This window comes from Kineothrix sp. MB12-C1 (genome assembly GCF_030863805.1).
GTDB lineage: Bacteria > Bacillota > Clostridia > Lachnospirales > Lachnospiraceae > Kineothrix.
The window spans coordinates 1,614,799-2,537,544 of sequence record NZ_CP132957.1; the positions used below are offsets into that span (position 1 = coordinate 1,614,799).

General features: G+C 40.5%; 834 protein-coding genes, 20 tRNA genes, 6 rRNA genes, 1 other RNA gene, 10 pseudogenes, 1 riboswitch and 2 other annotated features (2 of these 874 cut by a window edge). Of the genes and pseudogenes, 440 read left to right on the forward strand and 431 right to left on the reverse strand.

The window, feature by feature from the left end; translation table 11 throughout:
• The 5 genes from mfd to RBB56_RS07510 form a co-directional block, all read right to left on the reverse strand.
• Positions 1–2,238, reverse strand: partial view of a transcription-repair coupling factor gene (gene mfd / locus RBB56_RS07490; protein ID WP_306721758.1) — the 5' portion only. 1,293 nt of this gene lie to the left of the window's left edge; only the first 2,238 of its 3,531 coding nucleotides appear in the window; it begins with the start codon at positions 2,236–2,238; its stop codon lies off the left edge, out of view.
• A 373-nt stretch (positions 2,239–2,611) separates the two neighbouring features.
• On the reverse strand, positions 2,612–3,181 hold the full coding sequence (gene pth, locus RBB56_RS07495) for an aminoacyl-tRNA hydrolase (protein WP_306721759.1): 570 nt from the start codon (positions 3,179–3,181) through the stop codon (positions 2,612–2,614).
• Positions 3,182–3,427: 246 nt separating this feature from the next.
• Positions 3,428–3,703: a septation regulator SpoVG gene (gene spoVG, locus RBB56_RS07500; RefSeq protein WP_306721760.1), complete on the reverse strand. Its 276-nt coding sequence runs from the start codon at positions 3,701–3,703 to the stop codon at positions 3,428–3,430.
• Positions 3,704–3,737: 34 nt separating this feature from the next.
• Positions 3,738–4,856: a glucose-1-phosphate adenylyltransferase subunit GlgD gene (gene glgD, locus RBB56_RS07505; protein ID WP_306721761.1), complete on the reverse strand. Its 1,119-nt coding sequence runs from the start codon at positions 4,854–4,856 to the stop codon at positions 3,738–3,740.
• Positions 4,853–6,127 carry a glucose-1-phosphate adenylyltransferase gene (locus RBB56_RS07510; protein ID WP_306721762.1) on the reverse strand — a complete coding sequence of 425 codons (1,275 nt, stop codon included), beginning with the start codon at positions 6,125–6,127 and terminating at the stop codon, positions 4,853–4,855. Before RBB56_RS07510 ends, glgD begins: the two co-directional genes overlap by 4 nt.
• A gap of 663 nt (positions 6,128–6,790) precedes the next feature.
• Here RBB56_RS07510 and murC point away from each other — a divergent pair.
• From murC to RBB56_RS07550, 8 genes are all read left to right on the forward strand, one after another.
• Positions 6,791–8,170, forward strand: coding sequence for a UDP-N-acetylmuramate--L-alanine ligase (murC, locus tag RBB56_RS07515; RefSeq protein ID WP_306721763.1), 1,380 nt, complete (start codon positions 6,791–6,793; stop codon positions 8,168–8,170).
• Positions 8,171–8,476: 306 nt separating this feature from the next.
• Positions 8,477–9,538: a DnaD domain protein gene (locus RBB56_RS07520; RefSeq protein ID WP_306721764.1), complete on the forward strand. Its 1,062-nt coding sequence runs from the start codon at positions 8,477–8,479 to the stop codon at positions 9,536–9,538.
• Positions 9,539–9,557: 19 nt separating this feature from the next.
• A complete protein-coding gene (locus tag RBB56_RS07525) occupies positions 9,558–10,520 on the forward strand; it encodes an ATP-binding protein (protein ID WP_306721765.1) in 963 nt (320 codons plus the stop codon).
• 29 nt (positions 10,521–10,549) lie between these two features.
• On the forward strand, positions 10,550–11,734 hold the full coding sequence (locus RBB56_RS07530) for a ribose-phosphate pyrophosphokinase (RefSeq protein WP_306721766.1): 1,185 nt from the start codon (positions 10,550–10,552) through the stop codon (positions 11,732–11,734).
• 129 nt (positions 11,735–11,863) lie between these two features.
• Complete coding sequence (locus RBB56_RS07535) at positions 11,864–13,279, forward strand: MATE family efflux transporter (RefSeq protein WP_306721767.1); 1,416 nt, start codon at positions 11,864–11,866, stop codon at positions 13,277–13,279.
• A 187-nt stretch (positions 13,280–13,466) separates the two neighbouring features.
• Positions 13,467–13,847, forward strand: coding sequence for a hypothetical protein (locus tag RBB56_RS07540; protein WP_306721768.1), 381 nt, complete (start codon positions 13,467–13,469; stop codon positions 13,845–13,847).
• A gap of 110 nt (positions 13,848–13,957) precedes the next feature.
• Positions 13,958–14,545 carry a TetR/AcrR family transcriptional regulator gene (locus RBB56_RS07545; protein WP_306721769.1) on the forward strand — a complete coding sequence of 196 codons (588 nt, stop codon included), beginning with the start codon at positions 13,958–13,960 and terminating at the stop codon, positions 14,543–14,545.
• A gap of 111 nt (positions 14,546–14,656) precedes the next feature.
• The gene (locus RBB56_RS07550) at positions 14,657–15,139 is read left to right on the forward strand and encodes a QueT transporter family protein (protein ID WP_306721770.1); all 483 of its coding nucleotides are present in this window, start codon (positions 14,657–14,659) and stop codon (positions 15,137–15,139) included.
• Positions 15,140–15,287: 148 nt separating this feature from the next.
• On the opposite strand, the gene RBB56_RS07555 is transcribed toward RBB56_RS07550, so the two are convergent.
• From RBB56_RS07555 to RBB56_RS07625, 15 genes are all read right to left on the reverse strand, one after another.
• Positions 15,288–16,256, reverse strand: a complete 969-nt coding sequence (locus RBB56_RS07555; RefSeq protein ID WP_306721771.1) for a DUF4097 family beta strand repeat-containing protein — start codon at positions 16,254–16,256, stop codon at positions 15,288–15,290.
• 2 nt (positions 16,257–16,258) lie between these two features.
• Positions 16,259–17,077, reverse strand: a complete 819-nt coding sequence (locus RBB56_RS07560) for a helix-turn-helix domain-containing protein (protein WP_306721772.1) — start codon at positions 17,075–17,077, stop codon at positions 16,259–16,261.
• A gap of 196 nt (positions 17,078–17,273) precedes the next feature.
• Positions 17,274–19,808: a hypothetical protein gene (locus RBB56_RS07565; protein ID WP_306721773.1), complete on the reverse strand. Its 2,535-nt coding sequence runs from the start codon at positions 19,806–19,808 to the stop codon at positions 17,274–17,276.
• A gap of 64 nt (positions 19,809–19,872) precedes the next feature.
• Positions 19,873–21,009, reverse strand: coding sequence for a class I SAM-dependent methyltransferase (locus RBB56_RS07570; RefSeq protein ID WP_306721774.1), 1,137 nt, complete (start codon positions 21,007–21,009; stop codon positions 19,873–19,875).
• 155 nt (positions 21,010–21,164) lie between these two features.
• A complete protein-coding gene (locus tag RBB56_RS07575) occupies positions 21,165–21,557 on the reverse strand; it encodes a hypothetical protein (protein ID WP_306721775.1) in 393 nt (130 codons plus the stop codon).
• A gap of 68 nt (positions 21,558–21,625) precedes the next feature.
• Positions 21,626–22,030, reverse strand: a complete 405-nt coding sequence (gene atpC / locus RBB56_RS07580) for an ATP synthase F1 subunit epsilon (RefSeq protein WP_306721776.1) — start codon at positions 22,028–22,030, stop codon at positions 21,626–21,628.
• 10 nt (positions 22,031–22,040) lie between these two features.
• Positions 22,041–23,447 carry a F0F1 ATP synthase subunit beta gene (atpD, locus tag RBB56_RS07585; protein WP_306721777.1) on the reverse strand — a complete coding sequence of 469 codons (1,407 nt, stop codon included), beginning with the start codon at positions 23,445–23,447 and terminating at the stop codon, positions 22,041–22,043.
• Between the two features lie 17 nt (positions 23,448–23,464).
• Positions 23,465–24,331: an ATP synthase F1 subunit gamma gene (gene atpG / locus RBB56_RS07590; protein ID WP_306721778.1), complete on the reverse strand. Its 867-nt coding sequence runs from the start codon at positions 24,329–24,331 to the stop codon at positions 23,465–23,467.
• Positions 24,332–24,351: 20 nt separating this feature from the next.
• Positions 24,352–25,866, reverse strand: coding sequence for a F0F1 ATP synthase subunit alpha (gene atpA, locus RBB56_RS07595; protein ID WP_306721779.1), 1,515 nt, complete (start codon positions 25,864–25,866; stop codon positions 24,352–24,354).
• Between the two features lie 66 nt (positions 25,867–25,932).
• Complete coding sequence (gene atpH / locus RBB56_RS07600) at positions 25,933–26,481, reverse strand: ATP synthase F1 subunit delta (RefSeq protein ID WP_306721780.1); 549 nt, start codon at positions 26,479–26,481, stop codon at positions 25,933–25,935.
• Positions 26,469–26,987 (reverse strand): F0F1 ATP synthase subunit B, encoded by a 519-nt coding sequence (gene atpF / locus RBB56_RS07605; RefSeq protein WP_306722111.1) that lies wholly within the window; start codon positions 26,985–26,987, stop codon positions 26,469–26,471. The genes atpH and atpF overlap by 13 nt, the downstream gene beginning before the upstream one ends.
• A 61-nt stretch (positions 26,988–27,048) precedes the next feature.
• Positions 27,049–27,303 carry an ATP synthase F0 subunit C gene (atpE, locus tag RBB56_RS07610; RefSeq protein WP_306721781.1) on the reverse strand — a complete coding sequence of 85 codons (255 nt, stop codon included), beginning with the start codon at positions 27,301–27,303 and terminating at the stop codon, positions 27,049–27,051.
• A 101-nt stretch (positions 27,304–27,404) separates the two neighbouring features.
• Positions 27,405–28,124, reverse strand: a complete 720-nt coding sequence (gene atpB / locus RBB56_RS07615) for a F0F1 ATP synthase subunit A (RefSeq protein WP_306721782.1) — start codon at positions 28,122–28,124, stop codon at positions 27,405–27,407.
• Positions 28,125–28,167: 43 nt separating this feature from the next.
• Positions 28,168–28,605 (reverse strand): hypothetical protein, encoded by a 438-nt coding sequence (locus RBB56_RS07620; RefSeq protein ID WP_306721783.1) that lies wholly within the window; start codon positions 28,603–28,605, stop codon positions 28,168–28,170.
• The gene (locus tag RBB56_RS07625) at positions 28,559–28,837 is read right to left on the reverse strand and encodes an AtpZ/AtpI family protein (RefSeq protein ID WP_306721784.1); all 279 of its coding nucleotides are present in this window, start codon (positions 28,835–28,837) and stop codon (positions 28,559–28,561) included. Before RBB56_RS07625 ends, RBB56_RS07620 begins: the two co-directional genes overlap by 47 nt.
• Before the next feature lie 296 nt (positions 28,838–29,133).
• On the opposite strand from RBB56_RS07625, the gene RBB56_RS07630 reads away from it, so the two are divergent.
• Positions 29,134–29,610 carry a DUF402 domain-containing protein gene (locus RBB56_RS07630; RefSeq protein WP_306721785.1) on the forward strand — a complete coding sequence of 159 codons (477 nt, stop codon included), beginning with the start codon at positions 29,134–29,136 and terminating at the stop codon, positions 29,608–29,610.
• A gap of 121 nt (positions 29,611–29,731) precedes the next feature.
• Here the strand turns inward: RBB56_RS07630 and RBB56_RS07635 are convergent, their stop codons facing one another.
• The 8 genes from RBB56_RS07635 to RBB56_RS07670 form a co-directional block, all read right to left on the reverse strand.
• Positions 29,732–30,904, reverse strand: coding sequence for a cell wall hydrolase (locus RBB56_RS07635; protein ID WP_306721786.1), 1,173 nt, complete (start codon positions 30,902–30,904; stop codon positions 29,732–29,734).
• Between the two features lie 91 nt (positions 30,905–30,995).
• Positions 30,996–31,475: a deoxycytidylate deaminase gene (locus tag RBB56_RS07640; protein ID WP_306721787.1), complete on the reverse strand. Its 480-nt coding sequence runs from the start codon at positions 31,473–31,475 to the stop codon at positions 30,996–30,998.
• Positions 31,476–31,525: 50 nt separating this feature from the next.
• Positions 31,526–32,155, reverse strand: coding sequence for a uracil phosphoribosyltransferase (gene upp, locus RBB56_RS07645; RefSeq protein WP_306721788.1), 630 nt, complete (start codon positions 32,153–32,155; stop codon positions 31,526–31,528).
• 64 nt (positions 32,156–32,219) lie between these two features.
• Positions 32,220–32,672, reverse strand: coding sequence for a ribose 5-phosphate isomerase B (gene rpiB, locus RBB56_RS07650; protein WP_306721789.1), 453 nt, complete (start codon positions 32,670–32,672; stop codon positions 32,220–32,222).
• Positions 32,673–32,689: 17 nt separating this feature from the next.
• Positions 32,690–32,857, reverse strand: coding sequence for a hypothetical protein (locus RBB56_RS07655; RefSeq protein WP_306721790.1), 168 nt, complete (start codon positions 32,855–32,857; stop codon positions 32,690–32,692).
• The gene (locus tag RBB56_RS07660) at positions 32,851–33,915 is read right to left on the reverse strand and encodes an L-threonylcarbamoyladenylate synthase (RefSeq protein ID WP_306721791.1); all 1,065 of its coding nucleotides are present in this window, start codon (positions 33,913–33,915) and stop codon (positions 32,851–32,853) included. The genes RBB56_RS07655 and RBB56_RS07660 overlap by 7 nt, the downstream gene beginning before the upstream one ends.
• A 118-nt stretch (positions 33,916–34,033) precedes the next feature.
• Positions 34,034–34,750, reverse strand: a complete 717-nt coding sequence (locus RBB56_RS07665; protein WP_306721792.1) for an N-acetylmuramoyl-L-alanine amidase — start codon at positions 34,748–34,750, stop codon at positions 34,034–34,036.
• A gap of 76 nt (positions 34,751–34,826) precedes the next feature.
• Positions 34,827–36,521, reverse strand: coding sequence for a glycosyl hydrolase family 18 protein (locus RBB56_RS07670; protein ID WP_306721793.1), 1,695 nt, complete (start codon positions 36,519–36,521; stop codon positions 34,827–34,829).
• Between the two features lie 822 nt (positions 36,522–37,343).
• Here RBB56_RS07670 and RBB56_RS07675 point away from each other — a divergent pair.
• Positions 37,344–38,126, forward strand: a complete 783-nt coding sequence (locus RBB56_RS07675; RefSeq protein WP_306721794.1) for an adaptor protein MecA — start codon at positions 37,344–37,346, stop codon at positions 38,124–38,126.
• 236 nt (positions 38,127–38,362) lie between these two features.
• Here the strand turns inward: RBB56_RS07675 and RBB56_RS07680 are convergent, their stop codons facing one another.
• The gene (locus RBB56_RS07680) at positions 38,363–38,557 is read right to left on the reverse strand and encodes a DUF1858 domain-containing protein (RefSeq protein ID WP_306721795.1); all 195 of its coding nucleotides are present in this window, start codon (positions 38,555–38,557) and stop codon (positions 38,363–38,365) included.
• 264 nt (positions 38,558–38,821) lie between these two features.
• On the opposite strand from RBB56_RS07680, the gene pflB reads away from it, so the two are divergent.
• From pflB to RBB56_RS07705, 5 genes are all read left to right on the forward strand, one after another.
• Entirely contained in the window at positions 38,822–40,861 is a 2,040-nt protein-coding gene (pflB, locus tag RBB56_RS07685; RefSeq protein WP_306721796.1) for a formate C-acetyltransferase, read from the forward strand.
• 39 nt (positions 40,862–40,900) lie between these two features.
• Positions 40,901–41,122 carry a hypothetical protein gene (locus RBB56_RS07690; RefSeq protein ID WP_306721797.1) on the forward strand — a complete coding sequence of 74 codons (222 nt, stop codon included), beginning with the start codon at positions 40,901–40,903 and terminating at the stop codon, positions 41,120–41,122.
• A 1-nt stretch (position 41,123) separates the two neighbouring features.
• Positions 41,124–41,369 (forward strand): autonomous glycyl radical cofactor GrcA3, encoded by a 246-nt coding sequence (gene grcA3, locus RBB56_RS07695; RefSeq protein WP_306721798.1) that lies wholly within the window; start codon positions 41,124–41,126, stop codon positions 41,367–41,369.
• Between the two features lie 75 nt (positions 41,370–41,444).
• Positions 41,445–42,206 carry a pyruvate formate-lyase-activating protein gene (pflA, locus tag RBB56_RS07700; protein ID WP_306721799.1) on the forward strand — a complete coding sequence of 254 codons (762 nt, stop codon included), beginning with the start codon at positions 41,445–41,447 and terminating at the stop codon, positions 42,204–42,206.
• Between the two features lie 98 nt (positions 42,207–42,304).
• A complete protein-coding gene (locus RBB56_RS07705) occupies positions 42,305–42,475 on the forward strand; it encodes a DUF362 domain-containing protein (RefSeq protein WP_306721800.1) in 171 nt (56 codons plus the stop codon).
• A gap of 111 nt (positions 42,476–42,586) precedes the next feature.
• On the opposite strand, the gene RBB56_RS07710 is transcribed toward RBB56_RS07705, so the two are convergent.
• The 17 genes from RBB56_RS07710 to RBB56_RS07790 form a co-directional block, all read right to left on the reverse strand.
• Positions 42,587–43,750, reverse strand: coding sequence for a glycoside hydrolase family 88 protein (locus RBB56_RS07710; protein WP_306721801.1), 1,164 nt, complete (start codon positions 43,748–43,750; stop codon positions 42,587–42,589).
• Between the two features lie 91 nt (positions 43,751–43,841).
• A complete protein-coding gene (locus RBB56_RS07715; protein WP_306721802.1) occupies positions 43,842–44,837 on the reverse strand; it encodes a PHP domain-containing protein in 996 nt (331 codons plus the stop codon).
• A gap of 15 nt (positions 44,838–44,852) precedes the next feature.
• Positions 44,853–46,100, reverse strand: coding sequence for an MFS transporter (locus tag RBB56_RS07720; protein WP_306721803.1), 1,248 nt, complete (start codon positions 46,098–46,100; stop codon positions 44,853–44,855).
• Positions 46,101–46,104: 4 nt separating this feature from the next.
• Positions 46,105–46,953 carry a carbohydrate ABC transporter permease gene (locus tag RBB56_RS07725; RefSeq protein WP_306721804.1) on the reverse strand — a complete coding sequence of 283 codons (849 nt, stop codon included), beginning with the start codon at positions 46,951–46,953 and terminating at the stop codon, positions 46,105–46,107.
• Positions 46,954–46,964: 11 nt separating this feature from the next.
• The gene (locus tag RBB56_RS07730; RefSeq protein WP_306721805.1) at positions 46,965–47,870 is read right to left on the reverse strand and encodes a carbohydrate ABC transporter permease; all 906 of its coding nucleotides are present in this window, start codon (positions 47,868–47,870) and stop codon (positions 46,965–46,967) included.
• 62 nt (positions 47,871–47,932) lie between these two features.
• Positions 47,933–49,357, reverse strand: coding sequence for an ABC transporter substrate-binding protein (locus RBB56_RS07735; RefSeq protein WP_306721806.1), 1,425 nt, complete (start codon positions 49,355–49,357; stop codon positions 47,933–47,935).
• 89 nt (positions 49,358–49,446) lie between these two features.
• The gene (locus RBB56_RS07740) at positions 49,447–51,297 is read right to left on the reverse strand and encodes a cache domain-containing sensor histidine kinase (protein WP_306721807.1); all 1,851 of its coding nucleotides are present in this window, start codon (positions 51,295–51,297) and stop codon (positions 49,447–49,449) included.
• On the reverse strand, positions 51,294–52,913 hold the full coding sequence (locus tag RBB56_RS07745; RefSeq protein WP_306721808.1) for a response regulator transcription factor: 1,620 nt from the start codon (positions 52,911–52,913) through the stop codon (positions 51,294–51,296). Before RBB56_RS07745 ends, RBB56_RS07740 begins: the two co-directional genes overlap by 4 nt.
• 225 nt (positions 52,914–53,138) lie before the next feature.
• Positions 53,139–53,768 carry a helix-turn-helix domain-containing protein gene (locus tag RBB56_RS07750; RefSeq protein ID WP_306721809.1) on the reverse strand — a complete coding sequence of 210 codons (630 nt, stop codon included), beginning with the start codon at positions 53,766–53,768 and terminating at the stop codon, positions 53,139–53,141.
• Positions 53,769–53,927: 159 nt separating this feature from the next.
• Positions 53,928–55,256 carry a replicative DNA helicase gene (dnaB, locus tag RBB56_RS07755; RefSeq protein WP_306722112.1) on the reverse strand — a complete coding sequence of 443 codons (1,329 nt, stop codon included), beginning with the start codon at positions 55,254–55,256 and terminating at the stop codon, positions 53,928–53,930.
• Positions 55,257–55,291: 35 nt separating this feature from the next.
• Complete coding sequence (gene rplI / locus RBB56_RS07760) at positions 55,292–55,741, reverse strand: 50S ribosomal protein L9 (RefSeq protein ID WP_306721810.1); 450 nt, start codon at positions 55,739–55,741, stop codon at positions 55,292–55,294.
• An 18-nt stretch (positions 55,742–55,759) separates the two neighbouring features.
• On the reverse strand, positions 55,760–57,805 hold the full coding sequence (locus tag RBB56_RS07765) for a DHH family phosphoesterase (protein ID WP_306721811.1): 2,046 nt from the start codon (positions 57,803–57,805) through the stop codon (positions 55,760–55,762).
• 318 nt (positions 57,806–58,123) lie between these two features.
• A complete protein-coding gene (gene rpsR / locus RBB56_RS07770; protein ID WP_306721812.1) occupies positions 58,124–58,387 on the reverse strand; it encodes a 30S ribosomal protein S18 in 264 nt (87 codons plus the stop codon).
• Positions 58,388–58,457: 70 nt separating this feature from the next.
• A complete protein-coding gene (locus tag RBB56_RS07775; protein WP_306721813.1) occupies positions 58,458–58,913 on the reverse strand; it encodes a single-stranded DNA-binding protein in 456 nt (151 codons plus the stop codon).
• Positions 58,914–58,931: 18 nt separating this feature from the next.
• Positions 58,932–59,222, reverse strand: coding sequence for a 30S ribosomal protein S6 (gene rpsF, locus RBB56_RS07780; RefSeq protein WP_306721814.1), 291 nt, complete (start codon positions 59,220–59,222; stop codon positions 58,932–58,934).
• A 101-nt stretch (positions 59,223–59,323) separates the two neighbouring features.
• Positions 59,324–59,506, reverse strand: a complete 183-nt coding sequence (locus tag RBB56_RS07785; protein WP_306721815.1) for a DUF951 domain-containing protein — start codon at positions 59,504–59,506, stop codon at positions 59,324–59,326.
• 110 nt (positions 59,507–59,616) lie between these two features.
• Positions 59,617–60,333, reverse strand: a complete 717-nt coding sequence (locus RBB56_RS07790) for an NAD-dependent protein deacylase (protein ID WP_306721816.1) — start codon at positions 60,331–60,333, stop codon at positions 59,617–59,619.
• Positions 60,334–60,567: 234 nt separating this feature from the next.
• Here RBB56_RS07790 and RBB56_RS07795 point away from each other — a divergent pair, with 234 nt between their 5' ends.
• Complete coding sequence (locus tag RBB56_RS07795; RefSeq protein WP_306721817.1) at positions 60,568–62,631, forward strand: methyl-accepting chemotaxis protein; 2,064 nt, start codon at positions 60,568–60,570, stop codon at positions 62,629–62,631.
• A 73-nt stretch (positions 62,632–62,704) separates the two neighbouring features.
• Positions 62,705–63,151, forward strand: coding sequence for a MarR family winged helix-turn-helix transcriptional regulator (locus tag RBB56_RS07800; RefSeq protein WP_306721818.1), 447 nt, complete (start codon positions 62,705–62,707; stop codon positions 63,149–63,151).
• Positions 63,152–63,202: 51 nt separating this feature from the next.
• On the opposite strand, the gene RBB56_RS07805 is transcribed toward RBB56_RS07800, so the two are convergent.
• The 14 genes from RBB56_RS07805 to RBB56_RS07870 form a co-directional block, all read right to left on the reverse strand.
• Entirely contained in the window at positions 63,203–64,627 is a 1,425-nt protein-coding gene (locus RBB56_RS07805; protein WP_306721819.1) for a PTS transporter subunit EIIC, read from the reverse strand.
• Between the two features lie 26 nt (positions 64,628–64,653).
• A complete protein-coding gene (murQ, locus tag RBB56_RS07810; RefSeq protein ID WP_306721820.1) occupies positions 64,654–65,556 on the reverse strand; it encodes an N-acetylmuramic acid 6-phosphate etherase in 903 nt (300 codons plus the stop codon).
• A gap of 3 nt (positions 65,557–65,559) precedes the next feature.
• The gene (locus RBB56_RS07815; RefSeq protein WP_306721821.1) at positions 65,560–66,453 is read right to left on the reverse strand and encodes a MurR/RpiR family transcriptional regulator; all 894 of its coding nucleotides are present in this window, start codon (positions 66,451–66,453) and stop codon (positions 65,560–65,562) included.
• Between the two features lie 262 nt (positions 66,454–66,715).
• Entirely contained in the window at positions 66,716–68,767 is a 2,052-nt protein-coding gene (locus tag RBB56_RS07820; RefSeq protein WP_306721822.1) for a methyl-accepting chemotaxis protein, read from the reverse strand.
• A gap of 170 nt (positions 68,768–68,937) precedes the next feature.
• Complete coding sequence (locus RBB56_RS07825) at positions 68,938–70,590, reverse strand: response regulator (protein ID WP_306721823.1); 1,653 nt, start codon at positions 70,588–70,590, stop codon at positions 68,938–68,940.
• 3 nt (positions 70,591–70,593) lie between these two features.
• Positions 70,594–72,177, reverse strand: coding sequence for a sensor histidine kinase (locus RBB56_RS07830; protein ID WP_306721824.1), 1,584 nt, complete (start codon positions 72,175–72,177; stop codon positions 70,594–70,596).
• Positions 72,178–72,262: 85 nt separating this feature from the next.
• Positions 72,263–74,002, reverse strand: a complete 1,740-nt coding sequence (locus tag RBB56_RS07835) for a cache domain-containing sensor histidine kinase (RefSeq protein WP_306721825.1) — start codon at positions 74,000–74,002, stop codon at positions 72,263–72,265.
• 23 nt (positions 74,003–74,025) lie between these two features.
• Positions 74,026–75,162, reverse strand: coding sequence for a sugar ABC transporter substrate-binding protein (locus tag RBB56_RS07840; protein WP_306721826.1), 1,137 nt, complete (start codon positions 75,160–75,162; stop codon positions 74,026–74,028).
• A 139-nt stretch (positions 75,163–75,301) separates the two neighbouring features.
• Positions 75,302–76,981, reverse strand: a complete 1,680-nt coding sequence (locus tag RBB56_RS07845; RefSeq protein ID WP_306721827.1) for a ribulokinase — start codon at positions 76,979–76,981, stop codon at positions 75,302–75,304.
• 45 nt (positions 76,982–77,026) lie between these two features.
• On the reverse strand, positions 77,027–77,803 hold the full coding sequence (locus tag RBB56_RS07850; protein WP_306721828.1) for an SDR family oxidoreductase: 777 nt from the start codon (positions 77,801–77,803) through the stop codon (positions 77,027–77,029).
• A 72-nt stretch (positions 77,804–77,875) separates the two neighbouring features.
• Positions 77,876–78,823: an ABC transporter permease gene (locus RBB56_RS07855; RefSeq protein WP_306721829.1), complete on the reverse strand. Its 948-nt coding sequence runs from the start codon at positions 78,821–78,823 to the stop codon at positions 77,876–77,878.
• Positions 78,824–78,832: 9 nt separating this feature from the next.
• Positions 78,833–80,323, reverse strand: a complete 1,491-nt coding sequence (locus RBB56_RS07860) for a sugar ABC transporter ATP-binding protein (protein WP_306721830.1) — start codon at positions 80,321–80,323, stop codon at positions 78,833–78,835.
• An 87-nt stretch (positions 80,324–80,410) separates the two neighbouring features.
• Complete coding sequence (locus RBB56_RS07865) at positions 80,411–81,475, reverse strand: sugar ABC transporter substrate-binding protein (RefSeq protein WP_306721831.1); 1,065 nt, start codon at positions 81,473–81,475, stop codon at positions 80,411–80,413.
• 91 nt (positions 81,476–81,566) lie between these two features.
• Complete coding sequence (locus RBB56_RS07870; protein ID WP_306721832.1) at positions 81,567–82,595, reverse strand: zinc-dependent alcohol dehydrogenase family protein; 1,029 nt, start codon at positions 82,593–82,595, stop codon at positions 81,567–81,569.
• Between the two features lie 219 nt (positions 82,596–82,814).
• Here RBB56_RS07870 and RBB56_RS07875 point away from each other — a divergent pair, with 219 nt between their 5' ends.
• Positions 82,815–83,027: a hypothetical protein gene (locus RBB56_RS07875; RefSeq protein ID WP_306721833.1), complete on the forward strand. Its 213-nt coding sequence runs from the start codon at positions 82,815–82,817 to the stop codon at positions 83,025–83,027.
• Between the two features lie 184 nt (positions 83,028–83,211).
• Here the strand turns inward: RBB56_RS07875 and RBB56_RS07880 are convergent, their stop codons facing one another.
• Both RBB56_RS07880 and RBB56_RS07885 read right to left on the reverse strand, forming a co-directional pair.
• Positions 83,212–83,430: a helix-turn-helix domain-containing protein gene (locus RBB56_RS07880; RefSeq protein ID WP_306721834.1), complete on the reverse strand. Its 219-nt coding sequence runs from the start codon at positions 83,428–83,430 to the stop codon at positions 83,212–83,214.
• Between the two features lie 10 nt (positions 83,431–83,440).
• Positions 83,441–83,923: a DUF2975 domain-containing protein gene (locus tag RBB56_RS07885; protein ID WP_306721835.1), complete on the reverse strand. Its 483-nt coding sequence runs from the start codon at positions 83,921–83,923 to the stop codon at positions 83,441–83,443.
• 212 nt (positions 83,924–84,135) lie between these two features.
• Between RBB56_RS07885 and RBB56_RS18615 the strand changes: the two genes are divergently transcribed.
• Entirely contained in the window at positions 84,136–84,387 is a 252-nt protein-coding gene (locus RBB56_RS18615) for a maltose acetyltransferase domain-containing protein (RefSeq protein WP_306721836.1), read from the forward strand.
• 32 nt (positions 84,388–84,419) lie between these two features.
• Here the strand turns inward: RBB56_RS18615 and RBB56_RS07895 are convergent, their stop codons facing one another.
• On the reverse strand, positions 84,420–85,439 hold the full coding sequence (locus tag RBB56_RS07895) for a hypothetical protein (RefSeq protein WP_306721837.1): 1,020 nt from the start codon (positions 85,437–85,439) through the stop codon (positions 84,420–84,422).
• 136 nt (positions 85,440–85,575) lie between these two features.
• Between RBB56_RS07895 and RBB56_RS07900 the strand changes: the two genes are divergently transcribed.
• Positions 85,576–86,487, forward strand: a complete 912-nt coding sequence (locus tag RBB56_RS07900; protein WP_306721838.1) for a TIGR03943 family putative permease subunit — start codon at positions 85,576–85,578, stop codon at positions 86,485–86,487.
• Positions 86,488–86,588: 101 nt separating this feature from the next.
• Here the strand turns inward: RBB56_RS07900 and RBB56_RS07905 are convergent, their stop codons facing one another.
• Positions 86,589–87,245: a metal-dependent transcriptional regulator gene (locus RBB56_RS07905; protein ID WP_306721839.1), complete on the reverse strand. Its 657-nt coding sequence runs from the start codon at positions 87,243–87,245 to the stop codon at positions 86,589–86,591.
• Between the two features lie 422 nt (positions 87,246–87,667).
• On the opposite strand from RBB56_RS07905, the gene RBB56_RS07910 reads away from it, so the two are divergent.
• Positions 87,668–88,000, forward strand: a complete 333-nt coding sequence (locus tag RBB56_RS07910) for a hypothetical protein (RefSeq protein WP_306721840.1) — start codon at positions 87,668–87,670, stop codon at positions 87,998–88,000.
• A gap of 44 nt (positions 88,001–88,044) precedes the next feature.
• Here RBB56_RS07910 and RBB56_RS07915 read toward each other — a convergent pair whose 3' ends face one another.
• From RBB56_RS07915 to RBB56_RS07935, 5 genes are all read right to left on the reverse strand, one after another.
• Positions 88,045–88,827, reverse strand: coding sequence for an aminoglycoside N(3)-acetyltransferase (locus tag RBB56_RS07915; protein WP_306722113.1), 783 nt, complete (start codon positions 88,825–88,827; stop codon positions 88,045–88,047).
• Positions 88,828–88,869: 42 nt separating this feature from the next.
• Positions 88,870–90,636: a glycoside hydrolase family 13 protein gene (locus tag RBB56_RS07920; RefSeq protein WP_306721841.1), complete on the reverse strand. Its 1,767-nt coding sequence runs from the start codon at positions 90,634–90,636 to the stop codon at positions 88,870–88,872.
• Between the two features lie 42 nt (positions 90,637–90,678).
• A complete protein-coding gene (locus RBB56_RS07925) occupies positions 90,679–91,557 on the reverse strand; it encodes a sugar ABC transporter permease (protein WP_306721842.1) in 879 nt (292 codons plus the stop codon).
• 57 nt (positions 91,558–91,614) lie between these two features.
• Entirely contained in the window at positions 91,615–92,505 is an 891-nt protein-coding gene (locus RBB56_RS07930) for a carbohydrate ABC transporter permease (protein WP_306721843.1), read from the reverse strand.
• A gap of 96 nt (positions 92,506–92,601) precedes the next feature.
• Entirely contained in the window at positions 92,602–93,882 is a 1,281-nt protein-coding gene (locus RBB56_RS07935) for an extracellular solute-binding protein (protein ID WP_306721844.1), read from the reverse strand.
• A gap of 186 nt (positions 93,883–94,068) precedes the next feature.
• On the opposite strand from RBB56_RS07935, the gene RBB56_RS07940 reads away from it, so the two are divergent.
• On the forward strand, positions 94,069–95,085 hold the full coding sequence (locus tag RBB56_RS07940; protein WP_306721845.1) for a LacI family DNA-binding transcriptional regulator: 1,017 nt from the start codon (positions 94,069–94,071) through the stop codon (positions 95,083–95,085).
• A 43-nt stretch (positions 95,086–95,128) separates the two neighbouring features.
• On the opposite strand, the gene vanT is transcribed toward RBB56_RS07940, so the two are convergent.
• The 12 genes from vanT to RBB56_RS08000 all read right to left on the reverse strand — a co-directional run bounded on the left by vanT (position 95,129) and on the right by RBB56_RS08000 (position 110,990).
• Positions 95,129–96,265, reverse strand: a complete 1,137-nt coding sequence (gene vanT, locus RBB56_RS07945) for a serine racemase VanT catalytic subunit (RefSeq protein ID WP_306721846.1) — start codon at positions 96,263–96,265, stop codon at positions 95,129–95,131.
• Positions 96,262–97,311: a D-alanine--D-serine ligase VanG gene (gene vanG / locus RBB56_RS07950; protein ID WP_331526864.1), complete on the reverse strand. Its 1,050-nt coding sequence runs from the start codon at positions 97,309–97,311 to the stop codon at positions 96,262–96,264. The genes vanT and vanG overlap by 4 nt, the downstream gene beginning before the upstream one ends.
• A 219-nt stretch (positions 97,312–97,530) precedes the next feature.
• The gene (locus RBB56_RS07955; protein WP_442905446.1) at positions 97,531–98,667 is read right to left on the reverse strand and encodes a sensor histidine kinase; all 1,137 of its coding nucleotides are present in this window, start codon (positions 98,665–98,667) and stop codon (positions 97,531–97,533) included.
• Positions 98,651–99,352, reverse strand: a complete 702-nt coding sequence (gene vanR, locus RBB56_RS07960; RefSeq protein ID WP_306721849.1) for a VanR-ABDEGLN family response regulator transcription factor — start codon at positions 99,350–99,352, stop codon at positions 98,651–98,653. Before vanR ends, RBB56_RS07955 begins: the two co-directional genes overlap by 17 nt.
• Positions 99,353–99,625: 273 nt before the next feature.
• Entirely contained in the window at positions 99,626–99,757 is a 132-nt protein-coding gene (locus RBB56_RS07965) for a hypothetical protein (protein ID WP_306721850.1), read from the reverse strand.
• A 67-nt stretch (positions 99,758–99,824) separates the two neighbouring features.
• Positions 99,825–101,735, reverse strand: coding sequence for a glycoside hydrolase family 127 protein (locus tag RBB56_RS07970; RefSeq protein ID WP_306721851.1), 1,911 nt, complete (start codon positions 101,733–101,735; stop codon positions 99,825–99,827).
• Positions 101,736–101,752: 17 nt separating this feature from the next.
• The gene (locus tag RBB56_RS07975; protein WP_306721852.1) at positions 101,753–102,595 is read right to left on the reverse strand and encodes a carbohydrate ABC transporter permease; all 843 of its coding nucleotides are present in this window, start codon (positions 102,593–102,595) and stop codon (positions 101,753–101,755) included.
• Between the two features lie 14 nt (positions 102,596–102,609).
• Positions 102,610–103,497, reverse strand: coding sequence for a carbohydrate ABC transporter permease (locus RBB56_RS07980; protein WP_306721853.1), 888 nt, complete (start codon positions 103,495–103,497; stop codon positions 102,610–102,612).
• Between the two features lie 138 nt (positions 103,498–103,635).
• Positions 103,636–105,003 (reverse strand): ABC transporter substrate-binding protein, encoded by a 1,368-nt coding sequence (locus RBB56_RS07985; protein WP_306721854.1) that lies wholly within the window; start codon positions 105,001–105,003, stop codon positions 103,636–103,638.
• 254 nt (positions 105,004–105,257) lie between these two features.
• Positions 105,258–106,850, reverse strand: coding sequence for a response regulator (locus tag RBB56_RS07990; protein ID WP_306721855.1), 1,593 nt, complete (start codon positions 106,848–106,850; stop codon positions 105,258–105,260).
• Positions 106,828–108,630, reverse strand: coding sequence for a sensor histidine kinase (locus RBB56_RS07995; RefSeq protein ID WP_306721856.1), 1,803 nt, complete (start codon positions 108,628–108,630; stop codon positions 106,828–106,830). Before RBB56_RS07995 ends, RBB56_RS07990 begins: the two co-directional genes overlap by 23 nt.
• 242 nt (positions 108,631–108,872) lie before the next feature.
• On the reverse strand, positions 108,873–110,990 hold the full coding sequence (locus tag RBB56_RS08000) for a methyl-accepting chemotaxis protein (RefSeq protein ID WP_306721857.1): 2,118 nt from the start codon (positions 110,988–110,990) through the stop codon (positions 108,873–108,875).
• A 377-nt stretch (positions 110,991–111,367) separates the two neighbouring features.
• Here RBB56_RS08000 and RBB56_RS08005 point away from each other — a divergent pair, with 377 nt between their 5' ends.
• Positions 111,368–112,216 carry an AraC family transcriptional regulator gene (locus RBB56_RS08005; protein WP_306722114.1) on the forward strand — a complete coding sequence of 283 codons (849 nt, stop codon included), beginning with the start codon at positions 111,368–111,370 and terminating at the stop codon, positions 112,214–112,216.
• 86 nt (positions 112,217–112,302) lie between these two features.
• On the opposite strand, the gene RBB56_RS08010 is transcribed toward RBB56_RS08005, so the two are convergent.
• The 16 genes from RBB56_RS08010 to RBB56_RS08085 form a co-directional block, all read right to left on the reverse strand.
• On the reverse strand, positions 112,303–114,402 hold the full coding sequence (locus tag RBB56_RS08010) for a glycoside hydrolase family 36 protein (RefSeq protein ID WP_306721858.1): 2,100 nt from the start codon (positions 114,400–114,402) through the stop codon (positions 112,303–112,305).
• A gap of 241 nt (positions 114,403–114,643) precedes the next feature.
• Positions 114,644–114,714 (reverse strand) — tRNA-Cys (locus RBB56_RS08015).
• Between the two features lie 76 nt (positions 114,715–114,790).
• Positions 114,791–114,862 (reverse strand) — tRNA-Glu (locus RBB56_RS08020).
• Positions 114,863–114,894: 32 nt separating this feature from the next.
• Positions 114,895–114,966 (reverse strand) — tRNA-Asn (locus tag RBB56_RS08025).
• 167 nt (positions 114,967–115,133) lie between these two features.
• Positions 115,134–118,054: ribosomal RNA gene (locus tag RBB56_RS08030) — 23S ribosomal RNA — on the reverse strand.
• A 358-nt stretch (positions 118,055–118,412) separates the two neighbouring features.
• Positions 118,413–118,485, reverse strand: a tRNA-Ala gene (locus tag RBB56_RS08035).
• Positions 118,486–118,493: 8 nt separating this feature from the next.
• Positions 118,494–118,611 (reverse strand): 5S ribosomal RNA (gene rrf / locus RBB56_RS08040).
• Between the two features lie 103 nt (positions 118,612–118,714).
• Positions 118,715–120,245: ribosomal RNA gene (locus tag RBB56_RS08045) — 16S ribosomal RNA — on the reverse strand.
• Together the 16S, 23S and 5S rRNA genes with 4 tRNA genes alongside form the textbook arrangement of a ribosomal RNA operon.
• A 614-nt stretch (positions 120,246–120,859) precedes the next feature.
• On the reverse strand, positions 120,860–121,333 hold the full coding sequence (locus RBB56_RS08050; protein ID WP_306721859.1) for a CvpA family protein: 474 nt from the start codon (positions 121,331–121,333) through the stop codon (positions 120,860–120,862).
• Between the two features lie 11 nt (positions 121,334–121,344).
• Positions 121,345–122,550: a DUF5711 family protein gene (locus RBB56_RS08055; protein ID WP_306721860.1), complete on the reverse strand. Its 1,206-nt coding sequence runs from the start codon at positions 122,548–122,550 to the stop codon at positions 121,345–121,347.
• A gap of 80 nt (positions 122,551–122,630) precedes the next feature.
• Complete coding sequence (locus RBB56_RS08060; RefSeq protein ID WP_306721861.1) at positions 122,631–123,275, reverse strand: hypothetical protein; 645 nt, start codon at positions 123,273–123,275, stop codon at positions 122,631–122,633.
• Between the two features lie 168 nt (positions 123,276–123,443).
• A complete protein-coding gene (locus RBB56_RS08065; protein ID WP_306721862.1) occupies positions 123,444–124,481 on the reverse strand; it encodes an aldose epimerase family protein in 1,038 nt (345 codons plus the stop codon).
• A gap of 42 nt (positions 124,482–124,523) precedes the next feature.
• On the reverse strand, positions 124,524–125,120 hold the full coding sequence (gene recR / locus RBB56_RS08070; RefSeq protein ID WP_306721863.1) for a recombination mediator RecR: 597 nt from the start codon (positions 125,118–125,120) through the stop codon (positions 124,524–124,526).
• Positions 125,120–125,470: a YbaB/EbfC family nucleoid-associated protein gene (locus tag RBB56_RS08075; RefSeq protein ID WP_306721864.1), complete on the reverse strand. Its 351-nt coding sequence runs from the start codon at positions 125,468–125,470 to the stop codon at positions 125,120–125,122. The genes recR and RBB56_RS08075 overlap by 1 nt, the downstream gene beginning before the upstream one ends.
• A gap of 60 nt (positions 125,471–125,530) precedes the next feature.
• On the reverse strand, positions 125,531–127,108 hold the full coding sequence (dnaX, locus tag RBB56_RS08080) for a DNA polymerase III subunit gamma/tau (protein WP_306721865.1): 1,578 nt from the start codon (positions 127,106–127,108) through the stop codon (positions 125,531–125,533).
• A 3-nt stretch (positions 127,109–127,111) separates the two neighbouring features.
• On the reverse strand, positions 127,112–128,185 hold the full coding sequence (locus RBB56_RS08085; protein WP_306721866.1) for a 6-phosphofructokinase: 1,074 nt from the start codon (positions 128,183–128,185) through the stop codon (positions 127,112–127,114).
• A gap of 193 nt (positions 128,186–128,378) precedes the next feature.
• Here RBB56_RS08085 and RBB56_RS08090 point away from each other — a divergent pair.
• From RBB56_RS08090 to RBB56_RS08110, 5 genes are all read left to right on the forward strand, one after another.
• Positions 128,379–128,467, forward strand: a tRNA-Ser gene (locus tag RBB56_RS08090).
• A 287-nt stretch (positions 128,468–128,754) separates the two neighbouring features.
• Entirely contained in the window at positions 128,755–129,570 is an 816-nt protein-coding gene (locus tag RBB56_RS08095; protein ID WP_306722115.1) for a MerR family transcriptional regulator, read from the forward strand.
• 100 nt (positions 129,571–129,670) lie between these two features.
• Positions 129,671–130,147 carry an SAM-dependent methyltransferase gene (locus RBB56_RS08100; protein WP_306721867.1) on the forward strand — a complete coding sequence of 159 codons (477 nt, stop codon included), beginning with the start codon at positions 129,671–129,673 and terminating at the stop codon, positions 130,145–130,147.
• A 66-nt stretch (positions 130,148–130,213) separates the two neighbouring features.
• A complete protein-coding gene (locus RBB56_RS08105; RefSeq protein WP_331526771.1) occupies positions 130,214–131,128 on the forward strand; it encodes an effector binding domain-containing protein in 915 nt (304 codons plus the stop codon).
• Between the two features lie 165 nt (positions 131,129–131,293).
• Positions 131,294–131,830 carry a phosphohydrolase gene (locus RBB56_RS08110; RefSeq protein ID WP_306721868.1) on the forward strand — a complete coding sequence of 179 codons (537 nt, stop codon included), beginning with the start codon at positions 131,294–131,296 and terminating at the stop codon, positions 131,828–131,830.
• Positions 131,831–131,909: 79 nt separating this feature from the next.
• Here RBB56_RS08110 and RBB56_RS08115 read toward each other — a convergent pair whose 3' ends face one another.
• Positions 131,910–132,350 carry a metal-dependent transcriptional regulator gene (locus RBB56_RS08115; RefSeq protein ID WP_306721869.1) on the reverse strand — a complete coding sequence of 147 codons (441 nt, stop codon included), beginning with the start codon at positions 132,348–132,350 and terminating at the stop codon, positions 131,910–131,912.
• Between the two features lie 132 nt (positions 132,351–132,482).
• Between RBB56_RS08115 and RBB56_RS08120 the strand changes: the two genes are divergently transcribed.
• From RBB56_RS08120 to RBB56_RS08155, 8 genes are all read left to right on the forward strand, one after another.
• Positions 132,483–132,737: a FeoA family protein gene (locus RBB56_RS08120; protein WP_306721870.1), complete on the forward strand. Its 255-nt coding sequence runs from the start codon at positions 132,483–132,485 to the stop codon at positions 132,735–132,737.
• Positions 132,734–134,935, forward strand: coding sequence for a ferrous iron transport protein B (gene feoB / locus RBB56_RS08125; protein WP_306721871.1), 2,202 nt, complete (start codon positions 132,734–132,736; stop codon positions 134,933–134,935). The genes RBB56_RS08120 and feoB overlap by 4 nt, the downstream gene beginning before the upstream one ends.
• 143 nt (positions 134,936–135,078) lie before the next feature.
• Positions 135,079–135,378: a hypothetical protein gene (locus tag RBB56_RS08130; RefSeq protein ID WP_306721872.1), complete on the forward strand. Its 300-nt coding sequence runs from the start codon at positions 135,079–135,081 to the stop codon at positions 135,376–135,378.
• 154 nt (positions 135,379–135,532) lie between these two features.
• Complete coding sequence (locus RBB56_RS08135) at positions 135,533–136,252, forward strand: Crp/Fnr family transcriptional regulator (protein WP_306721873.1); 720 nt, start codon at positions 135,533–135,535, stop codon at positions 136,250–136,252.
• Between the two features lie 95 nt (positions 136,253–136,347).
• On the forward strand, positions 136,348–136,587 hold the full coding sequence (locus RBB56_RS08140; RefSeq protein WP_306721874.1) for a DUF1858 domain-containing protein: 240 nt from the start codon (positions 136,348–136,350) through the stop codon (positions 136,585–136,587).
• Positions 136,584–137,804, forward strand: coding sequence for a DUF438 domain-containing protein (locus RBB56_RS08145; protein WP_306721875.1), 1,221 nt, complete (start codon positions 136,584–136,586; stop codon positions 137,802–137,804). The genes RBB56_RS08140 and RBB56_RS08145 overlap by 4 nt, the downstream gene beginning before the upstream one ends.
• 40 nt (positions 137,805–137,844) lie before the next feature.
• Positions 137,845–138,195, forward strand: a complete 351-nt coding sequence (locus RBB56_RS08150) for a cupin domain-containing protein (RefSeq protein ID WP_306721876.1) — start codon at positions 137,845–137,847, stop codon at positions 138,193–138,195.
• 76 nt (positions 138,196–138,271) lie between these two features.
• On the forward strand, positions 138,272–138,460 hold the full coding sequence (locus RBB56_RS08155; RefSeq protein WP_306721877.1) for a ferredoxin: 189 nt from the start codon (positions 138,272–138,274) through the stop codon (positions 138,458–138,460).
• Positions 138,461–138,632: 172 nt separating this feature from the next.
• Here the strand turns inward: RBB56_RS08155 and hcp are convergent, their stop codons facing one another.
• The 4 genes from hcp to RBB56_RS08175 form a co-directional block, all read right to left on the reverse strand.
• Positions 138,633–140,267, reverse strand: a complete 1,635-nt coding sequence (gene hcp / locus RBB56_RS08160; RefSeq protein WP_306721878.1) for a hydroxylamine reductase — start codon at positions 140,265–140,267, stop codon at positions 138,633–138,635.
• Between the two features lie 171 nt (positions 140,268–140,438).
• Positions 140,439–141,125, reverse strand: coding sequence for a Crp/Fnr family transcriptional regulator (locus RBB56_RS08165; RefSeq protein WP_306721879.1), 687 nt, complete (start codon positions 141,123–141,125; stop codon positions 140,439–140,441).
• A gap of 276 nt (positions 141,126–141,401) precedes the next feature.
• Complete coding sequence (locus RBB56_RS08170; RefSeq protein WP_306721880.1) at positions 141,402–142,307, reverse strand: formate/nitrite transporter family protein; 906 nt, start codon at positions 142,305–142,307, stop codon at positions 141,402–141,404.
• A 151-nt stretch (positions 142,308–142,458) separates the two neighbouring features.
• Entirely contained in the window at positions 142,459–143,394 is a 936-nt protein-coding gene (locus RBB56_RS08175; protein ID WP_306721881.1) for a LysR family transcriptional regulator, read from the reverse strand.
• 176 nt (positions 143,395–143,570) lie between these two features.
• On the opposite strand from RBB56_RS08175, the gene RBB56_RS08180 reads away from it, so the two are divergent.
• Positions 143,571–145,202, forward strand: a complete 1,632-nt coding sequence (locus RBB56_RS08180) for a SulP family inorganic anion transporter (protein WP_306721882.1) — start codon at positions 143,571–143,573, stop codon at positions 145,200–145,202.
• Positions 145,203–145,404: 202 nt separating this feature from the next.
• Here the strand turns inward: RBB56_RS08180 and RBB56_RS08185 are convergent, their stop codons facing one another.
• The 3 genes from RBB56_RS08185 to pgmB are packed head-to-tail and all read right to left on the reverse strand — an operon-like array spanning position 145,405 to position 148,302.
• Entirely contained in the window at positions 145,405–146,028 is a 624-nt protein-coding gene (locus RBB56_RS08185; RefSeq protein WP_306721883.1) for a discoidin domain-containing protein, read from the reverse strand.
• Positions 146,029–146,063: 35 nt separating this feature from the next.
• A complete protein-coding gene (locus RBB56_RS08190; protein WP_306721884.1) occupies positions 146,064–147,632 on the reverse strand; it encodes a glycosyl hydrolase family 28 protein in 1,569 nt (522 codons plus the stop codon).
• 22 nt (positions 147,633–147,654) lie between these two features.
• On the reverse strand, positions 147,655–148,302 hold the full coding sequence (gene pgmB / locus RBB56_RS08195; RefSeq protein WP_306721885.1) for a beta-phosphoglucomutase: 648 nt from the start codon (positions 148,300–148,302) through the stop codon (positions 147,655–147,657).
• Positions 148,303–148,419: 117 nt separating this feature from the next.
• Between pgmB and RBB56_RS08200 the strand changes: the two genes are divergently transcribed.
• Positions 148,420–149,436 (forward strand): LacI family DNA-binding transcriptional regulator, encoded by a 1,017-nt coding sequence (locus tag RBB56_RS08200; RefSeq protein ID WP_306721886.1) that lies wholly within the window; start codon positions 148,420–148,422, stop codon positions 149,434–149,436.
• Between the two features lie 34 nt (positions 149,437–149,470).
• Here the strand turns inward: RBB56_RS08200 and RBB56_RS08205 are convergent, their stop codons facing one another.
• The 12 genes from RBB56_RS08205 to tadA form a co-directional block, all read right to left on the reverse strand.
• Complete coding sequence (locus tag RBB56_RS08205) at positions 149,471–151,651, reverse strand: glycosyl hydrolase family 65 protein (RefSeq protein ID WP_306721887.1); 2,181 nt, start codon at positions 151,649–151,651, stop codon at positions 149,471–149,473.
• A 17-nt stretch (positions 151,652–151,668) separates the two neighbouring features.
• Positions 151,669–153,981 (reverse strand): glycoside hydrolase family 65 protein, encoded by a 2,313-nt coding sequence (locus tag RBB56_RS08210; protein WP_306721888.1) that lies wholly within the window; start codon positions 153,979–153,981, stop codon positions 151,669–151,671.
• A gap of 3 nt (positions 153,982–153,984) precedes the next feature.
• On the reverse strand, positions 153,985–154,863 hold the full coding sequence (locus tag RBB56_RS08215; protein ID WP_306721889.1) for a carbohydrate ABC transporter permease: 879 nt from the start codon (positions 154,861–154,863) through the stop codon (positions 153,985–153,987).
• Positions 154,864–154,875: 12 nt separating this feature from the next.
• The gene (locus tag RBB56_RS08220; protein WP_306721890.1) at positions 154,876–155,757 is read right to left on the reverse strand and encodes a carbohydrate ABC transporter permease; all 882 of its coding nucleotides are present in this window, start codon (positions 155,755–155,757) and stop codon (positions 154,876–154,878) included.
• A gap of 129 nt (positions 155,758–155,886) precedes the next feature.
• The gene (locus RBB56_RS08225) at positions 155,887–157,383 is read right to left on the reverse strand and encodes an ABC transporter substrate-binding protein (RefSeq protein WP_306721891.1); all 1,497 of its coding nucleotides are present in this window, start codon (positions 157,381–157,383) and stop codon (positions 155,887–155,889) included.
• Between the two features lie 299 nt (positions 157,384–157,682).
• Positions 157,683–158,435: a response regulator transcription factor gene (locus tag RBB56_RS08230; RefSeq protein ID WP_306721892.1), complete on the reverse strand. Its 753-nt coding sequence runs from the start codon at positions 158,433–158,435 to the stop codon at positions 157,683–157,685.
• Positions 158,436–158,479: 44 nt separating this feature from the next.
• Positions 158,480–160,336, reverse strand: a complete 1,857-nt coding sequence (locus RBB56_RS08235; RefSeq protein WP_306721893.1) for a sensor histidine kinase — start codon at positions 160,334–160,336, stop codon at positions 158,480–158,482.
• Positions 160,337–160,369: 33 nt separating this feature from the next.
• Positions 160,370–161,194, reverse strand: coding sequence for a carbohydrate ABC transporter permease (locus RBB56_RS08240; protein ID WP_306721894.1), 825 nt, complete (start codon positions 161,192–161,194; stop codon positions 160,370–160,372).
• Positions 161,195–161,205: 11 nt separating this feature from the next.
• Complete coding sequence (locus RBB56_RS08245; RefSeq protein WP_306722116.1) at positions 161,206–162,081, reverse strand: carbohydrate ABC transporter permease; 876 nt, start codon at positions 162,079–162,081, stop codon at positions 161,206–161,208.
• Positions 162,082–162,186: 105 nt separating this feature from the next.
• Positions 162,187–163,554, reverse strand: a complete 1,368-nt coding sequence (locus RBB56_RS08250) for an ABC transporter substrate-binding protein (RefSeq protein WP_306721895.1) — start codon at positions 163,552–163,554, stop codon at positions 162,187–162,189.
• Between the two features lie 135 nt (positions 163,555–163,689).
• On the reverse strand, positions 163,690–164,622 hold the full coding sequence (locus RBB56_RS08255) for a DUF1848 domain-containing protein (protein WP_306721896.1): 933 nt from the start codon (positions 164,620–164,622) through the stop codon (positions 163,690–163,692).
• Between the two features lie 386 nt (positions 164,623–165,008).
• Positions 165,009–165,500, reverse strand: coding sequence for a tRNA adenosine(34) deaminase TadA (gene tadA / locus RBB56_RS08260; protein WP_306721897.1), 492 nt, complete (start codon positions 165,498–165,500; stop codon positions 165,009–165,011).
• Positions 165,501–165,738: 238 nt separating this feature from the next.
• On the opposite strand from tadA, the gene RBB56_RS08265 reads away from it, so the two are divergent.
• Entirely contained in the window at positions 165,739–166,437 is a 699-nt protein-coding gene (locus tag RBB56_RS08265) for an anaerobic ribonucleoside-triphosphate reductase activating protein (RefSeq protein ID WP_306721898.1), read from the forward strand.
• Positions 166,438–166,529: 92 nt separating this feature from the next.
• Positions 166,530–166,790: signal recognition particle sRNA large type (ffs, locus tag RBB56_RS08270), an RNA gene on the forward strand.
• Positions 166,791–166,884: 94 nt separating this feature from the next.
• On the opposite strand, the gene RBB56_RS08275 is transcribed toward ffs, so the two are convergent.
• The 26 genes from RBB56_RS08275 to RBB56_RS08400 form a co-directional block, all read right to left on the reverse strand.
• Positions 166,885–168,144, reverse strand: coding sequence for a hypothetical protein (locus RBB56_RS08275; RefSeq protein ID WP_306721899.1), 1,260 nt, complete (start codon positions 168,142–168,144; stop codon positions 166,885–166,887).
• A gap of 172 nt (positions 168,145–168,316) precedes the next feature.
• A complete protein-coding gene (locus RBB56_RS08280; RefSeq protein WP_306721900.1) occupies positions 168,317–169,405 on the reverse strand; it encodes a PucR family transcriptional regulator in 1,089 nt (362 codons plus the stop codon).
• Positions 169,406–169,623: 218 nt separating this feature from the next.
• Complete coding sequence (locus RBB56_RS08285; RefSeq protein WP_306721901.1) at positions 169,624–170,733, reverse strand: ABC transporter ATP-binding protein; 1,110 nt, start codon at positions 170,731–170,733, stop codon at positions 169,624–169,626.
• 266 nt (positions 170,734–170,999) lie between these two features.
• Positions 171,000–172,583: a GGDEF domain-containing protein gene (locus tag RBB56_RS08290; protein ID WP_306721902.1), complete on the reverse strand. Its 1,584-nt coding sequence runs from the start codon at positions 172,581–172,583 to the stop codon at positions 171,000–171,002.
• Positions 172,584–172,596: 13 nt separating this feature from the next.
• A complete protein-coding gene (locus RBB56_RS08295; protein WP_306721903.1) occupies positions 172,597–173,265 on the reverse strand; it encodes a YesL family protein in 669 nt (222 codons plus the stop codon).
• A gap of 29 nt (positions 173,266–173,294) precedes the next feature.
• Positions 173,295–173,783 (reverse strand): GNAT family N-acetyltransferase, encoded by a 489-nt coding sequence (locus RBB56_RS08300; protein ID WP_306721904.1) that lies wholly within the window; start codon positions 173,781–173,783, stop codon positions 173,295–173,297.
• Positions 173,784–173,889: 106 nt separating this feature from the next.
• Positions 173,890–174,813 carry a DUF1002 domain-containing protein gene (locus tag RBB56_RS08305; RefSeq protein WP_306721905.1) on the reverse strand — a complete coding sequence of 308 codons (924 nt, stop codon included), beginning with the start codon at positions 174,811–174,813 and terminating at the stop codon, positions 173,890–173,892.
• A gap of 29 nt (positions 174,814–174,842) precedes the next feature.
• Complete coding sequence (locus RBB56_RS08310) at positions 174,843–175,775, reverse strand: alpha/beta fold hydrolase (protein ID WP_306721906.1); 933 nt, start codon at positions 175,773–175,775, stop codon at positions 174,843–174,845.
• Between the two features lie 198 nt (positions 175,776–175,973).
• Positions 175,974–177,959, reverse strand: a complete 1,986-nt coding sequence (metG, locus tag RBB56_RS08315) for a methionine--tRNA ligase (RefSeq protein WP_306721907.1) — start codon at positions 177,957–177,959, stop codon at positions 175,974–175,976.
• Positions 177,960–178,655: 696 nt separating this feature from the next.
• A complete protein-coding gene (locus tag RBB56_RS08320; protein ID WP_306721908.1) occupies positions 178,656–179,531 on the reverse strand; it encodes a methionyl aminopeptidase in 876 nt (291 codons plus the stop codon).
• 9 nt (positions 179,532–179,540) lie between these two features.
• Positions 179,541–180,200 (reverse strand): ribulose-phosphate 3-epimerase, encoded by a 660-nt coding sequence (gene rpe / locus RBB56_RS08325; RefSeq protein WP_306721909.1) that lies wholly within the window; start codon positions 180,198–180,200, stop codon positions 179,541–179,543.
• A gap of 8 nt (positions 180,201–180,208) precedes the next feature.
• Positions 180,209–181,153, reverse strand: a complete 945-nt coding sequence (locus RBB56_RS08330) for a transketolase family protein (protein ID WP_306721910.1) — start codon at positions 181,151–181,153, stop codon at positions 180,209–180,211.
• The gene (locus tag RBB56_RS08335; protein WP_306721911.1) at positions 181,141–181,977 is read right to left on the reverse strand and encodes a transketolase; all 837 of its coding nucleotides are present in this window, start codon (positions 181,975–181,977) and stop codon (positions 181,141–181,143) included. Before RBB56_RS08335 ends, RBB56_RS08330 begins: the two co-directional genes overlap by 13 nt.
• Before the next feature lie 236 nt (positions 181,978–182,213).
• Positions 182,214–183,227, reverse strand: a complete 1,014-nt coding sequence (locus RBB56_RS08340) for an ABC transporter permease subunit (protein ID WP_306721912.1) — start codon at positions 183,225–183,227, stop codon at positions 182,214–182,216.
• Entirely contained in the window at positions 183,227–184,291 is a 1,065-nt protein-coding gene (locus tag RBB56_RS08345) for an ABC transporter permease (RefSeq protein ID WP_306721913.1), read from the reverse strand. The genes RBB56_RS08340 and RBB56_RS08345 overlap by 1 nt, the downstream gene beginning before the upstream one ends.
• The gene (locus tag RBB56_RS08350) at positions 184,284–185,822 is read right to left on the reverse strand and encodes a sugar ABC transporter ATP-binding protein (RefSeq protein WP_306721914.1); all 1,539 of its coding nucleotides are present in this window, start codon (positions 185,820–185,822) and stop codon (positions 184,284–184,286) included. Before RBB56_RS08350 ends, RBB56_RS08345 begins: the two co-directional genes overlap by 8 nt.
• A gap of 274 nt (positions 185,823–186,096) precedes the next feature.
• Entirely contained in the window at positions 186,097–187,167 is a 1,071-nt protein-coding gene (locus RBB56_RS08355) for an ABC transporter substrate-binding protein (protein WP_306721915.1), read from the reverse strand.
• Between the two features lie 159 nt (positions 187,168–187,326).
• The gene (locus RBB56_RS08360; protein WP_306721916.1) at positions 187,327–188,802 is read right to left on the reverse strand and encodes a sensor histidine kinase; all 1,476 of its coding nucleotides are present in this window, start codon (positions 188,800–188,802) and stop codon (positions 187,327–187,329) included.
• Positions 188,799–190,445: a response regulator gene (locus RBB56_RS08365; RefSeq protein WP_306721917.1), complete on the reverse strand. Its 1,647-nt coding sequence runs from the start codon at positions 190,443–190,445 to the stop codon at positions 188,799–188,801. The genes RBB56_RS08360 and RBB56_RS08365 overlap by 4 nt, the downstream gene beginning before the upstream one ends.
• 24 nt (positions 190,446–190,469) lie before the next feature.
• The gene (locus RBB56_RS08370) at positions 190,470–192,197 is read right to left on the reverse strand and encodes a methyl-accepting chemotaxis protein (RefSeq protein WP_306721918.1); all 1,728 of its coding nucleotides are present in this window, start codon (positions 192,195–192,197) and stop codon (positions 190,470–190,472) included.
• A 177-nt stretch (positions 192,198–192,374) separates the two neighbouring features.
• Positions 192,375–193,457, reverse strand: coding sequence for a GntR family transcriptional regulator (locus tag RBB56_RS08375; protein WP_306721919.1), 1,083 nt, complete (start codon positions 193,455–193,457; stop codon positions 192,375–192,377).
• A gap of 54 nt (positions 193,458–193,511) precedes the next feature.
• A complete protein-coding gene (mmsB, locus tag RBB56_RS08380) occupies positions 193,512–194,681 on the reverse strand; it encodes a multiple monosaccharide ABC transporter permease (protein ID WP_306721920.1) in 1,170 nt (389 codons plus the stop codon).
• Positions 194,681–196,234, reverse strand: coding sequence for a multiple monosaccharide ABC transporter ATP-binding protein (mmsA, locus tag RBB56_RS08385; RefSeq protein WP_306721921.1), 1,554 nt, complete (start codon positions 196,232–196,234; stop codon positions 194,681–194,683). Before mmsA (RBB56_RS08385) ends, mmsB (RBB56_RS08380) begins: the two co-directional genes overlap by 1 nt.
• A 150-nt stretch (positions 196,235–196,384) precedes the next feature.
• Positions 196,385–197,551 carry a multiple monosaccharide ABC transporter substrate-binding protein gene (chvE, locus tag RBB56_RS08390; RefSeq protein WP_306721922.1) on the reverse strand — a complete coding sequence of 389 codons (1,167 nt, stop codon included), beginning with the start codon at positions 197,549–197,551 and terminating at the stop codon, positions 196,385–196,387.
• A gap of 439 nt (positions 197,552–197,990) precedes the next feature.
• A complete protein-coding gene (locus RBB56_RS08395; RefSeq protein ID WP_306721923.1) occupies positions 197,991–198,332 on the reverse strand; it encodes a hypothetical protein in 342 nt (113 codons plus the stop codon).
• A 2-nt stretch (positions 198,333–198,334) separates the two neighbouring features.
• Positions 198,335–200,194 (reverse strand): methyl-accepting chemotaxis protein, encoded by a 1,860-nt coding sequence (locus RBB56_RS08400; RefSeq protein WP_306721924.1) that lies wholly within the window; start codon positions 200,192–200,194, stop codon positions 198,335–198,337.
• A gap of 476 nt (positions 200,195–200,670) precedes the next feature.
• On the opposite strand from RBB56_RS08400, the gene RBB56_RS08405 reads away from it, so the two are divergent.
• On the forward strand, positions 200,671–202,341 hold the full coding sequence (locus tag RBB56_RS08405) for a DUF885 domain-containing protein (protein WP_306721925.1): 1,671 nt from the start codon (positions 200,671–200,673) through the stop codon (positions 202,339–202,341).
• Here RBB56_RS08405 and RBB56_RS08410 read toward each other — a convergent pair.
• The 19 genes from RBB56_RS08410 to RBB56_RS08500 all read right to left on the reverse strand — a co-directional run bounded on the left by RBB56_RS08410 (position 202,326) and on the right by RBB56_RS08500 (position 228,910).
• Positions 202,326–202,604 carry a hypothetical protein gene (locus RBB56_RS08410; protein WP_306721926.1) on the reverse strand — a complete coding sequence of 93 codons (279 nt, stop codon included), beginning with the start codon at positions 202,602–202,604 and terminating at the stop codon, positions 202,326–202,328. The genes RBB56_RS08405 and RBB56_RS08410 overlap by 16 nt on opposite strands.
• A gap of 30 nt (positions 202,605–202,634) precedes the next feature.
• Positions 202,635–203,624 carry an ABC transporter ATP-binding protein gene (locus RBB56_RS08415; RefSeq protein WP_306721927.1) on the reverse strand — a complete coding sequence of 330 codons (990 nt, stop codon included), beginning with the start codon at positions 203,622–203,624 and terminating at the stop codon, positions 202,635–202,637.
• A 2-nt stretch (positions 203,625–203,626) separates the two neighbouring features.
• Positions 203,627–204,832, reverse strand: a complete 1,206-nt coding sequence (locus RBB56_RS08420) for an ABC transporter ATP-binding protein (protein WP_306721928.1) — start codon at positions 204,830–204,832, stop codon at positions 203,627–203,629.
• Positions 204,833–204,841: 9 nt separating this feature from the next.
• Entirely contained in the window at positions 204,842–206,632 is a 1,791-nt protein-coding gene (locus tag RBB56_RS08425; protein ID WP_306721929.1) for an ABC transporter permease, read from the reverse strand.
• A 13-nt stretch (positions 206,633–206,645) separates the two neighbouring features.
• Positions 206,646–207,632, reverse strand: coding sequence for an ABC transporter permease (locus tag RBB56_RS08430; protein ID WP_306721930.1), 987 nt, complete (start codon positions 207,630–207,632; stop codon positions 206,646–206,648).
• Positions 207,633–207,973: 341 nt separating this feature from the next.
• Entirely contained in the window at positions 207,974–210,286 is a 2,313-nt protein-coding gene (locus RBB56_RS08435) for an ABC transporter substrate-binding protein (protein WP_306721931.1), read from the reverse strand.
• A gap of 113 nt (positions 210,287–210,399) precedes the next feature.
• On the reverse strand, positions 210,400–210,954 hold the full coding sequence (locus tag RBB56_RS08440; RefSeq protein ID WP_306721932.1) for a hypothetical protein: 555 nt from the start codon (positions 210,952–210,954) through the stop codon (positions 210,400–210,402).
• Positions 210,955–210,964: 10 nt separating this feature from the next.
• Positions 210,965–212,638 (reverse strand): M3 family oligoendopeptidase, encoded by a 1,674-nt coding sequence (locus RBB56_RS08445; protein WP_306721933.1) that lies wholly within the window; start codon positions 212,636–212,638, stop codon positions 210,965–210,967.
• Between the two features lie 142 nt (positions 212,639–212,780).
• Positions 212,781–213,221, reverse strand: coding sequence for a MarR family winged helix-turn-helix transcriptional regulator (locus RBB56_RS08450; protein ID WP_306721934.1), 441 nt, complete (start codon positions 213,219–213,221; stop codon positions 212,781–212,783).
• Positions 213,222–213,386: 165 nt separating this feature from the next.
• Positions 213,387–218,078, reverse strand: a complete 4,692-nt coding sequence (locus RBB56_RS08455; RefSeq protein WP_306721935.1) for a carbohydrate binding domain-containing protein — start codon at positions 218,076–218,078, stop codon at positions 213,387–213,389.
• 446 nt (positions 218,079–218,524) lie between these two features.
• Positions 218,525–218,884 (reverse strand): zinc ribbon domain-containing protein, encoded by a 360-nt coding sequence (locus RBB56_RS08460; RefSeq protein WP_306721936.1) that lies wholly within the window; start codon positions 218,882–218,884, stop codon positions 218,525–218,527.
• A 14-nt stretch (positions 218,885–218,898) separates the two neighbouring features.
• On the reverse strand, positions 218,899–220,227 hold the full coding sequence (locus RBB56_RS08465) for a zinc ribbon domain-containing protein (protein ID WP_306721937.1): 1,329 nt from the start codon (positions 220,225–220,227) through the stop codon (positions 218,899–218,901).
• A 40-nt stretch (positions 220,228–220,267) separates the two neighbouring features.
• Positions 220,268–222,571 (reverse strand): zinc-ribbon domain-containing protein, encoded by a 2,304-nt coding sequence (locus RBB56_RS08470; RefSeq protein WP_306721938.1) that lies wholly within the window; start codon positions 222,569–222,571, stop codon positions 220,268–220,270.
• A 12-nt stretch (positions 222,572–222,583) separates the two neighbouring features.
• Positions 222,584–223,264 carry a hypothetical protein gene (locus RBB56_RS08475; RefSeq protein ID WP_306721939.1) on the reverse strand — a complete coding sequence of 227 codons (681 nt, stop codon included), beginning with the start codon at positions 223,262–223,264 and terminating at the stop codon, positions 222,584–222,586.
• A 45-nt stretch (positions 223,265–223,309) separates the two neighbouring features.
• Positions 223,310–225,373 carry a hypothetical protein gene (locus RBB56_RS08480; protein WP_306721940.1) on the reverse strand — a complete coding sequence of 688 codons (2,064 nt, stop codon included), beginning with the start codon at positions 225,371–225,373 and terminating at the stop codon, positions 223,310–223,312.
• Positions 225,374–225,392: 19 nt separating this feature from the next.
• Complete coding sequence (locus RBB56_RS08485; protein WP_306721941.1) at positions 225,393–225,902, reverse strand: hypothetical protein; 510 nt, start codon at positions 225,900–225,902, stop codon at positions 225,393–225,395.
• Positions 225,903–226,043: 141 nt separating this feature from the next.
• Positions 226,044–227,456, reverse strand: a complete 1,413-nt coding sequence (locus RBB56_RS08490; protein WP_306721942.1) for a LuxR family transcriptional regulator — start codon at positions 227,454–227,456, stop codon at positions 226,044–226,046.
• Positions 227,453–227,662, reverse strand: a complete 210-nt coding sequence (locus RBB56_RS08495) for a helix-turn-helix domain-containing protein (RefSeq protein WP_306721943.1) — start codon at positions 227,660–227,662, stop codon at positions 227,453–227,455. Before RBB56_RS08495 ends, RBB56_RS08490 begins: the two co-directional genes overlap by 4 nt.
• 159 nt (positions 227,663–227,821) lie before the next feature.
• Positions 227,822–228,910, reverse strand: coding sequence for a DUF6076 domain-containing protein (locus RBB56_RS08500; RefSeq protein ID WP_306721944.1), 1,089 nt, complete (start codon positions 228,908–228,910; stop codon positions 227,822–227,824).
• A 168-nt stretch (positions 228,911–229,078) separates the two neighbouring features.
• Between RBB56_RS08500 and RBB56_RS08505 the strand changes: the two genes are divergently transcribed.
• The 5 genes from RBB56_RS08505 to RBB56_RS08525 all read left to right on the forward strand — a co-directional run bounded on the left by RBB56_RS08505 (position 229,079) and on the right by RBB56_RS08525 (position 234,169).
• Positions 229,079–230,101: an AAA family ATPase gene (locus RBB56_RS08505; protein ID WP_306721945.1), complete on the forward strand. Its 1,023-nt coding sequence runs from the start codon at positions 229,079–229,081 to the stop codon at positions 230,099–230,101.
• A gap of 290 nt (positions 230,102–230,391) precedes the next feature.
• Positions 230,392–230,697, forward strand: a complete 306-nt coding sequence (locus RBB56_RS08510; RefSeq protein ID WP_306721946.1) for a plasmid mobilization protein — start codon at positions 230,392–230,394, stop codon at positions 230,695–230,697.
• A complete protein-coding gene (locus RBB56_RS08515) occupies positions 230,697–232,079 on the forward strand; it encodes a relaxase/mobilization nuclease domain-containing protein (RefSeq protein WP_306721947.1) in 1,383 nt (460 codons plus the stop codon). The genes RBB56_RS08510 and RBB56_RS08515 overlap by 1 nt, the downstream gene beginning before the upstream one ends.
• Positions 232,080–232,091: 12 nt before the next feature.
• The gene (locus RBB56_RS08520) at positions 232,092–232,376 is read left to right on the forward strand and encodes a hypothetical protein (protein WP_306721948.1); all 285 of its coding nucleotides are present in this window, start codon (positions 232,092–232,094) and stop codon (positions 232,374–232,376) included.
• A gap of 92 nt (positions 232,377–232,468) precedes the next feature.
• Positions 232,469–234,169 (forward strand): recombinase family protein, encoded by a 1,701-nt coding sequence (locus RBB56_RS08525; protein ID WP_306721949.1) that lies wholly within the window; start codon positions 232,469–232,471, stop codon positions 234,167–234,169.
• A gap of 103 nt (positions 234,170–234,272) precedes the next feature.
• On the opposite strand, the gene srtB (RBB56_RS08530) is transcribed toward RBB56_RS08525, so the two are convergent.
• The 75 genes from srtB (RBB56_RS08530) to RBB56_RS08900 all read right to left on the reverse strand — a co-directional run bounded on the left by srtB (RBB56_RS08530) (position 234,273) and on the right by RBB56_RS08900 (position 306,830).
• Complete coding sequence (gene srtB / locus RBB56_RS08530; RefSeq protein ID WP_306721950.1) at positions 234,273–235,079, reverse strand: class B sortase; 807 nt, start codon at positions 235,077–235,079, stop codon at positions 234,273–234,275.
• Positions 235,080–235,146: 67 nt separating this feature from the next.
• Complete coding sequence (locus RBB56_RS08535) at positions 235,147–235,815, reverse strand: hypothetical protein (protein ID WP_306721951.1); 669 nt, start codon at positions 235,813–235,815, stop codon at positions 235,147–235,149.
• A gap of 196 nt (positions 235,816–236,011) precedes the next feature.
• Entirely contained in the window at positions 236,012–236,701 is a 690-nt protein-coding gene (araD, locus tag RBB56_RS08540; protein ID WP_306721952.1) for an L-ribulose-5-phosphate 4-epimerase, read from the reverse strand.
• Between the two features lie 36 nt (positions 236,702–236,737).
• Positions 236,738–238,333, reverse strand: coding sequence for an FGGY-family carbohydrate kinase (locus RBB56_RS08545; RefSeq protein ID WP_331526797.1), 1,596 nt, complete (start codon positions 238,331–238,333; stop codon positions 236,738–236,740).
• A 50-nt stretch (positions 238,334–238,383) separates the two neighbouring features.
• The gene (gene araA / locus RBB56_RS08550) at positions 238,384–239,880 is read right to left on the reverse strand and encodes an L-arabinose isomerase (RefSeq protein ID WP_306721954.1); all 1,497 of its coding nucleotides are present in this window, start codon (positions 239,878–239,880) and stop codon (positions 238,384–238,386) included.
• Positions 239,881–240,195: 315 nt separating this feature from the next.
• Positions 240,196–241,953 carry a methyl-accepting chemotaxis protein gene (locus RBB56_RS08555; RefSeq protein ID WP_306721955.1) on the reverse strand — a complete coding sequence of 586 codons (1,758 nt, stop codon included), beginning with the start codon at positions 241,951–241,953 and terminating at the stop codon, positions 240,196–240,198.
• A gap of 28 nt (positions 241,954–241,981) precedes the next feature.
• A complete protein-coding gene (locus RBB56_RS08560; RefSeq protein WP_306721956.1) occupies positions 241,982–242,446 on the reverse strand; it encodes a restriction endonuclease in 465 nt (154 codons plus the stop codon).
• Positions 242,447–242,484: 38 nt separating this feature from the next.
• Positions 242,485–244,266, reverse strand: a complete 1,782-nt coding sequence (locus RBB56_RS08565; RefSeq protein WP_306721957.1) for an ABC-ATPase domain-containing protein — start codon at positions 244,264–244,266, stop codon at positions 242,485–242,487.
• A gap of 306 nt (positions 244,267–244,572) precedes the next feature.
• Positions 244,573–245,400 (reverse strand): HAD family hydrolase, encoded by an 828-nt coding sequence (locus RBB56_RS08570; protein ID WP_306721958.1) that lies wholly within the window; start codon positions 245,398–245,400, stop codon positions 244,573–244,575.
• 98 nt (positions 245,401–245,498) lie between these two features.
• Positions 245,499–246,164, reverse strand: coding sequence for a histidine phosphatase family protein (locus RBB56_RS08575; protein WP_306721959.1), 666 nt, complete (start codon positions 246,162–246,164; stop codon positions 245,499–245,501).
• Positions 246,148–246,393: a hypothetical protein gene (locus tag RBB56_RS08580; protein ID WP_306721960.1), complete on the reverse strand. Its 246-nt coding sequence runs from the start codon at positions 246,391–246,393 to the stop codon at positions 246,148–246,150. The genes RBB56_RS08575 and RBB56_RS08580 overlap by 17 nt, the downstream gene beginning before the upstream one ends.
• 209 nt (positions 246,394–246,602) lie before the next feature.
• Positions 246,603–248,066 (reverse strand): ISLre2 family transposase, encoded by a 1,464-nt coding sequence (locus RBB56_RS08585; protein ID WP_306720215.1) that lies wholly within the window; start codon positions 248,064–248,066, stop codon positions 246,603–246,605.
• 274 nt (positions 248,067–248,340) lie between these two features.
• The gene (locus RBB56_RS08590) at positions 248,341–249,129 is read right to left on the reverse strand and encodes an alpha/beta hydrolase (protein ID WP_306721961.1); all 789 of its coding nucleotides are present in this window, start codon (positions 249,127–249,129) and stop codon (positions 248,341–248,343) included.
• A 13-nt stretch (positions 249,130–249,142) separates the two neighbouring features.
• Positions 249,143–249,961, reverse strand: a complete 819-nt coding sequence (locus RBB56_RS08595; protein ID WP_306721962.1) for an alpha/beta hydrolase — start codon at positions 249,959–249,961, stop codon at positions 249,143–249,145.
• Between the two features lie 22 nt (positions 249,962–249,983).
• Positions 249,984–251,210 (reverse strand): response regulator, encoded by a 1,227-nt coding sequence (locus RBB56_RS08600; protein ID WP_306721963.1) that lies wholly within the window; start codon positions 251,208–251,210, stop codon positions 249,984–249,986.
• Positions 251,185–252,732, reverse strand: coding sequence for a sensor histidine kinase (locus RBB56_RS08605; protein WP_306721964.1), 1,548 nt, complete (start codon positions 252,730–252,732; stop codon positions 251,185–251,187). The genes RBB56_RS08600 and RBB56_RS08605 overlap by 26 nt, the downstream gene beginning before the upstream one ends.
• Positions 252,722–253,699: a sugar ABC transporter substrate-binding protein gene (locus RBB56_RS08610; RefSeq protein WP_306721965.1), complete on the reverse strand. Its 978-nt coding sequence runs from the start codon at positions 253,697–253,699 to the stop codon at positions 252,722–252,724. The genes RBB56_RS08605 and RBB56_RS08610 overlap by 11 nt, the downstream gene beginning before the upstream one ends.
• A 117-nt stretch (positions 253,700–253,816) precedes the next feature.
• Complete coding sequence (locus tag RBB56_RS08615; RefSeq protein ID WP_306721966.1) at positions 253,817–254,818, reverse strand: galactose/methyl galactoside ABC transporter permease MglC; 1,002 nt, start codon at positions 254,816–254,818, stop codon at positions 253,817–253,819.
• The gene (locus RBB56_RS08620; RefSeq protein WP_306721967.1) at positions 254,799–256,361 is read right to left on the reverse strand and encodes a sugar ABC transporter ATP-binding protein; all 1,563 of its coding nucleotides are present in this window, start codon (positions 256,359–256,361) and stop codon (positions 254,799–254,801) included. The genes RBB56_RS08615 and RBB56_RS08620 overlap by 20 nt, the downstream gene beginning before the upstream one ends.
• A 36-nt stretch (positions 256,362–256,397) precedes the next feature.
• On the reverse strand, positions 256,398–257,558 hold the full coding sequence (locus RBB56_RS08625; RefSeq protein WP_306721968.1) for a galactose ABC transporter substrate-binding protein: 1,161 nt from the start codon (positions 257,556–257,558) through the stop codon (positions 256,398–256,400).
• Positions 257,559–257,835: 277 nt separating this feature from the next.
• A complete protein-coding gene (locus RBB56_RS08630; protein WP_306721969.1) occupies positions 257,836–258,582 on the reverse strand; it encodes an AAC(3) family N-acetyltransferase in 747 nt (248 codons plus the stop codon).
• 15 nt (positions 258,583–258,597) lie between these two features.
• The gene (locus RBB56_RS08635; protein WP_442905448.1) at positions 258,598–259,104 is read right to left on the reverse strand and encodes a spore maturation protein; all 507 of its coding nucleotides are present in this window, start codon (positions 259,102–259,104) and stop codon (positions 258,598–258,600) included.
• 116 nt (positions 259,105–259,220) lie between these two features.
• Positions 259,221–259,484, reverse strand: coding sequence for a hypothetical protein (locus RBB56_RS08640; RefSeq protein WP_306721971.1), 264 nt, complete (start codon positions 259,482–259,484; stop codon positions 259,221–259,223).
• A 20-nt stretch (positions 259,485–259,504) separates the two neighbouring features.
• Positions 259,505–261,292: a methyl-accepting chemotaxis protein gene (locus tag RBB56_RS08645; protein ID WP_306721972.1), complete on the reverse strand. Its 1,788-nt coding sequence runs from the start codon at positions 261,290–261,292 to the stop codon at positions 259,505–259,507.
• A gap of 39 nt (positions 261,293–261,331) precedes the next feature.
• Complete coding sequence (locus tag RBB56_RS08650; protein WP_306721973.1) at positions 261,332–262,708, reverse strand: aldehyde dehydrogenase; 1,377 nt, start codon at positions 262,706–262,708, stop codon at positions 261,332–261,334.
• Between the two features lie 227 nt (positions 262,709–262,935).
• The gene (locus tag RBB56_RS08655) at positions 262,936–263,949 is read right to left on the reverse strand and encodes a Gfo/Idh/MocA family protein (RefSeq protein ID WP_306721974.1); all 1,014 of its coding nucleotides are present in this window, start codon (positions 263,947–263,949) and stop codon (positions 262,936–262,938) included.
• 344 nt (positions 263,950–264,293) lie between these two features.
• Entirely contained in the window at positions 264,294–264,905 is a 612-nt protein-coding gene (locus RBB56_RS08660; protein WP_306721975.1) for a nucleoside recognition protein, read from the reverse strand.
• A 102-nt stretch (positions 264,906–265,007) separates the two neighbouring features.
• Positions 265,008–266,006 carry a beta-ketoacyl-ACP synthase III gene (locus tag RBB56_RS08665; RefSeq protein ID WP_306721976.1) on the reverse strand — a complete coding sequence of 333 codons (999 nt, stop codon included), beginning with the start codon at positions 266,004–266,006 and terminating at the stop codon, positions 265,008–265,010.
• 1 nt (position 266,007) lies between these two features.
• On the reverse strand, positions 266,008–267,108 hold the full coding sequence (locus RBB56_RS08670; RefSeq protein WP_306721977.1) for an NAD(P)H-dependent flavin oxidoreductase: 1,101 nt from the start codon (positions 267,106–267,108) through the stop codon (positions 266,008–266,010).
• Entirely contained in the window at positions 267,105–267,548 is a 444-nt protein-coding gene (gene fabZ, locus RBB56_RS08675) for a 3-hydroxyacyl-ACP dehydratase FabZ (RefSeq protein WP_306721978.1), read from the reverse strand. The genes RBB56_RS08670 and fabZ overlap by 4 nt, the downstream gene beginning before the upstream one ends.
• 9 nt (positions 267,549–267,557) lie before the next feature.
• On the reverse strand, positions 267,558–268,793 hold the full coding sequence (fabF, locus tag RBB56_RS08680; RefSeq protein WP_306721979.1) for a beta-ketoacyl-ACP synthase II: 1,236 nt from the start codon (positions 268,791–268,793) through the stop codon (positions 267,558–267,560).
• 33 nt (positions 268,794–268,826) lie between these two features.
• Positions 268,827–269,567 (reverse strand): 3-oxoacyl-[acyl-carrier-protein] reductase, encoded by a 741-nt coding sequence (fabG, locus tag RBB56_RS08685; RefSeq protein WP_306721980.1) that lies wholly within the window; start codon positions 269,565–269,567, stop codon positions 268,827–268,829.
• Between the two features lie 80 nt (positions 269,568–269,647).
• Entirely contained in the window at positions 269,648–270,595 is a 948-nt protein-coding gene (gene fabD / locus RBB56_RS08690; RefSeq protein WP_306721981.1) for an ACP S-malonyltransferase, read from the reverse strand.
• 89 nt (positions 270,596–270,684) lie between these two features.
• Complete coding sequence (gene fabK / locus RBB56_RS08695; RefSeq protein WP_306721982.1) at positions 270,685–271,608, reverse strand: enoyl-[acyl-carrier-protein] reductase FabK; 924 nt, start codon at positions 271,606–271,608, stop codon at positions 270,685–270,687.
• Between the two features lies 1 nt (position 271,609).
• Entirely contained in the window at positions 271,610–271,843 is a 234-nt protein-coding gene (gene acpP, locus RBB56_RS08700) for an acyl carrier protein (RefSeq protein WP_306721983.1), read from the reverse strand.
• Between the two features lie 353 nt (positions 271,844–272,196).
• A complete protein-coding gene (locus RBB56_RS08705) occupies positions 272,197–273,978 on the reverse strand; it encodes a collagen-binding domain-containing protein (RefSeq protein ID WP_306721984.1) in 1,782 nt (593 codons plus the stop codon).
• A gap of 135 nt (positions 273,979–274,113) precedes the next feature.
• Positions 274,114–274,974, reverse strand: a complete 861-nt coding sequence (rsmI, locus tag RBB56_RS08710) for a 16S rRNA (cytidine(1402)-2'-O)-methyltransferase (protein ID WP_306722117.1) — start codon at positions 274,972–274,974, stop codon at positions 274,114–274,116.
• A 43-nt stretch (positions 274,975–275,017) separates the two neighbouring features.
• Positions 275,018–275,755 carry a tRNA1(Val) (adenine(37)-N6)-methyltransferase gene (locus RBB56_RS08715; protein WP_306721985.1) on the reverse strand — a complete coding sequence of 246 codons (738 nt, stop codon included), beginning with the start codon at positions 275,753–275,755 and terminating at the stop codon, positions 275,018–275,020.
• Positions 275,745–276,653, reverse strand: coding sequence for a PSP1 domain-containing protein (locus RBB56_RS08720; protein ID WP_306721986.1), 909 nt, complete (start codon positions 276,651–276,653; stop codon positions 275,745–275,747). The genes RBB56_RS08715 and RBB56_RS08720 overlap by 11 nt, the downstream gene beginning before the upstream one ends.
• 38 nt (positions 276,654–276,691) lie before the next feature.
• Positions 276,692–277,714, reverse strand: coding sequence for a DNA polymerase III subunit (locus RBB56_RS08725; protein ID WP_306721987.1), 1,023 nt, complete (start codon positions 277,712–277,714; stop codon positions 276,692–276,694).
• A 65-nt stretch (positions 277,715–277,779) separates the two neighbouring features.
• On the reverse strand, positions 277,780–278,220 hold the full coding sequence (locus RBB56_RS08730; protein WP_306721988.1) for a YaaR family protein: 441 nt from the start codon (positions 278,218–278,220) through the stop codon (positions 277,780–277,782).
• A 46-nt stretch (positions 278,221–278,266) separates the two neighbouring features.
• Positions 278,267–278,854 (reverse strand): hypothetical protein, encoded by a 588-nt coding sequence (locus RBB56_RS08735; RefSeq protein WP_331526810.1) that lies wholly within the window; start codon positions 278,852–278,854, stop codon positions 278,267–278,269.
• A 6-nt stretch (positions 278,855–278,860) separates the two neighbouring features.
• Positions 278,861–280,273 (reverse strand): pyruvate kinase, encoded by a 1,413-nt coding sequence (gene pyk / locus RBB56_RS08740; protein ID WP_306721990.1) that lies wholly within the window; start codon positions 280,271–280,273, stop codon positions 278,861–278,863.
• A 60-nt stretch (positions 280,274–280,333) separates the two neighbouring features.
• Positions 280,334–281,794 carry an aminotransferase class I/II-fold pyridoxal phosphate-dependent enzyme gene (locus RBB56_RS08745; protein WP_306721991.1) on the reverse strand — a complete coding sequence of 487 codons (1,461 nt, stop codon included), beginning with the start codon at positions 281,792–281,794 and terminating at the stop codon, positions 280,334–280,336.
• Between the two features lie 4 nt (positions 281,795–281,798).
• Positions 281,799–282,392: an HD domain-containing protein gene (locus RBB56_RS08750; RefSeq protein WP_306721992.1), complete on the reverse strand. Its 594-nt coding sequence runs from the start codon at positions 282,390–282,392 to the stop codon at positions 281,799–281,801.
• Positions 282,393–282,446: 54 nt separating this feature from the next.
• Positions 282,447–283,841, reverse strand: coding sequence for a L,D-transpeptidase family protein (locus RBB56_RS08755; RefSeq protein ID WP_306721993.1), 1,395 nt, complete (start codon positions 283,839–283,841; stop codon positions 282,447–282,449).
• A 339-nt stretch (positions 283,842–284,180) separates the two neighbouring features.
• A tRNA-Lys gene (locus tag RBB56_RS08760) sits at positions 284,181–284,253 on the reverse strand.
• Positions 284,254–284,271: 18 nt separating this feature from the next.
• Positions 284,272–284,344 (reverse strand) — tRNA-Phe (locus tag RBB56_RS08765).
• 6 nt (positions 284,345–284,350) lie between these two features.
• Positions 284,351–284,424 (reverse strand) — tRNA-Met (locus RBB56_RS08770).
• 57 nt (positions 284,425–284,481) lie between these two features.
• Positions 284,482–284,563, reverse strand: a tRNA-Tyr gene (locus RBB56_RS08775).
• A 42-nt stretch (positions 284,564–284,605) separates the two neighbouring features.
• Positions 284,606–284,678 (reverse strand) — tRNA-Thr (locus tag RBB56_RS08780).
• Positions 284,679–284,682: 4 nt separating this feature from the next.
• A tRNA-Val gene (locus RBB56_RS08785) sits at positions 284,683–284,755 on the reverse strand.
• Between the two features lie 22 nt (positions 284,756–284,777).
• Positions 284,778–284,851 (reverse strand) — tRNA-Asp (locus RBB56_RS08790).
• Positions 284,852–285,005: 154 nt separating this feature from the next.
• Positions 285,006–287,925 (reverse strand): 23S ribosomal RNA (locus tag RBB56_RS08795).
• Positions 287,926–288,360: 435 nt separating this feature from the next.
• A 5S ribosomal RNA gene (rrf, locus tag RBB56_RS08800) occupies positions 288,361–288,478 on the reverse strand.
• 103 nt (positions 288,479–288,581) lie between these two features.
• Positions 288,582–290,210, reverse strand: a 16S ribosomal RNA gene (locus tag RBB56_RS08805).
• Positions 290,211–291,006: 796 nt separating this feature from the next.
• Positions 291,007–291,094: transfer RNA gene (locus tag RBB56_RS08810), tRNA-Ser, on the reverse strand.
• A gap of 173 nt (positions 291,095–291,267) precedes the next feature.
• The gene (locus RBB56_RS08815) at positions 291,268–291,975 is read right to left on the reverse strand and encodes a lysophospholipid acyltransferase family protein (RefSeq protein ID WP_306721994.1); all 708 of its coding nucleotides are present in this window, start codon (positions 291,973–291,975) and stop codon (positions 291,268–291,270) included.
• Positions 291,976–292,092: 117 nt separating this feature from the next.
• The gene (locus RBB56_RS08820) at positions 292,093–292,644 is read right to left on the reverse strand and encodes a Fe-S-containing hydro-lyase (protein ID WP_306721995.1); all 552 of its coding nucleotides are present in this window, start codon (positions 292,642–292,644) and stop codon (positions 292,093–292,095) included.
• A 164-nt stretch (positions 292,645–292,808) separates the two neighbouring features.
• Entirely contained in the window at positions 292,809–293,651 is an 843-nt protein-coding gene (locus RBB56_RS08825) for a fumarate hydratase (RefSeq protein WP_306721996.1), read from the reverse strand.
• 15 nt (positions 293,652–293,666) lie between these two features.
• Positions 293,667–294,077, reverse strand: coding sequence for an HIT family protein (locus tag RBB56_RS08830; RefSeq protein ID WP_306721997.1), 411 nt, complete (start codon positions 294,075–294,077; stop codon positions 293,667–293,669).
• Between the two features lie 69 nt (positions 294,078–294,146).
• Positions 294,147–295,133: an SCP2 sterol-binding domain-containing protein gene (locus RBB56_RS08835; protein WP_306721998.1), complete on the reverse strand. Its 987-nt coding sequence runs from the start codon at positions 295,131–295,133 to the stop codon at positions 294,147–294,149.
• Between the two features lie 39 nt (positions 295,134–295,172).
• Entirely contained in the window at positions 295,173–296,204 is a 1,032-nt protein-coding gene (locus RBB56_RS08840; protein ID WP_306721999.1) for a rhomboid family intramembrane serine protease, read from the reverse strand.
• An 89-nt stretch (positions 296,205–296,293) separates the two neighbouring features.
• On the reverse strand, positions 296,294–297,733 hold the full coding sequence (locus tag RBB56_RS08845) for a DUF6382 domain-containing protein (RefSeq protein WP_306722000.1): 1,440 nt from the start codon (positions 297,731–297,733) through the stop codon (positions 296,294–296,296).
• Between the two features lie 13 nt (positions 297,734–297,746).
• Positions 297,747–298,190, reverse strand: a complete 444-nt coding sequence (locus tag RBB56_RS08850) for a TadE family protein (protein ID WP_306722001.1) — start codon at positions 298,188–298,190, stop codon at positions 297,747–297,749.
• Positions 298,183–298,602, reverse strand: coding sequence for a prepilin peptidase (locus RBB56_RS08855; RefSeq protein WP_306722002.1), 420 nt, complete (start codon positions 298,600–298,602; stop codon positions 298,183–298,185). Before RBB56_RS08855 ends, RBB56_RS08850 begins: the two co-directional genes overlap by 8 nt.
• A 12-nt stretch (positions 298,603–298,614) precedes the next feature.
• A complete protein-coding gene (locus tag RBB56_RS08860; protein WP_306722003.1) occupies positions 298,615–299,265 on the reverse strand; it encodes a hypothetical protein in 651 nt (216 codons plus the stop codon).
• A 358-nt stretch (positions 299,266–299,623) separates the two neighbouring features.
• Complete coding sequence (locus RBB56_RS08865) at positions 299,624–301,063, reverse strand: DUF5702 domain-containing protein (RefSeq protein WP_306722004.1); 1,440 nt, start codon at positions 301,061–301,063, stop codon at positions 299,624–299,626.
• Entirely contained in the window at positions 301,060–301,245 is a 186-nt protein-coding gene (locus RBB56_RS08870; protein ID WP_306722005.1) for a Flp1 family type IVb pilin, read from the reverse strand. The genes RBB56_RS08865 and RBB56_RS08870 overlap by 4 nt, the downstream gene beginning before the upstream one ends.
• Positions 301,246–301,320: 75 nt before the next feature.
• Complete coding sequence (locus RBB56_RS08875) at positions 301,321–302,802, reverse strand: immunoglobulin-like domain-containing protein (RefSeq protein WP_306722006.1); 1,482 nt, start codon at positions 302,800–302,802, stop codon at positions 301,321–301,323.
• A 91-nt stretch (positions 302,803–302,893) separates the two neighbouring features.
• The gene (locus tag RBB56_RS08880) at positions 302,894–303,655 is read right to left on the reverse strand and encodes a type II secretion system F family protein (RefSeq protein ID WP_306722007.1); all 762 of its coding nucleotides are present in this window, start codon (positions 303,653–303,655) and stop codon (positions 302,894–302,896) included.
• Complete coding sequence (locus RBB56_RS08885; RefSeq protein ID WP_306722008.1) at positions 303,618–304,841, reverse strand: CpaF family protein; 1,224 nt, start codon at positions 304,839–304,841, stop codon at positions 303,618–303,620. Before RBB56_RS08885 ends, RBB56_RS08880 begins: the two co-directional genes overlap by 38 nt.
• Positions 304,825–305,835 carry a hypothetical protein gene (locus tag RBB56_RS08890; RefSeq protein WP_306722009.1) on the reverse strand — a complete coding sequence of 337 codons (1,011 nt, stop codon included), beginning with the start codon at positions 305,833–305,835 and terminating at the stop codon, positions 304,825–304,827. Before RBB56_RS08890 ends, RBB56_RS08885 begins: the two co-directional genes overlap by 17 nt.
• Positions 305,835–306,359, reverse strand: coding sequence for an A24 family peptidase (locus RBB56_RS08895; protein WP_306722010.1), 525 nt, complete (start codon positions 306,357–306,359; stop codon positions 305,835–305,837). The genes RBB56_RS08890 and RBB56_RS08895 overlap by 1 nt, the downstream gene beginning before the upstream one ends.
• 198 nt (positions 306,360–306,557) lie before the next feature.
• Positions 306,558–306,830, reverse strand: coding sequence for a pro-sigmaK processing inhibitor BofA family protein (locus RBB56_RS08900; RefSeq protein ID WP_306722011.1), 273 nt, complete (start codon positions 306,828–306,830; stop codon positions 306,558–306,560).
• 153 nt (positions 306,831–306,983) lie between these two features.
• Between RBB56_RS08900 and RBB56_RS08905 the strand changes: the two genes are divergently transcribed.
• Complete coding sequence (locus RBB56_RS08905) at positions 306,984–307,271, forward strand: DUF2508 family protein (RefSeq protein WP_306722012.1); 288 nt, start codon at positions 306,984–306,986, stop codon at positions 307,269–307,271.
• On the opposite strand, the gene RBB56_RS08910 is transcribed toward RBB56_RS08905, so the two are convergent.
• The 7 genes from RBB56_RS08910 to RBB56_RS08940 all read right to left on the reverse strand — a co-directional run bounded on the left by RBB56_RS08910 (position 307,233) and on the right by RBB56_RS08940 (position 318,699).
• Positions 307,233–307,709 (reverse strand): flagellar export chaperone FliS, encoded by a 477-nt coding sequence (locus tag RBB56_RS08910; RefSeq protein WP_306722013.1) that lies wholly within the window; start codon positions 307,707–307,709, stop codon positions 307,233–307,235. The two genes, RBB56_RS08905 and RBB56_RS08910, sit on opposite strands and share 39 nt — an antisense overlap.
• A 14-nt stretch (positions 307,710–307,723) precedes the next feature.
• Entirely contained in the window at positions 307,724–308,896 is a 1,173-nt protein-coding gene (locus RBB56_RS08915; protein ID WP_306722014.1) for a flagellin N-terminal helical domain-containing protein, read from the reverse strand.
• A gap of 2 nt (positions 308,897–308,898) precedes the next feature.
• On the reverse strand, positions 308,899–312,051 hold the full coding sequence (locus tag RBB56_RS08920; RefSeq protein ID WP_306722015.1) for a DUF6240 domain-containing protein: 3,153 nt from the start codon (positions 312,049–312,051) through the stop codon (positions 308,899–308,901).
• 137 nt (positions 312,052–312,188) lie between these two features.
• Complete coding sequence (gene glgB / locus RBB56_RS08925; protein WP_306722016.1) at positions 312,189–314,114, reverse strand: 1,4-alpha-glucan branching protein GlgB; 1,926 nt, start codon at positions 314,112–314,114, stop codon at positions 312,189–312,191.
• 19 nt (positions 314,115–314,133) lie between these two features.
• Positions 314,134–316,911 (reverse strand): hypothetical protein, encoded by a 2,778-nt coding sequence (locus RBB56_RS08930; RefSeq protein WP_306722017.1) that lies wholly within the window; start codon positions 316,909–316,911, stop codon positions 314,134–314,136.
• Between the two features lie 111 nt (positions 316,912–317,022).
• Positions 317,023–317,895 (reverse strand): 16S rRNA (adenine(1518)-N(6)/adenine(1519)-N(6))-dimethyltransferase RsmA, encoded by an 873-nt coding sequence (rsmA, locus tag RBB56_RS08935; protein ID WP_306722018.1) that lies wholly within the window; start codon positions 317,893–317,895, stop codon positions 317,023–317,025.
• 39 nt (positions 317,896–317,934) lie between these two features.
• Positions 317,935–318,699 (reverse strand): TatD family hydrolase, encoded by a 765-nt coding sequence (locus RBB56_RS08940; protein WP_306722019.1) that lies wholly within the window; start codon positions 318,697–318,699, stop codon positions 317,935–317,937.
• Positions 318,700–318,854: 155 nt separating this feature from the next.
• Here RBB56_RS08940 and RBB56_RS08945 point away from each other — a divergent pair.
• A tRNA-Lys gene (locus tag RBB56_RS08945) sits at positions 318,855–318,927 on the forward strand.
• Between the two features lie 213 nt (positions 318,928–319,140).
• The gene (locus tag RBB56_RS08950) at positions 319,141–319,992 is read left to right on the forward strand and encodes an AraC family transcriptional regulator (RefSeq protein ID WP_306722118.1); all 852 of its coding nucleotides are present in this window, start codon (positions 319,141–319,143) and stop codon (positions 319,990–319,992) included.
• Positions 319,993–319,999: 7 nt separating this feature from the next.
• Here the strand turns inward: RBB56_RS08950 and RBB56_RS08955 are convergent, their stop codons facing one another.
• From RBB56_RS08955 to RBB56_RS08975, 5 genes are all read right to left on the reverse strand, one after another.
• Complete coding sequence (locus tag RBB56_RS08955; RefSeq protein WP_306722020.1) at positions 320,000–320,797, reverse strand: NYN domain-containing protein; 798 nt, start codon at positions 320,795–320,797, stop codon at positions 320,000–320,002.
• Positions 320,798–320,866: 69 nt separating this feature from the next.
• Positions 320,867–321,697, reverse strand: coding sequence for a DNA-3-methyladenine glycosylase family protein (locus RBB56_RS08960; protein ID WP_306722021.1), 831 nt, complete (start codon positions 321,695–321,697; stop codon positions 320,867–320,869).
• 16 nt (positions 321,698–321,713) lie between these two features.
• Entirely contained in the window at positions 321,714–322,637 is a 924-nt protein-coding gene (locus RBB56_RS08965) for a tocopherol cyclase family protein (RefSeq protein WP_306722022.1), read from the reverse strand.
• Positions 322,630–323,973 carry an FAD-dependent oxidoreductase gene (locus RBB56_RS08970; protein WP_306722023.1) on the reverse strand — a complete coding sequence of 448 codons (1,344 nt, stop codon included), beginning with the start codon at positions 323,971–323,973 and terminating at the stop codon, positions 322,630–322,632. Before RBB56_RS08970 ends, RBB56_RS08965 begins: the two co-directional genes overlap by 8 nt.
• Positions 323,974–324,121: 148 nt before the next feature.
• Entirely contained in the window at positions 324,122–324,412 is a 291-nt protein-coding gene (locus tag RBB56_RS08975) for a helix-turn-helix domain-containing protein (RefSeq protein WP_306722024.1), read from the reverse strand.
• 176 nt (positions 324,413–324,588) lie between these two features.
• Here RBB56_RS08975 and RBB56_RS08980 point away from each other — a divergent pair, with 176 nt between their 5' ends.
• Entirely contained in the window at positions 324,589–325,551 is a 963-nt protein-coding gene (locus RBB56_RS08980) for a diguanylate cyclase domain-containing protein (protein ID WP_306722025.1), read from the forward strand.
• A gap of 97 nt (positions 325,552–325,648) precedes the next feature.
• On the opposite strand, the gene RBB56_RS08985 is transcribed toward RBB56_RS08980, so the two are convergent.
• From RBB56_RS08985 to RBB56_RS09020, 8 genes are all read right to left on the reverse strand, one after another.
• On the reverse strand, positions 325,649–326,065 hold the full coding sequence (locus tag RBB56_RS08985) for a Fur family transcriptional regulator (protein ID WP_306722026.1): 417 nt from the start codon (positions 326,063–326,065) through the stop codon (positions 325,649–325,651).
• Between the two features lie 31 nt (positions 326,066–326,096).
• Positions 326,097–326,957, reverse strand: a complete 861-nt coding sequence (locus tag RBB56_RS08990) for a putative manganese transporter (RefSeq protein WP_306722027.1) — start codon at positions 326,955–326,957, stop codon at positions 326,097–326,099.
• Positions 326,958–327,138: 181 nt separating this feature from the next.
• A complete protein-coding gene (locus tag RBB56_RS08995; protein ID WP_306722028.1) occupies positions 327,139–327,681 on the reverse strand; it encodes a zf-HC2 domain-containing protein in 543 nt (180 codons plus the stop codon).
• Complete coding sequence (locus RBB56_RS09000; protein WP_306722029.1) at positions 327,678–328,190, reverse strand: RNA polymerase sigma factor; 513 nt, start codon at positions 328,188–328,190, stop codon at positions 327,678–327,680. Before RBB56_RS09000 ends, RBB56_RS08995 begins: the two co-directional genes overlap by 4 nt.
• A 208-nt stretch (positions 328,191–328,398) precedes the next feature.
• A complete protein-coding gene (locus tag RBB56_RS09005) occupies positions 328,399–329,106 on the reverse strand; it encodes an ABC transporter permease (RefSeq protein ID WP_306722030.1) in 708 nt (235 codons plus the stop codon).
• Complete coding sequence (locus RBB56_RS09010) at positions 329,103–329,951, reverse strand: ABC transporter ATP-binding protein (protein ID WP_306722031.1); 849 nt, start codon at positions 329,949–329,951, stop codon at positions 329,103–329,105. The genes RBB56_RS09005 and RBB56_RS09010 overlap by 4 nt, the downstream gene beginning before the upstream one ends.
• 6 nt (positions 329,952–329,957) lie before the next feature.
• The gene (locus RBB56_RS09015) at positions 329,958–330,464 is read right to left on the reverse strand and encodes a hypothetical protein (protein WP_306722032.1); all 507 of its coding nucleotides are present in this window, start codon (positions 330,462–330,464) and stop codon (positions 329,958–329,960) included.
• A 43-nt stretch (positions 330,465–330,507) separates the two neighbouring features.
• Positions 330,508–330,948, reverse strand: coding sequence for a LytTR family DNA-binding domain-containing protein (locus RBB56_RS09020; RefSeq protein ID WP_306722033.1), 441 nt, complete (start codon positions 330,946–330,948; stop codon positions 330,508–330,510).
• A 383-nt stretch (positions 330,949–331,331) separates the two neighbouring features.
• On the opposite strand from RBB56_RS09020, the gene RBB56_RS09025 reads away from it, so the two are divergent.
• Together RBB56_RS09025 and RBB56_RS09030 are read left to right on the forward strand one after the other, a co-directional pair.
• The gene (locus RBB56_RS09025) at positions 331,332–331,541 is read left to right on the forward strand and encodes a helix-turn-helix transcriptional regulator (RefSeq protein ID WP_306722034.1); all 210 of its coding nucleotides are present in this window, start codon (positions 331,332–331,334) and stop codon (positions 331,539–331,541) included.
• Entirely contained in the window at positions 331,538–332,023 is a 486-nt protein-coding gene (locus RBB56_RS09030) for a hypothetical protein (protein WP_306722035.1), read from the forward strand. The genes RBB56_RS09025 and RBB56_RS09030 overlap by 4 nt, the downstream gene beginning before the upstream one ends.
• An 89-nt stretch (positions 332,024–332,112) precedes the next feature.
• Here the strand turns inward: RBB56_RS09030 and RBB56_RS09035 are convergent, their stop codons facing one another.
• The gene (locus RBB56_RS09035) at positions 332,113–332,334 is read right to left on the reverse strand and encodes a hypothetical protein (RefSeq protein WP_306722036.1); all 222 of its coding nucleotides are present in this window, start codon (positions 332,332–332,334) and stop codon (positions 332,113–332,115) included.
• Between the two features lie 164 nt (positions 332,335–332,498).
• The gene (locus RBB56_RS09040; protein ID WP_306722037.1) at positions 332,499–332,813 is read right to left on the reverse strand and encodes a DUF3783 domain-containing protein; all 315 of its coding nucleotides are present in this window, start codon (positions 332,811–332,813) and stop codon (positions 332,499–332,501) included.
• 293 nt (positions 332,814–333,106) lie between these two features.
• Between RBB56_RS09040 and RBB56_RS09045 the strand changes: the two genes are divergently transcribed.
• Entirely contained in the window at positions 333,107–333,769 is a 663-nt protein-coding gene (locus tag RBB56_RS09045) for a VanZ family protein (RefSeq protein WP_306722038.1), read from the forward strand.
• Positions 333,770–333,778: 9 nt separating this feature from the next.
• Here the strand turns inward: RBB56_RS09045 and RBB56_RS09050 are convergent, their stop codons facing one another.
• The 3 genes from RBB56_RS09050 to RBB56_RS09060 all read right to left on the reverse strand — a co-directional run bounded on the left by RBB56_RS09050 (position 333,779) and on the right by RBB56_RS09060 (position 337,400).
• Positions 333,779–335,143, reverse strand: coding sequence for a hypothetical protein (locus RBB56_RS09050; RefSeq protein ID WP_306722039.1), 1,365 nt, complete (start codon positions 335,141–335,143; stop codon positions 333,779–333,781).
• Between the two features lie 208 nt (positions 335,144–335,351).
• A complete protein-coding gene (gene xylB, locus RBB56_RS09055) occupies positions 335,352–336,833 on the reverse strand; it encodes a xylulokinase (RefSeq protein WP_306722040.1) in 1,482 nt (493 codons plus the stop codon).
• A gap of 405 nt (positions 336,834–337,238) precedes the next feature.
• On the reverse strand, positions 337,239–337,400 hold the full coding sequence (locus tag RBB56_RS09060) for a hypothetical protein (protein ID WP_306722041.1): 162 nt from the start codon (positions 337,398–337,400) through the stop codon (positions 337,239–337,241).
• A 677-nt stretch (positions 337,401–338,077) separates the two neighbouring features.
• On the opposite strand from RBB56_RS09060, the gene RBB56_RS09065 reads away from it, so the two are divergent.
• Together RBB56_RS09065 and RBB56_RS09070 are read left to right on the forward strand one after the other, a co-directional pair.
• On the forward strand, positions 338,078–338,977 hold the full coding sequence (locus RBB56_RS09065) for a sensor histidine kinase (RefSeq protein ID WP_306722042.1): 900 nt from the start codon (positions 338,078–338,080) through the stop codon (positions 338,975–338,977).
• Positions 338,938–339,732, forward strand: coding sequence for a LytR/AlgR family response regulator transcription factor (locus RBB56_RS09070; RefSeq protein ID WP_306722043.1), 795 nt, complete (start codon positions 338,938–338,940; stop codon positions 339,730–339,732). The genes RBB56_RS09065 and RBB56_RS09070 overlap by 40 nt, the downstream gene beginning before the upstream one ends.
• 574 nt (positions 339,733–340,306) lie before the next feature.
• Here the strand turns inward: RBB56_RS09070 and RBB56_RS09075 are convergent.
• The 15 genes from RBB56_RS09075 to RBB56_RS09145 form a co-directional block, all read right to left on the reverse strand.
• A complete protein-coding gene (locus tag RBB56_RS09075; protein ID WP_306722044.1) occupies positions 340,307–341,089 on the reverse strand; it encodes a TraX family protein in 783 nt (260 codons plus the stop codon).
• A 232-nt stretch (positions 341,090–341,321) separates the two neighbouring features.
• A complete protein-coding gene (locus RBB56_RS09080) occupies positions 341,322–342,785 on the reverse strand; it encodes an ISLre2 family transposase (RefSeq protein ID WP_306718640.1) in 1,464 nt (487 codons plus the stop codon).
• Positions 342,786–342,930: 145 nt separating this feature from the next.
• Positions 342,931–343,611 carry a D-lyxose/D-mannose family sugar isomerase gene (locus RBB56_RS09085; RefSeq protein WP_306722045.1) on the reverse strand — a complete coding sequence of 227 codons (681 nt, stop codon included), beginning with the start codon at positions 343,609–343,611 and terminating at the stop codon, positions 342,931–342,933.
• Positions 343,612–343,627: 16 nt separating this feature from the next.
• Complete coding sequence (locus RBB56_RS09090) at positions 343,628–345,325, reverse strand: methyl-accepting chemotaxis protein (protein WP_306722046.1); 1,698 nt, start codon at positions 345,323–345,325, stop codon at positions 343,628–343,630.
• Positions 345,326–345,422: 97 nt separating this feature from the next.
• On the reverse strand, positions 345,423–346,427 hold the full coding sequence (locus tag RBB56_RS09095) for a substrate-binding domain-containing protein (protein ID WP_306722047.1): 1,005 nt from the start codon (positions 346,425–346,427) through the stop codon (positions 345,423–345,425).
• A 51-nt stretch (positions 346,428–346,478) separates the two neighbouring features.
• Positions 346,479–347,456 carry an ABC transporter permease gene (locus tag RBB56_RS09100; protein ID WP_331526828.1) on the reverse strand — a complete coding sequence of 326 codons (978 nt, stop codon included), beginning with the start codon at positions 347,454–347,456 and terminating at the stop codon, positions 346,479–346,481.
• A gap of 45 nt (positions 347,457–347,501) precedes the next feature.
• Entirely contained in the window at positions 347,502–349,013 is a 1,512-nt protein-coding gene (locus RBB56_RS09105) for a sugar ABC transporter ATP-binding protein (protein WP_306722049.1), read from the reverse strand.
• Positions 349,014–349,373: 360 nt separating this feature from the next.
• Positions 349,374–350,822 (reverse strand): ATP-binding cassette domain-containing protein, encoded by a 1,449-nt coding sequence (locus tag RBB56_RS09110; RefSeq protein WP_306722050.1) that lies wholly within the window; start codon positions 350,820–350,822, stop codon positions 349,374–349,376.
• A gap of 43 nt (positions 350,823–350,865) precedes the next feature.
• The gene (locus RBB56_RS09115; RefSeq protein WP_306722051.1) at positions 350,866–351,900 is read right to left on the reverse strand and encodes a sensor histidine kinase; all 1,035 of its coding nucleotides are present in this window, start codon (positions 351,898–351,900) and stop codon (positions 350,866–350,868) included.
• Between the two features lie 26 nt (positions 351,901–351,926).
• A complete protein-coding gene (locus RBB56_RS09120) occupies positions 351,927–353,537 on the reverse strand; it encodes a response regulator transcription factor (RefSeq protein WP_306722052.1) in 1,611 nt (536 codons plus the stop codon).
• A gap of 266 nt (positions 353,538–353,803) precedes the next feature.
• A complete protein-coding gene (locus RBB56_RS09125) occupies positions 353,804–354,184 on the reverse strand; it encodes a DUF1284 domain-containing protein (protein ID WP_306718550.1) in 381 nt (126 codons plus the stop codon).
• An 83-nt stretch (positions 354,185–354,267) separates the two neighbouring features.
• Positions 354,268–354,825, reverse strand: coding sequence for a biotin transporter BioY (locus RBB56_RS09130; protein ID WP_306718551.1), 558 nt, complete (start codon positions 354,823–354,825; stop codon positions 354,268–354,270).
• Between the two features lie 311 nt (positions 354,826–355,136).
• Positions 355,137–355,790: a flavin reductase gene (locus RBB56_RS09135; RefSeq protein ID WP_306718552.1), complete on the reverse strand. Its 654-nt coding sequence runs from the start codon at positions 355,788–355,790 to the stop codon at positions 355,137–355,139.
• A 43-nt stretch (positions 355,791–355,833) separates the two neighbouring features.
• A complete protein-coding gene (locus tag RBB56_RS09140) occupies positions 355,834–356,055 on the reverse strand; it encodes a hypothetical protein (RefSeq protein WP_306718553.1) in 222 nt (73 codons plus the stop codon).
• An 85-nt stretch (positions 356,056–356,140) separates the two neighbouring features.
• Positions 356,141–356,830 carry a Crp/Fnr family transcriptional regulator gene (locus tag RBB56_RS09145; RefSeq protein WP_306718554.1) on the reverse strand — a complete coding sequence of 230 codons (690 nt, stop codon included), beginning with the start codon at positions 356,828–356,830 and terminating at the stop codon, positions 356,141–356,143.
• A gap of 200 nt (positions 356,831–357,030) precedes the next feature.
• Here RBB56_RS09145 and RBB56_RS09150 point away from each other — a divergent pair, with 200 nt between their 5' ends.
• A complete protein-coding gene (locus RBB56_RS09150; protein ID WP_306718555.1) occupies positions 357,031–357,747 on the forward strand; it encodes an ATP-binding protein in 717 nt (238 codons plus the stop codon).
• Between the two features lie 139 nt (positions 357,748–357,886).
• Here RBB56_RS09150 and RBB56_RS09155 read toward each other — a convergent pair whose 3' ends face one another.
• The gene (locus tag RBB56_RS09155) at positions 357,887–358,801 is read right to left on the reverse strand and encodes an AraC family transcriptional regulator (protein WP_306718556.1); all 915 of its coding nucleotides are present in this window, start codon (positions 358,799–358,801) and stop codon (positions 357,887–357,889) included.
• 99 nt (positions 358,802–358,900) lie between these two features.
• On the opposite strand from RBB56_RS09155, the gene RBB56_RS09160 reads away from it, so the two are divergent.
• Positions 358,901–359,653, forward strand: coding sequence for a LysM peptidoglycan-binding domain-containing protein (locus tag RBB56_RS09160; RefSeq protein ID WP_306718557.1), 753 nt, complete (start codon positions 358,901–358,903; stop codon positions 359,651–359,653).
• Positions 359,654–359,716: 63 nt separating this feature from the next.
• Here the strand turns inward: RBB56_RS09160 and RBB56_RS09165 are convergent, their stop codons facing one another.
• From RBB56_RS09165 to RBB56_RS09195, 7 genes and pseudogenes are all read right to left on the reverse strand, one after another.
• Complete coding sequence (locus RBB56_RS09165) at positions 359,717–360,652, reverse strand: 3'-5' exonuclease (protein ID WP_306718558.1); 936 nt, start codon at positions 360,650–360,652, stop codon at positions 359,717–359,719.
• A gap of 119 nt (positions 360,653–360,771) precedes the next feature.
• Positions 360,772–361,350: an ATP-binding cassette domain-containing protein gene (locus RBB56_RS09170; RefSeq protein ID WP_306718559.1), complete on the reverse strand. Its 579-nt coding sequence runs from the start codon at positions 361,348–361,350 to the stop codon at positions 360,772–360,774.
• A gap of 177 nt (positions 361,351–361,527) precedes the next feature.
• Positions 361,528–362,292: an ABC transporter permease gene (locus RBB56_RS09175; RefSeq protein WP_306718560.1), complete on the reverse strand. Its 765-nt coding sequence runs from the start codon at positions 362,290–362,292 to the stop codon at positions 361,528–361,530.
• Positions 362,270–363,379 (reverse strand): ABC transporter substrate-binding protein, encoded by a 1,110-nt coding sequence (locus RBB56_RS09180; RefSeq protein ID WP_306718561.1) that lies wholly within the window; start codon positions 363,377–363,379, stop codon positions 362,270–362,272. The genes RBB56_RS09175 and RBB56_RS09180 overlap by 23 nt, the downstream gene beginning before the upstream one ends.
• Positions 363,380–363,392: 13 nt before the next feature.
• Positions 363,393–364,715, reverse strand: a complete 1,323-nt coding sequence (locus RBB56_RS09185) for a DUF6688 domain-containing protein (protein WP_306718562.1) — start codon at positions 364,713–364,715, stop codon at positions 363,393–363,395.
• A gap of 355 nt (positions 364,716–365,070) precedes the next feature.
• Positions 365,071–365,592 (reverse strand): annotated as a pseudogene (locus tag RBB56_RS09190) (integrase DNA-binding domain-containing protein); the annotation flags it as partial.
• Between the two features lie 107 nt (positions 365,593–365,699).
• The gene (locus tag RBB56_RS09195; protein ID WP_119957511.1) at positions 365,700–365,903 is read right to left on the reverse strand and encodes an excisionase; all 204 of its coding nucleotides are present in this window, start codon (positions 365,901–365,903) and stop codon (positions 365,700–365,702) included.
• A gap of 47 nt (positions 365,904–365,950) precedes the next feature.
• On the opposite strand from RBB56_RS09195, the gene RBB56_RS09200 reads away from it, so the two are divergent.
• A complete protein-coding gene (locus RBB56_RS09200) occupies positions 365,951–366,142 on the forward strand; it encodes a helix-turn-helix domain-containing protein (RefSeq protein ID WP_306718563.1) in 192 nt (63 codons plus the stop codon).
• 104 nt (positions 366,143–366,246) lie between these two features.
• Here the strand turns inward: RBB56_RS09200 and RBB56_RS18320 are convergent.
• The 5 genes and pseudogenes from RBB56_RS18320 to RBB56_RS09225 form a co-directional block, all read right to left on the reverse strand.
• Positions 366,247–366,357: pseudogene (locus RBB56_RS18320) on the reverse strand (winged helix-turn-helix domain-containing protein); the annotation flags it as partial.
• 247 nt (positions 366,358–366,604) lie between these two features.
• A complete protein-coding gene (locus RBB56_RS09210) occupies positions 366,605–367,030 on the reverse strand; it encodes a hypothetical protein (protein ID WP_306718565.1) in 426 nt (141 codons plus the stop codon).
• A complete protein-coding gene (locus RBB56_RS09215) occupies positions 367,027–367,659 on the reverse strand; it encodes a TetR/AcrR family transcriptional regulator (RefSeq protein ID WP_306718566.1) in 633 nt (210 codons plus the stop codon). Before RBB56_RS09215 ends, RBB56_RS09210 begins: the two co-directional genes overlap by 4 nt.
• A 187-nt stretch (positions 367,660–367,846) precedes the next feature.
• Positions 367,847–368,434 (reverse strand): annotated as a pseudogene (locus tag RBB56_RS09220) (conjugal transfer protein); the annotation flags it as partial.
• A gap of 1 nt (position 368,435) precedes the next feature.
• Positions 368,436–369,334, reverse strand: a pseudogene (locus tag RBB56_RS09225) (MSCRAMM family protein); the annotation flags it as partial.
• A gap of 455 nt (positions 369,335–369,789) precedes the next feature.
• Here RBB56_RS09225 and RBB56_RS09230 point away from each other — a divergent pair.
• The gene (locus tag RBB56_RS09230; protein WP_306718567.1) at positions 369,790–371,481 is read left to right on the forward strand and encodes a methyl-accepting chemotaxis protein; all 1,692 of its coding nucleotides are present in this window, start codon (positions 369,790–369,792) and stop codon (positions 371,479–371,481) included.
• Between the two features lie 1,645 nt (positions 371,482–373,126).
• Here the strand turns inward: RBB56_RS09230 and RBB56_RS09235 are convergent.
• The 9 genes from RBB56_RS09235 to RBB56_RS09275 form a co-directional block, all read right to left on the reverse strand.
• Complete coding sequence (locus RBB56_RS09235) at positions 373,127–373,975, reverse strand: carbohydrate ABC transporter permease (RefSeq protein WP_306718568.1); 849 nt, start codon at positions 373,973–373,975, stop codon at positions 373,127–373,129.
• On the reverse strand, positions 373,975–374,871 hold the full coding sequence (locus RBB56_RS09240) for a carbohydrate ABC transporter permease (RefSeq protein WP_306718569.1): 897 nt from the start codon (positions 374,869–374,871) through the stop codon (positions 373,975–373,977). Before RBB56_RS09240 ends, RBB56_RS09235 begins: the two co-directional genes overlap by 1 nt.
• Before the next feature lie 82 nt (positions 374,872–374,953).
• Positions 374,954–376,360 carry an ABC transporter substrate-binding protein gene (locus RBB56_RS09245; protein WP_306718570.1) on the reverse strand — a complete coding sequence of 469 codons (1,407 nt, stop codon included), beginning with the start codon at positions 376,358–376,360 and terminating at the stop codon, positions 374,954–374,956.
• A 211-nt stretch (positions 376,361–376,571) separates the two neighbouring features.
• Complete coding sequence (locus RBB56_RS09250; protein ID WP_306718571.1) at positions 376,572–377,210, reverse strand: SGNH/GDSL hydrolase family protein; 639 nt, start codon at positions 377,208–377,210, stop codon at positions 376,572–376,574.
• Between the two features lie 14 nt (positions 377,211–377,224).
• Complete coding sequence (locus RBB56_RS09255) at positions 377,225–378,958, reverse strand: cache domain-containing sensor histidine kinase (RefSeq protein WP_306718572.1); 1,734 nt, start codon at positions 378,956–378,958, stop codon at positions 377,225–377,227.
• Positions 378,958–379,722: a response regulator transcription factor gene (locus RBB56_RS09260; protein ID WP_306718573.1), complete on the reverse strand. Its 765-nt coding sequence runs from the start codon at positions 379,720–379,722 to the stop codon at positions 378,958–378,960. Before RBB56_RS09260 ends, RBB56_RS09255 begins: the two co-directional genes overlap by 1 nt.
• 76 nt (positions 379,723–379,798) lie before the next feature.
• Positions 379,799–380,665, reverse strand: a complete 867-nt coding sequence (locus tag RBB56_RS09265; protein WP_306718574.1) for a sugar phosphate isomerase/epimerase family protein — start codon at positions 380,663–380,665, stop codon at positions 379,799–379,801.
• Positions 380,665–381,819 (reverse strand): Gfo/Idh/MocA family protein, encoded by a 1,155-nt coding sequence (locus tag RBB56_RS09270; RefSeq protein ID WP_306718575.1) that lies wholly within the window; start codon positions 381,817–381,819, stop codon positions 380,665–380,667. Before RBB56_RS09270 ends, RBB56_RS09265 begins: the two co-directional genes overlap by 1 nt.
• Before the next feature lie 3 nt (positions 381,820–381,822).
• Entirely contained in the window at positions 381,823–382,842 is a 1,020-nt protein-coding gene (locus RBB56_RS09275; protein ID WP_306718576.1) for a Gfo/Idh/MocA family protein, read from the reverse strand.
• Positions 382,843–383,045: 203 nt separating this feature from the next.
• Between RBB56_RS09275 and RBB56_RS09280 the strand changes: the two genes are divergently transcribed.
• Together RBB56_RS09280 and RBB56_RS09285 are read left to right on the forward strand one after the other, a co-directional pair.
• Positions 383,046–383,888: an AraC family transcriptional regulator gene (locus RBB56_RS09280; RefSeq protein ID WP_306718577.1), complete on the forward strand. Its 843-nt coding sequence runs from the start codon at positions 383,046–383,048 to the stop codon at positions 383,886–383,888.
• Positions 383,889–384,048: 160 nt separating this feature from the next.
• Complete coding sequence (locus RBB56_RS09285; protein ID WP_306718578.1) at positions 384,049–384,636, forward strand: Crp/Fnr family transcriptional regulator; 588 nt, start codon at positions 384,049–384,051, stop codon at positions 384,634–384,636.
• 292 nt (positions 384,637–384,928) lie between these two features.
• Here RBB56_RS09285 and RBB56_RS09290 read toward each other — a convergent pair whose 3' ends face one another.
• The 11 genes from RBB56_RS09290 to RBB56_RS09340 form a co-directional block, all read right to left on the reverse strand.
• Complete coding sequence (locus tag RBB56_RS09290) at positions 384,929–385,252, reverse strand: AAA family ATPase (RefSeq protein ID WP_306718579.1); 324 nt, start codon at positions 385,250–385,252, stop codon at positions 384,929–384,931.
• A gap of 44 nt (positions 385,253–385,296) precedes the next feature.
• The gene (locus RBB56_RS09295) at positions 385,297–385,767 is read right to left on the reverse strand and encodes an AAA family ATPase (RefSeq protein ID WP_306718580.1); all 471 of its coding nucleotides are present in this window, start codon (positions 385,765–385,767) and stop codon (positions 385,297–385,299) included.
• A gap of 361 nt (positions 385,768–386,128) precedes the next feature.
• Positions 386,129–386,200 (reverse strand) — tRNA-Arg (locus RBB56_RS09300).
• Between the two features lie 99 nt (positions 386,201–386,299).
• Positions 386,300–387,190 (reverse strand): DUF3881 family protein, encoded by an 891-nt coding sequence (locus RBB56_RS09305; RefSeq protein WP_306722119.1) that lies wholly within the window; start codon positions 387,188–387,190, stop codon positions 386,300–386,302.
• Between the two features lie 23 nt (positions 387,191–387,213).
• On the reverse strand, positions 387,214–388,491 hold the full coding sequence (gene serS / locus RBB56_RS09310) for a serine--tRNA ligase (protein ID WP_306718581.1): 1,278 nt from the start codon (positions 388,489–388,491) through the stop codon (positions 387,214–387,216).
• 28 nt (positions 388,492–388,519) lie between these two features.
• Complete coding sequence (locus RBB56_RS09315; protein ID WP_306718582.1) at positions 388,520–389,578, reverse strand: HD-GYP domain-containing protein; 1,059 nt, start codon at positions 389,576–389,578, stop codon at positions 388,520–388,522.
• Between the two features lie 22 nt (positions 389,579–389,600).
• Positions 389,601–390,116, reverse strand: a complete 516-nt coding sequence (locus RBB56_RS09320; protein ID WP_306718583.1) for a DUF4446 family protein — start codon at positions 390,114–390,116, stop codon at positions 389,601–389,603.
• A gap of 58 nt (positions 390,117–390,174) precedes the next feature.
• On the reverse strand, positions 390,175–391,071 hold the full coding sequence (locus RBB56_RS09325) for a ParB/RepB/Spo0J family partition protein (RefSeq protein ID WP_306718584.1): 897 nt from the start codon (positions 391,069–391,071) through the stop codon (positions 390,175–390,177).
• Positions 391,072–391,074: 3 nt separating this feature from the next.
• Positions 391,075–391,842 (reverse strand): ParA family protein, encoded by a 768-nt coding sequence (locus RBB56_RS09330; protein ID WP_306718585.1) that lies wholly within the window; start codon positions 391,840–391,842, stop codon positions 391,075–391,077.
• Positions 391,843–392,127: 285 nt separating this feature from the next.
• On the reverse strand, positions 392,128–392,772 hold the full coding sequence (locus RBB56_RS09335; protein WP_306722120.1) for a response regulator: 645 nt from the start codon (positions 392,770–392,772) through the stop codon (positions 392,128–392,130).
• 46 nt (positions 392,773–392,818) lie between these two features.
• Positions 392,819–393,718 (reverse strand): sensor histidine kinase, encoded by a 900-nt coding sequence (locus tag RBB56_RS09340; RefSeq protein ID WP_306718586.1) that lies wholly within the window; start codon positions 393,716–393,718, stop codon positions 392,819–392,821.
• Between the two features lie 293 nt (positions 393,719–394,011).
• On the opposite strand from RBB56_RS09340, the gene RBB56_RS09345 reads away from it, so the two are divergent.
• On the forward strand, positions 394,012–394,959 hold the full coding sequence (locus RBB56_RS09345) for an alpha/beta fold hydrolase (protein ID WP_306718587.1): 948 nt from the start codon (positions 394,012–394,014) through the stop codon (positions 394,957–394,959).
• Between the two features lie 32 nt (positions 394,960–394,991).
• Here the strand turns inward: RBB56_RS09345 and rsmG are convergent, their stop codons facing one another.
• The 8 genes and pseudogenes from rsmG to rpmH form a co-directional block, all read right to left on the reverse strand.
• Positions 394,992–395,750 carry a 16S rRNA (guanine(527)-N(7))-methyltransferase RsmG gene (gene rsmG, locus RBB56_RS09350; protein WP_306718588.1) on the reverse strand — a complete coding sequence of 253 codons (759 nt, stop codon included), beginning with the start codon at positions 395,748–395,750 and terminating at the stop codon, positions 394,992–394,994.
• A gap of 13 nt (positions 395,751–395,763) precedes the next feature.
• Positions 395,764–397,722 carry a tRNA uridine-5-carboxymethylaminomethyl(34) synthesis enzyme MnmG gene (gene mnmG / locus RBB56_RS09355; RefSeq protein ID WP_306718589.1) on the reverse strand — a complete coding sequence of 653 codons (1,959 nt, stop codon included), beginning with the start codon at positions 397,720–397,722 and terminating at the stop codon, positions 395,764–395,766.
• A gap of 17 nt (positions 397,723–397,739) precedes the next feature.
• Positions 397,740–399,170 carry a tRNA uridine-5-carboxymethylaminomethyl(34) synthesis GTPase MnmE gene (gene mnmE, locus RBB56_RS09360; protein WP_306718590.1) on the reverse strand — a complete coding sequence of 477 codons (1,431 nt, stop codon included), beginning with the start codon at positions 399,168–399,170 and terminating at the stop codon, positions 397,740–397,742.
• 152 nt (positions 399,171–399,322) lie between these two features.
• Positions 399,323–399,943 (reverse strand): annotated as a pseudogene (gene jag / locus RBB56_RS09365) (RNA-binding cell elongation regulator Jag/EloR); the annotation flags it as partial.
• Between the two features lie 12 nt (positions 399,944–399,955).
• Positions 399,956–401,272 carry a YidC/Oxa1 family membrane protein insertase gene (locus tag RBB56_RS09370; protein ID WP_306718591.1) on the reverse strand — a complete coding sequence of 439 codons (1,317 nt, stop codon included), beginning with the start codon at positions 401,270–401,272 and terminating at the stop codon, positions 399,956–399,958.
• Positions 401,273–401,314: 42 nt separating this feature from the next.
• Positions 401,315–401,524 carry a membrane protein insertion efficiency factor YidD gene (gene yidD / locus RBB56_RS09375; RefSeq protein ID WP_306718592.1) on the reverse strand — a complete coding sequence of 70 codons (210 nt, stop codon included), beginning with the start codon at positions 401,522–401,524 and terminating at the stop codon, positions 401,315–401,317.
• Positions 401,525–401,532: 8 nt separating this feature from the next.
• Positions 401,533–401,877 (reverse strand): ribonuclease P protein component, encoded by a 345-nt coding sequence (gene rnpA / locus RBB56_RS09380; RefSeq protein WP_306718593.1) that lies wholly within the window; start codon positions 401,875–401,877, stop codon positions 401,533–401,535.
• A gap of 39 nt (positions 401,878–401,916) precedes the next feature.
• A complete protein-coding gene (gene rpmH / locus RBB56_RS09385) occupies positions 401,917–402,051 on the reverse strand; it encodes a 50S ribosomal protein L34 (protein WP_306718594.1) in 135 nt (44 codons plus the stop codon).
• A 657-nt stretch (positions 402,052–402,708) separates the two neighbouring features.
• Between rpmH and dnaA the strand changes: the two genes are divergently transcribed.
• The 6 genes from dnaA (at position 402,709) to gyrA (ending at position 411,470) form a co-directional block, all read left to right on the forward strand.
• Positions 402,709–404,061 (forward strand): chromosomal replication initiator protein DnaA, encoded by a 1,353-nt coding sequence (dnaA, locus tag RBB56_RS09390; RefSeq protein ID WP_306718595.1) that lies wholly within the window; start codon positions 402,709–402,711, stop codon positions 404,059–404,061.
• 310 nt (positions 404,062–404,371) lie between these two features.
• Positions 404,372–405,481, forward strand: coding sequence for a DNA polymerase III subunit beta (gene dnaN / locus RBB56_RS09395; RefSeq protein ID WP_306718596.1), 1,110 nt, complete (start codon positions 404,372–404,374; stop codon positions 405,479–405,481).
• A 74-nt stretch (positions 405,482–405,555) separates the two neighbouring features.
• Positions 405,556–405,765 (forward strand): RNA-binding S4 domain-containing protein, encoded by a 210-nt coding sequence (locus RBB56_RS09400; protein WP_306718597.1) that lies wholly within the window; start codon positions 405,556–405,558, stop codon positions 405,763–405,765.
• A gap of 46 nt (positions 405,766–405,811) precedes the next feature.
• A complete protein-coding gene (gene recF, locus RBB56_RS09405) occupies positions 405,812–406,891 on the forward strand; it encodes a DNA replication/repair protein RecF (RefSeq protein ID WP_306718598.1) in 1,080 nt (359 codons plus the stop codon).
• A 34-nt stretch (positions 406,892–406,925) separates the two neighbouring features.
• Complete coding sequence (gyrB, locus tag RBB56_RS09410; RefSeq protein WP_306718599.1) at positions 406,926–408,860, forward strand: DNA topoisomerase (ATP-hydrolyzing) subunit B; 1,935 nt, start codon at positions 406,926–406,928, stop codon at positions 408,858–408,860.
• A gap of 33 nt (positions 408,861–408,893) precedes the next feature.
• Positions 408,894–411,470: a DNA gyrase subunit A gene (gene gyrA, locus RBB56_RS09415; RefSeq protein WP_306718600.1), complete on the forward strand. Its 2,577-nt coding sequence runs from the start codon at positions 408,894–408,896 to the stop codon at positions 411,468–411,470.
• A gap of 166 nt (positions 411,471–411,636) precedes the next feature.
• On the opposite strand, the gene RBB56_RS09420 is transcribed toward gyrA, so the two are convergent.
• Complete coding sequence (locus tag RBB56_RS09420) at positions 411,637–413,043, reverse strand: hypothetical protein (protein ID WP_306718601.1); 1,407 nt, start codon at positions 413,041–413,043, stop codon at positions 411,637–411,639.
• A gap of 292 nt (positions 413,044–413,335) precedes the next feature.
• On the opposite strand from RBB56_RS09420, the gene RBB56_RS09425 reads away from it, so the two are divergent.
• From RBB56_RS09425 to RBB56_RS09440, 4 genes are all read left to right on the forward strand, one after another.
• A complete protein-coding gene (locus tag RBB56_RS09425; protein ID WP_306718602.1) occupies positions 413,336–418,804 on the forward strand; it encodes a DUF7601 domain-containing protein in 5,469 nt (1,822 codons plus the stop codon).
• On the forward strand, positions 418,797–419,615 hold the full coding sequence (srtB, locus tag RBB56_RS09430; RefSeq protein WP_306718603.1) for a class B sortase: 819 nt from the start codon (positions 418,797–418,799) through the stop codon (positions 419,613–419,615). Before RBB56_RS09425 ends, srtB (RBB56_RS09430) begins: the two co-directional genes overlap by 8 nt.
• Before the next feature lie 159 nt (positions 419,616–419,774).
• Positions 419,775–420,008: a hypothetical protein gene (locus RBB56_RS09435; RefSeq protein WP_306718604.1), complete on the forward strand. Its 234-nt coding sequence runs from the start codon at positions 419,775–419,777 to the stop codon at positions 420,006–420,008.
• Positions 420,009–420,059: 51 nt separating this feature from the next.
• A complete protein-coding gene (locus RBB56_RS09440; protein ID WP_306718605.1) occupies positions 420,060–420,710 on the forward strand; it encodes a hypothetical protein in 651 nt (216 codons plus the stop codon).
• A gap of 172 nt (positions 420,711–420,882) precedes the next feature.
• Here the strand turns inward: RBB56_RS09440 and RBB56_RS09445 are convergent, their stop codons facing one another.
• Positions 420,883–421,743: a helix-turn-helix domain-containing protein gene (locus RBB56_RS09445; RefSeq protein ID WP_306718606.1), complete on the reverse strand. Its 861-nt coding sequence runs from the start codon at positions 421,741–421,743 to the stop codon at positions 420,883–420,885.
• 430 nt (positions 421,744–422,173) lie between these two features.
• Between RBB56_RS09445 and RBB56_RS09450 the strand changes: the two genes are divergently transcribed.
• The 4 genes from RBB56_RS09450 to RBB56_RS09465 all read left to right on the forward strand — a co-directional run bounded on the left by RBB56_RS09450 (position 422,174) and on the right by RBB56_RS09465 (position 428,849).
• Positions 422,174–424,279 (forward strand): glycoside hydrolase family 3 C-terminal domain-containing protein, encoded by a 2,106-nt coding sequence (locus tag RBB56_RS09450; RefSeq protein WP_306722121.1) that lies wholly within the window; start codon positions 422,174–422,176, stop codon positions 424,277–424,279.
• Between the two features lie 288 nt (positions 424,280–424,567).
• Complete coding sequence (locus RBB56_RS09455; RefSeq protein WP_306718607.1) at positions 424,568–425,533, forward strand: PfkB family carbohydrate kinase; 966 nt, start codon at positions 424,568–424,570, stop codon at positions 425,531–425,533.
• A gap of 79 nt (positions 425,534–425,612) precedes the next feature.
• Positions 425,613–427,688: a glycogen debranching protein gene (locus RBB56_RS09460; RefSeq protein ID WP_306722122.1), complete on the forward strand. Its 2,076-nt coding sequence runs from the start codon at positions 425,613–425,615 to the stop codon at positions 427,686–427,688.
• A gap of 225 nt (positions 427,689–427,913) precedes the next feature.
• The gene (locus RBB56_RS09465; protein ID WP_306722123.1) at positions 427,914–428,849 is read left to right on the forward strand and encodes a S1 RNA-binding domain-containing protein; all 936 of its coding nucleotides are present in this window, start codon (positions 427,914–427,916) and stop codon (positions 428,847–428,849) included.
• 16 nt (positions 428,850–428,865) lie between these two features.
• Here the strand turns inward: RBB56_RS09465 and RBB56_RS09470 are convergent, their stop codons facing one another.
• The gene (locus tag RBB56_RS09470) at positions 428,866–429,564 is read right to left on the reverse strand and encodes a Crp/Fnr family transcriptional regulator (protein WP_306718608.1); all 699 of its coding nucleotides are present in this window, start codon (positions 429,562–429,564) and stop codon (positions 428,866–428,868) included.
• 159 nt (positions 429,565–429,723) lie between these two features.
• Between RBB56_RS09470 and RBB56_RS09475 the strand changes: the two genes are divergently transcribed.
• The 8 genes from RBB56_RS09475 (at position 429,724) to abc-f (ending at position 440,728) form a co-directional block, all read left to right on the forward strand.
• Positions 429,724–430,908, forward strand: coding sequence for a cation:proton antiporter (locus RBB56_RS09475; protein WP_306718609.1), 1,185 nt, complete (start codon positions 429,724–429,726; stop codon positions 430,906–430,908).
• Positions 430,909–431,206: 298 nt separating this feature from the next.
• Entirely contained in the window at positions 431,207–432,493 is a 1,287-nt protein-coding gene (locus RBB56_RS09480; RefSeq protein WP_306718610.1) for a hypothetical protein, read from the forward strand.
• A gap of 532 nt (positions 432,494–433,025) precedes the next feature.
• Complete coding sequence (locus tag RBB56_RS09485; protein ID WP_442905451.1) at positions 433,026–434,942, forward strand: endonuclease MutS2; 1,917 nt, start codon at positions 433,026–433,028, stop codon at positions 434,940–434,942.
• 41 nt (positions 434,943–434,983) lie between these two features.
• The gene (locus RBB56_RS09490; protein WP_306718612.1) at positions 434,984–436,195 is read left to right on the forward strand and encodes a helix-turn-helix domain-containing protein; all 1,212 of its coding nucleotides are present in this window, start codon (positions 434,984–434,986) and stop codon (positions 436,193–436,195) included.
• A 93-nt stretch (positions 436,196–436,288) separates the two neighbouring features.
• Positions 436,289–437,524: an MFS transporter gene (locus tag RBB56_RS09495; protein ID WP_306718613.1), complete on the forward strand. Its 1,236-nt coding sequence runs from the start codon at positions 436,289–436,291 to the stop codon at positions 437,522–437,524.
• A gap of 144 nt (positions 437,525–437,668) precedes the next feature.
• Entirely contained in the window at positions 437,669–437,887 is a 219-nt protein-coding gene (locus tag RBB56_RS09500; RefSeq protein WP_306718614.1) for a helix-turn-helix transcriptional regulator, read from the forward strand.
• On the forward strand, positions 437,877–438,689 hold the full coding sequence (locus RBB56_RS09505) for a DUF3169 family protein (RefSeq protein WP_306718615.1): 813 nt from the start codon (positions 437,877–437,879) through the stop codon (positions 438,687–438,689). Before RBB56_RS09500 ends, RBB56_RS09505 begins: the two co-directional genes overlap by 11 nt.
• A gap of 443 nt (positions 438,690–439,132) precedes the next feature.
• Positions 439,133–440,728: a ribosomal protection-like ABC-F family protein gene (gene abc-f, locus RBB56_RS09510; RefSeq protein WP_306718616.1), complete on the forward strand. Its 1,596-nt coding sequence runs from the start codon at positions 439,133–439,135 to the stop codon at positions 440,726–440,728.
• 47 nt (positions 440,729–440,775) lie between these two features.
• Here abc-f and RBB56_RS09515 read toward each other — a convergent pair whose 3' ends face one another.
• On the reverse strand, positions 440,776–441,780 hold the full coding sequence (locus RBB56_RS09515) for a LacI family DNA-binding transcriptional regulator (RefSeq protein ID WP_306718617.1): 1,005 nt from the start codon (positions 441,778–441,780) through the stop codon (positions 440,776–440,778).
• 363 nt (positions 441,781–442,143) lie between these two features.
• On the opposite strand from RBB56_RS09515, the gene RBB56_RS09520 reads away from it, so the two are divergent.
• From RBB56_RS09520 to RBB56_RS09540, 5 genes are all read left to right on the forward strand, one after another.
• A complete protein-coding gene (locus tag RBB56_RS09520; protein ID WP_306718618.1) occupies positions 442,144–443,292 on the forward strand; it encodes a Gfo/Idh/MocA family protein in 1,149 nt (382 codons plus the stop codon).
• A gap of 58 nt (positions 443,293–443,350) precedes the next feature.
• Positions 443,351–444,403: a substrate-binding domain-containing protein gene (locus tag RBB56_RS09525; RefSeq protein WP_306718619.1), complete on the forward strand. Its 1,053-nt coding sequence runs from the start codon at positions 443,351–443,353 to the stop codon at positions 444,401–444,403.
• A gap of 142 nt (positions 444,404–444,545) precedes the next feature.
• A complete protein-coding gene (locus tag RBB56_RS09530) occupies positions 444,546–446,075 on the forward strand; it encodes a sugar ABC transporter ATP-binding protein (protein WP_306718620.1) in 1,530 nt (509 codons plus the stop codon).
• Positions 446,072–447,052, forward strand: a complete 981-nt coding sequence (locus RBB56_RS09535) for an ABC transporter permease (protein WP_306718621.1) — start codon at positions 446,072–446,074, stop codon at positions 447,050–447,052. The genes RBB56_RS09530 and RBB56_RS09535 overlap by 4 nt, the downstream gene beginning before the upstream one ends.
• 24 nt (positions 447,053–447,076) lie before the next feature.
• Positions 447,077–447,991, forward strand: coding sequence for a sugar phosphate isomerase/epimerase family protein (locus tag RBB56_RS09540; RefSeq protein WP_306718622.1), 915 nt, complete (start codon positions 447,077–447,079; stop codon positions 447,989–447,991).
• A gap of 71 nt (positions 447,992–448,062) precedes the next feature.
• On the opposite strand, the gene RBB56_RS09545 is transcribed toward RBB56_RS09540, so the two are convergent.
• A complete protein-coding gene (locus RBB56_RS09545; protein WP_306718623.1) occupies positions 448,063–449,010 on the reverse strand; it encodes a metallophosphoesterase family protein in 948 nt (315 codons plus the stop codon).
• 372 nt (positions 449,011–449,382) lie between these two features.
• Between RBB56_RS09545 and RBB56_RS09550 the strand changes: the two genes are divergently transcribed.
• Complete coding sequence (locus RBB56_RS09550) at positions 449,383–450,606, forward strand: DUF3810 domain-containing protein (protein ID WP_306718624.1); 1,224 nt, start codon at positions 449,383–449,385, stop codon at positions 450,604–450,606.
• Here the strand turns inward: RBB56_RS09550 and xth are convergent.
• Positions 450,595–451,344 (reverse strand): exodeoxyribonuclease III, encoded by a 750-nt coding sequence (gene xth / locus RBB56_RS09555; protein WP_306718625.1) that lies wholly within the window; start codon positions 451,342–451,344, stop codon positions 450,595–450,597. The two genes, RBB56_RS09550 and xth, sit on opposite strands and share 12 nt — an antisense overlap.
• Before the next feature lie 308 nt (positions 451,345–451,652).
• Here xth and RBB56_RS09560 point away from each other — a divergent pair, with 308 nt between their 5' ends.
• Positions 451,653–451,979: a hypothetical protein gene (locus RBB56_RS09560; RefSeq protein ID WP_306718626.1), complete on the forward strand. Its 327-nt coding sequence runs from the start codon at positions 451,653–451,655 to the stop codon at positions 451,977–451,979.
• A gap of 135 nt (positions 451,980–452,114) precedes the next feature.
• On the opposite strand, the gene RBB56_RS09565 is transcribed toward RBB56_RS09560, so the two are convergent.
• Positions 452,115–453,143 carry an SGNH/GDSL hydrolase family protein gene (locus tag RBB56_RS09565; protein WP_306718627.1) on the reverse strand — a complete coding sequence of 343 codons (1,029 nt, stop codon included), beginning with the start codon at positions 453,141–453,143 and terminating at the stop codon, positions 452,115–452,117.
• A gap of 67 nt (positions 453,144–453,210) precedes the next feature.
• Entirely contained in the window at positions 453,211–454,707 is a 1,497-nt protein-coding gene (locus RBB56_RS09570) for an MBOAT family O-acyltransferase (protein ID WP_306718628.1), read from the reverse strand.
• A 443-nt stretch (positions 454,708–455,150) separates the two neighbouring features.
• Here RBB56_RS09570 and RBB56_RS09575 point away from each other — a divergent pair, with 443 nt between their 5' ends.
• From RBB56_RS09575 to RBB56_RS09605, 7 genes are all read left to right on the forward strand, one after another.
• On the forward strand, positions 455,151–455,798 hold the full coding sequence (locus RBB56_RS09575; protein ID WP_306718629.1) for a DUF4358 domain-containing protein: 648 nt from the start codon (positions 455,151–455,153) through the stop codon (positions 455,796–455,798).
• Positions 455,799–456,012: 214 nt separating this feature from the next.
• Positions 456,013–456,675: an HAD family hydrolase gene (locus RBB56_RS09580; RefSeq protein ID WP_306718630.1), complete on the forward strand. Its 663-nt coding sequence runs from the start codon at positions 456,013–456,015 to the stop codon at positions 456,673–456,675.
• A 145-nt stretch (positions 456,676–456,820) separates the two neighbouring features.
• The gene (locus RBB56_RS09585; RefSeq protein WP_306718631.1) at positions 456,821–457,927 is read left to right on the forward strand and encodes a DUF362 domain-containing protein; all 1,107 of its coding nucleotides are present in this window, start codon (positions 456,821–456,823) and stop codon (positions 457,925–457,927) included.
• Between the two features lie 190 nt (positions 457,928–458,117).
• Positions 458,118–458,735 (forward strand): GntR family transcriptional regulator, encoded by a 618-nt coding sequence (locus tag RBB56_RS09590; protein ID WP_306718632.1) that lies wholly within the window; start codon positions 458,118–458,120, stop codon positions 458,733–458,735.
• Positions 458,736–458,900: 165 nt separating this feature from the next.
• A complete protein-coding gene (locus RBB56_RS09595; protein WP_306718633.1) occupies positions 458,901–460,100 on the forward strand; it encodes a quaternary amine ABC transporter ATP-binding protein in 1,200 nt (399 codons plus the stop codon).
• On the forward strand, positions 460,090–460,977 hold the full coding sequence (locus RBB56_RS09600) for an ABC transporter permease (protein WP_306718634.1): 888 nt from the start codon (positions 460,090–460,092) through the stop codon (positions 460,975–460,977). The genes RBB56_RS09595 and RBB56_RS09600 overlap by 11 nt, the downstream gene beginning before the upstream one ends.
• A gap of 57 nt (positions 460,978–461,034) precedes the next feature.
• Positions 461,035–461,907 (forward strand): glycine betaine ABC transporter substrate-binding protein, encoded by an 873-nt coding sequence (locus tag RBB56_RS09605; RefSeq protein WP_306718635.1) that lies wholly within the window; start codon positions 461,035–461,037, stop codon positions 461,905–461,907.
• 125 nt (positions 461,908–462,032) lie between these two features.
• Here the strand turns inward: RBB56_RS09605 and RBB56_RS09610 are convergent, their stop codons facing one another.
• Both RBB56_RS09610 and RBB56_RS09615 read right to left on the reverse strand, forming a co-directional pair.
• Positions 462,033–463,103 (reverse strand): undecaprenyldiphospho-muramoylpentapeptide beta-N-acetylglucosaminyltransferase, encoded by a 1,071-nt coding sequence (locus tag RBB56_RS09610; protein ID WP_306718636.1) that lies wholly within the window; start codon positions 463,101–463,103, stop codon positions 462,033–462,035.
• Positions 463,104–463,229: 126 nt separating this feature from the next.
• Positions 463,230–463,475: a TIGR03905 family TSCPD domain-containing protein gene (locus RBB56_RS09615; protein WP_306718637.1), complete on the reverse strand. Its 246-nt coding sequence runs from the start codon at positions 463,473–463,475 to the stop codon at positions 463,230–463,232.
• Positions 463,476–463,699: 224 nt separating this feature from the next.
• On the opposite strand from RBB56_RS09615, the gene RBB56_RS09620 reads away from it, so the two are divergent.
• The 6 genes from RBB56_RS09620 (at position 463,700) to RBB56_RS09645 (ending at position 469,520) form a co-directional block, all read left to right on the forward strand.
• Positions 463,700–464,470 carry a hypothetical protein gene (locus RBB56_RS09620; protein ID WP_306718639.1) on the forward strand — a complete coding sequence of 257 codons (771 nt, stop codon included), beginning with the start codon at positions 463,700–463,702 and terminating at the stop codon, positions 464,468–464,470.
• Between the two features lie 126 nt (positions 464,471–464,596).
• Positions 464,597–466,060 (forward strand): ISLre2 family transposase, encoded by a 1,464-nt coding sequence (locus tag RBB56_RS09625; RefSeq protein ID WP_306718640.1) that lies wholly within the window; start codon positions 464,597–464,599, stop codon positions 466,058–466,060.
• A gap of 218 nt (positions 466,061–466,278) precedes the next feature.
• Entirely contained in the window at positions 466,279–467,628 is a 1,350-nt protein-coding gene (locus tag RBB56_RS09630; protein ID WP_306718641.1) for a glucose-6-phosphate isomerase, read from the forward strand.
• A gap of 272 nt (positions 467,629–467,900) precedes the next feature.
• Positions 467,901–468,087: riboswitch (cobalamin riboswitch) on the forward strand.
• 48 nt (positions 468,088–468,135) lie between these two features.
• Positions 468,136–468,543 (forward strand): DUF4430 domain-containing protein, encoded by a 408-nt coding sequence (locus RBB56_RS09635; RefSeq protein WP_306718642.1) that lies wholly within the window; start codon positions 468,136–468,138, stop codon positions 468,541–468,543.
• A 27-nt stretch (positions 468,544–468,570) separates the two neighbouring features.
• Positions 468,571–469,068, forward strand: coding sequence for a hypothetical protein (locus RBB56_RS09640; RefSeq protein WP_306718644.1), 498 nt, complete (start codon positions 468,571–468,573; stop codon positions 469,066–469,068).
• 191 nt (positions 469,069–469,259) lie between these two features.
• Positions 469,260–469,520: an HPr family phosphocarrier protein gene (locus RBB56_RS09645; RefSeq protein WP_306718645.1), complete on the forward strand. Its 261-nt coding sequence runs from the start codon at positions 469,260–469,262 to the stop codon at positions 469,518–469,520.
• 54 nt (positions 469,521–469,574) lie between these two features.
• Here RBB56_RS09645 and RBB56_RS09650 read toward each other — a convergent pair whose 3' ends face one another.
• Positions 469,575–469,919: a GNAT family N-acetyltransferase gene (locus tag RBB56_RS09650; RefSeq protein WP_306718646.1), complete on the reverse strand. Its 345-nt coding sequence runs from the start codon at positions 469,917–469,919 to the stop codon at positions 469,575–469,577.
• Between the two features lie 259 nt (positions 469,920–470,178).
• On the opposite strand from RBB56_RS09650, the gene RBB56_RS09655 reads away from it, so the two are divergent.
• Positions 470,179–470,568: an iron chaperone gene (locus RBB56_RS09655; RefSeq protein WP_306718648.1), complete on the forward strand. Its 390-nt coding sequence runs from the start codon at positions 470,179–470,181 to the stop codon at positions 470,566–470,568.
• Here the strand turns inward: RBB56_RS09655 and RBB56_RS09660 are convergent.
• From RBB56_RS09660 to RBB56_RS09675, 4 genes are all read right to left on the reverse strand, one after another.
• Positions 470,561–470,947 (reverse strand): rhodanese-like domain-containing protein, encoded by a 387-nt coding sequence (locus tag RBB56_RS09660; protein ID WP_306718649.1) that lies wholly within the window; start codon positions 470,945–470,947, stop codon positions 470,561–470,563. The genes RBB56_RS09655 and RBB56_RS09660 overlap by 8 nt on opposite strands.
• 32 nt (positions 470,948–470,979) lie before the next feature.
• Positions 470,980–471,837: a helix-turn-helix domain-containing protein gene (locus tag RBB56_RS09665; protein WP_306718651.1), complete on the reverse strand. Its 858-nt coding sequence runs from the start codon at positions 471,835–471,837 to the stop codon at positions 470,980–470,982.
• A 143-nt stretch (positions 471,838–471,980) separates the two neighbouring features.
• A complete protein-coding gene (locus RBB56_RS09670; protein ID WP_306718653.1) occupies positions 471,981–472,664 on the reverse strand; it encodes a YczE/YyaS/YitT family protein in 684 nt (227 codons plus the stop codon).
• A gap of 429 nt (positions 472,665–473,093) precedes the next feature.
• The gene (locus RBB56_RS09675; RefSeq protein WP_306718654.1) at positions 473,094–473,954 is read right to left on the reverse strand and encodes a helix-turn-helix transcriptional regulator; all 861 of its coding nucleotides are present in this window, start codon (positions 473,952–473,954) and stop codon (positions 473,094–473,096) included.
• A 182-nt stretch (positions 473,955–474,136) separates the two neighbouring features.
• Here RBB56_RS09675 and kduI point away from each other — a divergent pair, with 182 nt between their 5' ends.
• The 15 genes from kduI (at position 474,137) to RBB56_RS09750 (ending at position 492,227) form a co-directional block, all read left to right on the forward strand.
• On the forward strand, positions 474,137–475,000 hold the full coding sequence (kduI, locus tag RBB56_RS09680) for a 5-dehydro-4-deoxy-D-glucuronate isomerase (protein WP_306718656.1): 864 nt from the start codon (positions 474,137–474,139) through the stop codon (positions 474,998–475,000).
• A gap of 55 nt (positions 475,001–475,055) precedes the next feature.
• Entirely contained in the window at positions 475,056–475,850 is a 795-nt protein-coding gene (locus RBB56_RS09685; RefSeq protein ID WP_442905452.1) for a gluconate 5-dehydrogenase, read from the forward strand.
• Between the two features lie 86 nt (positions 475,851–475,936).
• Positions 475,937–476,578, forward strand: a complete 642-nt coding sequence (locus RBB56_RS09690) for an RpiB/LacA/LacB family sugar-phosphate isomerase (RefSeq protein WP_306718659.1) — start codon at positions 475,937–475,939, stop codon at positions 476,576–476,578.
• A 13-nt stretch (positions 476,579–476,591) separates the two neighbouring features.
• The gene (locus RBB56_RS09695; RefSeq protein ID WP_306718660.1) at positions 476,592–477,401 is read left to right on the forward strand and encodes a DUF7402 domain-containing protein; all 810 of its coding nucleotides are present in this window, start codon (positions 476,592–476,594) and stop codon (positions 477,399–477,401) included.
• Complete coding sequence (eda, locus tag RBB56_RS09700; RefSeq protein WP_306718662.1) at positions 477,398–478,360, forward strand: bifunctional 4-hydroxy-2-oxoglutarate aldolase/2-dehydro-3-deoxy-phosphogluconate aldolase; 963 nt, start codon at positions 477,398–477,400, stop codon at positions 478,358–478,360. The genes RBB56_RS09695 and eda overlap by 4 nt, the downstream gene beginning before the upstream one ends.
• 18 nt (positions 478,361–478,378) lie before the next feature.
• Positions 478,379–479,404, forward strand: a complete 1,026-nt coding sequence (locus RBB56_RS09705; RefSeq protein WP_306718664.1) for a sugar kinase — start codon at positions 478,379–478,381, stop codon at positions 479,402–479,404.
• A gap of 316 nt (positions 479,405–479,720) precedes the next feature.
• Positions 479,721–481,544: a sensor histidine kinase gene (locus tag RBB56_RS09710; RefSeq protein WP_306718665.1), complete on the forward strand. Its 1,824-nt coding sequence runs from the start codon at positions 479,721–479,723 to the stop codon at positions 481,542–481,544.
• Complete coding sequence (locus RBB56_RS09715; RefSeq protein WP_306718667.1) at positions 481,541–482,281, forward strand: response regulator transcription factor; 741 nt, start codon at positions 481,541–481,543, stop codon at positions 482,279–482,281. Before RBB56_RS09710 ends, RBB56_RS09715 begins: the two co-directional genes overlap by 4 nt.
• Positions 482,282–482,378: 97 nt before the next feature.
• Positions 482,379–483,701 (forward strand): ABC transporter substrate-binding protein, encoded by a 1,323-nt coding sequence (locus RBB56_RS09720; protein ID WP_306718668.1) that lies wholly within the window; start codon positions 482,379–482,381, stop codon positions 483,699–483,701.
• A 94-nt stretch (positions 483,702–483,795) separates the two neighbouring features.
• Positions 483,796–484,695: a carbohydrate ABC transporter permease gene (locus tag RBB56_RS09725; RefSeq protein ID WP_306718669.1), complete on the forward strand. Its 900-nt coding sequence runs from the start codon at positions 483,796–483,798 to the stop codon at positions 484,693–484,695.
• Positions 484,696–484,724: 29 nt separating this feature from the next.
• A complete protein-coding gene (locus RBB56_RS09730; RefSeq protein WP_306718671.1) occupies positions 484,725–485,561 on the forward strand; it encodes a carbohydrate ABC transporter permease in 837 nt (278 codons plus the stop codon).
• A 41-nt stretch (positions 485,562–485,602) separates the two neighbouring features.
• The gene (locus RBB56_RS09735) at positions 485,603–487,588 is read left to right on the forward strand and encodes a glycoside hydrolase family 31 protein (protein WP_306718672.1); all 1,986 of its coding nucleotides are present in this window, start codon (positions 485,603–485,605) and stop codon (positions 487,586–487,588) included.
• A 56-nt stretch (positions 487,589–487,644) separates the two neighbouring features.
• Positions 487,645–488,667 (forward strand): zinc-dependent alcohol dehydrogenase family protein, encoded by a 1,023-nt coding sequence (locus RBB56_RS09740; protein WP_306718673.1) that lies wholly within the window; start codon positions 487,645–487,647, stop codon positions 488,665–488,667.
• Between the two features lie 45 nt (positions 488,668–488,712).
• Complete coding sequence (gene yicI / locus RBB56_RS09745) at positions 488,713–490,989, forward strand: alpha-xylosidase (RefSeq protein WP_306718675.1); 2,277 nt, start codon at positions 488,713–488,715, stop codon at positions 490,987–490,989.
• Positions 490,990–491,270: 281 nt separating this feature from the next.
• Positions 491,271–492,227, forward strand: a complete 957-nt coding sequence (locus tag RBB56_RS09750; protein WP_306718677.1) for a D-2-hydroxyacid dehydrogenase — start codon at positions 491,271–491,273, stop codon at positions 492,225–492,227.
• Positions 492,228–492,230: 3 nt separating this feature from the next.
• Here the strand turns inward: RBB56_RS09750 and RBB56_RS09755 are convergent, their stop codons facing one another.
• The 3 genes from RBB56_RS09755 to RBB56_RS09765 form a co-directional block, all read right to left on the reverse strand.
• Positions 492,231–492,668, reverse strand: a complete 438-nt coding sequence (locus RBB56_RS09755) for an NUDIX hydrolase (RefSeq protein ID WP_306718679.1) — start codon at positions 492,666–492,668, stop codon at positions 492,231–492,233.
• 109 nt (positions 492,669–492,777) lie between these two features.
• Positions 492,778–493,476 carry a 5'-methylthioadenosine/adenosylhomocysteine nucleosidase gene (locus RBB56_RS09760; RefSeq protein WP_306718680.1) on the reverse strand — a complete coding sequence of 233 codons (699 nt, stop codon included), beginning with the start codon at positions 493,474–493,476 and terminating at the stop codon, positions 492,778–492,780.
• A gap of 50 nt (positions 493,477–493,526) precedes the next feature.
• Positions 493,527–494,006 (reverse strand): S-ribosylhomocysteine lyase, encoded by a 480-nt coding sequence (locus RBB56_RS09765; RefSeq protein ID WP_306718681.1) that lies wholly within the window; start codon positions 494,004–494,006, stop codon positions 493,527–493,529.
• 373 nt (positions 494,007–494,379) lie between these two features.
• Between RBB56_RS09765 and RBB56_RS09770 the strand changes: the two genes are divergently transcribed.
• From RBB56_RS09770 to RBB56_RS09785, 4 genes are all read left to right on the forward strand, one after another.
• Positions 494,380–495,090, forward strand: coding sequence for a FadR/GntR family transcriptional regulator (locus tag RBB56_RS09770; RefSeq protein WP_306718683.1), 711 nt, complete (start codon positions 494,380–494,382; stop codon positions 495,088–495,090).
• Positions 495,091–495,107: 17 nt separating this feature from the next.
• A complete protein-coding gene (gene ilvD, locus RBB56_RS09775; RefSeq protein ID WP_306718684.1) occupies positions 495,108–496,892 on the forward strand; it encodes a dihydroxy-acid dehydratase in 1,785 nt (594 codons plus the stop codon).
• Positions 496,893–497,133: 241 nt separating this feature from the next.
• On the forward strand, positions 497,134–498,360 hold the full coding sequence (locus RBB56_RS09780; RefSeq protein WP_306718685.1) for an EAL and HDOD domain-containing protein: 1,227 nt from the start codon (positions 497,134–497,136) through the stop codon (positions 498,358–498,360).
• Positions 498,361–498,427: 67 nt separating this feature from the next.
• Positions 498,428–498,988: a YdeI/OmpD-associated family protein gene (locus RBB56_RS09785; protein WP_306718686.1), complete on the forward strand. Its 561-nt coding sequence runs from the start codon at positions 498,428–498,430 to the stop codon at positions 498,986–498,988.
• 22 nt (positions 498,989–499,010) lie between these two features.
• Here the strand turns inward: RBB56_RS09785 and RBB56_RS09790 are convergent, their stop codons facing one another.
• Together RBB56_RS09790 and RBB56_RS09795 are read right to left on the reverse strand one after the other, a co-directional pair.
• The gene (locus RBB56_RS09790) at positions 499,011–499,568 is read right to left on the reverse strand and encodes a GNAT family N-acetyltransferase (protein WP_306718688.1); all 558 of its coding nucleotides are present in this window, start codon (positions 499,566–499,568) and stop codon (positions 499,011–499,013) included.
• Positions 499,569–499,651: 83 nt separating this feature from the next.
• Positions 499,652–500,323, reverse strand: a complete 672-nt coding sequence (locus RBB56_RS09795) for a methyltransferase family protein (protein WP_306718689.1) — start codon at positions 500,321–500,323, stop codon at positions 499,652–499,654.
• Positions 500,324–500,643: 320 nt separating this feature from the next.
• Here RBB56_RS09795 and RBB56_RS09800 point away from each other — a divergent pair, with 320 nt between their 5' ends.
• The 3 genes from RBB56_RS09800 to RBB56_RS09810 are packed head-to-tail and all read left to right on the forward strand — an operon-like array spanning position 500,644 to position 502,320.
• Positions 500,644–501,087, forward strand: coding sequence for a LytTR family DNA-binding domain-containing protein (locus tag RBB56_RS09800; protein WP_306718690.1), 444 nt, complete (start codon positions 500,644–500,646; stop codon positions 501,085–501,087).
• Positions 501,084–501,491 carry a hypothetical protein gene (locus RBB56_RS09805; protein ID WP_306718692.1) on the forward strand — a complete coding sequence of 136 codons (408 nt, stop codon included), beginning with the start codon at positions 501,084–501,086 and terminating at the stop codon, positions 501,489–501,491. Before RBB56_RS09800 ends, RBB56_RS09805 begins: the two co-directional genes overlap by 4 nt.
• The gene (locus tag RBB56_RS09810) at positions 501,475–502,320 is read left to right on the forward strand and encodes a CPBP family intramembrane glutamic endopeptidase (protein WP_306718693.1); all 846 of its coding nucleotides are present in this window, start codon (positions 501,475–501,477) and stop codon (positions 502,318–502,320) included. Before RBB56_RS09805 ends, RBB56_RS09810 begins: the two co-directional genes overlap by 17 nt.
• Before the next feature lie 92 nt (positions 502,321–502,412).
• On the opposite strand, the gene RBB56_RS09815 is transcribed toward RBB56_RS09810, so the two are convergent.
• Both RBB56_RS09815 and RBB56_RS09820 read right to left on the reverse strand, forming a co-directional pair.
• Complete coding sequence (locus RBB56_RS09815; protein WP_306722124.1) at positions 502,413–502,955, reverse strand: NADH peroxidase; 543 nt, start codon at positions 502,953–502,955, stop codon at positions 502,413–502,415.
• 62 nt (positions 502,956–503,017) lie between these two features.
• The gene (locus RBB56_RS09820) at positions 503,018–503,410 is read right to left on the reverse strand and encodes a Fur family transcriptional regulator (protein WP_306718694.1); all 393 of its coding nucleotides are present in this window, start codon (positions 503,408–503,410) and stop codon (positions 503,018–503,020) included.
• Positions 503,411–503,615: 205 nt separating this feature from the next.
• Here RBB56_RS09820 and RBB56_RS09825 point away from each other — a divergent pair, with 205 nt between their 5' ends.
• Together RBB56_RS09825 and RBB56_RS09830 are read left to right on the forward strand one after the other, a co-directional pair.
• A complete protein-coding gene (locus tag RBB56_RS09825) occupies positions 503,616–505,091 on the forward strand; it encodes a sensor histidine kinase (protein ID WP_306718695.1) in 1,476 nt (491 codons plus the stop codon).
• Between the two features lie 44 nt (positions 505,092–505,135).
• The gene (locus RBB56_RS09830) at positions 505,136–505,825 is read left to right on the forward strand and encodes a response regulator transcription factor (protein ID WP_306718696.1); all 690 of its coding nucleotides are present in this window, start codon (positions 505,136–505,138) and stop codon (positions 505,823–505,825) included.
• Between the two features lie 92 nt (positions 505,826–505,917).
• Here RBB56_RS09830 and RBB56_RS09835 read toward each other — a convergent pair whose 3' ends face one another.
• The 3 genes from RBB56_RS09835 to RBB56_RS09845 are packed head-to-tail and all read right to left on the reverse strand — an operon-like array spanning position 505,918 to position 509,318.
• On the reverse strand, positions 505,918–506,616 hold the full coding sequence (locus RBB56_RS09835) for an HAD family hydrolase (RefSeq protein ID WP_306718697.1): 699 nt from the start codon (positions 506,614–506,616) through the stop codon (positions 505,918–505,920).
• Between the two features lie 12 nt (positions 506,617–506,628).
• Entirely contained in the window at positions 506,629–507,549 is a 921-nt protein-coding gene (locus RBB56_RS09840) for a UbiA prenyltransferase family protein (protein ID WP_306718699.1), read from the reverse strand.
• 17 nt (positions 507,550–507,566) lie between these two features.
• Entirely contained in the window at positions 507,567–509,318 is a 1,752-nt protein-coding gene (locus RBB56_RS09845) for a DUF6044 family protein (RefSeq protein ID WP_306718700.1), read from the reverse strand.
• A 444-nt stretch (positions 509,319–509,762) separates the two neighbouring features.
• Between RBB56_RS09845 and RBB56_RS09850 the strand changes: the two genes are divergently transcribed.
• From RBB56_RS09850 to proS, 7 genes are all read left to right on the forward strand, one after another.
• On the forward strand, positions 509,763–510,494 hold the full coding sequence (locus RBB56_RS09850; protein WP_306718701.1) for an RluA family pseudouridine synthase: 732 nt from the start codon (positions 509,763–509,765) through the stop codon (positions 510,492–510,494).
• Between the two features lie 109 nt (positions 510,495–510,603).
• Complete coding sequence (locus RBB56_RS09855) at positions 510,604–511,677, forward strand: AI-2E family transporter (protein ID WP_306718702.1); 1,074 nt, start codon at positions 510,604–510,606, stop codon at positions 511,675–511,677.
• A 171-nt stretch (positions 511,678–511,848) separates the two neighbouring features.
• The gene (locus RBB56_RS09860) at positions 511,849–513,492 is read left to right on the forward strand and encodes an O-antigen ligase family protein (RefSeq protein ID WP_306718703.1); all 1,644 of its coding nucleotides are present in this window, start codon (positions 511,849–511,851) and stop codon (positions 513,490–513,492) included.
• Positions 513,493–513,791: 299 nt separating this feature from the next.
• On the forward strand, positions 513,792–514,250 hold the full coding sequence (locus RBB56_RS09865; RefSeq protein WP_306718704.1) for a DUF2975 domain-containing protein: 459 nt from the start codon (positions 513,792–513,794) through the stop codon (positions 514,248–514,250).
• 21 nt (positions 514,251–514,271) lie between these two features.
• A complete protein-coding gene (locus tag RBB56_RS09870; RefSeq protein ID WP_306718705.1) occupies positions 514,272–514,487 on the forward strand; it encodes a helix-turn-helix domain-containing protein in 216 nt (71 codons plus the stop codon).
• A gap of 14 nt (positions 514,488–514,501) precedes the next feature.
• Positions 514,502–514,609, forward strand: a complete 108-nt coding sequence (locus tag RBB56_RS18500) for a hypothetical protein (RefSeq protein ID WP_306722125.1) — start codon at positions 514,502–514,504, stop codon at positions 514,607–514,609.
• Between the two features lie 11 nt (positions 514,610–514,620).
• Positions 514,621–514,857: a binding site (T-box leader), on the forward strand.
• 193 nt (positions 514,858–515,050) lie between these two features.
• On the forward strand, positions 515,051–516,481 hold the full coding sequence (proS, locus tag RBB56_RS09880) for a proline--tRNA ligase (RefSeq protein WP_306718706.1): 1,431 nt from the start codon (positions 515,051–515,053) through the stop codon (positions 516,479–516,481).
• Positions 516,482–516,552: 71 nt separating this feature from the next.
• Here the strand turns inward: proS and rd are convergent, their stop codons facing one another.
• Both rd and nifJ read right to left on the reverse strand, forming a co-directional pair.
• The gene (rd, locus tag RBB56_RS09885; RefSeq protein ID WP_306718708.1) at positions 516,553–516,711 is read right to left on the reverse strand and encodes a rubredoxin; all 159 of its coding nucleotides are present in this window, start codon (positions 516,709–516,711) and stop codon (positions 516,553–516,555) included.
• Positions 516,712–516,819: 108 nt separating this feature from the next.
• A complete protein-coding gene (gene nifJ, locus RBB56_RS09890) occupies positions 516,820–520,371 on the reverse strand; it encodes a pyruvate:ferredoxin (flavodoxin) oxidoreductase (RefSeq protein ID WP_306718710.1) in 3,552 nt (1,183 codons plus the stop codon).
• A gap of 463 nt (positions 520,372–520,834) precedes the next feature.
• Here nifJ and RBB56_RS09895 point away from each other — a divergent pair, with 463 nt between their 5' ends.
• From RBB56_RS09895 to RBB56_RS09975, 17 genes are all read left to right on the forward strand, one after another.
• Positions 520,835–522,028 carry an acetate/propionate family kinase gene (locus RBB56_RS09895; protein WP_306718711.1) on the forward strand — a complete coding sequence of 398 codons (1,194 nt, stop codon included), beginning with the start codon at positions 520,835–520,837 and terminating at the stop codon, positions 522,026–522,028.
• Positions 522,029–522,076: 48 nt separating this feature from the next.
• Complete coding sequence (locus RBB56_RS09900; protein ID WP_306718712.1) at positions 522,077–523,414, forward strand: CCA tRNA nucleotidyltransferase; 1,338 nt, start codon at positions 522,077–522,079, stop codon at positions 523,412–523,414.
• Between the two features lie 75 nt (positions 523,415–523,489).
• A complete protein-coding gene (locus RBB56_RS09905; protein ID WP_306718713.1) occupies positions 523,490–524,512 on the forward strand; it encodes a CotS family spore coat protein in 1,023 nt (340 codons plus the stop codon).
• A gap of 78 nt (positions 524,513–524,590) precedes the next feature.
• On the forward strand, positions 524,591–526,018 hold the full coding sequence (locus RBB56_RS09910) for a PEGA domain-containing protein (protein WP_306718715.1): 1,428 nt from the start codon (positions 524,591–524,593) through the stop codon (positions 526,016–526,018).
• A 46-nt stretch (positions 526,019–526,064) separates the two neighbouring features.
• Positions 526,065–526,793, forward strand: coding sequence for a MazG family protein (locus tag RBB56_RS09915; RefSeq protein WP_306718716.1), 729 nt, complete (start codon positions 526,065–526,067; stop codon positions 526,791–526,793).
• Between the two features lie 133 nt (positions 526,794–526,926).
• Entirely contained in the window at positions 526,927–527,202 is a 276-nt protein-coding gene (locus RBB56_RS09920) for an HU family DNA-binding protein (protein WP_306718717.1), read from the forward strand.
• Positions 527,203–527,264: 62 nt separating this feature from the next.
• Complete coding sequence (locus RBB56_RS09925) at positions 527,265–527,504, forward strand: RNA-binding S4 domain-containing protein (protein ID WP_306718718.1); 240 nt, start codon at positions 527,265–527,267, stop codon at positions 527,502–527,504.
• A gap of 93 nt (positions 527,505–527,597) precedes the next feature.
• Positions 527,598–527,888: a sporulation protein YabP gene (gene yabP, locus RBB56_RS09930; protein ID WP_306718719.1), complete on the forward strand. Its 291-nt coding sequence runs from the start codon at positions 527,598–527,600 to the stop codon at positions 527,886–527,888.
• Between the two features lie 7 nt (positions 527,889–527,895).
• Complete coding sequence (gene yabQ / locus RBB56_RS09935; protein WP_306718720.1) at positions 527,896–528,390, forward strand: spore cortex biosynthesis protein YabQ; 495 nt, start codon at positions 527,896–527,898, stop codon at positions 528,388–528,390.
• A gap of 39 nt (positions 528,391–528,429) precedes the next feature.
• Positions 528,430–528,747, forward strand: a complete 318-nt coding sequence (locus tag RBB56_RS09940; RefSeq protein ID WP_306718721.1) for an FtsB family cell division protein — start codon at positions 528,430–528,432, stop codon at positions 528,745–528,747.
• A gap of 154 nt (positions 528,748–528,901) precedes the next feature.
• Positions 528,902–530,101 carry a SpoIIE family protein phosphatase gene (locus tag RBB56_RS09945; protein WP_306718722.1) on the forward strand — a complete coding sequence of 400 codons (1,200 nt, stop codon included), beginning with the start codon at positions 528,902–528,904 and terminating at the stop codon, positions 530,099–530,101.
• Between the two features lie 265 nt (positions 530,102–530,366).
• Positions 530,367–531,845 carry a tRNA lysidine(34) synthetase TilS gene (tilS, locus tag RBB56_RS09950; RefSeq protein ID WP_306718724.1) on the forward strand — a complete coding sequence of 493 codons (1,479 nt, stop codon included), beginning with the start codon at positions 530,367–530,369 and terminating at the stop codon, positions 531,843–531,845.
• The gene (gene hpt, locus RBB56_RS09955; RefSeq protein ID WP_306718725.1) at positions 531,830–532,354 is read left to right on the forward strand and encodes a hypoxanthine phosphoribosyltransferase; all 525 of its coding nucleotides are present in this window, start codon (positions 531,830–531,832) and stop codon (positions 532,352–532,354) included. The genes tilS and hpt overlap by 16 nt, the downstream gene beginning before the upstream one ends.
• Before the next feature lie 88 nt (positions 532,355–532,442).
• Positions 532,443–534,248 (forward strand): ATP-dependent zinc metalloprotease FtsH, encoded by a 1,806-nt coding sequence (ftsH, locus tag RBB56_RS09960; protein WP_331525488.1) that lies wholly within the window; start codon positions 532,443–532,445, stop codon positions 534,246–534,248.
• Positions 534,249–534,571: 323 nt separating this feature from the next.
• Positions 534,572–536,701: a glycoside hydrolase family 13 protein gene (locus RBB56_RS09965; RefSeq protein WP_306718727.1), complete on the forward strand. Its 2,130-nt coding sequence runs from the start codon at positions 534,572–534,574 to the stop codon at positions 536,699–536,701.
• Between the two features lie 40 nt (positions 536,702–536,741).
• Positions 536,742–536,823, forward strand: a tRNA-Tyr gene (locus tag RBB56_RS09970).
• A 49-nt stretch (positions 536,824–536,872) separates the two neighbouring features.
• Positions 536,873–536,956: transfer RNA gene (locus tag RBB56_RS09975), tRNA-Leu, on the forward strand.
• Positions 536,957–536,986: 30 nt separating this feature from the next.
• Here RBB56_RS09975 and RBB56_RS09980 read toward each other — a convergent pair.
• The 5 genes from RBB56_RS09980 to RBB56_RS10000 form a co-directional block, all read right to left on the reverse strand.
• Positions 536,987–538,060: a site-specific integrase gene (locus RBB56_RS09980; protein WP_306718728.1), complete on the reverse strand. Its 1,074-nt coding sequence runs from the start codon at positions 538,058–538,060 to the stop codon at positions 536,987–536,989.
• A 311-nt stretch (positions 538,061–538,371) separates the two neighbouring features.
• Positions 538,372–539,181 carry a type II toxin-antitoxin system PemK/MazF family toxin gene (locus RBB56_RS09985; RefSeq protein ID WP_306718729.1) on the reverse strand — a complete coding sequence of 270 codons (810 nt, stop codon included), beginning with the start codon at positions 539,179–539,181 and terminating at the stop codon, positions 538,372–538,374.
• Between the two features lie 87 nt (positions 539,182–539,268).
• Positions 539,269–539,703, reverse strand: coding sequence for a zinc ribbon domain-containing protein (locus RBB56_RS09990; protein WP_306718730.1), 435 nt, complete (start codon positions 539,701–539,703; stop codon positions 539,269–539,271).
• Positions 539,704–539,765: 62 nt separating this feature from the next.
• On the reverse strand, positions 539,766–540,008 hold the full coding sequence (locus tag RBB56_RS09995) for an ImmA/IrrE family metallo-endopeptidase (RefSeq protein WP_306718731.1): 243 nt from the start codon (positions 540,006–540,008) through the stop codon (positions 539,766–539,768).
• Between the two features lie 209 nt (positions 540,009–540,217).
• Positions 540,218–540,631, reverse strand: a complete 414-nt coding sequence (locus RBB56_RS10000) for a helix-turn-helix domain-containing protein (protein ID WP_306718733.1) — start codon at positions 540,629–540,631, stop codon at positions 540,218–540,220.
• A gap of 196 nt (positions 540,632–540,827) precedes the next feature.
• On the opposite strand from RBB56_RS10000, the gene RBB56_RS10005 reads away from it, so the two are divergent.
• Entirely contained in the window at positions 540,828–541,046 is a 219-nt protein-coding gene (locus tag RBB56_RS10005) for a helix-turn-helix domain-containing protein (protein WP_306718736.1), read from the forward strand.
• Between the two features lie 124 nt (positions 541,047–541,170).
• Here the strand turns inward: RBB56_RS10005 and RBB56_RS10010 are convergent, their stop codons facing one another.
• Positions 541,171–541,524, reverse strand: coding sequence for a hypothetical protein (locus RBB56_RS10010; RefSeq protein ID WP_306718737.1), 354 nt, complete (start codon positions 541,522–541,524; stop codon positions 541,171–541,173).
• Positions 541,525–541,600: 76 nt separating this feature from the next.
• Between RBB56_RS10010 and RBB56_RS10015 the strand changes: the two genes are divergently transcribed.
• Positions 541,601–541,999 carry a hypothetical protein gene (locus tag RBB56_RS10015; RefSeq protein WP_306718738.1) on the forward strand — a complete coding sequence of 133 codons (399 nt, stop codon included), beginning with the start codon at positions 541,601–541,603 and terminating at the stop codon, positions 541,997–541,999.
• On the opposite strand, the gene RBB56_RS10020 is transcribed toward RBB56_RS10015, so the two are convergent.
• Positions 541,976–542,209, reverse strand: a complete 234-nt coding sequence (locus tag RBB56_RS10020; RefSeq protein ID WP_306718739.1) for a hypothetical protein — start codon at positions 542,207–542,209, stop codon at positions 541,976–541,978. The genes RBB56_RS10015 and RBB56_RS10020 overlap by 24 nt on opposite strands.
• Positions 542,210–542,310: 101 nt before the next feature.
• Here RBB56_RS10020 and RBB56_RS10025 point away from each other — a divergent pair, with 101 nt between their 5' ends.
• The 54 genes from RBB56_RS10025 (at position 542,311) to RBB56_RS10285 (ending at position 576,677) form a co-directional block, all read left to right on the forward strand.
• A complete protein-coding gene (locus RBB56_RS10025; protein ID WP_306718741.1) occupies positions 542,311–542,568 on the forward strand; it encodes a hypothetical protein in 258 nt (85 codons plus the stop codon).
• Positions 542,565–542,741 carry a hypothetical protein gene (locus tag RBB56_RS10030; RefSeq protein WP_306718742.1) on the forward strand — a complete coding sequence of 59 codons (177 nt, stop codon included), beginning with the start codon at positions 542,565–542,567 and terminating at the stop codon, positions 542,739–542,741. Before RBB56_RS10025 ends, RBB56_RS10030 begins: the two co-directional genes overlap by 4 nt.
• Complete coding sequence (locus RBB56_RS10035; protein WP_306718743.1) at positions 542,731–543,165, forward strand: hypothetical protein; 435 nt, start codon at positions 542,731–542,733, stop codon at positions 543,163–543,165. Before RBB56_RS10030 ends, RBB56_RS10035 begins: the two co-directional genes overlap by 11 nt.
• 217 nt (positions 543,166–543,382) lie before the next feature.
• The gene (locus RBB56_RS10040) at positions 543,383–543,550 is read left to right on the forward strand and encodes a hypothetical protein (RefSeq protein WP_306718744.1); all 168 of its coding nucleotides are present in this window, start codon (positions 543,383–543,385) and stop codon (positions 543,548–543,550) included.
• Positions 543,547–544,977 (forward strand): hypothetical protein, encoded by a 1,431-nt coding sequence (locus RBB56_RS10045; protein WP_306718746.1) that lies wholly within the window; start codon positions 543,547–543,549, stop codon positions 544,975–544,977. The genes RBB56_RS10040 and RBB56_RS10045 overlap by 4 nt, the downstream gene beginning before the upstream one ends.
• Before the next feature lie 8 nt (positions 544,978–544,985).
• Positions 544,986–545,624 carry a hypothetical protein gene (locus RBB56_RS10050; protein ID WP_306718748.1) on the forward strand — a complete coding sequence of 213 codons (639 nt, stop codon included), beginning with the start codon at positions 544,986–544,988 and terminating at the stop codon, positions 545,622–545,624.
• Positions 545,621–546,424 (forward strand): PD-(D/E)XK nuclease-like domain-containing protein, encoded by an 804-nt coding sequence (locus RBB56_RS10055; RefSeq protein WP_306718749.1) that lies wholly within the window; start codon positions 545,621–545,623, stop codon positions 546,422–546,424. The genes RBB56_RS10050 and RBB56_RS10055 overlap by 4 nt, the downstream gene beginning before the upstream one ends.
• On the forward strand, positions 546,421–546,744 hold the full coding sequence (locus tag RBB56_RS10060; RefSeq protein WP_306718750.1) for a hypothetical protein: 324 nt from the start codon (positions 546,421–546,423) through the stop codon (positions 546,742–546,744). The genes RBB56_RS10055 and RBB56_RS10060 overlap by 4 nt, the downstream gene beginning before the upstream one ends.
• The gene (locus tag RBB56_RS10065) at positions 546,695–547,138 is read left to right on the forward strand and encodes a hypothetical protein (RefSeq protein WP_306718751.1); all 444 of its coding nucleotides are present in this window, start codon (positions 546,695–546,697) and stop codon (positions 547,136–547,138) included. Before RBB56_RS10060 ends, RBB56_RS10065 begins: the two co-directional genes overlap by 50 nt.
• Positions 547,139–547,157: 19 nt before the next feature.
• Entirely contained in the window at positions 547,158–547,940 is a 783-nt protein-coding gene (locus tag RBB56_RS10070; RefSeq protein ID WP_306718752.1) for a hypothetical protein, read from the forward strand.
• A 13-nt stretch (positions 547,941–547,953) separates the two neighbouring features.
• On the forward strand, positions 547,954–548,109 hold the full coding sequence (locus RBB56_RS10075) for a hypothetical protein (RefSeq protein WP_306718754.1): 156 nt from the start codon (positions 547,954–547,956) through the stop codon (positions 548,107–548,109).
• On the forward strand, positions 548,106–548,501 hold the full coding sequence (locus RBB56_RS10080; RefSeq protein WP_306718755.1) for a beta-sandwich lipoprotein: 396 nt from the start codon (positions 548,106–548,108) through the stop codon (positions 548,499–548,501). The genes RBB56_RS10075 and RBB56_RS10080 overlap by 4 nt, the downstream gene beginning before the upstream one ends.
• A 6-nt stretch (positions 548,502–548,507) precedes the next feature.
• A complete protein-coding gene (locus tag RBB56_RS10085) occupies positions 548,508–548,744 on the forward strand; it encodes a hypothetical protein (RefSeq protein ID WP_306718756.1) in 237 nt (78 codons plus the stop codon).
• Entirely contained in the window at positions 548,744–549,007 is a 264-nt protein-coding gene (locus RBB56_RS10090; protein WP_306718757.1) for a hypothetical protein, read from the forward strand. The genes RBB56_RS10085 and RBB56_RS10090 overlap by 1 nt, the downstream gene beginning before the upstream one ends.
• Before the next feature lie 147 nt (positions 549,008–549,154).
• Positions 549,155–549,412, forward strand: coding sequence for a hypothetical protein (locus tag RBB56_RS10095; protein WP_306718759.1), 258 nt, complete (start codon positions 549,155–549,157; stop codon positions 549,410–549,412).
• Positions 549,413–549,601: 189 nt separating this feature from the next.
• A complete protein-coding gene (locus tag RBB56_RS10100; protein WP_306718760.1) occupies positions 549,602–549,874 on the forward strand; it encodes a hypothetical protein in 273 nt (90 codons plus the stop codon).
• Positions 549,875–550,046: 172 nt separating this feature from the next.
• A complete protein-coding gene (locus tag RBB56_RS10105; protein WP_306718761.1) occupies positions 550,047–550,211 on the forward strand; it encodes a hypothetical protein in 165 nt (54 codons plus the stop codon).
• Between the two features lie 2 nt (positions 550,212–550,213).
• A complete protein-coding gene (locus RBB56_RS10110; protein WP_306718762.1) occupies positions 550,214–550,651 on the forward strand; it encodes a hypothetical protein in 438 nt (145 codons plus the stop codon).
• On the forward strand, positions 550,644–551,240 hold the full coding sequence (locus tag RBB56_RS10115; RefSeq protein ID WP_306718764.1) for a hypothetical protein: 597 nt from the start codon (positions 550,644–550,646) through the stop codon (positions 551,238–551,240). The genes RBB56_RS10110 and RBB56_RS10115 overlap by 8 nt, the downstream gene beginning before the upstream one ends.
• A 67-nt stretch (positions 551,241–551,307) precedes the next feature.
• Positions 551,308–551,550, forward strand: a complete 243-nt coding sequence (locus RBB56_RS10120; protein WP_306718765.1) for a hypothetical protein — start codon at positions 551,308–551,310, stop codon at positions 551,548–551,550.
• 93 nt (positions 551,551–551,643) lie between these two features.
• The gene (locus tag RBB56_RS10125; RefSeq protein WP_306718766.1) at positions 551,644–552,081 is read left to right on the forward strand and encodes a hypothetical protein; all 438 of its coding nucleotides are present in this window, start codon (positions 551,644–551,646) and stop codon (positions 552,079–552,081) included.
• A gap of 12 nt (positions 552,082–552,093) precedes the next feature.
• The gene (locus RBB56_RS10130; protein WP_306718768.1) at positions 552,094–552,675 is read left to right on the forward strand and encodes a hypothetical protein; all 582 of its coding nucleotides are present in this window, start codon (positions 552,094–552,096) and stop codon (positions 552,673–552,675) included.
• Positions 552,676–552,749: 74 nt separating this feature from the next.
• The gene (locus RBB56_RS10135; protein WP_306718769.1) at positions 552,750–552,929 is read left to right on the forward strand and encodes a hypothetical protein; all 180 of its coding nucleotides are present in this window, start codon (positions 552,750–552,752) and stop codon (positions 552,927–552,929) included.
• The gene (locus tag RBB56_RS10140; RefSeq protein WP_306718771.1) at positions 552,913–553,542 is read left to right on the forward strand and encodes a hypothetical protein; all 630 of its coding nucleotides are present in this window, start codon (positions 552,913–552,915) and stop codon (positions 553,540–553,542) included. The genes RBB56_RS10135 and RBB56_RS10140 overlap by 17 nt, the downstream gene beginning before the upstream one ends.
• 59 nt (positions 553,543–553,601) lie before the next feature.
• Positions 553,602–553,865, forward strand: a complete 264-nt coding sequence (locus tag RBB56_RS10145; protein ID WP_306718772.1) for a hypothetical protein — start codon at positions 553,602–553,604, stop codon at positions 553,863–553,865.
• A 17-nt stretch (positions 553,866–553,882) separates the two neighbouring features.
• Positions 553,883–554,305 (forward strand): hypothetical protein, encoded by a 423-nt coding sequence (locus RBB56_RS10150; RefSeq protein WP_306718774.1) that lies wholly within the window; start codon positions 553,883–553,885, stop codon positions 554,303–554,305.
• A gap of 2 nt (positions 554,306–554,307) precedes the next feature.
• Positions 554,308–554,496, forward strand: a complete 189-nt coding sequence (locus RBB56_RS10155) for a hypothetical protein (RefSeq protein WP_306718775.1) — start codon at positions 554,308–554,310, stop codon at positions 554,494–554,496.
• A gap of 3 nt (positions 554,497–554,499) precedes the next feature.
• Complete coding sequence (locus RBB56_RS10160; RefSeq protein ID WP_306718777.1) at positions 554,500–554,898, forward strand: hypothetical protein; 399 nt, start codon at positions 554,500–554,502, stop codon at positions 554,896–554,898.
• Positions 554,899–554,900: 2 nt separating this feature from the next.
• Positions 554,901–555,332, forward strand: a complete 432-nt coding sequence (locus tag RBB56_RS10165; RefSeq protein WP_306718779.1) for a hypothetical protein — start codon at positions 554,901–554,903, stop codon at positions 555,330–555,332.
• A gap of 125 nt (positions 555,333–555,457) precedes the next feature.
• The gene (locus RBB56_RS10170) at positions 555,458–556,075 is read left to right on the forward strand and encodes a hypothetical protein (protein ID WP_306718780.1); all 618 of its coding nucleotides are present in this window, start codon (positions 555,458–555,460) and stop codon (positions 556,073–556,075) included.
• A gap of 110 nt (positions 556,076–556,185) precedes the next feature.
• Positions 556,186–556,728: a transposase gene (locus RBB56_RS10175; protein ID WP_331525500.1), complete on the forward strand. Its 543-nt coding sequence runs from the start codon at positions 556,186–556,188 to the stop codon at positions 556,726–556,728.
• Complete coding sequence (locus RBB56_RS10180; protein WP_306718781.1) at positions 556,721–558,055, forward strand: PBSX family phage terminase large subunit; 1,335 nt, start codon at positions 556,721–556,723, stop codon at positions 558,053–558,055. The genes RBB56_RS10175 and RBB56_RS10180 overlap by 8 nt, the downstream gene beginning before the upstream one ends.
• Before the next feature lie 9 nt (positions 558,056–558,064).
• Complete coding sequence (locus RBB56_RS10185) at positions 558,065–559,453, forward strand: phage portal protein (protein ID WP_306718782.1); 1,389 nt, start codon at positions 558,065–558,067, stop codon at positions 559,451–559,453.
• A 114-nt stretch (positions 559,454–559,567) separates the two neighbouring features.
• Entirely contained in the window at positions 559,568–560,899 is a 1,332-nt protein-coding gene (locus RBB56_RS10190; RefSeq protein ID WP_306718784.1) for a phage minor capsid protein, read from the forward strand.
• A gap of 83 nt (positions 560,900–560,982) precedes the next feature.
• Positions 560,983–561,144 carry a cysteine-rich KTR domain-containing protein gene (locus RBB56_RS18620; RefSeq protein WP_442905403.1) on the forward strand — a complete coding sequence of 54 codons (162 nt, stop codon included), beginning with the start codon at positions 560,983–560,985 and terminating at the stop codon, positions 561,142–561,144.
• Positions 561,145–561,234: 90 nt separating this feature from the next.
• Positions 561,235–561,795, forward strand: a complete 561-nt coding sequence (locus RBB56_RS10195; protein ID WP_306718785.1) for a phage scaffolding protein — start codon at positions 561,235–561,237, stop codon at positions 561,793–561,795.
• Between the two features lie 22 nt (positions 561,796–561,817).
• Complete coding sequence (locus tag RBB56_RS10200) at positions 561,818–562,807, forward strand: major capsid protein (RefSeq protein ID WP_306718788.1); 990 nt, start codon at positions 561,818–561,820, stop codon at positions 562,805–562,807.
• Positions 562,808–562,823: 16 nt separating this feature from the next.
• Positions 562,824–563,210 (forward strand): hypothetical protein, encoded by a 387-nt coding sequence (locus tag RBB56_RS10205; RefSeq protein WP_306718790.1) that lies wholly within the window; start codon positions 562,824–562,826, stop codon positions 563,208–563,210.
• Positions 563,207–563,650, forward strand: a complete 444-nt coding sequence (locus RBB56_RS10210; RefSeq protein WP_306718792.1) for a hypothetical protein — start codon at positions 563,207–563,209, stop codon at positions 563,648–563,650. Before RBB56_RS10205 ends, RBB56_RS10210 begins: the two co-directional genes overlap by 4 nt.
• On the forward strand, positions 563,650–564,009 hold the full coding sequence (locus tag RBB56_RS10215) for a minor capsid protein (protein WP_306718793.1): 360 nt from the start codon (positions 563,650–563,652) through the stop codon (positions 564,007–564,009). Before RBB56_RS10210 ends, RBB56_RS10215 begins: the two co-directional genes overlap by 1 nt.
• Positions 564,006–564,419, forward strand: a complete 414-nt coding sequence (locus tag RBB56_RS10220; protein ID WP_306718795.1) for a hypothetical protein — start codon at positions 564,006–564,008, stop codon at positions 564,417–564,419. The genes RBB56_RS10215 and RBB56_RS10220 overlap by 4 nt, the downstream gene beginning before the upstream one ends.
• Positions 564,420–564,425: 6 nt before the next feature.
• Positions 564,426–564,905, forward strand: coding sequence for a hypothetical protein (locus tag RBB56_RS10225; RefSeq protein WP_306718797.1), 480 nt, complete (start codon positions 564,426–564,428; stop codon positions 564,903–564,905).
• A gap of 54 nt (positions 564,906–564,959) precedes the next feature.
• On the forward strand, positions 564,960–565,523 hold the full coding sequence (locus RBB56_RS10230; RefSeq protein WP_306718798.1) for a hypothetical protein: 564 nt from the start codon (positions 564,960–564,962) through the stop codon (positions 565,521–565,523).
• Complete coding sequence (locus RBB56_RS10235) at positions 565,516–566,103, forward strand: Gp15 family bacteriophage protein (protein ID WP_306718799.1); 588 nt, start codon at positions 565,516–565,518, stop codon at positions 566,101–566,103. The genes RBB56_RS10230 and RBB56_RS10235 overlap by 8 nt, the downstream gene beginning before the upstream one ends.
• 61 nt (positions 566,104–566,164) lie before the next feature.
• The gene (locus tag RBB56_RS10240; RefSeq protein ID WP_306718801.1) at positions 566,165–568,990 is read left to right on the forward strand and encodes a phage tail protein; all 2,826 of its coding nucleotides are present in this window, start codon (positions 566,165–566,167) and stop codon (positions 568,988–568,990) included.
• A gap of 15 nt (positions 568,991–569,005) precedes the next feature.
• The gene (locus tag RBB56_RS10245; protein WP_306718803.1) at positions 569,006–569,422 is read left to right on the forward strand and encodes a DUF6711 family protein; all 417 of its coding nucleotides are present in this window, start codon (positions 569,006–569,008) and stop codon (positions 569,420–569,422) included.
• Between the two features lie 8 nt (positions 569,423–569,430).
• On the forward strand, positions 569,431–571,383 hold the full coding sequence (locus RBB56_RS10250; RefSeq protein ID WP_306718806.1) for a hypothetical protein: 1,953 nt from the start codon (positions 569,431–569,433) through the stop codon (positions 571,381–571,383).
• 9 nt (positions 571,384–571,392) lie between these two features.
• Positions 571,393–571,614: a hypothetical protein gene (locus RBB56_RS10255; protein WP_306718808.1), complete on the forward strand. Its 222-nt coding sequence runs from the start codon at positions 571,393–571,395 to the stop codon at positions 571,612–571,614.
• Positions 571,568–573,718 carry a hypothetical protein gene (locus RBB56_RS10260; protein WP_306718810.1) on the forward strand — a complete coding sequence of 717 codons (2,151 nt, stop codon included), beginning with the start codon at positions 571,568–571,570 and terminating at the stop codon, positions 573,716–573,718. Before RBB56_RS10255 ends, RBB56_RS10260 begins: the two co-directional genes overlap by 47 nt.
• 27 nt (positions 573,719–573,745) lie before the next feature.
• Positions 573,746–574,045, forward strand: coding sequence for a hypothetical protein (locus RBB56_RS10265; protein ID WP_306718812.1), 300 nt, complete (start codon positions 573,746–573,748; stop codon positions 574,043–574,045).
• Between the two features lie 14 nt (positions 574,046–574,059).
• Positions 574,060–574,263 (forward strand): holin, encoded by a 204-nt coding sequence (locus tag RBB56_RS10270; protein WP_306718813.1) that lies wholly within the window; start codon positions 574,060–574,062, stop codon positions 574,261–574,263.
• Between the two features lie 13 nt (positions 574,264–574,276).
• Positions 574,277–575,470 carry an N-acetylmuramoyl-L-alanine amidase gene (locus tag RBB56_RS10275; protein ID WP_306718815.1) on the forward strand — a complete coding sequence of 398 codons (1,194 nt, stop codon included), beginning with the start codon at positions 574,277–574,279 and terminating at the stop codon, positions 575,468–575,470.
• Positions 575,471–575,873: 403 nt separating this feature from the next.
• The gene (locus tag RBB56_RS10280; protein WP_306718817.1) at positions 575,874–576,047 is read left to right on the forward strand and encodes a hypothetical protein; all 174 of its coding nucleotides are present in this window, start codon (positions 575,874–575,876) and stop codon (positions 576,045–576,047) included.
• A gap of 3 nt (positions 576,048–576,050) precedes the next feature.
• Positions 576,051–576,677, forward strand: coding sequence for an N-acetyltransferase (locus RBB56_RS10285; protein WP_306718819.1), 627 nt, complete (start codon positions 576,051–576,053; stop codon positions 576,675–576,677).
• Positions 576,678–576,776: 99 nt separating this feature from the next.
• Here the strand turns inward: RBB56_RS10285 and RBB56_RS10290 are convergent, their stop codons facing one another.
• From RBB56_RS10290 to RBB56_RS10325, 8 genes are all read right to left on the reverse strand, one after another.
• Entirely contained in the window at positions 576,777–577,307 is a 531-nt protein-coding gene (locus RBB56_RS10290; RefSeq protein WP_306718820.1) for a hypothetical protein, read from the reverse strand.
• A gap of 12 nt (positions 577,308–577,319) precedes the next feature.
• Positions 577,320–577,523: a hypothetical protein gene (locus RBB56_RS10295; protein ID WP_306718822.1), complete on the reverse strand. Its 204-nt coding sequence runs from the start codon at positions 577,521–577,523 to the stop codon at positions 577,320–577,322.
• Positions 577,524–577,584: 61 nt separating this feature from the next.
• The gene (locus tag RBB56_RS10300) at positions 577,585–577,902 is read right to left on the reverse strand and encodes a hypothetical protein (RefSeq protein ID WP_306718823.1); all 318 of its coding nucleotides are present in this window, start codon (positions 577,900–577,902) and stop codon (positions 577,585–577,587) included.
• 16 nt (positions 577,903–577,918) lie between these two features.
• Entirely contained in the window at positions 577,919–578,284 is a 366-nt protein-coding gene (locus RBB56_RS10305; protein ID WP_306718824.1) for a hypothetical protein, read from the reverse strand.
• A gap of 601 nt (positions 578,285–578,885) precedes the next feature.
• The gene (locus RBB56_RS10310) at positions 578,886–579,524 is read right to left on the reverse strand and encodes a hypothetical protein (protein ID WP_306718825.1); all 639 of its coding nucleotides are present in this window, start codon (positions 579,522–579,524) and stop codon (positions 578,886–578,888) included.
• Positions 579,521–580,024 carry a flavodoxin family protein gene (locus RBB56_RS10315; protein ID WP_306718827.1) on the reverse strand — a complete coding sequence of 168 codons (504 nt, stop codon included), beginning with the start codon at positions 580,022–580,024 and terminating at the stop codon, positions 579,521–579,523. Before RBB56_RS10315 ends, RBB56_RS10310 begins: the two co-directional genes overlap by 4 nt.
• Positions 580,005–580,604, reverse strand: coding sequence for a TetR/AcrR family transcriptional regulator (locus tag RBB56_RS10320; protein ID WP_306718829.1), 600 nt, complete (start codon positions 580,602–580,604; stop codon positions 580,005–580,007). Before RBB56_RS10320 ends, RBB56_RS10315 begins: the two co-directional genes overlap by 20 nt.
• A 137-nt stretch (positions 580,605–580,741) precedes the next feature.
• Positions 580,742–580,942 carry a cold-shock protein gene (locus tag RBB56_RS10325; protein ID WP_306718831.1) on the reverse strand — a complete coding sequence of 67 codons (201 nt, stop codon included), beginning with the start codon at positions 580,940–580,942 and terminating at the stop codon, positions 580,742–580,744.
• Positions 580,943–581,244: 302 nt separating this feature from the next.
• Here RBB56_RS10325 and RBB56_RS10330 point away from each other — a divergent pair, with 302 nt between their 5' ends.
• On the forward strand, positions 581,245–582,024 hold the full coding sequence (locus tag RBB56_RS10330) for a CPBP family intramembrane glutamic endopeptidase (RefSeq protein ID WP_306718833.1): 780 nt from the start codon (positions 581,245–581,247) through the stop codon (positions 582,022–582,024).
• A 64-nt stretch (positions 582,025–582,088) separates the two neighbouring features.
• Here RBB56_RS10330 and RBB56_RS10335 read toward each other — a convergent pair whose 3' ends face one another.
• Complete coding sequence (locus tag RBB56_RS10335) at positions 582,089–583,441, reverse strand: D-alanyl-D-alanine carboxypeptidase family protein (RefSeq protein ID WP_306718835.1); 1,353 nt, start codon at positions 583,439–583,441, stop codon at positions 582,089–582,091.
• A 498-nt stretch (positions 583,442–583,939) separates the two neighbouring features.
• On the opposite strand from RBB56_RS10335, the gene trmB reads away from it, so the two are divergent.
• From trmB to RBB56_RS10370, 7 genes are all read left to right on the forward strand, one after another.
• Positions 583,940–584,584 carry a tRNA (guanosine(46)-N7)-methyltransferase TrmB gene (gene trmB / locus RBB56_RS10340; protein ID WP_306718837.1) on the forward strand — a complete coding sequence of 215 codons (645 nt, stop codon included), beginning with the start codon at positions 583,940–583,942 and terminating at the stop codon, positions 584,582–584,584.
• A 17-nt stretch (positions 584,585–584,601) separates the two neighbouring features.
• Complete coding sequence (trxA, locus tag RBB56_RS10345) at positions 584,602–584,919, forward strand: thioredoxin (protein ID WP_306718838.1); 318 nt, start codon at positions 584,602–584,604, stop codon at positions 584,917–584,919.
• A 145-nt stretch (positions 584,920–585,064) separates the two neighbouring features.
• On the forward strand, positions 585,065–586,819 hold the full coding sequence (locus RBB56_RS10350) for a GH25 family lysozyme (protein WP_306718839.1): 1,755 nt from the start codon (positions 585,065–585,067) through the stop codon (positions 586,817–586,819).
• Between the two features lie 560 nt (positions 586,820–587,379).
• A complete protein-coding gene (locus tag RBB56_RS10355; RefSeq protein WP_306718841.1) occupies positions 587,380–588,996 on the forward strand; it encodes a PTS transporter subunit EIIC in 1,617 nt (538 codons plus the stop codon).
• Positions 588,997–589,257: 261 nt separating this feature from the next.
• Positions 589,258–590,682, forward strand: coding sequence for a Sapep family Mn(2+)-dependent dipeptidase (locus RBB56_RS10360; protein ID WP_306718842.1), 1,425 nt, complete (start codon positions 589,258–589,260; stop codon positions 590,680–590,682).
• 385 nt (positions 590,683–591,067) lie between these two features.
• Entirely contained in the window at positions 591,068–591,784 is a 717-nt protein-coding gene (locus tag RBB56_RS10365) for a ribulose-phosphate 3-epimerase (RefSeq protein WP_306718843.1), read from the forward strand.
• Positions 591,785–591,819: 35 nt separating this feature from the next.
• Positions 591,820–592,416 (forward strand): YitT family protein, encoded by a 597-nt coding sequence (locus tag RBB56_RS10370; protein ID WP_306718845.1) that lies wholly within the window; start codon positions 591,820–591,822, stop codon positions 592,414–592,416.
• Positions 592,417–592,453: 37 nt separating this feature from the next.
• Here the strand turns inward: RBB56_RS10370 and RBB56_RS10375 are convergent, their stop codons facing one another.
• Positions 592,454–594,001 (reverse strand): BglG family transcription antiterminator, encoded by a 1,548-nt coding sequence (locus tag RBB56_RS10375; protein ID WP_306718846.1) that lies wholly within the window; start codon positions 593,999–594,001, stop codon positions 592,454–592,456.
• Between the two features lie 476 nt (positions 594,002–594,477).
• Here RBB56_RS10375 and RBB56_RS10380 point away from each other — a divergent pair, with 476 nt between their 5' ends.
• The 5 genes from RBB56_RS10380 to RBB56_RS10400 all read left to right on the forward strand — a co-directional run bounded on the left by RBB56_RS10380 (position 594,478) and on the right by RBB56_RS10400 (position 600,531).
• On the forward strand, positions 594,478–595,629 hold the full coding sequence (locus RBB56_RS10380) for an iron-containing alcohol dehydrogenase (RefSeq protein ID WP_306718847.1): 1,152 nt from the start codon (positions 594,478–594,480) through the stop codon (positions 595,627–595,629).
• A gap of 78 nt (positions 595,630–595,707) precedes the next feature.
• A complete protein-coding gene (locus RBB56_RS10385) occupies positions 595,708–596,550 on the forward strand; it encodes a Cof-type HAD-IIB family hydrolase (protein WP_306718849.1) in 843 nt (280 codons plus the stop codon).
• The gene (locus tag RBB56_RS10390; protein WP_306718851.1) at positions 596,547–597,194 is read left to right on the forward strand and encodes a transaldolase family protein; all 648 of its coding nucleotides are present in this window, start codon (positions 596,547–596,549) and stop codon (positions 597,192–597,194) included. Before RBB56_RS10385 ends, RBB56_RS10390 begins: the two co-directional genes overlap by 4 nt.
• Positions 597,195–597,409: 215 nt before the next feature.
• A complete protein-coding gene (locus tag RBB56_RS10395; protein ID WP_306718852.1) occupies positions 597,410–598,303 on the forward strand; it encodes an aldo/keto reductase in 894 nt (297 codons plus the stop codon).
• A gap of 179 nt (positions 598,304–598,482) precedes the next feature.
• On the forward strand, positions 598,483–600,531 hold the full coding sequence (locus RBB56_RS10400) for a methyl-accepting chemotaxis protein (protein WP_306718853.1): 2,049 nt from the start codon (positions 598,483–598,485) through the stop codon (positions 600,529–600,531).
• A gap of 82 nt (positions 600,532–600,613) precedes the next feature.
• Here the strand turns inward: RBB56_RS10400 and RBB56_RS18505 are convergent.
• The 9 genes and pseudogenes from RBB56_RS18505 to RBB56_RS10445 all read right to left on the reverse strand — a co-directional run.
• Positions 600,614–600,950: pseudogene (locus RBB56_RS18505) on the reverse strand (hypothetical protein); the annotation flags it as partial.
• Positions 600,951–601,031: 81 nt separating this feature from the next.
• Positions 601,032–601,268, reverse strand: coding sequence for a hypothetical protein (locus tag RBB56_RS10410; protein WP_306718855.1), 237 nt, complete (start codon positions 601,266–601,268; stop codon positions 601,032–601,034).
• Positions 601,269–601,788: 520 nt separating this feature from the next.
• Entirely contained in the window at positions 601,789–603,243 is a 1,455-nt protein-coding gene (locus RBB56_RS10415; protein ID WP_306718857.1) for a hypothetical protein, read from the reverse strand.
• A 411-nt stretch (positions 603,244–603,654) separates the two neighbouring features.
• Positions 603,655–609,498: an ATP-binding protein gene (locus RBB56_RS10420; RefSeq protein ID WP_306718859.1), complete on the reverse strand. Its 5,844-nt coding sequence runs from the start codon at positions 609,496–609,498 to the stop codon at positions 603,655–603,657.
• Positions 609,499–609,705: 207 nt separating this feature from the next.
• Positions 609,706–610,227, reverse strand: coding sequence for a KilA-N domain-containing protein (locus RBB56_RS10425; RefSeq protein WP_306718860.1), 522 nt, complete (start codon positions 610,225–610,227; stop codon positions 609,706–609,708).
• A gap of 138 nt (positions 610,228–610,365) precedes the next feature.
• Positions 610,366–610,575: a zinc ribbon domain-containing protein gene (locus RBB56_RS10430; protein ID WP_306718861.1), complete on the reverse strand. Its 210-nt coding sequence runs from the start codon at positions 610,573–610,575 to the stop codon at positions 610,366–610,368.
• Positions 610,576–610,665: 90 nt separating this feature from the next.
• Entirely contained in the window at positions 610,666–610,926 is a 261-nt protein-coding gene (locus RBB56_RS10435) for a recombinase family protein (RefSeq protein WP_306718863.1), read from the reverse strand.
• 389 nt (positions 610,927–611,315) lie between these two features.
• Complete coding sequence (locus RBB56_RS10440) at positions 611,316–614,477, reverse strand: tetratricopeptide repeat protein (RefSeq protein WP_306718864.1); 3,162 nt, start codon at positions 614,475–614,477, stop codon at positions 611,316–611,318.
• A 2-nt stretch (positions 614,478–614,479) separates the two neighbouring features.
• Positions 614,480–614,677, reverse strand: coding sequence for a hypothetical protein (locus tag RBB56_RS10445; RefSeq protein WP_306718865.1), 198 nt, complete (start codon positions 614,675–614,677; stop codon positions 614,480–614,482).
• 806 nt (positions 614,678–615,483) lie between these two features.
• Here RBB56_RS10445 and RBB56_RS10450 point away from each other — a divergent pair.
• From RBB56_RS10450 to RBB56_RS10465, 3 genes are all read left to right on the forward strand, one after another.
• Positions 615,484–616,764 (forward strand): tetratricopeptide repeat protein, encoded by a 1,281-nt coding sequence (locus RBB56_RS10450; protein ID WP_306718867.1) that lies wholly within the window; start codon positions 615,484–615,486, stop codon positions 616,762–616,764.
• Between the two features lie 73 nt (positions 616,765–616,837).
• Positions 616,838–618,526, forward strand: a complete 1,689-nt coding sequence (locus RBB56_RS18330; RefSeq protein WP_331525533.1) for a ribonuclease H1 domain-containing protein — start codon at positions 616,838–616,840, stop codon at positions 618,524–618,526.
• Positions 618,527–618,546: 20 nt separating this feature from the next.
• Entirely contained in the window at positions 618,547–618,903 is a 357-nt protein-coding gene (locus tag RBB56_RS10465) for a type II toxin-antitoxin system RnlB family antitoxin (protein WP_306718868.1), read from the forward strand.
• Between the two features lie 477 nt (positions 618,904–619,380).
• Here the strand turns inward: RBB56_RS10465 and RBB56_RS10470 are convergent, their stop codons facing one another.
• The 9 genes from RBB56_RS10470 to RBB56_RS10510 all read right to left on the reverse strand — a co-directional run bounded on the left by RBB56_RS10470 (position 619,381) and on the right by RBB56_RS10510 (position 628,437).
• A complete protein-coding gene (locus RBB56_RS10470; protein ID WP_306718870.1) occupies positions 619,381–619,821 on the reverse strand; it encodes a DUF5688 family protein in 441 nt (146 codons plus the stop codon).
• Between the two features lie 132 nt (positions 619,822–619,953).
• Positions 619,954–620,730, reverse strand: a complete 777-nt coding sequence (istB, locus tag RBB56_RS10475) for an IS21-like element helper ATPase IstB (RefSeq protein ID WP_306718873.1) — start codon at positions 620,728–620,730, stop codon at positions 619,954–619,956.
• Positions 620,731–620,736: 6 nt separating this feature from the next.
• Entirely contained in the window at positions 620,737–622,287 is a 1,551-nt protein-coding gene (istA, locus tag RBB56_RS10480) for an IS21 family transposase (protein WP_306718874.1), read from the reverse strand.
• A 163-nt stretch (positions 622,288–622,450) separates the two neighbouring features.
• Complete coding sequence (locus tag RBB56_RS10485; RefSeq protein WP_306718875.1) at positions 622,451–622,927, reverse strand: DUF5688 family protein; 477 nt, start codon at positions 622,925–622,927, stop codon at positions 622,451–622,453.
• A gap of 181 nt (positions 622,928–623,108) precedes the next feature.
• Positions 623,109–623,897: a hypothetical protein gene (locus tag RBB56_RS10490; protein WP_306718877.1), complete on the reverse strand. Its 789-nt coding sequence runs from the start codon at positions 623,895–623,897 to the stop codon at positions 623,109–623,111.
• Positions 623,898–623,910: 13 nt separating this feature from the next.
• Positions 623,911–624,858: a YqaJ viral recombinase family nuclease gene (locus RBB56_RS10495; RefSeq protein WP_306718879.1), complete on the reverse strand. Its 948-nt coding sequence runs from the start codon at positions 624,856–624,858 to the stop codon at positions 623,911–623,913.
• A 60-nt stretch (positions 624,859–624,918) separates the two neighbouring features.
• Positions 624,919–625,851 (reverse strand): DUF932 domain-containing protein, encoded by a 933-nt coding sequence (locus RBB56_RS10500; RefSeq protein ID WP_306718880.1) that lies wholly within the window; start codon positions 625,849–625,851, stop codon positions 624,919–624,921.
• A 669-nt stretch (positions 625,852–626,520) separates the two neighbouring features.
• Positions 626,521–627,588: a hypothetical protein gene (locus tag RBB56_RS10505; protein ID WP_306718881.1), complete on the reverse strand. Its 1,068-nt coding sequence runs from the start codon at positions 627,586–627,588 to the stop codon at positions 626,521–626,523.
• Between the two features lie 108 nt (positions 627,589–627,696).
• Positions 627,697–628,437: a hypothetical protein gene (locus RBB56_RS10510; protein ID WP_306718884.1), complete on the reverse strand. Its 741-nt coding sequence runs from the start codon at positions 628,435–628,437 to the stop codon at positions 627,697–627,699.
• A gap of 309 nt (positions 628,438–628,746) precedes the next feature.
• Between RBB56_RS10510 and RBB56_RS10515 the strand changes: the two genes are divergently transcribed.
• Positions 628,747–629,082 carry a helix-turn-helix domain-containing protein gene (locus tag RBB56_RS10515; RefSeq protein ID WP_306718885.1) on the forward strand — a complete coding sequence of 112 codons (336 nt, stop codon included), beginning with the start codon at positions 628,747–628,749 and terminating at the stop codon, positions 629,080–629,082.
• 5 nt (positions 629,083–629,087) lie between these two features.
• Here the strand turns inward: RBB56_RS10515 and RBB56_RS10520 are convergent, their stop codons facing one another.
• On the reverse strand, positions 629,088–629,300 hold the full coding sequence (locus tag RBB56_RS10520; RefSeq protein ID WP_306718886.1) for a hypothetical protein: 213 nt from the start codon (positions 629,298–629,300) through the stop codon (positions 629,088–629,090).
• 190 nt (positions 629,301–629,490) lie between these two features.
• Between RBB56_RS10520 and RBB56_RS10525 the strand changes: the two genes are divergently transcribed.
• Positions 629,491–630,369 (forward strand): ParB N-terminal domain-containing protein, encoded by an 879-nt coding sequence (locus RBB56_RS10525; RefSeq protein WP_306718889.1) that lies wholly within the window; start codon positions 629,491–629,493, stop codon positions 630,367–630,369.
• 115 nt (positions 630,370–630,484) lie between these two features.
• On the opposite strand, the gene RBB56_RS10530 is transcribed toward RBB56_RS10525, so the two are convergent.
• Positions 630,485–631,717, reverse strand: coding sequence for a hypothetical protein (locus tag RBB56_RS10530; protein ID WP_306718891.1), 1,233 nt, complete (start codon positions 631,715–631,717; stop codon positions 630,485–630,487).
• Positions 631,718–631,957: 240 nt separating this feature from the next.
• Here RBB56_RS10530 and RBB56_RS10535 point away from each other — a divergent pair, with 240 nt between their 5' ends.
• The 5 genes from RBB56_RS10535 to RBB56_RS10550 all read left to right on the forward strand — a co-directional run bounded on the left by RBB56_RS10535 (position 631,958) and on the right by RBB56_RS10550 (position 636,435).
• Positions 631,958–633,634: a type IV secretory system conjugative DNA transfer family protein gene (locus tag RBB56_RS10535; RefSeq protein ID WP_306718893.1), complete on the forward strand. Its 1,677-nt coding sequence runs from the start codon at positions 631,958–631,960 to the stop codon at positions 633,632–633,634.
• A 50-nt stretch (positions 633,635–633,684) separates the two neighbouring features.
• Complete coding sequence (locus RBB56_RS10540; protein ID WP_306718896.1) at positions 633,685–634,008, forward strand: hypothetical protein; 324 nt, start codon at positions 633,685–633,687, stop codon at positions 634,006–634,008.
• 59 nt (positions 634,009–634,067) lie between these two features.
• Complete coding sequence (mobQ, locus tag RBB56_RS10545) at positions 634,068–634,874, forward strand: MobQ family relaxase (protein WP_306718897.1); 807 nt, start codon at positions 634,068–634,070, stop codon at positions 634,872–634,874.
• A gap of 75 nt (positions 634,875–634,949) precedes the next feature.
• Positions 634,950–635,120, forward strand: coding sequence for a helix-turn-helix domain-containing protein (locus RBB56_RS18625; protein WP_442905404.1), 171 nt, complete (start codon positions 634,950–634,952; stop codon positions 635,118–635,120).
• 76 nt (positions 635,121–635,196) lie between these two features.
• A complete protein-coding gene (locus tag RBB56_RS10550; protein ID WP_306718898.1) occupies positions 635,197–636,435 on the forward strand; it encodes a tyrosine-type recombinase/integrase in 1,239 nt (412 codons plus the stop codon).
• A 130-nt stretch (positions 636,436–636,565) separates the two neighbouring features.
• On the opposite strand, the gene RBB56_RS10555 is transcribed toward RBB56_RS10550, so the two are convergent.
• From RBB56_RS10555 to RBB56_RS10565, 3 genes are all read right to left on the reverse strand, one after another.
• Positions 636,566–636,639, reverse strand: a tRNA-Pro gene (locus RBB56_RS10555).
• 187 nt (positions 636,640–636,826) lie between these two features.
• Positions 636,827–637,195, reverse strand: a complete 369-nt coding sequence (locus RBB56_RS10560; RefSeq protein ID WP_306722129.1) for a desulfoferrodoxin family protein — start codon at positions 637,193–637,195, stop codon at positions 636,827–636,829.
• A gap of 169 nt (positions 637,196–637,364) precedes the next feature.
• Complete coding sequence (locus tag RBB56_RS10565) at positions 637,365–638,039, reverse strand: hypothetical protein (protein ID WP_306718899.1); 675 nt, start codon at positions 638,037–638,039, stop codon at positions 637,365–637,367.
• Positions 638,040–638,426: 387 nt separating this feature from the next.
• On the opposite strand from RBB56_RS10565, the gene RBB56_RS10570 reads away from it, so the two are divergent.
• The 24 genes from RBB56_RS10570 to RBB56_RS10685 all read left to right on the forward strand — a co-directional run bounded on the left by RBB56_RS10570 (position 638,427) and on the right by RBB56_RS10685 (position 663,394).
• Positions 638,427–639,455, forward strand: coding sequence for a substrate-binding domain-containing protein (locus RBB56_RS10570; RefSeq protein ID WP_306718901.1), 1,029 nt, complete (start codon positions 638,427–638,429; stop codon positions 639,453–639,455).
• On the forward strand, positions 639,448–640,959 hold the full coding sequence (locus tag RBB56_RS10575; RefSeq protein WP_306718903.1) for a sensor histidine kinase: 1,512 nt from the start codon (positions 639,448–639,450) through the stop codon (positions 640,957–640,959). Before RBB56_RS10570 ends, RBB56_RS10575 begins: the two co-directional genes overlap by 8 nt.
• Positions 640,952–642,547, forward strand: a complete 1,596-nt coding sequence (locus tag RBB56_RS10580; protein ID WP_306718905.1) for a response regulator transcription factor — start codon at positions 640,952–640,954, stop codon at positions 642,545–642,547. The genes RBB56_RS10575 and RBB56_RS10580 overlap by 8 nt, the downstream gene beginning before the upstream one ends.
• Positions 642,548–642,597: 50 nt before the next feature.
• The gene (locus tag RBB56_RS10585; RefSeq protein ID WP_306718906.1) at positions 642,598–643,728 is read left to right on the forward strand and encodes a sugar ABC transporter substrate-binding protein; all 1,131 of its coding nucleotides are present in this window, start codon (positions 642,598–642,600) and stop codon (positions 643,726–643,728) included.
• 202 nt (positions 643,729–643,930) lie between these two features.
• Positions 643,931–645,085, forward strand: a complete 1,155-nt coding sequence (gene chvE, locus RBB56_RS10590) for a multiple monosaccharide ABC transporter substrate-binding protein (RefSeq protein ID WP_306718908.1) — start codon at positions 643,931–643,933, stop codon at positions 645,083–645,085.
• Between the two features lie 121 nt (positions 645,086–645,206).
• On the forward strand, positions 645,207–646,748 hold the full coding sequence (gene mmsA, locus RBB56_RS10595; protein ID WP_306718909.1) for a multiple monosaccharide ABC transporter ATP-binding protein: 1,542 nt from the start codon (positions 645,207–645,209) through the stop codon (positions 646,746–646,748).
• Between the two features lie 3 nt (positions 646,749–646,751).
• Positions 646,752–647,939 (forward strand): multiple monosaccharide ABC transporter permease, encoded by a 1,188-nt coding sequence (mmsB, locus tag RBB56_RS10600; RefSeq protein WP_306718911.1) that lies wholly within the window; start codon positions 646,752–646,754, stop codon positions 647,937–647,939.
• 170 nt (positions 647,940–648,109) lie between these two features.
• Complete coding sequence (locus RBB56_RS10605) at positions 648,110–649,897, forward strand: methyl-accepting chemotaxis protein (protein ID WP_306718912.1); 1,788 nt, start codon at positions 648,110–648,112, stop codon at positions 649,895–649,897.
• Positions 649,898–650,011: 114 nt separating this feature from the next.
• The gene (locus RBB56_RS10610; protein ID WP_306718913.1) at positions 650,012–650,941 is read left to right on the forward strand and encodes an aminoglycoside 6-adenylyltransferase; all 930 of its coding nucleotides are present in this window, start codon (positions 650,012–650,014) and stop codon (positions 650,939–650,941) included.
• A gap of 17 nt (positions 650,942–650,958) precedes the next feature.
• On the forward strand, positions 650,959–651,624 hold the full coding sequence (locus RBB56_RS10615; RefSeq protein WP_306718914.1) for a hypothetical protein: 666 nt from the start codon (positions 650,959–650,961) through the stop codon (positions 651,622–651,624).
• A gap of 144 nt (positions 651,625–651,768) precedes the next feature.
• Positions 651,769–652,296 (forward strand): CarD family transcriptional regulator, encoded by a 528-nt coding sequence (locus RBB56_RS10620; protein ID WP_306718915.1) that lies wholly within the window; start codon positions 651,769–651,771, stop codon positions 652,294–652,296.
• A 350-nt stretch (positions 652,297–652,646) separates the two neighbouring features.
• Positions 652,647–653,564, forward strand: a complete 918-nt coding sequence (yhfZ, locus tag RBB56_RS10625) for a GntR family transcriptional regulator YhfZ (protein WP_306718917.1) — start codon at positions 652,647–652,649, stop codon at positions 653,562–653,564.
• 185 nt (positions 653,565–653,749) lie between these two features.
• The gene (locus RBB56_RS10630) at positions 653,750–654,124 is read left to right on the forward strand and encodes a sugar transporter (protein WP_306718919.1); all 375 of its coding nucleotides are present in this window, start codon (positions 653,750–653,752) and stop codon (positions 654,122–654,124) included.
• 24 nt (positions 654,125–654,148) lie between these two features.
• Positions 654,149–654,511, forward strand: coding sequence for a DUF2620 family protein (locus tag RBB56_RS10635; RefSeq protein WP_306718920.1), 363 nt, complete (start codon positions 654,149–654,151; stop codon positions 654,509–654,511).
• A 63-nt stretch (positions 654,512–654,574) separates the two neighbouring features.
• A complete protein-coding gene (locus tag RBB56_RS10640) occupies positions 654,575–655,888 on the forward strand; it encodes a YhfT family protein (protein ID WP_306718922.1) in 1,314 nt (437 codons plus the stop codon).
• Positions 655,889–656,012: 124 nt separating this feature from the next.
• Positions 656,013–656,921 carry a phosphotriesterase family protein gene (locus RBB56_RS10645; protein ID WP_306718924.1) on the forward strand — a complete coding sequence of 303 codons (909 nt, stop codon included), beginning with the start codon at positions 656,013–656,015 and terminating at the stop codon, positions 656,919–656,921.
• A 34-nt stretch (positions 656,922–656,955) separates the two neighbouring features.
• Positions 656,956–658,071, forward strand: a complete 1,116-nt coding sequence (locus RBB56_RS10650; protein WP_306718926.1) for an aminotransferase class V-fold PLP-dependent enzyme — start codon at positions 656,956–656,958, stop codon at positions 658,069–658,071.
• Positions 658,068–659,213, forward strand: coding sequence for an alanine racemase (locus RBB56_RS10655; protein WP_306718928.1), 1,146 nt, complete (start codon positions 658,068–658,070; stop codon positions 659,211–659,213). The genes RBB56_RS10650 and RBB56_RS10655 overlap by 4 nt, the downstream gene beginning before the upstream one ends.
• The gene (locus RBB56_RS10660; RefSeq protein WP_306718931.1) at positions 659,213–660,472 is read left to right on the forward strand and encodes a phosphopentomutase; all 1,260 of its coding nucleotides are present in this window, start codon (positions 659,213–659,215) and stop codon (positions 660,470–660,472) included. The genes RBB56_RS10655 and RBB56_RS10660 overlap by 1 nt, the downstream gene beginning before the upstream one ends.
• Before the next feature lie 209 nt (positions 660,473–660,681).
• Positions 660,682–660,752, forward strand: a tRNA-Gly gene (locus RBB56_RS10665).
• Between the two features lie 140 nt (positions 660,753–660,892).
• Positions 660,893–661,732, forward strand: coding sequence for a VanW family protein (locus RBB56_RS10670; RefSeq protein WP_306718933.1), 840 nt, complete (start codon positions 660,893–660,895; stop codon positions 661,730–661,732).
• Positions 661,733–661,855: 123 nt separating this feature from the next.
• Positions 661,856–661,928 (forward strand) — tRNA-Gly (locus RBB56_RS10675).
• 256 nt (positions 661,929–662,184) lie between these two features.
• Positions 662,185–662,739 (forward strand): Type 1 glutamine amidotransferase-like domain-containing protein, encoded by a 555-nt coding sequence (locus RBB56_RS10680; RefSeq protein ID WP_306718934.1) that lies wholly within the window; start codon positions 662,185–662,187, stop codon positions 662,737–662,739.
• Positions 662,714–663,394, forward strand: a complete 681-nt coding sequence (locus RBB56_RS10685; RefSeq protein ID WP_306718936.1) for a helix-turn-helix transcriptional regulator — start codon at positions 662,714–662,716, stop codon at positions 663,392–663,394. Before RBB56_RS10680 ends, RBB56_RS10685 begins: the two co-directional genes overlap by 26 nt.
• 557 nt (positions 663,395–663,951) lie before the next feature.
• Here the strand turns inward: RBB56_RS10685 and RBB56_RS10690 are convergent.
• On the reverse strand, positions 663,952–665,130 hold the full coding sequence (locus RBB56_RS10690; protein ID WP_306718938.1) for an iron-containing alcohol dehydrogenase: 1,179 nt from the start codon (positions 665,128–665,130) through the stop codon (positions 663,952–663,954).
• A 285-nt stretch (positions 665,131–665,415) separates the two neighbouring features.
• Here RBB56_RS10690 and RBB56_RS10695 point away from each other — a divergent pair, with 285 nt between their 5' ends.
• The 5 genes from RBB56_RS10695 to RBB56_RS10715 all read left to right on the forward strand — a co-directional run bounded on the left by RBB56_RS10695 (position 665,416) and on the right by RBB56_RS10715 (position 670,684).
• A complete protein-coding gene (locus RBB56_RS10695; protein WP_306718939.1) occupies positions 665,416–666,219 on the forward strand; it encodes a class I fructose-bisphosphate aldolase in 804 nt (267 codons plus the stop codon).
• Positions 666,220–666,260: 41 nt separating this feature from the next.
• Positions 666,261–667,307, forward strand: a complete 1,047-nt coding sequence (locus RBB56_RS10700) for a zinc-dependent alcohol dehydrogenase (RefSeq protein ID WP_306718941.1) — start codon at positions 666,261–666,263, stop codon at positions 667,305–667,307.
• A 61-nt stretch (positions 667,308–667,368) separates the two neighbouring features.
• Positions 667,369–668,325 carry a sugar-binding transcriptional regulator gene (locus RBB56_RS10705; protein WP_306718943.1) on the forward strand — a complete coding sequence of 319 codons (957 nt, stop codon included), beginning with the start codon at positions 667,369–667,371 and terminating at the stop codon, positions 668,323–668,325.
• Between the two features lie 109 nt (positions 668,326–668,434).
• Positions 668,435–669,799: an APC family permease gene (locus RBB56_RS10710; RefSeq protein ID WP_306718945.1), complete on the forward strand. Its 1,365-nt coding sequence runs from the start codon at positions 668,435–668,437 to the stop codon at positions 669,797–669,799.
• 9 nt (positions 669,800–669,808) lie between these two features.
• A complete protein-coding gene (locus tag RBB56_RS10715) occupies positions 669,809–670,684 on the forward strand; it encodes a riboflavin kinase (RefSeq protein WP_306718946.1) in 876 nt (291 codons plus the stop codon).
• A 152-nt stretch (positions 670,685–670,836) separates the two neighbouring features.
• On the opposite strand, the gene RBB56_RS10720 is transcribed toward RBB56_RS10715, so the two are convergent.
• Complete coding sequence (locus tag RBB56_RS10720; RefSeq protein ID WP_306718948.1) at positions 670,837–671,580, reverse strand: MurR/RpiR family transcriptional regulator; 744 nt, start codon at positions 671,578–671,580, stop codon at positions 670,837–670,839.
• Between the two features lie 126 nt (positions 671,581–671,706).
• Here RBB56_RS10720 and RBB56_RS10725 point away from each other — a divergent pair, with 126 nt between their 5' ends.
• Positions 671,707–671,856: a hypothetical protein gene (locus tag RBB56_RS10725; RefSeq protein WP_306718949.1), complete on the forward strand. Its 150-nt coding sequence runs from the start codon at positions 671,707–671,709 to the stop codon at positions 671,854–671,856.
• Positions 671,857–672,002: 146 nt separating this feature from the next.
• Here the strand turns inward: RBB56_RS10725 and RBB56_RS10730 are convergent, their stop codons facing one another.
• On the reverse strand, positions 672,003–673,307 hold the full coding sequence (locus RBB56_RS10730) for a LysM peptidoglycan-binding domain-containing protein (RefSeq protein WP_306718950.1): 1,305 nt from the start codon (positions 673,305–673,307) through the stop codon (positions 672,003–672,005).
• A 265-nt stretch (positions 673,308–673,572) separates the two neighbouring features.
• Here RBB56_RS10730 and RBB56_RS10735 point away from each other — a divergent pair, with 265 nt between their 5' ends.
• The 5 genes and pseudogenes from RBB56_RS10735 (at position 673,573) to galT (ending at position 679,369) form a co-directional block, all read left to right on the forward strand.
• Entirely contained in the window at positions 673,573–674,571 is a 999-nt protein-coding gene (locus RBB56_RS10735; RefSeq protein WP_306718951.1) for an acyltransferase family protein, read from the forward strand.
• A 77-nt stretch (positions 674,572–674,648) separates the two neighbouring features.
• A pseudogene (locus tag RBB56_RS10740) lies at positions 674,649–675,471 on the forward strand (NAD-dependent epimerase/dehydratase family protein).
• Positions 675,472–675,527: 56 nt separating this feature from the next.
• Positions 675,528–676,430 carry an AraC family transcriptional regulator gene (locus RBB56_RS10745; RefSeq protein ID WP_306718952.1) on the forward strand — a complete coding sequence of 301 codons (903 nt, stop codon included), beginning with the start codon at positions 675,528–675,530 and terminating at the stop codon, positions 676,428–676,430.
• 205 nt (positions 676,431–676,635) lie between these two features.
• Complete coding sequence (locus RBB56_RS10750; protein ID WP_306722130.1) at positions 676,636–677,799, forward strand: galactokinase; 1,164 nt, start codon at positions 676,636–676,638, stop codon at positions 677,797–677,799.
• 37 nt (positions 677,800–677,836) lie between these two features.
• On the forward strand, positions 677,837–679,369 hold the full coding sequence (galT, locus tag RBB56_RS10755; protein WP_306722131.1) for a UDP-glucose--hexose-1-phosphate uridylyltransferase: 1,533 nt from the start codon (positions 677,837–677,839) through the stop codon (positions 679,367–679,369).
• A 134-nt stretch (positions 679,370–679,503) separates the two neighbouring features.
• Here galT and RBB56_RS10760 read toward each other — a convergent pair whose 3' ends face one another.
• Complete coding sequence (locus RBB56_RS10760) at positions 679,504–679,854, reverse strand: helix-turn-helix domain-containing protein (protein WP_306718953.1); 351 nt, start codon at positions 679,852–679,854, stop codon at positions 679,504–679,506.
• A 148-nt stretch (positions 679,855–680,002) separates the two neighbouring features.
• Here RBB56_RS10760 and RBB56_RS10765 point away from each other — a divergent pair, with 148 nt between their 5' ends.
• The 4 genes from RBB56_RS10765 to RBB56_RS10780 all read left to right on the forward strand — a co-directional run bounded on the left by RBB56_RS10765 (position 680,003) and on the right by RBB56_RS10780 (position 684,196).
• Entirely contained in the window at positions 680,003–681,763 is a 1,761-nt protein-coding gene (locus tag RBB56_RS10765; protein ID WP_306718954.1) for a B12-binding domain-containing radical SAM protein, read from the forward strand.
• A 56-nt stretch (positions 681,764–681,819) separates the two neighbouring features.
• A complete protein-coding gene (locus RBB56_RS10770; RefSeq protein WP_331525570.1) occupies positions 681,820–682,707 on the forward strand; it encodes a DUF368 domain-containing protein in 888 nt (295 codons plus the stop codon).
• 81 nt (positions 682,708–682,788) lie between these two features.
• Positions 682,789–683,439 (forward strand): endonuclease III, encoded by a 651-nt coding sequence (gene nth, locus RBB56_RS10775; RefSeq protein ID WP_306718955.1) that lies wholly within the window; start codon positions 682,789–682,791, stop codon positions 683,437–683,439.
• The gene (locus RBB56_RS10780) at positions 683,399–684,196 is read left to right on the forward strand and encodes a 3'-5' exonuclease (RefSeq protein ID WP_306718956.1); all 798 of its coding nucleotides are present in this window, start codon (positions 683,399–683,401) and stop codon (positions 684,194–684,196) included. The genes nth and RBB56_RS10780 overlap by 41 nt, the downstream gene beginning before the upstream one ends.
• Here RBB56_RS10780 and RBB56_RS10785 read toward each other — a convergent pair.
• A complete protein-coding gene (locus RBB56_RS10785; RefSeq protein ID WP_306718957.1) occupies positions 684,162–684,770 on the reverse strand; it encodes a hypothetical protein in 609 nt (202 codons plus the stop codon). The genes RBB56_RS10780 and RBB56_RS10785 overlap by 35 nt on opposite strands.
• A 208-nt stretch (positions 684,771–684,978) precedes the next feature.
• Here RBB56_RS10785 and RBB56_RS10790 point away from each other — a divergent pair, with 208 nt between their 5' ends.
• From RBB56_RS10790 to RBB56_RS10805, 4 genes are all read left to right on the forward strand, one after another.
• Positions 684,979–686,481, forward strand: a complete 1,503-nt coding sequence (locus RBB56_RS10790; RefSeq protein WP_306718958.1) for a VanW family protein — start codon at positions 684,979–684,981, stop codon at positions 686,479–686,481.
• A 10-nt stretch (positions 686,482–686,491) separates the two neighbouring features.
• Positions 686,492–687,484 carry an AIR synthase family protein gene (locus RBB56_RS10795; RefSeq protein WP_306718959.1) on the forward strand — a complete coding sequence of 331 codons (993 nt, stop codon included), beginning with the start codon at positions 686,492–686,494 and terminating at the stop codon, positions 687,482–687,484.
• Positions 687,485–687,545: 61 nt separating this feature from the next.
• Complete coding sequence (locus RBB56_RS10800) at positions 687,546–688,028, forward strand: Lrp/AsnC family transcriptional regulator (RefSeq protein ID WP_306722133.1); 483 nt, start codon at positions 687,546–687,548, stop codon at positions 688,026–688,028.
• On the forward strand, positions 688,025–689,200 hold the full coding sequence (locus RBB56_RS10805; RefSeq protein WP_306718960.1) for an aminotransferase class I/II-fold pyridoxal phosphate-dependent enzyme: 1,176 nt from the start codon (positions 688,025–688,027) through the stop codon (positions 689,198–689,200). The genes RBB56_RS10800 and RBB56_RS10805 overlap by 4 nt, the downstream gene beginning before the upstream one ends.
• 334 nt (positions 689,201–689,534) lie before the next feature.
• Here the strand turns inward: RBB56_RS10805 and RBB56_RS10810 are convergent, their stop codons facing one another.
• Positions 689,535–690,344 carry an SIMPL domain-containing protein gene (locus RBB56_RS10810; RefSeq protein WP_306718961.1) on the reverse strand — a complete coding sequence of 270 codons (810 nt, stop codon included), beginning with the start codon at positions 690,342–690,344 and terminating at the stop codon, positions 689,535–689,537.
• Positions 690,345–690,586: 242 nt separating this feature from the next.
• Here RBB56_RS10810 and RBB56_RS10815 point away from each other — a divergent pair, with 242 nt between their 5' ends.
• Positions 690,587–691,084 carry a tRNA (cytidine(34)-2'-O)-methyltransferase gene (locus RBB56_RS10815; RefSeq protein ID WP_306718962.1) on the forward strand — a complete coding sequence of 166 codons (498 nt, stop codon included), beginning with the start codon at positions 690,587–690,589 and terminating at the stop codon, positions 691,082–691,084.
• 64 nt (positions 691,085–691,148) lie between these two features.
• On the opposite strand, the gene RBB56_RS10820 is transcribed toward RBB56_RS10815, so the two are convergent.
• From RBB56_RS10820 to RBB56_RS10830, 3 genes are all read right to left on the reverse strand, one after another.
• Positions 691,149–692,573 carry a sensor histidine kinase gene (locus RBB56_RS10820; protein WP_306718963.1) on the reverse strand — a complete coding sequence of 475 codons (1,425 nt, stop codon included), beginning with the start codon at positions 692,571–692,573 and terminating at the stop codon, positions 691,149–691,151.
• Between the two features lie 17 nt (positions 692,574–692,590).
• A complete protein-coding gene (locus RBB56_RS10825) occupies positions 692,591–693,292 on the reverse strand; it encodes a response regulator transcription factor (protein WP_306718964.1) in 702 nt (233 codons plus the stop codon).
• Positions 693,293–693,380: 88 nt separating this feature from the next.
• Positions 693,381–695,756, reverse strand: coding sequence for an endonuclease MutS2 (locus RBB56_RS10830; protein WP_306718965.1), 2,376 nt, complete (start codon positions 695,754–695,756; stop codon positions 693,381–693,383).
• Positions 695,757–696,425: 669 nt separating this feature from the next.
• On the opposite strand from RBB56_RS10830, the gene RBB56_RS10835 reads away from it, so the two are divergent.
• From RBB56_RS10835 to rlmD, 3 genes are all read left to right on the forward strand, one after another.
• Complete coding sequence (locus RBB56_RS10835) at positions 696,426–697,772, forward strand: S1C family serine protease (RefSeq protein ID WP_306718966.1); 1,347 nt, start codon at positions 696,426–696,428, stop codon at positions 697,770–697,772.
• Between the two features lie 38 nt (positions 697,773–697,810).
• Positions 697,811–698,755 (forward strand): 3'-5' exoribonuclease YhaM family protein, encoded by a 945-nt coding sequence (locus RBB56_RS10840; RefSeq protein ID WP_306718968.1) that lies wholly within the window; start codon positions 697,811–697,813, stop codon positions 698,753–698,755.
• A 95-nt stretch (positions 698,756–698,850) separates the two neighbouring features.
• Positions 698,851–700,278, forward strand: a complete 1,428-nt coding sequence (rlmD, locus tag RBB56_RS10845) for a 23S rRNA (uracil(1939)-C(5))-methyltransferase RlmD (protein ID WP_306718969.1) — start codon at positions 698,851–698,853, stop codon at positions 700,276–700,278.
• A gap of 188 nt (positions 700,279–700,466) precedes the next feature.
• On the opposite strand, the gene RBB56_RS10850 is transcribed toward rlmD, so the two are convergent.
• Entirely contained in the window at positions 700,467–701,039 is a 573-nt protein-coding gene (locus tag RBB56_RS10850) for a TetR/AcrR family transcriptional regulator (protein WP_306718970.1), read from the reverse strand.
• Positions 701,040–701,091: 52 nt separating this feature from the next.
• Between RBB56_RS10850 and RBB56_RS10855 the strand changes: the two genes are divergently transcribed.
• The 15 genes from RBB56_RS10855 (at position 701,092) to RBB56_RS10925 (ending at position 710,766) form a co-directional block, all read left to right on the forward strand.
• The gene (locus RBB56_RS10855) at positions 701,092–701,598 is read left to right on the forward strand and encodes a cyclophilin-like fold protein (RefSeq protein WP_306718971.1); all 507 of its coding nucleotides are present in this window, start codon (positions 701,092–701,094) and stop codon (positions 701,596–701,598) included.
• Positions 701,599–701,615: 17 nt separating this feature from the next.
• Positions 701,616–702,008 (forward strand): cupin domain-containing protein, encoded by a 393-nt coding sequence (locus tag RBB56_RS10860; protein ID WP_306718972.1) that lies wholly within the window; start codon positions 701,616–701,618, stop codon positions 702,006–702,008.
• Between the two features lie 54 nt (positions 702,009–702,062).
• Positions 702,063–702,401, forward strand: coding sequence for a hypothetical protein (locus RBB56_RS10865; protein ID WP_306718973.1), 339 nt, complete (start codon positions 702,063–702,065; stop codon positions 702,399–702,401).
• A gap of 249 nt (positions 702,402–702,650) precedes the next feature.
• A complete protein-coding gene (locus RBB56_RS10870; protein ID WP_306718974.1) occupies positions 702,651–703,235 on the forward strand; it encodes a TetR/AcrR family transcriptional regulator in 585 nt (194 codons plus the stop codon).
• 232 nt (positions 703,236–703,467) lie between these two features.
• Complete coding sequence (locus RBB56_RS10875; RefSeq protein ID WP_306718975.1) at positions 703,468–704,367, forward strand: EFR1 family ferrodoxin; 900 nt, start codon at positions 703,468–703,470, stop codon at positions 704,365–704,367.
• A gap of 2 nt (positions 704,368–704,369) precedes the next feature.
• Positions 704,370–704,999 carry a DUF5780 domain-containing protein gene (locus tag RBB56_RS10880; protein ID WP_306718976.1) on the forward strand — a complete coding sequence of 210 codons (630 nt, stop codon included), beginning with the start codon at positions 704,370–704,372 and terminating at the stop codon, positions 704,997–704,999.
• A gap of 61 nt (positions 705,000–705,060) precedes the next feature.
• The gene (locus tag RBB56_RS10885; RefSeq protein WP_306718977.1) at positions 705,061–705,315 is read left to right on the forward strand and encodes a cupin domain-containing protein; all 255 of its coding nucleotides are present in this window, start codon (positions 705,061–705,063) and stop codon (positions 705,313–705,315) included.
• A gap of 75 nt (positions 705,316–705,390) precedes the next feature.
• Positions 705,391–706,437: a hypothetical protein gene (locus tag RBB56_RS10890; protein WP_306718978.1), complete on the forward strand. Its 1,047-nt coding sequence runs from the start codon at positions 705,391–705,393 to the stop codon at positions 706,435–706,437.
• A 10-nt stretch (positions 706,438–706,447) separates the two neighbouring features.
• Positions 706,448–707,416 (forward strand): phosphotransferase family protein, encoded by a 969-nt coding sequence (locus tag RBB56_RS10895; RefSeq protein ID WP_306718979.1) that lies wholly within the window; start codon positions 706,448–706,450, stop codon positions 707,414–707,416.
• A 167-nt stretch (positions 707,417–707,583) separates the two neighbouring features.
• The gene (locus RBB56_RS10900) at positions 707,584–707,997 is read left to right on the forward strand and encodes an ester cyclase (protein ID WP_306718980.1); all 414 of its coding nucleotides are present in this window, start codon (positions 707,584–707,586) and stop codon (positions 707,995–707,997) included.
• Between the two features lie 26 nt (positions 707,998–708,023).
• A complete protein-coding gene (locus tag RBB56_RS10905) occupies positions 708,024–708,416 on the forward strand; it encodes a VOC family protein (protein WP_306718981.1) in 393 nt (130 codons plus the stop codon).
• 26 nt (positions 708,417–708,442) lie between these two features.
• The gene (locus tag RBB56_RS10910) at positions 708,443–708,856 is read left to right on the forward strand and encodes a DUF3788 domain-containing protein (protein ID WP_306718982.1); all 414 of its coding nucleotides are present in this window, start codon (positions 708,443–708,445) and stop codon (positions 708,854–708,856) included.
• 363 nt (positions 708,857–709,219) lie between these two features.
• Positions 709,220–709,447 (forward strand): hypothetical protein, encoded by a 228-nt coding sequence (locus RBB56_RS10915; RefSeq protein WP_306718983.1) that lies wholly within the window; start codon positions 709,220–709,222, stop codon positions 709,445–709,447.
• 233 nt (positions 709,448–709,680) lie between these two features.
• Positions 709,681–710,088 carry a hypothetical protein gene (locus RBB56_RS10920; protein WP_306718985.1) on the forward strand — a complete coding sequence of 136 codons (408 nt, stop codon included), beginning with the start codon at positions 709,681–709,683 and terminating at the stop codon, positions 710,086–710,088.
• Between the two features lie 264 nt (positions 710,089–710,352).
• Entirely contained in the window at positions 710,353–710,766 is a 414-nt protein-coding gene (locus tag RBB56_RS10925) for a hypothetical protein (protein ID WP_306718986.1), read from the forward strand.
• A 226-nt stretch (positions 710,767–710,992) separates the two neighbouring features.
• Here RBB56_RS10925 and RBB56_RS10930 read toward each other — a convergent pair whose 3' ends face one another.
• The 4 genes from RBB56_RS10930 to RBB56_RS10945 form a co-directional block, all read right to left on the reverse strand.
• Positions 710,993–711,715, reverse strand: coding sequence for a DUF5131 family protein (locus tag RBB56_RS10930; protein ID WP_306718987.1), 723 nt, complete (start codon positions 711,713–711,715; stop codon positions 710,993–710,995).
• 55 nt (positions 711,716–711,770) lie between these two features.
• Positions 711,771–711,977, reverse strand: a complete 207-nt coding sequence (locus tag RBB56_RS10935) for a hypothetical protein (RefSeq protein ID WP_306718988.1) — start codon at positions 711,975–711,977, stop codon at positions 711,771–711,773.
• Between the two features lie 65 nt (positions 711,978–712,042).
• Complete coding sequence (locus tag RBB56_RS10940; RefSeq protein ID WP_306718989.1) at positions 712,043–712,513, reverse strand: VOC family protein; 471 nt, start codon at positions 712,511–712,513, stop codon at positions 712,043–712,045.
• Positions 712,514–712,516: 3 nt separating this feature from the next.
• Positions 712,517–713,341: a helix-turn-helix domain-containing protein gene (locus RBB56_RS10945; protein WP_306718990.1), complete on the reverse strand. Its 825-nt coding sequence runs from the start codon at positions 713,339–713,341 to the stop codon at positions 712,517–712,519.
• Between the two features lie 442 nt (positions 713,342–713,783).
• Here RBB56_RS10945 and RBB56_RS10950 point away from each other — a divergent pair, with 442 nt between their 5' ends.
• The 12 genes and pseudogenes from RBB56_RS10950 to RBB56_RS11005 all read left to right on the forward strand — a co-directional run bounded on the left by RBB56_RS10950 (position 713,784) and on the right by RBB56_RS11005 (position 726,094).
• Positions 713,784–714,167, forward strand: coding sequence for a hypothetical protein (locus tag RBB56_RS10950; protein WP_306718991.1), 384 nt, complete (start codon positions 713,784–713,786; stop codon positions 714,165–714,167).
• A 502-nt stretch (positions 714,168–714,669) separates the two neighbouring features.
• Positions 714,670–716,421 (forward strand): Na/Pi cotransporter family protein, encoded by a 1,752-nt coding sequence (locus RBB56_RS10955; RefSeq protein ID WP_306718992.1) that lies wholly within the window; start codon positions 714,670–714,672, stop codon positions 716,419–716,421.
• Between the two features lie 273 nt (positions 716,422–716,694).
• A complete protein-coding gene (locus RBB56_RS10960; protein ID WP_306718993.1) occupies positions 716,695–717,972 on the forward strand; it encodes an IS110 family transposase in 1,278 nt (425 codons plus the stop codon).
• Positions 717,973–718,392: 420 nt separating this feature from the next.
• Positions 718,393–718,929: a GNAT family N-acetyltransferase gene (locus RBB56_RS10965; protein WP_306718994.1), complete on the forward strand. Its 537-nt coding sequence runs from the start codon at positions 718,393–718,395 to the stop codon at positions 718,927–718,929.
• 129 nt (positions 718,930–719,058) lie between these two features.
• Positions 719,059–719,853: a hypothetical protein gene (locus tag RBB56_RS10970; RefSeq protein ID WP_306718995.1), complete on the forward strand. Its 795-nt coding sequence runs from the start codon at positions 719,059–719,061 to the stop codon at positions 719,851–719,853.
• Between the two features lie 76 nt (positions 719,854–719,929).
• Entirely contained in the window at positions 719,930–721,285 is a 1,356-nt protein-coding gene (locus RBB56_RS10975; RefSeq protein WP_306718996.1) for a helix-turn-helix transcriptional regulator, read from the forward strand.
• Between the two features lie 92 nt (positions 721,286–721,377).
• Positions 721,378–722,004 (forward strand): DUF6273 domain-containing protein, encoded by a 627-nt coding sequence (locus RBB56_RS10980; protein WP_306718997.1) that lies wholly within the window; start codon positions 721,378–721,380, stop codon positions 722,002–722,004.
• A 187-nt stretch (positions 722,005–722,191) separates the two neighbouring features.
• Positions 722,192–723,470: pseudogene (locus RBB56_RS10985) on the forward strand (IS110 family transposase).
• Between the two features lie 419 nt (positions 723,471–723,889).
• Positions 723,890–724,303, forward strand: coding sequence for a GNAT family N-acetyltransferase (locus RBB56_RS10990; protein WP_306718998.1), 414 nt, complete (start codon positions 723,890–723,892; stop codon positions 724,301–724,303).
• A 302-nt stretch (positions 724,304–724,605) separates the two neighbouring features.
• Positions 724,606–725,172 (forward strand): TetR/AcrR family transcriptional regulator, encoded by a 567-nt coding sequence (locus RBB56_RS10995; protein ID WP_306718999.1) that lies wholly within the window; start codon positions 724,606–724,608, stop codon positions 725,170–725,172.
• Complete coding sequence (locus RBB56_RS11000) at positions 725,172–725,723, forward strand: flavodoxin domain-containing protein (RefSeq protein WP_306719000.1); 552 nt, start codon at positions 725,172–725,174, stop codon at positions 725,721–725,723. The genes RBB56_RS10995 and RBB56_RS11000 overlap by 1 nt, the downstream gene beginning before the upstream one ends.
• Entirely contained in the window at positions 725,720–726,094 is a 375-nt protein-coding gene (locus RBB56_RS11005; protein WP_306719001.1) for an FMN-binding protein, read from the forward strand. Before RBB56_RS11000 ends, RBB56_RS11005 begins: the two co-directional genes overlap by 4 nt.
• 82 nt (positions 726,095–726,176) lie before the next feature.
• Here the strand turns inward: RBB56_RS11005 and RBB56_RS11010 are convergent, their stop codons facing one another.
• From RBB56_RS11010 to RBB56_RS11025, 4 genes are all read right to left on the reverse strand, one after another.
• On the reverse strand, positions 726,177–727,067 hold the full coding sequence (locus RBB56_RS11010; RefSeq protein WP_306719002.1) for a hypothetical protein: 891 nt from the start codon (positions 727,065–727,067) through the stop codon (positions 726,177–726,179).
• 33 nt (positions 727,068–727,100) lie between these two features.
• Positions 727,101–727,472 carry a hypothetical protein gene (locus tag RBB56_RS11015; RefSeq protein ID WP_306719003.1) on the reverse strand — a complete coding sequence of 124 codons (372 nt, stop codon included), beginning with the start codon at positions 727,470–727,472 and terminating at the stop codon, positions 727,101–727,103.
• A 150-nt stretch (positions 727,473–727,622) separates the two neighbouring features.
• Positions 727,623–730,253, reverse strand: coding sequence for a DUF4183 domain-containing protein (locus tag RBB56_RS11020; RefSeq protein WP_306719004.1), 2,631 nt, complete (start codon positions 730,251–730,253; stop codon positions 727,623–727,625).
• A gap of 139 nt (positions 730,254–730,392) precedes the next feature.
• Entirely contained in the window at positions 730,393–730,773 is a 381-nt protein-coding gene (locus tag RBB56_RS11025) for a DUF4183 domain-containing protein (protein ID WP_306719005.1), read from the reverse strand.
• A 326-nt stretch (positions 730,774–731,099) separates the two neighbouring features.
• Between RBB56_RS11025 and RBB56_RS11030 the strand changes: the two genes are divergently transcribed.
• The 15 genes from RBB56_RS11030 (at position 731,100) to RBB56_RS11100 (ending at position 744,156) form a co-directional block, all read left to right on the forward strand.
• On the forward strand, positions 731,100–731,489 hold the full coding sequence (locus RBB56_RS11030) for a DUF2089 domain-containing protein (RefSeq protein ID WP_306719006.1): 390 nt from the start codon (positions 731,100–731,102) through the stop codon (positions 731,487–731,489).
• A gap of 53 nt (positions 731,490–731,542) precedes the next feature.
• Positions 731,543–731,983, forward strand: a complete 441-nt coding sequence (locus tag RBB56_RS11035; protein WP_306719007.1) for an SHOCT-like domain-containing protein — start codon at positions 731,543–731,545, stop codon at positions 731,981–731,983.
• 35 nt (positions 731,984–732,018) lie between these two features.
• Positions 732,019–732,366, forward strand: a complete 348-nt coding sequence (locus RBB56_RS11040; RefSeq protein WP_306719008.1) for a phage holin family protein — start codon at positions 732,019–732,021, stop codon at positions 732,364–732,366.
• A gap of 315 nt (positions 732,367–732,681) precedes the next feature.
• Positions 732,682–733,953 (forward strand): glycosyltransferase, encoded by a 1,272-nt coding sequence (locus RBB56_RS11045; RefSeq protein ID WP_306719009.1) that lies wholly within the window; start codon positions 732,682–732,684, stop codon positions 733,951–733,953.
• Entirely contained in the window at positions 733,946–734,521 is a 576-nt protein-coding gene (locus RBB56_RS11050; protein ID WP_306719010.1) for a TetR/AcrR family transcriptional regulator, read from the forward strand. Before RBB56_RS11045 ends, RBB56_RS11050 begins: the two co-directional genes overlap by 8 nt.
• Positions 734,522–734,557: 36 nt before the next feature.
• The gene (locus tag RBB56_RS11055) at positions 734,558–735,832 is read left to right on the forward strand and encodes an MFS transporter (RefSeq protein ID WP_306719011.1); all 1,275 of its coding nucleotides are present in this window, start codon (positions 734,558–734,560) and stop codon (positions 735,830–735,832) included.
• Positions 735,833–735,850: 18 nt separating this feature from the next.
• Positions 735,851–736,708, forward strand: a complete 858-nt coding sequence (locus RBB56_RS11060; protein WP_306719012.1) for an alpha/beta hydrolase — start codon at positions 735,851–735,853, stop codon at positions 736,706–736,708.
• Between the two features lie 171 nt (positions 736,709–736,879).
• Positions 736,880–737,830 (forward strand): 2-hydroxyacid dehydrogenase, encoded by a 951-nt coding sequence (locus RBB56_RS11065; protein WP_306719013.1) that lies wholly within the window; start codon positions 736,880–736,882, stop codon positions 737,828–737,830.
• Between the two features lie 415 nt (positions 737,831–738,245).
• Complete coding sequence (gene mef(A), locus RBB56_RS11070) at positions 738,246–739,463, forward strand: macrolide efflux MFS transporter Mef(A) (RefSeq protein WP_306719014.1); 1,218 nt, start codon at positions 738,246–738,248, stop codon at positions 739,461–739,463.
• A 91-nt stretch (positions 739,464–739,554) separates the two neighbouring features.
• Positions 739,555–740,406 carry a nucleotidyltransferase domain-containing protein gene (locus tag RBB56_RS11075; protein ID WP_306719015.1) on the forward strand — a complete coding sequence of 284 codons (852 nt, stop codon included), beginning with the start codon at positions 739,555–739,557 and terminating at the stop codon, positions 740,404–740,406.
• A complete protein-coding gene (locus RBB56_RS11080; RefSeq protein WP_306719016.1) occupies positions 740,390–741,040 on the forward strand; it encodes a Vat family streptogramin A O-acetyltransferase in 651 nt (216 codons plus the stop codon). Before RBB56_RS11075 ends, RBB56_RS11080 begins: the two co-directional genes overlap by 17 nt.
• A 132-nt stretch (positions 741,041–741,172) precedes the next feature.
• Positions 741,173–742,048: an AraC family transcriptional regulator gene (locus tag RBB56_RS11085; RefSeq protein ID WP_306719017.1), complete on the forward strand. Its 876-nt coding sequence runs from the start codon at positions 741,173–741,175 to the stop codon at positions 742,046–742,048.
• A gap of 203 nt (positions 742,049–742,251) precedes the next feature.
• Entirely contained in the window at positions 742,252–742,587 is a 336-nt protein-coding gene (locus tag RBB56_RS11090; protein ID WP_306719018.1) for an ArsR/SmtB family transcription factor, read from the forward strand.
• Positions 742,588–742,610: 23 nt separating this feature from the next.
• Positions 742,611–743,405, forward strand: a complete 795-nt coding sequence (locus RBB56_RS11095) for a nitroreductase family protein (protein WP_306719019.1) — start codon at positions 742,611–742,613, stop codon at positions 743,403–743,405.
• Positions 743,406–743,451: 46 nt separating this feature from the next.
• Positions 743,452–744,156: a nitroreductase family protein gene (locus RBB56_RS11100; RefSeq protein WP_306719020.1), complete on the forward strand. Its 705-nt coding sequence runs from the start codon at positions 743,452–743,454 to the stop codon at positions 744,154–744,156.
• Here the strand turns inward: RBB56_RS11100 and RBB56_RS18510 are convergent.
• Positions 744,076–744,285 (reverse strand): winged helix-turn-helix transcriptional regulator, encoded by a 210-nt coding sequence (locus tag RBB56_RS18510; RefSeq protein WP_306719021.1) that lies wholly within the window; start codon positions 744,283–744,285, stop codon positions 744,076–744,078. The two genes, RBB56_RS11100 and RBB56_RS18510, sit on opposite strands and share 81 nt — an antisense overlap.
• Positions 744,286–744,416: 131 nt before the next feature.
• Here RBB56_RS18510 and RBB56_RS11110 point away from each other — a divergent pair, with 131 nt between their 5' ends.
• The 7 genes from RBB56_RS11110 to RBB56_RS11140 all read left to right on the forward strand — a co-directional run bounded on the left by RBB56_RS11110 (position 744,417) and on the right by RBB56_RS11140 (position 749,572).
• Positions 744,417–744,935 (forward strand): methyltransferase family protein, encoded by a 519-nt coding sequence (locus tag RBB56_RS11110; RefSeq protein WP_306719022.1) that lies wholly within the window; start codon positions 744,417–744,419, stop codon positions 744,933–744,935.
• 225 nt (positions 744,936–745,160) lie between these two features.
• Positions 745,161–745,619, forward strand: a complete 459-nt coding sequence (locus RBB56_RS11115; RefSeq protein ID WP_306719023.1) for a GNAT family N-acetyltransferase — start codon at positions 745,161–745,163, stop codon at positions 745,617–745,619.
• A gap of 81 nt (positions 745,620–745,700) precedes the next feature.
• The gene (locus RBB56_RS11120; protein WP_306719024.1) at positions 745,701–746,483 is read left to right on the forward strand and encodes a sugar phosphate isomerase/epimerase family protein; all 783 of its coding nucleotides are present in this window, start codon (positions 745,701–745,703) and stop codon (positions 746,481–746,483) included.
• A gap of 79 nt (positions 746,484–746,562) precedes the next feature.
• On the forward strand, positions 746,563–747,438 hold the full coding sequence (locus RBB56_RS11125; protein WP_306719025.1) for a DUF6544 family protein: 876 nt from the start codon (positions 746,563–746,565) through the stop codon (positions 747,436–747,438).
• Positions 747,439–747,477: 39 nt separating this feature from the next.
• Positions 747,478–748,332: an AAA family ATPase gene (locus RBB56_RS11130; RefSeq protein WP_306719026.1), complete on the forward strand. Its 855-nt coding sequence runs from the start codon at positions 747,478–747,480 to the stop codon at positions 748,330–748,332.
• Between the two features lie 50 nt (positions 748,333–748,382).
• Positions 748,383–749,078, forward strand: a complete 696-nt coding sequence (locus RBB56_RS11135; protein ID WP_306719027.1) for a DsbA family oxidoreductase — start codon at positions 748,383–748,385, stop codon at positions 749,076–749,078.
• Between the two features lie 50 nt (positions 749,079–749,128).
• Positions 749,129–749,572 (forward strand): GNAT family N-acetyltransferase, encoded by a 444-nt coding sequence (locus RBB56_RS11140; RefSeq protein WP_306719028.1) that lies wholly within the window; start codon positions 749,129–749,131, stop codon positions 749,570–749,572.
• A 175-nt stretch (positions 749,573–749,747) separates the two neighbouring features.
• On the opposite strand, the gene RBB56_RS11145 is transcribed toward RBB56_RS11140, so the two are convergent.
• Complete coding sequence (locus tag RBB56_RS11145) at positions 749,748–751,253, reverse strand: catalase (RefSeq protein WP_306719029.1); 1,506 nt, start codon at positions 751,251–751,253, stop codon at positions 749,748–749,750.
• Between the two features lie 242 nt (positions 751,254–751,495).
• On the opposite strand from RBB56_RS11145, the gene RBB56_RS11150 reads away from it, so the two are divergent.
• The 5 genes from RBB56_RS11150 to RBB56_RS11170 all read left to right on the forward strand — a co-directional run bounded on the left by RBB56_RS11150 (position 751,496) and on the right by RBB56_RS11170 (position 758,033).
• Positions 751,496–752,743 carry a hypothetical protein gene (locus tag RBB56_RS11150; protein ID WP_306719030.1) on the forward strand — a complete coding sequence of 416 codons (1,248 nt, stop codon included), beginning with the start codon at positions 751,496–751,498 and terminating at the stop codon, positions 752,741–752,743.
• Positions 752,744–752,896: 153 nt separating this feature from the next.
• Positions 752,897–753,715: a MerR family transcriptional regulator gene (locus tag RBB56_RS11155; protein ID WP_306719031.1), complete on the forward strand. Its 819-nt coding sequence runs from the start codon at positions 752,897–752,899 to the stop codon at positions 753,713–753,715.
• 232 nt (positions 753,716–753,947) lie between these two features.
• A complete protein-coding gene (locus RBB56_RS11160; protein ID WP_306719032.1) occupies positions 753,948–755,915 on the forward strand; it encodes a sensor domain-containing diguanylate cyclase in 1,968 nt (655 codons plus the stop codon).
• Positions 755,916–756,050: 135 nt separating this feature from the next.
• Positions 756,051–757,409 carry a diguanylate cyclase domain-containing protein gene (locus RBB56_RS11165; protein WP_306719033.1) on the forward strand — a complete coding sequence of 453 codons (1,359 nt, stop codon included), beginning with the start codon at positions 756,051–756,053 and terminating at the stop codon, positions 757,407–757,409.
• A 33-nt stretch (positions 757,410–757,442) separates the two neighbouring features.
• A complete protein-coding gene (locus tag RBB56_RS11170) occupies positions 757,443–758,033 on the forward strand; it encodes a helix-turn-helix domain-containing protein (protein WP_306719034.1) in 591 nt (196 codons plus the stop codon).
• Positions 758,034–758,106: 73 nt separating this feature from the next.
• Here RBB56_RS11170 and RBB56_RS11175 read toward each other — a convergent pair whose 3' ends face one another.
• Complete coding sequence (locus tag RBB56_RS11175; RefSeq protein WP_306719035.1) at positions 758,107–758,670, reverse strand: chromate transporter; 564 nt, start codon at positions 758,668–758,670, stop codon at positions 758,107–758,109.
• Positions 758,663–759,241: a chromate transporter gene (locus tag RBB56_RS11180; RefSeq protein WP_306719036.1), complete on the reverse strand. Its 579-nt coding sequence runs from the start codon at positions 759,239–759,241 to the stop codon at positions 758,663–758,665. Before RBB56_RS11180 ends, RBB56_RS11175 begins: the two co-directional genes overlap by 8 nt.
• A 99-nt stretch (positions 759,242–759,340) precedes the next feature.
• Between RBB56_RS11180 and RBB56_RS11185 the strand changes: the two genes are divergently transcribed.
• The 14 genes from RBB56_RS11185 to RBB56_RS11250 all read left to right on the forward strand — a co-directional run bounded on the left by RBB56_RS11185 (position 759,341) and on the right by RBB56_RS11250 (position 776,642).
• On the forward strand, positions 759,341–760,249 hold the full coding sequence (locus RBB56_RS11185; protein WP_306719037.1) for a LysR substrate-binding domain-containing protein: 909 nt from the start codon (positions 759,341–759,343) through the stop codon (positions 760,247–760,249).
• Positions 760,250–760,510: 261 nt separating this feature from the next.
• The gene (dgoD, locus tag RBB56_RS11190; RefSeq protein WP_306719038.1) at positions 760,511–761,659 is read left to right on the forward strand and encodes a galactonate dehydratase; all 1,149 of its coding nucleotides are present in this window, start codon (positions 760,511–760,513) and stop codon (positions 761,657–761,659) included.
• A gap of 12 nt (positions 761,660–761,671) precedes the next feature.
• Positions 761,672–763,453 (forward strand): cache domain-containing sensor histidine kinase, encoded by a 1,782-nt coding sequence (locus RBB56_RS11195; RefSeq protein ID WP_306719039.1) that lies wholly within the window; start codon positions 761,672–761,674, stop codon positions 763,451–763,453.
• 11 nt (positions 763,454–763,464) lie between these two features.
• Positions 763,465–764,979 carry a response regulator gene (locus RBB56_RS11200; RefSeq protein WP_306719040.1) on the forward strand — a complete coding sequence of 505 codons (1,515 nt, stop codon included), beginning with the start codon at positions 763,465–763,467 and terminating at the stop codon, positions 764,977–764,979.
• Positions 764,980–765,159: 180 nt separating this feature from the next.
• Positions 765,160–766,521, forward strand: a complete 1,362-nt coding sequence (locus tag RBB56_RS11205) for an extracellular solute-binding protein (protein ID WP_306719041.1) — start codon at positions 765,160–765,162, stop codon at positions 766,519–766,521.
• Between the two features lie 85 nt (positions 766,522–766,606).
• The gene (locus RBB56_RS11210) at positions 766,607–767,479 is read left to right on the forward strand and encodes a carbohydrate ABC transporter permease (protein ID WP_306719042.1); all 873 of its coding nucleotides are present in this window, start codon (positions 766,607–766,609) and stop codon (positions 767,477–767,479) included.
• Positions 767,480–767,491: 12 nt separating this feature from the next.
• Positions 767,492–768,325, forward strand: coding sequence for a carbohydrate ABC transporter permease (locus RBB56_RS11215; RefSeq protein WP_306719043.1), 834 nt, complete (start codon positions 767,492–767,494; stop codon positions 768,323–768,325).
• Between the two features lie 9 nt (positions 768,326–768,334).
• Positions 768,335–769,843: an arabinosylfuranosidase ArfA gene (gene arfA / locus RBB56_RS11220; RefSeq protein WP_306719044.1), complete on the forward strand. Its 1,509-nt coding sequence runs from the start codon at positions 768,335–768,337 to the stop codon at positions 769,841–769,843.
• Positions 769,844–769,863: 20 nt separating this feature from the next.
• On the forward strand, positions 769,864–771,621 hold the full coding sequence (locus RBB56_RS11225) for a glycoside hydrolase family 2 protein (RefSeq protein WP_306719045.1): 1,758 nt from the start codon (positions 769,864–769,866) through the stop codon (positions 771,619–771,621).
• 39 nt (positions 771,622–771,660) lie between these two features.
• Positions 771,661–772,686: a zinc-dependent alcohol dehydrogenase gene (locus RBB56_RS11230; RefSeq protein ID WP_306719046.1), complete on the forward strand. Its 1,026-nt coding sequence runs from the start codon at positions 771,661–771,663 to the stop codon at positions 772,684–772,686.
• Between the two features lie 18 nt (positions 772,687–772,704).
• Positions 772,705–773,532 (forward strand): transketolase, encoded by an 828-nt coding sequence (locus RBB56_RS11235; protein WP_306719047.1) that lies wholly within the window; start codon positions 772,705–772,707, stop codon positions 773,530–773,532.
• A gap of 16 nt (positions 773,533–773,548) precedes the next feature.
• Positions 773,549–774,478 (forward strand): transketolase family protein, encoded by a 930-nt coding sequence (locus RBB56_RS11240; protein WP_306719048.1) that lies wholly within the window; start codon positions 773,549–773,551, stop codon positions 774,476–774,478.
• 17 nt (positions 774,479–774,495) lie between these two features.
• The gene (gene garR, locus RBB56_RS11245; protein ID WP_331525610.1) at positions 774,496–775,380 is read left to right on the forward strand and encodes a 2-hydroxy-3-oxopropionate reductase; all 885 of its coding nucleotides are present in this window, start codon (positions 774,496–774,498) and stop codon (positions 775,378–775,380) included.
• Between the two features lie 101 nt (positions 775,381–775,481).
• Entirely contained in the window at positions 775,482–776,642 is a 1,161-nt protein-coding gene (locus RBB56_RS11250; protein ID WP_306719049.1) for a glycerate kinase, read from the forward strand.
• A 29-nt stretch (positions 776,643–776,671) separates the two neighbouring features.
• On the opposite strand, the gene RBB56_RS11255 is transcribed toward RBB56_RS11250, so the two are convergent.
• From RBB56_RS11255 to RBB56_RS11265, 3 genes are all read right to left on the reverse strand, one after another.
• Positions 776,672–777,634, reverse strand: a complete 963-nt coding sequence (locus RBB56_RS11255; RefSeq protein ID WP_306719050.1) for a choloylglycine hydrolase family protein — start codon at positions 777,632–777,634, stop codon at positions 776,672–776,674.
• 192 nt (positions 777,635–777,826) lie between these two features.
• A complete protein-coding gene (locus RBB56_RS11260; RefSeq protein WP_306719051.1) occupies positions 777,827–778,393 on the reverse strand; it encodes a ferritin-like domain-containing protein in 567 nt (188 codons plus the stop codon).
• 176 nt (positions 778,394–778,569) lie between these two features.
• Positions 778,570–779,928: an APC family permease gene (locus RBB56_RS11265; protein WP_306719052.1), complete on the reverse strand. Its 1,359-nt coding sequence runs from the start codon at positions 779,926–779,928 to the stop codon at positions 778,570–778,572.
• A 291-nt stretch (positions 779,929–780,219) separates the two neighbouring features.
• Here RBB56_RS11265 and RBB56_RS11270 point away from each other — a divergent pair, with 291 nt between their 5' ends.
• The 13 genes from RBB56_RS11270 (at position 780,220) to RBB56_RS11330 (ending at position 797,965) form a co-directional block, all read left to right on the forward strand.
• Positions 780,220–781,314, forward strand: coding sequence for an iron-siderophore ABC transporter substrate-binding protein (locus RBB56_RS11270; RefSeq protein ID WP_306719053.1), 1,095 nt, complete (start codon positions 780,220–780,222; stop codon positions 781,312–781,314).
• A complete protein-coding gene (locus RBB56_RS11275) occupies positions 781,311–782,309 on the forward strand; it encodes a FecCD family ABC transporter permease (protein WP_306719054.1) in 999 nt (332 codons plus the stop codon). The genes RBB56_RS11270 and RBB56_RS11275 overlap by 4 nt, the downstream gene beginning before the upstream one ends.
• On the forward strand, positions 782,306–783,340 hold the full coding sequence (locus RBB56_RS11280; protein ID WP_306719055.1) for a FecCD family ABC transporter permease: 1,035 nt from the start codon (positions 782,306–782,308) through the stop codon (positions 783,338–783,340). Before RBB56_RS11275 ends, RBB56_RS11280 begins: the two co-directional genes overlap by 4 nt.
• Positions 783,337–784,149 (forward strand): ABC transporter ATP-binding protein, encoded by an 813-nt coding sequence (locus tag RBB56_RS11285; protein WP_306719056.1) that lies wholly within the window; start codon positions 783,337–783,339, stop codon positions 784,147–784,149. The genes RBB56_RS11280 and RBB56_RS11285 overlap by 4 nt, the downstream gene beginning before the upstream one ends.
• Positions 784,150–784,612: 463 nt before the next feature.
• Positions 784,613–785,455 (forward strand): hypothetical protein, encoded by an 843-nt coding sequence (locus RBB56_RS11290; protein WP_306719057.1) that lies wholly within the window; start codon positions 784,613–784,615, stop codon positions 785,453–785,455.
• Positions 785,456–785,482: 27 nt separating this feature from the next.
• Positions 785,483–787,282 (forward strand): cache domain-containing sensor histidine kinase, encoded by a 1,800-nt coding sequence (locus RBB56_RS11295; protein ID WP_306719058.1) that lies wholly within the window; start codon positions 785,483–785,485, stop codon positions 787,280–787,282.
• The gene (locus tag RBB56_RS11300) at positions 787,270–788,877 is read left to right on the forward strand and encodes a response regulator transcription factor (RefSeq protein WP_306719059.1); all 1,608 of its coding nucleotides are present in this window, start codon (positions 787,270–787,272) and stop codon (positions 788,875–788,877) included. Before RBB56_RS11295 ends, RBB56_RS11300 begins: the two co-directional genes overlap by 13 nt.
• Positions 788,874–790,163, forward strand: a complete 1,290-nt coding sequence (locus RBB56_RS11305) for an ABC transporter substrate-binding protein (protein WP_306719060.1) — start codon at positions 788,874–788,876, stop codon at positions 790,161–790,163. Before RBB56_RS11300 ends, RBB56_RS11305 begins: the two co-directional genes overlap by 4 nt.
• Positions 790,164–790,258: 95 nt before the next feature.
• On the forward strand, positions 790,259–791,596 hold the full coding sequence (locus tag RBB56_RS11310; protein WP_306719061.1) for an ABC transporter substrate-binding protein: 1,338 nt from the start codon (positions 790,259–790,261) through the stop codon (positions 791,594–791,596).
• Positions 791,597–792,011: 415 nt separating this feature from the next.
• On the forward strand, positions 792,012–792,902 hold the full coding sequence (locus RBB56_RS11315) for a carbohydrate ABC transporter permease (protein ID WP_306719062.1): 891 nt from the start codon (positions 792,012–792,014) through the stop codon (positions 792,900–792,902).
• Positions 792,899–793,774, forward strand: coding sequence for a carbohydrate ABC transporter permease (locus RBB56_RS11320; protein WP_306719063.1), 876 nt, complete (start codon positions 792,899–792,901; stop codon positions 793,772–793,774). The genes RBB56_RS11315 and RBB56_RS11320 overlap by 4 nt, the downstream gene beginning before the upstream one ends.
• Positions 793,775–793,831: 57 nt before the next feature.
• Positions 793,832–795,943 carry a glycoside hydrolase family 36 protein gene (locus tag RBB56_RS11325; RefSeq protein ID WP_306719064.1) on the forward strand — a complete coding sequence of 704 codons (2,112 nt, stop codon included), beginning with the start codon at positions 793,832–793,834 and terminating at the stop codon, positions 795,941–795,943.
• Positions 795,944–795,958: 15 nt separating this feature from the next.
• Complete coding sequence (locus RBB56_RS11330) at positions 795,959–797,965, forward strand: methyl-accepting chemotaxis protein (RefSeq protein ID WP_306719065.1); 2,007 nt, start codon at positions 795,959–795,961, stop codon at positions 797,963–797,965.
• A 12-nt stretch (positions 797,966–797,977) separates the two neighbouring features.
• Here the strand turns inward: RBB56_RS11330 and RBB56_RS11335 are convergent, their stop codons facing one another.
• A complete protein-coding gene (locus RBB56_RS11335) occupies positions 797,978–799,702 on the reverse strand; it encodes an ABC transporter ATP-binding protein (RefSeq protein WP_306719066.1) in 1,725 nt (574 codons plus the stop codon).
• Positions 799,686–800,768: a helix-turn-helix domain-containing protein gene (locus RBB56_RS11340; protein ID WP_306719067.1), complete on the reverse strand. Its 1,083-nt coding sequence runs from the start codon at positions 800,766–800,768 to the stop codon at positions 799,686–799,688. Before RBB56_RS11340 ends, RBB56_RS11335 begins: the two co-directional genes overlap by 17 nt.
• Before the next feature lie 814 nt (positions 800,769–801,582).
• Here RBB56_RS11340 and RBB56_RS11345 point away from each other — a divergent pair.
• Positions 801,583–801,972, forward strand: a complete 390-nt coding sequence (locus RBB56_RS11345; RefSeq protein WP_306719068.1) for a DUF4180 domain-containing protein — start codon at positions 801,583–801,585, stop codon at positions 801,970–801,972.
• Positions 801,973–801,991: 19 nt separating this feature from the next.
• Here RBB56_RS11345 and RBB56_RS11350 read toward each other — a convergent pair whose 3' ends face one another.
• Together RBB56_RS11350 and RBB56_RS11355 are read right to left on the reverse strand one after the other, a co-directional pair.
• Entirely contained in the window at positions 801,992–803,038 is a 1,047-nt protein-coding gene (locus RBB56_RS11350) for a HAMP domain-containing sensor histidine kinase (protein WP_306719069.1), read from the reverse strand.
• Positions 803,031–803,708 (reverse strand): response regulator transcription factor, encoded by a 678-nt coding sequence (locus RBB56_RS11355; protein WP_306719071.1) that lies wholly within the window; start codon positions 803,706–803,708, stop codon positions 803,031–803,033. Before RBB56_RS11355 ends, RBB56_RS11350 begins: the two co-directional genes overlap by 8 nt.
• Positions 803,709–803,888: 180 nt before the next feature.
• On the opposite strand from RBB56_RS11355, the gene RBB56_RS11360 reads away from it, so the two are divergent.
• From RBB56_RS11360 to RBB56_RS11370, 3 genes are read left to right on the forward strand one after another with little or no spacing between them, the layout of a single operon-like run.
• A complete protein-coding gene (locus tag RBB56_RS11360; protein WP_306719072.1) occupies positions 803,889–805,766 on the forward strand; it encodes an efflux RND transporter periplasmic adaptor subunit in 1,878 nt (625 codons plus the stop codon).
• A 3-nt stretch (positions 805,767–805,769) separates the two neighbouring features.
• Positions 805,770–806,477: an ABC transporter ATP-binding protein gene (locus tag RBB56_RS11365; protein WP_306719074.1), complete on the forward strand. Its 708-nt coding sequence runs from the start codon at positions 805,770–805,772 to the stop codon at positions 806,475–806,477.
• On the forward strand, positions 806,474–807,763 hold the full coding sequence (locus tag RBB56_RS11370) for an ABC transporter permease (protein WP_306719075.1): 1,290 nt from the start codon (positions 806,474–806,476) through the stop codon (positions 807,761–807,763). Before RBB56_RS11365 ends, RBB56_RS11370 begins: the two co-directional genes overlap by 4 nt.
• 29 nt (positions 807,764–807,792) lie before the next feature.
• On the opposite strand, the gene proB is transcribed toward RBB56_RS11370, so the two are convergent.
• Complete coding sequence (proB, locus tag RBB56_RS11375; protein ID WP_306719076.1) at positions 807,793–808,602, reverse strand: glutamate 5-kinase; 810 nt, start codon at positions 808,600–808,602, stop codon at positions 807,793–807,795.
• Positions 808,603–808,745: 143 nt separating this feature from the next.
• Here proB and RBB56_RS11380 point away from each other — a divergent pair, with 143 nt between their 5' ends.
• Positions 808,746–809,612: a LysR family transcriptional regulator gene (locus RBB56_RS11380; RefSeq protein ID WP_306719078.1), complete on the forward strand. Its 867-nt coding sequence runs from the start codon at positions 808,746–808,748 to the stop codon at positions 809,610–809,612.
• Positions 809,613–809,656: 44 nt separating this feature from the next.
• Here RBB56_RS11380 and RBB56_RS11385 read toward each other — a convergent pair whose 3' ends face one another.
• Complete coding sequence (locus RBB56_RS11385) at positions 809,657–810,250, reverse strand: hypothetical protein (RefSeq protein WP_306719079.1); 594 nt, start codon at positions 810,248–810,250, stop codon at positions 809,657–809,659.
• Between the two features lie 272 nt (positions 810,251–810,522).
• Positions 810,523–810,768, forward strand: a binding site (T-box leader).
• Between the two features lie 111 nt (positions 810,769–810,879).
• Here RBB56_RS11385 and RBB56_RS11390 point away from each other — a divergent pair.
• From RBB56_RS11390 to nspC, 10 genes are all read left to right on the forward strand, one after another.
• Positions 810,880–812,412, forward strand: a complete 1,533-nt coding sequence (locus RBB56_RS11390; protein ID WP_306719080.1) for a 2-isopropylmalate synthase — start codon at positions 810,880–810,882, stop codon at positions 812,410–812,412.
• Between the two features lie 236 nt (positions 812,413–812,648).
• Positions 812,649–813,077, forward strand: coding sequence for a bacteriohemerythrin (locus RBB56_RS11395; RefSeq protein ID WP_306719081.1), 429 nt, complete (start codon positions 812,649–812,651; stop codon positions 813,075–813,077).
• Positions 813,067–813,510 (forward strand): chemotaxis protein CheX, encoded by a 444-nt coding sequence (locus RBB56_RS11400; RefSeq protein WP_306719082.1) that lies wholly within the window; start codon positions 813,067–813,069, stop codon positions 813,508–813,510. The genes RBB56_RS11395 and RBB56_RS11400 overlap by 11 nt, the downstream gene beginning before the upstream one ends.
• Before the next feature lie 243 nt (positions 813,511–813,753).
• Positions 813,754–814,923, forward strand: coding sequence for a GGDEF domain-containing protein (locus RBB56_RS11405; RefSeq protein ID WP_306719083.1), 1,170 nt, complete (start codon positions 813,754–813,756; stop codon positions 814,921–814,923).
• Between the two features lie 26 nt (positions 814,924–814,949).
• Positions 814,950–815,582, forward strand: coding sequence for a CatA-like O-acetyltransferase (locus tag RBB56_RS11410; protein ID WP_306719084.1), 633 nt, complete (start codon positions 814,950–814,952; stop codon positions 815,580–815,582).
• Positions 815,583–816,250: 668 nt separating this feature from the next.
• Entirely contained in the window at positions 816,251–817,750 is a 1,500-nt protein-coding gene (locus RBB56_RS11415) for an aminotransferase class I/II-fold pyridoxal phosphate-dependent enzyme (protein WP_331525623.1), read from the forward strand.
• An 11-nt stretch (positions 817,751–817,761) separates the two neighbouring features.
• A complete protein-coding gene (gene speE, locus RBB56_RS11420) occupies positions 817,762–818,613 on the forward strand; it encodes a polyamine aminopropyltransferase (protein WP_306719085.1) in 852 nt (283 codons plus the stop codon).
• A complete protein-coding gene (gene speB / locus RBB56_RS11425) occupies positions 818,603–819,457 on the forward strand; it encodes an agmatinase (RefSeq protein WP_306719086.1) in 855 nt (284 codons plus the stop codon). The genes speE and speB overlap by 11 nt, the downstream gene beginning before the upstream one ends.
• 14 nt (positions 819,458–819,471) lie before the next feature.
• Positions 819,472–820,674: a saccharopine dehydrogenase family protein gene (locus tag RBB56_RS11430; RefSeq protein ID WP_306719087.1), complete on the forward strand. Its 1,203-nt coding sequence runs from the start codon at positions 819,472–819,474 to the stop codon at positions 820,672–820,674.
• A gap of 45 nt (positions 820,675–820,719) precedes the next feature.
• Positions 820,720–821,844, forward strand: a complete 1,125-nt coding sequence (gene nspC / locus RBB56_RS11435; RefSeq protein ID WP_306722136.1) for a carboxynorspermidine decarboxylase — start codon at positions 820,720–820,722, stop codon at positions 821,842–821,844.
• Positions 821,845–821,853: 9 nt separating this feature from the next.
• Here nspC and RBB56_RS11440 read toward each other — a convergent pair whose 3' ends face one another.
• A complete protein-coding gene (locus RBB56_RS11440; protein WP_331525628.1) occupies positions 821,854–822,375 on the reverse strand; it encodes a superoxide dismutase family protein in 522 nt (173 codons plus the stop codon).
• A 94-nt stretch (positions 822,376–822,469) separates the two neighbouring features.
• On the opposite strand from RBB56_RS11440, the gene RBB56_RS11445 reads away from it, so the two are divergent.
• Positions 822,470–823,360 carry a DMT family transporter gene (locus RBB56_RS11445; RefSeq protein ID WP_306719088.1) on the forward strand — a complete coding sequence of 297 codons (891 nt, stop codon included), beginning with the start codon at positions 822,470–822,472 and terminating at the stop codon, positions 823,358–823,360.
• Between the two features lie 56 nt (positions 823,361–823,416).
• Here the strand turns inward: RBB56_RS11445 and RBB56_RS11450 are convergent, their stop codons facing one another.
• Complete coding sequence (locus RBB56_RS11450; RefSeq protein ID WP_442905453.1) at positions 823,417–824,031, reverse strand: recombinase family protein; 615 nt, start codon at positions 824,029–824,031, stop codon at positions 823,417–823,419.
• 497 nt (positions 824,032–824,528) lie between these two features.
• Here RBB56_RS11450 and RBB56_RS11455 point away from each other — a divergent pair, with 497 nt between their 5' ends.
• The gene (locus RBB56_RS11455) at positions 824,529–826,202 is read left to right on the forward strand and encodes a methyl-accepting chemotaxis protein (RefSeq protein ID WP_306719090.1); all 1,674 of its coding nucleotides are present in this window, start codon (positions 824,529–824,531) and stop codon (positions 826,200–826,202) included.
• 41 nt (positions 826,203–826,243) lie between these two features.
• Here RBB56_RS11455 and RBB56_RS11460 read toward each other — a convergent pair whose 3' ends face one another.
• Both RBB56_RS11460 and RBB56_RS11465 read right to left on the reverse strand, forming a co-directional pair.
• Complete coding sequence (locus tag RBB56_RS11460; RefSeq protein ID WP_306719091.1) at positions 826,244–826,561, reverse strand: DUF3892 domain-containing protein; 318 nt, start codon at positions 826,559–826,561, stop codon at positions 826,244–826,246.
• A 90-nt stretch (positions 826,562–826,651) separates the two neighbouring features.
• A complete protein-coding gene (locus RBB56_RS11465; protein WP_306719092.1) occupies positions 826,652–827,485 on the reverse strand; it encodes an AraC family transcriptional regulator in 834 nt (277 codons plus the stop codon).
• Positions 827,486–827,864: 379 nt separating this feature from the next.
• Between RBB56_RS11465 and RBB56_RS11470 the strand changes: the two genes are divergently transcribed.
• Positions 827,865–830,768 carry an EAL domain-containing protein gene (locus RBB56_RS11470; RefSeq protein ID WP_306719093.1) on the forward strand — a complete coding sequence of 968 codons (2,904 nt, stop codon included), beginning with the start codon at positions 827,865–827,867 and terminating at the stop codon, positions 830,766–830,768.
• 55 nt (positions 830,769–830,823) lie between these two features.
• On the forward strand, positions 830,824–831,723 hold the full coding sequence (locus RBB56_RS11475; protein WP_306719094.1) for a YitT family protein: 900 nt from the start codon (positions 830,824–830,826) through the stop codon (positions 831,721–831,723).
• Between the two features lie 8 nt (positions 831,724–831,731).
• Here the strand turns inward: RBB56_RS11475 and RBB56_RS11480 are convergent, their stop codons facing one another.
• Positions 831,732–833,675 (reverse strand): BglG family transcription antiterminator, encoded by a 1,944-nt coding sequence (locus RBB56_RS11480; RefSeq protein WP_306719095.1) that lies wholly within the window; start codon positions 833,673–833,675, stop codon positions 831,732–831,734.
• 276 nt (positions 833,676–833,951) lie between these two features.
• On the opposite strand from RBB56_RS11480, the gene RBB56_RS11485 reads away from it, so the two are divergent.
• The 5 genes from RBB56_RS11485 (at position 833,952) to RBB56_RS11505 (ending at position 837,750) form a co-directional block, all read left to right on the forward strand.
• The gene (locus tag RBB56_RS11485) at positions 833,952–834,260 is read left to right on the forward strand and encodes a PTS sugar transporter subunit IIB (protein ID WP_306719096.1); all 309 of its coding nucleotides are present in this window, start codon (positions 833,952–833,954) and stop codon (positions 834,258–834,260) included.
• A gap of 48 nt (positions 834,261–834,308) precedes the next feature.
• Positions 834,309–835,598, forward strand: a complete 1,290-nt coding sequence (locus RBB56_RS11490; protein WP_306719097.1) for a PTS sugar transporter subunit IIC — start codon at positions 834,309–834,311, stop codon at positions 835,596–835,598.
• Positions 835,599–835,673: 75 nt separating this feature from the next.
• Positions 835,674–836,024 carry a PTS lactose/cellobiose transporter subunit IIA gene (locus tag RBB56_RS11495; RefSeq protein ID WP_306719098.1) on the forward strand — a complete coding sequence of 117 codons (351 nt, stop codon included), beginning with the start codon at positions 835,674–835,676 and terminating at the stop codon, positions 836,022–836,024.
• Between the two features lie 12 nt (positions 836,025–836,036).
• Complete coding sequence (locus RBB56_RS11500; RefSeq protein ID WP_306719099.1) at positions 836,037–837,476, forward strand: glycoside hydrolase family 1 protein; 1,440 nt, start codon at positions 836,037–836,039, stop codon at positions 837,474–837,476.
• Between the two features lie 16 nt (positions 837,477–837,492).
• A complete protein-coding gene (locus RBB56_RS11505) occupies positions 837,493–837,750 on the forward strand; it encodes an HPr family phosphocarrier protein (protein WP_306719100.1) in 258 nt (85 codons plus the stop codon).
• 98 nt (positions 837,751–837,848) lie between these two features.
• Here RBB56_RS11505 and RBB56_RS11510 read toward each other — a convergent pair whose 3' ends face one another.
• Entirely contained in the window at positions 837,849–839,333 is a 1,485-nt protein-coding gene (locus RBB56_RS11510; RefSeq protein WP_306719101.1) for a DUF1846 domain-containing protein, read from the reverse strand.
• 204 nt (positions 839,334–839,537) lie between these two features.
• Between RBB56_RS11510 and ftsH (RBB56_RS11515) the strand changes: the two genes are divergently transcribed.
• Both ftsH (RBB56_RS11515) and uvrC read left to right on the forward strand, forming a co-directional pair.
• A complete protein-coding gene (gene ftsH / locus RBB56_RS11515; RefSeq protein WP_306722138.1) occupies positions 839,538–841,814 on the forward strand; it encodes an ATP-dependent zinc metalloprotease FtsH in 2,277 nt (758 codons plus the stop codon).
• Between the two features lie 93 nt (positions 841,815–841,907).
• Entirely contained in the window at positions 841,908–843,779 is a 1,872-nt protein-coding gene (gene uvrC / locus RBB56_RS11520; protein ID WP_306719102.1) for an excinuclease ABC subunit UvrC, read from the forward strand.
• 367 nt (positions 843,780–844,146) lie between these two features.
• On the opposite strand, the gene RBB56_RS11525 is transcribed toward uvrC, so the two are convergent.
• Entirely contained in the window at positions 844,147–845,322 is a 1,176-nt protein-coding gene (locus RBB56_RS11525; RefSeq protein WP_306719103.1) for an IS110 family transposase, read from the reverse strand.
• Positions 845,323–845,597: 275 nt separating this feature from the next.
• Between RBB56_RS11525 and hprK the strand changes: the two genes are divergently transcribed.
• The 8 genes from hprK to fba all read left to right on the forward strand — a co-directional run bounded on the left by hprK (position 845,598) and on the right by fba (position 852,938).
• Positions 845,598–846,542, forward strand: a complete 945-nt coding sequence (gene hprK / locus RBB56_RS11530) for an HPr(Ser) kinase/phosphatase (RefSeq protein ID WP_306719104.1) — start codon at positions 845,598–845,600, stop codon at positions 846,540–846,542.
• Positions 846,543–846,616: 74 nt separating this feature from the next.
• Positions 846,617–847,561, forward strand: a complete 945-nt coding sequence (locus RBB56_RS11535) for an ROK family glucokinase (RefSeq protein WP_306719105.1) — start codon at positions 846,617–846,619, stop codon at positions 847,559–847,561.
• Positions 847,562–847,610: 49 nt separating this feature from the next.
• Complete coding sequence (gene murB / locus RBB56_RS11540; protein WP_306719106.1) at positions 847,611–848,522, forward strand: UDP-N-acetylmuramate dehydrogenase; 912 nt, start codon at positions 847,611–847,613, stop codon at positions 848,520–848,522.
• A gap of 202 nt (positions 848,523–848,724) precedes the next feature.
• Complete coding sequence (rapZ, locus tag RBB56_RS11545) at positions 848,725–849,588, forward strand: RNase adapter RapZ (RefSeq protein WP_306719107.1); 864 nt, start codon at positions 848,725–848,727, stop codon at positions 849,586–849,588.
• 1 nt (position 849,589) lies between these two features.
• Positions 849,590–850,534 carry a DNA-binding protein WhiA gene (gene whiA / locus RBB56_RS11550; protein ID WP_306722139.1) on the forward strand — a complete coding sequence of 315 codons (945 nt, stop codon included), beginning with the start codon at positions 849,590–849,592 and terminating at the stop codon, positions 850,532–850,534.
• A gap of 15 nt (positions 850,535–850,549) precedes the next feature.
• Positions 850,550–850,813: an HPr family phosphocarrier protein gene (locus RBB56_RS11555; protein WP_306719108.1), complete on the forward strand. Its 264-nt coding sequence runs from the start codon at positions 850,550–850,552 to the stop codon at positions 850,811–850,813.
• A 249-nt stretch (positions 850,814–851,062) separates the two neighbouring features.
• Positions 851,063–851,959, forward strand: a complete 897-nt coding sequence (locus RBB56_RS11560; RefSeq protein WP_306719109.1) for a diacylglycerol/lipid kinase family protein — start codon at positions 851,063–851,065, stop codon at positions 851,957–851,959.
• A 115-nt stretch (positions 851,960–852,074) separates the two neighbouring features.
• Complete coding sequence (gene fba / locus RBB56_RS11565) at positions 852,075–852,938, forward strand: class II fructose-1,6-bisphosphate aldolase (protein WP_306719110.1); 864 nt, start codon at positions 852,075–852,077, stop codon at positions 852,936–852,938.
• A gap of 385 nt (positions 852,939–853,323) precedes the next feature.
• Here the strand turns inward: fba and RBB56_RS11570 are convergent, their stop codons facing one another.
• A complete protein-coding gene (locus RBB56_RS11570; protein WP_306719111.1) occupies positions 853,324–853,845 on the reverse strand; it encodes a peptidylprolyl isomerase in 522 nt (173 codons plus the stop codon).
• Positions 853,846–853,956: 111 nt separating this feature from the next.
• Between RBB56_RS11570 and RBB56_RS11575 the strand changes: the two genes are divergently transcribed.
• The gene (locus RBB56_RS11575; RefSeq protein ID WP_306719112.1) at positions 853,957–854,829 is read left to right on the forward strand and encodes a GNAT family N-acetyltransferase; all 873 of its coding nucleotides are present in this window, start codon (positions 853,957–853,959) and stop codon (positions 854,827–854,829) included.
• A 51-nt stretch (positions 854,830–854,880) separates the two neighbouring features.
• Here RBB56_RS11575 and treC read toward each other — a convergent pair whose 3' ends face one another.
• Together treC and treP are read right to left on the reverse strand one after the other, a co-directional pair.
• The gene (gene treC, locus RBB56_RS11580) at positions 854,881–856,527 is read right to left on the reverse strand and encodes an alpha,alpha-phosphotrehalase (RefSeq protein WP_306719113.1); all 1,647 of its coding nucleotides are present in this window, start codon (positions 856,525–856,527) and stop codon (positions 854,881–854,883) included.
• A 21-nt stretch (positions 856,528–856,548) separates the two neighbouring features.
• Positions 856,549–857,952 (reverse strand): annotated as a pseudogene (gene treP, locus RBB56_RS11585) (PTS system trehalose-specific EIIBC component); the annotation flags it as partial.
• A 248-nt stretch (positions 857,953–858,200) separates the two neighbouring features.
• Between treP and treR the strand changes: the two are divergent.
• Positions 858,201–858,926, forward strand: coding sequence for a trehalose operon repressor (gene treR, locus RBB56_RS11590; protein WP_306722140.1), 726 nt, complete (start codon positions 858,201–858,203; stop codon positions 858,924–858,926).
• A gap of 188 nt (positions 858,927–859,114) precedes the next feature.
• Positions 859,115–860,089: an ArsR/SmtB family transcription factor gene (locus tag RBB56_RS11595; protein WP_306719114.1), complete on the forward strand. Its 975-nt coding sequence runs from the start codon at positions 859,115–859,117 to the stop codon at positions 860,087–860,089.
• Positions 860,090–860,247: 158 nt separating this feature from the next.
• On the opposite strand, the gene arfA (RBB56_RS11600) is transcribed toward RBB56_RS11595, so the two are convergent.
• Entirely contained in the window at positions 860,248–861,756 is a 1,509-nt protein-coding gene (arfA, locus tag RBB56_RS11600) for an arabinosylfuranosidase ArfA (protein WP_306719116.1), read from the reverse strand.
• A gap of 296 nt (positions 861,757–862,052) precedes the next feature.
• Between arfA (RBB56_RS11600) and RBB56_RS11605 the strand changes: the two genes are divergently transcribed.
• From RBB56_RS11605 to RBB56_RS11635, 7 genes are all read left to right on the forward strand, one after another.
• Entirely contained in the window at positions 862,053–863,015 is a 963-nt protein-coding gene (locus RBB56_RS11605; protein ID WP_306719117.1) for a glycoside hydrolase family 43 protein, read from the forward strand.
• The gene (locus tag RBB56_RS11610) at positions 863,005–864,495 is read left to right on the forward strand and encodes a glycoside hydrolase family 43 protein (RefSeq protein WP_306719118.1); all 1,491 of its coding nucleotides are present in this window, start codon (positions 863,005–863,007) and stop codon (positions 864,493–864,495) included. Before RBB56_RS11605 ends, RBB56_RS11610 begins: the two co-directional genes overlap by 11 nt.
• Before the next feature lie 34 nt (positions 864,496–864,529).
• Positions 864,530–866,038, forward strand: a complete 1,509-nt coding sequence (locus RBB56_RS11615) for an alpha-N-arabinofuranosidase (RefSeq protein WP_306719119.1) — start codon at positions 864,530–864,532, stop codon at positions 866,036–866,038.
• Between the two features lie 63 nt (positions 866,039–866,101).
• Positions 866,102–866,398, forward strand: coding sequence for a DUF6171 family protein (locus RBB56_RS11620; protein ID WP_306719120.1), 297 nt, complete (start codon positions 866,102–866,104; stop codon positions 866,396–866,398).
• Between the two features lie 240 nt (positions 866,399–866,638).
• On the forward strand, positions 866,639–868,072 hold the full coding sequence (locus tag RBB56_RS11625) for an ABC transporter substrate-binding protein (protein WP_306719121.1): 1,434 nt from the start codon (positions 866,639–866,641) through the stop codon (positions 868,070–868,072).
• 184 nt (positions 868,073–868,256) lie between these two features.
• A complete protein-coding gene (locus tag RBB56_RS11630) occupies positions 868,257–869,153 on the forward strand; it encodes a carbohydrate ABC transporter permease (RefSeq protein ID WP_306719123.1) in 897 nt (298 codons plus the stop codon).
• Between the two features lies 1 nt (position 869,154).
• A complete protein-coding gene (locus RBB56_RS11635; RefSeq protein WP_306719124.1) occupies positions 869,155–870,042 on the forward strand; it encodes a carbohydrate ABC transporter permease in 888 nt (295 codons plus the stop codon).
• A gap of 94 nt (positions 870,043–870,136) precedes the next feature.
• On the opposite strand, the gene RBB56_RS11640 is transcribed toward RBB56_RS11635, so the two are convergent.
• Positions 870,137–870,973 carry an AraC family transcriptional regulator gene (locus tag RBB56_RS11640; RefSeq protein WP_306719125.1) on the reverse strand — a complete coding sequence of 279 codons (837 nt, stop codon included), beginning with the start codon at positions 870,971–870,973 and terminating at the stop codon, positions 870,137–870,139.
• 207 nt (positions 870,974–871,180) lie between these two features.
• Between RBB56_RS11640 and RBB56_RS11645 the strand changes: the two genes are divergently transcribed.
• The 14 genes from RBB56_RS11645 (at position 871,181) to RBB56_RS11710 (ending at position 890,009) form a co-directional block, all read left to right on the forward strand.
• Positions 871,181–872,506, forward strand: coding sequence for an ABC transporter substrate-binding protein (locus RBB56_RS11645; protein ID WP_306719126.1), 1,326 nt, complete (start codon positions 871,181–871,183; stop codon positions 872,504–872,506).
• A gap of 54 nt (positions 872,507–872,560) precedes the next feature.
• Positions 872,561–873,478, forward strand: a complete 918-nt coding sequence (locus RBB56_RS11650) for a carbohydrate ABC transporter permease (RefSeq protein ID WP_306719127.1) — start codon at positions 872,561–872,563, stop codon at positions 873,476–873,478.
• A gap of 13 nt (positions 873,479–873,491) precedes the next feature.
• Positions 873,492–874,322 (forward strand): carbohydrate ABC transporter permease, encoded by an 831-nt coding sequence (locus RBB56_RS11655; protein WP_306719128.1) that lies wholly within the window; start codon positions 873,492–873,494, stop codon positions 874,320–874,322.
• A complete protein-coding gene (locus RBB56_RS11660; RefSeq protein ID WP_306719129.1) occupies positions 874,323–876,548 on the forward strand; it encodes an alpha-galactosidase in 2,226 nt (741 codons plus the stop codon).
• A 56-nt stretch (positions 876,549–876,604) separates the two neighbouring features.
• Positions 876,605–878,308: a methyl-accepting chemotaxis protein gene (locus tag RBB56_RS11665; protein ID WP_306719130.1), complete on the forward strand. Its 1,704-nt coding sequence runs from the start codon at positions 876,605–876,607 to the stop codon at positions 878,306–878,308.
• A 310-nt stretch (positions 878,309–878,618) separates the two neighbouring features.
• Positions 878,619–880,346, forward strand: a complete 1,728-nt coding sequence (locus tag RBB56_RS11670) for a sensor histidine kinase (protein WP_306719131.1) — start codon at positions 878,619–878,621, stop codon at positions 880,344–880,346.
• On the forward strand, positions 880,343–881,890 hold the full coding sequence (locus RBB56_RS11675; protein WP_306719132.1) for a response regulator: 1,548 nt from the start codon (positions 880,343–880,345) through the stop codon (positions 881,888–881,890). Before RBB56_RS11670 ends, RBB56_RS11675 begins: the two co-directional genes overlap by 4 nt.
• Positions 881,891–881,984: 94 nt before the next feature.
• Positions 881,985–882,860, forward strand: coding sequence for a carbohydrate ABC transporter permease (locus tag RBB56_RS11680; RefSeq protein WP_306719133.1), 876 nt, complete (start codon positions 881,985–881,987; stop codon positions 882,858–882,860).
• Between the two features lies 1 nt (position 882,861).
• A complete protein-coding gene (locus RBB56_RS11685; RefSeq protein ID WP_306719134.1) occupies positions 882,862–883,665 on the forward strand; it encodes a carbohydrate ABC transporter permease in 804 nt (267 codons plus the stop codon).
• 93 nt (positions 883,666–883,758) lie between these two features.
• Positions 883,759–885,141 (forward strand): ABC transporter substrate-binding protein, encoded by a 1,383-nt coding sequence (locus RBB56_RS11690; RefSeq protein ID WP_306719136.1) that lies wholly within the window; start codon positions 883,759–883,761, stop codon positions 885,139–885,141.
• A 160-nt stretch (positions 885,142–885,301) separates the two neighbouring features.
• The gene (locus RBB56_RS11695; protein ID WP_306719137.1) at positions 885,302–886,228 is read left to right on the forward strand and encodes a glycoside hydrolase family 43 protein; all 927 of its coding nucleotides are present in this window, start codon (positions 885,302–885,304) and stop codon (positions 886,226–886,228) included.
• 28 nt (positions 886,229–886,256) lie between these two features.
• A complete protein-coding gene (locus RBB56_RS11700) occupies positions 886,257–888,380 on the forward strand; it encodes a methyl-accepting chemotaxis protein (protein WP_306719138.1) in 2,124 nt (707 codons plus the stop codon).
• 187 nt (positions 888,381–888,567) lie between these two features.
• Positions 888,568–889,020 carry an Hsp20/alpha crystallin family protein gene (locus RBB56_RS11705; RefSeq protein ID WP_306719139.1) on the forward strand — a complete coding sequence of 151 codons (453 nt, stop codon included), beginning with the start codon at positions 888,568–888,570 and terminating at the stop codon, positions 889,018–889,020.
• A gap of 224 nt (positions 889,021–889,244) precedes the next feature.
• Positions 889,245–890,009: a prolipoprotein diacylglyceryl transferase gene (locus tag RBB56_RS11710; RefSeq protein ID WP_306719140.1), complete on the forward strand. Its 765-nt coding sequence runs from the start codon at positions 889,245–889,247 to the stop codon at positions 890,007–890,009.
• A 141-nt stretch (positions 890,010–890,150) separates the two neighbouring features.
• On the opposite strand, the gene RBB56_RS11715 is transcribed toward RBB56_RS11710, so the two are convergent.
• Positions 890,151–891,146 carry an AEC family transporter gene (locus RBB56_RS11715; protein ID WP_306719141.1) on the reverse strand — a complete coding sequence of 332 codons (996 nt, stop codon included), beginning with the start codon at positions 891,144–891,146 and terminating at the stop codon, positions 890,151–890,153.
• 265 nt (positions 891,147–891,411) lie between these two features.
• Here RBB56_RS11715 and glpK point away from each other — a divergent pair, with 265 nt between their 5' ends.
• The 3 genes from glpK to RBB56_RS11730 all read left to right on the forward strand — a co-directional run bounded on the left by glpK (position 891,412) and on the right by RBB56_RS11730 (position 896,330).
• A complete protein-coding gene (glpK, locus tag RBB56_RS11720) occupies positions 891,412–892,911 on the forward strand; it encodes a glycerol kinase GlpK (RefSeq protein ID WP_306719142.1) in 1,500 nt (499 codons plus the stop codon).
• A gap of 181 nt (positions 892,912–893,092) precedes the next feature.
• Positions 893,093–895,267: an alpha-galactosidase gene (locus RBB56_RS11725; protein WP_306719143.1), complete on the forward strand. Its 2,175-nt coding sequence runs from the start codon at positions 893,093–893,095 to the stop codon at positions 895,265–895,267.
• A gap of 40 nt (positions 895,268–895,307) precedes the next feature.
• Positions 895,308–896,330: a substrate-binding domain-containing protein gene (locus RBB56_RS11730; protein WP_306719144.1), complete on the forward strand. Its 1,023-nt coding sequence runs from the start codon at positions 895,308–895,310 to the stop codon at positions 896,328–896,330.
• A gap of 99 nt (positions 896,331–896,429) precedes the next feature.
• Here the strand turns inward: RBB56_RS11730 and RBB56_RS11735 are convergent, their stop codons facing one another.
• On the reverse strand, positions 896,430–897,338 hold the full coding sequence (locus tag RBB56_RS11735; RefSeq protein ID WP_306719145.1) for an AraC family transcriptional regulator: 909 nt from the start codon (positions 897,336–897,338) through the stop codon (positions 896,430–896,432).
• A gap of 438 nt (positions 897,339–897,776) precedes the next feature.
• On the opposite strand from RBB56_RS11735, the gene RBB56_RS11740 reads away from it, so the two are divergent.
• The 18 genes and pseudogenes from RBB56_RS11740 (at position 897,777) to dnaJ (ending at position 920,796) form a co-directional block, all read left to right on the forward strand.
• Positions 897,777–899,213 carry an ABC transporter substrate-binding protein gene (locus RBB56_RS11740; RefSeq protein ID WP_306719146.1) on the forward strand — a complete coding sequence of 479 codons (1,437 nt, stop codon included), beginning with the start codon at positions 897,777–897,779 and terminating at the stop codon, positions 899,211–899,213.
• Between the two features lie 113 nt (positions 899,214–899,326).
• Positions 899,327–900,343 carry a carbohydrate ABC transporter permease gene (locus RBB56_RS11745; RefSeq protein ID WP_306719147.1) on the forward strand — a complete coding sequence of 339 codons (1,017 nt, stop codon included), beginning with the start codon at positions 899,327–899,329 and terminating at the stop codon, positions 900,341–900,343.
• 3 nt (positions 900,344–900,346) lie between these two features.
• The gene (locus RBB56_RS11750; RefSeq protein ID WP_306719148.1) at positions 900,347–901,192 is read left to right on the forward strand and encodes a carbohydrate ABC transporter permease; all 846 of its coding nucleotides are present in this window, start codon (positions 900,347–900,349) and stop codon (positions 901,190–901,192) included.
• Between the two features lie 11 nt (positions 901,193–901,203).
• A pseudogene (locus RBB56_RS18515) lies at positions 901,204–902,361 on the forward strand (AGE family epimerase/isomerase); the annotation flags it as partial.
• A 6-nt stretch (positions 902,362–902,367) separates the two neighbouring features.
• On the forward strand, positions 902,368–903,546 hold the full coding sequence (locus RBB56_RS18520) for a glycoside hydrolase family 130 protein (RefSeq protein ID WP_306722141.1): 1,179 nt from the start codon (positions 902,368–902,370) through the stop codon (positions 903,544–903,546).
• A 56-nt stretch (positions 903,547–903,602) separates the two neighbouring features.
• Positions 903,603–904,625, forward strand: coding sequence for a glycoside hydrolase family 130 protein (locus RBB56_RS11765; RefSeq protein WP_306722142.1), 1,023 nt, complete (start codon positions 903,603–903,605; stop codon positions 904,623–904,625).
• A gap of 32 nt (positions 904,626–904,657) precedes the next feature.
• Positions 904,658–905,719 (forward strand): electron transporter RnfD, encoded by a 1,062-nt coding sequence (locus RBB56_RS11770; protein WP_306719149.1) that lies wholly within the window; start codon positions 904,658–904,660, stop codon positions 905,717–905,719.
• The gene (locus tag RBB56_RS11775) at positions 905,709–906,842 is read left to right on the forward strand and encodes an SGNH/GDSL hydrolase family protein (protein ID WP_306719150.1); all 1,134 of its coding nucleotides are present in this window, start codon (positions 905,709–905,711) and stop codon (positions 906,840–906,842) included. The genes RBB56_RS11770 and RBB56_RS11775 overlap by 11 nt, the downstream gene beginning before the upstream one ends.
• A 9-nt stretch (positions 906,843–906,851) precedes the next feature.
• Positions 906,852–909,044: a methyl-accepting chemotaxis protein gene (locus RBB56_RS11780; RefSeq protein ID WP_306719151.1), complete on the forward strand. Its 2,193-nt coding sequence runs from the start codon at positions 906,852–906,854 to the stop codon at positions 909,042–909,044.
• Between the two features lie 55 nt (positions 909,045–909,099).
• Positions 909,100–911,412, forward strand: coding sequence for a GH1 family beta-glucosidase (locus RBB56_RS11785; protein WP_306719152.1), 2,313 nt, complete (start codon positions 909,100–909,102; stop codon positions 911,410–911,412).
• A gap of 261 nt (positions 911,413–911,673) precedes the next feature.
• Complete coding sequence (locus tag RBB56_RS11790) at positions 911,674–912,861, forward strand: pyridoxal phosphate-dependent aminotransferase (protein ID WP_306719153.1); 1,188 nt, start codon at positions 911,674–911,676, stop codon at positions 912,859–912,861.
• Between the two features lie 48 nt (positions 912,862–912,909).
• Positions 912,910–913,755 carry a patatin-like phospholipase family protein gene (locus RBB56_RS11795; protein WP_306719154.1) on the forward strand — a complete coding sequence of 282 codons (846 nt, stop codon included), beginning with the start codon at positions 912,910–912,912 and terminating at the stop codon, positions 913,753–913,755.
• Between the two features lie 351 nt (positions 913,756–914,106).
• A complete protein-coding gene (locus RBB56_RS11800; protein WP_306719155.1) occupies positions 914,107–914,928 on the forward strand; it encodes an undecaprenyl-diphosphate phosphatase in 822 nt (273 codons plus the stop codon).
• A gap of 160 nt (positions 914,929–915,088) precedes the next feature.
• The gene (locus tag RBB56_RS11805) at positions 915,089–915,520 is read left to right on the forward strand and encodes a DUF6465 family protein (RefSeq protein WP_306719156.1); all 432 of its coding nucleotides are present in this window, start codon (positions 915,089–915,091) and stop codon (positions 915,518–915,520) included.
• Between the two features lie 185 nt (positions 915,521–915,705).
• Entirely contained in the window at positions 915,706–916,737 is a 1,032-nt protein-coding gene (hrcA, locus tag RBB56_RS11810; protein ID WP_306719157.1) for a heat-inducible transcriptional repressor HrcA, read from the forward strand.
• Positions 916,738–916,769: 32 nt separating this feature from the next.
• Entirely contained in the window at positions 916,770–917,429 is a 660-nt protein-coding gene (grpE, locus tag RBB56_RS11815; RefSeq protein ID WP_306719158.1) for a nucleotide exchange factor GrpE, read from the forward strand.
• Positions 917,430–917,490: 61 nt separating this feature from the next.
• The gene (dnaK, locus tag RBB56_RS11820; protein ID WP_306719159.1) at positions 917,491–919,341 is read left to right on the forward strand and encodes a molecular chaperone DnaK; all 1,851 of its coding nucleotides are present in this window, start codon (positions 917,491–917,493) and stop codon (positions 919,339–919,341) included.
• Positions 919,342–919,626: 285 nt separating this feature from the next.
• Positions 919,627–920,796, forward strand: coding sequence for a molecular chaperone DnaJ (gene dnaJ / locus RBB56_RS11825; RefSeq protein ID WP_306719160.1), 1,170 nt, complete (start codon positions 919,627–919,629; stop codon positions 920,794–920,796).
• Positions 920,797–920,864: 68 nt separating this feature from the next.
• On the opposite strand, the gene RBB56_RS11830 is transcribed toward dnaJ, so the two are convergent.
• Positions 920,865–922,091 carry a DUF3048 domain-containing protein gene (locus RBB56_RS11830; protein ID WP_306719161.1) on the reverse strand — a complete coding sequence of 409 codons (1,227 nt, stop codon included), beginning with the start codon at positions 922,089–922,091 and terminating at the stop codon, positions 920,865–920,867.
• A gap of 223 nt (positions 922,092–922,314) precedes the next feature.
• Between RBB56_RS11830 and prmA the strand changes: the two genes are divergently transcribed.
• Positions 922,315–922,746: the start of a 50S ribosomal protein L11 methyltransferase gene (gene prmA, locus RBB56_RS11835; protein ID WP_306719162.1), read on the forward strand. Its footprint extends 555 nt past the window's final position; 432 of the gene's 987 nt are visible here — the first part of the coding sequence; its start codon is at positions 922,315–922,317; its stop codon lies off the right edge, out of view.

Consider the following 922,746-nt stretch of genomic DNA (forward strand, 5'->3'; position numbering starts at 1 on the left):
GAATATAACATCGGCAGAAAGCACGCGGTGAGTGCCTATAAGAATATCCACAAGACCTTTTCTTAAGTCCTCCACGGTCTTTCTCTGCTCCGCCGATGTTCGGAACCTGGAGAGCTGGTCAATGCGCACCGGAAAGTCCTTCATGCGCTGGACAAATGTATTATAATGCTGCTGTGCTAAAATAGTGGTGGGAACTAAATATACCACCTGTTTTCCTTCCTGTACTGCCTTGAACGCAGCACGGATTGCTATTTCCGTCTTCCCATAACCTACGTCTCCGCAAATCAAGCGATCCATAATCTTAGCACTTTCCATATCTTTCTTCGTGGATTCAATGGCGGTAAGCTGGTCCTCCGTCTCCTCATAAGGAAACATTTCCTCGAACTCCCGCTGCCAGACCGTATCCTTGCCGTACACAAAGCCTTCCTTTTCCTGACGGACGGCATACAGTTCCACAAGGTCTTTTGCCACCTCATTCACCGCACCTTTTACCTTGCTCTTCGTCCGGTTCCATTCCTGCGTGCCGAGCTTATTCAGCTTCGGCCTTTTGGCATCCGCTGAGGCATACTTTTGAATGACATCCAGTCCGGTTGCAAGAATGTAAAGATTGCCGCCGTCCCTGTACTCTATCTTAATATAGTCCTTGACTACCTTTTCCACCTCGACCTTTTCAATTCCTTTATAAATTCCCAAGCCGTGATTTTCATGGACAACATAATCTCCAACCTTAAGGTCATGGAATCCATTGATTTTCTGTCCTTCGTACTTTTTCCCTTTTTTCTTTTTCTTCTTCTCCGCCCCGAAAATATCACTTTCCGATATTACGACAAACTTAATAAGAGGATATTCAAAACCCTTCTGTACCCGCCCGTAAAAGGTCATAATCTCCCCCGGTTGTATCTCCCGGAATGGATCATCCCCATAAAAGCCACTTAGCTCCTCGTTTCTTAAGTCTTCTGCCAGACGTCTCGCCCTCGTTCTGGAACCGGATAATAAAAGTACACGATACCCACTTTTTTTGTATCGCTTTAAATCTTTTACAAGGGCTTCAAAACTATTATTATAGGAGGCAATGCTTTTCGCGCCGATATCAAATTTCTTTTCTGCTTTTATCAGCGCATTCTTCATATCGATAGCAGCCAAGGTCACCACCTTGCTTTTTCCCATTCTGGCGGCAACTTCCTCTAGTCCGAACAAAATATCCGCCTGTCCGGGCAAGGCATACCCTCTCTCCATACGATGCATCATGCTCTCTCGAAATTCCAGCTCCACCGCCTGAGCATGTTCCTTCACACGGGCCGGCTCATCGATAAAGATGCAGCTTTTCTCCTTATCGAATAATTCCATAAAAGAAACCGTATCCGGATGAAAGTAGCGAATATAGCTTTCCAGATTCGATGCTTCTGCAAACTCGAACACTTGCTCTTTTAACTCTTTGATGGAAAATGTAATCCGGTGTGCCTCCTCCGTCTTGAATTCCTTACGGAATCTTTCGCTGCATTTTTTCGCTTCGGATTCAATTCGTTCCATTCCTGCCTTCAGCTCTTCTTCGGTAAGAAGCATCTCCGTTGCAGGATAAATACGAATCGACTGCAGCTTCTCGATAGAACGCTGGCTTAGGATATCGAAGCTTCGAATGGATTCCACCTCTTCTCCCCACAGCTCAATACGGTAAGGATTCTCTTCTGTCAAATCGAATATATCTACGATACCGCCGCGAACGCTGAACTGTCCCGGCGCTTCCACCTGGTAATTCTTCTCGTAGCCCATTTCTACCAGCTTCTTAGCCAGCTCTCTTTCATTTATCACAGCCTCACAATCCAACTTAATTACATTCTTCTCCAGAATAGCAAGGGAAATCTGAGGCGTCATAAAACTATCGAAGGTCGTTACCACCGTGAGGGGCCTCCCTTCAATGATTCTTCTAAGAGCCTTGATTCTCTCCATTACAATCTGATTGCCGTGAATATCCGCCTGATAAAAAATCAAATCCTTAGCCGGATACATTGTGACATTCTTGTCATATAACTTATAATCCTCATATATCGCTTTCGCCCTTAAATCATTATAAGTAACGATGATTTTATACTTAAAACCATCGCTCAACCCATACGTCATATGCAGTTTCTGTGAATCCACGCATCCGATCAACGACACAGCTGCCTGCGGCTTACGAAGAAGCTTCGTAATCTCCTCGAATTCACCCAGCTCGTATAAGGGCGCGGTAAATGTCCTCATCTATATATTCCATCCTTTTTTACTTTTATTTCATATTTTTATTTACTGGCTGTCGTGGGATACTGTGTACGCAAGCGTACACAGTATATTTTATGCACACTCGCTTTGCTCGGCGCAGTATAATATTGTTTAAATATTATACTGCGCCCGCAAGCGGCCACAGTATACTTTTTGCACACTCGCTTTGCTCGGCGCAGTATAATACTGCTAAAATATTATACCTTAGCCGCAAGCGGCCACGGTATGTTTTTTGCACACTCGCTTTGCTCGGCGCAGTATAATATTGTTTAAATATTATACCTTAGCCGCAAGCGGCCACGGTATGTTTTTTGCACACTCGCTTTGCTCGGCGCAGTATAATATTGTTTAAATATTATACCTTGCGGTTGAATTCATTCATGGCGGTATCCGGTCCGTCTGTCAGCATAATCTCCACTGCCTTGACCCCTTTTATAAGGGCGTCATCGACAGCAGCTTTTTCTTCTTTATTAAAATGCCCCAGAACCCAATCTGCCAAATCATAATTCTTCGGTTTTTCACCTACTCCGATCCGCACTCTCTGAAAATTATCGTGACCCAATTGTTTGATAATGTTTTTAAGTCCGTTGTGGCCTCCTGCGCTTCCTTTTTTTCTGACACGCAGCTGCCCCGGCTCCAGGCTGATATCGTCCGATATAACAATAAGCTCTGTCTGTGCATCCGCTTTGTAATATTCGAGTATAGGCCGAATGCTCTCCCCGCTTAAATTCATAAACGTAACGGGCTTCACAAGAATCACTTTCTGTCCGTCTATATACCCTTTTCCTATGATCGCCCTGTGCTTCAGTTCAACTACACTAATATTATATTTATCCGCAATAGCATCTATCACCTCAAAGCCTACATTATGCCTTGTGTTATCATATTCTTTTCCCGGGTTACCCAGGCCTGCTATAATATACATTGTATGCTCGTTCCTTTCAAACTTCCCTGAATAGTTACTCTAAATCTTCCCAATCATTTTAACCTTAAACCCTCTATTTTTCAACAAAGTCTTTCTTAATGCATGTAATAAACTATTATCTTCGGTGATGCCGAATGCTGTGATTTGATTCTGGAAGGCAATATTATGTATACGTCAGATAAAGTTTAAAAGCCGAACTCAAAAAAGGGAATCATGATTACTCATGATTCCCTTTTAGATTATCTATCAGATTTCTTCTTCCGGTTCCAAAAGCGCCTTTTCATAGCCTTCCAATATAATAGACTGGATACGCTCTCTCGTTTCTGAGTTAATCGGATGGGCAATATCCCTGTATTCGCCATCCGTTGCCTTTTTACTGGGCATTGCGATGAAAAGCCCTTTCTCACCTTCAATTACTTTAATATCATGAACGACGAATTCCTCATCGAGTGTAATAGAAACAATCGCCTTCATCTTTCCTTCTTTTGTTATCTTTCTAACTCTTACGTCCGTAATATTCATATCCTTAGTCCCCCTCTACCATCAAAGGCCTTTATTATATGACATACCTGTCATTATGTTCTACCACAACCTTAATGCTATCCTCTCCTTTATGATAAGAATTGGCTCTGATAGTGTTTCTGCTTTCTACGATGCAATTTTCAATATGAGAATTATCTCCTATGTAAACATCATTTAATATAATAGAATTCTTTATGTAGCAATTATTTCCGATGTATGTCTTTTTAAAGATAACAGAATCCTCTACCGTCCCGTTAATAATGCTTCCGCTCGAAATAAGGCTGTTTCTCACATTGGCACCCACATTATATTTTGCCGGCGGCAAATCATCTATCTTGGAATACACATCGGGATACTGTTTGAAGAAATAGTCCCTGATATCCGGCTTTAGGAAATCCATATTGGCATTGAAATAATCCTGAACGGAAGAGATATTATTCCAATAAGATTTTATCTTATATCCATATATCCGTTTCATATTTTTATAGCGAATAAGAATATCCTTTACAAAATCATAGCGGTCTTCTTCCATTCCCTTCTCAATCATCTCAATGAGCTGGCGTCTTCTGATAACGTAGATACCGCAGGAAACAGTATTGGATCTTGCTACGATCGGCTTCTCTTCAAAGTCTTCAATCCGGCTTTCTTCGTTCATCTTAATCACGCCGTATCTGCTCGAATCCATATCCGCCGGCATGTCCTTACATACCACGGTTATATCCGCCTTTTTCTCGATGTGATATTCTAATAACTTGTTATAGTCCATCTTATAGATACAATCGCCGGATACAATCACCACATATGGCTCATGGCTGCTTTTTAAAAAGCTTAAATTCTGCGCAATGGCATCCGCCGTTCCTCTATACCAGAAGTTGCTCTCTGCAGTAACTGCCGGTGTGAATACAAATAATCCTCCCTGCTTACGTCCGAAATCCCACCATTTGGAAGAACTTAAGTGTTCGTTCAAGCTTCTTGCATTATATTGCGTAAATACCGCAACTTTTTGAATATGTGAATTGGACATATTGCTCAATGCAAAGTCAATGCTGCGATAACTTCCTGCAATGGGCATCGCACATATAGCACGCTTCTGTGAAAGTTCTTTCATCCTATGATTGTTGCCGCCTGCTAAAATAATACCGATTGCTCTCAATATTTTTCACCCACCTTTATTAATGTTCTTCCACTGGAAAGACTGGCATCTTCGTAGTCTTCCGGTGTTGTAACGCCAAAGATCACTGCATTCTTTCCAACTGTAATGCCTTCAGGAATTACGCTCTTTTCTCCCACGGTAACCATTCCTTCATTATAAATGTGAGGATCAGTCTCATTAGGAGCCTCTTCACCGATTCCGAGCCTTACACGATCTTTAATCTCTACATACTCAGCAATAATTGCCTTGTTAAGTTCACAATCTTTGCCGATATGAGCCTCATTCATAATAATCGAATCTCTTACTATGCTGCCTTCCTCTATCGTAACACCACATCCTATAACGGAATTATATACCTCTCCGCGTATATCGGAACCTTCCCCTACGATGCTCTTCTCTATCACACTATTGGAAGAAATATACTGAGGAGGTAAAATCGTACTCCTCGTATAAATTTTCCAATATTCCTCGTACAAATTGAACTCGGGAACAATATTAATAAGTTCCATATTAGCTTCCCAGTAAGAGCTAAGCGTTCCTACATCCTTCCAATAACCATTGAATTCATATGCAAAAAGAGGTGCCCCTTGCTCATGGCAATAAGGAATGATATGCTTTCCGAAATCCAGCGCCGGCTGTTCGGAATTCACAATCAATGCATTCTTCAACGTCTTCCAATTAAATATATAAATTCCCATAGAAGCCAGATTACTTCTCGGATGTTCAGGTTTCTCCTCGAAATCTGTTATCTGTCTCTGCTCATCGGTAATCATAATACCAAACCGTTTCGCTTCTTCCATAGGTACCGGCATAACGGCAATCGTCACTTCCGCACCGTTCTCCTTATGGAAATCCAGCATTACTTCATAGTCCATTTTATAGATATGATCGCCGGAAAGAATCAGCACATATTCAGGATTGAAAGTATCTATGTAGTCAATATTCTGATAAATAGCATTGGCAGTACCTGTATACCATTCGCTATTCTCACTCTTTTCATAGGGAGGGAGAACAGTAACACCGCCAATATTCCTATCCAGATCCCACGGAATCCCGATTCCTATATGTGTATTCAGCCTTAAAGGCTGGTACTGTGTCAATACACCCACAGTATCTACTCCTGAATTAATGCAGTTACTAAGGGGAAAATCGATAATTCTATATTTTCCTCCGAATGCTACTGCCGGTTTCGCCACCTTCGATGTCAGAACACCCAGTCGACTTCCCTGGCCTCCGGCTAACAACATGGCAATCATCTCTTTTTTAATCATGCTATCACCTCTTACTTAGTCTTACCTAGTAGCTTCACTATGAAAGTTACTATATTATGTGTTATATTATACCATATTGTACTATAAAAGTGAATAATTTTTACAAAATACTTTTCCTTTTTCTTCATTTTTTATGTAAACTTTTAACAATATTTTTATTTCTGGATAAATTTATTTGTATATTTTTTATATCTTTTTTTGTTTTTCTCCTTTTTAGCCGGTGCTTTCTTGGTGATTTTTGTACTATCAGGTAATTTCCCTCCTTCTCCTGTGACCTCCGTCTGAAATTGCTATTGGTTTTTTCCCGCTATATGAGTATAATATATTAACAGTATTATACTGCGCCGAGCAAAGCGAGTGTGCAAAAAGCATACTGTGGCCGCTTGCGGGCAAAGTATAATATTTTAGCAGTATTATACTGCGCCGAGCAAAGCGAGTGTGCAAAAAGCATACTGTGGCCGCTTGCGGGCAAAGTATAATATTTTAGCAGTATTATACTGCGCCGAGCAAAGCGAGTGTGCAAAAAGCATACTGTGACCGCTTGCGGGCAAAGTATAATATAGTATCATACCGTCTGGAAAAGAGCCTGATTGTGGTTTCGATCCTTTGCACGCACTTTGCCCGGACGGCATAATAATAGCAGAAAGAACAGGAAGTGCGGTTATGTACAAAATTGATTTTCAAAATCCGATCCATATATACTTTATCGGTATCGGCGGTATCAGTATGAGCGGCCTTGCCGAAATCCTTCTCACGGAGAATTTCACGGTGTCCGGCTCAGATCTTCGCCAGTCCCCATTGACAGAATCACTTAAGAAAAAAGGTGCTATCGTCCATTATGGACAGAGAGCCGAGAATCTCACCTCCGATATCGATCTTGTTGTGTATACAAGTGCCGTTCATTCCGATAATCCCGAATTCATCACTATGAAGGAACTGGGGCTGCCGAATCTGACAAGAGCTGAACTGCTTGGACAAATGATGAAGAACTATAATATTCCTATTGCTGTAAGCGGCACCCACGGCAAGACGACGACAACTTCTATGATTTCGGAGATTCTCCTTGAGAATAACAGCGATCCCACTCTTTCTATCGGGGGAATTTTCAAAAGCATCGGCGGAAACATACGAGTAGGCAGGTCCGACTACTTTGTTACAGAGGCTTGTGAATACACCAATAGTTTCTTAAGCTTTTTTCCTAAAATAGGCATCATATTAAATATAGAAGAAGACCATCTGGATTTCTTCAAAGATATTCATGAAATCCGCACTTCCTTCCATGAATTTGCAAAGCTTTTACCGGAAGACGGGACACTCATTATCAATGGAGATATCGATAACTATGAAGAAATTACAAAAGGCTTGTCCTGTCAAGTTATCACTTGCGGTTCTTCTCCTCTCCATGACTACAGCTTTTCGAACCTTCATTATGACGAGCTGGCTCATGCTTTCTTTACACTACAACGTAAAAACGGTAATTCAGAGAACTTTACCCTTATGGTTCCCGGTGAACATAATGTGCACAATGCCATGGCTGCCATCGCTCTTGCCGACCTCCTTTCCATCGATAGCGAGATAGCCAAAAAGGCTCTCCTCCATTTTTCTGGTACCGACCGGCGTTTTGAATATAAGGGAAAGAAAAATGATATTACTATAATAGATGATTATGCGCATCACCCCACAGAAATTACCGCAACTTTAAAAGCGGCAGTTAATTATCCTCACAAAACTCTGTGGTGTGTTTTCCAGCCTCATACTTATACGCGGACAAAAGCCTTTTTACAGGACTTCGCAAAGGCACTCTCACTTGCAGATAAAGTTGTGCTTTCAGATATTTACGCGGCAAGGGAAGCAAATGACCCTGCGATAAATTCGAAACATTTACAGGAAGCAATCCTTCAGCTTGGCACTGAATGCTATTATTTCCCGTCTTTTGAAGAGATAGAAAACTTTTTATCAGCACACTGTGAACAAAATGACCTGTTGATAACTATGGGGGCCGGAGATATTGTAAAAGTGGGAGAAAACATGCTAAAAGAATAACTATCCACAATATCCACAACTTCAGGTCGAATCTATCCTCCGAAGCTTGTGGATATTTTACTTTTTTACTCTTAAGGTCTCCTCTCCTCCAAATGCCCTGTTTTACATGAATTTTATTTATTTTCCACACGATACTCTATCTTTTTTTATAATTATCCACAGTTTCCACATCATCCACATTTATCAGGAATGGCGTATTTACGGCGTTTTCCGGCAAATTGACTATTTCTTTTTGAAAAGGGTTATGTTATAATTCATTTTGCTTTGGAATGATATAGTGTTATAGAATGAAAATGGGTGGGATAAATGGGTCGCTTAACAATTTATAAGGATAACTATGTGGATGCAACAGCTGTATCCAATCTTTTTATTGACGAATATATGAAGGATGCAAACGATGCACAGCTGAAAGTATACATTTATCTTATCCGTATGATGAATGCTAATCTGTCTATCAGCTTATCCGATATTGCGGATAAATTTAATCATACGGAAAAAGACATAATGCGTGCGCTCAAATATTGGGAAAAGAACCGCATTCTCTCTCTGGAATACGATGAATCCAAATCTCTTATCGGCATTCATCTGCTCGACTTAAATGGCCCAAAAGAGAAGGCTTCATTACCCTTGACGGAGTGTGTTATTGCGCCTGTGGCGGTTTCTGTTTCTAAAGAAGAACTACCCGCGAACGAAAATATTTACGAAAAACCGTCTTATTCCTTAGACCAATTAAAAGAATTTAAAGCGAGGGAAGAATCTTCCCAGCTTTTATTTATCGTGGAACAATATATTGGAAAAACTCTGACCCCTTCCGAGGTGAAAACTATTTTCTTCATTGCAGACAGGCTTTCTTTTTCTGTGGATTTAATCGATTATTTGGTTCAATATTGTGTGGAACGCGGTAAGAAAGATTTTCGATACATAGAAAAGGTAGCAATCAGTTGGGCCGAGGCAGGTATTACTACCCCTAAAGAGGCGGAACAAAAAGCTTATAAATATGATAAAGCTGTATATGAAATCATGAATGCACTCGGGAAGACCTCTTCTCCTACTGCAAAGGAAGCCGATTATATCCGTCACTGGACGAAGAATCTGGGCTTCGGGATGGAAGTCATCCACGTTGCCTGCGAACGAAGTGTTCTTGGCACGGACAAGCATCGTTTTGAATATGCTGACACTATTTTGAAAAGTTGGCATGAAGCAGGGGTTCATCACGTTACTGATATTGCCAGAGAAGATGAGAAATTCTCTCGCGCAAAGACTTCCAGGGGCATGACAAAGGCTGCTTCGAGCAACGCCTTCAACCAATTCAAACAACACGATTACGATTTTGAATCTCTGGAAAAGGAACTCTTAAAAATCAGATAATTATTAAGGAGACTTTGCCTTGGCACTTAGCAATGTTCAATACGATTTCATCATTCGAAACTATGAGGAAAAACAAAACAGGAACCGCCATCGGTCAGAAGAACGCCGCGCCCGTATTTACGAGCAGGTAAAGGGCTACAAAGAACTGGAAGATTCTATCGCCTCTATCTCTGTAGAACAAGGCCGCAGGCTTCTCGAAGGCGATACTTATGCACTTGAGAACTTAAGGGAAATGATCAAGAAACTGTCTGAAGATAAGCGCAGGCTTCTGAGCGCTTCCGGTTATCCTGTCGATTATCTCAATCCAATTTATGACTGCTGTGATTGCAAGGATAGTGGCTACATCGATGGAAAGAAATGCCATTGCTTTCGTCAAGCTGAGATTTCTATGCTTTACGAGCAGTCTCATATCAGTAAAATGTTGACAACAGAGAATTTCTCCGCCCTTTCCGATAAGTATTACAGCGGCGATGATCTTTCTCTTTTTACCGATGCTGTCGGCACCTGTAAAAAATTTATAGAAAATTTTGATTCTATCTATCATAATTTATTCTTTTATGGTACAGTAGGGTCTGGCAAGTCCTTTCTTTCCTGCTGCATTGCAAAAGAAATCATTGATAAGGGTTATTCTGTCTTATATTTTAGCTCTGCTGCTTTCTTTGAGCACATGTCGCAGCTTTTTTACAGTTTCAGGAATCATTCCGGCGAAGCGAGGGACGACCTTTATGAATGTGATTTGCTCATTATCGACGATCTGGGTGCAGAAGTAGTGAATAACTACACCTCCTCCCAGCTTTTTTCCTGTCTTAACGAACGACATATCCGTCATAAACCAACTATTATATCCACGAATCTATCATTGGAAGAATTGCGAGTACGTTATTCGGACAGAATATTTTCAAGAATTACCAGTAATTATACCATATGCAAATTATCCGGACCGGATATACGAATTTATAAAAAACTAAACAGATCAAATTAGGTGGCTGCTAAGAAAGTGAGGATTTTTTCATGGCTAAGCGTGAAGAAAAAAGAAATCTGGAGACGATCCCTGTCGGTTCTCTGGGTATCATTCCCTTGGAAGGTTGTAAGTCTTTGGGGGAGAAAGTTGATTACTATCTTGTGAAATGGAGAACAAAGCGTGAAAGCGAACATAAGGATTCTCTTGCCTTTGCGGGATATCAACGCGATTCTTATATACTCGGTGCCAAAGTTCCACGTTTTGGTTCCGGCGAAGCGAAAGGAATCATCATGGAATCCGTACGCGGAACCGATCTTTATCTCCTCGTAGATGTGGCGAACTATAGTCTCACCTACTCTTTGTGCGGACATAAGAATCATATGTCACCTGACGATCACTATCAAGATTTAAAGCGTATTATTGCTGCCGTAGGCGGTAAAGCAAGAAGAATTACAGTTATTATGCCTTTCCTCTATGAAAGCAGACAACATAAAAGAAGCACAAGAGAATCGTTGGACTGCGCTCTTGCCCTTCAGGAAATGGTGGCTATGGGTGTTGATAATATTATCACTTTCGATGCTCATGACCCGAGAGTACAAAATGCAATACCACTTCATGGTTTTGAGACGGTGCAGCCTACTTATCAGTTTATCAAAGGCCTTCTTCAGCATGTAAAAGGACTGGAGTTGGATTCTGATCATATGATGGCCATCAGCCCCGATGAAGGCGGCATGGGACGTGCTATTTATATGGCTAACGTTCTTGGTCTGGATATGGGTATGTTCTATAAAAGACGCGATTATACGAAGGTAGTAGACGGCAGAAATCCCATTGTCGCCCATGAGTTCCTCGGAACGAGTGTGGAAGGCAAGGATATGATTATTATCGATGATATGATTTCCTCCGGCGAAAGTGCCCTGGAAGTAGCGGCAGAACTTAAGAAACGTAGGGCAAACCGTGTATTTATCTGTGCTACTTTCGGTCTGTTCACTAACGGACTCGACCGCTTTGATAAAGCTTATGAGGATGGCATTATCGATGGTGTACTCACCACGAATCTCATTTACCAAACACCGGAGCTTCTCTCCAGAAAATGGTATGTGAATTGCGACATGAGCAAATATATCGCTTATCTCATCGATACCCTCAATCACGATTCTTCCATCAGCGATTTGCTCAATCCGAACGAACGCATTCAAAATGTCGTATCCAAATACAAAAAGGGCGAGCTATAAAATCAGCCGCTTTCATGGAGCTTCTCATTCCATCGGTTTACCATTTCTATTCCCATGGAATGAGAACCCCCTATTACTTTACCGGCTCTATTGTTATCACTATCTTACATAAAATTGGGGGTCTTCTTTATGAAACCACTTTCCTCACATAAAATTACACTTATCCGGTCCGGTTCCAGGGCCGATTTATTTTTGACAAGACAACTGAGCAGTGAGCAATTTTCTTATTCAGATATATTTTCCATGCTGCTACCATTGATTTTAGATCAATTCTTTATTAACATTATCGGCCTTCTTACGACTGCGATGATCAGTTCCTCCAGCCAGGAATCGGTATCCGCAGTCAGCCTCGTTTCCCCTTTATACATGATGATTTATTCCATCTTCAACGCTATCGCCGCCGGCGGTACCGTCGTTGTCGCCCAATATAAAGGAAGAGGAGATCGGGAGAAAATACGGGCTTCTGCCGGCCAGGTTATGTTCGCAACCTCCCTGGCTGCTATTATCCTTTGCAGCATTTTAATGATCTTTGCCAATCCTTTGGTGTATACCCTATTTCATGCGGCGGATGCTATCGTGAAAGAGAAGGCGCGCGACTATCTTATCGGCGTATCCCTCTCTCTTATTTTTCACTCCTTTTATATGGGCTCCTTCGCAGTATTCCGTGGAATTGGCGAAACAAAGGTTTGCCTGCACCTTACAATGATCATCAACTTAATCCATCTGTTTGCCAGCCTTCTCTTCATTAATATTCTTCATATGGATATTGCGGGAACGGTGATATCCTTAATTATCGCCCGTATCATTGGCGGTATTATAGCCGTCTATTTAGTAATGCATAAAAAGAGCAGTCTCTCCATCCATGCGAGAGATATTTTCCGTATTGATTTCTCTATCCTGAAATCTGTTTTTAAGATAGGAATTCCTTTCGCCTTGGAACAGGTTTTCTTTAACGGCGGCGGTATGCTGGTACAGACCTATATTGTTCTTCTCGGCACCATCAGTGTAGCTGCTAATGCTATCGCAAGCTCCGCTTTTTCCATTTTATATGCCTGCGGCATGGCAGTAAGCACACTCTCCATCACGATTGTAGGCCAGTGCATCGGAGCCGGCGAGAAGAAGCTTGCCAGACGTTATGGCTCTAAGATGATATGGCTTGGCACCTTCGTCGTCCTTCTGTCGCTTGTGGTCTTCATGCCTCTTATGCCTCTTATTCTTAAGCTATATCAGGCACAGGCTAATACTCTTTCTCTTATTTATCAGCTTCTTTGGATTGCGGCCATCCCCATGACTTTCTTCTGGTCTCTCTCCAATATTATGCCCTGTGTTCTTCGTTCTGCCGGAGATGCCAATTTCAGCTCCGTTTCTTCGTTAATTACGATGTGGGCTATACGTGTAGGCCTGGGCTACTTATTTGCCGTCCCTTTAGGACTTGGCGTGCAAGGTGTCTGGATATGTATGGGTATCGAATGGGCTGTAAGAAGCGTTATCTTCTATCTGCGCTTCCGTTCCGAATCATGGCTGACGAAAAAAACCATTGACTAAAGCCGAAGGCTGATAAGGAAGTAAAATGACAACTGCAAGGCGGTATGGTGAAAAGCTATACCGTCTTTCTTTTTCTTTGTCATTCGGTGGCCTGTTTCACAAATTCATTGACAAGGTAATCCTCGGTATATATACTAAACATACTAAGTTACACTTTTAGTTCATATATGGACAAAAGGGAGGAAGCATGAAAAAAATAAATTCTATCGGATATGGAGGAAAAATACTTGGTTGTGCCACCATTTTTACACTAGTAATACCTGGAATTATGCAGATTATTATGTTTGCTTATAAAAGCCGAATTCTTGCCGCCTGTGTGAAAATCTCCTTTGGAATCGGCATTTCTATTATAGTGTTTTTTATTGGGTTACTTGCGGTAGAATTTCATCAAGATAAACGAATGAATATATATTATGAAACTAAGAAGGACGAGAAGTTGGTTTTAGGAAGAGGATTGTATGAATGTCAAGCCTGCGGAAACAGAGGCGTAAAATCAGAGGATAAATATTGTAGTGTTTGCGGTATTTTGTTTAAGGAAAAAGACGAATCAAATGAAACAAACCCATAAATTATTCTGAATGTTGTACATAGCTTTTTCGCCGGCAAAGGGATAAGCAGCGATTTTCTTTGGGGGATTAAAAGCGCGCACGAAATTGAAAGGGAAAGGTCAGAAGCAATATGCCACGATTTAGTGAAAATGAAAAAGAACAAATAAAAACAAGGCTACTAGCGGAGGGAGAACGTCTTTTTGCAACATATGGCCTGAAAAAAATTACAATAAATGAAATAGTGTCAGCTGTAAATATAGCAAAGGCAACTTTCTATACATTTTATGATAGTAAAGAATATCTCTTTCTCGACATTGTCCAAAATATTCAATTAAATATTTTTATGGAGCTTGACCTTTTATTAGAGACAAATATCGCCTTGACTAACAAACAACGCGTCAGACAAGTATTTAGCACCATGTATGATTTGATGTTACAATTTCCTATCCTTTCTCAAATTGATAACCGCACTTTGGAGCTCATTTCCCGTAAAGTTTCAAAAGAGCGTTTGTCCGTATTTGCAAATCAAAACCTTGATGCAGTTTTTATATTAGACAAACATGAAATTAAGTTTAACTGTACACTTGCAGTTGCTTCTCATACTTTTCAAGCGTTGTATCACGGATGGCTGAGTCTGCAAGGTCAAAAAAGTGAAATACAGGAAATGGTATTGGATATTCTTTTGAATGGCGTGATTGAGCAAATAGTGAATGATTGAGCTTAAGTTAAGGCTTGACACTTCCTCTTTTCGTGATATACTGAAAAAGTTACGATATCGTGTGTTCGAGACCTTCCACACGTAAAACAAAACTAAAGGAGACAATTCTATATGAACAAAAAATCTTTACTTATCGTCCAGGCAGCTATGATCGCTGCTATTTATGTTGTGCTTACTTTTATAGCCAACGCCTTCGGCCTTGCCAATTATGCGGTACAGGTTCGTTTCTCGGAAGCTCTGACGATTCTTCCCTTTTTTACCCCGGCAGCAATACCGGGATTATTTGTCGGTTGCCTACTTAGCAATATTCTGACCGGATGCGCTCTTCCCGATATTGTATTCGGAAGTCTTGCTACCTTAATCGGAGCATTTTTCACTTATAAGCTCCGCCGTTATAAATGGCTCGCTCCGGTTCCACCTATTATCGCTAATATGATCGTAGTTCCTCCTATACTGCTTTATGTATACGGTATTCGTCCTCTATGGCTATCCTTTGTTACGGTTACTGCCGGAGAACTTATCTCCTGTGGAATTCTGGGAATGCTTCTGTTATTCACACTGGAGAAATACAAAGACCGCATCTTCATTGCATAAGGGCAAAAATATTCTATTTGAACATAATACACCAAGGTCTTTTTACAAATTAAAAAGATGTTTTGACCAAGAAGTTCTCTATTACGGTCAAAACATCTTTTTTATTTCATACATATTGCAAAATTTTCCTCTGCAGTTTGGTTTTATATTACCTGAATTTTACCGATGTGTTACCGCTTGAGGTCGTTGTTTCTATCGCCGTTTGTACATTATTTCCATGCGTTCCACTCGCTCTGTTTCCTTTTTTGTTATAGGAAAGGGATTCATCGAAATCTGTATTGATTAATCCACTACTTGCATTCGCCTCATAGGAAAAAGCACTTCCCTCCGGAATTGTCAGGCGGATATTTCCACTGGATGCTTCCGCTTCTACCTTCGTCCCTAACTGATCGAATTCAACATTGATATTTCCGCTGCGGGCCATTGCCTTCAAGCTTCCGGATGCTCCTTTTACTGCAATATTTCCACTGGAGGCCGCTACCTCAGTATCACCCGCTCCACCATCCAGCCTAATATTTCCGCTGGAGGTCACTATCTTTCTTGTACCCTCTGCCTTATGGAAAGAGATATTTCCACTGGAGGCAGTTGCCGTTAACTCGCTGGCACTAACTTCATTACATGAAATGTTCCCGCTTCTTGCGAGCAGATGACATTCATTAAAGTCGTAATCCGATTCCGCCTTAATATTTCCGCTGGAGGTTTCTATATTTATATTTTTGTTATATGATTCGGGGAGATACACTTCTACTCTTTCCATTCCCAGCGGAAATCCGAATAAATAAATTTCATGAAATCCTTCTAATTTCTTGACATGCAGGGTATTTCCTTCCTTTTCTATTCTCGAATCACCCTTTCTATTCCTGTGCAAGTATTCCTTGATAATAATCTTATCCGCATCTGCTTTGTACAAAATAATATTTTCACTACTATATGCAATTTCAATATTGTCGATATCCTCTGCCGCAAACTCCTCTGTATTTCTTAACTCGACCATTCCTATCCCTCCTAAAAAGCGAATGGCACCATAATTATACCTGCGTGCATAGCTGGCAGATGCCACACCGATAACTACTGCTGCACACAGAAAAATAACGAAACCTATCCACATCTTCCTCATATCTATTCCTCCGCACTTTCATCCGAGTAGGGGGAATCGTATACCTCATCCTCCTCTTTATCCCAGAATCCCTGCATATATGGAACCAATGCATAATATAGAGGAATCGTAAGATAAACAACCCATCCGGGATGCCACGCTCCCATGAAGAATCCTATACAAAGAAACAATAAAGTCGCTAATACAGGATATGCAAAAATATGCATATTCTTATTCCTTACTGCCGATGCAAAACTGCCCCATAAGGGAATCAGAAGGAACAAAAGCCACGCCGGATGCCATGCATTGAAAAACGTGCCTAAGACAATATAGAATATCACGACAAAGATAGTAATAGGAAAGTTGTTGCGATAATCATTCCATTCCCTATCATACTTTTTCCCATTGACATATACCCCATTCTTATCCACATGAACGCTATCTCTTCTCTTTTTATCATCTACATGGATGCCGTCCCATCCTACATGTACTTCACTTCCATCTTTATCCCGTACATGTACTCCTCCAAAACTTACATTTACATATTCAGCCTTATTATCATCATAATAAGAAGCTTTTTCCGCAGACTTTTCCTGCACATTTTCCACTTCTACGTTATCTTTAGGGAGCGGAATCTCATCTTCTGTCTGTAACAATTCATCCAAGGATACACCATACAGCCTTGCCAATAATATAAGGTTATCCGTATCAGGAGATGCCTCCGCCCTTTCCCACTTGCTTACCGCCTGTCTGCTGATTCCCAACTTTTCGGCTAAAGCTTCCTGTGAAAAATTATTGCTCTTTCTTAAATTCACCAGCCGATTTGCAATTTCGATATTCATAATACCTCTCCTTTTCCAATGGGGTCGTTCCCAATTTTTATTCGGTGTTACTCTTCGTTCCTTGAGCTTATTATAGAAATTGCACCTCAGTTGCACTACCAATTCTAGTTTGAAAAGCCGCAACTTTTGGTTGCGAATGGCGTAGACATGCCGTTTTTGTAACAGTTCAGCCTCCTCACCGTTACCCGTTTTTACACTATTTCTCTCTGATGTAAGTGATAAATCGATTACCATTTTCTTCAAACATCTGCTTGGAATCGTTCATCCCCTTTTTATAGATCGTGCCTGTAAGCGGATCCATTAAAACTGTATTGAGTTCATTGAAGCCGATAATAAGGACCGCACTTCCATCATTCAAAGTTGCCAGTACCGGAATATCCTTATTCGTGTAATATAAAATAGCGTCCAGACTGCATCCTGTCAGATCCAAAACCCGCACATCCTCCAGATTACTTCGCATAATATCCAGAATATTTTCTCCCCGGCTTAATAAGTATTCTGAATTGCGCATAACCCCCTCGTATTGAAGTATCGTATCCAGACATACGGCAAGACTATTTTTTTCCTCCGTAATCCCGGCTTCCTTAATCGCCATAATCTGGTTTTTCAGACTTCGATTACCACGAATCCAGACATAATCTCCCTTTTCATTCACTACGATACCGGATAGCTCATAAGCGAGATTAACCGCATTTCCTTCGTCGGTGAATATCCCGGATATCCCATCTTTGCTATATACATAATATCGCATAACATCATCTTCTTTTTCCTTTAATACAATTTCCCTGTCCCCCTCGAATAATACCTCCTTAGGGGTCAGCCTTTTCAAGGCTTTCGTATCAATGGCGCTCTTTACCGCTATCTGCACTATCTTCTGATATTCCTGTGTCGCAACGGTCTCTATCATGTTGTTACCGACAGTCTCTATTTTAGTATTGATAATCTGATCATTGGCTATCTCAACATAACTCCCGGATTCTTCCTTTTTCACCCGATATAAGTTAATTTGATTGCCTTGAATTTCACTGCCTACCACATAGGTATCCGACTGCTTATAGGATTTCAGTACTTCGCCGCTTTCATTTTGTATCTTAATATAATACATAGGGAATAGTATGCTTCCTGTATTCTCATGAACGATGTCATCGCTCTTGGCAAGGCCATATATTAAGTCCTCTCCCATGAAACCGAGGGGAGCAATATATTCTCCTGCTCCTGCATCTATCTCTGTCTTTTCCTTCGTATTCAAATTCATAAGAATCAACTTTTTACTCTCATGACGCTCTCTTCCAGTCTGCCATACGAGCATACGGTTCGAATCTGACACTTTGAAGCTGCCTTCCGTCAGACCGGCAATCATCACTTCACATGTCCTGTTCTCTAAGTTAACCGCATATACCGTTCCCTCATGAATAAAAAAGAAGATGCCTGACTTATTAATATAGGAAAGCTGGTCGATTTCTGCCTGAAGGACATCAAAGGAGCTATCGCTTGGAATATAGGCAAGTTCTTCCACAGTATTCAAAGGACCGCTGAAATGATATACCGCAATCCCCACTTCTCCTTCATGCTTTCCTCTGTTCATATATCCATAAACAATGAACTGAACATTCCCGGATTCATCCACATTCAATATCTTTATCTCGTGCTTTTGCCATGTGACCCTGGCATCGCTATAGTCTCCATTATAAAATCCGAACAACCGTGACAGCTTATCTTCCGTTATGTTATAACAATACAACTGATTTCCGTCTGTAAACGCCAAAACATTGCCACCGTCGCTTTCTGCCAGGGAAATGGATGAGGGCGATGTAATTCCAAGCTTAATTTTATTATTATTAAATACGTCTGACTTTTCATCAAAAACCTGCTTCATAGTTCTTTCGAAATCCAACAGATAAATTCTATCGGAAGTATAACGAATACGGTAAAATTCCTTCACACGAAAGAGGTTGATGTGCTTTCCCTGCCCCAAAGAAACGATATAGTTAAGTTCAAAAGCTCCCGTCTGTGTTGAAAGTTCCTTCACCTGTAAATCGGGTTCTGTCACTTTCTTAACAGCCAACTCGCCCCATGTTACCTGGTTAAAGCTGCTGTGTATTGTAACCTTGCTGTACGTCGTATTATCCCCTTCGGAATTAGATTCCAAATATTTCGTCAGTTCTTTGGCAGCTTCCTTATCAAAAGTTCTTTTATGAAAATCAAGTACATAATCGATTTTCTCATCTGCATAATAGCTCTCCGCCTGAATAATCCGCGTATAATAATAAATCGTTCTTCCATTGCCATCCTCAAGCAAAAGAACGAGCATGTATTCCGTATTTTCCTCAATTAAGTCCTTAATGGCGAACTCCGCCCGAATCGTTTCCTCCGTTTCCTCATATTGGGAAACTTTTGTGCTCTCCACCAGGCGGCTTCCGTCGATACTTCTCACTTCAAAGGAGAGACTTTCTACGCTTGCTCCATATTTATCGACAGTGAATACTACTCTTCTTCCCTCGCCGAGAGGTGTAAGGCAATCTCTTTGAAAACTCGTTTCCATACTGTCCTTATATCCATGCAGGCTGTTCACCTCTCTGTCCCCTGCAAACATGCGAATTATCGGATAAGTAGCCGGTGCCATCTCCATTGTCATTTCGGTATTTCCCTGATTGAGAGCTATGCTGCTTAAGAAAAGCGCTAATAAGAATACCGCCGCTATATATACACATTTTATTACTGTCTTTTTCATTTATACGACCATGATCCTTTCAAAGGCTGGCAGTACGCAGGCCTGCTGAATAGTTACCACTTTATTACATTAATTTCTGCAAGGTAGTTTCTATATTCATCGCCTTTGTCATTTTTTTCACATTTGTCTCCTTGCGCTTCCCTGTGTTCACTGATCTGCGCACTCCCCGAATCAGTATATTTTTGGGGGTATGTTCCATATCTATAAATTCCAAGATCTGTACCTCATATCCTTGCTCCTCCAATAGGTTAGCTCGCACGGCATCTGTAATAAGTGCCGATATCCTCTCCTTAATTAAGCCATATTTTAATAGGGGGGCAAGTTCCTCACTCATAATCTGAGCATTTACCTCATGTTGGCAACAAGGTACGGAGAGAATTGCTCCCGCCTTCCATTGTACCGCTTTCGCAATGGCATAATCCGTTGCAGTATCGCAAGCATGAAGAGTAACGACCATATCTACCTCATTTTCATCATTCTCAAAAGTGCTGATATCTCCATATAAAAATGTAAGTCCATGATACCCATATCTCCCTGCCAGCTCATTACAGTTTGCAATTACCTCTTTCTTCAAATCAAGTCCTATAATCTGCACATCGAACTTCTGCAACAGGTCGAGATAGTAATACATGGCAAAGGTGAGATAAGATTTCCCACATCCAAAATCTATAATACGAAGAGTCCTATCCTTAGGGAGTGTGGGCAAAATATCTTCTATAAATTCCAAAAAACGGTTAATTTGCTTAAACTTATCATATTTAGAACGCACAATGTTACCGTCCACGGTCTGTACTCCCAAATCGATAAGGAAAGGAACCGGAATCCCTTCCTCCAGAATATAGGATTTCACCCGATTATGGGATAAATCCACTGACTTTCTTTCGTTTGCAGACAGCTTCCGATTTATCGTTACCTTTCCTTTTTTACTCACAAGTATCGTTGCCTTCCCATTGACTGCTTCTATTTCACATTGGCGAAATTCTTCTGACATATATGTCATAATTTTTATAAGTATGGCCTCTTTTTCGAAATTTTCATGAAATACCTGGGTTCCTATATATGATGTTTCTTGAAAACATAATTTATTTTTCAGCATTACAGGCCTTATTTTCACTTTGCTTTTCTTATCTTTATCTCTGGGATTACTTATAACGATCCGGTACAGATCCTCTGTAATCATTTCTCTTAATAATTCTTCCATTCTTCGATTCCTTTTGTTCCGCGCACGTAGCTGCGCATATTTGCCCGTAGGGCTTTTATATCACAGGAAAAACTTTCTATAATATAATAACATAAATATAGCCATGGCAGTAAATGCCATGACTATATTTTACTGACTTTGCGGTAAAACTACAACTAAAACTTTAAAATCCCGCTATTGCCTCGATTATGCCTTCTTTTATATACCTCGTAGCAAAGAATAATCTGCACCAAATCAAAAATAGAATCCCATTTTTCTTTCGAAATCACGGTATCTTTATTCGTCTCCTCTTCCTTCTTTCTAATAACCTCCAGGACACTCTGAGAAAGTCGGTACATTTGCCATTTATCGGGATATTCATCATAAATCATACTGCCTTCATAATCCAGCTTATCCAATATACCGGCAATTATCTTCTGGTATTTCTTCGCCTCCATAGGATACATCTGCTGTAAGTATTCCAAATCCCTGGTTGCCGTATCTTCTTCTTGATAATAAAGCGGCAACGGATATGTCATATAAAAGGGTAAAATTCTTTGATTATACATGAAAACTTCCTTCACGGAAACACTATTTTTATGTTATCATATGCATTTTTCCCTTTTTTGACTTTCTTTTATGGCAATGTATGGATACGCGCCATCGCTCTTTGCAAGGCTGTTTCGGCTCTGAGCATATCGGTTTCCGGGGTCTTCGTACGTATTCTTTCCTCGGCACGTTCCTTCGCCGCTTCCGCTCGCCTTCTATCGATTTCATCCGGCCATTCTACAAGTTCTGCAAGAATAGTGACGCTATCCTTTAGAATTTCTACGAATCCTGCGTGCAAGGCCGCATGACGCACTCCATCCTCCATCGTAATCGTAAGGACTCCCGGTTTCACTATTACTGTAGTAGGAACGTGTTCCTTATAGATACCTATTTCACCTTCTGTTGTATTGAACTCCACCATCACAGCCTCACCTTCATAGAAGGTCCGTTCCGGCGTGATGATTCTTAGTTTGAAATTTCTATTATTCTCCATATGCTCCCCCTTATTTCACGCGGGCGAGCACGTCATCTATACTTCCGGCATTCAGGAAATAGCTCTCCGGTATGCTATCATGTTTTCCTTCCAGAATCTCTTTGAAACCGCGAATGGTCTCAGCCACCGGAACATACTTTCCTTCCAATCCCGTGAACTGTCCGGCAACGAAGAAAGGCTGTGATAAGAATCTTTGTACCTTTCGCGCGCGTGACACTACCAGCTTATCCCCCTCGGAAAGTTCATCCATACCGAGGATAGCGATAATATCTTGTAATTCTTTATATTTCTGAAGAATCTCCTGCACACCGCGTGCTACTTCATAGTGCTCCTCACCGAGAATTCTAGGATCCAATATTCTGGATGTCGATTCCAACGGATCAACTGCCGGATAAATACCCAATTCCACAATAGAACGGGATAATACTGTCGTTGCATCCAAATGAGCAAAGGTCGTAGCCGGTGCCGGGTCCGTTAAATCATCTGCAGGTACATAGACTGCCTGCACAGAAGTAATGGAACCGTTTCTCGTAGAAGTAATACGCTCCTGTAATGCACCCATCTCTGTTTGCAACGTTGGCTGATAACCTACTGCTGAAGGCATACGTCCCAGCAGTGCGGATACCTCGGAACCGGCCTGGGTAAAGCGGAAAATATTATCGATGAATAAAAGTACGTCCTTACCGCCCTTATCCCTGAAATATTCAGCCATTGTAAGACCGGTAAGACCTACTCGCATTCTCGCTCCCGGCGGCTCGTTCATCTGTCCGAATACCATTGTCGTCTTATCGATAACGCCTGACTCTATCATTTCGTGATAAAGGTCATTTCCTTCTCTCGTTCTCTCTCCAACTCCTGTAAATACAGAATATCCGCCGTGCTCTGTAGCAATGTTACGAATAAGTTCCTGGATCAACACCGTTTTCCCTACTCCGGCGCCGCCGAACAGACCAATCTTACCACCCTTTTGATAGGGGCAAAGAAGGTCAACAACTTTGATGCCTGTCTCCAACAACTCTGTCTCCGTAGATTGCTCCTCAAAAGCAGGTGCCGCTCTATGAATCGGCTCATATCCTACTTCGGAAGGTACCGGCTTATTATCGATGGGCTGTCCCAGAACATTGAACATTCGTCCCAGTGTATTCTCTCCAACAGGTACTGTGATAGGAGCCTTCGTCGCAATCGCTTCCATGCCTCTTACAAGTCCATCGGTCGGCCCCATGGCAATACATCTTACCGTATCATCTCCCAAATGCTGAGATACCTCTACTACCAGCTCTCCGCCGTCCTTAGTAGGAACCTGAATAGCCTCATTAATTTCCGGAAGTCTTCCTCCGGAGAATTTAACGTCGAGTACAGCACCGATAACCTGGGTGACTTTTCCGGTATTCTCTATGCTTTTACTAATCTCTGCCATCTTTTTTTCCTTTCACATTAATTTGATATTGCGCCAGCTCCTGCAATGATTTCTGTCAATTCCTGAGTAATGGAACCCTGACGCGCTCTGTTGTACATTAGAGCCAAATGGTCGATCATCTCTTCGGCATTGCTCGTCGCCGAATCCATCGCCTGCATTCTCGCACCGTTCTCGCTGGCAACTGCTTCTACCAAGCCTCCGAAAATCAAGCTCGTTATATACTTAGGGATAATCATATCCAAAGCGGTGTCTTCCGCCGGTTCAAAATTCATAAGAGTTTCCGTTTCCTCTTTCTGCTCCTGAACCTTGTCCGCTTCCATGTCCACAGGCAGCAATTTTAACAGCATCGGTTCATGTACCACCGTATTTTTGAATGCCGTATAGGCCAGGTAAATTTCTCCAATCGTTCCGTCTGCGAAATCAGCGAGCACCTTTGTGCTTACATTAACCGCATCCGTATAGGAAGGTTCCTCTGCCATCTCCGAAAAGTCAGCTTTTATCGTGAAATCATGCCTTTGCAAGGCTTCTCTGCCCTTTTTGCCGATCGTATAAATGATGGAATCTTCCTTGGAGAAATCTCCCTGAGTAATCAGCTTCGTAATATTAGAATTATATCCGCCGGCCAATCCTCTGTTAGAAGTAATGACGATAACACCCTTTTTACCCGAAGCCCCGCCTGTCAAATAAGGATGATTTACCCCTTTTGTCTTCGCAAGCATGGAAATAACGGTGTCGTACATGCATTTGAAATAATCTTTCGACTGCTCCGCACGTTGTTTTGCCTTTTGCAGTTTAACGGTGGAAACAAGCTTCATGGCTTTGGTAATCTGCTGTGTACTCTGTATACTGCTTTTACGCCTTTTTATGTCTCTCATTGAGGCCATGACAACTACCTTTTCCTTTCTTATAATGAAGCTTTAAACTGCTTCTTAAACTCTTCAACCGCTTTTCTCAAGTCTTCTTCCACCTTTTGTGAAATCTCTCTCTCTTTCGCAATTGTTGTCGGAATTTCAGAATATTTCATATCCAGGAATTCGAAGAATTCACTCTCAAAACGAGTGACATTTTCTACCGGAATATCTATTAAATATTTATTAGTTACTACAAATATAATAATAACCTGATATTGTACCGGCATAGGTTTATACTGAGATTGTTTCAGAATCTCTCGAATACGCTCACCCTGTGCCAGCTTCTCTTTCGTATCCGCATCCAGCTCGGAACCAAACTGGGAAAATGCTGCGAGTTCCCTGTACTGTGCAAGTTCCACACGAATCGGGGCAGCAATCTTCTTCATCGCTTTAATCTGAGCCGCACCGCCTACACGGGATACGGAAAGCCCTGCATTAACCGCCGGACGAAAACCGGAATTGAACATTTCCGACTCCAGGTAAATCTGTCCATCGGTAATGGAGATTACATTGGTCGGAATATAAGCAGAAACATCCCCTGCCTGCGTCTCGATAATAGGAAGAGCTGTTAAAGAGCCTCCCCCGTATTCCTCGCTCATGCGCGCTGCTCTTTCCAGCAATCTGGAATGCAGATAGAATACATCTCCCGGGTAAGCTTCACGTCCCGGAGGTCTCTTAAGAAGCAAGGAGAGCGTACGGTAAGCCGCTGCATGTTTACTCAAGTCATCATAGATGACAAGAACATCCTCTCCATTTTCCATCCATTCTTCACCGATCGCACATCCTGCATACGGTGCAATGTATTGAAGTGGGGCCAGATCGCTCGCCGTAGCTGTAACGACCGTCGTATAAGACATCGCACCGTATTCCTCCAGCGTTTTCACGATAGCAGCAACGGTAGAAGCCTTCTGCCCGATAGCAACATAAATACACTTTACTCCCTGTCCCTTCTGGTTAATAATCGTATCAATTGCAATTGCTGTCTTACCGGTTTGTCTATCACCGATAATAAGCTCTCTTTGTCCTCTTCCGATAGGAACCATGGAGTCAATTGCCTTAATACCTGTCTGTAATGGTGTGTCTACTGATTTTCTTGTAATAACGCCAGAGGCAACTTTCTCAATTTTTCGATATTTATCCGTGTGTATCGGTCCTTTTCCATCAATAGGCTGACCGAGAGCATTTACTACACGTCCAAGCATCGCATCTCCGGCCGGCACCTCCACCACTCTTCCTGTGGTCTTAACGGTATCGCCCTCGTTAATATTTTTATGGCTGCCAAGAAGTACCGCACCGACGTTATTTTCTTCCAGATTGAGCACCATGCCGTATACTTCCCCCGGGAACTCCAAAAGCTCACCCTGCATCGCATCTTCAAGGCCATATACACGTGCAATACCGTCCGCAACCTGAATTACCGTACCTACATCCGACACTTCCAACTCAGACGTATATTTCTTAATCTGCTCTTTAATAACAGAACTTATTTCTTCCGGTCTTAAATTCATGAATCTGTTCGCACCTTTCTTAATTTTTAGGTTTTAAGTAACTGTTTCATACCTCACAGTTACAGCTTAAGACAATTGAATACCTATTAACTGCCTTGTCAGCTCATTCAGCTTCGTTCTGACACTGCTGTCAACCACCCTGTCTCCGATTCTTATGACCATACCTCCAATTAATTCCTTATCCTCAGCATAGTTCATCTCCATCTTTTCATAGGATGTAGTCTCCAAAAGCTTCTGCTCAATCCGTATTTTCTGCTCATCCAAAAGCGTCGTTGCCGTTGTTACGGTAGCGACGCCGATTCCCTTGAATTTCTTAATCTCAGCCAGAAAATAATCGAGAATGCCATCTAATTCGCCATAGCGGTCTTTCGTCACAATCAGTGTTAGAAAACCGGTCAATTCGTCACAAATACGCCCTTTAAATACGTTTTCAAGAACCGACACCTTTTCTTCCTTTAGAACTTTCGGATGGTTCATGAGCCGGCTAAACTCTGGATTTTCAGCGAGCACAGCCTTTATTCCTTCCATTTCTTCCACAAACACATCGACTTTTTCTTCTTCCACCGCAAGCTCGAATAAAGCTTCTCCATATACCTTTGAAACTAGCTTAGCCATGTGCTTTCACCTATTTCTTTCAACGTCTCATCAATCAAAGTATCCTGTATCGCAGTATCGATCGAGGCGCTCACTACTTTACCGGCCATCAGGGAGGCGATTACTATCATTTCACGTTTCACGTCTTCCATCGCCTTCTTCCGCTCAAGCTCTGCTTCTGCCTGCGCCCTTTGTATAATTCCTGCCGCTTCTTCTTTCGCCTCCGAAACAATTCTATTCCCATTAACGAGCGCTTTTTTGCGCGCTTCGCTCAATATCTCTTCGGCTTCTTTGTTAATATCTTTCAGTTTATTCTCATAATCTGCTTTCAGCGCTGACGCATCTTCCATGCTCTTTGCCGCAGTATCCAATTCTCCTCTGATTTTATCCTGCCTTTTTTGCATCACATCCCTTACCGGATTGAACAAAAGCTTAGAAGCAATTAAAAATAGCGAGAACACGGCAATAATCATGAGCGATGCATCTGCAAGCAATTGAAGGTCCAGATCGAATAATCTCGGTTCCATTTGCCCCGTCGCCAAAATCAAACCCGTAGCTGCTAATTTATCCAACACAAAATCCTCCTTTCTATTTTGCCAGAGGTTTCACGAATAAGAGCAGCATCGCGATAAGAAGTCCGTAAAGACCAGTTGTCTCCGCTACTGCCTGTCCTAAAAGCATCGTAGAAGTGATATCCGACTTCGCGCCCGGATTTCTTCCTACTGCCGCTGCCGCATGTCCTGCCGCAATACCCTGTCCTACACCAGGTCCGATACCTGCAATAACAGCAAGTCCTGCACCAATTGCCGAGCATCCTAATACAAAGTTCGTGTTAAATTCCATTCTAAATTTCCTCCTTGATCGCTAAATATAATATCGTTTTGTTTTCTTAAAGAATTCCGTCTTGTGGATTCTTTTTTATTAATTTCATATTCAATTTTTCATTACTCCGTCGCACATGCATTGGAGATATACGTCATCGTAAGCATACAAAATACATACGTCTGAATTGCTCCTGAGAACAAATCAAAATATACATGAAGCGCTGCCGGCCATATAATCGCTATCTTCGATAACAAACCGTAAATCAGTGCCATCATAACAACACCCGACAAAATATTGGCGAACAGACGCAGCGATAGCGATATAGGTACCGCCACCTCTCCAATCAAATTAATCGGTGCCCATATGGGCCAGGGATCACACAAGCCCTGCAAAACTCCCTTTACCTTCTGGTATTTGAACTGATTGTAATGAATAATCGCAAACGTCATAATACCAAGAGCTAAAGTAACGCCATAATCGGCAGTCGGCGGTCTGAGCCCGAATAAACCAGAAATATTGCTGATTAGAATGAAGATAAATATGGTTCCGATGTAATTGCGGAAATTGACCGCATGTTTTCCCATTACTCCGCCTACCATATTGTCGAGCATCTCTACAATCAGCTCCGCAATATTCTGAAACACTCCGGGAACCTCACTCGCATGCTTTATCGCCCGATTCACTGCCGCACAGAAACCTATGATAACAAGCATTACGATTAAAACACACACATGTGTTGTTGTTATCCAGACGGTTTGCCCAAACAGCTCGTACGAAAATATACCGTGCACCATAAAGTCGATGCTATCAGCTGCGGATAACAAAATTCCTTGTTCCATCCTTTCATCTCCTTATGTTTATTTATGTTCCTGCCAGGATACCCTATTTCTTCTCCGGCATATCCTCCCTGTAAAAGGAGGAACATATTCTATGAGTAATCGGCTGAGCATAAGCCGCTACTTTCAATCCCATCAACGCCAAAAATGCAGACAACGGATTAGCTATTTCACTGAGCATAATGATAGCCAACACAACTACAATAAACAGATATCTGATAATATTATATTTGGTGAGCTGCTTCTGCGCTGCATCCTGTGAGTAATTCAACGCCCTGTCAAGTCCCCACCACATGTGAGCACCAGCTCCTGCTGCTACCGCTGTACCCAGCCATATTCCAATACTGTAATTGAGCTTATCTGCCACAAACCATATACCGGTCATCTGGCAGAGAAGCCCCCAGAAAACAATACCGACAATTAACTCAAGCAGTGTTCTATCTATCTTTTTTCGTTCTCTCTGCATCCGATTTCTTTTTCCCATACGAGGTGTCTCCCTTGCTCTCCATGGTATATATTCTCCGAGCAAATATAAATACATTGCGAAATCCGGCTAAAGCCCCGATAAAGAATAATATAATCATCCAATAAGCTGTACCTAACTTCTCATCGATATACATTCCGGCAAAAGAACATAAAAAAACAGGGACGAGCATATTAATACCGAATTGAGTAATCATTGTCAATGCATGGTATACATTTTTCCCGTATTTCAATGCGCTTCCACCTTTCTGTTCTTTGCCGACCCTTTTATTGATTATACCGATTTTCTTAGCTCATGTCTAGCACAATACACAGAAATACCTTTTCAAATTATGTTATTTACCGGGTTGACTTTTATTTTCTTTGCATGTAATATTTTGAAGTATATACACTCATAAACGCATACCTTGTCCGCACGCGGCCACGGTATGTTTCTTGCACACTCGCCTTGCTCGGCGCAGTATAATATTGCTAAAATATTTATACATAAGCGCCGCCATTTATGATCCGCGGCGAGACAGGAGGGCTTATGGCAAATCCCATTCTTTATCGTCAACGAATCATTCCGGATGAACGTATCCTTTTAAAAGATGACATCATTGTCACCTGTAGCGAGGACGTTATCGTCACTAAATGGAATGCACTGAAACCAAAAAAGGATCTCCATCACGGCTATTCTTGTTATTTGCTGAAGCAAGGACTTAAGGTGAGTAAATTTTACCGCGAAGACGGTTCTCTTCTCTATTGGTATTGCGACATTGTGGAGTATATCTATGATTCTGAAACAAATTCCTTAACCTCTCTCGACCTTCTGGCAGATGTTATTATTTATCCCGATGGCTTTGTGAAGGTTATCGATTTAGACGAACTTGTGACTGCTCTTAATAACAGTCTTTTGGAAGAAGATCTTTTAAAGGAGTGTTTACTCCGTCTCAATCAGCTCCTGCAAATTATATATAACGGCAGCTTTTACACCTTGCAGCAATATATCGAGGATATATTATAAGGTTTTATTGAATTACATATTATATATACTGAATAAGAGCCACTATACAGGGATTATATCACATTACCCTTTATAGCGGCTCTTACTATATTTAGAGTTCTGCGACCCTAAGAGCTTATTTTTAATAAAATACGTGGCCTCCGATTCGAATGCCGCTCAACCCCTCGATAGGAGTGCGGAAATACACGCAATTTCCTACATTCGTATTCCCTTTCATAGCATCATCTGCCGCCTGGTAACAACTGGCAGTCGCCTTTCCTTCTGCCAGAGCAATCGCAAGCCGTCCGCTTCCCACCGGCGAGAACTGTGATCCCTGATAAATAACACCTACCACCGAATCAGGATATACAGAGCTTAGTACGCGGTTAATTACAACTGCTCCTACAGCAAGCTGCCCGGTATAACCTTCTCCCCCTGCTTCACAATAAATCAAATTCGCCAAAAGATACCGATCTCCCTCGGCAAAGCTCACCTCGGAAATATCCCTCCATGCTGACTGTGCCGCTAACTGTGAGAGACGAATTTCCTCTGCCAACTTCGCCTGCAGCTCAGAAATACTCGCTTCCTGTTCCTTAATTCGCTGTTCATAGGCAAGGGCATCCGCCTCCGCCTGTGAGATTTCATTTTTCTTACCGGCTATATTGCTGGAAGTTTGTCCTACAAGGCCTGATACCCGGCTCTTTTCCACTTCTACCTTCGCCTTATATTCATCCAGTTCTTTTTTCTCTTCTTCCAATTGCTTCTCTGCTGCCGCAATTTGTTCCTTTGTTTCCGCATATTCTTGCAGCTTCTTCCTATCATAAGAAGATAGCTGTTCAATATAATCGCTCCGATTTATAAAATCGGAGAAATTTGCGGATGCAAAAAGTACTTCCAGCATAACATAATCCTGCGTTTCATAGATAAATTGAATTCTCTTTTTCATGCTTTCATACTGCCACTCTTCTGTAGCCTTTGCATCTGCCAGTTCTTCCCTTGTCTGCTCTATTTCATCCTCTTTATCACTAATTTTATTTTCCAGCTCTTCCAGATTATCGCTAACCTCTTTCAATTGATTGTTAAGATTATGTAGATGTCCTTGTAAGGAATCCTTTTCTTGATTTAAATTCTGCAGCTCTTCCTGTGTCTGGCTCAAGTTCTCTTCTGTTTCTTTTTTTTCATTCTGAGCTTCCTGCAGCTTCTTTCTTGTAGCTTCTGTCGCATATACATTGGCTGCAGTCGTCGTAGGAATCATTCCCGCCAGCAATGCTATCGTGAGCATCACTGCCATATTCTGTTTTCCTTTGTACTTCATAACTTTCCGCCCGCCTTATGCTTCGCCAATATGCAACCATCCGCCGTAACTGTTCAGTAAATGCGCAGACCTACTGAATAGTTACTATCCGCTACATATCAAGTTCTACCTTACGTCCTGTTCTCTGGTATCTGTAATATCTTATGCCCGCTGCATCCAGCATGCGTTTCGACGCCATCGTTGTCGGTGTATCTGCATATTTATCACTATCGTAGACAATTGTTTTAATCCCTGACTGAATGATAGCCTTCGCACATTCGTTACAAGGGAACAAAGAAACATATATCTTAGCCCCCTCCAAGCTGCCTCCTCTATAATTCAATATGGCATTCAATTCGCTATGTGTAACATATGCATATTTAGTATCGTACACTTCTCCTTCTCTATCCCATGGAAATTCATCGTCAGAGCATCCTGACGGAAAGCCGTTATAACCCATGGATAAAATCTTATTATCCTCACTGACAATACAAGCCCCCACCTGTGTGTGAGGATCTTTAGAGCGCATCCCCGACAGCTTCGATACGCCCATAAAATACTCATCCCATGAAATATAGTTCTTTCTTTTCATTTTTAAACTGTACCCCTTTCAAAGTCGGAGACTTCGCGCCTAAGCTATTCTTATTTCGTTCCGAATATTCTGTCTCCCGCATCCCCTAATCCGGGAATGATATATCCGTGATCATTCAGCTTCTCATCCAAAGCGCCAATATACATATCCACATCAGGATGCATATCTTTCATCTTTTCCACACCCTCCGGAGCTGCCAGGATACACATGAAATGAATATTTCTACATCCCTTATCCTTAAGCATCTGAATGGCTGCCACTGAGGAACCGCCTGTCGCAAGCATCGGGTCTACGACAAATACCTCTCTATCCGCACAATCAGCAGGAAGTTTACAATAATATTCTATCGGATTCAAGGTGTCCGGATCACGATACAGGCCGATATGTCCTACCTTAGCTGCCGGAATTAATGTCAACATACCATCCACCATTCCAAGCCCTGCCCGAAGAATCGGAACAATTGCCATTTTCTTACCTTTAAGCACCTTTGCCGTCGCTTCACAAATCGGTGTTTCTATTTTCACATCGGCAAGTGGAAGATCTCTCGTCGCTTCATAGCAGATTAAAGTTGCAATCTCGCTGATCGTCTCTCTGAAATCCTTCGTTCCCGTATCTTTTCTTCTGATATAACCAATCTTGTGCTGAATGAGCGGGTGATCCATAATTACTACTTTTGCCATTGCAATACCTCCTGTGTACGCTGTTTGTTTTATTATCTTAATGACTTACTATCTGATAAGTTTATTATCTCATAAACTTCTCTTCTACCGCTGCAATTGCGTTAACTCTTCTGGAGTGCTTCTCCTCTTCGGAGAATTCCGTGCGAAGAAATTCTTCCACGATACCGAGTGCAAGATTAACCCCTACAATACCTGCACCGAGCGCGAGTACATTCGCATCATTATGTTCCCTTGTCAGCCTGGCAGAGACAGTGTCCGCACAGAGAGCACATCGAATTCCTCTTACCTTATTGGCCGTAATGGAGATACCAATTCCCGTTGTACAGATTACAATTCCCTTTTCACATTCACCTGCAGCTACCGCTTCCGCAGCCGCACGTCCAAATTCCGGATAATCACAGGATTCCATTCCCGAACAACCGTAATCCTTATAAGCAATTCCTTTCACTTCCAGATATTTAATAATTTCTAATTTCAGCCCATAACCGCCATGGTCACATCCTAATGCAATTGTCATAAGTTTCTCCTTTATTCTTATTTTCTCATATATTGTAACTGCTCAGCACCTTCACAGTTACAAAAGCAAAGATTGCTTTGTGAAAATCCATTGGAATCACCTTCGGTGATGGGATTTCCACCTGTTTTACCACATATTCTTACGATCAGTGCAGAAATTGCGCAAATCTGCTGAATAGTTACCATATATGTTCTATATGATGCCCTGCCGCTTTTAACAGCCGATTCATAATGGCTTGTCCAATGCCTCCGCTCTTTGCCGTGTCATCAAAAGCCTCTGAATAAATCGCCGTCACCCCTTCATCATCGAATTCCCGCAGTATCCGATAGAGTGCCCTTGCAATGGATTCCTCATCCTCTCTTTTGCCCGCACTTTTAATACTATCTCCTATATAAAGAGAAATAGTCGCGTCCGTTCCGATAATTCCGACCTTTTCTCCTCCCTCACGCATCCTCTCCGCTCTTCGATTAATTTCCTTCACTACATCTTCCTGCGTTCCGGCAATAATCGTAAGATTCCCTTTTGGTGCATAATGTCTATACTTCATACCCGGAGCTTTCGGTGCTTTGTCAGTGGTATCGCTTAAAATCGTCCGGTCAACCTTCACCTCGCCGAGAACCTCTTCCAACATTGCTTTCGTAATATAACCGGGACGCAGTATCATCGGAATCTCCTCTGTCAAATCAACAATCGTTGACTCCAGCCCGATACCCACTTCTCCGCCGTCTATTAGCATTTCTATTCTACCTGACATATCTTCTTCTACATACTTCGCAAGAGTAGGACTTGGTTTACCCGATGTATTCGCACTCGGTGCCGCAATATATCCGCCCGCTGCCTCGATAAAAGCGAGAGCCACCTTATGCCGCGGCATCCTGACTGCCACCGTATCGAGTCCCCCTGTTGTCGTATAAGGTATTTTCTCCGACTTATGAAGTATCATAGTAAGAGGTCCGGGCCAGAAAACTTCCGCCAGTTTCCATGCCGTCTCCGGCACTTCCTTCACAATTGCCTTCATATCTTCCCGCCTGCAAATATGCACGATGAGCGGATTATCGGAAGGTCTTCCTTTCGCCCGATATATTCTTTCCGAGGACTTCTCATTTAAGGCGTCCCCGCCAAGTCCATACACCGTCTCCGTGGGGAAGGCCACCAGACCGCCGGATCTTATAATGTCTCCGGCATCCGCCAATATTTTTTCATTTATGCTCTGTTCATCCATAAGAACAATTTTTGTTTCCATTTAATTTCACCCCGTATAGTATACCACAATCACTTTTCTTTGTCTCTACTTATGTAAGAAGAATAGCACCAAAAGATCACGTTTCGTTTGCTATGAACACCATCGGTGTGAACAGTAACTACTTTGAGTTCAAATACTGCAATACTCCCATATGTACCGCCCATGCTGCCTGTTCTTGATAAGTTCTCGAATTCAATTTCTCCGCTTCTCCCCTGTTCGATAGAAAACCGCATTCTACAATGACAATTGGTACCGATGTCTTTTTTAATAAATAATAACTATCATTCGCTTTCGCTTCTCTTTTATTATTCGGGTCTACCCCTGCTACAAATCTCTTTTGTATCAGCTCTGCCAGATACTTCCCGGTCGCGCTCCCGGTATAATAGAAGACCTGTGCCCCATGCACATATTCCTCCTGGTAGCTATTTTGATGAATGCTCACAACAATGTGCGGTTTAGCTTCCTCGATAATAGCAATCCTGCGCTTCATATCCTGCACTTTCTTGTTAGAGGTATTATCATCATACAGACCGCCATCATCCGTTCTCGTCATAACTACCTCAATATCAGCCGCCTCGAGAAAATCCTTCACCAACATCGCAATTTGCAAATTGATATCTTTTTCTAAAGCGCCGTTAATCCCAACCTTTCCGGGATCTGCTCCTCCGTGTCCTGCATCGATGACAACACAGATTTTCTCGCCCTTATGCTGTTCTGAGAGCACTTTGTCCGCATTAACATAGGCGGCCCCCTCCCTCGCCACAAAATACATGGACACCAGAAGAATTGCCGCCATTACAATGCCTAAAATCTTTCTCTGTTTTTCATCTATCATGGATTTCTCACTTATATTCTCACCATTACTCCAATCTATGAAATATAAGAGAGAAAAATGAACAAATTTCTCTTTTCTATTGCTTCAAATAGTTCTCGATCACATCCCATATGGAAGGCTTTTCGAACCCTAACTTCCATGCGGCAACACCTGCAATATTGTATTTATTCATGATGTTAAGCTTAACCTCGATGGACTGTTCATCCTCCAACCATACTTGGTAGAAACTGGTTCCTTCCTGTATCTCGCCGTAATTTTGGCAGGTAACTTCATCCCATCTTATTTCTATATTATGGTTTTTCACGAATTCCTCCGCTAATTCCATACCTACTGCCTGGCTGGTAAGCTCTGCGCCTTTCGTCTCCCATATTCTCGTGTAAAAAGGAATCGCATTAATTACCTTCTCAGGCGCCACCTGTTCTACCGTTCTTTTAATTCCTTCCTCTACAAAACTGATAGAGGCAACACTTCCCGCCTCGGAGCTTCCTTTATAATACTCGTCATATCCCATAATAATGACATAATCTGCTACCGCTCCCTGTTCCTCGCGGTCATAATGATCCGTATATCCTGTAGGCACATAGTTATCCACGGAAAGCACAATACCATTTTTCCTGCAGGCAACCGATAACTCCCTAATAAACTGTATGAAGTGTTCCCCGGCATCCCGGCTGACTTCCTCGAAGTCCACATTGATTCCGTCCAAATCATATGCCAATGCCTCATTGATCAGGTTATCGATTAAATGCGCTCTTTTGCTCGTATAAGATAATACTTCATAAGTATTCACAGCTTCCTTATTTGTAAAATTATCGATAAGAGCCCATACCTCAATTCCCAGCTCATGCGCCTTTGTTACATAATCCTTAGATGCAAAGCTTGTAAAGTTGCCATCATTATCGCTAAGTGCGAACCAGGTAGGAGAAATCGTATTGATTCCCTTTGTTCCTGCCAGTGCGGAAGAAAGCGTGTCGTTTCCTGCCACCCCTGCCACCGCATGCCATCCCAAATTAATTTTATATGGTTTCGATATATTCGTATATACCGGCTCCTCATAATCGGTGACCGGTATCGGAGATTCTACCGCATAGTTGTCCAAGTGCTTTTTCTCCACATAGCCGATAATGGAGTTATCAGTCTTTACCTTACTCCACTTCTCCATCTCTTCAATTACAATAACGGTATCACCCTCGTTCATATCTTCAAGAATCGGGCTTTTCACACCGCCTTGATAGCGTACCGCTGTATCCTTTATGATCTGAGCAGTATTTCTTTCTTCCCATTTCGTATAGACTTGCATATAATTGGGGTCGGTAAACGCTTCATAAGAAAAGTTCGCATACTTTTTCACGTAATCGATTGCCACATAGAGAATATCTCCTTCATTTCTGGCAATGATATATTCTTCAGAAGCAATTCCTTGTGCCGTTTCGTATTCAGAAGATCCGATTTCATTACGAATCGTTTCTTCCGGTAACGTAATTAACAGGAGTCCTTCTCTTTTATCTTCGTATAACCTGTCGTTAAAGTACTTATGAACCGTAGCCAAATCAAGGTAATATACCCCATCAAACAACTTCGCTGATTCCTCTATTACCTCATCTTGTAAGATAATTGGTACCTCCTCGGCACTTTCTATCGCAAAGTACTCTTTGAGATCCTTCCTCTCCTTAGAGTACGAATATTTATCTACAACTTTTATCGCAATACTTATTGCAACAACCACAATGATAAGGACGATTGCAGCTATTACCGGAATTATTTTCTTCATTCATCCAGCTCCCTTCCAACCGTCCTTTATTATAGCAAACTATTCCTATACCGTCATTACCAATTTTGACTTTTTATTACTTTTTTTGTCAGCATATATAATGCTTCGTACAAACGGCTACTCTACTGCATCTGACAGTCACGGGGTCTTCCTGTTTTTATGCAATATTATTTACAATATGGTTAAGCAGAGAATTATTGGTTATTGTTATCGATTACCTGTTTGTGACCAAAAGCAGTTTCGTGATATACTTTTTTATAAAATGACGATAATAGATAAATAGAAGGATGCCCTGAACATGTATCAAATAAAATGGTACAAAAATAAAATGTCCTGCTTTAGAACTATACGCGAATTATAAATTGTGAAAATATTTGGAAAATTTTATTTTATGAGCAAGCACATAAGCTTGTAAGACATCTCCCATACTATATAATGAAATATGGAAGATAAGAATGGAAATATTTAACCGCTTAAAATAAGCAAAAAATATTCCAATTTATGCTTTAAAATGATACAATAAATATATAGAACTGTCATGCCTCCTTCCGATACTGACTATCCAGAGACATCCTATGGGAGTAATTATAACCAAACTTTTCGGATATTTCAAGTAAATTTTGAAGGAAATTTCTTATTTTATTTCTTTTGTTAAAATTTTTATTAAAATTTTTTAAACACTGAATCAATGCTATTGACTTAGCCTATCGTTAAGTATAATATACATTTAACTGTAAAGTATTATTCTTTAGGGTTTTAATAGGTTCAGGTTAGTCACAAGATAAAACAATGGCAGTATCTTAATAGTAAGGATGTGATAACATGAAAATTGAAAAAGTTAACGACCATCAGATTCGCTGTACACTTACGAGAGAAGATTTAGCCGACCGTGAATTAAAAATCAGTGAACTCGCATACGGAACCGAGAAAGCAAAGAATCTGTTTCGAGATATGATGCAACAAGCATCCTTTGAATTCGGATTCGAGGCTGAAGACATTCCGCTGATGATAGAAGCTATCCCGCTAAACGCAGACTGTATCGTTCTTATCATTACCAAGGTAGAGGATCCGGAGGAACTCGATACTCGTTTCTCCAAATTTGCCCCTTCCGTTCACGATACAGATGATGAGTTAGACGAAATGATAGATAGTCTTTCCGAAGGAGCCGACGATGTGCTCGATTTATTCAAGAAGATTCACGATGGCAAATTCGCCAGTCAACAGATAGATACGGCAAACACTTCTCACAAGGAAGAACAGCAGACAAAGAGTGAAAAGGCACCGGACTTACCCATTCAGGCGGAGCAAGACTTGACAAGGATCTTTTCCTTCGATTCTTTGAACACTATTACGAGGATTTCCCGTATTCTTGCCCACTACTATGGAAGCAGTAATTCATTATACAAAAACGATGTTAATCACCGATATGTACTTCTCATCTCCAAGGGGAGCCACACGCCGGTAGAATTCAACAAAATATGCAATATTTTATCCGAATATGGAACCAGCGAAAAATATGCACTGGCAAGTGAAGCATATTTAGAAGAACATTTTGAACCCATTATTAAAAATAATGCTCTACAGGCACTGAGTCAAATATTATAGTAGCAAAATCCCATCACCTTCGGTGATGGGATTTTCATTTGCCATATTACATAATGTCAGGGGCAAAAGGTATTTTACCCCTATGATACCTACGGATTGCTACGCACTTTGTGCTCTCGCAATCCTAAAACATGAGAAATCCGCCCTATTCGGTCTACTTTCTCATGTTTTGCGGGTCCCAAAGTCATGTTTTTTCATGCTCGCATGAAACACATGACCTTTTGACCCTGGTATCATCACATTGCAGCTGCAACCTTCTTCATCAGGTCATCTATGTTCATACCATGAACCATAGCTGCTTCTTCCAACGTCTCACCCTGAGAAGAAGGACATCCTAAACAATGCATCCCTACTTCCATAAGAACAGGTGCCACATTAGGATTTATTCTTAATATTTCTCCAATTGTCATATCCTTGGTAATCTCTGCCATCTTTCATTTACCTCCTTTTGTATAAAAAATGTTTTCTGGGAAAACTATAGTTAGTATAATACTTTCTCCACCTTCTGACAACCTATTCTCAATTATTAATATAATTAACAAAAATTTTATAATTATATGCTAGGATTGCATGAATGTTCCTAAAAAAGTACATTCCGTCGCTTGACGCACTAAGAATGTTTGACATATAATTAACATGTTCGAAAATTGTAATATAAAAACTAATTATAAATTAATTTTAGGAGGCTTATTTAAATGAGACCAGAATGGAAAGATTTTGTAGGCGGCAAATGGGAAAGCGAAATCAACGTTCGCGACTTCATCCAGAAAAACTATCATCCTTATGATGGCGATGAATCCTTTTTGGCAGAGGCTACACAAAACACAAAAGATTTATGGAACATGGTACTTGAACTTCAGAAGAAAGAGCGCGAAGCAGGCGGCGTTCTCGATATGGATACAAAGATTGTTTCCACTATCACTTCTCACGGTCCCGGTTACCTGGACAAGGAAAAAGAGACAATTGTCGGCTTCCAGACAGATAAACCTTTCAAACGTTCCCTTCAGCCTTATGGTGGTATTCGTATGGCAGAAAAGGCTTGCTCCGATAATGGATATGAAGTAGCTCCTGAGATCAGCGAGTTCTTCTCCACACATAGAAAAACACACAATGCAGGATGCTTCGATGCTTATAATGAAGATATGAGAGCATGCCGTTCTTCCCATATTGTTACAGGTCTTCCGGATGCTTACGGAAGAGGACGTATTATCGGTGACTACAGACGTATTGCTCTATACGGAATCGATAGATTGATCGAAGATAAACTCGCTCAGAAGGATTCTACAGGCCGCGTTATGACCGACGAAGTTATTCGTCTGCGCGAAGAACTCTCCGAGCAGATCGTGGCTCTTAAGATGATGAAACAGATGGCCGCTTCTTATGGATGCGATATCTCCAAGCCATCCACTAACGTAAAAGAAGCAATTCAGGCTATGTATTTCGGATATTTATGTGCAGTAAAAGAGCAAAACGGTGCGGCTATGTCCCTCGGACGTACTTCCACCTTTATCGATTGCTTCGCAGAAAGAGACTTAGAAAACGGAACCTTCACAGAAGAGCAGATTCAGGAATTCATCGATCACTTCATTATGAAATTAAGATGTATAAAATTTGCTCGTACACCTGAATACAATCAGATCTTTGCAGGTGACCCTGTATGGGTAACGGAATCTCTCGCTGGTGTCGGTGTTGACGGACGTCACCTCGTATCCAGAACCTCTTTCCGTTATTTACACACTCTTACTACTTTAGGAGCTTCTCCCGAGCCGAACTTAACTGTTCTCTGGTCTACAAGACTCCCTGAGAACTTCAAAAGATACTGCGCTAAGATGTCTATCCTGACGTCTTCCATTCAGTATGAAAACGATGATCTTATGAGAGTAACTCATGCGGACGATTACGGTATTGCATGCTGCGTATCCTCCATGGTAATCGGTAAAGAAATGCAGTTCTTCGGCGCTCGTGCTAACCTTGCAAAATGTATGCTTTACGCTTTGAACGGCGGCATTGACGAAGTAACGAAGAAACAGGTCGGCCCGAAATACCGCAAGGTAGAAGGCGATGTTCTCGACTTTGATGATGTAATGGATAAATTCAAAGATATGATGGAATGGCAGGCAGATGTATATGTTAATACATTGAATGTTATCCACTATATGCATGATAAATACTGCTACGAAAGAGCACAGATGGCTCTTCACGATAGAGATGTTAAGCGTTACTTCGCAACAGGTATTGCCGGATTATCTATCGTTGCAGACTCCTTATCCGCTATTAAATACGCTAAGGTAGAAGTAGTCAGAGATGAAGACGGAATTATCGTTGACTTTAAGACAACCGGCGATTTCCCTAAATACGGTAATGACGATGACCGCGTAGACGAAATAGCACGTAAGATCGTTTCCACATTTATGACAGCGATCAGAAGACACCATACCTATAGAGACGGTGTTCCTACCATGTCCGTTCTTACGATTACTTCTAACGTAACTTACGGTAAGGCAACAGGAAACACACCGGATGGACGCAAGAAAGGTCAGCCTTTCGCTCCCGGTGCTAACCCGATGCACGGACGTGATACTCACGGTGCTATCGCTTCTCTTGCATCCGTTGCAAAACTTCCATTCGCAGACGCTCAGGACGGTATCTCCAATACCTTCTCCATCATTCCCGGCGCTCTCGGAAAAGAAGACAGAGTATTCTCCGGAGACATTGATTTGGATTTAAACAGCTAATATAAAAACAACGATAACAAAACGAAGAAAGGGGTTATTATGGACGAACAAGCAATGATTGATGATATTGTAAAAATGCTGGATGCCGGCACACTCAAAGGCGTTGGCCATATCAACGTGGATGTGGATGCTTCTTTAGAGGAAGCTAAGAGCGTTCAGACTATGGGATGCACCGATTGCTCCAGAACTCCCCTGGCATGCAGTGTTCCCACATTGGAACAAGGCTTAGATGATTTTTCGATAACGAAAGGAGATAAATAAAATGGCAGATATTAGTTCCGCACAGGTTGATAACCTCGTATCATTATTAGATGGATATGCTACACAAGGTGGACACCACCTGAACGTTAACGTTCTTAACAGAGATACTCTTCTGGATGCTCAGAAACATCCTGAGAATTATCCTCAGCTCACTATCCGCGTATCCGGATATGCAGTTAACTTCATTAAGTTAACTCCCGAACAGCAGAATGACGTTATTTCCCGTACATTCCATGAATCCGTGTAATTAAACGCAAGATGTAACTATCAAAGGGCCTTGAAGCAGTTCAGGGCCCTTTAAAAAAAGAAAAGGAAGATAGCTATGCAAGGCAGAATACATTCAATTGAAAGTTTTGGTACTGTGGACGGCCCCGGTACGAGATTCGTTGTTTTCCTACAGGGATGTCCCATGCGTTGTGCCTATTGCCATAATCCCGATACATGGGAAATGAATGGCGGCACTCTTATGGAGCCGAAAGAAATTTTTGAGCAATATAGGCGAAACAAAGGCTTTTATAAAAATGGCGGCATAACCGTAACCGGTGGGGAGCCGCTTTTACAAATCGATTTCCTTATCGATTTATTTACCATTGCCAAAAAAGAAGGCGTTCATACCTGTATCGATACCTCCGGCATTACCTATAAGGCCCATAATACGGCGTGGGTGAAGAAGTTGGATAAGCTTATGGAGCTAACGGACCTCGTTATGCTCGATATTAAGCATATCGATGCCGTAAAGCATAAAGAACTCACGGAACAACCCAATGAAGATATCCTTGACTTCGCATCCTATCTGAATGAAAAACATGTGGATATGTGGATTCGTCACGTAATTGTTCCCGGATACACAGATGACGACAAATATCTCTTCGACCTTGGATATTTTATCGGTCAATTCAGTAATCTGAAAGCTTTGGATGTTCTACCCTATCATGTTATGGGCGAAGCGAAATATAAAGAACTCAACATGGAATATAAGCTTGCAGGCGTACCTGCCATGGATAAGGATAAGGCTGCTGAAAAGAGGCGCGTCATCCTTGACGGCGTCAAAAAACGCCGCAGTGAACCGGGGCAGCCCCATTAAATTTTTCGCTTGTATTTACACTACTTTTGTATTAAAATAAGATAAGGTTTGATAACAATTTATCAATCAGAGATACATAGTTAAGGAGGAAATATAACATGGCATATGTAATTGATGATTCTTGTGTAAGCTGTGGCGCTTGCGAGCCTCAGTGTCCCGTTGAAGCAATCAGCGCTGGTGACAGCCAGTACAATATTGATGCGGATACTTGCATCGACTGCGGTTCTTGCGCAGGTGTTTGCCCTACAGGCGCTATTTCTCAGGGCTAATATGAATTTAACCGACATTAAGAGCGTGCTGTCAAGCTATCTTGAAGATAATTTGGCAGCACGCTTCTTTATTTTGAGTACTAAAAGAGGGCCGTATCATTTAATTTTCACTTACCAATACAATACCCAATCTTTCTGTAATCTGGTCAGCGCTTCCATATAGAAGTAATCACCCCAGGAGTTACATTCATCCACACCGCAATGATGACAAGTATTATAGGGAGAATGATTGGAATAAGTGCTATGCAGTACAAGTCCGTTAGAAACTCTTTCATCCTTCACCGCATAGTTGTCATATAGAGACTTCATCAGTTTCATCGCATACTTTTTGTATATTGCAGCATCCTCTTTTTCCATATATTTAATCATTTCCAACATACCGCAGGCTGCAATGGAGGCGGAGGAAGAATCTCTCGGCTGATCGTCCCCATCCGTGAATTCTAAGTCCCAAAAGGGAACCATATCCTTAGGCAGATGCTCAAGGAAGTATCCGGTTACATTCTTAAATATATTCATATATTCTTTTCTGCCTGTATACTTATATGCCAGTGCACTGCCATAGATCCCCCATGCTTGCCCTCTTGCCCAGGCAGATCCGTCACGGTATCCCTGGCAGGTGGCACCATGATCCGGTGCACCCGTTTTCATATCAAAGAAAAAGGTATGCCATGTGGAGTAATCTTCTCTGATGATATTTTTTATCGTTGTATGTATATGTTTCTCCGCAATATTCCTATACTTATTATCCCCAGTCTCTTCCGATGCCCAATACAGTAACGGAAGATTCAAAAGACAGTCTATAATCAGCCTGTAATTTTCCGGCGCATCCATAGCCCCCCATGCTTGGATAAATTCTCCCACCGGATGGTATCTGCTGATTAGCTGATCCGCCGCCTTAATCGCAGCTTCTCTTCCCGCCTTACTTCCGATTAGTTTATATCCTGCCACACAGGACGGAGAGTACAAAAACCCCATATCATGATGATCCACCACAATTTTTTCATCAATCCTGTGAAGAAAACTTTCTATCTGAATTTCTCCCACCCTTTTTAGTCTTTCATCACCGCAGTACTCATAAGCCAGCCAGATCTCTCCGGTCCAGAATCCCGTAGTCCAATCGTTGTTCTCAATAGGCTTATAAAAATTATTCTCACTGTAGGCATTCTGGAACTTGTATGTAAATTCCGGCAAATTTCTTATTATCTGCTCTGCACAAAACCGAAGTGCCTCATTCACTTCTCTATCTGTAATCATCGGCATATTTTCATATAACATATTTTATCTCACTCCTTTGCGCAATTTATAATTCGCTTCCGCCGACTCCAAGCCAAAACGAAAATAGCGATGGTTTTTGGGCTTTTACCATCTATCCTTCTTCCTCCAATTGCATCTTCATAATATTATCCAAAAACCATGCATTTGTGTTTGCATGGCGCCCTTTTTCATCTTCAATATCTACCCGCAGGTAACCTTCTTTTCCGCTTATCACAAATTCCGCTTCCTGTAGCAATTCTCCCTCCGATGCCGCCAGCCTGTGGCAATTCCTTCCCTGGGTCCTGACATAGATTTTCTTCACAGGACTGCATTTAATTATGAGCCTGTTCCCGGACAAAGTAATCTTTGCAAATTCCGGTCCCATGGAAGAATAAAATAAACCCTTCTTCAATGCCTCCATAATTTCCGGATAGTTAAGTTCCTTTGCATAAATCATGGTAAATCCCCCAAAAGAATCATTAAAAGGATGGCCTTGAGGATAGCTGTTATGGTTATCATCGGACGCAACACAAAAAATCCGCTGTCCTTCCCTCAACATTTCATCATATGCCTGGGGGTGATATCCATATAGACCGTCCAATTCACAGCCATGGTTATAGATTTCCATTCCCCACAACCCCTTAAGTCCGGTGTAATCTGAGCAGGACTGCAACGACCAATAAGGGTGGTTATAACATGCCAGAAATCCCATTGTATTCATTTCATCTATGTAACGGTTAATATATTCCATATCATAATATTTCCGTTCAGGCTGCAACTTTGTTATACTCTCCTCGGAGTGTGTATGAGGGACCGTATCGTACAGATTGATATGATACGTCTTAATCCTCGAAAAATCCCATTGGACATTGCCGAACTCATTAATATCCACCTCCATGGCAGAAATCGCAAGAAAATCTTTATCGCTTAAATGAGAAAAATTATGATACTGTCTGTGATCTGTGTAAGCGACCACCGCATAACCCTGTTCTTTGTAAATTTCTTTAACTTCCTCCGGCGTAAGTTCACCATCCGAGTATGTAGTATGGCAATGCAGGTTAGCTTTATAATAATTTCCCTGCTCAGGAAGTAATTGTATCTCTTTCATCTCATTGGTCCTTTCCTAATGACGCGATAGATAATTAAATAAATAGCTTTTCCATTTTACAACGGCTGCCAGACAACAGATTGCCGCTACTCCCGCACCGAACGCCCATAGCAGGATGGTCACATTCCATCCCCATCTTTCCGACAGAGCACCGATTCCGTAGGTAGACAGTGCACTGCCTAAATAAACTGTGGAATTCAGGATACCGGATACTGTGGATGCCTTTCCTATTCCCCCGAATCGGGAAGGCAGTACGGCAATCAGCATCGTATTGACCGCCATCATAGCGGTAGTCCCCATTGCCAGCATGGCAAGCGACAACAGCAGGCTTCTGCCGGAGCTTCCCCATAAGATTAACAACAGTCCTCCGCAGATAAGAAAAAAAATACCCGATGTTCTTATCTCCCCTTTTCCCCAGTTCCTATCCACAAATGCCGCAAGCCAGACTCCTGCCAGATTCGACAGGGGAATGAGCATAGTGCTTAATACGGCTGCTGACGAACTCATAGCAAAATTCTCTCCGATATATACCGGTACCCATGTAGTAACTCCATCTTTCAGCGCCCCCTGCACCAATAAGGCTATCATCACAAGGATCAATCCCGAACCTACAAATGAGAGCCTTTTTCCCCCGAATCCTCCGCCATACTCCGTCCTGCTCCTGTCAATACGTATCATTTTGCGTTCCAGACAGAACATTCCTATCATCCACACCAGGGACATTGCCAGAAGTACCCCGGAAGCAATGGCAAATACCGGCCTCCACTTACCTGCCGCAATCACGGCTGCGGTCATTCCGTAAGCCATCATCGTTCCAACCGGAACCGCAGAATTCAGAAACAGACATACCTTAATCCGGACATCTTCTTCCAGATAATCCACCACAATTCTTATCATAGGTGACCAGATAAACGCCTGCGCCAAACCATTGATACTCCACAGGATCATCATGCCTCCGGCCTCATGGGCTCTCCACATCCCTGCATTTACCAACCCGGTGGTAAACAGGCCGCCGAACACCATCCATTTGGGCGAAAGCCTGTCTCCCAGAAACCCGCTGATCAACTGCCCCAGCCCGTAAGTGAAAAAGAAGCCCGTTCCAACTGCTCCCGCCTGTTCCTTTGTGAATCTCTCTGCCCGTATAATTTCTGCCAGGGAAGCCATATAATTCAGCCTTCCTAAATATGCAGAGATATACACAACCCAGCATAATACGGAAAGAAGCAGAATTTCTTTTCGTCCCTGGGACTTCCTAATGCTCATAACATCAACCCTTTACTCCGGTATTGGATACGCCTTCCACAAAATATTTCTGCGAAAAGAAGAACAGCACCAGAATAGGGATAAGTACGATAGTGGCTGCCGACATCTGCAATGCCGGATCCGTCACTTGTCCTTCGGTAAAGAGTTTGATTCCTACGGACAACATCTGCTTCTCAATAGATGTAATAAATAAATATGGTCCCATATAGTCATTCCATGACCATACGAATGTGAAAAGAACCATAGTAACTATCGAAGGCTTGGCAAGAGGCAGAACAATTCTTGAATAAATCTGGAAGTGGTTGCATCCGTCGATCTCGGCTGCCTCACTCAAAGAATCCGGTATGGATACAAATGCCTGCCTTACCATAAATACAAAATAAACATCAAAAGTAGCAGGTAATACAAGCGACCACATCTTATCAATAATATCAATCTGTTTGAAGATAATATATCTCGGTATGAGCATAATATCTCCCGGAATCATCAGCGCCGATAACAGCATCAAGAATACTATATTTCTTCCCTGAAATTTAATCTTAGCAAATGCATAAGCGGTGATTGTAACAACGAATATTTTCAATAAAATTGTAGTAACTGTCATTACTATCGTATTGATATACCATCTACCGAAATTATAGTAAGGATCTCCGAATAAATCCGTGTAGTTGCTCAGTACAATTTTATCCGGAATCAGTTTGATCGGATACTGCAAAACTTCACCAGATATCTTAAAGGAGGAAGACAGCATAAACAAAAACGGATAGATACAAAGAATACCGATTCCAATTAACACTGCTGTAATTACCCAGGAAGTAATTTTCTCCCGTATCACATAGTTATCTTTTTTCAAACTTATACCTCCTAATAGTTGACCCATTTATTCTGTCCTCTCCACTGTATTACAGTGAATACCAATACAATAAGGAACATGACGAGTGCCTGTGCACTGGCATACCCTGTCTGGAAATTAGAAAAGGACGTACGTATGATATTAATAGACATAACGGTAGTTGACTGTCCCGGCCCGCCTGCAGTCAATGCCTGTATAGTGGTAAAGTTCTGAAGCGATGTAATAACGGAACTAATCATCAAAAAGAAAGTTGTGGGGGACACCATAGGAATCACAATATGACGAATTCTCTGCATCTTGGTGGCACCATCGATTTGAGCTGCCTCTATAAGACTGTTATCCACATTTTGCAACGCCGCAAGATAAGTAATGAAATTAAGTCCCAGTCCTTTCCATACGGCAATTACTACAACTGTTGGCAGCGCCGTATGCAGTCCATATAATAAATATGGAGGATTCTCCATTCCCAGTCTCATAAGCAGATTTATTACCGGTCCTCCGGGACCTAACAGAAGTTTGAATACCACTGCTACCGCCACCATATTAGATACATATGGAAGAAAGAACATGGAACGGACAAGCTTCTTAAAATGAATCCCTTTGTTAACAAGATATGCTATGACAAATCCACAGACCATGATCAAAGGCACATAGATCAAAGAATACAGGCCTGTTCTTCCAAGAGCTGCCAACGCATACTCATCCCGAAAGAACTTTACAAAGTTCTGAAACCCTACGAATGTAGCATTCTGTATCTTACTGATGTAGCTTACATCTGTAAATCCAAGTACCATGGCTATCAAAAAGGGAAATCCCTGAAAGATGAAAAAACCTGCGAGATAAGGGAGAATAAACAGATAACCATAGATATTTTCTTTTTTCTGTCTGCTATATTTTCTTTTTTTTACAGTCTCCATGCCCTTTGATTCTCCTTTTTTATTAACAAAACAGGGATCCGCACCGCAGATCCCTGTTGCTGCTATTGCTCCTGCTCGATTGCTTCTTTGGCCCGTGCAGCAATTTTGCTGATTGCCGAATCAATATCCTGTGCCCCTTGTCCGTATAATTGACCTTCTTCAATAATAATCTGACTGATTTCCGAAGAACCTGCTCCTATTATTTTCTCTGACAATGCTTTTCTATTACTGTCGAACCATGCCGCCTTAAAGTCCTCTACTGTCAAGGAATCGAATTCAAATGGCTTAGCAAGACTGTTCTCAATGTAATCTGCAATTTCTTCATCTGTCAGATCCACTCTTGCCGGCACACGTCCGAATCCTAAGGTATACTGATTCTCTGCCATACACGCTGCCGCCGCAAAAGCTGCTTCCTTATTTTTGCTGGTAGAAGGAACCGCATAACATCCGGGTACCGTTAGTGTAGTAGGTTCTTGCCCCTCCGGATATGGCATAGGAAGAAGACCCACTGTCCAATCCCTTGGATATTTCTCAAAGTTGTTCAGAATGGAAGTTGTCCATCCGCCGCACATAAACATACCATATTGTCCTGAGGTAACAAATGCATTCCATGGCGTATTGGACGCCTTAAAATCAAGAATGTTCTGCTGTATCTTCTCATCATTTCCAAGCCCGTAGAAGAATTCCAAACTTTCTTTGAATAACGGGTCTTCGAAATTGCCGGAACCATCCGCTTTATAAGGATTCCATCCCTTCTGAAGAGCATACATGTAGTTATAGCAGTCATAATCTAACATCAAGGAGCCATAGATTCCCTTTGAAGAATCAGTTAGCTGTTTTGCTGTCTCTATATATTTTTCCCATGTCCAGCCTTCTGCCGTAGGATAAGGAACTCCTGCATCATCGAAGATCTGTTTATTATATAAAGTAATCCAGATATCGCTGAATGCCGGCAATCCATATACTTGTCCGTCAAAGTTAGGCAGATAGTCTCCGAATATGCTGTCCATATCATAGTTCGCTGAGGCTGCCAGCTCATCCATAGGTGTCAGCACGCCCGCGTTATAAAATGGCTTTAGTCCCGGTACTGTGTTATAGATGATATCGATTTCATCTCCTGCCATAAGGCTTACCAAAGTTTTATCCAATTCGCCTGACGGAGTGTTGGGAATGATGGTAAATTCTATTTCGATTCCCGTTTTCTCTTTAACCAACTCTATCAGTTCCAAGTTCTCTTCCCCGGTACTCGCCGTCTGTGTGGTGGCATATTTTAACTTAACTCCCTCAAACGGCCTTTCATCCTCCACTTCTTCCGTTTCTGACTCCGACTCCGTCACCTGGCTCTGTGCTGTTTCCGTCTCCTCGCTGACCTGTGCCGCCGGCTCCGTTTCGGAAGCTGTGCTGCCGGAACATCCGATCAATGCACCTAAAGTAGTTGCAGCAGCAAGACAGATTCCCATAATCTTTTTCCATATCCTTCTTTTCATGTTTAACCTCCCTAAAAGAATTATTGTTATAACCTTATTCTAATTGTGCGGCAACACATTTTCCATAGTCTGGATTTTACTTTTATGGTCTATATTTGTCTTTCCTCGGATAAGATCAGCGGGATTGTGACAGCCACTACCGTTCCCCGGTTCTTACTGCTTCTTATGCTTACCGCATTGCTTAAGCCGAAATAAAGTTTAATCCGCTCGCTGATACTGTGCAAGCCGATTCCTGTTCCTTTTTTCCTGCTGCTCTCCTCTATATCCGGCAAACTGCCTTGCTCTATCTGTATCCGGATTCTCTGCAGATGCACCCGATCTATCCCCGCTCCGTTATCTATGATTTCGAACCTGATAATATCCTTGAACACCTTAACTCTGACCCATATTTTAAGGACATGGTCTATTCCTTCCAGAGCATACATAAAACAATTTTCAACCGCAGGCTGCAGCAACAGCTTTATGGTCATGTAATTTCTTATTTCCTCATAATTTACCAAAAGCTCAAACTCCACCCTTTCCTTATATCGCACTTTCTGGATATTGATATAGGACATCAGGTGTTCAATTTCCTGCTGTATGCGTACAATAATTTTTCCGCCGTTTACCGAAAGCCGGTACATTCTTCCCAAAGAAGCCGCCAGTCTTCCAATTTCAGGGATTCCTGCCTCGGAAGACTTCCACACGATATTCTCCAGAGTATTATATAAAAAGTGGGGGTTGACCTGTCCCATAATCACTTCCAGCTCCAACTGTTTTTTCTTCTTCTCGGTCTCCACCCTATCCTTAACATACTGATTTATCTGCCGGAGCATGGAGTTATAATACCTCCCCATTTCCTGAATCTCACCTTCACCTGTCATATCCACATAAGCATCCATGGTTCCATCATATACTTCCTGCATAGATTCTTTCAGCAAGGTAATAGGCTTTAAAAACCGCCTCGATATGAACAAGATAATGAAGAAACAAATGAAAGTACACAGGGTCAGCACCAGAATAATCTGCAAAAACAAGGTATCAATAGATTTTGTTACAGCAGATAAGGGACTCACCGCTATGATTTTCCAATCAACATTTTCCACCAACCGTGTAGATACCAGATATTTTCTTCCGCCTTCACTCAATTCAAAGCTGCCGCTTTGCATCTCTTCCTGACGGCTCATGACTTTTATAATCAAAGGGTCCCTTTCCTGGTCCGTGATCATCGGCAGACTGCTGGATGAGATAATGTTTCCTTCATTGTCAACTACAAAGATAACCGCATCTTCCCCCAAATCTTCTTTTGCGGTAAGACTTTTGTACTTTTCCCATATCTGCGCTTCAGGTATCACAAAAATATGTACACAGTTCACATTACCCGAATAGAAATTAACAATTCTTCTCGTTCCCACCAGCACTTTATCCTGTCTTGGGTCGCCTGTCTTTTCCGAAACAAAATAATTATCCTCCAGGAGATGCCAGATAATCTTAGACAGATTGTTTACATTTTTCACATCCATATCTGCAAGCTTTTTTAAGACCTCTGTTTGGTCCATAAGAGGATCGCTGAAATTAAGAATTTCATCATATTTGGTAAGCACTGCCTTAATTCTGATATTATTCCCTAATGGGTCACTGTTGCCAAACATAAGAAGAATCCTCTGAATATCGCGTATCATATCCAGTGGTTCATCATTATACCTCTTTTGGGTATATGCCTGAAAGGATGCGTCATAAGCGTATTGGTTGGAAACGTTGGTAACATTGTTCATCAATTGTTCAATGTTCCTCGCCACAAGTTCCAGCCTCTGCTGTGCATTCTCCACCGCCTGCTGTTCCATCTCTCCTCTGTTTAAACCGAATAAAACCGCCATCACGAAAAGCAGCGGAAACAGCACTCCAAGAATGATATAGAATATCAACTGCCTTTTTAAACTTTTAGCAAAATAGGAAATCATAATATATACCCCGTATGCATATTACGGTATTCATTAGGACTTACCCCGTAATATTTTCGAAAAACTTTAATAAAGTTAGAAACATCCGCATATCCGGTAAGTTCCGCAATATGATATATTTTGAGAGCCGGATCCATCAGCAGCTCTTTGCTTTTTTCCATTCGTTTCTGTGTTATGTAATCGCTGAAATTATACCCGGTCTCCCGTTTGAACCTTTTTGACAAATACGCTGAATTCTTTTTCACATGCTCAGCGACCGAATCAAGAGAGATACCGTTGGAACAATATTCCTTATCCACATAGTCCTTGACCGTCTGTACCAAGTTATTTGTAATCTTCCCACTTTCCTGATAACCGGCAATTTCCTCTGCCAAGAACTTAAGCACTATAATCAGAAATTCTTCCTTATCTTTCAGGGATATAATGTAGTCGATATCTTTATAATGATAATCCGATTTCTCCATCAGCTCTTCCAGGCGAATCTGATAATTTTGAAGGCTCCACCTGGATATCTGATATAAGGCCTCCAGAGCAATCCTGTCAATATAGCTGTAATCCCTTACCATTTTATCCTTGAACTGACTTAGGACACGATGAATTTCCTCTCTGACTCCATCCATATCTTGCCTTGTCAGATAGCACATGATTTTCTCAAGTTCGAAGAAGCTGATATCATAAAGGTCTTTCCCGTAATATTCCAAATCAGGATAGAGCACAATACTTAGATTTCCCAAAAAGATCTTCTGTCTGACACAGCGCTTTGCCTGATCATACCCTCTCGAAATGCTGCTCACCTGCCGGCAGACATCGCTGATTCCTACGGATAACTCCACACCGTATAAGTCAAAAATCTCCGACTGCAGTTCCTGAAAATATTTGAGCATCGCATCCTTCCACTCTATATCCTTAGATACTTCAATAACAGAAGTCACCTGTCCGGAAAAATCTTCAAAGAAATAAGCCTTATATCCTGTCTCCCTGATATTACAGTATCCCAGCATATTCCTCTGCCTGCTCAATTCTTCTGTCCCTGATATTTTTCCCTGTTTTTCTTTGTGTATATCGAGCACGGCTATTACAAAGTTGTGAAAAGACAGACCGAGCCCATCCTTTAATATTTTATAACGGTCATCAAAAGCGACCCCATGCAGAAGCTCATTCAAAATCCTTCCATATTGCAGATCTTTTGCCTCTCTTGCTTCTTTCTTCAGATCCTCTACTTCTTTTTCTTGCTCCTTCTCCTTATCTAATTGCTCCTTGATTTTCAAGAATGTTGCCTCAAATTCATCCAGATCCGTAGGCTTCAGCAAATATTCCACCACTTGGTTTTTTATGGCCACCTTAAGATATTCAAAATCATTATATCCGCTTAATATAATGACTTTAATATCAGGATAATTTCGATTCAGCTCCTCCATCAGCCCGATTCCATCCATATGGGGCATTCTGATATCGGACAATACCACATTGGGAGGATCTTTCTTGATCAAAGCAAGTGCCTCAAGGCCGTCCGACGCTTGTCCTGTAACGGAGAATCCCCACCGTTCCCAGGGAATCGATCTTGCCATCCCATTCAAAATATCCGGCTCATCGTCCACAAGTAAAAGTTTATACATACTTTTCTCCTTTTTTGGTATCTTAATCTGCATAATAATATTTATTATAACATGACTTTGGGACCCTGATATCATATTATTACGGACAGAACAGAACAAAAGTGTGCTTCGCCCACTCTCGCGATTTAAACTTTTAGCAGCACAGCTTTTGTTCCGCGCGCATAGCTGCGCATTAATCGGTTCTTTAATAAGAGCACTTTCCTATTAAAGAACAAAAGCCCTCAATCAAACGATTGAAGGCTTTTTCCTTATACCGAAGCGGCTTTGCTTCTCTCCATCTTTTCTCTTTCCTTTTTTGCTGTAGCTGCGGAGTAGTTCATCAATTCTTTTATAGTGTTCATCTTCTTTCTTATTTCGTTCAGTAGTACGTATTTCCTCACGTTCTTCCTGCAGCCTGAACTGATAATCCATCTCTTTTAGTACACTTTCCTTTATATCGTCACACATCTCTTTATTGCTTTCCTTCACCGCCTCCGTTATCATATGCTGCAATAGCATCTGCAGCCTTATACTTTTCTCTTCCTTTCCTTCGTCCATTTCAGAGATATCCTTTGATGCAATAATCTCTATCATCTGCTTTTCTTCCCCCATTTTCTTCGTTTCGTCTTCTGCTTTTACGCGCTCTATCTTTCCATTTCTCACTATCATACGAATCGCTTTTAACTGCAGTCCCTGTTCCTTTAGACTTTTTACTTCCTTAAAACACTCCACATCCTCCTGTGTATAGTATCTATGCCCCAGTTCATTCCTTTTAATCGGAATCCCCAACTCCTCTTCCCAGTAACGGAGCACATGTGATTCCACCTCCACTTTCTTCGCTGCATCTGAAATCAAATAATGAATCTGCTTCTCCATCTCTTCCTTCTCCTTTCTATCGCGCAATCATAGGCTAACGCTACGTATCCATTTTTATGTAACAGAAACACTTTCCCATTACATAAAAAAGGACAGCATATTCCATGCGTCCTCTTTTGTAGTAGTTATTTTTATTCTATTTTTGCTTTTATGAAAATTTTATCTTTGCATATTGGCGAATTTGGTATATTCTGGCAACCAGACGAGATCGATCGTTCCTATCGGGCCGTTTCTTTGCTTCGCCACAATAATCTCTGCAATTCCTTTCTTATCCGTATCTTTATTATAATAATCATCACGATAGATGAACATCACCACGTCCGCATCCTGCTCAATCGCCCCTGATTCTCTAAGATCGGAAAGCATAGGTCTGTGATCCGGCCTTTGTTCCACCGCACGGCTTAGCTGAGACAAGGCTAAGACCGGTACACTAAGCTCTCTGGCTAACGACTTCAAGGAACGGGAAATATCGGAAATTTCCTGTTGTCTGGAATCTCCCTTTCCGCTTCCCGACATCAACTGCAAATAGTCTATAATAATCATTTTTAATCCATGCTCGAGCTTATATTTTCTGCACTTCGACCGCAACTCTGCTATACTGATGCCCGGTGTATCATCTATAATCAAATTAGACTGACCGATTACCCCGGCAGTTTCAATGAGTTTCTCCCAATCTCCATCCGATAAGTTACCGGTTCTAAGCTTCTGCGCATCCACTCTAGATTCTAAGGAAAACAGACGGTTCACCAACTGCTCCTTGGACATTTCCAAACTGAAAATAGCTACTGTTTGATCCAACTTAAAAGCCACATGCTGGGCAATGTTAAGAACAAATGCTGTTTTTCCCATAGAAGGCCTCGCTGCAATCAAGACCAGGTCAGAAGGCTGCATACCTGCTGTTCGGTAATCCAAATCTATAAATCCCGTAGCAATTCCTGTAACGCTTCCCTTATTTCTGGAAGCCTTCTCAATCTGATCCATGGCATTCATAACAACCTGCCTGATTGGAACAAACTCTCCTGTATTTCTTCTCTGTACCAGATTGAAGACCCGCTTTTCCGTATCCTCTAAGATAACTTCAAGATTTTCTTTTCCTACGTAACAAGTATTGGCTATTTCCTCATTCAATTTTATAAGCCTGCGAAGAGTTGCTTTCTCCGCTACAATATTTGCATAATATTTAATATTTGCCGAAGTGGGCACTGCTGTAATCAAATCTCTTATGTATTCCAGAGTACTCATCTCCGGCGGTATATCTTTCTCCTTCAGCTTGTCCTGCAAGGTTACAAGATCTACCGGTTTCCCTTCATTATTTAATTCCGCCATCGCTTCGAAAAGGATTCCGCACTGTTTATTATAGAAATCATCTCCGGAAATAATTTCGGAGGCTACAACAATCGCTTCTCTATCCATAATCATAGCTCCGATTACCGACTGCTCGGCTTCGATACTATGAGGCAATACCCTCTTGAGCAACGCTTCTTCCATTGCCGCCACTTTTTATCCTCTACCCTCTCGTATGACTATTTCTCTTCCTGAACATTCACTTTCAGCTTTCCGACCACTTTCGGGTGAAGCTTTACAGAGACTTCATACACTCCCAAGGTTTTAATCGCTTCCGCTAATTGAATTTTCTTCTTATCGATTTCCATTCCACACTGGTTCTTTACTGCTTCTGCAATCTCTTTTGTCGCAATAGAGCCGAAGGTCTTACCGCCTTCTCCTGATTTTATTCTTAGAATAACTTCCTTTGTTCCCAATTCTGCCGCGAAGGCTTCTGCTGCTTCCAGTTGTTCCTTCGCAATTTTCTCTTCATTAGCCTTTTGCAACTTCAAATCGTTTATATTCTTTCCGGTCGCTTCTAAACCGAGCTTCTTAGGAAGAACGAAATTTCTAGCATATCCATCGCTGACTTCCACAATCTGCCCTTTCTTCCCAAGGCTTTTTACGTCTTCTATCAAAATAACTTTCATAGCAATAACCACACCTTTCTAAATTTCTCCGTTTTCAATCATCGCATCGAGCGTATGTTTAATAATCCCTATTCCTTCGGCTAAAGAAGTATCTTCCATCTGACATCCGGCAATATTCATATGACCGCCGCCGCCTAATCGCTCCATGATAATCTGTACATTAACTTCATCAATAGAACGCGCACTGACATAAATCTGGTTCTGGTATTCTGTCAAAATGAAGCTGGCCTTCACCCCTTTAATATTCAGCAGCTCATTCGCTGCCTGTGCTCCTGCAACGGTAGGATTAAGTACATCGTCTCCCGTACAAATGGAAATAGCATAAGAATTGCGGTAAATTTCCGCCTGGCTGACCGCATCCGCCTTCGCCTTATAGTCCGCCGCATCTTCTCTGAATAACTTGCGCACTCTCGTAACATCCGCGCCATTTCTCCTTAGAAAAGCCGCCGCCTCGAAAGTTCTGACACCTGTCTTGGTCATAAAGTTATCAGTATCTATCATAATGCCGGAATACAGGCAATCCGCTTCACTATTCGTAATTTTAATGTTCTCTCCGATATATTGCAATATCTCAGTAACCATTTCACAAGTGGAGGAGGCATAGGCTTCCACATAGGAAAGGGTCGCATTCTCAATTACTTCCGTCCCTTGTCTGTGATGATCGAATACTACGATGGACTTGCATAGGCGAAGCATTTCCGGACAATCCGTAATGCTTGGCTTATTCACATCCACCACTACGAGTACCGCGTTATTACCTACCATCTCGATGGCTTGCTGGCTATTAATAATAAAATCATCGCTGTAGTCAGGGCTGTCCTTGAAGATATCTATCATAGGCTGTAAAGAAGTTGTCACATTATTTACAACGATATGTACCTTACGTTCCAGCGTTTGTGCGATACGGGCAACGCCTATTGCTGCGCCGAAGCTATCGACATCGGCATTTCTATGGCCCATAACAATGACCTTATCTTTGCCGGATATAATTTCCTTCAAAGCATGAGCTTTTACTCTGGCCTTTACTCTCGTATTCTTCTCTATCTGCTGACTCTTACCGCCATAATAAATCGTATTATTCTGCGTCTTCACCACTGCTTGGTCACCGCCGCGTCCCAGGGCCAAATCGATGGCATTTCTCGCAAATTCATAATTCTGCGCATAGGTAAGCCCATTCAATCCAACACCGATACTAATGGTCACTGCCATTTCATTTCCAATATTCACCGTCTTCACTTCTTCCAACAAATCGAAACGGTATTCCTGTAAGTAGGTCACTGCCTTTTTGCGCATGATAACGAGAAACTTGTCCTTCTCGATCTTCTTACAAATTCCATCGAGACTGGCAATATATTTATTCACTTTACGGTCGATGAGGGCGATGAGAAGAGAGCGTCTGACTTCCTCTACACTTTCTAACGCTTCATCATAGTTATCAAGATAAATCAAAGCGACAGATAAGCTTTGGTCATCCACTTCCTGAAGTGCTATTTTAAGAGCTGTCTCATCGAAAAGATAAAGAGCGATCAAATGGCCTTCGTAATCTTCAACCTCTATGATATCGCTATTCTCTTCCATTTCTTTTAAAGATATCTTCTTTAACTTAACTACATAATCGCTCTCTTCAAATGTAATGCCGAATTCTACCTCATCTGCTTCTCCGGGAAGCTTCTCCTTGGTAATGCCCGGAAACAGCGATGTAATTGATTTCCGATATCCTCTCTCTCTATGTACGGTCTTTTCAAACGCCGTATTCGTCCATATAATCTTACCTTCATCATCTAAGAGAGCATGAGGCAAGTCCAAATCCCTTAAGAGCTTCCTCTGTATCTGTCCGTATTGCGTAGCGAAACTGATTAACTCATTCATAATAACCGGCTTATTATACCAAAGAAGAGACAACACAATTGCAAAATAAAAAAGATTAAAACAGGTAAGAACCAATCCTGCACGGTAATCAATTAAATAAATGCCCAAATTTACAAAAATTAACAAAATTCCTAAATACACAGAAGTCTGTAAATATCTCTTTAGCCTTCCCTTTAACTTCACCTTATTCTTCATATCTTACCCTTTTCCTTACGGGCGCTATACCCATTGCGGCTGTCATTCGCCCCTTCGGGTATCTTTAACCCGTTTATAACCTCGTAACCTTTTAAAATATACCTCTTACAGTATATCATTTTTTTTCATGAAGTTCCACAATATTATTTAGTCGTTTTCTATCCTTTTACGACATATTTTGGAACAAAAGTGTGCTTCGCATCCTACACAGAGTGCCTTTATTCTATAGAATATATAATTTTACACTTTAATGTAACAAGGTATTTCCTACAGAATAAAAAAGACCAACTGCCCGAAGGAGTTGGTCCGCTTCTTAATTTAATCCATAACATAAGGCATCAAAGCGATGTGACGTGCTCTCTTTATAGCTACGGTAAGAGCTCTCTGATGTTTTGCACAGTTTCCTGTAATTCGTCTGGGGAGGATTTTTCCTCTCTCAGATACATATCTTTTTAATTTATTTACATCTTTGTAATCGATAACATTGTCTTTACCACAGAATACGCAAACTTTTTTTCTTCTGCGCATGCCGCCTTTTCTTCTCATCGGAGAATCAGACCTCTCTGCTCTATTGTAAGCCATAGTATAGCCTCCTTTTATTATTCAATTATGAGTTAACTTAACATTCCATATAAATATTAAGTTCTTATTTTTAATTAAATGGAAGTTCCTCATCAATTCCGTCAGGAATATTCATAAAACCATCTCCTGCCGACATTGGCTCAGGTCTTCCGCCACCGGAAAAATTACTGTTACCGGCATAACCCCCGTCTGTACCGGCACTGTTCTTGCTTTCCGCGAATTCCGCTTCTTCCACAATAACATCTGTCGTATAAACTTTTACTCCATCCTTATTGGTGTAGCTTCCAGTTTGAATACGTCCGGTCACTGCAATTTTCGTTCCCTTACGGAGATACTTTTCCGCGAATTCTCCTTGTCTGCCAAATGCCGTACAATTAATGAAATCCGCAGTCTGTCCATCGTTATTGTTACGACTTCTACGATCTACTGCGAGTGTATATCTAGCAATTGCCATCGGGCTTTCTCCCTGAGAATATCTTACCTCGGGGTCCCTCGTTAAACGTCCCATAAGTATTACTTTATTCATACGTTCTCCTGTTCTTTCTTATGCTTCGTCCTGTCTTACGCATAAATATCTGAGTACATTGTCCATGATACGAACTCTGCTTTCGATTTCTTCCGGAACAGTGCTCTCAGCATCGAAATGGATGAAGTAGTAGTAGGCTTCTTTCATCTTCTGAATTTCGTAAGCTAATCTCTTCTTACCCCATTCATCAACGTTCGTAACCTGTCCACCGAATCTTTCAACAAGAGCTTTGCATTTGTCGATAACTGCTGCTCTTTCTTCATCTTCGATTCTTGCACTGACAACAACGGTTAATTCATATTTGTTCATGTGCGTTACCTCCTTTTGGTCTCTGGCCCTCATTCTCAGATGAGAGCAAGGAATTTAAAATATATCACGAATTACTATGATATCATACGAACTCAACATTTTCAAGACTTTTGTTTGATTTCTCTGACATTTTTCTCAAGCATCTTGCGCGCTATCATAATCTGATGCCCGCACCCTTCACACTTCAAACGAAAATCAGCTCCTATGCGAAGCACCTCCCACTCCTTGCTTCCACAGGGATGCTGTTTCTTCAATCGTAAAACATCACCTACCTGAATCTCCATCTGTCCCTCCTCTTTCCTCAACATTCTTCCGAATATTACATTCATGGTATATAACTGTCATAAACTATCCGGTTGCAATTATCTAACCCTTCCTATTTATTAAAGAACCCTTAAAGCTGATGAATAACTTCCCCTATACTTCCTTGTACGATTACATCCGCCACATGATCTCTCATTGTGGCTGTTTTATTGATAAGAATTAATTTATTTCCCTTATAGTCATCAATCATGCCTGCTGCCGGATATACTGCCAGGGAAGTTCCTCCAACGATAAGGACTTCCGCATTCCTTATATATTCCATAGTCTCCTGTACCGTCTGTGAATCCAAGCCTTCTTCATAGAGCACCACATCGGGTTTAATCGGTCCGCCGCATGCATCGCAGTGAGGCACCCCTTCGGAATGAAGCATATACTCTGCCGAAAATAGCTTCCCGCAATCTTCACAATAATTACGGTGTACCGATCCATGGAGCTCGAGTACCTTCCGACTTCCGGCCGCTTGATGCAGCCCATCTATGTTCTGTGTAATAATAGCTTTTAATTTCCCTGTCCGTTCCCACTCAGCAAGTTTGTAATGAGCTGCGTTAGGTTTCGCTGTCAGACACAGCATCTTATCTTTGTAAAAGCGATAGAATTCCTTCGGATTTCTCCGGTAAAAGGTATGGCTTAATATTGTTTCCGGAGGATAATCATACTTCTGACTATACAGCCCATCCACACTTCGAAAATCAGGGATACCACTTTCTGTAGACACCCCTGCTCCACCGAAGAAAACGATATTACTGCTGTCATCTATTATTTTCTTCAACTTCTCTATTCCGTTCATGCCATCCTCCTTCTTTTTCCTATTACTATACACCATTTTAAGGCGATAAGAAACCTTTGTAAAATTATTTTTACCTTAACTTTACATGTCCTTGATAGAATATCTGCCTCATATTACATAAAATGTGCATAACCGATTATCTTCATTTATTTTTCCATGTATTTATACGGTCAGCGCAGTAAATGCGCATATCTGCTGAATAGTTATTTTACATATGCAAATTACAAGAAAGGTATGGCTACTTATATGAAACGCAGAAATCACTCTTTAAGAATACAATTCTTCAAAAATCTCTCCCTGACTTTCGTCCTCCCTTTTCTTCTTCTTTTATTTATTATCACTATTTACACCTATCAAGTAATAAAAGAAGAAACCGAACGCAAAAATACTATTTATGTGTCCATGCTCTGCAATCAAATGAGAACAGAAATCGATAAATATACATCTATTGTAGAAACTGCTGCCATGCAGGAAAGTGTACAAAGTATGGATTACACACAAGCGGAACCTTATCTGCAAGCCCTATTAGCCGTTGAGGGAACTGATGTCTGGTCTCATTTCTTAATTGCTAATGAATACGGCACCGAACAGGTGCATACTGAAGGAAAGGATGGACATGGTTATTCCATTCGCACACAAGAAGCCTTCGCTATACCTTGGAAGGAGGAACGGACCTATGTGAGCGAACCATCCATCTCCATAAGTACCGGCCGCTCCGTCCTCGGTATCAGCACCCCTATCTATCGAGGTGATTATAAAGTTGGTGTGCTCATTGGTTACCTGCGTCTGGAATGTATCTCCGACATATTGAACAGCTATCAATTCACAGGCAGTGGATATGTTTTCATGCTTAACTCCGACGGTACTGTCTCCGCCCATCCTGACCAATCACTCGTACTGAACGCCATCTACGGACTTCCTGACGAAAGCGATGCTGAAGCCGTGGAAGCTTATGCGCAAATACCGGAGAATCTGAAACAGGTTTATCTCGCTATGACCCAAGGGAAAAATGACAGCGTTATCATAAAAAATGAGAAAGCAGACTTTCTTTACTCCTATTATCCATTGGGGATACGAGATATGTCCGTATGCATCGTTTCTCCCTTACAGGAATCCTTCGCTCTCGTATATGGACTAATCAAAACAATGATCATAAGCATGCTCCTCATATGCCTGACCGGAAGCCTCGGAACCATTATGATGTCCCAAAGAATCTCTTCCTTATTTTATTGGATTATGAAACAAACCTCCCTATTATCCTCGGGCATTACCGAACTGCAAATGAAAAAGCTTCCCTATGAAAAAACAAAAGAAATCACAGCATTAAAATCTTCCATATTCACTCTTGCCACCGGCCTGGAGGATGTACTGTCCGGACTCGACGCTCAATCCAAGGACCTGACCCTTACTGTAAGTGATGTCTCAGAACGTATCGCTTCTTCCGATAGCAGCATTAATCATATATCTTCTCACCTCCAGCAAATCGCTTTAGGTACGAAGGCCGCCTCCGATGCTACACAAACTTTAAAAAGCAGCTCTTCCAAGAATCTAAGCTTTGCAACTGCTATTGCTGATTTCTCAAAAGAAGGAAAAACTTATACCTTGGATATGATGCAGAAGGCAGAAGGACTTGAAACAAATGCGGCGCAAGGAAAAACAACGGCAATGGAAGTCTTCTCCTCCATGCAGGAAAATCTGAAGCTATCCATGGAGGAAAGCAGTAAATCCGCATTGATAGGTAAATTGACCGATGAGATTCTCCAAATATCCAACCGGACAAACCTTTTATCCCTAAATGCTTCTATCGAAGCAGCAAGAGCCGGCACATCCAGCCACGGCTTCTCTGTCGTAGCTGCTGAGATCCGCGCCCTTGCCGAATGCAGCCGAAATGCAGCCGGCAAGATACAAGATATTAGCGAAGTCGTAACCACCGGTATCGCACGATTAACTCACGATGCCGATAATCTTTTGTCCTTTATTGACACCTCTGTCATAAATGACTATACCTTTTTTACGAATATTGCCAATCATTATTATAGGGATGCAACTGAAATTTCTCGAATGATGGAACGTTTCTCGGAACATGCTGAACAGCTCAGGGCCTCCTTTGCCCTTATGGACGATAATATTTCTCACATCTTTGCTACCATGGATGAAAACAGCGGAAATATTACAGGAATCGCTCAATTATCCTCCGAGTTCGCCATAACCCTTCACAGTATTCGCGAAGAAGTGAATGCGTGCGATGAAATATCCGCCCACCTTCGCAAGAGCCTCACTTCTTTCCGCCCGGAGTAAACCTCCTCTCATGTATTGACAAGTTTAAAATGATTGTGTACAATTCACTTCATACATGTAAAAGGAGATTTTTATGACGGATAAATACAATGCCTTAAAATTAGAAAACCAACTATGTTTTCCTCTATATGCCTGTTCCAAAGAAATCGTGAAAAGATATAAACCTTACCTGGATAACATCGATCTGACCTATACTCAATATATCGCTATGATGGTGTTATGGGAACATAAACAGATGAATGTGAAGGAATTGGGCAACTATCTTTATCTGGATTCCGGAACTCTCACTCCGGTCTTAAAAAAGCTGGAACAAAAGGGCTGGGTCATACGAAGCCGTGATAAGGAGGATGAAAGAGTATTGAATGTCACCCTTACGGACACCGGCGAAGCCTTAAAAGAGAAAGCAATAGATATTCCCAAGCAGATGGAAACCTGTATCGATCTTGAACCCGGTGAAGCGGCATTCTTATATCAGATTTTATATAAAATACTGGGAAAATCCGGTGCTTCTCTTGAATAAGCACCGGATTTCAGGGGTATTTTATGTTAATTGGTAAGTTAACTTTAATAACTATGTATTTGCTACATCTTTTTCCTTAATCGTAAACTGTGTAATAATAAATCCTGCCACATAGGAGATTAACAAGCCGATAAAGAAGTTCATCATACTTTCCGGTTTCATGATCGCGATGGCAACTAAGCCCGAGGGTCCCCAGGAATTGGCCATTACATGTGTCAGCATTACATAAGCACCGCCGAAGCCCGCTCCCAAACCTGCAGTAATAAAAGGCTTGAACATCGGAAGGGTAACTCCGTAAATCAGCGGTTCTCCAACTCCGAGGAAACCTGCGGGAAGAGCACCGGTAATTACTTTCTGTAAACGATGGTTGCCTGTGCGTTTTGCCTTAAAGTAGATTGCGAGGGACGCGCCGACCTGACCCGCACCAGCCATTGCTAATACCGGGAATAAACTAACCCCGCCCATCGCCTCTAACTGGAGTGCATAAATCGGAATGAGTCCGTGGTGTAAGCCAAGCAGTACCATAGGTAAGAATAATGCCGATAAAATATATCCGCTGATTACACTTATAATCGGATTCGATGAATTAATAATCACGCTAAGCATCGCTACCAGTCCATCCGATAAAAATCCTGCAAGAGGCATAATTGCAAATACAAATACGACACCGGTAATCAGTAAGGACAAGAACGGTGTAACGACCAAGTCCAGTACGTCCGGAATATGCTTTCTAACAAACTTCTCCACCTTAGCCAGAATCCAAACGCCGATGATAACTCCGATAATACCGCCCTTACCCGTCGTTAAGATAGAGTTTAGCGGTGTTTCTTCGTTATATAATCCAAAGAAGGTGGAGATCGCTACAATATTCGCTCCAATGGATATACCGCCGATCATACCGCCTAAAGCTTCCGTTGCACCAAACTGCTTCGCGGAATTAATACCCGTATAGATAGCAAAATAGCCTAAGAAAGCCGTTCCGATTAAACCAAATAATAACTGTAATATCTGCCAGAATCCATCTGTCGCCAACACTCCCTGCCCTTGAAGGGTAGTAATTAAGCTTGTCAAGCCATTGAATAAACCTGCTGCGATAATTGCCGGAATTAAAGGGATAAAAATATCGGCGATAGTTCTGATTGCCTTTTTGAAAGGACTTTGTTTCTGCATACTTTTTACAGAGGCCTTATTATCTTCCCAACTATCGTCTCCTGATTTTACTTTAGGAAGTCCCAACTCATTTGTGCAGATATCGGTAACTTTCTTTGCCTTTCCCGGACCTAAGACAACTTGAAGAGATGCGCCGTCCGTAATATAACCTAAGACACCATCTGCCCCCTTTATTTCTTCCCCTTTTACAATAGAAGTATCCTTAACAATAAGACGCAGTCTTGTCATACAGTTAGTTGCACTTACAACATTCTCTTTCCCGCCAAGCAGTTCTACTAATTTCTTGGCTAATTCTGAATTTGTCATATACCCTATTCCTCCTCCAACTATCATTATTTATTCTCATTAAGAGCATATCGTATATGCCCATGTGAGCGGTTCAATTGTTCTATGGCTTCGTCTTTCGAGCATTGTAAAAGTATCATTGTGATCGCCAGTTTGACGCTTCCTGACGCTTCTTCCAATTTTTCTTTTGCTATCTCCTGGCTGCAATCTGTGGCGGTTATAATTATATTTTCCGCTCTCTTAACCAACTTCTCATTCGTCTGCATTACATCCACCATAAGATTTTTATATACTTTTCCAATCCCTACCATACTGCCTGTGGATATCATATTGAGGACCATCTTCTGTGCAGTTCCTGCTTTTAACCTGGTAGAACCCGTCAAAACCTCCGGCCCCGGCACCGGCTCGATTGCAATATCCGAATATTTCCCTATCTCCGAATTCTTATTACAAGCTACGATAGCCGTCTTACAGCCGATTTCCCTCGCATATTTTAATCCGCCTATTACATACGGCGTCCGTCCGCTGGCTGCGATGCCTATAACGATGTCATTTTCATTCAGATTAAGAGCCTTCAGATCCTCTTTCCCCAGCTTCACACTATCTTCGGCGCCTTCTACCGCCTTTATAAAAGCTTTGCTGCCTCCGGCAATCAGGCCAACTACCATCTCCGGCGGAATACCGAAGGTCGGCGGACATTCTACGGCATCCAGCAAGCCCAGGCGTCCGCTTGTTCCGGCGCCCATATAGATAATTCTTCCGCCATTTTCGAGGGATGTGGTGCACCATTCTATGACAGTAGCGATTTCCGGCAATACCTCCTTTACTGCACGAACTGCATTCTCATCTTCTTTATTCATAACCATCGCAATCTCCAAGGGAGACATACCGTCCAGATTCACTGTGTTCTCATTGCGTGCCTCAGTTGTCAGTTTTGTTAAATCAAGCAATTCTCATTCCTCCTTGTCGCTTTCTTCCTTGCTATTTTTTTCCTCGGTGATAGCATGGTAAGGCTTCTCAATGTGTGTCCTTTGAAACTGCGTCAAACCAGCTTCATACTGTTTATTCAGAAACCCAGTATAAAGGATATCAATAATATTGAGTTGGGCAATTCTGGATGACATTGCTCCGCTTCTGAATATAAACTCCGTTGCTGCAACGCTTAAATTGTAATCTGCCATGCCGGATAAGGGAGAGTTCTCAAATCTGGTAATTGCTATGATCGGAGCCCCTTTTTGCTTTACTTCTGCCGCACACCTTATCATTTCTTCGGTTAGCCCTGAATAGCTGATTACAATGGCAACATCATCTTTCTTGATGTTTCTCGCTTGCAATAACTGCGCATGCCAGTCCTCACTGATTAAGCAAGGCTTATTCATTCTCAGGAACTTCAAATACGCATCCTTAGCGACCAAAAGAGAGGAACCCATCCCAAACAGGCAGATGGTATGGGACTTACAAAGTAAATCCACACATTCTTCTAAAATATCGAGGTCAATTAACTTTCTTGTGCTTTCTAAGGAAACAATATTTTTATAAGTAACCTTATCTACAATAGATTCCAATGAATCCTCTTTTGTAATCTCCTTCCTTTTTTCCAGATTTGTGGATTTACGAAGGGCTAACTCATAAAGAAGAGACTTATGCAGCTCCTTGTACCCGTTAAAGCCTAATTTCTTACACAACCTAATAACAGTAGAAGGGGATGAGAAGGTCACCTCAGCAAGTTCATGAATGTTGCAGTTTGCCGCTTTCTCAGGATTCTCTATCAAATATCTAATGATTCCCTTTTCAGCCCCGCTGGCCTGCTTAGAAAATTCCTGTAAACGCACCAGAACACTTTTCATCTCTTTCCTCCATTCTCATGTCTATATCTCATATATAACACATTGAATCTTTTATATCAATTTATAGAAATAACTATGAAACTTTATACCACACTATGAATACTTTATATAGTATTTTACCGATTATTTGACTTTCTTTATGCAAAATATATAATTAAAACAGGATATTTTCCTACCGTTAAAAAAATATATGAAAATAGTTATTAACCTAAAGAATGTTCTGAATCAAAAAAAGAATGGGAATCCCATTCTTTTTTACGTTCTATACAGTAAACTGCTTCAAATTCTCCTCCAGGTTCTTAGAGCAATTCTTCAACATAACTGCCATATTCTCAAGTTCTTCCAAGGTATTAAGCTGCTCCTGGGTGGATGCGGATACTTCTTCCGATGCGGCAGCCGCTGCCTCGGAGGCTTCCGCAATGTGATTAATACCGCCCAGAACACTATTTTTATCTTGGTCTATCTTATGGATTACTTCCATAATCTTCTTCATATCCTGAAGCAATTCATTCATTGCCATATCGATCTTACCAAAATACTCCGCGGAAGCTTTTGTTGATTCCGCCTGTTCTTTAATTACCGCATTGGCTTTCATGATAAACTCGGTGGACGATTTCGTTTTAAACAAAATCTCTTTCGTCAGACTCCCTATCTTCTCTGTCTGCATACCGGATTGCTCTGCGAGTTTCCTGATTTCTTCAGCAACGACTGTGAATCCTCTCCCGTATTCTCCGGCTCTTGCCGCCTCAATCGATGCATTTAAGGATAATAATTCCGTCTGCTCCGAGGTGGTATTCAGAATCTCTGTAAACTGATTAATGACCGTTATACTTTTAGCAAGTCCTGATATTTGCTCAGCAACTCCTTCAGTAATAGAAATGACCTCTAATGCCTTCCCATCCAGTAACCTCGCCGCTTGAATTCCTTCTATCGTATAACTTTTAACATTTCTGGCTGCAGATTCCATGGCATTGGTACTGCTTACCGCATCGCTAATACCCTCAGCTAAACTGGAAAAAATCTGTGCACTTCTATCAATTTCTTCATTCTGCCTTCCTGCTCCCATCGCTACATCGTCAATCGCACCGGATATCTCCGATGCAGTACGGGTGGCTGCCACAGATATCTTAGAGAGTGATTCCGCTGTTTTGCTTACTTCCTCAGACAATTCATTGCTCTGTGATATGAGTGCCCGAATGCTCTTTACCATGGAATTAAAGGAAGCCGCCACCTTTCCAATCTCATCCGTACGCTTTGTTCTCGCTGTAACAGTCAAGTCCCCCCCAGCAGATAGAGACATCGTCTTCTCCACCCCCTTCAAAGCCTTTGTCATATTCAACGCGAAGAACAATCCTCCTAATACGGCTAATAGGGAAAAAATAGCACCCACCAGCACAATTAGGTTTTTAATTTCGTTGGATCCTTGCAATACTTCCGATTCCGGAACTGTAATTATGTAAACAAAGCCTGATTTATCACATTTCTTATAGGTAACAATGGTACTGACACCATTTATCTCCGTGTAAAAAGTATCGGCATCCACTGACTGTACCCTTTGTTCCACTTCTGCAAATACCGGTTCTTCTTCACTTTGTATCATCTCATTATATGGCAATGCGGAGATTCTGCTGCCATTGGATGCGATCAAATAAGATCTGTCATTTTCACCAACCTTAATATTAGTCAGCATAGATTGGAAGGCATCATAGTTTAGTTCGACCTTAACCGCTCCGACCGCTTCCGTATTCGAGTAGTAGAAGCTTTTCACTGCTTTTCCTACAGCGAGATACCCGTTATTCACATAAGTATCCACCTCGTTCGCATTTAACCATATCATATCCGCATTATCGATTATATTCCTGTACACGAGAGTTTCACGAACATCTGTAATTCCTTCCGGCAGAACACTTACCGGACCTATGACATCTCCTGTTACATACATTAACGATAGGCTGTCGATAAACTTGTTGGTAATCGTAATGCTTTGAATCTCTTTATCGAGCACCTGCAGAAGATTCTTTCTCTTCATACTCCACTCTGCTTTTTCTTTATCATCCAGCCCCTTGGGAGATTCCAGATTATTGACAACATCCTGGAATGCCGTACTTAAAGAAACCTGTAAGAACACCTGATTGATACGCTCCATCTCCTGATCGATCATATCAGCCGTCTGTGAAGCAAGGGCTTCCTTCGATTTCCTTGACTGCTCCTCAAGAGCCGTCTTCGATATCCCGGTAGCCATAATTCCGATAATCAATATCGGTACAAAAACAACCGTCACTATGACACCGATTAACTTCTGTAGTAAACTCATTTTTCTCAGGAATTTTCTCATTCGTATTACCCCCATAGATAATAATACATACTGATAGCAGTATAAATCATAAATACTCTTAATAATATTCGAGATTTATACTGATTTCCCCCAAAATATACCACATTCTTAATGTCTTCTCACTTATACAGCCATTTTTGTCTTTCCTGCTACTCTGTCTCCCGTCTTCCCTGATTTCTATATTCCTTCGGTGTAAGTGCCACATACTTTTTAAATTGAACGGAAAAATATTTATAATCGCTATATCCTATCATTTCCGCTATCTTATAAACCTTATAATTTGTGTTTACCAGTAATTTCTTGGCCTCCTGCATACGGAGCTTCTGGATATAATCGATATAAGTAATTCCAGTCACTTTCTTAAATAAGAAACTAAAATAAGTTTCTGACAGGTACACATGCTCACTGATCATTTTCAAAGTAAGTTTCTCACTTAAGCATGTGGCAATATACGCTTTCGCTTTATCGATAACTATTTGCTGCTCCTTTATTTCCATCGGGGCAATGGTCTCATCTATCGCTTTTGCAAGCGTTACCATAATGTTAATAACATAAGCTGACAGTTCCTTAACGGTTAACGCCTCTTTTACAAATTCGCTGAACTCGTCTCCAATAATTTCCTCCATCTCCCCATTGCTATTGGTAATCTTGGACTGAACCATTAGCTTAAGAGCAATGCAGTAATTTTTAACGATTTCCGGCAGCAAATTCTGCTCCGCAAGGGCATGGAACATGGATATTAAGTATTTTCTCGTATCCTCATAGTTTCCATTACTAATAGCAACAGCCACATGCTCCATCTCCTCCGGATAGAAGCGGATAAAGTTCTGTTCATATTTCGACTCATTATTATCCTGATATACCTGAACTCTGTATTCTCCAAGGTAAAAATTATTCTGAATGGACTTTTTGGCCTGGCTGAAGGATTTGGCTATATGATGAATGGAAGGATAGCTCAAACCAACCCCGATCGTATAAGGCACTGCCACATGCTTGAACAGGCAGTTGTGTATACTTTCGCTAATGCTTTCCAGACAAGGAATCATCAGTGCATCTTGCCTTTCTTCAGACGGGAAACAGAATACAAAATTAATTCTGTCGCAGTCCTCCACAATATAATAAACATCATCGATATTACACAATTCTTCATTTATAATATTTCGGTATGCAAACGTAAGAAGCCGTTTATCGGTTCCCCAAGTGGATTCTAGTTCTCCAAACACACTTTTTCTATCGAATTTAATCGTTGCCGCCGCAAAATAATGTCCGGTAAAATCAAGCTCCAAGGATGCTGTCTTTTCCTCAAAATCATTGAACAAGCTGATATCTCCATCCAGCATAGACTGGAGAAATTCATTTCTGAGAGTTTCATATCCTGCATTCAAATAAACATTGCTATGATATATTTCTTCTTTAATCTCCCTTTTCCGATCCATATTCTCCTTCAAAGCGGTAAAGGTATCCAACAACTTTTGTTTATTTACAGGCTTCACCAAATAATCGAAGGTCTTGAAATTAATTGCCTGACGGGCATATTCAAATTCTGCGAATCCGCTCAAAATAATAATTTCGATATCGGGATACCGCTGCCTCGCTGTCTTCGCCAGCTCCATGCCTCCCATCACCGGCATTTTAATATCTGTTAATAAAACGTCTACCTGAACCTTCTCCAACAGTTCCAAAGCCGCCTTTCCATTCGAGCTTTCTGCCACGACCACAAATCCTAAGGATTGCCATAGGATGCTGTTCACGATACCTTTTCGTATCATATTCTCATCTTCTACTACCATCAATCTATACATAGCTTACTCCTTAATCGGGATACACAGGCTCACTGTAGTACCTTCGTTTATTTTTGATTTAATACTTATGCCATAAGGTTCGCCAAAGTATATCTTAACTCTCTGATTCACATTTCTCATACCGATACTATCCCCTACTCCAAGAATCGAGCTGTTCATTCGGAGTGTTATCCAATCACAAACCTCACTCTCCATACCCCTTCCATTATCCTCTACCTCGAAGATAATGGTATCCGCTTCTTTCTTCCCCGTAATGTGAATGATTCCCCCTCCTTCTATTCCTCCGAATCCATGGGAAATGCAGTTCTCAATAATAGGCTGAAGAATAAGCTTTACCGTTTTATAGTGGATGATTCCCGGATCTATGTTCCATATAACATCGAATTGATTCTTATGCATGATTTTTTGTAAGCATACATAACTTTTAACATTCTCAATCTCTGTATTAATAGATACAAAGGCTCCCTTCTCGGATACGCTCGTTTTGAAGAATTCACCGAGGGCCGATACCATCTCCCCAATCTCTTCATAATTCTTCATCTGTGCAATCCAGAAGATATTATCCAGAAGATTATACAGGAAATGGGGATTGATCCGCTGCTGTAAGGCTACCAGTTCCAATTCCTTGATTCTCGTTCTAAGTTGGGTTTCATTTATATTCGTAGTATAGGTTTCTTTCAATACCTCGTTGAGCTTATTAAGCATGGAAGTGAATACTCTATTCAAAATCTCATTTTCGTCCTGAGAATTAATATCTGCTTCTTCCTCCTGTTCAATAAATATATCTCCTTCCTCAATCCGTTCCATTCGCCCGAGCAAACGATTCAAAGGAATCTTAATACTTTCATTTACCAGATAAGAAGCGCTTCCCGTACAGATCAATATGAACAGGAATATGAAAGTTACCGTCATCAATCCCCTCAACTCATATTTTGTTCGAATAAAAGTATTATTGATCTTAAGCCCCGTATCCAAAATCGGAGTTGTCACCTCATAAAACAACGCTTGCTTTTCGAAGCAGGAGCCTGCAACGATTCTACCCTGAGTATCCGTAATTGCAATTTTCTGTTTTGCGGAACCTGCTGCATTATCCAATATGCCCTTTACCGCGTTTAAATTGATAAGTATCACATACCTTGCCCTTAGCCCGCTGGTGTAGTCCACTTCAACGAGTTCCGTCCGGCATAGTGCCGGCTGCTGCCCGTAATCCAGATAACTCCAGTTAGGCCCATCTTCTAGCCCACTGCTAATCTCTTTCGCATCAATTAATGTCTTCGTATAGGAGAAAGCAGTTCCATCTTCCAGAATAATTGCTGCATAGCTTATTTCTTCCTGATTAGAAACGATACTCGCTATCGTATTCTCAACCCGGTTATTGACCTCCTCCGTCCGATATACAGTAGAAGTCGCATATAAATATATATCTGTTAAAATATCATTGTTCTCTTTTAAATATTTGAACTTCAATTCTAACTGATCGAACATATCATTGACTCTGATATCGGATTCATAAGCAAAATTATCATAATTACTTCTAATGTTATCGTGATAATAGAGAAACTCGATAACTGCGCTAATAATAATCATGATCGAGATTGGAATAATGCATAATATAATAAAGGCATAAATAAGGCGTCTGCGTATCGAAATTTTTCTGAGATATCCTACAAACTTATCCATATTGTTTTTTTCCTTCGCTTCCATTGTCCTTGTAAACAGGCATTATTACCTTGATCTTCTCCGACTTATCATCCAAAATAACCCCAAAGACATCCCCATAGTAAAGCCTTAACCTCTCATCCACACTGTTAATGCCTCTGATGTTTACCTCCCTTTGCTTAAGCTGGCTTAAGAAATATTCCACGGCATTTCCTGTCATAGTCACCTGGATCGTATCCCGTTCCCCTACAATCGATATGCCAATCTCAATCCGGCTTTCCAGATCGTCCAGATTGGCAGAAATCACATCCTCTACAATCGGGTGGATCGCCAATTTTATGATCTTTGTATGCTTCATAGATATGGATACATCCCAACGATTTACAATTCGATTCTCAAATCGTTTATTTTGCAGGAATATATAATTATTTACACTTTCAACTTCATTTTCAATGGTAATGTACTCCCGGCCTTTTATAATAATGACCCTTAGATAATTACCAAGTGCATTGACAATCTCGCTGATTTCCTCATCGCCTTCCAATTGTCCATTCCAATAAATAGATTCCAATGTATTATATAGAAAGTGAGGATTTATCTGTTGCTGCAGCGCCGAAAGCTCAGCTTCCCTACGGAGCTCTCTCAACTTCGTTTCCTGCAGTTTGATTTCATATTGTTGCTGAAGCGCTTCCACAAGATTACTGCTCATTTTATTAAAGCCATCTATCACGGTATGGTATTCATCATTTCCATCATCCTCTACATACTTCTCCACCTTCGGTTGCTTCATTTCCTCCATCAATCGGTTAATGGGTCCTGTAATGCTTCTCGTAAATAAGATGGCAAATGTAAAGGCAAGCACAGCGAATAAAACGGCTGTAAATAAGGTGATTCCAAATTGAATAAATGCTGACTTAAGAAGGGTCTGTATATCTATGCGATTAACGATAGTAAGATTCGTGTTGGAAATAGGAGTGGAAACGGATATGGACAGCATCTTATCTCCACCGAAAACAGAGCCTACCTGTTCTTCATTAGAAGCGCTGATAACGATATTGTTCTCATCGATAATCATTACCTCATTTAAAAGATTCGTAACATTCTCATAACATACCTTATTAAAATAAGATAAATCCAAGGCTGCCACAATATTCCCCACGCATCCTTCATTGCTATAGATTCCCCTTGTCAGTATGACATAACTGTTCTGGTCGCTCGGAACCTCCTTGGGGCTTACCTTCATCAATACTTTTCTCGCCGATCTGGAAAGCAGCTTACTCGTTTGAAAATCACCGTTCGATACGGGAGAAGGATAATAAAAGTAAGAGTGATTCACTGAAGCTATCTCACAGGCATTAACTGCACCGCTGGAGCCAAAAGTACTTCCCAAGACGAGACGTATATGATTCTCAATATCACTTTTTTGATTCCAGTCCACTTGATGATAGATCATGAGGTCATTCACAATCTCCGGATTCATCGCAACTTCTTCCAGCAGATTCATATGGGAGAACATGTAATAAGAAACGTTGTTCGCGATCTGAGAGGAAGATTCCTGTAGAAATACTTTCGCTTCCTGCTCATTTTTGGAAAAGGAATACACCGCATTATAGCCGCCGATTAAAAGTATAGGTAAAACAGACATATAAACAAAACACCAGATCAGCCTTCTATAAATACTGTATTTATATAGGTTATTTAAGCCCCATTCTTTTATTATGCCAAAACATCTGTTAACCATTAGCACTCCCATACGCCACTTTCTCAGACGCCCATTCACTTATTATATTGGAATCCCCACAATTTTTCTGCAACATACGACCAATGCCTGATATCATTGCTGTTATCCGCATTGATAATATATGGCGGAATCGTCACCTTAGCCTGCTCACCTGTAATGCTGATATCACACGTCTGCCAGTAAGTTCCTTCACAAAAATACTCCCCTTCCGGGATTTCTTTTCCGACTAATACATAATCAGCCAATAGATCCACCGTAATATCGCCATATGCAATAACATCCTGAGCGATGGCAGCATCTACATATCCTTTGTTGATCAAACTTACAAAATATGGTTCCGCATCGATGGTCACAAGAATAACATGCCCCTCCTTCCAAAAGGGATACCAATGCCCTGATTCCTGAAGAGCTTCCACCAGGCCCCTGCCCGGATGTTCACTGGAACAATGAACGGCATCGATTTCTATTCCATCTTCAAACGCCTTCATAAGCTCTTCCTTCACCAGCTCAGGCATTCCTTCCGTTGCCCTCGGCAAATAAGTGATATCAGGATACCGGCTGATCACCTCTTCAAACCCTTCCTTCCGAAGCCTCCATGCATTGCTCGTTAACTTCCCATAAGCATTGAATACGGTCCCCCTCGCTTCTCCGTATCTTCCGATCAACTGTTCCACAATCACTTCCGCCGCTAACTGCCCGGCCTTATAATTATCAAAACTCACATCGATTGCCAAAGTTCCTCCTACAGCGTTCGTATCGACGGTGCACATAGGTATTCCCGCATCATTTCCCCGGCGTATTACCTCCTCAATGGAAATACTGTCAATGGCAGTCGTAATAATCGCATCAGGCTCCTGCTTGATAAAATTTATAATCTGTTGATTCTGCCTCATAGGATCATAATCGGCAACAGAGTTTTGGAAAATCCATCCTCTTTCTTCTACCGCCTTCTTAACCGATTCATTCATAATAGTATAGAAATAGGAATTAAAGCTTTTGTGTGCGAATGTAATAGTAATCGGTGTTTCTTCTATATCGGCAACATCTTCTATTATCATACTATCAGATTCCATGCCGGCACATGAAGCGAACAGCATTATACACCATATCATTATAATGCTCATCCATATTTTATTGTGCCGTATCCCATCCTTTTGTCGCTTTATCTCCATACTTCTTACCATCCTTATATTACTACTCTGGATATGTTTCTTAATCTGAAAATTATATCATATTTTTCATTACTTGTGGATTTCATTCCTTCTTATTTTTAAAATGGGATGCCCCTATAAGCAGGAACATCCCAACATACTACTTTCTGGATTTTATTGCATTATTTTTAATGCTTTTGAGGCGCTTCATAACATTATTTCCGCCTCTTCCGAAATAATCGTGCAAAGTCTTATACTCCTGAAACAGATCTTCATATCTTTGCACATTATCTGCATTGGGTATGTATACCTTATCCTGAAGACGGGACATATGCTCGGATGCTTCCTCAATGGTATCATAACCGCCTCTTTCCTTACCGGCTGCAACTGCCCCGAACAGTGCCGCTCCAAGAGCCGGTGCCTGCTTCGACGCGGAAATATGAATTTCTTTATTGGTTACATCCGCATAAATCTGCATCATCAGCTCACTTTTGCGAGCGATGCCTCCGGCCGCATAAAGCTCCTTAATAGGAACTCCTCCTTCTTCAAAAGCTTCTATAATAATTCTCGTGCCATAAGCAGTCGCCTCTATTAAAGCCCGGTAAATTTCCTCCGGCTTAGTCTGAAGGGTGGCTCCTAACAACATTCCACTCAGATCGGCATCCGTCAATATACTACGATTTCCGTTCCACCAATCCAGTGCAATGAGCCCACTCTCTCCCGGAAGTTGGTCTTTTACCTTATGCTCCATAAGCTGATGAATGCTGGTTCCCTTCTCTGTAGCTTCTTCTTCATAGCTTCCCGGTGCACAGTTTCTGACCAGCCAGTCAAAATGATCCCCTACGCAAGCCTGACCTGCCTCATAAGCATAATATCCCGGGACCACACCATCTTCTACTACACCTCCAACCCCCGGAATAAAATGCTCTTCCTCGCTCATCATAATATGACAAGTGCTGGTTCCCATAATCATAAGCATCTTACCCGGTCCTGTAATCCTGACAGCAGGCAGGGCCACATGCGCGTCTATATTCGCTACCGCTACAGGGGTTCCTTCCATAAGTCCGGTCAACTCTGCCGCATTCTTTGTCAGATATCCCGCAAGGTCTGTTGTAGCATATATATGATCGCTTAATTTCTCCTCTACGAAGTTCTCCATTCCGGGATTCAACTCGGCAAAGAATTCCTTATCAGGATAACCATCCCGCTTAGACCATACTGCTTTATATCCGGCTTGGCATAAGCTTCTCTTTTCTTCTCCGATAAGCATCATAACGACCCAGTCGCCGGCCTCCATGAAACGATCCATCACCCGATAGATTTCTTCATCCTCACGCAGTATTTGCATTGCCTTGGGAACTACCCACTCGGAAGACATTCTTCCGCCATAACGATGCATAAACTTCTCACCTCTGCGATGGGCAACTTCATTGAATAGATCCGCTTCTCCCTGTGCCGCATGATGCTTCCACAACTTTACATAAGCATGAGGTCTATCCTTAAATTCCTCCTTAAAGCAAAGGGGGGTACCGTCCTTATCCACCGGAAGCACCGTGCAGGATGTGAAGTCAACACCGATTCCAATGATCTCTTCTTTACTTACCTTACCCTTTCTGAGCACTTCGGGAATTGTCGTTTGTAAGACATCCAAGTAATCCTGCGGATGTTGCAATGCAGTTTCACTTGCCAGACGCTGCGTAGAACCCGGCAAATACTTATCCATAACACCATGTTTATATTCCAATACGCTGTCACAGATTTCTTCGCCATTCTCCACATTTACCAATACAGCACGCCCGGACAGGGTTCCATAATCGACACCAATGGTATATTTTTTCATTATTCTTCTCCTCTTAGCATCTAAAGCCAATAAAAGCTACCCGGATTAGAAGCAGCTAAATGCTCCATCAATTACAAAATCCGATCCTGTAGTGAAATCACTCGTGTCGCCTGCAAGATAAACGGCGATTGCCTGTAATTCATCCGTACGCCCCATTCTTCCCATAGGTGCCATGGCGTTCCACTGCTCTATTAAGGCTTTTAGATGGGGTGCATTCAGTACAAGTTCGGTGCCCATATATCCCGGACTGATGCTGTTAACCCTTACGCCGCGCTTAGCGAATTCAACAGCCATAGACTTCGTCAATTGGATGACGCCTGCCTTGGAAGCATTATAAGAACACTGGGGTTGAGGTACGTTAACAATATGTCCTGACATAGAAGCCGTATTAATAATCGAGCCCTTACCCTGCTTTAACATAACCTTAGCTGCTGCCTGCGATGTTAGGAATACGCCGGTCAAGTTAATATCGATTACCTTTCTGAATTGATCCAAAGTCATCTCTTCTGCCGGTATATTCATACAGATTCCGGCATTGCAAAATGCAACATCCACTTTACCGAATTCCTTTAGAATCGTATCGATCATTTGATCCACATCTGTCTGATCGGTAACGTCTGTTTTAATTGCAATTGTCTTAACTCCTGTGGACTCCGCGATTTCTTTCGCTGTTTTTTCCGATTCTTCTATATCCAAATCAACAATTGCCACATCGCTTCCTGCCTCGGCAAGCGCGAAAGCTATCGCCTTACCAATACCTCTTGCTCCCCCCGTAACAAAGGAAGCTTTCCCATCCAGTCTCATTCTTTCCATAATACCCATATGAATTTTCTCCTTTATCTTATATTTAATTTGAATTGTTTCCTACCTTGCCACTTTTAACTCTCATAAGCCTTAAGTGAGTGCTCTTTTTTTCTGTAAACTGTCAAAACCTACTGCCAATACGAGCACAATACCTTTTACGACCATCTGCATATAAGTGCTTACGTTCATAAGAACCATACCGTTAGTAAGAATTCCTATGATCAATACACCGGCCACTACGTTCGACATCTTACCATAGCCTCCGGTAATGGATACTCCACCGAGTACCACACAGGTAATTACATCGAATTCATATCCGAGACCTGCCGTAGGTTGTGCCGAATTCGTACGGGATAACATAACAATGCCGGCAAGACCGGCAAATAAACCGGATAATGCATATACCAGATACTTCGTAACTCCTACTCTAATACCGGAAAGCTTAGATGCCTCTTCATTACCGCCGACTGCATAGAAGTAACGGCCAAAGTAGCTCTTATTCAAAATAAAGGAACCGATCGCGAAGCAGACAATCATAATGATTACCGGGACGGGAACCGGTCCTAAATATCCCTGTCCTATTACTTTAAATCTTTCATCAAATCCATAAATAGGTGTACCTCCGCTAATCAGATAGGAAGCACCTTCGAAGACAATCTGTGTCGCAAAAGTAGCGATAATCGCAGGAATCCCGATTGTGGATATTAAGCATCCGTTTAAAACACCGACGAGCATCGACAGTATTAAGGATACAATCACCGCCGCCACCATACCAAAGCCCATATGTACCATCAAATATGCCGCAACGATATTAACGAAAGTAATGATGGAACCGGTCGAAAGATCAATACCTGAAATTAAGATAACAAATGTCATACCTATGGATGCAATACCTAACATAGATACTTGACGCGCTATGGTAAACAAATTGCTTGAAGATAAAAACCTTGGGTTTGCCAGTGAGAATGCTATAAACAGAATGATAAATACCATCCAGATAGCTTTTTCCTTTAATATTCTTATGATTGTGCTTTTCATCCTTACCTCCTAAACGGCAGATGCCATTTTCATTATAGTTTCTTGATTAAATTCTTCTTTTTCCAGTTCACCGGTAATCCGGCCTTCTGCCAAAACTATAATTCTATCTGACATTCCCATTAATTCTTCCATTTCTGATGATATTAATAAAATTGTTTTACCACTTGCAATTACTTCGTTCATCAGCTTATAAATCTCAGCTTTGGCACCCACATCGATTCCACGGGTGGGCTCATCAAAGATAAGCAATTCTGAGTTCGCAGCAAGCCATTTTCCGATAATGACCTTTTGCTGATTGCCGCCGCTTAGGTTCTTTACCAATTGATGCAGTGTGGGAGTTTTAATCAACAATTCCTCCTCACATTTCTTGGCTATTTCTAATTCCTTTTTATTGTTAATTACTGACGCTTTGGATATTTTCTTGTAGATTGGCATGTTGATATTATTTTTTATAGATATACCGAGCAACGCACCATGGCGTTTGCGATCTTCAGGTACGAGCGCAATTCCAAGGTTAATCGCTTCCCTCGGAGATTTCGGATTGATTTCTTCTCCTTTAAATATCATCTTTCCGTCTGTCTTCTTCGCCGCACCGAAAATCATCTGTACAAGTTCTGTACGGCCGGCACCTACCAGACCGCCCAATCCAAGAATTTCACCTTTACGAACCCGTAAATTAATGTCCTTATCTCCATTGCCGCTTACATTTTGTAACTCCAGAATAATTTCATCTTTCTTATAACCTGTCTCACGCGGAGGAAAGGTTTCGCTCAAGGAACGCCCCACCATTAACTGAATCAGTTCATCTACATGGGAATCCTTGGTAATCAATGTCTTGATATATTCCCCATCACGCAATACAACAATGCGGTCCGATAACCTATATATCTCTTCAAGCCTATGAGATATGTATATAATAGATACTCCCTTTTCTTTTAGTAATTCACATACTTTGAACATGCTTTCAACTTCAGCGGTCGTAAGAGGAGCGGAGGGTTCATCCATAATAAGAACTTTCGCATCCTGCAGAATTGCCTTGGCGATCTCAATCATCTGCTGATAACCAACGGTAAGATCCCCGACAAGAGCCTTGGGATCTATTTTAATATTTAACTGTGCAAAAGCCTTTTGCGCTTCCTTCTCCATCGCCTTTTTATCTACGACGATCCCTTTTCTGATCGGATTCCCCAGAAAAAGGTTCTCGGCAGCCGAAAGCCCTTTTACATTATTGAATTCCTGATAGATAATTGCTATCCCATTCTCAGCAGCGAGCTGAGGGGACATGTGGGTGAATTCCTTCCCATTAATCACTATTTTACCCGAGGTAGGAATAACCGCACCGGAACAGGTCTTAATCAACGTGGATTTTCCGGCGCCGTTTTCTCCAATCAGTGCGAGAATCTCACCTTTTTTTACCTCCAGAGAAACGTCCTTTAATGCAACTACACCGGGATATTCTTTTCTGATATGTTGTAGTTCCAAAATATATTCATCTTTCATTATTTACACCACGCATTCTTGTTTTTGAATGTGGGGTTATCCTTCTCAAATAACCCCACATCCATAATTTGTGCCACTATCTTCTATTTATTTATAATCTGCTAAGTATTCCGCTGCATTTGAGCTATCAATAACAAGAAGAGGTCTTACTAAATTCTGCTCTGCAAAGGTTTCTCCATTGAGGAGTCTTTCATAAAGATCAACAACTGCTTCTGCTGTTTTCTTATTGGATCCTTCAAAGCCTACGGATGCTCTTGTCGCTTCGCCATTCACAATTGCTTCTAACTGCTGCTGTGTAGCATCTGCCGAGAAGATACCCATATCGTCAGGAATATTACCTTCCATCTTAGTCATAAATGCCTGGTTAGCACCGATGTCACCGCCTGCACCGATGGAGCAAACAATCTTAGTATCAGGGTTAGCCTGAAGAATTGTTTCCATATTGGTGATTGCTGCCTGAGCATCCAGTGCCGGCTGCTGTGCTACAACCTTATACTTGCCGCCAGCGATTTCTTCGAGAGCATTCAGGATACCTGTTTCTCTTTCAAGAAGGATAGGAGTCTGAGGATAATTCATAATTGCCACTTCTGCTACACTTCCATCCGGATAGTTCTCATTAATGAAGTTAGCTGCTTCCTGTCCGATTACATATCCTAACTTGGTATTATCGAGAATCCAGTTAAGATCTGTGTTCGTCATCGCATCATCCCAGCACATTACCTTAATGCCTGCATCCCTTGCTTGCTTCAAATAGTCTTCGATCGCATTAGGATCGGACGGATGAACCATAATGAGGTTAACCTGATTGGTTATAAAGTTCTCAATCTGCTGAATCTGTGTTGCTGAGTTATCGTTACAAGCGAGAATGGTATATTCCCATCCCTTTTCCTTCAACAGCTTCTCTACTTCGCCGAATACTCCTGCCCAATAGCTGTTCTCAAGTGATTGTAGTGTAATACCAACTTTGAAGTTATCAGCCGCTGCTGTATCTGCAACCTCTTCTTTTGCGGGTTCCGCCACAGCTTCCGCTTCCTTGGCTGTTTCCGTCTTCGCGCCTGCAGCTTCCTGTGCGGGTGCCTTTGCACCGCATCCTACTAATCCGGAAAATGCCATAACCCCAACTAGTGCCAAGCTAATGATTCTCTTTTTCATTTACTTTCCTCCTAATAAATTTTATAGTTTCTATATCATAAACAGCCTTGGCCTTAAGCTGCTTATTTCACAATAGTTACCTAGTCTCCGACTAGTCGTTCAATTGAAGAACAACCTTCCCTTTTCTTCGATAATTCTCATCCTCGAAAGCTTTCACACAATCTTCGAGGGGAATGATATCACTGATCATATCTGTCACATTCAATTTCCCGGATTCCAGGATCGCAATAGACCTTTCAAAGGTATAAGGGTTGATAAAAGATGAGGTAAGCTTTAATTCTTTCTTAAATACTATTTCAGGATCAACGGATAAGCTTGTATTCGGTCCGGTCAAACCGAACATCATGACCGTCGCCCCTTTTCCTGCACATTTTATCGCTGTATCGATCGTTCTGACATTCCCCACACATTCGATTACCACATTGACATTCTTGCAACTTGCCTGTAGTACAGCTTCTATATCTTCCTCCAGGGGATTGATTACGACATCTGCTCCCAGCTTCCTGCCCATCTCTCTTTTCTCTTCCACCGGTTCTGAAAGGATAATCTTGCCCGCTCCGGCCATACTTGCCAACTGTAACATAATAAGACCTATGGGACCTCCGCCGATTACCAACACCTCATCGCCAAGCTTGATATTACATAAGTCAATACCATGAAGACAACAGGATACCGGTTCCGTCATAGCAGCCGTTAATGCGTCCATTCCTTTTTTGAACTTGAAAACCTGTTTTTCACAGACAACACAGTATTGTGCAAAGCCGCCATCGCAGGTCGTTCCGATTCCAATTACGTTTTCACAAAATTGCTCCATCGCATTCTTGCAATAGTAACATTCACCGCACATGTTATTGGGATCCACAGTAACTAAATCTCCAACCTTGATTTTACTTACCTTCTCTCCGACTCTTTCTACGATTCCGGAAAATTCATGTCCCATAATTAAGGGTGGGGTTGCCTCAAAAGCTCCGCCGTCTCCGCTGTATATATGGATATCCGTACCGCATACCCCGCAATACTGCACTTTAATTAAGACATCTGTATCACCGACTTCAGAAACCTTCACATCCTCTACTCGAATATCCTTCGGTCCGTTATAGATTAGCGCCCGCATGTTCATGGCAATACCCCCTTCAGTTAAGATGTTATTAGCTTACCTAACTTTCGAATCGATTAATATCCCATTAGATTTCTAATTATCCGAGTATCTTATGAAGTTGTTTTAAAAAGTATTTGATTTTGGCTATCATGTGAATTATCATATGATTACTAAATATTCAGAAGTTTAATAATGAGGTATTGAGAATAGAAAATCTTACCATTTAGGAGGAAATTCATTATGAAGAAGGTAAAAGTATGTAAAGAATGTTCTAAATTCAAGAAAAAAGAAATTAAATCATACGCGGAAGAAATCGGCTGCAAGTTGAAGTTCGAATGCATAGGAAAATGTACTAAGAAACACCCTGAACTGGCTGATAAATATTTTGGAAAAATAGACGGGAAATTTGTTGTATGTTCTTCGAAAAAAGAATTCTTCGAGCAAATGAAATGACGAAATGATGAATGAAAAGATTTGATTCGTTCTATAGGATCAATAATTTTACATACTGCTTCATAAAAAAGCGTAGGATATGGATCGGCAAAAAAACAGAGCGGCGGGATAGATGAAAAACCTATCCGCCGCTCTGCTTTCACTATGAGGGTTATTGTTTATAAGATTGAATAGTACAGGGTGGCTATTCAACATCTTGACTCTTTCTGTATTCCAGAATATCGCCCGGCTGGCAATCCAACGCTATACAAATAGCCTCCAAAGTTGCGAACCGAACTCCCTTTACTTTTCCATTTTTTAATAAGGATAAATTAGCCATCGTAATTCCAACTCGTTCTGAAAGTTCCGTGACACTCATTTTCCTTTTTGCAAGCATAACATCAATATTCACTATAATAGCCATATCATTCACCTCAAATTATCATGTCGTTATCTGCCTTAATATTAATGGCATCTTGCAAAAGTCGTTTCAGAATAGAGGAAAATACAGCGATTATGAATGCGGAACCGGATATAACAAACCCGATCAGCATTAAACCCGGGGCGTCCTCCAATTGAGCTACGCAATAAAAGAAAGGCAAACCGCCTACAGTGCAAATCACAAAGATTGCGATGGCGCATCGCATAATAATCTGTAACGAATTGACCGCCATTATCGAAAATGCACAGTTGGCATCAATATAGCCTAAAAGTTTTAGTGCCTGATATAGCGCGATAAAGAACGGTATGGCGGATGCAAACGTACCGAAAATCAAAATATAGTATAGGGAAGCATAAATTGAATTAGGATCCCGGTCTGTAGCCGCCAACCAAATACAAACGACACAAAAAGCAAGCACAATTGCCCCTGCAAATAAAGTTGCTGCTCTTAGGATGAGTGTCGAACCAAGTTTCATAAAGTCCACCGCCTTCTATTAAATAGTAAACTAATATTATCATTATATTTATCGTATGTCAATAAATAAATATTGTATCGTATGCTGTATTTATTGTTTTTATTGTTTTTACACAAAAACCAAGAACATTGAAAAAGGCAGTTTTGTGCTATACTATTAAAAAGAATAAAAAGTATAAATGGAAGAATCGCTACAGAGGAAGGATAAATTATATGACAGCAAAGGAAAAAATGTTAAACGGCGAGTATTATATTAGCTGGGATGAAGAGTTAACTAAAGAGAGAGAAAAAACAAAAGATATGCTGTTTGAATTTAATAATGTGAAACCTTCCCTTACAAATTGCTGCATTTTAGATTGTGCAAAGATTGCAATCGGAGACAATGTATGGATATGCGGAGGCGTTACAATTACAGGGGGAGTTAAAATAGGCTCGAATACAGTTATGGTGCCGGAAGCGTTGTAACAAAGGATGATTTGTTCCTTTTCCTAAGTCCCCTAATAGGATATCTCCTCAACAAATTCTGAAAATACCTCTTCGAAATCTCCTTGAAATGCTTCTTCAAAGGTCTGCCTTCCTATCATAACCTCTACTACTGTATCGAGCCCATAATTTTCTGCTAAATATTCTGAAAATACATAAGCTTGGGGATAGGTAAGTCTATTTGCCCCTTTTCCGGAAGGCTTATCCAACCCGCCCATTCTCCGTTGATAAACATCTATAATAGCCATATTCAAAGAAGTAGACAATTCGGGTTCTTTTAATGTGATTTTACCTACTGTTTCATAAAAAAGTGCAAAATCTAAATCCGCAACTCCCATGGGCATAGGCGCTTTCTCTAAATAATATTCCTTAATATGATTCATAAAAACCTGATCCTCTTGTGGTATCTCATAGAGAAACGCCTTATCTGTTATACATTCCCAAAAGAGTGCCTTACTCTCCCCCATGTAATCAGACTCTATCTGGATCGTAAGCAATGTGGTAACGCCTTCTTCCAGCCAGATTTCTTCATCACGTTCGCCTGGCAATAATATATGAAATACTTCATGATATATATCTGATTTATCGGCGATATATACACCGCCATTCTCCAAGGCATAAGACATCGGTTCATCCGAATTTATAAAATACACATCTACTCGCTGTTCCTTCATCCGTTCCGAAATAATTTCATAGGTAGCCGGTTCCCTTACTTCCAAATCAGAAAGGATCGCATTACGCCCTTCCACCCAATCTGCAAAAAGAACATAAACATCACCTGCCTCCTTCAGCCAATCGGTAGGTGCTAAATAAAACATGCAATTCTCATGCTCAATCACCGTAGAATATGATTCTATCTCAAAGGTCTTCATAGTATCACCATTAATTTTAAAAGAATCAGGTATCTCCGCTAATCCTATCTCTTTCAACCATTTCTTCCGGTATTCATCCATATTTCCCATGGAAAGATATTCTGAAAGTCCTACCTCCTCCATCACATATTCCGTAAAGGATAAGGCTGTACTTTTAGCCATGTTTCTATCACTTTCATCAGAGAAATCCTCTAAGAAATATACAGGCAGCAAGGAGAGTATGGGTATGTTTTCTTCTTCCTCATAATAGGACTTCAGATCCTATCTTCTTACTTTATGGATTGGGGGTACTATAACTATGCAGATATATGCAAAAAAACTTAATCCTCAAATATTTTTGGAGATTCTATGCTATTTTACATTTGCCGCTCTGATAATCTCTCTGCTTGGCAACGGAAAATATCTTTCTTATGTTACACCACGCATGAAACCCTACTTAATTTTTTCGGCAATCACCATGGTGATTTGGGGCCTTGCCGCTGCCCGCCGCCTGTTTCGCCCCCAGTACAAGATACGATCTATGCACTGTTTTGTTCTGGCGATTCCGATCTTATTGATTTTGCTTCCTCACAGTTCCTTGGGTATATCGGATGTTTCCGGAGGATATGTCAGCGGAAATGTTCTTTCCGGCCAGACAAACCAATATAACTCGTTTCAGAGCCAGAATACGGCTGAAAACTCTAATCCGAATTCATCCGCAGAAGTTACAACGGAAAATCCCTCTGTAAGGGAGTCGGAACCTGATGTAACGGATACATATTCTTCAAACGATGCCTTTGAAACGCAGTCTGATGTTTTTGATTCCGTCGATTTTCCCGGCTTGGATGAAGCCAACAAAACTATTACTGTTTCCAATGAAGATTTTGGCATGTGGATTTATGAGCTCTATGTAAATATGGAAAAATATGCCGGATACAAGATTATTATGACCGGTTTCATCTTCAAAGACCCTGAATTTCTGGAAGCGGATGAATTCGTTCCTGCCCGATTATCAATGTCCTGCTGTGTTGCGGATTTGGTGCCGACTGGACTTATCTGTAAATATGATAAGGCTTCTGAACTGGAAACGGACTCCTGGATAACAGTGGAAGGAACGCTTTATATTGAAGAATATAAATACGATGACATGTCATTTGACGAACCTCTCATTCACGTAACAAAGATTACTCCGGCAGAGGCAGTAGATGAATATGTCTATCCATATTATTGACCGGAAAGTAAGATCATCTTGTAAACGAACCAGATATGGGGATCGTGAAGTTCGCTGTCACTTGTTTTTATATGGAAACCCCCTAAATAATATATTTTGTGTTACAACCCTTCTGTCTGATCCACATAGATTTGACAGGCAGCTTTATAACTAATTTGAACACGCCTGCCTTCCAAGTCAAGCGTGAGCGGCCCTTCATAGGCAGCCATTCCGATAATACATATAGAACTTCCAATCACAATTCCATTTTCCTGAAGATAATCCAGCAGTTCCTTTTCTTCCGTAACCCGCCGAACGTGGGAGTTTACGCCGACTGGAAGAAGATTCAAAGTCTGCATCGGAACAAGATCAACCTGCCCGTCGGGATGAGGAATTGCACTGCCATGAGGGCAGTACGCCGGGTAATTCAAAAAATTATCCAGCCTGGAAGTGAGACGCGCAGGAGTGATATGCTCTAAGAGTTCTGCGTCTTCATGAGCCTCACTCCAGGAATAGCCCAAATGACGCATAAGAAATACTTCCCAAAGACGATGTCCTCGAACTAATGAAATAGCAGCATGCATACCTTTATCTGTCAGATAGGTCCCTTTATAGGGCTCATAGTGAATTAATTCTTCCCGTTTCATCTTTCCCAACATTTCTGTCACGGAAGCCGGAGCGACCTGCAAAGTCTCCGCAATTTTCTTATTATTTACCAGTTCATTCAAACCACCAAGTTTATAGATAGCTTTCAAGTAATCCTCTTTATTAGGTGTCATCTTATCTTCCTCCGTTTTTTGCAAATACGCCGTATTGCTGTATCTTTAAATATTTTTTATTTTACTTTGCAAATATTTCTAAAAACGCTCCAATTAATAAAATAAGAGATGTGACAATCAAAGTTGGTATCTTACGGCAAAACAACCGCCTTGTATAAGTATTCATAGAATCCTCCATTTATTATTTGCATTTTTTATTATATATTTTCTTTATTTTAGGTGTGCCTAAATTCAATTATATTATATGCCTAACACTGGGGAGTTGCAAGTAGTTTTTTAAAAATTACTAAATATAGTGAATATCGACTTTGAAATACAATACTACTGACCTTTTCTAATACAATACACGAGTTCGTTCGCTCTTGTTTTTAGCAAATCTCTTTCGTATAATAAAAGCGAAGTATTAGAGAGAGGAGCTTCCTATGAATTTTGAAAATGTCTTTTTTGCCGTTATCTGTTGGTTATGTTCTTTGATTTTTGGGGCGATCGCCCTTTGGGCATATAGGCGCCGTGACCCAATGCACTTTTGGTCAGGCAGCACGGTAAAGCCGGAGGAAATAGAAGATATACCCGGATATAATCGAGCAAATGGTTTGATGTGGGCAATTTACGCCTTTTGTATGTTTACGGCAGGTGCTTTATCGCTTATCAGTATTACAGTGGGTGTTATTTTAATAGTGACTCTATCTTTTCCCGGTCTTATTGTTCTAATTATCGTTTATAAGCGAATCTATAATAGATACAAAAGTAAATGACACGGTAATATCGAGAAGATACTACCGTGTCGTAAAAAAATACCTTAACATTTTCTATTACTCTCTATCCAACTTATGGCAAAGTCAACAAGCTCTCTCATATTCATACATTTAACAACTGCATTGCCTATGCCTATTTTCTTAATAGAATTAAAACGCTCAAAGTCTATTCCAATTTGAACAAAATCTTCTCCATCAACTGCGAGTGTTTCATAGTCTATCCACTGTCTTTCCCCGCCAATCTTTACAACACTGCTGGCAATTTCATTTTTCTTCGAAGGATATTCTGCCAATACATCCGCAAGATGAAGAGAAGTATTTTTATCGTAATCAACACCGATCAGAAGAACCTTTCCATCAAGCTCATATAGTTTTCCAATAGGAGAGCTCTTACCGAAAATATCACTTAAATCATGATTTTCAACTAAGTATTTAGCGTTCGCTCCATTCGCCGAAAACGAACGTGCCGGATGATCGCTTCTGATCGTTCCTTTCCAAGTTCGAAACATCTCAGCAACAATACCCATCGTATTGGTAGGTGTAATATCTTTATCATAAGCAGGCAAATTTTCTATTAATATCTGCCAGTATTCCTCCGGCACTTCATAATGTACCCCAGATTCAGGGGAGAGGTTTTTCCAGCTTTGTGTAGGCATTAAAATTGTGCCGCTATCTCCAACAGTCTCCAATAAAGATTCAATTATTGTTTGTGCACCGCCGCAAACGTAGCCTAAACTACTTAAGGAAGTATGAACAATAACATTATCTCCTTTCTCAAGACCTAAGAATTGATAACTCTTCATAAAGTTTTCTTTAATTAACATCACTTTTTCCAACCCTATCCTCAATTTTTTTAATAAAGCAAGATATTACGAGGAAGATATTTGAAGGATTTTATATCCATATCCATCCAGGTAATCTCCCTCTACACCTTTCTCCAGAAGTACCTGTCCTCCCTCCAAATAACCCCGTATCTCCGCCCGGTTATCTTGAGCATTGAGAATAATTCTTATCCTGCGGATTCCTCTTCGTTCAAAGATGAGAAGGCTGGAATCGGCAGAAGCTTCCACAAATTGCAGCGTGTCCCTTGGATTTATGTATTTATTCCTGATCCTAATGACCTCCTGTACAAAGGCTTCGGTCTCTTCCATACGGCTTTGCCAAGGCATAGGCTGCCTGTACTCCCACTCCTTCATTCCGCATATCTTTTTTTCATCTCCATAGAATACACTGGGGATACCCGGAGTCATAAACAGGTAAAGAAATGCCAATCTCCACTTTTCCTCCTTTTCTCCGCACAAGGAAAAGAAACGCCCTACATCATGACTATCCAGAAGATTTAATTGCGCCCTGGCAACAGGAAGAGGATAGCGCAGCAGCATGTCGGTCATAGCCCCTGCAAATCTCCCGACTCCTATTTTATCCATAGCAAAGAAATCTCTGCAGTGCTTCCTGAAATCATAGTTCATGACCGAATCAAGCATATCTCCCCGAAGCCAGTCTTCCGCATTTTCCCACACCTCACCAATCAGAACCGCTTGAGAGTTTGCCTCCTTTATCTCCTTTCTGAATCTTCGCCAGAAATTTTTGTCAACCTCATTAGCAACATCCAGACGCCAACCATCCACCTGAAAGTTTTCAATCCAATAGCGGCCCACATTTGCAAAATACTCCTGCACTTCGGGGTTGGCCGTATTTAACTTAGGCATCTTTGGTTCATAAGCAAAGCAGGCATATTCGGGAATCTCTCCCTCCTTTGGACGTCTTACCGGAAACTGTAAATGATAGAACCAATCCTTGTACAAAGAATCTTCTCCTTTTTCTATCACATCTTCAAAGAAAGGAAATTCCCAACTGCAGTGATTGAACACACCATCAATAATAATATGCATTCCTCTTCTATGTACTTCCTTGGTTAAATTCAGGAAATCCTCATCGCTTCCCATACAGGGGTCCACATGGAAGTAATCTATAATATCATACTTATGATATTCTCCGGCTCTGAAAATAGGGTTTAAGTACAGGCAGTTAAATCCCAGGTTTTGTATATAATCCAGATTTTCGCGAATTCCATTTATCGTACCTCCGCATTTAGAACGGTATATTTTCCCATCCTCTCCTTCAACGGCACTTTCCTGACCGGCAATCTTCTCTTTCCCGGAAGCGAAGCTGTCAGGAAAAATATTATATACGATGGCATGTTCGAACCATTCGGGAACTTCCAGGATTTCCGAACGTAAAATGTAGGGATATTGGTAATACTCGCTCCTACCCTCGACTACAAACCCATCTTCCAAAGTAAAGTCCGGCAGTTCTTTATGGAAATCATCCCCATAATAATAATACCACTCCTCCCCCTTCCTAATCAGAAAATAGTAACATACCCTTTCAGGCACTCCAACTAAAGTCTCTTCATAGAAATCGAAGATTTTATTCTGCCAGCAAACCTCCATTCTCTTTTCTGAAAAAAAGACAGGGGAGGAAATACATGCCCTATCTCCCCAAAAAAGTGTACAACTATCCAAGTCTCCTTTTGCGGCCCGCAAGCGAATCGTTAAAACATCTTTCGCTTGAGCAAACGCATACTGAGATGTGGGAATGTGCAAGAGTGCACTCTTATTTATTTGAAAATTCATTGTATAATTTCCTCTCTTAACTCTTTTTCTATTTTTCTGCTTCTACCCCTTTACTCCACCTGCGGTAAGCCCTGATACCATATATTTTTGAATCATAAAAAAAATAAGGAGTATCGGCAGAGAAACTAAAATTGCAGCCGCTGTAAACAAAGGCCAGCTCCGGCTGTAATCATTAGCCTGAAGCTGATAAAGCCCTCCCGCAAGGGCATAACTTTCTTCTTTCAGCATAAAGGTGGTAGCGAACAAATATTCATTCCAAACAAAAATCAATACCATAACTGCGGTAACAATAATGGCTGGCCTTGCCAGTGGGAGGATAATCTTTTGTATCAGTTGAAAATCTCCTGCCCCGTCTATTTTGGAGGCTTCTTCTATTTCTATCGGTATGGAATCAAAATACCCCTTCATATTCCATATGCTGAAAATGCACATGGTCCCCGCATAGACAAAGATAAGTCCCGCATGAGAATTTAAGAGATTCATCAATTTAAACAGACGGAATACTGCAAACAAAGTCAGTATTTGCGGAAATGCATTCAACAGAAGTAAAAGTCTTAGCATCCCGCTTCTGCCCGGGAAACGGAACCTCGAAAAGGCATAAGCGGCTGTCACACTTGTCCCCATGGCTAAAAACATTGTTCCTACGCTCAAAATCACAGAATTTACAAGCCACTGCAGAAATGGTTCCTCAAACAGTATTCTTTTATAATTTTCCAATGTGAATCTTCGCGGTAAAAGAGATGCCTCAGAGGTCAGGGCTTCAGTTCCCCCGCTCACTGATAGGAGTAAGGCGTATAGAATGGGAACAAGTCCGATCAGGCATAGCCCCAATAGAAAAAAATTCACCCCCAGCAGCTCTAATTTCTTTTTTATCTTTCTCCTATTTCTGTTCATACTGTCTTTTCTAATTTTCCTTTCCATTTTTATACCCATCTGCGCGCTCCGTGCGCACTCAAATCAATAGGTTAAATACATATCTTATTCAACCTTTTCTCCTTTTATCGATGGATTCATACTGAAAGAGAACAAAATAATAATTCCAAAGATTACGATGGATACCGCCGAGGACAATCCATAGTTATTCGATACAAAAGCTTTCTGATGAGCATAAGTCAGCACTGTCTGCAGGGTAGCTCCGGACAGAGAACCTTTTTGCATTGTCAGCAAATATACGATATCAAATTGTTTGAATGTAGTGAAAGTGGTCAGAATAATAGCGGGCATGATGATTTTCTGAAGGGAAGGTATCGTAATATATATATTCTTCTTTACAAATCCCGCCCCATCCAATTCCGCACTTTCATACATACTTTTATCAATACTTTTCAATGCACCATCTATCATCATAATCATAAATGGCAGTGCCATCCATAAGTTCAATACCAGACAGGAAAAAAAGGCCGGTATGTTTCTCGAAAGGAAGTCGAACTTGGAAAAACCCATTTGACTTAGCCACTTGTTCAACAAACCAAATTCGGAATTGAACATTCCTACCCGCCAGACCAGAATGGATACATAGGCAGGCATAGCCCACGGAAACATCAAAAGGGTCTTATATAATCTCCTCCATTTCAAATCTTCCCTGTTTAAGGCCAGAGCAATAAAATAAGAAACGACTACCTGAAGAACAATATTCACTACTGTCCAAAGCAGAGTGATACCCAGTGCTTCCATAAATCCTGAGTCTATTTTAAGAAGCGCTCTCCCGTAGTTGGCAAACCCCACTATTTGAAAATCTGTCCAATGATACAAATTCATATTGGTAAAGGAAATATAACCTGTGTATAAAATGGGGAATACCACGATTGCTCCGATTAGCATCATTGCAGGAAGGCTGTATATCCACGGCAGAACTTTTCTTTTTTTCATCGGCTACCGGCTCCTTTCTCTTTCACGGCAGGACTTAAGTCCTGCCGCTGGATCACTTAATTTATTTGTAACTGTTCATTACCCTCACAGTTACATTTATTTCATATCGGCTATTGCACTCAAAGCATCATTTTGGTAGTTCTCCGCAATAGTGTTCACATCTTCCCCTGCCTTATTTACTGCGGTAAAGAACGCCTCTGAAGGTCCCCACATAGCGCCCATCTCCGGAACATTAGGCATAGGTACAGCCACTTCTGCCGTTTTCTTCATAACAAGAATCATTTCATTATTAGCGACCTCTGTATCTTCATAAGCCTTCATATTAGCAGGTGCACAGTTGAAATCTTTTGCAAGACGAATTCCTACTTCGGGTTCTGCCAAAACCTCCAATACTTTTACAAGAGCTTCCTTCTTACTCTCCGCCGCATATTTTAAAACACCCAAGCACTGTACTCCTGAAAAAGGTTTCAGAGAATTTCCATTCGGCAGTGTAAAATCTGCCAGAGATTTATATCCAAGTGAAATACCGGCCTCTTTGATTCCGGATATAAGCCATGGTCCTCCCAGAATGGCGGCGGCTTTTTTCTCATTAAACAGGGCCGTTACCGTATTATAATCTCCATCGGCTTGCAATGCAGCAAATTTCTTGTTGTAGTTAATTGCCTCCATGGTAGCCGGATCATTCAGTCCGGGCAAAGCCTCCTCATTGATAACAAAACCTCCAAATCCATAGATAAAAGGAGATATGTTATAAGCATTTGAATGCTGATTTACCAAAGCATATGTACCTGCGCTTGTATCCGTATGAGATACCATATAATCATATAACGCTTCTGTAGTAGACGGAACTTCCCCCTCCCAGAGTTCCTTATTATACAGGAACAGAAGAGTTTCATAATATACCGGCATCAAATACTGCTGACCGTCATAGGTAGCCGCCTGTATGGTCATGGGAAGTAAATCCTGCTGCTTTTCCTGAGAAATCAGATTATTTACCGGCTCTAAGATTCCCATTTCCGCAAAGCTTCCCAAAGAATCGTGGGCAAACAGATACATATCCGGTCCATTTTTTGAATCGGTACCATACAATCGTATCTGTCCCGTCACGTCACTTTTTTTCTCAAATTTTAAAACAATGTTCTCCTCTTTTAGCTTTTCATTTACTATCTCCGCCAAGGCATTCATCATAACATCATCATTGTCATGCCATGCCATAATTTCCGTAGCTTCACCGGCCGCGTTATCCCCTTGCTGTTCCTGTTCCACGGTTTCCACTGTACTGGTACCGGATGCCTCCTCCTGTTCTGCCGCACCACAACCTGCCAAAATACCAACCAAAAGTATTCCGGTAAAACCTAATCCCCATCTCTTTTTCATATTATCCTACCTCGCCTTCTTTACGAAATCGCTTTCCTTAATATGTTTAATAATATCTTGCGCGCAGTTTAATTATATCAATATATATTCGTATTTACTACATTAAATCTTTCATTTCTATTGACTTTGTTAGGAAACCGCTATACTATTTTAGTAGAATTATACATATTTACAAGGAGGTTTTCTATGGCCATTACCATAAATGATGTTGCAAAAGAAGCAGGTGTTTCCACTTCCACCGTTTCCAAAGTCCTCAATCACTGGACTTCCATTTCTCCCGAGACCACAGCAAGGGTAAATGAAGCGATCCGGAAACTAAATTATACTCCCAATGCGAGAGCTGTCAGCTTTGCCCGGGGTTCTACTTTAAATATCTTATTCCTGTCCACCCTTGCCAGAGAGCAGGCTTATAACAACCCACATATGTTCGATATCTTATGCGGTGCGCAAAAAGAACTGTCTGTCCGGGGATATACATTAATGCTGTCCGATATCCCTCCGGATGTTTCTCATGAGAATTATCTGGAAACCCTGATTTCCCAGAAAGCAGTGGATGGTATCATTATTCACGGTTCCGCTTACTCTCCCAAGATGGTAAAACCTCTACTGGACAGCCAATTTCCTCACATTTTAATCGGGCACCCCGGCTCCGGCAGCCGCCTTTGTTGGATCGATACCAATAATAAATTAGCCGGACAGTTTGCCGCAGAGCATCTTCTGGAATGCGGTTATACCAAGACGGCTTTTGTCGGCAGCAAGAAAACTGACCACATCTCCACTCAGAGACTAACCGGATTTTTAAGCGGCATGTACGACTATGGATACCGAATTCCCGAAGAGTATATCAGCTATACCGATTCTTCCATCGAAGAAAGCCAAAAAGCGGTTCAGAGCCTGCTTTCTCTGCCCGAACCGCCTTGCGCATTAGTATGCGAGAATAACACCATTTCCTTAGGTGCCGTGCGGGCAATCTCCGAATCCCGCTTAAAGATTCCTGAAGATATAGCGCTTCTCACTTTTGATCGATACCCCTATTCCAATATCATCTCTCCCACTCCTACGATTATTGATATTGATGTATATGATTTGGGTGTTCAAGCTGCTACTATGCTCCTCAGGAAAATTGAAAATCCCTCTCTCCTTGTACAGAGCTATACGACACTTCCTGTACTGAAGCAAGGCCTTACCACTTTAAATAAATAGAAAGAATTCTTTAAAATAAATTGATGTGCAACAGTTTCTTACATTAGTAAAGTAACACCCTATTCAAACGACTCCCCAAACAGCTTAACAATTCGTTGGTAATTGTTCCTGCTGCCTCCGCAAGATCATAGACTGTTATTTCATGTTCCCCAGACTTTCCAATAATAACGGCTATATCGTCAGTGTTCACGTTAGGGATATCTGTAACGTCAATTAGCATTTGGTCCATACAGATACGCCCGATGATAGGGGCTTGTTTTTGATTTATCAAAACTTTCCCGCGCCCACAAGAAAGAGAACGCGGTATTCCATCAGCATACCCGATTGTCAGGACAGCTATCTTCCTATATCGGTTCGCAATATATTGTAACCCGTATCCTGCGTTCTCTCCTGCATATAAATCTTTTGTCAACGCAACCCGCGCTTTGATAGACAATATCGGAAGTAAAGATATGGGGCAGTTCTCTAAATCAGCGCGATTGCTTAAAACCCCATATAAGGCAATACCAATTCGGGCATAATCTCCTACAAGCCCGGGATAATTTATAAGCCCATAACTTGCCAATAAATGTAGTTTGCCGCAATCATACCCACGTTTTTTCAAATCAGAAATAACCTTACAGAACACAGTTCCTTGTTGCATAGTAAATTTCCTGTCTTTTTCAGAAGTGCTTTCATCAGAGCATAAATGAGTATATGTGCCTGTTATCATAAGATTTTTACATTGAAAAATACTGTATATTTCCTCTATTCTTTCAAAGCGTTCTCCTAAACGGTGCATACCCGTATCAATTTTCAAATGTACTTCTATTTTTTCTCCATAAGAGTTTAAGAGCTTCGCATATGAGCAGTCAATGACAGTTTGCGTAAGTCGGTACTTCCGAAGCATTGGGAATAGGTTTGGGTGGGTATAGCCTAGAATTAAAATCTCGCCTTGAATACCATGGCACCGCAATTCGATGCCCTCTGAAACAGTAGCTACACAAAATGAGCTTATCCCTAATCGGTTGAGTTCCTTTGAGAGCAATACGGCTCCATGCCCATAAGCATTTGCCTTAACCACAGGCATTAACTTCCCGCCTTGTGGCAGCAAGCTTTGTAAGGCAACGATATTTTGGAGCAGATTATTTCTATCTATCTCTATCCATGCACGGTCTTTGCAGTTGTTGTTATTCTTCATTTTTCCACCGCCAGTTCAATGGCTGCGGTAATAATCTGTTCAAAGGATAGGCCAACAGCCTTTAACATGGTTGGAAAGCGGCTGTGTGCTGTAAAACCCGGGATGGTATTTACTTCGTTAAACACGATTTCCCCCTCTGAGGATAAGAACATATCGACACGTGCAAATCCTCGACAATCCAGGGTCTTGTAAATGACTTTTGCTGTTTGTTTTACTTTGTTTACTGTGGCAGCGTCAATCCTTGCAGGAACATGGATAGCCGAGGTTTTAAGGGTATACTTCTCTACAGAATCAAAGAAACCATCCGAAAGCTCTATTTCATCAACTTCGCCAACCGTTAGCGTATCGTTGCCTAAAACGGCGCAACCAACCTCAAAGCCGGATATATTTTCTTCAATGATAATTTTGTTATCATATTCAAAAGCCTGCTCAATCGCGGCAGGAAGCCCGTTTCTGTCAGATACCTTTGTTATGCCAAAAGAAGAGCCGGCCTTTATGGGCTTAACAAACAACGGATAGCCTATTTCTTCAGCTTGAGAAAGAGCCATTCCCGCGTTCATATTATTATCCAAAACGTAGGAACGGGGAACAAGAACACCAGCAGCATGAACAAGCTTATGCGCCCTATCCTTGTCCATACAAAGGGCAGATGCAAGAACGCCGCATCCTGCCATTGGAATATTGGCAAGCTCAAACACCCCTTGTACCGTGCCATCTTCACCATTTCTTCCATGTAAGACAGGAAAAACAACATCAATATAAATTTTTAGGGCCTTATTATCCTTATACTCAAGGATAACGTGTTCCGAACGACTTTGAGATACAACCGCAGGAATACAGGCAATGTCATCATGCCATGTATTGTCTTTAATTTTTTCAATACTGCCGTTAAAGTGAAACCAATCTCCTTGTTTTGTAATACCTATCAAAACAGGAATATACCTTTCCTTGTCCATGTGGCTGATTACCGCATATGCGGATTGCAGGGAAACCTCGTATTCCGGGGAGCAACCTCCAAAAATTACAGCAATCCTTTTTTTATAAATTTCTTTTTCACAATTATTATTGAAGTTCATTTTTCCTCCTTAGGATAAGCTTTAATCACCTTGCATAATTTTTTTCTACCCATACCGCTTTTCTTTACAAATGCTAAAAAACAGTCTGCTTATCTTTTGTATATAAATCATACCCAAAGTAAGCAGACTGCTTTTTAATATAAAATTATTTATTTCCTAAGAAAATCCTAATTCTGCATTGACATTTTCCTAATTTTTTACCGGCAGCGTAATAATAAATACAATGGTTTCGCTTTTGCTGTTTGCCGTAATCGTTCCTCCATGTAATGTAATGATTTCCTTTGCTATTGCCAATCCCAAACCGGCTCCGCCTGTATTTGAGGTACGGGCTTCATCTAAGCGATAGAACTTTTCAAAAATTGAGGACAGTTTTTCTTGTGGAATCGTCTTTCCCTTATTCATAAACGAGATAACTACCGAACCGCCCTTTTCCTCGGCAGAAATGTGTATTTCTGTATTTGGATAGCTGTATGCCATAGCATTTTTCAAAACATTATTGAATACCCTTGCTAATTTATCGGGATCACCATAAATGGTTAAGTTTTCATCGCTTTTAAGAGCTGCTGTATTTCCATTCTCGCATAGTGTAGGCGAAAGCTCATCGATAAGCTGCACAAGCATGTAATACAAATCTATGTTTTCTTTTGATAGACTTATTTGCTGCAGATTATAGCGTGTTATCTCAAAAAATTCGTTTATCATTTTTTCTAAACGGTAAGCCTTATCGAGTGTAATATCTACATACTTTGCCTTTTGATCCGCGGGCATGTCCGGAGCTTCTGCCAAAAGATTGAGATAGCCGATTACTGACGTCAGCGGTGTACGTATATCATGTGCCAAATACATAACCAAATCATTTTTACGCTGTTCGGCTAACTGCGCTTCTAAAGTACGCTGCCTTAATTCCTGCTTTACTGCATTTAGCTTACGTTCTATTGCCGCCATTTCAGATGGTAAATATATCTCGCTATCATTGGATAGTAAGGTATCGATTCCCTGATTGATCATATCGAAATATCTGGTGAACCAATTAAAGACCACCCGCAGCAAAACAAAGAATGTGACGACAATAGCAATCGTCCAAATGATATATTTATAATTGCGAAAGACCAGTTGATATATATTAACCGCATTCCTATAGTCCATTCTAAAAACCTTCCGGAAAACAGAAACCATCCATTCACCGCCGCGCCCACGCCATCCCAACGTATATAAAACCGAAGTAATAATTAAAGCTATAACGGCAATACCCAAAAGCCGAATGTGCAATTTTGACCTAAACTGAGCATAGTCAGCTTTGTTTTTATCATTATATTTCAATTTTATATCCCACTCCCCATATTGTTTTTATATACTTCGGATTGTCAACGGTATCATTTAACTTTTCTCTTAAATGTCGAATGTGAACCGTAATTGTGTTGTTGCTTTTGCTGTAATATTCGTCCTGCCAAATCTTATGAAATAGATCTTCCGCACTAACTACACTACCCTTATTCTCTAAGAGAATACGCAAAATAGAAAACTCCGTGGGGGTTAGTACGAGTGATTTCTCATCCAACAAGCATTCGTGCGTTTTAATATTCATTATTAAGCCAGAATGAGAAATAACATCCTTTGCTGTCCCTTCGGAATGGATCGCATTATATTTCTTGTATCGACGCAGTTGAGCCTTTACTCTTGCAACCATTTCAAGCGGGCGAAATGGTTTCGTAATGTAATCATCTGCGCCGAGTGTAAGCCCTGTGATTTTGTCGGTTTCTTCATCTTTTGCTGTCAGCATAATAACAGGATAGGTATATCGTTCTCTTATTTTCTGACATAGTATAAAACCGTTAATATCAGGTAACATAATATCTAAAATAGCAAGATCAAGCTCTGTTGTGTTGATAAATTCAAGAGCTTCCTTTGCTGTATAAAATTTAAAGACAGTATAGTTTTCGTTATTCAAATAGACTTCTATTAAATCTGCAATTTCAACTTCATCATCAACGACAAGTATTCTATCAGACATATGACAACACTCCTTCCGATGGCAATGCTTTTATTTTACCACACAGCGGACTCTTTATTTATTATTTTTTAAATAAGATATTATTAAGATTTCCCTAAGTCGACTTTTTATATTAAGGTTAACCTTTTGATTAACTTATTCAGTGTAATTGTACACGGCCAATCGGGTTTGACTTTCATACAGATGAAGAAGGAAAAGAACGAAGACATATATCTAAAAATAACACTTTTGAATGGCAACAAAAAACCCCGTAACATCAACGTTTACGGGGTTTTAAAGAGAGACGTCTAACGGATTTGAACCGATGATCAGGGAGTTGCAGACCGGTGCCTGTACGTTTATAGCCTCTTTATCCATGGGCTTTCCACCTAATTGATATTTCTTTAATAATGTTACCGTACTCATTTTGTTTCTCTCTGTAAACGGGGAATATAGTTATAATTTAAAAACTTAATACTAATATTTAGCGCTGCTATTCTGTTTCCAATACCCAGACCTTCATCTGGTTCAATCCTCTGTTTCCCCAAGCGAAATAAGGTATTGCCTTTATTCTTACATGTTCTGCTATCGGTTTTTCTTCCGTATAAAGTGCCTTACTGCCATGCATCCGAATTCCGTTCAGTTCAATAATCACCATACCCTCCAGCGGCTCATTTTCACATACAGATACTGCAAATTCTGTTTCTTTCGGAATTCTAAGTTCTTGTAAATGTTCTCCATTGTCTACACCTTCAAAAGCGTAAACGAAAGGTCCTCTCATTAATGCTACACAACCTTCATTTTCCCTTACTTTGGTATTACAATAAATTTTTCTAATTTCCATGGGAAAAGTAATTTCAACCTTGTCACCCTTTTCCCATATCCTGGACAAATACAAGTATCCATCCTTCTCCTCTGCATCCTTAATTAATTCCCCATTTAACTGAATCGTTCTATTTTTTACATAGGATGGGATTCTGATTGCAAGTGTGAAACATATATTATCTTGCTTAGGATTTATGGTATAGATTATATTTCCTTCCCATGGATAGAGGCTCTTCACTTCGATATCAGCATATTTAAACTCCGCATTACCCCCCAGGTAAAGATGTGAATAAATCGTATCCTCTGACTCACTCCACGCATATTTTCCAAGAGACATCAGCAGTCTGACCACATTAGGCGGGCAACAAGCACAAGCATACCAACCTGGTCTTTCGGGAAGGACATGCTTATGTCCATACAGCTTCCCTGAAATCTCAGGATTAACTTCCAATGGATTTACATAGAAAAATCTCTTCCCATCCAGCTGCATACCGCTCAAAATTCCGTTATACAATGCTCTCTCCATCACATCAGCATATTTATTGGATGGATGGATATCCAACATTTTTTTAGCAAAGAAAACAAGACCAATAGATGCACAAGTTTCAGCATATATTGTATCATTGGGCAAATCATAATCAAGGGAGAAAGCCTCTCCTTCCACAGTAGAACCAATACCTCCGGTTAGATACATTCTCCTTTCAGTTATATTATCCCAAAGAGTTTCACATGCCTGCAAAAGCTCTTCTTCTCCTGTCTTTCCTGCAATATCTGCCATTGCAGTATACATATAAGCAGCTCTGACACTATGCCCTTCCGCCGTTTTCTGTTCCCGAACGGGTGCATAACTCTGGTTATATTTTGTATCCATGGGATCTATTCCGAAATGCGTCCAACCCCGTTGCTCGTTCTCATCTTTAAAAAAATAAGGGTTCTTACCTCGTTCGTCAATAAAATACTGGGCCAGATCGCTATATTTTTCCTTTCCCGTAGTATGATATAACCTCATCAACCCAATTTCAATTTCCTGATGGCCTGGAATTCCGGATCTTTTATCCGGTCCAAACTGATCCATAATATGATCCGCCATCCGCTCCATGACCCTGAGAAGTTTTTCCTTGCCTGTTACCTCATAATATGCAACTGCAGCCTCCATCATATGTCCTGCACAATAAAGCTCATGACATTCTTGCAGGTTTTTCCATCTGCGCTCCGGTTCCTTAATCGTAAAGTATGTATTGAGATATCCATCTTTTTGCTGAGCTTTCCCGATCACATCGATAATCATATCAGCACGCCTCTCCAACACTTCATCCGGCCTTATTGCTAATGAATATGCGACACCCTCCAACCATTTTGCCACATCACTGTCTTGGAATACCATGCCATAAAAATCACCTTTCTCCAATTCAGCAGCAATGCGAAAGTTTGCGAATGCATGACTTTTCTCTGCACCCTCAATATCATCATTCAAAATTGCCTCCTGATAGGGAATCACTACATTTATTATCTGACTCTGTCTTTTTGACCAAAATTCATCACTGATTTTTATATTCCTTAAATCAACTTCTCTATTCATAATTACCATTCCTTTCATTACCCTTTTACTGCTGCTCCGATTGTAAGTGCATTCTCTACTTGTTTACTGAAAATCAGATACAAAATAATAGGTGCTATACTAGCAATCGTCAACGCAGCAGCGGAGGCACCCCAATCAGTTGCAAATTTACCTTGAAAATAAACCAATCCGAGAGGTAATGTTTTTAAAGCATTATTTGAAATTACAATAAGTGCAGTAAACAACTCATTCCACGAATTCAGAAAAATAAATATGGAAGCTGACGCTATCGCAGGTTTAACCAAAGGCATAATAATTAAAAAAAAGCAAGTATATATATTGGCTCCATCAATTGCAGCCGATTCCTCCATCTCATATGGAATTGATCTGAAAAAAGCATAGAATACCATGGATGTAAAGGAAAGATTAAATACAATATAAGGAATAATCACTGATAACAACGTATCTTGCAGATGAAGATCTCTGACAAGAATAACAAGAGGTATAATAATAATCTGTACAGGAATAAACATGCCCAAAATTGCATAAATTCTCACTGCATTTGATAACCTCCATCTCATCCTGGCTGTGGCATAGGAAAACATTAAAGCAATCAATATAGTAAATGTTACAGTTATAATTGCTACAAATGTACTATTTTTAAAAAATAATAGTATATTAAATTGCGTTATTGCATTTACATAATTTTCAATACGGAAGTTTGTTGGAAAACCATATACATTAGTTGAAAATATCTCTTCATTATTTTTTAGAGAGTTAAATGCCATCCAGATAAGCGGATAAATTGAAGCAAATGAGAATGTTGTTAAAACAAGATAAAGTATTGATTTTAAACAGATTTTTTTAAATCCTTCTGTCAAGCGAACGCCCTCCTTTAATATATAATTCTTTCTCGCGCCATAAATTTATTAATAATCAGTGTAAACAGCAAGCATTCTGCTACCAGTATGACTGCAGAAACACATCCGTACCCAAATTCTCCTTTTTGGAATGCCGATTTGTACATAAGGTAAGAAAGTGTCATCGTTGATCCGCCTGGACCACCGCCAGTCATAACAAACATATTGTCAAAGGCTTTTAGACCACCTGTAATCGACATAACAAAAGTGAACTTATAGGTTTCCGCTATCAGCGGGAGCGTAATTTTCCTATGAATTGTCATAGACGATGCTCCATCAATCGTTGCCGCTTCATAATATTGTTCCGGTATTGATTTAATTGCAGTATAAATAAATACAAACATAATCCCCATAAATTGCCAGGCATTAGTAAATGCTACAGAGTAAATTGCTACTTTGGGATCAGATAGAAATGCTATCTTGTGATTTTCACCGAATATTCCCAAAATATTATTGATCAATCCATGATCGTAGTTATATAGTTGAGACCACAATTGTCCAACAACCGTTACTGATAATACAACCGGAATGAAAAAACTAGTTTTAAAAAATGCCCTACCTTTAATACGGAGTGTCTTCGTTGAAAATATGAGTGCCATAACGGTCGCTACTCCTTGTTGGTAAATGAAAACAACGGCAGCAAAAATAAGCCCATTCTTTAAAGAAGGAATAAAATCAGGATCTTTTAATATTGTTTTATAATTTTCTAATCCGGTAAAAATAGGCTCAGTAATACCATCCCAATCATAAAAGCTTTTTATTAATGTCTGAAATATCGGATATATCATCATCAATGTGTACAACGCTAAAAATGGCATTACAAATATAAATATTGCAGATTTCTTGTTTAAAAATTTATTCATATTATGTCTTCTCCTTGAAGGACGTACTCCGGTTAAATTTATTAAATATAATATTTAAAATACCCCAAATTTCTATCCAAGTGATACTTATTAGATAAAAACTTGGGGCACACCAATAATCATAGTCTTACTTTTTTATCATTGTCTGTTCTTTTCAAGAAAAGCGTTAACATTTGTAGCAAACTCATCCGGGGCATATTCACCGGTAAATAATTTTTGTACCTCACTACCTAAATCTGTCTGGATTTTGCTGCTCTCAAAGCCCCATCCCATTATGGTGGAATATTTTACATTGGCAACTGCCTCTGAAAGCTGATTTGTCAATGCGTTGGGAGCTTTTTCCGGAGTAAACGATGCCTCTAACATTGTATTAAGCTCGCCGGTCTTTACAATTCTTGCTTCGATATTTTTTAAAGCGAATTGCACAGCATATTCGGCAGCAATGTCCTTGTATTGGCTATTTGCAGCTACCGCAAATCCACCTGTGAAACCTCCGCCACTCATCACTCCGGAATCTTTTACAGCTTGAGCCTCTGAAGCATCAGCTAATACATATGGCAGAAGTAATGTTACATCATCTCCCATCGTATCTCCAAATTCCTGGGCCATCCAATTTCCGCATAATAGCATCGCCGATTTTCCGCTCTTAAAATCAGCAACAGCCGAATCATAGTCCATTGAAAATGCATCCTTTGAGATAAGTCCTTTATTAGCAATTTCTTGAATTTTAGAAGCTGCATTAAGATACGCCGGATCCGATGCATTTGCAGTGCCATTCAAATCCAAATCTGTAATACCCTTTTGACTTTGAGTTAAAGAAAACATATCAAAAAGCTGTAGGGGAGGCCATGTTTCTTTCAGCCAAATTCCAAGCGGTACAATACCTTTCGCTTTTAACAATTCTCCAGCCTGAAGGAACTCTTCATAATTTTCAGGAACTTTTGCTCCCGCCTCTTCAAACAGAGCCTTATTAACATAAATTACAGCAAAATTTGTGTTGGAGCCAATTATTCCCCAAGTATGCCCATCTTGTTGCATTAAAAGCGACTGCCCTGTAGGGGTAAGCTGATCTGCTATATTTAGCTTTTGAATATAATCATCTAGCGGAACAGCACTATTTGAATTGACTGCCGTAGCAATATCAGAAGTAGATACCTCAAATATATCCGGCAGGCTGCCTGTTGCAAAATATGTTTTTAACTTCGCTCCACTGTCTTGCGGCATAACATCAACTTCTATTTCAACATTTGGCATTATTTTTTTCATTTCTGCCATTGCATAATCGAGCTGAGACTTTTCATCTTCAGAAGTATAATGAGCATACATCTTCAATTTTACAGTTTCAGCGGGAGTATCAGCTGCCGGTGTTTCAGTCGCGGTAGTCTCTGCTTCAGAAACTGTATCAGATACATTATTATCCGGGGTTTGAGAAGCACAAGCAGTCAGTGATATAGCCATAATTGATACCATTAGTAATGCTTTAAATTTCGAGAAAAATTTATACATTTAGCCTCCTCCTATAAATTCAATTTGATATGTTGTTTTCTCTAAGCTTAGGATGATTTTATTCTAACAGGTCCATTGTATGAACAGAAGGAAAAATCCGATACCTTTTTGTAATTTGAGGTGTATTATTCAAATATGGTAAAGAAGAGGTCATTAAAAGACCCTTTCCAATAAAGCTATAAGCAAGCACAGTTAGAAAAGGCTACTCCTATAAGCTGATATGTAATTAACAGAAAAGAACGTTATAAATTATGCTATTTCTTACTATTTCCGTATTCACTGGGAGATAATCCTGTATACTTTTTAAAGCATTTGCTGAAATAACCGGCATCACTATATCCGATCACTTCTGATATTCTGGATATTGCAATATCTTTGTCGGAGGTCAACAATTCCTTGGCTTTTTGCATTCTTGCACTAGTGATATAATCGGACACTGTTATACCTATTTCTTTTTTAAAAGTTTTCCGTAAATAACTGGAATTTATAAAAACATTCTTCGAAATCTTACCAATATCCAGCTCATTATCCTGTAAATTAGAGTCAATATAATCCTTTACCTTTTTTACTAATAACTTTGATTTTGTTAATTTATGTTTATCCAAATAATAGATGACTTTTTCAAATAACTGAGTAAACCAAAGTAAAGACGTTTCCAAGGAACCGATATTATTAATTTCTGAATAAGGAGAAAAATTCTTACCAAAAACATCCTCAATACTTTTGCCAAGTTCAACAATATAGGAAAGGCATAATGAAACTAAGCCCGCAAAAATAGTCATGGTATAATCTACCGACAGTTTTTGTTCCTTTATAAAAGAAAAAATATTAGCCAGCTCTTCTTTAATAACTTCAATATCACCCATTTTTAACCCCAGAAGCAGATTTTCATTAATTTCACTGGGGTAAAAACCAATATTCATTCCATTTGACTCAACGCTGCTATAATCTATTACCTTTGAATTACTCAAAATAAGTTTGTTTTGCAGCGCAGCCAGAGCATCTTTGTAAGAACCACGGACGGCTTCAAATCCCCTGGCAGGTCTGCCAATGCCGACCGTCACAGTAAAGTCAAAGTATTTCCTTACTACCTCACAAAGTCTCTGGTATCCATCTGTACTGAATTTTATCAAATCTTCGTCATCTTCAAATTGAATCAGCGAAATAATTCTTCCTTCTGGCCCGTTGAAAATAATATTTTTCCCTTTGATGTTGGTAATTTCATTTAAAATATTGGCAAGAGCAAATTGCCAAAGTACAATTTCACTTGCCTCACTCCACCTTTGATACATGTTGTCTATCTCCACAATTGCTACACGAAATAAAAGTGAATGAATATTAATACCCAATCGGCTTAAGCGGGCTATCATTTCATCCTCCTTCAAAATAAATTCATTGCTAATCAATAGGTTAAGCAGCCTTCCTTTTATCATCTCTGTTTCTGCTTTATGAGCCGTTATTTCAAGCCTGTCTTTCTCAATACTTTCTTTTATCTTAAGTAGTGGAACCATCAATTCATCGTTATTAAATGGTTTTAGTATATAGTCCAGGGCGCCTAGCTTTATCGCTTTTCTTGCATAATCAAATTCATTATGTCCAGTTACCAATATAACTGCTATGTTAGAATACTGGTCCCTAAGCCTTTCTATTAATTCCAGACCATTCATAAATGGCATATTAATATCAACAAGAGCGATATCTGGTTTAAAGGTTCCAATCTTTTCCAATGCATCCAGCCCGTTCTTTGCTTCGCAGCATATTTCAAATCCGTAATTTTCCCATTCCACTGATTCAACTAGATACTGTCTGTAAAGAGGTTCATCATCAACAACGATTAATTTCAACATATCCGCTACCTCCAGTCAAAAAAGGAATTGTTACAGTTATTACCGTCCCTTTCCCCAATTCACTCTCGATCTTCAAACCATAATTTTCGCCGAAAAATAATTTAATTCTTTCATCTACACTACGCAATCCAAAGGATTCCTTAACAGTTTCAGGGTGCTGATAGTCAAAAATTTCCTTAATCTTTTCTTCAGAAATCCCCACACCATCATCAAAAACTTTTATTAATACGTTATCGCCTTCCATATATCCTTCGACAAATATCCTCCCAAAACTTCCTTTTGTTTTAAGCGCATGATAGATGGAGTTTTCCACTAACGGCTGCAAAGTTAGTTTCAAAATCTTACTTTTCTTTATCTCATCTTGCACCTTTATTTCGTAGTCAAAAACATCATAATACCTATACCGCTGAATATTTAGATAATCATTCACATTTTTTATTTCTTCTTCCAATGAAATTATTTCTTTTCCTTTACTCAAAGCTATTCTATAAAAATCTGCAAGGGATTTTGTTGCAATTTGAGCTTCCTTCGCCCCGGCCATTCCACATAAGGTATAAATCAATTCAAGGGAATTGTATAAAAAATGGGGCTTTATCTGAGCTTGAATCAGAGCCAATTCATATTCCCTTAGCTTTTTTTGCTCCTGAGTCGATTTATTTAACAACTCTTTAATTCTTTCAACCATTATATTAAAGCCCGAAGCCAACCTTCCTATTTCATCCTTTGAGTTCACATCACAAACAACATCCAGATTCCCATCCTTAATCTCATCCATCTTTTTAGTGAGTTTCACGAGAGGTTTTGCTATTACTCTAGATAGCACCGTTGCGGCTAATAATGCCAAAATCATACATATAAAGCCTAATATTACAACAACTATTGTGTTTTTATTAACATCGGCCGTCAATTCCTGTATAGGAATAACACTTACTAGTTTCCAATCAAAGTACTCTAAAGACGTAGACGTAACCAGCATGTTTTTTCCATCGATATTCTTAATTTCACTGAAATTTCCTCTGCTTAGAATTAATTGTCTCAACTTTGTGTTAGCTAAAGGTTTCAATACATCATCTTTTTTTTGAGATGACATAATTTTGCCTTGTCCATCCAATATAAAATAACTCGTTATATTTTCAGGTCCTACACTTACATAGATGTCGGAAATTGAACTTTCTTTTATATTTAATATGAGTATTCCAAGCTTTTTACCGCTTCGCGGGTCAATTACTTTTTTAGCAAGAGTTAATACCGAAGAATTCATATCCGTTACTAAAAACTCCCTTTTTTGCATTAAAAGCCACTTATTTTGAGTGTTACTATTATCGATCTCATTAAAAAGTCCACTTTCACAAGCTTTATTTAAATTATTTGCTAAGCTATTATTTATAATAAAGGCATTCAAATCTTTATCTATAAATGCTGAAGATTCAATATCAGGAAATGTTATTTTTATAGTATTTAACTCGTTTTCAATTTTACCTCGCATTTCAAGATAGGAGGCGCTATTTTCTCCATAATTTAAATTGCTTTGAATAATTTTAATAAGGCTTAAAGTAGTAATATTGGCACAGTTCTCCGTATTAGCCATCATTGTATTTATTCTTGTGACAATTAAGGTTGAGTTGTCAGCTACATTCTTCACTGTTTCCTTGATTATCGCCTGAGAAAATATATAATTTGAAATATATCCCAAAAAAAATAAAGGTATTATAACAAGCGGTATGTATATATATAATATTTTGTTTTTTATCAGTTGATTCTTAAACCATTGTTTATCCAACGTTATCACACCTCCATATATTTTTTAAACCTTTATATAAAACAAAGAAACAAGCCTTTCTGCTTGCTTCTTCTTTATTGGGAGCTAAGCGAGCATAGTCTTTGTGAAAGCAACCAATATCATTTTTTAATTATAACATACATTCACTTAAGTATAGATTTAATCACTCAAAATCAAACTGTAATTATTCATATTTCGATTTACGTTTGTTTTACACTCCTTCTTGTTTATCCATTAAGGATTCACCCTACCTTGTATTCCTGTTCCATCTTAAATCCTGAAATAGCTTCGCTAAGTTCTACCGACAATCCTTGCAAATTAACTGCTAAGTTAGCAAGCAATTTTGCTTCCACAATCTGCCTTTGCGTATTTGTCGATACTTCTTCGGTTGTTGCCGCAGTTTCCTGTGCAACCCCTGCAACACTTTCTATTTTTGACAAAGTTAAATTCTTAATTTCAAGAATTTGACTTACTGCATTACTTACATCATTAATCTGATCTGAAATATTTGCCATTGCCTCAAAAATTGCTTTGAATGAATTATCAGTTTCTTCTACAACATCCATTTGTTCCGAAATTACTATGTTGGCACTATTGGCAGCACTGACTGTTAATTCCGTCTTTCTTTTAATATTTAACAGAATATCACTGATCATTACAGAGGCGCTTTTTGATTGATTTGCAAGTTTTCTAACCTCCTCAGCTACTACCGCAAAGCTTTTTCCCGTTTCTCCAACCCTTGAAGCTTCTATCGCAGCATTTAATGCAAGTAAATTTGTTTGCTCCGAAATATCTACTATTATTCTTGTTATTTTCTGTATTTCCTGCATTTCTTTACTTAAGTCATTTATATTATCAATTATCTTGGTAGAAACAGATTTTGTTTCAACTGTCTTATCATTTAAAGACTTAACTGTAGACATTGCTACATCACTTAATCCCTTTGTATTTTTAACAACTTCAGCAACATTTCCTATTACTACTTCAACGCTATTGATATTACCTGAAAGCATATTTAAAAAATTGGCACCTTCTGAAATGTCCTCGGCCTGATTTGCTGCTCCCGTGGCAATTTCCTGAATTGTTATTCCAACTTGCTCTGAACTAATTTGTGAACGCGAAGTTGAAATGATTATTTCTTCCGAACTTTTTAAAACTTTTTGCGCAGAAGTATTGACTTTTGACACAAGCGAGTTAATATTTTGTGACATCTCATCGAAATTGGATATAACATTAGCTATTTCATCTTTACTTTTATCTCTCAGCTTATTTGAAAAGTTTCCCTTTTTAGCTTCGTTAATCAGTCCTACCAAACGTTTTAAGGGTGTAGATATGCTAATTGTAATTGTGTAAGCTAAAAAAAGGGCAATAATAAGACATAGTATTGTTATAAAAATAATTGTATTCCTCACACTATTTGTCTCAGTATTCAGGAAAGAATAAGGCACTGCTGCTACCATATACCAATCCGTATCCTGTATTTTAGAAAACGTAACCAGATAATCCTTCCCACCAATATCAGTTGAAAAACCTTGTCTTTCGCTTTCAAGTTTTTTTATTAATAGTTTATCTCTATATGGAATCCCAAATGTAGATACTGAATTTTCACTTGCAATTACGATACCATTTGAATTGATTATAAATATATCTAAGCCATTGCCTAAATTAACATCTTTTAGTACATTAGAAAAAGTTTCCGGTTTTAAAAACATGTACATTTGCCCAAGAACATTTCCATCATCATTTGATTGAATTTTACTCAATAATAGCAACTGCGGAGAGCCATCTTCCGCCTTAATCATACTTAGTACCGAGTTATTGTTTGAAATTTCCATTTTTTTTTGAATTTTTTCTTTGCTTTCATCGGATACCACACTATCTCCCAGATGGTTATCACCAATTGTAATACTCTCACCAATATTGATATAAAGTTTTTTAATTGATTGATTAATACCTGTAGTATTCGTAAGAAGTGACTCTATCTTCCTTGTGGAATCTAGCTTTTTCAAATTATCATTCGAATAAAAATCATCAACACTATTCTGTAATTCTTCGGATATAATTATATTTTTACTTACAGCGCTAATTTTCTGAATCTCAGCATGAACATTTTTCCCAATTTGTTTTACAACTTCCGTTGAATATGAACTTATTTTTGCTTCAATAGCATCATTGGATTTTTTATATGCAATAGAACCAACCACAGATAGAGGTATAAAAGTAATAATAAAAAAGGACACAAACAATCGAGTTTGTATTTTAACATTTCTGGATATTCTGCCAAATCTACACAAAGTTTTAAATAAAACTCTTAACCGCTCTGTTATCACAATATTTTTTACTTGTCTTTTATGATTCATTCAACATTCTCCTTTAAGTAAATATCCCGAGGAAACTAGAATATAATTATTCTAGCAGGTATACTTTTTAGACAGAATGTAAAATTTGATACGTTTTTGTAATTTAAGGGTATTTAAGGATACTGTACTTGTATTGATTATGAAAAAGTATCATAATAAAAGCAATATTCTTAATTATGTATGATATTTTACAAATACAATACTTTACCAAAGCAATTAATTGAGACACACCATTTTACCTATTAGTAATTATTGAAATCAATTAACCTGTTGTTATTATTTAAATCATTACATTCTAAATAAACCATTTAATTTATAAGTAGAAAATAATTAATTTAGCAAATCGGTATAAATCCTAAAGAAAGTGGTATTTTTTGATGAAGTACAAACATGGACTTTTTGGCATCCTTAATGCAGATGAAATGAGTAACCCACCTCTATACTTATCTGATGGTGGTATTGAAAGTCGTTACCAAGAGGTATACGACTTGGATAATCGTAAACGAAAAGGCTACGGTGGATTTGTTTTTCAGTATACTTTATCCGGATACGGTTATCTTGAAATGAATCAAAAAGTGAACAGAGTGAACCCCGGGATGGGTTTTGTCGTAAGCGTTCCTGGAGACAGCCGCTATTATATAAATCCTCAAGAAGAGGTTGCATGGGAATTCATCTATTTGCATTTTTACGGTGATTCTACGAGACCATTTATTGAGAAGCTATCCACTCTGTGTGACTGTTTATTCCATATTGATAAAAGCAGCTCACCTATCCAACAACTATTTAAGCTGCAAAATCGTATGATTACTGGCGGCTATCTTCATAAGTATGAAGGGCAGGAAATCCTCTATCACTTCCTTTGCAGCCTCTTACGAGAGATTGAATTTCCTTCTAAAAAAACTGAAGACTCCCTCGTTAGTCACGCTATTCGCCTGATTGATGCCGAATACAATACATTGGAAGGTATCTACGAAGTTGCTAAACGTCTAAATATTTCTCAGGAGCACCTAGCACGTAATTTTAAAATAGAACAAGGAGTTACACCAATCAAGTATTTGACAAATATTCGTATACAAGCTGCTATTAATATGTTACTTAGTACTACGAATACCATTAAAGTAATTGCTGAAAACTGCGGATTTTCGAATAGCAATTACTTTTCAAAAGTATTCAAGAAGTATGTGCACTTATCACCTGAAAAATATCGAGAGCAATACAAATTCTAGATAAAAGTTGAAATCCGAGAAAGGAGTTATTCTGATATCTATACTGCCATATAAATACTTCTCTGTGTCACTTTTCTTTTCCCCTCTTAAGATAAGTACACGGCCACTGCCTTCCAGTTTTCCACCGGACGATAGATTAGCTTTCCATCTTTAATTTGCACCGTTTCTTCTGTGTCTGAGAATACGTTAATATTTTTGTACCCTTTTGGTAGTGTCATGGTAACTTCCCCTGGCAACTGTCCTCCGAAGGTGTGAATTGTCCCGTAACTCTCGCCATTTTTACCAACTCGCAAAATCCCTTGCCACCCTTTAGGATGTCTGATACTTTCAATCTTATTACCGAAGTGATAAGACTGACCTTCCTTGATGATTGGCGCAATTACCCGATAAAAAGCCATACCGTCGTCAATAACCTTCCATTGCTTATCATCTAGCTTTGTCACATCACCAGAGATACACATTCGTCCAAGGAAGGTGTTGATCACGGAATAAGCTATTCGCTTCAGAGAATCTTCGGAGCGAATCACGGCCCAAATTTGACTCTGGCGCGGATGAATTACCCGATGCAGATCCGCAGCTACAATAGGGATTTCCGGACATTCATGAGCATCAGAAAATGATGCCATACTGGTTAGCCCCATGAAGGATGGCTCTAAACGATGTCCACCTGATGCGCAGTTCTCCAGGATGATTCCCGGTACCTCTTTTTTTACTTTTTTAAAGAAAGTCTGCGTTGCTTCCATATTTTGTCTGAGCGCTTCTCCCATAGACTCGGCACCGTCGCAGCCTACACCGATGGTTTCATTGTAATCTACCTTCATATAGCCAAAACCATAATCTTTTAGGGTGCCGATGACTTTATTCGTCAAGTACTCTTCTACCCAGGGATCACACATATTCCAAAACCGTCTGGCGTAGGTGGTCAAAACACTACCATCTTTATGCAGCAAATGATCGGTATTGTTATAGGTCTTCGCCGCCTCTCCCACATTTTCAATTTCAAACCAAATACCTGGAATCATTCCCGCTTCCTTAATCTTCGCTACAGTTTTATCTAAGCCATCAGGAAATAAATCCTTTGAAGGTACATAATCACCCATACTGATGTCCCAAGGCACGCCGTTTTCTTTATACCAGCCACAGTCGATGACGAAATATTCAAACCCCTTATCCCTTATACAGTCGACAATTTCACAAATATTATTGTGGGAAGGATTCCCCCAAGTGGTACAGTATTCATTGAAAATAATCGGTAAGTCTTGTTCTACCGACGGACCTTGGTTGATTCTTTCTGTAGCCGCCTCAACCAAACGGTTGGTAAATTCCTCAAAACAGTCTGTAGCTGCCACACTGACAATCGCCTCCGGAGTAGTAAATCTTTCTCCAGCAGGAATATTCTTTAGCCAGTGACCAAAATCTCTGTCAGCCAGACCACCGCTAATGCAAAGTGCATCATCTTTGCGATAGGCTTCCATTTGCCATGACGCCGGATGGGCCAGCTGAGCGCCCCAAAAAATGTTATTATGTTTATCTTCTACAGCAATAAATGGGAAAAATTTATTGACCGGCATGGAGCCTACCTGTCCATAGCGCTCGTTACGTACCGCATGAGGTGACCAAGCCGGTTCCAATTGTAAATCTTCCACCGGAATACATTCGTGCCGTCCTTCCTGAGACCATACTGCACGAATTCGATGGAGGTTCAAGGAGCCTGGACCGTCTTTTTCTACATATGGCGACAAGCCAGAAAGAGAGAAGCTTTCAAACATCTCTAAAGCCACTTGTTCCTTACTAGTGTTCTTAAACGTACAATAAATTCGTATATAAGGAGCTTCCTCCGGCCAACTTAGCACATGCTCCACTTCGTAGCCACGAGGATCAACCAAGACAGTCTTAATCTGTGTCTGCTTATCAGCGGTCGTCTGTGTCTGCTCCTTTAGGATCAAGTTACGCATTGATTGGGAATTACGCATGCTATTGCCAATTACATACGCTTTCTCGTAGATATCACCGACAATCTTATATTGTACTAAGGAGTTTAGTAACTCTTTCTTTTCCTGTTCTTGCTTTCGAATATTTAGTGGTAATAAATATAGGCTCAGTCGTTTACCTTCTTCATCTGTACGATAACTAGCCACCATATCGCCTAATATATACTCTTTATAAATTTTCATATTTTCCTCCATATTATAAACCTTCAGTAATCAGCTTACTTAGAGTATAATTTCTCATCTCCACCTTTAAAAGAGTACATTTTTGATAACAGACGGTAACTTTTTGACTTTGGTTAAAAAATGTGAAGAACTCAACCCTATTCTGGGGTTGAGTTCTATTAAAAGGACGAAGACATGGGTCTAAATATGTAATAAAATTTTTAAATTCCAACAAAAAACCCCGTAAAATCAATATTTACGAGGTTTTAAAGAGAGGCGTCTACCAGATTTGAACTGGTGCTCAGGGAGTTGCAGTCCCATGCCTTACCACTTGGCTAAGACGCCATATCACATGTAATTATAACAAATCGACAAAAAACAGTCAAGCTGCAACTTATCGACCTAACTTAAATAACTTAAATGACTCCGACGGGAATCGAACCCGTGTTACCGCCGTGAAAGGGCGGTGTCTTGACCGCTTGACCACGGAGCCTTCTCTTTTTCCTGAGTATTTTTACACTCGCACTCCCCGAGTAGGGCTCGAACCTACAACCCCGCGGTTAACAGCCGCGTGCTCTACCATTGAGCTATCGAGGAATCTGTTACTGAGTGGTCTCCCACTCTTTTTAGGGTCCATACCCTCAAAACCGAATACCTACAGACCTTCTTATGTTTCCACCTTCCGGTCCTTTCACTCTCTCATATCTTTTCATCCGTTTTTTCTTCTTTTGTAAGAGTGTTCTCCACTCTTTATCCCAGCCTATAAGGATAAGCCCTCGACCGATTAGTACTTATCAGCTGCACGTATTGCTACGCTTCCACCTTAAGCCTATCTACCTCGTGCTCTACAAGGGGTCTTACCATGATTAATTCATGGGGATATCTCATCTTGAGGGGGGCTTCACGCTTAGATGCCTTCAGCGTTTATCCCTGCCGGACTTGGCTACTCTGCCATAGGTCTGGTACCTAACAGATACACCAGCGGTCCGTCCATCCCGGTCCTCTCGTACTAAGGACAGCTCCTCTTAAATATCCTACGCCTGCGCCGGATAGGGACCGAACTGTCTCACGACGTTCTGAACCCAGCTCGCGTACCGCTTTAATGGGCGAACAGCCCAACCCTTGGGACCTTCTACAGCCCCAGGATGCGATGAGCCGACATCGAGGTGCCAAACCACTCCGTCGATGTGAACTCTTGGGAGTGATAAGCCTGTTATCCCCAGGGTAGCTTTTATCCGTTGAGCGATGGCAATCCCACGTTATACCACCGGATCACTAAGTCCTAGTTTCCTACCTGCTCCACCCGTCGGTGTCACAGTCAAGCTCCCTTATGCCTTTGCACTCTGCGAATGGTTTCCGACCATTCTGAGGGAACCTTTGAGCGCCTCCGATACCCTTTCGGAGGCGACCGCCCCAGTCAAACTCCCCGCCAGACATTGTCCCGGAACCAGTTTCATGGCTCTCGGTTAGAAATCCAATACGGTAAGGGTGGTATCCCAACAGCGGCTCCATAGAGACTGGCGTCTCTACTTCTTTGCCTCCCACCTATCCTGTACATACAGCATCGAATCCCAGTATCAAGCTGGAGTAAAGCTCCATGGGGTCTTTCCGTCCTGGCGCAGGTAACCAGCATCTTCACTGGTACTTCAATTTCACCGGGTGCATTGTTGAGACAGCGCTCAAATCATTACGCCTTTCGTGCGGGTCGGAACTTACCCGACAAGGAATTTCGCTACCTTAGGACCGTTATAGTTACGGCCGCCGTTTACTGGGGCTTAAATTCAAGGCTTCACGTTAGTTGACCTCTCCTCTTAACCTTCCAGCACCGGGCAGGCGTCAGCCCATATACTTCACCTTCCGGTTTTGCATAGACCTGTGTTTTTGCTAAACAGTTGCTTGAGCCTATTCTCTGCGGCCCCATCTCTGGGGCACCCCTTCTCCCGAAGTTACGGGGTCATTTTGCCGAGTTCCTTAACAATGCTTCTCCCGCCGGCCTTAGGATTCTCTCCTCATCCACCTGTGTCGGTTTACGGTACGGGTACAGGACGAACAATAGCAGCTTTTCTTGGCACATGGCCCGCATGCTTCGCTACTTCATTTCGCTCCGCATCACGCCTTTGGATCGATAAGGGATTTGCCTCCTTATCTCCTACTTCGCTTGCACCGGCTTTTCCTTTTCCGGCCCATGCTTTCCACATGCGTCCCTACAGTTCTGTCATCCTGCAGTACAGGAATTTCCACCTGTTATCCATCGACTACGCATTTCTGCCTCGCCTTAGGCCCCGACTTACCCAGGGCAGATCAGCTTTACCCTGGAATCCTTGGATATTCGGCCAAGAGGATTCTCACCTCTTTCTCGCTACTCATTCCGGCATTCTCTCTTCCTGAAACTCCACGGCTCCTCACGGTACCGCTTCTTCGCTTCAGCAATGCTCCTCTACCAAGCATGCCTTACGCATGCTTCCTAAGCTTCGGTGGTGTGTTTCAGCCCCGGACATTTTCGGCGCAGGACCTCTCGACTAGTGAGCTATTACGCACTCTTTGAATGGATGGCTGCTTCTGAGCCAACATCCTAGTTGTCTTTGAAATCCCACATCCTTTTCCACTTAACACACACTTTGGGACCTTAGCTGTAGGTCTGGGCTCTTTCCCTTTTGACTGCCCAACTTATCTCGTGCAGTCTGACTCCCGTATAACATCTGTACGGCATTCGGAGTTTGATAACCTTCGGTAAGCTTTGACGCCCCCTAGGGTATTCAGTGCTCTACCTCCGCCAGATTCATACGAGGCTAAATTTCTAAAGCTATTTCGAGGAGAACCAGCTATCTCCGGGTTCGATTGGAATTTCTCCCCTATCCACACCTCATCCCCACCCTTTTCAACGGATGTGGGTTCGGTCCTCCATTGCCTTTTACGGCAACTTCAACCTGGACATGGATAGATCACCCGGTTTCGGGTCTGCACATACTGACTATGGCGTCAACTAAGTTGACGTTTGGCGCCCTGTTAAGACTCGGTTTCCCTTCGGCTCCACACCTTAAGTGCTTAACCTTGCCAGTATCCGCAACTCGCCGGACCGTTCTACAAAAAGTACGCGGTCCCACCTTAACGTGGTCCCACAGCTTGTAAACACAGGGTTTCAGGTTCTCTTTCACTCCCCTCCCGGGGTCCTTTTCACCTTTCCTTCACAGTACTATACACTATCGGTCACTGAGGAGTATTTAGCCTTACGGGGTGGTCCCCGCTCATTCCCACAAGGTTTCTCGTGTCTCGTGGTACTCTGGATCCTGCGCTGTCGCTTCCGGGTTCGCTTACGGGGCTTTCACCCTCTCTGGCTGGTCTTTCCAGGACCATTCTGCTCCCTTCTTCGAATCAGACTATGCAGTCCGAACCCCGGAGTGCACGCACTCCGGTTTGGGCTCTTTCCGGTTCGCTCGCCGCTACTTCGGAAATCACGGTTGTTTTCTTCTCCTCCGGCTACTTAGATGTTTCAGTTCACCGGGTTCCCTTCCTTACGCTATGTATTTACGTAAGGATACATAAGGTCTTCTTATGTGGGTTTCCCCATTCAGATATCTGCGGATCGTAGGATATTTGCTCCTCCCCGCAGCTTTTCGCAGCTTATCACGTCTTTCTTCGGCTCTCAGTGCCAAGGCATCCTCCCTGTGCTCTTTCTTGCTTAACCTTAATGATAAATATGCCACGCTCCTTAGGAGTCGATGGACCTTTTTATCACCGGACATCTAGCGTGATGTCCTCGGCTGGTCCGCTGTCCTCATACACCGGTCCGTAGACCGATCTATCATTTCAGCCCTTCTTCCTTGCGGTTGAAGGTAAATCTATTTGAGTTTAAAACTCATTTGTTCGGCCATCATGACTTGCATCACGATGAACCTCGGATGTCTTTGATACTTGATTGTTTTTGGTATTCGGTTTTCAAGGTACGGTCTTGCAGGTCTTTGGCACTTCCTTTTGTCTTTTCAGACAGACTTTAGTGCTGCGTCCTGTCCCGGAACTCCTATCATAAATAGTCCTTCCGGTAATGGAGACAGAGAGATTCGAACTCTCGACCCCCTGCTTGCAAGGCAGGTGCTCTCCCAACTGAGCTATGCCCCCATAAATTAATCTGGCAGCCACCTGCTCTCCCATGCCGTCTCCAGCATAGTACCATCGGCCGCTTAAGTCTTAACCTTCGTGTTCGGGATGAGAACGGGTGTCTCCCCTAAGCGCATCGCCACCAGATATATTTCTGAGTATTCTCTACTCATTCGCTTCGATTCTTAGTGCTTTCCCACTCTTCCTCAACAGCTAAACAGTAATGCAACCCCTACTTCTTCTTCCTTAGAAAGGAGGTGATCCAGCCGCACCTTCCGATACGGCTACCTTGTTACGACTTCACCCCAGTTATCAGACCTGCCTTCGGCTGCTCCTTCCCTTACGGGTTAGGTCACAGACTTCGGGCATTTCCGACTCCCATGGTGTGACGGGCGGTGTGTACAAGACCCGGGAACGTATTCACCGCGACATTCTGATTCGCGATTACTAGCGATTCCAGCTTCATGTAGTCGAGTTGCAGACTACAATCCGAACTGAGACGTGTTTTTTGGGATTTGCTCCAGGTCACCCCTTCGCTTCCCTCTGTTCACGCCATTGTAGCACGTGTGTAGCCCAAATCATAAGGGGCATGATGATTTGACGTCATCCCCACCTTCCTCCGGGTTATCCCCGGCAGTCTCTCTAGAGTTCCCATCTTACTGCTGGCTACTAAAGATAAGGGTTGCGCTCGTTGCGGGACTTAACCCAACATCTCACGACACGAGCTGACGACAACCATGCACCACCTGTCTCCAATGCCCCGAAGGGAACATACATTACATATGCTGTCATTGGGATGTCAAGACTTGGTAAGGTTCTTCGCGTTGCTTCGAATTAAACCACATGCTCCACCGCTTGTGCGGGTCCCCGTCAATTCCTTTGAGTTTCATTCTTGCGAACGTACTCCCCAGGTGGATTACTTATTGCGTTTGCTGCGGCACCGAAGGCTTATAAGTTCCCGACACCTAGTAATCATCGTTTACGGCGTGGACTACCAGGGTATCTAATCCTGTTTGCTCCCCACGCTTTCGAGCCTCAACGTCAGTTACAGTCCAGTAAGACGCCTTCGCCACTGGTGTTCCTCCTAATATCTACGCATTTCACCGCTACACTAGGAATTCCTCTTACCTCTCCTGCACTCTAGCCAGGCAGTTTCCAAAGCAGTCCCGGGGTTGAGCCCCGGGCTTTCACTCCAGACTTGCCCTGCCGTCTACGCTCCCTTTACACCCAGTAAATCCGGATAACGCTTGCCCCCTACGTATTACCGCGGCTGCTGGCACGTAGTTAGCCGGGGCTTCTTAGTCAGGTACCGTCATTTTCTTCCCTGCTGATAGAGCTTTACGTACCGAAATACTTCTTCACTCACGCGGCGTCGCTGCATCAGGGTTTCCCCATTGTGCAATATTCCCCACTGCTGCCTCCCGTAGGAGTTTGGGCCGTGTCTCAGTCCCAATGTGGCCGGTCACCCTCTCAGGCCGGCTACTGATCGTCGCCTTGGTGGGCCTCTACCCCACCAACTAGCTAATCAGACGCGGGTCCATCCTGTACCACCGGAGTTTTTCACACTGCTTCATGCGAAGCTGTGCGCTTATGCGGTATTAGCACCTATTTCTAAGTGTTATCCCCCGGTACAGGGCAGGTTGCCCACGCGTTACTCACCCGTCCGCCACTAAGTTACATATCTTCCATCCGAAAACTTCCGTTATATAACTCCGTTCGACTTGCATGTGTTAGGCACGCCGCCAGCGTTCATCCTGAGCCAGGATCAAACTCTCATGTTGAGATTCGTCGATGCATGCCATTTCTGGTAGGCCATGTCTGATGCTCGCATCAGCACTCGGTATGCCATGAAATGATTTGAGGAGTAAATTCAATGAAGTAAGCTTCGCTTACGAATTGGCATTTGCTCCCATGCATGTCACATGTTTGCCCGGTCCAAAATCAACTTTGGCTTTAAATCCTTGCTAATTTTTTCCCGTAATCTCACATCTGCTCCTTGCGGTGCTTCTGTGCGATTCTTTTACTGTTTTTTAGGTTGTTCTTCTGAATTTTCTCTTTGGGCTCTTTCTGCAAAAGCAGAGGCCCGTTTTAGAATTTTCAGGGTTGCATTACTGTTTACTTGTCAAGGTTCTGTGTTTCTTAAGTTCGGCTTGTTTTGTCTTTCGTTTCAGACGCAACTTTGATATCTTATCATGTGCATTTCGGAAAGTCAATACCTTTTTGAACTTTTTTGAAACTTTTTCTTTTTTCGATTCCGTTCGTTATATTCACACCGAATGGCTCTTTTGCAGCTCCTTGTTTGTTGTTCTTCCCTCAAGGTGCTTTGCTAGTATACTCAATATACTAACAAATGTCAACATCTTTTTCAAAATATTTTTTATATATTTTTATTGCCTTACAAAGAGGCAATCCAGTTGGCAATATAGTTCTTATTATATACATTTATCATAATTGTACTCTGCGTTGTCCACTCCATTATCTTTTCCCCAAAGGCCCCTGTAGGGAAGTTTCCTATTATTACATATATTATCCAAAACACCACCAATACTTCCAAAGCACCTGCTGCCATTCCAAGTAACATATTAATAAGATTAATGACCGGAAGCTTTGCGATAGTCTCTATCGACTTCATTACTAATGAAATCAGGCGATACAATATACTCATTCCTGCAAGAAGGATAACAGCGACTACTATTGTCTTCGTATTCTTCTCTACAATACCTGCTACCAATACAAAGGCTGCAGAAAGTACGATCAAGGCCATGAACAGTGAAACCAAGCTATTTACTTCGCGCGCAAATCCACCACGCAGTCCTTTATAAGCACGCCACAGCACCAATAAAACAAAAAAGATTACTAATAAATTCACCTGTTCTACTCCTATTTCATTTCCATTATATTCATCGCATCCTGCGTCATCACAACAAATCGATTTGTTTTCCCTGTAGGGGAGAATAGGAATACTGTTTCATCAAATTGATCCCTGAAACGCTCCACTCCCTGAATGTTGCTTACGCTATATTCCGTTTCACTGTAAATAATAATATCATCATTATTAAAGATAATATCTTTATACTCTATGTCGAACTTTTTAGTTCCTGCAAGTTTTCCTTCTGTATTATATACATCCAGGCGATATTTGCTCTCCCCTTCTGTATCCAGAAATACCAACCCAATGTATTGATTGTTATAGAAAATCCCCTGTGCCTCTTCACTGAGAAGATTTTCTGCCGCACTTACGGGCTTTTGGTTGCCGGTGAAGAACATGATCCGTTCATCCGATATAGCAAAGACGGTGTTTCCATTGATAAACTTAATAAATGGAATAATTGTTCCCTGATAATCATAACCACTGACAAAACGATCCGAGGATTGGTTCTGCCCGACATCTCCGAAATTATGAAAGGCTACAGAAGATTTCATCACCCCACTATCCACGTAGAAATAAGAAATAGCCAGCAACTCTCCATTAGGAGAAAGACTTATATCGATAGGATATCCTGACTTGTCCATTGTCGTCTCCGCTTTTACTAAGATATTCCCTTCCGTATCGAACAAATTGATTCTGGTAATGTCTGCATCATCCAGGATTGCTGCCACCACACCATTTTCCGCAACACAGAAATTACGGATAGGCATATTAGTCGTTATCTCCCCCATGCTGCCAGTCTCATTCATCACGTATATCGTTCTGCCATTATAATCTCCTATAGCAACTACCGAACCGTTAATATCCACCATAGGATTTTGCATTTCATAAGTCCTATTCCACAGTACATTTCCTTTGCTATCCATGCAGTTAGCGCCGTCCTTACTGTAAGTGAGAATACTCGTCCCCAAAGAGAGATAGGAGGCTCCTTCTACCTTCGAGACCGAAACAACATTCGTCATAATGCTCTCACTATACGCTCGATTCTTCCAACTTACGAAAACCGTTGCCACAATAGCACCTACCAGCAATAGCCCCAACAGACTTCTATAGAAAATAGTTAATTTATGACTTCTTATTTTCTCTTTATAATTAATACTGCGGTTTCCGCTCTTTCTTTTCTCTTTGGAGCGCAAATATTCCCTGACATTTGCCATTATTATAACCGGGCTCCTTTTCCTTTAATATATTTTCTCATTTTATCACACTTGTAGGTCGGCTTCAATTCCTTTAGTTTTTAATATCCGGAAACTCCCTCCTTTAATGCATTACTCATCCAAATAGCTGCTTCTTTGAATTCCTCCAATGCCTCAAAACTATTTACAGTGGTGATCGCGATAACACAAATAACAATAAATATACAGATCACTATTGCCCGAATCACATCATAGACCGGCGGAATCGGTAATATTTGATCCTCCTTATCATCATCTTTAGGCCTGTCCTTTCTCGCATATAATCCTCTTTTTATTTTTTCTTCATGGGAATAGCCGAGATATTTAGCCATAACAGGGCTTTCTTCGTAGAAAATATAATAACCCTCCAGAGGTTGTCCTCCATTACCATCTCCAAGCAAAATACCTTCGCACACTCCTTCTGCCCGCCTCCACATATCCACATTCAAGCAACCTACTTCTTCAAAGTCAGCAAAAAGGCTCTCCGCCTCATCCGGCTCCTTTATTTTTCTTTTTCCGGCCCCGTATATGACATAAATTTCTGCTGAAATATCTTTTGTTTTTCTTCCATATAAAATAATCTGCTCGCCTTCCTTGAGTTCCTCAAACTTGAACTGCTCCAGATAAGAAAGTACATAAGCTTCAATATAAATTTTTCTTTTATTCTCAATTTTCCCGATTCGTCTTATAACTTCAGGCAGTTCCACAGCGCACCTCCATCCAATAGATGCGCTCATTATAGCACCGATTCTTCCATCTTTTTATCACATTGTGTCGCACCTCAGAAGGCTTTTATCGACAAAAGAAGCCGCTGCTCACGCAACGGCCCGTAACTGTTCAGTACCTTTTCACTTATCTTTACACGTATTCTTATATTATACTTCGAATTTATAAACGGTAGTCGTATCATATTCTCTATCCGGTCCAAATACCGCTGATGGGAAGGCCGGTCTATTAGCCGTATCCGGATAATATTGAGTCTCCAGACATAAGCCGTATCTTCTATTATAAGTCGCACCTTCCTTACCTTTATCTTCTACCATGAAATTACCCGCATAGAATTGTACTCCCGGCAAATCCGTATACGTCTTCATAATTCTTCCGCTCTTCTCTTCTTCTACGGTGGCAATATGACGCAGCACTCCTTCTTCTCCATCGAGTACCCAGTTATGGTCGTACCCTCCCGTTATCTTAAGCTGTTCAAAATCTTCATCAATCCTATCCCCAATACGCCTTGGGCTCGTAAAGTCCATCGGAGTTCCCGCTACAGGTGCAATCTCTCCCGTGGGAATTGCTCCAGCCGCTACCGGAGTGTAATTAGTAGCATTCAAGGTAAGAATATGGTCACAAATCTCACCGGCTGCATGTCCTGCCAAATTGAAATAAGTGTGATTCGTCATATTAAGAATTGTATTCTTATCGCTCGTTCCATGATAATGAATCCGAAGTTCATTATCTTCCGTAAGACTATAAGTTACCGCTACCTTCTTATTACCCGGAAATCCCATTTCCCCATCAGGTCCTTCTAAGGAAAATGTAATACTATTCTCCCCTTCTTCTACTTCCCACATCTTCTTGTGGTATCCTAAATCAGCATGGCTATGTAAATTGTTCGGACCATCGTTCACATCTAACTGATAAGTATTACCTTCCAGTTCAAAAGCAGCATTCGCAATACGGTTAGCATTGGGGCCGATAGTTGCTCCATGATTCGCTCCATTTACATAATAATCTTCCAGCTTATCATAACCAAGAACGACATCCTCTGCCTTTCCATTCTTATCAGGCACAAAAAGATTTACCAAAACAGCTCCGAAGTTCATTATTTCCGCCTTCATTCCATTCCCATTTTCCAAGGAATAAAGATAAACTTCTCTACCGCATTTCGTAGTTCCGAACAAAGCTTTTTTCATTTCCGTTACCTCCACATTTTCTTCCTAATTTTGAATTTATATCTATAACTCGATTCTGCCTTCCAGTGCACGAAGCAGCGTTACCTCATCAATATATTCCAAATCTCCACCTACAGGCACACCGCTGGCAATTCTTGTCACCTTGATTCCGGCAGGCTTAATCAACTTGCTGATATACATAGCTGTCGTTTCTCCTTCCAGGCTTGAGTTCGTCGCAATAATAACCTCATCCACATCGCCCTCTAAGCGTGACATTAATTCTTTCAGCTTGATATCTCCCGGCCCAATTCCGAGCATGGGAGATATGGCACCGTGAAGCACATGATAAACCCCCATAAATTTCCCGGTTTTCTCATAGGCTGCCAAGTCCCTCGTATTCTCCACCACCATAATCGTACTATGATCCCGTTTTACATTCGCACATACAGGGCAGAGATCTTTGTCCGTCAGAGTAAAACAACTCTGGCAATAACGAACATTTTCTTTCGCTTCTATTATCGTATTAGCAAGCCGCTGCACCCGCTCTTTGGGCATGTTAATCAAATGAAAAGCAAGCCGCTGCGCGGACTTGGAGCCAATTCCTGGCAAGCCCGATAACTCATCAATCAACTTATTAATAGACCCGCTGTACAGCTCCATTAGAACGGAAAGCCTCCCCCAAGGCCTAAACCGCCGGCCATCTTATTCATTACCTCAGAATTCGCCTCCTCTGCTTGACGAAGCGCTTCGTTCATTGCTGCTACTACGAGATCCTCCAACATTTCGATATCTTCAGGATCGACCACTTCCTCCGAAAGTTTCACCTTCACAACTTCCTTTTTGCCGGTTACCGTCACTTCAACTGCTCCGCCGCCTGACGATGCTGTGAATTCTTTCGTCTCCATTTCCTTCTGATTCTCTTCCATCTGCCTCTGCATGCGCTGCGCCTGCTTCATCAGATTATTCATATTACCCGGCATTCCTCCGGAAAATCCACCATGTTTTGCCATTACTTCATATCCTCCTATTTTTGCTTATTATGAGTGCATTCTACTCATTATGAGTGTTTTTTACTCATTGTCTACCTCTATTTCCATATGGATTATCTTGCTTAAATCAATATAAGAATCCTCGAATTCTCTATCGCTTCCTATACTTTGTATGTTTATTTCTATTTCCTTTTGTACTGCTTCTGAAATCATACGTGTAAGTTGTTCTTTATTCTCCTGATTCTTTGTAAGATAATCCGATGAGAGACCATCTTCTAATACTATCATTAGTTTATTATCACCGCCAAGACTTAACTTAGCTTCCTTCAGATAAGTTTTCATTGGCTGCTGAGCATTTGATACAATGGAAGGCCAGCGTTTCACTACTGCTTCCACATCCTCAGGAAGAGCCTTCGGAAGCGGTATCTTCGCCGACTTCACCGCTTTATCCTGATATTCTTGCAATGCAGGCGAATTATCTCCTTGCGGTACAACAGCTACGACGCCCTTTTCCACCTTTTCTTCCAGTTCCCTAACCCGGCCAAGCAAAGATTCTTCATCTGTCTCCATGCTCGGTTTGCACAATTTAATAAGCGCCACCTCTATCCATATTCGCTTCTGTGACATATAACGGATTTTCCCGGAAAGCTCTGAAAAGATTCGTATATACCTTATAATAGTGTCCATATCCGTTATCTGCGCTTCTTCCCGCAGTCTTGCCAGATTTTCTGTGGACACATCGATGACATCCTCGATATCCTCAGAACTTAACACCAATAGAAGATTTCTCAAGTACCAAGTGAAGTCCGTCACAAATTGGGACAGCTCCCTGCCTTGAATCACCATTTCTTCCAGCAAGTCAATACATCCCGTTACATTTTTACCTAGAATCTGTTCTAGCAGCCTGCTGAAAAATACCGTATCCACTGCCCCCAACACATCGAGAACTTTATCATAAGTTAATTCTTCGCCAAAATGAAAAGCGATGCACTGATCCAATAAACTAAGGGCATCTCTCATAGAACCATCTGCCGTCTTAGCAATATATCGAAGCGCCTTATCCTGTACCTGCACAGCTTCGGCCAACGTCAGCTCCCGCAGCCTGTCAGCAATCGTATCGATAGTTATTCTTCGAAAATCATATCTTTGACATCTGGATAAAATTGTAATCGGTATCTTATGCACTTCCGTCGTCGCCAGAATGAAAATAACGTAACCCGGTGGCTCCTCCAAGGTCTTAAGAAGTGCGTTAAAGGCTCCTATCGACAGCATATGAACCTCATCAATAATATAAACCTTATATTTACCTTCTGCCGGAGAATAGGAGACTTCATCAACAATCTCCCTTATATTATCCACACCATTATTGGAAGCAGCATCTATTTCTATCACATTCATGCTGGCTCCCGATGCGATCGCTTTACAGAGATCACACTCTCCGCACGGACTTCCATCCGAAGGGTTCTGACAATTCACCGCTTTAGCAAATATCTTGGCTATCGTCGTCTTACCCGTTCCCCTCGTTCCGCAGAAAAGATAGGCATGTCCAATACGCTGAGCCTTTATTTGATTTTTTAATGTAGTTACTATATGATCCTGCCCCTTTACATCTTCAAACTCCTGGGGGCGGAACTTACGGTATAACGCTGTATACGACATACTTTAATCTCCAAAACTTATTCCTATCATTTTCGCTTCCTTTACAATACTGGAATCAGGAGAAACCATCTTAAGCTTTCCTGCAACCTCCTCCAAAGGAACCTTTATAATTTCACGATTCTGGTAGCCTACCATGAAGCCATATTCTCCATTCAAAATCAGCTTCCCGGCTTCTGTGCCGAGACGGCTTGCAAATACTCTGTCATAAGGGCATGGACTACCGCCGCGCTGGGTATGTCCCGGAACGGTAACTCTCACATCTCCTTTGATTTTTTCATTAATTTGCTGTGCAATTTCATAAGAAACAGAAGGAAACTTATAGTTTTTACGTTTTTCTTTGAGCTCCTTCTTCGATAACATAGCATCTTCCTTAGAAATGGCACCTTCCGCTACCGCTAATATCGTAAACCTGCTTCCATTCTTATTTCTTTCTTCAATCTTCTTTATCACTTTATTAATATCATAGGGAATCTCAGGTATCAAGATAATATCCGCACCGCCAGCCATGCCTGCGTTCAAGGTCAGATATCCCACCTTGTGCCCCATAACTTCCACTATAAACACACGTCCATGAGACGCTGCCGTCGTATGGATACAGTCGATAGCATCCGTAGCAATATTGACCGCACTCTGGAAACCGAAGGTCATATCTGTTCCCCATAGGTCATTATCGATTGTTTTGGGAAGTGTCACCACATTTAGCCCTTCTTCACGCAGAAGATTCGCAGTCTTATGAGTTCCATTACCACCCAGAATAACGAGACAATCCAAACGAAGCTTATGATAATTCTGCTTCATTGCGTCCACTTTATCAAGTCCATTTTCGTCCGGCTCCCTGATTTGCTTGAAAGGAGTCCTGCTACTTCCGAGTATCGTACCGCCTTTTGTCAGTATTCCGGAAAAATCACCACTCGTCAGCATACGAAAATTACCGTATATCAACCCTCTGTAACCATCCAAAAAACCATAAATCTCCACTGTTTCTCCACTGTTAAAAAGACATTTTGCCACACCGCGCATTGCTGCATTCAAAGCCTGACAGTCTCCACCGCTTGTTAACATTCCGATTCTTTTCATTGGCTTTCCTCCTTGAGCATATTCAGTTTTTCTTCGCGTTCTCTTCTAGACTTTTTATTATTCCCTTATATTACGCATTTTATAGTAAACTCATTATTTTGTCAAAAAATTTACTAATCATCTTGATAAAAATTCAAAGATAAGATAAAATGTAATTTGTTCAAAATGAGTAGGGAATACTCATTAAGAATATGGAGATGTACCCAAGCGGCTGAAGGGTCCGGATTCGAAATCCGGTAGGTCGGCTTCGCCGGCGCAAGGGTTCAAATCCCTTCATCTCCGTCAAATGAAACCTGCCCCAAAAGCTGGAACTGCTTTTGAGGCAGGTTTTTTGCTATTAGCAATCTACTGGCTTTTTTGAAGTACATTGATCTTCTTGCTATTTCTGTATTTTCTGTGCTTGTAATAATGAATGATTGGAACGCAACGACTTTTAGACATGGGCAGTGGGTTTCTACGTCAAAGTCGAGAAAATAGAAAGTTATTGATAAATTTATGATATTCCGACTTCACATAATTAGATTGAAGTATAGGTTATATTGAGTATAATTATTTGTGGTGGTGATATGATGTTTAGAATTGGCGAATTTTCAAAATTAACACAGGTATCTATACGGATGTTAAGATATTATGACGAAGTGGGACTTTTCAAACCTGCCGAAATTGACAAATGGACAGAGCATCGCAGGTATTCCGTTGAACAAATACCGACTCTCAACAGAATAATATTTCTTCGTGATAGTGGATTTAATGTTTCCGAAATTGCAGAGGTACTCGATAAAAAAGAAGACTTTTTCATTGAGCAGCTCAATATGAAATATGCAGAAATAGAAAAGGTTATAAAGGATGAACAAGAAAAATTGCAAAAAATTGAGCTCGCAAAAAAGGAAATCTTAAACGGGAAAAGTGAAATGCATTATAATATTTCCATTAAATCTATCCCAGCCTATCAAGTGCTTTCCCTGCGTAGAAGAGTTCCTGATTATTATGCAGAAGGAACTTTATGGCAAGAACTTTCAGCGTTTGCGGAACGACATCAAATACGGATATCAAGCAATACATTTTCCATTTACCATGATGCAGAGTATAAAGAAGAAGATGTCGATGTGGAATTATGTGTGCCGGTGAAAAAACTTGGTGAAAATATCGGAGAATTCACATACAAAATTACCGAGCCAATACCAACAATGGCTTCTACTATGGTATATGGTGAATTTTCTAATATTGCAGGAGCATACTTGGCTTTCGCGGAATGGCTGCAAAAGAATAGCCATTATCGAATGATTGGTGCAACCCGGCAAATCGTACACCGTGGGCCATGGAATGAATGTAATCCTGAAAAATACCTAATAGAGCTGCAAATACCATTAGCACATATATCATAAAAATGTCTTATATCTTTGCAAGATATTTTTTTCCTCTTGTATCTCACATGGTGTGAGGGCTTATGCTGTACATACATCAAAATACAAGGAGGATAATAAAATGAGTAATTTTTCTGTACAGTCCATTGGAAAGGTTTGCAGTAACGAAAACGGTATATTTATTGAGGTAGACAAAAAGTATATTCCCGCTTTACAAGCTTTAGAGGGGTATAGCCACATTAATGTACTTTGGTGGTTTAGTGATTGCGATAATACCGAGTCACGCTCCGTATTGCAAGCAGAACAGCCCTACAAAGGCGCACCGGAAGTAATGGGCATTTTCGCCACTCGTTCACCAGAACGTCCAAATCCGATTGCTTTGACTACGGCGGAACTTATCCGTATTGACTTTGAAAAGGGGCTTATTCAAGTTGCATTTATCGATGCGAACGACAACACACCTGTACTCGATATTAAGCCATATACACCCAGTTTTGACAGAGTGGAAATTCCCGGTGTTCCTGCATGGTGCAGCCATTGGCCGAAAAGCACAGAAGAATCCGGCTGCTTTAATTGGGGAGAAGTTTTTAACTTTTAAGGAGAGGATGACGGGATTGCGTGAGAACGCATTGCAAAACAGATTGACTCAGACTCCAAGGAGCAAATGCTGTATGCCAAGTATCCAGATGGTCTATGTTGCCATTACTTTGAAGAGTATTTCGGAACCACAAAGAGCATGGTGATTTCTCCATCAGAGGGTATCATTGATCTTTGCTGGGGCGGCCGAGCCGAAAACGGTTGGCACGCTTATGATATTACTAAACCATTAGGTAATAGCATGCAAGATGCACAGATTAATTTGGAGAAAGCAGCGCCGTTTGGCGGACGCATCCAAGAAGCTTCTCTCACAGACCTTAAAATTATAGATATAGCGATTGAATATGGCTTTGATTCATCCGAAGCTTTTAGCCGTGCATTCAAAGCCATTTATAAGGTCAGCCCCCAAATCTATCGTCGAAATCGCCTGGACACTTTCATTAGCAGTAAGGAACGCTTGGATACAGGGCTGCTGAATCATCTGGCTCGCAATGTGACAGTCCATCCGAGGATAGTAGAACTGCCGGAAATCAAGGTGGCAGGGATTGGGGGCGAAACCACCTTGCGAGACAATTGTCTGCGAGAGCTGTGGGCTAGAACCAATTCTCTATATAGACAGATTCCCAATCGAATCCCGAACGCGAGAGCTTTCGGGATCTGCGAAGCGTGTGCAGAAAATACGTTGTATACTATGAATGAGGATATCCTCTTTACCGAGGTGGCAGGAACGGAAGTCACGTCCTTCGAGGGACTGACCGAACCCTTTGTGCCAAAAGTAATCCCCGGAGGACGTTATGCGGTTTTTACCCACCGGGGTACTCTACGGATGTTGCCTCAGACCTTTGATTATATTTGGGGAACATGGTTTCTTGCCACAAAAGAAGAATTAGACTGGCGGGAAGACTTTGAGCTTTATGATGAACGTTTCCTTGGATATGATCACCCTGATTCCGAGGTGAATTTGTATATTCCGGTAAGATAAACCGAGAGAATAAGCGATAGCTACCATTGCTATATGTGCATGCGGAATCGATAAGTTTGTATAATACTGTTAAAATATTATGCCTTTATTTATGCAAAAACGAATGATATGATAGATGTACGTAAATCATAGTTACAATAGTTTTATTTTCAGGAGGCATTTTTTATGAGCGACAAGATGAACACTTACAGCGGAAAGCAGTTTTATCCGATGGAAATGGAAGAAAAGGATATCTGTATCGAGGACATCGCCCATGCTTTAAGTCTTTTATGCCGGGGTGGCGGGCATATTAAATATTTCTATTCCGTGGGTCAGCACTCCATTAACTGTGCAAAAGAGGCATTGGCAAGAAAATGGTCTGGGAAAGTAATCCTGGGATGTTTACTTCACGACGCGAGTGAGGCATATATTTCAGATATTATAAGGCCGGTCAAGAAACATCTGACAAATTACATGGAAATCGAAGAAATGATTATGAATGTAATTTTCCGCAAATTTGGCCTGTCAGATTTAACCGCATCTGAGAAAGTACAAATACGTCAAATCGATGATGAAATGTTGGACGGTGAAATGCATGCACTCTTAAATGGAGAATTAATTCCTACTCATATGCTTATATCCGAGCCGAATTTCCAATTGGAAAGTACAGAAAATATAGAGCGGGAATTCCTTGACCTATTCCTTCAATTAATGATTAAATAGCTTCTCCAACCGCCCCGGCCCATTGCCTTTTTCAAGTATTGCTCCTACTTTATAATAAGTCTTGTGCCGGGAGCGTATCTCATTTTTCTGCTTTTTCTATCGATGTTTCCAAGGAACGTAAAAAGAACTCTATCTTTTCAATCATCTGCATGTCGAAGGCATGCTCTATCTTTTCCACCAGTTCCAGTTCGTTTTCAGAACATGTAATCCTACAGAATAGGCTGTGCAGCACCTCGTGCCGATGCAGTAAGTAAGCTCCTATTTCTTCTCCGCGTTTCGTCAGTTGTATAATGCCGTATGGTTCGAACTGAATCATTCCGCTGTCACGAAGCTTCGCTGTCATTTTAGATGCGGAAGGAGGTCTTACATTGAGCAACGATGCCAATTGATTTACGCGCATATATTTGCCCTTCCTGGCATGGCGGTAAATCATTTCCAGATAGTCCTCCATCGCATAAGACATATCCTTTTGTTCTATAAGAGAATATCCTCTTATTGTAAAAAATTCATTCTCTGACAAATATTTTCCCTCTTTCTATTTGTAACAAATGTATCGATAGACGAATATGATAGCCGTAGGAAACAGAGTTTCCCTTGCCTAATAATATGACAGGGACGAGACAATTAGTAGAAGAAGGAATGGTTATTTCGTATGCTGAATCTAACGAACTTACAAGAGGGCGAAACTGCCAGCGTTATCTCTCTTTTAAATGGCAGCAGAATGAAAAGAAGGCTGCAAGATCTGGGGCTTATCGAAGGAACGCAGATACAATGCATCCAGAAAAGTCCTTATGGGGATCCGGTTGCCTATGAAATAAGAGGAGCTATTATCGCTCTGCGAACGGAGGATGCCATAAACGTTCTCATCGATCAGGAGCAATGCCGGGAAAGGGGGAAAATCTTTTGAATATTGCGGAAGATGGTGCTGTAAATACATTTTCAATTGCCAAAATCCATGCATCGGATAAAATAATTGCCCTGGCAGGCAACCCTAACGTAGGAAAGAGTACAGTCTTCAATTCGTTGACAGGCTTAAACCAGCATACCGGTAATTGGCCGGGTAAAACGGTGGCAACCGCACAAGGAGTACATCGACTGAATGGAAATGATTATATCTTAGTCGATCTGCCCGGCACATATTCCATTATGGCTCATTCCGCAGAAGAAGAAATTGCCCGTGATTTCATTCTGTTCGGCGGCGCCGATGCTGTTATCGTCGTCTGTGATGCAACCTGCCTCGAGCGAAATCTGAATCTGGCATTACAGGTGATGGAGCTTACTCCCAACGTAGTGGTCTGTGTTAATTTATTGGACGAAGCGGAGAAAAGAGGAATTTCCATCGATATTCCCGCACTCCGCAAGAAATTAGGTGTGCCCGTAGTCGGGACCAGCGCCCGCAGCGGCAACGGACTCAAGGAATTAATGGAAGAAGTGGAATCCCTTTGCTCAGGAAGGCTTTCTCTCACCCCCCATAAAATCTCATATCATCCTACAATAATCGATGCCATATCTCCTTTGGTGGATATTCTTGAAGAAAAGTTAGACGGTTCGCTTAACAGTACATGGCTGGCCTTACAACTCCTGGAAAAAGACGAGGCACTCCTTGCCCGCATTCAGAAGTATCTCGGTTATAATCTGTTAGAAGATTCTGCCGTAAATGAAACAATTACCAGTCTACAGTCCTTGCTGAATGAAGCGGGAGTAACTGAAAATACACTGAGGGATATTATAATCTTCTGCATTGTAAACTCCGCAGAGGAGGTGGCGGTAGCCGCCCTTTCATTATGTCATGGCTGCTCCGGATGTCCCGGCAACTCCGAATGCTCCGGCTGCATGCGGGGAACCAACAATATCCGTGCTGTATCCAATCCCCGCGACCGCAAATTAGACCGCATTCTCACGAGCAAGCAAACCGGTATTCCCATCATGCTTTTGCTCCTGTGTGCTGTTTTCTGGCTAACCATATCCGGGGCCAATATTCCTTCCCAGCTCCTTTCCGGCGCTTTATTCCGACTCCAAGACAGATTGACCGATGCCTTTCTATGGCTAGGAACACCTGAATGGGTACACGGCATATTCGTGTTGGGAATGTACCGTGTGCTCGCATGGGTCATTTCGGTTATGCTGCCCCCTATGGCTATCTTTTTTCCTATTTTTACCCTTCTGGAAGATTTCGGATACCTTCCGCGGATAGCGTTCAATCTGGATCATCAATTTAAAAAGGCCAAAACCTGCGGAAAACAAGCCTTAACCATGGCCATGGGATTCGGCTGCAATGCGGCCGGTGTTGTAGGATGCCGAATCATCGATTCTCCCAGGGAACGGCTTATAGCCATCCTGACCAATAACCTCGTACCTTGCAATGGGCGCTTTCCAACTTTAATAGCGATTATTTCCATGTTCTTTATCGGAACTGCCGGAGGCTTTTGGAGCTCAATACAAGCTGCACTCATTTTGACCTCAGTGATCATTCTTGGGGTTATGATGACCTTCTGGCTCTCCCGCTTTTTATCTGAAACACTCCTTAAGGGCGAAGCTTCCTCCTTCACCTTGGAACTTCCTCCCTACCGTACTCCACAAATCGGAAGAGTCATTGTCCGGTCCCTCTTCGACAGAACGCTGTTCGTCCTTGGAAGGGCTGTTATCGTAGCGGCTCCGGCAGGTATTATCATTTGGTTATTCGCTAACATAACGATCGGAGATATAACATTGCTCGCTCATTGTTCCTCTTTCTTAGATCCCTTTGCCAAGCTGCTAGGGTTGGATGGCGTGATATTATTGGCATTTATACTAGGCTTCCCCGCGAACGAGATTGTCGTTCCTATTATAATTATGACTTATATGTCTACCGGCTCTATCTTGGAACTAGACAGCCTGGCTGAGTTAAAGACATTATTGACAAATAATGGCTGGACCTGGGTAACCGCTGTTTCCACTATGCTATTCTGCCTCTTCCACTGGCCCTGCTCCACCACCTGTCTTACAATAAGAAAGGAAACAGGAAGCTTAAAATGGACAGTGCTTTCCTTTGTTCTTCCTACCGTCATCGGCATTTCTGTGTGCTTGGTATTCAACTTAGCCATACGCCTATTGGGGCTTATATAAGCTCTCCCACACAAGCGATACATGAAGACAGGTGCTAGTCTATCATTTGACAGATGCCTTTGTATATGCTTTAAATGAATGTAAAAGAAAGTATAAACATATGGGGAACTTGAAAATGAACAGACACTCAGACAAATTTAATATTGTTAGATACCTATATCCTTAGCGGAATCGATTACAGAGCATGTGCCTACAGTGTGTTCGGAGAACCTGTGACCTTCATCGGTTATCCTACTTCGGAAGGAAATGGTAATTTGATTAATAGTTTATGGTCAATAGCCATCAGCTCTAACAGCGAATATAAAGATGCTGCCTGGGAACTTATCAGCAACTTGTTATCTGAGGATATTCAAGAAAAAATAGAACAAGATTTGTCATCCTTAGGATTTCTGCTCAGAAAGGATTCCCTGGAAAAGCACTTTATCTCTGCAAAGAAGTGGTAGATGTCATTGAGGATAGAGTCATATATAAGAATTCATTTAAAAATGTTTACCTTTGATTAGGTGAGCATTTTTATTTTCCTCCTGAACTTTTGAAAAATACGGTATCTTATGATATGATAAACCCATATTTTAATGACAAAAGAGAGGTTATTTTATGAACTGTAATTGTTGTAGCGTACATAGCTCAGATCAGATTTGCATGCACAAAGTTCCTATATTCTCTTCCCTCAGCCCGGAAGAAATGAGCCATATATCTTCCATTATCAAGCATAAAAATTATCAAAAAGGGGAGCTTCTCTTTTCAGAAGGTGACTCTCCTCGTTCACTTATCATCATAAATGAGGGTAGCGTGAAGGCCTTCAAAGTGACCCCTGAAGGACGTGAACAAATTCTTCATATTTTTTCCGAAGGAGATTTCTTCGGCGAACAGAATCTGTTCGGTTCTCAGAAATCTCCCTATACTGCCGAGGCACTGGCACCTACAGGAATCTGTAGCTTTGCAAAAGAGGATTTCTATCAAATTCTCCATGCACATCCTGGTATCGCCATTAAAATTATTGAGACGTTGGGAGAACGCATTGCCCGTATGGAAGACACCATGCAAAGCATAGGAGTGAGAAACCTAGATAGCCGTATCAGCGGTCTTCTTCTTGACTTTGCAGATAAATATGGGAAAGTTGTTCCCGAAGGAATACTTATTCAGCTCCCCGTAAGCCGCGAGGGGATGGCTAACTATCTCGGAATAGCAAGAGAAACTATTAGCCGGAAGCTGGGACAGCTTGAAGCCGAGGGTCTGATTCATTCTGTTAACAATAAAAACATCCTCCTTAAAAATAGAGAAGCGATGAACACTTTAGCCGGAAAAGATTGTTAAAAAAGGATTAAAGTTATAAAATTTGATTACAATCACAGATATACTTCTTATATGTTGGTACAATGACAATTAAAGAGAAATAAGGAGGTATCAAAATGGCTGATAAGATTCTAGACCTTAATTTGACAGTTTATGAATTGTGTACCGCAGATCCGGGCATAATTCCCCTATTGGAAGAAGTTGGATTTCCCGATATTACCAAACCGGGGATGCTGGCTACAGCGGGAAGATTTATGACAATCCCCAAGGGTGCAACTTTTAAAAAGTTAGATTTGGAAGATATAAAACTATTATTTACACAACATGGATATACCGTAAAGGAGGAAAAGAAATGAGTGCTGAAATTAACAACAGAGAGTACAGACAAGAAGTACTAAAAGAATTGATCTCACAGCTTCACGATGGAAAAAGTGTAGAGCAAGTTCAGGAGCGTTTCGCCGAAGTATTCGGCAATGTATCAGCAGAGGAAATTGCGCAGGCAGAACAAGCTTTAATTTCAAACGGTCTTCCTGTTTCCGAAGTACAGCGGCTTTGCGATGTTCACGCTGCCGTATTTAAGGGATCGATTGAAGATATTCACCGTGCCCCTGAGTCCTCCGAAGTTCCGGGACATCCGGCACATACTCTTAAAAGAGAAAATCGTGCGATTGAGCAGGTAATTGATGACGTTCGCGCTCAGCTTGCTTTTTTTAAAGATAGCTCTACACATGAATCATTAAAAGAAAGCTTAAGAAAGCTTACCGCAATCGATTGCCATTATGTGAAAAAGGAGAATCTTTTCTTCCCATACATGGAACAATATGGAATTACAGCTCCTCCTAAGGTTATGTGGGGTGTAGATGATGAAATTCGCGCTCAGTTGAAGGAGGTAATCGCTAAGCTCGATTCCGGAGACTTCTCGCAGGTAGAAGAAGAAATCGAGGCATTCCTAAATAAGGCCGGAGAAATGATATTTAAAGAAGAGAATATCCTTCTTCCTATGCTCCTTGAGAATCTAACATTGGATGAATGGAAGATAATAGCCGAAGAAAGTGTAGAGCTTGGCTACTGCCTTATCGATAATGTTCCTGCATGGGATCCGGCTCTCCAAGAGAAAGGTAAACAAGAAGAAGCTCAGATTCCTTCTACCCCAGGATCGATTCATCTTCCTACCGGTGTACTTTCAGTGGAAGAACTTTCCTATATGCTGGATGCTCTTCCTATCGATATTACCTTTGTTGGCAAGGATGATACCGTACGCTACTTCTCTCAAGGTGCTGAACGAGTATTCCCCCGTACGAAAGCGATTATCGGAAGAAAAGTTTCTAACTGCCATCCGCCGGCAAGCGTTCATATCGTAGAAGATCTTGTGGAAGACTTTAAAGCAGGGCGCAAGGACCATGAAGACTTCTGGATTAAGATGGGCGATAAATATATCTTCATCCGTTACTTCGCTGTACGGGATGACGCAGGCGAATACCTCGGTGTTTTGGAAGTAACACAAAATATAGCTCCCATTCAAGAAATTACAGGTGAAAAGCGATTAGTTACTGACGATACTAATGAAAAATAAAAGTTTTGGATATCACCAAAACAGAAAAGGAGATTAATTTATGAGCTCAGCTTATTTAAAAAATATCGATCATGAAACGGTACTCAGCCTCTCTTCCCTTGTGGAGTATGCGAAAGGGCAGGTCGTAAGCCGCACATTAGCGCAGAATTCTGCAGTGAGTATTACTTTATTTGCCTTCGATGCCAATGAAGAAATCAGCACCCATGCCTCTACCGGCGATGCTATGCTGACCGTATTGGACGGAACGGCTCTAGTCACAATCGGAGGTAAGGAATATACATTAAATGCCGGTGAGAGTATCGTTATGCCGGCAAACATTCCTCATGCTGTTGCGGCACCGGAACAGTTTAAAATGCAGCTCACTGTCGTGTTTCCTCAGCCGGCAGCTTAAGGACAAATAACAGAACAATTAATTTAAGCCTTATTATATAAATATATAAAAATGGATGATAGAAGGAGATTGGATTATGAAAGCTACACTTGACAGAAGCGGCTGTATATCTTGCGGCCTGTGCACCAGTATTTGCCCCGAGGTCTTTCAAATGGCCGATGACGGAATTGCCGAAGTTTATGTGGAGGATGTTCCCGCAGAAGCGGAAGCAAGTGCTGTAGATGCGCAGGAAAGCTGTCCTGTATCGGTAATTGCCGTAGAATAACAACTATAATACATGACTAATACTTTTCTCTTGTTATACTAAGTATTTCATAGAAGGTATTTCATAAAAACTAAATAAGAATCAACTAAGAACTCCCCCGCATAATAATGTGGGGGAGTTCTTAATGATTCTTTATATGATACGATATCTTTATTATACCTACGAAAGAAGCTTAGAAGAACAGCTTTATATCATCTTCCACTGTACCGATTCCGGCGATTCCGAAGTTCTCTACGAGCACACTAGCTACGTTAGGAGAAAGGAATGCAGGCAGCGTAGGTCCTAAGTGGATGTTCTTAACGCCCAGGTAAAGAAGTGCCAGCAATACAATAACCGCTTTCTGCTCATACCAAGCAATATTGTATGCGATAGGCAGCTCGTTAATATCTTCGAGGCCGAATACCTCTTTTAATTTGAGAGCGATTACTGCAAGTGAATAGGAGTCATTACACTGTCCTGCATCAAGAACGCGGGGAATTCCTCCGATATCGCCCAGGTCAAGCTTATTGTATTTATATTTTGCACATCCTGCAGTAAGGATAACCGCATCCTGGGGTAACGCCTGTGCAAAGTCTGTGTAGTAATTTCTTTCCTTCGATCTTCCGTCACAGCCTGCCATAACGACAAATTTCTTAATTGCACCGGATTTTACTGCATCCACTACTGTATCTGCAAGTGCAAGTACCTGATTGTGAGCAAATCCACCGATAATTTCTCCTGTTTCAATTTCGACAGGAGCCGCGCATGTTTTCGCAAGAGCGATAATTTCGGAGAAATCTTTCTTCTCACCAATTCCACCGGCAATATGCTTGCATCCCGGATAACCTGCGGAGCCTGTTGTATACAGACGATCTTTGTAACTATCCTTAGGAGGAACGATACAGTTCGTAGTCATTAAGATCGGTCCGTTGAAGCTTTCGAATTCATCTTTCTGTTTCCACCATGCATTTCCATAGTTACCTACGAAGTGAGAATATTTCTTGAATGCCGGATAATAATGTGCAGGGAGCATCTCTGAGTGTGTATATACATCTACGCCGGTGCCTTCTGTCTGCTCAAGAAGCATCTCCATGTCGCGAAGGTCATGACCTGAAATAAGGATACCGGGACGGGTACCTACTCCGATATTTACTTTTGTTATTTCCGGATTGCCGTAAGCCGTTGTATTAGCTGTATCTAAAAGAGCCATACCGTTTACGCCATATTTTCCTGTCTCCAAAGTAAGAGCAATTAATTCATCTACACTTAAGGAATCATCCAATGTCTTTGCAAGCGCTCTCTGAAGGAATGCATCTACTTCTTCATCATCCTGTAAAAGTGCATTTGCATGCTTGCTGTAAGCAGAAAGTCCCTTAAGTCCGTATGTGATAAGTTCACGAAGACTACGTACATCTTCATTTTCTGTAGCGAGTACACCTACTGTTGCGGCCTTTGCTGCGAACTCCCCTCTATCGGAAGTTTCCCAAAGTGCTGCTTGTGGAAGGTTCTGTACATTTTCTATCTGTCCAAGAAGATCCTTTTTCACTTCAAGTGTTTCTACGATGCGGGCAACAATTGCCTCTTCATCAAAATTTGCATTTGTAATAGTAATAAATAAGTTAAGTGTTGCCAGATGATTTACATTGGCATCAACTACTTTGCCTTCCTCACGAAGCTGTGTAGTAACAGCTGATAATCCCTTTGTTACAAATACGAGCAAATCTTGCATCGCAGAAACTTCAGGGCTTTTGCCGCAAACACCTACCTGTGTACATCCTGTACATTTAGCGGTCTCCTGGCACTGGTAACAAAACATCTTGTTCTCCATATTGGCTTTCTCCTCCATAGTCCATGTGTATTTATGTGCATCATTGATGTTCACATTTCATTATTTCACATATACATAATAGCAAGAGTCCATTGAAAAATCTGTAACATTTGTTACAACCTTAAAATTAAATATATTTATTGTATCTTTATGATTTACGGCCTTTATATATTACAATATTTCCTGAAATGCATCTTTATCATTAATGATGATATCTTTCTTATGAATGGTAATAATCCCTTCTTTCTGCATTCTCATCAACTCCCTTGAAAGAGATGGGCGTGCCACATTTAAGAAATCTGCCATTTCTTCTCTATTCATCGGAAGGGATACTTGACCGTCTACATCCGAATGCTGTAACAATACCCTGGCAACCTTCTGACGTAATGTACCTGCCGACATAATTTGTAGTTTACGATTCAAGTAATATGCCTTTTGCGCGAGAATCGTCAGCAGATTGGAAATAAGCTTCGTATGGTAATCACAATTCTCACCGCAGTTATGATACAGGAATTCTTTCGGTATAAGCAATACGGTAGAGGGGCCAAGGGCCTGGGCATAATGGTCATAACCTTCCTTTCCAAGAAATAGGAAGACCTCCCCGAATAGCTCTCCCGCCTTATCGATGGATGTAATAATATTGCGCTTGCCGGATACAGAATCGTTGCAAATAGCCACAGAGCCTTCCAGCAACACATGCAGTTTATGCGGCTTATCGTGCTGGGAAAAAATAATCTGATCTTTTTCATAAGGAATAATTTCTGAACGGCTGCATGCCAGGCAACTATCAATCTCTTCTTTTGTCATATCCCAGAACAGCGGGCTATCCATTAACTGTAATTCCACCTTAATAACCATACCTTTCTCATAACTTATAAACCTTGGATTACAGGTAGAGTAATTTCACGCTAATACACCGTATCCGTTTACAGTTCAATAAATAAAAACCAAAATGTCTTTTATTTATTATATCATACAATATCTCGTGCAAACAAGAAGCCCTCCCCCTTAGAGATATTCTCCAAATTAAAAACACCGGAACAATAAATGCTCCGGTGTTTTGCTATGGGTTTTTACAAATATACACTATATAATATGCCATCGGACATTTATATAAATGAGTATATATTCATACTATGAAATTTTTTCCTTCCCTACTGGGAAGGTGGGAACATGCAGCTTATGCGAAGACATATCCGCACCGCCTTTCTTTTCCCTATATAAGAAATAGATAGGAATTCCGACAAATAACATTCCTCCTACCATATTTCCAAATGTGACCGGAATTAAATTTATTATAAGCATATTTGTAATAGTAAGCGTAGAAATTTGTTTCTCTGCCAGTCCGTATAATTCCATTGCCTTTGCTGTATAATCCGCATTTCCTGAAGCTAGAATCCCTGCAGATATATAATACATATTAGCCACGCAATGCTCAAAGCCGCAAATAACAAATACGAAGATAGGAAAGAAAATTCCAAGAATTTTTCCCGCCATATCCTTGGCTCCTGCTGCCATAAACACTGCTGTACAGACAATGATATTACAAAGAATGGCTGAAATAAACGCATTGATCGGATCAATCCCTGATTTGGTAACTGCTACCTTAATAACATAAGCACCTAATGCATTATCGGAAAAGTTAAACTGACCGCTATAGGTAATCAAAAGAGCTATCAGTACAGCTCCTGCAAGATTGCTGAAAAATACAAGAAAAAGATTCTTTACCATCTTCAAAGAGGAATATCTTTTATCGAGAACCCCCATCACAAGCAGACAATTACTTGTAAACAATTCTCCGCCAATTAAAATAATCAGCATAAGTCCGATAGGGAACACAAGACCTCCTACGGTTCTTGCTACTCCTACATTCTCAATTCCATACATGGATACGCTGCTGGCTGCCGCACCTATACTAACGAAAGCACCGGCCATCACTCCGAGCAATAACGTCTTCCAAAGAGGATTCACTATCTTGCCGCTGCATGCTTTTATATATTTCTGTAATATCTGTCTAGGTGTATACAAGTTTTCTTCCATCTTCTCTTCCTTCGATTATATTTTGCTTCTCAAGGATGACAAATGCCTGTACCTTTTTTACATTTCCTTGCCAAAAACAGTCTAGCAGATTCTATTTACTTTGAAAAATATAAATTATTCATAGGGATATATATATTTCTATATACCCCTGCTAGCGTACCTCATATGCTACCTCATCTCTCGCCCGGCATAGCTTTTCCTTAAATTTCTCATCCATCTTACCCGGCTGATAGCCTTCTCTATAGATAAGAACATCTTTATAACTATTATTCGGTATACTACATTTACGCTGCACTAACCCATATTGCTTCAAGTATAGCTCAGGAAGAGGAGATACCCACATATAAGTATTCGGTACTCTTGCCAGCAAATCGAACTGGCATCCCCTATCAAATACATAAATATGTTTTCCTTCCACCTCGTTATGCTCTTGCAGATTCATACTCTTCCTATCTACATAAGGTATTACTAAATCGGAATGGGACAGTTCGATATAAGGGAATAAATCCTCACCTTTCAGTGAGCCCTTACCTGCAAGCGGATGATTATCTGCCATTACTAACAGGTATTCAAACTTCCAAACAACTTCTTGTTGTAGTCCTTTGCTTTTTATAAAATCTACAAAATAATTTTCATAAATACTCTGATATCGAATAATACCCAGATTAAAATTCTCATAAGCCACATTATTAATTGCCTGCATAGAATTCGTTTCCTGTATCATAACATCCATTCCAAGCTGTGGGTCCAATTCCGCTACAAATTCCGTAAAGGCCTCAGCGATATAGCTTCCCCGTGGTATGGATATGTGGAATTGCTGGGTCCTCGGCTCTTTATTCTCTGAAAGAGCTTCAATCTGAGATATATGATCCATAATCCTTTTCGCGTGAAGAAGAAACCCATAGCCCCTCTCCGTCGGTATCATTCCATTAAAGGTGCGTTCGAATATCGCATATCCCAAATGTTCTTCTAATTCTTTCAAAGCCTTTGACAGATTCGGCTGCGCCATAAACAAGTTCTGTGCTGCTTTTGTAATAGAACCAGTCTTTTCTATTTCCACTGCATAATGCAAAAGTTGTGTATTCATATCTGATTTTCTCCTTTATCTTTTATAAATGGCAACAATCTCCTTGGAAATGGTTATCCTAAAAGGGTAATACATATTGACGAAATATGATAAGACTATTATAATTGTTATTCTTGAGTATAGTGATAATTCTACCATAAATCGCATGTTTTACACATTTCTTTACGGAGGAAGATATGTTAATTACAAATTATATTACACAATTAAAAAAAGAATTTAAAGGCTATAATGGCAAAACTTTTGTTCAGGACTTAATGGCAGGCCTGACAGTGGCTGCCGTTGCACTTCCCCTGGCTCTTGCTTTCGGCGTCAGCAGCGGCTCCACAGCAGCAGCCGGCCTTGTCACAGCAATCATAGCAGGGCTTGTAATCGGTTCTCTTTCCGGTGCCTTTTATCAAATTTCCGGGCCTACCGGAGCTATGGCAGCCATCCTTATAAGTATTATTGCTAATTACGGAATGCAGGGAGTATTCACCGCTGCTTTTATTTCCGGTATTCTATTGGTTCTATGCGGAATCTTTCACATAGGAAGACTTACAAGCCTTATTCCTGCCCCTGTAATCACCGGATTCACCTCCGGTATCTCGGTCATTATTGCTTTGGGGCAAATCGATAATTTCTTCGGCGTTACCTCGAAAGGCACAAGTACGCTCTCCAAGCTCCTTAGCTATGGACAGCTCGGATTTCCTTTGCATATGGAAACTACCCTTATCGGTTTATTCGTCGTTCTATTTATGATTTTCTTTCCGAAGAAGTGGAACGCTATCGTTCCTGCTTCTTTCTTAAGTATTATTATCGCCACTATCCTCTCTTCCCTTCTCCACCTGGATGTGGCTACGGTAGGTGCTATTCCCAAGTCTTTGATTCTGGATACCCGTTTTTCCCTCGCTTCTCTTACTATCGATCAGGTAAAAGGGGTTTTTGGTCCGGCAGTCAGCATTGCTATGCTCGGCATGATCGAAAGTCTGCTCTGCGGGGCCAGTGCCGGTAAGATGGCAAATGAGCGCCTAAACAGCGATCAGGAATTAGTGGCACAGGGAATCGGTAATATTATCATCCCATTCTTTGGAGGAATTCCTGCTACTGCGGCAATTGCCCGTACGAGTGTTGCCTTGAAGTCGGGTGCGCGCACAAGGCTTGCAGGAATTCTTCATGCACTGGGGCTTCTTGTATTCATGTTCGTCCTCGGTCCTGTTATGGCACAGATTCCCCTTGCAGCTCTTGCAGGTGTTCTTATGGTAACCGCCTTTCGCATGAATGATTGGGCAGAGATTCGATATATCGCCGCACACAAGTTCAAAGGTGCCACTATGAAATATACAGTTACCATGGCCGCTACCATCATCTTCGACCTTACTACCGCTATCGTGATAGGCGTTATTACTGCTTTGATTCTTCTCGTAAACCGCCTGTCTAACATCGAGATTAATTATGAAGAAGTAGATATGGACCGCCTTAATCATGCTGATATTCCCCTTACTCATGAATTTGAAAATGCCATTGTCGCTTATCTGACCGGTTCCGTTCTTTTCGCCAATACACAACATATCGAAGAGATTGAGAATAGGGCACAAAGTTACGATACGGTACTTTTGTCCATGCGCGGTGTTTCCTATATGGATATTTCGGGCGCTCTCACTTTTATCAATGTGCTGACGGCCCTTCAGAAGAAAGGAAAAAGAATCCTCCTTTGCGGCGTACCTACTAATACGATGACTATGCTCCGCCGCTCCGGTATTTACGATATCGTCGGAGAAGAGAACTTCTATTGGAGCGTAGAACGCGCTCTTTTACATAGCAATTCCTAGACAGAAAAGGCCCCGTTTTCACGGAGCCTTTTCTTATATATTCTTATGAGGGGGAGATAGTGAATTAAAACAATGAATTCTTCAACCATCTAAATACATCTTAACGGATAAATATGTCCTCTGTGTGTATAGTTTTGAAAAATTATATAAAGTTTCATAAGGATTTATAAAACAAATATAAAAAAATTTAAGATTTTCTCCTTTAGCTATATACCTCCAATTCCGCTACCTGTGCTCCGGCGCCACCCGTATTAGAATTAAACTTGAGTTCAATATATTCCGCTTCTATTTCTTCGAATTCCAATATAACCTCATTTCCTCTGGCCGGGTCGAACTCATAAGCCGTCAAAGGAATGAGTTCCCTATAATTCTCCCCATCTGAACTGATCTCCACACTGAATTCCTGTGTGCGTTTCCCCCATATCTTCTGCGGGCAGAGAGCCACTCTAATCGCGTGAACCGCCGACGCTTCTTCTAACCTGAGCGTCAATATATTAGGATAATTATCTGCACCGCCTTCCCAATAGGACGGCCCCGCAGTCTTCCCGTCGATTGCCTTGTTGGGAACATAGACATCCGCAAAACTACTCGCCTCTATCTTTCCTTTCAGAGCAATATTCTCCCCCTCGGGAAGTACACTAATATATTCTTTCTTAATAAAAGCTTCATGTTCCATAGGAGCGGATTGCTCCGGCGCGCTCACTACGGTCACATTGGTCTCCGGCATCGCTTCCGCTCTATCCTCCCCCAAACTCATATCATAGAGAACAAGCGCCACCCAAATGAACAGCATAGCAATAAGCGCTATCGCTCCTCCCTTTTTCATTTCTAATCACCCTCTCCTTTTTATTTGATTACTTATCAATTATCTAGAATGCAAATATTTTCCGTCGTATTCTCATCGACTTCAAATCCCCCTTCTGAGAGATCCGTTATTTTCTTTCCCAGAACTTCCAGATTCTGCAGAGATACATTTTTGATCTTATGTGTCTCGTCATATCCCTTAATACGGGAAGTACATTCCTTTCCGGCCAGAACGTTCACATTCCTTATCGTCACATCTTCGATTCTTCCTCTTTCCTTCGTGCTCGACCAATTGCCGTTCTGTGCGATATGCATATCGATTAAGTAAGGCATTTCGTCTCCGTCGCCGCTTCCCATCTGTGCATCTTCCACTGTAATATTCTCAAAGAGGACATCGGATATAAGGGCATCGTCCGCATTATGAATGGAGATTATGGGCTTATGGAAGTTATGCAGTACGGTAATATTTCTGAATGAGACATCAGTTATTTCCACATTTTCCTTCTGTCCTTTATTCGTCTCATAGCCGATTTCCATCGATTGTGCCAGATCCGTCCAAAGCTGCATATTCTCAAAACTGATTTTCCTGCTGCTTCCATCGTAGTTCTTCACCACGAGAGAATCGTCCCACGAGCGGACGAAGCAGTTCGATACGCTATAGTTCTCGCATGACTGCAAACTGATTCCGTCTCCATTCGGTCTGGCGGATATCACTTTCACTCCATCGATGATTCCGTCTTTGGAGTCGAATGCCTGGCAGACCCAGGCGTTGGAATTCAGAACAATAATACCCTTAATAGTGATATTGCTGCAATGGTCGAATTTCAAAGGAATATATGCTTCCTTCCCCTTCCATCCGGCGAGATGCGAACCGTCGATGATCCCTCTTCCCATAACGATGATATCCTTCGCATAGTTGGCATTGATCATTCCGTGGACTACGGCACCTCCCGACAGATAAATAATCTGACCGTCCTCCGGCACGATCGACTCGATATCCCACTCTCCGGGACCGATATAGATTACCTTTTCGTCATCGAAATCCGGCCTATCCTGTTCTATACTTCCCGCAAAAATATGTACCGCACGCTCCGGGGAATCGTTGAACATAACCGTATAATTGTCAGGCTCCGTCACGGTAAAGCTTACGGTATGCGCTTCCTTGTTCACTTCCGGTTCGATTCCATAAGCAAGAGGGCTGATTTTCACCGTATCTATCTCCCTCCCCGGCACTTCTATCTCTATCTTCACCCTGCCCTCGAAATCGAAGTAAGCCACCGGAGTCCGGGAAAGGGGCGGAAGATAGTTCGCCACCCACTGTCTCGTATGATTGACATTAGTGTCATATACATAACATTCCTGTCCGTCTACTGCTATCTTCGTGTCCGTGCAATGCATAAGTCCTATGCTGCGCCCTTCCTCTGAAGTATTTTTCAAGTCATCCGACGAAGCATCTTTCAACGATTTCGGTCCCTCATATAAAATTAAGGAAGATTCCTTCATTACCTTTTCCTCCGTATTCCATCTCTTCTCTGCAATATCCCTCAGCGTCCATATAATCGCTCCAAACAGGAAAACACCGGCCGCTATCTGAACTATATTCCATACCTTTTTACCATTCCCCATATCTTCCTCCCGCTTCTTACATCTACCCCAATATCTTCTCCCAGTCGATTTCGGATTCTAGGCTCCTCACTTCATAATCCGCTTGCAGTTCCTTATAATACGGCCCTACTCCGAGGGATTTCATTCCTGCTGCCTTCGCCGCCTGTACGCCTGCAAAAGAATCCTCCACCACAAGACATTTATCGGGAGAAAGCCCCAGCTTATCTGCGGCTACCAGGAATACTTCAGGATCGGGTTTCGAACGGGTCGTGTCCAATCCGCTGCTTACCCCGTCCAAATATGGCAGAAGCCCGATTCTCTTCAAAATAGACGGGGCATTTTTGCTCGCAGATCCCACCGCCATCAAAATTTTTTTATCCTGCAGCCCTCGTAACGTCGTGAGAACTCCGGGAAGAACCGCCTTATCATCCAACGTTTCCAGCATTTCTTTATAATAGTTATTCTTACGCTCCGCCATCCCCTGTTTTTCTTCTTCCGTGTAACTTTTATTTCCTTTATTGAGGACAATCTGCAAAGATTCCATACGGCTCACTCCCCTTTGCTTCTCGTTATCGGCTTTGCCGAATGCGGCAATTCCTATTTCTTCGGCCAGCCTTTTCCACGCTTCATAATGCAGTTCATCGGTGGACACGAGCACACCATCTAAATCAAATATTACTCCCCTTATCATATGAATCATCACACCTTCCTTATTTCGAGATATTTCAAGTTTGTCTTTTTATTGCATTTATGCTAAAATTACCATAGTTTAAGGTTAAACCTAAGAAAAAAATAAAAGGATCGAACTATGGCCACTATTAGAGATATCGCACGTGTTACAGGTGTAAGCTGCACCACCGTATCCAATGTCATACACGGCAAAGACAATCGTGTATCCGCGGATACCATAGATAAAATAAATGCCGCCATAAAGGAACTCGGATATGTTCCGAATATGTCGGCCCGTTCCCTTGTATCCAATTCCTCTAAGGTGATCGGCTTCGTAAATCATGTCATTACGCGCAAAGGCTCCAACTTCATGGAGGACCCTTTCCATTCCGCATCCATCGGCGCTATCGAACAGGAGCTCAGGGAAAAGGGATATTATTTAATGCTCCGCACCATCGAGACTTCCGAAGAGCTCTTAACCTTTCTAAGAAATTGGAATGTGGATGGATTGTTTTTTACCGGTATCTTCAAAGATCACTTCTTCGATGTGTTATCGAATTTGAATATTCCGATCGTATTGATCGACAGTTACACTAACCAGAACTCTTTATGCAACGTAGGTCTGGAAGACTTCCGAGGCAGCTACAACATAACCCGCTACCTGATCGAACACGGGCATAAGAGAATAGCCTTTGCCTCTCCCGACATCAAGGACGGGGGCGTGCTCCAGGAGCGCTTTCTCGGCTATAAATCCGCCCTGACGGAATTCAATATCCCTTTCGATAAGTCTCTCGTCTTCGTACAGGAGATGGATATCGCCTCCTGCCGCCTTGCCAGCCGGGACATTGCCAGCCATCCGGATATTACTGCAGTAGTTGCCACAGCCGATGTAATGGCTGCCGGAATCATGACAGGCCTTAGGGAGATCGGGAAACGGATTCCCGACAATATTTCCATCGTCGGCTTCGATGATATCAGCTTATGCCAGATGATTACGCCTCCCCTCACCACAGTACATCAGGATATCAATCTGAAAGGAAAGCTCGCCGTGAACCTCATGCTGCAGCTTCTGGAGGGAAAGCAGGCAACGGAGCGCCAGCTCATCTTACCAACCACCTTGGTGGAACGGGAAAGTGTCCGCTCCCTGCTTCCTTGATTTCCATAAGCCCTGTTTTTTATACCCCCTTTTCTCACACAGGAAGTATAGAACTCTTATCTTTCGTAATTTCTACCCGGTATTCTTTTCCTCTGTAGTGAATGCAGAACCTCATCTTCTTCCATGTTTCGGGGAGATGGGGTTTTATTTTTATTTCCCCGTTCTCCGTATATACACCCGCAAAGCCTCTGACAGCCGTCATATAAGCCCCGCCCGATGCCGCCGGATGGGTGCCCCCTATATAAACGAGTCCGGCCCATTCCTTTCCTCCCCCTGCCAAATCCGCAGCGGCCGATTTTAAAAAGAAAGGATATGCTTTCTGTGCCATTCCGAGACGGCACGCCAGCATAGCATACATGCAGGCGCTTAAAGAAGAACCATGCTCTGTACGCGGTTCATAATAGTTCCAGTTTCTCTCTAATATTTCCTCCGGAAAGTCCTCGGGAAAAAGGCTGAGCCACGTAATCACATCGGCCTGTTTAATGACCTTCGTATGGGCTGCCACCCCATAAGCACCGCCCCAGTATTCCTTTTCATGAAGCAAACGGCTTCTCACCTCGTCTATCGATACATCTTCCAGCTTCCCATAGCCTTCGAACTGTTCGATGATCCCCTCTTCATCCGGCTTCGGAATATAAAGATTTTCCGCCGCATCTGCACATTTATTCCTCAGAACCTCTATTTCTTTCCAGTCGCTTATACCGTCCACCTTTAGGGAACCGTTTTTTATTCTGTCCGCTACCTGTACGGCACTTTCCAAAGTATACTTCGCCATACGGTTCGTATAACCATTGTTGTTCACCCTCTCATGATACTCATCCGGACCGATGCTATCGTGAATTTCGTAATAATCCCAATCCGCTCTTTTCAGTAAGAGGCTGTAATAGAAACGGGCACATTCGAACACTACATGCGCGCCGCCTTCCTCGAGCAGAGAATCATCTCCCGTCAGTTCTCCATATCTCATAATGCCATACGCCACCGCCGATGAGATATGGTACTGTTTATCCCGGAAAAAGGTGCGCATCGGCCGCCCGGTAAACACATCCGTCACATTATAATCGCTGCAGGCATCGTAACCGCCCTCCTGACTTTCCCATGCATAAAAGGCCCCTTCATAGCCATATTCCTTCGCTTTCTCTTTCGCCCCGGATAATGTCCCGATTCGGTATTTCATGAGATTGGCCGCCACCTCCGGTTCCGTATACAGGAAAAAATCGAGCATGAACATTTCCGTATCCCAGAAAACCGCCCCTTTATATGTCTGTCCCGAAAGCCCTCTGGCGGCAATGGATAACCCTTCCTTATGCCGCGGGGCAACGCTGTGCAGATGATAGAGAGAATAATTCAACGCCTCCATCGCCTGCGGGTCCCCTTCTATCTCCACCTCGGAATGCCCCCATCTTTCCTCCCAGCATTTCACATGAGCTTCTTTCACCGCTTTATAGGAAGCCGTCAGACAGCTTTCCGCCTCTCTATAAGCATCTTCTGCCGGATTTTCCCCATCCTCACTCGTATAAATTGTTACCCATTTCTCTACCGTATATGGCTGTGCGCAATCCGTCACGAAGATGATTCTCCGATAAATTCCTTTCTTTTCCTGCTTTATTTTTACTTCGGCAGGGAAATCCCACGTCGCACTGTCGGACACAGCCACTTTTTGCCCTTTTTCATGGGTCAGTGCCTCCACGGATAAAATTCCTTCCCTTTCATCCGCCTGAAGCACATCGTAATGAGGGCCATGAATATCCCAGACATCGCCGTCTATTCCCGTCACAATCTCCACATCCGCATGGAAATCCGCAGTGACGGAATAACGCATCCCTATCCGGTGTATATTGACCGCATCGGCAAACCTCTCGCTTTCCACCGTAATATTTCCCCTCGGCGTTCTCCATACGGTCATCCTTTTCATCAGCCCATGCCGGTAATTCAATCCGCTTTCATGCTTCAAGGCTTCCTTTTCCGGCAGGCAATATCTCTCCCCGTCCACCTTTATGTAAGTATGCAATCCGTTCGGCGCATTCAGCGGCTCTCTCCATCCGTCTCCCACCCGGTCATAAATGCCCGCCAGATTGATGGCCGCCAGCTGTTCCTTCCTATATTCCTCCAAGGTTCCTCTAATACCCATATAACCATTGCCCACGAGCAGCCTGTTACCGTCCGAGGTAATATCTTCCGGGGAATATCCTTTCCTTTTTATGCTCCAATTCATTCTCTTTATCCTCTCATCTATGCTCTCCATACGCCGGGAATCGTAACTTCCGTCTGTTCCTTCCCTACTCTCACCGGAATGCCATATACCTTTATTTCAAATTCATCGCCCTTCAGACAGGATAAAAAGACTTTGTCCTCCGCTATCTCTACCTTAATCATTCTTTCCTGATAATTGATGCGGAAGGAATACCCCTTCCACTGCCTCGGCATCGTCGGGCAAATACTCAATTGTTCTCCATCCGAACGGAGACCGCCGAATCCATAGACAATATTCATCCAAGCCGCCGCGATCGATGTGGTATGAAGCCCCTCATCGCTGTTTCTGTTATAATTGTCCAGATCCATCCTCGTGGCAAATTGGAAGAAGCGGTAAGCCTCTTCATGCTTCTTCAACTGGGAGGCGAGAATTGAGTGCACCGATGGAGATAAAGAGCTTTCATGAATGCACCTCGGTTCGTAGAATTCATAATTAGCCCGCAGTATCTCCTCCGAAAAGCCCGAATTGAACAGCAGCAGGAACATCAATACATCCGGCTGTTTTATCATGTCATTCCTGTAAATCCTGTCATAAGACCAATGATGATACAGCGGGAAATTCTCTACCGGGATATCTCCCACCTCCACATGGGGCAGATGGAAATACCCTTCATGCTGTTCATAAATTCCTGTCTTTTCGTCAAAAGGAAGGAACATATTCTCTTCCATTCGTTTCCACTTCTCACATTCTTCTTCCGTCAACTCCAACTTCCGTATTAATGTTCTCAACGCCTCCGATTGATTCTTATTCTTGTTCCGCAACAGACTCAATGTATAAGAAAAGGTGAACTTTGCCATATAATTGGTATAACAGTTATTATTAACCATCATCTGGAACTCATCCGGCCCCATCACTCCGTAATATCCATACTTCTTCCCGTCTTCCGTAAAGTCTCCCCTGTCTGCCAGCATCCGGCATATCTCAATCAGCATCTCCATACCATACTGCATGAGGAATTCCTCATCGCCTGTCATTTTCTCGTAGAACCATATACCATACGCCACCGCCGTCGATGCCTGAAGCTGCAAGCTGGCATGCTGCCAGAGATTACAGCATTCTTTTCCGCTTATCGTCGCCACCGGATAGAATGCTCCCCTACAATCCAGCGCCGCTGCTCTCTCCTTGGCTTCCTTTAATGTCATGAAACGGAATAGCAGGAGATTTCTCGCCGCCTTTACATCGTTAAAAAGGAAAAAGGGTAGGCAATACGTCTCCGTATCCCAGAAGACATTTCCGTTATAAGCTTCTCCGGTCAATCCCTTCGCTCCGATGTTCGTGCCTTCCGATGCCCCGTGATAGGTCTGAAACATCTGGAAAATACAGAAGCGAATGCCTTGTTGATTCCATTCATCGCCTTCGATAGTAATATCCGCCCGGTTCCAGACATCCTTCCACCAGGCTCTGTTTTCCTCCAATATCTTCTCGAAGTCCACCTCGTCCAGTTCCTTTTCCGCTCGATCACAGGAGGACAGAAATTCTTCCATGCTCTCTTTTTTATGTGCTATATTGCATATCTTCTTGTTCACATGACAGGCTTCCCCGCGACGTAACGGCAGAAAAAAGGAAAGAGCCACCCTTTTCTCTTCCTCGATCCCCTGTCCTTGCATTCCATAATCGCTGTTTATCGTACAAGAGGAGTAAATCTGCTGCCCCGTGCCTATAGTCGTTCCCATCATTCCGAGAAAATCCTTCTTGCAAATATGCCCTCCGCATTCCCATAAGTTCTTCCCTGCGGACTTATGTATCGTATCTAAGTCGAGCCCGGATACAACCTTCACATCCCCATCGAAGTTAAGCGGCGTAAGCGTAATTCTTTGTACCGCAATTTTATTTCTGCTCATAGAGAGAAGGCGTTCGAACGTGAGCTCCAACTCCTTCCCTTCCTCCAGTTCCCAGATGAAAGAACGAGTCAAAAGCCCGGAACGCATATCCAGTTCCCTGCGGAAGTTCTTTATTCTGCATGTTCCGATATCCAGCCGCTCTTCTCCTATTTGAATCCGTGTATACAGCCAATCCACTCCATTGACCATGAACTCTGTCGTATTCACTACTCCTTTATAATTCTGCCCCTCTTGCTGCCGCTCTTCGTATATGCCGTTGAAATAGCTCCCCTGCATATGTACTCCGCTATACCCCTCTTCGAAGTATCCGCGTACTCCCATATATTCGTTAGCCTGGGAGAATATCGACTCCGCCACTTCCCCATACTCCGGCACGAAATTTTTCTCTATGATCTTCCATTCATCTGCCAAAAAATATCTATCCGCATATTTAGCCATATATTCACCCATCCTCTATCCTTTGATGGCTCCTGCAGCCGCACTGTCCGTAATCTGCTTCTGGAAAAGGGTAAATAATATCGTCGGAGGTATGATAGAAAATACCACCGCCCTCAAAACACTTACCGCATCCGTAGGAGTATCCTTAAACGCAAAGAGCTTCACCATTACCGTTTCTTTCCCCGAACCGTTGAGCACAAGATATGGCAGGATGAAATCGGACCATGCCGCAGTAACGGCGAAAATGGCTACTACCATAATAATGGGTCTGCTCAGAGGCATCATAATTCTTATGAATACTTGCAGCACTCCGCAGCCGTCCAGTTTCGCGGCTTCCAGAAGCTCTGAAGGAAGGCTCTCGAAGAATTCCTTGAACAGAACAACATAGAAAGCATTGGCTCCGAAAGCCAGCCATATCGGCAAAAAACTCCCCTTCAGACCGATCAGGCTGATATTTCTCATCACCGCAACGATGCTCGTCGTCGCCGGAATGAGCAGACTCCACATCACGAGAGCCCATGCGACTTTATAGCCCTTCGGCTTCAATATGGCGAAACCATAAGCGAGAAGGCCGTTGAAAATGATGGCGCAGACTGTACTTCCCGTAACAGAAATGACGGAATTCAAGTAATACTTCCCGAATTTGAACGCCTTCCAAGTTACCCTGAATTTCTCGAAATCGAAGGAGGTCGGCCAGATGGCCGCACTTCTCATGAACTCTTTAATATCCTTAAATCCCGCCAATATGACCCACAACGCCGGAAAGATACAAATGCCCACAATTACAAAGCACAGAAGCATTATGACCGCCGCAAGAACCCTCACCCTGGGAGTTTGAATATCATAGCCTCTGATAGCTCCATCCTTTTTATTCTTATAGCTGTTAAAAAGCATATCTTCTCCCTCCTAACCTTCCTTCTTCCTCGTCGTAATCATATAAATACCGCTGAATATAATGAGCACAATACAGATCATTACCGATAAAGCCGCACCTGCCGGGAAGTTAAAGTCGCGGAACGCATAGCGATACATTAACATCATTAAAGAAATACTGGCATTATTGGGCCCGCCATTTGTCATTACCATAGGTTCATATAAAATCTGAAATACTGATATGATCTGTAATAGCAGCAGCGTCTTAGCCAAAGAAAATACGCTCGGCAATGTAATATGCCGGATTCTCTGCCGGATTCCCGCCCCATCGATAGTTGCCGCTTCATACAAGTCAGCGCTGATACCGCTTATATTTGCCATATAAATGAGTGCCGTCGCTCCTGCGCTCTTCCATGTCAGGGTAATGACAATAAGAGGAATCGTTAAATGAGGATTCGTCAGCCAAAGCTGCGGCTCCATACCGAACTTCGACAATATTATATTCAAAACTCCCGTCTTGCCCGGATTGAAGAAAAAGCTCCAAATCCATACGGTCGCCAACCCCGGGACAATATTGGGAAAGTAAATTCCTACTCTATAGAGGCTCTTGAACCTCACCGTTTCCGAAATTAAGATGCCGAGTATTATCGGCACTACAAATCCGATGACCAAAGACCATAATGTATAGCTGAATGTATTTTTAAGTGCCGCCGTGAAATCCGGATTCTCCACTACCTTTATGTAATTATCGAACCCGACAAATTCCTGCAGTTCGTATCTGACCGCACTGAACAAAGACAGCCTGATATTTTCAATTAAAGGCTCCCATACATAAAAAGCGAACAGGAGCAATGTAGGAAGCATGACGAGCCATCCCAAAAAATCTCTTTTTTTCCACGATACATGTTTGCGCATTATAAAAGCACCTCCCCGCTTTTTGCCAAAATACCCGTTTCTCTTAAAAATCCGGAGAAAACCATAAATACGGTTTTCTCCAGCTTTTATTCGTTATTTCATCGTATCCGCATACTGCTCTTTCATCACTCAGTTCGCGGGATAAGTATCATCTAATAATTTCTGATAGTTATCGTTCGCTGTGCCCATAAGTGCCGTTACATCCGCATTCTTATCTGTGATAACCGCCTGAAGCACTTTGGTAAGCTCTCCGTACATATCCTGTGTCAAGCCCGGTTCTTCCGAACGAAGACCTTCCGCAGAGGTCGCATCGAAGTACGGTTGGAACATCTGAGTATCCACATTTCCGTATTCTTCAATGATCTTAGCCTCCGCATCTAAAATAGCCTGATCCGTCCAGCAAGGGAATCTGGGGATAACGGGAACTCCCGCTGCCGATTTATTCTCGGCATCCGCCTGCATACCTGCAATCGCATCCTCGGATACGGACGGGCCTTTGCCCATCACTTCAATATATTCAAGCGCTGCGCTTATTTGTTCCGGTGTAGCATCCTTGGAGAACATATAAGGGGTTCCGCCGAACAGAGAGTACTGTCCACCGGGACCTTCCGGAATCGCACACATCGCAAGCTTATCTACGGGAAGCCCATTCACCTGTGTAGGCTGATTTACCGCATCGTTGGCAGCGATATACATAGCCGCATTACCGGTTCCGAGCTGCGTAAATCCGGTTCCCCAATCTTCATTGGTCGGGTCGGCGGTAAGTACATCATAATCCCATTTCAAAGACTTAACGAATTCCATCGCCTTGATCGCTTCCGGCGAACTCAAATTAGAGGTAAAGGTTCCGTCTCCATTATCTACACAAAGTGTCGCTCCGAAGTTCCATGCGATATTGGAGAAATGCCATCCGCCGGCATTATCCTTAGCGAGAAGAACCAAGCCTGCAGCCCCTGTAGCATCTTTAATTTTCTTAGCGGTCTCAGCCAGCTCATCCATCGTCTTCGGATAGAGCGGATATCCGTTCTCATCTACAAGCCCTGCTTCCTCAAACATTTCTACGTTAAGCATAAGCCCCAACGCATAACCGTCACGGGGAATACCATAAATATTGCCATCCTTATCGGACAGTAATTCTTTAATAGAAGGATTCATGGAATTCAGCCATCCCTTTGCATCGAGTTCAGACGTTACATTAGCTACCGCCTGGCTGGCAATCAACTTCTGAGGTTCCGTGAACCATGATTCAAATACGGTAGGACAATTTCCTGATTCCACCATCGGCATAAAGGTGTCTGTAGCATACTTATAATATGCGGGGGTATATGTAACGCCTGGGGCCTTCGTCTTCATCGTCTCTACAAAGCCTTCGTGCATCGCAATATCATCCGCCAGCGTATCCTCCGGCCAAATACCCAATGTCACTTCCACGGGTTCCGCCTCCGCCGGTGCCTCTTCTTGTGCTTTCTCCGGTTCCGCCGGCGCTTCTGCCTGATTGGCTTCCGTTTCCTTCGCGGTCTCCGTTGCCGCTCCCTGCTGCGCGTTTCCGCATCCGGCAAGCATGGATACTGTCAATGTCATACTGCATACAATACCCAGAATTCTTTTTACTGTCTTCTTCTTCATTTTTGCTCTCCCTTCTTTTTATGAATACCCATTACGTTATAGTTTAACGTTAAACTTATTGAATTTACTTTTCTTCTCATATTAATACAATTTTTTTACGTAAAACCCCACATCTATCTGCTAAAAGGCTTTTTCTTTATCTTACAAAAATAGTTTTTATTAGTTTAACGTTAAACTAATCATATCATTCAGCACTTTAACTGTCAATATTTACATCTTCGTCAATATCTACAAAGTTTTTTCCCTTAAATTTATACTTTTACTATATTCTATTTGTGCACATTTACTAATTCATACCATCAATGGGTCATTCCCCCCTTCCTATCCTCCTTCTTAAATTGTGCCGGGGACACTCCTTTCACCTTCTTAAATACCTTAGAAAAATATTTCTCATCATGGAATCCCACTTTAAAAGCAATCTCATATATCTTCATCCGGTTCTGCCTGAGATAGAAGCAAGCATGCTCAATCCTGATTCCGTTCAAATAGTCTACAAAACAGCAATTCATATTTCCTGAAAAGAGAGAAGAAAGATAACTGGCACTGATTTCCACCTTGTTCGCCACCCCTGCCAGTGTAAGATTCTCATTATAATGTTCATTGATATATTCCACTGCCCGATTTACCAAGTAATTCTCCGTCACCTCATTCCCTTCGCCTTCTTTACTTTCCTCGCCGAGAATATCACCGATAGCTTCATTCACCATCTTCAATATTTCCGTGGAACGGCAGGGCTTCAGCATATACTCTTTCGCACCATACTTTAAAGCCGCCTGGGCATATTTGAACTCATCATATCCACTAAGTATAATCGTTATCGGAAGAATATCCAGAGTTTTCGCCTCCTTCATCACCTCCAACCCATCCTTTCCCGGCATCTGTACATCCAGCAGCATCACTTCGGGACGGGAACGCACTATAATATCGATGGCTTCCTGCCCGTTACAAGCCGTATATATCTTATCTACCCGGTCGCTGTGCAGGCGGATATAATTGGAGATTCCGTTACGGATATTATCCTCATCATCCACAACCAATAACTTTATTCCCACAAGGCTTCCCTCCTTCCGATTCTAATATGTGATAATTGCAATATCTACAAGGTTATAGAAAGTTCATCTATATTCCCTTGCTTCTCAGGCTTGGTATCGTCTATCTTAAGACTAATAATAACCTCGGTTCCCCGATCCGGCCTGCTGGTGATCAACAATTCGAAGTTCTGGCGATATTTGAGTTCCAACCGCTCCTTCACATTCTTAATTGCATAACGACCGATTCTCTGATTCGCATAACGTTTCGTATCTTCGATATTCCAAATGGCATCGATTTGTTCCTTTGTCATTCCTATGCCGTTATCACTAATCATAAAGATAAGCTGCTCATTTTGACGCTTTCCTGTTACCTTTAGGAAGCCTCCCTTTTCCATTCCTTCGAATCCATGAACAATCGCATTTTCTACAAATGGCTGCAAAATCAACTTAGGAATAGATTCATCCAGAATGTCTTCCTCTATATCAATTTCATATTCCAGCCGTTTATTAAATCTCATTTTCTGGATATGTAGATAATTAGTAATTAAGTCCTTTTCCATGCGGACCGGAATAATTCCCTTACCCTGCCCAAGGACAAGGCGAAATAGCTGTGATAATGCCAGAATATCTTCTGCTAATTCCTCATTTCCTTGTGACTGCGTACGCCAATATAGGGAATCCAATGTATTATACAGGAAATGAGGATTGATCTGCGCTTGAAGAGCGATAAGCTCACTCTCCTTTTCCTTCAATGCCATCACATAGTTTCGATCAATTAACTCTTTGATGGACAATACCATATGATTAAAGCATTCTGTCACCTCACCAATTTCATCCTGAGATTCCACTATCACTTGCTGATTGAAATCGCCGCCTTGAAATTGATTCATAGCAATACAAAGGCGCCGGAGCGGCCTCGAAATAATATTGGATATCAATTCGAGCAGAGGCCATAGGACGAACAACAATCCTATGAGCATTAAAATGGGTGTGATCATAATGCTGTTAAGCTGCTTTCCCCCATTACTCTTAGGAACCATTTTGCAGACAATTACCCCTTTTTTCTGCTCTTGGCTGCAAAATACGTTATAAGCTCCATGCTCGAAATAAACCGCTCTTTTTCTATGATCCTGCTGCAAATATTCTTCTCCGGAAATATAAGAAAGGATTTCCTCATCCACCGTACCGTAACGGGTCAGTTCCTTTCCTTCGCTGCTTAAAATGATAATACCTTCATTTTCTTGTCCCACAGCCGTCTTACATAAATCGGTATATTTCTCCGCATTAATGCCTAATACGAGATATCCCAGTTTTTCTTTCTTAGCCATATCGAAGATTTCCCGGTACATGACGATTTTATCCGTATAATTCGCCTGATAAATACCATCTTCTCCATAGTTCACACGGCTCCATATGATATCTCCTCTTTTTTCCAGAGCTTGTTGATAAATTGCAGTCTGCCTCACTGACTCTATATCCGGCATGTGTACGCTGGAATCAATACAACGAAGATAAGGCTTCACTCCATTCTCCGGGTAAATCGCAAGCGTCTTGATATATCCTTTCAGGGCGATAATATCCTGAATGATTTTCATAGGAGCCTTACTGTACCACAATCTGGAATCCTCACTCAATTGACCGGGATCGTCGCTCAATAAAATTGCCCCAATATCGCTGTTAATACAAATATAAACCGATAAATCGGATAATTCGGTCTGGATAACACTAATACTCTTGTCCAAACTTCTTACCACGTTGCTATCGGCTTCTATCTGTTTATATTTTGTATCATTATAATTGCTGATTAAAATAAAGGTTGTAATCAATATGAAAATCGGGCTGATCACCAGATAGACATAAAAGATTATTTTCTGCCTGATATTAAAGTATGATATCAAGCGTCCTACTTTTCTAATCCCCATCTCTGTCCCTCAAGTCTATGCTTTTTCTTAAGTTTAACCTTTTACCGCTCCCATGGCTACACCTTTTGTAATATGTTTGTTCAAAATGATATAGACGATAACGGCAGGAGCTGCAGTAAGTGCCATAACTGCAAATTGCACAGCATAATTAGAAGAATACTGCCCGGTGAATTCGAGTACGGAGAAGGGAAGGGTCTTCCACTTGGGTGAGCTTAAGTATGTACTTGCCATCATGAATTCGTTCCAGTTATTGAGAAAAGTCATAATTGCTACCGTAGCGATGGAGGGCTTTAATAGAGGGGTTACTATCTGAAATACAATCCTGTAAATACCGCATCCATCCACGACTGCCGCCTCTTCCAATTCCACCGGAACAGCATGTAAAAAGCTCGTCATCAGGAACATTCCCTGAGGAAGGGAAAAGGCCACGTAAGGAATCAAAAGAGCCCATATGGTATCAGTTAAATTCATTGCATGATATATTTTATAGTTCGGCAGAAGTGTGGCATGAATAGGAATCATCATACCGACTACCAGAAGAGTTTTCACCAAATTGGAAAGCTTCCATTTCATCCGTTTACAGGCGAAAGCCGCCATAATGGAAATTATAATGACAAGGGCAACAGCCAGCCCATTAATTAAGATACTATTTTTCAAATAAAGAAGGAAATGCCCGTCCACAAAAGCCTTTACATAATTATCCCACTGTATTTTCTTCGGTATAATCAGTAATCCTGTTGTGAACATTTCATTACTGCTTGCGAGAGAGAAGTTCACAAGCCATATTAAGGGAAATATCTGTATTACCGCCACTGCAATAAGGATGAGCCATAAGGAAGTTCTCTTTACTATTTGCATTATATATCCTCCTATGCCAATTCTTTATCTGCGAATAATTTATTTAAGAATACCGTTGCTAACAGACATATAATAATGAATACCACTCCGATGGCATTACCATATCCGTAACGGAATGCCTTAAATGCCTGCTGATATAGATAATTAGCTGCAAACTGTGTGCTGTTGCCGGGTCCCCCGTTCGTTAACAGATATACCGTCTCCATTTGCTTTAGAGCGGAGATAATCGCCATTGTTACATTCACCTGAATCACCGGCTTCATAAGGGGAAGTGTGATTCTCAAGAAAGTGGATGCCTGATCCGCTCCATCGATGGAAGCAGCCTCATATAAAACAGGGTCTATATTCTTAATTCCCGTATAATAAATGAGCATACCCCATCCAAAACCATGCCAAATCAGAACAACCAGTACGGACCAAATTGCTAATTCATTACTGAACCAGTTTATTTTTCCCTGATAGCCGAACACCTTTAGAATATTATTCAGCAAGCCGAAATCCGGGTTATAAATGAATTTCCACAGGTATGCGATCACAGCCACCGAAATCACATTCGGTATAAAATAGATACAGCGAAAAACTCCTTCCGCCTTGCCCTGTAATTTATCCAAAACTGCCGCAACTACAATTGCAATAGGATGCTGAATCAGAATAAACCCAATGGCAAGAAGCAGGGAATTCATAAGGGAACGCCCAAAGTTTGTATCGTATAAAAGTGTCTTATAATTTTCCCATCCAATAAACTCCGCTCTTCCCATTCCCGAATAAGAAGTAAACCCATAATACACACTTAAGCAGATAGGAGCTAATATAGCGAAGAAAAAGACTAATAATCCGGGAAATACAAGGGAAAATATCACGAATTTATTGCTATATAGTTTCTGCACTTCAATCCCTCCGGTTCTAACATACTCTTGATAAACGGGGTCGGCATATAAATATGCCAACCCTACGCCTACCGCCTATATTTATACTATATATGTTAATACTCCCTACTTACATGCATTTCCGATTGCTTCCAGGAACGCCTGTGCATCCGTCGCTCCATTAGAAGCATTCTGAATCTCACTCTCCATTACGGTCTTGAATACGGAAGGTCCGCAGTCGTTGATAGGGGTTCCGGAAACGCTGGTCGCACCATTGAGAATATCCATAAACTGCTTCTGCAGTTCTGTCTCCTGTCCACTCATATAAGCACTTTGATCCTGTGCGGACATACCTATACCATTTTCCCATCCATATCTGGATAATTTATCCGACTGATATAAGTAATTTAAGAATTTAATCGCTTCATCCTTCACCTCAGAATTCGCGGAAACTGCATATCCTCCTCCATTCCATGCGGCGATATCTGTCGCCTTACCTTTGCCTCCATCCACAACAGGCATTGTAAATGCTCTTATATTAGTGCGGATCGCTTCGTCGATATCCTCGTTAAGAGCCATAGAAGATTCCCAACTTCCCATATAGAACATAGCCGCCTGACCGTTAGTAAATAAGTTCATTGCTGTCGCATAGTCCTGAGAATCGTATCCTGTCTGGAAGAGACCGGCTTCTGCGGACTTCGCCAATAATTCGGTAGCTTCCAGGAATACCGGATTAGAAAAATCAGCAGAAGCTATCGCCTCTGACACCACATCTCCATGGCTGCCGTTAATCTTTACAATCAGGTCCGTCAGATAGATTGCCATCGGCCACCCGTCTCCACCGTCCATTGCCACAGGAACGATTCCTGCCGCATTAATCTTATCCGCAAGCGCCAGCAACTCATCATAAGTATTCGGTACCTTCCAGCCATTATCATCGAACATCTTCTGATTATAGTAAAAAGCCATAATATCCGTATTTCTAGGAAGCCCGTACAGTTTACCATCCTTCTTGAATCCATCCAGAGAACCGGAAACAAATCCATAGTCCGCATAATCCGCTTCATTTAACTCTGCCAGAACACCCGCATTGAGAACATCATCAAGGAAAGAAGGCTGTCCCCAGATACTTACCACATCCGGCATACCGTCCATTGCATAAGCTTTGAACTTTGTCTTATAAGCCTCTTCATCAAGGGCTTCTACCTCGATCGTTACGTTCGGGTTGGCCGCTGTATATTCATCGATGACCATTTGTTCCACAAGTCCCTGACCGTTCTTCCTGTCCGGCAGGTTTGAGAATATCTTCAAGGTAACCGGTTCTGAAGATTCTTTTGCTTCTCCGCTCTGCTCAGAAGCTCCTTCGGACGGTGCTGCCTCTTCTGTTTTATTCTCCGTTGCCGGTGCCGCTGCTTCACGACTGCTGCCGCATCCTGTAAGTGTGCCGACCGTCATAGCTGTTAAAAGTAACATTGCCATTATTTTTCGTTTCATTATTTTCCTCCCTGCAATTATAGATTTAAGTTATCAGCTGCTTAAAGTATATTACGCTTCCTCACATTATTACAGATAACAGATTTTCGAAAGGGTGGAATATTTTTAGATATTTTTCACTATACAGAGCGGATGTCAAAAGCTTATTTGCTCTTCTTTGATAGATTTTACGACTCTCTCCGTTATTTTGTCTTCTTTCGTTATCTTGCTGCAGAGTATTGGTGAATGAACATCATATAAGTCCCTATTTGCTTTTACCCGCTCATCGCTGTAATTCGCATAACAATATTTGCATCCATTTAAACATGTGTTATATGCACCAATCTCAACACTTTCCACACATCCGCATTCTTCCCTTTGATTTTTATCTTTTCTTACTTTAATAGTGCTCCCTATTATTTTTTCAATCAAACGTTTATCGATACAACTGCTATGCTTAATTCCACAAGAGGATAAATCAATCGGTTCCGCACATGTCTCAATTTCCATATCATTCTTTCTTGCAATCTCGGCCAATTTTGCCGAAAAATCAATTAGCTCTTTTTGATTTCTATCTATCGTTTCAATATCCGTCATGTTCTTTTTTGTTTTAACATAGAAATCAATAAAGCTGATTACTACCTTTGTACAATATCCATTTAAATTTGAAGCAATTTCATGAAAGGCTTTCAGATGATATTCTTCAGAATAAGTATCCGTAATAACGATTGGATCGTATCTCCAAACCACCTTCTCTTTTCCAATCATTTCAGATAACCTCTGAAATATCGGAATCATTTCATCCCTTTTATGAGGTAAAGATGGCTCTATATCTTTTCCATATCCGGTAAGCGTAAACTGGAAGTAATATTTATAGTCTTTTAGGTGCTCCAGCTTATTCAACATTGGTTCCGGATTTTTTGTCCAAAAAACAATACAGTCAACCACATCCGGCGAAATATTTATCTTACTCACTTGGTGGATATTCATAGGATTTCTTACATATACATATTTTTCTTTTATCCGGTTGAAAAACCATTCCGAATAATAATTCGGGATATCCGTTCTCCTGCTTACACTTAGTATCATCTAAACACCTCACTTATCCCCCTAATTAGGGTAAAAAGAAAAGAATGCCTCTCAAACAGATAATTCCATCTGAAAAACATCCTATAAAAATTCTCATACATACCTTATCTCTTTGACATCTTTTCGTTATCTCTTTGAAAACCTGTGATTAGAATTCAACATCATCCGAATCCGCCGCCACTGCCGCTACCACAGAAGATACCGCCGCTATAATAACTGCTATAATGATAATAAGTAATCCGCCGCCTAAAATTATGAATTCCATATAATTCCTACCTCTTTTCTGATGATATTCCATTACTGATATTCTTCTTCCGACTCTATGCCGAAATTATATCATAAATCTTTTTTCTTTGCATCTAAAATAAAGAGATAAAGGCAATTAATCATGAATCAGTGCGCAGCCTGAGCTTCTCTTCTCTATTACGGATACGAAGCTCTTTAAAAAACAGCGTAAGCAATTCGCTACACTCCTTTTCAAGAACGCCACGGCTTACTTTCACTTGATGATTGAATTGAGGCATCTCCAAAATATTTAAAATGGAGCCGCCACAGCCCGCTTTGGGATTCATGCTTCCCATTACGACCTCTGTTATGCGGGATTGTACAATAGCTCCGGCGCACATTTGACAAGGTTCCAGCGTAACATAGAGCGTACATTCCTCCAATCGCCAATCGCCAATCTTCTTACTCGCTTTTTTAATCGCTGTTATTTCCGCATGTGCCAAAGATGTCTTATCGGTATTTCTTCTATTATACCCGCGGCCTATTATTTTCCTGTCATGAACAATCACACATCCAATCGGAACCTCTCCTAATTGATATGCCTTCTGTGCTTGTTTCAAGGCTGACTTCATATATTTTTCATCTATATTCATGTAGATCTCGTTCCTTCCTGTCTATTCGGAAAAGTAACTGTTCAGTACCCTCACAGTCACAAAAGCAAAGATTGCTTTGCTATTCCACGTATTCTTACGGTCAGCGCAGTCAATGCGCAGACCTGCTGAATAGTTATTCGAAAAATTCAAACTTGAAATGTATTTCCTAACAAGTATAATATAAACATAAGAAAAATAGCAAGTATTCACGACTCGCTTATGCAGAAAGGACTCCCTTATGCCCACTATTTACGGTTTGAATAAAACTACACTTTTGGATTATCCCGGCCATGTAGCCGCTACCATCTTCCTGGGAAGATGTAATTTCAGATGCCCTTTTTGCCATAACGGCGGCCTCGTCCTTACCCCCGAACTTCAACCTGTAATTCCGGCAGAAGAGGTTTTTGCCTTCTTAGAAAAAAGAAGAGGAATTTTAACCGGCGTTTGTATTTCCGGCGGCGAGCCTACTTTAGAACCCGGACTTCGTAATTTTATCCAACGCATTAAGGAGTTGGGATATTTAGTAAAGCTGGATACCAACGGATATCGACCTGACGTGATTCGAGAACTATTGGAAGATAATCTTCTGGATTATATTGCTATGGACATAAAGAACTGTATGGAAAAATATGGAGAAACATCCGGAATAAAAGGAATTAATACGAATGAAATAAGAAACTCTATAAATTGCATCCAAAACAGCGAAATTCCTTACGAATTCCGAACAACTATCATAAAAGAATTCCATACAAAGGATGACATATGTGCACTTGCCAAAGAATTAGGAGAAGTTAAGGCATATTTTCTCCAAGAATATAAAGACAGTGAACAGGCAATCCAACAAGGTTTTCATGCCTATGAGAAGAAAGAAATGGAAGAATTTATTGAGCTTATCAAGCCTTTTGTCCCTAATGTAGCGCTTCGCGGCGTAAGCTAAGCACTTTATGACTATATTTGGCACTTCCTCCATGACGATACATAGCACTTCCATTATTGACAAAATTACAAAAAAACAGTATACTTAAAAAACCGTGCAGCCGGGGCGTTAGCGGTGCCCTGTACCTACAATCCGCTCTAGTAGGGGTGATGTTCTGTCGCGGGTTTGAGCTGGTATAGCTGCCCTTTATAAGTGGCGTTGAAGTTTGGGTCTCACGCAATGGAAATCTACGAATCGTGTCAGGTTGGGAACAAAGCAGCACTAAGTAGAATCTTTCATGTGCCGTGAGGGTGCCTGGCGGAGTTAACTGTAAAGGTAACGTGTATTGGTATTACTCAACACAGAACGCACGGTATTGAGATAAATATTTTAAGGCAGTCCTTTTTAGGAACTGCCTTTTTTACTTATTAAAAAATTTTTATATTTTCCTCCGTCATAGGAAAGCTTTTAAATTTTGACCTTACGAAGGTAATAGCCGAATTTGCCGGGTTCCGCTCTTCCTCCATTACACTCGAATGCCTCAAAACCAAACATCAAAGCTACCATCTTTTCACGTTCATAATATACGCCCGGCACTCCCAAGTAAAAACTACCATTGGGATCACTCGGATCTGCTTCCTTACCTAAGACAATATGCCTATAATTATAAAAGCCATGAAGCAAGAAACTATTATTAGCCAGGTGCTGATAATCCCCCGTCATAATAACGAAATCTTTCGGTTCGATGGAAACATATTTCCTATCATCATCATAAGGATGTACGACAGGATATACTTGCATTAGCTGCTGCCATTTATCATTTAGTATTACCTGCTCCATCTTAATGCATTCTTCCTGCCTCCCGTTCCTATATTCTTCAACTCCGGGCGAGCAACCCGGCAAACTTCCTGCCTTTAATTCAGGCTCTTTATCTTTCGTTGAAGAATTCTCATTATACAGCCATTTGTCTTCGGTTTTATTTTCCCATTTATTTGCCGGTTTCTCTTCCCATCTATTTTCTAAGTTGCCTTGTAGTTTCTCTTCCCGCCTACTTTCTGATTTACCTTGTAGTTTCTCTTCCCATCTACTATCTGAGTTGCCTTGTAGGTTCTCTTCCCATCTATTTTCCGAGTTGCCTTGTAGTTTCTCTTCCCATCTATTTTCCGAGTTGCCTTGTAGTTTCTCTTCCCATCTATTTTCTGAGTTGCCTTGTAGTTTCTCCCCGGATTTTTCTTGTGATTCTTGTCTTTTATTTTCTCTTTTAATTTCTTTCTTGTTTTGCTTTACACTATACCCCTTGTCTGCCTCAGCGGAGTCTAAATCAAAAGCTGAAAATATCCTTTCAACTTTTGAAGGGGCTTTTTTTTCAACCTTGGTCACTTCAGGGATCCTTCCTTCGATGTATTTATTCCCCGGAAAATTTATTTTTATTTCTGAGATATCCCCATAGTTTACAGATTCCCCGGCTATTTTTCCACCATAGTAATTAGCACTCCACTCTCCCATACCTTGATGCATATATACTTTGCCAAGCGTATGTATTCCTTTTGTTCGAGTGAAAGCTTGAACTTCATATGTTCCATCTATAAGCATAAGCAGGCCAGAAATTCGCATTTCTAACTTCACATCGCCCTCTCTATTTTCAATCTTAATAAATCCGGCACTCTTAATCTTCATTTCTTCTTCCATATAAGAAAGATATATCACTTTTTTATCATAATAAGCCACTTCTGTTCCCCCCTCAATCCCTTATTTGTACAGGCTAGGCCTTGTCTATCTAATTCTATTCCTTATGCAACATTTTTATGTCAGAGTAGCGCCGGAGAACGGGGAATTTCTCCAAAAGAAAAGCTAAGGCAATATGTACCTTGCCTTAGCTCTAACTATATCTTCCTTTTTTCTAGTATTGCAGTGTATCCAGATATTTCATATAATTCACGACCATCAGTGCTATCTTAAAGGTCAGCGCATCATCGAAGGTACGAATATCGAGCCCGGTACTCTTCTCCAGCTTCTCGATACGATAAACGAGCGTATTTCGGTGCACAAATAACTGTCTGGAGGTCTCCGATACATTCAGATTATTCTCGAAGAACTTATTAATGGTAGTAAGTGTTTCTTCATCAAAATCTAACGGAGCTCTGTCTCCGAATATTTCTTCAATAAATATCTTGCACAGATTCACGGGCAACTGATAAATCAGCCTTCCAATACCGAGTGTATTGTAAGCATTTACCTTCTTCTCCACATAAAATATCTTTCCTACATCGAGAGCCATCTTCGCTTCCTTATATGATTTCGATACATCCTTAAGCTCTCCCACAATCGTACCGTACGACACTCTTACATTCAGCATCGCTTCCATATTCATCATATCCACGATGGTATCGGCCATTTGTTCTATTTCCTCATAGCCTTCACCTGCTTTCAGCGACTTAATTAGGATGACGTTACTTTCATCTACTGCAGTGATATAATCTCCTGATTGGCTGGAAAACATCCCCGAGAGCAATTCTGTCGCTGTCATATCCCGTTCCGCCTTCGTCTCAACAATTAAAACGACTCTGGGTACGCTAACTTCTACGTGGAGCTTCTTCGCCCTATTATAAATATCAACCAGAAGAAGATTGTCCAACAAAAGATTCTGGAAGAAATTATTTCGATCAAAACGTTCCTTATATGCAATAATCAAGTTCTGGATCTGGCTGACTGCGATCTTACCTATCATGTAGGCTTCGTCACCGCCCCCTTTTGCCACTAAAACATACATCGGTTCCCCTTCATCTCTGATTTTCAACAGATGCTCGCTACCGATAACCTGACTGTCTGCCGGAGATGCTGCAAAGTCTGCAATCAAACCCGAAAAAGCGTTCTCCATCTCAAAGGTAGAAGCAACTTCCACCCCATTTAAATCGAAAACTCCTATATCTACTTTTGTTATCGCATGCAATTCCTCAATGCTTGTCTTGATTATTTGACTTGATACCATATTTATAAACCATGCCTTTCCACAAACAAATTCCTCTTTTTATTTCTTTCTTTATGATAAATTATTTTAAACCACAGTGCAAGTCAAAAATGGGGGTAACAGTTCAGTACCTTCACTTGCATTTTCACATATTCTTATGGTCAGCGCAGTAAATGCGCAGACCTGCTAAGCAGATACAAATGGAGGATGCTTTCGCATCCTCCGAATCATTCTGAAGCTTAGTTAGTAATAACCTGCTCTGTCTCTTTATCAAATACATGAATCTTCTCTACATCGAATGCAAACTTAACGGTATCGCCAGGTCTTGCTGTTGTACGAGAATCTACTCTTGCTGTAATAGGGAACTCAGCTAAATCGAAGTACAAGTAAACTTCCGCACCGAGCAATTCATATACCTTAATGTTGGACTCGAATACGCATTTCGATGTCTCGATGAACATTTCGGAATCATATACGTCTTCCGGACGAATACCGAATGTTACTTTCTTTCCTGCATAACCGCCTTCGATTAACTTTTTAGATTTCGCAGGAGGAAGAGGAATGCTATTGCCTGCCACTTTAAGGCTTGCTACATCGCCGCTAACTTCAACTTCTGCATCTAAGAAGTTCATCTGAGGAGATCCCATAAATCCTGCTACGAAAAGGTTATGAGGCTTCTCATATAAATTCTGAGGTGTATCTACCTGCTGGATAAGACCATCTTTCATAACTACGATTCTTGTACCAAGGGTCATAGCCTCTGTCTGGTCATGGGTAACGTAGATGATGGTTGTGCCAAGTCTCTGATGTAATTTAGCGATCTCTATACGCATCTGTACACGGAGCTTTGCATCCAAGTTAGAAAGAGGTTCGTCCATAAGGAATACTTTAGGGTTACGAACGATAGCACGACCCATAGCAACACGCTGTCTCTGTCCACCGGAAAGAGCCTTGGGCTTACGCTCAAGAAGAGGTGTTAAGTCAAGAATCTTAGCTGCTTCTTTTACCATCTTATCGATTTCATCTTTCGGAACTTTTCTCAATTTGAGACCGAAAGCCATATTATCATAAACTGACATATGAGGATAGAGAGCATAGTTCTGGAATACCATTGCGATATCTCTGTCCTTAGGCTCCACATCGTTAACTATTCTGTCACCGATTTTCAGTTCTCCGGAAGAAATATCTTCCAGACCTGCAATCATACGGAGCGTTGTAGATTTACCGCATCCTGACGGTCCTACGAAAATAATAAACTCCTGATCTGTAATCTCAAGATTAAAGTCTTTTACTGCTTCGAATCCGTTAGGATAAACTTTGCAGATATTCTTTAATGATAAACTTGCCATTTTATTTGCCTCCTAATCATCTTTGCTTCCCAATTCCGAATTTTTCGAAATCATTCTTTTAAGTATGAATTTAGTATACCGAATCCTCTATCTTTATGCTATACCAACATTCCACAAAGATTTTCTGACACATTGTAGAAATTGCTTACAATCCATATGTTTTTTCATTGGCAGCGTCAACTTGAACAACATTTCTTTTTCATCCTATACACATTGTACAAATCTTAATGCCAGCATCTTTTTGTTACCATTCAGCCTACGGCTTCCTAGCCTCTTTTCCGGCTCACTTCTTCCACTCGTTTCTTCTCTGCACTCTTTAACTCTTCATCACCGAAGAAAGCTAATTGATTCTTGCCGCGCCTTTTCGCCGTATAGAGCGCATTATCTGCTGCCTTATACAAGCTTTCGAAGTCCTTGCCATCCTTAGGATAAACTGCTGCTCCAATGCTCGCTGTAGCCGCATATTTTACATATTCACCTGCCTGGAAATTCTTGAAAAAGTTACATAACTTCTTAGCTTCCCTCTCAATAAGAGCTTCTTCATTCAAATGCTTTAAGAAAATAGTGAACTCATCTCCCCCGGTCCTTCCAATTACATCCGTAGCCCGGAAGATGGAACCAATCTGATGCCCCAAAGAACGAAGCACTTCATCGCCGAAGGCATGGCCGAGCGTATCATTAATCTTCTTGAAATTATCGATATCGAATACAAACAACATCGCCTGTTCTTGAGGATGATTGAGCATCCATTCCTTAATCTTTCGTTCTGTTGCTAACTTATTATTCAGGCTTGTAAGAAGATCCGTATCCGCTTTCTCTCCCAACTCTTTACTATTCTCTCTACTTTTGATCCTATCTATAATATTAATGGCCATAAGCAGACCAAGGAATGCCAAAATGGCAACCACCAACTGATAAACCATCTGCTTGGCGTTGCTCCACTCCCTGCTTTGCAAATTATTCACATAGCTTTGATTCACACCGACTACCAAGGTCCATCTATTGATTCCAATCGGTGTATAGATAAGCTTTCTTTCTTCTTCATTCACAACTGCACTAAAACTTCCCGAAGTTTTATTCTTTATACGAACTGTAGCCTTCGCTATCGTATCGGAATAACCTCCATTTTGTTTTAGCGTTGCCCATATATTTTCTCCGGTTAGAAACTCGCTCTCATAATCAGTCGATGCTAAAATCATTCCCTCAGGATTGATAAGAAAATAAAAAGCATCCGCATCAAATTCTGATTTTCTAAATAGGCTCTTGAAATACTCAACGGGATAGTACATTAACAGCTTATCTGCATTTTCCCCTGCTCCAAGAGAAATAATGGCTACTATCGCTTCTCTCGATAGGCCGATTTCATCGTCCTGCACATAAATATATTTTATGGCCTCTTCCTCAGAGGCTGTTGTCTGCTCGTTAATAACACCCTCTTTTTCCTTCGTTTCTTCATATATTTCCGTGAAATAGCTAACATCCTTCATTTGAATTTTAGCAGCATCCTGGCGTGTTGCATTTCCATAGGCATCGCAATAAACAATGGCATACGCTCTGGAGTTGTCACATAGAACCTCTGCCATATTAGAAGCAAATTGTTTATTAAATTCGATATGCGTCCCCATAAGGTAGCCCACAGTTTTTCCCGCATCTGCCATAGATACTAATTCATGATTTATCTTGGTGGCATATTTTTCGGCTACATTCATCATACTGTTTTCTACTTCTTCGGCCGCAGACTGACTACTTTTTGCTGAAAAGTTAAATAACATTACGATAACAACCGCTATCAAAAGAATGGCCGGTACTAACCATTGTACAATAGCAGTTCTTGTTTGCCTATCCGTCATAGCCATCCCCCAATTAATTTACCTCATCATTCTTACCATTAATCTCAAATCTATCTATAATCTCTTCTTCCTCTGGTTCAAACTTTTTAAAGGTCCCACTATATAACATTGCCGCAAAATAAGATGGTGCTGAGATTCCAAAAAGGAAAATGAGCGGCGCCGCTATCGGTGTAAAGTAAAAAATTACTACCGGCAATGCATATAAAATCAGCATAAGCAATGTCTTTGGAAAACTTAAAATAGACATAAACAGCGCATTCTTAATTGTATTCATCACCGTGTTATCGAATCTGGAAAGTACCGGGAATACATAAATAGCAACCATCAGCATAAATAGTCCCAGAACGATTAAGAAAATACGCAGTGCTTTCGGAAACTCAATAGCCGCATAATTAAAAATCATAATATCCCCAATAAAAATTATAATGAAAGCGAGGATAATCAACCATATAATTGTCGCCTGTCTGAAATTCTGCTTAAATGATTTAAAGAAAGACTTTACAATATATCCTTCTTCATTGCGTGCCATTTTAAGCAGAACGTAATGGAGTCCTGTTAAGGATGCTCCCGCTGTAATAATTGGAATGCAACAAATTATTGTTAAAATATTCAATATCATTAAATCCGCCATTACTGTCAAAAAACGCATGACCGGACTGTCCATGTCAAAAATTCTTCCCATACCTGTCTCTTTTCTTTCTTTTTTCTCTATTAGATTCCATCTAAGGATATTTCCATCGGTGTATAACGGATGCCATCGACCGTCTGTTCCACTCCCAGATCCCAAAACCCTACTCTATGGTAAAACTCCACACCAAAAGGTGAAGCATTCACAGTGACCTTATCAACTCCCAACTCTGTCTTCAAATATCCACACAGACGAAGTATAAGAGCCTTACCGATACCTCTTCTATGATATTTCTCATCCACGAACAGTAAAGATATATGGGAATTGCTTCTAACTGTAATCATTCCGATGATCTTGTGATTGCTCACTGCAACGAACATCTGGTATGCTCCCATAATAAACATTCGGTACAGCGTATTGTCAGTAATAAAGTTCTCAAAGCTCCTAACACCCTTCGGTTCATAATCCTCTGCTTCAAATTGGAGGAAAGTTTTCCACGCGAGTGCAATAGATTCTTCCCATTCATCCATATATGCCATTCGAATATCGTAAGAAAATTCACCCTCTGTCATTACTTTTGTCCCTTCAAATATCCAACACATGTAATTATAACGAATATTTATATATATTACAACAAATTATATACAATTTTATAAGTTTTTTAGTCCAAAAGTACCATTACTTATTAAAGAGGCCATTAAAAAAATCTGTTACAGAATCTTTAATGCTCTTAAAGAAGCCGTTGGCAGCATTTTTTACCGCATCGTTTACCGCTTCACTAATGGCTTCGTCCGCATGATTAACAATATCTGTACCATATTTTTTGTATAACTTTTCTGCTTGGCTAATTAAATAATCGCTGTTTAATCCCATGCTCTCCAGCTTATTCATCAGGCTGACAATTCTCTCTACTTCTTCCTTTGTCAGCGTTACGCCAAATCTCTCTTCCCCTTCTTCTACCGCTGCACGAATATCCTCATCCGTCTCCAGCTCTCCGTTCGCTACCTTTTCTTTAATATATGCAATTAATTTTTCAATATCATCACTGCTTACATTTTCTGCCGCCTTAGCGAGTTCGCCTGTCGTAATGAGTTCATCCAGTGCGTTGGAAAGAGATGCATCGGATATCACTTCCCCTGCCATCTTTTCATAGCCCTTCACCGCACCGATCAAAGCAGCGGTTCCCGAAATCTGTGTCGGAGCCGCTACAATAATTTCTGTATCCTCTACCCCCGCAGTTAATAAAGCGTTGCGGTACATCCCTGTCGTACAGTAATTAATATTCTTCGTTGTTACGGTTACACCGCTGCCGGCCGCACCCTTTTTCAGCATTACACTGGATAAAGACCTGCTTCCGATAACGGAAGAGCTTAAATATTCATCCAAATATTGGTGTTCCTGCTCATTCGTTACATAAACTACTTCATACCCTGCCAATTGCTGCTCCGATATTCCCATAAGCTCTAATACCGTAGCTTTTTGCTCCGCTGTCAGGTCTGCACCGAGAGCAACCACAACTTTCCCCTCTTCTTTCGCGGATGCATCCATACCGAATAATCCTGTAAGCAATAACACGCCAAGTATCATCAACCACTTTTTCATAATATAATAACCTCTCCTTCTTCTCATCCTTATACAACGGATAATATCCATAAATAGATATCATCGTACACTTTTCTTTTATCCGTTTCATTTAATATTTCATGCCTGCCGTCTTCATATAACTTCATCTGTACATTCTTCATACCCGTATCAAGGAAGGAACGACATACCATTTTCACCCCTTTTCCATAATTTCCCACCGGATCGGCTGCCCCCGATGCGAATAGGACCGGAAGATCTTTTGGCATTTTATGAAGATTCTCCTTCTTGTTAAGCCGTCCTATTAATTCAAAAAGAGTCTGAAAACCATTTACAGTAAAAGTAAAACCACATTTTTCATCCTTTAAATACGCTTCAACCACCGATTCATCCTTGCTCAGCCAATCCATCGCCGTGCTCTTATTCTTTATTTTGCTCGTATAACCAAGAAAGCATATTGCATTTAACAACCTGCTTTTATGTTCTGCGCCATAAACAGCCTTTTGCACAGCAGCAATCGCTTTGCCTGCCAGAAGCGATATTCCGGGCTGTGTCCCCGTGCCTACGATAATAGCCGCCTGTATTCCTGTACCATATCGGAGTAAATAATTACGCAGGATAAAAGACCCCATACTATGGCCCAGGATAATATAAGGCACGCCCGGATATTCCTGCTGAATCATCTTTTTCAATCGATGGGAATCCCTTACCACCACTGTCGCAGCATCCTGCTCACAGAAGTATCCGCAAGGCTTACCCTCTACAACAGAATTCCCATGTCCCAAATGGTCCTCACCTACGACTAAGATTCCCTTATCCGCCATAAACTGCGCAAAGGAATCATAACGGTCCACATATTCTGCCATACCATGGATAATCTGCAGAATGCAAATTGGTTTGTCCGTATCAGGAATCCACTGTACTGCATGGATTTTACTAACGTTATCGCGAGAGTCAAAATATAGTTCTTTTTTTCTTACCATAAAATCCCCTCCATTGTTACTTTTCACTCCGTGAACAGTAATCCTCTATTCTTTTGTATGGCTGTCTGCATCCAAAAATGCCTGCATTTGCCTGTAACATTAATGAGTTCACCTCAGACAAAGAAACTTCGTCTTCCGTGAACCCATTATACACTATAACATATTAAATTTTAAGATTTTAATAAAAAGTTCATGAAATTAGCAAATTTCGGCACCTGACGGCATCGCCTTTTCAGGAGTCATGAGCGCCAGATTTCCCTCTGCATCTTCCGCACACAAAAGCATTCCTTCGGATAGTACACCGGCTAACTTCGCCGGTTTTAAATTAACGAGTACCATCACTTTCTTACCGACCATTTCCTCTGCTGAATAGTATTGCTTGATACCGGATACGATCTGCTTCACCTGACTGCCGATACGCACCTTGGAACAAAGAAGCTTCTTCGATTTGGGGACTTCTTCACAAGCGATAATCTCTCCTACCTGGAACTGCATCGCTGCAAATTCATCATATGAAATCTCTGCTTTCGCTTCGATATCTATTCCCTCTTCCTTCACCTCTTCCGGTGACTCAGCCACAGCTTCCGCCGCATTTCTTCCTGCGAAAAGAGCCTCAGCCTTCTCCAAAACTTCCTTCACATCCAGACGGGCAAACAGAATCTCCGGTTTATCGGTCACTTTATTTCCGGACGGATACAAACCAAAAGCGCCGAGTTCTTCGAAACCACGCAGAGAAGTATTCAACTGTGCTGCAATCTTTTCTGCTGTTGAGGGCATATAAGGCTCCAGGAGAGAGGCTCCTATCACGATACTTTCCACCAGATTATAGAGAACAGTGGATAATCTGTCTCTGTTCTCTTCTCCTTTAGCCAGCACCCACGGCTCTGTTTCATCGATATATTTATTACAGCGTTTGAAAAGTGAGAAGATTTCTGTCATGGCATCTGCCACCCGCAGCTCTTCCATCTTCCTTCCTACTTTCTCATAGGTTCCGGTAACCACAGCCTTCAAATCCTCATCAAAAACCTTCTGAGCATCTGTGGCTGCTTTCTTATTATCCACTACTCCATCGAAATATTTATTGCTCATGGAGATAGTCCTGTTAACTAGATTGCCCAAAGTGTTCGCCAAATCAGAATTGAGTCTTTCCACCATCAATTCCCAGGAAATTACACCGTCATTGTCAAAAGGCATCTCATGTAATACGAAATATCGTACTCCATCCACGCCGAAAAAGTCTGCCAGGTCATCCGCATACAATACATTCCCTTTGGATTTACTCATCTTGCCATCCCCTTGTAATAACCAGGGGTGCCCGAATACCTGCTTCGGAAGCTCCTCTCCCAGAGCCATAAGGAAAATAGGCCAATAAATCGTATGGAATCTTATAATGTCCTTGCCAATCAGGTGCAAGTCTGCCGGCCATAACTTCTTATACTGCTCACTGCTATTGCCATCACAATCATAGCCAACCCCGGTAATATAATTAGTAAGCGCATCCAACCATACATAAACAACATGCCCTTCAGCGAAGTCTACAGGAATTCCCCATTTAAAAGTAGTTCTGGATACACACAAATCCTGCAGACCCGGAAGCAGGAAATTGTTCATCATTTCATTCTTGCGGGATACCGGCTGTATGAATTCAGGATGTTCATTGATATGGGCTATTAATCTATCCGCATATTTACTCATTTTGAAGAAATAAGCTTCTTCTTTTGCCGGCTTCACCTCTCTTGCACAATCCGGGCATTTGCCGTCCACAAGCTGTGATTCTGTCCAGAAAGATTCACAAGGAGTACAATACATTCCTTCGTATGCTCCTTTATAAATATCACCCTGGTCATATAAGCGCTTGAATATCTTCTGCACTTGCTTCTCATGATAGTCATCCGTAGTACGAATGAATTTATCATAAGAGGTATCCATAAGATTCCACAGGTCCTTAATCGTTCCGGCTACGTTATCCACATATTCCTTAGGAGTAACCCCGGCTTCCTGTGCTTTTAATTCAATTTTCTGCCCATGCTCATCTGTCCCGGTCTGAAAGAATACATCATAGCCTTCCTTCCTTTTGAATCTTGCAATACTATCCGCAAGCACGATTTCATAACTATTGCCTATATGAGGTTTGCCGGATGTATAGGCAATCGCTGTTGTAATGTAATACTTTCCTTTACTCATGTTTACATCTCCTTTTCTAAAAAAGAACAAAAATGTGCTTCACATACTCCTATAGTCAATGACTTTGGCAGCACCGCTTTTGTTCCGCGCATAGCTGCGCATATTTGCCCGCAGGGCTTTTCTATCATAGGAAAGTCCTTTCCTATAATAAAAAAAGCACGCCTATCTCACTTTACGTAAGAAGACGCGCTAAAAGCCGTGTTACCACTTCTCTTTATCCGCTTCTCGCGAAGCGAACCTCTGTGGGTACTGTAGGTTTCTACAATATACACTCATAATACCCTGCCGCTATAACAGGCGGACCTGTCGCAGCCTTGCCGATTCGTTCTCATCGGTTCGGTGCGCTGCTCGAAAGCCATATTCGATATGTCTTCACCCGATCCCTCTCAGCATTCGCTGCAATCTTACTGCAAGGAATAGAATCTTCTCTGGAAAGTTATCACATATCTACTCTCTTTGTCATCGCTTTTACTTTTTTCTTTGAATACGATACCTACAGATTACTACGCACTTTGTGCTCTCGTAATCCCAACCCTAACTTAGGTTAGGGTACAACATTCGAAATCCACCCTATTCGGGTTACTTTCTCATGTTTTACGGGTCCCAAATTCATGTTTTTTCATGCAAGCATGAAATACATGAGTTTTTGACCCTGGTATCTTAATATTGTTAGACTAACATAAAGAAATTATGCTGTCAATATGCCAGAATCTCATATCCTTCTTCCGTTACCGCTATGGTCACTTCCCACTGCGCGGACGGCTTCTTATCCCTTGTATACGCCGTCCATCCGTTGTCATCATCAATATAGATTTCATTCGTCCCCATATTGACCATCGGCTCAATCGTGAATACCATTCCGGGAACCAATAAGGTCTCTGTTCCCTTTTTTGTTACATAGCTTACAAAGAGGTCTTCATGGAATTCAATTCCTACTCCGTGGCCGCCTATTTCCCTTACGATACTATATCCATTCTGAAGTGCATGGTTGTGAACGGCTTCTCCCATATCACCGAGGAAATTCCACGGCTTTACTTGTTCGATACCTTTTTCCATACACTCTTTTGCCACACGAACAACCTTCGCCTTCTCCTCCCCCACCTCACCAATACAGAACATACGAGAGGAATCAGAGAAATAGCCTTTATAAATTGTGGATACATCCACATTAATGATATCTCCGCTTTTCAAGATGATATCTTCGGCCGGAATGCCATGGCATACTTGATCATCGATAGAAGTACATACACTCTTGGGATATCCATCATAATGAAGGGGTGCAGGAATACCGCCCAGTTCCACTGTCTTTTCATATACCATACGGTCAATATCCTCTGTGGATATTCCTTCCCTTATATGCTCTGCCACATAATCAAGAATCGCTATATTAACTTTCCCGCTCTCACGAATACCGTCAATCTGCTCTTTTGTCTTGATCATATCCCTATCAGGTATCATATGTCCTTCCCGCTGGTAATGTAACACCTTATCATCAAAAGGTTCATGACAGGCCTTATATTTTTTGCCGCTTTTGCACCAGCAGGGCTCATTTCTTTCTAATTTTTTGAACATAGTTCTCATCTATCTGGATGCTTCCATCGTCTCCAGCATTCCCTTCACATTCTTCTCTATATCTCCTCTGAAAAGTGCAGATCCTGCCACAATAACATTCGCCCCTGCTTCCAGTACCACATGAACGTTATCTACGGTTATCCCGCCATCCACCTGAATATCTGTCAGGAGCCCCCGCTCATCGATATATCCCCTGGCCTGCCTGATACGCTCCGTAGATTCCGGAATATAGGGTTGACCTCCGAATCCAGGCTCTACTGTCATCACCAAAAGCATATCCAAGGAATCGAGATAGGGCAGAATAGACTCCATAGGTGTCTTCGGCTTGATAGAGATACCTGCCTTTTTCCCCAACTCATGAATCCTATCGATAAGAGCCTTCGGATCGCTCGTTGCTTCCAGATGGAATGTGATAATATCCGCCCCGCATTTGACAAAGTCTTCGATATATCGCTCCGGTTCTACAATCATAAGATGGACATCGAAGATGATATCCGAAACTTTCCGCAGGGAACTTATCACCGGCATACCAAAGGAAATGGAAGGTACGAAGTTTCCATCCATCACATCGATATGAAGATACTGCGCCCCGGCCCGCTCCACTTCCCTTATCTGTTTCCCAAGGATAGAGAAATCTGCCGCCAGAATAGACGGTGATAATATTAACATTTATTTTCTCACTTTCCGACGAATTCTTTTACTGTGCTATAGACACCTTTGCCGTCCAGACCATACTTCTCCAACAATGCCATTGCCGGACCGGATTCACCGAATACATCCTGCATACCGATCTTACATACCGGTACCGGGTTAGCTTTGCAAAGTGCGTCACATACGGCGCTTCCAAGGCCACCGATAACTGAATGTTCTTCTGCAGTCACTACCTTACCCGTCTTCTTTGCAGATGCGATAACCAGTTCCTCATCTAACGGCTTAATGGTACATATATTAATTACTTCTGCGCTGATTCCATCTTCCGCAAGCTTATCTGCCGCTTCTAATGCACTGCCTACACAGATCCCCGTAGCTACAATCGTTACATCTGTTCCCTCTCTTAAGAGAGTTCCTTTGCCGATTTCAAATTTGTAATCCGGCGTGTCATTAATGACAGGAGCCGCCGCACGTCCAAAACGCAGATATACCGGCCCTTTATGCTCAATAGCCGCTCTTACTGCCGCTTTCGCTTCGATATCATCTGCCGGGTTCATAACGACCATTCCGGGAATCGTTCTCATAAGGGCAATGTCCTCATTACACTGATGCGAAGCTCCATCCTCTCCTACCGTAATTCCTGCATGGGTCGCACCGATTTTCACATTCAGGTGAGGATATCCGATCGAGTTACGAACCTGCTCGAAAGCACGTCCTGCCGCAAACATTGCGAATGTGCTGACAAAAGGAATCTTCCCTACTGTAGAAAGTCCGGCTCCGATTCCAACCATGTTACATTCTGCAATACCGCAATCAATATGTCTATCGGGGAAAACTTTCTGGAACACGCCTGTCTTAGTTGCTGCCGCAAGGTCGGCATCCAATACTACAAGTTCAGGATATTCTGCACCAAGCTCTGCAAGCGCATTACCATAACTTTCTCTCGTTGCTATCTTCTTTACTTCTGACATAATTCTTCACCTATCCTTTCTAAGTCTGCCATTGCCACTGCGTACTGCTCATCGTTAGGAGCAGTTCCATGCCATGCAGCCTTGCCTTCCATGAAAGAAACACCTTTTCCTTTTACACTGCGTACTACAATTGCAGTGGGCATACCCTTCGTATTGCGAGCCTCTGCAAATGCACTTCTCAAAGCATCGAAATCATGAGCATCTGCATTGATTACATGGAAGTTAAATGCTTCAAACTTCTTATCTATCGGATAGGGGGAACATATATCATCAACGTTACCGTCGATCTGCAGACCGTTATTGTCTACGATAACGACGAGATTATCGAGCTTTCTATGGCCGGCGAACATCGCCGCTTCCCATACCTGTCCTTCCTGAAGCTCACCATCTCCAAGAAGTGTATATACACGAAAATCTTTATTGTCCAACTTAGCGCCAAGTGCCATTCCTACTGCAGCAGATATACCCTGGCCTAAAGAACCGCTGGACATATCCACACCCGGAATATGCTTCATATCGGGATGTCCCTGTAAATAAGAACCCATTTTGCGCAGGGTCTTAAGATCTTCCACAGGGAAATATCCTTTCTGTGCCAAGGTGGAATACAGACCCGGTGCCGTATGGCCTTTTGACAATACAAACCTGTCTCTATCCTCCTTGTTTGGATTCTTGGGGTCTACGTTCATCTCTTCAAAGTACAGATAGGTATAAACATCTGCCGCCGATAAAGAACCACCCGGATGTCCAGCTTTTGCACTGTGAACTGCCGTGATAACTCCTTTTCGGATTTCGTTGGCTTTTTTTTGTAATTCTAAATTTTCCATTCTCTTCCTCCAAAAATAAAACCGCATTATTCTTACTAAAATACTTTACTAAATTACTTTATCATATATTGAATTTTACGTCTATATCGCAACACGAAGAAATTATCGATATTACTTCATTTCTTTTATCTATTTTGCCGTAAAACGGCAGGAAAATCCTAAAAAGATTTCCCTGCCGCTTTGCGCACAAAAACACCTAGCGATATTGATGGCTGAACTGTTACCTTATGAACAATCTATTTACGTTTTTCCTTTACCTTGGCAAAAAGGCTCTGAAGTATGATGAAAAAGGCTAACAATGCTGCTATTGTAATTTTCGTCCACCAGGAAGATAACGTTCCCTGGAAAGTGATGAAAGTCTCTATCGTTCCTTTGATCAATACACCGAACAAACTACCGATAACATTTCCCACACCGCCTGTCAATAAAGTTCCGCCGATTACGGCGCCGGCAATGGCTTCCATCTCGAAACCTTTGGCTTGCTCTACGAATCCTGAGCAAGTATTCAAGGCGAATAAGAATCCGCCGAAGGCTGCCAGAAAGCCATCCAGAATATATACTTTTAATTTCGTTCTTCTTACATTAAGTCCCATCAAGAGTGCGGATTGCTCATTACCGCCTACTGCATAGATCGAACGTCCGAACTTCGTATACTTGAGCATAAGAAAGATAACAACAAGTACGATAAGAGCCATAACTACACTCGGATAAATATAAGGATTAACAATGACTCCTTTTTTGTTCACGTATCCTCCGAAAGGAAAATACATTTTAGCCTGTGCCCAGCTCAAGAACATTTCATTCTTAATACTGATCATCTCTGTACTGATAATAGCCGTCATACCTCTGGCAAAGAACATTCCTGCAAGGGTAACGATAAATGGCTGTATCTTCAAATAAGCGATAAGAAAACCCTGTACCAACCCGAATACAACTCCCACTAACAGAACCATGACTACTGCGGGTATCGCTCCGATTCCTTTCTTCTCCATCATCCATGCCAGCAGCATACACGTCATAGCTACTACAGAACCTACCGAAATATCGATACCGCCTGTAATAAGCACCATAGTCATGGATACCGCGATTACAATCAAGCCCGCATTGGAAATAAAAAGATTTAAAAATACCTGTAAACGTCCGAAGTTATTATCCTTAAATACAATCAATCCGATAGCATACATAACGAAAAATAGTACAATGGTAATGAGAAGCAGGAACTGATTGCCTTCTAACTTTAATTTCTTCATTATGCCACCTTCTTTCTCGTACTATTATCACTAATTCTCTTCGTAAATCCCTTCCAGATCTTCGCAAGCTCCGGCGACTGCAAGGATACGATAATAACCACTACGATTGCCTTATACACTGGAATCTGATCCGCAGATACGCCCATGGCATATAAGGTTGTCGTAAGTGCCTGAATCGTATATGCTCCAATTACGCTACCTGCCAACGAGAACTTACCGCCTCCCAAGCTATTTCCGCCAAGCGCTACCGCAAGAATTGCATCCAACTCCATATTAAGTCCCGCATTATTAGCATCGATAGAATATACTCTCGAAGTGATGATCAATCCTGCAATACCGGCACATAATCCGCAATAAGCATAAGTCAGAAACTGTATCAATGTGGAGTTCAGCCCTACCAGCCTGGCTGCCTTAGCGTTAATACCTACTGTCTGAATATAAAGTCCAAGAGCTGTTTTTCTCAGAAGCAACATAGTCAGAACTACTACAATAACTGCTGCGAATACCGGCGTAGGAAGGGGAACACCACCGATGAAAGCTCCCAACTTCTTGAAGTGATCCACGCGTACATAAATCATCTGTCCATCCGTGATAAGCTGTGCGATACCGCGTCCTGCCGTAAAAAGAATCAGAGTTGCCACCATCGGCTGAATCTTCATCTTCGCCACCAGGAATCCGTTCCATGCACCGCATACAATACCAACTGCCATCGCCGCCAGCACACCGATAAAATAAGGGGCGTGATACTCGTTTACCGATTGCTCTCCTCCGGAAAGTACAAAGCAGCATACCGCTCCTGCCAGAGCACTAACCGCGCCTACAGAGATATCTGTACCTCCGGAAGCTGCAACAACAAGCGTCATTCCTACTGCAAGAATAACAAGCTCACTGGCACGGTTGATGACGTCGATAATATATCCATAAAATACCCCATTATTAATTGTAATTACAAAAAAGCTCGGTGTTTTTATAACGTTGACAAACAACACGAGTGCCAAGCATAAAAATGGCAAGAAGAGCTTATACCCCGTCAATTTCTTCAGCATTTTCGCCGTATTATTCATCACTTCCACCTCCTGCTATCGCTTTCATAACACCTTCCTGTGAAAGCTCATTCTCTTCCAGTTCTCCTACCTTCCAGCCATCTCTCAAAACAGCCATCCGCGAGCAGGTACGAAGCATCTCCTCTATTTCAGAGGAAATAAACATAACGGACATTCCTTCTCCCGCCAGCTTAAGCACTAACTTCTGTATCTCCGTCTTCGTACCAATATCAATACCCCTGGTAGGCTCATCGAGAATGATAAAGTCAGGATCGGTTAATAGCCACCTTCCCAGAATTACCTTCTGCTGGTTACCGCCAGATAACTGCTTAATAGGAACTTCTCTGTTGGCCGTTTTAATCTGCAAAAGTTCTATATATTTATCCGTGAATTCTTCTTGCTCCTTCTTGCTAAGCAGTTTGAACATTCCCTTTTTCGCCTGTAAGGCAATCATAATATTTTCTCTTACGGAAAGGTCGGCAATAATACCTTCTTCCTTTCTGTTTTCCGGCAAATAGGCCATACCTTCCTGCATTGCATCAATAGGCGCCCCGATTAAGACTTTTTTCCCTTTTACAGAAAGATTGCCGCCATCCGCCTTATCCGCACCGTAGATGGCACGCGCCAACTCACTACGACCGGAGCCTAATAGCCCGGTGAGTCCGATAACCTCACCTTTATGTATCTGAATGTCGAAAGGTCTAATCGTACCCGTGTGGTATAGCTGCTTCGCATCAATAACCACTTCTTCACTCACCTTTTTCTCACCTTTTCCGCCCTTCTTAATAGCAGCAAGATCGTCGAAGTCTTTTCCCATCATCTCTGCTACAAGACGCACTCTAGGTAACTTCTCCACTTCGAATTCACCTACTAAGGCACCATTTCTAAGAACAGTAATCCGGTCACAGACCTCATATACCTGCTCCAGGAAGTGAGTAACGAATACAATTCCTACTCCCTGCGCCTTCAGCTTTTTCATTAACACGAATAATTTCTCTACTTCACCATCATCTAACGAAGAGGTCGGTTCATCCAGAATCAATACTCTGGCCGACATATCCACAGCTCTCGCTATCGCTATCATCTGCTGTATCGCGATGGAGTAATTATCCAGTGTCTTTGTTACATCTATATCGATATCCAGATTGCCTAATACTTCCTTAGACTTTCTGTTCATAGTTTTCCAATCAATTGCCCCGAATTTCTTCGGTTCTCTGCCAATAAAAAGGTTCTCGGCAACAGACAGATTCGGACAGAGGTTCACCTCCTGATATACGGTACTGATACCGTTAGCCTGCGCCTCCTGGGGCGATTTATTAATGATTGGATGGGACATTCCATCAATTTTAATTTCTCCCGCTTCGAATTCCTCTACTCCGGTTAACACCTTGATTAAAGTCGATTTTCCCGCGCCGTTTTCTCCCATCAGAGCGTGTATTTCTCCTACTCTTAATGTAAAATCTACATTGTCCAGCGCTACAACTCCGGGGAAATTCTTATTAATATGACGCATTGTCAATACAATTTTATTTTCCTTGTTGCCGTTTTCCATTTGGGCTTCATTCCTTCCATACAATATACGTAACTGTTCGGTCCCCTTACTATGGCGATTCCTAATATATATAGACGGCGATTAATTCGCCGTCTGCACCGAGCACGGTCGCTTTGCGACAAAATACCACTTCGTGCGAGTGTGCATCCACCAAAGGTCGCTATATATTCGGTGATTTTTAATTATCGAATATATAGAAAGCGGCGGAGAAGAATCTCTCCGGATTCTCCGCCCGCCACCCTTTGCACTCCATTAATAACAGTGTATATCCGAATTAGTATGCGCGTGTTTCTTTTACTGCCGGAACATCCATGGATGTATCGAAGTAAGCTTCATCTACATACTGAATCTTCTCTACTGTTTCGCCTGCTCTAAGCTTCTGAATGATTTCAGCTACACGAGGTCCGTGAAGAGGATTACATTCAAATGTTGCATTTAAGTCGCCTGCGATCATCGCATCGAAAGCTGCTGCTACTGCGTCGAAGGAAATAACGATAATATCGCCTTCCGGTCCGCACGTCTTACCTGCTGCTTTGATAGCATCGATTGCACCGAATGCCATGTTGTCGTTCTCACATACAACTACGTCGATATCGGGATACTGCTTCAAGAATGACTCCATAACTTCCTGTCCTTTGGACTGTGTGAATTCACCGGTCTGTTTGTCTAACATAACCCAGTTATCCTGCATTCCATTCGCAAAACCATCGGTACGTCCAACCTGTGCAGATGCTCCGATCGTTCCCTGAAGAGTAACAATATTGATTTCTTCTTCGCCTCTTCCCTGGCTTTCCAGATAAGATTTCACCCAAGCTGCTGCATCTTCACCTTCTTTTATGAAGTTACCGCCAACCCAGCACTCATATAAAGAATCGTCAGATACATCCATCATTCTGTCAGAAAGAATTACAGGAATACCTGCTTCTTTTGCTTCTTCCAAAACAGTTTCCCATCCTGTTTCAACTACGGGAGCAACTACGATATAATCAACTTCCTGCTGAATAAAGGAACGGATTGCCTTAATCTGGTTTTCCTGTTTCTGCTGAGCATCGTCAAAAATCAACTGATAACCATTTTCTTCTGTAAATGTCGTCTTGAAAGATTCTGTGTTAGCTGTTCTCCAATCGGACTCCGCGCCAACCTGTGCATAACCAACTACTATTAATTCATCGGAAGCTGCTTCTGCGGTTTCCTCTGCTGCCGGTTCTTCCGCCGCAGGTTCTTCTGCTACTGCTTCTTCAGCCACTGGTTCTGCCGTTGCCGGCTGAGAAGTTGCACTACCGCAGCCTGCCATCGTTGCTACCATTGCTGTTGCAAGGATAACGCTTAAAATTTTCTTTTTCATTTAATACCCTCCTTAAAGTTTTCTGTTTGTTTATGTGTCAATTCTATCAATTTCAGAAAAAAAAGATAGAGAATTTTTTATGTGGAAAGTTGTATTTCTTACTAATATGTGAACAAAAAATGAACTTTTTTAATTTTCTTACGAAAAAAGTTCATTTTTTTATTTGACCGGTATCGTTACGCTGACCGAAGTTCCTTGTCCATAGATACTGGAAAAAATAAGGCCGTATTCTTTTCCATAGTTTAAGCGGATTCTCTCATTCACATTCGCAAGACCAAAACCGGCCGCAATTTCATCATCACCTTGCTCCTTCTTAATATTGCTATGAAGCTCCATAAGTTGTTCTTTCGTCATTCCGATTCCGTCATCCCTTATGGTGAAAATGAGCATATCATCCTTACACTCTCCACTGACCTTAATTGTTCCCTTTCCTCTTTTATTCTTGATTCCGTGGTAAAGAGCATTCTCAACTAAAGGCTGAAGGGTAAGCTTTAAGATAGGGTAACGGTGCATATGAATGGGAATATCTATTTCATAGTCCATAATATCCCGGTAACGGAACTTCTGAATCTCCAGATAACTCTGAATATGGGAGACCTCTTCCCCTACAGAGATAAAATCCCGTCCCTTGCTGAGCGTCGTTCGAAAGAAACCGGATAAAGAGGAAACCAAGTCCACCACCTCTTCCTTCTGCCCTGCTTCTGCCATCCACATAATCGTATCCAATGTATTATATAGAAAGTGAGGATTAATCTGCGCTTGCAGAAGCTTCAGTTCCGCATCCCGAAGGTTCAGTTGCTCTTGCTTAATTCCTTCTACTAATTCTCCCATTTCAGAAATCATACGATTGAAGCTCTCTGCCAGAATCGCTGTTTCATCCGAGGAATTCACCTCGACTCGGACATCGAAGTTACCGCGGGCTACCTCCTCCGTCGTCTTGCACAACTCAACAATCGGGTCAACCACGCTTCTGGAAATAGCAAAACCGACAATCACCGCTCCAATTATGACAACAATCAAACAGGTAACGCTAATCTCCACCGCATCCTGTTCTTTCTGCTCGAGTTCATACCTGACAGATTCCAAATGATCTGTCTCATAATGAATATATTCTTGAATTGCCTCCTGAAGTACCTCCGTCAGGATTCTTATATTATTATCAAGTCGAAGCAGATTCTCTTCATAGTGTCCGCTTTCTCCCGCATCCTGAGAAATCTCAAGCATTCGCTTTTCCAGCGTATCGAAGGTCTTAATAAGCCGCCTCACCCTTCTGGCATTGCCCGGCGCCAGAGTAGATTTCTGCAGCTTGGTGAAATCTTCCCTGGCTTCACCCAACACCTCATAAGGATTGCGTATATCTTTTCTCTCCAGAATATTTTCCGGAATGGCGGAGCCTATGGCAATCTGATACATACCGGCATCGATCTCTCTCTTGAAATCGATATTATAGCTGTTGGCAAGAGATACATTCTTCACAATCTGATTATAGGAATTACAGTAATTAATCATGGAGACCAATAAGTAGATGACAAGTATAATAAAAGGAACCATAATCACTGTAATCATCATATTCAACTTACGGTTCAGCTTACCATTGAAGCTAAAACCCCTAACTAACTGAAACAGCTTCCTCATGCCTCTTCCATGCCTGCCTTTCCCCTCATACGGTATTCCCTCGGCGTGCAGTTCTGTGTCTTCTTAAAAAGATAGCTGAAATAATGAGGGTCTTTATAGCCTACCGAGTAACCGATTTCTGAACTTTTTAAGCTAGAGCACATCAAAAGTTCCTTCGCCTTGTTCATACGAAGAGCGGTCAAATATTCGATAAACGTCTGCCCCTCCTCCTGACTGAAAATACTGCTAAAATGGCTTGGACTTATATTGACGTGGGTCGCTACACTGTTAAGCGAGATATCTTCGGAATCGTAATTCTGTTCAATATATTCCTTCGCATCATCAATCAGACTCCCATATTTCTTCACAGATACCTTATCTCTGAGAGTAATCGCTTCCCGCATCATTTTCTTCAGATACTCCTTCGTCTTCTCCAGGGAAGGAAGTACCTCTGAAATCGCCTTAAAGTCTCCGAATACGTTAACTATATTATCCGCGCTATACCCTAGATCTTCTACAAATACAACTGCTCCAAAGTACATATCGGAAGTGATATACTGGCGAAACAGTATGGACTCCACATTGCCAATCCCAAGACTTGAGAAATAATCCTCTATAAAATGCGGAGCCTCTTCCAACAATCCTTTACTAAGAAAATTTTTCACAATACGGCGGTCTATTTTCCCAAAGTCCATTTCCTTTAAGTCTATATCCACATCCTTATTGAATTCTACCCGCATATTTTCCATGTTATCTGCAAAAACAATCCGGTTATAAGGCACCAAATAGCGATAAGAGAAAGCTTTGCTGGCACTTTCATAAGATTCCTGTATCTCTCTTAACCGATAGACTATATTTCCCACACCACCGAAGTATTGTACTTGTTCATGACCGGAAGAAATTTTCTCCAGCCGCTTTAAAAAGCCTTCTCTTTTTCTCTCCAACTGTTCGGGTGTCTCATCCAGGAAGAGAAACTCTACGCCATCGATACCCCGGTTAAACATATAAATATTACCCGTTTCTTCCACCAACTCCAGAATATTATCCCACGCCTTTGCCAATTCCTTCAAATGAATATTATCGCTATCTTCCGACCTGCGCATCATAAAAAGAATCACATTATAAACCCCCGCTGCCAGATGAATATTCAACCGCTTTCCTTTTTCTAAAAGCTCGGGCAAAGGCATCTTACCGGAAAGAATCTCATGAAGGAACTTCTCTTTTTCATGAAGCTCCATTTCTTTCATTTCCTTTTTGAATTGTTCTAAGTACGTCTTCTTCTCCTGTTCCTTTTCAATGCGGCTGCCAATTTCCTTCACTGCTTCTAAAAGCCTGGCAGAAGAAATAGGCTTCACCAAGTATTCTGTCACGCCGATCTTAATAGCCTCCTTAGCGTACTCGAATTCGTCATAACCGCTCAATATAATAATGCTCGTGTCAGGAAAGTCTTTCTTTACGAGGCGGCTGAGTTCTAATCCATCCATAAAAGGCATTTTAATATCCGTAATGATAATATCCGGCTGAAGCTTACGAATCATAGGATACGCCAACTCGCCATCACTCGCTTCTCCTACGAAATCGAAGCCTTCCTCCTTCCATGGAATATTATTCTTAATCCCCTCCCGCATTACGATTTCATCCTCTACAAGAAAAACCTTTAACATATTCTAAGACCATGCCTTTCATTTTTATTCCGTCTTCTGTCTATTGAATACCCTTATCTCACTTTCCAGTATTCTCACTGCCTCCGCCATTTCAAGCAAGGCATCATCAATTTCCTTCATGCCGTCAGCTACTCCGGCAGTATTCTCTACTACATTACTAATTCCTTCCGCACTTTCATTGACCGTCAGCATAATGCCTTCATTGGTCTGTGCTACTCTCTCCATGGTATACCCGAGTGCATCTGAAGCTTGTGTAATATTCTCCATAATTTCATGAAGTGTGGCTGCATCGGTGAAATACTGCTTTCCTGTATGCTCCAAAACATCATAGTCTTCCATTACCTTGCCGCCTACAAATTGAAGCATCCTTTCGGCCTCCCCCGAGAGCCTTGCCACACTCGTTACTACCTTCTCGCTAATGCTTTGTATCCGATTAGCCGTTTGCTTGGAATCATCTGCAAGGTGGCGTATCTCCTCCGCTACCACGGCAAAGCCTTTGCCCGCTTCCCCTGCTCTGGCTGCCTCAATCGATGCATTGAGTGCGAGCAAGTTGGTCTGACTTGCCACAGCTAGAATATCCTCCGTCAATTCTGTAATTTTGTCAATCTGTTTCGTATCACTAATAGAATGATTCACCGCACTTCCGATCTGCGTCAGCATATTACCGGCTTCCTCTTTACTCTCTCTCGCCTTATCCTGCAGACCCTTCGCACGCTCCCTTATTTCTCCCGCATAATCACTGCCTTCTTTTGCCTGTTTCATCATATTCTCAGAAGATAGATGAACCTTCCTGGTCTCATCGCCTACCTTCTCCATATTGTCGGTAACATTCTTCATACCGGCTGCAAGCTCCTCCGTCGTCGCCGACGTATTCTGCGCATTGGCATTAGTGATATGAATGCTCTCTCTTACCCTCTCCTGTGCGACTGCCATCTGGCCGCAGGAATCTATCATATTACCTATGATCTGATCCAAAATATCCAGGAAGCGATTAATGCCCCTTACCAGCATTCCGATTTCATCTTTTGACTTCACCGATATCCTCAAGCTCAGGTCCCCCTGTTCTTCTTCAATACTCTTGATAATCTTATTCAACTCCCTCGTCGTTCTCTTAATGGGCATGATAATCGCCCATCTCGCAACTAAAAATGCTATGATTACCGCAAATATAATAATACCCACTGCCGCCATACTAACTAAAGGTACCTGTTTCGTATAAATATAAACAGCTTCCTTTCCTGCTTCCATCTTCTCCATCGATAAATCCTGAAGCTGACTGAGACAAGTTTCCATCTGTCCTTCATAGTTGGCGATGTTACTGAATACCAGGTTCTGCGCCTTGGACTTATCTCCGCTCTTACTAACTTCCAGAATCGCATCCAGATCCGATAAATATATTTCATAGGTCTTTATAAGTTCATCATAAATCGGCTGCTTCTCCTCGTCCAATCTCGTCGCATAAGACTCTAAAAGCGCAGTTATGGCCTTACGCTTTGCTTTGATCTCATTTTCTGCCAGAGCTGCCTTTGTCTCTTTCGCTGTCACTACATGCTTTAAAACAGACTTATGTATCACCTCAAAATTCATCACAATCTCAGATGCTTCTTTGTAATCTTGCAACTCCCCGGACAAGATGCGTTCCGACACCGAACGTATTTGATTTACGTTGTTTACCAGAATAGCCATTCCGGCAAGCCCGATTGCCGCTACTATTAAAATAACTGCCATAAACTTGGTACTGATTGTCTTCATAAACCATCCTCCACATTTTTCATTAATAGCACATGCTTCCCCTATTAAAATTATATCAGACAGCTACTTAAAATCATGGTGTTTTTTTGTGTAAAAGGTTCATTTTTTTGCGAAATAATTAATTTTAAAAATGGCGGACAGCCTATGAGCTGAACGCCATTTTCATACAAATTACATTTAATTTAATTTTTTCACAGAATTACGAAGTGTCAGCTTCGCATCGAATTCGTAATTCCCATCATATGAGGGATTATCTATCATTCGAAGCAGATTATTAGCCGCCTTCTCACCCAGTTTATCCATCGGATGAGAAATACAGGTAAGAGCGATATCTCCAAGCACAGCAAGATCCGAATCATCGATACTTACAACAGACATATCCTCCGGAATAGCAATTCCCTCTTTCTTCAACATTTCTAAAAGTTCAAAGGCCACCTGGTCATTATAGCAAAATACCGCGCTGCACCCTTCAAGACGTTCTAAAATTGCTGCTTTTCTCTTGTTTAAGTTCTTGATATCTTCCGTATCGATCCATATTACATGAGCATCTTCTACTATCATGCCCGCATTCTGCATAGCCTCTGTGTAACCGGCATACCTCATATGTCCCTGGCCATCATCCAGCTTGAAAATACCTCCGATTTTCTTATGTCCCATTTCAATCAGATGCTCAGTTACTTTCTCTCCTGCCATTCTATCGTTTAACGATACGTGTGGAATAGAAAGCAGAGGATAATAACTATTAATAAAAACAACAGGAATTCCCCGCTTCTGCAGTTCCTTATATAAATACAAATTAGAATTAGGAATGCCGCTTTTGGTCGTTTCCATAATGACTCCGGCCACTTCATCCCGGCTTAAGATATCTTCCAAAATCGTCTTCTCCCGGCTGCCCTGGTTATTGGTAAACGCGATCTGCACGGAATAACCATTTTCAAACAACACATTCTCTATCCCCTGTATGGTTTTGGGGAAGATATATCCGTCCACATAAGTCGTCACCACAGAAATCCTGGTCCGATTCTCCAGATTCGCCTGCCGCTTATCATTAATATATGTTCCGCTTCCCTGTATTCTAATAAGGATTCCCTCACTTTCGAGGACACTGATTGCATGGCGTACCGTCTGCCTGCTCACATGAAACATATCCTTTAATTCATTTTCTGAATGCATTTTCTGCCCTGGCAGAAATGTCTTCGATGCAATCTGTTCCTTTATCCAGCTTACAAGCTCCATATATTTTGATTGACTTTTACTCACAGCATACCGGGGTGCATTGGACGCAGCCCGCCTCCTTATTCTAGCTTTAAACTATCAGCCTTTTTTTCTCTTAGATAAAATATCTACTGTAACAGCTCCAAGAAGTACCGCTCCCTTTACTATCTTCTGAATATCTGTGGACCATCCGTATAAGGACATACCATTATTCAGGATACCCATAATGAAAGCACCTACTACCGCTCCGATAATGGTACCGACACCACCGGCTGCTGCCGCTCCGCCGATATAGCAGGAAGCAATAGCATCCAACTCGAAACCATCTCCGGCCTTCGGTGTTGCCGAAGCATTACGTGCGGACAATACAATACCTGCAACCGCAGAAAGCATACCCATATTCGTATATACCCAGAAGAATACTTTCTCCGTATTGATACCGGATAACTGGGCTGCCTTAGCATTACCACCCATAGCATAAATCTGACGTCCTGCCACTGTCCTACTCGTAAGGAAGTGATAGATACCAACGAGAAGTCCCATAATAATTAATACGAAAGGAATACCGTTGTAGTTTGCCAGTTTATAGAAGAAGAACCATACAATAATAAGAATAATCGCTTCTTTTATAATAACCTGCCACATCGGATTTACCGCAAAACCATATTTCTTCTTCGTATTGATATTCCTAATCTCCGAAAGGATAATGAGAATGGATGCCACAAGCGCTACGATAAGGCAAACCAAGTCGATTTGCTTGCCGCCGAACGCCACTTTTATTGTCGGCAGGAATCCGGCACCTATATATGTATAGTCGGTAGGAAGGGGACCTTTTGTCTGTGCCTTCAATAATGTATAGGTCAGACCACGGCCCATAAGCATGGTCGCCAGTGTTACTACGAAGGGAGGAATCTTAAGCTTTGCAATAAAGAATCCTGCAAACATACCGGATGCCACACCGATTACGAGTGCTGCCAAAATAGCGACAAATATACCTGCTTTGAAGTCTACCATCAGAATACCTACCGCAGCTCCGCTCAGTGCAACAATGGATCCTACTCCCAGGTCAATGTTACCAGTCAAAACACATAATAACATACCTACTGCTAAAATAACAATATATCCGTTCTGCATAATTAAGTTATTGATGTTTGCCGGAGAGAGGTTCTTTCCTCCTGTGAGAATGGCAAAGATAATAAATACGGCTATTAGGGCAAGTACCATACCGTATTGCTTCATATCTAAATTAATAGTTTTTTTCTTTTCCATTAGTTTTCACCCTTTCTGTTATGCGCCATAATGCGCTGCATAATTCTTTCCTGTGATATTTCTTCCTTCGTAAGTTCTCCGGCTATCTCGCCTTCATTTATGACATATACACGGTCACAGGTTCCTATAATCTCGGGCATTTCCGAAGAAATAACAATTACTGCTTTTCCTTCCTTTGCCAGTTCATTGATAATACAATAAATTTCGTATTTGGCGCCAACATCGATACCTCTTGTAGGTTCATCGAGAATCAGTATATCCGGCTGTGTCAGCATCCACTTTGCGAGAACAACTTTCTGCTGATTACCTCCTGAAAGCGATCCAACTGTCTGATTAATGGAATTGGTCTTTACATTAATTTTCTTTCTATATTCTTCTGCAGATATAATTTCATCGTTGCTGTTCACTACACCATTTTTAGAGAAAAACTTTCTAAGGGCAGCCATCGTCATGTTTCTCTTAATATCATCAATCAGAACCAATCCATAGTTCTTACGATCTTCCGATACATAAGCTAACTTGTTATCAATAGCATCCTTTACAGATTTAATCGTAACCTCTTTACCATTGATAGATATGCTTCCCGATATTTTCTGACCATAAGATTTTCCGAAGATACTCATAGCTAATTCTGTTCTTCCTGCACCCATTAATCCGGCCAGACCGACTACTTCTCCGGCTTTTACGTGCAGATTAACATTTTTAATTATATGCCTGTTCGCATCATCGGGATGATATACATTCCAATTCTTTATTTCAAATATCGTTTCTCCGACTTCTACATCTTCCCTTAACGGATATCGGTTAGTAAGCTCTCTTCCTACCATTCCTTTAATAATCCTGTCCTCAGAGAAATCATCTTTTCCTTTTTCCAATGTCTCGATTGTATGTCCGTCACGAATTACCGTAATGGAATCCGCCACATAGCTGATTTCATTCAATTTATGAGAAATAATGATACAGGTAATTCCATGCTTTTTTAATTCCAGCATAATTTCGAGAAGCTTACCGCTTTCTTCGTCATTTAGCGCTGCGGTGGGTTCGTCCAGAATCAAAAGCTCCACCTTTTTTGCCATCGCCTTGGCAATCTCTATCAACTGCTGCTTGCCAACACCCAGGAGATTGACAGGAGCATTGACATCTTCATCCCCTAATCCTACTTTTTCAAGCATCTCGTGCGCTCTTTTTCTCGTCTGCGTCCAATCGATCACGCCTTTGATACCGGTTTGTTCATTTCCGAGAAATACGTTCTCCGCAACAGAAAGGTGGGGGCTTAAGGCAAGCTCCTGATGGATGATAACCACCCCTTTTGCTTCGCTTTCTTTTATACTGTGGAATTTACATACTTCGTTGTTATAAACAATGTCGCCTTCATAGGTTCCGAACGGATATACGCCCGATAAGACATTCATAAGCGTTGATTTGCCGGCTCCGTTTTCTCCGCATAACGCATGGATTTCTCCCCGCTTCACTTTCAGATTGACATCGTCCAATGCTTTTACTCCCGTAAAAGCCTTTGTTATGTGATTCATTTCCAATATATAATCAGACATCCGCATAACTTCCTTTCTGCTTACTTTCCAAAACTTCTTTATGTTCAGTGGTAAAATATTAAGAGAGCGGCAGCACTATGCCGCCGCCCACACTTTTTAATTATAATATATAACTGTTCAGTACCCTCACAATTACTGGTATGTTAACAATTATTCAGCCAACTGATCCGCTGTGTAGTATCCACCGTCAACAATTAATTCCTGATAGTTGTTCACATCAACTGCTGCAGGTGTGCAAAGGTAAGAAGGAACTACTATTACGTTGTTGTTGTACTGCTCTGTATCGTTGATTTCAGGTTCTGAGCCTTCAAGAACTGCCTGAACCATCGTTACACACTTCTCAGCGAGGAGACGCGTATCTTTGTAGATAGACATTGTCTGATATCCGCTGATAATGTTCTTAACTGCCATAAGCTCTGCATCCTGTCCTGTAATGAGCGGCCAATCTTCACCTAATGTATAACCGGCACCTTCGAGAGCAGCCTTAATACCATAAGCAAATCCGTCAAATGCGGAGCAAGCGATATCGAGTTTATCATCTGCATAGAAGCCTGTTAAGTAGTTCTCACAGTTCTGCTGAGCTGTTTCCTGAGACCATCTTAAGATACAAGTATCTTCAAAAGAAGTTCTTCCGGATTTACATACGAGGGTACCATCATCAAGATAAGGCTGTAATACTTCTATTACACCATTATAAAGCATAACTGCGTTATTATCATCAGGAGAGCCCATAAAAAACTCGATGGTGTAAGATTCGCCTGCTGCCTGAGCTGCCGGTAAGTCTTTGTTTTCTTCGATGTATTTACCGATTGCAGTACCTATACCTTTATTATCGAAGGTTGCATAGTAAGAAACTGCATCCGTATCCATAAGAAGACGGTCATAAGCGATAATAGGAATTCCGGCTTCCTTCGCCTGCGCTTCTACGTTAACGAGTGCCTGTGAGTCGATAGATGCAATTACGAGGCAGTTTACACCACTTGCAATCATATTCTCAAGCTGAGAAACCTGAGCCTGTACATCATCTTCTGCATACTGAAGGTCAACTTCATATCCGAGTGCTTCTAACTGTTTCTTCATGTTCGCACCGTCATTAATCCATCTTTCAGATGACTGTGTGGGCATCGCCACACCAACCTTCTTGCCTGCTCCAGATGCAGTGGCATCTGCTGTCTCTTCTGTTGTGCTCTCTGCTGCCGGAGTTTCCGTCGTCTCAGCCGCCGGTGTCTCTGTTGTTGCTGCAGAACCGCCACATCCGATTAAAAGGGTTGCGGCCATCGCTACACTGATTAATGCGCCTAAAAGTTTTCTTTTCATGTTTTTCCTCCCATGAATCTTGTAATTATAAATTACTTGTATTTACAATTCATACCACATTGGTATGAGATTGTACGACAATTAAGGATAATTATAGATGTCTTTTTCACATTATTATGGATAAAAAACAAATTAAGAATACTATTTACTATGCTTATTCCCCATTTTTACATGATTTTGAAGACACTTTCCATATAACTTAATTTTCATACATTCATTGTATTTATATATTATGCTATGTTTTTTGTTTTGTCAATATGTTATTGTGTATTTTTTGCACAAATCATGTTCAACTTTATAAACTTGTATGTGTACAACTTGAAATAAATCTATACCGTGCCATATTTGCCTGTTTTTATAACAGTTCATTACCCCACTGTTACTTATGAAAATCCATTGGACTCACCTTCCGTTATGGAATCTTCACTTTTAGCCGGCATTACTCGTCATTGTCTTCACGATCCATGGCACCACCCACATATTTTCCCATCGCCAATGCCCTTGCGGAATGAATGATGAGGAGCACCCCAATCACCACAAATGCTGCGATTGCCACGAGAAAGAAAACGAGCTCGCTTCCACTATATTTCTGAGTCACATCTCTTAATGAGTAAACGATGTAAAGCAGATAGGCTGCCACCATTAGACGAATCGTCAAGGAAAGCTTCGTAGGAAGGTAAATTTTCTTACCGCCTTTATCTTTTCCTTCCTCTATTCCCCCTGATTCCGCACCAACGACGGGGGATTCCTTTTGTTCCCATTGGTTATCTTCCACCTTCATAACTATATTCCTCTTCCTTCCTCCACTAGCGATACCCTTGCCAACTTGAATTCTGAGACCATACTCTCAAGTCCCTTCGTCAATTCCACAAGTTGTTCCGCTGCCGTAGCGATCTGTTCCAGGTTCGCACTTTCCTCAGTTACCACTTCATTAATTTCATTGATTCCGATTACATTTTCATTGGTCGTATCCTCAACTACTTCTGCACTAAGGACCGCTGTCTCTATGGCCTTCATAAGAATCGAGAGTTTGTCGGTAATATTAAATACACTTTCCTCTACCTTCGAAGTGCCGTCCTTAATCGTCATAAAGTCATTCCTTGTTTCCTGAGTCATCTCATTCCCCTTCTGTAAATGATTCAGGCTCTCCTCCAGTTTGTTATTCATATTCTGTGATTCCGCCTGAAGAGCTTTAATCATCATTCCGATTTCTTCTGCTGCTTTGCTGGAATCATCTGCCAGCTTTCTTATTTCATCAGCGACTACAGCAAATCCCTTACCTGCTTCTCCGGCTCTCGCCGCTTCGATAGATGCATTTAATGAGAGTAGGTTCGTCTGTGATGCGATTTCCGTAATTGCACTCAGCGCATTTGACATCTGTCTGGCATTATCATTGAACTTCTCGAATACCTTCGTCACCTCATGAATAGAACTGTCTATAACCTCTAATTGTTTCACATACTCATTGATTCTATCCATTCCACTCTGAGCATCTGCCTTCGCCCTCTCAGAGCTCTCCTGAATATAGGTGGTATTCTCTACAACGACTCCTGATATTCCCTCCATCTCACGAATCTGCTGTACAATCCGGACTACTTCTTCTTGCTGCTTCTGCATCCTGGACTGCATTTCTCCGACGGAAGCCGCAATTTCTTCACTGCCCGCCGCATTCTTCATCATATTATCACTTACAGTGGCGGTAACCCGTTCCAACTCGGCAGAACCATCTTTTACACGTTGTAAAACAGAAGTAATGCTCCCTTTCATTTTATTAAAAGCTTCTACAAGGCGGCCCGTCTCATCCTTACTTCTAACTTCAATATCATCTTCCGATAAATCTCCATCCGCAATAATTACAATCTTTTTGCTGAGAGCTTTAATCGGTCCCGTAATACTCCCTGATATTATAATCGCCGCTACCGTTGTCACTGCAAAGATAACAACCGCAATTCCCATCAAAAGGCCAAATACGCGAGCAACTTCATTTTTAATCTGCTCCTGTACATTTTCACTCCTCGTTATCTCGTAGGTAAGCAGATTTTCCGCATTGCCGGAAAGAAATAAGGCGGTGCTGTCAAGCTGCACTGCCTGTGCAGACGCTGCATTGGAATAACTTTCACCTTCGCTTAAAGCGATAATTTCTTCATAGAGAGCAACATACTTGTCCACTTCGGAAGAAAGGCTGGCAAGCTGGTTCCTGTTCTGGCTGTATTCTACCTCGTCTCCGATGTTGTTTGCGATATCCTCTATGTATGCCTTCATAGTAGCAATCATCTCCGGATGGCCACTGTCGGTAATACTACCCCCTACACCGCATAGATTCACTACCGTTCTCGCCGTCTTCACACTGTTCGTTTTAATATAAGAAATCTTACTTATATTTTCCAGAACCCCTTCGTATTGCGCATTGTATCCAATCGTTTTTATCGCCATTACCCCTAACAGCACAATAAAGATAATCGACATTATAAATATCACACTATTGATTTTAAGACGTATTCCTATTCCGTTTTTGGATGACTTCCCAATATCTCTTTTCTTTTTTCGATGTTTTAAATGTTTTACTTTATTGGTATTTTCTGTCTTGGTTATTTTTTTCAGTTGGTTTTTTAGATTTCCTATGTTTCTCCTTTTCTTTTCCATTTCATCTCCCTTTCAAATCGTTTTTCCCTTGTTATGTACGACTTTCAAGTTTTTGTACATTTTTATTACTTTATCGGATACATTTGCCATTTTATTGTCATATATGTATAATATGATACATTTCTTTACTTGTCAATTATTTTTGTTCATTATACCCATAATATAGATACCTATTATCTAAGTTGTACATTATAAGTTGTATCATTCCCTCTAATCCCCGCAGAACTCATCGCGGAATTCAATACATCTTTCTTTCTTCTCATTCATATATTTAAGAAAAACGAAACCGGGTATCGTCCTTGAAGCCTTTTATTCATTTTCCTCGTTCCAGTAGGCACAAAGCGGCCATTTTATCGCTTTTTTCTCTCTTCCTACTTCTCGGATTCTTCTTATTCTTCTCTACGAAGGATACAAGAACTTTTCAACATTTTGCAAAGGAATTCTTTACGAAGGAGCTCACCTCCAACACTTTGAACATGCACTATACCGTGGCTAATCCAGAGGCTTACGGCATCAACTCTTATGTGCCCGTGCTCCCCTCCTATTCCATTCAGGAAAAAGAAGCCTCTTTTCAGGAGCTTACCGATTCCATTGCCTTACTTCGTTCCATCGATAATGACCGGTTAAGCGGACAGGATTCTTACACTTACCGCTTACTCCTGCCTTACTTAGAAAATGAGAGAGCAGGTATGTCCCTCTATTATTATACTGCTCCGCTCTCGCCTTCCTCCGGTATGCAATCACAGCTCCCTATATTGCTTGCTGAATATACGTTCCGAAACAAAAGAGATATTGAAGATTATCTGGCACTTCTCGATCAGACTGATACTTATTTCGAAGGTGTCACTACCTTTTTACAGGAGCAGTCATCTAAAGGGTTATTTATGCCAGACTATTCTGCGGATAAGGTCATTGCTCAATGCGACACCATTATGGACAAAAGTTCTCTCGCAAACGGTACACATTTCCTTCACACTACTTTCGAAGAAAGGCTTGATCTGCTGTTGGCTAAGGAAATCATTACCGAAAAGGAAAAGCAACAATACCTATCCGAAAACGACAGATTGCTCACTACCGTTATGGCGCCTGCCTACCAGGCTTTGGGAGATGAACTCCTTGTGCTAAAAGGCAGTGGAAAGAATGAGAATGGTCTGTATTACTACCCTCAGGGGCGAGAATATTATCTCTATTTGCTGCGTTCACATGCTTCCTCTTATCGGGATATCGGCAGAATTAAAACTCTTCTCTTTAAGGATTTTGATCAGAACTTTGATAGCATGTACTCTCTGCTGCATAATAATTCTTCCCTCTCCGCCGCACAGAAGCTTCAGGAAGGGACTTTCCCTTATGAATCTCCCGCAGATATGCTGAATAATCTTCAGCAAGTGATGGCCGAGGACTTTCCCGGTCTGTCTACCGTTTCACAAGATAAGGCACTGCCCGCTTGTACTGTAAAATCCATTTCCAAAAACTTAGAGGAATACTGCAGCCCTGCCTTTTATCTGACACCACCTTTGGATGATATTCGCGAAAATGTTATCTATATCAACCAGAAGCACAATCCTCAGGGTGTAGAGCTTTACACAACCCTTGCTCACGAAGGTTATCCCGGTCATCTCTACCAGACTGTCTATATGCAGCTATACTTTAATAAAACCGATACCAATCCGATTCGGTCTCTCTTATCCTATGGGGGATATGTGGAAGGCTGGGCAATGTATGTGGAGCTTAAAGCCTACGATTATGCAAAGGAACTTATGAAAGAACAAAATTCCAAAGCAGAAGCGCTTTATGAATCCTACAAACTAGATCGTCAGATACAACTCTGTCTTTATTCCTTATTGGATATCGCTATTCATTATGAAGGTGCCAATTATAAACAAGTGCATAAGATGCTTTCCTCCGTGGGAATCAGCGACGTCGATACCACCCGAGCCATCTATGAATATATTGTAGAAGAACCGGGTACTTATCTGAAATATTACCTCGGTTACTTAGAGATTCTGGAATTAAAAAAGGAAGCGCAAAGACTGTGGGGAGATACCTACAGTGATTATCGCTTCCATCGTTTCTATCTGGAAAATGGCCCTGCCGACTTTACCAACCTACGTCTGCAACTTCAACAAGAGCCTCAGAACCAAACATAGACACAGAATAAAAGAAAAAGAAAAATGGCGAGAAGAAATACACCGCCCACAAGGAGGGCTGCCACAACCGCGTTCGCAATGAGGTGCCTTGTCTCTTTCGGCGTAAGTTCTTCCCTGGCAGGGGAATCCGCAGACTCTTCCGGCTTGCCGGAAGTCATGCGTTCTCCTGCATCCTTTGTATACCAGGGCATGCCTTCCACGTTCATATTCGCAACAGTAATATTTTCATACTGTTCTAAATCATCCTTTTTCTTTTTACTCATAATTTTGAATTTACCTGCTATTGCTATTTATTAGTGATAGAGGTGACATTTTACCATATGGCCGTTCCCCATATCGATTGTTGCCGGTTCTTGCGTCTTGCAAATTTCCATACATTCCTTACATCTTGTGTGGAACTTACAGCCGGAGGGCGGATTAGCCGGGGAAGGAATACTTCCCTCAAGAACAATACGGTTTATCTTCGCTTCCGGATCAGGAACAGGAATTGCACTGAACAATGCCTTCGTATAAGGATGGAGAGGATTCGCGAAGATATCCTCTGTAGATCCTGTCTCCACAATACTTCCCAGATACATAACTCCTACCGTATCAGAAATATGCTCAACTACCGATAAATCATGGGAAATAAATAAATAAGTTAACCCGAACTCTTCTTGCAGATCCTTCAACAAGTTAATGATCTGCGCCTGGATAGATACGTCCAAAGCGGATACCGGCTCATCACAAACGATGAATTCAGGATTCAATGCCAATGCTCTAGCTATACAAATTCTCTGGCGCTGACCTCCTGAAAATTCATGAGGGTAACGGTCCTTATGATAAGTCTGCAGACCACAGGCTGCCATAATCCTCGTTACATGATCATCTAATTCATTCTTCGGCACAAGATTGTGCTCTCTTACAGCCTCCCCGATAATCTCACCGACCGGAAGTCTGGGGGATAGGCTGGAATAAGGATCCTGGAAAATGATTTGCATTTTAGGGCGGAGGGAACGCAGTTCTCTCTTGTTTAATGCATTTACATCCTTGCCGTTAAACAGAACCTGTCCATCTGTCTTGTCGATCAGTCGCAAAATAGTTCGCCCTGTCGTCGACTTCCCACACCCGGACTCACCAACGAGTCCCATGGTCGTTCCTCTTTTAATGGAAAAAGAGACATCATCCACGGCTTTGACTTGTCCTACTTCCCGGGAAAAAACACCATCCTTAATGGGAAAATACTTTTTCAAATGGGATACTTCTAATATATTTTCTTCCTTATGCTTCAGAGGTTCATTCATTCTTATTTTACCTCCTTCGTCTTGTTAGCATTTTTACCTGCCTCTGCTTGATAAACCTTCGCTTCCTCTTCATAAAGGTAACAATTTACCGAATGCGTAGGACTTACCGTGAGCTGTTCAGGATATTTTCCCTGGCACTTTTCTATACATTTCTCGCAACGGTCTCTGAAATAGCAGTAATCGGGCATATTGACCGGATTCGGTACTTTGCCCGGAATACTATAAAGGCGGTCGATTTCCTTGCCCACTACCGGCTTCGATGCCATCAGACCTATCGTGTAAGGATGCTTAGGATTCTTGAATATCTCCTGCACCGTTCCCTTTTCCACTACGCGTCCTGCATACATAACGACTACATAATCTGCCATCTCAGCAATAACGCCGAGATCATGCGTGATCAACATAATACTGGAGTTGATTTTATCTTTCAATCCGCGCAGCAAATCGAGAATCTGTGCTTGTATCGTAACATCCAACGCCGTCGTCGGTTCATCTGCAATAATAAGTCTCGGGTTACATGCAAGCCCCATGGCAATACATACTCTCTGACGCATACCGCCGGAAAGCTCATGAGGATACATATTATATACACCTTCACTGTTGGCAATTCCCACCAGCTCCAGCATCTCTATCGTACGTGCTTTTACTTCTTCCTTACTCATCTGTGAGTTATGCAAGGCAGTTACTTCATCCACCTGATTACCAATACGGAATACCGGGTTCAAAGTTGTCATCGGTTCCTGAAAAATCATGGACATATAATTGCCACGCAACTTCTGCATCGTCTCCATAGGAGCATTGACTACATTGATCGCCCGCTCTCCCGTGTTAAAACGAATCTCTCCCTTAACAGTCTGTCCTTGCGGACGCTGTACTAACTGCATCAGAGAAAGGCTGGTTACCGACTTACCACAGCCGGATTCCCCTACTATACCTACCGTCTTACCTTGGGGAACCTCGAAAGACACCCCATCCACAGACTTTACCGTTCCGATATCGGTGAAAAAATATGTGTGAACATCATCAAATTCCACAACATTTTCAGGATTTTTCATTTGGGTCACATATTCCTCTTCCGGAATATGTTTTCTCTTGCGTTTCTTCTCTATCTCATCTGTGATTCTTTTATTTTCCTTCGATATTGCTCGGGATTCTTTGGCAGAGATATAGTTTGCATCTTTTGTACGCTCTTTTTTAAAAAAGTTCATCTGCCTCACCTACCTTTTCATCTTCGGGTCAAACGCATCGCGCAGACCGTCACCTACAAAGTTAAATCCAAGCACTGTAATTAAAATGAGTAATCCGGCCGGAATCCATACGAACCAATAGTTGGTCATAACGAAGATATCATTTACGGAACTAATAATATTCCCCCAGGAAGCATAAGGGAACTTAACGCCGATTCCGAGGAAACTCAAGGTTGCCTCCATAAGAATAACTTCTCCAAGTCCCATCGTCGCAATAACGATAAGATTAGGAATTACGTTGGGGATTAAATGCTTGAAAATTCTTCTCGACACACGGATACCTGTTGCTTCCGTCGCCGTCATAAATTCCTGCTCTCTAAATGAAAGTATCTGTCCGCGTACCATTCTGGCGATCGGCGGCCAATTGACCAGACCGAGAATTGCACAGAGAAGGTAAATACGTATTCTCGGATCTATCCTGTAATAGTCCATAATAGAACCTACGATAATATATAAGGGCATTGCCGGAATACAAATAACGATATCTACCACACGCATAAGGATAGTATCCATCCATTTTCCAAAATATCCTGCGATACCTCCGACTACGATACCAATTAAAATTTCAATGGCAATCGCCACGAAGCCAATCATCAACGAGATACGTCCGCCATACATCAATCTCGTAAGCACGTCCATACCGTTTCCATCGGTTCCTAATAAATGTTCCTCATTAGGCTCTGCGAAGGAATCGTTAAGCTGAGTAATCTGCTCAGAACGAATCTTATATTCATTTCCTTTTACTTCTATCTTATAATCTATAGTGCTCCCATCATCCAGTGCATATTCGATATTCGTATCTTTAGCAAGCACTGCCTCCTGTACCACCTGAATGAAATGAAGGGAAAGTGCTTCATTTCCTACCGGTCGGACCGCATAAGTAGAAAGAATCGCATATTCTTCCCCGTCCAAACTAATAAAGCCTGTATTTTCTTCCACTTCCAACTCATACGTGCTGCCATCCACTGTAAAGGAAGAAGATTTCGCATTAAATGCCTTTTCCGCATTTAATTTAAAATCGTAGGAAAGCTCTACTCCACCGGCTGCGCTGAACACCTTTTTGCTTGCAAGAGCCGTTCTGTCCATAACAGAAATTGCACTCTGCTTTCCTTCCTTTACAATGTAATAAAGGGTGCCTTCTATCTCAAAACTGTCTTCACCGGCTGCAAGAGCCGCTTCATAACCATTCTTCACTGCTCCGGGTACACTTCCGCCTTCCTCTGCAGGAGTAAAACTACTCTTCCCCTTCATCGTAAGCACATTGGCAACAGGAGTAAGCTCCGTAATCTGATAGAGATCTTTATCCTCCTCAATAAGAGAATAGATCACATCCTTGGACTCAAACGTAGTCTTCCCATCGTTAATCGCAAGAATCATCTTAGCGCCTGCAATAGAAGGAAAATTCTTACCTTCCGCATTAGTATACAAGAAATCTTTATTTTGCGACATTAAAGCATAATCTTTTAATATAACATCTCTTTTCCTAAATACCTCAGACTCTCCATAGGGAGTAAGCATTCCGCCAAGAAAAGAAAATATAAACATTGTCACGAGTATGATTAGACCTATCATGGCCAACCTATTTCTTAAAAAACGCTTTGCTACGAGCGCGCTGGGAGATAATACCTTAACACGCTGTTCATCATCGAGCGCCACAGAGGTGCTGACATGCTCATTTTGTGTTAGTTCTTTTTGTACATCTTTATCAAGGATATTGCTATCCTGGATATTATTATCCTTGATATTGTTATCTTCGCCCATTTCAGCCCTCCTCCTAGTTTACTCTTACTCTGGGGTCAACCACTGCATATAAAATATCTGCAATCAAAGTTCCCACCAGTGTTAATATTGCAAGGAATACCATATAGAACATGGTAAACGGAATATCTCCCTGCGTCAGACTCAGATAAGAGGTATAACCAATTCCCGGAATCTGGAACAGAGTCTCTGTAATCATCGCTCCGCCAAACAAAGAAGGAATCATACTTCCAAGGAGAGTTACAAGCGGGATGAGAATATTGCGAAAAGCATGATAATTAATGACTTTATTTTCAGACAGACCTTTCGCACGCGCTGTACGGATATAGTCGGAGCTAAGAACTTCCAACATGTTCGTACGTGTATAACGCATCAAATTACCGAGACTTACTACTGTAAGAGTGGTGACCGGAAGTATTAAATGCTTTCCCATATCCAAAATCTTTCCAAAAGATGAAAGCTGTTCATGCATACGCCCTACAATTCCATATAAGTCAAACCATCCCAGATTAATGGAGAATACCCATTTTAACAAAGTGGCAATAAAGAAAGTAGGCAGCGATATACCGATAAGTGCAAATACCGTCACCGCATAGTCTGTCCTGCTATACTGCTTTCTCGCCGATATAATACCGAGGGGAATGGCTATTACCACTTGAAAAATAAAGGCGATTCCCGACATAGCAAAGGAATACCATATTACACCCTTGAACTTCTCGGTTACCGGTTTATTCCATACCCAGGAATCCCCGAATTCACCCTGTACCGCATGGCTGAGCCACTTAGCATATCCCTGCAGCATATTCCCATCCAATCCATAAGCGCTTGTCAACTGTTCCAACAGCTCTTCGTAAGGTTTTGCTCCAGCCTTTTCCGACATTTGTCTCGCTTTTCCTTCCACATAGGAAGTGGGCAGGCAACGTTCTATGGAATAAATGATGAAAGAAACAAAAAACAGTATAACGATACTGAGTAAAAGTCTTCTGACTAAAAATTTCTTCATTCCAAACCTCCAACTTTCTTTTATCCTACTTGCATTCTGATTAGTATCTGCTGTAAATGATACCCCTAACTTATATTTCTTATATTTATAAAAACATTTTAATAAAACTTAAAACGCTTTGATTTTCATATTTAAATTATTTTATTTTTTGATCTTTATATTTTTGATTTTCTTCCTTATCGCCATGTTTATTTTCATCATGTTTTTGCCGCAATTTTTATAAAAGATAACCGCGCCCCACCACTTTAAATCGATAAATCAATAAATTCAAAAACCTTCTCATAAACTGAGCCCGCCAATACCCAGCGGGCTCAGAGTAGATATTTCTTATCTCTTACTTCTTATTTCATTTCTAACTTTTCAATTTCTTTCCACCATTTGTAGAATGTGGTTACATCCGGTGTAAAGCTATCTGTATTGATACGTTCCGCACTATAGATGATGCAGTTCTGTCTCTGATATACAGGAATTTCTACCGCCCAATCCATAATGATATTCAAGCACTCTTTGTAAACAGATTTACGGTATCCGGTATCTGCACTGGTTCTCGCATCCATAATATATGCATCCAAATCAGGATCCGCAATATGATAGTAGTTACTAGAAGCACTTTCGCTATGATATGTCTGATACATATCCGGGTCCGGAGTTGCCTGCCATGCAGCAGTCCAAAGATCCTGTGTACCTGCATTCAGCTTATCCCAAAGGACATTGGAATCTGTCGGGTCGTTAATCTCCAGAGTAAATCCAATTGTCTCAAACGCCGCCTTTGCATCCGTAAGAATTGCAAAGCTCGGGTGGTTACCCTGTCCGTCAGCCGGAATGATAATTTCATAAGTTAATCTCGCACCTTCCGGAGCTGCTGTTAATTTACCATCTGCTACCGTATAGCCTGCTGCTTCAAAGTATCCGAGAGAAGCTTCAAGCGCCGCTGCATATTTATCATCTGCACTCATAGAGTCTGTATAGATTGCATTGCCTTCTACATCGGTAGAATAAGCTACCTGATAGCCTTCATCGGACTTCTGAGGTGCTGCCCATGATGTATTGGAAATAGGATAGTTAATTACGCTTGCCGCATCGCCATAGTAAGAATCGATCGTTACATCACGGTATACCGAAAGAACGGTCGCAATTGCTTTTCTTAAGTCCTTAGACTGCTCAGAATCCGGTTCGCCGCCTACATTGACTGTCTCAGAATTAATACCGATATATCCGTATCCGAGGTTATCCACGCGGCTTGTCATAATAGCATCGCCGTTAAGTTCGCCCGTTCCGTTGATCTCACCGATCTGCTCGAATGCCTGCTTACTTCCGCTGGGATCGGTCAAATCGATAGTTCCCTGCTGTACACCGGGAATTAAATCGGCTTCAGCACTCTCCTTAAACTGTACACTCTTAATCTTAGGAGCGCCTTTATAGTAATTTTCGTTTGCTTCAAAGTAAACGGTCTTGTTTTCAAATTTAATGAATTTATAAGGGCCTGCTCCCATCGGAACTGTTCCTTTTTCTTTAACAATCGATAAGTCTCCTCTGGGGAAACCGAACTGGTTGTTATCATAGTCATATAAGGACACATCACCATAATAATGAAGAGGAGAAATGCCGAACTCTACAAATTTATAAACTGCTGATGCATCGAATCCATCGAGTGTTACTGCCACTTCGTAATCGCCAAGCTTCTCAATACCAACGATGTTCGGAACTTCTTCGCCTTCACCGGCTGCAACTTTTTCTTCAATCAAAAGCTGTTCTGCAAGAGAGATAACATCTCCTTCGAAATATGTCTCATCACCTGCATAGTTGCTGCCAAGTGTCTGATAATCATTGCCATACATAGCGATTACATCGCTGACAATCGTATCATAATCTTTGCCCGCTGCATCATAGGTCTCGTCTGTGCTATAGCATGCTATGAAGAATTCTTCTGCCGAAGCAGCTCCCTGAGCCTCGAAATTCTCTGTGCACCAATCTTTTTCTGCTGTCAGAATAGGAGCGATTACGTTCTCGGAGATAGCTGTCGCCAATGCTTCCGGCATAGATTCTATAAACGCCGTTACATCGTCCGCTGTTACGCTGTCTGCTGCCGTAGAGTTCGCCCGGTAATTTTTAAGACCTACGATAGGAAGCGTATTAAGTACCTCATATCCATCATAGGCGGTATCTAAGAACACATATAAGCTGAAAATAAGGTCATCTGCTGTTAAAGGTTCACCATCGCTGAATGTGATATCCTCACGCAATTTAAAGTTATATGTTGTTGTATCATCGTCATTCTGCTGAATGTCAAGATCCGCAGCCCCCGTATAAGTATAATCTGTTCCTGAGTATTCAATGGTCTCTCCCTCGATTCCATTCATCACAGCCGCACCTGCACGGTCAACATCCAACAACATTGCCGCTGTTAAGGATGCAACTTCTTTGTCATATGCCGATTCGCTGAAGAACATGCTGAACTTCTCGCTGAATGGACGGTACCCTACCACTAAAGGTGTGTCGCTGCCTGTCTGTGCTGCACTTTCATCCGTAGCTTCTGTTTCTTCCACAGCCGCTTCTTCCGCTGGGGCTGTTCCTGCATTACCGGATCCACATGCTGCTAAGGTGCTTATTACCATCACAGATGCAAGCATAAGAGAAATGATTCTCTTTTTCATAAATTTATTCCTCCTTTTTTTGTTTTTTATTTTAGCACGATTACTCCTTGTATACAATTTGCAAATCATACCAAAAACACAAAGAAGTCCCGTTTGCATACGGAACCTCATTGTTATACTTTGCCTATCATAACCTTTTTCTTCAAATTTTGCAAGTATTTCTTATGAAAAATAGAAGTACAAAATATGGCAATAAAACCGAATAAAAATACGACTTCATCCAATATTATGAGCTCTGTCCCCCTACGAAAATGCATAAAAAAACAAATTGCATCCGCTATCCAAAGATAGAGAGAAATTCCCACAATTCCTATACAACTTCTATACATTCTCCCGAGCGACTTGTCATAGACCACGCGCTCCATTTTCTCTTCCATCCGCAGAACCGAAAAGGTTCCCATTGATAAATATGCGATGGGCAAGAATAAAAATACATATGGGAGCGCAATAAAAAAATTGCGGCTCCCTACATTATTCAACAATCCGGACAAAATAAAAAGTAGAAAATAAGCGATAAGAAAAAATAAATTTTTTATAAAAATTTTATTTTTTCCAATACTTTCTATAGGAAAGCTATAATAATCTCCCGTATAATGGTATTTTCTTTCCTTATTGTTACTCTCACTCGCCGTCGTATCGAATTCATAATCTTTATGATATTTTTTCATAATTCTTTCACTATTCCATTTTACTTTCCAACTTCTCTATGATGTCCCGAATGCAACCATCTTCAAATGGGCTGTTAAGTCCAACTTCTTTCACCATATTTGTATAGAAATCCTTCGCAGACAAATGGCATAACTTCAAATAACTTTCCCAGGCCTTCGCATAATCCTCATCCATCTTCACCTTATATTGGAAAGCACAAGTTTGTGCCAGACAGTAGTCAATATAATAGAAGGGAGAGTTATAAATATGCTGCTGCTTCTGCCAGAAACCACCCTTAGAGAAAAAGGGATCACTTTCATAATCCATATGAGGGCGGTACACCTTCTCCAATTCCAACCATGCATCACGTCTCTGTTTCGGAGTCATATCCGGCTTCTCATACACGATATGCTGGAATTCATCTACCATACAGCCGTAAGGAATGAAGGCCGATGCATCTTCCAACTGCATATTTCTATAATCCTGTGATCTGTCGCCGAAGAAAAGTTCAATCCATTTCTCAGCAAAAAACTCCATGGACATCGAATGAATCTCTGCAGTCTCCATCGTAATATCCCAATGCTCTTGTATCGGATCCTTCGCCGATACATATCCTTGGAATGCATGTCCGCACTCATGAGTGATGACATCTACATCATCGCTCGTTCCATTGAAGTTAGCGAAGATAAATGGTGCTCCGTATACCGGAAGTGATGTCATATAGCCGCCGGCCTTCTTCGTCTTTCTTCCGAGCACATCGAACAACTCATTTTCCATCATAAAGTCGAAAAATTCTTTCGTCTCAGGAGACATCTCAGAATACATCTTCTGTCCCGCCTGCATAATCTCCTCAGGATTACCTATCGGCGCAGGATTGCCGTTTAAGAAATATACTCCTGCATCAATATAAGAAAGCTTCTCCAGCCCAAGGCGGTTCTTTCTTCTCTCATGCATTTTCTCAGCAAATGGCACGAAGTATTCCTTCACCTGATTCCTGTAGTTTTCCACCATATCCTTGTCATAACAGTTACGTCTCATGCGGTAATAACCGAGTTCTATATAATTCTCATAACCCATTTCGCCCGCTTGCTTCGTTCTATTCTTCACAAGCTTATCGAAAATATCATCCAGTTCCTCTTCCACAGATAAGAAAAAGGCGCTGAATTTCTCATAAGCTTTCTTCCGAATCTCACGATCACTATTGGTCAGATAAGGGCGCAGCAAAGAAAGATTTAAACTTTCACCTTCCCATTCAATCGCTGCAGATGCGATTAATTTATTGTATTTCGTAACGAGTACATTCTCTTCCTGCATAAGGGGAATCAGCTTTTCATCAAAGGACTTGATTTCAAGTTCAATATTTTTAAACGCTACCGGTCCTATTTTCTCTTCCAAATAAGAGCGGAAAGGGGAATTATACATGGCCTGTCTGTATTCCACTAACAAATTAGAAATCTTAGGCATAATTTCATCGTAATATTCTTTTTCTTTGCTATAGAATTCATCGGCAGTATCAATATCATATCGAATATGGGCAATCGTCATCATCGTCTCTATTCTATTGGAAAGAGCATAGAACTTCTCATGAACCTCGAACTGCTCCTCTCCGCTTTTCGCCTGTTTCAATTCCTCAATCACCTGCTGGAACTCTTTTTCCACCTCTTCATATTTCACTCTTTCATAAGGCATATCCTTAAATTTCATAACAATAACCATACCTTTCCCATAACCTGCATACTTTGGGCTGCAGGCACAAATTTGTGTGTGAAAATTTATTTTTCACACTAATCTTTTTTTTACAAATCTTTACTATAACTCTTCTTGTTCTTACTAATTCTTTTCATTTTCACTTATTTTTATTAATGAAAAAATTATTTAAATTGCGAAGAGCCTTTTCTAAAACTACCTTTTCCTCTTCTGAAAGCTGTGCGATAACAGCATCTATCATTTCCTCATGAAAACGTTGATGGTGTTCATACGCTTTCTTCCCCTTCTCGGATAAGGACACCAAAACAACACGCCTGTCTTCTTCACTCCTCGCCCTATCCACAAAGCCCTTCTTCACCAAGCTGTTCACCGCTATGGTCAGAGTTCCTGTTGTGACGCTCAGAGACTTGGCTACCGCCGTCATATTTCTGGGGCAGCCTATGCCTATCGCTTCGATAACATGCATGTCATTTGTAGTAACGCCTTTATATTCTTCCGTTTGAATCGCCCGTTCCTCGATATCGTTGATATTCCGGAATAGCCTCACGAGTACATCATTCAGTGTCCGTTTGATTTCCACCGCATCACTCTCCGTAGCTAATAATAAGGTAAGTATAGCACGATTTTTCTTAGATGGTCAAATCTTTCTGGCGAGGTATTGAAACCAAGAAAATTGAACACAAAAGCCAAGATTCTTAATACCCCGGTGTTGCTTCTACGGCAATACCGGGGTATTCTACATTCATTAATTTTCTGTGTTTTCCGTGCTCTTAGTGCTCTCGGTGTCTGTCGCGTTCGCCAAGGTCCTCTTCATACGGGGATAGCCCACTGCCAATACTATGCCGAGCGCAACAACAAGAAGGATGACATAAGGCATTACCGGTGTATCATCTCCGGTTTTAACGCTGCCCACTGCCAAGGCAGTTGCCTTAGCCACAGTATCATTCGCCTGACCGTTGTCAACATTTCCTCCGGAGCTTGTCCCGCCATCGCCCGTACCTCCGTTACTGTTACCATTATTTCCACTATTTCCGCCATTTCCACCATCACTGTTGTCTGCATCCATATAGACGATGGCATAAGTAGAGAATTGATCCGTCTCAAACTGTATAGTATCCGGATTCTGATCCAAATCTTCAAGCAATACCGCCTGTCCATCGTGCACCCGTACGATCCAGAAAGTACGATTAGCCTTGCGAAGCGCTTCCGGTATCATAACCGTTACGCGAATCTTATGACTCAGCTCCCTCAACTGCTTCGGCTGCGCAGAACCTGCTGTCTTGAACAGTTCCATATTCAGATAGAGTCCCACTATCCTGCCCTTCAGAATACCGGCAATCGCTTCCACATCTGCTGCTGCAGGATTATTCAGCAGTTCAACATTCAGCGTGATGTGAATATCCTCACCAGCCTCTAAAGCCTTACGGTCCTCCTCCGTCAAGAGGCTGTCGATTGCGCCGCTGTCCAATTCTGTCTTCGGTGCCCCGGCTCCAACTTCTACCGTCGCTCCTGCCGTCGCTGTCTTAACCAGAAGTACCAGATTCGTGTAGCCTTCTACTGCAATCTCTATGCGGTAATTATCCGCTTGGCTCAGGTATTCTGCAGGTATTGTAAAGCTAGTCTTATCCGCGTTCAAGCACTTATCCAAGCCGATGCGTGCATTCAAAGACATCGAATTTATCATAACTATTGCTTTCTCATCCTCGATTGCTTTCAGGAACGCTTCCTTCCATTCCCCTTCCTTCAGCTTTATAGAGAAGTCCTTCCCCTTTATCAATCGGCCTCCGGCGCTTACCGCATCTGCCGGAACCTCCTTGCAACCGCTATCCGCTGCCAAAACTTCCATCGTTGCATTCCTCAGATAAAAGTTACCCTCACCCACATTTCTGCCGGACAGTAGATATTTCAGAAGAATCGGATTGCCTCCATTCGTCATATTTGAAGTAAAGGTGAACTCATAATCCTTCCATTCCTTCGTGGTATCGATGGTTTCATGGAGTGCCTCTGCCCAAGTGTTATCCTCTTGCACCGACATTTCATAGGTATCTCCCAGATCGGACTTAGCCTGGAACTTAAGCTTATAGTCAATTCCCTTAGTAATCGATACCGGGTGTAACAGCATCCTCTGGTAATTAATATCAGCCGTTGTCGCTTGAATGGTTAGTTGCCCATCTTGATTGGTGAACTTATGATCTCCATCGCTTTGATCATGCCCTTTCCATTCCGCAGAGGGCCATATGACCGGTTTCATATCTACACCGGTATAGTCGATGATTACATTATTCTTGGTCGTACGAGTCAGGCGGATATTGTCCACGGTAACCGTATTGCCCTTTTCCAAGGTTAGAAGGAACTTTCCTTCCTTATCTGTCACTCCCTTGGGAATCGCGAAGTTTACTTCATATTTCTTAATGCCCTCTGCTGCTTTATAGGCGAAGCTTTCCTTCATGTAAGTCTTGCTTTCATCCTTGCTGACGAAGGCCACCTGGAAACTTGTATCCTTTTCACTGCTAAGCTCCATCTCAAAACGATATTGGTCGGACTGCAAAAGCTCCATTCCTGTCTGGTACAATCTGGGATTTTCTCCCGTAGCGGTAATAACCGCTTTGTGATTATATGCTGCAGATACCACACGTGCTGTCGCATCCTGCAGATACCAGTAACCTAATCGGCCTGTTCCCTGATCGAAACTTCCATTGTAAATCTGATTGCCGTCGGCAAGAGGTATCTTGGGAATATCCGTGGGATCCTTCACCTCCACCTCCACCTGCTTAACCGTTACATTACCGATCCATACAGTTCCCGTATTCAGCCCAAGATTGAATTCCAGACGTGCTGTAGGATCAGAGTCCTTATCCATAGTAAATCGATGGGTAAAGTGCTGCATCTGGGTGGTCAATGCCGCATCATAATTCGTTCCATATGCAGACCATCCATTATCCGCATCTCCCGCCGGTTTTACTATAATATTCCTTGCCACAGACGCCTTGGCATCAAAGCTGATCTCATAAGTATAACCTCTCGCTGCCGGGAAATGTTTGATTAGCTGTATGGCATAATTCTGACTTCCACCCTTGGTAATATCTATCTTTGCCATATTACTGCCGTTTACTGCCTCTACGCCACAGGTCGCCTCTCCCCCAAAGTCACTTCCTACAAAGAACTGCCAATCTGTATCTTCAGGATTCACCTCAGTCACTGTCTTAAGGGTGGACATTTGCTTATCACCAAGGTAATCTCCGTCCTCACCCCTGGGCTGATAAGCCGCACTTTTGAAGGCTTCTGTGTCCTTATCCATATCAGGCTGTTCTAATCCGTCCTCTTGATAGCCTGCTTCCTTCTGGTAAACTCTTACATAGTCAACTTCCATGCTGGACGGAAAGCTGGCCTTACTAAGATCTGCCGCCTGATCATAGGTTCCTCCCACCGCCAGATTGAAAACAACGTAAAAAGGAACATCAAAAGGCGCTCCATAAGTATAGTTTTCGGCATTTCCTTCCCCTTTGCTCCAAAAGTTGGAAGTAGTATAGTATGGCACATCGTCTACAAGCCATGTAAGTTTTCCCGGTTCCCAATCCAGACTGTAGAGATGGTAACCGCTAATATCCGTTTCTGTCGTATCAAAAGAATAACTCTTACCCGAGAAAATATTATTCGGCCACTGCGATCCATAATGTATGGCTCCGCCGACTTCTCCCGGCACACGTCCTCTTGCCTCCATAATATCAATTTCTCCCGAGGCAGCCCACGTACCATAAATTGAAGTATCCTCAGGAAGCATCCAGAAGGCCGGCCATAATCCTTCACCCACAGGCAGCTTCATTCTCGCCTCTACCCTTCCGTACTTGGTCGCGAAAAGAGTCTCACCTTCATCTGTTTTGGTGCGAATACGAGTGGAGGTATAGGACATCCCCTCCTTATTCTCTTTCTTCGCAGTGATTTTCAACTTACCATCCGCCAATTCATGATTGGAATCTGTATAATACTGCTTCTCCTGATTTCCCCAGTTATCCGGACCGCCGTTAGGATCTTTCGTTCCGATCTGGAAGGACCACTTGGACATATCCAACTGCGTACCATCGAATTCATCGTTCCAAATCAACTTATATCCCTCATCGGCACGGTTCAATTTATCTACGCTATAATCCTTCGCTACAAAGGGCGCAAACTCATAAATCTTCCGCTCTGTATCTGTCACCGCACTGCTTATATCTGTATTCCGGAAATAGTAGGCAATGGCTTGTCCGCCCTTCAGGCTAAGCCCTTCCACAACCGCTTCCCAATTATCATTTGTTAATTTCCCCATATCCAGGGTATTAGGCGCTCCCTTGTCCGGATCACTTGCCGCCGCCTCTGCTGCCGCTTTATTGTCGAATATTCCATAGAATACTTTGGCAGATTCACGATCTGCGGAAACATCCTGCTGGAAACAGATCTGAGTGCCTTCCCGGTTCACTGCTATTTCTACCGCCGGAGCAGGTGCCAGCTTCTCAGTCAGTGTAATATCTGCAATTTCCATAGTACCGGCAAGATTTGCTTCTGCTTCTCCCATCGCTCCCATAGCAAAATACAATGTTTTATCCGCAAACTCCCCTGCGGCCACTTCCTTGTTATAATGGTAGGATTCATTCGCCTTTAACTCGATGGTCTCCATAATGAATCCCTCACCATCCAACTTCACTACTACTTTCTTATCGACAGAAGAGATAATATCGAACTCTACTTTATAAGTAACCTTGTTTTTAACCGGCAGTTCCATAACCATATATTGCAGTCCCCATTCGCCATTATAGCCATAGTTAGCCGCCTGAATCGTCACCTTCTGCCCTTCCTCGGTATGGGACGCGTTTGCCCCTGCCCAATCATTTCCTACATACAGTTCTGTCTTAGCCGTCTCAAGATTTATCCCTTTCCCTGATGACAGAAGCCCCGCAAAGGTTTCGATGGATGCATCCCCATTCTCCATCGTTTCCTTTTTATCTGTCAGCCCGTCTTCCTCTAAGGGAATATCTATCTCTTCATCCTTTTCGAGCTCTTCATTCAGAGAATCATCCTCTTCTCCCGGCTGTCCATCCACGGCTCCGTTCTCTCCCGGTGATGCATCCGGTACTTCACCTTCTTCCGGCAATACGCCCGGAACTTCACTCTCCTTTGGTTGTGTCTCCGGTATGTCAGTATTTTCTGACAGTTCACTCGATGTGTTGCCGCCTTCCGGCTGTGCATCTACGGGTGTAGTTTCATTCACATCACTCTTTCCCGCTTCCCCATTGCTGCTCTCCGATACAGTCCCCCCTTCGGCATCTGCCGCTTCCTGTACTACAGCAGCGGTACTTGCCGGTTCACTGCCATGTACCGCTGCCATCGGCTGCATAGTCAGTACCGCTGCCAACAGGGCTGCAAATACACGTCTGCTACATCTGTTTGCCTTCCTTCTCATTGCGATTCCTCCTTATAATATTTCATAAGGGCGATTTCTGTACCCAAATAAAAAAAGAAAACACCCCTCCTTTTTGCATCATAGCAAAAAAGAGAGGCCAAAAAAGTATCCGTTTTTATTATAAGGTGTGCTTTTTATACTTTTACTACTTATCTCTTTCCTCTATCTCCAGCCTTCGTCAAATTACATGTTTATTCGAGAAATTATTAAATTATATAATATTTTAACAATATTATACTGCGCCGAGCGAAGCGAGTGTGCAAAAAAATAATACCGTGGCCGTAAATACAAGTAGCCATAAAGACAACTTGTGAACCGAGGGTCAGGGTAAACTGAATACGGAAAAAAGAATGATATAAAAGACGAACAGACAGCAGGTAAAACTGCCTGTTCGTCTTAACTATTATGCCACATTTTAGAATTCTTCTGTATTATTCAAAGATGTCTCATAGTCTATTGCCGCACTTTCCGCAAAAACGTGCGGCTGGAACGACGGGAGCGCCGCATTTGGAGCAGAATCTTATCTGCGGGGCAGCTTGGTATGTGAGCGGCAAATCCTCATTCGGTGCATTATTGGACAGAAACAGCCAGTCGATGTCCTCGCCGTCCTCACATAAGCCGATGGCACCGGCGGGGGAAACCACATAAAAGCTGTCCTCGTCGATGGGGTCTTCACTGTCGCTTGTCTCAGCAAGCACCAGCAAGCCTTTTACATCGTATCTATCATTGGATGTGGCAAAGCTCCAGCTTCCGCAGAATGCGGCGGCAAACTCCGCCGCCTCCAGCATGGTAATAAATTTATCCATTACGAAAAGCCTCCTTATTTGAATAACAGGTTATTGCACCTCTTGCAGCGGTCATTTTGTATGGGGTTCATCATGGAGCAGACGTTGCAATAGATGATTCGGTCTTTGGATTTATCGTATTTCTCGTATGTACCGAATCTTGGATGAAACCGCACCCTGTCGCCAACGGAGAGATAATCGTACATATGCCGTCCGCTGTCTTTTTCCACGATGATCTTTTTCTTGCCCGCGTCGGTGTTGATGATTGTGGTATATTCCGTATAGGTTCTGTAATTATCATCCTCGCCGCCCCTATGCTCGCTTTTTTCCTTGCTGTACTTATTGACGACCACACCCTCCCACATGGGCTGCTTGGTCTTTCGCAACGCCAGCAGATTAACGACCAGCATGACAAGAGCAATGCCAACACCGATGACAAGGGATTCTCCAAACGGGAAATCGTCCATCAGCAGACCGGCGACGGGAAAGCCAATTAGCGGCACAAAAACCAATATCCACATACAGCCAATGGAGGATTTCTTATTTTTCTGCGCAGCGGCCAGTATCTCAGGGCAGTTATACCTGTCGGAAAAGCCGACCAGCCCCGTTCCGCCCTGTGAGCGCGCGGGAGCTGCCGCCCGGCTCGGCTCCATCGGCTGCGGCACTGCCGGACTCACTGCCGCTCCACAACCGATGCAAAATTCGGCCTCCTCCGGCAACTTTGCGCCGCAGGCCGTACACACGCCGGGGGCGCTGTCCTGTGTTTTTGCGCCGCAAGCCGAACAGAAAGCCGCACCCTCCGTCAGTTTGTTTCCACAGCCCCGACAAAACATATCCGTATCACTCCTTACTTCAATTATTTGAGGCGCGGCGGGCTTCCTCGCCGCTAATTTCTTCTTTTTCCCGCGTCCGGCTGTGCGAATGACAAGCAACAGCAAAAGCAGATAACCGATAGGAGCGAGGATGTGGTAAATAATTGCCACTTCGCCCATCTCATCAAATTCGCACAGCATGGCAGGCTTGTTGACATAGGGGAAAACATCAAGGTAACGGATGCGCTCGGAGCGCGTTTCGCCCTCATCCAAGGATGTCCACGCCTCGTCACTGCCATATATCACATAGCCGTGATACTCCTTGCCGTTTACCACAAACCAATAGCCCTTGGAAACGGTGCGGGAGCGGTTTTCCTGCGCGGTCGTATCATCCCGGCGGCTGTCATAGCTGTCCACCGTACCCATGACGGAATCACCCCATATCGCCAGCGCCAGCGTGGAGAGGCTCAAATACATGGCAAACAGCAGCACGGCGTAAATCAGGATGAGGATGGGCAGGGGGATGTTTTTGCTCGTTTTCTTCTTTGCCATCGGGACGCTCCTTTCTTTGTCACATTTTTATTGCAGTTGATTATTTCATGCGAATGACATCCCCAAGTGCTGAATATTGGTAGTCCTCTCCCTTTCGGAACTGAATAAAGTCAGCTCCGTACTGCCCTTGTGACTGGTCACAGGCAATCAGCTTAACGCCATTGGGGAAATCCTTATAGTTTTCAATGACAAGAGTATGCTCTACCGGGTCAAACACATAGTTGCAGGTATAATACTTAGACTCATCAAGCTCCGTGTAGCGGGACATGATACCTACATAAAAAGCGCAGGTTTTCTCGTCCAGTATTTTAATTGCTACGTCGAGATATGGATCATCATCTGGGTCTTGTGACCAGTAACCCTCAAACCATGCAGCGTCTATCCTCATGCCGCCCAGCGAGATCACCGTGGTCTTTTCCATCACCTTGAAGGTCTGTGTCAGCATCGACTCATCCTCAAACTCGTCGTCGCCCTTGTTCCATAGGCGAAGCTGGGTGGGGATGCCCGCTTGCATATACCCAAGGATAGTGGCATCTATGGCTGCACGCCCGTCCTTGTCCAGAACCGCCGTCCAATTTTCGTCTACAAGAGCGTCGGGTCGGCAGATGTCAATGATACAGCCCGCGTATTTGCTCTTTTCCCCGTCGGAGATTTCCTCAACGATTTTAAACTCCAGCGGCGCGTTGAGCGCCTGCCGCAGCTCCGTGGCGTTCTTGCCATAAGCCTTGAGAGAGTCATAGCGAACCCGTTGTGTAACGTCCGAAAGCACAGGCTGGAGCATTTCGCCCAAACGGGCCATATACTGCTCAATGCAATACTCACGGGCGGCGTCTGTTTCGGGAAGAAGCCCCGTGGTGTAGGCGTGCAGTCCGGCCTCGTTGGTGGCTACAAGCTGCTCCTCCGGGTCGTCGTAGAAATAGCGGGAGCTGTAATTCTCCATAATACCGCGCAGAGCGGCGTTGAACTTCTCCGGGTCGTCGCCGCGTGTTTTGTACAGCCCCATGATTCTCGCGTACCATTCAGCCTCTGTCCACGGGTGTATCTCCTCGTTATAAGCGATGACCACATTAAACAGGGCGTCCTTATAGGTCTGGTCGGCCGCGACCATGAACTTGTTCAGAGAGTAGTCAAGGGCGATCACGCCCAGCATGGAGAGCTGCACCATGCCAGTGGTTATCCTTTTGTAATCCAGCACTGCCACGCCCACATTGTAGGATAGTTTATACGCTTCCGCCGCCACTGTTTCGGCGGACTCGTTGCCTTTATATGCGTCGATCATGGTGTCGCCCAGCGATAAGGCGGAGAGTCCCAGCAGCATATAACCACTTTTTTCCCAAACGCTTGCCATTTGTTTGTTGCCTACGCCCTGTTCCGCCAGTTCAAACACGTCGGCCGTCCAACCTAAGACATCATGAAGCAGCCCCGCTTCAGCATCACCAAGATTTGGAATGTTCAAGAGCTGTCCGTAGAACTCGCAGAGCAGACTGTTGCCCACCTCGCCGGGCTGCCCAGTCTGTTCATACTCTCGCAGGATCGCCATCGCAGTTTCATCGTCCAGGCGTCTGCTGCTGAATTTAGACAGCAGCGCATAGGGTGAACCGGCGTCCTTCAGTGTGACGGTGCAGTATTCCGAAAGGTGGTCGGTGGTGATGCTAACGGTGTTGTCGGTGGTGTTTACGGTGTAGTCCACAAGCTCCCATTCGCCTGTTTCAGGGTTGTAATACTCCGCCAGCACGGAACCTTCCTCATCAGCAGAGTCGGTTTCACTTTCGTCATAGGGCAGAATGATCGTCAAAAGGCCGTCAAACTCGGTGCGTTCACCGGCTGAAATATCATAGGCTGTACGTGTGCCGCCTTCTATGCTGTTGCTGTCGGCTGACAACTCCTTTACCGACACCTTTTCTCCATCCATAGCGTTATATGGGCCGAAATCAACCATCACGCCGCTGTCGGTTGAAACTGCGGTTTGCCCCTCCTGCAAGGTAAAGCTGTCGCTTTTCTGTGCGGAAGGACGCTTAACCCCGCCGCCTACCATAAATCCCGGCCAGCCGTAGAGCGCCACCGCCGCGATCTGTATTACGAGCAGGACGGACAACACAATGCACAGCGTATTGCGTCCGCCATTTTTCTTCGGTGCTGCGGCGTTTTTTCGTTTTGGCGACACAGCGGGTGGGGCGCTTTTTTGAGGCTGTGCCTCGGCTATCGGCTGCATAGGCGGCACAGGCTTCGGTTGTGCCACGGGAGCAGGATTCACAGGCGCGTCAAGCACCGCCGCACCGCATTTGGCGCAGAAGCGAGCGCCGGTATGCAGTTCCTTGCCGCAATTTACACAGTATTTTCCCATCTCTGCACCTCCTTATGGCCGCACCAGCGCCACAAGCGCCGGTATCCCATCGGGCATATCCATTGTGCCAACGGCGTATTGTTTTCCGTTTTTCTCATAAAACTGCGTCAGGCGTATTGTTCCCGCGCCGGACGCCCACAGACCGCCGTTTTCCCACTTGCCGCTGAATACGCCGTCCTCCATATCTGTTTCATCGAAGCTCTCGCCCTCATTGGCCCAAAAAATCTGATACCAGTCGAGGGTGAGGCTCAGGCTCTCCGCCGTACCCGCAAGGGCGATGTTGAGAAACTCCATAGCGCCTGCGTCGTATTCGTCATTGGGGTCGTAAATGATTATTGCTTTCCAGCCCCCGGTCAGCGGGTCGATATTGTCGATGATATTTGCGTCGGAGGGAACTCCGTCGTAAGCCACGTCCTCCGTATACCAGAGAAAGTCCTCCAAATCAGGGCGTTTCTCGATGGATAAGCTCGCGCCTGTTTCCTCCAGCGATGGAACACCTCCGCTTTCCGTGGTCGTGGGCGGGGTTTGTTCCTCCGGCGATGGTGTGGCGGGCGAAGTTTGCTCCGCCCTCGGCGCAGGAGATTTCTTGACTGCCGTTGAGCGCAAATTGGGTGGTATGGTGAAAACGCCGACGACCAGCATAATTACATTGGCCGCAATAAGAGCGGCTATCAAGCCTTTCTTCAATTTCATCAGCCCTCCTTGATTCGCTTTATCTCGGACAGGGCAAGTCTTGCCCTATTCAATTTTGGTTCCCTCGCCGTAGACTGTTGAAGTTCTCCCTTCCTTAACATCTTCCACAGTATTGTCGCTTGAAAAACGAACCGCGCCTTCCTCGGAAATGAATCTAACATGAGTAGACAAAGACAAAGACTCACCTGGCGCTTCACAAGTCGCCGTAGCGGTGGACGGGTCATATTCATACGGCCCCGGCAAAATCAATAGAGCGGTGCCAAAATCTTTACCTTCCGGCATAAATACTAATTGCCCCTCGTAGTACATAAAAGTAAAGTTATAGGTAGCGGTTTCACCTTCAGATGTAAATGTCGCAGAATAAGTGCCCAAAAGCTCCTCCAGCGGCAGTCCACCAAGTTTCACCTCCGTCACCGGCGCGGAGAGCTTAAAGCCAACCGTCAGCTCCGGCTCGTCGCTTTCGGGGTCGCTGCCGGGTTTGAACAGTTGCAGTTCCTTGGGACAACCAGCCTGCACATAGCCAAGCAGGGTAAACTTGGTGGAAGCCCCGCCCGTGCCTTTCATCGCACCGATCCAGCTCTCCTTCACCGCGTTTTCGGAGAGTGGAGCGAAGCGCAGAGCGTAGCCGTCATATTGCGACTTCTCTCCATCGGGAACGTCCTCCACGATGTTGAAGGTGATGGTTTGGTTAAAGAACGCTTTGACCTCGTTCAGTGCGGCCAGATACGCAGCCTCGGCCTTGCGCTGCATATACACGCTGACGGACTGCGTTACCGGGTAGAGGCGTTCATAGAGCTGTGCCTTATAACCGTCTACCAAGGTTTCGATCTCAGCTTGGGTCGGGTCGGGGATGGTAACAGAGCCTTTATCGCTCTTATCTTTAATATCCGTAACGACAGCGGCTTTTTCCATATCGCCCAGCGTCCAGAATACGCGGGCATAGCGGTCTATCTCCGCTTCTATGGCGGCCTTGGCGTCGGCTTCGTTTGGGTTGGTTTCGGCTATGTCGATCAGCACCTGCCGCCAATCCTTCAGGCTGCGGGCATTCCAGCCATTCCCCCCATCCAGTGTGCCGGAGAATTGGTCGTTGAAATAAACATAGATCTCGTCTATCTTATCCATCTTCATCGCCAAGCCCTGCTCAAACAGACTACTTATTGTGTAGTCAAAGATAAACAGACCGCTGGCGGCAAGTCCCCATGCGGCGGATTCGGCATAGGAGAGCGCCAGCATCGCCGTGTCCTTATACAAACCGAGAGTATCGGCGTCTGTCTTTTCTGTACTCAGCATCACCGCGCCGATCTTCACAGCAGCAGCCACCTTGCCCAGCTTGTTCAATTTTTTATAGGCGGAATCAGCCAGCGCTGTGTCAAAGGTTGGGCTGCCGACGGAGGCCATGTTCAAGATCGTACCTGTGAGGTCAGTGGCAAAGCCCGTTTCTCCGGCTGCTCCGGCCACGCCGCCCAAAAATCCGTTATAGCCGGTGAGAAGGCGTGCCGCGAGGCCCGCCGCTTCCTCTCCGTCCGCGCCGCCGCCCGCTACATATTCTCGCAGCGCTTTCGTCGCCTGCTGCTGGTCGATGCCAGTAAAATCTGCATAAATGTCGGTGATATAGGCGCTGCGTTGACCCTCATTTCTGACATGGAACGCACCAAAGGTGGAGAGATGGTCGGTGTAGACGATAAGCTCATTGGCAGCTGTGTCCACCTCGAACAACACATCTTCCCACTCACCAGTGGTTTCGTTTCTGTACTTCGCACCCACGCATTTTGCCGGATCCTGCCCATCCTCGCAGTATGCGGTGTCATAGGGGATACGCAGGGTGATGAAGTCCGAAAGCTCGGACATTTCGCCCAACTTGAAGTCGTAGGCTTCTATCTTGTATCCTTCATCCTTGTTTTCTTCCACAGACTGCTTGGCTACGGTCAATTCCGCTTCACCATCCAGGACATAATCGCCCAGATCTACGCTGACGCCGTTTGACAGGGTGACGCTGGTAGCCTCCGGTGAAAGCGTTGCCGCGTCGCTTTTGCTGCCACCACCGCCGCATCCGGCAAGACCGGTCAAAAGCATCGCCGCCACGAGTAAAATGGATACTATCTTTTTCATGTCAGATTCCTCCCTTTCATTACCAATCACTGATGTCTGCCCGTACGCCGGTTTCATGCCACAGCTTTTGTGCGGCATCCAGTACCGCCTGCTTTTGAGTCATTCCGTGCAGCAAATCTACCCGCATGGTCTGATCCTTGTCGCCAAAGATCAGGTACATCCGCTCCTTATCAATTTGAACGGTGCCCAGACGCACACCATGTACCCCGTCGAGACCCCAGCGATAGATTTCGCTGCCGATGAGGATACCAAAGGTAGACACTACGGTTTCCTCTGCATCATTTTTCATTTGGCGGCCCGGCATGGAGATGAGAGCAGATGGCACCGCAAGGATGCGATTATCCCAAATGAGTGTTGCGTCATAGAGCAGACGGCTCTGCCTCACCAATAACAGGAGAGAAATAAGGCTGATAGCTCCAAAGGCGAAAACCACTTCTAACATGAATTCCATGCCGAGCCACACCGCCAAACAAATATTGGCTGCGAACAATAAGGCATATCCATTGCGTCGTTTGCGGATTAATTTCATTTCACCAACCCTCCTCCAGTATTCATTTTAGGGAAGGATGTCTCAAAAAGCATCGTTCGAAAGGATGATTTTGCAGAAAAAAGCCCCTCACCCAAAAGGGTGAGAGGCCTGTTAAATCCAGTATTTATGCGATTTTATGGTTCATTCGCCGGTTTGGTTCTTCAGCAGGGTGCTGATGAGCTCCGCACGGCTTGAAACATCGTATTTTGAAAAAATACTTCTTGCGTGTGTTTTAACGGTATTCTCACTGATGAACAAAGCCCCGGCAATTTCGCGGTTGGATTTTCCTGAAAGGATTAGCTGCAATACCTCTTGCTCCCGGACGGTCAGCGGATCAAGGGTTTTGACCTGCCGTACAATGTCCGTTTGCTGTGACTGGCTCATATTGTCATAGGCGGCAAGGTAAGCATGGCTTTTCAGCAATAGAACAAGCTGGTGGTTGAGGGGCGGCAGCATAACCAATGTAACACACACCACCGTCAGGGCAATCACCGCCACCTCCGCACTGGGAAGCCCAATGGATGTCACAGCCATTCCCAGGACGCCTCCGCAAAGGACGCCGAATACATTGGCGGAAAGACCGATGCCAAAGGTTTGTGCCGGGTTATCGCTATAATCCAGCATTTCTCCGAGGATGCTCCACCAAAACAGGTCGAAAATACCGCAGGCACCGAGCATCAGCGTATCCACAGTCAGATAGTCGGAGGTATTTCGCCCCAGCAGCATAAAGCTGATGAACGCTCCCATAATCATTGCCATCCCGATATACAAAATTCTGGAACGCTTTGCTTTCATAGGCAGGTTGCGCATAATGGCGAGCGCCACGATATAAGGCACGGCCCAATACCAGCTCACCAGCCCCGTCAGATGCTCAAAAGCGGGGTTGATGACCTGATACATCAGTCCGGAATTAATTGTAATGATAAAGACAAAAAGACACAGCAATATTAGCTGGTTTTTAATGCCGCCATGCGTCTTATTTTTAAATGTTTTGTTCTGCTCATTCTCCTGCTCCAACGGCAGCATCCAAATGAAAACCATACCGATTACAAGACAAAGCACAGAGAGGCCAAGGCCGATAAAGGTTGACCTGTTCATGGTCACCACGTTGACTGCAATCATCAGCAAATTGGAATAAATCAGAACGTCGGCACAGGATTTAATGCGCTCGTTCTTGGGAGTAAAGGCCCTGAGAAAAAATCCCCATGCCGCCACCGCGCAGCCGCTAAAGTATCCGCTGACAATCAGTCCGCCCATCCATAGAGTGGGGAGAGGAAAAAAGAAGGGGACAGTGGCGGCTAAGCATAAGCCCATGCCGCCGAGCATCATGCTTTTGGCGGCCGTCTGTGACTTGACAAACAGGCCGCAGGTAAAAAGCCCCGCGAAATGCGCGATAATTGCAGTCAGTATGTAACGGCCGGCGTCTGTTCCACGCAGATCCAGCAGGCTGTACAGCACCTGCCCCTCGAACAAGAAGGAGAGCAGATACGCAAAAGAAAATGAAAACGCCGCAATGGAAAGCCTGCGGGCATTTAAAGTCTTAAATCTGTTCATTTTATAACCTCCCGCTCATCGGAGGCTCCGCCCTTTTTAACCCATTCGTCAATGTCGGCAGTTTTGAAACGCCAGAGCTTTCCCACCTTGGATGCGGGCATACCGCGCTGCTCAATCCATCGCATAATGGTATGGCGCTTCACGCCAAGATAATCGCAGACCTCTTGCAGGGATATCCATCTGTTTTGAATGTTGTTTTCTGGCACGGCAAGCACCTCGCTTTCTTTCAAAGGCATATGAGTAATCATGTGATAATGATACGCCATATAAGGCATGAAAGCAATCTATATTGTAGCTTTATGTAGTATTTGGTTGTTTAGTGAATATGAATCCTAAATAATTTCCTTCCAAATTTTAATAAACTATTATTCTACCTTAATTTTCTCTAGCATTTCTTCGCCCGTAATTTTCCCGTCAAGATAATTGCTCCGAGCCTGCCGTGCCAGCTTTGCCCACCGGGCATACTCCTCCGAGGACATGTCCTTGCCGCTAAACTCTTCCGGCAACTTACCGTCCGCACGGTAACGGCGAGAGTACACCTTGTTGTACTCGGTCAGGAAAGCGAGCAAATAATCGTTTCCCTGCATACCCTGATCATAAAATAGCTTTGCGCCAACCTGCTTGCAGGTGCGATCACCTTTATATGGCCGATCACAGAAATCCCGTTTACGCTTATCGGTCAACACAAAATAGCGGCTACACAGTTTGCAACGCTTAACAAACCGTGCATTTTTCAGCATCTCGGTAAACTCAAAATAGAGCATCTCATCCAAATATTCAAACAGATAGTATGGCATCAGACTGACGCCTTCGCCATCCTGGTGCATGATTTCCAAAAGCTCATCTGTTTCCCGCAGATTCCAATCATGGATATCCTTAAGCGTATCCATATCCACCTTGCCATTTTTCTTCGGCAGCAGCTCGTATTTTATTTTCACAACAGCCTCGGCAAAGCCGGGGTACTCCGATACAAATTCACAAAGCCGCTGGGACATTTCCTTGTCCGAGTGGCTTTCTCTATCTAAACAGGTGGTAACCGCTTTCGTGCATACCTCCTGCAGTTCTAAAATGTGTTCCAATTCCTCTATACAGGTTGTAAGAGGTCTAAGCAAAGCGGCCTCAAATTCATCTTTGGCATAGATGGATTCTTTCAGAATGTTGTTCAGCAAGCCCACCAAGAAGAAATAGACATAGCGGTGCTTGCCCGCAATAGTTTCGGCAACATCAAATATTTTGCTTCTGATTGTCTGATAGTTCGCCATAGTGAGCGGAATGGACTTCGTTTCAGTGAGCAGTGTTGTGTATTCTTCGAAATCCATTTCTACAAATTCAATTAGCCCATTGCCAATAAACTTTTGCGCGTACTGAGTCACCTTGTCCGGATAGGCGTAAGCCATGGAGTAAATCAGCTTGTCACTTCCCTCGAAAATTTTAATCAGTGGGTACTGTTCCATAGGCACTCCTCTCGCAAATAATCGATTTTCCTCAAACCAGCGTTTCTGCGATTCGCTGTGTATTTCTGTTTCTGGATATAGGACAATGGTATCACAAGGAATAGAAGTTTTCAACATTCGATTTATTGCATATCTCAAAGCAAATTGAATTAAGAGGAGGAATCGCAAATGTCAAAAAAGTTAGAAACCATGGATGCGGAAACCTTGATGACCACACCCATGGAGCCGCTGAAATTTATTGTCAGCGGTCTGCTACCCGAAGGACTGCATGTGCTTGCAGGCTCACCAAAAATCGGCAAGAGCTGGTTAGCCCTGTGGATCTGCTTGCAGGTGGCAAAGGGTGAAAAGGTATGGGAATTTGAAACGCTAAAAAGCGAAGTCCTGTATCTCTGCTTAGAGGACAGCTTCGCCCGTATCCAAAGCAGGCTGTTTGAAATTACCGATGAAGCACCGGCGACACTTCACTTTGCCATTATGAGCGATACTATCGGCCATGGTCTGGAAAACCAAATTGAAAGCTTTATCAAAGAGCATCCCGACATAGGATTGATTGTGATTGACACCCTGCAAAAGGTTCGCAAAACCGTTTCCGCAAATGTCAATCCCTATGCCTCCGATTATGATGACATCAGCGCACTGAAGCAAATTGCGGACCGTCACCATCTTGCCATCCTGCTCATACATCATCTTCGAAAAACAAGTGATGCTGATCCGCTCAATATGATTTCGGGAACCAGCGGCATTGCAGGCGGTGCTGATACAAACTTTGTACTGCAAAAAGACAAGCGAACGGAAAATACCGCAACGCTTATTTGCACCGGCAGAGATATCGAGGGGCGGGAACTGTTCTTGGAGTTCAACAAAAATAATTTTGTATGGGAGCTGCTGGAACCGATTGAAATGGAGCAGCTGATCATACCGGATGAAATTTTTCTTCTCTGTGATTTTATAAAATCGGCAGGTGGCTTCACTGGTACGGCAACCGAGCTGATAGAAAAATTGAATCTGGATTGTAGCCCCGCAATTCTGAAGAAGAGAATCATTAAGCACATGGAGCATCTGGGCAGAAATGGCATTCATTATTCCGAGAACAGGACTTTTGAGCGACGAGAGTTCACTCTCTGCTATGACGGTAGCATCACGCCCCCCAAATTTACCGTCTTTGCTGTCCGCACTGTCACAGAACAGTAATCTTGCCACCGTTGCCCCCTGTTCGCCCCTGTGTGGCGAGATTGACGGTGGAATGGCATAACTCCACCTAACCCGAATAAACCCGCAAATTGAGCCACCGTTGCGAGCAGCTTTGGATTTGCACTTATTTTAGAGAAAACGTAGGAGTTTCGGCTGCGATTTCTCACCCATTGGGTGAGGCGAGCAGAGCGTCGGGCTATACGCCCGCCACAGCTCGCTCGGGGCAGAAGCCCCGGACCCCACTTTATAGAGCGCCGTTGGCGCAATGAAAATCGGAAGGAGAAACGCCATTGAAGAAAAAGCCCTTTGCCTTTCGCATCAGCGAAAGCACCTATAAAACCCTGAAACAAAAATCTAAGCGTGGCAAGGTTACCATGACAGAATTTTTAGAACGAGCCATAACAGATAAAGAAATCGTTGTGGTAGACGGGATTCAGGAGCTCATCAGCGAGCTGAAAGCCATCGGCAGAAACCTCAATCAGCTTACCGCCCTTGCCAACATGGGGAAAATTGATGCCGTTTACCTTGCAGAAACCAAGGCGAAGCTAAGCGGTATTTATGAAAAGCTGTCCGCACTTTGCGAGGTGAACCGGTAATGGCAACGGTTAACTTCATCCCCTGTAAAAAGCAAAATGCCTTCTCCATGCGAAATGAAATTGAATATATTTTGCAGGATTTCAAGGTGTGCATCGAACCGGAGAAATTCAATTGTGACCACACCGTCAACTACCAAACCTATTCCGCCGATGCGGATAAGACCGGCTGCATCCGCTTAATCTCCGGCAAGGACTGCTGTCCCGAAACAGCCTTCCAAGAATTTATGGCAACCAAAAACAGCTTTAAAAAGACTGATAAAACGATGTTCTATCACTACGACCAAGCCTTTAAGGATGGCGAAACCATCTCACCCAAAACCGCACATGAGATAGCCATAAAATTTGCGGAGGATAATTACCCCGATTATGAGGTAGTCATCGCCACCCATGTGGATAACGAGCATCTACACTCCCACTTTATTATCAACTCGGTCAGCTTTAAAACAGGAAAGAAATTACATCAAGGTCCCAAAACGTTATTCAAGCTCCGGTCATATTCAGACCAAATATGTAAGCAATATGGGCTGACTACCCTTGAGCCATACACCGGCGGTAAATCGAAAAGCCTCGCCTCTCGGGAATACCGTGCCGCCGCCAAGGGGCAGAGTTGGAAGTTTTCATTGATGAACGCGATTGATATTGCAATGAAAATCAGCGGCACAAAAGCTGATTTTATTAAGAATATGGAGCGACAAGGCTACGCGGTAAAATGGACAGATACCAGAAAATATATTACCTACACCTGCCCAAACACCATGTCCTGCTGGGATATCAAGCTCCATGACAACCGCTATTTGAAGGAGATGATGGAGCGTGAATTTGAGCTTAGAAGAATTGAAGCAGCGGAACGCAGGCTCTCAGCCAGTCGAACCGATTCCCCAGCAGCCATCGCAGAACAGCCCGTCTTGTCCTCTGACACAGGAGAAGCTAGACAATCTGTTCTACAATCAAGGGCTGATTTGGGATGGGATAACCCAGCTGCAGGAGCAGGTAAAAGTTCTCCGGCAGCAGAACCGCGGCCTCAAAACACAGCTGGACAATCTACCTGCGGGGTCGGAGCTGGAGCAAATCAGCAAGAGCCTGCTGCAGATACAGCAGACGTTGTCACAGGCTGGGAAACAGAAAGAGAAGTCTTTTTCTCTGCCGAAGATGCAGCTGCCGCACCTGACATGGACGCCACTGTGGATAGTCATTCCCTTAATCTTGCTGGCATTGGCGGCAGTGTGGTTCAGCTGGGACGCGCTTTGGAACGGCTGGACAACCCTATTTCCCTAAATGACGCCACCACTAAACCTCCGCAGCATACCGGCAGGAAGAAGAAATTAGCGGTCGGTCAAAAGGAAGATGACCACAGCGGACACGATTTTGAAATGAAGATGTAAAGGAGATGCGACATGACAAACGAGAAATTAGCAGCACAGCATTATCTAAAAACCAATATCCTCGGCGCCTATGAAACCGTCGATATCATTTGGCAAAGCGACAGCGAGGGTACCTCTCACCGCACCTTTGCAGACAGCTTTGTTTACACAGACGAAACCTCCCATACCATTGAACGGGATATGGTGGTGGAGGACAGAGTGTTCCGGGTGCATTCTGTGTTTCCCGTAAAAAGCGCCTCTACCCCCACAAAAAAGATGCTTTCAGTGATTGAAAACGACCTCGAAAAAGCGCTTTAAAACGCTTGATTTCAGTAGACTTGTGGAACCTGTTGCGGTATGCTTGGGTTACCGTATTCAGTTTGCCACAACAAGAAGGAGGATTTTTAACGATGGCAAACAACGAAAAATATACCATACTCTACGGCAGACTGAGCCAAGAAGATGACCGGGAGGGTGAGAGCAACAGCATCCAAAATCAGCGATTGATTCTCACCAGGTACGCAGAAGAAAAGGGCTTCGAGAACATTCGTTTTTTGTTCGATGACGGTTTCAGCGGAACAAACTTCAACCGTCCTTCGTGGAATGAGATCATGGAGCTGATTGAAAGCGGACAGGTGGAAACCTTGATTGTCAAGGATATGAGCCGACTCGGCAGGGATTATCTGCAAACAGGCTTTCTCATGGAGCATACCTTCCCCAACCACAATGTCCGGTTCATTGCCATCAATGATGCGGTGGACACGCTCTACGGCGATAACGACTTTGCTCCGTTCCGAAACTTATTTAACGATTTTTATGCAAAAGACTGCAGCAAAAAAATTCGGTCGGTAAAGAAAGCACAGGCTGAACGCGGGGAACGGGTTGGGACAAGGCCGCCCTATGGGTACAAAAAAGACGAGAGCAATCCCAAACAGATTGTTCCCGATCCGGAAGCCGCCGAAGTGGTCAAGCACATTTTCAAGCTGTGCGCCGAGGGCAGAGGCCCCAAGCAAATCGCAAGGCAGCTCACCGAGGAACAGGTGGTAAATCCAAGCAACTACTATTTTAATCAGACCGGAGTGACTCTGACAAATTTGGATACCACCAGACCCTACCGGTGGAGAGATAACTCCATTGTCAATATCTTAAACGATGAAACCTATCTCGGACACACAGTTAGCATGAAGCATACAACCGCATCTTACAAAAACAAGAAGCAAATTATCCGTCCAGAATCCGAATGGTTAAGGTTTGAAAACACCCATGAGAGCATCATCGATCAAGAAATTTGGGATATCGCCCATGCGGTTCGAGAGCACAAAAAGCGTCCGAGAAAAAACATGGAGAACCCTAACCCTTACTCGGGACTTGTATTCTGCGCCGATTGCGGAAAGCCTTTGGTGCTACACCGTGCCCACACCATGGACGAGAGTAAAAACAATTTCGCCTGCTCCACCTACAAGCAGTATGGCAAGGAATCCTGCTCCGCCCATTACATCCGGGAAAGCCAGCTTGCGGCGGTGATTTTGGATGACCTGAAGCGTGTCACTCACTTTGCAAGGCAGGACGAAGTGCTGTTTGCGGAGTGCATCAACCGCAAAAACACTGCTGATACGAGAAAAGAAATTACCGCGCTGCAAAAAGAGCTGGAGCTTATGCGGAAAAGGGATTTAGAGCTTACCACACTATTTAAAAGACTGTACGAGGATAATGTGCTGGGGCGTATACCGGATGAGCATTACCGAACGCTGTCCAACGAGTATGCCGCAGAACAGAAAGCCTTACGCGAACGCATGCCAAAGGCTGAAGCCAGAATGGAAAAGCTCAAGAACTCCCTTACCAGCGTGGACAGGTTTATTGAAAAAGCAAAGAAATACACCAACCTTACCGAACTGACACCAGAGCTGCTTCGAATGTTCATTGCAAAAGTAGTGGTGGGTGAAAAGGCTAAGAAATACTCCCGAACTGCTCCGCAGGATATTTGGATTCACTACCGTGACATTGGAATGCTGAACGATGTCAAAGAGGAATTTGATATTCCATCCATGGAAGTTTTCTACGGAATGGATGATGAAATGATGTTTGATGATGAGCTGCCAGCCGCAATTTAAGGCATGGCAAAAGGCGGACAGCCGAAACTGTCCGCCTTATACCCCACATTTTTAGTCGGTTCATAAAGTATCCTTATGAACACTCGCATAAACGGCCACGGTATTATTTATCATCTTCACTTTCTACCGCTTGAACTACCAGCCTATGTTGTTCATTACTCGTGCAGGTGGAGAAGGTAAGCACCCTCTTTCCTTCCTCTGGAATGATATCCGACTCTATCTCCGAAGATGAGACCGCCTTCTCCAGATAAGCGCCGAAACCTTCTGCCCCTTGGGGGAATATCTGATAGGTGTCCCCGTCCGCTTCCGTCATATAAGCGGCAAAAATCTCATATCGGCAGATTCCCTCAGGAGTATATATCCACACATAAGGGTTGGCATCCACTGTCTCTTGCTGAAGATATTGGCGCAGCTTCCCGAACATGGAGGCATCCTTTCGATTGTGTCCATAGACGATGGTATTCCAATCCGAGAAGTCTCCTTTATTCTCTGCTGCTATAAAGATACAACCTGCCTGGTTCGCCTGTCCTTCAAAAGTACGGTCTAAATAAGTATTATTATCCTCCCCTTGAACAATGGGATAACTGATTGCTACAGCTCCGAATTCCACCCAGCCTACAGTATCCTCATTCTTATTAAGCAGTGCCTCAAAATCAACGGACAGTTCTCCACCACCATTGTGTGCAGCATCGCCCCCCTCTTTCGCGTCTTCCTTATCTTCTTCCCTGACAGTTTCTTCATCTGCTTCTTCCTTCTCCTGCCTCTTTACCGTCTCAAGAAGTTGTCCATATTCCTCCTCTGCCTGGTCATATTGCCCTTTCATCCCTATCAGATTCCATGCTGAAAATCCGATTATTCCAATGGCTATAAGTATGATTACTGTACCGACCCATCCCTTTTTTCGCTTCATCCCGCCTACCTTTTGCACTATCTGTTTTTTCTGTTATTCGATCATTACATTTCCTACTTATTATTAATTAAAGGATGTCCTTTGTCAATGTATCAAGCTGCCATTCATTCAACTCGAACAGTTCGTCTTCCGCTTCTCCTTCATATCCGTTGAAGCCATTTGCCTTTTGCTCGCTTTTCGACGCATCGGCTGCCTCTTTCGCACTATCCGCATACTGCTCCTCACTGCTCTTACCGATTCCATCTTCCATTTCTTCTATTTCCTTTTTCATCTCCTGTATCTTCGCATCCAGCTTAAGCGCCCGTAGAATATTATTGATATCCTCCGGCGAAAACATGCCGATAGCTTTCCCTAATTGGCCGATATTATCTCGATTCACCATAAGGCATCCGCCTCCTGATAAGGGAATACGGATAACATTCTTAGGATTACTCATATCGCCGAGGCAAAGCTCTCTTTTCTCATTGTTACAGAGAAAAATAACCCCATTATATTCCACAATACCTTTTTCATCCGCAAGATAGGAATAAGGCGCCCCTTTCCCTTTCTCAGGAATCGCTTGCATCTTGTCTTTATCATTAATCAGCTTGTTTTTCATCTGCCGGGCAATGCTTTCTGCTACTTCCCCTTCCACCGTTTTACCGGCAAATGCTGTTTGGCCCATCGTCTTTACCGCCATGTAAGCATAATTATTCTGCAATGTGCTAGTTCCGTTAACTAACATATTAATAACCATTCCTTTCCCCTATGAAATCACAAGTATTCTTACGGTCGATGCAGTAAATGCGCAGACCTGCTGAATAGTTACAATCACTCTTTACTATGTGTATCGGTATTTCCTATAAATAGTAAATAGCTGCAAACGACTTTATCCCTCGTTTGCAGCTATTGATTGTTATTTCATAGAATCTATACAGGCAGACTCTTGCTTCCTATTTCTGTCCATAATATGCGTTTGCCCCGTGCTTTCTATAATAGTGCTTATCTTGCAGCTCCTGAGGTGCAGGGGTCACTTCACTATTGATCCGCTCACAACGAGCTGCCATCTTGGCCACTTCCTCCAGCACTACCGCATTGTGCACCGCTTCATTGGCATCTTTCCCCCAGGAAAATGGTCCATGGTTCTTGCAAAGAACTGCCGGAACTGCTTCATAGTCCTTATCCTTAAAATAATCGATGATTAAAAGTCCGGTATTCTTCTCGTAGGCACCTTCGATTTCCTCTTTTGTCAGACATCTGACACAAGGAATCTCTCCATACATATAGTCCGCATGAGTCGTGCCGTAACAAGGAATTCCCCTTCCGGCCTGAGCCCAGCTCGTTGCCCAGGAAGAGTGAGTATGCACGATACCGCCCACCTTCGGAAATGCCTTATATAATTCCAGGTGTGTGGCTGTATCGGAGGAGGGGTTATATTTCCCTTCCACCTTATTGCCATCCATATCCATAACTACCATATCGTCAACCGTCAGCTTGTCGTATTCCACACCGCTTGGCTTAATGACAAAAAGCTGTTTCTCTCTGTCAATTCCGCTGACATTTCCCCATGTAAAGGTGACGAGACCGTATTTAGGCAACAGCATATTCGCTTCATATACTTGTTTTTTCAGTTCTTCTAACATATTTGGCTCCTATCTGCGTGCTTTAGCACGACCAGCTTATTTCATGCTTTCTACTGCAGCCTTTTCTATCGGTAATCCCGCTTTATAGCGACTGATGAATGCATCGAATCCTTCCACATCTTTCGGATCAGGATCCATCTTAATTCCTTTATTTCCTGCAAATACTTTTTCATTCAGATAATGAGAAAGTGTCTCATCGGCTTCTTTGTTGTTCATATAAGAAGCAAGTACGGCAATTCCCCATGCTCCGCCTTCTCCTGCGGTCTCCATAACAGATACCGGAGTATCCATAGCCGCTGCCAGGAAGCCTTGACCAACACCTTCTGTCTTGAACAAGCCGCCATGACCGAATATTTCATCCGCCTGAACTTTCTCCTCTTTAAATAGAATATCCAGACCTATCTTCAAAGCTGCCAGAGAAGAGTACAGGTGTGATCTCATAAAATTAGCAAGAGTAAAATTGCAGTTCATCTCACGTGCGAACAGAGGGCGCCCCTCATCGAAACCGGTTACCGGCTCCCCTGAGAAATAGCAATAGGAAAGCAGACCGCCACAATCGGCATCTCCTTCTAACGCCTTGAAGTACAAATCATCATAGAGCTTAGGCATATTCACTTCCAAGCCGATTGTCTCCATAAATTCTTTAAAAATATTCACCCATGCATTTAAGTCCGAAGTACAATTATTGCAATGAACCATAGCCACCAGGCTTCCATCCGGTGTGGTCACTAAATCGATTTCCGGGTATACCTTGGAAAGGTCTTTCTCCAACACAATCATAGCAAAAACACTTGTTCCGGCAGAAACATTACCGGTTTTCACAGCTACACTGTTAGTCGCCGTCATACCGGTTCCCGCATCGCCTTCCGGAGGACAAATGGAAATTCCAGCCTTCAACTCACCGGTGGGATCTAGAAGCTTCGCCCCTTCTTCCGTAAGAGTTCCTGCATTTTCACCGGCAAGAAGAACCTTAGGAAGTATATCCATTAGCTTCCATGAATAATTTTCTCCTGCTACCAACTGGTCGAACTGCTCTATCATCTGCTTATTATAATCTTTCGTATCGATATCGATAGGGAACATACCGGATGCATCGCCTACACCGAGCACTCTTTCTCCGGTAAGCTTCCAATGTACATAGCCGGCAAGCGTAGTGAAGAAGTCAATATCCTTCACATGTTCTTCCTTATCCAGAATCGCCTGTCTTAAATGGGAAATACTCCATCTGAGAGGAATATTGTAATCGAATAATTCGGTCAGCTCCGCTGCTGCCTGGCCTGTCGTAGTATTTCTCCATGTACGGAAAGGAACGAGAATCTCGCCTTCCTTGTCGAACGCCATATAACCGTGCATCATAGCACTGAAACCGATACTTCCTATTGTCTGAAGCGAAACATCATATTTGCTCTTCACTTCCTCAGCCAGTTTGCTATAGCTGCCCTGAAGCCCTTTCCATACATCCTCAATACTATAAGTCCAAACACCATCCTTGTATTGATTCTCCCAGCCATAACCGCCGGAGGCGATAGGGGAATTATCTTCCCCTATCAAAACTGCCTTTATTCTCGTTGAACCGAGCTCAATACCCAATGCCGTCTTTCCGTTAAGAATCATTTCTTTTATATTGCTCATATAAATAACCATGCCCTTTCCCTTAAAACATCATCTATTCTGTATGATAGTTATCTGAATGCAATTTCATTCCATCTCAGTTCATTCTTGAAGTTTCTGATCGTCGTATCATTATCGATAACAACGCTTTCAATTCCCATCGCTGCCGCCCAATCTACCATCTGGTCTACAGTAAGATCATAAGAGAATGCTGTATGGTGTGCACCGCCTGCCAGAATCCAAGCTTCTGCTCCTACCTTAAGGTTAGGCTGAGGTGTCCAGAATGCTGCCGCAACCGGAAGCTTGGGCATCGGCTTCTCGATTTCCTTGCAGTCCACTGCATTGATAATCAAGCGGAATCTCGTTCCCAAATCGATTAAGGAGGTTGCTACCGCAGAACCTGTCTTCGATGTGAATACGAGACGTGCGGGTTCTTCTCTGTTACCCATGGATAAAGGATTAACCTTAATGCCCACCTTTCCACTCGCAACAGTAGGGCATACCTCTAACATATGTGCCTGTAGAATACCTTCTTTACCCGGTACAAGATTATAAGTATAGTCTTCCATAAAGGAGGTTCCTTTTGCATCTTTAATACCGGAAGCCATAATCTTCATTAAGCGAACCATAGCCGCTGTCTTCCAGTCACCTTCTCCGCCGAATCCATAGCCTTTTTCCATTAATCTCTGGATGGCAAGACCGGGAAGCTGCTGCAACTGTCCCAAATCGCCAAAGTGAGTAACAATTGCATGATAATTTCTTTCTTCAAGGAATTTCTCAAATCCAATCTCAATGCCTGCCTGAACTGCAACATGTTTTCTAAAGTCCGCTTCATCCCTTCCTTCAAGAATAATGTCGTATTTGGAATAATATTCCTCAACGAGAGCATTCGTCTCGCCTTCCGTTACTGCATTTACATATTCTACAATCTCATTTACCGGATAAGCATCGATTTCCCAGCCGAATTTAATCTGTGCTTCTACTTTGTCGCCTTCTGTTACCGCTACGTTCCTCATATTATCTGCAACACGGCATACGCGGATGTGGGAAGATTCCATAATACCGATTGCGGTTCTCATCCAATCGGCCATCGTCTTCTGTACTTCCTTATCACTCCAATGCCCTACTACTACTTTCCTCTCGATGCCCATGCGGCTTACGATATGACCGTATTCCCTGTCACCATGAGCGGACTGATTTTCATTCATAAAGTCCATATCGATATCATCATAAGGAATCTCTTCATTAAACTGTGTATGAAGGTGCATCAATGGCTTTCTATATTCCTGAAGTCCAAGTATCCACGATTTCGCCGGAGAGAAAGTGTGCATCCATGTGATGACACCTGCACATTCTTCGTCCGCGTTCGCTTCGTTGAAGGTTCTTCTTATTAATTCATTCGTAATTAATGTGGGTTTCCATACGATCTCAAAAGGAAACATTCCCGAGTTGTTCAAATTCTCTACAATGATCTTAGAGTGCTCTGCTACCCTTGTGAGGCATTCATCTCCATATAAATCCTGTGAACCTGTGCAAAACCAAAATTTGTAATTCTTTCCTGTTTTCATTTTCAATCCTCCTATGCGTTGTATTGTTTGTAAGTGTTATATCCATATGCAAGCCGAATATTCCAACACATTTGCTAAAGTTGTATTGTTTTGTCCTAGTTGTATTCTTTTATAATTCATACGAAAACCATATTTTCGACTCATATCCTATATAACATATACAAATATTTATAATTTCCTTTTCATTCTTTATAAGATAATAATATATTTTTCCTCTATACTTGTCAATACGTAATTACATACTTATAATACAAATACAAAAAAGTTGTACCATTTATATAAGTACAACTTTTCATATCACCTTTGCAATATTAATTATTTAAATCTCTGTACAATTTCTTCTAACTGTTGTGCTAACTCCTTCAACTCCTTCGTATGGCTGGCAACTTCCTCCATGGAAGCAAGCTGTTCCTGAGAAGTAGCGGAAACCTCTTCCGTAGCCGCAGATGTTTCTTCCGTCGATGCGGAAATGGATTCCATATTTCCTACTATTTCATCCTTCATCCTGCGCATCTGCCTGCTGTCCTCCGTAATAGAGGATACCCTATCGATAAGAGACCTGATCTCTTCCGCAATATTTAAAAATATTTCTTTCGTATTATCAACTGCCAAGGACTGTTCTTCTATAACCTTAAGTACTGAAGCCATCGTCTTTACCGAGGAATCTGCATATGTATGAATTTCTTCGATTGCACCATTTATTTCACCCACTTCTGAAGCAGACTGTTCCGCAAGCTTGCGTATTTCCTCTGCAACTACTGCAAATCCTCTTCCTGCATCTCCTGCCCTTGCCGCTTCTATGGAGGCATTGAGGGCAAGGAGATTGGTCTGCTCGGAGATTTGAATAATCGCTTCCGTTACCGAATTAATGTTGTTGGCGCTCGCCATAACCTTATTAATGACCTCATCAATTTCATGAATTGCACTGTCTGTCTTATTCATGGATTCTGCAAGTGTTCCCACCGCTGCAAGCCCACTTTCCCTTAACTCTTCCGTTCTCTGTGTCGTAAGGTTCATCTGCTCTGTGGACTCCGATACGGATTCGATATTATTCGCCAATTCATCCACTTTGTTTACCGTATCCGCTACACTGGAAGCCTCATCCGATACCGCACTGGCAACTTCTTGAATGGTAACCGCTACTTCATTAATTGCTTTCGATGTTTCATCCGTTATCCCGGCGAGAGAATCTGAGAACCGGAGGACTGTTCCCGAAGACTTCTTCAGCGCACCGATAAGTTCTTGCATATTATGAAGCATAATATTAAAAGAATTGCCAAGCAGCCCTGTCTCATCCCTATTTCTCACCGATAATGCCGCAATATTCAAATTGCCATTCGAAACTTGTTCCAAAGAGCCGCTGATTCGTCGAATAGGAGTGGCAATATGGCGTGCAAAAAGGAAGATAACTGCCAGTCCGATAACAAGCGAAATAATTAATACTATCACTAATGTATTTAAAATAGTGCTTGCACCTGCGTTATAGTCCATGGCATAGGAGCCTGCAGATACAATCCATCCCCAATCTGCTTCCTGTTTCTGATAGGATATCTTAAGCGCTGTCGCTTCAGAACCCGGTAAATTCCATGTGTAGGTCACATAACCTCCGCCATTAACACCTATGTTAATCTGCTCCTGAACGAATTTCGTTCCATCACCGCTCTTATCCTCCACATCCCATACATTCTGCCCTTCTAACGACGGATGTGCAACCTCATTACCCTGTGCATCGTATACGACGAAATAACCATTTTCTCCCAAATCAACACTGGAGTTAATGGGACGCTTTCCTTCCGCATCCTTTTCCCCAAGCAAAGCAACCTTAACTTGTTCCTGCGCATCTTCAAGGGTCAAAGTCCCCCTCTCCACTTCCTCTTGCTTGGCATCAATCAATTGGAGAGCCTGCTCCACGCTATTTTTCAGTATGACCTCCCCTTTTTTATCGAGTTCCGACTTCGCCGTCGTATAGCTGAATGCTCCCGTTAATGCCAGCGGTATCGTCAATAATAGGCTGGATATAATAACCAACTTAAGTTGAATGGTAAATCTGATATTTCTTTTTTCCTTTTTCATTCGTTCTCTCTTCCCGGAGATAACTATTTTATCTCTCTATCGTCTTCTCCTGCATCATACTATCCAGATATCCCCTATCCCATAATAGAATCTTAAGCTTTCCGGCCGCTTCTACCGCCGGCGACGTAAAGTATTGATTCGTCAACACTACCCCTACCATGCGATCATAATAATCCCTTCCCGCATACGCTTCCTGTACCGCTTTTACTCCTACCGGTGTGGAATAACATTTACACTGAATAGCATAAGTTACCCCCTCTTTTTCCGCTAATATATCAATCCCATAGTCACCGCTCCCTTTTGTTACCTCCACTTCCACAAATCCTCTTTCCTGCAGAAGCTCAGCACAAAATTGCTCGAAGTCATGTCCTTCCATCTCATCGATAGAATTAGGTCTTCGTTTTCTATGCAAAAGATGATACAAAAGCACAGTAATCATTGCGATTAGAATAACGAGTATTAGTACAATCATCGCTCCACCGTATCCTGCCATCCTCTTCTCCTTTCCTCCCCGGATTCTCTTATCAGGCTCTACAGACCTTTTATCTGCAGACTCCGGCAGCGATTTATACAGGCGAATACTTCCTGTTTTCTTGGAAGCGCCATGCCTGCCGGAAGATAACTCCCAGGAACAACAGTTGACAGACCCTCCTTCTCCATTAATTCCATTAGCTTATCTACAATTTCCTGTACCGTATATTTCCCATTGAATAACTTCTGCTGCGCATAAGCGAGCAGATAGCCAAGCGCCGTCACCTGCTCCGAATCCGCAATCTGTTCCACGTAATGGAGATGAATCGTCTCCTTATTAAGCATTACTCCTTCTTTTCCCATTCCTTTTATTTTAATACGGTCACCATCTCTTCGCTCATTCCCTCTCCTGCCATAACCTCTTCCGGGCGCATTTCCCCTATTTTCCGATGTATGCCCATCAAATACTAAAGCAGGAATAGGCATACGTCTATAATCCGGCATATTAGGTACTTCTCGCGGTAACGTCACCGCCGGGAATGCCTTAGCTTCCTCTTTGGCAAATGCTGTAATCTCTTCCGGCTTATAATGATCCATCTGAATAATACAGTCCGCAATCTGAAAATAAGAACCGGAGCTTCCCGCTACCAGAATACAGGATACTCCTCTTTCCTCATATAAGAATCTAGCCCTCTCTATAAAAGGTGTAATCGGCTCCTTATCTCTATGAACAACGCGCTGCATAAGCTCGTCCCTCACCATGAAGTTGGTGGCACTCGTATCTTCGTCTATCAATAACAGAGAAGAGCCGCTTTCAATCGCCTCCACTACATTCGCGGCCTGAGAAGTACTTCCGCTGGCATCCTCTGTCTCGAACCTTTTGGTATCCTTTCCACCCGGAAGATTATTGACAAATAATGAGATATCATCTCCCTTTACACTTCTTCCATCTTCCGCACGAATTTTCACCGCATCAGCAATAGTTACTACATATTCTCTGCCGTCTCCTGATATATGGTTATAGACTCCAAGCTCCAATGCTTTTAACAGGGTGGATTTTCCATGATAGCCCCCTCCTACAATTAAGGTAATCCCCTTTTTGATTCCCATACCGAATATCTCACCCTTATGAGGAAGCTGCATCCTCACCTCCATAGACTCCGGCGATAGGAACGGCACACTGTTCTTCATCGGTTTATCGGAAATTCCTGATTCCCTAGGCAGAACCGAGCCATTAGCCACAAAAGCTACAAGCCCCATTCCCTCCAAGTTCTCTCTTATATAATGCCTGTCATCTGCCAGGAACAATATCTTCTTTATCTCATCCTTATTTAGACGCGCATAAAAAAATACACTTTGCACACATTGAGGCAAAAAATCAAAAAGAATTTTCTCAAGTTCCTGTGAGCAAATGGTTCTCCCATTGGCAGGAAACCCAATTTCTATACGTACCGTAACATTTCCATTTTCCGGCGCAATCATACATGCTGTTCTCTCGATCACCTCTTGTCCACACCGGCTTACCGCCAAAAGCCCGCTCTTGCCGGAACCCTTCGCTTTAAAATTATACCGTTCTGCCGAGTCTCCGAATAGTCTGAGCAAATAATCCTGCATTGCTACCCTACGCTCCTTCTTCTCATAGCACTCCATGGGAAATCCCGCCTTCGTTCCCTCCACATGGATACTCACTTTAGACGGAGATGCGAAGGGATCACCCTGTACATGGTCAATGGATAGGGTATAATTTCCAAAGGAATATGCACCGCGAGTATCTTTATATGCAGGATAACCTTTACGATCTATGCTTCTAAGAAGTTTCTGTAAATCTGTCGATGTCTTCATTTTCATACCCCTCTGCACGCTTCGTGCGCATTCAAATAAATAAGTTGAAAACACATTTTATTCAACTTTATACTTCATATCTACAATTCAATTTAATTACGTCTTATCATATAACTTTTTAGAAGAAATGAAAACTAGTATTCCTAAAAATAATATAATAAAGTCTTTCCTATAATTCAAAAAAAGCTGTCGCTCCAGTAGATTATTCATCTACTGAGGCGACAGCCTCACTCATCCTCTTAAAATACTAGTAACTATTCAGTGCAGTAGGTGCACCAGCCTACTGAATAATTACAAATGACATTATTATACCAACTTTAGTTGTTCCAATACCGTATAGACTCCATCAGCATCTATATCCGGTGCGATCATATCTGCATACTGCTTTAATATTGGAACACTATTTTCCATCGCAATCCCAATATGAGAAAATTGAATCATCTCTATATCGTTATAACCATCACCTAAGGCAATTACTGACTCTTTCGTTTCATCAATATAGTTTAGGATATGACTTATTCCTACTGCCTTATTAATTCCTATTTTCGTCACCTCACCGCTACTCTTATCTGAGGCATCAACAATACTGTTCGGAAGGATATAAAAATAGTCAGAAAACTTTTCTTTTAGCTCATCCAGATTCCCTTTATAGTTAAAAAAGTTAATCTTCTCGATCTGATTGATATCCTTTGAATCGTGAATAATCATCATGATTCTTTCCATCTCTTCTGAGACGCCTGTTTCCGGATACATCTCTTGCATTAGGTTCAAGAGGTACTCTTTGGATGATTGCCAAACATAGCAAGCATCCTTCGCCCCATACAAAATGTGCGCATTCCACTGTTCCAAATCCTGTGATAGATGATAAAGCATTTCTTTATCCATCACATCGCGATAAATTTCCTTGCCTGCATATTCTACATAGGAACCATTTCCCAAGACCATACCTTGAAATTCCAAATCCAGAAGCTGTTCCGGCAACTCCACCTTACTACGCCCTGTGGCCAGAAATATTTTATGCCCCTTTTCCTTTAACCTTTGCAGTGCCAATCCCGCTGACTCCCGCAACACACCTTTATCATTTAAGAGGGTGCCATCGATATCAAAGAAAATCAACATGCTTTTCCTTTCCATTTACTTCACCCTCTTTCCATTAATTTACTGTGTCTGTTCAGCACCTCCACAGTTACATGTAAAAACTATTAAAGTCACCTTAGAACCATGTTACTGAATTAGCCCTCACGATAACTAGTATCACCAACAACTTCCATTGTATAATTACCGTCTTTATATTTCAAGATCGTAACAGAACAATTTCCAATATCTTCGCCATTGTAGTCATCAGGTACATACATCTCCAAAATAGTCGGTATCTGACTGCCGGATGATACTACCAGTACATTACCTCCACCTGCCGCAAGAGATTCTTCCACTAACTGGTTCATTGCCGCTCCGGCACGAGCCAAAATCTCATCATAAGACTCTGCCGCCTGTAACGCATCATTCGCTGCAATCGCATCCGCAATGCCACGGTCTCCTAAGATTTCATATACTTCGCCGTAGTGTGTCCATTCTTCGTCAAAAGTATATCCATATTCTTCGAAAATTGGATTCCACATCGCCGCATTGGTTCCGCCTTCATATCCTCCATAATTCCATTCATTGAAACCAACATTCTCTACCAGCATAGGTATTTCATTATCATTTTGCTCTAATATTAATTTTGCCGTTTTAATCTGACGCCCTAACTCACCACTATAGGCAGCGACAAATTTCACGTCTTTCAGTCCTGCTCCGACTAGTTGGGCCTGTTCAATTCCTACTCCTGTTAAAGGGGAATCACAGAATCCTTGTACCTGTCCGGTAGTATTAAAAAATGTCTTACCATGTCTTACCATGTCTTACCATATAAATTGTCACTTCATCCGACACTGGCACATCTGTTTCTGCATCGGCTATTTCCTCGGCTTCCGTATTCGCATCGACTTCTGTATTGGCATTTGCCTCCACATTGGTTTCCACCATATCTACACTTGTATCTGCGCCTTGCGTGTTTTGTGCTTTTTGACCACATCCTGCTAACGATACTGTTAGGCAAAGCAGAATTCCTATCACTGTCTTTTTCATCGTTTCCTCCATAGTTTCTTTTTTAGAATTTAATTTTTTAGATTATAGTCACTATATCTATGTTTATTATATTAATTCTTTTGTGCACTTTCAAATAAATGCAGTTCCATGATAGCGTAAATTTACTGTAGGATTTAATTGGGTAGAGAATCCCCTTGATGTGTTTTAGATTTAACCTCTTTTCACAATATACCTACTTTCTATTCTTTTTACAATCCCCAAATGTGGTTTTTAAAATAAGCTATCTTTTTCACTTCTGGAAAGGGAATGCTATGAGTTATCCTTTCTACATAGCGTTGTTCCTCTGTCAGTCGCTTGCTTTCCAATCGAAACATCTCGCTGCTTAAATAGATTCTTTCTTCTGTACCCACTGCTATGGGCAACTCCTGCTTTTGCATTCTCACCAACTCCAACATATTTCCTTTGTTTGCTTTATAAATCCTTAGCTTTGCCATTTGGTGAACTCCATGCTTACTCCACCCTAATGGTCTGGAACTCATCCTGTCTGCGTAGATATGGCTCACATGTCCTTCTGCACTGCATCCCACTTGTGTTTCTTTATTTCTCAAACCCTGCATGATCCCATCCCAATGCCCTAGGATATAAGCCATACTACTTTCTACCTTTTTCCTTTGTGCTTCGTTTTCTGTTATATTCAGGATTTTTTCAAAGGTCTCGGATGCCATCCATTTCGCTCTCTTGTGTATGGCACCATACAGTTCACTTCTTGCATCCTCTGACGAATCCATTAAATGCGAAGTTGCTGCTGTGATATATTTCTGCATATGGAATTTATCCAGTACGAAGGTTGATCCGGCTATAAATTTACGTCCGCTTTTTATCCAGGCTGCACCATCTCCATTAATATAAATCTGTTTTATGGCATCCATGTCATAGGTGGCGCTGATATACTCATAAATCTCTCGCCAGAACTGTTCTACTCCTTTGCTTCCCTCATATATGCCCCCAAAGTACTTCGGATTGATCAGCTTAAACCTTTCGCTTTTAGGCGCTTCTGATTCCGCACCTTCATATACATAGGCTATTTTAGGCATACTGGTGTTGCTTCGAGGTTTCGTGATATCTCCCTTTTTCTCGAGATACTGCAATGACACATGATCTTCATCTGCATCAATATAAAGATAGGAAACCTGTTTTTTATTCTCTATTTTTTCTGGTTTTGTATGAAATTTCAGATCATGTATCTTATTTTTTACTGTCTGTTTGCTGACTTTTTCGGAAAGACTGGCTCTGATTCCTCCTTTGCGATAGCTACTGTCGACCGCTTCCTCAAGCATCTGCGCCTGTGCATCTTCTGTCATCCTTACATGGCTTTCTAATCCCATGATCCGATCTAGCAGATATTCACAGGCTCCAGTCTTCTTGTTCTTAAACAGTGTCTTGCAATATCTCACAGTTCCAAGGCTGGTAATCAGGGATGTTTCATCTCGTCTGCTTATGACCCAGTTTCTCCTTCTGTATCCGCTGTTTCTCAGTTCTTCATCCATACTTTCAAAAGTCTCCGCAATCATGTCCAGTCCTAACTGTACTACACTATCTGTAATTCCATAGATAAACTCTGCTTGTTGTTGAGGATCTTTCAAAAACTTTTCCAGAACTCCTGTTAAATTTTTTGCCCCATTTTCTTCAAACTGTTGTATACTTTTAATCATAGAGAGCACCTTCCTTTGTGTCCGATTTTTTCTTAGTCGTTAAAATCATAACACAAAGAGGCGTTCTCTTTTTATTCAATTAATATCCTACAAAAACTTTACCCTAGCCACTTCCATATAAGTGGAACTCTTGTTATTATGCACAAGTGCCATATTGTTATAGCGGACTAGAAGAGTATGTATATGTAACTGTGAGAGTTAAATTGAGGTTTGTTTCCACATTCCCGGAAACAAACCTCAACTCGTTGCTTTTACTCTATATATTTTGTATTTATTACACCATCTTACATGCCAAAGGCATCCAATCCAATACATTACGGATATACATATCCCAGAATTCCCAGCTATGAGATCCGGAATACTTTTCATAAATAACATCGATTTCTTTTTCTTTTGCCTTTTCATAGAAGGTCTCATTAGCAGGAAGAATGAAGTCTTCCGTACCACAGACCATATAGAGAGGTGGTAATTTCTCCGATTCTGCTGTTTCCAGCAGGTCTATTACTTCACCATGCTCTTTTTCTCCGTATATCGCACGCATATAGTTAAGCGGCATCTTATCCATATGAGCGCAGTTATCCACTGCTTTCATATTCAAAGCCCCCGAAAGGCTGGCTGCAGCCTGATATTTCTCAGGGAAAGTCATTGCAAAGCGGAACGCTCCGCCTCCGCCCATGGATAATCCCGCAATGAAAGTATCCTCTTTTTTTGTACTAAGCGGTAAAATTACGCTGAGGAATTCCGGTAACTCCTTCGAGATATAGGTCTGGTATTTCTCTCCGTATTCCATATCGAGATAAGCACTATTTTCCACCGTGGGCATGACCACCGCCAGACATTTCTCCTGTGCGTAATTCTCTATACGGGAATTTCTCGTCCAGCTGCCATAATCATCATAGCTTCCGTGGAGCAAATAGAGTGTCTGGTACTTCTTATCCGGTAAGAGGAATTGCTCCTCTTTATCAAATAGATAGTCGTCCGGCCCTGTCGTAGGAATAAAAACGAGTACATTAGTGCTTTTTCGCAGTGAATCCGAAAAAAAGTTCAATTGAATATGTGCCATATGCTTTTCCTCCCTACTCCGCTACCGCTTGTTTCGCCAACGGCAGCCACTCGATAGCTTTTCTAATATGTTCATCCCAATAATACCAATCGTGGATTCCCGGATGCTCTTCATAAGTTACGTCTACACCTATAAGCTCTAACTTCTTCCGTGCCGCTTTATTATTTTCATAAATAAAATCTTCCGTACCACAGCTTTGGAATACTCTTGGCATTGCATATCCCTGTTCCTTTTTCTTCCGATAAAGCGCCATAAGATCTGCATCAGAACCTGCTATTTCTTCCGGCTTTTCGAAAATTCCTTTCCAGAGAAACGGACCTTCTATCGCGCCCTCCTCGATACTTTCATACACTCCCACAATATCGATTGCCCCCGAAAGGCTGATGCAGGCACTGAATAATTCCGGGCTCTCAAAAGCAGTTTTCACAGCCCCATAGCCACCCATAGAAAGCCCTGCCACAAAGTTATTCTCTCTCCTTCGGCTGACCGGGAACATAGACTGCACAAATTCGGGTAATTCTTTTGTAATATAATCCAAATAATCAGAACCTCGATACATGTTCTGATAGAAACTGTTCGATGCCGATGGCATAACTACTACCAGACGATTCTCCGCTGCGTATCTTTCTATACTGGTCCATCTAAGCCAGTCGGAATAATCTCCGTATGCCCCATGCAGAAGATAAAGCACCTGATACTTTGCCCCCGGATAGAAATAAGAATCTTCCTTCTTATTTAACACTTCATCAGAATTAGGCGTAGGAATCACTACGTTAATATCCGTTCCGAAGCACAGTGACTTCGAGAAAAAATTACATTGCAATAATGCCATATGATAGCCTCCTTTTATTTATCTATAGTTCCCTTCGGAATTCTCCGATCGTTTTATTCGTATACCGTTTGAATACCTTACAAAAATAGGTATCGTTGCTATATCCGCAGCGCTCAGCAATTTCCTTTATTGTCAGGGATGTTTCTAATGACAGGCGTTTTGCCTCTTCCATGCGAACTTTTGTTAAGTATTCGATAAAACTAACTCCCAGCTCCTGCTTTATCAAACGGCTTAAGTAAAATGAACTTAGCTTAATATGCTCCGCCACTATATTCAGAGAAAGGTCCATGGCAAAAGATTTGTTAATGTAAGAGACCGCCCGTTCCACATATATACTTCTTTTCTCTTCCTGCCCTGTCCCTGCAGAATATTCAGTAATCTCTTTGTTTTTGATGGACTTTAGCATTCTCAAACTTTCTTCATAGGATTTCCCCATCTCCGAAAAAGAGTCGTACACTGCCCCAACTCCCATGCCGAAATCTGTATTCATTTTTTCTTCTATATTGTATAACAGAAGCTTCGTTACATCTGAAATCCAACTGTCCTTCTCCTCCTTAATGATATGTCCCGGAAGGAAAAGAAAGATAATAATACTACTCTCTGTTATAGAAACAAGATAATCACAAAGTGTATCCAGTGTCTGTCTCACTGCCGTTCTTATATCTTTTTTGTTTAACAACTTATTTCCATAATGAATAAGCGTCACGATACAGCCGGAATGGAACTTTATACCATTCACCTGACAAAGCATCTCAAACTCCTCTATTTCAGCCTTATCAGTTGCCAAAGAAAGTAATATTTCACTTTCCAACACAGGGGATACTTCATGAAGAAGATTTCTTATATTAGACTTCTCTTCATTCTCATTCGCAGTCTTTCTTATATCGTCACATAGTTTACGAATGGTACGAATACTCTCCTCTTGCTTTTCCGGCTTTAAAAGATATCCATCCACCTTCATATCCAACGCTTTCTTCACGTAATTGAATTCCCCATAGGCAGTATGTATAATGAATCTTGTCCTAACTCCCTTATTATGAAGTATTTCAATCGCTTCGATTCCCGTGAAGCCGGGCATATTAATATCCACAATTGCAATATCCGGCTGCTCTTTCTCAACCAGCTTCACAAGCTCCATTCCATCCGTTGCCGATGCAACAACTTCAATATCAGGAAACTCCTTTTTTATGAATAATTCCAGACTTTTTCTCGCGATGTTCTCATCATCGGCTATTATCATCGTAAGCATTCTTCTCTTCCTCTCCAAATGGCAGCAAAATACGAACTAGTGTCTGCTGCTGATTGCTGATGATCTGAATCTCCACTTCCTCTTCATAAAAATATTGAAGGCGCCTGTAAATATTGCTCAGTCCAATATGTTCCGATTGTGTAGCATAGTCTTCCAAGGACAACATAATTTCCTGTATTTTCTCCGGACTCATTCCCACTCCGTTATCTTCCACTTCCACGACGAGAAACTCCTCCCTTTTATAAACCCTTACTCTTATTTCTCCTCCTGTAATTTTCATGGCAAGTCCATGTTTAATGGAGTTTTCTACTAAGGGTTGCAGAATCATAAAAGGCATAGGGAAGTCTTCACATGCTTCTTCGATATCGAAATAATAAGAATATCTCTCTTCAAACCTACTTTTTTGAATGCAGACATAATTCTTCAAATTATCAATTTCCTGAGAAAGCGTCACCGATTTGGAGAGATTGTCCAAGTTATATCTCAAATAGGCGGCTGTGATTTCCATTAGTTCCGCCGAGCGATCCGCATTCTCTATCTTAGCCAGCGAGGATATCATATTTAACGTGTTAAATAAAAAGTGAGGATTAATTCTCGATTGGAGCAAAGTTAATTGACTCTTCTGCAATTCTCCATAGATCCTAAGCTTCTCTATCTCTACTTCTGCCAGCCTCTCTTTAATGCTCGCATTCTCTTCTATCTTCCGTAACTGCGCTTGAATGACATCTATCATGTGATTAAACGCTTTACCGAAATCCTCGAACTCATCCTTACTGTCCATCTCCACATGACTTTCTTCATATACATCATCCTCAATCTTTTTCACCACTGCCGTTAGCTTTTTAATAGAATGAGTAATTCCTTTAATAATTCTAATGCAATATAAAAAGCAAAGCATGCCTCCCAGGATGAGCAGTGTAATCTGCATCACTTCCAGCCACTGTTGCCACTCTTGAATCTCTTTCTGTGTCTTCTTCACCGATATTAATTGATGAGCATAAGCGCTTTGAAAACTGAGATTCATGAATCCCAGCGTCTTCTGCGTCTCTCCATATAGTTGCTCCAACTCCCTATATTCCGTCGCTTCCTTCTGGGGGCTTTCGACATAAGCCTTCAATCTGCTCATCAGACTATCTGTCTGTTCAATATAAGTCTCCGCCGTATGAATCGTATCTATAATCTCTCTTGCATATTCTCGATTCAAATAATCATTGTTTTTCTCAATGGTAGACTCTGCTGCCTTACATTCCTCTATATATTCTTCGTAATTATTTGTTCTCAAGTAAAGGTAACTGCTGTTCACGGAACTGTTAATCGTCTCAATATTCACATATAGCTCGTTGAGCACAAGGAGCCTATCCGTCGTATTCTTATATTTCATAGAAACAGAATAATTGCTCATAAAAGAAATAACGAGCAATACAACTGCAATTACACCGAGGAGCAGATAGCCAAGACTATACTTTCCCGTTACCGAATTCCGAAATTTCGAGAATCTTACTGCCAAAGATTTATTCTTCATTCTCATCCTCCAAATCTTCCTTCGAATACCAATAGATTGGAGTAAAGATATTGTTCTGTGTATAGCTTCCTGTCTCTTCGTAATGTATGACCTCTTGTACGGAACGGTAACCCATCTGATAATTTCCCTGTACCATCGTTCCATCCAAAATGCCATTCCTAATTCCAGCTTCTGTGAATATGGAAGAATCAAAGGTTAGTATATGACGGTAATCCTCCAATGGCTCTGTAAAAACAACACCGAAGGTCTGTCCTGCCGTCCCTTCAATACATACAAGAGTATCTACTTCCGGGTTTTCTTCCAGAATTTCATTATATATTTTCACTACAGTCAGAGCATCGTAATAATCATAATCCAAACGAACGATTTCTATACCGGAATATTGATCTGTAACCTCCAGCAGACCTTCATATCGCTGCTCCAGATTCCAATAATTCTCATCTCCTGACATAACAGCTACCTTCGCCTGCCCTCCGGTAATCTTCACAAGCTCTTCTCCCATTCTGATTCCGGCTTCTCTATTATTCGTTCCGATATAGAGATGTTCCGGGAATTCCCGTATATCAGTGTCCACCAATACTACTTGAATTCCCGCATCAATCGCTTTCTTCAAAGCATTGCTGTAGTTATTATTATCGATTCCCTGTACAATAATGGCATCTACCTTCGCAGCCACCTGGCGTTCGATCAACTCTACCATCTGATCCACATGATAATTGAGCTGGGGAACATAAATTTGAATATCCACCTTATCTTTATTATCTTCTTCCGCCTTTAAGTACCCTTCCTCTACTAGCGACCAATATCCATCGTCCTTATGAGGTAAGATTGCGGAGATTCTAATAGTATTAATATAATCTTTTTCATCCTCTCCCATATGCAATCCATACCTGTAGAAAGCAATAATAATGACACTCAGAAGGATTGCAGCTATTAACATACTTGCAGCTATCCAATTTTTTCTCATAGGTAAAGCCTCCCACTAAGTGGTATTTTGTCGCAAAGCGACCGTGCTCGGTGCAGACGGCGAATTAATCGCCGTCTATATATAACTATAAAGGATAAAATACGGCTGTTACAACTATTAATTTTTGTCGGAATATTTCCGTACATCCAACGCTACCGCTACAATGATAATAAGGCCTTTTACTGCAAATTGCCAATAAGAGCTAAGTCCGATGAAGGTCAATCCATAATTAATAATATTAAAAATCAATACACCGAGAATCACCCCGGGAACTCTTCCTACACCACCCCCTGCGGAGCATCCTCCTACAATACAAGAAGCAATCGCATCTAATTCATATCCAAGTCCATAACTGCTTGTGGCACTTCCTGTTCTGGCGGCCTCCAGGCATCCGGCCAGGCCATATAAGGCTCCTGCAACGGTAAATGTAACCATTAATGTCTTGAATACGTTGATTCCTGATACTTTCGCCGCATCAGGGTTACCGCCTACCGCAAAAATCTGCTTTCCAAGACATGTCTTTGTTTGGAAGATCCATATGATAACTGCCACTCCTAAGGAAATAATAATTAAGTACGGAATTCCGAATAAGGAACCCGTCCCCAGTTTACTAAAGCCTTCGGTGTAACCGCCAAGTGGTTGAGAATTGTTGGGGGCCTTATTAAAATATAGACAGTTAACGCCATAGGCTATCATTTGTGTTCCAAGCGTTGCCAAAAAGGCCGGCACCCGCAGCTTCGAAACTGTGAATCCACTTATCATCCCGAACAATGCACCGATAGCAATACCGGAAAAAATAGGAACGATAATAGGAAGCTCACCGATTCCGGGCCAAAATTTATTATAGTATGTAGCTTGTTGTGCGAAAGACCCTGCAAACACTGCTGCCAGGCCAACTACACGGCCTCCCGAAAGATCCGCGGAACCGCACACGATAATGAACATACATCCGAGCGCCACTAAAATTCGTGTGGAACTTTGCATAAAAATATCTCTCAGCACCCTAAATGACAGGAACTTAGGAGAAATTACCGCTATTACAATGATCATTATTATCATAATTATGTAAAGAGCATAGTTCGTTAAAAACTTCTTAAGGTTAAATTGCTTTGCTATCATAATTTTCTTCTCCTTTGCCGGCTTCATAGGTACTGGCAAGATACATAATCCTTTCGTCAGAAATCTCATCCTGCTCCAATATTCCGGATAAATGGCCTTCACACATTACCAGAATTCTGTCCGCCATTCCCATAAGCTCCGGCATCTCAGAACTAATCATAATAACACATTTTCCTGCCTTTGCTATTTCTTCCATCAGACAGTAGATTTCATATTTGGCTCCTACATCAATCCCTCTCGTAGGCTCATCCAATATTAAGATATTCGGTTCTATTAACATCCATCTGCCGAGCAGCGCCTTTTGCTGATTGCCGCCGGATAAGTGCATAATCTGCTGTTTGAGAGTCGGAGTTTTAATCGATAAGGAATCTACGTATTTTAAAGCATCTTCCCTTCTCTTCTTCTCATTTAAGAATAACCCTTTCCTATACTTCTTGGGATACGCATTCTGATTGGATACTACAATATTCTCCATAACAGAAAGCATAGGAATAATACCGGTAGCACGCCGCTCCTCTGTCAAAAGGGCCATTCCATGTTTAATAGCTTGCCTAGGAGATTTAATACTCACTTCTTTCCCATCGATGAATATTTTCCCACCGGATATAGGGCGCAGACCAAAAATAGATTCCATCAATTCTGTTCTTTGTGCTCCCACTAATCCGCCTACTCCCAGAATCTCTCCTCTTTTTAAGCTGAAGCTTATATCCTTGAAAGAATGTTCACTGGCGGCAGTGAGATTTTGTACTCTAAGATATTCCTGCCCGGGTACATGTGTCTTCTCCGGGAATCTTTGCGTCATTTCCCTTCCCACCATACGATTCACTATTGTATCCATCGTGAGTTCTGCAGCCGGCCAGCATCCCACAAGCTGGCCGTCTCTCATAATCGTTACTTCATCGGAAATCTCTAAGATCTCTTCGATTTTGTGCGATATGTAAATAATAGCTACCTTCTTTTCCAGAAGTGAACGGATAATCTTAAACAAGAGCTCCGCCTCCGTCTCCGTTAGAGAAGAAGTGGGTTCATCCATGATAATAACCTTAGCATTATAAGAAACTGCTCTGGCAATCTCAAGAAGCTGGCAATGCGATACCGATAATTCTCCTACCATCGCTTTCGGATTAATATCAATTCCTAATTCTTCGAAAAGCGCTTTTGTATCGTTGTACATTCTTTTTTCATCCACCCAATGGATACCCGCTATTTTCTTATAGGGAATTCTCCCCACCCATATATTTTCCATAACATTTCTTGTCTTGATGGGGTGTAACTCCTGATGAATCATAGCAATTCCACAATCCATGGCGTTTCTGGCGTTTTCAAAATGCACCTCTTTGCCTTCCACATAGATACTTCCTTCATCCGGATGATACAGGCCGAAAGCACACTTCATTAAAGTGGATTTACCGGCACCATTCTCTCCCATCAACGCATGAACCGTACCCGGCTTAACATCTAAGCTTACTTTATCGAGTGCCTTTACACCGGGAAATCTCTTTGATATATTTTCCATCTTCAGAACAAGCTGAGAGCCTTGCATACCTGTCCTCCCATTCTGCTTTTACAAGCGGTTCATTTATTCTATTACAGTATCATTAATATCGTAGTTTGCTTCGTCCACGTTATCTTTCGTAATCGCCTTGTAATCGATCCATACGCGGCGTCCTTCTACTGTAACTCCGTCAAGACCCATAGACTCTGTTGTTACTTCTTTTCCTTCACTCGTTAATTTCATTACTTTATAAGTTGCTTTGGCAAGTGTAATCGGATTATTTAATGCAGTTACTAATAAAGTTCCTTCTCTAACAGCGTCGCAGCCTACTGCCGTTGCATCTACGCCTGCAACCAACACTTTCTTGCCATCTTCACCGAAAAATCCACCGGCCTTCAGCGCTTCAATTCCACCTAACGCCATATCGTCATTGCAAGCTATAATAGCATCAATATCATCGCTATAGTTAGCGAGTAAGGCCGCTACCGCTTCTTGTGCCTTCGCTCTGGAATATTCACATACAAGATCTCCGCCAATTTGATTCACTTCAATTCCTGAGTCCACAATTTTCTGTACGGAGTATTGAGAGCGAACCGTTGTGTCATAATGACCCTGGATACCTAAGAGCATAATATAATCTAATTTACCATTACCATTCCTATCCGCATCCGGATTAGCTTTCCAATATTCTACAATTGCTTCACCCATAATATCGCCGGATTGTGTCGCAACAGAAGATACGCTGTATAGCTTCTCATTCTTCTCAAAGTTCTCGTCGGAAGGGCTATCTGTATTAGCAAAGATTCCATAAGTTCCTTGTTCAAGGATCTGATTACAGATATCATCAATTGCTCCTGTGTTAATATTATTTAATATCAGATAATCTACATCCTTAGAGAACATATTGTTCATATTATTTGTCTGTGTTGCCGTATCATTCTGGCTATCCGCATCTTCCACTGCAATTGCTCCGTCCGCAGCAGCAATATTTAATAATGACTGTCTCGCATTGGAAATAAAAGTATCCGCGAAGTTATACCAGCACGCTCCGGCCAATGGAATATCTACAGCAGCGGTCTCTTCTTCTGCTTCCACCGTAGCTTCGGCCTGTGATGATGCATCCGAAGCTGCTGTATCTCCCGTGTTGGCAACAGCACTGCTGCCGCCTGCGCCGCTTCCGCACCCTGCTAGCAAAGATGCTGCCATTGTTACACTCATAAGTACACTTACCAATCTCTTTTTCATTTTTCCTCATTTCTGCAAGGTACACCTTGCCTTCTTGCGAAGATTAAATTTTCCATAGATTGAGTGTAGCAAATAATGTTTACTGGGAAAATTCAAGATAATTGCGAAAGAATTGCAAATATTTGCTTTTTAAAATTATAGGTTTTCTTTTTTTGCGAAAGTTAAGATTTCTTGTTGTTTTGCGAGCAATTACATTGCTCATAGCAAAAAATAAGAAGCTGATTTCAATAAAAATCAGCTTCCATAAAGAACAAATTATATTAAAATTGATCGCTTACTAATAACGCATCAAATACCGTGTATCCTCCTGCAGAAGCGGAGCGATCATCTCACGGAGGGACACCGCCCTCATCAGGCGAGTCGTTGCATCTCCGAATCTTCCAAGGGTCAGAATTCCTTCTTGTACCGCCTGTGGCTCCAGCTTGCTGAATACCTCAGAACCGAGTGCAGAACAATGACGATATTGAGGGGTATAGATCCTCCGGCCTTCTTCATTAATTACATACAAGTCCGTCTTTTGATCGGAAATCGATCCTTCCGCACCATCCCATTCCTCTACACCATGAATATAGGTATTGCGGGTAAAATTCACACCGATAAGGAGAATTTGTGCATTTCTCTGCCATAGCCTATGATACGCCCCACCTTCTCCACAAGGCGTAGATATCTTCTCTTCACCGGCAATGAATTCCTTTGCATCTTTACCGTACGCAGACAACGAATGAGTAGGATGCAGTGAGCGATATACACCGGGACGTTTACGGAATCTTTCTGTCAAAAAACCGACACAACTCGGTGTATACAGCACATCCATTACCGGGTTCTTTACATCCACATTATCCCACGTATGGGCAGCCAATACCAACAGCCCCGATTCCATATACTCCATAAGCGCATCCAGTACTGTATCCCCACGCCCCTCTACTTCTCCAATCGCCTTACAGGATAATTGCACCATCAGCGTTCCCGCCCTATCAACCCCAATTCGATCCAGGCTTTCTAATAAATCTCTTTTCGTATACATTATAAATTACCTTTCTTATGTAAATCCCGCTAATATTACACTACAAACAATCCCCGCAAGCGTACTGATAAGAGCCCCGGCAAGTGTATAGCGGGTCTTCGTTACCTTGGCTGCCATATAGTACACACTCATCGTATAGAAAATAGTCTCCGTACAACTCATCATAATGGAGGTAATCATCCCAATCCGTGAGTCCGGTCCATATGTCTTGAAAATATCGAGAACGAGACCGGTTGCCGCCGAAGATGAGAACATCTTAATAAATACAAGGGGAACAAGTTCCGATGGAAAACCAATTACATCGGTCACTCCCCGGAATATTCTTCCGATAAACCCGAGGAATCCCGATGCCCTCAGCACTCCTACAGCCACCATCAAGCCTACTAACGTAGGCATAATGTCGATGACTGTACGAAATCCATCCTTTGCTCCTTTAATGAATTCTTCATATACTTTTTGCTTATTTATCACACCATAGGCTACGATGTAGAAAATGATAACAGGAATAATAATATTAGAGATATTGGTCAATACGTTTAAAATGATGAATTCCTCATTTTACTTTTCGTTACCTCATTCTATTCATTCATTTCTTTTCATATTACATCCGTATCGCTAAGAGTGGCTTTTACTCTTTTCTATTCTTTTCTTCCTATCCATTCATTCAGGAAGTTAACACCTTTTGCCCGATTAATGATATCCGTAGCATTGTCTTGCAGGTAAATGGTAAGCATTTCGATTTCCTCTTTGCTGAATCCTGAAGACTTCTCAATAACACCCCTTGGTATAATCCCTTCCGCATAGGCTTTTTTCCCACGCTCGAAGCTGACACGCACCATCTTTTCTCCATCCTTCATAAGCAACCCTGAATATGTCATTCGAAGTTCTTCATCTCTTCCCATTTTTACCTCCATATGCATTCTTACTCTGTCTTGAACTTCCTAATTTCTCCATTTACCTTCAGTACTCTTTCGTTCGCCTCCTGGACTGCATTAGTCATCTGTCCGGTCTGCATCACTACATCAGTAACTTTCGATGCTATATCCGTCGTTCCTTCTGCCCCTTCATTAGAAGCATGCCCCACTTCCTCTATCGCTTCCATAATTCCCGTGATAGCATCTAATAGGCGAATGGCCTCTTTACTGAATTCATTTACCAACCCATCCACGAATTGAGAATCTTCCTGGTATGCTTGCACTGTTCCGTCAAAGTTATTATAGCTCCTGGACACATCAGTAGATACGAATTCGAGCAACTGTTTCGCATACAATGAAAGTTCCGATACCGCTTCCTTCACCTGACTTGTTATTTGCTGTATATTTACCACTGTCTGTCTGGACTGCTCCGCCAGAATTCTTATCTGCTCCGCAACGACAGCGAACCCTTTCCCGGCTTCTCCCGCTCTTGCTGCCTCTATTGAAGCATTCAGGGCGAGCATATTCGTCTGCGATGTAATTCCCATAATGGAATCGGATAGGGCACTAATTTCTTCCACTATTTTAATGTTCTCTAACGCCTGTCCGAGCGCTGTCTTAATCTGACCATTAATTTGCCTTGCAGCTTCATGATCCTTCCTTGTCTCTTCCCTGGCTATTTCCGCCCTTTTAAGAATATCTGCTACTCTTTGAGCGCCTTCTTCCGACTTGCCGGCAATATTCTTGGCAGAGACTTCTATTTCCTGTGACATGGCTGTAATCTCTTCGGAAGAAGCTGCTGTCTCTTCCATACTCGCCGCAAGTTCTTGGGTGGTAGCAGATACCGTTTCCATTTCCACATTTACTTCCAATACCTTATCATTAATGCTGCCGGTCATTTCTTTGATAACATGAATATCTCCATGAATTTCGCTAATTAACTCTTTTAAGTTATTTTTCATCTGATCCATCGTTCTGGATAATACCCCGAAATCATCCTTACGAGCTAAGAAGCTATCCGGAAGCGTAACTGTGAAATCTCCTTGCCCCAACAGCTCATTATAAGCAAGCGCTGTCTTTAAAGCCTTAATAATCTCTCTTGCTATTATAAATGTGAAGAAAGCCTCTATCAAAAGAACTATTACAACGATGATAAATAACTTCATAAGGCTCTGTGAAATATAAGCTTGCTGTTCTTGTCTGTTTTTATCCACCTCTATATTAATATCATCGATATAATTTCCGGTTCCTACTACCCATCCAAATGGCTCGAACGCCTTGCTATAAGAACGCTTAGGAAAAGATTCTTCACTTCCTTCTTTTGGAAACCAATAATCGGCATATCCCCCGTCAGCTTCCTGTCCCACCCTGATAATTTCTTTTACCATCTCATAGCCATTGGCATCTTTGGCCGCTATTCGATTCGTACCTTCCGTGGCATTACCGAGCAGTACTATATTGTCTCCATTATAAGTATCTGCCCAGAAATAACATCCTTCACCATAGCGCATCTCTCTGAGAAGGTCTGCACCTAACTTCTTCGCTTCCTCCAATGTATATTCTCCGGCTTCATGTTTGGCATATATCGCATCCAACATAGATAACGCATTATATACCTGTGTCTTAATCTGCCTGTCATAGTCCTCTAACATCACCGCTTCCAGCTTATCGAGCGATTCATTGCTCACCCTGCTCACGCTGGTAAGGAAACCGGCGCATATACCTGCCATAGCTACAACTATGATAATACCTAATATCAACATCTTTGTCCTTACCTTGTAATCTCTTAGTCTCATACGCACTCTTCTCCTTTGTTCATCCCTCATAATGAATCTTTACTTTAGAAATAGCCGAACTATTTTATCCTTTGCAGCAGTATATGGATGATAGCGTAATGTGACATCCGGATGATGACCTCTTTTCAGCACACTCTTTCTATGGCTGAACGTTTCGAAGCTTTCTTTTCCATGGTATCCACCCATACCACTATACCCCACCCCACCGAAAGAAAGATAGGAAGATGCCAGATGCATAATCGTATCGTTGATGCATCCTCCCCCAAAAGAGAATGTTCTAAGAGCCCATTCTTCCATCTCCTTATCTTCCGTAAATAGATAAAATGCTAGCGGCTTCTCGAAGGAAGATATAATTTCCTGTATTTCCTCCTTCGCTTGAAACGTAAGCACCGGCAATATCGGACCGAATATTTCTTCCTGCATAATCGGTGAATCGAGAGAAACCTCGTCTAACACCGTAGGAACAATCTGCCTTGTCTCTGCCTTAAAGTGCCCTCCTGTCACTACCTTCTCTCCCTCTATCAAATGAAGCAGCCGCTCAAAATGCTTCTGATTGATTATCTTTGGATAATCAGAATTCTCAAGGGGATTTTCTCCTAACATTTGCACAAGTTCATTGCATATGCATCCCACCAATTCTTCTTTTATATCCTTATGCACTAAGAGATAGTCGGGAGCAACACAAGTCTGCCCTGCATTCATAATCTTACCAAATGCAATCCTCCTTGCTGCTATCTCTATATTCGCAGTCTTGTCTACCACACAGGGACTTTTTCCTCCCAGTTCCAAAGTAACCGGAGTCAAGTGCTTGGCCGCCTTCTCCAGAACCATTCTCCCTACGGATACACCTCCTGTAAAGAAGATATAGTCGAACCGTTGTTCCAAGAGCATAACATTCTCTTCCCTTCCTCCTTCCACCACTGCCACGAATTTCTCAGGATAAATATCCTTTAACATCCTTTTCAAAATGGCAGAAGTCGCCGGTGCATATGCGGAAGGCTTGAGTACGACGCAGTTTCCTGCTGCCACCGCACCAATAAGAGGTTCCAGACATAGCAACACAGGATAATTCCATGGTGCCATAATAAGAGCCACTCCATAAGACTCCGGTATGATAAAGCTCTCTCCCGGCAATTGAGCCATCGGTGTAGGTACCTTTCTTGGGGTTGACCATTTATGCAGATGCTTCTTTACATAGGATAGCTCCGATTTCGTTAATCCGATTTCTGCCATATAACTTTCTGAAGGGGACTTATTCAAATCTTCCTTCAGGGCCTGTTTCAGCTCCTCTTCATATACTTCAAGCGCATGTTCCAGGCGCTCCAATGCCTTCATACGAAATCTATATTGCTTCGTCACTCCTGTCTCATAGAATGTCCTTTGCATCCTTATAATCTGCGTAATATCTCTCTTCATATTCGTTCTATTCTCCTCGTCATTATTATACCAGTTATCCCTATAAATACATAGACATATATCATAAAGTACAGAAAAACTTTAATACATTAACCCGATGCCTTGACAGTACGGCTTTTATTTTGCGCGCGTAGCTGCGCATCCATTTTTATGCCGCAGGATCACTTTCTTATTACATAAAACAAAGATGAGCTAAGCCCATCTTTGCATTCAAATATATGTATACTCTAATCAGTACTTTTATCCGCAGGAAATATAACTCCGCATTCTTCCCTGACTGCGTCCATCAACTTTATTGCATCATATGAAATCTGCTGATACTCTGAGATATCTTTCTTCCCTTTTACCGCATTTATAAATGTTTCTAATTCATATTTCATATTATTATCACTTGACTCAGTTTCAAGCTTCTCTTCATATCCATTCTGATAGCGAATCCTTATTTCCGCCGGATTATAAATAGTTTGTATCACCATTGTTCCTAATTCACCCTGTATCTCGCTGGGCATAAAAGAATCAGAAATTTTGGAATAACTCAGTTCTGCCACCATACCATCATACTTTGCCAAAATAGTACCGGCTCCGTCGATTCCACCCCTCAATATGACAGATTCAGCCTGGAAGGATAACGGTGTCCCGAATAGTGCAATCATTGGTTCCACACAATATATTCCAATATCCATAAGTGCCCCGGCAGAGAACTTGGTGTCAAAAATGTTATGCATCTCTCCAAGTTTAAATGAATCATACCTACTCGAATATCTGCAATATCGAAATGCTGTTTTACGAAGTTTCCCTATTTTGTATAGATTGTCTTTGATTACTTGAAACCCCGGATCATGTACCGAACGCATTGCTTCCAGCAAAATCACCTGATTTTCTTTTGCAGACTGTATCATATTTTCTACTTCATGTCTATTCGATCCCAATGCCTTTTCACATAATATATGCTTTCCGGCTCTTATGAATTGCTGAGCCTGTTCATAATGTAATGAATTGGGGCTAGCAATGTAGACTGCATCAATCTCTTTGTCGTTTGCCATGGCTTCCAGATTGTCATATGCCTTTATAGCACCATATTTTTCCGAAAAACTTGCAGCTTTCTCTTTATCTCTGGAATATACTGCCTCCAGCTTGAATTCCCGGTTATCAGCCGCTATCTCCAGAAAACTTTCTGCAATTTTACTCGTTCCAATTATCGCAAAATGAACTTTATAAGAATTCTTATTTTCCATATTCATTCCTTTCTATCATCTAAACCTATATACCTTGTCCGCAAGCGGCCATGGTATGTTTTTTGCACACTCGCTTTGCTCGGCGCAGTATAATATTATACTTTCTTCATATGATTGATTTTATATTTGCTTAGCTTTAAATACAATCAATACCCATATAGTATCTCATAAAATTCCTTCAATTAATATAAGAATTCAAAAATTATTATAACTGATAAAGTATTGAACAGTTACAAATCATTACATTATTAGCTCTCTGTATATGGCAGAAACAAAAATAGAATTACTCCAAACGGAGCAATTCTATTTTAAGGACTTTATTTGTAATTTTACTGCTTTTATCATTTCAATTACTTCTTCTCCATCATCTTACAATATATGACAGCTACTACCGTACTTAGAAAAGTAGCAATCAAAGCCGGAGCGATTACCGCCGCCGGATTGATACTGCCATACTGATTCCTGTATACAATCATATTGACCGGAATTAACTGTAGCGATGAAATATTCAATATAAGAAAGGTACACATCTCCGGGCTGGCCGTTCTGGCTCTCTTATTATCTCTTCCTATGTATTCAGGATTACCGCGTTCCTTCTCCAACTGCGCCAGCGCTTCCATCGCCTTGAGCCCTGCCGGAGTACATGCCCATCCCAATCCCAATATATTCGCTATGATGTTGGTAGATATATATTCCCTTGCCGCATGTTCCTTCGGTATCCGAGGAAACATAAAGGACATAAACGGTTGAATTCCATCAGTCATCTTACGGATTAGCCCGGAAGTCTGGGCTATCTGCATCAAACCAACCCACAAGGACATTACCCCTACCATCGTAATACATAAGGATACCGCTTCACCTGCCGAATTCAAGGCAGCATTGCTCACTGCTTCTATATTACCTGTAAACGCCCCATATATCACTCCAATAATAATCATAATTGCCCAAATATAATTTAGCATAGAAATCCTTTATCATTATTTGACTAAACTATATTCACGCGCTTGCTTATATATTCCTGTAAAACTTAAGGGTTTTGTTTCTCGTTACATAGACTATGGCTTTTACCATTCAATTACAGTCGTTCCCCAGGTGAGCCCTGCCCCGAATCCGGACATAACTATTTTATCTCCACGGCTCAACATTCCTTTTTGATTCATTTCATCCAGCAGAATCGGTACGCTCGCTGCCGATATATTTCCACAATGATCCAGATTCACGGGGAATCTGTCTTCGCTTACCTTCAAACGTTTCGCCACGGACTGGATGATCCGCACATTCGCCTGATGAAGTACGAAATATTTAATATCTTCCGCTTTCAGCCCCGATAATGAAAGAGCCTCATGAATGGAAGCCGGCACCGTACTCACTGCGAATTTATATACCTCCTGCCCATCCATGGATAAATATCCCTGCTCAATAGGATTGCTTATCAGCGGATTATTATTTACCCGATCTCTGCAAGCCAGGACAATTCCCTTTGCCCCATCGGAGCCTTGGGAAAAAGCGAGCAGACCTCCGGTACCGCCCATTCCATTCTCATTTGCCTCTTCATCCGTATATGACCTGATTACGACAGCTCCCGCTCCGTCCCCAAAAAGGACACATGTACTTCTATCATTCCAGTCCATAATCTTCGATAAGGTCTCCGCACCGATGATTAGGGCTGTTTTATAAATACCCGACTGCAAATACATATGGGCTGTATGTAAACCGAACATAAATCCTGAACATGCGGCATTCACATCGAAGGCCACCGCTTTATCCGCACCTAGCTGTGCCTGCACTTCACAGGCAGTAGATGGGGTTACATAATCACCGGTAATTGTTCCTACGATAATCAAATCGATTTCTTTTGCATCTACTCCTGCGTCTTTAAGTGCTCTTTTGGCTGATTCTGATGCCATAAATGCGGTAGTTTCTTCCTTTGCCAGATGCCTTTCTCTAATACCGGTACGGCTGGAAATCCACTCATCGGACGTATCCATAATCTTTGATAAGTCATCGTTACTTACCACATGAGATGGGAGGCAGCTTCCTGTTCCAATAATTTTTGTAATCATACTAATCCCCCATTCTAAGGATATCTTGCTTTTTTTCATCTATTTTAAATTCTTCCATAATATCCTTTACATACTCTAACTTCTTCGCTTTATAAGCATTTGCCCCGCAAAAGAGGAGTCCTTCCTTTATATTTCCCTTTACTGCGTGAATGAGAGCCTGTGTAATACAATACGGTGTTTCTGCCGGATTACAGGTTATAATGCAACCGGAACATCTTTCAGGAGGAATTCTTCCTTCTCCTGCCCTTCTTGTAAACTCATTGGAAATAGCTCTGGCAGGCATTCCTACCGGACTGTTTACAATAATGATATCCTCTTTGGCCGCATCGATATATGCCTGCTTATATGCCTCAGAAGCATCGCATTCGTAAGTAGTCACGAAACGGGTTCCCACTTGAACGCCGGATGCACCGAGCGAGAATGCATGCTCCGCATCTTCTCTCGTATAGATCCCTCCTGCAATAACTACAGGAACTTCTTTACCGTATTCTCCTGCATATTCCGTTACATGCTCAATAATCTTGCGAATTTCTCCATCATAATTTAATTCTTCCATCTGTGTGAGCTGTTCCCCCTTAAAGCCGAGATGTCCACCGGCTAAAGGTCCTTCTATCACAACCATATCGGGAAGTCTGTCATATTTCTTTCCCCAGTATTTCAGGATAACTTGCGCAGATTTTAGGCTGGAAACAATCGGTGCGATCTTCGTCTTCGCCTTCCCCACCAACTCCGGTAAAGTCATAGGCAGCCCTGCTCCTGATATGATAATATCCACACCTGCCGCTACCGCTGCCTTTACATATTCCTCATATCGTTTCGTCGCCACCATGATGTTGACTCCGATAATTCCGCTTCCGGCAGTTTTTCTCGCCTTATTTATTTCTTCTTTTATGGCATGCAGATTACACCCTAGCGGATCCTTGTAGAAGTTCTCACTTCTATATCCGATCTGTGCGGTGGAGATCACCCCTATTCCGCCACTGGCCGCTACTGCTCCCGCCAATCCTGACAAACTGATACCAACACCCATTCCGCCTTGTATTACTGGAATTTTAGCCGTCAGATCTCCGATTTTTAAAGGTTTTAATAAACTATTGCTCATGATTCCTCCGAGCTGCCTATCGCAAAAGTAAGTTCTGCCTGCACTGCCAGCTTGCCGTCTACATATGCTTTTGCACTGCCTATGCCAATAGGACCTTTTCTTTTAATAATTTCAGTTTCCAATATAAGCACATCACCCGGCACAATTTTTTTCCTGAATTTTGCCGAATTGATCGCTCCAAAATATGCCGTCTTACCCTTGAAGTCCGGATCACTGAGTAAAGCTACCGCCCCTACCTGAGCCAGAGCCTCTACGACCAACACTCCCGGCATAACAGGTTCTTCCGGAAAATGTCCTACAAAAAACGGCTCATTATAAGTCACGCACTTTTTCCCCTTCGCTCTTTTCCCCTCTTCCAACTCCTCTATTGTGTCAACGAGCAAAAATGGGTGTCTGTGAGGAATAATTTTCATAATTTCCTTAGTTGTTAAAACAGACATTTTTTTCTCCTATCTATTATACTTCTTAGCAATTATGGTGGAGTTATGTCCTCCGAAGCCCAGCGAATTGGAAAGGGCATAGGTAAAGTCTTCCTCGAACGCCTCTTTACAATAATTCAAATCACATTCTTCATCAGGTACGAGATAGCCTACCGTACGATGGATATAACCTTCTTCCAATTCTTTAATACAAGTTAAGAACTCCAGCGCTCCTGCCGCACCCAGTAAATGACCTACCATAGATTTTGTAGAGTTAATTTTAATATTCTTCGCATGATCGCCAAAAGTCATCTTAATCGCTCTCGTTTCAAATAAATCATTGTGATGAGTGCTCGTTCCATGAGCATTGATATAGGTGATATTCTCCGGCTGGATTTCTGCATCCTTGATAGCGAATTCCATGGCTTTCGCCGCTCCTCCTCCATCCTCGGCGGGAGAGGTAATATGATAAGCATCTGCAGTACATCCATAGCCTACGACCTCTGCATATATCTTCGCGCCTCTTTTCCGGGCGTGCTCTAACTCCTCCAATACAATGGCTGCCGAGCCTTCTCCCATAACAAATCCGCTTCTTTCCTTATCAAAAGGTATGGAACATCTATATTTATCTTCCGAAGTAGTAAGTGCTGTCAGTGCAGTGAATCCTGCCATACCAACCGGAGTAATGCTGCTTTCTGTTCCTCCCGCTACCATGACATCCGCCTCTCCGTACTGAATGGAACGGAATGCTTCTCCGATAGAGTTGGTTCCTGTGGCACAGGCTGTCACTACGTTAATATTCTTACCCCTTAGCCCAAACTGAATGGATACATTGCCTGCTGCCATATTGCAAATCATAAGGGGAACCAATAATGGGTTAACGCGGCCCGGTCCTTTTTCCAGAAGCTTTGTATGTTCTCTTTCCATCGCCTGCAAAGAACCTATTCCGGATCCCATAGCTACACCTACTCGGAAAGCATCCTCTTTTTCCATATCGATTCCGGCATCTTCAAGTGCTTCTTTAGATGCTGCTACCGCATACTGGCTAAACAATTCCATTCTCTTCGCCGCCTTAACATCCATGAAGTTTTTCCCTTCGAATCCCTTCACCTCTGCTGCCAGCTTGCATTTATATTCGGAGGTGTCAAATTTGGTGATATTATCAAAGCCTACTTTTCCTTCTTTGACACTAGCCCAGAATTCCTCTACATTAAGTCCAATCGGGGTAATTGCCCCCATTCCGGTAACCACAACTCTCTTCTTCATAATAATTCCCATTCTCCTTTCATCCTAGCTGCTCTATATAGCCATTCCGCCATCCACTGAAATCACTTGACCGGTAATATATCCCGCCTTATCACTGGCAAGAAATGCTACCGCCTCAGCAATTTCCTTCGGCTGTCCTGCACGTTTTAACGGCACTTGTGAAATAATTGCTTCTTTCGCAGCCTCACCCATCGCCTGAGTCATATCCGTATCGATGTATCCTGGCGCTACCGCATTTACTGTAATATTTCTTCCCGCCAACTCTTTGGCCATACTCTTCGTAAGTCCTATTACCCCTGCCTTGGAAGCGGAGTAATTCGCCTGACCGGGATTACCGAGCACACCGGACACGGACGACAGATTAATGATCCTTCCGCTCCGTTGCTTAATAAAAGGCCGGTACATATGCTTTATCGTGTTGAAAGTTCCCTTTAAATTAGTATCTATGACCGCATCGAAATCCTCTTCCGACATCTTGATCATAAGATTATCTTTCGTAATACCGGCATTGTTCACGAGAATATCGATATGCCCAAAAGCCCCCAGCATTTCCTCTATCATCTTTCCGCAGGCTGTGTAATCCGCCACAGAACACTGTACTGCTACTGCTTTTCTTCCCATATTTTCAATTTCTTTTACAACTTCTTTCGCCTTATCCTCAGAGCCATTGTAATTTACAATTACGTCCGCTCCATATCCGGCGAGTGTAAGTGCTATTTCACGCCCAATTCCTCTGCTCGCCCCTGTTATCAGTGCTATTTTTCCCTCTAACATTACTTCGCTCCTCTCCCATGTTAATAAATAATCGGTAGTATATGTGTGCATTATGCTACTATTTACAGCTACTATTGTTGCTAGGAAGCCGTAGGCTGAATAGTAACAAGATTCTCCATATCTTCTACTTTCTCAATATTAATTGCGGTAATTTTGTGCTCTGCTTTTACCTCTTTTTCAATCTTGCGTATGAATCCGCTCAATGTTTTTCCGGGTCCGATTTCCACGAAGGTATTCACACCGTCCGCAATCATCCGCTCCACACTCTGCTGCCATCTTACACTGGAAGATACCTGCGCGGTCAATAGCTGTTTCACCTGCTCTTTTTCCGTCACATAATTCCCGGTCACATTGGACAGATAGGGAATCGCTATTTCTCGTATCATTACTTCCTCCAATGCCTCTTCCAGCCTTTCCCCTGCTCCCTTCAAGAGCGGAGAATGGAAAGGGCCGCTGACATTCAATGGAATACATCTTTTGGCACCCTCTGCTATAAATGCCTCTGATGCCTTTCCTACTGCCTCTGCCTCTCCGGTCACTACAATTTGCCCCGGGCAATTATAATTCGCTATACTCACCATCCCTTGTGTTTCCTCACAGATTCGTTCGATCCGGTCAGAAGGGAGTCCAAGTACTGCTGTCATAGCACCACCTACAGGAACTGCCTCCTGCATGTAAATACCTCTTTTCCTTACTATTTTAAATATATCTTCCGGGCTCATGACCCCTGCGGCAGCAAGTGCACCATATTCCCCCAGGCTTAAGCCCGCAGTCACATCCGGCTTATATCCTTTTTCTTCTATCGCTTTTAAAATAGCGACCTCAGTCGCAAGCATCGCTATTTGTGTATACTCCGTAATATTAATTTTTTCATTTTTTTCAAAACACAGGGACGCAACATCTAAATCTGCCGCTTTTCCTGCTAACTCAAACATTTCCCTGCTTACCTTACATTCCTCGTAAAAGTCTTTTCCCATCCCAATATACTGCGTTCCCTGTCCGGGAAAAATAAATGCTATTTTACTCATAATAAAGTCTGCCTCTCCATTTGTCAATTTACTTTGACTGTCAAAATATTATTCTAAAAAATGAAGGTCCGCCCATACGGACCTTCCGCCTACATTTTTAATAGCTTTTCTGCTCGTGAGATAATTCCGTGAATGATCTCTTCACAGCTCTTTTCCTCTTTTACCAATCCGGCTATCTGACCAGCCATAATTGTTCCATTGATTACATCGCCATCTACTACTGCTTTCCTTAAAGATCCTAAAGTCAGATATTCCAATTCTTCAAAGGAAGCACCCTCTTCTTCCAGTTTCAGATATTCCCTCGTCATTTTATTTCTGAGAGAACGCACCGGATGCCCCGTACTTCTTCCTGTCACTTCTGAATCGATGTCTTTCGCAGTAATTACTTTCTGTTTATAATTGCTATGTACAATGGATTCTTTAGCAGTTATAAATATTGTACCCATTTGTACTGCATCTGCCCCGAGCATCATTGCAGCTGCAAAACCTCTCTCATCCGCAACGCCGCCGGCACCCACCACCGGGATACTCACCGCATCCACTATCTGGGGAAGCAGTACCATAGTCGTAATCGAGCCAATATGCCCTCCTGCTTCAGTACCTTCTGCAATAATAGCATCCGCACCTGCACGTTCCATCATTTTAGCCATGGCTACGCTGGCAACTACGGGAATTACCTTCACGCCTGCACTCTTCCACAGTTCCATGAATTTTCCGGGATTGCCGGCTCCGGTCGTCACTACTTTAATCCCTTCCTCCACAATAACCTTAGCTACTTCTTCGGCATTGGGATTCAAAAGCATAACGTTCACACCAATCGGCTTATCGGTTAGTTTCTTCGCTTCACGAATCTGCTCTCTGACAATCTCAGGGGGAGCACTGGCAGCTCCTATCAGTCCCAGCCCTCCGGCTTCCGATACCGCGGCTGCAAGATGATATTCTGCTACCCACGCCATACCGCCTTGGATAATCGGATATTCAATTCCCAATAATTCGGTGATTCTCGTCTTCATCTTATGCTTCTACGCCCTTGTTTTTCATATATTCAATAACAGCGCCGACTGTCGTGATCTGCTCCAAATCCTCGGAAGGAATCTCAACGCCATATTCTTCTTCGAATGCCATAACCAATTCGAACAAATCAAGAGAGTCTGCTCCCAAATCATCCTTAAAGGATGAACTTTCTGTAATCGCCACTCCGTCTAAACTTAATTGCTCCTGAATAATCTCTTTTACTCTTTCTAACATTTCAATATCTCCTTTAATCTTATTAGTGTATTACCAGCCATTTGTCGGATAATCACTATCTTTTTTAAATTGTTTGATATTCAAAGTATATATACTCTTTTATTGTTTGTCAACTAACTTTTTTAATAATTAAAATAGCTTTTAAATACAATTATGCGAAATATATGGTTTTATTCCTTATGCGCGTAGCTGTACATACTTTGCCCGCAGAGCTTTATGTATTAGGATTTCCTGATACATGAAAATAAAAACTTCCAGTTTCTTCATAGACAAAATGAAGACCGGAAGTTTTTAAATTTAAAATCCAGAATTTAAGCATTTTACATTGAACTTATTCCACAATTGACTCCACTCTATTTAACGATAAAGTTAGATACTCCGATATTATTAAGCTCTATAATCGGTTTGCAATTACAGCCTCTTCTGAAATTTGTTGTCGGGCATACCTTCAATAAATAACTTCCGTTATATGGAACCTGGAATTCAAAGCGATCGGAGCAATTTATAAATTTGCAGAATAATAGAATCTGGGTTTTTCCGCACATCTGATAAAGTCGTAATTCCCACTCATGATCCATGCGGCAGGAACAACCTTTGATACGGCCGGCAATAATACCCTCACTGATCATACACTTAGGACAAGGTGGGCAGACCGGACACGGCGGGCAAGGCGGGCAAGGCATCGGCTCCGGACATGGCGGACACGGCATCGATTCCGGACAGACCGGGCAAACCGGACATGGCATCGGTTCCGGGCAGACCGGGCAAACCGGGCATGGCGGACATGGCGTCGGTTCCGGGCAGATCGGGCAAACCGGACATGGCGGCGGCTCCGGACAGGCAGGACACGGCATCGGTTCCGGGCAGATTGGGCAAACCGGACATGGCATCGGCTCCGGACAGGCAGGACATGGCATCGGCTCAGGGCAAACAGGACACGAAATCGGTTCCGGACAGGTCGGGCAGGGCATTGGTTCCGGGCAAGTAGGACAAACCGGGCAAGGCACTGATTCCGGACAAACCGGACATGGCGGCGGTTCCGGGCAGACAAGAGCCTCAGGTGATGTAGATTCTGGTGTCGTTGGACCTGTGGGAAGTGGTGTTTCCCCCATTTCACATATTACACCTCCGACAAAAGATGGGAGATGGAATTCAAAACCACTGTTCGGATTTACCGCAAATGAATTTAAAGCAGCATTACCGGTGATATGTCCTCCTGTTGAATGAGCATGCAACGTAGCTTGCGGGGCCAAAAAGCTTCCCCAAATTGCAGCTGGAACTTCCATAAATATATTCTTAGCATCTTCAAAAACATAGAGAGTATGGTCTGCCTTATGTTGTTCTCCCATAAGACCATATTGTAAATGTGCATTATCCCCTGTTTTTATTCTTACAATAACTAAACTTCCTTCTGGTACTTCTGCACGAATGCCCTTTCTAAGCAGGCCATTCGGTTCATTAATTAAGAATACGTTTTGTCTGGGATTATTACCCCGAAGAATCCATTCGTGGAAATTGTCTATTACTTCTCCGTTTACTTCCAGTCCCTCAATGCAATTTTTATAATTATCTATACTGCTTCTTGCACTTTGGAAGAAACCGGAAACATTGGCATCTACTCGTCTTGCAGGAATAAATCGCGCTACGTCGTAGCTCGGTATGATATAATGGTTCCCCTTATCGCTAGGTGTCCAGTAAGGGCTGCCGGAATCCGAGTGATATAAACGTTCCAATTCCTGCATTTGTCCCGGCATTCCACTTTTGCCGATTAAATAGGTACTTCCTTTATCAGCACGAAAATCACCGCCGGTTACAACATGGCCTACCACACCTAATGGGCCGTTCATTGAAACATTATTTCCTACGAGAAACCTTACCATATCGGGTGAATAGCCTACTTCTGCCGATTCTAAATCGCCTCCGAAACCAAGACTTAATCCCCTTGGACTGACGAAATTTCCACCAACTGCCATTGCACCATTGGCATCTACAAGGTTATTGGCATTTCCAAAAACGATAGCATTAAACTGGGAAGCAACGCCAAAAGGCTGCCCTGTAACATCATACCAGCTAATATCGTCATAGGGAATCCCCGCTCTTGATGTAATCTGATTATTGGTAATATTATAATCCAATCTAATCTAACTCCTATAAAAGTACTTTGATTTTCATAGTCCTTATTCTTACTACAATGTATTCAATCGTAGAATAATCGTGCAAAAAAAGAAGTAATAATATTGGATATATACGCATAAACTTAATATCTGTTATTATTCCAAAACCTTTTCATGGATTCCGTGAAGCATGGCATACACTTCCCGCTTCCCGATTCCTCTATCCTTCGCTGCCCGTTTCATCGCCTCTTTTCTATCTATTCCCTGACTTTCATAAAGCTTTACATGTTCTTCAATGGGCATCTCTTTCCAGCTAAGTGCTGCCTCTTCTTTCTTTTCCTCTAAGCTTTTACCTTCGATAACAAGTACATATTCTCCTCTGGGCTCATTTTCTTCATAAAAGGTAAGCGCTCCCTTAAGAGTCGTCGGCATTACCGTCTCAAACTTCTTAGTCAGCTCCCGGCAAATACTTATCTTACGCTCTCCCAGTGCTTCGTAAAGCTCTTGCAACGTCTTAATCAGATGATGCGGAGCCTCATAAATAATCATCGTACGGCTTTCATTCACCAATTCCCCTACGATTTCCCTTCTCTCCTTCTTATCAGAAGGTAGAAATCCCTCGAAACAGAACCGCCTTGTACTCAGTCCGGACAACGTAAGGGCCGTAATACATGCCGCAGCACCGGGGAGAGAAGTAACTGTAACGCCTGCCTCTTGGCAAAGAGCTACCAATGTTTCTCCCGGATCTGAGATTCCGGGAGTCCCTGCATCCGTAATAAGAGCAATCGACTTTCCTGACTGCATCTGTCCGATAAGATAATGTGCCTTCTCCACACGGTTATATTCATGATAACTCGTCATTGGCGTTTTTATCCCAAAATGATTCAACAGCTTAATGCTATTTCTCGTATCTTCGGCCGCGATTACATCCACCATCTTCAGGGTATCGATCACACGAAAAGTCATATCATCCAGATTTCCAATTGGTGTTGCACATAAATATAATAGACCAGCCATAGCGCCTCCTAATATGTAACAGTTCGTTATCTTCGCTGTTACTCTAATATCCATAAATATCATATATTTCTTGTGTATAAACTCCCGGCTCCTCGTAGACAATCAGCGGTTTCTCTACCGTGATACGAGGTTTTCCACCCCTGTTCGCTTCTATCAGCACCATATTTGGCTCTTTATCCACATACGGATATACAAGTTTCATTCTCTTAGGTTCCAATTTATAATCGTGGAGTAGTACCATAATTTCTGCCAACCGGAATGGCCTATGCACCATGAAAAAGTTTCCGCCGGGTTTTAACAGCTTGGCCGTCTGAGCAATTACATCCTCTAACGTGCATAATATCTCATGTCTCGCAATCGCTTTCGGACCTTCCGGGTTCTGAAGACCATGCTGCGATGTCATATAAGGAGGATTACATGTAATAACATCAAAAGAAGCAGCGTCGAATAACGTCCCTGCCTCTTTTAAATCTCCTTGTACAATCGAAATCTTATCCTGAAGATGATTCAGTGCTACGCTTCTTCGCGCCATGTCGGCACTTTCCTCTTGAATCTCCAGTCCGGTTAAATGAGCTGCTTTCGTCTTGGCTTCCATAAGTATAGGAATAATTCCTGTTCCTGTACCAAGATCCAATACCTTATCGTCCTCTTTCGCCCTGGCAAAACCGGATAAAAGAACGGCATCCATACCGAAACAGAACTTTTCAGGATTCTGAATGATCTTATAACCATTCCTTTGCAGCTCATCCAACCGCTCCTTCTCTTTTAGATTAATTGTCATCAAGCTTCGACTTCCCTTCCTGCTTTTCCAATCGCTCCAACGCCTTTAACTGCTCATCGCTCACATCCACTTTCGTATTCTTATGCTTTTTCCTGAACTTAAGCTGACCCACTTTGTATTCCTGAATTTCCTTTTCATCGGGCTTCTCAATCACTACTTTCACAAGCTGCCTTAAGACATTAACACTCAATACCTCCCCTTTGAATCCATCATCGGTTGTCACATAGTCACCCACGCTAGGCAATCTGCGGTTTAAGTCTTCGTAAGTCTCTTCTTCATTTTTCAGACAACACATCAGACGTCCACAAACTCCCGATATTTTTGTCGGATTCAAGGACAGATTCTGTTCCTTCGCCATCTTGATGGACACCGGTACGAACTCAGACAGGTATGTATGACAGCAAAGCGCTCTTCCGCATATGCCGATACCGCCTACAATCTTTGTTTCGTCCCTCACTCCGATCTGACGCAGTTCAATTCTTGTCTTAAAGACTGCCGCCAGATCCTTCACCAACTCACGAAAGTCAATCCTTCCGTCAGCAGTAAAATAAAACAATACTTTATTATTATCAAAAGTGTATTCAGCATCAATTAGCTTCATATCCAGCTCATGTTTTCTTATCTTCTCAAGACAGATACGGAATGCTTCTTTTTCCTTTACTTTATTCGTTTCTTCCTGTTCCCTATCCTTTGGTGTAGCGACGCGAAGCACTGGCTTTAGCGGCTGGATTACCTTACTGTCCTCTACTTCTCTGGGTTCTCCTATCACCGTACCATATTCAATTCCTCTGGCCGTCTCTACTATGACGTTCTCACCTTTTTTTATATCTAAACGTCCGGGGTCAAAAAAGTATATTTTTCCCGCCGTCCGAAAACGCACACCTATTACTTTTACCATCTAACAGTTTTCCTCCTGTCCTTTACAGCTCTCGGCTTTTATGAATTCTCCTTAATCGTCAGAAGAAGAAGTTCCATTGTTAAGTCGAAATTTACATTTGCATTCAGGCGGTTCTTTGCTTTCTCAAGAGCGGCTATCACCTTCTCGATTCCTTCATAAGCACTTCTGTCCGCCACTTTTCTAATATACTGTATTTCCTCCCTGAAAATCAAGTGGTTTGCATCGTTTGTAGCCTTAAACATCAGCACATCCCGATACCATATGGATAAGATATCCATATAATCATTCACATCGAATTTATATTCACTGATTTTCTTAATGGCTCCGACAATTTCATTTATTTCCATATCGTTAATATATTTAAGAAGTGTAACCGCTTCTTCTTTCACATGGTCGAATTCCTCGCTGGAGGCGAGCAGCTTCGCTTTACCAATATTACCTCTTGCGAAAGCCACACAGATATCCGCCTTATAATCGGGTACCTGCATCGTCTCCATCAGGAATCGTTTTACTTGTGTATCCTTTACCGGCTTCATATTCAATATGACACACCGACTAAGAATCGTAGTCAGAAGCGAATCCACATTTGTTGTCAAAATAATAATAACCGTATATTCCGGCGGCTCTTCCAATGTCTTCAACAGGGCATTCTGTGCCTGCACAGTCATCTTCTCGCCTTCACTTATAATATATATTTTACGCGGACTGCTATAAGGTTTAATCGCAACACTGCCATTCACCTGTCCACGGATATCTTCCACACCTATTGTTCCCGGCTTTTCATGCTGCACATAAATTACATCGGGTTGATTCCCTGTCGCCATCTGTTTGCACGAACGGCACTCACCGCAAGGCTCGAAACTACTTGCCAGATTATCTGATTCCTGAAGCGGCAGTCTTTCACATTGCAAAGCCGCTGCAAATATCTTTGCAACGAATTCTTTTCCGGAACTTCTCTCTCCATTGATAATGTACGCATGGGATACTTTATTTAATTTAAGGGCATTCTGCAAATGTTCTTTTAATTGCTCCTGCCCGATGATATCCGTAAATTTTGCCATGGAAACCTCCCGTTTTATCCTATTATATCGTAACAGTTCAGTACCCTCACTGTTATGTATGAAAATCAAGTAAATATATCCAAAAGTAATCCTCTGATTTCTCCTATCTTACTTAAGATACTCAGATTATCCTTTTCTTCCTTCACAAGTTCTTGTGCCAGCTCATCTAACTTTTCATCGATCAGTCGTACGATTCCGTACACCCTATGCCGTCCTCTTTTATCCAGGAAGTTCTCCCTGGAAAATTCATGGGAACGGCTTACCACCTCATTCATAAACTCCTTGATTAAGGTACGGTACTTTTTCATATCCTTTACATCACGGCGTTTCCCCAGCTTATCGCCCTGCATCGTGATTTCTTCCATAAGGGCCGTAAGCCTCGCCTGCAGTTCTTTTTCTTCGATCCGGCTGATAAGGGTGAATTTAAAAGTGCCATCCGTAGATTGTTGTTTTTCTGCAGGTTCTATTGGCATCTGATTCTGAATTTGATTTACTTTTATATCCATATTTGCACCCTTCTCCTTTCAGCCACGCCATTTTTCGAATATTTTCCTACAAGACTTCCATTAGGTAGTCTTTAATTTCTTCCAGACAGCGTTCTAAATCATCGTTATAAAATCTCCTGCCAATTCCTGACTCTTCTATCTTTTCCTCGCTGAAATCCTCACAATCTGCCAGAAATCTTCTACACAACTCTTCATACCCCGGATGCTCTTGCGTTATCTCACGCTCCAGTGCCCGCCTAAGCCTGATACCGTCCTCCACCTCGATCAGAACAGGAATCACATTGGCTCTCCCGAAAAATTCACATAGCCGAATATATGCCTCCAAAGTTCCGATAGATGCATAATTTCCACTTTGTAAATCGATATTCCCATCGTTTACCGTGAAGTATCTCCACAAACCGTAATAGGTATGATAGGACCGCTCCTCAATTACTTTTCCGGCATCCGCTAGTCTTTGATACTCTTTCTCATCAGTGAAGAAATATTCCACACCTTGCATCTCCCCCGCCCGAATCGGTCTGGTGGTATAAGGAACTACGGTACGAAGACCGAGTTCCTTATCCTCCAACAGACATTGAAAAACTGTATCTTTTCCAGTGGAGCTTTTCCCCATAAAACAGATAAACTTTCCCACTTTATTTTATACCTCAATAACACGAATCATATTGGTCTTTCCGGAGATTCCAAGCGGTACGCCTGCTGTTAATACAGCCACGTCTCCTCGTTCCACATATCCCAGCTTCTCAACCGCATGTGTAGCCTGTCCGAATAAATCGTCAGCATTGTCTTCTTTTTCAATCAATACGGGTACAACACCCCATGACAGATTGAGCTGTCTGCATACACGGGGATTTACCGCACATGCAATAACCGGACACTTCGGTTTATATCTGGATATCATACCTGCTGTAAATCCGGACATGGTAACCGTAATAATAGCCTTAGCATTCAAATCGGAAGCCGTAGTACAAGTAGCATGAGAAATCGCTGTCGTTACATCGGGTAATACAGCCTTTGCTCTCTTTCTCATTCGTGAATCATAGTCGATATCATTCTCAGTACGCTCTGCAATTTTAGCCATTGTCTTCACGGCTTCTATCGGATATAAACCGGCAGCCGTCTCACCGGAAAGCATAATTGCTGTCGTTCCATCATAAATAGCATTAGCAATATCTGTTGTCTCAGCACGGGTAGGTCTTGGGTTCTTAATCATAGATTCCAACATCTGTGTTGCCGTAATTACATGCTTACCATGTGCTTCTGCCAACTTAATCATCTGTTTCTGTATTACAGGTACTTCCTCGAGAGGTACCTCTACACCCATATCTCCTCTGGCAACCATAATACCGTCAGATACAGAAAGGATTTCCTCCAAGTTCTGAATACCTTGCATATTTTCAATCTTAGCAATTACCTTCATCATACTGTGGTGTTCGTCCAGAATCTTACGAATCTCCAACACATCTTCTTTCGTTCTCACAAATGATGCTGCAATAAAGTCATAACCCACTTCGCATCCAAAAATAATATCTGCTCTGTCAACATCACTGATATAAGGCATGGATAAAATAGCATTCGGAACATTCACCCCTTTATGATTGGATACAGGTCCGCCATTTACTACAGTGCAAAGAATCTCTTCCCCTCTAATATCAGCTACAAGCATTTCAATCAGACCATCATCGATAAGAATAGACATTCCTACTCTAATGTCGTTCTTCAGGTTTTTATAAGTGATAGACGCTTTCTTGGAGTCCCCGAGAATATCTTCTGTTGTCAGAGTAAAGGTTTGTCCTGTTACCAGCTCCGCCCTTCCATCCTTGAAATTACCAAGACGTATCTCCGGTCCTCTCGTATCGAGAAGTGTTCCTATAGGAAGTCTCAGTTCTTCGCTGATTCTAATTACTCTGGCTAACTTTTCCTTGTGCTCTTTATGTGTACCATGGGAGAAGTTAAAACGGGCTACGTTCATGCCTGCCAGCATCAACTCCCTTAATTTATCCTCGCTCTCGCTCGCTGGTCCGATTGTGCAGATTATTTTTGTTTTTCTCATTTTCATTTATCTCCTTTGATTATCTTAATTAACATTTTCATCACGGTACCGTTTTTATCGCTATGTACTGTCATATTGTAACACTTTAATCTTTCCATCCTCAACGCCGAGCATATTCAACTTCATATCCAACCCGGACTGCACGGCCTCTATTATTCCGTCATCTATTTTTTCTCCGGGTACCACTATCGGAATCCCCGGCGGGTATAAATTAAGAAATTCACAAGCAATCTGTCCTTTCGCTTCGCAAAGAGGAATAACATCATAGCCTTTTTCCTCAGATATCGCTATCGCTTTTGCAATGTTCATTACTGCTTCAGGACATCCCCTCTTCCTGTCTTTATTGAATTCATATTTTGGTTTTTTATTTTCCTCAAAATCCGATATACGTTGGTCAATCTCAAACAAAGAGCGAGCGAGCCTTTTCAACCCTTCCTCTGAATCCATTAATGAGGTTACAGCAAGCACATAGCACTCTGCCGCCATTTCCATTTGCAGATGGTACTCCTCTCTCAGAATATCATACAACTGCTGACCAGTTAACGCTCCGTCTTTTATCCCTATTACTATCTTGCCAGCTTCTATTGTTCTTATCTGTCCATCAGGCGCCAAAAAGCTGCTTGGAATCTCCAAATGCTTGCACGGCGCCATCTCTTTTATCAAATTTCTCCTCAGCCTTATAAGATGCTCTAGACGCGCATGTCCTTCTTCTCTCATTAGATTCATGGCCAGATCAATTGATGCCATAAGGACATAAGATGGGCTGCTTGTCTGGAATATCTTCAGGTATCTGCGAAGCCGTTCTCTATTAATCCTCTCCCCTGACACATGCAAAAGTGCTGTTTGGGTCATTGACGGAAGTGATTTATGAACACTGTGTATTACAAGATCCGCTCCCTGGCGTACTGCGTTCTCAGGCAATTCCTTATGGAAGCCGAAGTGAGCCCCATGAGCTTCATCTACAATAAGAGGTTTGCCGTATTCATGTACGATATTCGCTATTTCACTAATATTACTCGCAATACCTTCGTAAGTAGGAGAAGTAAGAATGACTGCTTCTATATCCGGAATTTCCTTAAGCATCCGCTCCACGCTTGCCGCGCTGATGGCATCTGCAATCCCATATCCCTCTATCATACCGGGGTACAGATAAGATACTTCCAATTCCTGAAGGTAAACAGCATAATACACCGACTTGTGGCAATTTCTTGCCATCAGAAGTCGGCCTCCTCTTTTTGTGGCTGCCATAATTGCGCTTAATACTCCACATGTACTTCCATTTACGAGGAAAAATGTCTCTTCCGAGCCGTAGAGCTTTGCTGCCTCCTGCTGCGCCTCCTTTATAATTCCTTCCGGCTGATGCAAATTATCAAATCCATCTATTTCTGTGATATCGATTCCATATGCTGCTTTAAGAGCATTCCCACCATAAAAGTCTTCCCTTCCCTTATGTCCCGGCATATGAAAAGGATAATAGTCAGAATCTCTATACTGTTCTAATTCTTTATATAAATTACTCAATTTCTTATCCTTGATATTGTACTTTGACAGGCTGTTGCTTCAACTGAATATCCTGTGAAAACTGGCGCTTCTTTCCACGCCCTTTATGGAAATGTATCGTTTCCAATAAGGAGCAGTATTTATCCGCAGTTGTTACAATCCATGCCTCACGGCACTGCGGCGGAATCACAGTAAGCGGCCACATATGCTTCCTTATAATGTCCTTCTCCCTTGCCGTAAGTTCATATTCCTCAGCAGCATTCTTAAGGGCGATACCCGGATGATAGAATCCATGAAGCCGTTTCATATTCTCACGATGCTTATCGTGCCAATCGTAGAGAAAATAATCGTGAAGCAAAGCACCGCGTATCAGCTCTCTTCGATTGCATCTAATCTTAAGCTTTTGGCTAATAGCCAGACTATATTTCGCCACATTAATACAATGATGGTTGACCGTCATATTCCCATGCTGAATATATTCATCCGTCTTTCGGAAATTATCAGAATCCAGTATATCTCCGCCATATTCTCTTAATAAACTATGGAGTTCTTTTTGTCTATGAAATGCCTTCCTGAATTTCTCTTTTTTCTTTTCAGTTCGCTTTATTTTACTCTTCATACGATATCCATTTCCACACTCTCTTACAAGATAAAATTCTTTCCAATCGCACTTTTAATAATAACACACAACAGGGAATCCGGTATATAGATATTCATAAATTATTTTCGCATTTTCTAATGGAAGATTAATACATCCATGAGAACCATTCGTCTGATATATCTCTCCGCCAAAGGTTCCTCTCCATGTGGCATCATGCATTCCGATATTTCCGTTGAAAGGCATCCAATAATTTACAGGGGTCTCGTAATCTTCTCCTCGAAGCACTGCATTTTTAGTCTTGTAAGTAAGCCCAAATACGCCGGCAGGTGTGTTCCATCCTCTCGAAGTATTTCCGGAAACAAAATCACTCTCCAAAACAACCTCACCATCTACATATAAATATAAGTGCTGCTTACCCAAGTCTATTTCTACATAGGTACTCCCTATATCATCCTTGCCGGATTGGGCTGCTGTGAAAGAATATTCCGGTTCCTTCTCCAGGATTTCCCCATTTTGTACTGCCGCAATCAAAGCCTCTACTTCTGCTTCTCGATTAGTTCTCCATCCGTAAGCACCGCTTCTTAACTCCAATTCCCTTCCATCACTTGTACGGAACATGCGGTTCTTCCCATATGTGTCATTCTCCTTCGAGCGCTCTACTACAAATTCTCGTATTTTCTCCTCATCCAAAGATACCTTATTTTTCTCCAGAACTACCCATTCAGAAATGAGATCGGCATCCACGATTACATTACTTCCATTCCAATTATAAGTAATCTTAGCGGAGACGTATTGATTAGCCTGATCCGCTAATTTCTTCAGCACTTCATCCTCCTTGACTACCAAGGGGAACTTATAACACTCCATCTCTTCGAGATTAATCTTTCTCTCCATGTTTCTGACGGCATCTTTAATTACTTCTTCCGTCCTGCCCTTTATTATCTCTGTACCCGGACTACTCTTTACTACCGTATATTTCTTTTCTTCCTCAAAATACGAGATATAGGCAGCATTCGGAGGCTTTATATTGTCAGATTGAAAAAAGGCAAGTGCTTGAATCCTTTCCTCAAGCATATCTTCATTATATTCCACTAATTGCGGTATGTCGTAGGAAAACTTTCTAAATATTCCTAAAATCCAAAACGCCGGATTCTGCTCCTGCTTAATCCCAAGCAATGTGTCGGTAAATATATATTCTACCTCTATATCAGCCAGCATAATCGTATCGTTCATGCTTTCCCGACCTTCAACCTCCAAAAAATACGTCTGAAGCTGTTGGCGAATCATATCCTCCGCTTCCATTGGTGTCTTATAACTATAATCACTGCCATTAATTATTGTTTGATAATAATAATGATCACTGAAAAACATGGCAAAACCAGCATAGGTAATCGCCGACAGAAAAACACATGATATTAGTGTAACAATTATCAGTTTTTTCCATACCGATTTCTTTTTTATTTCCATGCACTTCTCCTGTTACTCTTTTCTCTATTTGTATGCTAAACTTTCATAGAAATCAATTCATTTTATCATTTTCCGGCTAAATAATCAATGTTGCATATGGACAAATCCATAAGCATTTATCTCGTATTCATATACATTTTATCGTTTTATCGAAATAACTCTGTCCATTATTTTAAATATTATTCTATACAAAAAAGTCTTCACTTTTCAAGCGAACTATAAAAAGAAATATATGACGCTTTATTTCATTAACAACATTCTTTAATGTAACAAGGTCTTTCCTATAGAATAAAAAAAAGACTGTATTCAAACTTCTACGCTTGAATCAGCCTTCTCAGATGAGACATCGGGGATTCGAACCCCGGACAACTTGATTAAAAGTCAAGTGCTCTACCAACTGAGCTAATATCCCATTTTCTCTAAAAAATGATGCCCAGAGCCGGAATCGAACCAGCGACACGAGGATTTTCAGTCCTCTGCTCTACCAACTGAGCTATCTGGGCATTAAATAGCGGGGACAGGATTTGAACCTATGACCTTCGGGTTATGAGCCCGACGAGCTTCCAGACTGCTCCACCCCGCGTTATTCAATTATTTGGATTATATAATTATATGCAATCCTTTGGTAGTTAATACCAAATGGATGGAGGTGGATTCGAACCACCGAAGCAATTTGCAGCAGATTTACAGTCTGTCCCCTTTGGCCACTCGGGAATCCATCCATATATAAAAATATTTAGCCTTGATAAAATCAATTCATCAAAAGCCGATGATCGGACTCGAACCGATAACCTGCTGATTACAAATCAGCTGCTCTGCCAATTGAGCCACATCGGCAAAATGGGACCTATAGGGCTCGAACCTATGACCCTCTGCTTGTAAGGCAGATGCTCTCCCAGCTGAGCTAAGATCCCGCATTTCCATATATAATTCAACCGACCCGGATGGGACTCGAACCCACGACCTCCGCCGTGACAGGGCGGCGCTCTAACCAACTGAGCCACCGGGCCATAAAAATATAAACCAAAATGATTTATACCCTCAAAACCGAATACCTACAGACCTTCTTATGCTTCCATCTTCCGGTCCTTTCACTCTCTCATATCTTTTCATCCGTTTTTTCTTCTTTTGTAAGAGTGTTCTCCACTCTTTATCCCAGCCTATAAGGATAAGCCCTCGACCGATTAGTACTTATCAGCTGCACGTATTGCTACGCTTCCACCTTAAGCCTATCTACCTCGTGCTCTACAAGGGGTCTTACCATGATTAATTCATGGGGATATCTCATCTTGAGGGGGGCTTCACGCTTAGATGCCTTCAGCGTTTATCCCTGCCGGACTTGGCTACTCTGCCATAGGTCTGGTACCTAACAGATACACCAGCGGTCCGTCCATCCCGGTCCTCTCGTACTAAGGACAGCTCCTCTTAAATATCCTACGCCTGCGCCGGATAGGGACCGAACTGTCTCACGACGTTCTGAACCCAGCTCGCGTACCGCTTTAATGGGCGAATGTACCAACCCTTGGGACCTTCTACAGCCCCAGGATGCGATGAGCCGACATCGAGGTGCCAAACCACTCCGTCGATGTGAACTCTTGGGAGTGATAAGCCTGTTATCCCCAGGGTAGCTTTTATCCGTTGAGCGATGGCAATCCCACGTTATACCACCGGATCACTAAGTCCTAGTTTCCTACCTGCTCCACCCGTCGGTGTCGCAGTCAAGCTCCCTTATGCCTTTGCACTCTGCGAATGGTTTCCGACCATTCTGAGGGAACCTTTGAGCGCCTCCGATACCCTTTCGGAGGCGACCGCCCCAGTCAAACTCCCCGCCAGACATTGTCCCGGAACCAGTTTCATGGCTCTCGGTTAGAAATCCAATACGGTAAGGGTGGTATCCCAACAGCGGCTCCATAGAGACTGGCGTCTCTACTTCTTTGCCTCCCACCTATCCTGTACATACAGCATCGAATCCCAGTATCAAGCTGGAGTAAAGCTCCATGGGGTCTTTCCGTCCTGGCGCAGGTAACCAGCATCTTCACTGGTACTTCAATTTCACCGGGTGCATTGTTGAGACAGCGCTCAAATCATTACGCCTTTCGTGCGGGTCGGAACTTACCCGACAAGGAATTTCGCTACCTTAGGACCGTTATAGTTACGGCCGCCGTTTACTGGGGCTTAAATTCAAGGCTTCACGTTAGTTGACCTCTCCTCTTAACCTTCCAGCACCGGGCAGGCGTCAGCCCATATACTTCACCTTCCGGTTTTGCATAGACCTGTGTTTTTGCTAAACAGTTGCTTGAGCCTATTCTCTGCGGCCCCATCTCTGGGGCACCCCTTCTCCCGAAGTTACGGGGTCATTTTGCCGAGTTCCTTAACAATGCTTCTCCCGCCGGCCTTAGGATTCTCTCCTCATCCACCTGTGTCGGTTTACGGTACGGGTACAGGACGAACAATAGCAGCTTTTCTTGGCACATGGCCCGCATGCTTCGCTACTTCATTTCGCTCCGCATCACGCCTTTGGATTGATAAGGGGATTTGCCTCCTTATCTCCTACTTCGCTTGCACCGGCTTTTCCTTTTCCGGCCCATGCTTTCCACATGCGTCCCTACAGTTCTGTCATCCTGCAGTACAGGAATTTCCACCTGTTATCCATCGACTACGCATTTCTGCCTCGCCTTAGGCCCCGACTTACCCAGGGCAGATCAGCTTTACCCTGGAATCCTTGGATATTCGGCCAAGAGGATTCTCACCTCTTTCTCGCTACTCATTCCGGCATTCTCTCTTCCTGAAACTCCACGGCTCCTCACGGTACCGCTTCTTCGCTTCAGCAATGCTCCTCTACCAAGCATGCCTTACGCATGCTTCCTAAGCTTCGGTGGTGTGTTTCAGCCCCGGACATTTTCGGCGCAGGACCTCTCGACTAGTGAGCTATTACGCACTCTTTGAATGGATGGCTGCTTCTGAGCCAACATCCTAGTTGTCTTTGAAATCCCACATCCTTTTCCACTTAACACACACTTTGGGACCTTAGCTGTAGGTCTGGGCTCTTTCCCTTTTGACTGCCCAACTTATCTCGTGCAGTCTGACTCCCGTATAACATCTGTACGGCATTCGGAGTTTGATAACCTTCGGTAAGCTTTGACGCCCCCTAGGGTATTCAGTGCTCTACCTCCGCCAGATTCATACGAGGCTAGCCCTAAAGCTATTTCGAGGAGAACCAGCTATCTCCGGGTTCGATTGGAATTTCTCCCCTATCCACACCTCATCCCCACCCTTTTCAACGGATGTGGGTTCGGTCCTCCATTGCCTTTTACGGCAACTTCAACCTGGACATGGATAGATCACCCGGTTTCGGGTCTGCACATACTGACTATGGCGTCAACTTAGTTGACGTTTGGCGCCCTATTAAGACTCGGTTTCCCTTCGGCTCCACACCTTAAGTGCTTAACCTTGCCAGTATCCGCAACTCGCCGGACCGTTCTACAAAAAGTACGCGGTCCCACCTTAACGTGGTCCCACAGCTTGTAAACACAGGGTTTCAGGTTCTCTTTCACTCCCCTCCCGGGGTCCTTTTCACCTTTCCTTCACAGTACTATACACTATCGGTCACTGAGGAGTATTTAGCCTTACGGGGTGGTCCCCGCTCATTCCCACAAGGTTTCTCGTGTCTCGTGGTACTCTGGATCCTGCGCTGTCGCTTCCGGGTTCGCTTACGGGGCTTTCACCCTCTCTGGCTGGTCTTTCCAGGACCATTCTGCTTCCTTCTTCGAATCAGACTATGCAGTCCGAACCCCGGAGTGCACGCACTCCGGTTTGGGCTCTTTCCGGTTCGCTCGCCGCTACTTCGGAAATCACGGTTGTTTTCTTCTCCTCCGGCTACTTAGATGTTTCAGTTCACCGGGTTCCCTTCCTTACGCTATGTATTTACGTAAGGATACATAAGGTCTTCTTATGTGGGTTTCCCCATTCAGATATCTGCGGATCGTAGGATATTTGCTCCTCCCCGCAGCTTTTCGCAGCTTATCACGTCTTTCTTCGGCTCTCAGTGCCAAGGCATCCTCCCTGTGCTCTTTCTTGCTTAACCTTAATAAGTCAGAGCTTCCTGCACTCTATGAGTGCCCTCCCCTCTTTCTTACCGGACATCTAGCGTGATGTCCTCGGCTGGTCCGCTGTCCTCATACATCGATCCTTAAATCGACCTATCATTTCAGCTCTTCTCATGAAAGGCAGTCGTCCTGTCTTTCCATCAGAAGGTAAATCTATTTGAGTTCTAAACTCATTGTTTGGCCATCGTAACTTTCATCACGATGGACCTCGGATGTCTTTGATACTTGATTGTTTTTTGGTATTCGGTTTTCAAGGTACAAATTTGTCTGTTATGACACTTGACTGTTTTATCAGCCATTAAAAATTAAAAGTTATTTTAATCTTTAATCACTGGTAAAACCAGTTTATGAAATTTGATTGAAATCCAAACTTCATTTTATATGAAAGCCTTTAGGCTTTATTTACATAATTAATCTGGCAGCCACCTGCTCTCCCATGCCGTCTCCAGCATAGTACCATCGGCCGCTTAAGTCTTAACCTTCGTGTTCGGGATGAGAACGGGTGTCTCCCCTAAGCGCATCGCCACCAGATATGTTTCTGAGTATTCTCTACTCATTCGCTTCGATTCTTAGTGCTTTCCCACTCTTCCTCAACAGCTAAACAGTAATGCAACCCCTACTTCTTCTTCCTTAGAAAGGAGGTGATCCAGCCGCACCTTCCGATACGGCTACCTTGTTACGACTTCACCCCAGTTATCAGACCTGCCTTCGGCTGCTCCTTCCCTCATCGCTGAGCACGACCGACACGTATCTTTTTTTCTCGAATATAACGAAACTCTCTTTGTTCCTTTCGTTATCTCCTGATACGGTCATGCTTACCGATGAGGGTTAGGTCACAGACTTCGGGCATTTCCGACTCCCATGGTGTGACGGGCGGTGTGTACAAGACCCGGGAACGTATTCACCGCGACATTCTGATTCGCGATTACTAGCGATTCCAGCTTCATGTAGTCGAGTTGCAGACTACAATCCGAACTGAGACGTGTTTTTTGGGATTTGCTCCAGGTCACCCCTTCGCTTCCCTCTGTTCACGCCATTGTAGCACGTGTGTAGCCCAAATCATAAGGGGCATGATGATTTGACGTCATCCCCACCTTCCTCCGGGTTATCCCCGGCAGTCTCTCTAGAGTTCCCATCTTACTGCTGGCTACTAAAGATAAGGGTTGCGCTCGTTGCGGGACTTAACCCAACATCTCACGACACGAGCTGACGACAACCATGCACCACCTGTCTCCAATGCCCCGAAGGGAACATACATTACATATGCTGTCATTGGGATGTCAAGACTTGGTAAGGTTCTTCGCGTTGCTTCGAATTAAACCACATGCTCCACCGCTTGTGCGGGTCCCCGTCAATTCCTTTGAGTTTCATTCTTGCGAACGTACTCCCCAGGTGGATTACTTATTGCGTTTGCTGCGGCACCGAAGGCTTATAAGCCCCCGACACCTAGTAATCATCGTTTACGGCGTGGACTACCAGGGTATCTAATCCTGTTTGCTCCCCACGCTTTCGAGCCTCAACGTCAGTTACAGTCCAGTAAGACGCCTTCGCCACTGGTGTTCCTCCTAATATCTACGCATTTCACCGCTACACTAGGAATTCCTCTTACCTCTCCTGCACTCTAGCCAGGCAGTTTCCAAAGCAGTCCCGGGGTTGAGCCCCGGGCTTTCACTCCAGACTTGCCCTGCCGTCTACGCTCCCTTTACACCCAGTAAATCCGGATAACGCTTGCCCCCTACGTATTACCGCGGCTGCTGGCACGTAGTTAGCCGGGGCTTCTTAGTCAGGTACCGTCATTTTCTTCCCTGCTGATAGAGCTTTACGTACCGAAATACTTCTTCACTCACGCGGCGTCGCTGCATCAGGGTTTCCCCCATTGTGCAATATTCCCCACTGCTGCCTCCCGTAGGAGTTTGGGCCGTGTCTCAGTCCCAATGTGGCCGGTCACCCTCTCAGGCCGGCTACTGATCGTCGCCTTGGTGGGCCTCTACCCCACCAACTAGCTAATCAGACGCGGGTCCATCCTGTACCACCGGAGTTTTTCACACTGCTTCATGCGAAGCTGTGCGCTTATGCGGTATTAGCACCTATTTCTAAGTGTTATCCCCCGGTACAGGGCAGGTTGCCCACGCGTTACTCACCCGTCCGCCACTAAGTTATATATCTTCCATCCGAAAACTTCCATTATATAACTCCGTTCGACTTGCATGTGTTAGGCACGCCGCCAGCGTTCATCCTGAGCCAGGATCAAACTCTCATGTTAAAGTTTGCCCGGTCCAAAATCAACTTTGGCTTTAAATCCTTGCTAATTTTTTCCCGTAATCTCACATCTGCTCCTTGCGGTGCTTCTGTGCGATTCTTTTACTGTTTTTTAGGTTGTTCTTCTGAATTTTCTCTTTGGGCTCTTTCTGCAAAAGCAGAGGCCCGTTTTAGAATTTTCAGGGTTGCATTACTGTTTACTTGTCAAGGTTCTGTGTTTCTTAAGTTCGGTTTGTTTTGTCTTTCGTTTCAGACGCAACTTTGATATCTTATCATGTGCATTTCGGAAAGTCAATACCTTTTTGAACTTTTTTGAAACTTTTTCTTTTTTAACTCGTCCATCGTTTTTGACGACGTGTTTTATTGTAGCACCATTCGCTATCAATTGTCAAGCAATATTTTGTATTTTTTTATTATTTATAATCAAGTATAATATATTAAATACAAATCACTTTTTAATTGTCATTTGAAGAACAACTTCCGATTTGACAGGTTATTTCTCCAACAAATCTTGCTCTTTTCTGCAAGGTGCTTTGCTAGTATACTCAAATTTTTGACAAATGTCAACACCTTTTTAATACTTTTATTTCAAAAAAGGAATTGTAGCATAAATGCACTATTTTAGAAGTACAGCCATAGTGTATCCACAATATTACTTTATAAACTCTGAGGCTTATCTTTAATGTATATTTATATAATTATATAATTAAGAAATAACAGCATTACCATTTTCGAGATTTATCATTATATGCAAAAAGAAGTATCGCTCACGATACTTCTTTCGGGTTTTGGTAATTAAGCGGAGAAAGAGGGATTTGAACCCTCGCGCCGCGCAAGCGACCTACACCCTTAGCAGGGGCGCCTCTTCAGCCTCTTGAGTATTTCTCCATAATCTGAATTTCCTTACGCAATTTTATTAAAACAAATTCACGCTTACCAATATTAAGTTTGCGTCAATTGATAACGCAAGTGTTATTATACCTAAGTGCCTTTTATTTGTCAATTAATTTTTCAAACTTATTTCTGTCTTTTTCTACCCCTCACTTATTGGCCCCTTCTCACTATATATATTGAGCCATGGCCTTTTCTATACGGCATTTTACTTCTGCTGCTATTTCTACCGTCTTCATATCTTTATACTCTTCATAATATAGAGGAGGCAGATATATAATCTTAACTGTTAGTGCCTTTATAGACTTTTCATCGAAAGGCTTAAATGCATCGATTAGAACACAGGGGACGATTGGGCATTTTGCTTTAACTGCACTCTTAAAGCTTCCCCCTTTAAAATTCAGAAGTTGATTACCCTGACGGCTTCTCGTCCCTTCCGCAAAAATAAGAAAGTTCCTGCCAGTCTTAACCTCCTGCGTTACCTGCTGTATCACTTGCATGGACTGACGTATATCTTCCCTATCTATGGCAATAGAGCCGAGCGCTTCTACTACTTGTTTCAATAATATGATATTTCTTGCTTCTTTTTTAATGACAAACGCAAAGGGCACCGGGCAAGATTCCAAAATAGCGAGCATATCATACAATCCCTGGTGATTGGGAAAAAGTATAAATCCATTTTCTTTTGGTATGTTTTCCAAACCATAGGATTCTATTTTAACTTTTCCTGCCCTATTTGCTGCTTTAGTCGTCCGTTTCACAATCGCATATGAATCTTCGTAAGTCTTCTTTGGATTCTTACCATACCACCATATTAGAAATAGGTAGTAAGGAGTTTTTAGGAACAGCCTTACGGCCATCATTATAATTCTATACATAATTTATTTATTCTCTTTCCGCCATTACAATACAGGCAGCTTATTCTATATTTATATGATGTTGGAGTCAAAAGGTATTTTGATCCTGGTATCATTTATATTCGTATATTATGGAAGTTATAATTCTTCATATTCCTTAAGTGCCATCTCATATAAATTATTACCACTGGAATCAAGGACAACAATTACAGGGAAATCCTCCACTTGCAACTCTCTGATTGCTTCTGTTCCGAGATCATCATAAGCAATTACTTTTGAACTTTTAATAGAACGTGACAAAAGAGCTCCCGCACCGCCCACTGCTGCAAAATATACCGCGCCATTACGGACAATTGCTTCCATGACTTCCTGCGTACGCTTCCCTTTACCAATCATGCCCTTTAATCCCATATCTAAAAAGGTGGGGGTATATTTGTCCATTCGACTCGATGTTGTCGGACCTGCTGAACCAATAGGCCTTCCATCTCTTGCCGGAGAAGGACCCATATAGTATATAATATTATTATTGAGATCCAGCGGCAGTTCCCTACCATCTTCCACCGCTTCATACATTCTCTTATGTGCGGCATCTCTTGCTGTATATATCCTTCCACTAATATAAACATAATCCCCGGCTCTTAGATCTTTCGCCACTTCTCCGCTTATAGGTGCAGTTATATATTTATCCATTTTGTCCACAACCTTCTTGTTTTATTATTGCAAAAGTGTGCTTCGCCTACTCTCACGTTTGAATATATTTGCAGCATAGCTTTTGTTCCGCGCACGTAGCTGCTCATCCATCCTTTATCCCAAGGGCTTTCTTATAATTATAAAAATCGGTAATATCAGACTCCTTAAATCGTTCGAACTGCATGTCTATTCACATGACAGCAAATATTTACAGCCACAGGAAGACCGGCGATATGTGTAGGATATGTATCTATATTCACTGCAAAGGCTGTAGTTCTCCCTCCAAGGCCCCCGGGGCCTATACCTGTCCGATTGATTTGATCAAGCAGCTCCTCTTCCATTTCCTTTATATAAGGAATATCAGAACTTTGATTCACCGGACGGGTGAGTGCACGCTTCGCCATCAAAGCACATTTTTCGAAAGTACCGCCGATGCCAACCCCCACTACCATGGGAGGACACGCATTCGGACCGGCATCTTTTACCGCCGCTAAAATAGCCTCCTTCACACCTTCGATTCCATCGGATGGTTTTAGCATGAATACACGGCTCATATTTTCGCTTCCGAAGCCTTTCGGAGCAACTGTAATCCTCACCTTATCTCCGGGCACAATCTGGTAATGAATAACTGCCGGAGTATTATCCTTCGTATTTTCACGAATGAGAGGATCCTTTACTACAGACTTTCTCAAATACCCCTCAGCATATCCTTGTCTTACCCCTTCATGGATTGCCTCTTCTAATGTGCCTCCTTCAAAATGAACATCTTGACCAATCTCCATAAAGATAACAGCCATTCCTGTATCCTGGCAAATCGGAATCATATCGCTTGCTGCGATTTCAAGATTCTCCTGAAGCTGACGTAAAACCTGCTTTCCAAGAGGCGCTATTTCTTTTACTACCGACTCACTCATCACTTCTCTCATATCTTCCGACAGATAATGATTCGCTTCTATGCACATTTCCTTTATATTATCTGTAACTTCAGATATCTTTATTGTCCTCATAAGTCAGCCTTTCCATTATTCCACAAGCAATCTTCTAACTTCGCTCAATTCCTCGGATGTGGGTTGTAATGCCTTCCAGCCAAGAACCTGCCCATCCTCTTCATAACGAGGAATCAGGTGTAAGTGAAAATGAAACACCGTCTGTCCCGCTGCCTCCCCATTGTTCTGCACGAGGTTAAAACCATCACATTCTAATTTCTCCGTCATCTGAACAGACATCTTCTTTGCGAGCAGCATTACCTTAGATGCCAATTCGTCAGGAAGCTCGTATAAACTACGATAGTGATTTTTCGGTAAAATGAGTGCATGCCCCTTTGTCGCGGGGCCCAAGTCAAGAATTACCTTAAAGTCTTCATCCTCATAAATCTCCTTTGACGGAATATCTCCATTCGCTATTTTACAAAAAATGCAGCTATCATCTCTCATAATTCCATCTCTCCCTAAGTCATATGTTAATAAATCGATTTCTCTTATCATTCTTTCCGGTTGCAAAGGTTAAAATACAAAAAGATGGTCAAGGGTACGAAGTACTTTGAAATCACCTTTCAATTTCATTACCCCGGACATGAAGGCTCTTTGGAAAGTCATTCTCGCATAAATAATATCATCCAGAATTTGTGCGTTGAGCTGCAGTTCCACATCCGCATAATCAGAAGTACCATAATAACACTGCAAATCAGCATTTTCCACTTTGATAATCAGTTGCTTTTTACGTCCTTCTATTACAATTCGATAAGCTGCTTTAAATCCAGGCTGCGGACGGAAGTTTTGTTGAAACCTCTCCAATATCCCTTCATTCTCTTCGCTATCGGAGTTATCAATTAAATTTCTAAATAGGTTGGTCAGCTCTTGGATATCTTCTTTCTGTCTCTGTACATATCTATCATCAGAAGCATACTGAGATAGCTGTTCTGTTTCCTGAGGTGTCAAATCCATCTGAACCTTGGACGTCATCTGGCGAATCGTCTGATTGCTGGCCGGAAAGCTTACCGTCTTCTGATTCACTGTCCGGTACATATTTTCAGCTTTCTTTTCAATTATCGCAATATATTCCTGATTCACTTCCAACAATGAAGTATCCGCAACATAACCACACATACCGCTGCATGGGCGCCCTCCGAGAATCTCCCAGGCAGATGATAAGCTAAGCTTTCCTTCCCTCTCCCCGTATGTGGTTGACATAACAATAGGGCACATATAAATATTGCTGATTTTCTCTTTGTCTCCGTAGAGCCAGCAGGAGTCCAAAAATTGCTGCATGAACCCGCCGATTCCATACCATTCTACCGTAGTCGCCAGAATAATACCGTCCGCCTCTTTCAAGGTTTGAGGTAACGTCGTAATACTATTTTTAAGTTCAAGCAGATGGTAACGTTCCACATTTACCCGAAGCTCTTCCAATACCTGCTGCATTCTGTTAATTACAAATAAAGTCGGGTCATCGATAAGCCCCCTGCCGCCATAATAAATATTGATTTTCATTTACATCGATTCCTTTCCCCTACATCTTCGTTCATCAAACTATAACTTTTCCATCCTCTTATTCGAAAATAATACCCATAACAAGAATGCAACTCCTACTCCGCTTAGAAATCCACCAATATGTGCAGCGTTATTAATGTTACTGCTCACAAATCCACTGTATAAGGAATAAGAGATCATAAATACTAACCGTCCCAACGTAATTTGATTCCAACGCCCCTTATGAACCAGTACAAGAAGCAAAAGTGCGCCTATCACTCCAAATACAGCACCACTGGCTCCTACCGATATTACATAATCGTGCGTATATATTTCATAGCTCATTGACAGAAGATTACCAAAAATTCCTGTGATTAAATAAATAACTGCATACTTTACATGCCCGAAGTACTTCTCTACCACTTTCCCCAAATAGAAAAGAATAAGCATATTGCTCACCAGATGATTGATATCCCAATGCAAAAAGGTGGAGGATAAAATGCGATAATACTCTTTATCATAGATTATATGTGTGGCACTAAATGCACCCTTATTATATAACAAATCACCTGTAAATGTACATATTATATAAGTAATGATATTAACAGCGACTATAAAAAAAGTAATAAGGGGCTGATTGCCTGCTTTTCTTTTCTCCCTCTTATCACCCTTTTCCTTCTCCGGCACGAATTCAGAAATATGATCAAGCCAATACTCCAACTTTCCCTTCATACCGTAAAAATCACTGATTTGGTTCTCATACACGATAAGCCTCTCTTCTATCGGATCGATAAGCCAACACATCGAATCCCCCTTACTCAGCTTTCTCGCCTTTTCATAGTCCGTACTAAGAATCAAAGATAAGATATGTACCTCTCTAATTCCTTTTTCATGAAACAGTTCAACTATCTTTTTCTTTAGATGAATATATTGATCTTCTGAAATATATAATTCATTTTTATAATCAATAATATGAAAAACGTTGACATAGTTATTTTCCATATGAAAATAAATTGTAAATTCCGGCAGACTGGAAGGAATTTTATTATAATCCTGCTGGATCAGAAAATGTTCCAATTGCTCTTTTACCATACTACCTCCTATCTACTATGATACTAGTGAGTATAGAATACTTATGGTAAAGGGTAACATTTTCGTAAATTTGTGTCAATGAATTTACATTATCGGTAGCAAAATGTCATTTTCCCAAATCTTATTTCATCTCCCGCCTCTATAGAAACAGTTTCGTTCGGTTCTAATCTCAACCCATTCTTAAAGGTTCCATTCGTAGAATTAAGGTCCGTTACATATATGATTTCTCCCTCTTTCATAAAACGTGCATGAATCCTGCTTATCGTATCATTTTTAATTACAACATCCACATTACCCGCCATCTTTCCTACGGTACAAGGCAACTTATTTAAATCAATGTGATACTTATTGCCTTTATTAATGCCATATAGTTTATTTTCCAAATTATATAAGGAAGATTCTATGAAAACGGTACTCCCATAAGAGGTTTGTGACCGCTTGTCCATATTTTCTTTAAAATAAGTATCTACTGCCATATATTGATTTACTGGCTGTATTTCTTCCTCTTCACCTACCTCTTTCTTTGTATACCCATTTTTCTTCCGAATAGGTGCCATAATAAGGGATAATATTAGAAAAGCAGAAACAATAATAAGAGTTATAATACCTGCTATTGTTAGTATCGATTCTTCTATTGATAATACATAAAAATACCTGATACAGATTATACCAATAATCGCCCCGATACATAAGACCAATAATATCGTAGAAATTATCATATTTCCTTTTATTTCCGCAGCACTTTCTTCTTCCTCACTCTCTTTCTCATCCCACCAAGTCCTTTCATCTTCTCCGACGTGCTGCAAGTTTCTTCCTGTTTCATTTCGCAATAGAATATCATTGCTTCGGCCTGTACTGTCCGGATCAGCCTTTTCATATTCACCCTTTATTATATGATTATCCACCTCTTCACAATCCCGGTATTCCCTCGACTGCAATATCTCTTGCCCCATCTCCACATGTGGTTCACTTATACGATTTACGCATGATTCATCAAATAACAGAAGAATTTCCGGTAATATGAAGTTCCCATCCTGAATACGCTCATATATTTTATATATGATATTGGTTAACTTTTCATCTTCTCTATCTGTCCTTTCTAGCAAAAACTCAGCAAGCCCCATAATAGGTATAACTTCCGCATTACATTCTATCGGATAATAAACAAAGAAATATGTTTGCTCCTCCGGATTGATGTAGATGAATTCCGGATACAACAAGAGATAATTATCCTCTAGCAAATACTCCTTTATTTCCTTAGATGCCTCATAAATATATTCAAACAGGCAATAAACTTGCTTATAGCTTATGCCACTACTTTCATAGAAGATTTTGATACTCTGCTTCGAACTTATTTCATAATAAAAGTATACCTCATCATTAATGCTTCTTATACTGCAAGGCAAGAGCGTCCTCATTCGGTTCCTTATGAGCATTCTATTTTGATATTCGTTTTTTACCCCCTCAGCATCCTCCTTTAAAATCAAATAATTATGACTTAAATCTTTATAATATTTTGCATCTAACATATTTTCCTATGTCCTAATCCTCGCTTCTATCTTTAAATTTTTCGCCCGCCTTCTTTATCAGGCGAATTCTACGTATTGTTTCCTCAGGGGCGCTTATATGGGCTTCCCCTATCGCTTCCAGATTCCATCCTTTTCCAGACTTTCCTTGTATTCTTACAGTTACCGCTTTGTTGCTTATCGTAATGCTTTTGTGCAAGTCTTTCATTCCCACATATTTATTCCCGAATTGTATTCCGGCACTTTCCTCCAGATACTCAAGAATCTCACTCTCTCCTTCTTTATCACTGATACTCCCTCTGAAGGCAAGGATATAAGCATCCTGCGAAAGAACGCACCTGTTGTAGAGAAAAAAGGTAAGATATATTAGTAATGCCATTAGAAAAATAACTAATGGCATAATCATGGATGCCTCAACCGTTAAATAACCATTTACCTTTCTCTTAAAATAATCAGACAAACAGTATAACCCCCAATCCCATAGCAATAAAAGGAATAAATGGCATCTGGCTCTTTCCATTTACCTTTTGAAGAACGAGTAATCCCAGTCCAAGGATAGCCGAGAACAAAAGACCTAGCAAAACAGCCAATGCACATTTGGAAAACCCAAGAAATATCCCTAGAACAAGTACTACAAATCCATCTCCATACCCAATGCTTTCCCCAGTACAAAGACTAAGCCCAAGCATTGTTGCTCCGGGAATTAATGAATATAGAAATACATGCCAATGAAATTCTTGTATTATAACGGTACCGACCAAAGAAATAATTCCAAACACGCCTATCAAAAGAATAGGAATTTCCCTTTTCCATAAATCGAATACCATACATATCCCCAGAAAAATGATTGCTGCTATATATTGAATATCCATTCACTTTTACTCCTAGCCACATTTTGAACATCGTCCCTTCCCTCCCGCTTCGGAAAGGTGCATCGAATGAACCGTCCGTTTCAAACCTGAACAGTGCAAAGAGTTGTGGTATCGATTCCCCTGTCCCGTAATATACAATATGGCTGGAATACCTCCTTCCCCGCACCTTTCACATGCATAATATTTTTCTCCATACTCATTTCTAATATCTTCTTTCATAAATGCAGAAATCATTTCAACCGAGGGGCAAAGATAAGTGCAACTTCGGGATAAATGGTATACCACTCCCGTCTCCGCCACAAATACAATAGGATCTTCATCATTTCTATCGCCCAAACCATTTTCTACATCATATCCAGTCCATGCCCTTCCATAATATCTATTTTCCATAGGAAAGCTTGGAAATCCAATCGTACGAATAAGAGGCTTTACACGATAGGATGCGATGAGATCCACCACATCATTCTCTTTCATAACAGAGGACTTCATAAAGTGTAGTCCAGCCGTTCCGGCCTCAAGGCACGTGTTATTCAGATAATCTGAACCAAGCAAGCTAATTACTTTACCCCTGGCATAACCTTCCGATAAAATAACAGAGCTTATTCCTTCCAAAGATATCCCCTTCTCCTCCACGCTTTTATATGCATATCCACTAAAAATCATTTGGTTGCCAGTCTGATGCATAGCCCCCGCTATACGACTATGTAAATGCAACATATCAAAAGCAAGTAATATATTAATTATGAAAAATAAAAAGAGGGGAACAGCAATGGATGCTTCTACCGTCATGCTTGCCTTACAGTATAAAGAGGGGAAAAACGATATCCTTTTTACGGACTTTCTAATTAAGAACTGACAATTGTCAGAAAGACTTGTAATAAAGATTTTTGCCCGGAGAAATGCTTGTGTTTTCATATGTTTTTGATTTTTGATTTTATCCGTCCGAAAAAAGGACATCATTCTTCCCCCTTTTACACCCTTTTCCAATAATATCCATAACCGTTCAGTACCTTCTCAGCTACTAATATCCATACCTTTTCTGAATATCCATACAGTATCCGAACTCACTGGAAACTCCGATTTCAGCGAAAAAGCTATCAAAGCAAGCATCCATTCTAAAATATATATTTCCCGGAGTTTTTCGTATATCCATTTCCATAATATCCATAGTGCGCATATTCTTAATATTATCCGCTTGAAGGAACAGCATGATTCTTAAATAGTCTTCATAGCTTAGTCCTCTCCCTCTGCCTTCGTTCTCAGGTATACTTCCTCCAAAATCTTCCACGCTATCGATATCAGTTTTCCAATCCGCGCTCGTCTTCATAATGGGAATCTTCCCTCCATCCAGCAGACATCTTACATCGCTTAAGCTTTCTATATATGCCCATGCGAATAAAATAGAATACTTTACAGGTTCTACCAAGGCAGGAACTTGTAACACTGCCGTTAAGGTAAGGGCCAACGCTCTTGCCTGCGCACATTTTGCCGAATCTGATAAAATGTAAATTACGTTAGCCACCTCCCGCCACAGCAAAAGCCGTTTTGCCACCTTTTCCAAGTTATCAGAGTCCGATTCCTTTCCTTCCAAAATATATTCAATTTGATATTTTAATAGTGATTTATCCAACGTATTTCCATACCTACTACACTTCTCAAATAAATAAGAATCAAATAAAAGTCTGTCCGTTAACCCCTGTGACCTTTTTACGTCCGGGTGAAGTCCGGTTCCCTTCTTTGTCGATCTGTGAGAGATATAATTATCTGCATTTATTACCTCCTCCGATAAGGATGAAGTATCCTTAAGCAATAACCTCAAAATACCGATTCCTCTGTAGGCATTTACCTTATCTGCCGGATTATCTAATGAAATTTCCACCACCTCTTCTTCCTTTTCCTCCTTAGGCAGCTCAATGGCATCAATCTGTGCCTGGATATCATTTCTCTCCCCTTCAATATTTCTGGAGTTCAGGCCAACCTCCTCTAATAATGAGATATTTTCCATCACTTGTCCCACAACCTCCGACAATACTCCTTCCACTGTACTTTCTTTCATATATTTAAGTACCTGTTGCCGCATAACATCACCATTTTCATCAGAAGCTATCGAGTATTCCGAAATAGTAGAACGGTCAACCGACAAAGATAACCAATCCCTCGAACTAATAATTCCCCGTTCCCCTACCGTAAAGTTCTTCTGCATATATTCTCTTAAATGTCCTTGTGATCTCTCGATGGAAGGAGATGCCGTTCCATAGGACATATCTACGAAAAGAAGATCATATTGTTCTAAAAGCTCTCGATGAAATTCTGCCAGCACACTGTTCATTCCAATATCCGCCACACATTCCGCCTCCATTCGGATTGTACTTATCCTAGCTCCCTCTACGAGGGTTAATATAAGAGATAATAGCAAGGCTAGTGATAAAGAAAGATATACGGTAAGATAGCCATGTTTCATGATAAGATCGTGTTGCTGTCTTGCGTAATCTTCTTAAATATATTTGTTACTAATGTCTGTAACTGCTTCTTGAAAATAATTACCAGACCTATCAACACTACCAATATAAGTATAATTTCCACCGTCCCTAATCCATCTTCTTCCGATAAAAAACTTTTTATGTTTTTTAGTTTTTTTCCCATAATTTCAGTCCATCCCTTCATTTGTCTTTCAGTTCACTCTTTTTAGATTCCTGCAAAACTTTTTCCACACCCTTTTCAAATGGAAAAGGAAAAGTATGCCGGAATAATAATAAGTATCATAATAATGCCAAGCATGAGCATCATCGGAAAGAGAAGCTTCGTTCCTGCTTCCTCTCCCAGCTTTTTGGCTACATTTTTTCTTTCCTCAAAGGCACTTATCGTTTCCTGCTGTAAGGCGGTAAGAATACAATTACTTCCTTTCTTTAAGTTTTGTATGAGAAGATTGCTGAGCTTCATATATTTAGATAGTCCGCATCTCTTCCCAAACTTTTCATAGGCTGTCGCTTCCGGAATTCCACTATCTAATTCATAACATGTGATTAACATCTCTTCATATACATAGCGCATGTTATTCTTTTCCTGAATATCCTGTTCCTTTCTCTTTTTATAATTCTGAGCCGTTCTATAAAAAGCATTGCGTATTGTCATTCCTGCTCCCATATAAAGGGTGAGTTTACTTACAACTCCCGAATAATCTAACAATAACTGCTTATTTCTCTGATCCACCCTTTTATCCAAATCATTATCTAAGAGAACATAAATACTGACTGCACCAATCCATGCAAGAATGAATAAATAAAAACTATAATCTTCTTTATTCTCCTGCCATTGTATCTTCACTCCCCCCTCTCCTTCCACAGATTCAGGCAGTTTCATATTTTCACTATTTCTGCTGATATTCTCCTGCTGCCCCAGGGCTTCAGTAATTTGTCTTTGCAGTAATTCTTCCTTGGAATAAATAGGAGGGCAAACACGGAAAGCAAATACATGCTCTTCCCTATAGCTGCCGTAAATTAATACTGCTGTCAGATTAACTATTTCTCCATCTTCACCCACCTCCTCACAATTAACGGTACCATCCGTATATATAAGTCCGTAGTTATCGCTATCCCACTCTATTCGGAAGGGATAGTCTTCTACCTCTCCCGGTAAGTTCAATTTTCCCCTCACTTCCTCCGGGGAAATATTATCTCCAAGTATAATACCAGGGAGCGAAGAGGAAACCTCTTTTGCCAACTGAATGACTATATCTTTTTCATATTCCCTTTCACTTACTGTAAAATTAAAATCCTGCTTATACTCCATTTCACTATCCGTTATCTGTGCCTGTAAATCGGCCTCAATACTTCCTAACCCATAAGTATTCCTCTGTATATACTTCCCGTCTGCCAATATCCCTTCGCTTAGGCTGCTTAAATAAAGAAATAAGGCAAACACATCCCCTGCAAAAACTAAAAGAAGTACGAGGCTAATCTTTTTCATATAAAATTCATCCACACGACTATTAAGGGAACCCGGGTAAAGCATTGCCAGATAATCTTTCACCTTTCTGAAAGAAAACCGATGGCTATCCCGCATTTTCTTATACAGAAATAGGGCTATACAATCGAAAGGATTTCCCTGTACAACGGCTCTCTTTTCACTCTTCCTATGTTTCAAGGCAATACCGTATAGAAGAAAATAGGCAATTAAAACACTCCCATAGATTATTATCATTTTAACAACCGCTCACCTCCTGTATTGCGCAATGTATATATATTTTTCCACATACCTGGCATTCGTTACCGCTCACATACTTCCTCTAACTTTATACTTCAATATGGACAACCTTTCTCGATAGCAATACCGCCATAATATAGACACCCAAGCAGATCGTCATTATGATAATGCCTGGAAGATTATGATATAACACATCGAAATAGCCTTTTGATGTCACATGAATATATAGGAGAATTCCGAAAGGAACCACATTCATAATCTTTTGCTCCATTTGCTTTGCTGCTAATAGTATCTGAATCTCCTTCTCAACTTCCGCCTTTTCTTCTATAACTGTTACACTTTTTTCAATAATTTGTGTCATATTTCCTCCGCTTCTCTTGGCTGCGGCAAAAACCTGAGCGAATTCCAACACATCTTCTGTCCGGCTTCTTTTGGCAAAATCGTATAATAACTTCTCTAAAATAATGTTATTTCCAAGACCAATTACAATATTATGAAGTTCTTCACATATAGGGCTGTCTTTGCCATATAGCAGAACCATATCTCCATAAGCCTGGCGAAAGGAATTTTCCACAGAATATCCCGCCTTTTGATTCGCCGATACGGATAGGATTGCATCCTTAAACTGTTCTTTTATCTCCCTCCTTCTCTTTCTTACCAAGGATTTATTCTTTTCCTTGATATATAAGAAAAACAACGGCGAAAGGAATAAAACCGCCCATAATGATCGATAGAAAAAAAGAGAAAGTAACATAATAATTCCTACACCTTCTATCATACTTTTTATCTTATCTTTATTGGATATCCTATGATCAAAGAGTAATTCCCGCCGCTTTAAGTTTCTCCACATGGATAAGTTCTCCTCTCTTCCTAAGCATTCCTATTACCTTACCATTGCTATCCTCCCCTTCTTCCTCAAACGAATATAAAGACGACAGCTTAATTTCTCCATCTTCAACTCCTGTAACCTCTGCTATCTCCATAACCTTTCTACTTTTATCCCGAAGACGCCCTAAATGAATGATAAGGTCAATACCGGAAGCAATCTGCTGCCTGATTGCCGGAATCGGCAGATCCATTCCCATTAGTATCATTGTTTCTAATCGGGATAGCATATCCCTAGAATTATTCCCATGACCGGTTGACATCGATCCGTCATGACCGGTATTTAGACATTGCATCATATCGATAGCTTCGCCTCCTCTTACTTCTCCCACAATAATTCTAGTCGGCCTCATGCGCAAACTCGTCTTAATTAAATCTCGTATCGTAATTTCTTTGCAGCCCTCTACATTGGCATTTCTCGTTTCCATTTTCACTATGTTTGAGATATTCCTGATCTGAAGCTCTGCATTATCTTCAATAGTAATAATTCTTTCATCCTGAGGAATGTAATAGGATAGCGCATTTAAAAATGTTGTTTTACCGGAGCCTGTCCCTCCGCTTATAAAGATATTGTATTTGGCCTGCACCAATTTCTCCAAAACCATACTAACCTCCGGCGTTAAAGAACCAAATCTAATTAAATCTCCCATCATGACCGGACGGTCCGGAAATCTTCTTATTGTTACAATAGGCCCATTCAGTGCAACAGGACTTAGCACCACATTCACGCGTGCACCATTTTCTAATCTGGCATCTACGATGGGCGAGGATTCATTGACGGTACGATTGCAACCTGCAACAATTTGCTGAATGACATCCTCTAGCTTTTCTGTGGATTCAAATCTCATATTATAAGCAAACACCCTGCCTTCCCTTTCAATAAATATATGGTCAGGTCCATTAATCATAATTTCTGTGACACTCGTGTCATCTATAAGTTCTTGCAGAATATCTAACTTCCTTATAGAATAGAAAAGCTCCTGCCTCAGCCGCTTCCTTTCCTCTAATCCAATCCCATATCGCTTACTCTCCTCTATCATCAAATGATCGATAATGTCTTTGATTTCTGCATCGGGCATTTCTCTGGAATAATCGATTCTTTCCAGAATTAATTCCTTTAGCTTCTTTTTTATTTCATCCTGTCGATTCATAAATATCTTCCTCGATAACCTTCTTGACATAAGTGCCTAATTCTCCATGGGTTAGCCTTTCCAACCCATAGGGCAATCTGTGGAAAACGGGAAGATTCCATTTCCTTGTTTTCACGGCTATATCCTCATAATCAGTCATGCGGAGCATTGCCTCATATTGCTTCATCTTAGCTAATGCCAATCCATCTTCTTTTGTTATCGTATAAATTTTAAAACATTGCCTTAGTATATCGAACAAACCCTGTATTTGTTCTGACAAATCTAAAATCATATATTCATAGTCTGAGATCTCTTCGATTTCCTGAAACAGACGCAGCCATTGTTCCCCGTCCACCATGCTTAGATCCCGGTAGGATACTACCGGAGGGATGAAATCCATTCCATTCAGCGACTGTACCATTCCGGCAAACCGATATGCCAACTTTTCCCTCTCACAATTGAAATAGTACAATACATCGGTAATATCCACGCAGAACTCTCTATTTAGCAGGAAACTAAAGCCGGAATAGCTTTCGAAGTTCAGATATAATACCCTATGCTTCTTAGCCAATACCTGCCCCATAGTCAGGGCAAAAGTCGTCTGCATGCACCTTCTTATAGGTGTATAATTGCCTATAATTTTCATTCGGCTTTTTGTACGCAGTTTCCTTGAAATTCCGCTTACCTCTCCGCTATATTCCTCCATGATTTCTCTAAAAATTATTTCTGAGGCTTGGTACTTATTAATATTTCTTATACCTTTCCCAATCTCTTCCCCGCCTTCGTTCAAAAGAATAATCTGGGTGATCGCAAGTTCTTTCACTTCCTCGCTATAGGTATTTTCAGCAATCAATAATACCTCTATTTCTTTTCTGTCGCTAAACTTCTTAAGCTCCTCCATATCGGTGAAAGCATAAATTGTAAACGGAAGCACCTCTTTGCTTTCTATGTATTCCATCAAGCGATGAAGATATTTTTCCTCCCCATCACATATTGCCAGAATCTTTTTATTCATTAAAAAAACCATCCCCCTTTTACTAATATTGCACCGAGTAATACCGGAAGTGCAAAATGTATTTTGCCTTTATTTCTCTCCTTCCTATCCTGTATTTCCTCTTCATATAACTTCCATTCCCTATTCCTGAATACGTCGCAGACATACGACCAAAGATATTCCATGCGTTGCACAAAGTTCCCTTCCGCAACCATTTTGATAAAAGAAAAAACTGCTCCCATTAGAAATGCTGTCATGACACAAGAGAGAATTTCCCTTGCTGTAAAGAAACTGCCGATTGCTGATAAAAGTTTGATATCTCCTGCCCCGAAACTTCCTATCATAAAAAGCGGATATAAAATTATAAAAGGAAGTATCATAGATAATAATGCATTTAAAATTCCTTCTACTCCGGACTTCCATGCCATATATGACATACCCGTCATAATTATTATAAGAATCCAGCCATTAAAGATTTTATCGAATAGAAAGTCCATAACTACCGATACAATCAACAGCAAAAAAATAACAAAGATAATGCACATCGCTCCCTTCCTGCATATAGTAATAAGTATAATAAGATGTTTGGAAATTCGGAACGGATTGGACAATGACTGAATCTGCTTGTCCTGTTCCTAAGACTGTTACTTCTAAAGATTTGTTTGAACTGTAATCAAAATTATAGTGGCTAAATTACGGCTTGTCTAGTACTTTTGATAAAAAAGTAGAACTTTGTTAATTCTCTACAAAAGTGCATATAAATTGATTCCATAAAGTGCGATAAGCCCCGGAAATCCAAGAATTCCAGACGTCAAAACAGTAATCGGATTGATGCCTATTGCGATAGAAATTCCTTGGGAAACGAGAAATCCATTAAGAAAAAAAGCAGCCACGGTACCGGTCACTGCACGAAGAATAAAATTGATGACCCATTCCTTCTTTCTGCGGAATGCACTTATCAGGAGAACAATAACACAAGATGCGCCTATTATAATCGCGCCTGCATAATGATCCATAATGATACTCCCTTCAAAAATCGTATAACTTTGATTATACAATATATGACCTGTACTTTTTTCTTATTCCATGAATATTTGTTTTCATTGTGTCTATACTTAGAAAAAGAGGAAATTTTTGGTGAAATTTTGTTTTCGAAAAGAGGTGTATGAATGAAAATATGCTTTAGTCAGACTCCCTGCCACAACCAGAATATCAGCGAAAAAGAAATGCAAAGAAATAGTATTTTAGCTGATATAGAAAAAACTCGCTGCGCCTTGGAAGATGCATATGCCGGTTTTGACAATGTGACTGATCCTGACTTGATTGACTGCTATATCTATGAGGTGAACTCTGTTCTGAAAAGATATAAATTCTTATTAGAACAGGCAGCAAAAATTAATTCGCTGCCTGAAGAAGAATTACACCCTGAATCCGCGGTCAATGTTTTGATCGGCTAGATTCTCATTTAAATTGTTTTTACCGTATGTTAAACCCGCATATACGGTCTGTACATTTTCCATAACTGGTCCGGACGTATCCATTTCATCGAGCTGCACATAGGCTCCATGAAGACCGTTGATCACCTTTTCAATGTGACCTAACGGCTCCGCGATATTCCGGACCTCTGCTTTGGCCAATTCTCTGTTCACATATAAGTAAAGCTGCAAGAAATTCATTGCAAGGCTCTGTTCAAAATTAAGAGAAGCCAGCAACTCGTTGACACATCCTCTCGCTTTGCGTATGGCACCTCTAAATTCCATTCTATCTTCCTTATTATGTGCTTCCTTTGCTTCCTCCACGTAAGCCAATACCATTTCATATAAAATCGTAATGAGCTGCGTCTTATTCGCTTGTGTGATCCTCAAGGTATATTCTTGTTTCCGTTCCTTTGTCATGAACCATCCTCTCCTTATTGCAGAAGCTGCAGTACCTGTGCAGGCCTTTCATTCGCTTGCGCCAACATGGACATGCTCGCCTGAGAAATTACTTGAATCGTCGTATATTCCGTCATTTCTTCCGCCATATCCACATCCATAATTCTGGAATAGGCAGCAGTTACATTTTCACTCGTAATGTCCAGACTGCTAATACTATGCTCTAAACGATTCTGGTATGCACCGAGACGGCTTCTTGCGCTGGAAATATATTTAATCGCACCGTTTACACTATCAATTGCTTTCGAAGCACCATCTACATTACCTATACTCAAATCTTTAAGACCCATTTCTTCCAAGGCTATCGTAGGAATGCGGATATCCAATGTCTGTCCCTCATTCGCACCGACCTGCATGGTCATCGCTCCGATGCCTGTCATATCCAGTTCCAGGTCATCCGTACTGGTAAAATCTACTACACCCGGTATCGTTGCTGTAGACGGTGCCACAACCTTTATATTAACTTCAAAAGTCGGATCTCCCGCACTGGTAATTTTAATAATATTTCCTATCACTTCGGTTACCTTAGCATCCGTAGGAAATGCCGGCGTTCCCGAATGATCCGCAACAAAGTTCGTAATGAGATTAGGTGCCAGAGGATCGAACACTACGTTTCCTTCACTATCAAATTCAACTTCTAAATCTGTAATCAAATAAACCCCAGGAGTTACACTATCGGAATAATAACCCACTTTTACACCGTCAACATTCGCATAGCCCTTCAAGTCGAAATTACCATTGAGAAGCGGCTGTCCATTGAACTGTGTATCATTAGCAATTCTCGTAATTTCTTCTTTCAACTGAATGATTTCTTCTTCGATCGTTGCTCTATCCACATCGCTCATCGTTCCTGTGCTAGCCTTAACAGCGAGCTCATTCATCCTCTGTAAGATATCGTGAACCTCAGCGAGCGCACCGTCGGCTGTCTCAATAACGGAAATAGCATCACTACTGTTCTGAGAAGCAACGCCGATTCCCTTTATCTGGGCATTCATCTTTTTTCCCATAGCCATTCCAGCCGGGTTGTCCTTCGCTTCCACAACCTTTAATCCGGAGGACAATCTTTGCAAAGATTGAGAAAGCCTATTATCATTTCTCGTCAATGCATTATTGGCAATCATAGCCGGAGTATTATAACAAATTTTCATAATTAGAACCCTTCACCTTTCTGTATATAGCCGATAAATATCTTAGCCGTATCGTATAACTTCTTCGTGGGCACTTCTTGTCCCTTATTATTTTCTTCCGAGATACCCTTTTCTCTCTTCCATTCCTCTGCCCGAACGGCTTCCGTCAAATCTATTTCCTGATGATAGATATAATTTAAGCTGCTTATGCTAATTCCGGATTGCCCTAATGCTTCCTCAAACTGCTTCCTAGATTGACTGAGCACTTGAAGGCCTTCCCTATGGTCGCATATTACGTATCCGGACATTTGATAACCCACCAAGCCTTCCATTTCTTCCGGCTGCCTCGTAATATGGAATCTGGCTGCTGCCTTTCCATACGTTTCTGTCTGCATAGTAGCCGTCACACTTCCACCGGCATCCGCATCATGGATTATTCTTAAATTAATGGAAGTTATTTCCCCATCAATATTTACAGGCACTTCATAGTTCTCTTCCTTTGCCAGATTGCGCACAAGGGATACTTGCTTATACATATTGCTTATTTCCCTTATATCTACTGAATTTATGTTCATTACTTCTGCCGCATCCCGGCCATGGGAAACTTCTTCTAAAATATCGTTAAATACTTCTCCCAGCTTGTGGTAAGCTTTACCTGCCGAAGCTTCATCTGTCATGTTCTCATGCAGATTGTGAATAGCTTCTTCCAAGTTCTCCTCTTCCTGACTTCCCTCTGCAAGCTCTCTCATCCTGCCTGCCAACTTGCCGCGTTCCTTCATTAAAAGCCCGGATGCCAACAGATTGTTGGCGGTAACCGGCTGATCGAACTCCAAAAGCGCCTTTACCACGGCATCTTCTGCCCTCATCGCTTCTCGCATTGTGCCGATTTGCTCTCTTTGATACTCCTTGGCAAATGCTAAGTCCTCTGCTTGTTCCCGAAGCATCGATGCTATCTTCTCCAGGTTCATATCCCCGGATATCATTTCCGGTGATAACTTCCCGCTTTCTAAATGATCGAAGATATCGGCCGAAAGTTTACGATAATAACTGTCAATTTGCTCCGAGATACTTTTATTCTTCGATACAGAAGATACCCCTCCGAAGAAATCATCCACTCTCCTATCCATTCCATGCTTCTTATTACTCCTCATGGCGGATAGAAGATTTCCTACCGTTGGCTCCATGCCTTGATGAATCAGTGTTCCTATGGCCGCCCCATCTGTCTTATCCAATTGACGAAATAAACGGTAGATACCAATATAGGCCTCTTTCTCTTGTGCTGTAATGGCATTCGATTTTTCTAACTTATAGAGGAATTCACTATATTTTTCTATGCTCTTTTCCGGTTCCTGCTCCTTGCCGGAGAAGTAATTCTCCAACTCCTCTATGCTCATAATAAGCGGATTCTTCCCATCACGAATCATCTCCAATACCGATCCGGGTGTCATCTTTTCTACTGCGCGCTTTATCGTAAGATCGTTCTCTTTTACTGCTACTATATTCTCCTCGGAAATTTCCATCTGATTATAACCGAGAATACGAACTGCCCGTCTGTTCTCATCGGAGACATCCAGATTCATACTGCGCAAAATATCATCCACATTGCGGAATGCTTTCTGTATAGAATCTCCCATATCCGAACGGGGAGCAGTCATAAGTGTTTCATAGCTTTCCCCTGCCTTTTCGTAACTGCTTCTTAGTATGTTTCCTTCTGCATGCACTCTTTCCAGATTAATACTATCCGTACCATCTATCCGAATAAGATGAGTGATCCTTCCTGCCAACGCTGCTGGCATATGCGGAATCTCCCGCACCTTTGCCAAAGTGTCTTCATATACTTTCGCACGTTCAGATATTTCTCCCGTGCTGTTTCCCCCGAATAAAACTTCCTGTCTATGCTGTTCCGATGACTTCAGCGCATCTACTAATTGTGTAAGTTCTGCTGTATCGATAGCGAATCCTCTGCGTATTAAGTATAGATTCGCCTGTACCGTCATCTGCAGACGCACCTCTTCCAGCTGTCTTCTTCCTGAAAGATTGACTTGTACCGCCTCTGACTTATCTTTATCCAAATCCAAAATACCTGCATCAATCTGAAGCTGTGCTGCTTTGAGATTGCGGATATTTAATATCTTACCTTCCTGAACCGTCAGGTCTACTGCCTCTTCACTAATCGAAGCCACATCTTCTATATAGCCGATGGTCTTTTCCATATCGGTTCTGCCATCCGCCAAGTTCGCACAACCTGCCCCTCTACCATTAGCAATTGCCGCTGCCGCTGCTTTTAATGCATCCTCTAACGTACGAGGGAGCTCCAAGTCGTTCAACCCATGGAATGTCTGTAAGGATTCTTCCGTCAAAGGGACACCCTTTTCTATCAGCCATTTCGCATCGGCGAATGTCTCCTCTGATACTTCCAGACCTGCATTCTCAATGACCTTCTCTATCTGAGGTGCAAGTTGCTGCCAGTCATAAGTATCTGCCTTCTTCGCATAATAACCGGCGGCGTCTTGATAATAACCCTTGCCTTGTTTTCCCGCATCTGCTGCGGTACTATACTGTGCTTTATACAAGTTATCGACGGTAGTCTCCATATGGTTACGGACCATATACTTCTTAACACCATCATTCAAATCGTCTATTTGAATTGCTCTCTTACAAGCTTTTAGCACATCCTCCACATTTTCTTTTGTGATGGGTATGTCATATTCTCCGAATTGTTTCACCAGCTCATTAGCAAATGCCGCACTTCCTGTAATGCGAGTAAGAGTCTCCACATCCAAATCATCCGTATATCCGGCAATATGCTTACCACCCTTAGCAAGAGCTGCTTTTATTTCATCAACAATCGTAACAACCGTCTCTATCTCCGTATTCCCCGGATGATAGCCTTCTTCCTGCAGTCTGGCGAAATCTTCCCCGGACATAGTATTAGACATTACGGCCATATAGTTTTTCTGCGTGGCAACGTCAATTTGCCCCGCTTCCTGCATAACGTCTTCTGCGGTCTTTCCCTGACCATCATAAGCAGTGTTATCCATAACTGTGCCAGAAATGTCTAATGCAAATACTCCCTTGTTTCCTGTCTCTTCCACGCGGGAGCCGCTATTTGAAGTTGTTACCCTGTCTACATTGGAATGGGTCTTAATCCCATTATTATCAAAATTAATATTCATATCTATATTCCATCCTGTATGTAGAGTAAAGGTATAAAAAAGGATGAATGTATCTTCTGCTTACATTCATCCTTTATTTCGGCATAAACTTCTATTTTCTTAACCTTTCGTTCCATAAACCATAAAGATATTACCTCTTAGAACACAAATACCGCTACCCCATACGCAGGTAAATCGAAGGTAATGCTAAAATCTTTGTAATTGACCTTTTCCTTGATAGCTGTCAGTTCTTCCGGAATCTCACTGCCGCTTCCTCCGAATATTACTTCATCGCTATTCAACACAAGTTTATATTTTTTCTTTTCCGGCACACCGACCTTATAGTCTTCGCGCATTACCGGTGTCATATTTAGTACAAATAACAGGTTATTCTTACCATTTTCTGCTCTTCTGACGAAGCTATACGTACTTCTTTCCGCATCATCCGCATTCAGCCATTCGAAGCCTGCCCAGGAATTATCGATTTCATATAGGCACGGATACTTATTATATAGCTTTAACAGCTTCTTCACATATTCGTGCATTCCCTTATTATTAGGTTCTTTAAGCAGATGCCAATCCAGCTCTCTTTCCTCACTCCACTCTCTTTCCTGAGCAAAATCCTGTCCCATAAAAAGAAGCTTTTTTCCGGAATGACCGAACATATAGGCATATCCCACTCGCAGGTTCGCATATTTATCCGAAGAATATCCGGGCATCTTATTTACCATGGAGCATTTCAAATGTACTACCTCATCGTGAGAAAGGGGTAAAATATAATTCTCAGATTCATTATAACTCATCGCAAAAGTCATAGCATAATGGTTGTTCTTACGAAAAAGCGGATCCAACTTCATATATTCACAGAAATCATGCATCCATCCCATATTCCATTTGAAACTAAAACCAAGTCCATCCTCTTCTACCTTGCCGGTTACCATAGGCCATGCTGTAGATTCCTCAGCGATCGTAAGAAATCCGGGGTAAGTACCGAGTATTACGGAATTCATATGTTTAAAGAATTCGATAGCTTCCAGATTCTTGTTTCCGCCGTATTTATTGGCAACCCATTGCCCTGCTTCCTTCCCATAATCCAGATATAACATGGACGCTACTGCATCCACACGAATACCATCCACATGGAATTCTTTCAACCAGAATAACGCATTTGCAATAAGAAAATTCTTCACTTCTGTCTTACCGTAATTGAAGATTTTCGTTCCCCAGTCAGGATGCTCTCCCAGACGCTTATCGGGGTGTTCGAAGATACATTGTCCATCAAACTCTGCCAAACCGTGCTCATCCGTTGCAAAATGTGCCGGTACCCAATCTAAAATTACACCAATCTCGTGCTCATGCAGCTTATTCATTAAATACATAAAGTCCTTAGGCTCTCCATAACGAGAAGTAGGAGCATAATAACCCGTCACCTGATATCCCCAGGATCCATCATAAGGATATTCCGCAATACCCATAAGCTCCACATGGGTGTACTTCATTTCTTTTAAGTATTCAACAATTCTATCCGCAAATTCTCTATAATTATAAAACCCATCCGGGGTATTTTGATGCTTCATCCATGAACCGATATGGCACTCGTAAATCGCAAGGGGCTCCTTATTATAATCCTTATCCTTTCTTGCTTTCATCCAGCTATCGTCTGTCCACTGGAATCCTGATAAATCTGTTGTTTTAGACGCATTCCCCGGTCGAAACTCTGCATAATTGGCAAAGGGGTCCGCTTTATAAAGCTTTCTTCCATCCGGTGTCCTAATTAAAAACTTATATAATTCATTGACTTCCACGCCCGGAATGAACAATGCATGAATGCCGCCGGGCCCCAGCCTTTTCATCTCATGTTCTTCTTCATTCCAATCATTAAAGGATCCTATGACATGTACACTCTGCGCATTGGGAGCCCATACTCCGAAAAACATTCCTTTTTCCCCATCTTCCACCGAAGGATGTGCGCCTAGCTTCTTGTAAATATCGTAGTGCGTTCCTTCCGCGAAAAGATATTGATCCGCTTCAGAAATAAAGACTTCCTCTTCTATTACTTGTAACTTCTTTTTTACCGCTGCCATAGACAACATATCCTTTCATTTAATAGTGCATGAAATCTTTTTCCCTAAGAATAATCATATCCTCTTCATCATATCGTTTGCCCATTAAAATATCGCATAAATGTCCCAGATTCTTCTTGTCCGCAAAGTAAATGGCATCATCTACCAGCTCCTTCACCTCAGCAATGGTCACTTCATGATCGCTCGTCTGCATATCCGCAATTCTTGTATGCAGAGCGAGAATTCCCAACTCATCGATAGAATACTCAAGTTCTTGCGCATATTGCTTCGCATATTCAACAAGCGCATGGTCGTTAAGCGCTTCGATATCCACTCTTGCATTGAAGCACTCTAATAATATGTGATTCTTTTTCAGGAAAATGTTCATTTCATCTTTCCTGCCCTCCATGATTATGAGAAGGCCGCTACTTTCCTGAGATAAGACTTCCTTTAAGTCCGTTGCCGTACTGCTCGACATTTCTGTTGCACGCTCAATAATAAGAGCACCATCTTTTAAATGAGATAACGTGTCTTTTACATTTTTCTTTCTTAAGGTAGCCCCTGAAATCTTAGCTACCTTACCGGAAAAGTTGCTATCTGACATCTGCATGATACGAACAAGCGACTTGGCAAGTTCCAGAGTTCCCGTGCCTTCTTCTCCTGTAACAATGACGTTATCTGTAAAAGGATCCATGCTCATAGTATCGACCGCATGAATAATCTGCTCTTTTGACTTCCTATTATATGTAAATCTTCCGAATAACTCTTTCTCTTCTTCAGACATAGGACGAAGTCTGTTGGCATCCTCTACCATATCCACCAGCTTTTCTGCCGAAGGTGCTGTAACCTCCGACAATACCGTCTCTAAGTCTATTACTGCATCTACCGCTTCCCCATCCTTAGCTGCCGGTACTTCTTCCATAAATTCCATCGGTAATTCCTCAGGAACTTCTACAGGCTGTACTGCCTCCGCTACAGGTAACCCAACAGAGGGCAATTCCGCTTCCATAACGGCCGGCTGCGCCTCTTCCTGTATAGGCACTTCAGTAATAGGCTGCTGAGTCGATGGCGCCGATGTTACTGTCGGTATCTCCGGCTGCTGCATAGTTGGCTGCATAGATGCTGCCACATTCGATATATGTGAAGCTGCGAACGCTTCAGGGCTTACGACTCTCTGGCCGCCTTCCTTCAAAATAGCTTCCACAACTGCTTTTTCTAATTGTTCCAATAAACCTTTCTTCGTAGCCTCATCGAACTCGGAGAACATATTCCCGGTATGCTGCTGTACACGCTTGCGCACTTCCTCGCTGCGCTTTTCCTGATTCTCCCTCTTCATGCGCTCCCACTCGGCCATAACATCGGTAATATTCATCTGTCCGGTGATCTGCTTCTCAATCTGGCTCTCCTCCGATACTGCCAGGCTAATCTGACCATCGTATTCCTGTGAAAGCATCTGTTCGAATCCTGACGGCTTCGCTTCTGCGGACCGAAGGCGCTGGGAAGGCATCGTTATTGCACTCACCGGCGGAGGCGTAACGGATACCGGAGCCGGAATGGGTGCTTTAGGTGCCGTATATCCCGTAACATGAGGAGTTGGTGCTACGGTCGGGTAGATAATCCTTCTTCCCGGATGAATCTCCTTCGTATCCCCTGAAGGAACATCCGCCTCTTTGTTATCCTCAAAAAATACCTCTTCCACTGCTGACTGCGCTTCCCCGGATCCAAGTTGAACGATATCCGGCTGCGCCGATGAAGACGGAGTTATTTGCGGCAATACTTCCGGTATATTATGTATATTCTGAATATCCGGTACTGGCTGACTCGGTACTTCCCGTTCCTCTTGGATATTAGGAGCACCTGCCGCAAATGGCTCATTCGGCACTTCTTGTATTCCCTGAATATCAGAAATAGTTTCCACGGGCTCTTGCATGTTATTATCCTGTACATCTTCGCCCAGAAGCTCTTTCATGCTTTCCGCCAGTTCTTTCTGGAGGTTTATCGTATTATATTGACCTACATCCACTGTCTTTACGCGGAATTCTTCTTCCTGTTCCTGCGGCATGGTATATTCTGAAAAACTTGTAACTTTAGCGTTGCCTTCCTGCTGCCCGGACAATTCTTCCTGCTGTTGTTCGGGTTCTACTCCGGCATCCACCATTTCTTTTTCTCTTTTAAGCAAAAGATACCGATCCTGCTGGTCCGGAGTCAACGGCTGGTGAAGCTGTTTTAATTCTAATGCCTTTATAATGTAACGTCCCTCTCCGAACCAGAGGACCATCTCGTCACATTCTTCCACACATTTCGTCTCAAGGCCTACGCGATGATACAGATAAGCGAGCTCATACGCCCACTTTTCCCGATAATCCCGCTTCTTGAACTCCTCGAGTACGGCAATCCGCTCCTCCAAACTCACGTCCTGCGCCTCGTAGAGTTTGTATTGCAAAATATATCTTCCCGTATCCTTAGGCGCAATCTGTACAAATTCCTTGTAATATTCAATAGCCTGTACAAATTCCCCCATTTTTATCGATAGTTCACATAGAGAATAAACAATAAGACGACCGCCCGGATGGCGCTCGTATGCCATTAATAAAATATCTTTGCTTTCCTGAAATCTGCGATTGATCTTATATAAGTCGCTGATGGTGCAGAGCATCATAACACTTCTCACTCTACGCCAATCAATTGTATCCGCAATTGTTACCGCTTCTACGAACTCCCCTTCTGCAATCAGCGCCTTTATTTCCTCTGACCGGACTTTATATTCGTACTTATCCAAGGTACTCACCTCATAAATTTTTGATTTTTCCACTGTCATAGACAATTCCTGCCAAAGGCAGTCTTGTCAAAATACTGCATAATACCCCTATTTTCACTTTCTAAGTTTACCATAGGACATAATCAATGTCAAAAAAATATCAGGAATTATTTAAGTATTCTCAGGTGATAATAACAGATTACTCAGCCGGGCGAATTGTTCCAAAGTAAGAGCTTCTCCGCGAATGGTTAGAGGCAGTTCCATCGCTCCTAAAGCCTTGATGATATCTTCCTTCTGTGCTTTTACTTCTTGGGCATTCGTAAGACCATTCACCAATGTCTTACGCCTCTGATTAAAGGAAGCCCGTATTAACGAAAACATATGTTTTACATCATTAGCTTCCACCGGAGGATTCTCATATCTCGTCAGCTTGATAACTGTACTTCCTACATTGGGCTTTGGCATGAAACATGTAGGAGGTACTTGAATCATAACCTCCGGCTTCGCATAATACTGCACCGCCAAAGACAGGGCGCCATAATCCTTCGTTCCCGGGCCGACCTGCATGCGGTCCGCCACTTCCTTCTGCACCATAATCGTAATGCTTTCAAGCGGTACACCGCTTTCAAACAATCCCATAATAATGGGTGTCGTAATATAATAGGGAAGATTGGCTACTACCTTTATCGGTTTATTCTCATTTTTCTCTTCTACAATATGGTTAATATCCACCTTTAGGATATCCTTATTGATTACTGTTACATTCTCATAAGGGGATAAGGTATCCTCAAGAATGGGAATCAGCGCTTTATCGATTTCTACCGCTATTACCTGCCTCGCATTCTCCGCCAAATACTGCGTCATCGTTCCGATTCCGGGACCGATTTCCAATACGCAGTCTTCTTTTGTAATACCGGAAGATGCAATAATCTTCTCTAATATATGAGTATCAATTAAGAAATTCTGTCCGAATTTTTTCTGAAAGTTAAAATTATATTTTTTCAGAACTTCTATTGTATTGCTGGGGGTTCCTAGAGTAGCCATTTTCATTCTCCGTCATCATTAATATGTTTTCATCTGCTTTTATATGCAAAACAGTCTCTTTGCATTCTCCGTTGTAATTGCCACCACTTCTTCCTGCGACATTCCTTTAATCTCTGCAATCTGTGCGGCGATAAGCGGAAGATTCAGAGAACTGTTTCTTTTCCCCCGATAGGGCATGGGGGCCAGATAAGGACTGTCCGTCTCAAGAAGTATCTTTTCAATCGGAATATATTCCACCGCTTCTTTTAATTTCTTCGCATTATTGAAGGTGATAACACCGCCTATTCCAAAAGAAAAGTCCATAGTAAGAAATTCTCTCGCTGTTTCCTTCGTATAAGAATAGCAATGAACTACTCCGCCTATTTCCTCCGCCCGCTCCGCTCTCATCATATCCACGGTATCTTTCGCAGCATCTCTGGAATGAATTACCACCGGCAGCTTCACCTCTCTTGCCATTTGAAGCTGCCTGGTAAACCACTTTTTCTGTATCTTTCTGTCCGGCTCATCCCAATAGTAATCCAACCCTATTTCCCCTACGGCAACTATTTTAGGTAGGCTGCATTGCTCCTTCATCCAGGTGAATTTTTCCTCGTCCAGCTCTTCTGTATCGGAAGGATGAACTCCTACCGCCCCATAAATAAACGGATACTTCTCCGTCAAGGTAATAGTGTTCTTAGTGGTTGCAATGCTGGCTCCTATATTTATTACATATTCTATTCCCTTTTCCTGCAAACTACTAAGAAGCTCGCCGCGATCCTCGTTAAACGCATCATCATCATAATGCGCGTGACTTTCAAATATCATTTACGTTTTCCTGCCTTTATTTCCCAACCTTTTTTACATTTTTAAGCATTTTTTATATTATCAAAAATTTTTCAAAAAAATGCTTGCAAACTAAAAGACATTATACTATAATAACACTTGCGTTGTAAACGTGACATAAATAATATTTTTACTTTGCGTTGCTAGCTCAGTTGGTAGAGCACCTGACTCTTAATCAGGGTGTCCAGGGTTCGAGCCCCTGGCGACGCACTTTAGGTACTGGTTTTGTGACATTGAGTCATGGGGTCGGTACTTTTTTTATTCTTAATCTCAAATAACCTATTTATCTGCATTAATCTTTACCTTTTCACTTTACAGTACTTTTGATTCCTGATAAGTTTATTTTAACTCTCATTTTGGTGCATGAAAAGAGAGGATTCTATAATAGAGATAAGATAAACTAAAAATATGGAGAGCAAAAAGATGGAATGGATAGAACGACTGAACAGCGCTATAAATTATATAGAAGAACATTTAACAACCGATATCGATTATGATGAGCTTGCAAGGATAGCCTGCTGCTCCACCTATCATTTTCAGAGAATGTTCTCCTATATGGCCGGAGTACCTCTTTCTGAATATATCCGCAGAAGACGGATGTCATTAGCCGCAGCAGATTTGCAGGATAGTGAAAAGAAGATTATCGATATTGCCCTGAAATACGGCTATGATTCGCCTACCGCATTTAACCGTGCATTTCAAAATCTTCACGGCATCGCTCCTTCTCAGGCCAAAAAAGAAGGTATCAGTTTAAAAGCCTATCCTCCCATCAGCTTCAAAATAACGATTAAAGGAGAGACTGAAATGAATTACAGAATTGAAAAGAAAGATGCATTTAAAATTATAGGTATATCGGAGGTGCTCCATCAAGATATTGAAGAGAACTTCGCAGTGGTTCCGCAAATGTGGCAGAAAGCAACGGTAAACGGTACAATACCCAGACTCGCTTCCCTTATGAATTCGCAGCCTATGGGTATATTAGGAGTCAGCGCTTGCAACGATCTCATGCAATGGAGATATTATATCGCGGTTGCCAGCACCCTGTCTGCACCGGAAGGCTTCGAGGAATATACGGTGCCTGCCGCAACATGGGCCATCTTTAACGGAGAGGGACAGTCCTTGTCCATTCAAGAATTAGAAAAGAGAATTGTTACGGAATGGCTTCCTTCTTCGGGATATGAATATGGTAATGCGCCGGATATAGAGGTCTATCTCTCCCCCGACCCGGAAAATACCAAGTATGAAGTCTGGATACCCGTTATAAGAAAGAAATAGATTACGGTTACTTTTTCATTCGGAACCGGACGATATTCTTCTCCTGTTCACAGTCCAGAATATTCAGCGAATTAACAAAGGAGCTGAATTTGGAATGTCCGAAGTTGCGCACATCGAAGTCAGGGAAGCGCTTACCGAGCTGATTACGAAGTTCAGAAGAGTGAATCCACTCATCATCGTCAGAACCTTCTTCCACCAAAGAAATGATTGCCTTTTTCACCATGGCTAAATCGGTCTGCGGTCTCAGCTCTTCCCTGTCTTTCTTCGCCTCATTTCCCTTCCCCGCCTTCTTCAGGCGTACCGTTCTCGACGCTGCCTTAATAACGATATTTTCTTCTTTCTTAGAAACATGTTCCTCTTCCTGTTCTTTAGAAAGCAGAATATCGAGATACTTAAATTGATTACATGCGGAGATAAAAGGCTTCGGAGTCTTGCTTTCTCCCATACCTACTACATACATCCCTGATTCACGCAGACGCATCGCAAGTCTGGTGAAGTCGCTGTCCGAAGAAACGATGCAAAATCCCCCTACCGTACCGGAATATAAAATGTCCATCGCATCGATAATCATCGCTGAATCAGTTGCATTCTTCCCCGTAGTATAGCTATATTGCTGAATCGGCGAAATCGAATTGTCCAGCAGGACATTCTTCCACGATACGAGCCTCGTATTCGTCCAATCCCCATAAATACGCTTATAAGTTGCCACCCCATTTTTCGCTGTTTCATCCAGAATAATCTTCACATATTTATCCGAAATATTATCCGCATCTATAAGTACTGCAAGCTTTAGTTCCTTATCCATAAAATTCCATACCTTTCCTCAAGTTCATTTCCAATTTTAAACATTAAAATTATAATTAACCAAATTTTATCACACTTTTCCGTAAATATCATAATAAAATGCATATTGCTGTAAAATTCCTGCATAACCTTCATATCGGTCAAAAGGAAAGCCTTCCGGATAATTCTCCGAAAGCACCGCCTGAATATGCGTATCGATAGGAAATGCTTCTACATGGTATAATCCAAATAAACAGATGCATTCCGCTACCTTGACACCAACCCCCGACAGCTTCATTAATTCAACCTTAGCCTCTTCATAACTCATATCCATAAGTCCGGCAAGATTCACCTCATTCTCAACGATCATTCTTGCAGTTTTTAATATGTAACGGCTCCTATAGCCGAGATTGCAGTTTTGTAATTCTTCAAGGGTCACCCCCGCAAGCCTCTTTGCCGTCGGAAATGCGTAATACCTTTCTCCGCGGAAGTTATATCTCTCTTCTCCGAAGCTTTCGCAGAGAGACTCTACACACTTCTTAATGCGGGGAATATTATTTTGCTGTGATATAATGAAGCTGATAATTATTTCGAAAATCTCTTGCCGCAAAATACGGATACCGCTTCCATATTCCACCGCCCGCTTCATATATTTATCCTCTTTATCCACAGTTTCACATATTTTCTCATAATCTCTTCCACAATCGAAGTAGTTTACCCACAATTCATCCCACTCCTCCTGTGTACAAGAGAAAAAAATACTATCTTCCGTATGTTCTATCTCCAGATAATTGCCATAGGCAATCAGTGTGTATCTATTATCTTCGCCCACCGCCTTATTCATTCGAAAACATTGTCCCGATTTGCTTATCTTCTCCAAATCGAAATCCTTCATTTGTATCTTAAACATATTAATAATCATACCTTTCTATAGCCTTTTAACTAACGTATTCATAGCTCGCCCTATGGCTGACAAAATCAAATATAATCTTCCCTGAATCCATAAATCGATATCGAACTGTACAGGTAATCGTTTCCTTAATCCTTCTGCTCATACTGCCGTATTCCGGTGCGTATAACAGAAGTCCCTCTATATAGGAAGTTCCGGGTTTCTTCTTCTCTCTATCTAACAGGCTTCTATATACTTCCAGGCGATATCTTCCCTGCTTAATGATTAGCTCATTTTCTGTATTCTTTATAATTCGTGCCCCCAGATAAGTCGCAAGGCGGTATTCTATTCCTCCATACCAAATAGCACAGATACAACCTGCAAAGGAGAAGAGACCAAAAGGAATGTGGGCGGCACAGGCTACAAGGGAAGAATCCTTCTTTCCTGTCCAATCGCCGCATTGCGTCCATGTATAATCTCTGGGAAAAGAGCTGCCGAAATCCTTTTCTATATACCCTGTCCCACCTGAAAAGTCATACACTTTGCCATTTATAGTGAGCATCCCGCTAATGCCATGAATCATACTCAAGATCCCATGGCTGCACTGCATAAAGGGCAGAAAACGGAAAGGCCCCATAATATCCGAATATAATTCGGTAAAAGGCTGATACCGTAAGACTCCCGTTATCTCTACCGCTTCATTCTTCAACGCCACCCTAATACCCTTATCAGAGAATATATTACTACCTATTTTAACATAAAAATGTCGTTTTGCGGCGTAGAATTCTTTTCCCTTAAATGGGAAATTCCAGGTTCCTTCCTTTGTTACCACCTGTATGGATGCCGCCCGTTCTCCACGATTGCTTACATGGAATGCCGGGATAAAAGCAATGGAAATATCCTCTTTCTGATGCTTCATATACCAGCCCTCGAAATAAGCGCTCCTACGATGAGAGCCACGAAAGTTATTCATTCTTCAAATCCTCCTGCGCCGGATTATCGATAATCTTACCGTCAAAAGCAAAGCGGGAACCGTGACACGGACAATCCCAGCTCATTTCGTCCGGATTCCATTCCAGGGCACATCCCATATGGGTACATTTCGGTGTTGTCGAAAATATCCCTTTGCTTAACCCCTTGGCGGACTGAATGCCTTCTTCTGCCAAATTGACTGCGGAGGCCTGCAATCGGAATCTTTGCGGTCCAAATACCTCTTCATATGGGCTCTGCCCTTTTACGATAAGGTCACTGATCATCATAGCCGATACCATCGCACTCGTCATTCCCCATTTCTGGAATCCGGTAGCAACAAACCAATTTTCCGCTGTAGATGCGAATTGTCCAATATAAGGAATACCATCGATAGGCATACAATCTTGTGCCGAGAAACGCGTGACTTCCCTGGATTCCGGAAACCATTTCTCCGCCGCCAGAGATAGCTTCTGATAGCTTCCACCTCCTGTATTCTCCCCTGTTCTATGGCCCCCTCCGCCTAACAATAGATAATCACCGCTCTTTCGAAACGAAAGCCCTTCCTTATCGATCCCATAATAAATGTGATCCATCTGTTTTGTATTCTTCAGTACCACCACATAGCTGCGCTCTTGATGCATCCTCAGAAAATAATAACCGGGCACATTAATAAAAGGGTAATGACTTGCAAATACTACTTTTTTTGCCCGGATAATACCTTTATTGGTAATAATTCTATTTTCCTCTTCTTCCTTTTCCACCGTAAGTACTTTGGTATCTTCATATATTGTAAGATCTTCTGCTATTCTTCCCAGGAATAAAAGAGGATGAAATACCGCCTGATCATAAAACTTAAGCGCCTTTATCACCTCAAAAGGAAGTTCCGCTTTCGTCGTTAACTCCGCACATATCCCAAGGCGTTTTGCTGCCTCCTCTTCTTTCTGTAACAAATCTGTGTCTTCCAGAGAGTAAAGATAAGACTGGCATTCCCTGAACTCACATTCTATTCTATTCTCTTCCACCAGGCTGCGATATTCCGCAATAGCCTGACGGTTCGCCTGAGCATATAGCTTCGCGTTCTCCTCTCCGATTTCCTCTATCAGTCTATGATAAACCAGCCCATGCTGTAAGGTGATTTTGGCAGTTGTATTTTTCGTTTGCCCGCTCCCTATTCTTGCCGCTTCCAATACTACAGACTGTACTCCTTTATTCTTCAGATAAAAGGCAATGAGCAGACCTGCTATTCCTCCACCAATCACTGCCACATCGACTGTCATATCCTCTTTCAGCGCTTCCCTCTTCGGAATATCTGCTGTCATCGTCCATATTGAATCCATCTTTACGCCCTTTCCCTACCTACCATTAATCTATAGCATGCGTAATAAGTATTCACATATTTTCGTATATTTAAACAATACTACGATTGCAGAACCTTTCCTAATTACATGAAAAAGGACTCTCTATAACAGAAAGTCCCTTTCATCCCTATTTCCCTTTTTTTCGGAGTGACTCTGTCAGCATGACTAATATTTCTATATCATGTTCAGAAAGCTCCGTCACATCCAAGTATCTCCCCTTTTGTATTCCGAGAAGATAATCAGTGCTAACTTTAAAAATGCCGGCTATTTTTATCAGCACTTCGTACGAAGGATATCTTGTTCCAGCTTCATATGAACATATTGCGCTGGTCGCCAATCCCAGCCTTTCCGCTAGCATTTTCTGCGTCATATTTTTTTCTTTTCTTAGCTGTCGTAGCCTCACCCCAAATTTAATCACTAGCACCCCCTCTTTCACGTATAGTGTATCTTTTATTAATTCCGTTTTGGTAAAACTTTATTTACAATTTGTGAACTTTTAGTTGAAAAAACGGTATTATTGGAGTAGAATAGTATTTAATTCATAAATATTGATTTTACCAAAGAAAAGCTTCTAAGAATTAGGGGAATTAACCAATGAATTATACACTATGTGAAATTACTCGCAAACTATGTGAAAATTACTTTTTACATCCGGCGAGGGGTAATGAAAGCATGAATCAATATTCAGATGATAACTTAATATTTATTGGTACGGGGAAACATCAGATCTTCACTTCCCGCACTGCCTTTGAGGAAGTTTGGAAAAATTATGATACCGCTATCTCTTTCGATATCTTAAGTGAATGGTATGAGTGCCGGCAACTTTCCGAATATATTTATCTCGTTTATGGGTGCCTGTGGGTGAAAGAAGAAGAAAACAGCCAAAAAGAAATTCTTATAGAAATGGACACCCGTATTAGTATTATTTATGAAGTAAACGATAAGGGCTATAAGATTCTTCATATCCATCATTCCGTACCATATGCGGAACAAGGCAGTAATGAACATTATCCAAAAACCCTTTCTGAAAAAGCCAATTTTATGATTGACATGCTCAAGCAAAAGGTGGAGCAGGATTCTATGACAGGGCTTCTCAATCGCAATGCTTTTGAACAACACATTACAAAATGTATCAAATCCAACCCTGTTGGAATCTTTTATATGATAGATATCGATAACTTCAAGCAAATTAACGATACTTACGGTCATGTGAAAGGAGATACCGTTATTAAAGACTTTGCAAATCTACTATCTCAGATCTTCAACACCAATGCTTACATCAGCCGTCTGGGAGGAGATGAATTCGCAGTCTTTGAACCGGAATTATCAGAAGAAAGTATAATAACTCATAAGGCACAAAGCATTATTAATGGCTTCTCTTCTCTCTCTTCCAAGTATGGGGACAAACTGATTCTGAGTTGTTCTATCGGTATTTCTTTTATTAATGACATCGATTGCAGCTTCAAGCATCTATATCGTAATGCAGATGAAGGTCTTTACCTTTCCAAAAAGAATCGTGGCGGGAGCTACCATGTAAATAAAAATGAGGATATATAATGCATATCATTATATATCCTCATTTCTATTTATATAACTCGCACAGGTATGCTCACCACTTGTGCCTCGAATGGCTGAAAACATTTTTCTTTCAACCTTATTTACATTCTTTGCAATATCCATACAATTCCAACTTATGACCGGTAATCGTGAAGTTATCGCTTCCTGTCTCTATCTTCGCATGTTCGAAAGGGCACTGTTTAAGCGGTATCAGCTTATGGCATTGCAAACATATTGCATAATGCCTATGTGCCCCATAGTTCCACTCGTAATATGCCATATCACCGGTTATTAGCGTTGACTTCGTCACATAGCCCTTTTCTTCAAAGGCTCCCAATGCCCGATATACCGTCGATATCGCATAGTTTGCCTTTTCATTCGTCTGCATTAGGCGGTGATAGATATCCACTGCACTGATAGGCATTGTCTCCTCCGATAAAATCTTAAAAATTTCTTCCCGCTGTTTCGTCTTCTTAATCTCACAGGGAAATACCGGTTCTCCATGTTCTTTCATCTTTTCTATCCGCCTCCTTTCTGCTGACGTATCAAATACCTAAAAGGTCAATTATTATGCCTGACAGTACACCGATTCCGTAAAGCAATGCCGTGATCTTTAAGTTTTCTTTCAGGTTGTCATTGACCCGGAACAAAACCAGAAGTCCCACTCCTGTTCCTGCCAGCAATCCTGCCATCATAGAACCGAGCCCCATCATTCCTTTCAAGTAAAGCTGCGTAATAACGATAGAGGATGCACAGTTAGGTATTAAGCCTACCAAGCCGGCTATCATCTGTCCCAAAACCGGTTTATTGAGAATTAGTTGGGAAAGGAAATCCTCACCTACGAAATGTATCACCATATTCAATACAAAAGAAATAACGAGTATAAAGAAAAAGATATTAAGGCTATGGCGCAGCGCTGATTTTAAAATGCCTTCTTCACAGTGACAATTCTCATTCTCACAAATATGACCGATGTCCATATGGCCGTCTTCTTCCTTATGGGCGTGCACCCTTTTCTTCCTGGCAAACAAATCAATCAGGAAGCCGACTATAATACCTATCACTATCTTCATTCCCACTAGCTTCAAAATGACGGAAATGTGAACTTGCTCCGAGATAAGGATAGGGAGCATCTCATCGGAGGTAGATAAAAAGATAGCAATGAGCGTACCGAGTGTAATAATTCTTCCGGCATACAGATTAGAGGCTGCTGCCGAGAAGCCGCATTGGGGAAATGCTCCCAGGATACCTCCCGGAACGGGCCCAAAGTATCCCGACCGTTCTATTGCTACCTTTGTCTTTTCCCCCATCTTATGCTCCATATACTCCATAGCCAAATAGGTCAAAAATAAGAACGGGAATAATTTTATAGAATCTATCAGAGTGTCCATAATGATATCTAACATGAAAATAACCCTGCCTCTCTTACAATATCGATGAAAATATAGTTGCAAACGAATAGCAATTGCAATTCATTTGCAACTATATTAACACATGCATGCCATTTGTCAACTATTTTTTATATTCCCTTATCTCCATTTCTCCATTCCAATAAGAGCAGGCGGCATCTTCCATTATGCAATAACATTATATCATTCCTTGTAAAAAGTCACCGACTGAAAATATGATCTGATCCCATTCCAATACCAAAAGAACTAATATAGAAGGTATCATCCATAGAAAAGGTCTGATGTAAAATATTCCTCTTTTACTTTTAGCATCTTCTCTCGCTTCCTCCTGTAAACCTATGCATTCCTGATCCCACCAAGATCCTTTATGGTAAATTTCTGAGAGAATACACGTTACGCTGAATAATAAAAGAATGCCTTCATATAATTTCAAAACAGACGATAACTCCAGCCTATAAAGAAGAAGTGCAAATAATGGACATAACAAATACCAAACTTTTATAGAATTGACATACTTAAGAATATCTTTGTTATGTTCCGGCGCTTCCTTTAATGAGCTGATATGAATATCCGATTTCATTTTCTGATAAATATCATTGCAATTTTCACACTGCTCCAAATGATGCTCTATAAATCCACTGACCGGCTCTTCCGTTAAGTTATCTACATATATTGGCATCAGCTCTTCGACAATAGCACATTCCATATCTTCCTTCTTCATTTCGTTTTCTCCCCTCCATATTCATCCAATACACTTATTAAGTTCTTCTTCGTCCTGAAGAATGTAACACGGCACCACGTATCGGATCTGTTGATAATATTCCCTATTTCCATAAATGACTTTTCTTCTATCAAACGTAATATTAACAAACTTCTTACAGGCTCCTCACATGATTGTATAAAGCCCATTACAATGTCTACAGCTTCTCTATTTAATATTTTCTCTTCTATATTATTATTTGCACATATGATAGAAACATCTAAATTCTCAATATGTATTATCTTCCTCTTCCTATTTAAATAATTAATACATTCGTTATGAGCGATAGAAAATATCCATGTTTTAATGTGGCTATCTCCCCGAAAGCAATCTTTTCCCCTCATTACTTTTATAAATACGTTCTGCAGTATATCTTCCGTATCATGATTATTAAAAGTCATAAAATAAATATATCTGTATAAATCCTTATAATAATTTTTGTATAAGGCCCCCACATCTTCTATGAGCAAATTCTATCACCTTCTTTAACTTAAAAGTTTTTTTCTATTTCATCGACGAAAGCCGTTCTATCTCTTTTTACTAATTATTACTTTATCATTCTTTATTATAATAGACAAATAATCTGTCTGATTTGTTACACTTTCTAAAATTATTTTTCTCTTTTTATTTTCCTATAGAAAAAAATCCTCCGGCCCTATAAGAACCGGAGAACTTTTATTAATCTTCCATACGATTATATCGGAAAACAATAATGAATGTAATTAAGAAAAGAAGAAAGTTTAGCGAAACTACCAGCACCGTTTCCCAAGTCAGGTGATAACTGGAGGAATTCTGTATAAAATTCCCTATTTGCTGCCCATAAATGTATTTCGAAACCTTTCCTATCTTCTCGTTAAAATAAGCAATCATTGGGAGGAAAGAAATTACCATACTGATAGGAACTGCAATTGCATTGGCGCTCATTGAATTCTTAGCAAATCCTCCGATAGCAAGGCCTAACACTATGGAGCATATACAGCCGATACTCATGCATAGCATAAACTCTGCCCCGGTCTTCACATTATAATTGCCCATTGTAAGGTAGCTGCTTCCCGTGAGCATAGTGCAGAAGAATACGAAGCCACCGATACTCGCCAGATATTCCACAGGGCGTATTCCTGACATTATCAATACCCGAAGCGTATTCTTTTCTTTTTCCTCTGATATTATGGAAGCCGTTACTACTACCGGTGTAAATACTGCATGCATAGTTGCGAAAATCGATATAAAGAAATCAGTCTCTCCCAGCTGCTGTCCCACAGATGTTGTCAGAACAAGTGCTACCAAGGGATACACGAAGAAGAGCACTAACACTTGTGTATTTTTCAAAATATCCTTACATTGCTTTGAGAAAACTGCCCCTATATGTGATATACGAATATTCATTCCTCCAGCCCCCTTCCTGTTAACCTGAGAAATACTTGTTCCAGATCCGGTTCAGAGGAATGGATCGAGACTATATCACCCTGACGAAACATCTGCTCTATTTTTCCTGCACTTTCAGGGCTGTTTATTATATTTATCATCTGATTATTTTTCATAAATATCCTGATCTGGTTCTCCGAATTATATCTCCTGCACAATTCTTCCGGTTCCCCGTATTCTATAATATTTCCCTCATGTAAAAGGGCAATGTTATCACACATCTTCGCCGCTTCTTCCATATTATGAGTCGTTAAAAAGATAGTCGTTCCCTCTTCCCTCAATCGGAATAAAAGTTCATGAATTGTCTTAGTCGTCGCAGGATCAAGGCCGCTCGTAGGTTCGTCCAGGAATAAAAGCTTCGGCCTATGCAGGATGGATCTGGCCAATATCAGCCTTTGACGCATCCCCTTCGACAGCTTGCCCGCTGATGTCTTCTTCTCACCGCCTAACCCAACCGCCGTAAGAACTTCTTTTATCCTTCTCTTATCTATTTTATAAATAGAAGAAAATAACTTCAAATTATCATAGCAGCTTAATCGTTCATAAATGCCGCTGTTGTCCATTACCATCCCTATTTCTCTGTAGCTGTTCTCCTTTAACCTTTCACTGTTCTCCCCGAACACATACGCTTTTCCCGCAGACGCCGGAAGCTGCCCGGTCAGTATCTTAATGAGGGTCGTCTTCCCCGCCCCCGAAGGTCCCAGCAGGCCAAATATCTCCTGCTTCTCTACATCTAAATTAACAGAAATTAAAACCTTCTTTTCACCAAAGCACTTATCAATATTTTCAAGTTTTATCACTTTCATATTATTTCATCTCTTCTTTCCCGATATCTCACTTTTTTGCCGCTTCTTATATTCCTCCAACCGTTGCTCATATATTTTACTTTCCCACTTTGTTTTTATTACCATAACTGCGGTACTAGCTCCGAAGCAAATGCTAAAGGATAGGAAGAAGCCCAACCACCCCTGCCACGAATATGCCGGAAACCATCCGAAATATAAAATGAACACTATCATCAATGCCGTCACACAAAGCAACATAAGAATGGTACGCATCAAGTAGGATAAACTGCCGAAATATTTTTCCTTGTAAAAGATTCTCTCGATGGCAGAAATACAGACAGAGGATAATAGAAGCTCCGATAAAGTACGAAAAGCAATTCCTTGATTCCCCAGCCTAAATAATGTGGAAAACCTCATATCTTCCTCCCCTATCGTCAGGGCAATTCCCATAATCACTAATATCGTTATGCCAAATATAATAAATGTCTGTGCGATAAAACCAGACCGATTCATAATATTATCTTTCCTTTCCATTTCACATGCTCCTTCCTATATCCCCGTTATTCTTTCGCACTCTTTAGACAATATCCAGCTTTTCCTTTATCGTTACCGCATACTGTCTGGATACCATAAGTTTCTCCCCATTATTCATCGTCACCAGTATCCTCCCATTGAAATCTGACTTAAGTGCTTTTATTTCATTGAAGTTAATTAAGACAGACTTGCCTGCACGAAAGAACCCCGCGGTATCGAGCTGCTCTTCCAGCTCATACAATCTTAAGGGTGTCTCATACACTTCATTTTCTGTGTATAAAAAGGTCTTTTTATCCACAGTATCAATATAGAAGATTTTAGCAGCATCCAGCAGGTAGGTCTGATCACCCTTTATGCCCGTCAGCTTCTTGTCGTATACGCGCAGCATTGTAATGATCCTCATAATTTCTTCATCCACTTTCTTACAGTTGATGATAACTTCCACATCCTCCTGTTCCGGCACTTCGTTTATCCGTATTTTCAATGGGCACCTCCTGCTTCGTAATGTACAACCTTTTGACCCCGGCATCATGATATAAAAGTATAATATTTTGCAATATTATACTGCACCAAACAACGTGAGTGTGCATAAAACATACCTGGTCGCTTGCGGCCAAGGTATCGATACTTTATATATCTACTATATGAAGTTTAAGTCTGTATTTCAATTATATTTTTCTATGTTGCAGAAATTAATTACTAAGGTGTCGGGTAGACCGCGCAAGGAATATTAGTAAGGCAGACCAGCATTTTTCATATATAAGTAGTACATATAAAGCAAAATGTAAAATGCGCTTGACATATTATGTAAAGCGAACTATACTATAAATGTAAAGCAAACTATACTTCAAGAAAGGAAGGGGTTTTTTGCAAAATAAAATACAAGAAATGAGGAAGACCTACAAAGTAACTCAAAGCGAATTAGCGGACGCCGTAGATGTGACGAGACAGACTATTATCTCTTTGGAAAGCGGCAAATATAATGCTTCTCTCGTTCTCGCTCACAAAATCGCACAATATTTTAATGTATCTATTGAAGAAATGTTTATTTTTGATAAGGAGGATGAAAACCTATGATATGTTTACTTAATCTATCTGATAAGAATGTAAAGACGAATGAAGAATTTTCCAAAGTCCTGAAGAAGAGAATCCGTATTTTCTATTGGCTGATTGCCCTCGGTGCTATCACTTTGTCCGTTGCCTTATGTAATGAGTTTTTCTGGCGCATCGGCGAGAATTCATGGCTGGATGGGCTGTATACAGGATTGGGTACGGGTATTATTATCATCGCTGTTAAAAAGATAATGAATTATAAAAAAGTCTTAAAAGATGAAGGTCTCTTAAAAAAAGAGCGCCTGAAAACACAGGATGAACGTAACCAAATCATTGCCGGTAAGGCTATGCAATCAGCCACGTTTACTGTTTTACTTCTCTCTTACGCAGTTTTGCTAATTGCCGGGTTTTTCAGCCGTACTATTTTCTACTGTTTTTGGTGGGTCGTTACTATTTATTGCCTGGCTTACTTAATCTTCAACAAATACTATAATAGAAAAATATAAAGTAACTGCGAGGGTACTGAACAATTACAATATAAAAATTTTAGAGGTTCCTTGATGCCATGGCATTCAAAGGAACCTCTTACTTTTTCTTAGAAAAAATCTGATCCGTCCAAAAGACTTCTAAATGCTCCGTCATCCCCTTCCGCTAACGAATTAACGATTCGGTCCATTTCTCTTTTCGACTTTACTTTCTTACTTCTTGCTATTGTCTGTTCCTTCTCTGCCTCAGTCATCTTCGCGAACCTATCCATCGCTCCCTGATTCATAGCAAGAGATAGTCCAAGACCTATTGGAAGCTGCTGATTATCCATATTTTTGCCCCCTTTCAAATACATTTTAATCACTCTTATCACCATGCCTTTTCAAGTCTCACGACTTTCGACATAAGTTCATATTTAGTATTTGAAAAGGAAAGTCTTAGTAATCATCCTCTTTCTTCCACCATTGCTATTTTTCGGCAAAAGACTGCAAAAATCTATTTTTTGTGAAAGGCCTCGTGCTCTCTTTTCAATTCCTCGAATAGCTCTACCGCATTCCAAAATTGATTCGTCGGCGTAAGAACCGCCTTATAATTAACTCTTGGCAGCTTATGCTTACGAAATCCCATAAGAACGCTATCTACCTGCTCTCCTGTCATTCCGGCGAAAATCATCATTTCTCCGTCTAATTCTTCTCCCTCATACTTATTCTCAGAAGGCTCGATACCTTCTGCCCCGGCATGGAAACCAATGGGATCTAAATAGTCCTCCTTCGCAATTTCCTTTATTGCCAAATGTTGAACTAATAACATTCTTTTTAATTGCTCTTTGCGAGACTTGTCCTGAAAGTTATATAACAGTATACTTGCTTTCATTTTTATACCCTGATCCTTTCGACTTTTCTTCCTCTAACGCATATGATAAAGAACATTATGTGAACTTTATAAATAATTAAAGCTTTTTCAATATTTCAAATTGTGATTTATAAAAAAAAGTGTATAATGATAACAAATATCACCACTTACATAAATTTTAAAACTTTTTGATGAAAAATTCACACATTTGTATTATACTAGGCTGTAACCCTATCTCTAGGAGGAGAATTATGTCTGATTTTACGATTTTAGCTGTTAACACATTTTCTGCATATATAGGAGCTATTCCTTTGCTTATTATACTCCAAATATTTTTTTGGAAGTATAAGCTACCCAAGCGTCATCAGTTTGGGCTCTATATCTATTCCCTTGCTATCTGCGTAATTTTAATGGCAACGGATACACCATCCCTATATCAGCTCAATTTTTACCCGGCATTTAACCTAATTCCTTTTTATAACTTTACCTATACACTGGAACATTATATTCAGAGTTTTCTGGTATTCATCCCTATCGGATTACTGCTCCCCACCTTATGGAAGCAATTTCAGCCGGCGAAAGAGACGATCACCTATGCTGTTATCTTTTCCATTCTCATTGAGGTATCACAGATATTCTGCCTTGCCACTACGGCAACAACAGATATTACCGATATCATTATGAATGTCCTGGGAGCACTAACGGGATATTTTATCTTCCTTCAAGTGAAAGATATGCGCTTTATGGGGCGTATGTGCTTAGATGCGAACGATAGGCTTCATCAGAACCTGGCACGATGGGAAGTTTATATTTACTTTTTCACACCGTGGTCCATCACATTCCTTTTGGCTCCCTTTATTTCCAATGCCATCTGGGATTTCTTATGGGAAGCAGTGATAGGTATCCCTATGTAATTACCTTTATCAATGATTAATTACCTCGTTAATGCAGCTTGCTGCCTTTACTGCGCCGAGGTGATTCACATTGGCGTAATCGGCGAAGCAGCAATCCGGAAGTTCCACCTGCAGCATATCCACAACTTCTGCTTCATATTTTTGGCATAGCTCCTTCACGAATGCAGTCAGCTCCTCATAGTAAGACTGCTGCATATGCTCTTTATACCATTTTGTATATGGCGGAAGGAAGAAGATTACTTTGATTCCCTTCCCCTGACAAAAACGGGCATATCCTTCGAGCAACACCTTATTTTCCAATACAATATCCATAAAAGGCCTATTGTATAATTCACTGATTTCTCTCTGATTCATACTCAGCATCTCTTTCGGGCATGTTGCTTCATCGAAAATATCCATTCCTTCTTCGTTCTCAGCCTTCGCACCTTTCTCAAAGACTTCATACCATCTATCCATATCCGCTTCATCAAAATACTGCATAATCTTCTGCTCCTCAGATTCATATAAATCAATAAAATGATCTGCATCCTCGCAGTTATGCATTGTTTTCACAATGGGATAATAAGCAAGGCAGCGTCTCCATTCTACCTTAGACTTAGAAGCATCGTACCGAAGCGAATATGGAGCCAAACCGACAATCGCATATTTAATATTCGGCAGTACCTCAAGCGCATGACAGAACATTTCGAAATCATAGAAAATATCCTGTGCTGTGTTCGCCAGCGAGATCGACTTCGTATGCAGTAGTTTACTGCTTATCGCATTTCTAACATTGGTGCCCCCGGTTATGATGCACTTTACCTTCTCATCACGCTTCCTTTTGAAATCCATATATACTTCATAAAAGGAGGGATAAACCACATATTTATACTTTAAGTAATCCCATACCTTAATCATTTTCTCTTTTGATTCTATCGCAGGAAGATCATATATTTTCAGCGGCTCATCGCAAAGTATGTACAAATCATATTCATTCATATATGCAGGATGCAATGCATGCCAATCGAATACACAATAGTTCTTCCTTAGTTTCTCTTTGATATCTTCTGCCAGCCAATTATCACCGTAAATGACACATTTCAGGCCCCTCAGACTACGATTGATACTCAATATCTCCTTTAAAATTCTATGATATCCGCAAATGCATTCTTCGTTGATAGCCTCTTGTCCTAACTCATGAAAAAAAGCCTCTATTACAGCCTTAAGCTGCTTCTTACGGGAATCAGTAAGGTGAATAAGTCCTCCGGCGTAAGACGCTATTTTCTTCAACTCCTTAGAACGAATATCTCTTCCTAAGTTAATATTTAAAACCATAGTGAGCGCAGAATCCAACGCCGATAAATTAAACTCTGACGATAATTTTATACCTTCCATTTCAGTGCCTTCCGTTTCTTCTCTTACTATATTCCTATTCATTCTTATAGTCTATCATAGACCTTATAAGCTTTCAATGTTAACCGAATTTCACATTCATGTCTTCTATAAAAATGGAAAAATCCGATTACCAAATTATTGACCGTTTAACTAATTTGTTGTCAATAATCCTGCAATCGGATTTATCATTTATAGTAAATACGCAATATTAGTTCATGAAAGCTTCATTCTGCTTGTAAAGCTTCCCGTATTTCTCGTATAGCTCACGATATATCTTCGCATTCTCCCTATTGGGTTCATATACCTTATCCCTGAAGCTTACGAAGCGTTCACATGCTTCCTCGACACTTTGAAATATTCCGGTTCCCACACCGGCCATGATACATGCACCCAGGCAAGCCTGTTCACCTACTTCACATACCGTTACCCTTTTCTCAAAGATATCAGCCTGTATCTGAAGCCATTCATCACTGGAGGCTCCTCCGCCGGAAGCAATAATAGTATCCCCGCTTATTCCCAGCTCATCAAAAATTGTCAGAGAATCTTTTAAGCTAAAGGTAACACCTTCTAATACCGACCTGACAAAGTATTTCCGGTCGTGGGATAATGTAATACCGAAGAACATTCCTTTCGCAGAAGGATTCATGTGAGGTGTTCTCTCACCTGTCAGATAGGGAAGGTATATAAGCCCCTTACTCCCCGCTTCCGCCTCTCCTGCCATTTTACTGAGTTCTTTGAAGTTTTCTACTTCTAATACCTTATTTTTCAGCCAGTTTAACGACATACCGCTGCAAAGTGTTGCCCCCATTATCGTGTAACCCTTTTGAATTCCGTGGCAAAATGTATGGGTACGTAGCTCCTTATCGTATATCGGTTTATCTATGTAAGTAGATATCTGGCCTCCTGTTCCAATATTGGAAATAATGGTACCCGGACGAAAGCACCCGTTTCCTATGCTCTGTGCCGGCTGATCACCTGCACCATATACTACAGGTATCCCTTCTTTTAAGCCGGTTTCTTCCGCGCACTGCTTCGTTACATATCCGGCAATTTCATCCGCTTCGTTACATTCCGGAAAAATATCTCTGGGAAATCCGAATCGATCGATCATATCCCATGCCCATTCTCTCTTCGGCGTATTGAAAATAGCAGTAGAGGAGGCATCCGACATCTCCGTACCGATATTCCCGGTTATTTTCATTCGAATATAATCCTTAGGTAACATTACATGTCCTATTTTCTCGAATATCTCTTTTTCATTTTCCTTTACCCATAGAAGAGAAGGAAAAGCGAAACCTGTAAATACACGGTTGCAAAAAACTGTCCCCATCTCTTCTGTGCTCATATTCTGCTGTATGAGAGAAAGTTCCTCACGAGAACGTTGGTCCAGCCACAATATTGCAGGACGTAATGGTTTTCCTTCTTTATCGGTAAGTACCAGACCGTGCATCTGCCCGGAAAAGCCTATCGCTGCAATTCGTGCGAAGCTGTCCGGATACTTATCTTTTAACCTGTTAAGTATAGCCTTAGCCGCATTCCACCATACTTCCGGCGACTGCTCCGCATAGTTCATTTGCGGAATATCCACCTCATACTTTTGCGTCTCGACTGCCGTCTCCTTATTCTCACAATCAAGAAGCATTGCTTTCACACTGGAGGTACCAAGATCAATTCCTAATATTACTGACATAACGCTTCCTTTCTGTTTCTCACTCTCTCTGCTTTTTAATATAGCCAACAAACATGGCTGTCGTCCTCGTTCCACCGAGCACTACCGCGGAAATGACATCCATCTTTGTACCTTCACCTACATTAAACTGTGCGGAAAAGGTTCTCGCAGAACTTAGAATACCTCAAAATATTCTACCACTTCCAATAAAGATAAACAACTCACCATCTACGAGGGCTGTTGTTGAATTCGTATAGATACGGGTGAATTCTCTACTTAATATTCATCATAGCTAATAGCACAGTAAATGGGTAGACCTATTGAACAGTTTCCAAATTTCTATAAATCCAAAAATGGAATCTGCAATATTGCAGATTCCATTTATCTCAACCCCTAACATGAAAAAGACTCTTGTCTTTTTGCCTATTATTTATCTATTTCCTTATTCAAAAACTCTTGTCTTACACTTTCCGGCATTTTTACTTCGTGAGCTAAAAGTGGTACACTCTTTCCAACCGTGTTCTTTGCCGTGTTACATGCTAAATCCATAATCTTGTTTGCTATTACCTTTTCTGTTCTTTCTTTCATGCTCATAACCCCTTTCTCAGTTGTATACAAGGTATCTTAGTATCTGTGATATATTATAATTCATTTTCAAAGTTATGGTGCAATTTGGTAACAAACGTCCTGTTTTTTGCGTTTTACGTCGTATTTTCCGTTTTCTAGTAATATGTCTTTACTGAATTATATGAAAATGATATGATGAATACATTAAAATCTATTGAATTTATAAAGATTTTATCATTTAGGGGGAATATTTTATGAACGTTAATCTGTCATTTATTCTAATCTCATTGCTTAATTCATTGGTATTTGTAGCCGCGATGACTAACCTCCTTATAGTTCCCCTCCGTCTAATTAATAAAGTATTTATCTATTTCTACATTTTATTATGTCAACTTTTTTTCGGACCACAGTTGGGACAAAATATTATTATCTTTACAATCGGCGGGGCCCTTCTCATTATTGCTGCTTCCAATAAGCATTATATTATCAACCCTCTCTTTGCTTTGTCAGGATATTTACTTTCCATATTTATAAATTATATATTAATTGCTTTTTTAAACCTATTTCAATTTACAGTTGCTGATTTATATTCACGAGATTCTTATCTTTTTACCTTTGTAATTATTTATTCAATCATCACATGTATTATTTCGTTTTTTTTAGGAAAATATTTAAGACTCCTATATACGGAGCAAAAAGTGATATTTTCTAAGGAAATGCTGCTTCTGCTTGCCGCGGAGATTGCCATTTGTGCATTTGTTTTCACCTACAATATCATTCAGGGAGAACGAGAAGGATATCCTGCAAAGGTGATTTACTTTAATACAATACTTTTTAGCGCTTTCTTTATTATTACCTTAATTATTTTTCTCTTCTCCCTTCGCATTATGTATAAGAATCAGAAACTGCAATCTCTCAATCAGGAAAAGCAAGCTCTGGAAGAATATATGGAGAAAATTGAAGATTTATACCAGGATATGCGAATCTTTAAACATGATTATATTAACCTTCTCTCCACCATGCAGTATTGTATAGATAATGATGATATCCATAACTTGAAGATTCTATTCAGAACTAAGATTCTTCCCAGCAGTAAGCAGCTTACGAACAAAGATGCCACCATTGGCAAGTTAAGTAATATTAGAATTCTGGAATTGAAGGGTATTTTATATGCCAAGCTAATTTCCGCTATGAATCAACAATTAGATATTACTTTGGAAATTCAGGAGGAAATTAACTCTATATCCATGGATATGCTCGATTTATCCAGAATCATAGGTATCTTCATGGATAATGCTATAGAGGCAGCCAGAATATCCGAGGATAAGAATCTAGTCGTCCTTGTTATTAATAGCGAGGAATCCATAACTATCGTAATATCGAACTCCACTCCCGATATAAATATCGATCTGGATAATATTTATAAGAAAGATATAACATCTAAAAAAGGCCATACCGGCCTTGGACTTTACAGCGTAAGAAAAATATTGAACAAATACAATAATATAATACATTCTACGAATTATAACTATCATATTTTTACACAGACACTAGAGATATGTACACAATACGATATGAGAGAGGTAACTTCGAGTTGATTCCCATTTACTTATGCGAAGATGATAAATTACAGTTAGAAAATTGGGGGAAATTAATTAATAACGCTATCCTTATCCATGAATGGGATATGGGAATAAAGGCTGCCGCTGACAGTCCTGATAAATTTCTGAAATTAATAAATAAAACTAAGCCTGAGAATGCCGTTTATTTCCTGGACATCGATTTAAAGAGCCATATGAACGGAATCGAACTCGCTGTGGAAATCAGAAAATATGATCCGAGAAGCTTTATTATCTTTATTACCACACACGATGAAATGGCTGTTCATACCTTTAAATATAAGGTAGAACCGCTTGGCTTCATTATAAAAGATTCCCCCGATTTCAGAGACCAAATAGCAGACTGCCTGCAAAATGTTTACGAAAAATATCAAGTGCCTAAGAATCCTGTAACGGATGTACTTACCATCCGTATGGAATGCAAGCTGTTGATCATACCTTATGATGAAATTTATTACATTGAACCATCCGCCCAATCTCACCGGATACGGCTGCACAAGCAATATGAAATACTGGAATTCTCATCTTCTCTGACCGAAATCAAGTCTAAACTCGATTATCGGTTTATGACATGTCACAAATCTTACATTGTGAACTGTCATCATATTTCCAGAGTCGATAAGAAGAATTATACCGTTTATTTTAATAATGGTAAGAAATGCTCCTGTTCTGTACGGCTATGCAATCAATTATGCAAAAAGTTGGATGAATTAACGGCACTTAACTCCTTTTAACAAATTCCGTGCTACACTTCGGACACCGGACCGCAATTTTACCTTTGCCCTTTGGGATTCTAATTTTCTGCTTGCAATTAGGACACTTATAAATATGATGTGTCCTACTTTGATTCAGCTTATTTTTTTGCAATGCAAGAAACTTACGAATCCCTTCCGTATGCCTTAGAAAAAATTGATTTTCTGCATAACGTTTCGTGTAATTTCTAGAAAGTATGCGAAAATAGGAATAAATCAGTACAGCTATAGCTACTCCAAATAAGATATTTCCTTTTGTAAAAATAGAAATTACCATAATTATCATGGTACTCGCTAATAGAAATCTGTTCAAGGAATCAGGACCGTACACACCGTATCTCCCCTGCATAAAACGTATTAATTTTTCTTTCACAATCGTTACTCCCATCTATAAACACTGTACTTTTTATTCTTACGGTCCCCACAGTAAATGCGCGGCCTGTTGAATAGTTACTACTATTCATTATTAAAGATTATGCACCAAAATACAATAAAAGGATTCACAAATTTCCATTAAAAAAGGCTAAACCTATTCTGTTTTTTAATTTCTTTATCTTCAGAACGGAAGCTGGCTGATTCCGAGCGCACAAGATATCAAGTATAAAAGCAGGATATGTGCAGGATAAAATGCATAGAAGAGCCATTTGATATTCCATCCTCTCTGTCCATTATATCTACTAATCGGAATCACTGCAAAAAAGGCAGTAATCTCTGCCAAAGACATTACAGTTAGCGTGGCGCATCCCATTACCGCCGACAGAGTCTTCTTATTACGGAAATAATACATAACCGCTATGGTAAGTACACCGAAAGCACTATAATCGGTATTCATAAACTCTGCCGCTGCCATTCCTGCAGCCAGAATCAAGAGATGTAACAGCACACTGAGAGCTTTGTGCAGATTCTGTTTCTCTTCTATCAACCGGAAGCCCATCATCACAAGCAGACCTGCCAGCAACGTAAAAAATACATTCTGGTATCCCGTGTAGATGAATTTCCCACTAAATGCCAAGTTAAAAGGTATCTCCGAAATAAGTGCAAATAAAAATAATCTTCCCGCATACTTTTTCATATTACGGGTATGCATGAATCCCTCTATTAATAGAAAGCAAAAAATCGGAAATCCAATTCTTCCTATAAGGCGAAACACCGTATCGACTCCATAAAGCATTGCATTTTGTTCCATGGACGCCAGCATAGCATCCACATCCCCCATCATTCCTGCTCCTCGATTCATCATTTCCTTTTCCAATATAACTGCACCTATATGATCGATGAACATAGCAATAATTGCAATTAACTTAATCGTACTCCCGGTAATACCCTTCTTTTCTACCATACTGTCTACTCCCCATGCTTTTTGCAAAGACACGCCCATCCTGTTTGCCGACAGGGTGGGCACTCCTTTTCCTTATTGTTTCACTTTTATTTTAGCATTTTTCCTCCGGGATTACAAACCCTTATTCTATCTGGATAGCGTAAATTTACTGTAGGATTTAATTGGGTAGAGAATCCCCTTGATGTGTTTTAGATTTAACCTCTTTTCACAATATACCTACTTTCTATTCTTTTTACAATCCCCAAATGTGGTTTTTAAAATAAGCTATCTTTTTCACTTCTGGAAAGGGAATGCTATGAGTTATCCTTTCTACATAGCGTTGTTCCTCTGTCAGTCGCTTGCTTTCCGATCGAAACATCTCGCTGCTTAAATAGATTCTTTCTTCTGTACCCACTGCCATGGGCAACTCCTGCTTTTGCATTCTCACCAACTCCAACATATTTCCTTTGTTTGCTTTATAAATCCTTAGCTTTGCCATTTGGTGAACTCCATGCTTACTCCACCCTAATGGTCTGGAACTCATCCTGTCTGCGTAGATATGGCTCACATGTCCTTCTGCACTGCATCCCACTTGTGTTTCTTTATTTCTCAAACCCTGCATGATCCCATCCCAATGCCCTAGGATATAAGCCATACTACTTTCTACCTTTTTCCTTTGTGCTTCGTTTTCTGTTATATTCAGGATTTTTTCAAAGGTCTCGGATGCCATCCATTTCGCTCTCTTGTGTATGGCACCATACAGTTCACTTCTTGCATCCTCTGACGAATCCATTAAATGCGAAGTTGCTGCTGTGATATATTTCTGCATATGGAATTTATCCAGTACGAAGGTTGATCCGGCTATAAATTTACGTCCGCTTTTTATCCAGGCTGCACCATCTCCATTAATATAAATCTGTTTTATGGCATCCATGTCATAGGTGGCGCTGATATACTCATAAATCTCTCGCCAGAACTGTTCTACTCCTTTGCTTCCCTCATATATGCCCCCAAAGTACTTCGGATTGATCAGCTTAAACCTTTCGCTTTTAGGCGCTTCTGATTCCGCACCTTCATATACATAGGCTATTTTAGGCATACTGGTGTTGCTTCGAGGTTTCGTGATATCTCCCTTTTTCTCGAGATACTGCAATGACACATGATCTTCATCTGCATCAATATAAAGATAGGAAACCTGTTTTTTATTCTCTATTTTTTCTGGTTTTGTATGAAATTTCAGATCATGTATCTTATTTTTTACTGTCTGTTTGCTGACTTTTTCGGAAAGACTGGCTCTGATTCCTCCTTTGCGATAGCTACTGTCGACCGCTTCCTCAAGCATCTGCGCCTGTGCATCTTCTGTCATCCTTACATGGCTTTCTAATCCCATGATCCGATCTAGCAGATATTCACAGGCTCCAGTCTTCTTGTTCTTAAACAGTGTCTTGCAATATCTCACAGTTCCAAGGCTGGTAATCAGGGATGTTTCATCTCGTCTGCTTATGACCCAGTTTCTCCTTCTGTATCCGCTGTTTCTCAGTTCTTCATCCATACTTTCAAAAGTCTCCGCAATCATGTCCAGTCCTAACTGTACTACACTATCTGTAATTCCATAGATAAACTCTGCTTGTTGTTGAGGATCTTTCAAAAACTTTTCCAGAACTCCTGTTAAATTTTTTGCCCCATTTTCTTCAAACTGTTGTATACTTTTAATCATAGAGAGCACCTTCCTTTGTGTCCGATTTTTTCTTAGTCGTTAAAATCATAACACAAAGAGGCGTTCTCTTTTTATTCAATTAATATCCTACAAAAACTTTACGCTAGCTTCTATCTGCACCGCTAACCTTAAGCTATGATTTTTATTATTTTGCCTTCGGATATTCAGTACAAAGAAGTCTGTAAGGCGGCTCATCCTCTTCAATAGTCGGAAATCTTCCCATTTCCTCATAGAAACGGTTATCTGTAGTATCATCGTTACACATGGATACTTCTCCGATAAGAACATCTCCTGTACCTTCTTTAACATCGAAATCATGGTATTGATGGGGCCATAAAGTAATGCTTTCTCCGGGCTTAAGCTCTACTCCTGTTCCCGCTTTAACATAATAAGATCTTCCATCGGAGTTCACCAATACATCGCTATCGTCAAAGGTACCATCTCCTTTGTCATTATATACATGTATCACTAAAGTTCCTCCTCCCCGATTAATAATATCTTCGCTTTTTGTCCAATGAAAATGCATCGGAGAATGCTGTCCCTCTTTTAGCATCAATAACTTCTCGGCATACACCTTTTTATATTTCTCATTTCTTTGGTTTCCATTTCTCAAGGTGATTAAAGCAAATCCCAGCTCTTCCCAGTTTCCCAACCCATAATCCGTAATATCCCAACCTAGCATATTGTCTCTGATTTCATCGTACTCTTCCCCTTTATCTTCCCATTCTTCCGGTGTCCAATTGCAAAAGGGCGGGAGTTTGAAACCATGCTCTGCAATCAACGCCTCCATATATCTGATACTTTTATTAATTTCCGATCTCTTCATCTTCTTTGTCCTCCATTCAGTGAAAATATGATATGTTATTAGTGAGCTCTTGAGAAAGTCTGAATATTTCTTTTGTCAATCCGACCATCTGATTGACTGAATCGGTTGCATGAATAGATATTTCCAGTGTATTTTCTGAATAAATGGAATTCTTATCCGATTCTTCCAGCAGAAGTCCCATATGGTTGCCGAGATACTCTTTTGTACTATTTATCTGGGAAATATCACTCGCCAGGGCTTTTACATTTTGTGATAAAACTGTGATATTTTCTTCCAGGTTATCAAAAATAGTCTTCGTGTTGTTCACACCCCTTACCTGCTCTTCCATGGCATAGTTCACATCTCCCATCACCTGTACCGAAGTCCCTGTTTCTTTAAGCAGATTCGTAACAATTTGCTCTATCTTTTTTGCTGATATAGTGGACTGATCCGCTAAAGATTTAATCTGTCCCGCCACGACTGCGAATCCCTTGCCCAATTCGCCTGCTCTTGCCGCTTCTATGCTCGCATTTAACGACAATAGATTCGTTTCTTCCGAAATATTAGTAATTAATGTTGTCGCTTCTTTAATCTCTTGAGCCGAACGATTCGTAACATTTGTTTGCTTGGAGATAGTATTTATATAACCCATGGAATTCCTCGTTATATCTTCCAATTCACTCAAAATTACCCTCGTTTCTTTTCCCAAATCAAAATTTCTTTCCGACATTTTCCTAATTACCTCTATGCTTTGCAACGACCTATCGATATATTGATTCATAGTATGCATATTCTCATCTACACTTTTCATCGTTTCTGCCTGTATATTGGCAGATTTCCGGATATTCTGACTGGAAGAGAGCATTTCATTGGCCGTATGCTTCGTTACATCGGAAATTCCCTGCATTTCATCGGATACCTTATGTAAAATATTTGCTTTCTCTTTAATCGAGGATATCACTTCCTTCAATTTCTCCTGCAACCGCTGCGTATCGTTGGACAAATCTCCTATTTCATCTTTTCTATTCCCTATAAGAGCTGTCTTCATTTCCAGCTCTCCTTTAGATAATCCATTCAGGCAGTCTCTGGCTTTTGTCAGATTCTTTAATGTAGATCTTACAAATAGAATAGAAATAAAACAGAAAATAGCGAGAATCGCTGTCAGCATTCCTATATTCGTATAGATAGTCGTGCGCATAAGAACCTGCATACGTTCCATATCGCGTACCGCTATTAAAGTGCCCGCGGCCGCCCCTGATTCCGGCTGCATAATCGGTATCGCATATGCATGATATTGTCTTCCTTCAATGTCGACTTTCTCTGCAAATATTTCTTCCCCATTCTCGTTGACCCGGGCAGTTATTTGATCTATATTTACAAAATGAGCAAGCCTGTTTTCTTCTTTATCTTTCATAGACGTAACAATCGGCTCATCTCCAAAATAAAATATAATATCTATCCCCGTTTTTTCTTTTAAGCTATCCAACAAAACGCCTGAATCCGAAACATTAAAGTTCATTCCCCTCCAGACATTCCCGTCTTCTTTCAAGGCATAATCTCCGTATCCTTGTGTACTATAGAGATTAGATGCGGAAATTGCGACCATTCTTAAGCCTTCCTCAATCTCCTGATATAAACCTTTGGAAAATTGCATCTGGCTGATAAGCAGTGAAAATATACTGGTAATTACTATCGGTGCTATAGATAATGTTAAAATTTTCCCTCGCATTTTCATTCGAACGTCATCCTTTATTATCTGATTGAAAATACGGGTTATCCCCTATGAGATAACCCGTATCCATTTTACCTTGCTTTGTCTCTACTTCAAATATTTATAAACCGTCCTTCGTAATAACAGAAACTCCTGTATCTGTAACCTTTCCGCCGAAGCTTTCTCCTCCCAATACTGCTACTGCTGCCTTCAGACCTTCATATCCCATTACGTCCGGGTTCTGAGCCATAGTCGCCAATAAGTAACCGTTTTTGATTAAAGATAAAATAGTATCTGATTTATCGAAGCCTACGCCTACTACATCATCGCCTGCTTCCTGAATGGCATTGCCGACTCCGGTAGTAGAACCTTCATTCGCTCCGAAGATTCCTACGCATCCACTTGTAATGTAGTTTGCCGCAATGTCTTTCGATTTCGCCGCATCACCTTCACTATACTGCGTTTCGAGAAGTTCGAAATCAGTTCCTTCAAAAGCGGAACGGAAACCAGTCTCGCGCGCTACGCAGGATGCTGTAGCAGCATTTACATTGACAATACCGATTTTACCGGAGGTTACTCCTTTATCCGTGAATGCCTTTAACATCTCTTCCCCTGCTGTTTTGCCGGCTGCCTGATTGTCTGTGGCAAACGTTACTTCACCTTCGAAATCTGCTGCCGAATCCACATAAATAATCTTTACTCCTGCCGCCACTGCTTCTTCTAATGCTGCCGTAACCGCATCCGGTCCATTTGCTGCCAGAAGAATTGCATTTGCATTATCCGCTACTGCATTGTTAATACATTCTATCTGTTTCGCATCATCCTTCACATCGGGAGCAAGCCACTTGTATTCCACATTCGGAAAATCCTTCACAGCTTCTTTACATCCCGTATCCACGTTTACCCAATGCTGATCCATCTGGTCCATCGTAATCAAATAAACTTTATAAGTTTCTGCTGATGTATCTTCTGCTACTTCCTCCTTCGCAGGTGCCTCTGCAACCTCTTCCTTTGCCGGTGCCGTACTTGTCTCTGCCGCAGGTGCCGCATCCTTACTTCCGCAGCCCGCCAACATGGATACTGCAAGAACAGCACTTAACAATACGCTACATAATTTTCTCTTCATTTAAAATCCTCCCTTATGGAATATTTGGTTTGTATGATAAAGCGATCGCTTTTATCCCTTTTTATTTTTTCTCGGCTTTCCTGTTCTCACAACCACATCGAGCAATACCGAGACAACAACGATAATACCAATTACTATGTTCCTAATAGCTACCGGTGCTCCTGCGAATTGCAGTCCGTTCTGAAGAACTCCCCAGATTGCCGCGCCAATAACCGTACCCAGCAATATTCCCTGCCCTCCTAAAGTACTTACACCTCCGATAACAGATGCCGCTACCGCGTACATTTCATACATATTTCCCGCATCCATCGTACCCATTCCTGAAGTGGCACAAATAATAAGGCCTACTACACTGGCGCAAAATGCACTTACAATATATGCCTTCGTTGTAGTTCCAACGATGCTTACCCCTGACAGCTTAGAAGCTTCCACATTACTGCCGATGGCATAGACATGCCGTCCTGTACGGGTCTTGCTAAGCAAGAAGTTGAAAATAAGCCACAAAATTATGGATATCCAGATGGTATTATACAGGCCTAAAGTTTTTCCGTAGTAGAAAAAGTCACGAAAGCCTTTTGCCGCATCGCCAATAGAATCTGTATTATAGTTATTGTTTACTATTTGAGCGATACCTCTCGCTATCGTCATCGTGCCGAGTGTGGCAATAAAAGGCGGCAACTTACATTTCGCGACCAACTGTCCGTTGACAACGCCTACTATAAGACAGCATAAAATCGTTATGATAACAGCAATCCATGGATTGATGCCTTTTGTCATCAGGGTAGCCGAGATCATACAACTCATTCCCACTACGGAACCGATAGAAAGATCTATATTCCCCGTAATCAGCACATAGGACTGTCCGATACCGATTAGGATAATCGGTGCTATCTGCCTTAATAGATTTCCTATATTTTTAGATGAGGCAAAGGTCGGATTCAAGATGCCGAATACGATACATAATATAATTAAACCGACTGTTACCGTTAATACTTGCCCCATCCCCCTTACCGCTATTATCCTTTTCATAAAATTCTGCCTGTTTTCCATCTTTACAGTTATTCTCCTTTCACATTATGCTCGCGCTGCAACCTTTTTCTCAAAGCTGGTTGCATATTTCAGGATAGCGTCTTGGGTTGCGTCTTCTGTATTTATTTCTCCCGTTACCTTGCCATCACACATTATAATGATTCTATCGGAAATTCCCATAACCTCAGGCATTTCTGATGAAACAAATAATACTCCGATCCCCTGCTTTTTTAACTCATTCATCAAGTTGTAAATCTCTACTTTGGCAGCTACGTCAATTCCCCTCGTAGGCTCATCGAAAATAACTACTCTTGAATTTCTGGCAAGCCATTTTCCTACAACGACTTTCTGCTGGTTGCCTCCCGATAGGCTTCCTGCATTTATTTCTGTATTAGGAGTTTTTATCCTTAAGTCATTGACCGCTTTCATTGTCATGGCTTTTTCTTTTTTCCGGTTTACGATTCCCAGCTTATCGCATAAAATGTCCAGATTAGGAAGGGAAATGTTCTCTTTTATACTCAGCTTCGTACATAATCCATCCTTTTTCCTATCTTCCGGAGCAAGAACAATGCCTGCTTTAATCGCATCCATCGGCTTATGAATTACAACCGTTTTACCATCCAGGATAATTTCTCCCGATTCTTTTACATCCACTCCGAAGATTGCCCTCGTTGTCTCTGTTCTTCCGGCCCCCATCAAACCTGCAATTCCTACGATTTCCCCTTCATACAAGTCGAAGCTTACATCTCTTACCATCTTCCCTGCATTAAGATTTTTTACTTCGAATATCTTTTTCCCCCGTTCACAAACTACTCTCGGGAACTTCTCTTTAATTTCACGCCCTACCATATTGGCTATTATTTCTTCCAGATTCGTATCCGCGAAATCCATACTCGTTATGTACTGCCCATCCCTTAGAATGGTAACTCTATCCACAATATGCCGGAGTTCCTCAAGCCTATGTGAAATATATACGATGGCACATCCTTCCGCTTTCAATTGCTTGATAATACGGAATAAATCATCAATTTCCTTGGATGTAAGGGCACTTGTCGGCTCATCCATAATCAATATCTTAGCATCCGTGGAGAGCGCTTTCGCTATTTCCACCATCTGCTGCTTTGATACCGCAAGATCTCCCACTACGGTATCGGGTGAGATATCCATATTCAACTTATCCAATATGCTTTTAGCTTGTTTCTCCATTTCCCTATCGGAAAGAATACCGGATTTTGTTTTCTCTCTTCCTAAGAAGATATTTTCTGCCACCGTTAAATGAGAGCACATATTTAATTCCTGATGTATAATGGCAACTCCGAGTTCCTGAGCTCTTTTGGGAGACATATCATGCACTTCCTCCCCTCGAATCCTTATGGTTCCTGAATCCTTTTCATAGACACCGCTTAAGATTTTCATAAGGGTAGATTTACCGGCTCCGTTTTCTCCAAGAAGTGCCAGTACTTCCCCTTCCTTCAAGTTGAAGTTGACATTATCCAGAGCCAATACACCCGGGAAACATTTACTTACTCCGTCTATTTCAACGATATATTCTCCCATTTATTCCACCTTCCTTCGCAATCTATATGCGACGTTCTTATATTGGGGTCAAAAGGTATTTTGCCCCCAATGATACCTACGGATTGCTACGCACTTTGTGCTCTCACAATCCCAACCCTAACTTAAGTTAGGGTACAACATTCGAAATCCGCCCTATTCGGGCTACTTTCTCATGTTTTGCGGGTCCCAAAGTCATATTTTTTCATGCAAGCATGAAACACATGACCTTTTGACCCTGGTATCATGTTATAAAAAGTATAACACCCGCTACAAATTGGTTGTAGGGGTGTTTCTTTGGAATAAGGGGGGTATTCTTTTGTTCTTGTTACAGTTCACAGCTTCACCATGAACTGTAACTTTTTATATACTTATCTTAATACTGCCAAAGGCATCCGGAAGATACTCTTCCTTTACCATTCCGTCTTCCATCAACAATAGCTTGTCCGCTACAAACAAGGAGTCCGAAATGGTGAAGGTTAGGATAACAACGGAAATTCCTTTTCTCTTAAGCGTTCTGATCAAATGAATGATATGCCTTCTTACGTACATATCGGCATTAGTAAATGGCTGAACGATAAAAACCACTTTAGGATTAAGTAAATGTATGCGGTAGTAAACGATATTATAAAGAGATTTCTTATCCAGAGCCTTAATATCGGTTACATATACTTCCTCACCCAGTTCCTTCACGTATTCTCTCTGAATACTTCTTTTTACATTCTCCGATATTCTTACATGAGGGGTTTTAAAGTCTAACAGAAAGCTCAGATTGTCAATATAGCTCATATCATAAAACAACATCGTTTCGATAGCCTGTTCTCCGATAATACCAAAGTTGGCCTTACTTTTCTTTCTAAGGTTCTTCTTATCTATCACTTCTCTATTCAACTCTATGGAACCGCTCTCCAATTCCTTTTCACCGCAGATACAAGAAATGATATCCTGCTGAGACTTTTTGCTCTTATCGTACAATACTACGCATTCTCCCGGGCGCACACCGAAAGACAGATGCCTCAAGTTCTCTGTGGAAATATTATGAAAATAAATATTTCCTCTGTTCTCTTCCAGTATCTTCTTATCCTTATCCTCAAAGGAAATCGTATAAGGGATCACGTTTTCTTCCTTCATATCTTTCTTATCAAAGACCTTTATGATCTTCCCGTCTTCCATAAAAGCTGCTCTATGACAGAAAGGGAAGACCTCCTCATGGTGGTTGCCGAAGTATAAAACGGTATATCCTCTATGTGCCACCTTAACGAGTAGATTCTTGAAGTTCTCCAAATCCCTTGTGCTCAGAACATTGCTGATATCATCCACTATAATTAACTTAGTTCCTTGAATAATAGCCTTCAGCACTTCGACAATACACCGTTCATATTCTGTCAATTCCTTACCGAATGCCCTCGGATTCACCTTAACCTCTATCTCCTGCAACAAGAGCATGAGCTGATTAGCCAGAACCTTTTTACTGATACAGTATTTTTTGAATCCTTTTCTAAGCACGAAGATATTATCCGTCACCGTAAGATTATCTACCAATCTACTGTTTTGCCCCAATAAATACACCTTATTCTGGCTCTCTTCTGTATGGCGGTAGCTATTGACCTGAAGACCGGAAAAGTAAATCCTTCCAAACTTGATCGGTGTGTTTCTGAGAATTAATTGTATGAGCCTTTCCTTCCCATGCTCATTAATTCCTATTAATCCAAAGATCTCTCCCTGGAAAATATGCAAGTTAAAGTTATCCAGATTAGTCATATCATTTCCTTCTGTAATGACATTTTCCATGCGCAAAACTTCTTTCTTCACCGCTAGACACACCCTTCCCATAACCTGAAATCTTCAAGTACAGCTATCCCTGCTCTGTAATTACCGGCAATGTAATTTCTACATCCGTTCCGACACCCTTTGTACTATAAATATATACACCGTACTCTTCTCCGAATAATAGCTTAATTCGATTATTTACATTAATAATGGCAATGCCGCCCTTTTTCTCCCGCTTCGTTTCCACTAGATCTTCCATGGAATTTGTAAGTAGCTTATTATTCAATTCCTCCAAGATTTCACCCGGTATCCCCATTCCATCATCCGATATTCGGATAATCAAACGATCATAAGTACAGTCTATACGAATCCTCAGATTCCCTTTTCCTATCTTAGGTTCTATTCCGTGGTAAATGGAATTCTCCACAATCGGCTGTAATACCAGCTTGGGAAGAAAAAGATTCAAAGCGGATAAATCATCTTCTTCCTCGTCATATTCTATGCTAAAACTTAGCTTATCTCCGAACCTGTACTGCTGAATAATGTAATAGTTCTCTATATTCGAGAGTTCATCTTCCAATGTCACCAACTTATCCACATTCGATATCGTATATCGGAAAAATGTAGCAAGTGCCTCCGTCATGGATGCCACCCCGTCCATTCCGCTGCAAAGAGCCTCGCTTCGGATGCTCTCCAAAGTATTATATAGAAAATGAGGATTAATTTGATTCTGAAGCGCAAGGTACTGAGCCTGCTTCTTAGAGATATTTAAAACCTCCGTTCTGTTCAGGCCTTCTCCAAGCATACGCAATGCCTTATTGACATTGGGGCTGATATTCACACTTTCCTCAAGCAGATTATGTACTAAATATCCTTCCATATATAGTTTAATCATTTTATCAATTTGTTTATATTTTCTATACACTAATAGATAGCCTGAGTAAGCAAGGAAAGCCTGTATCACCAGACAAAGGATAAAAATGATACGGAATCCCTCCACCCGAAACGCTATGACCAGCATGGCACCTGCAACCAGCACATGAAATACAGATAATAAAAAAAACCAAAGTTTTATATTCTCGATCAGATACTTCTTATCTCTATTCACAATAATAATCACACCTTTTTTACACTATTTTTCATGGGTCATGAATATATTTTTCTATATTCGTTCGGTTTCAAGTTCGTATATTTCGCAAAACTTTTTGTAAAATGCTTATTATCGCTATATCCTACTTCCTCACAAATAGCTGCAACACTTAAGTTGGTATCTTTCAGAAATTCCTTTGCCTTTTCCATACGAAGCTCTGTTAAATATTCGGAAAAGGTCTTCCCCGTTTCTTTCTTGAACAATGAGCTGAAGTAAGTCGCATTAAATCCCACATAATCACTTACAATCTCCAGGGATACTGCTTCCTTGAAATTCTCTCTCATATACTGCTTGGCATCTCTGATAGGTTTATTATCCTCCTGCTGCTTCTCCTCTATCGATCTTCTGAACGATATAATAATTATGCGGGTCAAATAAGAGAAAATATCTTCCACAGTTCCTATATTCTCGATATCCTCACTGAATCTTTCAAAAAGGCCTTCGGCATCTTTTATCATGAACTTATTCTGCTTCATCGTAAATAAATAAAGATTCATCGCCTCTTTGGCCATCTGAATGATTTCATGACCTGTCGTATTCTCTTTATTCTTCAACGATGTCTGTAAATAGCGAATTGCATTTACAAGTAAAGGCTCACTCAACTTTTCCAACGAATCTATCATCTGTTTATTAAAGTCATAGAACAACTGACTATCCGCTACTTCATTCAGAGATACGTTCTCCCCTTCAATGACCTTGTTGATACCGAGAATAAGTCTTTGTTCGATCGCCCAGGATGCTGTCTTTAAAGAAATGGCAAGTTCGGATATGTGCTCTTTTGCAATTCCTACTCCTAATGTAATTCTAAGGTTTTCTAAAATATCCTTTTGCAAAAGTAATTCATCCAAAGTGGTTTTTAACTTTTTACGAATAATTCTTTTGCTTTCGCTGCCATAGTTAATCATCACGTAACACATACTTCTATCAAAAATACATTCTATTTCATAACATTCATCGGATAGCCTTTTATTTACCGCTTGTAGTACCTTATCTTGAATATATGTAATATTACTTTGTAAGGAATCGCTGATTCCATCTATCTTAATTAAAATAATCTGAAAGAATCCCTGCTTAAACTTATAGTGGTATTCTTTATTGATGATTTCATTTGTTATTTCATCTTTTCTTTTTTCTTTTCGGAATAATACCTCCGTAAAAAAAGCGGATCTTAATTTATCCACACTATTTTTAACTGTTATACGATTCTGCTCTTCCGTAGAAAGACGTTCCTTCTTTTCTAAATATGCTGCTTTGATTCTGATCAGTGTATCTGTCATTTCCGTTTTTTTAATCGGTTTTAACAGATATTCTTTTACCCCGTAGCGAATAGCATTCTGCGCATATTCAAAGTGCCTGTATCCGCTGATAATTATAATATCGATATCATCATAGATTTCTCTGGCTCTTCTTATCATTTCCAGCCCGTCATATCCCGGCATCCTAATATCTGTGATAACAATATCAGGATGATACTTGCGAATCGCTTCCAGCGCTTCTATTCCATTATGAACAATGGCTTCCACTTGCATATCCAATTGTCCCCAATCTACTAATCTATAAATTAATTGGCAGATCTTATCTTCATCATCGGCAATAATAACTTTCATTTTAATACCTTGCCTTTCCACATATGTCTCACATATTCATTACTCGTCACTACACTACATTATAAAGTATATCATAACTGTTCAGTGCCTTCACAGTTACAATTTATCTTACTACAAGATTTAATAAATTTCCAGAAATAGAAGTATAGGGCTTATCGACAAAAGTCTGCTTCGTTCACTCTCGCGGCTAAAAACTTTGACAGCACAAAAGCCGGAAGCTTACACTTCCGGCCTTTGTACCGTCTCGAATCTATAATCAACGAGTATTATGAATTTCTATGACAGATATTACTCCACTCACAATCACCGCAAATTTCTTTTCTCCTTCCGGCTCCGATAATATTTTCTTCTACCAATCTTTCGAACTGCTTCCATTCCATTTCTCTGCCCGCTTCCAGACCGCATAGATGGAGCACCTGACTATCATATCGAAGTACCTTCTCTTCACTTTCACAGTATTTCTCTTTATTGTGAGGGCAGGCACTGCATATCTCGTCCATTCTTTCAAGTAGCCTAACCATGGGATTTTTATCAAGCACCCCTTTTATTTCTGCCATATGCTTTACGAATCCATTGCTATAGCCCTTCCCCTCGAAGAAGGCAAGGCACATCCCGTGATGCGCCCGTATTTTATATATGTTCATCATACCCTTATTCCTCATTATATCTTGTCCGCAAGCGGCCACGGTATGTTTTTTGCACACTCGCTTTGCTCGGCGCAGTTATAATTTTATATGGACTCAATTACCTTATATAACCGTTTGCTCAACAAAGATGCTAAGCTCAGTTTTATAATATCGGGAATAATAAATGGAATAACACACCAGCTAAGAACCGTTCCCAATCCAATCGGGCCTGAATTCCTCGCATATACTATCATAAACCATGCAGTACCAAACGCATAGCAGGCTATTAACCCTAGCACCATGGAAATAATTAATACCCAAGACTTTCTGCCGAATAACTTCTCCATGCCCCACATAATTAATGCCGTAAACAAGAACCCAATAATATACCCCCCTGTGTTACCGATGAGGGCTCCAACACCTGCAGAGAATCCGGCAAATACCGGAACTCCAATAACTCCTAACAAAATATAAACGAGAACTGCTAAAGTACCTCTCTTTCCTCCGAGTACACCTACTGCAAGAAAGACTGCAAAGGTCTGCAAAGTAAAGGGTACCATAGTGGGAATGGATATCCACGAACAAATCGCGATCAATACTGCAAACACTGCTATGTATACCATTTGATAAGTTTTATTCTTCGTTGCTCCTACTGCTTCCATTATTGGCTCCCATCTGCATGCTTTAGCACGCGAACAAATTTAGAACTTTATTTCCCGGACTCGAAGAAATTATATCATTGAGATTTTCAATTGTCAACTATTATAAATTTTAAGTTAACAATCCTTTCGTACGCGTAGTCCGCATCCTGCACGGAGCGTTTTATTCTATAAGGATTGGTTCTATAGGATTAGTACTTTTATGCCTTAGTGCAGCAAGGTTTTCCTATAGAATAAAACAGCCCGCGATAAAGAGCTATTATTCTCTGCCTTTATCGCGGGCTGTTATTATATTAATCGCTATGTAACTGTTCTTATTCTTCCACGCGGGTGAATCTATCATCTCCCACACTGCAAACAGGACAACGGAAGTCCTCCGGCAACGGATCGCCTTCGTACACATAACCGCATACTTGGCACACATATTTCACCTTGCTTTCGCTAACCTTTACGGGTTCTTCCTTTGTCTCCTGTAAATAAGTAGGAGCATTTTTAGGGCTTTTCCCTTTGATTACATTATGATAATAGCTATATGTCATCGCCTGAGCAGATGGGTCATATACCTCTCCATCGAGTACTTCCCCAAGAAATACTGTATGCGTTTCCGTTTCCATCTTATCGATTACCTTACATACTACATAACCACATGTAGACTTCACTACAGGAACTCCCTGTACAATTTCATAGTTTACTTCGTCAAACTTGTCCACGTCTTTTCCTGAACAGAAACCGAATCTGCCGATTAAGCCGGAATCCGAATCCTCAGCAAGAATAGAAAATGTGAAGTTGCCGTTCTTATCAATACACTCATTCGTATAATTGTCATGATTAATGCTTATCGCTACTGTTGGCGGGTTGGATGTAATCTGCATAATGCTATTAGCAATACAACCTGTAGGACGCTCTCCATCCATCGTTGAAACAACATATACCCCATAAGACATATCTCTGAAAACATTAAAATCCATATCTAATTCCCTCACTTTTGTAAATTATCGTAATACAGAATACCTAAGCAATTCTTTTTTCTAAATCTTCAATACGCTTTTCTAATTGATCTATTTTCTTAATCAGGATAGATACTGATTCTCGCTCTAACTTACAAGTATTTATCTCATTATGCATAATTTCAAGTGTGTCTTCTATTTTATCAAAACGTCTTTCTATTTTATCTTGCATTCGGTCAAGTTCACCAATAGTGGCATTAAATAATTCTTTCGTTTCTTTGTCCATATCTATGCCCCCCTTGTGTGGGTATAAGTATAACATATTCTGAGTATGAAGTCTATTCGATCACCTGCAAAATATCCACAGTATTCTACCGCTTTATAGTAATGGTAAATCTATTCTTTTCATAGGCGATAAGTCCTTCTTTCTGTAGCTTGCTTAGCTCCTTGGAGAGAGCACTTCTATCCACAGAAAGATAATCTGCCATCTGCTGTCTGTCAAAAGGAATAATGAACTGGGCACTATGTGCCTTTCTGGATTGTTCCGATAAATAGGAAAGAATCTTCTCTCTTGTACTTCTTTGTGTCATATGGCCCATTTTGGATGTCAACATAAGATTCTTACCGGCAAGTACATCGAGGAGATTCCGAATCAGAATATGGTGAAATCTTTCTTCTGCCTTATGCATCCCTGTAACCTTATAAATATTAAGAAAAAGTACCTCTGATTTCTCAGCGGCAATTACATCCACACCTAGTTCCTCCGAATGAAGGCATGCATAAGTTTCCGCAAATATTTCTCCCGGTCCTATCTTTGTCAGAATATTTCTATTTCCCCAAAAATCTTCTTTTACGATATGAGCATTGCCCCGAAGCACAATCCCCAACAGATCTACATGTTCCCCCATCCGAAAAATAAATTCTTCCTTTTCATATGTTTCCACATAGGCCCCTAGCGCATGGAACATTTCTTCAATTTCATTCTCCTCAATTCCTGTAAAGAGGGGATTTTCTTTAACTATCTTGCTATATCCCTTCATCGTATCTCTATACCTTTCCACCGTAGGGAATCTATCATTTTTATCTTTTATTCCTGATTTTTATTTCTTATTTTTATTCTTCTATTTTTATCTCTTATTTTCGTTGTAAAAACAACATACTTATTTTTTATATTTTACTATAATCTTTTCATAAGAACAAGATTTCTATTTATTTTGACGACAAATAAATTATTAGTTATGAATGAAAGGACGATTCAACAATGAAAAGAACAATTATAAAAATTGATGCGGATAAATGTAACGGATGCGGAGCTTGTATATCAGCATGTCATGAGGATGCAATTATAATGGTAGATGGAAAAGCTACTTTATTACGCGATGATTATTGCGACGGTCTTGGCAACTGCCTTCCTGCCTGCCCTACGGATGCGATCAGCTTCGAAGAACGTGAGGCCGCACCTTTCGATGAAGAAGCGGTGAAACGTAATCAGGCGCTGAAAGCCGCACAGAATTCTATGCCTTCCGGATGCCCCGGCACACGTACAAGAATGATTGAAAGAACATCTGTTAATAAGGAAGTAGAAGCAAGCACTCACAAATCTGAGGATATCGGCAGCGAATTAATGCAATGGCCTGTTCAGATTCAGTTAGTGCCTATCAATGCACCTTACTTTGATAATGCCAATCTTTTGATTGCTGCAGATTGTACTGCATTTGCTTACGGCAATTTTCACCGTGAATTCATTAAAAATCATGTTACTGTTATCGGCTGCCCTAAGTTGGATATGATAGATTATAGTGAAAAGTTAACGGAAATCATTAGAAATAATAATATTAAAAGCGTTAAGATTATACGTATGGAAGTTCCCTGTTGCGGCGGAATCGAAGCTGCTGCTAAGCAAGCGCTTCAGGCCAGCGGGAAATTTATTCCTTGGCAGGTAGTGACCGTAGGAACTGACGGAGAATTACTTGCATAATCATAAAAAGGGTTGGGAGGTCTTACCGGATATCGTCGGTAAGGCCTCCCTTTTTTATAATGAAATATTCAGTTAACTAATCAGGCAATTAGCTAACTGAATATTACTATAGCGCAGATATTCACTTTAAAATATATTATTAACGACAATTATTATCATTATTCTGCCATTTTTGTCTATACTCGGCTGGAGTACATCCAAAATTTTCCCGGAAAATCTTCCCAAAATAGCTACTGCTTCCAAGGCCGCAAGCATTACTTATAAAAGTGATGGATTCCCTGCCATTAGCCAATAAATGACATGCTATCTGTAGCCTATAGTTATTTAGATATTCTACCGGAGTTATTCGCATATGCTCTTTAAAAGACCGATAACATTCCCTCTCACTGATAAACGCTGCCCGGGCAATTTCTTCCACCGCTAGTTTCTGATCATAGTGCTCGTGAATGTAATTTATCATTGTTTTTAACTTTTCATTTACCTTTCCATTTACTTTCTTCTCTTGAGGAAGCGTCTGCGCTATTTGCAAAAGATGATACCATATGCCGGAAAGTGTTTCATTTAATTTAATTTCGTATGCGAAATCTTCCTTATTCACTTTAAAAGAATTTCTTATTTTTTCTAAGATCTCTTCATGCTGTCCCTCATAAAATCCAAGGATTTCAATCGATGGAGACGTAATAAAAGGACGAATATATTTCTGCTCTGCCAAACTTCCCGGCCTTCCTCCAATTAAAGCAGGATCAAAGATATGAAGTTTTTGAATCGTACTTTTCTCGTTCACCGGCTGCCTTGTCATATGAAGAACATTGGAATTAATGATTCCACCGCTTCTTTCAGGAAAGATTACTTTACCTTGAGGCGTATAATATTCCAGACTTCCTTTTTCAATGTAGAATAATTCTACCTCCTTATGCCAATGCCACGATGTATACGTTATCGTATATTTACTGAATTCAACATAAGAAGCAAGGTATGGGAAGTCAAATGTCACTCCCGGAAGCACCTCTTCTTTACTCTCCTTTATCAATTGCAATCCATCAAAAACTCGCAAAATATCCTTCTCCTTTTCTCCTTGATAGGGGGATATTACATAAGTGGCAAAAGGCATCTCCAGGCATATAGTATTAATAAATAAAAAAGAGGTAATATCATGAATCGCCCCTCAAAAATACAATATGTTATTAACCAAAATGATAATTTATATCAACTTTCCCGTTACTATCAAACGACCGTACCGGAGATTCTCACTTTAAATCCAAATATCGATCCCTATGATCTTCAAGCCGGAAGTTCTATTACCATCTGCCCAGGTGATCAATTCGTAAGCACTTCCTGCGATTCTAATCCTCCTGCATGTCCCAATCCCATCATACAACGTAATCTATACAGCAGCATGCTCCAGGCATGGCTTCAACATGCATATTGGACACGCCTGCTTCTTGTCAGCACTACTAATACATTAGATGATGAGGGCGATACGATGTCACGAGCTTTACGAAATCCCGCGGATATCACTAAGGTTTTCACTACCTACTATTCACCGGCTACCGTTAACATAATCGAACAACTTCTCGCCGAACATATGAGGATAGAAAGTGAATTAATCACTGCAATGCGCGATGACCAGTCAGCGGAATCCGAAGCATTAAGTAAAAGATGGCATCAAAATGCTGACCAAATGGCTGAGACCTTCAGCAACATCAATCCTTTTTATAATACAGAAGATGTGCGCGATATGATTTACGAACACCTGAGACTAAGCATTCATGAGATAGAAATGCATCTATCGAACGACTATGAGGCCAGTATCGAAGCCTTCACTGAGGTAGAACAGTCAATTATTAAAATATCCCATTATTTTTCTTCCGGTATTATAAGTCAATTTCCCCAGAAATTTATGTAGCCTTTACCTGTTTTTTTCGGACTATCGCTCCTACAGGCTCAATCTGCGGTTCGATAGTCCATTTTATTCCTTAGAAATATTTTTCTTCGTACGCTCTTTTTTCTCTTTTATCTCGACCATTTCACTTTCAGGTATCAGTTTTATTGTTTTTACCGCATATAGCTTTTCATTTTCTGCCTTTCTAATTCGAACCTTCGCTTTTACATATCCATGATTATTACATAGACCAATGCTGTAATAATGTTTTCCGTTAGGAGAAAACCACTTAATCTTACGCTTAATATTTTTTCGGCAAAGATAGCATTTTGTGCTCATGATCTCCCTATCCTCAAGTATGTCCTGCTTGCTGTCGAACTCTCTGGAGATATACTTCGCATAATTATCGAATATTTCAAACACTTCTTCTTTTTTACTCTTGGGCAACGAAAAAACATCGAAAGAAATATTCTTAAACACCCACATTTCTATACATGTCAGAACCTTGGCCGTATAGCACGCATCGCTGAACGCCCTATGAAAGGGAATATCCTTCTTTATGTCAAGAAAATCTATGGCATATTCCAAGGTTCTGCGAGACTTCTTATCCTCAAATGCAATACTGAACAGCTTCTGTATATCATAAAATTTGAAGGGCCGGTCCGAAAGAGGAGGTATCTTATAATACCTCATATTCCGCTGCAACTCTGTCAAGTCCAAAGGACCCCAAGTGCAAAACATAAAATCGCTGCCGCACCAGGACAAAAATTCCTCTGCCACCTCTTTAAACAACTTTTCCCCTTGAAGCTGTTCTATCCGTAGATGTATCAACTTCTTCGTAATATGATGCATTTCCCGATAAATCTGAGGTTTTATTAATCGGTTGAATTCACCAATTATTTCGAACTCCTCATTCAACTTCAATGCACCAATTTCTATAATTTCAAAAGGAACTTCCTTTATTTCCTTTTCCTTACCTGTATTGCTCTGGTTCCACTCCAAATCAAACACTATATAATTCATGTAAGATACCTTCCCTCTATAGAAGAGTTTATCCTTAAGCCATCTTTTTTATTTTGAATTCTTTTCTTATAAATGTCAAGAAATATACGACTTCAAGCCTTTATTCCGGTTCCAAATGACTATGCTCCCATATGGATAATATTTCCACCCATGAACTTCGCTTCATTATCCTCATGAGTTACAAAAATCACCGTTTTACCGGCACTTTTTTCGAGAGTATACTCCATCATCTCTCTCTTATTATCTTCATCCAACCCTTTAAAAGGCTCATCCAGAATCAAAATATCATAAGATGCCATAAGTGCCCGGACAAGTGCAACCCTTCGGCGCATTCCGCCGGATAATTCTCTCACCGGCTGCATCCTGCTTTCCCGAAGTCCCACCTTGCATAGCTCTTCTTCCATCTTACTTACGGATATCCCGCGGCCACATACGAGGCGAATATTAGATATAGGGCTTAGATTCTCACAAAGTCTATCCTCTTGAAACACCATACTAACTCGTTTCTGCCCTATTCCTTCCACCTCTCCTTCATCAGCAGACTCAAGTCTCGCAAGAATTCTAAGGAGAGTCGTTTTTCCCACACCTGAAGGTCCCATAATAGAGGTGATTCTCCCCTCCTCTATCTTCGCGCAAAGATGGTGAAGAACCTGATTTTTCCCATATCTCTTCGATAAATTATTTATAATGATATCCATTGTCTATAACTCCCTTACGTTTTCAACAGCCTTCCATTCTTTTCACTAGCTTATCGTTACCATTCAGCCTACGGCTTCCTAGTAACAATTCATGCACAGAAATACTGCTCCACAGTATTTCGCGCTTGCAAAACTCGGGTTTTCTGTAACCTTCGCTAACAAAAACACCTCGCGATGCTAATGGTTGAATAGTAACAACTTATCCACAAAAAATAGGAATAACTTCTCAAAACTGACACTCAATATGATAATAGTTAAGGTCCATGCGAATAAATCCGGAGTCTGCAAATATATCTTAGCCTCATATAGCTTCTCTCCAATGGAACCTTTCGGAATCCCAATAACTTCCGCTGCCACTCCTGCCTTCCAGCAAAGTCCAAGGGACAAAGAGGCTGCCGTTCTAAAATACGGCATGAGCTGAGGTATATAAAGGTATCGAAGACGTTTACGTCGAGACACTTGGAAAACCTGTGCCATTTCCAAAAGTTGTCCGTCCATCTGTCCTATTCCTTCCAGAATATTCTTATAGATAATCGGCAATACCATAAGAAATGAAATGACCACTGCAAGATTGCGGGAAGGCACCCAGATTAAAATGAGAATAATAAAAGAAGCCACAGGTATTGTCGTCATAACAACGATCAGAGGCTGTACCAGCTCCCTGATAACCCGGCTAAAGAAACTGATACCGGACAGAAAAGTTCCGACACACAATGCCAAAAGAAATCCTCCGATAATCCGTAAAAAGGAAAAGGCGATGGAACTCCAGAATTCTGAAACCGTCATAAGCTGCAGCAGGCGCAGCAATACAACAACAGGAGATACCAAGAGTACCTCCTGCCCAATGAAACGGGCCCCTATCTCCCATACGGTAAGCCATAGAAGAACTGCCCATATTTTTGTTGTTTTCTCATTCGGTTTATCTCCTGTAATAAAAATCATCCTCCGGAACCGCTCCTCCCACAGCCTTTTCATTTTGTTCCATCAATACATTCAGATAGCCTGATAACTGCTCCTGCATTTCAGTACCTTCTATAAAGGTAATATTACAATAGGGAAGGGCCTTGCTTGCTACTGCTGCCGGAACAATATCGAACTTTTCAATAAGGGCGGCTGCATCCTCTATATTCCCATTTACATAGGATACGGATTCCTTATAAGAATCCAGAAAGGCATTTACCGCATCCGGATATTCCTTCGCGAACTCAGTTCTTACAATAATGACTCCCGTGAGCAATGCGCTAGAATCCCCGTCCTCTGTCTGCACTTTATCCCATTCTTGATTTAGATCCAAAGCAATTCTTATCTTATCATTCTTTGCCTGTGCAGTTGTAACGAAAGGCTGGGGAAGCAAAGCGATCTCACTTTCCTGTGAAGACGCAGTAAGAGCCGCCACGCACTCCGTATGCTCAGACTTCCATTCGATAGTTACATCCTTTTCAGGGTCAATTCCGTTCTCCATGAGAATATAATTGAGCGCATATTCAGGAGTAGCTCCTTTTCCGCTGGCATATATCGTCCTCCCCGTTAGGTCACCGACCGAATGAACAGTGTTGCCTGTATCCACAATGTAAAGCACTCCCAATGTATTAATTGCAAGGACTTGCACTTGTTTCTGCGTATTATTATAAAGTACCGAAGCTAAGTTTGCCGGAACTGCTGCAATATCCACCTCTCCCTGAACAAGTTTCGGCATTACCTCGTCCACAGAAGCAACGATGGAAAAGTCATAATTATTGCTGTTCACACTTCCGCCTTCCGCTTCATCCATCAGCTTTACTAAGCCCATCGCTGTCGGCCCTTTCAAAGCCATCACACGAATATCTGTTAGCGCTTCTTCTTTATCCATCAAGTCCTGGGAATGCTCTTCGGAGAGACTTTCCAACTCCGCCTCTTCTGCAATGTTCTCCTCTGAAAGAATATTTTCAGTCTGCGCGTTGCTTTCCTGAGAACTTCCCTGATTACCACAGCCAGCTATAAATAATAGAATTAAGGTTAGGCTGGTTATTAACATGAGTGCTTTCTTCATAATATTTCTCCTCTTAATGTTTTATAATTTTATGTTCACCTTTCATATACTGTACCGCAATTCTATTCTCTGGCTTGCAGTCGCATAGATAAATAACAGCCAAAAAGAACCATTCCGCCGGTTTCATCAGGAAATAAATAAGATCGGCGGTATATGGAGACTTTATATGCTTTGCAATGGGATAGCCATATTTATCATACACCCCTCGTATCAATGCATGCAAACGCGGTGTCTTTTCTTCCAGAATCTGCTCGAATGCATTTGCAATACAAAGCTGCCTGTTGACGATAACTTCATTCCCATGCCTTATTCCGAGGCGCAGCGGTTTTACTATCTTTTTATGCCCGCCAGCCGCCACAGTACATAGGTAATGTTGATCATACATAATATTCTGAGGTGCTATGCGCTGAGAGAAATTCCAATCCGCTGTTTCTGTCCACGCCTTAATAACGCTATCCGGCTGCTGACCGAATAACATCATAATCAAAATAATGACCCCAAGAAGAGGAATTGTGAACAGTAATCCTACGAGCGGCCAATTGGCTGAATTCATTAACCATGAATAAAAGCGAGAAAGTAAAGGGCTTTGGGGAAAATGGTTTTCTTTTATGGGCAAATTGGATTCCATTTCCAAATCGGGCTGGTGAATCTTTCGCCATTCCTTTATCACATCCTTTATCGTTTTTAAAATTATAACGATAAAATTAGCCGGTAGTATGCACAATACCAATATGTTGAAATCGCTGCCCCAAAGCTGTACTATCCAGAGAATACATCCTACAGCGCCCAGGTACATAGCAGCGATGCCAAGAACGGCCAGCAAGGGAGATATCTTCTCCAGCGATTTATAACGGAGGAGAAAATATCCAAGTAACGCAATGATAACTATAGCGCATATGGTCGGCATTGTTCCTGTATGAATGGGCGTATGTAATTGACTATTGTATAGTTGCTGCTGCCAATCCTCCAATACAATATTCGAAAATTCGGTGAGTAAATATAAAAAAGAATATACTGTCCCCAGGAAAATAATCAAAAGCTCTATCTTCTTATCACTTCTCAAAGCCTTCTCCGACGGGTTTTTAATAAATAATGAAATTAGATTCATAAGCGTTAGAACCGGAGGTAAGACGATAAATAATGTAAACAGAATGAAGCCCCAGAAAAATCCGTATATATCATCTATCCTTAAGCCACTATGCCACACTTCTTCTATAAGTACGAAGATTCCCATAACAAAAATAATCAAGGAACTTACGATCAAGCTCAAAGCTATCGGCCGCTTTTCATAAAATAATATTATTTTACCGAATATCTTTTTTACCTTATCCTTCATCTTTTCCTACCCCTTTTTACGCTCTTTTCTGTCTTTCAATATACCATATAACAGGTCTTTGTGAAACTCACACTTTAAATAATTTTACCCCATACGAAGGGACGGCATTTACGAGCACTGTTCCTTCTAACTTCAGAATCTCCTCATTCCAAAGTTCTTTTGCATAAGTCCCCTCTATATTTTCACACATAAACTGCTCTACATCTGTTATATTACAACTTATCTCCTGTATTTCGTTACTTAAGTTGAATATTTTCCCATAACAATGGGATTTACCGTCCACATCATGTTCATAAGAAGCTGCTCGATGAACATAGGTATAAATAAATTCTTTAAAGTTATTTTTCCCTCCGTATATCATTTCATCACGATACTTTTCATAAACCTTGTCGCTTTCCATAAAGGACAACAGTTTTGCTTCCTGTTCTGGGGTTAAAGCAATCTTAGGTTCTGTATCATCTTCCAGAACATCACTCAATTTAAAGTCGAAAGGGTTCTTTCTGATACACCATTCTTTAGCGTCTGACTGCTTGACCGTATCAATGCTTCTAGCACCGAGGGGGTCTTTTTTCAGAATGTCCATAAGATACTTGCGTCCCTTTTCCGTATTGCGTTTGATGTTCTTTCTGTGGCTGTTCTTCTTCGCATAAAGCTGGCAGACCGTCATTTTCTTTCCAACTGTGTCAATACCGTCATTAAGGTCTTTTTGTATCGACTGTTCCTTTTCTCGGAGTGATATATCCTCACGTTTCCCTGCTGGGGTTTTATCCGTTGGAACAAGTTTCCAAGCATACTCAAACTTCGGCTCTCCAAGTGCGTTTATATATTTGTAGGCGTATCTTCCGTCTTTTCTCTGGCTCTCTCCAGTCCTTAAAATTCGTCCTTTGCTATCACGTCTTTTTTACATGATGTTAAGCTCCTTTCAAAGTAGAAAGAGCCTTGATACGACTACCTATATTATACCATACTTCAGTCTCATTTTCACTAAATAACGTCCAAAGTATCAACGATTTTTTCAAACTGTTTCCGCTTAATCTGCACACGGTTTCCATTCATAATGACCCATCCAGAATTGATATTTTCCTCTGCCAACTTACGCAGTTTCTTCTCCCCGATACGGAAGTATTTTGACGCTTCCTCAATCGTCAGCGTGTATCTTTCCCAAATTGGCACATCAGTATTGTTCATAGTGTACCACCTCCTTTATGTGCTTTTTCAGAAGCAGACAGACGGCTTTGGAAACGGTTGCTGACAAAATAGGTGTCACTCCGCAACACGTCAGCAATATAGAAACTGGTAATTCTAGCGTCAGCCTAACGACACTTGTTGCGATTGCTAATCTGCTGAAAGTGTCGGCTGATGAATTGTTATGTGACACTATCTTGATTGCAATGATTATGAAATACGGGTATTGGTTGATGTATTGAAAGCGACCAAGGCTTCCATGCGAACCGTAAAACTCTTTGAAACTACTATAAATGAAAATGAATAAAACCGTAGTCTGTATAGATCACACGAGTGTGAAGTACAGCTACGGTTTTTCTTCATTGAATTTGTAACCTACACCCCAGACTGTAAGAATGTACTTTGGACTTTGTGGGTCTGGTTCTATTTTCATTCTTAGCTTTCGTATAAAACCTGTTAAGTTCTTAGCGTCTGATAATACCCATTTTTCAGTGTTCATTCTTGGTACCTTTTTTCGCCTGTTCTTACGTTCCTTTCTGGCTTCTTTTCGTTCTTTTTTTGCTTCAATGCGTTCGCAGGCTGGAAAAGACTGGTGTTTGGAAAGTTGGTGATGTTCTCGGCAAGCGTCACAATTTCCATGTCTTTTACATTTTGTTCTTTTACAAGGGCAATCTTTATTCTCCATATGTTTCCTCCAATGGTTATTAACTTCGACACACATTGATACACTTCACAATACCAACAACAATCAGAATTACCGGCACGATTAAAGTAACAAAAAAGCAGGGAAGAAAGACAGTAAAAGATATTCCTTGTGCCGAGAGTAAAATGATAGTAAGTGGTGCAATGATTAAAAGTGCAGAGCCACCTGAAATTGCATAAACCCATTTTACTATGCTCTCTAACTTTTCCTGCTCAATTTTTTTATGACGCAATATACCCAATATTCCACTTGAAAGAAGTAATAGGGACGCAATAGATATACAACACATCAAAATGGTTACATAAACAGGATAGTCGTATCCCTGTGCCCTCAATAAAATCAATGATAAAATACCAAATGAAACAGAAAGAATACTAATAATTATTTTTATGATAGTTACCATGTGAATTTTTCCGTTTGTTTTCATTTTCCACCTCCTTTTAAATTCTGGGCGTTTAGCAGCAGGCTAATGTCTATGTTTAATGTGTTGGCGATTGCTTGTGGTAGATATTCCAAATTATGTGCTATGTTTTCTCTTGTCATACTATTTCCATGATTGAGTGCTCCTAAAGAACCACCAATAATATAATTGGCATAAAAGTCCGCATTTTCAAGGACTAAAATCCCGTCTTTTATACCTTGTTTCAAAACAGACGCAAGCAACGGAGCTAACATTGAAGTCATTTGTCTAGTCAACTTATTCAAGACAATTTCATTAGAAGCAGTAAAGAAAGCTTCCATACCAATTGTTTGTGAGGACATTTGTCTTATTACATCTAAAATGCCAACCAATTTTTCGCTAAATGTACTATTAGGATTATCCAGTAAGAAAATTATCTTTTGCACGTATAATGCCGCCCATTTTTCAACAAGCACATTTAGAATTTCCTCCTTGCTTTGGTAGCAACGATAAAACATTCCCGTTGCCCCATTTGCTGCTTGCATAATATCAGCAACAGAAGTTTCTTCAAAACCTTTTGACATAAACAGATTTTGTGCTGCATTTAAAATTTCATTTTTCCATTGTTCGGGTGGTTTCTTTACAGGTCGTGCCATTTTTATTTTCTTTCTTTAAGAATGATTATTGAATCGTATTCATTAACTATTATATACGCATTTTTGCATTGTGTCAATGTACGCTTATAAATTTGGGCTGTAATAAAATGAGTCAAATAGAATATCCTATATTATGAGTAAAAGGCTTGCAAATCATATCCTAATATGGAGCAAGCCTTAGTCTACTTTAACCTACAATCTTCCAGTTTCCGTCTTTATGAAGCACAAGCACAAACTGTGAAATCTGTGTTGCTTTTGTCTGATTATCAAGGAATTTTACAGCAACACTCACTTTTACATTTTCCCCGTCCTGTGAGAATATCGGGTTTATCAATTCTGAATACAGGTAATCGCCGTTTATCGGTTCAATGACATTCCCAACCACATAGTAGGCAAGCTCCTTCTCTGTGGCTGTCGGGTAGAGCTTAAAGAATGTTTCAAGAAACGCCGTAGCGTCCTGTATGGTTTCAACGTCCACCGTTCCGTCTGCTTCCTTTGCCTTTGGCTCATAGCTTGACTTCTTGTGTTCTGGGGCAAGGGTCGGGTTCTTTATGATTACCATATTTCCGTTTGTGTCCACATGGACAGCCACGTTATAGGTAGCACTAACCGTTTTCGTCTGGTCGCCCTCCTTTATCTGCTGATCTACTTCGTAGGTAGCAGTAAACTCGTTCTCCCCAGACTGTGCTACATTCCATATCTGCACGTCACTGACCGTTGAGCTGGTCGGTATATCCGTCCGTATGGTGTCTACATTCAAGTCTTGCATTTCCTTTGGCTTGCATATATGCACCCTCTAGCAAGTAACCTGTGGGAGCTTTGGTTTCTTCCACCGTTATCGTCCCTAAAGGCAGACAGTTGATACCGTTTTGTGTGTAGAAGCTGTCCCCAGACACTTTGTACTTGTCAGCTAAACGGGTAACATAGTGAACCGTACCGTCGCTGTCTTTTTCAGCAAGTGTCTGTGTTGTCCACGTTCTTGTAGGGTTGGCTGGAAGATTATCCTTGTTGTAGTAACCGTCATAATACTTCCACGTAAATTCTGCACCAGCAAGGGAAGCGTTCCCCTGTGCATTGGCTTTTCCTGTTTCCAAGTCAATCTTGAAAAGCTCAAGCAAGGTTTCTGTGACCTTTGGCGTGTCACTCACTTTCAAAGTTGCAGTTTTGCCAGCTTCTACAGCCAGCGGATATACCTTTTTGTCCAGCTTAAAGCCAGCAGGAGCTTGCTGTTCCTTGATAAATACTGTGCCAGCCTTTACTTCTATGGCTTCGGTATTCCTGTTACTATTAGCCGTAAGGGTGGCAATAACATTCTGGCAGTTCTTATCAGAATAGGCACCGTAGACCGCCCCAGCAAGGGAATACACGTCACTGCCATTCGTAACGCTGGTATTGGAGGAAACTTTCTGGAACTTTGCCCGACATTCAGTTTCGCCCAGAACTGCCCTATATCCTGCCCGTTGCCAGTGTAGATATAACCGCCACATTCATAGCGTCCTTTATTTGCTTTCACAGAAGCCTTTGCACCAGCGTAGACTTCATCTTATACCGCCTTTGATATTTCATCATAGGAAGCACGGACATTATCACAGTTCCAGCCCAGATGAACACTTAACCTCTGCCATACAACACACTGCTCCAATAAGTAAAACTGTTTGTAATTCAGTCCTGTATGGTAAGCTAAAGCGATTGTTATCACACCTGCATAGCAGGTGGTTTATTAAAAGATTGCTATACAAATAGAAAAGGAACGCTGAAATTTGTGCGTTCCGTAGTCTATATGCTTTATTTAATTTTGATGTTTCAATACTGATGTGCTGTACCATATCTTTGCATATCCTAGAATATCAGCGTATCAAGGCTCATTCGTCAGTAGTAAATAAGTAGTAAAATGAATGGTTGCAATCCTTTGATAGTGCGATAGATATAGTGTTTTAGGGGATAATCAAAATTTTACTGTGTTTTTTATATAAAATGCTAACATATCTATTAAAATTATGATACAATGCACATAAAGGAAATCAAGCTATCTAACACTCAGCTTGATTTCCTTTATCTGATAACATCGTTATACTTATGAAAAAAAGAGCGGGAATACGACTCTAAACTACGGAAGGGGAATACATTATAATGAACAAATTAAAAAATCTCACTATTGGTAAAAAATTGAGGGCTGGATTTAGTATCGTTCTCGCCCTAATGATACTATCTTCTCTGCTTTCCTTAATCAGTATTACTACTATTGGAAATCAAGTGGAACTATACGGACAATATACAGTACCAAACAATACATATCTTACTAATATACGAGTAAATATGCAGAATGTTCTTTTCAATCTACTGGAAGCTATTACAGAAGAAGATCCCGGCTACGTCAAAGCGGCTCTTGATGATGCGGATGTGAAAGCGAAAATAGTTGCTGAGAATTTGGAAGCATTTAAAAGTAATAGACGTGATAACTCCGATGCGGAAGAACTTGAACGCCTTACCATTGCTATCAGTGACTCAGCCGCAATCAGAAAACAAATTGTAGAACTTACCCTCACTGATTCAAAAGAAGACCGGGGTAAAGCTCTCAGAATGTTTTGGGATGAATATAGACCAACACTGAACGTTGCAATAGATATTCTTAACGAATACGATGTCATAGCAAATGAACAGGCTACAAAGCAAAATTCAACCTCTGCCTTTATTATGAATATTTCATGGTTTATACTGTTAGGCTGTGGTATTGCCTCTATTGTACTTACCATTTTTGTTATTAAAACAACAACAAGGTCTATCTTGAATCCTGTTGATGAAATTATGAAATTATACGAAGAAGTTGCCAAAGGTAATATGAACGCAGAAATCAAATATGAAAGTTCCGATGAAATGGGGCAATTGGCAAAACTTATTCAGAAAAGTAATGAGATGATGAGTGATATTCTCAAGGATGTATCCGAAAAGTTTAACCGAATTGCTGATGGAGACTTAAGTGTCACGGTGGATATGGAATATCCCGGCGACTTTAAGATACTTAAGGAAACAATAAGCAATACGGTATCTACTTTAAATCAGACAATGCATATTATCAATGCGACTGCGGAGCAAGTCAGCGAAGGCTCCGACCAAGTCTCAGATGCGGCGCAGTCATTAGCTGCTGGTTCTACACAACAAGCCGCTTCCATACAGGAATTAAGCGATTCTATCGAAAAAATCTCGCATCAAAGTTCAGAAAACCTTGCTATTATCGATACGGTATCGAATTCAGTTAAGCAAACAAGTAATGCGGTTAACGATGGAAATGCTCAAATGATGCAGCTCACAAATGCGATGGAAAATATCGGTTCCTCTTCCAACCAAATTGCTGATATTACAAGGGCCATTGAAAGTATTGCATCTCAGACCAATCTTCTCGCTCTAAATGCTGCAATTGAAGCTGCTCGTGCCGGAGATGCAGGAAAAGGATTCGCTGTTGTGGCTGAGGAAGTACGCGATCTCGCCGCTAAATCAGCGGAGGCCGCCCAACAGACCGGCGAACTTATCGAAGCTTCTGTCAGCGATGTTTCCAAGGGAATGCAGATAACGAAACAGATGGATACGATTTTAAAGAATGTAATGAAAAGTACCGGGGAAGTAACAGAAGAATTTGTTAAGATCGAACAGGCTTCCATAGAACAAGCGGATGCAATTGAACAGATTAAAACGGGACTTTCTCATATTTCTGCTGTTGTACAAAACAATGCTGCTACCGCAGAAGAGAACTCTGCAACAAGTGAAGAAATGTCATCTCAGGCCATGATGCTTCGTGAAGAAGTCAGTAGATTCAAGTTAAACTAATTCTTCTCTTTATATAAATATTTCTTACTAATAATAGCGCCGAATAACTAATGATAAGTTATTCGGCGTTTTGTTATGGCTATATTTTCTTATAATAAATCTTCTATACTCGGAATGAACTAATTTGTTCTTTCTCCTTTATTTCTTTTATTTTCATGCGTTACATTTTCGTCGATTCATATTCTTCAAATTGCGCTATTACATAAAAACCCTGTCATTCTCGATTACCTGCGTTACTATGCCCTCTCCCGCAAGCATTCTCTCATTAAACGGATAATTGCCCGACTTTGCTGTCTGGTTCCATATTCAATTGTACATTTCACAGCAGCTACTTAAGTCATAACTTAACGGAAAAGCAGTCATAGTTACTTGAATCATAACTTTATCGATTTAACGTATAAAATTATTATTATAAAATAATACTGCAAAAACGACCCTTTTCATAAGCTGTCTCTGCGGACGATTGATTCATTCCGATACGTAAATGTGTTCTTTTTTCCAACAAAAAATACATCTTACTGTGTCTCGTCAAGATAAATCTATATAAGTAAGAATCTTTGTGCGGCATTAACCAAAATTCAAGCCTATGCCAGGTATTCAATTAATCAGCTACTGCCTCGTTCATTCTTAATTTTCTCATATATATTTGTTCTCCTTTCGAAATCACGAATGTGTTATTTAGAAATAGGTGCTTCCCACTTAAATTCAAGATAGTATAGAATACGGACCTCGTCAAGCAACATTTCCATATATGTCGGCATAAAAAAATCTTTTTACAGTTTGCCATTAACAAATAATAAAAAGCAACTATACCATGTGTTCAACAAATCGTCAGTATCCTATTTTCACCAGATCATTTAAGTTCAATAATACATTCTGCCACCTGTCATCATGGAAAAATTTTTCAGATGCAATATCTCTTTCGTTAGGAATGGTGTAGTGTTTATCTTTTGATTTTTATATTTGATAATCGAAGCTTTTTTCCTCCGTTCCTACTTTTTAAAATAATACTTCGGAAGACAAATATTATATCATCATCTAACTCTATCTTACATATCTCTCCAAACATTTCACCAATAGTTTTCTCATATACCAGTAATCCTTTCTTATAGCATTCATATCCATAGTTGCCTTAGAATCAAGACCAACCATCACCGCAATCAGAAATACACCCTTTCAGATAAAGTTCTCTGATACCTCGAAACAGATATTTTTCTGAAAATCTATCCAACATAAGTTCTACATTACGAGCTGTACCGATATAGATTTCTCTTTTTCAAATTTTTTATTATTATTTTTAATTTCATTGCATTTTTCATAACAATACCTCCAGATATGTTCGAGTCCTTTTTCCACCTTCAAAACTTTTGCGTACTCAGATAAGAGTGGAATATTTTTATTCCCTAAATTATATGCTTATCTTACCTCTCTTCAAGAAACAGTATATCCCTTATTCGGAGCAATAGCAGCGACATCGGAATAATAATTTACGTATCTCGGAATAATAGGGGAATCCGGAAAGGACTATATCATAAAGGAGATGGAGAATTAAAGCGGGCGCGTGAACTCGCCCGCATACGATATACCAAAAAGATTGCCGCAAAATTTACTGAAATCAGCTCACGAAGAACAAGTTTTCACGCTATTACCCCTTTACGCTTCCTGCAGATACTCCTTCTACAAAATATTTCTGTGCCGAAAAGAATAGGATAGTTCCCGGGAGAAGCGATAACACCGACATTGCCAAGACCTGATTCCAGTTGGCCGCCGCCGTCGCATCCAATGACATTCTAAGCGCCAGCACGATCGGGAATTTGCTGACACTATTAATATAGATCAATGAATTAAAGAAATCATTCCATGTCCAGATAAATTGAAAGATTGCCGCTGAGAACAGCGCCGGTTTCATTAACGGAAGAAGAATACGCCAATATACCTGGAAAGTATTGCATCCGTCGATTTCCGCCGCCTCATCCAAGGCGACCGGGATGCCTCTGAAAAATTGAACCATCATGTAAATAAAGAATGGATAACAAGCGAACAGCGCCGGCATAATAAAAGGCAGGTAACTATTCAGCCATCCGAGCTTATTGTAAAGAATATATCTCGGAATAATTAAAACGGAATTCGGCAGCATCAGCGTAGAAATCATAAGCATAAATAAGACTTTTTTTCCGTAAAAGCGGAAGCGCGCAAATCCATAGGCCACCAGCGAACAGGAGAATACGGTAAACAGTACAGTCGGAATGACCAGCTTAAATGTATTAATATAAAATTGAGTATAGGTAACTTTTCCGGTTCCTTTCCAACCTTTTATAAAGGAATCCCAAACAGGCTCTACAGGCAATAAAGCCGTCGAACCAAAGATTTCGGAATTCGTTTTAAACGCCGATAACAGCATCCATAATAACGGATAGATCATCACTATTCCCAGAGCAGTCATAAGCAAATGGGTTATGGCCGCAGCAATTCTCTTCTTTCCCTTTGCACTCATCAAAAATCGCCTCCATCTTCATAATAAGTCACCGCCTCTGAAAATCTAAAAAATACAACTGTAAAAATCAAAATGATAATAAACAAAACCCATGAAAGTGCGCTGGCATATCCCATTTTAAAGTATTTGAATGCCTCATCATAAAGCTTAAGGGCATAAAGGTATGTGGAGTTCAAAGGTCCACCATTGGTTATTACAAATGCTCCTGTAAAATCCTGAAATGCATTTACCAATTGCATAAGAATATTAAAAAATAAAACAGAACTTATCATGGGCAGTGTAATCTTAAAGAACATGTGAATACGTCCTGCCCCGTCTATTAAAGCTGCTTCATACAAATCTTCCGGAACTTGCTTCAGTGCGGCAAGAAACAGAACCATAGATGATCCGAATTGCCAAACGCTCAGAAGACTTAATGTAAATAAAGAAATTTTCGGATTAGACAGCCATGGAAGTGAGGATATTCCCACTCTACTCAGTAACTGATTCACCAGCCCGCCATCCATAAATAAAAATCGCCAGAGAATAGAAATCGCAACACTTCCTCCGAAGATAGAAGGGATGTAATATATTGTCCTGTAGAAATTAATTCCCCTCAGTTTCTGATTCAATATAACTGCAACAATTAAAGCGGTAAGAATCTTCATGGGCAATGACATAAAGACATACTTTAGCGTATTTCCCAGAGAAGTATAGAACAATGAATCTTGTGTAAACATTGTAATATAGTTTTTAAATCCTACAAAAATAGGGGTATTCGTAATGCTATATTCTGTAAAAGAATAATATAAGGATGCACCCAAAGGATAAATCTGGAAAATCAAAAAGCCTATGATCCATGGAAAAATATATAGATAACCCATATTATTCCACTTTTTTTCTTTTTTCTTTTTCATAATTATTATGACCTCGTGTCTGTTTTGAAAAAACGAACCCAGCGAGATTATTCCTTGCCGGGTTCGGAATTCTTGAAATGTTTTACTTAACGGTATTCATCTTAGCCTGTACGTCTGTAAGGAACATATCGGCTGCCTGTTCCGGAGTGAGCTGCCCATAAACTACTTGCTCGCAAATATCTTTTGCGATGTCTCCCACTTCACTGTTGAACTCAATCAACGGTACCGGAGCAGCCGGTGCTTCTTCCGCCCATGCCAACATATCGGAGATTTCACTGTCAATGGCTCCGCCGTCCACAAGCGCCTGGAATGCCTGACTATTATTGGGAACAGAACGCTGTGTTCCAAGTAACAATGCCGCTTCAGGGTCGCTCATCAACCAGTTGGCGAAATGAGTGGCAACTTTCACATTTTCAGAGCGAGCGCTCACGCCCAGTCCCATACCTGCAACGAGTCTGATTTCCTGATTATCCCACTCTTTTGCAAAAGGAGGCCTTCCTACGGCAAACTGCCCTTCCGGTAAAGAATTCTTATATTTTCCTACCGTCGCCGTCCAGTCGACAGTAAAACCGATTTCACCGTTGATCCACTTAGGATTCTGTTCCATCTGCCCTGTAAAAAGACTCGCTTCGCCAAGGGGCTGTGCCGCTCCGCTCTCGAAAAGCTGCTGCAACACATTAAAAGCATCCGTCAATTCTTCTTTCGTAGCAACGATCTCGCCGTTATCATCTGCCCAATAGTGCCCATATTTAGAATATTGATAAGCATTTAAGATGAAGGGACAGATACCTCCTGTGGTAGTTCCTGATTCAATAGCAAAAAGATAGTCATTGGGATTCTCGGCGTTGATTTTGCCTCCGATCTCGATCATATCTTCCCATGACCACACGGTATCTATGGACAGACCATGCTTATCGAAAAAAGCTTTATTAAGCATAATACCGAATCCGCTGCTGTTCATAGGCAAGCCAATCACTTTTCCGTTTACCGTCATATAGTCATCGATCGCTGACTTCTGGAACAAAGACAAATCTACCAAGGAAGTATCCGCCATGTTCACAAATAAGTCTTCCTGTCCCTCCCATTCCGGATTCCAGTAGTAGTCCAGCTGCATCAAATCAGGCTCGGTACCTCCCGCGAACTGAGTCATTAATTTCTGCTGATATCCATCGTATCCTTGATATTCGCCCTCTATTTTAATATTTGGATACAATTCTATGTATTTATCCATCGCCGCCAAAGTTGCTTCATGACGCGCATCGGATCCCCACCATGCGAAGCGTAGCGTTATGTCTCCGGCATCAGCCGGCGAAAACTCTCCGGTTTCTTTCACTTCACTTTCTTCCTCCTGCGGAACATCTTGTGTCTCGGTATTCTCACTTGCCCGCTCTGCTGCCACTCCCTGTTCCGATGATGGCTTTGTGCAGCCAATCAAGCTGCTGGCCAACAATGCAAAAGCCAGTGATACCCCTACCATTTTTTTGTTCATATTGCTGTTTCCTCCTCCTATTTAGCCATATTCTTTAGAGATAACCTCTCATTTCTATAATCTATCATACCTTTTATCATCCGGCATTAATAGGTAGCGATGCTGCTGTTTCTTATCTTTGAAAACCCAAACAACAAAGCAATCATTCATTTATTGACATATAATATCATTACTTGATTATCGCCTATATATAATTACTTATATTGATTCTTTATATAGAGTCAATGATTTCGAGCCATTTTACCGCCAGACAATTATGTCCTTCATTCGTAGGGTGCACTCCATCTTCTGACAGCTGCAAAAGGGTAGCCCCTTTTCCCATTTCTTCTTCAAACACTTGGCCCGAGGAAAGATAGAAGTCTGCCAGTTCTGCCGCAAGACGCTTCACTATTTCTATCTTAGGGCCGAGGTCTTCCCAATAGCACTCTTTCTCTTTATCCGCCGGTAAAAGAAACGGCTCTATCATCATAATCCTGCTTTCCGGAAAATCTAAATGTAAACGCTCCAATAAATAACGATATTCTTTTTCGAATTCATCCGCCGTAACAATAAGACCGCTGTCATATCTGCGCCAAGTATCATTAATCCCTATAAGCACCGAGACAAAGTCAGGTCTTACAGGGAGCACATCCCCATCATAACGCTCAAGCAAATCGGACAGTCTGTCCCCTCCGACTCCTCTGTTAAAAAACTTCACTTTGCTTTCCGGATATAATGCATTATAGATATCTGCGACTTTCTTCGCATACCCATGTCCCATATGCCAAGGATTCTCCCTGTCTCTGGAAGCATCCGTAATGCTGTCTCCATAAAAAAGCACTGTAGTTCCTCGTTTAAAATATTCTTTCATTCTTTCTCCTCTGTTTAATTAATCATATTTTGCGGTACCAAAAAATCAATGCGGGTTTCCTTCCCCGGAATACTGGAAATCTTAAGCGAAGACTCTTCTCCGTAAGTCAGCACAAGCCTCTTGTTAAGGTTGAACAGTCCGATTCCTTCCTTGGGCGGATCTTCTCCGCGCATCCATTCATAGACTTGACAAAACCGTGACTTTGGGAATCCCGCTCCGTTATCTATAACAGAAAATTTCACCGCCGAACCTTCCCGGACAATTTTTATCACTATTTTTCCCGAATCTACATATTGCAGACCATGAGATATACTGTTTTCCACCAACGGCTGAAGCAGAAATTTAATGCATTTTATTTCGCGAGCGTCGACTTCCGTCTCCCATACTACACAAAAATCATTATCAAATCGCATTTGCTGTATTTCTATATATTTTTCCGTGTTTTTGATTTCATCTTGTAATTCAACATATCTGTCGGGATTTACTAAGGTATAATATAATACGTTAGCCAGAAGATCTATCATGTGGCTTGCCTCATTAGGCTGACCGGTCAATTTCATAGCCTTCCAGAATATATTTTTGAGTGTATTAAACAAAAAATGGGGATTGAGCTGTGATTGAAGAAAAGAAAAATACATAGTCTCCAGACGATATTTCTTCTCAACCAACTGCCTATCCAATGCTGCCTTTTCGAGAAATCCCTTTACTATACCTTGAGTAATGTATCCGTAAACATCGGTAGACGGCTTTATATCCGGCAATTCCTTCCCATTCTCCGCCGCTTCCACAAGCTGTAATATTGCACTTATATCTTCTGTATTTCTGCACGTTACCATAAACGCAATCGTACCGCCCAGAAAAAACGACGCTATGATAGCCATTATAACCAAACGAAGAATATCTCCGGACTGCTGATATAATGCAGCCCTCGGCACAAGGGACAGATAGGTTATGCCATAGGCTTTATTATCTTCTCTCGCTATATAATATAATTTATCCAAGCCACTCATATCGACATAGTCGCGTACAGAAAATAAATCCGCAGCCCCCGCCATGCTGAGGACCTCTCCCGATTTATTTAAGAGTAAAATCGCCTGCCCGGGATAAGAAAGATAGTCCTGATAAAATTCATTCAAATATTCCAATTGTGTATTCAAAACCAATACTCCGATTGGTTTCGTTTTATTCGATGCATAAATACGTTTATATATGCTGAGAACATCCGTCGAATAAGAGGTCATCGCATAAGAGCTTATATTTCGAATTTCCAACCATTGTTTCTGTTCCAAGGGTATCTCCCGCTCCCTCTCCAACCATTCGGTATCGCGAAAGTTAGAAACATTCGCCAAACCGACAAAGGAAGCGAAGAAGTTATTGTGCGTGTTATCGAGATAGATATAAAGAGAATGAATATATTCCTTTGAATTCACATTAGAATCCACAAAAGTTTTAATCATATAAGAAGTATCCATATGCTCCTTATCAGAATATCCGTTTTCCAATAAAGACTCCAATTGTAACATCACATACGGCGTGATGCTGTAGTTGAGACTTTGCGCATCCGCTTCACTAAATATCAGTTCCGTACTTTCCCTGATACGATTTACCGTTTGGGTATTGATATCGGTGATTGACCTTTTCGTACTAGAGTTAATGATATAAATCGTTATCAAACCCAGCAATATAATAACCAGTACGACCGGAAGTGTCACAAGAAGGAAATTTCTAAGAAAAAAACGTCGTCTCATCATGAATTCTCCTCATCCTCCGGAAGAATACGACCCATTTTCTCATAACGGAATTCCCTGGGCGAAATCCCATAATGCTTTTTAAAAGAACGGGTAAAATTAACGGGATTCGCATAACCAAAAAACATACTTATTTCATATATTTTATATTGTAAATCCATCAGCATTTCCGATGCCAGCTGCATTTTATATGAGGAAACATAATCCGAAAAATTCAAATCTGTCCTCTGCTTAAAGTAACGGCTTATATAGGATGCACTCATATATACTCTCGAGGCCGCTTCTTCCAGATTGGCGTCTGCCGGGTTTTGCTTTACATACTCTTTAATTTGAGTTATTATCTTATCTTCTTTATCCTCATCAGCAGATGCGGAGCACCGTTCATCCAATTGTTTCTTAAGGGAAGTGAATATCTGTATCAATTCTTCGTACTCTGTCGTCTTGGGTATATAGTCCGTACATTTATATTTCATCGCCTCGCGTACATATTTAAATTCATCGTACGCACTGAACAGAATCACCAACGGCCGTGGTTCCAGCTCTAACAACGATATTTCTCTTGCAAATTCAATTCCGGTCATACCCGGCATAATAACATCGCTTATAACTATATCGACAGGATTTGACTTTATATATTCAAGCGCAGGAACTCCCCCCGAAAACTGCCCAGAAACCGTGAATCCTAACTTTGTCCACGGAAAAAACTGTGCAAATCCTGTGCTTATTTCCTTTTCATCATCTATAATAATAACTTTATAAGACATACCCATACCCTCCTTTTATATCATCATATATGAGTATCTCCATGCCTGCAAGAATAACAGCATTTTCTCTTTAAGCCTAAATTCTTTTCAGAATATTCCCAAGAGCCTCATATGCCAGAGTAAAAGCCTCTTCTCCGCTCATTTTCTTCTTCCGGGAAGCCTGTTGCTCCAACGTACTGAATCCGGCAAAGTCACTCAAATGAGGCTCAAGAGATAAAAAGCCTTCGTATCCGCTGTTTTTCAGCCGTTTAAGAAGCTCCTCCACATGACCGTCTCCCATGCCTGCCGGAACCACACCGGCATCCGCCCATCTGGCATCTTTTATATGGATGTACGCAATATAAGGCTTCAGCATTTCATACGCTTCCACTGTATTTTGTTCGCATTGCACAAAATTAGCAAAATCAAAAACAGCTTTAAAATGTTCCCCGTAGAATTCTTTCATAATTTCCAGACAACGACATGCCATATCCCCATAAACATCCTTCTCATTCTCATGAAGCAGTACGACATGATTTGCTTTCGCATAATCTGCAAACTGCCCTAGCCGCTCCATGACCTTTTCCCGATAAGGAAAATAACCGCCCCCCTCCGGCATAAAGAAACTGAACATACGAATATACGGTGCGTCCATTTCATGTGCGATTTCGACAGTATGTTTATAAAGCTCCATATGCGCACGAAAATCATCGGTAATCTTTATTTTTCCGATTGGGGAGCCTATAGAAGACAGCCTGATTCCTGCTTCATCTAATCTTTTCTTAATTTTCTTCACCTCATCTATGGAATGCTCTACCAATCCTTTGCCGTCGACTCCGCGCATCTCCACATAATGAATATCGAGTTTTTTTAATACTTCTATTTGTTTTCCTAAGTCCATATCAATTTCATCCGCAAACCCTGATAATCGAATTCCATCCCACATAATTAATTTTCCTTTCATTAATAACTTCCTTCTGTGTCAAATACTGTTCCGGTTCCTTCCTTTTTCTTAGATTCCTTACGCCGTTTGCCAAGCTCTTCCAAAAATAAATTTTCATCGAACGGCAGTTCCACCGCCTGTCCCAGCCAACCTGACAAATGCATCGCATTCGACAACATCAGTCCGTTAATTCCTTCCGTCCCTTCTGCGACTAAAGGTGTTCCTCGAAGAATCTTTCCGGCAAAAGACTTCAATACCCCTATATGCTGTTCATTTTCCCCATCTGTTATTATTTCTATTACCTTACATTTCGGAACATCGAAGCCTCCCTTTGCCGTCTTGCAGAAGATTCGCTCATTCTCCGATAATTGGTAAAGTACAATCTTGTTATCTTCACAGACCAGCTTCCCCATTTCCAAAGTAATCTCAAGCCGGTTTGTTCCGGGGGCATCCGCGGTACAGGTAATGAACACTCCTGTAGCTCCGTTGGCATATTCCAAATAAGCGGTCACATCGTCTTCCACTTCAATATCATGCCACTTGCCGTTATGACAAGACGCCTGTATCTTACTCGGCATTCCGCATATCCACTGAAGTAAGTCCAAATTATGAGGGCACTGATTTAACAATACTCCGCCGCCTTCTCCTTCCCATGTCGCCCGCCAGCTTCCCGAATCATAATAAGACTGCGTGCGGTACCAATCCGTAACAATCCAATTAACTCGCTTGATAGTACCAAGCTCTCCGCCCGTCACAAGTTCATGCATCTTCCGATAAATACAGTTGGTTCTCTGATTGAACATCATCCCGAAAACAATATTACTTCTCAAGGCGACTTCATTCATCTCTCGAACCTGCTTAGTATAAACACCTGCCGGTTTCTCGCACATTACGTGCAGACCATGATTCATGGCATCTATTGATAGCTCAGGATGCTGATAGTGCGGTACCGCGATTAGAACTCCATCACATACCCCTGAGGCTATCAAATCTTTTCCTTCTTCAAAAATTACCACAGATTCGGGTAAGTTTTCTTTTGCCCAACTCCGCCTGCTATCCGCGCGGTCTGCCGCCGCTGTCACTTCCATTTCGGGAACTTTGCCATCTAAGATGTTCTTTATATGCACGGTTCCCATATTCCCGATTCCTATAATTCCCATTCTCACTTTATCCATGACCTATCTCCTCCCACTTCGTGCCGAATCATAAATATCCATCATCGTATAGAACGTATTCTGAACAGAAGTCAGCTCATTGCCGTAAGTCTTTCCCGATTCCAAGCAACGATAAAAGTCTCTGATGCAAGCTTCATGCCCGCCTCCCCAATAAGCCTTTCCCGGATAGTCCGGTTGTCCGGCATTCCATACTACAAGTCCTTCCTGTTCCTTTGTCCGGTACTGAACAGTATTTCCATCCAGCCGGATAAATCCATTCTCACAAATAAGTTCCACAAAAACCGGCGCATCTGCAGCGTATGCCGTAGTAGCATAGAAGCTGGCTCTTACAGGTTCTTCACCCTCTGTAAAAACCATATAAGCCTCCAACGTATCCTCCACTTCTATTCCTTCTTTCAGATGGTGATTGATCATTGTCGCTTCCGTTCTTATCGGCCTTCCAAGCCAAGAAAGGAGTAGATCCAGTGTATGAACGGATTGATTCATCAGTACTCCCCCTCCCGCTTCCCTGAGCTTTCCTCTCCATGGGCTTTCTCTATAATAAGCTTCATCTCTATGCCATGTCACAAAAGCTCTTCCTCCTTTTATTCTTCCAAGAACCCCCTTTGCCAAAAGTTCATTTACCTTTCTGGTCGTTTCGTTATATCGATTTTGAAAACAAATGCCGAGCCTTCCCGTACTTTGCCTCGAAGCTGCAAACAGCTTCTCAAACTGCTCTCTGCTTATTGCCGGCGGTTTTTCCATAAAAACATGAAGTCCTTTGCCCAAAGCCTCTATTGCCATAGGAACATGGCAATAATGCGGAGTACAGATATGTAGCACATCAAGGTCTTCTGCCTCCAACATATTCTCAAGACTGTGGAATACCTTTGCCTGGCCCTCGCTGAAACGGCCGGAATATTCTTCCGCTCTTTTCATATAAACATCCGCAAAAACGCATAGTTCCGTCTGCTCTATTTTATTCAATACCCTAGCATGAACTGCTCCCATATTCCCGCACCCGATTATCCCAACCCTAACCATAACCTCCTCCTTTATGAATATTCTCTTTCTTACTTATATTCGTACTTTTATTTTCCATTATTTTATGTTAAATTAATTATATATTACTTTTTAATCCATTTGTTTGCGTATATTGAGAAAAAACATGCGTATATTGTCTATTTAAAATAATTAATCAGTCTGAAATATTGTATATCACTTACACCAACTTACCGGAGGAAGCCATGAGAAAAGAAAATTCCTATCATTATGATAAATTTTCCGTTCCTTTTAGCTGTAATTTTACTACTAGCTATAAGGCCGGAAATGTAGATTTCCATATGCACAACAGCCATGAAATCTATTTATTGATGGACGGCCATATCCAATATTTTGTAGAGGATATCTGCTATGATATGGAACCCGGAAGCTTAATCTTGTTCTCCGACCGTGAAATTCATAAAGCGGTCAATACCGCGGAGGCAGAGTTCACACGCCTTGTTATCCATGTCAACTCCTCTTTTGTCCGCCCTTACTGCACTCCTGATACCAACCTTTTAAATTGTTTTCACAGAGAGCCTGGTATAGGCAATCTGATTTTGCTTTCAAATGAGGAATATACGAGTCTTGTCTCGATGGCTCAAACGCTTTGCAATGCAATGAAAAATCGCCGCTCTTTCGGCAGCGATTTGACGGCAACAACTACATTACTCCAGATTCTTATTTTTGTTAACAGCATTTGGAACAAAACAAGTTTTTCCGAGGCATCTCCCAAACCTCACAAAGCACAGGCAATCATGAGTTATATCGATAAGAACTTAACAAAACCTATGACTCTCGATTCTATTTCACAAGATCTTTCTCTCGATAAATATTATATCAGTCATTTATTCAAATATGAAACCGAAAGCAGTATATTCCAGTATATTGTAGTAAAGAGGGTTGCCTTGGCGAAAGAACTTCTTTTAAGAGGGCATACCGTCGCCGAAGCCTGCCATTTATCCGGGTTTCACGATTATTCCAATTTCATCCGTACCTTCCGTAAGACTACCGGTTACACCCCCGGACAATTTAAGCATATGAATTAATACTAATCGTTCAGCTATAGTTCATGCCATAAAATTTTACATGATAAAAGAATCAGCAGCTTATGGTATACTTATAAATAATATTTTCCAAAGAATCAACCTGACAGCAGATTTATATTATTAGCTGCCGGCATACAAATCTCAGAAAGGCAGGGGAATTATGCTCGAACCAAGAGAAATACAACTATTGACAGAGCAAATCGGATTCTGGAATCGTCTCACCGATAAGCAAAAGGATACCTTCATCAGCCACACCACTATAGCCTGTTATCGAAAAGACAGTTCCATCCATACCGCCAATCTTGACTGTGTCAGACTATTACTTCCGAAGCGCGGTTCTCTTCGGGTATACATCCTGTCGGAAGAAGGCAAAGAAATCACTCTTTATTGTATTCTTCCCGGTAATGTCTGCATTCTTTCCGACGCGATGTGGGCGATGCAGTCAATACTATTTATGAGTTCCGATAAAAGCCTGGCAATTTTTCTGTTAGACGAAACAGATAAGACGGGCTCTCCCCTCCTTAAGATAGCACACGAGGAAATCGCTAAATATACAGGAAGTGCAAGAGAAGTGGTTAGCCGGATGTTAAAATATTTTTCATTACTTTTCTTTAGTTTTTTAGCAAATTCAATTAGATGCACAGGGTATGAAATATCTCTATCCTTCTCCGTCTTTTCTAAAAATCTTATGTCTACAGAATCAAGAAAGCCCATTCTTTTACGCTCATCAATCAATTTTTTAAAATAGAACTTTTCTGTGTTTGCCCTTCCTCAATAAAATAATATTTTCTATAAGGTTCAATACGCTTTTCCTTATCTGTTTTGGAGTATCCCAATTTCCATACGTACGCACAGGTGCCATTAATATTCCCCCTCTTCAAGCTTAAATGTTTTAAAAACCGGAATGGCACCATATCTCCCCTCCAGATGTGCTTTACTTAATTTTTATCATATCGTTCCTTAAAGTCATCCAATGAATATAAATTAGAAGCATTTTCAGCATTTCTTTCCACAAACCAAACTTCATCTCGTCTAAACAACTACTGATCCATAATTGAAGGTTCATGAGTTATAAATATTAATTGAACATTTTTACTATTATTTACTTTTTTGAACAAAGTAATAAACTGATATGTTAATTCAGGATGTAGGCTTCTCTCTAATTCATCTATAGCATAGACAGTTTCATTATTATCTGCCTCGATCAGCATATCCGTTAAATCAAATAATCTATGTGTTCCATTTGATTTTTCATTAAAATCAAAATCTGATAGGGAATTTCCATGTTTGAATACAATTGTTGTGATTTCTATTTCTTGGTTTTCTTTTAATTTGAAATTAAAGAATTCCTTATCCGAACGCATAGAAATTTATGATGTTCTACTTTTTTCATCTAACATTCTCTTCTTTATTTCTTCAAGAATATCTGTGTATATTTCTTTTGGAAGCTTGCCTTCTTCTCTTTCAAAAAGCATTTTCGCATTACCACCAGGAAGCAATTCATATGCCATTCACTAATAATTATCTTTTTGTTTAAAATTACAGAAAAGCCATAGACATAAAATTTATTATTTTTAGTAATCTGTACTTCAAAAACAGCTTCTTTATCAATATTCTCTATTCTATTCCTACCGTACATTTGCTTTGCTCCCAAAGGAATCTGCTTTGTAACACAAAATTTCATAAATCTGAGTATTTCTATTAAATTAGATTTACCAGATTCGTTTGCATCATAAATGACAGCAGATTTTAATAGATTTATTTTTTTTATTGTAGTTTTATGTTGATTATTTTTCCTTATTTTAGATGAAGAAATCATTGTTAGTTCTGCCTGATTATTAAATGATTTGAAATTTTCAACAGTTATCTTTACAAGCATTATTATTTGATAAGCTACAATACGTTACATAAATTGAAAAATGTATAAAAAAAGGCAGGGTTTGCAGATCTCTGGTAGAATGAAGTTACCACACAACATTCCAAAAGGAGATTACAAACCATGTCTGAAAAAATTGTACAGTTGAACAAGGAAATAATCAAGGAACAAATTAAAGAATTAGTCCTCGAGAGCGTGGATGAAACACTAAATGGCCTGCTGGAGATCGAGGCATAGAAACTAACCAAGACACGGAGTGCTTTTATTCTACAGGATTAATACTTTTATATTTTAATGTAACAGGGTGTTTCCTATAGAATAAAGAATGTCAGAATTCTTAAATAAAGAATTCTGACATAATAAGCGTCTCCTGCAGGAATCGAACCTGCACTTAATCCTTAGGAGGGACTCGTAATATCCATTTTACTAAGGAGACATAATTATAAAGGAATGGCTACCGAATTATTCTACCATAAGAATCGGACTCTGGCAACCACCCCTTTTCATCTTTTAAAATCTATTGAATTTGAATCTTTTATTCGGGGAAGTTAATAAATCCCTGCATCCATATCGTTCCTTTGAACCTGCGTCCCACTTCCGGTTCCCCATACAAATCCTCAGAATTAATACAAATATCGAATTGTAGATCATTACAGCTAATTGACATCTGGTGTATTTCTTCGCCGGTTATCTGATTCTTTACCTTATGGCATTCGATAATCTCACCCAGAATGGAATATTGATCGCATTCTACTCCATAGGGCATAAAATAAGTGTCAACCAGACTAAACACATCCTCTTTCTGAATTCTCTTGGATATTGTGGTATAAGTATCCATATCCTCAAGAGTCAAACTTTCAATCGCTTCTTCATCTCCCTTTCTCGCAGCTTCAATTAGAGAATTTCGATTGTTTGATGCCTTCTGGATAATCTTCTTATCCTTTTCATTCTTAATAATTGGCATCATAATCTTACCTTGAAGTGAAAGACCCGATAATGTCAAGGTTGTTCCCCGTATCGGGAGGATATTACTATTTTGTGCTTTTACATAAGGAATCATATTCTGCAGATAGAAGATAAGCGAAACACCTATCTTTATATCATCACAGACCCCGGCGTAGGATTCTGTACCCGCATGGCGTTCCACAGTTACATCTTCTTCCGAACTAATACCGGTTCCCCTCAAATAAGGATAATAATAATCATAAGAATATTTATTATCCTTATCGAATTCACCACATACCGCGATTCCCATATTTTCAGCAAAATCTTTACAGAATTCTGCCAGAATCGTATCATCTCCATTGGACGTATAGGAACGTTCGTTCGTATTTACGATGATATCGGTTAGAAGATTCTGCAATTCTTTTCTGTCCTTTAACTTACTAAAACCAATTGCTCTTAAATATTTGTGCAAAGATTTCACCTCTTTTTTAACTGACTTTGCCTCTAACAAATTTTATCTTTACCTCCCATATAAGGACGTAATACCTCTGGAATTCTCACAGAACCATCTTCCTGTAAGTTATTTTCCAAAAAGGCAATAAGCATTCTCGGAGGAGCAACTACTGTATTATTTAGTGTATGCGCGAAATACTTTCCGTCTTCTCCATTTACACGAATTTTTAATCTTCTCGCCTGAGCATCTCCCAGATTCGAGCAGCTTCCGACTTCAAAATATTTCTTTTGTCTTGGAGACCATGCTTCTACATCATAGGATTTCACTTTAAGATCAGCCAAATCTCCGGAGCAGCATTCGATCGTCCTTACGGGAATATCCATAGAGCGGAATAAATCCACTGTATTTTGCCATAACTTTTCAAACCACATCGGTGATTCTTCCGGCTTACATACAACTACCATTTCCTGTTTCTCAAACTGATGGATTCTATAAACTCCGCGTTCTTCCAAGCCATGAGCCCCTTTTTCTTTTCTGAAGCAAGGGGAATAGCTCGTTAATGTATGAGGAAGCTCTGCCTCCGGCACAATGGTATCTATAAACTTACCAATCATGGAATGCTCAGATGTTCCAATTAAGTATAAATCTTCTCCCTCAATCTTATACATCATTGCTTCCATTTCAGCAAAGCTCATAACACCGGTCACTACATTACTTCTAATCATAAAAGGAGGGATGCAATATGTGAAACCTCTTTCAATCATAAAGTCTCTTGCATAAGAAATTACTGCAGAATGAAGCCTCGCAATATCTCCTAATAAATAATAGAATCCATTACCTGCTACCTTTCGTGCACTATCTAAATCAATACCTTTCAGATTTTCCATAATTTCTGTGTGATAAGGAATTTCGAAATCAGGAACGATTGGTTCTCCATATTTTTCTATTTCTACATTGTCGGAATCATCTTTTCCAATCGGTACACTGGGATCGATCATATTAGGAATTGTCATCATAGCTTTGATTATTTTTTCTTCAAGTTCTTTTTCTATTTCCTCAAGCTCCGCCAAGCGTTTTGCTCCGGCAGCAACTTCTGCTTTTTTCTCCTCTGCTTCTTCTCTCTTTCCCTGTGACATCAATGCACCGATTTCTTTAGAAATCTTATTCCGATTTGCCCTCAAGTCATCTGCTTCCTGCTGTGTCTTTCTACTCTCCAGATCGAGAGCAATTACTTCATCCACCAGGCCAAGCTTACTTTCTTGATATTTCTTTTTCATATTTTCTTTAACTAATTCTGGATTCTCTCGTAAAAATTTGATGTCAATCATTTTCTGACTCCTCTTTCTTATTCAACTTTTATTTAATATCTTCTATTACTTTTTCAATATAAATATTACTAATTACCGATAAATCCTTAACGATATCATGAAGTATCCTTTCACCTTTATCATCGAATATTATTTTAATAAAAGGTTTATCCGGATTATTTTTATTTTGCCTTAGAACGATTCCTATTTCTTTTTCATTTGTAAGGACATAGGAGCCTACCGGATACACTGCAGCAAATTGAAGAAATGCATCTACAATTCTTCCGTCATACAAGATATTCTTATTTTTCTTCAAATGTTCTATTGCTTCATATACTCTTGTTCTCTTGCATCCTATTCCACAGATCATTTCATCAAAAGAATCACATACATTTACAATTCTTGCTTCTAATGGAATATCAGTGGCTCTTAACGGATATCCGGAACCATCCAATTTCTCGTGATGATATAAAATAATAGTCTTACTTAATTCGGAAATCCACGGTTCTCTCTTCAATGCAGAATAACCATATATAGGGTGTTTCTTATATTCTGCTAACTCTATAGCCGGTAATTCATTCACATCTTGATTAGCATAATTAATAATCAAATATCTATGCCCCAAATCATGTAATAAACTTGCTACACTAATATCATGTATTTTCTTCTGAGGTATTTTCATTTTAAGGGAAGTTAATATTGCCATGGAACAAATATTAATGGAATGTTCATAGAGGTCCTCACTTCTCTCTTTAATATCGTAAACTCTTTCTATGACTTCCTCTTCTTCCAAAATATTATTGATAATATTATCTGCAACTTTACTTAACTCTACCAATTCCTTACTATCGGTATAAGTATGTTTCTCCATAACTGTTCTGACTTTATCTTTGAAATCTATTTCCATTTTATTTTTTAATAATACTACTTCTTCTGTATTTATTTGATCTCTTATATATACTTCACTTACACCTAACTCATTTAGTTTTTCGATGTACTCTTTCCGTAAAATTGTTCCCTCTGCTAAAAGTATCCTATAATTTGATGTCAACACAGCTCTGGATAAAACTTCTCCTCCAGATAAATCCTCAATTTTACAAACCTTCATCTATATTACTCCTCTTAAAACACTAACTCTCTATCCCCATCGCCATATCAAGAGCCTGTTTTTCTTCCTCACTCAATAGAATTGAACATTTTCCCCCTTTTACTTCCTTTGTATATGAATAACATCCTTCTGTACTATGAACAGAATTGAGAATAAAACCATTATCATCTTCATCTAATAATGCTAAGCTGAAACTCAATTGACCACCCATATGACGAAAAGCATCATACTTTACTATACCTAGTTTTTGGAAAGCAGATTGTAGTTTTTTATATAAATCCTTTATATCTTTTTTATTTTTTTCTGCAGCTGCTTTTATAAATTTATTATCTTCATACAATCCTATAATATCTTTTTCTAGGTTCTTTGCATCTTTGCCTTGCATAAATTTTAAGTATTTCTTTTTTAATTTGGAAGTGGTAATCATTTGAATGATTACTAATATTATTAATATTAAAATTATAATAATCATTCCCAGAAAAACATAACCAAAATCCATATTACTCAGTCCCATATAGGTTAATAATTCACTATTCACTTTTTTCCTCCGCTCGTACTTCTCATAAAATTTAAACTATATAATATCATACCATTTATCAATGTATTAGTTTATCTGTAATTTTTTCCAAGTCATCATGATTATAGAATTCAATTTCTATTTTACCAATTCCTTCTCCCTTTGATGAAATGGATACTTTCGTACTAAGCGATTGTTTTAACTTTTCCGCAATATCTTGATAAATAATTTCTATATTTTTATCAATTTCTATTGTCTTCTTCGGTCTTTCTGGTTTGTTTAAACCTTTTACCAGCTTTTCCACATCTCTAACACTTAACTTCTCATCAAATATTTTTTGTGCAATTGTATATTGTTGTTCTTTATCCTCTATTGGAATAATAGCTCTGGCATGTCCCGTAGAAATCATATCATTAATAATCATCTGCTGTACTTCATCACAAAGCTTCAATAATCTGATTGAATTTGTTACAGCAGTTCTACTCTTAGATACCCTTTCCGCCACTTCATCCTGTTTTAAATTGAATTCACTTAACAACCTCTTATATGCTAAAGCTTCTTCAATAGGATTCAAGTCTTCTCTCTGAATATTTTCAATAAGAGAGATTTCAACTATTTCTTGTTCTGTTAAATTTCTTATAATAACCGGAACTTCTTTTAATCCTGCTAATTTAGCAGCTCTCCATCTTCTTTCTCCAGCAATTATTTCATAATAAGTCTTTCTATCTTGAACAAGAATAGGTTGTAATAAACCAAACTGTTTTATCGATTCTGCAAGTTCAAGAAGTGCATCTTCATCAAAATTTTTCCTCGGCTGTTCTCTATTTGGTTCCACCATAGTTATTTTTACAAATGTTTCGGATTTTACTTCTCCTGTTGCATCAGAGTTTTTATCACCTTTTGCCATATTCCTCTTACTATCCGGACTACTTGGAATTAAAGCATCAAGCCCTTTACCTAATCCTCTTGCCGCCATAATCTATACATCCTTTCTATTAACTACTTCTTTTGCAAGTAACATATAAGCTTCTGCACCCGCTGACTTTGGATCATACATATTAATAGGTGTTCCATAACTGGGGGCTTCTGCTAAACGGATATTCCTTGGAATTACAGTTTTATAGATTCTCTGATTTAAATGGCTTTTAACATTTTCAACTACCTGCATGGATAGATTTGTTCTGGAATCGTACATTGTAAAAACAACTCCCTCTATATCCAACTCAGGATTCAATCGTTCTTTCACGAGATTCACCGTATGTATTAGCTGACTTAATCCTTCCAGTGCATAATATTCACATTGAATTGGTACCAATACTGAATCAGCAGTTGTCATTGCATTAATCGTTAACATATTGAGAGATGGTGGACAATCAATAATTATAAAATCATATTGCTCTTTTACCCAATCCACTTCATTACGTAAAATATATTCTTTCTTATCCACTCCAATCAATTCAATTTCCGTCGCTGCAAGATTCACATTAGATGGTATAATAGATACTCTCGGAACAATATCTTTAATAATACATTCTTGAATTGAACATTCTCCTAAAATCAATTCATAAACTGTATTTTCTAATTCATTCTTGTTAATACCAAATCCACTAGTTGTATTTCCCTGTGGATCAGTATCTATAACTAATACCTTTTTTCCCATATCTGCTAATGATGCAGATAGATTAATAGATGTAGTTGTTTTACCAACCCCACCTTTTTGATTAGCAATTGCAATTGTTCTTCCCATTTTTTATACTCGCCTTTCGTTTTTCTCCGAACGCATTTCTTTATTACAAAACAAACATCGTCTTGTTCGATTATATCATTAATCATATCTATAATCTACCTATTTTTAAGTAATTATAATGTTTCACACTTACTTTTTAGTTATACAAGATAATGTTTCACATCAATTTACAACATCTTGGACATAAATGTTTCATGTGAAACATTATCTTGTATATCACATAAAAAAGAGTACTAGATGTTTCACGTGAAACACTAATACTCTTCATTTTGTTCCTGTAATATGTTAGTATAACTGAATTAAGTTATTTTTAATGGCAAATACAGCCGCCTGTGTTCTGTCGTTAACCTCGATTTTTTTAAAAATATTAGATATATGATTTTTAACAGTTCGTTCACTAATATCTAATCTAAGAGCAATTTCTTTATTAAACATACCACTGGCTACTTGAATTAGTACTTCCAATTCCCTTTTGGTTAATTGTTCAATTTTCTCTTTCTCTGTATCACGATTTACTAATCTTGCATTTAAAGCAGGAATTAAACTTGGCTGTATATAACTTTCACCGTTTAGAATATAATAAATTGCTTTCTTTAACTCTATCGATTCAGAATCTTTCATTATATAACCATTTGCTCCAATATCAACTGCTTTTAATAAATATTCTACTTCATTATGAACTGTTAATATTAGTACCTTTACCGGTATCTTTTGTTCTTTAATATCTCTCAGTACATCAAGACCATTTTTATTAGGCATATTAATATCTAACAGAACAATATCGGGAATAACTTCTTGTAAATTATTCAAACAATCGATTCCGTCTGATGCTTCAGAAATTACTTTCATTTCTCCATCAAATTCTAATAAATTCTTAATACCTTCTCTCATTAATATATGGTCATCTACCAACATTACATTAACACACATTTTAATAACCATGCCTTTCTATTCTATTATAAACAAACTCGTAAACTTAAAAACTTAGGGGTATTACTACATAGACCGTTGTTCCCATACCAGGATTAGAATCAATATTTATTACTCCTGATAATAAATCCACGCGTTCACTCAAAATACGCATTCCAAAGTGTCCTTCCTTCTCAGAAAAAACATAATTATAATCAAATCCAACTCCATTATCCTTTACGGATATTAAACAATTATCTTCCTCATGCTTCAATGAAAATATAATCTTACTCCCCTTGGAGTGCTTCATCGCATTATTCATGCATTCTTCAACAATCCTAAATATATTCATTAAAACGAGAGAATTTTCACATCCTATTTCTTCAATTTTATATTGTATATCCAAGCCGGAAGTTTTCTTCATCTTAGAAAATAATCGTTCAAAGGAAGCCTTTAAGCCTAAATCGTCGAAAATCATTGGGCGAAGATCAAATATGGTATTCCTTATTTCTTGAATAATAGATTTTAAGTTTTTATTCACAGATTCCAATTCCAATCTAGCTTTAATAATATCTTCATCCATATATAAAGAAGATAATTCTACTTTATGAATAAGATGGGCTAGATTCTGGAGAGAAGTATCATGAAGATCTCTTGCTATTCTCTGTCTTTCTTTTTCTTGAATATCTAATATTTGCCGTCTTTTTCTAATATCTTCTTTATCAAATGTTGATTTATTTTTTAGGGCTTTAAAATCCTCTACATTCTCAGAGCAATCCTTATGAAGCAAATTATTTGAATTGATAAAATTCAATATAAAACCTAAAGTTTTTATTCTAGAATCCAAAAGCTCAATTCTATTATAATATTGATTATCATTTTCATTTATCTTTTCTTCTAATTCATTTTGCTCTTTTAAAAAACTATCATACATTTCCTTCAAGCTTGCATATAATTCAATCGACATTAAGAACTCCATTATTTTTAAATTAAAATTTTAATAACGCTTTATTATAACACATATCTAATGAATTTTACAAAAAATTTAATTATAATCGATTTTTTTGAAATTATAGTTAAATATTTCATAAAAATATAAAAAAAAAGAAAAAAGACGAAAAATGTAAAAAAAGGGCAGAGATCTTTTATTAATTTTATTTGTAATAATACTTTAAATATAATACAATTAAATCAACACTACTAACATCATTATAAAACAACATTGATAAAAGTTGTGCAAAGAAAGGTATGGTTATTTTAATGAAACAAAGATTACAATCTTTTGTTATTTTATCGAGTTTAACAGCTATCGTAATTCATATTATAAATCGTATTTATCACTCTTTTCATACTGCCGGAAATTATCTCCGCTATCCTAAAAATAATTATTATGAATGGCGCTTCGGAAAAATACGCTATACAAAAAAGGGTACCGGTTCTCCTATCCTGCTAATTCACGATTTAAAAGCAGGAAGCTCTGTTTATGAATTTAATAAAATTATCAATGCTTTATCCAAAGATCACGAAGTATATTGTATTGACTTGCTAGGATATGGTATGTCGGACAAACCTAATATGACTTATACCAATTATTTATATGTACAACTTGTCATTGATTTTATTAAAAATGTTATCTGTAAAAAAGTAGACATTATTGCTACAGGAGATTCCGTTTCTATTACTGTTATGGCATGCCATAATGACCCGGAAGTAATTGATAAAATGCTCTTCATCAATCCTCAGAATTTATATGAATCTAACCAGATTCCATCGAAACAGACTAAGACCTTTAAATTATTATTAGATACTCCTATTATAGGAACATTTACTTATAATCTTCTGACAAATAAATCTTCCTTGGAGAAAGTATTTAAAGAAGAATATTTCTATAATCCATTAAATATAGAAGAAAGGGATATTCTCGCCTATTTAGAATCCTCTCACCTTCCGGAATATACATCGAAATATGTATATTCCAGTCATATAGGAAAATATATGAATGCCAATATCGTACATGCATTAAAAGAAATTAATCATAGCATTTATATCATTGGGGGAGATAAAGAAAGCGATATCCATACAACGATAGAAAACTATAAATATTATAACAGTGCCATCGAATCTATGTGTATTCCATATACCAAACATCTCCCTCATCTGGAGGCACCGGATAAAACCATTAAATGTATTCTCTTATTTTTATCATAACAGTATCATTTAATTTACTCATTTTTTCATCACTAAACTCGAATGGGCTCCTTTGCAGGGAGTCCTGCTTTTCTGGGAAATTTAGATGGCGTATTTTTTATCTTCTTTATTATAAGGAGATTTCTATTAATATCGGAAGATGGAAGAGGAAAATAAATTTGATTCTCTATTTTTCCTCCAAGAATCGATACAGCCTTTTCTGCTTCTCTTAATTCTTCTATTAATTTCTCTGACTTATAGGAAATAAACAAACCTTCTTTTTTCACAAAAGGGAGGCAATACTCCGATAGAGTAGAAAGATTAGCAACTGCTCTGGAGACACATAAATCATATTTTTCCCTTAACTTATCGGGTTTCGCATAATCTTCTGCACGTCCATGAATAGGACTTATCCTAACAAGGCTCAGTTGATTTACCACTTCATCCAGAAACTTAATCCTTTTATGAAGAGAGTCCAAAAGAGTAATATCAAAATTAGGAAATGCAATCTTCAAAGGAATTCCTGGAAATCCTGCACCGGTCCCAACATCAATTAATCTAACTTTCTTGCTTCTTATATCTTCCTTCATTTCATCGAAAGCCTTCACAATAGAAAGACTATCGATGAAATGTTTCTTAAGAATCTCATCGAAATCAGTAATTGCCGTCAGGTTCATAAAGGAATTCCATTCTATAAGTAATTCATAATACTTAATAAATTGTGAAATCTGCTGATCACTCAATGGAATATTAAGCTCTTCTAAATCTTCCATAAATTGTTTCAAATCATAATGACCGAAATTCTTATCCATTCTTATAACCTACTTATTTATATTTATTGTACTGCTCCAAATAAACCAAAAGCACCGATATATCTGCCGGAGAAACTCCTGAGATTCTAGAAGCCTGGCCTATAGATACTGGCCTATAAGAATCTAACTTCTGTCTGGCTTCCAAACGAAGACTTCTCACATCATCATAGTTCAAATCCAAAGGAATCTTCTTCTTCTCAATCTTTTTAAATTGTTCCACCTGCTTCAACTGTCTGGAAATATATCCTTCATATTTAATCTCAATTTCCACCTGTTCTATTACATCTACAGGTAAAATTTCTCTTCCTTTATCAATTACAGATAAGATTTCATAAGAAAGTTCCGGCCGGCATAAAAGTTCAGCCATATTTGTTCCTGTCTTCAAAGTAGAACTTCCATGCTCCGTTAAAAATTCCTGAATTCCTTTAGAAGCGCCAACAGTAGTATTTTTTAACCGATTAACTTCTTTCTCTATTAATTCCTTCTTAGAAAGCGTAGCCTCATAAACTTCCTTAGAAATAAGTCCTACTCGATATCCCTTTTCTCTAAGACGTAAATCCGCATTATCTTGTCGAAGAATCAATCGATATTCAGCCCTGGAAGTCATCATTCTATAAGGTTCTAAGTTATCTTTTGTCACAAGATCATCAATCAATACACCTATATATGCTTCCGAACGATCTATTATTAATTGTTCTTTATTAAGAATAGAAAGCGATGCATTAATCCCGGCAATTAAACCCTGTGCTGCCGCTTCTTCATATCCGCTGCTTCCATTAGATTGTCCTGCACTGAAAAGTCCGGATATATTTTTAAATTCCAAAGTAGGAAATAGCTGTCTCGGATTAATACAGTCATATTCAATCGCGTAAGCGTTCCTAACTATCTTACAATTCTCAAGTCCCGGGACCGTTCGATACATAGCGATCTGAACATCTTCAGGAAGAGAAGAGGACATTCCCCCTACATATACTTCATTCGTATAAAGTCCTTCCGGTTCAATAAAAACCTGATGTCTTTCCTTATCTGCGAACTTTACGACCTTATCTTCAATCGAAGGACAATACCTGGGACCTGTCCCCTCAATAATTCCTGCATAAATAGGAGAGCGGTCCAAGTTTCCTTTTATAATTTCATGAGTATTCTTATTTGTGTAGGTAAGCCAGCAAGAAACTTGATCTATCTGCACATCTTCCGGATTAGTAGAAAACGAAAAAGGAACTACCTTTTTATCTCCGAACTGTTCCTCCATCTTCGAAAAATCGAGACTCCTCTTATCCATTCTCGCCGGGGTACCAGTTTTAAATCTCCTCATTTCAATTCCAAGTTTCTTCATGGAATCAGTTAAATGATTTGCTGATTGTAAACCATTGGGTCCTGTATAAGTAATGCTTTCTCCGCAAAGACATCTTCCATTTAAATAAGTACCGGTACAAAGAATTACAGCCTTACATTCATAAATAGTGCCTGTAAATGTTTTAATACCAACAATCTTTCTTTTTCCTTCCCTTACTATATTATCTGAACTACTATCCACAAGTTCATCACTTTCAGAAAGGTTATCCACATCTTCAACAAGAAGTTCACACACTTCTGCTTGCTTAATTGTAATATTATCCTGATTCTCCAGAACCTTACGCATTAAGTTAGAATATTCCAATTTATCTGCCTGAGCTCTAAGAGAATGAACTGCCGGCCCTTTAGATAAATTCAACATCTTAGATTGTATAAATGTCTTATCTATATTCTTCCCCATTTCACCACCAAGAGCATCGATTTCTCTTACAAGATGTCCCTTGGAGGTTCCTCCTATATTCGGATTACATGCCATAAGAGCTATGCTATCTACACTCACGGTAAAAATAACTGTCTCTAACCCAAGGCGCGCGCAAGCAAGTGCCGCTTCACAACCAGCATGTCCTGCACCTACTATACAAACATCCACTTTTTCTCTTAATCCTGTTACAGACATAATATTTCCTTCTTTCCCTATTTACCCATACAAAACTTAGAGAAAATCTCATTTACCAAATCTTCTCCTACTTCTTCGCCTATAATAGTACCTAAATCAGAATATGCACTCATCAAATCGATAGAATAAAAATCCTCAGGCATATTATCCTCAATGCTTCTCTTCACTTGAAGCATACTTTCATAAGCATTTATAATCGCTTCCTTATGGCGCATATTTGTAATAAATACTTCATCATTAAAGGACAATTCTCCCTTAAAAAACATGTCCTTTATCGCCTTTTCTAACAAATCAATCCCAGTATTATCCCTTGTAGAAGTCTTAATAATATAAATATCCTCCAAAGAATTTTCCTCATGACCTAACTCTCTTATCTGATTTAATAAAACTTCTTCTGTCACAACTTCCTTCAAATCAGACTTATTCAAAAGTATTACTGTTTTCTTCCCTTCAATCATATGAATAATATCATAATCATTATCATCCAAAGGTACGGAAGCATCCACAACATAAATGATCAAATCCGCATTAGAAGCATATTTTTTTGCTCGCTCAACACCTATCTTTTCTACAATATCATCGGTAGAACGAATTCCTGCGGTATCAATAATATTCAAACTAATACCATGAAGATGAATGGATTCCTCTAAGATATCTCTCGTTGTTCCTGCAATATCTGTAACAATAGCCTTCTCTTCCCCTACAAGAAGATTTAACAAAGAAGACTTACCGGCATTCGGTTTCCCTACGATGACTGTATGAATCCCTTCCTTTAGAATCTTACCATTATCCGAAGATTCAAGAAGCTTCTTCAAACGTGAAATGATATATTCTGTCTTTTCTAAAAGGCTTTCCTGATATCCATCCAAACTAATATGTTCCGGATCATCCAGCGCAGATTCTATAAAAGCAATCTCATAAATAATCTCTTTTCTCAATTGAATTATTGCTTCCGACACAGAACCTTTTAATTGATTCACTGAACTCTTTAGAGCAAATTGACTCTTCGAATGAATAATATCGATCACCGCTTCCGCTTTCGATAAATCAATCCTGCCATTTAAAAAGGCTCTTTTCGTAAATTCACCCGGCTCCGCAATTCTGGCTCCATGTCTAATCACTGTCTCCAGAATATGATTTACCATTAAGACACCACCATGACAATTAATCTCAACAGTATCTTCCATCGTATAACTGCGAGGTGCCTTCATAATACTAACCATCACTTCATCAATAATATTACTTTTATAATCAGTACCATCATAATCATCTACGATATATCCGTAATTTATAGTATGAGAAGCCAAATCGAGAAGAATCTCTTTTCCTGATCTGGTTCTAAATATTCTATTTACAATTGCAATTGCAGATTCTCCACTCACACGGATAATTCCGATTCCGGAATCCGACATTGCAGTAGCAATTGCAGCTATAGTATCTGTCTTCATATTTCCAGTCCTTATTCTATTTGTAATTGTTCAATACTCTCACAGTTACATCTATATCTTATATTGGTTTGTTAAAAATTTCCTTCTAAAAAAAATAATATAAACCCCTAAATCTTGTTAGATTCAAGGGTTTATTATATCATATATCCTTATCTTTTTAAAGTAACAACTACACGGCGAAAAGGTTCTTCTCCTTCACTATGAGTAGTTACATATTTATCCCCCTGCAAAGCGGAATGAATAATTCTTCTTTCATAAGGGTTCATAGGCTCAAGGGATACGGGACGCTTTGTTCTCTTTACTTTGTAAGCAATATTTTTAGCGAGGTTTTCTAAAGTATCTTTTCTTCTTTGTCTATAATTCTCAGTATCTACCTTTACACGAACATAACTGTCGATATCTTTATTTACTACAAGGGAAACAAGATATTGGAGAGAATCAAGAGTCTGTCCTCTTTTACCAATAAGAACTCCCATCTCATCACCACTTAGAACAATATCAAGAGTTCTATCAGATTCATCATATTTCGCATCTACAACAACGGTCAGATTCATTGCTTCGAATACATCCGCAAGAAAACCTTTTGCTTTGTCATTAATGGAAGATTTCACCTTAGCCTTAATAATTGCAGGCTTAGAACCAATTCCAAGAAATCCCGAAGAACCTTCTTCTACAACTTCATACTCCAATTTATCACTTGTAACAGTAAGTTTCCTGCAAGCTTCTGTAATTGCATCATTTACAGTTTTTGCTGAAATCTCAATATAGTCCATATTTATTCCCTCCTATTTATTATTTTTCTCGTTATATTGTTTTACCATATTAGCTTTGGATGCTATACTGCCCGGCTTAGCACTCTTACTATAATACTCTGTGGATTTCTTTACTGCAGCATCTTTTTCTTCCTGAGTCATAGAAGGCTTATTTATATTATCAGAAGAATTAACCTGAGATTTTGGAGCAACATTCTTTGTACTCATCGCTGCATAATTACTGATGGAACTTAAGCTTTTTCCGGATTTTGCAAGCTTTTTATTCTTCTTTTCCACATTCTTCTTAATTAACTCATCCAAATCTATCTTATCTATATGTCTGTTGATAATTACCTGTTGAATACTTCTTACTACAGAACCGGCAATCCAGTAAAGACCCATACCGGCTGGAAGTGTAAAACAGAAGAACGCCGACATAATAGGCATCATAACATTCATTGTCTTCATGGAAGAGGCCATAGGATTGTCTGAATTTCCTTTATTTGCATCAGGCTGAGGCATTAATTTCGTATTGATCCACTGTGTAACTGCAGATAATATAGGAATTGCCAGAGCAGCGACTACCATAAAATAAGCACCGCTTGAAATTGCTTCCGTCATAACATAAGAAGGAGAATTACCAATATTTAAACCGAGGAAATTATTGTAACGATCCAAAGTATGAAGTGTATTAGTCACATCTCCGGCAAGAGAAGGAAACTTGTCCGAAATAGAAATCCATTCAGCAGTAGTAGCCTTATTCAATACATCAATAATGGTATTTTGTACAAATTCTACATTACCGCCTATAAAGGCTTCCGATTCAAACTGCTTGCTATACATATTGGCATTCTTTAATTCACGAATAAATTCCGTACTTCCCGGCTGTGCAATCAATTTATCCACAAGAGGGAAGAAAGCCTCTTTAATCTTACCTACATAAGCAGGCATCGCATATATAACACGATAAAGAGCAAATAATATAGGCATCTGAATAAGGAGCTGTAAACAACTTCCTGTAGGAGATACACCATATTTGGCATATACAGCCTGGGTTTCCTCGTTCATCCTCATCGATGAATCACTATCTTTTTTACCTTTATATTTCGCTTGAATAGCCTGAAGTTCAGGATTCATCTTGGCAGAAAGCTTAGAGAACTTCTGCTGTTTAATTGTAAGAGGCATCATTACAAGATAAATAACAATAGTAAATAAAATAATAGCCAAACCTATATTAGGAATACCTATTTTATCTAGGCAGAAAAAAATACCTTCCATTATATATCCAAGAAGCTGAGCGACCTGACCTATAATAAAAGTTTGATTCTGGGTTAATATAATACCTAACAATTCTTCTCCTCCTTATGAAGTCATAGATTTTTAGTAAATATTCTATGGAACCGGATCATACCCTCCCTTTGAAAAAGGATTGCACCTTAAAACTCTCCATAATGATAAAAGCCCACCTTTGAAAGCGCCGTGTTTACGGACTGCCTCCAGACCATATTCCGAACAGGTGGGAAAATAAGGGCATTTTGTACTTTTCATGGGAGAAATATATTTTCTATAGAACTCAATCATATAAATTAATAACTTTTTCATACCAATTATCAAATTAAGCTTCCAAATATATGATGAAGCTTTCCGAGATGTAATAATGCGCTCTCTATCTCAGCATAAGAAGCTGAAGCCGCATTGTTTCTTGCAACGACTACTATATCTAAACCACTATTAAATATATTTTCATGTAGTCTGTAACTTTCGCGCAACAATCTTGTCACCCGATGGCGCACAACACTGTTTCCGACTTTTTTACTTACCGACAATCCAAGTCTGTTCATTTCTTTATTATTTTCCAACACATACATTACCAAATACTTATTAGCATAAGATTTGCCATTTTTATAAACTTTCTTGAAGTCGTTATTTTTCTTTAATGATTCCGAAAATCTCATCTTTTTTCCACAAGAGAAAAAAGGCCACAAAACTGCGGCCTATGCTGACAATCTCTTTCTTCCTTTTGCTCTTCTGGCTGCCAGAACGCTTCTTCCACCCGGAGTACTCATTCTGGATCTAAATCCATGAACTTTCTTTCTCTGTCTGTTTTTAGGCTGAAATGTCATTTTCATAATACAGTGCACCTCCTTTTTGACCTTTATATATAAATATAAGGTAAACGAATTTTTATATATTACAAATGCATGTGCTAATACAGATGTATAATACAAATGTATAATACATTGGGAAAATATCATTACGATTATATAAGATAAACAAGTTCCCGTCAAGTGAATACGAATAAATTTAATAAATTAAAAATACCTAAAAAAGCCTGGAAAAATCGTGATTTTCACTAAAACTACATATTGTTATTTCGATGAAGAGTAAACCACTAAATATAGATATCAAAAAAAATTATACACATATCTTATTTTTTATTTTTCTACATAATAAGCTATCCACACTTTGTGCATAACTTGTGGATAACTAATTTATAACATGTGAAAATAGTGTGAACAAATTCTAGAATCCCTTTTCATTTACTGGCTCTTCTTCTGTTTATAATTATTAATTCAGTTATACACATATCTATTCCATTTTTAACTTTTACCTTTATCCTCATTTTCATTATCAACAAGAAATCCCCTTTACTATCCACATTATGTGTATAAATTGGTTTATAAAATTAACCATTTGAAATTTTATATTATTTATATTAAGATGTAAATGAGGTATTTTCGCTTTACATATACTTATGCTGTATTTTACAAAATCGGAGGCATTGCATGGATTCTATTAAAGAAAATTGGGAATTAATCAAACAAACGATAAAAAAGGAATATGATCTTTCAAATATTTCTTACAATACATGGGTAGCCAATCTTAATTTCTACGGAGTAGATAACGATGTGGTTACCATTTTGATTCCTTCTGACCAGGCTCACGCCTTAAGTTACATTACAAATAAATATAAAAGTTACTTTCAAGTTACTATTACTGAGATGATGGACCATGAATATGATATCTCCTTCATATTAGAAAAGGATATCGATGAATTAGAAGATTCTATGGCCTTGAAACCCCAGTATAATATTAATTATGAGAAAGCCAATCTTAATCCAAAGTACCGATTCGATACCTTCGTAGTAGGAAATAATAATAAATTTGCTCATTCAGCTTCTCTCGCAGTAGCCGAATCTCCAGGCGAAGCTTATAATCCTCTCTACTTATACGGGGGAGCCGGACTTGGTAAAACTCACTTGATGCACTCAATTGGCCACTTTATTTTGAATCAAAATCCGAACATGAAGGTTCTCTACGTTACTTCAGAACAATTTACCAATGAAGTAATTGAATCTATTCGAAGCGGTAATGCGGCAGCCATGACTAAGTTAAGAGAGAAATATCGTACGGTAGATATTTTACTTATCGATGACGTTCAGTTTATTATAGGAAAAGAAAGCACGCAGGAAGAATTCTTCCATACCTTCAATGTACTTCACTCTTCCGGTAAACAGATCATTCTTTCCTCGGACAAACCGCCCAAAGAAATGGAAACCTTAGAAGAACGATTCCGTTCCCGTTTCGAATGGGGATTGATTTCAGATATTCAACCGCCTGATTATGAGACACGAATGGCAATTCTTAAGAAAAACGCAGAAAGTTACAATAAGGAAGTAGATAATGAAATATTCAAATATATAGCGACTAATATTAAATCAAATATTAGAGAATTAGAAGGGGCCTTTAATAAAATCATAGCTTTCTCTAAGCTTAATAATGTAGAAATTACTTTAGAAATAGCGGAAGAAGCATTAAAGGATATTATATATCCTGACAAGCCAAAAGAAATAAGTCCCTCTCTTATTATTAATATCGTGTCAGAACACTTTGGAGTTCATCCTGATGATATTACTTCCAAGAAGCGTAATTCTGAATTCGTAGAGCCGAGACAGGTCGTTATGTATCTTTGCCGTTCCATGACAGATATATCTTATCAGAATATAGGAAAGATACTCGGTAAAAAGGATCACACGACAATTATTCACGGAGTAAATAAAATAACAGAGGAACTTAATAATAACGAAGAACTTAAAAATAAAGTGGAAATCATTAAGAAAAAAATCAATCCATCTTAAGGTTTTAATATTGAAATTTTCCACAATGGAATGTTTATTATTATGTGGTTAATATGTTGATACCTTATAGGACTTAAAAAGGAATATTAATGAATTAAAAGTGCTATGTGAATAATTCATAGGTTATCCCAAAGTTATATTTAGTTTTTCACATATATTATGATTTCTTTTTTCCCTGAAAAATAGTATAATAGATAAGGTTATACACATATCAACATCTATTACTAATTATATTACTGAATTCTTTATATATTTATAAGCTCTGCACATCCTCAAACTTTTTTATTTTCAGAAAGGAAGTTATACACAAATGAAATTAGTTTGTTCAAAATCAAATCTTCTTACAGGAGTACAAATCGTATCAAAAGCAGTCCCCAATAAAACGACTATGTCCATCCTTGAATGTATATTAATTGATGCAAGGGGAGGGAACATCAAACTAATAGCCAACGATATGGAACTTGGCATAGAGACATTGATCGAAGGGGATATAGTAGAAAAGGGTATTATTGCCTTGGATGCGAAGATTTTCCTGGAAATTGTAAGAAAGCTTCCTGATAATGATATTACAATCGTAACGGATGCTTCTTATAAGACAACAATTACTTGTGAAAAGGCGAAATTTAATATTATTGGAAAACCGGGAGATGATTTTTCTTACTTACCTTCTATCGAAAAAATAGATTCTATTCTTGTTACCCAGTTTACTTTGAAGGAAGTGATCAGACAGACAATCTTCTCAATTTCAGATAATGACAGCAATAAATTGATGACAGGTGAATTATTTGAGATTAATGAAGATATCTTAAAAGTAGTATCTTTAGACGGACATAGAATCTCTATAAGAAAAATAGGTCTTAAGAACTTTTATATGCCTAAGAAAGTTGTTGTTCCCGGCAAGACATTGAATGAAATAAGTAAAATATTATCGGGGGATATGGATAAAGACGTACATATTTTCTTTACCGATAAGCATATAGTATTTGAATTCGACAGGACTACGGTGGTTTCACGCTTGATTGAAGGAGAATATTTTAAAATTGATCAAATGCTTTCCAGTGATTATGAGACGAAAGTAAGAATTAATAAAAAGGAATTTTTAAATTGTATCGATAGGGCAACTCTTCTTGTAAAAGAAGGGGATAAGAAGCCGATTATTATTAATATGACTGATGAAGTTATGGAACTGAAAATCAATTCCGCTGTAGGAAGTATGAATGAAGAAATTGATATCGATAAAAAGGGTAAGGATATTATGATCGGTTTCAATCCTAAATTTTTAATCGATGCGCTAAGGGTAATAGATGATGAAGAAATCGATATTTACCTTGTAAATCCTAAAGCACCTTGTTTTATTCGCGATGCGGAAGAAAAATATACTTATCTGATTCTTCCTGTTAACTTTACTACGGTTAATTAATGATTATTAATAAATTTTTTAAATTTTAAATAAAAAACAATTTCAAAGCTGTATTTTGAAATATAAGGGAAAACATGGAAATAATAAAATTAAGAGATGAATATATCAAACTTGGCCAGGCATTAAAGGCTGCAGGTTATGTAGAATCCGGAGTAGAAGCAAAAGAAGTTATTTTGGATGGATATGTAAAGGTGAATGGACAGCCTGAATTCCAAAGAGGGAAGAAGCTATACGATAAAGATGTTGTGGAATTTGATGGAAAAAAGATTTTAATACAGAAATAAAGTTATACGGAAGTATATTTTTGTATTTGGAAAACAAGGTGTAATCATGATTATTAAATCGTTGGAACTGATGAATTTCAGAAATTATGATTTTCTGGATTTAAAGTTCAGTGAAGGAACAAATATCCTGTATGGCGATAATGCTCAGGGAAAAACCAACGTATTGGAAGCCATTTATCTATCCGCAACTACAAAATCCCACAAAGGAAGTAAAGACAAGGATATTGTTAATTTCGATTCGGAAGAATCTCATATAAGAACCTATGTTGAGAAACAGGGTATGGAATATAAAGTAGATATTCATCTTCGTAAAAGTAAATCAAAAGGTATAGCAATTGATGGGCAGAAGATTAAAAAGGCTGCCGATCTTCTCGGTTTATTAAATGTTGTCTTTTTTTCTCCTGAGGATCTAAGCATTATTAAGAATGGGCCGGCTGAAAGAAGAAGATTTGTAGATATGGAACTTTGTCAGTTGGATAATTTCTATCTCTATAATTTGAATCATTATAATAAAATTGTAAATCAGAGGAATAAACTTCTAAAGGATATGTATTTTAATCCGGAACTAAAGGAGACTTTAAATATCTGGGATTCCCAGTTAGTATCCTTTGGAAGTAAGATTATAGAACGACGCCGTATTTTCGTAGAACAATTAAATGAAATTATCTATGGAATACATAAAAAGTTATCTGGAGAAAGAGAAGAAATTTTAATCAAATATGAGCCAGATGTGGAAATTGATGATTTTGCAAGAATGATGAAAAGTAGCCAGGAAAAGGATATACGTCTTAAACAAACATCGATAGGGCCCCATAGGGATGATTTTTGTTTTCTTGTAGATAACATAGATATTCGTAAATTCGGTTCTCAAGGGCAGCAAAGGACAGCAGCTCTATCTCTTAAATTATCCGAAATAGAATTAGTAAAAAAAATAACAAAAGATACTCCGATACTTCTTCTTGATGATGTATTATCGGAGCTTGACAGCAACAGACAAAATTACCTTCTTGGCAGCATTGGCGATATACAGACGATTATTACCTGTACCGGATTGGATGAATTCGTCAACAATAGATTCGAAATCGACAAAGTATTCCGGATAGTGAAGGGAAGCGTTCAAGATTAAATGGCTGAAGTTGTGAAAGGAGCATATTTATAAAATGAGCAATCAAAATGATTACGGAGCAGACCAAATTCAAATATTAGAGGGTCTTGAAGCAGTAAGGAAAAGACCTGGTATGTATATTGGAAGTACCTCTTCAAGGGGACTTCATCATTTGGTATACGAAATCGTGGATAATGCCGTGGATGAGGCTCTTGCGGGATTTTGCGATAAGATAGAAGTTATTATTAATGAGGATAATTCGGTAACGGTTACCGATAATGGACGTGGTATTCCTGTAGGCATTAATCACAAAGCAGGAATTCCGGCAGTAGAGGTGGCATTTACGATTCTTCATGCTGGTGGTAAATTCGGCGGTGGAGGATATAAAGTTTCCGGCGGCCTTCACGGAGTAGGAGCTTCTGTTGTAAACGCTCTTTCTGATTGGCTGGAAGTGGAAATATGCCAAAATGGTAAACAGTATAAGCAACGTTATGAAAGAGGACACGTATGTTATCCCCTTAAGGAAATAGGAGAATGCCCTGAAGAAAAGAGTGGAACGAAGGTTACATTCAAGCCTGACTCTACTATTTTCCAAGAAACTACTGCTTATGAATTCGATGTATTGAAACAACGTTTAAGAGAGATGGCATTCCTTACAAAGGATCTTAGAATTATCCTTACTGATATGAGAGTGGGGGAAGAAGAGAAACCGATCGTTAAAGAATTCCACTATGAAGGTGGTATTAAGGAATTCGTTAGTTATTTAAATAGGAGTAAAACTCCTTTGTATAGCAGTATTATGTATTTTGAAGGTAATAAAAATGGTGTATATGTAGAAGTAGCGATGCAGCACAATGATTCTTATATGGAAAGTTCTTATAGCTTCGTTAATAATATTAATACACCGGAGGGCGGAACTCATTTAATTGGTTTCCGTAATGCCCTTACTAAGACCCTTAATGATTATGCAAGAAATAACAGATTACTTAAGGAAAATGAAACTAATTTATCCGGTGAGGATATAAGAGAAGGATTAACAGCTATTGTCAGTGTGAAAATAGAAGATCCTCAGTTTGAAGGACAAACGAAGCAGAAGCTTGGGAATAGCGAGGCAAGAGGTGCTGTCGATAATATTGTCAGTGAGCAGCTCACTTATTTCCTGGAGCAGAATCCTAACGTTGCCAAAATTATATGTGAAAAATCGATTTTGGCTCAGCGCGCTCGCGATGCGGCAAGAAAAGCGAGGGATCTGACGAGAAGAAAAACAGCTTTGGAAGGAATGAGCCTTCCCGGAAAGTTAGCAGATTGTTCGGATAAAGATCCGGTAAATTGTGAGATATATATCGTCGAAGGAGATTCCGCCGGCGGTAGTGCTAAAACTGCCAGAAGCCGTGCGACACAGGCAATTTTACCGCTTCGCGGTAAAATATTGAATGTGGAAAAAGCGAGGTTAGATAAAATATATGCCAATGCGGAAATTAAAGCGATGATTACTGCTTTCGGTACCGGTATCCATGAAGATTTTGATATTAGTAAGTTACGTTATCATAAGATTATTATTATGACGGATGCGGATGTGGATGGTGCACATATTTCCACCTTACTTTTAACGTTCCTTTATCGTTTTATGCCTGACTTAATCAAGGGAGGCTATGTGTATCTGGCACAACCCCCTCTTTATAAACTGGAGAAGAATAAGAAGGTCTGGTATGCTTACAGTGATGATGAGCTGGATACTATTCTTCAAGAAGTAGGCAGAGATCAGAATAATAAGATTCAGCGTTATAAAGGACTTGGCGAGATGGACCCTGAACAGTTATGGGAGACAACGATGGATCCTGAAAGAAGAGTTCTTCTTCGCGTTACGATAGATGAGGAAGCGGAATCGGAAATTGACCTGACTTTCACAACATTGATGGGTGATAAAGTAGAGCCGCGGCGGGAATTTATTGAAGAAAATGCTAAGTTCGTGAAAAACCTCGATATTTAGTAAGTCGCGATTACGAAATGGAGATTATAGAAAATGGAAGATAATGTTAAGGACACAGTCTTTGATAAAGTTCATGATGTTGACCTGAAAAAGACGATGGAGACCTCTTATATTGATTATGCGATGAGCGTTATCGCCTCTCGTGCACTTCCAGATGTAAGAGATGGTTTGAAACCGGTGCAGCGAAGAGTGCTGTATTCCATGATAGAATTAAATAATGGCCCTGATAAGCCTCATAGAAAGAGCGCACGTATTGTCGGAGATACGATGGGTAAATATCATCCTCACGGAGATAGTTCTATCTATGGTGCTCTCGTAAATATGGCACAGCCTTGGTCTACTCGTTATCCGCTCGTAGATGGTCATGGTAACTTCGGTTCTGTGGATGGAGATGGTGCAGCGGCGATGCGTTATACGGAAGCGAGGCTTTCTAAGATTTCCATGGAGCTTCTTGCCGATATTAATAAAGATACGGTAGATTTCATCCCTAACTTCGATGAGACAGAGAGGGAACCGGCTGTACTTCCCAGCCGTTATCCGAATCTACTTGTGAATGGTACTACAGGTATTGCTGTCGGTATGGCAACTAACATTCCACCTCACAATTTACGAGAGGTGATCGATTCAGTTGTTAAAATAATAGATAATAGAGTGGAAGAAGACAGAGATACGGATATCGAAGAGATTCTTTCTATTATCAAAGCTCCTGACTTTCCTACGGGAGGTATTATTCTTGGAACGAGGGGCAGTGAAGAAGCATACCGTACCGGCCGCGGTAAAGTAAGGGTCCGCGCAGTGACAGATATCGAGACACTTCCCAATGGAAAGAGTAGAATCATCGTAACGGAACTTCCGTATATGGTGAACAAAGCGAATCTTATTCTTAAAATTGCAGAGCTCGTAAAGTTAAAGAAAATAGATGGTATTACCGATCTTCGTGATGAATCTGATAGAGAAGGTATGCGTATCGTTATTGAATTACGAAGAGATGCGAATGCTAACGTTATTATGAATCAGCTTTATAAGCATACACAGATGCAGGATACTTTCGGCATTATTATGCTTGCTCTCGTTAATAATGAACCGAAAGTAATGAATATTCTAGATATGCTTACGAATTATCTTGCACATCAGGAAGAAGTAGTTACAAGAAGAACGAAATATGATTTAAATAAAGCGGAAGAACGCGATCATATCTTACAAGGTTTGTTAATTGCTCTCGATCACATCGATGAAGTAATTAGTATTATTAGGAGTAGTAATAATGTACAAATAGCGAAACAGAGATTGATAGAACGTTTCGGGCTTTCCGATGCACAAGCTCAAGCTATTGTAGATATGAGACTCCGTACATTAACCGGATTAGAAAGAGATAAAATAGAGAATGAACATAAAGAACTGTTAGAAAAAATAGCAGCACTTCGTGCAATTCTTGCTGATAGAAAATTGTTGCTCGGTGTGATTAGGGAGGAAATATCCATAATTTCTGAGAAGTATGGTGATGAAAGAAGAAGTGTGATAGGCTTTGATGTATATGATATTAATATGGAGGATTTGATTCCTAAGGATAATACAGTTATTGCCATGACGAGCTTAGGCTATATTAAGCGTATGACCATTGATAACTTCAAGAGCCAGAACAGAGGCGGTAAAGGTATTAAAGGGATGCAGACGATAGAAGAAGACTTCATAGAAGACCTTCTTATGACTACGACCCATCATTATATCATGTTCTTTACTAATTATGGACGTGTATACCGTCTGAAAGCTTATGAAATACCGGAAGCAGGAAGAACTGCCAGGGGAACAGCAATTATTAATTTATTACAGCTTACTCCCGGAGAGAAGATATCCGCTATTATACCGGTAAAAGATTATGAAGAAGATAAAAACTTATTTATGGTAACGAAGAAGGGCATTGTTAAAAAGACTCATATTATGGAGTATAGTAATGTGAGAAAGAATGGACTTGCAGCTATTAACCTTCGTGAAGATGATGAATTAATAGAAGTTAAAATAACCGATAAAAATACAGAAATCTTCCTCGTTACAAGACAAGGTATTTGTATTCGCTTTAAAGAGACCGATGTAAGAGCTACCGGAAGAGCTTCTATGGGCGTTATCGGTATGAATCTTATTGATAGAGATGAAATTGTTGGAATGCAGTTAGATCATCAGGGAGATTCTCTTCTTATCGTATCTGAGAACGGAATGGGTAAACGTACTTATTTGGAAGAATTCACCGTACAAAAACGCGGCGGTAAAGGAGTAAAATGTTATAAGATTACCGAAAAGACCGGATATGTAGTAGGTGTAAAAGCAGTCGATGATGATCATGAAATTATGATGATCACTACACTCGGTATTATTATTCAGCTTCGCATGGATGATATATCCACTTTAGGAAGAATTACTTCCGGTGTGAGAATGATTAATTTGGATGATGGTGTCAAGGTAGCAAGAATTGCTAAAGTAAGGGAAAAAGTATCAAATGGAAATCAGGAATTCGAAAATCTGGAGGATGCTTTGGAAGACATTCCTGAGGAAGAAAGACATCCGGTGATCGAAGAAGAGGAAGTAACTCTTCCGGTGGAAGAAATAGAAGAATAATTCACAAAAAAGGTAGAAAAAAACGAAAAATGTGGATAACTTCCTGCGCCGAGCAAAGCTAGTGTGCAAAAAACATACTGCGGCCGCTTGCGGCTAAGGTATATAAAAGACGCAGTTCTCATCGTAAAGATTAAAGATGAGAACTGCGTTTTTATTTTTAGTATTTCTATGATAAATCAATATTTATTAATCCTTTTTGATAAGCTTTCCATAAGTCCTCAGAAAAGTCTACAGAAGATACCTTATCATCCTTAATATATTCATCATAAAATAGAGTTTTTATTTTATCTGTTCTAAAAACATGGAATATTTCATTTTCATAGGTATCATTAATCATATAAACAATACTAAAATCTTGGAAACAAAACATTGCAATATTGGATAAATCACTATTTATAATCTTTATTTTACTATGATTCCCATCATCTAAATAAGAATCGAGTCTTTGAAGGTAAGAAATACGTTCATTAGAAGGAAAATAAACAGGACCAATTAATGGGGCAATTACTTTTCCAAAAGAAACAAATTTCTCCATAGCGGCGATAGAAACTGCAAATATAGTTTTTTCTGAAAGAATACTACAAAATAATTTCCATATGGTTTCAGAAACGAGAGAATTGTTCGTTGCAGCATCTAATTCCTTTTTATTTAATAAATATCCGATAGATACGAAATTGAATACACTATCTACTCCTTGTTCTAATAAATTATTGAATCTTTCAGGATTTTCTTCCAAAAGGTGAATAATTTCTTCCCGACTATAACTTATTTTTTTGATTTCTCTTTGTATAAGTGAATTATAAAAAATCGCTAAATAGCTCTTATGATGAATAGGAATTAGAACCGGAGTTCCATTAATCTGTAAATCAAAAGTTAATAAAATATATCCCTTTAAAAATAAGAAGTATGAGGTAGAAGAAATAGATTCCCATAAATTGATACGAAAATATTTCTGAAGTTTGGAAATAAGTAAAATAAGATCATTTAAATAAATTTTATTACTATCATTTAAGATCTCTTTGTTAAAGAAATAATTCAATGTAATATTTTTAAATTTAGCATATCCGACAAATTTAATCTTTTGAAATAGCCTATAGTATGAAGAGTCGGATAAGGGCGCGGAAAAATATATTTCTAAAGGTTCATTGAGATTGTTCACTATGAAATTAGATAAAGTAATACATAGTAAACTAATGACAGGTCTTCTTCCTAAATAGAAATATCCTCTCTCAGAGTAATCCAAATTAATATTATTTTCTTCTGTAAAAGTATTATCTAAGGCATATTCAATGGCATAAGATAAAAAGGATTGTAAGTCATCCTTTGATTCAAAATCATAAATAACAGGAAAGATATTTTCAAATTTCCAATAGCATCCGGGAGCGTAAATTGCTTCAGCAAAATAATCGGATGCTTGTTTTGTAAATATTTTTCTCTCTTTCATAACAGGAAATCCTTTTTCAGAAAGGATTTTACTTAAGCCACTAGGGGTCATATTCATATATAAAGCAAAATCTGTCTTTTGTTTTTTAGCAATAATAATAAGTTCTTTTAAAAGGAAACCAATCTTCATTTGCATTCACTCTTTCTTAAAAAAATTATTACAATACCATATTACTTAACATTTTAACATAAAAAGAAATTAATTTGTTGTATAATTTAAAAAATATATTAAATGTAATGAATATTTTCTCCCAGATGATTAAAAAATTAAGAATTTTTGCATTTTTTTTCAAGATTTATTTTTCGTAATTTTATATAATTAACACTGATACTAGGAATAGTTATTTATTTATCTATTCCTTTCGTAAATTACATAAAAAGTAAAAAAGTAAAATTCTAAAGAGAAGGAGAAAAGTAAAAACATGAACCCCTTTAATGTAAGTAGGAAAAAACGAATTTTAAAAGGAATATCCTGGTTACTTTTATTTGTGTTGTTAAGTACGAATGGTACTTTGACTTCTAATGTATCGACAGCATATGCATCAGAGGTTAGTGTTTCTAGCAATGAAATAAAAGTTCAGGAAGAAACAGATTCTGTTATAGAAGAAGTTTCGGAAGAAAAAGTATCGGATGAAGAGGAAATAGATTCTGAAGATTTAGGCTCGGAAGAAAAAGATAAGACAGAAGGGACTTCCGATAAGAATTCTTCTAAAGTGGAAGAAGGAACAGATTCCAGTATAGAGGATGAAATGCTGGGAGAAGAAGTATCAGATATTATAGAAGATGATATTATAGAAGATGATATTATGGATGAAGTGGATGATGAACTTTTGATGGGAAGTTTTGATATTTTGGGAGGGGGAATTATAATTCCGTTCGGTGTTGGAATTGATAAATCTGATCTTCTTGATGATATAATAGCAATTATTAAGCAGGATAATGTAGAAATTACTTCTTCAACAGGGCTAGATCCTAAAAAGGAAATAGACGTTAATGTATCTTTTATTTTTCCTGTAACTGGTGATTTTGAAACTGATGTTGATGAAAGTCTATATATAAAATCAGGAGATTTTGCATATATTCCTCTTCCTGAATCATTTAAATTAATGGGAAGTGTTCAAGCTGAATTATATTATGAAGGAGATAAGGTAGCCGATTTAGAAATTATAACGGATCCTTTAGATAGTAAACAAAAAGCAAAAGTTACTTTTACCGATACGGTAGATGACAAGGGTATAAAGAATGTAGGTGCAAATTTTAGTATGAGGCTAAAATTTGATGGGGATAATGAAGATGAAAGTGATAAAGAATTAGATGTTACCATATATGATAAACAATTTAAGTTAATTCTTCCTGCCAAAAAAACAGAAATAACTTCTTTAAAAGAAGGAAAAGCTGATATAGTTAATGGGGTAATTAATTGGGTAGTAAGAGTAAATGCCAATAGAACAGGTGGAGTTAATGATGATGGTGTTATAGATGATGGAAGTTTAGATGGCTATACTTTTTCTGATATATTAACAGATACAAATGGTGGATCATATAATAATCAATTTAAAATCACTACAGATAAAGAAGGTACAAATATAGTGGTATCATCTGGAGAAACTTATGATACTGTAAGTAAAGAATTATCTTATACATTTACCGGAGATACACCTGCAGATGAAGAATGGATAGGTACTAGGTATATTCATTTCCAGACTAATATACCTGAAAATAAGTATTATGAAAATGGTAATGTAACAGTCGGTAACACGGCATATATTAAAAAAGGTGTAAATGTTGTATCTACTGCTACAGGAAATGCTTCTTTTATATTAAAGTGGATAGAAAAAGAAGGTTTAGTTGTTGGAACTGGATTGGATGAAAGTGAAACATATGACCCATCTGATAGACAAATAAAATGGACAATATATATTGAAGGAAAGATGTCAGATGCTTATTTGGATGATACTCTTCAAAGTGGGTTATCCTATGTAAGTGCTACAGTGAAGAAACACGATGGTACAGATTATAATGAAGATGTATCCCATACTGTAGTTCCGACGTCCTTAGATGATAAAACAAAACTTACAATTGGTTTAGGAAATATTTCCGGAAAATATAAAGTAGAAATAGTAACAAGAGTTACGAATGTAGCCAATGCCAATAAAGAAATTCCTTATAATAATAGTGCTACAATAAGAGGCACGGAAAAACCAGGTGGAATAGTATCTAATAATTATGGTGTTACGATAGGTGTACCAAGTATTAGAAAGTCTGCAGGAACCTATGATGTACAGAATCATAAAATGACTTGGAATGTTACTGTAGATACAAAGAAACAGGAATTAGGGGGAGGATTAAGAGTTCTTGATTTATTGGTATATGGTACATCCATAGATATTGATAATATTGATATGGTGGGTTCAAAAATAGGTAATGAAGGTAATTTGAATGATGTATCTGAAACTACCTTGAAAAATATTACCCGTCATTACAATCAAAAAATAGATACGACTTCCTTCAATATGGGAAGTACAGATCTAGAGTATAAAATACATACCCTTACGATAGGTGGAGTGGCGGTTGCAGATTTATTAGTAGTGACTGGGGTTGGTGGTATTAGTATTGATCATACAAAAGTACATAATTTTACTTATAAGACGATTGTTACAAACCCTAACTTTTATGCATCTAATGATAGAAATAATATATATAATAGAGCTCATCTACTTTCAAATGATATTGAATTAAATGAAAGTGGGAGTAGCTATCAAATTTCAAGTAATATGCTGAATAAAGATATATTGAATAGAGAAGATGCAAAAAAAGTATCGGAAGCTAGTGATGTATCGGATGCGAGTATATCCTCTTTGGTGGATAAAACAGAAGGAGGGGAAGATAGTTATGATTACATAGACAAATCTGTTATTTACCGTATCCGTGTGAATCCTAATGGTATTGATATTACGAATGGAGATACTGCAATAATAGGAGAAATAATAGGAAATTATAAAATAAAAGATAGTCTTCCGAAGGGATGGGAATTTGAAAAGATTAATGGAAATAGTGATTTCTTACTTTATGAAATTAATGGTTCTATAAAAAATTATATATCCGATTATTCTTCTATTTTAGAAGAAACACCTCAACCTACTGCCACAGCTTCTGATGCTTTTGGACAAGAAATGACTTTTGATTTTAAGAACCTTACTAAAAGTTATATCATATTAGTAAAAGCAGGGCCTACAGAAGATACAGTTAAAGATTATTTGAGTGAAATTAAGGATTATACAGAAAATAATAAAATAGAACTTATAGATAATGATAAAGTGACAGTTCCAGTAAATGATGATACAGATGTTATTATTGAAAATTCTATTATAACAAAAGATGTCAATAGAAGTTTTGAAGGACAAGATTATTTAATATGGACAATAGATTACAGACCATATGAAATTGATTATCCTAATTCTTATATTAAAGATATACTTGATGTAGGTATTGATTTAAGAACAGATGCAAATGGTCAGTTAGTAATAAAAGAAGCAGATGGAACAGAAAATATAAGAGTTGTTGAATTAACACTAAAAAATGATGGTAAGTATGAGGAAGGTTCTGCATTACTGCTTCCTGATAAAGATATTATAAATTATGACAATGCAAGTAGAACTCTTTATTTTTATCCACCGGAGAAAGATAAATCTTATCGTTTAGTCTATTATACGGATATAACGGGAGATGGATCTAATATACATAATACAGTAGAATTTATTTCATCTAGTGTGAATCCATTATCTACATTCCAAAGCTTTAGTATTGCAAGTTATACATCAGGTGCTATTTTTGAAAGAAGCGGATGGTTTGAAATTACAAAGACGGATGGAAGTACTGATTTACCTTTGCCAGGTGTAAAATTTATATTGTATTCTACAAGCGGAGTGGTAATAAGGGAAGGAATTACTAATTCTAACGGAATTCTTACTATGAAAGCACTGCCTGATGGAGATTATATATTAAAAGAAATAGAAGTAGTCGGTAATGAATATAATATTTCTGACAGAGAATACAAGGTACATGTAGAAAAAGTTCTTGGAAAGCCTGTAACGAGTATTGATGGTTCTGTAACTAGTAATATTGATATTAAAAATTATAAAAAAGGTATTGTAGGAAGTCTTTTAATAGAAAAAGAAGTGCTTGGTAATGATGTAGATGTAGATAAGAAGTTTAGATTCCAATTTATATTAAGGGATAGTTCTGATGTGATAGAAGATACGTCCGAATATTCATATAATTTATTGGATAAGTATGGAAGAACCCTTGAAACAGGAAAAATTAAAAGCAGTGATTTTTTTGAAATATCTAGTAAGGAAGAATTCAAGATTTTCGATTTACCAAAAGATAGTAAGTACACAGTAATAGAAGACGATTATACTTCTGATGGTTATGTATCTACGGTAAGTGGAGGAAGTAATAAAGGAACTATTATAGTGGATAATACAGAAAGAGTACTATTTTTCAATACGAAAAATATTGGTGGATTAATTATTAGAAAAACTGTATCAGGATCTGGTGCGGAAGAAGATAGAGAATTTGAATTCCCAATTGAGCTTTCTAATACGAATCCCAGTAATCTATTCTCTTATACTAACTTGGCATATAAAGGATATGGTGGAATTAGTGATGGAACAATAAGCACAGGAGATACCATTAAACTGAAAGCAGGGCAATATATATCCATTGAAGATTTACCGGAAAATACATTTTATAAAGTATCAGAACATGATTATTCGGCAGAGGGTTATATTACTACAAAAACTAATGCTGAAGGAAGCGTAGGACCTGCCAACAAAAGTAATCCAATCATTGCCATCTTTAATAATGCAAGAGAAGTAGGAAAACTCACTATTGAAAAAATTGTAGATGGAAATGGCGGAGATAAGAATAAGAAATTCGAATTCACAGTAACCTTCGATGGAACGAATAAATCTTTTGACTATATCGGAAAGGGAATATCTGATGGAACGATAACAAGTGGTGATACTATAGAGTTGGCGGATGGGCAGTCAATTACCATTTATGATATTCCGGAAGGAATTAAATATACGGTTAAGGAGAAGGATTATAGCGAAGATGGTTACGTTATGAAAAAAGAAGGTGATACAGGAACAATACTTGATGGTATTACGAGTAGAGCTTCCTTCACCAATACCAGAAACTTAGGTACTCTTTCCATTAGTAAAACAGTAGCAGGTAATAAGGGAGATAAAAATAAGGAATTCGAGTTCATTGTTACGTTTAACAAAGATGGATCTTATCCATACATAGGAAATGGTGTAGAAGATGGAACGATTAAGAGCGGCGATATTATTAAACTCGCTCATGATCAATCTATTGAAATCGAAGGAATTCTTGAAGGTACTATTTATATGGTGGAGGAAATGGATTATTCTTCCGAAGGATATGTAACGACATTTACCGGAGAGATTGGAACTATCTCCCATGAGACGGCTAGTGTGGCTCACTTTACGAATACGAAGAATGTTAAATCTTCGGGCGGCAGTAGCAATGAGGATCCGGATGATAAGACTCCTAATAAATCTTCTGAGCTTGCTAAGTTCAAGATAGGTGAGGTACCTGACCCTAACAACGAGAACAGCCCTGAAAGAATTATAATAGTGGATGATGACGGTAATATAATCGGAATTTATAAAAAAGTACAAAATGCCGATGGTACATATTCATATGTGGATGAGAACGGAGTTACACTTTCCGCATCTGCTATTGCTAAGACGGGAGATAGTATGCCGTTTATACCGATTATTTCCATTATATTGATAGCGATTGCAGGCTTAGTAGCTCTAATTATATATAAGAAAAAGCATTCAAATTATTATTATGACTAATCAAAAAAAGTTCAGTAAAAACAAAATAAATAATAGAAATAAAAAAGAAAAAATAATTAACCTGTCAATAGGAATTCTCTGCACAGTTATTGTTGTAGGATGTTTGAGTCTTGCATTTTATTTTGGCTCTCTATCCTACGACTCCGGAGAATTCAGTAGGTTGATTGAGATGGCTGAGGACAGAGGAGGGGATATCATAGAGGATCCCTCCTCTGATTCTATTGGCATGGAAAAGGGACGAGTTATTAATATTGCAAGGCTGCAAGAAGAAAATGGAGATATTGCCGGATGGGTGATGATACCTGATACAAAAATTGATTATCCGGTTATGTATACACCCAAGGATGCAGAATATTACTTACATAGGAACTTTGCTCAGAAATACTCCATGTCTGGAGTACCTTTTATCGATGCAGAGTGTTCTCTTTCGCCCCAGTCAGATAATATTATTGTACATGGACACAATATGAAAAATGGCTCTATGTTCTCCGATATTATATCCTATCAAGAGGAAAATTTTTGGAAGGAACATGGGATAATACTTTTATATACATTGGATGAAGTGCAGGAATATGAAGTGATAGCCGCCTTTCCTATTAATGCGGAAGATACCTATGATGTGGGGAACTATTTTCCTATTAATTTTGGTGATGAGAATCAATTCAATAGTTTTATAAAAGAAATTCGTAGAAAATCATTGAATAAAACGGAGACGCAGGTAAAGTATGGAGAGCAGTTACTAACCCTATCTACTTGCTCTTATCATACTACGGATGGAAGATATCTAGTTATATCAAAGAGAGTGAAATAGGATTCTTAATAAAGATAATAAAATACTGATTTAGTGATGAGAACTTTAAAAATAAAACAATTATCCCGGATATAAAAGCATTGTAAATCGTTCTAGCACCCTCTATAATAAAATTAAAGGCAAAATGGATTCAACGTCATACATCTTAAAGGAGAATATATGACATTGAAGAAATTTCAGGAATTAGATTTAAGCAGTGCTTTTTTGTTTGCTATAGTCATGCAGGATGATGAGACCTGCCGCATGGTATTGGAGCTTATTTTAGAGCGTCCCATATCTAAGGTCAAAGTACATGCGGAACATAGCATCTTATTGAGTTCGGATTTTAGGAGTGTACGTCTGGATGTATATGCCGGCGATGAGACGCAAGTGGATTATAATCTGGAGATGTAAAATGACAATAATAGGAATATTGTTAAGCGTAGCCGCTATTATCAGGCTCAGATGGATATTTCTTCCCTTAAGCCGGGCGATGATTTTAGTGAACTGCATCCCAATTATGTTATCTTTATCTGCGCGTTTGATCCTTTTGGACTAGGACTATACCGTTATACGTTTGAAAATCGCTGTCTGGAACGAGGGTTTCCATTAGGCGATGAAACGACTAAGATTTTCCTAAACACTAAGGGAAAGAATGCGGAAGAAGTGCCGGATGTACTTGTGAATTTTCTAAAGTATCTGGAAGATAGTACCGACGAATCTGTGAAGGAGCTTCAGGATCAAACAATTGAGCATCTGCATCACCGAGTAACGGCAGTGAAAAGAAACCGGGAATGGGAGGGACAGTATATGACAATTGAAGAGTTTATCCAGGATTCGGCGAGAGCTGTATGTGAAGAGGCATGCGAAGAAGCAAGAAAAGAAGCGCATAAAGAGGGGCTATTAGAGGGGAGAGAAGAAGGCCGAGAAGAAGGCCGAGCAGAGGGCCGAGCAGAGGGTTGCGTGGAAGGTCGAGAAGAAGGTCAGGAGGAAATGCTGCAATTGATTCGCCATATGACCGAGGCAGGCGAGTCGGAGCAAATTTTCAGATTGACGCAAGACCGCACTTTCTTTGAAGAGATGTATCAGAAATATATTATATTGAGAAATAAATAGTTCGAATAATTCTAACATTCTATTGCCGGCTGCAAATCAGCGGCCGGTATTCTGTACGACAATCAGTCGCGCTAGTAACATTCTAATTTACCCAATTGATTGAAGATGTATGACAGTTCCATTTTGCTAATATAAAATATAAGTTTTATTCCATTTTATAAACCGATGATCTTTACATAACCGTATGCATACTACGAAACTCAGTAGGAGTACAATTTTTAATGATTTTAAACATTCGAATAAAAGAAGACACACTTGAAAATCCAGAATTCAGTGCAACATCAGTAATTGTATATTCGGGATTTGCCAATAGTTTCTCTGCTGTAGCAATTCTTTTTTGATTCAGATATTTATAAAAAGAGACATTAGTAAACTGCTTAAAGAGCCTTGTAAAGTGAAACTTGGAAAATCCCGCTATACTTGCCATATCGTCGAGAGAAAGGTTATCTGTACAGTGGGCACTTATGTAATTACAGATATATATGAATTTCTCAGCATATTGTTGTTGCTTATGATTGGTAATATCGAAGTTTTTTATATTTTCGGTATAGGTACGTCCTATTAGAATTATAATAGAAAGAAATTTACTATAAATAGCGGCTTCCGCTAAGGGAGTATTTTTCTCATATTCATCCATGATTTCTATAAGTAAAGTTCTAATTTGGGGATGGATTTCCGGATATTTTTCCGGAGTAATAAGAAAAACAGGAGATATAACGGAAAGTACGGTCTCCAAATCACGTATCTCTTTGAGTATTGAGATATCCGGTTGAAAGATAATCCTACGCCCCTTTACAGGCGCATGTAATGCATGAAGGGTGTAAGGGCATATTAGAATGATATCATTTTCCTGAAGGACAAAGGTTTGTTCAGTACAGGTGACAGTATATATATTCTCTATAGGCATAATAATTTCCAGAGGGGTATGCCAATGAGGAGGATAGTCTTCATGTGCAATATTATCATAAAGTGTAAGGTTTGTATTTTCTCTGAAATTAACAATTTCAAAAATTCCTTTTAGGTTCTCAATCATATCCTCATATCCTTTTCTTTTTATTTATCCAAGACATTATATAGTTTAATAGTATTTTTAAAATGTGTTTATATCAATTATTAGAAATCAATTATTGCTAAAATATAAAGCTGAATAGTTAGAATATTTATTAAAATACTAACAATAGACAGTAAAAAAGTAAATATATAAAAGTAAAAATAATTGTTATTTATAAACCATGCGTTAAATACATAATAATTATAATATAAATTAGCAGTATAAGTAATTTGGTCAGTATAAAATTAGCAATAATTGATAGTTAGAGAGCAATTATTCGAAAGAAAGAGAAAAAATAGTGTGTTATCGTAAGGTTAATAAGGCTATAAAGTGAATAGATGAAAAAATTGAAAATTGAGAAATGAAGAATGAAAATAATAAATACAGTTACGCTGAAAGGATGGGGATAAGGATGACAAGAGAGGAAGCGAGAAAAAGGGCAGAGAAGTTGGTTGATCAGATGACGGTGGAAGAACGCGCGGGGCAATTGAGATATGATGCACCTGCGATTCCGAGATTGAATGTTCCTGCTTATAACTGGTGGGGTGAGGCATTACACGGCGTGGCGCGTGCCGGTACAGCTACTATTTTTGCTCAGGCAATTGGAATGGCAGCTACCTTCGATGAAAATTTAATTCGTGAGATTGCAGATTGTATAGCGACGGAAGGCAGAGCAAAATATAATGAATATTCCGCTCATGGTGATAGGGATATTTATAAAGGTCTCACATTCTGGTCACCTAATGTGAATATTTTCCGTGACCCCAGATGGGGAAGAGGTCATGAAACATATGGGGAAGACCCATTTCTTACGTCCAGGTTAGGAGTATCTTTTGTAAAAGGATTACAGGGAGATGGAGAAACTATGAAGGCAGCAGCATGTGCAAAACATTATGCGGTACATTCGGGCCCCGAGGCTTTACGGCACGAGTTCGATGCGCAGGCAACGCCAAAGGATATGGAGGAAACCTATCTTCCCGCTTTTGAAGCACTCGTTAAGGAAGGGGAAGTAGAATCCGTAATGGGGGCTTATAACCGGGTAAATGGGGAACCTTGTTGTGGAAGCAATACGTTGATCAGAGATATTTTACGCGGAAAATGGAAATTTGACGGACATTTCGTTTCCGACTGTTGGGCACTTCGTGATTTCCATGAGTTTCATATGGTAACCTCTTCTGCAAAAGAGTCTGCAGCTATGGCTCTGAATGCGGGATGTGATTTGAATTGCGGTATTACTTATCTCCATTTATTGAATGCCCTTCAGGATGGACTTGTGACAGAGGAAGCGATCACACAATCGGCAGTTCGTTTATTTACTACCCGATATTTGTTGGGACTTTTCGATAATTCGGAGTTTGATCATATTCCTTATGAGAAAGTGGAATGTGAAGAACATCTGGATCTGGCGGATAAAACGACAAAAGAAAGTGTTGTATTGTTGAAAAATGATGGGATATTACCTCTGTCTGTGGATAAGTATCGAACAATCGGAGTTATCGGGCCTAATGCAAATAACAGAACGGCATTAATCGGTAATTATCATGGGACTTCTTCCAGGTATATTACAGTATTGGAGGGAATACAGGAATATGTAAAAGATAGTGCCCGTGTTTTATATTCGGAAGGCTGCCACCTTTGGAAAGAAAAAACAGAGAATCTGGCCTTTGATAAAGATAGAATAGCGGAAGCTCAGATCGTAGCAGAGCATAGTGACGTGGTTATCCTTTGCCTTGGTTTAGATGAGACTTTGGAAGGAGAAGAAGGGGATACTGGAAATAGTTATGCTTCCGGTGATAAAATAGACTTACAGTTGCCAAAGCCTCAGAGGGATTTGATGGAAGCGGTACAAAAGACAGGAAAGCCTGTTATCTTTTGCTTAATGTCAGGGAGTGCCATCGATATAGGATTCCCCGCGGAACATTTCAATGCGGTACTACAGTTATGGTATCCTGGCGCCAGGGGAGGAAAGAGCGTTGCTGAGATTTTATTCGGTGAAGTCTCACCTTCCGGAAAGCTCCCTATAACTTTCTATGAAAATCTGGATGGATTCCCGGAATTCACAGATTATTCTATGAAGGGAAGAACTTACCGCTATATGGAAGGAAAAGCACAGTTCCCCTTCGGTTTCGGGTTAACTTATGGAAAGATTGTTGTTACAGGACTTGAGTTAAAGGAATTGGATGAGGATGGAATCTGGGTAGAAGTGACAGCAGAAAATAAAGGATATGTGGATACGGATGATGTTATCCAAGTCTACATGAAAAATATGACATCCCTATTTGCTATTAAGAATCCAATTTTATGTGCCTTTAGAAGGGTTCATATAAAAGCAGGTGAAAAATTAAAGCAAAGAATATTCATTGATAGAAGTAGCTTCGCTGTAGTAAATGAAAAAGGTGAAAGGTTGATAGATGGAGATAGATACCTTCTGTTTGCAGCCATGAACCAGCCGGACGAAAAAAGTGTGGAATTAACAGGAACAGAACCGGTAAAACTTCATTTAAATATTAATTTCTAATATAATAGCAGATAACTTTCCTCAAAGGGGGGTTATCTGCTTTTATATATTTTTATCCTATAGGAAAGATCTTGTTACATTGAAGTATAAAAGTATTGATCCTATTGATTTATTAATTAAAATTATGCAATATTTATAGAATATGTATGAAAAGCATTTCAATATTTCTTAAGTCGATATATAATAAAAACAATGAGTTTTATGGTTCTTTTTAATGTATTTTATAAGTAACTGTGAAGGTACTGAACAGCTACTTTTATAAATTATTTAATATAAAGGAGAGGAAGAATGAAAAAGGAATTTGATGTAGTTGCGCTGGGAGAGTTATTGATTGATTTTACGGATAATGGAATTAGTGAACAGGGAAATACTATATTTGAGGCAAATCCCGGCGGAGCTCCATGCAACGTGCTTGCTATGCTTCAGAAGTTAGGTAATCGTACCGCTTTTATAGGGAAGGTTGGAGAAGATATCTTTGGAACGAAGTTGAAAGGTGTTCTGGAAGAAGTGGGTATCGATACGGCAGGGCTTATTGTGGATAAAGAATCAAGAACTACACTTGCTTTTGTACAGACTTTCGAAGATGGGGATAGGGACTTTTCCTTCTACCGCAATCCGGGTGCAGATATGATGCTTACAGAAGAGGAATTGAATGAAGATCTTATAGAAAACTGTAGTATCTTCCATTTCGGAACGTTGTCTATGACCCATGAAGGAGTAAGAAAGGCAACGAAAAAAGCAATTAAAAAAGCAAAAGAAAAAGGTTCTCTTATTTCTTTCGATCCTAATCTTCGACCTCCCCTTTGGAATAGCTTGGACGAGGCGAAAGAACAGGTAGCATATGGTTTGGGACAATGTGATTTCTTGAAGATCTCCGATAATGAGATTCAGTGGTTCACCGGAGAAGAAGATTTTGATAAAGGAATTGAGAAGCTTCAGAAGGAATATAATATTCCTTTAATCGTACTTTCTATGGGGAAAGATGGAAGCAGAGCATATTATAAGAATATCAAGGTGGATAAGCTTGCTTTTGTTCAGGAGAAAACAATAGAGACTACAGGTGCAGGAGATACTTTCGGTGGTTGTTGTTTGCACTATATATTGAAATATGGTATCGATAATCTGGATGAAGAAAAGCTGGATGAGATGCTTACTTTTGCGAACGCTGCCGCATCAATCATTACTACGAGGAAGGGTGCTCTGCGCGTAATGCCTGTAAAGGATGAGGTAGAAGAGTTTATCGGAATCTATTAAACGTTGTTCACCGAACAATCAGGTTTGGAGGATAAGAGTGGAAAAAAATAAAATTATTTCTCCGTTAAGCAACATACATATGGTTCCGATGGACGTAATAGATGGTTTTCATGTGAGGCCCGGAATGTATGAAATTAACGGGGCAGTAGCGATTCCCTGCGGTGTTAATTTTACAGTACATTCTTTTGGTGCTACCTCCTGTGAATTGCTATTGTTTAAGAGAATGGAAGAGAAGCCTTATGCGGTACTGAGATTTCCTGAAAATTATAAGATAGGAAAAGTATACTCAATGATTGTATTCGGTCTGAAGATTGAGGAATTCGAGTATGCTTATCGCCTGGACGGGCCATATGATTCTCGAAAGGGATTGCTGTTCAATAAAAATAAATGCTTGTTAGATATATATGCAAAGGCGGTTACCGGACAGAGTGTATGGGGGATGGAAAAAAAGGAGACGGTCTGCTACAAGGCTCGCGTAGTAAAGGATGATTTTGACTGGAGAAACAATAGGCGGCCTTTAATACCTATGGCAGATTTAGTCATATATGAAATGCACATCCGGGGATTTACCTTTCATAAATCTTCAGGCGTAAGATATCCGGGAACTTTTGAGGGTCTGAGAGAAAAGATACCTTATTTGAAGGAACTTGGAATAAATGCCGTTGAGCTAATGCCTATCTTTGAATTCGATGAAATGTCCGATTACCGGGAAGTAGATGGAAAGCCGTTAGTTAATTACTGGGGATATAATACTGTCAGTTTTTTTGCTCCGAATACAAGTTATGCGGGAAATATTGAGTATAACAGAGAGGGTACAGAGCTTAAGGAACTTATAAAAGAATTGAACGACAATGGCATAGAATGCTTTCTAGATGTGGTTTTCAACCATACGGCAGAAGGTAATGAGCAGGGACCATTTTTTTCTTTTAAAGGATTCGACAATAATATTTACTATATGCTTACCCCGGAAGGATATTACTATAATTTCAGCGGCTGTGGGAATACGCTGAATTGTAATCATCCTATCGTGCAGCAGATGATACTGGAATGCCTGCGGTATTGGGTAACGGCATACCATATAGACGGATTTCGTTTTGATTTAGCCAGTATACTAGGGCGTAACGAGGACGGTTCTCCGATGAGTAAGCCGCCTCTGCTTCAAAGCTTGGCTTTCGATCCTATTCTTGGGAATGTGAAGCTTATCGCCGAGGCGTGGGATGCGGGAGGCCTTTATCAGGTAGGCAGCTTCCCTGCATGGAATCGCTGGGCGGAGTGGAATGGCAGATATCGGGATGATATGCGTAATTTCTTAAAGGGTGATTATGGTATGGCGGATATTGCAGCGCAACGGATCACCGGCTCCAGAGATTTGTATCTTCCCGAATTCAGAGGTACTAACGCGTCGGTAAACTTTTTGACCTGTCACGATGGTTTTACACTATGGGACTTGTATACCTACAATATGAAGCATAATGAAGCCAACGGTTGGAACAATACGGATGGAAGCGATGACAACAGAAGTTGGAACTGCGGGACAGAAGGAGAGACAGAAGACTGCGAGATTCTCGCACTCCGAAGAAAAATGATTAAAAATGCGGCAGCAGTTCTTATGTTAAGCCGCGGAACACCGATGTTCCTGGCCGGAGATGAATTCGGCAATACCCAGTATGGAAATAATAATGCATATTGCCAGGATAATGAAGTTTCATGGCTCAATTGGAATATGCTGGAGAAGAATAGAGATATTTATGAGTTCTTTAAATATATGATTCAGTTTAGAAAGAAACATGACGTTGTTCGGAAGTTTTCCGGATATTGTTCCTTAAAATTTCCGGAGATTCAAGTGATGGAACCGGAAGAGAATCTTAAGGTACTTCGTATCGTTTATGCGGGGAGAAGTGCTCAGGGAAGTACAAATGAAAAAGATGATATAGTATGTTTGGCAATCAATGTATTCTGGGAAGAGCAGGAATTCTGGCTGCCGTGCTTAACGGCCGATATGGGGTGGTTTGTGGCTGCTGATACCGGATTGAAGTATCTTGCGGATGGTATTCCCCGGTCGGAGGAAGACATGCCGGAGATAGCTTGCGGGAGGATAAGGATAATGCCACGTTCGGTATGCGTGTTTGTGGCGAAAGAAGTGTCATCTATATAAATATTAAAAATTAGGTAATTGCGAAACAGATAAGTTGTAAAAATTTCATGCACAATAAATACAGATTACGAAGAAAGATGGTATGAAAGTTTTGTAAATTGTGCATGAAATTATAACAGTCGATGAGTTTCGCAATCATCTAATATTAAAAAAAATAAAAGGAGAAAGATAATGGAAAAAGATTTACTGGAAAAAGACAAGCCGGGTAGAGACATCGGAACCCCCATGGAGGCGACTGCAGAAAATGAAGCCGGCACTCAGGAGACGATGGAAGATTACAGCAGAGAATTGGAGGCTTCTTTCAGGAAGATCGGGGAAGGGGAAATCATATCAGGTACGGTAATTTCTGTGGATGAGACAGAGGTAATTCTCGACTTGAATTACTATGCACAAGGTATAATTAAAGCTGAGGATATGAGTAATGATCCGAAGTTCAATATTTTAGAAGAGGTTGAGATAGGCTCTGTAATAGAGGCAACGGTGGTAAAGGCGGATGACGGCGCCGGGAATATACAACTTTCTTGTAAGGAAGCGAAAGATATTCTATCATGGGATATCTTAAAGCAGTATATGGAAGAAGAAAAGGAAATTAGTGTTAAGGTTAGTGAGGTAGTGAACAGTGGAGTTATTGCATTTGTAGAAGGAATTCGCGGATTCATTCCCGCATCACAATTATCCCTCACTTATGTGGAAGAATTGGAGCCTTGGTTAAACAGGCAGCTTACGGTAAGAGTGATTACTGTGGATGAAGAGAAGAAGAAGCTGATATTGTCGGCTAAAGTAGTGGAGAGACAGAAGGCAGAAGAGGAAATTAACCATAGAATTTCTATGCTGGTACCGGGAACCATTTTGGAAGGAACGGTGGAATCCTTAATGCCTTACGGAGCGTTCGTTGCATTGAAAGAAGGATTGAACGGACTCGTTCATATATCTCAGATTTCTGTTAAGAGAATTAAGAGTCCCTCTGAGGTTCTTACTGTAGGTGATAAAGTGAAAGTGAAGGTATTAAATACCAACGATAATAAAATAAGCCTGAGTATCAAAGCGGTGGAAGAGGAATCTCAGGCTGATGAAATGGAAGAAAGAGAAGCGGCGCAGTATAGTTCCAATGAAGACATTGGTACCTCTCTTGGAGATTTGTTTAAGAATCTGAAGTTCTAAGTTATGCGATATATATTTATAATAATGTATATATATTTTTTTCATAGTCAATAATATTTTGATCTTTCATACGCTTTAATTCCCTTACAAGAGCGCTGCGGTTGACCCCGAGATATTCAGCCATTTCTGTGTGATTATAAGGGATAAAAAGCTGGCCCGGCTGTAACGGAGCCGATATATGATTTTCCGAAATCCCTATATGGTAACTGGGGTGAGATACAAGATTAAAAAAAGTAAGAATGCGGTCTCTTAAGGATTTCTTGGAAAGGATCTCTATTTTTGCCATTAAAATTCTCGATTTCAAAGCAAGGAGATTTGTCAGGTTTTTTATAAATAATAAATGACAAGAGCAGTGACATTCACATGACCGCCAGATATCCCGATAATTAAAAAATAGAATATGGCAGTTTGTCATTGCCTTATAATTCACAGAGCTGTTTATTATGTTGGTATCCATAAAGGGTTCTGCAAATATATCGGATTCTCTGAATTCTGTAAAAAAATAGCTATTTCCATGTAAATCATTTTTTTCCATCAATACGGTGCCATATATGATGATCCCTATAATTTGTACAGGGTCACCTTCTAAGATAATATACTCATCCTTAGAATAATTCTTATATTTGAAAGAAAAACAGGAAAGAATCTTTTCTATTTCCCTTTCCTTCATATCACAAAAAAGTGGATGATATTTTAATTGTTTTATATATTTCATAAAGATAACCATACCTTTCTCATAGTCTGAAGCTCAGTATCAAGACTATATTTATATATTAGTAATAAAATGTTGCCATGGCAACATCTATTATAAAGTAATATGGTAGAATTTATTGTTGAAAAGAAAGAATTCTAGAGAAAAGCTAAGGAGAAGGTTATGGAATCATATGAAGTATTTAAGGATTTAGCTATTATTATTTTGACTGCTAAATTTTTTGGAATAGTCGCAAGGAAATGTAAGGCACCACAAGTAGTTGGTGAAATTATTGCAGGTCTGCTTATAGGACCAAGTGTGCTTGGTTTGGTGGATCAGTCTGATTTTGTGATGCAAATGGCAGGACTGGGAGTTATTCTCTTAATGTTCTCAGCAGGCCTGGAGACGAATTTAAAGGATCTTATGAAGACCGGTCCGATGGCAGCTCTGATTGCCTGCGCGGGTGTATTCATTCCATTAGCGGGTGGAGCTCTTGTATATATGGCTTTTTATGGAGCATCTCCCTGGGGATCGGAATCGTTCTATCGGGCGGTATTTATTGGGGTTATTTTAACGGCGACATCTGTAAGTATTACTGTTCAGGCCCTTAAGGAACTGGGGAAGCTGAAAGGCAAGGTGGGAACGACAATTTTGAGCGCGGCAATTATTGATGATATAATTGGCATCATTGTTCTCACTTTTGTGATAGGATTTAAGAATCCTCAATCAAATCCTGTGACAGTAATAATAAATACGATTTTGTTTTTTATTTTTGCAATTATTGTCGGAATTATTATCCACAAAATATTTGAAAAAGTAGATGCAAGATATCCCCATACACGGCGTATTCCAATTGCAGGGCTTGCTCTTTGCCTTATTATGGCTTATATTGCAGAAAAATATTTTGGTATTGCGGATATTACAGGTGCGTATGTTGCAGGGCTTATTCTTTGTTCTATTCATGATACAGGATACATAGCAGAGAAAATGGATATTAATTCTTACATGATATTTGGCCCCATATTTTTTGCGAGTATTGGATTAAAAACGAATATTAGCAATATGGATACCTCCATATTATTGTTTTCCCTCGCATTTGTAGCGGTAGGTCTGATTACAAAAATTGTAGGATGTGGATTGGTAGCACGTCTTTGCAAGTTTAACAACGCTGACGCCATAAAAATTGGTATAGGAATGATGACAAGAGGTGAAGTGGCACTTATTGTTGCTCAAAAGGGCCTCTCCGCGGGGCTTCTTGAGCCTGTTTACTTTACGTCTGTAATTCTGCTCATTATTATTTCATCGATAGCCACACCTATTATTTTAAAATTAATGTATGTAAAAGACGGATCTCTGAAAGAAGCCTAGCGAGATATCATAGAAATAATAGTAAGTTTTGAAAATATTTTGTATAAGGTGATGTTTTGTGGTAAAATATGGTTTGGATTTTTCAGCTATAATTTCAGATATAGGTTTAAAAATCACAATAATATCACAATTGGGATTTATACTTGGAAAAAGTATAATATTATACTGCGCCGAGCAAAGCGAGTGTGCAAAAACATACCATGGCTGCTTGCGGACAGGGTATATGGTAGCGGTATCTGTTTCATCTGTAATATTAACAATTAGGGAAAGAACGTAAAATTGAGGAGGAACTCTACAAATGGCGAATAATAAAGAGCCGCAAACGAATGTTGAGCAGAAAGTAAAGACGAAATATGAACGTAAAATGGAAGAAAGAAAGATACAGGAGGAGAAGGACAAGCGTAAATCCAGAGCTTTGCAGATTGGTGCCATCATTATTGGTATTGCTATAATCGTTGCAGTCGTCGGTTCTATCGCGGCTTCTGCAATAAATAAGAATAGGGCGTTGAATTCTCCTTATGTAACGGTTGGCAGTTATGAAATTATGGAACCGGAATATCAATATTATTACAGCACTACTGTGAATAATTATCTATCCACTTATTCACCTATTCTTTCTTATATTGGATTAGATCCGAGTGTAGATTTTAGTTTACAGCAATACACAGAAGACCTCACATGGAAGGATCTGTTCGATCAGATGACGGTAGAGCAGATTAAGCAGACGAAAGCTATAGTGGATGATGCGGCAGCTCAACAGTTTACTTATGATGATACCCAGCGATATGAGGAAGTATTAGCATCTATGACTGCAGATGCGCAGGCGAAGAATTTGTCCATAAATGAATATTATAAGACAAGTTATGGTCCATATGCATCGGAGAAAGTTCTGGAACCTTATATCAAAGAGGGTATTTTAGCATCGGCATATTATGAAGACTTGATGGCACAGAATGCACCGACGGATCAGGAAATTAAAGACTATTATGCGGACCATGTACTTGAATATGATAAAGTAGATTATAGAAGCTTTACCTTCAAGGCAGATGTTGCAGAGGACTCTACAAAAGAAGAAATTGATAGAGCAATGCTCGATATCAAGAAGAAAGCAGAAGATATGATGGAAGCCCGTGAAGAAGGTGCGGATTTCAAAGCGCTTAGCTTAGAGAATGCCTCCGAAGATGATAAGGCGACCTATGAGGATGCGGAGAGTGACCCTTCCCTTAAAGAGGCCAGAAGTTATAACGGAACAGCATCTGTGATTGCTCAGTGGCTGTATGAAGACGGGAGAGCAGAAGGTGATATCGCAGTTTTGGAAGATACAGAAAGTAACCAGTATCACGTAGTGGAATTTATCAACAGATATTATGATGAAGCGGATGATACGGCTATCTCTAATGTAATTGCAGGAGAAAGGGTGACCGAATATATCAATGGATTGACAGAAGCATATACTGTAACGGACAATAGAGGCGAGTTGAAATATCTGAAAGTTGACTTGATTTCTGCAGTAGAAGAGGCTATATCCGATGGTTCTGCAAGTGAAGAGGATTCCACAACAGAAGAAGTTACAGATACACCTTAATGAGTTTGCAGGGGTAGAGAAATAGAATAAAAGGACAACTTATGGAGAATTCCACTATGCTTTATAAAAGGCATTGTGGGATTCTCTTTATATTATAGAAAAGATCTTATTACAAGAAGAAAGTACCTGATTTAAATAAATAATTGACAAGACAGAGGAATATTGGTATATTAACCTTGATATTTCAGATGATTTTGTAATTGTTATTTTGAAATTGGAAGAGAGGGAACTTTTTGTTAATTGTATCTGTTTGTGGAAAATAATTAATTTATGAATAACGCTTGAGTAAATGAAGACACCCGTAAGGAGTGTTCTGTTTTGTTATACTCAAAATCCATGACAGAGAACAATAATACAATATTATATATCGTTGCCATCATAGTATCTATGATTATGGCAGTATGCTTGTTTATTGATGAACCTATGTAAGATATCTGTAATGGATAATTCATAGGTTTTTTATTTTCCATTTTTGTTTATAACTTTAGTAGGTTTATTAGAAAATAAAGCAAGGAAAGGCATGATTATTAAAATGGAAAAGGATTTAAAAATAGTAGCATTTGATGAAATAATAGATTTTTTGGCAAAGCAGGCGCATTCCCCCAGGGCCAGGAAAATGATATATGAATTAAGGCCATATTTATCGGAGGCTGAACTTAGGAAGAACTTGAAGGATACTACCCAGGCCAGAGAAATGCTGGATGCGGTAGGAATGCCTCCCACCCCTGCTATGGAACATATGGAAGAACTTCTGGAGAAGGCAGCTAGATATGAGCTTCTATTACCGGAAGAGTTAGAGGAAATAGGAATGTTTCTGGCAGCAGTGAAACGTATGAGAGATTATTTGGAAAGAGGAAAGAACTATCGAATTTCTCTTGCCTATTATGATGAAAATTTAATACTTCTGGAGGGTTTGAAACAGGAACTGGAACGCTGTATTCGTTATGGAAGAGTGGATGATTATGCATCGCCTACGCTACAGGATATACGAAGGAAATTACAGACTTTGGAAGATAAGATAAAAGAAAAAGCGGAAAATATTCTGCGCACTCATAAAAAGTATATGAGTGAGTCATTTATAGTACACAGAAATGGAAGAATATGCTTACCGGTAAAGAAAGATTATAAATCCAAAGTCGATGGAACGGTAGCGGATAAATCGTCCAGCGGAACTACGTTCTTCATAGAACCCTCTGCGGTCGCGAAGTTAAGAGAAGAAAAAGAGGTTCTGGAAATAGAAGAGGATAATGAGGAAAGAAGAATTATCTATACGTTGATGACAGAAATCACGGAACAGGAAGATGCGCTTAGGCAGAATCTGGATACTCTTGTAAAGTTGGATTTTATTTTTGCTAAAGGAAAATTAAGTGCCGATATGTATGGCAAGGAGCCGGAGATTAATACGGATAGATATCTGTACTTGAAGGAGGCGAGGCATCCCTTATTGGATAAAGAAAGTTGTATTCCTTTGGATTTTGAAATAGGAGGTGAGCGAAGGGGCGTTATTATAACAGGGCCGAATACCGGAGGGAAAACGGTTGCCATTAAAACAGTAGGACTTTTTAGCCTGATGGCCTGCTCCGGTTTACACCTGCCATGCAAAGAAGCCAATATTTGCATGAGCAATCAAGTGCTTTGTGATATCGGAGATGGGCAGAATATAGCGGATAACCTCTCCACCTTTTCTTCTCATATTAAGAATACTCTTAGGATTCTTAGGCAGATAACAGAAGAAAGTCTTGTTATTATGGATGAACTCGGTTCAGGAACCGATCCGGCGGAAGGTATGGGAATTGCCATCGCTATATTGGAACAGCTTAGAATGAGCGGCTGCCTTTTCCTCATTACGACCCATTACCCGGAGGTGAAGACTTATGCAGAGGGGTTTAAGGAGATTATCAATGCAAGAATGGCTTTCGATAGAGAGAATCTAAAGCCTCTATACCGGATGGAAATTGGAAAATCTGGGGATAGCTGCGCTCTTTATATCGCGAAAAGACTCGGTATGCCGGGGGAAATGCTTCTTATGGCAGCTAAAGAAGCGTATGGAGAAAAAAGAGAAATGCTGCCCGAAGAATTGAAATTAACTGAGGTAGAAGAGCGGATAAAGAAAGAATATGCTCCTTCTCTTAAGAAGATAAACAAAAGTATACACAGTAATTTACCTGTACAGAGGTTTACAAGAGGGGATAGTGTGACGCTCCTTCCGGATGGAATAACCGGTATTGTTGTGAAGCCTGAAAATGAGAAAGGAGAAGTAATCGTTCAGATAAAGGGAGAGAAGATAACAGTAAATCATAAGAGGTTAAAGCTCCAGGTGGCAGCAGCCGAACTTTATCCTGAGGACTATGATTTCTCTATTATCTTCGATACTGTAGAAAATCGAAAGGCGAGGCATAAGATGGAAAAAGGCTATCAGGGAGATTTGACAATTTATTTAGAGGAATAGATAAGGGAGTTGTAACTGCGAGGGTACTGAAGAGGAAGGCAATGGATAGTGAATATACAGTAATAGGGGCTCTTTTGAAAATGGAGCGTATAAAACAGAATAAAGGGCAAAAGGAAGTTTGTTATGGGATCTGTGTGCCTTCCTATTTGAGCAAGATAGAGCATGGTACGGTGAATCCGGATAACGAAATTATTAAGCAATTATATGAACGGCTTGGAATTTCATATGAAATTGATAAGAAAGTGCTTTCTGAGTATAGGGAAGGGATTTCCAGGTATTTTCACCTTCTTCATTATCATATGGATACTGAAGAAGTTTACGCGGAGCTGCTAGAAGCAGATTCTCAGCTTTTGTATAGTGCCTTTGCTGTTGACTGGTTAATTATTAAAGGAATTGAGGGGGAGCCGGTTCTTCCACAGATAGGGCGATTGAAGGAGGCTATGAGTGCGGAACAAAAGGCATATTATTTATGGCTGTGTTTTAAAGAATATACAGATTCCGCACAGAGGGTATTAGATTATGAAAAAGCATGTACAATAATTAATAATTCCTTCGCGATGATTCAATTGTGTAGGGCATATTTTTATCACGGAGATTATCCGGCAATACATAGGATGGAAAATAGAACTGTGGCGGCGGCATTAGAGGAAGGGAATACCTATTACTTGGCGGAATACTATTTTTTTAATGGTTCTGCTTATGCCTGCCTGGATATGGAAGAGATGATGATAGCAAATTATAATCGTAGTATCTGCCTATTGCAAAACACCGGGTGGAAAGAACGTATGCCTGATCTTTACTATAATATGGGAGCCTCCTATATTGCCCTTAAGAAGTATAAGCTAGGTTTGGAGTACTTATTAAAAGCACAGGAACTTCAAAAAGAGTCAGAGTTTTTTACAATTCACAAGTTAGCAATTGCCTATATACGTCAAGGAAAAATGGAAGAAGGCAGGGATTGTCTTAGAAGAATAAAAAAATTATTTTTAGATGAAAAAGCCTATACCGAATTGGAATATTTGATGTATGAGGAAGCATGCATGGAGTGTGAAAAGGGATTCTTGGATAATCCTGAATACATGAAGTTATTGGACAAATTAATTAAGGTAATTGAAAAGGATAGTCATTTTGGGTTCCTATATTTCTATAAAGAAATTATAGTAAAAGCTTACGAAAGACAGAGAAAGTATAAAAAAGCTTTGGAGTTCGAACAGAAAATTTCTTCTATAGTTATAAAAATGAACACTAAGTAATACTTATAGGCGAGAAATTTCTCAAGAATATTACTTTTACAATATTTAAGTTTGTTGCTAGAATAGACCTATCGATAAGATAGGAGAAATAAAATGAGTGATTCACAGAAAAAAACTGTTTGGACAAAAGATTTTTCATGTATTACGGTTGCAACTATTTTGACAGCTATCGGCGGAGAGGCTATGAACCTACCGATAAGTTTATTGGTATTCGATGAGACACAATCAACGTTACTGGCTGCTTTAGTAATGGTCTGCGGGATGCTTCCTGACATTATTTTACCGGTACTTGTAGCGCCGTTTATTGACAAGGGGGAGAAGAAGAAGTGGGTGATAGGGTTGAACCTCATTATGGTAATGCTGTATGCGGTCATGGGGTTGTGGATAAGCGGCCATGAATTTTCTTATGGAATCTATCTCATCTTTGTTTTGGCGGTCGGTACTATTTCTGTTCTTTATCGTTTGGCTTATGATGCATGGTATCCTGATTTAATTCCTGTGGGGATGGAGCAAAAGGGATATGCGGTAAGCGGGACGATATATCCTGTAGTAATTGTAGTTATGTCCCCGCTTGTTACTTTTATTTATGGAAGAGTATCGATGGGACATCTTTTTTTCATAGTGGCTGTAATTACCCTTATAGCCGTTATAATAGAAGGCATTATAAAATCGGATAAAAGAAGCGAGCGGGAGATTTATACTTTTAAGCAGTATTGGGAAGATATCATAGATGGATTTTCTTATATGAAGAAAGAAAAAGGGATACGCAATATTTATACCTATATGAGTATAACGAATGGAGTATCGGGCGGTATTGATGTAATTACGCGTGCTTATTATCAGACGCAGCCATGGCTGAGCGTTACGATGCTTGGCTTTTTAAAGAGTGCTGAGATGATAGGGCGGGTTTTAAGCGGTCTGTTTCAATATAAGAAGGATATACCGGTGAAGAAACGCTACCCATTCACGAAGTTTGTATATGTATTTTATGATTGTATGGATGCATTATTGTTATTTATGCCATATCCTTTCATGCTTCTGAATCGTTTCATATGCGGAGGGTTGGGTAACTATAGTGCAACTATAAGGTCGGCGGCGGTACAATCCTATCTGCCTCAAGAAATGCGCGCAAGAGTAAATGCATTTTTCAGTGTAATATTTTCTATTGGCGGCATTATTTTTCAATTGATCGGTGGAATATTGGGGCAAATTATGCCATACCGATATGCGGCATTGATTATGGGTATTGTAACATTGATAAGTGTATACTTTCTTATTATTTTGCCGGCCAAAGACAATTGTCCGGTTTACGAAGCGACTCGTTCATAAGTATAAAAGCACTTTCCTTTCAGATGTTTATTATATACCATTGACAACTTTAGTTGTCAATGGTATTATAATTATGACAATTAAAGTTGTCATATGAATGGAAAATTGATAGATAAATAGAAATAAGAAGGAAGGATAATTGGAATGCCATTGTATAATCAGTTAAAAGAATACCGTGCGAAGAAGAATCTGAATCAACAGCAGCTCGGTAGTCTGGTTGGAGCTTCCAGACAGACGATAAGCTTGATAGAGAGAGGAGATTATTCTCCCTCTGTGACCTTGGCAATAAAAATTGCAAAGGTATTTGATGCGGCAGTTGAGGATATATTTAGTTATAGCGAGGAGGACGGAAATGAAGAATGATAATGTATCGGTGAATGGAAGACAAGAAGAAGTTATTAAAAAAGATAATAAAAAGGCGAAGAAAAGCTTTACCGTTATTATGTTCATATGTTTGATCGTAGGAGCCATTTTAGGATTTCTTACTACATTAGCGGGAAGGGAACTCCTTATAATTACAAAGGTATTCCAAGAATTCATGGAAAACAATGCTGGGGTGTTGAGTATCATTTTGGGTGGTATTATGATCGGTATAACGGTGGCAGCAAGTATTTGGTGTGTCTGGGAGATTGGCCGGAATAAAAAGAAAGCTGTGGAACTTATAGAGAAGGATGATGATATTGAACTTGAAAAAATTGAGAAAAGGCTCTCTTACGGTCTATGGATAACGAACGGTTTGATGATTTTACAATTTCTCTTTTTTTCTGTTATGATATTTGTTTTTATGAATTTTCTCGCTATATACGAGATAGTAGGATTATTAGTAGGTACGGCTATTATATTTTTGGTAGGAATTTTAGTGCTTATGTTATTACAGCAGAAACAGATAGATTGTATCAGATTCCTAAATCCCGAGAAAAAGGGAAGTATATATGACATGAATTTCCACAAGAAATGGGAAGAAAGCTGTGATGAGGCGGAGCTCTTTGTAATATATAGAGCAGCATACAAAGCTTATCGTGCAGCAAATATATTATATATAATATTATGGGCATTCTTTATGCTTATGGGAATGGCTGTTGGAATTGGTTTTCTTCCTATTCTCACAATTATAATTCTATGGGCCACTTCAACGATGGTATATTCCTATCATTGCATGAAATAAGAATATCGAAGATGGATTGACATTTATTTGGGTAAATGATATATTGAAGAAAATCGGTAACTGTGAGAGTACTGAACAGTTATGAAAATTCAAAAGAATGGAGATGTGTGGATGATTATTTATTCTTGCTAATCAGTAACTGAATGAGATGCATGATAGTTTGGTCTGTATGAATAATATACAGCGGCCAGGATTCTTTATCATGTGAGCAGGAATAATTTCAATCGGACATCTTTTTATAAATTACTATAGGCTGTTTATGGCAGGCAACGTTATTTTTTCGTTCATACCATAGTTTATGTGATTTTTCGAGTGCAGATAATTATTTCTGCACTCTTTTTTATGTATTAGGAAATTTCTAATACGTAAATCCCTGCGTGCAAGTTATGCGCAGCTACGCGCGCGGAACAAAAGCTATGCTGCCGGAGTATGGAGGTATTTGTATGTCACAAATTAATGTAAATGATTTAACTTTTTATTATGATGGAAGCTACGATAATATTTTTGAGAATGTATCCTTTCAAATAGATACCGATTGGAAATTAGGATTTATAGCAAGGAATGGAAGAGGAAAAACAACATTTTTACGCCTTTTACAGGGGAAATATGAATATAAAGGGACAATTTCCTCATCTGTAAGCTTTGATTATTTTCCTTTTGAGATATCTGATCATCAAAAGGATACGCTCGCTGTTGTGGAGGAAATATATCCGGACTATGAGTTTTGGAAAGTATGCAGAGAGCTCACTCTTTTACAAGTAGATACGGAGGTTCTCTATAGGCCGTTTGATACTTTAAGCAATGGGGAGCAGACGAAGGTAATGTTGGCTATTTTATTTTCCGGGGAAAATAGTTTCCTCCTAATCGATGAGCCAACGAACCATCTGGATATGCCGACGAGAAAATTAGTAAGTGATTATTTGAATAAGAAAAAAGGATTCTTGCTCGTATCACATGATAGAGCGTTTCTCGATCAGTGTATTGATCATGTATTGACTATCAATAAGACCAATATTGAAATACAAAAGGGCAATTTCTCCAGTTGGTGGGAAAATAAACGGCGGAAAGATGAATATGAAATTGCTGAAAACGAAAACTTAAAGAAAGATATTCAAAGGATGAAGGAATCTGCGAGGCAGTCAAGGGAGTGGGCAGATAATGTAGAAGCTACTAAGATAGGGAAAAAATCACAGGACCAGGAAAAAAATATTGATAGCAGAGCTTATATAGGAGAAAAATCCCGCCGTATGCAAATGCGCCGTAAGAATATGGAGAGGCGGCAGGATAGATCCATAGAAGAAAAATCTGCCTTATTAAAAAATATTGAAAGTACAGAAAGTCTGAAGTTGTTTCCTTTAAGACATCATAAGGATGTCCTCGTTCGTATGGAGGAGGTAGGAATTACTTATTGCTCTTGCCAATATTCTCCTAGGGATAATGATTTGCAGTCCATTACTGATAAATGTGGAGGAAAGGAAAAGCAAGTAGTTCATAACTTTAATCTGGAGATACGAAATGGAGAGAAGATTGTTTTAGAAGGGAAAAATGGATGTGGAAAATCCAGCATTATCAAATCAATTCTTTCTTCTGTTGATTGGTCCTTTGATGATAGTATGGATGAGGATAAGGAAAATAACAGAATACTGACCGGAAGTATCGAAACAGCAGGGGGACTTATTATATCTTATGTACCTCAAGATACATCGCATCTGAAAGGAACTATTTCTTCCTATGCCGAACGATATGGAATTGATGAGACTATATTTAAGACTCTTCTTAGAAAGTTGGACTTTTCCAGATTACAATTGGAGAAAAGTATGGAAGAGTACAGCGGAGGCCAGAAAAAGAAAGTATTAATTGCACGGAGCCTCTGCCAGCAGGCACACCTTTATGTATGGGATGAACCGCTGAATTTTATCGATGTATTTTCCAGAATTCAGATTGAAGAGCTGATTGAGAAGTACAACCCTACTCTGCTTATGGTGGAACATGACAGAACTTTCGTAGAAAAGATAGGAGCTAAGATAATAACATTATAAGTAATTATAAATGCAGGGCCGGGAGGCCCTGTATTTGATTTCGGCTTTTACAATGTTGTCGATTCCCTGACGATCAGTTCTGTATCGAGAATAATCTGTTTATCTTCCATATTAGGATTCTTAATTTTCTCAATTAATAATTCACAGGATTGATAACCGAGTTGAAAACAAGGTTGTTCAATCGTAGTAATCGTCGGTCTTGACATAGTAGATAGTTCGATGTTATCGAATCCTACTACAGAGACATCTTCAGGTACGCGTAAGCCTAACTGCTTCGCAGCATTGATTGCGCTCACAGCAAACACATCGGAACAGGCGAATATGGCGTCAGGCCTATCCGTCAGGCTTAAGATATGCAGTGCATTGGAGAATGCCTGGCTATAATTGATTGTAGATAAATGTGTAGTCCATGCAGGATTAATCTCCGCATTCGCTTCTTTTAATGCTGCCAAATATCCTTTTTCTCGATGTCTTGCATATTTAAAGTGCATATTGCAGTTCATAAAACCGATTTTTTTCCTTCCGGTGGAGATAAGATAATTAACTGCCTTCTTGGCAGCGGCTACGTCATCGATACTTACATATGAAACGCCATAATTTTCAGTATATTCCGAACACATAACAACAGGGCAGCGGAAGGTGAGCTCGTCCAGTAATTCCGAGTGAGGCACGGAAGCCAATATTAAGATTCCGGCAATGGAGTTATTTTTCAGAATATTAGTATAGTCGCTGCTATCCGTATAGAAATCTCTGGATTGAAGGATTAATACATCATATCCCTGTGAGTGAGCGGACTTTTGTACGCCGTCAATTACAGGGCTGTTAAAAGGATTATCGAATCCCGGTATGCACATTAATATTACTTTGCTGTTGGAATCGGATAGTGTAGAAGGCCTCTGAGGTGAGAACTTCAATGCCTCCATAACCTCCAACACGCGCTGTCTGGTTGCCGGCTTTACATTGTCTTTATGATTAATAATACGGGAAACTGTTGCGATGGATACATCGGCCCTTCTCGCAATTTCCTCTATTGTAATTTTAGAATCGTTCATTGTTAATAGCTCCTTATCTCATTGTCACCTGTGGTTCTATAATTAAAGCGTAACAGTGCAGTCCCTCACTATTACGTGGGAAAATCCATTAAACCCATTATAGTAAAGAATGTAAAAAATGTAAAGAAAAATGAAAAGTAAGAAAAGAATATATAAATAAAAAATAAATAATTGTATTTCAAAAATAAGTTATTAGTAAATATATATAACAAAATGAAAAAATATTTATATATAATGATTGAATTGTTATAACCAATGTAAAATTATAATTGACAATATGAAAAGGTGATGCTATTATGAAATTGTAAAATTTACGTAAATGTAGAAATTTTACAGAAAATGATATAAGGAGAGAAAAGCCAGGTGAAAATATTAAAAGTTGCAGTTATCGGTACAGGCTTTATTGGAAAGCAGCATATTGAAGCTATTCGAAGAATTCCCGGCACGGAAGTTGTGGCAGTGGTAGATAGTAATGAAGAAATGGCAAAGAGAACGAGTGAACAGTTCTTCATACCTAAATATTATAAAGATTGTAAAGAACTGTTAGCGGATATAGATGTAGATGTTATACATAATTGTACTCCCAGCGCTATGCATTATCCGATTAGTAAGGAGGCTGTTGAAAACGGAAAACACGTTTATTGTGAAAAACCTTTTACATTGACTTGTACTGAATCAGAAGAGTTGGTAACGCTTGCAAAAGAATATAAAGTAGCAGCAGGAGTTAATTTTAATTATAGACAAAATGCTATGGTTCAGGAGATGAATCAAAGGGTGGAAAATGGAAGTATTGGAAATCTCCTCACTGTTTATGGCGAATATATTCAGGATTGGATGCTTTATGATACTGATTATGACTGGAGACTGGATCCGAAATTAGGCGGTGAGTCGAGAGCTATTGCGGATATCGGTTCTCATTGTTTCGATACCATCCAGTTTGTATGCGGTAAGAAGATTGTTTCAGTTTATGCCAATTTAACAACGGTACATCCGGTTCGTAAGAAGATGGAGAAGGCAGATGGAACTTTCTCAGCATCTACAGGAAAAGTCTTAGAAGAAATGTCAATTCATTCTGAAGATTTTGCCTATATTATGGTGAAGTTTGAAGATGGAATGCAAGGGTTGTTCCATGTATCTCAGGTGGCGGCAGGCAAGAAGAATGCTTTTAAGATCAATGTTTGCGGTGCCGGTTCTTCTCTGGAGTGGAATCAGGAGAGGCCGGATAAGCTTTGGATCGGACATAGGGATTCCGGAAATGAGGAGCTCTATGTAGGTGCTCAGTATATGACGGGAGAGGCAAAGAGATATGCAACTTTACCCAATGGGCATCCCGTAGGGTGGGCAGATGCTATGCGCAATGGAATTGAGAATTTCTATGAATCTATTCAGAAGGATAGTTATCTTGAGAATCAACAGAATTATGTTACCTTTGAAGATGCTCACTATATTATGAAAATAGTGGAAGCATGTTTGGATAGCAATAAATCTCAGTCATGGGTAGATGTTTTATAAGAACTCGATAATCGCAGACAAAAGTCTGTTATTATAAATATTTTAAGGAGGATATATAATGAAGAAGAAGTTAATCGCAGGTTTATTGGCATGTACACTGGTTGCAGTATCTTTAATCGGATGTGGAAACAGTGGTGCAGTACAAGAAACCGCAGCAGAGGAAGCTACACAAGAAGAAGTAACAACAGAAGAATCAGCAACGGAAGAAGCGGCAGAAGAAGTTACATCAGAGACTGAGACAGAAGAAGCAGCAGTTGAGGGACAGATTGCTATTATCGCACCTTCTGCAGAACATGGCTGGCTTGCAGGTGTTACTTATTATGCAGAATTAAGATGTAAAGAATTAGGTCTTGATTACAAAACTTATCAGTCTGATAGTGTAAACGCACAGGCTAATGATATTCAGGATGCTATTGCAGCAGGAAGTGCGGCAGTTGTTATGTTCCCTCATAATGATGAAGTTACAATAGCAGCTCAGGAAATTATCGATGCAGGAATTCCTTTGGTAGTATTCGACCGTAAAATCGATGTGGATTACAACGCATATATTGCAGGAAATAATGGCGATATGGGTGTTGCAAGTGCGAAATACATCGGTGAGATATTAGGCGGTCAAGGTACTGTAGCGGTAGAAAACGTACCTAGCTCAGGTTCTGTAAGCACAGAACGTGTAGATGGATTTAAAACAACTATGGCAGAACAATATCCGGATATCGTTCTTGTTGACTTCACAGCAGAAGGTTTCGCACAGGAACAAGGATTGAAAGCAGCATCAGATTTATTAGTTGCTAATGCTCAGTTGGATGCAATCTACTCTCTCGATGATGAATCTTCCATGGGATTCATACAAGCCATCAAAGAAGCAGGCAGAACAGATATCAAAGCAATCTCTGGAGGCGGCGGAAGCCAGAGCTATTTCAAAGCAATTGCTGAAACTACAGATATGACATTGTTCTCTGCTACTTACAGTCCAATCATGATGATGGATGCTGTTGATTTGGCAGTTTCCCTTTTGAAAGGTGAGCAGGTAGATAAGGACAACATTATCCCCAGTACAATTGTAAACCCTGATAATGTTGCAGAATTCTTTGATGAAAGTTCACCGTACTAAATAATTATTGTTCGTAACTATTCAGCGGGTCCGCGCATTTACTGCGCGGACCGTAAGAATACGTGGATTTATTTTTACTGCTGAAGCTAAGTCGGACCTAAGTGCCGAAATATATCCCCCTTTTGAAAGGAGAAAGAATGCAGTGAATAACTATATCATTGAAATGCAGGGAATCAAAAAATCCTTTGGGCCTAACTTAGTATTAAAGTCAGTGGATTTATCTTTGAAACCAGGAAGTATTCACGCTTTATTGGGAGAGAATGGAACTGGAAAATCTACTCTGATGAATATACTTTCAGGTATCTTACCGTATGATGAAGGTAGGATTGCCATGAACGGGGAAGTTCAGAATATGATGACTCCCGGAATTGCAGATATGATGGGAATTGCATTTATTCATCAGGAATTAGCATTAATTAATGATTTAAATGTTACAGAGAATCTTTTTCTCGGAGCAGAGAAGAAGAATCATATCTTTTTAGATAAAAAGACGATGGAAGCAAGGGCGAAAGAAATACTTGCGAGAATGAACGTTACAGTTCATCCCGGAACCTTAGTGAGTGACTTAAATGCCTCCTATAAGCAGATTATTGAAATAGGTAAGGCTTTACTTAAGGATGCTAAGGTTATTATTATGGATGAACCGACGACATCGCTTACGGATGTGGAGATTGCTCAGGTTTTCACTATTATGAGAACCTTGAAAGAGCAAGGAGTCAGCATAGTTTTTATTTCTCATAAATTAAATGAAGTAATTGAAATCTGTGATAGCTATACGATCATGAGAGATGGTGAAGTTGTTGCTAAGGGAGAAGTAAATGAGGAAACGACAGAACATATGTTGGCTAAGCATATGGTAGGTAAGGAATTATCTTACAATGATATTTACAAGGCAAGAGATATTGGAGAAACGGTTCTGGAACTAAAGGCGTTAGAACGTGGCCGAGAGTTCAGAAATATTAACTTATATGTAAAAAAAGGTGAAATAATCGGTGTCACAGGACTTCTGGGAGATGGAAGAAGTGAATTGTTCGAGGCAGTATTCGGTACTAAGGATAAGTATGACGGAGAAATCTATGTAAATGGTAAGCTTGTAAAAATGACATCTACATCGTTAGCCCAAAGTTTGGGGATTAGTTATGTACCGAGGAATAGAAAAGAAAATGGTATTATTAAAGACCTTTCCGTAGCGGAAAATATGTCTCTTCCCATGCTGAAAAGATTAAAAAGACATGGTCTTATCAACAGAAAGATGGAAAAAGAATTTAACGATAATTATGTAAAGAATCTTAATATAAAAGTAAGTGATCTGCAGAACTTAATTACCTCCTTATCGGGAGGGAATCAACAGAAAGCGGTACTTGCTAAAGCGCTTGGAACCAGTCCTCAGCTTGTGATTCTGGATAATCCCACACAGGGAGTCGATATCGGTGCTAAGCTGGAGATATACAGTATCATTATGGAGTTGGCAAAACAGGGTGTAAGCTTCGTGATTCTATCGAGTGAAGCTCAGGAGATCTTTATGACCTGTGATAGAACTTATGTTATGTTCCATGGAGAGATTCGAGGTGAATTCTCCAGAAGTGAAATATCGGAAGAAAATATTATGTGTGTGGCAACCGGAGGAGCGGTGGATAAGAGCATAAATCATGGGACGGAGGAAATGGAATGAGCAAAGACAAAGTCATAGAAAAAAGACTTAATGTAAGGAAGTTTATAAGTGGAAATAGTGCATTAGTTGCCTTGATAGCCTTGTTTATCATTACAGTAATATTGAACGGCAGCACTTTTCTGAATGCCAGAAATATTCTAAATATCTTTTTGAATAATTCCATTATAGGAATTATTGCTTTAGGTATGACCCTTATTATCATAACAGGGGGAATTGATCTATCGGTAGGTTCTCAACTTGCAGCATCCGGACTTATTGCAATTTCTGTACTGAATGCGACGGGTAATATTCCTCTTGGAATATTGGCAGCTTTAATGTTCGGTACATTTACCGGTGCCGTAACTGGAATATTAATATCCAGATTCAATATTCCGCCATTTATTGTAACGCTGGGAACGATGAGTATCTATCGTTCCGTATCTCAACACTTCTTCAATGGAGGGGGCATCCGTGTAGAGGGCAGTGCCAAGGATGCCTTTATCGCAATCTCCAACACGAAGTTGGGAGGCAGTGTCTCCATAATCATTATATATTGGCTTATACTTAGTGTAATTATAGCAATATTTGCAGCCAGAACGGCAACAGGCAGACATATCTATGCAGTGGGAAGCAACGAAAAAGCAACCTTACTTTCCGGTATTAATGTAAATAAAATTAAAGTAATTACATATGCAATCTCCGGCTTTCTTGTGAGTATGGCAGCGATAATAGAGGCAGCCCGCTTAGGAAGTATGAATTCTGCATCATCAGGAAGTTCCTACGAAATGGATGCAATTGCAGCCGTTGTAATCGGTGGCACGAGTATGTCCGGTGGGCGTGGTAAGATTATAGGCACTATATTTGGAGCCTTAACATTAGGTATTATTAATAATATGATGAACCTGCTCGGAGTTCCGACCTTCCTTGTATCCGCAATCAAGGGACTGATTATTATCGTAGCAGTGTTGTTACAGACTGTTTTAAATAAAAAGGAATAATTGAGAAAGGACTGGTTATTAAATATGAAATTGGGTTTTGTAAGTGCAATTTTAGATAGTTTAACATTTGAAGAATTGATTGATAAGGCGGCTGAAATGGGATTTGCCTGTGTGGAAGTTGCCTGTTGGCCTCAGGGGAAATCAGAGCGCAGATATGCGGGAGTAAGCCATATCGATGTGGAAAACTTAGATGATGAAAAAGTAGCTTATATACAAGCTTATTGTAAGGATAAGAAAGTGGAGATTTCCTCTTTGGCATTCTATCCGAATCCCATGGATGGAGATTTGGAGAAGCAGGAAGCTAATATAGAACATTTAAAAAAGGTAATTATTGCAAGCGATAAATTGGGTGTAGGGATGGTAACGACCTTTATCGGGCGTGATCAGACGAAATGCTATGAAGAGAATCTGGAGTTATTTCAAGAAATATGGCCGTCAATTATTAAGCTGGCAGAAGAGCATAAGGTGAAAGTGGCAATTGAAAACTGTCCGATGCTTTTCGGACGCGACCAATGGCCCGGAGGACAGAACCTTGCAACGACTCCGAAGATTTGGAGGAAACTTTTCGAATTGATTCCCAGCAATTACTTCGGGCTTAACTATGATCCTTCCCATTTTGTATGGCAGAAGATGGATTATATCAAACCACTCTATGAATTTAAGGATAAGATTTTCCATGTCCACTATAAGGATATTAAAGTAAATCTCGATAAATTAAATGATGTAGGCATTATGGCATATCCGCTGGAATACATGGAACCTAAGCTTCCCGGCTTGGGCGACGTGAATTGGGGTAAATATGTGAGTGCATTAACAGACATTGGATATAAAGGCTATAGTTGCATTGAAGTTGAAGATAGAGCTTTTGAAGAAAGTCAGGAAGATATTTATAAAAGTATTTTATTGAGTAAGAAATATTTAGAGCAATACGTTATTTAATAGTAAGCAATACCTTTAAACAGACTTCTGTCAAATAGACAGGGGCCTGTTTATTTTTTCCTCATTACTATTTATTCGCCGGAGATTTGGATAATCGTCCCCATTCCTTTGAATCCGGCATCTCCGGTAATTTGCGGTATGCTTTTTTCTCCGATGATATCACTTTTCTCAGCGAAATGAACGTGCCCGGCAAGGACTGCTTCTACAGGGCTGTCTTTAGCAGTGGTCAAAGCAATGAATTGTGCAGAAACATCATTGGGATAAATTCCGCCATGAATACCGCCCCCAAGAATGACTCCGTTTTGCCATATGCCGGAGGCCTTTTTTAAGATAGACGGAGTGTAAAGGGGAACATGAAGCATAAGAATTACAGGTTTTTCCTGGGCAAGTATTGTCTTATATTCCTCCAAAGCATCAGGTTTAATCTGGTTACTGCTGTTATCCACAGATACAATGATGAATTCCTCATATTCTATGGAATGGATGGAAGTGTTATTGTCCATATAGGGAGCGAGGAGGGGAAGATATTTAGTGCTGCTTTCCTCTGTCATATATTCCCAGGGGAAAGTCCAGTCGTGATTTCCCAGTGTATAGATGTATGGTATGTTTATCTTCTCGAGAGAAGCTTGCAAATAGCTTAGGTTAGAGGCAGAGGGAGAGTCGATAATATCCCCTCCAAGAAGAAGTCCATCGAAGCCTTTCGTATTGGCATAATGAACCCATCCCGGGAACTGGTCGGAAGAAGAAACCCCATCTTGAGAAAAGGTATTAAGACGGCTGGATGCATATTCGAATATTTGCTGACCATCTTTTTCCTTAGGAAGTACAATATGGGTATCCGTTATATATAGAAATTGGTAAGTTTCTTGTACGCCGGGAATCCGAATTTGATAAGTAGTCAGGTTATCTGAGGAAGGCATAAATGTAGGGCGACGTAGGAAAAGAAAAACTAAGGTGAAGAGAAGTATAAAAATGATAACAAAAATAAAGGCGAGGCGGTATTTGTTGGAAAACGTCATAAAGTAAGATCCTTTCCTGAAGGTTTTACCATTTATAGCATTAAAAGTTAATATAATAATATACCAATCTAAAGAAGAAATATTGAAGATTTCATTAATTTTTGAAGAAATAAAAAGTGAGTTACGATAGAAAAGAAAATAAGATATGAAAATAATGGAAGTATTGTATAATACTTACAAATAAATATAATATAAATAATATATTTTATAGATTATTAACAAATTATTTACAAATTATCATTCCCACTTCATATGTTGCTGGTATGATGGAATCATAGACAGCGGATTGGTTTCCTACGGGGAGACTTAGGTGAATTTCAGTAACAGTTCAGTCGAAGGCTGAACTATAACGAACTTCATAGGAGGTGCGGGATGAGGCGGAGAGGGTTCTTGGTATTATTGGGGATTTTCGCATTTATGGCAGCGATTAATGCTGTGGCATGGGAAAGCCCTGCATTTTGTGATTTTTATGTACGTAATATTTATCCGTTTTGGGTTAATACATATGGACGTTTTATGGGGATATTCCCTTTTTCTGTGGGAGAGATAATGATTGCAGTAAGTCTGGTAGTAACGGTAATAGCCGTGATACTAGGATTTGTTGCGGTCATTTTTTTATTAGGATTCAGGAATTCTTCTCCATATAAGAAAGTAATAACGGTTTGCAGAAAGTATCTTACCGCTTATATATGGATATTTGCCGGAGTATTTGCAATGATGACCTTGACTTGTTTTATTCCGTATCATAGTTCCTCTTTGATGGAGAGATATGGAATGTTCGATAAAATGGCAGCCGATGACCCGATGCTTCAGGATCTTCTACAGAAGGAGTATACATTAGAGGAATTGGCGGGACTTCGGGATTATGTTGTAATCAGAACGAATGAATTGGCTAAGAAGGTGGAGCGGGATGAGGAAGGGAATATTATTCATCCTGAGAATATGGAAGAACTTACGATAGAGGCGATGAAGAATCTAAGCGTAAACTGTGAGCAGCTTGCGGGATATTATCCGATGCCGAAGACCTTATATTTCTCTAACTTTTTCAGCCAGCAGAAGATGAAGGGGTATTTCTTCCCGTTTTCTATGGAAGCTAATTATAATGGCATTATGCACGAAATTAATCGTCCTGCGACCATTTGCCATGAATATGCACATTTAAAGGGATTCTTATATGAAGAGGAAGCGAATCTCATTGGATTTCTGGCTTGCGTGAATTCTCCCGATGTAACTTTTCAATACAGCGGATATCTTAGCATATTAAATTACATTAATAATGAATTCTATGAAGCCATCGGAAGAGATCAGGAAGTATATAATTCCCATGTAAAAATATCCCCTCAAGTCAAGGAGGAAAATATATTCTTAGAAAAGGAGACATGGCGGAAGGTGGAAGAAAAGGCCGTAATTCAGACGAAGGTCGTAGATAAAGTCTCCGACAAAATATCGGAGACTACGCTTGTACTTAATGGTATAGAAGACGGTATCTTGAGCTACACGAGAGTAGTGGGGCTGCTGCTTCATTATTATGATGGATCTGATGAAGTACAGCAGACGCTGGCAGGTCCTGAATACCTCGTGCAATTACAAGAATAACCCTACAGGGCAATGGTCAGAGCCCAGTATATCGGAATAAATGACTGCATCCTTCAGACGGTCCTTAAGAGATTCGGATACGAGAAAGTAGTCAATCCGCCAACCGGCATTTTTAGCTCTGGCACTGAATCGATAGGACCACCAGGAATAAGCACCTTCTTTATCCGGGTAGAAATAACGGAAGGTATCGATAAAGCCTGAATTAGTTAGTATAGTGAACTTTTCTCTCTCTTCATCTGAAAAGCCTGCATTTTTGCGGTTGGTTTTAGGGTTCTTTAGATCTATTTCCTTATGAGCCACATTTAAATCACCGCAGATAATGACGGGCTTTTTCTCTTCTAACCTTTTTAAATAGGTGAGAAAATCCTCTTCCCATTGCATGCGATAAGATAATCTGGCAAGAGCATCCTGTGAATTGGGCGTATACACGGTAATCATATAGAAATCAGGATATTCCAGCGTAATTACGCGGCCTTCGTGATCATGTTCTTCGATTCCCATGCCATAAGCGACAGAGAGAGGCTCTTCTTTTGTGAATATGGCAGTTCCTGAATAGCCTTTTTTCTCAGCATAATTCCAATATTGATAGTAACCGGGAAGATCGAGTTCAATCTGGCCCTCCTGCAATTTAGATTCCTGGATACAGAAAATATCGGCATCTTCTGCCTTTAGAAAATCGAGAAATCCCTTTCCTACGCAAGCGCGAAGTCCATTTACATTCCATGATATTAATTTCATATGTTCTCATCCTTTCGTAATGCTATCATTTCACAACCAATCGTCATATATACCGCTTGATTGATAAATTTAAGTTCTTTTATAGTTTAAATAAAAAAAATGAATTTGTAAATTGATTTTGAGAAAATCCCCATTTTACGGTGTTTATAACGATTATTCAAAATAAAATCAAAGGTGTTAATAAAAAATCAAGAATTTGTTCACACATTGGACACATTTATGACATATTATGTTAAAAGTTGATGCAGACGCAACATCTGAAAGGTCTGGGTCAACAAATATTTCATATTTCTAGGAGGAGAAAAATTATGAAAAAGAAATTGGTATTATTATTAACAGCAGTTGCAACATGTGCAACATTGATGGTGGCTTGCGGAAACAGCGAAGCACCTGTAACAGAAGAAACAGCAGTAGTTGAAGAAGCAGCTGAAGAAGTTACAGAAGAAGTAGTGGAAGAAGCTACAGAAGAAGTAGTAGAAGAAGCTACAGAAGAAGTAGTAGAAGAAGCTACAGAAGAAGTTGCTGAAGAAGCTACAGAAGAAGCAACTGAAGAAGTTACAGAAGAAGAAGCTGACGCAGATGCTGTAGATGCAGATGCAGAAGTTACAGAAGAAGAAGTTACAGATGCTGAATAATCAGTAATCGGATTGTTACTTAATTTTTACTGTTATCACTGTACAAAAGAAGATAATTAAAAGGGAAGCTGTTTACCGTCCATATAGGATGATAAGCAGCTTCTTTGCAATATTGAATAAAGCACTCCGTGCCTTTTAATTAGTTGAGGTATCGACCTTGATAAGGTCCTCATAGGGAAGTATTAATTCATTAATTATTTCATAGGAAAAATCCCGCATATCAGAAAAGGTCTGTTTGTAATTCTCCAAAGTAAGAGGATTGTTGTCATCAATGATTTGCTGTGCCATATATCGGTTGATTTCCGGTGAAAAATGCAGGGTATCCATATAATTATTAAGATCTGTTATAATCTCCTTCTCATCTTGAAAATAAAACATTTCTACATTCTCATAGGTAAGTAGTCTGCCTGCAGCCACTTCCATATTATAAAGATAAGCTTCCAAATCGCCTGTACGGTAGGTATTATCCCACCATAGGATAGAATAGGCGGGGAAGAAGAATTTGAATTCGGTCTCCGGATGCGCCTTGATTTGTTCTTCTACTAAAGAGATATTGGCATGTAATACATCCTCATAATAGTCCTTCTCCTTCATAGGTGCGATATCGGGAGTGCGAAAATAGACATTCAAAGCCATATCCTGATTGAATTCCTTCCACTGTGCCCAATTATAAGAATCATTTTCGTCATAGTCACCAATAAGGGAATTGGCAATCATATAAGGTATTTTTTCGAAGAGTACGCCTTTGTTATAGAGGTATTCCACATCATCGAAATAATTTTTGTTATATAAATACATGGGACAGCCGGTCAACTCATAGGTAGGTACCGGATCGGCAGCGAGGGAAGAGGTGTCCATGCTGTAGAATACATACTCCAAGTTATGCGACTCATAGGCAACATCGAGAAGATAGCATAGATCAGCAGTAGCGCCGTAAGAACGAACAGCTTTTATCGTACTGGTTCCGAAGCCATCGTTAAACCAGCCGTTATTATAATTTTCTGAAACGGAGGAACCGACGATTAAGCTATCGTAATCGAAGGTGCGCAGCGTACCGATGCACTGGTACTCTTTATCTGTCAGCACTGCCTTTAGCGAGAACCATGGCTTGTGATAATGAAAAAATGGATCGAAAGCGATGACAAATATTGCAATAATTGCCATTAGGACAGCAATTCTCTTTAAAAAAGATAAAATAAATTTTTTTTCCACGTTAATAACCATACCTTTATTAGAAATTAAAATAAATAAACGTACTGACCTGTGAGAAGGAAATCAAAGACCATACGAATACAATCACAATGTACCAGCAAAACCTGGAACTATAAGAGGTTGCTTCCATAATTTGAAAAGAATTTTTCCTCGTTATCACGAAAGCACTGATTACTAAAACGATAAAGAAGAATATGACATAGGTAATAGGAAGCATATTCGGATTCAGAAGATTAACAGCCTGTTTCACAATATAAAATTCTGGAATATCCATTTTGGCCGCCAGCTTGTAGATATAGCCGGTATGTTTAAAAGCAAATAAATTTTTAAACATTTGCAATGCATGAGTCATACTCGCACTTCGGAAAAAAAATAGGGATAGGTTAAAAAAGGAAAAGGTAAAAAACCATCCCAGCCACCTGGGAATATGAACCTTGGCAGGAACCTTCTCCTGATTTCCTTTAATGCCTATGATTCCCAGGTTATCCCATACGACCAAAAGACCTTGCATGGTTCCCCATGCCACATAGGTCCAGTTAGCACCATGCCATAGACCGCTTAATGAGAAAATTACCATTGTATTGATAATTGTTCTTAGTCTTCCTTTCTTACTTCCTCCGAGAGGAATGTAAACATAGCTGACGAAGAAACGGGAAAGAGTCATATGCCAGCGCTGCCATAGCTCCTTTACGGAACATGCTTTATATGGAGAATTGAAGTTCACAGGGAGCGCAATGTTGAACATATATCCGAGTCCCAGTGCCATATCGCTGTACCCGCTGAAATCGAAATAAATCTGGAAGGTATAGGCGAGAATGACGAGGACAGTTGAGGGGGTATCCAAAAAGTAAGTCTGCTCAAAGCCGAAGTTGGTAACTAATGCGAGCACATCGGCCAGGAGAACTTTCTTCCCGAGTCCCAGAACAAATAGGGAAATGCCCTTGGCAAAGTTAGAAACGTGAAAGCTTCTTTTGCTCAAATCCTCGAATTGAGGAATCATCTCATGATAAAGAACGATAGGTCCGGCTACTAACTGAGGGAAAAAGGTAACGAAGGTCGTATAGTTAATAAAGGAATAATGCCCTGCCTTTCCGGTGCATCTATCGACAATAAAGGATATCTGCTGAAAGGTAAAAAAGCTGATTCCCAAAGGTAGTAAAATATGCTTCAGATTAAAGTCTGCCTGAAAAATATGATTAATATTATCAATGAAAAAATCATAATATTTAAAGTAAAAAAGAATAGTAAGGTTAATACTAACACCTGCAATAAGTCCTATTTTGTTGGTGAACTTGGTCCGTGAGAAGGTCATCAGATAACTCAAGGCATAATTAATGAGAATGCTGATAATAATCACAAGGAGATAATAAGTATTGAAATAGCCATAAAACCATAAGGACATACCTGCAAGGTACACTTTGGCCAACTCGTATTTCTTCAATTTATTCAGACTATACCAGCCAAGAAGGACCAGAGGAAGAAATATAAAAACAAAAATATAAGAATTAAAAAGCATATAATGTGATACCTTTCAAAAATATTAGCAAACGGTGTTTTGGCACCTGCCGGGCAGGCCCAAAACCGGTGTCTTGGCATCTGCCGGGCAGGCGTTTAAAAACGGTGTCTTGGCATCTGCCGGGCAGGCGCTCAAAAACAGTGTTTTTTCGCTCGCTTCGCTCGTTAAATAGATGCGTAAGCACCTTCCTGTGCAAGCACGTCGGTGCTTGTACATCTACTTAACTCTGCCCTATCGGACATTATAACATACCTTTAGGGTATTGTTCGATAGAAAGTTTTTGATTTGGGAAATGGGATAAATTTTCTGTAGTGGGAAATAATGATAGTGAATTAAGTAATAACTATTACATTAAGTAGTAACTATTCAACAGGTTTGTACATTTACTGTGCTGACCGTAAGAAGACGTGGAAAAATGAGTGAAGGATGAAATGGAGGGAATTATGAAAATGCGTTCGTTTGCTGCGGCATTGATAATGACGGTGCTGGTTTGGTTGCTGGCAGCTCCGATGATGAGCGGTTGTGGGGATGGTCCGGTGTCGGATTCTAATACAAATAGTGTGGAGAATGTGAAGCGTGAGAATGTGAAAATACAGGAGGCAGAAGTACCGCCGGTGCAGGAGGCGGAAAGTTCTGCATTTGCATCGATGAGGGAAATAAGGACGGCTGTAGTTGAGATTCTTGGGGATAATTATTGGCCGGATCAGGAGCTTACGAAGGAGGAATTGGAGACAGAGACTGGAATTACGGAAGATATGTATGAGGATTTCTTCGCGGAGAAGCAAAGTATAGAGACGGATATCGATCGAATGATTATCATTAAAGCTAAAAAGGATTCCATTGCGGAAGTGGAGACAATGCTGAATGAATATAGGGAGAGTCTGATGGTGAAATATAAGGATCGCCCACAGGAGCTTGGCAAGGTGGAGGCTTCCAGAATTGAGACAGTAGATAGCTATGTGAGTTTTGTTCAGTTAGGTGCGGATACGACAGCAGCGGCAAAAGTTGGAGATGAAGAGGTAATCTCTCTTTGCCAGCAGGAGAATGAGCGTGCAGTAGATATTATTGAGAAAACCCTATTCGATGAATGACACTTGCCCCCTATACCCTTGATAGGTTCTATTTTATGGGGTATAATAAAACTATTCAGTAGCTCTGCGTGTATACTGCGTTAACCGTAAGAATATGTGAAGAGATAAGTGAGAATGCCATTACTAAAGGTGATTCCAATGGATTTTCACGTAACAGTGAGTGTTACTGAACTGCTACAAAATAGGATGAAAAGGCAAGGTTATTGACGAAAAAATGACGAATACAATTATATTTGACATGGATGGCGTATTATTTGATACGGAAAGAATTAGCTGTGGATGTTGGGAGGAAGTAGGGCAGGCAATGGGCCTTGGCGATTTGAGCGAGGGTGTGAGAGGTTGCGTCGGTTTGAATAAAAATGATGCGGAAATACTGATGAAGGAACTTTATGGGGAGGAGTTTCCCTTTGATGAGTTCCGTACTACTGTGCGTGCATTGATGAAGCAAAGGCTTCTTGAAGAAGGGCTTCCTATAAAAGAAGGAGTTATGGAAATACTCGATTATCTGGATAAGGAAGGATATATTATCGGACTTGCATCATCCACAATGAAAAAAACTGTAATGAGTCATTTGGAGAAAGCCCAAATTACTCATTATTTTCGAGTTGTTATTACGGGAGATATGGTAAAGCATAGCAAGCCAATGCCTGATATTTATTTGATGGCATGCGAGGAGTTGGGAGTTACACCGACGAATGCCATTGCTATTGAAGATTCTCCAAACGGAATACGCTCAGCTTATCGTGCCGGTATGAAGCCGATTATGGTACCGGATCTCATTGAACCTACTCCGGAAATAGAGTCCATGCTTTATGGGAAGTTCTATTCTCTGTTGGATGTTATGGATTACTTAAAAATGACAAGCAATGGTGCTTAATGGATTTTCTCTTACTTTCCCGTGTATTCTCACGGTCAGCGCAGCAAATGTGCAGACCTGATGAATAGTTATAAAATTTATAACCTTAATTATTGGTCACAAGATGAAAAAGACAGGTGTCCGTTAGAGTAGAATGGAGGAAAACATGAAAAAGTCAAAAGTATATTACACAAGTATGAAGACATCGTTCAGCGAGAATCTTCCACAGAAGCTGGAACGGTTAATAAAAAAGGCAGGAATCGGAGAAATTGATTTTGAAAGAAAGTATGCGGCAATTAAGATTCACTTCGGTGAGCCGGGAAACCTGGCATTCCTCAGACCCAATTATGCGGCAGTGGTAGTAAAGGTTGTGAAGGAACTGGGCGGGAAACCATTTTTGACCGATTGCAATACTCTGTATGTGGGCGGACGTAAAAATGCACTCGATCATATGGATGCGGCATATCAAAATGGATTTTCTCCATTTTCTACAGGCTGCCATGTTATCATTGCCGATGGATTAAAAGGAACAGATGAAGAATTAGTTCCTGTAGAGGGCGGCGAATACATAAAAGAAGCTAAAATAGGACGTGCAGTAATGGATGCAGACGTATTCATTTCACTTAATCATTTCAAGGGTCATGAAGCTACCGGCTTCGGGGGTGCGCTTAAGAATATCGGTATGGGTTGTGGATCCAGAGCAGGTAAGATGGAGATGCACAGTGCAGGTAAGCCTTCTGTTAATCATGATCCCTGTATAGGCTGTGGCCGCTGTATCAAGATATGCGCTCATGATGCACCTTCAATTACGAATGGAAAGGCGACGATAGATCACGATAAATGTGTAGGCTGTGGTCGTTGCATCGGTGTTTGTCCGACGGATGCGATAGTAGCTGCGGGAGATGAATCCAATGATATCTTAAATAGAAAGATTGCAGAATATAGCAAGGCAGTTCTTTCAGATAGACCTCACTTTCATATCAGTCTGGTAATCGATATATCCCCTAACTGCGACTGTCACTCGGAGAACGATATTCCGATTGTACCCGATGTAGGAATGTTCGCATCCTTTGACCCGGTCGCTTTGGATCTGGCTTGCGCAGACGCTGTGAACAAGCAGCCGGTTATTGCCGGAAGTCAGTTGGACCGCATGCCTCACGTTCATCATGATCATTTTATAGATTCTGCTCCGGCCACCAATTGGAAGTCTTCCATAGAACATGCCGTAAAGATAGGTATAGGAAACGCAGAATATGAAATGATAGAGATATAAGTGTTAGAATAAAAGTAATATTATAACTGTTCAGTAGGTCTGCGCATTTGTTGCGCTGACCGTAAGAATGAGTGGAAAGAATAAGTGAAAATCCCATCACTGAAGGTGATTTTAATGGATTTTCATAAAGCAAATTTTGCTTATGTAACTGTGAGGGGACTGAACAGTTATATAATATTAGAGGTTTCATATGAAAATTGACATACCGAAATACCAGCAGATTGCTGCAGATATTGCAACAAAGATTGCATGTGGTGATTATGCGGAGGGCGAAAAGATATATGTCCGCTCCGCATTAGCCAGCCAATATGGGGTTTCCTCTGAGACGGCAAGGCGTGCAGTATACGTTTTATCCGATATGAAAATTGTGGAAATCACAAAAGGCAGCGGCGTTCTTATAAAATCCAGGAAGCTGGCTGTAGATTTCATTAATAAATTCGATTCAGTCAGTCAGATGAGTGAATTGAAAAAACATATTTTGAATAATATAGAGCAGCAAATTACCCAGAGTGCCGAACTAAAAACGATGGTATCTGAATTAATGTACAAGACAGAAAGATTCCGTGTTGTTAATCCATTTTCACCTTTTGAAATTTCGATTACACAAGAGGCATCTTATATTGGACAGAATCTTTCAGAAAGTAACTTCTGGCACAATACGACAGCTACCATTATAGCAATTCGGCGCGGAGAAGAGATTATTATATCACCTGGACCGTATGCGGTAATCTCACTGGGAGACATACTCTATTATGTAGGTGATGAAAATTGCCATGAGAGAGTGAGAAGTTTCTTGTATTCAAAATAAATAATTTAATAAGATAAAGGCTGTTGTTTTGCGACCAATTTGGGACATAAAGCAACAGTCTTTTGTTTTGTTCCAAATTTGACATACAATTTTATCTGTGTTAGCATACAAAGAGACAACCTGAATATATTATAGTGTTGTTACTTTGTAAAAAGGAGGATATATATGCCAAAAGTTGAAGTCAAAGGTCTATATAAGATATTTGGATCTTCGCCCAGACAAGTAATTCCCATGTTGGAGGGAGGCATGAACAAAGGTAAGATATTAAGAAAACACAAGCATAGCGTTGGTGTAAATAATGCATCATTTACAGTGGAGGAGGGGGAAATCTTCGTTGTAATGGGTCTCTCAGGTAGTGGGAAGTCCACGCTTATCCGTTGTTTGAACCGTTTAATAGAGCCAACAGCAGGCAGTGTTTTCATTGATGGCCAGGATATTGCCAAGGCATCTGCCGCCCAACTGCGTGAAGTACGAAGGAAAAAGGTAGCTATGGTTTTCCAGAACTTTGCACTTTTACCGCATAAAACGGTACTGGAGAATGTAGCATTTGGATTGGAAATACAGGATGTGGCATCGGAAGTACGAAAGAAAAAGGCGCAGGAGATGCTGGAGATCGTAGGATTAAAGGGCTATGATAATGCAATGCCAAAGGAATTGTCGGGCGGTATGCAGCAAAGAGTAGGTCTTGCAAGAGCCCTTGCTATAGAAGCGGATATTCTTCTGATGGATGAGGCATTTAGTGCTCTGGATCCGTTGATTCGTAAGGATATGCAAAATGAGCTCCTGTCTTTGCAGGGAAAAATGAAAAAGACAATAATATTCATTACACACGATTTGGATGAAGCTCTGAAAATTGGTGATAGAATTGCAATTATGAAAGACGGAAATATCGTTCAGATCGGTGCTGCTGAAGAAATTCTTCAAAATCCTGCTGATGATTATGTCCGTAAGTTCACGCAAGATGTAAACCGCGCAAAAATTATTACAGCTTCTGCAATTATGCGTAACGCGGAAGCACTCGTTCTTGAAAAATCTGGAATCCGCACGGCTGCCCGTAGAATGAAAGACTTAGGTATCTCTAGTCTTTTCGTCACAGATAAAAGTAATGCTTTACTGGGGATTGTTACTATCGATCAGGTATCCTCACTTATGAAAGAAGGTAAAGAAGAACTGGAATCTATTATTCACACTAATATTGAAACGGTAAGCCTCGAATCATCAATTGATGAAATTATCCCATTATTTTTGCATTCAAGTTATCCTATTGCTGTAGTGGATGAGGATAAGAAATTAAAAGGAATTATTGTGAAGTCTGCCGTTCTTGTCGGGATTGCCGGAGAAGGGAGGGAAGACTATGCCGTTTAATGGAAAAATCCCTATAGGGGACTTTGTAGAAAAAGGTATTGATTGGATGACTAAGAATTTCAGTGGTTTCTTTGCAGCAATTAAGGAAGCTCTTTCTGGAATTATTGATGGCACAAGCTGGCTCCTTTCAGCTATTCCGGTCGTTGTTTTCATAATTATAGTCGCCTTTTTGGCATGGTGGATCGCCGGAAAAGGACTTGCGATTTTCACCGGAATTGGTCTCTTTCTCATTGCTAATTTAAATCTTTGGGATAAAACGATGCAGACACTCGCTTTAGTAAGTGCTTCTACGTTGATAGCGTTAGTAGTAGGTCTGCCTCTGGGTATTGTAATGTCAAAGAGCGATACGGCAAATAAGATTATACGGCCGATATTGGATTTTATGCAGACAATGCCAGCCTTTGTATATCTGATTCCTGCTGTGTACTTTTTCGATTTGGGAACAGTACCTGGTGCAGTGGCCACGATTATCTTCGCCATGCCGCCTATTGTACGCTTGACAAATCTTGGAATACGCCAAGTGCCTGCGGATGTAGTAGAGGCAGCAAGATCCTTTGGTTCAACCCCGTCACAATTGCTTTTTAAAGTACGAATTCCCCTTGCGATTCCTACGATTATGGCAGGACTGAACCAAACGATTATGCTATCTCTTTCCATGGTAGTTATCTCTGCTATGATTGGGGCTGACGGCCTTGGAAAAACTGTTTATGAAGGCATTACACAGATGAATATCGGAAAAGGATTCGAGGGAGGACTTGCAGTAGTTATTATGGCGATGCTGCTTGACCGTATGACACAATGCCTCGGTTCAGCTTCTCAAAAGTCGGGGAAAGCATTTGTTAAAAGAATATTAAGCGAACGTTCTAATCATAAATAAAATGTAACTGTAAGGATACCGAACTGTTACAATAAAATGAGAAAATAGGAGGAAGTTATGTTTAAAAAAATAATTGGAGCAATAATAGCAGTATCATTGACGGCAATAACTCTTATAGGTTGCGGTAATAATGAAGATGCCGGCTCGAAAGGCACTGTTAAGCTGGCTTATGTCAATTGGGCAGAAGGGATAGCGATGACGAACCTTGCAGCAGCAGTGTTGGAGGATAAAATGGGATATAAAGTAGATCTGACTATGGCAGATGCTGCACCCGTATTCGCTTCTGTTGCCAGCGGAAATACCGATGCCTTTCTGGACGTATGGCTTCCCATAACCCATGAAAGTTATCTTGAAAAATATGGTGATGATATAGTAGATCTGGGTATTGTCTATGAAAATGCACTTCTGGGGCTAATCGTCCCCTCTTATGTTGAAATTGACAGCATAGAAGAACTCAATGAGAATAAGGATATCTTCGAAGGTGAAATTGTAGGAATTGATGCGGGGGCCGGCTTGATGGTGGCAGCGGAAAAAGCACTGGAAGAGTATGAACTCGATTATAAGCTTCTGACGGGCAGCGGACCGACTATGACAGCAGCCTTGGGAAAAGCAATTGATGCAAATAACCCTATCGTAGTGACCGGCTGGGCACCTCACTGGAAGTTCGCAAAATGGGATTTGAAGGTTCTGGAAGATCCTAAGGGAGTATTTGGTGAGGTTGAGAATATTTATAAATATTCCAGAAAAGGCTTGGAAGAAGACATGCCGGAAGTCGTAGAATTTATCAAGAACTTTAAAATGTCAGAAGGCGAATTAGGCGATTTGATGGGAGAGATTGAAGAGTACGACGGTGAGCCGCTGGATGCAGCCCGTAATTGGATGAATAACAATGAAGAGCTTATTAATAGTTGGATTACAGTTCAGCCTTAGGTTAAACTGTAACCTATATGCACACAAAATGCGATAAAACTATATTTTGGTACTTGCAGTACTCACAAAATTTAGGGCGAAGAATCTTTTATGATTCTTCGCCCAGAGTTTTCATTAGGAAGCTCTTAAGAGTGGCGGGTAGCTTCAATTAAATCTGTAATCGTGCGGATGGAGTTAAGCTGGCTGCTCTTACTCATCGCATCGCTATATGTCTGTCTTGTAAAATAAAGTTCGTGTATTCTTTCTACTAATAGATTTTCCGTTAAATAATCTTCGTCGATAACAAGACTGAAACCTTGAGATTCGAAAGACTTCGCATTTAAAATCTGATCACCCCGGCTACTGTGAGCGGAAAGAGGAATGAGAAGGTTTGGCTTTTTTAAAGCCAAGAGTTCGCAGATAGAATTAGCACCTGCTCTCGATACGACCACATCTGCCATTGCGAAGATATCCTTAAGTTCTGATTTCACATATTCAAATTGCTTATAGCCTTGAATATTCAACATTAGATTATCGACCTTATCCTTGCCACAGATATGAACCACTTGAAAGTCCTGTAAAAGCTTAGGAAGGGCATCGCGTACCGTTTTATTGATTGCCTCTGCTCCGAGGCTGCCTCCAATTACCATTATGACAGGCTTATTCGCAGTAAATTTACATATATCATAGGCTGCAATACGATTGCCTCTGGCAAGCTCTTCCCGTATTGGAGAGCCGGTGAGTACCGCTTTTCCTTCCGGAAGCATTTGAATGGTCTCCGGAAAGTTACAGCATATTTTATCCGCAACAGGAATGCAGAGCTTATTGGCAAGTCCCGGTGTCATATCCGATTCATGAATAATGCAAGGAATGTCGAGGGAGGCGGCAGCCCGAACGACGGGAACACTAACGAATCCGCCTTTGGAGAAAACAATATCGGGTGCAATATCTTTTAGATATTTTTTAGCCTCTGAGTAGCCCTTCATAACGCGGAAAGGATCGGTAAAGTTCTTGGGGTCGAAATATCGACGGAACTTACCGGTAGCTATCCCGAAGTACGGAATATCAAAATCTTCAATTAATTTCTTCTCTATACCTTCGTATGAACCTATATAATATATTTCATAATCCAGCTCCCGGAGTCTCGGGATTAACGCAATATTAGGAGTTACATGTCCGGCTGTTCCTCCACCGGTAAGTACGATTCTTTTTGCCATTGATAAAATGCCTCCCGACTTAATTACTCAGTTCGTAACAGTTCGATCCTCTCACCGTCACAAATGTGACTGTTCAGTATCCTCACTGTCACATGGAAAATCCGTTAAAATCACCTTTGATGATGTTCACTTATTACTTATCATGGCTGTAAGTGCGTTTGCAAGTTGATCTGGGCAGGAGGTTACCCTATGGCCGCAGGTGATTCCCTGTAACCGTTCGATAGCATCCTGTGCCTTCATTCCTTCTACTAGCTTGGAGATTCCCTGTAAATTACCGTTGCATCCGCCTGTAAAGGAAACGGATTGTATAATGTCATCACTTAGTTCAACATCTATGGATGAGGGGCATACGCCCTTTGGCTGATATTTCATCTTAAGTAACCATGCCTTTCGTAAACATATGAAACAATTATAGCAGAGAAGAAACTAATTTTCCAGTGGTTTCCTTCACGTGTCGAAATTCGCAATGCCTTACACCGTACATTCTATTGAGATGCGACAGGGTTTTGTTTATAATATTTGAATTAATAGTTATAATTAATACTTAGTTTCTAAGACGAGGTTATTGTATTCAAGTTAGGAAAGGGAGGCAGTTCATGTTTGAGGTCTTTTTGGAGAATAAACTTCTCAGCGGTGCTTTTTTTCTATTGCTGCTATTGAGCATTCTATGCCAGGTCATGGCAGGAGTGATATACCGAAGGATGATAAAAGAGACAGAAAACATGTCTTCTACGGGAAATAAATTACTAAAACAATGTAAGTTAAAGTTCGCCAATTGCTATCAGTTAAATGAAGGTGTATCGAATATTCCAGTGTTTGTGGATAAGTTCATGGCGAAGATGTCCTTTATGGGGATATCGTTAACGAGTATTAAACACTTATCCGGTCAGCTTATGCTTCTGTCAGTTGCTGTTGCAGGCGGCGGTGCTTGCCGAGAGATTATGCACGGGGAAACGGTAGGCAAGGTACTTCCTTATTATATTGTCAGTTTTTTGGGATTATATGTATTTTTCTCTATTTCCGGGCTTGTGGATATACAGGGGAAAAGAGAACGGCTGAAAATCAACCTTGTGGACTATCTGGAAAATCATATGGTCAATAAGCTGCGCCAATCCGCTATCGACTGGGCTGAGATTACCGGTGGGGATACTATTAAGAAGGAGGACAAGCCTGATAAGCAAGTGAATCGTGATATCTGCGCCTTACGTGAAGAAATCGGTCTTGCCCCAAGGCGTGGGGAAGCGGAAACAAGCTCAAAAGATGAAACAGAAGAGAGAAAGGAGCGTGTTCCCCAGAAAAAAACTCCTGCATTTTCTCATAAAGAAAAGCAAGAGCTGGAAGAGCTGCTTCGGGAATTCTTTGTATAGCGCGGGTCATGTGTGAATGCTAGGGTAAAGTTTTTGTAGGATATTAATTGAATAAAAAGAGAACGCCTCTTTGTGTTATGATTTTAACGACTAAGAAAAAATCGGACACAAAGGAAGGTGCTCTCTATGATTAAAAGTATACAACAGTTTGAAGAAAATGGGGCAAAAAATTTAACAGGAGTTCTGGAAAAGTTTTTGAAAGATCCTCAACAACAAGCAGAGTTTATCTATGGAATTACAGATAGTGTAGTACAGTTAGGACTGGACATGATTGCGGAGACTTTTGAAAGTATGGATGAAGAACTGAGAAACAGCGGATACAGAAGGAGAAACTGGGTCATAAGCAGACGAGATGAAACATCCCTGATTACCAGCCTTGGAACTGTGAGATATTGCAAGACACTGTTTAAGAACAAGAAGACTGGAGCCTGTGAATATCTGCTAGATCGGATCATGGGATTAGAAAGCCATGTAAGGATGACAGAAGATGCACAGGCGCAGATGCTTGAGGAAGCGGTCGACAGTAGCTATCGCAAAGGAGGAATCAGAGCCAGTCTTTCCGAAAAAGTCAGCAAACAGACAGTAAAAAATAAGATACATGATCTGAAATTTCATACAAAACCAGAAAAAATAGAGAATAAAAAACAGGTTTCCTATCTTTATATTGATGCAGATGAAGATCATGTGTCATTGCAGTATCTCGAGAAAAAGGGAGATATCACGAAACCTCGAAGCAACACCAGTATGCCTAAAATAGCCTATGTATATGAAGGTGCGGAATCAGAAGCGCCTAAAAGCGAAAGGTTTAAGCTGATCAATCCGAAGTACTTTGGGGGCATATATGAGGGAAGCAAAGGAGTAGAACAGTTCTGGCGAGAGATTTATGAGTATATCAGCGCCACCTATGACATGGATGCCATAAAACAGATTTATATTAATGGAGATGGTGCAGCCTGGATAAAAAGCGGACGTAAATTTATAGCCGGATCAACCTTCGTACTGGATAAATTCCATATGCAGAAATATATCACAGCAGCAACTTCGCATTTAATGGATTCGTCAGAGGATGCAAGAAGTGAACTGTATGGTGCCATACACAAGAGAGCGAAATGGATGGCATCCGAGACCTTTGAAAAAATCCTGAATATAACAGAAAACGAAGCACAAAGGAAAAAGGTAGAAAGTAGTATGGCTTATATCCTAGGGCATTGGGATGGGATCATGCAGGGTTTGAGAAATAAAGAAACACAAGTGGGATGCAGTGCAGAAGGACATGTGAGCCATATCTACGCAGACAGGATGAGTTCCAGACCATTAGGGTGGAGTAAGCATGGAGTTCACCAAATGGCAAAGCTAAGGATTTATAAAGCAAACAAAGGAAATATGTTGGAGTTGGTGAGAATGCAAAAGCAGGAGTTGCCCATGGCAGTGGGTACAGAAGAAAGAATCTATTTAAGCAGCGAGATGTTTCGATCGGAAAGCAAGCGACTGACAGAGGAACAACGCTATGTAGAAAGGATAACTCATAGCATTCCCTTTCCAGAAGTGAAAAAGATAGCTTATTTTAAAAACCACATTTGGGGATTGTAAAAAGAATAGAAAGTAGGTATATTGTGAAAAGAGGTTAAATCTAAAACACATCAAGGGGATTCTCTACCCAATTAAATCCTACAGTAAATTTACGCTATCTGTGTGAATGTTTCTCTTGAAAAAGAAATTCAACTTTGCTAAACTTAACGTGACCACCCAATATATTACGAATATAAACCCGGGAAACACTGAACCGGGCGGATAAAGGAGCGAAACAAATGAGTAATAAAGTTACATTTGATTATTCCAAGGCTTCACAGTTTATAAGTGACAACGAAGTGGAACTTATGAAGAAGCTGACATTGGATGCAAAGGAAGTTCTAGTTTCCAAGACAGGTGCGGGTAATGATTTCCTCGGATGGATTGATTTGCCGGTAAACTATGATAAAGAAGAATTTGATAGAATTAAAAAGGCGGCTGCTAAGATTCAGGCTGATTCAGAGGTACTTCTTGTTATCGGTATTGGCGGTTCCTATTTGGGAGCCAGGGCAGCTATCGAGTTTTTAAGACACAGTTTTTACAATTCGGTGGATAAGTCTGTTAGAAAGACACCTGAGATTTATTTCGTAGGTAATTCTATCAGTTCCACATATATTAAACATCTTATGGATGTAATCGGAGATAGAGATTTCTCCATCAATATGATAAGTAAATCCGGAACGACTACAGAGCCTGCTATTGCATTCCGCGTATTCAAAGAAATGATGGAAAAGAAATATGGTAAGGCCGAAGCGGCAAAGAGAATCTACGCTACTACTGATAAGTCGAGAGGTTCTCTTAAGAGCCTTGCTACAGAGGAAGGCTACGAATCCTTCGTTGTTCCTGATGATGTAGGCGGACGTTTCTCTGTACTCACCGCAGTAGGATTACTTCCGATAGCAGTTAGCGGAGCGGATATTGACCTTTTGATGGAAGGTGCGGCAAGTGCAAGAAAGAGTGCGCTAGAATCCTCCTTTGAGGACAACGAGGCATTGAAGTATGCTGCCCTTCGTAATATCTTATTAAGAAAAGGCAAGACAATAGAGATTCTGGCTAACTATGAGCCTTGTGTACATTTTGTTTCTGAATGGTGGAAACAGTTGTACGGTGAGAGCGAAGGAAAAGACCAAAAGGGTATCTTCCCTGCAAGTGTAGACCTTACTGCAGATTTACATTCTATGGGACAGTTTATTCAGGATGGTTCAAGAACCCTTTTCGAGACGGTAATTAATATCGAAACGAGCAGAGAAGAAATCATACTCGGTACAGAGCCGGTAGACTTGGATGGACTTAATTATCTTGCAGGTAAGACCGTGGATTTCGTGAATAAGAGCGCCATGAATGGAACGATTCTCGCACATACCGATGGAAATGTTCCTAACTTGATTATAAATGTACCTGAGGTAAACGAGTTCTACCTCGGTGAACTATTTTACTTCTTCGAGTTCGCATGTGGTGTAAGCGGATATCTGCTTGGAGTAAATCCTTTCGATCAGCCGGGTGTAGAAAGCTATAAGAAGAATATGTTCGCCCTTCTCGGTAAGCCGGGATACGAAGCGCAGAGGGAAGAATTGCTGAAGAGATTATAATTCTGAAGCAATTCGGAACTTAATATTAATATAGATACAGGTAACTGTGAGGGTACTGAACAGTTACAGATGTAGTTGGAAATATCCCCTGGGAGCAATTGCTCTTAGGGGATTTATTTTATTTAATTAGGAAAGTGCTCCTATTAAATAACCGATTGATGCGCAGCCATATAGTATGAAAATGCGCAGCCATATAGTATGAAAATAGCTGGCTAATAATTGGAATCGGTGATAAAATAAGAAATTAGATTTCAGCGTATAAGAATGTGTAATATTTTTAAAATATTATGCGTTCTGCTTAATAAGGAACAATGTGAGAATCATTGACAGCTTACTCTGAGGTGATGCGGACGGCTTGCCCAAGATGCCATTGTACAAGGGATATATTTCAGATGTATGAGAAGGCGGGTAAATCGATAGAAGCAAAGTCCTAAGACTTACTGGAATCAATTAATTAATAGGTGAAGCGATGTTTCGCCTATCTCTGGTAAGAGAGGAAGGAGAAAAATGAAACAATGGACTAAAAAACAAAAAATTATGCTAGTGGCGGTTTTTGCCGTTGTAATAGCAGTGGCAGGAATTGCTGCAGGTCTCTTGAATTACCGTCCCGGGCAGGAAGGTGTGAAGAACTTTCAAGTGATAGTGACTTCTGAGCGGGATGGATATTCGGAAACAACAGAGTGTACGTCCGAAGAAGAATACTTAGGCAGTTTTATGCGTAGCTTTGAGGATTGTGAATGGCAAGAATCCGATTATGGCATTTATATCACCGGATTCGGTGGAATGCAAGAGGATGTGGATAACCAATATTGGTGGTGTGTGATGGTAAACGGTGAAGCAGCGACTATCGGAGCAGATGAAATACCCTTGCAGGATGGAGAAATCTATAGCTTTGTTCTAACGCAAGGCTGGTAATGCCAGGCTACGGAAAGGCGGGAACAAATGCCAATTAAAAAAATAACGAGAATAGCACTTTTGAGTGCAGTTCTCTATGTTGCCAAGGTGGCACTGGAATTTCTTCCGAATGTGGAGTTAGTCTCTTTCTTGATCATCATTTATACACTTGTATTCGGAGCAGAGACTTTTATTATAATTACCGTATTCAATATGTTCGAATTAATACAATGGGGATTTGGCATTTGGTGGGTATCCTATCTCTATGTGTGGCCTCTTCTTTGCCTCTTTGTTCTTCTGTTGAAGCGCTTCCTGGGGGAGGAATTCGTACTTTGGGCTATTGCTTCGGGAGTTTTCGGACTGATATTCGGATCTTTATTCGCTATTGCTTATCTTCCTGTGGATCATTCCTATGCGTTAGCATATTGGATTAGCGGTTTGACCTGGGATGTATGGCATGGAATCTGTAATTTTTTAATTATGTTATTAATAGGAAAACCAGTATATCAAGTGATGATGATAGCGAAAAAGAAAGATGATTCGTAACTGTTCAGTATCTTCACAGTTACGATAATTCCCCTTAAATAAGATTTGAAGATAAAAATAATAAATTATTAAGTATTTTGTCAAAGATTGTTCACTCTTTTTATATACAAATATGGTAAGATGAATAAAATTAGCAGTAAAAGGAAATAATATTGGGGTGTAGTTTACATTATGAAAGGTAGGAAGAGAAGGTGGAATCGGTAAAAGTAGTTTTTAATTCAATGGAGGAATGTGAGAGATATATTAGAGCGGTGGAGAACTTTCCCTCTAATATCGACTTGCAGTGTGGAAGTCGTATCATCGATGGGAAGTCTGTGCTCGGTCTTCTTGGATTTGGACTTAGGAAGGTTCTGGAGCTAAGAACACATACGGAAGATACGGAAGCATGGGAAAAGCTTCTTGAGAAGATAGAGTTCTGTACATGTGAAGATGAAATAAAAATGGCAATATAACAAAAGAGATATAAAAATAACTACCCAGCTCAAATCAGAGGGGGTAGTTATTTTTTATTTTGTAAGTTGATTTCTTAGCATTCCGCATTTATCTTCCGGTAAATATTCAAAATGGTGCTTATGGTACAGCAAGTCAGCAGGATAATTTGCTATCAGGCATATATAACTGTCTTCATGGGCGTGCTTATCGAAGTAGTTATCTATGGCTTTCATAATTTCTTCTGCATAGCCTTTTCTTTGATAATCCTTATCCACCATAATATCGCTTACTACATAGGTGATGCCTCCATCGCCAACGATTCTTCCAAACGCAATTAAAATTCCTTCATCATATAAAGATACCGTGAACAATGAATTATCCAAGGCGATCTGACTTCTTCCTAAGTCCTTATTTCCCATCCCGGAACGCAATCTAAGGCTTATATAGTCTTGGGCTGAGGGAGTTTTGTAAATAAGTTGCATAGCTGTTGATTCTCCTTTACCGGTATCATGGGGAAAAATACCTTTTGACCCCAACATCATAACATAGGTAATAATAAGTATTCACTTTGTGATTGTCAATATATTTGTGTATAGTATCATTGCTATTCGGTCAATATATGTGGACGATATTTCTATAAAGATGGTATAATTTTAAGATTGATAAAGGAGACAACAAATGAAAGAAAAAGAAAATAGTAGAAATCAAGATAATAATGATGGAGAAATACTAAGAACAATTGACGAGTACATTGCGGGACAGCCTGAGAATATTCGGCCTCTTTTGAATCAGGTGAGGGATACAATTCGCACAGCGATTCCGGATGCTCAGGAGCGGATATCGTGGAAGATGCCAACTTATTGGAAAAAACATAATATTATCCATTTTGCATCCTTTAAAAATCACATAGGAATCTACCCTGGAGCAGAAGCCATGGTGTATTTTGCAGAAAGGCTCGCAGAGTATAAGACGAGTAAAGGCTCATTACAGCTTCCGCACAATAAGCCTCTACCTCTGGAATTAATCGCTGAAATTGCAAGGTGGAGCTATAAGACGAATTCTATTTAACCGTTTCATAAGGCCAGTCGATAATACCGCCGAATTCATATACATTAGTGTAACCGAGATCAGCTAAGCTCTGTGCCGCCAATTTACTTCGGCGTCCGCTGCGGCAATAGACTAAAATGGTTGTGTCTTTGTCTGCAAGCTCGTCCTCAGCTCTTACATTAATTTCGTTGTCGGGTATTAAGTAGGCGCCTTCGATATGCCCTTCTTCATACTCTGTCTGTGTACGGACATCCAAAAGAATATATTCGTCTTCACCATCGATGATTGTTTTTGCTTCATCGGCAGTGATTGGCGTATATTTTGTTTGCTCTGTTTTTTCTTCTTTTCCACAGCCTGTTAACAAGAAACAGAGCATTGTTAATAAAAGTATTCGCTTCATAATGGAGTTCTCCTCTCAAATTGTTTCATAAATTAGGAATGAAACTGAGCGTATTTCTTCGGGGATATTCCCACGGCTTTGGTGAATGCCTTCAAAAAATTACTGTAGTCGTTAAAGCCGCATTTTTCATAAGTTTCAGTCACTGAGCATCCTTCGTTTAACAAGGACTTTGCGATAGTGATTCTTCTTGCAGTTATATATTTGTTAATGGTAGTGCCTGTGGTGGACTTAAAAATACGGCATAAATAGGAACTGCTTAAGTAAAAGTATTCGGAAAGCTTCTCCAATGTCAAATCTTCAGAAATATGCTGATTGATATAAGAAAGAATATCATCCACCTGCGCATGATTGGTGGTGACTGCCTGGTTACAAGTGAGGAAACGGGACTCATTAAAAAACCTATTTAAAAATATCATAAGTTCTGTAAGAGCAGAACGCTCTGTTAAGTCTGTGCCAAATCCTTCTGCAGCAGCTATTTTGTGTATAAGATAAATAAAACGAGTGCCTAAATCAGGGTCGAGATGAAATTTATGTGGGTATTCAGTATCCCTGTGAGTAAAGCAATGACCTAAATCAGTGATAGCAGAAGAGATACTGCTTAAATAATCGGGGTGGATAGAGATGACAATCCTTTCATGGATTCGGGCATCTATCTGTGTCAAATGATGACTTTCATATTGATTAATAAAGAAGATATCCCCCGGTTCAATCGTATAAAAACGATTATCGATGAGAAATTGTTTTCCTCCGGATATGGAATAGTAAATTTCATAGCAATCATGAATATGCATGTCCAAAGGCTTCTCATCGCTGTAAAGATGCGCGAGAGAAAAATGTTTATTGGCAATGCAATGCTGAAGCGCTTCCTTGTTAGACATGAATTCTTTCATGATTTTCTATGCCCGTTCCTTTTCTCATGTTTTGCGGGTCTCAAAGTCATGTTTTTTCATACAAGCATGAAACACATGATCGTTTGACCCTGGTATCATTTTATTATAATATGCATATTCAATATCTGCAATATTTTTGGATTTTAAACTCGTTTTAGTATATTTTTTGAAATAGTTCTTGTAAAAAGTTGTATAAAGGGCCCAAGTAGTAAAACAGTAAGAAGGGTTCCGATACCGACTAACTTATTGGCTAATCCACCGGCTATAAGGGCTATAATTACTGTGGTTCCATCACAGGCGATTCGACAGAAATAATAAGGGATGCGTGTCCGTTCTGCTAATCCCAATGAAAGGTAATCAAAAGGAGCAATACCGGAGGCTGAAGTCTGATAGAGGGACACGCCCATTGCCGATATAAGAATAGCAAATAATAAAACGATCATTCGAACCGGATAAGTACCAGGAAGTGTAACGAAACGATTATCTAAATACATGAATAAGTCTGCTGCATAGCCAACCAGAACCCAATTTACTAACGTTCCGATTCCGATGTATTTTTTACCGAAAAAAAACTGAAAGCTAAAAAGAAATAAATTAAAGAATAAAAGAAAGGTTCCGTAATTCAAAGGGGTGAGCATGGATAAAGATAATGTCATGGAAGAAAAAGGATCGTTGCCCAATGAGGCATGACGGTAAAAAGCAACCCCGACTCCAAGCAGAGTATTACCAATGAGCGTGCATAGAATTCGGCGCATGCCAAGTCCGGATAGATATTTTGTTAAAGAGGCGAGTATTTTCTTCATTTCAGTCAGTTTCTCCTTCGTCATAGTAAAAGAGCTTCCCGCTAAAGCGCTTGTAAACAAACACCGTATAGGAAACTCTTTGGTAATTATATATTACAAATGTTGTTTTGTAAATATTTTTTACTGTGTGTTGCTAGGTTCGGGCGAAGATTCATTTTATTCTACTATAAAATGTCCCATTTTCTTTTCTAGTGTATTCATATTTTCCATTAAGTTCTGGGAGATAGAGTCCATCTTTTCCGCATCTGTCAAAAGTTCATCTGCCAGGATGCTGTCTTTTTATATTAATGGCTATGCCTATGTGCGCAGAGGCTGTGAAGATTTCCAGATGACGGAGGAAGGAATGAAATAGTGACAGAAGTAACAGCGGCATACAGCCACGGCCGATAAAAGGCGTGGTTTATATTCTGTCTCATAGTTCAGAGATAACTGTGAAGGTACTGAACAGTTATATTAAGAGTTGAATTGGGCATATTTCTTCGGGGATATGCCCACTGCCTTAGTAAAGGACTTTAAGAAGTTACTGTAATCGTTGAAGCCGCATCTGTCACAGGCTTCCGTGACGGAAAGTCCTTCATTTAATAAGGATTTGGCGATGGTAATTCTTCGTGCGGTAATATACTTATTGATGGTGGTTCCGGTGGTGGACTTGAAAATACGGCACAAATAAGAAGAACTTAAATGAAAATGCGAAGAAAGGGTTTCCAAAGTAAGGTCCTCAGAGATATTTCTATTGATGTAAGTAAGCATATCATCTACTTGTGCATGATTGGTAACCACGGCCTCTTCCATAGGTTTACTATGGCAGAATTCATAAAAGCTTCGATTCAAAAAAACCATGAGGTCTGTAAACATAGCACGTTCCATCAAATCATAGCCGAAGCCTTCGCTATCGGCTATTTTATGTATTAAATAGATGAAACGTTTGCTCATTTCGGAATCCAAATGGAGCTTATGGGGAAATCCATCGAATCTATGAGTGAAGCAATAGCTTAAATCAGTATGAGCGGAAGAAAGCTCCCGCAGATAATCAGGATGAACAGAAATAACAATTCGTTCATGAATACCCGTATCCACCTGGGTCAAATAGTGACTTTCATATTGGTTAATAAAGAAAATATCTCCGGGTTCAATATCATAGAATTGGTTGTCAATTAGAAATTGCTTCCCGCCGGATATTGAATAATAGATTTCACAGCAGTCATGAATATGCATATCCATCGTCTTCTCATCGCTGTAAAGATGAGCAAGAGCAAAATATTTATTCGTAATGCAATGCTGAGTTGCCATTTTACACGATGTAAATTCCTTCATAAATTCAATTCCTTTCCCTAATGTCTTATATTCCACTTACCTTGAGCTCTATTATAAGCGCTGTGTTCAATATTTGCAACATTTGTGAAAACAAAAGACAAGAATTGGGATAAACAGTATGATAAGATGAGGTCACAAAGGATAGTAGATGTTACATGTTGAGAAGAAAGGGAGGGAAAAGCATGGAACTTAGAACGGCAGTTTCACCAAGAGATGTGAAACACTATACGACGGAGAGACTAAGGGAAGAATTCCTGATTCAGGATTTATTTAAAGCAGACGAGATTAAGCTTGTATACAGCCATATTGACCGAATTATTACGGGGTCGGCAACTCCGGTTTCCAAGGAATTAGAACTGACAGCAGGAGATGAACTGCGGGCAGAATATTTTCTGCAAAGAAGGGAAATGGGCGTAATTAATATCGGTGGTGCAGGTACGATCATCGTTGATGGAAAGTGTTATAAGGTAGGCTTCAAAGAGGGTATGTATATAGGAATGGGCGCGAAGGATATCTTTTTTGCAAGTAAAGATGTATCCAATCCTGCGAAATTCTACATCAACAGTGCGCCAGCCCATAAGTCTTATCCTACCGTATTGATTAGACCTGAGGGAGAACCCGAAGAAGGTGTGGTTATCGTAAAGGATGAAAATAAAGTGGAATTAGGCTGCTTAGAGGATGCCAACCATAGAGTCATTTGCAAATATATACTTCCGGGGCAGGTGGAGAGCTGCCAGCTAGTTATGGGAATGACTAAGCTTGAGCCGGGAAGCGTATGGAATACGATGCCTTGTCACACTCATGACAGACGTATGGAGGTATATCTCTATTTCGAGATGCAGCAGGATGCCTTCGTTATGCATTATATGGGGGAACCAGACGAAACGAGACATATTGTAATGAGAAATGAAGAAGCAGTAATATCACCGAGCTGGTCTATTCACTCCGGCAGCGGCTCCAGAGCATATACTTTTATCTGGGGAATGGTAGGTGAAAATCAGGCATTTGATGACATGGACGGAGTAGCCATGAAGGATTTACGATAGATTATATGAAACAAATCGATTGGTCGGAAAAGGAGAAAAGGATATGAGTACAGTAATGAATAAGTTTTCACTGGAAGGCAGAGTTGCGTTAGTAACAGGAGCTTCTTACGGAATTGGTTTTGCAATTGCCTCCGCTTATGCAGAAGCAGGAGCAACGATTGTATTTAATGATATTAAGCAGGAATTAGTAGATAAGGGCCTTGCAGCTTATGAAGAAATAGGAATTAAAGCTCACGGCTATGTATGTGATGTAACGAACGAAGATCAGGTACAAGAGATGGTGACTCTCATCGAAAAGGAAGTAGGAGTGATCGACATCCTTGTGAATAATGCGGGAATTATCAAACGCGTTCCTATGTGTGATATGACAGCAGCAGAATTCCGCCAGGTAATCGATGTAGATCTGAATGCCCCCTTTATTGTTTCTAAAGCAGTAATCCCCAGTATGATTAAGAAGGGGCACGGTAAGATCATAAATATCTGTTCCATGATGAGCGAGCTTGGACGTGAGACGGTATCCGCCTATGCGGCTGCTAAGGGAGGGCTTAAAATGCTCACTAAGAATATTGCTTCCGAATATGGTGAGTTCAATATTCAGTGTAACGGCATTGGTCCCGGTTATATCGCTACACCTCAGACAGCACCTCTTCGTGAGACTCAGCCTGATGGCTCAAGACATCCTTTTGATCAGTTTATTATTGCAAAGACTCCGGCAGCGCGCTGGGGAGAAGCGGAAGACTTGGAAGGACCTGCGGTATTCCTGGCTTCCGATGCATCTGACTTTGTAAACGGTCATGTGCTTTATGTGGATGGTGGTATTCTTGCGTATATCGGTAAACAACCTCAGTAATTGATAACGATAGGGTAGCTATTCAGTAGGTCTGCGCATTTATTGCGCAGACCGTAAGAATACTTGGAAAGGAGTAAATTAGAAAAATGAAAATAGCTTTAATTAATGAAAACAGCCAGGCGGCTAAGAATGAATTGATTTATGATACTTTGAAAAATGCAGTGGAGCCACTCGGTCATGAAGTATATAATTATGGAATGTACAGTGCGGAGGACCCGAATGTTCTTACTTATGTGCAAAATGGTATTCTCGCAGCAGTGCTTCTTCAAGCGGGAGCAGTTGACTATGTGGTGACCGGCTGCGGTACGGGAGAAGGCGCTATGCTCGCCTGCAATTCCTTCCCGGGAGTGCTGTGCGGACATATTGTAGACCCTTCAGATGCTTATATGTTTGCTCAGATCAACGATGGTAATGCGATTGCTCTTCCTTTTGCCAAAGGCTTCGGCTGGGGTGCAGAGCTGAATCTTTCTTATATTTTCGAGAAGTTATTCTCCTGCGAAAGCGGACAGGGGTATCCGAAGGATAGAGTGATTCCTGAGCAGAGAAATAAAAAGATTCTCGACGAAGTGAAGAAAGTGACTCATCAGGATATGGTAACAATTCTAAGGAATCTGGACAGAGAGTTGGTAAAAGGAGCTTTATCGGGTGAAAAATTTAAAGAGTATTTCTTTGCAAATTGTAAAGATAATGCAATTGCATCTTGTGTAAAAGAAATTTTGGAAGGTTAAAGCAGGTATAAGTATGGCGGTTTTAGCACTTAAAGTTCTTGATAAAAATGGAAATACAATATGTGTAAGCAACGGGGATGACTATGTCAGCCTCGTTTGCACTGCGGAATATGCCGAGGGAGACCGTATTGTATTGGAAACTTCGGAGAAGAATATTCATGTAGTTTTACAGATGGATGACGCTATGGGACCGGCGTTTGTATATATTACGGATAATGTATCTTATCAGATACCTTTTGGTGAAAAGAGAATTTGCTATTCCCCTAAGGTATTTTATGGTAACAGACATTATTTATATGCACGGATAGCGCGAGAGGATGAAATAAAGGCTTATAGGAATCTGGCGTTGAACGTATATGATCAGCATGGAGAAACGAATTGCTATCCTCATGCCACAGCGAATGTGGAGACAAGAGGGGAATCCGTTTTTGCTGCCCACAATGCGATTGATGGAGTATGTGAGAATCGTTCCCATGGAGAGTGGCCTTACGAATCATGGGGAATTAACAGACAGAAGGATGCACAAATGAGTGTGGATTTCGGACATGAGGTGGAAACGGACAAAATTGTTCTGTATACTCGTGCGGATTTCCCTCACGATAGTTGGTGGAAGCAGGTGACGCTGAGCTTTTCCGATGGAACGAGCATAACTTGGGATTTGGAAAAGAGCAGTTTGCCGCATGTGCTGGAATTCGAGAAGAAGCGTATTACATGGGTACGGCTCGGTAATCTGATTAAAGCGGACGACCCTTCTCCATTCCCGGCATTGAGTCAGATAGAAGTATATGGTACTATCGTAGAAAAGGAGGAGGAAGCAAAATGAATCCAATTTTAGAAGAAATCAGCAAAATAGGTATTGTGCCTGTTATTGCATTAGATGATGTGAAGGATGCGAAGCCTCTTGCAGAGGCACTGATTAAGGGTGGGCTGCCTTGTGCAGAAATTACCTTCCGAACGGAAGCGGCTGAGGAATCCATCCGTATTATGGCGCAGGAATTCCCCCATATGTTGGTGGGAGCAGGAACTGTTCTTACGATAGAGCAGGTAGATCGGGCAGTTTCAGCAGGTGCGAAGTTCATCGTAAGCCCCGGGCTGAATCCGAAGGTAGTTTCCTACTGTGTAGGTAAGAATATTCCGGTACTGCCGGGTACGGCTAATCCCAGCGATGTGGAAGCTGCTATTGAGTTAGGTTTGGATGCGGTCAAGTTCTTTCCTGCACAGGCCGCGGGCGGAATTGAGATGATCAAAGCGATGAGTGCTCCTTATGGTAAGATGAAGTTCATGCCTACAGGAGGTATAACGGCAGATAACTTAAAAGAATATCTCGATTTTGGTAAGATTATTGCATGCGGCGGAAGTTGGATGGTAAAGAAAGATTTGCTGGAGGCAGGAAACTTCAATAAGATAGAAGAACTGACAAGAGAGGCTGTAACGAAGATGTTAGGCTTCGAGTTGAAACATGTAGGAATCAACGAAGCGGATGAGGCGGCAGCCGACCATACGGCAGGAAGCTTTGAGGCAATCTTTGGAATGACGAAAAAGGCAGGGGTAAGTTCCATTTTTGCAGGAACGGGTATTGAAGTGATGAAATCCCCCTACCTCGGAAAGAACGGTCATATTGCGATTGGTACGAATTATATTGAAAGAGCGATGTATCATTTGGAGAGGCAGGGCGTTGAATTTGACGAAGAGACTGCCAAGAGAGATGATAAAGGTAGCTTGAAGGCAATTTATTTGAAAGGTGAGATCGGCGGTTTCGCAGTGCATCTCCTACAGAAATAGGAAGGAGAATATAGAATTATGAGTAAGAAAACAGTAACATTTGGAGAAATTATGTTAAGGCTGGCACCGGAAGGTTATTATCGCTTCGTGCAGGCACAAAGCTATGGAGCTACTTATGGCGGTGGAGAAGCCAACGTAGCAGTATCCCTTGCTAATTATGGTCTAGACTCCGCTTTTGTGACTAAGCTTCCCGCGCATGAAATCGGACAAGCAGGCATAAATTCTTTAAGACAGTTCGGTGTGGATACATCCAATATCGTACGTGGCGGAGAGAGAGTAGGAATCTATTTTCTTGAAAAAGGCGCTTCCCAAAGGCCTTCTAAGGTTATTTATGACAGAGCAGGATCTTCGATTGCCGAGGCGGCAGAGGATGATTTCGATTGGGATAAGATTTTCGGAGATGCAGATTGGTTTCATTTTACAGGAATTACTCCTGCGCTTGGAGATAATGTTGCTAAGATCTGTCTGCAGGCTTGTAAGAAGGCGAAGGAAAAAGGAATTACCATAAGCTGTGATTTAAATTACAGAAACAAACTGTGGAGCAAAGAAAAGGCCGGAGAAGTAATGGGTGAACTTTGTCAATATGTGGATGTATGCATTGCCAATGAAGAGGATGCCGGTGATGTATTCGGTATAAAGGCTGCAGATACGGATGTGACTACAGGTAAAGTAAATCACGAAGGCTATAAAGAAGTGGCAAGGGAACTTGCAGACCGCTTTGGATTTAAGAAAGTAGCGATTACTTTGAGAGAATCTCTTTCTGCGAACGATAATAATTGGGCGGCAATGCTTTATTGCGGCGGTGAATATTATTTTAGCAAGAAATATACGATGCATATCGTGGACCGTGTGGGCGGCGGAGATTCCTTCGGAGCAGGGTTGATTTATGCGAGTTTATCGGATATGGATCCGCAGGAATCCATAGAATTTGCAGTGGCAGCAAGCTGTTTGAAGCATAGCATCGAAGGAGACTTCAATCAGGTCAGTGTGGGAGAAGTGAAGAAATTGGCAGGCGGAGATGCTTCGGGGCGCGTACAAAGATAAAATATAGTAATACTTTTTAAGGCCATCATAGCGATATGATGGCTTTTTGTTTTTGTGTATAAAAACTAAAGCATAGTTTTATAAATGGTGTATAATATTACTGTTCACAGCCACTATTCCGCGAAGTTAAAATCGCGGTGCCAAATGCTTTATCTTGGCATTTTCATGCGATTTTGCAAGTGCTTCGGGCGCCAAATTGCATGTTCTTTGTGCAATTTGTGTGATATTGTTGCTGTGAACACCATAGGTGTGAACAGTAACTGTATAATAGATAATCACGGAACTCATAAGAAAATTAGCAGAGGACAAGATAGGAATGAAAGAATATATTGAAGGTTTTTTGGGAAGAAAGTCGAGTATACAAAGAAAGGTAATCGCCGCATATCTGCTTTTGGCGGTACTTCCCATCATTATTATTACATTATCGGCGAGCTTTATCTATTATAATAGGATTTTGGAGGGTGCTTACAGTCTTGTGGAGGAGAATGCAAGGCAGCATGAAATTGTAGTTCAGGAAAGAATGGATTCATTGAAAGGTGTTTTATATGAAATGCTTATCAATACAGAGTGTATTAGATTGGCCGATAGCATTAATTCAGGGGATGAAGACTCTTTTCTTGTAGACGGATCACATATGGAAACACTCCTTAGAAGAAGTGTCTATACGTATCAGGGAATTAAGAGTGCTGCTTTTATTGCTGATAACAGGCAATACGTAACTTATTCCAAGTTTTATGGCAGTATCAATGAGAGTATTTGGTCAGATGAAGAACAGAGAAATGCTATTTATGATAAAGTCAATAAGGAGCAGCAGCTGGCTTTTGCGGCGGCCGTCAATTTAAGCAATACGAAGGAAAGAGATGACTATGTGATTATGATGGGATATCCGGTGAAGCACTTGAAGACGAAAGTGCAAGAGGGTGTACTTATCATGGCTCTCGATGATGAAATGCTTTTGTTTGACAAGGGTGATGAAGCACATGGGGAGAAAAGAGCCGCCAATGGGATTACAACGGTAATTTTAGATGATGAAGAGAAAGTTATTGCAGGAGTTGCCAGCATTGATGTTAATAAGAAATATGAAGATTATCTGAGCGAGAAGTTCGATAGTATTAAGGGAATATCTGAGAACCGAAGAAAGATTGAAGGGACTGTATGGACGATTGTTAATATTATCGATACGGCTGTGTACCGTAGGGATATTTATCATTTAGTAAGTATGGTTTTTGTTCTTATGGTGGCGGTTACCTGTTTCTTTTTCCTGCTTCTATTTGTTGCCTCACGTAAATATATCGATACGATTCAGAAGATTGCTCAAGGGATTCATGATTATGAAGGAATCGGCAAAGGGGAGATTCAAGTAGACGTAGGGGAAGAGGATGAGCTGTATGTAATTGTAGGGCAGTTCCATAAGATGACGACTAGGGTTAACTCGCTTGTAGAAATGCTGCGCCAGAGGAATGAAGAAATTAAGGAGGCGGCAATTAATCAAAAACATGCGGAGATAAAGGCTTTGGAAGCACAAATCAATCCTCACTTTCTGTTTAATACGCTGGATTCTATTAATTGGAGGGCGATTGAGCATGACGAGGAGGAAATTAGCGATATGCTCGGGACTTTGGGGAGCCTTTTGAGATATAGTGTTTCCAATATCGACATGGAAGTTGTGTTGGAAGCAGAGATAAGCTGGCTGAAAAAATATATCTTTCTTCAAAGGGATAGATTTCATAATTCTTTTGACTGTCGGTATAATATTACGGAAGAGGCGATGTCATTTCCCATTTATAAAATGCTTCTGCAGCCTATTATAGAAAATATAATTTTACATGCCTTTGAGGAAGTAAGAGAGGGGGGAATGATTGATGTTATGGCTTTCGTTCGCCCGGATGAAAAGTTGGAAATCCGTATTAAGGATAATGGTTGCGGAATGTCCGAGGAAGCGCTTGCGGAGATTAGGGAAGAGATTAAGGAAAAGAGACCTTTGAATAGTAAGAGCATAGGCATTAGCAATATTATTCATAGGCTAAGGATATATTATCAGGAAGAAGCGGGGCTTACGGTGAAGAGTACGCTTGAAGAAGGCAGCGAATTTATTCTACTTATACCAAAGAGGAAAAAGAGAGAGGAGATCAAACTATGAAAACAATCGTTATCGTAGAGGACGAGTTCAGAATTAGGCAGGGACTTTCCAATCTGATTAACAAAGTGGACATGGGATGTAAAGTAATAGGGGAAGCAGAGAATGGATATGAAGGGCTTAAGATGATTCAGGATATGGAGCCGGATATTGTGATTACGGATATTCAGATGCCTAAGATCGATGGTTTACAGATGATTGAAAAGGCAAAAGAAATGGGAGCCCGATGCATCTTTGTGATACTTAGCGGTTATGCTGATTTCGAATATGCCAGAAAAGGGATTCATCTCGGTGTCAAAGAATATTTGCTTAAACCTGCCACTATATCGAGTGTGAAGGAAATGTTGTTAAAGTTCACAGGCGGAAAAGGGAAAGAGATAAGCAATATTGGGGAAGAAGGATACTCGGGAATGGTAAAGGAAATGCTCGCCATTATCGAAGAAAGTTATGGCATGCGCTTGGGGCTGGATACCTTTGCCGAAAAGTTTCGCCTGACCCCTGAATATATCAGTAATTTGTTCGCCAAAGAGACAGGAATGACATTTTCCAACTATTTGAAGAAGATTAGAATTGAAAAGGCCAAGGAACTTATTTTATCCACGGATATGAAAATTTATGAAGTGGCATGCAGTGTAGGTTATTCGGATCAGAAGTATTTTTCTAAGGTTTTTAAAGAGTATACAGGAGTATCAGCGAAGCAGTTTGCTGTAGATATACAAAAAAATAAAAGAAAAGGGTAAGCTTTTATACACTTTTTTTAAAATATTGGAATTTTATATATGTTCTCCGGCAATTATACTAAAGTTACAAACATTAAGAAATAAAGGAGGATAACAAATGAAAAAGAGTATTGCATTATTACTGACATTGGCAATGGTTACCGGAACGCTTGTAGCGTGCGGCAGTAGTTCAGAGCCATCAACAGGAGGAACAACAGAGGCTACAGAAAATACAGCAGAAGAGGCAGAACCTGCTGAAAGCAACGAAAGCGCTGAAGATACTTCTTCTGCTTCCGCAGATGGAAGAACGGAAATTACATTCTGGCATTATATGTCGGAAGACAAAGAGGGTAAATTTGTAAATGAAGCGGTAGAGGAATTCAATAATTCTCAGGATGAAATTTTTGTTACTGCTCAGTATTTACCTCGTGCTGAACTTATGAAACAGTATACAATCGGTGTTGTATCCGGAGAACTTCCGGACTGTGGTATGGTGGATAACCCGGATCACAACTCTTATGCATCCATGGGTGTTTTCGAAGATATTACAGATCTTTACAATTCATGGGAAGAAGCAAGTTTCTTAGAAGGATCCATTAACTCGGCTTACTATGAAGGCAAGTTATACGGACTTCCTTGGGGAAATAATGCATTAGGTCTTTTCTACAATAAAGAAATGTTAGAAGCGGCAGGTGTGGAAGTTCCCACAACATGGTCTGAATTAGAAGCAGCTTGTGAAGTACTGACAACAGATACGACCAAAGGACTTGCAATTTCAGCTATCGGTAATGAAGAAGGTACTTTCCAGTACATGCCTTGGTTATTATCTTCAGGCGGCAGTGTGACAGATTTGACATCAGAAGGTTCTAAGGAATCTATGTCATATTTATCCGGATTGATTGAAAAAGGATATATAAGCAAAGAGTGCGTAAACTGGACACAGGCAGATGCTGAGAAGCAATTTGCAGCAGGACAGGCAGCAATGATGATTAACGGCCCTTGGCAGTTCTCAGGACTTGCGAATGATGCGCCTGATCTCGAATATGGTGTAGCGAAGGTTCCGAAGGCTGACAACGGAGAATATGCTTCCGTACTCGGTGGTGAAAACGTGGCTATCTGCGCAGGTGCTAACGTAGAAGCATCTTGGAAATTCTTAACATGGATCACAAGTAAAGAAAAATCACAGGAAATTTGTAGATCTATCGGACGTTTCTCTCCCAGAGCTGACGTAGATGTTCAGGAAATGTTCAAAGATGATCCATTGAGCTCTGTATTTGCAGAAGTAATGCCTACAGCACACTCCAGAGGTCCTTCACCTGATTGGCCGGAGATTTCTGCAGCGATCTATACCGCACAGCAGGAAGTATTTACAGGACAAAAAGATGTGGATACTGCAATGGCAGATGCACAGGCTAAAATTGATGCAATTGGCTCGAGATAAAAGATAAAGAAGGTCCCATCGCATGTACAATATTATATTGTGATGTGATGGGACTTTTTGAATATATTAATTGTTTTGGAAAGGAAGGTTGCGTATGCAGTCAAATAAACGGGAGAAAAAGGAAGAGATACTCGGATATTTTTTTATTGTGCCGGCAGTGGCTTATATGCTTATATTTATTGGATACCCGATTGCGTATAACTGGATTATCAGCTTTCAGGATGTGACTGCGAAGACATTGGGAAGTGCGGCAAGGGATTTTATCGGTTTTGGCAATTATAAGATGATTTTTATGGATGTTACATTTAGAAATGCTCTTCTTCACACATTTATTTATACCATTGGATGTCTGGTCATCCAATTCTCACTTGGATTTTTGTTTGCGATGTTTTTTGCTAAGAAGTTTACACTCTCGAAACCAATCAGAGGATTCATCGTTATCAGCTGGATGCTTCCGGTTACGGTAACGGCACTTGTTTTTAAATTTATGTTTGCAGAAAGTAATGGTATCATCAATACGATTTTGATGAATTTAAATATAATTAAGCAGCCGATCGGGTGGCTTTTGCAGGGTAATACGGCTATGATTGGATTGATTATCGCTAACTCCTGGGTAGGAGTTCCTTTCAACATGCTGCTGCTTACGACAGGACTTAATAATATTCCCGGCGATATTTATGAAGCGGCCGATATCGATGGGGCGAATGGAATGCAGAAGTTTACTAAGATCACACTCCCTTTGCTCAAGCCAACAATTATGTCTGTATTAGTGCTCGGTTTCGTTCTAACCTTTAAGGTGTTCGATCTTGTCTATGTAATGACAGGAGGCGGACCGGTAGATGCGACAGAAGTATTGTCCACATATTCTTATAAGCTGTCCTTCCAGTTATTCCATTTTGGTGAAGGAGCTGCTGTGGCTAATGTACTATTTGTCTGCCTGCTCTTAGTGGCACTGGTTTATTTAAGGACAATTTCAAAAGATGAAGTGATGTAAGCGAAATTCGTGCGAAAGGAGTTTTGAAAATGAAAAGTATACACCTTACTCTTAAACAAAAAAATATCTTACTCAGCATAGTAGCCGTAATCATCGCTTGTATTTTCTTATTTCCGCTCTACTGGATTGTCATTAATTCCTTTAAGCTGGATAGCGAGATTTTCGCGAGCAGACCGACTATGTGGCCTGAGAAGTTCACCTTAAATGCATATAAAGATCAGTTAGGAAGTCTGTCTACCACCATGAAGAACTCAATTATTATTGCAGTCGGTTCCATGTTATTATCCTTATGTTTGTCCGTTCCGGCAGCCTATGGATTGGCAAGGTATAAAGTGCGTGGAATGAAGATGTTTGTATTGATTTTCCTTATTACGCAGATGCTCCCTGCTTCTTTGGTGCTGACCCCCTTATTCCTGATTTTTTCTAAATTGGGAATTCTGAATACGTATTGGGCACCGATTTTATCGACAGCGACCATATCGATACCGTTTATTGTATTGATGTTGCGCCCGGGATTTTTAAGTATGCCAAAAGAGTTAGAAGATGCGGCGAAGATAGATGGCTGTAATGCATTGACGGCGTTCTTCCGTATTGCCATTCCCATTTCAAAACCTACGGTAATTACCGCGTCCTGTTTTAGCTTTGTGTTTGCATGGAATGACTTGGCTTATTCCATGACCTTTAATACAAAAGAAATGATGAGACCGATGACCTCGGCTATTTATACATTTATGAATCAGTATGGAACGAAATGGAATAGTATTATGGCGTTCGGCGTGTTGCTGATTCTTCCGAGCTGTATTATCTTCGTAACGATGCAGAAGCATATTGTGGAAGGTATGACCAGCGGTTCTGTAAAAGGATAACATCATAAATTATAGTTGAGAAAGAAAGGAAATTAAGAAAGATGAGCGTATTTAGACAGGAAGGAAATTGCTTGAAGTTTCATTATGATGCGGAGGAACTTTGGATTGAGCCCTGGGGAGCTAATAGCTTCCGGGTTCGTGCTTCTAAGATGGCACAGATGCCTCAGGAATGCTGGGCGCTTGAGATGGAAGTGGAGAAGACCGAAGCTGAAATAACGATAGAAGAAGGATGCGCATCGATTAAAAACGGTAAGATTAAAGCGACAGTTTCCCGTTACGGAAAGCTGACTTTTTATAATCAGAAGGACGAAGTTCTTCTGGATGAATATTTAAGAAACCGCTTGGATGTATTTGCTGATTATTGCAGTGCTTTGGAGGTAGAGGCGAGAGAGTTTAAACCGATTCCGGGTGGAGACTATCATTTATCCATGAGATTCGTGTCGAATCCTGAAGAGAAAATCTATGGTATGGGGCAGTATCAGCAGCCTTATTTGAATCTAAAGGGCGCGGACTTGGAACTGGCACAGAGAAACTCTCAGGCTAGTGTACCATTTGCAATTTCCTCCCTTGGATATGGATTCCTCTGGAATAATCCGGCAGTAGGAAGAACGATTTTTGGTAAGAACATTACTACTTGGGAGGCGTATTCCACAAAAGGGCTTGATTATTGGATTACAGCGGAAGATACACCTGCGAAAATAGAAGAAGCATATGCTAAGGTAACGGGAACAGTACCGATGATGCCTGATTATGCTATGGGATTCTGGCAGTGTAAGCTTCGTTACCAGACGCAGGAAGAATTGCTGGAAGTAGCGAGAGAATATAAGAGAAGAGGACTTCCCATTTCTGTTATTGTTATTGATTATTTCCATTGGCCGCTGCAAGGTGATTGGAGATTTGATCCGGAATATTGGCCCGATCCTGATGCAATGATAGCAGAGCTGAAAGAGATGGGTATCGAGCTTATGGTATCCATATGGCCCACCGTAGACTATCGCAGCGAGAACTTCGATGAGATGAGAGAAAAGGGATATTTAATCCGCACCGATAGAGGATTCCGTATGGTGATGGATTTCCAAGGCAATACGGTTCACTACGATGCTACGAATCCGGAAGCCAGAGAATATGTATGGCAGAAGGCGAAGAAGAATTATTACGATAAAGGCGTAAAGGTCTTCTGGCTGGACGAAGCAGAGCCGGAATATACGGTTTATGATTTCGATAACTACCGTTATCATATGGGGCCTAATGTGCAGATCGGTAATATCTATCCTGCTTTGTATGCGAAAACCTTCTTTGATGGTATGAAGGCAGAAGGACAGGAGAATATTATCAACTTACTGCGTTGTGCATGGGCAGGTTCTCAGAAATATGGTGCTCTCGTATGGTCTGGAGATATTCACTCCAGTTTCTCAAGTTTGCGCAATCAGTTGGCAGCAGGATTGAATATGGGAATTGCAGGAATTCCTTGGTGGACCACAGATATTGGCGGTTTCCATGGTGGGGATCCGACAGACCCTGACTTCCAGGAATTGTTAGTTCGATGGTTCGAATATGGGACCTTCTGCCCGGTTATGCGTCTGCATGGATATAGAGAACCTTTGAAAGAGCCCATGGGAAAAGAAGGTGGAGCGGCTTGTGTGTCCGGAGCGGATAATGAAGTATGGTCCTTCGGTGAAGAAGCTTATGAAATCTGCAAGACCTATTTACAGATAAGAGAAGATATGAAGCCTTATATTACAGAGCGTATGAAAGAAGCCCATGAAAAGGGAACGCCCGTTATGCGTCCTCTGTTCTATGACTTCCCTCAGGATAAAAAAGCATGGGAAGTCGAGGATGAGTATATGTTCGGTCCTGATTACCTCGTTGCACCAATCCTTTATGCAGGCATGAGAAAACGAGAAGTTTACTTGCCGGCAGAAGACAATTGGAAGAATTATTGGACCGGAGAGGTATTCCGGGGAGGAAGTGTTATTGAGGTGGATGCTCCGCTTGCACAGCTTCCGGTATTTGTAAGAAGTAAATAAGGTGACTATAAAGTTATTGAACAGCTACTAAGATAAGAAAGGGTACGGTTATTACTATGATGAAAGCGGCAGTATTTTACGGAGAAAAGGATCTGCGGATAGAAGAAATCGAAATACCCAAGCCTGGATGTGGGGAAGTTCTGCTTAAGGTACATGCTTGTGGTGTGTGCGGAACCGATGTCCATATCTATGAAGGAGATGAGGGAGCAGCCAAAAGCCCTGCAGGTACTGTTCTCGGACATGAATTCTCCGGGGAAATTGTAGAAGTCGGTAAAGGCGTTACACGGTTAAAAGCAGGGGATCGTGTCTGTGTGGATCCGAATAAGTTGTGCGGAAAATGTGAATATTGCCTGAGCGGCATCGGACATTTTTGTGAAAACATGGTGGGTATCGGAACGACAGTGAACGGCGGATTCGCGGAATATTGTGTAATCCCACAGGAACAGGCCTATGTCATCTCGGACAATCTTACCTTCGAGGAAGCAGCGATGGCAGAGCCGGTGGCTTGCTGCCTGCACGGAATCGATCTATGCGAGATTCATCCGGGAGATACGGTAGCGGTATTCGGCATGGGAATGATTGGCCTTCTTATGATGCAGCTCGCACGTATTAGCGGAGCAGCGAAAATCATTGCAATAGAACCGGTGGAGGTAAAGCGGAATCAGGCGCTGCAATTGGGCGCCGATCTGGTTATCGATCCGATTAATGAAGATATTAAGGAAGTTCTTGCCGCAAATAATATCGGACGTGTTAACACTGTTATTGAATGTGTGGGAAGAATCGATAGTATGAAACAAGCTATGGAAATTGCAGGTAAGAAATCAGTGGTAATGCTATTTGGATTAACAAGGCCGCAGGAAGAGCTTCCCGTAAAGCCTTTCGATCTTTTTAGAAAAGAGATTACCTTAAAGGCTTCCTTTATCAACCCGTATACACAACAGCGGGCGGTAGCACTTATCGAATCGGGTAACATCGATGTGAAGTCTATGATCTCAAACAGACTTCCCCTGGGAGAGCTGGAAAAGGTGCTGGGAGACAGTGCGATGCGCAGTCAAGGAAAGATTATTATTAATTTATAAAAAGAATAGTAACCGAAATAAAAATGATTGTGAAGGAGCGAAACTATGAAATTTACAAATGGATATTGGCGTATCAGAGAAGAAATTGATCCCGTTTATGCCGTTGAATATTATGATTCTGAGATAAAAAATAATGAGTTGACCGTATATGCAGCGACTAAGCATATGGGAGACCGTGGCGATACGCTGAACCAACCTATGCTTACGGTAACCTTATCCAGCCCAATGGAGGATGTGATAAAAGTTTCGGCAGTACATTTCAAAGGGGCTTTGAATCTGGGACCTCATTACGAAGTGACACAGCAGGGCGGCGATTTCATCTCTATTACAGAAGATGAGGACAAAATTATCTATACATCCGGTAAGACGAGTGCAATTATTTATAAAGGGATGAATGCGTGGAAGATTGAATTCAAAGAAGGAGATAGACTTCTGACTGAAAGCAGCTATCGCAATCTCGCTTATATGAAAAACAAAGAAACGAAGAAAAACTATATGGTAGAACAGCTCCTGCTAGACGTAGGCGAATATGTTTACGGTATGGGTGAGCGTTATACTCCTTTTGTTAAAAACGGACAGATAGTGGAAATCTGGAATGAAGATGGAGGAACAGCTTCGGAGCAGACGTACAAAAATATTCCTTTTTATATTACGAACAAAGGTTACGGAGTGTTTGTAGGACATGCAGGAGATGTTCACTTTGAAGTAGGAAGCGAAAAGGTAGAGCGTGTACAGTTCAGCGTATGTACAGAACAGATAGAATATTATATTTTAAATGGACGTACACCGAAAGGAACTGTACAGTTATATACAGAACTGACAGGTAAACCTGCACTTCCGCCTTCATGGTCTTTCGGTCTTTGGCTGACTACATCTTTTACTACAAGCTATGATGAGGAAACGACAACAAGTTTTATCCAGGGAATGGCTGACAGAGATATTCCGTTGCATACCTTCCACTTCGATTGCTTCTGGATGAAGGGCTACGAGTGGTGCAACTTCGAATGGGATAAAGATACGTTCCCGGATCCGGAAGGAATGTTGAAACGCTATAAAGATAGAGGGCTGCATATATGCGTATGGATTAACAGCTATATCGGCCAGAAATCAGCACTCTTTGATGAAGGCATGGAACACGGATATTTCGTGAAGAACTTGGATGGTTCGGTATGGCAGTGTGATAGATGGCAGGCAGGAATGGCACTTGTTGACTTCACGAACCCTGCAGCCTGCAAATGGTATGAAGAGAAGCTGGAAAGGCTGATCGACATGGGAGTGGATAGTTTCAAGACAGACTTCGGAGAAAGAATTCCTGTTACCGGAGTGAAATACTATGATGGTTCCGATACAGTGAAAATGCATAACTATTATGCTTATCTTTACAATAAGGTCGTATTTGAATTGTTGGAAAGAAAGCTTGGAAGGGATAAGGCTCTTGTATTCGCCAGATCGACAGCAGCAGGCGGACAAAAATTCCCCGTTCATTGGGGCGGTGATTGTACGGCAACCTATCCTTCTATGGCAGAGGACTTAAGAGGCGGTTTATCCCTGTCTCTTGGCGGATATGGTTTCTGGAGTCATGATATAGGCGGCTTCGAGCAAACGGCATCAGCGGATGTATATAAACGTTGGTGTGCATTCGGTCTGTTGAGCTCTCACAGTAGACTTCACGGTTCCACTTCTTATCGAGTACCGTGGTTATTCGATGACGAAGCATGCGACATCTTAAGAAAGTTTGTGAAGTTAAAATGTTCTCTTATGCCTTATCTCTATGCGCAGGCAGTGAAAGCACATAAAGAAGGAATTCCTATGATGCGTCCGATGTTCCTGGAGTTCCCTGAGGATCTCACATGTGAAACTTTGGATAAACAGTATATGCTGGGAGATTCCTTGCTGGTAGCTCCTATTTTCAAGGAAAGTGGAGAAGTTGCTTATTACCTTCCGGAAGGAAAATGGACGAATTATCTTACCGGAGAGGTAAAAGAAGGCGGCAAATGGTATCGTGAAGTATTCGATTATTTCCATTTACCGTTAATGGTAAGAGAAAACACTATTCTGGCAGTGGGAAATAACGAGGATAAACCGGATTACGATTATGCCGATGGAACGACGTTGAAGCTGTTCCAGATTCAGGATGGTGTTCAGGTTCAGGCTATGATACCGGATATAGACGGTAGAGAAGCGATGACGGTTTCCGTTTCAGCAAAAGATGGTAAAATATCTCTGCAGACAGAGGGAGGAAAGAACTTTACGGTAGAAGTAGCAGGTCATCCCGAAGCAAGTATAAAGATATCAGGAAATCAGGCTGAAATCGAATTATAATAAAAGAAGTGCGCTTTGAAGTGGATTTTTGAGAACCAGATCAAGGCGCACTTTTATGCACTATTTTCCGACAGAGGATAGATACTATCTAGTCGGTTAAAATTAATACCGTTAGCTTCCTGAAAAGCCTTTACGCCTTCTTTGCCGCAGGAAAGTTCAAAGGCGGTGGTGACTGTATCACAGAAAAAGAAAATATATCATAATCTTTCCGGCAGTGCTATAATAGGGACAATGCAAGAAATTGCCTAACCTGATTGGATGTGGAAAGGAGTATAGGATATATGAAAATTGTAATTTTAGAGAGAAATACAGTAGGGTTGGATATATCAGTAGAACATTTGAAAGAGTTAGGAGAAGTGACGATATATCCTAATACATCGCGGGATGAGGTGGAGGGACGGGTAAAAGATGCAGATATTATTATTGCAAATAAATCTCCCTTAAAAGAAGAGACGCTGAGGAATGCGCAGAATGTGAAGTTGATTTGTGAATTTGCAACCGGGTATGATAATATCGATTTGGATTACTGTAAAAAAAGGGGAATTAAAGTAGCTAATGTGGTTAATTATTCAACAGCAGCAGTGGCACAGCATACCTTTGCCCTTTGTCTTTATGTATTGGAGAAATTGCACCATTATGATAAATATGTGAAATCAGGAGAGTATGCAGCACAAAGTGGGTTTTCCAACTTCTCCATTCCCTTTACCGAGCTCGATGGAAAGACTTGGGGAATTGTAGGAATGGGGAATATCGGAAGAAAGGTTGCGCGGATAGCAGAAGCCTTCGGTTGTAAAGTTATTTTCTATTCCGCATCGGGTAAAAGCGCTTGTACGGATTATAAGCAGGTGGATTTTGATACTTTACTCGGCAAGTCAGATTTCCTGTCGCTGCACTGCCCATTAAGTGATAGAACGAGAAATCTCATCAATCTGGATGCGCTGAGGAAGATGAAGAAGACTTCTATCCTTATAAACGTGGCGAGAGGCCCTGTAGTAAATGATGCTGATTTGTATACCGCATTGACAGAAGATATGATTGCCGGTGCCGGGCTGGATGTGACAAGTACGGAGCCGATGAGAGATGAGAACCCCCTTAGTAAGATAATGGATAGCAATAAACTGATTATAACCCCGCATCTTGCATGGGCGAGTACTGAGGCGAGAAACCGTGTGGTAGAAGAAACGTATAAAAATATTGAGGCCTTCTTAAAGGGAGAAGATAGAAACCTCGTAATATAAACTTTACAGATATCCTCTTTTTCTTGCCTCTCCAATCAATTTAGGCTGTATCAGAGGGTATGTCCAATTATCGATAAGGTTATCGGTGATGATTATTTCTTCAATTTCACTATGCAGTTCTTGTTCGAATGATTGTATATCTGCAACAAATAGCATCCCGAAACTTTCCTTATCTAGGAATTCATCTACTCTTATTTTGCCTTTAACCGAATAGACGCATACAGGTTCTATAGTAAACTCGATAGCTCCGGTTTCTTCTTGAAGTTCTCTCCTTGCAGTTTCAAGAATATCTTCTCCGGTTTCTCTATGCCCGCCGGGTACTTCATATGTATCTCTGTCTTTATGCTTGCAAAACACCCATTTTCCATTGCTCTTGGAAATAATCACAGCAAATTTCAGCAGATCATCATCTATTTGATTATAAAATGTTACCTCTATCATATTCACTGACTCCGGTACTAACCTATCGATTTGTCACTTGTTCCGATTATAGCTCAATATACCGAATATTCGGTATATTGAGCTTCCTTCATAAATAGCGAATCAGATCTTAAATCTTCTGTATCATATGTGCCACGAGCTTCGCACAGTCGGCAGCAGCTTTTCGTTCAAAAGAGGGATAGTCCATCTCTGCGCTCTCATCGGCCTTGTCGGAAATGGCACGTATAATAACAAAAGGAATGTGATTTAAGGTGGAGGCCTGGGCGATAGCAGCCCCTTCCATTTCAGCGCAGAAGCCTTCGAAGACATTCACAAGACGTTCTTTTACTGCCTTGTCACTAATGAATTGATCACCGCTGACAACCCGTCCGGAAAAAGCATGGATATCCGGATTAACATCCTCGCAGGCAACCTTGGCCAATGCGATGAGAGACGGCTCCGCAATGAATTCACGCTGCCCGAGCTGAGGAATCTCTCCCGGCTGGTAGCCGAATACGGTAGCATCCACATCATGATACATAGCATCAGTGGAAATGACGATATCGCCAATATCGATGCTGGGATTGAGAGAGCCGGCAACGCCGGTATTGATAATATGGGTGACATGGAATAAATCTGCTAAGATTTGTACGCATATACCGGCATTTACTTTGCCGATACCGCTTCGTACGATTACTACTTCAACATCGTTCAAGCTTCCTTCATGGAAGTCCATAGAAGCTTTCTTAACGATATTATTTATCTTCATCTTTTCTTTTAAGGTCTCCACTTCGAGTTCCATGGCACCTATAATTCCGATTTTGTTCATTTGGCACAAAATGTCCTTTCTTAAATTGGTAAGAACGTCGTTTCAAAAGCTTACTGCGGATAAACGAGGCGGCTGTCATCGATAACGTAAAGAACAGTATCGAGATATTTTTTGGCAAGGTATTTTGCCATGTTTAAGTTCATGTCCAGATAATTACCGCAGTCTTTTGCGCTGGCACCGGGAATTTCACCCTCGAAGTCACGGATGAACTCATACATTTCCACCATTAAGGGAACAATATCCTTGGAAGAATAGTCGCCGTTCAAGAGAAGATAGAAGCCGGTACGGCATCCCATAGGGCCGAAATAGATGGTCTTCTCCTTATAATCCGCATGATTGCGCAGGAAGGTAGCTGCCAGATGCTCGATGGCATGCATTTCTGCGGTATTCATAACCGGTTCCTCGTTAGGGGAGGTCATCCGCAAATCAAAGGAGGTAATCGTATATTCTCCTACCGCATCTTTGCGAGATACATATACGCCGGGTTGTAATTTTATATGGTCGATGGTAAAGCTTGCTATTTTTTCCATAGAATCTCCTTTTCTAAATAAATACAATTTGAATATAAGCAATAAGCTTAAGGTTCGATATTTTTTATTTTATATTTATTATATCATAAGGCAAGTACAAACTGAAAACAATATATTTTGTACTCCAAACTTTCATAATATTTTAAGATATTTGCAAAGACATCTGATGAGTTTCGTGTTATTGATGAAATATAGCATAATGAGAGCGTTTCTGGTATTTAAATTCAATAGAAATTGTGAAATACAAACAGAAAATAGAAAGGATTCATGTTAAAATAGTAGAAAGCACTGTAACAACTTGCTAAAAAATATAAGGATTAATATAATTAAATAGAAGTCATATGATGAATGCCATAATAATAGGAGCCTGAATATGCAAGAGTTCTCAAGCTATAAAGAAAAGCTGCTAACAGAGCAGATAGAGGAACAGATTCTCGATTATATTACAAAAGAGCAGATTGAATCGGGTAAGAAGCTTCCCAATGAATTCATTTTAGCAGAAAAGTTCGGTGTTGGAAGAAGCACCTTAAGAGAAGCGGTAAAACTATTGGTCGCCAGGGGAGTATTGGAAGTTCGCCACGGTTCGGGAACCTATGTGACGAGTTCCATGCCACTTGATAATGATCCGCTTCATTTACGTGAAATAGAGGATAAAATCTCTCTAGCAATGGATATTGTCAATGTCAGATTAATTCTGGAGCCGGAGATAGCAGCGCTTGCAGCCTTGAACGCTACGGAGGAAGATATTAAGAGGTTAAGAGAATTATGCAGTATGGTAGAAGATAAAATCATAAATGATGAGCCGTATATAAAAGAAGATATAGAATTTCATGCATTTATCGCTAAGTGCTCCAAAAATGTGGTTATGGGGCAATTGATACCTATTATTGATACGGCGGTTTTGCTATTTGTAAACATAACTCATAAAGCCTTAAAAAGAGAGACAATAGAAACTCATAGAGCAATTACAGACGCGATACAAAAACGTGATTACATTGGTGCAAAAACTGCTATGTTAATGCACATTATCTACAACCGGGATAAAATTAAAGAGATCAAAGATAGTAGGAATTCAGACAGATAAAGAAAGAGGTCATCCATATGTTAAAAAGTCAAGAAGTCAGAAAAATAGCACCGGAAATGGACCCGTTGAAAATGGGAATGGGATGGACGGTTGAAGAACTTGAAAAACCGCAGATCATAGTGGAAAGTACTTATGGAAACAGCCATCCCGGATCCACCCATCTGGATACTTTTATAGAAGAAACGGTGAAGGCTGTGAATACAAATGGCGGTAAGCCGGCCAGATATTTCGCCACAGATATGTGTGACGGAATGGCACAGGGACACGATGGAATAAACTATTCCCTGGCTCATAGAGAGGCTATTGCTAACTTAGTGGAAGCACAGGTCAATTCCGTTACCTTTGATGGCGGTGTCTTTATTGCAAGCTGTGATAAAGGGGTGCCGGCTATGCTTATGAGTATCGGCCGATTAAAAGATATGAGCGCTATTGTAGTGAGCGGCGGAGTTATGGAAGCAGCTATTATGCAAGAAGAATATATTGTAAATGATCCAAGCTGTGCCAGAAATGAATTGCTGACGTTGGAACAAATAGGAAAGTTCTCGGCAATGCATGAACGGGGTGAGATTCCGGATGAGCAGCTTACCTTCTACAAGCATAATGCCTGTCCTAGCTGTGGGGCATGTTCCTTCATGGGAACGGCTGCTACGATGCAGGTAATGGCAGAAGCCTTGGGATTGATGCTTCCCGGTACGGCGGTTATGCCTGCTCTCGCTCCGGAATTAAAGCAGGCGGCTTATAATGCAGGTGTGCAGATTATGAAGCTTGTGGAGCAAAATATCACAGCCGGAGATATTGTTACAATGAAGAGCTTTGAAAATGCGATTATGGTACATGCGGCAATTTCAGGTTCCACGAATGCAGTTATGCATATTTCAGCGATTGCTCATGAGTTTGGCTTTGAAATAGATGCGGATACATTTGACCGTTTGCATAGGGGCGCACACTATCTTTTGAATGTAAGACCTTCGGGTGATTGGCCGGCACAATACTTCTATTATGCAGGAGGAGTTCCCCGCATCATGGAAGAAATTAAGGATATGCTTCATTTGGATGTTATGACCGTTACGGGTAAAACACTTGGTGAGAATCTGGAAGACTTAAAGAAGAATGGTTTTTATGAGCATTGTGATAAATTATTGGAAGAAAAGGGGAAACCTCTGGGAAGAAAAATTGAGCGTACGGAAATTATACGTGATTTTAATCAGGCGATTGGAATGGATGGAAGTATCGCTATTTTAAAAGGTAATTTGGCGCCGGAAGGAGCTGTTATTAAACATACAGCCTGCCCTAGAAATATGTTTCAGGCAAAATTAAATGCCAGACCCTTTGACAGTGAAGAAGAAGCCATCGATGCTATCTTTAAAGGAGAGATTAAGCCAGGCGATGCGGTATTCATTCGTTATGAAGGACCAAGAGGAAGCGGGATGCCGGAGATGTTCTATACGGGCGAAGCGATCTGTTCGAACCCGGAGTTGGCGGCAAGCGTTGCGCTCATTACAGACGGAAGGTTTTCAGGTGCGTCCAGAGGTCCTATTATCGGTCATGTATCTCCTGAAGCAGCATCAGGCGGACCTATTGCACTAGTGGAAGAAGGCGATCTTATTGAGTTGGATGTAGAAAGCCGTAAACTTAATATTGTCGGAGTAAAGGGGATAGAAAAGTCCCCGGAGGAAATGGAAGTTATATTGGATGAGAGAAGAAAATATTTAAAAGAATTCAAAAGTAAGTATACAAGAGGATTATTAAAGCTTTATGCCCAACATGCAACAAGCCCTATGAAGGGTGCATATATGGACTAAATCACGAACCGGTAAGCTATTGCCTGTGGGCCCAGAGTCTTACGAAGGAAATGGTTGAGAAATTTGACGGGAATTGATTAGAAATACTAACGAAAGCGACAGCTGAAAAAACTGGTAATATAGTTCGGCCTATAGTATAATTACAGTAATATAATCCGATATTACTATGCAAAAGATGCGACTTGTTGCTGGCCACGGTGTGAACAGTAACTGCGACTTGACCGCTTGACGAGGAAAACATATGCTTGTAACATTGATACCGCTGTTCGATGAGAATATGTCAGTACGGGCGTACTCCCTATTCTCCCAAAAGAATAATTTTTTATTGAATCCCAGTATGCTCGGAACCGGGCAAAACGATGGTGCCGCCAAAGTGGAAGGGCTGGAAGTCATCCGGAATATGGGAATAGAGACACTTCCTTCGGACAAAGAGGTTTTTGTAACTCTGAATAATATTTCCGTATTTTCCGATATAGATGCCCAATGCGATGCGCCTCACGGTAGAATTGTATTGCTGATAGATGATACCTTTCCTCCTGTAGAAATGTATACTGGAAGACTGAAAGAATTGAAAGATAACGGATATAAATTGGCCATCCGTAAGCTGGCTGTCCACAATTTTGAAGACTATCGGGACATTTTGAAGTTAATGGATTATATCTTTATAAACTATAAAAAGATTCCTCTGGACAAAGCCAAATTATATTTTAATAAGGTGTATCCGGCATTGAAATTGTGTGCGGGGAATATAGAGAGCCAGGAAGTCTTTGAAGAGGTGAAGGCCCTTACGGGATACGACCTGTTTGAAGGGGAGTTTTTCCGTGTGCCTGTTACTAAGGGACAAAATAAGGTAGCTCCTTTAAAAGTAAACTATATTGAGCTTTTAAATACGGTGAACAACAATAATTTTGAATTGGCGGAAGCGGCTGACATTATAGGCCGGGATCCGGCATTGGCCATTTCTTTATTAAAAATGGTGAACCGTATGACCATCAATTCTCAAATCACATCCCTTCGCCATGCGACAGCTATGCTGGGTCAGAAGGAACTGAAAAAATGGATCAATACGGCGGTCGTACACGAGATGTATTCGGAACGCCCCAGTGAGATGACCCGTTTATCCCTGATTCGAGCCAAGTTTGCTGAAAACCTTGCACCCGTATTTGGGCAGGAAGTCCAGGCGCAGGAACTCTTTTTGGTGGGACTGTTTTCTGTTTTGGATGTTATTATGGAAAAATCCATGAGTGAGGCTCTGAAGGTGATTAAGGTATCCAAGAACATCAGCGACGCCCTGATTGACAGGCAGGGCAATATGGCTCTGGTTTTGGATTTTATGCTGCGGTATGAAAGTGCAGACTGGCAGGAAGTTTCCAGACAGATGATCTTGCAGAAAATTGATGTAGGACCTGTGTATGAAGCTTATATGGGAGCCCTGCTGTGGTACAGAAAGATTTCTCTGGATGAATAGGGAAAGAGATATGAACTTAACGTAGCGAATTTATAGATATGATCAAAAAATAATAGGAGGTGGTATTTTGTCTGAGCATTTACAATTTACTTCGCGTGGTGAATTCAGGAATTGGTTAAAAACGAATGGTATGTCCGGCGATGGTGTGTGGTTGTTGTTCGGAAAATCGGGCGGTCCGAAAACAATAAAGGCAAGCGAGGCTCTTGAAGAAGCTCTATGCTTTGGTTGGATTGACGGACAAATGCAGAGCCTTGACGATAAGGCATATATCAAATATTTCTCGGAGCGCTGCAAAAACAGCAAGTGGTCAGAGAAGAATAAGGCCATTGTCCAGATACTTGAGACACAGGGTATGATGACTGATTATGGTAGAGCGAAAATCGAGGAAGCCAAGAACAATGGCCAATGGGACAAGCCCAAAGCTCCATCCATTACGGATGAACAGATAGCGGTTTTGTCCGATGTATTGAAAGAATACGAACCGGCTTATACCAATTTTCAGGCAATGTCCCCATCTGTACAAAAGACTTATACACGGGCATACTATGATGCAAAAACCGATGCCGGCCGTGCTAACCGCATATCGTGGATGGTTGAAAGGCTGAATAAGAATCTTAAGCCGATGTAGTTAATGTAATCAGTTCCCTCTTCTACCGGTGGATTCTATTCCATTCCTCCCGAAGCAACCGATATTCTACTCTGGTCTTCATTTTTCCGTCATGCCATTCCCAGTCTATATGCTCCGCTTCTTTGATAAAACCGCACTTTTTCATTACCTTTTCTGAACCGGTATTCTCCAAAAGGCATCCTGTAGTAATCCGATATACATCATTTTCGAGGAAGGCAAAGTTTAATATCTTTTTAAGAGCTTCTGTCACATAGCCATTATTCCAATACCGCGGATATGTGAAATAGCCTACATGAACTAATTTTCCCAGAGGAGTATTGTCCGTTACCGTATAGCCGATACTTCCTATTTGTTCATGGGAAGATTTTAATTCTATGTGTAAAAAATAAAACTTTCTGTTTTCGCTTTTTAAATCCATTAGAGTATCTGCGAAATCTTTCTCTGCGTCTTCCGTAGATTGAAGTTTAATGTCCTGCAGATAATACATGGTCTCAGGGTCACTCTTCAACCGATAGTAGGCTTCTTTATCCGTTATTTCATAATCCCGAAGGATTAGACGTTTTGTTTCTAATAGGAGCATATTGATGATCCTGCCTTTCCCATAGCATACAGAAATGTAGTTTTATACTATTACCTCTTATATGTGAAATATTTAATATTCTGTTACCAGATAAATGGAATAAGCCGATATCTGACCTTTTTCGTGTATTCTGTGTATCCGGTCAATCCTTCTTTTAATACAGTTTCTTCGTTTCTTATCCTTTTAGTCAGAAGAAATGGGTAAATGAAAAAGATAATGAAGGCATATGTAGAACCTAAAATAAGGGGTATCGATAGGAAGAGAAATACGGTTGTAAAGTACATGGGATGCCTTACGATTCTGTATAGGCCGGTATCGATTACTTTTTGACCGTCTTGTACTTCGACTGTTCTGGATAAATAGACATTTTCTCTCATAACTTCTGCATATAGTCCATACGAAATTAAGAAGATAATCGCTGCTGCTATACTCACCCAATCGGGGAGTTTGCTCCAATTATATCTGAAATCTAATGCGGAGATAATGAAACCGACTACAAATAGGATGAACGATAAGATGATGACTTGCTTTTGGGCGCGTTCATTTTCTCTCGTATTCAAACGCTTTGCGAGCAAATCGGGCGATTTTAATAAAAGAATGAGACCTGCCAGAAGCATAGGGATAAAGAGAACGCTAAGAAAGAGCCAGGCATTCCAATAATGTATTGAGCCTGCCGGTAAGAATAATAGCAGGCAAACTGTTATCAGACCCGTAAGAAGTTTAGTGGACGATTGAAATAATAATTTGATTGACATGATCTGTTCCCCCTTCATAAAAATATTATACCTTAGCCGCAAGCGGCCACGGTATGTTTTTTGCACACTCGCTTTGCTCGGCGCAGTATAATACTGTTTAAATATTATACCATATGACTTTTGTAATTGTTCAATATATTTTTTTGCAGGTTCGATTCTTCGGAGTATTCAGATGTAACGGTGAAACATTGAACAGTTAAGAAAGAAAAAATCTTAGAATAGCATTTTAGTTGCAATTGAGGGCACTGTATTTGTAGGTCATGTTATCCTATCTTTAGTTTACTATGGTTTATGTTAAGATAGACATAAGGAGGCAGACGATGGAACTGATAACAAAACAAGTGGATGGCAAGCCGTTAACGATAACAATCGAATATTCTGAATTAGATATGAAGATTAAAAAAGTTATACAAAGAATCAAATCACTGGATTTGATGATTAGCGCTAATAGTGACGGCAAAACTTTTTCATTGAATGTTTCAGAGATATATTATATTGAAACAGTAGGAAGAAAAGTATTTTTATATACTGAAGATGAAATTTATATGGTGGATAAAAAGTTATATGAGCTTGAAAAACAGTTAGAAGATACAGGAATAATACGGATTAGTAAGTTCTGCTTGATGAATATGGATATGCTCTACAGTGTGAAACAGCTTATGAACAGCCAGCTTGAAGCAACTTTAATCAATGGTGAAAAACTGATTGTGGCAAGGACCTATTTGAAATGCATTAAAGATATTTTGAAGGAGGAAGTAAGGTGATAAAAGAATTTCTCAAAAGCACCCTTTTGTTTGCAGCAATAATCATTTTGACAGTATTTGCTGTGTCATATTTGTCAATAGGAACAACCCCGGAAATAGTGCTTGTATTTGAACTTTTCTTTTTATCTTTCTTGATTACGTTCATTCAACAGCTATTAAAACAAATGGAATGTAGTAATTTCTTGCTGAATATAGTCATCGAATACTTTTCTGTTTCCGTTGTAGTACTTTTATACGGATATTTCGTTCAATGGTTTTTCAAATCAAATTGGTGGATAGTTTTTGTATATGTAGCAATTGTATATGTTCCTGCATATTTTCTTGATGCAGCAATTGTAAAGAAAGATATTAACTATATCAATATTCAATTAGAACAGAGGCGTAAGAATGAAGAAAATATTTAAAAGAGAAGACAAATTAGTCCTGTTTTTTGTGATTACGCTTATATGGACATGGAGTTTCGGCTTTATTCCCGTTATCATAGGAATAGAGGGTACGCCATTGGGAACTTTCTTATTTTATTTCGGCGGCGGCGCGCCTTCTGTTACGGCGTTATTCCTCGTATTTTTCACTTACACGAAAGAGCAAAAAAAGGATTATTTTAAGCGGTGCTTCAGTTTCCGCCACATGGGGATAAAGTGGCTTCTTTTAACCATTCTGTTTTTTTCGGTAATTACAATAGCAGCACTTATAATAGGCGTATACTTGTTGGGATATGAGATGCCGGGAATGAATTATATTCATGCAATTATACAAAATCCTTTTTATATATGTGTCGTGTTGTTTCTGTCGGTTATTTCCGGACCATTGAATGAGGAATTCGGGTGGAGGGGATATGCGTTGGATCGGTTATTTACCAGATACGGATTTGTGGGAGCTACTTTGATTTTAGGTTTTATCTGGGGAATTTGGCATATGGCATGGTATTTTACCCCGGGGCAGGCTCAATACGATATGTTTCAGTTCTCGCCGTTCCATGCGATTATGTGGATTCCGTCTGTCACGATTTTTAACTTTTCTGTTTCCTATGTATATATTAAGACGAAAAAAAGTATTTTGGCAGGAGCATTGGTACATATGTTTTCAAACTTATTGGGAAGCCAGCTTCTTTCCCCCTATTCGGCAGAAATGAGTATGGTGCTCCGTTACACTACAATGTTCTTTTGCGGCTGCCTTGCATTATATTGTATTTTTTCGCCAAAGTTTAGAGAAGAATTTGCCGCTGTATCATAATGCAATAATTAACGCCCTGCAAGTGAAATCATATCAGACTTGTAGGGCGTTATTATTATGTTATAGCTTGCAGCCAATTCAACTTCGTTGAATTAACTAAAGTAGCGTTTAAGTAGTCCTTCAAATGCTTTGCCATGTCTTGCTTCGTCTCTTGCCATTTCATGTACTGTATCGTGAATAGCATCGAGGTTCTGTTCTTTTGCGCGTTTTGCAAGATCAAATTTACCCATAGTTGCGCCGTTTTCTGCATCAACTCTCATTTCGAGGTTTTTCTTTGTGGAATCTGTCACAACTTCGCCGAGCAATTCAGCAAATTTTGCAGCATGTTCAGCTTCTTCCCATGCAGCCTTTTCCCAATATAAACCGATTTCAGGATAGCCTTCTCTGTGTGCAACTCTTGACATAGCAAGGTACATACCAACTTCTGTACATTCGCCTGTGAAGTTATCTCTTAAGTCTTTTAAGATATCTTCGCTAACACCCTGAGCAACTCCTACAACGTGTTCAGCAGCCCATGTTCTATCTGCGCTCTGCTGAGTGAATTTGGAACCAGGTGCACTACAAATGGGGCACTTTTCAGGTGCTGCATCTCCTTCGTGAACATAACCACATACTTGACATACAAATTTCATAATCCTATTTCTCCTTTAAATATATTAAAATTTTATAACTGCCATGTTTATTCTATAAAAGCCTATTAAGAAAGCTGTTGTTGACAACAATCGCCACATAGCCCATGAAAATAAGTGACATGCCCATCGATACGCCCATTAAAATTCTTAGCAGCAGTATCTGTGATACTGTCTATACTTTCCATCTCTAAATCGATAACGCTACCACAACATTTACAGACAAAATGATTGTGAGGTGAGGTATCACAGTCGAAATGATCTACCCCATCTCCAACATCAACTTTCTGTATCTCGCCTCTTTCAGTAAGAAGGGTGAGGTTACGATATACGGTGCCAAGGCTAATATTAGGGTATTGCTGCCGAACATTAATATATACGATATCTGCGGTCGGGTGGTCTGTTCTTGTGCTAATGAACTCTTTAATAACCTCCCGTTGCCTACTATATTTAAGTGCCATGCATTGCTCCTTTAAAATTAGTAATGATTACTGTTTTTATTATAACAAATATACGAAAAGTGTCAATAGTAAATCCAAAAATATTCAAAAAAATATAATAAATCATTTTACAAAGATTTAATAAGTTTATTCCGTTCTTTTTATAATATTAACGCCTGTTTTGTGCTATAATCGTAATAATTAATAGAACACAGGGGAAATGGATATGAAGTTTAAGACGAGATTGCTTGTTACCTTTTTGACAATTGTATTTTTGCCCCTGGCATTGACAGCGGCGGCATTTGTTAGTATTGGAGGATATTTGGCTAATGCCCAAAAAGAATTTGGAATAGTAAATATTAATTATACCATGATGTCAAGCCCTTCCGAGACATTTGAGAAGATCTCAGAGGAGGTTTTCAAGGAAGTTAAGCGGCAGATTATAGAGGATGAGACGAGGCTGGAAGAGTTAACCTATCTGCAGGATCTAAATAACGAGATTAAGAATAGGGCGTCTTATTTAATCGTTCGCAAGGGCGATGAAATATATTATACAGGCAATGAAGTTGCGTCTGCCAAGATATTTAAACTTTTACCGGCATATGGTTATGAGAATGAAAGTGAAGATTCAGGCTATTATTATAATAGTATGGAAAAGCTTGTGAAGCAGCTTGACTTTACCTTTTCGGATGGTTCAGAGGGCAGTTTCTTCATCGTAACGCGGATGCACACCCTTATATCGAAGCAGCTGTTAGTGGATATGTTTATCGCTATTGTTTTAATACTGATATTTACCAGTCTGATGCTTACCAGATTTATTCAACGCGGAGTATTTGAACCGGTGAATGCACTGAATCTGGCAATGAAGAATATTGCTGATGGCAACTTGGAATATATGCTCAATACGAATAATAATGGCGAGATAGGGGAACTGTATAGAAATTATGAAGATATGCGTCTTCGTCTGAAAGAATCTACCGATGAGAAATTCGAACATGAGAAGCAGAATCGGGAATTGATCAGCAATATTTCTCATGATTTGAAGACACCCATTACCGCAATCAAAGGGTATGTGGAAGGTATTATGGATGGTGTGGCAGATACACCTGAGAAAATGGATAAGTATATTAAGACCATTTATAATAAGGCCAACGATATGGACCGGCTTATTAATGAATTGACAGTTTATTCCGGTATAGATTCTAATAGGGTACCTTACCATTTCCATCGTATTAATGTAGCCGATTATTTCGGTGACTGTGTGGAGGAAGTAGGGCTTGAACTGGAATCTGAGAATATCGAACTGAATTATTTCAATCTGGTATCGCCCGATACGGTAATAATAGCAGATCCGGAGCAGCTTCGACGCGTTATTAGTAATATCATCGGCAACAGTGCGAAATATATGGATAAGGAAAAGGGAGTTATTGACATCCGCATACTGGATGAAGTAGATTCCATCCGTGTTGAGATAGAGGATAATGGAAAAGGTATTGCAGCTAAGGATTTGCCCAATGTTTTCGAACGGTTTTACCGTACGGATGCTTCCAGGAATTCTTCCAAAGGGGGAAGTGGAATTGGTCTTTCCATAGTTAAGAAAATTGTTGAAGACCACGGCGGATATATATGGGCAACGAGTAAAGAGGATGAAGGTACCTGTTTGCATTTCGTATTTAGAAAGTATCGGGAAATGAAAGAGTAATGGGTAATATAAATATATAATCATATAGAAAGGTGTTGTTTATTATGAGTAAAATATTAATTGTAGAAGACGAAGAAGCAATTGCTGACTTAGAGAAGGATTATCTTGAATTGAGTGATTTTGAAGTGGAAATAGAGCATTCCGGGGATCGCGGATTGGAAAGAGCCTTAGCCGGGGACTTCGATTTGATTATTTTAGATTTGATGCTTCCGGGAATAGATGGTTTCGAAGTATGCAAAAGAATTCGGGAAGAGAAGAATATACCTATTCTTATGGTTTCTGCGAAAAAGGATGACATCGATAAAATCAGAGGACTTGGGCTTGGTGCGGATGATTATATGACGAAACCTTTCAGCCCCAGTGAATTAGTAGCGCGAGTAAAAGCACATATGGCGAGATATGACAGACTTGTCGGTTCTAATCAGAAGACTAACGATATAGTAGAAATCAGAGGAATCCGCATCGATAAGACAGCCCGCAGGGTGTATATCGATAATGAGGAGAGGACCTTTACGACGAAAGAGTTCGATTTACTCACCTTCCTGGCGGAGAATCCCAATCATGTATTTACTAAGGAAGAACTGTTTCGTGAAATCTGGGATATGGACTCTATCGGCGATATCGCTACGGTAACCGTTCATATTAAGAAGATTCGCGAGAAAATTGAATTCGATACGGCAAAGCCCCAATATATTGAGACAATCTGGGGAGTTGGATACCGTTTTAAGGTGTAACATACGAAAAGAATCTGCATGGTGATAATATATCACTGGGCAGATTCTTTTTTATTTAGCATGAGAGACCTTGCTACACTTTTTTCCAAATATCACATCCAGTTGTATAGCAAATTTCTGCGGCAAAGTACGAATTTAGTAAGAATAAGATAATCTATATCGACATTTTTAGCGGCTAGTCCATCCTTAGAATAACGGTCGCCGACCATCAATATATTTTGGGGCGCTTCATTAAGCTTCTCCATAATCGTATACATCGCCTTTGGATCCGGTTTCATACAATTGATTTCCTCGTCGAAGGCACAGAATACATAATCGGATGAAATATTGAGAGCCATTAATTTGTCTGTAGCGGGATAATCTGAATAAACAGCAATGGTAGTTCCTTTTTCCTGCAGGGCCATGATAAGTTCGATTAACTTGCGGTCTCTATATTTTACAATTAGACTAAGCGGCTGGGTATGAAGCCAATATAAGACAAGTTCCTTGACATGGGAAGGAGAAGTATTCATTTGCTGTGCCACATATGTATACTGAAGTTCCTCTATAGAAGAGGAATTATCCGAATCATCTATAGCAAGGGTATCCCAATGCTCTCTTACTGAGCGGTATCTTTTTATAATGAATATATCCTTGATATGAAGAGGATGGCAAAGGTAGTGCTTGAGCAAATCGAATATCATGCCAAACCGCAAAGAAGGCTGGCTGTAAAGGGTGCCATCCACATCGAGGATGATGGCATGATAATCTGTCAATTCTTTGCGCATAGAAATAAGATTCTTCTTTCCCATAGCCAATTTCTCCTATAGTTTCTGAATTCTAAAATATTCGCCCATAATGGGGATGTCAATAAACGTCAAAATAAATAAGATAACTATAAAGGCCAGAAGATAAAATAATAAAGATTTCTCTTTATATAGTTTTTCCGGCTTCTGCACTACGGAATCTTCTTTGAAAGAAAGATAAAAGTATAATACGAAAAGCCCAATAAGCATAGGAAGTGCCAGCACATATTCAATCCTGTATTCAATAATGAAAATAGAGGTGAAAACGGTAGCGGACATACTATAAAAAAGAGAGGAGCAAAGCAGAGATTGTTCCGTATAATGACGGAAGGATTTTCTATATAATCCTGCAATCTCCGGATTATTAATCATCCTATATTCGGCATATCTTTTCACCGACATAAGGAAAGCACCGCACATCCAGTATCCGATCAATATACTGATCGGAGGAAAATAGTGATCCGTAATAATGAACCATCCCAGTAAAAGGCGGATAATATTATTGATAGATTCGGAAAGTACATCCAGATAAGGAATATCTTTTGTACGGAAAGGCCGCACATTATATAAAAGTCCCATCACTAACAGCCATATTTCAACTAATACAAAATAGGGATTAATAAAGAGGGATAGGACCAATCCTAACAAAGTGAGTATAGCATATTCCGCCATTACATAAGTAAATTTCAAATGGCTTGTTACTACCGGCCGGTTTTTTTTCACGGGATGGTATTTATCGAAATCAGCATCCAGCCATTCGTTAATTACATAGTTAGCGGAAGAAATAAAGCAGGTAGCAAGAAATCCGAGAAAAAAGTCTATCCCGCGAACATTGTCCAGATCCCTGCCGAAGACAAGAAGTGCAACAATAATGCCGGGTATAATAAATAAGTTTTTAATCCAATGGTCGGGGCGTGCTATTTTTATATATTGTTTCATAATAGATAGTAGTCCTTTCAGGTTATCTCTGGAGGGGACGCCTCATAAAGATAAATTGTGTATGGTGAGGAGGAATCGGTGTAGGTGTTGCGTAGGTTAAGCTTTAGCTCGTCCGCATTTGTTATTTTCAGCCGGGAGAAAATATAAGTTCCTCCCATCCGGCGAAAAGCATCCGCATCGATATATAAATTGGTATCCGATATCTCCAGGTTTCTTACGGGATCGTAGACGTTCTCGTCCACACCGGCAAATAGATAGGCCCTGGCACCCCAATCGTCATAGTAGATACGGAAGCTCTCCACCCGGTCAAGAGCCGGGGCTATAATAGTACGGAATTGCTCTTTATATTCCTGAGGATAATAGCTTAGGCATCCGTCGAGTGTAAAGATACCGTTATACTCCAGAACTGCAGGATGCATGCCGTATGCCACTGATTTTTCCCCAGAATAGCCGATGTCGGACATAATGCTGCGGAATAAGTCTTCCGAGTAGAATTCCTTGTAGGTTAGACTATTGGAAGGCTGTTGTTTGATAATTCGATAAGCATAGTTAAAAGCGGTATTATATAAATCATTATATTTAGAGCCGGTAAGAAGAATAAAGGCAATACTGACAAGTACAATAATATGAGCAATTTTCTGTCTGTGATTCTCATAGAGCCTTTTTAAAATGATAAATAGGGCGAGGTACCAAAGGAACGGATTGAAGAAAACCGTTCGAGAGAACTGGAAACCTTTCAGCGGCGGGAGGAGTATTTCTATAAAATTTCTAAACTGCTCCTGATAATATAAACCATAAATGACACAGTTAAAGAAAAGAAAGACAATAATCCAATTGAAAATATCAGTTCTCATTCCCTTATAATTATTCTTTGTCATGTAACGGTAATTTAAACGAATAAAATATATCACACAAATTGGAAGTACGAACCATGTATGAATAGACTCCGCATGAAAGACACCGATAACGAAGGTCTCTGCTATAGCAGCCAGTATTTCCCTAGAGCTCATACTTCCCTGTACCATTGTTTCCCGTATGGTAAGCGTGGAATCGAATAGCATGATACTAAATAAACGATATTCCCAAAGTACAAAGCCGGCAGTTAATACGGCAAGACCGCCGATAAGGGAATATGACAGCTTTTTATCTTTTATCCAAAGAATAACGATAGCTAGTACCAAATATGCCAGAATGAAGAATCCGAAAAAGGTAAAATAGGATAGCAACGGATATAAAAACAATAAAAGGTAGGTAATAAAACATGGCTTCCGATAAATCCTTCTGAGTAAAAGAATGACAAAAGGCAGGGATACAAAAGGAAAAGAAAATGTAGGATATAAGGGAAGTACTCCGTAAGCGAAACCGCATAATACCACAATTGGTTCATATTGTCCATAGTTTTGCCCTAAGATATCCTTAGCCAAAAGAACGGAGGATACTATTGCAATTATAGTTTTTAATAAATAGCCAGTTACATATGCAGCCGATGTCGGGAGTAGGATATAGAGCCAGCTATAAAGGGAGAATTCTGACGCAAAATAATCCCTGCTTATCCCATTTAAAAGAGGAAGTTCTACATTATGCGAAAAGAAAGTACCGGTATAGGAAAGAATATGATAATCGGCAACATGTAAATCCAGATTATCGTGCATACTGACATAAATATTTTCCCCCAGAATAAGGAATAAGATAGCCTCTCCTGCTAGAAATAGGAAAATAAGCATATAATACCAAGGCATAGAAAAAGAATATAACTTTGGGAATTTCATGTTTTGATATCTCCGGAATTCTGAAAAAACAGATGGGTATAAGAAGAAAATGCCTTGTAAAAAGCACCATCTTCTTTTGGTTGTAAAGTTTCAAATTTAAAAATTAATGTCACGAACAAAATAGCAATTCACATTTCTTTTCATAGCGGATATAGGTTATCGAAATAATGATTTCCAAATGGTAACCGATAGTCGCCCTAAAAGCTTTTACCCTGTATGCCTCAAAGACCACAAAGCTGTAAATAAAATCTTCCACGAACAAAATTCACTTAACTACTATCTTAGCATTGACTATATATAGCGTCAATATAACAAACATAAATATTTTCTTAATATTTCTCGGAAGCCAAGAATCATCTCTGAAAATAAATAGACAGGATAGGAAGATTCATGTAAAATAATCGGGTATCACAATTGATGCATAGAAAGGGATACGGTTATAAAATGGTTCTGAAAGAAGATAATATTATATATGAAGATGAGCAGATTCTCGTATGTCATAAGCCTTCCGGTATTGCAACACAGACGGCGAAGCTCGGATGCCCGGATATGGAAAGTTGTATAAAGAATTATTTAAAAAGTCCTTATCTAGGCGTAGTACACCGCCTTGACCAACCTGTGGAGGGAATTCTCGTATTCGGTAAAACGAAAGAAGCGGCGGCGAAGTTAAGCACACAAAGTATGGAGAAACATTATTATGCGGTGGTGCTTACCGATTCACTGAGATTCAGCATAGAGGATGGGAAAACGGTAGGAATAGAGCATACATTGGTAGACTACTTGGTAAGGGATGGAAAAAGCAACACTTCAAGAATTGCAAAAAAGAATGAGAAAGATGCAAAACGAGCGGAACTGGTATACTGTATTCTCGAGGAAAAGAAAAAAGATGAAGGGGATGAAATGTCTTGTTTACTTGTGGATATTCTATTGAAAACGGGCAGACATCATCAGATTAGAGTACAGATGGCTCACGCGGGAATGCCGCTGTATGGAGATATCAAATATGGAAGTGAATCTTCGGTGAAGCAGAGCATTAAGAGCAATAAAAAAGAAGTTGCACTATGTGCATACAGTCTTTCTTTTTTACATCCCAAAACAGGAAAACGTATGGAGTTTTCTATTTTACCGAAGGCAGATATATTCCAAGACTTTCATCCGGTCGGAAAGGATATATGAATGATGCGAAGCACATTTGTGTTCCCAAAGAATCCCTGAAAACAATAGCTATAATTTGCATAAAATTATCTATACTAATTCCCAGAATAGAAGATAGGGGGATTTGGCTATGGATAAAAAAGTAGTTCTAAAAACAAAAGAATATTTAATATTGGCGGCAGTCATATTAGGAGTATATATCGGGTTTAAATATTTAAGCCCGCTTATTACTCCTTTTCTTTTTGCCTTCGCCTTTGTTAAAATTCTACATCCTTTTTTAGAAAGAGTTCAGAGAAGTTTCCGGATTAAGAAGGGATTTCTTACGGCCGGAATCCTGCTTATCTTATTTATAACAATGGGATTGGTACTATGGGGAATTGCAATGGTCATTTTCCATAAGGTAGGGGGAATATTAGGAAATGTGGATTTATTTGAGGAGAAGTTCTATGTCTTTATAAGCGGATGCTGTGATGGAATAGGAAAGAGATTCGGTTTGGATGGTGATGGAATAGAAATATATATTGTAGAGAGAGTTAACATTTTTATTAATAACTTCCAGGTGCAGGTAGTCCCCAAGATGATGGATCAATCTCTAGGCTATGTGAAAAATGCAGCAAGTGTCGTTGGTTTTTTTGGAATTATGATTATTGCAGCTATTCTTTTGGCAAAAGATTATTCCATGGTTATGAACAAGCTTCGCGACCATGAGGAGTTGCAAGGAGTTCTTGAAATAGGAAAAAAGGTCTTTTGTCATGTGGCTGTATTTATAAAGACTCAGCTTATTATATTGGGCATTATAAGCCTGCTTTGTACAGTTACGTTGTTATGTGCGGGAATAGAGGGGGGAATTTTTCTCGGTATGTTCACCGGATTTATGGATATGCTCCCCTTTATAGGTACAGGTATGGTGCTTATGCCCCTCGCCTTTTGGCAGATTCTCAATGGATATTATGCCAAGGCGGTAGTATGCGTGATCCTTTATGTGGCCTGTGTGATTATAAGGGAATTTCTGGAACCGAAACTTGTTGGAGAACAAGTAGGAATTCTTCCGGTATGCATATTATTTGCAGTTTATACAGGAGTTAAAGTGTTTGGAATTTTCGGAATTATTAAAGGTCCTTTGGCTTTAATCACAATTTACGAAGTGTATTTATATTTGAGAAAAAGTAAGGAAAAAGATAGTAAAAAGACCGCGGAGGCTTGAAAATAAATGTTCAGGAAGCTTCTGACCATGCAATAGGATAGGTGGAATTATACTGCGCCGAGCAAAGCGAGTGTGCATAAAATATACTTTGGACGCTTGCGTCTAAAGTATGATAAACTATGATAATAGGATAAAAGAAGTGAAAAACGAACTGAAAAGGGGAAAAGTAAGGTGCAGGTAGAAAAAGAAGAAAAGTTTAATATATTATCATTTTGTGAGGAGGCTGTTTCTTTATTGTTGATGGCCTATTTATTTATTATTTTCTTTTTCTATCCATTTTATATGCAGAATGGATATGTGGAAATAGGAAGCTCGAAGTTCTTCTTCTACCAGATGATTACAACAGGGGCCTTATTTGTTATAGTTCCTCTTGCAGCTCTTTGTATGTTGCTTCGGTTAAAGAACGTGGGAACTTTGTCTTATATAAGGTTATCGTTTACCGATTGCTCATTTTTACTTTATGGAGTTGCTGTAATGCTTTCTTATTTCTGTTCACAGTTTAGAAGGGAAGCGCTCTGGGGTGAAAAGGGCTGGTATATGGGGCTTATTATTCAATTGTTTTTTATTGTCTTTTATTTTCTGATTTCTCGTTTTTGGGAATATGAAGAAAAGATATTGATAGCATTTGCCGTCTCATCGGCGGGTGTCTTTTTACTCGGTTTATTGAATCGGTTTTCCATTTATCCGGTTATAATAGAAGGAGCAAACCGGGAGTTCTTATCAACAATGGGAAATATCAACTGGTATTGCGGATATTTTTCCGTACTTTTTCCGGTGGGATTCGTATTATATTGGCTTACCGATAAGAGGTGGATAAAGATAGCTTCTGCTCTATATACTGCGATAGGGATTGCTACAGGTGTCACTCAAGGAAGTAATAGCGCTTTTATTGTTTTGGCAGGATTGTATGTAGTTCTCTTTTGCCTTTCTTTCCGCAGTTTAGGGAGAATGAAACGTTTCTTTGAACTGGCATTTATATTCTGTATTACTTGTCAGGGGCTGCGGCTTTGGCGTCTCACGTATCCGGAAAGTTTTGATTATTATGATGGGACGCTGGCTGATTGGATGAGCATGACGCGTATTACTCTCTATGCTATCGTTCCTCTGGCAATGGTTTATGTGCTTCTCCTTCTCGCAGGGAGGAAGAAAGATATGGACATGGGAAGGTATAAGATGCTCCGGCAGATAACGCTTCTCGTACTTACGATAATCATAGGAGTCTATGCTATGCTCTTAATCCTCAATACACGTGCGCAAGATGGCATTCGCTTTATGGGAGATCAGCGAATTCTTATCTTCAGTGAATATTGGGGAAGTTCCAGAGGCGGAACATGGACAGCAGGCGCAAATATATTCGGAGAAATGCCCCTTAGCAATAAGTTGATAGGGGTAGGACCGGACAGCTTTGCTTCTTACCTCTATATGCTGCCGGAAGTTACGGAGAAAGTGGTGGATCAATTCGGCACATCGAGATTAACCAATGCCCATAACGAATGGCTCACTGTGTTGGTGAATCATGGAATAATAGGTCTTATAGGATATGCCGGGATATTTGTTAGCGTATGGATTAGATTTATATATCGGGCAGAAAGAATAACTGTCAGCCTAAAAGAAAAAAGAGAAGGGGATAAAAGACAGCTATATTTATACATATTTGCAATTAGTGCATTTTCCTATACCATACATAATATCGTGAGCTTCCAACAGATTCTGAGTACACCCTTCGTATTTCTTCTAATAGGAATGGGTGAGAGCCTGATGCGGGAAGGAAAGAAGGAGAAGAAGGGAGAATTTCAATCACTCGATCGACCTTAACTAATAATGGACATATTTAATGATTAGCGTTAAATTATTATCTATAAATATAATAAATATATTGACATATGATAACTCGTAGCATATGATAAGAATATAAAGTTGAGGTATATTTCCGTGAGTATGTGAAACTGTAATTTTCTATCTTATGTTAATGGGGGATTGAGATGATGCGGGCGAATCGAGGAAGTAAAAGAAATTTTTGGATATCTTTCTTATTTTATTTATTCTTTTTAAATTTTATCCTGGAGGTTGTTATAGGAATTATCAGTATTGGGCAAAGTCTACTATCTCCTGATATGATATCTATAATGAATACCGGATATTCCTACAGATATAATATGTTAATCGGATATGGGGAAGTTAAGTTTGAAGATATGCCCTTTTACCATACCATCGAGAATAATGCCATTTTCGTTCTATCGGCAGGAGTAAGTTATATTATTAGCAATTCTATTCCCTTTCTTGCTATTATGATTTATGGGCGGAAGATACTTAGAATAATTAATAACTTTTATACTCCTTTTTCTCCCGATATGCCGGCTTATATTAGAAACATCGGTATTATATTCATATTGATGGGATTTTTCGGGAAATTAATCAGGCAATTACTTCTGGGATTTTTCAACTTCCATAAGTTATATTTTCACAATCCTTTGGAGCTGCAGTGGATATTTATTGGTTTGCTTATTATTGTATTAAGCGATATCTTTAGGAGAGGCGTAGAATTGCAGCGAAATGAAGACGAAACATTATAAATTGGATAAGGGGTATGATAGATGGCTATTATCTTAAGATTAGATCGCGTAATGGCGGACCGTAAAATATCCTTAAATGAGTTGGCAGATAAGGTAGGTATTTCCAATGTTAATTTATCTAAAATTAAAACAGGGAAAATAAGTGCGATTCGATTTTCAACGCTCGATGCAATCTGTAGGGTTCTGAATTGCCAACCCGGGGATATTTTAGAATATAAGGAAACGGAAGAAGAATAGCAGAGGCAGTAGGGATACCGGACGCATATTATTTTAGTAACTGTTTTAAGAAGTATACAGGTAAGTCTATAAGAGATTATAAGAAACAGTTGACAAATTCTTATTTTTCTCCTAAAATCTAAATCACAAATAGGAAGCAGCGAAGAAGAGGAATAGTACGGATTAGCGAGCGTATCAGAGAGAGAGCCATTTGGTGTGAGGTTCTTACGAAAGTATCCCGAACCGGCCTTGGAGCTCCGTATGAATAAAAAATACGGCGTAACACCGGCGTTAACGGTAGGATAAGAGGAATGCAATAAGATGCGGGCATAGATTACTTGTGACGCATAGCATTAATAAGGGTGGTAACGCCGAGATTTCGGTCCCTATTGGGGACAGAAGGCTCGGCTTTTTTTGTGTAATAGGAAAGACCTTGTTACATTAAAGTGTAAAACTGCTAATCCTATAAAATAAAAGTACCCTGTGCAGGAGGTGCAGCTAAGCGCACCAAGCAAAAGCTGTGCTGCCAAGATATTTGACCGCGAGAGTGGGAGCAATAAGGAGTAAAGAAAAAGGAGAAAGAAATGGCTGATAAGAAATTAGTAGAAGCGATAACGTCTATGGAAGAAGACTTCGCACAATGGTATACCGATGTTGTGAAGAAAGCGGAGTTAATCGATTACTCCAATGTAAAAGGTTGTATGGTATTCAAGCCGGCAGGCTATGCAATCTGGGAATTGGTTCAAAGGCAGCTCGATGATATGTTCAAGGCGACAGGGGTGGAGAATGTATATATGCCCATGTTTATTCCTGAAAGCCTTTTAGAGAAGGAAAAAGACCATGTGGAAGGTTTTGCACCTGAGGTGGCATGGGTAACTCATGGCGGTTTGAATCCTTTACAGGAAAGAATGTGTGTAAGACCGACGTCTGAAACGCTTTTCTGTGATTTTTATAAAGGAGATATCCACTCCTATAGAGATTTGCCGAGAGTTTATAACCAGTGGTGCAGCGTAGTTCGTTGGGAGAAAGAAACGAGACCATTCCTGCGCTCCAGAGAGTTCTTATGGCAGGAAGGCCATACGGCTCACAGTACAGCAGAGGAAGCACAGGAAAGAACGGAACAGATGCTCGATGTATATGCGCAGTTCTGTGCAGATGTATTGGCAATTCCTGTGGTAAAGGGACGCAAGACTGAGAAGGAGAAGTTCGCAGGAGCGGAATCAACCTATACGATTGAGGCACTGATGCACGATGGTAAGGCTCTGCAGTCAGGAACGAGCCATAACTTTGGAGATGGATTCGCTAAGGCATTCGGCATTCAATTCACAGATAAGGATAATACGTTGAAATATGTACACCAGACATCCTGGGGAATGTCCACAAGAATCATCGGTGCTATTATCATGGTACACGGAGATAACTCTGGTCTGGTATTACCTCCTAAGGTGGCACCTACACAGGTGATGATTATTCCTATTCAGCAGAAGAAGGAGGGTGTCCTCGATAAGGCTTATGAACTGAAAGCAAGGCTCGGAAACTTCCGTGTGAAGGTGGATGATTCCGATAAGAGTCCCGGTTGGAAGTTCTCGGAGCAGGAGATGAGAGGTATTCCGATTCGAATTGAAATTGGGCCGAAGGATATTGAAGCCGGTAAATGTATAATCTGCCGCCGTGATAATGGAGAAAAGGTGGAAGTTAATCTGGACGATTTGGAAAAAGCAGTAGAGGATATTCTTAAAAGCGTTCAGGAGAGTATGTACTACAAAGCGAAAGCACATTTGGCATCTCATACCTATGAAGCGAGAACGAAGGAAGCGTTTATAGAAACTTTTTCAGAAAAAACTGGATTTGTAAAAGCGATGTGGTGTGGAGAAAGGGAATGTGAAGAAAAGATAAAAGAAGATATGAGCGTTACCAGCCGCTGTATGCCTTATGAGCAGGAATGCTTATCGGATACGTGTGTATACTGTGGAAAGCCTGCAAAGAAAATGGTTTACTGGGGAAAAGCATATTAAAATTGATAGATGTAAAAAACTGCCGGGAGCAATTATCGTTCCCGGCAGTTTCTTTTTACAATTTACAATTTTTATGCTTCTTCAAAAGCATCTTTTCCGAGGCCGCAAAGAGGGCATACCCACTCGTCCGGAAGCGCATCAAAAGGTGTGCCGGGAGCGATATCTCCATCGGAGTCGCCAATTTCTGGGTCATAGATATAACCGCACGCTGTACATACATATTTTTTCATAATTCATATATCCTTTCTTTAAAATATTATAATAATTAGTTACCTAATTATTTATGACCAGTTGTTTTATAAACAGCTACTTCGCAACTTTAACGATAAAAAGGCTATTTATTCAGCTTCCTCTACACTGTGTAACTTCACGAGTCTGCTCAAATATTCAAATCGTTCTTTTGCATCCTTAGCTGCAGCGCTGAATAATTCATCCGCTTTCTCAGGGTTAGAACGTCTAAGCATATCATATCTGTTCTCGCCAGCTAAGAACTCTTCATAAGCGATGGTAGGTTCTTTGCTATCTAAGGTAAACGGATTCTTACCTTCATCCTTAAGAGCCGGATTGTAGCGGAATAAGTGCCAATATCCAGATGCAACAGCCTTAGCTTCTTCCTGCTGTGAGCTTCCCATACCGGAACGGATTCCGTGACTGATACAAGGTGCATAAGCAATAATCAAGGAAGGTCCGTCATATGCTTCTGCTTCTGCGATAACCTTAACGGTCTGGTTGTAGTCTGCTCCCATGGCAATCTGTGCTACGTATACATAACCATAGCTCATAGCGATGCTTGCAAGGTCTTTCTTCTTCACAAGCTTACCACCGGATGCGAACTTAGCGATAGAACCGGTAGGTGTAGCCTTGGAGGACTGTCCGCCCGTATTGGAATACACCTCTGTATCCATTACCATGATATTGATATCCTGCCCGCTTGCCAATACATGGTCGAGACCTCCGAAGCCAATATCATAAGCCCATCCGTCACCACCGAAGATCCACTGAGACTTCTTGGAGAAGAAATCCTTCTCTTTTAATAATTCTTTTGATTCGGCAGCCTGACTGTTTTCGAGGGCAGCAATTAGTTTATCGGTAGCTGTTCCGTTCAATGCTCCATTGTAGAAGGTGTCTACCCATCCTTTAGCAGCATCTGCAAGCTCGCCGCCTGCACTATCTGCAAGTGCTTCGATTTCTTCTTTCAGACGTCCGCGAATCGCTCTTTGAGCGAGAAGCATTCCGTAACCGAATTCAGCAGCATCCTCGAAGAGAGAGTTAGACCAAGCAGGTCCCTGCCCTAATGCGTTGGTTGTATAAGGTGTCGAAGGAGAGGAGTTGCCCCAAATAGAAGAACAGCCGGTAGCGTTAGCGATATACATTCTCTCTCCGAATAATTGTGTAACTAATCTCGCGTAAGGGGTCTCGCCACAGCCGGCACATGCTCCGGAGAATTCTAACAGAGGACGTTTGAACTGGCTTCCCTTTACGGTTGTTTCTTTGAATTTCTCCACAGCTTCTGTCTTAACAGGAAGAGACTTCGCATAATCGAAATACTGCTGTCTTTCTTCGTGCTCATTGATCGGGCACATAACAAGGGCTTTCTGTCCTTGTTTACCCGGGCATACGCTCGCACAGGAGCCGCATCCGGTACAATCCACCTCGGATACATTGATGGAGAATACATATCCAGGCATGCCGAGCATAGGCAGGAATTCCATACCTTCCGGTGCATTTGCCTTTTCTTCTTCTGTCATAGCCGCAGGGCGGATAACAGCGTGAGGACATACGAATGCACAGCGGTTACACTGAATACAATTTTCCGGAATCCACTCAGGAACTTCTGTTGTTACATTTCTTCTTTCGTGGGCCGCGCTTCCCGAGGGAGTAGAACCATCTGCATATTTAGTGAAAGCAGACACAGGGAGAGAGTTACCTTCCTGAGCATTTACAAGCTTCTGAATGTGTTCCACGAAGTCGAGAACCTCCGGACGGTCAGGAAGCAGTGAAGCATCTAATGGTTCATAATCTGCATTTTTCCATTCATCCGGTACATTAACTTTTACAACACCATCGATACCCCTATCAATAGCATCGAAGTTCATCTGAACGATTTTATCACCCTTTTTGCGATAGCTCACTTCAGCAGCATCCTTCATAAGCTGGCGAACTTCCTCAATCGGAATGATGTTGGCAAGGCGGAAGAACGCCGCCTGTAAGATCGTACTGATCTTATCATTTAATCCTATTTCTTTACCGATTTCTATCGCATCGATAATATAGAAGTTAATATTGTGTTCTGCAATATAGCGTTTTACCTGACCGGGAATATACTCATCCAATTCTTTCTCTTTCCAATAGCAGTTAAGAAGGAAAGTACCTCCATCCTTCAGGTCCTGTACCATATTGTACTTGTGAAGGTAAGTCGGGTTATGGCAGGCAACGAAATTCGCACGGTCTACCAGATAAGTGGAACGAATCGGAACATCGCCGAATCTTAAATGAGATACGGTAATACCTCTGGACTTTTTCGAGTCATAGTCGAAATATGCCTGAACATATTTGTCGGTATGGTTACCGATAATCTTAATGGAGCTCTTATTTGCGCTGACTGTTCCGTCACCGCCCAGGCCCCAGAATTTACAGCCGATGGTACTTTCGGGTTCAGCATGAACCTTTTCTGTAATATCCAAAGATAAATGAGTAACATCATCAACGATACCTATGGTAAATACTTTCTTGCCGTTCTCAGGAGTATTCTGGAATACTGCATTGATCTGGCTGGGAGTTGTATTCTTGGAACTGAGTCCATATCTGCCGGAGAGAACCGGAGTGTTGTGGAACTTCGTATCGCGCAGTGCTGCAATAACATCAAGATAAAGAGGCTCGCCGATAGCACCGGGTTCTTTGGTACGGTCAAGTACGGTAATCTGACCTACAGAATCAGGAATCACATTGAGCAAGTGTTCTGCGCTGAAAGGACGGTAAAGATGAACTTCAACAAGACCTGTCTTTTGTCCGCTTTTATTCAAGTGATCAATCGTCTCTTTAATTGTTTCGCATACGGAACCCATGGCAATAATGATATGAGTAGCATCCTCAGCGCCATAATAATTGAACAGGCCGTAGTTAGTGCCGAGCTTTTCATTGATTTTGCCCATGTAGGATTCTACCATGGCAGGTAACGCATTATAATAGCTATTGCTTGCTTCTCTTGCCTGGAAGTAGATATCCGGGTTCTGTGCGGAACCCATAATTCTTGCATGATTTGGATTCAGTGCATTTCTTCTGAATGCCATAACAGCATCCATGTCCAGAAGGCTCTTCAAATCTTCATAATCCCATACTTCGACCTTCTGCATTTCATGAGAGGTGCGGAAACCATCGAAAAAGTTAATGAAAGGAACTTTTCCCGTAATTGCGGTAAGGTGTGCTATGGGGGTTAAATCCATAACTTCCTGCACGCTGCCGCTGGCAAGTATTGCTACACCGGTCTGACGAGCAGAATATATGTCGGAATGGTCTCCGAATATGGAGAGCGCATGAGTTGCTATGGTTCTTGCCGCAACATTAAAAACACCGGGTAAGAGTTCGCCGGCAATTTTATACAGGTTGGGGATCATAAGCAAAAGTCCCTGTGAAGCAGTGAAGGTAGTTGTCAGCGCACCTGCAGCGAGGGAACCGTGAACGGCACCAGCAGCACCGGCTTCTGATTGCATCTCCGTCACCTTAACGGTCTGACCGAAGATATTCTTCCGACCTTCAGTAGCCCATTCGTCCGTCACCTCCGCCATAGTGGAGGAAGGGGTAATTGGGTAAATCGCAGCTACATCACTATATGCATAAGACACATGTGCGGCAGCTTGATTACCATCCATTGTTTTCTTTGTTCGTGCCATGTTGGAACCTCCTTTTGTTTGTCCAAAAAGCAATCACTAAAATAGTAATGATTACTATCTTTATATAGTACCATATTAGGATTCTTATTACTAGTAGGATTTTTTACACTTTTTGTACTTTTTATTATATAAATTATAAAACAAATTCGAGTAGAAATAAAGGATTATCATTGTGAAAGATATAACGAGAAATATATATTAAATTTGGATGTAAATAGGTGATTACGAACCAGATAAGTTGTAAAAATCTTTCCCACGATTCTTTCTACTTCTAATTTTATGAATTATATATAAAATTATGAAAGTTAATGAATTTCGTAATTACTTATTTGGATATAAAGTTAGAAAGGAAATTAGTTGGTAATGCTTGAATGAAAATATGATTTTTCGTATAATAAAATGAATATCTAAGGATATTGTTTACAAAAATTTATATAGAAAGCGGAAAAAAAAGGAGAAACGTATGAATATACTAGTTATTAATTGTGGAAGTTCATCTTTAAAATATCAATTGATTAATAGTAAAAGTGAAGAAGTATTGGCGAAAGGCCTTTGTGAGAGAATTGGAATAAATGGTGGGGCTATTATCCATCAGCCGGCAGATGGCGAGAAGATTCGCTGGGAAAAGGACATGCCGGATCATACAGCAGCAGTGAAGTTAATGATCGAGAGCCTAATGGACGAGCAGACAGGGGTGATTCACTCTCTTGAGGAAATCGATGCAGTAGGGCACCGTATCGTTCATGGTGGAGAGAAGTTCTCCTCTTCCGTTCTTATTACAGATGAGGTGCAGCGGGAAGTGGAGGAATGTTGTGACCTTGCGCCTTTGCATAATCCGGCTAACCTGATCGGTATCCGCTCTTGTAAGGAAGTAATGCCGAATGTACCTATGGTGGGTGTGTTCGATACTGCTTTTCATCAGACGATGCCGAAAAAGGCGTATATGTATGGTCTTCCCTACGAATATTACGAAAAACATAAGGTGCGCCGCTATGGTTTCCATGGAACGAGCCATGACTTTGTATCCGCAAGGGCAGCTCAGATTCTCGGTAAAGATAGGAAGGATCTAAAGATTATTGTCTGTCACTTGGGCAATGGAGCGAGCGTATCGGCTGTGAAAAATGGAGAATCGGTGGATACTTCTATGGGCTTGACCCCATTGGAAGGACTGATTATGGGAACGAGAAGCGGGGATATGGACCCAGCCATTATCTCATTCATTAGTAAGAAGGAACAGATATCTGCAGAAGAAGTAATCGATATCTGCAATAAGAAATCGGGTGTGCTTGGGCTGTCCGGAGGATTGTCCAGTGATTTTAGGGATCTGGCAGAGTCAGCAGAGGCCGGAAATGAAAGTGCGAAGATCGCTCTGGACACCTATGCTTATCGGGTGGGAAAATATATTGGAGCTTATGCAGCAGCCATGAATGGTGTGGATGCCATCGTTTTTACTGCAGGTGCAGGAGAAAATAACTCCCAAGTGCGTCAGCTTATCGGACAGTATATTGGTTTTCTCGGAACTAATATCGATGAAGAGAAGAATAAACTGCGCGGTCAAGAAGTCATTCTCTCCAACGAGGGTTCTAAAGTAGTAACTATGATAGTGCCTACCGATGAGGAGATGGCCATCGCCAGGGAGACGGAGCGGTTAGTGTAAGGGATATAGTGAACATCCCATCACCGTAGGAAAGGGCTGACTATTTGTATGATAATTGAACTGCCGGAAAAGGTGAAAGAGATAATAACGGTCATAGAGAATGCGGGATATGAGGCATATGCGGTGGGCGGCTGTGTGAGGGATTCCCTCCTGAGACGCCTGCCGGATGATTGGGATATTACGACTTCGGCTAAGCCGGAAAAGATAAAAGAACTATTCAGGAGAACTGTGGATACCGGACTGCAGCATGGAACGATAACTGTTCTTATGGATAAAGAAAGCTTCGAGGTGACCACCTACCGGATTGATGGAGAGTATGAGGACAGCAGGCATCCGAAGGAGGTCACTTTTACCTCTGATATCGAAGAGGACCTGCGAAGAAGAGACTTTACCATTAATGCTATGGCATATAATGATAGATATGGGCTGGTCGATGTATTTAGTGGCATGGAAGATATAGAAAGAGGGCTGATTCGCTGTGTGGGCGACCCGAGGGAGCGTTTTACTGAGGATGCGCTTCGTATGATGAGGGCAGTGCGATTCTCAGCCCAGCTTGGCTATGCCATCGATGATGATACGAAGAAAGCGATAGAAGAGATGGCGGAGAATCTAATCCATATCAGTGCGGAACGAATCCGGACAGAATTGATAAAGCTGTTGGTTTCTGAGCATCCGGATGACCTTCGGACATGCTATGAAACAGGGATTACGAAGATTGTCCTGCCCGAATTCGATCGCTGTATGGAGACGGAACAGAATAACCCTCATCATAGCTATTCAGTTGGTGAGCATACGTTATATTCTATGAAGATGGTGGAAGCCGATAAGGTATTGCGGCTTGCTATGCTGTTCCATGATATGGGGAAGCCGGAGACGAGAACTACGGATTCCGACGGTATTGATCATTTCTACCGCCATGTGCCGGCGAGTGAACGAATTACGAAAGAAGTGCTTCACCGCCTGAAATTTGATAATGATACGATGGATAAGGTAGTGAAGCTTGTACGCTACCATGATTATGATATACCGGTATCTCCCCGGGAAGTTAGAAGGGCTATCAATAAGATGGGAGAAGATATCTTCCCAGGTTATATTGCCGTAAAGCGTGCCGATATCCTGGCACAGAGCAGTTATAAAAGAGATGAGAAGTTAAATCACCTTACCCTTCTGGAAGGAATCTATACGGATGTGCGGATGGCAGGAGAGTGTGTTTGTCTTAAGACTCTGGCTGTAACGGGAAGGGACTTGATAGAAGCGGGCATGAAGCCGGGAAAAGAGTTGGGTGAAGTGCTGAATCAATTGCTGGAAGCGGTATTGGAGGAGCCGGAACTTAACACGAAGGAGAAGCTTTTGGAATATGCGGTTACTATGAGGCTGATAGGTTGAATGGTAACAATATGTGAATACTTTACCCCATTATCTCATAAGATAGGATAGAACTACGATATGGGGGGTATTCATGTGAATGACAGGGCAGTCAGTGTGCTTGAAAATTATGAGATAGATGTGCTTCGTACTTGGAAGGGGCGGGGAGCAATTTTATGTGAATCCGATAAGGGGTTGCTTATTCTGAAAGAATATGCAGGGCCGAAGGATAAGATTATGTTTCAGGATGCACTGCTTACCGTAATAAAAGAGCAGGGTTTTCAGATGGTGGAATCTATCCTGAAATCCAAAGAAGGGGAACTGATTGTCTACGATCAAGACAAAATACCTTACATATTAAAAACATATTTTGAAGGAAGGGAATGTAACATTCGCGATACGAGGGAATGTATACAAGCTGTCAAGACACTTGCCCACCTTCATAATGCTTCTGATATGCCTGTCTTTGAAGGAAGTTATGATGATGTGGGCTTTTGTATTAATAAGGAGTATGAGAAGCATAACAAAGAACTTCGTAAGGTCAGGAAGTTTCTGCGGGATAAAAGTCAAAAGAGTAATTTTGAGATTTTCCTGTTAAAGCATTACGATTATTTCTTCGACCTTGCCTTACAGGTGACGGAAGAGGCGCGTTTCTATTTGCAAGAAACTCCTCAGGCGGCCAAAGTGAAATCCCGCATCGTGTGCCACGGTGATTATCAATATCATAATATTCTTTCTTTGAATGAGAAAAGTTCTGACTTTGCCATTATTAACTTTGAAAAGTGCGTCCGCGATAATCCCGTTCGCGATTTGTACCTGTTCATGCGTAAACTATTGGAAAAGAGCGGCTGGTCCGCGGAGCTTGGAAGCGCCTTGCTAGATGCTTATAACAGTGAGCGAAGAATGACGAGGGAAGATTATATGTTGCTTTATTACCGCCTTATTTATCCGGAGAAGTTCTGGAAAATAGTAAACTTTTATTATAATTCAGGCAAAGCGTGGATTCCCGGACGCAATTTAGAAAAATTGGAGAAGCTTCTTTTGCAGGAACCCGATAAAGTAAGCTTTTTGGAAAATTATAAAAATACTTATGGAAGCTTTTCTTTTGAAGTATCTTAGTATATAATGTTACTGTTCATAAGTGTATCATGAACAGTAACTATATAATAACCACAACATACGAATGAGGAGGTATCCATGGGCAGCACTTTTTTTAAGAGAATCATAAAGAGCAAGCCTGTAATTTTTACAGGTGCAGTGATTTTATTACTGACTGCAGGTGTTGTCGTAGCTGGAGGTATATCGGTGGATGGCAGCGTAGGTATGGCAAGGGAGGCTGCATATGAAAGCTATGACTCCGGATTCGTTATAGCGTCGCCTGGAACCTATGATTCGGTAGATACGGCACTTATAGAGACGTTGAATACCGAAGAAAATAATATTACATTTTTAAATATTGAGACAGGAAGAAGCTATACGTTGTCCTTTGATGGGACGACAGTGATTTTAGATAAATATGGAAGTGCCATGGCGATGTCGCAGATGAAGGAAGGCGATATTGTAGATGTAACTTTCTTGAAAGCCAAAAAGAGACTGACACAGATGAAATTGTCGGAAAGTGCATGGATTTTCGATCAGGTGGAGAAATATAATTTCGACGTATTGAATAGAAGTGCGGAGATTGGCAGCAATGTTTATAACCTTCGAAGAGATGTGATCGTTATCTCGGAAGGGAAAGAAGCACAGATAGAGGATATTATAAAGGGCGATGTTGTTACAATAAGCGGCATTGGCAATACAGTATACAGTGTGACTGTGGAAAAGGGGCATGGCTATCTTCGATTAAGCAATGAAGAATATTTGAAGGGCGGCTGGATAGAGGTTGGGCAGAGCGTGATTTCACAGATACAGGAGGATATGCTTCTGGCGGTGCCGGAAGGAACCTACGATGTACATTTGACAGCGAGCGGTATCGATGAAATCAAGAGAGTGACCATCTACCGGAATCAGGAAATTACTTTGGATGTAAGTGATGTGAAGGCTCAGGCTCCGAAGGTGGGCAAGATTATTTTCGCCATAACGCCGGGAGAAGCTTCTGTCTATATCGACGGGCAAGAGGTGGATATTAGTGGACCGGTGGAGATAGAATACGGCGTACACCAGATGATTGCGAAAGCGGAAGGTTATGATTCCATCACTCAATACATTAAGGTTGGTCAGGAACTGGCGAGTATAAGCGTAACCTTAGAGGAAGCGGAAGCGGAGGCTGGAGATAAGAAGGATTCCTCCAGCGTATCCGGCAATGAGCTGACGAGTTCCTATAGAGTATATATCGATTCTCCTTCCGATGTGGAAGTATATCTGGATGGCGTTTATGTGGGAATGTCTCCTGTTAACTTCAAGAAGGAAGCAGGCACACATATGATCACGCTTAGAAAAGAAGGCTATGTGACGAAGAGTTATACGATATCCATAGACGAAGAAGAAAAAGATGTGACCTACTCGTTTACTGATCTTGTAAAAGAAGATAGCGTTACGGTAAGTGGGAATGCGGTACCCGGCAATCCATCGAATTCGGTAAGCGGTAATGCAACCACAAGCGGTAATTCAGTAAGTGGGAATTAGGGTAACTATTCAGCAGGTCTGAACAGTTACGAATTAGGAGTTAAGTATGGCTATTAAAATGGATAGAAAGTATTCATTGGATGATTTTATAAATATAGTAGAGGCTTTAAGGAGCGAGAACGGCTGCCCATGGGATAGGGTGCAGACTCATGGGAGCTTAAAGCCCTGTATGATGGAGGAGGCAGCAGAGCTGCTAGCCTCCATTCGTATTTATGATAAAACAGGGAATGCGGAGAATATGCGTGAGGAGTTGGGGGATATTCTTTTGCAGGTAGTGATGCATGCGCAGATCGCGAAGGAAGAGAAGCTTTTCACCCTGGAAGATGTGATTCATGAAATTAGCGAGAAGATGGTACGGCGTCATCCACATGTATTTGGCGATATGGAGGCAAATGACCATAATGAGATTAGGGATAATTGGGAGGAAATTAAGAAGAAAGAAAAGGAAGGAAAGGATTGGATTGAATCCCCTCTTAGGGAGATTCCAAGAGAACTTCCTTCCTTAGTAAGGGCTTCTAAGGTTCTGAAAAAGATGGACAAGCTCTATGGTATTAGCACAGATTATAGTATAAATATAGATAATATGCGTGAAAACATTGAAAAATTGGCGAAATATAATCCCGGCGAAAAGGCTGAGGGGATAGATGAAATCATTGGCGATATTATGCTCCAGATAGCCGATATTTCACGACAATATAAAGTCAATGCAGAGCAGCTTTTGAATGATCGGATTGAAGATATGATAGATAAATGTGAATCAATAGAAAAACCTTGAAAAATAGGGCAAAAAAGCCAGATTTTCCTTGACAAACAGAGGGAAAACGTCTATAAATATTTATAGGCGTTTCCTATGGGAAGGTTCTAACAAGAATAATATGAAAACTCATAAATAATAGGAGGAGTTCAAAATGAACAAAACAGAATTGGTTGCAGCTATCGCTGAGCAGGCCGAATTATCAAAGAAGGATGCAGAAAAGGCTCTGAAAGCTTTTACGGATGTTGTAGCAGAAGAATTAAAGAAAGATGGTAAAGTGCAGTTAGTTGGTTTCGGCACATTTGAAGTTTCCAAGAGAGCAGCAAGAGAAGGTAGAAATCCTCAGAGCGGCGAAGTTATGAAGATTGCAGCTTCCAAGGCTCCTAAGTTTAAAGCTGGTAAGGCTTTAAAGGATATGGTTAACGCATAATAATAAGCGAACTTTTATGAGAACCTGTTAGCAGGTTCTCTTTGTTTTAAGGAGGTATTTCTATGCGGCTTGATAAATATTTAAAGGTCTCTCGCCTGATTAAGAGGCGTACGGTGGCGAATGAAGCATGTGATGCCGGGAGAGTGCTTATTAACGATAAACCGGCGAAGGCTTCCACTAATGTGAAGCAGGGTGATATTATCGCTATTCAATTCGGTAATAAGGAAGTTAAGGTAGAAGTGCTTGATGTACAAGAGACTGTGAAAAAGGATGAAGCGAAAGAACTGTTTCGGTATATGTAACTATCCAGTAGGTACTAAATAGTTACTGGTATATTTAAAAAGAACCCCTCATATAATCTATAAGAGAAATATGAGGTAGGAGGGGTTTTTCTTATGGAAGATTTAAGTACCGCAAAACAGCGTACTCATAAATTAATGCTTACTAACAGGCGGACATGTACTATCAGTGGAGTAAGCGATGTACTTTCCTTCGATATCAAAGAGGTATTGCTGGAAACCGACCAGGGAATGCTCATGATAAAGGGCGGAGACTTACATGTAAGCCGTTTGACGCTGGATAAAGGAGAAGTGGATATCGATGGAAAAATAGACAGCTTCACTTATTCTGAAGTGACGGGATACGGCAGCAAGGGAGAATCCCTTATTTCCAGATTGTTTAAATAGGTGGAGTATGAGTCTGAGCCAGGATATTATTAATGAAGTGTACTTTCTATTCAGTTCCATTCTTATGGGAATTATTATCACCTTCGCATATGACTTCCTGCTCATAATAAGAAGGATTGTCAGGCACAATCTTTTCTTCATATCGCTGGAGGATCTTATTTTCTGGATGGTATGCGCTATTACTGTTTTCTATATGCTATATAAGGAGAATAACGGAATTCTCAGATGGTTTGCTGTTTTTGGCGCGGCACTTGGAATGCTGCTCTACAAAAAGACGGTAGGAAATCATTTCGTACATATTGTATCAGTCTGCATTCAAAAGGAGATCGAACTTCTGGGAAAAATAGTAGGTTTTATCTGGAGACCGGTGAAAAGGCTGCTGCAGCGGATAGGGAAACTGGTAGGTGCTTTTATCAGGAAACAGAAGAAGCTGGCAAGATATGCGAAAAAGAAGTTGACGATTCTGATAAAAATGCTTAAAATGACAGTATGTAAGCATTGAGTGTGGAGTAACCTGGAGTTGTATTCAGACAGGAAGGGTATGGGAATTATTATGGCGAGGCGGGTAGCTTACCGGAAGAAAAATCAGAATAGGTTTGGTATGTTTCTGGTTACCACGGTAATCGTTATGATGCTTGTCGTAGTAGCGATTAACAGTATCGAACTGAAGCAGAAGCTTGCGATGTATAAGGCGAAAGAGCAGATGCTTACGGAACAGATTGCAGAAGAAGAGAAGCGTACAGAGGAGATTGCGGAATACGAGAAATATACGCAGACTAAGAAATACGTCGAGGAAGTAGCCAAAGATAAGCTGGGACTAGTGCACGAAGGCGAGATTATCTTTAAGAATGAAGAGTGAATGCAGATAACCGAAAAGAAGCGGTGTCTGCATTTTTTGTCGCAATAAAAAATGATTTCACATACCCGTTTTGACAAATACGGCATATGGCATCTTGTATAATATTCCCTTACAGGAACAACGTGTAATGGATATTATGATGGAGGGATGCGTAATGAAAAAACAGCTTGTAAATGGGGAGGCGCCCTTTGACAGTGTATTACCTGAATATGGAAAAAGGAAACTTTTGATGTATGCAGATTCTTTTCGGGATCTGGCGACTACATTTAGCGATATGCAAAGTGAAGAAAAAGAACAAACGGAGAATGCAGATGACAGGCAGGAAGTCTTATGGAGAAGGAGGCTTGTGGAGAATCGGGATTTGATGGCCGGGCATTTAAATGAAATGGCACAGATTATGACTCAGGTGGCGCAGGAATCCTATAAAGTGATTCCAATGAATGAGCGTAAAATAAAACAGCTCTCACATGCGCTAAAAGAAGAGGATGTATTGTTAAAGGATGTATATATGCTGGAAAAGGAGGACAGGCATAAGGTACTGAGTCTTACGATGCGCGCGGCCAAAGGAGCGGCACCTTCGGTGGAAGAAATAGGGAATCTATTATCGGTTCTTCTTAACTTTCGATTTATACCGGCAAAGAATTGCCCCATATTCGTGAGTAGGGATTGGAATAGTTACCAATATGTGGAGGAGCCTGGATTTCACATTTTGACAGGGGTTGCCCGGGCGGTGAAGGAGACGGAGAGCATATCCGGGGATAATTATGCCTTTGTAGAGGTGAGAGAAGGGATTTCAACCGCGATATTGTCCGATGGAATGGGTTCCGGCGAGAAAGCGTGCAAGGATAGCGAGTTTGTCGTGGATTTGATTGAGAAGTTCCTGGAGGCAGGATTCAGCAAAGAAACTGCCGTGCAGATGATCAATGGTTCTCTGATTGCAGGCGGTGAGGCACAGAATATGTCTACATTGGATTTGTGTCAGATCGATCTTTATACAGGGGTGTGTGAATTCATTAAGATTGGCTCCGCTCCGTCTTATATTAAAAGAGAGCACTTGGTAGATCAGATTTCTGCCAGAAACCTGCCCCTTGGAGTATTCTATGAAATGGATATGGAGACGACGAGGCGTCGCTTGGTAGATGGAGATTACATTATTATGTTATCAGACGGCATTCTGGATGCGCTCTCTCAAGGAATGGGAGAAGAGATACTTCCGGAGGTGATCGGGAAGGCAGAATTAAAGAATCCGGGGGAAATGGCTAATTATATTCTGAACTTCTGTATACATCAGAGCCGGGGGAGAATCCGTGATGATATGACAGTGATGGTGACGGGAATCTGGGAGAATTTATGATAGGCGTTGCTTTTTTGTAATAAATTGACTAATATAGAGAGTAATATGTAACTGTGAGGGTACTGAGCCGTTACAGTAATTAATATAGTAGAAACAGCAGCATACAGGAAGTTACTGTTCACAGGTACTATTCCGCGAGGTGTTTTGTGCACGATGTGCACAAAATCCCGAGTTTAGCAGACGCCAAATTGCATGTTCTTTATGCAATTTGTGTGATATTGTTACTGTGAGCACCATAGGTGTGAACAGTAACTACAGGAAGAAAATGAACGGAAGAATCTTTTCAAAAGTAAAAGCATATATGAAGAAGTATGAGATGTTAGTGCCGGATGACACTGTTGTAGCAGGGGTGTCAGGCGGCGCTGATTCTGTATGCCTTTTGCTTATGCTCTGTGAAATAGCGAAGGAAGTACCGATACATCTAGTTGTTGTTCATGTAAATCATGGATTCCGGGAAGAAGCAAAGAGGGATGCAGATTATGTAGGGCAGTTGTGTAAGGAACGAGGCCTTCCTTTTTTTCTGGTTGAGGAAGATGTAAGAGCATATGCGAAACGAGAGAAGTTATCCGAAGAAGAAGCCGGACGGAAAGTGAGATATTTTGCCTTTGCTAAGGTATTGAAGGAGCAAACAAAAGGCAAAGGTAAAATTGCAGTGGCCCATAATGCGGGAGACCGGGTGGAAACCATGCTGTTTCATCTGTTCAGGGGGACCGGGCTTGCAGGAGCCAGTGGAATAAAACCGGTGAGAGAGAATGTTATACGCCCGCTGTTATGCCTGCATAGAGAGGAAATCGAAGAGTACCTGGCGGAAAAAGGAGTTCCTTTCTGTATAGACAGGACGAACCTGGAGGATACTTATACAAGGAACCGGATACGTAACCACATACTTCCTTTTGCGGAAAGGGAAATCTGTAAGGGGGCATCGGAACATATGTGGGAAGCTGCCGATATGCTTCTGGAAACGGAAGAATATATTCGGAAACAAGCGGAAAAAATATATGAATCCTGTAAAGTGACGATAGAAGGAACCGAACAAAAGGAAGAGGCCAGAGAAGTAATTAATAGTAAGGCAGACGCAATTGTGCTTCGGGCAGATGTGTTGACGCTGCAAGAACCTTTTATGCAAAAGCAAGTGCTCCTTCGCTGCTTAGAAGAATTGACGGGGCATAGAAGAGACATTACTTCCGTTCATATCGAAGATATCAGAAAATTGTTAAACAGACAGGGCAGCAAACAAATATCCCTGCCCTACGGACTGATAGCGACAAAGGAATACGGCAGTCTTACGATAGGAACGTCTATAGCTGGAAATGGTCATTGTAAGGCGAAGGAAAAAGGACCGGCTCTTGCAATATCTATTCCCGGAACGGTACAGGTACCGGGACTGGGAGAGGTGGAATTTTCTGTATTTTCTTATGAAAAAACTCAAATTATTCCTGAAAAATCATATACGAAATGGTTCGACTATGATAGAATAACTAGGTCTTTAGCGTTTCGCCAAAGAGAAACTGGGGACTATCTTACAATCAATGAAGATTTGTCGAAGAAAACCTTAAAGAATTATATGATAGGGGAGAAAATCCCCAAAAGCCAAAGAGGGGAACTTTATGTGCTGACGGAGGGCAGTCATGTGTTGTGGGTGCCCGGCTACCGCATTAGCCAATACTATAAAGTAACAGAATATACAAAAAGTATCTTAGAGGTACGATTAAGAGGAGGACTTTTTAAATGTCAGAAAGAGTAAGAGTTATGCTGTCGGAAGAAGCAGTAGATAAGAGAATCCAGGAGATCGGTGAGCAGATTAGCAGAGATTATGCAGGGAAGCAAGTACATCTTGTGTGTGTTCTGAAGGGCGGAAGCTTCTTTATGTGCGAGCTGGCTAAGAGAATTACAGTGCCGGTATCCCTCGATTTCATGTCGGTATCCAGTTATGGAAGCGAGACGAAATCCAGCGGTGTTGTAAGAATCGTGAAGGATTTGGATGAACCTCTGGAGAATAAAGATGTACTCGTAGTGGAGGATATTATCGATTCCGGAAGAACATTAAGCTACCTTCTCGAGATGCTTAAAGATAGGGGACCGAAGAGTCTTAAGCTCTGTACGCTGCTCGATAAGCCCGAGCGCAGAGTTGTGGAAGTGGATGTGGATTATACCTGTTTCCAGATTCCGGATGAATTCGTGGTAGGATATGGACTCGACTATGATCAGAGATATCGGAATCTTCCCTATATCGGCGTAGTCGAGCTTGATTGATACAAGAGATATTATTTCGGTTGTAAAATGTCTGCATGAAAATCGGGCATACCGGACAGGATGACCGAATGTAGACAGGAGGTTGATTTTGAATAATAAGAAGAATTTAAATACGTATTTTTTAGTTATCCTAAGCCTTCTTTTTCTGGCGGCGTGGATGTTTAGAAGCTTAAATGGGCAGGAAACTGATTATACCAGAGGGGAATTGACGAAGGATCTGGAAGAGGGTTCCATTCTGGAGGCGATGATTCAGCCGAACAAGGAGACGCCCACCGGTATTATCAGGGTAGCTCTAAGCAATGGTGAAGAAAGAACGCTATATGCGACGGATGTAAATGAAATAGAGAAAGTGCTCGTATCCTATGGACTGGACCCGGAAGTAAAGGATATCCCGAGGGATAATTGGTTTATGACAAGCATGTTTCCTCTGCTTCTTGTGCTGGTAGTGGGAGTTTTCTTTTTCGTTATGATGAATTCCCAGAATGCGAACAGCGGCAGCGGCGGAAAGATGATGAACTTCGGCAAGAGCCGTGCCAGACTTTCCTTGAATAATAAGATTACATTAAAAGATGTGGCAGGGCTTCAGGAAGAGAAAGAGGAGTTGGAAGAAATTATCAACTTTTTAAAAGAACCGGGCAAGTTCACAAAGGTTGGCGCGAGAATTCCTAAGGGTGTGCTTCTTGAAGGCGCGCCGGGAACCGGTAAAACCTTGCTTGCAAAAGCCATTGCCGGAGAAGCAAATGTACCGTTTTTCAGCATTTCCGGTTCTGATTTCGTGGAAATGTTCGTAGGTGTCGGTGCATCCAGAGTGCGTGATTTGTTCGCAGATGCGAAAAAGTCCTCTCCTTGTATTGTATTTATTGATGAGATCGATGCGGTGGCGAGAAGGCGTGGTACCGGTATGGGCGGAGGCCACGATGAAAGAGAGCAGACGCTGAATCAATTGTTGGTGGAAATGGACGGTTTCGGTGCTAACGAAGGTATTATCGTTATGGCGGCGACGAACCGTGTGGATATTTTAGATCCGGCTATTTTAAGACCGGGACGTTTTGACAGAAAGATTACGGTTAGCGCACCTGATGTACGCGGAAGAAAAGAAATTCTGAAGGTACATTCCAGAAATAAGCCTCTTGCAGAAGATGTCAACCTGGAGCAGATTGCGCAGACGACGGCAGGGTTTACCGGTGCTGATTTGGAAAACCTTATGAATGAAGCTGCGATTACCGCAGCTATGGAAAATCGTGCATTCGTAAAACAAGAAGATATTAAGAAATCCTTCATTAAGGTAGGTATTGGTGCCGAGAAACGCAGCCGTATCATATCCGATAAGGAAAAGAAGATCACTGCATATCATGAGGCAGGCCACGCGATTCTATTCCATGTGCTGCCGGATGTGGGCCCGGTATATACCGTATCGATTATCCCTACAGGGCTTGGGGCAGCAGGTTATACAATGCCTCTTCCGGAAAAGGATGAGATGTTCTGGACTAAAGGCAGGATGATGCAAGATATTATGGTATCACTGGGCGGACGTATTGCGGAAGAGATTATTTTCGATGATATTACAACGGGAGCTTCCAGCGACATTAAGAAAGCGACTAAAGTGGCCAGAAAAATGGTGACAAGATATGGTATGTCCGATAATATAGGTGTGATTAACTATGATGATGACGATGATGAAGTATTCATTGGACGTGATCTTGCTCATGCGAAGAGTCATAGTGAGTTGGTTTCGGGAGAGATTGACAGGGAAGTGAAGGGAATCATAAGTGATTGCTATGATAAGGCGAAGGCTATTATTGCAGAAAATATAACGATCCTTCATAAGTGCGCAGAGTTACTTCTGGAAAAAGAAAAGATTTCTCGTGAAGAGTTTGAAGCATTATTTGATTGATTGTAAAAAATACACAAAAATAGAAAGTCATTTTTGTAATATTTGTGAATCCTTGGCATTTACGCAAAACGTAGGCTATGCTATTATACTACTTGTAACCCCCCCAATACATTATATAGTTTTTTGCTATACCCCATAAGAAAGAAATACCTTCTCTAAAAAAGGCAGCGGATCGAAAGGCTGCCTTTTTTACTGTTCACGAAGTGAACAGTAACGGAATTAAGGGTGTATAGAATTGCTTGAATGTCCGTAATATATAGTATAAAATAAATTGTGGATGATTTTCATCTGTGAAATATGATTTGGAACTTAGGAGAATAAATATGGATATTGATGGGTTTTCCAGGGCTGAATATAATCAGCATTATATATCGAGGATGCGCCCCATTTTTAATATGAAAGCTTTGTTTAGTGATATGACAGAGGATTATGTGTCGCCGGCAGAACCGAGTGCTTATGGAGAAGTAACCATAAGGATCAGGACTAAGAGAAATAATGTGGATAAGGTGTTTTTCGTATGTGATAATGAGAATCATCTCATGATGAAATCGGAATCGGATGATTATTTTGACTACTATTCCCATACCGTGCAGTTGGAGAATAGGGAGATTTCTTATTATTTTGAAATCCATGCGGGTAAGATTATTTGTTATTATAATTATGGCGGCGCCTCTAAGAGCGTAAGCAAAGAATTGGATTTCCGGCTTATTCCGGGCTATAAGACTCCTGATTGGGCAAAGGGAGCGGTTATGTATCAAATCTATGTGGACCGTTTCTGTAACGGAGATCCTTCGAATGATGTTCTGACCAATGAATACCGCTATATAGGAGAAAATACGGTAAAGGTAGAAGATTGGGATAAGCACCCGGCAGCAATAGGCATAAGGGAATTCTATGGCGGTGATTTGCAGGGTGTCTTGGATAAGATGGACTATTTACAGGATTTAGGGGTAGATGTTATTTACTTCAACCCTTTATTTGTATCCCCTTCTAATCATAAATATGATATTCAGGATTATGATTATATCGATCCCCATTTCGGGAAGATTGTAGAGGATAAAGGAGAACTCCTGACACCGGGGGTGGAGAATCGTTTCGCATCCAAATACATCAACAGAGTAACGAATAAGGCTAATTTGGAGGCGAGCAATCAACTCTTCATTAAAGTAGTGGAGGAAGCCCATCGCAGAGGAATGAAGGTTATATTAGATGGAGTATTCAATCACTGCGGCTCCTTCAATAAATGGATGGATAGAGAGAGAATCTATGAGAATGCAGAGGGCTACGAAAAAGGTGCTTATGTGGATAGGAACAGCCCTTATCATAACTATTTCATCTTTCATGATAAGTATGCCTGGCCTTATAATGGAACTTATGATGGATGGTGGGGACATGATACCCTCCCGAAGCTGAATTTCGAAGGCTCTAAGGAATTATTTGATTATGTGATGTGCATCGCTAAGAAATGGGTATCCGCGCCTTACAACGCAGATGGATGGCGTCTTGATGTGGCGGCTGATCTCGGGCATTCTCAGGAATATAATCATTACTTTTGGAAGCAATTCTATCAATCCGTCAAGGAAGCGAATCCTAATGCGATAGTGCTGGCTGAGCATTATGGTAATCCGAGAGATTGGCTTCATGGCGATGAATGGGATACCATTATGAATTATGATGCTTTTATGGAACCGCTTACGTGGTTCCTGACAGGAATGCAGAAGCATAGTGATGATTATAGAGAAGATATGTATGGGAATGTGGAAAGTTTCTGGGGAGCTATGATATATAATAGCGTAAATATGACGATGCCTTCTATGTATATCTCTATGAATGAGCTATCTAACCACGATCACTCCCGTTTCCTGACAAGAACGAACCAAAAGGTAGGCAGAACGAATACTATAGGCTCTCATGCTGCGGATGAGGGTGTGAATAAAGCTGTTCTACGAGAGGCCGTTGTGGTACAGATGACCTGGCCGGGAGCGCCTACGATATATTACGGTGATGAAGCCGGTGTTAAGGGATTTACTGATCCTGATAACCGGAGAACTTACCCGTGGGGCAAGGAAGATAAGGAATTAATTGACTTCCACAAAGCAATCATTCAGATACATAAGAGAAATAAGGAGTTCCTTACCGGATCTGTGAAGTGGTACAAGGAAACTCCCAGACATGTTCTGGCATATGGGCGCTTCAACAAAGAGGAACAATCGTTAGTTGTAGTTAATAATAGCGATGTTGAGATAATGCAAGAGATTCAGGTATGGTATCTAGGAACACCGAGGGAAGGGGTAATGAATCAATTGATCTTCACGGGAGAATGCGGCTATAATACGGAAATGAAGGAATACCCCATCGTTTCCGGCAAGGTCAGTCTGACGCTTCCGCCTACATCGGCAGTTATCTTAAAATATAAGAAGAAACAGACAAAAAATTTCTTGCAATTTAAATAGCGATATGATATAAATGTATATTGTCAGGTATCTCTGATATGGATGGATTCCCGAGTGGCCAAAGGGGACAGACTGTAAATCTGCTGCAAATTGCTTCGGTGGTTCGAATCCACCTCCATCCATTTATTAGGATCAAAATACCTTTTGACCCTAATATCATATTATTCATATGCTGGTGTGGCGGAATAGGCAGACGCAAAGGACTTAAAATCCTTCGGGAGCGATCCCGTACCGGTTCAAGTCCGGTCACCAGCAGTACAAGATGTCGATTATATCGGCATCTTTTTATTTTGTGTTGCATTTCGTGTTGCATAGCGAAGAAAAATAGTTATTTGCAAGGGTATTCATTTCCTTGCTTCGGTCAGATATTGTATGCCGATATACTTCTTTTAATGTGCCATCATTCCCCCAACCGCCGCGCTGCATTATGTAACTATCTGGAATTCCAAGGGCGTGCTGTATACTTGCAGAATAATGGCGTAAGTCATGGAATCTGAAATGTGTAAGCCCTGCATCTTTAAGTATCTGCTTAAACGTTCTTGTAATATCATTTGGGCTTAACTTAACAATCCTTCCTTCTATACCTTTCCATTTATCAGAAACAAAATCAGGATAATCTATATAGCGATCCCCGGCGTAGCTCTTCGGAGACTTTATAACCCACTGCCTGTCAGAGTTAATAACCATGTTTTTACAAACATGAACAATATTACCGGATATATCTTTTGATTCAAGAGCGCATATTTCTCCCCGTCTCATAGGACCAAAAGCAGCTAAAAGGATAGGGAGTTCCATATCGGTATTTACTACAAAAGCAAGCAATGCCTTTATTTCTGTTTCGGAAGGCACATATATATCAGGTCTTACTTTTTGCGGAAAGGTTGTTTTGAGAGCAAAGTTCGGTCTATATATACTTAATACTGCAGAAACTAAACCGTGACTGTTTCGCACCGTTTTAGGTGATCGTGTTTGTGCATCAACGTTTACAGCTCCTTGTATCTCTTCTTGGGTAATGAGAGGTATTTTTATACCCATAATACTTTGCAATTCCTTGTTCCGAATCCGTTTATAATCTGTAATAGTTCGTGGAGAGAGTATGGATTCGCGCGCCTTTACATAACGGTCAATTCCCTCTCCGAGCGTTATATCATCTATTCGATTTGCGCTTTCCTTTTCAGCGGCCCAGGAGGAAGCGGCTTGTTCTGCGAGACGTTTTCCCTTATTTGTGGGGATATCACTAGTAAATGATTTGTAGACTCGTTTCTTTTTAATAGTCCCATCACTTTGCACAATATCTTCAGTATGACTGTACACTTGGCATCTCCATGAGCCGGAAGGTAATTTTCTTGCTGTTGGCATAACTATAATCTCCTTATTTTTGGGTATAAAAAATACACCCTACTTGATGGATGCACCAAAATATGCTATATTATCATTTGTTAGGGATATTATAGCGGATACATCCGTTTATGGTATCTAGTTGCCCTGGTGTTGGTAGCACTAGGGCGATTTTTATGTTATATACTGTTGGTTATAACGAAAGAAACCCCGCATTGTGCGAGGTTTCTTGATAATAACTTCAGTCTTTTTTAATGCCCTATAGGCACAGTTTATAGATGAATTACTCCATCTGACATTGTTATTATAGAACATAATATGCTCGCGGTCAATCAAAATATGTATAATTCTTTAATTTTTTCGTTGATTTTGTTCATTGCAGTATCAGAAAAACGTATTCCGGCAAGAACATCAGCACTTTTTCGAGGGTCAAATATGCGTTGTTTACTAATAGTAGTTATTTGCTCAATTTTTGCAATACTGCCGTCTTTCATTCTGTGAAGTTCTAATTTAATTTTTTTCAAATCGTTCTCTTTTTCTTGGAGCAAACTTAAAGCTTCACTCTGTGCATCTATTAATTCTTGTGCTTGTAAAATAAGCTGTTTAAATGAGCCGGCATCCTCCTGTGTATCGCGAGAAATGTCTAATAATGTAGTGAGAATCGCATTCGCTCTTTTCATCGACTCATTACGGTCAGAACGTTCTTTTGATAATTCATCAACGAAAGAATCATATTTTGCTTTTAATCGATTATATAATTCGCGTCCTAAGTCGATATCTCTTTCATATATTGCCTTTTCTTCTTTTTGAGAGGTGAGAGGAACTATTGTAATAGTTTTCGAGTTATGCTTATTGTTTTTATCTAATACTATCGCATAACGAAGACCGCCTTGTTCGCTTCCAACATTGAAACCAAGATTTACTTTAATTACATCCCCTCGCTTATAGGATTTAATTTTTGAAGCATTAAATGTTTTCTCTTGTGAGATGTAATATTGAAAGTCTTTAAGCCAATAACTGATTAAATCAGCACGCTTAAGGTCTGAGGGTGTTTCTATCATAGTATCTAAAAAGGATGAAAAATTATTGATGCTTTTGTTTTTGTGGATAATTATATCCTCTTTTGTTTTTGGCTTACTCATTAATCCCCTTCTCTCATTCGTTACATCCGTTAATAGTTGCTTGTGTGAACCGTCCTTGTTAGCGCAGGGGCGGTTTTTGTTATATAATTATACTTTCCAGCTATGTCCACAACTTTGGCATACTGCCATTGTTCTATTAAAGCTCTTACTTGCGGAAATAGTGTGTCCATCCGCAGCCTTAGTGCTTTTCTTTCTAAAAAATAGTGATAATCCACATGTACACAAAAACTTTAACATTTCCCACATTAGTTTAAAAATCCATACCCACCATCCGAATAATAGCCAGTACAAGCATCCATGACCGGATGTCCTGTTTATTTTATGTATACCACCACCAATACTGGTATTTTGTTCCCTTTGATAATTGATATTCTTGCTATTACATTTGGGACATTTCCTAGCATTGATATCGGTGTCTTCATGTTCAGTATTACTATTGTTAAGAGCAAATCCACAATGTGGACATGAAGCAGCTTGATCAGATACTTTATTTTCACATTCAGGACAATTAATTAAAGCCATTTTGTTTCCCCTTTCTTATAATATTTTCATTTATATCAAATCCATGATGGATAGATACCTGATTAAATTTGCTGGTACGTTTCCAGTCTTAGTTCCACCAATTGTTCATCGTATCCTAATATTTTTGAAAACTGGGAAACCGTGTAATTATAGTTTTCAAAAATAATCTCATTCGGAATAAGTAATTCTGCAGCGAATAAATTAGCTTCTTTTTCAACTTTCGAATTCAACAGCAATGTTTTATTTCTAATAAAGTAACAATTGTTCTTACGATGCAATACGGCGTGTCCTAGTTCATGAGCCATCACCATACGCATTTCTGAATCTGGTAAATCTCTTCTTATAAATATGTATCTGTGATTCTTGAGGAACATATAACATCCTTCAAAATCAATATCGCAGATTTGATATATTATCCCAAGATTATCGGCGATTTCGAAAGGATTGTTTGTATTAAATTTCTTTATGTAATAAGACACAAGTCCTCTAATATTATTATGCAAAGTTGCGATACCTACTTTTTATTCTTGTTTGGGTTGTATTTTTCCTTGTTAATCAATTTTAATCTGCGTAAGGCAATTTCTAATTCGTCTTTGAAAAGCTCCATCGATTCATCTGACAAAGGACTTCCATCATAGAGAGCAGGTCCATCTTCGGAATCGGATAGCTTTCGAATGATATTGTCAACATCTTTTGCTATATCTCGCTCATCATGTGGCGTTAAAATTTGAGTTTCTTCTTTCCCAGTCATTAAATATCCAATTGGTTTACCAAAAAAATCAGCTATCTTTTGCAGTTTTTCTGGTTTGGGGTTGCTGCGTCCGCTTTTCCAATCGGAAAAAGTAGATTTCGTAATTCCTGTAGCACGTACCACATCAGCATCTTTTACGCCTAAATCATCCCTTAACTTGCAATAAATTTCATACATAAAATACTCCTTAAAAAGTTTTAAAATCCGTACAAAAAGTATTGACAAGTTCTGATATCCGTGCTAGTATAAAACTACAAAGTTCGGAAATCAAAACAGCCATTGTTTTTTGTTTTAATATATCTGGTAAATGTATTATAACTGATTTCCGAACTAATGGCAATAGAAAAGTTCGGAAAGGAGGTAAAATTTTTATATGTATGAAAAATACGTAAAATTACGGGATGAAAGAGGTTTTACTGATTATGGTGTAGCAATTGGGTCTGACGTCACTAAATCTACGTTTACAGATTGGAAAAATGGGCGGAGTGAACCAAAGCTTGACAAGCTTATAAAAATAGCCAATTTTCTCGGTGTGACAATCGATTACTTTTTAGAAACTACAGCGGAACAGAATAAGAAAGGTGGTGAGTAAGTGAAGAAAGATGTAGTGGTATACGTTGAGCGGAATCTAACCGCGTATGAGAGGAAGAACTTTAAAAAAGAACATCCAGGAAAACGGCTTTGTTTTAGGCTGCGCTTCCCTGATCTCCCACTATTTATTTCAGTAATTTCATTATTGCTTGTATTAGCAAAAATATTTCTTCCCGGTATGCACTGATAGCCGCGAAAATTGATATTGTAGTGGGAATAAACCAATGCCGATTTTCTCTTCTTCGTTCTGACAATACGGCACGACCGAGAGCGGTAATTTCGTAAACAATAATACTTGTGTATGATTCAGTTTCTTTATCATGCTGTTCCCTGTAACTTAAATATTTTTTCTCTATAAGATGGGTGAGATTTTCGCTAAGTTCTTTGGGAAGTGGCGTAGAATTTCGACCGACGACAACCTTAAATTTTTTTAATCGTTTAATTTTTTTGAGAAGCTTAACTTGTTTTGGGTCAATCATTAAAATACCCCCCCCCTAGGTTTAATTTGTAGAATTATACCATGAAATGAAAAAATGAACAAACAGAATAAGAAAGGTGGTGAGTAGAGTGGCAAGGGTTAATAAAGGCGATAGAGAAATAGTTATAGTCTCAAATGGTAGACAGACAGAAGTTTATTTAGATGGGGAACTTTACGGACACAAGGCGGAACGAGTTATATTTGACCATGCGGCGGGAAGGGAAGCGAACCTACAGATAATACAAGGAGATTCAGGAGGCAAACCGACTGACTTAGAAAAATTTAAGGCGTGGTTTGATTTCGTAATCGACAAAGAAGAAACCAAGCAAGAATCTATCAACGTACATGTAGAGTCTAACGTTGATGAAGTAAAACGTGAGATAACAGAGCTTCGGGACTTATTAAAAGAAGCCAACTCATTGTTGGATGAATTGGCTTCCAAAGAAGATGTTTTAAAAATAATTGCTACCTTGTAATGGAGCATTGCAAAACGGGCAGAACATGGAATCGGCCATAATACCAAGGTCTTTGTGGCAATTAGGGCATTTGTCGGGATATATTACACCATTCCCGCTTGACTCCAATTTTCCAATGTAATCCGCTTGTATGTCTGATACTTTTTTCTCCATATCCCTGAATAATTTTTTCATATCAGACTTTTTGCTAATATCATATTTTTTACTCATAGTAGATTCCCCTTTCATATGTACTCGGCTACTGCAATAGCCTGTACTTAAAGTATAAGAGGGAAAGCAGAATAAATCAATAAAAGAAAGGAGTTGAAACAATGCCAAAAGTAAAAGCACTTGGCCTGTATGCAGAAAAAGACATTGAATTTGCTCGGGCAATTGAAGGATGTGCAAAACGAAAAGGAAAGCGCCCAGGAGATTTGATGAATAAAGCAGATATAGCCAAGACCACATATTATAAGCGTTTGAAAGAACCTGGAAGCATGACATTGAGGGAGTTGCGAATTTTTATTAATGAAGCAAATATCCCGGAAGAAGATGTGCTGAACGCACTTTATTTAAGGAGAGAAGCATGACATTCACAAAACTTTTAAGTAATACCGGATTCTGCTGTTGCTTACTTGGTATTGGTGGAATCGGTGGTGCACTTGAATTTGGGACAGGCTTAATAACATCTTCAACGCTATTTGTCATTGGAATCATATGCTTCTACTTCTATATAAAGGAGGGCGGAGCCTATGAAGAATAAAAGGGAAACTTTCCTATGGGTATCAATGGCGATATTACTCTTTATCATTACCGTAATATTACCAATACTGTGTGTTATCTATGATAAGCCGCTTGTGGCCAGAGCAGAGGACAACCCTTACGGAACACCCTTTCAAATCGAATCCACTGCCTATTGTTACGGCGAAATTACAGCAAGTGGACAAGCAGTAAGAGAAGGTATCGCTGCAGGGCGTAAGGAATGGATAGGATTAACAGCTATTGTTTATACGGATGATAGCGGAGAGGTTGGGGAACTGATAGGTATTTATGAGATTTTAGATACAGGAGGTGATGAGAGGATACAGGACGGTAGATGTATTGATATTTACATTCCTGATTACAAAGAAGCTATAAGTTATGGAAGAAAAACTGTTTGGATGCAGCTAGTGGATGCCAAAGGTTAGAAAGGAGGACAAGCCGTGTACATAAATCCATTTTGGGTTGGAGTAGTTGCTACGATATTAGCGGAAATAGCGTTTACTGTTATTGCAATGGTTATATTCGCATTCAATAACAAAAAGAAATAGGTCCTGATATGCTTTGGACGGCATCAGAACCTAAAGAATAACACTCGTAATGTTATACCTATGTTTAATTTAGCATAGGGGAAGGAAAAAATCAATGATTATATGTAAGAGATGCAAAGCAAACTGTGACAACGGTGAGATAATCGGCGGCACATGCCTTGATTGCCGAGAAGAAGAGAAGCAAGAGCAACTTCGCTCTGATACCGTTGTGAAAATAATGAATAGCCCATCTTATCAGATGGAATTGGAGGTAGTGAAATGAATATAACAAAAATAAGGATAAGAAATCTCTTCGGAATAACGGAATACGAAGGGGATGGGAGCAGTATTGAATTATCCGGCAAGAATGGAACAGGGAAAACCTCAGTTCTTGATGCCATTAAATATGCTCTTAAAAACAAGTCAGACCGTAAGTACATAGTAAAGAATGGTGCATTGGAGGGGGAAATCCTTATAGAAACGGATACCGGATTGAGGATTAACCGAAAGGCTCGCACTAATCAGGCTGATTACAAGTCGGTGAAGAATAACGGGGCAGAAGTTGGAAGTCCTGAAACATTTCTCAAGGATGTTTTTACGGATCTTCAGTTAAATCCGGTAGAATTTATGGGAATGACAGAGAAGCAACAGAATGCAATTATTTTAGATATGATTGAGTATCCGTGGGATATGAAGAAAATCAAAGAATGGTTTGGCGAAATCCCATCATGGGTAAGTTACGACCAAAATATTTTATGCGTCTTAAACGATATCCAGTCAGAGAATGGGGAGTATTTCCGTAATCGTACGGATATCAGCAGGGATATCCGTAATAAAAAGGCATTCATACAGGAAATTGCAGATAATATCCCTCCTAATTATGATGTGAACACTTGGGAAACTGCCAATATAGGCGAACTGTACCAAAAAATTGAGCGAATTCGGAAGGATAACGAAACGATAACAAAGGCAAAAACATTGCTTGATAGCCGGGATAGCAAGGTGCGTAAATTTGAAGCAGACAGAGAAATTAAAGCGGCTGCTCTGAACAGAGAATTTGAAAACCGTAAGGTGCAGATAGAGAAAGATATTATCCGGTACCAGGAACAAATCAAAGCATGGGAACTTGAAAAAGATGGTCTTTTGGATAAGCAATCGGATAAAATGGCCGTTATCGAAAAGGAGTATGAAGCTAATGTGGCTCAATATGACGCTGAGGTAGAAGCGTATAAGGAATTTAAGGATAAAGAAGTTGAAGATGTATCGGAGCTGGTTTCGCAGGCAGAAGAGATGGAAAAAATGAAAGCCCATATTAATGAATATCACCGGATGATTCATCTTCAAAATGAAGTGGAAGAACTTGCATATAAAACACAAAACCTCACAAATCTCATTGAAAAAGCACGTTCTCTTCCGGGGGAGATTCTTGCAAACTGTAACATTCCCATTGAAGGTCTTACGGTAAATGATGGTACACCGCTTATTAATGGTCTGCCTATATCAAATCTTTCAGATGGTGAAAAACTCGATCTTTGCATTGATGTAGCAATACAAAATCCGAAAGGGCTGCAGATTATTCTCATTGATGGAGTAGAACGACTTTCCACAGAATGGAAAGAACGGCTTTATGAAAAATGTAAGAATAAAGGCTTGCAGTTTATTGCCACAAGGACAACAGATGATGAAGATTTAACAGTTGTTGAACTGTAGGAGGGTATATGGATAATACAGATTTAGTTTTACAAGAACAAAAACACGAGTTATCAAACGGTGTTTTTTCTACTATAGAAAATTTTAAAGATATGTATGATATTGGAAAAATGTTTGCATCGTCTACCCTAGTTCCGCAAGCATATCAAGGAAAACCTATGGATTGTACCATTGCCGTAGATATGGCAAATAGAATGGGAGTTAGCCCTATGATGGTAATGCAAAATTTATATGTAGTGCAGGGTAAGCCGTCATGGAGCGGACAGGCTTGTATGTCACTTATTATTGCAAGTGGAAAATACAGAAATGTGAAACCTGTCTATTTTGGGGAAAAGAATTCAGATGAAAGAGGATGCAGAATAGAAGCTATCAGCATGGATACAGGAGAAATTATCACTGGAACAGATATAACTATAAAAATGGCAAAAGAGGAAGGCTGGCACGGTAAAAGCGGAAGTAAGTGGAAAACAATGCCGGAACAGATGTTGGCATACAGAGCAGCCACATTTTTTGCAAGAGTATATATTCCAAATGCACTGATGGGTGTTTACGTTGAAGGAGAGGTTGAGGATATATCGAAACCACAGCGATTAGATACGGCAGAGCCATTAAAGATCATGCAGGAAACGGAGGAAATATTTAAATGAAATTAACTGCGGAAAATTATTTTTCGAAGGAAGCGGATAGGGAATACCTTTCCGTTTCCCAATATAAAAGGTTTGTTGGTTGCCTAGGAAGAGTAGGGTGCGAAGCAAAGGCGATGGCAGAGTTAAGCAATGAATGGATGGATGGTAAGAGTACAGCTCTTATGGTTGGCTCCTATGTAGATGCTCATTTCGAGGGGACTCTTGATTTATTCCGTGCACAAAATCCAGATATTTTTACACAGAAAGGAACTTTGAAAGCTGAATATAGACGGGCAGAGGAGGTAATAAACCGAATTGAACGTGATGAATATTTTATGGCACATATGGCAGGAGAAAAACAAATTATTATGAGCGGTGAGTTGTTTGGAGCAAAATGGAAGATAAAAATGGATTCCTATTTTCCAGATACATTGATTGTTGATTTAAAGACGATGAAGTCTTTGGGTGAGCGCTTTTACTCTGCAGATTTTGGATATATGGATTTTATCCGCAATTGGGGTTACGACATACAGGGTGCAATATACCAGAAAGTTGTTGAAATCAATACCGGAAAGAAACTCCCTTTCAAAATTGCTGCTGTCTCTAAAGAAGAGTTTCCTGATATTGATATTATACAGGTTGAACAGTCGCTTATGGATGCTGCACTTTCAGAGGTAGAAAAAAATGTTCCATCTATTTTAGCAGTTAAAGAGGGTGAATATGCCCCGGTACGATGTGAAAGACGAGATTGTAACTATTGCAAACATACAAAGGTGCTAACACATTCTATCTGGTCGGATGAACTGATGGTGAACATATGAGTAAGTCAACTGTAGTACAGGATGCGTACAAAGACTACTGCTTTTTCTGTGGAACGGCAAATATAAGTGGTGAGCATCATTTGATATTCGGTAACGGTCGAAGAAAATTAGCGGAAGAAGATGGGCTAAAAGCACCTATTTGCGGCAAATGCCATACAATGGGCGAGAAAGTGGGCAGGGTGCATGATAACTCTATGGCGGAGAAACTGTCAAAGATGTTAGGACAGGCTATTTATGAGAGGAACGAATGTACAAAGGGGGTGTCACTGGATGATGCAAGAGAAAATTTCAGGAAACGATACAATGTGTCATTCTGGTAGGGTGTCCTTTACAATCCGGGGAGCTTTTTGCGGAGACAAGACGCTCCCCAGCCTTAACCAGTATCTTGAAGCAATCGGATGTAATCCACGTGCCGGAGGAAGATATAAGAAACAGTATGTCATGGTTATTATAAACGCGATAAGGCGTGATTTGAAGCGTTATAAGACCACAAGTCCGGTCATACTGCATTACACTTTCGCAGAGCCGAGAAAAGGCGCAAAGAGAGATCGAGGAAATATATTTTCTTTAGCAGATAAATTTATAGAGGATGCGCTTCGGGACTGCCAGGTAATTCCAGATGATAGCCCTAAATACGTCCGAAACTTTACCCATGAGTTTATTTACACTGACGGAGAGCCGTATATCAGAGTGGAAATAGAAGAAATAGAATAGGCGGTGATGATGAGACGATATGCAGGATGGAAACTACATAAAAATCAATCGTTCTATCCTTGATTGGGAGTGGTACAAGAACATAAATACCAAGGTTTTATTTTTACACATGCTGCTGAAAGCGAACTGGAAGGATGGTAAATTTGAAGGAAAAGTTATACCGCGTGGTTCTTTTGTTTCATCCATTCGCAGCCTGTCAGATGAAACCATGCTTACAGAAAGGGAAATAAGAACCGCAATTTCTCACTTAAAAACGACAGGCGAAGTGACAAGCAAAGGACACAACAAATACAGCGTATTTACGGTAGTTAACTACAATTCATATCAAGCAAACGACACACAGAACGTCAATCAAGAGACAGGCAACCGACATTCTAACGACAAACTAACGACAACAATAGAAGAAGGGAAGAAAGAAAGAAGGGAAGAATATATATCCCCCAAACCCCCTTTGAGTCCTTTGGTGCGGTTTGAAGAATTTTATACCTGCTATCCGCTTGATGATAATAAGTGCGCTACTGAAAGGGCGTATGTGGATGTGATGCGGACGGGAAATTATACTGAGGATGATTTGATTACCGCGGCAAAGAACTATGCGGAGTATTGTAAAATCCTTAACCGACAAGATCAGTTCATCAAAACGCCTTCCCGGTGGTTGTCGGAGGCAGTATTTGAAAAATATCTTCCGGAGAAATATAAAAAGCCGAATCCACCAGCGAAAAAGGAAAATGAATTTAACAAGTTCCAGCAACATGATTACGACTTCGATTCCTTGGAAAAAGAACTTTTGAAGATACGATGATTGGAGGGTAGGAATGTACAGGGATAATTCCAGCATTCAAAAAAGACATATAAAAAAATCAGCTACGGACCGCAGTTATGATCAGATGGAAAAAGGCGCATCCGATTATGCCAAGAAGGTCAACAAGCGCAAGCCATTCTATATGGCGGGAAAGGAGCAAACACAATGAAAAAAATTATATTACTTGTTTTATTAATGGCAGTTATGACGATGGTATTAACCGGGTGCGAAACGGAAGCTCAAAGAGTTTCCTACAATCTATCGCAGGAGGCGGATAATTTCAACGTGGTACGGCAGCTCACTGTTATTAATTGCATCGAGGGAGATGTTTTATTCCAAATGACGGGGAAAATGTCCATAACAGCAGATACCGCAGATAATCAGCTTGAAATCATCGTGGAAGATGAAAACAAGAATTATAAAAAGCATTTTGTTGGACTAAGTGATAACGTGACGTACATCGTAGAGGATTTGGATATCAACGACGTTTCGCAATATAAATACACGCTGAATTTCAATCCTAAAATGTGGATTCCGGTTGAAATAGGGACTATCGATTAAGGAGAAATGATGGAATATAAATGCATTAAAGAAATTTGGCTAGAAAAATACGATGAACATTGTTTCTCTACCGGAGAATATAATTGCGTACCGATTGGCTCAACATGGATGCGTGAGGACGATAGTAACTTACTCGGCGGAGAGGTTCATCTTGAATGCGTCGGCGGTGCTGATGGCTTTGGGTGGATTGAGGTTACTGAGGAAGATTTGAGACAGCATTTTGAAGTAGTGGAGGATGAATAATGGCAAGTTATAAAATGGAAATCAAGGATGGAATATTATCCAAAACATTAACCTTTATGGGCATGGAATTTACCGAGGTATGGGAAGAGCGGAATACTCACTGTGCCGACTCCCTCGAGGGGCAAGTATTACGCGCGCTTCCAGACCTTGAAGAAAGCGAAAAGGAGATTCTTGAGGAATTGACGGCTATGGATGAAGATGAGCTTCTTGACGCGATATATGCCCTCACAGTATATGAGAAATCGCAAGGAGAAATATCATGATACTTCTCGCAACGGTAACAACAATAGCAATCATCCTCGCCTACGCGGTTGCGAATGCGATTTATGAAGCGGGGAAACACATGGATGATGAGTAAATTAGAAGTTAACTGATTATTTCATAACGTGAACGAGACGGGAAAAAATAGAATGAAAAAGCTGAAAAAATATGCAATTAAAGTAGATGGTAAATATCTTAAGGAGTTTATTGAAAATGAGAGTTATTGCAAAAGCGGTAGGAGCATTGGATACGCACTGCATGCCGAAAGCGAATTTGACCCTGTATTTCAGAATGAAATGAAAGTATTTGATTCAACGACTTGCAAAGGGTATCTATCTTGCTTAATAGAGTGTATCCGATGGAACGGAGCGGACATTAAAAATTTCGAAGTGGAGGTAATCGAATAGTGACAGTGCTGGTGTGTTTTGTAATAGGAGTAATTTTAAATTTGTTAATAGCAAGACCTATAAGCGTTTATAAAGCGAGAGAATACTGTAAAAGTAAAGGGCTCGAAAAAAACTTGCCAAAATTAAAGTGGTATGAGTGGTGGTTATAAAATTATGTAACTTAACCTGAGAGTTGAAGGAGAAAGCAAGATGGCTAAGATTTTATTTAAGAAAGAGATATATAGTTTCGAAAAAGATTGTGCGGATGAATTTGGTGAATATCACTGGTATTTTAGAATATATAGATGTTTTTCAATAAACGGAATTAGTTATTCAGTAGAAACATCTGATATGTTTACCAATCAAAAGAAACTCAGAGATTGTTTAGATACGGCTATTGAACACTTAGAACGTAAAAACCCTAGGTATTATCGACTAAAGGAAAATGTCGTGAACAAAGGACTGTTCAATAAGCTGTGGTGATTTACTAAACTGAAATTTAGCCAACATATTGCACATTGAAAACTTAATATTAGTCAGTGGTAACTCGTTTTGAGTAAAATAATATATTACTATAAAAAGTATTGACAAAAATAATATATTGCTCTATAATAAGATTATAAATCAGAACACAACTCAAAGGGAGGAACTAAGAATGAAAAAATTACACACAGCATTATGTCAGGGATATGTATCAGTTAAAAGTGAAGGGATTAAAGAGGAATATAATGGTCGTTTCGGAAAAGGATATACAATCAAAACACATAACCCTAACAGCACCCGGTATTGTTTTATAACTTATTACGTGGAGGTGGCTTAAATATGAATAAGGTAATCGAAGGCAAGAGGTACGACACTGAAACGGCGAAATATTTGGGAGCTGCTTACAGCAACCTCTCTCCAACTGATTTTGGATACTGGGAAGAAGAGTTGTATAGAACCAAGAGCGGAAATTACTTTCTACATGGGGCGGGAGGCCCGATGAGTCAATATGCGGTTCATGCAGGTAATTCGTCTTCGGGTGGAGCTGTTATAAAACCTTATACCATAGCACAGGCACAAAGGTGGGCAGAGGATAATCTTACGGCAGATGAATACGAATCTATATTCGGAAAAGTTGATGAAGAAAAGGTGAAAATTTCAGCGGACATATCACCAGCAGCAAAAGATACCTTAGATAAGATGAAGAACTCAAAGATGAAATCGAATGGGGATGTAATCGAATATTTGCTGACCTTGGCAGGACAAAAAAATGGATAATTACTCACTGGGAATACTATGGGGATGCGGAAACTTTTCGGAAAACAGAATGATTATCCGACATTCTGAAAAGTATTTCCTAGAAAAGATACAAGAGATTGTAGGGAGAACTATTTATGAGCAGGTAGGTACAAGTGACAGGAAACAATATGTACTTAAGTTTCGAATGGAAGAAAGTGAGCTGCGGGAAATGGGATGGTCTCCCCGGAATGCGGACGAACGTCACATACCTGTATCTGCCGATGCCGAGTTCCTTCGAGCATACTTAGAAATGCATTCTTCTGTGGATTGGCAAACAGCATACTATGGGAGGAATAGAAGTAGGAAATATAAAAAGGTAAGACTGAGGGTTTTCGGAAACATATACTTGATTGATGAGTTGAACGAGCTAATATCAAGAGTGTGTGGTACAACAATAAAAACGCCACAGAGAACGGTTGGAAAAACTACGATGTATCTATCAATCTGTAATCAGGAGGAGATAGCGCAAATTTACGATATGTTATGTAAACATCCATGCTATGAGCCATATTGGGAAAAATATTTTAATATGATGCAGGAATATGCAAGAAGTAAAAAAATCTACTGACTAATTTAAGTTGGTAGATTTTTTGTTGCAGTAACTTAAAATTTAACTAAGAAAGGATATGATTTATATGAAAAGAGTAAAAGAAAAAGAGCGTAAAATAAGAGGTATTTTAGAAAAATTTGTTACATACGGTTATAAAATCAAAGGAAAAGACGGACATGAATATATCTTTTGGGGAAAGCTTATGGCTGATGCCTGCGAAAGAGCATATAAAATCACGGGAGAAACAAATATCTATGAGAATGAAAAAAAGTTTGTTAGACCTTATGACAAAAAGTCAGGCAAGCAACACATTAGACCTAATTGGTAATTTGGCAGGGTGTATCGCGTATAACAAAACTGAGATTTTAGAAAGGAGCAAGAGTTTTGTCCGGACACAAAAGCGCTTTTATTCCAAAATGATATGAGAAAATCAACAGAAGAAATTTTAAAGAAAATGCGTTCTATGTACGAAGCAGGAACGCCAATTGAAGAAATAGCAAGTGAATTAGACTATAAGGTGGATAGCGTAAAGACCATGCTTAGAAAAGCCGGCGTCTTCCGTAGAAGGAATATAGACGATTATCTACAGCAAATGATACAGATGCGTCTCGAGGGCAAGAAATTAGGTGAGATTAGCAGAGCCACAGATTTCTCAATACCGAGGATTTGCGAGAAGTTGAAAGAAGCCGGATGTGGAAAAAATTCCATGCGTGATACCTATGCGGAGTCGGAAATTGACGAAAGCAAGCTGACCTATGCCGCGCCGAGGAAAGCGCCGGAAAGGGTGGAAATGAGTGGCAAGAGATACGTGGATGTTATAGACGCGGTGTTTGATACGCCGGATATTATGAGTTTATAGGAGGGATGAAGTTTGAAAGCAATATTAGACGCAAAGGATTTTAAGAGGCTCATTGATAATACAAAAAGATTTACAAGGAGTTCATGCAATACCGTTAATAAATTGATGCAATACATACATGTGGTAGTTGATGCAGAAGCAATGGAAATTAGGGCGGAGGCATTGGACGGTCATCGAATATCAATTGAATATGGAAAGCTGATGGAAGCGGATGAGTCTTTCCAATGCTATATATCTCCGAAGATTCCGATCATAGCAAAAAACTCTGATAATGCGGAACTGGAACTTGTAGAAGGGAAATTATTGATACGGATAGGAGAATTCATAGTAGGGTGTGTGCAGCCGGAAGGTGAGTATTACAAGGTTGGAGAACTATTAGAAGATATGCAAAAAGATGCTCCTATAAGGACGATAGGTCTTAATGCCGCTTATTTGGAAGATGTTATGAAGGCGGCGAAAAATACCGTAGTGAATTGGAGATCAATTGTAGAAATCGATATAAGAAACCCTGATAAACCCGTAATCATCAGAACGGGAAGAAGGAAAGAAAAGCAAAATATAAAGGTTATTCTTCCAATGAATAATATCAGTTAATAATTTTAGAAAGGGAAGCAAAAACTCCTGCAGGATTAGAACGTTCGGTTTTCCCATAGGTAATAAATATGTACATGGCAGTAACAACAGATGAATACGAATTGCCACTAGCGGTTGAAGATACTGCCAGTGCATTAGCAAAGCATTTCGATATGACAAGCAATGATGTATACTCCGCGATCAGTAAAGGATTAAGCGGTAAAGCAAAGGGATTTAGGTTTATAAAGGTGGTGGTTGATGATGAGTGCTTTTGATTACATATGTGATGGACAAATTAGTATGTTTGATATTGTATGCCAGCCAGATGAACAAAAAATACCTCCCATATTGTTAAATGTCGGACAGGTTATATACCGAGTACGGCGCGGAGATATCATAAAATACAATGTATATGATGAAAAATCATGGTTATGTGGTGATGGTGATAGAGGGTATCGGCTGAAAATAAAAGATGGATGCTATGGTGTCGCATTAAATAGTCGCCTAAGTGTTGATATTTTTACAGAATATAAGGTTGCTTTAGAAGTTGCAGAAGCCTATATAAATAGTCATGAGGTGATACTAGGGGAAAATATCAAAGCCGATGAAGTGATTGCATATCGCTATATCAGAGAGTGCGATAATCGAGAATTAAAAGCCTTTTATGCTCGTATTGGGAATGGGTTGCTGTACGTGAAAGAATTTATGACATATGAACACATAGTTGAAGATAACGCGAAGAATATAAAGAAATTCATGGAACAACAAGAATTCAAGTATGGACCGCCAGAGCAATTTGAATACATGCCAAAATTTAAGAATATGTACCCATGTCGCAAGGATGTTGGCTGGTTATATGCGGAATCTAGTTATAGCGGTTGCATTTGATTTTTAACCCACCGTACCTCGCCTAACCAGTGTGGGTGGTGGAGATAGGAGGATGAAAAATGGATATAAAGGATACCGACATTATCGGGTACGCAGATTTAATAAAAATTATTTTTGGAGATAAATGTATTGAAGAGTTTCTTGTAGGAAGAGAGTGTGATTATACATTTGCAGAAGTGATGCAGACTGCAAAGGAAAATGGCTATGATGAGAGTGGAATTATTACTTTGATAGCAGAAAGTCCTCTCGCTGGAAAAGTCTTTCAATATGGAAACTATGGGAAGTATTGGGTTGAGCATGGAGGCACAATAGGATATGCGTAGATATAGGAGGATGAGGTATGCAGGAAGCATTTGAAAAAATGATAAAAGAATTAAGGGAATTGAAAGTCAAAATTACAGCTGAATCGCGAAAGGTGTCAGAGGTCGGCGCAGACTGTATTTTTGATAAATCCGATATTTTGGACGAAAGAGCCGCGGGAGTTGCGGACGCGTTGAAAGTTGTTCGCAGAGTTTTGAGGGAATATAACAACGGTTGGATTCCGTGTGGCAAGCGGTTACCGGCCGGAAAAGAATGGGAAATTACTGACGAGGACGGAGATACACTGCACAAGCATGTACTCTGCTACACAGACAATCGTGACGTGCCCGTATCAGTGGCATTTTATCAAGAGGGCGTATGGTTTACGGCAGATACATATGACACCATAAATGTTATCGCATGGCAGCCATTACCTCAGCCTTACAAGCCGAAGGAGGACTAATGATGACCGAGGAAACAAAACAATCCCTACAACTTGCCTTCGAGGTACTCCGCAGGACGCTTATAGACAATAACTGCTCCGTAGCGTTGAGCAAGTCAGGCATAAGCATGTTTGACACAGCGATATATATGCAGACGGGGAAATTTGACGGAATTACGGTTGATATTAATAGTTTAGTAAGGGAGGATTGAGGGATGGAAGATAGATATTTATACAAAGCAAAGAGAGTGGATAACGGGGAATGGGTAGCAGGAAACCGTATAGATGATGGCGTGACCGGACAGGTCTTTATCCACGCGGTAGGAAATAGTGTAAATGAAAGCGATAAAGTCGGAGAAGAAGGTTGTGTGAGATTTTTAGCGCTCGAGATAGACCCTGCGACACTCTGCCAGTGTACCGGGGAAACTGGATTATACGAGCATGATATATTCCATCTTGGAGATGAAAAAATCCTTTATGAAGTGGTATGGCGCGATACAGGATTCATGGGAAAACAATTAAAATCAAGTAGCTATGCCGGATTGAGTTATTGGCACGATAGGATTGTAAAAATGGGAAACCGGATTGATAATCCGGAATTGTTGGAGGTGTAGGTATGGATAGATTAACAATAGAATATGCCGGTCAATATGTGCCAAAAAAGATATGTACCGTAAATCGGTCCGGAGAGGCGGATGATTGCGCATCCTGCGAAGAAGAGTGCGAAAACGACTGTGAAAATTGCGCCATACAGGAGTGTTTTAATGCATTGGGCGTATATGAAAACCTCGAAGTCACTCCTGAGCGGATAAGGGAGATAGACAAGCTATATGCCGAGAAGTGCAGGGAATTGGAGGAGTTGAAAAAGAATCATGGTGATAAAATGCTCTTTACGAAAGACGAGGTTGAAAATTTGCCAATCGCCTATGACGTGGATAAGGTCGTCAAACGGATAGATAATCTCTTTCCGCTTCAAACCACTGCCGGAGAATTTGTGAGTAAAAATGATGTTACCAACTTAGTGAAAGGCGGTGGAGTGGATGGATGAAGTATGTGGAACATGTATTTATATAACGCGCATAAAAAGCGAATGGACGTGTGGCAATGAGGAATCCGAAATGTGCGGGATTGAAACGGAATATGACTATTATTGCGCAGAATGGGAGGGTAAAAATGAGTAGAATATTACCAATATTATTCAATACAGAAATGACGAAAGCAATACTGGGCGGGAGAAAGACAGTTACGCGAAGATTAATTAAGCCGCAACCCTACGGATTCTTTGAAGTTAATGAAAACCCGGCATATCTATACGACTTTGACCCAATAAGAGAGAGAATATATCCGCAGTATCAAATGGGCGATATCCTTTATGTGAGAGAAACATGGGGAAATTACTCGGATGACAACCCGGAAAGCAACGCCACGTATTACCTCTATCGCGCAGATTATCCGAATGGTGCCAAGAGTTATATGCACAGCGACGGAATACACGAATGTGATTTTCCTAGATGGCGCCCCTCAATCCACATGCCAAAAGAAGCCGCCCGTATATGGCTTAAGGTTACAGATGTAAGAGCGGAATGTATGCGCGATATGACGATAGAGGACATGATTAGAGAGGGGATTGATACGACCGGGATAATTACGACGAGTGGACCGATAAACTATCGTGTTGTAAACCGTTTTGAAGAGTTGTGGGATTCTACGGTAAAAGAGGACTGGCAGAAATTTGCATCGAATCCGTGGGTTTGGGTATATGAATTTGAGAGGTGCGAGAAGCCAGATTAAGGCAGGGTATTGCATATTTGGGTGGTGGTAATTTAATAATGCTTTTTATTTGACACCAACATAACCATAAGTTATAATATACCTATAACAACATAACAGAAATAGAGCCAATGAGCCAATATGTAGAGCAATCTGCATGCTGGCTCTTTTTATTTTATAAAGGTGGTGTAAATGTGGCGATAGGTAAGTATCATAAGTGGCTTGAGCCGGACAATTTAATATTGTTGGAAGCATGGGCCAGGGATGGTCTTACTGATGAGCAGATAGCTTCCAATATGGGAATTACAGCTAAGACCTTATATGAATGGAAAAAGAAATACAGTGAGATATGTGAGTCCTTAAAAAGGGGCAAGGAAGTAGTTGATATACAGGTGGAAAATGCTCTGCTAAAAAGAGCGCTGGGGTATGAGTATACCGAAACTGCAACAACAGTTAGTGAAAAAGACGGTAAGAAGGTGACAGTTACAGTAAAGCAAGTAGTACCTGACACTACAGCGCAAATATTTTGGTTGAAGAATCGCAGGCCCGATCAGTGGAGAGATAAAAGAGAATTTGGAGGAAAGGTAGAATTTGAATCAGACGGATTCCTTGAAGCATTGAAAGGACAGGCAGCCGAAACCTTCAAAAATATAGAAGGTGTAATAGATGAGTAAGAAGAAAAATGCACCGTTTAAGTTTTCCCCCTTTTCCTTAAAACAAAAGGCAGTGCTTGAATGGTGGATGGATGGTAGCCCATATCAGGATAAGGACGGAATCATTGCAGATGGATCTATCCGTTCCGGTAAGACAACGGTTATGTCGTTCTCTTTTGTCATGTGGGCGATGGAAACTTTTGAGGATGAGAATTTCGCACTATGCGGAAAGACGATTCAGTCTCTGCAGCGTAACGTAATTAAGCAACTTAAGAAAATCCTTAAGTCGCGAGGGTATGAAGTCGAAGAACACCGAAGTGATAGTTATATGATTGTCCGAAAGGGTGATATAGAAAATACCTTTTATTACTTTGGCGGTAAAGACGAAGGTTCTCAGGACTTAATACAGGGAATTACCCTGGCCGGAGTATTCTTCGATGAAGTAGCTTTGATGCCGGAATCCTTTGTAAATCAGGCAACCGGGCGTTGTTCTGTAGATGGCTCAAAGTATTGGTTCAATTGTAATCCGGAAGGACCAGACCACTACTTCAAATTGGAGTGGATAGATAAGCTTACAGATAAGAACTTAATTCGAATCCATTTTACGATGGAAGATAACTTAAGTTTATCACAGAGAATCATAGACCGCTATAAGCGAATGTACACAGGCGTGTTCTATGACCGTTTTATATTAGGGTTATGGGTATTGGCATCCGGTATCATATTCCGTAAATTCGCCGATGATAACGAACCATATTTATTTGATGATTCAGAGATTTTTAATAAAGATAGAAAATTGATAAAGCGTTTCTTCAAACTGATAATAGGGATTGATTTTGGAGGTAATGGTTCCAAGACAACATTTACCGCAACCGGGTATTTGAATAGGTATCATGACTTAAGATTATTAGAAGAGGATGGATTGCCAATAACGGAAGACGTAGATTCCGATAAGATATGTGACAAGTTTATTGAATTCTATCAGATGATAATAGATAAATATGGCCAAGTTCCAGATTGGGTATTCCCGGATAGCGCAGCCACAACCATGATTAACAGCCTGAGAAGTGCAGCGAAGCGAGCCGGACTACCATATCGGAATATTAAAGGGTGCCGGAAGAATGAAGTATCAGAGCGGCCGAAGACCGTAGATTTATTGCTTAATACCGGCAGACTAAAAATAAACCGTAGGTGTATTAACTTGAGGAAAGCAATCGGTTCTTTGCGGTGGGATGAGAAGCACCCGGATAAGCCAGAGGATAAGAACATCGGAAACATTAACGATTGGTGGGATGCTTTCTGTTATACATGGCTTGATTTCGTCGAGTTTATTGATTTGGATAGATAGGAGAAGAACATGGAAGGATTTATCAAAGATTTCATCAGTAAAAAAGGATATACGGTAAATGATGATGCCATGCAGGTAATTAAGGAGTGTGATGATTGGTATGCTAATCGCCCTATAGATGGATTTCACAAAAGAAGAACCATACAAGGAGTATCTTACGACCTTAACCGTTTGAACTTTGCGAAACGATGTTGCTCTGATGATGCAAATCTATGTGAGGTGTTGGAGATTAACGCCGGAGATGGGGAGCAAGCGGATTTTGTAAATACTACCTTATCTTCCAGTGAGTTCAATACTCAATACCGCAAGCAGTTGGAAAAGACATCGGCAACCGGAACTGTGGCTTGTTATATACGGCTGGATAATGCAACTCTATTAGATAACGGCAAGGTAAAAGACGGAACCATAAAGCTGAATTATGTGGAAGCTGACTGTTTTATTCCGCTGACCGTGGAAAATGATATTGTTCAGGAAGCGGCTTTCTCAGGAAGTTCTCTAAAGGCAGGAAAGAAACAGACTACGCTTGTATTATTCCTCAAGAATGAGAATGATATTTATACAGCGGAAACCCATGTGTTTGATGATAAAGGGACCGAGATAACAGAAAATGAAATTACAGTTACTTTGGGGGATGTGAAACCTTTTGCAGTGATGCGGAATGCAGAAGTAAATAACCTTGATAATATGGAGGGATATGGACTTCCGAAGTTGAAAAATGCAATTCCTATCCTAAAGGCATTGGAACTTGCTTATAATGTATTATTTAGTGATTTGGACAAGGCGGAAAAGATAATTTTGATAAATGAACTCCTTTGTGAGTTTGGTTCAGACGGTAAGCCGAATCTAACACCGGAGCAGAAAAAGTTGTTTGTCATTTTAGGGGAGAAGTTACCGGATGAAAAAGATGTAATCCATGAGTACAACCCGGAAATCCGTATCGAGCAGATTACAAAGGCATTTGAACTATGCTTATCACTTCTATCGATGATGTTTGGATACGGTACAAAGAAGTACAGTTTCGAGGGCGGGCAGATCACCACGGCAACCGAGTACATCGGGGAACGCCAAGACCAGATGCAGGAACTGAACAGACAGAGGCAGGAGGCTACACGGTACATACAAGATATATGCCGGGCGGTGATGTGGTTTTCCAATACCTTCCATAGCACGAGCCACAATCTTGATGCAGATATACTTGTGGATTTTGATGATAGCTATATCACAGACAGGGAAGCGGAATTAGAGCGCAAAAGGAATGATGCTCTTTCCTTCGATATCCCACAACTCACCGTATGGTATCTCATGGAAGCCTATAACTTGACCGAAGAAGAGGCGGCGGCTCTTGTTATTCAGAAACAGGAAGAAGAGCAGGGCGCAGACGGAGAAGATGAAGATTAATGATTCATAGCGGGTAAGTTCCTCCTTTCGCTTGCCTGTTGACTATAGATTGTTTCCTCCAAGATGGCACTCATTACATTGTAGTGGGTGCCGTTTAAAAAATAAGGAGTATTTATGTTATCAGAAGAACAGTTGGAAATTTTATCAGAAGCGATACAACCATTATTTCAATATCTGGAAAAAGAGGTCATTGCGGATATTTCGCGCCGGATAGGGAAAACACTGACTTATACTCGTACCGCCGAGTTACAGGCTATATCCATGCAGAAATTAGGGTATAGTCCGGCTAGAATCCGTAAAGAGGCCATGAAGCTTCTGAATGCAGACCAAAAATATCGCAAAGCAGTCGCAAAAAATACAATGGAATATAAGCGAGAAGTGCGTAACATCATAAACAAGATAACGAGAGAAGCTTATAGGGCAAATGATGAGATTGTGGCGAATGCCGGGAATATGTCCTGGATAAATGACCTTTCTGTGTGGAAGGATGCAGGGAAGAGCCTGAGCGATAACTCTTTTCTTCATCAGTTGGTGGAATCTTTCGCCGTACAGACCGCCGGAGAATTGAAGAACATGACACAAACCACCGGCTTTAAGATGATGAGCGGATATGAGGGCATTGAGAATGCATATAAAAGGGAGTTAGATAAGGCTGTTATAAAAATCTGTTCTGGGACATTTAGCCAGGACAAGGTACTCCGTGATGTAGTACATGATCTTGCACAGAGCGGACTTCGTTCTATTGATTATGCATCCGGTTATTCCATGCAACTTGACACCGCCGCCAGACTTGCTATTCGCACAGGCTGCCATCAGTTGGCGGGGAAAGTGTTGGACGAGAATATAAAACAGACCGGGGAGAACCTTGTCTATGTTTCCAAACATTGGGGAGCGCGTAATACTGGTATAGGACACGCAAACCATGAACAGTGGCAAGGGAAAGTATATTTTGTAAAAGATGGTAATGATTATAGCCAAGAGGCAAAGCGGATAGGGCAAGATCGCATTATGTCTCTATGGTATGCCACAGGCTATAGTGTGGATGGTAATCATGTAAATGACCCGTTGGGAATGTATGGGTATAATTGCCGACATAATCATCATCCGTGGTTTGAAGGAGTGTCTACCTTACCCAAAGAGCAGCCGGAACCGGAGCCAGTCACTATAAATGGAAAGACCTATGATTACTACGCCATGACGCAGAAAATGCGGTCAATGGAACGTTCCGTAAGAGCCTTAAAGAGGGAAAAAGAAGCATTAAGGCAACTTGGCATGGATAGCACAGAAATAGACGCTAGAATCAAGCGCAGGACATCGGAGTATGCTGATTTTTGTAAGGCATGCAACGTTCCGGCAAAAACAACCAAGATGAGGTATGAGAGTGGTACGGCAAATCTAAAGAAAACAGAGGCATGGAAAAAATATAAGGAAATGGCATTTTCCTGAATTTAACTATTGCAATTAACATAACTAGTAGTTATAATGAATATAGATAATATAAATAGTAGTTATGAAAAAGGGTGGTGCCTATGCAGGGTTATAAATGGTACATATGCCCGAAGTGCGGAAGAGGAAAGCTTTTCCCATTCCGGCAAGATACGAAAGTAGAGAACTTTCCGGGGTACTGTAAAAGGTGCAAACAAGAATCCATAATAACAATAGAGCCTAAGAGCCGTATAGTTAATTCCTAAGAGGGATTGATTGTAACGGCTCTTTTCTGTTGTGTGAAAATCCAGAGGGTGATAGACCTCGTTAAAAATATCGTTAAAAGGAGAAAGAAGATGAAAAGAGAAGATTTAGAAAAGTTAGGATTAACCAAAGAGCAGATTGACAGTGTGTGTGATCTCAATAATGCTGATATGCAGCCATTAAAAGATGATTTGCAAAAGTCGAAGGATGATTTGAGTGTTGCTACTGAAAAGATAGAAGCCACGGAATCTGCCTTAGAAAAGTTTAAAGGCGTTAATCCAGAAGCACTTAACAAGGAAATAGCTGAATTGAAATTGAACTTGGAGAAAAAGGACGCAGAACACGCTTCTGAGTTGGCTGATCGCGAGTTTAATAATCTTTTGAAAGAAAGTATTATATCGGCCAAAGGTAAAGACTCTGAAAAAATCATGAAGCTATTGGATATTGATACCTTGAAATCATCCAAAAACCAGAAAGATGATGTGGCGGCAGCCATTAAGTCATTATCAGAGGACGATGTTACAAAAGGCATGTTCGGTGAGCCAGAAGCTAAGCCGGTGGGAACGGGTGACATTGTAGGTCATGTGCAAAAGGGAACTACACCGACAGCAGAAACACTAAAGGGTGCTATTGCAGAGCATTACAAACAATAATTATAAATAAAGGAGATTTGATATGGCTATTACATTAGCAGAAGCAAAAGTCGGCATGGCTGACAAAGTAAATCAGAACGTAGTAGATGAGTTCCGCAGGGACTCCTTCCTTCTGGATAAGTTAATATTTGATGATGCGGTATCGCCGGGAACCGGCGGAAGTACACTGACATATGGATATGTTCAGCTCCAGACACCTTCTACGGCTGAAAGACGTGATATTAATACGGAATACGAGAACAATGAGGCAAAGAGAGTAAAGAAAACGGCTGATTTAGATATTTTCGGTGGTTCGTTCAAGATTGACCGAGTATTACAGAACACATCCGGCGCGATTGATGAAATTGATTTCCAGATGAAGCAGAAGATTAAAGCAGCATCTAACTTGTTCCATTATCTTGTTGTAAACGGCTCGACTTCGAACTCAAACGGATTTAAGAAGTGCAACTTTGACGGCATCAGAAAGCTGCTATCCGGTTCTTCTACTGAGAAATCTGCAGAAGCGATTGATTTGACTACAGTAGAAATGATAGATAAGTATATGTTTTCTTTCGTACTCATGATTAACAAATGGCTACAGGGGTTGGGTGATAAGCCTGATATGTTGCTGATGAATGGGGATATGATTGCGATTATGCAGTATATTGGACAGAAAATGGGCTATTACGAACGTACTAAGGATGATTTTGGTCGTGATGTAACCACTTACAAGGGAATACCAATGTTAGATGCCGGAAAGTATTACGATGGAACATCAAATAAAGAGGTTAACTGTGTATCTACTGATGATGCGACAGGAAATTCTTCGCTCATTGCCTTAAAAATAGGCTTAGATGCTTTCCACGGTATATCTCCTAAAGAAACTAGCGCAATCATTAAGTCTTATCTGCCTGATTTAAACGCTCCCGGAGCTGTAAAGACTGGTGAGGCGGAGCTTGTGGCCGGTGTTGTACTTAAAAATACCAAGATGGCCGGAATATTGAACGACATCAAAATTCAGCCTACAGAATAAAAAGGAGGGAGAGGTAATGCCTTACATAACGTGGGAGTATTATAGCTCCCTTTTTACAGAAGTGACGGATAAGGCGGAGTTTGAACGCTTAAATACAAAGGCCGGAATCAAGCTTGATACTGTTACTCACATGAGGGCAAGACGGTTTGAGGATGAATATCAGGAAGATGCGGCAACAGATTTTCACAAGCTGATTCATTTGCAGATACAGCAAACGGTATGTGAGCTGATAAATGCTCTTTACGTTCAGGAAACTTCCGGCATGGGGACCGGCATATCGTCAGTAAGTAACGATGGGTATTCGGAGTCCTATAAAATCACCACAGCAGCCGAAAAGGAAGCACAGTTGTTGAATATTGTACGGAGCGGCTTAAGTGGTACGGGATTGGTAGGTGCGTTATGAGTGTGCTGTTTACCGATATCATGACCGTCTATAACTTCTTCCGGCACCCTGAGACAGAAAAAGAGGTCTGGAATCGTACCATAATAAAAGGCGTACAGTGGAGTCATAACAAAAGTGAAGTGTCTACTTCCAACGGAGTACAGACAGAGAGCAAGGTAGAAAGAATCACCATAGACTTTACTAGAGCCTATGGAAATAAGGCGTATTTGCCACCGAATGAGTACAGAAAGCTATCCTCCGAAGAAGTTACAGACTATTGGACTTTGGATGCCAAAACGGGGCAAGACATGCTCGTGCTTGGGGAGTCGAATCATGAGATATCGCGGCAATATAAGTTGTCGGATTTGCAGAAAGATTTCCAATATGCAGTCACGGTCACGGCGGTATCTGATAACCGTAATCGTCCAAGACTGAAACATATAAAGGCGGTGGGTAAGTAGTGGGTTTTGACTGTGAAATTAGATTTAACCTTGATGATTGTATGGAAACGCTTGGAATCGATGAAAAAGGAAGGGTTCAGCAGTTCGTCACAAAAGAATTTATGAAAAATGTTCAGCGATTTGTTCCTTTGGATGTGGCTGAAAAATACGAGTATCCGGGTAGACTGATTAACAGTTGCCGCATTGAAAATGATACCGATGTGGTATGGGAAACGCCTTATGCAAGAAGGTTATATTATCATCCAGAGTACCACTTTCAGGGCGAGCCTACACGTGGCGGATATTGGGCTGATAGATATTTGCAGGATGGTGGAATGGAAGAACTTGAGGATGGAGCGAGGAGGATTGTTAAGAAGTGACGATATCACAAGAGATTATTAAATGGTTAAAAACGTTTGATTTAGACGAATATCGGAAGATGAGCCACATAGATACAGATATCCAGAGTGCCGAAGTGGAATCCTACTCATTAATAAAAGAACCGGTGCAGAATGCTAAGAAATACTTATCCGGTAAACAGGAAATTACAGAGCATTATGCTATCATGGCACGTCTAGCCAGTCAGACAAATACAGACCGCATAGAAAATAACGGTTTTGGAGAATCACTGACAGAATGGGTTAATGAGCAGGACAAGATAAGAAATTATCCTGATATTGGAATGAAAACCCAAGCGATTAGTGTAACAACTCCGTTTTATATCGGTAAGACGGAAACGAACAATAGTCTTTATCAGATGACTATTGCAATCAAATATATAAAGGAGTAGTGGATTATGAAGAGAGAAGAGTTACAACATTATTTTGATACCTCTATGGGAAAAGAAACTGATTATGCGCTTATTGGTGATGGGGTTTCTTCCTTGACCGAGGAATTTAATCCAGAGGAAGGTACAAGCCAGTGGATTAATCAGGCAAACGGTAATACAGAGGTTAAATCCTATACCCCCTCCATTGAGGTTGCGAAAGAAGATTGTATTGACGATGATATGCAGGATTGTATTGATACACTCGTTGATACCCTGCCTACAGGAACCAGTGCAGAATCATTTTATGTAAGGCTTAGATTAAAAGATAATATTTCTGCAGGTGTGTATAAAGCGTATCGGCGCAAGTGTGCTGTGTCTGTGGTCAATACTGGTGGTGATGCGGGAAACAACGTATCCAATACAATCAAAATCGGTGGTAAGGGTGATGCAGTAGCAGGAACATTTGATATATCTACTAACACATTTACTGTAGGAGTAGAACCGTAAGGACAAGAATGGAATAGCGGCGGTTTAGCCGCCGCAATATTGGAGGAATAAGCGATGCAGGAATATAGAATAGGCGGAAAAGTATCAGAGAACCTTATAAAGGTGATAGTAAATAGTCAGGATGACTATATCATGTTGAATTCAAATGACGCAGTTTTTGTAGATAAGTACACAGGCATTATCAAGTGGATGCAGGAACGGGGCACATCTTATGATAAATCTGTTGGAAAATGGGAAAAGAAATATACAGGCCGCAAGCTTGTTGAAATTAAAGATGGAGTAACAGAGATTGACACGGAACAAATTTTGGAGTTGTCAAAGTTACGCATTGAAATGTGCATGGAATGCTGTGAAAGAATAGATAGCTTGTTTGGTGATGGAACCATAAAAAAGTATTTCCGTGAAATATATGAGGAAATTCCTGATTTTGTTCCAGATGAAGACTGCATTTATGATTTCTTTGAGGAAATTAGTCCAATCGTTGGCGATGTATTTAACAGACGTATTGACAACGTAAAGGCGAAATACAGAAAGAATCGAAAACCGACACATACAAAATCTAAATCAGAATTGATTGCTGAGTACAAAGAAAAGAAAGAAGCTGTGGCTGATGAATAATGTTATGCTTTCTGACCTTCCTGATGAGTGGAAAGGATATCAGATAGAAGCAGATTTTAGAATTGGATTACAGATTTCCCAATTACTGTATGATTCGGATTACACAGAATTTGAAAGAATAACAGGATGTATTGATTTATTGTATTACGATATACCTGAAAGTGTAGAAGAAGCAATGCAGGGAATTACATGGTTTTTGAACGGATGGAACCATGATAATTTTGAAAAAGGCGATAATGTGCGTTGTGTGGATTTTGATATGGACCAATGGAGAATCTATAGTGCTTTCTTGAATCAATACCATATTAATCTTTCAGAAGCAGATATGCATTGGTGGAAGTTTATGGGCTTGCTTACGGCCTTGAATGAATGCGCTTACACTCAGGTGGTAGGCATACGTTCCGAAAAGATAAATCCAAAGCTTTCACAAAAGGAAAAAGAAGCAAAAAAGAAAGCGAAGAGAATATATGCTATCCAAAACGGGGATGATCAGGATGAAATGTCTACGGAAGAGAAAGCCCGTTATGATGAGTTTATGAAATTTGCAAAAATAAATAAAGCCAATTCAGAGCCGGGGTGACCCTTTAGAGAGCCAATTGTACATCGTGTGCAGTTGGCTTTTCTGATAGGTGGTGAGTGGTTTGGGTGATTATGCAGCAAGCATAAGAGTAGGTACAAAAATAGAAACAAAACAGGCAAGTACGCAGCTTTTAAGCCTAGAAAATCGCCTGACTAAGACAAAAGATAAAATAATGTCTCTTAGCGATAAGATGAAAGAACTAGAGCAGAGGAAGGCTCCAACCAAGGAGTATAAAGAACTTCAAACGCAATTAGAAGCCGCAACCAAGGAACTTGGGAATTTAATAAGTAGACAAAACGATTTAGAAGCGATAGGAATTAAATCAGGCGCATTATGGAATGAAATTAATGAAGAGATAGCAAGTGCCGGCATAAAAGTAGATGAAATAAAAGAAAGTATGGAACGGCTTGAAACGGCCGGAAAAGCTTTTTCATTAGGGAGCGATAGCAAGGAATATGAGACTGTATCTCAGCAATTAAAACATGCGCAAAATGATTTGATGTTGCTTCAACAAAAACATGATGAAGCTATTGGGAAAATGGGTACGTCTGAACAAAGATTCGGGCAAAATGCAGTTTCAACTTTTAAGAAGATAGCAGAATCTGCTAAGAGTGCATTTGGTAAGGCAGCATCCTTTACACGTTCCGCGTTATCTAAAGTATCAGGTACGTTTCAGAAGATTGGGAATGTTGCAAAAGGTGTATTTCAAAGGCTTCATAGAGATACAACAAGGCAGAATTCTTTATTTTCTACTATGAAATCAAGGCTCGGGAGTATTGCTTTAAGCCTCCTTGTATTCAATTGGATTTCGAAAGGTTTTCGCGCCATGATTGCCGGGATGAAAGAGGGACTGCAGAATCTTGCACAATATTCGAGAGAATATAATGCGGTTATGTCAGATATGGTGAGTGCGCTTGCTACTTTAAAAAATGCATTTGCCACGGCCTTTGCTCCGATTGCAACCATAGCCATTCCCTATATCACACAATTAATCAATTATCTGACAGCGGCAGTAAATAAAGTGGCACAATTCGTCTCTGCTCTTACGGGCAAAACGACTTGGATAAAGGCAAAGAAGCAGACCATAGATTATGCACAGAGTTTAAACAAAGTATCGAAATCGGCAAAAGAAGCCTATCGTTCATTGGCTTCCTTCGACGAGTTAAATATACTAAATAAGAATGATATTCCAGAATCAGAAACCGGAGGCATTGACCCATCCGGCATGTTTGAAGAACTACCTATTGATTCCAAAATTAAGGCATTGGCAGATAAAATAAAGGATATTTTGCGTGGAGACGATTGGTCTGAAATAGGAAGAATGATTGCTGCTAAGATAAATGAAGCAATGAAAAAAATCCCTTGGGATAAGATTCAGCCGGAAGCCAAAAGAATTGCAAGCGGAATTGCCACTTTGCTCAATGGATTTATTTATGAATTAGATTGGACTCTTTTAGGTTATACACTAGCACAAGGGCTAAATACTGCACTTATCTTCTTAAATACTTTTGCAGAGAAATTCGATTGGAAGGAATTGGGGAAAGCTCTTTCCGAAGGTATTAACGCGCTTGCTGAGTATTTTGATTGGAAGCTGTTGGGAGATACGATAAAAAATTGGTGGAATGGAATTGTTAATTTCCTTTACGAACTTATCGTTGGCACTGATTGGGAAAAGTTAGGAGAAAGCATTGGTGAAGCATTCAATACAGCTTTAAATGGCATTGATTGGATGCACACAGCGGAAATGCTGGGCGAGGGAATTAACTCTATTTTTGAATTTCTCCTTGGTCTTGGAAAAGAAATTCAATGGGGGCAGATAGGATTTGAAATTTCCAATTTCTTAAACGAAGGATTTTCTTCTATTGATGCAGAGATGGCGGGTGAAAGTGTACGTACTTGGATAGATGGAATTTTCCACTCTGCACTTATGGCACTTAAAAATACGGATTGGGGGCAAGTAGGAAGCGGGCTGGCTACATTTGTAAATGAGAGTATATTATACGCCGATTGGAAACAGATTGGGGCTACATTATCCGAATTGGCAAATGGCTTCCTGGATTTCGTATTAGAGGCTGTTGAAACTCTTGATTGGGGACAAGTTGGAAGAGATATCGTTGATTTTCTTATTAATATAGATTGGTTAGGTCTTTTTGGAAGACTTCTGGTGATTATTTGTGAAGTTGTACTGGGATTAAGAGAAGGAATAGAGGAAGCATTTTTAGAATTAGCAAGCTACCTCCCTGATGGTTTTCTGAAAGGGATTATTGAAGGATTTTTAGGTATTGACAAATGGATAGATGATCATATTTTCAGGCCTTTTATAGAAGCTATTAAAAGCTTATTCGGAATTCATTCACCATCAACAGTCATGGCAGAGATAGGGAAGTTTCTTATATCTGGACTAATCAAAGGCATTGGTGATAAGAAATCAGATTTGACTGATACATTGACAAACGTATATGACACGGTAAAAGGGATATTGGATAGATTGAAAAACTTTGTGTCAGACATGGTGTCGTCAATAAAAGATAAAATATCATCCATCACAAGTGGAGTATCTTCCGCATGGAGTAGCGTGACAAGCTGGGGAGCAAGTTCATTTGGAAGAAGCACTAACTATATGATGTATTCCGATGATATTCCGGAGCTGGCAACTGGAGGCATAACCACAGGAACTACAATTGCTAAGATTGGAGAGGCTGGTCGTGAAGCGGTTCTTCCGTTAGAAAACAATACCGGATGGATGGACACTTTGGCGGATAAGATAAATGGAAGTGGAACTTATACATTTGTGGCAGAAATAGATGGACGCGAAATATTCCGTGAGGTTATTGATAGGGGAGAAATATATTCAAAGTCTACGGGTAAACAAGCGTTTTCATACTAAGGAAAGGAATGAGAAATGTTTGGCGGATGGTTAATTAAATTTGGCAATGTTACTCTTCCTAATTCCTTTCTATTAGCGGATGGGTGGGAGAGTACACCAAATCAAAGAGTAGAAATAGATGCTTACAGGGATGCAAATGTGTTATTGCACAGGGAAACTTCGGAGAATTATAAAACAAAGATTACATTTTCTGTGCGTGAGATGAATCTAAGTGAAAAAATGGCGTTCCAAAATGTGATAGGTCTGGCAACTTTGAGTGGGGCTGAAAAAAAGGAACGAAAAGTATCTGTTACTTATTGGAACGATGAGGATAATGTATATACTTCTGCAGTCATGTATATGCCGGATATCAAATATCAAATACATACTGTTGACGAAAGGAAAAATGATATTAACTATAATTCCTTTAAAGTTACATTGATTGAATATTAGGAGGTCGCATGGGATTAAAAGAATTATATTATGAAAACTCCATAGATAAGCAATTAGTAATTTCCTATGATGATAAAGAGATAAATAATACAGATGTAGAAAGCGAAAGCATGGAATTGGAAGAGTGTCTTTGTTCGGAGAAGAGGCTTACTTTTGGTTCTTGTGAGTCTAGTGTATTTAAAATTAGGGTTCGAAACCATGTGACACCAATGACGGGTAAGCGGATTACGGTAAGCGAATACTTGGATGGTGATAGGAATAACTTTTTTACTTTTGGTACTTATATAGTAGATTCTGATAAGCCGGAAGCAAACAGAACATATCGCGATATTATTGCCTACGATGATATGTGGCGGATTATTAATACGGATGTATCAAGGTGGTATAACGGGCTAGTATTCCCCTTAAAACTCAAAGCCTTTCGCAGCAGTTTTCTTTCTTATTTTGGCATTGTGCAGGAAGATGTAACTCTAGCTAATGATGATTTGATGGTCTATAAAACGATAGAGCCAAGTGAATTAAGCGGAAAAACTGTAATAACTGCCATCTGTGAAATAAATGGATGCTTCGGCCATATAGGACGAGATGGGAGATTTCGGTATATATTGCTCCCGGCTATAACAGAAACTCTTTATCCCAGAAATGACCTTTATCCTAAGGACAATCTTTACCCGTCCTTTAGTCAGTCTGAGAAATACAGCAGGCATAAATATATTAAATGTAGGTATGAGGATTTTAAAACACCTAAGATAGATAAGCTGCAGATTAGGCAGGAAGAGAATGATATTGGTGCAATAGCCGGAACTGGTAATAATGCGTACATCGTAGAAGATAACTTCTTATGCTACGGATTAAGTGCACAGATTCTGGCCGGTGTTGCAAATAATCTTTTTTCTGTCATTAGAGAAGTGAGCCCCTATCATCCTTTTTCGTGTACTGCAATAGGGAATCCGTATATAAACGTTGGAGAACATGTAAGTATTTATGAACAAAGGACATTTATAGAAGCATATGTTTTGCGCCGGGTATTAAAGGGAATTCAATCCTTGAAAGACACATTAGAGGCGGACGGAGCGGAGATATACGGGGAAAATGTAAATTCTGTACATAAATCTATCTTGCAGCTCAAGGGGAAAACCAATGTACTTACCCGTACGGTTGAAGAGACAAAATCGGAGATTAGAGATGTTGAAGCAGGACTTACCAGCTCCATCACTCAAACAGCCGATAAAATTGAAACGGAAGTCACCCGCGCGACAAGTGCTGAATCATTGCTATCCAGCCGTATTACTCAGACAGCCAATAGTATATCACTGAAAGTATCTAAAGGAGAGGTGTCGTCACAATTAAGTATAGAGAGTGGACAGGTAAAAATATCCTCCAACCGATTTGTATTAGATTCTACCAATTGTAAAATATCAGCGGATGGAACGATAACCGCTACTAACGGCAACTTTTCCGGCACGATTACTTCCAATAACGCCATCATTACCGGCGGTAGAATTAACATGTATGCATCGGGTTCGGATAGTGGAATTATGTTAGTTTATGGCTCTGATTATACGAGTGTAATTGGTACTGGAATTACTGTTCGAAACACTTATGGTTCATCAACAATTAGCGGAAATTCTATTACGTCCGGTGGTTCCATGTATGTAAAAGATTATCTTTACGTTAATAATATTAGAGCCAATACCGGTACTTCTGTTACATTTGGCGATAAGGTATATTTTTCTCAAGATACAGAGTTTAATATCGGAAAAACCCACACAATGAAAGGCACTATCAATATTGACGGGGAAGTGAAGTGCGGCGGTTCTGCTAGCTATGTTGGATTTTTTGGAAATAGAGGTGCTACTAGGAAATCTGTATCAAAGCTGTACAGTGCATCCGAAACTAATAACATGAATAAAATCAACGAAATCATAGATGCGCTAAAGGCTTACAATTTAATAGGATAGGGGATAAGTATGGATATAAAAATAAAGGAACTCAGGAAGAAAATAGTAGATAATATGAATCTGAGTGATTTGCCTATGGAAGTGAAACGCCTTGTACTATATGAGCTTCTATCGGAGACGACGGCTGCAGTCGCACAGATTATTACAGAGCAGTTAGAGAATATCCAGGAAGGAGAAACCTTAAATGAACAAGATTTACAGCCGGATCAATTGGGAGAATTATCCGAGTGAAAAAACACCGGTTAACGAAGCAAATCTAAATAAAATAGATTATGCGACAAATGAGATAGATAACCGCGTCATAAGCCTTGATACCTCTAAGTTGGATAAAACCACGGCAAATGGCATGGTTAAGAATGTTACATACAACAGCACTAATGGTGTATTTACTGTTACCTATTTAAATGGCACTACGGCAAGCATTGATACAAAGCTGGAAAAAATGGCTGTGAATTTTGTTTATGATGCAGAGAATGAGCGTCTAGTTATTACATTAGATGATGGGACAAAACAGTATGTAGATATGAAATCCCTCATCACGCAATATGAGTTTAACTCTTCCGATACCATTTCATTCACCATTTCCAGCGAAGGGAAGGTACAAGCAGAGGTAAAGAACGGGTCCATTACCTCGGATAAGCTGCAGCCTAATTATTTGGCAGACATTACCGTACAGGCCGGGATAGCTCAGACTAGTGCAGGAAATGCAGAGAATAGCGCGGATTTGGCAGAGACGTATGCTATAAGAGCAGAGGAAGCGGCGGAGCACGCGGAAAATGTATCAGACGTGCAAGTCATGACCCCCACGCAAATAGGAATCGGCAAACCCGACAATATCACAATCGGTGTGAGCAACGGGACGTTTTATACTAAATTTAAGAATTATACATCTTTAGCTGATTTAGGATTGACTGCTCCTAAGACGTGCTTGGAGATTGCTACGGCTATGGGAAATAATTCACAGATAACGATGTCAATATCTGAAACTACTCCTACAGTCACAGATATTCCAGACACTTCTGGAAGTATTACTATTGAAAAAGTTACTGGTTTCCGAAGTTACGCCCATTTCAACGCGTTTACCGGAGGAACAAGTCCTCAAAGAGTGTATGTGAGATACATACGACCGGAACACAATGCGATAAGCGATTGGACAGAATATTTAACTACCAGTAAGCTTACAAATAACCTTCTCGCTACCGTTCCGGGAACTGCTTTGGATGCGGTGCAGGGTAAGGAACTTGATACCAGAGTAACGACAAATACTAATGATATTGATACCCTAAATCAAAAGCTTGACAAGACAAATCTAAAATCAAATTCTAATCTTCTTACGGTTGGAAAAGTGGGGGCGCAGTATACTACTATAAACGCGGCTATCAACTATGCAAAAACATACGCAAGTAAAACCAACAGAGTAGCGATACTAATATATGAGGGTACTTATGGCGAAGAAATAACGTTAAATGACAATCCGGGCATAGATTTGGTGGGAATTCAAGGGCAGACTATTATCCGGTATGCAAGCGCGTATCCAAACGCACCACTATACACCTGCGGACAGGGATATTTTTACGGTATAACATTCCAGAGCACTGGCGGGACAAATTCCTATGCAATGCACTTTGAGAGACAAGGATTTACAAGCGCAAGCGGAGAGACGGTTTTTAGCCGATGCAGGTTTATTTCAGATACCAATGCTTCCGTAGGTGTAGGCATGGGAAATTCTAATACGGTAGAGTTTCGGGACTGCACATTCATAGGACTTGGAACGGGGACAAAAGCTATCTATGCACACAACTATCCCACCGCAGCAACTAATCAAAACATGAGATTTATTAACAATCATATCGTAGGACATATCAACATTGATGATGCGCCTTTGGTGGTGGGTAACGGCGTTGTTGACTCGCCGATGGCATTACAATTTTTTAATAACTACAGCGAAAATGGTAACTTTTATTTTAAACAAGCTACAAACGGAAATTTGCCATATATACCGGTTGACCAGCATAACATTTCCCTGCACTCAAACAGCGCCAATAATACGCTAATCGCTTTAAATCGCCGCGAATATGGCAGCTACTATTATGGTTACAGCAAACCGAGCAGCAAGATTCCCAATTCAAGCTATACCGATTATTTTATCCCACTAATAAATGCTGATAAGTATTCCATAACCGTTGATAGCGCGGTAATACAAGGAGTTGGTGATTACGATAAAACTAAGTATTCGACTCCACTTAAGACTTCGGGAGGTTTTTTGCTAAGAGACACGGGCGATGCTGGGACAGGAAATTTTATTACAGTTAATTTTACAATTTTACCTTTATAAACTATACATAGAACGGAGTAGAGAAGCATGGAAACAGAAGTAGCGGTAAAATTTGAAGCCCATGAGCATGAAATAAAGTCATTAAAACATCGGGTGCAGGAGCTTGAGGCAGAAAGTAAAGCTATTCAAGCGTTGGCATTGTCTGTTAATAAGATGGCGGTAAATATGGAAAACATGCTGGAAGAGCAGAAGAAGCAGGGCGCAAGGCTGGAAGCATTGGAAAAGGTACCCGTGGAAACTAACCGGCAAGTAAAGGCTGCAATCATTACCGCTCTTGTTGGCGGAGTCGTAGGGGCCTTTGTTACAGCACTATTGACAATATTATAAAAGGAGAGAAAAGTATGAACAAAGAAGAATTTACAAAATGGTTAAAAGCGGCAGGAGTAAGGGCAATCAAAACAGTAGCACAGACAGCGGTTGCAATGATTGGCACGGCGGCGATCATGTCAGAGGTAAATTGGGTAGTGGTAGTGTCCGCATCGGCGCTGGCTGGAATCTTATCTCTGCTGACATCTACAGCAGGGCTGCCTGAACTGAAAGAATAAGGAGCGTGTAGTTATGACAATAGGAGTAAACTGTGGGCATACCATAAGTGGCGCCGGATATGGAGCCGTAGGTCTTATCAAAGAATCGAACCATACGAGGCTTGTCGGGTATGCTCTCATGGACAAACTACGCGCGGCAGGCGTTAAAGTAGTAGATTGCACGATAGATACCGCCAATACGCAAGCGGAGTACCTGGCTGCAGCCGTTGCGTTGGCAAATCGTGAGGATTTGGACTGGTTTATCAGCATCCACTTTAACGCTTCCGCAGCACATACCGGACAGGGCGTAGAAGTCTATACCTATGAGGGTAGGCAGTACCAGGATGCGCTTGATGTATGCAGTAATATCGCCACCTACGGCTTTAAAAACCGTGGGGTAAAGGCTGGTAGCGGTCTGTACGTAATTCGCAAAACAAAGGCTAAGTCCATGCTGATAGAAGTCTGCTTCTGCGATAATGAGCAGGATGTAGACCTATACAATAGCATCGGTGGAGCAGATACCATTGCGCAAGCTATCTTTAATGGAATCTATGATTATGCAGTCATGCCGGAGTCGGTACCGGAAGAAAATCACAATATGACCTCCGATGAGTTTGTAGAGTACGTGGGCGAGATTGCAAGACAGGATTGGATTGACCGTAAGATTATGCTTCCTTCGGTGGTAGTGGCTCAGGCTATCAAGGAATCCGCAAGAGGAACTTCGGAGCTGGCACAGAATGCCAATGCCTTGTTCGGAATCAAAAAGAACGGTTGGACAGGCAAGACTTATATCAAGATTGCTACAGAACAACGTACCGATGGAAGCTACTACACAGTCACCGGTATCGAATGGCGGGCATACGACAGTTGGAAATCATCCATACTCGACCACAATACCTACATAGCTGAAAGAAGTACGGATAGTGGCAAAACGTTGCGTTATAAGCCTATAATCGGATGTGATAACTATGTCTTTGCCTGTCAGTATTTGCAGGACTGTGGATATGCTACCTCACTGACCTACGCGGAGTCTCTCATCAATGACTACATCGAAAAATATGACCTGACACGCTTTGATGTAGTAGAAGATGAACTTGCGCCGGAAGGGAAGCTATGGATTGTGCAACTTGGAGCCTACAGGAGCCGGAACAATGCCGAGCGGTTTATCAAACGGTTAGAGAGTATGGGAATTATATCTATGCTGAAATTGTATAAGGTAGAAGAGTAGGAGAAGGCCCCGGACTGTGATTTTTTCATGGTTTGGGGCTTTTTTGCTTTTCTAGAAATTATTAGTACTCATCCGGGAGAAATTTCATATAGTAGTTTATGATTAATAAGTATCACTGTAAATAGTTATGTAAACACAATATGTAGATAAATGTAATATTTTGTTTAAATAAAACAAAAGCACACTAGATGTTGTGGTTGTGATTTCTTAACTACTGAGATATAATAATGGCATAGATACTGCGCCTGTTGCGCTTATAATTTTTTCTTACTTTTATAATCCCGGACAAATAATTTCGCATATAAAGATAAGAATTAGAAAAAGGTGCGATTTATTTGCGTATATTTTTTAAATTAAAGAGAAACAATATAATATGCCAACTATTATCTAGGAGGTGGTATGTATGGCAACAAAAAGTATTTTAAAAGATGTTAATATTAAAGATAAGCGACTTGCTCATACATTTGTAGAGTCGTTGAGTCAAATTGAGCGAGTTAAATACAAGCCTATAAAGATTACAAGAGAATGTACAGAAATAACGGGGGATAAAATCAAAGAATTCTTTGGTAAAAAATAGGATATGGAACAAAAGTTTGTTAAGACACATTTTGTAGAGATGAATTTGAGTGATGTAATAGAACAGCTAGGAGAGGGTGAGACAAAGTCTATCCTCTCCTCTTTTACATGTCCTCTGAATAAAGATGTTGAAAATTTTATTAAGCATAAAGCAATTGAATTCTCAAAAAGAACAACATCTAAAACTCATTTAGTATTTTGGCAGACAGAGGACGGGGAGCACACAGAACTTGTTGGATATTATACTGTTTCCATGAAAACGATTACAATAAGTAAATCGGTTCTAAGCGCTAACGAGATAAGAAAACTCACTTCTCAAGGCTGCGAACATACCAGAGCTGAATGCAGATTTCCAGCCCCTTTAATAGCCCAGTTGGGGAAAAATTACACGAGCGGCAATGATACATTAATCTCTGGACCAGATCTGCTGCAGATGGCTATTAATAAAATAAGAAATGTGCAAAAAGAAGTTGGTGGCAGGTTCATATATTTAGAATGTGAGGATAAGAAAGAACTTCTTGAATTTTATAATGGATGTAATTTTAAGGTTTTTGGAAAAAGAGAATTAGATAAAGACGAGGACGATATCCAAGGAAGCTACTTAATTCAACTATTTGCAATGATATCGTGATTTTACATAATTGGTACCGTGGGAGAAATTAAATAGTCTTGGTGAACAGGCTCTGAACCGTGATTGATTTCATGATTCAGGGCCTTTTTTCATGTAAAGTTATTGCGCACTCGTATTTCTTTTTTGCAATCTTTCCCACTGCTCCGGATACTCTTTGGCATACCACTCCAAAAATGGGCCGTAAAACTTCCCTTCAGCTATCTTCCTTGCTGTAATCGCGTCTACCTTGTCGTGATATCCTCCGAGATGATATCTCGTTCCCTTGAAGCTTATATAGGATTTCCATAATCCGTTTGTCTCATCATAACATACACCCGTACATCCACTTTTATTAGCTCGACTTAGCTTGCTATTTGATATACGCGCCACGTCAGAGCCTTCTTTTATAGTTTCATCCCTCTTTTTCCTCATGGCGGCAACCATAATCTCTCTTTTAGTTTCAGCCGCAAGGCAACCACAACTCTTGCGCATTTTTCCGATATACGTGCCCGGTACCTCGACCCTATTTCCGCATTCGCATTCACACAGGTATACGGTAAGGTTTTTACTGCCCACTGGCTTTATGCCTAAAGATTCAATCACTTTTAATCTGTCATATGTTTGGCCTATAACAATTTTTCTCTGTCTCATAGCTTTGATTCCTCATCTGTCGGTCGGGATGGACTGGCTTTTCCCGCCAGCGTTATCACTCCTCCGCCTAAGGTCAGTGTGTGGCTCGTCCTCGTCTATAAGCCAGTCTCTACCCAGCTTTATGGCGGTTTTGTACCCGCCCTTTAAACATTTATGTCTCACAGTGCTTGCGTCTATGCCGTTGCGCTCCGCGTATGTCTTTATTGGTATTAGCATGATTTCTCCCTTCTAATAAACGACAAAAGAGCGGTCTGACCGCCCGATTTTGTTTTGCTTCTTACTCCATAAATTCTTTCAAGTCCGCAAGCGTGATTTCTGAAAACATCTCGCTTTTCTCGTACCACTCCGCAAAGTCTTTGCGAACATCCTCGGCCGTAAAACCGATATAACTTCCGAGGTCTGTTTCTTCCTGGATATTCCGCATATAGTGTCTGTACGCTTCACAGGCATCGATATACAAATAGCCCTCGTTCTCGGCAATGTCCGCGAAAGCTTCATTTATACCTTTCCCGTAGGTTGTTTTGTAAGTGCCGATTATGGTTTCCTCTGCAACTTCCCAAACTTCTTCGATTGCGTTAATTGCTAAATTTTTCATGATAAATCATCCTTTCTTAGATGATAGTATACAGCCTTACTTCCTTGCTTTCATAGTCGATAGTGTCTAAAACTTCCACTTCCGCATAAGTGCCATCTTTTCTTCTGACTTTCACGGTATGGTCTGGAAGAAAATCAATACCTCTTGCTTTTACCGCCCATGCTTCTCCATTTTTTACAAAAAACGGTTCGAAAGTCTCGCTTTTAGGGTTCATTTTTAAGTCATTTTCGATTTTTCTTACAGCTTCCTTGATTCCAGCAAGAGAGCGGCGATTAGTGGCACTCCACTGACTCATACAAACATCCCATGTATCTTCTATCTTCTCCTTGCTCCATCCGTTGTCAAGAAGGAATTGCATCTCTTTTTTGCACTCCGTCCACATATCATACACCTCCATGTAACTAAGTTGTTGTTTGCTATGTACATATAATACCACGATAGCGAGGTAATGTCAATGGGTTTTTAAAATATTATTTTAATAAATCGCAATTTATAGGCTAGATATCTCATATTTTGACGTTCAGGACATAATAAGGGGCATTTGAGACGTGTTGCACCCATGCAACACTTTTTAAGTACAATAATAATTAACTTATAAATGCAAATTTTCGTGTTGCATATCGTGTTGCATCAATGTCCACAACGACCTACAATCCGACTTTTTGAAAGCATATTAGTTCGCAATAAAAACCTTTTAAACGCCGTATTTATGCGGTATTGCATGGAAACATCGTAAAATCAAGGAATTATTAAATGTGGTAAATACGGGTTCAAGTCCGGTCACCAGCAGTATATTATGCTTAAAACAAAGCAGATGAGAAATTTCAGATTGTATATAAAAATAGGGAAATGGTAGACTGGATTTTACTTCGTCTGCCATATTTTTTATTCTATTAGGAAAGAGCTTGTTACATTAAAGTATGAAAGTGTGGAACACACTTTTGTTCTTCTATAAGCCGTAATGCAAGAGATTCCATACTGTCCTAAAGCCTTTTTAAAAGATCGTTTGGTTTGAGTCCATTTTGCTTAGCGGTCGTGTTCCAGAAAAAATGTGTCCCCATAAACCTCCAGCCAAAACGCGGAAAGTTAGGGCTGAACACCAGGGTCTGACCGCTGCGGTTGGAATGGAGATTATCTGCAAGATTCTGTAATGCTGTTCCTAGGTTTTTAAGAGGACCATGCCCTATAGGAACTTTATCTATGAATCCCATCATTTCACCTGCCCCTTGGCCAATGGCCTGTCTAAAAGTAAATCCTTCACGATGACACCAGTTTTTAATGATATCCACCGCGATATGATTTTGGCGGCCTTCATAAAAACCGTTGTTTATGATTGCGTAGATAGAAATATCCTTATTGCCTTCGGTCTTATGGTATTCTGCAAGTTTAATAAGCATGCGAAACAGATGGGAAGGGACGGCATCGATGTAGAGCGGAAAGGCGAAAACCAGTGTATCCATGCGGCAAAGCTCCAGATATTGCTCTTTGGTCAGAGGAGCCATGCTGATGTTATAATGGGATACTTGGTGCCCGGGATCCATCAGTGGTTGAAGTGACTGGAGCATCAGACCGGAGTTGCTTTTCCCGAGTTTTGGACTTCCGTTAATCATTGCAATTTTCATTTAAAGACCTCCTGAATAGCGTGCAGGCTGTTATAGAAATATGCCTTATTTCCCGTGCTGTAAAAATTTACACCATTCGCCTCTACCAAGGCTGTTGCTGTTTCCCGCTCCTCTTGGGTGATATCATCTCCGTAAAAATGCACAGACAGTGAAAAATTATTCTTATAGCGGTTCAAATGATGAGTTTCACCGTTTCTGGTTATAAAATAGGGAAGAAGATAGGGGATGCTTCTATCCCAAATGTTGCGTATGAAGGGACTGTAGCTACCATATACGCATTGGCTGATGATAAGCAATTCATCGCATTTGGAAAGTAGTTCTCCCATATTGTTGTAATTATCTTTCAAGACGCACACTCCCGGGGTCTTAATCCAGCATCCAAAGCAGCCAATACAATTACGTATTGTGCCGTTATCAGAGATAATAATGGTATCGTCATCTTTGTTCAGATTCCATGCCGTGAATTCTTGCTGATTCAAATCATGTAGAATAATCTTCATTATGTCCTCTCCTAAAAAGAATATTGTTTTTAAAGATATCGTTCCAGTTCCCGGAATAACGTATATTTTTATTCGTGAGTAACGAGGAAATTCCATGCACCATTGACCATAACGTTATTAGTGTCTTCAAATACTCATCTTCCGGTAACCGGATGCTCCGGAACATTTGATAGGCAGCCTCCCGAAATAAAACAAAGGGTGGATAGTCGTCAGTATTATCGTTGTCAAGATCAATGGTTATCCCTGAACTGTAGAATAAGAATTGAAAATATTGCGGGTTCTCAATGAAAAAAGAGATGTATGCTTCGCCAAGAATGGAGATGGATTTAGGGTTGCGCTTCTGCCCAATCATTGACGCTTTTAACTTCTTCATGAATTGTTTGGTCACATGCTCGCCCATCGCACAAATTAAGTCATCGATATCCTTAAAATGGCTATAAGGCGCTGCATGGCTGACATTGCATTTGGCAGCCACTTTGCGTAAGGAAAAACCAGTGATACCCTCACGGTTAATCAAATCAATGCCGGCTTCAATAAGGTTATTCCGCAAGTCGCCATGATGGTAAGGTTTATTATTCATCTTTTATGTACCTCTCGTATAAAACTTGACACTGTAAAGATTATAGCAAGCAATCTTTACAGTGTCAAGTTGAAAAGCAAGTTGATTATAAAGGAAATAAAAAAGACCACTTATAAAGTGGTCTTTTGAGACGATGCTTATGCGGGACAAACGTTAACAGCCTGTAATCCACGAGCGCCTTTTGTAACATCGAAAGTTACACGCTGGCCTTCATCTAATGTTTTATATCCATCCATCGCAAGTCCAGAATAATGTACGAATACATCTTCGCCCTGCTCGTTAGAGATGAAACCAAAACCTTTTTGTGAGTTAAACCATTTTACTGTACCTTTATTCATGAAAGATACCTCCTTAATTTTAATATATCTTATAAAATTAAAAAAATCACATATCTTTTGTAAATCATCAATATAATAATGACTTACAAAAAATATGTGAAATCAAAACTTTATTTAAAATACACTGTTAGTGTAACAGAGAGAAATGTAAATGTCAAGGTATTTAATATTTTTATATTTCTAAATATTGGGATATTCGTTCTATTCACGTCAAAAACTTGCAATTATTATATTTATACCGGAAAATGTAAGTATCTATAGCATTTGATTCTGGGAAAAATATGCAATGAGGGAGGGGGATTATGGAGATTATTTTAAAATGTATAGGGATATTACTTGCCTGGTGGATAGGATTACAGACGATAGGGGTATTATTAGTATCATTTCAAATACAGAATCCAAATGTTTCCATATTGAGTTCGCAAGTAATTATGCTTCTTATAGCCCTCACTTTAAAAAGAAAAAGTAAAATTGTATGGAATGATAAAGAAAGGGTAAATATAATTTTTGTAATAGGGGCTGTTCTTACCGGAATCGGACTTGCTTTTTTCAGCCCGATCAGCGGAGTAATGCAGATATTAACAGGAAACCTGGGAGCTCAGGGACCGGGAAGCATTACAGCGTCATTTATGATATTTGCGTTATTAGCCCCGGTGGCGGAAGAATTTTTTTATAGGGGAATTATGATGAACTTACTGAGAACTCGTTTCGGAGCAGGAAAAATGATTTTTATATCATCGTTATTGTTTGCCGTGGCTCACTTCTCTGCATTTATGTGGATTCATACTTTTGTCTGTGGTATGTTGTGTGGATATTACTATTATCGTTCCGGGAAAATCGTAGTTCCGATGATCATTCATTTTGTAAACAATTTTATATGGGGATGTTTAATTCCGATATATATGCTTTGGAAGGGATATACGTCTGTAGAAGGAACTGTGTCCACAGAATATAATTCCCTTATGGAATTACTAACACCTTTTATTATTTCAATTCTGATTGGAATCCTCATCATTGCTGCAACGGAAATTATTATGAATAAACTTATAAGGACGAATGGAACGAAAAAATATCTTAAATAGAAAAGACTAAAAGCGGAAAGTCTGCGTTATCTCTTCCGCTTTTAGCCTTTATTTTTCGAAACTATTAAAAATCAAAATCCCGATATCTGGAACGCATCCGGTCCCGCCGTTTGTTTCTTCTGCGTAAGCGGCTTCTTCGTCTCCTGGCGAAACTATAATTTTGTATAAGAGACTTTATAATAAGGAGGAAAATGAGGATTCCTGCGGCAATGAGAACGAAGGAAAGCACTCTTTTGACATTGACGAAAATAATATTCTCCTGTGAATCCTTATCCGCCGCATCTAATTCGTCTTCGCCAGTCTCCTCGATGGAAGTATCGAAGTCATAAGCTGATGCAGTGCCTAGAGCAATATCCACAGAGGCACTGCCAACGTATACGCCATTGTAAGTATAGTCGATTTTGGCTATTTGGCTATCGTCGTCGATCTCGTAGGAGATGGAGGAGAGAGTGTCTTCGAATACTGCTGTCTTCGGAAGTACGAGGTAACTCTCCTGATTTAAGGAGAGGACGGGCTTCGAACTGCCAAAGATATCGTTATTAGTTTGGAAGAAGTCGGCATTATTGATGTTGTAATTAATTTCGTTTTCCGATACGTTGACAATTTCGAAATTGCTGAAGCCATATTGGAATAAGTCTATCGTATCAGAGAACTGATTCGGAGATTCTTCCTTCATAATAATGCATATCAGTTTCATCCCATTGCGTTCAGCGCAGCTTACGAGTGTCTGTCTTGCACTGTTCGTATAGCCTGTTTTACCGCCGATAATTCCCTCGCAAGGGTATTCATTGTTTACCAGCTTATGATGAGTACGAAGGATGAAATCGTCCGGCTGCGTTGCGGTAGGCTCAAAATGGTAAGACGGTGTACCGGAGATTTTGGCAAGCAGTTCATTCTTATAGAATGCTTGTGCAATAACAGCGAGGTCGTGGGCTGATGTATAATGGTCATCATCGTGCAGACCATTGGCATTGACGAAATTGGAATCCGTACAGCCGAGCTCCTTCGCTTTGTCGTTCATGATTTGGGCAAATCCTTCGGTACTTCCACCGATGTGTTCAGCTACGGCATTGGCTACTTCGTTAGCAGAACCGACCAGGATTCCGTATAGAGCTTCCTCCATGGTGATTGCTTCCCCCACATCCATACCCATATTAGAACTTCCTTTTTCAATGGAAAAAACAGCATTATGGGAAAAGGTAACCATTTCATCCAAGGAAGAGTTTTCTGCGGCAATGAGGCAGGTGAGTATCTTAGTAGTGCTGGCCGGATATAATTTCTCGTGGATATTTTTGCTATATAAAATAGCGCCGGTATTAGCTTCCATAATAATGGCAGATTCAGCGCCGATCGAAGGGCCGGCCGGCCAGTTCTCTATTTCGTTCGACTGTATGGGAAGGGTCTTTCGCGTTTCCATATCCTGAGTAAGCTCGTCCAAGCTCGCGGCATGTACAGATAAGGTATTAGCAGCGAGGGAGGAGGAAAAAAGCGAGGCGGATAAAGCGAAAAGACAAACTTGTTTCTTTAATTTAAGGCGATAAGATTTATGAAAAGTAAAAGACATCTGAGATAACACTCCTATTGAAAAATTAAAAGTCAATTTTAATAATACACTATTTTATATGAAAACCAAAGGAAATAAATAAAAAAAATAATTTTTAATAAATAAATTATCGCGCAAGCCGATAGGGCATTGCTATTCTGGTTTCAATAGGGCTTTTCATTTATTCCATGATGGTGTAAAATAAAACAGATAATAGAAAAGAAGTAACTATTTATCAGGTCTGCGCATTTACTGCGCTGACCGTAAGAATATGTGGAAAGATAAGTAAAAATCCTCTCGCCGAAGGTGATTTTAATGGATTTTTACATGTAACTGTGAGTTTGATGAACAGTTACGAAAAGGAGCGGCTTTATGCGTTTACGGAATATAACGGGTTCGAGAGAAATAATCGGTGAAAGTGAATTTGTGGTTCATAAGCCTGAGAGCAGGAAGGGAAGCTGGATCGGGGTATTCGGCAATGACCGGCCGATACACATTGAAATAGGAATGGGAAAAGGCCGCTTTATTATGGATATGGCAAAGGCACATCCTGATATTAATTATATCGGGATAGAAAAATATTCCAGCGTCCTTTTGCGCGCACTTCAGAAAATGGAGCAAGAGCCGGAGGCGTTGCCTAACGTTCGTTTTATCCGAATGGATGCGGAGACGATTACGGAGGTTTTCGGAGAGGAAGAGATCGATAGAATTTATCTGAATTTCTCCGACCCGTGGCCGAAGGACAGACATGCCAGACGCCGCTTGCCATCGAGGGAATTTCTTGCACGCTATGATAAGATGTTGAGAAGAGATGGGCAGCTTGAATTCAAGACGGATAACAGGGATTTATTCTTGTTTGCATTAGAAGAATTGGATGAGGCAGGATGGAAGGCCGAGAAGGTCACTTATGATTTGCATCATGAGGAAGAGATGATGCAGGGAAATATTATGACCGAATATGAAGAGAAGTTTTCTTCTTTAGGTAATCCTATTTATAAATATATTATTGTGAGATAGAAAGAGAGGCATATACGATGGAATACAAATTTACAACAGCGAACTTTGATGAAGAAGTGTTGAAAGCAGATATCCCCGTTTTAGTGGATTTCTATGCGGATTGGTGCGGACCGTGTAAGATGATGGCTCCAATTGTGGAAAAGTTGGCACAGCAGTACGAGGGAAGAGTAAAAGTAGGCAAATGCAATATCGATGATGAAATAGAAGTAGCTCAAAGATACCGGGTAATGTCGATACCGACCTTTATTATATTCAAGGGCGGTGAAGCAGTGAGCGTATCGGTAGGAGCAGTGAGCCAGTCAGAACTGGAAAATAAGCTTCAGCAGGTATTATAATTTAAGGGAATTTTATGATTTAGAACACTCTTATTAAGAGTGTTCATTTCTTTATGAATAAAGGTAACTGTGAAGGTACTGAACGTTACTTCGCATTTATCTATGTACTAACAGGTCAAAAGGAAAGTTAGGAGGAAATGAAGAAGTGAAATATAACAAGAAGCATGTGGCGATCGTCGCAGGTGGGGGGATTGGAATCATTTTGATTCTGGTGCTTGTGGTTCTTCTGATAAAGGCGCAGTTCACTGATAAAGTGAAAGAGGAAAAGGAAGTGGAAGCGGTACGGGTCATTGAAGAAATAGACGTACAGGATTGGACGGAGGATGAAGAGGAGCTTCCGGAAGAGGGCCAGTCGGAGCCGGAGGTGTATGTGGCGGCCGATATAGGAGCGATGGATGATGAAGAAGATCCTCAGGAAGCTGAGAATATGAATGAAGATGGCGCCGGTGCCGCATCGGATATCAGCTCTCTTATCAAGGGTGCTAATGAGACGGGGGATATTTCTTATGGTATCGATGTTGCTAAGTGGCAAGGGACCATTGATTGGAAGCAGGTAGCCGATTCGGGTGTGGAGTTCGCCATTGTCCGTGTAGGTTATCGCACGCAGAAGACGGGAATCATTATGGAAGATCCGTTGGCGAAATATAATATGCAGCAGGCAAAGGAAGCGGGTATTAAGTTAGGAGCTTACTTTTTCTCTACGGCAATTACTGAGGAAGAGGCCAAAGAAGAGGCCGCATGGGTAACAAGTTTTATTGCCAGGTACCCGATTACCTATCCGGTAATTTATAACTGCGAAGGATTCCAATCTTCAGAAAGCAGACAGTATGAACTGACGAAAGAAGAAAGAAGTAACTGTGCCATTGCTTTCCTCGATTATGTGCAAAACGAGGGTTATACGGCGATGTTCTACGCTGCGAAAAATGAGATGGAAGGTAATCTGTTATGGGATACGGACAGGCTTAGCGGTAAATATAAGATATGGGTATCCCAATATCCCGAGTCTCCTTATCCGCAAACTCCCTCATCCAGCTATAGCGGAAGGCATGAGATGTGGCAGTATACGAGCCAGGGAACTGTGCCCGGTATTCCTAAGGGTGTGGATATGAATGTGGCATATTTCAGCTATAGCCAGACGGCGGAAGCAGTGGATGATACGCCCTATGAAGTGGTGGAGGCAGACCCTGAGGCACTTCTTACGATGACAGAGGTGAATGAACAGGTAACGGCCAAAATAGAGACGAATCTGCGTTCCGTTCCGAGTACAGATAGTGATGATACGATTGTAGGCAGGCTTAAAAATAAAGAGACAGCCACGAGGACGGGAATATCATCCGGCGGATGGTCCAGGCTGGAATATAACGGGCAGCGGGTATATGCGGTGAGCAGTTATCTGACGACTGAGTTGGAATACGAAGCTCCGGCGGCGGTGCAGCCTGCGTCTATTTATCAGCCTGTGAGCGAGAGTGTTACAGCGAAGAAGGTAACCAATTTAAGGAGTGTGGCCAGCTCATCGAGCGATGATACTATCGTAGCGGTACTCCATAATGGTGAGACCGTAACACGTACCGGAGTAGGAAGTAACGGATGGTCTCAGGTAGAATATAACGGACAGACATTATATGCTATTAGTAGTTATTTGACAGCAGATATGGGATATGTGCAATCTGCTCAGGACACGTCAGTTTATACCGATGTGAATGAGCAGGTAACTCCGAAGATTGAATGTAACCTTCGGACAGAGCCGAGCACAGCTAATGAAGGAACCGTAGTAGCGACCATACGGAATGGGGATGTAGTGACCAGAACAGGAATCAACTACAATACTGGATGGTCCAGGCTCGATTATAATGGACAGACTGTATATGCGGTAAGCAGTTATCTGACATCCGCGGGGTAGTTTAGTATACGTTGGAAGGGGCTCTTATAAAAGCTTTCCGACGGACCAAAGATCTGGAAGAACCGTCTAAAGGTGGGTAAACAGCCCGGCTTTTAGATGGTTCTTTTTTGTATAATTTATACCGTGGTCAGTTCTTGGAAACGTTATTGCTATATTTATTTTGTATAATAACTATTGTCATTCATTGTGGTGTATAGTAATTTGCCACAATATAATGGTACATTTGATAAACACTTGCAGCATTGCAAAGCATATTGTTTTCTCATATAATTTACTAGAGTGATGAACCGGTTTTGATGAAGTGCTAATAACTTTCCAATTCAGATTATAATTGGTAATGTATAAAATTATGCCGCTTAAATACGTCAGAAAGCTGTTACAAAAGCAATTTATTATAAACCTCGAGGGTTGCATGTGACGGGTTTTGCCGATAAAGATGTCATGATTTTATAGTTTATATTATGTATGTTGTTAGCAGACAGGTTTATGTGGGAGATATGTTATGCCACAGCGGGAATGCATCGCATACGCATGGGATAACAATAGGAAGGAGCAAGTGAATGAAAAATAAACTTAATTTAAGAGGTAAGCTCCAAACGTTTTCAGGAGCAATGATGGTACCGGTTATCCTTTTGGTTATTGTTGGTTTTTACGTTGGTATAGGAAGTGCTTTTACTAACTACATTATTCCAAAAGGCAATATAATACATACTGTTTTCGACATGTTTTCAGGTGTTGGTTTTATGATTATGGGATACCTTCCGCTTTGGTTTGCGGTGGGCGTTGCATTTACCCTTTCTAAAAAGGAAAAAGGATGGGGTGCGTTAGGCGGTTTGTTTTTACTGTTTGCATTTAATAAGGGAATATCAGTTTATGCAGGGTCTATGGGATGGGATGAGACATCAACAGCAGTAGACAGCCTTCTCGCAATAGGATATTCTCAGATGGATGCTTTGAACTTCAACTCTCTTTGGTCCAATGTTGCAGGGATATTCACATTTGATATGGGTATCTTCAGCGGTTTGATTTGTGGATTGGTTGCAGCATGGGCGAATAACAAATGGAATGAGAAAGAGCTTCCGATGATGTTCTCTTTCTTCTCCGGCACGAAATTCGTCATTCTGATGCTGTCATTAATATCTGTGCCGATGGCGATTGTCACATATTATGTATGGCCGGTGATTGCGGATGGATTACACTTTTTGACCAGCTTCATTACTTCTTCGGGATTAGTAGGAACCTTTGTATTCGGTACATTGGATAAACTGTTACTTCCATTTGGAATTCACCATCTCATTGCTTTCCCGCTTGAATACACCCGTGTAGGCGGTACAATGATGATTGATGGAACGCTTTTCGAAGGTGTAAGAAATATTATGGTTGGACAGTCAGGTTCTGCTGAAGCAGCAGGATATATTACGAGAAACTTTACCACAGGACGAGTTTTATTCCAGATCGCCGGTCTTCCGGGTGCTGCTTGTGCAATTTATGCTACTGCCAGAAAGGAAAATAGAAAGAAAGTTCTCTCTATCGTTCTTCCTGCCGTAGTAACAATAATGATGGTAGGTATTTCCGAGCCTATCGAATATACCTTCTTGTTTATCGCTCCTGCTCTTTACTTTGGTGTTTATGCACCTCTTTGCGGTCTTTCTTATGTTATCGCAGAGTTGACAGCGGTATCCATTAACGGTAATGCGTTGCTATTTATGATACCGAATCTTTTCCAGCCTCAAAAGGTTCATGCAATGTCACTCATTTATTTACTGCCTCTTACGTTTGCCGTTTATTTCTTCGTATTCAGATTCTTTATTATGAAGTTCAACTTGAAGACACCGGGACGTGAAGCAGCGAACCAGGAAATCAAATTCATGAGTAAGAAGGAATATAATGAGATAAAGAATGCGGAAAAGGAAGCGTCAACCGAAGGTGAGAGTCTTCCTGAAAGAATTGTAGAAGCATTCGGAGGTGCTGATAATATTGTGGAAGTATCTTGCTGTGCGACTCGTCTGCGCGTTACGGTAAAGGATAAAACCGGGGTTGTGGATGACAATATATGGAAGAATGATTTGGAAGCATTAGGTGTTGTGAAGAATAACACAAATTATCAGATTATTTACGGCACACGTGTTACGACCTTAACCACAAAGGTAAGAGATGTGCTCGACAAAAATGAATGACATCATAATTTCATTGATTACCAAGGTCAATGAATAAAATATTTCCCCTTGTTGAGTGGCAGAAAACCTGCCACTCACATTCATTTAATGTGGTGGAGCAGGTAATTGCAAAACAGATAAGTTGTAAAAATTTCAGGCACAATAAATACAGATTGTGAAGAAAGATGGTAGGAAAGTTTTATAAATTGTGCATGAAATTATAACAGTTGATAAGTTTCGCAATCATCTAATGCGGTGGAGAAATGAAAGGAAGGCTGGAACGTGGATTGGAAGAAGGATTTACAGAGGAGTTTGAAAAGCGGGTTAGTACGCCATAAGCATGAAATTCTTGAAGATATTGGGAAGCTGGTGGCAGTACCTTCAATGTATGAGAGCGAAACAGTTGCTGTCCATATGCCTTTTGGAAAGGAAGTCAGAAAGGCCTTCGACTGTATTATTGAGGTGGCGGAGAGATTTTCTTTGCACTGGGAGGACTTTGACGGATACGCATTACACGTGGATTATGGCGAAGGAGATGAGACACTGGGGATATTAGTACATGCCGATGTGGTGCCTTGCGAAAGTGTGGAGAAGTGGATATCTGATCCTTTTACTTTAAGTATAAGGGAAGGCTTTATGTATGGAAGAGGCGTTAACGATGATAAGTCTGTGATCATAGGGATGCTGTATATTATGGGACTGTTAAAAAAGGCCAATTATCAGCCTGTTAATAAGATAAGACTAATAATCGGGGGAGCGGAGGAGACGACGTGGGAATGCATGGATTATTATTTGAAAAAGAATGAACCTCCTCAGGTCTCTTTTTCTCCTGATTGTGATTTCCCTGTAGTAAATTGTGAGAAGGGGATGATCCGGGGAAAGTTCTCCAAAAAATATGATAAGCCGGAAGGAAAGAGTACAGCAATTCATCAGTTGTTGAGATTGAAATCACAGATAAATTATGGCTATATTCTGCACCGGCTGGAGGTAGTAATTCGTACGGATGATGTATCTGCTATTAGGAGGAAGGCCGTTCATGCCGCTGAAGCGATTTGCGAGGGAGGGATAGTGACCTTAGTTTATCTCTCAAAGGCGAATGTTTCCAGGAATCCCCATAAGGGGAACGATGCATCTTACGGCTTGGTACAGGACTTTGGGGAATGTATGAATATAGATGATAATTTTCATGACATTCTGAAGCAAATAGGAAGGTGGTTCTATGCGAAGCCTTATGGAGAAGGCTTGGGAATTGTGCATCATCATCCGGAAACGGGAGACCTTACAGCAGCCCTTTGTTATCTTGTTTATCAGGAGGAGGAACTATCTGTGGGCTTTGATATTCGTTATCCGGTCGGTATCTCGGAGGAACATATTAAAAAGAGCCTTAAGGAAGAAGCGGATAAGGAAGGCTTTGACATGGATATCGTGCAGAAAAAGGATAGACTTTATGCGGCACCTGAAAGCAGCCTTGTCTGCACGCTGCTGGATGCCTATGAAGCAGTTATGGGAGAGCGTCCTTTTCCGGTGACAAAGGGAGGAATCAGCTATTCAAGGGCTGTTCCCAGTTGCGTTGGCTTCGGTCCCAGTTTTCCGGGAGATGAACCGCATTCCCATGGGGAAAACGAGTGTATGAATATCGAGAAATATTTCAAGGCGTTGGATATATATGTAGAAGCAGTTGTACGATTGAGCACAACAATTCAGTAGGACTGCGCATTTACTGCGCAGACGGTAAGAGTACGTGAATTATTTACAAATTGCCACTAAGAAAAGGCAAGTTTTGAGCATACCGCCCGCATTGACGCAGAGTACGGTTTTGTGTAATATTGAATACATAAAGACAGCTCAATTGTCTATAAAATAAAGCCAAATGTTACTTATTACTCAGGTAAGTATGTAAGAAGATCAGTAATTATTCAGCAGGTCTGCGCATTTACTGCGCTGACCGTAAGATAACGTGGAATGGCAAGTAAAAATCCCATCACCGAAGGTCATTTTAATGGATTTTTACATGTAACTGTGAGGGTACTGAACAGTTACGAAGATCATAAGATTTGCATTTATTAAAAATTAGAATCAGGAGGATAAGATTATGAAACACATTAAAATTGCAGCAGGTTTAGCACATGTTAACTATGGACATATCGCAGGAGTGGTAAAGGAGGCAATGGATGCCGGAGCAGACTATGTTCATTCCGATGCAGCTGATATGTATAATCTGAGAAATCAACAGCTTATGGGAGGACATCAGATTATTGACGGAATTCGCCCCATAACGGATAAAATGATTGAATGCCATATTTATACAGTAGAGTGTGATAGATTGTTTATTGAGAAATTAGCGAAGGTAGGATGTAATATGCTGATACTTCCTGCAGAGCAGTTCCTTGGAGCACCGCTCGCTTACATTATGAACTATTGCAGAGAGTTTGGAATGAAGGTAGGTCTGACCGTCGGATGTTACACTCCCTTATGTTTTGTAGATGAAGCTATTTATGATATCGACCGTTTACATATCGTGACACATGGTGTGGATGAAACGGATGGTCAGGACAATTGGGGCTGGAGAAAAAGCTCGTTAGATATGGTTAGAAGAGCGAGGAAGATGATTGATGAGAAGAATCCCAGATGTGAATTAGCAATTGACGGAGGTCTACGCCACGACAATATGGAGAAACTGATCGAGTGCAACCCGGATGTTATCGTTCTTTCCTCAGCTATTTTCAAGGATGAAGACGGAATCACAGCAGGAGTTCAAAAGTGCAGAAAGGCAATTGATGAGGCCGCTGCGAAGTTTGGATTGGAGTAATGGGGGCAAAATATTGAGGAGCAGTTCATAAATACATGAAAGAAAGAATAACGGATTATATATTAATTACCATGTCCGGCATGCTTATGGCATGTGCCGTAAATTTCTTCTTTGCGGAGCATACATTGGCACCGGGCGGAATAACAGGCATGTCTATTATAGTAAATGCTCTTACAAAGATACCGATGTCCTATGTTTCCCTTGGCATTTCAGTTCCCCTTCTCGTTATGGGAATCGTCTTTCTCGGAAAAAGCTTTGGAATTAAGACATTGTACATTACCTTCACCACCCCGTTGTTTCTGAAGATCATACCGGTAACGCATGTGACCGACAATCTGTTCATAGCGGCGATTGTGGGAGGATTGTTGGTAGGGGCCGGAATCGGAATAGCTTTAACGAGGGACTGTGCGACCGGAGGGACCGACTTAATGGCTTTGCTGATTCGAAAGATAATTAAGTTCTTAAAGCTGCCTGCTATCTTATTCATATTGGACGGAACGGTTGTTATCCTTTCCGGAATTATAAGCCGGGATTATAAAGTAGCGATTTTCTCCTTGTTCTCTTTGCTTATCATCATACAGACTATTAACATCATAACATCGAAGTTCGGTGCAGTGAGGCGACCGGCATAATGAAGTAGCTAGCGGAATAAATAAAAGATTCCGCTAGCTATTTATTAATAGTCAATGAATTTTTCTTGGAATATATCATCTTAATGATGGACTTCAATCTTACAATATCCTGCTTGTTCAGGAGAGATGAGATATTAATGACCTCGATTTCAGCGTTGATTTTGAGCGGAACGGTCGTAATAATCAAGTCGATATCCTTTAAATCATCGCTGCTTACATAGGTGGAGGACTTCGTGTAAACGATATCCAATTCATTCATTTCGTGGCTGAGTTTATTTTTCAGAAGCTTCGCTTCCCCCCTGCTTCCGTGACAGATAACGATTGTCTTTAGTTTTTTCTTGGACCGATCAATAGCGGATGCTAAATGGAGAGTGATATATCCGATTTCATCATCGTTAATCTTATGAGATAGATGCTCCTCTAAGAGAAAAATAGAATCCTTAACGACCCGGAACGTATAAGGATAGTATTTTAGAATTTCTTCGAGAATCGGATTGGGTACAGTTAATCCATATCGCACACTGTTGATGGCCGGTTTCAGATGCATTGTTAAGGAATGGAATAATTCCTTGTCCTCACTTAAGGGGAGGAGTAAGGTATCGCCCCAATAAGCAATCAGCTTACGGGAAATATCCTCCGCTTCCAGAAGTTCCTCGGAACCTAAACTGCCTGAATCTGAGTTAGGGTCGGGGGTGCTGTCTGTTTTCGAGCATAGAATATGAAGGGCCAGATAATACACCTCATCCGGAGGAAGGACGATTCCGAAAACATCTTCGATATTAATGCTTAGTCTTTGGGCGATGGGAAGTTCTTTGGTACGATCGATCTTCTGCTTCGTATCATTGGGCAGGCGGATGTATTTCCCGATGGACATCCTCGTAACAGCTATGGAGATGTCTACCACAAAGGTAAGCAGAGCTTCATCTGTGAGATGATAGTCGATCAGCTCAGGGATGCTGAGAATAGTATTCTTTAGCTTTAAAATATCCAAATTGGTCAATTTGCGGAAGAACTTCAAAGTATCAGAGGCAGGTGATGCCTCTTCATTCAGAATCGCCTGGAGCTCCAGGTACTGCCTGTGAGAGCAGATAAGGTAGGACATGGCATTTCGTATGTCATTTTCGCTGCCCTTTATTTCAATACCGTAATTGGTTCTCCTTATCAATTCTATATTATAATTTTGCAGCCATTCATCTGTAGTGAGCAAATCTTTGTGTATGGTGGCCCTGCTGACATAGAGATGGTTCGCAAGTTCCTTGATCCGAAGCTTAGAATCAGAGGAGAATAATTTCGACAGAATATAATTCATCCGATCCTCAGGGGAATATTCCTGAACATTGTGAATCTTAGCGGTAATGTCATTCAGCACTTTCAGCTTAATGCTTTCATCTCCCCGAATAGCGATACCTACCCCGATTTTTTTATCTAAAGTGAGATCCAAATCTTTAATCCAAGGCTCCAATATTAATAAATCATTTCTTACGGTCTTATTGCTGCAACCCAGGGAATGGGCGATATCAGTAACTGTTATATAGGCATTTTTACTGAGCAGCAACTCCGTTTCCTGTAATAATCTTTTATTCATCGCTGTGTTACACTCCTTCTAAGGTCAAAAGACCATGAAAAATATGACTTCGGGACCCTGATATCATATAATTGCCACATTAATAGTAAAATAGGATTCGGAATAGATTTCTTACAATTTCTGTAATAATAAGGATTTTCTTTAATTATATCAGAATTATTCACATATTGCCATATGATTTAGCTATATTTAGTTACTGTCTGTAAGGTTGAAAGGGAAGCGGGAGAAAGATATAATTATAACAGTTCAGCCATCAACATCGCGAAGTGTTTTTGTGAGCGAAGATCACAGAAAGCCCGAGTTTAACAAGCGCGAAATACTGCATAGCAGCATTTCTGTGCACAAATTGTTGCTAGGAAGCCGTAGGCTGAATAGTAACATATAATTATTGTAACTGTTCAGTACCCTCACAGTTACAATAATCGAAAGAAAGCATAGTTGCGCCCGGCAAGGATGCGCAAAGAGAGGAGAAATTTATGATTCAATATTATCAGCCATCAAAAATTATGTTCGGACAGGGGGAGTTACGAAGATTGCCTCTGATTGCAGCGGAATACGGAAGAAAATGCCTTTTGGTCACAACACCTCATGTTGAGCCTCTCGATAAGCTTTTTAACAAGGTAAAGGAATTATTGTCCTCCGCGGATATTCAGGTAATACATTTTGATAAGGTTCTGCCTAATCCCACGGTAGAGATAGTGGATGAAGGACATGCTGCGGCCAGAGAAGGAGAAGTTGACTTCATATTGGCAGTAGGAGGAGGTTCCAGTATTGATACGGCGAAGATCATTGCACTGACCTATGGATTGCCCGCTATCAATTGGGATAATTTGTTGGAGGACTACTCTGATCCGTTTGCGAATTATAGTCCGCTGAGTAATAAAGAGTTACCCCTGCTTGCAATACCTACAACCTCTGGTACCGGAAGTCAGGTAACACAGGCAGCGGTTATTACAAGAGGAACGGAGAAGATTACGGTCTTTCATCAGAATAACTTCGCAAAGGAGTGTATTATAGATCCGGAATTGATGACAACCCTTCCTGTGAGAATAACGGCAGCGACCGGGTTCGATGCTTTTACCCATGCATTCGAAAGTTATATCAATAAAAGAGCATCGGAATTCACGGAGATACAGAGCTTAAAAGCGATGGAGCTGGTTATCAACTTTCTTCCCAAAGCGATGGAGGAAGGGCAAAATATCGAATATAGGAGTAAGTTGGCAATTGCCGATACGCTTGCCGGATGCAGCTTATCTAATTCAGGCGCCTCCGCGCCTCATCCCCTTAGCGAGATCATCGGAGGCATTACCAACATACCTCATGGGGAAGCCCTTGCAGTTGTTTTCCCGGCATTTGTACAGAAAGCATGGAAGGATAATGTTACGAAGTTTGCAAAAGTAGCCTGTCTGTTTAATGAGGAACTGGAAAGTGTGGAAGAAGAAGCGGCGGCGGAAGCACTGTATGATGAAATAGTAGTATTTTTGAAAAAGATTGGGTTGTATAAGAAACTGGGAGAATTCAATATTACAGAAGAACAGAGTAAGATTATTATGGAGAATCCGGTTTTAGGATTTTTGCCCTTTGGAGATAAGGAATGGCTGCAGGATATTTTGAGAAACTCAATATAACTGTGAGGGTACTGAACAGTTGCAGCTCATTTTAATGAAAGAGAGAATTCCAGACTTTGAAAGGAGGATGGTTATAGTATGATTAAATTGGTTTGTATCGATATGGACGGAACTTTACTTGATGATAATTTCTCCATACCGCAAGAGAACATAGAGGTACTTAGAAGGGCGGTGGATGAGGGAATAGAGATTGCACTCGTCTCAGGCAGGCCGTTCAATATCGCAAGATATTTCGCGGATTTAATCCATCCCAAGGTGCGTGCCATTGGGACGAACGGTACTTATTTCAGATACAATGAGATCATATATAAAAAGCATCTGAATAGGGAACAGATTGAACGGATTTATGAAGTTGCTGCTAAACATGACTTGGTTCTTCACCTTAAAGGGCATAATAAAGTAATCAGTAACACACCAATAGAAGAAGATCATGTCTATAAAAAGACCAATGTAGTGCTTAAGGACGAGGATCGGATTCAATTTGTGGAAGGGGCCTCACGGGAACGGGCATTGGATGCGGAAAAGGGCGACATTTATAAAGCATTGGTTTTCCGGATGGATAAGAAGCTCAAAGAGAATCTGTTACAAGCTAAACACGAATTAAAGCAAAATGAGGACTTGGAAGTGGTAAGCTCTCATCCGTGTAATTTTGAAGTGATGACAGCCGGTACATCTAAGGCGGAAGCGATAAGAGAGTTAAGCTCTTACCTCGGGATTATGCGAAATGAAGTTATGTGTATCGGAGATAATGAAAATGATATTTCTATGATTCAGTACGGTGCTCTTGGCGTTGCTATGGGTAATGGTACGGAAGAAATCAAGGCGGCGGCAGCCTACATTACGGATACCAATGTAAATGCCGGAGTTGCTAAAGCGATCCTCAAGTTCGTATTAGAGAAAAATATGGAGGAAGATAGATGAAATATATTATTGACTCGGCAAATGAAGAGCAAATTGTTCACGCTTTGCAGCTTGGGGCATGCGGAGTTACGGCGAATCCGACAATGTATAAGAACAATGGGGTAAATTTCTACCGGTTCCTGAAAAAGTATTCCCCTGATAATTTGGAATTCTTAAGCGGAGAGGTCATGGGTGATACTTTCGAAGAGATGAAAGCGGAGGCAGAAAAGATAGCCAATATTAATAAGGATATCGTGATCAAGATTAATTTTTCCCAGGAAGGATTGATGCTGTGTAAATATCTGAACGGTGTGGGGATAAAATCGGCGATAACTTTGATTTTCAGCGTTTCTCAGGTTGTTGCTGCCATTAACGCAGGGGCTTCCTATATATTTCCGTTTGTAGGAAGAAATGATGAGAACGGGTATAATGGATTGGAAATAGTATCTCAGATTCAACAGATGATTCATAGAAATAGGATGAACACGAAGGTCGTAGCAGCTTCGATTAAAAATATATATCAATTGGAGCAGTTGGCGCTTGCCGATATTGACTATGCGGCGATTCCCTATGATCTGTTTGTAAAGTCACTGAAACATTCTCTGACTGAGAGTGGTCTACAGACGTTTCGAAAGGATTGGGAGCAAGTGGATAAAATTCTATAGTTTCATTAATAAGGCTGCAATTTGCAGCCTTATATAAATTGTATGGAAATTTGTTAAATTCCGTTTATAAAAGAGTATGGAAATCAGCCTTCTTATTCTTAGTGTGATTGCACTAGACATGAGGAAAAATGCATAATATAATAAATCAAACTATTGAGGAATGGCTAGCGGAAGGTTATAACTACTGTTTATAATTAATGGAGGAATCATAACACATGGAAATGATGAAATTATCGGAGAAGCTATCTCTTTCTAGGATCATACAGGGATTCTGGCGATTGGAAAGCTGGAACATGACAACAAAAGAACTGGTAGATTACATGAATTCCTGTATCGAAAGAGAAGTGACAAGCTTTGATACGGCAGAGATTTACTCAGGAACCCAGTGCGAAACATGGATGGGAGAGGCTTTTGCAGCGGATAAAAGCATTCGAAACAGGGTTCAACTTGTGTCGAAGACAGGAATCTTTCAACAGAAAACCGGTGGTAAGACTTTTGGGTATTATAATACATCCTATGAAAGAGTGATGCGTTCCTGCAAGGAGAGTCTACATCGTTTGCAGACGGATTATATTGATTTATATTTGATTCACAGAGAAGATCCTTGCTTCGACCCATGGGAGACGGCTAGAGCTCTTAAAGATTTGAAGAAAGAAGGATTGGTCAGGGAAGTGGGCGTATCCAATTTCGACCCGTTTAAGTTCGATGCTTTGAATAAAGCTATGGAAGGAGAGCTGGTAACGAATCAAATTGAGTGGAATCCGGTATGCTTTGAACATTTTGACACTGGCTTGATGGACTATCTTACGGTGAATAGAATTCATCCTATGATTTGGTCGCCGCTTGCCGGAGGAAGGCTTTTTACAGGAAAAGATGAATATTCTGTAAAAGCGATGACAAAGATAAGAGAGATTGCTGAAAGGCATAAAGAGGAACCGGATACGATTGTCTATGCATGGCTGATGTATCACCCGGTAGGTGCGATGCCGATTATAGGAAGCAGTAAGGCGGAGAGACTCGACCTTGCCATAAAGGCACTGGATGTAAAGCTTGAGCATTATGAGTGGTATGAGATATATGCGGCAAGCGGACAGCAGGTATTGCGTTAATATTTTATTATAAGGACTCTGTTTCAATGATTGATCATTGGAACAGGGGCTTTTGTTTTTCTGGAAAAAATTTAATACAAATATATAATAGAAAACTTCGTTCCTATTATATATTTGTATTAAAATGTGATAAAATTAATTCAACAAAAGATAAGGACCTTACAAGAGGAGGACGAAAGATGAGATCAATTAGGATAAAGATGTTGATAACGATTTTGCCAATTATCATTTTAGGTATGCTTTTTCTTATCATTAATAGTATGAGTGCCAGCAAAAGCAGCATCCTACAACAGATGGATAAACTGATGGCATCTAATCTGGATAAGGAAATCACAAGTATTAGCAGAGAAATTAGAGAAGTTGAATTGATGGCTAATATGATTACTTCCATGGTATCCAACACTTACAATTTTACCGATTTACAAGATTATGAAAAGTTATTGGGAGATATTATAGTCAGTAATAATTTGGCAATGGGAAGCGGTATTTGGTTTGAGCCGTATGAGTACGATGCCGGAGAAAAATATGTAGGTCCTTATATTTACAAAGATGGGGATGGTATAGCAGTAACCTATGAATACAGTAATGAAAGTTATGACTATTTTTCTTATGAGTGGTATAAAAATGCCAGTGCTTCCGATGGAAAAGCAATATTCACACAACCGTACTATGATGAAACATTAGGAGTCACAATGTCCTCCTGTACAGTCCCTCTGAAGACTCCAAATGGTAAATTCATCGGTGCGGTTACCGTAGATATTGAGCTTTCTTCCCTTCAGAATCTAGTGAAAGCCGCTAAGGTAGGTGAAGGGGGACATGCGTTCTTGGTGGATGAGTCCGGTATTTTCCTCTCCAGCCAGGATGATAATAAGGTGATGGCTCAGAAGATTCAGGAAGAAGCTAATCCGTCGATCGCACAACTCGGTCGAAGGATGCTGACAGAAGAGGAAGGAGACGGATTCTACACGGAAGATGGAGAAGTTCATCATGTATATTTCAAGGCGATACCCGGACTTAATTGGGTATTGGCGATGGAGATACCTGAGAAAGAATTGATTGCGCCGGTAGAAAGTCTGACTCTTCGTATGGCAGTTATTAGTGTGATATCTATTATTATTTGTTTTATAGTAGTTCTGTTCATGGTTGGCAGACTGAGTGCTAATCTAAAGAAGGTGAACCATTTTGCAGGTATTTTAGCTCAAGGGGATCTTACAAAAGATGGACCTGTTATTAAGGGAAGAGATGAACTCAATCAGCTAAGTACTTCTCTTAACAATATGTTCAGAAATAATAAACTTATAATTTCTAAGATTGCGGATAGCTCAGAGCGGTTAACTGATACCGGTTCTAATTTGATTCAGGCGTCGGAAGAGCTCGCGGAGCAATTTAAAAATATTGCCGGCATTATGAATATCGTAAATGATAATATGATGTCTTCCAGTGCTTCCACGGAGGAGGTAAATGCCTCGGTAGAAGAGGTGAATTCTTCCGCCAATGTTCTGTTGGCGGAAACGGAAAGAAGCAACGAGCTTGCGGGGGAAATTGGGCAGCGCGCAGCAAAGATCAAAGAGAATAGTAATTCTTCCTATCAGAAGGCCACAGATATGTCGAAGGTCTATGAAAGAGAACTTTCTCAGAGCATGGAGAATGCGAAAGTTGTAGAATCCGTAAGTGTGCTGGCGAATGTGATTTCGGAAATTGCAGATCAAATTAATCTCCTATCTCTCAATGCGGCCATTGAAGCAGCGCGTGCCGGAGAGCAGGGAAGAGGATTCGCGGTAGTGGCAGGGGAAATCGGTAAGTTGGCCGGGGAGACTGCGTCAGCAGTCGGAGAAATCCAAGATACGACTGGGAAGATAGAAGAAGCCTTTCGTCTATTGATTCATACTGCGAACGAGTTGCTGCGGTTCATTACGGAAACAGTAGCTCCCGATTATGAAGGCTTTGTTCATTCAGCGCATCAATATGAAGAGGATGCAGGAAAGATCAAGGAATTCTCAGAAAAGATATCCGAGATGTCTACAGGAATAGAACATATTATTGGTGAAGTGAGCCAAGCGATACAAAGTATTGCTTATTCCGCGCAGAATACTTCGGATAGCAGCGGTAAGATTATGGATGCTATTTCTGTTATGGAAACGACGATGCAGGAAGTGGAAGATATGTCAAGAGAACAGAATGAGATGGCAGATCAGCTTCATGATGTGGTGAATAAGTTCAAATTATAGTATATACCGTACCACAAAGGAACTAAGAGAGTAAGTCGGAAACCTGATTTTGTCCTTTAAGGATAAAATCAGGTTTCCGGCTTTATGCCTTTTTCTTAATTGGATGACGAATGACTGTTTTCCACTTTTCCGGGGCAACTTTTCTAGGTAACTTTTTCTTTTTTTCTGCAGCCTGAACCGCCCAATCAAAATTCTCTTTTGTCATAAAATCCGGTAAACGAATAACAGAAATCCAGTTAAGAGAATCCTTGTTTCCATAATCAACACCGTTAACATTTTCTTGCCACCAAAAGCCTTCTAATGGAGGAACGATATATTCAAAAAAACCTGTAATTTTATAAATCTGTCTTATGGCTCAGTTTCAGAGTATAAGCAATGGCGTACAAAATACTAATAGCTTGTTGATACTCTCCGCCCTCAATATATTCATGTTATTGTTTTTTGCGTAAACAAAGTAAGCCGGAAAATATCCCAATATGTTGGATTTTTGGTTTAGCTCTTTATTTATTTTTTGTTTTTATATGTAGCATAAGGGATAATATTAAACATATTACAGTTGGCGGTAAAAACAATATGCTGTGAATAAAAGCATCAACATCAGCACCTGCAGAAGCATATGGGCTATATTGTTGAATATTGTAAATATAAAATAGACCACCAAAATAACACATTAATAATATGATGCCAATTCCAAGTAAAAGCCATACTCCAATATGTTTCTTCATTTCCAACTTCATTTGCTAACCTCCCGGAAAAAATATATAATTTCAACCTCTTGTAAAGCGATTACTGTTATTATAGATTATTGGAATACAAAAAGAAACAGCTGAATTTCTAAAAGAAATTCAGCTGTTTCTTTAGTCGAAGCGACAGGATTCGAACCTGCGACCTCTGCGTCCCGAACTATAGGGTATTAATTCCGTTGGAATCCGTTTTGATTCCTCTAAATCCTTTAAAAGCCTTTTAAAATCGGTATATTAGACTATTATCAAAGTAATCATTGCATTAATTCAGTAAAAGCAGAAATAAAAATTTGATCGGATTTGGCTAAACTTTTGGCTAAACATTTGGGCGTAACATAACCTGTATAATACTTATCAGTAAAATAATATCCGCTTTTTAGACGTTTATCATGCAGCCCATCCCTTGATGATATAATATTTTGCAATCTAATGGACCTACTTACGGAATTGAACAGAAAAAAATTGAGAATTCGCATAAAATAGAGCATTTTCAGCACGCCCTCTGAAAATGTAATCATAAATATGGGGTGAATTCTCTCTGCCTTTGCATAGTAACAGATTTAGATATTTCAGACATACGATTTCTTTCTTCTTGGGTTATCCATTTCCCTTTTAATTTTAATGATGTAAATAATTTCATAAATTCTTTTTTAATTCGCTCTTCCGAACTAAATAACAGGGATTCACACATATTATAAAAAAAAGTATCTGCTAACGGTTTGTAACCAATGTCTGATATTTCTGTTTTATCACTCCAATTAGACTTTCTTATTACTTGAGGTAATTTAACATAATATTTTTGTTGTGTATTTTCATCAATGTCAATACCCAATCCAACACTATCTATAATATTTTTCATACGCGTGTATAACGCATTGAAATTTTTAGGATTCTTTTCTATAGATATCTTAGGTAAATCAAATTTATTAAAACGGTATTCTTTCTTGGTTAAACAATGACAACCTATTTCTTTCATAAATTCTTTACAGGTAATGAGGAACGTTAGAGAATAAACATAATCTTGATTTTCTAATAAAAATCTAATTGTATTTCCATTTATACCTATAAATTTAATATCATTATCTTGGAGATGTTGGCTAAAATCAGGAATATGTTCTTCTACATAATCTTTATTATATGCATACATCAATGTATCTAAGGAAAACATTCCATTATTCTTCATTACACTTTCCCAAATATATTGATTTTCATTTTTTAACCATTCAGACATTTTCCTATTACATGCCAACTTATTTCTCTTGTTGGCTTTATAAAATTCCTTCGCTTTTACTTGATAAGTATCTAATTTCTTTTTTATAGTAAAATAGCTAGTTATTATTTCCTCTTTATTACCTCCGACTTTTATATATGATGTTCTTAAAAAATTAATTTCGTAAAGTAAAGTATTAATAGTATCATATAAATTATAGGGTAAAAGTATATCCAATTCTTTAAACCACATTTCTACATTTTTAATATAATCCACATTATCAATATCTATTTCTTCAAACTCTATTCTTCTCACTTGCTCATTATGATGCTTAATCTGTTCATTTAAAGAGCGTCTAATATTTGAAAAATTTTCGATTCCTTTAAATCCATTAATACACTCAGAGCCCACATTTAATTCTCTATCATTATTTTTATTATGTATAAAGAAAACAAATTTATTTATTCTTCCACATAGTTGACATCTAGTTTCTTTTACAGCAATATCGCTATGTCCTACACTTGACCATTCATTTTTTATTTCATCAACAAGCATTTTTTTACTAGTCAAGAGTACAGTTCTGGATTTAGAATCAAAAATATTATTTTTTTCAAATTCATCATAGCTTAACGTTTGATATGTATCCAAAACATTAAATAAGTTTCCATATACATCTATATCCTTACATGTTTCACTATTTTTAATTAATACCATTTCCTTTTTATTAATTATAAGTCTATTACTTGTTCTTTTCCCCATATTTTCTCCCTGACCTTTATCCGCAAACAAGTGTTCTATATTATATATAGTATAAAATTCGCTTATAAAAGTCAATGTTTTTAAGATACAAGAAAACTAGCATCTAAAGAATTAATAGCATCAACCAAAATATAATGCTGCACCTTGACTACTGCTCACTTAGCTTGGTTGATACTTCTAATATTTCCAAATAAATACTGTCTTTTTCTTGTGGGCATAGTAAATATATTTCTTTTACATAAATACTGATTTTTATGGATTTTTATAATGTGGACACCGTGGAAAATAGATTTTTGAGTTTAATCAAGAGTATTCTTACAATCCACCAAAACAAAGTGCTTAGTTTAAACATTATGGGAATATGTTCTGTTCTTTATCCTAAAAGAAATGCCAAAGCGAAGCAAGTTTTTGTCAACTTTCTTCTGTCAAAGGAGGGTATGGTTCAATTGAAGTAATATAATAAATCTCCAGATCACTTAAGACCACCTTTAACCAACTTTCATTACAAATCCACCTAAAAAGGATTGGTTGCCGAATAAAAGCCTCTTGCCTAGCTTCCCGATCAGGTGATACTATGCGTTCAAACCATAACACTTCACGCTCATATTGATCTATCCAAATGTATGGATTACCTTGCTTAGGATGACATGCAAATATTTTACGCCATATAGACGCTGGTGCCATTTGGCAGTTTCCAAAGAGCAGTTTTTGGCATCCGCCAACTCGATTAAATAGACTAACTCCGCCAATACCCAGAGTTGAGCTATGAGTTTCATCTATTGATCCTTCGCAAGCAAGTAGGCCGAAATTTCCAATACACCAATCAAATTCTTGTCTGTGGCTCCTGCTAAATGGGAAATCAATTTTAGACGACTTAATATATATTGCCCCTCCTTCATGACCCCACGGATACCACAGGCTTGCAGCGAGTAATACATTGCCTTCCGTTATGTGTGCATGTGCAATATCATGTAGTTGTTCGTTATATAATCCACTTTCTTTTTCTCCGTTATATGTGATGGGTATATCAGGAAACCATTCTTTATTAAAATCAATTAACGGCATTTCCGTCAAGATGAAAGGATCTTCCACCGGAAGTAATCGGGCTTTTTTGCATATCAAAGGAATGGATGCCCATTGTCCAGCTTTATCTTTACCATAAAGAATTTCCCCCGGCTGCATGTTGATGGTGGGAATTTTACTATCGCCCACTTCGCCATAGCGATCTTCAACATAATTTTCTAACGGAGATATCTGGAAAATATATCTGCGAATTGAGTCAATTAGTGCACTCTTTTCGCAATCTTCGACCAGTGAAAGAAATCGTTCATAATAGCTATCATCTTCCACTATTCCGCTTGTCGGGAGCGTGTGATTGATAGTCGGAGCATTGTAGGAAATTACTTCTGAATATACTTCTTCCAAATTCAAATGAAGCAGGATACTGTGCAAATAATACTTTCTGGATAGCTCTGCACAGGCATCATACATGTTCTGCAGTATGCCGCGTAAACTTTCCGTGCAAATCCCGTCCGATGCCCATCTTGCAATAACAATCAACAGGCATTCTTCTTGATTTAGGGAGAATGCAGCCCAACTCTCAGCGATGATATCCATAACACGCGGAAACTGTTTGCCTAACAGACAGATGGCGTATATTGCTGACTCCATCTTTCTGGCATTCTGAGTATCTATCTGCTCTAACAGAATATAAAGTGCCAGTTCTGAAACAGTCTTTGGTGTAGAGAATAGCGATACGGACTTTTCCTGATCGAGTGTCACTTCAAGATGATTGTTTCCTGTAACCCATAATTCCTGTGTTTGAAGTTCTGCTTCAAGCAACGTCTGCATTTTGGCTGTGTCGTTTTTGTAATTTAACTTGAAAAGCAGCTGCATATTACGTGAGGAAATCTGATATTCATAGTCTGCTAATTGAGCTCTAATACAGCATGCTAGTGCCCAGAATGCTTCACTTCCCATTTCGGAAAGAAGTGAGCTAATTACAAAATCATACCTATCATATGTCCACTCCTTACCCTGAAGATAATGGCAAATAATACGTAAAAAACTTTTGAGGTTTTCACGACGTTCAGTATCAATAGACAGTATTTTTTTGAATACTACACAAAAATGGTCTATAGGATTTTTCGATGTTTTTAAGCTGGAAAGTAGTTCTAACGATTCCTCTATTGAAATATCGGCATATTGAACTTGTATAGCACTGATATCCTCGGCATATCGTACAGAATAATCATCTGAATCAGTTTTCCGATCAGATCTTTTTGATAGATGTTCAATAATTGCCACCCATTGCGGCGTTATCATTTTTGCTTTTGAAGCAAAATCAACATTTAATGCTGTTGCCTTCTCTTGGCACGCATCATAAATGCATTTGGATCCACTCCGATCCTCCTGTTTATACCACGAATGCATTCCACAGCTTAGTATCCAAATCGCTTCTAAATCCGCTTCACTGTCGACATTATGGGTGAGCTCAAAAAGAGAATGGTATATCTGGTTGGGGTTCATCTTAAATTCATCGTCCCAATTGCACAATTCCCAATAATCGATTATGCCACATTTTACAGCAGCTTTCGTAATGTTGTTGCAGATTTCATAGGCTGCATGATTACTTGACAATTCAGCTATTCTAGATTGTCTATACAGATTTGCACCAAGGTCTTTCCACCTGCGGGGGTCGACTTCAGCAATAATATTGAAGCAATCAGACGGGCCATGCATTGCATATTCTTCATAACTCGTGTAACCAACGACATCCCACTTAAGCTGTGAGGTGAACCTACACATCATTTCCGGTTCTACTAGTTCACCATATGGGCGAAATCGAGCATGCATATCAACTTTATTTTCTTCCAAGCTTATTTTGCAGCAGTTTTCGCCATACAGAGCATGTATATATTCAATAATAATGTCAAGCCGTTTGAACTGTTGAAGATAGTCCAGAATATACGTCTTATAATACATGCCCAGATGATCAATGTCGAATAAGCTCACTTGTAGCGTAGAGATGAACCATGCTTCATTGTTAAAGGCCTTAGCCGCAGGACTATTAAGCAAAGTATAAAGCAGAAATCTGCGTGCCTTTGAATAATCGAGCGAACGCCACAAATGTGCAGATAAAAGCCATTCTGAACATCCGGCAAATGCATTGGAGTTTGGTGCACTATCCCAGTAGTATTTACCCAGCAGACATGCCACCCTAACAATAAAAGATGCTTGGCTTTTCTCTGTTTTATTTCCCTCAAGCTCCAAGCAATACTTTGCCGAATGTTCAATCAAAATGTCATCTTCAACGTCTTTTTCGATACATCCAAGTAAAAATGCTCTTAACACAAGTGCAAAGCAGGATTCATCATATATTCGTTTAACAGAGCTAGCCGAATCAACTACTGATCGATCAGGAATATACAGTTGATTGCACGTTGTTTTCATTGCAAGTGCAAAGGAATTCCATGCTGGCTTTTTCTTGTTTTCGCTTACACGAGTTAGCACCGATTCAAATATATGTGAAGCGCCTGCAAAATAAATATCTTCCAGTTTGTCAGCAAAGATACTTTGCGCTACATAGCCTGCTTTTATAGCGTCTATGGCAAGCTCGAATTTTTTGTTTTCGATGCAATAGTTGAAATATTGCTCACCGAATGTTGTAACAGCATAAAAATCAAGATCAGAGACAGTTTCAATAATTTGTGGCACAGAAGCATTTATCTCCGCAGCAGTTGTTCCCCAATGTTGTAAAAAGAAGCCCACCTCAGTCGACTTTATTTCCCAAGTTCTCTCTTCTGAAACTTTATCTGCGCAAAGAGGTACAAATGACATAGGCGAATAACCACCAAACCATTTTTCATACAGTCCATATGCTCGCGAGCAATATTCTGGATTGCAGGAAGAATGAAGTTTTTTACACAGCGTTAACACATTTTCAAATTCGCCAATATTCTCAGGTGTAATTGGTAGCGTTCGTATTTCAGAAATGTCAATTGAACTTGTTTCAGGATAATCATTGCTTATATAGTTCCTACCAAAATATTCGAAATACTGCTTATGTTGATATAAAGTTTTTATTGCCAAATATGTATTTCGATATCCCTTCATATCTTGATTGCTGCACGAAGCGTCATAGGAAAGGTGGGCAAATTCATCTAATCTCTGTAACGACACTCCTTCGGCCAAGGAGTTAATAACAAAATTCGGAGTAAAGTATTGCGGAATAAGATGTTCTTTGTTGGCGCATTTCAGTAAATGAATACCCAAGGTGCATGCCAGAATACCCTCCTCATTTTGAAGAAGGTACTCCCCCATTGCTAATGCAATTTCTTCGTAACGTACTTGATATGGACGAATTACTCCCATAAGGAATACTCGGAAGTCATTATGGAAAAGTGCATATTCTCCTTCATTCTTTGTCGGTACAACAAGCGGATATAGTCGGCTCAATATCATCGTCCAATCGCTCTCACTCATTCCATACGTGAGAGCTTTGGCAAGAATTTTTGTGTTTACACGACCATTCATCAAAAGGATGGGGCAAGCAACAATGCTCTCAGGACATACGGGCATATGGACAATCACTGAAAGCTCTCTCTTCATATGAGACCAAATATGATTGTAATACTGTTGAACATCTGCACTTATTCCACTTTTTTGAAGTTTTGTAATCGCTTCGTCCAAAGTGCATAATGCTTTTACTTCTTCAACCGCAAAAACCGCAGAAAGATTATTGCCTTCAGTCTTTTGATAAATAAAATCCGCAAGCCCATCGGCATCGCTTTCAAATTGACTTGCTTGCATCAGAATTAGCTGTTTGATATCGACAGTGCAAAGCTTTGGCATGTATATCTGTTCAGCGTCATCCCTGTTCGACAGCCATAAAGGATATTGATCTTGATATATAGCGACTGGTTGCCCAACGATTACAAAGCAAACACCATCAGGTATTTCATTTGGCAACGGCAATGTGGGTAAAAATGATAGGGGATCATTGGCACGCGCTGCATGATCAATTCCGTCAATGCAAACAAATACTCGTTTTTCTGGTCCGGTAGTGTCTTGAGCTGCAATGCCCAACAAACGGATAACGTGATTTCGCATCATTTCGACGGTTACCAATTTATTGCTAATTGGGACGTTACATTCAGCCAATCTGTCTTTAAATCTCTTCCGAAGCTGAATCAATAGTGTACCCCACAGATTATCAGCAGTGCACATACCCGGATCTGCATTATAGAAATGTTGCTCCGGGGAAATCGGTTTAAATGTGTGGTAGCGAAGCAAAAACAAATTGGTCTTTGATTGCAGGTAACTAATCGTACTTGTCTTTCCAGATCCCGGATCCCCAGAAAGAAAAATAATCTTGTGTTCTGTTGATCGAATCTGAGTTTCTAGCTCTTTACAAAACACTTGCCTACTTTCGAAGAAAGGATATGGAGGTGCAAGCCTGTGTTGACTTTCATCAATGTCTTCCTCGATGCCCAGAACTGAGTACACATCCTCTAAAGTAACGCGCTCGTTGCTCCGTTCAGTTGTTGTCCATTCGGTAAGACCTAAAAGTAGTCTACCAAATAATTCCAAAGCAATACCTTCGCTGCAGGAAAATACTTGTGTCAACAAGGTAATCAATGATTGCTTCATTGCGGCTAAACTAAGCTGATTCGCGTCGATTGAAAACTCTTTCAAAAACGACATTAACTCTTTGGAATTCGCATTTGGGAGAACATTACATAATTCGTTCCATTGGAAAAGCAGTGTTGAATCATCAATCGTGACATTCTCATAGTCCGTTATGTTTCTAATTACAGTCTGCATCCCCAGTAAAAACTTATCAACAGGATAAGCACTGTAGGGTTTGCCATTAAAGCTACGACCGGAGCGTCTATTTAAAATCTTACGATTTGTAAAGAGTATTGGCTTAACTGCAGAACCAGCAGTAGATTTGGATTCTTTCCATCCTTGAAATATTGCTTCGAACAGGCATTTCTTGTCATTCTTAGATTCTAACATGTTTCCAAATGTCAGATTTTTAGGAGCTGAAGTATCAATTTCATGCTTTACCTGATAGCATAATTGTTTTTTGCCATCAGCAAATTCTACTACCACGTCATCGATAGTATTATAAGAACTATGCTGAAAGATAACGCAAGAGATTCCGAAATCGGAATTCAGCATTTTTATTACATTCTCTAATCCGACGTACCATTCGTACCAATACGGATCTCCGATTCCAGGAGTAGCCATGTCCTCAAACTCCTTTTTGTTTTTCAGTATTATTGTAGCGTACTACATTTATATAACTTCTCATTATTGCTAAACTGAGTTCCTAAGAAAATACTACAGTTCTTATATATCCAGGCCGCAACTCTATACATTAGGATTCAGCCTCGTTCACAGAGGCCGCTGATCCATCCAATTCAGGTTGATAGCACCTATATCTTTTTACCATCTCTAGCATCCCTCGGGAAACAGCCAAGCACGAAATGCTTCAGCTATTTCTGGATGAGTCATTGTCCCGCCATTCTTGCCTGCTTTGGATTCGATACCTAATGCCTTAGTGGCACTGATCCATATCTTTGGCGTCAGGGGAGCGCTGCTTGTCCGGATGACTTGAATGAGCTTTTCACACTCATCATCAAGGAAGTTAGGATTAAACTTTTTCTCCCATAGTCTTAAATACTCAATAGTGCTGCTGTTGCGTAGCCAACTTTGAACCATATATCCTGGAGATTCACTATTCTTTTCTCGTGCGATATCCGTAAGTGAAACATAGGGACTGTGCCCGCAATTTGCATTGATCATCTTTTCTCCAATAGAGGATAGATGTGAGCCGGGGACATCCAATAGATTCAGTTGTTCAAAGAGATGATCAGACATATAGTCGGCGTGCTCTTGTGTAAAGATTCCTCTCGCAACAAGGTTCTTTAAAACTTTTTCCTGCGATATCCTATAAGTCCAAATTGCTTCAGTCACGCCGCTCACCTCAATTTTACTTGTACGGATATTATATCAAGATGAGCGGGGCTTGCATAGCCTTAATATTCCAAACTATACCTTATTTCGTGTTTGTAATCTAATTATAAATCGCCATCATGTCGAATAAGAATTCTTTCAATCGAGCTTTTTTTTGATAGCTTTCTCATCCCATTCTGTCATATTAAGTGTTGTGCAAAGCTGTTTCTTAAGGGTATCTTCACTGATAGACGGTGCGTTTTTACAAATCAGCTTTCTGTGCTCGACTTTATTGGCGCAGCGCCAGACCACCTCGCCGGAGGGACGGGTAATACGACGATAATTAGCACCACATTCTGCACAAACCAAAAGGCCACTCAGTACATTTTGTGAACTGTACCGGGTGGCCTTCCTCTGGTTGGTGTCTTCATCTATGTTGCTGCGGTTTCCCTTGTCGATTTAAGTGGCAAAATAATCTTCGAAACTGATGATATAGCCGATATATTTAGAGTTGGACAAAAGTTTGTTAATTGCCGGTCGTGTCCATCTTTCCGGCCCAGTGGGTGAAAGGATTCCCTGCCCAAAAAGAAAATCAGAGATGCCGCCAAGGCTATCGCCATTTAAATACCGTTGAAAGATTTCTCTTACTACCTCTGCCTGTTGAAGTTCTACAAAGATACCATCCTGCTTCTGAACAAAACCATATGAGATATATGCCATGATTCTTACCTCTCTTTCTTAACTATAAAAGTCACGTATACTAGGATTTAAATTAAAGAAAGCATCAAAAGTCAAATATACGTGGCTTTTGGTGCTTATATTTGGCACCCACACTGGCTCTAATCCTGAGTTTCCTGTTATTTCCCTTATAAAATAACAACAGACCTATCTTTTGCTTCTACAAAAAACAGGTCTGTTTACTTGGTGATTCGAACCTGCGACCGCTGCGTCCTGGACGGTCAAAGAGAAAAGATGTTGAGCATTGAAAAGTCTTTTAACCCTAGAAAAATTAAGGTTTAATTGAATATTTGACTAAATTGATTATAGTTTTGCTGTAAAAACATTTCTTCCAATCCATTAAAATCTGCCTCAAATACAGATAAACTAGATTATTGGTTGAGGATAGATCTCATAAAACTATCGGGTGGGAAAAGTTCTGTATACAATTTTCGTTTTCGCTCGTTATTAGATATAGATTTAATATAATCGTTTAATAAAGGACGAGCAGCCTCTGTAATAGGAATATATAAAAAATTTGTTTCCATAAGCTTTGTTAGAGCCGATATATATTGTTTAATATCTATAATAGAATACAAGTGAGTATGGTTAACACTTTGTATACCTAGGAGAGTGCCTAGTTGTCTAAAAAACAGGTCGTCTGATAGTAAGAGTGAGTTGTTTTTCTGAGCAACTATAAAGCTATCCAATTGACAAATATGAACTTTGGGATTGGCCAGAAGTTTCTCTAAATCCATACTGCTATGCATCCTATTGAAGTTAGCGCGGTCATCATTTGTAATAATATGCAAATTTAATTTTAAAGCAATTTCATAAAGAGCATTCCAAAAATCAGGCATTGTCTTATCTGGTGGTGTTAATGTCAGATTACCATCATCACTAATGCCAATCTTCCCAGGAGAAATAACTAAAGTTTTACTTGAGTTTTCAGACTGTAATTTAATAAATTCAAGCAATGTATCTGAAATGAAGATTTTAGAAAAGTAATTATCTAAGACAAAGAGGTTACCGATAATTTGAAGTATGACTAATGAAGAAAGCGTTATAGTGTAAGTCTGGTCAGCATCATATGAAATATTATTTAGGCCTGCGTACAATACCTCTTCTTTTGAGTATAGTAAATATTGAACAATGTGCACATATTCATCATAACCACAGCTATTAATCCATTCGATAGGTGTTCCGACGGGATTATCTTTGAAGTGGTATAGATCAAGCCAATTTGTAATAGGGTTCAAATCATATAGGACATCTCGCATCTGTTGCCTAATGTCCCTGTCCTTATCGATTGATATTTTTTTGATGAAAGAACCATCGCTTGAATCTGCCACTTTAGATAAAACATGCCTAAAAGCATATACGTATTTGTTGGTTATACTAGCAATTTCATATGGTATACCATTGTATTCTACTATCTCATGTATTTCCTTGTTAATTAGTTTTAAGTACAGTAAATTTGACTTAGAAACATGCAAAGCACCAATACTATAGGTATCGGTACAAAAATTTGCTTCTTGGTTAATACATATTACTAGCGGGGGAGATTCTTCGCCCATATTGACAGAATCAGCAATATTTTTTTCTGAAGATTCTGGAACTACAGGTTTGAGAAAAATAACTACGTCCATAGTTGCTCTATCAAAATCAATGATTTTTTTTGAAGATCCATTAAGCATATTAAAATGAATAGACATATATAGTTGGTAGAGATGACTATCATCAAGATTGCTTAGTAAATAAATAGCTTCATATGATAGTCTCTCGGCCTTATCATAAAAACCGAATTTATAATATGTCTGGGCAACAATTAACAGTATTTCAGGGTCTTTCTCAGATGAAAGGAAATACAAAGAATCTTGAATATCTTCTATTTTTACAGTATCCAAAAGCGCTGCTAAATTGACCAAATAGATAGCAGTGTTCTTTTCTTGAGAAAGTGTAAAAGCTTCTTTAAGTAAAGGCAAAGCAGATACATACTTTTCCTGATGTATATAATTTTCAGCTAATATATTTAAAATAAAAGGAGTTTTAAAGTTATTTTCTACAAACCATTTTGCTAATTCTTCTCGCAATTCGGATGAGGACAATTTAGAAAGAAGAAAATGTACCATTTCTAAATCATGCGGGAGGTAATTATGGATGCTAGCCAGAAAACATTTACTTAATTCCATATCTAGTATTTCTGCGACAAAAAAAGCAAGCATAATTTTCTGTGTTTTATTAGCTAATAATATTTCGTCTTTTAAAACCTTTGTTTTTTTATAAAGTTCTTCTTTTACATGTGTGCTATAGCGAAATAATTCAAGAAAATGTATCAAATCACTTACGTTTTCACAGGAGCTAAAAAAATATCTATCAAAAAGGTTATCAAATTGTCCGGGATTTTGATTGTGGATAGCAATTAAATATATTGTAATAGTTGCAGAAAATTTATGCGTATTTGGAGCCTCAAAAAAACTGAGTATTGCAGAAAAGTTTTTTTGTAATAAATAACATACTATTATCCGATGAGACAGTTCTTGTGACGAACCTTCTGAGAGTATTTCTGTATAAACAGCAAGGGCTTCGTCATATAGCTTTTGCATTTGGTAAAAGGCGCCTAGCTGAAATCGAAAATTGATGTTCTTTTTTTGTATTTGAACTAAATTTGAATATTCATCTAGAAAAGTTTCTGGATTTATAATAAGTAAGGCTCTTATCTTAGATAAATTGAATGTAGCTAAATTTTCATCTCTTAATTCCGGACAGGCATCTCCCCAATTAATTAGCTTTTGATAATGTGATGTTAACCGGTCATGGTCTGTATCATCTTCTTGAATCTGTTCCAAATCGAGATAAACACAGCTGAGTGCTTTATAAAATGAGTATTTGGGCAATTGCCTTTTTTTAATCGCGAGGTCTAGTGCTTGGATTGCTTCAACAAAATTTTGATTATTGAAAGATGCTAATCCATAAAAACAATCTTGTACATGAAAACTATATTCATTTGGTTTGAAATTGGAAATTATATAATCCCATTCAGATTTATTAAAGAAAATATGAAGAAGCATATATGAAAAAAGATGGTCCTCTTTATAATTATCGGTCATTACAAACTCAAAACTGCTATTATTTTTTAAATTAATAGCAGTTGCAATGTTATTTCTATAGATAGATGATTTTTCTAAATAATCAACTAATAATTTCACATTTTCGCTATCACTACTTAAAACACAAATAACTGCCTTCAAATAGATAAGCCAGTCGTTGTTTGCATCATCAATACTTTTTAAAGATGACATATAAATAGTATCAATGATACGAGATGCATCCTTACGATTATCTTCAAGGATTAGCGTTTCGCAATGTGTGAGTTTTTCTTGTATTAATTGATTCAAGTAGCACTTGTCATTTTTGTGCATAATAAGCAAATCGGTTAATTCCGAGTCTAGTACCATATCACCGCCAGTTTGTAAGACAACAGAATTAACTATGGTGGTTCTTTCAATATTTTGTTGCTTTTTATAAAATAAATTTTTAAAAAAACTTAACATTATTAGTGATCCTTATTATCTCGTCCGATTTGCCTAATATCGCTATTATTTATTTTAGAACGCTTAATTGTCTGACTAGTTTTATTGGAATAATCTTTGACAATATGCTTTTCGATTTTATCTACTTTAAATAGCGCAACTATTGATACAATAAAAGAACCGATAGATGAAATTCCTATTAAAATATCGAACCAGCTCATAATTTGACTCCTTGTTTAAATCATATTTGAATTATAGCCATAATCTTAACCTGTCAGAGCTACTTATTTTATAAGAAAACCGCATAGATATTTTCCCACATAATTGACTATTATTATTTCTAAATTGCATGGACAGACATTGTGCCTACTGTTGACTCATTATATCAATTATTGCTATAAAACACAATGATATTACCCGTTCATTTATCGAATTTTACGAGCATTTTTAAACCTCTAATTGAGTGTAAATACAATCAAAGTTATTGAGAAAATATTCGTGAAATTTTCTAATGAACAAAACCAAGAATTGGTTATCCGTTATCATGATAGCAAATCAATATACTATATATGACTACAAAGCAGCATTTCGAGAATCACCTTCTATATATGATTAAAATTATGTCATGTACAGAATAATATAAATTTGTACATGACTAAATTCTGAATTTGAATAAAAGAGAGATTTGCTGGAATTTATTTTATCATATTACGTCCTTCAGAACGTAATTGCATTCTTTCAGAAAATACGAGAAAATAAAGGAACTTGCATATGCCACAAGAATATGATATTTTAAATATACAGAACATACGTTCGAAATTCGTTTTAATTTATATAAAAATAAAAAATAGAATTTAATATTAAGTTTAGCGAGGCACCTAAAACATAGAAAAAAATGGTAATATAGAAGATTGTCTGATATAATTTTTATAGGATAATTAATCAGTATGGGGAACTTCTCTTATAAAAATATATGAGCATAGTCCCTATTAACTTAGTGAATAGCTAATTAATGGAGAAATGTTAAATGGGAGATTTACGAAATCAGGCAAAAAAATATAAAGAAGAGGGTAAATATCAAAATGCTATAGAAATTTACGAGAAAATATGGACAAAAGAAAACACTGATAAATGGGCAGGTTGGGAATATGCTTATTGCTTAAAGAAAGTTAAGGAAATTACTAAGGCAATCATGGTTTGCAAATATACTTATAAATTGGATAACAACTTTGTTTTGAATAATGATTTGATGGCTTGGTGTGTATATGAGAAGTATTTTCAGGAGAAGAAAGAGACACTGGCACATCATGAAATTATAAAATTAGATAAAATAGCAAAAGCGGCAATAGGATTAATTGAACAAAAACAGGGGAGTGCCTACGAACATATTGTATTTGCCATTATACATATATACAAAAATAAGGGTGATAGAATAAGTTTTGAAAAAATAGTTGATTGGCTTGGCAGATTGAAAATAGATTTGCTATCAGATGAAGCAGTAAAATATATTGATAAGAAAGGAAATGATAGTGAATGGCAATCAAGGAAAGAAGAATATTTTTCATATTATTCAAAAGCATTAATTGTTTTAGAACGATATAATGAATGTATTGAATGCTGTGAGTTAGCAGAAAAAAAATTGAAAACATATCATTACGATAATGACATATGGATTAAAGCTAGATTGTATTATTCACAAGGCATGCTGGAAGAGTATAATAAGGCTCTTTTAGGCTTGACTGAATTGTCTCTGAAAAAAAATCATTGGTCTATAATTTTTAAGATTGCACAGTTGTACGATAAAAAGGGCGAAGGAGAACAAGCACTTCTTTATGTGTTTAAGGCATTGTTGAGTAGAGATCCTGACAGAATGAAAGTAAAAGTAGTTTATTTTGCAGCAGAGATTTTAGAAAAAATGGAAGATTATGATTTGGCAAAATTGCACTATATATATTTCAAAAAAATAAGAGAAGATAATGAATGGGAAGTTCCTTTAGAATTAGATAAAAAAATTGAAGAATGTAAAGGAACATGTGAAACTTCTCAAATAACTTCTAAGTATATGAGGAACATATGGATTAAAAGGATAAAAGGGAATTCTCAGGTCTATAAAGGAGTAGTGAGTAAAATCATGAAAAATGGAAAAAATGGTTTCATTTTATATAACAAAAATTCCATATTTTTTAGGCTTGTTGAAGTAGTGGGACGAGTAAAAGAAAGAGATAACGTCACTTTTATTATTGAAGATTCATTTGATAAATTAAAAAATAAGAGGACTAAAGAAGCTAAATACATTGAAATAGTATAATTAATACATTTTTAAAGATATTGACTTCTATTAACAAAAGTGGTAGGATGATGAATCCGAATGGAGAAATAATATGTCTAAGAAATATTATGCGGTAAAGATTGGAAAAACACCAGGTGTATATGAAACTTGGGAAGAATGCCAAAATCAAATAAATGGATTTTCAGGAGCAATTTATAAAGGTTTTGCTACGAAAGAGGAAGCGGAAACTTTTGTTAAGAATACAAGAGAAGATCAGAAGGTTAATAATGAGATAACCAATGAAGAAGCAGTTGCATATGTTGATGGGAGTTATAAATCCGATAATAATACTTTTTCATATGGAATAGTTTTTTTAAACAATGGAAAAGAGATACATTTTTCTAAGGCATATGAAGATTCTGAATTGTCAGAAATGAATAATGTTGCTGGAGAAATAAAAGGGGCAGAGGCAGCTATTCAATATTGTTTAGATAATAATATTCGTAGTATTACAATATATTATGATTATGAAGGAATTGAAAAGTGGTGTACAGGAGAATGGAAGGCAAAAAAGCTAGGTACAATAGCATATGTTGATTTTTATAGAAAAGCTATTCAATATATGAAAATTAATTTTGTTAAAGTAAAAGGGCATTCTGGCGATAAATATAATGAATTAGCAGATAGGTTGGCTAAAAATGCATTAGGAATAGATATTACAGAAAAAACATTTAAGGAAGAAATATCAATGGCTAAGAAAAAAGGTGTTTATATAGATAGGGAAAAAATTGTTGATTTAATATTAATAGAAGGAACTAAGCAATGGAATGATTTTACAGCAAGTAATCTTATCCAATCAGGTACTGCAAAAAGATGTGAAATGACGGCTGGGGGAAGAAAAGCACTGTTAAACCTTCACTTTAACAGTGACGGTACGACAACAATCACTCCCACAGGCAATAATCAAGATATCTCTATGACTGTAAAGGCACTTCTTGAAGATGGGTGTTCTTTTTCGAGTGAAGCACAAGGAAAAACATACTCAATAAGAAAACTGCCAAATGAATGGGCGACAAAAATAGTAGACTATTTAGAGTCATTGGAAGGTGTGACAGCAGAGCACTACGTTGTAGAAACAGCTCCATTACATAATTCCCATATTTTTACCAGTAAGATAGGTGATAAATTAACAATAAATATTTATGAGACAGGAACATTAACACTACAGGGAAAACCCGCATATTTATATGGAGAGGCAATTTCATTTCTTTCTTATTGTAAAGATGTGTCAGTTGATGACATAGTAGATAGTGTCAATAGTTTCCACAATCTAAATGTAAAGATAAGTGATGTAAGGAACGAAATGGAGACATTGATGCCTAGGGCCTATGGCAATATTGATGAAATGGTTTTTAAATTGCTTTCACCATCAATTTCTTTAAGAAAAATAGACATTAATTTAGAAGATTACTCATGTTATGCGTTTCCTGCGCTTCGAGCACTAGAAGGTTATATTAAATATTTATTTGGTTTAAAAGAGGTTCCAATTGGAAATACTTTTGGTGATGTATTTAATGGAAATGTTTTATATCCGAAAGTGATTACTAAAATTGGTGATGCAACATTTCATGCAGAATTGCAAAGATTATATGCATATTTCAAAGGTAGCAGGCACGTGCTTTTTCATACGACACAGATTTTAATAGGTACGACATTAATTGAAGATAAGCATGAAGCAGATGAAATTATAAATACAGTAATTAATCTGATAGAAACTTCATATATGAATATAAATCAGTAATAATAAGAAGGAGGTTTGTTATGAAAGATAATTTTAAAATATTAAAACTAAATAATGAACCATATGATTTCCTTATTATTGCGACATCTTACGAAAATCCCTTGGATTCTATTGAGGAAATAGAAGAAGAAATACATGTAAAAAAAGCCAACTTACTTTTTGATTTAACATTGATTAATGGTGTTAAAAAAAATAGATATATAAAATGTGAGTATAAGGCAGGGATTAATAAGTTACAATCATGTTCATTAGTAGATAGTATTGATGAAACAATAAAGGCATTAAGTTATAATTTTTTTAAACAGAATGAAGAAGTGGTCCGAAAAAGTATAATTCCTAATACACTTAAGCACTTAATTAAATCTGGTTTAATTTAACGATAGAGTAGATGGGCCTCCAAATAATAATTGGAGGCTTACTTATTTTTTGAAAAACAAAGCCATAAATTTGGAGCCGAAAATGTTATTGTAAAACAGTTTGTATTTATCTAACGTTTTTTATTCAGCTAAAAAAGAAAAACTTCATAATCACAGTCTTTCTACATTTCTCTAAGCTCTTGTATATAATCAATAAACGGATAATATTTATCAATATTTAGGGCAATCGCATAAGAAAAAATATTTTAATTATAGATGGTCAGCGATAAATACCCCAATTAAAATATTTTTTCTTATGCGATTGCCTTGAAATAGATATTTATTCTGTCCTATTTTCGGGCAAATGACAGGAATTGACATAGAAATAAGTATGAAGAAATAGCGGCTCTGGAAACAGAATAATCATTCACAAATTCTATTTCAGAGCCATTTTTCAGTAAATGAATTGATTTGAATTTTAGTTTATGGAACATATTTTTACTTAGCTATTTTATCACAGCGTACCAATTCATGCCCTATATTATCATATTCATACATATAATCGGACAACCTTTCATCTACGGAAACGTGCATGAGATTGACTTCCTGTACCATCTTTTCCAACTCCCTAAAATCGATATCCTCAGTTTTCGATAAGATCAACACTTCGTTTGTTGATGACGGGATAACATAGAACGCCCCACCAAGCTGTTTCGCTATCTTCTCTTGTACTTTTGTATTTAAGATACAGGCAGCCCCATTTACCCTTGCTTTATTGGTCAGACAATACATGGTCATCCTGCGCTCCGGCACCATACTTTCAAAAAATCCCCGGATCAATTCTTCCTCTATTTCAAACTGTTTTGCTATATCCGGTATCAGCAGTTCTTTCACCACATCCTGCAGTGGTAAGAATACGGCGGGCATAAGGGATTCCATATTGGAAAGAGCTGTCTGATGAAAGATTTCCTTGTCTATTCCATATTCAGTGAATATTCTTGGGCGATGAAACCGCAGTTCCGGGGAATCGGGAACCGCTTGACCGGAACTGCGGAACCACCTTATGCGAGTTTACTCGCTCATGTTTTTGTCTAGTCCATATATCTCTCGCATTGATATATCCTTTGAAGGATCAATGCTTTGGATATTGATTTTATATGCATCATAAACAATACGATCCAGAATAGCATCAGCCAGAGGACTGGATTCACCACCTAACTGTTCATACCATCCTTCCTGCAGATACTGGGAGCAGAAAATCGTAGATGATTTCTTACGTCTCCTATGCAGAAGTTCAAATATATCTTTTTGTTCATTGTCAGTTGGCTTGAGCAAGAGCCATTCATCAATGATAAGAAGAAGTGGATTGGCATATTTAGCCATGACCTTTTTGTATGTACCTTCATTTCTTGACATCTCTAGCTCGATCAAAAGATCTGGGAGACGCACATATTTAGTATTGTAATACTGCTTACATGCTTCCATACCGAAAGCGCATGCCATGTAAGTCTTACCACTGCCTGTTGCACCAGTAATAAATAAGTTACGGTGTTCAGATATGTATTCGCAAGCAGCAAGTCTCTTTATGAGTTCTCTGTTCAGCTTGCGTCCTGAAGTATAATCGATATCCATGATACTTGCTTCCGTCTGGTCGAATCCAGCGTTATGAATCAGTCTTTTTAGTCGGTTATTCTTACGACTGCTGAATTCGATATCGGTCAGCATGCCAAAGCGGTCTTCGAAGGAAACTTCTTTCATCTTTGGATCATTCAGCTGATTGCGAAATGCATCTGCCATAGAACTAAGGCGCATTTCAATTAATTTATCAATCGTACTTTGGTTTGTCATAAGTGTTTACCTCCGATAATAGTCGGCACCTCTTGTGATGCCATACTTGTTTTGTGTGTCTGCTGGTTTTGTTTCAGAATCAGCGTCAACAGATTTGTCATGCCCTGCAGTGAGTATGTTTTTAATACTTTTATAGCTGGGTGCCGCTGTATAGCTGAGAGCCTTTTCACAAGCAGCTTCTAATCGCTCTACTGAGTATTTATCAGCAAGTTTAAGAAGTCCCATACAGCCTTTATAAGTCTGTTGTTCCACACGTTTGGAGGTGAGGATTGCATCCACTACCTTGTACGTATTGTTACCGATCCGCTCGCCCCACTTCCGGAAACGGTCACCGTTCCATTCCAGATATTTCTGGTGGTCTTCTGGCATATGTTCCAGTATTGTATCATACTGACCTTTTCTGCCATGAAGTCTTTTGTGGGAAGCTATGCGGTTATGGTTGTAGAAAATTTCAATTGTAGTATCTGTTACCCTGACATCTACCTTTCGTTTAATGTATTCATATGGAACCGAGTATAGCATTCCGTCAATGGATATGTGATAATTAAACTGAACGGTGACCTGTTTCCAGTCCGCCAGTTCAAAAGAGGTAGCAGGTAGGGGAGCCAGTAATGGCAGTTCTTCGTCGCGGAAGAGTTCCAATCGGCTACCTTCTTTCTTTTGAAAGAGCCGCTTATTGAATTCTTCTAACTTTTGACGAATCACACGATTCAGTTCCGCAAGTGAAAAGAACTGTTCATTACGTAATGCAGCAATAATCCAGGTGGAAATATTTCCGACGGATCCTTCTGCATTTGGCTTGTCCTTAGGTGCCCGGACTCTGGCAGGTATAATGGCTGTTCCATAGTGCTCAGCCATTTCCTGATAAGTGGCGTTGATTCGTTGATCATTCCAGTTGTTATTGTGTATCACAGCTGTTTTACAGTTATCTGGGACGAGGATCTTAGCGACACCACCGAAGAACTGATACATATGAATATGAGCTCTGATCCAGGCTGGCTGCTTTTCATCAATAAATGCTTCCGCATAGACATACTGGCTATAAGTCATTACACCTACAAATACATAGGCGTTGATGATTTCACCTGTATCTGGATCAATGATGTGAGCTGGATATCCAGCCCAGTCCACTTCCACCTGTTCGCCTGGCTTACGATTAATGTGCATGGTTGCACGGTGTTTCTGTTCGTCCTGCTGAATGTAGTAGCAGAACTGGGAATACATCAAAGGCTCATCGCCGTTTAATCGGCAGTCCTCCATGTATTCGGTCCAAAGGAGCTTTTTGCTTACTCCATTGCGAAGTAGCTCTTTACGGATGTAGGCATAGTCGGGCATACGCTTATTCGATGATTCGATATGCTTACCCTTTTCTGGGAAAAGAATTCCGGCAAGTACTTCGTCAGTTTGATTCTTATCAAGTGGCCATGAAACATCTAATTCTTTGGCTTTTTTAAGAACACTATTGACGGTTTTCTTAGAGACACTGCAACTATCTGCAATGCTCTGTTGACTGAGATGAAGACTATGAAGTCTCAATATCTCGCGATACTTGGTCATAATGATGACCTCCTTATAATGAATTTACACCGGACTGGTGCATGCTTTCATTATAAGACTTATATGCTTAAATGGTTTACCCAACACCGGAATGTTGGTTTCCATTAAAACGGAATAACGGTTTCCGGATTCCGGACAGATGGTGTAATCAGTTCCGGATTATTCATTCAGCTAACAAATTATTATGTATAGTAACGGTAAAACTGCTTGCCTCTCTTTCTTCCAGTATAATCAGGTAAATAACTGCCAAATCTTCTATCTGTGTAAAAGGTTTATTTCTCAGGAAATTCTTATTTTTCTCCGCATTGACCAGTTTACATACAAGCTTGTCTTTTACCTTCTCCCAATCGGTAACGATAGAAACATCGAAATCCTTTGGTATATGGTAATCCATACGGATCTCCGCTATGGATTGGAGAATACTTTTCATGCTTCTGCCATTCTCATAATCTCTAAAATAATCATCCAGACAAATGACAGGTGTCATATTGCTGCCATTTTCACTGATTTGCAGACCGTCCAATAGGTAGTCATTATTCTTGACGACCTGGTCAATCTGGATGGTACTATCCGCATATTTTTCTGGTAAGTTCTCTAAAATATGTTTCATTATATAATCCTTAAATTCCGTGTAATCCATTTTATCTGTCCTCCGTTAAGACAAAATATACCATTAGGCTGTAGTCTAATGGCATGTCATAAAAATGTCCCAATAGAGTTGCTTTTTGGCTTTTGGCATGTACCACAGTTCAAAACAACCCTACTGAGAATCTGATGTTATCGTAACTTGCTCCATTCTTCAAAAGTCATTGTCGTAAGATTTATCCAGCTTCCTGAATCATAGGTTCTATGTCTATTTCTACGGTATTAAATATCTCCAGAAACTGCTTGCCAAATTCTTTTGCATGGACCGCTTCTTCCGCACTTAAGGTTCTGTCCGATTCAAACTGATATTTGGCATATGGTTTCCCGTCTCTGCTGGTGGCTTTCTCTAATGAAATCTTTGTAACAACGCTGTTTAGCGGGGTCAGGTTACTTACCAGACGGGTGGTATACTTTAGAAAAAGCATCTTGCTGGACACCGGAATCCGTACCAAAAGCGGAAGGATATTGCTTGGCCTGAGCAGAAATAAAAGCACCGATTCTTTACAGGCTTTTGCGTTCGATTCCCCATTCTTGGAACCGAAATCATTAAAGGGGCACTGACTACAGGGCTTTCCGTCATAGGAAACCATGCTGTCAGGACTGGAGCATACCGGAGGGGTCCCTTCCACCGGGTCAGGGGTATCCCAGTAAGCACGGGGCGTGATATAACCCAGAATAATTCCGGTCAGTTCTTTTTCGGCTTCTTCTCCGGTCAGTCCGGGAACTGAAAACACTACCGCTCCACCGGAAGGTGACTTCACCAGATCAAACAGCGAAAAGGATAATGGCTGGTTCTTTAAGTTCTCTCTAAGAATATCCAGTACCGGGTTGGAAAAGGCAATGTAGTCCGAATGCACTGGGGGAAAGTCCGTTTCCGGCATTTTTACCAGCGTTCTTTCTTCTGCAGGCGCGGTACTTGCCTTTCTCTTACTAGTTAATTGTTGTTTTAGTTTTGTGTTCTCCATAATGGCCTCCAAGTCATACCGCTTCTTTTACCGAAAAACGGCGATATGATGTTTTATTTGCATATTTTTTATACAGAACCGGATGTTCTGCTTTCAGGGTTTTGCTGTCCAATCGTTCCTGGGACATGCTTTTCCAGATAACTCTTTTGTCGGCAATACTGCCGACTTCGTTTTCTCCCATCATCTGCTTTAACAGGTTCTCCGCTTCCTGCTTCTGCAGCATATATTGTTCCACCTTTTCACAGGCAGCCTCGTATTGAATAATCAGCGGAGAAGCGGTATCCGGCAGCCGGATCTGGGATTGGGGGATGCTGTCTGGAAATCTCTTTGCCAGAAGACTAGCCGAAGCATTTGTTCCGTCAAGGGGCGGGGGAACCAACGATTCCACATGATTCCAGAAATCCGCTTCCAGTGGAATCAACAGGGCGATCAACTCCTCATCCCGTTCCACGAACTTCCACCGAAAGGTGTTGCCGCCAATTAATACGGCGATATACGCGCCCCGGTATCCGGTAACTGCCATATAATGCTGGATCTGTAACAGGTATGCATCGGGCAGGGAATCCTCTTCCCATTCCCCATATTTATAAGCGGAAGCTGTCTTTGCTTCAAAGATACAGGTTCCATACTCCGGATGTTCACAAATGCCATCCAGATTTGCCTGCATAAAGGGATGTTCTTCACTTTGCAGAAGATAAGGGACCAGACTGACTTCTATTCCGGTACGTCTGGTAAACTCTGACCGGACCAACGCTTCCAGCCTTGTGCCCCAATAGGCAGCTTCTCCTGCTTCCTGATCAGATAGCTGGCCGGTCTTTTCCATCCAGAGTTCTACCGGGGATTTATAACGGTTGATGCCGCACACAATGGAAGCATCCGAACCGCCAATCCCTTTTTTTCGATAGGCAAGCCATTCTTCATAAGACATCTGTTCCGTTGGTGCAATCATAATTGCTGCCATATCATAACCTCACTTTCCATACAATAGGGGCATGCAGAAGGAAACTGCATACCCCACACATCATGCTGCCAACACCATTTCATAAGCTTTATCAATCAAAGGATTTCCTTCCACGGTCTTGGCGAACATGTTTTCCCGATAATTGGCAGTGGCTCTGAGCGGCTCGGCATGGGTGGCAAAGTCGGAAACTGCACAGAGAAAGCGATACCCATTTTTTCCCACATGCTTAAGGTCGGGCGCATCAAAGTAGCGAATCTTTAAATCCTCACGGATACGGGTTATATTTTTTCTGTGAATGTCCGTGGGTGCTTCATCCATAGGAAGCAGCAGGTTGATATACTCCATCACTTTCGCATCACTTACTTTTATTTTTGATAACCGGGAGAATTCCGTACCCAGCCTGCCCATGTACTTTTCTGCCAGAAGCAGCGTATTATGCGCTTCGTCCATTTTTGCTGCTAAATCGCCCACATGGACTGTGGACCATATCCGTTTGGCGGACGATAATGCAATGTTTAAAGTATTTTGGCAAACTACGCGTATGGGAGTCATAGCTACTTTAATCGCCCCGCTTCCATCATGGGAACTGCTGAATACAAGATAAGGCTCAATTTGTTCTCCCTCAATGATGTATTTATCAGGAAGCTTGGCAAGAAGCCAGATCTTACGTCCTTCCTGTAGCGAGCCTGCGGTTTCATACTTGACGCCCTCCCCTAAAAGGGCATCGGTAAAGGCAAAGGCTTCTTCGTTCTGGACCACACGGTAACGGTCGGTGACTACACCGAGGACCTTTTCATCCGTATCCCGGATGTTTGCTTTGTACCCGGGAATCGGGTCGTAAGTATCCGTCATGATTTGGCGTTGAATGACCTTCCAGTCAAGTCCCGATACCTGCAGGGCTTCTTCAGAATTTACCGCGGATTCCACACGGATGCCTAAGCCGTGCCAGGGGGCCGTTCTTGTGTAAAACATTGTTTCTACATTTGCTGCCATTTTTTTATATCTCCTTTATTTTTTTGTTGGAGGAAAGCTGCCATTTTGTACTGTCTGCATTTTCCTTAAAGGCAAACAAAGAGCCTCCCCTGGGGAAGCCCTCTGTGTACGCTTTTATGAAGTTTCACTGTTAGTATCCGATGGGTCGTCCTTTTCATAAAAGGTCTTTATGACCGTAAGCAACACGGAAACAAACAATAAGACTGCATCAATTAGTTTCTTCTTTTTCAACAGGAAGCACCTCACTCTCTCTAGGATTACTGGTTTAACATATATAGTTGGAAGGTGGCATTATGCGATGGAGGGGAAAGTGTTCGTCCTTGTGCTGCTATTAGGAGCATCTACTTAGATTTTGAAGTTACGTTTACTGTTTAAAGTTACTCTATTGACTGACGGCCGCTTTGGGAACTGCTCAAATGCTTGAAAACCATTCATCCTGCATAGAAAACACGGAGCGACAAGTGTGTGAATTTCTCCCGATGGATAGGGACAGTTCGAACAAGGTGGTCTTCTCCTTAATAAGTTACTTTTTCTCATGGTAATATTTCTCCTGTTCTATGTATTCATCGTGCAGGTAAGAGTGAGATTTTATTTTCTATAAAATACAGCCACTCTGATAGGAGAAACGCCTACCAGAATGGCTGTTCTAATGTCTTTCTATCTAACCCTTTAATAAACTAATGCATAGATGCCGAATACGTTGGCAGAGATGGTAATCGTATTTGGGTCAGAGTCCATATCTTCAAATACAACGGCATTGCCGTTTGCATCCCGGCAGAGAATGGATACTGTTTTCCCCTGCAAGTTCTTGGGCGTACCAAATACCATTGTAATGGGTTCCTTTGCGTCTTTTATGGATGCTATGGTTCCCTGTGTGGTAATGGAATACATGTCCGCATGAAAATAAGCCGCTACGGTTTTACTTTGTGCGTCTGCAAGGGCCTTCAAGGCCTCGTTGACTTCCTTCTTCGTACTGTCACAGAAATAGGCACTGACATTGGTACTTTCATCCGCGATCCCCAGCGCCTGTTTCACATCCGCTTGCAGCGTGGTAATTGCGGTTCCTTCTACCACCTTGGCCATGTATACGCCATGTATCGTGGAGGTAACGGAACTTCCATCACCGAGAGATACTATGTTAGTAGGAGTTTCTATCACTGCCTGCACTTCTGAATGATTGCTTGAGGATGGATTGCTTTTATTATTATCAGGTTCTGGGATTTCATTTGGTGTTTCTTCTCCCATTAAAAACGCCAGATCATTATCTCTTAGGGCTTGTTCTCCGGTGTTTACTACTATCATTGATTTATGAATGACCTCGGCTATTTCTGGATACGATGTTTCCAAACCTGCATCCTGTCCCATTTCAGCAACAATTGTTCCGGCAATGTAATTCACCCAGACACGGATATCTTGTACATATTTTCCCCAAGTCACCTTATCAACATCGGTCGGCATATTATCTAAATCCGAAGCCATGATATCCAGCTCCTGCGCCATGATATCCCAGCTATTCATGCCAACACTATCCCCTCTTGGATTGGTAACAGTATCCGACATAGGAAACACCTGTCCTACACTGACGCATTGATTTACCGAATTCTCTAAGTCCTTAATCGCGGTAGATACCTCGCTTTTTCCAGCAGCATTTACCGGAAAAACCGAGACAGTAAATAAAACGATTACTGTTAAGAAAGAAGCAAAGATTCTTTCTTTTTGTTTTACTCCATTTTTCATTTCTCTTTCTCCTTTTTGTATGTTTTTTATTTATTTTATAATGTAATTCAGAATGAATTACATTAAGCAGAAGTTATGTTGTCTATAGTTACTTACATAATATTCAATTTACCATGCAACGCCGTCCGTAATATACCATATGTCTTTCTGGCCTTTTCCGTCTTTTTCCATTCTCCAAACTTCAGAAATCTTATCGAAGGAATATTTCACATTCCAGTTTACGGTTCCATTACCTTCACTTGCTGTAAATGTGCTGTTTGCAGCATCTACACTGATTACAAATACAGCATGAGGTGCGTATTCAGATCCATCATTCAGCCATACCACGTCATTTGCTTTAACAGTGTTTTTATCCGTTGATATTACAGCGTGGTATTTCCAGACATTGCTGTCATTTAATCCCTGCACCGTGTCCGATACCAGCCATGCCCATCCAAGGGAACCATAAGTTCTGCTGCCGGTATTCTTTCTACCACGACCATTCTCATCGAATGCTTCAGCAACTTCATACAAGCTGCTGGAGTTCCATGTTGTGCCGTCTGGATACTGTGACTTAAGTGTATCTATGGCAGAGTTTGTAGCAGTACTTGCTTTTGCTGCCGAAGCTGCTGTTGAATCGGCGGTTGCTTTACGCCCTTCCTTTTTACCATACTCTACATAATGCTGGTATAATTTTTCGGTAGTTTTTCCATAGACATTAACAACATCCGGATTGTTTTCTGCATAATATTGTGGGTCAAAAGTTACGCCATCAGACATAGTTTGTGTAGCGGCATATGTCGATATCGCGGAGACATTAAAAACAAATACAAGAATTAGAACCATTAAAGATAATTTCATTTTTTTCATAATAATTTCCTTTCATTTTTGTATGTTTGTTATTTTGAACTTGAATATATTGTAGAGATAATAATGATGTAAAATCACTTGGGTATTAAATATTGCAATATTCTACATACCTATTCTTCTTAAGAATTGTTTACCGACTGGTAATCATTGCTTTTTCTATTTATCATTTATTTTATGATGATAATATCTGTAGGGCATTTCCTTTACATTGCTATTATATCCCAAATACCCCATATAGTCAATAATAATACCCCCTTCAGATGTTTAATGCTTTTTCATATTAAGTATACAATAGTAAGGGGTGATTATATGGACTATAAGAGGTTAGGCAATAGAATTCGTGAAGAACGACAAAGATTACATTTAACACAAGCTGCTTTGGCAGAAGCGATTGATATATCTGACACTTATATGGGGGCGATTGAACGTGGTGAGCGAAGCCTCACGCTGGAAACTTTAGTGAGGCTTGTCAATAGGCTGGGCGTAAGCGTTGACTATATGCTGGCTGATTCTGTATCTGACAGTGATTCCAATATAATGGAGCAGTTTAAACAGATTATTGACGGTCATTCATTGGAACAGAAGCAATTAGCACTCAATGTGTTACGCACAATGTTTTCCTACTTTGAGAATGAGGTCAAATAAGAGCACTACTTCAGTTCAACTTTTCCTATCCGGAGATTTCTTATGAAGTCAATGTCATCAGTCAGTCTCTGCACCGCAAAATTAACAAGCAAATTAATAGATGTTGAGTATTCAATGGACAGTATATTCAGCCTGTCAAATAACAGTGGATTTAATATATGGATAATAATCTCCATTTCTTCGTTGCTTATTGTTGTATTCTCTAAAATTTTTGACATAGTTCTCCTCCTGAAATAATGTAATTGCCTAGCCAATCGTTGATTGGTGATTTAGTATATTATCAATATATTATATATAAATGAAGATATATGAAATACTTTATTCTCACACTCGATGTGGGATATTTCATTGATTCTTTTGCTGCTACGCTTAAAGAAATAAAAATGATAAGGGACGAATAAATGAGTTATGGAAACAAAATATGAAAATGATATAAACGACGATATATTAATTCCAATAAGAAGTGACCGTTCAACTATTATAAATGCTGAAATATCTCTCCCTAAAGTAACTATTATAGCTTTGAATAAACTCATCAAGTTTAAAAACCATCCGTTTCATATCTACGGTGGCGAACGACTTAAAGCACTAGCGGACAGTATAAAAGAAATCGGATTGCAGAACCCGGTGATTGTGCGTTCTATACCAGAAGATAAATATGAGATACTAAGTGGGCATAATCGGATTGAAGCAGTAAAGTTACTTGGCTGGAATGCCATAGAGGCAATTATTAAGGATGATTTAACTGAAGAAATGGCAGAGAGAATTGTAATTGAAAGCAATCTGAATCAGCAGTCGTTCTCGGACTGGAAATTTTCACAGCAGATTCAAGTCATTAAGATGTACAGCAAATATATTAAAGACAACTCACAACAGGGAATAAGAAACGATATAGTACAAAATTCAACTTGTGTCCATTGTGAACACAAGTTGGAAGATAAGCCAAAACGCCTCAAAACTCGGGATAAAATATCAAAACGCCTTGGCATATCATCAACGGTATTTGAAAGGTACAGAAGTATTGCAAAACTGGATGATGAAATATTAACTGTAGTCTGCACCATGCTAGATGAAAAGAGACTGAGATTCATGGCAGCCTTCCGAATCTCACAATTAAAGCCAGGAGAAATAGTATCAGTAATAGCTTATTTAAAAGATAACCCGGAAGTCAGACCAAAGGGTGCAGATATCACATCTCTGCATAAAAAAAGTAAAGACACAGAAGATGATTTATCAATTGATGAAATAAGAAAAATTTTTTTACATAATACAGTCCCTTTGCTGTGATTGGCATAGGGACTATTATTGTATCATGTTAATATACCGCTTTGAATGCGCCTTATGTTGTTGAAATGAGTGAGGAAATGCTTAGGATAATATTTGACTATAAAATCCGGATTGATTAGATATTCAGTAGATTGCGCACTGGTGTCGATATAGCTTTAATAAACATTTCCTGTGATTTAGGTGTAACAGAATAATCAATTTTACAAGGGTCATAAAATACCTTTTCAGTCGTTTCATTTATTGTTTTAATAAAAAGATTTTCCCACTCTTCTCCGAAAACACCTTTTTCAATGAATTTATCAATAATAAGCCTGCTCGAAATCAAAATTTGATTTTTAAACGAGTAAAAATTTTCAGTATAGAAAGTTATGTATCTAAGGTCCTCAAGATCACTAAAAGCTTGATATACTTTGGGAAAATAAAGATTATTCATTCTGATAATTTTTTCTAAGACATCATTTTCTTCATCCTCGTCTTTTGATTCAAGCAGTAGACTTACTTGGTTCGTGATATTATGTAACCTTAGTTCTTTTTCAAACCTGTAAATATTCATACCATAATATTCTTTATCTTCGCATATATGCTCAAGAATCGCTCTTTGAAGCTCTAAAAATTTCTGGTAATCTATTTTCTCTAGTTTTGACAAAAAACGCTTGTAAGCAGCTTCCTTCAGGCTTTTGTCTACACTATGTTCAGTAGAGTGAATAACCTTGTTTATATCGTTATATAGATTGCCTATCCTTTTATATGTATCTTTTATATCATCATCCATCATTTCTAGTGTGTAATAAAAACTCCACTCATGTTGCGAATCCTTCTGCATTGCCGACCATTCTGATTTTTTATCATATACCGGCCTTTCTGATAGCAACCTATGTCGTGCACGCCTTAGTGTATTCCACTCGCTATGCATATCATCACGAGAAGATTTAAAAGGACGGTAATTTGCTGAATTTTTATCATTATAGTAATTATTAGAATTTTTGTATACAAACATTTTCAGTGTCATACCTTTAATTCGATTTGTATCGTGCAGAAATGTACTTAGTTCGGTGAAAAAACAAGCTTCGAACACATCACCGTAAACCATCGATTTTTCATCAAAGATACTATAATTTGCATGTTCAGTAACTACTAAATTATACACACTCGAAAAAATCATTTTAAGCCTTTCATAATAGCTTACTCTTTGCAGATTGTCCAAATCAAAGTCTTTGATCTCACTAAGCTCATAAAGTTTAATGAAAAAAGATTCTTCTTTCAATGCCCCTTCCATAAAAAGCTCATAATCTCCATTAAAATTTTTTGCTCTATCAATCAATTCATGCCAAACTATTTTTTTATCCATTTACACAATCCTCACAGTTATTTTTTTTTAAAATGAAGGAATATTCACTCGCTACAAAAGTATCAAGTCTTTAATTTTTCTTATTTTAATATAATACATTGCCTTCTAGATATCAATCAGAAGGTGTAAAGAAATTATCGAAACCACCGAACCATATTTTGCAATTTCTTTTTTGTCACACCTCGCTCTCTAGCATTTGTTTTATAATTCATAAATCAATGCATAGGAAGGAGTTCATGAATGAATAAAGAAACAAACATACCTTATGACGACGGGGAAGATTCTAAAGTTACAACAATAGGCTCCAGTATCAGCCAAGTATATACGGATTACAAAGCCAGAAGAAAAGTGAACGTACGTGGCAAACCGAAAAAAAAGAAGAGAATAAAGAGTAAGAAACTATATGCGGATTGCGATCATTATTTGAACAAAATACTTGAGTATTCAAACTTTTCTGCATTAAATCAATCATCGCAACAAGAATGGGACAATATTCCAGAATGGATGCAGCTTGATAGTCGAGGGGATCCTGGTTTCGTTTTCGGACTTAAAAGCAAATGCGATTTGAACAAATATGTCGGGATGCCACAAGGCGAGGAAGGAAACATCGTTGTTATTGGTAGCAACGGCAGCGGAAAAAGTGCCGGTATAGCAAAACCTACATTAATATCATGGCAAGGTACCATGTGTATTACGGATATAAAAGGTGAATTGTCCGATTTTTATGCGGAGTTATTTGAGATGGGAATCGTTAACCGACCTTTCAAAGTTTTCGATCCTATACAAACAGATGGTATCGGTTACGATCCCTTTTACTGGTTATCAAAAGATGGGAAAGATCATCTCATGAGCAATATACGAGAAATAACTATTGCTATTATCCCGACTCCTCTTGAAATGAAAGACCCCTTTTGGGTGGAAACAGAACAGGCGATACTTCAGGCTGCTTTATTGTATTACTTCCAGTATGGATTAAGTTTCAGCCAGACAGTTACTAAAATGCTATCCATGGGGGTATCTGAATTGATTGAAGAGTTAATAACAAGCAAGGACACAAGCATTAGAATAATTCTTGGTGAACTGTGCAATATGAAGCCAGAGGTATTGGCAAACTTTGACAGAGGCCTACGCAATAAACTCATGCTTTTTGCTACTGACCCATACATCAGTCATGCGTTCCGCGGTACACGCGAAGGAGCAACTTGCTTTACTTGGGATGATTTAGATAAGTATAATATTTTCCTAAGCATTCCGATAGATAAAATTGATCAGTGGGGCAGCGTGATAAACCTTATGTACACACAGCTTATCCGACACTTGGAACGCAGACCGGAGAAATACAGTCCAGAAGGAGCAAATAACGTCCAGACATTATTACTGATGGATGAATTTGCAAGGTTTGGCAAACTAAATATGCTGACTGAAGCTATTTCAACATTGAGGAGCAAATGTGTAAATTTTTGTCTAATAGTTCAAAGCATAGCTCAGATTGACAAGTTTTATGGTGAATGTGACCGGCGTATTATTTTTGATAACTGTCAATATAAAGCCATACTCCGTGCAGGTGACACAAATACACAAAAGTATCTTAGTGAGCTTATTGGTACAACTAAATGTACACAACGGAGCCAAAGCGAGAGCTTAAATGAATATGGGGAATGTGTCGGCTACAGCAAACAGATAAGTGAAATCTATGAACCATTTATTTTTCCACACGAATTTTTAACTCTGGAGGATATTCCGTTGATAACCCCTAAAGGCTTCTATCGCGTAGAAAAACTTCAGTTACATAACGGTGTACCAAAAGAAATATTATCATCCACTCAAAAGATGCTTTCTATTATTGATGATTTTGTAATGCCAGAACTAGAACAAGAGTTATTATCCGAAAAATATGATTTTGGTCCCTTATTATAAAAACCTATATAGATTATAGGTTTTCCCAAGTAAATTTTGGAGGTGCAGAAATGCTAACTATTGAAGAAAAGCTTATTAAAGCAGATGAACAGATTAAAAAGCTCAAACAGCAACAGATACTTGATGAGCGAAGAAAAAAAGAAGCTAAAAGAAAAAAAGATCAGCGCCGCAACTATATTATCGGAGAATTGGTCACGAAATTTTTCCCTGAAGTTTTATATTTTGAACCGGGAAACAAAGCAGATAATGTTACCATATTTTTACCGCTTGAAACTTTTCTGCAAATTTTGTCTGTTGACCAGGAACTAATGTCACAACTGAAGCAGAAAGTAATTGATAAACTACCCGCCGAAAACAGGACTTCCAGTTTATGACTAAGCGCACTTACACATCACAGTTTTTGTACGTTGCAGAAAGGAAAATTGTCATAGCCATGTATAGTTTTACAATCAAACCTATAAGCAGATTAAATGGTGGTTCAGCCTTAAAAGTGGCCGCTTATCAAAACAGAGGAAAGCTATTTGATGAACGCGAAAAAACCATATATGATTTTACACACAAAACAGATCTTCTCTATACAAATATTTTTCTACCCGAGAATGCACCATTAGAATTTTTTGATAGCCAAATACTTTGGAATGAGGCAGAGAAAATGGAAAAGAGGTACGATGCAAGGACGGGCAGGGCAGTAATAGCTGCTCTGCCAAATGAACTAACTTTAGAGGAACAAATAAATCTGGTTGAGAAATTTGTTACAGAAGCTTTTATAAAATATGGCATGTGTGCCGATATCGCAATTCACAGCGGACATCGGGAAAATGAACTTTCGGCGAATAGGCATCTTGATCAGGTTTTGCCAAATAACCCACATGTGCACATATTGCTGGCTGACAGACCTGTGGACAGGGATGGGTTTTGCCCCAAAAAAAACCGGGATTGGAATAAAAAAGTACTTGTGCGTCAATGGCGCAAATTGTGGGCGGAGATTCAGAACCGTGAATTTGAATACAAAAAACTTAAAGTAAGAGTGAGTCATGAAAGCCTTGAAGTTCAGCAAATTAACCGTGAACCAACAATACACCTTGGTCGCAAAGTAATGGAAATGGAACGCCGAGGTAAAGATACTGAAAGAAGAAAAATAAACCGCAATATTGAAAAGCAGAATAAGGAACGTCAGGAGCTTGAACGTCAATATCAATTGGAGCGAACCCAAGAGTACGAGTTTAAGAGGTCCAGATAGTAAATAAATTAACTATTTAAAAAAGGCGGATATATAAGGCAAAATTATGAAATGTAGTAGAAAGAGGTATGCTTAATGCTTGAAAATTATGGTGATATTCTAAGTGTTATCGATGTTTCTAACATACTAAAGATTAATAAAAAAACCACATACCAACTATTGAAATCCGGTAAATTATCTTATCGACGAGTCGGGCGCATTTATCGGATAACTAAGAATTCTTTGATTGAATTCTTATCAAAATAATTGTGCTTTTGGTGATAGGCGTATATAATTTATTTAGGTTATGTTACGCCTGTCATCAGAAAGGAGATGTATTTTTATGACAGGTTCTTTAGTAACAAGGAAAACATCCAAGAATTATTACGTTCAACTAAAGTACAAAGACCCATTGACTTCAAAATGGAAGTCAAAAACGGTTAGCACCAATATTGAAGCAAAGAATCATAAGCGAGAAGCAACTTTATTAATCCCTAAAGTAATAAAGAAATACTCGTATTTAGAAGAATTACCGGATGAATATAATCTTGCTGTGGATAGCAATATTTTATTTTGTGACTATTTGGATATATGGTTAAAGCATCGAGAGTCTGCGGATATCAGGAGTTCCTCATATGAAAGTGATGTGTGTAGGGTGAATTCCATCAAAGCATACTTTTTAAAACCAAATCCTAGGTTATCAGAAGTCAATACAATTATGCTGAATAAATTTTTTGATTATTCATTACTATACGGTAAACAGAATCAAAAAACAAAAGTGCGAGAGAAACCTTTAAGTGTACGTACTGTGAGAGATTACAAAAATACTCTAAATATGATTTTCCGGCGAGCGATTAGAGACGGTTACTTAAAAGAAAATCCCGTTAATAATACTACAATTGAAGGGAAACGCAACAGAGAATACGTTGAAGAAAGATTATTTCTGAAGGAAAGTGAAGTATCGGACTTTTTTCAGTTTTTATATAATCACGAAAAATATCATTTTCTGTTTCCAATGGCATATGCGGGTATTTATTACGGCTTAAGGCGTTCGGAAATACTCGGATTAAAACATAGTGCTATTGACCTTAAAAATGATGCTATTAGTATACAGCATACTATAACAAAGATCAGAGATATCCATGCGGAAGATAATACAAAGACCAAAGCCGGACATCGTATCCTGCATCTATCTCCAGAATTTAAAGAAATTTTGGAGGAAATTCATCAAAATCAGGATAATAACAGAAACTTTTATAAAGGTACCTATCAAAATGCAGAGGATTACATATTCACTTGGGAAGACGGAAGAATGTACGACCCTGACTATATCAGCAAAGCATTTAAAAAAGCATTTATTGGATTTGGAAGACCTGAACTGTCCTTACATAAGCTTCGCCATACGTGCGCATCTCTGCTGGTAAATAACGGTTGTGATATACTAGCTACTCAATATTGGTTAGGCCACAAAGACAAAGCTACTACGCTGAATATTTACAGCCACTTTGACCGGCAAAGGCTGAATAAAGTCGAAGAACACCTGAGTGCTGTTACATCTGCAATAGCTGTTTTACCATCATAAATATTTTGGCTAAACTTTTGGCTAAACATTGAGGATTTCACCCATTTTAGAGGGATACAGCATTATCTAAATAATACAAAAAATCCATAAAACCAGTATAAATACTGACTTTCATGGATTTTCATAATAATCGAAGCGACGGGATTCGAACCCACGACCTCTGCGTCCCGAACGCAGCGCTCTACCAAGCTGAGCCACGCTTCGATAATAGGTATTTCTTCGTTGCAACAAATTAAATAATACAATAAGTGATACCTATTTGTCAATGTTTGAATAATAGTTTTTTAATAATTTTTGACCTTCCTGTATCTTCTTACAGAAGGGGCCGTTCTCCTTTCGAAAAATATAAAAAGAGGAGAACGGCCCGCATAATAGTCTTATAATTGTCGTTTTATGCTTTCCAAAGACCGTGTAAATTGCAATATTCGTATACAGCTTCCACTTCATCATCTTCAGTAATAGAGAAGCTTACTGTCGGATCGGAGCCGGGAGTTAAGTACTTAAGCTGATGGCCATTCTTTGTCTGAAGGGCAATCCACTGAATGTAATGTTCTTCCAACATAGGATGAAGAACGGAGCCAACGGAAACGGTTACTGTAGTTCCGTCTGCGGAATGTATAGGAACATGTTTTTCCTGAGCAGCATCCGTAGTGTTCGCTACGAGCTCTTGCATGTTTTCCCCACAACATGATACTTGCGTACCTTTACTCTCTACAAATACAACAATATTACCACAACGGTTACATTTTAAAAATCTCATATCCATGTCTTTACCTCCTTAAGATTTGGAAAAATGGTGCGTTTCTGACATTTTTCCATATTTTATTTATATGTTAATCATAATGGGTTCATGCATTACTGTCAAACGATTTTCCAAATTTTAAAGAGATTAAGGCGGCTATGGAACCGATAGGTTTAATCGTAATGGATTAAGCAGAAGTTACTTCCAGGTAGCCCAGTAATTTATCGGTATCATAATATTCCATAACACCCAGACTGGGATCATAGAACTTACCGTCATAATGTACCAGATAGTGACCGAAGCGCCCCATTCTCTCGATAATGATACAGCATTTTGGGAAGGTAACATCATCATCGCCGCCAGGATAAATAATGGTATTAGAATGGCCGAGACCATAGTAGTTCAAGGCGGGAATTACTTTACCGATGGTTGCCTGCCATTCGCGGAAACCGATATCACTAATCACTTCTGCAATCGTAACGCCGGCTAACATCGCCACACAAGTCTGACCGCACAGACCGTCATCCGGCTGAATGAGGATTTCCATGCTGTCGATGGTACGAATAGGATTTTCCGGGGAGTAAGGGCTTTCCTTACCTATTTCAATTAAGCTGTTAGAAATATGCAATAATATTTTATGACTCTTTTTAATATCCACATGAGCGATATCTTCTTTATTCAAATAAATCTTATAGTTACCTTTTTCTTCCGGCAATAGTTCGCATTCGATTACTTTGCCTTCCAAAGTGATATCTGCATGGATGAAGCCCCTTTGCTGGCAGACTTCCCAGATGTTAAACGGAATGCGGATAGAGTAAATATCCTCAAGTTTGTCAATCTTACCGTTAAAGCAATACCTCATATATAAAAACCTCCTGTGAAAATAAAGTAAAATTAGTAACTATTCAACAGGTCTGCGCATTTATTGCGCTGACCGTAAGGATACGTAAAACAAATTATAGTATTGTATAACCTTCATTCCCCTATTATACTATGAATGTAACAGATTTTTTTTGTTCTGAAAACACTTTTAACATAAGTTTTTGAAAGTACTGAAAAAAAAACATGTTGACAAAAAAGTATCAATCCTGTTAATAAATTAACGTTAAAATACTCTGTTAGACATAAGGAAACAAACGGCAACAAGTTAATTTTATGTTTATAAAATAAATAATGTTGACATTATGACAAGTAAATCTTTAAATAAAAGAAATAGTACTAGAATTTTAGTCTGATAAAGGATGAAAAAATGGAAGAGAATAAAAAAGTTTTAATAATAAGTATTGGAACAATACTTTTTGTATTGTTGGTCATAGTCGGAAGTCTTGTCTTTTTCAAAATGCAGACAGGAAAGATGACAAGAGTTCTGGATAGTGAGGAGAGGGAAGAATACGAGAGATATTACGTTATGATTGTGAATGACAGGACCTCTGAGTTCTGGAAATCCGTTTATGAAGGAGCCAGGGAGGATGGTCAGGAAACGAATGTATATGTAGAAATGATCGGTAATAACTTATCAGAAAAATATACGAGAGAAGAGCTGATGACAATCGCGACCCATTCAAAAGTAGACGGTATTATAGTGGAAGCGGACGAAAGCGCTAAAATGACGGAATTGATCAATGATGCGGTGGCGCTTCAGATTCCGGTCATTACGGTATTGAGCGATAATACGACAGGAGAACGGCAAAGCTTTGTCGGTGTCGGAAGTTATAACATTGGGCGGGAATATGGAAAACAAGTAATAGAGCTTTGCGGCAGGAGCAGCAAAAATGTTCTTATATTGATGAGCGGAAGTTCCGACGGAACGAGCCAGAATATATTATATTCGGGCATTCAGGAGACGGTTGAGAGCGGAATGCAGATGGGGGGCGCCGCGCACCTTGCGATGAAGGTGGTCGATAATGAGAATACTTTCTCGGCTGAGGAGTCTATTCGGGATATTTTCATGAGCAGTGAAGTATTGCCGGATATCATTATTTGTCTGGACGAGCTTAGTACAGCATGTGTTTATCAAGCGGTGGTTGACTATAATAAGGTTGGAAGCATAGATATTATAGGATATTATGATGCTCCGGCTATCTTGCGGGCCATAGAGCGCAAGGTTGTTTACTCGACGATTTCTATCGACACGAGACAGATGGGAAGGCTTTGTGTGGAAGCGTTGAATGAATATTATGAGTTAGGCAATGTGAGTCAGTATTTCTCGGTGGATGTTGCGGTAATCAGCTCGAATAACATTATAAATTATATTGGGGATAACAGAAGAAATGAATGAAAAGAATAGAAAACGTATCCAGCGTATACAAGATATGTCCCTGCAGACTAAAATTGCGCTGACTTTGGTCACGAGCAGCATCATTATATTCGCTGTGAATTTATTCATGTACATCAATATTAACAGTATGGTAAACAGGCTGGACGTGGTGTATCAGGGAAATATTAAACTGAATGAATTGAATGATGCCCTGACGAATGTACAGACGAGCATGACGACCTATCTGAATACAAAATCATCGGATTCTATGGAAGACTACTATAGGAGCGAGCAGAATTACCAATCGATGATAGAGGAATTAAATGATAAGTCCAGCAATGATCCTTTACTTTTGATGGAAAGAAATATCCGCTATATGTCCGGCAACTATTTAGAACTGACGAATCAGACAGTGGAGGCTAAGAGGGGACGTAATGTCGAGAAGTATAAGGTTCGCTATGAAAGTGCCAGTGAATTATACGATTATATCAACACATATATCTATAGTTTGAATAATGAGCAATTCAAAAATAACTCTTTAACTTATGAGGCTCTGTCCATTTCCTTCAAATCATTGGAGTTAGTAAGCAATGGAATATTGATCTGTGTCGTTCTATGTAATGTTATATTAACTATCGTGTTGACGAGGACGATAACCAATCCTCTTAAGATTTTGGCGGCAGCGGCCAATGAGGTGGCGAAAGGGAATTTCGACCTGGAACTTCTGGATGTGAGGTCCGGGGATGAAGTAGGAGTCGTAACGAAGGCGTTTAACAAAATGATCGTTAACATACGTGCCTATATTGTCAGGGTAAAGACGAGTATGGAGATGGAACGTGCGATGAAGGAAAAAGAGCTGATGATGGAAGCTCATTTGAAGGACGCGCAGTTGAAATATTTACAAGCCCAGATTAATCCGCACTTCCTGTTTAATACCTTAAATGCGGGTGCGCAGCTTGCCATGATGGAACATGCGGACAGGACTTATGAATATGTGCAAAATATGGCTGGCTTTTTCAGATATAATATGAAGAATAATGAGATTGTTACTTTAGGAGAAGAAATAAGTCTGGTAGATAGTTATATTTATATTTTAAATGTACGTTTTTCCGGGGAGATTCACTTCGAAAAGAACATCGATGAGAGATTTAATAATATTCAGGTGCCGGTTATGATCCTGCAGCCCATCGTAGAAAATAGTGTAAATTACGGTATTCGTGATATCACCTGGGAAGGTAAGATAATTTTGTCCGTCTATGAGATAGAAGATAGTGTTTGTATAAGCATCAAAGATAATGGAGTGGGAATAAGCGAAGAGATGATAGATAAAATACTGGAAGGAAGGCTGCGGTCAGAAGATATATCGGGCAATTCCAATGGGATAGGCCTGGATAATGTGATCAATCGATTAAAATTACTTCTGGACAGGGAGGATGTATTTGAAATTGTATGTGAAGGTGAGAACATGGGAACAGAGGTAAGAATATACATTCCTGTTCAGGAAAGGAGATACGAGGATGTATAAGATAATGCTTGCAGATGATGAAGGAATCGTAATAGATTCTTTGAAATTCATTATAGAAAAGGAATTCGGTGATCTCTGCCTGGTAGAGTATGCGAAAACAGGGAGGAATGTTATAGAGCTGGCGGAGCACCTGCGCCCTGATATCGCAATTATGGATATTCATATGCCGGGTATCAGCGGAATAGAGGCCATGAAGGAAATAAGAAAAACGAATTCTAATGTTATTTTCATTATTATGTCCGCCTATGATAAGTTCGATTATGCTAAGGAGGCTATTAATTTAGGGGTAATGGAATATCTGACTAAGCCGATGGACAGGGAAAAGATAACGAAGGCTTTGAAGAAAGCGATGAATCAGGTGGATGATGAACGCGCGAAGAGAAGCAATGACTTAATCATAAAGGAAAAGCTGGAAACAGTCGTTCCTATTATCGAGAATGGATTAATACACAATATTTTGCTTCAGGAATATTTCAAGGAGGATGCTGAGAATTATAAAGGCTTATTAGGAATAGAAGAAAGTTATGGGTATATGATCGGTGTGGTATGTGGAGAGGAGCAAAGAGGAAATTACATGACGAACGCAGTAGGAGCCGGAATGCGTCTTCAGAATCATTATAAAGAGGTGCGGGAGCTCATTAAGGAATCCTTTCCCGGAGTTGTCGGAGGACTTATGGCGAATAAGATTCCTGTGTTGGTTCCTTATGCTGCCTCTAAGATGGATTATAATGAGAGAATTGAATTGATCGAGAAAGCCAGGGAATTGGTGAGGAAGATGAGAAAAAGAATGGATATCAGTTTCCGCATCGGAATCGGTTCTGTCAAAAGCTTTCATAATCAGCAGGAATCATATAATGAATCTTTAAATGCTTTGATAAACTCCACAGGAAGTGTTGCTCATGCGGAGGATCTTCCCCTCGTATGTGAATATGAGGCCAACTATCCGATCGATTTGGAGAAAAAACTATTTGAAGCCATTTTAAAAGGAGATGTTAACAGTACACTTTCTTATTCGTCCGTATATTTTGACTGGATGAAGGACACCTATCCGGATAGCATTATGGATATCCGTCTGAAGACGATAGAATTTGTGTTGTGGGCTGAGCATTTAGCATATGAAAATGGCGGCATGACCTATGAGTTCTGTGCAAGGACAGATTATTTGCCTAAGGTAATGGAACTGCAGGGGATGGAGAACTTGAAGGAATGGTTTGCCTCGAAGATGACGGAAGCCTGCCGTAACATAGCGACCAAAAGAGAAGAAAAGTCCAGCAGTGTAGTGGAAAAGGCCAAGGAATATATTTCTTCCCGCTATAATAAAGACATGTCCCTGGATGATGTATCCAGAGAAGTAAATATCAGCCCCTATTATTTCAGTAAGATTTTCAAAGAAGAGACGGGTACGAACTTCATTGAGTATCTAACGAATGTCAGAATAGAAAAAGCCAAGGAATTGCTGAAAGATACGGAGTATACGATGAAAGAAATATGCTCTATGGTAGGATATCAGGATCCCAACTACTTCAGCCGTTCTTTTAAGAAGAATGTAGGGGTGACACCGACAGAGTATAAGGAAGGCAGTATTTAGTTGGCATATAGCCAGCACATGGTCGAAGCTAGAAGGAGGATAGTTACGATATGGGACGAGGAAGGTATTTAGCTTTTTGTTGTATCTTTTTTATTATTTTAACAGGGTGCGGGAAAATGCAAACGGAAAGCACCGGGGACTTGGAAAGTAAGCAAAATAAGATCCAGATAGGCATGTGTTTCGATTCCTTTGTAATAGAACGCTGGCAGAGAGATAGGGATGTATTCGTATCTACGGCTAAGGAATACGGGGCGGAAGTAAATGTGCAGAATGCAAATGGAGATGTGGAAGAACAGATTCAACAAATAGAATATTTCATCGAAAAGAAAATGGATGTTATCGTAATTATCAGCATTGACGGGGACCGACTGAAGGATGTCGTTCAAAAAGCGAAGGGACAGGGAATTAAAATTATCTGCTATGACAGAATTATTAGAAATGCAGATGCCGATCTCTATATATCATTTGATAATGAGGCGGTAGGAACGATGATGGGAGAAGGGCTCGTAGAAAATGGTCTGAAGGACAATAAGGTAATTATGCTGCAAGGCCCTGTTACCGATTATAATGTGGAACTTGTAAGAAATGGCTTTATGAGAGTTATGAATAGATATAATATCGAAGTCATTGATAATATCAATGCGGATGGGTGGAAACCTGAAATTGCCGGAAATTATATATATGAGAATTCTGCTATGGTAAACAGTGCGGGAGGTATTATGTGCGGAAACGATAGTCTTGCCAGCCAGGTAGTTCATGCGCTTGCGGAGAAGCGAATGGCAGGGAAAATCGGTGTGGTAGGGCAGGATGCTGAACTGGAAGCGTGTCAGCGAATCGTAGAGGGAACACAGGTGATGACTGTATATAAGCCGGTGGAGAAGCTGGCACAGGCAGCGGCGGAATATGCAATTATACTTGCCCTCGGAAGGGAGCTGACGGATAACGATGCGGTATATACTTTGCTTCCGAGCGGAGGAGGTGTAAGAATCGTAGAGGAAAAAGCATCCTCGGACAAAAAAAGCAATATTCAAAAGATAAGCGATGGTACTTATGAGATTCCTTATGTGGTATTAGAACCTGTGAAAGTAACTCGTGATAATATAAATGAGGTGATTATTAACAGTGGATTCCATCTGAAGGAAGATGTATACCTTAATGTACCATCAGAAATGCCCAATTAGTGAATATGCAAAGAAATAATAGTAATATTTTAAGAAATATGCACACATAGCACAAAAAAATGCTAGCATCCATCCTTTTTTTCAAAACAATATATCAAAAATTTGAAGATGATTACAAGCAAATCCTACTTTTCTTATGGTATATTCAGAGTGTAGCAGCAAGGTAGCTGTCGACAAACAAATTTAAGGGAGGATTTGCGAAATGAAGAAAAAAGTAATCAGTGCATTGCTCAGTGTAGCAATGGTAGCAACGTTGCTCGTTGGATGTGGAGGCGCTAAGCCGGCAACAACAGAAGCACCGGCAGAAACAAAGACAGAAGCAGAAGCACCCGCAGAAGAAACAGCAGAGGCACCTGCTGAGGAAGCAGCAGTAGAAGCAGGCGGCTTAATCGGTGTAGCAATGCCTACAAAGGATTTACAGCGTTGGAATCAGGATGGATCCAACATGGAAGCTCAGTTGAAAGAAGCTGGATATGAAGTTGACCTTCAGTATGCAAGTAATGATATTGCTACACAGGTTTCCCAGATTGAGAACATGATTTCCAATGGATGTGAGCTTTTAGTAATCGCTTCCATCGATGGAGATTCTCTTGGAACAGTTCTTTCACAGGCTAAAGATGCAGGTATTCCTGTTATCGCATATGACCGTTTGATTATGAACTCTGATGCTGTTACTTACTATGCTACATTCGATAACTACATGGTAGGTACAAAGCAGGGTGAATATATCAGAGATACTCTTGACCTTGACAACGCAGCAGGACCTTTCAACCTTGAAATCTTCACCGGTGACCCGGGAGATAACAATGCAAGATTCTTCTATGGCGGCGCAATCGACGTTCTTCAGCCGTACATCGATGAAGGCAAATTAGTAGTACAGTCCGATATGATCGCATTTGAAAAGGTAGCTACAGCTAACTGGTCAACAGAAACAGCACAGTCCAGAATGGATGCTATTATCGCTTCTTATTATGCAGATGGAACGAAATTAGATGCAGTTCTTTGCTCTAATGACTCTACAGCACTCGGTGTAGAAAATGCACTTATTGCAGCATACACAGGCGAATGGCCGATTATCACAGGACAGGATTGTGATATTGCAAACGTTAAAAACATGATCGCTGGAAAACAGTCCATGTCTATCTTCAAAGATACCCGTACATTAGCAACACAGGTTGTTCAGATGGTAGATGCTGTTATGAAGGGCGGAGAAGCACCGGTTAACGATACAGAGAGCTATGATAACGGAACAGGAATTATTCCTTCTTACCTTTGCGAGCCTGTATTTGCAGATATCAACAACTACAAAGAATTACTAATTGATTCCGGTTACTATGCGGAAGCTGATTTGCAGTAATTAAGCTGACAAGTGTTTTATATGACTTGTGTCATAGGTGATACAACTGAATGCAGGCGGATTTCCGCCTGCATTCTTAAGTAAAATGGTTGTTCGATTAGATATTGGGAGGAACTTAAAATTGGCGAAAATATTATTGGAGATGAAGAATATCACCAAGACATTTCCTGGAGTAAAAGCACTTGATAATGTTAATCTGCAAGTGGAGGAAGGAGAAATCCACGCTCTTGTAGGCGAAAACGGTGCGGGAAAGTCTACCTTGATGAACGTACTGAGTGGTGTTTATCCTTATGGTACTTATGAAGGTGATATTATTTATGATGGCGAAGTATGTAAATTTACTAAAATTAAAGATAGTGAAGGAAAAGGAATTGTAATCATACATCAGGAACTGGCTTTAGTTCCGTATATGACAATTGGGGAAAATATGTTCTTAGGAAACGAGAGAGGACATAAATTCGCAGTAAATTGGAATGAAACATATGGACGTGCGGATGAGCTGTTGAAAGTAGTTGACTTACAGGAATCATCCAGAACGTTAATTAAGGATATAGGTGTCGGCAAGCAGCAGTTGGCAGAGATAGCCAAAGCATTGGCTAAGGATGCGAAGCTTCTTATATTGGATGAGCCGACAGCATCTTTGAATGAATCGGATTCGAAAGCGCTTCTTAACTTATTGCTTAAATTCAAAGAGCAGGGGATGACATCAATCATCATTTCTCACAAGTTGAATGAGATAGCGTATGTTGCAGATAAGATTACGGTAATAAGAGACGGTTCTACCATTGAGACCTTGGATAAGAATGTGGATGATATTACGGAGGACCGTATCATCAAAGGAATGGTTGGACGTGATCTTACGAATCGTTTCCCGAAGCGTGAGAAAAAGGAAATTGGCGACGTTATGATGTCAGTTTCAAATTGGACTGTTTACCATCCTCTCTATTCTGAAAGAAAAGTAGTTGATAATGTAAATATCAGTGTCAGAAAAGGAGAAGTGGTTGGAATTGCAGGATTGATGGGAGCCGGCCGAACGGAATTAGCGATGAGCATTTTCGGAAAAAGCTATGGTTCCAATATATCCGGAAAGATTACGCTCAATGGGCAGGAAGTCCATCTCAATTCGGTAAAAGATGCAATTGATAAAAAATTAGCTTATGTAACAGAAGACAGAAAAGGGAATGGGCTGATATTAAGTAATCCTATCAAAATTAATACTACGCTGGCAAACTTGAAAGAAATAAGCAAACGTATGGTTATTAATAAGGATAAAGAATATGCAGTGGCAGTGGAGTATAAAGACAAACTGAAAACGAAGTGCCCTACAGTAGAACAAAATGTAGGAAACTTAAGCGGCGGTAACCAGCAAAAGGTATTGCTCGCAAAATGGATGTTTGCCAATCCGGATATATTGATTCTTGACGAACCAACAAGAGGTATCGATGTAGGCGCAAAATACGAAATTTATTGTATTATCAATCAATTAGTAGCGGAAGGAAAATCCGTAATAATGATATCATCGGAGCTTCCTGAGGTTCTTGGAATGTGCGACCGTATCTACGTTATGAATGAAGGCAAGATGGTCGGAGAACTTTCATCGGAAGAAGCGTCACAGGAACTTATTATGTCACACATATTGAAAGTTAGTAATAAAGGAGCGTAAATTATGGATAGAGTAAGATTAATGGAAGGCGTTAAAAAATATACGATGATTATTGTTCTCGTTCTTGTAACAGCCTTCTTCGCTTGGGGAACCGGAGGGAAAATTCTGCTTCCTCAGAATGTCAGTAACTTAATTTCTCAGAATGCATATGTATTTGTGCTGGCAACAGGTATGTTGTTATGTATTTTGACCGGAGGAAATATTGACCTTTCCGTAGGTTCGGTAGTATGCTTTGTCGGTGCGATCGGAGCTGTTTTAATGGAAAATAAGGGGATGAACCCCTACGCGGCTATCGTTGCTATGGTTATTGTCGGCCTGTTAATCGGTGCATGGCAAGGCTTTTGGATTGCCTTTGTGCGTATACCTCCCTTTATTACTACGCTGGCAGGTATGCTCGTATTCCGAGGTCTTTCCAACGTAGTGTTACAGGGTATGACAGTATCGCTTACATCGGAAGAATTCATCAAGTTATTCGGTGGCGGTGCGAATTGCTATGTTCCTGATATCTTCCACGTGGAAGGCTTCAATGTATTGTGTATGTTGACAGGTATTATCGTATGTGTAATCTATGTTTCTGTTCAGCTTAAGAATAGAATCGTAAGAGTGAAAAAGGGCTATGGAGTAGAAAGCATAACTTCCACACTTGTTAAAATGGTGTTAATCTGTGCGGTAGTTCTGGCATTCTTCTTCCGACTTTCTCAGTATAGAGGTATCCCTACAGCTCTTATCTGGGTAATGATCGTAGTACTTATCTATGGTTATATTACATCGAATACTACTGTAGGACGTTATTTCTATGCGGTAGGAGGTAATGAGAAAGCGACAAAACTTTCCGGTATCAATACAAATAAAGTATATTTTCTTGCATATATAAATATGGGATTTTTAGCAGCCTTGGCCGGAATGCTTACGATTGCACGTATGACATCGGCTCAGCCTACCTATGGAACGAACTATGAATTAGATGCGATCGGTTCTTGCTTTATCGGTGGAGCATCTGCATATGGTGGAACAGGAACTGTCCCCGGGGTTATCGTCGGCGCCGTTTTAATGGGTGTAATTAACCTGGGAATGAGTATTATGGGTGTTGACCAGAATATTCAGAAAGTAGTAAAGGGCTTGGTTCTCTTGGCAGCAGTTATCTTTGATGTTGTATCTAAAAGGGGTGGAAAATTAATTGCCAATAATTAATTTTTGCTAATATCTAATCAGGAGAGGTTCCGGCGTATTTTGGTACGTTGGAACTTTCTCTGCTTACTGCTAATCCTTGTAAAAGCGTTATCGAAAGGTTGTTATAATTGTGATAAGTATGGAATTTGGAAGGAAGTTACGAACCAGTATGTAAGAAGGGATAAAAAGCGATGAAAACAATGAAGAAAAATAAGAAAAAAACAAATGGATATATACCTGTGAAACGGGCAAGTGAGAAAAACAAGATAGGAACCAAAATATATATTCAAATATTATTGTTGGCAATTGTAGCCAGCTCTGTTATTTGGTTCATGGTCATGTCGCTGGAAAAGATAAGCGATGCAAACAGAAAGATTATGGAAGAACAGGTAGCGGAAGTCGAGAAGATTTCTGAGATATCCAGAGACTTTTCTTATATTAACGGACAGGTACTGATGCATGTCTTAACGGTTAGAGAGGGAGATATGGAGAAGATAGGGGAGAATATCTTCGCAAGGATTGATGCCCTCGACAAGAAGACAGAAAGCTTCGATATCCTTCTGGAAGAAGATGGTATCAGAAGAGAAGATTTTGATAAGTTTATCGCGGATTATACAAGATATAAGAAAACAGTGACGAGCTTGTTAAATACGAGCATGGTGAATAAACAGCAGGCAAATGTATCTGCGACCTCCAATTTATCCATGTTTGAGTCGAATATTGAAGCATATATCGATTCCATTATCTCATTTACCAATGAAGAAATGGATAGAGAGCAGGAATCGATTAACTCCACATTGGCAACGGTACCGTATATCGCTTTTGGGTCATTTGTCTTTTTCGTAGTCATTATTGGTATAAATATCATAGTGATAAGTCTGACCGTGGTGAGACCGATTAAAAAATCCACAAGGCAGATCAATACGATCGTAGATGAGATAAAAGCTGAGCGTGGAGATCTGACAGTGAGAGTGGAGAGCAAATCGAAGGATGAAATAGGAAAGCTTTCATCAGGGATTAATGATTTCCTTTCTCTCGTACAGAGTATTATCTCAGGTATGATCCGATGCTGTAAGGAACTGGGGAAACAAGGAAAAATAGTGGAAGAAAGTATAGGAAATGCTAATATTAGAACGGAAAATATATCGGCCACCATGCAGGAGCTTGCAGCGGGCATGGAGGAAGTCGCGGCTACTATTACTATGCTGAATGAAGATACCTTGAATATGGAACATACAGTGATTCAGATGACAGACAAAGCATCAGAAGGAAGCAGTTATGCAAAGGATGTTAAGCTAAAAGCTCAGGAAGTGGAACGTAAAGCGATAAGCAGTAAGGAAGAAGCTATTCAAGTTATCGCCTCTATAGATGCATCTGTCAACAAGTCGGTAGAAGATAGTAAGCAAATCTATAAAATATCGGAATTGACAGAAGAAATCTTAGGAATTGCCAGCAAGACGAATCTACTTGCATTAAATGCATCTATTGAAGCCGCTCGTGCGGGAGAAGCGGGAAGAGGGTTCGCCGTAGTAGCGGATGAGATAAGGATATTGGCTGATAACTCCAGAAGTACTGCTAATTATATTCAGGAAATAAGCAGCGAAGTTATCGGAAATGTGGAAAACTTAGCAAAGGATACGGAGAGTGTCCTGTCCTTCATACATAAAAATGTAATGGGAGACTACGAGGTATTAGAAGCTACCGGAAAAGAATACTTTGAATCGGCGGAAGAAATGGACAACATTATGGAGGATTTCAAAGATTGTATGGCTAAGCTGCTTTATCTTGTAAAAGAAATTAATAAAGCAAGTCATGGAATCAATGATACGGTAGGAAGCAGTACGAGTGAGATTACAAGCGTAGCGGGAGATACTTCCGATTTATCAGAGAATATGGGACAGGTTGTAAATGCGTTACGAATGGTAAATGAAATAGTACGTGAACTGCAGGAAAGTGTAAAGTATTTTGTAAAGTATTAGCGGGTAGAAGAGGGATTCATTTGCATTTATGTGAAGGTATAAGTATAATGGAAGTAGACACAGCCGTCAAAGCATTGGAATATATCGCAAGGAGAGCATGCGGAGGGACTACTTATGAGAAGTGAAAAAGAAATGATGGATCTCATAATTGGAACGGCTCAGAGGGATGAACGTATCCGGGGAGTTTACATGAACGGCTCAAGAACAAATCGGAATGCACCCAGGGATATTTTTCAAGACTATGATATTGTGTATGTGGTAAGGGAAACCGCGTCGTTTATTAAAGATGAGAAATGGATCGATATATTCGGGAAGCGGCTTTATATGCAGATGCCTGAGAAAATGGACATGCTCTTGGGACATGCACATGATATCGATAATTGCTATGGCTATTTAATGCAGTTTGAGGATGGCAATAGAATTGATCTTCATGTACAGACATTGGAATATAGTATTGCGGATATGAAAAGTGATAAGCTGTGTATTATCTTTCTCGATAAGGATAAGGCATTTCCTTCGATTCCTGAAGCCTCTGATGAAGACCATTGGGTGAGGCGTCCGTCGATGGTAGAATATGCATGTTGCTGCAATGAATTCTGGTGGATGCTCAATAGTATGGGAAAGGGATTGTGGCGGGAGGAAATATCTTATGCTATGGATACGATGAATTTCTATGTCAGGCCGCAGTTAATGAAGATGCTTTCCTGGTATATTGGTATTTATACTGACTTTTCCTGCAGTATTGGGAAATCAGGGAAGTATTTACATAAGTATTTGTCCAAGGAGAGAATGGAGAGGATTTCTCGTACGTATCCTTCCGGAAGTGTAGAAGCTATCTGGCAGTCCTTATTTGAAATGTGTGATTTCTTCGATGAAATAGCAAAAGAGGTAGGCGGAGGGTTGAATTATACTTATGATGAAAAGGAAGCTCATAATAGCAGGTTATTTCTCGACTGTACTTATGCACTTCCGGAGGATGCGGTGGATTTCCCCGCAATAAGTTATAAGGGAGAAGCGGCTTCGAAAGAAGCCGCCGGAAGATGAGGAGAGGGGAGTTCATCATGAAAAGATATGGACAAATACTGGTTATCTGCATGTCCGCCTGTTTGTTCGCAGGATGTGGAAAGGTTTCTGCGGGGAAGCTGGAACAGGCACAGGGTGTCTATGAGGAATTGGTAAGTAAACACAATGCGGTGATTGAAGTATATGCTAACATGGAGGATGATTCTTTTCGTGAAGAGTTGGATAGCATGGCGAATGAGCTTAACGAGACGGGTAAGCGGGATATCCAGAATATGTCGGAAGAGGAAATCGATAATACGATTAAGGAATTGGAGGAGAATATAGTAGTATATGACGATATTCTATCATCCATGGAACAGTTGACAGACCAAAAGGCAGCCGATAATACCTTTAGCGTATCGGTAATGATAAAGAATAACACGGGTGTAGAGCTGGAAGAAATTTATCTATATAAAGCCTTACAGAATGAGAAAGGTAAGAACCTGGCTGAGGATATAGAGAATATGGATGGATATGAAGTTTTAAGCATTCTAAACCTCTGTATGGCAAAGGAAGAAACGGATTGGCGTCTGGAGGCAATAGATAAGGGCGGTAATATAATCGAATCCGCGGATGTAAGTTTTGCCGGATATGAGAATGAAGATGTTACAATTAATATGGAATATAGCTTTGATGACATGGACGGATGGATTGAATTGGAATAATATACAAGATATAACTCGGTTATATGAGACAAATAATACAAAAATGGGAGAAAAGTGCAAAAAGGGTGGTAAAATCTTTTTTTAAGGGTAGAATAGAAGTAAGGAACCTTAAACCATTTTTTAGTTGAGAAAAGAAGGGATGATATGTTCGGGAAAGGAGAATTTGTTGTATATGGAAATACAGGGGTATGTGAGATAGCAGATATTACCACTCTTGATATGGCAGGTGTATCGGGAAGCAGATTGTATTATATTTTAGTTCCGCGTTATCAGAAGGAAAGCAAGATATTTACACCGGTAGATAGTAATAAGGCGGTGATGCGTGCAATTCTTACGAGAGAAGAGGCTAATGAGCTGATTAATGATATTCCGGATATTGAGGAATTGTGGGTAAGCGATGATAAACAGCGAGAAGAAAAATATAAGAAGACAATCCGTAGCGGAGAATGCAGGGATTGGATTAAGGTCATCAAGACTCTTTATGTACGAAAACAAGAGCGAATCGCACAAGGTAAGAAAACAACGGTGATGGATGAGAAATACTTAAGGATAGCAGAAGACAATTTATATTCTGAGTTGTCGGTCTCGCTCGCGATGTCCAGGGATGAGATGTATGAATATATTGCCGGACGTATATTTAAGGCGGATGAGACAGAAGAAATAGACGAATAGAAAGGAAGATATACCTTGTCCGCAAGCGACCATGGTATGTTTTTTGCACACTCGCTTTGCTCGGCGCAGTATAATATTGTTAAAATATTATACTTTGTCCGCAAGCGGCCACAGTATGCTTTTTGCACACTCGCTCTGCTCGGCGCAGTATAATATAGTTTATTTATATGGTCAAATGCCAAAATATAAAATCAGGGATATTCCACAGTTAAAATCTGTGAATATCCCTGATTTTTGTAGTTAGTGACGAAACATATGGACTTTTTTCCATTGACATATGTAAATTATCATGATATATTAACAATATACAATATTTTGTACATAAAACGGGGAATTGGTAAGGTATGGGAATGGATAGAGTTTTATATCAGAAGACAGGCGTGACAATTAGTATGTTAGCGCTTAATCTGATGTCTAAAAATGCGGGAGACAGGATTCCTCCAATATCGGTATATCAAGAAGAGTTTGGAGTTTCCAGAGGAACGATTCAGAATGCCTTTAATTATTTAAAAGAGATAGAGGCGATTCAGTTAAAGCATCAGGGACATCTTGGGACTTATATCGAAGGTATCGATTATACCAAACTTCAGGAAAACTGTATGCATCGTGAGATGTTAGGCATTATGCCGCTTCCCTATTCTATTACATATGAAGGATTTGCCACCGCGATTTATGAAGAATTGAAGCAGTTGAATTTTAATATGGCCTATGCAAGAGGTGCAGTAGGCCGAATCAGGTTGGTCGAAACAGGAGCCTATCATTTTGCCATATGCTCACAGTATGCGGCGGAATATGCTATAAAAAATAACAGTGATATTGAGATATTATTTAATTTTGGATCGGGAAGTTTCCTTTCACAGCATGTATTGCTTTTAAGGGACAAAGAGCAAGATGGAATATGTGATGGAATGAGGGTTGCTTATGATAGTGATTCGTTGGACCAAAGTAAGATAACGAAGAACATTACAAATGGCAAAAAGGTAAAGCTAGTAGAAATCCGTACACAGAATACCGTTACTGCACTTTTGGATGGTATTATAGATGCCGGCGTTTGGAACTACGAAGATGTGGTGGCTAATAATAGAGATAATTTTAAGGTAATATTTCTCGATAATTCGGATTATAATAATTTGTTTTCTACTGCTGTTCTGGTAGTAAGGAGAAATGAAGATTATTTAAAAGAACTTTTGAAAAAACATATTAAACCGGAGAGGGTTCTGCATATATTGAAAGGGGTACGGGATGGCAAACTCGCACCGAATTATTAATAGCAACTTTTTTACCGTTGCTGAGAGTAACGATAGGTGCTTTGCACCAATATACAAAATAATGTATATTGAAGTTATGGGGGTTAATGAGCATAATTTGTATAAAATTAGTTATAGGTATACTAACTAAAATAAAGTATAAATTAATATACAAAATAATGTATTTTATAGGCTATGAGAAAGGGATGGTTATTAAAATGGGAGCAGTGAGAGAAGATGCGTATGAAAGAATTCGGATACTACATGAGGCGGGGCTTGTAAGTAAGAAGGTAGCAGAGTTTTGCCATGATACGATCAATATGGTGTTGGAGGAACGTCCGGATGCGGACGAAGAGAAATTCGCAATGTTCGTCACGCATTTAGCAATGAGAACACAAAGAGTAATTGATAAAAAAGAAGAAAATCCTTTACAGCCGGAGGTGATAGAAGCCTTAAAGGAAGAGAGCAGCTATGAGAAAAGTTGTTTATTTGCAGAAAGGATATTAGGAACTATCGATGTAAAATTTCCACAAACGGAAAGGGATTATCTGATAGTCCATCTATGTAATCTATTCTCGTAAGAGAATGAAAATAAGGAGGTAAAAATGAAAATAGCAATTGGCGGTATGTTGAAAAACGAGATGCAGCAGGCGATTTTAAAAGCTGATCCGGAGGCCGAAGCAGTCATTACGACTGATATGGGGGCGGTGCCTATGCTGAAAAGCGGTCAGGTGGATTATTACTTTGGCGCGTGTGAAAGCGGGGGTGGGGCAGCCATATCCATTTTAATCGGTATGATCGGATATTCAAAATGTTGCACGGTATGTAGGAATGGAGGGAAGCCCGATAAAAATGAGATTGAAAGATACGTCAGTGAAGGAAAAACATGCTTTGGGATGACGGTTTCTAATATTGATGGAACGGTACCTGTGTTGATGGAAGTATTAAAGGCACATGAGCAAGGATAATGAAGGAATAAAAAGGTAACTGAACCGTTACTTGAACTGTTATATAGAAAGTGAGGAAGAGAGATGGAATTAAATGTAATCAATGTAATTATGGTCATGCTGCTTTGTGCAATGACAGCTTTTTTATCCCATATGGGTATGGCGGTATTTCATGACGGAATCAGACCGGTCATTCCGGAGTATATTGAGGGCCGTATGAAAAGGACCCAGATGGCATCCATAGCATTTGGATTGAGTGTAGGCTTTATCGCATCTGTAGGTATCGGAAATGCGCTTGTAACCAACCTATTGAATCCGTGGCTGCTATTTCTTGCCACAGATATTATCGGTATCGCAGCGCCTAAGAAATGGCTGGCACCGATATTGGGAGCAGGTTGGGGATTCTTGAGTATGACAGCAATCGGCGGAATTAATACGGTTCTTACCGGTATGCCGGTGGATCTTATCGGGGCGATGGGCAATGTAGGAAATTATATTGTTACCGGATTTGCTATTTTCCCTATTATTGCTATCATTATGCAGTTTGGCATGGCAAAAGGAGTTATTACGGCTGTTGTTGTATTGGTTTTCCGCTTTGCCGGACCCAGATTCACAACAATTAGCGGCGATTCATGGACAATGATGGTAGGTGTTATTGCGTTGGTTGCCCTTTGCATTATAAAGGACGCAAGCGATAAGAAGAAAGAAGAGGCAGATACGATGAACATCTTCTCCGAGCGTGTAGCGCGCATCAAGAAGAACCTTCCTTTCTTAATGGTGGCTGGTGCGCTTATTGCGGCAGCATGTAACTTACATGTGTTCGCAGGCTCCGACGTATCCATGTTTGACCTTTCGAGAGCGTATGCTATGGGCGATGCTGCAGAGGCACAGTCTCTTATTAAGGTAGTAGCTACGAATGAATTTATGAGAGGATTAAGCTTTATTCCTCTTATTGCAACAACAGCTGTTACAACAGGCGTATATGGTGTGGCAGGATTTACTTTTGTATATGTGGCGGGATATCTTTGCCCTAATCCTGTGATAGCGGCCATTGTAGGTGCGGTTATTATTTTGGTAGAAGTTTTCTTGTTAGGATTCATTGGCAAATTCCTGGGCAATTTCCCTTCTATGAGAGATGCTTCCGATAATATCAGAAGTGCCATGAATACTTGTGTTGAGTTCGCTCTTTTGATTGGTTCTATTTCAGCGTGCGGAGTAATGGGAGAAGCAACTTCAGCAGGTGCCGCGGGCGGTTTTATCATTGGAGGTATTATATACTTAGTCAATGAAATGACAGGCAGAAAAATTATGCGTATGGCTATTGGTCCGGTAGCTGCTATTGTAACGGGTATTATACTTAACCTTACATACTTGATTGGTTTAACACCTTTAGTATAATGCGATGTGATTTCAATCATAGTGTTACTGTAACTGTGAGGGGACTGAATAGTTAGGTATTGCTTAGAATTCGGGCGGGCCGGAAAGTTGCTTCCGGCTCGCCGGGGAAGCAGAGGAATAGTATATGATTTGTACGGTAAATGGCTTGTTTGATAAGGAAGAGTTAGGAATTACCATGTGCCATGAGCATCTGGCATTAGACTTGTCTCTTGTCAGAGGAGATGATGACTCTACGTTTCACGACAGAAATCTGATTGTGGAAGAATTGAATAAAATGAAAGCCTATGGTGTAAAGACTGTGGTAGAAGTAACTTGCGGCGATATGGGTAGAGATGTAAGAGCACTTAGAGAAATAAGCGATGTGTGTGATATTCATATTATAGCGGCGACAGGATGCTATTTAGAAGCATACCATAATGAATTTATCCGTTATGCCAAAGCGGAGGATATCTGCGATATTTTCGAAAAAGAGGCAGTAGAAGGAATCGGAGAAACGGGAATAAAAGCAGGTATTATAGGAGAAGTAGCCTCTGGTATGGGAGAGATGGCTCCCAGTGAAGAAAGGGTTCTGATCGCAGCAGCCATGGCGTCTGTCCGTACGGGGCTCGCTGTTACTACGCATTGCCAGATGGGGAGCCTTGCTCTGGAGCAGTCCAAGATACTTCAAGAAAATGGAATGAATCCGGATAAAATAATTCTAGGTCATCTGGATCTGGCAAATAACAGAGATTATTATGTGAAGGTATTAAGTACAGGTGTCAATATAGGTTTTGACACCATAGGAAAGAGCGCCTATTTATCGGATGAAATAAGAGCGGATAACCTTCTGTGGCTGCTTGAGAAAGGCTATGAGGATCATATCGTTTTATCTCAAGATATATCCAGAAAGTCGTATCTGTCAGCATATGGGAACTATTCCGGTTATATGACGGTAATGAAAGATTTTGTCCCCTTATTGAAGAAGAAGGGAATTAAGGAAGAAGATTTGGAGAAGCTATTAATCCGCAATCCGGCGAGAATATTAGATATTTAATTCTAATTTGTACTATTAAGGGAAAGGAGATTCAGTGCTGACCTATCCATTAAAAAATATTTCTATTGCAGAGGCAACACAACTGCAATTTAAGATTGTTGACAAAATAACGAGGGAGTTTCACGGGAGTGAATTTCTAACGAGAGGTGACTTGGGAGTTACAAGGAGATGGAATAAACCCTCCACAACGAAAAAGGTAGAACAGGTAATCGCATCTATCTTCGATGCAGAAGCCTGCCTGTTAGTAAGAGGGGCGGGGAGCGGAGCAATTCGCTTCGGCTTGCATGCCATGTTAAAGCCCTGCGATAAGGTATTGGTACATAACGCTCCGGTCTATACGACAACTGCAATTTCCTTGGAAATGTTAAATATCACTACGATAGAGGCTGATTATAATGATTCCTCATCCATCAAAGAAACAATAGAAGAGAATCCCGATATTCAAGGGGCTATTATCCAGTATACGAGACAGAAACTGGATGACAGCTATGATATGAGTGAGTGTGTGAAAGCAATAAAAGGCATAGGAAATATTCCTATTTTAACGGATGATAACTATGCAGTTATGAAAGTAAAAAATATCGGGGTACAATGCGGAGCTGACTTATCCTGTTTTTCTTCCTTTAAGATATTGGGACCGGAAGGAATCGGAGTAATTGTCGGTAGTAAAAGGTATATTGATAAGTTGGAACAGGAGAGTTATTCAGGCGGGATGCAGGTGCAAGGATATGAAGCACTTGATGTGCTGCGCGGATTTGTATATGCACCGGTAGCGCTGGCTTTACAGTCGCAGGTGAATGAAGAATGTGTGAAGCGTTTATGTGACGGAGAAATAAAAGGTATTAAAGATGCTTTTCTGGCAAATGCCCAATCCAAGGTTCTGTTGGTAGAGTTTGAGGAAGAAATCGCAGATAAGGTATTGGAAGAAGCTGAAACGCTGGGGGCAGCACCTTATCCGGTAGGGGCTGAATCCAAATATGAGCTAATCCCTATGTTTTACAGAGTATCGGGTACGGTACGAAAAGCTGCTCCCGATATAGAGCATAGAATGATTCGTATCAATGCGATGAGAGCCGGCGCAGATACTGTTATGAGAATCTTAAAAGAAGCCGTAGAGAGAGTGAGAGAGCAATGTTCATACATCAATTGATAGATAAAAATGAGAATTTAATAAAAGCGGCCTTTGCCTTACACCAGGATGGCCGAGTACTGCCGGATTCCTATTTGATCGATGTGGATATGTTCTTGAAAAATGCGGAAAAAATACTGCACAAGGCAAAGGAATATAAGATAAAGCTATATTTTATGTTAAAGCAGTTGGGAAGAAACCCGTATCTGGCAAAAGAGTTAGTTCGACTTGGCTATGAAGGAGCGGTGGTAGTGGATTTCAAAGAAGCACAGCTTATGATGCAGCACCAAATTCCTATTGGAAATGTGGGACACCTCGTACAGATACCGGAAACGATGATACCTAAGACCATTGCGTACCGGCCGGAGGTAATTACTGTTTATTCTTACAATAAGGTTAAAAGTATAGATAAGGCAGCCGGGGATGCAGGCATTACACAAGGAATCCTCCTCCGTGTTTATGGGGATAAAGATGCTATTTATTCCGGCCAGACAGCAGGCATCTCATTGAATGAGGTGAAAGATTTTGCTTTGCGCGTGAAAGCGGAATGCAAGAACATACAGATTAAAGGGGTAACCTCTTTTCCTTGCTTTCTCTATGATGATGAAAAGAGGGATATAGTACCTACTAATAATTTGGATACAGTAAAGGAAGCAGTAGAGATGCTTAAGGAACTGGGGATAACGCCGGATATTATAAATACGCCCTCAGCTACTTGTGTATATACATTGGATAAAATAGCGGCATATGGCGGCAACTGCGGAGAACCCGGGCACGGTTTGACAGGAACAACACCTTTACATGCGGCCCGCGATATGGAGGAAATTCCAAGTGTAGTATATGTTTCGGAGATTTCTCACAATTTCAAGGGTGAGGCATATTGCTATGGAGGCGGCCACTATAGGCGTTCTCATGCCTCTAATACATTAGTAGGAAAAAATATGGAATCGGCCGAAAGGCTCTCTGTTATCGTGCCTAACGAGGATAGTATTGACTATCATTTTGCGATTTCCAAGGAATGTACCATAGGAGATACGGTGCTGATGGCATTCCGATTCCAGATTTTTGTTACAAGAAGCGACGTGGTACTTGTGAAAGGGATATCGACAGGAAAACCGGAAGTCGTGGGTATTTATGATAGTCTCGGAAATAAGAAAGAGTGATGGAGTTGGATAGAGACAAGAAAGATAAAAAAGGAAGATTTATTGTTATCGTTTTGGATGGATTTGGGATAGGGTCTATGAATGACACCGAAAAGGTGCGTCCTGAGGACCGGGAATCCAATACATTAAGAAGTATTCTGAAGGATTTTCCGGACATGAAGCTGCCTAATATGGAAAAGCTGGGGTTGATGAATGCCTATGGGATGGAAAGTGAGCAGATGAAATATAGCGTTTCGGCAAACTTCGGAAAATCCGAGTTAATGCATTTCGGTGCGGATACCTTTATGGGACATCAGGAAATCATGGGTACCCTGCCGAAGAAGCCTGAAGCTCATCCTTTTCAGGAAAAGGTAGATATTGTTGCAGACCAGCTAAAAGCCCACGGACACAAGGTGGAGGTCCTGGAAAAAGAAGGTCTTAGGTATATTCTCTGCGATGATTATGTTACAGTAGGCGATAACCTGGAGGCAGATTTAGGAATGTGCTATAACGTTACGGCACCGCTTGATTATATTTCCTTTGAGAAAGAATGTGAGATTGCCTATCTGGTGAGAGAAGTAGTAACGGTAGGGCGTGTGGTAGTGTTCGGGGGTACGGGCAATACGATGGAAGATATATGGAATGCGCAGGAAACAAAGCAGGGGACATATATTGGAATTGCCTCTGCTAAGTCCAAATCTTACGAACAGGGTTACCAATGCAGACATTTGGGATATGGGGTAGACAAGAGGACCCAGGCACCTACTATATTGACAGATGCAGGAATTACGGTAACTTTGATAGGGAAGGTGGCGGATATCGTTGCCAATGATCAGGGAAGGAGTATATCCTGTGTGCCTACGGATCGTTGTATCGAGCTGACCATAGAGGCTATAACTGCTATGGAAGAAGGCTTTATATGTACGAATATACAGGAAACAGATCTGGCCGGACATTCCCAGTCCGCCGAAGTATATAAGAAGATATTGGAAAAGGCAGATGCAGGGATAGGGAAAATGATTTCGCTATTGAATGAAAGAGATATCCTTCTCATTATGGCAGATCATGGAAACGACCCTTCGATTGGGCACAGCAAACATACGAGAGAGTGTGTTCCGATTCTGCTTTATAAAGAGAACGTATATGGGAAACACATCGGAACGAGGAGTACCCTTTCCGATGTGGGTGCCAGCGTGTGTGAGTATTTTGGAGTAATACCGCCTCAAAACGGAAGGTCATTTTTAGATGATTATTTACATAGTTCGCATTATGTACATTAAAAGTGATATTATAATATCCCCCTTTATTATAATATAGAGTAAGCCTGAAATGAATATGGGAGTATCTGTCTTAGAGAAGATAGATACTCCGCATTCTATAAATATTTTAAAATTATCTAAAATTATAAAAAAGTATTGCAGATGAAAACGAAATATGATATTATGCTAAATGTCACATGGAATTAGTTATAGATTCCAACATAGTACATGCGGGTGTAGTTCAATGGTAGAACACTAGCCTTCCAAGCTAGATACGTGGGTTCGATTCCCATCACCCGCTTTTTTTGTGCGCTTTTTTAGAAAAATTAAAAAATATTAAGAACTTGCCCTGTGGCAAAGAAGGCGCATTTATGTTACGCTAGTGGCTGTTAGGTTGATAAAACAGGTAGTTGGGAAAATGTAAAAGGAGACAAAAGCGTAATGAAGAAAATGAAAAGATGGGCAGCTATGGTTTTATGTCTTTGCCTCTTATCGGGTATGGCAGTACAAGCGAGAGAGATTCCGGCAGGAGGAATAGATTATACATCGGTTTTTGATGCAGAATATTATTATAATACATATGCTGATGTACAAGCCGCGGTAGGTTACGATGCGGATAAATTATTAAGACATTTTATTGCATCGGGAATGAAAGAAGGCCGTGCGGGGAATGCAGCGTTTGATGTGCGGGCCTATATGCAGAATAATCTTGATTTGGTCTCTGCATTCGGTGTGAAGGACTTGAGTGCTTATTATTATCATTATATTCAGACCGGAGAAGCAGAGGGGCGAATCGCAACTGCTGTAACAAAGACTGACGGCCAGATCGCTTCTTTTTCTACGCAGTATAATACAGAAGAGGACAGAGCAGTTAATGTAGAGATAGCTTCCTCCAGAATTGACGGCATGATCATTGAGCCTCAGGGAACATTTTCCTTCAGCAATTCTGTTATGTCCAGAACGGTGGAAAATGGATATAAACTTGCACCTTCTTTTGCAGGAGGACGAGTAGTTACGAGCGTGGGAGGCGGAATATGCCAAGTATCCTCCACTCTCTATGTGACGATGCTGCTTTCCCTTATTCCTGCTACAGAGCGCTATGCTCATTCATTAGCGGTAGACTATGTACCGACAGGTCTTGATTCTGCTATTGTCGAGGGGGTTAAAGATTTGAGATTTAAGAATCCTTACGATTATCCTATTTGTATTCGTTCTACAGCAAAAGATGGGGATCTGACGATAAGTATAAGCAGAGCGACAGAGGGCTACAAAAGGCAGTAAAAATAGAAGTGATGGAATAATAGAAAAACAAAAATGATAATAAAAAGTAGTTGACAAATGAAGCAGTTATATGTAAAATGATTATTGTTGACGCGTTAAAGCACAACATAATCATTTACATTTGCGCGAGTGGCTCAGTTGGTGGAGCACGACCTTGCCAAGGTCGGGGTCGCGGGTTCGAGTCCCGTCTCGCGCTCTCTAGAAAATATAGTAAATTAGCGGTTTTCGAGGTTTTCGGAGGCCGCTATTTTTGTTGAAAATTGTTTTTTCTAAAGCTTTAGATTTTTTTATTTGCGCATGATTTTTAAATTAAAGAGATATAATAAAAATATATAATTTATGCCCTTGTAGGTTGCTAAAATGCACTTATAAGTTGGTAGATGTTAATGGATGTACTTATTATAATGATATTTGACAATTACAGTATTCTAATATTTTTATGGAGGTACATAATGAAAAAAATAATTCTAACATCAGCCGGCTTTGAAAACAAAAAAATTGAGCAAAAATTTCATGATATGGTTAATAAGCCATCAAATGAAATAAAGGCAATATGGATACCAACCGCTGCTATTGATGATGATGCAAAAGCTGTACTGCCAAAATGCATGGACGATTTACTAAATGCTGGTATATTAGCCACGAACATAAAGACCTATAATCTTGATCATGTAATGCAATATGAAGAAATGACTACTTTTGATGCAGTATATGTCTGTGGCGGTAATAGTAGATATCTTCTTGACAAAATATGTGAAGCAAATTTTGCGAGTTCGCTGAAGAAGTTCATCAACCATGGTGGAATATATATTGGTGTAAGTGCCGGAAGTTGCATATGTGTTAATGGATTAGAAGATAACCTTGGATTTTTGCCATGCACACTAAGTGTACATTGTTTGGAAGGTAGCATATTTGGGGAAATAGACATTAATCATAGTTCACACATAAATTTAACAGATAATCAAGCAATTATCATTGAAGATGAAGAATGTTATATTCTCGAATGATAGTATTTTATTAAAAAAACATAAGGTTGGAATAAAAATGAAACTATCCGAAAAAATACAAGTATTAAGAAAGGCATACGGATATTCACAAGAGTATTTGGCGGAAATTTGTAATGTTAGCAGACAATGTATATCAAAATGGGAAGCGGATATAGCATTACCAAATATTGATAAGTTATTGATACTGAGTAAAATTTTTCGGATTTCTATAGATGTTTTGCTAAAAGATGATTTGGTAATTGACGTTGCGCAAGAGATACATACATGTGGAAATAATGCTATTCTTAATGACAGAGCAGGTTTATATGAAGGAGTCCTTATTAAGGAAAGTATAGAAAATGATTTGGTACTTGATTACCTTACTATCAACAAAGTTGAAATATGGAAGACTCAAGGAGATCCAAAATACTGGACAGTTATATTTTTCACTTCGATAAACAGAGATTTTCCCAATTTGGTATCAAAAGTAATGATTTCTGATGAGACAAAAGGCGGAAATTGGTTTGTTGATTTTAAGGCGGGGAATATTAAATTTATTGTCTTCCGTAATAAAATTTTAAAATACACTATCGGGAATAGCATAGAAAAGCAAGATGTTTGCGAAGAATGTAAGAAGATGGGTATTCCCTATGAGCGAATGCAATGGGCTGAATAAAGACAAAAATTAGATGTGCCGGAAAGTCCCTTTCTATCAGTATTTTATCGAAGGGATAGAATTCGAGTCACGTCTCGCGCTCTGAGCTTGTAAAAGTTTTTCTGTAAATAGTAAATAAAGTTAATGAAGGTCTTCTATGATAAAATGTTAAATCATAGAGGACCTTTTATTATGGCAAGAGAAAAGAAACCCGTAACTCTCCAGATTTTTCGGAATTGGGCATCACACAATCAGCCCCCAAATTTAACTATGAGTCTGACGCAGATATGGGCCCATTTTTTCTGCTACTAAAGTACAAATAATTTCGTCACTTAAAAAATGTAGAAAATTGTGTTTTTTTATGCTAAACAAGGAAATAATCAAAAGACAATTTAGAGTTTTCGCTTATTGTTCTGACAGGCAATTAGAACTTCAATTAAATATTTTTTTGTGGTTTATTAATTCTATAGTTGTCCCTATTACAAACTCTTGTTTTGCTGAATATGAAGATAATTCTTTTCTATGAGACAGGGATACCGAGGCAGCGCCTATAAGTAAAAGCTTTCTGCGGTCAGGGATTAAAGGACCGGAGGTTTTCCAAAGTAACAGGCATCATATAAGATGCGGCCTTTTTCTGAATCCATAGCCGCCGGGGACATCTGTGTCGCCATAGCCGGAAGGGAACAATCGGCCCATTTTGGCACCCATTCAAAATATGCAGCTTCCGGTATTCCCATTTCTTTAAATGAGGTTTCCAGGGAGAGCTTCTTTCTCAAGAAAATCAGATGATTTATAAGAGCTTGTGATAGCTCTTTTTCATTGCCTGAGTATCCCAGACGCTTTGCCAAAACGGCATAATTGGGATGGGGGCCGCACAGTACCATGGTGTAAGGGAGCATAAGACCGCATACGCTACCGTGAGCCTTTCCGAAGGCGGGTCCCGGATGATCATAGGAATGCGCAAGTCCGGTGCAGGAATTGGTAATAGCAGTGCCGGCCATAGCGGATGCGATATGTATTTTCTCACGGGCCAAAGCCTGAGCCTCCCGATCTGTACAGCTACTCAGAGCTTCTTTTAGATACTCCATAATATCCAAAGCCGCCTCCAAAGCGATTGCCTGTGTCATGACGGAAGCATTTTTTGCTGTGCTCGCTTCGATGGCATGTGTCAGGGCGTCCATAGCGGTAGCGATACGGATAGAATCCGGAAGAGAATCCGTTAAGTCGGCGTCCAGCACGGCATAGTGGGGAATCAGATGATTGTCTAGCAGTAATTGCTTCACTTGCGTCACGCGATCTATGAAAACAGCTACGGAAGTTGACTCAGAGCCTGTCCCGCTTGTAGTTGGCACGGACACGTGCACCGCCTTTTTGCCAAGAGCGGGAAGTGTGAAGGGGATTAATGCATCTTCGAATGCCATGTCAGGGTTTTCGTAGAAAAGATGAATTGCTTTTGCTGTATCCAGTACGCTGCCGCCGCCAATGGCGAGAATCATATCCGGTTCAAAATTTCGCACCTCTTCCATGCAGGAAAAGATATCCTCTACATAGGGTTCGTTTCGAATCTGTGCCAGATAGCAGATCTCCGCGCCGGATTCTTTTGCGAGCTTTTCTATTGTATTCTTCAAAGAGGCGTTGTAGCTTTTGCCGCCTCGTATAATGCCTATTTTTGTTTTTCCGAGAGAGGAAAAAAAGGAAACGGAGCCTCTTCCGGTGATAAACTGGGGCATTGAAAGTATGGAATATGGGTGGGGCATGTTGATATCTCCTTTCGTAAAAAGGTGTTGTTAGTCAACGAATTGTGCAGTTGTAGATGCTAATATCATATAAATAAAGACATCTTAACAGATATTACAAATGTCGTCAATATGAGAAAATGTAATAAAATAAAATAAAATTATTGTGCATTAGGTACAAAAATAATATTTTTAAATAAATATAATTGACTATACTGTATATGAATGATATCCTGTGGACATGGGGAGTTACAAAAGTAATTGTGTCGGACAAATGTAATTCTAAATTTTGAAAAGGAGATTGATATGGCAAATGTAACACAAAGGATGAATCATATTTTACAACCGGATGGAAAAACTTTTATTATGGCAATGGATCACGGTGCCAATTTTAACGTGCTTCCGGCGATGAAGGATCCGAAAAGTTTAATACGTGACGTAGCAATAGCAGGAGCAGATGCTTTCTTATCTACGGTGGGTATGGCGGATAAATTCGCGGATTCTTTTTTGGGAAAAGGAATTATCTTAAGGATTGACGGAGGAGTTTCCTATTTAGGAGACCGTTCCAAGCCGATGCAGATAGTGGCTACGGCGGAAGATGCGCTGAGGCTTGGGGCAGATTCTGTTATTACGATGGGATTCCCGGGATCCGTGTTTGAAAACGAGGTGCTGAGTAATCTGTCAAGGGTTGTACTGGATTGCCATAAGTGGGGAATTCCGGTGACTGCGGAGACGTTGCCCCGAGGGTTTGAAAAGGCGGAGGACTCCAGAACGCCGGAAAATATCACATTTGCGTGCAGGCAGGGCGTAGAATTGGGTGCAGATATTATTAAGACGGAATATACGGGAGATCAAGACAGCTTTCATGAGTTGGTAGAGAGCGTATATGCCCCTGTAGTCATTCTGGGCGGCTCGAAGAAAGTTCCGGAAGAACAGCTTTTACAAGAGATTAAAGATGCGCTGGATGCCGGAGCAGCAGGAATCGCAATGGGAAGAAATATTTGGGGACACGAGGCTCCCGCTAAATATGCATCAGCCATCGCGAAGTTGATACATGAAGGCTGCAGTGTAGATGCGGCATTAAAAGAGATACATTCAAAAACGATATAAAGGGGATACATTTAAAAATAATATTAAGGAGTGAAGTTTAAGTGAGCACATATAAGGTAGGTATCTTGGCAGATACAAAGAAACTTGAAATAAGGGATGTGGAGAAGAGAGAGCCTGATAATAAACAGGTATTGGTAAAGGTAGATTCCTGTGCGATTTGTACCTTGGAGCAGAGATTTTATACGGGAGTCATGAACCGCTACCCTTTTGCCGGCGGGCATGAGGTTGCCGGTGTCGTCGAAACAGTGGGAGAGGGTGTTAAGAATGTAAAGACGGGGGACAAAGTAAGTATTCGTCTGCTGACCTCCTGTGGAGAATGCTATTATTGCCGTAACGGTCATGAGAACCAATGTGTTGTTTCTTTTATTGCGGAGACACATAAGGGAATCGCGGGGCCGGGTGGAATGGCGGAGTATATGATGGTAGATGCTAAGAATGTTTATAAGATGGCTGATGACATCAACCTGGAACATGCGGCATTGACAGAGCCTCTTGCGTGCTGTGTGCACAGTATACAAAACGGAGATATACAGCTCGGGGATGATATTGTGGTAATTGGAGTCGGCATCATGGGAGCGCTTCATATCCAACTCGCAAAATTAAAAGGTGCACGCGTTATCGCCTGTGAAGTGGATGAGGCAAGGCTCGAGGTGGCGCGTAAAATGGGAGCAGACATCACAATTAACTCGAAAAGAGAGGATGTTGTTGCCAGAGTAAAGGAAATTACCGAGGGTAGAGGCGCTGACGTGGTATTCTGTACGGTAGCGATTCCGGCAATCGGAAGTCAGGCAGTGCAGATGACGGGAAAAGTAGGGAAAACTGTATTTTACTCATCTTTCCATCCGGACAACCCCATCGAAATCAGCCCGAATAAGATTCACTCCACGGAGCAAATTATTACAGGGTCCGTTAACCCACAGACCAAGGATTTCCTCATAGCCACAAAGCTCCTTTCGGGCGGCATGATAGACGTAACGGAGCTGATTTCTGACAGAGAGCCTTTTGATAGGATGGAAGAGGCGCTTGAGAAAGCAGTAGATCCTTCCACATATCGTATTATAGTAAAATGCGGTCAAAGAAGTTGCTAAATCTTGTTAAATTGCGTAAAATGTACCTAATTATAAATACAATGTAAGGTAGGTACAAACTATGCAAAAGGGTAATATAACGAAAGCGATGATCAATGAGTATACGAAAATTGCGTATTACTATCATAAGGCAGGATTCACTCAGGAAGAAATTGCAAATAAGATGAATATGTCCAGACAGCGGGTAAACCGTATTCTGGCGGAGTGCATCTCGCTTGGCATCGTACAGATACATGTAGTTAATATAGATGAAAACTATGTGGATATAGAAGCAGGTCTGGAGAAGAAGTTCAATTTAAAGGGCGCCTGTGTCATGAACAATCTGATTAAGGAAAATATTTATGTGGATCTGGGAATGGCGGCAGGAAGATATATTGGCAAGTTTATCAATGAAGGAGATACGGTAGGCTTTTCCAGAGGGCGCGCCACCGCAGCCATGGTAGATCATATGCCGTTGCTTAGGAAGGAAAACCTGACAGTAACTCAGCTTCTGGGAAGTGCGAATCATGACAGAGAGCACGTTGCCGTGGACGATATTGTACATAATTTTGCAGTAAAGTTACAGGCAAAACCAGTTATGCTCTATGCACCAGTTATTGTTCAAAGCAGTGAATTGCAGAACTCTATTATAAAAGAACCGTTTTTTCAGGAGGCTTATAATACGGTAAGGAATTGTAATGTAGCGATTGTTGGCATCGGAACCGCCAGCGGCCAGACAGAGCATCTTTTGCCATTGAACGCCATACGGGAGACGGAAGATGATAAAGAAAAAATGGAACGGGCGGTAGGAGAAGTGGGCACACACTTTTTCGATGCCGACGGAAGGCCTATCATACCATCCTACCGAAGCCGGATCATTGCAATTTCGCTGGAGGACTATCTAAATATACCGATCAGAATCGGAATTGCAGGACTACCGGAAAAGGCAGATGCTATTTATGCAGCGCTGAAAGGCGGGTATATCAACGTATTAGTCACGGATCTGGAGACAGCAAAAATACTGATACAGAAATCATAGTCATGGCGGATGCGGATATCGGATGCCTCTTTGTCAACGTTATCTCCATGACGGACTTATTGGAAAGGAGAAGGTATAACAAAGGGGGCTTATTTTGTTACGCCATAATATGCTTATGTCAAACAATAATCAAAACAATCAAGGGGGATCACTTGGGTTACTGGCATGCGTTACCATGATCGCAGGGGGAATGATCGGAAGCGCTATTTTTTCACTTTCAGGACTTACCGTTTATCAGGCGGGGCCGTCGGCTATTATTTCATGGATTATAGCGGCTGTTATCATGTTGATTTACGGGCTTGTCGTAGCGGAATTATCCACTATTTTTCCGAAATCGGGCGGTGTATTCGTTTTTCCGTCCAAAGCGCTTGGAAAGACTGAAAAGACCGGAAAACTCTGGGGTTGGATCTCCACATGGGGATACATTAACGCCAATGTCGTGGCGATTGCATTTGCAGCTATCTATGTGGGCACTTATCTGGGAGTTGGTTTTCCTGTTTTTTCCAATCTTCAGATTCCTCTCGCTTTAGGGGCTATCGCCTTTTGCTTTGTCTTAAATACACTGAAGTTCGCCGTGGCGGGACGGCTTAATAACATTCTCGTAGGTCTCTTGATTCTTACCATGCTCATCTTCATCTGCGTGGGAATCTTCGGGGGGAACTGGGATTCTTCACAGCTTGTTCCCTTTTTCTCACAGGGAGCGTCAGGCAGCGCAGGCTTTTTATCAGTAGTTCCTACCGCAATGGTCGGATACGGTTCCATTGTTGCTATTGCTTTTATGGTTTCAGAAGTGAAGAATCCGAACAAAAATGTTCCTAAATCGGTTCTGATTGCCATGGGTATCGTCGTTACTTTATATTCACTGATTATTCTGGCGACCGTTGGCTTGATTACGGCGGGTTATTTGGCGGAGAATCCGGGAATGCGTTTTATTCCTCTTTATGCGGCAAGCTTTACCAAGTTGACAGCTTACCCATGGATTGCCAAGGTTATTTCCATTTCCGCGGTATTGGCGCTGCTTACCACAATGCTGGTTGTTATCGCCCTTACATCAAGAGCCATTGCGGCAACGGCAGAAGGAGGTCTGTTACCGGAGATATTGGGAAAGAATGGCAAGACAGGAACACCTATTTACGCAACAATACTTGTAGCGGCTCTCGGAGCTATCGTATCATGCTTCCCAGAATTTACGGCAGAAATCGTCAGTCTGGGTGCACTGTTTGCGGCTATTACAATCAGTATCAATTGTGTATCATTAATCGTAGCGAGAAAGAAAAATGCATACGTGCCGGGCAACTTCCGTGCACCGGGTGGTAACGTACTTCCTACTGTTGTCCTCATCGTACTTATTATCTGCTATATCCCCGATATTATCAGCGGCGGCTGGGTGCTTTGGGGTTATACCATTGTATGGTATTTATTAGGGCTTATCATTTACAGCCACTATTCCAAAAAAGATAAAAAGGCAGAATGAGGTGACGGCATGAAACAAATGAATATAGAAGCTATGCGGGATACGTATGTTGCGTTTGGCAGCTTTGACGGAGTTCATCAAGGACACCTTGCACTGTTAAAGGCACTAAGTAAAAAAGGAAAGAAGGATCAAAAGACGACAGTAGTTGTTAGCTGTTATTTCCCTTCCGACATGGAAGAGGGCGTACTTACAACAGAAGAAGAAAAAGAATATTTTATTGAGAATATAGGAATCGATTGCTTCATTTCCTGCAATATGGAGGAAGAAGGACTCTTCCGGGAGACGTTTCTGACAGAAGTGATCCTCGGTAAGCTGGGAGCGAAGGCTATTATGACGGCGGAGCACATGAACGGCCTAGAGGAATTAAAAAGGGTGGCGGAACCATATGGATGCGAAGTGTGCACGATAGAACCTGCACTTTATAAAGGTGAAATTATAAGCAGCAGTCTTGTCAGAAAAAAATTTATGGAATGTAAGTTTGAAGAGGTTACGCAAATGTGCGGTCATACCTATATAATGATAGGGGAAATCGTACATGGCAAGGCACTTGGAAGGACGGTGGGTATGCCCACAGCCAACTTGGGAGTGGAAGATAACAAACTCAAACCTCCAAACGGTGTTTATGCTACAAGAAGCAGGGTGGAAGGAGAATGTTATCAGGGACTTACGAACATCGGCACGAGGCCGTCCGTAGATGATCTTCCCATCGTTACCATAGAAACCTTCCTGCTCGATTTCTCTAGGGATATATACGGCAGGAAGCTGATTCTGGAGGTTCACTTATTTATCAGGGGAGTACAGAAGTTTGACAACCTTGAACAAGTGCAGAAGCAGGTACAGGAGGATCTGACACAGGTAAAAGATTACCTGAATTCCTTATCTTGAAAGTTATCCTAATTATTTATTTATAGCCGGGCAAGGGGGAAATTTAATTAAATTTCCCCCTTGCCCGGCTAATATGCTCCCTTCTAGGTAGACAGGGGCGGTTCAGGACTTCCGATCTGGTTATTTTGTATTCCAAAATATCCGGAATCAGGTTACTCTTCGCTTATGTACATATTTGCAAGGATTTCAAGAAAGACTAACATAATCGCATGTTCGTTCAGCATATTTCCGTTTATTTGCTGGGGAGAAGGCAGTACGATAGTATGGTCAACGTATTTCCTGTTAAGTGCATTCGGATTGCAGGTGATTAGGTAGGATTGAAATCCAATGCTTTTATTATCCTTCAAAAAGCTGGTAGTATAACCTCTGCTGCCGCTGGCAGAGAAATTGATAACGAGACTGTCGGAGGTTAAAATATATGCGGAACGGTTAATAGTAATTTCATCGGAACTAATCATAACGATTTTGCCGTAATTTTGAAAAATATTGCGGAAATATTGAGCGGGCAACACGGAAGTAAAGAGGCCGAAGGTCTGTATAATATCCGCTTTTTTAATAGCGTTGACTAAGTTCTTTATCCTATTTTGATCTATATCATTTATAGCTCGCAGTGCATCCATGTAATTTCCCGTTATGTGGGCAATCATTCCAATATCCTGCGTATGTGCGGTGGGAGAGTTATGCAGATATTTTATCATGTCATAGCGGAATTCGCTGTATCCTTTATATCCGAGCCGTTGGCAGAAGCGCAGTACGGCAGACTTTGAAGAGCCGGATATCTCAGCAACCTTAACAATGGTGTGCTTTTCAATTAAGAAGGGGCTATTGATAATTAATTCGTATATCTTTTTCTCTGATTTGGTATAGGAATCCACATTGGGCTGGATTCTTTGCATGATACCTCCTGATTTATATCGTATGAAGCGAATTTTGCACTCTGATACCGAACATTCGAAATCCTCCCTATTCCGGCTGCTTTCTCATGTCTTGCAGGTCTCAAAGTCATATTTTTTTATGTGAGTATGAAACATATACTCCAAGGAACGGATGGAAGAATATTTGGAGAATTCCAATGGATAACTATTTATAGAAATACCATTTACGCTGAACTTACTCCGGAAGGGAAGCATGGGGTTATATCCAACTTAAAACTTTATAAAGCAGAAAAATGAGAAGAGGTTCTGAACTATGATTTATTTCATGATTCAGAGCCTTTCTTAATGGAAATCATTATATATTTTATGGGACTTATTTATTTAATTTCGACAGTACAGCATTTAAATTTCTTCTATAATTTTCAGAATTTCATTGGTGGTTTCTACTCATGATTACTTATCCCCTCAAGTTTCTCTATATAATATTGAGTATTTATAATAAGCCATAGTTGAGCATCGAATCTCATAATAGTCCAAAAGGATAAGCCCTGTAGATTATATTCTGCTGCCAGCCTGGCATGTGCATCGAAGCTTCTCGCATCTTTGAACCAAATGATATGCAGAGTTCCATTATTATCTGTATAATAAAAATAAGGCGATTGTGCCGCTTCGTTAAAATGTATCGGTATATTGTTAGTCGCTGCAATTTGTACTGCATTATTATTGGATATTATGATAGCCCCTGTTGCACCGGGAACATGGGGAAGTGTCCAATCATAACCTTGTGTGGTAAGTCCCAGAAAAATTTTTTCAGAGGGCATAATAGTAACCATGTAATCTAACAATTCTGTTAAGACATTAAAAGAATAAATTGAGATTGGGTAGCTGTACATCCTTGCCCAATCATAAGAAGCCAATATAATTCCATCTGCGTATTGTGATAATTTTGAATAATCTATTTTTTCGAAGTACACGATAGGCGCGTTATAATTTATAATAGGTGTTATGCTAATAACTATTCTATAACCTTCTGAATGAAATATCTCAGAAGCTCTTTTCAAGTATTCGGCCAGGATGTTTATATTATCATAGGTGATGTTACTGATATATACATTAATGCCATAATAACCTTTCGTTTTCACTATTTCAAGAGCATTACGAATAAGGCGATCCTGTACAGAAGGATTATTTAAAATATTGTAGGAAACTTCACTGTTGGCTATTCCTTCTTCCGTAATTGCGGAAACAAGCATCATGGGTGCGACACCGTAAGCTTTGGCCAACTGAATAATTTCCGTGTCGTCATCATTAGTGATAATTTCCCCTTCACTTGTAGCTCTATAATTGAAAATAGTCAGATAAGATAAATAAGGAAGCGTTTTCATCAAAACGGATTTATCTATATAAGGAAAAGCATAACCACTTGTGGCAATTGTTTGTGTTCGATTTGTTTGATAACTTATGACGATAGTTTCACCGGGATATATAAATTCTCTATCTGAAAGATAGGGATTATTTCTTAATAAATCCATTGTTGAAACCCCGTATTGTTCTGCAATGCTCACTAATGTGTCGCCGGGCTTAACAGTGTGAAGTGTTTCCGGTTGAACAATCACAATGGTTTGTCCTATTGCTAAATTATCGGGGTTAGTAATTCCATTTTCCAATATTAATCTGTCAACGGAGGTTTCGTAGTATTCTGCTATTGAATAGATAGTTTCACCGGCTTGAACAACGTGTATAATCATAATTAACTCTCAAAGGTTCTTATTAACTGTATTATATGCTATTTGTACTTATTCGTGACATTATGGTATGTATATTAGTGTAATTAAAAAAAACCAATAGGTATAAAATAAAAATTAAGAAAATATTAACATAATCTGACCTTGTAGCTCACATCAGAACTTGTTATGATTTAATTGGGGTTTTATGTATGTAAAATTAAGAAACGAAATGTATATGCAGTTTAAAGCTAAAGCTACAGGTTGCAAGAAAGGTATAGGTATTAGGGTGAGTAGGAGTGAAAATGGGCAGGTTCTCAGTAAACAGGCTACGAATTGGTTTCGTGGGATTGCCGCGATTATGATAGTATTATCCCATTATGCGGAATGGTGGACATGGTTTACACCTACAGAGGGGAATGCAGAAGTGATTCGCCTTGCGATATCTAAGCTTGGTCCTTATGGTGTGAGTATCTTTTTCTTGTTTTCCGGATATGCGATGGTGAAGTCTCTGGGGCAGGAGAGAATGTATCCGGAATTCATATGGAAAAGAATAAAAAATGTATATCTTCCATATTTCATTATCGTAGGAATTATTGAATTGCTTTCGGGAGGATTTTCCTCTGTGCAGGATTTCTGGAGCTTTGCCAGCGGTTATGATTATTGGTATATGTTTGTTCTTTTTATTCTTTATATTGGTTTTATTGCTATATGGACAATTTTAGGAGGGAGAGGGCTTAGAGTGGGCACATTTGTGGTGTTTACCTGGTTGATCTCTTATATGTTATATAGTAAAGGAATGCAGGATTTCTGGTTTATATCGAACATCGCTTTTGCTATTGGCGTTACAGTAGGGGAATATGAAGAGAACGCGAAGGGGTTCATTGAGCGTGCAGGTATTTTCACACTCATTGTTCTGGCGATGGGAATGGTTTTTGTCGTTTATACCGGATTATTTCCTAAGACCGGAGTGGAAACAGGTGTTGATGAATGGAAGTTATGGAAAGAAGTCGGTGCTGCAGCGATATGGGCGATTCTTATCCTAATAATAGCGTCCAAATGGCGTATATATAACAAAGGGATTATGGCACTCGGAAGAAGTTCTCTCTATGTTTATTTGACGCACACCTATATTTTTATGAGATGCGTTAATAACTTTAATTTCAGTTTTGCAGCGCGCTTTCTTATCAGTGCTATCATTACAGTCGCGGTTTCTCTTATATGTAATCGGTTGATGATACGTTTATTTCATTCACCATTTCGCAGGGAGGAGAGCCCGAGTGTATAAGAAGTGCATAGGAAAAGAAATGCTTTAACCTTTACATATCGGTCTGTCTTTACAAATATATCGTAGGAGGAAAAGAGATGAGAGTTTTATTTATCGGAGGAACCGGCACAATTAGTACGGCAATCTCCAAACAGTTGTTGGAGGAAGGTCACGAGTTATATCTAATTAATAGAGGGAACAGAATGGATGTATTACCGGAAGGTGTTCATTCCATCATTACTGACATTGAGGATGAAGAGAAAGTTAAGGAATAAGATAGAGGGTGAAGAGTATCTGATGAAACTCTATAGAGAGAATGGTTTCCCGGTTACTATTGTAAGACCTAGCTATACTTATGATGAGCGCTCAGTGCCGCTGGGTGTGCATGGAGAGAAGGGAAGCTATCAGGTAGTGAAGAGAATGTTGGAAGGGAAGCCGGTCATCATCCACGGGGATGGTACTTCGCTTTGGACAATGACTCATAACAGTGATTTTGCAAGAGGTTTTATCGGGCTTATGGGTAATCTGCATGCCATTGGAGAATCTGTGCAGATAACGAGTGATGAGAGCCTGACATGGAATCAAATATATGAAGCCATCGCGAAGGCGCTAGGCGTTCCGTTAATTGCTATCCATGTAGCATCCCAGTTCCTGGATGCCAGCAGCGATTACGATTTCAGAGGCAGTTTGATTGGAGATAAGGCTAATAGTGTAGTTTTTGATAATCAGAAGTTGAAAAGGCTTGTGCCCGGGTTCAGCGCGAAGATAAGATATGATCAGGGAGTTCGGGAATCGATTGACTTTATCCTATCTCACCCTGAATATCAGAAAGAAGATCCGGAATTCGATGCATGGTGTGATGCAGTAGTAGAAGCAGTAACAGAAGCTGCCGATAAGGTGAGGAATTCCTTGAAGAAATAATAGGTAAGAGGTAACTGAGAGGGTACTGAACAGTTACGATAAGAGGGCTTAAGGAAATGGAGAAAGCGTATAAATTAGAATTTGCCGGAGAGAAGATGGGTGGGCTGTATGTGAATTGCTGCGGCTGTTCGAAGACAGAACCTCTCCATAGCTTTGGGCCGGCGCTGAAGCCGCATTATTTAATTCACTATATTTTAAGCGGAAAGGGAAAACTGTCCATTGGTGACTCGGTTTATCCTTTAGAGGCTGGATATGGTTTTTTAATTACGCCGGAAGAATTGACCTTCTACCAATCCGACGAAGAGAACCCATGGACCTATGTGTGGGTAGGTTTTAGCGGGTCCAGTGCGGAGGAATATGTAAGGACAATTGGTCTGTCCGCTTCGCATCCGGTCTTTAAGTCGGAACGTTCACAGGAACTGTACCAGACCGTGAAGGATATGATGGAGCACAATACTTATGGACTGGCTGATGGCCTTCGCAGAAACGGACAGCTTGGCATCTTTTTGTCCATCATAGCTGAGGGTGTTCCGATCGTGGAGAAGAATGAAAGTGACCGGGCTAATACTTATGTGAGGAAGGCAGTTGAATTTATTCAAGGGAATTATTGCAATCCTATTAAGGTAACAGATGTGGCAGATTATGTATGCATCAATAGAAGTTACTTATATACCCTTTTTCAGAACTCCCTCGGGATGTCTCCGCAGCAGTTTCTTATGACCTTCCGAATTACAAAAGCGACGGAACTTCTACAACTCACTACCCTATCGGTGGAGAGTGTGGCGCTCTCCTGCGGTTATCAGGACCCTATTGTCTTCACCAAAGCATTTAGACAGATGAAGAAGATGTCGCCATCCGCTTACCGGAAAGATATTGTGAAGGGTGAAACGAGAAGAAACAAAGAACATCTGAAACAAGTAGAAGAATTCATTAATCAAATCAAACGGATAGAAAATTAAGCTGAACATTTACAAATAGTTAACATTTAAACAGGTAATTGCAACAAAGCATCATAGAATTTATGGCTCGTATTATTATAATTCTAAGTAACAGGCAATATAGAATAGTAAACATATATGTGTAATTATTCAGCAGGTCTACGCATTTATTGCGCTGACCGTAAGAATACATAGGGAAGGGAAAGAGATGGGTACGGGTGAAGCTATGAAAGAAATAATACTGAAAAAATTTGAGGAAGTATTCGGAGATACGAATGGGACAAAGGCTTATTTTGCGCCCGGCCGTGTGAATATGATTGGAGAACATACGGATTACAATGGCGGTCATGTATTTCCTTGTGCACTTACGATTGGTACATATGCGGTAGCAAGAAAGAGAAATGATAATAGACTTCGTTTCTATTCCATGAATTTCGAGCATTTAGGAATAATGGAATCCAGTATAGAAAATTTGAATCCTGAAAAAGAAGCAGATTGGACGAATTATCCGAAGGGGGTTATGTGGGCTTTTGAGCAAAAGGGCTACGAGATTCCCTATGGTATGGACTTACTATTAAATGGAAATATACCTAACGGTTCAGGTCTGTCCTCTTCTGCATCGGTGGAGGTATTGACCGGATTTATTTTAAGGGATTTCTATGGATTTGATGTGACGAATCAGGATTTGGCACTGATAGGGCAGTATGCGGAGAATAATTTTAATGGGGTGAATTGCGGTATTATGGATCAATTTGCCATTGCTATGGGAAAGGAATCACATGCCATTTTCCTGGATACATCGGATCTTTCCTTTGAGTACGCGCCTATTAAGTTGGAAAATGCTAAGATAGTTATCGCTTGCAGCAATAAAAAGCGTGGGTTAGGAGACTCCAAATACAACGAAAGAAGAAATGAATGTGAGACAGCTCTTGCTGAGATTCAGAATGCGGTAGGAATTAATGGTTTGGGTGATTTGACAGAAGAGCAGTTTGAATTATATAAGTCCATGATTAAGGATGAAGTTCGCGTTAAACGTGCAAAACATGCTGTGTATGAGAACCAGAGGACGATAAAAGCGGTAGAAGCTTTGAAAAAGAATGATGTGGAACTGTTCGGTAAACTGATGAATGAGTCCCATGTATCTCTTCGCGATGATTATGAAGTGACAGGAATTGAACTGGATACCCTTGCAGAAGAAGCATGGAAAGTCGATGGTTGTATCGGCTCCCGGATGACCGGTGCCGGCTTCGGGGGCTGTACGGTGAGTATTGTGAAGACAGATGCCATCGATGGCTTTATAGAAGCAGTAGGGACGGCTTATCAGGAAAAGATAGGATATGCGGCAGATTTTTACGTGGTGGATATCGGAGACGGTCCTTCTGTCTTATGAAACTAACGGATAATCCGAGGAAGGCATGGTTACTAAGATGATACAGCAAGATATTAAAAAGTTAATCTCCTATGGACTGAATACAGGGTTGATTAAAAAAGAAGATGTAATATATACGATGAATCGCCTACTGGAGTTCTTTCATATGGATAGCTTTGAAGCCGCAGAAGGGGATAATAATTCTTCCCATAATCCTTATAGCGAGGATGAAGAGGAGAACTTGGAGGTAATTCTTAAGAGTATGATGGACCATGCTTGGCAAACAGGAATTCTACAAGAGGATAGTATTGTATACAGAGATTTATTCGATACGAAGATTATGGGACTTCTTACACCACGCCCCAGCGAGGTAATAGGAAGGTTCTGGGAGCTATATAGAGAAAGTCCGAAGAAAGCCACGGATTTCTATTATAAGTTTAGCCAGGACACAGATTATATCCGAAGATATAGGATTAAGAAGGATCGAAAGTGGATTGCTCCGACCAAATATGGTGATTTGGATATTACGATTAATCTTTCCAAACCGGAGAAAGACCCCAAAGCCATTGCGGCGGCTAGAAATATTAAGTCGAGCGGCTATCCGAAATGCCTTCTTTGCAGGGAGAATGAAGGATATGCGGGGCATGTGAATCATCCGGCAAGGCAGAATCATAGAATCATACCGATAGAAATCAATGATGCGGACTGGGGCTTCCAGTATTCCCCTTACGTATATTATAATGAGCATTGCATCGTATTTTGCGGGGAACATGTGCCGATGAAGATCGAACGCTCTACCTTTATTAAGCTGTTCGACTTCGTGAAGCAGTTCCCGCATTACTTCGTAGGTTCTAATGCAGATCTTCCTATTGTGGGCGGCTCTATTTTAAGCCACGATCATTTCCAGGGAGGTAATTATGAATTTGCCATGGCGAAGGCCCCTATTGAAAAGACATTCCGGATAGAGGGATTCGAAGATGTGGAGGCAGGAATTGTGAATTGGCCTATGTCCGTAATCCGCATATCGGCAGAAGAAAGCGACAGGCTGGTAGCTCTTGCAGATAGGATTCTGGGAAAATGGAGAGAATATACGGACGAATCCGCTTTTATCTTTGCACATACGGAGGGCGAACCTCATAATACAATTACGCCTATTGCCAGGATGAGGGATGAAAAGTTCGAGTTAGACCTTGTGCTTCGCAATAATATCACTACTGAAGAACATCCCTTGGGAGTTTATCATCCTCATGCGAAACTTCACCATATTAAGAAAGAGAATATCGGCCTAATTGAAGTTATGGGATTAGCTGTTCTTCCGGCCAGACTGACGGATGAAATGAATGCCTTGGCAGACGCTGTTTTAATGGGTGAGGATATTAGTAAGAATGAAATGCTTGCAAAGCACGAAGATTGGGTAAATGAATTTTTACCGGGCTATGAGGCTGCAGACAGGGATACGAAAGAAAAGCTGACGTCAATATTGGAAAAAGAAATTGGCGACGTATTCATGGAGGTGCTCGAGGATGCCGGAGTATATAAGCGGACGGAAGAAGGGCAAAATGCCTTCGACCGATTTATGAAGATATTATAAAATATAAGAATATTGGTAACTGTTCAGCACCTTTACAGTTACCAATATTTTTATTTAAACCGGCGGGAAATTTTTCTGTCGCTTTATTTTTCAAGTTGTCTTCAGGAAGACGGTAGGCTGAATAGTAACGTATTTTACAGAATGTAGCCTTCAGATAGAACAATGCCTCTCAGAAAGTGCTCAATATGTCGGCGTTGGCTGGAAGAAAGCCTTTGCAGGGCATATATATAGGAATCATATCTTTTTATGCTGCGGATATGGTTTGAAAGCAGAATATCAGCAGAATCTCGGTATTCGGATAAATATAAAATATAGTCGGTAGATACTTTGAAGATATCGGATAAATTGATAAGCAAATCGGCGCTTGGCACGCTGATTCCGCATTCGATTTTACTTAAGGACGCCTGTGTGGCACCTATGTGATTCGCCAGAAAATCCTGAGTAAAATGCTGCTCCATCCTTAGTTGTTTAATTCTTGTTTTCATTTGTAAAACCCCCTGTGATTATAATAATATATTATATTCGCCAGAAAAATCCCTACTTATACGATATTTCATAGGGGTAATATTATTCAAGGTAAACCTATGACATAAAACAAATATATGTGATATACTTTTTTCAGGAGATGATGACGTGAAATTTTTATTAACAGCATTAAATGCAAAATATATTCATTCCAATCCGGCAATATATAGTCTTCGTGCTTACGCAGGAAAAGAATATGAAGAGCATATTGCCATAGCGGAATATACCATTAATCATAGAGTGGAGAACATCCTGGCGGATATATATAAAAGCAGTCCGGATGTAATCGGCTTCTCTTGTTATATATGGAACTTCGGAATGATTCGTGAGATCATCACGGAGCTTCGAAAAATCCTTCCGTCAGTACCCATTTGGTTAGGTGGGCCGGAAGTATCCTATGATGCGGAGAAACTAATAGAGGAATGTCCGGCAGTCACAGGGATAATGGTAGGAGAGGGGGAGAAGACCTTCCTTGAACTCCTGCAATACTATATAGAAAATACAGGAAGTTCAGGGGAACAAAAGCTTGCGGAAATAGCAGGTATTGTATTTCGCGGCATGGATCATATCGTTACAACAAGGGAACGAGCGCCGATGGATATGAGTACACTGCCATTTTTATATGAGAATCTGGAGGATTTCAAGAATAGGATTATTTATTATGAAACAAGCAGAGGCTGCCCTTACCGCTGCAGCTATTGTCTTTCATCTGTTGATAAGAAAGTGCGTTTAAGGAATGCAGAAATCGTAAAGAGGGAGCTGCAATTCTTTCTCGATCGCCGTGTAACACAGGTGAAGTTCGTGGATCGTACTTTCAACTGCAATCATGGACATGCTATGGCAATTTGGCAGTATATTCATGAGCATGATAACCAAGTGACTAATTTTCACTTTGAGATCGCAGCAGAAATTATAAAAGAAGAGGAACTTTTGCTTCTCTCCCGTATGCGGCCGGGGTTGGTGCAATTGGAAATCGGGGTGCAGTCAACCAATCCTCAGACCCTTAAGGCAATTGACCGTTTTATGGATATGGACAAATTAAGAAGTATCGTATCCAGAATCCATGAGGGAAAGAATGTGCATATGCATCTGGATTTGATTGCAGGGCTTCCTTATGAGGATTATAATAGCTTCGGGCGTTCTTTTGATGAGGTATATGCCATGAGGCCTCATCAGTTGCAGCTGGGATTTCTGAAGGTCTTAAAAGGCTCTCCCATGTATGCAAGAGCTGGAAGTTATGGAATAAATTACACAGATGCACCTCCTTATGAAGTGTTATACTCGAAGTGGCTGCCTTATGACAAGATATGTGAGCTGAAACGAATCGAAGAGATGACAGAGCTATACTATAACAGCAATCAGTTCACACATACCCTGCCTGTACTTGAGAAGGCTTTTGAAAGCCCCTTTTCTATGTATGAGAAGCTGGCGATGTATTATGAGGAAAAGGGATATTTCGTCAATAGCCCGTCGCGGATATACCGTTATGAGGTGTTGCTTGGATTCGCGTGCTTTTATGATAAGGATAAGGAAGAGCTTTACAGGGAGTTGTTAACCTATGATATTTACTTAAGGGAGAATATGAAGAGCCGTCCGGCTTTTGCAAAAGATATGAAAGAAGCGAAAGCAGAAGCTCAGAGTTTCTATAAAAGTGAAGAACAAGTACGTAAGTTGCTTCCGGCATATGAGGAGTATCAGCTCAGGCAGATTGCGAAGATGACTCATATGGAAGTATTCAGCTATCCGGTATGGGAAGAGGAAGCCGATAAAAGAATGATAAGGGCGGGAAATGCGAGGGCAATATTATTCGATTATAGACAGAGGAGCCCTTTGACGAATGAGGCAAGCGTGCTTCTTATCTCCGGCTAAAGGGGAAAGTGGTATGAATACATTAATGATAAAAAGGATAAAAGGAGTATGAGATTATGGTTGTTGATATGATAAGGGGATTTTGCATGGCACTTGCTGATAGTGTTCCGGGGGTAAGTGGTGGAACTATCGCTTTCTTAATGGGATTTTTTGATAAGTTTATTAATTCCCTAAATTATCTCATGAAAGGTACAAAGGAAGAAAGAATAAAATCTATAAAGTTTTTGTCCAAATTACTTTTGGGTTGGATTATTGGTATGGGATTATCCGTTACTATTTTATCTAATTTTTTTGAAACGGGAATTTATAAGATGAGTTCCTTGTTTTTAGGATTCATTTTCTCTGCTATTCCAATAATAATTGCAGAGGAAAAGGTAAGTATGAAAGGAAAGTATAAAAATATTATTTGGGGAGTATTTGGAATTCTTATTGTTATTTTATTATCTTCCTTAAAGGTAGGCAGTAACATAGACGTAAGTAATTTGAATATTGGCATGATTTTATATATTTTTGTGGCAGGAATGCTTGCAATTTCGGCAATGGTACTCCCGGGGATTTCGGGCTCTACTCTATTACTTGCGTTTGGTATATATATTCCGATTATTAATGGTATTAAAGATTTTCTTCATTTTGATTTTAGTAGCTTTTGGCTATTATTTATTTTTGGATTAGGAATTTTATTTGGAATATTTTCTTCACTAAGAGGGATAAAGAAGTTACTGGACCGTTATAGAAGTGCAACTGTTTATGCGATTATCGGAATGATGATTGGTTCTTTATATGCCATCGTAATCGGACCTACTACCCTTAAAGTACCACAAGAAGTTATGAGCATTCATACATTTAATATCGTATACTTTATTCTTGGAATTTTAATTGTATTTGGGCTTCAGAAAATGAAAGAATTACCTTTTTATAAGAGAGAAATGGAAAAGGATGAATGATTATATTCCTAATGTGAGCCTTTAACAGAGATAATATCGAGAAGTTCTTTTTAAGAATTTGAAAGGAGTATACTTACATTTATGACGAAGAAGATAAAAGCAATCTTGGATTTGCTGGATGAAAGATATGGGACGGATTTCCGATGTTTTCTTAACCATGAAAATGCGTGGCAGCTTCTGACAGCTACGATTCTGAGTGCTCAATGTACAGATGCGAGGGTCAATATTGTAACGGAAGATCTGTTTCGGAAATACCCGAATGCAGAGGCTATGGCTAATGCGAATTTGAAGGAGTTGGAAAAGGATATTCATTCGACCGGATTTTATCGCAATAAGGCGAAAAACCTTATTGCATGTAACAAGGAGCTGGTGGAACGGTTCGGCGGGGAGGTACCCCGCTCTTTGGAAGACCTTACTTCTTTGGCGGGAGTGGGCCGTAAGACAGCGAATGTAATCAGAGGAAATATATATAATGAGCCGAGTATTGTTGTGGATACTCATGTGAAAAGGATTTCCAAAAAGTTAGGAGTGACGAAAGAGGACGATCCTGTAAAAGTGGAAATGGACTTGATGAAAGCTCTGCCGAAGGAGCATTGGATTCTGTGGAATATTCAGATTATCACGTTAGGAAGGGAAATTTGCAAAGCCCCCACACCAAAATGTGAAATATGTTTCTTACAGGAGCATTGCGATGATTACATCAAACGGAACAGAAGAAAGCGTGAAAAATAGATTTTCATTCCCCTTGATTTGTACGTGTACCAAAGGACGCAGATGGGAGCCATGCATGAAGGATAATTATGTAGCCCTCGATTTAGAGACAACAGGGCTTCGCCCTAAATACGATAGAATTATAGAGATAGGAGCGGTGAGAGTGCGGGAGGGTAAGGTAGTGGATACTTTCCGGAGCTTCGTGAATCCCGGACGCACATTAGACCCCGCTATATGTGAGCTTACAGGTATTACAGAACAAATGCTTGTGGATGCGCCGCAGTCCGAAGTGGCGGTGGCGGCTCTTTTAGAGTTTATCGGTACGGATATCCTTTTAGGACACCGGATTTTATTCGATTATTCCTTTGTAAAGCGGGCGGCCCAGTATCAGAAGCTTTCTTTTGAGAAAGAGGGGATTGACACGTTGAAGCTGTCCAGAAAGTTTCTTCCGGACTTGGAGAGTAGGAGACTCCCGGCACTGTGCAGCCATTATGGTATTGCGCATACAGCTCACAGAGCTTTGGATGATGCGAGGGCAGCATCCGATTTATATTTGAAGTTGGCAGAGCTTTTTTACGATGGCAGTGAGGAAGATTTCAAGCCGCAGCCTTTGGTATATCGGGTAAAAAAAGAGACTCCGATAACGAAGCCTCAAAAAGAGCGGTTATATAAATTGTTGGACAAGCATAAAATTAATAAGGACTATAATGTTGAAATGCTCACAAGAAATGAAGCGAGCCGCATTACCGATCAAATTCTTGCAAAATACGGACGATAATATCCTTGGAACCGGATGTAAGTGCCAGTGCCTTTTGAATCAGTTCTGAAATTTTATCGGGTTGGCCTTCTTCCATATAAATAGATGCGAGCAAGCGGTAAGTGCCGCTTACATCCGTACCGGTAGATACGGCGAATTCAAGAACAGTCTTCGCGTCCTGTGTATATCCTGCTTCATAAAGGTGAAAAGCCCATCGTTGCAAGGTGGATACAAGGTTTGTATACCGTTCATCATATTGCATGAGAAGTGTGATGTTAGGAGCACCATAAGCGAGCTTTAAATCCGTATTGCTGATTCCCGAGAAGTTTACGATGGGAGAATCGGCAAGGGCGAAGAGTGTATCGTGATAATCTGTAATTTTTTCATCCTCGGCAAGAGTAAGCATCGGAAGGGAATCAAAAGGAATCTTAATGTAGTCCAGGTTATCCAGTGATTTGCGCCGCGTCCTATTGGCCTCGGCTTCTTTCGCCCAGAAGGAAGTATCTGCCGTTTCACTGCGTTTTCGATTCTTAGAGATTTCATAGGTGAGCCATATAATGAATATGATAAAACTTGCCAAAAAAGGTATTTTCATATATAATATCCTTTCAAAGATAGGAGGTTACGCCATGTTTAATATGCACAATAACAAGACGAGAAAGATAGTTTCATCTGTGATTATTTTAATTATAGTAGTTGCAATGATATTACCAACTTTATCATATTTTATTTTTTAACACAATCAATATAAGGATTTTTAACTGTTTAATTTAGGTCCGCTGAGGCGGATACGAGGTATAATTATGAATAAATGGAGAAGAAAGCTGATAATTGCAGCGGCTTTTTTCATATTTGCCGTAATGCAAGCGGGATATCCGGTGCAGGCAAAGGCCGGTAATACGGTTGAAGACGGGATTTATGTGGGACAGATAGATGTCTCGGGGAAGTCGGCTGCGGAAGCAAAACAGGCAATTGAAGCATATGTAGAAGAGTTGAAACAAGTGCCGATTACGTTGAAGGCAGTGGGAGATAACGAAGTAGCAGTATCGGTTGGAGAATTGGGTCTTGCATGGGTGAATCCTGAAGTGGTAGAGGATGCTGTCTGCTATGGCAAAAAAGGCAATGTAGTACAGCGTTATAAAGCGTTGCAGGATTTGCGTCATGAAAACAAGGTCTTTGAACTGAAATATGATTTGGATAAAGAATTAATTCGAATGATTCTGAGTGAACAGTGCAGCCAGTTCAATGTAGAGGCGGTGGATGCCGTCCTAACCAGAACGGGTGAAGAGTTCTCTATTATACAAGGACAGACCGGTCAAGTAGTGGATGAAGATGCTTCTGTGCAGAGAATCTATGATTATCTTTTGAGCAATTGGAATTATGAACCGGTTCAGCTTGAGCTTGCAGTAATCGTGGATGAGCCAAAGGGGAATGCAGAGGAATTAGCAAAGGTAAAGGATGTTCTGGGAACGTTCAGTACCAGCTTTTCTACCTCCGGTCATGCCAGAAGTGAGAATGTAACAAACGGATGTGAACTGATATCGGGCGTTACAGTATATCCGGGAGAAGAGTTTTCCATGTATAAAGAAGTGGCACCATTTACAGAGTCCAACGGCTATTACATGGCAGGTTCTTATTTGAACGGTCAGGTAGTGGACAGTCTGGGAGGCGGCATTTGTCAGGTATCTACCACTTTATATAATGCAGTATTGCTGGCAGAGCTGGATGTGACAGAGCGTCACAACCATTCCATGATTGTAAGTTATGTGGATCCTTCGGCAGATGCTGCAATCGCAGAGTCAGCAGGAAAGGACTTCCGCTTTGTGAACAATACCGGATATCCTATTTATATCGAGGGCAGAACGGTCGATAAGGTTATTACGTTTACGATTTATGGTGTGGAAACGAGGAATCACCAGGTTTCTTATGAGAGTGAAGTACTTTCGGTAACGAAACCGGAATCGGAAGTAATCCATACGGATCCTGCTATGCCGCTTGGACAGGTGATAACACAGTCGGCTCATATTGGATATAAAGCGAAGCTTTGGAAGGTAATTACGGAGAATGGCGTGGAAATAAGCCGTGAAGAAGTGAACAGCAGCAGCTATAAGATGGTACCCCGTACTGCGACGGTAGGGGTATCCACGAATGATGTGAATGCATATAATGAGATGCTGGCAGCAGTATCTACCAATAATATAGACCATGTAAAGAATGTAGCGGCAGCGCTGGCTCAATATGCAACACCCGATGCACCACCTGTAGAAGAACAGCAGATAGAACCGGTGGAACAGCCGGCAGAATAGGTAGATAATAATGAAGACAGGGAAGATACCGGAGAACGTTCTGAAACGTTCTGTCTTAAAACAGATAAAAACAAAAAGAGATGAAGTAGTAATTGGCGCAGGGATAGGGGAAAACTGCGCCATTTTATCTTTTGAAGAAGATTGCCTGATGGCAACTACTCTTGCTTGTACGGCGAGAACCGGAAAGGGTGGGGTATATTCGGGCCTTTATCATGTGATCAATCAATTGGCCGCATCAGGGGCAATGCCTGTTGCAATAACGCTATCGGCATTGTTGCCTACGGATACGGAAGAAGCTGCCATAAAGGAGATAATGCTTCATCTGGAAGAGGAATGCAGAACATTGAACGTACAGATTACCGGCGCTCGAATAGAAATCACCGATGCGGTAGTAAGGCCGGTATATACTCTGTCCGGTACCGGTAAGCTAAGAAGAGAGGAAATATCGTCCATTCGTAAGATAAGGCCCGGTCAGGACGTAGTTGTGAGTAAATGGATAGGGTTGGAAGGTACTGCGCTAATAGCTAAGGAAAAGGGAGAGGAGCTTCTTCAAAGATACCCTCTTCGTCTGGTGGAGGAGGCGCAACGCTTCGATAATCTTTTGTCACTCGTTACAGAGGCTGCCACCGCCATTAAGTCCGGCGTTCGTGCGATGCACTGCGCTTCGGAGGGCGGGATATTCGGAGCTCTTTGGGAGATGGCAGAAGGCGCAGGCGTTGGACTGGAAGTTGATTTGAAGAAGCTGCCGGTAAGGCAGGAGACGATAGAGGTATGTGAATTCTTCGAGATAAGTCCTTATGAGCTGTTATCGGGCGGCTGCCTTATTATGGTAACTGACAATGGTCATGACTTGGTAAGGGCATTGGAGCAGAATCAGGTTCCGGCTTCTATCATTGGAAAGACGACGGAAGGTAATGACAGAGTTGTCACAAATGATGAGGAAAAAAGATACCTGGAACCATCCAGATCAGAGGAGCTATATAAGGTTATCGGTAGGGTGTAGAGGTAAAATTGAGGGTATTGAACAATTGCGTAAAATTGCCCCAAGGCAGAATGGAGACGAAATGAGAGAGAAGATTTTATCAGTGATAGAGAAGAACAGCCGTATGGATGTAAAAGAGCTGGCAGTGATATTGGGAACAGAGGAAATCGATATTATCAATGAAATGGCTGCCATGGAAAAAGAAGGAGTTATTTGCGGATACCATACGATGATCGATTGGGAAAAGACTTCGATAGAAAAGGTGACAGCTCTTATTGAGGTGCGTGTTACGCCTCAAAGAGGCCAGGGATTTGATAGCATTGCTGAAAGGATTTACAAGTATCCGGAAGTTAATTCCGTATATTTGATTTCCGGTGGTTTTGATTTAATGGTTACACTGGAAGGTAAATCTTTGAAGGAAGTATCCGCTTTCGTATCCGATAAGCTTTCTGCACTCGATACCGTTTTGAGTACAGCGACTCATTTTATTCTGAAAAAGTATAAGGATCATGGAACAATTTTAGCGAAAAAACATGAGGATGAAAGGGAGAAAATTACACCATGAGGAATCCTTTAGCTAATAAGGTAGTGAATATCAAACCTTCAGGAATTCGAAAGTTTTTTGATTTGGTAAGTGAAATGCAGGATGCGATTTCTCTTGGTGTTGGAGAACCTGACTTCGATACACCTTGGCACATCCGGGATGAGGGTATTTATTCTCTGGAAAAAGGGCGTACTTTCTATACATCTAATTCAGGATTAAAAGATTTGAAAATAGAAATTTGTAATTATTTAAAAAGAAGCCAGGGAATTACTTACGATTACAATTCAGAAGTAATTGTAACAGTAGGAGGTTCAGAGGCTATCGATATCGCTCTTCGTGCGATGATTGATGGCGGCGAGGAAGTGCTGATTCCTCAACCCAGCTACGTTTCCTACGAGCCTTGTGCTATTTTGGCGGATGCGGTTCCTGTCATTATTGACTTAAAAGAAGAAAATGAGTTCCGCTTGACCCCGGAAGAGCTTCTCAATGCTATTACAGATAAGACGAAGATATTGATTCTGCCCTATCCTAATAATCCGACAGGTGCGATTATGGAAAGGGAGGACTTGGAAAAGATTGCTGAGATCATTATTGAGAAAGACCTTATTGTTATTTCCGATGAAATCTATGCTGAACTTACATATAAAGGAGAACATGTCTCTATCGCTTCCCTTCCCGGAATGCAGGAAAGAACCATATTGATCAATGGTTTTTCCAAAGCCTATGCGATGACCGGATGGAGAATGGGGTACGCCTGCGGACCGAAGGCAATTCTGGAACAGATGATCAAGATTCATCAGTTTGCCATTATGTGCGCTCCTACGACAAGTCAGTATGCGGCTATCGAGGCGTTGAAAAACGGGGATACCGACGTAGCACAAATGCGAGAAGCGTATAATCAGAGAAGGCGCTATCTGCTTCATAGCTTCAGGGAAATGGGGTTGGAATGCTTCGAACCATTCGGTGCTTTCTACGTATTCCCGAGCATTAAAGAATTCGGGATAACAAGCGAAGAATTCGCCAATCGATTCCTGCAAGAGGAGAAAGTCGCTGTTGTTCCCGGAACAGCCTTTGGAGATAGCGGAGAAGGATTTCTTAGAATTTCCTATGCGTATTCCCTGGAAGATCTGAAGGTGGCGCTGGGAAGAATGAAGAATTTTGTGGAGCGGTTGAGGGAAGAGAAGAGGGGATAGAAGAGTTTGTTATATTACAGGAATCTCGCCTCGTCAGTTTATTTTTCTTCCGGAATTGTGCAGCCTGTATTTTCTAAATAAAACTGAAAAGTAGTGGCAGTGGACGGGGCGGAAGTGAGGTGCGTCCTTGCACCGCACTTCCTAAACACCGCATCCGTGCGGTGTTTTCCCTTGGTTGTTGAGAGTTTTATTAAGAAAATATAAGCAGCACACTAACGGATAAAAAATAAATTGAGGAGGCGAGATTCTATTAAGACAACGAATAAATAGTACGTGCAAAACAGGTCTTTCTATGTGGTGGTAAATATATAGGGGATAAAGTTAACAATGGCTTTTAGTTGATAAAATATTCTACGGTAATATTTACTTTAATATCGACTTCACCGGGCATGATGGTGGCTTCGGTGCTAGCTTGGTCTGCGGCGTATTGTTTCACGGAGAGGGAGTTATCCGTATAGCGGACATTGCTATAGTTACTATTTTCCACGATGTTGCTGACACTGCCCAGCGTACAGCCGCTGGCTTCGGCCAATACTTCGGCTTTGGCTCTTGCGGTGGCTACGGCTAGCTTCAAGGCTTCCTGGTAGCCGGAATCATATTTGCTGGACTGATAGGTAACCGATTGAATATTATTAATTCCTGATTGTACGGATTGTGCTAAAATATTGCCTAAGTTATCGAGTGGCAGGTCCGATACGGTCAATGTGGTGGTAGCTTCATAACCGGTGATTTTCTGGGTATTATTACTGTAATTATATATCGGGTACATATAGTAATCAGAGGTCTGAATAGAGTTCTCTGAGATACCTAGTGCTTGCAGCGTTTCGATGACGCTATTTACGTTTTCCGTATTTTTTGTCTGGCAGCTTGCTGCATCTTTCGCCTCGGTGCGAACTGCATATATGACTTGCGCAATATCGGGAACCACAGTTACTGTCTCGCTGCTATTGACGGTGATGGTATTATCGATAGAAGCCGGATATATGGAATTAATAGGCGGAACCTGCATTGCAGAATCCGTTGCGGTATCTGCAGCCATTAAGCTTTCTGTACTGCCGGGGACAGTATTAGGGATGTTGCCGCAGGCTGTTAATGTAATAAGTCCGGCGGTGAATAAGATAGGGGTAAGAAATTGTTTTTTCATACATAAATCCTCCTTTTTAAGTGTCAGGTCATAGTGTCTCTTGCCTATCAGAGATGATTTGAGTATACTAGGAAAGGTCAGGGAATGGTAGAGAGGGAGACGTTATTTTAAAGAAAATTAAGATGTATATGCCGTTTATTAATGTTTCTTAAGATACCTTGTCCGCAAGCGGCCATGGTATGTTTTTTGCACACTCGCTTTGCTCGGCGCAGTATAATAAAATACCAGGAGGATATCACGATATGAACATAGTATTACATCAGCCGGAGATTCCGGCAAACACAGGGAATATAGGACGTACTTGCGTAGCGACAGGGGCTACCCTTCATTTGATAGAGCCTCTTGGATTCCGACTCGATGAGAAAGAAATAAGGCGGGCGGGAATGGACTATTGGAAAGATCTCGATGTGAGATGTTACATGAACTTTGAGGATTTTCAGGAGAAGAATCCGAATGCCAGAATATGGATGGCGACGACCAAAGCAAACCATGTATATACGGAGGTAGCGTTTGGGGAGGACGATTATATTATGTTTGGAAAGGAAAGTGCGGGGATACCGGAGGAAATACTTGTAGATTATGAGGATACTTGCATCCGAATTCCTATGCTGGATAAAATCCGTTCTTTGAATCTGGCAAATTCGGTAGCAGTTGTTCTATATGAAGCATTAAGACAGAATGATTTCGCAAGTATGAAACTGACAGGAGAACTTCACAGACTGCATTGGAAACAAGAGTAGCAGGCAGCCTGTGTTTATTAAGGTGATAGTTTGCCTGAAGGCAAAACTATAACTTGTTAAGTCGTCAATCTTCATAATCCACGTCAGATTTCAGCAATGAGAAGATGAATTCAGAACCGGCACCTGCAGTGCTAATCACATTGATATGTTCACCATGAGCGTGGATAATCTCTTTTGTGATAGATAAGCCCAGGCCGGTTCCTTTTCTGTCTTTTCCTCTGGAGGAATCTGATTTATAGAAACGATCCCAGATTAATTTCAAGTCTTCTTTTGGAATGCCTATGCCGCTGTCCTTCACAGATACAAATACCTTATTATTCTTAACATTCGTTTCGACTTTAATAACAGAATCATGATGGCTGAACTTAATGGCATTGTCAATTAAGTTGTAGAATACTTGTTGAATTTTGCCCATATCCGCATTGACATACATTGTGTCCCCGGTTAGTACGAGCTCGATGGCGAGCATCTTACTGCGGCAGGTTCCTTCGAAGGATGCCGCTGTATTACGGATAACTCGGTTTAACTCGAAATTAGTTTTATCGAGCAACATTCCTTTTGTATTTAAGTTATTTAAGGATAGAAGGCTGTTGGTGAGCTTGTGTAGCCTCTCTGTTTCATTTAAAACAATATTGATATATTTTTCGTGCATTTCCTGCGGGATGGTTCCATCCAACATTGCTTCCAAATAACCTTTAATGGAGGTGAGGGGAGAGCGGAAGTCATGGGATACGTTAGCTACGAATTTCTTCTGGTCGTCTTCAGCACGCGCGATTTCACTAGCCATATAAGAAAGAGAAGCAGCAAGGTAACCTATTTCATCCTCACTGTCTACCTGAAATTCATAGTGCATATTGCCGCTGGCATATTGTTCCGTCGCCTCGGTAATTTTACGAAGAGGGAGATAGACCATCTCTGTGAAGAAAATCAAAATAATAAGAGACAACAGGAACAGAATGACGAGCATAATATAGGAAATGTTAAGCAGGCTGTCACGGGAGGCCTGAATCGTGCTCATAGGCATATGGATGACAACATAACCTTTCACCTTGAAGTTCGAGGTGATCGGAGCAAATACGCTAAGCGTTTGTTCCGAAAAGGTATCGAAAAAGGTGCCCATCGTATAATAAGATCCGGCAGTAATAGTTGGATCGAAATTCTCAATCATTACCTCATTTACCAAATCCACGGGAGAGGAGGAATCGAGAATCATACGGCCGGAAGGATTAATAATCCAGATGGATGCGGATAAATATGTGTCCAAAGCATCCAACTGCTTTTTCACCGTATCGAGAGATGTTTCACTGTTGTATAAATCGGATGCATAAGTATTAGCAATTAAAGTAGCTTCCTTGTAAAGAGCATCTGCTTTTTCCCTTTTGATATGTTCGAGCGTCATGCTCGAGACGAAGGTCGCAACCACGATAAAGCCGAAAAAACCAAAAATAATATATCCTAATATAAACTTTAAATAGAGAGTTTTTCTCATGGAAACGTGGTGCTCCTTCACATTTTTACTTCAAATTTATAGCCGATTCCCCATATAGTAGCGATACGCCATGTATCGTGGTCTTTGATTTTCTCGCGCAGTCGTTTGATATGTACATCGACAGTCCTCGTATCTCCGATATATTCATATCCCCAGATCTGGTCCAAAAGCTGTTCCCTCGTAAATACATGGTTAGGAGAAGCCGCAAGGAAGTACAAAAGTTCCAGTTCCTTGGGCGGCATATCCACCGTCTGTCCCATATAAATAACGGAATAATTCGTCTGATTAACAATGAGGTTGGGATATTCTACACTTTTTATATTAGAGGATTCAGGAATAGCGGCTACAGGCTTATAGCGGCGAAGAACTGCCTTGGCCCTGGCTACAAGCTCCTTAGAATCGAAGGGCTTCTCCATATAATCATCAGCGCCCAGTTCCAGACCGAGAACCTTATCGAAGATTTCTCCTTTGGCGGAAAGCATAATAATCGGAATAGAGGATTTAGCCCGTACTTCCCGGCATACTTGATAGCCATCGATGCCCGGAAGCATTAAGTCGAGCAGAATCAGGTTGGGGCCGAAAGAGTCTACCGCCGTAATAGCAGATTCCCCGTCGTTTACAATCATCGTTTCAAAGCACTCTTTCGTAAGATAGAGGGCGATAAGTTCTGCAATATTATTATCATCGTCCACGATTAAAATTTTCTGTTTGTTCACCATTGGCATGTCCTCCTGAGGTTCCAGTGATCGTTACTATTCATGGCGAAGTCGTGAATAGTAATCAGTGATAAGCGGCCCGAGCCGCAGATTATGATTTAAAAGTTGCAATGGTAACGCCGGCATCTCCTTCGCCGAACTCGCCGAGGCGATAAGATTCCACATATTTTGTTTTCTTAAGGTGGCTTTGAACAGCGTTTCGAAGAGCCCCGGTTCCTTTGCCGTGTACAATGCGCACACTGGGGAGATGGGAGAGATAGGCATCATCCAAATATTTGTCGAGTTCCGAAAGTGCTTCATCTACCGTCTTGCCGAGCAAGTTAATTTCTGTGGAAATATGATAAGACTTGTTCATCTTCATTTTACTTGCGGCAGAACGCTGTAAGGGGGCCTTAGCCGCCGGTTCCTCGTCGATAAGCATCAAATCCTTGAAGTTAACTTGTGAACGCATAATTCCACACTGTACGAAGAGATTTCCTCTGTGATCCGGAAGAGAACTTACCGTTCCTGTTAGACCCATAGAAAGAATCTTTACGCTGTCACCGCGTTTCAGTTGTTCGGGCTTTAGTTCCTTTTTCTGTGGTTTCTCAGATTTCAGCATAAGCTTTGAATTTTTATCGGAGATCTTATCTCTTACTTTTTCTCGGGTTTTCTCCAGATCCTTCATGGAAGCCCCGGGACCGGCCTTTTGGAAGACGCGGATAGTTTCATCAGCCACATCCTTCGCCTCCTGCAGAATATTTCTTGCCTGTTCATTAGCGTCACGCAGAATCCGTTCTCTTGTTTGATCGATCCGTTCTTGCTTGGAGCGTAACTGTTCCTTCAGATTCTTTACTTCCTCTTTATAAGAAGCAATCTCAAGTTGTTCCTTTTCTATCGTAGTGCGGCTGTGCTCCAAGCTGGATAGCAGATCCTCGAAGCTTTCGCTTTCCTGACTGATTTGTTCCTTGGCAGATTCGATAATATAATCGGGCAGACCTAACTTGGAAGAGATGGCAAAGGCATTACTCTTTCCGGGAATACCGATTAACAAGCGGTAGGTAGGCTGTAATGTATTGATATCGAATTCACAGCAGGCATTTTCCACATGATCGGTGGAAAGAGCATATACCTTTATTTCGCTGTAATGAGTGGTAGCCATGGTGCGAATCTTTCTCTTATGGAGATGATCGAGAATGGCAATAGCAAGAGCGGCGCCTTCCGTAGGGTCTGTTCCTGCGCCGAGTTCGTCGAACAAGCAGAGTGAGTCGGCATCTGCATTCTTAAGTATGGAGACAATACTTGTCATATGAGAAGAAAAGGTACTCAGATTCTGCTCGATGCTTTGTTCATCCCCAATGTCGGCATAGACTTCGGTAAAAATAGAAAGCTCTGAACGGTCCAAAGCCGGAATATGAAGTCCGGACTGTCCCATCAAGGTAAAAAGTCCGACCGTTTTTAAGGATACCGTCTTTCCGCCGGTGTTAGGTCCGGTAATAATTAGAAGGTCGAAATCCTTACCGAGATAGATATCGATAGGAACAACCTTTTTCTTGTCGAGAAGAGGATGACGCCCTTTGCGAATATTAATATAGCGATTGTTATTAAATATAGGAGCGGTAGCATTCTGCTCCATAGCAAGGGAAGCTCTGGCAAAAATAAAGTCTAGTGTAGTCATAATTTTTTGATTGGAGGCTAGTGCATAAGTTTGCTCAGATGCCTGAACACTTAGGTTTGCCAGAATAACTTCAATTTCTTCCTGTTCTTTTAGTTCGAGTTCTTTCAATTGATTATTCAGATTGACAATAGCAGCAGGCTCAATAAATAGAGTAGAGCCGGTCGATGACTGGTCATGAATCATACCGGGTACTTGTGACTTGTGTTCCACTTTGACCGGAATACAATAACGGTTGTTACGCATTGTAATAACTGCATCCTGAAGGTAAGTGCGGTAAGAACCATTCACCATATGGTTAAGCTGAGTGTGAATTTTATCGCCGGCGAGAGCTATGCTTCTGCGGATATGCTTCAACGTGGAACTCGCATCATCACTGATTTCATCTTCCGAGAGAATGCAGCGACGAATCTCATTAGCAAGAGGAGTAAGGGGTTCCAAAGTATCAAAAAGTTCATCCAAAGAATCTTGCATGGCTTCTTCTCTATCGTTTCGTCCATACCTCTTGATGCGGTTAACATTATCCAATAATCCGGCTATTTTTAATAGTTCGGCTATGGATAACGTAGCACCTATTTCGAGGGATCTAAGAGCATATCCCAGATCTTTATTGCCTCCAAAGGAAGTAGAACCCTTTTTAAACAAACGGGATAAGGCATCTTTGGTCTGCTCCTGTGCTTCATTTATCACATCCAAATCAGTAAAGGGCTTCAAATCACGGCATAACTTGCGTCCCGGCTCAGAGGTCGCTTTGTCAGCCAACATATCAATAATTTTATTATATTCTAACGTTCGTAATACTTTTTCGTTCATAAGGTTATTTCCTCCTGTGTAACTGCTCAGTTCTCTTACAGTTACAAAAGCAAAGATTGCTTTGTGAAAATCCATTAAAAATACCTTCGATAATGGGATCTCACTTTCCTTTCCATATATTCTTTCATTCGAGCTTTATTGCGTACTTTTGTGACAGTTCAGTTATCAATATCTTTCGCTAATTAGTATATCATATGGAGAAAAAAAATACTATGCGGGGAAAGCATAGTTTTTAAATGCACAGACCCACTGAATAGTTACAGGATGCTGCCATAAAAGGACTGCTCTCACAGGAAAAGTGTGAGAGCAGATTCTTTCTTATATAGTAGTTCCCCTATGGAGAGTGACTGGAAGAGTGGTAATAGGAGGTACCGTCAGCATCAGGTTTTAAATAAAAGAATGAAGGGAGTTCATATCTTCATGGATTAGGGTTTGGCAAAGATTTATTTACTTTAATAGGAAAACAAGATATACTTATGAATGTTACAGTTACAGTTCAGCCATTAACATTGCGAGGTGTTTTTTGTGAACGAAGGTCACAGAAAACTCGGTTTAGCAAGTGCGAAATACTGCGCATGAATTGTTTCTAGGAAGCCATAGGCTGAATAGTAACATGTTACAGTATCCCGGCGTATGGTCGCCAGAAGATAGGAAAGGCATGATATAGATATGGAACAAAATAAAGAAACTTCTCAGGAAAATGGCAGGAATAAGCTGGATTCCGATTTCATAACAGAGAAAATCAAACAACGGCCGCTGGATAAAAAGAAGCTGCTTCGAAGAACATTGATTACTGCTGCTATGGCAGTTGTTTTCGCTTTGGTGGCCTGTCTTACTTTTTTGATTCTGGAGCCGGTCCTAAGCAATTGGCTTTACCCTGAGGATGATCCTGTCCCTATTCAGTTGCCTGCGGAAACAGAGGAGATGCTTCCGGAGGATATGATTGCCGATGAATCGGAGATAGCCCAGCCGGAGCCGCCTGCGGAAATAGAGCTCCAGGATGAGCAGATTGCTCAAGTTCTCGATAATATCAGGCTGAGCAGTGAGGACTATTCTGCCATGTATAACGGTTTAGCCGATGTGGCGAAAGAAGCGGCTAAGTCAATCGTAACAGTTACCGGTTCGGTATCTAATGTGGACTGGTTCAACAATCCTTATGAAAGTGAAGATACCACTTCCGGCATTATTGTAGCGAATCAGGGGAAAGAGATTTTTATTTTAGTTAATTATGAGAAGCTGAAAGATGCTGAGACCATTATGGTGACCTTCCGAAGCGGTGAACGAGCTCAGGCACAGCTTAAAAAGCAGGATAGCAACACAAAACTGGCCATAATATCGATGGCAGAAAGTGATGTGGAAGAAGAGACATTGCAAGGAATTAAGCCGGCTGATTTATCGGGAAGCTCTAGTAATCGAGCGATCTTAGGTAAGCCGGTCATTGCTGTAGGAAGTCCGATGGGAACGAGCGATTCCGTCTGCTATGGAGTTATTACTTCTAACAATGTAGTTCTTAATATGATAGATTCTTTCTATAAGGTGTTGACGACGGATATCTACGGGAGCCAGAATGCGTCCGGTGTGCTCGTGAATCTGGATGGGCAGGTACTTGGTATTATCGACAACACATATAATAGCGAAGATATGAAAAATCTCGTGTCGGCAATAGGAATTACAGAGCTGCGCAGAAAGATAGAAAAGATGAGTAATGAAAAGGATCAGGCTTACCTTGGAACTTATGGAACGGATGTGACAGAGGAAGCGAACGAAGACCTTGGAGTGCCTTATGGGGCGTATATCACCGAGATAGAGATGGATTCCCCGGCGATGAATGCGGGAATACAAAGCGGTGATATTATTACGGCAATCGGAGAAAAAGAAATTAAAACTTACGGTGACTTGGTGACGGCTATGATGGAACTACATCCTGATCAGAGCGTTACTATCTCTTTGATGCGCCAGGGACCGGAGGAGTATCTTCCGATGGAAGTAGAGGTTATACTCGGGAAATTAGAGTAAGGGCAATAGAACATAAGAAAGGAAATTTGGAAGTTTATATGAAATATATTAAGGATTATAAGGATGGAGACAGAGTCTTCGATATTTATTTATGTAAGCATAAGCAGTCCGCAGTGACGAAAAACGGGAAGTCATATGATAATCTGATTTTGCAAGATAAGACAGGAACGGTAGATGCGAAAATATGGGATCCGAATAACCCGGGCATCGGAGATTTCGATACATTGGACTATATTGAAGTATACGGGGATGTGACGAGCTTTCAGAATGCACTTCAAGTTAATGTAAAGCGTATCAGAAGATGCCAGGAGGGTGAATTCAATCCTGCAGACTATCTTCCGGTGAGCAGTAAGAATATAGAAGAAATGTTCGCAGAGCTGTTAAGCTACATAAGAGCGATTGAGAATAAATACTTGAGAAAGCTTATGGAAGCATTTTTTGTAGAGGATACGGAGTTTATTAAGACATTCAAGCAATCATCTGCGGCGAAAACTGTTCACCACGGTTTCGTCGGCGGGCTTCTCGAGCATACCTTAGGTGTTGTGAAGTTATGCGATTATTACTGCAAGGCATATCCTCTGTTAAAAAAAGATTTATTAATCAGCGCAGCTATTTGTCATGATATAGGAAAGACGAGAGAATTATCTCTTTTCCCAGAAAATGATTATACCGATGAAGGGCAATTCCTTGGACATATTATAATAGGGACGGAGATGATTGGAGAGAAAATAAGAAGAATCGAAGGATTCCCATCTCTTCTTTCAGGCGAGTTAAAGCATTGTATTCTCGCTCATCATGGAGAATACGAATATGGTTCACCGAAAAAGCCTGCAATTATAGAAGCAGTCGCTCTTAACTTTGCAGATAATACAGATGCTAAGATTCAGACATTCACAGAGATTCTAAATGCATCTACAGAATCAGGATGGCTTGGATACAACCGATTGTTCGAATCCAACCTGAGGGGAACGAAGCTGGAATAAAAGGAGTAAGAAAGCTGAAAAGATATTTTGCGTGCATATAGGTTACAGTTACTGCTCACAGGTTTGCCTGTGAACAGTAACCATGGAGAATGAGAATGGAATATAAGGAATACAAGAAAAATGACATTCTTACAGTGACAATTGATGATATGGGAAATGACGGAGAGGGTATAGGTAAGATAGACGGCTATACCCTCTTCATAAAAGATGCGGTAATCGGAGATGTTGTGAGCTGTAAGATTATGAAGGCAAAGAAGAACTATGCCTATGCCAAATTAGAGAAGGTGCTTGCTCCTTCGTCGGCTCGTACCGAACCAATCTGTAAATATTACAGACAGTGCGGAGGGTGTCAGCTTCAGGCGATGAGCTATGAAGCACAATTAGAATATAAACAGAATAAGGTGCGGAATCATCTGATCAGAATCGGAGGTTTCGACAAAGAACTTGTGGAAACTGTGATGGAACCGATTGTAGGTATGGAACAGCCGTATTATTATCGTAATAAAGCACAGTTCCCGGTGGGAACGGACAAAGAAGGGAATTTGATTTCCGGCTTTTATGCCGGAAGAACCCATGATATTATTGCTAATACTGATTGTGCCCTCGGTGTGAAGGAGAACCAGGAGATATTAGAGATAGTTCTTGCCTATATGAAAGATAACGGCATAACAGCCTATCATGAGAAGAGCGGAAAAGGAACTGTAAGACATATATTGATTCGGAAAGGCTTTACCAGCGGAGAAATTATGGTATGTCTGGTGGTCAATTTGAAAAAGTCTCTTCCGGCACAAGATCAGCTTGTTGATCTGCTGAAAAAAGTTCCTGGGATAACAAGCGTGTCATTAAGTATCAACATGGAACGGACTAATGTAATTATGGGAAAAGAAGTACGCACTATTTGGGGGCGTGATACGATTATGGACACGATTCATGTGAGGAATACTTCTGATTTTTCCCTGACGAATCAGTCCATTGATTTTTGTATTTCTCCGCTTTCCTTTTATCAGGTGAATCCGGTGCAGACCGAGAAGCTCTATAGCCTTGCATTGGAATATGCAGGGCTTACAGGGAAAGAAACAGTATGGGATCTATACTGCGGTATTGGAACGATTTCTTTATTCCTGGCAGGAAGAGCAAAGAAGGTGTATGGAGTCGAAATCGTACCGCAGGCAATCGAAGATGCAAGGAAAAATACTGAATTGAATGGAATTACCAATGCAGAATTCTTCGTAGGAAAAGCGGAGGAAGTACTCCCTGAGAAATATGAAAAAGAGGGGATCTATGCAGATGTTATCGTCGTAGACCCTCCTAGAAAAGGCTGTGATGAAGCCTGTCTCAACACAATGCTCAAGATGCAGCCGAAACGAATCGTATATGTGAGCTGCGACTCCGCTACCCTGGCCCGAGATATGAAAGTGCTGTGCGAAGGCGGATATGAAGTGGTGAAAGTGCGGGCTGTGGATCAGTTTGGACAGACGGTGCATGTTGAGACGGTAGTATTAATGTCACGGGTAGATGGCTGAAAGGCTGATTTAATGGGGTTTTAGAGAATATAGAAAAACGGCAGAGCTAGTTGGAAAACTGGCTCCGCCGTTTTTTGCGTTCTGGGGAAATATATCTATCGATACGGATTTTAGCTTGTTAAAGTGTGATAGTGGTCGGAAACATGTCTATGGCTGAAATTGAGGAACGGTCGTTCTTGGGAACATATCTATTTCTCAAGTATAGAAGAAACCCCATGACTGAGCAGCGTTTCGCTTAACTCTGTCAGTTCGTCTAATGGAATCGCCTTCCCGTCAGCCACCCACTGCCGATATATATCCAGCGAACTGGTTGCCAGAAAATTGTTGATAATATTTTGCTTTGCCTGGCATAGATGGGCATAGGGATTATGACGGTTGCGATTATGTTTTAATGCCACAGTAAACATTTTATTACAGAAAGTCCGATAGCTGGGAGCACAAATCAGCCGCTCCATAAATATGTCCTGCTGTCCGATACATTCAAAGAAAACCCGGTTTGCTTCGTTCATCGGCATGGAGGCAGGAATTTTGTCAATCTCCTCAAAATAAAGGGAAGCAGCCTCTTTGAGAACATTTTCAAATAAAGCCTCAATACAAGTGTAGTGCAGATAAAAAGTCTTTCTATGAATGCGGGCACGTTCTGTCAATTCCTTGACCGTTATTTCATTGGCATCCATTTCACAGACCATTTCCCGAAAGGTATTCATAATCGCTTCCTTTGTTTTTTGGACTCTCAGGTCTATTTTTTTATCTCCAATCATTCTAGTTCACTCCTTATACTATCCAGATTTTTAAATGTGTGGCGTAAACCACATGATAAAAATACTGGCAATTGCAATCATTGGCTGTTCCAATTACAATTATAATATCCTTGAAGCGAAAAAGCAACACGAGGATATAAAAGTTTTAAAGATAAAATACCAACGACGCATGGATGTTTTACGGGGAAGAATATCATTGACAACACCGATTACGCTTACAGCTGGGAAAGTAATTATAAAAACATCGCTCAATCACACGATTGCAGCACAGGATCTAAAAAAACGTTTACCACTCAAGCTGTCTGCTTGCCGCTCTTCAAATGGTTATACCTGCATGACAGCTTGTGGTGTCTTTGATCCGACGGAAACCCAATCAGGATGGAAAAACGGAGATATCAGCATTGCTGGGGGACGGCTTCACATATTCTTTGATGGAGAAGCGGCTTCAAAGAAGCATTGGGGAATGATGGTCATTGCTCATCTGGATGAAACGGCACTGGAACAGGTGAGAGCGTTGCCGGAATTGATACAGTTGAAAATTGAGTTGGAAACAGTTTAGTACAGGGAGGCGATTTTGTGAAATATACAAGTTTCAATGAATTTAAGAAAGCGAATCTATTTGGAACCGGGATTCCCAATTTTATGCTGGCAAAGAACATGACGGGAAAATCTTATCTGAAGCCACTGAAGATGGCAGGAAAAGCACTCATGCTTGCCAATGTCACCTTCTCTCCTGGTTCCCGCTGCTTTTGGCATATTCACAGGGGCAGCCATGGCGGCGGACAGATCTTGATTTGCGCAGCAGGCGAAGGCTGGTATCAGGAAGAAGGGAAGGAACCAATCTCACTGGTTCCCGGTAGTGTGATCGATATCCCAACGGATCTCCTGCACTGGCATGGTGCGAAAAAGGATAGCTGGTTCAGCCATTTGTCCATTGAAGTACCGGGAGAAAATTGCAGCAATGAGTAGTTAGAGGAAGTCAGTGACAAAATATATAGCGGCTTATAAGGGAGGAAAATCAGAATGGAAACACCGGTAATAAGAAAACGAAAGAAGGTGAAGCCTTTGCCTATCGTTATAATTGCTGTCATCCTGCTCGTGATTGGAACCGTGCTTTATCTTTTTACCCCATTTGGCTTTTGGAGTGTTCCCCTGGAGGGAGAATGCCAGGTGAAAATAACGGTGAATAATACAGAACTGACAGCTACCATGGAAAACAACACCTCTGCACAGGCGTTTCGTCAAATGCTCAGGCGAGGGTCTCCAGGTCGATATAAATTACGTTCACGCTGTCATCAATTTCGGCATAGGAGAACCTGTCCTGATTGGACCGCAACCGCAAATAGCCGTATCTCATATTAGCAAAGGTTTCATCGCATTGAAAGTGCGGCCGTGTGCTTTCGCTAATCCAGTTTGATGAACAAGCCTTTTTCCGTCATACAAGCCGTTGATGAGGCATGCAATGAAATAGGTATCTGCATGAAAACATATAGATTTGAACGTAGAAAAAGATTAAACACATCGATTTTAAATTATATACTATGTTTCTCTTGACAACATATACCATACTTAATAAACTGAATATATATTCAGTGAAAAGAGGTTCAGTATATGGGCATTCGAGATGATCAAAGAGAAAAAAGGTATTGGGAGATTCTTTCGGCAGCACTTGATTTGTTTATAAAAAAAGGATATGCTGCAACAAAAGTCACGGACATTGCCAAGGCGGTTGGCATGAGTACGGGGCTTTTGTTTCATTATTTTAAGTCCAAGGAAGCGCTTTATGAAGAGTTGATTAAAATCGGAATTTCTGGCCCGGATAACGCGCTGCCAACAGAAGAGGACGAGCCATTGTCCTATTTGCAAAACACTGCAGAATCCATATTCAGCGGTTTGAAAGAACACCCTTTTGCGGCCAAAATGTTTGTTTTGATGGGTCAGATATACTACACCGAATCTGCGCCTCAATCGCTTAAAGACGATGTTATGGCACTGGATATTTACACTTCCACCATAGATTTAATGAGTCGTGGTCAGCAGCGAGGTGTGATTCGCGATGGTGATCCTTACGCATTGAGTATTGCCTATTGGAGCGCTATTCAAGGTATCTGTGAGCAAATGGCAGTATTGCCGGACGCACCCTGCCCTAAAGGTGAGTGGATTGCGGATATGTTTAGGAATAGAGTAAGGAATTGATGAAAGTAGTAAAAGCGATCTTAGTTAGCCGAAAAAATAAAAAAACAATTAGTGAATAGTAGCAAAGCCTTTTCTAATAAATTACGCAAAGTCGTTATGAAATTGGCTATATGCATAGAATCTTTTGGAGGTATTCCGCCTTTTACGTCACCCCAAAACCAGGATTGGCTGTTATTTGAGCATGTAAACCGACTAATTCAAGCAATCGCTTCAGAGTAGCGAGGTACATAGTATGATGAATACATATTCCAACATAAAAATCGCCTATTATTCTGGCACCGGCGGTACAGAATTAGCGGCAAAGAGTTTCCAAAGCCGATTAGAAACAGAGGGCTGTATATGCACCATTGAAAAGATAACCGATGGAATGGATCATGACCAATGTGACCATGGTTTGCTTCTCTTGCTGTTTCCGGTCCATGCATTCAATGCACCAGATGCAGTTTACAAGTGGATTGATGGATTGGATACTGTAAAACGCATTTCCGCGGCTGTAGTCTCAGTTTCGGGAGCTGGAGAGGTTTGTCCTAACACAGCCTGCCGAGTCAGCAGTATCAAGCGGTTAACAAAAAAAGGCTACCATGTTTTATATGAAAGAATGATTGTCATGCCCTCCAACTGGGTTGCACCTGCACCGGGTCCATTACCCTATCTGCTAATGCAGGCATTACCAAAAGCCGTTGCTCAAATCACCAGCGATTTACTGCTGGGTATCTGTAAAAAAAGCAAGCCATTTTGGTTTGACAGAATTTTTTCTATGATGGGAAAACTGGAAACCTTCGGTGGACACTACTGGGGTAAGCGGATAAAGGTATTGGAGCACTGTACAAAATGCGGATGGTGTGTAGGGCACTGCCCTTCCGGTAATATAACTATGTTAAATGGAAAACCAACCTTTGCTGATCAATGTCATTTCTGCCTAAAATGCATCTATGGCTGTCCAAGCAAGGCCTTAGAACCGGGAACCTGTAAATTTGTTGTCATTCAAGAGGGTTACTGCTTGCAGGATATTTCAAAAAAACACCCACAAGATCCTCAGATACCTGTTAAAGATTTGAAAGCAGGACTTTTTTGGCTAGGGGTTAAGAAATATCTAGTGTCTTTAAGCAGCAATCAGGGGGGGAACAAGTGATTATGTTATACAAAAAGTTTTCTTTTTTAACAATTTGTATGGCTACTATACTAGTAATTGGTTTGATCTCTGTCTTAGCATGGTCAGCAGAAACAAGCGAACCTAGTCAATCTAATCAGGAAAAATCCCAGGTTACATTTACCGATAATAATCAATCCTTTATTTTTGAGAACGTTGAGTTGTCCTATTATGATAATGGCCACCCGTATTTGCATGATATTAAAACAAACAATACGGATAAGACAATAACTGGAATCCAGTATGGAATGTTGGGTTATGATGCGTCTGGCAAGCCGTTAAAGTTACAGTGGAATTTTCTGGACTCTTCATCTGAAAGCACCTATGAGTACTTGGTAAAAGAGGAACTCGATCTCTTGCCGCAACAGACCTATAATGCCACGGGTGGTTGGTCCTTGTATGACAGTGAAAAAATGGACTGGCCAGAGATAGAAAATGCACAGCCGAACAATGTAGCATACGCACTATATCAGATAAAAGAAATATCATTTGAGGACGGAAGCGTATGGAAGAATTCAGAATACAGTAATTGGCTGGAAACATATAAGGGAAAAACGGTGGAAGTTTTGGTGCTGGAAAGCTTTTATCCGAGTAAATATAAAATCATGCAATGATAAGGCATAACGTGCAATTGCTGGTGCAATCTTAATGAACTAATAATATGGAGGTACATTTATGCAGGTGGTTAATTTAATCGATGAAGTCAATAAGAATTCGGAACTATATGTCTACAAAAAAATAGGACTGTTAAACGAGCATGTTCTTAGTGTTGTGCAAGTAGAAAATCGTACATTAGACTTTCATGTGCATGAGCATTCGGATGAATTGTTTTACGTCATCGAGGGCAGCTTTTATTTAGAAACCGAGGGGCAGAAAACGAAAGTCAACGTGGGGGAATTTGTGATTGTCCCTGACTTATATGAGGACTAGCTCCTCTTGCTTTTGATTGCATCGTAACCGAGTACCTGTTGAACTTCATATCTTTTTCTGTAGAAGAGGTTAGAGATGATTTTTGAGAATTTAGAACAAAGAATAGCGCAGGCTTATATCCATTTGCTTCCACCGTTTGTTCCTGATGATCATGGGAGTGTAAGTGTGGGCGAACAAGAACAGTTCTATATTACAATAAAAAAGCTATATCAGTTAGCTTTTGACGAGCCATTGCTTTTTGTCGCATCCCTTCATGAGGATGATGCTTATCCCGGGTTTATTAAATCTTCGTATGGCAAGCCTGAATTGCAGGTTAATATGAGAAAATTTAGTAAAACGATTGATATGCTACTGCAAAATATGTTTCTCATGGGCCAGGGCTCTCAGGTGAAATGGAATAAGAGGCAAAAAGCAATCCTCTCCAGGCTCGGCATTAACGATTTTGCAAATCTACCTGCCGCCTGGATTTGGCTGTCAACCCGTCCTGACAGTAACTTAACCGAGTTTTCATTTTGCTTATTCAATAAAGAGTACCCGTACACTTCCGACATCTATGCATATCTGCTTGGGGAAAAGGCATTTCGCAAACTTGAAAACTGGATGATTGGACAAGGATATAGAAGATTTGATAATTACAACATCACGGCCAGTGACTGCAAGCTGTCCTTGACTTACGCAAACCCTATGTGGAGCAAAGATCGTCCAACCGGCGGATTTGAATATAAAATCAGGCATACAGGCATATCGGCACGATATGACTCCTGTTTTGAAAATCCTGTTGTTTTTGGTTTGTGCATACCAAATGGCTTGAAAACATACTTGAAGGCTTTTGATTCAGCAAATACCAATATAAAAAACTTTATCATAAAGCACACGAAAAAATGTGACGGATGTAGATATTGTGTGCAGACCGATCAAACAGGCACACGCTCACTTGCCGTAATCAAGGTTGTTCATGAAGGCGAAGAGTATGACTTATGCCCTTATTTTCCAGGTTATGGTTATCGTTGGCACAGTATCAACAACGAACTGGCTGAACAGTTGATAGAAATGCTAGGATTTATGGACAAGCTTTACAAGCATTCAAATAACCGCTGTAAGAATGTAATGACGAACGACTAAGGGAGATAAAATGGCATATTTAACAAAAAATATCCAAAGCGAATCCACACTCATGATGCTGATTGGGCACGCATTTCCGGAAAGAATGCTTAAAGATCTGCATGAGCTGACAGAAGGTTATTTTAATATCGCTTATGAAGTTTCTTTTGAAGATGGGACGAAAAGCGTCCTGAAGATAGCACCTGACCCCAAAGTAACGGTCATGACCTATGAACAAAATATCATGGAAGCGGAAGTGTGCTCGATGCGGTTGGCAGCGCAAAAAACCAATATCCCATTGCCGGAAGTGGAGTTTTACGATCCATCCTGCACGCTTTGCAGTTCCCCCTATTTTTTTATGCAGAAATTAAATGGGAAAAGCCTGTCTTCTCAGAAGCCATTGTTGACTTCCGGGCAAGTAAGCCATATTCATTTTCTGGTAGGTTCCTTGAATAAAGAGATTAACCGGATAACAAACGGCAGCTTTGGGTATCCCGGGAAAACGGCTCTTCAAGGGAAAATCTGGTTTGATGTTTTTGCTGAAATGCTGAGAGCCGTCATACTGGATGCCGAGAAAGAAAGCATTGACCTGACTATTTCCTCAAGTGAGCTGTTCGGATTACTGGAGCAAGATAAGGGAATATTCAAAAGCATCGTAACGCCCCGTCTGGTTCATTGGGACATATGGGACGGCAATATCTTCATTGAGGACGGAAAGCTTACAGGTATAATCGATTGGGAGCGCTGCCTGTGGGGTGATCCGCTCATGGAAGTGGGATTCCGGTCCTACGCCCAATCGGCTGACTTTTTGAGGGGATACGGAATTGAAGAATTTGCGGAAGAAGAAAAACGGAGAATTGTTTGGTATGATCTCTATTTGCTCATGATTGTGGCACAGGAACCGGTTTATCGAGGGTATGAGACGGCAGATGCCTATCACTGGGCAACCGCATTATTACGTGAGAAATATACAGAGCTGCAAGAAGCATCTTCTTGCTAGATGTTAGCGTCATGTTACAGAAGGTATCAATTCTTTATAGAAGCCGTTTTTATAAAGATCATATTTTGGAGGGCGGTTTATGCAGAAGGAACTTCAAATCGTATATAATGTTCGGTATTTAAGGATCATAAGTAAAACTATAATATAAAAATCACAGGAGAAACGGTATGGATTATAAGGAAAAAGTAAAATATTTTTACGAGCATGTTACTTCCAATCATTTAATTAGTGAAGTTCCTGACTATGTATCCGAAGAGTGTGTGATCCGATTAGGAGACAAAACAATACCTGTTGGGGTATCGGGTATGCAGCAGCACATGATTGAGGTGAGGACGACTTACCCCGATCTAAAGATGAGTATTACACGCCAATACTGTGATGGTAGCTTTGTTATCTCTGAGTTTATTATGGAAGGAACCCATAAGGGAGAATGGTTGGGTATGAAGCCCTCCGGCAAAAAGTTATGCATTACTGGTGTGAATGTTGATAAAGTGATAGACGGAAAGATTATGGAACACGGTGGAGCAGCCAATACCTTTGAAGCCTTGTTTGAAGCCAGGATCATATGTCCGGCTTTATAAAACTTGATTAATGAAGGAGGTACAGGATGAAACTGGGAGCAACTTTATATATAAAAAATACCATTGAAGCTGTAGCACTTTACACAGAAGCCTTTGGACTGACCTTGGGATACCATGAGAAATTTCCGGAGGGCACATTTATGCATGCATCATTACTTAGAAACGGACAGGAAATATTTGCTGTCAGTGAATCACATAATGATAACTTTGTTAATATCATGCTCACATCATCATTAGAAGGATCACGCCCAACTATGAGCTATGGGATTAACTTTGAGAGTGAAGAAGAAGTAAAAAGGGCATATGAGATGTTAGCGAAGGATGGAACGGTGCTATTAGAACTGGGTTCACTTCCTTGGAGTTCCTGCTGTGCTGATGTCGTTGATAAGTATGGCGTATATTGGTATATCGCAGTATAGAAAAAAGTGCGCATGGAGGGAATAGAATGCTTATGAAGATACCAACCAATGAAGAAATGATTTCTTTAATTGGTCAAGCATTATTTGATGTATGGATAAAGCTCACCGATTTAATTGAAGCAAAATACGATATGGAACGTCTTTGGAACAGCGGTGGGAAAAGATGGACCTATGAGTATAAGTATCGCAGGGGTGGCAAAACCTTATGTGCCTTATACGCAAAAGAAGCTGTGTTTGGCTTCATGATTATTTTCGGTAAGGATGAAAGAGTTGAATTTGAGACCGATAGAAACAATTATTCCGTAGAAGTACAACGTATTTACGATGAATCTACCACCTATCATGACGGTAAGTGGATGATGTTTGAATTGACTGATACTTCCCTGTTTTCTGATATGGAAAAGCTTTTACAAATTAAGCGGAAGCCAAATAAAAAGTAATATAGCCAAGCACCGGTTATATCAACTATGGACCATAGAGAGATTTCTGTAGTCATATAAAAAGTGGTGTTTAAGAAATAAGCAGGCGAAATTTGGAAGATAATATGGCAAAAAAAGAATTGACAATGGAACAACGGAAGTTAGACGTGGATCTATGAGCTATTGCTCTTATTTCTTTTGCGGTACTTGGAATTTACATTGCCTTTATGCTGTTCACCAAACAAATCACAAGCTACTTGCCCTTTCAATCTGTTTGGACAACTCAAGAAGTATTATCAAGTGGTTTCCCGGTAAATGTTGTTGGGATGCTGATACCCCCCCTTGCTTGGGGCTTCTTTGAGGGCTTCAATTATGTAGTAATCAGTGATAAAATTAACCGGCGATATCCAAGTAAGAATAGATGGCTCAATTGGGGAGCTATTTCCTGTGCTGTGTATCATTATCCATGGCGCAATCGGCGTGACTGCCGAAGGTATTATTGAAATGCTAACTATATTTATGATTGTGTATGGTATGCTGATGGTAAAGGAATACACTGGAAATGCGTGGGGCTGCGTATTTATCTTTGTTTTTTTATGGAATGCCTTTTAAAAAGAAACATTTAAAAAATATTTGCAAATTTGAGTCTGTACGACTAACGAATGGAGATACCGACTATGTGAGATGTAAATTATTGACGAACAATCTGTACCTCTCTTATTCTGATATGATAAAGAGAGGATAGCCTTAGAACCCTTTTAAACTAATAGGAGGTGTATTAGAGAATGGATAAGATGGATTTGTAAGCAGTTTATATAGAACGGCTGAATGCACTGCTGCCCACGTTGGATTTTAAGGAGCTGGATCGTTCCCGCAATATCCAGGACAATATGTATGCTAAGGAAGCCCTGAAGAAAATGCACGATTTATTTGTAGAAGTTTACGGAACAGATGATCTGGATTACGGCGGTTATAAGTTTGTTGATGAGTCGGCGGTTATAGTAGGACGTAACACAGGGCATATGGGACTTGGAATCGTGACGCTTGACCTGCAATCCTCTGGAGAGCATTGCGGTACCTTTTTTCTAACGCCAAAGGGTATCATTGATCAGGGATTTGACGAAATGAAGCCTGCAGATTCCAAATATCTGGCTGACGTTTATGTTCCCTATGATTACTGGTACACCGTATGGACAACAGTTATGTATTATGAAGATGCAAATAATATAGTGCTTAATATTGATTTAGAATAAGAACTACTCCAGAAAGGAGAGATGAAAAATGGTATTGTCAGAAAAACTGAAGAGTCTCATACAGAGTATTGCTACAACGCCAGAGTTCTGGAAAATCAATTATTACTTACGATCAATGAAAAAAGCACCACACGGCGGTGTCTTTCATATTGGATACCCTAACACATTTTTAAAATATCACTCCGTACCCACATATCTGTTTTTTACGCCTAATGCTGAAATCCCGGCTCCTGTGTTGGATACAGCTGATAAATTTTTCGTGCGATGATTAATGCTGCAGATGTTGATGCTGAAGAATTATTGCGGTATTGTCTAAGTATTGACCCGGATGATCTAGGGAACCCTCATAATGGAAGTCGGATGTATATTGCAACTTGCGGTAAGATAATCACTTACGTCGGACGCAACGAGATGGAGCATATGGTCGCTGCTTCTAACGCCATCGAAGGAAAAATAGGCTATTTGGACAACTTCCATATTGATGAAGAAAGCCTTGTTTTTCTCTTTATTTTCACGCTTATGGAAAGCTTTGCTCACAGGATTCATGATATAGACGAAATCGCCAATTATGAAAAACTGATACTGCCTATTGATAAATATGGCCTGAGTGATGTGACAGATGCGGAATTTGAGCGGCAAAGAAACCATAGTACATTTCGATCCTCAAACGTTACATAAAATCTTTGTTTACATCAAGCGTGGAGCTGATGAAACTGGGGCGGAGTTCTACCATGTAAATGTCGAACAACTCTGGAATCCTGATATATTTGCAGATGCTGAGTACGTAATCATGACTAATTACATTCACGGGACATACTATCCCGCGCATGAAGCATTTGAACATATAGATTTTTCGATAAACCAGTATGCTAGAGAAATCTTTGAAGCTAAATGTATTATTTTATCAGAACAATTTTTTTCCGTTTAAAATATCTATGCCAAGCTCTTTGGCTACACTGGTTTGTTTAAATGGATTTATTTTTTCTACCACACCATCACGTTTGAAAAGGGAACCTGTATTTTTTAGCCAAAATGTTACATCTGCTTTTACACATTGATCCCGAATATTAAGTACCCAATCATAGTCACATATACGGGATTCTCGCCCTGTTTCGCCACCAACAGTCACATGGTCTACTCCACGAAGATACGGTGTCAAATCTATCTTTTCTAAGAGTGGGGCACAAGCGATGAACCGTCTCTTTATCGGATAAGATAAAAAGAGTGGCAGTCTGTAATCAGCTAATGCTTGATTTTCGACAGTACAACCAATATTCACATTGTCATAGCCTGCACCCCAATCGGGTGGAAGTGATACGAGAAAACGGTCAATTCGCTTTGTTAAAATCAAGAAATCAATATCAGTTCTTTCCTTGATGATAGCCCAAATGTCTTTACGCCACTCGTCTGCTTCTGGCAGGAAAAAGTCAGTCGCAAAACAGGTTGGAAGAATTTTGTTGCCTTTGATATTGTATTCGCCCTTGGCATTTTTCCTTGCGGGCCAATCAAATTTATCTGTTTTTTGTATTGTGCCTTGACCATAGCGTTTTGCATACGGCCCATAAAAATAGCAATTTGTACAGCCATCACTTATTTTGTAACAGCCTGTCCATGGCTCCCAGTTCATAGTGTTCCTCCTCTTGGATGGGTGAAGCCGATGATAGCAGAAACGCAGCCGCTTGTCAAACGCAGCGTTTGAACGTCACCGTCTGTGCCTTCATGGAGATCTTACCCACCTCGTAGCCGTAGGCAGGCAGCTCCTTCTTGAAGGTTAAAAAGGCGTGGTCGATGGGAAAGCCCAGAATCTGTTCAATCTCGGCATAGGTCAGTGCGAAGCTGTTCTCCGTGCGTTGACCTATCGCCTTCCAAAGCGGTTCATATTTACTCATTGTCCGTCTCCTCCGATCTTGTTTGGAATAAAATAGCGGCTTTGATTTACCAAAGCCGCCGTGTATCACATACCAAAGCCTAACGCATACTGTTTTACAACCTCAAGAGGGAACATTGTGCGTGTAGCAACTTCTTCTGCCGACATGCCTTGATTAAAAAAGCGTTTAATAACCGTGGTCATGTCCTCTGCAATTTCTACAATGTGCTTATCGGGGTCATATACCCGAATGTCACGCTGTCCCCACGGGTATTCTTTGATTTCGTGTACCCATTGCAAATTGGATATGCTTTTCATTTCGGCATACACTTTGTCTAAATCGTTCACTTCAAAATAGACTTGAAAGTTATGTGACTGCACTTTCACACTATCATCCGCCAAGCCAACAAGTTCAGCATATCCTTGTTGCAGCGAAAAGCCCTCAAACGTCACATGCACACCAATATCCATGACCGCATTTTGATGAAGTACCTTTTCATAAAAGTGTTTCGATGCGGCTATATCCTTAACCGCCAAAAGACAACCTTGATATTTCATTTTTCAATCCTCCTTTACCGAGGATATTGTATCGTATATCTCTGTGCCGTCATAGTAAAAATCGGACATTGTTTTCAGATAGTCTTTGGGCGAAACACCACTAATTGCCTTAAAATCTTTATCGAAATGAGCTTGGTCGAAATAGCCAGCTTGTTGTGACAATGCCGCAAAAAAGCAGGGCGATTTTTGAATGTGCTTTAATACATAATTAAAGCGGGTTAAACGTGCAAAGTCCTTAACATTCATTCCAATTTGTGTGTGGAACAAGCGGTTTAGCTGCCGTTCACTATAACAAGATAGTCTGGCAATCTCTTTCACTTGTAGCTGTCCATGATTATCAGAAATCGCTTTGGTTGCCAATAGCAAAGCATCTGAAACAACATGATGTTCCATACGTTCGTATAAAATTTCCTCGCAAGCGTTTGCTAAGTCGGTTACAGTTTTTGATACTGCAAAAGCATGATGCAATAAACGGAACAACTCGTTGTCGATGTCCACAAGCGAAAGGCGTTTGTCTGCAAATTCCGCTTGGTTTTGGCGTGTGATTTGATACAACCCATAGGGGGAAAGCTGGATAAGCATTAAAACATTATAACTATTTGGCTCCGTGCCTAACAATATGGGGGTGAGGGACGCTCCCCATAGTTCAGCAATGACTGTATTTCCATCGAAAGCAAGCGACAATGTTCCGCAAGCGTTAGGCATAAGCATATAATGCTCTGTAAACATATCCTTTGATGGAAATACGATGTTATAATATTGAACATATTTTCTCAACTCAATATGTGAGGGGAACATATTAAATTGCTTGTCATATTGTAAAATCAAATTGTTCCCTCCTTTGGTCAGCTACAACGTAGCGTGTTTATACTTTGTAATGTGACATATTGTTGTCGTATTAGAATTTTTCTTTAAAAATCATATTTGCTTCACATAATTTTTGTATCCGTCTTTCTGAGATGCCCCATTTTTTTTAAGCAGTTTTTACAGAAATGTAATCCATGTATTCAACTTCCTTTCGTCAAAATAGTATATAGTAATTATATACGGATTGACGAATGATAGCAAATAATTATACACTACTTAATATAAAAATGTACTTCGTTCAAATATCGTCACCCGAAATGTAAAATGATACGGGGTAATATTAAAATATAGCAAGACGAAAGAAAACTTGATTTCAAGCCAATAGGTATGGCGATAAAAAAAGCTCGTGAAGCAAAAGGGTTGGATTTTATCAAATAAAGTTGGAAGTTATGAAGGAGAGGATATGAAAAAATTACTTGTTTATTTTGATTATTGGGTATTTATAGCAACAACCTTAGCAATCGCCGGAGTGTTTTATGAAGGTATGGAATTAAAATGGTTTAGTATTGTAGGTGTGTTTATACTGCTAATGGATTATTCTTTCATGGTGGCGACAGTTATTCACATATGGACAGAAAGAAAAAACAAATGGCTGTTACTACATATTTTTTCGGCAGCGATGATATTGACTGCGATTGTGATGAAACTGATGAAAATAGAATATCCAACAATTACACTGGTTTTCTGGTATTTTTATATTTGGTTTTTGTATGGAATGAAGATTGTAAAATGCCGAGTAGACAGTGGTAAAAAATATGAAGATATTGGGGGTAAATATGAAGTGTAATATTGGTGGTCAAAATTATCTTTTAGTCTCTAATCCAATAAAGAATACAAAAACAAGGGAAGAATAATTTCGAATTATTGATATTTCACTGTCAAAAGATATGCCAACTGAAGTTGGCGAATACAATGAGTAACTTGTGAGAAAAATAATGGAAAGTGCCAAGATAAAGCATTTGGCACAATATTTTGGTGCTTGGAGCACTCGCAAAATTACATAGAGACGCAATTTTGACTTCGTGGTGTCGATGGCTGAACTGTTACAAAAATTTGCCATAGAGTTTAGGATGGAAATATTGAGATTATCTGCCCTTGGGTTTATAATAGGTAGGACGATGGGGGGATAATAAATGAAAGGAAAAATAAAGGAGAATTTATCTTGGACATGCTGATGAAAAAAGCTATTTATGAGTCTTATTTTATTTTAACAGAAATTAATATGATTGAGTAAAATCCGATATATAAATCAAAGATACAGAAAAATAATAAAAGTTAGGAAAAATATAATGGAAATTTTAATGAATTTACTGCTTATGTTAGGTGGAGTCGCTGTGTTTATGTTTGGAATGAAGCAGATGAGCTCTGGTTTGGAACGAAGCGCAGGATCAGGAATAAGAAATCTTTTCAAAAAAATCAATAAAAACAGAATCTGTAATTACGGAATTGGAATCGGAGCTACCGTACTTATCCAATCTTCTTCAGCCTCTTCGATTATGACAGTTGGACTTGCTCATGCGAATATTGTAACAGTCAAGCAAGGCTCAGGTTTTATTTTAGGCGCAAAAGTAGGTACCACTCTTACCGCGTTTATGTTTGCCCTTTCAGGTATCAGTAAAGGCGGATTTAGCATTAGTTCTGTTTTTGCAGCGATTGCATTTGTCGGTGTCATGATTGTTTTTTCCACTAGTAACGAAACCCTTAATAAAATTGCACCATTTTTAATCGGATTCGGAATGTTGTTTATCGGAATGGAAGTGATGGAAACAGCAATCGGTGGACCAAATTCGACGCTGAGTATTCAACTCTCTCAAGTATTCAAATATGAAATCATGCAAAATCCCATCTTGCTGGTGATATTAGGAATTTTATTTACAGGCATCATACAGTCATCTACGGCAGCGACAGGTGTTTTTATAGCGTTCTTGGCCACGGGAGTTATCCACAATATAGATCAATCGTTCTTTTTAGTGATGGGAGCAAATATAGGAACATGTAGCGATGGCATTATGGCCTCCTTGTCTACGAACGCCAACGGGAAACGTATCGCATTGTTCCATTTGATTACCAGCGTAATTGGTGCGGTAGCTTTTTCGATTATTCTGGTTCTTTTCAGAACACCTATTAGCAACATGTTTGAAAGTCTATTCCCCGGGAAACCCCAGTTTAGCCTTGCAACATTTAACCTGATTTATAATACTCTCTATACCTTAGTGTTACTCATATTTATCGACCCGTTAGTCAATTTAGTGACAAGTTTAGTGAAAGATAAACAACAGAAGTTGGAAGAATTGTCATATATTGATGAGCGTTTCTTGCAAACTCCGGCGGTTGCCGTTGAACAAGCATTAAAGGAACTGCACGATATGGCGATTCTTGCAAAGGAGAACATTGATCGTTCTTTTGCTTCGTTGGTCAACGAAGATATGAGCGAAAGCAAAAAAATTGCCGATACGGAATATCGTATTGATTTCTTGACAAATAAGCTCACAAGCTTTTTTATCAAGATTTCATCAGCTACTAAATTCGCTGATGACGAAAAACTGATTGCCGGATTACATCATGTAACAAACGATATTGAGCGGTTGGGGGATTATGCGGTCCTTTTGGTAAAAGAAACCAGCTACATGAAGGAGAATAATGTAAAGTTTTTAGATCAGACCAAAGATGAGCTTGACCTAATCTACGGGCATATATCCGAAATGTTCGACTTGGGGTTCGATGCGTTTACAAAGCGTAGAACCGAAAATTTCAGAAAAATTTCAAATCTTCACAAGGAAATTAAAAAACTAATATCCTCTACGCGTAACGAACATGTGATACGCCTGAGTTCCGAAATGTACCCGGTTGAGGTATCAAAAAGCATATATTCCGTTCTGTTTTCATTGCAAAGAATATCGGATCATATTGTGAATATTGCTTTCTCGGTTCGATCCACCACCGGAAGTAAAACAGAAGCATTGCAAGCCATTGAAAAAGAAAAGAAAAAACCTGAAAATGCAGATCGTAAGCCTTCTCCGGAATCCAATATGAAAAGGTAAAAAACCTCCGAATTCAAGTCAGGGATTGAGAAAAATCATTTAAAAAGAATGAGCCAATATACTTTAAGTGTATTAGCTCATTCTTTTTTTAAAAAAGTTTAAGGTGGAAGTATGGTGGAAAAAGATTTAGAATATATATTAGCAGAAAAGAATTTAAGGAGCATTCCTGTTAAGTAACAAATGACAGGTTTGCAAAAAATGAGTGCCACCCATAGAATAATGATTGTTAACTGGCCGGTTGACAAAATCATCGTTCGAAGGAGACACCCACAAATGAATTGTAAACAAAATCAAAAAATCAATCAAGTAAAAGAATCAACTTTGGTAGTTGGAATCGATATCGGAAGTACAACACAGTACGCCAGAGCTTTTGACTGGCGAGGCATCGAATTAGGGAAGGTCTTTAAATTTAGCAACAGCAGAGAAGGTTTTGACAGCTTCAAAAACTGGATGCAGTGGATACAGGACAAGAACAAAAAGTCAGATGTTATCGTAGGTATCGAACCAACAGGTCACTACTGGTTTGACCTTGGCGCTTATCTTGAAGATGAAGGCATCCTCCTGGTTATGGTCAACCCTTATGCGGTAAAGCAGACCAAGGAACTGGATGACAACAGCCAAAGTAAGAATGACAGCAAGGATCCCAAGGTAATCGCAAAACTCGTTATAGAAGGAAGATATTGTGCACCATATACACCGGATGGGGTGTATGCAGATCTAAGAATTATGGCAGCGAATCGGAAGAGGCTTATCAGGGAACTTACCCAGATCAAGAACAGATTTGCCAGATGGTTTGCCATATACTTTCCTGAATATAAAGATGTATTCGGGGATTATGAATCACAAAGCAGTATGCTGCTTCTAAAGAAAGCATGTACACCTGAAGCAATCGTGGGACTCGGAGCCGAGAATATAAATCAAATCTGGCGTGATGCAAAACTGCGGGCTGTCGGGATGAAAAGGGCAACGACCCTGTGCGAGACAGCAAAGCGTAGCATTGGCCTAAAGAAAGGCTCTTCGGCAGCTGAGTATGAAATGAAACTACTGCTCGAGGATCATGATTACAAAATGGCACAGCTTGAATCTGTTATGGAAGAAATAGAAGGCTTGTGTAAAAAGATACCCGAAAGCGAGCAGATGCTTGCCATCAAAGGTATCGGACTGATTACGGTTGCCGGATTTCTGGCTGAGATCGGTGATGCGAGGCGTTTCGAATCACCAAGGCAGATACAAAAGCTGGCAGGACTCTCGTTAAGGGAAAATAGTTCAGGAAAGCATAAAGGACAGACGACCATAAGCAAACGAGGTCGAAGTAAGCTGCGAGCTGTACTGTTCAATGCTGCGATTCCACTGATAGCTACGAACCCGGAGTTCAATGCCCTGCATGAGTATTATACGACCAGAGCAAATAATCCACTGAAAAAGAAGCAATCCGTGATAGCCATCAGCTGTAAGCTGATACGAATCTTTTATACTATTTTGACCAAAGGTGTATCGTATGATGCACAAAAGATGATGTCTGACATACACAGACAGCCAGCGATAGCATAAGAGGAAAACTGTAGAATTCAGGAAGACGTCCACCCTAAGGTGCTGAATGGAACAGAAAAAGAAACAAAACATAGAGAGCCGAAGTCAGATTTTTCACCATCAGAGCAGAGACTCAGCGAAGGAGCATCATGACGCCCCTTTATGGATAAGCAGAACGAAGGAATTCAGGACCCTGAGGTATAGGTGATCCCGTATGACATGGGAGGTTGGGCTGCCGTAAGGATTTGGGGATAAGGAAAGGCCGATCATAACAAAATAAGACGACGTCTTATTAAGTGAACCCCAAATATCCATATATCCATGATTTAAGGCCATGGGGAATGACATTGACGAAGAATGCGGTTCTATAAAAAAATGAAAAAGTAAGAAAAAGCGAGTTAACAAGAGAAAAATTAAGATAATTATGGGAGGAGGGGTATTGTGAAAGACATAATTATAAGACAAGCAGCAGATAATGATATATTTGAAATAAAAGAAATATTAAGAAAGGCTTTTGATAGACCAGGCAAGAATGAATCTTTTAATGAATGGGAATTTGCTGACAAGGTAAGGAATGACTCTGGATTTATTCGTGAACTATGTTTTGTTGCAACGAACAATAATCAAATAATAGGGTATATGTTATTATCAAAGGCCTTAATAGGTATAAATGAAGGGTTAACATTAGGACCATTGGCAGTTAAGCCTTCTTATCAACGCAAAGGTATAGGGAAAAAGCTTATAGAATATGGATTGGAGAAAGCTAAAGGGCTTAATTTTGAATGGATTGCACTTACCGGTGGAGATTATTATACTCAATTTGGATTTGAACCAGCTTTAAGATATGGGATTGTAATAGGAGAGGATCACCCGGAGAATCTTTATTTAAAGATTAAGTTTCTTAATGGGAATGTGAGTATATCTGGTAAGATAAGGTTTTGTGATTCCTTCTATGATGAAGATGGGGATTTATTATAAAAATCTTATACTAGGGGGATTATGTACAACCGCTGAAGATGAACGTTCTGGCAGCAGGTTAGATTTTCTCTTAATAGATAGCTGAGACAAGAAATAAAGTAGAAAGTCATCAGGAATTGGGGGATTTAGATGAGAAACATATTTATAGAAGGAATACAGGGGGCTGGTAAAACAACATTGATGAGATCGCTATATGAAAAACTCGATGGATATCATATGTATGTTGAGGGCGATATTTCTCCGGTTGAACTGGCATGGTGCAGTTATATGACAGAGGAAGAATATCAGCGAACTCTCGTAAGATTTCCCGATTTAGTGTCAGAGATAGAAAAGCATACAATAAAAGAAGAAAATCATTTTATAGTAGAATATACACGAATTATGACTGATACAAGAGGGTTTTATCAATATATGGAGCAGTATGAGATATATAATGGAAGGCGATCATTTGATGACTTTAAAAATTTAATTCTTAGTCGGTTAGAAAGCTTTAAGGGAACAGGAAATTTATTTGAATGTTCTTTATTTCAAAACATAATAGAGGAATTAATATTGTTCTATTGTAAGACGGAGGAAGAAATCGTTGATTTTTATAGAGAAATATTTGAAGCTATCAAACAAAAAAACTTTATATTGCTCTATCTCTACTCGGATGATATAGAAAGTAATGTTTTGAAGATTAAAAAAGAGCGTTCTGACGAAAATGGTGTAGAAATGTGGTATCCTCTTGTGATGCGATATTTAAATGACTCACCCTATGGAAAGAAGTTTGCGTTTGAGGATATATCAGATATGGTCGCACATTTTAAAAGACGTATGGATCTTGAATTAAGAATAGTTAAAGAAATAATGGGAGGGCATTCAATGATTTTACCTGCCAAGGCTTATGATATAGAGGATGTTATAAATAACCTGAAAGGTTGATCTGACAATATCTCGTTGAAAATGACCAGTATTTTAAATAAAATTCTGTTATGCTTAAGAGACAGGAGGTGAGCTTGTGATTTGGGTTGAGAAAATAGAAGAAGCGATTCAATACATTGAAAATAATCTTTTCGAGGCAATTACTGCAGAGTCTGTCGGTCAGGCGATTGACTACGCCCCATCCTCGTTTTCTAACTTTTTTAGTGCTGTTACCGGGTATTCCGTAGGAGAATATATCCGATACAGGCGTTTGTCATGTGCGGCGGATAAATTGACTAGAAATGAGGCATCTGTTACGGAAATGGCTTTTCGTTGCAGATATGAAACGCCGGAGGCTTTTTCCAAGGCATTTAAACGTTTATTTGGATGTTCGCCATCTCAATTCTCAAGATCTGAATTAAAGCATCATACATTTGCTCCTATTTCAATTGACTTTTCATTACAAGGAGGATTCAGTATGACACGAAATTTAATTCCCGGATTACTTAATGTAGATTGGTCTGATACAAATAGGCAGAACGAATTTGTCAACAGTGTTGTTTCAGCATTGAATGTACTCGGTGAAAGATTGGATTATGATACAGTATGCGCCATATCCGGAAGTGCATTCCGAACATCATTCAGTATGCCCTCTATTCAACAATGGAATCACGGCAATTATCATGTGATCCACACCCCGATAATTATTGAGCATACTTTTAAAATGCTCGGCTTTGATGTTTCGCACCATATCCGAAGCGACTTTGAAACAGACAGCCGCATGATTATCGACAGTATTGACCGAGGTATACCCGTAATCACGCTGGAAGGAGTGATAAACTGTTCGGATGCTTGTGTCATCTCCGGATACGACAATGACGGCAAAGTGTTATTGGGCTACAATCCATTTATGAACGTTGAGGATGACCATAACGAAGAACCGGATGATACCGGATATTTCAGAAAATCAGACTGGCGCGAGGGTTATAATGCGGATTGGAATAGGGTAAGGATATTGACAATCGGTGATAAGCACAAAAAGCCGGATGAAGGGGTGATCTTCGAAGAAACCCTAAAACTTGCTTCGCGATTGATCAAAGAAGAAAGCTTATGGCCCGGGCAATATAACGGCCTTTCGGCACATAAAGCGTTTGCAAACGCACTGCTTACTTACGAATGGAACGATAATTTTGAACCATATTTAAATACAATGTGTAACTATAAACAATATCTCGATAGGCAATATGCTGTCAATTTTTTTGAAAATAACGGCAGGAAGGATCTTGTTGCTATTTATAAAGAGATTGCGGAGCTTGTCGCCCAGATGGGCTGCATGATTCCGCAGGATTTTTCGGCATTTGAGATGTTTAGTGATAAAGCCAGACTAAAACCTTATAGCGAGATGCTTATGAAAATCTGTTCCTTAGAGGAAAGGGCACTGACTTTGTTATAGGTTACTTCGAGTCATAAAGATAATGAGAACTTGCTCTTGCAGGTGCATTGAAACAGAACTACAGAAATTTATATTGTACAAGGAGAAAGAAAATGAGGGAGTTTAATATCGGTTCAATCGTGCCGTTTGGCGGTTATCAGTGGCGTATTCTTGATATACAGGGCAATGCGGCCTTGATTATAACTGAATACATGATCGGACAACAACCCTATAATAATTACTCCGGTGATGTGACATGGGTCGACTGTTCGTTAAGAAGATATCTCAATGGTGAGTTTTATAACAAATTCACCGAGACCGAACAGACAAGAATCATTCCGGTATTGAATAAAAATAACGACAATGAGTGGTACGGTTCAAAAGGAGGGGAAGATACTCTGGACCACATATTTCTTCTGAGCATTGAAGAAGTAGTGTGCAAATATTTTGGTGACAGCAGTAAAAACCTTGAAAACCGCAGCCCCAAGCAACGATACTGGTTTCAAAAGAAAGACGGAAACAACGATAAGCGAAGATCCTCATTCGATGGGTATATATGGTGGTGGTGGCTTCGGTCGCCCGGGCGTGACAATCGAAGAGCCGTATATATTCACGGCGATGGTAATGTAGGCATTCAGGGAAACGGCACCTTCCGTTACAGCAGCAATACGATTCATCCTTTAACCGGTGATAACAGCGGCGGGGTTCGTCCCGCTCTGTGGCTGAGCTTGGAATTATAAATCTTGGAGATACTTTTTAGAATGAAAGTTGAAAGAAAATAGTAGTTTGTCTACAGGAAAAACATATCTAAGGAGCATTCCTGTTAAGTAACAAATGACAGGTTTGCAAAAAATGAGTGCCACCCATAGAATAATGATTGTTAACTGGCCGGTTGACAAAATCATCGTTCGAAGGAGACACCCACAAATGAATTGTAAACAAAATCAAAAAATCAATCAAGTAAAAGAATCAACTTTGGTAGTTGGAATCGATATCGGAAGTACAACACAGTACGCCAGAGCTTTTGACTGGCGAGGCATCGAATTAGGGAAGGTCTTTAAATTTAGCAACAGCAGAGAAGGTTTTGACAGCTTCAAAAACTGGATGCAGTGGATACAGGACAAGAACAAAAAGTCAGATGTTATCGTAGGTATCGAACCAACAGGTCACTACTGGTTTGACCTTGGCGCTTATCTTGAAGATGAAGGCATCCTCCTGGTTATGGTCAACCCTTATGCGGTAAAGCAGACCAAGGAACTGGATGACAACAGCCAAAGTAAGAATGACAGCAAGGATCCCAAGGTAATCGCAAAACTCGTTATAGAAGGAAGATATTGTGCACCATATACACCGGATGGGGTGTATGCAGATCTAAGAATTATGGCAGCGAATCGGAAGAGGCTTATCAGGGAACTTACCCAGATCAAGAACAGATTTGCCAGATGGTTTGCCATATACTTTCCTGAATATAAAGATGTATTCGGGGATTATGAATCACAAAGCAGTATGCTGCTTCTAAAGAAAGCATGTACACCTGAAGCAATCGTGGGACTCGGAGCCGAGAATATAAATCAAATCTGGCGTGATGCAAAACTGCGGCTTCGTCGGGATGAAAAGGGCAACGACCCTGTGCGAGACAGCAAAGCGTAGCATTGGCCTAAAGAAAGGCTCTTCGGCAGCTGAGTATGAAATGAAACTACTGCTCGAGGATCATGATTACAAAATGGCACAGCTTGAATCTGTTATGGAAGAAATAGAAGGCTTGTGTAAAAAGATACCCGAAAGCGAGCAGATGCTTGCCATCAAAGGTATCGGACTGATTACGGTTGCCGGATTTCTGGCTGAGATCGGTGATGCGAGGCGTTTCGAATCACCAAGGCAGATACAAAAGCTGGCAGGACTCTCGTTAAGGGAAAATAGTTCAGGAAAGCATAAAGGACAGACGACCATAAGCAAACGAGGTCGAAGTAAGCTGCGAGCTGTACTGTTCAATGCTGCGATTCCACTGATAGCTACGAACCCGGAGTTCAATGCCCTGCATGAGTATTATACGACCAGAGCAAATAATCCACTGAAAAAGAAGCAATCCGTGATAGCCATCAGCTGTAAGCTGATACGAATCTTTTATACTATTTTGACCAAAGGTGTATCGTATGATGCACAAAAGATGATGTCTGACATACACAGACAGCCAGCGATAGCATAAGAGGAAAACTGTAGAATTCAGGAAGACGTCCACCCTAAGGTGCTGAATGGAACAGAAAAAGAAACAAAACATAGAGAGCCGAAGTCAGATTTTTCACCATCAGAGCAGAGACTCAGCGAAGGAGCATCATGACGCCCCTTTATGGATAAGCAGAACGAAGGAATTCAGGACCCTGAGGTATAGGTGATCCCGTATGACATGGGAGGTTGGGCTGCCGTAAGGATTTGGGGATAAGGAAAGGCCGATCATAACAAAATAAGACGACGTCTTATTAAGTGAACCCCAAATATCCATATATCCATGATTTAAGGCCATGGGGAATGACATTGACGAAGAATGCGGTTCTATAAAAAAATGAAAAAGTAAGAAAAAGCGAGTTAACAAGAGAAAAATTAAGATAATTATGGGAGGTTGGAGTTATGTCTATATATAAATGTACCTTAGCTGATAGCAGGCAATTGGCTATTTTTAACAAGCAATTGATTGAAGACGAAAAGCATGATAATACCATGACTATAGATGAACTGGAAAAGCGAATGATTGAATTTATCAGCGGAGATTATAATGCTTATTTCTATAGAGATCATGGCGCTATGGTTGGATATGCCTTAGTAAAAGCTTCTTCAAACCCTAAGTATTTGAGGCAATTCTTCATATACCGGGAATATAGGAGAAAGGGATATGGGAAGACCTTCTTTACTGAACTATTAAAAGAGTTAGGTGAAAGAACTATTGATATCGAAGTCTTATCATGGAACAAAACAGGCATAAGGTTTTGGGAAAACTTAGGTTTCTTACCGCGGAGTATCTGCATGCGTTATCATAGAGATTAATATATTTTAAGGTTTGAAAGCGAATTTTGGGCTAAAAGGGCTGATTTTTAAGCAATTTTAGCCCTATTTTTTTATAGGTGCATCAAACACATACATCTTTTATGAAAACTCAAGTCAAATTTTGAAGCGGCTTGAACTTATAATCATTCAGGTAGAGATATGTATGGCTGTATGTAAATAGGGTACATTACTCTTGGTAAATGTAAATTTTCTTTGAATTCTATTGACTAATGTGAATAATCAAAATATAATTCGATTATATAAATGAATTATATAAGCGAATTATGTAAAGGAGATTAGGAATGCCTAAACAAAAGATAACAAAAGAAATGGTCGTAGATGCTGCCTTTGCTTTGGCAAGAACCGGAGGAATGGAACAGGTTATGGTAAAAAGCATTGCGAAAAAATTGGGTTGTTCCGTGCAGCCGATTTACAGTTATTGCAAAAATATGGATAGCTTACGAAGTGATGTGGAGCAGCGCTCAAGGCAGTTTGTACAAAAGTATTTTACTGAACATATTGATAAGGAAAACCCATTTCAAAGTGTTGGGCGAGCACATATACAGCTTGCAAAAGAAGAACCGCATATACTTAAAATTTTCACACTACAAGCGCGGAAAAATATTTCCTCTATGGAAGAGTTATATCAATCTGAAACAAATCCACAAATGGCTCAAGGCATAGCAAATGCACTAAATATCAGCTTAGAAAAAGCAAAGCAGTTGCACTTGGATATGTTAATTTACACGATTGGTATTAGCACAATTTTTTCCGTAACTACGCCGGGGATACCCGCAGAAGAAATCTATTCACAACAAGAACGAGCTTATAAACTATTTTTAAAAGCGGCACAGGAGGGCAATCTATAATGAAGAAGAAAAATTTAGTGACTTATAAGAGTGTAACTGGATTTACAAAAGAATATGCAGAAATGATTGCTCAGGAAGTGGATTGTACCCTTATGGACTTTAAGAAAGTTACAGCAGAAACAATGTCTAATTATGATACAGTCATCTTTGGAGGCAGGATGCACGCTGGAGTGGTCGATGGACTAAAAAGTGCCAAGGAGCTGTATGGGAAGAGTAAAGCGTCACAATTTATTGTTTATACAACTGGTGCTACACCAAATGAAGCAAAAGAGATTATAGACGAAATGTGGGGGAATAACTTCTCTCCAACAGAATTAATTAATATTCCTCATTTTTATATGCAAAGTGGTCTACGATATGAAAAAATGTCTTTTTCTGATAAGCTGATGATGAAGGTATTTTGCGTTATAATGAAAAAGAAAAAAGATAAAACTGAGGATGAAAAACAAATGGAAAATGCAATCGCCAATTCGTATGACATCTCTTCTAAGGTATATATCGCGCCACTGATTGATGCCTTAAAATCCGAAAGTACAGGTGCAAAAAAATGAAAAAAGCAGGATTAATAATTTTCTGTATTGTTTTGATTGCGGTCGGTGGAGGAAGAATTATAATTAGCAAGCTTGTGGATAATGTTAACAGTATTCCGGTCAAAATGCCTGATTTAAGTTATCTAAATGATGGAAAATATATCGGAGAATACTCCGCGGGACCTGTCAATGTTAAAGTCGAAGTCACTTTGGAAAATGGTAAATTGACCAATATAGATATCGTGAAGCATAATAACGGATTAGGCGGCTCGGCTGAAAGTATTGTGAATAGTATTGTTGATAAGCAATCCTTAGATGTAGATGTAATATCTGGTGCCACAGTAAGTAGCAAATGTATCTTGAAAGCTGTTGAAAATGCAGTATCGGGGTAACAATATAAAAGTAAAGACGAAAAACCGATACTGAATTTTCGGGTGATTATCTTGACCATGAAATAATTCTATAACGAGAAAACTAAGCTTCATATCCGAAAACTGTAATTTGATTTTTGCCTGCCATGCAGATTTCAATTTCTACAGCATCTAACTGTATTGTATTTCCAATACCTAAACCAGTATGTACTCCCACAAAAGATGTTTGTAAAGTATTGATTACCTCCCAAGGGTCGGAGGCTGCCCGTACTATATCTGTAATATCATATTCGATTGGGTTGGTTAAATGATTTATAGATCCTATGATAGAGAGGCTTATTTCTTCCAATTCAATCCAATTCGCCTGGATATTTGGCCGCCAATAAAGAATCATGGAACTAACACCTACAGCGAGAGTTAGATTAAGGCGGCAATAATATTTTATGATAACTTGTTCAATCTCTAAATACTTGTATTGCGTTGGTAACATATTATATCCTAAGACAAGTCTTCCCCCGGTCTGAGTAAGCAGAGCAGAACTTAGAGAAGCCACTGTTCCGTTGGAAAGCCCTATCGCATTATTAACATTACTGAAATCGCTTCCGCTATTATAGGCAACTTGAGTAGCGGTTACGGCACCATAAGTATTACATGATATTTCTTCATCAGAAGTACTCAACATAAGAGAATGACCGGTTGGAAGCTTAAAGGCCGAAGGAAAGGTGTGACTTACGGTACTAAAGGGTTGTGTTATTCTTAGGCATAAAAAGTTGATATTATCATCACTTAATAGAATTGATGTCATTAATGGAGCGGATACTTGAACGGAGGTGAGATAAATACTTTTCTCAGGATCCGGCGTCCAAAGAATTGTTTTTGCAGGTTGTATGCCTAAGCTATAATAATTAATGATATCAGAACGTTCTTCTATAGTTAATAGGACTTGCTGGTTCGCTGCCGGGATGCTGTTCTTGGCTTGAATATTAGGTTTCATTGGATAGTTCTCCTGTAATTGTCTGTCAATGGATTAAAACTCATAGCCTAAAAGGGTAATATTGACTGTTCCTGCAGTACTTGTTGTCATGGAAATCGTCTCATCGCTATCAAATTCAATTGGTGAGGGAAAGCTGATACCATAGGTGGCAAGGGTACTGGTAAGAGCTATTGACATAAAGGCAGCATTATTTCTTCTATTTAATTGGACAACTAGTGGGGCAGGAGCAGAAACCTGTAATGCAGTTAGGAAAATACTTTTACCGGTACTGGGTGTCCATATAGTTGTATTGGTTTGAATTGTGGTAAAGGTTTGAAACAAGACAATATCGGATGGATATTCTCTTGTAAATATAGGATCTTCTAAATTAAAAACAATACTCGTCAGTTTTGTATTACTGCCCATTAATAAACTCCTATCTTTATATTTCAAAGGCCATATAATCTATATAATATGAATTTCTTTTATAAATGTTATTGATATGCATTTGGATAAATAATTATTTAATTCTTTTGTAAATATGATGTTAGGGCAAAAGGTATTTTGACCCTGGTATCATAAGTATAAAGAGAAAAACTTTACCAAAATGGGAACTCCTTCCATAGGAGCATGTGAGACCGTCAATGTAAGGACTCCCGGTTTGATGGCATAATTGATACTCGGTTGAATAACTCCGTTCACAAAAAGGTCATTATAAGAAGTTTGCTTAGGGTCCAGAATCCCTTGGTCTCCGTAAACGGTTATTTCGTCTGCATTAGTATAAATATTTCCGCCATTTGATAAGGTATTATACTGATAGGTTTCCGCCTTGATCAGTCGATTGTCTTTATCTTTAATTACTAAAGATTCGAGGATGATAGGGACCCTTTCTTTTGGCGGTTCTTCTATAGTTATGGTTAGAAGACCGGCTTCGACGGAATAATTAGTTTCCGGCTGTAATACTCCATTAATAAAGAGGTTAAAGAAGGATACATTGTTGGGATCAGGTATACCGTAGTCTCCATATATCAATAATTCATCTGCATTTGTGAACTCTTTTTGGATGCCATTTGAAACGGCATTATATTGGTGGTTAAAAACATCAAGAATTTTATTATTCTCTTTATGAAAAGAACCGGTGACTTCTGCCAGTAACACTACAGTATTGTTGGAATTCAAAGTTCCGATATCCCATGTTATTATATTGTTTTCTTGAGATATAGTTCCCTTGGTAGAACTTATGGGAAGAAAGCAAGTCAAATCATCTAACAGTAAGGTATCAGTCATGACAATATGATTAACCGGACCATGCCCATAATTGGATATTCTAATTTCAAACCTCCAAGTATTAATTTGATCTGTACTAGCTTCCAAGGGGCCTGATACAATATACTTCTCAATTCTTAAATCGCCAAATATAGAGGGACAACCATTATTCCTATGAATATCGGATGACCTGTCGTGAGCAGATAATATATTTTTCAGCAATAAGAAATCGAGACAGGTATTCAGCTCAAAAATATCATAGGCATGTTCCCGCCGGGAAAGGGCTCTTCTGGACCAAATAGGGGTTGCCTTTAAAGGTCTTATGTCATCAAAAACTTTGACGGGACATCCTGAGGTGATATTGGATATAATGCATGAGTTTGAATCTGAGCTTCCGGCAATGGCTCTGTTCAGTGATCGGCATCCTGCGGTATTAAATAAACCATCAACTTCAATAATAGCAGTCAAAGTTTCACAGGGTAAAAGCTCTTCAATCTTCCATATAATAGAATTATCAGAGATAAATATTTTGCCCGATGATATAGATGCAATTGTTATATCCTCAATTTCGTCTAAAAGGATATAGTCTATGACAACGAGATTTCTCATAATTTCATTGTCGGTGTTAGTAACATGGAGAGCAAAAGTCCATTTTTTAGGACAGCCCAGGAACGTTTTGATGCATGTATTAAAAACACGGGCTTGTAATGACAATTGATTTTTTACTATATTCCTTTTTGGAAAAGCTATAATTTGAAAATCCTGGGAAAGATTAGAAACTATTTTTTTGGCATTTATAGTTCCTATTCCCAAGGCAATACCCAGAGTCTTAAATCCGTTTAGGCAGAAGCAACCTATAATATCTACCGTAAGAACCGAAGTGTCTAATTCTTTTAGTATATCAATTTTCCAAAAGATTTCATTGCCTAATATTTTTACTGCCCCATGAGAAATACTGATAATTCTTATACATTTGATACAATCGATGAACAAGGTATCTCTTATTAGGATATCAGATACAATATTATTGCTAAGATTAGCTATTTTTATTTCCACCCTCCACGTATTGACTGTATCGACCCTTACTTTTGTAGGACCTGAAGTAATAGTTTGAGTGAGTTCTAATCCGTGACTGACATTAATAGGGTTTATGCTAATAATATCAGTGTTTATACAACCCGAGGCGGCACTTCCACATGCCATGCTTCTGCCAATACAACGAGTTCCCTCCGCTTGAAAGAGACCTTCTACTCTAAAGCTAGCGACGGCGGATTCACATAGATCCAGAATATCGATATTCCAGGTAATTGCCTCATCCTTTATCGAAATATCTCCGCAGGAGGCAGAGATATTTTCGATATTAGTGATTAAATCCAACAAAATAGTATCTGTTATAACAATATTAGTGATAGGTATGTGGCTTATATTGCTTATTGATAAGGTGAATTCCCAAGTTCCCTCACAACCCGAAGGAATACACCCAGGTCCGCATAAAAAGGTGCTCTCTAAATGTAGGTAATTGCTTGTATTATCCTGTACATAAATGTCTCTATCTGTTACAGGACCGTCGGAAATGATTCCTGATGGTAGGATACCCTCAACCAGAGCCGAATTAAGTTTTGTTGATTTTGCACTTTTATCCACAAGAGTAACGAAAGAAATAATAATGGTGGAACCCTTTATGGGGATATCTTCCGTTTTGAGAAGGAGAAGACCTTTTTCGATTTCATAATTAACTTTTGGCTGCAGCACTCCATTAATAAATAGACCGAAAGAAGAGACATCATTAGGATCAAGGATGCCTTTATCACCATATTGAGTTAATTCATCATTATTCGTGTAAATTCTTTTGACCCCATCAGACAGAGCATTATATTGATAGGTATCTGCATGTAATAGATTTTTTACCTGATTTAAAGAAAGTATATTATCTTCAAACATAGTGATCACCCCGAAAATAAATACATATTTTTTTATTTATTGCATAAGAAGGTAGCTGTTCAGTACCCTCACAGTTGCATAAGAAGTAAGTGATAGATGAAAAGGGATGTGCAATGGTAGCACATCCCTAATTTAACAACTAAGTTATTACTGTGGTGTCAGAATCAGAGATTGGAGCAAAGTTAGTTACAATTAGAGTAATGGGAGCATTAACTGGTATTGTCGCTGCCTCATTAACAGTAACCTCGGAGCCATCGCCGCTGACGGTATATAGGCTGGATTGCTGCAATACACCGTTTATAAACAGCAAATAATATCCGTTGTCTGTAACAACAGTTGTAAGAGTACCGGTCACGTCATCACCGGCGTCGTCTATAAATGACTCTGCGGGAATAGTAAGAACATCGCCTGCTCGATCAGTCTCATTTAGCAGATAGAAATATTTTTCGACTTCCGGGTTGACTTTAACTTCAGTTGTAGTAGTAGCATCGATTTCAAGTTTAAATAATTGTGTTGCCATTTTCTGCCCATCTTTCTGTTTTATTTATATTTATTATATTGTGCAAAGTGCCAAAATGTTACATATTTCGACTAATATAGTGAAATATGCGTATTAAAGGAAGAAATATACGAGTCAAATCATATATAGGGAAAACGATAGCAAATATTATAGCTATTTGCAGAAAAGTTTTTTCCGTATCATATTATTTTATGGAATGACAAGGAAATACAGTTACAGTTATTAATAATATTAATTAGAAAATTAATATTATTAATAATAACATTGACATATTTAATTTTTGGATATATATTATAATAAAGTAGTATTAAAGGATGGTGAAAGCAATGAAATATAAAGCTCCGGGGAAATGTCCCGTATGCGGTGAAAGACTTTCCATAATCAAACTCGGTTGTCCGAAGTGTTCTACCGCCATTGAAGGCGATTTCCAGCTTTGTGAATTCTGCCGTCTTCCGGAAGAAGATCTTGAGTTTGCCAAGATATTCATAAAGTGCCGCGGTAATATTAAGGATGTCGAGAAGGAGCTTGGGATATCTTATCCTACCGTGCGTGGTAAATTGGATACAGTCATAAGAGGCCTGGGATATGAAGTATCATCAAAAGAACGGATCAAGGAAAACGAAGATAAAACAATTGCCAGGAATGAGATTCTTGACCAATTATCAAATGGTGAGATTTCTCCAAAAGATGCAGCGGAAATGATTAAAAACTTGTAACTGTGAGGGGAGTGAACAGTTACAAAAATTTATAATTAGTAGGAGGCCAGTCTATGAGCGAACAACAGAAAATATTGGAAATGATAGAAAGTGGGAAGATTACCGCTGCCGAAGGTATGGAACTTTTGGAAGCTTTGCATGCAGCTGAGGAAGAAGAGGCAATCCGGCAGGTTGAAGCTGTAACGACCAGACGTAACTATAAGTTCCTTAAGGTTAAGATTACATCGGATAACAATTCCGTTAATGTTAATGTCAATGTACCCTTACGTCTGATTACTACGATCAGTGAAGTGGCGGATAAGATGACCGCTATGATTCCTGCGGATGTCCGAAAAGAGATGGAGGCAAAAGGAATTGATATTTCCGGTATCGACTTTGCAAAAATAATAGAAGAGGTTATAAACGGAACCTTAGATGATCCAAATATCGTTGATGTGGAGGCCTGGGATGAAAGTCACAATACGATGGTAAAGGTGAAAGTATATGTCGATTAATTACTTTCGGTAAAAATATTTTTTTGGAGGTAAAAATGCCAAAACTATTCATAAAATATATATCTATCATAGTAACAATATATCTGCTGTCATTTATAATACACACGATTTATATCGGCAGTATTCCTGCACTTCTTTTTATGGGATTGTTACTGTTAGTGATCAATCTTATATTAAAACCTATTCTGCTATTGATTACATTACCTGTCAACGTGTTGACCTTAGGATTATTCAGTTTCATTGTGAATGCATGGACAATTATGATTGCAGATTATTTCGTAATAAATATAAGCATGGGCGGCTTTCGTAATTCACTGTTGGCTGCTATCATTATTGCTATCGTTCATGCTCTGCTTAAGGATAAGGATAGGATACGGGATTGATGATCCGGCAGGCAAGAAAAAACAACTTTTGATGATGAGACAGTTTGTTTTCAAGTTAATTGAGAATGAGCGGTCTCTTTTTTTGTTATGAAAGTTTATTTTACGAAAGAATGTAATTACAGATAAGAGTGAGAAATTGGAAGGATATCCTTTGGCGTAACAAGAGATTCTTATAGAAGGAAAAACCGCGGATAAGTGAAGATACCAGAGTAGAGAATATTTTGTGTAAAAGCAGAATATTATATAGTCTTGACAAAATAGACCATATGGTCTAATGTGATTTAAAGAGTCCGTTAAGGCAGATATGGGGGAATAATGATGAATATAATTTTTCTGTGTTTAGGTTCTCGGGGAGATGTGCAACCATACGTAGCAATAGGAAAAACTGCTAAAGAATCAGGACATAATGTTACAATATGTAGCGGAAAAACATTCAAAAGCTTTGTAGAGCAAAATGGCTTGGATTTTCAAGCGTGTAGCTTAGATTTAATGGAAATATTACAAACGCCGGAAGGAAAGCAAATATTTGAAGAAGGCATGAAACATCCCATTAAGTCAATACGGTATGCCAGAAGAGTAATTAATCCATTGTATAGGAAAACGATGACAGAATTTTATGAAGCATGCCATGCAAAAGACGTTATTGTATATCACCCGAAAGCATTTGGAGCAGTTGATATAGCAGAAAAATTAGGTATACTATGCATATCAATGCCGCCGATACCAATTATATATCCTGTTTCAGAATTCCCTAATCTTGCAATTACAACCAGAAATCTCGGTAGATTTTTGAATCGACTGACTTATAAATTGGCTAATTTAGGAGCTGAGAGTAATAATATAAAAGATATTAATCACTTTAGAGAAGAAGAACTAAATTTGAAAAAAAGAAAATCTGGTGAGTATACGATTAACAGAAATGGTAATTTGATACCGATTATATATCCAATTTCTGCAAGTTTATTTACGGACACGAAGGAATTTAAAGAAAAAGTTTATTTATCAGGTTTTCCAATGTTAGATGACAATATTCTTCTTGATCAAGAAACGGAGGAATTTTTAAAGAATGGACAAAAGCCGATTATTGTCACCTTTTCCTCTATGCCCTTGCATGATTCAGAGTCATTTTTGAAGAAAATAGCCGATTCCCTATTAGCTGGCGGAAATAGAGGAATTATTATTACTGGAAATAGTGGAATCAAAATGTCATCGGATAAAAACCTTCTCATGAAAGAATTCATACCTCATGATGCAGTTTTTGGAAGGGCGAAAGGAGTTTTACACCACGGAGGGGTTGGAACAATGGCTGCGGCGTTACGCAGTGGCATTCCACAGGTTATTATGCCATTTAATGTAGACCAACCATTTTGGGCAAAACGACTATTTGACTTGGGATATGCATTAAAACCTTTGAAAGAAAGTGATTCGGAGGATGAGTTCGCAAGCAGATTTGCTGAAATGAACAATAAGGATGTAATTTTTCAAGCTGAGAGAATTGCAGCAATTATAAAGCAAGAAAATGCGAATAGAAAAGCGGTGAGCTATATAGAACGGTTATATAAGGAATGGGATAAATGTAATGAATAAGAGAGAAACCATATTAGAGGCGGCATTAAGAGAATTCAGCAGAAATAACTTTGAAAATGCATCCGTCAATAAGATCATCAAAGATGCGAATACCAGTAAAGGAAACTTTTATCATTATTTTAGCAATAAGGAAGAACTATATATCGTATTATTAAAAGATGCTTGGAGAAAAAAGGTAGAATTTATGAATGACGCTGATGAGAATGATATTTTTTCTTTTTTACAAAAGCAGGTGCTGGCAGGCATACAGTTTTCAAAAGAAAATCCGGAATACTACCAACTGAGCAGGAGATTTGCAAAAGAAAAAAATACGGATATATATAACCGTGTATTAACAGAAATTACGTGGGAATCCAATGATATAAGACTGGGCTCTTTTACTGAAATGAAATATGATAGATCTACGATTAGTGATGAATTTCCCGAAGAGTTTGTAGACGATTTCATATTATTTGTATGGGATAATATCAATGAATTGATTAAAGAAAATGATGATATATCGAAGATAGAGGAAAAACTTCTTCTCATAATCAAGGTATTGAAGAATGGATTAGAACAAAAGCAGTAAATAAAATAAAAGAGATGCAAACGGAGAACTTGAACGATGAATACAGTACAAAAAATAAAAACGCTGAAGAAGCACCCGCTCATTGAATTATTAAAAAATAACAAAGGAAATCCCAAAACTCTAATTTTAATGGAGCCTCTCTGGGGTATCCCTTATAACTTAATAGCCCCTTTTGCCACGCTATATATGTATACGCAGGGAATAACGGATGTTCAAATCGGACTGATTCTGTCGGTCTCTATGTTTGTTCAAGTGCTTTTTTCTTTTATGGGAGGTGTTATCACCGATAAGTTAGGGCGTAAAGTCACAACTATGATGGGTGATTTCTTTGGCTGGAGCGTTGCTTGTCTGATATGGGCGATTTCAAATAATTTCTGGCTCTTTTTGATTGCAGTTTTGCTTAATAGTTTTGAGCAGATTAACCAAACGGCATGGTTTTGTTTGCTGATTGAAGATGCGGATTCCAAAGACTTATTAGGAATATACACTTGGGTGAATATAGGAGGTCTAGTTGCAATATTTTTTGCACCAATTTCGGGCTTGTTGATAAATTCCTTTTCCGTAGTTCCGGTCGTTCGTGTTTTATATTTGGTTTTCTGTGTGAATATGCTCATTAAGGTGATTATTACTTTTCGGCATTGTGATGAGACCAGGCAAGGAAAGATTCGTATGACCGAGACGAAAGATACCTCTATTTTGCAAATGGTATATGAGTACAAGGATCTTATACCCAAGGTCCTGAAAGATAAAGAGATTATGAAAGTGCTTATCGTTTCTGTGATATTACATATAACGAATCTTATCAACACCAACTTCTTTAGCCTGTATGTAACACAAAGATTGGGGATAGAAGACCGCTATCTGGCTTTTTTCCCTATTTTGAATGCGGCTGTGATGCTGATTTTTATGGTTGGAATACAGCATCGTCTGGAATTCGTGAAATTCCGTATACCTATGTGGATTGGTCTGGTATTGTATGCTGCGTGCTCGATTCTTCTGATAGTGACCCCAATCGGCAGTATGCCGTTTATTATTATTTATGTTTTTGTTGTAGCGGTAGCGAGTGCACTTGTAATGCCGCGTAAAGACACCTTACTTCAACTGACCATTAACCCGAAGGAGCGGGCTCGTATTAACGCTTTAATCATGGCCTTTACCATCGCTTTTGCTTCACCCTTCGGTTACTTTGCCGGATGGTTATCGAGTATTGACCGCCGCTTGCCATTTGTATTTACATTTATTATTTTCATTGTGGCAATCATCATTGTCGGTCGTATCCGTGATCCTGAATTTGCTAAAGAGCATAATTGAGTATGAAGGGAGCAGAATATGAATGGCATAGAAAATTTCAAAGAAAAATATCCAAAGCAAACGCTTGAGATTATGGGAAAGCCTTTTTCGTTTCGTTACTATAAGAATCCGCATAGCGATGTGACCTTGGTCTTGCTGGTCGGTGGATTGGGTCTATCCGATTTGCTGGCAAAGCATTTTGAGGCGTTTTCACAGAGATATTCCGTTATTTCTTTTGATTACCCGGCAGATTATCCCAACATACAATCACTGACGGATGCAATAGCTGCTCTGATGAGAGAGCTGGGTATTCGAGCCTATTTTGTCGGACAGTCTTTAGGTGGCTTTATGGCACAAATCATTGCGAAAAATCATCCGGAAGTCGTAGAAGGCCTTGTTCTGTCGAACACTGGTACCCTCTCATCGGAGTTGAATAAGGAGGGTGCACAATGCTTTTATGATATGCTTAAAAGAATTGACAAATCACTCTTTATAATGAAGTTTTTGCCTTTTGGGTTTGTAAAAAAGCAAATGAAGAAAGCTGTTTTAAGCAAAACAAGCACCCAACTGTCTGAAGCTGAAAAAGAAATAATGGCTGATCTTTGTGATGAAATGGTTGTTTCTCTCACAAAGAAATACCAAATTCATATGTCTTTGCTACTGAAGGATTTGCAAAATCACTGGAATATGGAACGTGCTGATTTTGTACACCTCAAAGGGAAGATTTTGCTTATTTTATCCGATGACGATGATACCTTCAACGAAAGTGTGAAAGACACACTCATTTCAATTATGCCTGAACCGGTTGTTGTTACGGATATTTTAGGGGGACATCTTGCACTTATGCTTAAATTTGATAGATACCTGCAAACCATTGTTCAGTTTATCGATGCCTAAGGAGAGTGGGATAAATTAGTATTTGAAAGAAATAGCATGTGAAAATAGGCTAAAGATCTGTTTTACTTCCATTTAAACAGGTAGAAATATAGGCGCCATGATGGATTGTAAGGATTGAAAAGAGCCTTGCCTTTCTGAATATATTTAAATAATGATAAAGGAGATAAAATTATGAATGATAAAACTGTAGTATTAAATGCCGGCTTGGTAAATTATGATGGCAACATTGATTACTCACAGATTGCATCTGAAGTGGTAATCTATGATGAAACGCCTGAAGATAAAATTTTGGAAAGAGTTGACGGTTTTACAATCGTTGTAACGAAAGAAATGAAAGTCAAAGGTGACATTATTAGAAAGTTTCCTGATAGTGTAAAGATGATCTGTGAAGCCGGAACCGGATATAATAATATAGATTTGGATGCGGTACGCGAAAAAGGAATTATATTATGCAATATCCCTGCGTATAGCAGTGAACGAGTGGCACATACAGCAATCCTTTTTATTTTAAATCTGGCAAGCTCAATGCAAAAACAGATTCGTATGCTTTCGGAAGGTAATCATGATAATTTCCATAAGCACCTAATGGTAGACCATGTCGAATTAAACGGAAAGACATTGGGGGTTATCGGTTATGGAAATATTGCAAAAGAAATAATCAAAGTAGCACAAGCACTGGGAATGAAGATCTTAGTGTCGGTCAGAACTCCCAGAGGAGATGTGGAGAATATTCATTTTACAACAAGTGAAGAAGTTTTCATGCAAAGTGATTTTATTTCTCTTAATTGTCCTTTAAATGAATCGACAAGACATATAATCAATAAAGAAACTTTGGAAATGATGAAACCGACGGCATATTTAATCAATACTGCACGAGGAGCACTGGTTGATGAAAAGGCATTGATTGACGCATTGGAGAATAATGTAATTGCAGGTGCAGGATTAGATGTGCAAGAAGTAGAGCCGTTAGATGATGCAAGCCCATTGTATACGATGGATAATGTTATCATTACTCCGCATATGGGGTGGCGGGGGTTAGAAACAAGACAACGCTTAGTTTCATTAATCCGAGATAATATTGGAGCGTTTTCCAAAGGGCAGCCGATCAATAGAGTAGGCTAAAAAATAATTTTGAACATTGATTATACCGATCTATTGTGTTAAAATATACGTCAATAAAGATATGAATTTAGGAGGAACCGAAACTATGACAGCCTCAATGCGTTTAAGATAAGTTGGCAATAAAAAAGGCAGAATCTATCCCAGATGATGGGCTTTTTGTTGTACTTATTTATACGATGTTGAGCATTTATTAGTTGAGGTGAGATATAGGCTATAACTATACCTTTATTTAGCTATGTCTTTTTAAAGAATGTTCCCATATTGTATATATGCAGACCAAAGCCGCATTGTGGATTTTGGCCTGCATTTTTTATTCCATAGAATAAAAGCCCTGCGGGCAAGCACACTTTTGTTCTTAATTGGAATATTGCTCAAAATAAAATTCAAACGAAATGATATATAGGAGATAATAGAAATGGAAAAATACAATAATTGGAAACTGAAGTTTTTTACAATATGGACAGGTCAGGCAGTATCTTTGATTACGAGTGCTATCCTGCAAATGGCGATTATTTTTTATCTTACAGAGAAAACAGGATCCGCCATGGTCTTGTCTATGGCTTCACTGGTCGGTTTTCTGCCTTATGCGGTTTTGGGACCGGCTATTGGTGTGCTAGTGGATCGCTATGATAGAAAAAAAATAATGATTGGCGCTGATTTAATTATCGCAGCAGCCGGTGCAGTGCTGGCTATTATTGCATTGTATATGGAATTACCGATCTGGATGGTTATGGTAGTATTGTTTATCCGTAGTATTGGAACCGCTTTTCATTCCCCTGCGCTAAATGCGGTCACGCCTCTTTTAGTACCGGAAGATCAGTTGACCAAATGCGCGGGTTATAGCCAGTCCTTGCAGTCTATCAGTTATATTCTGAGCCCGGCAGTAGCGGCATTGTTATACTCTGTTTGGGAATTAAATGCAATTATAGCCGTCGATGTGATAGGTGCTGTTATTGCCAGTATCACAGTAATGTTTGTGAATATTCCGAAGCTTAAAGCAGACCGGAAAAGTTTGCAGCCAAATTTCATAAAAGAACTGAAAGAAGGGATTGTCGTACTGAGGCAAAACAAAGGATTATTTGCCTTATTACTTCTGGGAACGCTATATACATTTGTTTATATGCCAATTAATGCATTATACCCTTTAATCAGCATGGAACATTTTAATGGGACACCGGTGCATATTTCTATTACAGAAATTGCTTTTGCCTCTGGTATGTTGGCTGGAGGCTTAATATTAGGCAAGCTGGGAAGTTATGAAAAAAGGGTTATGTTAATAGCTGGTTCATTTTTTATGATGGGAGCCAGTCTGACCGTCTCGGGGCTGCTTCCTCCGAATGGATTTGTTATGTTTGTAGTTTGCTGTACGATAATGGGGCTTTCGGTGCCATTTTACAGCGGTGTGCAAACGGCTTTTTTCCAGGAAAAAATTAAACCGGAATATTTGGGACGTGTGTTTTCCCTGACAGGAAGCGTTATGTCTCTGGCCATGCCGCTTGGCTTAATCCTTTCGGGTGCCTTTGCTGATACGATTGGTGTGAACCATTGGTTTTTAATATCAGGTATTTTAATTATCGGTATTGCTATCATTTGCCCGATGATGACTGAGATTAGGAAATTAGATTTGAAATAAAATAAACATTATTGGAGAGATTTATATATTGCAAAAAAGTATTTCTTGAATGAGATATAACTTTTGATATTGATAAAAGGAGTGTATTTGTATGGTAGATAATATTATTCAATTGGTAACAGAGAAATTATCCTCTTTGTCTTATATAGAAGGCATTGTGTTAGGGGGTTCACGTGCTAGAGGAACTCATACAGAGGATTCGGATATAGATATTGGAATCTATTACGATTCAGAAGCATTTGACTTAAATGTTCTTAATCTACTTGCTGCAGAGTTGGATGACGATCATAGGAGCAACCTTGTTGTACCTCCCGGGGCATGGGGGGCTTGGATTAATGGCGGTGGATGGTTAGTCATAGACGGGTATCATGTAGATTTAATATTACGTGATATGAAACGTGTTGAACAAATAATGAAAGATACGGAGCAAGGAATTGTTACTGCCAATTATCAGACGGGGCATCCCCATGGATATATAAGTGTCATGTATCGTGGAGAATTGGCTATCAGCAAAGTATTATATAATAAAAATAACGGATTTAATGAATTAAAGAAACGGGCAGAGATTTACCCTGCTGCTTTACAGAAAGGGTTAACTGAATTTTTTATGTTTGAAACAAGTTTCTCTTTAATGTTTGCTAAGAGCAATATGGGGAGAGACGACACATACTATGTTTGTGGACATTGCTTCCGAAGCATATCTTCCCTTAATCAAGTCTTATTTGCAGTAAATAAAGAATACTGTATCAATGAGAAAAAAGCAGTTAAGATGATTGGGAGTTTTAAGATTAAGCCAATCGATTATAAGGAAAAAGTAGACAAGGTAATCTCCTTAATATCATCTGATATAGACTGTACAAAAGAAGGGATAGAGATTCTTCAAGGATTAGTAGATGAGGTGGAACATCTGAAAGGAGGAATATTTAATGAGAGGACCAGATAAGAAAAAACTTTATCCGAATGAAAATATAAAGACGGTTTGTTTTATAAGCAACCTACCTAAAAAGCCCAATGTTGAAATTGGGGAATATACCTATTATAGCGATAATAAAAAGTCTCCGGAGAAGTTCTATGATAATATAGAGCATCACTATGAATTTCTGGGGGATAAACTTATAATAGGTAAGTTCTGTGCAATTGCAGAGGGGGTAAAATTTATTATGAACGGTGCTAATCACAGAATGGATGGAATAACAACTTATCCTTTTAATATCTTTGGCTGTGGGTGGGAAAAGGTGACTCCTACAAGAGAACAACTCCCTTTTAAGGGAGATACAGTAATCGGTAATGATGTCTGGATCGGCCAAAATGTAACCATTATGCCGGGAGTTAAGGTAGGTGACGGGGCGATTATTGCTGCTGACTCAACTGTAGTAAAAGATGTGGAACCCTATGCCATATATGGTGGGAATCCATCCAAGTTTATCAAGAAACGTTTCAGTGATGAAAAGATTGAATTCTTATTAAAGCTTCAATGGTGGAATTGGGATGAAGAGAAGATATTTAATAATCTTGAAATGCTGACATCAGAAGTCGATGTAGAACAATTAAAGAATAAATCCTTGGACTGGGAATGAACACGTTATAATCGATAGATTCCCATTTGGAATCGGTTTTATACTCTGAATTTTACCGACTAAACTGTGCATAGATTGTCGGATGAGTAAACACATTCTTTGATAATATTGATGTTGAAGGGAGGTTGTTGAATGGATTCTTTAAGAAGTATGAATAATGCATTAGATTACATTGAAGAGCACTTAACAGAAGAAATTGATTATAGCGAAATATCTAAAATAGCTTACTGTTCAGAGTATCATTTTAAGCGGATGTTTTCTTTTTTATCAGGCATAAGTTTATCGGAGTATATTAGAAGAAGAAAATTAACACTGGCTGCACTCGATTTAAAAGATAAGAATTTGAGGATAATCGACATTGCTGTCAAATATGGCTATAGTTCGGCTGATTCATTTACCCGTGCTTTTCATTCTATGCACGCTATTCTTCCTTCGGAAGCCAGAAGTGAGAATACACAAATAAGAGCTTATCCTAGAATGACCTTTCAATTATCAATAAAAGGAGGATGTGTAATGAATTATCGCATTGTTAAGAAAGATTCATTTAAGTTAGTAGGTTTTAAGAAGAGAGTTCCGATTATTTTTGAAGGTGTCAATCCGGAAATTGCTAAAATGAGTGAATTTTTGACCCCTGATATTATCAAACGATTAAAAGCAATTTCAAATGTAGAGCCAACGGGGATTATTAGTGCGTCTACTAACTTTTCGGAAGGAAGAATGGAAGAAAAGGGCGAGCTGGATCATTACATCGGAGTGGCGACTTTAAGTGATGAAACGGCGGAATTTGATGTATTGAAGATCGATGCCGGAACTTGGGCAGTATTCGAGGCAATCGGGCCATTTCCGGAAACACTTCAAAATGTGTGGGGCAGAATATACTCAGAATGGTTTCCATCTTCAGGTTATGAAGCAGTTGAAGGCCCTGAGATTTTGTGGAATGAGAGTCCGGACACCGGAAATCCCAAGTATAGAAGTGAAATCTGGATTCCGGCCAAGAAAAAAGAATGAAGTATATATTGATGATTATAGACGAGGGCACTCTTGATTAGAGGGCCCTTTTCGTAATAAGGGCCTATTGCTATACAGATGTGAAATTATGGAGTTCGTCTCGTCTTGCTTTCCCAATGTTGTATTTATTCTTTTCCAAGGGTATTATAAATATAATGGTTTATCGGTGCGAACCAAAGAACGAATGAGGTGAAACTTTAATTATGGATAAAAAAGAACAAATTAAGATGCTACAAGAAGATTTTAAAAATGCACGATCGATTTTAACCGCAATCGGGGATGAAACACGTCAGATCATACTTCTGGTTTTAATGGAATCCGATTGTAAAAGCGGGATGCGTGTCGGTGAAATTACAGCCAAAACGCACCTTTCCCGGCCTGCTGTGTCACATCAACTGAGAATATTAAAGGATATAGGGCTTGTAAAGATGAGAGAGGAAGGGACTAAAAACTTTTATCATATCGATGCTTCCGAAGAATTAAATGCATTGAAAAAATTAGTTATGGATATTGAGTATTTGATGAAATCGAGTATGTGAATGAGAACATTGAGGTGTGAGAAATGAATAGTATTATAAAGATTGACGTGGAAAAATGTATTGGCTGTGGGCTATGTTGCAAAGACTGTCCCAGTCATGTACTTGTACTGAAAAAAGGGAAAGCTGCAATATTGGCTGAAAAATGCCTTGAATGCGGCCATTGCGTTGCTATATGTCCCACAGAGGCTTTTACTATGAGCGGATATGATATGGATGAAGTGAAAACTTATGATAAAAATAGCTTCGGTATCGATGAAGATATTCTTCTCAACACAATACAGTTCAGACGATCGGTAAGGCACTATAAAGATAAGCAGGTAGAAAAGGAGGTAATTAAGAAAATAATAGAAGCAGGGCGCTTTACCCCTACCGGAAGCAATAAGCAAAGGGTAAGATATATCGTTGCGCAAAAAAGTATTCCTATGTTTGAAAATGAGGCACTGAAAACCTTCAAGAAGCTGAAGCGCCTGTTGGAAATTGCGGGCAAATTTATTAAGCTCCCTTATGACGTAAGCAGATACAAATTAGAGCCGGGCTTCTTTTTCCACGGAGCGCCAACAGTTCTCTTTATTATTTCCGATGATACTGTGGATGCCTCACTTGCATCGATGAGTATGGAATTGATGGCTGAGTCTATGGGGCTCGGTACACTGTATGTTGGGTTTTTTGCAGTGGCGGCGAAACGAAGCAATAGGATTAGAAAAGAGCTGGGTCTTACGAAAAAAGAAAATGTGGTAACCTGTCTTGCAATGGGATATCCCGATGTTAAATATATGCGGACCGTGCCCAGGAAAAAATCTGAAGTTGAATGGAGATAAACATAAATATAAAGGAAAATATACACGAATAATGGGAGGTAATTTTATGCGCAGTGCAATAGAAAACAGAGTTTCGCGGAGAAAATTTGAAAAGAAACCGGTTACAGCTTTGGAAAAAGAAAATATAGTTTCTCTTATTTATCAATTAAACGAAGTATCCGGTTTAACAATGGAATTTAAGGAAGATGGAAGCGGTGCCTTTGGGAAGTTAAGGAAAAGTTACGGACTGTTTACCAATGTACGTTCTCTTATATTGATGAAAGGCAAGAAAGATGATAAAGATTTGAAGGAGAAGATTGGATATTACGGAGAAGATTTAGTTCTTGCTATCACTGATTTAGGTTTGGGAACATGCTGGGTTGGAGGCACCTTTGATAAGAATGAATTACCTATTGATAGTGGCGAGGAATTGATTTGCGTTGTAGTGGTAGGTAAGGTGGAAGCGCCCTCATTGACAGAAAAAATGGTGCGATCAGTTATACATAGAAAAGTAAAGGCTATGGAAGAACGAATCATAAGCGATCGCCCTTTACCACAATGGGTACAAAACGGAATGAAAGCCGTTTTATTTGCTCCGAGTGCTATGAATACACAAAAAGTAATGTTTAAGTATGAGAACAACATCTTAAGCGCTCAGATTGCGGATGACTATTCAATGGATCTGATTGATTTAGGCATTGCAAAGAAACATTTCGAGATAGAGGCGGGAGGAAAATTTGAACTTGGGAATGGAGGCAGGAGGTATCTGTGAATATGCCTCCCTATGTATGAACCCGTCTGATTCCAGTTCTTTCAACTGTTGGCTTAACATTTTATGAGTAATGTTGTTCAGGGACTTTTTTATTTTCCATGCCATTACTTTCCTTTCATATAGTATCATACTAAAAAGTGCGTTGTTGAAATGAAGAAATAGTTACGCAGTAATTTGTTGGAAAAGTGAACGAGGTATTTCCGTTAGTGGTATCCGGTTAAAGTATTTATATTGTCAACTATTAAAAAAGGAGTAGGTGCATGAATGCGTTTTTCACATTAATACCACTGATACTTATAAGGTTCGGGCTTTTACGTTTATTAGATAAGGGGGCATTGAAGCGTGCCGCTTTTTTTGCACCGCTGCTAGGAAAAGAAAAAGCGGCATATTGGTTTTATCAGATTTCAAACATATCGATTTTTGTATATCTGTGCTTCCTCGAAGTTACGACTGATTTATACTGGTTTTATGTAGGTTTGGTGATATATGGTTTAGGAGTCATATTGTGCTTTATATCCGTATCAAATTTTGCAAAGCCTGCGGAGAATGGGATTAATGTGAAAGGACTTTATCGTATTTCCCGCAACCCGATGTATGTGGCATATTTTGTTTATTTTTTAGGTTGCAGCTTGCTTACACAGTCGTTGATATTGCTTGCAATGCTATTAGTTTTTCAAATATCAGCGCACTGGATTATCCTTTCAGAAGAAAGATGGTGTATAAAGAAGTTCGGGGAAGAGTACATAAATTATATGAATAAAGTACGGCGTTATATTTAGAAGTCCACAAATTGAGAGGGGAAGATACTTTGATAATTAGACCTATAAAGAAAAATGAAGCCATTCTCTTGTCGGAATTTTTTCCGCCTTACCATTGAGGCCTGAGTAAACGCAATGTATCTGACATAAAAAATCTCCTTTATTTAATAATATGCTTATTGTACAATAAACATATTATTAAGAATAAGTATCATAACAATGAAAAAACCATGAGGGGGATAAAAAATGAATATTAGGGATATTGCATCCAATGATTACACTGGTGTTGATGAATTAATGCAGCAGTTACATAAAGTGCATGTAAAAGGTCGCCCCGATTTATATACAGATTTAGAACATCCATATTCTGAAAAAGAGTTTACTGAATTAATATTAAACCCAGAGGTTATTTCGATTTTAGCAGAGGAAGATGCTGAAATTGTGGGAATATGTTTTGCAAATATAAAAAACAAAAGTGGAATGGTTAAAATGCGCACAGCGTATATAGATGATTTGGTAATAAAAGAAGAGTATCGGCAAAAAGGAATTGCAAAACAGTTATTTGGTGAAATAGAAAGAAGAGCAAAAAGTTTAGGAGCGGAACGAATGGATTTAATGGTTTGGTCATTCAATGAAAATGCATGTAAGTTATATGAATCGCTTGGTATGACGCCGCAGAGATTTATTTATGAAAAGCAGCTATAAGAACGAAACGCTTTAATTTATGAAAGTATATTAATATGGGAATTTCTAGGGGATGTTTCTCCGATGGCGGGGTGAGATAAGATGATTGATATTGGAATGCCAACACTGATTGAAACAAATACACTTGATGAATGTGCCCGGCTTTGCCATGTGCTGGGATTGCAATTTGTTGAGCTGAATATGAATCTTCCACAATATCAAATCAGCAAAATTGATATTTCACATTTCAAAGATATTGCTGAACGTTATAACATATATTATACGATTCATTTCGATGAGAACCTGAATATAAGTGATTTCAACCCTTATATTGCCGAGGCTTATCGCCGTACAGTGAGAGAAACGATTGAGACTGCAAAGCAGCTCGGTGCACCGATTCTGAATATGCATCTATCTCGGGGCGTATATTTTACGTTGCCCGATAAGAAGGTCTTCCTTTTCAATGAATACAAGGAGCAGTATTTGAAAAGTATCGAAGCTTTTCGTGATGAATGCGAGAAGACTATCGGTGAGTCCAATATTATAATATGTATAGAGAATAGTGACGGTTATACGGGCTTTCAGATAGATGTGCTTAATTTGCTCTTGCAGAGTCCGGTGTTTGGTCTTACTTTTGACATCGGTCATGATTATGTGATTGGCGGAACGGACGAGCCGCTTATTATGGAGTATATAGACAGGCTCTATCACATACATATGCATGACGCACTCGGCAAGAAGAATCACCTTGCACTTGGAACGGGAGAGCTCGATTTGCAACAGTATTTAACTCTCGCGAATAAACATAGTTGCCGTATTGTTCTTGAAACAAAAACAGTCGCGGGATTAATGAAGTCTGTCGAATGGATAGAAAGCAATAATTAAGCAAATGAAATTAGTATAACGCAAAGTTGATGAATAAGAATTTATCGAATAATTGTAATAGGGATAAGGGGTGGAATATATGTCTTGGGTTATGATAGTTTTGATTGTGTTGGTAATTATAGTGATATACATGGCAATGCCCGGGGGCAGACTTTGGAAGCAGTATCTGATGGATGTAAGAAGTTCTTTGACCGAATTAAATAGGAAAAGAAGCATGCAAAGTATATTTACGGAAAATCATGTCGCTGAATTGCCTGCCCTGCTCCGTCAGCACATCAGTAACGGGGGTTATATGGGGAAGCCTTTGATGGATAACATGCTGATACATTTTTACAATACAAGGTTTTGTATGTCGGCAGGCAAAAAACCAATTAGAATTAAATTTATGCAGGTTAATTTTGTAAATAGGCCGGATCGGCACGCTTTCTTGACCGCACGAATTATGGGGATTCCATTGCAGGCCAAAGACAGCGTATTGGACGGATTCGGCTCTATGACAGGTGTGCTCGCCAAGCAGTTCAGGCTTTTTTGTTCTACCGGTGCAGAAATGGATCAAGGTCAGTTGATAACTGCGTTGGCAGATGCAGTATATATGCCAGCCTTATTTTTGCAGAAATATGTGTCATGGAAAGTCGTTGATGAATGTACTGTTGAAGGTAAGATTTCATGGAAGGGCATTACAGCGAAAGGAAGATTTACTTTTGACAATAAAGGTAACATTATACGTTTTGATACCAATGATCGATATATGGATGATAATGGGAAGGGAAGCTCGCTGGTGCCGTGGTATGTAGCCTATTCTGATTATAAAGAACAGAATGGTTACTTTCAACCGGGAAGCGTCAGTGTAAATTGGGTGCTCCCGGATGGTGATAACACATATTTTGAGAGCGACCATATTGAGGTTCAATATTCCATAAATGAAGCTGAAGTTTTAAACAGGAAATTACCGTAATTAAATGATATGGAGTGCGCAATACAAAGGGGTAAAGAGATGGTATATTTATCACACTTTTCATTTCCGTCAATTGAGGCAGAATACAGTTTTCAATTTGGATTACAAAGAACTTGCTATGATACACTATATCCATTTTTTGTATTGTCAAAGCACAGTTTGGCTATGTTGGATTTCGAGCCGATTACAATTCTTTACGGAGGCAATGGTTCGGGCAAGACTACGGCACTTAATATTATGGCAGAGAAGCTTGGCCTTATCAGAGATACAAGATATAATCGCTCCAACTTCTTTGAAGATTATACCGGTTACTGTTCCTATAAATCGGAGCGAAAGATTTCAAGAGACAGCCGTATTATTACAAGTGACGATGTGTTTGATTTCATGTTGAATCTGAGGGCGATCAACGATGGTATCAATGAAAAGAGAGAGGATTTATTTGAGGAATATCTGGTTGCAAAATATTCTAAATATCAGATGAAGTCTTTGGATGACTATGAACAGCTTAAGAAAGTCGGTATGGCCCGTTCTAAGACACAATCCAGATATGTAAGAGCCAATCTGATGGACAATGTCAGGGAGCATTCGAATGGAGAAAGTGCCTTTTTGTATTTCACGGAGAAAATAAAGGAAAATGGGCTATATCTTTTGGACGAGCCGGAGAACAGTCTTTCGCCGGAGAAGCAGCAGGAATTAACGAAGTTCCTGGAGGATTCGGCAAGATTCTTCGGGTGCCAGTTTATCATAGCAACGCATTCTCCGTTTTTACTGTCGATGAAATGTGCTAAAATCTATGATATGGATGAAGAACCGGTTGATGTGAAGAAATGGACACAGCTCGCCAATGTGCGGGCATATTATGATTTTTTCAAGATCCATGAGAATGATTTTTAAGAAATGAATGGATATTTGGATTATAAAAATGAGAGGTAAGGAGTGTTGCTATGAATAAAGTGATTATAGAATTTTTCCATGATGTAATATGTAGTTTTTGTTTTCCGATGTCATATAGGATGCGCCAACTCCAGAAGATGATGCCGGAGGTTCAAATCATACATCGCTCGTATGCATTGGTAAAATCGGAACGTGATTTTGACGAGATGTTCGGTTCGAGGGCGGCAGCTAAGACCGAAATCCTGCATCATTGGGAACAAGCGAATCAAAATGATGACTTGCACAGATTTAATATTTCGGGGATGCATCAGGCAGAGTTCCCGTTTCCGTCCTCTATGAAGGTACTTATTGCATGTAAAGCAGCGTATTTCGCGGCAGATGATGCGGGATATTGGGATGTTTTTGACGCCTTGCAAAATGCTTTGTTCGTATACAGCCGCAACATTGAGGATTTGAATGTCATTAATGAGTGCATCAGGCAAAGTGGCATAGACTTTGTGAAATGGGAAGAGCATTACAACAATGATAATACAAAAGAAGCGGTGGAGAAGGACTTGCTCCTTGCAGAACAATATGGTATCAGTGGTGTGCCATGCCTTATCATAGATGGAAAATATCGAATTAGTGGTGCGCAGCCACTGGAACAAATTATCCAAGCTATCCGTGATATCGCCAAGCCACAAGAGAATCCGCCTTCTACCGGTGCGGCTTGCCGGTTAGATGGGGGAAAGATAAATTGCGATTGAATGAATTGTTTTTAGTATGAAAGATAGCGAACAGATGGAGAAAATAAAACATGGTGTCATTGAAAGAGATAAATGAAGATAACTTTAGAGCAGTCGTAGGGATGAAATTAGAAGGGGAGCAAAGTAAATATGTGGCCTCAAATGTGTATTCATTAGCACAAGCATGGCTTTATCCGGAAGAAGCAAAACCGTATGCCATCTATAAGGATGAAGAGATAATAGGTTTTATGATGCTGGATTGGGATGAAGAAGAACGTGAATGCGGTATATGGCGATTTATGATAGCAAATGATCAGCAGGGCAAGGGGTATGGTAGAAAAGCTTTGGAATATGCGGTTAATAGAATCAAAGAAACGGGAAAGTTCGACTATGTGTCTCTGGATTATGCTCCCGGCAACAATGTAGGGAAACATTTATACGAAAGTGTAGGGTTTAGAGAAACCGGGGAAATTGAAGAAGGTGAAATTATTATGAAGTTAGATTTAATAAAGTAGTTTGCAAAAAATAATCTTAATAAGATATATTTACCAAAAGGCGAAAGCATGAAAGGATTCGTGCTTGTTTGCATGACTCCCTTCATGTTTTCGCCTGAGATTCGGTATTTTTACCGTTTTATAGAATTGGCTTGAATACTGCTTCTATGTCAGTGATAGCGAAGTACAATAAACGTTAGCAAGGCTTATTACCGGAGTACATACGCATTTGATTTCTGACTTTATCAGCAAGAACAGGGGAGACTTGCTCTAAATGGTATAAGACAACGCGCTGTGTATTGGGTAGGGCATCCACTAGCCCCGATGCGATATTGCTCGCTAAGTTATTTTTTTCTTTGGCGGAGAAGGATTCATATCTTTGGGTCGCTTGTGTAAAATTATCAGGATCAGGGATTCCGGAACGCATAATTTCACCGCCCACATATCTGCCGTTTCCGCTGGATACCATAGATGCAGGAGACCAGTTCGGTTGTTTGTTAACAGGGATATTACGATAATCAGGCCCCAGCCTATGACGCTGTGCATCCGAATAAATAAATGTACGTCCCTGTAATATTTTGTCATCTGAGAATTCCAACCCGGGAAGTAGATTTGCCGGATTAAGAGCCAATTTTTCGACCTGCTCGGCATAATTGTCCGGATTGCGGTTTAGAACCATTCGTCCAACGGGTAAAAGAGGATACTGCGTTTCATCCCATACCTTGGTATCATCCAAAGGGTCAAAGGGAAGTATCTTTGCATCTTCAGGATCCATAAGCTGTACACACAGTTCGTATTCCACCGACTTTCCTTTTGCGATATAGTCATATAGATCGCGGCCGGAGATATTAGGGTCTTGGCATGCCAGCCATTGAGCCTCCTGCTGGTCGATGTGCTCTGCCCCTGCCATAGGGAACCAGTGGTATTTTACATAGCGGCGGACACCCTGTGCATTTTTCCAGACATAGGTACTCACACCATAGCCCTTGATATGGCGAAGACTCTTTACTGTTCCCAAATCAGAGAAAAACCACATCATCATATTTGTTGCTTCGGGATACTTGGCAAACAGGCTCCAAAGCCTCTCCGGGTCAGGAAGATTATTCACGGGTGAGGGAGAAAGATGGCTGATTACATCAGGTACGTTAATAGCATCCCGTATAAAAAAGACAGGGAGATGATTACAGAGCAGATCAAAGAATCCATCATCAGTATAAAATCTGGTACTGAATCCGCGCACATTTCTTAAGGTATCCGGTGTTCCCTCATTGCCCGCAGCGAGAGAGAAACGCACTGCTACCGGCACCCGCTGATTGGGCGTTTGTAGAAATTTGGCTTCTGTATATTCTCTCATTGAATGAGTGGTATAAAAATATCCGAAAGCACCATAGCCTTTTGTATGAAGACGTCTTGGCAGTGTAGTGGAGAATACAAAGGTTTCCAAGGTCTCATGCAGAGCGGTATCCTGAACAAGCACAGGTCCCCGCACCCCCACCGTCTGGGAATGATATATATCTGTGTTTCCTGTTTTGGAAGATACTGCGTTGGGACAGGCAGCTTGGGCGGTCAGTGGTTTATTGTTCTTATAAGCACCGGAACAAGGCGCTTGAGGTTGCTTGTGATTCATTTGTTCGTTTTGTCTGTTTGGCGTAGGTTGGGTATTTCCTTTCTCGGATGGAAAGTATTCATTATTGCTATACATTTATGCCTCCATAGCGCGCAAAACACGAGAATAATATAATACAGTGTATTCATGGTTCTTTAAAAGAGTGCCATTGTGCCTACATGCTTTGAATTTTAATACATCGCTATGTCAGGCTGCTATCTGTATTGATACGTGATTTTACAATGATATATGATGTCTATATATTGACAAGAAAAGTATGGTGAGTTATTAAAAAGGAAGAAAATGAAAAAGATAATGATTAAGGAGCTTGAGGAAGAATGAAGATAACCATTTTTGATTTAAGGCCAAAGACGGCGGACGAATCGCTAGCAGGAGCAATAGAGGATAATTACAAGAAAAAGAATGAAAAAACAGAGGTAATCATCTATAATCCTATGGAAACTGAACTGAAGGACTGTATAGGCTGCTGGAGCTGTTGGTGGAAGACTCCCGGCAAATGTGCTTTGAATGATGAGACTTATAAGCTAAACATGGATTATATCAGTAGTGATGAAGTGGTTCTTCTTTTTCATACGGCAAATGGCTTTATCGATGGTAAGGGGAAAACGTTTCTGGATAGATTGATACAACATTATTTGCCCTATATTAAAATAAGAAATGGTGAATGCGGCCACTTGAAAAGATATGATAAATATCCCGTTATCAATTTCTATTTTGAAAAGCATGAGTTGAGTACCGATGAAATAAAGGTCATTAAAGATTATCTTGTTCGAACTGCGTATCATTTTCATAATCCCTGTAAAGAACTCTTGTATGAAAATGAAAATGTACGTTTTATTAATTCAGAAACCGAAAAGCCGATGGATGAAGTTCTTGCGAAAGAAGTCGCTGAGAGAAAGGTAAGAGGTAAATGGGTAATTTATAATGGTTCCCCAAGAGGTAACAGCTCTAACAGCAAGCTGATTATCGAAAAGATAATTAAGGGAATGAACGCACAGGGAATAGAAGATATAGAAATAAGGAACTTGATAAATGTAAAAGAACATAAAGCCTGGGCGGAAAGCTTCGGTTCGGTTGAGAATAATTTGTTCGTTTTCCCCCTTTATGTCCATGCTATGCCGGGTTCCGTAATGAAGTTTTTGGAACAATTAAAACCAATAAACAATAAAGAGATACATATGGCATTTATGGTTCAATCCGGCTTTCCGGAGACGAGTCAGTCGTATTATTTACGGCCTTATCTCGAATTAATTACAAAAAGGCTGGGAGTATCCTTCGATGGAACCATTATAAAAGGCGGTATAGAAGGTATTCGAATGAAACCGGAAAAAGCGAATCAAAAGCTCTTTGACCAATTGGAATCGATAGGAAGAACCTATGCCGCTAAGGGAATGATGGACTTGACTTTGAAAAAAGAGTATGAGAAAGATGAATATTTATCAAAAGGAGCTCAATTAATATATTCTATCGTTTCATTAACCGGTTTGACAAACTACTATTGGGACTTCAACCTTAAGAAAAATAGCGCTTATGAAAAAAGATTCGCAAAGCCATATTTGGAATGAAATTCATTGCAATTTTGAAGTAGTCACTTGTGGTTTTCAAAAATATGGTTCTCGTAAGGAAGCATTCTATGAAAAAACCTATTGACTCTCACACTATGGTATACTCTAAAATAAAGATGAGCTCAATAACCACATATATGTGAGGAATAAAAAATGCTGAAAATAGGTGATTTTTCAAAACTATCAAGGATTAGTATACGGATGCTGCGGCACTACGATGAACTAGGTCTGCTTATGCCCAAAACAATTGATAACTTCACAGGTTACCGCTACTATGCAGAGGATCAGCTTCCGGTAGCCAGCCGGATTGCGTCCTTAAAGGATATGGGGTTTGGCCTTTCTGCTATTGGTGAAATTCTCAAAAACTATGAAGACCCACAAGCATTGTCTGAATTTTTGACTGTGAAGCAAGCGGAAGTACAGGCAGATGCAGAGGAAGCCAGACGCCGTCTACTTCTCCTTGATACAGCCATCAAACGGCTGAGAAAGGACGAAACTGCCATGACTTACAATGTAACATTAAAAACTTTACCGGAGCGTTATGTCGCCAGTGTACGAAAAGTTATTCCTTCCTATGATCAAGAGGGGATGTTATGGAATATTATGATGACCGAAACTGCTTCCCTGAAATTGCAGCCTGCCGATAATTGCTACAGCCTTGCCATTTTCCATGATGAGGGATACAAGGAGAATGATGTGGATGTGGAAATCCAAGGTATTGTAAAAGGGACTTACCAAAATACTGAAAATGTTGTATTTAAAACTATGCCTGCTGTGGAGATCGCTTCGGCGACTTATAAGGGTAGTTATGAGCAGCTCACCGCAGTAAACCATGCAGTAGCAAATTGGGTGAACGACAATGATTATAAGTTTGACGGAGCGATGTTCTGTATTTATCATGTCAGCCCTGCTCAAACACAAAACCCCGATGAATATGTCACAGAGGTATGCTATCCCGTCAAAAAGAAATAATGTGATTATAGAAATGCTGTCTGCCGGAACGCAGGCAGCATTTATCTTTCTCAAAATAGGCATCGAAAAATATGGATTGCTATGTTATAATTAGTAAAAATATTGTGAAAAAATTAGAATAGTGAAAAGGGCGAAAGTGTATCATTAGAAATAGTGGTACGCTTTTATTGCATACAGTTTATCCGGATGACAGCAAAAAGATACGGATATATTCTACGAGGAGGGAAGTCATGTGAACCATATTAATAGAATCATAAAGGAAGAAGTAACGAAAGCAGGACGATTGTGGTGGGCTTTAAAACGACTTATTGTCATCTTAACGATAAGCATACTTCTCATCCTTTTTCTAAGGAGTGGACGGAGTTTCGAACTCCATCCGAGAGCCGAGGCAGGATTTCTGGATTTAACACAAGTGGAATTTGAAAGTGAGGTGGTTTCTTTAGACGGTGAGTGGGAACTTTATTGGAATCAGTTTCTAAGTCCGAGCGAATTAAAGGCGGCTCCGGTAACCGAGTATGTTAATATTCCCAGTTCATGGAATAAATATGAATCCAACAAAAGTGCTTATTCGGGAGACGGTTATGCGACCTACCGGCTAACCTTTATAACTGAGAATGATAAGAGATTAGCTTTAAAGATTCCAAGGCTGCGTACAGCCTATAAGCTTTGGATCAATGGAGAATTAATATCCTCGGCAGGAACAATAGGTAAATCCGGAGATACGATGAAACCGCAGTATTTGACCCATGTTTCTTTTTTTGAAGGGCAACAGGGAGAAAATGAAATTGTAATTCAGATCTCTAATTTTTATCATAGAAGCGGCGGTATACTGGAAAGTATAAAGATTGGCAGTGAAGAGCAGATTCTTGCGCTGAAACTTAAAAGTATAGCCATGGAATTTATTTTATTTGGGAGTCTGATGTGCATTGGAACATATCACCTCACTTTATTTTTCTTTAGGAGAAAAAAGGATTGCTCTCCGCTGTATTTCGGATTATTTTGTGTTTTAATCGGGATAAGGATTATGTTTGGAGGGGAATGTTTTTTTACCTATTTATTCCCTGAATTTAGCTGGGAAATCGCCCATAAAATATTGACGTTGACTTATTATTTAGGAACCCTCCTTGTCTTGATGTTTCTTATGTCGATTTTTCCCCAATACTTCCATATACGAATGATTAAAGCAGCCCAAATAATGGGGGGAATTTTTACATTAATCGTTCTTTTTACCCCTGCTCGGGTTTTTACGGTTAGTAATATTTTATATCAGATATGGAGTATTGGTATAGTTCTTTATATAGTAAGCGCTCTTATCAAAATATCCGCACACAGGGAAAAGGATAGCTGGTTTATTATTTTAGGTGCGGTAGCCCTACTGTTGAGCAGTATAAATGATATTATTTTTTTCAGCCCATGGATGTATGATAATGAGGCTATATTTCTAAGGACTTTGGTCAGAACCGGTAACCTTACTCCTTTGGGGCAACTCATTTTTGCCTGTGCCAATTCTTTGCTGTTGGCAAAGCGATTTGCCGATGCCTTGGAGCAAGAAGAGGTGATGACCGCAAAGCTGACTGAGATGAATACCCATTTGGATGAGTTGGTATTTCAGCGGACTAAAGATCTAGCCGAGTCTAATCAAAAAATAGAATACCAGAATCTTGAACTAGAAAGAAAAAATAAAATTTTACAGAGACTTTCCTTTAAAGATTCTTTGACAGGGATATGGAACAGGCGAAAATATAATCAAATGATAGAAAGCGAATGGTACCGATGCCTAAGAGAACAAAGTCCCATAGCTTTAGTGCTTCTGGATATCGATTATTTTAAAAGATTCAATGATTTCTATGGACATATGGAAGGAGATAAGTGCCTTGTTAAAGTCGGACGCACCCTCAAAAGCTCTTTATCCCATTCTAACGGCATGTTGGCTCGTTACGGCGGGGAGGAGTTCATTGTGCTTTTAGCCGGTGCGGACAAAGAAAATGCGATAAAGACTGCCAACATGCTGCGGCAGAAGATAGAGGATCTCAAGATACCGCATGAGAAATCCCCGGTAAGTAATTATGTTACGGTAAGCATAGGGTGTACCTTTATGATTCCGGAGCTCAATTCTTCCTATAAAGATTTATTCAATATTGCTGACAAAGCTTTATATCAGGCAAAATATGGCGGTAGAAATCAAGTTAAATTCTTATAAAAAAGAGTAAATAGGGCTGGTCCTTGATGGTGAAACGCCTTGTATTAAAAGAACAGCTTTGATATAATATCACAAATATGTTTATTTTACGGTTAATTCACACAAGATACGATAAAAAGGACTTATGAAATCAATATGAGAAAAAATGAAGCCCTCCCTAAAAAAACAAAACCACTGCTCATTGCGTTGGCGGCCGCTATCACTCTATTCTCTGTCTGTCTTTCCTTTATCCTAATGCTGCACAACAGCATTAGGCAGAGAGAGATTTTGGAAACGACCGACCGATATATGGTATTTGAAAGCAGAGTCCAACGGCTGATTTACTCCAATGTCACGCTGCTTCAAGGATACGAGGCGTATATTAAATTAAATCCTAACTTGGATGCAGAGGTCTCCTATCGTTATATGGACAAGCTTCTTTCGACAAACTCGGATTATATTCGTAATGTGGGAGTCCTCAAAAATACGACCATTATATGGAATTATCCGGAGGAGACTAATGCTGCGGCAGTCGGGGTGGATTTGGCCAAGGTAAAAGAGCAGCAGGAGCTTGTGCTGAAAGTAAAGCAGGAATTGCAGCCTGTTTTGCAGGGGCCTGTGAATCTGGTACAAGGTGGGCTCGGTTTCATCGTCAGAACTCCGATTATTATGGAAGATACGGGATACTGGGGACAAATAGCCATTGTTCTGGAGAGTGATAAGATATTGGACGAGATTGCGTCCTACGCGGAAGAGTCCGGATTAGCTATTGAAATCTACAATCAAGAGAATAAATTGGTTCCATTTTTTCATTCTATAGATTCGGATAAGAATTCTGAGCTGAAATTTGCGGTAGACCCCGATTTTATCAATTGGAATATTACGGTTAGTTCATCGAATGGCTGGATGGACAACATTTTGTTGTTCATACTGCTTTTTGTCTTTTCCTTTTGTTTCGCTACCGCTATGGGTCTTTTGGTTTATAAATATATTAAATCTAACGATAGGATCGTTGCGATGTCAACTCATGATTCTTTGACCGGCTTGTTTAACCGGCATTTTCTCAATAAGTATCAGGCCATTGCTCTTGCGGCAGTGAAACGCAAAGAGTCTCAGGTGGGAATTATGTTGATGGATTTAGACTATTTCAAGAAGATTAATGACACTTACGGACATAATGTAGGAGATATGGTACTTGTGGAAACGGCACGTATATTAAAAGCGAGTACCGGGAAAAACGGGATGGCTTTTCGGCTGGGCGGCGATGAGTTTCTCTTGGTATTGCCGGAAGTCAGGGATGTTGAGAGTCTCTTGCGTGCTAAGGAGCAGCTGAAGAGCCGTTTTGAAGATGAGTTTAATATCCCGGGATATCCGATTAAGATATTGCCCAGCATTGGCTATGCAATATTCCCGGAAGATGGAGATGACCTCGATACTCTTCTGCATACGGCGGATCAACTGATGTATTTGGAGAAGTCAGAAAGGCGATCAGGCTTAGAAGCGGCAGAAAGGTAGTATCCTCAATCATAAAAAGATGGAGACGCGAGCATGGATTGTGTGAAAATAGGCAGGTTAATTGCCAGATTAAGAAAAGAAAGAAATCTTACACAAAAGGATATTGCGGAGGAGTTAGGAATCCAAAATAAAACTGTTTCGAAATGGGAATGCGGTTTAGGGTGTCCGGATATATCCTTATGGCCGGAACTATCTGCTATTTTGGGCGTTGATATGGAGCAGATGATGGAGGGTGAAATTACATCCAATAAACCGGATAGTGGTAATATTGATAAAGTACGTTTTTATGTCTGTCCCTCTTGTGGGAATATTCTGGTTAGTACGGGAAGTGCCTCTATCTCCTGCTGCGGAAGAAAATTAGAATATATCTTACCTGAGGAGATATCCATTGAACCCCGGATCACAATAGAGGAAATAGATACCGATTACTTTATTACTTTCGATCATCCTATGAATAAAGAACATTATCTTTCTTTTGTTGCATGTGTTAAAAGCGACAGGGTATTTTTAAATCGTTTATATCCGGAACAAAGCCCGACTTGCAGAATTCCAATCAGTGCCGGCGGAAAATTATATGTTTATTGCGTCAAACATGGCTTAATGGTATATCCGGGTAATTTGTAATTACATTTGAGGGAATATCGGATTCAAAGGAGGAACTAATTTCCTATGAAAGTTTTCTGAAAAGTCACAAAAATCAGTAATAAGCAAACAAGCCGATAATACCTGTCAGAACCATAATCAGGATAGGATTTGGCTTGTATTTTCTTAACAAAAATAAGGATACAATAAATAAAATAATCGCAGTAATGTTTATGTTAAAGCTTCTAATATTAAGCGATGAAGTTCCGAGAAATGCGATTAAAATAATGGTAGAGGCAGCAGATGCGATAAGCCCGACGGAGCTGGAACGCAATCCTCTTAATACATTGGAAATGCTGTCTAGCTTCTTATACTTCTTGAAAAAGTTATATAAAAGAATAGAAATAATAGATCCAGACACAATACTTCCCAAAGTTGCCACAATAGCTCCGGGAATGCCGGCGATACGTATTCCTACAAAAGATGCAGTATTAACGACCAGAGGGCCGGGGGTCATTTGAGAGATTGTGATAATATCGGTATATTCCTGGGGTGTAAGCCAACCATGGTGATTTACTACTTGATCCTGAATTAACGGTATGATCGCATATCCTCCACCGATACTGAATGTGCCAATTTGTAAAAAACTGATAAATAATGCAAAAATAATTTTATTCATTTCGGATGCCCCCTTTTTTACTTCTTATATAAACCTGCACAAAACACAAAATAGAGCATGAAATAATAATGATCAATATATTGATATTAAAAACAAAACTGGCTAAGAATGCAGCAGGAGCCATCATGGTTAACAGCAAGTTTTTTTCTTTCACAATTCCTTGCCCCATATCAATGACCAAATCTACAATGATAGCGGCAACTCCGGCTTCCATACCCTTCAAAATGGCAGAGATTATCTTGTTATCTCTAAAAGCTTTATAAAAAAAGGATATAATTGATAATATAATCAAAGGGGGTAAGACTGTTCCGATACAAGCGATAATAGCCCCCGCTATTCCGGAAATGCGGTAACCTACTAATACCGCAAGATTGACTGCAATAGCGCCCGGAGTTGATTGTGCGATTGCCGCCATATCTAATAATTCTTGTTCACTAATTACCCTCAGGCCGTTAACGAAATATTTACGCATCATAGGAATAACGATATATCCCCCTCCAAAGGTAAAAGCGCTGATAGAAAATGTAATTCGAAAAAGTGAAAGATATAGCTTTATTTTTTGTATATTCATAATAGTGAGCCTTTCAATAGATTAATCCTCAATGTCGTCTATTATACACCTGGATTTAGTATAGGTATAATAGTATAATTTTATATAATATATAATTAAATGATAATGAATGAGGAATTGAATATGAAAATAAGGCATTTACGTATTTTTAAGATAGTATGTGAGGAAGAAAGCATTACAAAAGCAGCAGAAAAGTTGTTTATGACACAACCGGCAGTTTCTAATGCGATTAACGAATTAGAAAACCACCTGGGTGTTAATTTATTCGATAGAATTTCCAGAAGGATTTATTTAAATGAAACAGGTAAATTGTTCTTGGAAAAAGCGATAAAATTATTAAATCAGTATGATGATTTAGAACAAAACATAAAAGAATTGGAAGATAACGCAACTATTAAGATTGGGTCAAGTATAACGATAGCGAATTTTATCTTGCCTGAAGTCATAGTAGACTTTGAGAAGATCTATAATAATACCCCGACAAAGGTTATAGTCGGGAATGCCAGAAAAATCGAAGAGATGTTATATAATAATGAGATTGACTTGGGTTTAATCGAAGGGGCTATTTACAATGAAGAATTAATAAAGATTCCATTTTCATCCTATAAACTGGCAATAATAGGTTCTCCTAAGCATAAATTGGCTTCAGAAGAACCTATAGGAATTGATGAATTAATAAGAGAAAGACTATTACTTAGAGAAGAAGGCAGTGCAATCCGTGATGTTTTTGATAGTGCGTTATTGTTACATAATTTAAGAGTGAATCCGGAATGGACAAGCATAAATTCACAGGCTCTCATCTATGCAGTAAAACAAAATCTGGGGATAAGTATATTGCCTAGAATACTGGTAGAGAAAGAAATCGATAGTAATGAAATCTTTGAGATCAAAGTGAATGATTTGGAATTAATCAATGTAAATCACATTGTATTTCATAAAAATAAGTTTCAAACGAGGGGATTCAAAGCGTTGATTGAAATCATTAAGGATAAAGTAAATGATAATTGAATAGAATGAAGGAATATGCTGTTAATTGCGGACGGCCAACTTTCTGGTATAGTAGAAAGTTGGCTGTTTTTTGTTCATCCTGGTACTTGGCGATTACCTTTTTCGGTAAAATTGTACAAATTTAACATCTCATTTTTTACTTGCTCTAATTATTAACCCATGATAAAGTGAAGCCAAAAATGATATTCGTAAATAAGAATGTCGTTCGCATATAAGAACGATGATTTTGTTGCAAGCGATGGGAAAGGAAGGATTGATATAATGAAAATAATTAAGGTGAACACATATTTAGTACGTCCCAGATGGGGGTTTGTGGAGATATTGACGGATGAAGGGATTACCGGATGGGGAGAAGCTGTTTTGGAAGGACATGCACGAACTGTTTTGGCATGTGTCCATGAGATGGAAGATTATCTTATAGGTGCTGATCCAGGGAATATCGAAGACATTTGGACGATATTATACCGGGCTGGCTTCTACCGGGGCGGTGGAATTATGATGAGCGCAATAGCCGGAATCGATCAAGCTCTTTGGGATATAAAAGGGAAGCGGTTCGGCGTTCCTGTATATGAACTGATGGGAGGGGCTTTAAGAAATAAGATGCGCGTGTACTCTTGGATAGGCGGAGACCGGCCTTCTGATGTGGGAGCAGCAGCCCTTGCGAAAAAGGAAGAAGGATTTACAGCCATCAAAATGAATGCCACTGAGGAACTGCAGTTTATCGATTCTTACGATAAGATAGATGCAGTTTTGGAGCGTGTGGACGCTATCCGTCAAAGTTGCGGAAAGCACTTTGGAATTGCTATTGATTTCCATGGTCGCGTCCATAAACCTATGGCTAAAATCCTGGCTAAGAAATTGGAGCAGTTCGATCCTATGTTTATAGAGGAACCTGTTCTTTGTGAAAACATGGAGAACTTTGCTGAAATTGCAGCTTCTTGTAATATACCGATTGCCACCGGAGAACGGCTGTATTCCAGGTGGGATTATAAGCGATTGTTCGAAAAAGGGGGAATTGATATTATTCAGCCTGACCTATCTCATGCAGGAGGGATTACAGAGGTGAAAAAAATAGCATCCATGGCGGAGGCTTATGACATTGCATTGGCACCTCATTGTCCCCTTGGTCCTATCGCTCTCAGTGCATGCCTGCAGGTTGATGCTACTTGCTATAATGCGGTGATTCAGGAGCAGAGTATAGGAATTCACTATAATAAGGATAAAAGTGTGTTGGATTACATTATGAATAAGAAGGATTTCCTATTTGAAGATGGATATGTAAAGCTTCCGGTAAGGCCGGGGCTTGGTGTGGAAGTGAATAGGGAGCTGGTATTGGAGGAAAATGCAAACCCACATAATTGGAAAAATCCATTATGGAGGCATGAGGATGGCTCTGTGGCAGAATGGTGATGAGGATATCTTATGAAAAAACTATTACGGATGTGGAGAAGACAGACCTTTGCCAGGCAGCTGACCCTCGTTTTTCTCAGCGTATTTCTCTTTCAGCTCATAATTGTACAGGGAATCAGCAGTTTCTATATGAAACAGTTTATGAAGGAGAGGATAGAGGAATCTTATCAAAATGCGCTGAAGCAGACGACACTGAATCTGGAGGCATCCTTGAGCGGCTACAAAAATGCGATAGATGAACTTTTCCGTAATACGGATTTTGTGCTGGCAGTAAATGCACTGAACACTATGGACGCTGATAATGAGTGGAAGGTAAAGACCAATCTGGATAGCTATATGAAGGATTTTATGACCTACCGCTCGGAAATACGAAGCATGACGATTCAGACAGAGTCTGGGCTGCAATACGGCTATGACAGACAGGAATTGGAGCTTTTGAACCCGAAGATATCTGAGCTGCATCGAAATTATTTCGAGAGTGGAATATTTGAAGAGAACCAAGGGCTTAGAGGGAAATGGGTGCCTACCGCATATTTGGATCGAAAAGGGACGAGGGAATACTATGTTTTTTCCTATGGGAAGCAGGTGGTAGAATGGTATGCCAATCGTCAGGTGGGGATAGGAATTGTCAGTATTGAGGAAAGTGTTCTATCGGATATTTGTGAAAATGCACAGATTAACGATGATAGAAATGCCAATTATATTATGCTGGTGGATGAAGAAGGAAGGATTATCTCTCATTATAACAAAAAGATGCTGGGGAAAAGCCTTCAGGAATATATCGAGGAAAGAGGATTAAATGACCTGGATAATTCTAATATGATATTAAAAGAGACGGTTACTTCTACTGGCTGGAAGATGATCAGTGTGTTGGATGAAGACTATGTTTACAGCCGTCTGTACGAGATACAGCGCATTGTTTTTTTGTTTTCTGTAACTTTAGCAGTTATCGTCCTTTTTCTTATCTTGTATGTATCGAAGAAAATGTCTAAATATATTTCTGATATTGTGGTAGCTATGAATAAGGTACAGGGAGGCAAGCTGAATGCCAAGGTAGGGATACGCCAGGGGGAGAAGAACGAGATTAGCCTGATTGCAAGCCATTTTAATATTATGATGGAGACGGTTAATAATCAGATGGAAACGATCAGAGAATCAGGGCAGCGCGAGAAAGAGGCTGAGTTACGGGCATTAGAGGCTCAAATAAACCCTCACTTTATTTATAATACTTTGGATTCTATCAACTGGCTGGCCATTGAGAATGACCAGAAGGAAATTAGTGGCATGCTGGGGAAATTTGCACAGATACTCAGATATCAAATCCAAAAAAGCAATAAAATAGTATCCATCGAGGAGGAACTTATTTATCTGGAACAATACCTGTACCTTCAAAAGGTGAGGTTTATGGACAATTTTGAATATGTAATAGAATGCCATAATACAGTGAAGAGCTGCTCGATTCACAAGATGATTTTTCAGCCATTTATTGAGAATGCTGTCTTCCATGGTGTTGCGGATGTGGATTATGGAGGTCTGATTAAAATACAGATAGGGGAAGAGGACGAGAAGCATCTCTACTTCACAGTGAGCGATAACGGACAAGGTATGACGGAAGAGCAGAAGCGTCTGATTTTTGTGGAAAGAAAGAATCCGGGGAATTCCATCGGTGTATTGAACGTGCTCGCCAGGTTAGATTTATACTATGGTATGGATTATGAAGTGAAGGTAGAAAGTGAATCTGGAAATGGAACAATTATCAAAGCGATAATCCCTAAACGCTGTAGCGAAAAATAAAGGAAGAAAAAATGAAAATATTAATTGTGGAGGATGAACTTAAAACATTACATGGTGTTGCCGGACTGATAATGGAGATTCCGGGAGACTATGAGGTAGTCGGAATGGCACGCAGTGGGGAGAAGGGAATCGAACTCGCCCGGGAAATGAATCCGGATATTATTATTACCGACATACGGATGGGTGGTATGAGTGGCTTAGAAATGATTAAGGAGCTCAATTCTTCGAAAGTTCAAAGTCGGTATATAATACTTAGCGGTTATGCGGAATTCCAATATGCCAGAGAAGCGATCACACTTGGAAGTATGGATTACCTGCTAAAGCCGATCACGAAGGAACTGTTGGAAGAATCCTTGAAAAAGGTAAAAAATGCGATTGAAGAAGAAGCTTTGAAAATACAGACTTCTACTATGGATGGCGATGTTATTCTGGAGCGTGCCCTGTTCATGTCAGGATTTGCAGAGTCTAAATTTGAACAGGAATTAAGAAAACGGCTGGAAGGGAAGAACTTAAATTATCTGCTTTTGCTGCGTGGTGAGAATAGAATTGTACAATCTGATATGGAAGCTGTTTTGCAAGAAATAAGGGGAGTAATGCCATCATTGCACATTTGGTCATGCAAAGAGAATGGGAATAAGGAGAATTATATTTTAATCCAGGAGCTGGAGCGGGAGGCCCTTCCCATTTTAGATGAGATGGTGAGAAAGTGCAGGCAGCATATTAACCCTTATATGGTATTTGTAGGAAGTTATTTTCAGGATGTGCGAGAGATTCAAGAGTGCAGGGAGAGGATGCAGGATATGAGCAATTGGAATTTAACCATTGTGAATCCGGCAGTCATAACTGAAGACAAGATAAAGGAAGTAACTACGCAGAAGTTTTCTTATCCTTCTGATTTGGAGCGTGATATTATTGCCTGCATTAATGAAGGAAAGATTCAGGAAATAGAGAATCATCTAACTGCGTTTCTCGAATACTTAAGAAAGAAGACTTATGCATATGGGGATTTGAGGGAAGCGTTGATATGTATGACTGCGGCGATTCTGTATGCGATTCGAAAAGCGAGCTACGGATTATATGAAAATATAAGCAGTCTGAATATTTTGGAGTGGGTTAAGGACATATTATTCCTTGAGAACTATCCTCGAATTATCATGAATGTTATGCTCCAATATGAACAATATTCGAAAAAACTTAAGTCTGGGAACCATCCCATTATCAATAAGGTGTTGCAAATACTGGAAAAGGAATATCAAAATGAACTTCAGTTAGAAGATATGGCACAGAGAATGAATGTAACGCCGGAGTATTTAAGTTCTCTGTTTATGAAGGAGCTTGGTATAAAATATACTACATATCGGGCGCAGATACGCATTGATGTAGCTAAAAGGCTTTTGCAGGAAGGAAAACTGAAAATATATGAGGTTGCAGAAGAAAGCGGCTTCCCGGATGTGAAGTATTTTACCAAGGTATTTAAGAAATATACCGGAACGAGCCCCGGTGAGTACGTTCGTAATTTAGTTTAAGTTAAGACACCTTTCTTAGAACTGTCAAATTTACAGAATATTTGAGTGATGTTATTCTAATGTTATCAAATACGACAGTTCTTCAGAAAGAATCAGTAAGAGACCTGTCTTGTACAGGTCTTTTATAGTATTGATGGGGATGCAAAAAACAAAAACAGAATCCAAGGAGGAGGAAACGAAGTGAAAAAGAAATTATTAAAAAAAGCAGTAGCGGCAGTTATGGCCGGATGTATGGTATTTTCATTAGCTGCCTGCGGAGGAAGCAGTCAGACACCTGCACAGAGCGGAACAGAAACAACAGAAAAGGAAGCTGCACCGACATCCGAAAGTGAGGCATCAGGGACCCAGGAAACTGCTTCAGGTGAAAAAACAAAGATTACTTTCTGGGCACCATTTTCCGGCGGTGACGGCGATATTATGACATCTCTTGTAGATGAATTCAATGCACAAAGTGAAACTACGGAAGTAGAGTTCATGATCATCAAATCGGAAGAGTATTATACAAAGCTTTTGGCAGCGATGACATCTGATTCAGCACCAACGGTTGCAATTAACCATATCACCAGAATTAAAGAATACGTGGTAGACGAGCTTCTCGAGCCGCTGAATGATCTTGGATCAGCAGCAGATGTTCAATGGTCTGACTTCACAGAAAGATTACAGCAGGCATCGCAGGTGGATGGATCTTACTATTGCATGCCTATCGACACACACTTGCTGCTTATGCACTTCAATGTTGATGAGTTCGAAAGCATGGGCTTGTTAGAAGCTGATGGAACAGTAAAGGTACCGGCAGGTGAAGAAGCATTCTTCGAGTATTTTAATAAGATAAAAGAGGAAAGCGGTAAGATGCCGTTATCCGGAACATCTATGAATGGTCTCCCTATGTATGTATGGTATACACTTTTGACACAGTTCGGTGGTGACGTATGCGATGCGGAAGGCAAGACAGCGACCTTGGACAGCGATGCGAACAGAAAAGCATTAGAAATCATGATGAAGATGGTGGATAGTGAAATCTGGCCTAAGAACCAGAAAAACGGAGCGGAGCTTTTCACAGGTAATGTTGCGGTAGCTACAATAAACGGAGACTGGGCAATCCCTACTTTCACAGGAACAGAAGGCTTGAACTTCGTTTCCATGGCTTTCCCTCAGCTTGGAACTACGGATTCTGTATACGCAGACTCCCATACATTAGTAATGCCAAAAAGTGCTAATACAACGGACGCACAGAAAACATCCGGTATGGAATTCATGAAATGGCTTACCGATAATACAGGAAAATGGGCACAGTCCGGCCATATCCCGAGTAAAGTATCTGTAATGGAATCGGAAGAATTCAAGGCTCTTCCATTCAGAGAGAACTATGCAGCTTCTGCAAATTATGCAAAATTCTATCCTCAGGTTTGTGGAGTAGCAGGACTTACCGAGATGACTTATCGTGAATTGGCAACTATGATTGCAGGTGAGCAGGACGTAGATACAACGATGAACAACATGCAGACACAGTTCCAGGAAATATTGAATTCTTATAATAAGTAACTATGGAAAAGCTGCTGTGGTGAGGAATTACTGCAGCAGCTTAATAAAAAGGCAAAAATAAGTTTTGTTAAGTAGGAGGCATTGTATGAACACTTCAGAAAAAAAAGAGAATCTGATCGCATGGTGTTTTGTTTTGCCATTTTTATTTTTCTTTTTAGGGTTCTTGCTCTATCCGATACTGAAAGGTATGAATCTGAGTTTGTATGATGCGACCTTAGGAGGCAAGACAAGCTTCGTCGGTATAGAGAACTATATAAAGATGTTTGGCGATAAAGGATTCTGGCAGGCGATGTTTAACACCCTGTTCTTCGTATTAATATCCACACCGGCTATAGTGCTTGTGGGCTTTACCTTTGCGATGTTTATCAACTCTAAGTTGAAAGGAACAACATTTATAAGAGCGTGTCTTTTTTCTCCTTATGTGCTATCCATGTCGGTAGTGACCGGACTTTGGGTCTTCATTTTCCAGCCTTATACAGGATTGGTAACGCAGCTTACGAAAGTGCTTGGGGTTGGAGAGCTATACTGGCTGAATACAAAGTGGCTCGTTTGGATAGCGGTTTTGATTACTACGGTATGGTGGACCGTTGGATTCAATATGATATTGTTTCTGGCAGGCTTACAGGATATCCCTACCGATATTTATGAAGCGTCCAGAATTGACGGAGCAAATGCAAGACAGATACTATTCATGATTACGATTCCTATGCTGAGAGATACAATTGCGCTCGTTATTATGCTGCAGACAATTGCATCCTTCAAGCTGTTCGGACAGACCTACCTGATGGCAGGAGGAGGTCCGGGGACACACACAAGGACCATTGTACACTATATTTATGAAACTGGATTCACGAACCGCAGGATGGGAAGTGCGGCTGCGATGTCGTTTGCATTCTTTATCGTAGTATTTGCCATCACAATGCTGCAGAACAAAATTCTAGGTAAAAAGGACAAATAGGGGGTAAATGCAATGAAAATAAAAAATAAGATAACGCCCGGCAGAGCCGTCCTCTATATTGTGGTATATGCGGTAGCATTGGTATGGCTTTTCCCAGTAATTTGGATGATGGTATCTTCACTGAAATCATATGGAACTCCGGTAAGTATTTTATCAAAGGTATTTTCGGGAACTTTTACTCTTCAAAACTACGTGACGGTAGCAGAGAAAGCTCCCATTCTCCGTTGGATATGGAACAGTGCTCTCATAGCGATATGTGTGACGATAGGCACGTTGGTTCTGACCTCTCTGGCGGCTTATGCCATATCAAAGCTGAAATTTAAAGGAAGGAATTTCGCATTTATTTTGATTACAGCCGGTATGATGGTTCCGATAGAATCTATCATTATTCCTCTTTATCAGGAAATGGCGGGACTCAATCTGCTGAATACCTATATTGGATTGATGTGCCCGAGTCTTGCGGCTCCGATAGGAGTGTTAATTATGAAGCGCTGTTATGACGGCATTCCCAATGACTTGATGGAGGCAGCTGTTCTGGACGGAGCTAACCAATTTAGAAGATGGTGGGATATCTGTCTTCCTGTATCCAAGTCTTCTATGGCAGCGGTGGGAATTTTTACTTTTACTAACTCATGGAATAACTTCCTCTGGCCATTTTTATCCATCACCTCAGAGAAAATGATGACATTACCGGTAGGTATTCCACAGTTTCAGGGAGCAAATTTATCGGAGTTTACGTTGCCGATGACCGCATGTGTAATAGCATCGGTACCTGCAATTATTGTATTTTTAATCTTCCAGAAGCAGATTATTCAGGGAATTGCCATGACAGGGATAAAAGGATAGGAGAAAATCATGAAAAAAGCAAATATGAGTATAGACAGAATGAATAAGATATCAGATATCGATTCTCGTATCTATGGATCGTTCATCGAACATCTGGGACGGGCCGTTTATAACGGTATCTATGAACCGGGTCATCCCGCAGCCGATGAAAGAGGCTTTCGCCGGGACGTAATACAGCTTGTGAAAGAACTTAACGTTCCCATTATACGCTATCCGGGCGGTAACTTCGTGTCCGGTTTCAACTGGGAAGACAGCGTAGGACCGAAGGATAAGCGCCCGAAGAGGCTGGACCTGGCATGGTTTACTACGGAAACAAATGAAGTAGGAATGCAAGAATTTGATGATTGGCTTAAGGAAGTGGATTCCGAGATGATGCTTGCTGTTAATCTAGGTACTCGTGGAGCGGATGAAGCAAGAAATCTGGTGGAGTATTGCAACCACAAGGGTGGAAGTTACTATAGCGATTTGAGAATAGAACATGGAAGAAAAGATCCATATAAGATAAAAACATGGTGCCTTGGAAATGAAATGGACGGTCCATGGCAGATGGGACAAAAAACTGCATATGAATATGGGCGGCTAGCTAATGAAACAGCAAAAATGATGCGTTGGGTCGATCCGGACATCGAGCTGGTAGCATGCGGAAGCTCCAAGATGGTGATGCCTACATTTGCAGAGTGGGAAGCTACGGTTCTTACGGAATCCTACGATGCGGTGGATTACATATCCTTACATAATTATTGGGGCAATTTTGACGACGATACGGAGTCTTATTTGGCAGGCGGCATTCTGATGGATGATTTTATTAAATCAGTGGTAGCTATCTGTGATTATGTAAAGGCGAAGAAACGCTCCAAAAAGAAAATCAACCTTTCTTTTGATGAATGGAACGTATGGTACCATACGAAAGAAAGCGACAAGCAGATCGAACACTGGCTTCAGGCACCGCCCAGACTGGAAGATATTTATAACTTTGAGGATGCCCTTTTAGTCGGCGATTTGATGATAACGTTACTTAAGAACTCCGATCGTGTGAAAATGGCATGTCTGGCACAGCTCGTGAATGTTATTGCACCGATTATGACGGAAACGGGTGGGAAGGCTTGGAAACAGACCATTTATTATCCGTTTTACTATACCTCTGTATATGGACGGGGAGAGGCACTTCGAGTTGGTCTTGAATGTCCGAAGTTTGACTGTAAGGAGTATACAGATGTCCCTATGCTCGATTCGGTAGCGGTATATGATGGAGAACAGCAAACGGTAACATTATTTGTTATGAACCGCAGTATGGAGGAAGATCTGGAAGTATGCTGTGATCTGCGCAGTGTGAGAGCGGACAAATGCATCGCGAATGTAGCATTGGAAGGTTATGACTTTAAAGCAGCGAATACAGCGGCTTGTCCGGAAAATGTAATTCCTGTTCATAAATCTGAGGATATTATGGAAGATGGGTATATGCGTACAGTGGTATCGAAAGCTTCTTGGAATATGTATCGTTTCCATACTGAAAAATAAAGCGGAAGGAGGAATGTCCAATGGATAAGGGCATACCAAAGCCGGAGTACCCCAGGCCACAGATGGTAAGGGAAGAATGGATGAATTTAAACGGTGAATGGGAGTTTGAATTCGATGATGAGGATAAAGGAAAGGAAGAAGAGTGGTTCTTGAACCATTCGTATTCCAGAAGGATACAAGTTCCTTTCGCTTATCAGTCAAAAAGATCGGGAATCCATATTACGGATTTTCATGATATCGTTTGGTACAAAAGAGAAATAGAGAGTAAGGAACTTACGCCGGGTAAGCGATATTTACTTCATTTTCAGGCAGTGGATTATCAGGCCGAACTGTGGGTGAATGGAAGCTATGTTGGCATTCACAGGGGAGGGCATGTCTCCTTTACGTTCGAGATCACTCCATATTTGAAAGAAGGGAATAATGTCATTACTTTGCGTGTAGAGGATGACTCGGAGAATTTAGAACTTCCCAGAGGGAAACAGTTTTGGAAGGAAACCTCGGAAAATATCTTTTATACACGTACTACCGGCATTTGGCAGACCGTATGGCTGGAGCCGGTGAATGATATCTACATGGAAAGAATACGTATGACACCTGATGTGGACCGTAAGATGATTCGTATGGATATTCAGCTGGATAAGAAGGCGGAAGCATTTCTTGACGTAGAGATATCCTATGGCGGGAAAAGAATGGTTTGTGATACGGTCAGTATCTTCAAAGGAAGAACGGTTCGGGAATTTAAACTGGATCAGAATATAAATAAAGAGTGGGAGCACAAGTTCTACGAATGGACCCCGGATAATCCCGTTTTATTCGATGTGAAGTTCTCACTGAAATCGGGAGAAGTGTTACAGGATGAGGCCAGCTCTTATTTTGCAATGCGGAAAGTGAGCGTGGAGAACGGAAGATTTCTTCTCAACAACAGACCCTGCTACCAGAAAATGCTGCTGGATCAAGGCTATTGGCGGGATTCTCTTATGACAGCACCCGATGATGAAGCACTCATTAAGGACATTATGCTCTGTAAAGAGATGGGATTCAATGGGGCGCGTAAGCATCAAAAGATCGAGGAAGAGCGATATTTTTATTGGGCGGATAAGCTGGGGTTTCTAGTATGGGCCGAGTTCCCCAATGCCTATATTTATTCTGAAAGGTATGTGGAGAACATGATACCGGAATGGATAGAGGCAATGACGAGGGATTACAATCATCCCTGTATCGTTGCCTGGGTACCGCTGAATGAATCATGGGGTGTGGATAGTATTATGTGCAGGGAAGAAGAACAAGCTCATGCATCGAGCATGTATTATCTCACTAAGTCGCTAGATACGACCAGAATGGTAATATCCAACGATGGATGGAATCACACGCATTCGGATCTTTTGACCATTCATGATTATGATTGTGACGGAGAAGTTCTGAGGGGACGGTATGCATCCCTGGATCGTATTTTAAACGACATGCCTACGAACCGGACATTGTTCGCAAAAGGCCATCATTATGAAGGGCAGCCTATTATCGTTTCTGAATTCGGAGGCATTGCATATAAGAAAAATTCGGATAGCGGATGGGGATACGCTAATGCAGACAGCGATGAGGAATTTGAAGAAAAGTATAAAGAAGTGGTGGATAGTTTACTTACATCGCCACTTGTTCAAGGCTTTGTATACACTCAGTTATGTGATGTGGAGCAAGAAATTAACGGACTTCTAACTTATGACAGAGAACCGAAGCTTCCAATGGAGAAGATTCGGGCCATTAATCAGGGAAAAAAATAACTATTCAGTAGGATGCGGGAATCGGAAGAAGGCGAAAGTATGAAAGCAATTGTTTATAAAGAGCCAAATGTTTTGGCTTATGAAGAGGTAGCGGTGGTTATGCCGAAGGAGAATGAAGTAAAAATTCGTGTAAAGGCCTGTGGCATATGCGGCAGTGATGTACATGGATATCTCGGACTGACAGGAAGAAGGCTTCCTCCCATGATTATGGGGCATGAATTTGCCGGAGAAATCGTGGAGATTGGCACAAATGTAGTAGAACGAAAATGTGGAGAACGTGTAGCAGTCTATCCGGTGGATTTCTGCGGAAAATGCGAAATGTGTGAGAAAGGTGAGGTACACCTTTGTCTGAATAAGCGTGCATTCGGCGTACTCGATGTGGATGGAGCCTTTGCAGAATATATCTGTGTACCGGAAAAATGTTGTTTCCCTATTAACGATGGGATACCTTATGGAATTGGTTCTCTGGCGGAACCTCTGGCGGTAGCTTATAGAGGTGTTGCCCACGCGAAAGAGCTGAAAGGAAAGACGGTTCTCTTAGTGGGAATGGGGACAATCGGTTTATTAGCACTGGCATGCGTTAAGATGAAACAGGCAGCTAAAATAATTGTTTCGGACTTAAGTGACAGCCGTCTCCAAATTGCAAGGGAGATGGGAGCGGATATCACCATCAATCCCGGGAAAGAAGATTTTAAAGCGAGGATATTGGAAGAAACCGGGGGACTTGGAGTGGACGTTGCTATTGAAGCGGTAGGAGCTGCAGCAACTGTGCAGCAGGCTATGTCAGCGCTCAGTTTTGGCGGAACAGCTATATGGATTGGAAATAATAAGCCGATGATTGAGATCAATATGCAGGAAATTGTAACGAGAGAGCTGGTAGTTCACGGTTCTTTCTTATATGGATACGAGGAATTTAAGACAGTAATAGAGCTTGTGAATCAAGGCAAGATAAATGTGGCTCCGTTAATTAGCGCCGAGGTTTTACTGGAGGAAGCACCCAAGTATTTTGAGCAGCTCGCCCATGCGCCGGGAAATCTGATAAAGGTCGTTGTGGTTGATAAGTGAGAGCAGGAGGAGGAAGAAATGGCATATGATAAGGAACTGATTAAGACGCTTGAACAAAAGGGCCGTAAGCTGCGGGAGGATGTTGTTGTAAGCATTGGTATAGGGGTGGCAGGACATATAGGCGGATCGAATTCCGCCGCGGATTTGGTGGCTGCGTTATATTTCTATAAGATGAAGCACGATCCGAAGAATCCCAAAATGGAAGACAGAGACCGTTTTCTATTGAGTAAGGGCCATGTGGCAATACTGCAATATGCAGCATTGGCGGAAGCCGGATATTTCCCGGTAGAGGATCTAAAACATACGAAAGCAATAGGCTCTTACCTGCAAGGACATCCTGATGTGCAGAAGACACCGGGTATCGAAGCGGGTACCGGTTCTCTCGGACAGGGCTTGTCTATCGGTCTTGGTATGGCCCTTGGACAAAAATTGAATAAAATAGACAGAAAGACATATGTTCTCGTAGGAGACGGCGAAGTGGCGGAAGGACAGATATGGGAAGCTGCTATGGCAGCAGCAGCCTATAAGGCGGATAACCTTGTGGCTATTGTGGATAGGAATAGACTTCAGGCCAATGGCAAGGTGGTGGACCGTTTTGATTCCGGAGATATCATTGCGAAACTTATAAGCTTCGGATGGCATGTTATTGAGATAGATGGACATAACATGGAAGAAATTCTGACCGCGCTGGATACGGCGGATACCATAAAAGGAATGCCTACAGCCATTGTTGCGAACACGGTCAAGGGAAAAGGTGTCAGTTTTGCAGAAAACGTAGTAAGTTATCACAACGGAATGCTGACAGAAGAAACTTATCATCAGGCACTGGAAGAGTTATCCAGATAAGAGGGAGGCAGAAGATATGAGTTATACAAATCAAAGAATTGCATATGGAAGCACCTTGGTGGAGCTTGGAAAGAATGATGAGAGGATCGTTGTTCTGGACGCTGACTTGGGTGGATCCACTATGGGAAAGCTTTTCGAAGCTGAGTATCCTGAAAGATATTTCGAGATGGGAATTGCCGAAGCGAATATGACTAGTGTGGCAGCAGGGCTGGCACAGAGTGGGAAAATACCTTTTACCAATTCCTTCGCGGTATTTTCGGGCGGACGTGCATTCGATCAGATTCGTCAAACCATTGCCATCGGGGAATTGAATGTAAAAATCTGTGGTTCTTCCTCAGGATTATCAGATTTCGGTGACGGTGCTACTCACCAATGTGTGGAAGATATGGCTATTTTCCGTTCGGTACCTAATATGACGGTACTATGTCCGGCAGATGCCAATGAGACAGTAGAAGCTGTAAAAGCCATGGTAGAGACAGATGGCCCTTTCTATATCAGACTGAATAGAAACGACTATGCTAATGTTACCGAAGAAGGAGAGACGTTTGAAATAGGAATGCCTAAGCTGCTCAAGGGAGGTTCTGATGTCGTTGTGTTTGCCACCGGCTATATGGTTGGATTGGCTATGGAAGCTGCAAAAGAACTGGAAGGTAGAATATCCGTGAAGGTAGTAAACATTGCTACCATAAAGCCTATGAACGGTCAGGCGATTATTGATCTCGTAAAGGGATGCAAGGCAGTAGTTACTGCGGAAGAGCACAATATCAGAGGCGGAATGGGCAGTGCGATTGCAGAAGTGCTTTGCAAGGAATGCAAGCCTATCGAGTTCGTGGGAATTCAAGATACTTTTGGATGCAGTGCACATAATTATAAGGAAGTGCTTGAATATCATGGTTTAACAAAAGAAGCAATCAAAGAGGCTGTACAAAAGATGTATTATCTGTAATGAAGGAGGTCATTAAAATGCGTATAGGATTTATTGGACTTGGAATCATGGGAAAACCTATGGTCAATAATCTGCTGAAAGCAGGCCATGAGGTTATTGTATATGATGTAATTCAGGAGAACGTGGATATGGCAGTAAGTGCAGGTGCGATTTCTGCTGATTCATCGAAGAACGTTGCAGAACAATGTAAATTAATTATCACTATGCTCCCCAATTCACCCCACGTAAAAAGTGTGGTTCTAGGTGAGAATGGAGTGTTAGAAGGGGCAATAGAAGGGACGATTCTAGTAGATATGAGCTCCATAGCACCTATGGCTTCACAGGAAATATGCGAGGCTTGTGCTGAAAAAGGTATAAAGATGATCGATGCACCTGTATCCGGCGGTGAGCCGAAGGCTGTGGATGGAACGCTGTCTATTATGGTTGGCGGAGATAAGGATGTATTTGATGAGGTTTATGATATTCTAATGTCTATGGGTGGAAGTGCGGTTCATTGCGGAGATATCGGTGCAGGCAATACTACGAAGCTGGCAAATCAGATTATTGTAGCACTTAATATTGCAGCAGTATCCGAAGCCTTTATGTTGAGTACAAGGGCGGGAGTGGATCCTACCAAAGTATTCGATGCGATAAAGGGCGGCCTGGCCGGCTCAACGGTTATGAATGCCAAAGTACCTATGATAACCGATGGCAATTTTAATCCGGGATTCAAGATTGATCTTCACATAAAGGATTTAAATAATGCCCTGGAAACGGGACATGGCGTAGGAGCACCCCTGCCTCTTACGGCTCAGGTCATGGAGATTCTTCAAAACCTTCATATGGATGGACATGGACAATGTGATCACAGTGCGATTGCAAAATATTATGAAAAACTCACCGGAACAGAAATACGGAAGTAAAAGAATACATAAATAGAAATAAAACACATGTCCCGCATATGATTGCGGGACATATTGTATAGAAGTGTAATGACGATAGAAAGCATAAGAAGGAAGAATCTATGAAAATATTAATTGCGTCGGATTCATTTAAAGGAAGTTTAAGTAGTACTCAGGTGGCCAGAAACATAAGTGAAGGGATATTGAGAGTCTTTCCTGATGCGGAAATAAAGTATATTTCTGTAGCTGACGGCGGAGAAGGTACGGTGGAGGCCATTATATCTAGTATTGGAGGAAAAATTATTAATACTCCTGCGATGGGTCCTGATGGCAAGATATTTGATTCCTTTTTTGGCATATTGGAGGATGGATCTGCTGTAATAGAAATGGCGGCAGCATCCGGATTACCCCTGGTACCTGAGCTGGAACGCGACATTATGAAGGCTACTACATATGGAACGGGTCAGCTTTTGAAGGCGGCGATGGATCATGGATGCAGAAGGATTTATATTGGGGTAGGGGGATCAGCAACCAATGATGGAGGCATCGGCATGGCACAGGCTCTCGGCATCTCTTTTGCAGATGAAAAGGGAGAAGAAATCGGTTATGGCGGTGGGCTGTTGGAAAGAATAGAAAAGATTGACCTAAGCAACGCAGATGAACGGCTTAGCGGGACGGAAATCATTGTAATGAGCGATGTGACTAATCCCCTTTGTGGACCGTTCGGAGCTTCGGCTGTTTATGGCCCTCAGAAGGGAGCAAGCCCTGAGCAGGTAGAACTTCTGGATAAAGGGCTTTCTCATTTAGCGAAGATTATCGAAGAGGAGCTATATATAGATATAAGAAACAGGAAAGGCGCCGGAGCCGCAGGAGGGCTCGGCGGCGGACTAGTGGCATTTACAGGCGCATCCATACGTTCGGGGATTGACGCAGTCCTGAATATGTCAGGCTTCGAAGAAAAAGCGGAGTGGGCAGACTTAATTATTACCGGGGAGGGGCGGATTGATTTCCAGTCTGCATATGGGAAGGTGATTTCCGGAATTGCACAAAGGGCTGAGAAATATAATGTTCCTGTAGCGGCAATTGCGGGTTCTCTTTCAGAAGGCTCGCAAGAAGTATATAAAATCGGCATCAGCTGCATAGAAGCGGCAGTGTGCAGGCCGATGCCTTTGCAAGAAGCTATGGGAGAAAAGGCGGGTGAATTGGTCTCTGATGCGGCAGAACGGTTAATGCGTAATATCAAGGCCGGCATCATGCTGAGAGATTCCACTCTTGTCGAATAAAGTAAACAGTGAATAAAATACCTTTTCTATCACTTAAAAGGTAAATGTGTCATATCGCTGGAACGTCGCTGTGTTTGCCAAAGACTGGCGACCTTAATGTTTACATCATCATAGGTTTTATAGAAATATTCACAGGTACTGGTATTAATAAATGCTGTATATTTCGTATAGTCATAAGTGTTTCGGTTGGTTATAACAGCTCCCTTGGGGATGGAGACACTTGCTAAGATATGAAAACATGCTGCAATTGCTTCGCGATTGTCTTTCGGCTTTGGCAAATGTGTTTTCAGATAAGCAGTTCGTACAAACCGCTCCGGAGAGGTAAAGCCTCCCGGCAGAGGCATTGTTCCTGTAGCCTGCCCAAAAGGAGTTAATTTTACACTATCCCAAAAGGCTTCTTCTGTTTGCTCAGGAGAAGCTTCTATATAGTTTCTCAAATTTGTCATATGCCAGTGGAAGTCAGGGCTGTTTGTCATCACGCCGATAGGATTATCTGTTAATTCCAGACCTTTATCAGTCGGCTCAATAACGGCACATGCTCCGCTTCTGTCAGCCACAATCCAATGTAACGGGGCTATCGTCTTAGTAACAGGGTCGGGGACGCCCACTACAGTAATTTTTTTTAATAGATCAGGCAATTCTTTTACAGAAGAACATCTGCCCAGAATGTAGTGAAGGAAATCAATGGATGCGATCGGCTCGGTATCATTGCAGGCTGTTGTATTATATTGGGCATAGCCGGCGAAATATAAAGTTGCCGCCGCCAATCCTTTCTCGTTAACACCGTCAAAAAAACCGAGAATCCCATCAAGCTCCTGTCCGAGTCCAATGAATCGATAGGAGTCTTTTATTTGGTTGTTGTTTAAATTGTTATACCATACATAGGAATTAGGAATGATATAAATCTGTGGTATAATATCGTGTGAAAAGTCCATGGTTCTGCCAAAAAACAGCTTATTGGACTGGGACTGTAAAGTCATTGCTGTACACATGTATCAATATCCTTTAAACATTATTTACATAATATATGAAAATAAATAATTGATTATTATATCAGTAATGCGAAATAAAAGTTTTATTTCACTGTTTATCTGTGCAAAGTTATGTGGTTATTGTATTGAACACGGTTTAATGGTATATTTTAAGTAATTTATGAGTAGGAAGGAGATGGAATTATAAGGTGTTTATAGCTGATGATACATCTCAGTGAAAATCTGGAGATGCCGTTCTTCATCGAGTACGATACGCTTCAATATCGCCACGATATTTTCATCACGGATAATATCCGCCTGATTCGAATACTTGGCGATGGCAGCTTCCTCGGCACGGATGGATTCCTCTACCAAAGCGCGCAATCCGCGCGGATAACCAACAAAGGAAGGTGACCACCATTGCGAATATTCATTGCAGCTCCAAAGCCGCGGATCTGCCCCCAGCAGCAGTGCGAGCTCAGCAAATATATTAAGGTGATGCATCTCTATAATACTAATATGGTGGAAGCATGAGGAAATCCAACTAGACTGCGGTTTAGCCACAACGGCAATATAGAAATACCTGGAGACATCACTCATTTCGGAAACGACCTCCGACATATTGCCAAGCATATCACAGGCATAAACAGAATTTTTGCTATCTACCTGTATTGGCGGGTATGGTACATCTACCTTGTATGGGCATACATCAATGCTACTGGTATTGGTTTTTATCTTCATATTTTTCTTAAGGTCTGTAACAGAATAAAATTCTTCCAACCTTCTCCCCTTCACGTATTAATATGATACAGTTTATTCATAGGAAGAAAAAATTATAACAGGATAGCTGAGCATCATTTGCCTGAATCATTATGGGTAAGGAAATCAGTTTTCCTTATAATATAAAAAGGCAGATGCCAATTCCCCGGCACCTGCCTAAACTATTTTATACGGTTTTATTTCTCCAACGGTCGCTTTGTCTTTCGCAGAAGGAATGCAGCCGTTGACATAATAGCAAGAAATACTATTAAATAAGCAATGACGGCAATTCCGTGAGCGAACCATGCAGCGATCATCATAAAGATGCATCCGGCAAGGGAGAGACAAGGCATAAGTATGCGATTGAAAAAGTTGAGATCATTTCCCTTTACCATAAACATGATAAAAATAGGAATGTATAGCGCATATAGCGTAACAATGGGCAGTTCCGAGGAGTCAAAGCTAAAGAATCCGAACCAGCTATCAGTTAAATTTGCCCCATAGAAATAAAATAGCCAGGTACTGCAGAGTAATAGTCCAAGGATGGCAGAGTTCGCAGGCATATTAGTGGAAGGGTCTATCTGGCTGAAGATTTGGGGCTTGGGACCAAGTCCTCTTGCAGCGATGGAATAGATGCCCCGCGTACAGCCAAGCATCAGACCGTTTAAGGTTCCAAGGCATGAAATGATAACAAAGATAAACAACAGTGAGCCGCCCACAGAGCTAAAGACGGTTTGGAATGCTAATTTGGCACCTGCCTCGCCGCCTGCCATGATTACTTCATTTTCAACGGCGCCTGCTAAACCAATATAGTATAGAATATAGACGGTCATGATAATAAAAGTACCTGAAATCAAAGCCAAAGGAAGATTCCTCTTGGCATTTTTTAATTCTGCATTAATGCAAGTTGCGATAATCCAGCCTTCATAGGCGAAACATGCCGCAACAACGGCCGTGAATAATCCGTTAGGAGTACTTTGAGATACATAATGTGTGAAGTTGTAAAGAGTCATACCGCTTCGAAGTCCTGTAAATGTTCCGATAATTGCCATTAAAGAGAGAGGAATCAGCTTGATGACTGTGGTACTGACCTGAAACTTTCCGGCCAAAACCGGAGATAAGGAGTTCAATGCGAAATTTGCAATTAAGTAGAACCCAGCAATAGTCATGCATTCTCCGCCGGTAATGGGGAAGCCAAAGATAACACAGGTGTATCTGGCAGAGACCCAAGCCAGTACCGAGGTAATGGTAGGATAGTAGATAAGTGCCATAAACCAACCTACATAATATGCATATTTTCCCCCCATTGTAGCTTCCGCATAATCCACAATGCCATTGATATATTCATATTTGGTAGCCATGACGGAAAAGGTATATGCACAGGAAATCATAATAATACCTCCGATTACCCATGCCAGAATACCTTGTTTTAAATTGCCGCCGGTGGCAGTGAGGATTTTCTCCGCTTTGAAGAATACGCCGCTACCGACAACAATACCTACGACCATTGCAATGGCTGTAGGAAGACCATATCTTTTTTCTAGTTTTGCTTCCATAAGTTAACTATTCCTATCTATAATAGGACCCCTTCTTATTATTCTTTTCTCACCGAAAAATAACTGCCATAAAACCCCAATTTGATAAACCCCTGCACTTATTTTTTTATGAAGAAACTGATTTTCATCTTATCACAAAGTCAAACATAATTCAGTAAAAATTTTTTTTATTTACGAAAATGATAGTCAATATCAAAATAGTTGACAAAGAGAATATTTTCATATAGACTAAATAAGTTAGTTGAATCTAACTCATTAATTTATAGTACATAAAACAGGAGGACATATATTATGAAACGAAAGATGTTAAGTTCTATTTTAGCACTTACACTCGCTTTTTCCCTTACAGCTTGTTCCGCAGGAACAAAGGAGGAGGCATCGAATATATCGGATGCTGCGGATGCATCGAATACATTAGATGAGGTGGTATCGGATGAGGCAGATGCAGAGGATGTCTCGGCTCAGGAAGAAGATACTGAGTATCCTATTATTATTGAACATGCATATGGACAGACGATAATAGAAGCTAAGCCCGAGAGAGTAGCTACGATATCTTGGGGAAATCAGGATACACCCTTAGCCTTGGGAGTCTCTCCTGTCGGAATATCAGAAGCGAACTATGGAGTAATCGACGGCAGCGGTATCTTGCCATGGACGAAGACGGCTATCGAGGAGTTGGGGGCAGATACAGAGATATTTAAAGATACGGCAGGATTGGATTATGAAGCGATAAGCGATGTTCAGCCGGATGTAATTCTGGCAGCCTATTCAGGAATTACGCAGGAAGAATATGATCTGCTTAGCCAGATCGCACCTGTAGTAGCATATCCTAATCTTGCATGGCAGACATATTGGCGTGACCAGATTATTATGGATGCAACAGGAATGGGAATGCAGGACGAAGGAGAACAGTTAGTTGCTGATTTGGATGGACTGATAGCACAAAAGGCAGGTGATTATCCTCAGATACAAGGAAAAAAAGCAGCGTTCTTCTATTTTATGCCTACGGATTTAGGTACATTTTATGTCTATCTTCCTACGGATCCTCGTGCAGCATATTTGCTTGATCTGGGTATGGAATTCCCGGAGAGCGTTCTGGCCCTTGCTACTGAGAGCGGAAGCTTTTCTCTGGAAATGAGTGCTGAGAATGCGGATGCATTGCAGGATATAGATATTATTATCGCCTATGGAAACTCGGATTTATTGGAAGCTTTGCAGGCAGATGCACTGCTTGGTACCATCCCTGCAATTCAAAATGGATCGGTAGCTATGATTGAGGATGGAACCCCGATTGCAGCATCCAGTACACCTAGTGCACTTTCTATTCCCGCAACGATTGATGACTATTTGAAATTGATTGGAGAGGCAGCTGATAAAGTGAAATGAAACGTTCAAAAATGATTTTGCTCAGCACAGGCAGTTTACTTTGTATCTGTCTGTGCATTCTGGCTTCTTTGGCATTAGGAGCGAAAAGTATAAGTTTTCCGGAAGTAATCGGTGCACTTCTTCATAAAGAGGATACTTCTTTTTATGCTCTCATTGTCAGAGAACGGGTTCCCAGGACTATTTTCAGCATGCTGGCAGGGGCCTCCCTCGGGGTATCCGGAGCCCTCATGCAGGCAATTACCCGCAATCCGATTGCTGATCCGAGTATCTTAGGTGTTAATACCGGCGCATCATTATTTGTAGTAAGCGGAATTGCATTTTTTAACATTAGTACAGCCGGGCAATATATATGGCTGGCTCTTATAGGTGCCGGAATAACAGCGGCCTTTGTCTACGCCATCGGTTCTCTCGGTTATGGCGGAGCGACACCGATTAAGCTTGCGCTGGCTGGTGCGGCAACAAGTGCTGCATTATCCTCTCTCGTAAGTGCGGTTACATTGCCGAGAACTCAGGTAATGAATGTATTTCGATTCTGGCAAGTGGGAAGCACCAGCGGTGCCACATGGGAAGGGATTACGACCGTACTGCCTTTTCTGGCAGTTGGCCTCCTTATAGGAATTTTTTCTGCTCCGGCATTAAATGCGCTCGCTCTGGGAGAGGAAGTTGCCACTGGGCTAGGCGTAAGAACCGGACTTGTTAGAATTATCAGTGCGCTGGCAGGCGTTCTGTTATGCGGAGCGACAACGGCGTTAGCGGGTCCGATTGGTTTTGTAGGGCTTATGATTCCGCATACGGTACGCATGCTTTGCGGCTCTGATATGCGTTATATCATTCCTTTGTCTGCGGTGGGGGGAGCGATTCTTTTGACAATATCAGATGTGGCGGGAAGGCTGTTGGCTTATCCGGGAGAATTGGAAGCCGGTATTATTACAGCTTTTCTGGGAGCGCCTATTCTGATTATTATTGCTATGAGAGCGAAGGTGCAGGCATTATGAGAAAAAAGGATTTTAATTCAATACAAAAAGGCTATGCCAGCAGAAGAGCTCGTTTTCTGACAGCAGCAATATTGATGGGAGTGTTAGTTTTGTTGCTCGCAGGCACGATGTTATTACTCGGTAATACGAAATATCCGCTTTCTGTAGTGGTCAGGGTATTATCGGGAGAAGAGATAAAGGGTGCTTCTTTTGCCATAGGAACGATACGTCTGCCCAGAATGCTTGCGGGCTTACTGGCGGGGCTCGCTTTTGGGATGGCAGGCAATACCTTTCAGACCATGCTGAGAAACCCTTTGGCAAGTCCGGATATTATAGGGATTACGTCCGGCTCCAGCGTTGCGGCCGTGTTTTGTATTTTGATTTTAAAAGTGAGCGGAACAGTGGTTTCCGTAGTAGCAGTCATTAGCGGACTATGTGTAGCGATGGCTATATATGCGCTTTCAAGAGGTGGCAGCTTTTCCGGCGGAAGATTGATTCTGATCGGTATTGGAATTCAGGCTATGCTGAATGCAGTGATCTCCTTTCTATTATTGAAGGCGGCAGAGTATGATGTGCCTGCAGCGATGAGATGGCTAAGCGGCAGCTTAAATGGTGTACAGATGAAAAGCATTCCGGGACTTTTACTAACGGTGGTATTATTTGGGTTTATTCTTTGTATATTGGGAAGACAACTACAGATCTTGGAATTGGGAGAGCAATCCGCTATTACTCTCGGGCTGAAGACAAATCAGACTCGCTTTCTATTAATGATTGGATCGGTCTTTTTAATAGCCTTTGCTACATCCGTTACGGGCCCTGTTGCTTTCGTAGCCTTTCTGGCGGGACCGATAGCCGGAAGATTGACAGGCAATGGGCATTCCAATGTGATCTCTGCGGGGCTTACAGGAGCAGCCCTGGTACTCGGAGCGGATTTGATCGGCCAGTATGCTTTCAGCACCCAGTTCCCGGTGGGAATTGTTACAGGAATATTGGGAGCGCCTTACCTTATTTACTTACTGATACATATGAATCGGACAGGAGGAGCGGCATGAGTAAAGAAAGAGAATTTTCTGCCAATAATCTGGTGGCGGGATATGATAAAAAGGTAATTATCGATGGGGTAGATGTGTTAATACCGAGCAATAAGATCAGTGTCATTATAGGAGCCAACGCCTGTGGAAAGTCTACCATGCTCAAAGCCCTTGCAAGGCTGGTAAAGCCTATTTCAGGTGAAATACTACTCGATGGAAAACAAATCGGGACTATGCCTTCCAAGCGGTTGGCGCAGATTTTAGGCTTGCTGCCGCAATCCCCTATTGTTCCCGAAGGAATTATTGTTTCGGATTTGGTGGCGCGTGGACGTTTTCCTCATCAGACCTTCTTAAAAGGAATGGGGAAAAAAGACTATGAAGCGGTAGAAGAGGCATTGCACATTATGGGCATTGCAGATCTTGCCAATCGAAGTGTGGATGAGCTTTCGGGAGGTCAGCGCCAAAGGGTATGGATCGCTATGGCGCTTGCCCAACAGACGGATATACTTCTTCTGGATGAACCCACTACTTATCTGGATATCACATACCAGGTGGAAATCTTGGATTTGTTGACAGATCTAAACAGAAAGAGAGGAACGACCATTGTAATGGTATTGCATGATATCAATCTCTCGGCCCGGTATGCGGATTATATTTTTGCGGTGAAAAAGGGAGATCTTGTGGCACAGGGCGAGCCAGGGGATATCATTACAGAAGAGCTGATTCGGCAAGTTTTCGATTTAGACTGTAGTGTTATTCCGGATCCGGTTTCCGGCTCTCCGTTTATTATTCCCAAGGGAAGATATTATGTAAGGCCTCAAGGCGCTTAGCTTTCTATCTTATTTTATATTGCAGGTTTAAACTGCTATAAAGGAAAATGATTCCTTTATAGCAGTTTTTATTACTTTATAAGAAAGACCTTGTTCATTCGATAGACGATTTTCATGAAATATAGTAGACTGAGTTCAGTGAATAGGAAATTTACAGCATGAGATTCGGGTGACAAAAGCCTTCTTACTCAATATATTTCATCAATTTGCACCATTTACGTTATTAAAAAGTGATACAGAATATAATTTATTCGTAACACGCTTTCGCTTGGATGAATCCCGTAATGGTACGTAAGACCGCAAAATACGCGGTCTAAGTGCCAACGGTTTCATACAGTTACTCATCCAACTATATTCTGTATCACTTTGGAAAAACAATATGAGTGCAAATTGACGGAGCCAAGTTGTTTGAAAGGCTTTTGACACTCGAATCCGGCGTGATAAATTAAGGTGGGGGATAGGAATGCATAAGGATACAAGATGGGCAAAACAAATTATTGCATTGCAGCAGGAGGATGGAAGCTGGGGGGACTTTCACTCTCTTTCGCAGTTGAGTAATTCTCCTATAACAACGGAACAAGCGCTGCGCCGCCTTGAACGTTTAGGATATACGCTGGAAGATGATTGTATCCAACGGGCTGTATCCTATATGAATGATTGTTTAATAGGAAAAGTTGAAATTCCGGATAGAAAAGAGAAGCTGCATGATTGGAATATCTTCACATCTCTAATGTTAGCGACACGGATTCGTGTATTCACAAAGGATAACGTGGCAGCAAATAAAGTCGCGGAACAATGGGCTGGTGTTATTACCGGTACATTTATAAATGGTGAATATGACTATGATAAATATGTTTCTGCCTATTATGACACTTGGGGGGTAAAACCCAGGGGTGGCAGGTTAATTGATTGTGTGAGTTTTTATCAGGTTTCATTATTGGCGGATTGCTTGGAAAAAGAGACAGAGAAGGATTTTATTGATTATGTAATAAATAAAGATAGTGGGATTTATTATATATATGATAAAAAAATCTGTATTCTTCCCCAGGTTTTTGAAAGCAGACATTCCAGCTATTATCTTACAGCTATTGAGTTGTTATCAGAATATAAATATGCAAAATGTAAAATTCGGTTTGTGATAAATTGGCTGAATGATAATAAAAATGAAAATGGAAAATGGGATATGGGGAAGAATGTGAATGACAAAGTATATTTTCCTCTTTCTGATAATTGGAGAAAAAAAGAAATGAGAGAGGCAGATTGTACGGAACGAATCTCTAATTTAATAAGTAAGTTATCCTGCTAAATCTTAACTCTTGGAGGTAATAAGCCTATGAAGATAAAAATGAGAACGAAAATATTAATACTATGTTTGGGGAGTACCTTGATGGCACTCGTTCTCCAGACTGTTTTATTTCAGCGAGTATCCGGTACGCTGATTTATAATCAGGCGAAAGCGGAGAATTATAACTTACTTAAAAATATGCAGAATGAAGTCTATACCTTCGTGAAAAAGATAGAAAATGGACTGATTGAAATATATAACAATAAAGAATTTCTTCAGGAACTGAAAAGTGAAGAGAGTGTGGAAGTAATCAGGGAGAATAACTATAGAATTGCTTATGATCAGGCGATGGAGAACTTCTCGACGGCGGACAGTGTGGTGGCTTTGTACGTGTATAACAGCGATCACCGGGTAATCAGCACTTACAGGCGTGCGGTAACGCCAAAGCATAATTACCCCAAAGATATTTATGAGGATGAGGAAATGTATAATGCAGCTAAGGTGAAGGAATATATTGCCTCGGATGAAAAATACATGTTCTTATCCAGCTATTATAATGTATATCGTGAGACGAATATTGCAAGGTTCGTTTTGAAGATCTATGATAATGTGAATACAAATAAAGTCATTGGCTATGTAGTATGCGACATCGATAGCAAGGCCTTTGTGAAGATTATGGAAAAATACAGCACCCATCAGGAGGTGTACATGTGGCTGCAACCCCTTTCTGACAGGCCGATTACAGCGATAGAAAATGCGGAGACTGCCAGCAGGGAAAATTATCTGGAAATTAGCGAGCGGATAAGAAGTAATACATTGGAGACCTTTATGGATACGTCGGAAGAGAATAAAGTTTTGTTTCAAGTTCCTCAGAATAAATATAATCTGGGGGCTTATTCCCTGATGCCTCAGTCAATTCTGGAACAGAATCAGAAGGCGCTGACACAGAACCTTATTTTAATAGGAATTATGATGTGTATCATATTGTCGGTGGTGACTGTATTTATTTCAAGAACCTTAACACGACCCTTAGAAGAGTTAATGCGAACCATCACCCGAATTAGAAAGGGAGATACGAAGAATAGAGTATTGTATCTGGAACGAGATGAAATCGGGCAGATTGGAAAAGAATTCAACGAAATGTTGGACGAGATAGAGCGGTTGATCGGACATGAGTATGAGACGCAGTTACTTCTCAATAAAGCGGAGTATAAGGCGCTGCAATCGCAGATTAATCCGCATTTCCTATATAATACCTTAGATACGATGAGCAGTATTGCAAGCGTTCAGAATTGTGATATGGTCAGCCATTTATGCCAGTCTCTTTCCACTATTTTCCGATATAGCTTGGATATTAAACATCCTTATTCCACGGTTGCTAAGGAGATGGTTCATCTGAAAAATTATATTTATGTGATGAACGTAAGGATGCGGGAAGAGGTAGCCTATGAGTTCCGTATCGATGATGAGATACTGCAAAGCTCTATTCCGAGAATATCGATTCAGCCCCTTGTGGAAAATGCGATTAATCATGGCCTTCGGAATAAAAAAGGGGAAAAGAAGATTCTTGTGCAAGCTTCCAAGAGGGAAGGAATTCTTGAAATAGAAGTGGAAGATAACGGTGTCGGTATGGAAGCGGAAGCAGTGAATCAAAGTCTTAAGGAGAATAATCATGGATTGGTAGAAGGCGGAAGCTCCATAGGCCTCTTTAATATCAATGCGAGAATGAAGATGCTATATGGGGAGGAATATGGGCTGCATATCGATAGCGATGGAAAAAGCGGAACGAAAATCTCGTTGAGAATTCCCTGTATGAGTGTTGAGGAGGCAGAAATATGGCAGAAATAAATTATAAAGTGCTAATTGCGGATGATGAATATTGGACGCGGGAAAAAATACGAAACATGCTCGATTGGAAGGCGTATCATCTGGAATTTCTGGAGCCTGCGGCGAATGGGGAAGAAGTCTTGGAACGGATGAAGACAGAGAAGCCGGACATATTAATTACCGATATCAATATGCCTTTTGTGAACGGTGTTGAACTTGTGAAAGAGGTGAAGGAGAAATATGAAGAGGTTGTAGTATTCGTTATTAGCGGATATGATGACTTCGAATATGTGAAGAGCACCTTAATGGCGGGAGCAATTAATTATCTGTTAAAACCGATTACGAAGATAGATTTAGTGAATGCTTTATCGAAAGCACTTGAAATTATTAGTAAAGAGGAAATAAATAAAAAGCAGATATTAAAAGCGGCCTCTGCCATTCAGGACAGGGAGCTGAGTCTGTTAGTGGAGAGGGAGGAGACCCCGTTTGCACCGCTTATAACGATGAATAAGGAGATAGACTTCGCCGGATACAGCCTTATTCTCATTAAGATTCATGATTTGAAGGAGATTATGGCGGCGTATGAATATGATATGAACTATCTGTCCTATTCTATTAAAAAGATGAGCAAAGAAGTGACGGAATCGGAAAATCTTCTGATCTTCAATCATATATACCGTTCCAATGAATTCTTGATTATTACAGAATTGGACAGTGCGGAACAAAATAAGATGGCTGTTAAACTCTTGAACGCTATTAGGAATATGACCGCAAGCCCTATCAGTATTGTAATCAGTGAGCACACTTACTCTATCGAAAGTATTCATACTGCGTATACACAATGTGTTTCTTTGCTTATGACGAGAAAATATAAAAAGGAAAGTATCATCTTATTCAACAGGAAACAGGATGAGGTAATTTATAGAGATTTGAAGGATCCACTAGGAGAAGAAGCGGAGAATCGCTTAAAGAATCTTCTGAAGACCGGCAATGCAGAAGCGGTAAAGCAGCTAATCTTCGAGACCATTGGAGTGAAGCACTGTGAAGAATTGGGGTGGGAGTATATCAGGCTGCGGCAGACAGTAAAAAGGGTATGTAATCTCCTCACTGATTTTAAAATGGAGCAGAAGTCAGCGAAGGAAATAGTGGATCTGGAAAACATGGTGGATGTGCTCGATAAAACAGTGGAATATATGGAAGCGGATAAACTCTGTGAGGTTATTGAAGAGATTGTAGATACGGTGGTGAGTGAACCTAAGGGAGAGCTTGGAAGCAGTATCAGAGAGGTTGTGAAAAAGGCAGTAGTTTATATTAATGAACGGTTTTTTGAGGAGCTTTCTCTCGCCTTTTTGTCGAATCATTTCGGAGTGGAAAGTTCTTATTTTTCCAAAGTATTCCGGCAGGAGACGGGAGAGAGTCTTATGATTTATATCGCAGGGAAAAGGATTGAAAAGGCAAAGGAATATATGTTGGATTCTACGATTAATCTGACAGAAATTGCGTTCATGGTAGGATACGATGACTATACCTATTTTAATAAAGTATTTCGGAAAATGACTGGCATGAGCCCTCGCGATTATCGGGGGTCTCTGCATAAGGATGAGGCTGTATTATGAGAAAAGTTGGAATAATAGTTTTGCTGCTTGCTGTTGTGGCAGTATTTGGAGTTGCTGTTTTTGCATTGGAGAATGGAAGGGATGAGCCGGAGGAGAAACCGGAAAAGGTAGTTATCACCGTCTTAGCCGGACAATCGACCTCCGATGCGGGCGTGGAAGATATGATTGATGAAGTGATTGCCGAGAAGTTTCCCGGTGTGGAGCTGGAGTGGGAATGTGTGGACTGGGGAGAAAAGTTCGACTCTCGGATGCAGGGGCGGCTGGCAGCCGGCGATGTGCCGGATATTATTGTAGGGAAGGCACAGGATATTCATGCCTATATGGATGGCGGCAACTTGGCTCCGCTTCAGGTGGAGGGAATGGAACGTCTGGAGAAAGGAGTACGCGATACGGTAACGATAGATGGGGAAGTGTACGGTATCCCATATAATGCGTGGTATCAAGGGGTGGTATATAGTAAGAAGATATTCGAACAATTACAGCTCAAGACACCGGATACCCTGGAGGAGCTTGCACAGACGGTGCAAATATTAGAGGACAATGGAGTGACTCCGTTTGCGGCACATTTCAGGGAAAGCTGGAAGGTCGGAAATATGACAATGCAATTTTTGCTCAATAATGTATTCGCACAGGAAGCGGATTGGGGAGAGCAGTTCCGCTTAGGAAACCGGGATTTTGCCGGAGATATACGAATAAGAGAATGTGTAGAGCAGAATAAATATGTGCTGGAACATTCTTGGGAAGATGCTCTTATGATTGAACAATATGAAAGTGACCGAAGGTTCGCAGAGGGACAAGCAGCCATGTATCTGACCGGTTTGTGGTCATTACAATCTATGAACCAATATGATTCAAATGTGCGTTATGGTTTCTTCCCTTATCCGACGAAAGAGGGGGGCGCCAGCCTGATTAAGGAAACGAATATGACTTTTATGATGAGTGAAACATCGAAATATCAGGAGCTGATTAATCACATCTTCACGGAGCTGCTGCAAAATGAAAAGCTTATGCAGGAGATTCTTGGATTCACGGGAACATATCCGGTAGTTACAGATATGATGGTAACTTATGAGAGTGCAGTGGAGGAGGATATCAGAAGTTACGAGGCAGAAAATAGAATTATTGATGCTTCTATAGGGAATAACCAATTGATATGGAGATTTCAAAATGATCTGTCGGAGGAAATTTTAAAGTGGTTAAAAGGGGAAGCCGATTTGGATGAGGTGCTCACTTATGCAGATGAACATAGGCAGGAAAGCGGAAATATTCCGATAATTTCAAAATAATACAACTGCTTTTTTCAAAACAGTCCTACTTCCGGGAACTCAATCAAAGATATACTGATGATAGAACAACAAACGAGTTTAATTGGAGGGAAGACATGAAAAAGAAAGTATTAAGTATGATTTTGTGTACCACGATGTTAACCACAGTATTAGTCGGATGCGGCCAGGGAAGTGCGGCAGAAACGAAGCCGGCAGCACAACCTGCGGAGGAAAGCGCAGAAGTGAAGGAAGAAGCTCCGGCACAGGAAACAGCAGCTGCGGATGAGAAGGTAACGCTCACCGTTTTGGCGGGACAGTCCACTACGGATGCGGGCATTGAAGATTTAATCGACGAAGCGCTTGCAGAGCAATATCCAAATATTACTTTGGAATGGGAATGCGTTGACTGGGGGAATGATTTCCAGCCGAAAATGCAGCAGTATATGCAGTCAGGACTTCCTGATATTATGATTGGTAAAGCACAGGACGTGGCAACTTATGCACCTCAGGGAATTCTGGGACCGATTGCCGATACCTATCTGGATAGAGTATTGGATGCAGCAAGTGCCAACGTTACGCTAGATGGCGAAACATACGGACTCGTATATAACGCAATGTATCAGGGAGTTTATTACAACAAAGATATGTTTGCTGAAAACGGATGGGAGATTCCTAAGACAATCGATGATTTACAGGTAATTATTGATGACTGCAAGGCAAAAGGTATTACTCCTTTCGCAAGCCATATGGTGGATACATGGTCTATCGGCAATGTTACGATGCAGTTTGCTATGAATGATGTATTCAACAAGGTTCCTTCCTGGGGAGATGATTTCAGAAACGGAACGACTTCCTTTACGGAAAGCAAAGAATTCCAGACAGCATACAGCTATAATAAGCTGATTTTTGATAATACCTTCCCGGAGACGTTCTCCACAGAGCAGACAGACTGCGATGCGAGAATGGTACTTGGAGAAGCGGCAATGAAGGTATCCGGTTCCTGGTCTATTCAGAACTTTTTGGATATTGATGAGAATTTTAATTTCGGAATATTCCCCTTCCCTAACCAGACGGGAGATTCCAAGCTCATTTTCGAACCTAACATTACAATTATGAAGAGTGCAGCGAGTGAACATCAGGATGCGATCGATTGTGTCATCGATGTAATGACCGGAAATAAGGAGCTCGCAAGAGAAATTTATGATTATACGAAAACAGCGGCGATGTTAAAAGACGTAACTCCTACCTTCGCGAATCCCAGTCAGGAAGACATTGACAAGTATGCGGCTGAAGGAATGATTGTTGACGTAACATCGGGAAATAATCAGCTTGTATGGGGCGGTTTCCAAGAAGAGAATGCAAAAGATATCGCAGCATGGCTCCAAGGTGATGTGACATTTGAAGATGCGTTAGCGGCGTCGGATGCCAGAGTGGCAGCAAGCAGCGCTAATTAAGAGAAGGAGGCTGTTACATTATGTGACAGCCCCTTTCTAATTTCATGTAATAGGAAAGTGCTTCTATTACATGAAACAGATGCGCAGCTGCGCGCGCGGAACAAAAGTTGTGCTGCTAAAAGTTTAAATCGCGAGAGTGAGTGAAGCACACTTTTGTTCTTTAATCGGAAAGAGCGCCTATTAAAGAACCGATTAATGCGCAGCTGCGCGCGCGGAACAAAAGCTGTGCTGTAAAGGTTTAAATTGCGAGAGCGGGTGAAGCACACTTTTGTTCTTTAATCGGAAAGAGCGCCTATTAAAGAACCGATTAATGCGCAGCTGCGCGCGCGGAACAAAAGCTGTGCTGTAAAGGTTTAAATTGCGAGAGCGGGTGAAGCACACTTTTGTTCATATCAGAGATGAGGAGTGAAAAGGAATGAATAATAGAAAAAGTAATGGAATGGAAAAGAAGATGGAGCGGCAATATCTGCTCATGGTCCTTCCCGGATTCTTAATTTTTACGGTAGGGCTTATTATTCCTATGTTTATGGCAGTTCGTTATTCCTTCACGAGTTGGGATGGAATGTCTTCGACGAAGCCCTTTGTAGGCTTACAGAATTACATCGATTTGATGAAGAGTTCGGACTTTCGGGCAACTTGGTGGTTCACCATCAAGTTTACCATCGGTAATACGATAATACAAAATGTGCTGGCGCTTCTTTTTGCTATTGCGTTGGATAGCGGGATTAAAGCGCAAAAAATATATAGAACGGCGTTCTTTGTTCCATGTTTGATCAGTTCTTTAATTGTGGGCTTTATCTGGTTGAAAATGTACTCCAATGTACTTCCGGCAATGAATGAATTGTTGGGAACAAATATTAATTTCCTGCTCTTTGGCAGCGGGCAGACAGTGTTAACTGGTCTTTTAATTGCGAATAACTGGCAATGGATAGGATATTGGATGTTAATTTATCTTGCGGGGCTTCAATCGATTCCGTCAGAGTTGTACGAAGCGGCGAAGGTGGACGGAGCCGGTGCGATCAGCCGGTTTAAAAACATAACAATTCCGATGCTGGCTCCTGCAATTACGATCTGTGTGGTGGGAATTACGACCGGCTCCCTGAAGGTATATGATTTGCTGGTAGCCTCAACCAAGGGCGGGCCGGGAAGAGCATCTACATCGATTATCTACCAGACTTATATTACTGCAATTAATGGAAGACAGTATGGCTATGGGTCTGCCATGTCAGTGACACTTGTTATTGTACTCTTATTGGTAGCATTGATTCAGGTAAAGGGATTGAAAAAGAGGGAGGTGCAGGCATGATTGCTGTAGAAAAAATGAAACGTCCGAAAGAAGACATACAAAAACAGCCTTATACAAAGATAACGCTCCTCATTCAGATTGTAATGACATTTATTGCATTTTTGTTTATTGCCCCTATTTTAATGATTGTCAATTATTCCTTTAAAACGAAGAAAGAGCTATATTTATCGAGTCCTCTGGCTCTGCCTGAAAGCATTCAATTCAGCAATTATGAAAAGGCATTCGATAAGCTGAGTTTGGCGACCACTTTTACAAACACCTTTTTGTATACAGCAATCAGTGTTCTTATCCTGGCACTTCTATGTGGGTCTACTGCATGGGCGATTGCCAGATGTAAGGGGAGATTTTTCAAGTTCTGTTACATCTATTTTATTGTGGGAATTTTAATTCCTTATCAAGCTTTATTCTTACCTATTTATATTATAGGATATAATATGAACCTTACGAACAGTGCACACGGGATTATTTTCATGTATATCGCAACAGGACTCTCTTTCGGAGTATTTCTTATGACTAGTTTTATGTCAACGGTCCCGATTGAGTTGGAGGAGGCTGCGAGAATCGACGGATGTTCCGTATTTCGTACTTATTTTACGATTGTTATGCCGCTTTTGAAGCCGGCAATGGCTACGTTAGTAATTATGCAGGCATTCCAGATATGGAATGATTATCTGCTTGCCAGCTTATATGTGAGCAAAAAACAGCTCAAAACGCTTACCGTAGCAATTCAGTCTTTATTCTCGGCACAGACTAGCGATTATTCCACGGCGATGGCGGCTATTGTTATATCGGTGTTACCGATTGCCATACTGTTTATCAGCCTTCAGAAATACTTTATCAAGGGTATGACGGTAGGTGCAGTCAAGGGTTAATTAGTGATGGCATTGAACTGTTACGTTAATTGCGTTTATGAAAGGAGCAGTATAGATATGGTTGTTTTATTGAACAAGTACTTACTGGGAGATATGGAATGTTATTATTATTTGGATGAGGGGACGAAGTTGGTGGAGCTTATCGTCGTACCGGAGGGTATGGAACCTCTCGACTGGAGTGAGAAGAAGCAGGAAATCGATTCCCTGGTCCAATTGAAGGTCGCAGGAGATATCTATCCGGGGGGATACGCAGGAGGAGTGACGTTACGCCAAGGCGGTTCGCTTGCTTCTTTACAATATGAAACTCAATATGTGGAAAAAGACGGAGGTCAGACCTCGGTGTACACTGTTCTTTCTTATAAGAATAGAGCAACTTGTAAGGTTACCCACCGCTTATGTTATAAGGAAGGAAGTGAACATCTGGAAAGTGATGTCACGCTGGCAAACGAAGGGGATAAAGAAATTTCTCTGGAAATGCTGTCCAGCTTTTCCTTAGGGGGAATCTCTCCATTTATTCAGAAGGATGCACATGATTCCTTGAAGGTGCACCGGTTAAGAAGTGTATGGAGCATGGAAGGACGCTTGGAGACGAGAACGATAGAAGAATTGCAGCTTGAACCGTCTTGGGCAGGTCATGCAATCCGTTCCGAACGATTTGGACAGGTGGGTTCGATACCGGTCAATCGATATTTCCCTTATCTCGTGGTGGAAGATAGCGTCAGCGATGTGTTCTGGGGGGTACAGTTGGGACACAATGCTTCGTGGCAGATGGAAGTCTATCGGAAAGATGATGGTGTTTCCATATCAGGAGGTCTGGCTGACAGAGAATTCGGCCATTGGATGAAGTGTGTACAGCCAGGCGAGAGTTTCTCAGTACCGACGGCAATTCTGTCGATTTGCAAAGGGGGCGGTGTAGATAAAGTTTCCCAGAGAATGACGGCAGCAATAGAAGAATATGTGAATCAGGAACCGGAAATCGAACAGGACCTTCCGATTATTTTCAATGAATACTGCACCACATGGGGATGTCCTTCCGATGAAAATATAGCGGGTATCTTAGAGGTAATTAAAGATAAGGGCTTTTCTTATTTTGTTATCGATTGCGGATGGTATAAGAAGGAAGGGATTCCGTGGGATATTATGATGGGTGATTATAATGTATCCAAGGAGCTGTTTCCGGAGGGGCTTGAAAAAACGGTTCAGAGAATCAAAGAAGCAGGAATGAAGCCGGGTATTTGGTTCGAAATAGAAAATGTTGGATCTGCGTCGGAGATCTATAATGATGAAGAGCACCTTCTTAAGCGAGACGGCGAAGTATTAACTACCAGTATGAGACGCTTTCTCGATCTGCGCAATCCGTGGGTAATCAATTATTTAAATGAGAAAGTCATTGGCACTTTGAAGCGATATGGCTTTGAATACATGAAGATGGATTACAACGATACGATAGGTCTGGGATGCGACGGGGCGGAATCTCTGGGTGAAGGTCTCCGCCAGAATATGGCTGCCTCTCTGGAATTTATTAAGAGGGTGAAGGAAGAAATTCCGGGAATTATTTTGGAGAATTGTGCATCCGGCGGACATCGCTTAGAGCCCCTTATGATGAGCCTGACAAGTATGGCATCCTTCTCAGATGCTCATGAATGTGAGGAAATTCCCGTCATTGCGGCTAATCTTCATCGTGCTATTTTGCCAAGGCAGAGCCAGATTTGGGCAGTAATAAGGAAAGAAGACTCCTTGAAGAGAATTGCTTATTCTGTGATCAATACTTTCCTGGGAAGAATGTGTATTTCCGGGGATGTAACGGAGTTAAGTGTGGAACAATGGGATGTTATCGATCGGGGAATGGCTTTCTATAAGAAAATTGCTCCTATTATTAAGCACGGATATACCTACTTTTATGGCAGTGAGATTACAAGTTATAGGAACCTGAAAGGATGGCAGGGAATCTTAAGAACATCGGAAAGCGGTGAAGCATATGCCCTTTTCCATGTGTTTGAGGTTCCGGAGGGAAGCATGTTGAAAATGGAGCTGCCCGCAGAAGTTCAGGCAGTGGTTCAAGAGGTATATTCTGACAGCAAATATGAGGTGACGATAGAAGGGAACCTTTTGTGCTATAAAGCAGAGGAGAATAAAAAGGCGGTGGCAGTATTGCTTGGCGGAAAATAGCGGATAGGTAGGAGCATGAAGAAAAAGAAAAATACACAAAAGATTATATACAAATTGTTTGTTTCCTTCGGAGTACCTATTATTTTAAGTGTCCTTTTAGGTGTTGTGTCGTATAACGTTGCAGCAAAGGCAATTGTAGAACAATGTACGGATTCTCTTGTGAAAACAATAAGTGCAGTTCAGCTGTATACGAATGCGACATTGCAAAATGTAGAAATAAAGGCAAAAGAAATTATAAATAATGAGGATGTTGTTAATTATTATAAGCGGCATTGGGGCAAGAGTACCGGAGAATCCAAAAAGACTTTTAGAGAAGCCGAAAAGCTGCTCGGGCAAATGAAAGAAAACTCAGCAGCAATCGGTGCATATCATATGTTCGCGGAAAATGGAGAAAGTATTTCTTCGTCAAGAGAAGAAGGCAGCAACTTTTATGAAAAGTATAAAACGTATATGGAAAAAGCCACTGACAGTGGAGGGGGAAGCTGGTATATAACGAACAATTCATTGATAGAACCGGAGGTACAAGAATCAGTATTGGCATATATGATAAAAATGCCGGAATCAGAAGTGTTCTTGTTTATTGAACTATCTAAAGATGAGACAGATAAAATATTGAAAGAATTATCGGCAGAAAAGGGAAGTATTTGTGCGATTATTCATCGGGATGGTACGGAAATCACAATGAAAGACGGTATAAATGAGATTCCGGTATTCTCTGAGATTAAAGAAGCTTTGGGCGATATATCGCAAGAAAAAAAGGAAATTCAATATAAGGATACTGCTTATTTGCATGTTTCCAAAGACATGGAAGGAACAGATCTGTCGCTGGCTGTGTTAATTCCAATAAAAAATGTCGTAGAGAAAGTAAGTGGTATAAAAAGTGTTACCGCTGTCATTATTGTGCTGATTACTTTTATATCTTTATTGATTGGATTTACCATATCCAGGGGAATCAGCAGGGAAATTAAGAACGTGTGCAAGACCCTTTCAGATTGCGGAGAGGGTAATTTAGCAATCCGCTACCGGACAAAAAGAAAAGATGAATTTCAGGTTTTAAGTACAAGTCTGGATAACATGTTGAAAAAGGTAAAGGGAATATTGACGAATATTCTGGAATTCAATAAGGAGGTTATTAATTCTTCCAACGAAGTATCGGATAAGGCAGAAAAGGTGCTCATTTCCACGCTTGAAATAGATAAGGAAATTGAGAACATTGAAAAGGGCGTTCGGGAACAGGCGAATGATTCAGAAAAAAGCATGGAGAAAATGTGTGAATTTACCGATAAGGTGAAGTCTGTCGCAGAAAATACAAAAGAAATAGAGATAACCGTACAGGATGTAGAGGCTGTGACAAAGGAAGGAATCGGCCTAATCGATAAATTGAAAGATAAGACCAATGATACAGCCGAAATCACAGCAATTCTTGCGCAGGATATTTCTGATGTCATGAAGAACTCGGAGAATATAAGTCATATAACCGTTACCATTAATGGGATTGCACAGCAGACCAATCTATTAGCTTTGAATGCTTCTATAGAAGCGGCGAGAGCGGGCGAAGCGGGGAAGGGTTTTTCCGTAGTTGCGGAGGAAATAAGAAAGCTTGCAGATCAGGCATTACAGGCAAGCAGCGAAATAGAAAACATGGTTAAGCAGATACGGATTTCCTCTGAGAAGACGGAAGATTCCGCGAATAAGACGGAGGAAAATATAAGAGTTCAGAATGATTCTTTGGCTAAGATAATACGTCTGTTTTATCATATCAACGGCTTCGTGGAAGTCCTGGTGGATAAGCTGTCGAATATTCACCAGGACACAGGTTTTTTAGAAAAAGACAGTACTGTTATCTTAGACTCCATCCGAAGCATAGCGGCAGTCGCGGAAGAAATTTCTCTTTCTACACAAGAAACATCGGCCACAACAGAGAGCCTGGTAGGACTTATTAAAGGATTTGCAAAAGAGGCTCATGAATTAAAGGGAAAGACCGAGGACTTGCATCAAACAATAAGTATATTCAACATGTAAAAGTTAAGTGTCTTATTGTGATACGGTAAATAAGGAATAGAAATATTCCTTTTTATCCATCAATTCTGCAAAGGTACCGTGTTCTTCTACTTTGCCATTTCGAAGAACGAGGATTTCGTCGTATTTGCGAAGCAAAGCTTCTTCCAAGCGATGAGTTACGATAATTCTGGTTAGGCCGGAGATAGAGAGAATGGAGTTAGTTACCGAAAAGGCAGTCTCCGCATCTAAGGCAGCGGTCGCCTCATCCACTAACATGACCGGAGTGCCGCGGAGAAGACAGCGTGCGATAGAGATGCGCTGTCTCTCGCCCCCCGAAAGACCGTTTCCATTTTCTCCGCATTCGTAGCTGCTTCCTCTTTCCTCAATAAAAGGGGATAGGCCGGACATTGCGATGGCATGATGTAACTTCTCCTCATCGAAGTTACGAAACATAGTAATATTATTCTGCACAGAGCTGTTGAATACAAAAACATTCTGCTGAACAATGGAAACAAGATCATAAAGGGAATCCAGGCTGAGTGTGCGAAGTTCATTGCCGTCGAAAAGTATTTCTCCCTCATAATCTTCCCGGCTTCCGATGAGGAGATTGAGAAGAGTTGACTTCCCGCTTCCGGAGGCACCTACAACTGCATAGCTTTTACCGGCTTCGAAACGCATGTCGATATGATCTAATATCGGTGTGCTTTTTTCGTAGGAAAAGGAGAGATCTTTTAATTCGATAGCTCTGTTTAATTGTTTGTTTATCTGTTTGCCATCTCTTTGTATATTGGAATGGACGGCATCTGCAAGTTTGTCGATAAGAGCATTTGCGGCCTTGCGGTTAGCCAGAATCTGTGGGACATCAGCAATTGGTGTGATCACGAAGTTCATAAGCTGTACGAAGACGATAACAATGCCGGCAGTGATGCTTTGCTGTGTAAGTGCGAGGTAGGAACCGAATAGAAAGACACCGAATTGTGCAGTCAGTCCGGCCATAAAGCCGATAATCATAATCATAGTTTCTGTCATGCGCCGCCTGCACTTGGCTTCCTCGGTAGAGGTATTGCGTTCGGCAAAAAGGCGGATAACTTCAATCTCAGCCTTAAAGCTTTTAATCACCGAGAAGCCGGTCAGGATATCTTTGACTGCTCCTATAAAACTCTCATTTTTATCGGATACTTCTTTTTCCTGAATGGCCAACCGGTTGCCTGTTAAAAGGGAGGCAATAACCGGAAGCAGGGAGAGAAGGAAAGCTACCAAAGTTAGAATGGGGCTGTAATATAACATTAAGGCAAAAGCACCGACGAACATCACTGATTCCTTTATTAAAGTGAAAATCTTCAGCAGATAGTTGTTCTCAATGCTAAGTACATCGTTGGACAAGGCGGAGAGGTAAGTGGAAGTATTCTCCGTATGGAATGAGTGAATGCTTTTCTGAGCAATTTTCTGAAAGGCAAAATCCTTATATTGGATGATAGCTTTCTTGATGAAACGAGGACAAGAGTAGTATTCAATCATAAGAACGAAAAAGGTTGCCGCAACAATAATAATAAAAATATAGGTAATCCGTAAAATGCCATATTGAGTGTTACCTGAGATAGAATCGATAATTTGCTGCATAATCCATGAAATGAGCAGATTGGAGCAGCCTAATAAAATAGTGGCAGCTACAGAGAGAAGAAAAGCTCCTTTATTATGCAGATAAAATTGTTGTGTGAATTCTTTGCGCCGTGTCGGCATTTTACTTATTTTCTTCATCGATAAGTTTCCTCCAAAGTGTGTTGAGAATAGGATTAATATTTTCACGTAACATAAAAGCTTTCTTGAGTCCGGATAGGGCTGTTTCTCCGAAGTCATCTCCGATTGTCTGTGGTTTTCCGTGATAAAATCTAATATGAAGAGCATCGAAGCTCGGGTCTTTATCGAAACGGCGTGCAGCATCGATTGCCTGACTGAGATATTCCTCTGCTTTATCGGCATCGTTCATATCGGCAGCTGCTTGTGCACAGGAAAGGAAGAGTACAACTTGTGCCCGATCCATATAGCAAACTTGATCCGGATATTTTAAGCCGCAAATAGTCTCGTTCATCCATGACAAGATATCGATTGCTAATTCATAATTGCCGTGGTGGCTATAGTAGTCAGAGAGGCCAATCACCGTACGGAATACATTCAATACAGAGTCCAGGACGGTTTGGGAAAAATAAGGAAGAGCTTCTTCATGTCTTTTCAGTTGGGATAAGATGCAGCCAATCATACTATTATTAATACCACAGGCATTATACTTTCTCAAATGCTCTAAAGCGCGCTCACTATCTCCTAAAGATACATAGAGTTCGCCTATGCTGGTCTGGAGGGATAATTCGCTGATGGATGGGTCGGTGTTCTGAGAAATCAGACCGCATGCATGTTGAAACAGATTAATGGATTTGTGCAGCGCGGCCTGATCCCCTTTTTCTACACCCTTCATGGAATATAAAATAGCACTTTGATAAACTACATCAAAGCAGTTGGGAAAACGCTGCAGTGCCTTTTCGGCTTCTGCCTGGCCCTCTTCATAATTTTTCTTAAGTAATAATTCCCGTATCTTCCCGGCGGCGAGTTCTGTAGTGCGAGTGGTTGGCTGATAACCCAGAAGAACATCTACCGATATCTCAAAGAAGTCAGCCAATACAGGGAGCATATTGATATCCGGATTCGACATACCGGATTCCCATTTCGATACCGCACCTACAGTAACTCCCATGGCCTCAGCTAATTGTTCCTGCGTCAGTGAGAAAGACTTGCGGTGTTTACGGATATTTTCATTTAATGTAAGTTTCATAGGAATCTCCTTGTGAAGAAATATTAGGTAATTGAGAAATTATACTTTTACTTAGTTAGGTTTGTGAAGGGATTTCGCTTGGCAGCTTTTGTTTTCCTTCCGGTGCGCGCAGTTGTTATTTTCTGGAATGAAACGAGGAGGAGTGAGGATTCGCCCGGGGCGGAAGCAAGGTACTTCCATGTACCGTGCTTCCTAAACACCGCCTCCATGCGGTGTTTGCCCTGGATTCTCGAACGTTTCATTAAGAAAATAGGAACCGCTTGCTGACAGGAAGTAAAACAAAACTGCCAAGCGAAATCCTAATAAAGGCTGTGAAATGGTACATAAAGCTAGTAGAAATTATACATTTCATAATTTCGTATTACTTTGTACTGAGTATGAAAAGTAATGTGTAATTTATAGTGATTAATGCTATTATATATGATGTAAAAATAGATTTGAAGATAATGAATGGAAAGATAGTAAAAAAATATTTTTACTGTTAGTATAATTTGATAAAGTAAAAATGGATATGTTATACTATAGAGAAAACAGGATTCGCCCGTGTTGATTTGGAATCCGTCAAGCAAACTGCTTGCATTTTCTTAATGGAATCTAAATAACCCAGGGTAAATGCCACAAGGATGTGGCATTTAGGAAGCCGGTACAAGGATGTACCTGCTGACGCCCCGGCTGCCACTAATATGTAACGATTCCATTTAGAAAATACAGCAGTGTGCGCCCGGCATTCAAATCAATACGGGCGAATCCGTCCCATCGATAGCACAAGGCTGTATATGAAACAATAGAAATAGGAAAGGAAATAAAAGCGAACATGAAAACGGAAATTATATCACTGGGAGAAATACAAATAGAAAAAATAGAAATGGATGGGAATACGATAGCTTACATCAGAAGTGATTCCCCGATACTTACTGATGTGCAGTCGGCCTTAGATTTAATAGCAACGGTGGATTATCAGACAGGATGCAGCAATCTGATCCTCGACAAAGAGAGTATTGTGGAAGAATTCTTTGACTTAAAGACGCGCCTTGCAGGGGAAATCATACAAAAATATGTGAACTATAGGGTCAGACTTGCGATCGTCGGCGATTTTTCCGGATACACGAGCAAGGCTTTGCGCGATTTTATCTATGAGTGCAATCATGGAAAAGATTTATTTTTTGTTTCCGATAAAGAGGAGGCATTGAAGAGGCTTCTGTAGAGGAAGCCCTTTTTGCTATTTAATTATGTGGGAGGCGAATGACGAAAGTAGTTCCGTTGTCTCCGGTCTCGGAGACTTCGATGGTACCTTGGTGCAAATGAATTATTTTATTTACGAGGGCTAATCCCAGGCCGTTGCCTTGCGTGGTATGAGATCTGTCGCCTTGGTAAAACTTATCGAAGATACGTTCCAGGGAGTCCGCTTCGATTCCGCAGCCCTGATCTGTGAAGCGGAAGATAGTTTCTTTTTCTTCTTGGCGAATCATGATTTCAATAGCGGAATATTCCGGTGAGAATTTAATCGCATTATCCAGCAGGTTGATCCATACTTGCCTAAGCAGTTCTTCGCAGGCATAGATAGGAATCTCTTCACATTCCAGATAGATTTCCATATGTTTACCGGACCATTTATTTTCGAGAAGTGCTACTGCGCGGCGTATTTGCTCGCTTACATTGTAAGTGGTCTGTCCGGAAAGAATAGTCTGATTCTCGACCTTGGACAGATTTAGAACGTTGGTAGCCAGCTCGGAGAGGCGGGTTGATTCTGTAATAATGATATCCAGATATTCGTCCCGCTCTTCTTTTGATAAGTTTTCATATTTCAGTATTTTTGCGAAGCCCAACATGGAGACGATGGGTGTTTTGAACTCGTGGGAGAAATTATTGATGAAATCGGTACGGAGCATTTCCGTATTTCCCAATTCCTCTGCCATATGGTTGAAACTATCGTTTAAGCTTCGCAGCTCTTTATTGGCTTCATTTAAGTTAAGGCGTACCGTAAAATCTCCGCCGGCCAGACGATCGGTAGCGGTAATTACCTTCCGCAGAGGGGAAAAGGGGATCTTGCTGAAGATAACGGATAGCAGGGTGGCGACGATGATGGAAGAGATTGCCCAATGGAAAAAGGGACCGCGAGCGAAATGGAAGTAGTAGAAGCCAATACGCACTAGGAACGCGGTAGAAAAAAAGACGATGATAATAGAAAAAAGCATAATAAGAAACACGATGACCGCGAAGAAGAAAGATAGCGGTACTTTTTTTAAGTTTTTTATGGTAGATTTAATCACAGTTTTTCACCACCTTGTATCCAATACCTCTGATGGAAACAATATCGAACTCAGGATAATGTTCGAATTTTTTCCGGAGGCGGTTAATGTGCACATTTACCGTAGCATCGGTCGTTTCTGAATCCATGCCCCATATTTCATCCATAAGCTGAATTCGTGTAAAGATTTTATCGGGATAGGATAATAACTTATAGAGAAGATAGAACTCCTTTTGAGGAAGCGTCTGAGATTCACCCTCTCTGGAAACGGTGAATGCATCGTAATCCAGGGAAATCTTGCCGATGGTCAGCTTGTGTTCATTGACAATTTTGGCACGGCGAAGAAGAGCCTTGATGCGAAGAAGCATTTCCTCTTCATTCACCGGCTTTACCATGTAGTCATCGGTACCTACGATAAATCCCTTATATTTATCTTCTTGAAGCTGCTTTGCAGTGAGCATAAGAATGGGAAGTATATTGCCTGCATCTCTTAGCTGTCTTGTGAATTCGTAGCCATCCATCTGCGGCATCATAATATCCAGAACAATCAAATCGATATGCTGCTTGTCCATTAATTCCAGGGCGGCAAGACCATTACCGGCACAGAACACTTCGTAACCTGCATGGGTCAATATGGTACTGAGCAGCTTCGCCGTATGTTTATCATCTTCTACGACCATAATATGAAACATAAATTCCTCCTGTTGTACTACCTCTTTCTACTCATTCTACCATAAAAAATAAACTCTGAATAAACTAAATAAAATTTCTATTATATGTGCATATAGTTTATTTTCGGTTTATTGAACTCGTGTATAGTGTCAGAGAATATTACGAAAAAGAACGGACTTGGAAGGAGTAGAATTCTTAAAATGGCAAAGGTTAAGGAATTATTGACAAAACACAAAAAGCTGGCAATACTGCTTTGCGTTATTATCGTGCTCGCAAGCGGTGTATTAGCGGTAAGAGCACAGGTGAAAAAAGGTATGGAAGCGATGAATGCGGCTATGAATAAACAGGAAATAGCAGCGGTCGAAAGACGTTCACTGGTAAGCTCCATCTCGGCGACAGGAACGATTGTCAGTGCAGAAAGCAGGGATATTGTGGTCAATTTGTCTGGGATTGAAGTGGAAACAGTGGCTGTGGAAGTGGGAGACTCAGTAATAGAGGGTGATATTCTGTTGGAGTTCGATTCTACGGATATTGAAGAGAGCTTGGAAGATGCGAAAACTGCTCTCAATGCGAGTGGGGGGCGATCTGACATTTCTGTTTCTTCTTCGGAAAGAAGTCTTCAGGAGGCGCAGGCTACGAGGGATATTAATGCCGAACGGGCAAACCAGGACGTGGCAGATGCATGGAATGACTATTTAGAAGCCTTGACGGATCTGGAAGAGGCGGAGGGTGACTATGAGGATGCGAAGCAAACGACAATTGAAAAAAAGGGAGAGTTGGAAGGCAGTCAGGCGAGATCTTCGGAAGCTCAGTCGAAAATGACAGAAGCGCAAGCTCTTATGGAATCCTTATCCGGTCAATTCGATAGTATTGTTGCACAGATGAACGAAACTTATCCGGAATATAGTAGCCAATTTAATGAAAAATTACATATCGGATCTTCGGAGTTGAGTGGTTTAAGCAGTACAAATCTGGTGCCGGATGAGGCGACAGAGGCGAAAGCATATGTGGATGGAAAGCTGGTTGACTTAATCGGGATAAGCAATCAGTATCATACGGCGAAAGGCACCTATGACACTGCTGCTGCTTCGTATAATAGCAGCAGTGCAGAAATTGCGAGCTGGCAGAGCAAGTATGCTACAGCCCAGGGTAATGAAGCGACTTATGAAAAGGCGATAGATGCTGCGGAAAGTGCCGTAGATAATATGCTCAATGCTTATAATAATCAGGTGAGAAGTCAGGAAGACAGCACGAGGAATAACGCCAGCACGGTGGCTGCCAAAGAAGACGGACTGAAAAGTGACAAGCTGACAGCATCTACAGCGACTCTTTCCGATAAGAAACAGGTGAAACAGTATGAGACTCAGTTAGAGGACTGTATCGTAAAAGCCCCCTTTGCCGGTGTGGTGACGGCAGTGAATGTAGAAGAGGGAGATATGTATAAAGGAGATACCCTCATTACCATAGAGGATACGAGTGCTTATGAAGTATCCGCTGAAATCGATGAATATGATATCAGCAGTATTGAACTCGGACAGAAGGCTGTGATTAAGACAAATGGTACGGGAGATGCACAGCTCGATGGTATGGTAACTGATATTGCGCCGAGAGCAACACAATCCACAGGAACAGATGTTACTTATAATATAAAGATATCGGTAGATACGAAGAACGATGACCTTCGCCTGGATATGACAGCTAAGCTGAGCATTATTTTAGAAAGCAAGGATAATATCGTTACGGTACCTTATGATGCTGTTCAGACCGATGACGAAGGTAAGAAATATGTGGAAGTGGTAAATGAGACTGCCGAAGGGGAGGAAGTTTCACAAGATTCGGAAGAGGCACAGACTCCTGAAAATACAACGATACCTGCCAATACACGAGGACCGGAAGGGGCTTCGGGAAGAACGAATACGAAGAAGGTGTACATAACGACAGGAATTGAGAGCGACTATTACGTGGAAGTGGAAAGCGGTGAGCTGACCGAGGGTATGCAGGTAGTGGTGCAGGCGGCAGAACAGAGTCTTAATATGGAGAATATTATGAGGATGCAAGGGCCGATGGGAGGTTTTTAATTTATGGAAAAGAAACCAATCATAGAACTTGACAGCATTATTAAGCGTTTCTACATCGGGCAGCCTAATGAATTACAGATATTGAACGGTATTTCACTAACTGTGCGCCAGGGAGAATTCGTTTCCATCGTAGGAGCTTCAGGATCGGGGAAATCCACCTTGATGAACATTATCGGCATTTTGGACCGGCCCACGGAAGGAAGCTACATATTGGATGATGTAAATGTGATAGCAGCTAAGGACGAAAGCCTCTCTAAAATAAGAAACCGAAAGATAGGATTTGTTTTTCAGACTTATAACCTTATTGCGAGAACGAATGCGATTAAGAATGTGGAAATGCCCATGCTATATGCAGGGATGGGAAGAAGAGCGAGAGTGGAGCGAGCGAAGGAACTGCTGGATATGGTGGGTATGGGAGACCGAATGCACCATTTGCCGGAAGAGCTTTCCGGCGGGCAGAAGCAAAGGGTGGCGATAGCCCGCGCTATGTGCAACAATCCGGCGATTATTCTGGCGGATGAGCCGACAGGTGCGCTGGATTCCCAGACGGGGCGCATGGTCATGGATCTTTTTCACCAGCTCCATGAAGAACAGGGCAAGACGATTGTATTGATTACTCATTCCCCGGAACTTGCGGAGGAAACAGAGAAAATCATTACTCTGAAAGACGGCTCTATTATCGGAGAAAGGACGGGCAGGGGAAGAGCATGATAATTATTGAAAATATACGGCTGGCCCTGTCTAGCTTAAAAGCGAATAAAATGCGGGCACTTCTGACAATGCTTGGAATTATCATAGGAATTGCTTCCGTTATCGCTATTATGACAGTAGGAAATTCTCTTACATCCTCTATCACGAGCTCTATGTCCGCGATGGGTGCTAATAATATAACGGTAGGATTGCAGCAGAGGGTGGATGAGGAAGAGGAAACAGAGAGTGGGATGACCTTTGGCGGCAGAAGAGATCAGCAGAAGGTACCGGAGGAAGAGGATTATTTCACCCTCGAAATGTTGGAAAGTTACTGTCAAATCTACGCGAATGAAGTCTATGCACTGTCCGCTTCGGAGAGTATAGGAAGCGGTAAGATTCAGGACGGGAATCTATACGCGAATATATCGGTTATGGGAGCGAGCCAGGGGTATTTTGCTGCGAACGATATCACCTTGCTTTCGGGACGTTTTTTCTCGGAAAAAGAAACGGAAAGCGGAAATAAAGTGGCGATAGTCTCGGATAAGGCAGTGAATAACATGTTCCAGGGGGATATGGAAAAGGCGATCGGAAGCACGATTCAGACGAATGTAAATGAAAGCTACGAAAGCTACATTATTGTCGGAGTATACGAATATGAAGAGTCGTCATTCAGCTTCTCCACTTCATCGGAAAAGGATATCACGACAAATGTATACGTGCCCCTTCAAACGGCACTGAACAAAAATCATAAGACCGGATATACAAGCTTCACAGTCATGACTACAGCCGGTATTGACTCGGATCAGTTTGCGAGTATTACGGAGAATTATTTCAATACATATTACAGAAATAATAGGGATTTCGAAGTATCCGCAATGAGCATGGCATCCATTGTGAGTGCAATGTCTGATATTATGGGGACAGTGACCACTGCGATCTCTGTGATTGCCGGCATTGCTTTGCTGGTAGGAGGAATCGGCGTTATGAATATTATGCTCGTTTCAATTACAGAGCGGACGAGAGAAATAGGTACGAGAAAGGCCCTCGGTGCCACGAATGGCTCTATTCGCCTTCAATTTATTGTAGAAGCGATCATCATTTGTATGATAGGCGGTATTATAGGGATTGCTCTTGGCATCGCAGGAGGAATATTCGGTGCGAACCTTATGGGTTCAGAAGCGGCAGTATCTGCCAGCAGCATCATAATTTCTCTTATATTCTCCATTGTGATCGGCGTGTTCTTCGGCTACTATCCTGCGAATAAGGCGGCGAAAATGGATCCCATTGAAGCATTACGGTATGAATAAACGATACAAACGGACATAAAGCATAAGCTTTAATGTCCGTTTGTCCGTTTGCCGGCAAAAAGGGTTCCGACTCTTTCTTCTTTAACAATATCGTATAAAGATGCTGGGTTGTTGCCGTTGGTAATAATAGTATCGATTCCCTGGGAAGTAGCAAGTCTGGCAGCCTGCAGCTTTGTTTTCATACCGCCTGTTCCGCGGCGGGACCCTGCACCGCCTGCCAAAGACAGTATATCTTCATCGATATCGGTAATGCGCTCGATAAGCTTAGCATCCGGATGAAGTCTTGGATCTTTGTTATAGAAACCATCGATATCGGAGAAAATCACGAGCTTTTTGGCACGGCATAAGACCGCTACTACCGAGGAAAGCATATCGTTATCTCCGAATAATCTATCTTCTGATTCAATTTCCGTATAGCTGACGGAATCGTTTTCGTTAACGATGGGAATAATTCCCATCTCCAGTAAGCTATCGAAGGTGTTCGTGAGATTTTCTTTTTTTTCTTCCATTTCGATATCTTCAGCATTTAAAAGAATCTGGGCAATTGTCTTATCATAGTCTCCGAAGAATTTATCGTATAAATACATAATACGGCATTGCCCAACCGCCGCAGAGGCCTGTTTTAACCGCATACTGGAAGGGCGGGTTTTCATATTCAGTTTATTGGCACCTACGGCAATTGCGCCGGAGGATACCAGGATAATTTCATATCCCATGTTTTGTACGTCCGCCAGTACGCAGGCAAGGCGGTCGAAGGAGCGCAAGTCATTTTGCCCCATATCGTTTGTTAAAGTGGAGGTTCCGACTTTGACTACAATTCTATTTTGGTACAGTCCCATTTTGTTTTCTCCCTGATGTCTTAAAATAATTGGTCTTCCCTTGTAAACTACATGTGGATAATGTATCATAAGCTAATAAATTACAAAAGTGAATGTTTGTAATGAAAAACATTATAAAAACAGATATATAAGGAAATTAATGTATGGATATGAATATTCAGAAATATATGGCATTTATAAGAATCGTAGAGTGTGGAAGCTTCACAAAGGCAGCGGACTCATTGAGCTATTCCCAATCAGGAATAAGCCGGATGATTAACGATTTGGAGAAGGAATGGGGCGTATCCCTGTTGGAGAGAGGACGCCAGGGAGTCAGGCTGACATCCGATGGGATGAAGTTACTGCCCTTTGTAAGAAGTATGTGCGAGGAATATCGTAAGTTAGAGCATCAGGTGGAGAAAATAAACGGCTTGCAGGCCGGACTTATTAGAATCGGTACCTTTTCGAGTGTAGCCACCCACTGGTTGCCTAATATCATCAAAGAATTCCAGAAAAGTTATCCTGAGATTGATTATGAACTCCTTCTTGGTGATTATGAAGAGATCGAGAGTTGGATTATGGAGGGGCGAGTAGATTGTGGTTTTCTTCGTCTCCCTACGCTGCCCGAGTTAGATACAGTTTTTCTGGAACAAGATAAACTGCTTGTAATTTTACCGGAGAATCATCCGATGGCGGATTGTGATTATTTTCCCATTCAAGCATTGTGTGACTATCCATTTATACTCTTGGAGCGAGGCGGCAAATCGGATGTTTCAGAGATATTTGAACGCTGGAATATTTCTCCTGAAGTACATTTTACGACATGGGATGACTACGCAATTATGTCCATGGTGGAAAGCGGTCTTGGAATCGCAATTCTTCCCCAGCTTATTCTGAAGCGTAACCCATACCGTATTATCATAAAGGAGTTAGAAGTACCGGCTTATCGTAAGCTCGGTCTGGCTCTTCGCAGCAAGAAGAACAACTCTTTGGCGATGAAACAATTTCTAAGCTACTTGGAATACAGATGAAGAAAGGCAGGGAGTTTCTAAAGCTCCCTGCCTTTCTTAAAATATTATACAATCTGTACACAAAAAGCGGTAGTTTGCGGTGGGATACTGGCTGTTTGGAAGCTGGCATGTTCCACACGTACCATCTGGCCGGCGCAAAGTGAGCATAGCCGGATAGGTCTGCCGCATTTATCGAGGATAACGGTTGCATCTGTAATGATGAATCGCATTTGCTGAGAAGGATTACAAGGTACTCCTGTAAGAAGGAAACCGTTTCTTACATCCGCATTCAGCACACGGGTAGTAGTTACACTTACTTCATCCTTTTTTTTCAGCACTGTGATCTCACAAGCATTGGCCTGTGGGGGAATACTTCTTGTCATATTGCTGGAAAACCGAGCGTCGATGCGCATACCCTTCTTAATTTCACAAAGGCACAAAGATTTGCCACGATGATCCACAATCTCGGTATTCCGGGTTACATTGAGCCTGAGGAGAGTTTTCTTGCTCTTACCGCAGTCGTCCTTTACAGAATAGGAAATCAATATATGCCCGGACATCCGGCTGTCAGTACATACGTCTTCTACGAGTGCGTTTTCTACGCACATAGTATCGCGGGGGCGCGACAACATTTGGTTGTTTACATTTGTATTGTTCATATAGGACCTCTGAGTTGTATGTTTTCTAATGTATTATATGCAACTGTTCGAAATGTGTCACATTAAGGCGGTATCTATATATTCGGTGATTTTTAATCACCGAATATATAGATACTGCCGGTGGATGCACACTCGCACGAAGTGGTATTTGGTCGCAAAGCGACTGTGCTCGGTGCAGACGGCGAATTTAATCGCCGTCTATATATAATATGAAAAATAGAAATACACGTTGACAAAACAAAGGTGACTGCATATAATACATATCAATATAGAAAAAGACGCAGACAAGGAATAGTAGCTATTTGAGAATTTACAGAGACCTGTTGGTTGGTGCGAAGCAGGAATTTGAAAATGGTGAACTCGCCTTCGAGTTACCGGCTGAAATAAAGTAGGCTGTGTCGGATGCCCACCGTTATTGGGGATAGATATTGATTGTGAACAATCTGTATCGAAAAAGCGCATACATAATTGTATGAACTAGAGTGGTACCGCGGAAGTGCTCCCTTTTCGTCTCTTGAATATCGGCAAGAGATAGAGGGAGCTTTTTTATGTAATTAGGAGAGTGCTCCTATTACATAAAGATGGAGCGCAGCTACGCGCACGGAACATAATCATACAAGGAGGATGCAATGATGAAAAGAAAAATTTATGTATTTGACACTACGCTGCGAGATGGGGAGCAGGTTCCCGGAGCGAAGCTGAATCTGGAAGAGAAGCTGGAGGTCGCGGCACAAATTGCTAAGATGAAAGTGGATATGATGGAGGTTGGATTCCCTTCCTCGTCGCAAGGGGATTTCGAGGCGGTAAGAGCAATCAGCCGTAAAATAGGGCAGGATGTATGTATTGCGGGGTTAGGGAGAGCTGTGGAGTCGGATATCGATACTATCTATGAGAGTATTCGCGATGCGCAAGATCCTTTGATTCATATAGTACTCGGTTCTTCAAAGGTACATGTATCGAAGAAATTACAGAAAACTCCTGAACAAATTATTGATATAGGTGCTTCTTCCGTACGGTATGCGAAAAGATATTTGCCTAATGTGCAGTATTCCCTTGAGGATGCCAGCCGGTCGGAATTCGAATATATGTGGAAAACGATAGAGGCAGTAGTAAAAGCAGGAGCCACAATTATTAACATACCGGATACGGTAGGGTATGCGGTCCCTGAGAAGTTCGGACAGTTGATTTATCGAATCAATGATAGATTGAAGAATTTGGATCCCAACGTGCTCTTAAGCGTTCACTGCCATAATGATACCGGACTTGCAACGGCTAATACTCTGGCAGCAGTACGTAACGGTGCGGATAAGGTGGAATGTACCGTCAATGGAATCGGAGAGAGGGCCGGTAATACTTCTTTGGAAGAAGTGGTAATGGGAATTCGGTTGCACGAAGATTATTATAATGGCTATACACAGATAGATACGAAGAAAATCTATGAAACCTCCCGCATTGTCAGTGCGACGATGGGATTGGACATACAAGTGAATAAGGCGATTACGGGAGAAAATGCATTCGCTCATTCTTCCGGAATCCATCAGGATGGCTTGCTGAAGTCGAAGGATGTCTATGAAATTATGGACCCGGAGACCGTAGGGGCACCGCCGATGGAACTCGTATTAACAGCCAGATCCGGGAAGCACGCATTCTTACATGTGACGGAGAAGCTTGGATTTGAGATAGAACAGGAACATACGACAGAGGTATTCGAACGTTTTTTGGCGCTGGCTGACCGTAAGAAGGAAGTATATGATAATGATATATTGGCACTGTTTAAAGATTGTCCGAATGTAAGGAGCGTCTTCGACAAGGAACTGTGGCAGCTCGAGGAATATCAGATGACAGCCACGAGCACACTTCCGACGGCTTCTGTGAAGCTGACAAAAGGAGATAGAGAGCTTGTGAAAAGCAGCGGTGGCGCAGGTGTGATCGATGCTTTGTATAGCGCTATTATGGATGCTGTCGGATACCCGATAGAATTGATCGAATATCGAATCAATAACTTGAGCAGGGGCAAAGGAAGTCTTGGAAAAGTCACGGTTCAAATCAAATATAATGATAAATTATATCAGGGAAAAGCGATTGAACAGGATGTGATGGAAGCGAGTGCTTTAGCATTTATTAATGCAGTCAACAAGACTGTCTTGGATGTCGAAAAGTAAAGAAAATATGTTACAGTTCAGCCATTAATATCGCGAGGAAGCCGTAGGTTGAATGGTGACAAAATAGTGCGAAAGTCACAGAAAAAAATTGAATAAACTAGAATTATAGGGTATAATCATATCATCTGTATAAGGGAAGAATAAAATCCGAATATATCCTCATGCTGGCTTTTTGAAAGTAAGAGGCGGTATTGATTAGATATGTTGGAGTACCAGAGAAGAAAGGATGAAATACTGTGATTTGGAAAGAAAAGTATAATCTTGGCGTTACCTTGATCGATGAGCAGCATCAGGAATTATTCAAGCGTGTGGATGCTTTCGTACAGACACTTCGCTCTTCCGCATCTTGGGAAGAAAAGGTGAAGAAAGTAAACGATACATTGGAATTCATGAATGGATATGTAGTAGAGCATTTTAAGGATGAAGAGGAATACCAGAGAAGAATTGGTTATCCCGGTTATGAAGAGCATAAAAAAGTGCATGATGATATGGTGAGCTACGTAGTTGAGATTACAGCAGAATATGAAAAAAGTGGTTATAACGAGCAGCTGATGCAGCAGTTTGGAGGCAAGCTTTTATCATGGCTAATTAATCATGTTGCGGCACAAGATCAGAAGATTGCTGATTATGCGATAGAAAAGGGGGTGGCTGAAGATGGCAGATAAACTTTATAAACCTTTCTTAGAAGCTACTCGCAATGTGTTTCAATTGATGCTTGATATGTCAGACTTGCATGAGCTTACATCAGAGGACACTCCTTATGAGGATGGGCTTGATATTTCTATCGGAATTGTTGGAGAAATGGAAGGAGAGGTTGTTTATCATTTCCCGGTTCACACCTCTTTAGGTATGGTTAATATTATGAGTGGTCTGGAGATGGAGACGGTAGATGAATTCGTTATCTCTGCTGTTTCAGAAATTGCCAATATTATTAGTGGTAACGTGTTGACTATGTTTGCGGAAACAGATGTGAAATGTGATATACTCACACCGAAACTATGCAAAGTGAGCGGAGATAGAGATGAATATACGACCTGCCGTATTCAGACGCCGGCGGGTGAGGTTTGTCTCGATATTTTGCTCAAGCCTGCCGCATAAACAGATAGAGTGATCCGAGGAATCCAGTAAGAATAAGGGCGTATTTTCTTTAGGAAAATACGCCTTTCTTTTCATCCCATAGGAAAGACCTTGTTACATTAAAGAACCGATTAATGCGCAGCTACGCGCGCGGAACAAAAGCTGTGCAGCCAAAGTTTTTGACTGCGAGAATAGGCAAAGCACACTTTTGTTCTGTTATGTAATAATATATATAATAGTACAGTATATTGGGGGATAAAAAGTATGGCCTATGAATATAGAGATACAGAAGAGGATGCAGAAAAGTTCAGCAGCCTACATATGCAAGAGGGATATAAAGAATACAAGAGAATTGAGGATGCCTGGCTTCTGCTCCATTATAAGATTGCCTTGGCTGTAGTGGTTTTCGCGTGTTTGAGTGAATTTATTATGGGAGCCATGTTGATTCGCTCTGATTTGCTGCAAACTACCATTCATATGTTTGTCTGGAAGTATGTTCTTGTGCCGAGTACGATTAACTTTATCTGCGTTGGAATAAATAGGATAGTAATGAAATCGGAAAAGCTGTCCAGAGTGAAGAAAATATATGTCATTTCTTTGAGCATTGTAGTGGTAGGATTTAATTTATTCACGGTACATTCAATTTTCTGGTCCACTTACAGTATTTTTCTAGGGGCAATTATGATGACAATGTTCTACGCCAACTACCGTCTGACCGGAGTTACAGTGATAATGAGTATGGTAGCTATTATAGTCTCGGAGCTATTTATCAAGTGGGATACGAGCAAAGTGGGTGTTTTCGATAGCTCAATCCGTATGGGGGATTTTGTACTTTCTCTGGTGATTCTTATCGTTTTTGCGGCTGCCTGCATGGTAGCGATACGGTTCGAGCGCGATAGGAACGAAGCGAGTATACAGATGGGGGTAGAGAGGTATCAGTTGCGCAAAAGCCTGCAGATGGATCAGATGACAGGTATTTTCAACCGGAAGGTGTTGCAGGACTTGTTAGAGAGCATTGAAGAAAACGGGGGGCATGAAAGATATATTCTGGCTATGCTGGACATCGATTATTTCAAAAGCATTAATGACAATTGGGGGCATCACTTCGGAGATAGATGCCTTATAAAGTTCGCCGAGATTTTGAAGGAAAATAGCGAAGGAGCGACATCATTCCGTTATGGAGGGGATGAGTTCAGTCTGTTGTTTTGTGATAAAAGTATAAATGAAGCGATAGTTATTTGTGAGAATATTAAGGCGAAGATGAATAAATTACACTTTGAAGATACACCTGAAGTAAGGCTGACGGTAAGCATCGGTCTTGCTGCCTATGAGGAAGAAATCGATATGGTTCGTCTCCTCGTTCAGGCGGATCACGCGCTTTATGACGCGAAGAGGACGAGAAATACAGTTAGGGTTTATAGCAAAGGAAAGTAATAATGTAAGAAGGGTTGGTTAGTGGTATGAAGATACAGAAGATAGATATGACAACTTATTCGAGGAAAGCCCATTTTGACTATTTTTGCTCCATGGGTTATCCTTATGTAGGATTGACCGCAAATGTGGATATAACTGATATTGTAAAATGTTCAAAAGAAAGAAACGAGTCTTTCTTTTTATACATACTTTACAGTGTGGGGAATGCGGCGAATTCGGTAAGGGAATTCAGACAGAGAATTGAAGGGAAAGAAATTATAGAATACGAAAACTGCATGACCTCTCATACAGTGATGAAGCCGGATGGAACTTATGCTTACTGTGAGGCTGATTCTACACTCAATTTCGAGGAATTTTTGCGGGTGACAGCCAAGAATCAGGAGAAGGTTGTTATAAAGGGCAGTTTGGAGGAAGAAAGTGACCCACGGTCATTAATTTTTATATCCTGCCTACCTTGGGTGAGTTACACTTCACTCGTACAACCGGTACCTTTTCCGGCAGATTCTAACCCCAGAATTACATGGGGAAAATATTTCCCAGAAGGGGAGAAACTGCTTCTCCCGGTCAGTGTTTTGGCACACCATGCTCTTATTGACGGTAAGCAGATAGCAGATTTCTATGAAAGTCTGTCTTTGCATTTGCGCAGGTTGGCAAGATAAGGAAGGAATAAAGTTAAAATAGCTACTTGAAAAGTTCATTTTCTTTACAATATTCACTGCGTGTTTGGCCGTAAAATAAATGGCAGAAAAAAATACTTGCAATTATGAAAAAGTAAAAGTATAATAAAACGCGTATGGACGGCAGATGGATATAAGGTTGGAGTTCCATGCAAATATTTATAGCAGCTTAAGCTGCATTATTGATTGAGTTAGAAGCTCAAATTTTATAAGTTGGTTACTTATAACCAGTTAACTAGTGTGTATACGACACATCAACTTGTGAAACGGTCAATAAGAGTATTAAAAGTGAAATATTTGCTATATAGACTCGAAAACCTGAATATCTGAATGCTAATAATAAAATATTTGTTGTCTTTTATAGGCTGCCGGTAGCGATATACCTTAGATAAAAGCGGTATTATGGGGTGGAGAATATCCTAATGTGCCGGGGTGTCTGAAGGAAATATCGAATTTGGTTGATATAACCGAAGGGAACCGGAAGCGCTTTCTGCAAAATAAACGATATCGGTGAAGTTTTTTTCGGAAGAGACAGTGGATAGAATAATTTTATAGCGAACAGAAAACGCAAGGTAAGAATGATGTATAACACATTCTTGCCTTTTTTTGTTTTTCTTTTGTGTGGCTATTTGAAGACATAGGAGGTGTATATGGTGATGGAGAAAACATCCATGGGAAATGGGAGCGGCGCGGCAAGAAGATTGTCGCAGGAAGAGGCTCCGATCTATGAAGCGTTGAAACGCTTCCGAAGAATGAGAATAGTACCCTTTGATGTTCCCGGGCATAAGCATGGGAGAGGGAATCCGGAATTGGTAGAATTGCTGGGAGAGAAATGTGTAAGTATGGATGTGAATTCCATGAAACCTTTGGATAACTTATGCCATCCGATATCTGTTATACGAGAGGCGGAGGAGCTGGCAGCGGAAGCTTTTCATGCGGCTCATGCATTCCTTATGGTGGGAGGGACCACTTCTGCCGTACAGGCGATGGTACTTTCCTGCTGCAAAAAGGGAGATAAGATTATCTTGCCGAGAAATGTACATAGGAGTGTGATCAATGCTCTTGTGCTTTGCGGTGCGAAACCAGTCTATGTGAATCCGGATGTGGATAAGAACTTAGGAATTTCACTCGGAATGAGAGTGTCACAGGTGGAACAAGCGATAGTGAGTAATCCGGATGCAGTAGCGGTTCTGGTCAATAATCCCACTTATTATGGCATATGCTCGGATCTGGGAACGATTGTGAAACTGGCACATGCGCATGGTATGAAGGTGCTGGCCGATGAAGCCCACGGGGCGCATTTATATTTTGGAGAGAATATGCCGATGTCCGCTATGGATGCAGGCGCGGATATGTCTTCTGTAAGCATGCATAAGTCAGGAGGAAGCCTTACCCAAAGTTCTCTGCTTCTGATCGGTTCTCAAATGAATGAAGGCTATGTACGGCAGATCATTAATCTGACGCAGACCACAAGCGGTTCCTATTTGCTTCTTTCCAGCTTGGATATCTCCAGACGAAATCTGGCTCTTAGAGGAAGAGAGTCCTTTGCCAGGGTGATGGAGCTTGCGCAGTATGCAAGAGAGGAAATTAACGCAATCGGAGGATATTATGCGTTTTCCAGAGAGTTGGTCAACGGAAATAGTGTTTATGATTTCGATAGTACGAAGTTATCCGTGCATACGTTGGAAATCGGCCTTGCAGGAATTGAAGTCTACGATATTTTACGGGATGAATACGATATTCAGATTGAGTTCGGCGATATCGGCAATATCCTGGCTTATCTTTCTATCGGTGACAGGAAGCAGGAGGTTGAGCGGCTGGTGAGCGCTCTTGCCGAGGTAAAGCGTTGCTACCATAAGGATAAGGCAGGAATGCTCACACAAGAATATATGGATCCTTGTGTGGTGATGACACCGCAGGAGTCTTTTTATGCGGAGAAGGAATCGCTTCCCCTTAGGGAGACGGAAGGCAGGGTCTGCAGTGAATTCGTGATGTGTTATCCTCCGGGAATTCCCATTTTAGCGCCCGGGGAAATGATAACCAAAGGAATCATCGAGTATATTTTATATGCCAAGGAAAAGGGCTGTTCCATGACCGGTCCTGAGGATGCAGATATTGAATATTTGAATGTTCTTAAGAAGATAAACTAGGAGGAAGAATTATGGATATGTGGTTTTCGGATGAACATACAGACAATGTGAAGCTGTCGATTCGAGTGGAACAGCAGCTCTTTAGCGCACAAAGCGAATTCCAGAGAATCGACGTACTGGAATCCAAGGAGTTCGGTAAGATTCTTGTCGTAGATGGAGATCTAATGCTGACGGAAAAGGATGAGTTCATCTATCATGAAATGATTGCTCATGTTCCCATGGCAGTGCATCCCCATGTGGAAAAGGTGCTCGTGATCGGCGGCGGAGACGGCGGAATTGTAAGAGAGCTTATAAAATATGAGAACGTGGAACAAATCGATGTGGTAGAGGCAGATCCGCTTTTAATTGAGGTATGTAGGAAGTTTTTCCCTCAGATGGCATGTAGTATGAACGATGCCAGGGTACACATTTTCAATGAGGACGGACTCCGGTTCGTACGTTCTAAATCCGATGTCTATGATTTGATCATTATAGATTCGCCCAATCCCTTCGGGTTAGGAGAGGGGCTATTCACGAAAGAATTCTACGGTAACTGTTATAATGCCCTCCATAGTGACGGCATTATGATTAATCAACATGAAAGTCCATTTTATAAGGAAGAGGCGTTCCAGTGCCAGCGCATGCACAAGAGAATTATTGAATCCTTCCCTATCAGCAAAATATATCAGGCGCATATACCATCCTATCCTTCCGGACATTGGCTGTTTGGATTCGCTTCCAGGAAGTACCACCCGCTGAATGATTTGGATGGAGTGACTTGGACATTAAAGGGAGTTGCAACAAGATATTATTTGCCCAGGCTTCACCAGGGAATATTTGCCCTCCCGGCATATGTAGAGGAGTTGGTAAAAGATGTTGAATAAAAATATTGTTAATTTTATCGGTTGTGAATCGGAATATGAGGATGCGGATATCGTACTGTTCGGTGTGCCTTTCGATTCCACGACTTCCTATCGTCCTGGTACTCGTTTTGGCCCATCTGCAATACGAAATGAGTCCTATGGGTTGGAGACTTATAGCCCTTATCAGGATAAAGAGATAACGGACGGTCAGATTTTCGACAGCGGTGATCTGGAGCTTCCTCTCGGAGATACACAGAGGGTCCTGGAGTCAATAGAGGAAAGGACGAATGTGATTTTGGAGGATGGAAAGCTGCCGTTTATGATAGGCGGCGAACATCTGGTAACCCTTGGAAGTGTAAGGGCGGTTCATAAGAAATATCCGGATCTGCATATTATTCATTTTGATGCCCATGCGGATCTTCGGGAGGACTACTTAGGGGTGAAGCTTTCCCATGCCTGTGTGATCAGGCGATGTTGGGAATCGTTGGGGGATGGAAGGATTCATCAGTTCGGTATCCGTTCCGGCGACAAGGAGGAGTTTCTCTGGGCAAGAGAAGGACATGTAAAGATGCAAAAGTTCAGCTTTGACGGATTGAGCGAGACGATCGGGAAGCTGAAAGAAAAACCGGTATATTTCACTATCGACCTGGATGTGCTCGATCCTTCGGTATTCCCCGGGACAGGTACCCCGGAAGCGGGCGGTGTGAGTTTTATGGAATTATTTCAGGCGGTACTGGATGTGGTAAAGGGGTGCCGAGTAGTTGGCTGCGATGTGAATGAACTAAGTCCGGGATATGATACGAGCGGGGTATCTACTGCAGTTGCCGGAAAATTGGTGAGAGAACTATTAATAGCGTTTTCATAAAGGAGAGAGATGTTATGGGAAAAGTTTTAATTATTGGTTGCGGCGGAGTAGCCGGTGTGGCAATTCACAAATGCTGCCAGAATAGCGATGTATTTACGGAGATTTGTATTGCCAGCCGTACCGTGTCCAAATGTGAAGCGGTAAAGGCGAAATTGGAAGGGATGACGAAGGCTAAGATTACGACAGCGCAGGTAGATGCGGACAATGTACAGGCGTTGATCGCCTTAATCGAGAAGGAGAAGCCTGATGTTGTGCTGAATCTCGCACTTCCTTATCAGGACCTTACCATTATGGATGCATGTCTTGCGACGAAAACGAATTATGTGGATACTGCCAACTATGAGCCGGAGGATACGGCAAAGTTCGAATACAAGTGGCAGTGGGCTTACAGGGAGCGTTTTGAGGAAGCGGGAGTTACAGCGCTTTTGGGAAGCGGCTTCGATCCGGGAGTGACAGGAGTATTTTCCGCTTATGCATTGAAGCATTATTTTGATGAGATCAATTATATTGATATTCTGGATTGTAACGGTGGAGACCACGGTTATCCATTTGCGACGAATTTCAATCCGGAAATCAATATCCGTGAGGTGTCTGCAAAAGGCTCCTATTGGGAAGACGGACATTGGGTTGAGACAGAACCGATGGAAATTAAGAGGGTTTATAATTTCCCTGAAGTGGGTGAGAAGGATATGTATCTGCTTCATCATGAAGAGCTGGAGTCTCTTGCCTTAAATATACCGGGAATTAAGAGAATCCGTTTCTTTATGACATTCGGACAGAGTTATCTCACTCATTTGAAGTGCCTTGAGAACGTGGGAATGACCTCGATAGAACCGATTATGTATGAAGGAAGAGAAATTGTTCCCCTTCAGTTTCTGAAGGCGGTACTTCCTGATCCGGCTTCCCTCGGCCCGCGCACGAAAGGGAAAACGAATATCGGCTGTATTTTTACCGGTAAAAAGGATGGGGTTGAGAAAACCATTTACATTTATAATGTATGTGATCATGAAGAGTGCTATAGGGAAGTGGGATCTCAGGCAGTGGCGTATACGACAGGGGTACCGGCAATGATTGGTGCGATGATGCTAATGAATAAAACATGGAATAAGGCCGGTGTATATAATATCGAAGAGTTCGATCCGGACCCGTTTATGGAGGCGTTGAATGAATTCGGACTTCCATGGAAGGTAAGTGAAAATCCAGATATGGTAGAATAAGGGGAGTAACAGTTACAAATAAGGGAAGTTTTTATGGAGAATGATATGAGAAGAGAAGAATTGAAAACCCCATGCTATGTTATAATGGAAAGTGTTCTTAGAGGGAATCTTGAAATATTAAGAGGCATCCGTGAAAGAACAGGGTGCAAGATATTACTGGCTCAGAAGGCATTTTCCATGTATTCCTGTTATCCGTTGATAGGAGAGTATCTGGATGGAACTACGGCGAGCGGTTTATATGAAGTGCGGCTGGGAGCAGAGGAGATGGGGAAGGAAGCTCATATCTTCTCTGCGGCGTACAAAGACGAAGAGATGGAGGATATATTATTCTATTGCGGACATATTGTCTTTAATTCTCTTTCTCAGCTTGAGAAATATGGAAAAAGGGCAGTGATGGCAGGTAAAAGTGTGGGAATCAGAGTTAATCCCGAATGTTCAACTCAGGATGGACATGCCATTTATGACCCTTGTGCGCCTGGTTCCAGGCTTGGGATCTTAGAGAAGGAGTTGCGGGCAAAAGAGCTGCCCGAATGGGTGGAAGGAATCCATTTTCATACGTTGTGCGAGCAGAATGCAGATGCTCTTGCGGTAACATTAGAAGCAGTAGAGAAAAGGTTCGGAGACTGGCTTCCGAAGATGAAATGGATTAACTTCGGAGGAGGACACCATATAACAAAAGCGGATTATGATATACCGCTTCTGGAGAAATGTATTCATCATATAAAGGAAACTTACGGCGTTACGGTTTACCTGGAGCCGGGGGAAGCAGTGGCGCTGAATGCAGGACATCTTCTGACGACAGTAGAGGATCTGGTACATGAAGAAACGATAGCTTTGTTGGATACTTCGGCAGCCTGCCATATGCCGGATGTTATCGAGATGCCTTACCGTCCGCCCCTTAAGGATGCAGGGGCAGAGGCTGAGAAGGCATTTACCTATATGCTCGCAGGACCGACTTGCCTTGCAGGGGATGTGATAGGAAGCTATTCCTTTGATAAACCGCTGCAAGTTGGGGACCGCCTGACTTTTGAGGATATGGCAATTTATACTATGGTAAAAAATAATACTTTTAATGGAATGCCCCTTCCTTCCATCGTATGGGAGCAGGAGGATGGCAGTTGCCAAATAGTAAAAAGTTTCGGTTATAGCGATTTTAAAGAAAGGTTGTAACAGTGCCCTTTAATGGCGATATTCCGCACGAATCACGCCGCAGCCTATCTTTTCTCCCGAGTCTCCGGCAGGCTGGGTCGTAAAGTCATCTCTTCTTGCGTGAATGACAACAGACCTGCCGATAATACTATCTATGGTGAAACGTTTGTCATAGAAAGAGTACCAGGCATAGCCCTGATTGCCGAGAAGGGGAAGAAGATCTCCCTCATGGTCCGGATGAGGTTCATTGGTCGGATTATAGTGTTCTCCCGTATTGGCGAAGTTATTGGAACAATCCCCAAACTGATGAATATGCATGGCATAGAAATTGGATGAGTTCTCTGTGGATACGTTAGGTAGGCCGAAGATCTCCGCTTCGATAAGGACGCCGTCGTAGGGAGTGGAGTAGAATTTGACCAGACCGCTAAGCTGAGGGTTGGAGCTGTTGCCTGTGACCCAGGCCACAGCTTTTGGTTTGTTCTGGTGCAATATATCTGTGAAAGTAACGCGAGGAGTAAACTGATACATAAAAAACCCCTTTTTTATTAGCATATGCAGTATACTCTTAAAGAGCAATGCCCAAGGAGGAATTCGAAGGCATAACTCTATCTAAAAGAAGAAAAGCAGAGAAAAAAGAGGATTATAAATGAACGCAAAAGTTAAATTGGTAATAGCGATGTTAATATTCGGAAGTATTGGGATCTTCGTAAGGACCATCGATATGCCTTCCGGCATTTTGGCACTTGTGCGGGGAAGTATCGGTACTGTATTCTTGTGGTTAGCCGGGATAGCGATGAAGAGGAAGATCTCCTCGAAAGCGATAAAAAAGAATTTCAAACTTCTTATGTTCTCGGGAGTTGCGATAGGGGCTAATTGGATATGTCTTTTTGAGGCATACCGTTATACGACAATTTCCGTAGCCACGCTATGTTATTATTTGTCGCCTGTATTCGTTATTCTTGTTTCGCCTATTTTCCTGAAAGAGAAGTTGACGGCAGTGAAGGGCGGGTGTGTTATGCTTTCGTTGCTCGGAATGATGCTCGTAGTCGATGTTTTCAATGGCGGATATGGAAACGGCAGCGGAATAAAAGGGATTGCCTTCGGTATAATGGCGGCACTTCTCTATGCGTCAGTCGTTATTATGAATAAATTTTTGAAGGAGATAGAACCGATAGATATGACGGTCTCACAACTTGGTATCGCTTCCGTCGTGTTACTGCCATACATCCTGCTTACGGGCAGCGGCAGTAAAGTTACAATCAATGGAAGTACATTACTTCTATTGCTGCTTCTGGGAATTGTGAATACAGGAATTGCTTATCTTTTGTATTTCTCTTCCTTAAAAGATCTGAGTGGACAGACAGCAGCATTGTTCAGCTATATTGATCCGGTGACAGCAATTCTCCTTTCCGCTCTTTTGTTTCAGGAGAAAATGAGTGTGCCGCAGGTATTGGGAGCAGTACTAATTCTTGGCTCTACCGTAGTCAGTGAGTTGATAGAAAACAGAAAGCAGGCATCATCCGGTCAAGTTGTATAGAGTGTCGGATATCATATTTTGTTTGGATGTTTCGTAACAGTTCAGTACCTTCACAGCTACGTTGTTTCTTTATGTTTCGCGTTATGTTTCTTAATCATTGTCCGAAATTGGCTTACGGTTACACCCAGCGCAGCGCTCGCTGTTTGAAGTGTGTATTCCTTCTTCTTCCATTTTTCATATATTGGGTAGAAATCATCGGGAATAGGTGAAGGGAAACGCCCCAAATGTTTTCCTTTTGCTTTGGCAATGGCTATGCCTTCTGCCTGTCTTTGTTTAATATTCTCACGTTCTGCCTGTGCTACATAAGAAAGAAGCTGGAGAACGATATCGGAAATTAAAGTGCCTATCAGATCTTTGTTGGTACGGGTGTCTAGGATGGGCATATCCAGAATGACGATATCAGCTTTCTTGACTTTTACAATGATTCTCCATTCTTCCTGAATATCTCGGTAGTTTCGCCCAAGGCGGTCAATGCTTTTGACGATAAGCACATCTCCCTCTTTTAATTTTTTCTTTAGCTTCATGTATTGTGGTCTGTTGAAATCTTTTCCGGATAATTTATCACAGTAAATATTTGATTCTATGATTCCCCATTTTAGTAGTTCTGCTTTTTGGCGGTCAACGTTCTGATCGATGGAAGAGACGCGCATATAGCCATAAAAATTCTTCATTGTGTCAAAAATGCTCCTTTCAGGGATGAGAAATATTAAAGTTGAGTAATTGTGAAGTGGATAAGCGGCATTAAGCCGGGTTTCTTTCAAAGTGTGAAATTATACCTTGTCCGCAAGCGGCCATGGTATGTTTTTTGCACACTCGCTTTGCTCGGCGCAGTATAATATTGCTGAAATATTATACATAAAAATCCTTCATAGATCACATGAATGTAATGTAAGTATGTAAAAAAGATTCCCACTTTATCCAGAATACAGAAAAGATAGGCAAAAAAATAAATTGCTATTAAGGTTTACCTTATCAGCAATTTGCTTTTGGTATAAAATTTTTGAAATTTGAAAGAAATTTAAGTTGTTATATTTATAACTATATAATATTTCACTATAAAATACAACAAAAAAGGACAAAAAATAGCAAATAAGATATGATGAAGAAGGGAGATAAAGGTAAACCTTAATGGTGATTTCTTATACAAAAGAAAAGGAGATATAAGGAGATGAAGAAAGTTAGAAAAGGAAATGAGAAGATTGAAGAGGTATTCTTCTTACGCTTTTTAATGATTGTAGTTCTAACGGTACTTCTTGTATTATTGATTGGATTGAGCATATTGGGGTTTCGCTATGCATTCCGTGATGCAGAACAGATGAATAGTGAAAAAAGTGATTTGCTGCGCTATGAGCTGGCTCATTATAAATGGTGGAATAGCCTTAGTACCTCTATTTATTTTGATAGTGAATTCACAGGACAAATGGATGAGACGAAATGTGATTTTGGAAAATATTTGTATGGAGATGATGTGAAAGATAACGCATCAATGCGGGATTTCTATGAACGAGTGGAGCCGATTCATCGTGAAATTCATCAGCTTGCAGCAGATGTACTTCAGGCAAATGAAACAGATAAGGAGCAGGCAATAGCATTGCTTCACGATAGTGTAGAGGTGAGGATTCATTCTCTGGTAGAGATTTTGGATGAGATGATACAGATAAGGGATGAGAAGATTAAGGCACAAGAAGAAATGGTATTAAGTATGCTTGTTGCTGTATTTGTTATTTGCTTTTTGGCGGCTGCTGTTACCATATGGTTCATCAATAGAACTTATCGATATGTGAAGCGCAGCGTTATTATACCGATTATCGATTTACAACATGAATGTGAAGAACTTGCCAAGGGTAATCTGAATCTGAACTTTAATGTGGGAGTTAATAACCAGATTGGAATTTTGGCACAGTCTTTATCCTTTGCGGTATCGGAAATTAAGAAATATATTGATGCCATTGATTATGGAATGAAGGAATTCTCATCGGGCAATTTCACCTGTGAATGTCCGATTGAGTTTATTGGAGATTTTGCAGATATTCAGCATTCCATTGAGGAGTTCCAGAATAAAATGAACGATACCTTGTGTGAAATGGGGGTAGCGATAGAACAGGTCAGTGCAGGAGCGGAAGAGATGGCTGCAGGAGCTCAGGATATCGCTCAGGGAGCTACGAAGCAATCGGGCAGTATACAAGATTTGTCCCTTGTTATTTCTAATATAACAAATCAGATTAACAACAATGCAGGATATGCGGAAACGGCAGATAAATGGGGCGTGAAAACGGGAGAGACAGTACAAGAGAGTAAGATGAGGATGGAGGAGCTCGTTAGATCCATTCAGGATATTGCGGATGCTTCAGAGGGTATTAAAAACATTATTAATACAATCGATGCGATTGCCTCTGAGACAAACCTTCTTGCATTGAATGCTGCTATCGAGTCGGCTCGTGCGGGAGCTGCCGGCAAGGGGTTTGCAGTGGTCGCTGATGAAATAAGGAAGTTAGCTCAGGAATCCGCAGAGGCGGCACAGAATACGACGCAGTTGATTGAGGAATCCCTTTCTCATATAGAAAGAGGTAAGATTCTGACCGATGCTGCCAGCAATGTATTCCAGGAAGTGGCTGAGAATACGGATGTCTTTCTTGAAATGATCGATAAGATTGCGGAAGAATCGAAGGGACAGGCGGAAGCGGCAGAACAGATTATAACGGGAGTGGACAGCATCTCACGGGTGGTACAGACCAATGCTGCTATATCGGAGGAAAGTGCGGCTGCCAGCGAGGAACTTAGTGCGCAGGCTATGATGATGACAGATCTGATCAGTCGATTTAAATTAAACAGACAAAGATAAAATAAAGAAGGCTGTCGCCCAAATATCGACAGCCCCTTTTGCTAGCCTGAAATGGAAGGGAGATTGTTCAGATTGTTATTTTCGCTGCCGTCAGGTACGGATTTCAAATATTCCGTATCCTTTCGGTGGGCGATCCCGACTCCCTTGATCTCTCCGTTTTTAGCGAGGGAAACGCCTTCTGCTTTGGAGACGGTAGAGCCATCGGACAATTGATATCCGGTGACCCGGCCGCTTTGCTTTACCAATCCTACGATTTCCTTCGCATCACTTTTCGCTTGAGGAATATCATCGAGCGTATTAATTGCCAAAGCTTCACCCAGGGTAACCTTATCCAGATCCAGACCTTTCATGTTATCCATATCCTTCATAAAAAATCATACCTTTCTCTTATCATATCGCCTCTGTTTGTAGTCTGCACGAAAAAAGAAAAAATATGCATGGAAGAAACGTCAGAAAGGGTTTCTGCTTTGCCGCATCTGCATAGGTGTGCAGCCGTAAGTAGATTTAAAGTTCTTCATAAAGAGCTTATAATTCGTACAACCATTTCTTTCGAGAATACCGGTAATGGTCAGATCTGTATTCATCAAATCTTCATAAACGCGGGCCAGGCGTACGCGATTTACATATTCCAGAAAGGTAATTCCCATATATTTTTTGAAAAAACGGCAGAAATACTCTGGATTCAGGGCAATAACGGCAGATGCTTCCTCTAAGGTAATAGGAGAAGCATAGTTGGATTTTACGTAATTCATCACACTTTCCAGACGACGCAGATTTTTATCTGTCCGTATTTTTACAGCGGTGTCAATTTCCACCTTACAGGACTGAACCATTGTATAGAGGAAATCATACAAAAGGCTGAAAAAGCGAAGGGAAAAGCCTTCCGGTTTTTCATCATTAATAGATTGCATTTCCAATAGAATAGAGCGTATATGAGCGCTTTTATCCTCCTCGGAGCGGAGGGTTCTTTCGAACCTCATATTGTCATATCCGGGAATGCTTTTTTTCAGAAAGGAATAAGGTATCTGCAGTAAAATGACGAGGCAGTTCTCGTGGCAATAAGTGGAATGGACATCCGCCGAATTAATAATTACGAAATCACCTTCCTCCAATACATGTTGAAAGTTATTAATCGTAACATCCATACATCCTTCGCGAATGTAAATAATCTCCATGCTATTATGCCAATGGTTGGTGATGAGATTATTGGAATCTCTATAAATATCAAAACGGACTTGAATATCTTCCCTTGTCCGGATTTCCTCATGTATATATTTTTCCATTCTGCCTCCTGTATATGTCTTGTATAATATTTTAGATTATACTGCGCCGAGCAAAGCGAGTGTGCAAAAAAGCATACCGTGTCCGCTTGCGGACACGGTATTTTGTCTCCATGATACCTGCGAACCTTGTGCTCTCACAATTATAAAACATGAGAAAATAATGCTACAAAAGAAATGAAAAGTCAATATTAACCTATAAATACGGAATAAAACTGAATATAACCTTAATGGATTCGATATTATTATTCATTAGTTCAGGTTTCCTAATCAGGGTACTTATGGTATAATTTTGGGTATAAATGTAAGAAATTTTGTAACTATTCAGCAGGTCTGCGCAGTTACGAAATATTACGTTGACCCAGAGGGGCTGGTAGATGATATGGATACAATATACGGGCGGATAAAAAGATGTGGGGTATGGTGTGCGGCAATCATTATGTTATTGCTGTTCTTCCCGACGCTGAAACTACATGCGCAAGAGGATAAAATCAGGGTAGGATATTTTCTTATGCCTGGATATCAGGAAATAACCGAAGGAGGAACCCGTTGGGGATTCGGTTATGATTATTTGCAGGAAATTGCCAAGTATACGGGATGGAAATATGAATTTGTCGTTGCGCCGTGGGATGAATGTTTGGACATGTTGGGTGCAGGAGAAGTTGATATTGTTACTTATGCCGAGAAGGTCTCGGACCGGATGGGAAACTTCGAATTTTCTTCTTATCCGATGGGGATGTCTTCTTCGGTTCTCACTGTTTTACCGGATGATGACAAGTATTACTATAACGACTTCTCCCGGTTTGAAGGAATGAAGATAGGAGTGGTCGAGGGGAGCGGTGCAGATAAGGATGTTGAAGAATTTTTCAGCAGTATTGCAGTATCGGTAAGCATTGAGTCGTTCGATACGGAGCATGATGTCAAGGAGGCATTGCAAGCCGGGATTATTGATGCGATTGGTGCCAGCAACCATCGCCGGGTGGATAATGAGAAGATTATTGCGACTTTCGATGTGACGCCATTTTATGGAATTACGAAAAAAGGAAATGTCAAATTAATCAGCGAATTTAATCGGGCAATGGAAGAGATGATGCTGTCCAGTCCTTATTTTGAAAGAGAACTGTATAGTAAATATTTTGAACAGAATGCATCCTATAGCATTGCGTTAACGAGAAAGGAAAAGAATTATGTGGATAACCATAAGACGCTTCGGCTTGCGGTTTCTCCGGATGCTAATGCCATGTGTTATTATAACGGCACAGAGTTCACGGGAATCGTACTGGATAGCGTCAAAGCGATCGCCGGAAAGGTAGGGCTTGAGGTCGAGTATGTAGAGACGGATTCCTATAAAGAGAGTCTGGAACAGTTGTGGGCCGGTGAAGTGGATCTGGTAGGTGATTTCTATTCCAACCACAGTTGGAGTGAGAAGAATGACTTCCTCATTACGGAGCCCTATATGGAGGTACAATATATAGAGATTCGGCGCCGTGAGAGGAGCAGACCGCCTGAAAAGACGAGAGTAGCTACCTGTGAGAACTTTTTCTTTAATACGGAATATATCTTAAAGCATTATCCGGAAGAGAATCTGGTTTATTTTGATAGGGAAGAGGATTGTGTAAAGGCGGTGCAGATGGGAACTGCAGACGTCGCCTTCATAAACCAATATACCGCTAAAGTCCTTCTTAAAAAAGATGAGAATTTAAGGCTGGATACCTTTACTCTTTTCGATACGGATCACGGTCTGTCCATCGCCTTGCAAAAAGATAACAAGGTGCTCCGTTCCATGTTGAATAAAGGAATCTCCAGTTTAGGAACTACAAATATTAAGCGAATTGTGGAGTTCCATACGCAGAAGATAAACGAAGAAGTTTCTTTGATGAGTTATGTTTATTATAATCCTGTAGAATTTATCTTGATTTTAGGGATCCTTTTTTGTACAGCAATGGTTATATTGATCTATGTAGTTCTATCGAAGAAAAGATATAACCAACATATCTATGAACTGGCATTTCAAGATACGCTTACCGGCATTGGCAATATCCACTTTTTTGAAGAGTTCGTGGATAAGCGTTTCGGTGAATGCAGGGAAAAAGAGATTTTTATTATTTCTCTGGATATCAGTCATTTTTCAGCCATTAACGAAACTTATGGACGGCATGTGGGGGATTATACCATCAGATATGTGGGACAAAGGTTAAAGGAGCTGTATGGTAAAGAAGGAATTGTTGCGCGGAGTAAGGTGGATAACTTTTTAGTATTCGGAGTTATCGACGGAGATACGAAGGCTGAAGAATGGGTTGAAACGATCAAAGAAGAGATCGGGAAGTTCGTATATGAAGAAAAAGGAATTCGAAGAAACGAAATATATCTTAACTATGATTTTGGAATTGTTATAGAGTGGTGTACGAAAGAGACTTCCGCAAAAATCTTGATCGATCATGCGGAGATGGCGCGTAAGGTGGCCAAAAGAGGTGCTCACTTGTGCTATTTTAATGAAGATATGGAACAGCAGATCATTAGGGAAAATGTGATTACCGATAGTATGGTGCATGCTCTTAAGACAGGAGAATTTCAAGTATATTATCAGCCTAAGTATCGCATGGATAATGATGAAATTGTAGGAGCAGAAGCTTTGGTACGGTGGTTTAGTAAGGACTATGGTTTTATGAACCCCGGAGAGTTTATTTCTATTTTTGAGAATAACGGTTTCATTGTGGAGCTTGACTTCTATGTGATGGAGCAGGTATATCGGATGCTTCGGGAACGGATTGAATGCGGTGAAAAAGTGGTACAGGTATCTATTAATCAATCGAGACTTCACTTTGCCCAGAATGACTATATCGAGCGGTTGGATGAACTGCGAAGCCGATATGAAATACCCATGAATCTGGTGGAGCTGGAACTGACAGAGTCCATTTTAGCTAACATACAAGATATCAGCATAATGGTGGATAAACTGAAAGCAAATGGATATTATTTATCTTTAGATGATTTCGGTTCCGGGTATTCTTCTTTAAATATGTTAAAGGAGGTTCCGATCAATACGTTGAAGATAGATAAAGACTTCTTGAGCGGAGGAGACAAAGAAGGGCGGTCTCAGAAGGTAATTCGTAAGGTTGTAGAGCTTGCGGATGAGCTTGGTATGGATGTTGTATGCGAAGGCGTAGAAGAAAAGGAACAGGTAGAATTCCTGAAAAGTATAGGCTGTATGTATGCACAAGGGTATTATTATGCGAAGCCAATGCCGGAAGATGACTTCCGGAAGTTGTTGGACAATCGGTTTTAGTATAATAAGACATATAAATATTGCAATTTGAAAATTGGACGCGGTGGAGGCGTATATGGACGGAATACTGAATTTAGATAAAAAGCGGATGTGGTATGAAACGAAAAGGCTGCTCGGAGCTATAGGCGGCGTATTAATGTATGCCATAGGTATGAACTTGTTCATTGTGCCCCAGGGATTATACACAGGTGGTCTTATGGGAGTGAGCCAGGTAATCCGTACCCTTTTGGTAGAGTATCTGGGATTCCCTTTTGGGAACTTCGATATTTCAGGTATTATTTATTATATTATAAATATACCTTTGTTTATTATAGCGATTAAGCGGTTAGGAAGAATGTTTTTTCTAAAGACAGTAATCAGCGTTACGGCAATGTCATTTTTCCTCTTTATCGTATATATTCCATCCATTCCTATTATGGATGATATATTGGCATCCTGTATTATCGGTGGAATTCTCTCGGGGGCAGGAATTGGCATTTGCCTGAAGATGGGAAGTTCCGATGGAGGGGCTAATATTTTAGGAGTTTTACTTATTCGTTGGAAGAGGGACTTCAGTGTAGGAAAGGTGAACCTGACAATCAATCTCCTTTTATATGCGATTTGTCTCTTTCTCTTCGATGCTGAGACTGTTATCTACTCGCTTATTTATGCTGCAGTGTGCTCGTTCGCCGTGGACAAGGTATATTCTCAGAATATAAACGTAGAAGTAAAAGTAATTACGCGGCATGCCTGTGAGGAAATGGAGCAGGAAATCTTCACCAAACTGGAACGGGGAATTACAAAATGGGAAGCTCTTGGGGCCTATACCGATAATCGTGCGGAGGTGTTATATATGATAGTATCGAAGTATGAAATCGGACGGCTGAAACATATCATAGGGAAGTATGACCCTAATGCATTTGTAGTGGTGCAAGAGGGGGTAAATGTAAGCGGGAATTTCCTGAAGAAATTGTAGTTACGTTACTATATTCTCTCAACCTGAGCAGTGAGCCTTTGGAAAAAGTCGTCATAATCTGTGGCAGACGCAAGTTCTTTTACATTTTGCATTTCCGAGAGCACGTCAATTAAGAAGTCGAACACTTCCGTAAAAGTTCTGCGGGAATCCTGGCTCACTCCTATAAGGACGATAATATATATTTGCTTATCTCCCCATGTCATGGGGACATCACAGATAGTGAAAGAGATAAAGCTTTTCTTGCAGTCCTCCTGTAGCGAATGGGGAACTGCAATGCCTCCAAATCCTGTATCGGACAAGCTTTCTCTCTGTAATACATTCTCGGTAAGACTTTCTTCGGCCAGACCGAGCGCGATCGCGTTGCGGGTCATTTGGGTAATGGCCTCGAATTTATCATGGAACGGAGGGTTCTTATAAAAGAGCTTAGGGTCTATGAAATCAGAGAAATAAGATTTCAATGCAGAGAATCTGTTCTTTCTTGAAATACTTTCCACATTTATCCTTATATTTTCCACATCGTCATTGGTAAGAAAGGGGCTGATAATCGTATGACGGCCCGTAATTACCATTTCTACTGTTGATATGATAAAGTCTGTATTCAAATTTTCCTGCTGATATTGTTCCGGAGATAATATGTATTTTATATTAAGGGAATCAGAAAAGATTCTGGAAATCTTTTCGATTGTCTTTTTGTGGTTACCGTAATAATCCGCATAAATAAATATACAGGATACTTTATTCATATTCTGCATGTTATTCTCAAAATAACCGCCGATATGAAGCGAAATAAAAGCGATCTCATCTTCCGACAGATGGATGCCGTAATCATTTTCGAACTCTTGTGCCACATAAACGGCCATATCGTAAATGAGTGGATAAGTCCCTTTTATTTTCATGGTCAAAGGATTCCGAATGACATAATCGTTTGTAATGCGATGGAACATATTGTTAACATGAATGATGAAACGAGCTTTAAAGTCGTCATCAAAAGGATCCAAATAATAGGTGTGTTCTACCTTGTTCAGTACATTTTCAGCGATATCTATATATTTTTGATTCACATATTGACTGATATTTCCGATGTTTACCGCATTATGGTCGATGACCGTAGTATTATGGGATATGGTTACGAACAATTGATAAAGCTCGGCATCGTTTATTGGGATATCGTATGTCTTGGACAGGTATTCTCCAAGTTGTACGGTTGCCCGATATTGTTCAGTATCCTGATATTGCTCCGTATCCCTATAGAGTAAGTTGTGCGGTTCCACCTGATCGAGCTTGGCGCCGTTTCTAATGCGGTCAATCATTACGATAGCATGAAGAGCTATATTGTTTAATGTGTAATCGTTGGAAAATAAATCATTTTCCTGTACGAGTATTCTCCATATGTTTCTTCTGAAATCCCAGAAATGATAATGAAATGTGAGGAGCTGGATCTCGTCCTCTAGGGCGAAATCGGAACTTCCGGGCAGTATCATATTTCTCATAAGTGAACGTTTTTCCCGCTCATCACCCGTTACAAAAAGCATATCCCGGCTACGTTTTAATGTGAGCCGGAAACCTTCCAACGTCTTGCGGATGCTTTTTAGATCTTTCTCGATCGTTGCGATGCTTACGCAAAGCTCCTCTGAAAAATCAAAAATATTATATCCTCCTTTTAAGGTAATTAGCTTTTGTATTATGTATTTCCTCCGCATCTTCGGAGTATCTGCCTTCTCTCTGTCAACCTTTTCCTTGTAAGGAAAATATTTTTCCGCATCCAGGCGGTATCCGTCAGGCCCTGACTCGATTAGGGTAAATTCGCTGAATTTCTCGTTGATGGAAACTATGTATTTTCTGATCTGCCTGGTGGAAACATTGAACATATCGGCTAATTTCTGCGCTTTTATCCACTTATCACTTTCTTTGACCATATAGCGAAACAGACTGCTCTGGCGACTCTCTCCCATGTTAATCATCCTCCAAGGTAAATTAATTGTTACTGTTCATAGCGAAACTGTGAACTGTAACAAATACTTATCTACATGTATCTTATAGTATATTTAAAAAGAAGGCAATGTCAACTGTGCATATTGTTATTTGAGATAGTATAATATATGAGGTTTTTGTTAAAAATAACGAAAGTCCCGCAAGGTAGGAACTAAGTTTATTTGAAAAGGTACTAAGATATTTCTATAATATACTTACAAATAAATAAAAGCTTATAGATTATAGGAGGTGGTTACATGAAAAACGTATTATTAATATGCGGTACGGGCGCATCCAGTGGATTCATGGCTAAAAATATCCGTAAAGCAGCAAAAGAGGAAGGAAAGGATGTTAGCGTTAAGGCGAGAAGTGACTCGGAACTGGAGGAATATATAGAAGAGATAGATTTACTTCTCGTTGGTCCGCATCTGAAATACATGTTGGAGGATTTGAAGAAAGAAGCGGATCAATATAACGTTCCGGTAGAGATTATTCAGGAAGAAGCTTATGGAAGCCTGGATGGCGAAGCAGTGCTGCGTCAGATAGAAAGTATTATTGAATTATAAGCATAACTGATTGACGATGCTACTCACTAAGAAAGGAAAATAACACTTATGAAAAGGTTTATGGATTGGATGACGGAGAATTTTGCTCCCAGAATGAATAAACTCGCTAAGAATCCTTGGATATCATCGATTCAAGAAGCGATTCTTTCAGCGATGCCGCTGATTTTAATTGGTTCCTTTGTTACAATGTTCAATATTATCGGGGAGTATGTTTCCTGGTTTCCTGATTTGAGTTTGATTAGCAGCTTTTCCTTTGGTTTGCTGTCTTTATGCCTGGCTTATCAGATTCCTTTTATTTTAATGGAAAAGAAGAAACATCGTAAAACAGCAAAACAGGCAGGAATGGCTGGTATTTCCCTGTTTCTCTTATTGATTTACCCTCTCGCGGGCGATGTAGCCGGCTGGGCAGCAGAGGATGGTTCCTTCACGGGAACGGAAGGGCTCTCTATCCTTTTGGGACGTATGGGAACAGAAGGTATGTTGGCGGCTATTCTCGGCGGTCTATTCGTTGGGTGTATTATGAACTTATTTGCGAAGCATACTTTCTTCAAAGAAGATTCGGCTATGCCTGATTTCATTATCGTATGGTTCGACACCCTTATCCCTATGCTGATTATTATTTTGGTGGGATGGATTTTCACTTTCCAGTTAGAGATAAGCTTATTTGCACTTATTAATCAAATATTTGCACCATTTATAGCGGTAGGACAGTCCTTCTGGGGATTTGTACTTTTCAACTTCCTTGCATTCGCTTTCCTTTATAGTTTTGGTATTTCCACATGGGTGCTTTATCCGGTAATGGCGGCAATTATGCTTCCTGCAATCGGAGCAAATTCAGTAGCAGCGCCCGGCAGCGAATTATATATTCACACTAATGAGACATTGAACCTGTTCCTGATTGGCGGCGGCGGTACCACATTGGGATTGAATGTCTTAATGTTATTCTCCAAATCCAAGCGTTTGAAAGTAGTAGGGCGTTCTTGCATCGTTCCTTCCATTTTCAATATTAATGAACCGGTAGTATTTGGCGCACCTATCGCATTTAACCCGTTATTGATGATTCCTATGTGGATTATGGGCTTTATTGGTCCTGTGATTACCTATGCGGCCCTGTCTCTGGGGTTAGTTCCGATTCCTACACAGGTATTTAATTTCTGGTATTTACCCGGACCGATTATCGGTTATATGGTAACGCAGTCAATTGCAGGTGTATTCCTCGTTCTTATTATCTTTGCACTTTCCTGTGTTGTATACTATCCTTTCCTGAAAGTATATGATAACCAGGAATATGTAAAGGAGCAGGAGAAAATAAAAGAAAGCAGCAGTGCCAGAGCGTAGTGAAAGCATTGCTAAAGCATAGAAAATAGAAAGATTTCACTCTTTTAAAGATCGTGAAAGGAGTATGGATAAAATATGGATATGGAAAAGGTGACCGGTGATGAGTTGAACCAAGCTGCCATGCAGATTATTATGTTGGCCGGAGACGGAAGAAATCTTCTGACAGAAGCGGTAAAGTCTGTTATGGGGAATGCTTCCGAAGAAGAGACGGATGAAAAACTAAGACAAGCGAAAGAAAAGATTGTGGAGGCACATCGAATCCAAACCAAAATGATACAGGATACGATAGAAGATGAGGAATTGCAGACAACCCTTCTTTTCTCACATGCGCAGGATACATTGATGACTATATACTCAGAACTCAATATGACGGGCCACATTATAAGCATGTACCGTAAGCTTTCCGATAAGATCGATACGAAGTAAGGAGGAGAAGGAATGAATAAAGTATATGATGGTTTTCCTGAAGACTTCCTCTGGGGTGGAGCCATTGCAGCGAATCAGGCAGAAGGAGCATGGGACGTAGGCGGCAAGGGACCGTCTCTCGGCGATGTGGAGATACTTCCGGAAGAATATAGCAGGCAGACGGTAGTTGGTTTTTATCATACCAAGGAAGATATAGAAAAGGCATTAGCCGATAAAGAGGGTTATTACTCGAGAAGACACGGCATTGATTTCTATCATACCTTCGATGATGATTTAGAATTGATGAAAGGCATGGGTTTTAAGTGTTTTCGTACCTCCATTAATTGGGCAAGAATCTTCCCGAAAGGCATTGAAGAGGAGCCGAATGAAGCAGGCCTCGCATTTTACGACAGGTTAATCGACAGCATGCTTGAGAAGGGGATAGAGCCTGTTATGACAATATCCCATTACGATATGCCTATTTATCTGGCGACGGAATACGATGGGTGGCATAGCAGGGAAGTTATAGATTTCTTCCTGAAATACTGCCGCGTATTACTCGAAAGATACAAAGATAAAGTGAAGTATTGGATTGTCATCAATCAGATTAATATGGCGAAAGATTGGTCCGAATACTGCTCTCTCGGGCTGTTAAAGGATAGCTTTGCCGAAGATCGCGAAAGTGCTGTTTATCAAGCGCTTCATCACCAGATGGTAGCATCGGCCGAAGTGAAAAAGATGGCACGGGAAATCAATGATAAGATGCAGATTGGAATGATGAACGGAGAAGATTACGTTTATCCGGCATCCTGCAAACCGGAAGATGTCTTCGCAGCTTTTGAAAGGAACCGGATGTACAATTACTTCTGTTCCGATGTACTTGTCAAAGGAACATATCCGGGTTATGCACTTCGATACTTTAAAGACAACAATATAACAATAGAGATTACGCAAGAGGATGAAAAGGTACTAAAAGAAAATACGGTCGATTTCTTATCCTTCTCCTATTATTTTACACAGACAGTAAGTGCTGAAAACCCGGAGAAGGCAGTTCCTAATCCTTATATTGAGAAATCGATATGGGGATGGGCGACAGATCCCCTCGGCCTGCGGTATTGCCTCAACCAATATTGGGATCGTTACGGACTTCCTATTTTTATTGCGGAAAACGGTCTCGGGTCTCTGGATACAGTGGAGGAAGACGGAAGTATTCACGACAGTTACCGTATCGCATATCTGTCAGCCCATATAAAAGCGATGAAAGAAGCGATTAAAGATGGTGTTAATGTGTTCGGCTATGCTTCCTGGGGCCCCATTGATATTGTAAGCTGTTCTCAGGGTGAGATGAGCAAACGTTATGGTTATATCTATGTGGATCTCGATGACAGAGGAAATGGGAGCGGTAAACGTCTGAAAAAAGACAGCTACTATTGGTATCAGAAAGTAATCGAATCAAATGGTGAAGTAATCTAAGGAGGTGGCCATTCCCATGAAAGAATTTCGATATACAGTTATGGATCCCCTCGGTATGCACGCAAGACCAGCCGGAATCTTTGTGAAGGAAGCATCTTCCTGCGAAAGTAGTGTTAGGCTGACAAAAGGAGAAAAAAGTGTAGATGCTAAGAAAATCTTCGGCGTAATGGGTCTGCTGGTAAAGTGTGGAGATGAAGTGACTGTAACGGTAGAAGGTCCGGATGAAGCTGAAGTTGTAATGAGATTGGAAGAATTCATGAAAAACAATCTATAAATTGTTAAAATATTGCGGAGGTATCAGGATATTAATCCCTGATACCTCCGTTTTATAATATCTATATCATGACCTTTTGACCCTGATATCATTTTATTTTAGTTGTGATACATCCGATTGGTTTCATAAGTAGGCTCGCTCGTAAGGTCCATGCAGAGCCGTTTGAAGGTCTTCTCATCCACGGAAGAAAGAATAACGGTAGAGTGTACCTGACAGCCTTTCAGTTTGGGAATCTGTGTTAGCGCCAGCTTGGCATCGGCATCGGTCGCAGCGCTCATGGACAGGGCTATCAGTATCTCATCGGTATGCAGACGAGGATTATGGCCTCCCAGATAGTCGATTTTCAATGTCTGAATCGGTGCGATAGCCGTTCTCGAAATGAGGTGCTTATCGTGGTCGATTCCTCCAAGAACCTTTAATGCATTGAGAAGTGCTGCAGCAGAGGCTCCGAGCAAGTCGGTAGTCTTGCCGGTGATAATCTGTCCATCGGGCAGTTCGATTGCAGTTGCCGGATGCCCGGTATTCTCCTGCCTCATCAGAGCCATAGGTACTACCTTGCGTTCGTTAGTGCTTATAGAAGCCTGTTTCATAAGGAGTTCCAGCTTGTAGACGATCTCTTTTGATCCTATTACATCTTTCTTGCGGTCGCACAGAGCCTGATAATAACGGCGGATAATTTCCTGTTTGGAGGCTTCTTTACACACATCATCATCGATAATACAGTTGCCCACCATATTAACCCCCATGTCGGTAGGTGATTTATAGGGACTGTAGCCGAGAATCTGTTCGAACATCGCATTTAATACAGGGAAGACTTCAATATCCCGATTGTAATTCACCGTAGTTTCACCGTAAGATTCCAAATGGAAGGGATCTATCATGTTCACGTCATTTAAGTCCACGGTAGCAGCCTCATATGCCACATTGACCGGGTGACGCAGGGGAAGATTCCATATGGGGAAGGTCTCGAACTTGGCGTATCCTGCTGTAATCCCCCTTTTGTGTTCGTGATAGAGCTGAGACAGGCAGGTAGCCATCTTACCGCTTCCCGGGCCGGGTGCCGTAATAACAACGAGAGGTCTTGTGGTTTCGATATAATCGTTTTTCCCATATCCTTCATCGCTTACGATGTGAGGTATGTCGCTGGGGTAGCCTTCGATAATATAGTGAAGATAAGATTTGATTTGAAGTTTTGACAGACGTTCGCGGAAGTGGTCGGCTGCAGGCTGCCCTGCATAGTGGGTAATGACCACACTGCCTACGAAGAATCCTATAGCGTGAAAAGCGTCAATCAAGCGGAGGGTATCCATATCATAAGTGATACCGAGATCGCCGCGGATTTTATTCTTTTCGATGGCGTCAGCACTTATAACGATAACGATTTCCGCCTGCTCCTTGAGCTGAGATAACATTTTCAATTTACTGTCCGGTTGAAAGCCGGGAAGAACTCTGGAGGCGTGAAAGTCATCGAAGAGTTTGCCTCCGAATTCCAGATATAGTTTATTTCCGAACTGAGCGATACGCTCCCGAATGCGCTCGGATTGCATTGTTAAATATTTTTCATTATCAAAACCTTGTTTCATTTTCCTTGTCCCTTAAGTATGTCATGTTATTCAGATTCATAAGTATGTATTATACAACGGGTATCAATTAAAAATCTACTGTTTCCATTAAAAAAGTTTAGAAATCTTTTATACATGGAAAAATATTTTCATAATTATATTATTGCTTTATCGAATTTCAGTCACTATAATGAAAGAAACGATGATTTAGGAATAGGAGTAGACATGGAAGACAATAATTTGAACCAATACGGTGGCGGCGGTTACAACGGCGGCAATCGGGGCGGTAATAAAAATAATAATGACGGTAACAGAGGGCCCGGAGGAAACGGGGAAAATCCTAAGAGGCAGAGTATCTTTCTTCTTCTTATCGCGGCTCTTATTACTCTTTTGTGCATGAGCTATTTTATGAAGATTATGACCGGCGGTGCAGAGAAGGAAATTACTTATAATGAATTCATTAAAATGGTAGAGGCAGGGGAAGTAAAGAGCGTTGAAGTAGAGACTGATCAGATTACCATCTATCCTCAAGAAGAGGAAGGAACGACTAATCTGTATGGGATGCCGGTAATTACCTACTATACAGGTAAGATGGAAGAGGATGAGACGCTGGCGGCTCGTCTGATTGAATATAACGTGGATATGAATAAAACGGTGCCGGATGGCTCCGGAATGTTGCTATCTATCCTTTTGACCTATGTATTTCCTATCCTGCTTATGTGGGTGCTTTTAAGTTTTATTTTCCGTAGGATGTCCAAAGGCGGCGGTGGCCCCATGGGAGTAGGTAAGAGCAATGCCAAGGTTTACGTACAGAAGGAGACCGGGGTTACCTTTAAGGATGTGGCCGGAGAGGATGAAGCGAAGGAATCCTTACAGGAAGTGGTGGATTTCCTTCATAATCCTGGAAAATATTCAAAGATAGGAGCGAAACTGCCTAAAGGCGCGTTATTGGTAGGCCCTCCGGGAACCGGTAAGACGTTACTCGCTAAGGCGGTAGCGGGTGAAGCTCATGTGCCGTTCTTCTCCCTGGCAGGTTCGGATTTTATTGAGTTATATGTTGGTGTGGGTGCTTCCAGAGTAAGGGATTTGTTCAAGGAAGCGACGAAAAATGCACCTTGTATTATATTTATCGATGAAATAGATGCGATCGGACGCAGCCGTGATTCCAAATACGGAGGCGGAAACGAAGAACGGGAACAGACATTGAATCAGTTGTTATCGGAGATGGATGGTTTCGATACTTCCAAGGGTATTCTTATCCTCGGAGCTACCAATAGACCGGAGATTCTGGATAAGGCACTATTAAGACCGGGACGTTTTGATCGAAGGATCATTGTGGATAAACCTGATTTAAAGGGACGTATTGAGATTCTTAAGGTTCATGCGAAGGATGTACTGATGAACGATAGTGTGGATCTGGATGCAATTGCACTGGCGACCAGCGGTGCGGTAGGTGCGGACCTTGCTAATATGATTAACGAAGCGGCAATTAATGCCGTACAAAAGGGACGCAATTATGTGTGCCAGAGTGACTTGTTCGAAGCGGTGGAGCAGGTGCTTGTAGGTAAGGAGAAGAAAGACCGTGTGATGAGTAAGGAAGAGCGCAAGATTGTTTCCTATCATGAAGTCGGTCATGCACTGCTAAGTGCCCTGCAGAAGAATTCGGAACCGGTACAGAAGATTACGATTGTGCCGAGAACGATGGGAGCCCTGGGCTATGTAATGCAAGTGCCTGAGGAAGAGAAATATCTGAATACGAAGGCGGAGCTTCACGATATGTTAGTAGGATATTTGGGAGGCCGTGCGGCGGAGGAACTCGTATTCGATACGGTAACGACCGGGGCGTCGAACGATATCGAGAAGGCGACTAATATTGCAAGAAATATGATTACCAGATTCGGGATGAGTGACAAGTTCGGTTTGATGGGGCTTGCTACAGTAGAGAGCGAATATCTGGGCGGCGGTGCAAGGCTGACATGCAGCGATGTGACGGCAGCGGATGTGGATACCGAAGTAATGGAACTTCTTAAGGGGTGCTACGCGGAAGCGAAGAAGCTTCTTTCTGAAAACAGAGAGCTGATGGATAAGCTGGCAGCACATCTGATTGAGAAAGAAACGATTACCGGCAAGGAATTCATGAAGATATTCCGTGCGGAAAAAGGTCTTCCTGAGCCGGAGGAGAAGTCCGAAGAAGCGGAGACGGTAAAAAAGGAAGCCGCAGAAAAAGAAGAGAAGGCAGTGAAAGAAACAGCGGATGAAAAAGAAGCGGAAACAGTGAAAGCAACAGTGGCTGAAGAAGCGGAAGAGAAAGAAGCAAGTGGAATCTCTGAAAGAAAGGCCGATGATGAAATCCCCGAAAAGGAAATGGAGCAATCGGCACCTTCTCAGGAACAGGAGAGAGTATCCGGTCCGGTAGGACGTTTCTCACAAGCCTCCGGCAATATGGTCCGAGGCGGAGAGTTCGCGAAAGAATTGCAAAATAAAATAGATGAACAGAAGTAAAAGGCAAAAAGGTTCTCATAAAACGGAACCTTTTTGTGTGTTAGTGAAATTATTAAATTTTAATGTTAACTATGTTCAAATGATGGGTGAAAGATGTTTGATTTTAATGAAGAACTGAAAAAGCTGCCCGCAAAACCGGGCGTATATATTATGCGCGATATGAAAGATACAATTATCTATGTAGGAAAAGCCATTAACCTGCATAGCCGTGTCAGATCTTATTTCCGTAAAAATATTGGCCGCGGGCCGCAAATAGATAAAATGGTGACACAGATCGACCGGTTTGAGTATATTATTACCGATTCTGAGTTGGAAGCACTTGTGCTTGAGAATAACCTGATTAAGGAGTACAGTCCCCGTTACAATACGATGCTTAAGGATGATAAAACCTATCCTTATATTAAAGTAACGGTGGCAGAACCGTTCCCACGGATACTTTTTTCCAGGGAAATGAAGAAGGATAAATCCCGCTATTTCGGCCCTTATACGAGTGCGGCGGCTGTTAAGGATACCATTGATTTAATTAATAAGCTTTATCTGTTAAGAACCTGTAACAGAAACCTCCCGAAGGATTGTGGAAAGGAACGCCCTTGTTTAAATTATCATATTAAGCAATGTGCGGGCCCCTGTCAGGCATATGTGACTCAGGAAGAGTATCGGGCACAAGTGGAAAAGGCGCTGGACTTTTTAAATGGGAATTATAAGCCCATTCTAAAGGATCTGGAGGGAAAAATGCAGGAGGCTTCCGAGAATATGGAATTCGAAGAAGCGGTAAAATATAGGGATCTGTATAATAGTGTGAAGCAGGTGGCGCAGAAACAGAAGATTACGGATAGCTATGGAGAGGATAAGGATATTATAGCCCTTGCTCTGGATGAAAACGATGCGGTAGTTCAAGTATTTTTTATCCGAAACGGGAAACTAATAGGAAGAGAACATTTCTATATGACACATGTGTCAGGGAGTAGTAAATCACAAGTGCTTCTCGATTTCGTGAAGCAATTTTATGCAGGAACCCCCTTTATCCCCAAGGAGCTGATGCTGCAGGAAGATATCGAGGATATTGAGATATTGGAAAAGTGGCTGACAGCCAGAAGGGGCAGTCGCGTATATCTTCGAGTGCCGAAAAAGGGCGCCAAGGAGAAGTTGGTGGAACTGGCAGCGAAGAATGCTGCTCTCGTATTAAGCCAGGACAGGGAGAAAATTAAAAGAGAAGAAGGAAGAACGATCGGTGCGGTAAAGGAAATCTCTTCCTTAATCGGCGTAGAAGGGATTCAACGCATGGAGGCATATGATATTTCCAATATTAGCGGCTTTGCTAACGTGGGATCCATGATTGTGTATGAAAAGGGAAAACCCAAACGCAGCGATTATCGTAAGTTCAGAATTAAGTCGGTATCCGGTCCGGATGATTATGCATGTATGAAAGAGGTGCTTACCAGGCGCTTTGTTCATGGTATGGAGGAACAGAAGGAACTTACGATGAAGGAGATGGAGAAAGAATTCGGCAGCTTCACGAAATTCCCCGATTTGATTCTTATGGATGGTGGAAAGGGGCAAGTAAATATTGCCTTGGAAGTGCTGAACGAGCTTCATATTTCTATTCCTGTCTGTGGTATGGTAAAGGACGATAATCACAGAACGAGAGGACTGTATTACAATAATGCAGAAATTCCTATTGACAGAAACTCGGAAGGATTTAAACTGATTACGAGAGTACAGGATGAAGCGCACCGCTTCGCCATAGAATATCATCGTTCTCTCCGCGGCAAATCTCAGGTCAAATCGGTGTTGGACGATATACCGGGTGTGGGTCCTACGAGAAGGAAGGCACTGATGCGCCATTTCAAATCCATCGAGGAGATTAAAGAGGCCGATGCGAAGAGGCTTTCTCAGGTGCCGGAGATTCCTTTGCATATTGCAGAAGGCATTTATGAGTTTTTTCATCAGGAGGAAACGGAGTAAGGCTTTTTCCCTTTCGTTGATTGATATTGTACAATTTCTATGTTAAAATTTATAAAATATTAAGTATCGGAAGAGAAGTCTGCTTTTGCAGGGTAAAGGGATGGATTTTCATAAAGCAATTTTTGCTTTTGTAACAGTGAGGGAATCGAACTGTTACATTGTTACTGTGAAGGTACTGAACAGTTAGGTACGATATAAAAAGACTAACTATTAAAAGTCAAGTCCCAAAGTGATATTTTTTGAATGAATTGCAGAAATGCATTTCAGATAGATAATAAACTGGAAATTATTCAATGAACATTGAAAACTGCATGACAAATAGAGCATCTTTATAGGTGCTCAAAAAGGAGATGTTCATATATCAAAACTAAGCTGCTTTTAGATAAAGCTGCCCTGATTTTTCCAGTTGATAAATCACTCTGACCAGTTTTTTTGTAGCATGGGAAAGTGCAACATTGTAGTGTTTCCCTTCGGAGCGTTTCTTCTCCAAGTAGATAGCAAAGGTTGGATCCCAATGGCAGACATACTTTGTTGCATTATATAAGGCATAGCGAAGATAGCGGGAGCCACGTTTTTCCATATGGGAATACGATGATTCTAACTGCCCTGATTGGTAGGTAGAAGGAGACATTCCGGCATAAGCAAGAATTTTATCTGGAGAGTCAAATCTACTAAAATCGCCGATTTCGGCAATAATCATGGCACCCATGCGATAGCTGATACCAGGAATCGTTAAGATTGGTGAATGGATACTGTCCATTATGGACTTGATTTCAGCTTCGATTTCATCAATCTCAGCAGAGATTTCCTGAATGAGCTTGAGGGTATGCTTTAGTTCCAAAGACTTAGCAGGCATATGAGAGCCAATCGAAGACCTTGCAGCTTCACGAAAAAGGATAGCAGTATCTTTTCCGTAGCGTCCTTTTGAAGCAGTAGACAAGAGGTTCGTTAGCCTTGTAAGGTGTGAATCAGCAATGGCAGATGCACTTGGAAATTCAGCCAGTAACGCATAAACAGATGTCATATGAAGGGTAGGAACAAGTTTCTCCAGCTCTGGAAAGAGGATTGTTACAAGACGTGAAACCGAGGATTTCAGTTTTGCCCGTTCTTTCACTTTATCAAAACGATAACGGGTTAGTGACTTAAGTTCCTCATTATGATAAGATGTGTCTGAGTAGGACTTTAAGTTCACATCAGACATGAGCATTGTAGCAATCGTATGGGCATCAACTTTATCCGTTTTCGTCTTTCTAAGGCTTAGACTTTTTCTGTAAAGATTGGTATGTAACGGATTGATAACAAAGGTGGTCAGACCTTTATCAAGAAGATATCCCAAGATGTTATAACTGTAGTGTCCAGTGGCTTCTAGCCCTACTTTTACTTTGGTTAAATCATCGGTAACGGATGCGATCTTCTGATAGAGCTCATCAAAACCATCCCGGTTGTTTGGAATGGTAAAAGCTTTAAAAAGCACTTCACCCTCTGAGTTCGTGATAAAGCAATCATGCTTATCCTTGGCAACATCAATTCCTGCGTAAATCATAGCAATACTCCTTTGAAATGTATTTGACACTGTTTGGAACCCACTGGTACTCTCTGCGATTGTAACCTCGTTCTAAATAAACCGTCATGCGGTATCTAACTGATTAACAAATATACAAAGAGACTGTGGTCGGAGCCTTTCTAAAACCATCAATGTGGTAGGAGATGGTAACCAATCCACAGTATCTCCAACAGTATATCATACTGTTTTGTATAGCATACAGTCCTTGGAGAGGGACTATAAACACTACTACTATATAATACGAGGAGAAGGTTATGGCAAGTGTAAGTTTAAAAGAGATTATTGAAAAGATGAAGCTCGAAAATCTAACGCCGGAACTGGATATTTCTAAGATGAAAATCACGCAGCCCGACATCAATAGGCCGGCATTGCAGATGGCCGGTTATTTCGAGCATTTTGAGGCGACGAGACTGCAGATTATCGGATTTGTGGAATACACATACATGCAGGGGCTGACTCAGGAATATAAAGAAGAGGTGTACAATAAGCTTCTTTCCTGTGATATTCCGGTCATTGTATTTTGTCGCGAGTTACAGCCGGATCCTTTCTTTTTACAGGTTGCGCTGGAGCATGAAGTGCCGATCCTTATGACGAAGAAGGCAACTTCTTCTTTTACTGCGGAAATTATCCGCTGGTTGAACGTGAAGCTCGCGCCGTGTATTTCTGTTCATGGTGTGCTCGTTGACGTATATGGAGAAGGCGTGCTGATTACGGGTGAAAGCGGTATCGGTAAATCGGAAGCAGCGCTTGAACTCATTAAAAGAGGACATCGTCTGGTAACGGATGACGTGGTGGAGATAAGAAAGGTGAGCGATGATACCTTAATTGGTTCGGCACCTGATATTACGAAGCATTTCATCGAGTTAAGAGGAATCGGTATTGTGGATATCAAGTCTCTGTTCGGTATATCCAGTGTAAAGGATACCCAGAGCATCGATCTCGTAATTAAGTTGGAAGATTGGGATAAAGATAAGGAATATGATAGATTAGGACTGGAGGAGGAATATACGGAATATCTTGGTAACAAGATAGTATGCCATAATATCCCGATTAGACCCGGCCGTAACCTGGCGATTATCTGTGAATCGGCGGCAGTTAACCACAGACAGAAGAAGATGGGTTATAACGCAGCTCAGGAATTGTATACACGTGTACAGAATTCTCTTGCAAGACGCAGAGAAGAGGATGAGGACGAATAAAAGCAACAGTGAGGGTCTGAAAGGTTACGAATAGTTATTACGAATAAAGAGAAAAGGGAAGGAATCATTGTAAGATGAGTAAGTATGTATTTGGAGTAGACGTGGGGGGAACCTCGGTAAAAATGGGATTGTTCGACAAAGAAGGAAATATTTTGGATAAATGGGAGATTCCCACGAGAACGGAAGACGGCGGTAAAAATATTCTTCCCGATGTAGCAAAGAGCATTCAAAGTAAGATGAAGGAAAAGGGAATAGAGAAAGAAGAGGTAATCGGCGCAGGCCTGGGAGCCCCCGGCCCTATCGATGCAGAAGGAACGGTATATGGAGCTGTTAATCTGGGATGGGAGACGTTCAGCATTCGCGATACGTTAGCGCAGCTTCTGGATATTCATGTGAAAGCCGGAAACGATGCCAATGTAGCGGCTCTCGGAGAGATGTGGAAGGGCGGCGGCAAGGGCTTTAAGAATCTGGTAGCGGTTACCTTGGGAACCGGAGTCGGTGGAGGAATTATTGTCAATGGTGAGATTCTCACAGGTGCCAGCGGTGCCGGGGGAGAGATCGGACACATTCACGTACAGGATGGAGAAACGGAAGTATGCGGCTGCGGTAATACCGGATGTCTGGAAGAATATGCTTCTGCTACCGGTGTCGTAAGGCTGGCAAGGCGCGCCCTGGAGGCATCTTCGGAACCCAGTTTATTGAGAAAGCGTCCGGTGGAGCTGCTTTCTGCAAAGGCGGTGTTCGATGCAGTGAAGGAAAAGGACGCATTGGCGATTCAGATTGCAGAGCAGTTCGGTGAATACCTGGGCAAAGGACTCGGTGTCATTGCAGGGGTGGTTAATCCGGAGATCTTTGTAATCGGAGGCGGTGTATCCAAAGCAGGGGATATTTTATTCGATTTCATTAAACCATATTTCGATAAAACTGTATTTAAAGGCTGTAAGAATGTAGAGTTCGCATTAGCGACGCTTGGAAACGATGCCGGGATTTATGGTGCAGCTAAGTTAGTATTGGAATAAGACGGTGTGAAATTACATACCATAATAGAAAACAGGCAGGGATTTTAAGGTGAATTCATCAATTTACAATTATATGGAGCAATTGGTTCCGCAAGAAGACATATTACTCGATGAACCCATGAGTAAACATACCACTTTTCGTGTGGGTGGAAATGCGAAATGTCTAATAAAAATAACGAGGAAAGAACAATTGCTAAAGCTGGTGCCTATTTTACAGGCGACAGGACAGGATTACTTCATTCTGGGGAACGGCAGCAACCTGCTTGTAGGAGACAAAGGTTATTCTGGGATTATAGTCAAGCTGGGCAGCGAAATGGGGGATATTTCTATAGAAGGAGAACGACTGCGGGCTCCGGCAGGGATCCTTATTTCCAAGGCAGCGAAAGTAGCTCTTGAGTATGAACTGACGGGAATGGAATTCGCTTCGGGAATTCCGGGTACGGTAGGCGGAGGTATTGTAATGAATGCCGGAGCCTATGGCGGAGAGATGAGCAATATTATTGAATCTGTGGAAGTGATGAATCTAAGCGGAGAGATTCTCGTACTCGATAACAATACGATGGAATTCGGGTATCGTACAAGTGTAATTAAGAATCGTCCATTTATTGTTACGGAAGCAGTATTTAAGCTTACAAAAGGTAATAAAGAAGAAATACGCAGTAAGATGGAAGAGTTGGCGGTAAGCCGTAGAGAAAAGCAGCCTCTGGAGTATGGAAGTGCGGGAAGTACTTTCAAGCGTCCCGAAGGGAATTTTGCAGGAAAGCTTATTATGGAGGCGGGGCTTCGGGGGTATACCATAGGAGGTGCTATGGTATCCGATAAGCACTGTGGATTTATCGTGAATACCGGAAATGCCTGTGCTTTGGATGTACGTAACTTGATAGAAGCCGTTCAGGAGAGGGTGAAGGAGAATTCCGGTATCATGCTCGAGCGGGAAGTTATTTATCTGGGAGAGTTCTAGGTTACTATTCACAGCTTCGCTGTGATCAGTAACGGGATGCACACAAAATGCGATAGAACCGCATTTTGGCACCTGCAGCACTCGCAAAATCGCATAGAGAAGCAATTTTGACTTCGCGGAATAGTAGTTGTGAATAGTGACAGTTCTAGTACAGCGAAGCCAGGGGGTACTGAACTATTACCGAATACGGAGGAAAAAGCATATGAGATTCGTGGTAGTGACCGGAATGAGCGGCGGTGGAAAGAGAACGGCTCTTAAAATGCTGGAAGATTCAGGCTTTTACTGTGTGGATAATCTGCCCGTTCCTTTGATAGAAAAGTTTGTGGAATTAATTGCCACCCCTAATTCAGAAATCAATAAGGTAGCGCTCGGGTTGGATGTTCGTTCAGATCAGCCTTTTGAAGAGGCGTGGAAGACCCTTGAGAAACTGAAGAATAACGGATATGTATATGAAATCCTTTTCATGGATGCAGCAGAATCTGTTCTGGTAAAGCGCTATAAGGAGTCCAGAAGAATGCATCCTCTCTCGCCGGAAGGGCGGGTGGAGGACGGCATCCATAAGGAAAAGGATATTTTAAAATCGGTAAAAGAACATGCGGATTATGTAATAGATACATCGAAGTTATTGACGAGGGAACTGAAAGAGGAAGTGGACCGCATTTTCGTAATGAATGAGGAATATAACAGCCTTATGGTCACCATTCTTTCCTTCGGCTTTAAGAATGGTATTCCGGCAGATGCTGATTTAGTGTTTGATGTCCGATTCTTACCGAATCCGTTCTATATTGATGACTTGAAGCATCAGACGGGGAATGATAAGGCGGTACAAGATTACGTAATGGCCTTTCCTGAGTCAGGGGAATTCCTGCAGAAGCTGGAAGATATGGTTCGCTTTTTGATTCCTAACTATGTGAAGGAAGGGAAATACCAACTTGTCATAGGAATTGGTTGTACGGGCGGCAAACATAGAAGTGTTACTTTGGCTAACGAACTGTACAAGCGTATGAAGAACCAAGGAAATTATGGACTTAAAATTCACCATAGAGATGAGAAGCAGGGAGTATAACATGTCTTTTTCCTCAGAAGTAAAAGAAGAATTGGCTAAAATCATCAACTCCTCCAGACATTGTCAATTAGCAGAGCTAGCGGCAATTATATGCTTTTATGGGAAAGTGGAGAATGATGGTATTGAAGAAAAAAGGCTTTGCCTTCAGACAGAAAATGAGGCACTTATCAGAAAGGTCTTTACATTATTAAAGAAAACATTTAATATAGATACTGATATTGTCCAGGAATCCATTGCCGGGGAGTGTCGCAGTCATACATATATCACATTACTTTATGGAACGAAAGCAGTTGACAAAGTTCTTCAAGCTGTTAAAATGTATGATGAAAAGGGAATCGAAGAGGCTCAGATGAACGGGGTGAACCCTCTGTTGATTAAGAGTGCCTGTTGCAAAAGGGCATTTTTAAGAGGAGTGTTTCTTTGTACAGGTTCTATGAGCGATCCTGAGAAGAGCTATCATCTGGAGTTCGTTTGTTCCCATGAAGAACAGGCTGAGTATTTGCAGGCGCTAATACAGAGTTTCCAGGTGGAAGCTAAGATTGTAATAAGAAAGAAATACTATGTAGTGTATCTGAAAGAGGGTGCAGGCATAGTGGATCTGTTAAATGTAATGGAGGCTCATGTTTCCTTAATGAATTTCGAAAATTATCGAATTATAAAGGAAATGCGCAATTCCATCAACCGGAAAGTGAATTGTGAGACGGCTAATATTACCAAGACAGTTAACGCATCATCTAAGCAGATAGAGGATATCCTCCTGATTAAAGAGCGTTATGGATTTATGAATCTACCGGACAGCATTAGGGAGGCAGCAGAGATAAGATTGGAGTATCCGGACGCAACATTAAAGGAGCTGGGACAAATCTTAGACCCTCCGGTTGGGAAATCGGGGATGAACCATAGACTTAGGAAATTAAGTGAGCTTGCTGACAGGCTTAGAAGTTAAAAAGGAGGAGACATTATGATTGAAAAGGTTATGAAGATTCAGTTGCCGACGGGGTTGGAGGCAAGACCGGTCGCGGTATTGGTACAGGTGGCGAGTAAGCATGCTTGTTCCGTGTACATCGAGTCCGAAGGTAAAAAGGTGAATGCGAAGAGTATTATGGGAATGATGAGCTTGGGCCTTGACAGTGGTGAGATAGTTACCGTTATTGCTGATGGACAGGATGAACATCAGGCTGTAGCAGATATTGAAGAATATTTATTAAAAGGAAAAGTAAGCTGATTATAATAGAACGGAGCATCCCTGGATGCTCCGATTTTGCTTATTCTATAGGAAAGACCTTGTTTCATTAAAGTATAAAAGTATTAATCCTATAGAATAAAAGCACTCCGTGCAGGATGCGCAGCTACGCGCGCGGAACAAAAGCTGTGTTACCAAGTTGTTCGGGAGACTTTTGATACATGAATTCTAATAGGAAAATACTCATAATTATAGAAGTATAAAAATCGGAATGGACAGGGGAATGAAGATATGGCAGATAAGGAAATGTTATTCGTATATAACCCCCGTGCGGGAAAGGCTAAGATTAAAAATAAGCTTCAGGATATCATAGAGGTGTTCGTGAAAGGGGGATATGAGGTTACTGTATATCCGACCCAGCACGAAGGAGATGCGATAGGAGTCGTCCAAAATAAGAAGGACAGATATGATATCGTCGTATGCTGCGGAGGAGACGGAACGCTGGACGAAGTGGTGAATGGAATGGTTCTGTGTGAAAAGAAGGTTCCTATCGGATATATCCCCGCAGGCAGCACTAACGATTTCGCGAGTAGCTTGGGGATACCTAAAGATATGGTAAAAGCAGCCCGGCTCATTGTAGAGGGAAAGGACTATGCCTGCGATATCGGTGCGTTCAATAAAGAATGCTTCGTTTATATTGCAGCTTTTGGCATCTTCACAGAGGTATCCTATGAGACAAGTCAGGATATTAAAAATGTGTTGGGGCATATGGCATACATTCTGGAGGGGATGAAGAGAATTCCTAATATCAGATCATATCGCCTTAAGATCCGTCATGGGGATACCGTAATAGAGGATGAGTTTATCTTCGGTATGGTAACTAATTCCACCTCTGTGGGAGGCTTCAAAAGGATTACCGGCAAATATGTAGAGCTGAACGACGGTGAATTTGAAGTGACGCTAATTAAGATGCCGAAGAATCCGCTGGAGCTGAATAATACGTTGACGGCACTTCTGAGCCGCAATATCCATGCGGACTATATGTACTGTTTCAAAACCTCGCAGGTGACGTTCGAATCCGATGATGAAATTGCATGGACTTTGGATGGAGAGTTCGGCGGTAATCATAAAGAAGTGAACATTAATAATATGAAACAAGCGGTAAAAATAAGAATTCCTTATAAATAAACGCCATTTTCCTTATTTTGCACATTTTTTATAGCTTTATTATTTCTTTTTTCTTGGGAATGGAGTATAATGAGTTCGATGAATTTGATAAATTTATTATATGGAGGTAAATAAAATGTTAGTTTCAGCTACAGAAATGCTTCAAAAAGCAAAAGCCGGCCATTATGCAGTCGGACAGTTCAACATCAACAATCTTGAGTGGACAAAGGCAATTCTTTTGACAGCTCAGGAGAATAACTCTCCCGTTATTCTCGGTGTATCCGAAGGTGCCGGAAAATATATGGGTGGATATGATACAGTAGTTGGTATGGTTAATGGTTTACTCAAAGGCCTTAACATCACAGTTCCCGTAGCTCTTCACTTAGATCACGGCAGCTATGATCACTGCTACAAATGTATCGAAGCTGGTTTCTCATCTGTAATGTTCGATGGTTCTCACTATCCGATCGAAGAGAACGTGGAGAAAACAAGAGAATTAGTAGCAGCATCCCACGCTAAGGGTGTTTCTATCGAAGCGGAAGTTGGTTCTATCGGTGGAGAAGAAGATGGCGTAGTAGGAGCAGGTGAATGTGCAGATCCTAATGAATGTAAAGCAGTTGCTGACCTCGGTGTAGATTTCCTCGCAGCAGGTATCGGCAATATTCACGGAAAATATCCTGAAAATTGGCAGGGACTTTCTTTCGAAACATTGGATGCAATCCAGCAGTTAACAGGGGACATGCCTCTTGTTCTTCATGGCGGTACAGGTATCCCGGCTGATATGATTCAGAAAGCAATCTCCCTCGGCGTTGCTAAGATCAACGTTAACACAGAATGCCAATTATCCTTTGCAGCAGCAACTCGTAAATATATCGAAGAAGGAAAAGACTTACAGGGTAAAGGATTTGATCCTCGTAAGCTTCTTGGTCCGGGCTTCGATGCAATTAAAGCGACTGTTAAAGAAAAAATGGAACTGTTTGGTTCTGTAAACAAAGCTTAAAAAACAAGCTTAACTTAAAAAACAAGCTTAACTTAAAAAACAAGCTTAGCTTAAAAAAACAAGAGTGTGCGAACACTCTTGTTCTTTTATTTATAAGAATAAAAAAATCCCTGAAAAGGGAGGATGCCAAGTAAAGTTTTGCTTTACTTGGCACTTATTATGAAAAAGTTATTTAATAAATCAATTAACTGTTATTGGCTTTTTGTTCTTGCTGTATCTTATATTAGTATTATAGCCTGAAGAAATGTCTAAAGAATGTTGTTAAATTGAAGTTTCTTTAAAATAAATATGAATAAAATATGAACGAGACGGCACACAAGTGCCTATCTCGTCCGACAATTTCAGCAGTATGAAATTAAAAATCAGAGAATTTAACAAATAGTATCTAAATTTTCTGAGGTTCCGGATAGGTTTCTCCGAAGGTTTCGACAGTAACTGTCTTAATCACCTGAGGTTCAAGAGGACGATCGGAATGGTCGGTGTTGGTCTCGGCAATTTTGTTCACGAATTCAAGACCTTCTGTCACCTTGCCGAATGCGGCATAAGAACCATCCAGGTGAGGAGAATTCTTGTGCATAATAAAGAACTGTGAACCTGCAGAGTTAGGATTCATGCTTCTTGCCATGGAGAGAACACCTTCTGTATGCTTTAAGTTATTTTCCACTCCATTTTGTGAGAATTCGCCTTTGATGCTGTAGCCGGGGCCACCCATACCGGTTCCTTCCGGATCGCCGCCTTGAATCATAAATCCGCGGATCACTCGATGGAAGATGAGTCCGTCATAGAAATTCTTGTTAATTAAGCTAATAAAGTTATTAACGCTTTCCGGTGCGAGTTCAGGATATAATTCTGCTTTGATCACGTCACCGTTTTCCATTGTAAATGTAACAACAGGATTTTGTGCCATTGTTTTACTTCCCTTCTGCAATAATTTGTTTTATGATATTTCTATAATGTATTTTAACCCATTCTAAGCGGATAGTAAATAGGAGTGTGAATAGCAAGAAAAGAGGGGGAGATGTTAAAGGAAATAGTTTTTGTTATTGCGGATGAAGGTCAGGCTCGAGCTGCAGAAGTAATGAGAAGAAATTTCGCTGAAGAAGAGCGGCGGTGGAAAGAGAATATAAAAATAGTGCCTTATTATGAAGAAGCGGAAGGATGCGGCGAGGTAAGCCGTACCGACTGCTTAAAAGAGGAAGCCTTGTTTATAACGGATACGGAAAAGGCATTGGAAGAATTGAAAAGAGATGGAAAATATGTGATTGCACTTTTGCATGAAGAAAATAAAGAACAAAACTTGTCCGGTGTATCTTATGCAGTTACGGATATTGCGGAGCTTACGCCGGATTCTCTTCTTATGGTCTATAAACGCCTAAAGGGAGAACCATGGGAGATTCTGGAGACGACAAGATGTTTGATCAGGGAGATGACAGTAGAAGACGTGGATGAATTTTATAAAATTTATGCGGAGCCATCCATTACTTGTTATATGGATCCGTTGTTTGAAGAAACTAAGCAGGAGAGGGAGTACGTAAGCGAGTATATTGAGAAGATCTATGGCTTCTATGGATATGGACTTTGGAGTGTAGTGGAAAAGAAAGAGCATAAGGTAATAGGGCGTGCCGGAATTAGTTGGAGGGAAGGTTACGATATTCCTGAGCTGGGATTCGTTATCGCAGTTCCTTATCAGCGTCAAGGGTATGCCTATGAGGTGTGTACAGCCATCCTCGAGTATGGAAAAGAGGAGTTGCAGTTTGATAAGATACAGGCCCTTGTTAAGAATGGGAATACGGCTTCCGTGCTTCTTTGTGAGAAGTTAGGAATGAAGTGGTATGATACGGTGTCCGATGGAGAGAGCGTATATGAAAGATATGTAACAAGTTTCCTATAGAATAAATAAAACGCCTCCTGACATAAGTGCATCAGGAAGCGTTAGGGGGTCTTATTTTCTTTCCAAAACGATGGTTTCAAACGGTCGTAGAAGCAATTGCTTCTCTTGGCTTTTGATATCTTCATAGTTGCCGAGAAGATATTTGTAATGACTGAGTTCCAACTTACTCGTATCCAGAGTAAGTGATTCGCCGCTTAAGTTATTCAAGACGAGCAATTCTTCCGTTTCGTTTTGTCTTCGATAGGCGAAGAGATTTATTTCTTCTTCGGGAAGGAATTCGATTCTTCCATCAGCGATAACGCTCTTTTCTTTGCGGAGCTGAATAAGTTTTTTGTAATACTTAAGGATGGAATCCTCATCTTCTATTTCTGATTCCACATTAATGCTTTTATAGTTGCCGGTCACGCCGATCCAAGGTTGTGATTCGGAGAATCCGGCGTGTTTTCCGTCGGACCATTGCATTGGTGTACGGCTGTTATCTCTCGACCTTGCCGCGAGTATTTGCAGGGCCTCTTCTTTCGATTTGCCCTTATGAAGCAGTATTTCGTAATAATTCAAGCTTTCTACATCGCGGTATTGTGAGATATCGCTAAAATAAGAATTTGTCATTCCCAATTCTTCTCCTTGATAAATATATGGAGTGCCGCGCAGAAGATGGATAGTAGTAGCTAATAGCTTAGCGGATTCCTTCCAATAATTCTTATCATCACCAAGGCGGGAAACGATACGGGGCTGGTCGTGATTGCACCAGAATACTGCGTTCCAACCGCCGTTATCCTGCATTCCAAGCTGCCATTGTTTGAAGAGTTCTTTCAAGCTATGAATATCGGGAGGCATCAATTCCCATTTCTCCCCATTCTTATAATCTATCTTAAGATGGTGGAAGTTAAAGCACATGGATAATTCTTTTTCTGCCGGATTAGAATAGCGGATGCAGTTGTCGATGGAGGTAGAAGACATTTCGCCTACAGTAACGATATCCTTCATTTCGGCATCTTCCATTAATTCCTTTAAAAATTCGTGAACCAGAGGGCCGTCGGTATAGAACCTTCTTCCATCCCCTTCCATATCATTTTCAAAGACCTTCGGCTTAGAAATAAGATTAATAACATCAAAGCGGAATCCTTTGATTCCCTTCTCTTTCCAGAAGCGTAATATGGATTTCAATTCTTCGCGTACTTTCGGGTTTTCCCAATTTAAATCTGCCTGGGTGGAATCGAAAAGGTGAAGATACCATTTCCCCAGATGAGGAACATATTCCCACGTAGGACCACCGAACTTGGATTCCCAATTGGTGGGAAGATACTGCGGGTCGCCATCCTTGAAAATGTAGTAATCGATATATTCTTTTTCTCCCTTTAAGGCGCGTTGGAACCACTCGTGCTGTGTCGAGGTATGATTGAATACCATATCCAGCATTAAGCCGATACCGCGCTTGTCCGCTTCCTCTATTAACTCATCCAAGTCTTCCATAGTTCCGAAGACAGGATCGATGCTGCGGTAGTCCGCAACATCGTATCCGTTATCATTCTGTGGAGATACGAAGAATGGTGTCATCCATATGTAATCGACGCCCAGATACTTCAAGTAGTCCAGCTTCTCTATAATTCCACGCAAGTCACCGATACCGTCGCCATTGGAATCCATAAAGGATTTCGGATATATCTGATAGATGACTTTATTGTGAAAGTTTGTCATGAATAGTTACCTCCCGATTCCTTTTCTCTTGCCGATAATAGTAGTGAGTACGAATGGTACAGCGATGGCTACCAACATGCTGATAGCAAATGTCAGCATATATCGGGGCTGAATGGAAAGGATTCCCGGGATACCGCCTACACCGATAGAGTTGGCGGTCGTACTGGTAGCTACACAGATAATCGCTGCTAAAGCAGAGCCGATCATACCGCAAATAAAAGGGAACATATATTTTAAGTTTACACCGAACATTGCAGGTTCTGTGACTCCCAGATAACAGGAGATGCAAGAAGGAATGTTTATTTCCTGAGCCTGAGCATTTTTCTTCTGCAAAAACATCATTCCAAGAACTGCCGAACCCTGGGCGATATTGGAAAGGGCGATCATCGGCCAGAGCATCGTTCCGTTATAATCCGCAATAAGCTGTAAGTCGATAGCATTGGTCATATGGTGCAGACCGGTAATAACCAAGGGTGCATATACGAAGCCGAAAATTGCGCCGAAGATAACTCTTACGGGGCCTGTAATGCCGGCATATACAACGCTGGAAATTACAGAGCCAATCTTCCAGCCGATCGGGCCGAGTACAAAATGTGCTGCCATAACCGAGAGTACGAGAGCAAGGAATGGTACTACGATCATGGAAATGGCTTGCGGCGTAATCTTTCTGAAGAATTTCTCCAAATAAACGAGGGTAAAGGCTGCCAGGATTGCAGGAATAACTTGTGCCTGATAACCGATCATATTAACTTGAATAAATCCGAAGTTCCATACAGGAATGTCTGCGGCAGCGGTGGAAGCCACTCCGTAAGCGTTCAGTAGCTGGCCGGATACAAGGGTAAGGCCGAGAACGATTCCGAGAATCTGTGTGGTTCCCATCTTCCGTGTCACAGACCAGCAGATGCCTACAGGAAGCATATGGAATACGGCTTCGCCGATCAACCAGAGGAAATGATCGATGCCTGCCCAGAACTGGCTGATATCGCATAAGGTCTTCGTTCCGTTTTCAAAAAGATATAAGCTGTCAATACAGTTGCGGAAGCCCAGGATCAGACCGCCGACAATAATAGCCGGGATAAGAGGGGCGAAGATTTCTGCAATGGCTGTAACAGCTCTTTGCAATGCATTTTGATTCTGCTTGGCGGCCTGTTTCACATCGTCTTTGGAGACTCCTTCCACTCCGGCAACTACTGTGAAATCATTGTAGAAATCGGCAACAGTATTACCTATAATAACTTGGAACTGTCCTGACTGTGTGAAGCTGCCCTTTACTACTTTCATAGCTTCGATAGCTTTCACATCTGCCTTGGAAGGGTCGTTCAACACGAAACGCATACGTGTCATACAGTGTGATACTGCTGAAATATTTTCCTTCCCACCGACTAGATTCAATAGTTCTTTTGCGTCTTGTTCATACTTACCCATAAATTTCCTCCTTGATACTTGTTTAAACAAGTGGTTCATAAACTATTTATACCATACTTGTTTAAACAAGTCAACAATAAATTTATAATTATTTTATAATTTCTTTATATTTTATACTCTACTTTGTAGAACTGCTGATTATATAGTAATAGGAGAAGGGCGATAAGCAAAGCATTTCTTGACATCTTGCAGTTATGATTTATAATAGCTTTTGTAATCGTTTCCAGGAAAAGGAGAGGGATAAACTTATGCCAAAGGCTATATTTCAAACGATATATAAAGATTTGAAGCTGAAGATAGAAGCTCAAAAATATGAGTTTCAACAATTCCTTCCCTCCGAGAATATGTTGGTGGAAACTTATGGATGTTCCAGAAACACGGTGAGAAGAGCGTTGGCTATGCTGGCGGAGGAAGGATATGTACAGTCGATTCATGGAATCGGCGTGCGCGTTATCTACCAGCAGGTGCAGCCCACAGCCTTTACCATTGGGGGAATTGAATCCTTGAAGGAATCGGCAATTCGCAATGGATACGAGTATTCCACTGAAGTAGTGCAGTTTGCGGAGTTTGTGGCGGATAAACGTATCAATGCGAAGACAGGATTCGCGATAGGTTGTGAGTTATATTATATTCAGCGTGTGAGATATTTAGATGGGAAAGCGCTTATTTTTGACATTAATACTTTCCTGAAATCTGCGGTTCCGGGACTTACGAAGGAGATTGCAGCTCATTCCATCTATGATTATATTGAAGAGACGCTCGGTATGTCGATCGTGACGAGTAAAAGAACGATGACAGTAGAGCGTGTGACAGAAATTGATGAGAAATATCTGAATTTAAACGATTTTAATTGTTTGGCGGTGATAAGCAGCCACACCTATAATTCGGATGGTGAGATGTTCGAGTATACGCAATCGAGACATAGACCTGATTATTTCTGCTTCCAGGATACTGCCACCAGGAAGAAAGTATAATATTATACTGCGCCGAGCAAAGCGAGTGTGAAAAAAAACATACCGTGGCCGCTTGCGGACAAGGTATGACTTGTATTCATGAACTTGTATTACTTTTTCAGTATTTATTGACTAATTATTCTAAACTGATATAATAAAAGTTAGATTATTTTATTATAATCTAAAATATAAAACACATGGAGAGCATTATGCTGCATATTAAAACGTTAGATGAAGGATTGGAAATTTTCAAAGCATTAGGCTCGGAGGTGCGGATAGAAATTATTAAAATTCTATTAGAGAATCATGGAATGAACATGAACGAGCTTGCGAGCAAGTTGAATATTACCAACGGAGCGTTGACAAGTCATATAAAGAAACTGGAAGACTGTGGACTGATTGCGGTAACGAGCGAATCGCGGGGACATGGGAATCAGAAGAAATGTTCCGTGCATTTGGATAAAATATTAATTGATATGGATTCGCAGGAGGACTTTAAGAATGTATATCAGACAGACTTGAAGGTTGGGCATTTTTCTGATTATAAGGTATTTCCCACTTGTGGATTGGCATCCAATACTACTATTATCGGAGAAGTGGATGATACCCGTTATTTTGCGCATCCGGACAGGTATAATGCGGATATTCTCTGGTTTACAAGGGGGTATGTGGAATACGTCATTCCTAACTTTATTCCTTTCGACCAGAAAATCGACCAGATAACTATTTCTTTGGAAATTGGTTCAGAGGCGCCGGGAGTAAATGACGTATGGCCTTCTGATGTTTCTTTTATATTAAATGATAGAAAAGTAGCTACATGGACCAGCCCTGGAGACTTCGGTAATGTAAGGGGTATCTTCACTCCGGATTGGTGGTATCCGAACTGGAATCAGTATGGGCTTTTGAAGATTCTTGTTATTAATAAAGACGGTACCTTTATTGATGGGCTTCAAGTATCGGATGTTTCCACGAAGGACTTCGCTTTTGATTATCGTAGCACGATGAAGTTGAAGTTAGCGGTGGAAGATGGAGCGAAGCATGTGGGAGGTCTTACTATCTTCGGAAAAAGCTTCGGCAATTACAATCAGGATATTTCTGTACGAATTAATTACAGCCCGATCAATCATGAACAGCAAGTGTTGAAAGAAGAACCTGCACAAGAAATCCATAAAATGCTAAACTAATAAGTTAATAAATTAGTAAACTAATGAGTAACTGTGAAGGTACTGAAAGTTACACTAATAAAATAATAACAAGACTCCCCCGTAGCGTGAGCTGTTCTGTCGGATAGACAGGAAGCATATCGCTGTGGGGGAGTTTTTGTAGTTATGTTGTTTATTGGTTATTTGCCGAACCTGATTACGTTCCAGGAGCATTTCTTCATTGTCGTGGTGAAGATGCCGTTCTCTAACTGGTAGTCGGTCTTGTTATGAGGGGTAACTTTTTCACCGGTAATGGAATTGGCTACTTTCATATCGTCATTTTCAAGAGCGATGTATTCGAGTACACGGTAGCCTTCAAAACATCTTACATCTGCTTCGAAGATAGCGTCCTCTTTCACGCTGCGGTTTACTGCGAAAATAGTCACTTCCTCTTTTTCTTCGTTGTGCACAGCGATAGATTCTATGTCTGTGACATCTTCGTGTGTCTTACTGTCGTGTTTTGTAGAGTTCACGATACTGCGAAGTGCCACGCCGCGTCCGTATTTGGATGCGTGAAGGAAAGGATAGTAGATGCTCTGTTTCCATGCACCGCCATCGTTTTCCGTCATAATCGGCGCAATTACATTTACAAGTTGTGCGAGACAAGCCATTTTCAGACGATCCGCGTGCTTCAGGAAGCTAATAAGAATGAGTCCGACGAGAATCGCATCCTCAAAGCTGTAGATATCTTCGAGTAAGTGGGGAGCGATTTGCCACGGGCGGGTTTTCATTTCTTCGTTGTCGCTTTCGATGGAATGGAACCATACATTCCATTCATCAAAACTTAAATTCAAAGTCTTATTGCTGCGTTTCTTTGCTTTGATGTAGTCGCAAGTAGCGATAACTGTATGAATAAAACGTTCCAAATCCTGTGTTTTAGCAAAGAAGTCTTCGGTATCGTTCTCTGAATTGCCGTAATAGTTATGGAGAGATATATAATCGACATAGTCATAGGTCTCTTCCAGAGATACCGCTTCCCATTCGGGGAAAGTAGGCATTTCCACGTTAGAGCTTCCGCAGGAAACGAGTTCGATAGAATCATCCATGGTTTTCATAGCTTTTGCAGTCTCGGCAGCCAGTCTTCCGTATTCCAATGCTGTCTTGTGTCCCATCTGCCAAGGGCCGTCCATTTCATTTCCGAGGCACCATGTCTTGATGTTATATGGCTTCTCTGCACCGTGGCTTTTTCTGAGGTTGCTGTAATGGGTATTGGTGTCCAGATTGCAATACTCCAATAAGTTCAAAGCATCGGAGATGCCGCGTGTCCCAAGATTGATCGCCATCATAATATCGGAGCCGGCTTTCTCAGACCATCTTGCGAATTCTTCGAGGCCGAATTCGTTCGTTTCCAATGTGCGCCACGCGAGATCTAAGCGAGGTTTTCGTTGATCCTTAGGTCCGACGCTGTCTTCCCAATAGAAGTTGGATACGAAGTTGCCTCCCGGATAGCGAATGATGGGAACTTCCAGATCCTTTACGAGCTCCAGTACATCCTTGCGGAATCCTTCTTCGTCAGCGCTCGCATGACCGGGTTGATAGATACCGTTATAAACGGCGCGTCCGAGATGTTCGATGAAGGAACCGTACACTCTTTTGTCGATTTCCGCAATTTTGAAATCTTTGTCAATAATCATTTTTGCTTTTGCCATTATTTTCTCCTCCTTTTAAAAAATAAATGCTGATAGAGCATTGTTTTGTGTTATTTTAGTTTATTTTAAGCAGGGCCTGACCTGCTGTGATTATAACATGTTCATAATTTGTAGTAAATAGGAAAAGGGGTGTAATGGTAAATTAATTTTAATAAATACAAAAAAATAAAAAATATTTTGTGTAGTATTTATGAAAAATATAAAAATATGGGTTGATTTATATGTATAAATTTAATATAATTTAGATACAGATAAAATAATTTAAAATATAATAAATAAGAGAGGGAATCTAAAGAATGGGAAAACGGGATAAAGAATCTATTTATAATAAGCCGTGGATATTGCAGAGGGCTGATCCCTATGTATACAAACATGAGGATGGAACCTATTATTTTACGGCATCCGTACCGGCCTATGACGGTATTGTCTTGCGTAGGGCGGATACGCTGATGAATTTAGCCCATGCTGAAGATGTAGAAGTGTGGCACAAACACGAAGAAGGGCCTATGAGCTATCATATATGGGCTCCTGAGCTGCATTATATAAATGGAGCATGGTATCTCTACTTTGCAGGCGGTGAGAAGGATGCGGTGTGGAATATCCGTCCTTATGTGCTTGAATGCAAAGATGCGGACCCTCTGACAGGTACTTGGGTGGAAAAGGGTAAAATGAGAAGAGCGGATAAAGATGAATTCTCCTTTGAAGCCTTTTCCTTAGATGCTACTGTTTTCGAAAATAAAGGAAGATACTACCATGTGTGGGCGGAGAAGGTAGGAGTAGGAAAGCAGATATCCAATCTTTATATTGCGGAAATGGAGACGCCTTATAAGTTAAAGACGGTGCAAGTGCTTCTGACCACACCGGATTATGAGTGGGAAAGAGTTGGGTTCTGGGTGAATGAAGGTGCAGCAGTTATTAAGAAGAATGGTAAGGTATTCCTGACCTATTCCGCGTCGGAGACGGGAATTGCTTACTGCATAGGCATGCTGACGGCGGATGAGAATGCAGATCTGCTGGACCCTCTTTCTTGGAAGAAGGAAAGATATCCTATGCTGCAGACAAAGGAAGAAATAGGGATATATGGACCGGGACACAACAGCTTTACCACCGATGATGAAGGCAATGATATTCTCGTGTACCATGCGAGAACGGAGAGGGAAATCGTAGGCAACCCACTTTATAACCCTAATCGACACGCTATGCTTATGAAGATACGCTGGGATGAGCAGGGAAGGCCGGTTTTTAATTATGATGAATAGAATGAGGTATAGAAAGCAGTTTATTTCCCTTGCTTTGCTTGTGTCTGTGATGGCGGGATGCGGACAGGCACCTAAGGCGGCGGATGACTTCGAGAATATTCCTTTACAATCGAAGAAGGAAGAGGCAATTTCTTTTAAAAATGTCTCGGTACATGATCCATCAGTAGTAAAGTATGAAGGAACCTATTATATCTTCGGTTCTCATCTGGCAGGAGCGAAGAGTGATAATCTGATGGATTGGACGATGATAGGTAATGGAGTGACGAAGGGGAATCCTATCATACCGGATGCTATGAATGAGATGCCGGAAGCTTTCGAGTGGGCGAAGACGAATACCTTCTGGGCACCGGATGTGATACAGCTTGAAGATGGTAGATTTTACATGTATTATTGTACCTGCGAAGGCAGTTCTCCGCTTTCCAGCATGGGATTGGCAGTTTCTGATCATATAGAAGGCCCTTATAAAGATTTGGGGATTTTCCTGAAATCGGGTATGGTAGGCGAGCCAAGTGAAGAAGGCGATACCTATGATGCCACAAGGCAGCCTAACGTAATAGATCCTCACGTGTTTTATGATGCAGAGGGACGGTTATGGATGGTATATGGTTCTTACTCCGGAGGAATCTTTATTTTGGAGTTGGATAAGACAACGGGTCTTCCATTGGAGGCCGGGTATGGGAAGCAATTGCTGGGAGGAAACCATCTAAGAATTGAGGGAGCATATATTCAGTATAATCCTGAAACGGAATATTATTACATGTTCTTATCCTATGGGGGATTGGCTTCTGACGGGGCATACAACATAAGAGTTGCCCGGTCGAAGACTCCTGATGGCCCTTATTATGACAGTCAGGAAAATGATATGATAGAATGTGCGGGTCCGGCCGGCAGTTTTTTCGATGATAGGGCGGCGGAACTCTATGGTGTAAAGCTGATAGGTAATTATAAGTGGACGTGGCATGAAGGAGAAAAAGGGGAAAAGAGAAATGGTATCCTATCCCCCGGTCACAACTCTACTATTTATGATGAAGAAAGTGGTAAGTATTTCATTATTTTCCATGCTCGTTTCGAGAATAAGGGAGAGGGTCATGAGGTGCGCGTGCATCAGATGTTCTTCAATGAAGAAGGGTGGCCGGTCATCGCTCCTTATCGTTATGTAGGTGAGACACAGGGTGAATATGAAGTGAAGGATGTGGCAGGCATCTATAAGGTGATCAAGCATGGCAGACAGATTACGACTCAGATGAAAGAATCGGTGGATATAACACTTTATTCCGATGGAAGAGTGAGCGGTGCCTATACGGGAAGCTGGGAGCTTGCAGATGGAAATAAGCTGAAGCTTACTCTTGGGGAGGAACGCTATGATGGTGTTCTGAGTAGACAGTACGACGAATTCGGAGAGAAGTATGTAATGGGATTTTCTGTTTTGTCGAAGGAAGGTGTGGCAGTATGGGGCAGCGGCTTGGCAGCAATAGAATAATGACGATAAACACAACTTTGAAAGGAGAAGGAGAATGGCTAAGTTATTTATCAATGAGAAAAATAAGAAGGGGCGCATTAAGGCTGAAATTTATGGGCATTTTGCGGAGCATCTCGGAAGATGTATTTATGAGGGGCTGTATGTAGGAGAGGATTCTGAGATTCCAAATGTGAATGGGATGCGCAAGGACGTAGTCGATGCGTTGAAAGAAATGCAGATTCCGCTTCTTCGCTGGCCGGGCGGCTGCTTTGCCGATGAATATCATTGGAAAGACGGTATTGGGCCGAAGGAGACGAGGAAGAAGATGATCAATACGCATTGGGGAGGCGTAGTGGAAGATAATAGCTTCGGTACTCATGAATTCTTTGAGTTGTGTGAGCAGCTCGGATGTAAGACTTATGTGAATGGCAATGTGGGAAGCGGCACCGTTCAGGAGATGAGCGAATGGGTGGAATATATGACCTTTGACGGAGTATCTCCTATGGCAGACTTGCGGAAGCAAAATGGACGTGAGAAGGCTTGGAAGGTCGATTATTTCGGAGTGGGTAACGAGAACTGGGGATGCGGAGGCAGTATGACGCCGGAATACTATGCGAATCTCTATCGCCGCTTCCAGACTTATGTAAGACAGTACAATGCGGATAAGCCCATTAAGAAAATATGCGGCGGTGCCAATGTGGCAGATTACTTCTGGACAGAAGATGTTCTTAAGACTTGCTTCGCTCCCCCTCATCCGGATTTTGCCCACGGCTATATGGATGGCCTGTCTCTTCATTATTATGTACATCCGGAAGGCTGGGAGATTAAGGGTAGTGCCACGGAGTTTGACGATAAGGTGTGGTATAAGACCTTGGCGAAGGCGAAATACATGGAAGAACTGGTAGAGCGCCATGGTGCTATTATGGATCAGTATGACCCGGACAAGAAAATCGGAATGATTGTAGATGAATGGGGATGTTGGTTCAGCGTGGAGCCGGGTACGAATCCTGGATTCCTTTATCAGCAAAGTACAATGAGAGATGCGTTAGTAGCGGGTGTCACATTGGATATTTTCAACAAGCATTGTGATAGGGTGCAAATGGCATGTATCGCACAGATGATAAATGTACTTCAATCGGTAGTGTTGACGGAGGGAGAGAAGATGGTTCTTACTCCTACCTATCACGTATTTCATATGTATAAACATCATCAGGATGCAGATCTTGTTGAAAGTTTCGTGGAAGGGAATAAGACCATTGGTGTGGGAGAGGAGTATCAAGTACCTCTTTTGAGCGAATCAGTATCTGTTGATAAGGAAGGTTATGTGAATATTACGATTAATAATCTGTCTGTTTCTGAAAATGTACCGGTGGAAGTGGCATTTGCAGAACTGACTCCTTCCGAGATCGAAGCATCTGTGCTCACACAGGAGATGCGTGCGCATAATACCTTCGAAGACCCGGAGAAGGTAAAAGAGGAAGAACTTACCGATTTCGTCGTTGAAGATAGGAAGATTAAGTTCACCGCTCCTGCATGTAGCGTTGTTAGCTTCCGCGTAAGGTAAACATGAAGTAACTGAACAGTTACAGCATGAGAAGCTGGCAAAGCAGATGGAGGATGGAAAAATATGGAGGTTGTCATGGAAGTGGCTATGGAAATAGAGCGAAAAGGTATTTGCAGAAAATGTCTGACAAGGGATATGGACAAACGGGAATACTTTGAGAATCTTCATAAATATATTGTGAATCTGGAAGAAGATATTAAGGTGGAACAGCTGGTTTATGAAAGGCGTCTAGCCGTCTGCCAGCACTGTGAGCTTCTGATGGATGGCATGTGCAGAGCCTGTGGATGTTATGTGGAACTGCGCGCCGCTATGCGCGTGAAAGCCTGCCCATATGAAAAATGGAGGGCAGAAAATGCATGAAAAAATTAAAGTATTTCAATTATATAGTAAATTCTAAAATAATTTAAATTAATATTGACATATATGTTATCGTATTGTACAATATGAACATAAGAAAACCGCAAAATAAAGAAAAGCATACAAAGTGCTTAATTTGTCAAATGGTACTAATGGTAAATATATGTATTTTACTAAAATATTTAACTATTTGTGCAATTTGAAATGAGCGGTTCCAGTCAATCAAATCAAGGAGGTAGGGAAATGAAGAAAAAGTTATTGGCTACAATTTTAAGCGTTGCATTGGCAGCGTCCTTGTTAACAGGCTGTGGTTCCGGTGCGGCTACGGGTGAGACGCCGGCGGCGGGTTCTTCCACAGAGGAAACAGCAGGAGAAGGTGAAGCGGCAGCGACGGAAGAAGGGGAAGTTGCAGAAGGTGAAGCGGCTCCGGAGGCAGTTACTACAGCGGGAGATCCTAACGGTACACATATGGAGATGTGGTCTTTCGTAGAACTTCACAATACATTCTATGCAGGAATGTTGGAGAAATGGAATGAGCAGAATCCAGACAGAACAATCGAAATTACATTTACAACATATCCTTATCCGGATATGCATACGAAATTATTAACCTCTTTAAATGCAGGAACGGGTGCTCCGGATCTCTGTGACGTAGAGGTTGGGCAGTTCCCTAACGTAGTAAAAGGTGTGGATACTTGGTTATATCCTATCGATGACGCATTGGCTCCTTATGCTGCAGATTTGGTACAATCTCGTATCGACACATATGCAGGATCAGACGGCAAACATTATGGTGCGCCTACACACGTCGGAGCGACGGTTATGTACTACAATGCAGAATTGCTTGAGTCTTATGGTATCGATTATACACAGATTAAGACATGGGATGATTACACTGCAGCCGGCGAAAAGTTATTGGAAGCTTCCAATGGTGAAGTTAAAATGACATCTGTGGATACGGCGGGCGTTGACTGGATGTGGGTTGCAATGGCAGAATATGGTGAAGATTGGACTGGCGGTTTCGAGGGTCCCTCAAACGTACAGCTTGAATCTGTAAAGAACATGCTTACAATGCAGCAGGGATGGTTAGATTCCGGTATCGCAATGGTATCTCCTGACGGTCATGTTGACTTGGAAGCCGGCTTCCAGAATATCTTAGACGGAAATATCGCTTCTTTCCCGAAGGCACTTTGGTTCATGAGCCGTTTCCTTAACTACATGCCGGAAGAAGAAGGAAAATGGGCTTTGGCTCCCTGCCCGGTATTCGAAGAAGGTCAGCCTCGTTCCGTTGGTATCGGCGGTACAGGTACTGTTGTAACGAATCAGTCTTCAGATCCTACTTTAGCAGCAGACTTTATCGCTTTTGCTAAATGTTCCGAAGAAGGTGCCAAGGGAATTTGGGAAGTATTAGGATTCGACGTTTGCAACAGCGCTATGTGGACAGATGAGTCTATCACGCATGATTCTAACAACGCATACGTTAATTTCTTCAGAACCAATCCTTATGACGTACTTAATGAAGTAAAAGACGAAATCGGTAAGATTAGCGTAGTGGCTATCAGCCCGACAATCAATGAGCAACTCTGCAATGTTACTTTGAATGATGTATTAGAAAATAAAATGGATGTAGATGAAGCATTACAGACTGCACAGGATGTAATCAGCCTAGAGGAATAATAGTGCGGAAATAAAATTTTTACACGCAGCTTTGTGCCTGCGGCTCAAAGGTTGCAGGCTATGGGAAAAGCATAGTTATTACAAGAGGGATTGCTTAGGAAGTGGCTTCCTGGGCAATCCCCTTTAGTTATATAATAGGAATAGTCGAGTTAATGGGGTTGTTAGGTAAGGAGTGTGATTGCGCATGAAAGTAAAGAAGTTTTTATATTCTCAGAGAGTGGCGCCTTATGTATTTGTTCTGCCTTTTATATTGAGCTTTTGTTTCTTTTGGATTTATCCGTTAATGAGTACGATTACAATGAGTTTCCAAGATATTCTCCCCACCGGGACCGAATGGATTGGGCTCAAAAATTATAAAAAGCTGATGATTGATACTACCTTTCATCAAGCCATCTTAAATAGTTTTCAGTATATGGTATTGACCATTGTTTTATTGATACCTTTTCCGATGGCATTTGCAGTGTTGATGGATTCCCGTCTGGTAAAAGCGAAGGGCGTATGGAAGGCGTTTCTTTATCTTCCGGCGTTGACTTCCGTTGTTATCTCAGGTACGTTATTCCGTTTGATGTTCTCCGAGTACAGCACAGGACAGTTGAATGTGATTACAAGTATTTTGGGGCTCGGTACTTTTAAATGGCTGAAAGTAAAAGCCACCGGACTTTTTGCTCTTGTATTAGTCTGTTGCTGGAGATGGACCGGTGTGAATATGCTCTATTTCTTATCCGGTTTAAAGGGAATTGATGGAGCTTTATACGAATCTGCGGAAATAGACGGAGCTTCCGGATTTCAGAAGTTTGCATATATTACAATTCCGCTTTTGAAGCCTACGACAATTTATGTACTTACGATTAGTATTTATGCCGGATTGGCGATGTTCATGGAAAGTTATATGCTATGGGCAGGTCCGGATTCACCGAATAACATAGGACTTACCATCGTAGGATACCTGTACAAACGCGGTATTGCTAAGAACCAGTTAGGTTATGGAAGTGCAGTAGGACTCGTGCTTCTTGGAATTGCACTTGTCATTAATGTTGTTCAGTTGATACTAAGCGGTACATTTAAGAAGGAGGAAAAATAATATGGCAAATACAAAATCCCCTTCCATAGATGACAAAATGGGTATGAGTAAAAAGAATAAGATATTGAGCTTTTTTGCTACAGCTTGGTTTGTAATGCTTTCCTTCGTTATTGTATTTCCTATTTTTGCCGGGTTGCTCGCTTCTTTTCGTCCCGGTCAGGAGCTGATTCGAAAGGGGCTTAGTATAGACTTAGATTTCTCCACTATGACATTGAATAATTATATCTATTTATTCAGTGGAAATGTGGACTCACAGAAATATTTTATGTGGTTTAAGAACAGTATGGTTCTTACTTTAATATCTGTTGTGGGAACTTTGGCTATTTGTTATCTCGTTGCATATGGGCTGTCCATGTATGAATTCCCTTTAAGAAGGATTCTCTTCTTCATGGTAATCGCAACGATGATGGTGCCTTTCGAAATATTGATGCTCCCATTATATAAGGAAATGATTACATTTAAACTTATCGATACGACTGCCGGAGTTGTGCTGCCCGGATTATGCGGTGCTTCTACCATATTCTTCTTCCGCCAATATATGATTGGTCTTCCGAAGGAGCTTCTGGATGCAGGACGTATAGACGGGGCGACTGAATACGGTATTTGTTTCAAGATTATGCTTCCGATTACGAAGCCGGCCTTTGCGGCAATGTCCATTCTCTGCGCGATGGGAGCGTGGAATAATATCCTCTGGCCGATGCTCGTATATAGAAGTGCTAACAAGTTCACACTTCCGATAGGTCTTAACACCTTGTTGACACCATATGGAAATAACTATGATGTCCTTATTGCCGGCTCCATGTTCGGCATCATACCGGTGTTTGTTGTATTCCTTTGCTTCCAGAGTTATTTCATCGACGGAATGACAGCAGGAGCAGTCAAAGGATAATTATTATAAAGCAATAAAAACACTCCATTACCTGAAAAGTCGTTGTATTGGCTGGAAACAGTCCGATACAGCGGCTTTTCGTTGTTGGTATAACTCATATATTTTCTTGGTATTTCATACGATACTCATTAGGAGATAATTTCATATAGCGCTTAAATGCTTTGGAAAAGGTGGCATAATCGCTGTAGCCTACGGAATAAGCGATATTCTGGATGGAGATACTATCTTTTTCCAGCATAATACAAGCCGATTTCATGCGATATGACATAAGATAATCTTGAGGTGTTCTTCCCGTGGCTTCTTTAAAAAGTCTTGTCATATAGCTCCGGTCGAGTCCGCATGCATAAGCGATATCATTCATATGTATGGGTTCGCTGTATTTGATATCGATAAAATTAATTATTTTCTTGATATAAGCTAATTTTGTATTGTGCTGCGTATGTATAGCATGCGTAGAGTGATGGATAATGTGATCGAATAACTCATAAATTTTGCCGATGCAGAATAGTTCTCTATTGTTGTTTATCAAAAGTTCCTGCATAACAGAAGCTATTCCATTGAAAGGTTCTGCTGGAAGAAATAATGGCTGTTCAATGGACATGCCTGATTGTTGGAAGAATTCTACTGTCTTAGGTCCGTCTAAATGTACCCAAACATAATCCCAGGGATCTGTCTGACTCGCTTCATAATAGGCGAGAGTATTTGGAAGAATAACGAAACCTTGGTGGGCAGACAAGATATATCTCTTATCATTTACAAATAAAGTGCCGCTTCCTTTCAGAATATAATGGAAAATATAATGCCCTCTCATAATAGGGCCGAAAGAATAGGAAGGAGGGCATTTTTGTTTTCCTATCTCATATAACTGTAAGTCATTACATTGATTATAATTCAAAAAGTAACATTCGTCGTAAGTTCTTATTTCGTTCATCGGTATCCCCCGTATCTTATAAAAAGTAAGTAAAAATGTGATTAATACGTCCATATTGTAACTTGATATGTTCCATTAGTAAATAGGATGATTAATATAAAGGTCACAAAATGACATATAGAAGTCATAACATGACATTTATAATACTAGAAATACATGATTAAATAATAGCATCAAAACAAATTATTTTTGCTGGGAGGAAGTAAAATGAAAAAAAGAATCATAAGTACATTGCTCTGCACGGCTATGCTTGCTGCGACGCTGGCTGGATGTGGTAATACGACTGATAGTGCGGCAACTGCTAATGGGCAGGAAGAAGTGAAGACAGAAGTAACTGTTGATGCTGCGAAAGAAACTCCATCCAAAGATGCAGTAACGATATCCTACGCTTGCTGGGATTCTAATCAGGCCAATTTAATCAGAACTATGGCAGATGAATTCGAAGCACAGAATCCTGATATTAAAATCGATATCCAGGTAAGCGGATGGAGTGATTACTGGACAGGCTTAGAGGCAGCGGGAACAGGCGGTTCTTTACCGGACACCTTTTGGATGCATTCCAACAATATTTACTATTATGGCGCCAATGATCAGTTGCTCGATTTAGGGGATTATATTGCGGGCAGTGATAACGTTGATCTTGCGAATTATCCTGAAGGATTAAATGAAATTTATAATATCGATGGTAAGCAGTATGCAGTACCCAAAGATTATGATACCATCGCCCTTTGGTATAATAAGACATTATTCGATGAGGCGGGAATTGGTTATCCTGATGATACATGGACATGGGATGACTTAAAAGAGGCTGCAAGGAAATTGACGAAGGATGATGGAAGTCAATATGGATTCTGCGCCGGTCTGCATAATCAGGAAGGATATTATAACTTTGTATATCAAAACGGCGGAGAGATCATTACAGGAGACAGGAAGTCCGGATACGATGAAGAAGCAACCATTGCTGGTATTGAAGAGTATTTTAGCTTTGTAAAGGAAGGCTTATCCCCTGAGATTTATGATGATCAGGCACGTGCGGAAGCAATTCAGAACGGGTTATGTGCAATGGGGCTATTCGGTTCATGGAATCTTTCCGGTTTTGCGGCATCTGACTTTATGAAAGAGAACTTTGACTGCGCGGTATTGCCAATGTCTAATGAGGGAGGCAAATCATCAATTTTCAACGGACTTGGAAATGCAATTGCTGCAACGACTCAATATCCGGATCAGGCATGGAAATGGGTTGAATATTTAAGCAGCAAGGAAGGACAGGAGCGCCAGGCAGAGCTTGGAGTTGCTATCTCAGCATATAACGGGACAGCAGATATGTTTACCGATGCGTATCCTATGTTCAATGCCAAATCTTATATCGATATGGTCGATTATGCGCAGATTCGCCCTTACTCCAATCAGACAAGTGTTTGGGAAGATAAGGCCTATGAATTGTTGAAGGATGCTTATGCAGGAAAAGAAGATACGGCAGACGCATGTATTAAAGTTGCGGAAATGATGAATCAAGCTATTTCAGAAGAATAAAAAAATAGATGCGGTAGTAGCAATGCTGCCGCATCTTTGTCGAGGTAAGAATAAATGAGAAGCAAAAGAATAACAAAAATAAAGAGTTCAAGGAAGACATGGAATGAATGGTGCTGGGGATGGGTGATGATATTTCCTACCATTGCCGGACTCCTTATATTGAATATCATTCCTATATTTGAAACATTTTATCTCAGTTTCTTTAAAAGTGGAGCATTCGGGAAGGGTAATATATTTATCGGATTAGAAAATTATAGAAAAATGTTTCAGGATGCTCAAGTATGGTATGCCGTGAGAAATACGCTGGGATATACTTGCCTTGTTGTTCCTGCAACAATTGTAATTGCTCTGCTTCTCGCCGTAGCGCTGAATGGAAAAATGAGAGGAAAAGGAATATACAGAACAATTTATTTTATTCCTATGGTAGCAGCGCCGGCAGCAGTAACTATGGTTTGGAAATGGTTGTATAATAATCAATACGGATTGATTAATTACCTATTGAATAGATTGGGAATCGATACTGTTAATTGGATAGATAATCCTAAGATAGCGTTGGTATCTGTTTCAATTATCGGTATTTGGAGCACGATAGGATACAGCATGGTTCTGCTTCTTGCAGGGCTGCAGGAGATTCCAAGGGATTATTATGAAGCATCTAATATTGACGGAGCCAGTGGTATTCGTCAGTTTTTTCATATTACGCTCCCGTTAGTGTCACCAACATTATTCTTTGTACTTGTTACAAGTATTATTACCTCAATGCAAGTATTTGATGTGGTTTATATGATGATTGGAGTTACAAACCCTTCTTATGATAGTACAGTATCGCTGGTTTATTTATTCTATAATAATTCCTTTAAATACTCGAATAAGGGATATGGATCTGCTATTGTTATGCTCCTGCTGCTGATTATTATGTTAATTACAGTAGTACAAGGGAAGCTGCAGAAGAAATGGGTAAATTACATGTAGGAGGATAGCGGATATGAAAAGAAGAAAGACAATTACCACCTTATTAATACATACGTTTTTAGTGTTAGGTGCTTGCATTATGATGCTGCCATTTTTATGGATGGTGATAACATCTCTAAAAACAATAAGTGAATCTACATCTATGAATCCATTCGTATTTTTCCCGAGGGAAGCACAATGGGATAATTACAAAACGGTAATTCAACAGAATGATTTTATACAGTTATATTTCAATACCTTTGCGATGATGGGCCTCCGTGTAATTTGTGCAGTGCTATTCAGTGCAATGGCAGCCTATGCATTTGCCAGACTGAAGTTCCCCGGAAGAGATTTTTTCTTTAGCCTAGTGTTATTTCAGATGATGGTACCGGTTCAAATTTTTATCGTTCCACAGTATTTAATGATTGATAGATTGGGGCTACGTAACACGATTTTCGCGCTGGTATTTCCTGGATTGGTAAGTGCGTTTGGAACATTTCTCCTGCGGCAATTTTTCATGGGGCTTCCAAAGGAACTGGAAGAATCGGCAAGGTTAGATGGGTGTAACATCGGTCAGACTTTTTGGAAAGTAATGCTTCCATTGACGAAATCGGGATTGATAGCATTGGCTATCTTTACTGCTCTTTTTTCATTTAAGGACTTAATGTGGCCGATGATAGTCAATTCTAACTCTGATGCAGCTACATTATCTTCAGCATTGGCGAAAATTTCAAGTGCATATTCTGTAAATTATCCACAGTTAATGGCAGCAGCAGTCTTGGCTATTTGGCCAATGATGCTGATTTACATTATTTTTCAGAGACAGTTTATTGAGGGAGTTGCAACATCAGGAGGAAAGTTATAGATGGCCATTATATTTTCGGAGCAAACGAGAGAGTTTCATTTATTTAATCACCAAATTAGTTACATTATGAAAGTATTGCCCAATGGGCAGATGGGGAATTTATATTATGGCAAAAAGATAAAACATAAAAATAATTATTCCTATTTGCTGGAAGGAGGACACCGTTCTTTGGCAGTGTACTGCGAGGAGAATGAGTATTTCTTCAGTCCTCAGTATACGAGGATGGAATATCCATGTACCGGAATGGGTGATTTTAGAGAGCCTGCTTTTGAACTTCTTCAGGAAAACGGAAGCAGAATCACCAATTTCCAATATCAGTCCCATATTATTTATAAAGGAAAGAATCGACTTTCAGGACTTCCGGCTTTATATGTGGAAGATGAGGACGAGGCAGAAACAATAGAAATTACCTTAACAGATTCCTTGTTAAAGGTAGATTGCATTTTACAATATAGCATATTCAGAGACTACCCTGTGATTGCGAGAAGTGTAAAGTTCTATAATCATGGCAATGAAAAAGTAACATTGGATAGGGTATTGAGTGCGAGTATCGATTTGCCGGATGCAGAATATGAAATGATTCAGTTGTCAGGGGCATGGGCGAGAGAAAGGGATGTTATATGCCGGAAGCTGAATGTGGGTGTGCAGGGAATTAATAGCAGGCGGGGAATTAGTAGCGCCGAACAAAATCCTTTTATAGCGCTTAAGCGCCCGGAAACGAATGAATTCTCAGGTGAAGCAATAGGATTCAGTTTGATTTACAGCGGGAACCATATGGAATCGGTGGAAGTGGATACCTGTAATATGTCGAGAATTCAAATAGGAATTCACCCGGAGGGCTTCTCTTGGCTACTGAAGCCGGAGGAATCGTTCCAAAGTCCGGAAGCGGTATTGGTGTATTCCGATCAGGGGATGAACGGAATGAGCCAGACCTTTCACAGAATCTATCGCAGTCGTCTGGTGCGTGGTCTGTGGAGGGATAGAGAGCGCCCTATCTTAATAAATAACTGGGAGGCTACCGGGCCGCAATTTACGGAGCGGCAAGTTTTGGATATTGCCTCAACAGCCAAAAAAATGGGAATAGAGCTCTTTGTTTTGGATGATGGCTGGTTTGGAAAAAGGGACGATGATAAATCAGGTCTTGGAGATTGGTATGTAACAGATTATGATAAGCTTCCGGAGGGAATAGAAGGGCTGGCTAAGAAGATTAATGCCATGGGTATGGATTTCGGCTTGTGGTTTGAGCCGGAGATGATAAATAAGGATTCGGATTTATTTAGAGAACATTCCGATTGGATTCTGTCAGCGCCGGGAAGGAAGGCATCCCCAAGCAGAAACCAATATGTATTGGACTTCACAAGCGAGAAAGTGGTGGAATATATCTATAACTTGATGGAGCGAGTGTTGATGAATGCTCCTATAACATATGTGAAATGGGATATGAACCGTTACCTTTCGGAAGTCTATTCCACCGCCCACAAGGCAGGGGAGCAAGGAAAAGTATTCCACAAGTACATACTTGGAGTTTATCGGTTGTATGAGCTCTTAATAGAAAAGTTTCCGGAAGTATTATTTGAATCCTGTTCCAGCGGAGGGGCCAGATTTGATCCGGGGATGCTCTATTATGCACCGCAGACATGGACCAGCGATAATACGGATGCAATAGAACGTATTAAAATTCAGTATGGAACATCTTTTGTATACCCTTTAAGCAGCATAGGAGCACATGTTTCCGAAGTTCCTAATCAGCAAGTAGGCAGAGTGACACCGCTGGAAACAAGAGGAAATGTGGCGCAATTCGGAATGCTCGGATATGAATTGGACCTGCAGAGGCTAACAGAGAGGGAGCGGCAAATAATAAAAGAACAAGTAGAGTTTCATAAGAAATATAGAAAGCTAATTATGAGCGGCGATTTTTATAGGTTGCAAAATCCGTTCGAAGGAAAAGCAGGTGCATGGATGGTAGTGTCGCAAGACAAGAACGAAGCGTTCGTTGGATTTTATAAAATATTGAGTATAGCCAATGAAGAATGGATACGCCTGAAGCTAACCGGCTTGGATGAGAACAAAAGATATATTTTGGATGAAGATGAGTCCGAATGGTTTGGCGGAGATGAATTAATGCATGCAGGAATGGTCATATGTAAAGAGGACCTGTGCGGCCGCGGGAGAGATTTTAGCTCGAGGATTTATCGATTAAAGTCTTGCATGGGCCAGGAAGGCTAGTATAAATTATTGTAAATAAGGATGCCGTAATAGTCTTTTACTAAAGGAAAGTAAAAATGAGAGAATATAAACAAAGAAAATGGATGTCTATAAAGGCAAAAGTGCTCGCATTGGTACTTGTATCAATAGCGTTCACGATAGCTATTGTTTTATCCCTGGTCATGTCCATTGTCGGAAGAAGTTATAATCAAATATTGCGGAATTATATGTCCGATGTATGTGATACGACAGGTGCCAATATCGATGAAGCTATTTCGAGAAGTATAGCGGCGAATATGGTACTTAATAAAGAGGCGTTGGAGAGATTAATAGGCAAAGTTCAGATTAATGGTGTTGAGTCCAGTTATGCGTATGTATTTTTGGCAGATGGAACAATGTTATATCATCCGGATTCAGATAAAATTGGAAAAGCAATAAAGAATGATTGGTCAGACAATCTTCTCTCGAATATTGCTACTCATGATATTCCTGAAAATGATGTAGTTATAATAACAGATGATGGAATAGAAAGATATGCCGCCTATTATATTATTAGGAATGCCACGGCTGTGCTTGTTATCACTGCGGATAAATCAGAGGTATTAAGTTCTGTGGATAGAATTTTTTCTTCAGTTGTTCTATGTGGAATTATCGCCTTTATAATAATTGGAATTATTGCCTATGGCATAGCAGAACATATTATCCGGCCATTATTAAAGCTTACATCAGTAATAAAACGATTTGCTATGCTAGATTTCACTGAAAAAGTACATAACTTGCAAATTACAAATCGTAAAGATGAAATGGGACAAATTGCAAATACAATCGATGAGCTCCGTGAAAGGCTAGTAAACATTGTTTCCCAGATTAAGCAGCAGAGTATGATTCTTTATGAAGCATCCTATAATTTGGATAATAATGCAGATTTAGCAGTATCTTCGGTAAAATGTGTGGAAAAAGCAATAGATGAAATTGTGGCAGAAACAACAAATCAGGCTGATAAAACGGAAAGTGCAACGGAAGATATCGTTAATATTGGCAACCTGATCAGAGGTACCAATTCCGAAGTAACCCAGTTGATACAAAAAATGAATCTGATGAAAGAATCGATTGATGAAGCTACGAACACTTTGGATGAGTTGAATGATATAAATAAACACGCAATTAACTCGATCGGAGTGATATATGAGCAGACAAACACAACGAATGATTCCGCCATGAGAATTCAGGAAGCAACTAAAATAATTGCTGCTATCGCTGAAGAAACAAATCTATTATCGCTAAATGCCTCAATTGAGGCAGCGAGATCCGGGGAAACAGGAAGAGGCTTCGCGGTCGTAGCTTCCCAGATAAAGAAACTTGCAGAACAATCAAGTGCGTCAGCTCAGCAAATTGAGAATATAATCAAGGTTCTAATTAGTAATTCTCAAAAAGCAGTTCTTACAATGAATGAAGTAAAGATAATTATGGAAAAGCAGAATAAAAATGTAGCGGAGACAGAAAGGATATTTGAAAAGATACTCGATGGGATAAGTCATTCATTTTTATCTGTGAATAAAATTGCATCTAGCTCCTCACAGCTAGATGAGGCGAGGGGCTGTGTTACACAAGCGGTTCAAAGCTTGGCAGCAATTGCCAGAAAAAATGCAGAAAATACAGAGGAAACATCGGTATCCGTTAGCGAGTTCAGGAATACGACCCAAGAAGTCAAGGATAATTCCCATCAGTTAAAAGTTGTTGCTGACATATTAGAAAAAAATATGAGCATGTTTCAATTATAAACTAGTATAATTTGTTTTATATTATTTTATCAGGTCAGGCAAATGATTAAGTATAATATTTGTATGACCTTGTCCTTAGGGATATGAGTTAACTCATCTTCGAGGTAGCTTCCAGTTCTAAAGCAGGAAATCTTATTGCAAAGAAGGCATAAAGTGAGCACCTTAAATAAAGGCAAAAATGTATAGTAAATGATTAAAAAGTATATTAGAAATTAACACTCCTCATGTTACAATGAAAAAACATGGGGAGTTTTTATTTACTTTAAAACTTTATAAATACATATGTTGGTTTGTGATAGGGGTGAAACACATGTCAATAAAGAAAAAAATCTTTTTAGTAGTCTCCGTAGTATTAATATTAAGTGGAATTATCATAACATCGGTATGGTATCGGGTCAGCAGTAACCTAACGGATACTTATTTGAGAAATATATCGGAAAGTACGATGTTGGATGCTTGTCATGCATTTGAATATTTATTAGAAGATACTTCGTATATGGCATCGATGATATCCTTGAACAAAAACAATATAGTTCAGCCCATGGAAGAATTAAATGAAAATGTGATAATGACTAAGGGGCAATGGAATCAGGAATATTTGAAAAATAAGAGGGTTATAGAACGCTTTATCAAGGGATTGAATGGTTATAAATATTATATTGTAGGAATTACTATAGTTGTTAAAGAAGACTGTGTATTTTCTAGTTCACATTTAATGCAAGATCATGAACAACTATATGAAAAGATTGTAGAGCTGGACCAAGAGACGTTGAAGACCAATATGGTTATGATGGATCCTATTCATGTTGAGGGGGGCAAATCGACGTATTCCAGCAATTATGTGGTCCCGGCAATTAGAGGAATTACAGATTGGCACAAGAATTTATTGGGCTATGTCGTTCTATATTTTGATTACGGAGTGATAGAGCAGATGTTCTCGGCCAATCTTCCGGAGGGTAGTAAGTTCCAGGTAGTAAATGAAAATAAATCCATGATATTTTCAAATTGCGGCGATGAAATATTGGAGGGGAAATATCGGGAGAAAGGCTTTGTTTATAATACTTTTGAAGCAAAGGATGTAGGATGGACCTTCACTATGGCAATACCGTCAGATTATTATATTCGAGATATCCATCGAACGGCACTGCTCACGATGGTATTGATGATTATTATATTGATTTTGGCGGGAACAGTAGCGATTCTTATTATATCGAAAATGACAATGGAGATTACGTTATTAAGAAATAGTATGGAAGAGGTCTCTCAGGGGAATCTGAAGATTGTGTATCCGGTCAGGAGTAAAGATGAAATAGGTCAGATGGGACGTACATTCAATCATATGGTATCCAGAATTAAGGAATTAATGGAGAAAGTTGCGGAAGAAGAAAAACAGAAACGCAAAGTAGAAATGGATTTCCTGCAAGCACAAATAAATCCTCATTTTATTTCTAATGCACTGAATACGGTAATCTGGATGGCCAAAATACAAAATGCGGATAATTTAGTGCCGCTTATCACTTCTCTGAATTCATTGCTTCAAAGTGCTATGCATCAGGAACAAAATATTATTCCGTTGAAAGACGAACTGGCTTATGTGGATAATTATCTTACAATGATAGAGTATGGTGGAGGATATGATTTCCTGGTGGAAAAGGATATTACAGGCGAAGAGATAGAGTCACTGCATGTCCCTAAGTTTATTTTACAGCCCATAGTAGAAAATGCAGTTTACCACGGAATACCAAAGGATTTATCCCGACAAGGAATTATCAGAATATGTGCGGAAGTAAAAGAAGAAAAGTTATATATAACTGTTGAGGACAACGGAGATGGGATGACGAAGGAGCAGATGAAGGGGATTCTCAGCAAAAAAACCAGAAAAGAGAGTACCTTTAACGGTATTGGGGTGCAGAATGTTAATGAAAGAATAAAGCTGTTCTTTGGGAATGAATATGGGCTTCACTACGAAAGCAAAGAGGGCATTTATACAAGAGCGGTATTTGTGCTTCCCGTTGTTGAGGAAGGAGGAAATATATGACGAAAATTAAGTTGATAATCGTTGATGACGAGATGACTAGCAGGAATACGATAAAGAAACTACTGGAAGACAATGCAGAATATGAAGTTGTGGCGGATTTTTCTGATGGAAAAACGGCAATTGAATGGCTTAGGAAAAACGAAATAGATATCATGCTATGCGATATGCAAATGCAGGAAATAAATGGTGTGGAATTGATGCGGATGGTACATGTGATCAACGAATTTCTTCCAATAATAGTGATTAGTGCATTCGATGACTTTAAGTTTGTAAGGGGAAGCTTGATTAACGGTGCTGCTAATTATCTTCTAAAACATGAACTGACGAAAGAAAATCTTATAAGAACACTTTATCAGGTTAGAGAGAAATATAGGATAGTACCGGAGGAAAGGATGCTTTATCACCGTATCGGTTACTGTATCAAAGATAAGAATGAATTTAAAGCAGAAGTTATTAAGGAAATGTCTGATAAGAAGTTCATTGATTTTACATATCACAATGTTGTTCCGTTAGCAGTCAGCCCGGATTATTTATTTTCAGAGGGTGTGATGCCTTCAGAGTATAAGCAAGAACTCGGCAAAGCTGTAATCGATATTCTTGGACAGATATTGGGGCGGGAATATCAATATGTAGTCTATTTTACCAAACAAGCACATCTTATACTTTTGTTATCTTTTGCAGGTATAACAAGTACTCTTCTTATTATAAATGTAGTAAAGAACCTAACAGGAAGATTACAAAGACAGATTATTCGAATGTTAGATACAACAGTGACAATGGTGGTAGGCGAAGCGCAGGCAAATCTGGAAGCTGCAGTACAGGAAGCATACCGTTTAGATGAGATATTGAAGGATAAATTCTATTTTGGAGGAAACCGTATCATATCCGCCGCAGTTTCCGGGAAAATTAAATACCGTAAAGAAGAAATACCGGAAAGCCTTTGGAAGCAGCTTAACTTCGAGCTTTCTGATTGGAAACGGGATAGTACGGATGTATTAAATGAAATATTTTCATATATGGAAGAAGTGCGGATGGATAGAGAGTATGTATACCATTTTTGTGAAAAGGTAATCGGACTTATGCAGGAACAAGGAATGCTAATGGAAGAAGAGAAGGAAAGGGTTCTTAGGCGCATTAGGGAAAACGAAATCTTTGAGCAGATACGGATTGAAATAATGGAGTGGTATAATAGCAGGAAGCTGCATGCCGAAGGGGAAAAAGATAAATATTCGGCCATCGTACAAAGAACCGTAGATTATATTTCCAAAAATTATGACAAAGATATATCGCTTGAGAGATGCGCAGAAGAAGTGGGAAGCAGCTATACGTATTTGAGCAGGGCATTTAAGCAGGAGACGGGAATGCGCTTTGTGGAATTTCTCAATGAACAGAGAGTGAATAAAGCCAAAAGTCTATTGCTGAGAAATAACATAACAATGAAAGAAGTAGCGGGGCAGGCAGGGTTCCGTAATTATAACTATTTCTTTAAGGTGTTTAAGGAAAATGAGGGGATGACACCGGCAGAATTCATAGCAAAAAATTAGAGTATTTCAAAAAAAGTTGTTATCTTTTTTGCATGCAGTATTTCCTATAATATGTTTAGGTTCACAAGTATGGAAAGGAGCATGGATATTCAAGATGAACAAATTAGGGAAAAAGAACGATTGGTGGGCATACTTATTCATTCTGCCAATGATGGTGCTGTCTTTTGCACTTATTTATTATTGTATTATCTATACGATAGGAACGAGTTTTACAGATTGGAATGGTATGTCCAAGGATATGAACTTTGTAGGGCTAAAGAATTACTCGAAGATGCTCAATGATAAGACATTTTGGACGGCGGTATTTAATAACATTGTTTTCTTTTTCGGCACGGTCTTCGTGCAGGCGGCCGTAGGATTCTTTCTGGCGTTGCTGCTGAAGAATCGATTGCCGGGAAGCAATTTGTTCAAAGCAATTTATTTTATGCCTATTGCAATGGCAACATCGATTACTACTGCAATTTTTAAGATTATCATGGATCCGACGAATGGTACGTTAAACGTATTTTTGCGGGCAGTGGGATTAGATTTCATGGCAGTAAGCTGGCTGGGAGATAAAAGGTATGCACTTTTGGCTGTTATTATTGTAAATATATTTCAGTGGATGGGATTCTCTATGATTACCTATTATGCAGGGCTAATGGGATTGCCTGATGATGTGTATGAAGCGGCCAAAATCGATGGAGCGGGATTTTGGAGGACGACTTTTTCCATAACACTTCCAATGTTGAAAGGAACAAGTAACGTATTGATTATCCTAGGTATAGTAGGTTCCCTTAAGACTTTCGATATTGTTAAGCTTCTGACGGCAGGAGGACCAGGACGCTCCACTACGGTACTCAATACCTATCTGTATGAAAAGGCATTCAAGGACTTTAATGCAGGAGGGGCAGCATCCATCGGTGTAGCGATATTAATCATAGCGGTTGCCATGTCATTTTTGCAAATTAGACTGGCAAAGGAGGACTGAAATGGCAAATAGTAAATGGAAAATGACAGCAGGGAGTTATATTGTTTTTATTATATGTGCATTTATATGGATTCTGCCGATTGGAATTGCAATTGTAAAGTCGCTGCAAATCAGTGGACTTAGCAATTATACATATGTTTTAAGCTATGAAAAAATCAGCTATTTTAAAGTCATATTTAATAGTATGTTCATAGCTATATCCACAGCATTGTTAGTAACCCTTATTACAACATTATCGGCATATGCTTTTTCCAAAATGAAGTTTAAGGGAAGTAAATTAATCTACGGAGCAATTTTGGCTTGCCTTACGGTGCCGGTCGCAGCGGTAACAAGCCCTTTGTTCACCACAATTAAGAATTTTAATTTACTGGATAAACACTTGGGAGTAATTGTCCCGTTGGTAGCGTTTAACACACCGATGATGCTGCTTATGATAAAGAACTATTTTGATACGATACCGGATGAACTTCTGGAAAGTGCCAGAATAGACGGGGCTTCTACTTTTCGCATTTGGTATGAATTCATGATGCCGCTTGGAAGTCCGATTATAGCGAATGTTATGGTTCTTACTTTTATCTATTCCTGGAATGATTATCTAATTCCTCTATTAGTAATGAGAAGTGAGAAAAATTATACAGTTACATTGGCGGCACAATATTTTGTATCCAGTACATATCAGAGTCCCGAAGATGTAGCGAGGATATATGCAGTTATGATGCTTCTGACGCTTCCGTCAATTTTGGTGTACCTGTTCAGTCAGAAGTTTCTTGTAGGTGGAATCACGGCAGGTTCGGTAAAAGGATAACAAAAAATCGAATAGAAAAGCAAAAAGTTGTAGTAAAAAGAAATAAAATTGGTAGTATGCTTAATCTATAAAAAAATTAGGGAGGTACTTACAATGAAGTGGAAAAAACTGATGTCAATTGTTTTAACAACAGCGATGATTGCAACTTTGGTAGCTTGTGGAAATGATGCGGGAAGCGGAAAGTCATCGAATACTGAAGCACCGGCATCTACGACGGATGCAGATGCAGGCGCGGCTGTGGAGGACTCAGGGGAACAGGTGGAGGGGGATGTTGTGACGCTTAGTTTTTGGTCATGGCTGCCGACAACAAATCAATCGGATATTATGATCGAAGAATTCGAAAAAGAAAATCCGAATATTAAAATTGATTATATTCGTACGGAGCAAGATGATTATTTTGAGAAATTGCAGGTCGCTATGGCTTCCGGCACGGGACCGGATCTATTCGGATTAACAACCGGAGCGATGAAAGATCAGTATGCACCCTTTGCAGAGGATATGAAAGGGTTGGCAGATCAGTATTGGAACGGATGGGATGGGAAAATTAGCGAAACGGCTGTAGGACAGTGTATATCCCAGGATGATACCATGGTGGGAATGCCGTTGCTGGTAGCAGGAATGACAGACTTGCTCTATAATAAGACCCTGATGGATGAATGTGGTATTGAAAAGGTTCCGACTACCTATGCTGAGTTAAAGGATGCGGCAGAGAAGGCGAAAGCGAAGGGCTATGTATGTGTGGCTGCAGGTGCTGCAGATGATTGGATTAACTCGGACTGGTTCATTCAGATTTCTAATGAATTTGAAGAGGGTGCGGTTTATGAAGCAGAAAGAGGAGAACGTCAGTGGACGGATCAATGCTTTGTAGATACTATGCTCGCATGGCAGAAGTTGTTTACCGATGGTATATTTGAGGATGGTGCTTTGGGGGTTGCGACTTATCCAGATGCCCGTGACCAATATTTCTTTGCCAGAAAGTCAGTATTCTTCATGACTGGTTCATGGCACTTAGGACCTACCTCCCCAACAAATGCAGAGATACAGGGAACAGAAATTGCTAATCAGGAAGATATTATCGGAATGTCAGTATTCCCCTCCATGGCAGAAAGCGGTACCATAGCCGGAACTTCAGGAGTTGATATAATGCTCGCTGTCAATAAGGACTGCGAACAGAAAGAAGCAGCAATGAAATTTGTTGAATACATGTCGAATGGTGAAGGGCAGCAGTATTGGGTAAATCAGCTTCAGGGTGCCCCTGTATCCAATGAAATAACTTATACAGGAACAATTGACGGTGAATTGCAGCAGCAATCTATCGATGAAGTTAACTATTATGTGAGCAATGCAGTAGGAAATAGACAGTTGACTAATAGCGAACTTGTGACCGCTATTCAGGTTGCGATGCAGAATGTTGCAGCAGGTGATGATCCGGCAGAAGAGCTGAAAGCAGTACAGGCGGTAGCGGACGCTCAATGATAAAATATCGTATATCTGGCTAATTTCAAGATGTATGTTTTAAAGGGCTTTTGTACCGTCCGGATTGATGACGGTGCAAAAGTTCTTTGATTAGCAGGAAGTATAGAGATGAGAATGATTGTGACTTAAGCAAAATAGAGGAATGGAAGGATACAAAATTATGAAGTTATATAATAGAAAGATAAATGATCCTGCTCCTTTAGGGCAGGCAGATCCCTATGTAATAAAAGCAAGCGATGGAAGATATTATATGTATGCTACAGGAGGGCAGGTATATAGCAGCGATGAACTCTTAAATGGGTGGAAATATGAGGGAGTCCATTTGGATATGCCGGGGCAGAAAGTCTGCTGGGCACCGAGCGTGATTGAAATTGACGGTAAATATTACATGTATTATTCCAGTATAGATGAAGATTGTGATGACGAACACGGTCATACTATGCGGGTAGCGGTGTCGGATACCCCGGCTGGAGTGTTTAAGTATGAAAAGACATTATTGCCTCCCTTTTCCATTGATGCACATGTTGTAGAAACTCCATCGGGTCTGTATCTTTTCTATTGCAATAATGATTATGAAGCAGAACGTGCGGGTACATATATTCTGTGTGATAGGATGGAAAGTCCGCTTGTTGTAGAAGGAAAACCAATTCCTGTAGTGTGCCCTACGATTGATGAAGAAATTTATATGAAGGATAGATTCAAAGTCGGACAGCATTGGCATACGATAGAAGGTGCTTTTTATTTCTATCACGATGGCATTCATTTTCTGATGTATTCCGGCGCATGCTATCAGAATCCTACGTATTTTATCGGATATTGTATTGCACATGGCCCGGAGAATGCTGATTTAAGAGAATTGGAATGGAAGAAGTATCCTGATAATCATACGTATGCTCCTCTTTTGAGAAAGAATGAGTTTATAGAGGGGATGGGACACAATAGTGTTATATTTGATAACGAGAAATGTTATATCATATATCATGGACGTGATAACGGAGATATTGCATTGAAAGAGGATGCGCGTTCGGCGAGAATCGACGAGATGTTTATTGATAGGGAAAAACTATTTGTTAATGTGACGCGGTAATATTATGAAGAAAATAACTTTACCCAAAATGAATTTTTATAAAATAAGAACCGGAAGAAATAAAAGTAACATAAAGAATAGAATAATACCTGAAATATTGTCGGATACAAGTATAAAGGGAAGTTTAATCAAGGCCTTTCTCGTTCCCATTGTACTTATTATTGTGTTTGGGGTCGTATCTTATAAAACTGCTTCCGGTGTCATAAAAGAAAAGGTTGAGAATTCCTCTATAAGCACAATATCGGCCATGAGTATGTATTGTAATCTACTTACCGGCAATATATCTTCGAAAGCGCTGGAACTAGTGGTAGGGGATGATTTATCTTCATATTATGAAGGAAATTATAAGCAAAATGATAGTAAGGCAATGCAATACTGGCGCAGCGCGAAAAAGGATCTTCTCCAAATAAAAGCTAGTGTGCAATATTTATATAGTTATTCTATCATTCCGGCTAATGGGCTATCTCTTAGTTATATATCCGGAAACATGGGAGAAGATATTTATGAAGGATTTATGGAATCTGTGCAGGGAAAATACTTCGAGGAAAATGAAGCGCTCAAAAACGGATGGTTCGGATATCATTCATTCTTGGATGAGCGGCTATCTATTTCCGAGGATGAATATGGTCTTGCCTTTTTCCAGAAGTTTTTGAAGGCCGATGCCTACCTTATCCTCGATATTACCATGGAAACTATTGAGAAAATGTTGGGTGAGATGGATTTCGGCAATAATAGCCTCAAGGCTCTTATCTCTCCTGATGGTCGTGAAATTGTATATATACAGCAGGAAAAGTCTGAAGTGGATACGCCTCTTCAAGCTCATTCGGCAATTTTTACGAATAAGGACTTTTACCGAGATAGCCTGAATGCAAAAGAAGCCGGAGGCAATTATGTTAAATATAATGGAGCGACTTATTTGTATGTATTCTCGCCGGTGGGTGATACAGGAATTATGCTATGTGGATTAATTCCACAGGATAATATTATAAAAGAAGTAAAATCAATACGAAATCTATGCATTCTTATGGTATTGTTCGTGTGTGCTATCGCTTTTGTTATAGGAGGAAAGATTGCATCAGGTATGAGTAAGTCTGTAGGCATAATTGTCGAGGGGCTGAATGAGGTTGCAGGGGGGAATCTCATGCAGAAATTCGAGATTACTAGAAAGGATGAATTAGGTCTTCTTGTTAACGGATTGAACGACATGTTGAGAAGCATGCGGACACTTATGAAGGATATGCAGACATTTGGAAATAAAGTAAAGGAGATGACAGGCGGAGTCGGGGTACAGTCAGAGACAATCAATACATCCATCAAGGAAATTTCTGCGGCAGTAGACGAAGTGGCAAAAGGAGTAGAAATTCAAGCGAAAGATGCGGATCATGGTAATGATAGGATGTCTAATTTTGCGGTAAAAATCGATGAAGTTTATGAGAGCACCGGAGATATGAACAACACCGCAGACAAGGCTATTGCGGCAGTGGGACAGGGGCGTATTATCGTCGGCGAGTTGAATAAGAAGTCGGAGACAACGGCAGCTATTACAAAGGTGCTGATAGAAAAGATAAATGATGTGCAGGATCGTTCCTTAGAAATCGAATGTTTTATCGATACGATTAATAGCATAGCCAGACAAACTAACCTTCTCTCATTAAATGCTTCTATAGAGGCAGCAAGGGCAGGAGAGAATGGTCGGGGATTTGCAGTTGTTGCGGAAGAGATTAGAAAGCTTGCGGATGAATCCATGAAGGCGGGTAAGAGTATTAAGTATATCGTTAATAATATGACTGAGACAACGAAGAAGACAACAGAAGCGGCCGGGGAAACTGAGTTAATGATTTTTGAGCAAGCGACTTCTTTGGATAAAACGATTCGAGTATTTGAAGAAATTAATGGTTGCGTGGAAAACCTCGTGGGACATCTCGATCATATTGTGGACAGCATGAAGGAAATCAGTATAGATAAGGAACAGGTTCGGGAATCTATCCAGAATATTTCTTTGATATCGGAGCAGTCGGCGGCTGCCACTGAGGAAGTAACCGCCAGCCTGGATAATCAAGTTAAGATTGTTTCTGATTTAGCAAAGAATATTGAAATGCTGAGAAAAGATGCGGATGTGTTAGACAAGTCTATTAGAAGGTTTAGAGTATAGAAATTATAATACATAAAATTTATAACAAAATGGACATCAGGCCTTTTCGGTCTGATGTTTCTAATTTTATAAATTTTTTATAATTCTGCTAGCACTCACCTATTGACAGTGCTAACAATGAGTGATATATTACATATAGAACAAATAAATAATACAACACAAACAAATAGAAATGGAGGAATGACTTATGTTACTACCTAGTATTTTTGGAGAAAGCTTATTCGATGACTTTATGAATTTTCCGTTTGAAAAAGAATTCTTCGGAAGACGCAGCCCTCTATATGGAAGATATGAGAAGAATTTGATGAAAACGGACATTAAGGAGACAGATTCTGCTTATGAAGTAGCAATCGATTTGCCGGGCTTTAAGAAAGAAGATGTTTCTGCGAAGTTGGAAAATGGATATCTTACTGTTAGCGCATCCAGAAACATGGATAAAGAGGAAAAGGATGAACAGAATGGTGCTTACATCCGTAGAGAGCGCTATAGCGGGGAGTGTTCAAGAAGCTTCTATGTAGGTGATGCAGTTGTGGAAGAGGATATCAGAGCCAGATTCGAAGATGGAATACTGCAGCTTACAATAGCAAAGAAGGAAGAGAAAAAGATAGAAGAAAAGAAGTTAATTGCCATTGAAGGATAAATTGGGCTGAATAAAGAGTCCAAGACTCAAATAATAAAAGCGCTGTATTAAATGCAGCGCTTTTATTAATCTTTGAACGTTTTATGAACTCCATTGAAACATGCCTGTATCTGTGCTACACTAAAAAATCTAAGGGAATATCTTAGGATATGAAAGGAAATGATAACTATTCAGTGAGAGTACTGAACTGTTACAGGAAATAATAGACAGAACAGGAGAAGTTTATGAAGAATGAATTATTTGCTATAGGACCTATTGTTGTATACGGGTATGGACTTATGATTGCTATCGGTATTCTGGCGGCATATTTCGTAGGAGAATATCGGGCGAAGAGAAAGGGATTGGATGCGGACCATATATTTAATTTTGTAATATGGTGTGTAATAGGCGGATTCCTCGGTTCCAAGCTACTCTACTCGTTAACGAATATTAAAAATATTATAGCCAATCCATCCCTTTTACTCGATTTTCAAAATGGATGGGTAGTATATGGCGGTATTATCGGTGGTATTTTCTCTGCTATAATTTATTGCAGGATAAAGAAGCTGAAGTTTCTTCCTTATTTCGATTTGCTCATTCCATCGGTAGCGCTGGCACAAGGTTTCGGAAGAGTTGGTTGTCTCTTGGCAGGATGCTGCTATGGACATGAGACGAATAGCCCAATCGGAATTGTATTCCATACGTCTGCGTATGCGCCTAATAATATAAGCCTTGTCCCCACACAGATTATATCTAGTGGGCTTAACTTTCTTCATTTCTTCGTATTAATATGGTTTGCAAAGAGGAAAAAAGCAGATGGACAGGTTGGAGCTGTTTATTTGATTCTATACAGCATCGGTCGATTCATTCTGGAATATTATAGGGGAGATTTGATACGAGGCAGTGTGGGTGCGTTATCCACATCACAATTCATCTCTATTTTCACCGTGATTGCGGGAGTGGTACTCTTTATCATAACCGGACGCCAGGCCCCAAAAGAGCAATTATAAAAGACATTTAGAAAAATTTTCTTAAATATTTGTTATTAAGCAGTGTAAATCCTACTAAACTTGTCGGGATTTACACTGTTTTTGTTAATTTTTTGTAAGTAGATTTTGCTTCGCTGCAAGAGATAAATGGGGATGTGATTGTTATACAAATAAGGTCACAATAGGTATCGTAACAAAGGAAAGCAGCGTGGAGAGGATAATTCCTCTGGAGATAAGAGCGCTGTCCAAATCATGCTGCCTGCATAGAATAAGAGGTACATTACCGGCAGGTACTGAGAGCATAAGTGCAGTCGTGCTGATAATAAGCGTATTATCTGTAAAAAGACGGAACAGGAATACACAAAGTACCGGAATGAGAACCATACGAAGCACTGCAAATGCATATAGCTTCTTATGAGAGAAAATAGCGGCAAAGGGCATCTGTGCTACTGAAACACCGAGTACGAGCATGGACAAGAAGGTAGTGGAACGCCCCACATGGGTAAGGGTATCGGAAAAAAGTGCCGGAATATGGATATCGCTCAGATATAATATAATGGTTAAAAAAGCGGATATGGTTCCGGCATTGATGAATTTGCCCGTGATTTGGAAGAAACGATGAGCATAGCTTTTCGCTTCTTCTTTTTTTGTCTCATTATTTGGGATATCATCGGAAGGAACAAGAGGCTTATTCCTTTTAACGGCAGCCTTAATGGTAGCGATTCCTTGTGTATAAACAAGTATATTGTATATAAGATTGCTGATAGATACATAGATCAATGAGCCGGGACCAAGTACAGCCATGGATAAGGGAATTCCAATAAAGCCTACGTTACCATAAATGGTAAGAAGTCCATAAGCGAAGTGATCCTCCTTCGGAGCGCGGAGAATATAGGGCATTAGATAACCGCATAAAATGAGGATAGCATAAGAAATCAGTATAATAAAAGAACCGGTAAGCAAATCGGAAGTGGAGGCTTTGGGGCCGGCATCGAATACCGAGCAGATAAGCAGAGCCGGATTGCATATGTTTATAATAAGAGCAGAGACCTGTTTGGCGGTGCTGTCAGAAAGCATCGATTTGCGGTAGAGAAACGCACCGATCATAATAAGAATAAATATCATCATCATTTGTTGTAGTAAAATTCCAATGCTCATAATTTAACACGCTTTCCCTTTATAAAAAGTTGAAATATCGATAAGTATAAATGAAAGTAACTATTCAGTAGGTCTGAGCAGTTACATACAAAACCATATAGAAGAATAGCACAGGAATATTTCTTTGTCAAAATAGATTCATTGACTTGGTATACAATTATCATTAGTAAAATATAAGTCCAATTCCTAAAAAATATCGAAAAATAATTGTAGAAATGATATGATAGAATTATGAAATGGTAAGATAGGAGACGGAAGAAAGAGTATGAAAAAATATATTATGGCCCTGGATCAGGGGACAACTAGTTCCAGGTGTATCTTATTCGATAAGAAGGGAAAGGTATGCAGCAGTGCCCAGAAGGAGTTTCGCCAGATTTACCCTGCTCCCGGGTGGGTGGAACACAATCCGATGGAAATCTGGTCCTCTCAGCTTGCCGTGGCTACGGAAGCTATGGCAATGGTGGGAGCCAGTGCGGAAGAAATAAGCGGTATCGGTATTACGAACCAGAGAGAAACGACGATTCTATGGGATAAGAGGACGGGAGAGCCCGTATACAATGCGATTGTCTGGCAGTGCCGGAGAACAGCGGATATTATAGATGCTCTGAATGCAGAGGGTTATGGAGATGTTATTAAAGAGAAGACAGGTCTGATTCCCGATGCCTATTTCTCTGCGACTAAGATATCCTGGATATTAGATCATGTAGAAGGCGTACGTGAGCGTGCGCAGGCAGGAGAGATTCTCTTTGGAACGGTGGATTCCTGGCTGATCTGGAATATGACAAAAGGAAAGGTACACATTACCGATTATACTAATGCATCTCGCACCATGCTTTTTAATATCCATACGCTTTGCTGGGATGAAGAGCTTCTTGCTAAGCTTAATATTCCTGCCATTTTATTGCCGGAGGTGAAGCCATCGAGTTATGTTTACGGATATACGGCCGGGGGCATTCTAGGCGGGAAGATTCCCATAGCAGGTGCGGCTGGCGATCAGCAGGCAGCTCTTTTCGGACAGTGCTGCTTCGAGTCGGGACAAGCGAAAAATACTTATGGAACGGGTTGCTTCCTGTTGATGAATACAGGGAGTAAGGCGATTTCCTCGCAAAAAGGACTCTTGACCACGATTGCAGCGAGCACCACGGAGAACCGGGCGGAATATGCCTTAGAAGGAAGTGTATTCGTAGCAGGAGCATCCATTCAATGGCTGCGAGATGAAATGCACATGATAGAAAGATCCGCTACCTCGGAAGAATATGCAAGAGAGGTGGAGGACACGAACGGAGTTTATCTTGTGCCTGCATTTACAGGATTGGGAGCACCTTATTGGAATCAACATGCTAGAGGAATGGTAGTAGGTATTACGCGAGGATGTAAGAAGCAGCATTTCGTGCGTGCGGCATTGGAATCTGTAGCATATCAGACGGCGGACGTATTGAGGGCCATGGAAGAGGACTCGGAAATCAAAGTGAAGGAATTGAAGGTGGACGGCGGGGCCAGTGCCAATGACTTCCTTATGAAGTTCCAGGCGGATATTGTGAACACGCAAGTACACAGACCGGATTGCATCGAAACAACAGCTTTGGGGGCGGCTTACTTGGCGGGGCTTGCCACCGGCTATTACAAAGATAAAGAGGAAATAAAAGAAAACTGGCAGCTCGGGGGAAGCTTCCAACCATCTATGGATGAAGCTCTTAGAAATCATCTGTTGAAAGGGTGGAAAAGAGCGGTTCGCTGTGCACTTGTTTATACGGAAGAAGAATGAAGGAAAAGTAAGCCATGCAGTTCGCTTCTGAAATATTTGTAGAAAATAATTTAGAAATAAGATTGACATTACCTATATTTAATTTATAATTTAATTAAAATTACTTTAATTAAACTTAAAAATATTTTAGGAGAATAATATGGGAATTAAATGTTATGATTGCGAGCCTCAAAATACATGTATGGCTAAAAAGATCTTTAAATTGGATACACCAAATACTTCATATATTATGGCAGTGGTGGATGATGGCAGTTTTCTCGGACATGTATATTACGGAAGCAAGCTGGAAGATTATGACATTGCTTACTTGCTTCGTACGCAGGAAGCGCCATTTGTACCTTCGGTAAATGGACGGGATAGATGCTCTTTTATGGATTCTTTTCCGGTTGAATATCCGGGGCATGGTGTGGGAGATTATCGGGACGGATGTATCGAAGTGCTTTCCGCGACGGGGCATCGTGCGGTGAACCTCTCCGCTGTATCGCATCGTATATATGAAGGAAAACCGGAACTTGCAAGTTTGCCGGCAACTTTTGGAGGAAAAGAGGAATGTACTACTCTTGAGGTGGAATGTGAGGATGCGGCGATTGGACTTAACGTAACGCTTAGCTATACAACATTTGAAGATGTGGATGTCATAACGCGGAGCGTACATATCATGAACGCTTCTTCAAAGGAATTGTATTTGACCAAGGTATTATCAGCATGTATTGATATGGATAATAGAGAGTTTGAGCGAATAACTCTGCATGGTTCATGGGCGAGAGAACGCAATATTCAGCGCGAGAAAATTGGATATGGAAAGTATAAGGTTTCTTCCCTACGTGGAGAACCAGGTCATCAGAATCATCCTTTTATGGCACTTGTGACAGAGGGAACCACACAGGAAACGGGAGAAGTGTATGCTGTTCATTTTGTATACTCCGGTAATTTCATGGTACAGGAGGAAGTGAACCAGTTCGATAGCGTTCGTCTGACCATTGGGATTAACCCGGATGATTTTTCTTGGAAGCTTGCACCAGGAAAAGGATTTCAGTCGCCGGAAGCTGTCTTGGTATATTCTGATAATGGAATTGGGGCTATGACTCGTACGTTCCATGATTTGTACAGAAATCACCTAATAAGGGGAGAATACAGAGATAAAAAGAGGCCGGTGCTTATTAATAATTGGGAGGCAACTTACTTTGACTTCGACACAGATAAACTGATAGCGATTGCAAAACAGGCAGCCGAGCTTGGTATCGAAATGCTTGTTATGGATGATGGCTGGTTCGGCAGCCGCGATAGTGATAACAGCGCATTGGGCGATTGGAAGGTGAACGAGGAGAAATTAAAAGGGGGGCTTGACTTTCTTGTAAAAGAAGTGAACCGGCTCGGGATGAAATTCGGCATATGGTTTGAGCCCGAGATGATCTCTCCGGATTCTGATTTGTATAGAAGCCATCCGGATTGGGCTATTGCGATACCGGGCAGGGAGCCGGCACTGGCAAGGAACCAGTATGTACTCGATTTGACGAGAAAAGAGGTGCGAGACTACGTCTATGAATGTGTGGCGAAGATACTGCGAAGTGCTAATATCGAATATGTCAAGTGGGATATGAACCGTCCCCTTTCTGACATCGGCAGCGCATGCCTTCCCGCAGACAGACAAGGTGAGATATATCATCGTTATGTACTTGCACTATACGAACTGCAGAACCGTCTTATAAAGGAATTTCCCTATTTACTCTTGGAGAACTGCTCCGGTGGAGGTGCGAGATTCGATCCTGGTATGCTTTACTACAGCCCGCAAATATGGTGTTCGGATGATACGGATGCGGTAGAGCGTCTGTCGATTCAGGAAGGGACGGCGCTCATTTACCCTCTTTCCTCCATAGGTGCACATGTGTCTGATTGTCCAAATCATACGGTGGGAAGAGTGACTCCTTTTGAGACAAGGGGATATGTGGCACTGGCGGGAACCTTCGGTTATGAGCTGGATGTGACGAAGATCTCGGAGGAAGAGCGGAATATGATTCCTGATCAGATTGCTATGTATCACAAGTACAATGATCTGGTACGTCGTGGTGATTACTATCGAATTGCTTCCTATCAGGAAAATCATCTGTATGATTGCTATGCAGTGGTAAGCAAGGATAAGACAGAAGCGCTTATTACATACATCCAGGTATTGAACCGCCCGAATGTTCACAGTCGGCGAATTTATGTAAAAGGCCTTGATTCAAATAGGAAGTATCTGGTAGAGGGAGGAGAAAAAGCTTATTATGGAAATACTTTAATGAAAGCAGGAATTCCGGTGGAAGACGTTTGGGGAGATTTCAAGGGAAAGTTGTACTATTTAAGGGCGGTAGAATAAATATTTACCATAGGTCGAAGAATGCGAAAGGAGTTAGAGAATGGCGAAAGCGGTTAAGATGGCAGACATTGCAGAAATGATGAATGTCAGTGTAGTCACTGTATCCAAAGCTTTATCCGGGCAAAAGGGCGTCAGTGAGGAAGTTCGGGAGAAGATCATAAAGTTGGCAAATGAAATGGGATATAGGCAGCCTTCCGCACTTAAACTGGCAAAAAACCGTAAGAGTTATAATATAGGAGTGCTTGTATCCGACCGTTTTCTGGATAAATATAAGTCATTTTATTGGGAAATGTATCAGGAGGTAGCACAGAAAGCGCTGCAGAAAGACTGCTTTACGATGCTGGAGGTGCTTGAAGCCGATGATGAAAAGGCTCTTATTCTCCCTAAACTTTTGCAGGAAGAAAAAGTAGATGGCATGATAGTGATTGGCCTGTTGAACGAAGATTATTTGGAAATGCTCAGCAATATAGTGAAAACACCTTTGCTTTACCTTGATTTTTATGATAAAAGACATAAGTGTGACGCTATCATAACCGATAACTATTATGGAATGTATAAGCTTACGAGTTATCTCTTTGATATGGGACATACGCAGATTGCTTATGTAGGAACTTTGTTGTGTACGGGGAGCATAACGGATCGTTATTTTGGCTATGCAAAGGCTTTGCTGGAGCACGGACAAAAGACGCGGGAAGATTGGATAGTGGGGGACAGAGACCCTGTTACGGGAAGGTCGGATCTGGGCTTTGAACTGAAGCTTCCGGAGGAAATGCCCACGGCATTTGTATGTAACTGTGACTTATGTGCGAGCCAGCTGATTAAAAAGCTGGAAGAGAAAGGATATCGTGTGCCAGAAGATATTTCCGTAGTGGGATTCGATAATTATCTTTATCCAGGATTGTGTAATGTAGAAATTACCACATATGAGGTGGATATGAAGGAAATGGCGAGAAAGAGTATTAATAATCTTGTGCGAAAAATATCCGGTGAATATTATAAGAAAGGGATAACGATTGTAGAAGGGCATTTAGTGCCGAAGAATAGCGTAAAAAGAAAAGAATAATGATAGAAGCTATAGAACCGCTCTCAGATTCAAAACATTCGTTTTGTCCGGGAGCGGTTTTTGAATATTATTAGGCTGTTTTGCGTACAGGAACAGAAGTCACTTACGGATAATATTAAGTGATTTTTGTTTATAGGACAAGGGAGTCATCCCTGTTTCTTTTTTAAAAAGATAAATAAAGTGGTTGGTGTTGTCGATACCGACCAGGCTGCCTATTTCATGAATGCGGTAATCTGTAGTAAGGAGCAAGTCCTTAGCAATCTCCACTCTTCTGGCATTCAGATATTGTAGCGGTGATTCTCCGTAATACATGCTGAATTCGCGGCATAACCGATATTTGCTGATAGAAAAGTGATTTTCTAGTTCATTCAAAGTGTAGCTTTCCTGGTAAGCGATATCAAAGAGCGCTTTTATCTCCTGTAAATAGCCGGGAGCTTTTGTTACGGGATTTTCAGCCTCCATACTTTCCATCAATAAATCACAGATAATATCTGTCAGAATACGGGAATCATATAACTTATTTCGGATTTCGCCTGTTGTGCCGTTTAGTGCCAGCTTCTGAATGTTCCTTATGATGGTTGAGTGTTCGGGAGGGGTATAAAGCGGGAAACCGTATTGGAGCAATAATTTGCTATAAAAGTCAAGAATTTCTCCTTTTATAAAGAATACTTTATAATTCCAGGGAGATACGGCGATTTCTAGCTTAAAACGTTGGTCGCATTTCACAAAAAGCAAGGTATTACTTTCCAGGGAATAAATGCTGTTTTCATAATGCAGCTTTCCATATCCGTTCTCCGTATATAAAAGTAAATAGCAGTTTAGTGGATTAAGCTGAAAAGAATATGGAAAAGATGCTTCCAGGGATCCTCCGGAAAGAATAGAGATTAGTTTTTCGTCGATATCTTTGCCGGGTTCATATATGTTCCCAAGAAAAAAAAGGGGTGATTTATCTGGGGAAAGGCGGGGAGGGGAGACCATATAGCTTTCAAAATCATTGGTAAAGTTCAAATGTTACCTCCTTGTTTGAGAAAACCCGAAATTTCTTCTATCATACGAAAATCCTCTCTGTAGCAGGGTATGAAAGTATTTTTTCCTAATAATACAAAAGCTCTTCGGGTAAACAATAAAGTATATAATTGATTATACTATGAGTAGTTATATAACACAAATCATAAATTAAATTAAAGTAATAAAAGTAAGTAAAAAAGACTAAAACCGTAAAAGTAAATTTAAAATGAAGATATATAAATTTTCAATATATGAATAATGCACAAAAATATAGTGTTAAAATTGTATAAATAGAAGAAATGGACAATAGACGCAATTAATAGAGATTAAAAACAAGAATAAATGATGATTAAAAAATAAAGTTAAATATAATTAAAATAAAGTTATATAGTAGCTCGTCACAAAAAACAAACGAAACAAAAAGGAGGAACACCTATTATGAAACTGAAAAAAGTTTTAGCACTCAGTATGGCGACGGTACTTACATTATCGATGACCGGATGTGGATCTGGAAGCGGTGAAAGCGCAGCGGTAAGCACGAATGAAGAAACGGCAGCAGTAGAGGAGGCACCGGCAGAAGAAACGGGGAATGATGCGACAGCAACAGGGGAATTGAATTATGCGGATATTGTATTGGGGGAAAGCTATACGGATATTACGACTTCAATCAAATGGCTCTCTCACAGGACGGACTTGATCGAAAGCGGAATGATGGATACTTACCTTGCGAATTTCAATGAAATGTATCCTGATATTACGGTGGAAGTGGAAGGCGTTACCAATTATGCGGACGATGCTCTGCTTAGGCTTACGGCAGGTAACTGGGGCGATATTATTATGATTCCTGCAGTTGATAAAAATCTCCTGAGTGAATACTTTGTACCTTATGGAGATTTGGACAGCATGAGCAAAGTAGTGAGATTTGCAGACCAGTGGATGTATGACAATATAGTATACGGAGTGGCTTCAACCGGTAATGCGCAAGGTATCGTATACAATAAGGCGGTCTTTGAATCAGCGGGAATTACAGCTATCCCGAAGACACCGGAAGAATTTATGGATGCTTTGCAGGCAATCAAGGATAATACGGATGCGATTCCTTTATACACCAACTATGCGGCAGGTTGGACAATGGGTGCATGGGATGCGTATATCAACGGTTCAGCTACAGGTTCAAGTAAATATATGAATCAGGAACTCCTCCATACAAAGGATCCTTTCAAAGATTACGGTGATGGTACACATGCTTATGCGGTATATAAGGTTTTATATGATGCTGCTGCAAACGACCTGATAGAAGATGACTACACAACGACCGACTGGGAAGGCTGCAAAGGTATGATCAACGGCGGGCAGATCGGATGTATGGTACTCGGTTCATGGGCATATACCCAAATGGTAGATGCAGGAGAGAACGGCGATGATATCGGTTATATGTCATTCCCGATTACTATAGGCGGAAAACAATACGCATCCGCAGGCCCAGACTATAATTATGGAATTAATATTAATGCTTCCGACGATAATAAAGCAGCAGCTATGGTATTTGTAAAATGGATGACGGAAGAATCTGGATTCTCATTTAATGAGGGTGGTGTTCCAATCAGCATGGACGGAGAATATCCGGAGCTTTATGCAGCTTTTGACGGCATTGAATTCGTAGCAGATGAACCGTCACTGCCAGGAGAGGAAGATATTCTCAATGAATTAAATGCGGAATCAGAGCTTAATATTAACAGCGGCGGAGACAGCAAGATTCAGGCGATTATCGAGCATGCGGCAAACGGAGATAAGACGTTTGACGAGATTATGGACGAATGGAATGCGGCGTGGAGCAATGCTCAGGAAGTTGCAGGAGTAGAAATAACGAACTAATATTTGACTCAAATAAGGGGAAGTAATTTTAATAAATAATTTTTAATTTCATAGAGTCAGGGGAATCTGCCTGACTCTATGATAATGAAGACAGTAGATAAGGAGGATACGGTATGTCGGCTGCTGCAAATCAAATGGTGCAGGCAAAACAGAAAAAGCCCTTTCAATTTTTAAAATGGGCGAAAAGCAGAAAAGGACAACAGACAATTATCATAGTGGCATTTATGTTTATACCTCTTTTGCTGCTGTTTACTTTTACCTATTTTCCGTTTGCGGAAATGTTTAAATTCAGTTTTTATAAGATGAAATACATCGGACCGAGGAAGTTTGTGGGTCTTGGTAATTATATTCAAGTATTTAAGAGGGATGATTGCTTCGGTGCCTTGAAGCTTAGCCTTTATTATATCGGTGGCGCCATGGTACAGCTTATAATTGCGTTGTATCTTGCAACAATGCTCAGTTTTAAAGCAAAAGGCGGTAATGTTTTTAAAGGATTTATGTTTTTTCCTTATCTTGTCAGCGGTATTGCAATTGGATTCATTTTTAAATTTTTTTATACGAGAGGATTCGTATTGGATACAGTTCTTCAATGGTGCGGTTTTGAACTGGAAAATCTTCCGTATTGGCTGAAAGATCAGCGTATAAATAATATTTCGCTGGTAGCCACCAGCGTATGGCGTTATTTCGGACAGAACATGGTATTGTTTATCGGTGCAATCATGTCTGTGGATGCGGAGCTGTATGAGGCGGCGGAGCTGGACGGTGCAAATAAATTTCAGCAGTTTAAATATATTATTCTGCCTAGTATTAAAACAATCGTAACGCTTAATGTTATTTTATCCATTACAGGTTCCTTGAGTGCGTTTGAACCGCCTTATGTTATTACGAGCGGTGCAAACGGAACGGGCACCTATTTTGTAATTATGAACGAAATTGCCCACGTCAGCCAGAAAGTAGGTCTTGCGTCTGCCATGGCAATCGTTCTTTTGATGATTATTTTTGCAGCGACAATCCTACAGAAACTTTTCTTTAAATATGTTATGAGAGATGCCGAAGATGAGAATAAAAACGCGGGGATCAAGAGGGAAAAGAAGCTTCAGCGCTATAGAAGGAGAAAGGGGGCAGTTTAAATAATGATATTAATGAAGTGCAAAAAGTTTATAGGGACATTCTTGAAATATTTTTCGCTCGTATTTTTCTCCATAGTTGCCATATTGCCCATTGTATCTTGTGTGATCACCGCATTTAAGACGGATGCTGAATATCAAAGCACGAATGTAATGACCCTGCCTGAAAGCTGGCTCAATTTCAGCAATTTTACGGAGGCATTCCGACGTGCCAATATGGGGCAGGCTTTTATAAATTCTACCATTGTACTTGTTGTTGTACTGATGGGCTCCATATTGCTCGGAACACAGATTGCCTACATATTGAACCGCTTTAGTTTTCCTGGGAACGGACTTGTCAGAAATCTTTTCCTTTTTGCAGCTTTACTGCCCGGAGTGGCCATGCAGGTTTCGGTTTATTCTATAATGAACTCTTTGGGATTTATTAATCATTTATACGGATACATAATCCTGATGATGGGAACAGATGTTATTTCCATATATATTTTTATACAATTTTTTGAAAATATATCAATATCATTGGACGAATCGGCAATCATGGACGGTGCTTCCTACTTTACAATTTATGCAAAAATACTTTTCCCGCTTTTAAAGCCGGCGATTGTAACATGCATGATATTGAAAGGAGTAGGGACATACAACGAATATTATATGGCACAGCTATACTTGCAGGATAAGACAAGGCTGGGGACGGTAGCCACCTCGCTTTTTACATTTACGGGCCCCCTTGGAAGCAAGTATAACTTAATCTGTGCAGGAGTTATTATATCGCTGCTACCCGCGCTTGTTGTTTTTATATTATGTCAGAAACAAATATACAGCGGCCTTACGGCAGGAGCTGTAAAAGGATAGGAGAGAAGAGTATGCTGGCCCAAGAGATGAAAGAGCATCTTACGACTACCATTATTCCTTTTTGGAAAAAAATGCGTGATGATGAAAACGGCGGTTATTACGGCTGGATGGATTATGATTTGAAAATAGATAAAAAAGCGATTAAGGGATGTGTTTTGAATAGCCGGGTCACATGGTTTTTTGCCAATGCTTATATGTTGTTAAAGGATGAGGAGCTGCTTGATTATGCGAAGCATGGATTTGATTTTATGAAAGCATACTGCATAGACCGGAAATATGGAGGTGTTTACTGGTCAATTCGCCCAGATGCAAGACCGGAGGATACGGAGAAGCATACTTACAATCAGGCGTTTGCCATCTATGCGCTTTCTTCCTATTATGAGGCAAGCGGCAATAAAACAGCATTGGATATGGCCATGGATTTGTTCCATATTATAGAAGAAAAATGTATGGATGAGTTCGGGTATAAGGAATGCTTTAACAGGGGATTTGAAGAAATAGATAACGATAAGCTGTCTGAAAATGGAGTGATTGCGGAAAAGACGATGAATACCCTTCTGCATGTATATGAAGCATATACGGAATTGTACCGTGTCGGCAGATGTGAAGCCGTAAAGGAAAGAATGCTTTGGATCATGGACACTTTTAAGAATAAGGTATACAATCCGAAGCTGCGCAGGCAGGAGGTGTTCTTTGATGAAGAAATGAATTCTATTCTCGATTTGCATTCATATGGCCACGATATTGAGACCGCGTGGCTTATAGATAGAGGATTGGACATTCTAAAAGAAGAAAAATATGAAAAGCTTATGCGTCCTGTTACCGAATCGTTAACAGAGCATGTATATAAGACAGCATTTGACGGCAATTCCCTTGCCAATGAATGTGAGAAGGGGGTTGTGGATGAGAGCCGTATCTGGTGGGTGCAAGCGGAAGCTGTGGTGGGATTTTTAAACGGTTACGAGCGCAATCCCTACAGAGAAGAATACAGGCAAGCAGCTGAAAGCGAATGGAAATTCATAAAAGAACATATTGCCGATAAGCGTCAGGGCGGTGAATGGTATTGGAAAGTGGATAAAGAAGGAAAGCCGATAGAGGGAGCGCCTATTGTGGAACCTTGGAAATGTCCGTACCATAACGGCAGAATGTGCTTTGAAGTAATTAGGAGAGCGGCTATGCTACATAAGCAATATTATAAAGAGCTTCAAAAGTATGAAGCTTTGATAAACAGGAAAAACGAGACGGATAAAAGTTTCTATAACGGCATTTACGACAGATATAAATATCCGGTGCTGACAAGAGAGCATATTCCGCTGACATGGCAGTATGACTTGAATGTGAAGACGAATCCTTATTTTATGAAAAGGTTGGGAATCAATGCGGTAATGAATTCGGGAGCCATAGAACTGAATGGCAAATATTATCTCGTAGCACGCATAGAAGGAGATGATAGAAAATCTTTTTTTGGAGTGGCGGAAAGCAACAGCGGGACGGATGGATTCCGGTTCTGGGATTATCCCATACTTCTTCCTGACAAATATCCGCAAGAAACCAATGTATATGATATGCGGCTGACAAAACATGAAGACGGATATATTTATGGATTATTCTGCTCGGAAAGTAAGGATAATTCCGTAAACGATCTGTCTGCGGCGGTAGCGGCAGCCGGAATTGTCAGGACAAAAGATTTGAAAACGTGGGAAAGACTTGACAATCTGGTGACAGAAAATTCTCCCCAACAGAGAAATGTAGTATTGCATCCTGAATTTATAGATGGAAAATATGCGTTTTATACGCGCCCGATGGATGATTTTATTGAAACCGGATCGGGGGGCGGAATTGGCTTCGGCTTATGCGGTGATATTACACATGCGGTAATTGGAGAAGAAAAGCTGATTAGTCTTAGAAAATACCATACGATTACCGAAGCGAAAAACGGTGCAGGTGCAGTGCCGGTTAAAACTGAAAAAGGATGGATACATATCGCCCACGGGGTAAGAAATACGGCGGCTGGGCTCCGGTATGTAATTTATGCATTTGCAACGGATTTGGAAGATCCCTCCAGGATTATTGCGGAACCTTCAGGCCTTCTGATCGGACCGAGAGAAGGAGAGCGTATAGGTGATGTTTCGAATGTGGTTTTTACGAATGGAGCAATTGTAAATGAAAATGGAGAAGTATTCATTTATTATGCGTCAGGCGATACGCGCCTACATGTGGCGGTTACTACGATCGATAAACTTACGGATTATGTTTTCCGCACTCCAGAGGATCCGCTTCGTTCTGTGGAATGTGTAAAGCAAAGGTATGACCTTATAGAGAAAAATCTTGAATACTTAAATAAATATAAATGATGTGAGAATACATCGGCCCAAAGTTTGCAGGCTATGAGAAAGGTATGGTTATTAAGATGAATAAGATAAAAATGATAAGTGAGCCGGTAAAAAATGTTCCGTGGCAGGAGAGGCCGGAGGGATTGCAGGATGCACCGGTATGGAGGTACAGTGAAAATCCGGTTATCGGAAGGAATCCTATAAAGGGCGTTGCGAGGATTTTTAACAGCGCAGTGATACCTTACGGTGAGGAATTTATCGGTGTATTTCGTGGAGAACAAATAAACGGAATACCTTATATTTATATGGGGAAGAGCAAGGACGCTATCCATTGGCAGATCGAGGAGGAGAAAATTCCTTTTGTGGATGATGACGGCAATCCGTTTATGCCGGTATATGCCTATGATCCGCGTCTCGTGAAGATAGAAGATACTTATTATATTATATGGTGTCAGGACTTTTACGGTGCGGCAATCGGCATGGCAAAAACAAAAGACTTTAAAATCTTTGTAAGAATAGAGAACCCTTTTCTTCCTTTTAATAGAAATGCGGTGTTATTTCCGAGAAAAATAAATGGAAATTTTATGATGTTGAGCCGTCCCAGTGATAGCGGGCATACTCCTTTTGGCGATATTTTCGTAAGTGAAAGTCCTGATATGGTATATTGGGGAAAGCACCGTCATGTAATGGGAAAAGGGAATGAGTGGTGGGAATCCCTGAAAATAGGAGGAGGTGCAGCTCCTATCGAAACAACGGAAGGATGGCTCTTATTTTATCACGGAGTGAGTGGTACTTGTAATGGATATGTTTATTCTATCGGCGGTGCGATATTGGATCTGGAGAACCCGTCGATCGTAAAATACAGATGCGGAAATTTTCTTCTGACTCCCGAAGAGTGGTATGAGGAAAGAGGATTTGTTCCTAACGTATGCTTCCCCTGTGCGACGATTCATGATTCGGAAAGTGGAAAAATTGCTATTTACTATGGAGCGGCAGACAGCTATGTAGGGCTTGCATTTACACAATTAGAGGATATTGTAGCCTATATAAAGGAGAATAGCACGGTTACCGTATCGGATACTGAAATAGGGAAGCGTTAAAGTAAGCGTCAGAAAAAGGAAGTAAATGACATATGATTCTAAGACCGGATAACGATAAATTTACATACAGCGGAAGAATTGATTTTGAAGAAAGGAATGAACCTGTATTTGTATATCCAGCCAGCAGCATCATGCTGAAGGTAAGCGGCAGCTTCATACGCATTATCGTAAGCAATAAAAGAGCGTACTGGGAAAATTCGTTAGGATTCGTGATAGACGGCAGGCAGGGGAAGGTAATACTTCCGGAGGAAGAAAAGGAAGTGGTGCTTACCCTGGCGGAAAATCTGGAAGATAAGCTTCATGATGTTTTGATTTTTAAGAGGCAGGACTCCTGCCATATATTTAAATTTCATGGGGTAGAGGTGGAAGATGGTGCTTCCATACAGCCTTCGGAACCTGTGCCGGAACGAAAGATAGAAGTGTATGGCGACAGCGTTTCGGCAGGAGAAGTTTCTGAAGCTGTGGAATACACAGGAAAAGAAGACCCGGAACATAACGGGGAGTATTCTAACAGCTACTATTCCTATGCGTGGATGACTGCGCGGAAGCTAGATGCGCAGATACATAATATTGCCCAAGGTGGTATTGCACTCCTTAACGGTACAGGATGGTTTTCGGAGCCCGGTTATATAGGAATGGAAGAAATGTATGACAAGATAAGGTATCATCCGGAACTAGGACCGGTAAAGCGGTGGAATTTCGCAAAGTACAGGCCTCACCTTGTCATAGTGGCTATCGGACAAAATGACAACCATCCGGAAGATTATATGGCAGAGGATTACGAGAGTGAAAAAAGTATACATTGGCGGAAACGGTACAAGATTTTTGTGGGAAGATTAAGAAAAATATACCCACAGGCAGCAATCATACTGAAAACCACCATTTTAAATCATCATCAAAATTGGGACCGTGCCATTGAACAAGTGTGCGAGGAACTGCAGGATTCCCGTATATATCATTTCCGCTATATGAATAACGGATGCGGTACGCCGGGACATATCCGAATTCCTGAGGCGGAGAGGATGTCAGAGGAACTGGTGATGTTTATAAAGTCTCTTGGAGAAAGTGTGTGGAAGGAAGAATATGACGCATGAAGAAAAATGTAATACGGCTATGGGGAGAGGTGTAATAAACAGGGGTAACCTATATAGGCTGAAAAGAAATATGGAACGAGCGAAAAACGGTGAAAAGCTTGTGATTGGATTTATAGGCGGTTCCATAACGCAGGGTTCTTTATCCTCGTCTTCGTCTTCCTGCTATGCGTACCTTGTATATAGTTGGTGGAAAGATAGATTTCCTGAAGCAGAGTTTGCATATGTTAATGCTGGAATAGGAGGAACTACCTCTCAGTTTGGAGTGGCAAGAGTGCATGACGATCTGCTCTGCCATAGCCCTGATTTTGTCATTGTGGAATTCAGTGTGAACGATGAGAACAACAGTCGCTTTGCCGAAACTTATGAAGGCCTTATACGCAATATTTATGCAAGTGTTTGTCATCCAGCCATAGTATTGCTTCATAATGTCCGCTATGACAACGGAATAAATGCACAGGAGGAGCATTCAAGAATCGGAAAAGCTTACGGACTTCCGTGTATTAGCATGAGAGAGGCTGTTTTTCCAAAGGTTGCGTCAGGAGATATTCCGGTACGCAGCATCACGCCGGATGATTTACACCCGAACGATGTGGGACATAAGCTGGTGGCAGAAACTGTTATACGATTTCTTGAGGAAGCATATGCGGAGCGCAGTAAATATGAGTTGTTGTTTAACAAAGGCGAAATGCCGGAGCCTTTGACGGGAAACGGCTATGAGCATTCTTTTCGTTACCGGAATAATAATTGTGTTCCGAAATGCAATGGATTTACAGCAGATACGGGAAAAGATGGAAGAAGTTCACATATTTTTCAAGGGGGTTGGACTGCGAGCTGTATAAATAATAGAATAATATTCGAAATTGAAGGCACGGGTATTGCTGTTCAATATCGAAAAACTATATATAAGCCAGCACCGGTAGCTCGTGTTACCGTTGACGGAAATATAGAGAAATCTATTTTGATTGACGGAAACTTTGACGAGGACTGGGGCGATTGCCTATACATTGATACAGTTGCGGAACATATGGAAGATACTGTACATACGGTAGAAATCACTATTGTGGAAAGCTATGAAGATTTAGCGGTTCCGTTTTACCTTGTATCAGTGATTGGTTCACGATAGGAGGATGCCATGAGGGCAGGAGACGAAAAGAAAATTTATAGTAAATTCCAAGAATTAATGGGGAAAATCAAAAATGTTATAAATATTGAGAATAATGAAACGGTAAAGGGATCAAAGGAAAATTTCCGAATTAAGTTCACGTTTAAAGCATTGACAAATACTAGTATAATGGGAACTTTAATCAAGGCATTTTTTGTTCCTATTGTATTGATTATAGTGTTAGGCTTTGTATCTTATAAAGCTGCTTCTAATATTATCATGGAGAAGGTGGAAGATTCCTCTGTAAGTACGATATCGGCCATGAGTATGTATTGTGACTTATTGACGAGCAACGTATCTTCAAAAGCTCTTGAAATAGTAGCTGGGAATGATATGTCCGCATATTATGAAGTTTATTATAAGCAGAATGACAGTAAGGCCATGGAATATTGGCGTAATGCGAAGAAGAATCTTCTTCAGGTGAAGTCCAGCGTACAATATTTGTATAGTTATTCTATTATTCCGGAAGATGGAACTTACCTTACGTCCATATCGGGAAGTATGGGAGACGACGTTTATAAAGGATTTATGGAGTCGCCGGAGGGTAAATACTTTCAGGAATTTGCCACACGTAAAAACGGATGGTTTGGATATCACTCATTTTTGGATGAGAGGTTATTTATTCCCGAAGATAGATATGGTCTTGCATTTTTTCAGAAATTCTTAAAAGCGAATACATATTTGGTATTGGATATTACGACTGAGGCAATAGAAGAGATGCTCAATGAAATGGATTTTGGAGAGAACAGCATCAAGGCATTGATTGCGCCGGATGGCCGTGAAATTGTACGTATACAGCAGAGTGAAGAAAAAGCGGTAGATCCAGAAGATAAAAGAGCTGTATTCACGGATAAAAGCTTCTATGCACAAAGCAAGGAAACGGAGGAAACCGGCAGCAGTTATGTTACATATAATGGAGGCACTTATCTGTATGTACATGCTCCGGTTGGCAAAACGGGTATCATGCTTTGCGGATTGATTCCTCAGGATAATATCGTAAGGGAAGTAAGTTTTATACGCACCTTATGTGTTATGCTGGTACTTCTTGCGTGTATTATTGCGTTTGTAATTGGAAGCAGAATTGCAACAGGCATGAGTAAGTCTGTAAAAGTAATGACAAATGGCTTGAATGAAGTTGCCAAGGGAGATTTGACGCAGAAATTTGCGATAAAAAGAAAAGATGAATTCAGCCTTCTTGCACAAGGTCTGAGTGATATGTGTGAAAGTATGCGGACGCTTATGAGAGATATGCAGAACTTTGGAAATAAAGTAAAGGAAATGGCGGACGGGGCAGCCACCAAATCGGAAATCATTCATACATCTATAAAGGAAATTTCCACCGCGGTAGATGAAATGGCGGAAGGAGTGCAGACACAGGCAAAGGAAGCGGATAACGGTAACGATAAAATGACGGATTTTGCAGTAAAGATAGATGAAGTCTATGAAAGAGCCGGCGATATGACCAATATTGCAGACCGGACAACCGATGTGGTAGAGCAAGGCAGAATCATTGTGGACGAACTGAACAGGAAATCGGAGACAACAGTAGCCATTACGAAAGTTCTAGTAGAAAATATAGACAATGTCCAGAAACGTTCTGCGCAGATTGAAGGCTTTATCGATACCATTAACAGTATTGCCAGACAGACAAATCTGTTGTCTTTGAATGCATCCATAGAAGCAGCAAGGGCAGGGGAGAGCGGACGTGGGTTCGCTGTTGTTGCGGAAGAAATTAGGAAGCTTGCCGATGAGTCTATGGAAGCGGGCAAAAGTATTCGGGATATTGTTGGAAATATCGGGGAAACAACCACAAGAACGACACAATCGGCAAAGGAAGCGGAGATGATTATTTTCGCACAGGCAGCGTCTCTGGAAGAGACGATACAGGTATTCGGTGAAATACACGGCTGTGTGGAAAGCCTTGTGAATGGCCTTAAAAATATTGCTGACAGCATACGGGAAATCAACATGGAAAAGGAACAGGTACAGGAGTCTATTCGCAGTATTTCCGTTGTTTCAGAGCAATCGGCAGTTGCTACCGAAGAGGTTACCGCTACTTTAGATGACCAAGTTAGTACCGTTTTCAATTTAGCAAGGGATGTAGAACTATTGAAAACAGAAGCGGATGCGTTAGACCGATCTATCGGGAGATTTATCATATAGTGATATTAGCCATACATAAAGCTTGAAAGCTGCAGGATAGAAACGGAGAGCAGAAATGTTTTGTGATGATTTTGTTTGGGGTGTTGCCAGCAGCGCCTATCAGATAGAAGGAAGAGATAAAGAAGATGAATGCGGGAAAATCATATGGGATACTTTTGCGGAAGCAGGAAAAACCGCAGACGGACACAGTGCCGAGGTGGCTTGTGACCATATTCACAGATACAAAAAGGATTATGCGCTGATGCGCCTTATGGGAGTAAAGGCATATCGCTTTTCCTTGAATTGGGCACGAATCTTGCCGGAAGGGACAGGAAGGGTTAATGAGAAAGCAATTGCCCTGTATCGGGATATGGTTCAGGAGATGAGAAAGAACAACATAGAACCGTATATTACATTGTATCATTGGGAATTTCCTCAAGCTTTGCAGGATAAGGGGGGATGGCTAAATGCTGAGAGTGTAGACTGGTTTGCGGAATATGCCAGAGTTGTGTCGGAGAATTTTTCTGATTTATGCAAATATTTCATTACATTTAATGAGCCGCAATGCTTTGTGGGATTGGGGAACCTTTCGGGAGAGCACGCGCCGGGCCTTAAGCTGCCGATTAAAGATGTCTTTCAAATAGCTCATAATGTGCTGAAGGCTCATGGAAAGGCAGTAATTAACTTACGCAAATATGCTAAACAGCTTGTGAAAGTGGGATATGCACCTACTTGTAGCATGGCGTATCCTGCAACTGACAGTAAAGAGGATATTGAGGCGGCTAAAAAAGCATTGTTTGGATTCTTTAACCCTGTAGAGAAATGGACGTGGAATGTGTCATGGTTTTCTGATCCGGTATTTTTGGGACACTACCCGGAAGAAGGGGTAGAAAAGTATAAGGAATACCTGCCTGAGATAACGCAAGAGGATATGAAATTAATATCACAGCCACTGGATTTTATGGGACAAAACATATATAATGGGTACATGGTAAGCGCAGATGCAGATGGGAAGCCGGTATTTGAGAGTAGAAAACCGGGCTATGAAAAAACTGCAGCAGGTTGGCCGGTAACACCGGAAGCCATCTATTGGGGAGTCAGGTTTCTCTATGAAAGATATGAACATCCGATGTATATTACGGAAAACGGCATGTCTTGTCATGATGTGGTTTCTCTGGATGGCCGGGTGCATGACCCTAATAGAATTCATTTTTTGGATATGTATTTGTCCGAACTTCAGAAGGCGAGCGACGATGGTGTAGATGTGAAAGGGTATTTCCTCTGGACGTTTCTTGATAATTTTGAATGGGATAAAGGATATACGGAACGTTTCGGCATTGTTCATGTGGATTTTGAGACACAGAAGCGAACTGTAAAGGATTCTGCTTTTTGGTATCAGAGGGTCATGGAGACAAATGGAAAGGAACTCAGTATCAATAAGCTGATGAGACAAATATTATTTTTGAATCCTATTTTTAAAAAGATGGTCTGGGGCGGCGAACGCTTAAAGACCGAGTTTGAATACGATACTACATCACGGGATGTAGGGGAGTGCTGGGGAATCAGCGCCCATCCTCACGGAGACTGTGAAGTAAAAGAAGGCTTTTACAAAGGGAAAAAGCTTTCCGAATTATGGAGAAAACTTCCCGGACTGTTCGGGAATTATGATGCGGAAAATTTCCCCCTTTTAGTAAAAATGATAGATGCAAAAGAGGATTTGAGCATTCAGGTTCATCCTGATGATAAATATGCCGGTATGCACGAGGGAGGGAGTCTCGGAAAGACGGAATGTTGGTATGTGATGGATTGTGATGAAGATGCCAGATTGGTTATCGGACACAACGCGGAAACGAAGGAACAGATGGCACAAATGATTGAAAAGGGCGAATGGGAAAAATTTATACGTGAGATTCCTGTGCGCAGGGGTGATTTCATCCAAATCGATCCGGGAACTGTGCACGCGATTAAAGGCGGCCTTATGATATTGGAGACGCAGCAAAGCAGCGATATCACATATAGGCTTTATGATTATGGCAGAATGGTGAATGGAAAGCCGAGAAAGCTTCACCTTGATAAGAGTATGGATGTGATTACCGTTCCTTCTAATGATATCAATAAGGATGTAGAAAATACTCTTGGTTTAAATGCCAACTCTATGAACGTTCTCGTTTCTAACGAATATTATACGGTCTGGAAGCTGGAGGTAGCGAAGGACTTTACTTTGAGTCAGGACTATCCCTTTATGAACATGAGTGTTATCGAAGGGGACGGGCTTATTAATGGGCAGTTTATAAAGAAAGGCGATCACTTCGTGCTCCCCGCTGACTTCGGTTTGATTGAGCTCCACGGAAAGATGCAGTTAATCGCTTCGGCGGTGAAAATAATATAAAATATAATGAGAAGATAAGGTCACTGTTTTTGTGGTGACCTTGTTTTTATTCTATAAGAAAGACCTTGTTACATTAAAGTATAAAAGCAATTATCCTATAGGATAAAAGCCTTTCAGGCAAACAATGCGCAGCTACGAGCGCGGATATATAAAGATAATAATACCGCAATAAGAAAATCTGTGATAAAATAATCAAAGTAAAAGTAAAAATCGCTATAGAGTATAAATTTGACACAAGGTTTGAAAGGAGAATGCCGATAAATGATTGCAGCAAAATATAAAGATATGCTAGGTGCTAAATCCGTAATTCGGGAGCTGTCAGAATATGCGGCGGTAAGGGGAAAGGAAATCGGATATGAAAATGTCTTCGATTACAGCCTCGGCAACCCTTCGGTACCGACGCCGGAGAAATTTAAGAAGGCAATGGTAGATTTGTTGGAGCAATGCGATCCTATGGAGATACATGGATACAGCCCCAGTCTTGGAATCCCTTCGGTGAAAGAGGCGGTAGCACATTCTTTGAACAAAAGATTTGGCATGAAATATACTTTTAAACATATATTTATGACGTCAGGCGCTGCGGGAGCCCTGGCTCATGCGGTTCGCTGTGTAACAGTGCCGGGAGATGAAGTGCTTACCTTTGCTCCGTTCTTCCCCGAATATCATCCTTATGTGGATCTAAGCGGTGCGGTGCTGAAAGTAGTTCCTCCCAATACAGAGGCGTTTCAGGTTAATTTTGAATGTTTTGAAGAGATGTTAACGGATAAGGTAATGGCGGTGCTTATCAACACACCCAACAACCCTTCCGGCGTCGTATACACGAGAGAAACACTAGAGAAGCTAGCTTTAATTATGAGGGAGAAGTCTGAAGAATACGGGCACGATATTTATTTGATTTCCGATGAACCTTACAGGGAAATTATATTTGCAGGCGTTGAGAATACTTACGTTTCCAAAGTGTATGATAATACGATTAGTTGCTATTCTTATTCCAAATCGTTGTCGATACCTGGTGAGAGAATTGGATATATAGCGGTTAATCCAGCTTGCTCGGATGCTGAGACCATCATAAATATGTGCGGTCAGATTTCCAGAGGGATCGGGCATAACTGTCCATCTTCCATCGTGCAGCTCGCGGTAGCGCAGGTGCTGTATGACACCTCTGAACTATCTGTATATGAGACGAATATGAATCTTCTTTATGAGGAACTTATCAGCCTTGGACTCGCCTGTATAAAGCCGGGTGGGACTTTCTACATCTTTCCCAAGGCATTGGAAGAGGATGCGAAAGTTTTCTGCCAAAAAGCTAAAAACTACGACCTGATTCTCGTTCCGGGAGATAGCTTTGGCTGTCCCGGCTATTTCCGCATGGCCTACTGTATGGACACCGAAAAGGTAAAACGGTCGCTCCCTGCACTGAGGAGATTTGTCGAAACGGAATACAGATGATATAGAGACAGATATTATATAAAGTTATGAAAGAAAGGAAATACCGAAATGTATCAAGCTGGTCTTATTTTAGAAGGCGGCGGTATGAAAGGAGTTTATACTGCCGGTGTCTTGGATTTTTTTCTCGATAAGGAAATAGAATTCTCCTCTTGTTATGGAGTATCGGCAGGTTCCTGTCATATGTGCAGTTATTTGTCGAAGCAGAAGAAACGTGCTTACCGCATCGCGGTAAACTATCTGGAACACAAGAAGTATTGTAGCCCATATAGTCTGCTCACGACTGGAGATCTATTCGGGGTGGATATGTGCTATGATTTAATTCCGAATTATCTGGATCCTTATGATTATGACGCTTTCAATCAATATGAGGGAAAAGCATATACTGTTGTGACGAATATCCGAACCGGACAAGCAGAGTACATACAGCTTAAGGATATGCACAGAGATATTATTGCAGTACGTGCGTCCAGCTCCATGCCGCTCGTATCGCGCAATGTGAAGATCGGAGATGAGCTATATCTGGATGGGGGAATTGCGGATTCCATTCCGATTAAAAGGTCAATACAGGATGGGAACGAGAAAAATATCGTTATAATGACGAAAGAGGACGGATATCATAGAGAACCTTCTTCCAGTCTTTCCTTTGTAAAAATGCGCTATATTAAGTATCCGAAGATATATGAACGGATGAAAGAAAGGCACAAGGAGTACAATGAGACTTTGGACTTCTTGGCACAGCAAGAAGAAGAGGGTAAGGCCTTCGTTATCCGACCTAAAAAGGTGAGTGAAGTAGGAAGGGTGGAGAAGGACAGAAAGAAGTTGGAAGCTTTATATGAAGAAGGTTATAGGGACGCAGAAAGCCGTTATGTGGAACTTTTGGAGTATTTGTCCTGATTTTGTAACTGTTCAGTACCCTCACAGTTACAAAAGCAAAGATTGCTTTGTGAAAATCCATTAAAATCACCTTCGGTGATGGGATTTTCACTTGCTTTCCTAAGTATTCTTACGGTCAGCGCAGCAGATGCGCAGACCTGCTGAATAGTTACTTGATTTGTTTCATGAATACATGGAGAAATAAAAGAATAGATTTCGTTATATATTATAATATGATATCAGGGGTAAAAGGTCATGTGTTTTAGAATTTCGAGAGCACAAAGTGCGCAGTAACCCGTAGATATCAGCCCCAACATCATAATAATAAGGGGAGACGAGATTGGATTATGCGTCTTCCAAGGAGGTTTAAGGATGATAGAGATTTTAAAGGCGATACTTTTCGGTATTGTGGAAGGTATTACGGAGTGGCTGCCAATCAGCAGTACAGGACATATGATTTTATTGAATGAATTCGTCACGTTGGACGTATCTGCTGAATTTTGGGAGATGTTTCTTGTAGTAGTACAGTTGGGAGCTATTCTCGCGGTAGTTCTTTTGTTTTGGAACAAGATATTTCCCTTTGATTTGAAAGGGAAGCCTTTTATTAAGAAGGATATTTTCACGCTTTGGTTTAAGATAATAGTTGCCTGTTTACCGGCGGCTATCGTAGGAATTTTATTCGATGATTTGTTCAATGCACTTTTCTATAATTATACTTGTGTTGCCATTGCGCTTATTGTATTCGGTATCTTATTTATTATCATTGAGAATCGCAATGCCAAGGAGAATAAAGCTCCTAAGATTACGGATGTTTCCCAGCTTACTTATAAAGCGGCAGTTATTATTGGGATCTGGCAGTTGATTGCTGCGATATTCCCCGGAACTTCTCGTTCAGGAGCTACTATTATCGGTGCCCTGCTTCTTGGAGTATCCAGAACGGTAGCTGCAGAGTTTACATTTTTCCTTGCAATTCCTGTTATGTTCGGTGCAAGTCTCTTGAAGCTCCTTAAGTTCGGCCTGGCATTCAGTGCAGCAGAATGGACGATTCTGGCGGTAGGAATGGTAGTGGCGTTTATTGTTTCGGTTATTGTAATAAGATTCCTGATGGGTTATATAAGGAAACATGACTTTAAGGTATTCGGTTGGTATCGAATTGTTCTGGGCATTCTTGTGTTGCTATACTTCATGTTCTAATGTAGATAATCTCTGGTTACTATTCACAGAAAGCCAATGCAAAGTCAAAATTGCGTTTCTGTATCGTTATAGCACGCTATCGCATTGAAGAGTTGACAAGACAGTGTAATTGAGATATGCTTTTTATGAGGAGTGGGGCATGTGCGAAAGGAGAAAACCTATGGCAGAAGTGAAGAAAACATCAACTGTGAAGACGGACGCGGTGGAAACCACGGCAAATAGTTCAGGTGCTGAGAAAGTATCCGGAAAAGAAACAAAAACGACAGCAAGGAAGACGACCACGAAGACAACTGCAAAAGCAGCAGTAAAAAAAGCTCCGGCGAAAAAGGAGACGAAGGCTGCAACGAAGGCAACAGAGAAGACGATAAAGACACCCAGGAAAAAAACACCGGTAAAGCCAACGGTGAATCTGCAGTTTAGTGGTAAGTCATACAGTATAGAAGACTTAACCAAAATCGCAGAGGACGTTTGGAAGTATGATTTACATAAGGATGAGGAAGCGTATAAATCTCTGGAACTTTATGTTAAGCCGGAAGAGAGTGTTGCATATTATGTATTTAATGAGGATATTGCAGGAAGCTTCTTTATTTAATTAATGTAGTAATAGTAATTGATATTTTAAGAGAAAATATGAGCAGAATATTCTGTTCATATTTTTTTTATAATTATTTTCCGGGTTATCTGTTGACATTATATATAGTAAGTGATATTTTATGGTAAGAAGATATTAGCACTCCCATCTAATGAGTGCTAATAAAAAGATAGGAGGATGATGAATTGCAGTTAGATGAAAGAAAAATAAAAATAATGCAGGCCATTATCCGCAACTATCTCGAGACCGGAGAACCGGTAGGAAGCAGAACCATTTCCAAATATACAGATTTGAATCTGAGTTCGGCGACCATAAGAAATGAAATGGCGGATTTGGAAGAGTTGGGTTACATTGTTCAACCTCATACTTCTGCAGGAAGAATTCCTTCCGATAAAGGATATCGCTTATATGTGGATCAGATGATGGAGGAGAAGGAACGGGAAGTTGAGGAACTTAAAGAACTCTTGTTAGAGAAAGAAGATAAGATGGATCACTTGCTAAAGCAAGTCGCGAAGGTCTTAGCTCAGAATACGAACTATGCCACTATGATATCCGCACCTCAATACCATCGGAATAAGTTGAAGTTCATACAGTTATCCCGGGTAGATTGCCATCAGCTTCTGATAGTTACGGTTGTGGAGGGCAATGTCATTAAGAATGATATCCTGAATATAGAAGAAGAGTTAGACGATGAGATTCTACTGAAGTTGAATATTTTATTGAACACTCATTTGAATGGGTTAGCGCTGGAAGAAATTAATTTAGGCATGATAGCATCGATGAAACAGCAGGCTGGCATACACAGCACGATCGTTGGAGAGATTATTGATGCGATAGCCGAAGCGATTAAGGCTGATGAAGACTTGGAGATATATACTAGCGGTGCGAATAATATTTTCCGTTATCCCGAGCTTGCGGATAATCGCAAGGCAAGTGAATTGATCAATGCTTTTGAGGAAAAGAAACTTCTTGGAGAATTGATAGAAGGAAGGCTTGCGGACGAAGATAGCACCGGCATTCAGATTTATATTGGAGATGAGACGCCGATACAGTCCATGAAGGATTGCAGTGTTGTAACGGCAACCTATGAATTGGAGGAAGGAATGAGAGGAACCATTGGTATTATTGGCCCTAAGCGCATGGATTACGATAAGGTAGTAGGCACGCTTAAAATGCTTATGCATCAATTGGATGATCTATATAAAAAGCGGGAATAGGCAATAAAATAAGAAGGAAAGGAATAAATGAAGTGGCAGAGCAGAAAGATATCAATATGGAAGAAGCAGTGAAAGAGGATTCAATAAATAAAGAAGATACTATTAACTGCGAAGAAGTAGTAAATAATGAAGCCCCGGCAGATGAAGATCTTTTACAGGAGGATACCTTACAGGAAGAAATTGAATCCGAAGAAATAGAAGGTGAGGAAGAGAGTAGTAAGGGATTTTTCAAAAAGAAAACAGATAAAAAACAGGATGCATTAAAACAAAAGGTAGAAGAGCTTGAAGACAGAGTAAAGCGTCAGATGGCAGAATTCGATAACTTCAGAAAGCGTACAGATAAAGAAAAGGCAGTGATGTTCGAAACCGGCGCAAAAAGCATTATAGAAAAGATACTACCGGTAGTAGATAATTTCGAAAGAGGCCTGGCTACTGTGCCGGAAGAGGAAAAGGGAAGTGGATTTGCAGAAGGCATGCAGATGATTTATAAGCAGCTTATGACAGAGCTTGAAAGCCTCGGTGTAACGCCGATAGAAGCAATCGGCCAGGAGTTCAATCCCGACTACCACAATGCTGTTATGCAGGTGGAAAGTGAAGAGTACGGGACAGGGATTATCGCGCAGGAGCTTTTGAAGGGCTATATGTACCGTGATACGGTAGTAAGACATAGCATGGTGGCAGTAGTAAGCTAACCGTGAAAGAAAATGATAAGTGGCAGACAATGGAAACAATATATTTTAGGAGGGCTTAAATATGAGCAAAATTATAGGTATTGACTTAGGAACAACAAATAGCTGCGTAGCAGTTATGGAAGGCGGTAAACCTACCGTTATCGCAAATACAGAAGGCGCAAGAACGACACCGTCTGTTGTAGCGTTCACGAAGACAGGAGAAAGACTTGTCGGAGAGCCGGCAAAACGTCAGGCAGTAACTAATGCAGAGAAAACTATTTCTTCTATTAAGAGAGAAATAGGAACAGACAACGGATGTACGATTGATGACAAGAAATATTCCCCTCAGCAGATTTCCGCTATGATTCTTCAGAAGTTGAAAGCGGATGCAGAAAGTTATTTGGGAGAAAAGGTAACAGAAGCGGTAATTACCGTACCTGCTTACTTCAATGACGCACAGCGTCAGGCAACGAAAGATGCAGGAAAGATTGCAGGTCTCGATGTAAAACGTATTATTAACGAGCCTACAGCAGCAGCTTTGGCATATGGTCTTGATAATGAAAAAGAACAGAAAATCATGGTATATGACTTGGGCGGCGGTACCTTCGACGTTTCCATTATCGAAATTGGCGATGGAGTAATTGAAGTTCTTGCTACAAACGGTGATACACGTCTCGGTGGCGATGACTTCGACCAGAAAATTATCGATTGGATGCTCGCTGAGTTCAAGAGCCAGGAAGGCGTAGATTTATCGAACGATAAAATGGCACTTCAGAGATTGAAAGAAGCGGCTGAAAAGGCGAAAAAAGAGCTGTCCTCCGCAACGACTACTAATATTAACTTGCCATTCATTACAGCGACGGCAGAAGGTCCGAAGCATTTCGATATTAACCTGACAAGAGCTAAATTCGACGAATTGACTCATGATCTCGTAGAAAGAACAGCAGTTCCTGTTCAGAGTGCTATGAAAGATGCGGGACTTAATAATTCCGATATCGGTAAGGTACTTTTGGTAGGTGGATCTACTCGTATTCCTGCAGTTCAGGATAAGGTAAAACAGATTACCGGACAGGAGCCGAACAAGAGCCTTAACCCGGATGAATGTGTAGCTCTCGGTGCGTCCATTCAGGGCGGTAAGCTTGCCGGAGATGCAGGGGCAGGTGAGATTCTGCTTCTCGATGTAACACCTCTTTCTCTTTCTATCGAAACAATGGGTGGTGTTGCAACGAGATTAATTGAAAGAAATACGACAATCCCTACAAAGAAGAGCCAAGTGTTCTCTACGGCTGCAGATAATCAGACGGCTGTTGATATTAATGTAGTACAGGGTGAAAGACAGTTCGCCAAAGATAATAAATCTCTCGGACAATTCAGATTGGATGGTATTCCTCCGGCAATGCGCGGAGTTCCTCAGATTGAAGTTACTTTCGATATCGATGCGAATGGTATTGTAAATGTATCCGCGAAGGATCTTGGAACTGGTAAGGAACAGCACATCACCATTACTGCCGGATCCAATATGTCTGATTCCGATATCGACAAGGCGATCAAAGAAGCTGCAGAATACGAAGCACAGGATAAGAAGAAAAAAGAAGCGATCGATACGAGAAACGAAGCAGATTCCTTCGTATTCCAGACAGAAAAAGCGTTGGCAGATGTAGGTGATAAGATCGATGCTTCCGAAAAAAGCACTGTAGAAGCTGACCTGGAAGCCTTGAAAGCAGTTCTTGAGAGAACGAAAGAACAGGAAATGTCCGATAGCGATATCGATGAAATGAAAGCGGCAAAAGAGAAGTTGATGACAGATGCACAGGCACTTTTTGCAAAGGTTTATGAGCAGACACAGGGAGCTGCCGGCCCGGACATGAATATGGATATGGGTGCAGACGCTGCAGCTGATGATGTGGTAGACGGAGACTATCGCGAAGTCTAAGAATCATTTTGGAAAGTTTCGTGAGAATAAATATAACGGCTCTGCCGTAGACAGAATATGAAGTTCTCCTTATAAGAGGAAATCCTCTAATAAGAGGAACTTCATATCGTGCTTAACGGAGAAAACGTGTAACAACGGTATAGAGATAGGAAATGAATGAAATAAAAAAAGTTAATGCAAATGTACCGGAAATAATATATACTCAAAAAGATAGGCACTTATTCTGTAAAGTTAAAAATAACAGTTTTAAATAAGATGGAAACAATATAGTTAGAGGAGTTAATTATGGCAGAACAAAAACGAGACTACTACGAGGTACTCGGAGTAGATAAAAATGCAGATGATTCTGCAATTAAAAAGGCATATCGAGTTCTGGCTAAGAAGTACCATCCCGATATGAACCCGGGAGATAAAGAGGCAGAGAAACTATTCAAAGAAGCCTCAGAGGCGTACGCTGTACTTAGTGATCCTGAGAAAAAGCGCCAGTATGACCAATATGGCCATGCTGCATTTGACGGTGGAGCCGGCGGTTTCGGCGGATTTGATTTTAATAGTGCTGACTTTGGAGATATTTTCGGTGACATTTTCGGAGACTTCTTTGGCGGTGGACGCCGCGGCGGCAGGGCGAATAATGGGCCGATGAAAGGTGCCAATATTCGTACCAGTGTACGTATTACTTTTGAGGAAGCGGTATTTGGCGTAGAGAAGGAAGTGGAGCTTACGCTGAAGGATGAATGTACGACTTGCCACGGTAATGGTGCGAAGCCCGGAACCAGCCCTGAGACATGTACGAAGTGCGGAGGAAAGGGGCAGGTAGTATTTACCCAGCAATCTTTCTTCGGAACGGTAAGAAATGTACAGACTTGTCCGGATTGTAACGGTACCGGAAAGGTAATTAAAGAGAAATGTTCGGATTGCCACGGAAGCGGTTACATCGCAAATAGGAAGAAAATTAAGATATCCATTCCTGCCGGTATCGATAACGGCCAGAGCGTTAGAATTAGAGATAAGGGAGAGCCGGGAATCAACGGAGGACCAAGAGGTGACCTTCTCGCTGAAGTAATGGTAGGCAGGCATCCGATCTTCCAGCGTCAGGATTACAATATTTATTCCACGGTACCTGTGTCATTTGCGGTAGCAACCCTCGGCGGAGAGATTATGATCGATACGGTGGACGGTAAGGTTATCTATGAAGTGAAGACCGGAACGCAGACCGATACAAAAGTGCGCTTAAAGGGTAAGGGAGTACCTTCTCTTCGAAATAAAGAAGTACGCGGCGACCATTATGTAACCTTAGTCGTTCAAGTACCCGATAAGCTTTCTAATGAAGCGAAAGAACTGTTAAGACAGTTCGATGCGGAGACCGGCAATACCTTACAGGCCACCCAGGCACAAAGCAAGAACGCTGAATCGGAAGCAAAAGATAAAGATAAGAAAAAGAAGTTCTGGAAATAGAATAATGGGATATAGAAAACGGACGGATGCATAAAATTATACATCCGTCCGTTCTTTTATTCTTGAATCTATTCGTATTCTACAAATTCACCATACTCATCCCAGATATTGCATATCCATGTTTTTCCCTGATTGAAGACAATTTCATTATCATCTTTATCATAGAACTTAGCAGGAGTGGCATCGCCGTCATAGCGTTTCCATATTCCTTCGATTACTTTACCGTCAGTGAAAATGAGGGCTTCGCCTTCACCGTGTACGCCAAAAGCAAGATAATCCTTCGCATCGCGGACTTCGCCGTGGCAGTATTGAAGAACTACATTGGAGACAGAGAGCTGCTCATTGTTATATTCGTCAATCTGTGCTTTACCATTTTGGAAGCGATAGTAAAGCTTATCTTCCTCATCGTATTCGAAATAGGGATTGTAGGAGCCGTAGCCGCCTGCATTGCTTTCCTTGCCCCCGGGATAGATGAGAGTAGCATCTTTGTTATCGGGATATTCCGCACGGTAATCATCGGCGATAAAGGTAAACTGCGGAACATAATCTTTATCGTATTCTGTTTCGTATTCCCGGCGTTCAATGGCTTTGGCAAGGCCGTCCATAAATAGATAACCGGTGAACTCGGTAGCATATCCGGGTCTGCTGATTCTTCCGAATGCCACATCGGAAGGATTGTGGATTCCTTCTACCGCAGCGCTGATATTCTGAACAGTATCTCTATTGATAAGCTCTTCTACATAGGGTCTTGCGAGTCCCCAATTGCAATAGATGGCCTGATAGCCCATGGCAACATAGATATAATAGTCACGGCTGCTTCGCACAGGACCGATGTGATCCAATTCATCGTAATCTTCGAACATAGCCATTAATCTTGTAATGCGCCCTTCTACGGGAGCTTCATAGATGATACCCGCTTTCGTAAGACCGTATTGGGGTAATGCCTGTGTATTGTTGGGTATCATAACAGCGATAGGTCTTCTTGTAGCGACCTCCTCATCCAACCATTCTCCGGTCAGATAACTTTGCATCTTGCCGCCTACCACTTCTCGTTCTTCAATGATGGGAGGCCCTTCCTCCACCGGTTCCTCTTCCGCTACTTCCGGGACTGGCGCCGGTTCTTCTTCCGCAGGGGCTTCGTTCACCTCGCCAAGGGATAGCTCGTCCGTGTTATTCTTGCCGCATGCTGTCAAAATGAGCGGAACGGATAACAAGAAAGCAAACAATAAATATTTGTAATTTCTCTTCATCTGCGTTAATTCCTCTGAATAATAAATCGTATTTGCATATTGCATATGTAAATAACTCGATAAGATTATTAGTTACATGGCTATTATATAATACGCAATAGCAACTTGTCTATGGAAGAAAAATCTGGCTTGTTAAGGCATTTGCTGTTATTTATAACTTTATAAATAAGGGAAAAGGTGTTATGATAGCAGGGAAAAAGAAAAAGAACGTAATTATGAAGGTGCTGAACAGTTATAAAAGAACACCATAAAAAGGATGGGTTAACATATGAGATGGATAAAATTCAGAGTGAAAACGGTGACGGAAGCGGAGGATATTATTATCAGTACTCTGTATGATATCGGTTTGGAAGGGGCACAGATAGAGGATAAGGTGCCGCTTACCGCTTTAGAGAAGGAGCAGATGTTCGTAGATATTTTACCGGAAGTGCAGGAAGATGATGGTATTGCATATTTGAGTTTCTTTGTGCAAGAGAATGAGGACGGCAGCCTGAAACTACAGGGAAAGGATGTGACGTCAGAGGAGATTCTTGAGGCGATAAAAAGGGAACTGGAAGATCTGCGCATGTTTGTGGATATCGGTGAGGGAACGGTCACGGTAGATCGAACCGAGGATATCGATTGGATTAACAATTGGAAACAATATTTCCATCAGTTCTATATCGATGATGTACTGGTAATTCCTTCATGGGAAGAGGTG

Excerpts from the sequence above, each read along its gene's own strand:
- fabF (WP_306721979.1), bottom strand. The coding sequence starts at position 268,793 with ATGAAGAAGAGAGTTGTGGTTACCGGAATGGGGGCAATTACCCCGATT.
- RBB56_RS07545 (WP_306721769.1), top strand. The coding sequence starts at position 13,958 with ATGCCACGATTTAGTGAAAATGAAAAAGAACAAATAAAAACAAGGCTA.
- nth (WP_306718955.1), top strand. The coding sequence starts at position 682,789 with ATGACGAAGAAGATAAAAGCAATCTTGGATTTGCTGGATGAAAGATAT.
- RBB56_RS08440 (WP_306721932.1), bottom strand. The coding sequence starts at position 210,954 with ATGAAAAAATATCATAAAGATTATGAATTCGATACGACGGCGAGTGAG.
- RBB56_RS08820 (WP_306721995.1), bottom strand. The coding sequence starts at position 292,644 with ATGGATAAATATATAACTGCACCTATAAGCGGAGAAGTGGCGAAAGAT.
- RBB56_RS08085 (WP_306721866.1), bottom strand. The coding sequence starts at position 128,185 with ATGAAAAGAATCGGAATGTTAACAAGCGGTGGAGACTGTCAGGCTTTG.
- RBB56_RS10185 (WP_306718782.1), top strand. The coding sequence starts at position 558,065 with ATGGAAGGATTTATCAAAGATTTCATCAGTAAAAAAGGATATACGGTA.
- RBB56_RS11180 (WP_306719036.1), bottom strand. The coding sequence starts at position 759,241 with ATGAATATACAAAAAATAAAGCTATATCTTTCACTTTTTCGAATTACA.
- RBB56_RS10685 (WP_306718936.1), top strand. The coding sequence starts at position 662,714 with ATGAAGAATGTTATATTCTCGAATGATAGTATTTTATTAAAAAAACAT.
- RBB56_RS10550 (WP_306718898.1), top strand. The coding sequence starts at position 635,197 with ATGACAGGTTCTTTAGTAACAAGGAAAACATCCAAGAATTATTACGTT.
- RBB56_RS10265 (WP_306718812.1), top strand. The coding sequence starts at position 573,746 with ATGGAAACAGAAGTAGCGGTAAAATTTGAAGCCCATGAGCATGAAATA.
- RBB56_RS07635 (WP_306721786.1), bottom strand. The coding sequence starts at position 30,904 with ATGAAGTACAAAGGAAAACAGAATATGGCAGTGATGCTCACGATAGCA.
- RBB56_RS09460 (WP_306722122.1), top strand. The coding sequence starts at position 425,613 with ATGGTTCCGATGGACGTAATAGATGGTTTTCATGTGAGGCCCGGAATG.
- trxA (WP_306718838.1), top strand. The coding sequence starts at position 584,602 with ATGGAATACAAATTTACAACAGCGAACTTTGATGAAGAAGTGTTGAAA.
- RBB56_RS10150 (WP_306718774.1), top strand. The coding sequence starts at position 553,883 with ATGCAGGAAGCATTTGAAAAAATGATAAAAGAATTAAGGGAATTGAAA.
- RBB56_RS08835 (WP_306721998.1), bottom strand. The coding sequence starts at position 295,133 with ATGAAAATCAATATTTATTATGGCGGCAGGGGGCTTATCGATGACCCG.
- RBB56_RS09500 (WP_306718614.1), top strand. The coding sequence starts at position 437,669 with ATGCCATTGTATAATCAGTTAAAAGAATACCGTGCGAAGAAGAATCTG.
- RBB56_RS18615 (WP_306721836.1), top strand. The coding sequence starts at position 84,136 with ATGACAGCAAAGGAAAAAATGTTAAACGGCGAGTATTATATTAGCTGG.
- RBB56_RS08605 (WP_306721964.1), bottom strand. The coding sequence starts at position 252,732 with ATGAAGAATAAATCTTTGGCAGTAAGATTCTCGAAATTTCGGAATTCG.
- RBB56_RS08460 (WP_306721936.1), bottom strand. The coding sequence starts at position 218,884 with ATGGATAAATTTATTACCATGCTGGAGGCGGCGGAGTTTGCCGCCGCA.
- RBB56_RS09705 (WP_306718664.1), top strand. The coding sequence starts at position 478,379 with ATGAGTAAGAAAACAGTAACATTTGGAGAAATTATGTTAAGGCTGGCA.
- RBB56_RS08150 (WP_306721876.1), top strand. The coding sequence starts at position 137,845 with ATGAGCTCAGCTTATTTAAAAAATATCGATCATGAAACGGTACTCAGC.
- garR (WP_331525610.1), top strand. The coding sequence starts at position 774,496 with ATGCGTATAGGATTTATTGGACTTGGAATCATGGGAAAACCTATGGTC.
- RBB56_RS09030 (WP_306722035.1), top strand. The coding sequence starts at position 331,538 with ATGATATGTTTACTTAATCTATCTGATAAGAATGTAAAGACGAATGAA.
- RBB56_RS10935 (WP_306718988.1), bottom strand. The coding sequence starts at position 711,977 with ATGAGTAAATATGAACCGCTTTGGAAGGCGATAGGTCAACGCACGGAG.
- RBB56_RS09895 (WP_306718711.1), top strand. The coding sequence starts at position 520,835 with ATGAATATACTAGTTATTAATTGTGGAAGTTCATCTTTAAAATATCAA.
- RBB56_RS08240 (WP_306721894.1), bottom strand. The coding sequence starts at position 161,194 with ATGCAAATAGTAAAGAGAACTTCCTTATGGCTCATCCTTATTGCAGTG.
- RBB56_RS08940 (WP_306722019.1), bottom strand. The coding sequence starts at position 318,699 with ATGATATTTGAAAGTCACGCGCATTATGATGATGATGCGTTTAACGAG.
- RBB56_RS08185 (WP_306721883.1), bottom strand. The coding sequence starts at position 146,028 with ATGAAAAAGGGAGGAGCGATAGCGCTTATTGCTATGCTGTTCATTTGG.
- RBB56_RS08445 (WP_306721933.1), bottom strand. The coding sequence starts at position 212,638 with ATGAAATTTAAGGATATGCCTTATGAAAGAGTGAAATATGAAGAGGTG.
- RBB56_RS07965 (WP_306721850.1), bottom strand. The coding sequence starts at position 99,757 with ATGAGTACGGTAACATTATTAAAGAAATATCAATTAGGTGGAAAGCCC.
- RBB56_RS11605 (WP_306719117.1), top strand. The coding sequence starts at position 862,053 with ATGGGAAAACGGGATAAAGAATCTATTTATAATAAGCCGTGGATATTG.
- RBB56_RS08290 (WP_306721902.1), bottom strand. The coding sequence starts at position 172,583 with ATGACGGATAGGCAAACAAGAACTGCTATTGTACAATGGTTAGTACCG.
- RBB56_RS09290 (WP_306718579.1), bottom strand. The coding sequence starts at position 385,252 with ATGCGTTCGGATAAGGAATTCTTTAATTTCAAATTAAAAGAAAACCAA.
- RBB56_RS10175 (WP_331525500.1), top strand. The coding sequence starts at position 556,186 with ATGAGCCAATATGTAGAGCAATCTGCATGCTGGCTCTTTTTATTTTAT.
- RBB56_RS08170 (WP_306721880.1), bottom strand. The coding sequence starts at position 142,307 with ATGGAAGAAAACTTGTATACACCTAGACAGATATTACAGAAATATATA.
- RBB56_RS10760 (WP_306718953.1), bottom strand. The coding sequence starts at position 679,854 with ATGAAAACAAGAATTAAACAACTAAGGATGGAGCAGCATTTTACTCAG.
- RBB56_RS11690 (WP_306719136.1), top strand. The coding sequence starts at position 883,759 with ATGAAGTGGAAAAAACTGATGTCAATTGTTTTAACAACAGCGATGATT.
- RBB56_RS10510 (WP_306718884.1), bottom strand. The coding sequence starts at position 628,437 with ATGAAAAAAATGAAATTATCTTTAATGGTTCTAATTCTTGTATTTGTT.
- RBB56_RS09660 (WP_306718649.1), bottom strand. The coding sequence starts at position 470,947 with ATGAAGCGAATACTTTTATTAACAATGCTCTGTTTCTTGTTAACAGGC.
- RBB56_RS10170 (WP_306718780.1), top strand. The coding sequence starts at position 555,458 with ATGAGTAGAATATTACCAATATTATTCAATACAGAAATGACGAAAGCA.
- RBB56_RS09480 (WP_306718610.1), top strand. The coding sequence starts at position 431,207 with ATGGCGAATAATAAAGAGCCGCAAACGAATGTTGAGCAGAAAGTAAAG.
- RBB56_RS08110 (WP_306721868.1), top strand. The coding sequence starts at position 131,294 with ATGAGCGACAAGATGAACACTTACAGCGGAAAGCAGTTTTATCCGATG.
- RBB56_RS09550 (WP_306718624.1), top strand. The coding sequence starts at position 449,383 with ATGAGGCGGAGAGGGTTCTTGGTATTATTGGGGATTTTCGCATTTATG.
- tadA (WP_306721897.1), bottom strand. The coding sequence starts at position 165,500 with ATGAATATAGATGAAAAATATATGAAGTCAGCCTTGAAACAAGCACAG.
- RBB56_RS08095 (WP_306722115.1), top strand. The coding sequence starts at position 128,755 with ATGTTTAGAATTGGCGAATTTTCAAAATTAACACAGGTATCTATACGG.
- RBB56_RS10060 (WP_306718750.1), top strand. The coding sequence starts at position 546,421 with ATGAGTAAGTCAACTGTAGTACAGGATGCGTACAAAGACTACTGCTTT.
- RBB56_RS09445 (WP_306718606.1), bottom strand. The coding sequence starts at position 421,743 with ATGATTGAGAACCTAAAAGGAATTTTTGAAATTGTTAATTTCAGAGAA.
- RBB56_RS11525 (WP_306719103.1), bottom strand. The coding sequence starts at position 845,322 with ATGATTTACGCAGGAATTGATGTTGCCAAGGATAAGCATGATTGCTTT.
- RBB56_RS09325 (WP_306718584.1), bottom strand. The coding sequence starts at position 391,071 with ATGGCGGCAAGAGGATTAGGTAAAGGGCTTGATGCTTTAATTCCAAGT.
- RBB56_RS09675 (WP_306718654.1), bottom strand. The coding sequence starts at position 473,954 with ATGAAGGAATTTACATCGTGTAAAATGGCAACTCAGCATTGCATTACG.
- RBB56_RS09920 (WP_306718717.1), top strand. The coding sequence starts at position 526,927 with ATGAACAAAACAGAATTGGTTGCAGCTATCGCTGAGCAGGCCGAATTA.
- RBB56_RS07865 (WP_306721831.1), bottom strand. The coding sequence starts at position 81,475 with ATGAAAAAGAGAATCATTAGCTTGGCACTAGTTGGGGTTATGGCATTT.
- RBB56_RS10725 (WP_306718949.1), top strand. The coding sequence starts at position 671,707 with ATGAAACATATACTCCAAGGAACGGATGGAAGAATATTTGGAGAATTC.
- RBB56_RS08105 (WP_331526771.1), top strand. The coding sequence starts at position 130,214 with ATGCTGTATGCCAAGTATCCAGATGGTCTATGTTGCCATTACTTTGAA.
- RBB56_RS10960 (WP_306718993.1), top strand. The coding sequence starts at position 716,695 with ATGAATTGTAAACAAAATCAAAAAATCAATCAAGTAAAAGAATCAACT.
- RBB56_RS08065 (WP_306721862.1), bottom strand. The coding sequence starts at position 124,481 with ATGAAAAAAGCTTTGTTCGGAACTACGAAATGCGGTAGAGAAGTTTAT.
- RBB56_RS11095 (WP_306719019.1), top strand. The coding sequence starts at position 742,611 with ATGAATAGTATTATAAAGATTGACGTGGAAAAATGTATTGGCTGTGGG.
- RBB56_RS09590 (WP_306718632.1), top strand. The coding sequence starts at position 458,118 with ATGAAAATTGACATACCGAAATACCAGCAGATTGCTGCAGATATTGCA.
- RBB56_RS11280 (WP_306719055.1), top strand. The coding sequence starts at position 782,306 with ATGAGAAAAAAGGATTTTAATTCAATACAAAAAGGCTATGCCAGCAGA.
- RBB56_RS07805 (WP_306721819.1), bottom strand. The coding sequence starts at position 64,627 with ATGACAAATTCAGAATTAGCCAAGAAATTAGTAGAACTGCTTGGCGGG.
- RBB56_RS07870 (WP_306721832.1), bottom strand. The coding sequence starts at position 82,595 with ATGAACATGCGGGCGCTAATCTATAACGGACCGAAGGATATTCGAGTA.
- rsmG (WP_306718588.1), bottom strand. The coding sequence starts at position 395,750 with ATGGATAAGAATTTCGGTCATTATGATTTGAAACAATTTATGGAAGAT.
- grcA3 (WP_306721798.1), top strand. The coding sequence starts at position 41,124 with ATGGCAGATATTAGTTCCGCACAGGTTGATAACCTCGTATCATTATTA.
- RBB56_RS08165 (WP_306721879.1), bottom strand. The coding sequence starts at position 141,125 with ATGGTTATTAAGGTGGAATTACAGTTAATGGATAGCCCGCTGTTCTGG.
- RBB56_RS08520 (WP_306721948.1), top strand. The coding sequence starts at position 232,092 with ATGACAAACGAGAAATTAGCAGCACAGCATTATCTAAAAACCAATATC.
- RBB56_RS11490 (WP_306719097.1), top strand. The coding sequence starts at position 834,309 with ATGAAAAGGTTTATGGATTGGATGACGGAGAATTTTGCTCCCAGAATG.
- RBB56_RS11185 (WP_306719037.1), top strand. The coding sequence starts at position 759,341 with ATGATAATGAATGAGGAATTGAATATGAAAATAAGGCATTTACGTATT.
- RBB56_RS09420 (WP_306718601.1), bottom strand. The coding sequence starts at position 413,043 with ATGAAGATTGGTTTCCTTTTAAAAGAACTTATTATTATTGCTAAAAAA.
- RBB56_RS10865 (WP_306718973.1), top strand. The coding sequence starts at position 702,063 with ATGGAAACACCGGTAATAAGAAAACGAAAGAAGGTGAAGCCTTTGCCT.
- recF (WP_306718598.1), top strand. The coding sequence starts at position 405,812 with ATGATTATTAAATCGTTGGAACTGATGAATTTCAGAAATTATGATTTT.
- RBB56_RS11325 (WP_306719064.1), top strand. The coding sequence starts at position 793,832 with ATGGTTGTTTTATTGAACAAGTACTTACTGGGAGATATGGAATGTTAT.
- RBB56_RS08715 (WP_306721985.1), bottom strand. The coding sequence starts at position 275,755 with ATGACAATTAATCTAAAAGAGAAGGAGCGGTTGGATGAGCTGCAAAGG.
- RBB56_RS08970 (WP_306722023.1), bottom strand. The coding sequence starts at position 323,973 with ATGGATTCAATATGGACGATGACAGCAGATATTCCGAAGAGGGAAGCG.
- RBB56_RS09825 (WP_306718695.1), top strand. The coding sequence starts at position 503,616 with ATGAAGTTTAAGACGAGATTGCTTGTTACCTTTTTGACAATTGTATTT.
- nifJ (WP_306718710.1), bottom strand. The coding sequence starts at position 520,371 with ATGGCACGAACAAAGAAAACAATGGATGGTAATCAAGCTGCCGCACAT.
- RBB56_RS08490 (WP_306721942.1), bottom strand. The coding sequence starts at position 227,456 with ATGAACAGATTTAAGACTTTAAATGCCCGCAGGCTTTCCATTGCGGCG.
- RBB56_RS07800 (WP_306721818.1), top strand. The coding sequence starts at position 62,705 with ATGACGGATAAATACAATGCCTTAAAATTAGAAAACCAACTATGTTTT.
- RBB56_RS11305 (WP_306719060.1), top strand. The coding sequence starts at position 788,874 with ATGAGAAAAGTTGGAATAATAGTTTTGCTGCTTGCTGTTGTGGCAGTA.
- RBB56_RS08595 (WP_306721962.1), bottom strand. The coding sequence starts at position 249,961 with ATGGCATTATTGCAATGTAATTTTTTCTCGAAGTCACTGTGCTTCGGA.
- RBB56_RS07665 (WP_306721792.1), bottom strand. The coding sequence starts at position 34,750 with ATGATAGATGAAAAACAGAGAAAGATTTTAGGCATTGTAATGGCGGCA.
- RBB56_RS09120 (WP_306722052.1), bottom strand. The coding sequence starts at position 353,537 with ATGAAAGTTATTATTGCCGATGATGAAGATAAGATCTGCCAATTAATT.
- RBB56_RS09245 (WP_306718570.1), bottom strand. The coding sequence starts at position 376,360 with ATGAACAAAAAAATGGTAGGGGTATCACTGGCTTTTGCATTGTTGGCC.
- speE (WP_306719085.1), top strand. The coding sequence starts at position 817,762 with ATGGATATGTGGTTTTCGGATGAACATACAGACAATGTGAAGCTGTCG.
- RBB56_RS11680 (WP_306719133.1), top strand. The coding sequence starts at position 881,985 with ATGAACAAATTAGGGAAAAAGAACGATTGGTGGGCATACTTATTCATT.
- mmsA (WP_306721921.1), bottom strand. The coding sequence starts at position 196,234 with ATGTCTGATTATATATTGGAAATGAATCACATAACAAAGGCTTTTACG.
- RBB56_RS09625 (WP_306718640.1), top strand. The coding sequence starts at position 464,597 with ATGATTAAAAGTATACAACAGTTTGAAGAAAATGGGGCAAAAAATTTA.
- RBB56_RS11195 (WP_306719039.1), top strand. The coding sequence starts at position 761,672 with ATGAAAAAACTATTACGGATGTGGAGAAGACAGACCTTTGCCAGGCAG.
- RBB56_RS08670 (WP_306721977.1), bottom strand. The coding sequence starts at position 267,108 with ATGAGCAATAGTTTATTAAAACCTTTAAAAATCGGAGATCTGACGGCT.
- RBB56_RS10275 (WP_306718815.1), top strand. The coding sequence starts at position 574,277 with ATGACAATAGGAGTAAACTGTGGGCATACCATAAGTGGCGCCGGATAT.
- RBB56_RS10005 (WP_306718736.1), top strand. The coding sequence starts at position 540,828 with ATGTATGAAAAATACGTAAAATTACGGGATGAAAGAGGTTTTACTGAT.
- RBB56_RS08875 (WP_306722006.1), bottom strand. The coding sequence starts at position 302,802 with ATGATAATAATCTATGGGAGTGTTTTAATTGCCTATTTTCTTCTATAC.
- RBB56_RS08300 (WP_306721904.1), bottom strand. The coding sequence starts at position 173,783 with ATGACAGAGGGTGAATTTTCTTACGATATTCGAATGGCATATATGGAT.
- RBB56_RS08575 (WP_306721959.1), bottom strand. The coding sequence starts at position 246,164 with ATGGTAAGACATGGTAAGACATTTTTTAATACTACCGGACAGGTACAA.
- RBB56_RS11665 (WP_306719130.1), top strand. The coding sequence starts at position 876,605 with ATGAGAGAATATAAACAAAGAAAATGGATGTCTATAAAGGCAAAAGTG.
- RBB56_RS08610 (WP_306721965.1), bottom strand. The coding sequence starts at position 253,699 with ATGAGAAAAAATTGGATAGCTGCAAGTATGTTAATAGCTGCAATCCTT.
- RBB56_RS11800 (WP_306719155.1), top strand. The coding sequence starts at position 914,107 with ATGATAGAGATTTTAAAGGCGATACTTTTCGGTATTGTGGAAGGTATT.
- glgB (WP_306722016.1), bottom strand. The coding sequence starts at position 314,114 with ATGGCAGCGGTAAAAAAGAAGTTACAAGTAATAGAAGAGGAAGTCTTT.
- RBB56_RS09620 (WP_306718639.1), top strand. The coding sequence starts at position 463,700 with ATGTTTGAGGTCTTTTTGGAGAATAAACTTCTCAGCGGTGCTTTTTTT.
- RBB56_RS08870 (WP_306722005.1), bottom strand. The coding sequence starts at position 301,245 with ATGGGAAAAAAACTAAAAAACATAAAAAGTTTTTTATCGGAAGAAGAT.
- RBB56_RS08525 (WP_306721949.1), top strand. The coding sequence starts at position 232,469 with ATGGCAAACAACGAAAAATATACCATACTCTACGGCAGACTGAGCCAA.
- RBB56_RS08395 (WP_306721923.1), bottom strand. The coding sequence starts at position 198,332 with ATGAAGGTGGAAGATAACCAATGGGAACAAAAGGAATCCCCCGTCGTT.
- RBB56_RS08000 (WP_306721857.1), bottom strand. The coding sequence starts at position 110,990 with ATGAATCATAAAAGACAAGTAAAAAATATTGTGATAACAGAGCGGTTA.
- RBB56_RS11020 (WP_306719004.1), bottom strand. The coding sequence starts at position 730,253 with ATGTTTGAAGATAATATACTTTCTTTAAATCAGGTAAAAAATCTATTA.
- RBB56_RS10320 (WP_306718829.1), bottom strand. The coding sequence starts at position 580,604 with ATGAATAATAAACCTTACCATCATGGCGACTTGCGGAATAACCTTATT.
- RBB56_RS09330 (WP_306718585.1), bottom strand. The coding sequence starts at position 391,842 with ATGGGAAGAACAATTGCAATTGCTAATCAAAAAGGTGGGGTTGGTAAA.
- RBB56_RS09995 (WP_306718731.1), bottom strand. The coding sequence starts at position 540,008 with ATGGCTCATGAACTAGGACACGCCGTATTGCATCGTAAGAACAATTGT.
- RBB56_RS10205 (WP_306718790.1), top strand. The coding sequence starts at position 562,824 with ATGCCTTACATAACGTGGGAGTATTATAGCTCCCTTTTTACAGAAGTG.
- RBB56_RS11380 (WP_306719078.1), top strand. The coding sequence starts at position 808,746 with ATGGATATGAATATTCAGAAATATATGGCATTTATAAGAATCGTAGAG.
- RBB56_RS11765 (WP_306722142.1), top strand. The coding sequence starts at position 903,603 with ATGAATAAGATAAAAATGATAAGTGAGCCGGTAAAAAATGTTCCGTGG.
- RBB56_RS07910 (WP_306721840.1), top strand. The coding sequence starts at position 87,668 with ATGAATTTTGAAAATGTCTTTTTTGCCGTTATCTGTTGGTTATGTTCT.
- RBB56_RS10025 (WP_306718741.1), top strand. The coding sequence starts at position 542,311 with ATGCCAAAAGTAAAAGCACTTGGCCTGTATGCAGAAAAAGACATTGAA.
- RBB56_RS11235 (WP_306719047.1), top strand. The coding sequence starts at position 772,705 with ATGGCATATGATAAGGAACTGATTAAGACGCTTGAACAAAAGGGCCGT.
- RBB56_RS09005 (WP_306722030.1), bottom strand. The coding sequence starts at position 329,106 with ATGAATATTCGTATATCACATATAGGGGCAGTTTTCTCAAAGCAATGT.
- RBB56_RS10810 (WP_306718961.1), bottom strand. The coding sequence starts at position 690,344 with ATGAAAAAACAATTTCTTACCCCTATCTTATTCACCGCCGGACTTATT.
- RBB56_RS10715 (WP_306718946.1), top strand. The coding sequence starts at position 669,809 with ATGAAACAAATGAATATAGAAGCTATGCGGGATACGTATGTTGCGTTT.
- atpA (WP_306721779.1), bottom strand. The coding sequence starts at position 25,866 with ATGAATTTAAGACCGGAAGAAATAAGTTCTGTTATTAAAGAGCAGATT.
- RBB56_RS09475 (WP_306718609.1), top strand. The coding sequence starts at position 429,724 with ATGGAATCATATGAAGTATTTAAGGATTTAGCTATTATTATTTTGACT.
- RBB56_RS10875 (WP_306718975.1), top strand. The coding sequence starts at position 703,468 with ATGATGAATACATATTCCAACATAAAAATCGCCTATTATTCTGGCACC.
- RBB56_RS10125 (WP_306718766.1), top strand. The coding sequence starts at position 551,644 with ATGAGAAAATCAACAGAAGAAATTTTAAAGAAAATGCGTTCTATGTAC.
- RBB56_RS11200 (WP_306719040.1), top strand. The coding sequence starts at position 763,465 with ATGAAAATATTAATTGTGGAGGATGAACTTAAAACATTACATGGTGTT.
- RBB56_RS09185 (WP_306718562.1), bottom strand. The coding sequence starts at position 364,715 with ATGAAGGATAAGGTAAAAAAGATATTCGGTAAAATAATATTATTTTAT.
- RBB56_RS08720 (WP_306721986.1), bottom strand. The coding sequence starts at position 276,653 with ATGGTAAAAGTAATAGGTGTGCGTTTTCGGACGGCGGGAAAAATATAC.
- RBB56_RS09725 (WP_306718669.1), top strand. The coding sequence starts at position 483,796 with ATGCAGTCAAATAAACGGGAGAAAAAGGAAGAGATACTCGGATATTTT.
- RBB56_RS10500 (WP_306718880.1), bottom strand. The coding sequence starts at position 625,851 with ATGGCAGCAAATGTAGAAACAATGTTTTACACAAGAACGGCCCCCTGG.
- RBB56_RS07785 (WP_306721815.1), bottom strand. The coding sequence starts at position 59,506 with ATGGAGATTCAGGTAGGTGATGTTTTACGATTGAAGAAACAGCATCCC.
- araA (WP_306721954.1), bottom strand. The coding sequence starts at position 239,880 with ATGAAAACAGGAAAGAATTACAAATTTTGGTTTTGCACAGGTTCACAG.
- RBB56_RS08845 (WP_306722000.1), bottom strand. The coding sequence starts at position 297,733 with ATGTTAGATGCAAAATATTATAAAGATTTAAGTCATAATTATTTGATT.
- RBB56_RS09435 (WP_306718604.1), top strand. The coding sequence starts at position 419,775 with ATGACATTGAAGAAATTTCAGGAATTAGATTTAAGCAGTGCTTTTTTG.
- RBB56_RS08555 (WP_306721955.1), bottom strand. The coding sequence starts at position 241,953 with ATGAAAAAGGAAAAAAGAAATATCAGATTTACCATTCAACTTAAGTTG.
- RBB56_RS09915 (WP_306718716.1), top strand. The coding sequence starts at position 526,065 with ATGGCTATTAAAATGGATAGAAAGTATTCATTGGATGATTTTATAAAT.
- arfA (WP_306719116.1), bottom strand. The coding sequence starts at position 861,756 with ATGGCAAAAGCAAAAATGATTATTGACAAAGATTTCAAAATTGCGGAA.
- RBB56_RS10375 (WP_306718846.1), bottom strand. The coding sequence starts at position 594,001 with ATGAATAAAAGATTATTACAGGAAACGGAGTTGCTGCTCAGTAAAAAT.
- araD (WP_306721952.1), bottom strand. The coding sequence starts at position 236,701 with ATGTTAGAAGAACTGAAAAAACAAGTATATGAAGCGAATATGCTGTTG.
- RBB56_RS07820 (WP_306721822.1), bottom strand. The coding sequence starts at position 68,767 with ATGAGTTTACTACAGAAGTTAATCGGTGTCATAGTGACGGTTGTTTTT.
- RBB56_RS11100 (WP_306719020.1), top strand. The coding sequence starts at position 743,452 with ATGCGCAGTGCAATAGAAAACAGAGTTTCGCGGAGAAAATTTGAAAAG.
- RBB56_RS10100 (WP_306718760.1), top strand. The coding sequence starts at position 549,602 with ATGGCTAAGATTTTATTTAAGAAAGAGATATATAGTTTCGAAAAAGAT.
- RBB56_RS07905 (WP_306721839.1), bottom strand. The coding sequence starts at position 87,245 with ATGACACCTAATAAAGAGGATTACTTGAAAGCTATCTATAAACTTGGT.
- RBB56_RS09780 (WP_306718685.1), top strand. The coding sequence starts at position 497,134 with ATGCTTGTAACATTGATACCGCTGTTCGATGAGAATATGTCAGTACGG.
- RBB56_RS07845 (WP_306721827.1), bottom strand. The coding sequence starts at position 76,981 with ATGAAAAAATATACCATTGGTGTCGATTATGGAACCCTGTCCGGGCGT.
- RBB56_RS10055 (WP_306718749.1), top strand. The coding sequence starts at position 545,621 with ATGAAATTAACTGCGGAAAATTATTTTTCGAAGGAAGCGGATAGGGAA.
- RBB56_RS08885 (WP_306722008.1), bottom strand. The coding sequence starts at position 304,841 with ATGAATCGACAGGATGAAATAAAAAAGAAGCTAAAGGAATTAATTCTG.
- RBB56_RS10895 (WP_306718979.1), top strand. The coding sequence starts at position 706,448 with ATGGCATATTTAACAAAAAATATCCAAAGCGAATCCACACTCATGATG.
- RBB56_RS10570 (WP_306718901.1), top strand. The coding sequence starts at position 638,427 with ATGGAAGAGAATAAAAAAGTTTTAATAATAAGTATTGGAACAATACTT.
- RBB56_RS08855 (WP_306722002.1), bottom strand. The coding sequence starts at position 298,602 with ATGGATATTCAATATATAGCAGCAATCATTTTTCTGGGGATATGTATG.
- proB (WP_306719076.1), bottom strand. The coding sequence starts at position 808,602 with ATGGGACTGTACCAAAATAGAATTGTAGTCAAAGTCGGAACCTCCACT.
- RBB56_RS09265 (WP_306718574.1), bottom strand. The coding sequence starts at position 380,665 with ATGAAAGGAAAATTAATTATGTGGGATGGAATTCGATTATCAGGGTTT.
- RBB56_RS09400 (WP_306718597.1), top strand. The coding sequence starts at position 405,556 with ATGGAAATAATAAAATTAAGAGATGAATATATCAAACTTGGCCAGGCA.
- RBB56_RS11315 (WP_306719062.1), top strand. The coding sequence starts at position 792,012 with ATGAATAATAGAAAAAGTAATGGAATGGAAAAGAAGATGGAGCGGCAA.
- RBB56_RS11295 (WP_306719058.1), top strand. The coding sequence starts at position 785,483 with ATGAAGATAAAAATGAGAACGAAAATATTAATACTATGTTTGGGGAGT.
- RBB56_RS09455 (WP_306718607.1), top strand. The coding sequence starts at position 424,568 with ATGAAAAAGGAATTTGATGTAGTTGCGCTGGGAGAGTTATTGATTGAT.
- srtB (WP_306718603.1), top strand. The coding sequence starts at position 418,797 with ATGACTAATCAAAAAAAGTTCAGTAAAAACAAAATAAATAATAGAAAT.
- RBB56_RS09060 (WP_306722041.1), bottom strand. The coding sequence starts at position 337,400 with ATGAAAGAAAGAACAGAAAAGGTAATAGCAAACAAGATTATGGATTTA.
- RBB56_RS09295 (WP_306718580.1), bottom strand. The coding sequence starts at position 385,767 with ATGCTTGTAAAGATAACTGTTGAAAATTTCAAATCATTTAATAATCAG.
- mmsB (WP_306721920.1), bottom strand. The coding sequence starts at position 194,681 with ATGGAAAAGAAAAAAACTATTAATTTAGATATGAAGCAATACGGTATG.
- RBB56_RS09080 (WP_306718640.1), bottom strand. The coding sequence starts at position 342,785 with ATGATTAAAAGTATACAACAGTTTGAAGAAAATGGGGCAAAAAATTTA.
- RBB56_RS08600 (WP_306721963.1), bottom strand. The coding sequence starts at position 251,210 with ATGCTTACGATGATAATAGCCGATGATGAGAACATCGCGAGAAAAAGT.
- RBB56_RS09210 (WP_306718565.1), bottom strand. The coding sequence starts at position 367,030 with ATGAAAACAAACGGAAAAATTCACATGGTAACTATCATAAAAATAATT.
- RBB56_RS11275 (WP_306719054.1), top strand. The coding sequence starts at position 781,311 with ATGAAACGTTCAAAAATGATTTTGCTCAGCACAGGCAGTTTACTTTGT.
- RBB56_RS10270 (WP_306718813.1), top strand. The coding sequence starts at position 574,060 with ATGAACAAAGAAGAATTTACAAAATGGTTAAAAGCGGCAGGAGTAAGG.
- RBB56_RS10200 (WP_306718788.1), top strand. The coding sequence starts at position 561,818 with ATGGCTATTACATTAGCAGAAGCAAAAGTCGGCATGGCTGACAAAGTA.
- RBB56_RS08590 (WP_306721961.1), bottom strand. The coding sequence starts at position 249,129 with ATGGCACATATTCAATTGAACTTTTTTTCGGATTCACTGCGAAAAAGC.
- RBB56_RS10355 (WP_306718841.1), top strand. The coding sequence starts at position 587,380 with ATGAAAAATAAACTTAATTTAAGAGGTAAGCTCCAAACGTTTTCAGGA.
- RBB56_RS08295 (WP_306721903.1), bottom strand. The coding sequence starts at position 173,265 with ATGGGAAGAATTTTTGACATGGACAGTCCGGTCATGCGTTTTTTGACA.
- RBB56_RS11465 (WP_306719092.1), bottom strand. The coding sequence starts at position 827,485 with ATGGAAAAATATATACATGAGGAAATCCGGACAAGGGAAGATATTCAA.
- RBB56_RS10560 (WP_306722129.1), bottom strand. The coding sequence starts at position 637,195 with ATGAGATTTTTAAAATGTAACCGTTGTGGTAATATTGTTGTATTTGTA.
- pgmB (WP_306721885.1), bottom strand. The coding sequence starts at position 148,302 with ATGATAAGGGGAGTAATATTTGATTTAGATGGTGTGCTCGTGTCCACC.
- RBB56_RS08435 (WP_306721931.1), bottom strand. The coding sequence starts at position 210,286 with ATGAAAAAGAGAATCATTTCTCTTATGCTTGCATCTGTGATGGTAATA.
- RBB56_RS11155 (WP_306719031.1), top strand. The coding sequence starts at position 752,897 with ATGCTGAAAATAGGTGATTTTTCAAAACTATCAAGGATTAGTATACGG.
- RBB56_RS11140 (WP_306719028.1), top strand. The coding sequence starts at position 749,129 with ATGGTGTCATTGAAAGAGATAAATGAAGATAACTTTAGAGCAGTCGTA.
- RBB56_RS08955 (WP_306722020.1), bottom strand. The coding sequence starts at position 320,797 with ATGGATAAGGAACTAAAGCTTGCAGTACTTATAGATGCGGATAATATT.
- mobQ (WP_306718897.1), top strand. The coding sequence starts at position 634,068 with ATGTATAGTTTTACAATCAAACCTATAAGCAGATTAAATGGTGGTTCA.
- RBB56_RS09980 (WP_306718728.1), bottom strand. The coding sequence starts at position 538,060 with ATGCCAACAGCAAGAAAATTACCTTCCGGCTCATGGAGATGCCAAGTG.
- RBB56_RS09090 (WP_306722046.1), bottom strand. The coding sequence starts at position 345,325 with ATGAAAATGCGAGGGAAAATTTTAACATTATCTATAGCACCGATAGTA.
- rpe (WP_306721909.1), bottom strand. The coding sequence starts at position 180,200 with ATGTTAATATTATCACCGTCTATTCTGGCGGCAGATTTCTCTATCCTT.
- RBB56_RS07710 (WP_306721801.1), bottom strand. The coding sequence starts at position 43,750 with ATGTTATATGAAAATATGCCGATGATTACAGATAGAGAAGTGAATGAG.
- RBB56_RS11075 (WP_306719015.1), top strand. The coding sequence starts at position 739,555 with ATGGTAGATAATATTATTCAATTGGTAACAGAGAAATTATCCTCTTTG.
- gyrB (WP_306718599.1), top strand. The coding sequence starts at position 406,926 with ATGAGCAATCAAAATGATTACGGAGCAGACCAAATTCAAATATTAGAG.
- RBB56_RS09170 (WP_306718559.1), bottom strand. The coding sequence starts at position 361,350 with ATGGATATCATTATAAATAATTTATCGAAGAGATATGGGAAAAATCAG.
- yidD (WP_306718592.1), bottom strand. The coding sequence starts at position 401,524 with ATGAAAAAGTTATTAATTTATATGATTGAGTTCTATAGAAAATATATT.
- RBB56_RS08480 (WP_306721940.1), bottom strand. The coding sequence starts at position 225,373 with ATGAAAAAGATAGTATCCATTTTACTCGTGGCGGCGATGCTTTTGACC.
- RBB56_RS08645 (WP_306721972.1), bottom strand. The coding sequence starts at position 261,292 with ATGAGACTAAGAGATTACAAGGTAAGGACAAAGATGTTGATATTAGGT.
- RBB56_RS11360 (WP_306719072.1), top strand. The coding sequence starts at position 803,889 with ATGGCAAAGGTTAAGGAATTATTGACAAAACACAAAAAGCTGGCAATA.
- RBB56_RS10420 (WP_306718859.1), bottom strand. The coding sequence starts at position 609,498 with ATGGCTACTCCTGGAATCGGAGATCCGTATTGGTACGAATGGTACGTC.
- RBB56_RS09790 (WP_306718688.1), bottom strand. The coding sequence starts at position 499,568 with ATGCTCCTATTAGAAACAAAACGTCTAATCCTTCGGGATTATGAAATA.
- RBB56_RS08055 (WP_306721860.1), bottom strand. The coding sequence starts at position 122,550 with ATGGCAAATGTCAGGGAATATTTGCGCTCCAAAGAGAAAAGAAAGAGC.
- RBB56_RS08910 (WP_306722013.1), bottom strand. The coding sequence starts at position 307,709 with ATGACAAAGGAACGGAAACAAGAATATACCTTGAGGATCACACAAGCG.
- RBB56_RS11110 (WP_306719022.1), top strand. The coding sequence starts at position 744,417 with ATGAATGCGTTTTTCACATTAATACCACTGATACTTATAAGGTTCGGG.
- RBB56_RS09640 (WP_306718644.1), top strand. The coding sequence starts at position 468,571 with ATGCCAATTAAAAAAATAACGAGAATAGCACTTTTGAGTGCAGTTCTC.
- RBB56_RS11310 (WP_306719061.1), top strand. The coding sequence starts at position 790,259 with ATGAAAAAGAAAGTATTAAGTATGATTTTGTGTACCACGATGTTAACC.
- RBB56_RS10745 (WP_306718952.1), top strand. The coding sequence starts at position 675,528 with ATGGAGAAAGCGTATAAATTAGAATTTGCCGGAGAGAAGATGGGTGGG.
- abc-f (WP_306718616.1), top strand. The coding sequence starts at position 439,133 with ATGTCACAAATTAATGTAAATGATTTAACTTTTTATTATGATGGAAGC.
- mnmE (WP_306718590.1), bottom strand. The coding sequence starts at position 399,170 with ATGAAGACAGATACTATAGCTGCAATTGCTACTGCAATGTCGGATTCC.
- RBB56_RS08370 (WP_306721918.1), bottom strand. The coding sequence starts at position 192,197 with ATGAAGACAATCAGTACCAAGTTTATGGCAGTTATTTTAATAGTAGCG.
- RBB56_RS10730 (WP_306718950.1), bottom strand. The coding sequence starts at position 673,307 with ATGATTATACACGTTGTTCAAGCCGGTGAAACTATCTATTCAATAGCA.
- RBB56_RS08120 (WP_306721870.1), top strand. The coding sequence starts at position 132,483 with ATGCTGAATCTAACGAACTTACAAGAGGGCGAAACTGCCAGCGTTATC.
- RBB56_RS09100 (WP_331526828.1), bottom strand. The coding sequence starts at position 347,456 with ATGAAAAGGATAATAGCGGTAAGGGGGATGGGGCAAGTATTAACGGTA.
- RBB56_RS08335 (WP_306721911.1), bottom strand. The coding sequence starts at position 181,977 with ATGGAAAATTTAGAATTACAAAAAAAAGCCAACGAAATCCGAAAAGGA.
- RBB56_RS08255 (WP_306721896.1), bottom strand. The coding sequence starts at position 164,622 with ATGATACTAAGTGTAAGCAGGAGAACGGATATCCCGAATTATTATTCG.
- RBB56_RS10640 (WP_306718922.1), top strand. The coding sequence starts at position 654,575 with ATGGAATTAAATGTAATCAATGTAATTATGGTCATGCTGCTTTGTGCA.
- RBB56_RS08965 (WP_306722022.1), bottom strand. The coding sequence starts at position 322,637 with ATGAATAACTTTCGTGGCTCTCATCGTAGGAGCGCTTATTTCGAGGGC.
- RBB56_RS18510 (WP_306719021.1), bottom strand. The coding sequence starts at position 744,285 with ATGATACTATATGAAAGGAAAGTAATGGCATGGAAAATAAAAAAGTCC.
- recR (WP_306721863.1), bottom strand. The coding sequence starts at position 125,120 with ATGGAGCTGTACAGCGGGTCTATTAATAAGTTGATTGATGAGTTATCG.
- upp (WP_306721788.1), bottom strand. The coding sequence starts at position 32,155 with ATGGCAAAAGTAGTAATTATGGATCACCCGCTCATTCAGCACAAGATT.
- RBB56_RS08650 (WP_306721973.1), bottom strand. The coding sequence starts at position 262,708 with ATGAAGAGAGATATTACGCAGATTATAAGGATGCAAAGGACATTCTAT.
- RBB56_RS10230 (WP_306718798.1), top strand. The coding sequence starts at position 564,960 with ATGCAGGAATATAGAATAGGCGGAAAAGTATCAGAGAACCTTATAAAG.
- RBB56_RS07895 (WP_306721837.1), bottom strand. The coding sequence starts at position 85,439 with ATGGCTAAAAGTACAGCCTTATCCTTTACGGAATATGTGATGGAGGAG.
- RBB56_RS09045 (WP_306722038.1), top strand. The coding sequence starts at position 333,107 with ATGTCTGATTTTACGATTTTAGCTGTTAACACATTTTCTGCATATATA.
- RBB56_RS10630 (WP_306718919.1), top strand. The coding sequence starts at position 653,750 with ATGGTTATTAAAATGGGAGCAGTGAGAGAAGATGCGTATGAAAGAATT.
- RBB56_RS10980 (WP_306718997.1), top strand. The coding sequence starts at position 721,378 with ATGAGGGAGTTTAATATCGGTTCAATCGTGCCGTTTGGCGGTTATCAG.
- RBB56_RS11285 (WP_306719056.1), top strand. The coding sequence starts at position 783,337 with ATGAGTAAAGAAAGAGAATTTTCTGCCAATAATCTGGTGGCGGGATAT.
- RBB56_RS11335 (WP_306719066.1), bottom strand. The coding sequence starts at position 799,702 with ATGAAGAAAATAAGTAAAATGCCGACACGGCGCAAAGAATTCACACAA.
- RBB56_RS11450 (WP_442905453.1), bottom strand. The coding sequence starts at position 824,031 with ATGAAGAATTTTTATGGCTATATGCGCGTCTCTTCCATCGATCAGAAC.
- RBB56_RS08655 (WP_306721974.1), bottom strand. The coding sequence starts at position 263,949 with ATGAATATGGAAAATAAGAATTCTTATAAAGTTCATTTTGCGATAATT.
- RBB56_RS08625 (WP_306721968.1), bottom strand. The coding sequence starts at position 257,558 with ATGAAAAAGAGATTGGTAAGTGTACTTATGAGTGTAACAATGGCAGCA.
- RBB56_RS09340 (WP_306718586.1), bottom strand. The coding sequence starts at position 393,718 with ATGTCGATTGAATTATATGCAAGCTTGAAGGAAATGTATGATAGTTTT.
- RBB56_RS11790 (WP_306719153.1), top strand. The coding sequence starts at position 911,674 with ATGATTGCAGCAAAATATAAAGATATGCTAGGTGCTAAATCCGTAATT.
- RBB56_RS07620 (WP_306721783.1), bottom strand. The coding sequence starts at position 28,605 with ATGGGAAAAAGAAATCGGATGCAGAGAGAACGAAAAAAGATAGATAGA.
- nspC (WP_306722136.1), top strand. The coding sequence starts at position 820,720 with ATGAGAAGAGAAGAATTGAAAACCCCATGCTATGTTATAATGGAAAGT.
- RBB56_RS08920 (WP_306722015.1), bottom strand. The coding sequence starts at position 312,051 with ATGAATATTAATTTTGATAATAATGGGATTAAGACCCATTCCAATGTA.
- RBB56_RS10190 (WP_306718784.1), top strand. The coding sequence starts at position 559,568 with ATGTTATCAGAAGAACAGTTGGAAATTTTATCAGAAGCGATACAACCA.
- RBB56_RS09315 (WP_306718582.1), bottom strand. The coding sequence starts at position 389,578 with ATGAAGGTTTGTAAAATTGAGGATTTATCTGGAGGAGAAGTTTTATCC.
- RBB56_RS09630 (WP_306718641.1), top strand. The coding sequence starts at position 466,279 with ATGAGTAATAAAGTTACATTTGATTATTCCAAGGCTTCACAGTTTATA.
- fba (WP_306719110.1), top strand. The coding sequence starts at position 852,075 with ATGTTAGTTTCAGCTACAGAAATGCTTCAAAAAGCAAAAGCCGGCCAT.
- RBB56_RS11410 (WP_306719084.1), top strand. The coding sequence starts at position 814,950 with ATGAAGATACAGAAGATAGATATGACAACTTATTCGAGGAAAGCCCAT.
- RBB56_RS09695 (WP_306718660.1), top strand. The coding sequence starts at position 476,592 with ATGGCGGTTTTAGCACTTAAAGTTCTTGATAAAAATGGAAATACAATA.
- RBB56_RS10785 (WP_306718957.1), bottom strand. The coding sequence starts at position 684,770 with ATGAAAATACCTTTTTTGGCAAGTTTTATCATATTCATTATATGGCTC.
- RBB56_RS10335 (WP_306718835.1), bottom strand. The coding sequence starts at position 583,441 with ATGGAAACGCGAAAGACCCTTCCCATACAGTCGAACGAAATAGAGAAC.
- RBB56_RS10780 (WP_306718956.1), top strand. The coding sequence starts at position 683,399 with ATGATTACATCAAACGGAACAGAAGAAAGCGTGAAAAATAGATTTTCA.
- RBB56_RS11150 (WP_306719030.1), top strand. The coding sequence starts at position 751,496 with ATGAAGATAACCATTTTTGATTTAAGGCCAAAGACGGCGGACGAATCG.
- istA (WP_306718874.1), bottom strand. The coding sequence starts at position 622,287 with ATGACCAAGTATCGCGAGATATTGAGACTTCATAGTCTTCATCTCAGT.
- RBB56_RS09035 (WP_306722036.1), bottom strand. The coding sequence starts at position 332,334 with ATGGATAATCAGCAGCTTCCAATAGGTCTTGGACTATCTCTTGCTATG.
- RBB56_RS08880 (WP_306722007.1), bottom strand. The coding sequence starts at position 303,655 with ATGTGGAGAAACTTAAAGCGGCGGGAATTACTCTTTGATCATAGGATA.
- RBB56_RS10090 (WP_306718757.1), top strand. The coding sequence starts at position 548,744 with ATGGCAAGTTATAAAATGGAAATCAAGGATGGAATATTATCCAAAACA.
- RBB56_RS08225 (WP_306721891.1), bottom strand. The coding sequence starts at position 157,383 with ATGAAGAAGAAGACAGTAAAAAGAATTCTGGGTATTGTATGCAGTATG.
- RBB56_RS08545 (WP_331526797.1), bottom strand. The coding sequence starts at position 238,333 with ATGAGCAATATAAAAGAAATGATTCTTAACGGAAAGACGGCATTGGGT.
- RBB56_RS11080 (WP_306719016.1), top strand. The coding sequence starts at position 740,390 with ATGAGAGGACCAGATAAGAAAAAACTTTATCCGAATGAAAATATAAAG.
- RBB56_RS09345 (WP_306718587.1), top strand. The coding sequence starts at position 394,012 with ATGAAACAAAGATTACAATCTTTTGTTATTTTATCGAGTTTAACAGCT.
- RBB56_RS10660 (WP_306718931.1), top strand. The coding sequence starts at position 659,213 with ATGGAGTTGGATAGAGACAAGAAAGATAAAAAAGGAAGATTTATTGTT.
- RBB56_RS11625 (WP_306719121.1), top strand. The coding sequence starts at position 866,639 with ATGAAGAAAAAGTTATTGGCTACAATTTTAAGCGTTGCATTGGCAGCG.
- RBB56_RS08330 (WP_306721910.1), bottom strand. The coding sequence starts at position 181,153 with ATGTCAGAAGTAAAGAAGATAGCAACGAGAGAAAGTTATGGTAATGCG.
- RBB56_RS11560 (WP_306719109.1), top strand. The coding sequence starts at position 851,063 with ATGGCAGATAAGGAAATGTTATTCGTATATAACCCCCGTGCGGGAAAG.
- RBB56_RS08220 (WP_306721890.1), bottom strand. The coding sequence starts at position 155,757 with ATGCGCAAACATGTATCGTGGAAAAAAAGAGATTTTTTGGGATGGCTC.
- RBB56_RS10370 (WP_306718845.1), top strand. The coding sequence starts at position 591,820 with ATGAAAGAAAGAATAACGGATTATATATTAATTACCATGTCCGGCATG.
- treC (WP_306719113.1), bottom strand. The coding sequence starts at position 856,527 with ATGACAAACTTTCACAATAAAGTCATCTATCAGATATATCCGAAATCC.
- RBB56_RS10815 (WP_306718962.1), top strand. The coding sequence starts at position 690,587 with ATGAACATAGTATTACATCAGCCGGAGATTCCGGCAAACACAGGGAAT.
- chvE (WP_306721922.1), bottom strand. The coding sequence starts at position 197,551 with ATGAAAAGAAAACTTTTAGGCGCATTAATCAGTGTAGCGATGGCCGCA.
- RBB56_RS10705 (WP_306718943.1), top strand. The coding sequence starts at position 667,369 with ATGCAAAAGGGTAATATAACGAAAGCGATGATCAATGAGTATACGAAA.
- rpmH (WP_306718594.1), bottom strand. The coding sequence starts at position 402,051 with ATGAAAATGACATTTCAGCCTAAAAACAGACAGAGAAAGAAAGTTCAT.
- RBB56_RS10820 (WP_306718963.1), bottom strand. The coding sequence starts at position 692,573 with ATGAGAAAAACTCTCTATTTAAAGTTTATATTAGGATATATTATTTTT.
- RBB56_RS09985 (WP_306718729.1), bottom strand. The coding sequence starts at position 539,181 with ATGAGTAAGCCAAAAACAAAAGAGGATATAATTATCCACAAAAACAAA.
- RBB56_RS08265 (WP_306721898.1), top strand. The coding sequence starts at position 165,739 with ATGCCCACTATTTACGGTTTGAATAAAACTACACTTTTGGATTATCCC.
- RBB56_RS09715 (WP_306718667.1), top strand. The coding sequence starts at position 481,541 with ATGAAAACAATCGTTATCGTAGAGGACGAGTTCAGAATTAGGCAGGGA.
- RBB56_RS09175 (WP_306718560.1), bottom strand. The coding sequence starts at position 362,292 with ATGATTTTTATTACAGGAGATAAACCGAATGAGAAAACAACAAAAATA.
- RBB56_RS08990 (WP_306722027.1), bottom strand. The coding sequence starts at position 326,957 with ATGTTAGATATCATTATGGACACTCTGATAGATTCTATAAAATTATTC.
- RBB56_RS09770 (WP_306718683.1), top strand. The coding sequence starts at position 494,380 with ATGCAAGAGTTCTCAAGCTATAAAGAAAAGCTGCTAACAGAGCAGATA.
- RBB56_RS10835 (WP_306718966.1), top strand. The coding sequence starts at position 696,426 with ATGGAACAAAATAAAGAAACTTCTCAGGAAAATGGCAGGAATAAGCTG.
- RBB56_RS11830 (WP_306719161.1), bottom strand. The coding sequence starts at position 922,091 with ATGCAATATGCAAATACGATTTATTATTCAGAGGAATTAACGCAGATG.
- RBB56_RS11805 (WP_306719156.1), top strand. The coding sequence starts at position 915,089 with ATGGCAGAAGTGAAGAAAACATCAACTGTGAAGACGGACGCGGTGGAA.
- RBB56_RS08180 (WP_306721882.1), top strand. The coding sequence starts at position 143,571 with ATGTTAATTACAAATTATATTACACAATTAAAAAAAGAATTTAAAGGC.
- RBB56_RS09165 (WP_306718558.1), bottom strand. The coding sequence starts at position 360,652 with ATGAATTATATAGTGTTTGATTTGGAGTGGAACCAGAGCAATACAGGT.
- RBB56_RS11505 (WP_306719100.1), top strand. The coding sequence starts at position 837,493 with ATGAAAGAATTTCGATATACAGTTATGGATCCCCTCGGTATGCACGCA.
- RBB56_RS11230 (WP_306719046.1), top strand. The coding sequence starts at position 771,661 with ATGAAAGCAATTGTTTATAAAGAGCCAAATGTTTTGGCTTATGAAGAG.
- RBB56_RS09580 (WP_306718630.1), top strand. The coding sequence starts at position 456,013 with ATGACGAATACAATTATATTTGACATGGATGGCGTATTATTTGATACG.
- RBB56_RS09335 (WP_306722120.1), bottom strand. The coding sequence starts at position 392,772 with ATGTGTGTTAATGTAATGTTGGTAGATGACCATATATTAATGAGAGAA.
- RBB56_RS11670 (WP_306719131.1), top strand. The coding sequence starts at position 878,619 with ATGTCAATAAAGAAAAAAATCTTTTTAGTAGTCTCCGTAGTATTAATA.
- RBB56_RS10105 (WP_306718761.1), top strand. The coding sequence starts at position 550,047 with ATGAAAAAATTACACACAGCATTATGTCAGGGATATGTATCAGTTAAA.
- RBB56_RS09105 (WP_306722049.1), bottom strand. The coding sequence starts at position 349,013 with ATGGGAGAATATATCGTTGAAATAGACGGAGTAAGTAAATGTTTCCCG.
- RBB56_RS10870 (WP_306718974.1), top strand. The coding sequence starts at position 702,651 with ATGGGCATTCGAGATGATCAAAGAGAAAAAAGGTATTGGGAGATTCTT.
- RBB56_RS07940 (WP_306721845.1), top strand. The coding sequence starts at position 94,069 with ATGGCCATTACCATAAATGATGTTGCAAAAGAAGCAGGTGTTTCCACT.
- RBB56_RS08410 (WP_306721926.1), bottom strand. The coding sequence starts at position 202,604 with ATGAGTAAAAAGAAAAAGGATGATTTAGAACAGTATGAAAATATTACT.
- RBB56_RS09925 (WP_306718718.1), top strand. The coding sequence starts at position 527,265 with ATGCGGCTTGATAAATATTTAAAGGTCTCTCGCCTGATTAAGAGGCGT.
- RBB56_RS07550 (WP_306721770.1), top strand. The coding sequence starts at position 14,657 with ATGAACAAAAAATCTTTACTTATCGTCCAGGCAGCTATGATCGCTGCT.
- RBB56_RS10535 (WP_306718893.1), top strand. The coding sequence starts at position 631,958 with ATGAATAAAGAAACAAACATACCTTATGACGACGGGGAAGATTCTAAA.
- RBB56_RS08860 (WP_306722003.1), bottom strand. The coding sequence starts at position 299,265 with ATGATTTTTAGTGGATATGCATATAAAAGCGTGGAGGAGAAGGGGATA.
- RBB56_RS08755 (WP_306721993.1), bottom strand. The coding sequence starts at position 283,841 with ATGGAAATAAAAAAGAAATCGGTATGGAAAAAACTGATAATTGTTACA.
- RBB56_RS11390 (WP_306719080.1), top strand. The coding sequence starts at position 810,880 with ATGATGAAAAGAAAAATTTATGTATTTGACACTACGCTGCGAGATGGG.
- RBB56_RS08995 (WP_306722028.1), bottom strand. The coding sequence starts at position 327,681 with ATGAAGAAGGAAGATATGGAATGTGCTATTGTCGAAGAGCTGATGCCA.
- RBB56_RS07680 (WP_306721795.1), bottom strand. The coding sequence starts at position 38,557 with ATGGCAGAGATTACCAAGGATATGACAATTGGAGAAATATTAAGAATA.
- RBB56_RS11725 (WP_306719143.1), top strand. The coding sequence starts at position 893,093 with ATGGCTAAAAAGATCTTTAAATTGGATACACCAAATACTTCATATATT.
- RBB56_RS07575 (WP_306721775.1), bottom strand. The coding sequence starts at position 21,557 with ATGTATAATCAAAGAATTTTACCCTTTTATATGACATATCCGTTGCCG.
- RBB56_RS10905 (WP_306718981.1), top strand. The coding sequence starts at position 708,024 with ATGAAACTGGGAGCAACTTTATATATAAAAAATACCATTGAAGCTGTA.
- RBB56_RS09760 (WP_306718680.1), bottom strand. The coding sequence starts at position 493,476 with ATGAACAAAATCGGAATTATAGGTGCCATGGAACTCGAAGTGGAGACC.
- RBB56_RS09495 (WP_306718613.1), top strand. The coding sequence starts at position 436,289 with ATGAGTGATTCACAGAAAAAAACTGTTTGGACAAAAGATTTTTCATGT.
- RBB56_RS09275 (WP_306718576.1), bottom strand. The coding sequence starts at position 382,842 with ATGGTTAGGGTTGGGATAATCGGGTGCGGGAATATGGGAGCAGTTCAT.
- RBB56_RS08930 (WP_306722017.1), bottom strand. The coding sequence starts at position 316,911 with ATGACAGTGGAAAAATCAAAAATTTATGAGGTGAGTACCTTGGATAAG.
- RBB56_RS11445 (WP_306719088.1), top strand. The coding sequence starts at position 822,470 with ATGAACGCAAAAGTTAAATTGGTAATAGCGATGTTAATATTCGGAAGT.
- RBB56_RS10525 (WP_306718889.1), top strand. The coding sequence starts at position 629,491 with ATGGAAACAAAATATGAAAATGATATAAACGACGATATATTAATTCCA.
- RBB56_RS10585 (WP_306718906.1), top strand. The coding sequence starts at position 642,598 with ATGGGACGAGGAAGGTATTTAGCTTTTTGTTGTATCTTTTTTATTATT.
- RBB56_RS10030 (WP_306718742.1), top strand. The coding sequence starts at position 542,565 with ATGACATTCACAAAACTTTTAAGTAATACCGGATTCTGCTGTTGCTTA.
- RBB56_RS09740 (WP_306718673.1), top strand. The coding sequence starts at position 487,645 with ATGATGAAAGCGGCAGTATTTTACGGAGAAAAGGATCTGCGGATAGAA.
- RBB56_RS11485 (WP_306719096.1), top strand. The coding sequence starts at position 833,952 with ATGAAAAACGTATTATTAATATGCGGTACGGGCGCATCCAGTGGATTC.
- RBB56_RS11745 (WP_306719147.1), top strand. The coding sequence starts at position 899,327 with ATGTCGGCTGCTGCAAATCAAATGGTGCAGGCAAAACAGAAAAAGCCC.
- RBB56_RS18620 (WP_442905403.1), top strand. The coding sequence starts at position 560,983 with ATGCAGGGTTATAAATGGTACATATGCCCGAAGTGCGGAAGAGGAAAG.
- RBB56_RS09125 (WP_306718550.1), bottom strand. The coding sequence starts at position 354,184 with ATGATGAACATATATAAAATACGGGCGCATCACGGGATGTGCCTTGCC.
- RBB56_RS09535 (WP_306718621.1), top strand. The coding sequence starts at position 446,072 with ATGAGCAAAGACAAAGTCATAGAAAAAAGACTTAATGTAAGGAAGTTT.
- RBB56_RS09215 (WP_306718566.1), bottom strand. The coding sequence starts at position 367,659 with ATGGCACGACCTGTAAAGAAACCACCCGAACAATGGAAAAATGAAATT.
- RBB56_RS10390 (WP_306718851.1), top strand. The coding sequence starts at position 596,547 with ATGAAATATATTATTGACTCGGCAAATGAAGAGCAAATTGTTCACGCT.
- RBB56_RS11640 (WP_306719125.1), bottom strand. The coding sequence starts at position 870,973 with ATGAACGAAATAAGAACTTACGACGAATGTTACTTTTTGAATTATAAT.
- RBB56_RS07855 (WP_306721829.1), bottom strand. The coding sequence starts at position 78,823 with ATGAAAAGCACAATCATAAGAATATTAAAGGAAAAAGCTATCTGGATG.
- RBB56_RS07720 (WP_306721803.1), bottom strand. The coding sequence starts at position 46,100 with ATGAGCATTAGGAAGTCCCAGGGACGAAAAGAAATTCTGCTTCTTTCC.
- RBB56_RS11610 (WP_306719118.1), top strand. The coding sequence starts at position 863,005 with ATGATGAATAGAATGAGGTATAGAAAGCAGTTTATTTCCCTTGCTTTG.
- RBB56_RS09545 (WP_306718623.1), bottom strand. The coding sequence starts at position 449,010 with ATGACGTTTTCCAACAAATACCGCCTCGCCTTTATTTTTGTTATCATT.
- RBB56_RS08010 (WP_306721858.1), bottom strand. The coding sequence starts at position 114,402 with ATGGAGGAAAATATGAAAATTTATAAAGAGTATATATTAGGCGATATG.
- RBB56_RS09685 (WP_442905452.1), top strand. The coding sequence starts at position 475,056 with ATGAATAAGTTTTCACTGGAAGGCAGAGTTGCGTTAGTAACAGGAGCT.
- RBB56_RS08285 (WP_306721901.1), bottom strand. The coding sequence starts at position 170,733 with ATGGCAAGTTTATCATTAAAGAATATCTGCAAAGTTTATCCTAACGGA.
- RBB56_RS09235 (WP_306718568.1), bottom strand. The coding sequence starts at position 373,975 with ATGAGTGCAAAGGGAAAGAAGAGAATTGCTGCGGCCATAACCCATTTG.
- RBB56_RS10155 (WP_306718775.1), top strand. The coding sequence starts at position 554,308 with ATGACCGAGGAAACAAAACAATCCCTACAACTTGCCTTCGAGGTACTC.
- murC (WP_306721763.1), top strand. The coding sequence starts at position 6,791 with ATGTACAAAATTGATTTTCAAAATCCGATCCATATATACTTTATCGGT.
- arfA (WP_306719044.1), top strand. The coding sequence starts at position 768,335 with ATGAAAAAAGCAAATATGAGTATAGACAGAATGAATAAGATATCAGAT.
- RBB56_RS11035 (WP_306719007.1), top strand. The coding sequence starts at position 731,543 with ATGAGCGAACAACAGAAAATATTGGAAATGATAGAAAGTGGGAAGATT.
- RBB56_RS10385 (WP_306718849.1), top strand. The coding sequence starts at position 595,708 with ATGATTAAATTGGTTTGTATCGATATGGACGGAACTTTACTTGATGAT.
- uvrC (WP_306719102.1), top strand. The coding sequence starts at position 841,908 with ATGTTTGATTTTAATGAAGAACTGAAAAAGCTGCCCGCAAAACCGGGC.
- yicI (WP_306718675.1), top strand. The coding sequence starts at position 488,713 with ATGAAATTTACAAATGGATATTGGCGTATCAGAGAAGAAATTGATCCC.
- RBB56_RS08250 (WP_306721895.1), bottom strand. The coding sequence starts at position 163,554 with ATGAAACGAAAAATAATGGCAATGTTACTTTTAACAGCTATGACGGTC.
- yabQ (WP_306718720.1), top strand. The coding sequence starts at position 527,896 with ATGAGTCTGAGCCAGGATATTATTAATGAAGTGTACTTTCTATTCAGT.
- RBB56_RS09615 (WP_306718637.1), bottom strand. The coding sequence starts at position 463,475 with ATGAAATATCAGCCAAAGGGCGTATGCCCCTCATCCATAGATGTTGAA.
- RBB56_RS09010 (WP_306722031.1), bottom strand. The coding sequence starts at position 329,951 with ATGAAAGTGATAAAACTTGAAAATATTGATAAGTGCTTTGGTGAAAAG.
- RBB56_RS10165 (WP_306718779.1), top strand. The coding sequence starts at position 554,901 with ATGGATAGATTAACAATAGAATATGCCGGTCAATATGTGCCAAAAAAG.
- RBB56_RS18520 (WP_306722141.1), top strand. The coding sequence starts at position 902,368 with ATGCTACATAAGCAATATTATAAAGAGCTTCAAAAGTATGAAGCTTTG.
- RBB56_RS10925 (WP_306718986.1), top strand. The coding sequence starts at position 710,353 with ATGATTAATGCTGCAGATGTTGATGCTGAAGAATTATTGCGGTATTGT.
- RBB56_RS11250 (WP_306719049.1), top strand. The coding sequence starts at position 775,482 with ATGAAAATATTAATTGCGTCGGATTCATTTAAAGGAAGTTTAAGTAGT.
- RBB56_RS08950 (WP_306722118.1), top strand. The coding sequence starts at position 319,141 with ATGGAATGGATAGAACGACTGAACAGCGCTATAAATTATATAGAAGAA.
- fabD (WP_306721981.1), bottom strand. The coding sequence starts at position 270,595 with ATGAGTAAAATAGCATTTATTTTTCCCGGACAGGGAACGCAGTATATT.
- RBB56_RS09665 (WP_306718651.1), bottom strand. The coding sequence starts at position 471,837 with ATGAAAGAATTCATGTCTAACAAGGAAGCGCTTCAGCATTGCATTGCC.
- RBB56_RS11225 (WP_306719045.1), top strand. The coding sequence starts at position 769,864 with ATGGATAAGGGCATACCAAAGCCGGAGTACCCCAGGCCACAGATGGTA.
- RBB56_RS09710 (WP_306718665.1), top strand. The coding sequence starts at position 479,721 with ATGAAAGAATATATTGAAGGTTTTTTGGGAAGAAAGTCGAGTATACAA.
- rpiB (WP_306721789.1), bottom strand. The coding sequence starts at position 32,672 with ATGACAATTGCATTAGGATGTGACCATGGCGGTTATGGGCTGAAATTA.
- RBB56_RS10575 (WP_306718903.1), top strand. The coding sequence starts at position 639,448 with ATGAATGAAAAGAATAGAAAACGTATCCAGCGTATACAAGATATGTCC.
- xth (WP_306718625.1), bottom strand. The coding sequence starts at position 451,344 with ATGAAATTAATATCATGGAATGTAAATGGACTTCGCGCTTGCGTAGGA.
- RBB56_RS10295 (WP_306718822.1), bottom strand. The coding sequence starts at position 577,523 with ATGCTAATACCAATAAAGACATACGCGGAGCGCAACGGCATAGACGCA.
- RBB56_RS09670 (WP_306718653.1), bottom strand. The coding sequence starts at position 472,664 with ATGACGAAGGAGAAACTGACTGAAATGAAGAAAATACTCGCCTCTTTA.
- RBB56_RS11695 (WP_306719137.1), top strand. The coding sequence starts at position 885,302 with ATGAAGTTATATAATAGAAAGATAAATGATCCTGCTCCTTTAGGGCAG.
- RBB56_RS08815 (WP_306721994.1), bottom strand. The coding sequence starts at position 291,975 with ATGTATAGAATTATAATGATGGCCGTAAGGCTGTTCCTAAAAACTCCT.
- RBB56_RS11255 (WP_306719050.1), bottom strand. The coding sequence starts at position 777,634 with ATGTGTACAGCAATGACTTTACAGTCCCAGTCCAATAAGCTGTTTTTT.
- RBB56_RS08320 (WP_306721908.1), bottom strand. The coding sequence starts at position 179,531 with ATGTTCAAAAAATTAGAAAGAAATGAGCCCTGCTGGTGCAAAAGCGGC.
- RBB56_RS09085 (WP_306722045.1), bottom strand. The coding sequence starts at position 343,611 with ATGAAGAGATCGGAAATTAATAAAAGTATCAGATATATGGAGGCGTTG.
- ftsH (WP_306722138.1), top strand. The coding sequence starts at position 839,538 with ATGGAAGACAATAATTTGAACCAATACGGTGGCGGCGGTTACAACGGC.
- dnaX (WP_306721865.1), bottom strand. The coding sequence starts at position 127,108 with ATGTCGTATACAGCGTTATACCGTAAGTTCCGCCCCCAGGAGTTTGAA.
- RBB56_RS10995 (WP_306718999.1), top strand. The coding sequence starts at position 724,606 with ATGCCTAAACAAAAGATAACAAAAGAAATGGTCGTAGATGCTGCCTTT.
- RBB56_RS10670 (WP_306718933.1), top strand. The coding sequence starts at position 660,893 with ATGAAGAAAATGAAAAGATGGGCAGCTATGGTTTTATGTCTTTGCCTC.
- RBB56_RS09160 (WP_306718557.1), top strand. The coding sequence starts at position 358,901 with ATGAATCGCCCCTCAAAAATACAATATGTTATTAACCAAAATGATAAT.
- RBB56_RS09560 (WP_306718626.1), top strand. The coding sequence starts at position 451,653 with ATGAAAAAGAAATTGGTATTATTATTAACAGCAGTTGCAACATGTGCA.
- rplI (WP_306721810.1), bottom strand. The coding sequence starts at position 55,741 with ATGAAAGTTATTTTGATAGAAGACGTAAAAAGCCTTGGGAAGAAAGGG.
- RBB56_RS08210 (WP_306721888.1), bottom strand. The coding sequence starts at position 153,981 with ATGGGTGAATATATGGCTAAATATGCGGATAGATATTTTTTGGCAGAT.
- RBB56_RS07715 (WP_306721802.1), bottom strand. The coding sequence starts at position 44,837 with ATGAAAGAGATACAATTACTTCCTGAGCAGGGAAATTATTATAAAGCT.
- RBB56_RS10225 (WP_306718797.1), top strand. The coding sequence starts at position 564,426 with ATGAAGAGAGAAGAGTTACAACATTATTTTGATACCTCTATGGGAAAA.
- RBB56_RS09965 (WP_306718727.1), top strand. The coding sequence starts at position 534,572 with ATGGATATTGATGGGTTTTCCAGGGCTGAATATAATCAGCATTATATA.
- fabG (WP_306721980.1), bottom strand. The coding sequence starts at position 269,567 with ATGTTAGAGGGAAAAATAGCACTGATAACAGGGGCGAGCAGAGGAATT.
- RBB56_RS09425 (WP_306718602.1), top strand. The coding sequence starts at position 413,336 with ATGAACCCCTTTAATGTAAGTAGGAAAAAACGAATTTTAAAAGGAATA.
- RBB56_RS10890 (WP_306718978.1), top strand. The coding sequence starts at position 705,391 with ATGATTTTTGAGAATTTAGAACAAAGAATAGCGCAGGCTTATATCCAT.
- mmsB (WP_306718911.1), top strand. The coding sequence starts at position 646,752 with ATGGATAGAGTAAGATTAATGGAAGGCGTTAAAAAATATACGATGATT.
- RBB56_RS08100 (WP_306721867.1), top strand. The coding sequence starts at position 129,671 with ATGAGTAATTTTTCTGTACAGTCCATTGGAAAGGTTTGCAGTAACGAA.
- galT (WP_306722131.1), top strand. The coding sequence starts at position 677,837 with ATGATACAGCAAGATATTAAAAAGTTAATCTCCTATGGACTGAATACA.
- RBB56_RS11500 (WP_306719099.1), top strand. The coding sequence starts at position 836,037 with ATGAATAAAGTATATGATGGTTTTCCTGAAGACTTCCTCTGGGGTGGA.
- RBB56_RS09570 (WP_306718628.1), bottom strand. The coding sequence starts at position 454,707 with ATGCTTTTTAATTCTTATATTTTTGTTTTTATATTTCTTCCTCTGGTC.
- RBB56_RS10840 (WP_306718968.1), top strand. The coding sequence starts at position 697,811 with ATGAAATATATTAAGGATTATAAGGATGGAGACAGAGTCTTCGATATT.
- RBB56_RS10520 (WP_306718886.1), bottom strand. The coding sequence starts at position 629,300 with ATGTCAAAAATTTTAGAGAATACAACAATAAGCAACGAAGAAATGGAG.
- RBB56_RS08900 (WP_306722011.1), bottom strand. The coding sequence starts at position 306,830 with ATGGATCATTATGCAGGCGCGATTATAATAGGCGCATCTTGTGTTATT.
- RBB56_RS09280 (WP_306718577.1), top strand. The coding sequence starts at position 383,046 with ATGAGAAAAGAAAATTCCTATCATTATGATAAATTTTCCGTTCCTTTT.
- RBB56_RS10435 (WP_306718863.1), bottom strand. The coding sequence starts at position 610,926 with ATGGCATATATCTCATATGGTTTTGTTCAGAAGCAGGATGGTATCTTT.
- rsmA (WP_306722018.1), bottom strand. The coding sequence starts at position 317,895 with ATGGCTACTCTAGGAACCCCCAGCAATACAATAGAAGTTCTGAAAAAA.
- RBB56_RS08865 (WP_306722004.1), bottom strand. The coding sequence starts at position 301,063 with ATGAAACATGGCTATCTTACCGTATATCTTTCTTTATCACTAGCCTTG.
- RBB56_RS08895 (WP_306722010.1), bottom strand. The coding sequence starts at position 306,359 with ATGTGCATTATCTTTGTTATTTTTTTGCTGTTGATTGTATCGGTAGTT.
- ilvD (WP_306718684.1), top strand. The coding sequence starts at position 495,108 with ATGTTAAAAAGTCAAGAAGTCAGAAAAATAGCACCGGAAATGGACCCG.
- rapZ (WP_306719107.1), top strand. The coding sequence starts at position 848,725 with ATGAGATTCGTGGTAGTGACCGGAATGAGCGGCGGTGGAAAGAGAACG.
- RBB56_RS10805 (WP_306718960.1), top strand. The coding sequence starts at position 688,025 with ATGAGGAATCCTTTAGCTAATAAGGTAGTGAATATCAAACCTTCAGGA.
- dnaJ (WP_306719160.1), top strand. The coding sequence starts at position 919,627 with ATGGCAGAACAAAAACGAGACTACTACGAGGTACTCGGAGTAGATAAA.
- RBB56_RS10445 (WP_306718865.1), bottom strand. The coding sequence starts at position 614,677 with ATGAGCTGGTTCGATATTTTAATAGGAATTTCATCTATCGGTTCTTTT.
- RBB56_RS09910 (WP_306718715.1), top strand. The coding sequence starts at position 524,591 with ATGGGCAGCACTTTTTTTAAGAGAATCATAAAGAGCAAGCCTGTAATT.
- RBB56_RS10830 (WP_306718965.1), bottom strand. The coding sequence starts at position 695,756 with ATGAACGAAAAAGTATTACGAACGTTAGAATATAATAAAATTATTGAT.
- RBB56_RS11715 (WP_306719141.1), bottom strand. The coding sequence starts at position 891,146 with ATGAGCATTGGAATTTTACTACAACAAATGATGATGATATTTATTCTT.
- RBB56_RS07565 (WP_306721773.1), bottom strand. The coding sequence starts at position 19,808 with ATGAAAAAGACAGTAATAAAATGTGTATATATAGCGGCGGTATTCTTA.
- rlmD (WP_306718969.1), top strand. The coding sequence starts at position 698,851 with ATGGAATATAAGGAATACAAGAAAAATGACATTCTTACAGTGACAATT.
- RBB56_RS10530 (WP_306718891.1), bottom strand. The coding sequence starts at position 631,717 with ATGGATAAAAAAATAGTTTGGCATGAATTGATTGATAGAGCAAAAAAT.
- RBB56_RS09795 (WP_306718689.1), bottom strand. The coding sequence starts at position 500,323 with ATGTCAATCAAATTATTATTTCAATCGTCCACTAAACTTCTTACGGGT.
- RBB56_RS09450 (WP_306722121.1), top strand. The coding sequence starts at position 422,174 with ATGACAAGAGAGGAAGCGAGAAAAAGGGCAGAGAAGTTGGTTGATCAG.
- RBB56_RS07765 (WP_306721811.1), bottom strand. The coding sequence starts at position 57,805 with ATGAAGAATAAGGTGAAGTTAAAGGGAAGGCTAAAGAGATATTTACAG.
- RBB56_RS10885 (WP_306718977.1), top strand. The coding sequence starts at position 705,061 with ATGCAGGTGGTTAATTTAATCGATGAAGTCAATAAGAATTCGGAACTA.
- RBB56_RS11290 (WP_306719057.1), top strand. The coding sequence starts at position 784,613 with ATGCATAAGGATACAAGATGGGCAAAACAAATTATTGCATTGCAGCAG.
- RBB56_RS07560 (WP_306721772.1), bottom strand. The coding sequence starts at position 17,077 with ATGAATATCGAAATTGCAAATCGGCTGGTGAATTTAAGAAAGAGCAAT.
- RBB56_RS08350 (WP_306721914.1), bottom strand. The coding sequence starts at position 185,822 with ATGGAAAACGGCAACAAGGAAAATAAAATTGTATTGACAATGCGTCAT.
- RBB56_RS11430 (WP_306719087.1), top strand. The coding sequence starts at position 819,472 with ATGGGAAAAGTTTTAATTATTGGTTGCGGCGGAGTAGCCGGTGTGGCA.
- RBB56_RS10410 (WP_306718855.1), bottom strand. The coding sequence starts at position 601,268 with ATGAAGTTGGAAATGAAGAAACATATTGGAGTATGGCTTTTACTTGGA.
- speB (WP_306719086.1), top strand. The coding sequence starts at position 818,603 with ATGTTGAATAAAAATATTGTTAATTTTATCGGTTGTGAATCGGAATAT.
- tilS (WP_306718724.1), top strand. The coding sequence starts at position 530,367 with ATGAACGGAAGAATCTTTTCAAAAGTAAAAGCATATATGAAGAAGTAT.
- RBB56_RS10680 (WP_306718934.1), top strand. The coding sequence starts at position 662,185 with ATGAAAAAAATAATTCTAACATCAGCCGGCTTTGAAAACAAAAAAATT.
- RBB56_RS11385 (WP_306719079.1), bottom strand. The coding sequence starts at position 810,250 with ATGAACAATACAAATGTAAACAACCAAATGTTGTCGCGCCCCCGCGAT.
- RBB56_RS10750 (WP_306722130.1), top strand. The coding sequence starts at position 676,636 with ATGAAAGAAATAATACTGAAAAAATTTGAGGAAGTATTCGGAGATACG.
- RBB56_RS09650 (WP_306718646.1), bottom strand. The coding sequence starts at position 469,919 with ATGGGAAATAAGGACTTAGGAAGAAGTCAGATCGCCTTGGATAATTCA.
- RBB56_RS11135 (WP_306719027.1), top strand. The coding sequence starts at position 748,383 with ATGAATAAAGTGATTATAGAATTTTTCCATGATGTAATATGTAGTTTT.
- RBB56_RS11615 (WP_306719119.1), top strand. The coding sequence starts at position 864,530 with ATGGCTAAGTTATTTATCAATGAGAAAAATAAGAAGGGGCGCATTAAG.
- RBB56_RS07825 (WP_306721823.1), bottom strand. The coding sequence starts at position 70,590 with ATGTATAGATTGATGGTAGTAGAAGATGAGAATATGATACGAAAAGGT.
- hpt (WP_306718725.1), top strand. The coding sequence starts at position 531,830 with ATGTCAGAAAGAGTAAGAGTTATGCTGTCGGAAGAAGCAGTAGATAAG.
- atpH (WP_306721780.1), bottom strand. The coding sequence starts at position 26,481 with ATGGCTAAGCTAGTTTCAAAGGTATATGGAGAAGCTTTATTCGAGCTT.
- RBB56_RS08430 (WP_306721930.1), bottom strand. The coding sequence starts at position 207,632 with ATGAAGAAATTTTTAGTCAGAAGACTTTTACTCAGTATCGTTATACTG.
- RBB56_RS11710 (WP_306719140.1), top strand. The coding sequence starts at position 889,245 with ATGAAGAATGAATTATTTGCTATAGGACCTATTGTTGTATACGGGTAT.
- RBB56_RS10565 (WP_306718899.1), bottom strand. The coding sequence starts at position 638,039 with ATGAGGTATTGCTTTAACGGTAAGATTGACAAACTTGAGGATATTTAC.
- RBB56_RS07750 (WP_306721809.1), bottom strand. The coding sequence starts at position 53,768 with ATGGAGAAGCAGATTCATTATTTGATTTCAGATGCAGCGAAGAAAGTG.
- RBB56_RS11330 (WP_306719065.1), top strand. The coding sequence starts at position 795,959 with ATGAAGAAAAAGAAAAATACACAAAAGATTATATACAAATTGTTTGTT.
- proS (WP_306718706.1), top strand. The coding sequence starts at position 515,051 with ATGGCTGATAAGAAATTAGTAGAAGCGATAACGTCTATGGAAGAAGAC.
- RBB56_RS08215 (WP_306721889.1), bottom strand. The coding sequence starts at position 154,863 with ATGCTTTTTAACAGCTATAAGAATAAAAAGGATGGAGCTATCAGAGGC.
- RBB56_RS08475 (WP_306721939.1), bottom strand. The coding sequence starts at position 223,264 with ATGAAATTGAAGAAAGGCTTGATAGCCGCTCTTATTGCGGCCAATGTA.
- RBB56_RS10615 (WP_306718914.1), top strand. The coding sequence starts at position 650,959 with ATGAAAAGATATGGACAAATACTGGTTATCTGCATGTCCGCCTGTTTG.
- RBB56_RS10505 (WP_306718881.1), bottom strand. The coding sequence starts at position 627,588 with ATGAAAAATGGAGTAAAACAAAAAGAAAGAATCTTTGCTTCTTTCTTA.
- atpC (WP_306721776.1), bottom strand. The coding sequence starts at position 22,030 with ATGGAGAATAATAGAAATTTCAAACTAAGAATCATCACGCCGGAACGG.
- RBB56_RS08415 (WP_306721927.1), bottom strand. The coding sequence starts at position 203,624 with ATGAATGAACCTCTGAAGCATAAGGAAGAAAATATATTAGAAGTATCC.
- RBB56_RS07775 (WP_306721813.1), bottom strand. The coding sequence starts at position 58,913 with ATGAATAAAGTAATACTTATGGGACGTTTAACGAGGGACCCCGAGGTA.
- RBB56_RS11010 (WP_306719002.1), bottom strand. The coding sequence starts at position 727,067 with ATGAAACCTAATATTCAAGCCAAGAACAGCATCCCGGCAGCGAACCAG.
- RBB56_RS11495 (WP_306719098.1), top strand. The coding sequence starts at position 835,674 with ATGGATATGGAAAAGGTGACCGGTGATGAGTTGAACCAAGCTGCCATG.
- treR (WP_306722140.1), top strand. The coding sequence starts at position 858,201 with ATGCCAAAGGCTATATTTCAAACGATATATAAAGATTTGAAGCTGAAG.
- RBB56_RS08515 (WP_306721947.1), top strand. The coding sequence starts at position 230,697 with ATGGCAACGGTTAACTTCATCCCCTGTAAAAAGCAAAATGCCTTCTCC.
- RBB56_RS08355 (WP_306721915.1), bottom strand. The coding sequence starts at position 187,167 with ATGAAAAAGAAAATTTTAAGCGTTATCCTTGCAACAGCAATGGTAGCA.
- RBB56_RS11015 (WP_306719003.1), bottom strand. The coding sequence starts at position 727,472 with ATGGGCAGTAATACAAAACTGACGAGTATTGTTTTTAATTTAGAAGAT.
- RBB56_RS08455 (WP_306721935.1), bottom strand. The coding sequence starts at position 218,078 with ATGAGAAGGAAGGCAAACAGATGTAGCAGACGTGTATTTGCAGCCCTG.
- RBB56_RS10690 (WP_306718938.1), bottom strand. The coding sequence starts at position 665,130 with ATGCCCCACCCATATTCCATACTTTCAATGCCCCAGTTTATCACCGGA.
- RBB56_RS10365 (WP_306718843.1), top strand. The coding sequence starts at position 591,068 with ATGAAACACATTAAAATTGCAGCAGGTTTAGCACATGTTAACTATGGA.
- RBB56_RS09250 (WP_306718571.1), bottom strand. The coding sequence starts at position 377,210 with ATGAAAGAATATTTTAAACGAGGAACTACAGTGCTTTTTTATGGAGAC.
- RBB56_RS09525 (WP_306718619.1), top strand. The coding sequence starts at position 443,351 with ATGAAGAAGAAGTTAATCGCAGGTTTATTGGCATGTACACTGGTTGCA.
- RBB56_RS11730 (WP_306719144.1), top strand. The coding sequence starts at position 895,308 with ATGGCGAAAGCGGTTAAGATGGCAGACATTGCAGAAATGATGAATGTC.
- RBB56_RS07985 (WP_306721854.1), bottom strand. The coding sequence starts at position 105,003 with ATGTATAAATTTTTCTCGAAATTTAAAGCATTACTAATGGTATCAATT.
- RBB56_RS10140 (WP_306718771.1), top strand. The coding sequence starts at position 552,913 with ATGATGAGTGCTTTTGATTACATATGTGATGGACAAATTAGTATGTTT.
- RBB56_RS11045 (WP_306719009.1), top strand. The coding sequence starts at position 732,682 with ATGATGAATATAATTTTTCTGTGTTTAGGTTCTCGGGGAGATGTGCAA.
- chvE (WP_306718908.1), top strand. The coding sequence starts at position 643,931 with ATGAAGAAAAAAGTAATCAGTGCATTGCTCAGTGTAGCAATGGTAGCA.
- RBB56_RS10280 (WP_306718817.1), top strand. The coding sequence starts at position 575,874 with ATGGCAACAAAAAGTATTTTAAAAGATGTTAATATTAAAGATAAGCGA.
- RBB56_RS11455 (WP_306719090.1), top strand. The coding sequence starts at position 824,529 with ATGAAGAAAGTTAGAAAAGGAAATGAGAAGATTGAAGAGGTATTCTTC.
- RBB56_RS07850 (WP_306721828.1), bottom strand. The coding sequence starts at position 77,803 with ATGGGTATTATGGAAAGAATGAGACTGGATGGGAAAGCTTCCTTTGTT.
- RBB56_RS09820 (WP_306718694.1), bottom strand. The coding sequence starts at position 503,410 with ATGGCACTTAAATATAGTAGGCAACGGGAGGTTATTAAAGAGTTCATT.
- RBB56_RS10010 (WP_306718737.1), bottom strand. The coding sequence starts at position 541,524 with ATGATTGACCCAAAACAAGTTAAGCTTCTCAAAAAAATTAAACGATTA.
- RBB56_RS09270 (WP_306718575.1), bottom strand. The coding sequence starts at position 381,819 with ATGGATAAAGTGAGAATGGGAATTATAGGAATCGGGAATATGGGAACC.
- rsmI (WP_306722117.1), bottom strand. The coding sequence starts at position 274,974 with ATGGCTGGTCTATTATATTTATGTGCAACACCAATTGGAAATCTGGAT.
- RBB56_RS09285 (WP_306718578.1), top strand. The coding sequence starts at position 384,049 with ATGCTCGAACCAAGAGAAATACAACTATTGACAGAGCAAATCGGATTC.
- RBB56_RS08890 (WP_306722009.1), bottom strand. The coding sequence starts at position 305,835 with ATGAATAAAAAGATTCTGGCAATATGTGATGGGGAGGAAAAATATCTT.
- RBB56_RS09610 (WP_306718636.1), bottom strand. The coding sequence starts at position 463,103 with ATGGCAAAAAGAATCGTACTTACCGGTGGAGGAACAGCCGGACATGTA.
- RBB56_RS11480 (WP_306719095.1), bottom strand. The coding sequence starts at position 833,675 with ATGGGAGAGAGTCGCCAGAGCAGTCTGTTTCGCTATATGGTCAAAGAA.
- RBB56_RS10330 (WP_306718833.1), top strand. The coding sequence starts at position 581,245 with ATGGAGATTATTTTAAAATGTATAGGGATATTACTTGCCTGGTGGATA.
- RBB56_RS10990 (WP_306718998.1), top strand. The coding sequence starts at position 723,890 with ATGTCTATATATAAATGTACCTTAGCTGATAGCAGGCAATTGGCTATT.
- RBB56_RS09835 (WP_306718697.1), bottom strand. The coding sequence starts at position 506,616 with ATGGGAAAGAAGAATCTTATTTCTATGCGCAAAGAATTGACAGATTAT.
- RBB56_RS10115 (WP_306718764.1), top strand. The coding sequence starts at position 550,644 with ATGGATAATTACTCACTGGGAATACTATGGGGATGCGGAAACTTTTCG.
- hprK (WP_306719104.1), top strand. The coding sequence starts at position 845,598 with ATGGCAAGTGTAAGTTTAAAAGAGATTATTGAAAAGATGAAGCTCGAA.
- RBB56_RS08465 (WP_306721937.1), bottom strand. The coding sequence starts at position 220,227 with ATGGCAAAGAAGAAAACGAGCAAAAACATCCCCCTGCCCATCCTCATC.
- RBB56_RS08565 (WP_306721957.1), bottom strand. The coding sequence starts at position 244,266 with ATGAAGACATCGACAGATTTACAGAAACTTCTTAGAAGCATAGATCGT.
- RBB56_RS11700 (WP_306719138.1), top strand. The coding sequence starts at position 886,257 with ATGAATTTTTATAAAATAAGAACCGGAAGAAATAAAAGTAACATAAAG.
- RBB56_RS18625 (WP_442905404.1), top strand. The coding sequence starts at position 634,950 with ATGCTTGAAAATTATGGTGATATTCTAAGTGTTATCGATGTTTCTAAC.
- RBB56_RS11000 (WP_306719000.1), top strand. The coding sequence starts at position 725,172 with ATGAAGAAGAAAAATTTAGTGACTTATAAGAGTGTAACTGGATTTACA.
- RBB56_RS08235 (WP_306721893.1), bottom strand. The coding sequence starts at position 160,336 with ATGGGGATTAGAAAAGTAGGACGCTTGATATCATACTTTAATATCAGG.
- eda (WP_306718662.1), top strand. The coding sequence starts at position 477,398 with ATGAATCCAATTTTAGAAGAAATCAGCAAAATAGGTATTGTGCCTGTT.
- dgoD (WP_306719038.1), top strand. The coding sequence starts at position 760,511 with ATGAAAATAATTAAGGTGAACACATATTTAGTACGTCCCAGATGGGGG.
- RBB56_RS11120 (WP_306719024.1), top strand. The coding sequence starts at position 745,701 with ATGATTGATATTGGAATGCCAACACTGATTGAAACAAATACACTTGAT.
- RBB56_RS07925 (WP_306721842.1), bottom strand. The coding sequence starts at position 91,557 with ATGGAAAGGAAAATTAGAAAAGACAGTATGAACAGAAATAGGAGAAAG.
- dnaK (WP_306719159.1), top strand. The coding sequence starts at position 917,491 with ATGAGCAAAATTATAGGTATTGACTTAGGAACAACAAATAGCTGCGTA.
- RBB56_RS08500 (WP_306721944.1), bottom strand. The coding sequence starts at position 228,910 with ATGGAACAGTACCCACTGATTAAAATTTTCGAGGGAAGTGACAAGCTG.
- RBB56_RS11785 (WP_306719152.1), top strand. The coding sequence starts at position 909,100 with ATGTTTTGTGATGATTTTGTTTGGGGTGTTGCCAGCAGCGCCTATCAG.
- RBB56_RS10610 (WP_306718913.1), top strand. The coding sequence starts at position 650,012 with ATGAGAAGTGAAAAAGAAATGATGGATCTCATAATTGGAACGGCTCAG.
- rpsF (WP_306721814.1), bottom strand. The coding sequence starts at position 59,222 with ATGAACAAATATGAATTAACCGTTGTTGTCAGTGCAAGAATCGAAGAT.
- RBB56_RS08420 (WP_306721928.1), bottom strand. The coding sequence starts at position 204,832 with ATGAACTTTTTTAAAAAAGAGCGTACAAAAGATGCAAACTATATCTCT.
- fabK (WP_306721982.1), bottom strand. The coding sequence starts at position 271,608 with ATGAAGACGAGAATCACCGAATTATTGGGAATTGAATATCCGATTATC.
- RBB56_RS10495 (WP_306718879.1), bottom strand. The coding sequence starts at position 624,858 with ATGGCAGCAATTATGATTGCACCAACGGAACAGATGTCTTATGAAGAA.
- RBB56_RS08725 (WP_306721987.1), bottom strand. The coding sequence starts at position 277,714 with ATGGCAAAATTTACGGATATCATCGGGCAGGAGCAATTAAAAGAACAT.
- RBB56_RS08205 (WP_306721887.1), bottom strand. The coding sequence starts at position 151,651 with ATGAATTGGAGCATAAAAAGGAAAGGATATTCCCCGGAAGATATTACC.
- RBB56_RS08570 (WP_306721958.1), bottom strand. The coding sequence starts at position 245,400 with ATGGAAAGGAAAAGCATGTTGATTTTCTTTGATATCGATGGCACCCTC.
- RBB56_RS09585 (WP_306718631.1), top strand. The coding sequence starts at position 456,821 with ATGAAAAAGTCAAAAGTATATTACACAAGTATGAAGACATCGTTCAGC.
- RBB56_RS09845 (WP_306718700.1), bottom strand. The coding sequence starts at position 509,318 with ATGAAATTCCCAAAGTTATATTCTTTTTCTATGCCTTGGTATTATATG.
- RBB56_RS07970 (WP_306721851.1), bottom strand. The coding sequence starts at position 101,735 with ATGAATAGAGAAGTTGATTTAAGGAATATAAAAATCAGTGATGAATTT.
- RBB56_RS10310 (WP_306718825.1), bottom strand. The coding sequence starts at position 579,524 with ATGAAAATTGCAATGATTAACGGAAGTCCAAAACTCGGGAAAAGCAAC.
- RBB56_RS10070 (WP_306718752.1), top strand. The coding sequence starts at position 547,158 with ATGCAGGATGGAAACTACATAAAAATCAATCGTTCTATCCTTGATTGG.
- RBB56_RS08310 (WP_306721906.1), bottom strand. The coding sequence starts at position 175,775 with ATGGTAAGAAAAAAAGAACTATATTTTGACTCTCGCGATAACGTTAGT.
- RBB56_RS09755 (WP_306718679.1), bottom strand. The coding sequence starts at position 492,668 with ATGATAGAGGTAACATTTTATAATCAAATAGATGATGATCTGCTGAAA.
- mnmG (WP_306718589.1), bottom strand. The coding sequence starts at position 397,722 with ATGTCTGTAACAGGATTAAGAGAAAAAGTGGATGTTTGTATAGTAGGT.
- RBB56_RS11030 (WP_306719006.1), top strand. The coding sequence starts at position 731,100 with ATGAAATATAAAGCTCCGGGGAAATGTCCCGTATGCGGTGAAAGACTT.
- RBB56_RS09255 (WP_306718572.1), bottom strand. The coding sequence starts at position 378,958 with ATGAGACGACGTTTTTTTCTTAGAAATTTCCTTCTTGTGACACTTCCG.
- dnaA (WP_306718595.1), top strand. The coding sequence starts at position 402,709 with ATGGATTCTATTAAAGAAAATTGGGAATTAATCAAACAAACGATAAAA.
- RBB56_RS10195 (WP_306718785.1), top strand. The coding sequence starts at position 561,235 with ATGAAAAGAGAAGATTTAGAAAAGTTAGGATTAACCAAAGAGCAGATT.
- RBB56_RS10160 (WP_306718777.1), top strand. The coding sequence starts at position 554,500 with ATGGAAGATAGATATTTATACAAAGCAAAGAGAGTGGATAACGGGGAA.
- RBB56_RS09940 (WP_306718721.1), top strand. The coding sequence starts at position 528,430 with ATGGGAATTATTATGGCGAGGCGGGTAGCTTACCGGAAGAAAAATCAG.
- RBB56_RS10440 (WP_306718864.1), bottom strand. The coding sequence starts at position 614,477 with ATGTTAAGTTTTTTTAAAAATTTATTTTATAAAAAGCAACAAAATATT.
- atpE (WP_306721781.1), bottom strand. The coding sequence starts at position 27,303 with ATGGAATTTAACACGAACTTTGTATTAGGATGCTCGGCAATTGGTGCA.
- pth (WP_306721759.1), bottom strand. The coding sequence starts at position 3,181 with ATGTATATTATAGCAGGCCTGGGTAACCCGGGAAAAGAATATGATAAC.
- RBB56_RS10180 (WP_306718781.1), top strand. The coding sequence starts at position 556,721 with ATGAGTAAGAAGAAAAATGCACCGTTTAAGTTTTCCCCCTTTTCCTTA.
- istB (WP_306718873.1), bottom strand. The coding sequence starts at position 620,730 with ATGACAAACCAAAGTACGATTGATAAATTAATTGAAATGCGCCTTAGT.
- RBB56_RS10930 (WP_306718987.1), bottom strand. The coding sequence starts at position 711,715 with ATGAACTGGGAGCCATGGACAGGCTGTTACAAAATAAGTGATGGCTGT.
- RBB56_RS09900 (WP_306718712.1), top strand. The coding sequence starts at position 522,077 with ATGATAATTGAACTGCCGGAAAAGGTGAAAGAGATAATAACGGTCATA.
- RBB56_RS08660 (WP_306721975.1), bottom strand. The coding sequence starts at position 264,905 with ATGCTAAATTATATTTGGGCAATTATGATTATTATTGGAGTGATATAT.
- RBB56_RS10470 (WP_306718870.1), bottom strand. The coding sequence starts at position 619,821 with ATGGAATCCCTTATGCCCGCCGTATTCTTACCACTGCAGGATGTGGTG.
- RBB56_RS08340 (WP_306721912.1), bottom strand. The coding sequence starts at position 183,227 with ATGAAGAAATTAAAGTTAGAAGGCAATCAGTTCCTGCTTCTCATTACC.
- RBB56_RS10000 (WP_306718733.1), bottom strand. The coding sequence starts at position 540,631 with ATGTATGAAATTTATTGCAAGTTAAGGGATGATTTAGGCGTAAAAGAT.
- RBB56_RS09505 (WP_306718615.1), top strand. The coding sequence starts at position 437,877 with ATGAAGAATGATAATGTATCGGTGAATGGAAGACAAGAAGAAGTTATT.
- RBB56_RS09195 (WP_119957511.1), bottom strand. The coding sequence starts at position 365,903 with ATGAACAATACTGATGTGCCAATTTGGGAAAGATACACGCTGACGATT.
- RBB56_RS09730 (WP_306718671.1), top strand. The coding sequence starts at position 484,725 with ATGAAAAGTATACACCTTACTCTTAAACAAAAAAATATCTTACTCAGC.
- RBB56_RS11265 (WP_306719052.1), bottom strand. The coding sequence starts at position 779,928 with ATGGAAGCAAAACTAGAAAAAAGATATGGTCTTCCTACAGCCATTGCA.
- RBB56_RS11165 (WP_306719033.1), top strand. The coding sequence starts at position 756,051 with ATGAGAAAAAATGAAGCCCTCCCTAAAAAAACAAAACCACTGCTCATT.
- RBB56_RS09485 (WP_442905451.1), top strand. The coding sequence starts at position 433,026 with ATGGAAAAGGATTTAAAAATAGTAGCATTTGATGAAATAATAGATTTT.
- RBB56_RS11240 (WP_306719048.1), top strand. The coding sequence starts at position 773,549 with ATGAGTTATACAAATCAAAGAATTGCATATGGAAGCACCTTGGTGGAG.
- RBB56_RS09540 (WP_306718622.1), top strand. The coding sequence starts at position 447,077 with ATGAAATTGGGTTTTGTAAGTGCAATTTTAGATAGTTTAACATTTGAA.
- RBB56_RS10290 (WP_306718820.1), bottom strand. The coding sequence starts at position 577,307 with ATGAGACAGAGAAAAATTGTTATAGGCCAAACATATGACAGATTAAAA.
- RBB56_RS08145 (WP_306721875.1), top strand. The coding sequence starts at position 136,584 with ATGAGTGCTGAAATTAACAACAGAGAGTACAGACAAGAAGTACTAAAA.
- RBB56_RS09465 (WP_306722123.1), top strand. The coding sequence starts at position 427,914 with ATGGAGGCGACTGCAGAAAATGAAGCCGGCACTCAGGAGACGATGGAA.
- RBB56_RS10415 (WP_306718857.1), bottom strand. The coding sequence starts at position 603,243 with ATGGGGAAAAGAACAAGTAATAGACTTATAATTAATAAAAAGGAAATG.
- RBB56_RS08980 (WP_306722025.1), top strand. The coding sequence starts at position 324,589 with ATGAATTATACACTATGTGAAATTACTCGCAAACTATGTGAAAATTAC.
- RBB56_RS08630 (WP_306721969.1), bottom strand. The coding sequence starts at position 258,582 with ATGTATACGAAAAGAGATTTATTAGAAAGCCTGGATCGAATTGGGGTT.
- RBB56_RS08620 (WP_306721967.1), bottom strand. The coding sequence starts at position 256,361 with ATGCAAGGCTCTCAGCTTGTTCTGAAGATGGAAAATATATCAAAGAGA.
- RBB56_RS07840 (WP_306721826.1), bottom strand. The coding sequence starts at position 75,162 with ATGGAGATAAAGCGACAAAAGGATGGGATACGGCACAATAAAATATGG.
- RBB56_RS11660 (WP_306719129.1), top strand. The coding sequence starts at position 874,323 with ATGGCCATTATATTTTCGGAGCAAACGAGAGAGTTTCATTTATTTAAT.
- RBB56_RS11400 (WP_306719082.1), top strand. The coding sequence starts at position 813,067 with ATGGCAGATAAACTTTATAAACCTTTCTTAGAAGCTACTCGCAATGTG.
- RBB56_RS10020 (WP_306718739.1), bottom strand. The coding sequence starts at position 542,209 with ATGAGTAAAAAATATGATATTAGCAAAAAGTCTGATATGAAAAAATTA.
- RBB56_RS07900 (WP_306721838.1), top strand. The coding sequence starts at position 85,576 with ATGCAGATATATGCAAAAAAACTTAATCCTCAAATATTTTTGGAGATT.
- RBB56_RS07980 (WP_306721853.1), bottom strand. The coding sequence starts at position 103,497 with ATGAATAAATTTTTAAACAAGAAATCTGCAATATTTATATTTGTAATG.
- RBB56_RS09135 (WP_306718552.1), bottom strand. The coding sequence starts at position 355,790 with ATGGATTTTAATGTTTTCAGAGATATGTCTTATGGGGTATATGTTGTT.
- RBB56_RS07835 (WP_306721825.1), bottom strand. The coding sequence starts at position 74,002 with ATGGGAGTGCTAATGGTTAACAGATGTTTTGGCATAATAAAAGAATGG.
- RBB56_RS07630 (WP_306721785.1), top strand. The coding sequence starts at position 29,134 with ATGGCAAATCCCATTCTTTATCGTCAACGAATCATTCCGGATGAACGT.
- RBB56_RS10065 (WP_306718751.1), top strand. The coding sequence starts at position 546,695 with ATGATGCAAGAGAAAATTTCAGGAAACGATACAATGTGTCATTCTGGT.
- RBB56_RS11795 (WP_306719154.1), top strand. The coding sequence starts at position 912,910 with ATGTATCAAGCTGGTCTTATTTTAGAAGGCGGCGGTATGAAAGGAGTT.
- RBB56_RS09855 (WP_306718702.1), top strand. The coding sequence starts at position 510,604 with ATGGATAAAAAAGTAGTTCTAAAAACAAAAGAATATTTAATATTGGCG.
- RBB56_RS11570 (WP_306719111.1), bottom strand. The coding sequence starts at position 853,845 with ATGGCACAAAATCCTGTTGTTACATTTACAATGGAAAACGGTGACGTG.
- RBB56_RS09735 (WP_306718672.1), top strand. The coding sequence starts at position 485,603 with ATGAGCGTATTTAGACAGGAAGGAAATTGCTTGAAGTTTCATTATGAT.
- RBB56_RS11510 (WP_306719101.1), bottom strand. The coding sequence starts at position 839,333 with ATGAAACAAGGTTTTGATAATGAAAAATATTTAACAATGCAATCCGAG.
- atpG (WP_306721778.1), bottom strand. The coding sequence starts at position 24,331 with ATGGCCTCAATGAGAGACATAAAAAGGCGTAAAAGCAGTATACAGAGT.
- RBB56_RS08730 (WP_306721988.1), bottom strand. The coding sequence starts at position 278,220 with ATGGATATAAAAGTAAATCAAATTCAGAATCAGATGCCAATAGAACCT.
- RBB56_RS10620 (WP_306718915.1), top strand. The coding sequence starts at position 651,769 with ATGTTCGGGAAAGGAGAATTTGTTGTATATGGAAATACAGGGGTATGT.
- RBB56_RS11115 (WP_306719023.1), top strand. The coding sequence starts at position 745,161 with ATGAATATTAGGGATATTGCATCCAATGATTACACTGGTGTTGATGAA.
- RBB56_RS07795 (WP_306721817.1), top strand. The coding sequence starts at position 60,568 with ATGGCTACTTATATGAAACGCAGAAATCACTCTTTAAGAATACAATTC.
- RBB56_RS10515 (WP_306718885.1), top strand. The coding sequence starts at position 628,747 with ATGGACTATAAGAGGTTAGGCAATAGAATTCGTGAAGAACGACAAAGA.
- RBB56_RS07885 (WP_306721835.1), bottom strand. The coding sequence starts at position 83,923 with ATGAAACTTGGTTCGACACTCATCCTAAGAGCAGCAACTTTATTTGCA.
- RBB56_RS11780 (WP_306719151.1), top strand. The coding sequence starts at position 906,852 with ATGAGGGCAGGAGACGAAAAGAAAATTTATAGTAAATTCCAAGAATTA.
- RBB56_RS08535 (WP_306721951.1), bottom strand. The coding sequence starts at position 235,815 with ATGGTTATTAATATGTTAGTTAACGGAACTAGCACATTGCAGAATAAT.
- RBB56_RS07510 (WP_306721762.1), bottom strand. The coding sequence starts at position 6,127 with ATGATTAAAAAAGAGATGATTGCCATGTTGTTAGCCGGAGGCCAGGGA.
- rpsR (WP_306721812.1), bottom strand. The coding sequence starts at position 58,387 with ATGGCTTACAATAGAGCAGAGAGGTCTGATTCTCCGATGAGAAGAAAA.
- yabP (WP_306718719.1), top strand. The coding sequence starts at position 527,598 with ATGGAAGATTTAAGTACCGCAAAACAGCGTACTCATAAATTAATGCTT.
- RBB56_RS11650 (WP_306719127.1), top strand. The coding sequence starts at position 872,561 with ATGAGAAGCAAAAGAATAACAAAAATAAAGAGTTCAAGGAAGACATGG.
- RBB56_RS08585 (WP_306720215.1), bottom strand. The coding sequence starts at position 248,066 with ATGATTAAAAGTATACAACAGTTTGAAGAAAATGGGGCAAAAAATTTA.
- atpB (WP_306721782.1), bottom strand. The coding sequence starts at position 28,124 with ATGGAACAAGGAATTTTGTTATCCGCAGCTGATAGCATCGACTTTATG.
- RBB56_RS09180 (WP_306718561.1), bottom strand. The coding sequence starts at position 363,379 with ATGAAGAAAGCACTCATGTTAATAACCAGCCTAACCTTAATTCTATTA.
- RBB56_RS09470 (WP_306718608.1), bottom strand. The coding sequence starts at position 429,564 with ATGAAATATATAAAACAATTAAAATATCATCCACTTTTTTGTGATATG.
- RBB56_RS11125 (WP_306719025.1), top strand. The coding sequence starts at position 746,563 with ATGTCTTGGGTTATGATAGTTTTGATTGTGTTGGTAATTATAGTGATA.
- RBB56_RS07830 (WP_306721824.1), bottom strand. The coding sequence starts at position 72,177 with ATGATTATTATTAGCGCAGTTATCGAGTTTCTCTATTATCACGATAAC.
- RBB56_RS09130 (WP_306718551.1), bottom strand. The coding sequence starts at position 354,825 with ATGGAAGCAGTAGGAGCAACGAAGAATAAAACTTATCAAATGGTATAC.
- RBB56_RS10300 (WP_306718823.1), bottom strand. The coding sequence starts at position 577,902 with ATGAAAAATTTAGCAATTAACGCAATCGAAGAAGTTTGGGAAGTTGCA.
- RBB56_RS11595 (WP_306719114.1), top strand. The coding sequence starts at position 859,115 with ATGCTGCATATTAAAACGTTAGATGAAGGATTGGAAATTTTCAAAGCA.
- RBB56_RS10490 (WP_306718877.1), bottom strand. The coding sequence starts at position 623,897 with ATGGAGAACACAAAACTAAAACAACAATTAACTAGTAAGAGAAAGGCA.
- RBB56_RS11415 (WP_331525623.1), top strand. The coding sequence starts at position 816,251 with ATGGTGATGGAGAAAACATCCATGGGAAATGGGAGCGGCGCGGCAAGA.
- RBB56_RS10080 (WP_306718755.1), top strand. The coding sequence starts at position 548,106 with ATGAAAAAAATTATATTACTTGTTTTATTAATGGCAGTTATGACGATG.
- RBB56_RS10580 (WP_306718905.1), top strand. The coding sequence starts at position 640,952 with ATGTATAAGATAATGCTTGCAGATGATGAAGGAATCGTAATAGATTCT.
- RBB56_RS09575 (WP_306718629.1), top strand. The coding sequence starts at position 455,151 with ATGAAAATGCGTTCGTTTGCTGCGGCATTGATAATGACGGTGCTGGTT.
- RBB56_RS09515 (WP_306718617.1), bottom strand. The coding sequence starts at position 441,780 with ATGAACGATTCTAAAATTACAATAGAGGAAATTGCGAGAAGGGCCGAT.
- gyrA (WP_306718600.1), top strand. The coding sequence starts at position 408,894 with ATGGAAGATAATGTTAAGGACACAGTCTTTGATAAAGTTCATGATGTT.
- RBB56_RS09440 (WP_306718605.1), top strand. The coding sequence starts at position 420,060 with ATGGATATTTCTTCCCTTAAGCCGGGCGATGATTTTAGTGAACTGCAT.
- rnpA (WP_306718593.1), bottom strand. The coding sequence starts at position 401,877 with ATGAGATTTTCGGAATCATTAAAGAAAAATAACGACTTCAAGAAAGTT.
- RBB56_RS09840 (WP_306718699.1), bottom strand. The coding sequence starts at position 507,549 with ATGAAACAATATATAAAAATAGCACGCCCCGACCATTGGATTAAAAAC.
- RBB56_RS11645 (WP_306719126.1), top strand. The coding sequence starts at position 871,181 with ATGAAAAAAAGAATCATAAGTACATTGCTCTGCACGGCTATGCTTGCT.
- RBB56_RS09050 (WP_306722039.1), bottom strand. The coding sequence starts at position 335,143 with ATGGAAGGTATAAAATTATCGTCAGAGTTTAATTTATCGGCGTTGGAT.
- RBB56_RS10790 (WP_306718958.1), top strand. The coding sequence starts at position 684,979 with ATGAATAAATGGAGAAGAAAGCTGATAATTGCAGCGGCTTTTTTCATA.
- RBB56_RS10950 (WP_306718991.1), top strand. The coding sequence starts at position 713,784 with ATGAAAAAATTACTTGTTTATTTTGATTATTGGGTATTTATAGCAACA.
- RBB56_RS08155 (WP_306721877.1), top strand. The coding sequence starts at position 138,272 with ATGAAAGCTACACTTGACAGAAGCGGCTGTATATCTTGCGGCCTGTGC.
- RBB56_RS09870 (WP_306718705.1), top strand. The coding sequence starts at position 514,272 with ATGGCTATTATCTTAAGATTAGATCGCGTAATGGCGGACCGTAAAATA.
- RBB56_RS07660 (WP_306721791.1), bottom strand. The coding sequence starts at position 33,915 with ATGGAAACAAAAATTGTTCTTATGGATGAACAGAGCATAAATGAAAAA.
- RBB56_RS18330 (WP_331525533.1), top strand. The coding sequence starts at position 616,838 with ATGTCTAAGAAATATTATGCGGTAAAGATTGGAAAAACACCAGGTGTA.
- RBB56_RS10770 (WP_331525570.1), top strand. The coding sequence starts at position 681,820 with ATGGTTGTTGATATGATAAGGGGATTTTGCATGGCACTTGCTGATAGT.
- RBB56_RS10645 (WP_306718924.1), top strand. The coding sequence starts at position 656,013 with ATGATTTGTACGGTAAATGGCTTGTTTGATAAGGAAGAGTTAGGAATT.
- RBB56_RS11365 (WP_306719074.1), top strand. The coding sequence starts at position 805,770 with ATGGAAAAGAAACCAATCATAGAACTTGACAGCATTATTAAGCGTTTC.
- RBB56_RS11215 (WP_306719043.1), top strand. The coding sequence starts at position 767,492 with ATGAAAATAAAAAATAAGATAACGCCCGGCAGAGCCGTCCTCTATATT.
- RBB56_RS11060 (WP_306719012.1), top strand. The coding sequence starts at position 735,851 with ATGAATGGCATAGAAAATTTCAAAGAAAAATATCCAAAGCAAACGCTT.
- RBB56_RS10970 (WP_306718995.1), top strand. The coding sequence starts at position 719,059 with ATGAGAAACATATTTATAGAAGGAATACAGGGGGCTGGTAAAACAACA.
- RBB56_RS10110 (WP_306718762.1), top strand. The coding sequence starts at position 550,214 with ATGAATAAGGTAATCGAAGGCAAGAGGTACGACACTGAAACGGCGAAA.
- RBB56_RS07935 (WP_306721844.1), bottom strand. The coding sequence starts at position 93,882 with ATGAAAAAGAGATGGGGATTAGGTTTTACCGGAATACTTTTGGTTGGT.
- RBB56_RS07745 (WP_306721808.1), bottom strand. The coding sequence starts at position 52,913 with ATGTATAAACTTTTACTTGTGGACGATGAGCCGGATATTTTGAATGGG.
- xylB (WP_306722040.1), bottom strand. The coding sequence starts at position 336,833 with ATGTCAGTAATATTAGGAATTGATCTTGGTACCTCCAGTGTGAAAGCA.
- RBB56_RS10720 (WP_306718948.1), bottom strand. The coding sequence starts at position 671,580 with ATGCAAAGAATCCAGCCCAATGTGGATTCCTATACCAAATCAGAGAAA.
- RBB56_RS10955 (WP_306718992.1), top strand. The coding sequence starts at position 714,670 with ATGGAAATTTTAATGAATTTACTGCTTATGTTAGGTGGAGTCGCTGTG.
- RBB56_RS08175 (WP_306721881.1), bottom strand. The coding sequence starts at position 143,394 with ATGAATACACAACTTTTGCATTATGCAGTGGAAATAGAAAAGACTGGT.
- RBB56_RS10325 (WP_306718831.1), bottom strand. The coding sequence starts at position 580,942 with ATGAATAAAGGTACAGTAAAATGGTTTAACTCACAAAAAGGTTTTGGT.
- RBB56_RS08360 (WP_306721916.1), bottom strand. The coding sequence starts at position 188,802 with ATGAGGAAGCTGTTTCAGTTAGTTAGGGGTTTTAGCTTCAATGGTAAG.
- yhfZ (WP_306718917.1), top strand. The coding sequence starts at position 652,647 with ATGGATAGAGTTTTATATCAGAAGACAGGCGTGACAATTAGTATGTTA.
- RBB56_RS11340 (WP_306719067.1), bottom strand. The coding sequence starts at position 800,768 with ATGAAACTTACATTAAATGAAAATATCCGTAAACACCGCAAGTCTTTC.
- RBB56_RS11620 (WP_306719120.1), top strand. The coding sequence starts at position 866,102 with ATGGAGGTTGTCATGGAAGTGGCTATGGAAATAGAGCGAAAAGGTATT.
- RBB56_RS07655 (WP_306721790.1), bottom strand. The coding sequence starts at position 32,857 with ATGGTAACTATTCAGCAGATTTGCGCAATTTCTGCACTGATCGTAAGA.
- RBB56_RS08135 (WP_306721873.1), top strand. The coding sequence starts at position 135,533 with ATGAACTGTAATTGTTGTAGCGTACATAGCTCAGATCAGATTTGCATG.
- RBB56_RS09635 (WP_306718642.1), top strand. The coding sequence starts at position 468,136 with ATGAAACAATGGACTAAAAAACAAAAAATTATGCTAGTGGCGGTTTTT.
- RBB56_RS11655 (WP_306719128.1), top strand. The coding sequence starts at position 873,492 with ATGAAAAGAAGAAAGACAATTACCACCTTATTAATACATACGTTTTTA.
- RBB56_RS09565 (WP_306718627.1), bottom strand. The coding sequence starts at position 453,143 with ATGGCAATTATTGCAATATTTGTCATCGCTTTCGATCCATTTTTTCAT.
- RBB56_RS11555 (WP_306719108.1), top strand. The coding sequence starts at position 850,550 with ATGATTGAAAAGGTTATGAAGATTCAGTTGCCGACGGGGTTGGAGGCA.
- whiA (WP_306722139.1), top strand. The coding sequence starts at position 849,590 with ATGTCTTTTTCCTCAGAAGTAAAAGAAGAATTGGCTAAAATCATCAAC.
- RBB56_RS08005 (WP_306722114.1), top strand. The coding sequence starts at position 111,368 with ATGAAGTACAAACATGGACTTTTTGGCATCCTTAATGCAGATGAAATG.
- RBB56_RS10910 (WP_306718982.1), top strand. The coding sequence starts at position 708,443 with ATGCTTATGAAGATACCAACCAATGAAGAAATGATTTCTTTAATTGGT.
- RBB56_RS10145 (WP_306718772.1), top strand. The coding sequence starts at position 553,602 with ATGGATATAAAGGATACCGACATTATCGGGTACGCAGATTTAATAAAA.
- RBB56_RS11705 (WP_306719139.1), top strand. The coding sequence starts at position 888,568 with ATGTTACTACCTAGTATTTTTGGAGAAAGCTTATTCGATGACTTTATG.
- srtB (WP_306721950.1), bottom strand. The coding sequence starts at position 235,079 with ATGAAGCGAAAAAAGGGATGGGTCGGTACAGTAATCATACTTATAGCC.
- RBB56_RS08580 (WP_306721960.1), bottom strand. The coding sequence starts at position 246,393 with ATGAAAAAGACAGTGATAGGAATTCTGCTTTGCCTAACAGTATCGTTA.
- RBB56_RS09945 (WP_306718722.1), top strand. The coding sequence starts at position 528,902 with ATGAAAAAACAGCTTGTAAATGGGGAGGCGCCCTTTGACAGTGTATTA.
- RBB56_RS11675 (WP_306719132.1), top strand. The coding sequence starts at position 880,343 with ATGACGAAAATTAAGTTGATAATCGTTGATGACGAGATGACTAGCAGG.
- RBB56_RS09810 (WP_306718693.1), top strand. The coding sequence starts at position 501,475 with ATGAAGAAAATATTTAAAAGAGAAGACAAATTAGTCCTGTTTTTTGTG.
- RBB56_RS09655 (WP_306718648.1), top strand. The coding sequence starts at position 470,179 with ATGAAAGAAAAAGAAAATAGTAGAAATCAAGATAATAATGATGGAGAA.
- RBB56_RS07920 (WP_306721841.1), bottom strand. The coding sequence starts at position 90,636 with ATGAATTTTCAAATAAATAAGAGTGCACTCTTGCACATTCCCACATCT.
- RBB56_RS09230 (WP_306718567.1), top strand. The coding sequence starts at position 369,790 with ATGAACAAATTAAAAAATCTCACTATTGGTAAAAAATTGAGGGCTGGA.
- dnaB (WP_306722112.1), bottom strand. The coding sequence starts at position 55,256 with ATGGAAGAAGCGTTGCTCAAGAGGGTATTGCCTCATAGTATCGAAGCC.
- RBB56_RS08200 (WP_306721886.1), top strand. The coding sequence starts at position 148,420 with ATGGCCACTATTAGAGATATCGCACGTGTTACAGGTGTAAGCTGCACC.
- pflB (WP_306721796.1), top strand. The coding sequence starts at position 38,822 with ATGAGACCAGAATGGAAAGATTTTGTAGGCGGCAAATGGGAAAGCGAA.
- pyk (WP_306721990.1), bottom strand. The coding sequence starts at position 280,273 with ATGAGAAAAACAAAAATAATCTGCACAATCGGACCAGCGAGCGAGAGC.
- RBB56_RS11055 (WP_306719011.1), top strand. The coding sequence starts at position 734,558 with ATGAATACAGTACAAAAAATAAAAACGCTGAAGAAGCACCCGCTCATT.
- RBB56_RS10880 (WP_306718976.1), top strand. The coding sequence starts at position 704,370 with ATGTTATACAAAAAGTTTTCTTTTTTAACAATTTGTATGGCTACTATA.
- RBB56_RS07790 (WP_306721816.1), bottom strand. The coding sequence starts at position 60,333 with ATGAACGGAATAGAGAAGTTGAAGAAAATAATAGATGACAGCAGTAAT.
- RBB56_RS11040 (WP_306719008.1), top strand. The coding sequence starts at position 732,019 with ATGCCAAAACTATTCATAAAATATATATCTATCATAGTAACAATATAT.
- RBB56_RS10120 (WP_306718765.1), top strand. The coding sequence starts at position 551,308 with ATGAAAAGAGTAAAAGAAAAAGAGCGTAAAATAAGAGGTATTTTAGAA.
- RBB56_RS07555 (WP_306721771.1), bottom strand. The coding sequence starts at position 16,256 with ATGAGGAAGATGTGGATAGGTTTCGTTATTTTTCTGTGTGCAGCAGTA.
- RBB56_RS09800 (WP_306718690.1), top strand. The coding sequence starts at position 500,644 with ATGGAACTGATAACAAAACAAGTGGATGGCAAGCCGTTAACGATAACA.
- fabZ (WP_306721978.1), bottom strand. The coding sequence starts at position 267,548 with ATGTCTGTTTTAACAACTAAGGAAATTATGAAAATTATTCCTCACAGA.
- atpF (WP_306722111.1), bottom strand. The coding sequence starts at position 26,987 with ATGGAACCGAGATTATTCGATCTGGACCTTCAATTGCTTGCAGATGCA.
- RBB56_RS07880 (WP_306721834.1), bottom strand. The coding sequence starts at position 83,430 with ATGGCTATTATAGTGAATATTGATGTTATGCTTGCAAAAAGGAAAATG.
- RBB56_RS11130 (WP_306719026.1), top strand. The coding sequence starts at position 747,478 with ATGGTATATTTATCACACTTTTCATTTCCGTCAATTGAGGCAGAATAC.
- RBB56_RS11630 (WP_306719123.1), top strand. The coding sequence starts at position 868,257 with ATGAAAGTAAAGAAGTTTTTATATTCTCAGAGAGTGGCGCCTTATGTA.
- RBB56_RS10850 (WP_306718970.1), bottom strand. The coding sequence starts at position 701,039 with ATGATTGGAGATAAAAAAATAGACCTGAGAGTCCAAAAAACAAAGGAA.
- RBB56_RS11770 (WP_306719149.1), top strand. The coding sequence starts at position 904,658 with ATGATTCTAAGACCGGATAACGATAAATTTACATACAGCGGAAGAATT.
- RBB56_RS08915 (WP_306722014.1), bottom strand. The coding sequence starts at position 308,896 with ATGAAAATTTGTTATAATACTCCGGCTATGATTGCCAATAATGCATTG.
- RBB56_RS07705 (WP_306721800.1), top strand. The coding sequence starts at position 42,305 with ATGGCATATGTAATTGATGATTCTTGTGTAAGCTGTGGCGCTTGCGAG.
- RBB56_RS10260 (WP_306718810.1), top strand. The coding sequence starts at position 571,568 with ATGAACAAGATTTACAGCCGGATCAATTGGGAGAATTATCCGAGTGAA.
- RBB56_RS07640 (WP_306721787.1), bottom strand. The coding sequence starts at position 31,475 with ATGAAAAGAAAGAACTATATTTCATGGGATGAGTATTTTATGGGCGTA.
- RBB56_RS11470 (WP_306719093.1), top strand. The coding sequence starts at position 827,865 with ATGGATACAATATACGGGCGGATAAAAAGATGTGGGGTATGGTGTGCG.
- RBB56_RS11085 (WP_306719017.1), top strand. The coding sequence starts at position 741,173 with ATGGATTCTTTAAGAAGTATGAATAATGCATTAGATTACATTGAAGAG.
- RBB56_RS11535 (WP_306719105.1), top strand. The coding sequence starts at position 846,617 with ATGAGTAAGTATGTATTTGGAGTAGACGTGGGGGGAACCTCGGTAAAA.
- RBB56_RS10485 (WP_306718875.1), bottom strand. The coding sequence starts at position 622,927 with ATGGATTACACGGAATTTAAGGATTATATAATGAAACATATTTTAGAG.
- RBB56_RS08075 (WP_306721864.1), bottom strand. The coding sequence starts at position 125,470 with ATGGCAAAACATGGTGGATTTTCCGGAGGAATGCCGGGTAATATGAAT.
- RBB56_RS07990 (WP_306721855.1), bottom strand. The coding sequence starts at position 106,850 with ATGTTGAAATTAATCGTTGTTGATGATGAACCTCTTTACAGACAGTAT.
- RBB56_RS08615 (WP_306721966.1), bottom strand. The coding sequence starts at position 254,818 with ATGATAGCAAAGCAATTTAACCTTAAGAAGTTTTTAACGAACTATGCT.
- RBB56_RS11775 (WP_306719150.1), top strand. The coding sequence starts at position 905,709 with ATGACGCATGAAGAAAAATGTAATACGGCTATGGGGAGAGGTGTAATA.
- RBB56_RS08960 (WP_306722021.1), bottom strand. The coding sequence starts at position 321,697 with ATGATTATTAATATGTTTAAGATACAAATGAAGGATTTCGATTTGGAG.
- RBB56_RS07740 (WP_306721807.1), bottom strand. The coding sequence starts at position 51,297 with ATGATTTCCTATTTTGCTAAAAGTTTAAAAAGGCAGTTGATATTCTAT.
- RBB56_RS08830 (WP_306721997.1), bottom strand. The coding sequence starts at position 294,077 with ATGAGAGATGATAGCTGCATTTTTTGTAAAATAGCGAATGGAGATATT.
- RBB56_RS08305 (WP_306721905.1), bottom strand. The coding sequence starts at position 174,813 with ATGAAAAAGTGGTTGATGATACTTGGCGTGTTATTGCTTACAGGATTA.
- RBB56_RS10095 (WP_306718759.1), top strand. The coding sequence starts at position 549,155 with ATGAAAAAGCTGAAAAAATATGCAATTAAAGTAGATGGTAAATATCTT.
- RBB56_RS09260 (WP_306718573.1), bottom strand. The coding sequence starts at position 379,722 with ATGTCTTATAAAGTTATTATTATAGATGATGAAAAGGAAATAAGCACA.
- RBB56_RS09865 (WP_306718704.1), top strand. The coding sequence starts at position 513,792 with ATGATATCTATAATGAATACCGGATATTCCTACAGATATAATATGTTA.
- RBB56_RS07815 (WP_306721821.1), bottom strand. The coding sequence starts at position 66,453 with ATGAAAAGTGTTCTGGTGCGTTTACAGGAATTTTCTAAGCAGGCCAGC.
- RBB56_RS10045 (WP_306718746.1), top strand. The coding sequence starts at position 543,547 with ATGAATATAACAAAAATAAGGATAAGAAATCTCTTCGGAATAACGGAA.
- RBB56_RS10710 (WP_306718945.1), top strand. The coding sequence starts at position 668,435 with ATGCTTATGTCAAACAATAATCAAAACAATCAAGGGGGATCACTTGGG.
- RBB56_RS10245 (WP_306718803.1), top strand. The coding sequence starts at position 569,006 with ATGTTTGGCGGATGGTTAATTAAATTTGGCAATGTTACTCTTCCTAAT.
- RBB56_RS11440 (WP_331525628.1), bottom strand. The coding sequence starts at position 822,375 with ATGCTAATAAAAAAGGGGTTTTTTATGTATCAGTTTACTCCTCGCGTT.
- RBB56_RS07690 (WP_306721797.1), top strand. The coding sequence starts at position 40,901 with ATGGACGAACAAGCAATGATTGATGATATTGTAAAAATGCTGGATGCC.
- RBB56_RS10315 (WP_306718827.1), bottom strand. The coding sequence starts at position 580,024 with ATGAAGATTATTCTACATGATTTGAATCAGCAAGAATTCACGGCATGG.
- RBB56_RS09070 (WP_306722043.1), top strand. The coding sequence starts at position 338,938 with ATGTACACAATACGATATGAGAGAGGTAACTTCGAGTTGATTCCCATT.
- RBB56_RS09140 (WP_306718553.1), bottom strand. The coding sequence starts at position 356,055 with ATGGACAAAGAAACGAAAGAATTATTTAATGCCACTATTGGTGAACTT.
- RBB56_RS07730 (WP_306721805.1), bottom strand. The coding sequence starts at position 47,870 with ATGGAGACTGTAAAAAAAAGAAAATATAGCAGACAGAAAAAAGAAAAT.
- RBB56_RS10900 (WP_306718980.1), top strand. The coding sequence starts at position 707,584 with ATGGATTATAAGGAAAAAGTAAAATATTTTTACGAGCATGTTACTTCC.
- RBB56_RS10075 (WP_306718754.1), top strand. The coding sequence starts at position 547,954 with ATGTACAGGGATAATTCCAGCATTCAAAAAAGACATATAAAAAAATCA.
- RBB56_RS07670 (WP_306721793.1), bottom strand. The coding sequence starts at position 36,521 with ATGAAGAAAATAATTCCGGTAATAGCTGCAATCGTCCTTATCATTGTG.
- RBB56_RS11175 (WP_306719035.1), bottom strand. The coding sequence starts at position 758,670 with ATGAATAAAATTATTTTTGCATTATTTATCAGTTTTTTACAAATTGGC.
- RBB56_RS10400 (WP_306718853.1), top strand. The coding sequence starts at position 598,483 with ATGAGATCAATTAGGATAAAGATGTTGATAACGATTTTGCCAATTATC.
- RBB56_RS08840 (WP_306721999.1), bottom strand. The coding sequence starts at position 296,204 with ATGGTAAAAGAGCAATTGGAACATTTTCTGATCCAGCAGGATTATAAT.
- RBB56_RS10795 (WP_306718959.1), top strand. The coding sequence starts at position 686,492 with ATGAAGACAGGGAAGATACCGGAGAACGTTCTGAAACGTTCTGTCTTA.
- RBB56_RS08560 (WP_306721956.1), bottom strand. The coding sequence starts at position 242,446 with ATGGCAGGATACGGTGGAGCGATGATTGTACTAATACTCGTTATTCTA.
- RBB56_RS08405 (WP_306721925.1), top strand. The coding sequence starts at position 200,671 with ATGCACTATACCGTGGCTAATCCAGAGGCTTACGGCATCAACTCTTAT.
- RBB56_RS09720 (WP_306718668.1), top strand. The coding sequence starts at position 482,379 with ATGAAAAAGAGTATTGCATTATTACTGACATTGGCAATGGTTACCGGA.
- RBB56_RS09015 (WP_306722032.1), bottom strand. The coding sequence starts at position 330,464 with ATGGAAAGGAAAGATAATATTATGAATCGGTCTGGTTTTATCGCACAG.
- RBB56_RS11460 (WP_306719091.1), bottom strand. The coding sequence starts at position 826,561 with ATGGATAACATGAAAGGTCTGGATCTGGATAAGGTTACCCTGGGTGAA.
- hcp (WP_306721878.1), bottom strand. The coding sequence starts at position 140,267 with ATGGAGAACAAGATGTTTTGTTACCAGTGCCAGGAGACCGCTAAATGT.
- RBB56_RS08365 (WP_306721917.1), bottom strand. The coding sequence starts at position 190,445 with ATGTTAAAGGTTTTTCTTGTAGAGGATGAAATCGTAATGCGGGAGGGG.
- RBB56_RS11210 (WP_306719042.1), top strand. The coding sequence starts at position 766,607 with ATGAACACTTCAGAAAAAAAAGAGAATCTGATCGCATGGTGTTTTGTT.
- RBB56_RS09490 (WP_306718612.1), top strand. The coding sequence starts at position 434,984 with ATGGATAGTGAATATACAGTAATAGGGGCTCTTTTGAAAATGGAGCGT.
- pflA (WP_306721799.1), top strand. The coding sequence starts at position 41,445 with ATGCAAGGCAGAATACATTCAATTGAAAGTTTTGGTACTGTGGACGGC.
- RBB56_RS10255 (WP_306718808.1), top strand. The coding sequence starts at position 571,393 with ATGGATATAAAAATAAAGGAACTCAGGAAGAAAATAGTAGATAATATG.
- RBB56_RS08905 (WP_306722012.1), top strand. The coding sequence starts at position 306,984 with ATGAAAATATGCTTTAGTCAGACTCCCTGCCACAACCAGAATATCAGC.
- RBB56_RS11405 (WP_306719083.1), top strand. The coding sequence starts at position 813,754 with ATGGCCTATGAATATAGAGATACAGAAGAGGATGCAGAAAAGTTCAGC.
- metG (WP_306721907.1), bottom strand. The coding sequence starts at position 177,959 with ATGAGTAAAGGAAAGTATTACATTACAACAGCGATTGCCTATACATCC.
- acpP (WP_306721983.1), bottom strand. The coding sequence starts at position 271,843 with ATGTTAGAAAGAGTAAAAGAGATTATTCAGGAGCAATTAAGTTTAGAC.
- RBB56_RS10040 (WP_306718744.1), top strand. The coding sequence starts at position 543,383 with ATGATTATATGTAAGAGATGCAAAGCAAACTGTGACAACGGTGAGATA.
- RBB56_RS11475 (WP_306719094.1), top strand. The coding sequence starts at position 830,824 with ATGGACGGAATACTGAATTTAGATAAAAAGCGGATGTGGTATGAAACG.
- RBB56_RS11635 (WP_306719124.1), top strand. The coding sequence starts at position 869,155 with ATGGCAAATACAAAATCCCCTTCCATAGATGACAAAATGGGTATGAGT.
- glpK (WP_306719142.1), top strand. The coding sequence starts at position 891,412 with ATGAAAAAATATATTATGGCCCTGGATCAGGGGACAACTAGTTCCAGG.
- RBB56_RS07675 (WP_306721794.1), top strand. The coding sequence starts at position 37,344 with ATGAAAATTGAAAAAGTTAACGACCATCAGATTCGCTGTACACTTACG.
- RBB56_RS09765 (WP_306718681.1), bottom strand. The coding sequence starts at position 494,006 with ATGGAAAAAATAGCAAGCTTTACCATCGACCATATAAAATTACAACCC.
- RBB56_RS10695 (WP_306718939.1), top strand. The coding sequence starts at position 665,416 with ATGGCAAATGTAACACAAAGGATGAATCATATTTTACAACCGGATGGA.
- RBB56_RS10210 (WP_306718792.1), top strand. The coding sequence starts at position 563,207 with ATGAGTGTGCTGTTTACCGATATCATGACCGTCTATAACTTCTTCCGG.
- RBB56_RS09850 (WP_306718701.1), top strand. The coding sequence starts at position 509,763 with ATGGTTCTGAAAGAAGATAATATTATATATGAAGATGAGCAGATTCTC.
- RBB56_RS08280 (WP_306721900.1), bottom strand. The coding sequence starts at position 169,405 with ATGGTATCAAGTCAAATAATCAAGACAAGCATTGAGGAATTGCATGCG.
- rd (WP_306718708.1), bottom strand. The coding sequence starts at position 516,711 with ATGAAAAAATATGTATGTACAGCGTGCGGTTATATCTATGACCCAGAA.
- RBB56_RS07570 (WP_306721774.1), bottom strand. The coding sequence starts at position 21,009 with ATGGAAGAATTATTAAGAGAAATGATTACAGAGGATCTGTACCGGATC.
- RBB56_RS10035 (WP_306718743.1), top strand. The coding sequence starts at position 542,731 with ATGAAGAATAAAAGGGAAACTTTCCTATGGGTATCAATGGCGATATTA.
- RBB56_RS10380 (WP_306718847.1), top strand. The coding sequence starts at position 594,478 with ATGATTCAATATTATCAGCCATCAAAAATTATGTTCGGACAGGGGGAG.
- RBB56_RS10235 (WP_306718799.1), top strand. The coding sequence starts at position 565,516 with ATGAATAATGTTATGCTTTCTGACCTTCCTGATGAGTGGAAAGGATAT.
- RBB56_RS07520 (WP_306721764.1), top strand. The coding sequence starts at position 8,477 with ATGGGTCGCTTAACAATTTATAAGGATAACTATGTGGATGCAACAGCT.
- RBB56_RS10135 (WP_306718769.1), top strand. The coding sequence starts at position 552,750 with ATGGCAGTAACAACAGATGAATACGAATTGCCACTAGCGGTTGAAGAT.
- vanR (WP_306721849.1), bottom strand. The coding sequence starts at position 99,352 with ATGTCTGATAGAATACTTGTCGTTGATGATGAAGTTGAAATTGCAGAT.
- serS (WP_306718581.1), bottom strand. The coding sequence starts at position 388,491 with ATGATTGACATCAAATTTTTACGAGAGAATCCAGAATTAGTTAAAGAA.
- RBB56_RS10855 (WP_306718971.1), top strand. The coding sequence starts at position 701,092 with ATGATAAAAATACTGGCAATTGCAATCATTGGCTGTTCCAATTACAAT.
- RBB56_RS11370 (WP_306719075.1), top strand. The coding sequence starts at position 806,474 with ATGATAATTATTGAAAATATACGGCTGGCCCTGTCTAGCTTAAAAGCG.
- RBB56_RS10635 (WP_306718920.1), top strand. The coding sequence starts at position 654,149 with ATGAAAATAGCAATTGGCGGTATGTTGAAAAACGAGATGCAGCAGGCG.
- RBB56_RS08345 (WP_306721913.1), bottom strand. The coding sequence starts at position 184,291 with ATGAATAATACGGCGAAAATGCTGAAGAAATTGACGGGGTATAAGCTC.
- RBB56_RS11270 (WP_306719053.1), top strand. The coding sequence starts at position 780,220 with ATGAAACGAAAGATGTTAAGTTCTATTTTAGCACTTACACTCGCTTTT.
- RBB56_RS10305 (WP_306718824.1), bottom strand. The coding sequence starts at position 578,284 with ATGTGGACGGAGTGCAAAAAAGAGATGCAATTCCTTCTTGACAACGGA.
- RBB56_RS10085 (WP_306718756.1), top strand. The coding sequence starts at position 548,508 with ATGATGGAATATAAATGCATTAAAGAAATTTGGCTAGAAAAATACGAT.
- RBB56_RS08400 (WP_306721924.1), bottom strand. The coding sequence starts at position 200,194 with ATGGAAAAGAAAAGGAGAAACATAGGAAATCTAAAAAACCAACTGAAA.
- RBB56_RS09750 (WP_306718677.1), top strand. The coding sequence starts at position 491,271 with ATGAAAATTGTAATTTTAGAGAGAAATACAGTAGGGTTGGATATATCA.
- RBB56_RS08140 (WP_306721874.1), top strand. The coding sequence starts at position 136,348 with ATGGCTGATAAGATTCTAGACCTTAATTTGACAGTTTATGAATTGTGT.
- RBB56_RS09830 (WP_306718696.1), top strand. The coding sequence starts at position 505,136 with ATGAGTAAAATATTAATTGTAGAAGACGAAGAAGCAATTGCTGACTTA.
- RBB56_RS09150 (WP_306718555.1), top strand. The coding sequence starts at position 357,031 with ATGAAAAGAACAATTATAAAAATTGATGCGGATAAATGTAACGGATGC.
- RBB56_RS08985 (WP_306722026.1), bottom strand. The coding sequence starts at position 326,065 with ATGAAAGAACATGGAGAACCGGTATTTCCCTGTGAGATTAAGAAGACG.
- RBB56_RS09690 (WP_306718659.1), top strand. The coding sequence starts at position 475,937 with ATGAAAATAGCTTTAATTAATGAAAACAGCCAGGCGGCTAAGAATGAA.
- RBB56_RS08825 (WP_306721996.1), bottom strand. The coding sequence starts at position 293,651 with ATGAGGACAATAAAGATATCTGAAGTTACAGATAATATAAAGGAAATG.
- RBB56_RS09605 (WP_306718635.1), top strand. The coding sequence starts at position 461,035 with ATGTTTAAAAAAATAATTGGAGCAATAATAGCAGTATCATTGACGGCA.
- dnaN (WP_306718596.1), top strand. The coding sequence starts at position 404,372 with ATGAAATTAGTTTGTTCAAAATCAAATCTTCTTACAGGAGTACAAATC.
- RBB56_RS08485 (WP_306721941.1), bottom strand. The coding sequence starts at position 225,902 with ATGAAATTAATCCGCAAACGACGCAATGGATATGCCTTATTGTTCGCA.
- kduI (WP_306718656.1), top strand. The coding sequence starts at position 474,137 with ATGGAACTTAGAACGGCAGTTTCACCAAGAGATGTGAAACACTATACG.
- RBB56_RS08505 (WP_306721945.1), top strand. The coding sequence starts at position 229,079 with ATGTCAAAAAAGTTAGAAACCATGGATGCGGAAACCTTGATGACCACA.
- RBB56_RS11145 (WP_306719029.1), bottom strand. The coding sequence starts at position 751,253 with ATGTATAGCAATAATGAATACTTTCCATCCGAGAAAGGAAATACCCAA.
- RBB56_RS09040 (WP_306722037.1), bottom strand. The coding sequence starts at position 332,813 with ATGTTATTAGTTCAACATTTGGCAATAAAGGAAATTGCGAAGGAGGAC.
- RBB56_RS10465 (WP_306718868.1), top strand. The coding sequence starts at position 618,547 with ATGAAAGATAATTTTAAAATATTAAAACTAAATAATGAACCATATGAT.
- RBB56_RS10395 (WP_306718852.1), top strand. The coding sequence starts at position 597,410 with ATGGAAATGATGAAATTATCGGAGAAGCTATCTCTTTCTAGGATCATA.
- RBB56_RS09600 (WP_306718634.1), top strand. The coding sequence starts at position 460,090 with ATGCCGTTTAATGGAAAAATCCCTATAGGGGACTTTGTAGAAAAAGGT.
- RBB56_RS11090 (WP_306719018.1), top strand. The coding sequence starts at position 742,252 with ATGGATAAAAAAGAACAAATTAAGATGCTACAAGAAGATTTTAAAAAT.
- RBB56_RS11005 (WP_306719001.1), top strand. The coding sequence starts at position 725,720 with ATGAAAAAAGCAGGATTAATAATTTTCTGTATTGTTTTGATTGCGGTC.
- RBB56_RS10800 (WP_306722133.1), top strand. The coding sequence starts at position 687,546 with ATGAGAGAGAAGATTTTATCAGTGATAGAGAAGAACAGCCGTATGGAT.
- RBB56_RS08425 (WP_306721929.1), bottom strand. The coding sequence starts at position 206,632 with ATGGGCGAAGATAACAATATCAAGGATAATAATATCCAGGATAGCAAT.
- RBB56_RS11050 (WP_306719010.1), top strand. The coding sequence starts at position 733,946 with ATGAATAAGAGAGAAACCATATTAGAGGCGGCATTAAGAGAATTCAGC.
- RBB56_RS08640 (WP_306721971.1), bottom strand. The coding sequence starts at position 259,484 with ATGGGAAGAGATGAAGAACTTCGAATGACATATTCAGGGTTGCTTATG.
- RBB56_RS09990 (WP_306718730.1), bottom strand. The coding sequence starts at position 539,703 with ATGGCTTTAATTAATTGTCCTGAATGTGAAAATAAAGTATCTGATCAA.
- RBB56_RS08470 (WP_306721938.1), bottom strand. The coding sequence starts at position 222,571 with ATGGGAAAATACTGTGTAAATTGCGGCAAGGAACTGCATACCGGCGCT.
- RBB56_RS10285 (WP_306718819.1), top strand. The coding sequence starts at position 576,051 with ATGGAACAAAAGTTTGTTAAGACACATTTTGTAGAGATGAATTTGAGT.
- RBB56_RS11685 (WP_306719134.1), top strand. The coding sequence starts at position 882,862 with ATGGCAAATAGTAAATGGAAAATGACAGCAGGGAGTTATATTGTTTTT.
- vanT (WP_306721846.1), bottom strand. The coding sequence starts at position 96,265 with ATGAAGAATAACAACAACTGCAAAGACCGTGCATGGATAGAGATAGAT.
- RBB56_RS07735 (WP_306721806.1), bottom strand. The coding sequence starts at position 49,357 with ATGAAAAGAAGGATATGGAAAAAGATTATGGGAATCTGTCTTGCTGCT.
- RBB56_RS10540 (WP_306718896.1), top strand. The coding sequence starts at position 633,685 with ATGCTAACTATTGAAGAAAAGCTTATTAAAGCAGATGAACAGATTAAA.
- RBB56_RS07535 (WP_306721767.1), top strand. The coding sequence starts at position 11,864 with ATGAAACCACTTTCCTCACATAAAATTACACTTATCCGGTCCGGTTCC.
- RBB56_RS07930 (WP_306721843.1), bottom strand. The coding sequence starts at position 92,505 with ATGAAAAAAAGAAAAGTTCTGCCGTGGATATACAGCCTTCCTGCAATG.
- RBB56_RS10825 (WP_306718964.1), bottom strand. The coding sequence starts at position 693,292 with ATGGTGAACAAACAGAAAATTTTAATCGTGGACGATGATAATAATATT.
- RBB56_RS07530 (WP_306721766.1), top strand. The coding sequence starts at position 10,550 with ATGGCTAAGCGTGAAGAAAAAAGAAATCTGGAGACGATCCCTGTCGGT.
- RBB56_RS09075 (WP_306722044.1), bottom strand. The coding sequence starts at position 341,089 with ATGGTAGAAAAGAAGGGTATTACCGGGAGTACGATTAAGTTAATTGCA.
- RBB56_RS11025 (WP_306719005.1), bottom strand. The coding sequence starts at position 730,773 with ATGGCAACACAATTATTTAAACTTGAAATCGATGCTACTACTACAACT.
- RBB56_RS09595 (WP_306718633.1), top strand. The coding sequence starts at position 458,901 with ATGCCAAAAGTTGAAGTCAAAGGTCTATATAAGATATTTGGATCTTCG.
- RBB56_RS08750 (WP_306721992.1), bottom strand. The coding sequence starts at position 282,392 with ATGAAGAGTAAAATAAAGCGAACTGAAAAGAAAAAAGAGAAATTCAGG.
- RBB56_RS11345 (WP_306719068.1), top strand. The coding sequence starts at position 801,583 with ATGAAAACGGAAATTATATCACTGGGAGAAATACAAATAGAAAAAATA.
- RBB56_RS10940 (WP_306718989.1), bottom strand. The coding sequence starts at position 712,513 with ATGAAATATCAAGGTTGTCTTTTGGCGGTTAAGGATATAGCCGCATCG.
- RBB56_RS10250 (WP_306718806.1), top strand. The coding sequence starts at position 569,431 with ATGGGATTAAAAGAATTATATTATGAAAACTCCATAGATAAGCAATTA.
- RBB56_RS11065 (WP_306719013.1), top strand. The coding sequence starts at position 736,880 with ATGAATGATAAAACTGTAGTATTAAATGCCGGCTTGGTAAATTATGAT.
- RBB56_RS09240 (WP_306718569.1), bottom strand. The coding sequence starts at position 374,871 with ATGAAAAAGAAAAAAGAAAAAAAGTGGAATAATATGGGTTATCTATAT.
- RBB56_RS08190 (WP_306721884.1), bottom strand. The coding sequence starts at position 147,632 with ATGGGGAATGGTAAAAAGGTATGGAATATAGTTCAGATAGCGGCCGGT.
- RBB56_RS11575 (WP_306719112.1), top strand. The coding sequence starts at position 853,957 with ATGTTAAAGGAAATAGTTTTTGTTATTGCGGATGAAGGTCAGGCTCGA.
- trmB (WP_306718837.1), top strand. The coding sequence starts at position 583,940 with ATGCGTTTACGGAATATAACGGGTTCGAGAGAAATAATCGGTGAAAGT.
- RBB56_RS07860 (WP_306721830.1), bottom strand. The coding sequence starts at position 80,323 with ATGAAAGATGAATATATTTTGGAACTACAACATATCAGAAAAGAATAT.
- RBB56_RS10450 (WP_306718867.1), top strand. The coding sequence starts at position 615,484 with ATGGGAGATTTACGAAATCAGGCAAAAAAATATAAAGAAGAGGGTAAA.
- RBB56_RS07875 (WP_306721833.1), top strand. The coding sequence starts at position 82,815 with ATGAAGAAGGTAAAAGTATGTAAAGAATGTTCTAAATTCAAGAAAAAA.
- RBB56_RS08665 (WP_306721976.1), bottom strand. The coding sequence starts at position 266,006 with ATGATTACAAAAATTATTGGAACAGGAAGCTGCCTCCCATCTCATGTG.
- RBB56_RS11170 (WP_306719034.1), top strand. The coding sequence starts at position 757,443 with ATGGATTGTGTGAAAATAGGCAGGTTAATTGCCAGATTAAGAAAAGAA.
- RBB56_RS10050 (WP_306718748.1), top strand. The coding sequence starts at position 544,986 with ATGGATAATACAGATTTAGTTTTACAAGAACAAAAACACGAGTTATCA.
- RBB56_RS11750 (WP_306719148.1), top strand. The coding sequence starts at position 900,347 with ATGATATTAATGAAGTGCAAAAAGTTTATAGGGACATTCTTGAAATAT.
- RBB56_RS11740 (WP_306719146.1), top strand. The coding sequence starts at position 897,777 with ATGAAACTGAAAAAAGTTTTAGCACTCAGTATGGCGACGGTACTTACA.
- spoVG (WP_306721760.1), bottom strand. The coding sequence starts at position 3,703 with ATGAATATTACGGACGTAAGAGTTAGAAAGATAACAAAAGAAGGAAAG.
- RBB56_RS10605 (WP_306718912.1), top strand. The coding sequence starts at position 648,110 with ATGAAAACAATGAAGAAAAATAAGAAAAAAACAAATGGATATATACCT.
- atpD (WP_306721777.1), bottom strand. The coding sequence starts at position 23,447 with ATGGCAGAGATTAGTAAAAGCATAGAGAATACCGGAAAAGTCACCCAG.
- RBB56_RS07540 (WP_306721768.1), top strand. The coding sequence starts at position 13,467 with ATGAAAAAAATAAATTCTATCGGATATGGAGGAAAAATACTTGGTTGT.
- RBB56_RS11300 (WP_306719059.1), top strand. The coding sequence starts at position 787,270 with ATGGCAGAAATAAATTATAAAGTGCTAATTGCGGATGATGAATATTGG.
- RBB56_RS09095 (WP_306722047.1), bottom strand. The coding sequence starts at position 346,427 with ATGAAGAGAAAATTATGTAGCGTATTGTTAAGTGCTGTTCTTGCAGTA.
- RBB56_RS11320 (WP_306719063.1), top strand. The coding sequence starts at position 792,899 with ATGATTGCTGTAGAAAAAATGAAACGTCCGAAAGAAGACATACAAAAA.
- RBB56_RS11355 (WP_306719071.1), bottom strand. The coding sequence starts at position 803,708 with ATGTTTCATATTATGGTCGTAGAAGATGATAAACATACGGCGAAGCTG.